This window comes from Mycoplasma sp. 11548 (assembly GCF_055523555.1).
Genome location: NZ_JBVFVF010000001.1, coordinates 230,687 through 1,127,662 on the forward strand (window position 1 = coordinate 230,687; position 896,976 = coordinate 1,127,662).

At 27.8% G+C, this 896,976-nt stretch carries 710 protein-coding genes, 26 tRNA genes, 7 rRNA genes, 3 other RNA genes, 2 pseudogenes and 1 riboswitch (1 of these 749 running past the window's edge); of the genes and pseudogenes, 391 read left to right on the forward strand and 357 right to left on the reverse strand.

Annotation, left to right across the window (positions count from 1 at the left end; translation table 4 throughout):
* The 5 genes from hisS to AC0B4K_RS00890 all read right to left on the reverse strand — a co-directional run.
* Positions 1-880, reverse strand: partial view of a histidine--tRNA ligase gene (gene hisS, locus AC0B4K_RS00870; RefSeq protein ID WP_465103419.1) — the 5' portion only. It extends 464 nt beyond the left edge of the window; 880 of the gene's 1,344 nt are visible here — the first part of the coding sequence; it begins with the start codon at positions 878-880; its stop codon lies off the left edge, out of view.
* Positions 881-1,359: 479 nt separating this feature from the next.
* A complete protein-coding gene (locus tag AC0B4K_RS00875) occupies positions 1,360-2,640 on the reverse strand; it encodes a transposase family protein (protein WP_465103420.1) in 1,281 nt (426 codons plus the stop codon).
* 3 nt (positions 2,641-2,643) lie between these two features.
* The gene (locus AC0B4K_RS00880) at positions 2,644-2,787 is read right to left on the reverse strand and encodes a hypothetical protein (RefSeq protein WP_465103421.1); all 144 of its coding nucleotides are present in this window, start codon (positions 2,785-2,787) and stop codon (positions 2,644-2,646) included.
* A 150-nt stretch (positions 2,788-2,937) separates the two neighbouring features.
* On the reverse strand, positions 2,938-3,579 hold the full coding sequence (locus tag AC0B4K_RS00885) for an IS30 family transposase (RefSeq protein WP_465103422.1): 642 nt from the start codon (positions 3,577-3,579) through the stop codon (positions 2,938-2,940).
* Positions 3,513-4,121 carry a hypothetical protein gene (locus tag AC0B4K_RS00890; RefSeq protein ID WP_465103423.1) on the reverse strand — a complete coding sequence of 203 codons (609 nt, stop codon included), beginning with the start codon at positions 4,119-4,121 and terminating at the stop codon, positions 3,513-3,515. The genes AC0B4K_RS00885 and AC0B4K_RS00890 overlap by 67 nt, the downstream gene beginning before the upstream one ends.
* A 556-nt stretch (positions 4,122-4,677) precedes the next feature.
* Here AC0B4K_RS00890 and infC point away from each other — a divergent pair.
* Genes infC through rplT form a run of 3 tightly spaced genes read left to right on the forward strand, consistent with a single transcriptional unit; the run spans position 4,678 to position 5,886 of the window.
* Entirely contained in the window at positions 4,678-5,310 is a 633-nt protein-coding gene (gene infC, locus AC0B4K_RS00895) for a translation initiation factor IF-3 (RefSeq protein ID WP_465101883.1), read from the forward strand.
* Positions 5,291-5,479, forward strand: coding sequence for a 50S ribosomal protein L35 (rpmI, locus tag AC0B4K_RS00900; RefSeq protein ID WP_465101248.1), 189 nt, complete (start codon positions 5,291-5,293; stop codon positions 5,477-5,479). Before infC ends, rpmI begins: the two co-directional genes overlap by 20 nt.
* A 56-nt stretch (positions 5,480-5,535) precedes the next feature.
* The gene (rplT, locus tag AC0B4K_RS00905; protein WP_465101249.1) at positions 5,536-5,886 is read left to right on the forward strand and encodes a 50S ribosomal protein L20; all 351 of its coding nucleotides are present in this window, start codon (positions 5,536-5,538) and stop codon (positions 5,884-5,886) included.
* A 46-nt stretch (positions 5,887-5,932) separates the two neighbouring features.
* Here the strand turns inward: rplT and whiA are convergent, their stop codons facing one another.
* A complete protein-coding gene (gene whiA / locus AC0B4K_RS00910; protein ID WP_465103424.1) occupies positions 5,933-6,799 on the reverse strand; it encodes a DNA-binding protein WhiA in 867 nt (288 codons plus the stop codon).
* 515 nt (positions 6,800-7,314) lie between these two features.
* On the opposite strand from whiA, the gene AC0B4K_RS00915 reads away from it, so the two are divergent.
* From AC0B4K_RS00915 to AC0B4K_RS00925, 3 genes are all read left to right on the forward strand, one after another.
* The gene (locus AC0B4K_RS00915) at positions 7,315-7,989 is read left to right on the forward strand and encodes a hypothetical protein (protein WP_465103425.1); all 675 of its coding nucleotides are present in this window, start codon (positions 7,315-7,317) and stop codon (positions 7,987-7,989) included.
* Positions 7,990-8,100: 111 nt separating this feature from the next.
* Positions 8,101-9,384 (forward strand): S8 family serine peptidase, encoded by a 1,284-nt coding sequence (locus AC0B4K_RS00920; protein WP_465103426.1) that lies wholly within the window; start codon positions 8,101-8,103, stop codon positions 9,382-9,384.
* Positions 9,377-10,231: a hypothetical protein gene (locus AC0B4K_RS00925; protein ID WP_465103427.1), complete on the forward strand. Its 855-nt coding sequence runs from the start codon at positions 9,377-9,379 to the stop codon at positions 10,229-10,231. Before AC0B4K_RS00920 ends, AC0B4K_RS00925 begins: the two co-directional genes overlap by 8 nt.
* Before the next feature lie 297 nt (positions 10,232-10,528).
* Here the strand turns inward: AC0B4K_RS00925 and pyk are convergent, their stop codons facing one another.
* The 3 genes from pyk to AC0B4K_RS00940 all read right to left on the reverse strand — a co-directional run bounded on the left by pyk (position 10,529) and on the right by AC0B4K_RS00940 (position 13,456).
* A complete protein-coding gene (gene pyk / locus AC0B4K_RS00930) occupies positions 10,529-11,962 on the reverse strand; it encodes a pyruvate kinase (protein ID WP_465103428.1) in 1,434 nt (477 codons plus the stop codon).
* A gap of 325 nt (positions 11,963-12,287) precedes the next feature.
* Positions 12,288-12,929: an IS30 family transposase gene (locus AC0B4K_RS00935; RefSeq protein ID WP_465103429.1), complete on the reverse strand. Its 642-nt coding sequence runs from the start codon at positions 12,927-12,929 to the stop codon at positions 12,288-12,290.
* The gene (locus AC0B4K_RS00940; RefSeq protein ID WP_465103430.1) at positions 12,863-13,456 is read right to left on the reverse strand and encodes a hypothetical protein; all 594 of its coding nucleotides are present in this window, start codon (positions 13,454-13,456) and stop codon (positions 12,863-12,865) included. The genes AC0B4K_RS00935 and AC0B4K_RS00940 overlap by 67 nt, the downstream gene beginning before the upstream one ends.
* A 225-nt stretch (positions 13,457-13,681) precedes the next feature.
* On the opposite strand from AC0B4K_RS00940, the gene AC0B4K_RS00945 reads away from it, so the two are divergent.
* Positions 13,682-15,610 carry a DNA gyrase/topoisomerase IV subunit B gene (locus AC0B4K_RS00945; protein ID WP_465103431.1) on the forward strand — a complete coding sequence of 643 codons (1,929 nt, stop codon included), beginning with the start codon at positions 13,682-13,684 and terminating at the stop codon, positions 15,608-15,610.
* 39 nt (positions 15,611-15,649) lie between these two features.
* On the opposite strand, the gene AC0B4K_RS00950 is transcribed toward AC0B4K_RS00945, so the two are convergent.
* From AC0B4K_RS00950 to AC0B4K_RS00960, 3 genes are all read right to left on the reverse strand, one after another.
* Entirely contained in the window at positions 15,650-16,639 is a 990-nt protein-coding gene (locus AC0B4K_RS00950; RefSeq protein ID WP_465103432.1) for a ribose-phosphate pyrophosphokinase, read from the reverse strand.
* Between the two features lie 359 nt (positions 16,640-16,998).
* On the reverse strand, positions 16,999-17,838 hold the full coding sequence (locus AC0B4K_RS00955) for a hypothetical protein (RefSeq protein ID WP_465103433.1): 840 nt from the start codon (positions 17,836-17,838) through the stop codon (positions 16,999-17,001).
* On the reverse strand, positions 17,828-19,858 hold the full coding sequence (locus AC0B4K_RS00960) for a S8 family serine peptidase (protein ID WP_465103434.1): 2,031 nt from the start codon (positions 19,856-19,858) through the stop codon (positions 17,828-17,830). Before AC0B4K_RS00960 ends, AC0B4K_RS00955 begins: the two co-directional genes overlap by 11 nt.
* A gap of 675 nt (positions 19,859-20,533) precedes the next feature.
* Between AC0B4K_RS00960 and AC0B4K_RS00965 the strand changes: the two genes are divergently transcribed.
* Positions 20,534-21,718, forward strand: coding sequence for an IS30 family transposase (locus AC0B4K_RS00965; protein WP_465103435.1), 1,185 nt, complete (start codon positions 20,534-20,536; stop codon positions 21,716-21,718).
* Between the two features lie 213 nt (positions 21,719-21,931).
* Here AC0B4K_RS00965 and AC0B4K_RS00970 read toward each other — a convergent pair whose 3' ends face one another.
* Positions 21,932-22,837 carry a hypothetical protein gene (locus AC0B4K_RS00970; RefSeq protein WP_465103436.1) on the reverse strand — a complete coding sequence of 302 codons (906 nt, stop codon included), beginning with the start codon at positions 22,835-22,837 and terminating at the stop codon, positions 21,932-21,934.
* Positions 22,837-23,754 (reverse strand): RluA family pseudouridine synthase, encoded by a 918-nt coding sequence (locus AC0B4K_RS00975; RefSeq protein WP_465103437.1) that lies wholly within the window; start codon positions 23,752-23,754, stop codon positions 22,837-22,839. The genes AC0B4K_RS00970 and AC0B4K_RS00975 overlap by 1 nt, the downstream gene beginning before the upstream one ends.
* Before the next feature lie 50 nt (positions 23,755-23,804).
* Here AC0B4K_RS00975 and ffh point away from each other — a divergent pair, with 50 nt between their 5' ends.
* On the forward strand, positions 23,805-25,154 hold the full coding sequence (gene ffh / locus AC0B4K_RS00980) for a signal recognition particle protein (protein WP_465103438.1): 1,350 nt from the start codon (positions 23,805-23,807) through the stop codon (positions 25,152-25,154).
* A 198-nt stretch (positions 25,155-25,352) separates the two neighbouring features.
* On the opposite strand, the gene AC0B4K_RS00985 is transcribed toward ffh, so the two are convergent.
* The 3 genes from AC0B4K_RS00985 to AC0B4K_RS00995 form a co-directional block, all read right to left on the reverse strand.
* Complete coding sequence (locus AC0B4K_RS00985; RefSeq protein ID WP_465103439.1) at positions 25,353-26,435, reverse strand: IS3 family transposase; 1,083 nt, start codon at positions 26,433-26,435, stop codon at positions 25,353-25,355.
* Positions 26,436-26,519: 84 nt separating this feature from the next.
* A complete protein-coding gene (locus tag AC0B4K_RS00990; protein ID WP_465103440.1) occupies positions 26,520-27,434 on the reverse strand; it encodes a hypothetical protein in 915 nt (304 codons plus the stop codon).
* Positions 27,427-29,448, reverse strand: a complete 2,022-nt coding sequence (locus tag AC0B4K_RS00995) for a S8 family serine peptidase (protein ID WP_465103441.1) — start codon at positions 29,446-29,448, stop codon at positions 27,427-27,429. The genes AC0B4K_RS00990 and AC0B4K_RS00995 overlap by 8 nt, the downstream gene beginning before the upstream one ends.
* Before the next feature lie 526 nt (positions 29,449-29,974).
* Between AC0B4K_RS00995 and AC0B4K_RS01000 the strand changes: the two genes are divergently transcribed.
* The 43 genes and pseudogenes from AC0B4K_RS01000 (at position 29,975) to AC0B4K_RS01210 (ending at position 65,102) form a co-directional block, all read left to right on the forward strand.
* Positions 29,975-32,032 (forward strand): S8 family serine peptidase, encoded by a 2,058-nt coding sequence (locus AC0B4K_RS01000; RefSeq protein WP_465103442.1) that lies wholly within the window; start codon positions 29,975-29,977, stop codon positions 32,030-32,032.
* Complete coding sequence (locus AC0B4K_RS01005; protein WP_465103443.1) at positions 32,025-32,945, forward strand: hypothetical protein; 921 nt, start codon at positions 32,025-32,027, stop codon at positions 32,943-32,945. Before AC0B4K_RS01000 ends, AC0B4K_RS01005 begins: the two co-directional genes overlap by 8 nt.
* Before the next feature lie 531 nt (positions 32,946-33,476).
* Positions 33,477-34,376 (forward strand): hypothetical protein, encoded by a 900-nt coding sequence (locus AC0B4K_RS01010; RefSeq protein WP_465103444.1) that lies wholly within the window; start codon positions 33,477-33,479, stop codon positions 34,374-34,376.
* Positions 34,377-34,723: 347 nt separating this feature from the next.
* Positions 34,724-35,038, forward strand: coding sequence for a hypothetical protein (locus tag AC0B4K_RS01015; RefSeq protein WP_465103445.1), 315 nt, complete (start codon positions 34,724-34,726; stop codon positions 35,036-35,038).
* Positions 35,039-35,364: 326 nt separating this feature from the next.
* Positions 35,365-35,817 (forward strand): transcription antitermination factor NusB, encoded by a 453-nt coding sequence (locus AC0B4K_RS01020; protein WP_465103446.1) that lies wholly within the window; start codon positions 35,365-35,367, stop codon positions 35,815-35,817.
* Complete coding sequence (locus AC0B4K_RS01025; RefSeq protein ID WP_465103447.1) at positions 35,818-36,246, forward strand: hypothetical protein; 429 nt, start codon at positions 35,818-35,820, stop codon at positions 36,244-36,246. It abuts the gene before it with no gap.
* On the forward strand, positions 36,246-37,403 hold the full coding sequence (locus AC0B4K_RS01030) for an aminotransferase class V-fold PLP-dependent enzyme (RefSeq protein ID WP_465103448.1): 1,158 nt from the start codon (positions 36,246-36,248) through the stop codon (positions 37,401-37,403). Before AC0B4K_RS01025 ends, AC0B4K_RS01030 begins: the two co-directional genes overlap by 1 nt.
* Positions 37,393-37,824, forward strand: a complete 432-nt coding sequence (locus AC0B4K_RS01035; protein WP_465103449.1) for an iron-sulfur cluster assembly scaffold protein — start codon at positions 37,393-37,395, stop codon at positions 37,822-37,824. The genes AC0B4K_RS01030 and AC0B4K_RS01035 overlap by 11 nt, the downstream gene beginning before the upstream one ends.
* Positions 37,808-39,049, forward strand: a complete 1,242-nt coding sequence (locus AC0B4K_RS01040; protein WP_465103450.1) for a Y-family DNA polymerase — start codon at positions 37,808-37,810, stop codon at positions 39,047-39,049. The genes AC0B4K_RS01035 and AC0B4K_RS01040 overlap by 17 nt, the downstream gene beginning before the upstream one ends.
* Positions 39,050-39,057: 8 nt before the next feature.
* Positions 39,058-40,131: a nicotinate-nucleotide adenylyltransferase gene (locus AC0B4K_RS01045; protein WP_465103451.1), complete on the forward strand. Its 1,074-nt coding sequence runs from the start codon at positions 39,058-39,060 to the stop codon at positions 40,129-40,131.
* On the forward strand, positions 40,131-40,874 hold the full coding sequence (locus tag AC0B4K_RS01050; RefSeq protein WP_465103452.1) for a pseudouridine synthase: 744 nt from the start codon (positions 40,131-40,133) through the stop codon (positions 40,872-40,874). The genes AC0B4K_RS01045 and AC0B4K_RS01050 overlap by 1 nt, the downstream gene beginning before the upstream one ends.
* Positions 40,867-41,322 carry an MscL family protein gene (locus AC0B4K_RS01055; RefSeq protein WP_465103453.1) on the forward strand — a complete coding sequence of 152 codons (456 nt, stop codon included), beginning with the start codon at positions 40,867-40,869 and terminating at the stop codon, positions 41,320-41,322. The genes AC0B4K_RS01050 and AC0B4K_RS01055 overlap by 8 nt, the downstream gene beginning before the upstream one ends.
* A gap of 98 nt (positions 41,323-41,420) precedes the next feature.
* Positions 41,421-42,707 (forward strand): glucose-6-phosphate isomerase, encoded by a 1,287-nt coding sequence (locus tag AC0B4K_RS01060; RefSeq protein WP_465103454.1) that lies wholly within the window; start codon positions 41,421-41,423, stop codon positions 42,705-42,707.
* Positions 42,708-42,771: 64 nt separating this feature from the next.
* Positions 42,772-44,172 (forward strand): glutamate--tRNA ligase, encoded by a 1,401-nt coding sequence (gltX, locus tag AC0B4K_RS01065; protein ID WP_465103455.1) that lies wholly within the window; start codon positions 42,772-42,774, stop codon positions 44,170-44,172.
* Positions 44,172-44,552: a hypothetical protein gene (locus tag AC0B4K_RS01070; protein ID WP_465103456.1), complete on the forward strand. Its 381-nt coding sequence runs from the start codon at positions 44,172-44,174 to the stop codon at positions 44,550-44,552. The genes gltX and AC0B4K_RS01070 overlap by 1 nt, the downstream gene beginning before the upstream one ends.
* Before the next feature lie 117 nt (positions 44,553-44,669).
* Positions 44,670-47,795, forward strand: a complete 3,126-nt coding sequence (locus AC0B4K_RS01075; protein WP_465103457.1) for a hypothetical protein — start codon at positions 44,670-44,672, stop codon at positions 47,793-47,795.
* 228 nt (positions 47,796-48,023) lie between these two features.
* Positions 48,024-49,682: a ribonuclease J gene (locus AC0B4K_RS01080; RefSeq protein WP_465103458.1), complete on the forward strand. Its 1,659-nt coding sequence runs from the start codon at positions 48,024-48,026 to the stop codon at positions 49,680-49,682.
* A 1-nt stretch (position 49,683) separates the two neighbouring features.
* Positions 49,684-50,874: a hypothetical protein gene (locus AC0B4K_RS01085; protein WP_465103459.1), complete on the forward strand. Its 1,191-nt coding sequence runs from the start codon at positions 49,684-49,686 to the stop codon at positions 50,872-50,874.
* Position 50,875: 1 nt separating this feature from the next.
* The gene (locus AC0B4K_RS01090; RefSeq protein WP_465103460.1) at positions 50,876-51,214 is read left to right on the forward strand and encodes a thioredoxin family protein; all 339 of its coding nucleotides are present in this window, start codon (positions 50,876-50,878) and stop codon (positions 51,212-51,214) included.
* A 194-nt stretch (positions 51,215-51,408) separates the two neighbouring features.
* Entirely contained in the window at positions 51,409-51,717 is a 309-nt protein-coding gene (rpsJ, locus tag AC0B4K_RS01095) for a 30S ribosomal protein S10 (RefSeq protein WP_465101290.1), read from the forward strand.
* Positions 51,718-51,737: 20 nt separating this feature from the next.
* Positions 51,738-52,397 (forward strand): annotated as a pseudogene (gene rplC, locus AC0B4K_RS01100) (50S ribosomal protein L3); the annotation flags it as partial.
* A 131-nt stretch (positions 52,398-52,528) separates the two neighbouring features.
* Complete coding sequence (gene rplD / locus AC0B4K_RS01105) at positions 52,529-53,278, forward strand: 50S ribosomal protein L4 (protein WP_465103461.1); 750 nt, start codon at positions 52,529-52,531, stop codon at positions 53,276-53,278.
* 2 nt (positions 53,279-53,280) lie between these two features.
* Entirely contained in the window at positions 53,281-53,748 is a 468-nt protein-coding gene (rplW, locus tag AC0B4K_RS01110; protein ID WP_465103462.1) for a 50S ribosomal protein L23, read from the forward strand.
* Between the two features lie 116 nt (positions 53,749-53,864).
* Positions 53,865-54,710 carry a 50S ribosomal protein L2 gene (gene rplB / locus AC0B4K_RS01115; RefSeq protein ID WP_465103463.1) on the forward strand — a complete coding sequence of 282 codons (846 nt, stop codon included), beginning with the start codon at positions 53,865-53,867 and terminating at the stop codon, positions 54,708-54,710.
* Positions 54,710-54,988 (forward strand): 30S ribosomal protein S19, encoded by a 279-nt coding sequence (gene rpsS, locus AC0B4K_RS01120; protein ID WP_099309244.1) that lies wholly within the window; start codon positions 54,710-54,712, stop codon positions 54,986-54,988. The genes rplB and rpsS overlap by 1 nt, the downstream gene beginning before the upstream one ends.
* Entirely contained in the window at positions 54,988-55,332 is a 345-nt protein-coding gene (rplV, locus tag AC0B4K_RS01125; RefSeq protein ID WP_465101294.1) for a 50S ribosomal protein L22, read from the forward strand. The genes rpsS and rplV overlap by 1 nt, the downstream gene beginning before the upstream one ends.
* A complete protein-coding gene (rpsC, locus tag AC0B4K_RS01130; RefSeq protein ID WP_465103464.1) occupies positions 55,332-55,982 on the forward strand; it encodes a 30S ribosomal protein S3 in 651 nt (216 codons plus the stop codon). The genes rplV and rpsC overlap by 1 nt, the downstream gene beginning before the upstream one ends.
* On the forward strand, positions 55,982-56,398 hold the full coding sequence (gene rplP / locus AC0B4K_RS01135) for a 50S ribosomal protein L16 (RefSeq protein ID WP_099309247.1): 417 nt from the start codon (positions 55,982-55,984) through the stop codon (positions 56,396-56,398). Before rpsC ends, rplP begins: the two co-directional genes overlap by 1 nt.
* A gap of 3 nt (positions 56,399-56,401) precedes the next feature.
* Positions 56,402-56,596, forward strand: a complete 195-nt coding sequence (gene rpmC, locus AC0B4K_RS01140; RefSeq protein ID WP_465101297.1) for a 50S ribosomal protein L29 — start codon at positions 56,402-56,404, stop codon at positions 56,594-56,596.
* The gene (rpsQ, locus tag AC0B4K_RS01145; RefSeq protein ID WP_465101298.1) at positions 56,596-56,856 is read left to right on the forward strand and encodes a 30S ribosomal protein S17; all 261 of its coding nucleotides are present in this window, start codon (positions 56,596-56,598) and stop codon (positions 56,854-56,856) included. The genes rpmC and rpsQ overlap by 1 nt, the downstream gene beginning before the upstream one ends.
* Positions 56,856-57,221 (forward strand): 50S ribosomal protein L14, encoded by a 366-nt coding sequence (rplN, locus tag AC0B4K_RS01150; protein WP_465101299.1) that lies wholly within the window; start codon positions 56,856-56,858, stop codon positions 57,219-57,221. The genes rpsQ and rplN overlap by 1 nt, the downstream gene beginning before the upstream one ends.
* A gap of 9 nt (positions 57,222-57,230) precedes the next feature.
* Positions 57,231-57,563, forward strand: a complete 333-nt coding sequence (gene rplX, locus AC0B4K_RS01155) for a 50S ribosomal protein L24 (protein ID WP_465101300.1) — start codon at positions 57,231-57,233, stop codon at positions 57,561-57,563.
* Between the two features lie 6 nt (positions 57,564-57,569).
* Positions 57,570-58,115 carry a 50S ribosomal protein L5 gene (gene rplE, locus AC0B4K_RS01160; protein WP_465102162.1) on the forward strand — a complete coding sequence of 182 codons (546 nt, stop codon included), beginning with the start codon at positions 57,570-57,572 and terminating at the stop codon, positions 58,113-58,115.
* Positions 58,115-58,300 (forward strand): type Z 30S ribosomal protein S14, encoded by a 186-nt coding sequence (locus AC0B4K_RS01165; RefSeq protein ID WP_465101302.1) that lies wholly within the window; start codon positions 58,115-58,117, stop codon positions 58,298-58,300. Before rplE ends, AC0B4K_RS01165 begins: the two co-directional genes overlap by 1 nt.
* A 2-nt stretch (positions 58,301-58,302) precedes the next feature.
* Positions 58,303-58,698: a 30S ribosomal protein S8 gene (rpsH, locus tag AC0B4K_RS01170; RefSeq protein WP_465101303.1), complete on the forward strand. Its 396-nt coding sequence runs from the start codon at positions 58,303-58,305 to the stop codon at positions 58,696-58,698.
* Positions 58,699-58,706: 8 nt separating this feature from the next.
* Complete coding sequence (rplF, locus tag AC0B4K_RS01175; RefSeq protein ID WP_465103118.1) at positions 58,707-59,249, forward strand: 50S ribosomal protein L6; 543 nt, start codon at positions 58,707-58,709, stop codon at positions 59,247-59,249.
* 21 nt (positions 59,250-59,270) lie between these two features.
* Positions 59,271-59,621 (forward strand): 50S ribosomal protein L18, encoded by a 351-nt coding sequence (rplR, locus tag AC0B4K_RS01180; protein WP_465103465.1) that lies wholly within the window; start codon positions 59,271-59,273, stop codon positions 59,619-59,621.
* Between the two features lie 2 nt (positions 59,622-59,623).
* A complete protein-coding gene (gene rpsE, locus AC0B4K_RS01185; protein ID WP_465102164.1) occupies positions 59,624-60,304 on the forward strand; it encodes a 30S ribosomal protein S5 in 681 nt (226 codons plus the stop codon).
* A 2-nt stretch (positions 60,305-60,306) separates the two neighbouring features.
* Positions 60,307-60,747, forward strand: a complete 441-nt coding sequence (rplO, locus tag AC0B4K_RS01190; protein WP_465101307.1) for a 50S ribosomal protein L15 — start codon at positions 60,307-60,309, stop codon at positions 60,745-60,747.
* 251 nt (positions 60,748-60,998) lie between these two features.
* A complete protein-coding gene (locus AC0B4K_RS01195) occupies positions 60,999-61,217 on the forward strand; it encodes a hypothetical protein (protein WP_465103466.1) in 219 nt (72 codons plus the stop codon).
* An 87-nt stretch (positions 61,218-61,304) separates the two neighbouring features.
* Positions 61,305-62,486, forward strand: a complete 1,182-nt coding sequence (locus tag AC0B4K_RS01200) for an IS3 family transposase (RefSeq protein ID WP_465103300.1) — start codon at positions 61,305-61,307, stop codon at positions 62,484-62,486.
* 161 nt (positions 62,487-62,647) lie between these two features.
* Complete coding sequence (locus tag AC0B4K_RS01205; RefSeq protein WP_465103467.1) at positions 62,648-64,333, forward strand: S8 family serine peptidase; 1,686 nt, start codon at positions 62,648-62,650, stop codon at positions 64,331-64,333.
* Positions 64,320-65,102 (forward strand): hypothetical protein, encoded by a 783-nt coding sequence (locus AC0B4K_RS01210; RefSeq protein WP_465103468.1) that lies wholly within the window; start codon positions 64,320-64,322, stop codon positions 65,100-65,102. The genes AC0B4K_RS01205 and AC0B4K_RS01210 overlap by 14 nt, the downstream gene beginning before the upstream one ends.
* A 98-nt stretch (positions 65,103-65,200) precedes the next feature.
* On the opposite strand, the gene AC0B4K_RS01215 is transcribed toward AC0B4K_RS01210, so the two are convergent.
* Positions 65,201-66,637, reverse strand: a complete 1,437-nt coding sequence (locus tag AC0B4K_RS01215) for a hypothetical protein (protein WP_465103469.1) — start codon at positions 66,635-66,637, stop codon at positions 65,201-65,203.
* Between the two features lie 838 nt (positions 66,638-67,475).
* On the opposite strand from AC0B4K_RS01215, the gene AC0B4K_RS01220 reads away from it, so the two are divergent.
* Positions 67,476-70,610 (forward strand): type I restriction endonuclease subunit R, encoded by a 3,135-nt coding sequence (locus AC0B4K_RS01220; protein ID WP_465103470.1) that lies wholly within the window; start codon positions 67,476-67,478, stop codon positions 70,608-70,610.
* A gap of 166 nt (positions 70,611-70,776) precedes the next feature.
* On the opposite strand, the gene AC0B4K_RS01225 is transcribed toward AC0B4K_RS01220, so the two are convergent.
* The 4 genes from AC0B4K_RS01225 to AC0B4K_RS01240 form a co-directional block, all read right to left on the reverse strand.
* A complete protein-coding gene (locus AC0B4K_RS01225; protein WP_465103471.1) occupies positions 70,777-72,225 on the reverse strand; it encodes a type I restriction-modification system subunit M in 1,449 nt (482 codons plus the stop codon).
* A 41-nt stretch (positions 72,226-72,266) separates the two neighbouring features.
* Entirely contained in the window at positions 72,267-73,415 is a 1,149-nt protein-coding gene (locus AC0B4K_RS01230) for an IS3 family transposase (protein WP_465103472.1), read from the reverse strand.
* A gap of 2 nt (positions 73,416-73,417) precedes the next feature.
* Positions 73,418-73,672, reverse strand: coding sequence for a type I restriction-modification system subunit M N-terminal domain-containing protein (locus tag AC0B4K_RS01235; protein ID WP_465103473.1), 255 nt, complete (start codon positions 73,670-73,672; stop codon positions 73,418-73,420).
* 65 nt (positions 73,673-73,737) lie between these two features.
* Positions 73,738-76,848: a type I restriction endonuclease subunit R gene (locus AC0B4K_RS01240; RefSeq protein WP_465103474.1), complete on the reverse strand. Its 3,111-nt coding sequence runs from the start codon at positions 76,846-76,848 to the stop codon at positions 73,738-73,740.
* A 156-nt stretch (positions 76,849-77,004) separates the two neighbouring features.
* On the opposite strand from AC0B4K_RS01240, the gene AC0B4K_RS01245 reads away from it, so the two are divergent.
* The 3 genes from AC0B4K_RS01245 to AC0B4K_RS01255 are packed head-to-tail and all read left to right on the forward strand — an operon-like array spanning position 77,005 to position 79,087.
* A complete protein-coding gene (locus tag AC0B4K_RS01245) occupies positions 77,005-77,607 on the forward strand; it encodes a restriction endonuclease subunit S (RefSeq protein WP_465103475.1) in 603 nt (200 codons plus the stop codon).
* A 30-nt stretch (positions 77,608-77,637) separates the two neighbouring features.
* Positions 77,638-78,255 carry a restriction endonuclease subunit S gene (locus AC0B4K_RS01250; RefSeq protein ID WP_465103476.1) on the forward strand — a complete coding sequence of 206 codons (618 nt, stop codon included), beginning with the start codon at positions 77,638-77,640 and terminating at the stop codon, positions 78,253-78,255.
* Positions 78,256-78,286: 31 nt separating this feature from the next.
* Complete coding sequence (locus AC0B4K_RS01255) at positions 78,287-79,087, forward strand: tyrosine-type recombinase/integrase (RefSeq protein WP_465103477.1); 801 nt, start codon at positions 78,287-78,289, stop codon at positions 79,085-79,087.
* Positions 79,088-79,091: 4 nt separating this feature from the next.
* On the opposite strand, the gene AC0B4K_RS01260 is transcribed toward AC0B4K_RS01255, so the two are convergent.
* Together AC0B4K_RS01260 and AC0B4K_RS01265 are read right to left on the reverse strand one after the other, a co-directional pair.
* The gene (locus AC0B4K_RS01260; protein ID WP_465103478.1) at positions 79,092-80,165 is read right to left on the reverse strand and encodes a restriction endonuclease subunit S; all 1,074 of its coding nucleotides are present in this window, start codon (positions 80,163-80,165) and stop codon (positions 79,092-79,094) included.
* Position 80,166: 1 nt separating this feature from the next.
* Positions 80,167-80,649, reverse strand: coding sequence for a restriction endonuclease subunit S (locus AC0B4K_RS01265; RefSeq protein ID WP_465103479.1), 483 nt, complete (start codon positions 80,647-80,649; stop codon positions 80,167-80,169).
* 3 nt (positions 80,650-80,652) lie between these two features.
* On the opposite strand from AC0B4K_RS01265, the gene AC0B4K_RS01270 reads away from it, so the two are divergent.
* Positions 80,653-81,069 carry a restriction endonuclease subunit S gene (locus AC0B4K_RS01270; RefSeq protein ID WP_465103480.1) on the forward strand — a complete coding sequence of 139 codons (417 nt, stop codon included), beginning with the start codon at positions 80,653-80,655 and terminating at the stop codon, positions 81,067-81,069.
* On the opposite strand, the gene AC0B4K_RS01275 is transcribed toward AC0B4K_RS01270, so the two are convergent.
* From AC0B4K_RS01275 to smpB, 5 genes are all read right to left on the reverse strand, one after another.
* A complete protein-coding gene (locus AC0B4K_RS01275) occupies positions 81,049-82,527 on the reverse strand; it encodes a type I restriction-modification system subunit M (protein ID WP_465103481.1) in 1,479 nt (492 codons plus the stop codon). The genes AC0B4K_RS01270 and AC0B4K_RS01275 overlap by 21 nt on opposite strands.
* Positions 82,528-82,822: 295 nt before the next feature.
* Entirely contained in the window at positions 82,823-83,368 is a 546-nt protein-coding gene (locus tag AC0B4K_RS01280) for an HNH endonuclease (protein ID WP_465103984.1), read from the reverse strand.
* Positions 83,369-83,380: 12 nt separating this feature from the next.
* Positions 83,381-84,448, reverse strand: a complete 1,068-nt coding sequence (locus AC0B4K_RS01285) for a GmrSD restriction endonuclease domain-containing protein (RefSeq protein WP_465103482.1) — start codon at positions 84,446-84,448, stop codon at positions 83,381-83,383.
* A 76-nt stretch (positions 84,449-84,524) separates the two neighbouring features.
* Positions 84,525-84,894: a transfer-messenger RNA gene (gene ssrA, locus AC0B4K_RS01290) on the reverse strand.
* Between the two features lie 4 nt (positions 84,895-84,898).
* A complete protein-coding gene (gene smpB, locus AC0B4K_RS01295) occupies positions 84,899-85,336 on the reverse strand; it encodes an SsrA-binding protein (protein WP_465101326.1) in 438 nt (145 codons plus the stop codon).
* Positions 85,337-85,533: 197 nt separating this feature from the next.
* Here smpB and AC0B4K_RS01300 point away from each other — a divergent pair, with 197 nt between their 5' ends.
* Complete coding sequence (locus AC0B4K_RS01300) at positions 85,534-87,378, forward strand: MAG3090 family protein (RefSeq protein WP_465103483.1); 1,845 nt, start codon at positions 85,534-85,536, stop codon at positions 87,376-87,378.
* A 90-nt stretch (positions 87,379-87,468) separates the two neighbouring features.
* Here AC0B4K_RS01300 and AC0B4K_RS01305 read toward each other — a convergent pair whose 3' ends face one another.
* The 6 genes from AC0B4K_RS01305 to rpoE form a co-directional block, all read right to left on the reverse strand.
* A complete protein-coding gene (locus AC0B4K_RS01305) occupies positions 87,469-89,415 on the reverse strand; it encodes a DNA topoisomerase subunit B (RefSeq protein ID WP_465103484.1) in 1,947 nt (648 codons plus the stop codon).
* A 69-nt stretch (positions 89,416-89,484) separates the two neighbouring features.
* A complete protein-coding gene (locus tag AC0B4K_RS01310) occupies positions 89,485-90,075 on the reverse strand; it encodes a thermonuclease family protein (protein ID WP_465103485.1) in 591 nt (196 codons plus the stop codon).
* Positions 90,076-90,168: 93 nt separating this feature from the next.
* Positions 90,169-90,936 (reverse strand): hypothetical protein, encoded by a 768-nt coding sequence (locus tag AC0B4K_RS01315; protein ID WP_465103486.1) that lies wholly within the window; start codon positions 90,934-90,936, stop codon positions 90,169-90,171.
* Positions 90,923-92,935 (reverse strand): S8 family serine peptidase, encoded by a 2,013-nt coding sequence (locus AC0B4K_RS01320; RefSeq protein ID WP_465103487.1) that lies wholly within the window; start codon positions 92,933-92,935, stop codon positions 90,923-90,925. Before AC0B4K_RS01320 ends, AC0B4K_RS01315 begins: the two co-directional genes overlap by 14 nt.
* 362 nt (positions 92,936-93,297) lie before the next feature.
* Entirely contained in the window at positions 93,298-94,164 is an 867-nt protein-coding gene (gene fba / locus AC0B4K_RS01325) for a class II fructose-1,6-bisphosphate aldolase (protein ID WP_465103488.1), read from the reverse strand.
* An 8-nt stretch (positions 94,165-94,172) separates the two neighbouring features.
* Positions 94,173-94,439: a DNA-directed RNA polymerase subunit delta gene (rpoE, locus tag AC0B4K_RS01330; RefSeq protein ID WP_465101342.1), complete on the reverse strand. Its 267-nt coding sequence runs from the start codon at positions 94,437-94,439 to the stop codon at positions 94,173-94,175.
* A gap of 191 nt (positions 94,440-94,630) precedes the next feature.
* Between rpoE and AC0B4K_RS01335 the strand changes: the two genes are divergently transcribed.
* From AC0B4K_RS01335 to AC0B4K_RS01345, 3 genes are all read left to right on the forward strand, one after another.
* A complete protein-coding gene (locus AC0B4K_RS01335) occupies positions 94,631-95,908 on the forward strand; it encodes a transposase family protein (RefSeq protein WP_465103489.1) in 1,278 nt (425 codons plus the stop codon).
* Between the two features lie 11 nt (positions 95,909-95,919).
* Positions 95,920-96,162, forward strand: a complete 243-nt coding sequence (locus AC0B4K_RS01340; RefSeq protein WP_465103490.1) for a hypothetical protein — start codon at positions 95,920-95,922, stop codon at positions 96,160-96,162.
* A gap of 1,046 nt (positions 96,163-97,208) precedes the next feature.
* On the forward strand, positions 97,209-98,570 hold the full coding sequence (locus AC0B4K_RS01345; protein ID WP_465103491.1) for a hypothetical protein: 1,362 nt from the start codon (positions 97,209-97,211) through the stop codon (positions 98,568-98,570).
* 125 nt (positions 98,571-98,695) lie between these two features.
* Here AC0B4K_RS01345 and argS read toward each other — a convergent pair whose 3' ends face one another.
* Positions 98,696-100,348, reverse strand: coding sequence for an arginine--tRNA ligase (gene argS, locus AC0B4K_RS01350; RefSeq protein WP_465103492.1), 1,653 nt, complete (start codon positions 100,346-100,348; stop codon positions 98,696-98,698).
* Positions 100,349-100,416: 68 nt separating this feature from the next.
* Here argS and AC0B4K_RS01355 point away from each other — a divergent pair, with 68 nt between their 5' ends.
* The 7 genes from AC0B4K_RS01355 to AC0B4K_RS01385 all read left to right on the forward strand — a co-directional run bounded on the left by AC0B4K_RS01355 (position 100,417) and on the right by AC0B4K_RS01385 (position 107,409).
* Entirely contained in the window at positions 100,417-101,637 is a 1,221-nt protein-coding gene (locus AC0B4K_RS01355) for a class I tRNA ligase family protein (protein ID WP_465103493.1), read from the forward strand.
* Positions 101,638-101,674: 37 nt separating this feature from the next.
* On the forward strand, positions 101,675-102,373 hold the full coding sequence (gene rlmB / locus AC0B4K_RS01360) for a 23S rRNA (guanosine(2251)-2'-O)-methyltransferase RlmB (protein ID WP_465103494.1): 699 nt from the start codon (positions 101,675-101,677) through the stop codon (positions 102,371-102,373).
* On the forward strand, positions 102,366-102,944 hold the full coding sequence (locus AC0B4K_RS01365) for a hypothetical protein (protein ID WP_465103087.1): 579 nt from the start codon (positions 102,366-102,368) through the stop codon (positions 102,942-102,944). Before rlmB ends, AC0B4K_RS01365 begins: the two co-directional genes overlap by 8 nt.
* A gap of 149 nt (positions 102,945-103,093) precedes the next feature.
* Positions 103,094-104,281, forward strand: a complete 1,188-nt coding sequence (locus AC0B4K_RS01370) for a phosphopentomutase (protein ID WP_465103495.1) — start codon at positions 103,094-103,096, stop codon at positions 104,279-104,281.
* A 225-nt stretch (positions 104,282-104,506) separates the two neighbouring features.
* The gene (locus tag AC0B4K_RS01375) at positions 104,507-105,676 is read left to right on the forward strand and encodes an IS30 family transposase (RefSeq protein WP_465103496.1); all 1,170 of its coding nucleotides are present in this window, start codon (positions 104,507-104,509) and stop codon (positions 105,674-105,676) included.
* 254 nt (positions 105,677-105,930) lie between these two features.
* Positions 105,931-106,278: a type I restriction-modification system subunit M N-terminal domain-containing protein gene (locus tag AC0B4K_RS01380; RefSeq protein WP_465103497.1), complete on the forward strand. Its 348-nt coding sequence runs from the start codon at positions 105,931-105,933 to the stop codon at positions 106,276-106,278.
* 66 nt (positions 106,279-106,344) lie between these two features.
* On the forward strand, positions 106,345-107,409 hold the full coding sequence (locus AC0B4K_RS01385) for an N-6 DNA methylase (protein WP_465103498.1): 1,065 nt from the start codon (positions 106,345-106,347) through the stop codon (positions 107,407-107,409).
* On the opposite strand, the gene AC0B4K_RS01390 is transcribed toward AC0B4K_RS01385, so the two are convergent.
* Genes AC0B4K_RS01390 through AC0B4K_RS01400 form a run of 3 tightly spaced genes read right to left on the reverse strand, consistent with a single transcriptional unit; the run spans position 107,389 to position 108,804 of the window.
* Complete coding sequence (locus AC0B4K_RS01390) at positions 107,389-107,847, reverse strand: restriction endonuclease subunit S (protein WP_465103499.1); 459 nt, start codon at positions 107,845-107,847, stop codon at positions 107,389-107,391. The genes AC0B4K_RS01385 and AC0B4K_RS01390 overlap by 21 nt on opposite strands.
* A 1-nt stretch (position 107,848) precedes the next feature.
* Positions 107,849-108,322, reverse strand: a complete 474-nt coding sequence (locus tag AC0B4K_RS01395) for a restriction endonuclease subunit S (protein WP_465103500.1) — start codon at positions 108,320-108,322, stop codon at positions 107,849-107,851.
* Complete coding sequence (locus tag AC0B4K_RS01400; RefSeq protein WP_465103501.1) at positions 108,322-108,804, reverse strand: restriction endonuclease subunit S; 483 nt, start codon at positions 108,802-108,804, stop codon at positions 108,322-108,324. The genes AC0B4K_RS01395 and AC0B4K_RS01400 overlap by 1 nt, the downstream gene beginning before the upstream one ends.
* A gap of 3 nt (positions 108,805-108,807) precedes the next feature.
* Here AC0B4K_RS01400 and AC0B4K_RS01405 point away from each other — a divergent pair, with 3 nt between their 5' ends.
* Entirely contained in the window at positions 108,808-109,839 is a 1,032-nt protein-coding gene (locus AC0B4K_RS01405; RefSeq protein WP_465103502.1) for a restriction endonuclease subunit S, read from the forward strand.
* Positions 109,840-110,031: 192 nt separating this feature from the next.
* Positions 110,032-110,400: a restriction endonuclease subunit S gene (locus AC0B4K_RS01410; protein WP_465103503.1), complete on the forward strand. Its 369-nt coding sequence runs from the start codon at positions 110,032-110,034 to the stop codon at positions 110,398-110,400.
* Between the two features lie 130 nt (positions 110,401-110,530).
* Here the strand turns inward: AC0B4K_RS01410 and AC0B4K_RS01415 are convergent, their stop codons facing one another.
* From AC0B4K_RS01415 to AC0B4K_RS01430, 4 genes are all read right to left on the reverse strand, one after another.
* A complete protein-coding gene (locus AC0B4K_RS01415; RefSeq protein ID WP_465103504.1) occupies positions 110,531-111,202 on the reverse strand; it encodes a tyrosine-type recombinase/integrase in 672 nt (223 codons plus the stop codon).
* Between the two features lie 177 nt (positions 111,203-111,379).
* Positions 111,380-111,865 carry a hypothetical protein gene (locus AC0B4K_RS01420; RefSeq protein ID WP_465103505.1) on the reverse strand — a complete coding sequence of 162 codons (486 nt, stop codon included), beginning with the start codon at positions 111,863-111,865 and terminating at the stop codon, positions 111,380-111,382.
* A gap of 30 nt (positions 111,866-111,895) precedes the next feature.
* Positions 111,896-112,537, reverse strand: coding sequence for a restriction endonuclease subunit S (locus AC0B4K_RS01425; protein ID WP_465103506.1), 642 nt, complete (start codon positions 112,535-112,537; stop codon positions 111,896-111,898).
* A gap of 473 nt (positions 112,538-113,010) precedes the next feature.
* Complete coding sequence (locus AC0B4K_RS01430) at positions 113,011-113,886, reverse strand: GIY-YIG nuclease family protein (protein WP_465103507.1); 876 nt, start codon at positions 113,884-113,886, stop codon at positions 113,011-113,013.
* 393 nt (positions 113,887-114,279) lie between these two features.
* Between AC0B4K_RS01430 and AC0B4K_RS01435 the strand changes: the two genes are divergently transcribed.
* Positions 114,280-115,776 (forward strand): DUF2130 domain-containing protein, encoded by a 1,497-nt coding sequence (locus AC0B4K_RS01435; RefSeq protein ID WP_465103508.1) that lies wholly within the window; start codon positions 114,280-114,282, stop codon positions 115,774-115,776.
* A gap of 42 nt (positions 115,777-115,818) precedes the next feature.
* Here AC0B4K_RS01435 and topA read toward each other — a convergent pair whose 3' ends face one another.
* Positions 115,819-117,633 carry a type I DNA topoisomerase gene (gene topA, locus AC0B4K_RS01440; protein ID WP_465103509.1) on the reverse strand — a complete coding sequence of 605 codons (1,815 nt, stop codon included), beginning with the start codon at positions 117,631-117,633 and terminating at the stop codon, positions 115,819-115,821.
* Between the two features lie 302 nt (positions 117,634-117,935).
* Between topA and AC0B4K_RS01445 the strand changes: the two genes are divergently transcribed.
* The 9 genes from AC0B4K_RS01445 to AC0B4K_RS01485 all read left to right on the forward strand — a co-directional run bounded on the left by AC0B4K_RS01445 (position 117,936) and on the right by AC0B4K_RS01485 (position 127,605).
* Positions 117,936-119,855, forward strand: a complete 1,920-nt coding sequence (locus tag AC0B4K_RS01445; protein WP_465103510.1) for a S8 family serine peptidase — start codon at positions 117,936-117,938, stop codon at positions 119,853-119,855.
* Positions 119,842-120,807 carry a hypothetical protein gene (locus tag AC0B4K_RS01450; RefSeq protein ID WP_465103511.1) on the forward strand — a complete coding sequence of 322 codons (966 nt, stop codon included), beginning with the start codon at positions 119,842-119,844 and terminating at the stop codon, positions 120,805-120,807. The genes AC0B4K_RS01445 and AC0B4K_RS01450 overlap by 14 nt, the downstream gene beginning before the upstream one ends.
* Positions 120,808-121,019: 212 nt before the next feature.
* Positions 121,020-121,400 (forward strand): 30S ribosomal protein S6, encoded by a 381-nt coding sequence (gene rpsF, locus AC0B4K_RS01455; protein WP_465103512.1) that lies wholly within the window; start codon positions 121,020-121,022, stop codon positions 121,398-121,400.
* Positions 121,401-121,454: 54 nt separating this feature from the next.
* Positions 121,455-122,015: a single-stranded DNA-binding protein gene (locus AC0B4K_RS01460; RefSeq protein ID WP_465101365.1), complete on the forward strand. Its 561-nt coding sequence runs from the start codon at positions 121,455-121,457 to the stop codon at positions 122,013-122,015.
* Between the two features lie 9 nt (positions 122,016-122,024).
* Positions 122,025-122,285 (forward strand): 30S ribosomal protein S18, encoded by a 261-nt coding sequence (gene rpsR / locus AC0B4K_RS01465; RefSeq protein ID WP_465101366.1) that lies wholly within the window; start codon positions 122,025-122,027, stop codon positions 122,283-122,285.
* 255 nt (positions 122,286-122,540) lie between these two features.
* On the forward strand, positions 122,541-123,923 hold the full coding sequence (locus AC0B4K_RS01470; RefSeq protein WP_465103513.1) for an ABC transporter ATP-binding protein: 1,383 nt from the start codon (positions 122,541-122,543) through the stop codon (positions 123,921-123,923).
* Complete coding sequence (locus AC0B4K_RS01475) at positions 123,907-124,740, forward strand: ABC transporter permease (protein ID WP_465103514.1); 834 nt, start codon at positions 123,907-123,909, stop codon at positions 124,738-124,740. The genes AC0B4K_RS01470 and AC0B4K_RS01475 overlap by 17 nt, the downstream gene beginning before the upstream one ends.
* The gene (locus tag AC0B4K_RS01480) at positions 124,733-125,518 is read left to right on the forward strand and encodes an ABC transporter permease (RefSeq protein ID WP_465103515.1); all 786 of its coding nucleotides are present in this window, start codon (positions 124,733-124,735) and stop codon (positions 125,516-125,518) included. Before AC0B4K_RS01475 ends, AC0B4K_RS01480 begins: the two co-directional genes overlap by 8 nt.
* A gap of 5 nt (positions 125,519-125,523) precedes the next feature.
* The gene (locus tag AC0B4K_RS01485) at positions 125,524-127,605 is read left to right on the forward strand and encodes a type 2 periplasmic-binding domain-containing protein (RefSeq protein WP_465103516.1); all 2,082 of its coding nucleotides are present in this window, start codon (positions 125,524-125,526) and stop codon (positions 127,603-127,605) included.
* 32 nt (positions 127,606-127,637) lie between these two features.
* Here the strand turns inward: AC0B4K_RS01485 and AC0B4K_RS01490 are convergent, their stop codons facing one another.
* Positions 127,638-130,511: a hypothetical protein gene (locus AC0B4K_RS01490; RefSeq protein WP_465103517.1), complete on the reverse strand. Its 2,874-nt coding sequence runs from the start codon at positions 130,509-130,511 to the stop codon at positions 127,638-127,640.
* A 142-nt stretch (positions 130,512-130,653) separates the two neighbouring features.
* On the opposite strand from AC0B4K_RS01490, the gene AC0B4K_RS01495 reads away from it, so the two are divergent.
* The 17 genes from AC0B4K_RS01495 to AC0B4K_RS01575 all read left to right on the forward strand — a co-directional run bounded on the left by AC0B4K_RS01495 (position 130,654) and on the right by AC0B4K_RS01575 (position 158,077).
* Positions 130,654-136,008 carry a PDxFFG protein gene (locus AC0B4K_RS01495; RefSeq protein WP_465103518.1) on the forward strand — a complete coding sequence of 1,785 codons (5,355 nt, stop codon included), beginning with the start codon at positions 130,654-130,656 and terminating at the stop codon, positions 136,006-136,008.
* Positions 136,009-136,016: 8 nt separating this feature from the next.
* On the forward strand, positions 136,017-139,034 hold the full coding sequence (locus AC0B4K_RS01500; RefSeq protein ID WP_465103519.1) for an ABC transporter substrate-binding protein: 3,018 nt from the start codon (positions 136,017-136,019) through the stop codon (positions 139,032-139,034).
* Between the two features lie 2 nt (positions 139,035-139,036).
* Complete coding sequence (locus AC0B4K_RS01505; protein ID WP_465102210.1) at positions 139,037-140,074, forward strand: ABC transporter permease; 1,038 nt, start codon at positions 139,037-139,039, stop codon at positions 140,072-140,074.
* On the forward strand, positions 140,067-141,107 hold the full coding sequence (locus AC0B4K_RS01510) for an ABC transporter permease (RefSeq protein WP_465103520.1): 1,041 nt from the start codon (positions 140,067-140,069) through the stop codon (positions 141,105-141,107). The genes AC0B4K_RS01505 and AC0B4K_RS01510 overlap by 8 nt, the downstream gene beginning before the upstream one ends.
* A gap of 10 nt (positions 141,108-141,117) precedes the next feature.
* Entirely contained in the window at positions 141,118-143,271 is a 2,154-nt protein-coding gene (locus AC0B4K_RS01515; RefSeq protein ID WP_465103521.1) for an ABC transporter ATP-binding protein, read from the forward strand.
* Entirely contained in the window at positions 143,252-144,583 is a 1,332-nt protein-coding gene (locus tag AC0B4K_RS01520) for an ABC transporter ATP-binding protein (RefSeq protein ID WP_465103522.1), read from the forward strand. The genes AC0B4K_RS01515 and AC0B4K_RS01520 overlap by 20 nt, the downstream gene beginning before the upstream one ends.
* Before the next feature lie 67 nt (positions 144,584-144,650).
* Positions 144,651-145,688 carry a heat-inducible transcriptional repressor HrcA gene (locus AC0B4K_RS01525; protein WP_465103523.1) on the forward strand — a complete coding sequence of 346 codons (1,038 nt, stop codon included), beginning with the start codon at positions 144,651-144,653 and terminating at the stop codon, positions 145,686-145,688.
* Positions 145,672-146,487, forward strand: a complete 816-nt coding sequence (grpE, locus tag AC0B4K_RS01530) for a nucleotide exchange factor GrpE (protein ID WP_465103524.1) — start codon at positions 145,672-145,674, stop codon at positions 146,485-146,487. Before AC0B4K_RS01525 ends, grpE begins: the two co-directional genes overlap by 17 nt.
* A 97-nt stretch (positions 146,488-146,584) precedes the next feature.
* Positions 146,585-148,381: a molecular chaperone DnaK gene (gene dnaK, locus AC0B4K_RS01535; protein ID WP_465103525.1), complete on the forward strand. Its 1,797-nt coding sequence runs from the start codon at positions 146,585-146,587 to the stop codon at positions 148,379-148,381.
* Between the two features lie 174 nt (positions 148,382-148,555).
* On the forward strand, positions 148,556-150,613 hold the full coding sequence (locus AC0B4K_RS01540; protein WP_465103526.1) for a S8 family serine peptidase: 2,058 nt from the start codon (positions 148,556-148,558) through the stop codon (positions 150,611-150,613).
* Complete coding sequence (locus AC0B4K_RS01545; RefSeq protein WP_465103527.1) at positions 150,606-151,397, forward strand: hypothetical protein; 792 nt, start codon at positions 150,606-150,608, stop codon at positions 151,395-151,397. Before AC0B4K_RS01540 ends, AC0B4K_RS01545 begins: the two co-directional genes overlap by 8 nt.
* 155 nt (positions 151,398-151,552) lie before the next feature.
* The gene (locus tag AC0B4K_RS01550; protein WP_465103528.1) at positions 151,553-152,422 is read left to right on the forward strand and encodes a hypothetical protein; all 870 of its coding nucleotides are present in this window, start codon (positions 151,553-151,555) and stop codon (positions 152,420-152,422) included.
* A gap of 204 nt (positions 152,423-152,626) precedes the next feature.
* Positions 152,627-153,454: a hypothetical protein gene (locus tag AC0B4K_RS01555; RefSeq protein ID WP_465103529.1), complete on the forward strand. Its 828-nt coding sequence runs from the start codon at positions 152,627-152,629 to the stop codon at positions 153,452-153,454.
* Positions 153,455-153,576: 122 nt separating this feature from the next.
* Positions 153,577-154,077 carry a dUTP diphosphatase gene (locus tag AC0B4K_RS01560; RefSeq protein WP_465103530.1) on the forward strand — a complete coding sequence of 167 codons (501 nt, stop codon included), beginning with the start codon at positions 153,577-153,579 and terminating at the stop codon, positions 154,075-154,077.
* A gap of 14 nt (positions 154,078-154,091) precedes the next feature.
* A tRNA-Leu gene (locus tag AC0B4K_RS01565) sits at positions 154,092-154,175 on the forward strand.
* A 63-nt stretch (positions 154,176-154,238) separates the two neighbouring features.
* A complete protein-coding gene (locus AC0B4K_RS01570; RefSeq protein ID WP_465103531.1) occupies positions 154,239-155,330 on the forward strand; it encodes a M42 family metallopeptidase in 1,092 nt (363 codons plus the stop codon).
* A 209-nt stretch (positions 155,331-155,539) separates the two neighbouring features.
* Positions 155,540-158,077, forward strand: coding sequence for a hypothetical protein (locus AC0B4K_RS01575; RefSeq protein WP_465103532.1), 2,538 nt, complete (start codon positions 155,540-155,542; stop codon positions 158,075-158,077).
* A gap of 53 nt (positions 158,078-158,130) precedes the next feature.
* On the opposite strand, the gene rbfA is transcribed toward AC0B4K_RS01575, so the two are convergent.
* Entirely contained in the window at positions 158,131-158,475 is a 345-nt protein-coding gene (gene rbfA, locus AC0B4K_RS01580; RefSeq protein WP_465101392.1) for a 30S ribosome-binding factor RbfA, read from the reverse strand.
* A 612-nt stretch (positions 158,476-159,087) separates the two neighbouring features.
* On the opposite strand from rbfA, the gene AC0B4K_RS01585 reads away from it, so the two are divergent.
* The 11 genes from AC0B4K_RS01585 (at position 159,088) to AC0B4K_RS01635 (ending at position 168,771) form a co-directional block, all read left to right on the forward strand.
* On the forward strand, positions 159,088-159,861 hold the full coding sequence (locus tag AC0B4K_RS01585) for a F0F1 ATP synthase subunit A (RefSeq protein ID WP_465103533.1): 774 nt from the start codon (positions 159,088-159,090) through the stop codon (positions 159,859-159,861).
* 9 nt (positions 159,862-159,870) lie between these two features.
* Positions 159,871-160,176, forward strand: a complete 306-nt coding sequence (atpE, locus tag AC0B4K_RS01590) for an ATP synthase F0 subunit C (RefSeq protein WP_465103534.1) — start codon at positions 159,871-159,873, stop codon at positions 160,174-160,176.
* Positions 160,177-160,187: 11 nt separating this feature from the next.
* Positions 160,188-160,760 (forward strand): F0F1 ATP synthase subunit B, encoded by a 573-nt coding sequence (gene atpF / locus AC0B4K_RS01595; RefSeq protein WP_465103535.1) that lies wholly within the window; start codon positions 160,188-160,190, stop codon positions 160,758-160,760.
* On the forward strand, positions 160,760-161,308 hold the full coding sequence (gene atpH, locus AC0B4K_RS01600) for an ATP synthase F1 subunit delta (protein ID WP_465103536.1): 549 nt from the start codon (positions 160,760-160,762) through the stop codon (positions 161,306-161,308). The genes atpF and atpH overlap by 1 nt, the downstream gene beginning before the upstream one ends.
* Complete coding sequence (atpA, locus tag AC0B4K_RS01605; protein ID WP_465103537.1) at positions 161,308-162,891, forward strand: F0F1 ATP synthase subunit alpha; 1,584 nt, start codon at positions 161,308-161,310, stop codon at positions 162,889-162,891. The genes atpH and atpA overlap by 1 nt, the downstream gene beginning before the upstream one ends.
* Entirely contained in the window at positions 162,884-163,738 is an 855-nt protein-coding gene (gene atpG / locus AC0B4K_RS01610) for an ATP synthase F1 subunit gamma (RefSeq protein ID WP_465103538.1), read from the forward strand. The genes atpA and atpG overlap by 8 nt, the downstream gene beginning before the upstream one ends.
* A gap of 14 nt (positions 163,739-163,752) precedes the next feature.
* A complete protein-coding gene (gene atpD / locus AC0B4K_RS01615; protein WP_465103539.1) occupies positions 163,753-165,156 on the forward strand; it encodes a F0F1 ATP synthase subunit beta in 1,404 nt (467 codons plus the stop codon).
* Positions 165,157-165,567 (forward strand): F0F1 ATP synthase subunit delta/epsilon, encoded by a 411-nt coding sequence (locus tag AC0B4K_RS01620; protein ID WP_465103540.1) that lies wholly within the window; start codon positions 165,157-165,159, stop codon positions 165,565-165,567.
* Between the two features lie 23 nt (positions 165,568-165,590).
* Positions 165,591-166,244, forward strand: coding sequence for a LemA family protein (locus tag AC0B4K_RS01625; RefSeq protein WP_465103049.1), 654 nt, complete (start codon positions 165,591-165,593; stop codon positions 166,242-166,244).
* Between the two features lie 72 nt (positions 166,245-166,316).
* Positions 166,317-168,383 carry an Mbov_0121 family peptidase domain-containing ABC transporter gene (locus AC0B4K_RS01630; RefSeq protein WP_465103541.1) on the forward strand — a complete coding sequence of 689 codons (2,067 nt, stop codon included), beginning with the start codon at positions 166,317-166,319 and terminating at the stop codon, positions 168,381-168,383.
* Complete coding sequence (locus AC0B4K_RS01635) at positions 168,376-168,771, forward strand: MAG1140 family protein (protein WP_465103542.1); 396 nt, start codon at positions 168,376-168,378, stop codon at positions 168,769-168,771. The genes AC0B4K_RS01630 and AC0B4K_RS01635 overlap by 8 nt, the downstream gene beginning before the upstream one ends.
* A 402-nt stretch (positions 168,772-169,173) precedes the next feature.
* Here the strand turns inward: AC0B4K_RS01635 and AC0B4K_RS01640 are convergent, their stop codons facing one another.
* Positions 169,174-170,706 (reverse strand): transposase family protein, encoded by a 1,533-nt coding sequence (locus tag AC0B4K_RS01640; protein ID WP_465103543.1) that lies wholly within the window; start codon positions 170,704-170,706, stop codon positions 169,174-169,176.
* A gap of 350 nt (positions 170,707-171,056) precedes the next feature.
* On the opposite strand from AC0B4K_RS01640, the gene AC0B4K_RS01645 reads away from it, so the two are divergent.
* The 4 genes from AC0B4K_RS01645 (at position 171,057) to AC0B4K_RS01660 (ending at position 176,932) form a co-directional block, all read left to right on the forward strand.
* Positions 171,057-171,719 (forward strand): deoxynucleoside kinase, encoded by a 663-nt coding sequence (locus AC0B4K_RS01645; RefSeq protein ID WP_465103544.1) that lies wholly within the window; start codon positions 171,057-171,059, stop codon positions 171,717-171,719.
* A gap of 1 nt (position 171,720) precedes the next feature.
* Entirely contained in the window at positions 171,721-172,386 is a 666-nt protein-coding gene (locus AC0B4K_RS01650) for a deoxynucleoside kinase (RefSeq protein WP_465103545.1), read from the forward strand.
* A gap of 678 nt (positions 172,387-173,064) precedes the next feature.
* Positions 173,065-175,542, forward strand: a complete 2,478-nt coding sequence (locus AC0B4K_RS01655) for a S8 family serine peptidase (protein ID WP_465103546.1) — start codon at positions 173,065-173,067, stop codon at positions 175,540-175,542.
* A gap of 1 nt (position 175,543) precedes the next feature.
* Positions 175,544-176,932, forward strand: a complete 1,389-nt coding sequence (locus AC0B4K_RS01660; RefSeq protein ID WP_465103547.1) for a hypothetical protein — start codon at positions 175,544-175,546, stop codon at positions 176,930-176,932.
* A 385-nt stretch (positions 176,933-177,317) separates the two neighbouring features.
* On the opposite strand, the gene AC0B4K_RS01665 is transcribed toward AC0B4K_RS01660, so the two are convergent.
* Positions 177,318-178,850, reverse strand: a complete 1,533-nt coding sequence (locus AC0B4K_RS01665; protein ID WP_465103548.1) for a transposase family protein — start codon at positions 178,848-178,850, stop codon at positions 177,318-177,320.
* Positions 178,851-179,013: 163 nt separating this feature from the next.
* Here AC0B4K_RS01665 and AC0B4K_RS01670 point away from each other — a divergent pair, with 163 nt between their 5' ends.
* The 8 genes from AC0B4K_RS01670 (at position 179,014) to AC0B4K_RS01705 (ending at position 187,950) form a co-directional block, all read left to right on the forward strand.
* Positions 179,014-179,868: a pseudouridine synthase gene (locus AC0B4K_RS01670; protein ID WP_465103549.1), complete on the forward strand. Its 855-nt coding sequence runs from the start codon at positions 179,014-179,016 to the stop codon at positions 179,866-179,868.
* A gap of 7 nt (positions 179,869-179,875) precedes the next feature.
* A complete protein-coding gene (locus AC0B4K_RS01675; RefSeq protein ID WP_465103550.1) occupies positions 179,876-180,178 on the forward strand; it encodes an Asp-tRNA(Asn)/Glu-tRNA(Gln) amidotransferase subunit GatC in 303 nt (100 codons plus the stop codon).
* Entirely contained in the window at positions 180,178-181,497 is a 1,320-nt protein-coding gene (locus AC0B4K_RS01680) for an amidase family protein (RefSeq protein ID WP_465103551.1), read from the forward strand. Before AC0B4K_RS01675 ends, AC0B4K_RS01680 begins: the two co-directional genes overlap by 1 nt.
* Entirely contained in the window at positions 181,497-182,927 is a 1,431-nt protein-coding gene (gene gatB / locus AC0B4K_RS01685; protein ID WP_465103552.1) for an Asp-tRNA(Asn)/Glu-tRNA(Gln) amidotransferase subunit GatB, read from the forward strand. Before AC0B4K_RS01680 ends, gatB begins: the two co-directional genes overlap by 1 nt.
* Positions 182,905-184,029, forward strand: a complete 1,125-nt coding sequence (locus tag AC0B4K_RS01690) for a YhjD/YihY/BrkB family envelope integrity protein (protein ID WP_465103553.1) — start codon at positions 182,905-182,907, stop codon at positions 184,027-184,029. Before gatB ends, AC0B4K_RS01690 begins: the two co-directional genes overlap by 23 nt.
* A 65-nt stretch (positions 184,030-184,094) precedes the next feature.
* Entirely contained in the window at positions 184,095-184,595 is a 501-nt protein-coding gene (locus AC0B4K_RS01695) for an MAG0490 family ComEA-like DNA-binding protein (RefSeq protein WP_465101410.1), read from the forward strand.
* Between the two features lie 1,209 nt (positions 184,596-185,804).
* A complete protein-coding gene (holA, locus tag AC0B4K_RS01700; protein ID WP_465103554.1) occupies positions 185,805-186,740 on the forward strand; it encodes a DNA polymerase III subunit delta in 936 nt (311 codons plus the stop codon).
* Positions 186,703-187,950, forward strand: a complete 1,248-nt coding sequence (locus tag AC0B4K_RS01705) for a hypothetical protein (protein ID WP_465103555.1) — start codon at positions 186,703-186,705, stop codon at positions 187,948-187,950. The genes holA and AC0B4K_RS01705 overlap by 38 nt, the downstream gene beginning before the upstream one ends.
* On the opposite strand, the gene AC0B4K_RS01710 is transcribed toward AC0B4K_RS01705, so the two are convergent.
* Positions 187,947-188,876 carry a nucleotidyltransferase gene (locus tag AC0B4K_RS01710; protein ID WP_465103556.1) on the reverse strand — a complete coding sequence of 310 codons (930 nt, stop codon included), beginning with the start codon at positions 188,874-188,876 and terminating at the stop codon, positions 187,947-187,949. The two genes, AC0B4K_RS01705 and AC0B4K_RS01710, sit on opposite strands and share 4 nt — an antisense overlap.
* A gap of 137 nt (positions 188,877-189,013) precedes the next feature.
* On the opposite strand from AC0B4K_RS01710, the gene rpmF reads away from it, so the two are divergent.
* From rpmF to ruvB, 3 genes are all read left to right on the forward strand, one after another.
* Positions 189,014-189,220: a 50S ribosomal protein L32 gene (gene rpmF / locus AC0B4K_RS01715; RefSeq protein ID WP_465101414.1), complete on the forward strand. Its 207-nt coding sequence runs from the start codon at positions 189,014-189,016 to the stop codon at positions 189,218-189,220.
* Positions 189,221-189,314: 94 nt separating this feature from the next.
* Positions 189,315-189,905, forward strand: coding sequence for a Holliday junction branch migration protein RuvA (ruvA, locus tag AC0B4K_RS01720; protein WP_465102245.1), 591 nt, complete (start codon positions 189,315-189,317; stop codon positions 189,903-189,905).
* Positions 189,883-190,839 (forward strand): Holliday junction branch migration DNA helicase RuvB, encoded by a 957-nt coding sequence (ruvB, locus tag AC0B4K_RS01725; RefSeq protein ID WP_465103040.1) that lies wholly within the window; start codon positions 189,883-189,885, stop codon positions 190,837-190,839. Before ruvA ends, ruvB begins: the two co-directional genes overlap by 23 nt.
* A 525-nt stretch (positions 190,840-191,364) precedes the next feature.
* Here the strand turns inward: ruvB and AC0B4K_RS01730 are convergent.
* Positions 191,365-192,897, reverse strand: a complete 1,533-nt coding sequence (locus AC0B4K_RS01730) for a transposase family protein (RefSeq protein WP_465103315.1) — start codon at positions 192,895-192,897, stop codon at positions 191,365-191,367.
* Between the two features lie 139 nt (positions 192,898-193,036).
* On the opposite strand from AC0B4K_RS01730, the gene secDF reads away from it, so the two are divergent.
* The 5 genes from secDF to AC0B4K_RS01755 all read left to right on the forward strand — a co-directional run bounded on the left by secDF (position 193,037) and on the right by AC0B4K_RS01755 (position 199,547).
* On the forward strand, positions 193,037-195,592 hold the full coding sequence (gene secDF / locus AC0B4K_RS01735; RefSeq protein ID WP_465103557.1) for a protein translocase subunit SecDF: 2,556 nt from the start codon (positions 193,037-193,039) through the stop codon (positions 195,590-195,592).
* 87 nt (positions 195,593-195,679) lie between these two features.
* Positions 195,680-196,021, forward strand: coding sequence for an amino acid--tRNA ligase-related protein (locus AC0B4K_RS01740; protein ID WP_465103558.1), 342 nt, complete (start codon positions 195,680-195,682; stop codon positions 196,019-196,021).
* A complete protein-coding gene (locus AC0B4K_RS01745) occupies positions 196,005-196,697 on the forward strand; it encodes an amino acid--tRNA ligase-related protein (protein WP_465103985.1) in 693 nt (230 codons plus the stop codon). Before AC0B4K_RS01740 ends, AC0B4K_RS01745 begins: the two co-directional genes overlap by 17 nt.
* Positions 196,697-198,331, forward strand: a complete 1,635-nt coding sequence (locus AC0B4K_RS01750; protein WP_465103559.1) for a zinc-binding metallopeptidase family protein — start codon at positions 196,697-196,699, stop codon at positions 198,329-198,331. Before AC0B4K_RS01745 ends, AC0B4K_RS01750 begins: the two co-directional genes overlap by 1 nt.
* Positions 198,312-199,547: an MFS transporter gene (locus tag AC0B4K_RS01755; RefSeq protein ID WP_465103560.1), complete on the forward strand. Its 1,236-nt coding sequence runs from the start codon at positions 198,312-198,314 to the stop codon at positions 199,545-199,547. The genes AC0B4K_RS01750 and AC0B4K_RS01755 overlap by 20 nt, the downstream gene beginning before the upstream one ends.
* Before the next feature lie 53 nt (positions 199,548-199,600).
* On the opposite strand, the gene AC0B4K_RS01760 is transcribed toward AC0B4K_RS01755, so the two are convergent.
* From AC0B4K_RS01760 to mutM, 3 genes are read right to left on the reverse strand one after another with little or no spacing between them, the layout of a single operon-like run.
* Positions 199,601-199,927 carry a Smr/MutS family protein gene (locus AC0B4K_RS01760; RefSeq protein ID WP_465103561.1) on the reverse strand — a complete coding sequence of 109 codons (327 nt, stop codon included), beginning with the start codon at positions 199,925-199,927 and terminating at the stop codon, positions 199,601-199,603.
* 2 nt (positions 199,928-199,929) lie between these two features.
* Complete coding sequence (locus AC0B4K_RS01765; protein WP_465103562.1) at positions 199,930-200,499, reverse strand: cysteine hydrolase family protein; 570 nt, start codon at positions 200,497-200,499, stop codon at positions 199,930-199,932.
* The gene (gene mutM, locus AC0B4K_RS01770; RefSeq protein ID WP_465103563.1) at positions 200,480-201,322 is read right to left on the reverse strand and encodes a bifunctional DNA-formamidopyrimidine glycosylase/DNA-(apurinic or apyrimidinic site) lyase; all 843 of its coding nucleotides are present in this window, start codon (positions 201,320-201,322) and stop codon (positions 200,480-200,482) included. The genes AC0B4K_RS01765 and mutM overlap by 20 nt, the downstream gene beginning before the upstream one ends.
* A gap of 154 nt (positions 201,323-201,476) precedes the next feature.
* Here mutM and deoD point away from each other — a divergent pair, with 154 nt between their 5' ends.
* Genes deoD through deoC form a run of 3 tightly spaced genes read left to right on the forward strand, consistent with a single transcriptional unit; the run spans position 201,477 to position 204,154 of the window.
* Positions 201,477-202,181: a purine-nucleoside phosphorylase gene (deoD, locus tag AC0B4K_RS01775; protein WP_465101425.1), complete on the forward strand. Its 705-nt coding sequence runs from the start codon at positions 201,477-201,479 to the stop codon at positions 202,179-202,181.
* A 4-nt stretch (positions 202,182-202,185) separates the two neighbouring features.
* A complete protein-coding gene (locus AC0B4K_RS01780) occupies positions 202,186-203,481 on the forward strand; it encodes a thymidine phosphorylase (protein ID WP_465103033.1) in 1,296 nt (431 codons plus the stop codon).
* Positions 203,482-203,491: 10 nt separating this feature from the next.
* A complete protein-coding gene (gene deoC, locus AC0B4K_RS01785) occupies positions 203,492-204,154 on the forward strand; it encodes a deoxyribose-phosphate aldolase (RefSeq protein ID WP_465103564.1) in 663 nt (220 codons plus the stop codon).
* 76 nt (positions 204,155-204,230) lie between these two features.
* Here deoC and AC0B4K_RS01790 read toward each other — a convergent pair whose 3' ends face one another.
* A complete protein-coding gene (locus AC0B4K_RS01790; RefSeq protein WP_465103565.1) occupies positions 204,231-206,030 on the reverse strand; it encodes a hypothetical protein in 1,800 nt (599 codons plus the stop codon).
* A gap of 101 nt (positions 206,031-206,131) precedes the next feature.
* On the opposite strand from AC0B4K_RS01790, the gene secG reads away from it, so the two are divergent.
* From secG to AC0B4K_RS01890, 20 genes are all read left to right on the forward strand, one after another.
* A complete protein-coding gene (secG, locus tag AC0B4K_RS01795; protein ID WP_465101429.1) occupies positions 206,132-206,362 on the forward strand; it encodes a preprotein translocase subunit SecG in 231 nt (76 codons plus the stop codon).
* Between the two features lie 3 nt (positions 206,363-206,365).
* A complete protein-coding gene (gene rnr / locus AC0B4K_RS01800) occupies positions 206,366-208,576 on the forward strand; it encodes a ribonuclease R (RefSeq protein WP_465103566.1) in 2,211 nt (736 codons plus the stop codon).
* Positions 208,576-209,355 (forward strand): tRNA1(Val) (adenine(37)-N6)-methyltransferase, encoded by a 780-nt coding sequence (locus AC0B4K_RS01805; RefSeq protein ID WP_465103567.1) that lies wholly within the window; start codon positions 208,576-208,578, stop codon positions 209,353-209,355. Before rnr ends, AC0B4K_RS01805 begins: the two co-directional genes overlap by 1 nt.
* Entirely contained in the window at positions 209,355-210,899 is a 1,545-nt protein-coding gene (gene metG / locus AC0B4K_RS01810; protein ID WP_465103568.1) for a methionine--tRNA ligase, read from the forward strand. Before AC0B4K_RS01805 ends, metG begins: the two co-directional genes overlap by 1 nt.
* A gap of 2 nt (positions 210,900-210,901) precedes the next feature.
* Positions 210,902-211,186 (forward strand): antibiotic biosynthesis monooxygenase, encoded by a 285-nt coding sequence (locus tag AC0B4K_RS01815; RefSeq protein ID WP_465101433.1) that lies wholly within the window; start codon positions 210,902-210,904, stop codon positions 211,184-211,186.
* 188 nt (positions 211,187-211,374) lie between these two features.
* A complete protein-coding gene (locus AC0B4K_RS01820; RefSeq protein WP_465103569.1) occupies positions 211,375-214,065 on the forward strand; it encodes a P68 family surface lipoprotein in 2,691 nt (896 codons plus the stop codon).
* Positions 214,066-214,123: 58 nt separating this feature from the next.
* Entirely contained in the window at positions 214,124-215,578 is a 1,455-nt protein-coding gene (locus tag AC0B4K_RS01825) for a thermonuclease family protein (RefSeq protein ID WP_465103570.1), read from the forward strand.
* Positions 215,579-215,593: 15 nt separating this feature from the next.
* Positions 215,594-217,684 carry an ATP-binding cassette domain-containing protein gene (locus AC0B4K_RS01830; RefSeq protein WP_465103571.1) on the forward strand — a complete coding sequence of 697 codons (2,091 nt, stop codon included), beginning with the start codon at positions 215,594-215,596 and terminating at the stop codon, positions 217,682-217,684.
* Positions 217,665-218,702: a carbohydrate ABC transporter permease gene (locus tag AC0B4K_RS01835; protein WP_465103572.1), complete on the forward strand. Its 1,038-nt coding sequence runs from the start codon at positions 217,665-217,667 to the stop codon at positions 218,700-218,702. Before AC0B4K_RS01830 ends, AC0B4K_RS01835 begins: the two co-directional genes overlap by 20 nt.
* A complete protein-coding gene (locus tag AC0B4K_RS01840; RefSeq protein WP_465101438.1) occupies positions 218,659-219,699 on the forward strand; it encodes a carbohydrate ABC transporter permease in 1,041 nt (346 codons plus the stop codon). Before AC0B4K_RS01835 ends, AC0B4K_RS01840 begins: the two co-directional genes overlap by 44 nt.
* Before the next feature lie 2 nt (positions 219,700-219,701).
* Positions 219,702-219,977, forward strand: coding sequence for a hypothetical protein (locus AC0B4K_RS01845; protein WP_465101439.1), 276 nt, complete (start codon positions 219,702-219,704; stop codon positions 219,975-219,977).
* 5 nt (positions 219,978-219,982) lie between these two features.
* Entirely contained in the window at positions 219,983-221,863 is a 1,881-nt protein-coding gene (locus tag AC0B4K_RS01850) for a hypothetical protein (protein ID WP_465103573.1), read from the forward strand.
* Between the two features lie 73 nt (positions 221,864-221,936).
* Positions 221,937-223,118, forward strand: a complete 1,182-nt coding sequence (locus AC0B4K_RS01855; RefSeq protein WP_465103574.1) for a hypothetical protein — start codon at positions 221,937-221,939, stop codon at positions 223,116-223,118.
* Positions 223,118-224,089, forward strand: coding sequence for a DHH family phosphoesterase (locus AC0B4K_RS01860; protein WP_465103575.1), 972 nt, complete (start codon positions 223,118-223,120; stop codon positions 224,087-224,089). Before AC0B4K_RS01855 ends, AC0B4K_RS01860 begins: the two co-directional genes overlap by 1 nt.
* Positions 224,089-225,054, forward strand: coding sequence for a DHH family phosphoesterase (locus AC0B4K_RS01865; RefSeq protein ID WP_465103576.1), 966 nt, complete (start codon positions 224,089-224,091; stop codon positions 225,052-225,054). Before AC0B4K_RS01860 ends, AC0B4K_RS01865 begins: the two co-directional genes overlap by 1 nt.
* A 1-nt stretch (position 225,055) precedes the next feature.
* Positions 225,056-226,030, forward strand: coding sequence for a DHH family phosphoesterase (locus tag AC0B4K_RS01870; protein ID WP_465103577.1), 975 nt, complete (start codon positions 225,056-225,058; stop codon positions 226,028-226,030).
* A 177-nt stretch (positions 226,031-226,207) separates the two neighbouring features.
* A complete protein-coding gene (locus AC0B4K_RS01875; protein WP_465103578.1) occupies positions 226,208-226,849 on the forward strand; it encodes a hypothetical protein in 642 nt (213 codons plus the stop codon).
* A gap of 136 nt (positions 226,850-226,985) precedes the next feature.
* On the forward strand, positions 226,986-229,040 hold the full coding sequence (locus AC0B4K_RS01880; RefSeq protein WP_465103579.1) for a S8 family serine peptidase: 2,055 nt from the start codon (positions 226,986-226,988) through the stop codon (positions 229,038-229,040).
* Complete coding sequence (locus AC0B4K_RS01885) at positions 229,033-229,950, forward strand: hypothetical protein (RefSeq protein ID WP_465103580.1); 918 nt, start codon at positions 229,033-229,035, stop codon at positions 229,948-229,950. Before AC0B4K_RS01880 ends, AC0B4K_RS01885 begins: the two co-directional genes overlap by 8 nt.
* Positions 229,951-230,233: 283 nt before the next feature.
* Entirely contained in the window at positions 230,234-231,868 is a 1,635-nt protein-coding gene (locus AC0B4K_RS01890; protein ID WP_465103581.1) for an endonuclease, read from the forward strand.
* Positions 231,869-231,905: 37 nt separating this feature from the next.
* Here the strand turns inward: AC0B4K_RS01890 and AC0B4K_RS01895 are convergent, their stop codons facing one another.
* A complete protein-coding gene (locus AC0B4K_RS01895) occupies positions 231,906-233,204 on the reverse strand; it encodes a glucose-6-phosphate isomerase (protein ID WP_465103582.1) in 1,299 nt (432 codons plus the stop codon).
* Between the two features lie 55 nt (positions 233,205-233,259).
* Complete coding sequence (locus tag AC0B4K_RS01900) at positions 233,260-233,829, reverse strand: thymidine kinase (protein ID WP_465102274.1); 570 nt, start codon at positions 233,827-233,829, stop codon at positions 233,260-233,262.
* Positions 233,830-234,014: 185 nt separating this feature from the next.
* Here AC0B4K_RS01900 and AC0B4K_RS01905 point away from each other — a divergent pair, with 185 nt between their 5' ends.
* Positions 234,015-234,677, forward strand: coding sequence for a deoxynucleoside kinase (locus AC0B4K_RS01905; RefSeq protein ID WP_465103583.1), 663 nt, complete (start codon positions 234,015-234,017; stop codon positions 234,675-234,677).
* Between the two features lie 2 nt (positions 234,678-234,679).
* Positions 234,680-235,363, forward strand: coding sequence for a deoxynucleoside kinase (locus AC0B4K_RS01910; RefSeq protein ID WP_465103584.1), 684 nt, complete (start codon positions 234,680-234,682; stop codon positions 235,361-235,363).
* Positions 235,364-235,367: 4 nt separating this feature from the next.
* Here AC0B4K_RS01910 and AC0B4K_RS01915 read toward each other — a convergent pair whose 3' ends face one another.
* Both AC0B4K_RS01915 and rnpB read right to left on the reverse strand, forming a co-directional pair.
* Positions 235,368-237,185, reverse strand: coding sequence for a hypothetical protein (locus AC0B4K_RS01915; RefSeq protein ID WP_465103585.1), 1,818 nt, complete (start codon positions 237,183-237,185; stop codon positions 235,368-235,370).
* 117 nt (positions 237,186-237,302) lie between these two features.
* An RNA gene (gene rnpB, locus AC0B4K_RS01920) (RNase P RNA component class B) lies at positions 237,303-237,586 on the reverse strand.
* Positions 237,587-237,641: 55 nt separating this feature from the next.
* Between rnpB and pnuC the strand changes: the two genes are divergently transcribed.
* A complete protein-coding gene (gene pnuC / locus AC0B4K_RS01925) occupies positions 237,642-238,928 on the forward strand; it encodes a nicotinamide riboside transporter PnuC (RefSeq protein ID WP_465103586.1) in 1,287 nt (428 codons plus the stop codon).
* 154 nt (positions 238,929-239,082) lie between these two features.
* Complete coding sequence (locus AC0B4K_RS01930; protein WP_465103300.1) at positions 239,083-240,264, forward strand: IS3 family transposase; 1,182 nt, start codon at positions 239,083-239,085, stop codon at positions 240,262-240,264.
* A gap of 32 nt (positions 240,265-240,296) precedes the next feature.
* Here the strand turns inward: AC0B4K_RS01930 and AC0B4K_RS01935 are convergent, their stop codons facing one another.
* The 3 genes from AC0B4K_RS01935 to AC0B4K_RS01945 all read right to left on the reverse strand — a co-directional run bounded on the left by AC0B4K_RS01935 (position 240,297) and on the right by AC0B4K_RS01945 (position 242,229).
* Positions 240,297-240,620: a restriction endonuclease subunit S gene (locus AC0B4K_RS01935; RefSeq protein WP_465103587.1), complete on the reverse strand. Its 324-nt coding sequence runs from the start codon at positions 240,618-240,620 to the stop codon at positions 240,297-240,299.
* A 307-nt stretch (positions 240,621-240,927) separates the two neighbouring features.
* Positions 240,928-241,851: a restriction endonuclease subunit S gene (locus tag AC0B4K_RS01940; RefSeq protein WP_465103986.1), complete on the reverse strand. Its 924-nt coding sequence runs from the start codon at positions 241,849-241,851 to the stop codon at positions 240,928-240,930.
* A gap of 15 nt (positions 241,852-241,866) precedes the next feature.
* Positions 241,867-242,229 carry a hypothetical protein gene (locus AC0B4K_RS01945; protein ID WP_465103588.1) on the reverse strand — a complete coding sequence of 121 codons (363 nt, stop codon included), beginning with the start codon at positions 242,227-242,229 and terminating at the stop codon, positions 241,867-241,869.
* Positions 242,230-242,302: 73 nt separating this feature from the next.
* Between AC0B4K_RS01945 and AC0B4K_RS01950 the strand changes: the two genes are divergently transcribed.
* Complete coding sequence (locus tag AC0B4K_RS01950) at positions 242,303-242,989, forward strand: hypothetical protein (RefSeq protein ID WP_465103589.1); 687 nt, start codon at positions 242,303-242,305, stop codon at positions 242,987-242,989.
* 28 nt (positions 242,990-243,017) lie between these two features.
* Here the strand turns inward: AC0B4K_RS01950 and AC0B4K_RS01955 are convergent, their stop codons facing one another.
* On the reverse strand, positions 243,018-244,166 hold the full coding sequence (locus AC0B4K_RS01955) for an IS3 family transposase (protein ID WP_465103472.1): 1,149 nt from the start codon (positions 244,164-244,166) through the stop codon (positions 243,018-243,020).
* 115 nt (positions 244,167-244,281) lie between these two features.
* On the opposite strand from AC0B4K_RS01955, the gene AC0B4K_RS01960 reads away from it, so the two are divergent.
* The 4 genes from AC0B4K_RS01960 to AC0B4K_RS01975 all read left to right on the forward strand — a co-directional run bounded on the left by AC0B4K_RS01960 (position 244,282) and on the right by AC0B4K_RS01975 (position 248,232).
* On the forward strand, positions 244,282-244,791 hold the full coding sequence (locus tag AC0B4K_RS01960; RefSeq protein WP_465103987.1) for an IS30 family transposase: 510 nt from the start codon (positions 244,282-244,284) through the stop codon (positions 244,789-244,791).
* A 498-nt stretch (positions 244,792-245,289) separates the two neighbouring features.
* Entirely contained in the window at positions 245,290-246,135 is an 846-nt protein-coding gene (locus AC0B4K_RS01965; protein ID WP_465103590.1) for a hypothetical protein, read from the forward strand.
* A complete protein-coding gene (locus tag AC0B4K_RS01970; protein WP_465103591.1) occupies positions 246,135-247,049 on the forward strand; it encodes a hypothetical protein in 915 nt (304 codons plus the stop codon). Before AC0B4K_RS01965 ends, AC0B4K_RS01970 begins: the two co-directional genes overlap by 1 nt.
* The gene (locus tag AC0B4K_RS01975) at positions 247,039-248,232 is read left to right on the forward strand and encodes a hypothetical protein (RefSeq protein ID WP_465103592.1); all 1,194 of its coding nucleotides are present in this window, start codon (positions 247,039-247,041) and stop codon (positions 248,230-248,232) included. Before AC0B4K_RS01970 ends, AC0B4K_RS01975 begins: the two co-directional genes overlap by 11 nt.
* Positions 248,233-248,466: 234 nt before the next feature.
* On the opposite strand, the gene AC0B4K_RS01980 is transcribed toward AC0B4K_RS01975, so the two are convergent.
* Entirely contained in the window at positions 248,467-249,234 is a 768-nt protein-coding gene (locus tag AC0B4K_RS01980) for a hypothetical protein (protein ID WP_465103593.1), read from the reverse strand.
* 360 nt (positions 249,235-249,594) lie between these two features.
* On the opposite strand from AC0B4K_RS01980, the gene AC0B4K_RS01985 reads away from it, so the two are divergent.
* From AC0B4K_RS01985 to AC0B4K_RS02045, 13 genes are all read left to right on the forward strand, one after another.
* Entirely contained in the window at positions 249,595-250,452 is an 858-nt protein-coding gene (locus tag AC0B4K_RS01985) for a hypothetical protein (RefSeq protein ID WP_465103594.1), read from the forward strand.
* 3 nt (positions 250,453-250,455) lie between these two features.
* A complete protein-coding gene (locus tag AC0B4K_RS01990; protein ID WP_465103595.1) occupies positions 250,456-251,376 on the forward strand; it encodes a hypothetical protein in 921 nt (306 codons plus the stop codon).
* Between the two features lie 91 nt (positions 251,377-251,467).
* The gene (locus tag AC0B4K_RS01995) at positions 251,468-252,547 is read left to right on the forward strand and encodes a hypothetical protein (RefSeq protein ID WP_465103596.1); all 1,080 of its coding nucleotides are present in this window, start codon (positions 251,468-251,470) and stop codon (positions 252,545-252,547) included.
* Between the two features lie 236 nt (positions 252,548-252,783).
* Positions 252,784-253,671: a hypothetical protein gene (locus AC0B4K_RS02000; protein ID WP_465103597.1), complete on the forward strand. Its 888-nt coding sequence runs from the start codon at positions 252,784-252,786 to the stop codon at positions 253,669-253,671.
* 7 nt (positions 253,672-253,678) lie between these two features.
* The gene (locus tag AC0B4K_RS02005; RefSeq protein ID WP_465103598.1) at positions 253,679-254,881 is read left to right on the forward strand and encodes a hypothetical protein; all 1,203 of its coding nucleotides are present in this window, start codon (positions 253,679-253,681) and stop codon (positions 254,879-254,881) included.
* Positions 254,882-255,093: 212 nt separating this feature from the next.
* Positions 255,094-255,651 (forward strand): hypothetical protein, encoded by a 558-nt coding sequence (locus AC0B4K_RS02010; protein ID WP_465103599.1) that lies wholly within the window; start codon positions 255,094-255,096, stop codon positions 255,649-255,651.
* Positions 255,596-256,228, forward strand: a complete 633-nt coding sequence (locus tag AC0B4K_RS02015; protein WP_465103600.1) for a hypothetical protein — start codon at positions 255,596-255,598, stop codon at positions 256,226-256,228. Before AC0B4K_RS02010 ends, AC0B4K_RS02015 begins: the two co-directional genes overlap by 56 nt.
* 61 nt (positions 256,229-256,289) lie before the next feature.
* The gene (locus AC0B4K_RS02020) at positions 256,290-257,438 is read left to right on the forward strand and encodes an IS3 family transposase (RefSeq protein WP_465103472.1); all 1,149 of its coding nucleotides are present in this window, start codon (positions 256,290-256,292) and stop codon (positions 257,436-257,438) included.
* 36 nt (positions 257,439-257,474) lie between these two features.
* Complete coding sequence (locus tag AC0B4K_RS02025; RefSeq protein WP_465103601.1) at positions 257,475-257,924, forward strand: IS30 family transposase; 450 nt, start codon at positions 257,475-257,477, stop codon at positions 257,922-257,924.
* A gap of 125 nt (positions 257,925-258,049) precedes the next feature.
* Positions 258,050-258,922, forward strand: coding sequence for an IS30 family transposase (locus AC0B4K_RS02030; protein ID WP_465103602.1), 873 nt, complete (start codon positions 258,050-258,052; stop codon positions 258,920-258,922).
* Positions 258,923-259,221: 299 nt separating this feature from the next.
* A tRNA-Cys gene (locus tag AC0B4K_RS02035) sits at positions 259,222-259,296 on the forward strand.
* 12 nt (positions 259,297-259,308) lie between these two features.
* Positions 259,309-259,385, forward strand: a tRNA-Arg gene (locus tag AC0B4K_RS02040).
* Between the two features lie 140 nt (positions 259,386-259,525).
* Entirely contained in the window at positions 259,526-260,272 is a 747-nt protein-coding gene (locus AC0B4K_RS02045; protein WP_465103603.1) for a phosphotransferase family protein, read from the forward strand.
* Between the two features lie 39 nt (positions 260,273-260,311).
* Here the strand turns inward: AC0B4K_RS02045 and rsmG are convergent, their stop codons facing one another.
* Positions 260,312-261,010: a 16S rRNA (guanine(527)-N(7))-methyltransferase RsmG gene (gene rsmG / locus AC0B4K_RS02050; RefSeq protein ID WP_465103604.1), complete on the reverse strand. Its 699-nt coding sequence runs from the start codon at positions 261,008-261,010 to the stop codon at positions 260,312-260,314.
* Positions 261,011-261,160: 150 nt separating this feature from the next.
* Here rsmG and rplU point away from each other — a divergent pair, with 150 nt between their 5' ends.
* On the forward strand, positions 261,161-261,472 hold the full coding sequence (gene rplU / locus AC0B4K_RS02055) for a 50S ribosomal protein L21 (protein ID WP_465101469.1): 312 nt from the start codon (positions 261,161-261,163) through the stop codon (positions 261,470-261,472).
* A gap of 7 nt (positions 261,473-261,479) precedes the next feature.
* Positions 261,480-261,743, forward strand: coding sequence for a 50S ribosomal protein L27 (gene rpmA / locus AC0B4K_RS02060; RefSeq protein ID WP_465102289.1), 264 nt, complete (start codon positions 261,480-261,482; stop codon positions 261,741-261,743).
* A gap of 40 nt (positions 261,744-261,783) precedes the next feature.
* Here the strand turns inward: rpmA and AC0B4K_RS02065 are convergent, their stop codons facing one another.
* A complete protein-coding gene (locus AC0B4K_RS02065; protein WP_465103605.1) occupies positions 261,784-262,521 on the reverse strand; it encodes a DNA-processing protein DprA in 738 nt (245 codons plus the stop codon).
* A 326-nt stretch (positions 262,522-262,847) separates the two neighbouring features.
* Between AC0B4K_RS02065 and AC0B4K_RS02070 the strand changes: the two genes are divergently transcribed.
* Positions 262,848-264,029, forward strand: coding sequence for an IS3 family transposase (locus AC0B4K_RS02070; RefSeq protein WP_465103606.1), 1,182 nt, complete (start codon positions 262,848-262,850; stop codon positions 264,027-264,029).
* A 226-nt stretch (positions 264,030-264,255) separates the two neighbouring features.
* Here AC0B4K_RS02070 and scpB read toward each other — a convergent pair whose 3' ends face one another.
* Genes scpB through AC0B4K_RS02100 form a run of 6 tightly spaced genes read right to left on the reverse strand, consistent with a single transcriptional unit; the run spans position 264,256 to position 268,343 of the window.
* Positions 264,256-264,834: an SMC-Scp complex subunit ScpB gene (gene scpB / locus AC0B4K_RS02075; protein WP_465101472.1), complete on the reverse strand. Its 579-nt coding sequence runs from the start codon at positions 264,832-264,834 to the stop codon at positions 264,256-264,258.
* Positions 264,824-265,588: a segregation/condensation protein A gene (locus AC0B4K_RS02080; RefSeq protein ID WP_465103607.1), complete on the reverse strand. Its 765-nt coding sequence runs from the start codon at positions 265,586-265,588 to the stop codon at positions 264,824-264,826. Before AC0B4K_RS02080 ends, scpB begins: the two co-directional genes overlap by 11 nt.
* Positions 265,575-266,339, reverse strand: a complete 765-nt coding sequence (locus AC0B4K_RS02085) for a lysophospholipid acyltransferase family protein (RefSeq protein WP_465103608.1) — start codon at positions 266,337-266,339, stop codon at positions 265,575-265,577. Before AC0B4K_RS02085 ends, AC0B4K_RS02080 begins: the two co-directional genes overlap by 14 nt.
* A 10-nt stretch (positions 266,340-266,349) precedes the next feature.
* Entirely contained in the window at positions 266,350-266,667 is a 318-nt protein-coding gene (locus AC0B4K_RS02090) for a 4'-phosphopantetheinyl transferase superfamily protein (protein ID WP_465103609.1), read from the reverse strand.
* A gap of 47 nt (positions 266,668-266,714) precedes the next feature.
* Positions 266,715-267,971: a hypothetical protein gene (locus AC0B4K_RS02095; RefSeq protein WP_465103610.1), complete on the reverse strand. Its 1,257-nt coding sequence runs from the start codon at positions 267,969-267,971 to the stop codon at positions 266,715-266,717.
* 3 nt (positions 267,972-267,974) lie between these two features.
* On the reverse strand, positions 267,975-268,343 hold the full coding sequence (locus tag AC0B4K_RS02100) for a hypothetical protein (protein ID WP_465103611.1): 369 nt from the start codon (positions 268,341-268,343) through the stop codon (positions 267,975-267,977).
* Between the two features lie 122 nt (positions 268,344-268,465).
* On the opposite strand from AC0B4K_RS02100, the gene AC0B4K_RS02105 reads away from it, so the two are divergent.
* From AC0B4K_RS02105 to pfkA, 3 genes are read left to right on the forward strand one after another with little or no spacing between them, the layout of a single operon-like run.
* Positions 268,466-270,952, forward strand: a complete 2,487-nt coding sequence (locus AC0B4K_RS02105) for a valine--tRNA ligase (protein ID WP_465103612.1) — start codon at positions 268,466-268,468, stop codon at positions 270,950-270,952.
* Positions 270,940-271,773 carry a bifunctional 5,10-methylenetetrahydrofolate dehydrogenase/5,10-methenyltetrahydrofolate cyclohydrolase gene (locus AC0B4K_RS02110; protein ID WP_465101479.1) on the forward strand — a complete coding sequence of 278 codons (834 nt, stop codon included), beginning with the start codon at positions 270,940-270,942 and terminating at the stop codon, positions 271,771-271,773. Before AC0B4K_RS02105 ends, AC0B4K_RS02110 begins: the two co-directional genes overlap by 13 nt.
* A gap of 14 nt (positions 271,774-271,787) precedes the next feature.
* Positions 271,788-272,765, forward strand: coding sequence for a 6-phosphofructokinase (gene pfkA / locus AC0B4K_RS02115; RefSeq protein ID WP_465103613.1), 978 nt, complete (start codon positions 271,788-271,790; stop codon positions 272,763-272,765).
* Positions 272,766-273,072: 307 nt separating this feature from the next.
* Here pfkA and AC0B4K_RS02120 read toward each other — a convergent pair.
* Positions 273,073-273,163 (reverse strand) — tRNA-Ser (locus tag AC0B4K_RS02120).
* A 149-nt stretch (positions 273,164-273,312) separates the two neighbouring features.
* Here AC0B4K_RS02120 and AC0B4K_RS02125 point away from each other — a divergent pair.
* From AC0B4K_RS02125 to AC0B4K_RS02135, 3 genes are all read left to right on the forward strand, one after another.
* The gene (locus tag AC0B4K_RS02125) at positions 273,313-274,845 is read left to right on the forward strand and encodes a transposase family protein (RefSeq protein ID WP_465103318.1); all 1,533 of its coding nucleotides are present in this window, start codon (positions 273,313-273,315) and stop codon (positions 274,843-274,845) included.
* A 761-nt stretch (positions 274,846-275,606) separates the two neighbouring features.
* Positions 275,607-277,175 (forward strand): PTS transporter subunit EIIC, encoded by a 1,569-nt coding sequence (locus AC0B4K_RS02130; protein WP_465103614.1) that lies wholly within the window; start codon positions 275,607-275,609, stop codon positions 277,173-277,175.
* Positions 277,162-279,657 carry a PfkB family carbohydrate kinase gene (locus AC0B4K_RS02135; protein ID WP_465103615.1) on the forward strand — a complete coding sequence of 832 codons (2,496 nt, stop codon included), beginning with the start codon at positions 277,162-277,164 and terminating at the stop codon, positions 279,655-279,657. The genes AC0B4K_RS02130 and AC0B4K_RS02135 overlap by 14 nt, the downstream gene beginning before the upstream one ends.
* 515 nt (positions 279,658-280,172) lie before the next feature.
* Here the strand turns inward: AC0B4K_RS02135 and AC0B4K_RS02140 are convergent.
* Positions 280,173-281,576 (reverse strand): hypothetical protein, encoded by a 1,404-nt coding sequence (locus AC0B4K_RS02140; protein ID WP_465103616.1) that lies wholly within the window; start codon positions 281,574-281,576, stop codon positions 280,173-280,175.
* 263 nt (positions 281,577-281,839) lie between these two features.
* Between AC0B4K_RS02140 and AC0B4K_RS02145 the strand changes: the two genes are divergently transcribed.
* From AC0B4K_RS02145 to AC0B4K_RS02155, 3 genes are all read left to right on the forward strand, one after another.
* The gene (locus AC0B4K_RS02145; RefSeq protein WP_465103343.1) at positions 281,840-283,021 is read left to right on the forward strand and encodes an IS3 family transposase; all 1,182 of its coding nucleotides are present in this window, start codon (positions 281,840-281,842) and stop codon (positions 283,019-283,021) included.
* A 502-nt stretch (positions 283,022-283,523) separates the two neighbouring features.
* Positions 283,524-285,596 carry a S8 family serine peptidase gene (locus AC0B4K_RS02150; protein WP_465103617.1) on the forward strand — a complete coding sequence of 691 codons (2,073 nt, stop codon included), beginning with the start codon at positions 283,524-283,526 and terminating at the stop codon, positions 285,594-285,596.
* The gene (locus AC0B4K_RS02155; RefSeq protein WP_465103618.1) at positions 285,580-286,398 is read left to right on the forward strand and encodes a hypothetical protein; all 819 of its coding nucleotides are present in this window, start codon (positions 285,580-285,582) and stop codon (positions 286,396-286,398) included. Before AC0B4K_RS02150 ends, AC0B4K_RS02155 begins: the two co-directional genes overlap by 17 nt.
* Before the next feature lie 99 nt (positions 286,399-286,497).
* Here the strand turns inward: AC0B4K_RS02155 and asnS are convergent, their stop codons facing one another.
* Positions 286,498-287,856, reverse strand: coding sequence for an asparagine--tRNA ligase (gene asnS, locus AC0B4K_RS02160; protein WP_465103619.1), 1,359 nt, complete (start codon positions 287,854-287,856; stop codon positions 286,498-286,500).
* A 411-nt stretch (positions 287,857-288,267) separates the two neighbouring features.
* Between asnS and AC0B4K_RS02165 the strand changes: the two genes are divergently transcribed.
* From AC0B4K_RS02165 to AC0B4K_RS02185, 5 genes are all read left to right on the forward strand, one after another.
* Entirely contained in the window at positions 288,268-289,608 is a 1,341-nt protein-coding gene (locus AC0B4K_RS02165) for an MATE family Na+-driven efflux transporter (RefSeq protein WP_465103620.1), read from the forward strand.
* 284 nt (positions 289,609-289,892) lie between these two features.
* On the forward strand, positions 289,893-290,117 hold the full coding sequence (locus AC0B4K_RS02170; protein WP_465103621.1) for a hypothetical protein: 225 nt from the start codon (positions 289,893-289,895) through the stop codon (positions 290,115-290,117).
* A 23-nt stretch (positions 290,118-290,140) separates the two neighbouring features.
* A complete protein-coding gene (locus AC0B4K_RS02175) occupies positions 290,141-290,719 on the forward strand; it encodes a hypothetical protein (protein WP_465103622.1) in 579 nt (192 codons plus the stop codon).
* Between the two features lie 61 nt (positions 290,720-290,780).
* A complete protein-coding gene (locus tag AC0B4K_RS02180; RefSeq protein WP_465103623.1) occupies positions 290,781-292,313 on the forward strand; it encodes a transposase family protein in 1,533 nt (510 codons plus the stop codon).
* Between the two features lie 420 nt (positions 292,314-292,733).
* Entirely contained in the window at positions 292,734-293,720 is a 987-nt protein-coding gene (locus AC0B4K_RS02185; RefSeq protein WP_465103624.1) for a transposase family protein, read from the forward strand.
* Between the two features lie 391 nt (positions 293,721-294,111).
* Here the strand turns inward: AC0B4K_RS02185 and AC0B4K_RS02190 are convergent, their stop codons facing one another.
* The 3 genes from AC0B4K_RS02190 to AC0B4K_RS02200 form a co-directional block, all read right to left on the reverse strand.
* Positions 294,112-294,309 (reverse strand): hypothetical protein, encoded by a 198-nt coding sequence (locus AC0B4K_RS02190; RefSeq protein WP_465103625.1) that lies wholly within the window; start codon positions 294,307-294,309, stop codon positions 294,112-294,114.
* A gap of 323 nt (positions 294,310-294,632) precedes the next feature.
* Positions 294,633-295,223 carry a restriction endonuclease subunit S gene (locus AC0B4K_RS02195; RefSeq protein WP_465103988.1) on the reverse strand — a complete coding sequence of 197 codons (591 nt, stop codon included), beginning with the start codon at positions 295,221-295,223 and terminating at the stop codon, positions 294,633-294,635.
* On the reverse strand, positions 295,220-296,461 hold the full coding sequence (locus AC0B4K_RS02200) for a restriction endonuclease subunit S (RefSeq protein ID WP_465103626.1): 1,242 nt from the start codon (positions 296,459-296,461) through the stop codon (positions 295,220-295,222). The genes AC0B4K_RS02195 and AC0B4K_RS02200 overlap by 4 nt, the downstream gene beginning before the upstream one ends.
* 76 nt (positions 296,462-296,537) lie before the next feature.
* Here AC0B4K_RS02200 and prfA point away from each other — a divergent pair, with 76 nt between their 5' ends.
* The 4 genes from prfA to AC0B4K_RS02220 all read left to right on the forward strand — a co-directional run bounded on the left by prfA (position 296,538) and on the right by AC0B4K_RS02220 (position 301,737).
* Positions 296,538-297,617: a peptide chain release factor 1 gene (gene prfA, locus AC0B4K_RS02205; protein ID WP_465103627.1), complete on the forward strand. Its 1,080-nt coding sequence runs from the start codon at positions 296,538-296,540 to the stop codon at positions 297,615-297,617.
* Complete coding sequence (gene prmC, locus AC0B4K_RS02210; RefSeq protein WP_465103628.1) at positions 297,617-298,330, forward strand: peptide chain release factor N(5)-glutamine methyltransferase; 714 nt, start codon at positions 297,617-297,619, stop codon at positions 298,328-298,330. The genes prfA and prmC overlap by 1 nt, the downstream gene beginning before the upstream one ends.
* Positions 298,331-298,425: 95 nt before the next feature.
* Complete coding sequence (locus AC0B4K_RS02215; RefSeq protein ID WP_465103629.1) at positions 298,426-300,894, forward strand: putative immunoglobulin-blocking virulence protein; 2,469 nt, start codon at positions 298,426-298,428, stop codon at positions 300,892-300,894.
* A gap of 165 nt (positions 300,895-301,059) precedes the next feature.
* On the forward strand, positions 301,060-301,737 hold the full coding sequence (locus AC0B4K_RS02220; RefSeq protein WP_465103630.1) for a hypothetical protein: 678 nt from the start codon (positions 301,060-301,062) through the stop codon (positions 301,735-301,737).
* Here AC0B4K_RS02220 and AC0B4K_RS02225 read toward each other — a convergent pair.
* Together AC0B4K_RS02225 and AC0B4K_RS02230 are read right to left on the reverse strand one after the other, a co-directional pair.
* Positions 301,681-302,652 carry an IS3 family transposase gene (locus AC0B4K_RS02225; RefSeq protein ID WP_465103631.1) on the reverse strand — a complete coding sequence of 324 codons (972 nt, stop codon included), beginning with the start codon at positions 302,650-302,652 and terminating at the stop codon, positions 301,681-301,683. The two genes, AC0B4K_RS02220 and AC0B4K_RS02225, sit on opposite strands and share 57 nt — an antisense overlap.
* A 99-nt stretch (positions 302,653-302,751) precedes the next feature.
* Positions 302,752-303,900, reverse strand: coding sequence for an IS3 family transposase (locus tag AC0B4K_RS02230; RefSeq protein WP_465103632.1), 1,149 nt, complete (start codon positions 303,898-303,900; stop codon positions 302,752-302,754).
* A 38-nt stretch (positions 303,901-303,938) separates the two neighbouring features.
* Here AC0B4K_RS02230 and AC0B4K_RS02235 point away from each other — a divergent pair, with 38 nt between their 5' ends.
* The 3 genes from AC0B4K_RS02235 to AC0B4K_RS02245 all read left to right on the forward strand — a co-directional run bounded on the left by AC0B4K_RS02235 (position 303,939) and on the right by AC0B4K_RS02245 (position 307,368).
* Positions 303,939-304,523, forward strand: coding sequence for an IS30 family transposase (locus tag AC0B4K_RS02235; RefSeq protein WP_465103633.1), 585 nt, complete (start codon positions 303,939-303,941; stop codon positions 304,521-304,523).
* A 300-nt stretch (positions 304,524-304,823) separates the two neighbouring features.
* Entirely contained in the window at positions 304,824-306,584 is a 1,761-nt protein-coding gene (locus AC0B4K_RS02240) for a S8 family serine peptidase (protein ID WP_465103634.1), read from the forward strand.
* 25 nt (positions 306,585-306,609) lie between these two features.
* Entirely contained in the window at positions 306,610-307,368 is a 759-nt protein-coding gene (locus AC0B4K_RS02245; protein ID WP_465103635.1) for a hypothetical protein, read from the forward strand.
* Between the two features lie 101 nt (positions 307,369-307,469).
* On the opposite strand, the gene AC0B4K_RS02250 is transcribed toward AC0B4K_RS02245, so the two are convergent.
* Positions 307,470-309,200, reverse strand: a complete 1,731-nt coding sequence (locus AC0B4K_RS02250; RefSeq protein WP_465103636.1) for a GIY-YIG nuclease family protein — start codon at positions 309,198-309,200, stop codon at positions 307,470-307,472.
* Between the two features lie 38 nt (positions 309,201-309,238).
* Positions 309,239-310,504 (reverse strand): GTPase ObgE, encoded by a 1,266-nt coding sequence (gene obgE / locus AC0B4K_RS02255; protein ID WP_465103637.1) that lies wholly within the window; start codon positions 310,502-310,504, stop codon positions 309,239-309,241.
* Between the two features lie 194 nt (positions 310,505-310,698).
* Between obgE (AC0B4K_RS02255) and AC0B4K_RS02260 the strand changes: the two genes are divergently transcribed.
* Positions 310,699-311,883 (forward strand): IS30 family transposase, encoded by a 1,185-nt coding sequence (locus AC0B4K_RS02260; protein WP_465103638.1) that lies wholly within the window; start codon positions 310,699-310,701, stop codon positions 311,881-311,883.
* A 619-nt stretch (positions 311,884-312,502) separates the two neighbouring features.
* Here the strand turns inward: AC0B4K_RS02260 and AC0B4K_RS02265 are convergent.
* The 5 genes from AC0B4K_RS02265 to AC0B4K_RS02285 all read right to left on the reverse strand — a co-directional run bounded on the left by AC0B4K_RS02265 (position 312,503) and on the right by AC0B4K_RS02285 (position 322,086).
* Entirely contained in the window at positions 312,503-314,035 is a 1,533-nt protein-coding gene (locus AC0B4K_RS02265; protein WP_465103639.1) for a transposase family protein, read from the reverse strand.
* 512 nt (positions 314,036-314,547) lie between these two features.
* Positions 314,548-314,790, reverse strand: coding sequence for a hypothetical protein (locus AC0B4K_RS02270; RefSeq protein ID WP_465103490.1), 243 nt, complete (start codon positions 314,788-314,790; stop codon positions 314,548-314,550).
* 11 nt (positions 314,791-314,801) lie between these two features.
* Positions 314,802-316,769 (reverse strand): transposase family protein, encoded by a 1,968-nt coding sequence (locus tag AC0B4K_RS02275; RefSeq protein WP_465103640.1) that lies wholly within the window; start codon positions 316,767-316,769, stop codon positions 314,802-314,804.
* A gap of 95 nt (positions 316,770-316,864) precedes the next feature.
* Positions 316,865-320,206 carry a fibronectin type III domain-containing protein gene (locus tag AC0B4K_RS02280; protein ID WP_465103641.1) on the reverse strand — a complete coding sequence of 1,114 codons (3,342 nt, stop codon included), beginning with the start codon at positions 320,204-320,206 and terminating at the stop codon, positions 316,865-316,867.
* Between the two features lie 143 nt (positions 320,207-320,349).
* Positions 320,350-322,086: a GIY-YIG nuclease family protein gene (locus AC0B4K_RS02285; protein ID WP_465103642.1), complete on the reverse strand. Its 1,737-nt coding sequence runs from the start codon at positions 322,084-322,086 to the stop codon at positions 320,350-320,352.
* Positions 322,087-322,191: 105 nt separating this feature from the next.
* Here AC0B4K_RS02285 and AC0B4K_RS02290 point away from each other — a divergent pair, with 105 nt between their 5' ends.
* Complete coding sequence (locus tag AC0B4K_RS02290; RefSeq protein ID WP_465103643.1) at positions 322,192-322,437, forward strand: hypothetical protein; 246 nt, start codon at positions 322,192-322,194, stop codon at positions 322,435-322,437.
* 46 nt (positions 322,438-322,483) lie between these two features.
* Here the strand turns inward: AC0B4K_RS02290 and AC0B4K_RS02295 are convergent, their stop codons facing one another.
* From AC0B4K_RS02295 to obgE (AC0B4K_RS02305), 3 genes are read right to left on the reverse strand one after another with little or no spacing between them, the layout of a single operon-like run.
* Entirely contained in the window at positions 322,484-323,452 is a 969-nt protein-coding gene (locus AC0B4K_RS02295; RefSeq protein ID WP_465103644.1) for a hypothetical protein, read from the reverse strand.
* Positions 323,442-324,488 (reverse strand): hypothetical protein, encoded by a 1,047-nt coding sequence (locus AC0B4K_RS02300; protein ID WP_465103645.1) that lies wholly within the window; start codon positions 324,486-324,488, stop codon positions 323,442-323,444. Before AC0B4K_RS02300 ends, AC0B4K_RS02295 begins: the two co-directional genes overlap by 11 nt.
* Positions 324,489-324,518: 30 nt before the next feature.
* A complete protein-coding gene (obgE, locus tag AC0B4K_RS02305) occupies positions 324,519-325,784 on the reverse strand; it encodes a GTPase ObgE (RefSeq protein ID WP_465103646.1) in 1,266 nt (421 codons plus the stop codon).
* Between the two features lie 223 nt (positions 325,785-326,007).
* Here obgE (AC0B4K_RS02305) and AC0B4K_RS02310 point away from each other — a divergent pair.
* A pseudogene (locus AC0B4K_RS02310) lies at positions 326,008-326,316 on the forward strand (class I tRNA ligase family protein); the annotation flags it as partial.
* Between the two features lie 403 nt (positions 326,317-326,719).
* On the opposite strand, the gene AC0B4K_RS02315 reads toward AC0B4K_RS02310, so the two are convergent.
* From AC0B4K_RS02315 to AC0B4K_RS02325, 3 genes are all read right to left on the reverse strand, one after another.
* A complete protein-coding gene (locus AC0B4K_RS02315) occupies positions 326,720-327,103 on the reverse strand; it encodes a hypothetical protein (protein WP_465102100.1) in 384 nt (127 codons plus the stop codon).
* Positions 327,104-327,576: 473 nt separating this feature from the next.
* Positions 327,577-327,705: a hypothetical protein gene (locus tag AC0B4K_RS02320; protein WP_465103647.1), complete on the reverse strand. Its 129-nt coding sequence runs from the start codon at positions 327,703-327,705 to the stop codon at positions 327,577-327,579.
* A gap of 32 nt (positions 327,706-327,737) precedes the next feature.
* Complete coding sequence (locus tag AC0B4K_RS02325) at positions 327,738-328,244, reverse strand: hypothetical protein (RefSeq protein WP_465103648.1); 507 nt, start codon at positions 328,242-328,244, stop codon at positions 327,738-327,740.
* A 145-nt stretch (positions 328,245-328,389) separates the two neighbouring features.
* Between AC0B4K_RS02325 and leuS the strand changes: the two genes are divergently transcribed.
* The 7 genes from leuS (at position 328,390) to AC0B4K_RS02360 (ending at position 337,963) form a co-directional block, all read left to right on the forward strand.
* Positions 328,390-330,777: a leucine--tRNA ligase gene (gene leuS, locus AC0B4K_RS02330; RefSeq protein ID WP_465103649.1), complete on the forward strand. Its 2,388-nt coding sequence runs from the start codon at positions 328,390-328,392 to the stop codon at positions 330,775-330,777.
* Positions 330,778-330,783: 6 nt separating this feature from the next.
* Positions 330,784-331,512, forward strand: a complete 729-nt coding sequence (locus AC0B4K_RS02335; protein ID WP_465103650.1) for a type III pantothenate kinase — start codon at positions 330,784-330,786, stop codon at positions 331,510-331,512.
* A 40-nt stretch (positions 331,513-331,552) separates the two neighbouring features.
* Positions 331,553-332,563, forward strand: coding sequence for a tryptophan--tRNA ligase (trpS, locus tag AC0B4K_RS02340; RefSeq protein WP_465103651.1), 1,011 nt, complete (start codon positions 331,553-331,555; stop codon positions 332,561-332,563).
* Positions 332,550-334,295, forward strand: a complete 1,746-nt coding sequence (thrS, locus tag AC0B4K_RS02345) for a threonine--tRNA ligase (RefSeq protein WP_465103652.1) — start codon at positions 332,550-332,552, stop codon at positions 334,293-334,295. Before trpS ends, thrS begins: the two co-directional genes overlap by 14 nt.
* A complete protein-coding gene (locus AC0B4K_RS02350; protein ID WP_465103653.1) occupies positions 334,295-334,753 on the forward strand; it encodes a hypothetical protein in 459 nt (152 codons plus the stop codon). Before thrS ends, AC0B4K_RS02350 begins: the two co-directional genes overlap by 1 nt.
* Before the next feature lie 275 nt (positions 334,754-335,028).
* Positions 335,029-336,561 (forward strand): transposase family protein, encoded by a 1,533-nt coding sequence (locus AC0B4K_RS02355; protein WP_465103654.1) that lies wholly within the window; start codon positions 335,029-335,031, stop codon positions 336,559-336,561.
* A 613-nt stretch (positions 336,562-337,174) separates the two neighbouring features.
* Positions 337,175-337,963, forward strand: coding sequence for a hypothetical protein (locus AC0B4K_RS02360; protein ID WP_465103655.1), 789 nt, complete (start codon positions 337,175-337,177; stop codon positions 337,961-337,963).
* A gap of 54 nt (positions 337,964-338,017) precedes the next feature.
* Here the strand turns inward: AC0B4K_RS02360 and AC0B4K_RS02365 are convergent, their stop codons facing one another.
* A complete protein-coding gene (locus tag AC0B4K_RS02365; protein ID WP_465103656.1) occupies positions 338,018-340,816 on the reverse strand; it encodes an MYPU_1760 family metalloprotease in 2,799 nt (932 codons plus the stop codon).
* A 149-nt stretch (positions 340,817-340,965) separates the two neighbouring features.
* Here AC0B4K_RS02365 and AC0B4K_RS02370 point away from each other — a divergent pair, with 149 nt between their 5' ends.
* From AC0B4K_RS02370 to AC0B4K_RS02400, 7 genes are all read left to right on the forward strand, one after another.
* Positions 340,966-342,567 (forward strand): S8 family serine peptidase, encoded by a 1,602-nt coding sequence (locus tag AC0B4K_RS02370; RefSeq protein WP_465103657.1) that lies wholly within the window; start codon positions 340,966-340,968, stop codon positions 342,565-342,567.
* A gap of 243 nt (positions 342,568-342,810) precedes the next feature.
* Positions 342,811-343,515 carry a hypothetical protein gene (locus AC0B4K_RS02375; protein WP_465103658.1) on the forward strand — a complete coding sequence of 235 codons (705 nt, stop codon included), beginning with the start codon at positions 342,811-342,813 and terminating at the stop codon, positions 343,513-343,515.
* Positions 343,516-343,809: 294 nt separating this feature from the next.
* Entirely contained in the window at positions 343,810-344,013 is a 204-nt protein-coding gene (locus AC0B4K_RS02380) for a hypothetical protein (RefSeq protein ID WP_465103659.1), read from the forward strand.
* 335 nt (positions 344,014-344,348) lie between these two features.
* The gene (locus AC0B4K_RS02385; RefSeq protein ID WP_465103660.1) at positions 344,349-346,598 is read left to right on the forward strand and encodes a putative immunoglobulin-blocking virulence protein; all 2,250 of its coding nucleotides are present in this window, start codon (positions 344,349-344,351) and stop codon (positions 346,596-346,598) included.
* A 101-nt stretch (positions 346,599-346,699) separates the two neighbouring features.
* The gene (locus AC0B4K_RS02390) at positions 346,700-347,212 is read left to right on the forward strand and encodes a transposase (protein WP_465103661.1); all 513 of its coding nucleotides are present in this window, start codon (positions 346,700-346,702) and stop codon (positions 347,210-347,212) included.
* 35 nt (positions 347,213-347,247) lie between these two features.
* The gene (locus tag AC0B4K_RS02395; RefSeq protein WP_465103662.1) at positions 347,248-347,748 is read left to right on the forward strand and encodes an IS3 family transposase; all 501 of its coding nucleotides are present in this window, start codon (positions 347,248-347,250) and stop codon (positions 347,746-347,748) included.
* On the forward strand, positions 347,749-348,093 hold the full coding sequence (locus tag AC0B4K_RS02400) for a transposase (RefSeq protein WP_465103663.1): 345 nt from the start codon (positions 347,749-347,751) through the stop codon (positions 348,091-348,093).
* A gap of 57 nt (positions 348,094-348,150) precedes the next feature.
* On the opposite strand, the gene era is transcribed toward AC0B4K_RS02400, so the two are convergent.
* Genes era through ybeY form a run of 3 tightly spaced genes read right to left on the reverse strand, consistent with a single transcriptional unit; the run spans position 348,151 to position 349,902 of the window.
* Positions 348,151-349,029 (reverse strand): GTPase Era, encoded by an 879-nt coding sequence (era, locus tag AC0B4K_RS02405; protein ID WP_465103664.1) that lies wholly within the window; start codon positions 349,027-349,029, stop codon positions 348,151-348,153.
* Entirely contained in the window at positions 349,029-349,421 is a 393-nt protein-coding gene (gene cdd / locus AC0B4K_RS02410; protein ID WP_465102334.1) for a cytidine deaminase, read from the reverse strand. The genes era and cdd overlap by 1 nt, the downstream gene beginning before the upstream one ends.
* A gap of 7 nt (positions 349,422-349,428) precedes the next feature.
* Positions 349,429-349,902, reverse strand: coding sequence for an rRNA maturation RNase YbeY (gene ybeY, locus AC0B4K_RS02415; RefSeq protein WP_465102335.1), 474 nt, complete (start codon positions 349,900-349,902; stop codon positions 349,429-349,431).
* Positions 349,903-349,999: 97 nt separating this feature from the next.
* On the opposite strand from ybeY, the gene AC0B4K_RS02420 reads away from it, so the two are divergent.
* From AC0B4K_RS02420 to AC0B4K_RS02435, 4 genes are all read left to right on the forward strand, one after another.
* The gene (locus tag AC0B4K_RS02420; protein WP_465103665.1) at positions 350,000-355,648 is read left to right on the forward strand and encodes an MGA_1079 family surface serine endopeptidase; all 5,649 of its coding nucleotides are present in this window, start codon (positions 350,000-350,002) and stop codon (positions 355,646-355,648) included.
* A 632-nt stretch (positions 355,649-356,280) separates the two neighbouring features.
* A complete protein-coding gene (rplK, locus tag AC0B4K_RS02425) occupies positions 356,281-356,874 on the forward strand; it encodes a 50S ribosomal protein L11 (protein WP_465101524.1) in 594 nt (197 codons plus the stop codon).
* Entirely contained in the window at positions 356,874-357,569 is a 696-nt protein-coding gene (rplA, locus tag AC0B4K_RS02430; protein ID WP_465103666.1) for a 50S ribosomal protein L1, read from the forward strand. Before rplK ends, rplA begins: the two co-directional genes overlap by 1 nt.
* A 282-nt stretch (positions 357,570-357,851) precedes the next feature.
* Positions 357,852-358,610: a hypothetical protein gene (locus tag AC0B4K_RS02435; protein ID WP_465103667.1), complete on the forward strand. Its 759-nt coding sequence runs from the start codon at positions 357,852-357,854 to the stop codon at positions 358,608-358,610.
* 73 nt (positions 358,611-358,683) lie between these two features.
* On the opposite strand, the gene AC0B4K_RS02440 is transcribed toward AC0B4K_RS02435, so the two are convergent.
* The gene (locus AC0B4K_RS02440) at positions 358,684-359,865 is read right to left on the reverse strand and encodes an IS3 family transposase (protein WP_465103300.1); all 1,182 of its coding nucleotides are present in this window, start codon (positions 359,863-359,865) and stop codon (positions 358,684-358,686) included.
* Positions 359,866-360,306: 441 nt separating this feature from the next.
* Between AC0B4K_RS02440 and AC0B4K_RS02445 the strand changes: the two genes are divergently transcribed.
* The 11 genes from AC0B4K_RS02445 to AC0B4K_RS02495 all read left to right on the forward strand — a co-directional run bounded on the left by AC0B4K_RS02445 (position 360,307) and on the right by AC0B4K_RS02495 (position 381,250).
* Entirely contained in the window at positions 360,307-360,771 is a 465-nt protein-coding gene (locus AC0B4K_RS02445) for a hypothetical protein (protein ID WP_465103668.1), read from the forward strand.
* Positions 360,772-360,773: 2 nt separating this feature from the next.
* Positions 360,774-361,559 (forward strand): hypothetical protein, encoded by a 786-nt coding sequence (locus AC0B4K_RS02450; RefSeq protein WP_465103669.1) that lies wholly within the window; start codon positions 360,774-360,776, stop codon positions 361,557-361,559.
* Positions 361,560-361,746: 187 nt separating this feature from the next.
* Positions 361,747-364,395 carry a DNA gyrase subunit A gene (gyrA, locus tag AC0B4K_RS02455; RefSeq protein ID WP_465103670.1) on the forward strand — a complete coding sequence of 883 codons (2,649 nt, stop codon included), beginning with the start codon at positions 361,747-361,749 and terminating at the stop codon, positions 364,393-364,395.
* Positions 364,396-364,474: 79 nt separating this feature from the next.
* On the forward strand, positions 364,475-365,092 hold the full coding sequence (gene trmB / locus AC0B4K_RS02460; protein ID WP_465102928.1) for a tRNA (guanosine(46)-N7)-methyltransferase TrmB: 618 nt from the start codon (positions 364,475-364,477) through the stop codon (positions 365,090-365,092).
* Position 365,093: 1 nt separating this feature from the next.
* Positions 365,094-366,173 (forward strand): zinc-binding metallopeptidase family protein, encoded by a 1,080-nt coding sequence (locus AC0B4K_RS02465; RefSeq protein ID WP_465103671.1) that lies wholly within the window; start codon positions 365,094-365,096, stop codon positions 366,171-366,173.
* Between the two features lie 55 nt (positions 366,174-366,228).
* Positions 366,229-366,471 (forward strand): YneF family protein, encoded by a 243-nt coding sequence (locus AC0B4K_RS02470; RefSeq protein ID WP_465101533.1) that lies wholly within the window; start codon positions 366,229-366,231, stop codon positions 366,469-366,471.
* Between the two features lie 74 nt (positions 366,472-366,545).
* Positions 366,546-368,408 (forward strand): potassium transporter TrkG, encoded by a 1,863-nt coding sequence (locus AC0B4K_RS02475; RefSeq protein ID WP_465103672.1) that lies wholly within the window; start codon positions 366,546-366,548, stop codon positions 368,406-368,408.
* A 6-nt stretch (positions 368,409-368,414) separates the two neighbouring features.
* Positions 368,415-369,086 (forward strand): potassium channel family protein, encoded by a 672-nt coding sequence (locus tag AC0B4K_RS02480; protein WP_465101535.1) that lies wholly within the window; start codon positions 368,415-368,417, stop codon positions 369,084-369,086.
* Positions 369,087-369,192: 106 nt separating this feature from the next.
* The gene (locus AC0B4K_RS02485; RefSeq protein WP_465102924.1) at positions 369,193-369,639 is read left to right on the forward strand and encodes a division/cell wall cluster transcriptional repressor MraZ; all 447 of its coding nucleotides are present in this window, start codon (positions 369,193-369,195) and stop codon (positions 369,637-369,639) included.
* Entirely contained in the window at positions 369,632-370,534 is a 903-nt protein-coding gene (gene rsmH / locus AC0B4K_RS02490) for a 16S rRNA (cytosine(1402)-N(4))-methyltransferase RsmH (RefSeq protein ID WP_465103673.1), read from the forward strand. Before AC0B4K_RS02485 ends, rsmH begins: the two co-directional genes overlap by 8 nt.
* Before the next feature lie 594 nt (positions 370,535-371,128).
* A complete protein-coding gene (locus AC0B4K_RS02495; RefSeq protein ID WP_465103674.1) occupies positions 371,129-381,250 on the forward strand; it encodes an SGNH/GDSL hydrolase family protein in 10,122 nt (3,373 codons plus the stop codon).
* Between the two features lie 74 nt (positions 381,251-381,324).
* On the opposite strand, the gene AC0B4K_RS02500 is transcribed toward AC0B4K_RS02495, so the two are convergent.
* Genes AC0B4K_RS02500 through AC0B4K_RS02525 form a run of 6 tightly spaced genes read right to left on the reverse strand, consistent with a single transcriptional unit; the run spans position 381,325 to position 387,414 of the window.
* Complete coding sequence (locus AC0B4K_RS02500; RefSeq protein WP_465103675.1) at positions 381,325-382,119, reverse strand: hypothetical protein; 795 nt, start codon at positions 382,117-382,119, stop codon at positions 381,325-381,327.
* Between the two features lie 4 nt (positions 382,120-382,123).
* Positions 382,124-383,071 carry an aromatic motif membrane protein gene (locus AC0B4K_RS02505; RefSeq protein ID WP_465103676.1) on the reverse strand — a complete coding sequence of 316 codons (948 nt, stop codon included), beginning with the start codon at positions 383,069-383,071 and terminating at the stop codon, positions 382,124-382,126.
* Positions 383,064-383,933, reverse strand: a complete 870-nt coding sequence (locus AC0B4K_RS02510; RefSeq protein WP_465103677.1) for an aromatic motif membrane protein — start codon at positions 383,931-383,933, stop codon at positions 383,064-383,066. The genes AC0B4K_RS02505 and AC0B4K_RS02510 overlap by 8 nt, the downstream gene beginning before the upstream one ends.
* Positions 383,923-384,942 carry a hypothetical protein gene (locus tag AC0B4K_RS02515; protein ID WP_465103678.1) on the reverse strand — a complete coding sequence of 340 codons (1,020 nt, stop codon included), beginning with the start codon at positions 384,940-384,942 and terminating at the stop codon, positions 383,923-383,925. The genes AC0B4K_RS02510 and AC0B4K_RS02515 overlap by 11 nt, the downstream gene beginning before the upstream one ends.
* On the reverse strand, positions 384,920-385,630 hold the full coding sequence (locus tag AC0B4K_RS02520; protein ID WP_465103679.1) for an ABC transporter ATP-binding protein: 711 nt from the start codon (positions 385,628-385,630) through the stop codon (positions 384,920-384,922). The genes AC0B4K_RS02515 and AC0B4K_RS02520 overlap by 23 nt, the downstream gene beginning before the upstream one ends.
* Positions 385,630-387,414: a hypothetical protein gene (locus AC0B4K_RS02525; RefSeq protein WP_465103680.1), complete on the reverse strand. Its 1,785-nt coding sequence runs from the start codon at positions 387,412-387,414 to the stop codon at positions 385,630-385,632. Before AC0B4K_RS02525 ends, AC0B4K_RS02520 begins: the two co-directional genes overlap by 1 nt.
* Before the next feature lie 344 nt (positions 387,415-387,758).
* On the opposite strand from AC0B4K_RS02525, the gene AC0B4K_RS02530 reads away from it, so the two are divergent.
* Positions 387,759-387,890 carry a hypothetical protein gene (locus AC0B4K_RS02530; protein WP_465103681.1) on the forward strand — a complete coding sequence of 44 codons (132 nt, stop codon included), beginning with the start codon at positions 387,759-387,761 and terminating at the stop codon, positions 387,888-387,890.
* A gap of 751 nt (positions 387,891-388,641) precedes the next feature.
* Here AC0B4K_RS02530 and AC0B4K_RS02535 read toward each other — a convergent pair.
* Positions 388,642-389,229 (reverse strand): hypothetical protein, encoded by a 588-nt coding sequence (locus AC0B4K_RS02535; protein WP_465103682.1) that lies wholly within the window; start codon positions 389,227-389,229, stop codon positions 388,642-388,644.
* A gap of 63 nt (positions 389,230-389,292) precedes the next feature.
* On the opposite strand from AC0B4K_RS02535, the gene AC0B4K_RS02540 reads away from it, so the two are divergent.
* The 7 genes from AC0B4K_RS02540 (at position 389,293) to AC0B4K_RS02570 (ending at position 401,460) form a co-directional block, all read left to right on the forward strand.
* The gene (locus AC0B4K_RS02540; protein WP_465103683.1) at positions 389,293-391,308 is read left to right on the forward strand and encodes an MIP family Ig-specific serine endopeptidase; all 2,016 of its coding nucleotides are present in this window, start codon (positions 389,293-389,295) and stop codon (positions 391,306-391,308) included.
* Positions 391,308-393,785 (forward strand): Ig-specific serine endopeptidase MIP, encoded by a 2,478-nt coding sequence (gene mip / locus AC0B4K_RS02545; protein WP_465103684.1) that lies wholly within the window; start codon positions 391,308-391,310, stop codon positions 393,783-393,785. The genes AC0B4K_RS02540 and mip (AC0B4K_RS02545) overlap by 1 nt, the downstream gene beginning before the upstream one ends.
* Before the next feature lie 29 nt (positions 393,786-393,814).
* Positions 393,815-396,247 (forward strand): Ig-specific serine endopeptidase MIP, encoded by a 2,433-nt coding sequence (mip, locus tag AC0B4K_RS02550; RefSeq protein WP_465103685.1) that lies wholly within the window; start codon positions 393,815-393,817, stop codon positions 396,245-396,247.
* 82 nt (positions 396,248-396,329) lie between these two features.
* Positions 396,330-397,028: an NERD domain-containing protein gene (locus tag AC0B4K_RS02555; protein WP_465103686.1), complete on the forward strand. Its 699-nt coding sequence runs from the start codon at positions 396,330-396,332 to the stop codon at positions 397,026-397,028.
* Positions 397,012-399,162 carry a helix-hairpin-helix domain-containing protein gene (locus tag AC0B4K_RS02560; RefSeq protein WP_465103687.1) on the forward strand — a complete coding sequence of 717 codons (2,151 nt, stop codon included), beginning with the start codon at positions 397,012-397,014 and terminating at the stop codon, positions 399,160-399,162. Before AC0B4K_RS02555 ends, AC0B4K_RS02560 begins: the two co-directional genes overlap by 17 nt.
* Before the next feature lie 37 nt (positions 399,163-399,199).
* The gene (gene mnmG, locus AC0B4K_RS02565) at positions 399,200-401,026 is read left to right on the forward strand and encodes a tRNA uridine-5-carboxymethylaminomethyl(34) synthesis enzyme MnmG (protein WP_465103688.1); all 1,827 of its coding nucleotides are present in this window, start codon (positions 399,200-399,202) and stop codon (positions 401,024-401,026) included.
* Positions 401,026-401,460, forward strand: a complete 435-nt coding sequence (locus AC0B4K_RS02570; protein WP_465103689.1) for a 23S rRNA (pseudouridine(1915)-N(3))-methyltransferase RlmH — start codon at positions 401,026-401,028, stop codon at positions 401,458-401,460. The genes mnmG and AC0B4K_RS02570 overlap by 1 nt, the downstream gene beginning before the upstream one ends.
* Before the next feature lie 23 nt (positions 401,461-401,483).
* Here AC0B4K_RS02570 and AC0B4K_RS02575 read toward each other — a convergent pair whose 3' ends face one another.
* Positions 401,484-402,203, reverse strand: a complete 720-nt coding sequence (locus AC0B4K_RS02575; RefSeq protein ID WP_465103690.1) for a class I SAM-dependent methyltransferase — start codon at positions 402,201-402,203, stop codon at positions 401,484-401,486.
* 1 nt (position 402,204) lies between these two features.
* On the reverse strand, positions 402,205-403,929 hold the full coding sequence (locus AC0B4K_RS02580; protein WP_465103691.1) for an LppA-related lipoprotein: 1,725 nt from the start codon (positions 403,927-403,929) through the stop codon (positions 402,205-402,207).
* Positions 403,930-404,136: 207 nt separating this feature from the next.
* Between AC0B4K_RS02580 and rpoB the strand changes: the two genes are divergently transcribed.
* Together rpoB and AC0B4K_RS02590 are read left to right on the forward strand one after the other, a co-directional pair.
* Positions 404,137-407,760 (forward strand): DNA-directed RNA polymerase subunit beta, encoded by a 3,624-nt coding sequence (rpoB, locus tag AC0B4K_RS02585; RefSeq protein WP_465103692.1) that lies wholly within the window; start codon positions 404,137-404,139, stop codon positions 407,758-407,760.
* The gene (locus AC0B4K_RS02590) at positions 407,753-412,195 is read left to right on the forward strand and encodes a DNA-directed RNA polymerase subunit beta' (protein WP_465103693.1); all 4,443 of its coding nucleotides are present in this window, start codon (positions 407,753-407,755) and stop codon (positions 412,193-412,195) included. The genes rpoB and AC0B4K_RS02590 overlap by 8 nt, the downstream gene beginning before the upstream one ends.
* 66 nt (positions 412,196-412,261) lie before the next feature.
* Here the strand turns inward: AC0B4K_RS02590 and AC0B4K_RS02595 are convergent, their stop codons facing one another.
* Positions 412,262-412,723: an NUDIX hydrolase gene (locus tag AC0B4K_RS02595; RefSeq protein WP_465103694.1), complete on the reverse strand. Its 462-nt coding sequence runs from the start codon at positions 412,721-412,723 to the stop codon at positions 412,262-412,264.
* A 79-nt stretch (positions 412,724-412,802) separates the two neighbouring features.
* Here AC0B4K_RS02595 and AC0B4K_RS02600 point away from each other — a divergent pair, with 79 nt between their 5' ends.
* Positions 412,803-413,951, forward strand: a complete 1,149-nt coding sequence (locus tag AC0B4K_RS02600) for an IS3 family transposase (RefSeq protein WP_465103695.1) — start codon at positions 412,803-412,805, stop codon at positions 413,949-413,951.
* 95 nt (positions 413,952-414,046) lie between these two features.
* Here the strand turns inward: AC0B4K_RS02600 and ffs are convergent.
* Positions 414,047-414,140: signal recognition particle sRNA small type (gene ffs / locus AC0B4K_RS02605), an RNA gene on the reverse strand.
* Positions 414,141-414,306: 166 nt separating this feature from the next.
* On the opposite strand from ffs, the gene AC0B4K_RS02610 reads away from it, so the two are divergent.
* Together AC0B4K_RS02610 and AC0B4K_RS02615 are read left to right on the forward strand one after the other, a co-directional pair.
* Positions 414,307-415,344: an NAD(P)-dependent oxidoreductase gene (locus AC0B4K_RS02610; RefSeq protein WP_465103696.1), complete on the forward strand. Its 1,038-nt coding sequence runs from the start codon at positions 414,307-414,309 to the stop codon at positions 415,342-415,344.
* Entirely contained in the window at positions 415,322-416,371 is a 1,050-nt protein-coding gene (locus AC0B4K_RS02615) for an aquaporin (protein WP_465103697.1), read from the forward strand. Before AC0B4K_RS02610 ends, AC0B4K_RS02615 begins: the two co-directional genes overlap by 23 nt.
* A gap of 232 nt (positions 416,372-416,603) precedes the next feature.
* Here AC0B4K_RS02615 and AC0B4K_RS02620 read toward each other — a convergent pair whose 3' ends face one another.
* A complete protein-coding gene (locus tag AC0B4K_RS02620; protein WP_465103698.1) occupies positions 416,604-419,030 on the reverse strand; it encodes a putative immunoglobulin-blocking virulence protein in 2,427 nt (808 codons plus the stop codon).
* Positions 419,031-419,208: 178 nt separating this feature from the next.
* Between AC0B4K_RS02620 and AC0B4K_RS02625 the strand changes: the two genes are divergently transcribed.
* Positions 419,209-419,775: a hypothetical protein gene (locus AC0B4K_RS02625; protein ID WP_465103699.1), complete on the forward strand. Its 567-nt coding sequence runs from the start codon at positions 419,209-419,211 to the stop codon at positions 419,773-419,775.
* 581 nt (positions 419,776-420,356) lie between these two features.
* Positions 420,357-420,740, forward strand: coding sequence for a hypothetical protein (locus tag AC0B4K_RS02630; protein WP_465102100.1), 384 nt, complete (start codon positions 420,357-420,359; stop codon positions 420,738-420,740).
* Between the two features lie 518 nt (positions 420,741-421,258).
* Here the strand turns inward: AC0B4K_RS02630 and AC0B4K_RS02635 are convergent.
* The 17 genes from AC0B4K_RS02635 to AC0B4K_RS02715 form a co-directional block, all read right to left on the reverse strand.
* Positions 421,259-421,861, reverse strand: coding sequence for a hypothetical protein (locus AC0B4K_RS02635; RefSeq protein WP_465103700.1), 603 nt, complete (start codon positions 421,859-421,861; stop codon positions 421,259-421,261).
* Positions 421,862-421,875: 14 nt separating this feature from the next.
* Positions 421,876-422,811, reverse strand: a complete 936-nt coding sequence (locus AC0B4K_RS02640; RefSeq protein ID WP_465103701.1) for a hypothetical protein — start codon at positions 422,809-422,811, stop codon at positions 421,876-421,878.
* Positions 422,804-424,990, reverse strand: a complete 2,187-nt coding sequence (locus AC0B4K_RS02645) for a Z1 domain-containing protein (RefSeq protein ID WP_465103702.1) — start codon at positions 424,988-424,990, stop codon at positions 422,804-422,806. Before AC0B4K_RS02645 ends, AC0B4K_RS02640 begins: the two co-directional genes overlap by 8 nt.
* Entirely contained in the window at positions 424,983-426,464 is a 1,482-nt protein-coding gene (locus AC0B4K_RS02650; RefSeq protein WP_465103703.1) for an ATP-binding protein, read from the reverse strand. Before AC0B4K_RS02650 ends, AC0B4K_RS02645 begins: the two co-directional genes overlap by 8 nt.
* Positions 426,451-427,695, reverse strand: coding sequence for a DNA cytosine methyltransferase (locus AC0B4K_RS02655; RefSeq protein WP_465103704.1), 1,245 nt, complete (start codon positions 427,693-427,695; stop codon positions 426,451-426,453). Before AC0B4K_RS02655 ends, AC0B4K_RS02650 begins: the two co-directional genes overlap by 14 nt.
* Before the next feature lies 1 nt (position 427,696).
* On the reverse strand, positions 427,697-428,209 hold the full coding sequence (locus AC0B4K_RS02660; protein WP_465103705.1) for a hypothetical protein: 513 nt from the start codon (positions 428,207-428,209) through the stop codon (positions 427,697-427,699).
* A 250-nt stretch (positions 428,210-428,459) separates the two neighbouring features.
* Positions 428,460-429,572, reverse strand: coding sequence for a hypothetical protein (locus AC0B4K_RS02665; protein ID WP_465103706.1), 1,113 nt, complete (start codon positions 429,570-429,572; stop codon positions 428,460-428,462).
* Positions 429,573-429,578: 6 nt separating this feature from the next.
* A complete protein-coding gene (locus tag AC0B4K_RS02670) occupies positions 429,579-431,015 on the reverse strand; it encodes a hypothetical protein (RefSeq protein ID WP_465103707.1) in 1,437 nt (478 codons plus the stop codon).
* Positions 430,978-433,491, reverse strand: coding sequence for a DEAD/DEAH box helicase (locus AC0B4K_RS02675; RefSeq protein ID WP_465103708.1), 2,514 nt, complete (start codon positions 433,489-433,491; stop codon positions 430,978-430,980). Before AC0B4K_RS02675 ends, AC0B4K_RS02670 begins: the two co-directional genes overlap by 38 nt.
* 353 nt (positions 433,492-433,844) lie before the next feature.
* Positions 433,845-435,158, reverse strand: a complete 1,314-nt coding sequence (locus AC0B4K_RS02680) for a class I SAM-dependent RNA methyltransferase (protein ID WP_465103709.1) — start codon at positions 435,156-435,158, stop codon at positions 433,845-433,847.
* Positions 435,142-435,684: a 16S rRNA (guanine(966)-N(2))-methyltransferase RsmD gene (rsmD, locus tag AC0B4K_RS02685; RefSeq protein WP_465103710.1), complete on the reverse strand. Its 543-nt coding sequence runs from the start codon at positions 435,682-435,684 to the stop codon at positions 435,142-435,144. Before rsmD ends, AC0B4K_RS02680 begins: the two co-directional genes overlap by 17 nt.
* 47 nt (positions 435,685-435,731) lie before the next feature.
* The gene (gene nusG, locus AC0B4K_RS02690; RefSeq protein WP_465102889.1) at positions 435,732-436,343 is read right to left on the reverse strand and encodes a transcription termination/antitermination protein NusG; all 612 of its coding nucleotides are present in this window, start codon (positions 436,341-436,343) and stop codon (positions 435,732-435,734) included.
* A gap of 22 nt (positions 436,344-436,365) precedes the next feature.
* Positions 436,366-436,578, reverse strand: a complete 213-nt coding sequence (gene secE, locus AC0B4K_RS02695; RefSeq protein WP_465102888.1) for a preprotein translocase subunit SecE — start codon at positions 436,576-436,578, stop codon at positions 436,366-436,368.
* 1 nt (position 436,579) lies between these two features.
* On the reverse strand, positions 436,580-436,732 hold the full coding sequence (gene rpmG / locus AC0B4K_RS02700) for a 50S ribosomal protein L33 (RefSeq protein WP_465101577.1): 153 nt from the start codon (positions 436,730-436,732) through the stop codon (positions 436,580-436,582).
* Between the two features lie 44 nt (positions 436,733-436,776).
* A complete protein-coding gene (locus AC0B4K_RS02705) occupies positions 436,777-438,510 on the reverse strand; it encodes an MnuA family membrane nuclease (RefSeq protein ID WP_465103711.1) in 1,734 nt (577 codons plus the stop codon).
* A gap of 108 nt (positions 438,511-438,618) precedes the next feature.
* On the reverse strand, positions 438,619-439,224 hold the full coding sequence (locus tag AC0B4K_RS02710) for an FMN-dependent NADH-azoreductase (RefSeq protein WP_465102886.1): 606 nt from the start codon (positions 439,222-439,224) through the stop codon (positions 438,619-438,621).
* Between the two features lie 212 nt (positions 439,225-439,436).
* Complete coding sequence (locus AC0B4K_RS02715; protein ID WP_465103712.1) at positions 439,437-440,207, reverse strand: hypothetical protein; 771 nt, start codon at positions 440,205-440,207, stop codon at positions 439,437-439,439.
* Between the two features lie 164 nt (positions 440,208-440,371).
* Here AC0B4K_RS02715 and AC0B4K_RS02720 point away from each other — a divergent pair, with 164 nt between their 5' ends.
* Positions 440,372-441,904, forward strand: a complete 1,533-nt coding sequence (locus AC0B4K_RS02720) for a transposase family protein (protein ID WP_465103318.1) — start codon at positions 440,372-440,374, stop codon at positions 441,902-441,904.
* A gap of 598 nt (positions 441,905-442,502) precedes the next feature.
* Here the strand turns inward: AC0B4K_RS02720 and gap are convergent.
* The 7 genes from gap to dnaE form a co-directional block, all read right to left on the reverse strand.
* Positions 442,503-443,504 (reverse strand): type I glyceraldehyde-3-phosphate dehydrogenase, encoded by a 1,002-nt coding sequence (gene gap, locus AC0B4K_RS02725; RefSeq protein ID WP_465102393.1) that lies wholly within the window; start codon positions 443,502-443,504, stop codon positions 442,503-442,505.
* A gap of 153 nt (positions 443,505-443,657) precedes the next feature.
* Positions 443,658-444,518, reverse strand: a complete 861-nt coding sequence (gene fmt / locus AC0B4K_RS02730; protein ID WP_465103713.1) for a methionyl-tRNA formyltransferase — start codon at positions 444,516-444,518, stop codon at positions 443,658-443,660.
* Positions 444,511-445,407, reverse strand: a complete 897-nt coding sequence (locus AC0B4K_RS02735) for a hypothetical protein (protein WP_465103714.1) — start codon at positions 445,405-445,407, stop codon at positions 444,511-444,513. Before AC0B4K_RS02735 ends, fmt begins: the two co-directional genes overlap by 8 nt.
* Positions 445,400-446,371, reverse strand: coding sequence for a replication initiation and membrane attachment family protein (locus AC0B4K_RS02740; protein ID WP_465103715.1), 972 nt, complete (start codon positions 446,369-446,371; stop codon positions 445,400-445,402). The genes AC0B4K_RS02735 and AC0B4K_RS02740 overlap by 8 nt, the downstream gene beginning before the upstream one ends.
* Positions 446,372-446,441: 70 nt before the next feature.
* Entirely contained in the window at positions 446,442-446,978 is a 537-nt protein-coding gene (locus AC0B4K_RS02745) for a nucleoside/nucleotide kinase family protein (RefSeq protein ID WP_465103716.1), read from the reverse strand.
* A 2-nt stretch (positions 446,979-446,980) separates the two neighbouring features.
* On the reverse strand, positions 446,981-447,877 hold the full coding sequence (locus AC0B4K_RS02750; RefSeq protein WP_465103717.1) for a 5'-3' exonuclease: 897 nt from the start codon (positions 447,875-447,877) through the stop codon (positions 446,981-446,983).
* The gene (gene dnaE / locus AC0B4K_RS02755) at positions 447,867-450,809 is read right to left on the reverse strand and encodes a DNA polymerase III subunit alpha (protein ID WP_465103718.1); all 2,943 of its coding nucleotides are present in this window, start codon (positions 450,807-450,809) and stop codon (positions 447,867-447,869) included. The genes AC0B4K_RS02750 and dnaE overlap by 11 nt, the downstream gene beginning before the upstream one ends.
* Positions 450,810-451,074: 265 nt before the next feature.
* On the opposite strand from dnaE, the gene AC0B4K_RS02760 reads away from it, so the two are divergent.
* Positions 451,075-452,658 (forward strand): hypothetical protein, encoded by a 1,584-nt coding sequence (locus tag AC0B4K_RS02760; protein WP_465103719.1) that lies wholly within the window; start codon positions 451,075-451,077, stop codon positions 452,656-452,658.
* 99 nt (positions 452,659-452,757) lie between these two features.
* Here the strand turns inward: AC0B4K_RS02760 and AC0B4K_RS02765 are convergent, their stop codons facing one another.
* The 4 genes from AC0B4K_RS02765 to AC0B4K_RS02780 are packed head-to-tail and all read right to left on the reverse strand — an operon-like array spanning position 452,758 to position 458,251.
* Positions 452,758-454,374, reverse strand: a complete 1,617-nt coding sequence (locus tag AC0B4K_RS02765; protein WP_465103720.1) for an MHO_4530 family protein — start codon at positions 454,372-454,374, stop codon at positions 452,758-452,760.
* Positions 454,375-454,376: 2 nt separating this feature from the next.
* Positions 454,377-456,584, reverse strand: a complete 2,208-nt coding sequence (locus AC0B4K_RS02770) for an ATP-dependent helicase (RefSeq protein WP_465103721.1) — start codon at positions 456,582-456,584, stop codon at positions 454,377-454,379.
* 8 nt (positions 456,585-456,592) lie between these two features.
* Positions 456,593-457,225, reverse strand: a complete 633-nt coding sequence (locus AC0B4K_RS02775; protein ID WP_465103722.1) for an RDD family protein — start codon at positions 457,223-457,225, stop codon at positions 456,593-456,595.
* 3 nt (positions 457,226-457,228) lie between these two features.
* Positions 457,229-458,251 carry a glycosyltransferase gene (locus AC0B4K_RS02780; RefSeq protein ID WP_465103723.1) on the reverse strand — a complete coding sequence of 341 codons (1,023 nt, stop codon included), beginning with the start codon at positions 458,249-458,251 and terminating at the stop codon, positions 457,229-457,231.
* A gap of 178 nt (positions 458,252-458,429) precedes the next feature.
* On the opposite strand from AC0B4K_RS02780, the gene AC0B4K_RS02785 reads away from it, so the two are divergent.
* The gene (locus AC0B4K_RS02785; protein WP_465103724.1) at positions 458,430-459,617 is read left to right on the forward strand and encodes a phosphoglycerate kinase; all 1,188 of its coding nucleotides are present in this window, start codon (positions 458,430-458,432) and stop codon (positions 459,615-459,617) included.
* 48 nt (positions 459,618-459,665) lie between these two features.
* On the opposite strand, the gene AC0B4K_RS02790 is transcribed toward AC0B4K_RS02785, so the two are convergent.
* The 7 genes from AC0B4K_RS02790 to AC0B4K_RS02820 all read right to left on the reverse strand — a co-directional run bounded on the left by AC0B4K_RS02790 (position 459,666) and on the right by AC0B4K_RS02820 (position 468,419).
* Entirely contained in the window at positions 459,666-459,929 is a 264-nt protein-coding gene (locus AC0B4K_RS02790) for an HPr family phosphocarrier protein (protein ID WP_099309444.1), read from the reverse strand.
* A 66-nt stretch (positions 459,930-459,995) separates the two neighbouring features.
* Positions 459,996-461,510, reverse strand: a complete 1,515-nt coding sequence (locus AC0B4K_RS02795; RefSeq protein WP_465103725.1) for a phospholipase D-like domain-containing protein — start codon at positions 461,508-461,510, stop codon at positions 459,996-459,998.
* Between the two features lie 24 nt (positions 461,511-461,534).
* Positions 461,535-462,317: a Nif3-like dinuclear metal center hexameric protein gene (locus tag AC0B4K_RS02800; protein WP_465103726.1), complete on the reverse strand. Its 783-nt coding sequence runs from the start codon at positions 462,315-462,317 to the stop codon at positions 461,535-461,537.
* A gap of 1 nt (position 462,318) precedes the next feature.
* On the reverse strand, positions 462,319-463,740 hold the full coding sequence (locus AC0B4K_RS02805) for an RNA polymerase sigma factor (RefSeq protein ID WP_465102407.1): 1,422 nt from the start codon (positions 463,738-463,740) through the stop codon (positions 462,319-462,321).
* A gap of 9 nt (positions 463,741-463,749) precedes the next feature.
* Positions 463,750-465,615: a DNA primase gene (dnaG, locus tag AC0B4K_RS02810; protein WP_465103727.1), complete on the reverse strand. Its 1,866-nt coding sequence runs from the start codon at positions 465,613-465,615 to the stop codon at positions 463,750-463,752.
* A 9-nt stretch (positions 465,616-465,624) separates the two neighbouring features.
* Positions 465,625-466,986 carry a glycine--tRNA ligase gene (locus AC0B4K_RS02815; RefSeq protein WP_465103728.1) on the reverse strand — a complete coding sequence of 454 codons (1,362 nt, stop codon included), beginning with the start codon at positions 466,984-466,986 and terminating at the stop codon, positions 465,625-465,627.
* Positions 466,987-467,234: 248 nt separating this feature from the next.
* On the reverse strand, positions 467,235-468,419 hold the full coding sequence (locus tag AC0B4K_RS02820) for an IS30 family transposase (RefSeq protein ID WP_465103729.1): 1,185 nt from the start codon (positions 468,417-468,419) through the stop codon (positions 467,235-467,237).
* A gap of 214 nt (positions 468,420-468,633) precedes the next feature.
* Between AC0B4K_RS02820 and AC0B4K_RS02825 the strand changes: the two genes are divergently transcribed.
* Entirely contained in the window at positions 468,634-470,166 is a 1,533-nt protein-coding gene (locus tag AC0B4K_RS02825) for a transposase family protein (RefSeq protein ID WP_465103548.1), read from the forward strand.
* Between the two features lie 426 nt (positions 470,167-470,592).
* On the opposite strand, the gene AC0B4K_RS02830 is transcribed toward AC0B4K_RS02825, so the two are convergent.
* Together AC0B4K_RS02830 and AC0B4K_RS02835 are read right to left on the reverse strand one after the other, a co-directional pair.
* Positions 470,593-471,069, reverse strand: coding sequence for a hypothetical protein (locus tag AC0B4K_RS02830; protein ID WP_465102868.1), 477 nt, complete (start codon positions 471,067-471,069; stop codon positions 470,593-470,595).
* Positions 471,029-472,672 carry an MAG5620 family putative phospho-sugar mutase gene (locus AC0B4K_RS02835; RefSeq protein ID WP_465103730.1) on the reverse strand — a complete coding sequence of 548 codons (1,644 nt, stop codon included), beginning with the start codon at positions 472,670-472,672 and terminating at the stop codon, positions 471,029-471,031. Before AC0B4K_RS02835 ends, AC0B4K_RS02830 begins: the two co-directional genes overlap by 41 nt.
* 100 nt (positions 472,673-472,772) lie before the next feature.
* Here AC0B4K_RS02835 and ychF point away from each other — a divergent pair, with 100 nt between their 5' ends.
* The 20 genes from ychF to AC0B4K_RS02935 all read left to right on the forward strand — a co-directional run bounded on the left by ychF (position 472,773) and on the right by AC0B4K_RS02935 (position 501,382).
* Positions 472,773-473,873 carry a redox-regulated ATPase YchF gene (ychF, locus tag AC0B4K_RS02840; RefSeq protein WP_465103731.1) on the forward strand — a complete coding sequence of 367 codons (1,101 nt, stop codon included), beginning with the start codon at positions 472,773-472,775 and terminating at the stop codon, positions 473,871-473,873.
* Positions 473,874-473,960: 87 nt separating this feature from the next.
* Positions 473,961-474,314, forward strand: a complete 354-nt coding sequence (locus AC0B4K_RS02845; RefSeq protein ID WP_465103732.1) for a PTS glucose transporter subunit IIB — start codon at positions 473,961-473,963, stop codon at positions 474,312-474,314.
* Complete coding sequence (locus AC0B4K_RS02850) at positions 474,314-478,066, forward strand: AAA domain-containing protein (protein ID WP_465103733.1); 3,753 nt, start codon at positions 474,314-474,316, stop codon at positions 478,064-478,066. Before AC0B4K_RS02845 ends, AC0B4K_RS02850 begins: the two co-directional genes overlap by 1 nt.
* A gap of 95 nt (positions 478,067-478,161) precedes the next feature.
* On the forward strand, positions 478,162-478,434 hold the full coding sequence (locus AC0B4K_RS02855) for an ArsR family transcriptional regulator (protein ID WP_465101606.1): 273 nt from the start codon (positions 478,162-478,164) through the stop codon (positions 478,432-478,434).
* Entirely contained in the window at positions 478,412-480,178 is a 1,767-nt protein-coding gene (locus AC0B4K_RS02860; RefSeq protein ID WP_465103989.1) for an ABC transporter ATP-binding protein, read from the forward strand. The genes AC0B4K_RS02855 and AC0B4K_RS02860 overlap by 23 nt, the downstream gene beginning before the upstream one ends.
* Before the next feature lie 2 nt (positions 480,179-480,180).
* Entirely contained in the window at positions 480,181-480,939 is a 759-nt protein-coding gene (locus AC0B4K_RS02865) for an ABC transporter transmembrane domain-containing protein (RefSeq protein ID WP_465103734.1), read from the forward strand.
* A gap of 164 nt (positions 480,940-481,103) precedes the next feature.
* Positions 481,104-481,967 (forward strand): hypothetical protein, encoded by an 864-nt coding sequence (locus tag AC0B4K_RS02870; protein ID WP_465103378.1) that lies wholly within the window; start codon positions 481,104-481,106, stop codon positions 481,965-481,967.
* 338 nt (positions 481,968-482,305) lie between these two features.
* Entirely contained in the window at positions 482,306-483,595 is a 1,290-nt protein-coding gene (gene mobL / locus AC0B4K_RS02875; protein ID WP_465103379.1) for a relaxase MobL, read from the forward strand.
* Positions 483,564-485,918 (forward strand): type IV secretory system conjugative DNA transfer family protein, encoded by a 2,355-nt coding sequence (locus AC0B4K_RS02880; RefSeq protein ID WP_465103380.1) that lies wholly within the window; start codon positions 483,564-483,566, stop codon positions 485,916-485,918. The genes mobL and AC0B4K_RS02880 overlap by 32 nt, the downstream gene beginning before the upstream one ends.
* A gap of 148 nt (positions 485,919-486,066) precedes the next feature.
* Positions 486,067-486,744 (forward strand): hypothetical protein, encoded by a 678-nt coding sequence (locus AC0B4K_RS02885; RefSeq protein WP_465103381.1) that lies wholly within the window; start codon positions 486,067-486,069, stop codon positions 486,742-486,744.
* A complete protein-coding gene (locus AC0B4K_RS02890) occupies positions 486,734-488,695 on the forward strand; it encodes a hypothetical protein (RefSeq protein WP_465103382.1) in 1,962 nt (653 codons plus the stop codon). Before AC0B4K_RS02885 ends, AC0B4K_RS02890 begins: the two co-directional genes overlap by 11 nt.
* 2 nt (positions 488,696-488,697) lie before the next feature.
* A complete protein-coding gene (locus AC0B4K_RS02895) occupies positions 488,698-488,958 on the forward strand; it encodes a hypothetical protein (protein ID WP_465102040.1) in 261 nt (86 codons plus the stop codon).
* A gap of 24 nt (positions 488,959-488,982) precedes the next feature.
* A complete protein-coding gene (locus AC0B4K_RS02900; RefSeq protein WP_465103383.1) occupies positions 488,983-489,345 on the forward strand; it encodes a hypothetical protein in 363 nt (120 codons plus the stop codon).
* A 9-nt stretch (positions 489,346-489,354) separates the two neighbouring features.
* On the forward strand, positions 489,355-489,582 hold the full coding sequence (locus tag AC0B4K_RS02905) for a hypothetical protein (RefSeq protein ID WP_465103384.1): 228 nt from the start codon (positions 489,355-489,357) through the stop codon (positions 489,580-489,582).
* A gap of 257 nt (positions 489,583-489,839) precedes the next feature.
* Positions 489,840-491,594, forward strand: a complete 1,755-nt coding sequence (locus AC0B4K_RS02910) for a CDS14 family ICE transfer lipoprotein (RefSeq protein WP_465103735.1) — start codon at positions 489,840-489,842, stop codon at positions 491,592-491,594.
* Between the two features lie 49 nt (positions 491,595-491,643).
* Positions 491,644-492,018: an Mbov_0395 family pilin-like conjugal transfer protein gene (locus tag AC0B4K_RS02915; RefSeq protein ID WP_465103386.1), complete on the forward strand. Its 375-nt coding sequence runs from the start codon at positions 491,644-491,646 to the stop codon at positions 492,016-492,018.
* 3 nt (positions 492,019-492,021) lie between these two features.
* A complete protein-coding gene (locus AC0B4K_RS02920) occupies positions 492,022-493,362 on the forward strand; it encodes an Mbov_0396 family ICE element transmembrane protein (protein ID WP_465103387.1) in 1,341 nt (446 codons plus the stop codon).
* Between the two features lies 1 nt (position 493,363).
* Positions 493,364-496,120 (forward strand): Mbov_0397 family ICE element conjugal transfer ATPase, encoded by a 2,757-nt coding sequence (locus tag AC0B4K_RS02925; protein ID WP_465103388.1) that lies wholly within the window; start codon positions 493,364-493,366, stop codon positions 496,118-496,120.
* The gene (locus tag AC0B4K_RS02930) at positions 496,120-496,731 is read left to right on the forward strand and encodes an Mbov_0398 family ICE element protein (protein ID WP_465103389.1); all 612 of its coding nucleotides are present in this window, start codon (positions 496,120-496,122) and stop codon (positions 496,729-496,731) included. Before AC0B4K_RS02925 ends, AC0B4K_RS02930 begins: the two co-directional genes overlap by 1 nt.
* Complete coding sequence (locus tag AC0B4K_RS02935; RefSeq protein WP_465103390.1) at positions 496,709-501,382, forward strand: Mbov_0399 family ICE element protein; 4,674 nt, start codon at positions 496,709-496,711, stop codon at positions 501,380-501,382. Before AC0B4K_RS02930 ends, AC0B4K_RS02935 begins: the two co-directional genes overlap by 23 nt.
* A gap of 244 nt (positions 501,383-501,626) precedes the next feature.
* On the opposite strand, the gene AC0B4K_RS02940 is transcribed toward AC0B4K_RS02935, so the two are convergent.
* Together AC0B4K_RS02940 and AC0B4K_RS02945 are read right to left on the reverse strand one after the other, a co-directional pair.
* The gene (locus AC0B4K_RS02940) at positions 501,627-502,148 is read right to left on the reverse strand and encodes a restriction endonuclease subunit S (protein ID WP_465103391.1); all 522 of its coding nucleotides are present in this window, start codon (positions 502,146-502,148) and stop codon (positions 501,627-501,629) included.
* 3 nt (positions 502,149-502,151) lie between these two features.
* Positions 502,152-503,957 (reverse strand): HsdM family class I SAM-dependent methyltransferase, encoded by a 1,806-nt coding sequence (locus tag AC0B4K_RS02945; RefSeq protein WP_465103392.1) that lies wholly within the window; start codon positions 503,955-503,957, stop codon positions 502,152-502,154.
* Between the two features lie 211 nt (positions 503,958-504,168).
* Here AC0B4K_RS02945 and AC0B4K_RS02950 point away from each other — a divergent pair, with 211 nt between their 5' ends.
* From AC0B4K_RS02950 to AC0B4K_RS02970, 5 genes are all read left to right on the forward strand, one after another.
* Positions 504,169-505,443 carry an Mbov_0400 family ICE element protein gene (locus AC0B4K_RS02950; RefSeq protein WP_465103393.1) on the forward strand — a complete coding sequence of 425 codons (1,275 nt, stop codon included), beginning with the start codon at positions 504,169-504,171 and terminating at the stop codon, positions 505,441-505,443.
* 41 nt (positions 505,444-505,484) lie between these two features.
* Entirely contained in the window at positions 505,485-506,618 is a 1,134-nt protein-coding gene (locus AC0B4K_RS02955) for an Mbov_0401 family ICE element transposase-like protein (RefSeq protein ID WP_465103394.1), read from the forward strand.
* 501 nt (positions 506,619-507,119) lie between these two features.
* Entirely contained in the window at positions 507,120-508,178 is a 1,059-nt protein-coding gene (locus AC0B4K_RS02960; protein ID WP_465103736.1) for an ABC transporter ATP-binding protein, read from the forward strand.
* A gap of 557 nt (positions 508,179-508,735) precedes the next feature.
* Positions 508,736-509,605, forward strand: coding sequence for a DegV family protein (locus tag AC0B4K_RS02965; protein WP_465103737.1), 870 nt, complete (start codon positions 508,736-508,738; stop codon positions 509,603-509,605).
* Positions 509,598-509,807: a hypothetical protein gene (locus AC0B4K_RS02970; RefSeq protein WP_465102418.1), complete on the forward strand. Its 210-nt coding sequence runs from the start codon at positions 509,598-509,600 to the stop codon at positions 509,805-509,807. Before AC0B4K_RS02965 ends, AC0B4K_RS02970 begins: the two co-directional genes overlap by 8 nt.
* Positions 509,808-509,875: 68 nt before the next feature.
* Here the strand turns inward: AC0B4K_RS02970 and AC0B4K_RS02975 are convergent, their stop codons facing one another.
* From AC0B4K_RS02975 to lon, 11 genes are all read right to left on the reverse strand, one after another.
* Entirely contained in the window at positions 509,876-511,936 is a 2,061-nt protein-coding gene (locus tag AC0B4K_RS02975; RefSeq protein ID WP_465103738.1) for a transglutaminase domain-containing protein, read from the reverse strand.
* 75 nt (positions 511,937-512,011) lie between these two features.
* Entirely contained in the window at positions 512,012-514,597 is a 2,586-nt protein-coding gene (gene mip / locus AC0B4K_RS02980; RefSeq protein ID WP_465103739.1) for an Ig-specific serine endopeptidase MIP, read from the reverse strand.
* 9 nt (positions 514,598-514,606) lie between these two features.
* The gene (locus AC0B4K_RS02985) at positions 514,607-515,998 is read right to left on the reverse strand and encodes an MSC_0618 family F1-like ATPase beta subunit (RefSeq protein ID WP_465103740.1); all 1,392 of its coding nucleotides are present in this window, start codon (positions 515,996-515,998) and stop codon (positions 514,607-514,609) included.
* On the reverse strand, positions 515,998-517,527 hold the full coding sequence (locus tag AC0B4K_RS02990; RefSeq protein ID WP_465103741.1) for an MSC_0619 family F1-like ATPase alpha subunit: 1,530 nt from the start codon (positions 517,525-517,527) through the stop codon (positions 515,998-516,000). Before AC0B4K_RS02990 ends, AC0B4K_RS02985 begins: the two co-directional genes overlap by 1 nt.
* Positions 517,528-517,535: 8 nt before the next feature.
* Entirely contained in the window at positions 517,536-519,713 is a 2,178-nt protein-coding gene (locus AC0B4K_RS02995; protein ID WP_465103742.1) for an MSC_0620 family F1-like ATPase-associated subunit, read from the reverse strand.
* Positions 519,706-520,164 carry an MSC_0621 family F1-like ATPase epsilon subunit gene (locus AC0B4K_RS03000; protein ID WP_465103743.1) on the reverse strand — a complete coding sequence of 153 codons (459 nt, stop codon included), beginning with the start codon at positions 520,162-520,164 and terminating at the stop codon, positions 519,706-519,708. Before AC0B4K_RS03000 ends, AC0B4K_RS02995 begins: the two co-directional genes overlap by 8 nt.
* Complete coding sequence (locus tag AC0B4K_RS03005) at positions 520,164-521,060, reverse strand: MSC_0622 family F1-like ATPase gamma subunit (protein WP_465103744.1); 897 nt, start codon at positions 521,058-521,060, stop codon at positions 520,164-520,166. The genes AC0B4K_RS03000 and AC0B4K_RS03005 overlap by 1 nt, the downstream gene beginning before the upstream one ends.
* Positions 521,060-521,578, reverse strand: coding sequence for an MSC_0623 family F1-like ATPase-associated protein (locus AC0B4K_RS03010; RefSeq protein WP_465102853.1), 519 nt, complete (start codon positions 521,576-521,578; stop codon positions 521,060-521,062). The genes AC0B4K_RS03005 and AC0B4K_RS03010 overlap by 1 nt, the downstream gene beginning before the upstream one ends.
* A 3-nt stretch (positions 521,579-521,581) precedes the next feature.
* A complete protein-coding gene (locus AC0B4K_RS03015; protein ID WP_465103745.1) occupies positions 521,582-523,099 on the reverse strand; it encodes an MSC_0624 family F1-like ATPase-associated membrane protein in 1,518 nt (505 codons plus the stop codon).
* Positions 523,100-523,314: 215 nt separating this feature from the next.
* A complete protein-coding gene (locus AC0B4K_RS03020) occupies positions 523,315-524,784 on the reverse strand; it encodes an amino acid permease (RefSeq protein WP_465103746.1) in 1,470 nt (489 codons plus the stop codon).
* Position 524,785: 1 nt separating this feature from the next.
* Positions 524,786-527,425 (reverse strand): endopeptidase La, encoded by a 2,640-nt coding sequence (gene lon, locus AC0B4K_RS03025; RefSeq protein ID WP_465101622.1) that lies wholly within the window; start codon positions 527,423-527,425, stop codon positions 524,786-524,788.
* A gap of 285 nt (positions 527,426-527,710) precedes the next feature.
* Here lon and nadE point away from each other — a divergent pair, with 285 nt between their 5' ends.
* From nadE to AC0B4K_RS03040, 3 genes are read left to right on the forward strand one after another with little or no spacing between them, the layout of a single operon-like run.
* Positions 527,711-528,505, forward strand: a complete 795-nt coding sequence (gene nadE, locus AC0B4K_RS03030; RefSeq protein ID WP_465103747.1) for an NAD(+) synthase — start codon at positions 527,711-527,713, stop codon at positions 528,503-528,505.
* 9 nt (positions 528,506-528,514) lie between these two features.
* Positions 528,515-529,249, forward strand: a complete 735-nt coding sequence (locus AC0B4K_RS03035) for a YebC/PmpR family DNA-binding transcriptional regulator (protein WP_465102848.1) — start codon at positions 528,515-528,517, stop codon at positions 529,247-529,249.
* Entirely contained in the window at positions 529,249-530,280 is a 1,032-nt protein-coding gene (locus AC0B4K_RS03040) for a ZIP family metal transporter (RefSeq protein WP_465103748.1), read from the forward strand. Before AC0B4K_RS03035 ends, AC0B4K_RS03040 begins: the two co-directional genes overlap by 1 nt.
* Before the next feature lie 456 nt (positions 530,281-530,736).
* Here AC0B4K_RS03040 and AC0B4K_RS03045 read toward each other — a convergent pair whose 3' ends face one another.
* Complete coding sequence (locus AC0B4K_RS03045) at positions 530,737-531,312, reverse strand: hypothetical protein (RefSeq protein ID WP_465103749.1); 576 nt, start codon at positions 531,310-531,312, stop codon at positions 530,737-530,739.
* Positions 531,313-531,377: 65 nt separating this feature from the next.
* Between AC0B4K_RS03045 and AC0B4K_RS03050 the strand changes: the two genes are divergently transcribed.
* On the forward strand, positions 531,378-532,559 hold the full coding sequence (locus AC0B4K_RS03050; protein ID WP_465103606.1) for an IS3 family transposase: 1,182 nt from the start codon (positions 531,378-531,380) through the stop codon (positions 532,557-532,559).
* Positions 532,560-532,571: 12 nt separating this feature from the next.
* Here the strand turns inward: AC0B4K_RS03050 and AC0B4K_RS03055 are convergent, their stop codons facing one another.
* Positions 532,572-533,579: a hypothetical protein gene (locus AC0B4K_RS03055; protein WP_465103750.1), complete on the reverse strand. Its 1,008-nt coding sequence runs from the start codon at positions 533,577-533,579 to the stop codon at positions 532,572-532,574.
* Positions 533,580-533,757: 178 nt separating this feature from the next.
* On the opposite strand from AC0B4K_RS03055, the gene AC0B4K_RS03060 reads away from it, so the two are divergent.
* Genes AC0B4K_RS03060 through AC0B4K_RS03075 form a run of 4 tightly spaced genes read left to right on the forward strand, consistent with a single transcriptional unit; the run spans position 533,758 to position 538,974 of the window.
* Entirely contained in the window at positions 533,758-535,758 is a 2,001-nt protein-coding gene (locus AC0B4K_RS03060; protein WP_465103751.1) for a GGDEF domain-containing protein, read from the forward strand.
* Positions 535,739-536,200 carry a 50S ribosomal protein L9 gene (rplI, locus tag AC0B4K_RS03065; protein WP_465103752.1) on the forward strand — a complete coding sequence of 154 codons (462 nt, stop codon included), beginning with the start codon at positions 535,739-535,741 and terminating at the stop codon, positions 536,198-536,200. The genes AC0B4K_RS03060 and rplI overlap by 20 nt, the downstream gene beginning before the upstream one ends.
* Positions 536,187-537,671, forward strand: a complete 1,485-nt coding sequence (locus tag AC0B4K_RS03070) for a replicative DNA helicase (RefSeq protein ID WP_465103753.1) — start codon at positions 536,187-536,189, stop codon at positions 537,669-537,671. The genes rplI and AC0B4K_RS03070 overlap by 14 nt, the downstream gene beginning before the upstream one ends.
* A 7-nt stretch (positions 537,672-537,678) precedes the next feature.
* Positions 537,679-538,974: a CNNM domain-containing protein gene (locus AC0B4K_RS03075; RefSeq protein ID WP_465103754.1), complete on the forward strand. Its 1,296-nt coding sequence runs from the start codon at positions 537,679-537,681 to the stop codon at positions 538,972-538,974.
* A 24-nt stretch (positions 538,975-538,998) separates the two neighbouring features.
* Here the strand turns inward: AC0B4K_RS03075 and AC0B4K_RS03080 are convergent, their stop codons facing one another.
* Together AC0B4K_RS03080 and AC0B4K_RS03085 are read right to left on the reverse strand one after the other, a co-directional pair.
* Entirely contained in the window at positions 538,999-541,425 is a 2,427-nt protein-coding gene (locus AC0B4K_RS03080) for an MAG1360 family OppF-related protein (protein WP_465103755.1), read from the reverse strand.
* A gap of 3 nt (positions 541,426-541,428) precedes the next feature.
* Entirely contained in the window at positions 541,429-542,430 is a 1,002-nt protein-coding gene (locus tag AC0B4K_RS03085; protein WP_465103756.1) for an ECF transporter S component, read from the reverse strand.
* Between the two features lie 284 nt (positions 542,431-542,714).
* On the opposite strand from AC0B4K_RS03085, the gene AC0B4K_RS03090 reads away from it, so the two are divergent.
* A tRNA-Trp gene (locus tag AC0B4K_RS03090) sits at positions 542,715-542,788 on the forward strand.
* Between the two features lie 292 nt (positions 542,789-543,080).
* Positions 543,081-543,305 carry a hypothetical protein gene (locus AC0B4K_RS03095; RefSeq protein ID WP_465103757.1) on the forward strand — a complete coding sequence of 75 codons (225 nt, stop codon included), beginning with the start codon at positions 543,081-543,083 and terminating at the stop codon, positions 543,303-543,305.
* Between the two features lie 32 nt (positions 543,306-543,337).
* Here AC0B4K_RS03095 and AC0B4K_RS03100 read toward each other — a convergent pair whose 3' ends face one another.
* The 10 genes from AC0B4K_RS03100 to rpsD all read right to left on the reverse strand — a co-directional run bounded on the left by AC0B4K_RS03100 (position 543,338) and on the right by rpsD (position 554,278).
* On the reverse strand, positions 543,338-544,519 hold the full coding sequence (locus AC0B4K_RS03100; protein ID WP_465103758.1) for an IS3 family transposase: 1,182 nt from the start codon (positions 544,517-544,519) through the stop codon (positions 543,338-543,340).
* A gap of 590 nt (positions 544,520-545,109) precedes the next feature.
* Positions 545,110-546,615, reverse strand: coding sequence for a 2,3-bisphosphoglycerate-independent phosphoglycerate mutase (gpmI, locus tag AC0B4K_RS03105; RefSeq protein ID WP_465103759.1), 1,506 nt, complete (start codon positions 546,613-546,615; stop codon positions 545,110-545,112).
* 112 nt (positions 546,616-546,727) lie between these two features.
* Positions 546,728-548,473: a hypothetical protein gene (locus AC0B4K_RS03110; RefSeq protein ID WP_465103760.1), complete on the reverse strand. Its 1,746-nt coding sequence runs from the start codon at positions 548,471-548,473 to the stop codon at positions 546,728-546,730.
* A gap of 165 nt (positions 548,474-548,638) precedes the next feature.
* Positions 548,639-549,034: a PTS sugar transporter subunit IIA domain-containing protein gene (locus tag AC0B4K_RS03115; protein ID WP_465103761.1), complete on the reverse strand. Its 396-nt coding sequence runs from the start codon at positions 549,032-549,034 to the stop codon at positions 548,639-548,641.
* A gap of 3 nt (positions 549,035-549,037) precedes the next feature.
* Positions 549,038-549,649: a dihydroxyacetone kinase subunit DhaL gene (gene dhaL / locus AC0B4K_RS03120; RefSeq protein ID WP_465103762.1), complete on the reverse strand. Its 612-nt coding sequence runs from the start codon at positions 549,647-549,649 to the stop codon at positions 549,038-549,040.
* Positions 549,650-549,808: 159 nt separating this feature from the next.
* The gene (locus AC0B4K_RS03125) at positions 549,809-550,555 is read right to left on the reverse strand and encodes an MIP/aquaporin family protein (protein ID WP_465102452.1); all 747 of its coding nucleotides are present in this window, start codon (positions 550,553-550,555) and stop codon (positions 549,809-549,811) included.
* Positions 550,556-550,563: 8 nt separating this feature from the next.
* Positions 550,564-552,081 carry a glycerol kinase GlpK gene (gene glpK, locus AC0B4K_RS03130; RefSeq protein ID WP_465103763.1) on the reverse strand — a complete coding sequence of 506 codons (1,518 nt, stop codon included), beginning with the start codon at positions 552,079-552,081 and terminating at the stop codon, positions 550,564-550,566.
* A 9-nt stretch (positions 552,082-552,090) separates the two neighbouring features.
* On the reverse strand, positions 552,091-553,245 hold the full coding sequence (gene glpO / locus AC0B4K_RS03135) for a type 2 glycerol-3-phosphate oxidase (RefSeq protein WP_465103764.1): 1,155 nt from the start codon (positions 553,243-553,245) through the stop codon (positions 552,091-552,093).
* Between the two features lie 204 nt (positions 553,246-553,449).
* A complete protein-coding gene (rpmE, locus tag AC0B4K_RS03140) occupies positions 553,450-553,659 on the reverse strand; it encodes a 50S ribosomal protein L31 (RefSeq protein WP_465101644.1) in 210 nt (69 codons plus the stop codon).
* A 19-nt stretch (positions 553,660-553,678) separates the two neighbouring features.
* On the reverse strand, positions 553,679-554,278 hold the full coding sequence (gene rpsD, locus AC0B4K_RS03145; protein WP_465103765.1) for a 30S ribosomal protein S4: 600 nt from the start codon (positions 554,276-554,278) through the stop codon (positions 553,679-553,681).
* Positions 554,279-554,584: 306 nt separating this feature from the next.
* Between rpsD and AC0B4K_RS03150 the strand changes: the two genes are divergently transcribed.
* Positions 554,585-556,117 (forward strand): transposase family protein, encoded by a 1,533-nt coding sequence (locus AC0B4K_RS03150; RefSeq protein WP_465103318.1) that lies wholly within the window; start codon positions 554,585-554,587, stop codon positions 556,115-556,117.
* Between the two features lie 762 nt (positions 556,118-556,879).
* On the opposite strand, the gene AC0B4K_RS03155 is transcribed toward AC0B4K_RS03150, so the two are convergent.
* From AC0B4K_RS03155 to AC0B4K_RS03190, 8 genes are all read right to left on the reverse strand, one after another.
* Positions 556,880-557,314 (reverse strand): hypothetical protein, encoded by a 435-nt coding sequence (locus tag AC0B4K_RS03155; RefSeq protein ID WP_465103766.1) that lies wholly within the window; start codon positions 557,312-557,314, stop codon positions 556,880-556,882.
* Between the two features lie 372 nt (positions 557,315-557,686).
* Complete coding sequence (locus AC0B4K_RS03160; RefSeq protein WP_465103767.1) at positions 557,687-558,529, reverse strand: hypothetical protein; 843 nt, start codon at positions 558,527-558,529, stop codon at positions 557,687-557,689.
* Between the two features lie 94 nt (positions 558,530-558,623).
* Positions 558,624-558,974 carry a hypothetical protein gene (locus tag AC0B4K_RS03165; RefSeq protein WP_465103768.1) on the reverse strand — a complete coding sequence of 117 codons (351 nt, stop codon included), beginning with the start codon at positions 558,972-558,974 and terminating at the stop codon, positions 558,624-558,626.
* 619 nt (positions 558,975-559,593) lie between these two features.
* Complete coding sequence (locus AC0B4K_RS03170) at positions 559,594-560,316, reverse strand: hypothetical protein (protein WP_465103769.1); 723 nt, start codon at positions 560,314-560,316, stop codon at positions 559,594-559,596.
* Entirely contained in the window at positions 560,306-562,171 is a 1,866-nt protein-coding gene (locus AC0B4K_RS03175) for a S8 family serine peptidase (RefSeq protein ID WP_465103770.1), read from the reverse strand. The genes AC0B4K_RS03170 and AC0B4K_RS03175 overlap by 11 nt, the downstream gene beginning before the upstream one ends.
* A gap of 18 nt (positions 562,172-562,189) precedes the next feature.
* Positions 562,190-562,363, reverse strand: a complete 174-nt coding sequence (locus AC0B4K_RS03180; protein ID WP_465103771.1) for a hypothetical protein — start codon at positions 562,361-562,363, stop codon at positions 562,190-562,192.
* A 458-nt stretch (positions 562,364-562,821) separates the two neighbouring features.
* A 23S ribosomal RNA gene (locus AC0B4K_RS03185) occupies positions 562,822-565,711 on the reverse strand.
* A gap of 289 nt (positions 565,712-566,000) precedes the next feature.
* A 16S ribosomal RNA gene (locus AC0B4K_RS03190) occupies positions 566,001-567,509 on the reverse strand.
* Together the 16S and 23S rRNA genes form the textbook arrangement of a ribosomal RNA operon.
* Before the next feature lie 304 nt (positions 567,510-567,813).
* On the opposite strand from AC0B4K_RS03190, the gene AC0B4K_RS03195 reads away from it, so the two are divergent.
* Together AC0B4K_RS03195 and AC0B4K_RS03200 are read left to right on the forward strand one after the other, a co-directional pair.
* Complete coding sequence (locus AC0B4K_RS03195; protein ID WP_465103772.1) at positions 567,814-569,028, forward strand: restriction endonuclease subunit S; 1,215 nt, start codon at positions 567,814-567,816, stop codon at positions 569,026-569,028.
* 5 nt (positions 569,029-569,033) lie between these two features.
* Complete coding sequence (locus AC0B4K_RS03200) at positions 569,034-569,615, forward strand: restriction endonuclease subunit S (protein ID WP_465103990.1); 582 nt, start codon at positions 569,034-569,036, stop codon at positions 569,613-569,615.
* Positions 569,616-569,708: 93 nt separating this feature from the next.
* Here the strand turns inward: AC0B4K_RS03200 and AC0B4K_RS03205 are convergent, their stop codons facing one another.
* From AC0B4K_RS03205 to AC0B4K_RS03230, 6 genes are all read right to left on the reverse strand, one after another.
* Positions 569,709-570,032, reverse strand: coding sequence for an HNH endonuclease domain-containing protein (locus tag AC0B4K_RS03205; protein ID WP_465103773.1), 324 nt, complete (start codon positions 570,030-570,032; stop codon positions 569,709-569,711).
* Between the two features lie 24 nt (positions 570,033-570,056).
* Complete coding sequence (locus AC0B4K_RS03210; RefSeq protein WP_465103774.1) at positions 570,057-570,935, reverse strand: HNH endonuclease domain-containing protein; 879 nt, start codon at positions 570,933-570,935, stop codon at positions 570,057-570,059.
* Positions 570,936-570,995: 60 nt separating this feature from the next.
* On the reverse strand, positions 570,996-571,751 hold the full coding sequence (locus AC0B4K_RS03215; protein ID WP_465103775.1) for a hypothetical protein: 756 nt from the start codon (positions 571,749-571,751) through the stop codon (positions 570,996-570,998).
* A complete protein-coding gene (locus AC0B4K_RS03220; RefSeq protein WP_465103776.1) occupies positions 571,744-573,990 on the reverse strand; it encodes a hypothetical protein in 2,247 nt (748 codons plus the stop codon). Before AC0B4K_RS03220 ends, AC0B4K_RS03215 begins: the two co-directional genes overlap by 8 nt.
* 187 nt (positions 573,991-574,177) lie before the next feature.
* Positions 574,178-574,262: transfer RNA gene (locus tag AC0B4K_RS03225), tRNA-Leu, on the reverse strand.
* 731 nt (positions 574,263-574,993) lie between these two features.
* Complete coding sequence (locus AC0B4K_RS03230) at positions 574,994-576,526, reverse strand: transposase family protein (RefSeq protein ID WP_465103777.1); 1,533 nt, start codon at positions 576,524-576,526, stop codon at positions 574,994-574,996.
* A gap of 151 nt (positions 576,527-576,677) precedes the next feature.
* On the opposite strand from AC0B4K_RS03230, the gene AC0B4K_RS03235 reads away from it, so the two are divergent.
* Positions 576,678-576,753, forward strand: a tRNA-His gene (locus AC0B4K_RS03235).
* A gap of 141 nt (positions 576,754-576,894) precedes the next feature.
* Here AC0B4K_RS03235 and tpiA read toward each other — a convergent pair.
* On the reverse strand, positions 576,895-577,629 hold the full coding sequence (tpiA, locus tag AC0B4K_RS03240) for a triose-phosphate isomerase (protein WP_465103778.1): 735 nt from the start codon (positions 577,627-577,629) through the stop codon (positions 576,895-576,897).
* A 95-nt stretch (positions 577,630-577,724) separates the two neighbouring features.
* Between tpiA and recU the strand changes: the two genes are divergently transcribed.
* On the forward strand, positions 577,725-578,210 hold the full coding sequence (gene recU, locus AC0B4K_RS03245; protein WP_465103779.1) for a Holliday junction resolvase RecU: 486 nt from the start codon (positions 577,725-577,727) through the stop codon (positions 578,208-578,210).
* Position 578,211: 1 nt separating this feature from the next.
* Here the strand turns inward: recU and AC0B4K_RS03250 are convergent, their stop codons facing one another.
* Positions 578,212-578,502 carry an HU family DNA-binding protein gene (locus AC0B4K_RS03250; RefSeq protein ID WP_465101665.1) on the reverse strand — a complete coding sequence of 97 codons (291 nt, stop codon included), beginning with the start codon at positions 578,500-578,502 and terminating at the stop codon, positions 578,212-578,214.
* A 276-nt stretch (positions 578,503-578,778) separates the two neighbouring features.
* Positions 578,779-579,963 carry an IS30 family transposase gene (locus AC0B4K_RS03255; protein WP_465103780.1) on the reverse strand — a complete coding sequence of 395 codons (1,185 nt, stop codon included), beginning with the start codon at positions 579,961-579,963 and terminating at the stop codon, positions 578,779-578,781.
* Positions 579,964-580,227: 264 nt separating this feature from the next.
* Here AC0B4K_RS03255 and AC0B4K_RS03260 point away from each other — a divergent pair, with 264 nt between their 5' ends.
* A complete protein-coding gene (locus AC0B4K_RS03260; protein WP_465103315.1) occupies positions 580,228-581,760 on the forward strand; it encodes a transposase family protein in 1,533 nt (510 codons plus the stop codon).
* 617 nt (positions 581,761-582,377) lie between these two features.
* On the opposite strand, the gene AC0B4K_RS03265 is transcribed toward AC0B4K_RS03260, so the two are convergent.
* Positions 582,378-583,562 (reverse strand): IS30 family transposase, encoded by a 1,185-nt coding sequence (locus AC0B4K_RS03265; RefSeq protein ID WP_465103781.1) that lies wholly within the window; start codon positions 583,560-583,562, stop codon positions 582,378-582,380.
* Between the two features lie 118 nt (positions 583,563-583,680).
* The gene (locus AC0B4K_RS03270; protein WP_465103782.1) at positions 583,681-584,871 is read right to left on the reverse strand and encodes a hypothetical protein; all 1,191 of its coding nucleotides are present in this window, start codon (positions 584,869-584,871) and stop codon (positions 583,681-583,683) included.
* A gap of 142 nt (positions 584,872-585,013) precedes the next feature.
* On the opposite strand from AC0B4K_RS03270, the gene AC0B4K_RS03275 reads away from it, so the two are divergent.
* The 6 genes from AC0B4K_RS03275 (at position 585,014) to AC0B4K_RS03300 (ending at position 592,592) form a co-directional block, all read left to right on the forward strand.
* Positions 585,014-586,249 carry a replication-associated recombination protein A gene (locus AC0B4K_RS03275; RefSeq protein WP_465103783.1) on the forward strand — a complete coding sequence of 412 codons (1,236 nt, stop codon included), beginning with the start codon at positions 585,014-585,016 and terminating at the stop codon, positions 586,247-586,249.
* Between the two features lies 1 nt (position 586,250).
* The gene (locus tag AC0B4K_RS03280; protein ID WP_465103784.1) at positions 586,251-587,201 is read left to right on the forward strand and encodes a tRNA ligase subunit PheS family protein; all 951 of its coding nucleotides are present in this window, start codon (positions 586,251-586,253) and stop codon (positions 587,199-587,201) included.
* On the forward strand, positions 587,191-587,859 hold the full coding sequence (locus tag AC0B4K_RS03285) for a uracil-DNA glycosylase (RefSeq protein WP_465101669.1): 669 nt from the start codon (positions 587,191-587,193) through the stop codon (positions 587,857-587,859). Before AC0B4K_RS03280 ends, AC0B4K_RS03285 begins: the two co-directional genes overlap by 11 nt.
* Before the next feature lie 8 nt (positions 587,860-587,867).
* Complete coding sequence (locus AC0B4K_RS03290; RefSeq protein WP_465103785.1) at positions 587,868-590,036, forward strand: phenylalanine--tRNA ligase subunit beta; 2,169 nt, start codon at positions 587,868-587,870, stop codon at positions 590,034-590,036.
* Positions 590,037-590,038: 2 nt separating this feature from the next.
* On the forward strand, positions 590,039-591,316 hold the full coding sequence (glyA, locus tag AC0B4K_RS03295; RefSeq protein WP_465103786.1) for a serine hydroxymethyltransferase: 1,278 nt from the start codon (positions 590,039-590,041) through the stop codon (positions 591,314-591,316).
* 94 nt (positions 591,317-591,410) lie between these two features.
* A complete protein-coding gene (locus tag AC0B4K_RS03300) occupies positions 591,411-592,592 on the forward strand; it encodes an IS3 family transposase (protein WP_465103758.1) in 1,182 nt (393 codons plus the stop codon).
* A gap of 89 nt (positions 592,593-592,681) precedes the next feature.
* Here AC0B4K_RS03300 and AC0B4K_RS03305 read toward each other — a convergent pair whose 3' ends face one another.
* The 19 genes from AC0B4K_RS03305 to pepF form a co-directional block, all read right to left on the reverse strand.
* Positions 592,682-593,293, reverse strand: a complete 612-nt coding sequence (locus AC0B4K_RS03305) for a hypothetical protein (protein WP_465103787.1) — start codon at positions 593,291-593,293, stop codon at positions 592,682-592,684.
* Positions 593,294-593,451: 158 nt separating this feature from the next.
* On the reverse strand, positions 593,452-593,625 hold the full coding sequence (locus AC0B4K_RS03310) for a hypothetical protein (protein ID WP_465103788.1): 174 nt from the start codon (positions 593,623-593,625) through the stop codon (positions 593,452-593,454).
* A gap of 97 nt (positions 593,626-593,722) precedes the next feature.
* Positions 593,723-594,601: a translation elongation factor Ts gene (gene tsf / locus AC0B4K_RS03315; protein WP_465103789.1), complete on the reverse strand. Its 879-nt coding sequence runs from the start codon at positions 594,599-594,601 to the stop codon at positions 593,723-593,725.
* Positions 594,602-594,623: 22 nt separating this feature from the next.
* Positions 594,624-595,484 carry a 30S ribosomal protein S2 gene (rpsB, locus tag AC0B4K_RS03320; RefSeq protein WP_465103790.1) on the reverse strand — a complete coding sequence of 287 codons (861 nt, stop codon included), beginning with the start codon at positions 595,482-595,484 and terminating at the stop codon, positions 594,624-594,626.
* A gap of 291 nt (positions 595,485-595,775) precedes the next feature.
* Positions 595,776-596,471: a CDP-diacylglycerol--glycerol-3-phosphate 3-phosphatidyltransferase gene (gene pgsA, locus AC0B4K_RS03325; protein WP_465103791.1), complete on the reverse strand. Its 696-nt coding sequence runs from the start codon at positions 596,469-596,471 to the stop codon at positions 595,776-595,778.
* A complete protein-coding gene (locus tag AC0B4K_RS03330; protein ID WP_465103792.1) occupies positions 596,458-597,090 on the reverse strand; it encodes an MHJ_0274 family protein in 633 nt (210 codons plus the stop codon). The genes pgsA and AC0B4K_RS03330 overlap by 14 nt, the downstream gene beginning before the upstream one ends.
* Positions 597,091-597,252: 162 nt before the next feature.
* Positions 597,253-597,606 (reverse strand): hypothetical protein, encoded by a 354-nt coding sequence (locus AC0B4K_RS03335; protein WP_465101680.1) that lies wholly within the window; start codon positions 597,604-597,606, stop codon positions 597,253-597,255.
* A 9-nt stretch (positions 597,607-597,615) separates the two neighbouring features.
* Positions 597,616-599,184 carry a magnesium transporter gene (gene mgtE, locus AC0B4K_RS03340; RefSeq protein ID WP_465103793.1) on the reverse strand — a complete coding sequence of 523 codons (1,569 nt, stop codon included), beginning with the start codon at positions 599,182-599,184 and terminating at the stop codon, positions 597,616-597,618.
* Between the two features lie 2 nt (positions 599,185-599,186).
* The gene (locus AC0B4K_RS03345) at positions 599,187-599,768 is read right to left on the reverse strand and encodes a diadenylate cyclase (protein ID WP_465103794.1); all 582 of its coding nucleotides are present in this window, start codon (positions 599,766-599,768) and stop codon (positions 599,187-599,189) included.
* A gap of 9 nt (positions 599,769-599,777) precedes the next feature.
* Positions 599,778-600,008: a hypothetical protein gene (locus AC0B4K_RS03350; RefSeq protein WP_465101683.1), complete on the reverse strand. Its 231-nt coding sequence runs from the start codon at positions 600,006-600,008 to the stop codon at positions 599,778-599,780.
* 1 nt (position 600,009) lies between these two features.
* Positions 600,010-601,884: a ribonuclease J gene (locus AC0B4K_RS03355; protein WP_465103795.1), complete on the reverse strand. Its 1,875-nt coding sequence runs from the start codon at positions 601,882-601,884 to the stop codon at positions 600,010-600,012.
* A gap of 333 nt (positions 601,885-602,217) precedes the next feature.
* On the reverse strand, positions 602,218-603,396 hold the full coding sequence (locus AC0B4K_RS03360; protein ID WP_465103796.1) for an IS30 family transposase: 1,179 nt from the start codon (positions 603,394-603,396) through the stop codon (positions 602,218-602,220).
* A gap of 255 nt (positions 603,397-603,651) precedes the next feature.
* Entirely contained in the window at positions 603,652-604,107 is a 456-nt protein-coding gene (locus tag AC0B4K_RS03365; protein ID WP_465103797.1) for a hypothetical protein, read from the reverse strand.
* Positions 604,100-606,544 carry an ATP-binding cassette domain-containing protein gene (locus AC0B4K_RS03370; RefSeq protein WP_465103798.1) on the reverse strand — a complete coding sequence of 815 codons (2,445 nt, stop codon included), beginning with the start codon at positions 606,542-606,544 and terminating at the stop codon, positions 604,100-604,102. The genes AC0B4K_RS03365 and AC0B4K_RS03370 overlap by 8 nt, the downstream gene beginning before the upstream one ends.
* Entirely contained in the window at positions 606,537-607,598 is a 1,062-nt protein-coding gene (locus tag AC0B4K_RS03375) for an ABC transporter ATP-binding protein (RefSeq protein WP_465103799.1), read from the reverse strand. The genes AC0B4K_RS03370 and AC0B4K_RS03375 overlap by 8 nt, the downstream gene beginning before the upstream one ends.
* A gap of 12 nt (positions 607,599-607,610) precedes the next feature.
* The gene (locus tag AC0B4K_RS03380) at positions 607,611-608,930 is read right to left on the reverse strand and encodes an ABC transporter permease (RefSeq protein ID WP_465103800.1); all 1,320 of its coding nucleotides are present in this window, start codon (positions 608,928-608,930) and stop codon (positions 607,611-607,613) included.
* A complete protein-coding gene (locus AC0B4K_RS03385) occupies positions 608,923-610,098 on the reverse strand; it encodes an ABC transporter permease (protein WP_465103801.1) in 1,176 nt (391 codons plus the stop codon). Before AC0B4K_RS03385 ends, AC0B4K_RS03380 begins: the two co-directional genes overlap by 8 nt.
* Before the next feature lie 62 nt (positions 610,099-610,160).
* A complete protein-coding gene (locus AC0B4K_RS03390) occupies positions 610,161-612,989 on the reverse strand; it encodes an OppA family ABC transporter substrate-binding lipoprotein (RefSeq protein ID WP_465103802.1) in 2,829 nt (942 codons plus the stop codon).
* Between the two features lie 28 nt (positions 612,990-613,017).
* Positions 613,018-614,841, reverse strand: coding sequence for an oligoendopeptidase F (pepF, locus tag AC0B4K_RS03395; RefSeq protein WP_465103803.1), 1,824 nt, complete (start codon positions 614,839-614,841; stop codon positions 613,018-613,020).
* Positions 614,842-614,951: 110 nt separating this feature from the next.
* Positions 614,952-615,120, reverse strand: a riboswitch (Lysine riboswitch).
* Positions 615,121-615,557: 437 nt separating this feature from the next.
* On the opposite strand from pepF, the gene secA reads away from it, so the two are divergent.
* Both secA and AC0B4K_RS03405 read left to right on the forward strand, forming a co-directional pair.
* The gene (gene secA / locus AC0B4K_RS03400) at positions 615,558-618,071 is read left to right on the forward strand and encodes a preprotein translocase subunit SecA (protein WP_465103804.1); all 2,514 of its coding nucleotides are present in this window, start codon (positions 615,558-615,560) and stop codon (positions 618,069-618,071) included.
* Between the two features lie 165 nt (positions 618,072-618,236).
* Positions 618,237-618,398: a hypothetical protein gene (locus tag AC0B4K_RS03405; protein ID WP_465103805.1), complete on the forward strand. Its 162-nt coding sequence runs from the start codon at positions 618,237-618,239 to the stop codon at positions 618,396-618,398.
* 32 nt (positions 618,399-618,430) lie between these two features.
* On the opposite strand, the gene AC0B4K_RS03410 is transcribed toward AC0B4K_RS03405, so the two are convergent.
* Positions 618,431-619,612, reverse strand: coding sequence for an IS3 family transposase (locus tag AC0B4K_RS03410; RefSeq protein WP_465103758.1), 1,182 nt, complete (start codon positions 619,610-619,612; stop codon positions 618,431-618,433).
* Positions 619,613-619,773: 161 nt separating this feature from the next.
* Here AC0B4K_RS03410 and AC0B4K_RS03415 point away from each other — a divergent pair, with 161 nt between their 5' ends.
* The 17 genes from AC0B4K_RS03415 (at position 619,774) to AC0B4K_RS03495 (ending at position 635,687) form a co-directional block, all read left to right on the forward strand.
* The gene (locus tag AC0B4K_RS03415; RefSeq protein ID WP_465103806.1) at positions 619,774-620,127 is read left to right on the forward strand and encodes a hypothetical protein; all 354 of its coding nucleotides are present in this window, start codon (positions 619,774-619,776) and stop codon (positions 620,125-620,127) included.
* A 52-nt stretch (positions 620,128-620,179) separates the two neighbouring features.
* Complete coding sequence (locus AC0B4K_RS03420; protein ID WP_465103807.1) at positions 620,180-620,674, forward strand: hypothetical protein; 495 nt, start codon at positions 620,180-620,182, stop codon at positions 620,672-620,674.
* Between the two features lie 2 nt (positions 620,675-620,676).
* Positions 620,677-621,105 carry a hypothetical protein gene (locus AC0B4K_RS03425; protein WP_465103808.1) on the forward strand — a complete coding sequence of 143 codons (429 nt, stop codon included), beginning with the start codon at positions 620,677-620,679 and terminating at the stop codon, positions 621,103-621,105.
* A gap of 202 nt (positions 621,106-621,307) precedes the next feature.
* On the forward strand, positions 621,308-621,910 hold the full coding sequence (locus AC0B4K_RS03430) for a hypothetical protein (protein ID WP_465103809.1): 603 nt from the start codon (positions 621,308-621,310) through the stop codon (positions 621,908-621,910).
* A gap of 127 nt (positions 621,911-622,037) precedes the next feature.
* Positions 622,038-622,871: a hypothetical protein gene (locus AC0B4K_RS03435; protein ID WP_465103810.1), complete on the forward strand. Its 834-nt coding sequence runs from the start codon at positions 622,038-622,040 to the stop codon at positions 622,869-622,871.
* A gap of 6 nt (positions 622,872-622,877) precedes the next feature.
* Positions 622,878-623,237: a hypothetical protein gene (locus tag AC0B4K_RS03440; protein ID WP_465103811.1), complete on the forward strand. Its 360-nt coding sequence runs from the start codon at positions 622,878-622,880 to the stop codon at positions 623,235-623,237.
* Positions 623,238-624,209: a hypothetical protein gene (locus AC0B4K_RS03445; RefSeq protein ID WP_465103812.1), complete on the forward strand. Its 972-nt coding sequence runs from the start codon at positions 623,238-623,240 to the stop codon at positions 624,207-624,209.
* Positions 624,210-624,252: 43 nt separating this feature from the next.
* On the forward strand, positions 624,253-625,005 hold the full coding sequence (locus tag AC0B4K_RS03450) for a hypothetical protein (RefSeq protein WP_465103813.1): 753 nt from the start codon (positions 624,253-624,255) through the stop codon (positions 625,003-625,005).
* Positions 625,006-625,111: 106 nt separating this feature from the next.
* Positions 625,112-625,390, forward strand: a complete 279-nt coding sequence (locus AC0B4K_RS03455; RefSeq protein WP_465102501.1) for a hypothetical protein — start codon at positions 625,112-625,114, stop codon at positions 625,388-625,390.
* Positions 625,391-625,449: 59 nt separating this feature from the next.
* On the forward strand, positions 625,450-627,066 hold the full coding sequence (locus AC0B4K_RS03460; protein WP_465103814.1) for an ABC-F family ATP-binding cassette domain-containing protein: 1,617 nt from the start codon (positions 625,450-625,452) through the stop codon (positions 627,064-627,066).
* A 1-nt stretch (position 627,067) separates the two neighbouring features.
* On the forward strand, positions 627,068-627,745 hold the full coding sequence (locus AC0B4K_RS03465; protein ID WP_465103815.1) for a 16S rRNA (uracil(1498)-N(3))-methyltransferase: 678 nt from the start codon (positions 627,068-627,070) through the stop codon (positions 627,743-627,745).
* 44 nt (positions 627,746-627,789) lie between these two features.
* On the forward strand, positions 627,790-628,341 hold the full coding sequence (locus AC0B4K_RS03470; protein WP_465103816.1) for an inorganic diphosphatase: 552 nt from the start codon (positions 627,790-627,792) through the stop codon (positions 628,339-628,341).
* A gap of 332 nt (positions 628,342-628,673) precedes the next feature.
* Entirely contained in the window at positions 628,674-630,473 is a 1,800-nt protein-coding gene (locus AC0B4K_RS03475; RefSeq protein WP_465103817.1) for a S8 family serine peptidase, read from the forward strand.
* Between the two features lie 2 nt (positions 630,474-630,475).
* The gene (locus AC0B4K_RS03480) at positions 630,476-631,261 is read left to right on the forward strand and encodes a hypothetical protein (protein WP_465103818.1); all 786 of its coding nucleotides are present in this window, start codon (positions 630,476-630,478) and stop codon (positions 631,259-631,261) included.
* A gap of 331 nt (positions 631,262-631,592) precedes the next feature.
* The gene (locus AC0B4K_RS03485) at positions 631,593-633,386 is read left to right on the forward strand and encodes a S8 family serine peptidase (protein WP_465103819.1); all 1,794 of its coding nucleotides are present in this window, start codon (positions 631,593-631,595) and stop codon (positions 633,384-633,386) included.
* The gene (locus AC0B4K_RS03490; RefSeq protein ID WP_465103820.1) at positions 633,386-634,171 is read left to right on the forward strand and encodes a hypothetical protein; all 786 of its coding nucleotides are present in this window, start codon (positions 633,386-633,388) and stop codon (positions 634,169-634,171) included. Before AC0B4K_RS03485 ends, AC0B4K_RS03490 begins: the two co-directional genes overlap by 1 nt.
* Before the next feature lie 334 nt (positions 634,172-634,505).
* A complete protein-coding gene (locus AC0B4K_RS03495; RefSeq protein ID WP_465103758.1) occupies positions 634,506-635,687 on the forward strand; it encodes an IS3 family transposase in 1,182 nt (393 codons plus the stop codon).
* Between the two features lie 132 nt (positions 635,688-635,819).
* Here AC0B4K_RS03495 and AC0B4K_RS03500 read toward each other — a convergent pair whose 3' ends face one another.
* The 4 genes from AC0B4K_RS03500 to AC0B4K_RS03515 all read right to left on the reverse strand — a co-directional run bounded on the left by AC0B4K_RS03500 (position 635,820) and on the right by AC0B4K_RS03515 (position 639,232).
* A complete protein-coding gene (locus tag AC0B4K_RS03500; protein WP_465103821.1) occupies positions 635,820-636,647 on the reverse strand; it encodes a deoxyribonuclease IV in 828 nt (275 codons plus the stop codon).
* Positions 636,640-637,653: a LacI family DNA-binding transcriptional regulator gene (locus tag AC0B4K_RS03505; RefSeq protein ID WP_465103822.1), complete on the reverse strand. Its 1,014-nt coding sequence runs from the start codon at positions 637,651-637,653 to the stop codon at positions 636,640-636,642. The genes AC0B4K_RS03500 and AC0B4K_RS03505 overlap by 8 nt, the downstream gene beginning before the upstream one ends.
* Before the next feature lie 394 nt (positions 637,654-638,047).
* On the reverse strand, positions 638,048-638,179 hold the full coding sequence (locus AC0B4K_RS03510) for a hypothetical protein (RefSeq protein WP_465103823.1): 132 nt from the start codon (positions 638,177-638,179) through the stop codon (positions 638,048-638,050).
* Between the two features lie 9 nt (positions 638,180-638,188).
* Complete coding sequence (locus AC0B4K_RS03515; RefSeq protein ID WP_465103824.1) at positions 638,189-639,232, reverse strand: IS30 family transposase; 1,044 nt, start codon at positions 639,230-639,232, stop codon at positions 638,189-638,191.
* 275 nt (positions 639,233-639,507) lie between these two features.
* Between AC0B4K_RS03515 and AC0B4K_RS03520 the strand changes: the two genes are divergently transcribed.
* Complete coding sequence (locus tag AC0B4K_RS03520; RefSeq protein ID WP_465103825.1) at positions 639,508-640,863, forward strand: APC family permease; 1,356 nt, start codon at positions 639,508-639,510, stop codon at positions 640,861-640,863.
* 37 nt (positions 640,864-640,900) lie between these two features.
* On the opposite strand, the gene AC0B4K_RS03525 is transcribed toward AC0B4K_RS03520, so the two are convergent.
* On the reverse strand, positions 640,901-641,638 hold the full coding sequence (locus AC0B4K_RS03525; protein WP_465103826.1) for an MAGa3780 family membrane protein: 738 nt from the start codon (positions 641,636-641,638) through the stop codon (positions 640,901-640,903).
* 98 nt (positions 641,639-641,736) lie between these two features.
* Between AC0B4K_RS03525 and lepA the strand changes: the two genes are divergently transcribed.
* The 12 genes from lepA to AC0B4K_RS03585 all read left to right on the forward strand — a co-directional run bounded on the left by lepA (position 641,737) and on the right by AC0B4K_RS03585 (position 651,525).
* Entirely contained in the window at positions 641,737-643,545 is a 1,809-nt protein-coding gene (gene lepA, locus AC0B4K_RS03530) for a translation elongation factor 4 (protein ID WP_465103827.1), read from the forward strand.
* 7 nt (positions 643,546-643,552) lie between these two features.
* Complete coding sequence (locus tag AC0B4K_RS03535; protein ID WP_465103828.1) at positions 643,553-645,460, forward strand: M13 family metallopeptidase; 1,908 nt, start codon at positions 643,553-643,555, stop codon at positions 645,458-645,460.
* A 170-nt stretch (positions 645,461-645,630) separates the two neighbouring features.
* On the forward strand, positions 645,631-646,341 hold the full coding sequence (locus AC0B4K_RS03540; protein ID WP_465103829.1) for a hypothetical protein: 711 nt from the start codon (positions 645,631-645,633) through the stop codon (positions 646,339-646,341).
* 91 nt (positions 646,342-646,432) lie between these two features.
* Complete coding sequence (locus AC0B4K_RS03545) at positions 646,433-647,263, forward strand: hypothetical protein (RefSeq protein ID WP_465103830.1); 831 nt, start codon at positions 646,433-646,435, stop codon at positions 647,261-647,263.
* 239 nt (positions 647,264-647,502) lie between these two features.
* Positions 647,503-648,225 carry a hypothetical protein gene (locus AC0B4K_RS03550; protein WP_465103831.1) on the forward strand — a complete coding sequence of 241 codons (723 nt, stop codon included), beginning with the start codon at positions 647,503-647,505 and terminating at the stop codon, positions 648,223-648,225.
* Positions 648,212-650,464, forward strand: coding sequence for an ATP-binding cassette domain-containing protein (locus tag AC0B4K_RS03555; RefSeq protein WP_465103832.1), 2,253 nt, complete (start codon positions 648,212-648,214; stop codon positions 650,462-650,464). Before AC0B4K_RS03550 ends, AC0B4K_RS03555 begins: the two co-directional genes overlap by 14 nt.
* Before the next feature lie 72 nt (positions 650,465-650,536).
* Positions 650,537-650,935, forward strand: coding sequence for a signal peptidase I (lepB, locus tag AC0B4K_RS03560; protein ID WP_465103833.1), 399 nt, complete (start codon positions 650,537-650,539; stop codon positions 650,933-650,935).
* A 169-nt stretch (positions 650,936-651,104) separates the two neighbouring features.
* Positions 651,105-651,179 (forward strand) — tRNA-Asn (locus AC0B4K_RS03565).
* Between the two features lie 6 nt (positions 651,180-651,185).
* A tRNA-Glu gene (locus tag AC0B4K_RS03570) sits at positions 651,186-651,261 on the forward strand.
* Positions 651,262-651,266: 5 nt separating this feature from the next.
* Positions 651,267-651,342, forward strand: a tRNA-Val gene (locus tag AC0B4K_RS03575).
* A 1-nt stretch (position 651,343) separates the two neighbouring features.
* Positions 651,344-651,419: transfer RNA gene (locus tag AC0B4K_RS03580), tRNA-Thr, on the forward strand.
* Positions 651,420-651,440: 21 nt separating this feature from the next.
* Positions 651,441-651,525: transfer RNA gene (locus AC0B4K_RS03585), tRNA-Leu, on the forward strand.
* Positions 651,526-651,865: 340 nt separating this feature from the next.
* Here the strand turns inward: AC0B4K_RS03585 and AC0B4K_RS03590 are convergent.
* Complete coding sequence (locus AC0B4K_RS03590) at positions 651,866-652,570, reverse strand: hypothetical protein (protein ID WP_465103834.1); 705 nt, start codon at positions 652,568-652,570, stop codon at positions 651,866-651,868.
* Between the two features lie 120 nt (positions 652,571-652,690).
* Here AC0B4K_RS03590 and AC0B4K_RS03595 point away from each other — a divergent pair, with 120 nt between their 5' ends.
* The 3 genes from AC0B4K_RS03595 to AC0B4K_RS03605 all read left to right on the forward strand — a co-directional run bounded on the left by AC0B4K_RS03595 (position 652,691) and on the right by AC0B4K_RS03605 (position 655,148).
* Positions 652,691-653,539: a PTS glucose transporter subunit IIA gene (locus AC0B4K_RS03595; RefSeq protein WP_465103835.1), complete on the forward strand. Its 849-nt coding sequence runs from the start codon at positions 652,691-652,693 to the stop codon at positions 653,537-653,539.
* 96 nt (positions 653,540-653,635) lie between these two features.
* Positions 653,636-654,295 (forward strand): hypothetical protein, encoded by a 660-nt coding sequence (locus AC0B4K_RS03600; protein WP_465103836.1) that lies wholly within the window; start codon positions 653,636-653,638, stop codon positions 654,293-654,295.
* Positions 654,276-655,148, forward strand: coding sequence for an MAGa7180 family putative nuclease (locus AC0B4K_RS03605; RefSeq protein WP_465103837.1), 873 nt, complete (start codon positions 654,276-654,278; stop codon positions 655,146-655,148). Before AC0B4K_RS03600 ends, AC0B4K_RS03605 begins: the two co-directional genes overlap by 20 nt.
* Positions 655,149-655,220: 72 nt before the next feature.
* Here AC0B4K_RS03605 and AC0B4K_RS03610 read toward each other — a convergent pair whose 3' ends face one another.
* The 3 genes from AC0B4K_RS03610 to metK all read right to left on the reverse strand — a co-directional run bounded on the left by AC0B4K_RS03610 (position 655,221) and on the right by metK (position 671,072).
* On the reverse strand, positions 655,221-668,120 hold the full coding sequence (locus AC0B4K_RS03610) for a hypothetical protein (RefSeq protein WP_465103838.1): 12,900 nt from the start codon (positions 668,118-668,120) through the stop codon (positions 655,221-655,223).
* A gap of 138 nt (positions 668,121-668,258) precedes the next feature.
* A complete protein-coding gene (locus AC0B4K_RS03615; protein WP_465103839.1) occupies positions 668,259-669,716 on the reverse strand; it encodes a hypothetical protein in 1,458 nt (485 codons plus the stop codon).
* A gap of 213 nt (positions 669,717-669,929) precedes the next feature.
* Positions 669,930-671,072, reverse strand: a complete 1,143-nt coding sequence (metK, locus tag AC0B4K_RS03620; RefSeq protein ID WP_465103840.1) for a methionine adenosyltransferase — start codon at positions 671,070-671,072, stop codon at positions 669,930-669,932.
* 265 nt (positions 671,073-671,337) lie between these two features.
* On the opposite strand from metK, the gene AC0B4K_RS03625 reads away from it, so the two are divergent.
* The 3 genes from AC0B4K_RS03625 to AC0B4K_RS03635 are packed head-to-tail and all read left to right on the forward strand — an operon-like array spanning position 671,338 to position 674,474.
* Positions 671,338-672,183 carry a Cof-type HAD-IIB family hydrolase gene (locus tag AC0B4K_RS03625; RefSeq protein WP_465103841.1) on the forward strand — a complete coding sequence of 282 codons (846 nt, stop codon included), beginning with the start codon at positions 671,338-671,340 and terminating at the stop codon, positions 672,181-672,183.
* A 43-nt stretch (positions 672,184-672,226) separates the two neighbouring features.
* The gene (thiI, locus tag AC0B4K_RS03630) at positions 672,227-673,375 is read left to right on the forward strand and encodes a tRNA uracil 4-sulfurtransferase ThiI (protein ID WP_465103842.1); all 1,149 of its coding nucleotides are present in this window, start codon (positions 672,227-672,229) and stop codon (positions 673,373-673,375) included.
* Entirely contained in the window at positions 673,365-674,474 is a 1,110-nt protein-coding gene (locus AC0B4K_RS03635; protein WP_465103843.1) for a hypothetical protein, read from the forward strand. The genes thiI and AC0B4K_RS03635 overlap by 11 nt, the downstream gene beginning before the upstream one ends.
* Positions 674,475-674,499: 25 nt before the next feature.
* Here the strand turns inward: AC0B4K_RS03635 and AC0B4K_RS03640 are convergent, their stop codons facing one another.
* Both AC0B4K_RS03640 and AC0B4K_RS03645 read right to left on the reverse strand, forming a co-directional pair.
* Positions 674,500-674,727, reverse strand: a complete 228-nt coding sequence (locus AC0B4K_RS03640) for a DUF2188 domain-containing protein (RefSeq protein WP_465101735.1) — start codon at positions 674,725-674,727, stop codon at positions 674,500-674,502.
* A gap of 1 nt (position 674,728) precedes the next feature.
* Positions 674,729-675,175: an RpiB/LacA/LacB family sugar-phosphate isomerase gene (locus AC0B4K_RS03645; RefSeq protein ID WP_465103844.1), complete on the reverse strand. Its 447-nt coding sequence runs from the start codon at positions 675,173-675,175 to the stop codon at positions 674,729-674,731.
* Positions 675,176-675,520: 345 nt separating this feature from the next.
* Here AC0B4K_RS03645 and AC0B4K_RS03650 point away from each other — a divergent pair, with 345 nt between their 5' ends.
* The 4 genes from AC0B4K_RS03650 to ptsP all read left to right on the forward strand — a co-directional run bounded on the left by AC0B4K_RS03650 (position 675,521) and on the right by ptsP (position 681,016).
* Positions 675,521-677,563 (forward strand): S8 family serine peptidase, encoded by a 2,043-nt coding sequence (locus tag AC0B4K_RS03650; RefSeq protein ID WP_465103845.1) that lies wholly within the window; start codon positions 675,521-675,523, stop codon positions 677,561-677,563.
* Positions 677,556-678,371 carry a hypothetical protein gene (locus tag AC0B4K_RS03655; protein WP_465103846.1) on the forward strand — a complete coding sequence of 272 codons (816 nt, stop codon included), beginning with the start codon at positions 677,556-677,558 and terminating at the stop codon, positions 678,369-678,371. The genes AC0B4K_RS03650 and AC0B4K_RS03655 overlap by 8 nt, the downstream gene beginning before the upstream one ends.
* Positions 678,372-678,480: 109 nt before the next feature.
* The gene (locus AC0B4K_RS03660; RefSeq protein WP_465103847.1) at positions 678,481-679,188 is read left to right on the forward strand and encodes a pseudouridine synthase; all 708 of its coding nucleotides are present in this window, start codon (positions 678,481-678,483) and stop codon (positions 679,186-679,188) included.
* A gap of 124 nt (positions 679,189-679,312) precedes the next feature.
* A complete protein-coding gene (ptsP, locus tag AC0B4K_RS03665; protein WP_465103848.1) occupies positions 679,313-681,016 on the forward strand; it encodes a phosphoenolpyruvate--protein phosphotransferase in 1,704 nt (567 codons plus the stop codon).
* A 36-nt stretch (positions 681,017-681,052) separates the two neighbouring features.
* Here ptsP and AC0B4K_RS03670 read toward each other — a convergent pair whose 3' ends face one another.
* The 16 genes from AC0B4K_RS03670 to AC0B4K_RS03745 all read right to left on the reverse strand — a co-directional run bounded on the left by AC0B4K_RS03670 (position 681,053) and on the right by AC0B4K_RS03745 (position 697,044).
* Complete coding sequence (locus tag AC0B4K_RS03670; protein ID WP_465103849.1) at positions 681,053-681,298, reverse strand: hypothetical protein; 246 nt, start codon at positions 681,296-681,298, stop codon at positions 681,053-681,055.
* Between the two features lie 94 nt (positions 681,299-681,392).
* Positions 681,393-682,646 (reverse strand): YitT family protein, encoded by a 1,254-nt coding sequence (locus AC0B4K_RS03675; protein ID WP_465103850.1) that lies wholly within the window; start codon positions 682,644-682,646, stop codon positions 681,393-681,395.
* 82 nt (positions 682,647-682,728) lie between these two features.
* The gene (locus AC0B4K_RS03680; protein ID WP_465103851.1) at positions 682,729-683,367 is read right to left on the reverse strand and encodes a signal peptidase II; all 639 of its coding nucleotides are present in this window, start codon (positions 683,365-683,367) and stop codon (positions 682,729-682,731) included.
* Complete coding sequence (gene ileS, locus AC0B4K_RS03685) at positions 683,357-686,020, reverse strand: isoleucine--tRNA ligase (protein WP_465103852.1); 2,664 nt, start codon at positions 686,018-686,020, stop codon at positions 683,357-683,359. Before ileS ends, AC0B4K_RS03680 begins: the two co-directional genes overlap by 11 nt.
* A gap of 285 nt (positions 686,021-686,305) precedes the next feature.
* Complete coding sequence (locus AC0B4K_RS03690) at positions 686,306-687,490, reverse strand: IS30 family transposase (RefSeq protein WP_465103853.1); 1,185 nt, start codon at positions 687,488-687,490, stop codon at positions 686,306-686,308.
* A 214-nt stretch (positions 687,491-687,704) separates the two neighbouring features.
* Positions 687,705-688,496 (reverse strand): hypothetical protein, encoded by a 792-nt coding sequence (locus AC0B4K_RS03695; RefSeq protein ID WP_465103854.1) that lies wholly within the window; start codon positions 688,494-688,496, stop codon positions 687,705-687,707.
* A 421-nt stretch (positions 688,497-688,917) separates the two neighbouring features.
* A complete protein-coding gene (locus AC0B4K_RS03700; RefSeq protein WP_465103855.1) occupies positions 688,918-689,700 on the reverse strand; it encodes a hypothetical protein in 783 nt (260 codons plus the stop codon).
* A gap of 384 nt (positions 689,701-690,084) precedes the next feature.
* A complete protein-coding gene (locus tag AC0B4K_RS03705; RefSeq protein WP_465103856.1) occupies positions 690,085-690,444 on the reverse strand; it encodes a hypothetical protein in 360 nt (119 codons plus the stop codon).
* A gap of 75 nt (positions 690,445-690,519) precedes the next feature.
* Positions 690,520-692,847, reverse strand: a complete 2,328-nt coding sequence (locus AC0B4K_RS03710; RefSeq protein ID WP_465103857.1) for a PTS sugar transporter subunit IIABC — start codon at positions 692,845-692,847, stop codon at positions 690,520-690,522.
* Positions 692,848-693,051: 204 nt separating this feature from the next.
* On the reverse strand, positions 693,052-693,273 hold the full coding sequence (locus tag AC0B4K_RS03715; RefSeq protein ID WP_465102547.1) for a phosphopantetheine-binding protein: 222 nt from the start codon (positions 693,271-693,273) through the stop codon (positions 693,052-693,054).
* A gap of 14 nt (positions 693,274-693,287) precedes the next feature.
* Positions 693,288-693,722 (reverse strand): MHO_1590 family protein, encoded by a 435-nt coding sequence (locus AC0B4K_RS03720; protein WP_465103858.1) that lies wholly within the window; start codon positions 693,720-693,722, stop codon positions 693,288-693,290.
* A complete protein-coding gene (locus AC0B4K_RS03725) occupies positions 693,715-694,869 on the reverse strand; it encodes a hypothetical protein (protein WP_465103859.1) in 1,155 nt (384 codons plus the stop codon). The genes AC0B4K_RS03720 and AC0B4K_RS03725 overlap by 8 nt, the downstream gene beginning before the upstream one ends.
* Positions 694,841-695,266 carry an MG284/MPN403 family protein gene (locus AC0B4K_RS03730; RefSeq protein WP_465101198.1) on the reverse strand — a complete coding sequence of 142 codons (426 nt, stop codon included), beginning with the start codon at positions 695,264-695,266 and terminating at the stop codon, positions 694,841-694,843. The genes AC0B4K_RS03725 and AC0B4K_RS03730 overlap by 29 nt, the downstream gene beginning before the upstream one ends.
* Before the next feature lie 101 nt (positions 695,267-695,367).
* Positions 695,368-696,819 (reverse strand): proline--tRNA ligase, encoded by a 1,452-nt coding sequence (gene proS / locus AC0B4K_RS03735; protein WP_465103860.1) that lies wholly within the window; start codon positions 696,817-696,819, stop codon positions 695,368-695,370.
* Positions 696,820-696,881: 62 nt separating this feature from the next.
* Positions 696,882-696,956 (reverse strand) — tRNA-Gln (locus tag AC0B4K_RS03740).
* A 4-nt stretch (positions 696,957-696,960) separates the two neighbouring features.
* Positions 696,961-697,044, reverse strand: a tRNA-Tyr gene (locus AC0B4K_RS03745).
* 91 nt (positions 697,045-697,135) lie between these two features.
* Between AC0B4K_RS03745 and AC0B4K_RS03750 the strand changes: the two genes are divergently transcribed.
* From AC0B4K_RS03750 to tig, 3 genes are all read left to right on the forward strand, one after another.
* A tRNA-Trp gene (locus AC0B4K_RS03750) sits at positions 697,136-697,210 on the forward strand.
* Positions 697,211-697,290: 80 nt separating this feature from the next.
* Entirely contained in the window at positions 697,291-698,283 is a 993-nt protein-coding gene (locus AC0B4K_RS03755; protein ID WP_465103861.1) for an NAD(P)H-dependent glycerol-3-phosphate dehydrogenase, read from the forward strand.
* Positions 698,284-698,360: 77 nt separating this feature from the next.
* Entirely contained in the window at positions 698,361-699,674 is a 1,314-nt protein-coding gene (gene tig / locus AC0B4K_RS03760; protein ID WP_465103862.1) for a trigger factor, read from the forward strand.
* Positions 699,675-699,792: 118 nt separating this feature from the next.
* On the opposite strand, the gene AC0B4K_RS03765 is transcribed toward tig, so the two are convergent.
* Together AC0B4K_RS03765 and AC0B4K_RS03770 are read right to left on the reverse strand one after the other, a co-directional pair.
* Positions 699,793-699,868 (reverse strand) — tRNA-Thr (locus tag AC0B4K_RS03765).
* A 51-nt stretch (positions 699,869-699,919) separates the two neighbouring features.
* Positions 699,920-699,995, reverse strand: a tRNA-Lys gene (locus tag AC0B4K_RS03770).
* Positions 699,996-700,137: 142 nt separating this feature from the next.
* Between AC0B4K_RS03770 and AC0B4K_RS03775 the strand changes: the two genes are divergently transcribed.
* Positions 700,138-701,670, forward strand: coding sequence for a transposase family protein (locus AC0B4K_RS03775; RefSeq protein ID WP_465103318.1), 1,533 nt, complete (start codon positions 700,138-700,140; stop codon positions 701,668-701,670).
* Between the two features lie 409 nt (positions 701,671-702,079).
* Here AC0B4K_RS03775 and AC0B4K_RS03780 read toward each other — a convergent pair whose 3' ends face one another.
* The 10 genes from AC0B4K_RS03780 to AC0B4K_RS03825 all read right to left on the reverse strand — a co-directional run bounded on the left by AC0B4K_RS03780 (position 702,080) and on the right by AC0B4K_RS03825 (position 703,539).
* On the reverse strand, positions 702,080-702,598 hold the full coding sequence (locus AC0B4K_RS03780) for a PTS glucose transporter subunit IIA (protein ID WP_465103863.1): 519 nt from the start codon (positions 702,596-702,598) through the stop codon (positions 702,080-702,082).
* Between the two features lie 108 nt (positions 702,599-702,706).
* A tRNA-Gly gene (locus AC0B4K_RS03785) sits at positions 702,707-702,780 on the reverse strand.
* Between the two features lie 65 nt (positions 702,781-702,845).
* Positions 702,846-702,921 (reverse strand) — tRNA-Phe (locus tag AC0B4K_RS03790).
* A gap of 5 nt (positions 702,922-702,926) precedes the next feature.
* Positions 702,927-703,002, reverse strand: a tRNA-Asp gene (locus AC0B4K_RS03795).
* Positions 703,003-703,005: 3 nt separating this feature from the next.
* A tRNA-Met gene (locus AC0B4K_RS03800) sits at positions 703,006-703,082 on the reverse strand.
* 20 nt (positions 703,083-703,102) lie between these two features.
* Positions 703,103-703,195 (reverse strand) — tRNA-Ser (locus AC0B4K_RS03805).
* An 8-nt stretch (positions 703,196-703,203) separates the two neighbouring features.
* Positions 703,204-703,279 (reverse strand) — tRNA-Ile (locus tag AC0B4K_RS03810).
* 19 nt (positions 703,280-703,298) lie between these two features.
* Positions 703,299-703,375 (reverse strand) — tRNA-Met (locus tag AC0B4K_RS03815).
* Positions 703,376-703,380: 5 nt separating this feature from the next.
* Positions 703,381-703,457, reverse strand: a tRNA-Ala gene (locus AC0B4K_RS03820).
* Between the two features lie 5 nt (positions 703,458-703,462).
* Positions 703,463-703,539 (reverse strand) — tRNA-Pro (locus tag AC0B4K_RS03825).
* 156 nt (positions 703,540-703,695) lie between these two features.
* On the opposite strand from AC0B4K_RS03825, the gene AC0B4K_RS03830 reads away from it, so the two are divergent.
* Together AC0B4K_RS03830 and AC0B4K_RS03835 are read left to right on the forward strand one after the other, a co-directional pair.
* Positions 703,696-704,475 carry a transposase gene (locus AC0B4K_RS03830; protein WP_465103864.1) on the forward strand — a complete coding sequence of 260 codons (780 nt, stop codon included), beginning with the start codon at positions 703,696-703,698 and terminating at the stop codon, positions 704,473-704,475.
* 95 nt (positions 704,476-704,570) lie between these two features.
* Positions 704,571-705,443 carry a DDE-type integrase/transposase/recombinase gene (locus AC0B4K_RS03835; RefSeq protein WP_465103865.1) on the forward strand — a complete coding sequence of 291 codons (873 nt, stop codon included), beginning with the start codon at positions 704,571-704,573 and terminating at the stop codon, positions 705,441-705,443.
* A gap of 402 nt (positions 705,444-705,845) precedes the next feature.
* On the opposite strand, the gene rplQ is transcribed toward AC0B4K_RS03835, so the two are convergent.
* The 9 genes from rplQ to secY all read right to left on the reverse strand — a co-directional run bounded on the left by rplQ (position 705,846) and on the right by secY (position 711,280).
* A complete protein-coding gene (gene rplQ, locus AC0B4K_RS03840; RefSeq protein WP_465101216.1) occupies positions 705,846-706,217 on the reverse strand; it encodes a 50S ribosomal protein L17 in 372 nt (123 codons plus the stop codon).
* 1 nt (position 706,218) lies between these two features.
* Positions 706,219-707,250: a DNA-directed RNA polymerase subunit alpha gene (locus tag AC0B4K_RS03845; RefSeq protein WP_465103866.1), complete on the reverse strand. Its 1,032-nt coding sequence runs from the start codon at positions 707,248-707,250 to the stop codon at positions 706,219-706,221.
* A 25-nt stretch (positions 707,251-707,275) separates the two neighbouring features.
* Positions 707,276-707,665 (reverse strand): 30S ribosomal protein S11, encoded by a 390-nt coding sequence (gene rpsK, locus AC0B4K_RS03850; RefSeq protein WP_465103867.1) that lies wholly within the window; start codon positions 707,663-707,665, stop codon positions 707,276-707,278.
* A 2-nt stretch (positions 707,666-707,667) separates the two neighbouring features.
* Positions 707,668-708,036 (reverse strand): 30S ribosomal protein S13, encoded by a 369-nt coding sequence (rpsM, locus tag AC0B4K_RS03855; protein ID WP_465101213.1) that lies wholly within the window; start codon positions 708,034-708,036, stop codon positions 707,668-707,670.
* A gap of 14 nt (positions 708,037-708,050) precedes the next feature.
* Entirely contained in the window at positions 708,051-708,164 is a 114-nt protein-coding gene (rpmJ, locus tag AC0B4K_RS03860) for a 50S ribosomal protein L36 (protein WP_004794374.1), read from the reverse strand.
* 14 nt (positions 708,165-708,178) lie between these two features.
* Positions 708,179-708,397 carry a translation initiation factor IF-1 gene (infA, locus tag AC0B4K_RS03865; RefSeq protein WP_465101212.1) on the reverse strand — a complete coding sequence of 73 codons (219 nt, stop codon included), beginning with the start codon at positions 708,395-708,397 and terminating at the stop codon, positions 708,179-708,181.
* Position 708,398: 1 nt separating this feature from the next.
* The gene (gene map / locus AC0B4K_RS03870) at positions 708,399-709,148 is read right to left on the reverse strand and encodes a type I methionyl aminopeptidase (RefSeq protein ID WP_465103868.1); all 750 of its coding nucleotides are present in this window, start codon (positions 709,146-709,148) and stop codon (positions 708,399-708,401) included.
* A gap of 69 nt (positions 709,149-709,217) precedes the next feature.
* On the reverse strand, positions 709,218-709,856 hold the full coding sequence (locus AC0B4K_RS03875; protein WP_465103869.1) for an adenylate kinase family protein: 639 nt from the start codon (positions 709,854-709,856) through the stop codon (positions 709,218-709,220).
* Entirely contained in the window at positions 709,850-711,280 is a 1,431-nt protein-coding gene (gene secY, locus AC0B4K_RS03880) for a preprotein translocase subunit SecY (RefSeq protein ID WP_465101888.1), read from the reverse strand. Before secY ends, AC0B4K_RS03875 begins: the two co-directional genes overlap by 7 nt.
* Before the next feature lie 167 nt (positions 711,281-711,447).
* Here secY and AC0B4K_RS03885 point away from each other — a divergent pair, with 167 nt between their 5' ends.
* Positions 711,448-712,980, forward strand: coding sequence for a transposase family protein (locus AC0B4K_RS03885; protein ID WP_465103870.1), 1,533 nt, complete (start codon positions 711,448-711,450; stop codon positions 712,978-712,980).
* An 816-nt stretch (positions 712,981-713,796) separates the two neighbouring features.
* On the opposite strand, the gene AC0B4K_RS03890 is transcribed toward AC0B4K_RS03885, so the two are convergent.
* The 11 genes from AC0B4K_RS03890 to truB form a co-directional block, all read right to left on the reverse strand.
* Positions 713,797-714,570, reverse strand: a complete 774-nt coding sequence (locus AC0B4K_RS03890; protein WP_465103871.1) for a hypothetical protein — start codon at positions 714,568-714,570, stop codon at positions 713,797-713,799.
* Positions 714,557-714,715 carry a hypothetical protein gene (locus tag AC0B4K_RS03895; protein WP_465103872.1) on the reverse strand — a complete coding sequence of 53 codons (159 nt, stop codon included), beginning with the start codon at positions 714,713-714,715 and terminating at the stop codon, positions 714,557-714,559. Before AC0B4K_RS03895 ends, AC0B4K_RS03890 begins: the two co-directional genes overlap by 14 nt.
* 78 nt (positions 714,716-714,793) lie before the next feature.
* Positions 714,794-715,882: a S8 family serine peptidase gene (locus tag AC0B4K_RS03900; RefSeq protein ID WP_465103991.1), complete on the reverse strand. Its 1,089-nt coding sequence runs from the start codon at positions 715,880-715,882 to the stop codon at positions 714,794-714,796.
* Positions 715,855-716,583, reverse strand: coding sequence for a hypothetical protein (locus AC0B4K_RS03905; protein WP_465103873.1), 729 nt, complete (start codon positions 716,581-716,583; stop codon positions 715,855-715,857). Before AC0B4K_RS03905 ends, AC0B4K_RS03900 begins: the two co-directional genes overlap by 28 nt.
* A 527-nt stretch (positions 716,584-717,110) precedes the next feature.
* Positions 717,111-720,000 (reverse strand): 23S ribosomal RNA (locus AC0B4K_RS03910).
* Positions 720,001-720,289: 289 nt separating this feature from the next.
* Positions 720,290-721,798 (reverse strand): 16S ribosomal RNA (locus tag AC0B4K_RS03915).
* A 514-nt stretch (positions 721,799-722,312) separates the two neighbouring features.
* Complete coding sequence (gene rpmB, locus AC0B4K_RS03920; RefSeq protein WP_465101890.1) at positions 722,313-722,504, reverse strand: 50S ribosomal protein L28; 192 nt, start codon at positions 722,502-722,504, stop codon at positions 722,313-722,315.
* Positions 722,505-722,528: 24 nt separating this feature from the next.
* On the reverse strand, positions 722,529-722,795 hold the full coding sequence (gene rpsO / locus AC0B4K_RS03925; protein WP_465101891.1) for a 30S ribosomal protein S15: 267 nt from the start codon (positions 722,793-722,795) through the stop codon (positions 722,529-722,531).
* A gap of 125 nt (positions 722,796-722,920) precedes the next feature.
* The gene (locus AC0B4K_RS03930; protein WP_465103874.1) at positions 722,921-723,769 is read right to left on the reverse strand and encodes an FAD synthase; all 849 of its coding nucleotides are present in this window, start codon (positions 723,767-723,769) and stop codon (positions 722,921-722,923) included.
* Entirely contained in the window at positions 723,770-724,585 is an 816-nt protein-coding gene (locus tag AC0B4K_RS03935) for a YcsE-related riboflavin metabolism phosphatase (RefSeq protein ID WP_465101893.1), read from the reverse strand. It lies immediately after the preceding gene.
* Entirely contained in the window at positions 724,573-725,424 is an 852-nt protein-coding gene (gene truB / locus AC0B4K_RS03940; RefSeq protein WP_465103875.1) for a tRNA pseudouridine(55) synthase TruB, read from the reverse strand. Before truB ends, AC0B4K_RS03935 begins: the two co-directional genes overlap by 13 nt.
* A 99-nt stretch (positions 725,425-725,523) precedes the next feature.
* Between truB and gmk the strand changes: the two genes are divergently transcribed.
* From gmk to AC0B4K_RS03980, 8 genes are all read left to right on the forward strand, one after another.
* Complete coding sequence (gene gmk, locus AC0B4K_RS03945) at positions 725,524-726,135, forward strand: guanylate kinase (protein WP_465103876.1); 612 nt, start codon at positions 725,524-725,526, stop codon at positions 726,133-726,135.
* Between the two features lie 61 nt (positions 726,136-726,196).
* On the forward strand, positions 726,197-727,048 hold the full coding sequence (gene rsgA / locus AC0B4K_RS03950; protein ID WP_465103992.1) for a ribosome small subunit-dependent GTPase A: 852 nt from the start codon (positions 726,197-726,199) through the stop codon (positions 727,046-727,048).
* Between the two features lie 8 nt (positions 727,049-727,056).
* Positions 727,057-727,728: a ribulose-phosphate 3-epimerase gene (locus AC0B4K_RS03955; protein ID WP_465103877.1), complete on the forward strand. Its 672-nt coding sequence runs from the start codon at positions 727,057-727,059 to the stop codon at positions 727,726-727,728.
* A 110-nt stretch (positions 727,729-727,838) separates the two neighbouring features.
* Positions 727,839-728,267 carry an LSm family protein gene (locus AC0B4K_RS03960; protein WP_465103878.1) on the forward strand — a complete coding sequence of 143 codons (429 nt, stop codon included), beginning with the start codon at positions 727,839-727,841 and terminating at the stop codon, positions 728,265-728,267.
* A 10-nt stretch (positions 728,268-728,277) separates the two neighbouring features.
* Entirely contained in the window at positions 728,278-730,011 is a 1,734-nt protein-coding gene (locus AC0B4K_RS03965; RefSeq protein WP_465103879.1) for a NusA N-terminal domain-containing protein, read from the forward strand.
* Complete coding sequence (locus tag AC0B4K_RS03970; protein ID WP_465101900.1) at positions 729,998-730,291, forward strand: YlxR family protein; 294 nt, start codon at positions 729,998-730,000, stop codon at positions 730,289-730,291. Before AC0B4K_RS03965 ends, AC0B4K_RS03970 begins: the two co-directional genes overlap by 14 nt.
* Positions 730,267-732,072 carry a translation initiation factor IF-2 gene (gene infB, locus AC0B4K_RS03975; RefSeq protein WP_465103880.1) on the forward strand — a complete coding sequence of 602 codons (1,806 nt, stop codon included), beginning with the start codon at positions 730,267-730,269 and terminating at the stop codon, positions 732,070-732,072. Before AC0B4K_RS03970 ends, infB begins: the two co-directional genes overlap by 25 nt.
* Positions 732,073-732,080: 8 nt before the next feature.
* Positions 732,081-732,590 carry an adenine phosphoribosyltransferase gene (locus AC0B4K_RS03980; RefSeq protein ID WP_465103881.1) on the forward strand — a complete coding sequence of 170 codons (510 nt, stop codon included), beginning with the start codon at positions 732,081-732,083 and terminating at the stop codon, positions 732,588-732,590.
* A gap of 30 nt (positions 732,591-732,620) precedes the next feature.
* Here the strand turns inward: AC0B4K_RS03980 and AC0B4K_RS03985 are convergent, their stop codons facing one another.
* From AC0B4K_RS03985 to AC0B4K_RS04005, 5 genes are read right to left on the reverse strand one after another with little or no spacing between them, the layout of a single operon-like run.
* A complete protein-coding gene (locus AC0B4K_RS03985) occupies positions 732,621-733,517 on the reverse strand; it encodes an MAG1430 family protein (protein WP_465103882.1) in 897 nt (298 codons plus the stop codon).
* 1 nt (position 733,518) lies between these two features.
* A complete protein-coding gene (gene yihA, locus AC0B4K_RS03990) occupies positions 733,519-734,097 on the reverse strand; it encodes a ribosome biogenesis GTP-binding protein YihA/YsxC (RefSeq protein ID WP_465103883.1) in 579 nt (192 codons plus the stop codon).
* The gene (gene coaD / locus AC0B4K_RS03995) at positions 734,090-734,518 is read right to left on the reverse strand and encodes a pantetheine-phosphate adenylyltransferase (RefSeq protein WP_465103884.1); all 429 of its coding nucleotides are present in this window, start codon (positions 734,516-734,518) and stop codon (positions 734,090-734,092) included. The genes yihA and coaD overlap by 8 nt, the downstream gene beginning before the upstream one ends.
* 1 nt (position 734,519) lies before the next feature.
* Entirely contained in the window at positions 734,520-735,710 is a 1,191-nt protein-coding gene (locus AC0B4K_RS04000) for an acetate/propionate family kinase (protein ID WP_465103885.1), read from the reverse strand.
* A 59-nt stretch (positions 735,711-735,769) separates the two neighbouring features.
* Positions 735,770-735,985, reverse strand: coding sequence for an MAG6790 family protein (locus AC0B4K_RS04005; RefSeq protein WP_465101906.1), 216 nt, complete (start codon positions 735,983-735,985; stop codon positions 735,770-735,772).
* Between the two features lie 213 nt (positions 735,986-736,198).
* On the opposite strand from AC0B4K_RS04005, the gene AC0B4K_RS04010 reads away from it, so the two are divergent.
* From AC0B4K_RS04010 to AC0B4K_RS04020, 3 genes are all read left to right on the forward strand, one after another.
* Positions 736,199-737,383, forward strand: coding sequence for an IS30 family transposase (locus AC0B4K_RS04010; protein ID WP_465103780.1), 1,185 nt, complete (start codon positions 736,199-736,201; stop codon positions 737,381-737,383).
* Positions 737,384-737,629: 246 nt separating this feature from the next.
* Positions 737,630-740,017 (forward strand): MYPU_1760 family metalloprotease, encoded by a 2,388-nt coding sequence (locus tag AC0B4K_RS04015; protein WP_465103886.1) that lies wholly within the window; start codon positions 737,630-737,632, stop codon positions 740,015-740,017.
* The gene (locus tag AC0B4K_RS04020; protein ID WP_465101909.1) at positions 740,017-740,676 is read left to right on the forward strand and encodes a DUF402 domain-containing protein; all 660 of its coding nucleotides are present in this window, start codon (positions 740,017-740,019) and stop codon (positions 740,674-740,676) included. Before AC0B4K_RS04015 ends, AC0B4K_RS04020 begins: the two co-directional genes overlap by 1 nt.
* A gap of 27 nt (positions 740,677-740,703) precedes the next feature.
* Here the strand turns inward: AC0B4K_RS04020 and recO are convergent, their stop codons facing one another.
* The gene (gene recO, locus AC0B4K_RS04025) at positions 740,704-741,378 is read right to left on the reverse strand and encodes a DNA repair protein RecO (RefSeq protein ID WP_465103887.1); all 675 of its coding nucleotides are present in this window, start codon (positions 741,376-741,378) and stop codon (positions 740,704-740,706) included.
* Positions 741,379-741,488: 110 nt separating this feature from the next.
* Between recO and AC0B4K_RS04030 the strand changes: the two genes are divergently transcribed.
* The 5 genes from AC0B4K_RS04030 to AC0B4K_RS04050 are packed head-to-tail and all read left to right on the forward strand — an operon-like array spanning position 741,489 to position 748,061.
* A complete protein-coding gene (locus tag AC0B4K_RS04030; protein ID WP_465101772.1) occupies positions 741,489-741,791 on the forward strand; it encodes a hypothetical protein in 303 nt (100 codons plus the stop codon).
* On the forward strand, positions 741,784-743,433 hold the full coding sequence (locus AC0B4K_RS04035; protein WP_465103888.1) for a DAK2 domain-containing protein: 1,650 nt from the start codon (positions 741,784-741,786) through the stop codon (positions 743,431-743,433). The genes AC0B4K_RS04030 and AC0B4K_RS04035 overlap by 8 nt, the downstream gene beginning before the upstream one ends.
* A gap of 1 nt (position 743,434) precedes the next feature.
* Positions 743,435-744,415, forward strand: a complete 981-nt coding sequence (plsX, locus tag AC0B4K_RS04040; protein ID WP_465103889.1) for a phosphate acyltransferase PlsX — start codon at positions 743,435-743,437, stop codon at positions 744,413-744,415.
* The gene (gene rnc, locus AC0B4K_RS04045) at positions 744,405-745,121 is read left to right on the forward strand and encodes a ribonuclease III (RefSeq protein ID WP_465101775.1); all 717 of its coding nucleotides are present in this window, start codon (positions 744,405-744,407) and stop codon (positions 745,119-745,121) included. Before plsX ends, rnc begins: the two co-directional genes overlap by 11 nt.
* A 6-nt stretch (positions 745,122-745,127) precedes the next feature.
* Complete coding sequence (locus tag AC0B4K_RS04050) at positions 745,128-748,061, forward strand: AAA family ATPase (protein ID WP_465103890.1); 2,934 nt, start codon at positions 745,128-745,130, stop codon at positions 748,059-748,061.
* A 36-nt stretch (positions 748,062-748,097) separates the two neighbouring features.
* Here AC0B4K_RS04050 and AC0B4K_RS04055 read toward each other — a convergent pair whose 3' ends face one another.
* The 9 genes from AC0B4K_RS04055 to AC0B4K_RS04095 form a co-directional block, all read right to left on the reverse strand.
* The gene (locus AC0B4K_RS04055) at positions 748,098-751,037 is read right to left on the reverse strand and encodes a variable surface lipoprotein (RefSeq protein WP_465103891.1); all 2,940 of its coding nucleotides are present in this window, start codon (positions 751,035-751,037) and stop codon (positions 748,098-748,100) included.
* Between the two features lie 186 nt (positions 751,038-751,223).
* Positions 751,224-752,279, reverse strand: coding sequence for an energy-coupling factor transporter transmembrane component T family protein (locus tag AC0B4K_RS04060; protein ID WP_465103892.1), 1,056 nt, complete (start codon positions 752,277-752,279; stop codon positions 751,224-751,226).
* A complete protein-coding gene (locus tag AC0B4K_RS04065; RefSeq protein ID WP_465103893.1) occupies positions 752,279-753,163 on the reverse strand; it encodes an energy-coupling factor transporter ATPase in 885 nt (294 codons plus the stop codon). The genes AC0B4K_RS04060 and AC0B4K_RS04065 overlap by 1 nt, the downstream gene beginning before the upstream one ends.
* Positions 753,139-753,954, reverse strand: a complete 816-nt coding sequence (locus AC0B4K_RS04070; protein WP_465103894.1) for an energy-coupling factor transporter ATPase — start codon at positions 753,952-753,954, stop codon at positions 753,139-753,141. The genes AC0B4K_RS04065 and AC0B4K_RS04070 overlap by 25 nt, the downstream gene beginning before the upstream one ends.
* A 195-nt stretch (positions 753,955-754,149) precedes the next feature.
* Positions 754,150-754,758 (reverse strand): hypothetical protein, encoded by a 609-nt coding sequence (locus AC0B4K_RS04075; RefSeq protein ID WP_465103895.1) that lies wholly within the window; start codon positions 754,756-754,758, stop codon positions 754,150-754,152.
* A gap of 51 nt (positions 754,759-754,809) precedes the next feature.
* Entirely contained in the window at positions 754,810-755,991 is a 1,182-nt protein-coding gene (locus AC0B4K_RS04080) for an IS3 family transposase (RefSeq protein ID WP_465103896.1), read from the reverse strand.
* Positions 755,992-756,218: 227 nt separating this feature from the next.
* Positions 756,219-756,872, reverse strand: coding sequence for a Fic family protein (locus tag AC0B4K_RS04085; protein WP_465103897.1), 654 nt, complete (start codon positions 756,870-756,872; stop codon positions 756,219-756,221).
* Positions 756,845-757,243: a hypothetical protein gene (locus AC0B4K_RS04090; protein WP_465103898.1), complete on the reverse strand. Its 399-nt coding sequence runs from the start codon at positions 757,241-757,243 to the stop codon at positions 756,845-756,847. The genes AC0B4K_RS04085 and AC0B4K_RS04090 overlap by 28 nt, the downstream gene beginning before the upstream one ends.
* Positions 757,244-757,493: 250 nt before the next feature.
* The gene (locus AC0B4K_RS04095; protein ID WP_465103899.1) at positions 757,494-757,751 is read right to left on the reverse strand and encodes a hypothetical protein; all 258 of its coding nucleotides are present in this window, start codon (positions 757,749-757,751) and stop codon (positions 757,494-757,496) included.
* Between the two features lie 262 nt (positions 757,752-758,013).
* Between AC0B4K_RS04095 and dcm the strand changes: the two genes are divergently transcribed.
* From dcm to AC0B4K_RS04110, 3 genes are read left to right on the forward strand one after another with little or no spacing between them, the layout of a single operon-like run.
* Positions 758,014-759,105 carry a DNA (cytosine-5-)-methyltransferase gene (gene dcm, locus AC0B4K_RS04100; protein WP_465103900.1) on the forward strand — a complete coding sequence of 364 codons (1,092 nt, stop codon included), beginning with the start codon at positions 758,014-758,016 and terminating at the stop codon, positions 759,103-759,105.
* A complete protein-coding gene (locus tag AC0B4K_RS04105) occupies positions 759,098-760,195 on the forward strand; it encodes a DNA cytosine methyltransferase (RefSeq protein WP_465103901.1) in 1,098 nt (365 codons plus the stop codon). The genes dcm and AC0B4K_RS04105 overlap by 8 nt, the downstream gene beginning before the upstream one ends.
* A complete protein-coding gene (locus AC0B4K_RS04110; protein ID WP_465103902.1) occupies positions 760,195-761,622 on the forward strand; it encodes an AlwI family type II restriction endonuclease in 1,428 nt (475 codons plus the stop codon). The genes AC0B4K_RS04105 and AC0B4K_RS04110 overlap by 1 nt, the downstream gene beginning before the upstream one ends.
* Positions 761,623-761,748: 126 nt before the next feature.
* Here AC0B4K_RS04110 and AC0B4K_RS04115 read toward each other — a convergent pair whose 3' ends face one another.
* Positions 761,749-762,153 (reverse strand): hypothetical protein, encoded by a 405-nt coding sequence (locus AC0B4K_RS04115; RefSeq protein ID WP_465103903.1) that lies wholly within the window; start codon positions 762,151-762,153, stop codon positions 761,749-761,751.
* Between the two features lie 127 nt (positions 762,154-762,280).
* Here AC0B4K_RS04115 and efp point away from each other — a divergent pair, with 127 nt between their 5' ends.
* From efp to AC0B4K_RS04130, 3 genes are read left to right on the forward strand one after another with little or no spacing between them, the layout of a single operon-like run.
* Positions 762,281-762,841 carry an elongation factor P gene (gene efp / locus AC0B4K_RS04120; RefSeq protein WP_465101794.1) on the forward strand — a complete coding sequence of 187 codons (561 nt, stop codon included), beginning with the start codon at positions 762,281-762,283 and terminating at the stop codon, positions 762,839-762,841.
* 3 nt (positions 762,842-762,844) lie between these two features.
* Complete coding sequence (locus tag AC0B4K_RS04125) at positions 762,845-763,156, forward strand: MMB_0454 family protein (protein ID WP_465101795.1); 312 nt, start codon at positions 762,845-762,847, stop codon at positions 763,154-763,156.
* Entirely contained in the window at positions 763,156-763,470 is a 315-nt protein-coding gene (locus AC0B4K_RS04130; protein WP_465103904.1) for a hypothetical protein, read from the forward strand. The genes AC0B4K_RS04125 and AC0B4K_RS04130 overlap by 1 nt, the downstream gene beginning before the upstream one ends.
* 30 nt (positions 763,471-763,500) lie before the next feature.
* Here the strand turns inward: AC0B4K_RS04130 and AC0B4K_RS04135 are convergent, their stop codons facing one another.
* Together AC0B4K_RS04135 and AC0B4K_RS04140 are read right to left on the reverse strand one after the other, a co-directional pair.
* A complete protein-coding gene (locus tag AC0B4K_RS04135) occupies positions 763,501-764,412 on the reverse strand; it encodes a 1-phosphofructokinase (RefSeq protein WP_465103905.1) in 912 nt (303 codons plus the stop codon).
* Positions 764,413-764,419: 7 nt separating this feature from the next.
* Positions 764,420-766,486 (reverse strand): PTS fructose transporter subunit IIABC, encoded by a 2,067-nt coding sequence (locus AC0B4K_RS04140; RefSeq protein ID WP_465103906.1) that lies wholly within the window; start codon positions 766,484-766,486, stop codon positions 764,420-764,422.
* A 149-nt stretch (positions 766,487-766,635) separates the two neighbouring features.
* Between AC0B4K_RS04140 and AC0B4K_RS04145 the strand changes: the two genes are divergently transcribed.
* Positions 766,636-767,643, forward strand: a complete 1,008-nt coding sequence (locus AC0B4K_RS04145; RefSeq protein ID WP_465103907.1) for a nicotinate phosphoribosyltransferase — start codon at positions 766,636-766,638, stop codon at positions 767,641-767,643.
* Between the two features lie 50 nt (positions 767,644-767,693).
* Here the strand turns inward: AC0B4K_RS04145 and AC0B4K_RS04150 are convergent, their stop codons facing one another.
* The 4 genes from AC0B4K_RS04150 to ftsY all read right to left on the reverse strand — a co-directional run bounded on the left by AC0B4K_RS04150 (position 767,694) and on the right by ftsY (position 770,115).
* Positions 767,694-767,816 (reverse strand): hypothetical protein, encoded by a 123-nt coding sequence (locus AC0B4K_RS04150; RefSeq protein WP_465103908.1) that lies wholly within the window; start codon positions 767,814-767,816, stop codon positions 767,694-767,696.
* A gap of 43 nt (positions 767,817-767,859) precedes the next feature.
* A complete protein-coding gene (locus tag AC0B4K_RS04155) occupies positions 767,860-768,633 on the reverse strand; it encodes a type II toxin-antitoxin system death-on-curing family toxin (protein WP_465103909.1) in 774 nt (257 codons plus the stop codon).
* A 215-nt stretch (positions 768,634-768,848) separates the two neighbouring features.
* Positions 768,849-769,079, reverse strand: a complete 231-nt coding sequence (locus AC0B4K_RS04160; RefSeq protein WP_465103910.1) for a sigma factor-like helix-turn-helix DNA-binding protein — start codon at positions 769,077-769,079, stop codon at positions 768,849-768,851.
* Complete coding sequence (ftsY, locus tag AC0B4K_RS04165) at positions 769,069-770,115, reverse strand: signal recognition particle-docking protein FtsY (RefSeq protein ID WP_465103911.1); 1,047 nt, start codon at positions 770,113-770,115, stop codon at positions 769,069-769,071. The genes AC0B4K_RS04160 and ftsY overlap by 11 nt, the downstream gene beginning before the upstream one ends.
* 63 nt (positions 770,116-770,178) lie before the next feature.
* On the opposite strand from ftsY, the gene msrB reads away from it, so the two are divergent.
* Positions 770,179-770,607: a peptide-methionine (R)-S-oxide reductase MsrB gene (gene msrB, locus AC0B4K_RS04170; RefSeq protein WP_465103912.1), complete on the forward strand. Its 429-nt coding sequence runs from the start codon at positions 770,179-770,181 to the stop codon at positions 770,605-770,607.
* Between the two features lie 10 nt (positions 770,608-770,617).
* Here the strand turns inward: msrB and pgmB are convergent, their stop codons facing one another.
* The 17 genes from pgmB to AC0B4K_RS04255 all read right to left on the reverse strand — a co-directional run bounded on the left by pgmB (position 770,618) and on the right by AC0B4K_RS04255 (position 795,462).
* Entirely contained in the window at positions 770,618-771,298 is a 681-nt protein-coding gene (gene pgmB / locus AC0B4K_RS04175) for a beta-phosphoglucomutase (protein WP_465103913.1), read from the reverse strand.
* Positions 771,291-773,690: a glycosyl hydrolase family 65 domain-containing protein gene (locus AC0B4K_RS04180; RefSeq protein ID WP_465103914.1), complete on the reverse strand. Its 2,400-nt coding sequence runs from the start codon at positions 773,688-773,690 to the stop codon at positions 771,291-771,293. The genes pgmB and AC0B4K_RS04180 overlap by 8 nt, the downstream gene beginning before the upstream one ends.
* Before the next feature lie 10 nt (positions 773,691-773,700).
* A complete protein-coding gene (locus tag AC0B4K_RS04185; RefSeq protein ID WP_465103915.1) occupies positions 773,701-775,338 on the reverse strand; it encodes an alpha-amylase family glycosyl hydrolase in 1,638 nt (545 codons plus the stop codon).
* Between the two features lie 2 nt (positions 775,339-775,340).
* Entirely contained in the window at positions 775,341-777,386 is a 2,046-nt protein-coding gene (locus tag AC0B4K_RS04190; RefSeq protein WP_465103916.1) for an alpha-amylase family glycosyl hydrolase, read from the reverse strand.
* Between the two features lie 142 nt (positions 777,387-777,528).
* Positions 777,529-778,236 carry a winged helix-turn-helix domain-containing protein gene (locus AC0B4K_RS04195; protein ID WP_465101810.1) on the reverse strand — a complete coding sequence of 236 codons (708 nt, stop codon included), beginning with the start codon at positions 778,234-778,236 and terminating at the stop codon, positions 777,529-777,531.
* Between the two features lie 11 nt (positions 778,237-778,247).
* Complete coding sequence (locus AC0B4K_RS04200; protein ID WP_465103917.1) at positions 778,248-780,023, reverse strand: alpha-amylase family glycosyl hydrolase; 1,776 nt, start codon at positions 780,021-780,023, stop codon at positions 778,248-778,250.
* A 92-nt stretch (positions 780,024-780,115) separates the two neighbouring features.
* Positions 780,116-780,772: a hypothetical protein gene (locus tag AC0B4K_RS04205; protein ID WP_465103918.1), complete on the reverse strand. Its 657-nt coding sequence runs from the start codon at positions 780,770-780,772 to the stop codon at positions 780,116-780,118.
* A complete protein-coding gene (locus AC0B4K_RS04210; protein ID WP_465103919.1) occupies positions 780,772-781,998 on the reverse strand; it encodes an ABC transporter ATP-binding protein in 1,227 nt (408 codons plus the stop codon). Before AC0B4K_RS04210 ends, AC0B4K_RS04205 begins: the two co-directional genes overlap by 1 nt.
* Before the next feature lie 3 nt (positions 781,999-782,001).
* Positions 782,002-782,964 (reverse strand): sugar ABC transporter permease, encoded by a 963-nt coding sequence (locus tag AC0B4K_RS04215; RefSeq protein WP_465101814.1) that lies wholly within the window; start codon positions 782,962-782,964, stop codon positions 782,002-782,004.
* 2 nt (positions 782,965-782,966) lie between these two features.
* Positions 782,967-786,029, reverse strand: a complete 3,063-nt coding sequence (locus AC0B4K_RS04220) for an ABC transporter permease subunit (protein WP_465103920.1) — start codon at positions 786,027-786,029, stop codon at positions 782,967-782,969.
* 2 nt (positions 786,030-786,031) lie between these two features.
* Positions 786,032-786,544: a hypothetical protein gene (locus AC0B4K_RS04225; protein WP_465101816.1), complete on the reverse strand. Its 513-nt coding sequence runs from the start codon at positions 786,542-786,544 to the stop codon at positions 786,032-786,034.
* A complete protein-coding gene (locus tag AC0B4K_RS04230) occupies positions 786,544-788,949 on the reverse strand; it encodes a hypothetical protein (RefSeq protein ID WP_465103921.1) in 2,406 nt (801 codons plus the stop codon). Before AC0B4K_RS04230 ends, AC0B4K_RS04225 begins: the two co-directional genes overlap by 1 nt.
* Positions 788,950-788,984: 35 nt before the next feature.
* The gene (locus AC0B4K_RS04235) at positions 788,985-789,434 is read right to left on the reverse strand and encodes a hypothetical protein (protein WP_465103922.1); all 450 of its coding nucleotides are present in this window, start codon (positions 789,432-789,434) and stop codon (positions 788,985-788,987) included.
* 95 nt (positions 789,435-789,529) lie between these two features.
* Positions 789,530-791,446 carry an alpha-amylase family glycosyl hydrolase gene (locus tag AC0B4K_RS04240; RefSeq protein WP_465103923.1) on the reverse strand — a complete coding sequence of 639 codons (1,917 nt, stop codon included), beginning with the start codon at positions 791,444-791,446 and terminating at the stop codon, positions 789,530-789,532.
* Positions 791,447-791,528: 82 nt separating this feature from the next.
* Positions 791,529-792,506, reverse strand: a complete 978-nt coding sequence (pip, locus tag AC0B4K_RS04245) for a prolyl aminopeptidase (RefSeq protein ID WP_465103924.1) — start codon at positions 792,504-792,506, stop codon at positions 791,529-791,531.
* The gene (locus AC0B4K_RS04250; protein WP_465103925.1) at positions 792,487-793,539 is read right to left on the reverse strand and encodes a M24 family metallopeptidase; all 1,053 of its coding nucleotides are present in this window, start codon (positions 793,537-793,539) and stop codon (positions 792,487-792,489) included. The genes pip and AC0B4K_RS04250 overlap by 20 nt, the downstream gene beginning before the upstream one ends.
* Before the next feature lie 12 nt (positions 793,540-793,551).
* The gene (locus AC0B4K_RS04255; protein ID WP_465103926.1) at positions 793,552-795,462 is read right to left on the reverse strand and encodes a DUF31 family putative serine protease; all 1,911 of its coding nucleotides are present in this window, start codon (positions 795,460-795,462) and stop codon (positions 793,552-793,554) included.
* A gap of 117 nt (positions 795,463-795,579) precedes the next feature.
* Here AC0B4K_RS04255 and AC0B4K_RS04260 point away from each other — a divergent pair, with 117 nt between their 5' ends.
* From AC0B4K_RS04260 to AC0B4K_RS04280, 5 genes are read left to right on the forward strand one after another with little or no spacing between them, the layout of a single operon-like run.
* Positions 795,580-796,113, forward strand: a complete 534-nt coding sequence (locus AC0B4K_RS04260) for a tRNA (cytidine(34)-2'-O)-methyltransferase (RefSeq protein ID WP_465103927.1) — start codon at positions 795,580-795,582, stop codon at positions 796,111-796,113.
* A complete protein-coding gene (locus tag AC0B4K_RS04265; protein ID WP_465103928.1) occupies positions 796,097-796,825 on the forward strand; it encodes a TrmH family RNA methyltransferase in 729 nt (242 codons plus the stop codon). The genes AC0B4K_RS04260 and AC0B4K_RS04265 overlap by 17 nt, the downstream gene beginning before the upstream one ends.
* Before the next feature lie 2 nt (positions 796,826-796,827).
* Positions 796,828-797,685, forward strand: coding sequence for a ribosome biogenesis GTPase YlqF (ylqF, locus tag AC0B4K_RS04270; RefSeq protein ID WP_465103929.1), 858 nt, complete (start codon positions 796,828-796,830; stop codon positions 797,683-797,685).
* Entirely contained in the window at positions 797,678-798,052 is a 375-nt protein-coding gene (locus AC0B4K_RS04275; RefSeq protein ID WP_465103930.1) for a YigZ family protein, read from the forward strand. Before ylqF ends, AC0B4K_RS04275 begins: the two co-directional genes overlap by 8 nt.
* A 2-nt stretch (positions 798,053-798,054) precedes the next feature.
* Positions 798,055-799,443: a M17 family metallopeptidase gene (locus AC0B4K_RS04280; protein ID WP_465103931.1), complete on the forward strand. Its 1,389-nt coding sequence runs from the start codon at positions 798,055-798,057 to the stop codon at positions 799,441-799,443.
* Between the two features lie 31 nt (positions 799,444-799,474).
* Here the strand turns inward: AC0B4K_RS04280 and rpmG (AC0B4K_RS04285) are convergent, their stop codons facing one another.
* The 4 genes from rpmG (AC0B4K_RS04285) to AC0B4K_RS04300 all read right to left on the reverse strand — a co-directional run bounded on the left by rpmG (AC0B4K_RS04285) (position 799,475) and on the right by AC0B4K_RS04300 (position 807,940).
* On the reverse strand, positions 799,475-799,627 hold the full coding sequence (gene rpmG, locus AC0B4K_RS04285; RefSeq protein WP_465101828.1) for a 50S ribosomal protein L33: 153 nt from the start codon (positions 799,625-799,627) through the stop codon (positions 799,475-799,477).
* 299 nt (positions 799,628-799,926) lie between these two features.
* Positions 799,927-803,139 (reverse strand): hypothetical protein, encoded by a 3,213-nt coding sequence (locus AC0B4K_RS04290; RefSeq protein ID WP_465103932.1) that lies wholly within the window; start codon positions 803,137-803,139, stop codon positions 799,927-799,929.
* Positions 803,140-803,149: 10 nt separating this feature from the next.
* A complete protein-coding gene (locus tag AC0B4K_RS04295; protein WP_465103933.1) occupies positions 803,150-805,192 on the reverse strand; it encodes an alpha-amylase family glycosyl hydrolase in 2,043 nt (680 codons plus the stop codon).
* A 78-nt stretch (positions 805,193-805,270) separates the two neighbouring features.
* Positions 805,271-807,940: a hypothetical protein gene (locus AC0B4K_RS04300; RefSeq protein WP_465103934.1), complete on the reverse strand. Its 2,670-nt coding sequence runs from the start codon at positions 807,938-807,940 to the stop codon at positions 805,271-805,273.
* A 637-nt stretch (positions 807,941-808,577) separates the two neighbouring features.
* Between AC0B4K_RS04300 and rplJ the strand changes: the two genes are divergently transcribed.
* Both rplJ and rplL read left to right on the forward strand, forming a co-directional pair.
* Positions 808,578-809,075: a 50S ribosomal protein L10 gene (gene rplJ / locus AC0B4K_RS04305; RefSeq protein WP_465101953.1), complete on the forward strand. Its 498-nt coding sequence runs from the start codon at positions 808,578-808,580 to the stop codon at positions 809,073-809,075.
* 32 nt (positions 809,076-809,107) lie between these two features.
* On the forward strand, positions 809,108-809,479 hold the full coding sequence (gene rplL, locus AC0B4K_RS04310) for a 50S ribosomal protein L7/L12 (RefSeq protein ID WP_465101833.1): 372 nt from the start codon (positions 809,108-809,110) through the stop codon (positions 809,477-809,479).
* Positions 809,480-810,001: 522 nt separating this feature from the next.
* Here the strand turns inward: rplL and AC0B4K_RS04315 are convergent.
* Both AC0B4K_RS04315 and AC0B4K_RS04320 read right to left on the reverse strand, forming a co-directional pair.
* Positions 810,002-810,940, reverse strand: a complete 939-nt coding sequence (locus AC0B4K_RS04315; protein WP_465103993.1) for an IS3 family transposase — start codon at positions 810,938-810,940, stop codon at positions 810,002-810,004.
* A complete protein-coding gene (locus AC0B4K_RS04320; protein WP_465103661.1) occupies positions 810,883-811,395 on the reverse strand; it encodes a transposase in 513 nt (170 codons plus the stop codon). The genes AC0B4K_RS04315 and AC0B4K_RS04320 overlap by 58 nt, the downstream gene beginning before the upstream one ends.
* An 80-nt stretch (positions 811,396-811,475) precedes the next feature.
* Here AC0B4K_RS04320 and AC0B4K_RS04325 point away from each other — a divergent pair, with 80 nt between their 5' ends.
* Positions 811,476-812,294 carry a hypothetical protein gene (locus AC0B4K_RS04325; protein WP_465103935.1) on the forward strand — a complete coding sequence of 273 codons (819 nt, stop codon included), beginning with the start codon at positions 811,476-811,478 and terminating at the stop codon, positions 812,292-812,294.
* 103 nt (positions 812,295-812,397) lie between these two features.
* Here AC0B4K_RS04325 and AC0B4K_RS04330 read toward each other — a convergent pair whose 3' ends face one another.
* A complete protein-coding gene (locus tag AC0B4K_RS04330) occupies positions 812,398-812,898 on the reverse strand; it encodes a hypothetical protein (RefSeq protein ID WP_465103936.1) in 501 nt (166 codons plus the stop codon).
* Positions 812,891-814,879, reverse strand: coding sequence for an excinuclease ABC subunit UvrB (gene uvrB, locus AC0B4K_RS04335; RefSeq protein ID WP_465103937.1), 1,989 nt, complete (start codon positions 814,877-814,879; stop codon positions 812,891-812,893). Before uvrB ends, AC0B4K_RS04330 begins: the two co-directional genes overlap by 8 nt.
* A gap of 85 nt (positions 814,880-814,964) precedes the next feature.
* Between uvrB and mip (AC0B4K_RS04340) the strand changes: the two genes are divergently transcribed.
* The 3 genes from mip (AC0B4K_RS04340) (at position 814,965) to mip (AC0B4K_RS04350) (ending at position 821,282) form a co-directional block, all read left to right on the forward strand.
* Positions 814,965-817,067, forward strand: coding sequence for an Ig-specific serine endopeptidase MIP (gene mip / locus AC0B4K_RS04340; RefSeq protein ID WP_465103938.1), 2,103 nt, complete (start codon positions 814,965-814,967; stop codon positions 817,065-817,067).
* Between the two features lie 14 nt (positions 817,068-817,081).
* Entirely contained in the window at positions 817,082-819,280 is a 2,199-nt protein-coding gene (gene mip, locus AC0B4K_RS04345; protein WP_465103939.1) for an Ig-specific serine endopeptidase MIP, read from the forward strand.
* A gap of 67 nt (positions 819,281-819,347) precedes the next feature.
* Entirely contained in the window at positions 819,348-821,282 is a 1,935-nt protein-coding gene (mip, locus tag AC0B4K_RS04350) for an Ig-specific serine endopeptidase MIP (RefSeq protein ID WP_465103940.1), read from the forward strand.
* Between the two features lie 29 nt (positions 821,283-821,311).
* On the opposite strand, the gene AC0B4K_RS04355 is transcribed toward mip (AC0B4K_RS04350), so the two are convergent.
* The 3 genes from AC0B4K_RS04355 to AC0B4K_RS04365 are packed head-to-tail and all read right to left on the reverse strand — an operon-like array spanning position 821,312 to position 823,997.
* Positions 821,312-822,067, reverse strand: a complete 756-nt coding sequence (locus AC0B4K_RS04355) for a hypothetical protein (protein ID WP_465103941.1) — start codon at positions 822,065-822,067, stop codon at positions 821,312-821,314.
* Positions 822,068-822,072: 5 nt separating this feature from the next.
* Positions 822,073-823,419 carry a hypothetical protein gene (locus AC0B4K_RS04360; protein ID WP_465103942.1) on the reverse strand — a complete coding sequence of 449 codons (1,347 nt, stop codon included), beginning with the start codon at positions 823,417-823,419 and terminating at the stop codon, positions 822,073-822,075.
* Complete coding sequence (locus AC0B4K_RS04365) at positions 823,410-823,997, reverse strand: hypothetical protein (RefSeq protein ID WP_465103943.1); 588 nt, start codon at positions 823,995-823,997, stop codon at positions 823,410-823,412. The genes AC0B4K_RS04360 and AC0B4K_RS04365 overlap by 10 nt, the downstream gene beginning before the upstream one ends.
* A 401-nt stretch (positions 823,998-824,398) precedes the next feature.
* On the opposite strand from AC0B4K_RS04365, the gene AC0B4K_RS04370 reads away from it, so the two are divergent.
* The gene (locus tag AC0B4K_RS04370; RefSeq protein WP_465103318.1) at positions 824,399-825,931 is read left to right on the forward strand and encodes a transposase family protein; all 1,533 of its coding nucleotides are present in this window, start codon (positions 824,399-824,401) and stop codon (positions 825,929-825,931) included.
* Between the two features lie 585 nt (positions 825,932-826,516).
* Here AC0B4K_RS04370 and AC0B4K_RS04375 read toward each other — a convergent pair.
* The 16 genes from AC0B4K_RS04375 to eno form a co-directional block, all read right to left on the reverse strand.
* Entirely contained in the window at positions 826,517-827,299 is a 783-nt protein-coding gene (locus AC0B4K_RS04375; protein WP_465103944.1) for a hypothetical protein, read from the reverse strand.
* On the reverse strand, positions 827,292-829,157 hold the full coding sequence (locus AC0B4K_RS04380; protein ID WP_465103945.1) for a S8 family serine peptidase: 1,866 nt from the start codon (positions 829,155-829,157) through the stop codon (positions 827,292-827,294). The genes AC0B4K_RS04375 and AC0B4K_RS04380 overlap by 8 nt, the downstream gene beginning before the upstream one ends.
* A gap of 306 nt (positions 829,158-829,463) precedes the next feature.
* The gene (locus AC0B4K_RS04385) at positions 829,464-830,099 is read right to left on the reverse strand and encodes an IS30 family transposase (RefSeq protein WP_465103946.1); all 636 of its coding nucleotides are present in this window, start codon (positions 830,097-830,099) and stop codon (positions 829,464-829,466) included.
* Positions 830,100-830,194: 95 nt separating this feature from the next.
* Positions 830,195-831,343 (reverse strand): IS3 family transposase, encoded by a 1,149-nt coding sequence (locus AC0B4K_RS04390; protein ID WP_465103947.1) that lies wholly within the window; start codon positions 831,341-831,343, stop codon positions 830,195-830,197.
* 21 nt (positions 831,344-831,364) lie between these two features.
* Positions 831,365-831,946 (reverse strand): hypothetical protein, encoded by a 582-nt coding sequence (locus AC0B4K_RS04395; RefSeq protein WP_465103948.1) that lies wholly within the window; start codon positions 831,944-831,946, stop codon positions 831,365-831,367.
* A gap of 183 nt (positions 831,947-832,129) precedes the next feature.
* The gene (locus AC0B4K_RS04400; protein WP_465103949.1) at positions 832,130-832,933 is read right to left on the reverse strand and encodes a hypothetical protein; all 804 of its coding nucleotides are present in this window, start codon (positions 832,931-832,933) and stop codon (positions 832,130-832,132) included.
* Complete coding sequence (locus AC0B4K_RS04405; RefSeq protein WP_465103950.1) at positions 832,923-834,980, reverse strand: S8 family serine peptidase; 2,058 nt, start codon at positions 834,978-834,980, stop codon at positions 832,923-832,925. Before AC0B4K_RS04405 ends, AC0B4K_RS04400 begins: the two co-directional genes overlap by 11 nt.
* 443 nt (positions 834,981-835,423) lie before the next feature.
* Positions 835,424-838,313 (reverse strand): 23S ribosomal RNA (locus AC0B4K_RS04410).
* 289 nt (positions 838,314-838,602) lie between these two features.
* Positions 838,603-840,111: ribosomal RNA gene (locus AC0B4K_RS04415) — 16S ribosomal RNA — on the reverse strand.
* 253 nt (positions 840,112-840,364) lie between these two features.
* Entirely contained in the window at positions 840,365-841,198 is an 834-nt protein-coding gene (locus AC0B4K_RS04420; RefSeq protein WP_465103951.1) for a TIGR00282 family metallophosphoesterase, read from the reverse strand.
* A gap of 52 nt (positions 841,199-841,250) precedes the next feature.
* Positions 841,251-842,252, reverse strand: a complete 1,002-nt coding sequence (gene recA, locus AC0B4K_RS04425; protein ID WP_465101973.1) for a recombinase RecA — start codon at positions 842,250-842,252, stop codon at positions 841,251-841,253.
* Between the two features lie 56 nt (positions 842,253-842,308).
* The gene (locus AC0B4K_RS04430; protein ID WP_465103952.1) at positions 842,309-842,992 is read right to left on the reverse strand and encodes a ribonuclease HIII; all 684 of its coding nucleotides are present in this window, start codon (positions 842,990-842,992) and stop codon (positions 842,309-842,311) included.
* Entirely contained in the window at positions 842,992-843,894 is a 903-nt protein-coding gene (locus tag AC0B4K_RS04435) for a Cof-type HAD-IIB family hydrolase (protein WP_465101975.1), read from the reverse strand. The genes AC0B4K_RS04430 and AC0B4K_RS04435 overlap by 1 nt, the downstream gene beginning before the upstream one ends.
* Before the next feature lie 143 nt (positions 843,895-844,037).
* A complete protein-coding gene (locus tag AC0B4K_RS04440; protein WP_465103953.1) occupies positions 844,038-848,372 on the reverse strand; it encodes a PolC-type DNA polymerase III in 4,335 nt (1,444 codons plus the stop codon).
* Positions 848,373-848,380: 8 nt separating this feature from the next.
* Positions 848,381-849,448, reverse strand: coding sequence for a phosphatidate cytidylyltransferase (locus AC0B4K_RS04445; protein WP_465101854.1), 1,068 nt, complete (start codon positions 849,446-849,448; stop codon positions 848,381-848,383).
* 125 nt (positions 849,449-849,573) lie between these two features.
* Positions 849,574-850,935, reverse strand: coding sequence for a phosphopyruvate hydratase (gene eno / locus AC0B4K_RS04450; RefSeq protein ID WP_465103954.1), 1,362 nt, complete (start codon positions 850,933-850,935; stop codon positions 849,574-849,576).
* Positions 850,936-851,377: 442 nt separating this feature from the next.
* On the opposite strand from eno, the gene AC0B4K_RS04455 reads away from it, so the two are divergent.
* The 4 genes from AC0B4K_RS04455 (at position 851,378) to AC0B4K_RS04470 (ending at position 856,808) form a co-directional block, all read left to right on the forward strand.
* Positions 851,378-852,391, forward strand: a complete 1,014-nt coding sequence (locus AC0B4K_RS04455) for a transposase family protein (RefSeq protein WP_465103955.1) — start codon at positions 851,378-851,380, stop codon at positions 852,389-852,391.
* Entirely contained in the window at positions 852,360-852,659 is a 300-nt protein-coding gene (locus AC0B4K_RS04460) for a hypothetical protein (protein WP_465103956.1), read from the forward strand. The genes AC0B4K_RS04455 and AC0B4K_RS04460 overlap by 32 nt, the downstream gene beginning before the upstream one ends.
* Positions 852,660-852,974: 315 nt before the next feature.
* A complete protein-coding gene (locus tag AC0B4K_RS04465; protein WP_465103318.1) occupies positions 852,975-854,507 on the forward strand; it encodes a transposase family protein in 1,533 nt (510 codons plus the stop codon).
* Positions 854,508-854,996: 489 nt separating this feature from the next.
* Positions 854,997-856,808 (forward strand): restriction endonuclease subunit S, encoded by a 1,812-nt coding sequence (locus AC0B4K_RS04470; RefSeq protein WP_465103957.1) that lies wholly within the window; start codon positions 854,997-854,999, stop codon positions 856,806-856,808.
* Between the two features lie 197 nt (positions 856,809-857,005).
* Here AC0B4K_RS04470 and hinT read toward each other — a convergent pair whose 3' ends face one another.
* The 3 genes from hinT to AC0B4K_RS04485 are packed head-to-tail and all read right to left on the reverse strand — an operon-like array spanning position 857,006 to position 860,728.
* The gene (gene hinT / locus AC0B4K_RS04475) at positions 857,006-857,329 is read right to left on the reverse strand and encodes a histidine triad protein HinT (protein WP_465103958.1); all 324 of its coding nucleotides are present in this window, start codon (positions 857,327-857,329) and stop codon (positions 857,006-857,008) included.
* Positions 857,319-858,560 carry a HinT-interacting membrane complex lipoprotein P60 gene (locus AC0B4K_RS04480; protein WP_465103959.1) on the reverse strand — a complete coding sequence of 414 codons (1,242 nt, stop codon included), beginning with the start codon at positions 858,558-858,560 and terminating at the stop codon, positions 857,319-857,321. The genes hinT and AC0B4K_RS04480 overlap by 11 nt, the downstream gene beginning before the upstream one ends.
* Positions 858,560-860,728, reverse strand: coding sequence for a HinT-interacting membrane complex protein P80 (locus AC0B4K_RS04485; protein WP_465103960.1), 2,169 nt, complete (start codon positions 860,726-860,728; stop codon positions 858,560-858,562). The genes AC0B4K_RS04480 and AC0B4K_RS04485 overlap by 1 nt, the downstream gene beginning before the upstream one ends.
* Before the next feature lie 107 nt (positions 860,729-860,835).
* Between AC0B4K_RS04485 and AC0B4K_RS04490 the strand changes: the two genes are divergently transcribed.
* The gene (locus tag AC0B4K_RS04490; protein ID WP_465103961.1) at positions 860,836-861,360 is read left to right on the forward strand and encodes a hypothetical protein; all 525 of its coding nucleotides are present in this window, start codon (positions 860,836-860,838) and stop codon (positions 861,358-861,360) included.
* A 2-nt stretch (positions 861,361-861,362) separates the two neighbouring features.
* On the opposite strand, the gene rrf is transcribed toward AC0B4K_RS04490, so the two are convergent.
* Positions 861,363-861,468: ribosomal RNA gene (gene rrf, locus AC0B4K_RS04495) — 5S ribosomal RNA — on the reverse strand.
* A gap of 461 nt (positions 861,469-861,929) precedes the next feature.
* On the opposite strand from rrf, the gene AC0B4K_RS04500 reads away from it, so the two are divergent.
* Positions 861,930-862,064, forward strand: coding sequence for a hypothetical protein (locus tag AC0B4K_RS04500; protein WP_465103962.1), 135 nt, complete (start codon positions 861,930-861,932; stop codon positions 862,062-862,064).
* 149 nt (positions 862,065-862,213) lie between these two features.
* Here the strand turns inward: AC0B4K_RS04500 and AC0B4K_RS04505 are convergent, their stop codons facing one another.
* The 10 genes from AC0B4K_RS04505 to AC0B4K_RS04550 all read right to left on the reverse strand — a co-directional run bounded on the left by AC0B4K_RS04505 (position 862,214) and on the right by AC0B4K_RS04550 (position 873,735).
* On the reverse strand, positions 862,214-863,164 hold the full coding sequence (locus AC0B4K_RS04505; protein WP_465103963.1) for a hypothetical protein: 951 nt from the start codon (positions 863,162-863,164) through the stop codon (positions 862,214-862,216).
* Complete coding sequence (locus AC0B4K_RS04510; RefSeq protein ID WP_465103964.1) at positions 863,151-863,609, reverse strand: hypothetical protein; 459 nt, start codon at positions 863,607-863,609, stop codon at positions 863,151-863,153. The genes AC0B4K_RS04505 and AC0B4K_RS04510 overlap by 14 nt, the downstream gene beginning before the upstream one ends.
* A gap of 3 nt (positions 863,610-863,612) precedes the next feature.
* Positions 863,613-865,250 (reverse strand): S8 family serine peptidase, encoded by a 1,638-nt coding sequence (locus tag AC0B4K_RS04515; RefSeq protein ID WP_465103965.1) that lies wholly within the window; start codon positions 865,248-865,250, stop codon positions 863,613-863,615.
* A gap of 358 nt (positions 865,251-865,608) precedes the next feature.
* Positions 865,609-866,400, reverse strand: a complete 792-nt coding sequence (locus tag AC0B4K_RS04520) for a hypothetical protein (protein WP_465103966.1) — start codon at positions 866,398-866,400, stop codon at positions 865,609-865,611.
* Positions 866,387-868,435, reverse strand: a complete 2,049-nt coding sequence (locus AC0B4K_RS04525) for a S8 family serine peptidase (protein ID WP_465103967.1) — start codon at positions 868,433-868,435, stop codon at positions 866,387-866,389. The genes AC0B4K_RS04520 and AC0B4K_RS04525 overlap by 14 nt, the downstream gene beginning before the upstream one ends.
* 216 nt (positions 868,436-868,651) lie before the next feature.
* On the reverse strand, positions 868,652-870,181 hold the full coding sequence (locus tag AC0B4K_RS04530; protein ID WP_465103968.1) for a hypothetical protein: 1,530 nt from the start codon (positions 870,179-870,181) through the stop codon (positions 868,652-868,654).
* Between the two features lie 189 nt (positions 870,182-870,370).
* Positions 870,371-872,482 (reverse strand): membrane protein insertase YidC, encoded by a 2,112-nt coding sequence (yidC, locus tag AC0B4K_RS04535; protein WP_465103969.1) that lies wholly within the window; start codon positions 872,480-872,482, stop codon positions 870,371-870,373.
* The gene (rnpA, locus tag AC0B4K_RS04540) at positions 872,460-872,801 is read right to left on the reverse strand and encodes a ribonuclease P protein component (protein ID WP_465102061.1); all 342 of its coding nucleotides are present in this window, start codon (positions 872,799-872,801) and stop codon (positions 872,460-872,462) included. Before rnpA ends, yidC begins: the two co-directional genes overlap by 23 nt.
* A gap of 12 nt (positions 872,802-872,813) precedes the next feature.
* A complete protein-coding gene (rpmH, locus tag AC0B4K_RS04545; RefSeq protein WP_465101868.1) occupies positions 872,814-872,963 on the reverse strand; it encodes a 50S ribosomal protein L34 in 150 nt (49 codons plus the stop codon).
* A gap of 166 nt (positions 872,964-873,129) precedes the next feature.
* The gene (locus tag AC0B4K_RS04550) at positions 873,130-873,735 is read right to left on the reverse strand and encodes an FMN-dependent NADH-azoreductase (protein WP_465103970.1); all 606 of its coding nucleotides are present in this window, start codon (positions 873,733-873,735) and stop codon (positions 873,130-873,132) included.
* Between the two features lie 73 nt (positions 873,736-873,808).
* Here AC0B4K_RS04550 and serS point away from each other — a divergent pair, with 73 nt between their 5' ends.
* From serS to AC0B4K_RS04575, 5 genes are all read left to right on the forward strand, one after another.
* A complete protein-coding gene (gene serS, locus AC0B4K_RS04555; RefSeq protein ID WP_465103971.1) occupies positions 873,809-875,074 on the forward strand; it encodes a serine--tRNA ligase in 1,266 nt (421 codons plus the stop codon).
* Entirely contained in the window at positions 875,074-875,913 is an 840-nt protein-coding gene (locus AC0B4K_RS04560; protein WP_465103972.1) for a Cof-type HAD-IIB family hydrolase, read from the forward strand. The genes serS and AC0B4K_RS04560 overlap by 1 nt, the downstream gene beginning before the upstream one ends.
* A gap of 37 nt (positions 875,914-875,950) precedes the next feature.
* Positions 875,951-876,760 carry an HAD-IIB family hydrolase gene (locus AC0B4K_RS04565; RefSeq protein ID WP_465103973.1) on the forward strand — a complete coding sequence of 270 codons (810 nt, stop codon included), beginning with the start codon at positions 875,951-875,953 and terminating at the stop codon, positions 876,758-876,760.
* Between the two features lie 89 nt (positions 876,761-876,849).
* Entirely contained in the window at positions 876,850-880,848 is a 3,999-nt protein-coding gene (locus AC0B4K_RS04570; RefSeq protein WP_465103974.1) for an MGA_1079 family surface serine endopeptidase, read from the forward strand.
* Positions 880,808-881,716: a hypothetical protein gene (locus tag AC0B4K_RS04575; RefSeq protein WP_465103975.1), complete on the forward strand. Its 909-nt coding sequence runs from the start codon at positions 880,808-880,810 to the stop codon at positions 881,714-881,716. The genes AC0B4K_RS04570 and AC0B4K_RS04575 overlap by 41 nt, the downstream gene beginning before the upstream one ends.
* 50 nt (positions 881,717-881,766) lie before the next feature.
* On the opposite strand, the gene AC0B4K_RS04580 is transcribed toward AC0B4K_RS04575, so the two are convergent.
* The 6 genes from AC0B4K_RS04580 to AC0B4K_RS04605 all read right to left on the reverse strand — a co-directional run bounded on the left by AC0B4K_RS04580 (position 881,767) and on the right by AC0B4K_RS04605 (position 896,804).
* Complete coding sequence (locus AC0B4K_RS04580) at positions 881,767-882,723, reverse strand: ABC transporter ATP-binding protein (protein ID WP_465103976.1); 957 nt, start codon at positions 882,721-882,723, stop codon at positions 881,767-881,769.
* 1 nt (position 882,724) lies between these two features.
* Entirely contained in the window at positions 882,725-890,710 is a 7,986-nt protein-coding gene (locus AC0B4K_RS04585) for an FtsX-like permease family protein (protein WP_465103977.1), read from the reverse strand.
* 264 nt (positions 890,711-890,974) lie between these two features.
* Positions 890,975-892,993, reverse strand: coding sequence for an ATP-dependent zinc metalloprotease FtsH (ftsH, locus tag AC0B4K_RS04590; protein ID WP_465103978.1), 2,019 nt, complete (start codon positions 892,991-892,993; stop codon positions 890,975-890,977).
* 53 nt (positions 892,994-893,046) lie between these two features.
* The gene (gene tilS / locus AC0B4K_RS04595; protein WP_465103979.1) at positions 893,047-893,946 is read right to left on the reverse strand and encodes a tRNA lysidine(34) synthetase TilS; all 900 of its coding nucleotides are present in this window, start codon (positions 893,944-893,946) and stop codon (positions 893,047-893,049) included.
* A complete protein-coding gene (gene pth, locus AC0B4K_RS04600) occupies positions 893,915-894,484 on the reverse strand; it encodes an aminoacyl-tRNA hydrolase (protein ID WP_465103980.1) in 570 nt (189 codons plus the stop codon). Before pth ends, tilS begins: the two co-directional genes overlap by 32 nt.
* 1 nt (position 894,485) lies before the next feature.
* Entirely contained in the window at positions 894,486-896,804 is a 2,319-nt protein-coding gene (locus AC0B4K_RS04605; protein WP_465103981.1) for an AAA family ATPase, read from the reverse strand.
* Positions 896,805-896,976: the final 172 nt, after the last annotated feature.

Consider the following 896,976-nt stretch of genomic DNA (forward strand, 5'->3'; position numbering starts at 1 on the left):
CTAACTCACTAATTAAATTAGAATATCTTCCACCACCAATAATTGCAGCTTGTGATTTATCAGAGCGAGATGTTGCAATAAATTCAAAAACTATTTCATCGTAATAATCCAATCCTCTAACCAAATCCTCTGATACCTTATAATCAACATCTCAATCTTTTAAAGCTTTACATAAATTATCAAAATATGTTTTTGATTCACTTGATAAATATTTTGAAATTTTAGGAGCTTTTTTAACAAAACCAAGTTGTGAATCAATTTTATCATCTAAAATACGTAATACATTACCACTTTCGAGTCTTTCTTGGGAAATGCTTGAAAGTTGTGATTTATAAGGATGAAAATATTCTTTTAAGGCTTGTGAATATTTATCTCTTGTTTGTTTGTCGCCAATTGTATTAATTTTTAAGGTAAAGTCATCATTAGCAAAAACACTTAAAAGATTATTAGCTAATAAAATTACTTCTAAATCTTTTAAATAATTTTTTTCTCCTACGTGCTCAAAGCCAATTTGATAGAATTGGCGGTATCTACCTTTTTGGGGTTGCTCATAACGGAACATGGGACCTATATAGAAGAATTTTTGATTTGGGAGTGTGTTCCATTTATTTTCAACATAAGCTCTTACAAAACTTGCTGTTCCTTCTGGTCGTAATACAATATTTCTATTACCTTTATCAGTAAATTGAAACATTTCCTTACGAACTAAATCGGAATCTCCAACACTTCTTGAAAACACTTCTTGGTTTTCAATAACGGGGGTATCAATTTCTTGGTATGCTTGCTGTTGTCCTAAAATACGAGCCACATCAAAAATATGATTTCTAATTTGTGTTTTTTCTGGGGAATAATCGATTGTTCCTTTAATTTTACTTATCATAAAACTCCTTAATTTTAATATTTATATAATTATAATATAACAGCAAAAAGTTTAAAAAACAAATTAAATAAAATTCTTTTTTTGTAGAATAACTACTTTTTTGAACTACATTTTTAATTTTTTGCCCAGACTGTTGGGGTTAATCATTTTTTTATTTTTTGATTTATATTATGATGCTTTTGTTACAAAAAAAAAGATAACGAAAAAACAAAGAAAAAAAATTTTTTTCTTCTTTGGCAACTAAATTGGAAAATTTATATATTTTTTGATGTTTTTACTGTCTAAAAAATTAAGACATAATTATGCATATTGTTAAATTAACTATAAAATTTCAAAATGAAGCAAAAAGATTTTTAACCCCCCGCCCTTGATTGCAATCAAGGGGGCCTTACTTTTGAAAAAGTAAGCAAAACTTCCAGAAAACACGTGCCCGTGTTTTCTATTTTTATTATTTTCTTTTTTATTAAAAAATATTAAAATTAATATGCATCAATTTTTATTTCATCATTGATGCTTCTGTGTAATGTTCGAAGTATCTCTAAATACTCAGCCATAATCTTATTGGCTTCAAGGTTATTTCCTTGTGCATTCACAGAGACACTATTAAACTTTGAGATGTATAATTCAAGAGTTTTAAAAAATGAGTTTGTTTTCTTATGGATAAATGCTAGTTTTCCAACGGCAGGGATAGAATAATCTAAACCTTTCTCAAGAGCTCACATTTCTGTAAAGCTTAGATATTTTCCATTAGGTTCTTTGGCAAAGTATTTTTTTCCATTATATTTAAAATACAAATTATCATCAGAACAATGTACTAACACAACATCAGAATTATAAGGAAATATAATCCTTTTGTCATGCATATCGAAAGCTGCAAGGTTTTTACCTTGGTATCTAACAACACCATTTAAAACTTTTCTATTAATCTCTAAATCAACGGCTCAATTGCCGTTTTTCTTTCCTTCTTTTTGAAAGACATTATGTTTAGAAATTATTTTTTTATTCCTCGTGTTGTAATAATTTTGAAATACTTCGTTATTTTGCTTTAAATCATTAATATCTTTATATCCGTTTTCATGAATTAATAATGGGTATTGATCTAATGATGTTCTAAAAGATCTCTCAACGTGAGGTTTATGTTTGGGATTAGAAGAACTGAGTACTTCTATTCCTTTTTTATTTAAATCTTTTTCAAAAATTGTTTGTGCATTTTCGTTCCCCCAAAAAGTTCTTCTTTTATCAGTATAAATTTTCTTTGGAAATCCATATTTCTTAAATACTATTTCTAACAGTCTTTGATATCCTAATGTTGTTTCTTGTTCTTCAAATCATGCTGCTAATAATGTTCCAGTAGCAACATCAATTGCATGATAAAGATAGAATGGTTTATTATTTTTTAAATATGGTTCAAGCTGAGCATCGATTTCAACAATTTCACCAAATTCTAAATTTTTCTTTAGACCCAAAACTTGTCTTTGTTTTTCATTTTGTTTAATTTGTTTATAATATTTTTTTAATAGCAATGTTGTCTCTTGTGAAGTTTTCTTCTTTGATATTTTTGCTATTTTTCTTCCTCTTTTGGTTGTATGTATATTAAATAATCCTAATTGGTTGAATCTTCTTACCAAAGTTTTGTAAGAAATTTTTTGCCTTATAAAAGAACCATATTCTGAATAATAATAACTTTTAAACGAAAGTTGGTTATTTGTTAGAATGCTATTTAAAATAATTTCACATGTTTTTAAATAATCTTTAAACACTAATTAAATTTCTGAATCGGTAACTTTGCAACTTCTTTGTTGATTTTTATTTTTATGACTGATGTCAATTTCTTGATTACTTTTTATTATTTTTTTATATCTTTTTACAGTTGTTTTTTGGAAAAGTCACTTGCGAGATGTTAACAAAATAATTGTCTTTTAATTTTAACATAAATTTTACATAAAAAATGTATGCGAAAACAGAAAACACGGCAGTGTTTTCTCGTCGGTTTTGCTTACTTTTGTCAAAAGTAAGGCCCCTTTGATTGCAATCAAAGGCGGGTGATTAAAAATTTCTTAGGTCATCTTATATTGCCGGACAACTTGTCGATAGTTATTTATTTTTTCCATCATATAATCAATTTCTTGCTGAGAGTATTTATCTAAGTTTTTTCCTTTGGGAATGTAATACCTAATTAAGCGGTGCATATTTTCTATTGAACCTTTTTGTCATGAACTATATGGTTGGCATTTAAATAGTCTTTCAGTTGGAATTACCTGGTGCAATAAGACATTTTCACTACCATTGTCTACTGTTAAAGTTTTAATGTCTAAGTTATGTTTCTTGATTAGTTTGACAAGAGTTTGTTTTATAGCTTTGGAGTTGCGTTTTGAAAGCATAGCATAAGACATTCTGGTTTGCCGTTCAATCATGGTCACAATACAATAGGTATCATTGATTTTACCAATAACGGTGTCTAATTCAAAATGGCCGTGTTCAGAGCGATCATTAATATAAGCTGGACGTTTTGAAATTTCTGTAGCATATTTTAATGTTTTAGGTTTGGTTTGTTTCTTCTTCCTTATGCCATATTTGCCTTCAGATTTTTTAACGATATGGTCAAAATCAAGGAAATAAGGGTATTTTTTAATTATTTTATAAATTGTACTAGGCGAAGGAGCAAATTCATCAGGGGATAATTTTTTAAAAGAATTCACAAGATAGGTAACTGATTTCTTAACTTTTTTTGCTGCAAATTCTTTTTATTTCTATTTTTATTGTATGTATTAAGCTCACTATACCAATATTTTCTGTAGGCCTTTCATTTCTCTTTAATTGTATCACTTACAAAAAAGAGTCGCGAAAACGAATACCCTGATAAATGTTCGTATAGCTTTGCAAAATTAAGGGTTTTAACCCGCATTACTCTTTTTGAGCACTTAGGGCAAACATAGCGATTTTGTTTATCTAAACTAAGTGGTCTGCGATTTGTAATAATTTTAATTTTGCTTTTTATACTTCGAATGTCTCTATCAAAAATCTTGGCTACTTCTTGGATTGAGAAGCCTTCAGAAAGTTCTTGTAAAATATTATAAAGTTGTTCTAGATCGATTTGATCTAATCGTAATTTTCGATGCGACTCAAGAGCTCCTTGCATTTTCAAAATAGTATTATGATTCTCTTCGATTTTAAAATGTTGATATTTATTTTCTTTTCGATATTTGTCAAAAACACAAATATATTTTTCTAAATTTTTCATATAATTTTAAAGTCTCCTTTCATTTTTTTAAAATTTATTAATACAACTATTTTATTACAAGGCAGACAAAAACAATGTCACATGCAAAAAACTTGCATGTGACATTTCCAATTAATAATCTTTTTACAGTTGATACACTAAGGTTTGTAATTAAACTAAGTTGAGATAAAGATTTTTCAATATTAGCAGCAATTAATATGAGAGATTGCTGTTTTTTTTAGTTCGTAGTTTGTTAAGTTTTTGTACTTATCTATGTTATGTTTGATTCTCATAAATAATTTATACCATATTTTAATTAAATTAGTTCACTTTCCATGGGATTTATATATGGACCTAAATAGTTGTCATTGGACAAAAAAGTTTAAAAAACAAATTAAATAAAATTCTTTTTTTGTTAAAATATATAAGCAATATGTTTAATTGCAGAAAGTAGAATCACTTCTCACCTGATGGCCCTATAGCCTTGGGTTTAGCTACAATTAAATGCATCAATAATGGTGCTTTTTGGTAGGTCGAGTGCGATTACTTTTTAAGTTATTTTTAATAAGGAGAAATTATTAATCATTCAGATAAAAGAAAAAGGCCTGTTGCAGAGCATTTTGTAAATCATGATATCCCTTATCCAAAGGTTTTTGTTATCGATTCAAATGGTGAAAAAGTTGGTGTACGAACAAAGGGTGAAGCTCTGGAATTGGCAATAAGTCAAAAAATGGATCTAGTGTTAATTAGTGTTGATCCAAAACCTATTGTTAGAATTCTAGATTATGGGAAGTTTAAATACGACCGTAAGAAAAAACAAAAAGAAATCAAAGAAAAGCAAACGAATATTCAAAATAGAGAAATTCGTTTAACACCAATGATTGGTGAAAATGATTTATTAACTAAGAGTAGAAAAGCACGTGATTTTTTACTTGATGGTGATCGTATTAAAGTATCCGTAAAACTTAGAGGTCGCGAAATAGGGAGAAAAGACTTAGGTTTAGTGGTTTTAGATAGATTCTTTACTTCATTAGAAGATATAGCCGATAAAACTACCGAACCTAAATTAGTAAATGATCGTTTTTTAGATATGAATCTCCAACCCAATAAAAATAAAATCGCTAAATACTTAAAAGAAAAGAATCAGGGAGTTGCTAATGCCTCATCTGATTCTGAACAAGGAGAAAAAAATGCCAAAAATGAAAACTAAAAGTGCTTTAAAGAAAAGAATTAAAGTTACTGGAACTGGTAAAATCTTAAGAGAACAAGCTTACCGTTCACACTTAGCACAAAATAAATCAACCAAACAAAAACGTCATGCCCGTAAATCTGTTTTAATGTCTAAGAGTGACTTAAAGAGATTTAAAGCTTTAATCTAATCTTGCTACTAAGGTTTCAAGATATTTATAATTATTATTAAGAAAGGAAATAAAATATGGCAAGAGTTAAAGGCGGAACAGTTACAAGAGCTAGACGTAAAAAATGACTAAAATTAGCAAAAGGTTACTTTGGACATAAATCAATTGGTTATAAAGTAGCAAAGCAAGCTGTTGTTAAATCATGAACATATGCATTTAGAGACCGTAAACAAGTTAAAAGAAACTTCCGTAAATTATGAATCGCTCGTATTAATGCTGCAACTAGAGCAGAAGGAATTAGTTATTCAAAATTTATTAATGGTCTTAAAAAATCAAACATTTTAGTAAATCGAAAAATGTTATCTGAATTAGCAATTCATGAACCAAAAACCTTTTCAATGTTAGTTGAATTAGCAAAAAATGCTTAATAACTAATGTATATAATATAAAAGTATTGGAGTAATCCAATACTTTTTATTCATTATTATTTTTATGGTTGTTTACTACCTTGTCAAGTTTTCTAAGCCAATGATTAACACCACTTTTAGTAATATTATTGTCATTTTGCTCATTTTGCATTAAAACTAATTCATTTAATGACAGTCACGGATTTTCAATTCTAAGCCTAAAAAACATTAGTTGATCATTTGAAAATAAGTTAATTAAGTTATTTTCGAACATATAGTTAATATTATCAATATGTTTAATTGAGCTATTAGCAACTTTTTGTAGATTTGAAAAATCAATATTATTAATTCTATTTAAAACATTATCTTTATCTCGCAATATTTTAACATTTTGAAGCTCAAACCATGCCTTTTTAGCAGCAATTGCTGATAAAAAATCTAGTAATTCATCTATTTTTTTAATATATAAAACATAGCGGCTACGTTTTTTGAGTAAGTGGAAATTAAAATTATATTTATTAAGTTTGGATAAGATTTGACTACTTTTTTTTAAAGATAGGGTAGAGATTTCAAGATGGTATGAAGTAGAATTAACATCTGAAATATTACCAGATCCTAAAAATACTCCTGCAAAAAAAGATGTTAAATACTCCTCTTTGTTAAAAATATTAGTGAAGTTTATCGAGTCCTTGTGTAGCATTATTTTCTGCTTTCATTCATCTTTAGTGAGGAAATTCAAATTCAGTTTTTTTATTTTATTTATAATTTTATCTTTAATATAAGTATTTTTAATAATTAAAGTATAGTAATCATTGTCTAATTTAGAGTTAGCAAAAAACAAACCTTTTAAAAGATATAAATCTTCAAGAGGTTTTTTTGAATTTATTAAGATTTCTTTTTTTATTTTTGATGTAAAGGATACTTTATTTTTCATATTTTTGCCCCCACTAATCTTATAGAATTTACTTATTATATCATAGTTATATATTTATGTTTTATTAGTAATTAATGATAATATTTATAAAAGTTGAAACCATATAAACAATTAACGCAAATTATTAGCTGCAATATAAAAGTTTAAAAATATAACATCAATATATTGGTTTGGCAATTTTTATCTGAAATTTTTGAATTATGATATTAGAATAATAAATTTTAAAAAAATTTGAACAATCATTAAAATCATGGAATTAGAGCATTTAAGAAACATTCTAGTAAAAATTTCAAAAACACAAAATATATAAAAATAGTTTTTAAGCAGAATAAAAAATATTAAGAATTATATTTTTCCATTTTATACTTTTCTAAAATGCACATTGCAATTTTTTTATTATTGTATATTATGTTATAATTATAATAGGTCAAGAGATATCAAAGACATATTTATAACTGTTTAGAATTAGGTTTTTTGGCTTATTGTTATTTTTAGAAATTAACAAAGGAGAACAAATGAATAAATCAAGAATAAAAAAACTTATTTTATATCCTTCTGGTGCTTTTTTGGGCGCACTTACGATATTTATATCATCACCATATACTTATCAACAAAAAACAAATTTCTGGTATGAAAATCTTAATAATGAAAAATTTGAAGTTAGAGGTCAAGGAACAACTATTGCTTTAAACCAAAATAACGAGGCTATTTCTATTCCTGCTAACAATGACTTTGAACTAAAACTATTGTTAAACCCAGGTTTTGAAACCGAAAATGAAGAATTTTGAACTAAATTTAATAACGATTTTATAAAAAAAGTTAATCAAAATAATTTAATTTATAAATCATTTGAGAAACTATCAATAATGCCTATTGTATGGTTTTATTTTGAAAACGAAACAGATAGGGAAAACTTTGTCAATAAAATTAAAGATTGGAATGAAATTTACAAATTTATTATTTTTGAAAACAAAAATACTAGTCCACAAAATTATACCTCTCAAAGTTATGGCAGTTCCTCTGCATATCTTTATAACCAAAGTATTAAAACAAACAATTATATGAGATATGGAATTGATTCAAATTTAGAAAAATACAAGCAAAGCGTCAATAAAAACATTGATATTACAAATGCATCAGGATATTTAGATAATTCATATGTTAATAAAGTAGGAGTACTTGAGGCTTAAGCTTACCCATTTGATAAAAATTATCAAAAGCACTTTAAAGGCGGAATTGAAATAAATGATCTTAACGATAAAAAAGATGATTATTACAAAAGTCATTCAACATTTGTTTCGATGATAGTTGGAAGCGAACACGGTATAGATAAAACTTCTAAAATACACTTACACACATTTAATAAATTTGATGGTCAATGAATGTCAATTATTGAAAAAATGGTTAAAGAAGAAGGCATAAGATTAATTAACCATAGTTATGGTTACACAATGCGCTATGACGTAAATGGTACTGAAAAAATTCATCCCAAATATTTAGAAGGTTACTCTGAAAATGCATATTTTCTAGACTATATAACACGCAAGTATGGAGTAATAAATGTCTTTTCCGCAAGTAATGAGGGGAAAGATGATGATCACCTTATTACAGGACCACAATTATCGTTTAATTCTGTTATTGTAGGAGCATTATCTGATTGATCAATAAAAACAAACTTAAAATATAACACTGTAGCGGATTATTCTAATTATAGGTTGCATAAAGAGTACGAAAATATATCTAAGCCATTAGTTGTTGCTCCCGCATATTTTTATGATCCAGTTTATAATGTTAATGAATATGAGCATGGAACAAGTTATGCTTCACCAGTAGTTACTGGTTTAATTTCTAACTTACTCAAATATAGATCAGATATTAGAAATAGCGATTATAAAATACCAATTGTAAAAGCAGTTTTATCGGCATCTGCTGTTAGTCCAAATCACGATAATTTAACCTATAAGTCAAGTGGTTATGAACAAAAATTTGGAGCTGGAACACCGGACTTTAAAACAATGTTAGAAGCTGCAAATAATTATTCAACATTAAAAATTCATCCAACTAATGATAGTGGTTTTGTATTTTCAAGTAAAGAAATAAATTTAAAAAAGAATCAAACGATAAAAATATCTAGTTCTTGAATGTTTAGTGCTGGTCTTTTAAATCAATCTGAAGTTAGGCCAGAGTATAATGAAAATACAAGTTGGTGAAATTCATTTTTAAATTTCTTTTCTCCATCACGTAAAAGAAGCCAAGAACTAGAAAAACAAAAAACTATTGCCGAGGGTAAAATATGAGACCTAACTCATAAATCTGAAATTCGTTTGACACAAGCTGAGGCAATAAAACGCCAAAACAACAATTGATTTTCTGATTATGACCTATATTTAGAAAAAAAGGAATCAAATGGTAAATGGGTTGTTGTGAAGATGATTCAGTCTGCAGTAAGTAATGATGAATTACTTGAATATAAGGTACCTTCTTCAGGAACTTATAGATATCGCATTAAAAAGTATGAAAAATATGACTTTAGCAATTCTGTATATGATTTAATAGCAACTACTCACGTGGTTAAAAATGATTAAAATAATTAGAAAATTGCTAATTACTCTTGTGACTTTACTAGTTCCTGTAACTTTATTTTCATGCAATGATAAACAACCTGTTAGAAACGAACCTCCTGTTATTATAGCAGATAAGCCAGACGAATATTACGAAAATCAACTTAAAGAAATGTATGAAGATATTTACCCAGTATATGAACCACTTACAAAAACAGGTGTTTTTGCCCCTAAAGAATGATTGAAAGAAGATAACAAAACAATTAAAGAACAATATAAACAAAAAGACATCGACACATTTAATATAACATTTTTCAGTAATTTTCCTCCTTATTTAGATGATATTAAAAATGAAAAATGGCTTGAAGCTACCTATGTTAGAATAACCAGCAAAGATGATTTTGACACTTACATTATCAAAAGATTTAAAGAACTGAATCAATCTGATGAATATAACAATGACTTAAAGATAAAAAAACTATTTGAAGAATTATATTTAAATAAACAAGATGCCTATGAACTTTTAGAAAACAATGTCATTTTTATAAAAAGAGTTTCTGGTAACAATAAATCTGCGGTTGGTGGTTTTATAATTCCAATTTATGATAATAATGAAGTAATAATAACTTCATTTGGCACATACCCTAAACTGGATCCATCAGCTTTAGTAGTGCCAACTGTTTATCGACCAGATCCGTCCCGTATTTGAGAAGTTTTCTTAATTAAAAAAGGATTTAAATTTACATTTAAAGATATTGCAAGAGATTTGGAGACGACATCCCGTGATTTTAGGAATGAAGTCCATGATTGATATAAAAATGTATTTTTAAAACACTATTTAAAAGGTAAAACAGTAAATAAAACCTCTTAAGTTTTAACTTAAGTGGTTTTATATTGTATTTTGTTGATAAAAATTGTTATTAGATTTATTATTTAATGTTTTCTCTATCTCACATTTTTGTATAAATTTTTAAACATAAGTTTTTCTTTAGAAAATTAATAATTTATATGTTCCAAGACAGTATTATACTCTTGTTTACTAGATTGTTCTGAATAAGCTTTTTAAGCAAAAGTTAAAATGCAAGTTTTTTGGTATTGCATAGTTTATATTTTTTATTTGGAAATTAATAGAATTAAAAACAAAGTATCCTTTCGAATACTTTGTAAATTAAGCAACAACTTTTTCAGTAAATTTATCGTTCTCAACAACGATGTATTTATCACCTGTTTGAATGCCGTATGGTCTTAATGCCTCTACACCTTTGCATGTGCTTTCTTTAATTAATGGGAATAATGTTTTTGATTGAACAGAAACAAAAACACCTGAATAAGCCCCAAAACCACCTAATAATTTTTCGTCATTTAAAATACCTATAGTTAAGGTGTTAGGACGGAATTTTGCAACACGTTTTAATAATTCCCCAGTTCTTGAAAGCACAACAATGTATTTATATTCGCCTGATTTAACTTTTTTAGCAATTTCGTATGCAATTCTAGTACGTTTGTCACTTTGGTCTGAATTTTGTCATACACTTTCTAATTGTCTTTCGTAGTAATTTCTTGAGTAGAATTCTTTTTCTGCACGTCTTGAAATTGCTGTCATAGTTTTAACTGCTTCAACTGGGAATGAACCATTAGCGCTTTCTCCTGAAAGCATAGTTGAGTCAGCTCCTAATTCTACAGCGTAGTAAACATCTGTTACTTCTGCTCTAGTTGGGTGAGGTGAATTCTCCATTGAGTCAAGCATTTGAGTTGCTACGATAACCATTTTTCCAGCTTCACGACATTTACGAATCATTTTCTTTTGGTAGTATGGAACATCGTAATAAGGAATTTCTAACCCTAAATCACCACGAGCAACCATAATACCATCAGATGCTTCAATAATTTCATCGATATTTGTACATCCTAAGTGAGATTCGATTTTTGAAATAATTTGAACGTGTTGTCCACCATTTTCATCAAGTAATTTTCTTAATTCATTAACATTTTTTGCTGAGTTAACGAATGATGCTGCAACATAGTTAATTCCTTGTGTAATACCAAATTTTACATCGTTAATATCTTTTTCAGCTAAAAATGGTAATGAGAAATCAACGCCAGGTAAATTAACACGTTTATTTGTTTTTAATTTATGTGTGTTTTCGGCTCTAACTTTTACATAACCTTGCCCAACCTCTGTAACAACAGTAGATAATTTACCATCATCAATTAACACTTGGTTACCAATTTGAAGATCTTGAGCCATGTCATAAGCAACACTAATTTCGGTTGCAGTACCTTCTAGGTTTTTGTATTTATCTGCTGTTGTATGGATTAATAAGTAATTTCCGGCTTCAACAACTTGGCCACCATCTTTCATTTTTCCAATTCTAATTTCTGGACCTTTAGTATCTAACATTAAAGATACTGGAATTTGTAAGTCTTTACTTACTTGCTTTGCAAGCTTGAATTTATTAGATTGTTCTTCGTGAGAACCATGGCTAAAGTTAGCTCTAATAGTGGTTACACCATTTTCCACTAATGAACGCAATGTTTCATAGTTATCACTTGAAGGACCAATAGTCGCCACAAGCTTTGTTCTTTTGTCTGTAATTTTCATTTGTAATTAAACTCCCTATTCTTTTGATTTTGAAAATTTATACTATTCTAAGATTTACTGATGTTTTAGATTAATATTAATATAATTGTAACAAAAAAAACAATTTTAATAACTTAATTATTATGTTTTATTAAAATTGTTTTTTGGAAAAGTCACTTGCGAGATGTTAACAAAATAATTGTCTTTTAATTTTAACATAATTTTTAGATAAAAAAATGTATGAGAAAACAGAAAACACGGCAGTGTTTTCTCGTCGGTTTTGCTTACTTTTGCCAAAAGTAAGGCCCCTTTTGATTGCAATCAAAGGCGGGTGATTAAAAAAATTTTAGGTTATCTTATATTGCCGCACAACTTGCCGATAGTTATTTATTTTTTCCATCATATAATCAATTTCTTGCTGAGAGTATTTATCTAAGCTTTTTCCTTTGGGAATGTAATACCTAATTAAGCGGTGCATATTTTCTATTGAACCTTTTTGTCATGAACTATATGGTTGGCATTTAAATAATCTTTCAGTTGGAATTACCTCGTGCAATAAGACATTTTCACTACCATTATCAACTGTTAAAGTTTTAATCTCTAAGTTATGTTTCTTGATTAGTTTGACAAGAGTTTGTTTTATAGCTTTGGAGTTGCGTTTTGAAAGCATAGCATAAGACATTCTGGTTTGCCGTTCAATCATGGTCACAATACAATAGGTATCATTGATTTTACCAATAACGGTGTCTAATTCAAAATGGCCGTGTTCAGAGCGATCATTAATATAAGCTGGACGTTTTGAAATTTCTGTAGCATATTTTAATGTTTTAGGTTTGGTTTTCTTTTGCTTCCTTATGCCATATTTGCCTTCAGATTTTTTAACAATATGGTCAAAATCAAGGAAATAAGGGTATTTTTTGATTATTTTATAAATTGTACTAGGTGAGGGAGCAAATTCATCAGGGGATAATTTTTTAAAAGAATTCACAAGATAGGTAACTGATTTCTTAACTTCTTTTTATTTCTATTTTTATTGTATGTGTTAAGCTCACTATATCAATATTTTCTGTAGGCCTTTCATTTCTCTTTAATTGCATCACTTACAAAAAAGAGTCGTGAAAATGAATAACCTAATAAATGTTCGTATAGCTTGGTAAAATTAAGGGTTTTAACCCGCATTACTTTTTTTGAACACTTAGGACAAACATAGCGATTTTGTTTATCTAAACTAAGTTGTCTGCGATTTGTAATAATTTCGATTTTGTTTTTTATACTTCGAATGTCTCTATTAAAAATTTTGGCTACTTCTTGGATTGAGAAACCTTCAGAAAGTTCTTGTAAAATATTATAAAGTTGTTCTAGATCGATTTGATCTGATCGTAATTTTCGTTGTGTCCCAAGAGCTCCTTGCATTTTCAAGATAGTGTTGTAATTCTCTTCAATTTTAAAATGTTGATATTTATTTTCTTTTCGATATTTGTCAAAAACACAAATATATTTTTCTAAATTTTTCATATAATTTTAAGGTCTCCTTTATTTTTTGAAAAATTATTAATACAACTATTTTATTACAAGGCAGACAAAAACAATGTCACATGCAAAAAACTTGCATGTGACATTTCTAATTAATAGTTTTATTAAAATATTTTTCTAAAATTTTGTTATATAGTAATAGACCATTTTAATGGTATATTGTTTTTATAATTAAACAAAAATTATTTTGTATTATAATATACAACTATGGAAAATAATTACACTGCGGAGAATATTAAACAATTAAAAGGTCTTGATGCTGTTCGTAAAAGACCAGGTATGTATATTGGTTCAACTGATGTATATGGTTTACATCATTTGCTTTGAGAAATAGTTGATAATTCTATTGATGAAGCATTAGCAGGATATGCTTCAAAAATAATTGTTAAATTACGAGGGGATGGATCAATTTATGTTTCAGATAATGGAAGAGGAATCCCAGTGGATAAAGCCAAAAATGAATCCAAAACGGCGGTAGAAATTGTTTTTACTGAATTACATGCTGGTGGAAAATTTGATTCTAATACTTATAAAGTCTCAGGTGGATTGCATGGTGTTGGATCAAGTGTAACTAATGCTTTTTCTACAAAATTAAGTGCGACAATTGCCCGGGGAGGTAAATTGTATTACACTGAATTTGCCCGAGATAAAATAATTCAAAGAACTCAAATTATTGGTAAAACAAAAGAAACTGGGACAATAGTTGAATTTTGACCTGAATATGATTTATTTAAAAAAGCCAAATTTAGTTTTGAAAGAATTGCTGAAAGGTTGCAAGAAAGTGCTTTTTTAATTTCAGGGTTAGAAATTGAACTTTATGATGAAATTAATAATTTAGAACAAAAGTTTAGATATAACAATGGATTAGTTAAATTCCTTGAATTTTTAAATAATACCCGAAGTCCATTAAATCCTCCTGTTTCTTATAAGGAAATAAATCGAGATATAGAGGTTCATTTTTCATTTCAATGAAATGATTCATATAATGATGGTTTAATACTTAGTTTTGTGAATAATGTTAAAACTAAAGATGGCGGAACACATGTTTTAGGCATTAAATCTGCTTTTAATAAAATTATTAATGAATATGCCCATAAAGATGGATATTTAAAAGGAAATAATATGTTTGATATTACCGATATTATGGAAGGTTTTACTTGCATAATATCGGTAAAAATACCCGAAAATATGCTTGAATTCGTTAGTCAAACTAAAGATAAATTAGGAACACCAGAGGCTAAAGCATGTGTTGATGAAGTTGCTTCTAGTTTCTTAGAATCATGACTTAGTAAAAACAAACCACTTGCTAAAATAATTATAGAAAAAATTCGTAAAGCATATGATGTAAGATTAGAAACTAAAAAGAAGCGTGAAGAAATTAGGACTTCTAAAAAAACTTTATCAGGTAAGAAAATTATTAGTGATAAATTAACCCCCGCTAGTTCGAAAAAAGCACACGAGCGTGAGTTATTTTTAGTTGAAGGAGATTCAGCTGGCGGCTCAGCAAAAAGTGGGCGAGATCGTAATTTTCAAGCTATTTTACCATTAAGAGGTAAAGTAATTAATGCTGAGAAAATTTCCCTATTAGAACTTTTAAAAAATGAAGAAATTGTAACAATTATCAATGCAGTAGGTGCTGGGATTGGCAAGAACTTTGACTTAACTAAATCAGAGTATGGCAAAATTATAATTATGACAGATGCCGATACTGATGGGGCCCATATTCAATGTTTATTGTTAACATTTTTTTACCGCTATATGAAACCATTAATTGAAAATGGTTATGTATATATAGCAATCCCGCCCCTGTATAAAATAACTAATAAAACAAATAAAAAAAGTCAATATCTTTGAGACGAGCAAGAACTTAGGGATACTTTTGAATCAAAAGGTTCAAATTTTGAAATTCAACGCTATAAAGGTCTTGGAGAAATGAATGCAGATCAGCTATGGGAAACTACCATGGATCCTAAGTCTCGTACATTAATACGTGCTACAATTAATGATGCATATTTAGCAGAAAGGCGTATTAGCACACTTATGGGGAATGATTCAGCTAAACGCAAGGATTGAATAGATAGCAATATCATATTTGATGACTACGATGATTATTTAGAAAAATTCGCGAAGGTATAAAAAAATATATTCAAGTTTAAAACTTGAATATATTTTATATTAACAGGATTCCTTTGTGCAAATTGAAATTTCCTTACGAAAATCTTTATAAACTGATGAAATACTGTTTTTTGTAAGAGTTGCATTTATTACTCTTGCTAAAAATGGACCAAGTGAAATAACTTTTAGTTTTTTAAATTTTGGAGACCATGCACTATTGTCAATACTATTTGTAACTATAACTTGGTCAACATCAGGATGATTTTCAAAGATTTCAAAACCTCTTGTAAAAATACCATGTGAAGCAGCTACAATGATTTTTTTAGCACCTTTTTGCTTTAAAGTTTCAACGGCTTTTAAAATGGTACCGCCGGTATCGATAATATCATCAATAATTACAGCATTTTGGTTTTCAATATTGCCTAAAATACCCATAACTTCTGTTTTGTTAACTTCAGTGCGGCGTTTATCTATAATGCAAATTTGCACAGTATCTGCAATTAATTCAGCAAGGGTTCTTGCACGAACTGTCCCACCATGATCTGGTGATACAACGGTAAATTTTTCTCCAGTTTGCTTTAGAGCATAAGCAATTGGATATTGGCCTTTTAATTCGTCAACTGGAATATCAAAGAAACCTTGAATTGAAGGATTGTGTAAATCAACACAAGTTACTTTACTTACTCCTGCTTTTTGCAATAAATCTGCAACTAACTTAGCACCAATTGATTGGCGTCCACTTGCTTTACGGTCTTGGCGTGCATATCCGTAATAACTTAAAATAACATTAATAGACTTAGCACTACCACGTTTTAATGAATCAACAAATAATAACAGTTCCATAATATTATCATTAACGGGGCGAGAAGTGCTGGCAATCAAAAAGACATCTTTGTCTCGCACGGTATGTTCAGATACAAGCATTACTTCTCCGTCAGCATAAACAGTTCGCTCAATTTTTGACATTGGTATATCTAAAAGTTGTGAAATTTCACATGCTAAATTTTCGGAATTTTTCATTCCGAATAAAACTATATTTTCTTTATGCATAATTATGTTTATATTATATTTAATTATTATTTATTTGCTAGTGAAAAATTAATAAATCCTTGCTCTGTTTTGTAGATATGATAAAAGTTGATAGATAAGTATGTAAATGCTTTAAGTATTAGCATTACTTCGAAAAAGTTTTAAAAATTATAGTTTAATAGTATTGGCTAAAATGCCTTACTAGAATTTTGTTCCTGTATTTTTTTCTAAGTTCTTTAAGTAGAAATCTTTAATATTTTACTTTTGTTATGGATATTCCGGTTTGTTTGAATATCTATCTTATGCTTAAAAAATATTAATTTTGTTTTATTATTCGGAAATTTTCCAGATTTAACTTAATAACAATTCTATTTTGAAAATTAATCTTTGTAATATTTCTTAAATTCTTCTTTGTATCACTTGCTTAATTTATTGTAATATTCTTTTGATTTTTCAAGTGGGTAATAGAGATTAAATTTATTATCAGCAAAATAAGTATTAAGTTTAAATTTTTGCTTTTTAGGTAAACTTAATACTTTTCACTTTTGGTCTTTAACAATTCTATCATCACCAATTCGAGTATTATAATCATAGAAAACATTTAATTCAAGAGAATCATCAGTTATAAAAGGAATGACAAGATTATGAAATGATCCTTGTTTATTAGATTGTAAGATATAAAGATCATTATTTTCTATTAGTTGATAAATATTTTGGTAATTTAAGAACTCTTTTTCAAATTGGTTTATAATATCATATACTTTAGGTTTATAATCATCTGCTGAATTTAGCTCTTGATATCTTTTAATTATGATATTATCAAATTCCTGTTTAGTAGATATTTTGATAACCTTACTTTCATTTATTTCACTATAAAGAGGATCTGTTACATGATCAAAAAACTTGTATTTTCAAAAATATCCATGCTTAACTTGATTTTGTTGATTAATTTTTGTATAAACCTCTTGAGAAACCGGAACGTATAATTCACTTATTTTTGAAATTGAATTCAGTTTATTTTCTAGATCATAATGAATTTTTACAACATCTATTTCAATGTTTAAATTTTCTTTGTATGTTACCGAATCATTTTTTATACTTCTAGAAGTTTCTTTATCTGATTTAGGATCTTTAGTGGGAACATTTGTAGTTGAACAAGAAAAAGTTACGATAGGCATAAGTATTGCACTAAATAATAATATTTTTACTTTATTTTTCATTTCGTACCACATGTGTTACAGCAATTATATCGTCAACGGAATTTCCAAATGTACTTGAAGAAACCTTATTAATTCTATATCTATAAATTCCGGAGTTAAAAACATTATATTCAATTAGTTCATCGTTGCTTGTTTTTGTGTACACTCCTTTAACTGTTATTCAATTTCCTCTTAAATCTTTTCTCTCGAGAATTAAGTTATAATCAGAAAATCAATTACCACCTTGTCGTTCAAATGTTTCTTTATCTTTTAATCATAATTCATCATTATGCGTCTTTTTTCATTTTGCTTCTTCATGAGCTTTTCTCGAATTAGAAAAGAAATTTAAAAATGATCCTCACCAATTTGATCTTGGTTCATTATTTTTTAAAATACCTGCATTAAATAATCATGAACTTGAAATTTTAATGCTCTGACCATTTCTTAGCCATAATTCATTACTTGTAATAATATCTTTGCCAGTATTTAAAGTTGGATTTACTTTTGCAGTTTTATAATTATTTGCAGCTTCTAACATTTTTATTGCATCAGGTGTTCCTGCACCATATTTTTGTTCAAACCCACTGGTTTTATATGTTAAATTTGAAAATTTAGGACTAACTGCTGATGCTGATAAAATAGTTTTAATAATTGGAACCCTAAATTCACTCGCATAAATAGTTGGATTTCTTTTTAAGAAATTAGAAACAAGCCCAATAATTAAAGGAGCTGCATAACTTGTTCCTTCATCAAACTCATATTCTCTTTTCATTCATGATTCATAAAACATATTGTAAAATGTACCAGGTGCGACTACTAGAGGTTTAGCTAAGGTTGCATATTCAGGTGCTAAGTTATAGTTTGTATAATATGATGTTTCATTTTTTTTAATATTTTTGCTGTTAGCTTTTTCGCTCAATGCACCAACAACAATCGAATTAAATGATAATTTACTCTGAGTAATTTGGTGTATTGGATTATAACCATCATTTCCCGAAGAAATAACATTTATTACACCGTATTTACGAGATATATAATCTAAAAAGTAAGAATTTTCGTTATAACCTTCAAAGTATTGTGGGTTTATATATTTTTGACCTGTTTTACTATCTATATAATAAAGTTGTGGCCCATAGCTATGATTTATAATTTTAACACCATCGTCTAAAACCATTTTCTCTATTGCATCTTGCCATTGTGTGCCATTTGTAAATTTTGATAAATAAATTGTAGCAGTTCTATCAACACCAAATTGACTACCTGCAATCATTGATACAAAAACACCATGTTTTTCAAGTGGTGACTGAGATTCAATAACGAATTCTTCGTTTACTTTTAAGCCACGTTTGAAAAATTCAGAGTATTTATAATCAAATTTTTCATTTCCTGCTTCTAAAATACCAATTTTAGTAGTTTTATTTTCTGCGAGCCCTGCGTCTCCTTTTAGTATTGATAGATTTTCCTCCACTGATTGTTTGAAATTATTTATACTTTTTGTGGGGGCATTGTTTAAATTTGAATATGTTTTGCGATAATATTCAAACCCTGAACTATTACCTCAATTCCATTCTTTTATATTTTCATTCTTATAAATAATTATTTGAAAAATTTCTTTTCAATCTTTGATTTTTGTGGTAAAATTTTCTCTGTCGCTTTCTTTTTCAAAGTAGAAGTAAATAATTGGCATTATTCTACTTGGATTACCAGAAATAAATTTTAATTTATTATTTTTAACTTTATTAATAAAATCATTATTAAATTGTTGAATAAAATCAATGTTATCAGATTCAAACCCTGGGTTCAATAATAATTTTAATTGATAATTATTATCAACGGGAACATTAATTATTTCCCCATTATCTGATAAATCTTTAACGATTGATTGTTCCCTAACTTGGAATTTATCGTTAGTTAAATTACTATATCAATAATTATTATTTGTTTTTTGGTTAATTGTTTTTGAATAGGGTACTAATACTGTACCAATTGTTGCTACTATTCCCAAAGGAATTAGTAGCCTTTTTTTAATGCTTTTTAACATAAGTATGTTTTTCCTTTCTAATATTTATTTGAGTTATAATGTGGTATATCTTTTTTAATGACCACATTATAATTATATAATACATTTTATATTATTATATTCAATAAAAGATATATATATATATATATATATATATCTTACTTTATAATTTATCATTTATAAATTTATTAAAATTTAAAAATATCAGTTTGTAAAAAACTATGTACGAAAACTTTTATGATACTTTTACTTATTCCCGATTTATTCTGTGCATCCTAAAATAAATATTGGATAAAGTTTACTCGCAGTTCTTTTAATTATATTACTTAATATATCCGTTGGTTTTAGTGATAGTTTAGAAAATTTTTTATTTTATCTGTTTAAATCAAATTTTAAGAAATACTGCTTTTGATATTTAAAACGATTATTTTGACGCTTTTTGTATGAACTGAAAGATAATTTTATGAATTTTTTGGGTTATTGTGTGGAATCTTATTTGACAACATTTTATACATTTGTTAGTTTTGCAAGTCTGATAGCAACACTTTTTTTATAAAAAGTATTCGGAATTTGTCCGAATTATTAATTGGAAAAGTCACATGCAAGTTTTTTGCATGTGACATTGTTTTTGTCTGCCTTGTAATAAAATAGTTGTATTAATAATTTTTCAAAAAATAAAGGAGACCTTAAAATTATATGAAAAATTTAGAAAAATATATTTGTGTTTTTGACAAATACCGAAAAGAAAATAAATATCAACATTTTAAAATCGAAGAGAATCATAACACTATCTTGAAAATGCAAGGAGCTCTTGGGACACAACGAAAATTACGATCAGATCAAATCGATCTAGAACAACTTTATAATATTTTACAAGAACTTTCTGAAGGTTTCTCAATCCAAGAAGTAGCCAAAATTTTTAATAGAGACATTCGAAGTATAAAAAACAAAATCGAAATTATTACAAATCGCAGACCACTTAGTTTAGACAAACAAAATCGTTATGTTTGTCCTAAGTGTTCAAAAAAAGTAATGCGGGTTAAAACCCTTAATTTTACCAAGCTATACGAACATTTATTAGGTTATTCATTTTCACGACTCTTTTTTGTAAGTGATGCAATTAAAGAGAAATGAAAGGCCTACAGAAAATATTGATATAGTGAGCTTAACACATACAATAAAAATAGAAATAAAAAGAATTTGCAGCAAAAAGAAGTTAAGAAATCAGTTACCTATCTTGTGAATTCTTTTAAAAAATTATCCCCTGATGAATTTGCTCCCTCACCTAGTACAATTTATAAAATAATCAAAAAATACCCTTATTTCCTTGATTTTGACCATATTGTTAAAAAATCTGAAGGCAAATATGGCATAAGGAAGAAGAAACAAACCAAACCTAAAACATTAAAATATGCTACAGAAATTTCGAAACGTCCAGCTTATATTAATGATCGCTCTGAACATGGTCATTTTGAATTAGACACCGTTATTGGTAAAATCAATGATACATATTGTATTGTGACCATAATTGAACGGCAAACCAGAATGTCTTATGCTATGCTCTCAAAACGCAACTCCAAAGCTATCAAACAAACTCTTCTCAAACTAATCAAGAAACATAACTTAGACATTAAAACTTTAACAGTTGATAATGGTAGTGAAAATGTCTTATTGCACCAGGTTATTCCAACTGAAAGATTATTTAAATGCCAACCATATAGTTCATGACAAAAAGGTTCAATAGAAAATATGCACCGCTTAATTAGGTATTACATTCCCAAAGGAAAAAGCTTAGATAAATACTCTCAGAAAGAAATTGATTATATGATGGAAAAAATAAATAACTATCGGCAAGTTGTACAGCAATATAAGATAACCTAAAATTTTTTTAATCCCCCGCCTTTGATTGCAATCAAAGGGGCCTTACTTTTGGCAAAAGTAAGCAAAACCGACGAGAAAACACTGCCGTGTTTTCTGTTTTCGCATACATTTTTTATGTAAAATTTATGTTAAAATTAAAGGACAATTATTTTGTTAATATCTCGCAAGTGACTTTTCCAAAAAACAAATTTGTCCGAATACTTTTTATATGTATTATTCTTTATCTTTTTTGGTATGATTATAGATTAAATTGGCTAATTCTTCTTTTGACATTTGTTCATAACCAAAGATGTTCAATGTTTCAGCCATGCGGTGCAATTGTTCTTTAGGCAATTCTATAATTTTTTCAATTGCAAAATCTTTTTCTGTTTTTTGAGCTGTTTGATTTACTTCATCTTGGTTAGTTGTTTGGCTATTATCAGTTGTGCTAGTTTGATTTGTAAATTGGTCAGCATTCATTGCCCCAAAAGGATTATTTATATTACCATTTTTCATATTTTTATTTCATTGTTCCATAAATATAGCACTATCACGTTGAAGTTTTTGCATCATAAACAATTGTTTAATTTTAGTGACATTTTTAGAAATAAAGAAAAAATGGATAACGCTTAAAACTAAGATGGTAATATGCATTACCAAAGCAATTAAATTAAAATTATTTGATATATCGTAATTTCCCCTAAGCGTACTATTAATTAAATTAATAATTGAAAGAATTCCGTGAAATTTTGACAGCAAGATTGCACCAGTAGATAAAATTGCAAAGTTTTTAAATTTGTAAGATTTAATTGTTGATGAGATACCAAAAGTAAATACCAAGATTGGTAAAAAAGATGTTATAAAGAAATCAATAAGAATTTGTGTTCTTCACACTACATCATAATCTAAAGTTATGTTATTATTGTTAGTATTTGGTGTGTTTTGAGTTTGTTGTTTTAGCGCCTCAATATAAGCTGTTTTATTTGCTAAAGCATTAAAAAGGGGTACAAGGGATAAAATTGTGATTAGTGCTCAAAAAGCGATAAATAATATTATCCAAATTCTGAAGTGGTTTTTTTCATTATTTCATAAGTTGTTTAAATCAAGGTCTTTTTCATTAATTCTAAATGTACTACTCATTATTCTCCTTTTATAAATTCCTCATAATTATACTCTGCTATATTAAATTCAGAAGGCGGAAGTGAAAAAAAATGCATTTGTTTTTTTGTAATTGGATGTTCAAATTCTAATTTATAGGCATGTAAGTATTGTCCAAAGTCATTTATCTTTTTATTGTACATTGGATCACCATAAATTGGGTTACCAATATATTTTAAGTGAACTCTTATTTGGTGTGTTCTTCCGGTTTCTAATTCACATTTAACAAGTGATTTAGGTTTTTTATCTAAATAAAAACTTTTTAGCACTGCTACATTTGTGATGGCAGGTTTCGCATTTAAATTTGTAACTGTAAATTGTTGTCTGTTTTTTTGATCTCTTCCGATAGGTAAATTAAGTTTTAAAAGTGAATTTTCTAAAATACCATCACAAATTGCCAAATATTTACGATTTATTTCGTGATGAGCAAATTTATCTGCTAATAAATTATGAACTTCGTTATTTTTAGCAATTAATAATAATCCGCTTGTATCTTTATCAATCCGGTGCACGATGCCTGGACGTAATAATCCATTTTCATTTGATAAATTATTTTTAAAATGATACAAAAGTCCATTAACTAAAGTTCCTGATTCATGACCCGGTGAAGGATGGACTACAAGTCCACTGGGTTTTTCTAAGACTGAAAGGTATTCATCATCATAAATAATTTTTAAATCCATTTTTTCAGGTTTAATATCTAATATTTTATCAATTAATCGAATTATTAGTATTTTTTGTCCCTCGCGTACTTCGAATTTTGGTTTAAGTATTTTGTTTTCGTTTACAAAAACTGCACCTTCTTCAATTAAAGTTCGTGCATCATTTCTTGAAATATTGGAATTATTTGAAATGTATTTATCAATACGTTCTTTATATTCTACATTTATTTCTATCATTTGTGTTATTATATCAAAATTTATTTAAATAGTTGTGGTAAAATTTAAATATGTTAGGTTTTTTAGAAAAAAGAATGCAAAAGACCCTCGAGAAATTATCAAAGAAAATACAATTAACAGAAGCAGATATTCTCGAGGTAACTAGAGATATTAAATTAGCATTGTTGGAAGCTGATGTTAATTTAAAAGTCGTAAAAGAATTTATAAATAATGTTAAAGAAAAAGCTTTAACTGACCCAAATTTAAAAAAGTTAAATCCTTCACAACATTTTATTAAAATATTGCATGGCGAGCTTGTAAAGATTTTAGGTCAAGAAGGGAGTGAATTTAAAATTACTAAAAAACCATACATCATTATGATGTGTGGTTTGCAAGGTTCAGGAAAAACAACCTCAAGTGCTAAACTTGCATATTATTTACGTAAAAAGAAATTTGTTGAAAATCCATTAGTTGTTGCAGCGGATATTTACCGGCCAGCAGCTGTTGAGCAATTAGTAACTTTGGCTAAGAGTATCCAAGTAGATTATTTTGAACAAGGGGTAAATTCACCAGTTGATAAAATTGTGGAAAATGCCCTTGCTCAAGCTAAAGTAAATAATAACGATTTAATTATTATTGATACCGCTGGTAGGTTATCAATTGATGAACCCTTAATGGATGAATTATTTAGGGTTAAAAAGATTGTTAACCCTAATGAAATTTTCTTTGTAGCTGATGCAATGTCAGGTCAAGACATAATTAATGTTGCTTCTAGTTTTAATGAAAAATTAAAATTAACAGGAACTATTATTAATAAATTGGATTCAGATGCACGTGGTGGTGCTTCATTAAGCTTAAGGTATATTTTAAACATTCCAATTCGTTTTATTGGTACAGGTGAAAAGATTTCTAATTTAGATTTATTCCATGCCGATCGGATGGCTGATCGTATTTTAGGTATGGGTGATGTAATGAGTTTAATTGAAAAAGCTCAAGATGTTATTGATCAAGATAAAGCTACTCAAATGGTATATAAAATGTTTTCTGGTGAATATACCTTAGATGATTTACTTGAGCAAATTCAACAATTCCAAAACCTTGGAAAATTTGGAAAAATATTAAAAATGTTACCAGGTAATTTATCTGATAAAATAAATAATGATCAAATTGATAAAGCAGAATCCAAAATGCATTATTTCAAAATATTAATGTCATCAATGACTAAAAAAGAACGCAAGAATCCAAAATTATTACGCCAAGCCTCTCGTAAAGAAAGAATATTAAAAGGAAGTGGGCGTAGCGCTCAAGAATTTAATAAGCTAATGTCTGATTATGATTCAATGGTAAAAAGAATGAGTGAGATGGGCAAAAAGATTAAGGCAAATGGCGGAGGCTTTGATCCTAAAATGTTTGGTTTTTAGAATTTATGCAATAGAAAACAACAAAAGATTTACACTAAACTGGGAAATTTTTTTCGGACGGTTTTACCTTCCCCAACCATACCATTTGGCTAAGCCAAACGGAATGCTTTGGGAAGGTTTTTTTATCTTATTCTTTTATAATTATATCAGTTTATAAATTCTTTGATTTTTTGTGATAATTCAATAAAAGTAAGTCTTTTACAGGTTTGATGAAAATTTGGGAAAATTTGGGAAAATTTCACTTTTAAGAATTGAAAAGAAATATTCAATTTCACGATTATCAAGACTATTACCAATTCTTGACATTGATATTTTACCTTTTAGTGATTTTATTTTCTTAGTATATTCAACCGAAGAATAAGCAGATCCATGGTCAGAATGTAAAATAAAATTATTTTTGAATTTTGTATTGGTGATATTATTCAAAATTAGTTCAGTATCATTTCTAAGTGATAATTCATAGGTCACAAACTTAGTTTTATGATCAATAATTGCAGATAAATAAATATGATTCTGTTCAATATCTTTTGGTGCTGGTATATAGGTCACGTCTGTTGCATATATATTATTGTTGCTTGAATTATAATCTCTTTTTACTAAATCAGGTACTTTAACACTAGTATTTTTAGATTCTTTAGTTTTATGTTTTTGTCTAACAAATGTTTTCAAATTCAGTTTTTTCATATAATTTCCTAGGGTTCTAGGATTTATTTGAATATTATATTCTTGGAAAATATATTTAGCAAGTCTTCTTCGTCCATACCTTTCTTTATTTTCGACAAAACTTTGAAAAATTATTTCTTTGTGTTTAACCTTTAGTTCTTTAGTCTTGTTGTTATCTTTCAATTTCTCGTAATATGTAGATCTTGAAACACATATCATTTTAGATTTTTTAGTATGTGAAAGATTCTTGATTTTCTTTATCTTTGAGATATCTGCATCAATATTATTTTCATTAAAAATTCGATAGTAGTATTTTATAACTGCATCTTTTTCATCATCTTTAAGAGTATCAATTCATGTATAATCGAGAACTTTCTTTTTCTTTCTCCCAACACCTTTATCTTTCTTAGGTGATTTACCGCTTTGTGATTCTATGTTCATATTTAAATTATACAGTTTTCTTTTCTTTAACATATTTCTCATTGATTCTTTATTTCAATATACTTTTCTGATATCAAAACATAAATTTTCAAATTCTGCCTTCGTTATTCTCAAATTCAAATATTTATCGTACAAATCGAATATTTTGACCCATTCCTTAGTCTTTAAATGTCTCATAACTACCTCTCTTTCTTTATATTAAAAATATTCGGATTTTGTCCGAATATTTTTTCCCAGTTTACTTTTATTGCCTTATTAAAATTAATCTTTATAATACTTTTTAAATTCAATATTGAATCATTTGAAAATTTCAATACTTGCTATTCTTACTTTTTCATTATACTCAGTACTATTATTTGAATCTGTATCAAATTTATATACAAATTTAACTGGTTTATTTTTTGGAATTGTAAATACAACTCATGAACCTTTTTTCTCTCTTGGATCAATATATTCTAGTGTAACAGGCCTTGGAGGAAGTATCATATTTACAATATTAACTAAAATTGTTCCGTCTGGTTTATCAAACGGAATAATGAAATATGGCAAATCATACAAATCATTTTCCTCATATGTGTTTGAAATATAAATATCATTAGATTCTAAAATCTTATTTAGGTTTTGATTATTTAAATATAACTTTTCAAAAGTTGTAATAATTTCCGAATCTTGTGTTTTAATAGTACCAATATTGTTTAATTCCTTAAATCTTGTTATTATTGAGTTGTTAAAATCATCTTTTGAAGATATTTTTGTAAAAAAATTATTAGGGAATTTTTTTTCTTTTAAATGAAAGAATTTGTCATTAAAATATTCTGACCTGAGTTCGTCGTTAATTATTCAAGTATATCCTTTTATTGAATTAGGAACAAACTGCTCAAATTTCACAAAATTATCAAATTTATTAAATAGTTTATCATAAATTTTTTGGAGCTCAGTTTTAGCGGGTTCATAACCTTTGATTTCTTTTTTGGGTTCTGTACTAGTTAGTTCATTTTTGTTTTTGGTGTTACTTTTTATTGAAGAAATTATATCTTGTTCACTATCTAGTTTTGTCTTTTTTTCATCTTTTGGTTTATTAACTGGATCTCTATTTTGGTTTGGAGCACAAGATAATGCAATTAGCGGGGTCAATACAGGAGACAAAGAAACTAATAATTTATTTATTTTAGTCATTTTGTACCACATGAGTTATAGCAACAATATCATCTACGGAATTGGTGAAAGAACTTGAATACCATTTTCTAACCCTATACCTATAAATTCCAGATTCCAAAACTTTATGTTCGATTAATTCATCATTAGTTACAACAGTTGAAATGGTTTTTACTATTTTTCAATTTCCATTTAATTCTTTTTTCTCAAGAGTTAAATCATAGTCTGCAAACCATTTATTATTTTGACGTTTTTTAGCTTCTTCTTTTTTTAACCAGTATTCACCTTTATGAGTTTCATCATTAGAAAACTTTTTAGTGAACAAGGATTCGATAGTTTCATCATTTGATAAAGTATAATTACTATACTTGTAATCCCACCAGTTAAGTTTTCTATCAGGCAATACAAACATTAATTTAGTGTCAGGCCATTTTAAAATACCTGCATTAAACATTCAAGAGCTAGAAATTTTAATAGTTTGACTTTTATTTAATTCTAATTCAGAACTAGTAAGAACATAACTACCTGATGACAAAGTTGGATTAACAGCTGCTACTTTATGATTTTGGGCAGCCTGTAACATTCTTGCAAAATCAGGGGTGCCAGAACCATATTTTTCTTCATAGCCACTAGTTTTATATTTTAACTCACGAGCTTTAGGACTTACAGATCCTGCTGATAAAATAGATTTTATTATAGGGACTCTTTGTGTGCTGCTTTTAATATCTGCTCTCGATTTTAATAAATTTGAAATCAGTCCAGTAACTACTGGAGCAGCATAACTTGTCCCATGCTCATATTCATTAACATTATAAACTGGATTATAAAAATATGCGGGAGCAACAACTAATGGTTTAGATATATTTTTATACTCTTCTTCTAATCTATAATTAGAATATTCAGCAACTAAGTTTTGAGATATAGTGAACTCATTTGATTGATCTGAAAGTGAACCAACAATAATAGAATTAAATGATGTTTTATCATTGCTTATCTTATGTTCATCAATTTTGCCATCATTACCTGCAGATATTACGTTAATAACTCCATAATTACGAGACAGATAATCTAAATAATATGCATTTTCAGTATATCCAAAGTAGTTTTGCTTTCTATCCTTTTTATATTTTGTACCATAGCTATGGTTGATCAATCTAATTCCTTGGTTAATAACCATATCTTCTAAAGCTGTATTTCAATCCCCATCAGTACTAAAGGTAGATAAAAATACTTGTGATGTTTTATCAATTCCTCATTGACTTCCAGCTATTAATGAAACCATTGTTGAATGGCTTTTAATGTTATAATTAGTTTTACCTGTAGAGTTTAATTCATTTAATTTTATGCCACTTTTAAAATATCTTTTATAATCGTTATCAAATGGATATGTGTAAACTTCTAAAATTCCTATCTTGTTGTTCGAAGCATTAGAACGTTGCTCTTTTTTTAAGTTCACAATTGAAGCATTTTTATCGATAGTTAAACCAAATTGTTCTACATTTTCTACCTGTTGTGGTTTTATAACTAATCTTTTTGAATTATAGTTATATGAGTTTCAAAGACCTTGTTCATTAATATGATCATTTTTATATACAATAATTTGATAAACGTCATTTCAGTCACCAATTGCATTTATGAACTTTCTCCTTTGTGCTTCGCTTTCGAAGTAAAATCAAACTATAGGTATTATTTTGCTTTCTTTATAAGAAGCAAATTTTAAATCGATAGATTTAATTTTAGATATAAAATTAGCATTAAAACTTTCAATAAAATTTTCATCTTCAGTATTAATATCAGGGTTTAAAAGTAATTTTAATTCAAAGTTATTATTAATTTTTCACTCAGTTTCTTCCCCATCCAGTGATAAAGTAGATATACTTTGTTGTTCTCTAAATTCGATTTTTTTAGTATTGATATTTTTATGCAAATCTATTATTTTTTCGTTTATTAATTGTTTTGAAGAAAGTGCCACAAACGGCAGCATAACGACAGGTGGTGCTAAGATTTTCCTTATTATATTTTTAAATTTTCTCATATTATCCTTTCATATTTATAAGAAAATTATAACATAATTTTTTACAGAATATGGATAGAAATTATTAAATAGTGTATATTTCCAATAACCAAACGGACAGAAAATTTAACATTTTAGTAATTATAATGATATAGAAAATTTATAGTTAACCTCTATGTTGGACTATGTTAATTGGTTAAACTCATGGGGTTCACTATAAATTTAAACATATGAATTTGTTCTTTTGTAACTCTATAAGCAATCTTATATAAAAAACAAACTGATAAATAATTATTAAATAAAGAGTTCTAAAAAATATTACCATTAGCTAAATATAACAAATATTAAAGAACCTTAATTTAACAAGAGACAACTTATTATCATTTAACTTTTATAATTCTTGTATTCAGTAGATTTTATGAATTTAATATATCCAAGAAATTATATAGTGTATAATTATTATAAGCGAATCAAAAAACTTTTTAATTAAAATTCTTATATTAAAGTTTTTCGCTAAAGTAAATACATAAATATTTAAGGAGATATCATGAATAAATTAAAATTTAAAAAACTGGTTATATGACCACTTGGAACATTAGTAAGCTTTGCAAGTTTCATTGCAATACTTCCACAAAATTACACACAAAAAATTACCAATTGGTATGAAAATTTAAATAATTATAAATTTGAAGTTAGAGACCAGTCTGCCATTACAGTACAAAATAACAATGGAGACTTAGAAATCACGCCAGTTAATAATAATTTTGAACTTAAATTATTGTTAAATCCAGAAACCAAAATACAAAATGAAGAATTAATAAGTAATTTTAACATGAAATTTATCCAAAAAGTTAATTTACATAATTTAATATATAAATCATTTGAAAAACTGTCAATGATGCCAATTGTATGGTTTTATTTTGAAAGTGAAAGTAATAGACAAAGTTTTGTTAATGCTATTAAAGATTGAAACGAAATTTACAAGTTTATTATCTTTAAAAATAAACAAACATCTCAAAACTCTTTCATAAATGACGCTGATGAAACACCAGAAAGAGATCAAAGCTCAATACCATCTATAAGCAGTAGCCATTATCCTGGTGCTCCAGTTGATTTAAATCATCATTTATTTAAGAGCAGTTTTAACCATAATTCACGAGTTGTAAATGCTCAGGACCATTTAGATAACCCTTATGTTAATAAAATTGGTATTCTTGAAGTTTGGTCTCACTCATTTGATCAAAAATATCAAAATTATTTTAAGAATGGCATTGAAATAAATGATCTGCCAATTGAGCCAAAACCGGGTATTAAATCACATTCTACAAATGTTTCATTAATTGCCGGTGGAAAGTATGGTATAGACAGATCTTCTAAAATATATTTACATACTTTTGAAGGATATGATAGCCACTGAATGACAACAATTGAAAAAATGGTAAAAAAGGATGGTATAAAATTAATTAACCATAGTTATGGTATGTACATCCTTGACAACCAGGGTAATGTTAAAAAAGGAATGGAAAAATATACAACTGATTATTCTGAAAATGCATATTTCGTCGACTATATATCTCGTAAATATGGAGTAATAAATGTCTTTGTTGCTGGAAATGAAGGAAGACATAAAAATAATGTAATTTCTGAAACAAGCGCATCATTTAATTCGGTTATTGTTGGTGCTTTAGCGGGAAATACATCTGAAATTAATGTTAAATCTAATTTAATAGCTAATTACTCTAACTATGGATTGATTAGAGATTTTCAAAATATTTCTAAACCACTTGTTGTTGCTCCTGGGCAAATTTACACTACTGTTCACGGTGAATACAGATATTTCGCTGGAACCAGTTATGCTGCACCAATAGTCACAGGTTTAATTTCTAATTTAATGAAGTATAAAGAAGATATAAGAAATAGTAACAATAGAGTTCCAATTGTAAAAGCAATATTATCTGCTTCAGCAGTGAGTCCAAAACTGCAAAATTTAACTTATAAAACAAGTGGTTATGAACAAAAATATGGATCTGGAACGGTAGATTTTAAGGCAATGCTACAAGCTGCAAACAATTATAAAGTTAAGACACTTAACTCAAATAGTTCTAATAATACAATACTTACCAGTGATGAAATAAAATTAACCAAAGGTCAAACAATTAAAATATCTAGTTCATGAACTTTTAATGCTGGCTTATTAAAAGAACGGGTAATTAATCCATTATTGGTCGATGATCGTAATTGGTGAAACGATGCTTATAACACAACACCAAAATATAGGCCAAAGGATTTAGTTGCAGAAGCAAGAAAATGAGGTAACCAGCATGAGAATGAGTTATGACTTAAAAAAGAAGAAATGTTAAATCGCCAATCTAATAAATGATTTACTGATTATGACTTATTTTTAGAACAGAAAAATTCTAATGGTGATTGAATAACTGTAAAACGTATTTCAACCGTTTTAACAAATGATGAATTAATCGAACATAAGGCAGATGCGACTGGTACTTATCGATATAGAGTTTTAAAATTCTCATCTAACTCTTTTGATAATTCAGTTGATGATATTGTGGCTGCAACACATGTAGTAAGGAATGAAAATGAATAAAAAAATATTATTGATTGGATCTTTATTAACTCCACTTATTACTTTTTCGTGTACACATACCAGCCCATCTAAGCCTTCAAAACCAGATCCAACTCCTAAACCAGTCCCCCTATATGAGCAAGAGAATCCATCATTAATAGAAAAAGAACCTTGAGAAATTCGCCGTGACTATGAAATATTAGATGTTGATCCTGCTCATGAACCTATATCATTTGAGAAAGTGCAAAATATGTACCAAGATATTTATAATAAATATAAAGATTTTACAAAAATAAATATTTTTGTGCCACAATCTTGAACTTGACGAAACGGCAAACAAGTAAATATTTATCGTTGGCAAGGTGAAGATGGTAAACGGATTGATACCTTTAATATAACGTTCTTTAATGAAAGTTATGAGCAACTTTCTGAGGTAAATGAATCAAAACCATGACGTTTTGGGCCACTTAAAATAACAACACGTGAAGAATTTGATAAATATATAATTAATAGATTTAAAGAACTAAATCCGTATAAAGATTTTAGCCAAGATTCCCAAGTAAAAAAATTATTTGAAGCGCTGTATTTAGATAATAATGATGTTTACGAACTGTTAAAAGATAATAATATTTATATACATGAAACAAGCAAAACAAAGCATGACCTTTATGATGGATATTTAATTCCAACATATGATGAAAATGAAGTTACAATAAATTATATTCGTGATTTCCGCAAATATGATAATGGTTATTTAATTAGACCAGCGGACTATAATCCTGATCCAGCACTTTGGTGAGAAGTTTACATAATAAAAAAATCTAAAAATGTTAAATATCACAACATATATAGGAATGATTATGAAACTTATGGATCATACAGTCAAAGATTAGAAAAATGGTTTAAAGAAGAATTTGAAAAGAAATTTAATTAAATTTCTATAAAAATCATCTGGATTGAAATAACCCAGATGATTTTAGTTTGATTTTTAATCAAATATTCTAACTTCATGCTTTAATATTTTTAAATTATAAAAATAAGTTAATACTATTTTGCTTATAAAGTTTATATTAATTATTTTCTGTTTTTTTCTATACTTGTTAACTAAATATGATTTTTTTGTTAAATTTAATAAATTATGATAGTTAAAATGTACTGTTTAGAGATTTTTTTTGCATATGTCTTAAAAAGCTAAAAAAATGCTATGAAAAAGTGAGATTCTTTCAATCTCACTTTAAAGATATTTATGATTAAAAAATTTAAGAACTAAATTATATCACTAAATTTTAAAAATACAAACAAAAAATTAATGCTCGCGAATATTTCTAACACTGTCAAGTTTTTTAACTTTATTCATATATATATATATATATATTAAAATTAAAGTAGATTAACAAATCTATTAATTTGATTTTAGACAAATTAATTATTATATAAATATATTTATATGAAAGGAAGATACGTTATGAAATTACGTAAATTTTTATTAGTAACAACTAACTTAGTTACTATTTCAACAATTACTGCTGTTTCGTGTACAGCACCTCAGCTCCAAAAAAGACAATTTACTATTCAAAATGTTAGTTCAATTACAGTGACTCAAACTAGTGCTCAATTCACCACTAAAATTACTGGCCTACAAGGAACAGACCAACTTAATGTAAAAGTTAATGACACTGTTCATAATTTTGCAGTTTCAAGTTTAAACAAACCAGCTGATAATGAATATAAAATTACTATTACTGGATTAACTAAAGGATCTAGATATTTATTAGATACCATTAAAGTAAACAATGACACATTATTTAATGTCAAACGTCCATTTACAACATTAAACGATGTAGTAACTACAAATCCACCTATTGAAAATAGAGAACAAGAAGAGCCAGTAAATCCTAATCCACCAAGAGAAGAAAATGAACCATCGAATCCAGGAACTAGCAACTCCGAGCCAAAAGATCCAGTAAGTGAAAATCGAAGTACTCCTGGTGGAGATAACAATCAAAACCCAGGTAACACTATACCTAATCCACCAAATGATAGTGATCAACCAGGACAAGACCCTGCTCCAAAAGATCCAACTACAGTGCCAGGTAATGGTATACAAGAACCTCCAAAACAAGATAATACACCTTCTAACCCAGGGGCAAATGACTCAGCAACAAAAGAACCAATAACAGAAGATCCTAAAACTGTCACGAAGCAACCAGAAGGAGAAAAATCAAACACTGGTAATGATAATGGATCAAAGGGTACAGATAACCTGGAAAAAGCTGATGAACAAGAAACAACATCTCCTAAAGATGGCGATACAGATCAACAACCAAAGAGCGAAGAACCTATCCCCCTAGAAATAGTGCAATAGGGGGCCAAGATTCTACTAAAACTGAAGTAGCTGACAGTAAAAATTCAGAAAATGACGTACCAACTGATTCTAATGTACAAGATAGTCAACAGCAAGATGCCCAAAACCCAGGTAGTGCTGCTTCCACTGAAGGTACTAGTACTACACCAGGCACTGAGAATAATGGAGCATCAGGCAATAGCGAAACAACAAACAGGGAATCTGCTAGCACAGATCAAGGTAGTTATGATGCTGGATCTACAAGCGAAACTCCTCCCGCACAGGAAAGAAAATTTGACAGTGTTACTATAAAAGTAGATTCAAGTGCTGATTCCTATGTATTATTCGAAATAGTATCTGATAAATCTATGTATGATAAGGAAGTTCGTGGAAAGTGATGAACTGCATATATTATAAAAGGTTATGAAGGTTCAAATTCAGAGGTATACAAAGATAAGGCCAATGCATGAGCTCCCACACATACTGACAGGAAAATAAGTGAACAAAATGGTAAAGTGACATTTCAATTATCCACTGTAACCCCATGAACAGCTGGGAGAAATGATTTCTCAGGAACTTTTACACTAATTGGACTTTATAAAGATCCAGATAATCATAATTTCCTAAACAAACCTCTTACCTTTAAAACTTCTAAAGGTAAAGTTGAAAGGATTACTCAATAATATAATACAAGCATAAGGTGTCTTATGCTTGTATTTTTCTTGATACTCACTGTTTTAACGAAAAATAATAAAATAATGTAAAAATATATTAAGATAGTTGCATGGCAAAGCTAGTACAAAATAGTTTACTAATGTCAAATAATATATTTACACCTTTAGTTAACTAAAACCACTTTGATTAACTAAAGGGTATAAAATTTAGACATTTTTACACTGTAAAAATGTTAGCTTTTTTGTGCCGGGGTTTAGTGATACTACTTTTTTTATTAATATATAAAGTTTAATATATAATATATATTATATATTTATAATAACAGGGAGGAATATTGAAACGTACGAAACAAAAAAGTATGCGAGAGCAGAGAATTGAAGTTATTTCAGAAATTTATACTTGCGAACTTTTAGAACAAAATATAGATGCAAAGTTAATTGCCCAAAATAACCAAAAATTAACGTTGCAGCAAATTACTAAATTGCATGAAATTCAAGAAAGATACCACTTTATCATTGATGTTTATAAAAAGTTAATTAATTTAGAGTGAGAGTGAGATAGAATTAGCCCGTTAGTTAAAGCTATTTTAATTAGCGGAGCAAATGAGTTTTGAAGTTTAGATCCAAAGATTGTGATTAGTGAAGCTGTTATTATTACAAAGTTGTTTTTTAGTATGCCTGAAAGAAATGGCAAAGAATTGCTTGAAAATAGAATTTATAAATTTGTTAATGGTTTATTAGAAAATTTTTATAAATTCTTAATTAAACTTGAATCTGTTTCTAAATAAATGAATTTAATTCAGTTGATTTATTTTCAAAGATTAAAAAAACGACTTTGTAATATCATCCAAGCCTTTATTGATTTAAAAATCTTTAACTCAGCTGTAAAAAATGTAACGTTTGATTTGCATCCTAAGGTGCATTTTAAACTTAATGGTTTTATCAATCACCTTTATTCACTTTTTGAGAAATATATTACCCAAAATATGGATAAAGAGATTTTATATAATTTTTTATGTTTTTATATTTACCATCAAGTTGGTAATAATAACTTATTATGAGGTAGAATTGAAACTGAAGTTGATTTATCATCCAAACGAAATTTAATTGAGTTTAACCACCAAAAACGTAATTTTTACTATGCTTTTTTAAATCAAATTAAAGAATTAGATAATTATAATACACAGCTTAGAATCATTTTAAGGAATACTTTATAATGAATCAAGATATTCGTGATCAATTTCCTATCTTGAAAGAGTTAACATATTTTGATAGCGCAGCGCTAGTTTTAAAACCACTTTGTGCTATTAATGCTTTAAATGAATTTTATCTTTCTAAGTCAATTTCTTCAAGAACTGCGGACACTCCACTTGGCTCATTTATTAACCAAAAGATTAACAATGTTAGGGAAAAAATTGCAAAATTAGTTGATGCTAAAAAAACTGAAGTGATTTTTACAAGTGGAACTACTGAATCAGTTAATTTGTTTGCAAGGATGTTTGGTCGGTTATTAAAACCTCAAGACATAATATTATTAAGTGCATACAACCATTCCTCAAACATTATTCCATGAATTGAAATTGCAAAGGAAACTAAATCAAAGATAATCATGAGCATTGATTTAGTTTCCGACTTAAAAAAATATAATAATATAAAATTAGTTTCATATAGCCAGGAAACCAATAATTTCGCAAAAGATTTTGATTTAAACTTAATTTATAAATTAGCAAAATCCAAAGGTGCTTATGTTTTAAATGATGCAGCACAAGCTATTAGTCACTATCAAGTTAGTACTAAATTTTGTGACATAATTGTTTTTAGTACTAATAAATTTTATGGTCCTACTGGACTTGGTCTTTTAATAATTAAAGATGATTTACTAAGTCAATTATCACCTGCTAAATATGGTGGTGGGAGTGTGGCTGAAGTAAAAGATGATTTAGAATGAAAATTAAAAAAGCATATCAGTGCTTTTGAACCAGGTACTCCCGATTTAGCTGGTATATATATGTTTGATCAATCGCTTGAGTTCTTTAAGAGTATTGGTTATCAAAAAACTCAAGAAATATTACTTAATTTATCAATGTATTTACATGATAAATTAAGTAAGTTAAGTAATATTGAAATTTTTTCAAAACCAGGGGATTACATTTGTCTAATTAATGTTATGGGGATAAACCCCCAAGATGTTGCTACTTATTTAGGGTCTAAAAATATCTATACTATTTCTGGAATCTTTTGTGCACAATACTTACGTAATTTGCATAGTGAATATTCATATTTAAGAATTTCATTAGGCATTTATAATACATATGAAGATATTGATAAATTAGTTTATGAATTAGAACATGGAGGTGATTTTTATGCTTTTTAATCCAAATGAAGCACGTGAAATAATTATGGAACATTATAAGAATCCCTTATTCAAATCTAAAGTTAGCGAAGGGACAAATACCTATTATTCAGCTACTTGTTCTGATAAATTAGAGCTTGAACTAACTTGGAATAATAATGTCTTAACAAATGTAAAATTTGATGGCCATGGCTGTGCTATTTTTATAGCCTCAACAGATATATTATTAAAAACATTAATAAATAAATCTAAAGAAGAAATAATCAATGTGATAAACTTATATGAAAAATTTTTAAATGAGCCTTCAAAATATTCTAATGAAGAATTAAAACCTTTAGAATCTTTATGAGTGTTTTTTAATGTTAAAAAACACCTTAGTAGATTATCATGTAGTTTATTAATAGCCAATGCCATTAAGGAAGAATTTGAAAAAACGTTATAGTTATATTTTTCATGTCGATTTTGACAGTTTTTTCGTTAGTGCGATTAGAACCATTTATCCTGAATTAAATAATAAACCTGTTGCTATAGCGAAAAATGCAGTTCACGCTGTGGCTGAATCAATTAGTTATGAATTGCGTGTGCTTGGTTGTAAATCTGGACAAAAAATTTACGAAATCAAAAATATTGAACCAAAGACTGCGGTAGTTGCTTCGCGCTATGATTTATATAATACTATTTCAAGTGCCATTTTTGAATATTTACGTAATAAATACTTAGCTAAATTACAAATTGCCTCAATTGATGAATGTTATATTTATTTTGAGGAAGATACAATTGATAATGATGAAATGGCTCTAAAAATTGCCAAAGAAATTCAACGTGACGTTTTAGAAAAATTTAAAATACCTGTTACCGTGGGAATTTCTTTGAATAAATTTTATGCAAAAATGACAACAAATATTTCCAAACCCTTTGGAGTTGGCTTGACAAATAAAGACAATTATCGAGAAAAATTTTTTGATTTAGATATTATTAAATTCCATGGAATTGGGGCAAAACTTGCAACTAAATTAAATAAAATTGGAATTTATAAAATTAAAGATTTTTATGCTTTTGATTTATCTAATCCACTTTTAAAATCAGTTTTAGGAACAACCGCTTTTAAATATTACGATGCCTTAAATATTGATTTACAAGATGATATATCAATAGAAGAAACGTTAAAAGGAATTGGTAATGAAGTAACTTTTGGAAATTCTACTCGAGACGAATTGATTATTTACAATGCATTAAACAAAATGATTCAAAAAGTTAGCAATCGGTTAAATCTATATGAAAAAGTTGGTAATTTAATTACATTAGTTGTGCGGATGCCAACAAAAAACTGAGTGTCAAAAAATAAACAATTAGACTTTAATATTTTTAAATACCAAGATATAAAAAAACAAGCATATTTTCTTTATCAAAAATACTTTTTAGATAAAGAAATTCTTGGTATTGGGGTTCGTATTTCTGGTCTTAGTGAAAGTTATAATAACTATGAAAAAATTTCATTATTCTCTAATGATGTTAAAGATCTTTCACAAATTGATTTCATTATTTCAAAATTAAAACATAAGAGTAAAACAAATAAAATTTATACTTTATCTGATTATCAAAAGATTAAAAATCGTAAGAATCGCTATGGTGATAATCCACTTGGCAGTGTAATTTTTAAAAAATAGGAGTAAACATGAAAATAGGAATTTATGGTGGTTCTTTTGATCCAATTCACAAAGGTCATATTGAAATTGCAAAGTATGTTATTAATGAGCTTAATTTAGATAAATTATTAATTGTGCCAACTTACAATTCGCCTTTTAAACAAAAAACAATTTTACCAACTGACAAACTTAATATGATTAACTTAGTTTTAGAAGATAAAATGGAGCTATGTGATTTTGAGATAAAGCGTAATACGGTAAGTTATACAATTGATACTGTAAAATATTTAAAAAATAAATATAAAAATGACGAATTATATTTAATTATTGGGTCAGATAACTTACCGAAATTAGATAAATGAAAAGATATTGAGTTAATTAGCAAATTAACTCAAATAGTTTGTGTCAAACGTACTAAAAAAATTAATAAAATAAATCTTAAAAAATACGGTGGTATTTTACTTAATAATCCACTTTATGAATATTCATCAACTGATTACAAAAAAGGTTATTTAAATATAGTGGATGCCAAAGTAGCTAAATATATCCAAAGCAAAGGCCTATATTTAGAAAAAATTATTCATAATTCATTAAGTGCATTACGTGCTAAACATAGTGTTGCATGTGGAACTTTTGCAGCTGAACTTGCTAAATCTCATAAATACGATGCTAAAAAAGCTTATTTAGCGGGTTTAATGCACGATATTGCTAAAGAATGAAGTGAAAATGAATCACGATATTTTTTAAATGAATATGCACCTGAATATGCAAAAGTCCCCAAACATTTCTTGCACCAACATTGCTCTGCAATGTGAGCAAAACATGGTTATTTACTTGAAGATTCTGAAATTATTGAGGCTATAAATTGTCATACAGAAATGAAAATAAACATGAATATCTTAGATAAAATTTTGTTTATCGCCGATAAAATTTGTGCTGGGCGTAAATTTGCTGGTATTCAAAAAGTGCGTGAATTATGCTTTAAGGATTTAGATAAAGGATTTGCAAAAGTAGTTAAGATTACTTATGAATGAAATTTATCTAAAGGAATTCAATTTAATGAAAAATCATTAAAAATTTATCATAAATATATGGAGAAATAATGGAAAAACAAAGAATACAAAAAATTCTCTCTTTGTCTGGAGTTGCTTCGCGCCGAGAAGCTGAATCACTTATTTTACAAAAACGAATTAAAGTTAATGGAATAGTTGCAAACCTTGGTGATAAAGCATCATTTAATGATGAAATATTTGTTGATAATAAACTAATTAATCAGCCCGAAGAAAAAGTTTATTATGTTTTAAATAAACCACCTAAAACTATTTGCTCATTAAAAGATAATTTTAATCGAACTTTAGTTACTGATTTAATTGATACGCCATATAAAGTTTTTCCAGTTGGACGCTTAGATTATGATACAACCGGAGTTTTATTAATTACTAATGATGGAGAATTATCAAATAAATTATTACACCCCAAATATCAAATCTTTAGGGTGTATCGAGCGAGGTTGAATGAATCATTAACAAAGCACGAATTAAAAGAATTAAATAAAGAAGTTTTTATTAATAAAAAATATAGTAAACAAGATGTGCTAGCAATTCCTGATACTCCTAAATCCTATTTAGTAGTATTATCAGTTGGCACATATCACCACGTTAAAGAATTATTTAAATTAGTTAATAAAACTGTGCTCAATTTAAAACGTATTGAATATGCAGGCATAACAGTTGACAAAATGCCCCTAGGCACATATCGTAAATTAACCTTAAAAGAAATTAAAGATTTAAAAAATTTAGTAAGATTGCAAGAAGCAAAGTTACTTAAAAAGGAGCAACATGATTAAAAAACATTTAACAAAAAAAACCTTTAAAAATGCAATGGATTATATTAAAAAAGGAAATATTTTCTTTTTAGCTGTTGCTTTTTTATCTGGGGTAGTATTTAATGCAGTAGTATCATCTTTAGCTAATGATATTATTATGAGTGCTATTTCAGAATTAATTGGAAAAAAAGAATTAGAAAACTGAAAAATTGGAGGAATGTTCATTGGTAAGTTTTTAGGAACAGTAATTAACTTCATTATTGTTACGGGCTTATTATTTGTTATTTTATTTTTATATTTTTATATAAAAAATTACCGTTTGTCTAAAAAACCAAAAGAACCTAAAAAACCAAAAGAACATGTTCCCACAGTTGAAGAACAAATTTTAGCAGAATTAAAAGAATTAAATTCTAAATTAAGCAAACAAAATTTACCACCGAATGATGATGCAAATAATGAAATTAAATAATACTTAGTAATTTTGCTAAGTATTATTTTATATTTTATAAAGTGTTATAATTAAAGCATTATAAACAAACCATATAACAATTTTAATTAGAAGGAAACATGAGAAGATTAGTTTTAAATTTAGAAAACGCAATTTGTCAAAACAAAATTTTAAAATACCAAGATAAAGTAAGTGAAATTAATGCTGCAATGAATAATTTCACTTCACTTGGTTCAGATTTTTTAGGTTGAAAAGATTTACCTGAAAATATTAATTTAGCTGAAGTCAATGATATGAAACAAGCAGCTAAAAAGTTACATGAACAAGAAATTGAATTATTAGTAGTAATTGGAATTGGTGGTTCATACCTTGGTGCCAAAGCTGCTTTAGATTTTATCCAAGGTTTATACCCTGGAAAAGAGCGCAAAATGGAAGTTATCTTTGCCGGGACTTCAATTAGTTCTAGTACCTTGAATCAACTTTTAAAATATGCAGCTGGTAAGAAATTTGCAATTAATGTTATTTCCAAATCAGGAACTACAACTGAACCAGCTATTGCATTTAGATTCTTTAAAAATCTATTAGAAGAAAAAGTTGGAACACAAAAAGCATCAGAATTAATTTTTGCGACAACTGATTCTAAAAAAGGAACGTTGTTTGAATTAGCAACACAAAAGAATTATCAAAAATTTGTAATTTTAGATTCAATTGGTGGGCGCTTTAGTGTGCTTTCACCGGTAGGATTATTCCCGCTAGCATGTGCTGGAATAAATATTGATGAATTATTAGCTGGTGCTAAAGAAGCAAACTTAGTTTACAAAGAAGATTCATTGGAAACAAATGATGCATATAAATATGCAGTTGCTCGTTATCTTTTAGGTAAAGAGTTCCAAGCCGAAATGCTTGTGTCATATGAACCAAATTTTGCATACTTTAATGAATGATGAAAACAATTATTTGGCGAAAGTGAAGGGAAGCAAGGTAAAGGATTATTACCTACTTCAGCAGTTTTTTCAACAGATTTACATTCACTTGGGCAATTTATTCAAGAAGGTTCAAAAGTTTTATTTGAAACAATTGTTACATTACAAAAACCAGAATATGATTTAATAATTCCACATGATCAAGAAAATTTAGATAAATTGAATTATCTTGAAGGAAAAACAGTTCATTTTGTTAATAACGCAGCTTTTCAAGCGACTATGGATGCACACGTGCAAGTAGGCAATGTTCCAAACATTCATATTTTATTAGAAAATTCTGCCGAACGTAGTTTTGGTTGATTGGTAATGTTTTTTGAAAGAGCTTGTGCAATTTCGGCTTATTTATTAGGAGTTAATCCTTTTGATCAACCTGGTGTTGAAGTTTACAAAGCAAATATGTTTAAGATTTTAGGTAAAAAATAATTAATATATAAACTCCAGCTTGATATGGAGTTTATTATTAAACTTAGTATAATAGGAGATAATTATGAAAAGAGTTAGAACAAGATATGCGCCAAGCCCTACAGGTTATTTACATATAGGAGGAGCAAGAACTGCATTATTTGCTTATTTATTTGCAAAACATTATAATGGTGATTTTATCTTTAGGTTAGAAGATACTGATATTAAGCGTAATGTTGAAGGTGGCGAAAAATCACAACTTAATAATCTTGCCTGGCTTGGAATTATTCCTGATGAATCACCCCTTGTTCCTAATCGCAAATATGGACCATATCGCCAAAGTGAAAAACTAGATCGGTATAACGAAATAGCAAGCCTTTTGTTAGCAAAAGGCTATGCTTATAAAGCATATGATACAAGTGAAGAATTACAAGCTCAAAAAGATGAAAGTTCTGCTAAAGGAATTCCAAGTTTTAGATATAACAGAAATTGGTTAAAAATTTCTGAAGCTGAAAAAGAAGCAAGGGATGCAAAAGGAGAATATTCAATTAGGTTTAAAATGCCTGAAAATGTTGAGTATGTTTGAAATGATATTGTGCGTGGTGAAATTTCATTTAATTCATCAGATATTGGTGATTGAGTCATTATGAAATCTGATGGGTACCCAACATATAATTTTGCAGTAGTTGTTGACGATTATGATATGGAAATTACCCATATTTTAAGAGGTGAAGAACATATTGGTAATACACCAAAACAAATAGCAATTTATAATGCTCTTGGGTGAGGAGTGCCACAATTTGGACATTTAACAATTATAACTAATATGGAAGGTAAAAAACTTTCAAAACGCGATACATCTTTAAAACAATTTATAGAAGATTATAAAAATGAAGGTTATGTACCTGAAGCTATCTTTAACTTTTTAACCTTGTTAGGATGAACTTCTAGTGATAGTCAAGAACTTCTTTGCAAAGGGCAAATTATATCCAAATTTGATGAAACAAGGTTAAGCAAAAGCCCTAGCAAATTTGATATTAATAAAATGATTTGATTTTCAAAACAATATTTTAAAAATCAATGTAATTATGAATTATGATCAAATTTAAAATTAGGTGATATTAAAAAAAGTCAAGCTTGAATTGAGTTATTTTTAGAGACATATAAATCAAGTTGTGCTACTTTAAATGAATTAAAAGATAATTTAAATATTTTATTACAAAATAAGATTACAAAATTTGAATTTGATCAAAATGAATTAAAAGTAGTTATGAAATTTAAAAACTTGTTATTAAATAAAGAATTTACAATTGAAAATATCCAAAGTTGTATTAATCAAACATCTGAGCTATTAGGCATTAAAGGAAAAAAATTATTTATGCCTCTTCGCATGGCAACTACTTCTAGGGAACATGGTCCTGAACTTGCTAAAGCTATTTATCTATTTGGACAAGAAACAGTAACTAAGTCACTAAACCAATACTAATGAAATTACATTTTAAATCATTAATTAATCAAAATGATGAATTAAAAACAATTGAATTTACTGTACCAGTAGAAACTTACCATAATGATGCTTTTAAAGTATTTGTCTTTGATGAACCAAACACAAATACCAAAAGCATGATTGAAATTACAGAGGATCTAATCAATATTCATACCAGTAATTCATCAATTTATTTAAAATATCAGCAAGAATTTGAATTTAATTATGTTGTTAACGATAAAGGTAAAGAATTTATGCTTCCATGTATAACAGCGTGAACTTTTAAAGATTTCCATGAAAACACTTATATCTTTCAATATACTTTAAAGACTAAAGACACCCACATTGGTGAATTTAAAATAACCTTAAATTTAGAATAAAAAACGTAAATTTCTTTAAATATTTACGTTTTTTTTTTTTTTTGGTTTGGAGTATAATTTTTTTGCATCAAAATAAAACTTATTTTAATGCAAATTTAAATACACAAAGGAATATTTATGAAAACGAAATTACTTTTAATAACTGTTGGTTCGATATTTGCAACTAGTACAGTTATTGCTGGAGTTACGTTAGGTATTTTAAATAAACCTACTAAAGATACTCCAGAGCAACAAAGAGAAAAAGAAAGAATTGTTTCATTAACTAATGAATATGACTCTTTATTAAGTACAGCAAATGAGAAATTAGGTTCTCAAAACTCAGAAATTCAAGTTATTAAAAATGAATTACCAGAAAATCCAAATGTAATTGATTTACAGACAGCTATAAATAAAATTAATAACCTAATTCTCGCTAAAGATCAAGAGGAATATAATATAGCTAAGACATCTTATGATAAAGCATTTGAAAATGCTATAAATGTTTTAGGTGAAAATAATTCTGAATTTCAAACTATTAAAAATCTGCTTCCTACCAATCCAACATCAGCTGAGTTAGCAAATGCTACTCAAAAGATTAATGTAATTGTTAATGCAAAATCAGAATATGACAAAATTTTAAAACAAGCACTTGAAGTTTTAGATGAAGCTGATACGCAAAAAGTTAATGAAATTAAAGATGCTTTACCTGAAAATCCAACCTCAAATGATTGAATTCAGGCTGAAGGTAAAATCAAAAATATTTTATTAAATTCTGAATATAATAAATTAGTTAAGCAAGCTAGTGAAAATACCAATTTAATCCAAGAAGACAAAACCAAAATTGAAGAAATTAAAGCACAAGTTCCAACAACTAATCCAAGTTCATCAGAATTACAAAATGCAATTAATAAACTTAAAGATATTTTAGTAAAAGATGATTATAATAAACAAAAACAAAAAGCACAAGATTATTATGGTTTAAATCATCCTGAACTTAAATCAATTATCGATTCATTACCTACTAATCCCACAACTGCTGATTTTGAATCAGTATTAGACAAAATTAAGTCTTTAGTTAATATAAAAGAAGATTATAATAAATCCCTAAATGATTCTGAAACCTTAGATGAAGAAGATAAAGCTAAAGTTGTGCAAATTAAAAATCTGCTTCCTACCAATCCAACATCAGCTGAGTTAGCAAATGCTACTCAAAAGATTAATGTAATTGTTAATGCAAAATCAGAATATGACAAAATTTTAAAACAAGCACTTGAAGTTTTGGATGAAGCTGATAAGAAAAAAGTTAATGAAATTAAAGATGCTTTACCTGAAAATCCAACCTCAAATGATTGAATTCAGGCTGAGGGTAAAATCAAAAATATTTTATTAAATTCTGAATATAATAAATTAGTTAAGCAAGCTAGTGAAAATACCAATTTAATCCAAGAAGATAAAACCAAAATTGAAGAAATTAAAGCACAAGTTCCAACAACTAATCCAAGTTCATCAGAATTACAAAATGCAATTAATAAACTTAAAGATATTTTAGTAAAAGATGATTATAATAAACAAAAACAAAAAGCACAAGATTATTATGGTTTAAATCATCCTGAACTTAAATCAATTATCGATTCATTACCTACTAATCCCACAACTGCTGATTTTGAATCAGTATTAGACAAAATTAAGGCTTTAGTTAATATAAAAGAAGATTATAATAAATCCCTAAATGATTCTGAAACCTTAGATGAAGAAGATAAAGCTAAAGTTGCGCAAATTAAAAATCTGCTTCCTACCAATCCAACATCAGCAGAGTTAGCAAATGCTACTCAAAAGATTAATGTAATTGTTAATGCAAAATCAGAATATGACAAAATTTTAAAACAAGCACTTGAAGTTTTAGATGAAGCTGATAAGAAAAAAGTTAATGAAATTAAAGATGCTTTACCTGAAAATCCAACCTCAAATGATTGAATTCAGGCTGAGGGTAAAATCAAAAATATTTTATTAAATTCTGAATATAATAAATTAGTTAAGCAAGCTAGTGAAAATACCAATTTAATCCAAGAAGATAAAACCAAAATTGAAGAAATTAAAGCACAAGTTCCAACAACTAATCCAAGTTCATCAGAATTACAAAATGCAATTAATAAACTTAAAGATATTTTAGTAAAAGATGATTATAATAAACAAAAACAAAAAGCACAAGATTATTATGGTTTAAATCATCCTGAACTTAAATCAATTATCGATTCATTACCTACTAATCCCACAACTGCTGATTTTGAATCAGCATTAGACAAAATTAAGTCTTTAGTTAATATAAAAGAAGATTATAATAAATCCCTAAATGATTCTGAAACCTTAGATGAAGAAGATAAAGCTAAAGTTGTGCAAATTAAAAATCTGCTTTCTACTAATCCAACATCAGCTGAGTTAGCAAATGCTACTCAAAAGATTAATAGAATTATTCTTGATTCTAATTACAATAAGACTTTAGAAGAAGCAAAAGCTACTTATGGTGAAAATAATGCACAAATTAAAACAATTACTGCTAAAATTTCAGATAATTCTTCTAGTTCTGAAGTAATTCAAGCAATTAATGAACTAAAAGAATTATTAAAGAAAAAAGAAACAGAGCTAAATTCTGAATTTAGCAGAATTGCTAAAATAGTTGATGACAATTTTGCTAATAATACAGAATTAGCACAATTAAAGTCTGAATTAAGTGAAAATGCTAATTTAGCTAAGTTACAGGAAGTTAACAAAAAACTAAAAGAACTTTGGGATAAACTAAGACTTGAAGAAGGTAAGAAAGAAGAAAATAAACTAAATATTGCTGGTAATGATAATAAATTACAACTATTTGTGCAACCAGGGGGCAGTGGTAGAGATTTTAATATTGTATTTAGTGGCCAAAACTTTATGAGCCGCTTTCATAATAGATCTGATGCTAACATAAGAGTTATGAATACAAAAGACAATATTACTTATTTCACTTTAAATTTTAATAGACACAATTCTAATTTTATAAATAATGATACTAAAATAAACTTTTCAACTGACCTTAATGGACCAAATAAACGTAATTACAACCGTAATTTTTATATAGATAAAGTAATTATACAAACAAATAAAGAAACTATAGAACTTCCATTAGAAGGTAAAGTACTTAAATTTAATGCTTCAAAAGAAACACAAACAGTTAATTTACGTACTATACAGGAAATTGAAGAAAGTGAAAAACAAAAGCAATCAACTTAAAATTAATTTTCAAAATAACGAGGTTGCACTCGTTATTTTTCTTTAAATAAAATTACTAATACTTGATTTATGTTTCAATATAAAAACTATTTAAATATTCATCTGTTTACTCAAAGGTTTTGTTGCATGAATTGTTAAACATATGTTATAATAAAAAATAATAAATATTTGCATTTATTTAGACATTTAATTTAAATTATTTAATAATAATAAAAAAAAGGAGCAAACATGGAGAATGTGAGAATTTTTGCCCTTGGGGGGCAAGATGAAAATGGTAAAAACAGCTATGTTTTTGCTTATAATGAAGATTTATATTTAGTTAATAGTGGTGTGAAAATACCTGTTAATGCTGAGAATGGTATTGATACAATTATCCCTAATTTTGAATATTTAGAAAAAAACAAAAAATATATCAAAGGTGTTTTTATCACTGATGTTAGAAATGAAAGTTTTTCGGCACTTCCTTGATTATTAATGAAAGTGCCAGGTTTAAAAATTTATACTTCAGAATTTAGTAAAGATATTATTATTGATCGCCTTGAAAAATACAATATCAAACCAAGTAGTTATAAAATTATTATAATCACTAAAAAAACTAAAATAGGTAGAATTTATGTGCAGCCAATTGCATTATCTGGAAGTGTGCCAGGCAACCTTGGTTTTAGTTTTATCACAAAAACTGGAGATTATGTCTTTATGTTTAATTATTTAGAAGGAGATTTAGGTCTTTTTGGTAAATCATGGTTTTTACATTTACCAAAACTATTTTCAGGTCGTAAAGTGAGGGCATTAGTATCAGATGCTGGTAAAACAAATTATGCTGGTAAAGCATATGAGCGTTTTAGTTTACCTGAAAGTATTACAAATACTTTCAGAAGAGCCCGCAAAGACCAAAGAATTATTTTTGGAGCTTTTAGCGAGGATATGGTTAGTTTACATAATATTTTAAACCTCGCTTTGAAATATAAAAGGCCTGTTGCTGTATATGGTAAAAATTATTGGACATTACTTGAAACAATGCAAAGGCTAACTGTCAATCAACAAGATGCTATGAAATTACCAACAACTATTGATTATCGTGAGATTGAAAAATATAATAATGTGGTAATTTTAGTAACTGGTTCACCAGAAAGGTTATATAACAGACTTTTAAAAACTGTTGCTGGCGAGGATTTATATTTAAGTTTCAAAAAAAATGATCATTTTATTATGAATACTCCAATGGTCAATGGTTTAGAATCAAAGGTTAGTTATATTCTTGATGAAATAGCCAGAATTACACCACACGTAATTGAAATTCCTGATCAAAATTATTTTTATTGTCGTCCATTTCGCGAAGACATTGTTAGTTTAGTAAAATATTTACAACCTGATTATTTTTTGCCATCCCAAGGTCTATTTAGATATTTAACTGATTGTGCTGATGTAGTTGATGGTATTGAAAATAGCAAAACTAAATCAATTGTACTTTTAAATGGAAAAGTATTACATTTTCAAGCTGGGATTAAATTTTCGCAAAATGCGAAAATTAAAGAAGTAAAAGACGTTATTGTTGATGGATTTGGAGTTGGTGATATCTCCTCTGAAGTTATCGCTGAGCGAGAAGTATTAGGACGAGAAGGAGTGATTATTATTAATGCTCAATATAATCCTAAAACTCGACAAATTGTCAGCTATTTAAATATAAAAAGCATTGGTGTAATTGATGAAAATAAAGTGAATTGGTTAAATGATTTAATTAAGCAGGTTTTTATTGATTTACTATCTAATCGGGTTTACACCTCAATGTATGAAGTAAATGATAAAATTCGTAAAACGATTCGTAAGAAAATTTTTAAATTAACTGATAAAGATCCGCTTGTTGCCTTAACACTACTTCCGGTATAAAATGAAATTAAGCAAATTTTATAAATTATTAAAGATAAGTTTTGTTGAGAAAGAACTAAACTTTACACGAAAAGATACTAAAAAAGAACTTTTATACCAGTTTGTAAGTTTATTGTTGTGAACTTTTAGTTTTTTATGCTCAATTTCTTTTGTGTTTTTATCACCAAGTTATGAATTTAAAGTTTTTTATATTTTTAGTTATGGACTATTGTTTGGTGGTTCTATATGGTTTGTTTTAATTTTATGGCTTATAATTTTGTTTGTAAAACTATTTAATAAACGACTTGAAAATAAATGTTTTGCTTGTTTAAATAAACGTTTTAAAGTTTCATGGTGAAATTTTAAAAAACAATTATTTAAACTTATCTTTGTAAGTTTTGTTTTAATTTTGTTAATTTATCATTTGGTTTTACATTTTGTTAATGTTAATCTTAAAGAATTTGATTTTAATTATGATAAGTTTCAAAATATTTATTTATACGGCTGATGGGATAAATTTTATAATGTGGGGTTTATTAATTCAAATTCAACAATTATTGAAAATTTAACTAATCATTATTTAATAAGTAATAATATTGGGTTTTTATTTGATTCGATTTTGAACTTACTATATGTAATTTCATTTTCGTATATTTTAGCTTTAGTTTGTATTATTCTGATTACTCTATATTTAATCAAGCTATTATTTTTTCCAATTTTACGAATTAAAACAAAAAATAAAGTTATTTTTGCTTTTAATTTATCATTATTAAATGAAAGAATAATGTTAACAAATTCTAAAAAGTTTTATACTTATTCAAAACAAACCAAAATGTTTTATGAGTTTTTAATTTTCTTAGAATCCAAAATCATTAATTTTAGATTAAAGGATGGCAAACTAAAAACACTTTTAAAGGAATTAGATTCTCATCCATTACAAGACTATTTAAAAGAGTTTTTAGATAATGAAAATACTGAAAACTTAGAACTTATACAAATACAAACAAATAACAATGTACATGATGAATTAAGTTTAGAACTTGATTTATCTGATTCAATTTTTCAAACTAATCCATTTGAAAAAGGTGAAATTTTAGAAGAAAAAACACCAAAAATTAATGTTATTGAAAATTCTGAAAGTAGTATAATTAAACCAAAGCAAGGTGAAATTCATTGATTAGATGAAATATCACCAATTAACAAAGGAGAATAAGATGTTTAAGAAAATGCTTTGAAAAGATGCTGAAAATTACATTAATAATACAGCAAAACATGATTTAACTTTTCTTACATTTACCGCTGAATGATGTGGTGATTGTAAAATGATGAAAAGAACCTTTGACAATTTAGCTGAAAAATTTAGTAATCGCAGTGAAATTACCTTTATTAATGTTGATGCTGAAGAAGCTCAATTATTAAGAGATCCAACCACCAAATGAAGAGTTTTAAAGGTTCCAACTATGATTCTATTAAAAGGACAAGAAATCATTGAAAAAGGCTTTGAATATGTTCCAGAACAAGTCTTAACGTACTGAATTGAGAAGCAATTCTAGGCCCCGATACACCAAAAACAGTTATCAAAAAATAAAATAGGAAAAAAATTTATTTTTTCTATTTTTTTTATTATAATAGATAGGCAACTATAACAGTGAACTATAAGGTTGTTAACATAACATAAGTTGTTGAGGTTGTGTTAAGTTTTTATAGGGAGTTATGTTCAATAAATATAGAACGGAGGAAACAACACATGAGCAAATTAAATATTAAAATCAAAGGATTTGACCACGTTACCGTAGACCAGGCTGCTAAAAAAGTTTACTTAGCGGCTAAAGAAGAAGGTGCTAAAGTTAGTGGACCAATTCCATTGCCTACAAAATACCAAGAAATCACAATTTTAAGATCAGTGCACGTTAATAAAAAATCACGTGAACAATTTGAAAGCAGAACACACCAAAGATTAATTGTTATTAGCGATGCTAATGCTAAAACAGTTGATAAACTTCAAAGATTAGAATTGCCTGTTGGTGTAGGAATTCATGTTAAAGAAACAAAATAATATAAAATAAGGAGAATTAAATGAAAGGAATCTTAGGACGTAAGATTGGTATGACTCAAATCTTCAGTGAACAAGGTACTAGAATACCTGTTACTGTGATAGAAGTACAACCAAATGTTGTATCTAAAGTCTTAACAAATGACAAAAATGGTTATGTTGCAACTCAATTAGCATCATTTGATAAAAAAGACAGCAGATCAAATAAACCTGAAAAAGGTCATTTTTCAAAAGCAAATACAACACCTAAGCGCTACGTAAAAGAAGTTCGTGAAATGTCAGGATACGAACTTGGACAATTAATAAAAGCTGATATTTTTGCAGCTGGTGAATTAGTAGACGTGACAGGTGTTTCAAAAGGAAAGGGTTTTGCTGGAACAATTAAAAGACACAACCAACACATTGGACCTAAATCACACGGTGGTGGTGGTGGTTCACAACCAGTAAGACAAACAGGATCTCTTGGAGATATATCTGGAAACAGAGTTTTCAAGGGCATGACAATGCCTGGACACCTTGGACATGTTAAAACAACAGTTCAAAACTTAGAAGTAATTAAAGTAGATGTTGAAAATAATTTACTTTTAATTAAAGGTTCAATCCCTGGACCAAAAAAATCATTTGTAGTAGTAAAACAAGCTGTTAAAGGATTGCCAAACCGTGAACAAGTTAAACTTGTTGATGTTGCAGAAGTTGTTAAAATGAATGAATTAGTTGAACAAGCTAAAAAGTTTGGTATTGAAGTTAAAGTTGGAATGCATTCAGATGAACTTGAAGCATTAATTAAAGAAGCGGCTGAAAAAGGAGACAAATAATGGCTGAAACTAAAAAAACACAAACCAAACCAAAAGCAAGTGCAAAACCTGCAGTTAAAAAACCAGCTGTTAAAACTTCAACAGCTAAAACAGTTAAACCTGCTGCAAAACCAAAAACAACTAAAGTTTCAGTTCAAAAAGACCTTAATGTTAAAAAAGTTGAATTTTCGGCTAAATTACCATTAAACTTATTTGGAAGTGAAAAAATTTATGAACAAGCGATTTTCGATTCTATTTTATCTGAAAGAGCTTCACGAAGACAAGGTACTCACCAAGTTAAAAACCGTGCTGAAGTATCTGGTAGTGGTAAAAAACCATGAAGACAAAAAGGAACTGGACGTGCTCGTCACAGCTCAAGACGTTCACCAATTTGAGTTGGTGGAGGGAGAGCCTTTGGTCCTCAAGCAAACAAAAATTACTCATTGAAAGTTAATAAAAAAGTTAAATATGCAGCATTTGTATCTGCTTTAACATTATTAGCTCAAGATAAAGCTGTATTGGTAGATGATTTAGCATTAGAAAGAATCAAAACACAAGATTTAGTTAAAAAGTTAGAAGGTTTCAAAGTAAATCACCTAAAACACATTTTAGTAGTTAATGAAAATAGACTTGTTTACAAATCAGCACAAAACTTACAAAATGTTAATGTTGTTAAGGCTAACTCAATAACAGTTGAAAACTTAATTGGTGCAGATATTATGATTGTTTCAAACGAAAGTTTAGAAATCTTAAAACAAAGAGGTAGATAATTATGGAATTAACGAGAATTATTAAATCACCTATTCTTACTGAAAAAACAGATAGATTAAGATCAAACGATAAAAAACCTGTTTATGTTTTTAAAGTAGACTATGCTGCTAATAAGTTCCAAATTAAAGAAGCTGTTGAAACAATTTTCCAAGTAAAAGTTGAATCAGTAAACACTATTAAAGTTGACAAAAAACCTAAAAAAGTTGGTCGTTTCAGTGGATTTACAACTCGCTACAAAAAAGCATTAGTAACTTTATCTGAAGGAACATTAAATTACTTACCTTCAAGCAATGATGCTGCTAAAGTTGTAAGTGAAGAAGAAACTGCTAGAAAAGAACAAAAAGCTAAAAAAACTTCAGACGTTGAAGCAAAAGTTGCTAAAAAATTAGCTGCTAAAAAAACAGTAGCTACAAAGCAAGCAACAACTAAAGCTAAACCAGTACAAAAACGTAAAGTGGGCGGAGAATAAGATTTTGCCCAAATATTGTTAAAACACAATATTACAAATATTAGATTAAAGTTAAGCGGAATTTAATGCTTAAAAGAAAGATCCGCAACTATTTTTAAGCAAAGGAGAACATAAATATGGCAATGAAATATCATAAGCCAACTACTAACGGTCGTAGAAATATGTCTTCTCTAGATTTTAGACAAAATTTATCAGGTCATGCACCGGAAAAATCATTATTAGTTAATTTAAAAAATAATGCTGGTCGTAATAACCAAGGTAAAATTACTGTTAGACATCATGGAGGACGTGTTAAAAGATTCTACAGATTAATAGATTTTAAACGTAATAAAGATAATATTCCTGCTATTGTTAAGACAATTGAATATGATCCAAATAGATCAGCAAACATTTGTTTATTAGCATATGCAGATGGAGAAAAAAGATACATCTTAGCTCCAAAAGGAATTAAAGTAGGACAAGTTGTATATTCAGGTGAAAAAGCAGATATTATGGTAGGTAATGCATTACCATTAACATTTATCCCTGAAGGAACATTTGTGCACAACATTGAAATGCAACCTGGTGGTGGAGGAATTATTGCGCGTAGTGCTGGAGTTTCTGCACAAATCCTAGGTAAAGATGATGACGGGAAATACGTTGTTTTAAAATTAAAATCAGGTGAAACTCGTCGTGTATTAGCACGTTGCCGTGCAACAATAGGTGTTGTTGGAAATGAAGAACACTTGCTTGTTAATGTTGGTAAAGCTGGAATTAACAGACATAAAGGAATTAGACCTACAGTTCGTGGTTCAGTTATGAACCCTGTAGATCACCCACACGGAGGAGGGGAAGGAAAACAACCAGTTGGTCGTAAAGCTCCCCTTACTCCATGAGGTAAAAAAGCTCTTGGTGTTAAAACTAGAAAAACTAAGAAATCTTCAAATAAACTTATCGTAAGAAGAAGAAAGGATGCTAAATAATGGCTCGTAGTTTGAAAAAAGGTCCATTTGCCGATGACCACTTATTAAAAAAAGTTGATGCTATTGTTGAAGGCAAAGCACCAAAAAAACCAATTAAAACATGATCAAGACGTTCAACAATTTTCCCAAGTTTTGTTGGTTTAACTTTTGCAGTTCACAATGGAAAACAATTTAATGAAGTATATGTTACAGATGATATGGTTGGACATAAATTAGGTGAATTTTCGCCAACTAGAACTTTCTCTGGACATGGTGCAGATAAAGGTAAGAAGAAATAATGGCAAGACAACAAGCAAAAGCACATGTTAAGCTACAAAGAGTTAGTGTTTCAAAAGCTAAATTAGTTGCTAACTTATTTAGAGGAAAAAACGTTGATTTAGCTCTTGGTATCTTATACAACACAGCTAAAAAATCTTCTAAAATATTCATTAAATTATTAAACTCAGCAATTGCAAATGCAACAAACAACCACGGAATGGATGCATCAAAACTATACGTAAAAGAAGTTTATGTAAATGAAGGTCCAACCTTAAAAAGATTTCAACCAAGAAGTCGTGGGAATGCTTATTCAATTTTTAAACGTACATCTAATTTATCAATTGTACTAGAGGAGAGAAACTAATGGGACAAAAAGTTAATCCTAATGGATTCCGTTACGGAGTTACTAAAAAACATAATTCTACTTGATTTGCTGATAAAGCAAACTTTGGAAACTTATTAGTAGAAGATGCTAAAATTTATAAATTCTTTGATAAATTAGTACGTCAATACCAGTTAGGTAAGGTTCAAGTTAGAAGAGGCAAAGATAATAAAATTACAGTTTTATTACACACCACAAAACCAGCAGCTATTTTAGGTCAAGAAGGTAAAAATATTCAAGAATTAACCTTACAATTACAAAAATTCCTTAAAAACAGACAAGCTAAATTTAACTTACAAGTTATTGAATTAAAACAACCTGATTTAAATGCAAGATTATTAGCAGAAATGATTGCTACTAAGTTAGAAAATCGTGAAAGCTTCCGTTCAGCTCAAAAGATTGCTATTAGATTAGCAATGAAGTCAGGAGCTAAAGGTATCAAAACCATGGTAAGCGGTCGTTTAAATGGTGTTGATATGGCACGTTCAGAAGGTTATTCTGAAGGAGAAATGAAATTACATACTTTAAGACAAGATGTTGATTATGCAACAGCAACAGCACGTACAACATATGGTGCTATTGGTGTTAAGGTATGAATTTCACTTGGAGAAATTTTAGGAGGTGATAAATAATGTTACAACCTAAAAGAACTAAATATAGAAAACCATTTTTAGTGAAACATGATAAAAGAAAAGCAACTAAAGGTAATACTGTGGTTTTCGGTGAATTTGGGCTTCAAGCTGTAACATCAGCTTGAGTAACAGCTCGTCAAATTGAGTCAGCGCGTATTGCTGCAACTCGTAGAATGGGACGTGAAGGAGATGTTATCATTAGAATTTTCCCACACTTCTCAAAAACTTCTAAGCCAATTGGTGTACGTATGGGATCAGGTAAAGGTGCACCAGAATTATGATATACAGCAGTTAAAGTAAACACAATGATGTTTGAAGTAAGTGGAGTTTCTGAAGAAGTTGCTCGTGATGCATTGCGTCTAGCAGGACACAAATTACCAGTTAAATGAAAAATAGTACAAAAAGGAGATAATTAAAATATGTCTTACGCAGATTTAAAAAAGAAATCAGTTGAAGAATTAGAAACTTTAGTTTTAGAACTTAAAGCAGAATTATTCTCCTTAAAATACAAAAATTCAATTGGTGATTTAAAAGAAACCCACAAAATTAAAGAATTAAGAACCAACATAGCAAAAGCCCTTACTGCCTTAAATGAAATTAAAGGAGCTAAATAATGATTAGAAACGCAAGAAAAACATTAACAGGAACTGTTGTTTCAGCTGGTAAATCAGCTAAAACAATTATTGTAGCAGTCGATACATACAAAAAACACCCATTATATTCAAAACGTTTTAAATCAACTAAAAGATTTGCTGTACACGATGAGAATCAAAGTGCTAAATTAAATGATATTGTTGTCATCATGGAAACTAGGCCACTTTCTAAAACTAAACGTTTTAGATTAGTATCAATTTCAAAAGCAGGTAATGAATAATGTTACACGAACTATCAAGAGCTAAAGTTGCTGATAATTCAGGTGCAAAAGAAATTGGTGTTATTCGTGTTTTAGGTGGATCTAAAAAGAAAACAGCTAACATTGGTGATATTATTGTATGTTCAGTTAAAAAAGCTATTCCTACTGGAATGGTAAAAGAAGGGCAAGTTGTTAAAGCAGTTGTTGTGCGTTCATCATACGGAATTCACCGTAACAATGGTACATACATTCGTTTTGATGACAATGCAGTTGTAATACTTAAAGAAGATTTAACACCACGTGGAACACGTGTGTTTGGTCCCGTGGCACGTGAATTACGTGAAAAATTCCCAAAAATTGTTTCATTAGCACCAGAAGTTTTATAGGAGGAAATTATGGCTAAAATTAAATTTAAGAAAAATGATGAAGTTATAGTTATTGCCGGTAAAGAAAAAGGAAAAATCGGAACAATTGAAAAAGTATTACATGAATCACAAAGAGTTGTGGTTAAAGATGTTAACATTGTTAAAAAACACAACAAGCCAACACAACAAAACCAAGATGGTTCAATTACAGAAATAGCTGCTCCAATTCATGCTTCAAATGTCGCATACTTAGTTAAAAAAGCTTCAAAATCAAAAGGTAATCAATTCTCAAAACTTGGATACAGAGTAAATGCAGATGGTAAAAAAGTGAGAGTTGTAAGAAAAACTCAGAAGGAAATTTAGTAAATTATGTTAAAACAAAAATATTTAGAAAAAGCTGTTCCTGCTCTTAAAGAAAAATACAACTACTCATCATTAATGCAAGTTCCAAGAATTGAAAAAGTTGTCTTAAATATGACTGCTGGTAAAGAAGTATCAAATTCAAAGGCTATTGAAGAAGTATTAAATGAATTAACTTTAATTTCAAGTCAAAAACCATTTGAAACTAAAGCCAAAAAATCAAACGCTTCATGAAAATTACGTGAAGGTATGCCTATGGGGGGGAAAGTTACCCTACGTAGAGAAAGAATGTGAGAGTTCTTAGAAAAATTAATTAACATTGCATTGCCACGTGTGCGTGACTTTCGTGGTGTTAACCCTAAAGCATTTGATGGTAGAGGAAACTTTGCTTTAGGTATTAAAGAACAAATTATTTTCCCTGAAATCGAATTTGACAAAATTCGTCGTATTAAGGGATTAGATGTATTAATTGTTACAAGTGCAAATACTGATGATGAAGCAAGAAGCTTATTGGAACTTCTTGGTGTACCATTCGAGAAAAAAGGAGCTAAATAATGGCAAGAAAAGCATTAATTGAAAAGGCAAAACGTCATCCAAAATTTTCTACCCGTGCTTACACACGTTGCGAATTATGTGGTCGTCCACATGCGGTTTTAAGAAAATTTAAAATTTGCCGTGTATGTTTTAGAAATTTAGCACACGAAGGTAAAATTCCTGGTGTGAAGAAAGCGAGTTGATAATTATGTTTATAACAGATCCGATTTCAGATTTAGTTGTTCGTGTTAAAAACGCAAATGCTAGAAAACATAAATCACTTTCAGTTCCTTATTCAGTTAAAAAAGAAGCTATCGTTAAATTAATCGAAAGAGAAGGGTACATTTCTTCATATTCTGTTGAAGGTGAAGGAGTTAATAAATCATTAGTAATAACTTTAAAATATAAGAAAAATCAATCAGCCATCGTTGGCATTAAAAGAGTATCAAAACCTGGTTTAAGAGTTTATGTTAAATCAGACGAAATTCCAGCTATTTTATCAGGCTATGGTACCGTAATTATCTCAACATCAAAAGGATTAATGACTGGAGCAGAAGCCAGAAAGGAAAATGTAGGTGGTGAAATCATTGCTTACATTTGATAGGTAATTAAATGTCTCGTGTTGGAAATCGTGTTCTAGCAATTCCTGCTGGAACAACAGTTACTGTTGAAGGTTCTAAAGTTACTGTAAAAGGAACATTAGGAACACTAACCAGAGAATTTAGTCCATTAATCTCAGTTATTGTTGAAAATAATGAAGTTAGAACAGTTCGTGCTAACGAGCAAAAAACTACCAAACAATTACATGGTACAACAAACTCTCATATCTCAAACATGATCTTAGGAGTTTCAAAAGGATTTCGTAAAGATTTAGAAATTAAAGGGGTTGGATACAAGGCAGTTTTAACTGGATCTCAGTTAGTAATTTCTGCTGGTTACAGCCACAACGTTACTTTAAATGTTCCATCAGATGTTAAAGTTACAGTTGCGAAACCAACTGAAGTAGCAGTTGAAGGAATTAATAAACAAAGTGTTGGCCACTTTGCTTCATTAGTTCGTAATGTTAGAAGACCAAGCGTTTATTCAGGTAAAGGTATTTCTTATAAAGGTGAACAAATCAGACGTAAAGAAGGGAAAACAGCTTCTAAAAAATAAGAAGCTTAATAGGTTAAAATTATGGCAAAATTATCAAGAAATCAAGCTAGAAAACAAAAACATAACCGTAGCCGTTACTACATTAAAGGAACAGCTGCTAAACCTCGTCTTAACGTTTTCAAATCACACCAAAACTTATATGCTCAATTAATCGATGATATTCAAGGAGTTACCTTAGCAAGCACTTCAACTTTAGCTTTCCCTGAATATGGCGGGAATGTTGCAGCAGCAGCAAAATTAGGTGCTTTAATGGGTGAAAAAATTAACAAATTAAAAATTTCTGAAGTTGTGTTTGACCGTGGTGGATATATTTTCCATGGACGTGTTAAAGCATTTGCAGATGCAGTTAGAGAAAAAGGAGTTAATTTCTAATTATGAACGCAGAAAAAGAAACCAAAGTAAATAACACACAACCTAAAACAGGAACTAAAGAGGTTTTTGCTAAAAGAGCACCTAGAGCTCCATTTAACCGTGATCAAAAACCTGGACCTAAAAAAGACGGCGAAAACCAAAAAAGAGAATTTAGTCCAAGAAGAAAAACATTTTCAAAGAACCGTGCACCAAGAGTTGAATCTGAATACAGTGAAAAATTAATTGATGTTGCTCGTGTTACTAAAGTTGTTAAAGGTGGAAGAAGATTTAGTTTTTCAGCATTTGTAGTTATCGGAAATAAAAAAGGTAGTGTTGGATTTGGACATGGTAAAGCAAACGAAGTTCCAGATGCAATCAAAAAAGCTATTAAAGATGCTAGAAACCATTTGGTGACAGTTCCATTAAATGAAAAAACTGGAACAATTCCTCATGAAGTAAATGCTAAATTCTTATCTTCAAGAGTTATCTTAAAACCTGCGTCTAAAGGGAAAGGGCTTATTGCTTCAGGGACAGTTCGTGCTGTTGTTGAACTTGCTGGGTATACTGACATCGTTACTAAAACATATGGTTCACGTTCAAAAGCTAATGTTGTTAAAGCAACTGTTAAAGCTCTTTTAACTTTAAGAACACCTGAACAAATTGCAGAGATTAGAGATAAAGATGTAAAGGAACTTAAAAAATAATTATGGCAGTTAAATTACATAATCTAAAATTCACTGAAGGTTCAAGACCTGAAAAACACCGTAAAGGTCGTGGGCATGCAGCTGGTAAAGGGAAACAAGCTGGTAAAGGGCAATCAGGACAAAACAAGCGTAAAGGTCATAGATTAGGATTTGAAGGTGGGCAAACTCCATGATTCCGTCGTATTGGAAAACGTGGGTTTACTAACGTAAATCACGTAGAATACCAAGTGGTTAATTTAAAAGATATTGAAGAAAGATTTGAAAATAATGCAACAATTACCGTTGAATCATTATTTGAAGTTGGTCTTGTAAAAAGACGTTTACCAATTAAATTATTAGGAAATGGTCAACTAACTAAAAAAGTAACTATAACAGTACAAAAAGCTAGTAATTCAGCTCGTGCAGCTGTGGAAAAAGCTGGCGGAACAGTTATTGAAGAATAATTTATACAAAAACTTCCTTGTAAAAGGAAGTTTTTTTAATACTGGCATATTCGTGGCTTAGTATCATTACCATTTTAAGAAAAATACTGTTATATTAAAATATTTGTATAAAAAATTTTTTTGTGGTAATATTGTAACGGGTATATATTAAATACCTTTATATTGTTTTTTAGAAACATCTATTATGTTATTTATAGTGTAAAATAAAAAACAATATTGAAAACTTTTAAATAATAAATAAGGAGATATTTATGAAAAAGAAAATGAAAATTTTTTCTTTAACTTTAATAAGTATAGCTAGCTTAACACCTTTCTTTGTTACATCAACTGTAAAAAAAGCGGTTTCAAATACGATTTGATACGAAAATTTAGAAAGTAATAAATTTGAAGTAAGGAATCAGTCAGTTATTAGAGTTGAGAATAATAGCGATTTAGAAATAAAACCAATTAATAATAATTTTGAACTATAAAGCCGGACAGAAAAGTTAACATGTAAATGTTAGCTTTTCTGTTACCATTCGTTGGTACCAACGAAAAAATTTTTTGAAAGGAAAATTATGTCAAGACATTTAAAGAAAGAAGAATTTGCAAAAATATATGAAGAATATCAAAAGTCAGGTTTCCCAGGTGCTTTTCGGGCTATTTACCAAATATCACCAGGAACAAAAAACTTACAAAGAAATAGTGTAAAAGTTAGAATTAATAAAATAATTAAGTATTATAATTTAGGTATGGAAGACTTATTGCAAACAAAGAAAGGCGAAAACCGCAAAAAAGGAAGTGGCAGTCCTAAGAAGAAAAGAGAACCAAATTGAGATATTTTTGATCGTGATGATTTGTTACAAATAGCTAAAAGATATTATGAAATTACCAATGAATTACCCAAAAGTAAGAAAGTTATTGAATTAAAAAGTTTTAGCATAAGTTATGTGAAGCTTTCAGAAGTTTTTGGCATTTCTAGGCAAACAATTTCTAAAACTCATAAGATTAAAATTTCACAAAAACTCCCTAAACATAGTGATGTAATTGAAAAATCGTTCATAGAAACAAAGTCAAGATATGGAAGGCTAAAGCTAAGTGTTTACATATCTCAAAAATACAAAATAGATATAAACGAACGTTCTTTAGGGAGATATATGAACCTTTTAGGCCTAAAATGTAAGCTTAGACAAAAATCAAAACGAAAAGAAATTAAAAATGTATCTTCACAAATTGATAACTTCGTAAATCGTGATTATAACGATCAAAACAATCGAAATATTTATGCAACTGATGTTTCATATATAAAAGCACCAAAAGACGTGTTAGAATCACACGTTTATTTGTCTGCAATTTTGTCTCATAAAACTAAACAAATTGTTGGTTTTAAATTATCAAGAAGTAATAATCTAGAACTAGTTTTAGACAATTTAAATTTATTAAAACAATACAAACCCAAAAATTTTATCATTCACTCAGATCATGGCTTTCAATATACACATCATCAATATATTAAAGAAGTTCAAAATATTGGTGGCGTTATTTCGTTATCAAGAGTGGGAAACTCACTTGATAATCGAGAAATTGAATATTGGTTTGGGATCATTAAAACCGAATTATTAAATGATTTAGATTATTCCAAAATTACGTTCAATGAACTTAATGATATGATACAAGAATATGTAGTTTGGTATAATAACGATCGAATTCAATCGAACTTAAACTGAAAAACGCCAAAGCAATTTGCAATGGCATTATAAGTTACTAAAATGTTAAATTTTGCTGTCCATGTTTACTAAAACTACTTTTAAACCCTGGATTTGAAACCGATAATGAGGATTTTATAAATAAATTTAATAATGAGTTTATTGAGAAGGTTAACAAAAATAAATTAAGATATAAATCTTTTAACTCTTTGACAATGATGACAGTAGTGTGATTCTTTTTTGAGTCAGAAAACGATAGGCAAAATTTTGTCAGTGTCATAAAGGACTGAAATCAGATTTTTAAATTTATAGTTTTTAAAAATAATATTCAAAATAATGAAGCTCGTGTTATTCATGATTTTGAAAGAATGGGTTCTAGTTCTACTCCCCCAAAAAGAAATGTATATGTTTATGGTGGATATGGAATTGATGCTAATTTTGAACAATACAAGTTGGATGTGTTGAAGAATGCAGATATTGTGAATGCTAAAGATCATCTAAACAATTCCTATGTTAACAAAATAGGAATTGTTGAATCATGGGCCTATCCCTTTGATAGTAAATATAAAGAATATTTTAGAAATGGTATTGAATTAAATGAGTTTACTAATAATTATGATCCCGAATCAAAAACACATTCAACAATGGTATCTATGATTGCTGCAGGACAGTATGGAATTGACAGGTCTTCTAAAGTATATTTATACTCAATGATAGATGACAACCAATGAATGTCCACTATAGAAAAAATGGTCAAAAATGATGGTATAAAGTTAATTAACCATAGTTATGGACCTTGAATGTCGTATGTTAACAAAACCGGCAATACAATAGAAAACGAAAAATATTTTAATGGTTACAATGAAAATGCCTATTTTTTAGACTATATATCACGTAAGTATGGTGTAATAAATGTTTTTTCCGCAGGAAATAACGGAACAAATGGTAAACATTTAATAGCTGATAAGAAATTATCACTTAATAGTTTAGTCGTTGGAGCACTATCAAATTATGCAACTAAGAAATATGTAAAATATAACTCGGTTGCTTATTATTCAAACTATAAATTAAGGGAGGATTTACTCAATCTTTCTAAACCCTTAGTGGTAGCACCCGCATTATTTTATAATCCTGTTTATAATACTAATGCTTACTATGATGGAACAAGTTATGCAGCTCCGGTCGTAACAGGTCTTATTTCTAATTTAATGAAATATAGGCATAATATTAGAAATAGTAATTTTAGGGTTCCGATTGTTAAAGCTATTTTATCAGCATCAGCCGTTACTCCGCAAAGATCAGATTTAAAATATAAAACAAGTGGTTATGAACAAAAATTTGGATCTGGTACAGTTGATTTTAAAGCAATGCTAGAAGCTGCCAATAATTATTCTGTTGCTACTTCTAATTTATCAAAATATAAAGACCACGTCTTTACAAGCAAACAAATACAGTTAGAAAAAGGTCAAAAGATTAAAATATCAAGTTCTTGAATGTTTAATGCTGGAATTTTGAACCAAAAAGAATCTAGACCATGAGCAAGAAATTGATGAAATTCATTTTTATCTTGATTTTCTCCTACTTGATCTGCTGCCGAACAAAAGTGAGATAGTGAACACAAAAATGAAAATCAACTAAGTTTAGTTGGTGTTAAGAATCGAAGTTATAATAATTTAGTTACTAACTATGATTTAAGACTTGAAAAACTAGCTAGCGATGGTACTTGGCATATTATCAGAGAAGTAAAAGAACGACTGACAAACGATGAATTAATTGAATATAAAGTGATTGATTCAGGGATTTATAGATATAGCATTACTAAACCTGGTTACTATCCAGATTCTAATTCTATAGATGATTTAATTGCTGCAACTCATGTGGTGAGAAATGAAAATGATTAAAAAATTTTTATTTGCATTAGCATCTTGTTTAACACCACTAACTACATTTTCATGTGCTTCATTATTTTCTGAAGAATATTATAAAAACCAAATTCAGGAAATTTACGACGAGATTTTCCCAAAATATAATGATTTCACAAGAGTTGCTGTTTTCGCTCCTAAAGAATGATTAGAAGAAGATCAAAAAACAATTAAAGAGCAATATAGACAAAAAGGTATTGACACATTTAATATAACTTTTTTTAGTATTTACCCACCTTACTTAGAAGATATTAAACAACAAAAATGACGCGCAGCTGATTTTGCTCGAATAACTAGAAAAGAAGATTTTGACACTTATATTATAGAAAGGTTTAAAGAACTTAATAAATCTCAAGAATATAATGATAGTAGTAAGATTAAAAAATTATTCGAAGAATTATATTTAAATAACCAAGATGCTTATGAAGTTTTGAAAACTAATGACATTTATATAAAAATGCAATCTAATAATATTAAAACCCCGAGAGGTGGATTTATAATCCCAATATATAATAATAATCAAGTAACAATTAATACAATATTTTCATATGCTGGACCTAATTTCAACTACAATGAACCAGACCAATACCGACCAGATCCTTCATGAATTTGAGAAGTATTTTTAATTAAAAAGAATTATAATGTTCAATTTCACGCAATTACAAATGAAAGTGGTGAAACGGCAAAAGATTTTAGGGATAAAGTATTAAGGTGATTTACTCAAGAGTTCGCTAAGCATTATTTATAGGAAAATAATAATGTTGAATTTATAATTTAAAAGATTCCTAAGTTCAATTAGGAATCTTTTAAATTATAATTCTATTTCTTAACTAAAAATATTTATTTTTAGTTATTTATCATTTTAATATTTTTGTTTTGATCTATAGCGAATTTATACTCTTTATTAAGAAGATTATAACCAGGTTCTTTTGTGTCACTTAGTTGTGTTATTATCCAATTTCCTGGGGTTAACAAACTACCTTCTCTTAACCCAGGGTAGTCGAGAAAAATTATAAAAGTTACGTTTCCACCATTTTCATTTAACTTTTGTTTTGGATTTAGACTTGTTGTATCATCATATACTAGTGATCTGTTAGACTCAGGTTCGATTGCAATCTTAAAATTACTTTTTTCTAGTTTAAGTCATAAGTCTTTTGTTACAGTTAGTACAAAAAATAAGTAATCCCTATAATTAGGATCCCTATGCACTACTAAATTAGTTATTTTCAATTGTTGTTCTTGCAATTCTTTTTTTGGTTCTGTTGGTGGAATTTGAGATTCACCTGGATCGCTTTTAACAGGATCTTGACTGGTTTCATTATTTTGTGTATCTGTAGTATTTTTCTCCTCTTTGTTCTTTTGATCTTTAGTTTCTTCTACATTAGAATTTTCTTGAGGCGTTTCACTGTTAGTAGATTTTGGCTCTGCACTATCCCCTGGTTGTTCAGATTCGTTACCTGTTCCAGTATTTTGGCTATTTTCACTGTCTCTTGCAGGATCTTGTACTGGTGGATTTGGTTTATCTGATGGTGTTTGATTTCAAGTTTGTTCTTTATTATCGTCAGATCGAGAACCACTTGGATCTTTAGTGTCTTCTAAATTAGATCCGTTATCAGCACTATTGTTTGGATTTTCTTCATTTGGTTGTTTTCCGCCATTTTCGGGTTCTTCTGTTACTGGATCTTTTGGGGTAGGTATAGGGTTGGGTTCGGTCTTAGGAGATTCTTGGTTACCATCACCATTAGTTGTTTCTTTAGTTGGGTCTGTTGGTGCAGGGTCATTAGTTCCCGGATTAGAAGGCACATTTTGTTCTTTTGGTGGTTCTTGAGTAGTATTATTTGTATCTTTTGGTTTTATATCTGAACCAGGTTGTTCCGATTCATTACCTGTTCCAGTATTTTGGTTGTCGTTTCCATTGTCTCTTGCAGGATCTTGTACTGGTGGATTTGGTTCAGTATTATTTCTGCCAGAATTTTCCGCTTTTAATTTCTTAATTTTAGCATCTAATTTATCTAATAATTCTTTTTCGCTACTTAATTTAGTTTTAGCATTTGTGTCTAAATTATTATATGTACTTAAAGCTTGGGTTACTTGTGCTTCATCATCTAAAGTTACATTGCCTTCAGTTTTGTTTAAAACTGGAGCATAGGTTGTTTTGAATGCTTTTACAACAGTTTCAGCAGGATCAATTGGTTTTTCAACTTGCTTGCCGCATGAAACAGTAGAAAAAGTTGTTATGGCTACTAAGTTTGTAGTTATGAGTATAAAATTACGTAATTTCATTATATTTACCTCCATAATGAATTTCTTTTTAATAAATTTAATTTTAAAAAAAGTATTAAGTTTATGTCTATGCCTACAATTATATATATATATATATATATACCAAGAAAAACGTTAAAAATCTTGTTAGTGTAAAAAATACTATAATATATGATATATTGTTTAGAAAGTTAGAAAACTTATAATTATTAAAGAGTAATTTATAAGTTATTATATTTCTCATCCTTCTTTTTCTTTTTATTATAATTTGTTTAATACTAAAAAAAGGCGAATAGAAATAGACAGGGAACAAATATACAGTTAAAACTTGAATATTTTTTCCCTGTCTGATATAAAGTCGCTCAAATTTTATCAAATCCTGGTAAAAAGCATGCAAAATATAATGAAAGAGTATAAAGTACTTTACGGAATAATTTAAAAAGTAATCCTTTAATTCATTATATATAAATGATGTAGATAAATCCCTACGTTTTATATAGTTTTATTAAAATAGAGTCAAAAGATCCTAGAAGCCAACAAAACACGTTAGCTTATTATCGGACACAAAATTCACCTTTTTTTGTAATGTTGTATAATTAGATAGCAATTTAATTTTTAAAGTTTTTTTCAGGTGGTTTTATTGATTAACTATGTTTTAATTGTTGTAAACTAAATAAGTTTTATAACCTATTTTTATCTTTGTTATATTAAAAAATTAAATTCTAGTTTATTTCAAATATAAGTATAAATTATTAAAAATACTTGGCAGTTTAAAATAGGATAGAAAAATTTATATTACTGGCCTAAATTAATGAGCTTTAAAAATTAAAATAACAAAATATAATCATTAAGGAGTTTTATGAAAACTAAGAAGATAATCATAGAAGCAGATGAATGAACATTAGTTGATGACTTTATACCAAGTACAAGTAAAAAAACATCATTTCAAAGCGAAGCACAATTAGAAAGTGAATTAATTAAACAATTACAAGACCAAAAATATGAATATTTAAATATCCATAATAACGATGATTTAGTGAAAAATTTAAGAATTCAAATTGAAAATTTGAATAATTGCAAATTTAATGATAGTGAATGAAAAACTTTTTTTCAACAAGAGATCATAAAGAAAACCGATTACAATTATAATTATTACGAGACAAAAACTATTCAAGAAGATTATATAAAAACTTTTAGTTTTGAAAATGGTCACCAAGCAAATATTAAATTAATTGATAAAGAGGATATACACAATAATAAACTACAAGTTATTAACCAGTATGAAACTAAGGGAAAGTATGAAAATAGGTATGATGTAACTATCTTAGTGAATGGATTTCCTTTAGTTCATATTGAATTAAAACGTAGAGGAATTCCAATTAGAGAAGCTTTTAACCAAATTAATAGATATCACCGTGAATCATTTTGGAGTGATGAAAGTTCTTTATTTCGTTATATCCAAATTTTTGTAATTTCAAATGGAACAAATACAAAATATTATTCTAATACAACCCGATATAATTTCCTTGAATCACAAACAATTAAAAACCCAAAAGCAACATCAAGTAATTCCTTTGAGTTTACTTCATTTTGAGCTGATAAGAAAAATAAAACAATCACAGATTTATTTGATTTTACCAAAACATTCTTTGCAAAGCATACCATTTTAAATATCTTAACTAAATATTGTGTTTTTACTGTTAATAATAAATTATTAATCATGCGACCATACCAAATCGCGGCAACTGAAGCAATTATTAATAAAATTAAGTTGGCTAAAAATTATAAAGAATATGGCACTGATAAATCAGGTGGTTTTATCTGACATTCAACCGGAAGTGGTAAAACCTTAACTTCATTTAAAACCGCAATATTAGCTACTAAATTAAAAGATAATAATGGAAATAAAAGTATTAAAAAAGTTTTGTTTGTGGTTGATCGTAAAGACCTTGATTATCAAACAATGCTTGAATATGATAAATTTCAAAAAGGTGCTGCTAACTCTAATTCATCTACAAAAATTTTAAAAACTCAACTTGAAGATGATGGTGCACAGATTGTTATTACAACAATCCAAAAATTGTCCAACTTTATCAAAAAATATCCTAGACATAAAGTTTATAATGATGAAGTAGTGATTATCTTTGATGAATGCCATCGTTCTCAATTTGGAGATATGCATAAAGCAATTAAAAGTAATTTTAAAAAATACTATATGTTTGGTTTTACAGGTACGCCAATTTTAGAAGCTAATGCTGCAGGTAGTGGCGGTATTAAAATTTGAACAACTCAAAAGCTCTTTGGTCCAAAATTACATAGCTATACAGTTTTGAATGCAATTGAAGATAAAAATGTTTTACCATTTAAAGTTGAATATGTCAATACGGTTAAAGAAAAAAGTGAGATTGATGAAAAATATGTGCAAGATATTGACAAAGAAGCAGTTTTATTAAATCCTGTTCGTATATCAAATATAGTGAGTTACATTATTGAACACTTTGATCAAAAAACATATCGAAGCAAAAGCTATAAATATTCAATTACAACAAAAGCTCAAACAAAGCAAGAACAATATGTCAAAGGGTTTAATTCAATTTTTGCTGTTGCTTCTATAGAAGCGGCTAAAAAATACTATGAGGAATTTAAAAAACAACAAAAAGACCTTCCCCGAGAAAAGCAACTAAAAGTTGGTTTAATTTATTCTTATGCTCCAAATGAAGAAGTTAATAATCAAGTTTTATCAGAAGAAAATAGCGAGAGTACTGATGATTTAGATATATCATCTCGTGATTTTCTTAGCAATGCAATTCTGGATTATAATAAGATGTTTAATTGTAACTTTGACACAACAGGAGATAAATTTCAAAATTACTATAAAGATATCTCATTAAGAATGAAAAATAAGGAATTAGATCTCCTTATTGTAGTTAATATGTTTTTAACTGGTTTTGATGCTACAACGTTAAATACTTTGTGGCTTGATAAAAATCTTTGAATGCATGGTTTGATACAAGCATTTTCACGTACCAACCGGATTTTAAATAGTATTAAAACATATGGTAATATTATTTCCTTTAGACGTATTGAAAAACGAGTTAAGGATGCTATTGCTTTATTTAGCGATGAAAAAGCTTTAGGTCTAGCTCTTATAAAAACGTTTGAAGAATATTACAATGGATATACAGATGAGGAGGGAAATTATAAAGAAGGTTATCTAGATATTATTAATGCCTTACAAGAAAAATTTTCATTAGATAAATGACCAATTGTTTCCGAGCAAGAGCAAAAAGATTTCATAAAATGGTTTAATACATATTTAAACATGAAAAACCTACTTGCAACTTTTGATAAGTTCCAAGGAAAAGAAATTTTGAGTGAACGAGACCATCAAGATTATTTAAGTCATTACCAAGACATTAAAGATGAATGAAAGAAAAAACTAGACTCAAACCCTAAAGAAAGCATTCTTGATGATATTATCTTTGAAATGGAATTAGTGAAAGAACATGATATTGATGTTGATTTTATTATGAACAACCTTGCCGAGTACTATGAAAAAGCCAAAGATCCAAAAGAAATTGATGTAAGTGATATTTTTAAATCAATTGAAAGGTTGTTAAATGCTAGCACAGAATTAAGAAATAAAAAAGATTTAATTAAAGAATTTATTGCAGAACTAAATTCAAATAAATCTGAAGAAAGTTTAGATTACAAACAAATCTTAGAACTATGAAATAAATATATTTCAAGAAACCTAGAAAAAGAATTAGATATCATAATAAAAGATGAAAATTTAAATTCTGAAAAAACATATAGTATAGTTAAAGATTGTTTTGAGTCAGGTCCTTCAAAACTATTATATGGCGATGATGTAAATCAAATATTTAATAATAGATCTAGGTTTAGCAAACAAATTGTTAATATCAAAACAAGGAAAGAATTAGTTATCCCTAAGTTGCTTGATTTAATTGAAAAGTATAAAGATACTATGTAATAATTAAATATAGCATGCAAAATTTTATTAAACACCCAATACATAAAATTGTATATTTTATAAATCGAGAAATACCACAAATAGTATAGTGGTATTTCTCGATTTAGTTTTAGTAGATTTTTTTAATTGTTGAACTAATCTAATTATTGTTTGATTTTTAAAATATCTAACTAGTTTTCAAACTTTCAAGATCTTTAATAATTTGATCTATCCTAATTCTTAAGTCATTTGCCTTTTTAACTGTTTGATCAATTTGCATATTTAAAGTTTTAATATCATTTTTTTCTCTTGTGTCTTCTTTTTGTACATAACTAGAAACTGATAAGTTATAGTTATTTTCTTTAATTTCTGTGTTTGAAACTACTTTGGCAAAATAGTCAATATCTTCACGTTTGACAAAAGCATTAAGAATATTTTGAATATTTTCTGGGGTTAACTTATTACTATTAGTTACCTTTACAAACTCATTACTTGCATCAATAAATAAAATATTATTATCGGCTTTAGATTTCTTTATGACCATGATTGTAGTAGCAATTGATGTTCCAAAGAATAAATTGCTTGGCAATTGGATTAAGGTATCAATATAATTATTATCAATTAAATATTGACGAATTTTTTGTTCAGCACCGCCACGATACATAATACCAGGGAAACAAACAATAGATGCTACACCTGTTACATCCAAGTATGCTAATGAATGCATAATAAAAGCAAAATCACCTTTAGATCTTGGAGCTAATACACCAGCTGGAGAAAAACGTTCATCATTAATTAAAAGTGGGTTTTTGTCACCGTCTCAATTAACAGAATATGGAGGATTAGAAACAATTACATCAAATAAAATTTGGTTACCGTTATCATTTGCAAAATATTGAGGATTTATTAAAGTATCTCCAAGAGCAATATGAAATTTATCATAACCTACATTGTGTAAGAACATATTCATTCTACATAAGTTGTATGTTGTATAGTTTAATTCTTGGCCATAAAATCCTTGTATATTATTATTGCCAAGTATTTTAATAGCTTGTAATAGTAATGAACCTGAGCCGCAAGCTGGATCATAAATATTTTTAATTTCAGTTTTGCCAACACTAGACAATTTAGTTAATAATTCAGAAACTTCTTGTGGTGTATAAAACTCACCACTTTTTTTACCACTATTTGCTGCAAACATACCAATTAAATATTCATATGCATCACCGAAAACATCAATACTAATATCATTATAATCGCCAAATTTTATATTTTTAATATTATTTAAAAACTTAACTATAGATTGATTTCTATGTTCTACAGTTTGGCCAAGTTTTACATCATTTAAGTATATATTATTAAATAACCCATTGAAATTACTACTTGCTTTTTCATTACTACTTGCTGATTTAGAAATGTTCTTAAAGATATCCCCTAATTCAATATTTAAATCTGGATTGTTCGTTGCTCTTTTAACTACATTTGCAAATAATTCAGAAGGTAAGATAAAGAAACCTTTATCTTTAACTATTTCTTCTTTTATTTCTTTTGCTTGCTCGTCAGTTAAATTTTCATAATTAAAATCAATATCTAAACTGGGAAATTTTTTTCGGACGGTTTTACCTTCCCCAACCATACCATTTGGCTAAGCCAAACGGAATGCTTTGGGAAGGTTTTTTATCTTATTCTTTTATAATTATATCAGTTTATAAATTCTTTGATTTTTTGTGATAATTCAATAAAAGTAAGTCTTTTACAGGTTTGATCAAAATTTGGGAAAATTTCACTTTTAAGAATTGAAAAGAAATATTCAATTTCACGATTATCAAGACTATTACCAATTCTTGACATTGATATTTTACCTTTTAGTGATTTTATTTTTTTAGTATATTCAAGCGAAGAATAAGCAGTTCCATGGTCAGAATGTAAAATAAAATTATTTTTGAATTTTGTATTGGTGATATTATTCAAAATTAGTTCAGTATCATTTCTAAGCGATAATTCATAGGTCACAAACTTAGTTTTATGATCAATAATTGCAGATAAATAAATATGATTCTGTTCAATATCTTTTGGTGCTGGTATATAGGTCACGTCTGTTGCATATATATTATTGTTGCTTGAATTATAATCTCTTTTTACTAAATCAGGTACTTTAACACTAGTATTTTTAGATTCTTTAGTTTTATGTTTTTGTCTAACAAATGTTTTCAAATTCAGTTTTTTCATATAATTTCCTAGGGTTCTAGGATTTATTTGAATATTATATTCTTGGAAAATATATTTAGCAAGTCTTCTTCGTCCATACCTTTCTTTATTTTCGACAAAACTTTGAAAAATTATTTCTTTGTGTTTAACCTTTAGTTCTTTAGTCTTGTTGTTATCTTTCAATTTCTCGTAATATGTAGATCTTGAAACACATATCATTTTAGATTTTTTAGTATGTGAAAGATTCTTGATTTTCTTTATCTTTGAGATATCTGCATCAATATTATTTTCATTAAAAATTTGATAGTAGTATTTTATAACTGCATCTTTTTCATCATCTTTAAGAGTATCAATTCATGTATAATCGAGAACTTTCTTTTTCTTTCTCCCAACACCTTTATCTTTCTTAGGTGATTTACCGCTTTGTGATTCTATGTTCATATTTAAATTATACAGTTTTCTTTTCTTTAACATATTTCTCATTGATTCTTTATTTCAGTATACTTTTCTGATATCAAAACAGAAATTATCAAATTCTGCCTTCGTTATTCCCAGGTTCAAATATTTATCGTATAAGTCAAAAATTTTGATTCATTCTTTAGTCTTTAAATGTCTCATAACTACCTCTTTTTCTTTATATTAAAAATATTCGGATTTTGTCCGAATATTTTTTCCCTGTCTAATCCACCTATATCATGTTCATCTTTATTTATGTAATTTGTTAAGTTTTCAGAAATATATCTATAGAACATGAAACCTAAAATATATGGCATTAATTCGATACCTGTTAATTGACCACGATGATCATTTGCTGCTTTTCATAAATTTCTATGCAATTCATCTCTGTGCATTAAATTTTCTTTATCATTATTCATATTAACTTTCCTTTTCTATAATTTAAATATTATTAAGTTGTTTTATTATAACATATTTTAGACTTTTAATCCTCAAGCATTATATATTCTGCTTGCTTAATTACATCTGTAATAGCTGACTTTTGATATTGTGGAGGATAATTATATTTCTTTAAACATTCTTTAATTTTGACCCTCATTTGTGAGCGGGTGGATTCTTTTGACGCTCAATCAGTTAGTGCATATTCTTCAACAACTTCTTTGAGTTCTCTAGCAATGAGGATTAATGTCTCATCACCAAGTAATTCTTGAGCATCTTTATCCCGTGCTAGTGCATCATAAAAAGCCCTTTCACGCCCGAAGACTCCGAGTTTTTGTGCCTCATATTCATCAGCAACCATTTCACTAGCAAAGTTAGTTAGTTGTAAAATTGTTAAAGCAGGTGTAAAACTGGCATCACGCCCATGGTACTCTTCTAGAATTCTTCTGAGCCTTTTTGAATATTCTTGTGATTTAAAGTAATTGTGTCTACGAGATTCAGCAATTGCTCTTTGTAGCAACTTTTGCACTATTTCGACAAAGATATGGGGAGGATTGCTTTTACGTAGTTGATCGATTTTTTCTTTTGTTAATAATTCAATTGCATTAAATGATGATTTTTGCTCTGCTGTTAATGATCTTACTTCATCACCTTTTATAGCTTCCGCTAGTAACTGCGATACATATTCATTCATCTCTTTGGTAGATACAATACCAGGTTTGTTACGAAGTTTTAAAATATAACTTCGTATAGCTAGATAATAAAGAATGTCTTTTCTTTCTTGTTTACTAACAATTCCGGCACAAACCACAAATGCTTGTTTTAAAGAAAGTGATAAATCAAACATAAAGGGATCTTCGCGCCTTGCTTTATCTTCTAAGATAAATTGTGCACCTTCTTGAATTGCACGAAATCTAGTTAAAGAATCCTTGGCTCAGAATTTATCTTTTGGTATTTTATGAAACCATTCATTAAGGATACTTAATTTTTCTTTGATAACGTCATATATTTCATTTTTAATATCTTGGATGTTGTTTTCTTTGTCACGAAGAGTATATTGATCTAACGCTTCTTCTAATGCACTATTTAAGCCAATATAATCAACAATTAAACCAGAAGATTTTCCAGGGTAAACTCTGTTTACCCTGGCAATTGCTTGCATTAAGTTATATGATTTTAAACGTTTAATAAAATACATAACTTCTAGATCTGGTACATCAAAACCAGTTAATCACATATCACAAACAATTGCAATCTTGTATTTAGAAGTATCTTTTTTAAATTCATCACCCAATTCTTTACGCAATGCATTATTACCAAATAATTTTCTTAGCTCTTCAGGGTCTTTGTTTGACTCAGTAACAACTAAGATAGTGTTATCTTTGTATGCTGGATATTGAGATATTATTTCTTTATATAGTTTGGCTGCTGCCATTCTAGTTTGACAAATAATCATTGCTTTGCCATTAATAATTCCCTTACGGTTTTCATAATGTTCGATAATATCACTTGCAAAAACTTTAATCATGTCATAATCTTCAAGTATTTGTTTGATCTTAGACATTTCATTTTTTGAACGTTCGATGGATTTTGCATCAGCTTGTTGTGTATTTTCTAAATTTTTGTAATATTGGTCAATTTCTTTGAGCACCTCATCATTAGTTCAAACTTTAGCTAGCCGCGATTCATAATACAATTTAACTGTTGAACCATCAATTATTGATTGGGTCATATCATATGCATCAATTATTTCTCCAAAAATATCTGTTGTTTGTTTTGTTTTAGTTGATACAGGAGTTCCTGTAAAACCAATAAACGTTGCATTAGGTAGAGCATCTCTAATATATTTCTCAACACCATATTTAAAAATTGCTTCCAGTTCTTCTGTTTCTGCATTTTTTTCATATGAAACAGTTTCATAAATTCCGTAGTGGCCACGGTGAGCTTCATCAGCCATAACAATAATATTATTACGCTCATTTTTTGGTAAGTGTTCTTTATCAAATTTAGCAATGGTACTTAAAATGATCCCGCCCTGTTTAATATTTGAGAGTTTTTTAACCAAATCCTCACGTGAACTAGCAATTACAGGCTCGCACTTTAAATAATCTTTAGCACTAAAAAATGTTTTATATAATTGAATATCTAAGTCAATTCGATCAGTTAGTAAAACAATTGTAGGAACATTTAGTTCTTTTTCAATTAGTAATTTATGTGCAAGCATTACCATTGAAAAAGATTTTCCACTGCCTTGTGTATGTCAGATAATACCAGCTTTACCATTTCCGTTTGGTTTAACTGTTTTTATAATTGAATTAAGCGCTTTATTAACACCAAAATATTGATGGTATTGAGCCATAATTTTAATTGGCTTATCATTTTTATCAATTATGTAAAAAATGTTATTTTTGATAATGTCGATAAGTCTGTTTTTATCAAATAAACCGTTGATAAAAACATCTAGTTTATTAATATAATCATCATTATAACCTTTTTCACCTGAGACACTCTTTCATTCATTGTAGCGATCTATTTTTGATGTTAAAGTACCCACTTTAGTATCAATACCGTCAGAAATAACTAAAAAAGAATTGTAATTGAATAAAGTTGGAATATCATACCTATAACCATCATGTTCAGAATTAGAACCAAGCTGAGCATAAGCATGTTCTAAAGTTGCATCTTGAGCATCTTCATTAAATGATTTTAATTCCATCACAATTAAAGGAATTCCATTAATATAAATGATAACATCGGGTATTCTGATACTTTTTCCCTCTTGGAATTTAACTTGGTTTGCAACTTGAAAAGTATTATTCTCAGGATTAGTAAAATCAATAAATCTAATAAAAGGATTTACAAAAAAATCCTTTGATTCAATTGTAATGCCATCAACTAATATTTTATGAAATGCATAGTTCCTTTCAAATAACGAAGGATTATCAAGGTTTTTGACAGTATTTATTGCTTCCTGAATTACATTATCATCATTAATTCTATTAATCTTTATTAATGAATCTCTTAATAAAGATTCATTAATAAAATCATCCAAATTTCTAGTTTGGATTCAATGATCATTATCAATAGTTATTCATTGATAACCTTTTTGTTCAAGTAAAGATATAATACTTATTTCAATGTCTTTTTCTTTTAGCATAATTGTAACTTTCTATATTATTTAGTGTAAGTAAAATTATATTTTTAATATTATAGGATTAGGTTATTTTTATATTAAATAGTTCTTATGTATTATATCAAAAATAAGTGTAATGTTATGCAATGTAAGTGTACATATCATATATGTAACAATATCTTGATAATTAACACTATCGGCAGTGTTGATGATTTGATAGAATTTAACAATAAAATTATTGATAAATTAAAGATATATAGTGACTTAATTTATCAAGATTATTTAAACAGATCATATAATAATACTAGTGTAAAATTAGGTCATTATTGTGAAATAAAAACTGGAAAACTAAATGTTAATTCAGCTGTTGAAAACGGAAGATATCCATTTTTCACTTGTGGTAGCGAATATTTATATATTAATAATTATGCATACGATTGCAAAGCAATAATTATATCTGGTAATGGTGTTATCACATGTAAATACTATGATGGTAAGTTTAATGCATATCAAAGAACTTATGTACTAACACCTAAAAAACACTTTTATTTATTCCTAAAATCATGTGAATTTGAGGTGAATAACTTAAATATTAATTCATCAGGTTCAGTTATAAAATTCATTACTAAATCAATGATTGAAAAAATATCAATTATACTAAATATTTATTCCTCAATAACTGATGATAAAATAGCTAAAATTTATAACTTAATATCCAAATATAAACAACAGAATATTAAATTACAAAAAATAAAACAAAATTTATTAAATAAATACTTCTAGTTAATTAACACTATCGGCAGTGTTGATGATTTGATAGAGAATTATCAAAACCAGGTTAAAGAGATTTTGAAAGTTGGAGATTTTCTTATTACTAAATCACCAATATCAGAACCTCTAACAAAATATGCAGATATTTACCTAGGAGGTACGCCTTCTAGATCTAAATCCGAGTTTTGAAATGGTAATATTAAATGAATTAATTCTGGGGCACTTACAGATAAACCAGCAGTAACTGAGCCAACAGAATATATTACCGCATTAGGCATTAAAACAATTGCAACGAAACCAGGAAATAAAGGTAATACCGTTTTATCAATAATCGAACCGAATATTAATAAAATTGCGGTTCTTTTAGATAATAATATATATTTTAATCAATCAATAATTTGTATAGCTGCTAAAGAATCAAAACATCATGGATTAATTTATTTTGCCTCTCGGAAATTAATTAATAAAATTAAACGATATGCTACTGGAGCAGCTCAACAATCATTAAATAAACGAATATTTGAACAATCTAAAATATATGTAACAAATAAAATTATAATAAAACAATTAAATCTACTTCTAAATAAGTTACTTAAACTAGAAGAGAAAATTCGAATTCTCAAACAAATAAAACAACAATTATTAAATAAATATTTTTAAAATTTGGTACCTTCAATAGTGGAGGTACCAAATGAAAGATTTTAAAACATTTTTACTTCATCAAAATTTATCAAAAAATACAATTGATTCATATCAATTTGCATTAGATTTATACTTTAAATATTTTGATGAAATCACTAAACAAAACCTATTAGCTTTTAAAGCACTTTTAGTTGATAACTATAAAGGAAAAACAGTAAATTTAAGAATTCAAGGTATTAACAAATACCTTGAATATATTAACAAAGAAAAACTAAAACTAAAATTTATTAAATTGCAACAAAAAAGTTACCTTGAAAATGTCATTAGTGATGCAGATTATGAATTCTTAAAAAACAAATTACTTAAAGATCAAAATTATGAATGATATTTTATTGTAAGGTTTTTAGGAGCAACAGGGGCTAGAGTTTCAGAACTTATTCAATTTAAATACGAACATTTAAAACGAGGTTATATAGATTTATATACTAAATCAGGAAAAATAAGGAGAATTTTTATACCTAAGAAATTACGTATAAAAGCACTAGGATATTATGATTCAGTTGATAGGGATGCTGGTTATTTGTTTCTTAATAAAACAAAGAAACAAATAACCACTAGAGGTCTATCACATCAACTAAAGGTTTTAGCTAAAAAATACAAAATGAATTTAAATGTTGTTTATCCTCATTCATTTCGCCATAGATTTGCTAAAAACTTTTTAGAAAAAAGAAAAGATATATCCTTGTTAGCAGATCTCATGGGACATGAATCGATAGAAACTACGAGGATATATCTTAGAAAAACTAGCGAAGAACAACAAGCTATTGTTGATAAAATTGTTGATTGATAAAATATTAGAAATATTTATTAAGAAGATTATCTTTTATTCGTTTTAAAAAGTTAATCTTCTTTTTGTTTTGAATTATTTGCTTGAAATAACAGTTTAATATTTGTTTTTCTTTATGAGATACATTAGCATAAACTAAGAAATTTATTGATTTGGAAGCATGCTTTATTGTTGTTCCATATGTATGAATATCAATTATTTGTTTATTAATTTTGCTATTTATTTCAAAAAAGACTAAGCCTTTATCTTCATTAAGACAAATAAGTTTATATATACCAGAAGAATAGGCTCCAACTAGACCTATATTGTTTCGCCCTGGTGCTCCATCAAAAGCTACAAGTATATCTTCAAAATCTGCATATGTGTAATTATCCAAAGTATCAACAAATGTATTTCCTAAAGATTTTAAATCACCAACTCTAATGTAATTTATTTGTCCAGGGTTTTTAGCTTCACAATATTTAGATGAACCAACCTCAAAACCTTTTTGGAATTGAACAATATTAGTTAGGGGATATAATTTCTTGCTTTCATTTAAATTATTAATTTTATTTTTTCCTAAATTTAATAATATTTCATTTTGTTTAGTTAAATTCTCAATCAAATCATCAACACTGCTGATAGTGTTAACTATGTGAATTTGATTGTCAATAGTCGGCAGCTCTATTCTTAAGTTTTCAAATGTTTTAATTTGTAGGTGTTTAATAACGGCACCTGTACCCTTTATTTGTAGAGTTTGTCTGTGTTTTAGCAAATAATAAAAAAGATATAGAGGTATTATTTTATTTGAAAGTTTTTCAAAATATATAAAACCTGAATATAAACACATTTTTGATCCAGTAAAAATTGGTATTCCTAAAGTTCCAGAACTTGATACAACTAATGTACCCTGAGGAACAAGTTTTGTTTTATTAATTCCTTCGCGGCTGATAAATTCTAGTGTATTATTGACAATTCTATCCCCGAGTTTAAAATCAGTGATTTTTAGCCATGGATATCCAGTATTTGAAAGATATTTACTAACAGGGAATGGTTGACAACCACGGCGAATTATTGTTAAATCCTTTAATTGATAAATCATTTTATATACCTCCAATGTTAACTATGTGTTGTTGGGTTTCTAAATTTGGTAATTCTATGTTGATGTTTTCTAATATATCTTTAGTTAATTCCTTCATAACAGCACCACTAGATATTGAATTGAAAAATTTAATTTTTGTTGAAAGTCAGTAATACATATATTCATTATTAATCAGATCCGGATTACATACCAATGATTTGAATCCTTGGCTTGTGCAAAGTTCAACCCTTGCAATAGCTAAATAGCCAATTGATGCTTTTGATGAAAGCAAAACAGTACCTTTAGGCACTAATGTAGTTGAACAACTATCATAACCTTCTTTAGTAATTAATTTATTGGATGTATAAATATATTTGCCATTAAATGATGATAAATCTGACGGAGTTATTCAAACAATATTACCATTTCAATATGCTTTATTTTTAGTAGATGGTGTTGAACCATTGATAATTTGTGCAATCTCCTTAATTTTATAAGTTCTCATATTATGAAACTAAAAGAAATATTAAAAATTTGTTATGGAAAAGATCAAAAAAATGTTGAAGTTGATTCAAGTGAAATACCAATTTTAGGGACCGGAGGAATAATTGGATATTCTTCAAAATACCTATATGATAAAGAATCAGTATTAATTGGAAGAGTAGGTACAATTGCAACACCTTTTTATATTAATAAACCTTTTTGAACTGTTAATACGTTATTTTATACTAAAATAGATGTTACAAAAGTTATTCCTAGATATTTATATTATTGATTATTAACAAAAAACTTAAATGTTCACAGAGAGGGTTCTGCAGTTCCCAGATTAACCAGAAAAAATTTAAATGAACTGGAGTTGACGCTACCAACTCTCCAATCCCAACAACACATAGTTAACACTATCTTATTTAATCTCTTCTTCTAAAATCTCTTTAACTTTTTCTTCTAGTTCCATGCCCTCCTTCATTAGTTTTAATAATTCAGCAGACGCAACTTTTAGTTGCTGTTTAATCTCTTCTGGAGATAATTTATTTGATTCATCTGCTCCTACATATCGCCCAGGATTTAAACTATAATCCTGGGCGATTATTTCATCCAGTGTTGCTTTCTTACAAAAACCTGGAAGATCTGTTAAAGTATTAGACTTAAAGTCTTTATAGGCTTTAAGGATTTTGTTTATATCATCATCTTCTAATACTCTAATTTTACGAGAAATTAGTTTACCCATTTCATCAGCATTAACAAATAAAATATCTTTATTTGTTTTATCTTTATTTAAGATTCAACATTGCACTGAAATGCTGACATTGGAAAATAATTTATTAGGTAAAGCTAAGATTGCATCAATTTTACCAGATTCAATCATAGCTTTACGAATTTTATAATCATCTTGAGTATTAGACGTTGTTGCTCCATTAGGCATTAAGATTGCTGCCTTTCCTTTTGGAGAGAGCTTTGCATACATTAATGATAATCAAGCATAATTACCGTTTTTTTCAGATGGTTTACCAAAGACTCAACGCGGATCTCCTTGCAGTGAAGGTTTTCAAAACTCTTTTAAGTTGTATGGTGGATTAGCAATTATATAATCTGCTCGCAATGATTTATGTAAGTCATCGGTAAATGTATCACCATTACGTTCACCAAGGTTTCCTTCAAGTCCTCTAATGGCTAAATTCATTTTAGCCATTTTTCAGGTTCCAGGATTTGATTCTTGACCAAAGATTGAAATGTTATCAATCTTACCTTGATGTTCTTTAACAAACTTAGAACATTGTACAAACATTCCGCCTGAGCCACAACAAGGATCATAAACTCTACCTTTATAAGGTTCTAAAATATCAACCATTAATTGAACTACTGATTTAGGGGTAAAGAATTCACCACCTTTAGTTGGAATATATTTAGCAAAAGCTCCAACATAATATTCATATACTTGCCCAAAAAAGTCCCCATCAGCATCTTCCATATTTAAATTATTAGTAAAAAAATCAACTAATTCACCTAAAGCAGTTTTATCTAAATCGCTTTTAGAATAGGTTTTAGGCAAAATTCCTTTTAATTGGTTATTATTTTTCTCAAGTAAAATGAATGCATTATCAATTACTTGACCTAAATTATCTTGTTTGGAATGTGATGCTACATAACTTCACAATGATTCTTTAGGAACAATAAAAACGTGTTCAGCTGTATAATAATCTTCATCTTCTTCGCGGCCATCATTATACTTAATTAATTCATTGTATTTAGCGATATATTTATCGCTAACGTATTTTAAAAATACTAGCCCTAAAACGATATTCTTATAATCAGCAGGATCAACTTTATCTCTTAGTTTTTCAGCTGCTTTCCATAAGATATCCTCATTTATTATTTGTGACATATCAAATTACCTCCTTTTTATATTAATTTATATATTATACATTAAGAATTAAACTATATAAATATTAAATAACTTAATTGTTAATGTTAAATAATCGAGCTTTTTGCTTGCTTGAATTAAATTTTATCTGGTGGAGATAAGGGCAGTCTAGCCCCTAAAATAGATAAAAATTTTAACATTTTAGTGAATTATAAACTATAGTAAATTAGACATGGAAAAATCAACCTAAAGTACCTGAATGATTTTTCCATGTCTAATTTCATGTTAACTTTCTGAAAGGTTTTAAACACTTGTTTTAATTTTTTAAATAAATAACTACACTTGAAGGATCAATGTTGAATTCTTTTAATATATTTTTAGCTAATTTTACTATTCTATCGGCACTAAAACATGTTTCAATAAATACCTTATTTTGAATTTCGTATGGAAGATTCATTCCAAAACTAGAATGGCGAATATATGGTTTGGATGTCTTAGTAAGTGTATAATCCCTATCAGCTAATTCATTAAATTTTTCTGGAACTATATCCTTAATTTCATCCATTAGACTTATGAAAAATTCTCTGAAACTTTTAATTGATATTGTTTTACCATTGAATGTATACATTTTAATTTTTGTAAATGCTAGGTTTGGCTTTTCATTAAGGTTATATGTGAGACTGTTATTTTCCCCTATTTCCTGTTTTTGAATATCTATGTTCTTGCCTTTATGCCTATTGCAAATTTTGTGAACAAGCTGTGCATTTTCAAATTTTGTTTGCCCGCCACGTGAATAAGGAATGATATGGTCTATTTCGCCTTCATTCACATAAAGGATTTCATTTTGACAAATAGCACATAAAGATTTTTGGTTTTAGGCAAGTTGTGGTTTTAAATACGTATCAAAAGTTCTTGAATCTTTCTTGAAGGGGTCATCTCCAACTATTGATGATATTAAACGTATTATAGTTAAAATTCTTTTTAGTACCCTATCCCTTGAACCACTAGAAGCGTAACAAGCATTATGATACTCATCATCATAAAGTTTTTTATAATTAATCTCCTTACGGATGATATCAGATTTTGTAATAAGCTTATTTCTATCAAATAAAGAAAATGCTATCATTATTGAGTCATAAAAAGTTGCACTAAATGTATTTAATATTTTTTTATTATCATAATCAACTGCAGCAAATGCATCAGTGCCAAGCACTTCTTTTACAATACTTAAAGTTTTGCTAAATATTTCTTTGTCTTGTTGGATTTGCTTTTCATCATCATATTGGTGTGCCTTCATGTAATTATTTAGGTGAACTTTCATACTTTGTTTATATGAACCAAAATCAATTAAAGCAAAGAATCTTAAAATTTTCTCTTGATAAGACATTCTATTATTTTCTGACTTAAACATAACTGCTACATTTTGATTTTTAGCAAGTTGGTTAATCATTGAATTATAATATCCACGATATACACAGTTTCTTATTTCTTGTTCTTTTAATGTAACAGCACCTTGATTTAGTCTTTCAAAGATCTCATATTTAACATCATTTGAATCTTCATCAATAACTATGGTTCTAATATAAGTCTCTTCTACAACATTTTGAAGCTTGTCATCTAAATCTTTAAAATATTTCCCTTCTAATTCGCTAAAAACTGCCATTCCTTTTAATTTATATTTATTTCTAATAAAATTTAAGAATGACATAATTCTTTGCTGTCCATCTACAACTAATAATTTTCCATTTTTTTCTTCGCTACAATAAATTGTTGGAAGTGGAATTTTCATTAACGCAGACTCAATCAATCTTGATGATTTTTCTATCGAATAGACAAATTCCCTTTGAAATTCTGGGTTTGTTTGAATTCTGCCTTTTTGTTCCGTTATATTAAACTCGCGAATAGTTAAATCTTTTGATTGAAAGTGTAGTTCTTTTTTCATATTTTATTTCCTTATTTAATTGGGGGTGTAAATACCTTTTGGTCTAAAATTAAAACTTTTTTTACTTTTGTAATTTTGGTGGAGATAAGGGGAGTTGAACCCCTGTCCACATATGAACACTTAGTTACTTCTACAGTTTAGGTCATTTTAATAATAATATAAGCAAAAACAACCAAAACAACTTATATTATTTTGCTAATCTCGTTATTAAGTCGCAACTTTAATAACTATCCTTAAAAGACCTGTTTAACTAACTTAAGGAGCATTAATTAAACAACTTGCATGCTATTTTTTAAGCGAATGCAAGATTTGCTTGTTGTTGGTACATACTTAATGTAGCAACTTTGTCTTCAGATTTTCCGTTTAAGAAAGCCTAGTAGGAATTATAGTCTCCCACACTACTGCAATAACTAAGAACCCATACATGTCGAAACCATTATATCCCCAGATCTAATAGTTTTTTAAGGTTTTGAGAATTTTTTTATTAACTTCTTCTTTAGCGAGTTTTGCCCGTTTGTCGTATTTTTTTAAACCTCTTGCTAAGGCTAACTCTATTTTAACAATTGAATTCTTGTTAAAATACATTTTTAAAGGAATTAATGTTAAGGGTTGAGTTTCTAATTTAAATTTTAACTTACGAATCTCATTTTTATGCATTAGTAATTTTCGATCTTGAGTTTCATTACATTTTACTTGCATATATTGTTTAAAAAATGATTCTTTAAGTCATAATTCATTTTTATATATTGAACAAAATGAATTAGTTAAAGCAACTTCAGATGCCCTGGCACTCTTCACTTCTCAACCATCTAAGGACATTCCAGCCTCAAATGTTTCTAAAATCTCATAATCACGTTTTGCATTTTTATTTGTTGTAATGATTTTCATAAGTTATTAATATTTTACTATATTTTTTAAAGTTTATATTTATCTTAATTAAATTGTTTTTGTTTTTTATGGCTGTAATATTTAAAAAAAACGTTTTACAATCATAAAAAAAACTTTATAATATTATTAATTAAAATTTAATTCACTTTAAGAAACTATTAATACTTAATTATTATAATAGAACAAAGGAGCAATATATGAAACGTATATTATGCGAATACAAACCAACTCAAAATAAGCAATTTCCTTGAGTTTTAAGACACCCAAAGGTTAAAACTGCATTAGGAGTTTTTAAAACTCGTAAGGATGCTTTAAACTGATTCTTATCATTAAGATATGAATCATGAGCACAATTCCATACACCTAAAAAAATCTGAGGAGGGCACGTATATGGTGTCTTTAACAAAGACGGTGTATTAGAATACGAACTAGAAGTTGACAAATACGATGGTAAATTATCTTATGGCGAAACATCTAAAGAAATTAATTTAACTGAATTTAATACAATTAATTTCTTTGAAGTTGAAAATCATTTAGCAACTTTAGAACCAAATGTTGATTATAAAATTTTAGATGATCATACTACTTATTTCCCTGCAGTTGACGACTTTATTCCACCTGTAAGAAAAAATTCTAAAGATGTTAAAATTGAAGAATTAACTAAAGAATTAAATTCATTAGATGAATTATTAAAAAACCTTGATGGTAAATCTGCCAAAGAAATTGAAGAACTTAAAAATAAACTACAAGGTACTAACCAAGATAAAGAAGCTTTACTTAAAGAAATTCACGAACTAAGAAATAGATCAATGGTAACTAAAACAGTTGTTGAACAAAAAGTTCACGAAGTAGTGAAAGAAGTAGCAGTTTACATCGAAAAAGAAGTTTTAAAAGAAATACCTGTTGAAATTATTCGTGAAGTTTTAGTTGATCGCCCGGTTGAGGTAGTGAAAGAAGTTGTTGTTGAAAAAGTAGTAGAAAAACCAGTTGAAGTTATTAAGGAAGTGGTGATTGAAAAACCAGTTTCATCTGGACAAGTAGTTAAAGAAGTACCAGTTTACATCGAAAAAGAAGTTTTAAAAGAAATACCTGTTGAGGTAGTTAAAGAAGTTATCGTTGAAAAAGTAGTAGAAAAACCAGTTGAAGTTATTAAGGAAGTAATTGTCAACAAAGAAGTACCTTCACAAGGTGTATGTCCAATTAAAGATTGTGATAAAGTTAGATATGTATATTTCTATGAAGGATGCAAAGCAACTAAACTTCGTTCATTAGCTTTATATGCTAAAAACCTTGAAGCTATCGCGCTTTCATACCCACAAGACTTAGTTACATCTGTTAGAGACTTCAGAGAAATTGAAGAACAACTGAGAAATGTTTTAAATGCTGAAAAATCATTAGCATCAGAATTAGAATTACCAGAAGATAAAAGATTACTAAAATTAGTTGCTAAATCATTAGCAGCCTCAACAAAATTACTTTCAAGTAAGATTAAAGGATCTGAAGATCTTACTTACGTTCCTGAAACCTTTATTTATTACAAACAACAAACACCAGAGTCACGTTTAGCTCGTGTGCTATCATTTGTATTATATGGTAATAAGCATGTTGCATTTGTACCGGAACAAGACTATAAATACACTCTTTCACCTAATTCATGTAAAAAATCACACTTTGTGGTATTCGAGTCATTTGAAACTGTTGAAAAATTAGTTCCAAGTGTCCAAGAAGTAGTGCAAGAAGTGGTCGTTGAAAAAGTTATCGACCGCCCAGTTGAAGTTATTAAAGAAGTAATTGTTGAAAAACCAATTGAAATTGTAAAAGAAGTACCAGTTCAAGTTATTAAAGAAGTGGTAGTAGAAAAACCTGTTGAAGTTGTAAAAGAAGTAGTAAAGGAAGTAATTGTTGAAAAACCAGTTGACGCTCCAGCTACAAAAGAAGGATGACCAGTTGGATTCTGAGCACTTATCCTATATGCCTTAGGATATGTAATCTTATTAGCTGTTGTTGTTATTTTAGCAGTCTGATATTACAATGGGCTGTAATTAACTTAAAATGCAAACATTTGTTTGCGTTTTTTATATACTTTAAAATAAGAAAAAATACATTCAATTATCTTTGAATGTATTTTTGAATTATAAGTCAATATTTTGCACGTATTTTGCATTTTGTGAGATAAAATCACGACGAGGTTCCACATTCTCACTCATTAAGGTCTCAAAGATGCGATCAGCACGATATGCATCTTCAATTTGCACTTGAAGCATTTTACGTTTTTCTGGAAGCATGGTTGTTTCACGTAGCTGTTGAGCATCCATTTCACCTAGTCCTTTATAACGTTGAATTGTAATTTTGATGTTAGGGTTTAAAGTCGCGATAATTTCACTACGTTCTTTTTCATTAAATGCATAGTAAATATTTTTATTTTGTTGAATTTTGAATAAAGGAGGTTGTGCTATATATATAAATCCATATTCAATAAGGGGTTTAAAATATCTATAAAAGAAGGTTAGTAGCAAGGTGCGGATGTGGGCTCCATCTACATCAGCATCAGTCATAATAATAATTTTATGATATCTTAATTTATTGATATTAAAATTGCTGTCGAGTCCAGCGCCCATAGCAGTAATTAAAGACATAATTTCTTCGTTTTTAAGGATACTTTCGAGTCTTGCTCTTTCGGTATTAAGGATTTTACCTTTAAGGGGTAAAATAGCTTGAAAAACTTTGTCACGTCCCATTTTAGCTGAACCACCAGCAGATTGCCCCTCGACAATGAAAAGTTCGCAAATTTCAGCATTTTTTGATGAACATGGAGCTAATTTGCCAGGCATTGAACCAGTTTCAAATGGAAGCTTTTTACGTTCTTTATCTCTAGCTGCAGTTGATGCGATTCTTGCCCTACGTGCTGAACTTGCTTTTTCAAGAATTTTTTTAGCTAAATCAGGATTTTCATTTAAAAAGCGTTCGAAGACTTGTGAAAAAACTTCATTCACAGCTTTACGGGCATCTTTTGAACCAAGTTTTCCTTTTGTTTGCCCTTCAAATTGTGGTTCAGGGTGTTTTATTGAAATAACAGCAACAATACCTTCAACTAAATCCTCACGGGTAAAGCGATCATTTTCGTTTTTAATAAAGTTTTTTTCTAAAGCATAGTTATTAACTAGCCTCATAATTGCATCATAAAATCCAGTTAAATGTGATCCGCCTTCATGGGTAGAAATATTATTAGTATAGGAAATTAAATTAGATCGATACAGATCATTTAAATATTGCACAGCAACTTCAACTTCAATATTAATTTCCCTTGAATTTATTTCGTGGCGATATTTATATGAATTACTTGCGTAAATAATATTTGTTAATGGTAATGAACGTTTCGTTAATTCGCTAACATAGTCAATAATACCATTATTATATTGGTATTCAACATAGCTTTCATCTCTTTCATCAGCAACTGATACAAATAAACCTTTATTTAGGTATGCAATTTGACGTGCATGATCAATAATTAAACTTTTATCAAATGGCATTTGTTCCATTATTGTATAATCAGGAGTAAATTGAATAGTAGTACCTGATTCATCGTCTTCATATTCACCAATAACATTTGTTGGATGCACAGTATTTCCACCATTTTCAAATTTAGCATAGTAAATCTTACCATCACGCTTAACCCATGCTTCTAATTTTGAACTTAAGGCATTAACAACACTAGCTCCTACTCCATGCAATCCACCACTAACTTTGTAAGCACCTGATTCAAATTTTCCACCAGCATTTAATTTAGTTAAAACAACTTCTAAGGCACTAATATTAAATTGTGGGTGGATTCCAACAGGAATTCCCCGTCCATTATCTTGAACTTTTATTTCGTTATCTTTTGTAATTGTAATATTAATTTTGTTGGCAAAACCAGCCATTGCTTCATCAACTGAGTTATCTACTATTTCTCATACTAAATGGTGTAATCCTGCTTTTGATGTTGAACCAATGTACATCCCAGGACGTTTACGAACATGTTCTAAACCTTCTAAATGCGCAATAGCACTTGCATCGTATTTTTGCTTCTTATCTTCCATTTAAACCTCCATTTTGATTAATTTTATGAATGTTATAATATATAAATATATTATAACATAAACCATAGATTACAGTAATTTTTTATAAAATACATTGTTAATAGACTCTTTTCAAAAACCTTTTTTAGTAGTTTTAGAGATATTTTCCAATTCTATAATTGTTTTATAATATTCAAATTGCTCTTTTGTTTGTGTATAGTAAGGTTTTTTAGGATTTTCTGCCTGAATAAAAGCAACTCTGGCTAAACCTTCGGAAATTAACCATGAATTTATTAATGAATTAGTGGAATAATTAAAATTATTATTATAATAAACTAGGGCAACGGTGCGCTTATAAGAATCAGTAGTAACTCTTTGAATAAAAATATTTGCATTGTTGTTAATTTTACTAATAAGCATTCGCTTAGCAAGTTTAGCATATTGATCTTCATATTTAGCTAATTGATCATCATTATAACGAGGTTTTAGTGTTTCAGGAGTATCAACACCGTAGAGGCGTATAATTTCTTTTTGCCTACTTTGGTTTAAAACTTCAATAGTATCTCCGTCGGTTATTTCTAACACTTTAATTTGTTCATAGTTTTTATTTATAGGATTAAGCGCGCAAGATACTAAACTAAAGTTAAGTAATATAAGAACAAAACTAAAAAAACTTTTCATATTTATATAATAATATTAAAACCCTACATAACTAAAAATTGACTAAAAAATACCTTTAAACCCCTTACAAATTTATTTTGGGGTTTAAAGGTATTACTTATAATATGATTTATAGACTCTATAGTATCATTTTTCTAAACTATACAGGTAATTTAAACCTGATTCATCTTTCTCGAATTCAAGGAATTTTATTTTAATTTCATAATTTTTAGGGAGCACGAAGACCTCCCATGGATAAACTCCAGGTATAATTGAATTACTTGTTAGCGGTACATGATATCCTAAAAAAAATAGAGTAACTTTATTTTTATCATATAATGGAATAACAAATGTTTGTTCGTTTCATTTTGCATTACTTAATGAAAAATGTTGTCAAATATAAATATCATTGTTCTCAAGGAGTTTGTATACATCTTGATTATCTAAGTATAATTCTTCAAATAATTTTTTAATTTGAAAATTATTATTAAAATCTTCAAAGTTATGCAATTCCTTAAATCTTTCGATAATATATTTATCGAATTGATTTTTACTGGATATTTTTATGGCATTATTGAATTTATTAGATGGATCATTGGGAAAATTATCAAAGAATTCTGAGTTGAAATTAATTGAATCTTGAGTCCCATCATCTTTTATATATTTTTGTTGTCTATGTTCTTTAACATCAAAATACTGATTCTCCAATCAATCTAAGGGAATAAATGGGCTTTTTTTTATAAAAGATTTATGAATTGGAAGAAGTTCCTTTTTTATTTTGTTAATTTCTGCTTCAGGGTTTGAAATTCTTGTGCAAGCCAATGTAATTAGTGGTGTAATTGTTGAAATAATTCCAAGAAGGATTTTTTTAATCGTTTTCATTTCTAACCACGTGAGTAACCGCAATTAAGTCATCTATAGAGTTAGCATCAGGATAATAATGATTTTTAATAATTCTATACCTATAAATTCCAGAATTTAATACTTTATATTCAATTAATTCATCACTTGTCATTTGTTCTGTTATTTCTCTAACAATATGCCAACTACCATCGTTAGCTAGTTTTTCAAGTCTTAAATCATAGTTAGTAACTAAGTTATTATAAGTACGATTCTTAACACCAACTAAACTTAGTTGATTTTCATTTTTGTGTTCACTATCTCATTTTTGCTCTGTAGAAGATCAAGCCGGAGAAAATCAAGATCAAAAACTATTTCACCAATTCTTAGCTCATGGTCTAGGCTCTTTTTGATTTAAAATCCCAGCATTAAACGTCCAAGAACTAGATATTTTAATCTTTTGTCCTTTTTGGAGTTGTATTTGTTGGCTTGTAAATATATCTCTTTTGGCAACGGAAGGGTTAGAACTAATAACTGAATAATTATTTGCTGCTTGCAACATTGCTTGAAAGTCTGGGGTACCAGATCCAAATTTTTGTTCATAACCACTAGTTTTATATTTTAAATTTAATTTTTGTGGACTTACTGCAGAGGCGGACAAAATTGCTTTAACGATTGGAACTCTAAAACTACTATTTCTAATATCTGATTTATATTTCATTAAATTGGAAATAAGACCAGTTACAATTGGTGCTGCATAACTTGTGCCACTTACAGTTTGATTCTTCTCATATACTGGATTATAAGTGTAACCAGGAGCTACAACTAAAGGTTTAGCTATTTGATCAAATCCTGATGGTAGTTTATAGTTTGAATAATTTGCAATTTTGCTACTTTTTAAGTTATATTTTGTAGTATCTTTTTCTAATGCACCAACCGCAATCGAGTTTAAAGATAAATTGCCACTATTTATTATATGCTGAGAATATCTAGCATCGTTACCAGTTGAAAATACATTAATAACTCCATATTTTCTACTTATATAGTCTAAATGGTATGAATTTTCATCATAACCTTTATTATATTCGTGTATGTTATCTTCTTTTTCCAGATATTTCATGCTGTAGCTGTGGTTTATTATCCTTATGCCGTAATCTTTAACCATTTTTTCAATTGTACGAATCCAATTACTATCAAATCTAAAGGTAGAAGCAAGATAAATTTTAGATGATTTATCGACCCCTAACTCTCCACCTAAAATACTTGTAACTAAAGTGGCATGTGTTGTATTATCAAGTGCAAAATTCATATATGTTTCATCAATATATATTCCATTTTTGAAATATTTTATAAAATTTCTATCAATTGGATAAGCATTAGATTCAATAACCCCTACATTATTTACATATTTATTGGTTAGGTGATTTTGTGCATTAACTACTTTTAAATTTTCATCCATATAGTTTTTAAAAATATTTATATTTTTTTGTACATCGTTAAATGTAAATGAATATTGATTCTGGTATGAATAAAAGGTATTTGGCTGTGTTTCATTATATGTGTATGAATTAACAGCTGCGTCTTCATTTTTAAATATAATGAATTTAAAAATTTCTTCTCAATTCGATATTTTTTTAACGAATTCTTGTCTGTTTTTTTCGTTTTCAAAATAGAACCAAACAATTGGCATCATTCTACTATATGTTACAGATTTGTATTTTAATTTTTCGTTGATAATTTTAGTTATAAAATTAGTGTTAAATTGGTTGATAAATTCTTCATATTCAGTTTGAAAACCAGGATTTAATAAAATTTTAAGTTCAAAATCATTATTAAGAGGTACTGGGGTGATTTCGTTATTACTGTTAAAAACATTAAAAGATTTTTGATCTCTAATTTCGAACTTGTCACCTTTTAAATTAGCATATCACTGGCTTTTATTTTTTTGCATTGTATTATTAATTGTTGGGAAGGCTAGAAGACATCCAAAACCTGCTAAACTTGCAGATATTAAAAACATATGTTTTAAATTCTTTTTCATAAAAATTTCCTTTATTAAATATATTTTACTATTATAATTGCTGTATTTCTTTAATTTTGTATTAGTAAATATAATACATAATAATTATAATATTTTTTATAAAAGTCTTCCTTAATTTATTAATGTTTTTTGGAAAAGTCACATGCGAGATATTAACAAAACATTGTGTTTGAATTAAAAATTTTATTTTTAATTGGCTTGCAATGTATAATTTTTATTTTAATTTCATAATAAAAACCCCACAAGCTTACCAATTTTTTGGCTTAACATGTGGGGTTTGCTATAAAATAAGCATGATGTTTGTTTTAAATTTAAATAAATTTCTTTCGAATTAAATATTTTCTTTTTATATAAACAATTCATTAAGCTTTATTGTTTGAACCAAATTCATGAATTTTTTGCTTTACTGTTTCACACATTGCTTCAAAACCAGGTTTGTATAATTTACGTGGATCAAAGTTTTTACCTTCAAGGTCTTGGCCACTTTCAATATAAGCTCTAAGGGCTTTGTGGTTTGCTTGTTGTAATTCAGTATTAACATTAATTTTGGTTACACCCAAACTAATTGCTTTTTGAATTTGATCTAAAGGAATACCGCTTCCGCCATGAAGTACAATTCCAATTCCAGCAGCTGCAGATATTTCTTGTAATTTATCAAAATTAAGTGATTTTCATGAAGCGGGGTATGGACCATGTATATTACCTATTCCCGCTGCTAAAACATCAATTCCTAATTGAGCGATTTTGTTTGCTTCAGTTGGATCTGCAAATTCGCCATTACCAACGATTCCATCTTCTTCACCACCTATTGTTCCAACTTCAGCCTCAAAAGACATATTTCTTTCATTTGCTAATTCAACTAATTCTTTAGTTTTTGCATAGTTATGTTCAAATAGGAAGTGTGAACCATCAAACATTAATGATGTATATCCATCAGTTTTAATAGCTTGTTTTGCTCCCTCATATGATCCATGGTCTAAATGAAGCGCAACTGGTACTGTAATGTTTAAATCATTGATTAAACCAAGCACCATCCCACTTACTACATTAAACCCTCCCATGTATTTAATTGCACCTTCACTAGTTGCTATAATAATTGGTGAGTTTTCTTGTTGTGCTGTAATTAAAGCTGCTTTTGCTCATTCTAAGTTGTTGATGTTAATATGAGGAATTGCATACTTTCCTGCTTTAGCCTTTTTTAACATTTCTTTTGCGTTTACTAATGCCATCTTATCTCCTAATAAATTTTATGTTTAGAACATCAAGTTCCATCATCATTTCTTAAAAAGTTTTTGTCTACAGTTAATAGACGGTATAATTCTCCCATTTTGCGTTCTCTAATTTCTTCATATGAAATTTCTGAATTATTGATTAAGAATTTATTGATTCAATTTTCCTTAAGTTCTTGTTCAACTATTTCAAAAATTTCATTGAAGGTAAAGTTTTGTTCTGAATTATTTAAAACAAATTGGCTCGCTACCTCGAGCATAGTTGTGTTTTTCATTTTGAGCCTTTCCATTTTGAATTTTTAATTTTGTTTTAACTTGCTTATTAAGTTGATTATTATTATATATTAAAAAAGTATAATTATTATTAATTAATGATAAAAATTTTGTCCAATGACAACTATTTAGGTCCATATATAAATCCCACCGAAAGTGAACTAATTTAATTAAAATATGGTATAAATTATTTATGAGAATCAAACATAACATAGATAAGTACAAAAACTTAACAAACTACGAACTAAAAAAACAGCAATCTCTCATATTAATTGCTGCTAATATTGAAAAATCTTTATCTCAACTTAGTTTAATTACAAACCTTAGTGTATCAACTGTAAAAAGATATAAAAAAATAATAAAAAGTAATCAAGAAATTGACATCAGTCATAAAAATAAAAATCAACAAAGAAGTTGCAAAGTTACAGATTCAGAAATTGAATTAGTGTTTAAAGATTATTTAAAAACATGTGAAATTATTTTAAATAGCGTTCTAACAAATAACCAACTTTCGTTTAAAAGTTATTATTATTCAGAATATGGTTCTTTTATAAGGCAAAAAATTTCTTACAAAACTTTGGTAAGAAGATTCAACCAATTAGGATTATTTAATATACATACAACCAAAAGAGGAAGAAAAATAGCAAAATTATCAAAGAAGAAAACTTCACAAGAGACAACATTGCTATTAAAAAAATATTATAAACAAATTAAACAAAATGAAAAACAAAGACAAGTTTTGGGTCTAAAGAAAAATTTAGAATTTGGTGAAATTGTTGAAATCGATGCTCAGCTTGAACCATATTTAAAAAATAATAAACCATTCTATCTTTATCATGCAATTGATGTTGCCACTGGAACATTATTAGCAGCATGATTTGAAGAACAAGAAACAACATTAGGATATCAAAGACTGTTAGAAATAGTATTTAAGAAATATGGATTTCCAAAGAAAATTTATACTGATAAAAGAAGAACTTTTTGGGGAAACGAAAACGCACAAACAATTTTTGAAAAAGATTTAAATAAAAAAGGAATAGAAGTACTCAGTTCATCTAATCCCAAACATAAACCTCACGTTGAGAGATCTTTTAGAACATCATTAGATCAATACCCATTATTAATTCATGAAAACGGATATAAAGATATTAATGATTTAAAGCAAAATAACGAAGTATTTCAAAATTATTACAACACGAGGAATAAAAAAATAATTTCTAAACATAATGTCTTTCAAAAAGAAGGAAAGAAAAACGGCAATTGAGCCGTTGATTTAGAGATTAATAGAAAAGTTTTAAATGGTGTTGTTAGATACCAAGGTAAAAACCTTGCAGCTTTTGATATGCATGACAAAAGGATTATATTTCCTTATAATTCTGATGTTGTGTTAGTGCATTCTTCTGATGATAATTTGTATTTTAAATATAATGGAAAAAATACTTTGCCAAAGAACCTAATGGAAAATATCTAAGCTTTACAGAAATGTGAGCTCTTGAGAAAGGTTTAGATTATTCTATCCCTGCCGTTGGAAAACTAGCATTTATCCATAAGAAAACAAACTCATTTTTTAAAACTCTTGAATTATACATCTCAAAGTTTAATAGTGTCTCTGTGAATGCACAAGGAAATAACCTTGAAGCCAATAAGATTATGGCTGAGTATTTAGAGATACTTCGAACATTACACAGAAGCATCAATGATGAAATAAAAATTGATGCATATTAATTTTAATATTTTTTAATAAAAAAGAGAATAATAAAAATAGAAAACACGGACACGTGTTTTCTGGGAGTTTTGCTTACTTTTTCAAAAGTAAGGCCCCCTTGATTGCAATCAAGGGCGGGGGGTTAAAAATCTTTTTGCTTCATTTTGAAATTTTGTAGTTAATGTAATGATATAAATAATTATGTTCTGATTTTTTAGACAGTAAAAACATCAAAAAATATATAAATTTTCCAATTTAGTTGCCAAAGAAGAAAAAAATTTTTTTGGTTTGTTTTTTCATTATCTTTTTTTGCAACAAATGAATCCATAATATAAATCAAAAAATAAAAAAATGATTAACCCCAACAGTCTGGGCAAAAAATTAAAAAAGTAGTCCAAAAAAGTAGTTATTCTACAAAAAAAGTATAATTATTATTAATTAATGATAAAAATTTATATAATGCATTTTAATTATATAAATTTATTTAGATATTTCAATTTTTGATTGTTTTTAGTTGTGCATTTGCCTATATAACCTGTATTGTTTATATAAAACAATTATATAAAATTTAAGTATGATACAAAAATACTGATACTTATCGAAAGGATAACCATTTTTTCTAAATTTTAATAAGGAATTGACGCCTCATATCGTTTTTATTAAATTTTTTCAAAAGAACCAAACAATAAAGTTTTAATCGATAAAATTGCGTTTAACTTTTCTTATTTATTTTCAATATTTTAATAAAACTGGGCATTATGATTTGGACACAGTTATTTTAAAAAAACTCATAAAATTATTTTATTTGAAAAGTGAGATTCTTTCAAATCTCACTTTAAAGATATTTATGATTAAACAATTTAAGAACTAAATTATATCACTAAATTTTAAAAATACAAATAAAAAATTAATTCTCGCGAATATTTCTAACACTGTCAAGTTTTTTAACTTTCTTCACACATATATATATATATATTAAAATTAAAGTAGATTAACAAATCTATTAATTTGATTTTAGACAAATTAATTATTATATAAATATATTTATATGAAAGGAAAATACGTTATGAAATTACGTAAATTTTTATTAATAACAACTAACTTAGTTACTATTACAACAATTACTGCTGTTTCGTGTACAGCGCCTCAGCCCCAAAAAAGACAATTTACTATTCAGAATGTTAGTGCAATTACAGTAACTCAAACAAGTGCTCAATTCACCACTAAAATTACTGGTCTACAAGGAAATGACCAACTTAATGTAAAAGTTAATGACACTGTTCATAATTTTACAGTTTCACGTTTAAACAAACCAGCTGATAATGAATATAAAATTACTATTACTGGTTTAACTAAAGGAACTACATATTTATTAGATACCATTAAGGTAAATAATGACACGTTATTTAATGTCAAACGTCCATTTACAACATTAACTGATGCAGTAACTATAAACCCACCTATTGAAAATAGAGAACAAGAAGAGCCAGTAAATCCTAATCCACCAAGAGAAGAAAATGAATCATCGAATCCAGGAACTAATAACCCTGATCCAAAAGATCCAACTAATAGTAATGCTAACCAAGAACCACCTAAAGAAGGAAATGTACCTCCTAACCCAGGTCCTACTGATCCAACGCCAAAAGACCCAACCAACGAGCCTGCCAATGATAAAGGCACCCAAGAACCTCCTAAGACTGACCCAAATCCTGGCCCCGCTCCAAAAGATCCAGCAACAGAAGAACCTGGAACTGGTGTAAACCAAAAGGATGAGGAAAAGACAAACAATGGTACTGATAATGGATCAACTGGCACAGATAATCCGGAAAAACCTGCTCTTCCAGAACCTACACCACCTACTGATAATAGAACTGACAAACAAGATGGTGGTTCAACAAAACCAGATGAATCAGAAACTGAAAAAAATAATAGTAGTGAGAATTCTGGGACAACTAGTATTGAACAAGACAAACAACAAGAAAAGACAAATAACGGTACAAACACTAACAATACTGATCAACAAACAACAGATTCAACACCTACTGAAGAAAAACCTTTAAAATTTGATAGTGTAACTGTTGAAGTTGACTCTCAAAACAAAAATTACATTATTTTCAAAATTGTTGCAGATAAAGATATTTACCAAAAAGTAAAAGATAAATTATTTAAATATGAATTACGTGCAGAAAATAATACTTATGCAGATGATACTACAAACGGATACGGACCTAATCGAAAAACTTGGATAGATAGCCAAACTGCAGATAAAGTTACTTTCAAAGTTGCGCCATTTTATCCATGAAACACAGGTACTTACACTCTGACTAGTTTATGAGATAATTCAGATCCTAAGAAACAAAACCTTCTAACAGGAACATATAAGTTTAAATTTACTAAAGGCGAAAAAGTTGAAATGATAAACTCATAATTTAACTATACTAAAACTACCTAACTTTAATAATGAAGTTAGGTAGTTTTCAATATTTTTTATAAAATCCATTTATTAGGAAAGCAAGATCATATGCAATTTCTTATGCACATGATTATGTTATTTTACATTAAATTAGGGGCACTAATTCCCAGTAAGTTTAAACCAATTTTAAACACCACTTGAACAGCATATACTAAAGTACTATAATAAGCTTCTTGTGGGTGATTTATTAAACGTGTTTGTGAATAAAAACTATTAAATAAATTAGTTAAATTTATTAAGTATTGAGTTAATAAATTTACTTTTGTTGTTTTGACAATCGTTTGCAATAAATCTGGGAATTGATCTAATTCAATAATTAATTTTCTGGCTTTATTAGTAATTTGATTGTTTGGATCAAGTAAAAAAGGTTTTAAATTATTGCGTAATGATACGGTTCTAGCATGAGCATATTGTAAATTATAAACTGGGTTTGAGACATCCATTAAGTTAGCTTGATCAATATTAAAATCATATTTTGTGCCAATTTCTCTAGTCAGCATACCAAACCTAATTGCATCAGAAGAGGCGACATCTAATAAATCATTTAATGTTACACTTGTTCCAGCACGCTTAGACATTTTAAACTCTTGTCCATTTTTTAATAATCTGACTAATTGGATTATTAAAATATTAATATTATCAGGGTCATAACCTAATGCCTGGAGTGAAATTTTCATTCTTGCAACATATCCAGAATGATCAGCACCCCAGATATTAATTAATTTATCTGCTTTTTGTAATTTAGTTTCATGATAAGCAATATCAGGTGTTAAATAAGTATATGATCCATCGCTTTTAATTAATACACGATCTTTATCATCGCCGAATTTAGTGGTATTTAAGAATAAAGCTCCATCTTTTTGGTATGTATTTGGATTTAATTTAATTAAAACAGGTTTAATTAAATTCTTGGTTGTTAATGCTTTTTCGCTTGAAAAAGTATCAAAATAAATGTTAATTTTTGCTAAATCCACTTTGATTTTATCAAGTAAAATTTGGGTTGCTAATGATTTTAGCTCACTTTCTTTAGTAGCAAAATTATTTAAAAAATAATCATTAACTTTGTCTTTTATTTGTTTTGCAGCTCAAATAATATCATCACCTTTATAAGACTCTTCTGGCATTTGCTCGTAAATTCCAAAGAGTTCTTGGTAACGAATATATACTGATTTAGCTAAATTATCAATTTGATTTCCAGCATCATTAACATAATATTCAGCTTCAACATGGTGCCCGGCATGTCTTAAAATTCTTATTAGTGAATCTCCAAAAACAGCCCCCCGCACATGACCAACATGTAAAAAACCTGTTGGGTTTGCAGATACAAATTCCACATTAATTTTTTCAGGTTTAACAAAGTTGGATCCATAATTTTTGTTTTGTAAAATAATGTTGCTTAAAACTTTGTTTAAAATGGAATTTTTTAAAACAAAGTTTAAAAATCCAGGTGTTGTTACTTCGACAAGTTCAAAGATATCTAGATTATCTAATTTTTCTTTTAAAACATTTGCAACTGCTAAAGGGTTATTTTTTGTGTATTTTTTTAAAATAAAAGCAAGGTTTGAAGAAAAATCAAATTCAATTTCAGATGTTTTTTTATTTTCAGGAATATTGGGCTCAGATAAGGTGAAAACTAAATGATCTGCATCAAAATTTGAATCAAAATATTTTTCGTTTTGTAATTTTAAGACAACTTTCTTTAAAGAATCTTTAATTTGGTTTGTTAAGTTCATTATGCTCCTTAATTTCTTTTTTTAATTATATAAATTGTATTAAATTTAAAAATATTTATAATATAAATATGTTAAAAGTTTATTTATGTGGGCCAACAGTGTATAACTACGTACATATTGGTAATATGCGCCCGATTATCACTTATGATTTAATGCTTAAAGCAGCAAGAGCATTAAAAGTTAATTTTAAGTTTGTGCATAATATTACTGATATTGATGATAAGATTATTAATAAAGCAATTCAAGAAGGTGTGAGTGAAACTGAAATTGCTAAAAAATACTCTGATGATTATTTAAATATTTTAAAATTATTTAATGTTAATACTATTACAAACTTAGAATATGTAACAACTAATTTAACTGAAATTAATAATTTTATTAGCCGCTTAGTTAAAAAGGATAGTGCATATGTTTTAGATAATAATGTTTGGTTTGATACTCATAAATATCATGATTATTATGGGGAAGTATCGGGACAAAATTTAAAACATATGGTTTTTGAAAAAACTAGTTTTCAAAAACATAATCAAGCTGATTTTGCACTTTGAAAAAAAACAAATTTAGGTATTAAATATGATTCTAGTTTTGGATTAGGTCGTCCAGGATGACATACTGAATGTGTTGCATTAATTAATAAGCATTTTGGATCAAGTGGAGTTGATTTACATGGGGGTGGCGTGGATTTAACATTTCCACACCACGAAAATGAAAATATTCAATTTTATGCATTATATCAAAAAGACTTAGCTAGAAAATGACTTAAAACTGGACAAATTAATTTAAATAATAAAAAAATGTCAAAATCTTTAAACAATATTATATTGGCTAATGAGTTTATTAGCAAATATTCTCCTGATCATTTTAAATTTATTTTATTGTTAAATTCATATACATCCATAATAAATATTGATGATAATATAGTTAATAATGTTGAAACAATATTAACTAAAATAACTAAAATATATTTTATGGGTATATTGCATAATCTTAATTTTAATATTTATAATCAAGAAATATATCAAAAATTAATGCAAAATATTTTTGAGTTAAATTTTGCTGCTTTTATGAAAACCTTAAATGACATAATAAAATCAATAAATTTAAATAAAGATCCATTATTAATTAGCACAATTATTAAAGTTTTTGATGATTTAGGCTTTGATTTTCAGAAAATAAATTTTGAAAAATATAAAAATATTTACAAAAAATGGCAGGAATTTTTAAAAGATAAAAACTATTTTGAAGCTGATAAATTAAGATCAGTGTTAATAAAAGAAAAATTATTATAAAAAAGTACTAAAAATAGGAAAAAAAGGGGGTTGATATATGAGAGAATTATTAGTGTGTGGGAAAAATTCAGTTATTGATGCGATAAAGAGCAATATGAAAATTTCAAAAATTATAATTAGTAATAAAGATAATTTAAAATTATTTAACAATAAAAATTTTCATGTTGAAGTAAAAGAAGTTAGTTATCTTAATAAATTAACCAAAGATAATCACCAAGGATTTATTGCTTACTTAGAATCCTTAAACTATCGTGATCTTGAGTTTTTAATCAAACATAAACCTAAAATTGTTTTAGTCTTAGATAAAATACAAGATCCTCATAATCTAGGAGCAATTATTCGTAGTGCAAATGCAGCTGGGGTAAAAGATGTTATTTTACCAAAGGAAAATGCTGCTTCAATTAATTCTACAGCACTAAAGGTAGCTTCTGGTGGTTTTGTAGGTTTAAATTTTTATCGTGTTAATAGTTTATCGGCAACAATTACAAAACTGAAGAAAACTGGCTATTGAAGTTATGCAAGTGCATTAGACAAAAGTGCAACCTCGCACACACAAATTAAGTATAATAGTCCAACTATTATTGTAGTTGGTAATGAAGGTGAAGGAGTTTCAAAAAGTGTTTTATCAGTTTGTGACTCTAAAGTTTATATTGATCAAAAGGGAACTGTTCAATCATTAAATGTATCAGTAGCAACTGCTATTTTGCTTTTTGATTATTTAGCTAAAAATGAATAAGATATTTATTAATAAGTTAAGTCCTGAATTTATAACGCTTTTAAAGTTACACGACAAAAAACTTATTACAACGAATAATTTGATTAATCGTTTTGATAATTTATATTATGAAAGAATTCGTAATTTAGTTTGAAGAATTTACTGATTATACCGTAAATATAATATTGAACTAGATGAAATTAGAAATCAATTATTCATGGTATTTTTAGACATGTTATCACAAGATATGCTTCAAAATATTGATAATTACGAAGCTTGGTTTTGAAATACTTTAAAATTAAAAACCCAAAATTATTTTAATAAATTTTATAATTCACAATATAAATTTGAATCAAACGTTAGTTATAACCAATTGAATTTAAATGAATTAAATTCTAAATTAAAACGTGAATACGATATTTGAAATGGTTCGTGTCAAACGATTGATGACATGAAAAAATATATTTCAGCAGATGAATACGAATTTTTAAAGAATAAGATAAATTTTAAAAACACAAGACTTTCAACTTGAAAGCAAAAGGAAATGATACAAGCAATAAAAAACAAATTAAACAATAATTCATTTTTCTAATCATGGGAAAAATATAATAAAGGCTTAATAATGATTAAGCCTTTTTCATTATCTTTCTTTATTATTTATCAATAAAATTTGAATAAAATAGTATAATATTAACAAATATCAAATGTGATATTTTTTATTAATCTAATATAGGAGATTTTATGGCAAAATTTAAAAGAATTTTTATGATAGTCACAGACGGACTTGGTATTGGACCAGACCGTGACCAAAAGAGTTTTGGTGATCATGGAGCAAACACAATTAGATCTGCTTCTATGGTTGAAGAATTTAAAATAGATACATGGAGAAAATTAGGAATTGGTAATATTACTGATTTAAATGGGAATTACCATGTATCAAAACCTTTAGCATATATGGCTAAAGTACAAGAAGTATCTAATGCAAAAGATACCTTAGCTGGACACTGGGAAATGATGGGAATTAAAACTTTAGTACCATTTCCTACTTTTACTGAAACAGGTTTCCCAGAAGATTTAATTGAAGCTTTATCAAAAGCTTGAGATAATCGTCCAATTGTGGGAAATAAATCTGCATCGGGAACTGATATTATTAACGAGTTAGCTCATGAAGAAAAGGAACGTGGTGCTATAATTGTGTATACTTCAAATGATTCAGTATTACAAATTTGTGCACATGAAGAATGAACTGGTTTAGATAATTTATATAAATATGCTAAAGCAGCGCGGGAAATTTGTTCTTCTCGTCCTGAGTGGAATGTTGGGCGGATTATTGCTCGCCCATATGTTGGTGATTTTGGTAATTTCACCCGCACTTTTAATCGTCATGATTATGCAAATAAACCACAAGAAATGATTTTAAACCGTTTACAAGAAAAAGGTGTTGAGGTTATTTCAATTGGTAAAATTAATGACATTTTTGTGGGGCAAGGAATTAGCACACACTATCCAAGTGAAGGTGATGCTAATGGAATGGACATTACGATTGATTTAGCAACAAAAGGCGGTGAAAATAAATTTATTTTCACAAACTTAGTACAATTTGATTCACATTATGGTCATCGAAGAAACGTTCGTGGCTTTGCATCAAATATTGCATCATTAGATGATAAACTAGGTAAATTAATTAATGCGATGAATGAAGATGATTTATTAATTATGACTTCAGATCATGGTAATGATCCGCTTTATCCAGGTTTCAACCACACTAGGGAATTTTTACCAGCAACTATTTTTTCAAAATCATTTACTAAACCAAAAGTAATACCTAACTTTGAAGGGTTAGGAACCTTAGGTAATATTGTTGCCAGAAACTTTGGTGTTGATATTGTAAGTGAAACAGGTGATGATATTTTTGATCAATTAATATAAAATAAATTTAGAATATTGATAAAACATGCAGTGATCATAACTGCATGTTTTTAATATTTATTTAATTCTAAAAACTTTGTTTGTTTGCAATAAAAAGTATGCTAAATACTATTAATTGGAAATGTCACATGCAAGTTTTTTGCATGTGACATTGTTTTTGTCTGCCATGTAATAAAATAGTTGTATTAATAATTTTTCAAAAAATAAAGGAGACTTTAAAAATATATGAAAAATTTAGAAAAATATATTTGTGTTTTTGACAAATATCGAAAAGAAAATAAATATCAACATTTTAAAATCGAAGAGAATCATAATACTATCTTGAAAATGCAAGGAGCTCTTGAGTCGCATCGAAAATTACGATCAGATCAAATTGATCTAGAACAACTTTATAATATTTTACAAGAACTTTCTGAAGGTTTCTCAATCCAAGAAGTAGCCAAGATTTTTGATAGAGACATTCGAAGTATAAAAAGTAAAATCCAAATTATTACAAATCGCAAAGCATTGAGTTTAGATAAACAAAATCGTTATGTTTGTCCTAAGTGTTCAAAAAGAGTAATGCGTGTTAAAACCCTTAATTTTGCAAAGCTATACGAACATTTATTAGGCTATTCGTTTTCGCGACTCTTTTTTGTAAGTGATACAATTAAAGAGAAATGAAAGGACTACAGAAAATATTGGTATAGTGAGCTTAATACATACAATAAAAATAGAAATAAAAAGAATTTGCAGCAAAAAGAAGTTAAGAAATCAGTTACCTATCTTGTAAATTCTTTTAAAAAATTATCCCCTGATGAATTTGCTCCCTCACCTAGTACAATTTATAAAATAATTAAAAAATACCCTTATTTCCTTGAATTTGACCACATTGTTAAAAAATCTGAAGGCAAATATGGCATAAGGAAGAATAAGCAAACCAAACCTAAAACATTAAAATATGCTACAGAAATTTCGAAACGTCCAGCTTATATTAATGATCGCTCTGAACATGGTCATTTTGAATTAGACACCGTTATTGGTAAAATCAATGATACATATTGTATTGTGACCATAATTGAACGGCAAACCAGAATGTCTTATGCTATGCTCTCAAAACGCAACTCCAAAGCTATCAAACTAATCAAGAAACACAACTTAGAGATTAAAACTTTAACTGTTGATAATGGTAGTGAAAATGTCTTATTGTACCAGGTCATTCCAACTGAAAGATTATTTAAATGCCAACCATATAGTTCATGACAAAAAGGTTCAATAGAAAATATGCACTGCTTAATTAGGTATTACATTCCCAAAGGAAAAAGCTTAGATAAATACTCTCAGCAAGAAATTGATTATATGATGGAAAAAATAAATAACTATCGACAAGTTGTCCGGCAATATAAGATAACCTAAGAAATTTTTAATCCCCCGCCTTTGATTGCAATCAAAGGGGCCTTACTTTTGACAAAAGTAAGCAAAACCGACGAGAAAACACTGCCGTGTTTTCTGTTTTCGCATACATTTTTTATGTAAAATTTATGTTAAAATTAAAATGCAATTATTTTGTTAATATCTCGCAAGTGACTTTTCTAAAAAACATTTAATATTTATATAGTTTAATTCTTAATGTATAATATATAAATTATTATAAAAAGGAGGTATTTAATATGTCACAAATAATAAATGAAGATATCTTATGAAAAGCAGCTGAAAAACTAAGAGATAAAGTTGATCCTGCTGATTATAAGAATATCGTTTTAGGGCTAGTATTTTTAAAATACGTTAGCGATAAATATATCGCTAAATATAATGAATTAATTAAGTATAATGATGGACGCGAAGAAGATGAAGATTATTATACAGCTGAACACGTTTTTATTGTTCCTAAAGAATCATTGTGAAGTTATGTAGCATCACATTCCAAACAAGATAATTTAGGTCAAGTAATTGATAATGCATTCATTTTACTTGAGAAAAATAATAACCAATTAAAAGGAATTTTGCCTAAAACATAATCTAAAAGCGATTTAGATAAAACTGCTTTAGGTGAATTAGTTGATTTTTTTACTAATAATTTAAATATGGAAGATGCTGATGGGGACTTTTTTGGGCAAGTATATGAATATTATGTTGGTGCTTTTGCTAAATATATTCCAACTAAAGGTGGAGAATTTTTTACCCCTAAATCAGTTGTTCAACTAATGGTTGATATTTTAGAACCTTATAAAGGTAGAGTTTATGATCCTTGTTGTGGCTCAGGCGGAATGTTTGTACAATGTTCTAAGTTTGTTAAAGAACATCAAGGTAAAATTGATAACATTTCAATCTTTGGTCAAGAATCAAATCCTGGAACCTGAAAAATGGCTAAAATGAATTTAGCCATTAGAGGACTTGAAGGAAATCTTGGTGATCGTAATGGTGATACATTTACCGATGATTTACATAAAACATTGCGAGCAGATTATATAATTGCTAATCCACCATATAACTTAAAAGAGTTTTGAAAACCTTCGCTGCAAGGAGATCCACGTTGAGTCTTTGGTAAACCATCTGAAAAAAATGGTAATTATGCTTGATTGTCATTAATGTATGCAAAACTCTCACCCAAAGGAAAAGCTGCAATCTTAATGCCTAATGGAGCAACAACGTCTAATACCCAAGATGATTATAAAATTCGTAAAGCTATGATTGAATCTGGTAAAATTGATGCAATCTTAGCTTTACCTAATAAATTATTTGCCAATGTCAGCATTTCAGTGCAATGTTGAATCTTAAACAAAGATAAAACAAATAAAGATATTTTATTTGTTAATGCTGATGCAATGGGTAAACTAATTTCTCGTAAAATTAGAGTATTAGAAGATGATGATATAAATAAAATCCTTAAAGCCTATAAAGACTTTAAGTCTAATACTTTAATAGATCTTCCAGGTTTTTGTAAAAAAGCAACACTGGAAGAAATAATCGCACAGGATTATAGTTTAAATCCTGGGCGATATGTTGGAGCAGATGAATCAAATAAATTATCTCCTGAAGAGATTAAACAGCAACTAAAGGTTGCATCTGCTGAATTGTTAAAACTAATGAAGGAGGGCATGGAACTAGAAGAAAAAGTTAAAGAGATTTTAGAAGAAGAGATTAAATAAGATAGTGTTAACTATGTGGTTACGTTCATTATCAGAATGTATATTCAATTGAATGGAAAATAGTGCATCTTTGTTTATAGATTCAAAGATTGTGCCAGTTGAAGAGGTAAGGAATTTGTTTCTGTTAGCTTTAAGAAGGTAGAAAAGATATTTTGATGATACCTTTGTTGGTTTAATTGAGGCTATACCTCTACCAATAGCAATTTTAGTATTAGATATATTTAATTGGCCAACTGGTGCCCTTACAGAAAATAAGATATCACCAATATCTGCCTCTTTATTCCATTCATTAGTTCAAACATCAAAATAAGGATATGTATCACCAAATGTAGTGCTTCCTTGCAAAAATGGCAGCCCATTTTGGATTCTATTATATGAAGACGATTTAGGTGATTGTCCCATTGTTATTATCGATATATCAGATAATTTACATTTCATATTAATAACTCCAATTAGTGTTAATTATGTGAATTTGATTATCAATAGATGGTAGGTCTATTTTTAAGCTTTCAAATGTTTTAATTTGCAAGTGCTTAATAGCAGCACCAGTCCCTTTTGTTTGGAGTGTTTGCCTTAGTTTTAGTAAATAATAAAAAAGATATAAGGGCATTATTTTATCTGAAAGTTTTTCAAAATATATAAAACCAGAATATAGACACATTTGTGATCCAGTAAAAATTGGTATCCCTAGAGTCCCAGAACTTGAAACAACTAAAGTACCCTTAGGGACAAGTTTAGTTTTATTAATACCCTCATGTTTTATAAATTCATGTGTATTATTAACTACTCTATCTCCAAGTTTAAAGTCAGCGATTTTTAACCACGGGTATCCAGTATTAGAAAGATATTTACTAACAGGGAATGGTTGAGATCCTCTGCTAATTATTGCTAAATCTTTTAATTGATAAATCATTATATACCTCGAATGTTAACTATGTGTTGTTGGGTATTTAAATTTGGTAATTTTATTTCAACGTTTTCTAATATATTTGTAGTTAGTTCTTTCATAACAGCACCACTAGATATGGAACTAAAAAATTCGATTTTTGTCGAAAGTCAATAATACATATATTCGTTATTAAGTAGACCTGGATTACATGTCAATGATTTAAATCCCTGGCTTGTGCAAAGTTCAACCCCTGCAATAGCTAAATAGCCAATTGATGCTTTTGATGAAAGCAAAACAGTACCTTTAGGAACTAATGTAGTTGAACAACTATCATAACCTTCTTTAGTAATTAATTTATTGGATGTATAAATATATTTGCCATTAAATGATGATAAATCTGACGGAGTTATTCAAACAATATTACCATTTCAATATGCTTTATTTTTAGCAGATGGGGTTGAACCATTGATAATTTGTGCAATCTCCTTAATTTTATAAGTTCTCATATTATGAAACTAAAAGAAATATTAAAAATTTGTTATGGAAAAGATCAAAAAAATGTTGAAGTTGATTCAAGTGAAATACCAATTTTAGGGACTGGAGGAATAATTGGATATACTTCAAAATACCTATATGATAAAGAATCAGTATTAATACCCCGTAAGGGAACAATAAGCAAAGTATTTTACATTGATAGACCATTTTGAACAATTGATACATTATTTTATACAAAAATTAAAACATCAGTTATACTTCCAAAGTATCTTTATTATTTTTTATTACTAATGGATTTAAATAAATTTTCTGAAGGTTCGGCTGTTCCTTCAATAACACGAAAATCACTGTATGAAATAAATGTAAATGTTCCTAACTTCAAAACCCAACAACACATAGTTAACACTATCGGCAGTGTTGATGATTTGATAGAGAAAAAGCAAGAAATAATATTAAAAATCAAAGAATATCGCAGAATTAAATTCATGAAATATGCTTCATTATCTAATTTAAAAGAAGATATTTTAGAACACATCGAATTAGAAAATGGTGCCCAACCACCTAAGGAGCAACATGTATATGAACTTATGCCAGGATATGTAAGATTTATCCAGAACAGAGATTATAGCTCAGATGCACATCTTACATATATTCCAATCTCAAAAAGAAATCATTTATGCAGTATTTCTGATATTATGATGGATAAATATGGAGATGCGGGGGCCATTAGACATGGTATTGCAGGAGCATTTAACGTAGCTTTGCTTAAAATTATTCCTAAAAATTTTTACGAAATAGAATATATTAGAGATTTTCTATCACAAAAGAAAATAAAAGACTTGTTATATTTATCATCACAAGCATCAACTAGACCATCTCTAAATGAAAAAACATTTATTGGTATAAAAATGCCATTATTAAGTAAGGATATATTACTTAAATATCAGGAAAGTATGGAAAATATTTTAAATATCGAATTAAAATTAAAAAACGAGATAGAAAAATTAAAACAAATAAAACAACATTTATTAAATAAATACTTCTAGTTAATTAAGAATATCGGTATTGTTGATGACTTAAATGAAAACAAGAAATTACATCCCCTAACTAATATTGTTCAGTTTCAAAAAGGTTTTGAGGTTGGTTCCTCTAAATATAGTGAAACTAAAAACCCTGGACAAATCAATTACATTAGAGTTGGTGATTTAAAATCTTTGGGAAATACATTTGTTGACACTTTGGATAATTACGCATATGCCAATTTTGAAGATATACTTGTAGCTTTTGATGGATCACCAGGGCGAAACAATATAGGTCTAGTTGGAGCCTATTCTTCTGGTATATATAAACTTATTTGTCTTAATGAAGATAAAGGCTTAGTCTTTTTTGAAATAAATAGCAAAATTAATAAACAAATAATTGATATTCATACATATGGAACAACAATAAAGCATGCTTCCAAATCAATAAATTTCTTAGTTTATGCTAATGTATCTAATAAAGAAAAACAAATATTAAACTGTTATTTCAAGCAAATAATTCAAAACAAAAAGAAGATTAACATTTTAAAGCAAATAAAAGCTAATCTTCTAAATAAATACTTCTAAATTTACCAGTCAACAATTTTATCAATAATTGCTTGTTGTTCTTCGCTAGTTTTTCTAAGATATATCCTTGTTGTTTCGATTGATTCATGTCCCATGAGATCTGCTAACAAGGATATATCTTTTCTTTTTTCTAAAAAGTTTTAGCAAATCTGTGACGAAAGGAATGAGGATAAACAACATTTAAATTCATTTTATATTTTTTAGCCAAGACTTTTAATTGATGTGATAATCCTCTAGTGGTTATTTGTTTCTTTGTTTTGTTAAGAAACAAATAACCAGCATCCCTATCAACTGAATCATAATACTCAATGGCTTTTATGCGTAATTTCTTAGGTATAAAAATTCTCCTTATTTTACCTGATTTAGTATATAAATCTATATAACCTCGTTTTAAATTTTCGTATTTAAATTGTATAAGTTCTGAAACCCTAGCTCCAGTTGCACCTAAAAACCTTACAATAAAATATAATTCATAATTTTGATCTTTAAGTAATTTATTTTTTAAGAATTCATAATCAGCATCACTAATAACATTCTCAAGATAGCTAGTTTGTTGCAATTTAATAAATTTTAGTTTTAGTTTTTCTTTATTAATATATTCAAGGTATTTGTTGATACCTTGAATTCTTAAATTTACTGTTTTGCCTTTATAGTTATCAACTAAAAGGGCTTTAAAAGCTAATAAATTTTGTTTGGTGATTTCATCAAAATATTTAAAGTATAAATCTAAAGAAAATTGATAAGAATCAATTGTATTTTTTGATAAATTTTGGTGAAGTAAAAATATTTTAAAATCTTTCATTTGGTACCTCCACTATTGAAGGTACCAAATTTTAAAAATATTTATTTAATAATTTTTGTTTTATTTGTTTGAATTTATTTATCTTTTGTCTTAGTAAAGATAATTCATAAATAAATGATTTATATTTTTTATCATATTCTTCAATCTGATTTTCAGATAATTTTGGTACAAGTATTTTTAAGAATGTTTCGTTATTGATTCCGCCATAGTTGTCCCTACTGAATTTAAATCTCTTTGAATATTAAAATCATTTGAAATAATTATTGCTGATAATAGTGAAATTGGCAATTTAGTAGATTCATAAATACCTAAAAAACCAGTTGAAAAGATCGAATTTTTAACAATATCCAAATCATAACCCGTGAGAATTATTTTTTTATTTGAATCTCTCATTTTAGCAAACCAAACACTATTTTTAATAGGTGTCATGTTTGCTCGTGATGGTTTATTTTCATATGTAATTAAATCACCACCTGATATAGTATTTATAGCATCTACTTTTGAAGTATCAATATAAATTTTTGTATTAACAAATTTATCAATACCAGATTTTATTATTTGTGGATCATAGTATTTAATAAAAGTTTTTTCACTAAATTGCATTAATGATACTGATAAGATCTTACATATTATCTTGATTCTTTCTTGATAATTCTCAATCAAATCATCAACGCTGCCGATAGTGTTAATTAACTAGAAGTATTTATTTAATAAATTTTGTTTTATATTTTGTAATTTAATATTCTGTTGTTTATATTTGGATATCAAGTTATAAATTTTAGCTATTCTATCATCAGTTATTGAGGAATAAATATTTAGTATAATTGATATTTTTTCAATCATTGATTTAGTAATGAATTTTATAACTGAACCTGATGAATTAATATTTAAGTTATTCACCTCAAATTCACATGATTTTAGGAATAAATAAAAGTATTTTTTAGGTGTTAGTACATAAGTTCTTTGATATGCATTAAACTTACCATCATAGTATTTACATGTGATAACACCATTACCAGATATAATTATTGCTTTACAATCGTATGCATAATTATTAATATATAAATATTCGCTACCACAAGTGAAAAATGGATACCTTCCGTTTTCAACAGCTGAATTAACATTTAGTTTTCCAGTTTTTATTTCGCAATAATCACCTAATTTTACACTAGTATTATTATATGATCTGTTTAAATAATCTTGATAAATTAAGTCACTATATATCTTTAATTTATCAATAATTTTATTGTTAAATTCAATCAAATCATCAACACTGCCGATAGTGTTAACTATCAAGATATTGTTACATATATGATATGTATACTTACATTGCATAACATTACACTTCTTTTTGATATAATACATAAGAACTATTTAATATAAAAATAACCTAATCCTATAATATTAAAAATATAATTTTACTTACACTAAATAATATAGAAAGTTACAATTATGCTAAAAGAAAAAGATATTAATTGGAAATGTCACATGCAAAAAACTTGCATGTGACATTTCCAATTAATAATTTAAAAAAAATAGTATAAATTATTTATGAGAATAATACACAACTTAGTTAAGTATAAAATTTAAACAATTATGAATAAAAAATATTCGGATTTTGTCCAAATATCTTTTACATGTCTACAAAGTTAGAATGTTATTTAATAAATTTACTAAAAAAGATTAAATTGTAGTTATTAAATAATAAAACATAATTATACATAAAATTATTTGACATAATGTGCATAACTTATAAGTTAAAAACTTGACACTTTAAAAATTCTTATTTTAATTATGTATATAATTCATTATCTCTTTACAATTTTACTTAAACTAATCCCGCGCTTAGTTTTCCAAACCTCTCACCCATTGCTTGAGCTACCTATCACAAAATCGGCTGCACCTGAAGGTGAAGCAAATTTATAGTCATTTAGTAGAATATTATTTACAATAACTCCATCATTTATTAATTGATTTCTAAGTTTTAATGCATTTTGACAATGTTTAGGAAATGATTTTGTTGTTGTGTCTGATATTCTTGAACCTTTAAGGACGGTAAACACATTATTTGATCAATACCCAATTGCGTTTGAATTTCTATTTGTTATATAAAATAACCTTTGTTTTTTTTCTTCAATGTCATGGTTATTATTTTGTAAATTTTTGTTATTTTTCTTATTAATATCTAAAACAGAATAACCCAATATTTTAACTAACATTTTAATGTTATAAAGAAATTCATTCATTGATGATATTTCGCTTTCGCTAAGGTTTGTATTCTTATATGTATTTTTGTTTAAAACATTAAATTGTTTATTACTTTTTGCAATTGAAACTAATTCATTTTCTAGGTATTTTACCAAAGATTTATTTAAATCAGTTTTATATTTACTGACAAAACTTAAAGCAGTTGTTCAAGTATTAATTGGTTTATCTTCGTTATTATCATATGTATGTTCTTTTAAAGATTTCTCAATATTTTCAGCTTCCCCGATGTAAATACTATTATTATCATAAAACAAGAAATATACACCCGGGTGAGTTAAATCCGCTCGTTTTAATCCTTGTAATTTATCCCTTGGAATTTTAATTCCCTTTCCTGTCCAATTTGATATTTCAGCTGTAATAATACCATTAGGGTCACCATCAACTAAAAATAATTCTATTTTTTTACCATAGTTCATATTTATCCTTCCAAAAATATAAAACATAATTTATACACTAAATATTTAAGGTTATTTCTGTAATTTCTATTATATAAGAAGACAAAAAAGTTAAAATGAATGTTTATTATAAGGATTACATCCATTTTACTAAATATAATCTTGGGGGACAAAATATACCTTTTTAATATTTATAGTATTTAATTAATTTAAATATATTTTAATATATATATATATATATATATAGACAAAAAATTAAAAAACTTGATAATGCAAGTATAATAATAAATTTTAAATATAAAATTTAGCAAATCTAATAAATTATTATGTAATAATAATTTACATTCTACTTATTTAAGTATATAATTTTAATTACAAAATAGTAATTAACGTATAACAAAGTTAGGAGTTTAAATGAAAAAAGTAAATATTAAAATTAAAGATATTGCAAAAATGGAATTTGAAATATTAGAATATGCAAATCCAGGTGATTATATTAGTTTAAAAGGTTTAACAGACGAGCAAAGCCAAATAATTTCATCACATATAGCAAGTGCAATTAACAATATTGATAAAGTGGCTAAAGAAAAAATTTACCAGCAAGCTATTTCAGAAAATACCAAATCCATATTAGAATCTCAAGAATATAATGATCTTAAATTAAGTAATGAAAAAAAATTATCAGACCAAAAAGATGATTTTTATAACAAAATAATACCAAACAAAATTGAATTAGCAAAAAAAGAATGAGCAGATAAACAAGAAAATAACTTTAAATTAAAAGAGCAAGAAATAAAAATTAAATTACAAGAAGAATTGAATAATGCAAAAAATAACTCTATTAATTTACAAACTAAACTAACGGAAAAAGATCACCAAATTAAAACATTAAATAAGATATTAGAAGAATTAAAACAATCTAAAAAAGATGAAATAAATGATGCAAAGAAACATCTCGAACTACAAACTGTTGATAAACTTAAAAATAAAGAAATGCAAGTAAGGCACGAATTATCGCAACAACTAAATGACCAAGAAAAAGAAATAGTAGTTTTAAAAAATACTAACCAAAACTTAGATAAAAATCTACAAGAAAAAAACAAAGAAATAGAAGCGTTAAAAAATCAAATTAATGGGTTAACTATTAAACGTAGCTCTTTAGGTCACATTCAAGCAGCGGGCGAAGATTATGAAACTTATATTCACTCTTTATTGCAAAATAACTTTAATTTTGATGAACATATCAATTTTTATAAAGCAACACAAACCAAAAACGGAATAAAACCAGATATAATTATTGAGTTTTATGATAAAAAATCTTATGATCGTATTTTAATTGGAAAAATAGTTGTAGAAATAAAAGCCAAAGTTAGTGAAAAAGGTTCCAAAAAAAACGAAGAATTTTACTCAAAATTATCAAAAGATACCTACAATAATGATGCAGATTATGGTATTTTAATTACGGAACTAAATCCAGATGAAGATATTTTTATTGAAATGGTTCAAGGTTATAACAATATTTATGTAGTAAGGGATCGTTCTTTTATCACTCTAGTTAGAATGCTTAGATTGTTATTTGAAACAAAGGCTAAAGTAAATGTTGATTTGAAAGATTTTAAGGATAAAGAAACAATTAAACTTGAATTTAAAAAATTCTTTGAAGAAGAAGTTGAGAAGAACTTTGAAAGATTAAAAGATCGTTTAAAGGTTATTGGTGTAGCAGCTGAAGACATCATTAAATCAGCTCGTAAAATTGAAGAAAAAATGGACGAAATTGAACGAACTTCAATTAAGAAAATGGAAGCTGCTTTTGAAAAGAAATTCCAAAAACAAGATTTCTTAGAAAAATTAGATTCACTTAACCGTCGTAAATTAGAAAATATCAAAGAAATTGACCCTATCGAAGACTAACAAAAAATGTTTAAGGTTTATAACCCTAAACATTTTTTAATATTATTTATTCTCTTCGTAACTTGCTGTATATTTACATTTAGGAAATCCAGTGCAGCCAATAAATTGTTGTCCTTTTTTGTTATTACGCACTAATAGTTCTTGTTGGCACTGTGGACATGTTTGATTAATAGATGGTGTTTCAAATGTATAAACATTCATTTTTTGTGAAGCATATGCAAATTCTTCTTGGAATTTATCTCAAAAATCTTGCAATACGTCGTTTTTAGACAATTGCTTATCAGCAATTTTATCTAATTCTTCTTCAACTTTTGCTGTATAACTTTCGTTAATAATATTTGAAAATACATCAGTTAATGAATCACAAATTGCAAAACCAAATTCGGTTGGAACTAGTTGTGATGATTCGTTATTAACAAACTTACGTTCTTTAATTAAATTAACAGTAGTAGCAAAAGTTGATGGCCTGCCTACTTTAATATAATCAAGCATTTCGATAAGGGAACCTTCATTATATCTTGGAGCAGGTTTTGTAGCGTGTTCTTCAAAATTAAATTTTTCTACATTTACAATTTGACCTTTTGTATAATTTGGATCAATATGTTCTTGTTCTTTTTGTGTAACTACATAATACCCATCAAAGATAATTTTAGAATATGATTGTCTAAAATTATATTTATCATTAGAGAATTCATATAACTTAGATTCCCTAATAGGTTGAGTTATTAAAGCCATGAGTGTTGTATCATAAATTAGTTTATAAATTTTTAAATCATACTCAGTTAATTCAGGGTGCATTTTTGCTGCTTTTTCAGGTGTTAAGAAAACATCAGTAGGTCTAATCGCTTCATGAGCGTCTTGATCACCACTGAAACCTTTAATTTCTTTAGCAACATATTTATCGCCTCATTTTTGCTTAATATACTTTTGGGCTGCATTTATAAAATCATTTGATAAACGTGTACTATCGGTTCTCGGATAGGTAATTAATCCACCATTTCCAAAACCTTCATATAGTTTTTGTAAAATCCCTTGGGTTGATGCTGCAGAATACGGACTTTTCTTGTATAATGCGGCTTGTTTCAGTGGACTTATTGCACTAACTTTACGTTGGGATACGGTAAGATTTTCAACGAGCAATGTTTTAGGTGCAGTTTCAAAATGCTTCTTAATTTTATCTATTTCATTTGATAAAATTCAACCCTTACGATCAGATGGATTATTAGGATTATAATAATATGTTAAAAGCGGATTATTTTCTAATTTAGCATTTAACATAAAGTATTCTTCAGGTATAAAATTTTGTATTTCACGCTCACGGTCAACAACTAATTTAAGGGCAATAGATTGTACGCGCCCTGCTGTTGGGATACCAGGAGAATTTTTAAATTTAGCTTTCATTAAATTAGACAGCCTGAAACCAATAATGCGATCAAGCATGCGGCGCGATTTTTGTGCATCAATTAAACCTTGGTTTAGATCAACTGGATTTAGTATTGCTTTTAAAATTGCATCTTTAGTAATTTCATTATATTTTATTCTTTTGAAGTTTTCAATTTTAAAATAACTTACTAAATGGTTTCCAATACCTTCCCCCTCGCGGTCAGGATCGGTTGCAATATATACAAAATCAGTATCTTTTAATTCCTTTTTAATTGCATTAACTATTTTGGTCTTAGTGCGGTCTAATGAATATTTTGGTTCTCATGACTCTAAATCAATTCCCAAACTATATTGACCGTCTGTTTTCATTTTTAAAAAATGACCAACAGATGCTATAACTTTATAATCGTTTCCAAGATATTTTTGAATTGTGGAAACTTTGTTGGGTGACTCTACTATAACTAGATTTTTCATATTATAAAATATACAGTTTTTTTAATTATTTACAATAAAAAAACAAAAAAAGGTTTTATTTTTGCATTTTGTCTATTTCTATATTGTTAAAATAAATAAATATTAGGAAACAGGTATAATATTAATTATGAAGAGAAATTATTACCAAAAAATAAAAAATAATTACTTTTCCAATTATTGAAATTAGTATAGTTGGTCTGGCTTTTAGCGTTTCATCATTTAACAAAAATAAAAATCAATCATTAGATTGGTATGATTCATTAGTTAATAAGAAATTTGAAATTAGAAACCAAGGAATTAAAATGGGGTTAAATAATGATAATGAACAAGTTTCGGTCTTTGTGAACAATGATTTTGAACTGAAATTATTATTAAATCCAGGTTTTGAAACTGAAAACGAGGAATTTATAAGTAAATTTAATAATGACTTTGTAAACAAAGTAAATAAAAATAATTTAATTTATAAATGATTTGAAAAGTCAATAATGATGCCTATTGTATGATTTTATTTCGATGATGAAAGTGATAGACAAAGTTTTGTTAAAGTTATTAAAGATTGAAAAGAAATTCATAAGTTTATAATCTTTGAAAACAAGTTCAATAATATTAATTCCAACAATCTTGATCCACTTAAGCCCTTTGATAAAGAACCTAAAGAAGTAGAGTTGTCAAAATCAGTTGTTAGACTTTTAGACGATGATAGGAATATTGATCCTAACCTAAAAAAATTTATTGATTCAGTAAATAAAAATGCAAATATTGTCAATGTTTCAAATCATTTAAATAATTCATATGTTAATAAATTTGGTGTTGTAGAAGTTTGGAACCATCGTTTTGATACAAAATATCAAAAATATTTTAAAAATGGCATTGAAATAAACGACCTTAAAACTGAAAAAAATCCAAATTCTAAAACTCATGCAACTATGGTGTCTTTGATAGCAGGAGGTCAATATGGAATTGATCAATCTTCTAAAATATATTTACATAGATTTAATAATTTTGATAGTCACTGAACCTCATTAATTGAGAAAATGGTTAAAGTAGATGGAATTAAATTAATTAATCATAGTTATGGATATCGTATGTACAAGGAAATAGGTGTGCACAAAGAAATTTACCCGAGTTATTTACAAGGTTATAACGAAAATGCATATTTTCTTGATTATATATCTCGTAAGTATGGAGTAATAAACGTTTTTTCAGCAAGTAACGATGGCAAAGATAATATGCACCTTATTACAGGTCCTCAATTATCGTTTAATTCTGTTATTGTCGGAGCACTTGATGATAAAGCAACAAGAGAAAATTTAAAATATAATATTATAGCCGATTACTCTAACTATAGATTACCAAATGAATTCAAGGATATTTCTAAACCATTAGTGGTTGCACCAGCTCAGTTTTATAATCCTGTATATAACGTAAATAATTACTATAACGGAACTAGTTACGCTGCTCCTATTGTAACAGGTTTAATTTCAAACCTAATGAAATATAATGAAAAAATAAGAAATAGTGATAATAGGACCCCAATTGTAAAAGCGATTTTATCAGCTTCAGCTGTAAGCCCAAAAATAGAAGATTTAAAATATAAATTTAGTGGTTATGCAGAAAAGTATGGGGCAGGAACTGTAGATTTCCAAGCAATGCTTTTAGCAGCACAAAACTATAAAGTTAAGGAAATTAACCCAACTGTAGCTTCAGGTACTTATGTGCTTGCAAGTGATCCATTAGAACTCAAAAAAGGCCAAACAATTAAAATATCTAGTTCCTGAACTTTTAATGCCGGTATATTAAAAAGTTCACCAATGTTTTCATATTATTCTTTAAATAACAATAACTATTGAGAAAATAGGTTAAACAGATTTGCTATAGCAAGGGAATATAATGCCAATCAATCTTTATTAATTTCTAATTCTTATGATGTAAGTACACATAAAGATGCCCACTGACTTAAAAAAGAAGAAGCTAAAAAGAGGCAAAAAAATAGATGATTTTCAGACTATGATTTAATTCTTGAAAAATTAGAAAATAATGGAATCAGAAAAACAGTTGAAAGTATTGTTACAATTGTAACTAACGATGAATTAATAGAATATAAAGTTCCTCAAAGTGGCCTTTATAGATATACAGTTAGAAAACTATCAGAAAGTTCATTTGAAAACTCTGTTGATGATATTGTTGCTGTAACCCATGTGGTAAGAGATGAAAATTATTAAAAAATTATTATTGTCAGGGTCATTTTTTCTTCCTTTGATAAGTTTTTCATGTAGTACAAAAGAACCACAACTAATTATTAAAAAACCTTTGGTTGATGACCATACCAAAGATAAAAAAACTGAAAATAAACTACCTATAGTAATAACAATAGAACAACCTCCAGTTTTTGTGGATAAGATTAGTGATATTGATGGTAAAAAAGGAAAAGAATTACAAAATAATACAAAAGAACCTACTATTTTAAACGAAGAACAAATCATTGGAGAACTGGAAGAAATATACCAAGATATTTACCGTGTATATGAATCATTTACAAAAACAGGAGTTTTCGCACCTAAAGAATGATTAGAAGAAGATCATGAAACAATTAAAGAGCAATACAAACAAAAAGGTATCGACACATTTAATATAACCTTTTTTAGTAGTTACCCTCCTTATCTAGAAGATATTAAGCAAGAAAAATGATTCGCAGCACGCTATGCACGAATAACTAATAAAGATGATTTTGACACTTATATTATAGAAAGATTCAAAGAACTCAATAAATCAAATGAATATAATGAGAGCACAAAGATAAAAAAACTATTTGAAGAATTATATTTAAATAACAAAGATGCATACGATCTTTTGAAAAGTAATGATATTTTCATAAAAACGGTATCAGGTAATTCTACAGAACCACGAGGCTCATCTATAATACCGATTTATGATAATCAAAGTGTAACGATAACTTCCATTGAACCACATGATAGCGATCCAGGCCCTGCTCCAATCCCTGATGTTTATAATCCTGATCCATCCCGTATTTGAAGGGTTTTCTTAATCAAAAAAAAATTTGCAGTGCAATATCGTGATATAAAGAGGGATAAAGACACTTCAGTGATCGCTTTTGGAAGTGAACTTATTAATTGATACAAAAATTTATTTTTAAAACAATATCCCCAAACATAGTTTAATCATAAAAGTTATTAGTTGCTTATGCTACCCCTACTTTTTCAAAAAAAACAACATATAAATTTATTTATTTAGCATTTTGATTTTTTACGTTTAATAATATAATAGATACGAGTATAAGAGCAAACTATATAAATAATTTAGAATTAAGCTAAATACTCCTTGACTATTATATAAATAAATAGTCCAGTAAGACCATAAGGAGAACAATGAACAAATACGAAATTATGATGATTGTTGATCCAAAAACTGATGCAACTGTTGCATTTAAATTATTAACAAATGTTTTTGGAGCAGGTGTTACAAAATCTGAAAAATTGGAAAACAATCGTTTAGCTTACAAAATTAATAAATCTGCATTTGGACAATATGTTTTAGCAAATGTTGAAACAGAAGGTTCTAAAATTGCAGAATTTACACGTCGTACAAATATTATTAAAGAAATTTGGAGAGTACTTGTTATTAACTTGGATACCGAAAAAGGATTCCAACCTAACACTAAACTAGGTGTTGCTGGACAAAAACAAAATAGACAACCAAGAAAAAGAGTTTATACAAAAGAGTTAAAAGAAAAACAACAAGAGCAATAATAAGAATTATTAATTTCAAAATATCATTTATTAGAAAATTAGGAGGGAGTTAAAGTGTTAAACAGAGTTATATTAATTGGGCGCACAACACAAGAACCTGAATTATCTTACACAAAGCAAGGTGTTGCATATTCAAGGCTTACTTTAGCCGTAGATCGTAAAAGATTTAATAATGAGCGTCAAACTGATTTTATTCCATTTGTATTATGGAGAAATCAAGCTGAGTTTGCTAAGAATTATATTCGCAAAGGGACAATGCTATGCATTGAAGGCGAGATTCATATTAGCCAATATACTAATCTAACTACTAATCAATTGCAAAGATCTTTTGATGTAGTTGTATCAGATATTAAGATCTTACAATCTAGAACGCAAGGTTTTGGTAATGACCAAAAAACTATAAGTTCTAACACAAACCAAGCGAATATAAATAAATCACAATCAAATAATTTTGAAAATCATAACAACTTCCCAGGGTCAGACTTTAGTAATATTGTTGATGATTCAACCCAAACAATTGATCCAAAAACTAACGAACAATTACACGAATTAGATGAAATTATTTTTAATGATGATACTTCCGGATTAACATTTCAATTTGATGAAGAAAATTAGGAGTTTTACATGGTATTTAACAAAAACAAAAAAACTTTTTTAAATAGAAGAAAAGTTTGTCTATTTTGCGAAAGCAAACAAACCTATATTGATTACAAAGATACTGAGGTTTTAACTAAATATATTTCAGCAACTGGACAAATCAAATCTAAATCACTAACAGGTACATGTGCTAAGCACCAAAGAAAATTAGCAACTGCTATTAAAAGAGCAAGATTCATTGCTTTATTACCATTTACAATTGTACGTACACGTTCAAATTCAAGATAAATTTGCAACCTTAAAAACTGAAAAGAAGAACTGAAAATTTCATTAACAGTTTTTCTTTTTTTTATTATAATATCTACCAATATGAAAAGGAGATTGATTTTATTTAGAATTTTAGAAAATAAAAAAATTTTAAATCTTTTTACAGATATTTCATACCCCTGTGTACCTTGCAATAGAGAAGAATATTGCGAGAATCTTTTTGATACCGTCTCCCCACTGACTAATTGCATATTTTAATAGTTAGAAAGGAGCAAATTGAAAACAAATAATAAAAAGAATATTAAACATATTATCGAATTAAAAAATATTGTTAAAACATTTGATAACAAAACAGTTTTAAACAATATTGACTTAAAAATAAATCGCGGTGAATTTGTCACCTTACTTGGGCCTTCTGGGTCTGGAAAAACAACTATCTTAAGATTAATTGGTGGTTTTGAATGAGCCACCCGTGGTGAAATTAAATTTAATGGTCGTGATATAAAGGACCTTTCGCCTCATAAAAGAAATGTTTCAACTATTTTCCAAGACTATGCTTTATTTACCCATTTAAATGTCTATGGAAATATATTATATGGATTAAAACTAAAACGTGTACCACGTGATACTGTAAGTAGTTTTCGATTAAATGAATTAGAAAAGAAAAAAGTATTATGAGAAGCCAAAGCAAAAGCTAAAATGGATGAATTAGATAAAATCCAAGATAAATATTTAGAAGAATTACAAACCTTAAAACAAGGAACATATAAATTCAACAAACGTCAAACTTGGCTTGATGACTCTGATTTTAAATATTCATATTGAGAAAATTTTGTGGATTTAAAAGTTCAAGATTATGAAAATAAATACTTTAAGCGCCGTATGACTAAAGAAGAGCTTAATGAAAAAACCAAACGTATTATTGAAATAGTTGGTTTATCCGGTAATGAAACAAAAGCTATTTCTGAATTATCTGGAGGGATGAAGCAAAGAGTTGCTTTGGCCCGTAGCCTTGTTATTGAACCCGAAATTTTATTACTAGATGAGCCCTTAAGTGCCTTAGATGCTAAAATTCGTCAAAGAATGCAAGTTCTACTTAGAAGTGTACAACAAGAACTTGGTTTAACGTTTATTTTTGTTACCCACGATCAAGATGAAGCTTTAGAATTATCAGATCGTATTGCTATTATGCGTGATGGAGTTATTGAACAATATGATACTCCTAAGAATATCTATGATTATCCTGTTAATATTTGGGTTGCTAAATTTATTGGTGATTCAAATGTGTTCCAAGCTAAAATGTCTGGTGGTGGGAATGTTAAATTATTTGGTCGTGAATATAAAACTATTCATGAGGAAGATGAGTTTCCAAAAAATACTGAAGTTGATGTCTTAATTCGTCCTGAGGATATCGATATAACTAGTGGCCAACAAGTTAAAAAAGAAGGTAAGATTATTGGTGAAGTTGTGGATGTGTCATACCGTGGCTCTTACTACTACCTTAAAATTGAAGCAAATGATGGTAATATTTTTAATGTTGAAACTGCGAAGAAATTTGACCTAAATGAAAAAGTATACTTAAGTTGAACAATTGACTCGATTCATTTAATGAAAAAAGATCCAAAGTGAGATTATAATCATAATGAATTCAAAAATTAAATCCCTCTTCACCTTTGATAAAAAAGCTTATTTATTTCTACCATATTTTTTTATTGCAATCTTTTTAATTTTATTACCTATTTTGATGATTGTTATTAGTGCCTTTTCAACTGAAGATTTTGATGCATATGTTTTAATCAAAGATTCAAATACTTGAAATATTATTTTTAGATCTTTATGAATTGGAGTTGTATCCTCAATTTTATGCTTATTAATCGGTTTCCCATATGCATATTTTGTATCAACTTCAAAATCAAAATTATTCAAAATTTTTGCACTTAGTTTAATTATCAGTCCTTTAGCTATTTTCACTGTTGCAAGGATTTATTCAATTAAAGGACTAGCCCTTGCGGTTTTTGCTTCAAATCCAAAATCATTAAATAATGAATTCTTTATTATTTTTGGTTTAACATATCTTAATATTCCTTTAATGGTTATGCCTTTATATACAGTTTTTAAAGATATGCCAAAGAATATTATTGAAGCAAGTCATGATTTAGGATATGGTTTAACTGGGACACTTTTTAAAGTGGTAATTCCTTATGGAACTAAAGCTATCTTAAGTGGTCTAGGAATCATCTTTTTATCCAGTGCTACGACATTTATCGTTAGTGCTAAATTATTACCAGATGGTTCACAAAAGCAATTAATTGGAATAGTGATTAACTCAAAAATAAATCCAGGTAATAAATATGATTTAAGCAGTGGATCAATGTTAGTTATTGTTGTATCAGCCATTTTTATTGGATTATATTCATTATTACAACTAGCACCAAAACTAATTTTTAAACTTAAAAAAGGGGCTCACTATGAATAAAATTACTAGTTTTTTAAGAAACAGTTATATTTATTTAATTTTAGCTTTTATTTATGTGCCATTAGTTTTTGGGGTTATCTTTAGTTTTAATAAACCAACTCCAAAAGGTGAATTTAACCCAACTTGAGTTGGCAGCACCCTTGATAATTGAAAAGGTTTATTTGATGCTGGACGTGATTTAAGTTTAATTAATACAATGCTATTAGGTTTTATTGTTAGTGCTTTAGTTATTAGCCTTAGTTTAACAACTGTTTATGCAATATACCGCAGAAAAAATCGTTTAATAGGTACTACACTTTCAGTTACCTCAAATATTCCATTAATCAACCCTGATAATATCACTGCAATTGGACTAGTTTTAGTTTTTAGCTCTTTTTTTGGAATTGTTGCAGTAGATAGCGAAGGATTTGGAAGGGTTATTATTGGTCATACAGTTATGACTTTACCATATGGAATTCTATTAATGTTACCCAGAAGTGAAAAATTTAATAATAACTTATACGAAGCCTCGCAAGACTTAGGTTACTCTAAATTTAGATCATGAGTTAAAACATATTTAGTTTATATGGTTCCTTCAATTATTAGTGTTTTAGTTGTTAGTTTAGTTTTTAGTTTTGATGATTTTATTATCACAAGAACTGTATCTAATACCTCAACACTGGGCACAAAACTTTATGAAGGTGCTTTTGAACCATGAGGTTTAGTTCTTGGTTCGATTGTGCTATTTATCGTTTTAATTTCAAACATTGCATATGCAGTTTATAAATCTAAAAAGTAATTAAAATGAAATTATGAAAAAAATATAAAACAAAAATATTGCTATCTGGAGGAATTGTTGCAATTGCCTCTGTTTTTGGAGCAGTTTTAGGTACAAAATTAACCACAAACTTCAAACCAAGTTTTTATAACTATAAATCATATATGTCAAGTGACAATATTGACAAATTAAATGAAACATTTGATTACAAAGAATTTGATGAAATTAACCAATTCAGCACTGCTTTAATTAATAATAAAGCAGTTGCTGGTATTGGATCTGATTTTTTAGCTGCTGAATTAGTTAAAAAGAAACTAATTGGCAAAATTGACTATGCTGCATTACTAAATTTGCCTGAATTAGATGGGTTTTTAGAATCTGATAATTTAAAAACTTTTGTTAATTCTAATGCTTTTTCTAATCTATCAGTAAGCGAGCAAAATTTATATAAGGATAAACTTAATGCCGCTTTAAAACAAAAACAATTAATTAAAGCATATGTAAAATTAACACTTCGACCAGAAATATGGGACCATCTTCAAAAATATCAACTTGAAAATGGTGGTGAAATGTGGGAATATTTCTATCCATATTTTTCTCAAGATATGGTTGTTGCTTATAATATTAAGAAAAACCCAGTTGCTCAAGAAATTTCTGATGAAGAAGGATCAATTGATATTACAAAGTATGAAGATAGTTTTAAAAATACTGATATTAAAGATCCTTTATCATTTATAAATGTTCTCAAGATTCTTGGTATGAATAATTTTAATAAATGATATATTACTGATGCAATTAGGGATAATATGATGTATGGCTCTGCATATTGGCCATTACCTCAAGGTAGAACCGAAAATAATTTTACTGGTCAAGTTTTAGACAATGAAACTGACGGTAACGAAACCTATAAAATTTTAATTGATGCATTTGCTGATTTAATTAAGGATGGTACCGGATACCATGTAAAAGACGCAAAACACATTTCCTTTAATGGTGATGGTTTGGAGATTGTTAATAATTTAATTAATCCGAATCGTAATGATGTTAATGTTGCTATTATGTATAATGGTGATGCAATTGATGCTTATTATGGATCAGATAATTTTCCCAATTTAGTGGAAGATGGGCACATCAGAGCCATCAAACCTAAAAACAATATTTTATTACTTGATGGCCTAGTTGTTTCATCTGGTGTATCTAAAGAAAATTCAAAATTATATGCACAAAAGGCATCTGAAAGTTTTTTCCAAGGAACCATAGAAATCATTAATTCATATAAAGAATTACTAGAAAATAACAATGTTAAAGCATTAACAAATGATATTAATCAAGACCAATTTATTGATATTCAACATAAAACAATGTTTAAACGTTTAGTAACTAATTGGAAACAACTTAAATTTACTGAATTAACTGAGCTAAATGATTCTTATAAAAGTTCTGATATTGAAAACTTTATCGATAAATTTAGCAATTTAATTGATTTAAGTTTAGATGAAAATAGAGAAAATTATCAAGAATACTTATCAATACAAAAAAAATACCAAAATGGCCAAGATGTAGAATTTGAGGACCGTATAAATCTCTTTATCAAGATTATTAAAAAACATCTTGATACTTATGCAAATGATTTTTATACAAAGATTATCGAAATTGTTAATAGTAATGAACAAATTCCGCAAGAATTTACCACTTCACAAGATACATTAAACAACGAATTTGAAATTGATTTATTTACTGGTTTTATTAGAGATAGTTTTAAAGATCTAAAGGAAACTTTAAAAGACATAAATGATATCAATGAGAAAAAAACTTTTATTGGATTATTTTTAGCAAGAAAAATAGCAATACTAGATTTTAGTAATGCTAAAGATAAATATAATTTTACTAATTTTGATTATGTAAATTATGTGCCAACTAATATTGCTGATTATGAACAAGTTTTACAAAATTACTTTTTAGATCCGGTTAGTGGTCAAGATGCAATTGCTATAAATCTTTATGAAATTAATAATAGTGTTGGTTTAATTCACGAAAATATCCACCCTGTTTCAGATGAATTACAGTCTAAAATTACAACATATTATTTTAATAAAACAAAATCATAAACAAAAAACCCTCATTAGGGTTTTTTTCTCTCTTATTTTAAAAGATTAATAATTTCGTTAATTGCCGCAATAATTGTGGTTCGTAATGTTTCTAAGTTATTATAAGAATATTCATAATTAATACGATATTCATACCTAGTATATGTATAAGTACTGGTGGTATTTGCCTGGTGTGTTTTTGTTGGTGTATAAGAATTAAGTTGTTCTAATATTTTATTTAATTTAGTAAGAGTGTTACTAATTTTGCCCTTTAATGTGGAATTTTCATAATCTAAATTCCTAATGTTATTTTTTAAAATTTCAATTTGACTTTGAAGGTTTTTAATCATGTTATTTGCTTGATTATGTGCACTAATTTTATTTAGATTTTCAGCTATTAATTCATTATTTTTAGATATTTCCCTGTCTAATTCTTGTGTTAATTCATCAATACGGTTGTTATTATTTTGGTTTTGTTGGTTTAAATTATTTATAACTTGGTTTTGGTGAAGAATACGCTTAGTTAAATCTTGGTTTTCATTTCTTAATTGGCTAATTAAGGTATTCTTATCGGATATTTGGGCTTTTAATGCATTATTTTCGCTTGTTAAGTCATCATTATGAGTTGATAATTGTGCATTAGTAGCCATTTGAGTATTTAATTCCTTATTTAAATGATTATTTTGAGTTTGTAATTGTGCATTTTTTTCTCTTTGAGATGCTAAATTGCTGTCTAATTCCGCTTTTTGGGTATTTAATTGTGTGATTATGTTATTTTTATTTGCTATTTGAGCAGTTAAAGAATTATTTTCATTTACTAATGTATTGTTCTGATTTGATAATTCCGAATTATTATTCCTTTGGGTATTTAATTCATTTTGCAAATTATTATTTTCTTTTTCTAATTGCTTGATTAACTCATCTCTTTGAGCTAAAACTATGTTTATTTCATTAATTTGATTTTGTAATAATAAAACTTCGTTTTCTAGATTTAAAACTTGGTTATTTTTTTCGTTTATTGATCTTTGTAATGCAAGATTATCATCTTGTGCATTATTTAATTCAATATTTAGCCTTGCGATTTCTTTGTTTAATACATCAATATCATTTAGTTTAAGTAAAATATTGTCCTTTAAATCTTGGGTCTGTTTTTTCAAATCTTTTATATCCTCATCGCGTTTTTGAAGCAGGTTTTGAAGTTCTATATTTTTATTTTGGTTAAACTCATTTTTTAAAGATAGTATTTTTATTTCATTTGTTAAATTATCTATTTGTGATAATTTGCTATTTAAAACATTTTGCAAATAAGTGTGACTCACAACTAATTTATTATTTTCATTTATTGTGGTGTTAATTTCACTAGTAGATGCTTGTATATTTGTTTTAAGAGAATTCACATCTTCTTTATTTTGTAATATTTGGTTTTCTAAGTCTTGTAATTGGGTTTTACGGTTTTGAATTTTTTCATTTAAGTTTTTCAAATTTGCATCAGAAATAACTTTATTGACATCACTTTCATCATTAAAGTTTTTAAATTCTAATTCTAAATTTGTCAATTTAGTTTTTAAAATTTTATGCTCATTTTCTAAATTTTGTATATGTACCAATTTTTTTTGTAAATTAAGATAATCTTCCTTAAGATTAGAATGAATATTTTCCAAGTTTTGAAATTCCCCAGATATTTTTTGTGGCAATTCTTTTAATAAATCAGAAAAAGAAGTGCTGATGAACTTAGTAATTTCTTGAATATTTTGAGACGAAATTCTGAGTTGTTTTTCAATTTGTGCATCTTTTAGGATTTTATCTAATTTATTAATTAATTGTTCATGCTCTATTTCATATTTATCTACATTTGAAATTAAATCCTGATCATTTGAAAAGGTTAATTTTAATGCATTAATTATCTTTTTGTAATCTGAAACAATTTGATTTTGATAAGTTTTAAGGTTTTGCAATGCTTCAGTATATATCTTGTTAATTTGTGTTTTTTCAAGATTATTAACAATTGCGTTATTAACTTTCTCAATATTTTCACTTAAAAAACTATTTATTACATTGTTGTAGTTAATAAGAATTTGATATAAAGATATTGTTTGATTTATAAGTTTGTTTTCTATAGTTGCATTATCAACTGATTTTTCAGCTATATTAGATTCTAGTGTCAATAATTCAGGATTAAATTCTTCAATAAATTGATAATTTTTGATAGTTATCAAAAATTTATCATAAAAATCTAAAAAATCTTTTGTAGCTACAATAGTGTATTTATCATTTTTAATTGCTTCGATAGTTTCATTCATACCAGTTAATAAATTCATATTTTCTTGTTGAATTGCAAGGTTATGATCTGAATTTATAAATTTATCTTTATTATTGGCAATTAACTCATTTAATGAGTTGTTTTTTTCTTTAATGCTTGTTAAAAATGCATTTCAATTATTTGCTGCATTTTTAACAAGTTCATATAGTTTTTCATTTGATTCATTTGTGTTTTGAGTGTCATAAAGATATTTAACTAAATTTTGCCTGTATAAATCATTATTAATTATTTCAATTAGAGAATTCATATTGTTATTGATTGATTCAATTAATTGATCATGTTTTATTAATAAATCGCGCTTAGTGTTAATCGTAGCTAAAATTTCTTTGTTTTGATTAATTTTAGTGTCATTTTCACTAATATTTTGCTTATATGATTCTATTTCAGCACTGTAATTATTAGTTTCAAATTTTAATTGACTTTCTAATGCAATTAATTCACTTTGTAATAATTTTGTATCAATTGTAATATTAACAGTTTTTGCATCTTTTGGACCTTGGCTTTGCTTATTAACCAGCATTAATGTCAAAGGTATTGAACCAGCAATTGTTCCTAAAGCACCTATAACTATTAAATATTTTAATTTGTTTTTTAATTTTAGTGTCATTTTTCCTCCTAATAGTTTAATAACTAATTTTAAGGCACGAACTAAAACAAAAATTAATGCGATATTTTCAGTTTTATGGTAAAATTTAAACAAATTTAAAAATTTTAATATTTATTAAAAAAATATAGAAAACGAGGTAAAAATGAAAAAGAAATTAAGTTTAAAAACAAAAGCTCTTTTATCTGTTGCATTAATTACTCTTGTTTCCGCTTCAACAGTTGGTGGAATGTTTTTATATGCAAAAAATTCAGATGAGCTAAATGGAACATATTCAGGATTTACTAGAGAACAACTAAGAAATGATTTCTCTCAAATTCGAGATGCAGATAATAAACTTAAACCAGAAATTGCTATTTTAGATCCTTCTAAATCTAGAACTGTTGCGACTATTAATGAAACATATGATAAATTCACATTTGTTTTTGATAAGGAAAATTCATATGATTTTGATGAATTTTTCCAAAGATATTTCGCAATTTTTTCTGAAAGTTTTGTATTGCAAGTTAAGTATGGATCATTTAGTTTTTACAATGAATATGTTACTGCAGTAAAGCCAAAACAATTCATTGACTTTACTCTATGATTCTTTAATAATATTTCATGAGGTCCAGATTTATTAACGCTGAATAGTTTTAGAATTGTCCCTGGTGTGGAACAAAATGGTAATGCTATTACACTTGGTTCACACTCTTCATTACATAAAGAAAGTAGCGAAATTAAATTTTTCCCTGATGCATTTTTTGGATCAATGCCAATTTATTCTTCAATAACAGGAAATGGTAATGCTCGTGATGCTTTAAGTTATTCATTATTTAGAGATAAAAGTTCAAAAGCTACTCTTGATAATTTCTTAAAGACTATTCCGTATGCTACTGCATTAAAAAATAATGCTTCACAGCAATTCCTTTCGCTTCTTAATCCAGATAACTTATTAAATAAAGAGTTTTTAGTGTTGCTAGCTCCAAACCAAGAAAAACCTGGACCAGCAGGTGAAGATGGGAAAAAACCAACTACGTTATTAAATGAAGAAACATTAATTATCCCAGTTAATAGCACTGAAGCAAGTTTAAAAGAATTTCTTCAAGACAATTTTTCTGATCAAAATGTAATTAATGAATTTTTAGAAATTTTTAAAAATTCTTCAAATGCTAATGCCAGTCGTAAATTTGAAAAATCAAAGATTGTTAATGTTAATTTAACTGAAAATTCTTTAGGTTTCACTCTTTTAATAAATGGTGATGAATATGTACAAACATTAGAACAAGAAAAACCAACAACATTAACTCCTTATTGATATTCAACATACACTTCATTTAAAGAAACTTTAGATACTAATATTGAAAGTTTCTTAGATTTTTATGGATATAAGGCATATGAATTTAATAAAGATAAATCTAAACGTAAGTTCTGAATTTTCAAAGATGGTAATGTGCAAAAAATTTACCAAACTAAAACTGAGGCTTTAGATAAAAATAAATCTGCTATAAAAATTAAAAACCTCAGTGAATCATTAGCTAATTATATTTTTGAGATTGAACTTCAATCTTTATCTGTTAGTGATGGTGTATTTAAAGCGCAATTTGACAAAAATATTAGTATCGAATTTGATGCTAAAAACTTGACAAGCGATATGCTTAATGCATTTGATGAATTTAAGCGTAGCCTAGGGTATGGCGGAGCTATTAATCCGGTTGCCTTGCAATATGGACCTGAAGATATTTCAATGTTAGATAATGACGGAAAACCATTGCCTGGCTTAGAAACTCGTAAATACCAAGTATATGTGGAAACTTATGATGGTTTAATTGAGCGTGTTTTAAGAAAATACCCACACCTCAGAGTTAAAAGAACTGGTCCGCATATTGTTAAAACTTTAAATTCAAATTATGTTTATGAATATTCAGTAGCTGAAGGTGATTTTTATGGAGTTATTGATTCAGACCGTATTGGAGTTCCATTACTTTTAGCAGCTAGTTTAGATGACTTTGATGGTTTATCTACTGATTTCCTAAAATATGTTGGAGCTCATGAATATGGACATCACTTTACTTTAGATCAAAGCCAGTCATTAAATGATAATGGTAAGGCTGTAGTAGTTGGCGGATTATCAACTCGTGGAGGTATTAGTGAATTTTCATATTATTCAATTGATGCTTTAAAGAATTATTTAGATGCTCGCACTAATTTAGAAGTCACTAGAGTTAATTCACTAGGTAAAGAATCAGACAAGGGAACATTTTTAAAGTTTAACTTCATTAAAAATGATGGAACAAAATACATTGAAACAACATCAGATATTTGAGGATCAGATGATAACAATCGTCAAGATATTTCAAAAATTATCGCAAATCCTAAACGTAGATTTTTACAATCATTTGCCGGATTACAAGAAGCGGCAAAATTGCGCGGTGTTAAATTAGGTGATTTATTTATTGCAAACTCATTTGATGAAGAATCTGGGACTTTAAATCCATATATAAGTGGAATTTTAAAGTCATTCTCAGGAACTAAAGATAATTATAAATTTGAAGAAGTTGTCATTGGTACTTTACTCTCAGGTTTAAAAGACGGAATGTCTACAAGTTTAACTGAAAAAGCATTAAGAATTAATCCTGAAAATCCAAATCAATATACTTTAGATCCTGTTACTTTTGAAGTAACAGAAAATGGAAGAATGGTTAGTTCAGTTAACATGTATGATAATCAAGGTAACCCTGTAATTAACGTACCATTAAATACTATTTTAAGTTCTCAAGAATTAAAATATGTTGATGATAAAGTAAAAATTATTCGTGATACATTTAATGCTCTAATTACTCGTTTAGTTTCAGACAGTGGTTGAAATACAACTAATACTATTATTGGTGGGAAGCCGCAGTTAAGTATTGGCTCATTCTATGGACAACCCTTAAGCCCATTTTTATCAAATAATTTATTATATCGTAATGATAACGCCGAGCTCAATCCTCTAAACAACAATATGTTTTCTGAATCAAATCCAAGAAGGGCTTTTGAATATACGGCAGTTGAAAATAATCTTTCTTTAATAGAGCAACTTAAAGAGTTTTTACTTGCTTCTGAACCTGATAAAATTAGCGACAATAGTGGATACTACTATTACTTTATTTCACAAACAAATAATGTTTATGCCTTTGTAAATAAAGATAACAATGAATTTAAGATTAATACAGCCTATACAATGCCGCGGACACAATATAATGATGCTCATGTTGCTTCATACTTCCAACATACTAATGCGCTTGCAGCCTTACGAAATCAAGGCATTAATGCTACTTCACGAATTCAAAGAGCCTTTCATTCATTATTTGCAAGAACCTTTACTGGAATTAGGGATGCAAGGGCAAGATATATCTTTTTATTCATAAATGATCAAAATCAGTTACAAGATCCTGAATTATTGGATAACTTTAACCAAAATGCCGAAAAAATTAATAGTAGTTTTAAAAGAATTGTTTTAAATAACATTCGCTCAAGATTAACTGGCAAAGATCAAAAAACACTTTATGAAGCATACCCTGATGGCAAATACTCAGAAATAACTGATGATGGACAAACTAACAAATCACCAAGCTTTAGTTCGCTACGGGATTTATTTGAATATGTTTCAGTTGATTATTCAAAAGCTAGATTAGTTGATGCTGTTACTGAATCATATAATTGAGATATAAATTACGTTAAAACTAAAATAGATTTTGATAAATTTAAAGAAGCAGCAACAAATGAAGCTGAAATCCAAGGCATCTTAAATGATGACCAATTACTTGCTAATGAAATTATGGAGCGATTTATTAAATCAGGGCACTTTATCTTTGTTAAGGATTTCAACCCTGCAAAAGAATTAGTTAATAATACTGCTTTATTTAGTAAAAAATATGGTGTTATCTTTGACGAACCTAATTTTGTAAAAGGTTTTGTGTTAGATAAAAATGTTACTCCAAATAAAGAAGGAACGACAAATGTATTTGACGTTAAAGATATTCAAAATGCTTTTTCTGAATATATCCACAGGATATTTCCTGATGAAAGCGAGAACAAAATTAATCAGATTATTGATAAATTAAATACACAAGATTTGTGAAGATTAGTTGGGAACACAATGTGATTTGATGCTCATGGTAGCGAATCCTCAGTTGACCTTGATTTACTTTATTCTGCTTTTAGCGATGGAACTCCATCTAGTGATGTATTAAATTATAATTTAACTAGAGTTGAACCACTACTTAGTGATAAATTTACCGATTATGTTTACAATATTTCAGAAACTTTAACCAGAGATTATGTGCAAACTACTTATATTCCAAATTGAGATGATTTTGGTGGCTTACCTAAATATGTTACAGGGGTTAATGAGGCTAAAACAGGCCTTGATTACGTAGTTGATGCTACTGGCCTTGACTTTTGGTTAGATAGAAGAAATGTTCAAAGTGATCTTAATGCTTCAGTATACAAAGCAGTTAATGCAGCTAAATATGATTTATACTTAAAGAATGTAAAAAATGTATATTATGAATATCAAAAACAAAGCAAACCTTATTTAGAAAAAATAGCTGAGTATAAGGATGCACTAGAAAATAACGGTAGAATTATAAATGGTCAAAGAGTTCCTTTTGCTAGTGAAGAAGATAAAAGAAATTATGAATTAGAATATGCAGCTGTACAAGGCACATTTGGTGGTATTACTGCTGTGTTTACTGCAAAAATATTAGCAGAAAAAACCAAAATATATGATGAATTTGCAAATAATGAATCTAGCGCTATGTCTCGGAGCGAAAGTAGATCCTCTTCATACTTTGGAAAATTATTATCTAAAAATAACGGTTACTTTAAGGACCGTTTCCAAAAAGTGCAAATTGGCATGGAATTATATGATGATAATGGTACCGAAATATTTGATGAATCAATTCGCCTTAAAGATTTTGATGGAAACAAAATTACATCACGACCAAAAGCCTTCTTTGTTTCACAATTACTTAACTATGGTGTAGGGTCTCGCAATGTTGCTGGAATTTTCCGCCACAAAGGTTTAGATGCTGTTGCAATGTATGGTTATATTAAAAATGACCTCGCTCAAAAAATTAAATTTATTAAATTTACAGATTTAGAAACTAAAGAAGTTAAATATTTATCAGTAAATATCAATAAGACAAACAATATTTTTTACTTACAAAAACAAGGTGATGCAAATTCAAAAGTACATATTGAGGATTTAGGATATACTTCGTGAGTTTCTGACTACGGAATCATGGGGAAATATCGTGATGCATTATTATTACCTAAACATTCATATTTATTAGAATTTGTTGATGAAAATCAACACTTTGTTGCCAACTTTAATTTAGGTGATTTAGAAACTATTGCTGAAAATGGTAAAACTTCTTCTCAAGCACCTATTAAAATTACAAATGAAATTAATAATAATCAAAAAACAGGAAAAGCAATCATATCAATTGATTACCAATTTAATATTACAGGATAGGAGGTAGTGTGAAAAAATTTAAATTAAAAACTTTTTTACTTTTAAATACATCAATTGCTCCTTTTGTAGCTCTTGCATCTTGTACTACTAACCAAGATCCAAGATATGAACAACGACAAAACTCAGCAATTGATTATGATTTGGGTTTAGCAACAGAACCAATCAATAACTTAAATTATGTTAAATATAAATCTGTTGACAAAATTTTACCTTCTTTAGTAGACTCATTCATTAAAGACGGGCCAGATGAAAACTTAAAAAGATTGATTAAAACAAATGATTATGCACTGGTCTTAACTGATACATCTGGATCAGTAAATGATAAAGGCGAACTTTCATCATCCTTTGATGATTTTTGAAAACTAAAAGATTCATTAAAAGGTCCTAATGAAAATGGCTATGGGTTAGTTTCTTCATCTTATTACCAATTAAATAATTTCAATGTTATTGGTGGTTTAGGCAAAGCTTCATCAACATCAGATATTACCAAAACAGGAACATATTATGGTTTTAGAAATCCAAAAAACTCAGGTAACTTTATGGCAGTTACGGGCTTTGTAAATGATAAACTTAATCGTTGGAGTAATGGAGATTATATTGATGCTCAGCACATTCGTGATTATTTTGAATACATCCTTGATTTAAATACTGGATCTCAAAAATTAGATGAAATTCTTAAATTTGGAATTCGAGGAGCAGAAAAATTTGTTAATGCTCAAAAAGAATATTTAGCTAAACATAATAAAAACTATCTAAATCCATTTGGACGTCGTAGGTATGTTTTAAATGAATTTAACGAATATATTCAGGACCCAGATCAAAAAGTATGGGAACCACAAATTCAAGATGCTTCAGGTAACTTTGTTGATACTGAAGAAGTTGAAAAAATAAAAAAAGCAGCTTTAGAATTTGGATTTTATACGGGACAATTGTTCTTAGATTATAGCAATCAAACAATTAGTGAAAACATGATTCTTAATCCAGAGTTTAAACTAGATGCTCAAGTTCAGAATTTCAATATTGCTAAAAATGGTGTAGTAAAAACAATCAAACTTGTTAAAAATCCATACATGAACCCATATCAGGAATTTAAATTACTAGATGGAAAATTAGCTAACGTATATAACCAATTAGCAAACTCAGAAAATTCATTTACTATGATTTTTGATCAAAATAAAACACCAACTTTAACCTTTTTGGCCTTCCAAATCATGAAAGAGTTATACCCAATTAACCGCCGCTATGTGGAAACTGTCGCTGGTGGAATTGATAAATATGGATCAGATCCTAAGACATTTTTAACAAGTGGACCATTTTTAATGGATAGTAAAGATGTTGTTTTAGGTCCACAAGGGCAAATTATCTTGACGAAAAATAATGAATACTTTGATGCTAAAAATACAATATCAAACAAAATTAAAATTTATTTTTCATCTGATCGTAACATAAATACAACATTTTTTGAAGATGGATATATTTCGCAAACCTATATTCCCGCTACAAAAATTAGTAGTTATTGATCAGATGCTCAATATAAAAACTTTTTAAATAAAAATACAGGTTATGGAACAATTGCTTATGGATTCAACTTAGATTCTGAAACAAACGGTGCAAGTTATTTACAAGATACTGATTTAAGAAATGCAATTTATTATTCAATTAACCGTGAAAATATCATTAAGTTTGTTGGTTGGGATTTTTCATTCCCAGTAAATACCTTTACATCATATGGTCAATACCGTACTGAGAATGGTAAAAATATTGAAACTTACTTTAGTGATTTAAGTTCTAAAACTAAAGATAATGTTGAATATCCATTGCAAAACTACGATTTTGTTGTGCACTTAGCTAAAAGCTTCTTATTTGAAAAAACAGATCGTAAAGATTTTGCCTATAACCTAGATACCGCACGGTTTTACATGAACAGATTTAAAGCTAAATATCCTAATTTATCTAAATTATCTTTAAGATATTTAAACAATTCATCTGATGAACAAAAAAACGCAGGACTTTTCTTAAAAGAAGCCTTGCAAATTGCTTTTGATGGATTTATTGAGTTAGATATTAAAAGTTTACCAGAAAACACATTTGCTTCATATATTGAAGAAGGAAAATATGATATTATCTATCAAAATTACGATAAACTAGGTGGTAATGGAGCTGAAGATTATGTTTCTGCCTTCTTTAAAGATGACGGAATTAATACCTTATCACAAAAATCAATTGGTTTTAAAACTAATCCTGTAGGTTCATTTGGTTATACTGACTATATTATTGATTTAATATTAGAAGCAAATAACCTAAAGAGTAATTTAACAACTTTCCAAAGTTTATTGAAAGCTGAAGTAACAAAAGTTGAAAATGCTGCTAATGCTGCTTTTGGGCAAGACTTTAATAATTTAAAAAATCAACCAGAAGGTACTTCAAAAAATGGTCAAATTAATAATTTTGTTAACCAGAATGCTGCAAAATTAGCTAGTGATCTAGGGACAAACTTTAAAACTGAATTTGTTACTTATATTTTAGAATACCTATTATTAAATAATGATAATATGAAATATGCTCGCCTTAAAAAAGCATATAAAAACTTTTTGATTAATACAATGTCAGTCGATGATATTGTTAAATTAACAAAAACAACTAAAGAAAGATTGAATATTCAACAGTCTATTAATAACCAAGAAGTAACATTTGATTTTTGAAAGAAATTTATTGAACTTTCATTTAGCAAAGATGGTGAATCATTGATAGATTATAGCGATCGTTTAAGCGCCTTTTTCTCAGCTAACTTTACAAACGAAGAATTAGCTCAGGGTTGAACCCAGGAATATGTATTTGTGTTTATTGGAGAACTTGAAAAAATTGTGCGCGATGCTTCCTTTATCGTGCCATTAATGGAAGTTGATACAAACTGGGAAATTACAAGAGTTGCGGGAGTTTCATCATTATATAAATTTTCATTACAATATGCATATGACTATACAAGACCACCAAGATCAGGATTACCAAGAGGGAGAAATAATTAATAATGTTTAATAAAGTTGTACACGATCTTAATCCAATTTATTTTGCAGGAAAACGAACTAATGATTATTCATTATTTGAAAAATTATTTTCATTTAATTCTACTTTTGCAAAATCATTAATTAGATTAACTAAAATAATTTTAGAATTCTTTATTATTGGAATAATTGTTATTACTATTACATTTTTCTTAATTAATGCAGTTCCTGGATCTAACTCTTTAACAGCCGGACTTGACGAAGGTGCTAGAAGAGCAATCGAAACTAAATACGGACTTAATTTGCCAATATTCCAAAGGTATTTAAATTATCTTGGTGGACTATTCAAAGGTGAATTTGGTATTTCTATTTCATTATTTCCAGGTCGGGAAATTCAAGATTTTATTTGAATTAGATTTTACAAATCATTTTTAGTTGGAATTTGTTCAGTTATTTTAACTGTGACAATAGGTATTTCAGTAGGAATTTGAGTTGGTAAAAATCCGGGTGGATGAGTTGATAATATTTCAACTGTACTTGTAAGTATTTTTTCAAGTGTTCCGTCAATTATCTTTGCTTTAGTCTTGGTCTTTATTGGCCGTTTAGTAGGTCTGCCATATATTTTTAATGAAAATAACTTAGTTACTTATATCTTACCAGCTTTTGCCTTATCGCTTGGAAGCATTATTGTTTATATTAAATATATAAGAACTGAATTAAATCGCGAACTAAACTCTGTGCATGCAAAATTTGCATATTTAAAAGGTCTTTCAAAAAATCGTTTTGTATGAAAACACGCCTTAAAACCAGCATTATTCCCAATTGCGACATTTTTCCCAGCGGTAATTTTTGGTTCATTTATTGGAAGTATTTTTATTGAACAAATCTTCTTTATTCCTGGATCAGGGGCAACATTGCTGCAAGCTATTCAAACTAAAGATTACAACATCATTTTATTCTTAATTATGATGTTTACATTATTAACAATTTTATCTTATGCTACAAGGGATATTTTATATGAAGTAATCGACCCAAGGGTCAGAAGAAGGGGGTCAGGTGCCTAATAGCAAAAAAAGCATTAGCGAAAAATTTAATAATTATTTAACCAAACTGAAAAATCGTAATGATTTAGGAGAAACAAATTTAAATAATTTAGCGACTGCTCCGAACCCATTAATTTCACCATTTCAATACCAAGCTTGGAAAATCATTGGCAAAACAATTGATTATTCAACTAACCAACACATGAATGCTGAGGCAAAACCATTCAAGGAATTTGTTTACAGATATTCAAAAAGCTTTACTGGTGTTTTTGGCTTTATTTTATTAGTAAGTCTAATTTTATTATCATTTATAATCCCATTTACTACCCAAGCACCATTAGCAACTGATGTTAACAATCGTTATTTAACTTTTAATACCACAGATTCAAATGGTATTCATCATATTTTTGGAACTGATCATTTAGGAAGAGACTTATGAGCAAGACTTTGACATGGGCTAAGGTATTCGCTGCTTTTAGCCATTGTCGTAACGACAATTGAAGTTATTATTGGCTTAACAATAGGTATAATGATGGGCCAATTTGAAAAAGTTGATAAGTTTTTTACCTTTATTATTAAAATTATTTCAGTTGTTCCCACGATTTTAATCTTAATTTTAATTACTATTGTTGTTAGTCCTACGTTTTGGGTCATTGCCTTAGCTTTATCATTAACTTCATGAACGGGTATGGCCAACCAAATTAGAGCCCAAGTTAAACGTGCAAAACACTTTGAATGAGTATCTGCCTCACGTGTGTTGGGGACTCCAATGACAAAAATTTTACTTAATTATATTCCGGTAATTTTACCAATTTTAATAACCCAATTGGTATTCACAATTCCTGGAGTAGTACTATCAGAAACATCATTAGCCTTTATTGGTCTTGCAATTGATGATGCTTCAACATTAGGGAATTTAATTTCTGAAGGCCAAAAACAATTCCCTGCATATTTAAGATATGTATTTGTGCCTTCGACTATATTAATTTTAATCACAACTAGTGTCCAACTTATTGGATCTAGTGTGCAAGATGCACTTAGAAGACAAAGATAAAAGGAGAATCATGAAAAAATACTCAAAAAAATATCGTTTCCAAAAACCTAAAAAAGCCAAAAAAAGTACTGAATTTAATAATGATATTTTAGAAATTATTGTTGAAGAACCAATTCTTGAAGTAGAACAAGAAGTAGAAGAGCAACTAATTATTGAACCTGAACCTGTAATGGAGCCTGTGTTAGAACCAGAACCAGAACCAGAAGTAGTCCAAGCAGTTGAGGACCAGAAACCAGAAATTATTGAAGAACCTGTGGTTCTTGAAGAAGAAACTTACACTGGTCCTATTAACGAAGAAACTGAAGAACCAGTTCATCTTCCTTTGGTTGTGAAACAAGCAGAAGAAGAAACAGACTACTTGTACACTGGTCCTATTAATGAAGAAACCATTGAAGAGGAACAACCAATTGCTGAACCAGAACCAGAACCAGAACCAGTTCCGGTATTTGAAGAACCTAAGGTTCATGATTGTCAGGAAGAATGTGGACCTGCTTTAGAATTTGTTCCATCACTACGCTTCAGAGAAATAGAGTCCGAGGTTTTTAACCAGGGAGTAGAGGTCGCTACAGCCAAAGCTCCCGTAACTAGACAAATTGTAGTTTTTAAACACGAAGAATATAAATACGAAGCAAAACAACCAGAAATAATTAGACTTGAACGAGTTGTTCAAAAATATATAACTTCTCCACCTAATCAAATTATTGATAAACTAGTTCAAAAAGAAATTATAGAAGATACTAAATTTATTAATGAAGAATCGCCGGCGGATAAAAACCCCCAAGATACTGTTTTAGCTCATAAAAATAATAGTAAAGCTGAAATTGATGAATATTTTGGTCCCAAAGGTTTTTATCACAAACCAGAAGTTTTACAGGTAGAAAAACAACAAACTTTTGTACATAATACTAAAAACAACAAAATCTGTAAAATTGAAAAATATTTTGGAAGATTTTATGCTTGCCAATGTGATAGGCAACATACCCATAAAGAAACATACTTTAAAGTTTTTTCTAAATTATTTGATAAAAATAAAACGAGTCAATTTGATTTTGAACAATTTTCAAAAAATGTTCAATATAAAACTTTTTCAAATGGAACTAAATTAAAAATTGCTGCTGAGATTAATGACTTGCATTTATCATTTACTAACCCTGCTGTCCCTGGACAAAAAAATAAAGTTTTAAGAGGTACTTCTCTTAAAGTATATGAAGGGAAAGTTCATGCAATTATCGGAGAGTCAGGATCAGGTAAATCAGTTATTACATCATTATTATATGGATTAACTGGAGACAACGCTGTGATTGATTCAGGTGAAATTAAACTTTATAATAACAATGTTGAAAACTTTAGTTTTAATGATTGGGAGAAATCAAACTACCGTGGTAGAGTTGTTTCTGCGGTTTTCCAAAACCCAATGTCAACATTAAATCCAACAATGAAAGTTGGAGCTCAAATTATGGAGGGGATGCTACTTAATAAGGTTGTTAAAACTAAAAAAGAAGCTTATGAAAGAGCTCTAGAATTTTTAAGATTAACTAAAATTAATGACCCTGAAGCAGTTATGAAACTTTACCCTCATGAAATGAGTGGTGGAATGATCCAAAGGGTTGTAATTGCTGCTATTGTTGCACTTGAGCCAAAAATTTTAGTTATGGATGAACCAACTACAGCCCTTGATCCAACAGTACAAGCCCTAGTGTTAGAAGTTATTAGAGAATTACAAGAAAAGCTAAAATTAGCTATTGTATTCATTACTCACGATTTAGGAGTTGTTGCTTCTATAGCTGATTATATTTCTATTATGTATGCAGGGCAAATCATTGAAGAAGGAACTGCAACTGAAATTTTAAATTACCCTCAACACCCTTATACATGAGGATTAATTTCAAGTATGCCTGATGTTAATAAAGGCAACCGCCTAGCAACAATCCGAGGAAGTGTTCCGTCTAACTTAAATAAAATTGTTGGAGATGCCTTTGCCGTTAGAAATGACTATGCAATAGGTAAGGATTTAAGTAGCGAACCAGATTTTTACTGAATTTCAGACACACACCGTGTTAAATCTGCTTTATTAGATGATAAAACACAAAAATATTATGCACCTTATTTAATTCAAGATATATGGAAGGAGTATCTCAATAAAAATGAAACCAGAAAGAACTAAAGTTGAATATACTCACAATAAATTTTTATTCCAAAAAGTAACTACAGTTCGTTACCAAACACCTGGTGTTCAAGATATGCTTACTCCTAAACATAACGAGAAGATTCTTGCAACATTGCGTAATGTTGACATTACTTATGGGGAAGGGCATAAATCATTTAAAGCAGTTTCAGATTTAAATTTAAATATTTACCATGGTGAAGTGCTAGGTTTAGTTGGAGAATCAGGCTCTGGGAAAAGTACAATTGGAAAAACTTTAGTTGGGTTAGTTCCATACAGTTTTGGTGAAATTAAACTTTTTGATAAGGTTTTACCTAAAAAACTTACCCGAGGCTTAAAAATTGGAAAAGCACTAAAAGAATATAAAGCAATTGAAAACTTTTTAACTAATAAAGTTCAAATGATCTTCCAAGATCCTGCAAACTCTTTAAATCCGCATGCAAATGTTGAAACCATTGTTTCAGAAGGTTTATTAAATACTAAAAACTCACGTGAAATTTTATTCTATAATTTTGATCAAAATACTTTGAAAGAAGTTTATGAGAAAATTGAGAATAATGACCAAAATAAAGATTTCTTTGGTAAATATTTAGATGAATTAAATCAAAATATTTACCAAGATGAATTTGCTGCCTATGAAGCTTTATATAATAAATTTTTACATAAATTACAAGTTAAAAGACTTCCAGCAGCTTTATCAGTTTTAGAAAAATATAAACTTGAACGAGATCAAATGAGTAACCTTACTGAAAAAGAAGCTCGGAGACTTTTAGTTCGTGATATCCTAATTTCTGTTGGGCTTGATGAATCAGTTTTACGTAGATATCCACTTGAATTTTCAGGAGGTCAACAGCAACGGATTGGTATTTCGCGTGCCGTTGTCTTAAGGCCGCAACTTCTTGTCGCTGATGAGCCAATTTCCGCGCTAGACGTTTCAATCCAAGCGCAAGTTGTTAATATTTTTAACGAACTGAAAGAAAAATACAACTTAACAATCCTATTTATAGCCCATGATTTACGTATGGTTGAATATATTTCTGATCGAATTGCAGTTATGAATAAAGGTCGCTTATTAGAAGTCGGTAAAACTGAAGAAATTATGAATAATTCACTTCATCCTTATACCAAAAGTTTATTAGATGCAGTTCCATCAATTAAAGCTAAAAAAGGTAGTTTAATTGGTTATGTATATGATATAAATATGCATGATTATAATGAAGATAACCAGCCTGAATGAATTAAGATAAACGATGATCATTATGTTTTAGGCACACCCCGTGAAATCAATGAGTGAAAGAATGGACACTATTAATAATTAAAAATTAGCAATAAAATAATTATGTTGCTAATTTTTTTATTTCTTATGGTATAATACGTCTATGCATCAAAAAATTAGTAAGAAAAAAGAACCGATCTTACAGTATACTGTTTTACTATATATTGAAGAAGGGAATCCAATTAGTAGTGGATATTTAATTGAAAAATACGGTGAGAAATTAAATTGTTCTAGTGCTAAAGTACGCTATATTATGAATGAATTAGAAAAAGATGGATATCTTAAAAAATCACATAATTCTAGCGGGCGTACCCCAACTGTTGAAGGATTGGATTATTATGCTAAATATTTATCACGATCTTGAGATCAAAAGATGAAAGATAAAGTTGATAAGATTTTAATGCAAAAACATATTAGTATTGATCAAACTGTAGAGGAAGCCGCAAGTATCATAACTGATATGGCTGGAATTACTTTAGTAACTAACGAAATTATTAAAGATTCATTGCTTAAAAGCATTGATATAGTCCCAATTGCTTTAAACAAAGCAACAGTTGTATTAGTTATTTCAACAGGTGAAGTATTTTCTAAAATAATTATATTTGACAGACAAGTTTTAGTTAGTGATCTAAAAATTGCGGTTCGGATTTTTAAAGAACGCTTAATTGATTCTAAGTTGCAAGAATTACCAGGCAAAGTTGCTTTGCTTAAAGATTTGTTATCTGAATCAGTAAATAATTATCAATCAATTATTGATTCAATTGTAAACCAAGTTTTTAATACGTATTTAAAACAACAAGAAACACAAAAACGCATTTACGGAAAAAATAATATTATTTTAAGCAAACAAATTCAGCGCCAGGATTTAACTAAAATGATCGATTTAATTGAGCATAGTTCAGTATGGGAAAAAATTCAAGATGCTAGTGAGGTTGATCAAAATATTAAAATTTCAGTTGGGCCATCTGGTACATTTATGTCGAAACGTATTGAAAATAATTCTAAAATAACTGAAATATCAGCCGTTGGTGCTACTAACACTGATTTTGATGTCATGAAAACTGCAATAAATGTACTTGATTCATTTTTCAAAGAATCAAATAAAAATAAAGAGGTAAATAATAATGAATTTAAAAATTAAACATAATGATTTATTAACAGCAAGATTTAAATTATTAATTGATGGAAATGAAATTAAAGAATATTCAATTGAAAAGCAAATTACTATTGGTAAAAATGAATTTTTACCAAACTTTGATGATTATTTAAAAGGTCGCAAAGTTAAAGATGCTTTAGAAATTAAACTAACTTTTCCAAGAAATTATGAAATTAGTAATTTTGCTGGCAAAAAAGCATTAATATTAGTTGAACAAATAAAAGTTAGCGAAGGGCAAAATGCTCAAATTTTTGAATTAAAAGCAAAAATTGAAGAATTAGAAAAAAAATTAATGCTTAAAGATGTTGAATTATTTAATTTAAATCAAACATATAAAAATAAGGCACAAGAATTTAGCCAAAAAGCACAAGAAAAAATTGATCAAGCTACTTTAGAATACAAAAATAAATTAGATCAAGAAAAGCTTGAAGTAAAAAAATATGCAATTCAAAGTTTTGCACAAGACTTTGCAATTCCATTTAGTAATTTTATGGCAGCTATAAGAGCTGGGGAAGTTTCACAATCAACAGAAGTTAAAAACTATATTTATGGTTTCAATATTGTATCAAAGCAATTTGAAGAATTATTAAATAATCATGGAATAGAATTAATTATTCCAGCTTTAAATGAGGAATTTGATCCTCAAAGCCAAGAAGCAGTTGATTTTAAGGAATCAAATGGTTTAGAAAATAAAATTTTAAGAGTAGTTCGTTATGGGCTATATTTAAATGGCAGAGTTATTGTTCCTGCATCAGTAGTACTTTCTAAAAAAATTAGCAATTAATTGCTTCATTTGCTAATTTATGTGCTATAATATTCTTAGTTGGATTAGACAACTATTTTAGAAAAACAAATAAATATAAATATTATTAGGAGAGTTAATGGCAAAAGAAATTGTATTAGGAATAGATTTAGGTACAACTAACTCAGTTGTATCAATTACAGAAGGGAAAAACCCAATTGTATTAGAAAATCCAAATGGAAAACGTACAACCCCTTCAGTAGTAAGTTTTAAAAATTCAGAAGTAATTGTTGGGGATGTTGCAAAGCGTCAAGTAGAAACAAACCCAAACACAATTACATCAATTAAAAGATTAATGGGCACTGATAAAACAGTACGTGCAAATAACAAAGATTATAAACCAGAAGAAATTTCAGCAATGATCCTTTCATATATGAAAGAATACGCAGAATCAAAATTAGGACAAAAAGTAACTAAAGCAGTTATTACAGTTCCAGCATATTTTGATAATGCTGAACGTGAGGCAACAAAAATTGCCGGTAAAATTGCTGGTTTAGATGTTTTAAGAATTATTAACGAACCAACTGCTGCGGCACTTGCATTTGGTTTAGAAAAAACTGATAAATCAATGAAAGTATTAGTTTATGACCTTGGTGGAGGAACATTTGACGTTTCGGTTTTAGAATTAGAAGACGGAACTTTTGAAGTTCTTTCAACTAGTGGAGATAACCACCTTGGTGGAGATGATTGAGATAACGAAATTGTTAAATGATTAGTTGCAAAAATTAAATCAGAATATAACTTTGATGCAGCTAATGACAAAATGGCTAAAGCTAGATTGAAGGAAGCTGCTGAAAAAGCTAAAATTGATCTTTCAAGTCAAGCTGTTGCTACCATTAATTTACCATTTTTAGCTGTAACGGAAAATGGACCGGTTAATGTTGAATTAGAATTAAAACGTAGTGAATTTGAAACAATGACAGCCCACTTATTAGATAGAACTCGTAAACCAATTGAAGATGCTTTAAAAGAAGCAGGAGTTACTGCAAGAGATTTACATGAAGTATTATTAGTTGGTGGATCAACTAGAATGCCAGCTGTGCAAGATATGGTTAAAAGAACTTTAGGTAAAGAACCAAACCGTTCAATTAATCCTGATGAAGTTGTGTCAATTGGTGCTGCTATTCAAGGAGCTGTTTTAGCTGGAGATATTGATGATATTTTATTATTAGATGTTACACCTTTAACTTTAGGAATTGAAACAATGGGTGGAGTTTCAACACCTTTAATTGCAAGAAATACCACAATTCCAGCAACTAAATCTCAAGTATTTTCAACAGCTGCTGATAATCAATCAGAAGTTACCATTAGAGTTGTACAAGGGGAACGTCCAATGGCTTCAGATAATAAATTACTTGGGCAATTTAACCTTGGTGGCATTGAGCCAGCCCCTAGAGGAGTTCCTCAAATTGAGGTTAGCTTTTCAATTGACGTTAACGGTATTACAACCGTAACTGCAAAAGATTTAAAAACTAATAAAGATGCAACAATAACCATATCTAATTCATCAAAACTTTCTGAGGAAGAAATTCAAAGAATGATTAAAGAAGCTGAAGCTAATAAAGAAGCTGATGAAAAACGTAAAGAAGAAGCTGAAACAGTTGTACGTGCTGAATCTTTAATTTCTCAAATTAAAAAAGCAAATGAAGAGCAAGGTGATAAACTTGATGCTAAATCAAAAGAAGAATCAGAAAAACTTATTAAAGAGTTACAAGATTTATTAGATAAAAAAGACATCCAGGCTCTTAAAACTAAACTTGATGAAGTTGAAAATATGATGCGTAACTTTGCAAACTATGCCGCACAACAAAACGCAACAAATCGAGGAAACCAACCTGAGAGTGATGAGGATACTGCAACAGTTGTTGAAGAATAATTAAAAATTGAAAATATTCGTCTTAAAACGAATATTTTTTTATAAAACACATCAATAAATTATTTTAATATCTGATAAAATTATATTATATAGTTGTATATATTAAAATAATCACTATTGCTAAATAAATGCTTTTAGAAATTTTTATGTGTAAACTAATTAAGGGACAATATTATGAAAAAAATAAAGTGAACAATTCTAATTCCTATTATTACAGTGGGATTCGCGGCATCAATTTTTTGAATTTCGACGACTAATTCAAACGATAAAAAATTAGAAAAATGATACGATAATCTTAAAAAGAGTAATGTTGAAGTGAGAGGTCAAGAAGTCACAACTCAACACAATAGGGATGATGAAGTAATTGTGACAAAAATTAATAATGATTATGAGTTAAAACTATTACTAAACCCACATTTGAATATAGATGAAGAAACTTATATATGGAAATTTAATAATAGTTTTATTAATAACGTAAATAACTTAAATTTAAAGTATAAAACTGTAGAAACTAGTCAAATTTTACCAGTTGTTTGATTTTATTTTCACACTGAACAAGAAAGAAAAGACTTTGCACTAGCTTTAATGAACAGGAAAGAAATTTATAAATTTATTGTCTTTGAGAATAATGGTGCTAATCAAGAAGTGACTGATGGAAAAAAGCATTTACTAGAAAAAGCGAGAGAAACAACAGTAGATATTCCAAAAGATCTTACACAAGCTAAAATAAGGAAAATATACAATTATTATATTGAAAAGTATTCTAAATCTGTTAATAATAATATTGAAATAGTGAATGCTCAAAATTGGTTAAAAAATACAAATTCAAACAAAATAGGTGTTTTAGAATCTTGGTCTTATTCATTTGACAATGATTATTCAGTATTATTTGATAATGGCATTGATATTAAAGAATCAAATGGAAAAACTAATGCAAAAGATAAAACGCATTCAACAATGGTGCCGATGATAATTGGTGGAGAATATGGCATTGATAGATCATCTAAAATTTATCTACGAACTTTTAAAAACACTGGTAAAAATAGTGATTGAATGAAAAGTATTGAAGAAATGGTCCTTAAAAAAGGTATAAGAATCATTAACCATAGTTATGGACCAAGAATGGAAGATAAAAATGGCATAAGATATAAAAGTTATGATATTGGATATGATGAGAATTCATACTTTCTTGATTATATAGCACGAAAGTATGGAGTTATAAATGTAATTTCTGCCGGGAATGATGGTAAAAAATCAGATCACTTAATTACAAATACTAAATTATCATTTAATTCAGTTATAGTTGGTGCTCTTAATAATTATTCATCCAAAGAAAATTTGAAGAAAAATATAGTTGCCGAGTACTCTAATTTTAAATTAGCAAAGGACTATAAAGAATTTGCCAAACCATTAGTGGTTGCCCCTGCTTATTTTTATAATCCTGTTTACGACACTAATGAATATTATAATGGTACTAGTTATGCGGCGCCTGTAGTTACAGGTCTAATATCAAATTTATTAAAATTTAAACCAAACATAAAAGCAGGTTCTAGTGTCGTTCCTATTATTAAAGCAATTTTATCAGCCTCATCTATTTCCCCCAAACTTGATAATTTGAATTATAAGTCTAGTGGATATGCAGAAAAATATGGATCAGGAACTGTTAACTTTATGTCAATGTTATCCGCTGCCGACAATTATAAAGTTATGAACATAGAAACTATTGACCCAAAAGGTTTTATTTATACAAGTGAAAAAATTAGCCTTTTAACTAATGACACTATAAAAGTAGCAAGTTCATGATTATTTAATGCAGGATTACTAGCTGAAAGAGATCCTAATGATTTTTATACAAATAAGTCGTATTGGTGAAATAATAATACTTTGAGGTCTTATCTAAATAAATGAACTATACCAGAAATAATAACTACATATGAAGTTGACAAATATTTAAAAGATAAAAAAATGTCTTACTCTGAATTACTTAAAAAACAAAATGGTAACTTATTTACTGATTACAACCTTATCTTGGAAAGAGAAACAACTGATGGTACTTGGGAACAGGTAAAAAGCATTGATTCTGTGGTTAGTAATGATGAATTATTAGAATATAAGGTACAGGCACCTGGAAATTATAGATATAGAATATATAAAAATACTAATTTTACATATTCAAACTCATCGATTGATGTAATTGCATTTACACACCACGTATGGAGAGATAATGATTAAGAAATTATTGTTTTTTATTGGTTTTTTGCCAATAGTATCTTATTCATGTTCTGAAGAAAAAAATCCGCAGAGAATAATTACAAAAGATCCAGTTACATCAAATTCTACAATTCCGAGAATGCCCACGAAAAAAGCAACAATTTTAAGCCATGACAGAATTTATCAGGATATTTTACCTAAGTATAAAGAATTTGCAAAAGTTGATGTTTTTATACCCGGTAATTGGGTAGTTGATGGTTGGTTTATAAAGGATTATAGAACACAAAAAGATGAAAGTGGATTTAGAATACCTTTTAACAGTAATTTTTTCCATAATACTGAAGATATAAAACAAAGTAAACATATAAAAATTACAACAAAAGAAGACTTTAATAAGTTAATAATAAACCGTTTTAGTGAACTACATAATTTTAATGAAGATAGACAAATAAAAGAATTATTCGAATTAATATTTTTAAACAATAAAGATGTATACCAAGAATTAGAAAGCAAAAATATTTTTATCTTTCCTCACAACTACTGGGCATCTCAAAATGAGAATAATGATTTTTTAATTCCGCTTTATAAAGATGGAAAGATAATAATAAGTTATATAAGAAACATATATAGCATGTACCATACAGATGGTATACCCGAAGCTTTAAGTTGGTTAGTATTTTCCTTACCAAAGGATCATGAGTTAAATATTCACAATCCATTAAACGAAATTTCACCAGATTCAGAATTATATAAAGTGGAGCTATATAAATGGTATATAAATGAATTTTTAAAATACTCAAAATAGTACACAAAAGTACTAATTATGATATTCTAAGGTTTTATATGTATGTAATAACACCATTAAAATCCCCCTAATATACAAATTGTTTAGTTTAGTAATCTAAATATTTATGATATAATAAAACTATTAAATTTAATAAAATTCAAAGGATGCATAATATGAAGAAAAAAATATTATTTAGTGCTTTAACTCTTACGATGTTAACTCCTATTATTACTTTTTCATGTACTAGTTCACCAGAACCAAGAGAGTCTAAAACACCTTTAATAGAGGTACAAACTACAATAGAATTAACAACCGAAGACAAAGAAAATTTTGCAATCACTAGTGAGAACTATTTACCAAGAGTTGCGAAAGTTACTAAGAATATACTTGATAAGGCGCAAGACTTAATTAAATCTAAAGACTTTGTTCCGCCTACAACTAAGAAAAATTTAAATAAATTAGCACCTTCAGGAATTACACTGAATAAAGGTTTTTTTGATACTGTACCTCAAGGCAATAAATTACATGATTCAATTGGTTGAATCAGAATTACAAATAAGAATGAATTTAACCAAATAATTATCAATAGGTTTAAAGAATTAAACAACAAAGATGATGTTATAACAAGTGATTCTGAAATTAAACAAGAATTTGAAAAAAACTATTTAAATAATCAAGATGTTTATCGTTATTTAGAAAACAATGATATTTTCATTGCTGATATTGGTTTAGGGACTAATTTTGCAAGTGGAGCTTTTTCTAATTTTGTAATACCATTTGATTCTGGGGATTCAATTGTTCTAAATGTGTTCCCACGTGCTGATGAAAACGAAGAGAAAAGTAAATTAGAAGATTTACTTAAGTTGCAAAGTACTACTTGAGCTGTTTTTGGTATTTCTAAAGGTAAAAATATTACAATTAAAATTCTTGATTTTTTCAAATCAGGTGACCAACTTACTGGTATTTTAGAATTTTTCCCTAAACTTTTTAAATGATATAACACTGAGTATGTAAACTTTTATACAGACGAAACTATTGAATAATTTTAAACTGCTTATTTTAATTTTCAATAAATAGTGTTTATTTACATTAATACTTTAATTTAAACTTTTTATTATTATACAAATATAGTAATATTATTATTAATTTGAAATTAATTTTTATATTATTTAACAAATAAGAAATTTAGTTATTAAACTATTATTAGCACATAATTAAAATAATTTATTATTATAAAAGGAAGTTATATGAAAAAAACAAAGAAACTATTTTTGAGTATTTTATCATCTATTTTACCACTTTTTACTTTTGCTACTGCATCATGTGCTAATGTTGAAAGCCCGAAAGAACCAAGCGATCCTAACCCCCTGCAGAGTGACCCTTATCAAAAAATTAGATTTAGTACTGGTCAAGAGACAAAGTGAAAAGTCCAAGAAGAAATTCAAGAAATTTATGATAAAATTCACCCTAAATTTAAAGAATTAGCCACTATCAATGACTTTAATACTCCTACATCTAGTTTTAATTGAAATAAAATTAGAAGAGATGATTATTATATTTTAAATCAAAATTTCTTTAAATCAGTTGATGCTAGCAAAAAACTGGCTAATTGGACCAAAATACAAACCAAAGAAGACTTTGACCAAATTATTATTAAAAGGTTCCAGGAATTAAATAACCGTGAAGATTTGGTAATAAGTGAGACAGAAATAAGAGAAGAATTTCAAAAAATGTTTCTTAAAAATCAAGATGTATATGAAGTTTTAAAAAATAATGATATTTATATTGACGATGATGATGCTCACACATCTTTTGAGTATTATTATATGGTTCCATTTGAATCAGATGATTCAATAGAATTAAATATTATTGACGAAGTAATCACAAGATATATAACAACTGATATAATCCCATATACTACTTGAGCTGTTTTTAGTTTGCCTAAAAACAAAACTGTTAAAGTTAAAGAAGTTAGTTCAGAATATAAAAACACTGAACTTGAATTTCTCATAAATTTTAAAAAAATTTTAATTGAATGATATAACACCAAATTTAAGCAACATATTAATGAATAATATAAATATTTTATAAAATAGAAAAACCAACAACAAATTTTTGGTTTCATATATAAATATTAACTAGTTTATAAACAAATATAAGATAAAAATATTTAAAAAATAGTATAATAACATAGCTTATGAATTTAATTCAATTATTTGAAATGCAAAAAAAATTAGATGAAAAGATTGAGAAAAAGCAAGAATCTTTGACACCTAATTTAAATAAAAAAGAAATCATCTTGCAACGCACCCTTGCTTTAATGGTTGAAGCTGGAGAATTTGTTAATGAAGTACAATCTTTTAAATATTGAAAACAAAATAAAAATATTTCAAAACATAAAATTTTGGAAGAATTTGTTGATTTACTTCATTTTTTCATTAGTTTATCATATCAACATAATGTTCCTTACACTTTAACACCCAAGATTAATGAATATAATGATCTTAATTTGCAGTTTAAAAATTTGTTTATAAATATTAGTGATATTTTAAAAAGTCCAAGTCAAGAAAATATTCAAATTTCTTTTGAAATAGCATTAGGTTGTTTTGAAATGTTAGGGTATAATTATAATGAGTTATTTGAAGCTTACTTTTTTAAGAACCAAAAAAACTATAAAAGATTATATAGCAATTACTAATTTGCTTTAATTTTGCCTTAGTGGTGGAATGGTAGACGCTGCGGACTCAAAATCCGCTGGAGCAATCCGTGCAGGTTCAAGTCCTGTCTAAGGCACCAAATAAATTATATATAGCTGATTATAAATCAGCTTTTTAATTATTTTTACAAATAGGAGGTAAAATGGATAATAAATATCAAACATTATTTGATCGTTTAAAACATTATATGGAACTTTCAGCAATTTCCCGTTTCGAAGAAACTATTGTTGATAGCTTAAAATCAGGAATTAAACCTGGAAGGTTTGAAATTTCACGAGACAAACTTGGTTCAGTGATTTTTTATAAAAAATCAAATAAACCAAATGCACCTAAAGTTATGATTGCAGCCCATATGGATGAGGTTGGATATATGGTGCGTAGTATTAAAGATAATGGAAATTTAATGGTAACACCAATTGGAGGAATTTGACCTTCCACAGTGATTGGAACAAAAGCTATTGTTATATCATCAGAAACTAACCAAAGATTTACTGGAGTCTTTGGGCATACAAGCATTCACATTATTACTAATGAAAAGTATAAATCAGCGATGACTAATGATGAATTATATGTTGATCTAGGTTTTAAAACTAAACAAGAAGTTCAAGACAATAACATTAATATTGGTGATCAAATTTTAATGACTGGTGAGACAATTAACTTAGCTAATAATTTAGTAGGTGGTAAAGCAATGGATAACCGCGCTGGTGTTACAGCACTAGAATTTATTGCTAATAATATTGTAGATTTAGAATTAGAATGCGATGTATATTTAGTAGGTACAGTTCAAGAAGAAGTTGGAACTAGAGGAGCAAGGACTGCTGTACAACTTATTAACCCTGATATTGCCTTTGCCTTAGACACTGGGGCCGCACATGATACAACTGGCGCCAAAGAAGGTACACCAGTATTAGGAAAAGGTGTAAGTATTTTAGTTAAAGATGGAGGAACGTTACCAGATCCAAAATTAATTAAATATTTATTTGAAATTTCTAAAGAGAAAAATATTCCAGCTTATAAATATGTTGCTGGTGGCGGTGGAACTGATGCTGCTGAATTACAATTTGCACCAGGTGGAGCGGCTGTAATGACTATTTCAATTCCTCAAAGATATCTTCATAGCCCTATTGGTGTTTCATCTTTAGTTGATATTCAAGCAACAATTGATTTATTAACTGAATTTATCAAAGACCTTACAAAAGACACATATAAACAAAAATTGCAATACAATTAAGAACCTTGGCACTTGTCAAGGTATTTTTAAAAACTTTTAATTATAATCTAGATAGGTTTGTTTTCCAAATAAATAATAAAATTAATATGGTATATTCTGGAAAATTGCCACAATGTTGAACAAATATTTTTTATTCCATTTTTTCTAAGTTTTTATTTCTTTTGTTTTAAGTTTGAAACTATACTTATTTAAACAGGAGGATTGAAGCAATGAAAAAATACTTTTTAAAATTAACCTTAGCACTTGCACCAATTGGTTTTGTTGTAAGTTGTAATAGCGTAACAAATATAGATAGAAAACTTAAAGATGATCAAAAGGATTCTGAAAATACTACTCAAAACATCCAAAACGAGTTGGATAAATATGGGTGAGACAATCGTAATTTATTTACCTTAAGTGATAATAATCTTTTATCACAAGTGGTATCAAACCAACAAAAATTATTTTATAGTACATACCAAAAATCTATCATTGCATGAGATAAAGATCAAGAGTTTGATTGGGCTGATGTAGATTACGAAACCACAACCGTTTTTAGAGCTAATAATCTAAATAACAACTATTTTATTGTAAATCATAGAAATCAGACTGAACCCAATTATTTAATTACTTATGAAATTAAGGATGATGAATTAATAATTTACTATAAATATGCAACAAAAGATGGAGACAAATTTATTTATTCAAAAGAAGTTTTTAGTCAAATTTTCGAATTTAAAACAACCCAAACTAAACAAGAAAATACAACACCTAAAAATAATAGTAGCGAAAATTCTAGTGATAAATCACCAGAACCAAAAAATAATCAAGACAATCAAACAGAAAACAAAAACGCAGTTGAATCAGAAGATTCAACTGCACATGAATTACTAGTTCTAAATGATATGGATGGAAATGTTGGTGATGTATTTGATAATATGATCGAAGGGTATATAAAAAACACTAAAAACAAAGAAAAAAACCAAAATAAAAAAGAAATTCAATTAAAATGATACGGAAAAAACCAAAGCCGTTCTAAACCTTATTTATCATTTGATAATTCAAATGAGAAATATGCCTTATTTTATGTTAAAGAGGGTAAGACAACAGGCTGAGAAAACGGTTATATTGTAAATGCAACTTTTAATGAAGAAACAAGATCATTAATATTAACATACCAAATGGGGGATAAAAACTATACAAGAGAATTTATTATTCCAAAACGCCAAAAACCTAAGCAACCTAAGGATCAAAATAAAGATAATCAATTGAATAATAAAACACCAGCACCAAAAGATGATAACAAAAATAATAGTAAAGGAAAAACAGAACGGCCAATTCAAAAAGAAGATGAAGCTACTGATTCTAGAGAAACTAACGAAAATCGTGAAAATACTGGTCAAGGTTTAGACAGCAAAAATAAAGATACCATTGATTCAAAGAATAGCCAGGAAACTAATCAAGGAATATTGCTTCTAAATAACAAGGATCAAAACTTTGGTAAAATTTTTGATGATATGTTAGCTCAATATAAGTCAAAAAGTTCAAACAAAACAAAATTTGAGCAAGATAAAATTATTACCTTGCAATGGTATACTATTACAACAAAAAGGCCAATGCCATTTCTTTCTATTACCGCATCAAGAGGTAAGAATGCTATCTTATATGTAAAAGAAGGAATTGTAGCACCTTGGAAAAAGGATCAAAAAATTCCATCAATATATGATGAAACAACTAGAATTTTAACAATAACATATCGCATTGGTGATCAAGAAATCACACAAAATTTTGAAATTCCAAATAATACAGAATTTTCTGATAATGCATCAACTAGTGAAGATAAATCTAAAAAAGCCGATGAAACACAACTTACACCACCCATTAGTGGAGAATCTGATATACAAGAAGATGGTTCGACAAAAACAAATGAAAGAGAAACTAAAAAGAATAAATTAAGTGAGAATTCTGAAACAACTGATAATAAAGAGAAAAGTAATGCACAACAAGAAGTCCAAACTCCTGGCACTCAAGACTCAACTGGAAGCACAGACAATTCTGATGCATCAAATAGTAGTGAACAAGCAAACTCTGAAACTAGCAAAACTACTCAAGGCAATTTTGGTTCTGGATCTACAAGTGAAGCTGCACCGGATACATCAACACAAACAGAACAAGATTCTGTAGGATCTAGCACAGGTGGCTCAGCTTCACAATCTGACAGCACAAGCACAAACACTCAAACTAGTTCAACCCGTTCAGATAGTGCACCAACTAGTGAATCTACGGAAAAACAAGACGGGCAATCATCAGGTGATACACAAAATATAAAAAAAGAGGAAACGAATAAAGAATCAAACCCAGAAGACAACTCTTCTGATTCAAATACTAACCAAACAAATAATTTAGATTTATTAATTTTAAATACTGAAGAGAATTTTGGAAAAACATTTGATGATATGTTAAATACATATAAAGTAAAAAAACAGTATAAACCGAAATATGAAAAAAACAAAGAGGTGCAATTACAATGATATAAAGGTAAAAAAAGCACTAAAAAATTCTTTTCAATTGCCAGCTCTGGGGGAACTAATGCTGTTTTTTATGTAAAAGATGGTAGCGAAGGAGAATTTGAAAAGAAATATACTAAAAATAGTAAAAAACTAATCGCTATTTATGATGAAAGCAGCAGAACATTAACAGTGACTTATGAACATAATGGTCAAAGTCATACTCAAACAGTTACTATTCCTCATGCCAAGACAAATTAAAATATTTATTTCAATTCAATAAGAGAAAAGTTAACATTAAATGTTAACTTTTCTTAATTTTTATTTTCTTTTTTTAGTTCTTGTAATATTTTATCAATTTCACTACCAGTTTTAGAAACCGTATCTAAATAAAACCTTACCTCTGGCACTTTTCTTCAGTCTAATGTTTGAGATAACAATTTGCGAACGTAACCAGAAGCATTATTTAGGGCAATAATTCCTTTTTGCTCGCTTTTTGCTAAAGTTACAAATACTTTAACAAGACCTAGATCTGAGGATAATTTTGCTTCCATAACTACTGGATCATAAATATTTACATTATCTAAATCATATGCAAGAATACTTGCAATTAGTTGTTGTATTTGATTTTCTTTTTTTCTTAAATTAACTAGATTCATAAAAATATTATACATGTATTTAAGATTATAGTATTAAAATAGTAACAGTGAATTAACCTACTTATAAAAATTACCTATTTTAAAGTTGATTTTTAGTGTTAAATTATCAATTAATTTTATTATTAAAAAAATATAAATTTGTTATTATGTAATTATTAAAAAGTATTAAAATTATAGGAGCAAAGCACATTATGAGTAAAAGCATGATTCAATTTTGAAATAAATTTGAATTCACCTTTTGAATTCTATTTCTATTTCTTGGTTTTGTATTTAGTATCTTAGAATTTTTTAAAATTAACCTTACATTAGGATTTATCCTCGGATCATTAGTATCTTATTTATTATTTAAAATAACAGCTTTAATTTATACGTCATTATTTTTACAGAGAAGAAAGATTTACTATTTTCTTTTACCCTTAAAAATGTTGTTTTTTTTTAGTTTATTATTTTTAATAATTTATTTGATGAAATCGATAAACCAAATTCATTTAGGAGATACAAACATGCATTGAGCTCATGGACGTATTAATTTATTTAGTTTTATATCATGTTTATCATTAAGTGCAATTGCTATTATAGTGCATGTAATTTTAATTAAAAGAAAGGTGACGAATGGAAAACATCAAAAATTCATTATTTAATTGACGTCAACCGCAGTTAGTTTCATTGTTTGTAACTGTCATAATAGTTCTAATTTTGTCAGTTTGAATCTATATAAAAGTTAAAAGGACAAATCCACAAAAAGCTTCTAAAGGCATAGTTTTAATTGCTGAAGCTTACGTGGGTTCAATTGAGAAAACTTATGAGGCTGTTGCTGGCCCTGGAGATAATTTAAAAATTGCAAGATTTTACATCTTAAGTTTAGGAACTTTTTTATTAATAGGAAATGGTGTTGTTGTCTTTGGACTTGAACCAATTGTTACCTCATTTTCTGTTCCATTTTCTTTAGCTATTTTAACATGGTTTGGGGTTCTTATTATTGGAACTATTTATAGTAAATGAAAATTTTATGCAAAATTATTAATTCCAACTGAATTAATTGGTAAGTTATCTATCTTAGTTTCATTAAGTTTTCGGATCTATGGAAATATTATTGGTGGTGCTGCTATTTTAGCCATGGCCTATGTTTCTGGCGGAATTATGTGACAAAAAGTTTTTTCAGTTGGATATGGACAAGAATTATATTTCTTTTCACTTATTATTACACCATTCTTTCATTTTTATTTTGATATTTTTGGTTCTACGCTACAGGCATTTATTTTTGCTTTATTAACCTCAGTTTATTGAGTGTCTGAAGCAAGTGATATTAAACCAAAAAAACAAACTACAAGTAGAAAATTATCTTTTAGGGATTGAACTAGAAGAAAAACAGAAGCAATTTATTAGGAGATTATTATGTTAGAAGTAACAACTTTATTACAAGAGGCAACTCAAAGTGCAACACAAGTTGCAAATAATAATGCATCAACCTCAAGTGTTAGTGTTGGATTATTAGGTGTTGGTGCAGGTATTGCTGCAATTGGTTGCTTAGGTGCAGGAATTGGCCAAGGATATGCAGCAGGAAAAGCTTGTGAAGCTGTTGGTCGTAACCCTGAGGCTGAATCTAAAATTAGATTGATGCTTATTATTGGTGCAGGTATTGCCGAGACAACTGCAATTTATTCTTTACTAATTGCCTTAATTATTTTATTTACTAAATAGTTGGTTAAATAATGGTTTATTATAGTGAAGCACAACAATCAGCAAGTGTAAACGAACAATTTGGAACTAGATTTAAAGACCTTTTTGCAGGTCTCTTTCCAAGTATACCCTTAATGATTGCGACAATTCTTGCTTTTATAATTGTATGTAGTTTACTTTTTTATTTAGTTTATAAACCAATTAAGAAATTAATGAAAGAACGTGAACAATTTATTCAAAGTAATATTGATGATTCAATACAACAAAAACAAGAAAGCATTTTAAAACTTAATGAAGCCAATCAAAGTTTAAAAAATGCACATATTCAAGCAGAACAAATCATTTCTAAAGCAAAAATTAAAGCTGAAAAAACAGCTGAAGTATATTTAAATAGTGCTAAGACTGAGTCAAAACGATTATTAGAAGAAACAAATATTGATATTGAGAACCAAAAGAAACAATTCGACTTTAATTCACGTAGGTATGTTGTAGAAATTGCAACTGAGTTAGCCGAAAAAATTCTCAAAAGAGAAATCACACAAACTACACAAGATGAAATTATTAATCAATATTTAAATACTGATAAAGATGTTGAGGAACTATAATGTTTCGTAAAACTCATACATCTGCATATGCTATTGCCATTTTTGATTTAGTTTTAGAAGATGATAGATTTGTAGAACTAGAACCATATTTTGAATTACTTAAAGAATTCTTAAATCAAAATCCTGAATTTATTGATTATTTAAAAAATGATGGTGTTCCAGAAACTGAACGTTTAAAAACAATTGATTTAGCTTTTGCTGGTTTTGATTGAATAATTCTTAATTCTCTAAAAGTAATCGTACAACGGAAAGCTGTCAATATTTTAAAAAATATTATTATAGAATATTTAAAACTATCAAACCATCATTTAAAAATAAGGTATATTGATGTTATTTCGGCCTTTCCTTTAAATAATGAGCAATTACAAGAAATTAAGGAAAAATTACAAAAAACCACGAGGCGTGCAATAAAAATTACAAACCATATTGATAAAAGCTTAATCAGTGGTTTTAAAATTGTATCGCGCACTGAGGTTTTAGAACTTAACTATAAAAGAGAATTACAAAAACTAAAAAATCAAATTATTTGAAATAGAGAGGAGGTATAATGCCTCTTAAATTAGATGAAATTTCACAAATTATTAAAGAGCGTATTAAAAACTTAGGATCAAAAGTTGATCGTTCTGAAGTCGGACGTGTTGTTTCAGTTGGTGATGGAATTGCAATAGTTTCTGGACTAGAAAAAGTCAGGTATTCTGAATTAGTACGTTTTGGCAATGGTATTTATGGTCTGGCTTTAAATTTAGAGGATGAAACTGTGGGGATTGCTTTATTAGGTGATGCTTATTCTGTATCTGAAGGTGATGTTGTATCCCGTACAGGTCAAGTCATTTCTGTTCCAGTTGGGGACCAAATGCTGGGCCGTGTTATTGATGCATTAGGTATGCCTTTAGATGGTAAAGCACCAATTAACAATAACCACACTTCTGAAATATTTAAAACTGGTTCAGGAGTTATGACGCGTAAAGAAGTAAATCAACCTTTAGAAACTGGTATTTTAGCAATTGATGCTATGATTCCAATTGGCAAAGGACAACGTGAATTAATTATTGGAGATCGCCAAACAGGTAAAACCTCAATTTCAATTGACACAATTATTAATCAAAAAGGTAAAAATGTAAAATGTGTATATGTTGCAATTGGACAAAAGAATTCGACTGTTGCACAAATTGTACAGAAACTTTCTGATGCAGGTGCCTTAGAATATACAACAATAGTTGTTGCAGGTGCTAGCGAATTAGCTCCAAAACAATATATTGCACCATATACGGGAGCAACCATTGCTGAAGAATGAATGAAGCAAGGACAAGACGTTTTAATCGTGTATGATGATTTATCTAAACATGCGATTGCTTATCGTACTTTATCATTATTATTACGCCGCCCACCTGGACGCGAGGCCTACCCTGGGGATGTTTTTTACTTGCATTCACAACTTTTAGAAAGAGCTGCTCGCTTAAACTCACAATATGGTGGAGGTTCAATAACTGCATTGCCAATTATAGAAACTCAGCAAGGTGATATAAGTGCATATATACCTACAAATGTTATTTCGATTACTGATGGACAAATTTTTACTAAAGAATCGTTATTCAATGCAGGTCAGCGCCCTGCTGTTGATATTGGATTTTCAGTCTCTAGGGTTGGATCTGCTGCTCAAACTAAGGCTATGAAACAAGTTGTTGGTTCTTTAAAACTAGAACTAGCTCAATATAATGAAATGCAAGCATTTGCTCAATTTGGTTCTGGTTTAGATAATTCAACTAAATCAATTTTAGATCATGGTGCAAAAGTATATCGCCTTTTAAAACAAGATCAATACTTTTTGTTGCCTTCTTATATTCAAGTAATATTATTAATTGGGGTTAAAGAACGTATCATTAACCCTCTACCTTTTGATAAAATAACATCATATCGTGATAATGTAATTGATTGAGTTACCCATGATCAAAGCGGAATTGATATTGCTAATGATATTTTAACAACTGGCATCTTATCACAGGAAACATATGCAGCTATTGAACAAAATTTAGTTCGTATTGTGAAAGCAATTATTTCAATTATTCCAAACTATGATGAAAAACAATTTGAATCATTGCCCAAAAAATATATAGGTACAAATAATGCCTAATTTAAATGGATTAAAAAACCGTATTAATGTTATAAAAAGTACAGAAAAAATCACTAATGCTATGGAGCTAGTGTCAACTTCAAAATTACGCCGCCTTAGAAATGAATTTTTTAGTATAAATTCATACCAAACTACTTTAAAAAATATCTTTAATGATTTGATTAACAATGTTGATCCTCGTAAGCTATATTCAATTTTTCCTAAAAATAGTGCACAAGGCAAATTATATATTGTTATTACAAGCGATTTAGGACTTTGTGGATCATATAATTACAATATTATTAATTTGCTTAAAGAACAAATTAAACCCGAAGATAAAATTATTGTGCTCGGAGATAAGGGGGTAGTTTTATTAAAAAATTCTAAATTAAAGGATCAAGTGATTAAGTTTATTGGTAATGTTGGGGATTCATTAAGTTATGATATAAGTTCAACAATTATTAAAGTTTCACTTGATTTGTATTTAGAAAATAAAGTTTCGGCTATAAATCTTTTATATACAGAATTTATCAATAATTTAGTACAAGAAGCACGAAATTTACAATTATTTCCATTTGTTATTGATAAAAAGAAGATTGGTTCAAAAATATCACAATTAATTGAGTTTGAACCAAATGCCGAAACTGTGCTTGTTAAATCAGTTCCACTGTTTTTAACTAGTACATTATATAATCATGGGTTTGGTTCAAAAATTTCTGAAATTGCATCGAGGCGTAATGCAATGGAAAATGCCACTAATAATGCTGGAGAATTAATTCAAAATCTGCAACTGGAATTCAATAGACAGCGTCAAAGTTTAATTACACAAGAAATCACTGAAATTGTTTCAGGAGCAGATGCTACTTAAAAAAAGGAGTTTTTATGGTTAGAAACGAAGGTACAATAGTTCAAATTTTAGGCCCTGTTGTTGATGTGAGATTCCAAGAAGGAAAGTTGCCAAAACTACTAAATGCACTTAAAACAGAATTTGAAGGCAAAGTATATACCTTTGAAGTAGCTCAGCATATTGGCGATGAAACTGCTCGTACTATCGCAATGTGTGATATTAATGGATTACAAAGAGGTTTAACTGTTTTAGATACTGGAATGCCAATTCAAGTACCAGTTGGTGAAAAAGTTTTAGGAAGAATGTTTGATGTACTTGGAAATCCAATTGATGATTTACCACTTGATAATGATGTTACAAAATCATCAATCCATGCAACTCCACCAAGTTACGAAGAACAAAAAACATCTTCGGAAATTTTGGAAACTGGTATTAAAGTTATTGACTTATTAATTCCGTATGTAAAAGGTGGAAAAATTGGTCTTTTTGGAGGAGCAGGAGTTGGAAAAACTGTTTTAGTACAAGAACTTATTAATAATATATCTACACAACATAATGGACTTTCTGTTTTCGCGGGCGTTGGCGAAAGAACCCGTGAAGGCAATGATTTATACCACGAAATGAAACATGCTGAGGTTTTAGATAAAACAGCTTTAGTTTTTGGACAAATGAATGAATCGCCTGGCGCTAGAATGCGTGTTGCACTTAGTGGTTTAACTATGGCAGAATATTTTAGAGATAAACGAAATCAAGATGTTTTATTATTTATTGATAATATTTTTAGATTTACCCAAGCCGGTTCGGAAGTATCAGCTTTACTTGGAAGAATGCCTTCTGCTGTTGGTTACCAACCTACTTTAGCAACTGAAATGGGTGCTTTGCAAGAAAGAATTACTTCAACACATCGTGGCTCAATTACATCTGTACAAGCCGTTTATGTTCCAGCAGACGATTTAACTGACCCAGCACCTGCTACGACCTTTACTCACTTAGATGCCAAAACAGTTTTAGATCGTACGATTGCATCATTAGGGATTTATCCTGCCATTGACCCACTAAATTCTTCATCTCGTTTACTGGATCCTTTAATTGTTGGATTAGAACACTATGAAGTATCACAAGGTGTTGTTTCAATATTACAAAGATTTAAAGAGTTACAAGATATTATTGCTATTTTAGGAATGGGTGAACTTAGCGAAGAAGATAAAGCAATAGTTGCTAGAGCACGTAGAATTCGTAATTTCTTATCTCAACCTTTTACAGTTGCTGAAAAATTCTCTGGTATTAAAGGTGTTTACGTTCCTTTATCAGATACCATTAGAAGTTTTAAAATGATTTTATCGGGTGATTTTGATGATTATCCTGAAGAATTATTTAGATATGCTGGTAGCATAGACGATGTAATTTCTAGATATCAAAAAACACTAGAGACAAAATAAATGGCTCAAACATATTTAAAAATTACTGTTCCAAGTGGTATATATTATGAGGGTTGGACAGATATAGTGACACTAAAAACTTCATCAGGTTATATCGGACTGCAAGCAAATAAATCACCTTTATTTTCAAATATAGAAATAGGCACTTTAACAATTGGTTGAGAATCTAATGAAAATTCAGAAAAATATTATATTGGTGGCGGGTTAGTTTATGCTAATGGTTCGAAAATTGATATTATAACTGACGATATTTTAAAATTATCAGAAATTGACCTTGAAAAGCAATTAGCTGAAAAAGAAGCTTTAGAAAAGCGTATTGCGCAAGGCAACCAAGATACTTCTGATATTAGTAAATTAGAAACAAAATTAAAACGTACATTATTTAAAATAAAAAGTTTGAAAAACAATTAATTTATGTATAATTTACATTAATTATGGCAAATTTATATAATAATAGAGAAAACAAAAACCAAGAAGGTTTTAACCCATATGTAGATAATAGTGAGAAAGTTGCTCAATCTAGCACAGCTGCTAAAATTGCATTTTGAGTTTTAGGTTTATTAATTTTTTCAGCAATATATTTTTTAGTTAAAAGAAATGCATATTTAAAACAACAAAATTACATTAATGAATCAGCATCAACAATTGATGTTCAACTTGCTAAAAGATCAGATACATTAGTTAAGTTATATGATGTAGTACAATCACACAAACAATTTGAAAAAGATACTTTTTCAGAAATTGCTCGTTTAAGAACTTTCAGATCATCAAGTAATCTAACAAGTGCACAAAGAACTGAATTAGAAGGTCTAAATAACTCAGTATTTGGTAGATTAATGGCTGTCTCTGAAAACTACCCAGAACTTAAGGCTTCTGAATCTTACAAAACATTAACTGAACAAATTATTTACCTTGAAAGAGAAGTTGCTGCTGCTCGTAGATTATACAATACTAATGTTACACAATTTAATGCATCAATTTTTGCATGACCTGGTAGTGTTGTTGCTGCTACACTAGGACTTTCTACATTTGGACTATTTGCTGCATCTACTCAACAAAGACAAGATGTTTCAATGAAAGGATTATAATGTAAAACCAAACCATTAAAATGGTTTGGTTTTTTATTTGTCTTTTTTACTAATATTTTTATTAGTAAATATATGTTTAAAGATAAAAAACAAATTTCGCCATGGGATTGCTCTTTATATGTATTTCGCGAGTATTTAAGTTATAAAAAATATGAAGATATTCCCCTTGACGAATTAAAATTTAAAGCAAAATATAATCAAGAAGGAATTAGTTTAAACAATTATAATATGTTGCTTAATGAATTTGGTTATAGCATTAATGCTTATAAAGCAAGCATCGAAGAAATTAGTAAACTTTCCAGCAATGAATTACCATTTGGCGCAATTATAAGTTCTGTAAATTATAACCATATGGTTTTGATTATTAAAATAGATCCAAAATATATAACTTATTATGATCCAGGACTTGGAACTAAAACAAAAATTTCCACTGCAGAATTTGCTGAGCTAACAAAAGGTATATATATTGAATTTCTTAAAGATACTACTTTGGTTAATCATACAAGTGTAACTATAAAAGAACAAGGTAATAATAAAGATGCCAATTATAGTTTGTTTTTACTTTCCAAGACAAAAATTATATTACTATTTGTATTATTATTTGAATTGGGGATTTACATCATCATTCCTTGAATTAATAAACGGATTTTAAATATTATTATTCCATATAAGTTAAAAGATGAAATTATAGTTATTGCATTATTAATTTTTATAAGTTTTTTATTTATTTATTTAATCCAAACTTTAAGTTACCAAATTAGGCGTAACTATTTTTATAACTATTCATATCAGCAACTTTTTGCTACTTTAGAAAAATTTTCTAAAGAAAATTATGGCATGCTCAATATTATGCCTAATGTTGAGATTAAAACAAGGCTTGGCAACCTTTTTTATATTCTCAATATTCAAGAAGTTTTCTTGCCTAATTTTATCGTCAACTGTGTGGGCTTTTGTGTGTCATTGCTAATATTACGAAATATCAATTTAGTTTTATTATTAATTTTATGTTGTTTTGGTATTTTAATTTTAGTTATTAGCTATTTAAAAAAAATAATTTATGAAAAAAATTATTTAAAAATTCAAGGTAATTCATATCATTTAGAAACCAAATTAGATAATTATTTAAAATCATTAAAAGAAGCACAAGAAGATTATTTAACTAAGAGAATTTTATTCGATTGACAAACAAATTCAAAAACTTTTAAAGATAAATCACTTAGTTTTGAAATTCACAACAACAATCTTAATAGTTTTCAAAATATCATTGAAATGTCCTTGCATCTTTTTATAAGTATAATAGGGGTTTATGAAATTTGGAACCAAAGAATGGAATACTCTAACTTTATTTATTTTTTAACATCAATTAATTTATTTATCCGACCGATTAAAGGGTTTTTTCAAAGTTTTGATTCTTATATTGAATATTCTCAAAAAATTAAAACAATTGATATATTTGATAAAAATACCAAAAATCAATTAACTATTCCAAAATTTAATGAAACAATTAAGTCATTACAACTTTCATATGCTGAATTTAAGTATCAAGATTTATTACCTACAATTGTGAATATTGATCGTTTAATCTTGCAAGATAAAGTTAAAATTATTGGAAAAAATGGTAAGGGTAAAAGCACCATTGCAAAACTTCTAGCAGGACTATTACCCCTTAATAAAGGGGAAATATTTGTGAATGAGAAAATTTCATACTTGTTTTTTAATGAACGTTTAAAAGAGCAAATTTTATATTTAAATTCTGAGCGTAGCGATCTTCATTTATCTGTGAAAGATTATTTAATAATTAATGACAAAAACTCATTTATTGATTTGCTTAAAAATAGTAATTTAGATGTTATTCTAAAAAGTGTTAATTTGGATTTAAGCTGTTTTTTAGACAAGCAGGTTAACAGTTTGTCAAAAGGACAATTGGCATTTATTAAGTTGCTTAAATTATTTTTACGCGATTATGATGTAATTATTTTTGATGAAGCTTTTGAAAATTTAAGTATTAATACTTATAATGACTTAAAAAATCGTTTAAATAGTTTACTATCAAACAAATTAGTTATTGAAATTAGTCATAGTAGTCGGTATATTTTTGATGGAAATAGTAATGAGGTAAATTTAGATGAACTTGTTTAAGAAATATTCTTTAAGTATTTTCCTGCTTTGCTTAATTTTTGCTATTTTTATATTTTTACTTTATAAAATTAGTTTTTTAAAAACTTATGAATATTATAACGTGCATATTCATAAGTTAAAAAACGAATTATATATTCAAAATATTTCGTATGAAAAACTAAGTGAAAATAATTTTTTATTTAATGCTAATATAAATAATTCAATTCAAAAATTTGATTTAATTGTACAAGATAAATTAACTGATGAAGGTATTTTAATAGATAGTGAAGAATTAATGAAGTTTTTAGAATCAAATAATATTTATACAATTCAAGGTTATATTTCAATTGAGAAAGAAACGATAAGCCAAGTTATTATTGTTTATTTGAGAAACATTTTGCCAATCTAATTGTAGAATAACTACTTTTTTGAACTACATTTTTAATTTTCTGCCCAGACTGTTGGGGTTAATCTTTTTTTATTTTTTGATTTATATTATGATGCTTTTGTTGCAAAAAAAAGATAATGAAAAAAACAAACCAAAAAAATTTTTTCTTCTTCGGCAACTAAATTGGAAAATTTATATATTTTTTGATGTTTTTACTGTCTAAAAAATTAAGACATAATTATGTATATTATTAAATCAACTACAAAATTTCAAAATGAAACAAAAAGATTTTTAACCCGCCGCCGCCGCCCTTGATTGCAATCAAGGGGGCCTTACTTTTGAAAAAGTAAGCAAAACTCCCAGAAAACACGTGCCCGTGTTTTCTATTTTTATTATTCTCTTTTTTATTAAAAAATATTAAAATTAATATGCATCAATTTTTATTTCATCATTGATGCTTCTGTGTAATGTTCGAAGTATCTCTAAATACTCAGCCATAATCTTATTGGCTTCAAGGTTATTTCCTCGTGCATTCACAGAGACACTATTAAACTTTGAGATGTATAATTCAAGAGTTTTAAAAAATGAGTTTGTTTTCTTATTGATAAATGCTAGTTTTCCAACGGCAGGGATAGAATAATCTAAACCTTTCTCAAGAGCTCACATTTCTGTAAAGCTTAGATATTTTCCATTAGGTTCCTTGGCAAAGTATTTTTTTCCATTATATTTAAAATACAAATTATCATCAGAAGAATGTACTAACACAACATCAGAATTATAAGGAAATATAATCCTTTTGTCATGCATATCGAAAGCTGCAAGGTTTTTACCTTGGTATCTAACAACACCATTTAAAACTTTTCTATTAATCTCTAAATCAACGGCTCAATTGCCGTTTTTCTTTCCTTCTTTTTGAAAGACATTATGTTTAGAAATTATTTTTTTATTCCTCGTGTTGTAATAATTTTGAAATACTTCGTTATTTTGTTTTAAATCATTAATATCTTTATATCCGTTTTCATGAATTAATAATGGGTATTGATCTAATGATGTTCTAAAAGATCTCTCAACGTGTGGTTTATGTTTGGGATTAGAAGAACTGAGTACTTCTATTCCTTTTTTATTTAAATCTTTTTCAAAAATTGTTTGTGCGTTTTCGTTTCCCCAAAAAGTTCTTCTTTTATCAGTATAAATTTTCTTTGGAAATCCATATTTCTTAAATACTATTTCTAACAGTCTTTGATATCCTAATGTTGTTTCTTGTTCTTCAAATCATGCTGCTAATAATGTTCCAGTGGCAACATCAATTGCATGATAAAGATAGAATGGTTTATTATTTTTTAAATATGGTTCAAGCTGAGCATCGATTTCAACAATTTCACCAAATTCTAAATTTTTCTTTAGACCCAAAACTTGTCTTTGTTTTTCATTTTGTTTAATTTGTTTATAATATTTTTTTAATAGCAATGTTGTCTCTTGTGAAGTTTTCTTCTTTGATAATTTTGCTATTTTTCTTCCTCTTTTGGTTGTATGTATATTAAATAATCCTAATTGGTTGAATCTTCTTACCAAAGTTTTGTAAGAAATTTTTTGCCTTATAAAAGAACCATATTCTGAATAATAATAACTTTTAAACGAAAGTTGGTTATTTGTTAGAATGCTATTTAAAATAATTTCACATGTTTTTAAATAATCTTTAAACACTAATTCAATTTCTGAATCTGTAACTTTGCAACTTCTTTGTTGATTTTTATTTTTATGATTGATGTCAATTTCTTGATTACTTTTTATTATTTTTTTATATCTTTTTACAGTTGATACACTGAGCTTTGTAATTAAACTAAGTTGAGATAAAGATTTTTCAATATTAGCAGCAATTAATATGAGAGATTGCTGTTTTTTTAGTTCGTAGTTCGTTAAGTTTTTGTACTTATCTATGTTATGTTTGATTCTCATAAATAATTTATACCATATTTTAATTAAATTAGTTCACTTTCGGTGGGATTTATATATGGACCTAAATAGTTGTCATTGGACACTTTCTTTGATTGATCAAAAATACAAATTCATTTTCCTAAATTTTTCATTATAATATTAATGTATCCTTTCTTGTTTTTGCACATTTATTTTATTACAGGATACATAAAAACAAAGTCATATGCATGCTTAACTTGCATATGACTTTTCTAATTAATATTTTTTTCAATAATATGAAAATTGCTGCAATTTTTGATAAAAATATTTTGTTTATATCTTTTTTTGTTATACTAATAAACCAGTGAAATTTAATTAAAAGGAGTTTAAATATGTTAATAGGAATAAGCGGAATGATAAGTAGTGGAAAAAGCACTTTAACAAAGAAATTGCACAATCATTACAAAACATCATTAATGTTAGAGGAATACGAAGAAAATAATGTTGTTTTTAATCAATTTTTAGAATGATTATATGAAAAACAACCAAATTTAACAATGGGGTTTCAAACATATGTTGTAGAAAACCACACAACAAAGTTAAATGAGATTATAAAAAAATTCAAAGAACTAAACAAAAACTTTAAAGAGGATCATATTTTCCTTGATAGATTTAGTATTGAACATTATATTTTTGCAAATGTAAATTTAAGACCAAAAGGAGAATCATATTTAAAGGGATATGATGCACTTTTTGAACATTTAATAACAAAAGAAGAAACACCAGATTTAGCTATTTATTTAGATGTGAGTTATGAAACTTTTGAAAAAAGACTTTTTGAAAGAGGCCGTGCGGTTGAAATTGATAACTATCAATTAAATAAATCTTATTTTGAAACCTTGTATAACTTATACAAAGAATTGTTCGAAAAACAAGCTAAAAAATATAATTTAAATTATGTAATTATAAATACCGATAATTTAAATGAGGAACAAGTATTTGAAAAGGCTAAGGAAATTATTGATACTTTTGATAGAAACAAGGTAGATAGATAAAATGGTTATAGCAGTAAGTGGAATGATAGGGAGCGGAAAAAGCACTTTAACAAAGGAGTTGAAAGAAATATACAAAAATTCTATACTTGTTGAGGAGTTTGCTGATGAAGACCCTGTATTTAATAAATTTTTAAAATGAATTTATGAAAAAGAACCTAATATTGATATAGCGTTTCAATCTTACATAATAGAGTCATTATCCGATACTTTTAAGAAAGAAGAAAAAAAGTTTTTAAAACTTTATAGTAGTCATAAAAATGGATATATGTTTCTTGATAGATTTAACATAGAACATTATATTTTTGCGATTGTAACTTTAGAAAAAAAAGATAAAAAATATCTAAAGGCCTTTGATGCTTTATTTCAACACATAGTTGACCCAAGTGATAATCCTGATTTAGCTATCTATCTAGATGCTAATTTTGACGTTATAAAAGAAAGAATTTTAGCAAGAGGACGAGCAGTGGAAGTAGATAATTTCGCTGAAAATGAACCATATTTCCAAAGATTGCACGAACTATACAAAGAATTATTTGTGAAATTATGCTCATTTTATAACATTCCTTATAAAATTATTAATACTAACAACAAAAAAGATTATGAAGTTCAAGAAGAAGCTGAAGAAATAATAAATAATTTTGAATTTAGTGGATCTAAAAGAGCTTAAACAATTGTCTTTAACCAAAATAAAATTATTACTAATTATTGTAAGTAAGTTTATTAAAAGAATATATTTAAATTTATAATATTTAGTATGAAAATTAATCTAAAAACATGAGTAAATAATGGATTTTTGGATTTTTAAACCCTATTCCAATTCAATTTTTAACTAAACAAAAAATTGAATTGGAATAGGGTTTTATTTTCGTGGTTTTTTTCTTGAGTTATGTTAAATTGCAAGTTCATTAACTTTGCATGGTGATTCATAAAAATTCACTCACTTTTTTGTCGCCTTTATCAGTTTTAGATTGAATGTTCATATTCAAATTGTTTATTTTTCAAAATATTTTTTCATAATTCTTTATTTTAATAATTTTGTCAAATGAAAAATGAAATGTGTTCAACTCAAACTTACTAATATTATAATTCTTAAATTCATCATAAGATCTAAAGATTTTTAATCATTTTATGCTTTTAATTTTTTAATTGCGCCTTTACTTAGGGATATGTCAAAACCGCCTGCGAAAATATCTTAATGTTTTTTAGTATAAGATAAACTTTAAGAATGATTTTTATTGTTAAATTTTGTTAATGGAAAATTTATGAAATAAGAAAATATTTCCAGTTTATATTTTAAAAAATGTTATAATTTTAATGATTTAATTTATCGGAGGTTAACTTTTTTATGTTTAGTTTTAAAAAAATAAAAAAATCACTATTTTTAGTAAGTATTTTAGGCGTTTCCTTGCCTACCATATCGCTATCTACTGCTGTTGACAGTAATAAAAAATATACAAAAAACGAAATCACAAAAAAATTTTTTGAACCATATTACAAAAGATTAGGGATTAATATTGATTTATACGATAAGGATCGCGAACAAAACGAATATGATAAAGTAGGTGTTATTGAGGTAGATAATTTTAAAGAAAAATTATTTTTTTCTAAAAAAGATCTTGAATTTAATAATTTATCTAAGTTTAAAGAATATAGTATGCATGGATTTGCTGTTTCTTCATTAGTCGGAACAGATATGGGTATAAATAAAAACGCACGCATATACTTTGACACAATAGACACGAAAGATATGGTAGGTGCAGTCAAAAATATGAACGAACAGTTTAATGTAAAACTTTTCAACATTAGCGCAGGTTATCATGATCTTCCTCATGTGATGAGAAATTATTTTAAAGATTTTATAATGGATGAATATTTATCGCTAAATAAAAATAATTCAAATGAAAACAGATCAAATAAAAATGAAAATAATAAATTAAAAGTAGAAATAGAATATTTAAATAAAATTTCATTTTCTTTATTCTACTATATTTATAATCAAAGTAGTAAATTACAAAAAAACCTTTCCGAAAACACTTATAAATATTATAAAAAATTGGATGAATATGCAACAAAAAACGACTTAAAAATAATTTTAAGTGCTGGCAACAACAATGAAATCATAGATTCTTCATGAAAAAATATTTTTATCAATGCATTAAAAAATGGTTATATTAATGATTTATCATTTAAATCATTGCTCTTTTGGGCTACTACTACATTAAAAAAAATGGTAATAAATGGTAATATAAATTTTGAAAGCGAAGACGATTCTTATGTTAATAAAATAAAAAATATAATCTTATTAAAAAAAATATTAGAAAATATACTAGAGCCATTAGATGGTTTATTAGATAAAGAGAGCTTTTTCGATGATGAGAAAAGAATTAGAGAAATAATCGATGGTTCAATTAAGTTTCAATCTTTTAAATCATTTCCAAATTTGATAACTGTAGGAGCTGTAGATTCTCTTAATTTAGCAACTAATTTTACATCTTATTCATATTTGGATAGCGATAATTTGCCCTTAGTTTCGGCATATGGAGAAGACGGGGATGATCAATCAGAAAAACATTTAATTTATAAAATCGAAAAAGAAAAAAAGAATTTGTTTAATCAGCCTGCTTATTATTCTCTTAGCGAAGCCGAAAAAAAAGAATTATTAAAAAATAAAATTATTGAATGAGAAAAATTATTTTCGGAAGAAACAAGAAAAAAATTATATGAAATATATTCATCATTAACTAATGCATCAATCGAAGAAAAAAATATTATTAAATATTTAGCTAATTTTAATGGGACAAGCATGGCGGCGCCTTTAGTCACTGGAGTTATTTCTTTGTTGCAATCAAATTTAAAAAGAAATTTAAGTTTAAATGAAGTTAAGGTGCTACTAGCATCATCATCTACATACTCAAAAGAAAAAGCTACTAAATCAGCTTACTCAGAAAATCATACGAATACAACAGAAGAGATATGGAGAAAAAATAATTCCAAAAATAAAACCGGATTCGGTATACCTAAATACTTTAAAATGAAAAAAATAATGGATAAAAAATTGTTAAAAGTAATTTCGGAAGAATCATTTAAAAAATGAGTTTCAAAAAGTTCTATAGATTCTGATGAGATTATCATTAAAAATAATTTTAGTCACTTAACCGACACATTAAGTTTAACTGTTAAAAAAGATTTTAGAGAAGTTATAAAAAACTATAAAGAAGGAAATATAAAAGAAATAGCGAATTTAATTGAAAAACATGATAAAAGAATCGACAGCAAATTAGAAAAATTAAAAAAAGATCTTGAAATTAAAGAAAATGAATATATTAAAAGAAATAATGTTAATGAATTTAAAAGAAAATTATTTTCAGAAGGTTTATCTAAAGAAGAATCTGAAATACTATATGAGTTTAAGAAAAAAAGTAAAAATTATTTTGATGTTTATTCTCATTTAATACTTGAAAGAATAAACACTGAAGATCAATCAACATATAATTCAGTAAGAATGAAAGTCAGTGAATCAAAAGATTCCAGCGTAGAAAGAAACAATTTTGGTGAATATTCTAATCTGATCTCAACTAAATATCATCACGAAATTTTATTAAATGATTTTAAGGAATTTGAAAATATCATTAGGGAAGAATTAGCTTATATTGAAAATTATAGTGAGATAATAAAAAATAAAAATGATAAAATTAGAAATAAAAAGATAAAAGAATTTGAAGATAAATATAATTTATATAGAGATGAATTAATGAAATATTATAAGGAATATATAAAAAAATATTGAGAATTTCATTATTATTTAAGTATTAATGGAGAGTAATATGAAAAAAAAGATATGTTTTCTTATTAGCTTGTTAGCCATAATGCCGCTATCTAGTTGTAATGTTAAAGAAAACGATGTAGTAAAGGTAAATAAAAGCGAAACATCACACAATGAAATGGATGATGAATTTAAAATAGATGAAAGATGATTTAATTTATTAAATAATTTATATAGCCATAATTTTGATAATAATGGTAAGTTAAAACTTTTAACCAATGATCAATCATGAGTTATTCTAAAAATGTTGAAAAATAAAAAGTATAATTATAAATATAAAAAATTGATCGAAGAATATTTAAATAAAATTTCTATTGACAATAATCTTGAGGAAAATGCTTCATTTAATTTAAATTATCTTTTATATTTAAAAGAAACCTTAGAATACAATTGAGAAAATACTGATGTTGATAAATTAATTTATAATGAAGAAAAAAACAAGAAAGAAATTAATGACTTAAAAAAAATAGACATTAATATAATTACTGAATTAATAAAAAATGATAAAAATTCAAAATTTAGTGAATTAGCATATGCTTTTGCAAGCACTTTTTTTGGTGTTTTGAATAATAACATAGATTTTACAAAAAAATTTTCATACTATGATCACTTATTTCGTAAAAAGTATAAATTTAATTTTAATGATTTTGAACACCACACAATAGGTAGTTATTTTAAGCGTTTAATCACACCTTATGTTAGTGATATAAATCAAAAAAAGAAATATTGATGAAGCCATTTTGATGATGAATTAAGAAAATTATTTTTATATCCACCATATGATGATGAAAAAGTAAGAAAACAAATAAATAAGAAATATAACGAGGGTAAGTTTTTATCTATAAAAAATATAATTGGTGAATACACAAACGGTAAAAATATAAAAATCAACTTTCAATCAAATAGAAATTTACTTGATAAAAAAGAAAATATTAAGTTAATAACAAAGGAATATAAAAAAGGGAATTATTTATTTCGTTTTATTACACTTAAAGAATATGCTCCATTGTATTCTTATGATGAATTTAAAAGCATATATAAAGAAGATGGAAAAAAACGTTTTTCTAATAAAAACTTTTCAGGGAATTTCTATTTTTCATTAGATACAAATAAACTATTTTCGAAAAACAATTCTGAATTAAAAGAAATATACATATTAAAGACTGATAATATTTTTATAAATGAAGATTTTAATTCCTTTGATGCTGAAAATTTTGAAAATATTTTAAACAATTATTACAATCATATAAACAAAGAACCAGATAATTTAGTTTTATCTATAGATGAATTTATGCCAATATTCAAAACTGGTAAAGAATATTTGGAATTATTTAAAAAAATTCAAAAGGATTATGATATGCCTATTTCTAGTGAATTTGTAACGCTGTAGAATAACTACTTTTTTGCACTACTTTTTTAATTTTTTGCCCAGACTCTTGGGGTTAATCATTTTTTTATTTTTTGATTTATATTATGGATTCCTTTGTCGCAAAAAAGATAACGAAAAAACAAACCAAAAAAATTTTTTTCTTCTTTGGCAACTAAATTGGAAAATTTATATATTTTTTGATGTTTTTACTGTCTAAAAAATTAAGATATGATTATGTATATTATTAAATTAACTATAAAATTTCAAAATGAAACAAAAAGATTTTAACCCCCCCTTGATTGCAATCAAGGGGGACTTACTTTTGAAAAAGTAAGCAAAACTTCCAGAAAACACGTGGCCGTGTTTTCTATTTTATTATTTTCTTTTTTATTAAAAAATATTAAAATTAATATGCATCAATTTTTATTTCATCATTGATGCTTCTGTGTAATGTTCGAAGTATCTCTAAATACTCAGCCATAATCTTATTGGCTTCAAGGTTATTTCCTTGTGCATTCACAGAGACACTATTAAACTTTGAGATGTATAATTCAAGAGTTTTAAAAAATGAGTTTGTTTTCTTATGGATAAATGCTAGTTTTCCAACGGCAGGGATAGAATAATCTAAACCTTTCTCAAGAGCTCACATTTCTGTAAAGCTTAGATATTTTCCATTAGGTTCTTTGGCAAAGTATTTTTTTCCATTATATTTAAAATACAAATTATCATCAGAAGAATGTACTAACACAACATCAGAATTATAAGGAAATATAATCCTTTTGTCATGCATATCGAAAGCTGCAAGGTTTTTACCTTGGTATCTAACAACACCATTTAAAACTTTTCTATTAATCTCTAAATCAACGGCTCAATTGCCGTTTTTCTTTCCTTCTTTTTGAAAGACATTATGTTTAGAAATTATTTTTTTATTCCTCGTGTTGTAATAATTTTGAAATACTTCGTTATTTTGCTTTAAATCATTAATATCTTTATATCCGTTTTCATGAATTAATAATGGGTATTGATCTAATGATGTTCTAAAAGATCTCTCAACGTGTGGTTTATGTTTGGGATTAGAAGAACTGAGTACTTCTATTCCTTTTTTATTTAAATCTTTTTCAAAAATTGTTTGTGCGTTTTCGTTTCCCCAAAAAGTTCTTCTTTTATCAGTATAAATTTTCTTTGGAAATCCATATTTCTTAAATACTATTTCTAACAGTCTTTGATATCCTAATGTTGTTTCTTGTTCTTCAAATCATGCTGCTAATAATGTTCCAGTGGCAACATCAATTGCATGATAAAGATAGAATGGTTTATTATTTTTTAAATATGGTTCAAGCTGAGCATCGATTTCAACAATTTCACCAAATTCTAAATTTTTCTTTAGACCCAAAACTTGTCTTTGTTTTTCATTTTGTTTAATTTGTTTATAATATTTTTTTAATAGCAATGTTGTCTCTTGTGAAGTTTTCTTCTTTGATAATTTTGCTATTTTTCTTCCTCTTTTGGTTGTATGTATATTAAATAATCCTAATTGGTTGAATCTTCTTACCAAAGTTTTGTAAGAAATTTTTTGCCTTATAAAAGAACCATATTCTGAATAATAATAACTTTTAAACGAAAGTTGGTTATTTGTTAGAATGCTATTTAAAATAATTTCACATGTTTTTAAATAATCTTTAAACACTAATTCAATTTCTGAATCTGTAACTTTGCAACTTCTTTGTTGATTTTTATTTTTATGACTGATGTCAATTTCTTGATTACTTTTTATTATTTTTTTATATCTTTTTACAGTTGATACACTAAGGTTTGTAATTAAACTAAGTTGAGATAAAGATTTTTCAATATTAGCAGCAATTAATATGAGAGATTGCTGTTTTTTTAGTTCGTAGTTTGTTAAGTTTTTATACTTATCTATGTTATGTTTGATTCTCATAAATAATTTATACCATATTTTAATTAAATTAGCTCACTTTCGGTGGGATTTATATATGGACCTAAATAGTTGTCATTGGACATATTATTGTTTATTTGAGAAACATTTTGCCAATCTAATGATAATAATGTATAATACATTATTATAAGAATTGGAGGCAATTATGTTTGAAATATTTGCAACAAAAAATGATGAAGGAAGAACCTTATACAAACTCTTGGTGAAATATTTAAATAATTTAAATAAATCTCGCCTTGAAAAATTATTTCGTAAAAAAGATATCAAGATTAATAATTTAAGAACAAATGATAAAACTATAAAGATAAAAGAAGGTGATCATATTATCGTTTATGGTGTTTTTGATGTTATTAAGAAAGAAACTGCAATTAAAACTAAAGTTAATTTAAATATTATTTATGAAGATGAAAATATTTTATTAATTAATAAAGAGCCAGGAGTTGTGGTTCATGGTGAAGAAGATTCTTTAGACAATCAAGTTTTAACTTATTTAAATTTTCAACATTTAGATAGTTTTAAACCATCACATGTTGGTCGTTTAGATAAAAGCACAAGCGGCTTGATGCTTTATGCAAAAAATTATCCTACATTAGTTGAATTAAATGATAAGCATCAGTTTTTTGTAAAGAAATACTTATTTAAATCAAACTTAGAATTAATTCCAGGTCAAAAACTTGAATTATCATTATATTTAACTAAAGATGAATTACACCACCGTATGAAAGCACACAAAAATAAATTGCCAAATTCTCAAATAGCACAAACACTATTTTACCTTGAAAATAATGACAAAATTGCCCAATTAATTACAGGCCGCAAACATCAAATAAGAGCTAGTTTAAAATATTTACAAAAACCCATTTTTGGTGATCGAAAATATGGCGGCAAACCAGATGATCGATTAATGTTGCATTCATTTTGCTTACAATTTCAGAATTTAACGGGTAATTTAAAATATTTAAATAAAAAAGAATTTTTTACAAATAAACCAAAATGATAGGAGTAATATGAAAACAATAGATAACGAAAAGATTAAACAAATTGTTGAATCATTGCTTTTTGAGCCAAATAATGAAGTTATTAATAATATTTTAGATAATTGAAATGAATTAAACAGAAGCATCAAACTCTTTGACCAATTTGATTTGTCAAATATCAAACCAATGACCCATATTAATGAAACTTATTTAATTGATTTTTTACGTGATGATATTCCCAATACCACAAATTCTATTACTAAGGAAGATATTTTAAAAAATGCCAAAAACAAGGATGAAGATTATATTTTATTAACAAAGGTGGTAGACTAATGCGAAAGTTATTTGTTAAAGGGGATTATGATAATGCAATTGAATCTCTAAAGAATGATACAAATAATGCAGTTGCATCACTCTTAAAAATTGAGCAAAAGAAAAATTTAGATTCTCCTTTAAATGGTGCTGTTGCAACTATTAAAGATAATTATGCAATTAAAGGATATGAAACAAAAGCTTCTAGCATGATTTTGGAAGGTTTTGATCCCAATTATAATGCAACAGTTGTTACTAAATTAAAAGATGCTGGAGTTTTATTTGTTGCCAAAACACACCAAGATGAATTATCTCTTGGAGGAACTGGAACATACAGTGCTTATGGACTTATAAAAAATCCATATGATTCTAATAGATATGCTGGTGGATCATCTTCTGGATCTGCCGCTACTTTAACAACTAATATTTCTTTTTCAATTGGAAGTGACACAGGTGATAGTGTTCGCCTACCGGCATCTTTCGTTAAAAAAGTTGGCTTTAAACCTTCATATGGTTCTATTAGCCGCTATGGGTTATTTGCATATGCTTCATCTTTAGACACTGTTGCATATTTCACTCATAATGTAAATGATTCAATATTAATTTCTCAAACTTTATTTGGTAAGGATGCAAATGATATGACATCAGTTGATGTTGAAATTGATAATGTTGTAAAAACTAAACCAGCTAAGGTTGTTTTGCTTGATCTTACGGATCAAGTAAAAGATTATTATATAAATTCATGAAATTCATTAATTAGAAAATTAGAGGAAGATGGAGTTGCTGTTCAGGTAGTTAAACCAAATTATAAAATTTTAGAGTTGATCCAACCGGTTTATCGAATTATTTCGTTTTCTGAAGCTAGTTCGAATTTAGCTAATTTAACTGGTGTTAGTTTTGGCAATAGAGTTGAAGGGAGAACTTGAGAAGACACATTTAAAAATACCCGCTCATCAAAATTTGGTCATATGGTCCAAGAAAGATTAGCATTAGGTAGCTACTTTTTATATAACGAAAACCAACAAGAAATTTTTGTTAAAGCTCAAAAAGTTCGTCGTTTAATATCTAATTATTATGCAAGTTTATTCCAGCAAGGTGATGTATTGATTTATCCTGCAACTGCTGGCATTGCACCAAAATTCACAGATACTTCAAGCAATAATGTTATCAACTTTATTTTAACTGGATCTAATTTACTAGGAAACCCATCGATTACCTTGCCATTAGGCGTAAAAGACAATCTTGGTTATAGCATTGCCCTAGATTGTTCATTATATCAAGATAAAAAACTACTTGGAATTGCTGAATATGTTGAAGAATTAATCAAAGGAGGATTATAATGCATGATAATTTTGAAGTAATTATTGGAATTGAGATTCACGTTGAATTAAAAACTAAAACTAAAATGTTTTCATCAACTCCAATTGATTATTTTGCTAGACCAAATACAAAAGCAAATCAAGTAGATCTAGGTTACCCCGGTACTTTGCCATTAGTTAACAAAGAAGCTGTAAAATACGCTTTAACTTTAGCTAAAGCATTAAATATGGAAATTGATGATGAAATGCATTTTGATCGCAAACATTACTTTTATCCAGATTTACCAAAAGGTTATCAAATTACCCAATTTTACCGCCCAATCGGGAAAAATGGTGAGCTAGAAATTAAGGTTAACAATTCTAATAAAAAAGTGAAAATTGAACGTATTCACCTTGAAGAAGATACAGCAAGGCAACATCATAGCGAGCAAGGCACTAAACTGGATTATAATAGAGCAGGTATACCTTTAATTGAAATAGTTACATATCCAGTCATTAGAAGCGCAAAAGAAGCTTCTGCTTATGTTGATATGATTAAGAGAATTGTGCTTGCTCTTGAAATATCTGAAGGTAAACTTGAACAAGGAAGTTTGCGTGCTGATATCAATATTTCGCTTCGCCCGTTTGGGTCTAATGTATTTGGTCCAAAAGTAGAAATCAAAAACCTTAATTCACTTTCAAATATTGAAAAAGCTATCGAATATGAAATTAACTTGCAAACAAAACAAATATTAACTAATGATCCAATTTTACAAGCAACTAAACGTTTTGATGCTGATAAAAATGAAAATATAATAATGCGGGTTAAAACTGGTGCTGTAGATTATAAATACTTTCCAGAACCAAATATTCCACTAATTAAACTTTCCAAAAAATTTGTTGATTCAGCAGTAGTTCCAGAACTACCAAACCAAAAAGAACAACGATATACAGATGTAAAGATACAAAATATTTATATTCAAAGCTTGTTAGATGATATTAAATTAGCAAAGTATTTTGATAGTATTGAATATGATGACAAAGAAAAATTATCTAAGCTATTCTTTGCTGAAATAGTTTCGCTTGCTAACGCTAAGGGTCTTAAAGCTTATGATTTAAATATTTCTGCATCAATTTTTAAAGATGCAATTATATTACTTGACCAAGGGATTATCTCAGGAAAATCTTTTAAAAAACTTGTGCCGTTGCTAGTTAATTTTAATGGTGATTTGACTTCTTTAATAAAAGAGCACAATTTGCAACAAATTTCAGACCCTATTTTAATAAATTCCTTAATATCCAAAATTGTTGATGAAAATCATGAAATTGTTGCCGAATATGAGCAAAGACCAGAAAAAGTTACTAAGTTTATTCTTGGTTCCTTAATGAAAGAAACTGGTGGTCAAGTAAACCCTGTTTTAGCTAGTGAAATAACTACAAAGGTTTTAAATGATCTTTTTAAGAACAACTAAAAATCATTATAAAAAATATTTACGATTAAAGAATAAAAAAACACATTTAAGAAGATTTTATACTAATTTGATTTATCCAGATAGGCTTGAATTTTTAAATGTTATTTATAGTACCATTTTAAAATATATTATTTTATTTTTTGCATCAACTTTAATTTGAAAAAAAAATGATGATAATAATAAAATTAAACGCAATAAATTGGTTAATTTAGTTTACTCTCACTATAACTCCAAAGAAACAAGTTTTGTATGAATTTCAACAATTTTTTATGTATTAATTTCATTTATTCCAGTCATTTATATTGTTGGTTTTTTAAATCTTATGATTAATAATGCAATAACACCATTAAAAGAATATGTTGAACCATTAGCAAAATCTCGAAGTGATTCAGTGCCAAACAACATTTTTCAATACTTATTTAATTCAATTGTGTTCCAAAAATTTATTCCTGGAGGAGAACATTATTTTATATTAGATAATCAAAATCCAGATGCCGGATTTAATTCATTTTTAACTTTAATTCCAGGTTCTTTTATTGCCTTGCCTTCTTTATATATTGCAAGCGGCGGATATGGTAAGGTAATTTCTGCTTATAATTTTATTTTTTCACATAGTAGAACTGGAACTTTTTTAGGAAATCGTGTCAAAGGTTTTTTCTTGGTTTTAGTTATTTCAGTTTTACTTTGATTTTTTAGCAATCTTTTCATATTAACTGAAGTAAAAATTTGAAAAACTTATGGGGATATCAGTTATTGATTATCAGATTTTATTTATTTACTTTATGCACTTGTTTTTTTAAATGTATTATTTTTAGTTTTATTTAAATTGATACCATCATTTAAAATTAGATTTAAAGACATATTTAAGGGAACTATTGTTGCTAGCCTCCCTTCATATATTTTAATTGTAATATATATTTATTTAAATGAATTTGTATCTTATAGTAAATTTGGGTCTGCAGCAGGGTTTTTCTTTTCGATAAGTTTTTTTATTAACTGATTTATTTATTTTATGTTTTTAGGAATTATTTTTAACAATGCTTATTATAAAAGTTTTGTTAGTGCTCGGACTATTCCTAAAAGAATTTATGCATTCCTTTAGGCAGGCTTGTAAGCCTGTTTTTTTGTTTTTTGTGTTTTTTGCTATACTCCTTTATTTTTAAATATATGAAGCGCAAAACATTTGGACAAATTTTATTAATATTATTATTTTTATTTTCGGTTGCTGGAACAATTGTTATCTTGCAAGTTTATGTTAATAAACCAAGCAAAGAAGAATATAAAAATGAGGAGAAAGTTTATATTTATTATGTAACTGGAGCAGTATTGCACGACGGCATCCATAAATCAACGAAAAAACTCACATACCGAGAGCTGTTATTTCAAGCATCCGCACAAGGTTTTGCGGATCTTTCAAGTTTTAAAATGAATAATTTTGTCCCTGATAATGGCAAGATCCATGTTCCTTATTTAGATCTGAAGCTAAATTGGGATGATTTTGATAATATTAAACAATTAAGTACTTTAAAATTATCAAATAAGATAGCTCAGGCTTTATTAGACCATAGAAAGGAGAATAAACAAACAACATGAAAAGCTATTGGTGAGATAAGTGGAATTGGGCAAAAGACGCTTGAAAAGTTAATGAATTATTTAGTCCTAAATTAAAGAATTTAATCATATTTTTTTTAATATCGTTTGGTATCTTATTTCTACAAGAAAACAACACTTTATGAATTTTGTTATCTTTAACTTGCTTCTTGCTTTTTTTTATTTTAATGCCATGAGAATTCAAATTCTTGATTATTAGTTTAGTAATAATTTTTATCTCGTATTTTATTAAGCAAATATTAAATAATATTATGCTTAATTATTTTAATAATATTTACTGAGTGGAGTTAGTAGATACAAATAGTTATAAACTAATTAATATTAATAATCAAGCTTTTTATCTTAATATTAATAGCATCAATACAAAATTGAATTTATGGGATAAAATATATATTGAAGGTAATACTAAAGGTAATTATTTTGAAAATATTAAAAATGTTAAGTTTTTAAAATCATATGATTTTCGCATACATATCTTTAAATTTTTTAATTCTCATAATTCAGTATATTCTGAATTTGTAATACCGTTATTATTTGGTCATAGTGTTAATTACAAAAATAGTCCGTTTTCTTATGCAAGTGAATTAGGTTTAGTACATATTCTAATTATTAGTGGTATGCATTTTCAGTTGCTTGCAATGTTTTTGAATAAAGTTTTTAAAGGGAAAACAAAAAATATAACTTATATTATCTGCTTTGTATACTGAATTATTTGTCTTAAGTCCATCTCAGTAAATCGCGCCTTCTTTTCGATTCTTTTAAATAGTGCCTTAAACAAAAAAACATACAAAGAATATAAATTTAGTTTAATAGTGGTTTTAACTATATTTTTTACTTCAAACCTAAGGGTAAATTCACAAGGGTATTGACTAAGCTTTATTTTGTCAATATTTATAAGTAATATGAAAAAACAGAATAACAATAAATGGTTATTGTCTTATGTTGCAAATTATTTTCAAATATGGATAATTTCGGCGAGTTTAATTGTGGTATGAAAAGAAGATATAAATATCACATCTTGATTTTTGAGTTTGGTTATATCTCCGATATTCGAAATATTGTATATTTGCCTCCTTTTACTAATATGACTTCCGCCAGCACTTGTATTTATTAGATTTATACTTGATAATTCTTTATCATTATTATTATTTTGAAAAATTAATCTTAATGTTAATTGAATAATTATGTCTATTTTATTTATAGGATGCTTTATATCCTTTTTAACTGTTTTTATAAATAAAAAAGAAAATAAAATATAATAAGAGTATGAAATTTATTTTTGGTGATGAATCTTATTTTATAAATAAAAATCTTAATGAAATTAGGTCTAGATATACCCTTGATCAAATAATTGTCTTAGACGAGGATTATGAATTTTCAGAGTTAATTGAGTTAATCGCAACGGAAACTTTGTTTGTAGATAAAAAGTTAATTATAGTAAAAAATTTAGATCTTATCGAAACTACTAAATATAATAAAAAACAACAACAAAATGCAGAATTATTAATTGAAACTTTGGTTAGATTTTCTGACAGTAATGAAGTAGTATTTGTTTACATTTCTGCAAAAATGGCAAATAATATGCTTACCAGTTTTTTAAATCAAAATGCAACATTATATGAATGTAAAAAAATACCTAAAAAAGAAATAGCAGCGCAATTATTATTACTTTGTAAAGAAAAAAATATAAAATTCTCATATACTGATATAAATTTATTTTTAGATAAAATGCCAGATAATCTTGAAATAATTATGAACGAATTTAATAATTTAACACAAACTTACCAAACTATAAATTTTGAAGTTATTAATTTAGTAATTGCAAAATATGCGAAAAATGAAGTTTTTTCGTTCCTTAATTCAATAGACACATTTAACCTTACTACTATTTACCAAAAGTATTTAGAGCGTATTTCTGAGGGAGAAGAAATCACATCATTAATTGCCCAACTTAGCACTATACTAAGCGATTGTGTTAATTATTATTATTTAATTGCATCTGGCCTTAACAATATGCAAATTACTGAAAAACTAAAGCAACCCTTATGAAAAATTAGGAAATTATCAACTATTTTGAATAATTTTGGTTTTAAAAAACTTAAAAATGTGATTTATGAATTAGGAAAACTAGATATTTTATCAAAAACAAGCGGGGTGAATGTAAATGAATTATTTGAAATCTTTCTCGTTAAAAACTTTTAAAATAAATTCTAACAATGAATACTTTATTTTTTTATTTAATAAATGCCAGGAAAAACTAGCACCAGAAAGTTTTAAAGAATATTTAAAGAATATTTATAAAAAAATTGAAATCATAAGAAATAATAATCTCAAGATTGTTTTAATTTTGCCTCATTGATATTATTTATCAGAGTTTGAAAATGAAGAATTAGCTAATAATATTCATGAAAATTATAAATTTTTGAGTTCTTGGTTAAAAGAATTAGTTTTATTACAAAATATAACAATCCTGCAATTGATTAATTTTAAAGAACTTGACTTTTTATCATACTCTATATCAAAAAACTCAAATTCTATCAATGATTCGGTGAATACAGAAGATTCAATTGAACGAGTTGTTAATTTTGTATCAATGGGAGCGAAATTAGACCATAATAATGAATTTTATTATGGTATTGATGAACATCAAACAAAACTTTATTGAAATTTATTTTTAATCAAATCATATTTTGAAAAAGAATATAATGTAACTGGTTTTGTATTTGAAGGCTTTGAATCGCACATGAGGAAATTCTCAAAAAATATAGTAATGAAAGAAGTAGATTATTTAAATCGAGTTTTTACTGTTTTTAAAAAGGAAAATAGTTCAAGAATTTACAGTTATACAAGCATCATAAAGAATAATAAACACCTAGATTTATTAAGTTTTTTAGATAATAAAATTTATGAGTTTAATTTTGGAAGTAATCTTTCAGTAAATATTTTGCGGACAATGTTGTTAAATAAAGGAATTTATAATATTAATTTTGATAATTATTTAAACTCAAAAAATCATGAATATCTTTTCTTAGTTCAAAGACTAAAAACTATTATTCATGAACTTGTATTTAATAACCCGCAAATATCTTTTACATATTTAAGTAATTTATCTTTAAGAAACTGAATAAATAAAGGTTTTTTATATAATTTTAATTTCTTGGATTACTTATACGATTATTTAATTGAACAAGTCAACAACTTAAATATACAATTTGTAATAAAGCGAGAAGGCGAAATAAATACAAAGTACTTATATCATAATATCCATAAAGGAATAATTGAAAAACAATTAATTTATGATAATGAAGTTTATATTCGTAAAATTAACATAACAAATAAGATATATCGTGAACGGAACTTCATATTAATGCCTTATGAATCAAAAGAAAAAATTCAAAGAAAGAATTTTTAACTCTTTGAATTTTTTTTAGTTTTTAAATAAATTGAGAGATAGGTTCTTTTGATTCTGCTTCTTGTGTATCTTTTGCTAATGCATGCTTCAATAAATTCCTCATACGTTTGATGGTATATATTTTTTTTAAATAAATTTTCGATTCCTTCATCGACCATTTTATATGATCGTAAAGTTTTTAAACTACTTTTGTTAATTATTTTTTGAAACTTCGGGTAAGTTTCGTTGATTTGTTTAAATTTTTTAATATTCATTGGTGTATATTTACTAATATCCTGGTTATGTAAAGCCATTTTACGTATATGAGTTGCAGAGGCAAAATTATCTTGGGTTTGGTCAGAATGAAAGCCTATTGTTCGTTTAATACAAAGTGGCCTTATATTAAAATTATTTTCTACAATTGTTTTAACATACTCAATTCCCAAAATGTCATTTGGAGTATTTAATGAGTAATTTGCTAAATCTTGCATTGCTAAAGATGAAGATCTTGGGAAGCTATTACCACCAGTTTTTAAATATTTTTTTAAAAGTGCATTATATTCTGTTTTTTTATATTTTAAAATATAAGCGACTTTTAAAAATTGTGTTATATCAGCTGTTTCCGATCCAAAAACTAAATAATCAATTTTATGTTTATTTAGTTTCTTGACAGCTTCACTAGCAAATATATGTGCAGCTTGGTTTGAAATATTATTTTTAAGTTTTATAAATTTGTTAACACCGTATTTTTTGGCAATTTTTTTGCGTGCTTTTCAAGATACGCATATGTATTCAGCCCGCTGTGAAAATTTATAACTCATAGCGACATAAATTTTTGAATTAGGGAATTTTTGTTTAATTCATTTTAATTGAAAAATATGGCCATTATGAAAAGGGTTATACTCAGCTACAATTCCAACTTTTACTGGTTTTGTTTTGTTATTCATATTGTTTTATTATAAATTAATAACTAATTTTTTTGTTAATTTTTCCATTTTTAAATTTTGATTTTTATATTATAATAGTAATGCTATTTGATAACATAGTTAGAAAATAAATTTATATTAATTGCAAGGAGGAAAATATGGCTATAGTACCAAAACGCAAGACATCAAAACAACGTAAACACAAAAGACAAACACATAGTGCTTTAGAAACACCTAATTTAATTAAATGTTCAAATTGCACAAAATTAATTGAACAACATACTTTATGTCAACATTGTGGTTTTTACAAAGGTAAAAAACATCCTGCTTATCTTGCATTAAATGATCGTATTAAAAATAGTTAAATTTAATAAATAAATAGACAGCACAAAATTTGCCTGTCTTTTTTTATTTTTTGTTCACTAAATCAATTTTTATATCATCTTTTTGGAGGAAAAAATGATTTTATACAAAATTGGAGAAATTGTTTTCAAAAACAAATCAAGTATTATATTCGAAAATAAAGGTGATGGATATATGGTGAATGTTGCAAATATCCAACGTTTTGAGGTTGGTACAAAGTGCAAAATTTATTTATATGAGCACAACACCGAGTTTTACAAAAATATTTATGGATTTAAAGATTTTAAAGAAAGATTATTATTCACTGATTTGATTTCAGTTGAAAAGGTCGGCCCAAAAATTGCCATGATGATTTTAGATAAGGGTTGAGAAGTAGTTGCTCAATATATAGCAACGGATAATTGAGCAGAATTATCTAAAATTAACTTTGTTTCAGAAAAAACAGCTAAGTATATTTGTGTTGAATTAAAAGCCAAATGATCTAAATTAGTTGATTTAAGCGAGGACAAACGTGCTGAAGTTAATAATTTAACTGACTTAACAAATACACTTAGCTCATTAGGATTTAAGCGTAATCAAATTGAATATGCTATAGCTAATATTACTGAAAAAATAGATCTTGATAAAATGGTGGAAGAAAGCATAAGCATAATAACCACAAACAGTGATTCACAACTTAGAACTTAGGCCTTCTACATTTGATGGTTTTATTGGCCAAAAAAATTTAGTTAAAACATTAAAAACAGTCATAAATAGTTCTAAAATACAACAAAAAACTCTCCCACATATTTTGTTTTATGGCAGCCCAGGTATGGGAAAAACAACATTAGTATCAATAATAGCAAATGAAATTGGTGCTAAAATCCATTATATTCAAGGGGCAAACATTGAAAAAAAGAGTGATTTAATAAATGTTCTATCAGTTATAAATGAAGGTGATATTGTTTTTATTGATGAAATCCACAGTATTAATAAAACAGTTGTTGAGTTTTTATATAATGCAATGGAGGATTTTGTCTTTGATTTAATAATTGGAGTAGATGGTAATTCGCGCTCGATGCGAATGAAGATTAAAAAATTTACGCTAATAGGAGCAACTACCCGTATTAATGATTTGCAACAACCACTTAAAGACCGCTTTGGATATATAGGGCGGTTAGTGAATTACGAACAAGATGAAATTTGCAAAATTTTAAATAATTCTGCTATGAAAATTAATGTAAATATTTCAAGTGATTGTGTTAAAAAAATAGCAGAATATTCGCGAAAAACTCCACGTATTGCTAACCACTTATTACAAAGAGTAAATGACTTTGCAATATCCTTAAATAATGGTTTAATAGATTTGTCAGTTATTAAAAAAACATTTAAATCCCTTGATTTATATCGTTATGGTTTAACAAAAGATCATGTTGAATATTTAGAACTATTAAAAGAAAATTTTTATGAAAAATATGTTTCACTTCTGACTTTATCAAGTTTAATAAAATTTAATAAAGAAAATATTGTAAGTGATATTGAACCAATTTTATTATTCTATAATTTAATTGAAAAAAACTCTCGCGGTAGACGAATTACAAGCGAAGGCATTGATTATTTATACCATAGTAAACGCAATTAAAGATTTTCAAACTCAAAAATTATAGAATTTTATCCCAGACAAACATTAGAATGCAATGTTTATCTGGGATTTTTTTCTTAAATTTAGCTACCAAAAAATATCACTAATAATAGCATATAAAAACCAGGTTTGTAGAATAACTACTTTTTTGAACTACATTTTTAATTTTTTGCCCAGACTGTTGGGGTTAATCATTTTTTTATTTTTTGATTTATATTATGATGCTTTTGTTACAAAAAAAGATAACGAAAAAACAAAGAAAAAAAATTTTTTTCTTCTTTGGCAACTAAATTGGAAAATTTATATATTTTTTGATGTTTTTACTGTCTAAAAAATTAAGACATAATTATGCATATTGTTAAATTAACTATAAAATTTCAAAATGAAGCAAAAAGATTTTTAACCCCCCGCCCTTGATTGCAATCAAGGGGGCCTTACTTTTGAAAAAGTAAGCAAAACTTCCAGAAAACACGTGCCCGTGTTTTCTATTTTTATTATTTTCTTTTTTATTAAAAAATATTAAAATTAATATGCATCAATTTTTATTTCATCATTGATGCTTCTGTGTAATGTTCGAAGTATCTCTAAATACTCAGCCATAATCTTATTGGCTTCAAGGTTATTTCCTTGTGCATTCACAGAGACACTATTAAACTTTGAGATGTATAATTCAAGAGTTTTAAAAAATGAGTTTGTTTTCTTATGGATAAATGCTAGTTTTCCAACGGCAGGGATAGAATAATCTAAACCTTTCTCAAGAGCTCACATTTCTGTAAAGCTTAGATATTTTCCATTAGGTTCTTTGGCAAAGTATTTTTTTCCATTATATTTAAAATACAAATTATCATCAGAACAATGTACTAACACAACATCAGAATTATAAGGAAATATAATCCTTTTGTCATGCATATCGAAAGCTGCAAGGTTTTTACCTTGGTATCTAACAACACCATTTAAAACTTTTCTATTAATCTCTAAATCAACGGCTCAATTGCCGTTTTTCTTTCCTTCTTTTTGAAAGACATTATGTTTAGAAATTATTTTTTTATTCCTCGTGTTGTAATAATTTTGAAATACTTCGTTATTTTGCTTTAAATCATTAATATCTTTATATCCGTTTTCATGAATTAATAATGGGTATTGATCTAATGATGTTCTAAAAGATCTCTCAACGTGAGGTTTATGTTTGGGATTAGATGAACTGAGTACTTCTATTCCTTTTTTATTTAAATCTTTTTCAAAAATTGTTTGTGCGTTTTCGTTTCCCCAAAAAGTTCTTCTTTTATCAGTATAAATTTTCTTTGGAAATCCATATTTCTTAAATACTATTTCTAACAGTCTTTGATATCCTAATGTTGTTTCTTGTTCTTCAAATCATGCTGCTAATAATGTTCCAGTAGCAACATCAATTGCATGATAAAGATAGAATGGTTTATTATTTTTTAAATATGGTTCAAGCTGAGCATCGATTTCAACAATTTCACCAAATTCTAAATTTTTCTTTAGACCCAAAACTTGTCTTTGTTTTTCATTTTGTTTAATTTGTTTATAATATTTTTTTAATAGCAATGTTGTCTCTTGTGAAGTTTTCTTCTTTGATATTTTTGCTATTTTTCTTCCTCTTTTGGTTGTATGTATATTAAATAATCCTAATTGGTTGAATCTTCTTACCAAAGTTTTGTAAGAAATTTTTTGCCTTATAAAAGAACCATATTCTGAATAATAATAACTTTTAAACGAAAGTTGGTTATTTGTTAGAACGCTATTTAAAATAATTTCACATGTTTTTAAATAATCTTTAAACACTAATTCAATTTCTGAATCTGTAACTTTGCAACTTCTTTGTTGATTTTTATTTTTATGACTGATGTCAATTTCTTGATTACTTTTTATTATTTTTTTATATCTTTTTACAGTTGATACACTAAGGTTTGTAATTAAACTAAGTTGAGATAAAGATTTTTCAATATTAGCAGCAATTAATATGAGAGATTGCTGTTTTTTTAGTTCGTAGTTTGTTAAGTTTTTGTACTTATCTATGTTATGTTTGATTCTCATAAATAATTTATACCATATTTTAATTAAATTAGTTCACTTTCCATGGGATTTATATATGGACCTAAATAGTTGTCATTGGACAAAAAAATATCACTAATAATAGCATATAAAAACCAGGTTTTATGGTATAGTATAATATATGAAATTTTTAAATAAAATATTTAAATTAACATCATGAAAAAGGCTTTTAATTAGTACTTTGCTTTTAATAGCAGGTCTACTTTCAATTATCTTTGGTAGTCTTTTTTATTTTAACTCCAACGTTAATAAAACCTATGAGTATAATCCAGGAACTCAAATAGTTGTTAAGATAAAAAGTGACAAACCCGATTCTATTGATAATTTAAAGATTTCAAAGTCTATTAATGACCGTTTAGTTGATAGTTTTGGTTATAGCGGAATTAAGGTAGAGCCTTATTCTAGTGATAAAATATCAATTTCTAAAAGTGGTAAACTTTCACAACTGGAGTTAAGTAATTTTATTAACAAAGTTATACAAAAACCTTCAATTATCGCAACGTCAACTGATATGAAGCCATTATTTTATTTAGGTAAGTTTAATAATTCCCAAGCACTTGATTATAAAAACGTTTATGATTATAATATTCCGTTTAAACCTGGAAGTGCTGAATATGTTGAACAAAATGGAAACAACAGTGTTAAAATAGCCTTAAATGGAAATACTGGTGAAACAGAATATTCAAAAGCCACTGAATCACTAGTTGGCAAAGAAATTTTGATTTGACTTAACATTCAAAACCTATATGAAAAAGCAGTTAATGAATATCAAAGTGATTGACAAAGTGCAAATCAAAATTTATATAATTTTATTCATGTTAACAACTCAGTTAAATCAAAAAAAACTGATTCAAATGAAGAGACTAACAATAAACTTAAAGAAAGTGAATTAAATGTTTCAAAAGAATATTTAATTCATAATGCACAAGTATATTATGTTCATAATGGGGAACATCTTTATTTATCAAATAAAGCAACTTTATCTAATTCTGAGTCTAAATCGTTAGTTGAAAAAATTAATTTTGCTTTAGGAGATTATAGCTTAGAACTTTTTTCAACACATAATTCTCAAGATCATTCAGGTTCACAAAATACTTATTTATATGCCATAATTGGATCATTAGTTACTTTCGCAATTTTAGCTTTTATTCAAATTATTAATTATGGACTATTAGGTGTAATTGCTGCTATTTCAAGTGCTTTATATGCAGCCCTTACTTTAGCAATGTTTACAGTGGTTAGAGGAGAGTATTCTCCTGCAAGCTTAAGTGCCTTTTTACTAGGTATGCTAATTTTATTTGAATCTTCATCTGGCTGGTTTGAAAAATTCAAAGATAGGCATCTAGGAGGAGATTCTATTAAGAAAGCTATTATTAATACTGCACGATTTAATTCATTAAGAATTATTGACAGCAATGTAATAATTTTTGTGTCCAGTTTAATTATCTTCTTTTTAGGAACCAACGAAATTAAGCAGTTTAGTTCATTTACAGTTTTTGGTACAATAATATCACTTATAATCTCATTGATTTTTTTAAAGTTTATTATTATTTCGATCAGTACTTCTGATTACTTTATTGAAAAAATTAAATTATTTGGTATTACAAAATTAAGCCACAAAGCATATATTTTTAAAAATAAAATAAGTGTAAATTATTTTAAACACTTCAAATTCATCTTAATTTTATTTACTGCCTTAATTTTAATTTCAACCATTATTTTTGGTGCACTAGCTGGAACCAGAGGGAGTGCTTTAAATGGGTTTAATGTTTCAAATAGTTTTAGTGGATATTACACAATTAACATCACTTCACTTGATAAATCTAAGTATTTCTTTGATTCAGAATTAGCTAATAATTTTATCAATTATATTAATGATTCGGCAGTTTTAAATAAATCATTAATTACCCAATCATCAATATATTCAATTACTGGTCTTGATGGACTAACCGGTGTATCAATACAACTATCTCATCATGATCAAGATATTTTAAAACAAATACAAGAACTAGCAAATTCATATAGTAATAATTTATTAAGTGTCGATAGTGTTAATATAACAAATATTTCATCACTTAATGACTTGCAATGAGTTGTTATTGGTATTGTTATTTCATCTGCAGTTATCTTACTTTATGTTGCATTTAGACTTGGTTTAGTCTTTAGCATTGTTTGAGCTCTGACAAGTGTTCTTGATTTCTTAATTGTTTTTGGATTACTAATATTGACTAGAATTCAGATCAATAACTATAGTTTAATCATCTTTTTAATCATCTTTATTTGGTCTAATAATGAAAAGATGCATATTTTTACAGACTTAAAGGAAAATGTAAAATTAAAATATCATAAACAAGTGCTAACAACACCAGAGATTTTAAATGTTGCTAATTATACAATTACACAAAACCTTAAACGTTTTATAGTTTCGTTCCTTGGGATTTTAGCATTAGGTATTGGTTTAATATTTATCGGTACAAGTACCAATAATTTACCTACTATTTTAATCTTTATTTCATTACCGTTAATTCTTGTTTTCTCTTCTTATTTATCTGTTTATGTTTGAGTAAAAATATTCAGTTATAGTGAAGGAATCAAACAAAAACGAATTGATACAGGTTATTGAAAAGTTAATAAACTTGAAGAACAAACTTTTAATGGAATTAATGATTATTTATAATTTAAACTTAGTTTATAACACTCTTATTTATAAGGGTGTTATTTTTGTATAAATAGAAAATAAAAAATTTGGTATAATAATCTTGTTATGGATAAAACAAGAAATAGATTTATAGAATATCAAGATAATTTTTTAGACTTAATAAAATCTAATTCCACATATAATCTAATTAAGCTTACTTCTGAAATAATTGCATTTACATTTGAATGAATGAAACGCAATCATATTGAGATTGTTAACCTTCCAGTGAATACTCAAAGCATATCAAGTCCTATGGGGTTAGGCAGTGATTCGTTACCATATAAAGTTTTTTCATCTTCAAAACCAAATTACTCTTTTTATCTTGCGGATAGTATGCAATTTTATTTAGAATTGTTATTAAGAACTAAGGGGGATTGAAAGAGTTGGTTATATCTCTCCGTCTTTTAGAGGTGAAGATGTTGATCAAAGACACCTACATCAGTTTTATCATTTTGAAATTGAAATTATAGGAAACAAAAATCAAGCAAAAGAATTAGTTATTAACTATTTAAAGAAGCTTATAACAAGATTAGTTAATAAAAAACCCGGGTTACTTAATTCTTATAATGCAAGCAATGTTTCCAGATTGAAAAAATGGATAAAACAAGAAGTTTATGACCTTGACTTTTCAGATGCGGTAAGCATTTTAGAAAATGAGCATAACATAGGGATAGATAATAAAAATGGATTTATTAATATAAATAGTCATGGTGAAAAATATTTAATGCTGAAATTTTCGGACAAAATTTTTTGATTAAATAATTTTCCTTGAATAAACACCCCTTTTTACCAAAAAAGATTTGGTGAATATTCTTTAAACTCAGATCTTTTAATTGGTATTGGTGAAACTGTGGGACTAGGACAAAGATGTTTTGACTATGATGAAACTATTGCCTCTATTAATGATCACCAAAATAAACCTAATGAATATAACTGGTATCTCCAAATGAAAAAAGAACAACCCTTACAAACTTCAGGTTTTGGAATTGGTATTGAAAGATTAATTTTATTTATAACTGGATTAGAGGATATCCGTGATGTACAAGTAATTCCGAGGCTTACGGATCTGGAGGTCTTACCATAATGATAATTAAAATATTAAATAAACTAAACAGTCATATAAACCAATTTAACAAAGAAACTAATTCTAACCTTAAAATAATATTAAAAGGTAGCGCTGTTTTTTGATTAGAACAGCAAGCAAAAGATAATATGCCCGCTGATTTGGATGTTGTTTTATGATCAACTAGTTATGAAACAAAACTTGCATTCTTAAAATTTATACAAACTTACGAAAAAATAGAAGTTGCAAAAAATGATGGCAATTTATTTATTTTTAATTTAGATTCTTTAACAATAGAAATAATTTTGCTAGAACAACTTAACTTAAAATTTACAACAAGTTCACATTGAGATGGTATTTTACTTTTAAAAGGTAAATGGTTATTTACGCAGAAGTTACTTGCTCTACCATATATAATGAGTGATTATTTTCCACATGATAGGGATAAAAAAATCCGCCGCACAATTGAACAATTAACAAATTGAAAAATTTTGGTAAATACTAGTGAATTATTTAATAGTGAAACAATAGACTTTTTGAAGCATTGTCTTTGAAATAGTTTTTTTATTTTTTACAAATATAACTATACAGAAATGTTAATTTTTGATTATGGTAATAAAGACTTTTATAAAAAGTTAACTAAAGACGATGAGATAGTTGACATTATTGTAAAATTTTACGAATTTTTCGCTAAAGATCAAAAGATTCAACTAATTGTAAAAATTGGTGAAAGAATCTTACAAAATAAAGATTTTATTACTAACTTTTTATTAAATAATTATAATATTCCCTCATTGCCTGGCACTGAAATAAATTTCTTAAGTAAAGTTTTTGAAATACAAAGGAACAACTTCAAAGGGTTTTATTTAAAGGAAAATAACAAAAAAGAAAAAAAATTATTTATAAGTCATAGTGATGAAGCTGGAGGTTTGTTAGTTGCGAATAATGTTTATAACTTAGGTACATGCAATTGAATTTCAGGAGATTATGATTTATATAATCTTGATGGGGAATATATTAAACGAGTAAACGGAACTGCAATAACTAGCGAAGTATATTCAAAAGAATATCAATCAAAGATCGCAAGAAAACAATTAGAAATTGATTATGAGAATTATGATAATCAAATTTTACAAGTGATTTCAAGTCAAAAACCTGAGTTTAATGATTCTTATTTTATCACTAGAAACCATGACAATCGCATTAATACCCTTGCATTAAGAATGATAGAAAAAACAAAGATTGCAAACCTTAATTATCTAATAACAACACGTGAGGAAGTTCAGTTACAAAGTTCAAAACTAAAAGAAGTTAAAGATATTATAGGTTCAAAGGATTATATTTATAATTTAGAAGTATCTAAATATCAAAATTGGGATAATGAAAATTTATTAATCCGTGTTGCTGATTTTTATACGGGTATTAATCCAAAAATGTTAGAACATATTTCTAAAATTTTTAATGATTATGCTCTACCTTTTCAATATTATTTTGGTGCCGGATCTACAGACCAAACAGAGTTTCAATTTGAAAATTCAATAACAATTGCTATACCAGCTAATGAAATTCATTCATATTCATCTAAAATTTTCCATAAAAATATATTTTATATGTTATTTGCGATAGGTATTTTAAATGAAGAGTTTTCTAAATAACCTTTATAAATATACTGGTTCTTTAGCAATTTCCTTAATTGGATCCGAAGCATTTAAATTTGCTTCGTCATTATATATATACCGTATTACTGGAGATTTTTGGCTAGTATCAATTTTATATTTACTTATTCAACTGCCAACAATTATTGTTTATATTTTTAGTTCTAAAATAGTTTATTTTTTTAAAAGATTATCTGGTAAATCTATTTTATTTATTTGCGACGTCATAAGCGTTTTATTTTTAGTATCTTTAATTGCCATGTTTTTTGCAATCAAAGATAGTTATACATTTTCAATTTTATTAATTATAGTATCTGCTATATTAGGATTTATACATTCTTTTAGATTTATTTATATAAAAAATATAGTTTACTATATAGCAACGAATGAAAAGCAAATGTGAAAGATGAACATTGGATCATCATTTGCAACTTCAGTTGGTTTTATGGCTTCACCAATTTTATCTTTTTTTATTTATCAAAATCTTAGTTTTTATTATTTGATTATTTTTAACTGTATTACTTATTTATTATCTGGATTCTTATACTTATGACTTCAGACGAACACTGAGAAATCGGTATTTACAACAACAAAGCTAAATAAAGCTAACCATACGACTATAATAGAACCAAAGCCATACAAAAAGTGGATTTATGTACTTTCTGCCTCAACCATAATTGGTATTTTTACATATCCTCGTGGTAGTGGCTTGCCGCAATATTTTAAATTAATGTCAGATTTTTCAATAGATATTTGAAGTTTTTATATAAATATTATTTTTTCAGCTAGTGCATTGCTATCATCTATTATTCAGTTTTGGCTTAAGAAAATTAAGGCAATTAAAATATCTTGAGTTTTATCAATCATATCTTTAGCTGGATTTGTATGATTACTAGGTTTAATATTTATCAAAGATCAATTTACAAATCTAATTTTATTTATAATCTTTAGTTCAATGCAACAATTCTTATTCTCACTATTTTTAAGTCAATACTATAGTTTAACTTATGAATTATTTGATGCCAAAACCTTCCATAAACAAAATGGTATTTCATTAAGTTTTAGAATTATATTAAGTTCGTTGCTTATTATTTTATTAACCTACTTAGCTACAATTTGAGTTACATATACATTTATTGCATATTTTGTTGTAATCTTAGTTTCAACAATACTAATTTGAATTTATCAACCAAAAATTAAAAAAAGTGGATACTAGACTCAAAATGATTAAATTTATATAAAACATTTAGCGTTTTCACGCTAAATGTTTTATGTTAGTTTCTTTGTTTTCAAATCATCAAATAACTGATTTACTTCATTTTGTGAAATATTTCAATTCGATTCATAAGAATTATTACTATAAATATCATTTGTATATTGGACTCATAATGAATATGATCCATCATTAAGTGCCTGATACTTAAGTTTTAAATTACTATTATGATTATGTTTTTTCACAAAGTTTTCAAAGGTTGTTTTTAATATACCACTACCTTTGCCTGTTATTATAGTTAAGTCAGAAATTATTCCTTCTTCAAGGTCAAAGATATGGTTTTGTAAAACAATTAAAGCATCTTGAGACTCTAGTCCATGCAAATCTATAGTTTGCGTCATACTTTGATAATAATACCAGCTTTTTGCATGATGCTAAGTGCCATACTGTGAAATAAATCAGCATCATGTTCAAGCGATTCATAAGTTTGAACACAATTTCGATAAATAACAACTGGTTTATCTTGTTTTGATTTATTTAGTCATGTTTTTAAATTTAATGCAAATTGCATCACACAAATATCGGTGCATGCACCTGTTATGATAAATTCATCATAGTTATTTAGAATATTTTTATCTAATTCTCAAAAACCATTTGTTGTGTTTTTGTAAAGTACGTTAGATTCATCATCTAAAACAAATTCTTGTAATTCATCAATGATTTGAGCCTCGCTACTACCAGCAATACAATGCTCAGGATAGGTTTTCATTTCTAAATCATGTTCACTATGTGCATCGCAAACAAACATGACATCATTTTCTTTATTACTAGATAAAAGATCAACCATATCAGGCACAATTCCAGCAATACGTTTATCACTTAAATCACCAAAACGTACAAAACCATTTAGCATATCGATAACAAAGAATAATTTTTTATTTTTGACAGTTTTCACAATAACTTGTCCCCCTTCCATTTTCCTTAAAATCAAGTTTTACTTTTTTAATTAAGTGTGTTTTACATCTTAAACATTCTAAACCTGCTCTACCATAAACCTTCAATTCATTTTGAAATTTACCATTAATACCATTTACTGAGCTATAATCTTTTACACTGCTTCCCCCATATAATATACTTTTATCCATAATATCTTGCGCATTTTTTAATATTTCACATAATTTTGGATAAGAAATATCTTTTGCTTTTGTCATTGGATAAATTTGTGATTCAAACAAGGCTTCATCAGCATAAATATTACCAATTCCGAGCACTAAAGATTGATCTAAGAGAATTTTTTTAATACTAATATTACGGTTCTTAATCTTTTGATATAAATCATTAGGATCTACATCTCCAGGTAATTTTGCTAATTTTTTAATTTGGTAAATTGAATCTATGTTGTTTGATTCAATTATTTCAAAAGAACCAAACATACGTGTGTCATTATAAACCATTACTTTCTGATTATCTAAAAAGAAATAAATACAATCATGTTTATAATTATATAAGTACGGATCATTAATATCACGTATATAATATTTTCCGGCCATTCTTAAGTGTGAAATTAATCTTGAATTATCACTAAAATTAAAAACTAAGTATTTGCCAAAGTTTTCAATATCATTTATTAATTTATTTTTGCAAAAATTAATAAATGAATTTGGATCGGTATTTTTAATTATTTTTTCAATTTTAACTTCTGTTTTAAGAATTATTTTTCCTTTGACGTGGTCATTTAATGATCTTTGTACAATTGTTACTTCTGGATATTCTGGCATTAACTTATTATAATATATTTTTATAAATTACACTAAGCTTTTGCCATGTTTTTGGAATAACGAAATTGTGGTAAAATAGTATTACGGTTATATGTTTTATCACATAATAATCAATTTTTAAAATTTAATAAATAATAATATTTTTGGAGGAATTATGACACCACATATAAGTGCAAAAAAGGGAGAAATTGCTAAAACAGTAATTATGCCTGGGGACCCACTCAGAGCTAAAAATATTGCTGAAACATTTTTGGACCCTGGATATAAACTTGTTAACTCAGTACGTAACATGTTTATGTATACTGGAACATACAAAGGAAAGCAAATTACCATTGCAGGTAGCGGAATGGGATGTCCATCAATTGGAATTTATTCATATGAATTATTTAATTTTTATGATGTAGATCGTATTATTAGAATTGGATCTGCTGGTTCATATATTGAAGAATTAGGACTGTATGAAGTTGTACTGGCAACTGAAGCTTATGCTGATTCAGATTCATTTAGAAAACTTGCTTTAGGTAAGGATGGAAATATTGCATACCCTGCTGAAGCTTTAAATAAAGAAATTGAATCAATAGCTAGTGATTTAGGTCACAAACTAACTAAGGGTCGTGTACACTCTTCTGATGTATTTTACTCTGTAGTACCGTTAGAAGAAAGAATTAAGGAAACACAAGCTGTTTGTGTTGAAATGGAATCATATGCATTATTTACAAATGCTGAAAAAGCTGGTAAAGAAGCAGCATGTTTATTAACAATTAGTGATAATTTAATCACTAAAGAAGAAACTAGTTCACAAGAGCGTCAAACTGCTTTTGTTAAAATGGTGGAGATTGCTTTAAACTTAGCAAAATAAACTTATGCGTATAGTTGATATTATTGACAAAAAGAAACGCAACCAAGAATTATCCGAAACTGAAATTGAATTTTTAATTAATTCATATGTAGCAGGAAATACACCAGATTACCAAATGAGTGCATTTTTAATGGCTGTTGTCTTCAATTCGATGACATCACGTGAAATTGCCTGAATGACTAAATATATGATGAATTCAGGTGAAATTATTGATTTATCCGAGATACCTGGCATTAAAGTTGATAAACACTCAACGGGTGGGATTGGAGACAAAACCACACTGGCCATTGCTCCAATTATCGCTGCATGCGGAGGATATGTAGCCAAAATGAGTGGTAGAGGACTAGCTCAAACTGGTGGAACAATCGACAAATTAGAATCAATTCCAGGTTTTAATACAGAAGTAAGCCAAAATGATTTTATCAAACAAGTGAAAGATCATAAAATTGCGGTAATTGGACAAAGTGCTAAATTAGTACCTGCTGATAAAAAATTATATGCACTTCGTGATGTGACTGCTACAGTTGATTCAATTCCATTAATTGCGTCATCTATTATGTCTAAAAAGCTTGCCACAGGATCTAATGCTATTTTATTAGATGTCAAATGTGGTAATGGAGCTTTTATGAAAGATGAAGCAAGTGCAAAAGAACTAGCACAAACTATGATTAACATCGGAAAAGAATTAAACGTTGATGTACGAGCCGAAATTACTAATATGAATCGCCCATTAGGCCGGGAAATTGGTAATAAAAACGAAGTATTAGAAGCAATTTGAACGTTGCAAGGAAATGGACCAGAAGACTTTAACGAACTTATTTATTCTTCTTGTTCAACTATTTTATTACAAGCTAAACTTGCAACAAGTTCTGAGCATGCCAAACAAATGGTGCAAGAAGTTATACAAAATGGAATGGCGCTTAAAAAATTCTATGAATTTGTTAAATTACAAGGCGGAAATTTGGATAAATTACTCGCCCCAGATTTTTGAAATCCTAAATATAAATTAGAGATTAAAGCAAAACAAGAAGGTTATCTCGAAATTTTTGATAGCTTAGCTTTTGGCCTTGTTTCTATGAAATTAGGAGCAGGGCGCCAAACTAAAGAAGATTCTTTAGATTTTGAAGCTGGGATTACGTTAAATAAGAAGACCAACGAGTATGTTAAGGTTGGGGAAACATTATTTAGTTTATTTTCATCAAACCCAATTGATGAAAAATTAGCAGTTGAATTAGAAAATGCTTATAAATTTAATATGACTAAAATAGATAACAAAGTAATTCTTGATAAATTACAATAAAAGAGGTATTATGGATTATAATAAATTAATCGATCATACACTTTTAAAACCAGAGGCAACTGAAAAAGATATTAATAAGCTTATTTCAGAAGCTCTTAAATATAATTTTAAAACTGTATGTGTAAATTCTTCATGAGTGAGATATGTACATGATAAACTAGCTAAAACAAGCATCGGTATTACTAGCGTGGTTGGATTTCCGCTCGGGTCAATGATTACCCAAGTTAAGGCTCAAGAAGCAAAACTTGCTATTGATCATGGGGCCAGCGAAATTGACATGGTAATAAATATTGGACGCTTTAAATCAGGTGATTATGAATATGTTTTAAATGATATTAAGAAAGTAAAAGAAGCGTGCGGTAACCGCATTTTAAAAGTTATTATTGAAACAGCCTTACTTTCTGTTAATGAGATTAAAAAAGCAACCGAAATTGTTATGAAATCAGGTGCTGAATTTATAAAAACATCTACTGGATTTAGTTTTAGAGGCGCATCTTTAGATGACATTAAAATTATGAAAGAAACTTGTGGCAATAAATTATTAATTAAAGCGGCAGGTGGAGTAAGTAACCTAGAAGATTTAATAAAAATGTATGAAGCTGGTGCAACACGCTTTGGAACATCACGAGCTGTTGCAATAATGGAAGGTTTAAGCTCAAAAGAAGGATATTAATTTTATACATTCTATAACCCATAAGGTTTTCCTTATGGGTATTTTTTTAACAAAAATAAGACATTTTACAAATGCCTTATTTAATTTCAAAGATGATTTCTTGGAATAATTTATGTTTTTCTGCAACTAAGTCAAGTTCTGGTTTAGTTTTAGCTAATTCTTCAAGTTGTTTATATCTTGGTGCAAATAATTCATTATAAATTTCATCACTAAGACCAATATATAAATCATAATTTAAGTTAGCTTCAAGCGGTTCAGCATTACCCAAATGTCCATTTGGGTTAGATATATATGGAGTGACAAAACTGTGTTTAGGTACAAAATTTGCAATACGTGCATTATAATCAATATATTGATTAATATTAGTTTTGTTACTGTTAATACCTAACTCAATATTTATTTTATTTGCTTCACGAGTAAGGTTTGAAACAGTTAAATTATTATATCTATATAAAAATAATGGAATTCTCTTGTTATCTAAATTAGGTATTCAATCTGGGATATAGTTTAATTGAAGTTTGTTAAGAATGCTTAAACTATTTAAACTATTTTCACCGATATTCAACGAAACTGGCAGCACAATTTTAACAATGTGGTTGATATTTGCTGGTATTAAGCTTGATATTTTGGTTTGTTTTCTATCTTCTTCAAATTCATTATCAATTAATGGAAATGAATTTGAAGTTTGATCACGAGAGTATAAGGTTAATGGCAAAATATGGTTTGCACTATTATCAGAATACGTAATTTGTAAAAAGTCTTTAGCGACTAAATCATTATCATATTGAGTTGCAATAGAATTTTTAGATTTTTCAAAGGCTTCATTAATTTTTTGTTTATCTGCATCATTATAAACAATATCGTCTCAGGTTTGTGGATTTCCTTTTTCGCTTTCAATTTTGGCAATTGCTCTACCACGTATATTTTCATTATCAATTGTTTCAAAAAATTTATTTGGCGAATCATAACCATGTGGACGATTAAAGATATTATTAACTAGCAAGCTAAAATGTGGTGAAGTTTTTTGAATTATTGCTAAATATTCGGTTTGTAAGTCATTATTTAATAAGGTTAGCAATTCATCAGATTTTTTAAAGTATTTACTACTTTTTTCAAAGATACTTTGTTTTAAAACTTTATAAGTGGTAAAATCTCAATTTTTAAATAATTCTTGTGTATCTTTTTTATAATTATTAATTAACAATTTGATATCTTCTTTAAATTGCGTAATTTTTGAACTAGTAGTTTTATTTTCTAAAGAATTATAGATTTCTAGCAATGTATTAATGTTTAATTGTGTAAAGATTGTTTCGCGGTAAAAATCAAAGAATTCTCTCATACTTTGCAATTTAGTTTCTTCAGTTTTCAATGACGAAATCAATCCTGTTAATATATTACTGGTATAACGAGCTGCATAGCCATTTAGGTTTGCGATCATCTCGCCAATATTTAGTTGATCTAAAACTTGCCTTGCATTTTTAAGTAAACCGCTGAGAAATTCTGTAAACTTTTTATCTTGAATAAAAGTTAACCAAAGTTCATATAATTGAGAGTTTTGAGTCTTAATATTTTCTAAGAAGTTTTTATTTTCTTCAATGGCTGTAAATTCAACCAATAATTCTTTTGCATAATCCCTGGTTTGATTCAACATAATTTCTAATAAATTAATAAAACCTTCTTTTTGAGTTGTTTCTGAGATATACTCAAATTTATCAGAGTTTAATTGCAATTGTTGCTTTTGGTCCTTTTTATCATCATCCCCACTTTTTATAGGCTCATTTGGTTTTGTCGGTTCTGGATTGCTCATACAACTTACTAAAGGAAATAAAGTTGGTAGCAATGCTGTTGAAATTAATAATTTTTTAATTTTTTTCATGCCTTAATTATATAATATTATGGTAATATATAATTAATATTTATATATATTTATAAATTATCATGAATATTTTAAAAAAGTAGCTTAAAAAAGGGAGTTTTATGGCAGCATTAACAATTATCTTAATAATCATAAGTTTTTTAATTATTATCATTTCTTTTATTATGTCACCAGATTCAAATGGATTTTCTGGAGCTTTAGTTGGAAGTGGTGATTTAGATTTATTTAAAGTATCAAAAGAAAGAGGGATTAAGAAAATTCTTAAATATTCAATGATGACTTTTGGGTTTTTATTACTAATTTTATCATTACTTTTGAGGATTTTTATATAGTATATGAACGAAGCAAAAATAGTTAAATATATTTCATCTGCAAAATCACGAACATTTTTAGAAATTGCAAAGTATTTTAGAATACCACCATCAAATAACAGGGAAATAACTTCACTCTTATCGGTTTTACAAAAAGATAACAAGATTTTTAAAAACAATAATGATGAATATTATGCTGTTAAGTTTCTTGAAAGTGTTGAAGGTGTTTTGTCTGTTAATGCAAAAGGAATGTTTGGATTTGTTGACTATGATATTGATTTAGAAAATAACACAAAAAAAAGTGTCTTTGTGAAAAAGTTTAACTTTAATACAGCAATGCATAATGATACTGTAAGAGTTAATATATATCAAAACGTGTTTGATGATCAAATGCCTTGTGATGGAGTGATTACCGAAGTTATTTGTCGAAATACTCAAGAAATTCAAGGATTTATTAAACTTAAAAATGACTTAACTTATTTTGTACCAGTAGATACAAAATACCGTATTTTTACTTGAAAAATTGAAACATGCATTGTTCAAATTAAATTAAATGATTTAGTAAAAGCAAAGATAACTAAAATAGAAGGCAGTTGCATTTCTATTGAAATTATCAAGGTTATTACTAATGAAGCTGATCCAATGGTTTATGTTAAATATTACTTAGAAGAAGTAAAAATTCCAAGCAGTTTTCCTTCTTCGCTTGAACAAGAAATTTCTTTAATACCAAAAAATATTGACCAGGAAGATCGAACAAACCGCAGAGATTTAACTAATAAAATGATTGTTACAATTGATGGTGATGATACCAAAGATTTTGATGATGCAATTTATGTTGATAAATTACCAACTGGTAATTATCTTTTAGGTGTTTATATTGCTGATGTTTCATATTATGTTAAAGAAAATACTGAAATTGACAATGAAGCATTAAAGCGCGGCACAAGTATTTATTTAGTTGATCAAGTTGTGCCAATGCTTCCAGTCGAATTATCGAATGGTATTTGTTCGCTTAATCCAAACCAAAAACGATTTGTTATGGCGTGCGAAATGGAAATTGATCAAAATGGTAAAAATATCAATTTTGAAATTTTTGAAGGAATTATCGAAAGTAAATTTAGATTAACCTATAAACAAGTTGATAAATATTTTAAGGAAGGTGATATCGGTATTGATCAATCGTTGGATGATGTTAAAACTTTAACAAAAATGTTAGATAAAGCAAGAGCATTATCGCAAATTATTCATAAGTTTAAAATCAATGAAGGATATGTTGATTTTGAAATTAATGAACCCAAGATTAAACTTGATGAAAATGGTTCGGTTAAAGAAATTATAATTTGTGAACGTGGTGAATCAGAGGTGTTAATTGAAGATTTCATGGTAAGAGCTAATGAAACAATTGCAACATTTTTATTTGATAACAAACTTCCAGCTTTATACAGAATTCATGATGCACCAGATGAATTAAAGATTACTTCATTAAAAAATTCACTGAGCGCAATAGGCATTAAAGATATTAAATTAGATTCAAATTCAATATCTCCACTCAATTTTGCAAATTTTGTGAATTCAATTAAAACTGTGAGAGATGATGATTTTGTTAAATTAATGTTTTTAAGGACAATGCAAAAGGCTATTTATTCAAGTGAAAATGTCGGACATTTTGGACTTGCATCACAAAACTATTGTCATTTTACTAGTCCTATACGAAGATACCCAGATTTAGTTATTCACCGTGTCATTCGTGATTTAGTCTTTAATAAACAAACATATTTAATCGATCATTTTAAAGAAAAATTATTAGTATATGGTGATTTAAATACCAAAGCTGAGCAAAAGGCTGTGCAAACTGAAAGATACGTTAATGACCTTAAATTTGCTGAGTATTTAAAAAATCAAACCGGTAAAGTGTATAAGGGGCAAATTTTAAGTATTTTACCGTTTGGGTTTTTCATCGAGTTTGATTTTAAAGCTAGTGGTTTAGTTCATAGATCAACTTTAATTGATGATGAGTATGAAGCTAATGAAAACTTAACAAAGTTAGTAGGTAAAAAACGTAGCTTTACTCTTGGAGATTATGTTAATGTGGTAATTACAAATACTGATCTAGTCCAAGGGAAAGTTGATTGTGTTTTAGAAGATTTATATCCACAATATTTAAAACTTAAAGAAAAGAAATTACAAGATTCAAAAACTAAAAAACATGATCAAAAGCCAAAGAGAAAATCATAATGCCTAAAATTGTTAAAAACTGCTTAGGTTTTGATTCGAATTTATATATTTATCAAGACAAAGAAATGTTTAACTATTCAGTTGACACAATTTTATTAGGTAATTTTGTTTTTTTAAATGAAAAAATAACTCATACTTTAGAAATTGGGGCAAATAATGGGGCTTTATCAATATTTATAGCTGCTCGCAATCCAAAACTTAAAATTGATGCTCTTGAAATACAAACTAGGGCTGCTGACCTAGCTAATGAAAATATTAAATTTAATAAAATGGAAAATCAAATAAATATAATTAATACAGATTTTAATGATTTTTGAAAAATGCATGCTAAACAATCGTTAAAAAAATATCAAAGTATTTTTTGTAATCCGCCATTTTATGAAATTTCTAAAACAAAAATAAAAAACGATGTACCTAATGAAATTTTAATTGCTACCCATGATATTGCCTTGACATTAGAAGAATTAGTTTTAGGATGCTCGAAAATAATTGAACAAAAAGGATTTTTAAACATTGTTTTACCAGTTGAACGGTCAATTGATTTATTTGTGATTTTGCGCAAATATAATTTTGAACCCAAACGAATCCAATATGTTTATACAAGGGTGCAAGATAAACCAAAATTTGTTTTAGTTGAAGCAAGGTATCAAACTGGCAGTGGACCACATTTTTTACCTAATTTATACTTACATGATTCAAGTGATAAATTGAATCATGATTATTTGCCGCAAATAAAAGAATTATACAAACCTATTAAAGTAATAAAGGAGCTTAAATAATGAAGAAATTTTATATCACCACCCCGATTTATTATGCTAGTGGCAATTTACATATTGGACATTTATATACAACTACCTTAGCTTGAACAATTGCAAATTATAAAAAAATGCAAGGCTATGATGTAAAGATGTTAACCGGAAGCGATGAACATGGTTTAAAAATTCAACAAAAAGCTAAAGAATTAAATCTTGATCCACAAACTTTAGTCGATGAATTATCTGGTAAATATATTCAAATGTGAAAAGATTTTAAAATTGATTATCAATATTTTTGGAGAACTAGCAATTCTGAACATAAGCAAATTGTTCAAAAAATATTTAGTTATTTTTTGAAGAAAAAATATGTATATAAAGGTAAATATAAAGGTTTATATTCTGTTAGTGATGAAGAATTTTTAACTGAGGATCAAGCAATTAAAAAAGATGGTAAACTTTACCACCCTGTTAGCCAAAAAGAATTAGAGTGAGTTGAAGAAGAAACATATTTTTTCGATATGCAAAGGTTCTTGCCTTGGCTCCAAGAATATATTAATCAAAACTCAGAATGATTAATGCCTTTAAAAACAAAAAAAGAATTAATATCTAATTTCATAGATGTAGGGTTGCAAGATTTGTCAGTAACACGAACAAATTTAAAATGAGGTATTTCTGTCTTAGAGCATCCTGAGCATACTTTATATGTTTGATTAGATGCGCTTTGTAATTATATTAGTGCTCTTCGATTTGATTTTGAAAATAGTAAATTAGAATTTCAAGAATTTTGAGCTTCAAAAGATGCTGAAGTTGTTCATGTAGTTGGCAAGGAAATTACAAGATTTCATATGATTTATTGACCTATTTTCTTAAAAGCATTAAATATTAAGCAACCAACTAGAATTCAATCTCATGGTTGAATACTAGATAAAAATGGTTATAAAATGTCTAAATCACTTAACAACATTATTGATCCTTATGATTTATTATCAAAATATCACCCCGAAGCAATTAAATATTTTTTAGCTTCGCAGATTAATTTTGGGGAAGATGGGCATTTTGATGAAGATAGGTTTGTTGATATTATTAATGCGGATTTAATTAATAATTTTGGTAACTTAATTTCACGTACCTTAAAAATGAAGGATTTATCATTTGTCAGTCAATCCTTAAAATACCAAAAAACAACTAATGAACATGATTTAGAAATTGAAACTCAAATTTTAAAATCCAAAAATGAATATATTAATTTATTTAATGATTACAAAGTTGATAAGGCATTAAAAGTGGCAATCAACTTAAGTAATGCATTAAATAAATATATCGATTTAACAAAGCCCTGAACCTTAAAAGATGATTTAGAAAACTTAGAACAAATTTTAGTTCGTTTGTTAAATGGAATTTATACAATTGCTACATTATTGCAAGTTGTTATGCCGTTGAAAATGATGCAAGTGCAACAAGCTTTAGGGGCTGATGAATTAAGTTTAAATAAAATTGAAGATTTTAATAAATTTATAAGGTTTAAACAAGCCCCCCATTATATATTATTTGAAAGAATTAAGAGGTAATTATGATTTACGCAAAAGCAACTAGATATATAATTAATCCTGAAAAAACTAAAATGTTTGTTGATTATTTATACATCTTAACACAAAAAGTTCGTAAACTTGAAAAGAATTTATCCTTTGAATATGGGTTAGAATCTCGTGATAAGATTTTAATTATTCAAAGGTGATCAACAGAAACAGATTATGAAAATTTTGAATCACAAGAAGAATTCAAAAAAGAATTAGCAACTTTAAATAAGATGTCACTGAAAGTTTTTGAAATTTTTGATTTAAATATTGCTCGCTAAAAAGGACAAGAAAATCTTGTCCTTTTCTATATAAAAATTTTTGGAATTAATAAAAAAGTGTATAATTTATGTAGGAATTTCAGGATTGTGTTACTAAGTATCACTAAAATTTAATTCCTTTTTTAAAATATTAAACACTTATTTAACTTATTTATAAATTAAATTTCAATAAAACTGGAGATTTTATTATGTCAAGCAAATTTAGAAAATATGTTCTTACCTTAGGAACAGGATTAATTTCTTTAACCCCAATGGCAGTCTTAGTGTCATGTGGATCAAACTCAAAACCAGAAACATCACCTGCAGATAAATTTAAACAAGATCATGCAGATGTTTTAGGTAAAACTGAAACAAGCGTTACAGTAGCAGATGAAACTAAAGTAACAGCAGCTTTAACTGCATATAACGCTTTAGCCGCAGATGTTAAAACATCTTTAACAACTCAAAAAACACTTTTAGATAAATTAAAAGCTAAAATTGATACTTTAAAAGCTGACTCAGGCTCAAGCACAACAGCTGTTGATTCTGAAGAAATAAGAGCTCGTAAAGAGGAGCTAAATGTTTATGTTAACTTCGCACCAGAAGATAAACGTGAAGCATTAAAACAAAGTATTACAGCAGGTACAAATGATGAAGCTTTAGATACTGTTGAAGATAATATTAAAGCAGAAATCAACAAAGCCAACCCTGGTTACTTTGAAAGATTAAAAGCATCTACGTCTAAAAATAGATTGTTCCAACAAAATACAAAGAGCGAAATTGTCTTAGCAACAACTTTCTCTGAAACTGGAGCACAATTTAAATCAATTAATACAATTATTAGTGAATACAATAAATTAGTTGATGAAATGACAAAAGTTAAAAACAATGCTTCTTTAACTCAAGATCAAAAAGATGCTGAGTACAAAAAACTTGGTATTTCACCAAAAGCTAAAAAAGTTGTTCAAAAGAACATTGGTTCAGGATACCCTGCGGGAGCTGAAAAAGTTAACTTATCACTTTCATCACGTGATAGAGACAACTTCTTTAATTTAATTTTAAACTATTCTACTGTTGCAGCTAAATTAGCAGCAAAAGAGGGAAATAGTGGAGATATGCTCTTGAGTTTTAACTCATTAGATGAAGGTTTAAACACTGACTTATCTCAATTTGATTCAGGATTTTCAAATGTTAACTCTGAAATCGAAAACGTTACTGCAAAATCAACATATGTATTACCTTTATTAAAATCAACTCAAGTATTATCAATTAATGCTTCAGTCTTAGGATATTTCTTAAGCACTATGAAAGAAGCTGGTGTTACATTTGAAACAAGTGATGAATCAGATAAATTCTTTGAGGATATTATTAAAAAAGGTGAAGGTGATAAAGAAGCTGTTAAAACCTTATGAGGAGAAAAAGTTTCAACTGCAGATACAGTATTACAACCTTATAAAAAAGATGGATTTAAATTATCAAAAAACATCTTTGAATCATATACTAAATTATTAGAATTTGCAACTATTGCGCAAAGTTTATTTGTTAATTCAGCAAAAGGAGTGGATGCTAGTGTCAAAGTATTCGGTGTTGATGATATGACTGGAGTTTATGAACAAGCATTATTCTCAGCTTTAGATGGTGAAAAAGCTAATATGCTACAAACTGTTTCAGTGAGTGGAGGAAGAACTAAAGTTGAGTTTAATGCAATTAAAAACAACAATAGTGCTTCATACATTAAATCACAAGAAATCTTTACTAAATTTAGTGAAGCGATGGAAAAAGGTGCAATTTATGCTTATCCATCAGGACAATATGCATCAAATGATCAAACTAAGCACCAAGTTGCCTTCTCAATTGGTTCAACTGCTGGTTATTCATATAATTTTAAAAAAGCAGGAACTGCAATTACTAATTTAAAACATACTGCCACTGGTTATACAACTGAATTATCGTCAAATACCGCTTTTGAATTTAATGATAAAAATACTAAATACCCTGATGGTATTGCATACTTTTCAAGTTACAAAAACGTAATTTACCCTTCAACTTTACAAGATACTTCAAAAGCTCAGCGTTATGATTATAAAGCTAAAACAGCTAATGATGATACTATAATTAGGGATCTATACGAAAAAGATAAAACAACTTTAAACTTATTCTTCAAAGTTTCTGATACCCAAAGTGGTAAAGTAAAAGATTACACTGATAAATTAAATGAACTTGCATCTTCACAAACTGATAAAGTGAAAAAATACATGATGACCAAACTAGATGGTACTAACACTGAATATGTAGTATATGCATTTTTAGATGTTTTAAATGATAAAAAATTAACACTTAAAGCGAGTCCATCTATTGAAGGACACACTGTTGAATCATTATCAGATACTAATTTATTAAATGAAACTGAACTAGTTTCATTACCAACTCCTTCAAAATGAAATGAAGATAATGCAAAGAAAGTATTATATGTACAAGGTCCAAGCTTAATTGGTATTAAATCAAATGATGAAGATGAAGCAGCTACCAGAGCATTTGTTAAATGGTTAATGACTTCAGCTCAAACAATCGGAACAACTAATAATACTGCTTTAGTTGAATTACAAAAATCAGCTGGATACATTTCTGCTGTTAAAGACTTAGAAAGTAATGCAACAAATGCTTCAAAAATTTATGGTACTAACCAATATCTAAAAATCGCTTACGATGAATTTGTTAAATCTTCTAAAGAAGCAGATTATGTAATTTTTGAAGAACCTGCTGGTTCACAATCTGATGCCTTTAGAAAGAATATTGCAACAGCTTGAGAAACAACTCAATCAACAATTTCAAACAAAGCACAAACTAAGAAAACATTCCAAGATTTCGTTACTGATGTTACAAAAGGAATTGAGGGTTAATTAAAACTTATAAATATAATTTGGTAACAAATTATATTTATTATTACCTTTATAGACTATGAACAAAAAGAGATATAAAGCATTTTTGAGTACATTTGGTACTTTAGGAGTATTAACTATGATACCTTTATCATGTACTGCTAAGGATCCTCAGCCAGTCCCTGCGCCTTTGCCACCAAATAATGAACCAAATCCAGGTAATGGCAACACAGAAAACCCAAGTGTCCAAAAATCAGAAAATGAGCAGCAAATAGGTTCTTTTACCCTTAAATCGGTCATTGAATCAACAAACGATACTTCAAAGCTATCTTTAAACGTTGAAAAAATAAGTTTTAAACGTAACCGCGATGAAAATACTTACGAACTGTGAACATCTGGTACTTTATCTGATTCTACAATTCAAAATGAGTTTAATCAAGTTTTAAATGCTATTAATAAAACAATTAATAGTTATTTAACAGATACATATAAAGCAAAAATTGTAGTGCCTCAAAAACAGGGTAATAAGATTTTTACAAATATTCAAAATATTACAGGTTTTCCTCAAGAAGTTAAACTAAGTATTAATAATCGTGAAATTACCTTAACAAAAACTCAAACTTCTAAAAATATTGAACTAGGCGAATTAGGTGTTAAAGGTAAAACTCGTGATGAGCAAAATGCTGCTGAAAGTATTGGAAATATTAGTGTTGCTTATGCAATTAATTATGAACCTAAAATTGAATCTAGCGCTTTATTAGGACTTGGTGTTTTAGAAGTTAAAATAACTGAGCAAGCTCAATTAAATCCGCTTTTAAACCAACTTAGCATTAACTCTGATGAAAGTAATTTTAAACCAACTGGTATTTCATTTGAATCGGAAACTCCAAAAGGCTTATCATTTAGAGCTAAAGTGGAATCAGTGTCAGATGGAGATACACTTTCAGTTATAGCACTTGAGTCTAAGAATATTCGCGGCGGTGTTATTATTAAAGAAGGTGAATCATATAAAATTCGTCTTTCTGGAATCGATACACCTGAAAAAGGTGTCGGTAGTGGTTCAAACTATGTTTCAGCGGCTCCTTTTGAATATTCATTTGCAATGCATGCAACTAATTTTGCTGAACAAGTTTTAAACAATCCTAAATTCAAAAATGACATCATGGTAGGATTTGTTTCTGGAAAAGATTCATATGATCGGATTACCGCAGATATCTTCTTTGGTCAAAATTACCAATATTCTTACATTACTGAAATAGTACGCTCTGGTCATACCCTGCCTTATAGTAATGATGTATGAGAAAACTACTTGCGTAATAGAGATGCAAGTAGTTATGAATATAATCTTTACCCACAAATTGCACAGGCTTTTGAGGAAGCTATCAAAAATAACAAAGGAATCTTTAACTATTTTGATAATCCCGCCGATGCTTCATTGTTCATTTATTTAATTAAAAATAATAATAGATGACATCCATTTTACTGAGAAAAAAATGGTAATAATGCAATTGTAAAAGATTATGTCACAAAATAAACGAAAGGATTAGAAATGATAATCTTTAAAAAATTATTAAATAAATTTAAAGAAACTGCTGTTAAAGTAGATGAAGAATCATTAACTAAAATTGATAAATATTTTAATGAATTTAATTCTAAAAGCACCGAAGAAGTTCCTGCTATTGAATTAAAAAATTTAAATATCGACTTTGGTGAAACTTTAGCAGTTGATAATGTTAGTTTTCAAATTCCAGAAGGTAAATTAGTTACACTGCTAGGGCCTTCTGGATCAGGAAAAACAACAACTTTAAATGCAATTGCTGGTTTACTAACAGTTACATCTGGAAAAATCCTTTTTAAAGGGAAAGATGTTACTGACTTTACACCACAAAAAAGAAAAATAGGGTTTGTGTTCCAAAACTATGCCCTATATCCACATTTAAGTGTTTATGCCAATATTGCCTTTCCACTTAAAAACGACTTTAACTGGCAGTTCAAAACCTTTTTAAAACGGGAAAAAGCACGCAACGAAATTAGAATCTTATATTTAGAAAAGCTTGGTGCTTCTGAAACAGAAATACAACAATTACGCGATGCTTTTAATAAATGAGAATTAATTTCTGAAGATTTACCATATAAATTAAATAAAGAATATGCTTATTTAGTTGAAGATTATGAAAAAGCACACACTGAATATAAATTAGCTAGTGTACACGAAACTTCAAAAATTTCACTTTTAACTAAAAACGTTTTAAAAACTAACGATAAATTACGTAGAGATTCAAAAGAAAAATTAGAACGTATCACTGAAAAATATAATTCAGATTTTAGTAATAATTTATTGCAACCAAATCTAAAAGAAGCCCAAATTTTAAAAAATGTTGCTCCTGAGTACGTTAAATATCAAACTTTACCTTATGAGCAAATTTTAGATCATACGAATAAATTAAATAATTTTTCAGCTGAATTAATGAGTGTGAATTTAGACGAATTAACCTTAAAAGATCGTAAAGAAGTTGTTAAATTAGAAGAAAAAGTTTTAAAACTTTTAACTCGCTATAAATTTATTCAAAAACAAAAAGAAATTGTTGACGAATATGCAATTGTCAAAAAACAAAAACAAGAAGCATATTTAAAAGCTAAAAATGAATTTAAACAAACTTTAAAAACTAATGCACAATATTTAGAACTTAAAAAAGATGCCTTAAACTTACCAGTAGTTGCTAAAAAACATTTTTATGAATTAGTTGCAGCATTTGAAACTAAATATGATCTTAAAAATAAATTAGCAAAAGATCGTAAAGGAGAAGGGCCATCAATTTTAAATGATGAAGAAAAACAAACTTTAAAACAACTTGCTAAAAATGATATTCCACTTAAAAAAGCAATTCACAATGAAGTTATGGAAGTTGCTAACCGAGTTGAAATTGTTAAAATCTTACAAAAGAAACCAACCAGGTTATCTGGAGGGCAACAACAACGTGTATCAATTGCTCGGGCAATTGTTAAAAAACCAGAAATTTTACTAATGGATGAGCCTTTATCAAACTTAGATGCAAAACTTCGTATTTCGACTCGTCAATGAATTAGAGAAATTCAACAATCTCTAGGTATTACTACTGTATTTGTTACCCATGACCAAGAAGAAGCAATGTCAATTTCAGATATTATTGTATGTATGTCAACTGCAAAAGTACAACAATTAGGTTCACCACTTGAACTTTACAATAAACCTAAAAACCAGTTTGTGGCACGTTTCTTAGGAATGCCTGAAATGGGGCTTTTACCTTCTGAACTTAAGGACGGCAAGTTATTTGTTGCTGGTAAAGAATTTGCAGGAATTAGTTTACCAGATAAAAGCAACGTATCTTTAAATGTTGGTGTACGTAGCGAAGACTATATTATTAAAAAAGCTCACGAGGATTATATGTTTAAAGGCGAAGTTGTTGTGCAAGAAAACTTTGGAAAAGAAAGTAAACTTGTCGTTAATATTAAAGATGTTGGCCGCATTAATTTCTTATTAGATAACTCAGAAAATTATGCAATTGGTGATGTGATTTACTTTGATTTACCAATGAATAAATTACATATCTTTGATGCTGCTTCTGAAGAAAGAGTTGCATATGAATACTCTCAACAATAAACTACATTTATTTATTTCAAGAAATTTACCTTTTTTACTTAATTGGTCCTTAAAGGCTCAAGCGAGAAAAAAAGCCGCATTATCACATTCTATTTTAGACCGTAGAACACCGTTGTGACTGCCATTATTATTCTTATTACCTGGTTTTGCATTAATTATGATGTTCACCGTTGTTCCGCTTATTTTAAACCTTAAAGTATCATTATTTAATTCTGATGGTGAACTTACTTTGAGAAACTATGTTAACACCTTCACAGATCCACGTTTTGCAGTAGGGGTTAGAAACTCATTTATTTATGGACTAGCTGTTTTACCTTTTGTAATGGCAATATCACTAACAATTTCTAGTGTTATTGCTAAATTACATCGTAAATGAGCTAAAGGATTTTGGCAAACCGTCTTTTTCTTGCCATATATAACTAATGCCGTAGCTGTTTCAACTGCATTTATCCAACTTTTTAGTTCTAATGGTCTTTTAAACCTGGTTTTAGGTTCAAAAACCCCATGGCTAGAAACAGCTGATCAATTTACCTTTAATGCTTTATTAGCGATGTTTATTAATGGTATTTGAAGTGGACTAGCATTTAATATCTTAATTTTCACAACCGCGATGCTAGGTGTTGATAAAAACCTTTATAAATCAGCATCAATAGATGGCTGTGGTGAAGTAAAACAATTTTTCAAAATCACCTTGCCGTCTATTAAAGGAACAATTAATTTCCTAATTACCTTAGGAATTATTGGTGGGTTAAAAGTATTCCCATTAGCATTATTTAGTAATAAACCAGAAAATGCCTTTGCATATGGTGGTGGTACCTTAATGCTATATGTATACTTAGTAACAAAAAATGGTAATTTTGCTCTTGCAGGTGCTTCAGCTATTTCACTATTCATAATTGGAGTCAGTTATTCATCTGTAATTCGTGGTGGTTTCTTTATGGTGCAATTAACCTTAAATAATTTAGGAGAAAGAAATGTTTGAGTTAAAGTTAAAGCTACAAAAACTATTAATAGCTAAAAAGCTTAGAAAAAATCAAGAAATTGTTTCTTCTCAAGTACTTGAAAAAAATCTAGTTAATGTTGCAATCAGTGTTTTATTAAAACTGTTGTTACTATCTTTCTTTGGGTTAGTAATTATCTTCCCATTTATCTTTATGATTAATATTTCCTTAATGGCTGATGATGAAGCTGAAGGGTTAAAAAGCACTTTTAAATTTGCATCAGACTTTACTTTAGGAAGAACTTACTTCATTCAATCTGATCCAAATGCAAGCGGAGGTTTTGAAATCAGGCCTTGATCAGAAGTTGTGCAAAATACTTATGATCGTGCAATTAGTTCGGGATATTGGCAATCATTAATGGTTACTTCTGTCAATGTTTTACTATCAGTATTCTTTAAAATCTTTACAACATTCTTAATGGGGTATGCCTTTTCATTAAGAAATTGACGTTTTAAAGGTATGATTTGGTTCTTTGCTTTAGCTCTTCTAGTTTTACCTGAAGTAGCCTTATTATCAGGACAATATACAGTTGTAGTTCAAACAAACCTTCGTTCATCATTATTTACAATTTTATTAGCAATGGTATTACCATTTTCTGCAAGTATTTTTAATACTGTTATGTACAAAAATGCTTTTGAAGCAATACCTGCACGTATTAAAGAAGTTTCATTAGTTGATGGAGCTGGAGGATTGAAATACTTATTTAAAGTTGCTTTTCCAATGGTTGTGCCAACAACTTTAACCATTGTTATTTTAACTTCTTTAGCTTCATGAAACTCATATTTATGACCTTCTATTGTTAATAGTGATAATAAAGATTGACAATTGATCTCAATTTGATTATTTAAAGCTGGTTTAGATGAAAGAGATTCTTCTTCCGGAGCTAACGTACAGCTTAATATTAGAATGGCAGCAGCTATTATTGTTATCTTACCAATGTTTGTAGTTTACTTATTATTTAGAAAAAGAATTATGAATGCAATTAGTAGACAAGGTTCTACAATTAAAGGATAAATATGCAAGGATACAAAAGAAAAGTTATTACATGGTCAATAGTTACAGTTTTAGCATTTATTGCAATCATTGCATTAGCAATCTTTTTAGCAAGTTTAAGCAATGTGCTTGAATTACATGAAACAGTAACCCTTGATCAAAAAATTATCGATACATATAATTTTGCTCGTTCATACACTATAGGAGGTTTGGCATTTGCATGCATTATTTTCCTAATGGGACTTGTAATTTCATATGCTGGGATTAAGTCTTGAAAATATGTTGAAATGTTTAGTTAATTATCATGAAATTCAATAAGAAATTTAAATTTATTTTTTCTAGCACCTTATTAAGTTCATTAATTCCGTTGACTGCCGTATCTTGTTTATATGACGATGATAATACCGTTATTTTTGCCAAAACTTTTGCTAGGGATAATGGATTCTTAGATAAAACTCGCGTTGCAGATCCAAACAATAAAACCTTAGCCAAATTTGAAGAAAGCCTTTATAAAGCTAATTACTTAACCTATAATTTTTCAAGTATTAATTTAAGATTTAAACAAACAAGGTGAGAAGTTAATAATAATCATTTACAAACTAAAGTTAATAATTTAATTATTCTAAATGGCAAAACCGCTGCTAAAAACGTAACTAAATATGATCAATTAAAAGCCATAATTACCCAAACAGAACAAAATTACAAAACTTACTTAGCAAATAATTCTGATAAAACTGAAGAAAATACTAAAGATATTCAAATTTTACTTAATCAAAATAAATTAGTTTTAAACAGCTTTGACGAAAGATTTGAAGCATTAACTAATTTAATTAATGAATATTATAATGTTAATAATGGAACTCGTTCTTTAAGTGAGATACTTAAAGTTGATCATGCTGGCGGAGTTGAAACACCAGCAACAAAAAATGAGCAAGCTATTAAAAGTAGTTTATCATCAATTTTATCAGCCACACTTTATAATATTCCACTTGGCGATTTTGATCAAGTCATTACATATCAAGATGTTGAAAAGGTTTTAGAAAATTATGTGAGTGATACACCATGAGCAGTATATTACTACTGGTTTAAACATGAACAAAATGCTAGCTCCAAATCTAGTTTTAATCCAGCGCCGAATATGTTACGTTATGATAATGTTTCATTAAACTATATTGTTGAATTTTCTCCAGCAATTATTAACAACGGACTTTCTACTCCTATATTCCAAAAAGTATGGGAAAAAGTTAACAATGTTCATGGTAAACAAGCTAAGAAAACAGAAGCAATAAAAGTCGTTAAAACTATTTGAGATGAATTTTGAAATGTTTCAAGTTCTTATGCTGTTAAAGCCGATTTAATTGAAAGTTCAAGCCAAGGAATGGGTTCTGGGTTTGGTCCAATTCATTTAGCAAAAGGGCTTAATCCATCAACGGGCAAAGAAGATGATGCATATAAAATCTTTGCAGAACCTTTAGACGATACTGATGCTTCACAATTCTTGCTTAATCCAACAGAATTTGTTAATGATAACCTTGATAAAATCTTTTTAGCAGAAAAAGAACATAATCTTAAAATTGAAATAGATCTTAAAGAAGAAAATATTAAATCATTAGAAGCTCAAATTGAAAAATCTAGTGATACAGCACAAAATAACCAATGGCGCAACGATATTCGTAGGGAACAAAGAGATATAAATCGTTTAAAGCCACAAGTAACAGAAGCTGAAAACTTTAGAGTCAATTTAGCAAGTTTATTAAGTGATCTTAAAGCAAATCCAAACGATGAAACCTTAAAAACACAAATTGAAGAACTTAAAAAACCTTTCGCTAACGATATTGAATTAGTAATGTCAAGATTAAATACAGGTATAAAAAATTCAGCAACCTCACATTTTGGATTAGCCGAATTATTTAGTAATTTATTATTCTTAAATGGTGTTTATAAAGTTCAAGCAATAAAAGGATATAAAACTAGCGACCCTGCAAGTATTTCAAAAAATAATGCTAGTTACTGAATTGAATTTGAAGATCGTGGCAAATGATATATCTTAGATATTTTTTCACTATTAATGGATCAACAAAAAGATCGTAACACACTATTAGATGTAAATTCATACATACGTGACAATGCTACCGGATACATTATTGACGAACACTTTGTTAATAATGCACATATTAAACCTTAAAAAATAAAACATAACTATTAAAAATAGTTATGTTTTTAGACAAGTTAGTAAAAATATAGTAAAATTAAAAGGTATGAAAATAAAACGTAGGTTTACATTATTATTTAGTTGTTTATTATTATTTAGCCCTTTTTCTTTAACAATTGCCTGCACCTCCCAGTCTCGAGCTGAATCAACCATCAATGAATTGAATGACTATCTTAAAAAAGTTGAAAGCCAAAATAATCCGAGATATCAATATTATTTACCCATTTTAAAATATAAAGTAAGTTCTTTAAATGGATTTTTAGAAACTCAAAGATCACATGCATATTATTTTAGTGAAGCACAATGAAATAACTTAAATGCTCAAATAAAAGCAAACCGCACATTTTATAATCAAATTCAAGAAACTTTGGATAAAATTCCTGAAAATGAGATTAATGATCTAAATAAAGGCATAAAATCTGAACAATTATTAGATTTATACTATATTATGCATGGCTTAAGTGAGGCGGAATTTTCGTCCTTTAAAGAATTAGTGAAACAACATGGTATTTTAAACTGATGATTAAAATATGCAAAGTCTAAAATAATTAGTGATTATTTAGAAACTGTGCCTTTAGCAGTTGATAAATTAGGTAGTTCAGAGGTTTATAAATATTTTGAAACTACACAAAAGATTTATTCTTCGTATCATAGCTTTGGATTAGAAGAGCCGACTAAAGAACTTAGGCAAATCGAAAAGTTTGTTAGCGATTATGAAAAATTAGCAAAACAACGTTTGAAATCTTTAACAAATGTTAATTCTAATGAATATAACACTGTTTTAAAAGATTTTGACAATTTAATTAATACACTTAATGAATGAGATGTTTATTTTAATAATGAATATAATAAATATTTAAATTTAATCAACCTAGTTAAAAGAAGTTATTTTGAAACATTAACGATTAATCCAATTTTAAAAAGTGAAATTTATGAAACCTTAATCAAAAGATTAGAAAACCAAATTCCAGTAATAATTACTTGAATGGATCAATTAACTAAGTATAATCTTAACCATAATTCATATAATCAAACAACTTTTAAAGGCTCATTTAAAAATCTTTTAAAAGAAGTAGAATTTAATAATTTAACTTCTGAACAAAACACAAAAGAAGCAAATTATCAAAAAATGTATCAAACACTTAATGATATAGTGAATGTTAAAGACAATTTAGAGATATATAAAACGCAAATTAATGAATATATAAAAAGTAGTAAGGAACAATAGTGAAATTAGGAAACACACAACTTGTAATAGATGCAATTGAAAAATATGATAATATAATTATTTTTCACCATATTAATCCCGACGGTGACTGTTTAGGTTCGCAAGCAGGGCTTGCGGAATTAATTAAAACAAATTATCTAGACAAAAAAGTTTATAAGGTAGGTGATAATAAAAATAACCTTTCATTTATGAATTTTGAATTTGATAATTTTAATAAAATTGATTTTAATAATTCTTTAGCAATTGTTGTTGATTCTTCAAGTGGAGATCGTATCGAACATGCTGAACTTTTATATCAAAAAAGAACCACTGCACGTTTAAGAATTGACCACCACCCCAATGAAGCTGATATTGATTATGAATATAACTATGTTGATGAACATTTTGTGGCAGCAGCTGAAATGATTGCACAAATTGCATATGATGCAAAATGAAAAGTTACCCAAAAAACTTCTGAATATATTTATCTAGGAATTAACACAGATTCAATCAGATTTTTAAATCCAGATACGAGCAAAAGGACTTATCAATTAGTAGCATTTTTAATGGAAAATGGATTTCATCCCACTAAAATTTTAAGTAATTTATATAAACGTAGTTTGGCAGAAATAAAAATTGCAGGGCATATTTTATCTAATTTTAGAAAAATTGGGCGAGTTCTATATTTTTATGCTGATAATCAATTTCTAGAACAATACTCACTAACTCCATATCAAGCCTCACAATTTGTAAATGTTTTATCAAATATTGAAGATAATAATTGTTGAGCTTTATTTATTTTACAAGAAGATGGAACTATAAGAGCAAGAATTCGATCAAACGGACCATCAATGATTCCGGTAGCTAAATCTTATGGAGGCGGAGGTCATGTTGACCGCGGAGGCTTCATATTACAAAATACCAGTCAAATCACTAATGTTATTAACACATTAAACCAAGTAATACAAGATTGAGAAGGAGAAACCAAATAATGAAAATAGGAAATACAAAAGTTGCCATTGATGCAATTGAAAAATATGATAATATAATTATTTTTCACCATATTCGCCCTGATGGCGATTGTTTAGGTTCACAAGCGGGACTTGCTGAATTAATTAAAACAAATTACCCAAATAAAAAAGTTTACACAATAGGTGACAATAAACATAATTTTGATTTTATGAATTATCACTATGACCTACTTGATTCTCTTGATTTTAACAATTCTTTAGCAATTGTTGTTGATGCTTCAAGTGGAGATCGTATCGAACATGCAGAACTTTTATATCAAAAAAGAACCACAGCACGTTTAAGAATTGACCACCATCCCAATGAAGCTGATATTGATTATGAATATAACTATGTTGATGAACATTTTGTTGCTGCTGCTGAAATGATTGCACAAATTGCATATGATGCAAAATGAAAAGTAACCCAAAAAGCTTCAGGGCATATTTATCTAGGAATTAACACTGATTCAGGACGCTTTTTATACCCAGATACAAGTGCTCGAACTTATCAACTAGTTGCTTTTTTAATGGAAAATGGTTTTCATCCAAATGAAATTTTACATAACTTATACAAACGCAATTTATTAGATATTAAAATTTCCGGTGAAATGCTTTCTAACTTTAAGCAAGAGGGACGTGTATTGTATTACGAAATGAGACAAGATTTTTTAGATAAATATCAAATTGATTCATTAAAAGCAGCATTATATGTCAATGAATTAGCAAACATTGAAGATAATTCATGTTGAGCTTTATTTATCCAAATGGAAAATGGACAAATTAGAGGTCGTTTAAGATCTAATGGACCACTAGTTAATGAGGTGGCTTCTCATTTTAATGGTGGTGGTCATGATAATGCAGCTGGTATTACATTAAGTAGTTTTGATCAAGTTCCTGAAGTATTAAAATTACTTAATGAAGCTATTATAAAATGGGAAGGTAAATAATATGAAAATAGGTAATTTAGAATTAGTTACTAAAGAATTATATAAATATAATAGTATTGTGATCTTTCATCATATTCGCCCTGATGGCGATTGTTTAGGCTCTCAATTTGGACTTAAAGAATTAATTAAAACCAATTTTCCTGATAAAAAAGTTTATGCAATTGGTGATAGTAAAAACTCGTTTAGTTTTTTAGATTTTAAAATGGATGAAATTCCTAGTGATGAAGTTTTAAAACAATCATTAGGAGTCATTGTTGATGCTAATTTCAAGGAAAGGATTGAAAAAAGAGAAGTTTTAGATAAAAATTTATTTGCTAAGGTGATTAGAATTGACCATCATCCAAATGATGATGATTTAGGTGATACTACCACTAGATGAGTAGATAGTTCATATTGTGCAGCTGATGAAATGATTACTGAAATTGCAGTAGTTAATGGATGGAAAATTACTCCTAAAGCTGCAAACTATTTATACTTAGGAATTAATACTGATTCAGGGCGCTTTTTATTTAGCAGTGTGTCAGCTCGTACTTTAAGGCTTGCCTCTAAATTATATGAATCTGGTTTAGAAGCAGATTTTGTCCATAAAAACCTATCGCTAAGTTCATTAGAAGATTTAAAATTCAACTCGTGGCTTTTATCAACTTTAAAAACGCGTGATGGTGTGGCCTATATCCAAAACTCACTTGTAGAAACAAAGAAATATGGAAAAACATCAAATGAGTCAATGCGGGTTAATACAATAGCCAATATTAAAGGGTTCCCAATTTGAGTGCAATTTTTAGAAGAAGAAGATGGTAAAATTAGAGTTGAATTTAGGTCCAATGGTCCAATTGTTCGTAATGTTGCTGTTAAATGAGGTGGCGGAGGACACGAAAGAGCCTCAGGGGCAATTATTAAATCGTTTGACTTGGTTGAACAAGTTATTGATGACTGTGTTTTAGAAGTTAAAAACTATTTAGCAAAAAATTCTTAAATAAAAATTATAAGAAGTTGAATAAACAAAAAGTTAACATTTTAATGTTAACTTTTTCCTTTAAAAAAATCAAATTAATGAACCATTATAAATAATAAATAATCATATATAATTTATATATAGATCAAATACATTAACATAATAATAAAATTTATAACATGATTAAAGGAGAAATATATGATGCCAAATAAAATTAAAAAATTATTTGTATGTTCATTACCTTTATCTTTACCATTTATAACATTTTCATGTACACCTCCTCAATCTTCTAACCCAGCAAATGGGAATAATTTTAAACAAAAAGATATTGTGAAAATAAAAGCTTTTATACCCCCTACAGTAAGTAAAAATTTAATCAAGATTAAAAATGATAACTATTATACACTTAATGCTGGGTTTTTTGAAAGTGTTGACACAAGTAAAAAAATGTATAATTGAGTTAAAATTCAAAATAAAGAAGATTTTAACCAAATTATTATTAAGAGGTTCCAACATTTAAATAGTCGTGAAGGTGTCAACATAAGCGATACCGAAATAAAAGCTCAATTTGAAAAAAATTACATAAATGATCAAGATGTTTATGAGTTTTTAGAAAACAATGATATTTATATTAGTGATGATAATTCATATAGTGCATTTGATACATTTTATAATATTAAATTTGTGGATAGTGATTCAATAAAACTAAATATATTAATTAACAAAATGATCAAACCAGAAGCAGATGTAGTACCTGGATGTAGAATTTGAAGTGTTTTTAGTTTACCAAAAAACAAAAATGTGATAATGCAAATTAATGGAAAAGATATTACAGAATAATAATAATAATAATATGATATACTTTATTCATGTAATAAACAAGAAATAAATTTATTTTATATAAGTGTACAAAAATAGAAAACTATTATAAATATTTATTTTTTTATTTTATAAATAATTTAATGGAGGATATTTTATGAGAAAAAAAATTAAAAAATTAATAACTTTTTCTACGATAGGTGTAGGATTTAGTGGAACAGCATTTTTAGTTACTACATCGACCGTTCATAATAAACAACTAATAAATTGATATGATTTCTACGCAAGTGATAAATTCGAGGTCAGAGCACAAAATTCTGCAAAAGTTATAAATATTAATAACGAAGAAGTTTCTGTTCCAATCAACAATAATTTTGAACTTAAATTATTGTTAAATCCAGGTATAAAAATTCAAAACGAGGAATTTATAATCAAGTTTAATAAGGATTTTATAAATAAAATTAATAAGAAAAATTTAATTTATAAATCATTTGAAAAGCTATCGACGATGCCTATTGTTTGGTTTTATTTTGAAAACGAAAGAGATAGACAAAACTTTGTTGCAGAAATTAAAGATTGAAATGAAATTTTTAAATTAATAATTTTTGAAAATAAAAAAATCTTACAATTTCCACATCAAATAGGTAATTTATCCGATTCTGATTCCGGAGCTGGTGCATTACCAATAAGTAGCCATTACCCTGGTGCTAAAATAGACTTAAACCATTACCTTTTCAAGAGTAGTTTTTCACATAATTCTTCAATTGTTAATGCTAAAGATTATTTAGATAATCCATATGTCAATAAAATTGGTATTCTTGAAGTTTGGGCACATAAGTTTGATGAAAAATTTAAACATTATTTTAAAAATGGTATTGAAATAAATAATTTGGATATTCCCGAAACAGAAGCATGAAAAGCTCACTCAACTAATGTTTCCTTAATTGCAGGCGGACAATATGGAATTGATAAATCATCAAAAATATATTTACATACTTTTACACAGCTTGACAGTGAGTGAATGAGGATAATTGAGAAAATGGTAAAAGATGAGGGAATAAGAGTAATTAATCATAGTTATGGATTAAGTCTATATCTTACTGATAAAAATGGTAAAAAATATATTTCACCGGAATATTTAAAAGGGTATTCTGAAAATTCGTACTTTTTAGATTATATATCACGAAAATATGGTGTAATAAACGTATTTGGTGCAAGTAATGACGGAAAAGATGAAAATCATTTAATAACAGGCACACAATTATCATTTAATTCGGTTGTTGTTGGTGCTTTATCTAATTCTGCGTCATACTCAGGTTTAAAATCAAATAAAGTTGCTGAATACTCTAACTATAGATTATCTAAAGAATTCGAAAATATTTCTAAACCGCTTGTTGTTGCACCCGGAAAAATTTATACCACTGTTTATGGAGAATATAGATATGCGGCTGGAACCAGTTATGCTGCACCAATAGTCACAGGTTTAATTTCTAATTTAATGAAGTATAAAGAAGATATAAGAAATAGTAACAATAGAGTTCCAATTGTAAAAGCAATATTATCTGCTTCAGCAGTGAGTCCAAAACTGCAAAATCTAACTTATAAAACAAGTGGTTATGAACAAAAATATGGATCTGGAACGGTAGATTTTAAGGCAATGCTACAAGCTGCAAACAATTATAAAGTTAAGACACTTAACTCAAATAGTTCTGATAATACAATACTTACCAGTGATGAAATAAAATTAACCAAAGGTCAAACCATTAAAATATCTAGTTCATGAACTTTTAATGCTGGCTTATTAAAAGAACGGGTAATTAATCCATTATTGATTGATGATCGTAATTGGTGAAACGATGTTTATAACACAACACCAAAATATAGGCCAAAGGATTTAGTTTCAGAAGCAAGAAAATGAGGTAACCAGCATGAGAATGAGTTATGACTTAAAAAAGAAGAAATGTTAAATCGCCAATCTAATAAATGATTTACTGATTATGATTTATTTTTAGAACAGAAAAATTCTAATGGTGATTGAATAACTGTAAAACGTGTTTCGACTATTTTAACAAATGATGAATTAATCGAACATAAAGCAGATGCGACTGGTACTTATCGATATAGAGTTTTAAAATTCTCATCTAACTCTTTTGATAATTCAGTTGATGATATTGTGGCTGTAACACATGTAGTAAGGAATGAAAATGAATAAAAAAATATTATTGATTGGATCTTTATTAACTCCACTTATTGCTTTTTCGTGTACACATACCAAACCACATGAGCCTTCAAAACCAGAGCCAGATCCTGTTCCGCCACTAAAAAAACCTAACATATCTGATTTAGATAAAGGAATATGAGAAAGAGCAAGAGACAATAAGATATTATTAGAGGTAGACCCAACTAAAGAGGCAAATGCTTTTGAGCAAGCTTATGATATGTATAATGCCGTTTATTCTAAATATAAACAATTCACAAAAATAGACATTTTTGCGCCTAAAGATTGGATCAAATCAAACGGCAGTGAAATAAAAGAAGAACGAAAACAAAAACAATCTATTTATCCATTTAACTTAACATTTTTCCATAATAGTTTTGATTATTTACGAGATAAAAATGTCTTAGAATATCTACCAATTGCAAGTGCAGTTAAAATAACAAATAAAGATCAATTTGATAAATATATAATTAACAGATTTAAAGAACTAAACCCACACGAAGATTTTAATCAAGATTCACAAATTAAAAAATTATTTGAGGAACTTTATTTAGACAATCAAGATGTTTATCAAGTATTGGAAGAAAATAATATTTATATACACAACACCGGACGGCCAACACACTATCGTTATGACGAAATGATAATTCCTACTTATGATGAAAATCAAGTTACTATTAATATTGTCTATGATTTTTTATTAAGTGGTTCTAGCTATATGGTGGTCCCTACCTCTGCAGAAGTTAATACAAACCCGCCAACATATTGAATAGTTTACTTAATAAAAAAGAGTAATAATATAAAGTATCACCAAATTTTTAGAGAATATGGTGAAAAATACGAATCTTACAAACAAAGATTTGAGAAATGGTTCAAAGAAGAATTTGAAAAAAAATTTCCATAAGTATAATAAAAACATTTGGATAATTGATCCAAATGTTTTTAAATAATTAAAGTATAAATATCTATCCATTTTATTAACTCAATATTTGACAAGTTATTGGTTTATATTTAGTATTACCATAAAATTTGCTTTTAGATGATTTTAAATATTGCAAAAGGCAAAATTTATTATATAAAATGATTCTAATTTAATTAATTTAATAATATTGGTAGACATAAAGTAAATTTTAAAAACTTATATATGCTTTATGATTATCTGATTTATATTATGTTAAAATATAAATATGACGAAAATTACAAAAAAAATAACTAAAGCACTAACTTTAGCTTCTTTAAGTATTGGTGTGATACCTTTTATTGCACTTAGTTGCTCTAAAGAACCTGAACAAAAACCAAAACCAGCACCATTACCTAAGCCTCAACCAGACCCTAATCCCCCTTCTGTATCAATCCCTGAGCCATCTAACCCGCAAAAAAATGATCCAGGTACTGGAAAAACTCCTGACCAAGAAAAACCGGTCAAGGGTTCAACTCAATCTCAAGAACCCAAAACTCCTAATACAACAACAAATGAGGAATCTTTAAACATGTATGAACTTTGGGATCATGCCGACATCGGGGCAACATTTGATAAATTATTAGATGAATATAAAGCAAAGAAAAATGTTGATAAATTCTTAAAGGAAATGCAAAACTATGGTCCAAATTCAAATACTGAAAATAATTATTATCTTTCAGTTCGTGGGTCTGGCGGAAAACCTGAAACTGCTATTTTAAAATTAAAAGAGGGATTTGATCATACAAAACATAAAGGGACTGTTCCCGATAAAAAGGAAAGATGATTTGCAGCAGAATTTAATGAAACTACAAGAGAACTAAAAATAACTTATAGATATGATCAAAAAGAGTATACTGATACAATAGTTATTCCTGTTGCTAAAAATCCATCAACTACAGACAAGCAAGAAGATACACAGCAAGGGTCTAACTCAGTTAATAATAAAGACGCCAACACAACAGGATCTAAGAATTTAAATAAGGAACAATTATTATCTAAGCATAATGAAAACATAAATAAATATAATTTAATTTATGATAATTCTAATAATTACTATGCTTCATTAGATGGAAAAACTGGGCAAGATTTACTCAATGCTCTTATTAGTTTGCAAGCTTCTAATTTAACAAATTTAAATACTAAAAGTTATGACGGTTTAAAATCATTTTATGATCAATATAACGCCTTTAAAGATACTTATTTTGAAAATAATAATTCAATTCTAGACATTTATTCAGAAAATCCAAATGGCAATGATCCTTATGAGTACTTGACATATAGAGATAACGCTAATGCAAGTGCAAGCAATGAGGGAGGGGGCTTAAACCGTGAACACTTAATTCCGCAATCATGGTTTAATAAAGTTACTCCAACAGTTCATGATGCACATTTTGTATGACCTTCTGATATTAAGGTTAATGCATTAAGAGCTAATTATCCACATGGAAATGTAAGTACTACTAGAACCACCACACAAAATGGTTCAAAATTAGGAACTGATGCTAATTCTAAGACGGTTTTTGAACCTGTAGATGCATTTAAAGGAGATATTGCAAGAGCTTACTTTTACTTTATGATAACACACAAAGATAAATTAGTAGCAAACCAATCACATATCTTTACAAACTCATATTCATCTGATGCTCCATACATACAAAAAGATTATTTTAATTATTATTTAGAATGAGATATTACCGATTATGTAACAAAGTGAGATATTATCCGTAATAACGAAACATATAAATATCAACAAAACCGTAATCCATTTATTGATTATCCTGATTTAATTCTTAAGATAATTGGAGATGATAAAACACCATTTACTAATAGAGGAATATTAACAGATATTCAAGATAAATAATTTACATAAAATTAACGACAACTTTTAGCAGTTGTCGTTAATTATTTGTTTTATTTAAAGTACTTATAAAATTGTTGCGAAATACTTCAATAGCGGGTTGTTCAAAAGGATTAAGGCCTAATAAATAAGCATTCATAACTAAAGCATTATGAAAAAAAGTGAATAAAGCCCCTAAGGTTTGTTCATTGTATGAATCAAATTTTAATAAAAATGTGGGTGTATTATTTTTTGTATCGTAAATATCATATTTTAAGATATCATATGTTGGTTCTAACACGATTTTTTGTTCAAGATTATTTAAATAATTTAATAAATCATATTTTTTATGGCTCGTGTTGATTATTAACGAATTAAGTGGACTATTACATATTAACATAGTTTGAAAAAATATTTTATTTTTTGGGTTTTTGTCTTTTTGCGAATGTTCGTTATTATAATAATTAATGCTCGGCCAAGTTCCTTTACCTTCTTTACCTAATGAATTGGCTATTAGTTGCTGAATTCAAGAGGCAAATGATTTAAGTCTTGGTTCTGGATATATAATTTTTTCAATTAAATAATTTTGTTCTGTATTTAAAAAATGACGCGAAGCAGCATATAAATATGCCTGGTTTTGGATAAGTTTAGGATTATCTAATTCTTCTTGCATATGTGCTGCAGACCTAAGCATTAAAGCGACATCGACTCCTGCACACATTAATGGGAATATACCAACAGAAGTAAAGATAGAATAAAATGTTGGTGTTTTATCTGGTATTTTAAAGGTTGTATAATTATTTTTTACGGAATATTTAAATAACTGCCCTTGTTCATTTTCAGAAATTGTTACTAAATAAGAAGAAGCATTAGTTTCTTCTTTTTTTGTTAAGGTATTATGGACTTCTTTAAAGTTAAATAATGTTTCAATAGTATTTCCTGAATGAGAGATTACAATAATGGCAAATTTTGTTTCATTTACCAAAGACAACTTATGAATTAATTCATCTGTTGATAAATCACTTGATAGGAACAATAATTTTATATCTGGTTCATTATATGTATAATCTTGAAACATAAAATCATAGGCTGCTTTAATTCCAAGAGTTGATTCATTTGCACCAATAACTATAACAGTTTTAACACCATTTCTTTTTCATTCCTGAGCTTTACCGTGCATTTTTAAAAAAGTGTCTTTATCATAATTACTTGGGTAATTTAATCATTTTAAAGACTCTATTTTTGCATTATTTTGTTTTTTTATTTCATAATGGATTTGTGAAATCTTATATTCAAGATATTCTAAATCTTTTAAGGGTCTTAAATGAGCATTTGTAACATCTAATTCAAGTTTTTCCATATTTCCTCACTATAATGTTTAATTTAATATATTATAATGAAATTCAAATAGATATTTATAAATTTTTAGCTTTTTCACCTAAAATGTGGCATTTACGGCAACGAGCTTCATATTCGCTATCACCAAGCATATTTAATTCTTGGTTATTTTCCTTGCGGAAACTAAAGGCTGCATCTGATTTACATACTATGCAAACAGCTTTAAGTTTTTTAACTTCGTCTGCAATTGCTAAAAGGCCAGGAGTTACACCAAATGGGCGGCGCAAAAAATCCATATCCAAACCACTTGCTGTTACTCTAACTCCATTTAAAACTAAATGGTCAATAACTTCAAAAATGCCCTCATCTAAGAAGTTAATTTCATCAATTGCAACACTTTTATATTTCGTATTTCAATGATCCAAGATTTCTTTAGATTTTTTAATTACGATAGCTGGGGTTTGTGCTCCAGTTCGGCTTACTACTTTTTGGGCATCAAAACGTGTGTCAAAAGACGGTTTAAAAACTAAGGTTTTAATTTCGGCTATTTCAAGGATTTTAATTCGTTTTAATAATTCTTCTGTTTTTCCTGAAAACATTGGTCCAGTAATTAATTCTAAAGTTCCTTCTGGTTTTTTTAATCTCATTATGTTTTCCTCCATATTTTTAAGTTAGGCATATATCTTACCACCAAATTAAAAATAGAGCACAAAATAATGAAAAAACTTATAACGTCAATATGACTAAGTAGGAAATAACTTAATTTATTTGTTTTCTTATTTTTTTTGCTAAAATAAACACCTAATAAATACAGAATAGGCAGGTAATAATTATGTTAATTGGAATCAGCGGAATGATTAGTAGTGGCAAAAGCACTTTAACTACTAAATTGCACAAGCATTATAAATCTTCATTAATGCTTGAAGAATATGACCAAAATAATGTGGTATTTAATCAGTTTTTAGAATGGTTATACCAAAAACAACCAAATTTAACAATGTCATTTCAAACATATGTTGTTGAAAATCATACAACTAAATTAAATGAGCTAATTGCTAAATTTAAAGAACTTGGTAAAAATTACAAAAACGATCATATATTTTTAGATCGTTTTAGCATTGAACATTACATTTTTGCAAATGTAAATTTAAGGCCAAAAGGAGAATTATATTTAAAAGGGTACGACGCCTTATTTGAAAACTTAATTACAGATCAAGAAACTCCTCATTTAGCTATTTATTTAGATGTGAGTTATGAAACTTTTGAAAAGAGGCTTTTTGAACGTGGGCGAGCAGTTGAAATAGATAATTATCACTCTAATAAAAGTTACTTTGAAACTTTATATAACTTTTATAAAGAATCATTTGAAAGCCAAGCTAAAAAATATAATTTAAATTATGTAATAATTGATACAAATAACTTAACTGAACAAGAAGTTTTTGAAAGAGCAATTCAAATAATTGATAATTTTGATCAAAGCAAGGTGGTTATTTAATTATGGTTATTGCAATTAGTGGCATGATTGGTTCAGGTAAAAGCACCCTAGCAACTAAATTAAGTAAACATTATCAAAACTCTCACTTAGTTGAAGAATTTGCTAATGATGATCCTGTTTTTAATTGTTTTTTAAAATGATTATATGAAAAAGAGCCCAATATTGATATTGCTTTTCAATCGTATATTATTGAGTCATTAACGGATACGTTTTTAAAAGAGGAAGCAACATTTTTAGATAAATTCAAAAATCATAAAAATGGTTTTATGATTTTAGACCGCTTTAACATTGAACATTATATTTTTGCTGTTATCACTTTAGAGAAAAAAGATCCGAAATATCTTAAGGCTTTTGATGCAATGTTTAAATATATTGTAGATAGTAATTTAAACCCAGATCTAGCAATTTATTTAGATGCAAATTACGATACTATTAAGGATCGAATTTTAAGAAGAGGACGCAGCGTTGAAATAGATAATTATGATGCAAATGAAACATATTTTCAAAGACTTCACGAGTTATATAAACCATTATTTATTAAGTTATGTGAATTTTATAAAATACCATATAAAATTGTAAATACGAATAATAAAAGCGATTGAACTGTTTTAGATGAGGTTACTCAAATAATTGATGAATGGGGAACTACAGAACTAAAACAAAAACCTAGTTGCTTAGGCAATTAGGTTTTTAATGTTTGATTTTTAAGTAATAATATGTATTAAGTAGTGAGTTAAGTTTTTCGCTAACACCAGAAATACGTTTATGGGTTATAATTCCTTCTTGGTCTTTTACTTCGTAGATATTAATAGCTTTTTGGTCATAGGTATTATCATCATTAATGAAATAGTTCCTTTTGACTAGTTCATAATCAGCGATGTTACTTGGTGTATAGTTGACAAACCCAAAGTTTTCTAAATTTTGGTATTTTTCTAATAATAGTTCGTTAAAAGCTTCATTATCAAAATCAATATGTGAGAATAAATAGGCTATTTTATTGATAAATTCTTCAGCTTTAAGAGTAGCAGAATCATCTAGAAATGATTCAAAGATCACCTTATAAATTTGGTTTTCCCTTAGTTTATTAGATACAAAATCATTGAATTTTGCCAAATCACTATCTTCAAGTTCCTTATCTAAAGTTTGGGCATAAAGTTCTACTAATTCGGTTTTAAAATTGTTAAATGCAGTTTCGCTATGATTGTTAGGTAAATCTAATGAGTTAAAACTTTGAATAAATTTATCTCTAAAAGCAACATTTAAATATTCATCATATAAGTTACGCATGACTGTTGTTGAATTGTTTGCAGTATAAGGAGCTTCGATATTAGCATAGATTGTTTCACGTAGTGTTTTATATAAAGTATTTTCTGTGCTTACTGATAAATTATTTGCAACAACTAATCCATCTACTAAAAGTATGTTTTCACGAAACTTATTGACTTGAACAGTTCCATCTGGAATTGGTATTTGATTACCTTGTTCATCAGTAGTTAATAATTCATTATCTTCTGAATAGTAAGCGTCTAATGCATCGCCATTATACATTAAAGCGGCATTTACATCTTTTCGTGTAACATCTAATAAGGTTCTCAAAACTTCGAGACCATCCCCATTAAATGAAAAGATATCACTTTCGATAGGTTTACCAGTTGAATGTTTAATTAAATTTAAAAAACTATTTACTAAATCTTGATAATTTTCACTAGTAGTTATTTGTCCATATTTTGACTTAAGTTCATTATTTTCAATATGATATGGTGATCCATAAAGCATGTTGACACGTACCGCATCAGTAATTAAAAGATTTTCATAACCATTTTTAGTTGTTGTATTTAAGATATTAAAAAGGGAATTATATGCAGTTTGCTTTTCTAAATTATTTAAATCACTATTTTTAATTAACTCAGAATAATTATCTTTTAATTTTTGTTCAAAATCTTCAATTGGTTTTTTAGTGTTTTTTAAAGGATTAATTGCAATTACACCATCTTGTTGATAATAAGGTACAAAATATTCTCAAAGGTGTTTTGGTTCAGCATATGGGTTATTATTTGCATCATGAGTTAATTCAACATCATAGCTTTCCAAATGCTTAAAGACAGTAGGTGTATAAATTTTTTGTAAGATATTTTTTAATTCTTGTTTTGATTTAATTGGTTCTTTAAGATCTAACAGTTTTTCAAAATTAATTTTTTGAATAAAACCACGTTTAATTAAATCAATAACTTGAAAATCACTTCCTATACCCGCAATTGTTTTGTTATTGTTTAATGCAATCGTAAATTCATCTACTTCGTTAAATTCTTTATAATCAAAATCTTTATTAATGCGATCTTCGTTTGGCTTACTAATGTATGATTTATAATTAAAAAATGCAGGCCTAAATGGATAATTAATTTTAAGTCCAACAAATAAAGCAATAATTATCCCGAAAATAATACTTAAGGTTATAATAAAAATTTTTTTTATATTTTTATATTGAAAAAAATTTTGTGTGTGTTCCATCGTTCTCCATATTTAATATTTATCTTAAGTTACTCTAAAATTTTTACAATATTTTAATATATTTTTATATTTCTAAAAATAAAAAAGAAAATATTTTTTTTAAATATTTTCTTTGGTATCGATAAGCCGTGTTCTGTACATTATAAATGCGCTGATAATTTATCTAATATGCATTAAATGCATATTCTTCGAAATTGTTCATTTTCTATTCGAAGTTCCCCTACCAAATTTGGGTTTCTAGCTCATGGAGTTTACCCGTTTCACAATTCTCGTCTCTGTGGCACTAGTCGTTTGAACTTAAGCTTCTTAGGCTTAACATGAACACTACCAACATCGCAGCTGGTGCTAGCACGGACTTTCCTCTACTATTTTTGGTTAAATAGCAGCTATCAGCTGATACTTTAATAATAATACCATAAATAATTTGTTTTGTAAACAATGTTATATAATTAATTTATGAATAAAAATATTGTATTTTCGATTAAAAAACATTATCAAAAGATTTTTTCAATTATATTTATATTAATTTTGATAATTAATACTTTATATTCTTTTGATTATAAAACATGAATATGAACAGGGGAAATTTCAACTTGAAAAAAAATAATTGGTATCAGTGTTTCGTTATCGGCTATTTTAGGAGTTTTATCAGTTATCTTTTTTGCTTTACATAAAAATATTGCCTATTTATTAGGAATTTCAAATGCAATTTTATATGCATTGTTTGCTTTTTCATGAGGTTTAGCAATAGATGGTTTTATTAATTTTATAATTTATATTCCAATTATGTTGGTAACATGATATAAAACAACCCGTATTAAAAATCAAAATAAATTATTTGAATCATTTCGCTCTAATATATATTCAACATCATTTTTTATTATTTTAACAATTTGTTTAACAATAATTTTTTATTATTCAAATCCCGAAGTAAACAAACTAGTAGTTAAGTTGTTGGGTGAAGAAAAGGTCGAAAGATACGGTAGCAATTTTAATTATTTTATTGCAGGCAATATTTTAATATCATTAATTAATGCTTTATCAGTAGTTGCCTTAACAATGATGGTTATGGGCTTTAGAGATTCATGAATAATTTGAATTATTAAAAATATTTTCTCATTCATCTTTTTTGGTGGAATTGGATTTATTAACATTACAACTTTATTAATAAATATTATTTACATGATTCTTTCAATACATTTATTTTTCATTACAACAAATAAAAAAACAATTTCTGTAGCTTTTAGTGGTTGGTATGGTATAAATGATCTTAAAGTTTTTTTTGATAAGAATGGTTTTACAGTATTCAAGCCTGAACTTGTTAATACAAACATAAACAATCTTAGAATATATCGCAACCTCCTTAACGAACTACTTAAAATTGTAAAAAAATCGCAATTTAATGATAGAATTATTTTTAATTATTACTTGCTTGATGCAATTTTATTGCTTGACAAAATTGAAATTAATAATTTCAGTGATAAAATAAAAGTAATATTTTTAAAAAACAAATACAAAATTTCGCTTGCTATGCAGCAAAAGTTAGATATTATGTTTGTTTCGTCTTCTTCAGAAAATTATTTAGCTTACAAAAATAAAAGGTTTTGAAATTGTTTTTGCAAAGAAGTTTTATATCTTGATGAAACAGATAATAACAATATTATTATAAATAAACTCAGTGAACTATTGCAAGAGGAACAATTAACAAATTTTAAAAAAATATTTTCAAGAAATAAACAATAAAAATAGCGGCAATCTATAATACAGATTGCCGCTATTTATCATCTTTAAAACTTAATAACCTATCTAAAGCCGGACAGAAAAGTTAACATGTAAATGTTAGCTTTTCTGTTACCATTCGTTGGTACCAACGAAAAAATTTTTTGAAAGGAAAATTATGTCAAGACATTTAAAGAAAGAAGAATTTGCAAAAATATATGAAGAATATCAAAAGTCAGGTTTCCCAGGTGCTTTTCGGGCTATTTACCAAATATCACCAGGAACAAAAAACTTACAAAGAAATAGTGTAAAAGTTAGAATTAATAAAATAATTAAGTATTATAATTTAGGTATGGAAGACTTATTGCAAACAAAGAAAGGCGAAAACCGCAAAAAAGGAAGTGGCAGTCCTAAGAAGAAAAGAGAACCAAATTGAGATATTTTTGATCGTGATGATTTGTTACAAATAGCTAAAAGATATTATGAAATTACCAATGAATTACCCAAAAGTAAGAAAGTTATTGAATTAAAAAGTTTTAGCATAAGTTATGTGAAGCTTTCAGAAGTTTTTGGCATTTCTAGGCAAACAATTTCTAAAACTCATAAGATTAAAATTTCACAAAAACTCCCTAAACATAGTGATGTAATTGAAAAATCGTTCATAGAAACAAAGTCAAGATATGGAAGGCTAAAGCTAAGTGTTTACATATCTCAAAAATACAAAATAGATATAAACGAACGTTCTTTAGGGAGATATATGAACCTTTTAGGCCTAAAATGTAAGCTAAGACAAAAATCAAAACGAAAAGAAATTAAAAATGTATCTTCACAAATTGATAACTTCGTAAATCGTGATTATAACGATCAAAACAATCGAAATATTTATGCAACTGATGTTTCATATATAAAAGCACCAAAAGACGTGTTAGAATCACACGTTTATTTGTCTGCAATTTTGTCTCATAAAACTAAACAAATTGTTGGTTTTAAATTATCAAGAAGTAATAATCTAGAACTAGTTTTAGACAATTTAAATTTATTAAAACAATACAAACCCAAAAATTTTATCATTCACTCAGATCATGGCTTTCAATATACACATCATCAATATATTAAAGAAGTTCAAAATATTGGTGGCGTTATTTCGTTATCAAGAGTGGGAAACTCACTTGATAATCGAGAAATTGAATATTGGTTTGGGATCATTAAAACCGAATTATTAAATGATTTAGATTATTCCAAAATAACATTCAATGAACTTAATGATATGATACAAGAATATGTAGTTTGGTATAATAACGATCGAATTCAATCAAACTTAAACTGAAAAACGCCAAAGCAATTTGCGATGGCATTATAAGTTACTAAAATGTTAAATTTTGCTGTCCATGTTTAATCCCTATAATATTCATATTGTTTTTGTCTAAGATTTATTTCGGCTGGCAAGCCTTTAGTTAAATCATTTGTTAGGTCGGAGAAATTATCTAATATTTCAACTATTTTGTTTTGAATTTGAAGGGGAGGGATAGGTATAAGAATTTCCAAAATATCAGGCATATGTGGATGCTTGATTCCTGCACCTCTGTAATAAGATTCAATTAAATCTAATTTACTATTTAAAACATAATATAAATATCTTATGTTTAGTTCATTAATATCTTTAGGTAATGCAATTACATTACCCCCAGTAATGAATTTACCTTTATAATATTGCACTATGGCATTGCCACCCGTTGGAAGGTAAACTACTTCTTGTCATCAACATATTTGCTAACTTTTGATTCGTTAGCAAATATGTTGGTTTTATTAGTAGTTAAGATTTTAATTGTACCTTTATCATCTGCTAAATCTTTTAGTTCTTTAGCACTAAAATATTTTTTGTATTTATAAATATGTTTTTGTTTATATGATTCAACATCCTGAAACTTTTTGTTTCAAGTAGTTATTTCCCATAAAGGTTTATATTTAACCCCATACCCAAAACTAACGAGTTCAAAACCAAATACATATTCAAATAATTTGGTTAATCCTGGATTATCCTCTCTCTCTCTCTCTCGATATCATTAATATTAAATGATAATAAGAGATCTCTGTAATATTCGTATTGTTTTTGTCTTAAAGATATTTCAGAAGGTAAGCCAATTTTGAGATCATGACAAATTTGCTCAAAATTGTTTAAGACTTCTGCAATGCGGTTTTGAACAGGAAGAGGTGGAAGGGGAATTGAAAAACCTTGCAAAATTGGCAAAGTTATATTAGGTATTACTGAATTAATTGTAAATTTATAAACATAATCTCTTAAATATGTTTTTAAGTAATGCATTAAGAATAAAGGATTAATATCTTTAAATTCTTGTAAAACATATGTTCGTTGATTAGCGTTAAATTTACCCTTATAGTAATGTACATGTGCAAGCTGGCTGCCACTACCAGCAATTATTATTGCTTCGTCATCAAAGGCAAATTTGTCTATTTTATATGGAGTAATATTACATGTATAAAATGGATATAATCCATCTTCAACTTTTTCTTTTGTGTCTAATTTACCTGTTGTTATTGAACATAATTCTTTTAGTGTTTTATGCTCAACCTTAACTTTTGAATCATCAAAAGTTAATAATTTATCTCTGTAATATTCATATTGTTGCTTACGGTATTTAAGTTCTGTGGTAAGTTCTGTGGTAAGTTCTGTGGTAAGTTCTGTGGTAAGTTCTGTGGTAAGTTCTGTGGTAAGTTCTGTGGTAAGTTCTGTGGTAAGTTCTGTGGTAAGTTCTGTGAAATTGTCAAGAATTTTAACAATTTCATCCTGGATCGCGCGGGGCGGGAGGGGAATTAAGATTTCAAAGATCTTTGTCATGTCAGGGTGTTTAATGCTAGCACCCCGATAATAAGAACTTATTAAGTCAAGTTTATTAAGAAGAACATAGTATACATACTTAATATTTATTTTATCTGGATCATTTTATTTTCCAATTAAATTACCACCGGGTATGAATTTACCATTGTAATACTGTACAATTGCATTTCCTCCTGTAGGTATGCAAATGATCTCTGCTTCGCTTATATACTGTTTTATATCATCTTCATTAGCATATAAATCACTTTGGTTAGTAGTTAATATTTTAATTGTTCCTTCGTTACTTGCTAAATCTTTTAGTTCATTAGCACTAAAATATTTTTTGTATTTATAAATATGTTTTTGTTTATATGATTCAACATCTTGAAACTTTTTGTTTCAAGATGTTATTTCTCATAATGGTTTATACCCAACACCGCCTGGACTATTAATTGGAAATGTCACATGCAAGTTTTTTGCATGTGACATTGTTTTTGTCTGCCTTGTAATAAAATAGTTGTATTAATAATTTTTCAAAAAATAAAGGAGACCTTAAAATTATATGAAAAATTTAGAAAAATATATTTGTGTTTTTGACAAATATCGAAAAGAAAATAAATATCAACATTTTAAAATCGAAGAGAATTACAACACTATCTTGAAAATGCAAGGAGCTCTTGGGACACAACGAAAATTACGATCAGATCAAATCGATCTAGAACAACTTTATAATATTTTACAAGAACTTTCTGAAGGCTTCTCAATACAAGAAGTAGCCAAGATTTTTGATAGAGACATTCGAAGTATAAAAAGTAAAATCGAAATTATTACAAATCGCAAAGCATTGAGTTTAGATAAACAAAATCGTTATGTTTGTCCTAAGTGTTCAAAAAGAGTAATGCGGGTTAAAACCCTTAATTTTACCAAGCTATACGAACATTTATTAGGTTATTCATTTTCGCGACTCTTTTTTGTAAGTGATGCAATTAAAGAGAAATGAAAGGCCTACAGAAAATATTGGTATAGTGAACTTAATACATACAATAAAAATAGAAATAAAAAGAATTTGCAGCAAAAAGAAGTTAAGAAATCAGTTACCTATCTTGTGAATTCTTTTAAAAAATTATCCCCTGATGAATTTGCTCCTTCACCTAGTTCAATTTATAAAATAATTAAAAAATACCCTTATTTTAAACTGGGAAATTTTTTTCGGACGGTTTTACCTTCCCCAACCATACCATTTGGCTAAGCCAAACGGAATGCTTTGGGAAGGTTTTTTATCTTATTCTTTTATAATTATATCAGTTTATAAATTCTTTGATTTTTTGTGATAATTCAATAAAAGTAAGTCTTTTACAGGTTTGATCAAAATTTGGGAAAATTTCACTTTTAAGAATTGAAAAGAAATATTCAATTTCACGATTATCAAGACTATTACCAATTCTTGACATTGATATTTTACCTTTTAGTGATTTTATTTTTTTAGTATATTCAAGCGAAGAATAAGCAGTTCCATGGTCAGAATGTAAAATAAAATTATTTTTGAATTTTGTATTGGTGATATTATTCAAAATTAGTTCAGTATCATTTCTAAGCGATAATTCATAGGTCACAAACTTAGTTTTATGATCAATAATTGCAGATAAATAAATATGATTCTGTTCAATATCTTTTGGTGCTGGTATATAGGTCACGTCTGTTGCATATATATTATTGTTGCTTGAATTATAATCTCTTTTTACTAAATCAGGTACTTTAACACTAGTATTTTTAGATTCTTTAGTTTTATGTTTTTGTCTAACAAATGTTTTCAAATTCAGTTTTTTCATATAATTTCCTAGGGTTCTAGGATTTATTTGAATATTATATTCTTGGAAAATATATTTAGCAAGTCTTCTTCGTCCATACCTTTCTTTATTTTCGACAAAACTTTGAAAAATTATTTCTTTGTGTTTAACCTTTAGTTCTTTAGTCTTGTTGTTATCTTTCAATTTCTCGTAATATGTAGATCTTGAAACACATATCATTTTAGATTTTTTAGTATGTGAAAGATTCTTGATTTTCTTTATCTTTGAGATATCTGCATCAATATTATTTTCATTAAAAATTTGATAGTAGTATTTTATAACTGCATCTTTTTCATCATCTTTAAGAGTATCAATTCATGTATAATCGAGAACTTTCTTTTTCTTTCTCCCAACACCTTTATCTTTCTTAGGTGATTTACCGCTTTGTGATTCTATGTTCATATTTAAATTATACAGTTTTCTTTTCTTTAACATATTTCTCATTGATTCTTTATTTCAGTATACTTTTCTGATATCAAAACAGAAATTATCAAATTCTGCCTTCGTTATTCCCAGGTTCAAATATTTATCGTATAAGTCAAAAATTTTGATTCATTCTTTAGTCTTTAAATGTCTCATAACTACCTCTTTTTCTTTATATTAAAAATATTCGGATTTTGTCCGAATATTTTTTCCCTGTCTATTTTTCCTTGACTTTGACCATATTGTTAAAAAATCTGAAGGCAAATATGGCATAAGGAAGAAGAAGCAAACTAAACCTAAAACATTAAAATATGCAACAGAAATTTCAAAACGTCCAGCTTATATTAATGATCGCTCTGAACACGGCCATTTTGAATTAGACACCGTTATTGGCAAAATCAATGACGCATATTGTATTGTAACCATAATTGAACGGCAAACCAGAATGTCTTATGCTATGCTCTCAAAACGCAACTCCAAAGCTATCAAACAAACTCTTATCAAACTAATCAAGAAACACAACTTAGACATTAAAACTTTAACAGTTGATAATGGTAGTGAAAATGTCTTATTGCACCAGGTCATTCCAACTGAAAGATTATTTAAATGCCAACCATATAGTTCATGACAAAAAGGTTCAATAGAAAATATGCACCGCTTAATTAGGTATTACATTCCCAAAGGAAAAAGTCTAGATAAATACTCTCAGCAAGAAATTGATTATATGATGGAAAAAATAAATAACTATCGACAAGTTGTCCGGCAATATAAGATAACCTAAGAAATTTTTAATCCCCCGCCTTTGATTGCAATCAAAGGGGCCTTACTTTTGACAAAAGTAAGCAAAACCGACGAGAAAACACTGCCGTGTTTTCTGTTTTCTCATACATTTTTTATGTAAAATTTATGTTAAAATTAAAACACAATTATTTTGTTAATATCTCGCGTGTGACTTTTCCAAAAAACAAATTCTTTAATTAACTTCTCAATTTTATTCATAATGTTTCCTTTAATATATAATAATTTAATTTTAGCAGAAAATAGTCATATTTATACTGCATATTATTGTTTATAACTGCCACATAGTTTTTTTAATTTGTAAAAACCGAAACCACAAAAACAAAATATTTGCAAAAACAAGGACCAAGTTTTTTTTTTTTTTTTTGATATAATTTTTATGCTATTAAATGAATAGCAACAGAAAATTTTATTTTTATACATTTATGATAGTAAATTTTGTATTAAATATTAAATGCATAATTTACATTGAAAGGAATTTATGACAAAAACAACTATTTCAAAATTTTTTTTTTTTAAAAAAGCAACTATAGTGGGGTGTTTTTCTGCCGCGTTAGTGGGTACTCCCTTAGTTTTTACTTCTGCTTTTAGCATTAACCAAAAGCAAATACAAGACGAAATTAACATACCAAAATCAAGCATTAATATATCTCAAAAGTTAAAAGATATATTAACTGAATTTGTGTTTACCAATAATTCTAATTCTGAATTATCTCCAGAAATAGAAAATTTAGTAAAAGATTTAATGGAACAATCAATGGATGTGAATGTTTCTAAAGAAGAGTCAAGAAAGGCTTCCCTTTCTTTAATTCGTGAAACAAAAGAAAACTTTAAAGATAAGGAAGTCTTAGAAGAAGCATGATACCACTGATTTCCAATGGCCTTCTGAAAAAGTGCATACTATGCTTTAAATAGTATTGATGCGTTTTTAGGTTTAATAGGATCGCTATTTTCGCATCTACCATTATCGCTAGATGCCTTAGAAGCTTATGGTTATTATGCTATGGGAAATCTTCCTGCTGCGACCAAGAAAACAGCTTGAATATCAGCTAAATTAATTGTTTCGATGAATGCAAACAATACAAAAGTTGATTCAACAATATCTAACAGTGCACTACTTGATACAATTGAAAAGATGTCAGATGCAACATCATTTTTAGAAATAATAACAACTTATTTAAAATCGTTGGCTTCTAACACTGCATTTTATTATTTAAATAATCAATTCCAAAGCGTTATAAATAGTCTAAGAAGTAGTTTAAACATTTCAAAGTTAAAAGCTTGGGCTAATTATCTGTACTACAGTAGATTATATTGAGGTAATTAATGAAATTACTTAAATCTAAAAAAATTGGAAAAATTATTGTTAGTTTATCGGCAACCAGTATTCTTCCAGTTGTTGTATCTTGCTCAAATAACAGTTCTGATATTAATGCTTTTATAAAATCATACAATGATAATGAAGCAAAACACTCATCAGTTTTTGAAACAATTATTAAAGTTCCAGGTAGGGGCGATGTTTTAAGTTCATATTTGAGTTTTACATCTACTTATCTTACAAAAGAAAATAATATGGCATACTTTATAGCAAGTAGGCCAAATATAGATACTATTAATCAAAAAGAGGTAGAAATAACTCTAGTGAATACAAATCTGTTACCCATTCATTCTCCAACGTATTATTTTGGCGGCAAAGTAAAATTTAATGTTATACACTCTACAGATAATTATTTTATTTATTCATTGGATGAAAAACAATTATCAACAGATATTTTGAAAAAACCAATTGATGTACGTTGAACCTTATCGCAACCTTTATTAAAAGAACTGCAGCCACAACATAACCTAATTGGTGGTTTTGATGCTATTGACGGGACAACACTTCAAAATGACAAGATTATTTCATATACACCAATTCATAGCAATTCGCTTTTATATAGACAGCCCTTATTTAGTGTATTTAATATCTTAAAATCAATTGTTAGTCCTACTTCTGAGGTAAAATCAAAGAAAGCTAATGAGTTAGTGTATATAAATCCTGCTTTTATTAACAATCAATTTTTTGGTAGTCCACTATTTTATGACAAGAAAATAGTTGGTATATTAACTAAATATAAAAATAATGAAACTAATCAAAATCAAACCCATTCAGTAACATTCCATCTCTTTACACAAAATGAAATTTCAAATATCAAAAAAGCAATAAACGACGCAAAACCAAATGGAGGTAATGGTGCTTAATAAGATAAAATTTAAGAATTATATTTTGACAGACACAAAGTACAAATTTGTTTTCTTACTAGCTGCCTTAACAATTCTAAAGATTATTCTTGGAATTATTATATTCACAAGTCTAAATCCTACAAGCCTAGAACCAGATTATTTTGCTGGTGATAGAGTTCTAAGGTACCCAGAAGGATATATTGAGCTAGTAAACACAAATGAAAATTGGCTGCAAGCAGCTAATTTGCCTACTGATAACTCAACTTTATTATTCTTATTGGCTATAATTATAGGTATATCATCTTTAATTATAAGAATTACATTAGCTGTTAAATTAAGAAATGATGCAAGGTTTACTGTTTCTGGGTTTAGTTTAAGTCTTTACAGAACTCTACTTATTTGTTGGCCAACGTTAGGTATTATTAAATTAATATCTAAATCTTACTCATTAGGTACAGGATGAACTACTGAACAACTAATTAAAAAATGGAAAATACTCAATATTGCTCGTGATACAATGGCTGTTTTACTTGGTATGGGTGTAGTTATATTGGGAATTTGAATAATAAAAACAACTTATGCACTTACCGGAGGAAATCCTGGTATTAGTGGTGCTTCGTTTGCGTTGTTTGTAATTATCTTAATTATTGCATTAGGTTTATTTATAGTATTTGTTGCACTACTTCCTGTAGTTTTAATTAGTGCTTATTCTGCTGAAGTTTATAATGAAATTAGAAATAAAACACAAAGTAATTGAACTGTGGCTGGTTTTGTATTTTTCATGCCATTTCCTTTCATAAAAGCATACTATAATATTGAAAAACTTAAAAAACAATTAAAAGATGAAGAACCAGAAATTGAAAATACTGAAATTACAAACAAGTTATTTTACAGTGATTCAATTTTCAAAACTTCATGACATATTTTTTCTTTTGTTTCATTAATATTTGCCATTATTATAGCAATTTCAAAAATTTCAGGTTTAAAGCATTCAGTTTTAGACATGCTAATAATTTGATGAATCTTTGCATCATTTGGTTTCTATCTTGTATATACAGTTCCAAGATATATCTCAAGTTTTGTATTAATTAAAAAACAAAAAAATAGCATAAAAGCTTTATATATTTTAGATATTTTTATACCTATTGTATCTATATATAATATAATTAAATACCGGAAAGAGCATAAACTCTTAGTATAAAATAAACAACTTCCTTATTTTAATGGGGAAGTTGTTTTTAATTAATAGTCATTTTGAAAATCATCTAAAGATTTCTATATCAGATATATTTCATTAAATAAAAAATATAATAATATATTTTTTTGTAATTACTAATTTTTTGGTTATCAGACAACTTAAAAATTTATTCCAATAAATAACCACAAGCATATAATTTTAAACAACAATGATAAATTATATTTGTCATAATATTGTTTAGTTAGTTATTTTTTTTAATGAATTAGTAAGTGTTGAAACAATTGTATTACTAAATAGTTTAAAGAATGGGGTTAGTTTACCATTATTAATTTTTTTACCTAAGTAAATTCCTATAATATTATCTTTATATATTAGTGGTGAGCCAGAAGCTCCACTATTGTATTCAATGTCTTTGACAAATAACAAATTTGGTTCTAAAAATTCACTTTCTTTTTCTTTAAGGTAAAAAAATAAATTATGTGAACTTTGATTAAAATTATCATCTAACAATGTTACAAAACCAAGGCTATACAAAAAGTTTATTTGAGTTATTTTATTTTCAAAAGAATTAAAATTTAAATTTTTAGTTGTGTTTATATTATCAAATTCATATGTTTTATTTATTGTGAATATAGCGATATCTTCATCTTTATTATCATAAATAATAGTTATTTTAGAATTTAAATTTATTTCTTTTTTTATGTCATAGAACTGTATTAATTTAACTGATAAGTTGTACTCTTTAGATTCATTTATATTTAAAGCTTTAAATGAATGTGATGTGGTTAAGAAAATCAATTCATCTGCATCTTCTTTAATTAATGTACTTGTAAATGTTGTTTTGATTTGATTATTATTGTAAATATTTACGTTAAATACGTTTTTCTTGACATCATTAATTTGATTTGCAGTAATTATATTTGAGGAACAAGATATTGCGGTAGTGAAGCAAAAAACACTAGTGGTAAAAAACATAAAAATATTTCTAATTTTTACTTTTTTCATACTTATATATTATATATGTAATTGAGAAATTATAGTAAGAATTTCTCGCTGGGTTAATAAACTTATTTCTGTTCTAATTTCTAATCTATATCAAAATGAAAAGAAGCCGATAATAATGATTTTGGACATAAAATATAAGAATTATAATTTTATATTTAAATATAGTTTCCAACTGGAATATCTATTTATAATATTCTTCAGCATTGATAATAATAAGCATTTCTGGTTTAAAATGCACCAATCTTCTAATATTTTAGAAGCGGATTTCCTTGTGTTGTCTTTAAGGATCTTTAAAACTCTGTTATAATAAATATATAAAAAATTATTCAATTATCTAGAAGAAAGTTATTAATCATATTTATGGAATTTACAAAAAGAAAATTTTATTATTTAAGTATTTTATGTGGTCTTGGAATTTCTTTTCCATTAATTTTTACTGCCACAAAACCAATAACTCAAAATCAGGTTCAATCTGAAATTAAGCTAGATTTGGGTTCTATTGATGAAGCACAAAAACTAAAGGATTATTTAATTACTATTGTTTTTGAAAATAACGATAATAATAAAGAGGTGTTTAATATAATTGAAGATATTGTCAAATCGTTGATAGAAGCAAAAACTAAGAGTATGATATCAAATGAAGTAGCACACTTAGCTACATTAACCCTTATACAGGAAACCAAAAGAACCTTTAAAGATAAGATTGTTCTTGAAGAGGCTTGATACCACTGATTCCCAATGGCTTTTTGAAAGGGCGTTTATACCGCTGCTCCTTTAATTCATTTAATTAATTGAAATGTTTACGTAGGTGGCGAAATCGTCAAACATGCTGCACCATTATCTATAGACTTTGCTGAAATGTATATGAGATATAAAACTGGGGATATGAATACCCTGTCATTAAAGGTTGCACTTGTAATAGTTAAATTATTGGTGGCACTAAATAAAGGTGAATCAAGACTTGTTGACGATATTGCATCAAGTGTTATTTTTGACACAATTCAAAACACTATAAATAAAGGTGATGCAAGCAGTCTTGTTTTCTCAATTTTAAAATCTCTTAATTTAACATTGTTCCTTGATCAAGTAAAGTTAAATAAAAATGTTGATATAGTTATAAATACTATTACACAACAACTTACTACTGCATATGACACCTTGAAATTTAAATCTTTTATGAAATATATGTATTACAAAGCTTTATATAAAGGAAAATAAAATATGTATATAAAAAAATTTATAAAAAAATTATCACTAGTAGCAATGCCTGCCGTTTCTTTCGTTTCTGTTAGCACAGCATGCACTAAGAGTGATATTGTTGGGCTACGAGAAAATGAGAGAGTTTACAAAGAAAATAAGGAAAAGCATGATTCAATTTTTGAAACTATTTTACAATTGCCTAATTCAAATCCAAAAGATATTAATTCATATAAAACATTTACGTCAACTTTTTTAACAAGAAATGATGATAATTATTACTTTTTAACTAGTAGAAATGATTTAAATGATGTTAATCAAAATGAACTAAATATAAGTCTTGCAACTTTGAAGACAAACAATCCAAAACCTTTTTACTTCTTAAGTGGTAAAACTCAATTTAATATAGTTTTAAAAGACGATCATTATTTGGTTTATTCAATCCAAAAAACAAACTTATCAAGTAATTGAGATAATAGAGTTATTAAGGCTCCTAACCATGGTAGTTCACCTTTTTTATATGAAATAAGTCAAAATAACGCTCAATTAGAAACCTTAAATTTTGCTAATACTTCCAAGATATCTAAAAATGATATTTTATCATATACACCAATAGATAATCATATGCTTGTAACTTCCCAGGCCACTTTTGTAAATTCTAAAACTTTTAATCCGCTTAAGTCAATTATTTCGTCTTTATCAGAAGAGGTTGCTAGAACTGCAGATAAACTATCATATAAAAACCTTTCTTATATTAGCAATCAATTCTTAGGTAGTCCATTATTCTATAGTAAAAATATTATTGGTATTTTGAGTTCATATAAAAATACTAAAAATAACCATGTAACAATGAATATAGTTGATTTTTATATATTTACAGAGCAGGATATTAAAAATATAAAAAATGCAATAAATATGGATGGGTATAATGTTCACGAAATTTAAATTTAAGAATAATGTATTGTCTGAGCAAAACTATAAACTCCTTTATAAAATTGCTTATATTATATTATTTCAAATTTTAGTGTTTATTATTATGCTTATAGTTTTTGGTTTTAGTGATATTTTATCATCTTTAGATACTGATTCTGTAGTGCTTGAACACCCTGAGGGTTATGCATCGTTTTGAGAAGGAGAAAGCCATTCTAGCGGTTCAATTTTCACAAGCATATGATTTTATCTTTTGTTAATTTCTGCACCGTATTCTTTTTCTGTAATATTAAGAAAGAGTTTAGCGCCTAAATTGCAAAAAGATGAATATTTTATCGCCTCAAAATTATCATTTAAATTATATAAGTTTTTGATTTTTTTCTGGCCTTCTATAGCAGTTGTTAAATTGTTAATAAAGTCATATTTTCCACCTAAAATATTGACTACTAAGCAATTGATAAAGAAATGAAAAATTATAAATGGAATAAGAGATGTCGTTTTAATTCTTAATTTAATAATTTTAATAACATTAATTATTCTCTCATTTAGTTCTGTTTGGGGTACTTTTCTTGAATTTTCTTCTGATTGGAAAAGTTTTGTTTTAAGTATTCGCAACCATAATTTATTTATATCATTATGTATTTTTGCATCAATTCATCTTCCTTTTATTTTTATTTCATCTTATTCAGCGGATTTGTATAATGAAATATTACATAAAGAAAATAAACAATGGACTCAGGTCGCTGGTGTCTTTTTTACCTTTTTTATATATATTAAAGGTTGAAAAAATATATTTCAATTATCAAAAGAATTAAAGAAAATTGAAGATGAATTAATTAACAAAGAAATTACATTTAAAGCATTTTATATAGAAACAATATATAAATTAATATGACAAGTTATCGGAATTTTATTAATTGCTTTAGCTTTTATATTTTATAAAGACTCTGCTTGGATTTTTGCGAATTTTTCAATGAAATCCGTTATGTTCTATATTTTGTTTTGTTTATTTCTAACATATCTAGTATATTTTTCGGCGCGTTATATATCGAACTTTATTGTATTAACTAGCGAAGATTTAAAACCAATATACAAATTACTTTATTTCATTGATTTATTAATTCCTATTATGTCTGTATACAATATATTAAAATATAGAAAAGCAAAACAATTATTTTTAGGTTAACTTACATTAACTTATTTATTTAAAATTCCTTCTAAAACCTAAAATTTTAGAAGGAATTTTATTATATTTCAATGGATTAAAGTTCTTTATTATAAAATAATAAATATATATCTAAATTAAAGTATAATTATTAATAATTAAGCAAAATTATTGAATTTTAATTAACTTTACATAACCATAAGTAAATTTGATTCAATGTAATAATTATAATAACAATTATTTAAAGGAGCATATTAATGACTAAAACAAAAATAAAAACGTTAATATATAAATCTTTTGCACTTATTGGAGCAATAACTCCAGCAATAACCTTTTCTGCCTCTTGTTCTTATATTACTATTAATGAAAAAAAACTTAATGAGCTCCATTATGAAGAAAACAGAAACAAAAATAATTCGGTTTTCGAAACCATTATAAGAGCAAAAAATGGTAATGAGGAATCACATAAAACATTCACATCTACATATTTAAATAATAATAACGGAAAACTTTATTTTATAACAAGTAGAAGTGACTTAAAAGATTTAAATCAAAAAGAAGTGGATATAAGCCTCTCAACATTAATAGATGTTCTTGCTCGACCTGCATTTTTCTTTTATGCAACAACTAAGTTTGACGTAGTTTTAAGCACTGAGAATTATCTTGTTTTTTCACTTTATAGCTTTAGTTTATCTAATAATTGAGATAATAGGACTATCAAAGCCCCAGGGCATGGTAACAACCCAATTTTTGAACAATTAAATCAACGTAATGAATTACTTGACTCACTTTCTTCAATGGGTGCTGCAAACATTGAGAAAAAACATGCAATATCTTATACCCCAATCCAAAGCACTTCTATTTTACACGACCAAAGACTTTTTATCGACTTTATTAAACATAATTCAATTGTCAATTTTGGATCAGAGGAAATTTCAAAATCAAGCAATAATATTACATACAAAAATATTTCATATATAAACAATCAATTTTTAGGATCACCCTTATATTATGATAAAAAAATTGTTGGAATTTTATCTTCATATAAAAATCATGAAAGTGACAAAAAGCCCACCCATACTGTAAATTTTTATATTTTTAATGATCAAGATATTAAAAATATAAAAAATGCAACAAATAACTAGGAGAATTATGAAAGAAAAACTTAAATTCAAAAATTTACTTTTAACAAGTAATAATTATAAATTACTTTATATTATTAGTTTCTTTATCATAATAAAGATAATAGCATATTTAGTATTATTTATCCACTTAGGATTTCTCAATGCTTTCTTTTCTTCGTCAGGGGCTGAAACAAAAGTTTTAGTTAATCCTGAAGGTTATTTAACCTTTAGTGAAAGTGAATTACCAGTTAAGGAAACTGGATTAGATTTAAAAACCTTAATTTATGGTGGGATATTACTTTTATCAATGTTCCTATCACTAATATTTAGAAGCCAATTATCAAAGGGTTTAAACAAGGATGTTTATTTTCATGCTTCAAACTTAAATTTAAAAATATATCATATTTTATTTCTATTTTATCCAATTTTAGCAATTGTTAAATTAATCTCAAAATCTTATAATATTAATCATACTTTTACAACTAAAGAATTAATTAAAAAATGAAGAATTATTAATTCTTTCCGTGATGCCTTTGGAATTTTATTTGCTTTAATGCTGGTTGGGATATTTGTAATAGTGGGTACAAATTCTATATATGTAATATCAGATTATTACTCCACAAACATAATATATAATATAATGTTATCTATATTAGTTCCTACTATATTAGTTGGTGGGTCAATTATAGTAATTATCTCTTATCCTTTTATGTATATTTCAGCTCATTCTGCAGAACTATATAACGAAATAATCGTTAAAGAAAACAAGCAGTGGAAAAAATCTACCTACTTATTTTTTGCAAACTTCCCCTACATTGTAGCTTGATCAAATGTAAATAATTTAGCAAAGGAAATAAAAGACAGAGAACAAGAATCAAATGATATTAATATTACAAAACATATGCTTTATTTAGAAACTATTTATAAATTAATTTGGCATGTATTTGGATTTTTATCTTTTATATTAGCTTTTGGTGTGTTTTATAACCAAATAGTTTTATTTCAATATTTTGATTTAAACCATCTTTTCTTTATTATTTTTATAGTTTTCTTTAGTATTTATTTAATTAGATTTATTCCTAATTATATTTCTGTTTTTTCCTTGCTAGATTTTAAAGAACCTAAAATAAAACTTCATTATTTCATTGATTTGGTTATCCCGATAGTTTCAATTCGTAATATTTTAAATTATCGTAAGAATAAAGTAATTTTTGGAGTAAAGGAAGTTTAAAAAGTTTTCAATTATTTTAAAATAAGATAACAACATTTGCATTAATAGCAAATGTTGTTTTTTAGATAAAATATGTTAAAATTAAAACATAATTATATTAATTGGAAATGTCACATGCAAGTTTTTTGCATGTGACATTGTTTTTGTCTGCCTTGTAATAAAATAGTTGTATTAATAATTTTTCAAAAAATAAAGGAGACCTTAAAAATTATATGAAAAATTTAGAAAAATATATTTGTGTTTTTGACAAATATCGAAAAGAAAATAAATATCAACATTTTAAAATCGAAGAGAATTACAACACTATCTTGAAAATGCAAGGAGCTCTTGAGTCGCAACGAAAATTACGATCAGATCAAATCGATCTAGAACAACTTTATAATATTCTACAAGAACTTTCTGAAGGCTTCTCAATCCAAGAAGTAGCCAAAATTTTTAACAGAGACATTCGAAGTATAAAAAGCAAAATTAAAATTATTACAAATCGCAGACCACTTAGTTTAGATAAACAAAATTGTTATGTTTGTCATAAGTGCTCAAAAAGAGTAATGCGTGTTAAAACCCTTAATTTTACCAAGCTATACGAACATTTATTAGGTATTAATTGGAAATGTCACATGCAAGTTTTTTGCATGTGACATTGTTTTTGTCTGCCTTGTAATAAAATAGTTGTATTAATAATTTTTCAAAAAATAAAGGAGACCTTAAAATTATATGAAAAATTTAGAAAAATATATTTGTGTTTTTGACAAATATCGAAAAGAAAATAAATATCAACATTTTAAAATCGAAGAGAATTACAACACTATCTTGAAAATGCAAGGAGCTCTTGGGACACAACGAAAATTACGATCAGATCAAATCGATCTAGAACAACTTTATAATATTTTACAAGAACTTTCTGAAGGCTTCTCAATACAAGAAGTAGCCAAGATTTTTGATAGAGACATTCGAAGTATAAAAAGTAAAATCCAAATTATTACAAATCGCAAAGCATTGAGTTTAGATAAACAAAATCGTTATGTTTGTCCTAAGTGTTCAAAAAGAGTAATGCGGGTTAAAACCCTTAATTTTACCAAGCTATACGAACATTTATTAGGTTATTCATTTTCGCGACTCTTTTTTGTAAGTGATGCAATTAAAGAGAAATGAAAGGCCTACAGAAAATATTGGTATAGTGAACTTAATACATACAATAAAAATAGAAATAAAAAGAATTTGCAGCAAAAAGAAGTTAAGAAATCAGTTACCTATCTTGTGAATTCTTTTAAAAAATTATCCCCTGATGAATTTGCTCCTTCACCTAGTTCAATTTATAAAATAATTAAAAAATACCCTTATTTCTAGACAGGGAAAAAATATTCGGACAAAATCCGAATATTTTTAATATAAAGAAAAAGAGGTAGTTATGAGACATTTAAAGACTAAAGAATGAATCAAAATTTTTGACTTATACGATAAATATTTGAACCTGGGAATAACGAAGGCAGAATTTGATAATTTCTGTTTTGATATCAGAAAAGTATACTGAAATAAAGAATCAATGAGAAATATGTTAAAGAAAAGAAAACTGTATAATTTAAATATGAACATAGAATCACAAAGCGGTAAATCACCTAAGAAAGATAAAGGTGTTGGGAGAAAGAAAAAGAAAGTTCTCGATTATACATGAATTGATACTCTTAAAGATGATGAAAAAGATGCAGTTATAAAATACTACTATCAAATTTTTAATGAAAATAATATTGATGCAGATATCTCAAAGATAAAGAAAATCAAGAATCTTTCACATACTAAAAAATCTAAAATGATATGTGTTTCAAGATCTACATATTACGAGAAATTGAAAGATAACAACAAGACTAAAGAACTAAAGGTTAAACACAAAGAAATAATTTTTCAAAGTTTTGTCGAAAATAAAGAAAGGTATGGACGAAGAAGACTTGCTAAATATATTTTCCAAGAATATAATATTCAAATAAATCCTAGAACCCTAGGAAATTATATGAAAAAACTGAATTTGAAAACATTTGTTAGACAAAAACATAAAACTAAAGAATCTAAAAATACTAGTGTTAAAGTACCTGATTTAGTAAAAAGAGATTATAATTCAAGCAACAATAATATATATGCAACAGACGTGACCTATATACCAGCACCAAAAGATATTGAACAGAATCATATTTATTTATCTGCAATTATTGATCATAAAACTAAGTTTGTGACCTATGAATTATCGCTTAGAAATGATACTGAACTAATTTTGAATAATATCACCAATACAAAATTCAAAAATAATTTTATTTTACATTCTGACCATGGAACTGCTTATTCTTCGCTTGAATATACTAAAAAAATAAAATCACTAAAAGGTAAAATATCAATGTCAAGAATTGGTAATAGTCTTGATAATCGTGAAATTGAATATTTCTTTTCAATTCTTAAAAGTGAAATTTTCCCAAATTTTGATCAAACCTGTAAAAGACTTACTTTTATTGAATTATCACAAAAAATCAAAGAATTTATAAACTGATATAATTATAAAAGAATAAGATAAAAAACCTTCCCAAAGCATTCCGTTTGGCTTAGCCAAATGGTATGGTTGGGGAAGGTAAAACCGTCCGAAAAAAATTTCCCAGTTTACACCGTTATTGGCAAAATCAATGACGCATATTGTATTGTAACCATAATTGAACGGCAAACCAGAATGTCTTATGCTATGCTCTCAAAACGCAACTCCAAAGCTATCAAACAAACTCTTATCAAACTAATCAAGAAACACAACTTAGACATTAAAACTTTAACAGTTGATAATGGTAGTGAAAATGTCTTATTGCACCAGGTCATTCCAACTGAAAGATTATTTAAATGCCAACCATATAGTTCATGACAAAAAGGTTCAATAGAAAATATGCACCGCTTAATTAGGTATTACATTCCCAAAGGAAAAAGTCTAGATAAATACTCTCAGCAAGAAATTGATTATATGATGGAAAAAATAAATAACTATCGACAAGTTGTCCGGCAATATAAGATAACCTAAGAAATTTTTAATCCCCCGCCTTTGATTGCAATCAAAGGGGCCTTACTTTTGACAAAAGTAAGCAAAACCGACGAGAAAACACTGCCGTGTTTTCTGTTTTCTCATACATTTTTTATGTAAAATTTATGTTAAAATTAAAACACAATTATTTTGTTAATATCTCGCGTGTGACTTTTCCAAAAAACAAACATTTATTAGGTTATTCATTTTCGCGACTCTTTTTTGTAAGTGATACAATTAAAGAGAAATGAAAGTCCTACAGAAAATATTGGTATAGTGAGCTTAATACATACAATAAAAATAGAAATAAAAAGAATTTGCAGCAAAAAGAAGTTAAGAAATCAGTTACCTATCTTGTTAATTCTTTTAAAAAATTATCCCCTGATGAATTTGCTCCCTCACCTAGTACAATTTATAAAATAATCAAAAAATACCCTTATTTCCTTGATTTTGACCATATTGTTAAAAAATCTGAAGGCAAATATGGTATAAGGAAGAAGAAGCAAACCAAACCTAAAACATTAAAATATGCAACAGAAATTTCAAAACGTCCAGCTTATATTAATGATCGCTTGGAACATGGCCATTTTGAATTAGACACCGTTATTGGTAAAATCAATGATACATATTGTATTGTGACCATAATTGAACGGCAAACCAGAATGTCTTATGCTATGCTCTCAAAACGCAACTCCAAAGCTACAAAACAAACTCTTGTCAAACTAATCAAGAAACATAACTTAGAGATTAAAACTTTAACTGTTGATAATGGTAGTGAAAATGTCTTATTGCACCAGGTAATTCCAACTGAAAGATTATTTAAATGCCAACCATATAGTTCATGACAAAAAGGTTCAATAGAAAATATGCACCGCTTAATTAGGTATTACATTCCCAAAGGAAAAAGCTTAGATAAATACTCTCAGCAAGAAATTGATTATATGATGGAAAAAATAAATAACTATCGGCAAGTTGTCCGGAAATATAAGATAACCTAAAATTTTTTTTAATCCCCCGCCTTTGATTGCAATCGAAGGGGCCTTACTTTTGACAAAAGTAAGCAAAACCGACGAGAAAACACGGCAGTGTTTTCTGTTTTCTCATACATTTTTTTATCTAAAAATTATGTTAAAATTAAAAGACAATTATTTTGTTAATATCTCGCAAGTGACTTTTCCAAAAAACATTTTGTTAATATTTCGCGTGTTACTTTTCCAAAAAACAAAAATAAATAAAAATTAAAAAATCTTTTAATATTTAAAAAAATATAGTATAATATTAAAGCAATTTTGCAAATGGCACTATAGCCAAATGGCCAAGGCATGGGTCTGCAAAACCTTGAGTACGGGTTCGAATCCCGTTAGTGCCTCCATTAAGTTTATATGCGTCCGTAGCTCAATTGGACAGAGTGTTAGGTTACGGCCCTAAAGGTTGCGGGTTCGACTCCTGCCGGGCGCGCCAATTTATAATATAAGATATGACGGGTTATCACCTGTCTTTTTTATAAAATAAACATTTAGTAAATATATTATAATATTTGTTAATTTATTTACTAAATGTTTAAAAAAATATGTTAATCTTATATAACATGAGGAGTTAATATGGAAAAAATTAAACTTGGTTTTACAAATGATAGTTTTAAAGATAATGGCAGTTTTTACCAAATAAAAAAACTTAATAAATTCAACCATAAATTAGATTATAACTTATTAAAAGATTTTGAATTTGTACCAAAATTACTAGAAAACAGTGAAAAATTTATAAGATGACAATGAATAGAATCACAAGAAATTGAATTTGACGAGTTGCAGTTAAAAGAAATTGCACAAACTTTTTTAAAGTTGCATAATTCGCAGTTAAAATTTCCAAAATCAAACCATGCCCAAAGAGTTAAAGAATACAGAAATGTCTTAAAACAAAAAAATATAAATATTGAAATATTAAATAAATATTACAGACGGATAAATAATATTTTAGCTCATAGTGAGAATAATAGACCGCTACATAACGATTTATATAAAGGTAACTTATTGTTAGATAAAAAAACCAATAAAATATTATTTATTGATTGAGAATATGCTTCAATGGGCGATAAGCATTTTGATCTAGCTTATTTTATTTGTGGATCATTTTTAACTAAAGAACAAGAAAAAATCTTTTTAGATGAATATGATATGTATTGAGAAGAATATTTGGTTCAACAAAAGATTTTAGTATATTATTTAACAATTTTATGGATTCATGCTCAAGATATTATGCCTTTCAGTGATGAATACTGTATTGCAAAACTAGAAGAAACGGTTCAAGAATATGATTATTTAAAAAAGAATAATTTATTTAGAAATTAAATAATTATTGGATAAAAGCAAGGAGATTTACCCTTGCTTTTATTTTAATGATTTTTTAATTTCTTTCCATGGATATGGAAATTGGCTGGGGGTTGATCTATTTTTAGTTATTGTAACAATTTTATTTTCACGCGTATCATTCGTTAATATCAAATCTTCTATTTTTAAACTATAATTAAGTTTTTGTAAAATATCTTGAGCATCATTTATTTCTTCTTGGTATTTTTTACTTTTTAGCAAAATCATTTGTCCTTTAACTTTTACTAAGTGAAATGAAGACATTAATAAACCCCTTATACTTGAAACGGCCCTTGCAGTAACTATATCGAATAAATTCTTCTCTTTAACATCTTCAACTCTTGTTTGTTTTATTTCTACATAACTTCTTAAATTTAATTCATCGATTACGAAATTTAAGAAGTTAACTCTTTTTTGCAATGGTTCATAAATATAAACTTTGTTTTGAGGTTTAGTTAAAACATAAGGAATTGAAGGAAAACCTGCTCCTGCCCCAATATCTAAAATTGTGGTATTTTGTTTATGCTTTGTAATTTGCAGCATAAAAATCAAGGATTCTCAAATACCTTCTTCTCACAGCTTTTCACCGCTAAAACCAGTTAAATTCATAACTTTATTTTTTTCTTCAATTAACTGTACATATCTTTCAAATAAACCAAAGTCTCAAGCATTTACTAAACATAAATCTTTTATTTTTTCTTTGTATGTTTTTACTTGCATAATAAATATTATAAATGCATTTTATTTTTTATTTACGTAATTTTATTTTTTTTGTATAATACATAAGTTACTTTTAATAGTAACCGTTCCAAAAAGGTTTAAGCAGTATATAACTCACCTTAAGGACGAGCCACTTATTGGAGGTATTGCATGTTAGCAATTATCGAAACCGGTGGGAAACAACTTCTAGTTAAAGAAGGTCAAACAATTTTTGTTGAAAAACTTGAAGGTCAAGAAGGATCAGAAGTAAAATTTGATAAAGTTCTTCTTGTTGTTACTGAAAAAAGTTCAAAAGTTGGATCTCCTTTAGTTAAAAACGCTTTTGTAACAGGTGTTATTGAAAAACAAGGTAAAGCAAAGAAAATTGTTGTATATCGCCACAACGCAAAATCAACTCACAAAAGAAAACTTGGTCACCGCCAACCCTACACACGTATTAAAATAACTTCAATCAAAGGATAATTAGAAAATGGCAAAGACAAAAGCCGGTGGTTCTACTAAGAACGGTCGTGATTCGCATTCTAAACGTTTAGGTGCAAAATTAGGTGATGGACAATTCGCTACAGCTGGATCAATTATTTACCGTCAAAGGGGTACTAAAATTCATGCTGGTGAGAATGTTGGTCGTGGTTCAGATGATACCCTTTACACTTTAATTACAGGTTACATTAAATACGAAAGCAAAAGAAATAGAAAGTATGTTTCAGTATACACCGAAAGACATACAAAATAAATATAAATAAAATGCAAGTTATTTCTAACTTGTTTTTTATTTATATTTGAATAGTTTCAGCTATATAAGTAATTAATTTAACTCCAGATTTAATTAATTCATTATTTCCATCGCTAATCCCATAACCTGGGAAACAGAAGACCTCTTTTCCAATGTCTAGAAAATAATTAACTAAATTATGGGTTTTAGATTTTTCTTTTGATGAGAAATAAATTAGTTGATCTGAAAGTAAAGCCGCAAAATAATTATCACTTTTAAAATTTTCATACTGCACAGTATAGTTTATCGGATATTTACTAATAACTAATTCTTTATTTAGATCAATATTCTCAAAGTTGAACTTATCAAGTCCGCATTTTGCAATATGGATGATTGTTCCGCCATATTTTTTGTATTGTTTAATGAATTCAAGTTCAGTATATTTATAACCATTTGTTACTAAGGTTGTTGTTTTCACTAGTTGTTCAATATTATCCTGAATATATTTTTGTGTAAAAGTATTATGTGTTTCATTAACTAGATAAACTTTTTGACGATTTGTTAAAATTTCTTTATTGCCTTTATAAAAGATAATGAATGGTGGTTGATTCCCTAATAATACATTATTTGGGTATATATTATCCATAAGTGTTAAATATTTAATATTATGCTCTTTATATTTATTTTTTAGTTCTTGTAATTTAATTTCATCTATTTTTTCTGTGTTTTTAATTGCTTGATAAATTCTGGCATTATCGCCTGCATATACGTCCGTAAAATAAAATAATATATCACTCATGATTCTCCATATTATTGTTATTAAGTTTAACTAAAAGAAACTAAAAATAAACAAAATATATTTATAAAGTCTAACAAATTCTTATACTACTTATTATTTAATAATAACTATATTTAAGTTTAACAACTTTTAACAAATAAGTATCAAGTTAATAGATATTTGAAAATAAGATAATTAATATATATTGAAAAATAATCTAATACAGATAAATCCGGACAGAAAAAGTTAACACGAAATAAACCCGGACAGAAAAGTTAACATGTAAATGTTAGCTTTTCTGTTACCATTCGTTGGTACCAACGAAAAAATTTTTTGAAAGGAAAATTATGTCAAGACATTTAAAGAAAGAAGAATTTGCAAAAATATATGAAGAATATCAAAAGTCAGGTTTCCCAGGTGCTTTTCGGGCTATTTACCAAATATCACCAGGAACAAAAAACTTACAAAGAAATAGTGTAAAAGTTAGAATTAATAAAATAATTAAGTATTATAATTTAGGTATGGAAGACTTATTGCAGACAAAGAAAGGCGAAAACCGCAAAAAAGGAAGTGGCAGTCCTAAGAAGAAAAGAGAACCAAATTGAGATATTTTTGATCGTGATGATTTGTTACAAATAGCTAAAAGATATTATGAAATTACCAATGAATTACCCAAAAGTAAGAAAGTTATTGAATTAAAAAGTTTTAGCATAAGTTACGTGAAGCTTTCAGAAGTTTTTGGCATTTCTAGGCAAACAATTTCTAAAACTCATAAGATTAAAATTTCACAAAAACTCCCTAAACATAGTGATGTAATTGAAAAATCGTTCATAGAAACAAAGTCAAGATATGGAAGGCTAAAGCTAAGTGTTTACATATCTCAAAAATACAAAATAGATATAAACGAACGTTCTTTAGGGAGATATATGAACCTTTTAGGCCTAAAATGTAAGCTTAGACAAAAATCAAAACGAAAAGAAATTAAAAATGTATCTTCACAAATTGATAACTTAGTAAATCGTGATTATAACGATCAAAACAATCGAAATATTTATGCAACTGATGTTTCATATATAAAAGCACCAAAAGACGTGTTAGAATCACACGTTTATTTGTCTGCAATTTTGTCTCATAAAACTAAACAAATTGTTGGTTTTAAATTATCAAGAAGTAATAATCTAGAACTAGTTTTAGACACTTTAAATTCATTAAAACAATACAAACCCAAAAATTTTATCATTCACTCAGATCATGGCTTTCAATATACACATCATCAATATATTAAAGAAGTTCAAAATATTGGTGGCGTTATTTCGTTATCAAGAGTGGGAAACTCACTTGATAATCGAGAAATTGAATATTGGTTTGGGATCATTAAAACCGAATTATTAAATGATTTAGATTATTCCAAAATAACATTCAATGAACTTAATGATATGATACAAGAATATGTAGTTTGGTATAATAACGATCGAATTCAATCAAACTTAAACTGAAAAACGCCAAAGCAATTTGCAATGGCATTATAAGTTACTAAAATGTTAAATTTTGCTGTCCATGTTTAAAATGTTAGCTTTTTCTGTCGGGCTTTAAAAATTAATCAATAAATTATTATCAATCATAAAAATAAAAATTAACAAAGAAAAATAGTGAACCCCTAAGATCGATCAAATTAATTGGTAAAACTTAGGGGGTTCACTATATTATCTTGTATATGATTTTATTTGTGAAATTGTAATTTTTATATCTATTATTTTAATTATCTTCTCTTTGGCTTGAGAATAAATCGAAATTATTATTTTCACTTTCGCTAGCATCAATATAATTAAAATCATCCATTTTAGGCAAATCTCTTAAAGAAGTTAAACGAAAGTGATCGTAAAATTTACTAGTTACACCATATAAAATTGGTTTTCCTGGAGTTGGTGAAACTCCAACTTCTTCTACTACTCCTTTTTGGACTAAATTATTAATAATTTGGTCTGATGAAGCACCGCCACGTATTTTTGTAATTTGAGATTTAGTAATTGGCTGCTTATAGGCAATAATTCCAGCAACTTCAATTGCTGCATTTGATAATTTATTAGGGCGTACGATAGTAACTAATTTTGAAACATAATCTTTGACTGATTCACGCGTTGCTAATTTGTAAATTTCATCATAAACAACAACCTTTAGTCCACGATCTTCTGAATTATAAGCTTTATGAAAATCTTGCATAACTTTTTTAGCTTCTATTACGTTATTAAGATTAAAAACTAATTTCACTTGTTCTAAAGTTAAGCCAGCATCTCCTTGAATATACAAAAGTGACTCTAAAATTTTATTTTTCATTGTAATATTCTCCCCGTGTTATGTATATAATATCAAATTGTTTGTCTTGGTGAATTACTAAGTATTGTCTTCTGGCTAAATCTAATAGAGCGATTAAGGTAATTACAAAGTGTTGGATTGAGGGTTGTTTAAATATTTCTTCGAATTCAACACGTTCTTTTTGATCTAACAATCCCCTAATAAAAGGAAACATTTCAGCTGGTGTAACATTAACTTTTTCTAATTTTGTTTTTCTTAATTCTTTTGCATAAACTCTTTCAAACATACGCCGCAATGTTGTAATTAGTGTCATTGGACTAGAATGTCCATCAAGTTTACTTTGGTCATTATCTAAAATAAAGTTAACAATATCACTTGGTGGTTTAATATAAATATTATTCCGATTTTCTTGAAAAGTTTTTAAGGCTAATTGAATATCTTTAAATTGTTGATATTCAATTAATTCTTGTAAAAAGACCTTCTTTTCTTCTTCAACTTCTAAAATAACTTCAGGATCTTGAAGCAACATTTTTGCTTTTAGGTTAATCATTGTTGAAGCCATTAATAAATAATCGGCAGCGATATCAATTTCTTGCTCTTTGATTTGATTAATAATATCGATATATTGAGTTGCTAATTCAATTAAATCGATATTCATAATATCGATTTTTTTATCTTTAATTAGATCTAAAAGTAAATCTAAAGGACCATCGAACACTTCCTTAATTTTAAAGTGGTAGTCTGAAGAATAATCTATAGTTTTAATTTTTTTCATTTTGTTTGTTTATTTCAGCTGTAATAAGGTTTTTAACACGTTGTGCAATAGCTTGTGGTTCTTGACCAATAATATCTCTTGCTTTAATTAATGGTAAAAATGTTAGTGTAACTTTACTTCTTGAAGTCTTTGAACTATTAAAAGAATCTAATGCTCCGTTAATTGCAACAGGGACAATCGGCAAGAATTTTTGAACTGCAATTTTAAAAGCACCTGCCTTAAAATCGCCAAGCTCAGGAGTCTTGATACGGTGTGCTTCAGGGAAAATAATTCCAAAAGTTTTCTTTTCACGGATATAATCACCAAAAGCATTTAAGGTCTTAAGGCTGTTACGAAAATCATTAGGATCTAACAAGAATGTATCTAATAGTTTTAAAGCATGTTTAGTAGTAAGAGATTTATCTAATTCATTTTTAGCAACAAATGTAGGTATACGCTGGTCAATATTTTCAAGGTGGGCCTCTTTTTCTAAAGCCACCAGCAATGCTAAAACATCAGTATATGATTTATGATTTGGCACAATCAATACAGGTCCTGTCTTAGGTAAATTATCAATACCTTTAACATTTACATCAATATTATAAAGTTTCAAGGCTTTCTTTGCCAATCTGGCTAATTTATTATATCTATCATAACCAGGTACAAAATCTGGTGTTTTAATATACTTTTTAGCTAACCTTCTAATTGAAAGAAATCTAAAAAATCATGGTATAGCAAATAAAACCATTTTTAACTTTGGAATTATAGTCATAAAACTCCTTTTAATTTTTAATTTTAACAACAAATGCTATTAATCAATCACCCTCATGGCTAATTGAAATGGCAAAATCTTGAAATGTTCAACGATTATTATTTTTTAACGGTTCTATTTTAGAAAATTCAAAATATTGATTATCAGCTTTAAAGATAGCTTCTTTAATAGCCCAGGATCTCGCTAAAAATAAAGCTTGCTCGGATGGGTCTTTTAAGTTTTGAAATTTTTCAAATTCTATCTTTGATAAAATACGTTTTGCAAATTGAATTGATTTATTATTGAACCGTGAGATGCGTGTTAAGTCTACGCCATTTAATAGCAACATAGTATATTAAATTTTAACATATTTAAAGATGTATAAATCAAAATTACTTAATTAATCTCAAAAGGATTTAAATCATTAATAATTCCGAAAAAAATTCTGGTTCAATACATGATTTGGATAAATTCTCCATATGCTTCTTCATTTTGTTTTGCAAACTCAATGTCAATACTAGTGGTGGTGTTATTATATGAAAGTAAATAATTATTAAACACTTGATGACTTATATTTTTTAAATGATTTAATGTATGATCTTGTTCATAATTTAATAAATCATCATACTGAACATCAGTAGTGCCTTGAAAATCTAAATTATTTTGATTTAGTTTTAAATAGATAATTCCCTTTGCCAATTTACTAGTTAACATAGCTTGGCCAATTTTTGAAATATCTGATGGGAAAGTGAAATAATCACAGAACACTTTACAGGGTTCTAAAATTGGTTTAAAAAAGTTCATTATTGATTTAGCACATTGATCAAGATTTTTATCATATGAGATAAATAAATTTAGTTTAACAAATTCTTTATGACTTAAATTAAAATTAGTTAAAAACCATGCCAATTTTAAAGCTAAATTAATGGTTAAATCATATTCATAAATAATATGTTGATGCTTAGAATACCCTGCAACTAATTTTTTAATGTTAATGCCTTGGGTTGCTAGTAAAGTTAAGGTAAGATCATTAAAAAAGTAAAAAGAATGATTTAAATCAGATGATATTGCACGAATATTTTTATTAGGGATTTTATGATTTTTTAAATAACTTAGTCATTCTTTTTTGCCTAAGAAGTAAATTAATTTATCAATTAGAAAATGACTTGATCTTTCGCTAAATTTGGACATGAGGATATTTACGATATCTTTATTTTTTTGCGCTGATAAATCATAAAAACCATCCGCAAAGCAAATTGCTATATTGTTGTTTTCGTCTTGATCAAAATATTTATCTAATTTTTGTTTAATTACATACAGTTGGTCTTGACCATTGATGAATTGCACCATAATTCGTTTTTGGTTTGTGTAGTTATTTTTACCTAAGATAAAACTTATTGTGCTTTTGATTAAGTTTCGCGTCATATGTGAAGCAAAAACTATTAAATGCTTAACTCCATTATTATAAATATTGTTACAAAATTTAATAATGGAGTTGATTCCATTAATTGAATAATTAACAGCTATATCATCAAAATTTAAATATTCTGAACCTTTAAAATTTAGAGACTTAATTTTTTGTATTATTTCTTTGTTTTGTTCAAAATATGCTTGAGTGTCTATATCATATCCTTTAATATTTATTTTGCCCATTATTTATGTTCTCTTTTGCTTTTTATATTTATTAATGATTAATTGATTGTAGTTTGATAATGCCTTAAACCCACCGGGAGTTTTTTGCAATTTGGAATTTATTTTAGCTTTTGATTCGTTTGGGTGGTTACGTTTAAAACTACCATAACAAATTTGGTTCTTTTTTTTGTCTATTATACAGTTTAAGTGTACGAAATTAATAGTATCTCCTACTGAAAAAAATGTAAATAAATTTTTGTTTGGATAATCAGAAACTTCATTATAGTTTATTTTGTAAGTGGTACCTTGTTTGGTTTGCAAGGTTATATTTTTATAAGTTATTTTTTTTATTTTCGCTATAACAATATCTCCATTTTCGTATTTTGTAATCATAATTACATTATACCTGAAAATTATTAGAATATAGTAAGTTTTACATTTCTAAAAAATGGCTTATTTGGTATAATTTTAATATTATTTTATATATTTACATATTTGGAGGTTATCTAGAAGTTATGAACAAAAATTATAATCATTTAGAAGTTGAAAAAGATATTGAAAAAAAGTGAAGAGATAAAAAATATTTTATTACTCATAATAAAAAATTAAAACCATTTACAATTTTATTACCACCACCTAATGTGACCGGTAAATTACATTTAGGTCATGCACTAGATGTATATATTCCAGATACAATTATAAGGTATAAAAAATTAAAAGGTTACGATGTAATGTGGATTCCCGGTATGGATCATGCTGGGATTGCAACACAATCTAAAGTGGAAGATGTGATTTATAAACAAACGGGGCAAACTCGCCACGATTTAGGTCGAGAAAAGTTTTTAGAACAAGTTTGAGCATGGAAAGACGAATATGCCAATTTATTTAGAAAACAATGAGCCAGGGTTGGCCTTGCATTAGATTATGAAAATGAACGTTTTACTTTAGATAAAGATGCTAGTAATGCTGTGCAAAGTGTATTTATTAAACTATATGAAAAAGGTTATATTTACCGGGGAGTTAAAGCTGTGCACTGGGATATTCAGTTACAAACTGCAATATCAAACATTGAAGTAATTAATGAGCCAACCACTCAGATTATGTACTATATTAAGTATAAGGTTTTTGAAACTAATGAGGATTTAATAGTTGCAACAGTGCGTCCTGAAACTTTACTTAGTGATATTGCAATTGTTTATAACCCAATGGATCAAAAATACAAAAAATATAAAAACCTTCATGTTGTTCATCCATTAACGCAGAAAGTTTTACCAATCATAGAAGATGAATATGTTGATCCAGATTTTGGAACAGGGTTAATGAAACTTTCTGCACATGCAGATGCGGATATCGAAATTATTCAAAAATTAGGATTAGAAATTATTGAATCAATTGATAAAAATGGATTTATTAATTATCCAAATACTAAATTTCATGGGTTAGAGAGATTTCAAGCCCGAATAGAAATTGCTAAATATTTAGAAGAGCATAACTTTATTTTTAAAAAAGAAGAAGTAACTTCAAATGTCTCAATTTCTGATCGTAGTAAAAGTGTTACTGAAATTTTAGTTTTACCTCAATGATTTGTTAAAATGGATGATTTAAAAGATTTAATTATTAAAAATATGAAATCAAAGGACCAAGTCAAGTTTTATCCAAAACGCTTAAAACACACAATGCAACAATGAATGGATAAAATGCATGATTGAAACATTTCACGCCAAATTTGATGAGGTCATCGGATTCCTGCCTGGTATAAAGAAAATCAAATTAAAGTTCAAGTTGATAGTCCAGGTGAAGGTTGAAAACAAGACGAAGATGTTTTAGATACTTGGTTTTCTTCAGGCATTGCACCATTTACATTTATGGGTTGGCCAAATAATACCAAAATGCTTGAAAGATATTATCCGACTAGTTTATTAGTGACAGGTTATGACATTATTTTCTTTTGAGTTGCTCGAATGTACTTTATGGGTCTTGAGTTTATGAAACAAAAACCATTTAAGGAATTATTATTCCATGGTTTAATTCGGGATGAAAAAGGGCAAAAAATGTCTAAATCATTAAATAATGGTGTGGATCCTATGGATTTAATTGATCAATATGGATCAGATTCATTGCGTTGGTTTTTATTAACAAATACCTCTCCAGGAATGGATATTAGATTTTCAACTCAAAAAGTTGAAAGTGCTTGAAGACTTAATAATAAACTTTGAAATATTGCTAATTATATTCAAAGTTTACCAGATAATTCATCTAAAGAAAAAACACCATATGATTATTGAATCTTAGATAAATTAGCCAATTTATCTAAGAAAATTACAAAATTAATTAAACAATATGAATTTGCAATCATTGGTTCTGAAATTTACAAATTTATTTTTAACTACTTAAGCAGTTGATATATTGAGTTTTTAAAATCAACTCAAAATAAACAAGTAGCCCTTAACATCTTGAGTAAAACCTTAATTGTTTTACATCCGTTTTTACCATTTATAACTGACCGTTTATATTCAGAAATATATCATGCTGAATTATTGGAACAAAAAATGCCAATGCTTCGCTCTTATGATTTTGTTAGTAGCATAGATGAAGTTATTGAACTAGTTACTGCATTAAGAAAATACCGCGATGATATGCAAATTTCTAAAAAAGATCTTTTAGAATATTGATATTCTGGAAAAATTGAGCCTAAGTGAATTGAGATTATTAACCGTATGGCTAATGCAAAATTAACCCAGAACGAGGATTATTTAATTTCAATTAACAAAGAAAGTTTATTTATTAAGCAATCAAGTGAATTAAAAAACAAAAATAAACTAGAATTAATTGAAAAAATTAAATATCTTGAATCTGAGGTAAAAAGATCGCAAAACATTTTAGCAAATCAAAGATTTGTGCAAGCAGCTCCGCCAGAGAAAGTCGAAGCAGAACGTTTAAAATTAGATAAATACACTAGTGAACTAAATAAATATATGGAGGAATTAAAATGCAAATATTAAGTGGTAAAGAATTAGCAAAGCTAGAAACTGAAAAGATTAAACAAGAACTAGAATCTTTAAATTTCCCCCGCCGCCCAATTTTATCGATAGTTCAAGTTGGTGATAATGAAGCCTCTAATAAATATATTAATGCTAAATTAAAAAAATGTGAAGAAGTCGGAGTTGAAGGAAGATTGCATAAGTTTGATGAAAAAATTACACAAAATTCCCTTTTGAAAAAACTCGATTTAATTAATTTAGAATCAGATGGTGTAATTGTACAATTGCCCTTGCCTAAACATATCCCAACCCAAGTTATTTTGGATTCAATTCCATTTGAAAAAGATGTTGATGGTTTATCAACTCGTAATGAATTTAAACTATACAACCGTAAAGAAGAGAAATGCTTTGTTCCAGCAACGGCCCGTGCCGTTATGGAAATAATGGATCATTACAACATTAATTACAAAAAAGATGTTAAGGTTTGTGTTGTCGGGCGCTCGCACCTAGTAGGCAAACCAATTGCCCATTTAATTAAGAAATATGGTGTAGATGTGGCTACATTTAATGAAAAAACTGGCATTAAAGGTGTTGAATCTGGCGATGTTGTCATAGTGGCCATTGGTGTTGCTAAGTATATCAAAGCCGAAAATATTAAAGAAGGTGCCGTGGTTATTGATATTGGCATTAATTTAGATAATAAATTAACAAAAGAGTTACATGGTGATGTAGATTTTGAATCGGTTAAAGATAAAGTATCAGCCATAACACCAGTGCCTGGTGGGGTTGGTCCTATGACAGTAGTTTGTTTACTTAAAAACTTAATTGATGCAATTAAATAATTAAAAGGAGAAATATGAAAAAAATTGCTATTTTAACTTCTGGTGGTGATGCCCCAGGAATGAACAATGCCGTTAGAGCAATTGCAAAGCATGCTAAAGCAAATAATTTAGATGCATACTTAGTGTATGAAGGGTATAAAGGTTTATATAACAATAATATAGTGCCTGCAGATACAGTAGATCTTGATGCTTATATTAACCAAGGGGGAACTTGCATTTACTCAGCTCGTTTTCCTGAATTTAAAGATCCACAAGTAAGAGAAGTTGCTATTAATAATCTAAAAAGCTTAGGAATTGAGGCCTTAGTTGTTATTGGTGGTGATGGAAGTTACCGAGGTGCTCAATTACTTCACGAAGCGGGAGTAAAAACAATTGGCTTACCTGGGACTATTGATAATGATATTGCCGCCACTGATTATACAATTGGTTATGATACTGCTTTAAATACAATTGTTGATGCAATCGATAAAATTAGGGATACTGCTAAAAGTCACCAAAGAATTATGATTGTTGAAGTAATGGGTAATGGTTGTGGTGATTTAGCTCTTTACTCGGGTTTAGCTACTGGTGCTGAAATTATTTCCACAAACCAATATAAATTAACTCCTGAGCAAATTGTAGCAAGCGCTCTTGAATTAACAAAGCAACCTAACAGACGTAGTATCATAATTGTTGTTTCAGAAAAATGTTATGATATCAAAGCATTAGAAAAATTAGTGCAAGAAACAACTGGATGAGATACTCGCAGCAATCCTCTAAACCATATTCAAAGAGGTGGAACTCCTAGTGCCCAAGAAAGAATCTTAGCTTCATTGCTTGGTCAAAAAGCAGTTGATTTTCTTTTAGAAGGTCGTTCAGGTATTTCGGTTGGTATTATTAATAATGATATTGTTGGTATTCCAATTCTAGAAGCTTTATCTATGGAAAATGCTTCTAAAAATAAATTTGTCCAAAAAGCAATAAAATTTAACAAATTAAACCAATCTAAATAGTGAATAAAACACTTATGCAGCGCATAAGTGTTTTTTAGTAAACATAAAAATAAACTATACAAATGATTTAGGATTAAATTCAGAAATTAGAAAGGTATTATTATAATGAGAAAATTTATAAAAGGTTATTGATTAATAAATAAAGGAAAAATAAAAATGAATTTGAGTAAAGTAATATAAAGTTATAAGAAGTAATTATTTTTATTGATATATATATATATATATATATATATATCAATAAAAAAGGAAATATTATTATTATTTGTCTTTCTAAATATCTAAAATTTAATTATATTTTTAAAATAAATGGCGGAACAGAGAGGATTTGAACCTCCGCGGGAGTTGCCTCCCCTACAGTCTTAGCAGGACCGCCTCTTCAGCCTCTTGAGTACTGTTCCAAATATGCATATATTATACACTATTTTTTAAATATGTAAACATTTCTTTAAAAAATATTGATATTATTGTCCAATGACAACTATTTAGGTCCATATATAAATCCCATGGAAAGTGAACTAATTTAATTAAAATATGGTATAAATTATTTATGAGAATCAAACATAACATAGATAAGTACAAAAACTTAACAAACTACGAACTAAAAAAACAGCAATCTCTCATATTAATTGCTGCTAATATTGAAAAATCTTTATCTCAACTTAGTTTAATTACAAACCTTAGTGTATCAACTGTAAAAAGATATAAAAAAATAATAAAAAGTAATCAAGAAATTGACATCAGTCATAAAAATAAAAATCAACAAAGAAGTTGCAAAGTTACCGATTCAGAAATTGAATTAGTGTTTAAAGATTATTTAAAAACATGTGAAATTATTTTAAATAGCATTCTAACAAATAACCAACTTTCGTTTAAAAGTTATTATTATTCAGAATATGGTTCTTTTATAAGGCAAAAAATTTCTTACAAAACTTTGGTAAGAAGATTCAACCAATTAGGATTATTTAATATACATACAACCAAAAGAGGAAGAAAAATAGCAAAAATATCAAAGAAGAAAACTTCACAAGAGACAACATTGCTATTAAAAAAATATTATAAACAAATTAAACAAAATGAAAAACAAAGACAAGTTTTGGGTCTAAAGAAAAATTTAGAATTTGGTGAAATTGTTGAAATCGATGCTCAGCTTGAACCATATTTAAAAAATAATAAACCATTCTATCTTTATCATGCAATTGATGTTGCTACTGGAACATTATTAGCAGCATGATTTGAAGAACAAGAAACAACATTAGGATATCAAAGACTGTTAGAAATAGTATTTAAGAAATATGGATTTCCAAAGAAAATTTATACTGATAAAAGAAGAACTTTTTGGGGAAACGAAAACGCACAAACAATTTTTGAAAAAGATTTAAATAAAAAAGGAATAGAAGTACTCAGTTCATCTAATCCCAAACATAAACCTCACGTTGAGAGATCTTTTAGAACATCATTAGATCAATACCCATTATTAATTCATGAAAACGGATATAAAGATATTAATGATTTAAAGCAAAATAACGAAGTATTTCAAAATTATTACAACACGAGGAATAAAAAAATAATTTCTAAACATAATGTCTTTCAAAAAGAAGGAAAGAAAAACGGCAATTGAGCCGTTGATTTAGAGATTAATAGAAAAGTTTTAAATGGTGTTGTTAGATACCAAGGTAAAAACCTTGCAGCTTTCGATATGCATGACAAAAGGATTATATTTCCTTATAATTCTGATGTTGTGTTAGTACATTGTTCTGATGATAATTTGTATTTTAAATATAATGGAAAAAAATACTTTGCCAAAGAACCTAATGGAAAATATCTAAGCTTTACAGAAATGTGAGCTCTTGAGAAAGGTTTAGATTATTCTATCCCTGCCGTTGGAAAACTAGCATTTATCCATAAGAAAACAAACTCATTTTTTAAAACTCTTGAATTATACATCTCAAAGTTTAATAGTGTCTCTGTGAATGCACAAGGAAATAACCTTGAAGCCAATAAGATTATGGCTGAGTATTTAGAGATACTTCGAACATTACACAGAAGCATCAATGATGAAATAAAAATTGATGCATATTAATTTTAATATTTTTTAATAAAAAAGAAAATAATAAAAATAGAAAACACGGGCACGTGTTTTCTGGAAGTTTTGCTTACTTTTTCAAAAGTAAGGCCCCCTTGATTGCAATCAAGGGCGGGGGGTTAAAAATCTTTTTGCTTCATTTTGAAATTTTATAGTTAATTTAACAATATGCATAATTATGTCTTAATTTTTTAGACAGTAAAAACATCAAAAAATATATAAATTTTCCAATTTAGTTGCCAAAGAAGAAAAAAATTTTTTTTCTTTGTTTTTTCGTTATCTTTTTTTTGTAACAAAAGCATCATAATATAAATCAAAAAATAAAAAAATGATTAACCCCAACAGTCTGGGCAGAAAATTAAAAATGTAGTTCAAAAAAGTAGTTATTCTACAAAATATGTAAACATTTCTTTAAAAAATATTGATATTATGGTTTTTAGAAGTATAAGAAAATTTTTAGGCATTTTATATTTGGAATTAATAGGCTTTAAATTAGTAATTTATAATATAAGTATGTTATTCAAAAAGTTAGTACAAGTTGCTTAGTCAAATTTTTTAGTACTTTAATATTCACTCTCTAAATTAATTAAAATTATACAAATCCTCAAGGGTTGTGGAAAAAATACAAAAAAAACAGAAATAATAATAATAATAATAATAATAATATATAATATGTACAGATTTAAAACTTAATTATTATTTTTGTTTTAATAATATTTGTTTTTAAATCAATTTATTACTAAAACGAAAGGAATAATATGCAAAAATTTGATTGAGACAATGTCTCAAAAGAAGTTACCGAAGCATTAGGTGGCAAAGAAAATATTAAAGAATATTTCAACTGTGCCACAAGACTTAGAGTGTATGTGCATGACGATTCTAAAATCGACATGAAAACACTTTCAAAAGTCGCACTTGCAAAAGGTGCTTCTCGTGACGGTGATCAATTGCAAGTTATTTATGGTCCTGGAACTGTAAATAAAGTAATTGATAACTTAAGAAACTATTTATCAGATACAAAAACCCAAACAACAACACAAGCTAGAAAACAAGTTCTTTGAAACAAAGAATTATCATTTAAAAGCAATGCCTTTTTATTAATCAGATGACTTGTTAGATCGTTTTCTGAAATCTTCGTACCTTTAATTCCTGTCTTTATTGCAGGCGGTATTTCATTAGCATTATCTTCATTTATTTCAACAGTTGCTTCTGGTACTTCTGCAACAGCAGCTAAAAACTTTTTTGATTTAATTGGTGGTGCTATTCTTGGTGGTTTACCTGCTTTTGTAGGATATACTGCAATGAAAAAATTTGGAGGAAATCCATTCTTAGGGTTAGCAATCGGTCTAACAATGATTTCACCAGCCCTTGTTAATGGATGAAGTTCATCAAATAAAGAAGCTGTTGAGGGGGCTTTTGCCTTGTTCCCTAAGTTACCTGAATTTTTCCAATGAAAATTCATAGGTTACCAAGCCCAAATTTTCCCAGTGTTATTAATCATTGCTTTAGCATTCTATATTGAAAAATTACTCAAACAATATACGCCAGAAGCTTTAGCAATCGTAGTAGTTCCGTTATTTACCGTAGGCATTAGCGTCTTCTTTGGATTCTGATTTGTTGGACCAATTGGAAGATATATTGGAATTGGTATTGGATATGCAGCAAATGCAATCTTTACATATACTAACTTCCCAGGCTTTGGTTTAGGTGGGTTATTAATTGGAATGGCTTACCCATTCATTGTTGTAACTGGATTGCACCAAGGATTTACTGCTATCGAAGCTCAATTAATTGCTTCACAAGGATTTACTTGAATTACTTCAATTGCAACAGTATCTAACATTGCACAAGGAGTTGCAGCTCTTACAATGTTTGGTCTTTTATACAAAAAATCACAAAAATTAGCTTCTTCATCACTTTCATCTGGTATTGCAGCTAATTTAGGTATTACTGAACCTGCTATGTTTGGAACAAACATTCCATTATTCTTCCCAATGCTTGCAGCTTCTATTGGAGCAGGTATTGGTGGATATTGGGTAGGTATGTCACAAGCTGTAGCTAGTTCACTTGGTTCAGCTTCATGATTAGGATTTATCCAATTCTCACCTGTAAAAAGCGATAAATTATTAGCTTACTATACAGAATATGAAAAAGTGGTTCCATGAGGAAATAAAATGTTCTTCCATAGAGCATTATCACCATTAGGTAATATTGCAATTGCTTCTGTAATTTCTTCAATTGTATCTAGTTCATTAACATTTGTATTTGCAAAAACATTTGGTAAAGAAACACTCGAAAACTTTATTAAAGAACATGAAAAAGCTTAAACCTGTTAATTACAAAGATAAGCAAAGAAAATTAGATCAAATCAAGCAACAAAATACAGGTAAAACTTACGTATATACCGATGCATTGTTGCCTGAATTAACTAATAAATTAAAACAAGCCAAAGGTGATGTTTATTTTAATAAACTTCACCTTTCTTCATTTTCAGGCTTGATTAATGATCCAAATAATTTTGTTTATCATAATGAGAAATATTATATTTTTTACCAATGAAATCCGTTTAGTCCAATCCACGCTAATAAGCACCAAGGATATTTTACGACAAAAGATTTTTTAGAATATAAAAGTCATGGTTTAGGAATTAGACCATCAAATGAATATGATGCAAATGGGATTTACTCAGGTTCAGCATTATCAGAAGATAACAACCTTTATTTATATTACACTGGCAACGTAAAAAAAGGAAATATTTATAATGCTCCTGAAGATACATCGCATACATTAGTTGCTAAATATAGCAATGATTGAAAAGAAACTGAAGCAAGCAAAAAACTATTATTTAGTGTTGATAAAACTAAATATACAAGGCATTTTAGAGATCCTTATATTGTCCAAGTTGAAGACACTTATTATTTATTACATGGAGCACAAACTTTAGATAAAAAAGGCAAAATTGTTGTTTATAGTTCTGATAAACCTAATGCTGATTTTACTTGAAAAGGTGAAATTAAATTTATTAATGGGCCAAAGCAACTTAATGAAGCATTTATGTTTGAGTGCCCTAGTTTTACTAAGATACATAATAAAGATGTAATATTTATTTCAACTCAAGGTGCTTATTTTTATGACCAAGATAACCAAAATAGGGATGTTTCAATTTACCTTCTAGGTAAATTGAACTGAAAAACATTAACATTTAAAGTTACCCATTGGGATTTACTTGATTTAGGTTTTGACTACTATGCGCCTCAAATTATGAATGGTCCCGATTATTATTATAATCTTTCAATTGCATGAGCAGGAACACCAGATACAGATGCTGTTGCAACTTTTGAACAAGGATACGCTCATTCATTAACCTTACCAAGAACTATGTGAATCGAAAAAGGAAAACTATACCAAAAATATTCAGATAATTTTAATTTTATTTACCAACCGTATTATCGAATTACAAATAGTATTGTAGACTTATGAAATCGCCAGAATTTTCTCCACTTAAAACCTAGTGGTAAGAAATGATTTTTTGAGTTTAAAAATGAAGAAGGTCATTATATTATGTTTTCCTACCTTAATGGTGTTTTAACCATTGATCGAACTAATATGTCACATAGTTTTGCACCAAATTACCCTAACAAAATAACTAGAAATATTGAGAATATTAAAGATATCGAAATTATCCAAGATTCATCATTATTAGAACTTTATATAAATCAAGGAGAGTACGTGATTACTACAAAATACTTTTTAGATGGTGAATTATTATTTCAATATGATGGTGATATTACTGCAACTATTGGTGAACTTGATGAAGTTGATATTGATTGGGGTGATCGTCCACAACTTTTAGTGCCAGGCGAAGCTCTTTATGATGAATATCATTTAGGTAATGGAAAAATTAAAGTTAATGTTGGAGGAGCTTCTTTAAATGTAGCAGCCGCAATTCAAAAAACCAAACGTACTGCTATTTTTGTTGGTGCTGTTGGCTTTGATGATAGTACTAATTTACTTCTTTCTGTATCTATGGATAAGTTAGATCCAGATAATTTGATAAAAATAAAAGATAAAAATACTACAAAAGCAATAGTTTCCTTAGATGAAAATGGTGAAAGAAGTTTTGAATTTGTTAGAGGCGCTGATGCTGATTTAAAATATGAATATGTTGAAAATATTGATTTTGATGCCTTAGTTTTAACTTCCGCAACGGCTTTTTTAGGTTGTGAATTATTTGAAACTTACAAGAACTTAGCCCTAAAAGCTAAAATGGAAAACAAGAAAATATTCTTTGATCCTAATTATCGAAAGGCCCTTTATCAAGATAATCTTGATGATTTTATTGCAAAAGCAAAAGAATTTATTAATTTAGCTGATTTTATTAAATTTTCTGAAGATGAACTATATTTAATAACAAATACCAATACATTAAAAGATGGTATAAAAGCTCTTAAAAATTTTAAGAATAAATTATTTTTAATCACTTTAGGTGAGAAAGGCACATTAGTTTATAAAGATTCAAAACATTTTTTAGTTGAATCTAAAAAAGTAAAGCAAATTGATTCTACCGGAGCTGGTGATGCTTTCTTTGGTACGTTTATTGGTAAATGGTTTGATACTAAACAAGCAAATTCAAAAGAAGTTGTTATCGATGAAGATTTAATTAATATTGTTTTTGATGCAAATTTAGTTGCTGGTTATGTTGTAACCAAAGTAGGGGCAAGTTTTTCACTTTTAGAAATAGAAAATCATGATTTTAAAGCCAAAAGATTACATAAGAATTTAATAAAAAGATTTAAAGAAGAATTTTAAATGTTTAAAAAGATAATTAAAATTACTATTCCAATTATATTTTTACTAGGTGTAATAATTGGAATAATCCTTTGTGTAAAAATTGAAGGTTTAAATAATAATTGATTAAATTTTGTGGTAATTCCTCTTGGAACTGGTGCAATCTTATCTTTTTTAGTACTTGGCTTTTGATTTATATTTCGAAGTCAAAAATAAGATTCATAATTTAAATATTATAAAATAATAAAGATTTATGTTTTTATACCACTGCCTATATTACAGAAAATCAAAACGAGTGAAAGTAAATTTTTATTTACAACTATTATTACAAATAATATTAAAGATTATTTATTGATAATAGTACATAACAACTTGCTATATATTATAAATGTATTTATCCTGGTTTACTGTTTTGTTTATTTAAAAATATATAAAATTTCAATATCCTACTACAAACTATATCAAAATAAACCCAAAATATTATATTTTGGGTTTATTTTATAGTTATATTTAATTAGTTATTTTATTTATAAAATTTAATTAATAGTAAAATCTTTTGTTTGTCCTTGGAGTAAGTTGTAATTTTCTTCTCCAGCAACAAAAAGTCTAGTTATGCTATAAGCTCCTTTATGTCATGGATTTGGTGCATTAAGAATAAAATCGACTTCGTTTTCGCCTATATTACGCCAATATTGGATATTTGCTGGTGCTGTTGAGTCATTTGTATAACTATTTGCACTTTTTGAATATACTTCATGAGTAATAGTTTTTGATTTTATTTTTTCATATACTTCTTTAGTAGTTCTTACTGCTATTCTAATATATTTTCGACTAGGATCTCATGCAGGGCCACTTTTTTCTACTATTATTTGTAATATGCTAGCACTTGCTTTCGAATTTTTTAATTCGTCCTTAGGTTCTTCATCTTCTTCTTTTGCAGAGTTAGAATTATCTTTTGATGTATCTCCATCTGTTGAACTACTTGGATCTTGCCCAGGTGTTTCGGTAGTTTTTTGATCAGAAGGTTGATTACGGTTAGTGCTTTCTGGATTATCAGTAGGCTGAGATTTAGTATCTTCTTCCTTAGTTATTGTTCCTGTATCTGTTTCTTGATCATCATTTCCTTGAATTGGTTTCTCTACTGGTTGATTAGGAGCAGAATCGTGCCCTGGTTGGGCATTATCTCTCGAATCATCTGCACCGCTTGAACCATTATCAGTACCATTGTTTGGTTTTTCTTCATCTGGTTGTTTTACACCAGTTTCAGGTTCTTCTGTTGCTGGTTCTTTTGGAGATGGGTCTTTGGCCCCTGGGTTAGATGGTGTATTTTCTTCTCTTGGAGTTTCTTGGGTGTTATCACTATTACCTTGCTCTGTAGTTGGATCTTTAGGAACTGGAGTAGGGTTTGGTTCTGTCTTAGGAGGTTGTTGGGTGTCGTTAGTTGGTTCTTTTGGATCAGGGTTATTAGTTCCTGGATTCGATGGTTCATTTTCTTCTCTTGGTGGATTAGGATTTACTGGCTCTTCTTGTTCTCTATTTTCAATAGGTGGATTTGTAGCTACTACATCGTTTAATGTTGTAAATGGACGTTTGACATTAAATAATGTGTCATTGTTTACCTTAATGGTATCTAATAAATATGTAGTACCTTTAGTTAAACCAGTAATAGTAATTTTATATTCATTATCAGCTGGTTTGCTTAAACTTGAAACTGTAAAATTATGAACTATATCATTAATTTTTACATTAAGTTGGTCTGTTCCTTGTAGACCAGTAATTTTAGCGGTGAATTGAGCACTAGTTTGAGTTACTGTAATTTCACTAACATTTTGAATAGTAAATTGTCTTTTTTGGGGCTTGGGCGCTGTACATGATACGGCAGTAATTGTTGAAATAGTAACTAAGTTAGTTGTTACTAATAAAAATTTACGTAATTTCATAACGTATTTTCCTTTCATACAAATATATTTATATAATAATTAATTTGTCTAAAATCAAATTAATAGATTTGTTAATCTACTTTAATTTTAATATATATATATATATATATATGAAGAAAGTTAAAAAACTTGTACGTTTAAAAAGAAAAGAATATAGTAAAAATAATAAAACTTAAAGCCGGACAGAAAAGTTAACATGTAAATGTTAGCTTTTCTGTTACCATTCGTTGGTACCAACGAAAAAATTTTTTGAAAGGAAAATTATGTCAAGACATTTAAAGAAAGAAGAATTTGCAAAAATATATGAAGAATATCAAAAGTCAGGTTTCCCAGGTGCTTTTCGGGCTATTTACCAAATATCACCAGGAACAAAAAACTTACAAAGAAATAGTGTAAAAGTTAGAATTAATAAAATAATTAAGTATTATAATTTAGGTATGGAAGACTTATTGCAGACAAAGAAAGGCGAAAACCGCAAAAAAGGAAGTGGCAGTCCTAAGAAGAAAAGAGAACCAAATTGAGATATTTTTGATCGTGATGATTTGTTACAAATAGCTAAAAGATATTATGAAATTACCAATGAATTACCCAAAAGTAAGAAAGTTATTGAATTAAAAAGTTTTAGCATAAGTTATGTGAAGCTTTCAGAAGTTTTTGGCATTTCTAGGCAAACAATTTCTAAAACTCATAAGATTAAAATTTCACAAAAACTCCCTAAACATAGTGATGTAATTGAAAAATCGTTCATAGAAACAAAGTCAAGATATGGAAGGCTAAAGCTAAGTGTTTACATATCTCAAAAATACAAAATAGATATAAACGAACGTTCTTTAGGGAGATATATGAACCTTTTAGGCCTAAAATGTAAGCTTAGACAAAAATCAAAACGAAAAGAAATTAAAAATGTATCTTCACAAATTGATAACTTCGTAAATCGTGATTATAACGATCAAAACAATCGAAATATTTATGCAACTGATGTTTCATATATAAAAGCACCAAAAGACGTGTTAGAATCACACGTTTATTTGTCTGCAATTTTATCTCATAAAACTAAACAAATTGTTGGTTTTAAATTATCAAGAAGTAATAATCTAGAACTAGTTTTAGACAATTTAAATTCATTAAAACAATACAAACCCAAAAATTTTATCATTCACTCAGATCATGGCTTTCAATATACACATCATCAATATATTAAAGAAGTTCAAAATATTGGTGGCGTTATTTCGTTATCAAGAGTGGGAAACTCACTTGATAATCGAGAAATTGAATATTGGTTTGGGATCATTAAAACCGAATTATTAAATGATTTAGATTATTCCAAAATTACGTTCAATGAACTTAATGATATGATACAAGAATATGTAGTTTGGTATAATAACGATCGAATTCAATCAAACTTAAACTGAAAAACGCCAAAGCAATTTGCAATGGCATTATAAGTTACTAAAATGTTAAATTTTGCTGTCCATGTTTAACTTGGGAATTTTTTCGGACTATTTTACCATCCCAAACCATACCATTTGGTTAAGCCAAAGCTAATGTTTTGGCAAGTTTATTTCTAATTCTTGATATGATTATTTTCATTTCAATATAGATAGATGAAAAGAATTTTTATATTTTATAAAAAAATTATGTGAACATTAATTCCCCATAGTTTAAAAAATTTAGAAATAGTTCTAAGTATTCTAAATTTTATTATATTAGACTATCTTAATATCTATAAGTATTTTATATAAGGAACCTGGAAAAGTGTGGAAATTATGATAAAAACTGAAAATATTTGTTTTTAACTTTTTAATGCTAAAATTTTGTTAGGTATAGATAAAATACCCAATATTTATAAGTTTAGAAATAAGGAACGAGCATTATACATTTCTAAACAATTTCTACTCAAAAAAATATTAAACACAAATTTAGCTTACAAAACTTAAGGAGACAATTATGAAAAAGAAACTAAAAATTTCTGTTTTAACATTAATTAGCACAAGTGCTTTAGTAACATTTTTTGCTACCCCAGTCGCAAAGCAGTTCACTCCAGACACAATATGGTACAAAAATCTTAATAATGATAAGTTTGAGGTCAGGGGACAGGGAGCGACTATTGCATTTAATCAAAATAATGAAACGTTTTCTTTGCCTGTTGATAATAATTTTGAACTTAAATTATTATTAAATCCAGGCTTTGAAACTGAGAATGAAGAATTTTTAAGTAAATTCAATGGTGATTTTATAAATAAAGTTACTGAAAGCAATTTAGTTTATAAATCATTTGAAAAACTAACAATGATGCCAATTGTCTGATTTTATTTTGAAAAAGAAGAAGATAGAAAAAAATTTGTTAATAAATTAAAAAACTGAAACGAAATTTATAAGTTCATTATATTTGAAAATACAAATACAATTCCACAAGGATACATAACCCCGAGTTCCACAAATAAGATCAAAAATCTGTATACACAAAGAGGACAAGTAAGTAATTATGGTCGTTATGGGATAAATTTTAATTTGCAAAATTATGTGCAACATATGAACAAAAATATAGATCTTGTAAATGCTACAAACTATTTAGATAATCCATATGTAAATAAAATAGGAATATTAGAAACATGGGCTCATCCCTTTGATAAAAACTATCAAAAATATTTTAGAAATGGTATTAAGATAAACGATATAAACGAAAGAATATGACCAGGTTATGAAACTCATTCAACAATGGTATCACTTGTTGCGGGTGGACAATATGGAATAGACCGATCATCTAAAATATATTTATATACAACAAACCAAACAGATAGTCATTGAATGTCTACAATTGAAAAAATGGTAAAAAAAGATGGAATAAAATTAATTAATCATAGTTATGGTCTTATAAGGTATTACGAAAAAAATGGTGAAACTTATGAAAGTAACAACTATAAAAAGGGTTACCATGAAAATTCATATTTCCTTGATCATATATCTCGTAAGTATGGTGTAATAAATGTATTTGCAGCTGGTAATGAGGGAAATAAAGATTATCATTTAATAACACATAAACGACTATCATTCAATTCAATAGTTGTTGGTGCTTTATCAGATTGATCATCTAAAGAATATCAAAAACAAAATATAATTGCAGATTATTCTAATTACAAATTATTACCAGAATTTGAAAATATATCGAAGCCTTTAGTTGTTGCTCCAGCACATTTTTATAATCCTGTTTATAACAGAAACAATTATTCTCGTGGAACAAGTTATGCTGCGCCTGTCGTAACTGGTTTAATCTCAAACTTATTTAAATATAGATCGGATATTAGGGATAGTGAATTTAGAGTTCCTATTGTAAAAGCAGTTTTATCGGCATCTGCTGTTAGTCCAAATCACGATAATTTAACCTATAAGTCAAGTGGTTATGAACAAAAATTTGGTGCTGGAACAGTAGATTTTAAAACAATGTTAGAAGCAGCTAACAACTATTCAACACTAAAAATTCATCCAACTAATGATAGTGGTTTTGTATTTTCAAGTAAAGAAATAAATTTAAAAAAGAATCAAACGATAAAAATATCTAGTTCTTGAATGTTTAATGCTGGTCTTTTAAATCAATCTGAAGTTAGGCCAGAGTATAAAGAAAATACAAGTTGGTGAAATTCATTTTTAAATTTCTTTTCTCCATCACGTAGAAAAAGCCAAGAACTAGAAAAACAAAAAACTATTGCCGAGGGTAAAATGTGAGACTTAACTCATAAATATGAGATTCGTTTGACTCAATCTGAGGCAATAAAACGTCAAAACAACAATTGATTTTCTGATTATGACTTATTTTTAGAAAAAAAGGAATCAAATGGAAAATGGGTTGTTGTGAAGATGATTCAGTCTGCAGTGAGTAATGATGAATTACTTGAATATAAAGCAACTTCTTCAGGGACTTATAGATATCGCATTAAAAAGTATGAGAAATATGACTTTAGTAATTCTGTACATGATTTAATAGCAATTACTCACGTGGTTAAAAATGATGAAAATAATTAGAAAATTGCTAATTAGTCTTATTTCTTTAGTATTGCCTATAACTTTATTTTCATGTAATGAAAAACCGCCTGTTGGAAAAGAGCCTATTGCACGGAGAATTATACTTGACAAACCTGACGAATATTATGAAAATGAAGTTAAAAAAATGTATGATGTGATTTATCCAATCTATCAAAATATTACAAAAACAGCTATTTTTGCTCCAAAAGAATGAGTGTCAGAAGAAGAAAAAAGAGTAAAAGACGAGTATAGACAAAAAGGATCAGATACATTTAATACAGGTTTTTTCCGTAATTATCCTAATCATAATTATCATGAATATATCGAGGGTAGTATAATAAAAGTTAAAACAAAAGATGAATTTGACACTCATATTATAAATAAGTTTAAAGAATTAAATAATAATAGTGAATATAATGAAAATTCAAAAATCAAAAAACTATTTGAAGAATTATATTTAAATAACCAAGATGTTTATACTCTTTTAGAAGATCATGATATTTTTATAAAATATAGAAGTTCAAAACAATCACCAAATGGTGGCTTTATAATTCCGATTTATGAAAATAATGAAGTGACCATAAATTGAATAGGTTCTTATGAAAGCATTGATCCTCGTCTTTTACAACCGCCTGCTGCATATATTCCATCACCAGACTATGTTTGAGAAGTCTTTTTAGTTAAAAAAGGCTTTACACCAAAATATAATGGTATAAATAGAGATATAGATGAATCAGCTCAAAATTATAGAGATCGATTTGTTAAGTGATATAATAATGTCTTTGCAAAATACTATTTATAAATTCTCTAAAATACATGCTGATTAATTTCTTATTGAAATAAAATTTAGCTATTAATAATAAATAAATACCACTGTATCTAATGCTACAGTGGTATTTTTTTACATTCTAATATTTCCAGTTGTTCTTGGGTATGGTATTACATCTCTAATATTTTCAATTCCTGTGACATACATTACTAATCTTTCAAAACCTACCCCAAAACCTGATGACATGATATGACCATATCTGCGAAGATCTAAATATCATTGTAAATCTTCTTGATCAATATTTAATTCATTTACTCGTTGCACTATTTTATCATAATCGCATTCTCTCTGGCTTCCGCCTATTAATTCTCCAATACCTGGCACTAATAAGTCAAAAGCTGCTACTGATTTATTATCATCATTTTGTTTCATATAAAATGCCTTAAAATCTTTTGGGAAATTTATAAGAGCAATCGGTCTGTTATAAACTTTCTCAGTTAAATATCTTTCGTGTTCAGTAGCTAAATCCAGTCCATATTTAATATCTTTATTTTCAAAAATATCCTTAACTTCAGCAAGTTTACTTATAGCCTCTTGATAATCTACGATTTGAATTGGGGTTTCAATAAATTGATTTAAACGATCCAATAATCCTTCATGTAATGAATCTAGGAAACTAAATTCTTTTTTATGTTTGCTTAAAGTATTTCTAATAATTACTTTAAGCATATCATCAGCTAAAGCAATGTTATCATTTAAATCATAAAAAGCCATTTCAGGTTCTATCATTCAAAATTCAGCTAAATGTTTTTTAGTGTTAGATCTTTCTGCTCTAAAGGTAGGTCCAAAAGTATAAATTTTTTGCATTCCTAAAGCATAACTTTCCCCGTGTAATTGTCCTGTCACTCCTAAAGTTGCTTTTTTATTTTTTCCAAAAAAGGGCTCAAGACTAGATGTATCAGAAACATTAAATGTTTCACCAGCCCCTTCGCCATCATTGCTTGTAATAATAGGACTTGTTAAATAATGAAATTCTTTGTTTATAAAATATTTATGGACTTCGTGAGCTAAAGTAGAGCGAATTAACATAACAGCTCTTAAAAGTGATGTACGGTGTCTTAAGTGTGGCAGATCCCTTAAGGTTTCTAGTTTAATTTCTTGGTTTTGAATTGGATAATCTTCATCAACATTTTTATATGCCACCAATTCACTGGCAACTAATTCAATTGGTTGTGGAGAATTTGGCGTTGCATTTAAAGTTCCTTTAATTATAACAGCGGCTCCAGGGCGTAATGAATCAAGTATGTTGAAATCAAAATTTTGACCTTTAAAAACTACTTGTAAATTTTCAATAGTTGAACCATCGTTAACTTCTAGGAAACGTATTTTTTTGTTTCCTCGGTTTGATGAAATTCATCCTTTGACTTCAACATTAGTTCAACCATCATAAAAAACTGGTTTTAATAAAAATGATTTAATTGAATCAATCATGAATCCTCCTTAATAATTTATTTATACTTCTAAATGTTTTTATATTATAACACTTTTATATTAATTTTTAATGTTAATAAATGATAATTAAAAGTGTGTTTTTGGATGGTAAAATTTAATTATGGTTAATGATTTTGGTTTTGGCATATTAACTCTTAACAAATATAGCAATGAAAGTAAATAGAAAATAAATTTTAAATAATTTATAAATTGTTAGAGTTGATTAATGATGCACTATGTTCTTTTTAACCAAAAAATAGATTTTTAGCTGGAATATGTTATAATACTAAGACAAGAAAACTCAAATTTTATAAATATCTGCCCCCCCCTATTAATAAAAAGATTTTTATTAATAGGGGGGGGCAGACTCTTAAAACTAAAAATATAAATATTTAAAAGGAGGATATAAAGATGCTTACAAAATTAAAAATATCATTAAAAAATATTAATTACAAATTATTTCTTGCTTTATTGGTTACTGGTTTAGCACCGATAATTTATACTACTTTAAGAGTATTTTGACTAGGTAACTTACCTGGCGAATGATCATATAGTATTGCAGGGCAATTATCTTGAGTTAATTTAATTTATGAAGTTATAAATGAAGCGATTATTTTGCCGTTATTTTATTTTGTAGGTAATGTTTTATCTAACAAAAAGGATTTTACAAATCGCATGAAAACTGGACTGCTACTAACTTTTGGAATCTATAGTATTTTATCATTAATTGTAATAGGTGGCGCTAATCCCTTACTTAAAGTTATGGCGACAAATGAATCAATTATTGATGCTAGTGCACAATATATAAGAATTGAAGCAGTAGCGAATATTTTTGGTGTGTTATTCCAATTTGTTTTGGTTGGTTTAGTCATTTTAGGTAAAAGCAAATTAGTTTATCTTTTAACTGCAGTAAAATTAGTTTTATCTGTAATACTAGATTTATTCTTAGTTTCTAGTTTATCTCTTTCGGCCAATATGGGAGTTAACGGAATAGGGGTTACAAATATTATTGTCAATGCAATATTATTAGTAACGGGATTATTCTTACTTGCGAAAAATGGCGTTAATATTTTCAACAAAGATAAAATGGACTTTAAATGAGCAAAAGAATTTGCAAAAATTGGTGGGATTTCAGGAATTGAATCATTTGTTAGAAATTTAGCATATATGATTATGATTGCTAGAATGGTAAATGTTGTCAATGAACAAGGAACTTATTGGGTTGCTAATAACTTTATTTGAGGATGAATGCTACTACCAATTTTGCAACTAGGTGAATTAATTAAACAAGAAACTTCAACAAACAAAAATGCTGTTAAAAATAATACCTTAGGATATTTTGCAATTACTGGTATTACAATGCTTATTTGAATTATTTTGATACCTGCTTATAAACCATTCATGAAATATGTTTTAAACTTTAGCGAAGTAGATAAACTATTTGAACTAGTAATGGTTTTATTTGTTTTCTATATATTGTTTGCAATCCAAAATGTTGTTGATGCTACATTTTATGGTTTAGGAAAAACTCATTATATGTTATTTGAATCAGTAGTAACTAACTCTATTTATTATGGAGTTGCTTTTATCTTGTATGTAACAGGTGTGTGAGAACCTTCATTAATCGGTATTGCTATTTTGTTTGGAGTTGGGAATGCCTTTGATACAGTTGTTTCATTAGGGGCTTATTGATTTTTATTAAAAAAATCTAAAACTAATATTTTAGATGTACAAAATAATAATTTAAATTAAATACTTATAAAATAAGAACATAGAAATAATTAAGACAAAAACAATATGAATATTACAGAGTTGAATTATTAAAGTTTGCAAAAGAAAATAGCAATAACTAAAGCTTAGTTATTGCTATTTATTGTTTTTGTTCATATCATTAATATTTTACATTTGCTTATTTAAAAAATTCAGGAAACTGAAAAATTAATGATATAATAATAAGCGAGATAAGTATATCTCGCAACTTACATACAAATTAATAGATAAATTATTTAAATCATAAAAAACCAAAGGAAATAATTATGAAATGAAATAAATTTAAAAAACCATTATTAATATCTTTAACTATTGGACCTATCATTGCAATATTTAATAGTCCAGTTATTGCAGATTATGAAAATGGATTGCTTAAAATTATATCACAAAAAATAGAAAATGTCAATATTAAAAATAATTTATTTGAATCTGTGTCCAATGACAACTATTTAGGCCCATATATAAATCCCTCCGAAAATGAACTAATTTAATTAAAATATGGTATAAATTATTTATGAGAATCAAACATAACATAGATAAGTACAAAAACTTAACAAACTACGAACTAAAAAAACAGCAATCTCTCATATTAATTGCTGCTAATATTGAAAAATCTTTATCTCAACTTAGTTTAATTACAAACCTTAGTGTATCAACTGTAAAAAGATATAAAAAAATAATAAAAAGTAATCAAGAAATTGACATCAGTCATAAAAATAAAAATCAACAAAGAAGTTGCAAAGTTACCGATTCAGAAATTGAATTAGTGTTTAAAGATTATTTAAAAACATGTGAAATTATTTTAAATAGCATTCTAACAAATAACCAACTTTCGTTTAAAAGTTATTATTATTCAGAATATGGTTCTTTTATAAGGCAAAAAATTTCTTACAAAACTTTGGTAAGAAGATTCAACCAATTAGGATTATTTAATATACATACAACCAAAAGAGGAAGAAAAATAGCAAAATTATCAAAGAAGAAAACTTCACAAGAGACAACATTGCTATTAAAAAAATATTATAAACAAATTAAACAAAATGAAAAACAAAGACAAGTTTTGGGTCTAAAGTGTCCAATGACAACTATTTAGGCCCATATATAAATCCCTCCGAAAATGAACTAATTTAATTAAAATATGGTATAAATTATTTATGAGAATCAAACATAACATAGATAAGTACAAAAACTTAACAAACTACGAACTAAAAAAACAGCAATCGCTCATATTAATTGCTGCTAATATTGAAAAATCTTTATCTCAACTTAGTTTAATTACAAACCTTAGTATATCAACTGTAAAAAGATATAAAAAAATAATAAAAAGTAATCAAGAAATTGACATCAGTCATAAAAATAAAAATCAACAAAGAAGTTGCAAAGTTACCGATTCAGAAATTGAATTAGTGTTTAAAGATTATTTAAAAACATGTGAAATTATTTTAAATAGCATTCTAACAAATAACCAACTTTCGTTTAAAAGTTATTATTATTCAGAATATGGTTCTTTTATAAGGCAAAAAATTTCTTACAAAACTTTGGTAAGAAGATTCAACCAATTAGGATTATTTAATATACATACAACCAAAAGAGGAAGAAAAATAGCAAAATTATCAAAGAAGAAAACTTCACAAGAGACAACATTGCTATTAAAAAAATATTATAAACAAATTAAACAAAATGAAAAACAAAGACAAGTTTTGGGTCTAAAGAAAAATTTAGAATTTGGTGAAATTGTTGAAATCGATGCTCAGCTTGAACCATATTTAAAAAATAATAAACCATTCTATCTTTATCATGCAATTGATGTTGCTACTGGAACATTATTAGCAGCATGATTTGAAGAACAAGAAACAACATTAGGATATCAAAGACTGTTAGAAATAGTATTTAAGAAATATGGATTTCCAAAGAAAATTTATACTGATAAAAGAAGAACTTTTTGGGGGAACGAAAATGCACAAACAATTTTTGAAAAAGATTTAAATAAAAAAGGAATAGAAGTACTCAGTTCTTCTAATCCCAAACATAAACCTCACGTTGAGAGATCTTTTAGAACATCATTAGATCAATACCCATTATTAATTCATGAAAACGGATATAAAGATATTAATGATTTAAAGCAAAATAACGAAGTATTTCAAAATTATTACAACACGAGGAATAAAAAAATAATTTCTAAACATAATGTCTTTCAAAAAGAAGGAAAGAAAAACGGCAATTGAGCCGTTGATTTAGAGATTAATAGAAAAGTTTTAAATGGTGTTGTTAGATACCAAGGTAAAAACCTTGCAGCTTTCGATATGCATGACAAAAGGATTATATTTCCTTATAATTCTGATGTTGTGTTAGTACATTCTTCTGATGATAATTTGTATTTTAAATATAATGGAAAAAAATACTTTGCCAAAGAACCTAATGGAAAATATCTAAGCTTTACAGAAATGTGAGCTCTTGAGAAAGGTTTAGATTATTCTATCCCTGCTGTTGGAAAACTAGCATTTATCCATAAGAAAACAAACTCATTTTTTAAAACTCTTGAATTATACATCTCAAAGTTTAATAGTGTCTCTGTGAATGCACAAGGAAGTAACCTTGAAGCCAATAAGATTATGGCTGAGTATTTAGAGATACTTCGAACATTACACAGAAGCATCAATGATGAAATAAAAATTGATGCATATTAATTTTAATATTTTTTAATAAAAAAGAGAATAATAAAAATAGAAAACACGGGCACGTGTTTTCTGGAAGTTTTGCTTACTTTTTCAAAAGTAAGGCCCCCTTGATTGCAATCAAGGGCGGGGGGTTAAAAATCTTTTTGCTTCATTTTGAAATTTTGTAGTTAATGTAATGATATAAATAATTATGTTCTGATTTTTTAGACAGTAAAAACATCAAAAAATATATAAATTTTCCAATTTAGTTGCCAAAGAAGAAAAAAATTTTTTTGGTTTGTTTTTTCATTATCTTTTTTTTGCAACAAAAGCATCATAATATAAATCAAAAAATAAAAAAAGATTAACCCCAACAGTCTGGGCAGAAAATTAAAAATGTAGTTCAAAAAAGTAGTTATTCTACAACAAAATGAAAAACAAAGACAAGTTTTGGGTCTAAAGAAAAATTTAGAATTTGGTGAAATTGTTGAAATCGATGCTCAGCTTGAACCATATTTAAAAAATAATAAACCATTCTATCTTTATCATGCAATTGATGTTGCTACTGGAACATTATTAGCAGCATGATTTGAAGAACAAGAAACAACATTAGGATATCAAAGACTGTTAGAAATAGTATTTAAGAAATATGGATTTCCAAAGAAAATTTATACTGATAAAAGAAGAACTTTTTGGGGGAACGAAAATGCACAAACAATTTTTGAAAAAGATTTAAATAAAAAAGGAATAGAAGTACTCAGTTCTTCTAATCCCAAACATAAACCTCACGTTGAGAGATCTTTTAGAACATCATTAGATCAATACCCATTATTAATTCATGAAAACGGATATAAAGATATTAATGATTTAAAGCAAAATAACGAAGTATTTCAAAATTATTACAACACGAGGAATAAAAAAATAATTTCTAAACATAATGTCTTTCAAAAAGAAGGAAAGAAAAACGGCAATTGAGCCGTTGATTTAGAGATTAATAGAAAAGTTTTAAATGGTGTTGTTAGATACCAAGGTAAAAACCTTGCAGCTTTCGATATGCATGACAAAAGGATTATATTTCCTTATAATTCTGATGTTGTGTTAGTACATTCTTCTGATGATAATTTGTATTTTAAATATAATGGAAAAAAATACTTTGCCAAAGAACCTAATGGAAAATATCTAAGCTTTACAGAAATGTGAGCTCTTGAGAAAGGTTTAGATTATTCTATCCCTGCTGTTGGAAAACTAGCATTTATCCATAAGAAAACAAACTCATTTTTTAAAACTCTTGAATTATACATCTCAAAGTTTAATAGTGTCTCTGTGAATGCACAAGGAAGTAACCTTGAAGCCAATAAGATTATGGCTGAGTATTTAGAGATACTTCGAACATTACACAGAAGCATCAATGATGAAATAAAAATTGATGCATATTAATTTTAATATTTTTTAATAAAAAAGAGAATAATAAAAATAGAAAACACGGGCACGTGTTTTCTGGAAGTTTTGCTTACTTTTTCAAAAGTAAGGCCCCCTTGATTGCAATCAAGGGCGGGGGGGTTAAAAATCTTTTTGCTTCATTTTGAAATTTTGTAGTTAATGTAATGATATAAATAATTATGTTCTGATTTTTTAGACAGTAAAAACATCAAAAAATATATAAATTTTCCAATTTAGTTGCCAAAGAAGAAAAAAATTTTTTTGGTTTGTTTTTTCATTATCTTTTTTTTGCAACAAAAGCATCATAATATAAATCAAAAAATAAAAAAAGATTAACCCCAACAGTCTGGGCAGAAAATTAAAAATGTAGTTCAAAAAAGTAGTTATTCTACACTTCAGAAAGTTCTTGTAAAATATTATAAAGTTGTTCTAGATCGATTTGATCTGATCGTAATTTTCGTTGTGTCCCAAGAGCTCCTTGCATTTTCAAGATAGTGTTGTAATTCTCTTCGATTTTAAAATGTTGATATTTATTTTCTTTTCGATATTTGTCAAAAACACAAATATATTTTTCTAAATTTTTCATATAATTTTAAGGTCTCCTTTATTTTTTGAAAAATTATTAATACAACTATTTTATTACAAGGCAGACAAAAACAATGTCACATGCAAAAAACTTGTATGTGACATTTCCAATTAATATAATTATCTTTTAGATACTGCTGTTGGGACAAACGATTGATATAGAAGTTTCTTTTTTATTATTAATAAAACAGATATAACTGATTCTAATTCATTAAACATCGAAATGAAATATGATTGAATAAAATAAACATAAATTAGACAGGGATTAAACATTTGGAATTTGTCCAAATATTTAATCCCTGTCTCCTTTTTTAAATGTTTGTTTTAATTCACTTTATCAAAGCTTAATAATCTATCCCTATAATATTCATATTGTTTTTGTCTAAGGTATATTTCAGCTGGTAAGCCCTTAGATAAATCATTTATTAAGTCGGAGAAATTATCTAGCATTTCAACAATTTTGTTTTGGAGTTGAAGTGGAGGGATAGGAATAATAAGATTATTGACAACTTCCATCGATAAGGATGGAATAGTTGTACCATATTTTGCTTCCATTAACTTATCTTGATTATTCTTAATTACATAATATAAATATTTATAATTAAGAATATCACTACATTCTTGGATTACGTATAAATGTGCACCTGCTCAAAACTTTGAGTTTTGTCATTGGACAAACCCTGCTGATCCACCTTGAGCTATAGTGATTTTATTTTCATTGAAATTATATTCATGTCAATAACCAGTAGGATTTACACCACCATTTATAACTGGATATCCACTTGTAACTAATTTATCTTTATTAAGTTGTTTACCTTTAACACACTTAGCTACATCGCTAAGTTTTTGGTATTTGACCCCATACCCAAAACTAACTAGTTCAAAACCAAATACATATTCAAGTAATTTGGCTAATCCCGGATTATTCTCTCTCTCTCTCTCTCAATATCATTAATATTAAATGATAATAAGAGATCTCTATAATATTCATATTGTTTTTGTCTTAAAGATATTTCAGAAGGTAAGCCAATTTTGAGATCATGACAAATTTGCTCAAAATTATCCAATACTTCTGCAATGCGGTTTTGAACCGGAAGTGGTGGAAGGGGAATTTTAATTTGTCCAATTGCTTTAGCATTAAATTGAGGCTGTGTGCCAATTGAGACAATTTTTTTGGCTTGATTTCAATATAAATTAGATTTAGTAAAATGTCAATAATATTTATTGCTAATTATTGTATTATCTAAATCTATTTTTATTAAATAAGACGCAAATACTGCAGGTTCATCAGAATCAAAATATAAAGTTTTACCATATGAACCTGTTCGAGAAACTAATAAATCACCTTTCTGTAATCTATATTTTTCTATTCCCGCTTCACTAGAGATATACTTTTTGCTATCCATTATTAAACTACCATCTTCAGATATATCAGTAATCCTGATATATCTGAAATCACCCTCATCTTTAGATGATGCTGTATAGCCATATGTAAATTTAGCAATTTGATCTAATTTAATTTCCTTTATTGAATTATCAAAAGTTAATAATTTATCTCTGTAATACTCATATTGTTGCTTACGGTATTTAAGTTCTGTGGTAAGTTCTGTGGTAAGTTCTGTGAAATTATCCAGAATTTTCACAATTTCATCCTGGATCGCGCGGGGCGGCAAAGGGACCTGAATAGAATGGGCTATTGTTGAGCTTTTAACTGTTGGATAACTTTTATCATTGACTAATGTTGCCATGTCAAAACTTTCGAGAGAATAATAAAGAAACCTACTATTAATAAGTTTATCATTTGGAATAACAACTGCTAAATGGGAAACTACATAAGAATCAACGGCCAACCTTACTCTGTTATTAAGTAAAGTTGATGCTCCGCTTTTAGGAATTAAAATTGATCCAGCTGGAAAAAGTTTCAATCCTTTTATGCCATTTTCATTCAAATAATCGCTAATATTTGAAAAATCAACTGATTTCTTTGCTTTTCCAACATCAGAAGTACGGCAAAAAGGATATTTTCCATTAATAAAGAATTTTCCATCTTGTGGTGCTGAATTTCCGGCTGTTACAATTGCAACATCGCTAAGTTTTTTATATTCAACTCCATTAGGACATAATTCTTTAATTAACTTTTCAATTTTATTCATAATGATTCCTTTAATATATAATAATATTAATTTTAACATAATTTATAAATTTGTATTATGGTAAAATTAAAACACTATGGAATTAAAGATGTATAGTTCATTGCAACAAATTAAAGCAAAATATGATCAACTTAAATCGGAGTTAGTTAACCCAGATGTAATTAATGATATTAAAAAATATAATAAAATAAATAAAGAACTTAATTCAATTAGTGATATTGTAGAAACTTTTAATAATTATTTAAATGCTGAATCAAATTTAAAAACTGCTAAAGAATTATTAACTTTAGAAAAAGATCCAGATTTAATTGAGTTAGCAAAATTAGAAATTCAAGAAAATGAGGCTAGTTTAAAACAATTATCAAGCGAACTAAAAATTCTCATCTTACCTAAAGATGAGAATGATGAAAAAGATGTGATTGTTGAAATAAGAGGGGCAGCTGGAGGCGATGAGGCAAATATTTTTGCTGGTGATCTTTATAAAATGTATTCAAAATGAGCTGCACAAAATAATATGAAAATAGGTATTTTAGAATCATCCAGTGCTGAATCCGGAGGTTTTACATTAATTACTTTTTCAATTAAAGGAGAAAAACCTTATTCAAAATTAAAGTTTGAATCTGGGGTGCATAGGGTGCAAAGGGTTCCAGTTACCGAAACTAAAGGTAGAATTCATACTTCTACTGCAACAGTGACTGTTATGCCTGAAATTGATGAAGATATTGATATTCAAATTAAAACTGAAGATATTAGGATTGATGTGTTTCGCTCAAGTGGAAATGGTGGGCAGTCTGTTAACACGACAGATTCAGCTGTAAGAATTACTCACTATCCAAGCGGAATAGTTGTTTCATGTCAAGAAGGTAAAAGCCAAATTCAAAATAAAGAAATTGCATTGCGGATTTTGAAATCTAAATTATATGATTTAGAATTACAAAAAAAACAAGCAGAAGAATCTGGTTACCGTAAGTTAGCTGGCTCTGGAGCCCGTAGTGAAAAAATTAGAACATATAATTACCCACAAGATCGTGTCACTGATCATCGTATCAGCTACTCAAGTTCATTAACTTCAATTATGAATGGTAAACTAAATGCTATAATTGAGGCATTACTAACCGAAGAACAAAATTTAAAATTACAGGATTCTAATTTTTAATGCCAACTAAAACAGATTTATTATTAGAAAAAAGAAGATATAATCTTAAACAAACTATCTCTTCTTTTGAAGAAGAATTACTAAATAAAGGAATGCCAGTTCAAAAAATTATTGGTTATATTGAAATGGCAAATGTTAAAATTGATCTTTCACATAATGTCTTAATCCCTCGTTACGAAACTGAAGAACTTATTTTACAAGTTTTAAATGATCACACTAGTTCTTCTAATATAAAAGTACTTGATTTATGTGCAGGATCAGGTTTTATTGGCCTTGCTTTAAAAAAAGCTAGGCCAATATGAGATATTACATTAAGTGATATTTCAGTTGAAGCAATTAAACAAACTAAAATTAATGCTCAAATAAATGATTTACATGTTAATATTTATCAAAGTGATTTATTTAAAAATTTAAGTAATAACCTTTTTGATTTAATTGTTTGTAATCCACCATATTTATCACATGATGAAAAACTTGATAAATCTGTTTTAAATTTTGAACCTCATAATGCATTATTTGCTAATGATGATGGCCTTGAATTTTATAAAAAGATCATTAACCAAGCTCCTAATTATTTAACTAAGAACGGATTAATTTATTTTGAAATTAATCCGTTACATTATGATTGGTGGGTAAGTTTAACTAATAAATACCATATTGAAATAATCAATGATATTGCAAATTTACCTAGAATAGTTAAATTGAGATTTTAAAATTAATATATTTATATATATTATTCTGGTATAATATAATGAGAAGTAAATAAAAGAAAATAATGTATAAATATTTATATAAGTAAAGGAAGTATATGAAGTTTAGAAGAAAACATAAAATAGGTTTATTAGTTGTATCCGGTGCTCTTGGAGCAACTACTATTTTTACAACTATTCAATCATTACAAATTGATGCTCAAAATAGATACAAGTATAACATCCAACAAGGAGTTAATACTTTTTTAGATAACGATAAAGCTGATCCAAAGAATTCACTCCCAAATGCTTTTGATGATAATTTAGATCGCAAACCAGAAGAAATTAAACCAACTCCACCCTTAGAAATTGACAAACCAGTTATAATTGTTCAAGATCCTCCGAAGATTATTGAAGATCCTAAAGAAGAAATTAAAGAAGAGACAAAACCTGAAGATCCTCCAAAAATTGAGGATGATGTTGTGCCAGTACCTGCCCCAGTTCCTCCAGTTGAAGAACCAGTTCCGGCTCCTCCTGAGGCTCCTGCGCCAACTCAACCAATTAAAGTTGAACCAGAACCTAAACCAGAGCCTAAACCTGAGCCCGAATATCAAAGAGTACAACGTAGAGAAAAAAGAGAAATTAACCAAGGTGGAATTAAATATCTTGCCGAAATCGATGTTTTAAATCCGCCTAAGGATGAAAAATATGATATAAATAATGGAATTGCCAACCGTATTCCATACCAAAATGAGTTTGAAGAGATTGTATCAATTACTGGTGCTTTAACTGAAGAAAACATTCGTCTTAGTGGTGTTATTGCTGCAAGAGGAGCTAAGAAAAATGATTATATTTTTCAGAATAAGGGTGTTGGTTATTATGATTTATTCCACGATGAAAATCAAGACATTGAAAATTTAAATGCATACTTAGCTGGAGATGGAGGGGCACCTGAGCAATTAGGTAATTTATGAGCGCGTTATGAAAGATTATTGCAAAATAAAGAATTATTAAGAACTTTTGTTGATCCAACTGGTTTAGCCAACTTTGACAGGTGGTGAGATGATCCAAAAATAGTTGAATGAAAACCATATAGATCAAATGATAAAATTCGTGTTCCGTATGGTAGATTACTTTTATTAATGCACATTGACCAAAGCAAAATTACTAAAGTTAGTGCAGAAGTGCAACGCCAATTACAAAATGGTTATGTTATTCCGGAGGAATACACCCAAACTTGAGTAAATGAAAAAGGTGAATGAGAATCATATACTTTTAGCCCACCAATTAATAATGTGCAACGTCGTTACACTGAAGATAATAAATTTAAGAAAGTATTAGGTAATAATTCGCAATGACCAACCAGAAATTCAGATGATATTAAACGTGGTAAATATTACAATTGAGATGATCGTATTTTAAATCAAGAATTTATTAATAAAGGATATGGTGACTTAATAGGTGGTTTTTACGGTATTACAATTACTAAATATACAAGACGCGAGGAAATTCAAGGTGTTAACCGTAAAGAAGCGACCGTTGTTGAAATTGATGTTGAACAACCAAAAGCTTACCAAAATGCGCTTGCTTTAATTGAAAGACTGAAAAAAGATGGTTATGAAATTACTGGATATCGTTTCAAAAATATTGGTTTAGTAGGTGCAGATCAAAATATGGATAAAATTTTTGCTGCTTTACCTACAAAATTACCTTTATTAGAATTATTCTTTGCATCTAAGAATACTTCTGCAATTAGGTTTATTAAAGATAAAGAAATTGATGAGCTTGCAATGTATACGGACCAAAAATTAAATGGTAATGCTAACGATTGGGCAATTAACCCTTGAGCTTTAAATAAAGTTGCTTGAGTAAATATGAATGATTACAATGTTAATTGAGCATACTTAAATAGTCAAGAAAGAATTTATACTCGTATTACCTTTGATAATTTATCATTTGATGAAGAAGATGTTAAGAATGAAAAAGGTGATTATGATCTTAAGAAAGTTAACTTAGGTTTAAGAATGGCATATTGAACCAGAAACAATGAACGAATTTTCCAAGGTGGTTGAGGTAGTGGAACTAAACCTGATTCTGGAAGAGACGGAAACTCATGGCCTCTTGGTGTAGATTTTAGCTATGCTCCAAGCGTTAAAACTTTAGCAGGAATGCAGTTCCACGATATTTTAGGGAATAATTCCTCAAAACGTAGATTAAAACGTATTAAACTTTACAATAATTCTGATACTTGAGAAGTATCAGCTGCCGAAATGAATGTGGCTCAATTTAGTGAGATTTTAATCACTGAAGGTCCACAAACTCCTGACGATCGCTCAAAAATCTTCTTTAGTAATGGCAAAAGTACTAAGAAAATTAAATTCTTCTCACTTGATAAAACTAATGGCGATACATTAACTGGAGCTGGTATCGCTAACTTACGTACATTAATCAATTGAAGCGATGGAACATTTAATTCAAACACAGAAATTATTGTTGAAACAGGACAAAATAAAATTCTTCAAGCACTCAAAGGTGCAGGATTTAATGCCCGCTTCGAAACTGAAGATGATCAATATGAAGTAATTTAGTAAACAAAGATCTAAAATATCTGGAAATATTTCCAGATATTTTTTATTTATTAAACGTAAATGTCACATGCAAGTTTTTTTGCATGTGACATTGTTTTTGTCTGCCTTGTAATAAAATAGTTGTATTAATAATTTTTCAAAAAATAAAGGAGACCTTAAAATTATATGAAAAATTTAGAAAAATATATTTGTGTTTTTGACAAATATCGAAAAGAAAATAAATATCAACACTTTAAAATCGAAGAGAATTACAACACTATCTTGAAAATGCAAGGAGCTCTTGGGACACAACGAAAATTACGATCAGATCAAATCGATCTAGAACAACTTTATAATATTCTACAAGAACTTTCTGAAGGCTTCTCAATCCAAGAAGTAGCCAAGATTTTTGATAGAGACATTCGAAGTATAAAAAGCAAAATTAAAATTATTACAAATCGCAGACCACTTAGTTTAGATAAACAAAATCGTTATGTTTGTCCTAAGTGTTCAAAAAGAGTAATGTGGGTTAAAACCCTTAATTTTACCAAGCTATACGAACATTTATTAGGTTATTCATTTTCGCGACTCTTTTTTGTAAGTGATACAATTAAAGAGAAATGAAAGGCCTACAGAAAATATTGGTATAGTGAACTTAATACATACAATAAAAATAGAAATAAAAAGAATTTACAGCAAAAAGAAGTTAAGAAATCAGTTATAAACTGGGAAATTTTTTTCGGACGGTTTTACCTTCCCCAACCATACCATTTGGCTAAGCCAAACGGAATGCTTTGGGAAGGTTTTTTATCTTATTCTTTTATAATTATATCAGTTTATAAATTCTTTGATTTTTTGTGATAATTCAATAAAAGTAAGTCTTTTACAGGTTTGATCAAAATTTGGGAAAATTTCACTTTTAAGAATTGAAAAGAAATATTCAATTTCACGATTATCAAGACTATTACCAATTCTTGACATTGATATTTTACCTTTTAGTGATTTTATTTTTTTAGTATATTCAAGCGAAGAATAAGCAGTTCCATGGTCAGAATGTAAAATAAAATTATTTTTGAATTTTGTATTGGTGATATTATTCAAAATTAGTTCAGTATCATTTCTAAGCGATAATTCATAGGTCACAAACTTAGTTTTATGATCAATAATTGCAGATAAATAAATATGATTCTGTTCAATATCTTTTGGTGCTGGTATATAGGTCACGTCTGTTGCATATATATTATTGTTGCTTGAATTATAATCTCTTTTTACTAAATCAGGTACTTTAACACTAGTATTTTTAGATTCTTTAGTTTTATGTTTTTGTCTAACAAATGTTTTCAAATTCAGTTTTTTCATATAATTTCCTAGGGTTCTAGGATTTATTTGAATATTATATTCTTGGAAAATATATTTAGCAAGTCTTCTTCGTCCATACCTTTCTTTATTTTCGACAAAACTTTGAAAAATTATTTCTTTGTGTTTAACCTTTAGTTCTTTAGTCTTGTTGTTATCTTTCAATTTCTCGTAATATGTAGATCTTGAAACACATATCATTTTAGATTTTTTAGTATGTGAAAGATTCTTGATTTTCTTTATCTTTGAGATATCTGCATCAATATTATTTTCATTAAAAATTTGATAGTAGTATTTTATAACTGCATCTTTTTCATCATCTTTAAGAGTATCAATTCATGTATAATCGAGAACTTTCTTTTTCTTTCTCCCAACACCTTTATCTTTCTTAGGTGATTTACCGCTTTGTGATTCTATGTTCATATTTAAATTATTAAACTGGGAAATTTTTTTCGGACGGTTTTACCTTCCCCAACCATACCATTTGGCTAAGCCAAACGGAATGCTTTGGGAAGGTTTTTTTTATCTTATTCTTTTATAATTATATCAGTTTATAAATTCTTTGATTTTTTGTGATAATTCAATAAAAGTAAGTCTTTTACAGGTTTGATCAAAATTTGGGAAAATTTCACTTTTAAGAATTGAAAAGAAATATTCAATTTCACGATTATCAAGACTATTACCAATTCTTGACATTGATATTTTACCTTTTAGTGATTTTATTTTCTTAGTATATTCAAGCGAAGAATAAGCAGATCCATGGTCAGAATGTAAAATAAAATTATTTTTGAATTTTGTATTGGTGATATTATTCAAAATTAGTTCAGTATCATTTCTAAGTGATAATTCATAGGTCACAAACTTAGTTTTATGATCAATAATTGCAGATAAATAAATATGATTCTGTTCAATATCTTTTGGTGCTGGTATATAGGTCACGTCTGTTGCATATATATTATTGTTGCTTGAATTATAATCTCTTTTTACTAAATCAGGTACTTTAACACTAGTATTTTTAGATTCTTTAGTTTTATGTTTTTGTCTAACAAATGTTTTCAAATTCAGTTTTTTCATATAATTTCCTAGGGTTCTAGGATTTATTTGAATATTATATTCTTGGAAAATATATTTAGCAAGTCTTCTTCGTCCATACCTTTCTTTATTTTCGACAAAACTTTGAAAAATTATTTCTTTGTGTTTAACCTTTAGTTCTTTAGTCTTGTTGTTATCTTTCAATTTCTCGTAATATGTAGATCTTGAAACACATATCATTTTAGATTTTTTAGTATGTGAAAGATTCTTGATTTTCTTTATCTTTGAGATATCTGCATCAATATTATTTTCATTAAAAATTCGATAGTAGTATTTTATAACTGCATCTTTTTCATCATCTTTAAGAGTATCAATTCATGTATAATCGAGAACTTTCTTTTTCTTTCTCCCAACACCTTTATCTTTCTTAGGTGATTTACCGCTTTGTGATTCTATGTTTATATTTAAATTATACAGTTTTCTTTTCTTTAACATATTTCTCATTGATTCTTTATTTCAGTATACTTCTCTGATATCAAAACATAAATTTTCAAATTCTGCCTTCGTTATTCTCAAATTCAAATATTTATCGTACAAATCGAATATTTTGACCCATTCCTTAGTCTTTAAATGTCTCATAACTACCTCTTTTTCTTTATATTAAAAATATTCGGATTTTGTCCGAATATTTTTTCCCAGTTTATTTCCTTGATTTTGACCATATTGTTAAAAAATCTGAAGGTAAATATGGCATAAGGAACAAGAAGCAAACCAAGCCTAAAACATTAAAATATGCTACAGAAATTTCGAAACGTCCAGCTTATATTAATGATCGCTTGGAACATGGTCATTTTGAATTAGACACCGTTATTGGTAAAATCAATGATACATATTGTATTGTGACGATAATTGAACGGCAAACCAGAATGTCTTATGTTATGCTTTCAAAACGCAACTCCAAAGCTATCAAACAAACTCTTGTCAAACTAATCAAGAAACATAACTTAGTCATTAAAACTTTAACAGTTGATAATGGTAGTGAAAATGTCTTATTGCACCAGGTAATTCCAACTGAAAGATTATTTAAATGCCAACCATATAGTTCATGACAAAAAGGTTCAATAGAAAATATGCACCGCTTAATTAGGTATTACATTCCCAAAGGAAAAAGCTTAGATAAATACACTCAGCAAGAAATTGATTATATGATGGAAAAAATAAATAACTATCGGCAACTTGTCCGGAAATATAAGATAACCTAAAATTTTTTTAATCCCCCGCCTTTGATTGCAATCAAAGGGGCCTTACTTTTGACAAAAGTAAGCAAAACCGAAGAGAAAACACTGCCGTGTTTTCTGTTTTCGCATACATTTTTTATGTAAAATTTATGTTAAAATTAAAAGACAATTATTTTGTTAATATCTCGCAAGTGACTTTTCCAAAAAACAATATATTTTTTTATATATATAATTTTATTATAAATACCAAAAAATGGTATAATTAAAATGCCTTAGATTTTTTAAGGCAAAAAATTGATAATACTTAATGAATAGGAGTTATATATGTACACAAAAAAACTTAAAAAAATATTTATTGTTTCGTCTATAGCAGCATCCGCAATTCCATTAGTTGCCATAAATGGAATCTATACTGTAAATAGTCCGAATACTATTATAACAAATAATATAAAAATTCAAAATATTAATTTAGAAACTGCATTTGTTACTAATAGTGATGCAAATTCAAAGACCTATACAATTAACTTTGGTGTTAATAGGTTAGAAGTTTTTACAAAGTTAAACCAGAAACAGACTGATTTAATTAAAAACTTTATTCATAACAATATTGATCAAAATTTACCGGTAAAATATGATGAATTTACGGGAGTTTTATCAATTGCTTATTTAAAAAATACAAATCATGAAAAATTAAATAACTTATTAATTAGTTTTTTAGATAAACACAATATCGAATATCGTAATATTTATAAGTTTAATACAAATACGCAATATGAAGATTTCCAAATAAACAAACAAAATGAGAACTTCATGGAATCTCAAAGTTATTACCCTGGTGGGCGTTATAATTTTAATAACTTTAAGTATGAACAGCAAAACGAAAAATTATTTTCATTTGTCGGCTTGGATCAGTCCACTAGACAAAAACATTTTTATAATTATATTGATAGAAAAGTTAACATAGGTGTTTTAGAATATGAAGGAGTCGCAGAAGTACACTCAAAAGCATTTGAGTGAAATCAAAAATATGGTAATGGAATTAGTTGGAGAAACGAACCATTTTACTATGAGAAGTGGTCAAGACATGCTACCCAAGTATCGGAATTAATAGCTGGTAAAAAGGGGATTAATCAAACAGCTGGTATAGTTTCTGTTGAAGTTAATTTATATTGAAACGGCCTTTCTGGTGAGTTTAATTATTTGCTTCAACACACAAATATTGTAAATAATAGTTGAAATATTTGGAAGGAATTTACATTATTTTTAAGTTTTCTTCCTGGATACTTAGATACCTTAATATTTGAGAATCCAGAATTAATAAATGTTATTTCAGCTGGAAACCAATATAATAAAAATTCCAAGGAGATTTTCGGATTAACATTATCAAAGAACAGTATTATAGTCGGTGCTACAAGTGACGCAAACCTTGAACAAAAATCAAATTATAGCCAAATAGGAAATAATTCGAATTATATTTCAGTAGTAGCCCCTGGCGGTGAATATACATTTACTGACGAATCGATACATGACGGTAAAAAAACAGGTTATCAAAATAGAGGTACGAGTTTTTCAGCACCAGTTGTAACGGCAATCGCCGGGATGTTAAAACAAAAATACCCACACAAATTTGATCTTGGTTCTGATTCTATTATCTTCAAATCGGCACTAATAACAGGATCAAGAAAACCTGCTGGTGTAAATTCAATTTATACTGATGAAACTGGTTATGGTATACCACAATATAATAAAATTGAAGAAGCAATGCAATCTTTAATTGTCATTAAAAATGTTAATAAGAATAATCCGCCCTATTTAAATTCTCGACGTGTGTATTTTAAAAAGGGCGATAAGATAAGAGCTTCCTTAGCTTTTTTACATAATAGATTAGGCGATAAAACTGACATAGATTTTAAAATTAAAAGTCAATCTGGGTATCAATTAGCTATTTCTAATTTTGGTAATAGAAACATTGAAGTAATTGAGTTTACCGCCCCATCAGATGGTTATTATATACTGGAAGCATATCCATATAAAATGGAACAACAAAATGTAGAAGTTGCAATTACATATGTGAAACAAAACTAAGAAAAAAAAGTTTATAAAGTATTTTTTGGTAACTTTTATCCTAGCTATTTTACCTGCATCTTTGCTTGGAGTTTACTTTTATGAAGTTAAAACAATTGAAAAATCTCGTTTAATTTCTGAGCATACATATTGAAACAATGATAAAAATGCTTGGACCAAAGAAGGTGTAAGTCCGAGACTATTTGTTATAGATGAAGATAAAATCCTAGATAAGGATAAGAAAAGTTATTCTAGATGAAAAGAAAATAGTCAAGAAAATGAATTTAATTATCTTTCTAGTGACATTGCATATAAATATTTTAACAATATTAATTATGATGATGTAAATAAACTAAAATGACAAACAGACAATTTAAAACTAACAAGCTATTTAATAAAAAATCAAGAACAATTTATTCAGTTACTACAAAAACATAATCCAAAAAAATACCAAAATAAAGAAAAAATAATTCAAGAACATAATGACTTATTAGATAAAGTTAATTTTGATACACAAGATATTATAATTTTAAATAATTATTTATATAAAAAAATTTCAGAATCAGATAACAGAGAAAAAGGTTTAAATATCAAAAGCTTTACTTTTGATAAGGCAGCACAGCAACTAAATATTAAATTCAATTTTAATAATAGTTATCGATTCTTCTTATTTCATTCAGACAAAAAATTAGGTGGAAATGCATCTGTTGGTGCTGACGATTGGTTTAAAACTTATTTTTTAATTATTGATAAAACAAACATTCAAAATGTTGATGATTTAAATATTAATTTTGAATATGAATAATATCTTAATAATAAGAAAAATTGAACGATTGGAGCAAATAGACATAACAATATTCAGAAGTATCTGAATATTGTTATTCTTTTACTTTCTTATAATAGATATTATTTATTTTCAAAATATTCTTTAATTTTTAATGCTAACTTATTTCCAACAACATTGGCTATTTCTGCTATTGGTGCATTTTTTATTTTTTTGATATTAGAAAATGCTTGCAGTAATTTATTTTCTATATTTTTACCAATTCCAGGTATTTGCAAGAGTAGTGAATTGCTAATTTTGTTGTTACGTGTTTTATTTAAATATTCTTTTGCTTTTTTATCTACTAAGAACTGAATATTGCTTAAAAAATTGAAAGTATTAATTGATAATTCTAAAGTTATATTTTGATCATTAATAACTTTACTTGTTTGATGCTTTTGGTTTTTAACTAAACCAATTACCTTATTGTTAAAATTATAATTTTTTAAAGCTTCTTTAATTTCGTTAATTTGACTAATCGCTCCATCAGCAACAAAAAGATCATTTTGATTAATTTTATCTTGATTTACTTTTAAAAATTGAAGTGTATTTAAATACATATATTTTAAATCATCTTCAGTACTAAATTTTTGAATATCTTTTTCCAAAGACCATTTAAATACTTTTGGTTTTGAGCTAGATTTTAAGTTAAAACTTAATACAACACCCACTCCATCTTTTGATTTTTCAAATGAATTATCAAAGATATAAATATTTTGGATTAAATCTTGATAGCCCAACTTAAGGCTTAATTCTTGTAAAATATTTTCATTTATATTTAAACCTAAGGATTGATATTTTTCTTCAATATTATCTCTTAAGTTATTTAAAATTTTTTGATTTATGCCAACTTTTGGATAACTAATTATTTTCTGCATTTCATTATTTATAATTAAGTCTAAAGATTCTAATTCATTATTTAAATAAAGTTTTTTAGGGATAATTTTATCTTTATAATAATTATTTAAAAAGTATTCTAAAAATTCTTGTAACAATCCATTAAATTCATAATATTTAATACTTATATTTGTAACTATCCCATAATTATATGTTTTGAGAGCTACAAATATTAATTGATTAATTTGTTTAACATAAATATAATCAATTAAACTAATTTTATGAATTTCTGTAACCTGAGGCATTTTTGTTTTAATTAAAAAATCTTGCGCTTTTTTGTACATTAATGCATTTTGAAAATCTAATTTAGATGCAAACTCATTTTCTAATTCTTGTAATTTTTGATTAAAATTATTATTTTTAAATTCAAAAATACTTTTTATTTCGTTCAATATATTTTTGGCTTCTTCTAAACTTTGGCTAGTAATCAAAAATCCGTTTTTATAGGTATAAATGCTCTTAAGTACGTTAATAAAGTTTTTATGATCATCATTATAAAATAAAGGTCCAAAATAATAATTTGTATCAGGATCATTATTTTTAAATACTTTTGAACTAAAACTAAATTTAATTAAATTCTTTTTATTAATGCTTATTTTAATATAAGGATTTTTTTGCGAATTTACAAGCTTAATGTTATATTTTGGTTTATACTCTTTAATCATTTTCTCTTCAAGATGTAATGCATCACGTTCATTAAGAGTATAAACGATTTCAAAGTCTGCTAATTCTTGAAACATTTTGGTAGTTTTATATGAATTCTCAGATCCTTGTAAATATTGTTTTAATCTTTTTTTAATGTTTTTTGCTTTTCCAATATAAATAATATTACCAGTTATATCTTTTCATAAATAAATTCCTGGTTTATTTGCTACAGTATTCACTTTCTCATGTAATTCAAAAGAAAAATCATTCATAATAAAATTATACAAAAAACAAAGCATAGCTTTGTTTTTTATGATTCATTTTCTCATTCAAATTCAAACCCGTAAATTGATACAGTATCACCCGGGTTTATATCTCTTTTAATTAATTCATCTCAAACACCCATTTTTTTAAGAATATTATTAAAACGAACTAAATTATCATAAGTATTAATTGGAATTTTATTATATAACTCTTCAACTTTTTTACCGCTTATTATAAAATGTCCCTTATAATGGCTTGCGATTTTAAAATCTGGTTCATATTCAATAACTTTAATTTTTTCTTCTGTTTTTTCGATAGTTGCATGTGCATAGTGCTTAACTAAATTTGCTAATTTAGCTTTAACTATTTCAAGGTTTTGCCTAAAAATAGCTGAAATTTCAATGATTTCTATATCTGGGTATGTTTGTTTAAATTTGGCAATATTATCTTGAAAAACCTCCATATCAGATTTATTTGCAATTACAATTTGAGGTTTTTCTTCCAGTTTGAAATTATAAGAACTAAGTTCATTATTAATTGTTTGATAATCAATGACAGGATCTTTATCAACTGATCCAAAATCAATAATATGAGCAATAATTCGACATCTTTCGATATGTTTTAAAAATTGTATTCCTAAACCTTTTCCTAGTGAAGCACCTTTAATAAGCCCTGGTAAATCAGCAATTGTAAATGAATCATCGTGATATTTAACCATTCCAAGTTGGGGAACTAAGGTAGTAAATTCATATTCAGCTACTTTTGCATTTGCATTAGAAATTGCATTTAAAAAAGTTGATTTACCAGCAGAAGGTTTACCAACTAACCCAACATCTGATAAAATTTTCAAAACTATTTTAGCCTCATATTTTTCCCCAGGCATGCCATTTTCAGCTATTTTAGGTGCGGTGTTTTTGGCTGTTTTGAATTTATTATTACCCCGGCCCCCTTTTCCACCATTTGCTACTAAATATGGTGTATTTGCCTCAATTACGTCGGCAATTAATTTTTCACCATTATATACTAAAGTTCCAATTGGAACTTTAATGTAGGTATCTTTAGCATTAGCTCCATACAAGTTTTTAGGGCCTCCATTAACACCATCTTCTGCTTTAATATGTTTATTTTTATAAAAACTTAGTAAAGTATTTTTTCCATGGTCTCCTACAAAATAAATATGACCACCACGGCCTCCATCACCCCCATCAGGCCCACCTTTATCTACGTGGGCTTCGCGGCGGAAAGAAATCATTCCATTTCCGCCTTTACCGCCTTGTAATGAAATTGTTATTTCATCAATAAATCTTGCCATTTGTTTCTCCTTCTATAATATGATATCAACTTTGTTAATTTATTTAATTATAAATATAATATCATATTATATATTATTATTAATTGGAAATGTCACATGCAAGTTTTTTTGCATGTGACATTGTTTTTGTCTGCCTTGTAATAAAATAGTTGTATTAATAATTTTTCAAAAAATAAAGGAGACCTTAAAATTATATGAAAAATTTAGAAAAATATATTTGTGTTTTTGACAAATATCGAAAAGAAAATAAATATCAACATTTTAAAATTGAAGAGAATTACAACACTATCTTGAAAATGCAAGGAGCTCTTGAGTCGCATCGAAAATTACGAGCAAACCAAATCGATCTAGAACAACTTTATAATATTTTACAAGAACTTTCTGAAGGCTTCTCAATCCAAGAAGTAGCCAAGATTTTTGATAGAGACATTCGAAGTATAAAAAGTAAAATCCAAATTATTACAAATCGCAGGCCACTTAGTTTAGATAAACAAAATCGCTATGTTTGTCCTAAGTGTTCAAAAAGAGTAATGCGGGTTAAAACCTTTAATTTTAGTAAACTATACGAACATTTATCAGGATATTCATTTTCGCGACTCTTTTTTGTAAGTGATGCAATTAAAGAGAAATGAAAGGCCTACAGAAAATATTGATATAGTGAGCTTAACACATACAATAAAAATAGAAATAAAAAGAATTTGCAGCAAAAAGAAGTTAAGAAATCAGTTACCTATCTTGTGAATTCTTTTAAAAAATTATCCCCTGATGAATTTGCTCCCTCACCTAGTACAATTTATAAAATAATCAAAAAATACCCTTATTTCCTTGATTTTGACCATATTGTTAAAAAATCTGAAGGCAAATATGGCATAAGGAAGCAAAAGAAAACCAAACCTAAAACATTAAAATATGCTACAGAAATTTCGAAACGTCCAGCTTATATTAATGATCGCTCTGAACACGGCCATTTTGAATTAGACACCGTTATTGGTAAAATCAATGATACATATTGTATTGTGACGATAATTGAACGGCAAACCAGAATGTCTTATGATATGCTCTCAAAACGCAACTCCAAAGCTACAAAACAAACTCTTGTCAAACTAATCAAGAAACACAACTTAGAGATTAAAACTTTAACAGTTGATAATGGTAGTGAAAATGTCTTATTGCACCAAGTTATTCCAACTGAAAGACTATTTAAATGCCAACCATATAGTTCATGACAAAAAGGTTTAATAGAAAATATGCACCGCTTAATTAGGTATTACATTCCCAAAGGAAAAAGTCTAGATAAATACTCTCAGCAAGAAATTGATTATATGATGGATAAAATAAATAACTATCGGCAAGTTGTACGGCAATATAAGATAACCTAAAAATTTTTTTAATCCCCCGCCCTTGATTGCAATCAAGGGGGCCTTACTTTTGAAAAAGTAAGCAAAACTTCCAGAAAACACGTGCCCGTGTTTTCTATTTTAGCATACATTTTTTTATCTAAAAATTATGTTAAAATTAAAAGACAATTATTTTGTTAATATCTCGCAAGTGACTTTTCCAAAAAACAGAAGATTTATAAAAACCTTTCTGGTTTAGTTATCTTGTAGAATAACTACTTTTTTGAACTACATTTTTAATTTTTTGCCCAGACTGTTGGGGTTAATCATTTTTTTATTTTTTGATTTATATTATGATGCTTTTGTTACAAAAAAAAGATAACGAAAAAACAAAGAAAAAAAATTTTTTTCTTCTTTGGCAACTAAATTGGAAAATTTATATATTTTTTGATGTTTTTACTGTCTAAAAAATTAAGACATAATTATGCATATTGTTAAATTAACTATAAAATTTCAAAATGAAGCAAAAAGATTTTTAACCCCCCGCCCTTGATTGCAATCAAGGGGGCCTTACTTTTGAAAAAGTAAGCAAAACTTCCAGAAAACACGTGCCCGTGTTTTCTATTTTTATTATTTTCTTTTTTATTAAAAAATATTAAAATTAATATGCATCAATTTTTATTTCATCATTGATGCTTCTGTGTAATGTTCGAAGTATCTCTAAATACTCAGCCATAATCTTATTGGCTTCAAGGTTATTTCCTTGTGCATTCACAGAGACACTATTAAACTTTGAGATGTATAATTCAAGAGTTTTAAAAAATGAGTTTGTTTTCTTATGGATAAATGCTAGTTTTCCAACGGCAGGGATAGAATAATCTAAACCTTTCTCAAGAGCTCACATTTCTGTAAAGCTTAGATATTTTCCATTAGGTTCTTTGGCAAAGTATTTTTTTCCATTATATTTAAAATACAAATTATCATCAGAAGAATGCACTAACACAACATCAGAATTATAAGGAAATATAATCCTTTTGTCATGCATATCAAAAGCTGCAAGGTTTTTACCTTGGTATCTAACAACACCATTTAAAACTTTTCTATTAATCTCTAAATCAACGGCTCAATTGCCGTTTTTCTTTCCTTCTTTTTGAAAGACATTATGTTTAGAAATTATTTTTTTATTCCTCGTGTTGTAATAATTTTGAAATACTTCGTTATTTTGCTTTAAATCATTAATATCTTTATATCCGTTTTCATGAATTAATAATGGGTATTGATCTAATGATGTTCTAAAAGATCTCTCAACGTGAGGTTTATGTTTGGGATTAGATGAACTGAGTACTTCTATTCCTTTTTTATTTAAATCTTTTTCAAAAATTGTTTGTGCGTTTTCGTTTCCCCAAAAAGTTCTTCTTTTATCAGTATAAATTTTCTTTGGAAATCCATATTTCTTAAATACTATTTCTAACAGTCTTTGATATCCTAATGTTGTTTCTTGTTCTTCAAATCATGCTGCTAATAATGTTCCAGTAGCAACATCAATTGCATGATAAAGATAGAATGGTTTATTATTTTTTAAATATGGTTCAAGCTGAGCATCGATTTCAACAATTTCACCAAATTCTAAATTTTTCTTTAGACCCAAAACTTGTCTTTGTTTTTCATTTTGTTTAATTTGTTTATAATATTTTTTTAATAGCAATGTTGTCTCTTGTGAAGTTTTCTTCTTTGATATTTTTGCTATTTTTCTTCCTCTTTTGGTTGTATGTATATTAAATAATCCTAATTGGTTGAATCTTCTTACCAAAGTTTTGTAAGAAATTTTTTGCCTTATAAAAGAACCATATTCTGAATAATAATAACTTTTAAACGAAAGTTGGTTATTTGTTAGAATGCTATTTAAAATAATTTCACATGTTTTTAAATAATCTTTAAACACTAATTCAATTTCTGAATCTGTAACTTTGCAACTTCTTTGTTGATTTTTATTTTTATGACTGATGACAATTTCTTGATTACTTTTTATTATTTTTTTATATCTTTTTACAGTTGATACACTGAGCTTTGTAATTAAACTAAGTTGAGATAAAGATTTTTCAATATTAGCAGCAATTAATATGAGAGATTGCTGTTTTTTTAGTTCGTAGTTCGTTAAGTTTTTGTACTTATCTATGTTATGTTTGATTCTCATAAATAATTTATACCATATTTTAATTAAATTAGTTCACTTTCGGTGGGATTTATATATGGACCTAAATAGTTGTCATTGGACAGATTAATTAAATCACTAATAAATAAATTTGGAAAATTTTTGTAGAATAACTACTTTTTTGCACTACTTTTTTAATTTTTTGCCCAGACTGTTGGGGTTAATCATTTTTTTATTTTTTGATTTATATTATGGATTCCTTTGTCGCAAAAAAAGATAACGAAAAAACAAACCAAAAAAATTTTTTTCTTCTTTGGCAGCTAAATTGGAAAATTTATATATTTTTTGATGTTTTTACTGTCTAAAAAATTAAGATATGATTATGTATATTATTAAATTAACTATAAAATTTCAAAATGAAACAAAAAGATTTTAACCCCCCCTTGATTGCAATCAAGGGGGACTTACTTTTGAAAAAGTAAGCAAAACTTCCAGAAAACACGTGGCCGTGTTTTCTATTTTATTATTTTCTTTTTTATTAAAAAATATTAAAATTAATATGCATCAATTTTTATTTCATCATTGATGCTTCTGTGTAATGTTCGAAGTATCTCTAAATACTCAGCCATAATCTTATTGGCTTCAAGGTTATTTCCTTGTGCATTCACAGAGACACTATTAAACTTTGAGATGTATAATTCAAGAGTTTTAAAAAATGAGTTTGTTTTCTTATGGATAAATGCTAGTTTTCCAACGGCAGGGATAGAATAATCTAAACCTTTCTCAAGAGCTCACATTTCTGTAAAGCTTAGATATTTTCCATTAGGTTCTTTGGCAAAGTATTTTTTTCCATTATATTTATAAAATACAAATTATCATCAGAAGAATGTACTAACACAACATCAGAATTATAAGGAAATATAATCCTTTTGTCATGCATATCGAAAGCTGCAAGGTTCTTACCTTGGTATCTAACAACACCATTTAAAACTTTTCTATTAATCTCTAAATCAACGGCTCAATTGCCGTTTTTCTTTCCTTCTTTTTGAAAAACATTATGTTTAGAAATTATTTTTTTATTCCTCGTGTTGTAATAATTTTGAAATACTTCGTTATTTTGCTTTAAATCATTAATATCTTTATATCCGTTTTCATGAATTAATAATGGGTATTGGTCTAATGATGTTCTAAAAGATCTCTCAACGTGTGGTTTATGTTTAGGATTAGAAGAACTGAGTACTTCTATTCCTTTTTTATTTAAATCTTTTTCAAAAATTGTTTGTGTGTTTTCGTTTCCCCAAAAAGTTCTTCTTTTATCAGTATAAATTTTCTTTGGAAATCCATATTTCTTAAATACTATTTCTAACAGTCTTTGATATCCTAATGTTGTTTCTCGTTCCTCAAATCATGCTGCTAATAATGTTCCAGTGGCAACATCAATTGCATGATAAAGATAGAATGGTTTATTATTTTTTAAATATGGTTCAAGTTGAGCATCGATTTCAACAATTTCACCAAATTCTAAATTTTTCTTTAGACCCAAAACTTGTCTTTGTTTTTCATTTTGTTTAATTTGTTTATAATATTTTTTTAATAGCAATGTTGTCTCTTGTGAAGTTTTCTTCTTTGATAATTTTGCTATTTTTCTTCCTCTTTTGGTTGTATGTATATTAAATAATCCTAATTGGTTGAATCTTCTTACCAAAGTTTTGTAAGAAATTTTTTGCCTTATAAAAGAACCATATTCTGAATAATAATAACTTTTAAACGAAAGTTGGTTATTTGTTAGAATGCTATTTAAAATAATTTCACATGTTTTTAAATAATCTTTAAACACTAATTCAATTTCTGAATCGGTAACTTTGCAACTTCTTTGTTGATTTTTATTTTTATGACTGATGTCAATTTCTTGATTACTTTTTATTATTTTTTTATATCTTTTTACAGTTGATACACTGAGCTTTGTAATTAAACTAAGTTGAGATAAAGATTTTTCAATATTAGCAGCAATTAATATGAGAGATTGCTGTTTTTTTAGTTCGTAGTTCGTTAAGTTTTTGTACTTATCTATGTTATGTTTGATTCTCATAAATAATTTATACCATATTTTAATTAAATTAGTTCACTTTCGCTGGGATTTATATATGGACCTAAATAGTTGTCATTGGACAACATTTGTGTTTTTTATTTTTTTGTTTAAAGCTTTTCCTTTTTTATTTTGCTTTTTCAATCATTTTAAAAGCATTATTTTTTTAGCAAATTCTTTTCCAAAAGCAATTAAACAAAAAAGCAAATTATTTTTAAAATTAACAATGTAATTTACTTTATTTTTTTCTTTTAAAATTAAATTTAACTTTTCAAGTTTTAAAGTTTTTGATTCAATTTTAATTAGCTCAAATTCTTCCAGTTTTTTAAAGCTTTTTTCAGTTGTTTGTCTTGAAATTTTAAATTCACTTTTTAAAAAGTTTTTAAAATCTAAAATATCAATTTTAAAGCTATTAGTTTTTTTCACAAAAGCTTTTATTAAGCTAAAAATTAAAATATCACATTGACTTAATAATTTCAGTAAATTCTCACTAGTTTTAAGTTTAATTTTGTAAATTCCTAAAAATTTAAAAATATTTTCAATTCCTAAAATTTTGGCAAGATATTTGGTTTCGTGTTTTTGATTTCTAGTTTTTAAAGTTTCTATAATTCTTTGTGTTTTTAATTCTTGACGAATTTCATTAAAAGTTAAATTCTCTTTTTCTAAAATGTAATTTTTAATTTTTGACATATTTTTCTCCTTGAGCTTCAACCTCATGGAAAATATGCTATAATATATCCATGAGGTTGAAGTGTGGTCGCCGGGGGGCTCCACATTTTTTTTATTTATTTTTTTGTCACTTTATATAAAAACACTGACTTTTTTGAGTCAGTGTTTTTTGTTTGAATACCACCCCTTTTTATGCCGGGTTCAATTATTTTTGCATTATTCCTAGAATTAATTGATAATTTTAAAACATTATCTTGGCCTAGAGAAATATCAAACTTGACATTTGAAGAAATTTTATTTGCTATCGAGTTTCTCATTTCAACATTTTCAACTTTATAATCTAAGTAAAACATAGCATTTTGTATATTTCGATTTTGTCTAATATTTTTCAATGAAATTGGAACAATTACCCGAGAAAATGGAGTGTCAAATTCTTTTATTGGATTTATTTTTACAGGATTTAAATCTAATTCAAAAATAAATCAAAATATAACATCTTCATCATTAATTGAATTAAGTCCAATAATAGAATTTAAATTTTTACTTAAGTACGCTTTTGTTTTTTCTTTATTGATATTAAATACACTTTTCGCTAGTAAATCTCTACTTCTAAATCAATTTATAGATTGTTCAATACCATTTTTAAATATCTTGTATTTTTTGTTTTGTTTATATTGTTTATATGGATTTCTAATTCTTTTGTAATAATTTTCAAAATTATATTCTAATAAATTCTCAAAATTACTTATACTATAATTAATATTTGTCTGCTGGCTTTTTTCATTATTAAATAAATCTCGCTTAGTAATTTTTAGTGAATTATAAAATTCTTCATTCTGTTGACTAATATTTTTATAATTAGTGTGTAATTGATTAGTTAATGGATTTCCTTGTTCTCAATTAAAATCAAAACTAAAATTATATTTTAAATTAACTTTTTGTCTTTCTAGGAAATTGGTATAACTACCTTTATTTAAAATATCAAATGAATTTAAATTATAAATTAGTTTCTCTTGAAAATTATTCATCTTAAATTTATGGAGTTCTTCAAAATTTAAATATACTTTCTTAATATCGTTTAATATATTTTTTTCATCGAAATTTTCATTTTGGTTTGTGATTTGTCCGAATATATCATATTTAGGATTAAATTCTTTTTTCTGAGTTTTAAAAATCAATACAAATATTTTATCTTTTAATTTTTTTGCCTCATTTTCATTTCAATTAAATGATATTGAACCATATAAATCTTTATTTATATTATCTTTATAAACTTTAAAATGCGAGATGTTAAAATCTATTTGAGTTTTAATTTTAATAATATATTTACTTGAAAAATCTAATTTTATAAGCTTATCAGTATTAATAATTAAATTTGTAATAATAAATTGATTTAAATTATCAGGTAAAATATCTAAATTAAATTCTAAAGCATTATCTGAAACACTAGTCTCAATTAATTTAGATCATGGATTATGTTCATCATAACTTTTAACTAACACTTTGGAGTTTAATATATTGATATTTAAATTGCTTAATTGAACTCTAACTTTTTGATCTTGTATTTTTATGTTTTCTATATCTATATTTTGTACCATTTGGTAATTTTTATAATTTATTGTATCGTTAGAAGTGTTTTTATCAAAATCTTCCTCCAATGCTTTAAAATATTCATTAAAATGGTTATTTTTTTTCAATGTTTCTTGAGACAATATTTCATCATTGTACTTACTTATATTTATTTCATTATCGCTTAGCGTGTTGGCATTTTGTAAGTCAAAGATTCCTGAATTATTTATATGAACTTTTTCTTCTATTTCTTGGTTATGTTGCTTTTCATTTATTATAAAATACTTATTAATATTATTTTTAATATTTAATTGCTTTCAAATATCATCATTATATAACTCAATTTTATAAAAACTATATTTATGACCAGGTTTTAGGTTGTTTAAAATAAACCTAAACTCTTTATTTTGATTTTTAATAAAAATATCATCAGAATAAAAAATCTTGTTATTTTCATTTATGAAGGAAAGTCTCATTTTTTTATTTATATATTCAGGTTTTATTTGATTGAAAGATATTGAAACTTCATTATTAGTATCATCATTTTCTAAAATATTTTTCTCGATTTCAAAAGATGTTATGTCTTCAATATTATCTAGGGTAGTAAATTTAAAATATGTTTTTGATGTATTATAATCATAAATTAATTGCTTATTTAATTCAATTTTAAGTATATGGTATTTTTCTTTAGGATTTAAATCCCTAAAGTTAATATTTAAATAATATTGTTTTCTTATATCATCATATTGTAAATTGCTACTATACTGATGTAGATTAGATAAAGTTAATTTAATATTTTGATTATGAGAAAATTGGTTATTAAGATCATTTAAATATAAATTAATATTTGCATGAGTGTCACTAATTACATTATTTGGGGAAAAATAATTGTCAAGGTAAGAAAAACTATTTTTGGAAATTTCAATTTTTTCATTTGAAAAATTATTTATTTTTATTCATTTCCCTTTTTCTTCAATAAACATTTCTTCTAATACAAATTCTTTATTAGTTTCATTAAAATTATTCAAATTAATTGTAGAACTTTGTTTAAAATTAAATATTTGTTCAAAGGAGTGATTGCCATTTATGCTTTTAAATGTTGTCTTAACTTTATGTTTAGTTAAATTTAAATATTTAGTATCAAAATTGATAGTTAGTTCATTTTTTTGGGGGTTATAATAATGATTATTAATAATTAATAAATTTTGAAACTCCTCACTATAGTCTCTTCCTTCTCAAAGGGTTTCTAAATTGAGTGTTTCAATTTTATTAATTATGTATTTAGTATTTATTTCAGCATCTAATATTAATTCATTATTTAATGATGTTTTAATAATTTGATTCATTTTTTTATTATTTTGGTTAGGTGATGAATAAGTTATTTTAACTTTGTTATATTCATTTAAATTTAATTCATTATTAGTTCTATAAATTATTTTTAACTTGCTAGAATCTGTGGTTTCAACTTGTTTTAGCGATGTTATTTTTGTTATAAAATTACTTTTGGTTTTAAATTTAATTTTTTGACTTATTTTTAATTCTTGTGTTAATGCTTCTTGTGATGAAAATGAAAGTATTTGATATTCAGTATTTGCTTCTAAATTTTTTAAATTAAAAGTAAATTCTTTTTTATTTTGGGTAAAAATAATTTGTTGTGAATTTATAGAGTTATTGTTTAGGTTTTTGTAATGTATTTCTAGTTTGTTAAACTTAACATTGTTATTAAAAGTTACAGTAAAACTAACGCTATTCTGATTTTCTTCTTCCACTTTAAGTTCTTTTATGTAAAGACTATTATTAATTATTTTTTCATGCGTTGAACATGAATATCCCACTAATAAAGGGAATAAACTTATTGATAAAAGTGATATTTTTTTAATTAACTTCATATTTATACCTTTACTATAAATTATATAATTTTAAAGCTTTATTAAAAATTGATTAAATTTTATAATATTTATATTTTTTAAAAGTCAATCATACTTGTCATATGATTTTTATAATTAAAAATACAAAAATAACCAATAATAGGTTATTTTTTTGTGCTTATTGCATTAAAATAGTTATGTATTTTAATTGCTAAATCTTTATTAACTACCTTAAAAAACTCTTCAAGAGAAGCGTTTTTTATGTTTTGGATGTCATTAAAATGATTAAGAAGTTTTATTTCGGTTTTCTCACCAAGCCCCTGTATATTAAGTAATTCTGATTTCATAAGTTTATTATTTCTAGTTTTATTTAAATACTTTTTAGCATTTTTATCAACATCATGTTGGATATTTTCAAAGAATTTAAAAACCATATCACTAAAAGTTATTAAGTTATTATTGATATCAATAACTTTTTGTGTTCTATGAAATTCATTTTTAACTAAACCAATAACTTTGTTGTTAAATCCATAATTTTTTAGACCTTCGTAAATTTCTTTAATTTGGTTAACTGAACCATCAGCAATAAATAAATCTTGTTCATTAATTTTTTTCTCATGTAGTTTTAAAAATTTATGAATATTAAAATACATATATTTTAAATCATCTTCTTTATCAAAATTAGAAATTTCTTTTTCTAGAGTTCATTTATATAAAATTGGTTTTTTATAGTTTAATGAATTAATTTCTAAAACAACACCAACACCATCTTTCTTCTTTTCAAAAGAATTATCAAAAATATAAATATTTCTTAGGTTTTTAATATTTAAAGTTTTTGATAATTCATCAAATATTTCATAACCTTTTTCTATGTTTAGTGATTTATATTTTTCATTTATATTTAATTCTAAATTATTAATAATCAGTGCGTTAGTTCCGATTTTAGGGAATGAAATTATTTTATTTAATTCATCACTTAATTCGAGTTCTAATTCAGATATTTCTTGATTTATATATATTTGTTTAGGGATTATTTTTTCTTTATAATACAATTCTAAAAATTGTTCAATAAATTCATTAAGTAAACCATTTCATTTAAAACTTTTTAGAATAACATTAGTTACTATTCCGTAGTTATATGTTTTGATCGCTATGTAAACCAATTCTTTGAATTGTTTTACATATATATAATCAACTAAAAAATATTTTTGAATATTAGTAACTTGAGGTTCTTTAGTTTTTTTAAGAAACTCTTGAGCTTTTTGATATTTTTCCGCGTTCTTGAAGTCAGTTTTAAGAGCGAAATTGACTTCTTGTTCATATAATTTATTTATAAAGTCATTATTTTTATATTTAAAAATTTCTTTAATTTCATTAAAGATACTTAATGCTTCTTGGTAAGTTTGTTCTGTTATTAACAAACCATTTTTATATGTATAAAAACTTTTTAGTACATCTATAAAATTTTTATGAGCGTCATTATAGAATAAAGGACCGTAATAAAACTCGTTTATACTTTCTTTTTTACTAACTTTTTCACTAAAACTGAATTGTATTAAGTTCTTTTTATTTATTGAAACCTTTATATATGGGCTTTTTTGAGTATTAACAAGCTTTATATTATAAGGAGGCATATATTCTTTAATCATCTTTTCTTCAAGATGTAAGGCATCTCTTTCACTTAAAGTATAAACAACATCAAAATCAGTAATTTCTAATACCATTTTTGATGTTTTATAAGAATTTATACTCCCTGCAAAATATTGCTTCATTCTTTTTTTAAGATTCTTTGCTTTCCCGATATAAATAACCTTATTTTCTTTATTTTTTCATAAATAAATACCAGGTTTATTTGCAACAGTTTCAATTTTTAATGCTAGTATTTCATTTTGATTATGCATATAAAAATTATATAGTAAATTAATAATATTTTTTCTGATTTTGAACTAGTTATATATCTTAAAAAATCAAAAAAATAACAAAATATTTCTTTAAACGCATTACGGTTGAGAACAGGGGAAGTTGTTAACTTAGGAAAAACATATTCAGGTTTGTCAGGTAAAACTAAAAAAGATTTCGGATATGGTAATACTAAATACGCAACATACCTAAATGTCTTTAAAAATCCGATAACTAGCATATATGATTTGGATTTGATAAAAAAAGACACAAAACAAAATAGTGTGAAATATGGAGATACTTTTGTTACAACTTCTTCTGTTTTTAAATGTCTCATAAATATTTTCCTTTAAATATGTTAAAAAATCACCCGGGGGTATCCGGATGATCCTTTCTAGTCTATAAACTACCATTCCCTTTTTTTATCTCATCTAAAAATGCAGAAAAAATAGCATCGATTAAATCATGAGGTATAGCACTTGCAGGACCTGCTTCTGATAATTGCTCATTTGTCATTTTATTTTTTTGTATATTTTTATTTGAACGCATAACAAAATCCATGCCCCCCATACCTGATTTAACAGACCTAGCTTTTATCATTTTATTCAACGAGGAAAGACCTATCATTCTACTATCAAGTGAATAAGGTACCTTAACACTATTATCATCTTTTAATACGTAATATTTTTGTCCCATAATTTCTTTTATTTCATATGGTGGTTCAATTTTGCCTTTTTCTAAAATTATTTTTAAATTAGATAAAAAAATAGTTGGTTTAGAAGTCAAGAAACCATATTTACCAAAAGATGCTTCATTTAGGTACATTAACTTATCATTGTAAAAATCTACTTTATTATATTTTATGTATTTTCACATTAAACTATTTTTAGGGTTTTCTATATATCATAATTTAGGTTGAAATTCTTTTATAATATCAATTGTATTATTAATGCATTTTTCACCCAATCTCTTAATAAATAATTGCACATCAGCTTTTAAATTTTTTGTAAATCCACCCTTAAGTTTCTCAAATTCCTCTACTGTTCTTTCGGTTAACAATGTTTTAGATTCATCAGCATACTTTCAAAAAGGTGTTCCTCCACCCTTCATATTTAGAACAGAACTAAATGATTGACATAAAGGACTGGCAACTATAATATCTGGTTTAGGTAAACTTGAAAAATATGATTTGAGGACACTAAATTCTTGAGCTAAATCTATTTTAAATTGATTATCCCTATCAGGTTGAGTAACATCAAAAGTATAAACATCAAAATGTTTAATTTTATCTTTTTCTACCAGTGATTTGTACACACTATTTTGTCCTCCACCGAAGAGGTCCCATACAACAATTTTCTTATATTTCATTATTTATATACCACCTTTTCAATTCTTCTATATTATTTAAAACTTGAGATTTGTTTAAAAAGTTTAAAAAATCTTCAAGAGCTCCATTTTTTTCGTAGACTCTTAATATATAATTGAATGTCTCTTCAGCAAGTCCTTTATCTTTGTTGTGTATGCTTTGATGACATATTTGACAAAGTGGTAATAAATTTATCTTATCATGAATCATTTTTCAATCTAATTCATCTATTTCATGTCTATTTCATGCTTTTTTGAAAATTTCTCTTGAAATAAAGTGGTGAAAATCTACTGGAACGTTTAAATTAGTATTACTTATAGCTTTTTTTGTTGCTTGTCAATCAATTTTGGTTTTGCAAAAATCTGGATTTAAAGTATGAACCGCACATGAATCATTAAATAATTCATATAAAATGATTTTACTATTTTTAGGTATCGATGGATCATATTTTGAAAATAAATTTAGAGAATCTGAATAGTTGTTATGTAAATTTCTTGAAAGTTCAATATATTGAAAAAAATTATTAATTTCAAAATTATTATCTTCAAAAAAATAAATAACATATTTCGTTTGTTGTTTTTGACCACTTTTTTTGCTTGTATTTTTATAATAAAAACCATTACTTTCTAACATATCAATTAACTCACTATATTCTATGTTAATAAAACTATTAGAAGAATTTGTACTATGCTTGTAATTAGAAAATCAATAACCACTAACAATTGAATGAATAATTTTGTCATTATATTTAAATGAAGATAATAAAATTACATTTTCTTTATGAGAGATATTTTTATCATTTTTTATATTAGAAAGAAATTTATCTGATCTACATCTGACTTTTGTTGGATCATGTTTATTACTCATTGATGACCAATTCCCTTGAAATCATCTAATTTCTTCTTTTAAATTTACTGTTTCTTTGTATAAATTAGTTTCTTTAAATCATTTGTTTGGTTCACCATTAAACTTATTAAATGGAGTTAACTTTATTGATTTAATATTTTTGCTAATAATTTTTATTTTTTCTTTAGACATAAAAAAATCTCCATTTCATAATCTTCTGTATTATTGTTCATCTTCTCATTCGAATTCGAATCCATAGATAGAAACAGTATCTCCTCTTTGAATATCCTGTCTAATTAATTCTTCTCATACGCCAATTTTCTTAAGAATATTATTAAAACGTACTAAGTTATCATAAGTATTGATAGGTATTTTGTGGTAAAGTTCTTCAACTTTTTTACCAGTAACTTCAAAATGACCTTTATATGGTGAATTAACTACATAATCAGGTTCAAATTCAATAACTTTAGCTTCTTCTTCGTCATTTTCAATAGTAGCATATTGATTTTTTTCAATTAAGTTTCATAATTTAGCCTTAACTAAATCAAGATTATCTCTAAAAATTGCAGATATTTCAACTACTTCAACATTTGGAAATGCTTTTTTGAACTTTTTAATATTATCTTTAAAAACATCCATGTCAGATTTATTAGCTATAAACAATTGAGGTTTATTTTCTAATTTAAGATTATAACTTCTTAACTCATTATTAATAACATTGAAATCTTCAATTGGATCTTTATCTTCAGAACCAAAATCAACAATGTGAGCTATTATTCTACAACGTTCAATGTGCTTAAGGAATTGAATCCCTAATCCCTTACCTAAAGAAGCTCCTTTAATTAATCCTGGTAAGTCAGCAACTGTGAATGAATTATCATGGAATTGAACCATACCTAATTGAGGAACTAAAGTAGTGAACTCATAATCGGCTACTTTTGCATTAGCATTAGATATTGCATTAAGAAATGTTGATTTACCTGCTGATGGTTTTCCTACAACCCCTACATCTGAAAGAATTTTAAGAACAATTTTGGCTTCATATTTTTCGCCTGGCATACCGTTTTCCGCAATTTTTGGAGCTGTGTTTTTGGTTGTCTTGAATTTATTATTTCCACGACCACCTTTACCTCCGCTTGCGATTAAATAAGGAACATCTGGTTCGATAATATCAGCAATTAACTTTTTACCATTGTAGACTAATGTACCAATCGGAACCTTAATGTAAGTGTCCTTAGCGTTGGCTCCATAAAGGTTTTTAGGTCCACCATTAACCCCATCTTCCGCGACGATATGTTTATTTTTATAGAAGCTTAATAGCGTATTTTTTCCTAAATCACCGACAAAATAGATGTGACCACCACGACCACCATCTCCACCATCTGGACCACCTTTATCAACGTGGGCTTCACGTCTAAAGGAAATCATACCATTTCCGCCTTTTCCCGCTTGTACTGATATAGTTATTTCGTCAATAAATCTTGCCATAATTCTCCTTATTTTAAATATACTCTAAATATTACCATATTTTATATTCTTTTTAAATAATTATAAAGGTAAAAGAAACAAAATTTTAATAATCTATTTTAAATAATGCTGAAATATTATTTTAGTTATTTAAGACTAAAATATTCACTATTTTGGTCTTAAAATGCTTTTTTATTGTATTAATTATATTAATAACATAAAAATAAGTTATAATTAAATAACTATGTATAATCACAAAAAAGTTGAACAAAAATGACAAAAAATATGAGAAGAAACTAAAGCTTTTATCACTACAGACAAAAGTGATAAAAAATTTTATGCTTTAGATATGTTTCCTTATCCTTCTGCTTCTGGGTTGCATGTTGGTCATCCAGAAGGATATACTGCTACAGATATTGTTTCTAGATATAAACGTTTAAATGGTTATGATGTTTTACACCCAATTGGGTGAGATGCTTTTGGTTTACCAGCAGAGCAATATGCTTTAAAAACAGGTAACCACCCAGCACCATTTACGCAAGCAAATATAAAATGTAGAATAACTACTTTTTTGCACTACTTTTTTAATATTTTGCCCAGACTGTTGGGGTTAATCATTTTTTTATTTTTTGATTTATATTATGGATCCCTTTGTCGCGAAAAAAGATAACGAAAAAACAAACCAAAAAAATTTTTTTCTTCTTTGGCAACTAAATTGGAAAATTTATATATTTTTTGATGTTTTTACTGTCTAAAAAATTAAGATATAATTATGTATATTATTAAATTAACTATAAAATTTCAAAATGAAGCAAAAAGATTTTTAACCCCCCGCCCGCCCGCCCTTGATTGCGATCAAGGGAGCCTTACTTTTGAAAAAGTAAGCAAAACTTCCAGAAAACACGTGGCCGTGTTTTCTATTTTATTATTTTCTTTTTTATTAAAAAATATTAAAATTAATATGCATCAATTTTTATTTCATCATTGATGCTTCTGTGTAATGTTCGAAGTATCTCTAAATACTCAGCCATAATCTTATTGGCTTCAAGGTTATTTCCTTGTGCATTCACAGAGACACTATTAAACTTTGAGATGTATAATTCAAGAGTTTTAAAAAATGAGTTTGTTTTCTTATGGATAAATGCTAGTTTTCCAACGGCAGGGATAGAATAATCTAAACCTTTCTCAAGAGCTCACATTTCTGTAAAGCTTAGATATTTTCCATTAGGTTCTTTGGCAAAGTATTTTTTTCCATTATATTTAAAATACAAATTATCATCAGAAGAATGTACTAACACAACATCAGAATTATAAGGAAATATAATCCTTTTGTCATGCATATCGAAAGCTGCAAGGTTTTTACCTTGGTATCTAACAACACCATTTAAAACTTTTCTATTAATCTCTAAATCAACGGCTCAATTGCCGTTTTTCTTTCCTTCTTTTTGAAAGACATTATGTTTAGAAATTATTTTTTTATTCCTCGTGTTGTAATAATTTTGAAATACTTCGTTATTTTGCTTTAAATCATTAATATCTTTATATCCGTTTTCATGAATTAATAATGGGTATTGATCTAATGATGTTCTAAAAGATCTCTCAACGTGTGGTTTATGTTTGGGATTAGATGAACTGAGTACTTCTATTCCTTTTTTATTTAAATCTTTTTCAAAAATTGTTTGTGCGTTTTCGTTTCCCCAAAAAGTTCTTCTTTTATCAGTATAAATTTTCTTTGGAAATCCATATTTCTTAAATACTATTTCTAACAGCCTTTGATATCCTAATGTTGTTTCTTGTTCTTCAAATCATGCTGCTAATAATGTTCCAGTGGCAACATCAATTCATGGTAAAGATATAATGCTTTATTATTTTTTAAATATGGCTCAAGCTGAGCATCGATTTCAACAATTTCACCAAATTCTAAATTTTTCTTTAGATTCAAAACTTGTTTTTGTTTTGGTTGATTTTTTGATACTAATTTTTTAGTAGTAATATTATCTTTTTTGAAGTTTTTTTCTTTGATAATCTTGCAATTTTTCTTCCTCTTTTGGTTGTATGTATATTAAATAATCCTAATTGGTTGAATCTTCTTACCAAAGTTTTGTAAGAAATTTTTTGCCTTATAAAAGAACCATATTCTGAATAATAATAACTTTTAAACGAAAGTTGGTTATTTGTTAGAACGCTATTTAAAATAATTTCACATGTTTTTAAATAATCTTTAAACACTAATTCAATTTCTGAATCGGTAACTTTGCAACTTCTTTGTTGATTTTTATTTTTATGACTGATGTTAATTTCTTGATTACTTTTTATTATTTTTTTATATCTTTTTACAGTTGATACACTAAGGTTTGTGATTAAACTAAGTTGAGATAAAGATTTTTCAATATTTGTAGCAATTAATATGAGAGATTGCTGCTTTTTTAGTTCGTAGTTTGTTAAGTTTTTGTACTTATCTATGTTATGTTTGATTCTCATAAATAATTTATACCATATTTTAATTAAATTAGTTCACTTTCGGTGGGATTTATATATGGACCTAAATAGTTGTCATTGGACATATTATATATTATTTAAGTTATATATTATATATATAGTATTTTTAGGTTATAATTAGTTAACTATGTATAAACACAAAGAAGTTGAACAAAAATGGCAAGCAATTTGAGAAAAAACTCAAGCTTTCAAAACAACAAATAATCATGATAAGAAATTTTATGCTTTAGATATGTTTCCATATCCTTCAGCAGCAGGCCTGCATGTTGGTCACCCTGAAGGTTATACAGCTACTGATATTGTAGCTCGTTATAAACGTTTAAATGGTTTTGATGTGCTTCATCCAATTGGGTGAGATGCCTTTGGTTTACCCGCTGAGCAATATGCCTTAAAAACTGGTAACCATCCAGCAAGTTTTACACAAGATAATATTAAAACTTTTAAAAAGCAACTTAAAAGTCTTGGAATGTCATTTGACTGAGATAAAGAAATTGATACAACTGATCCAAAATATTACCAATGAACACAATGAATTTTTAAAAAGTTATACGAACAAGGCCTTGCCGAAATTAAAGAAATTGATGTTAACTGGTGCGAAGAACTTGGGACTGTTTTAGCTAATGAAGAAGTTATAACTGATGAAAATGGTCAACGAGTTAGTGAGAGAGGCAATTTCCCAGTTATTCGCAAACCAATGAGACAATGAGTCTTAAAAATCACTGCATATGCTGAAAAACTTTTAGAAGGATTAAAAGATGTTGATTTTTCAGAATCACTAAAAACATTACAAGAAAACTGAATTGGAAAATCTGTCGGACATATTGTTAAATTCAAATTAGAAAATGCAGATGATTTTATTGATGTTTTTACCACAAGAATTGATACAATTTTTGGAGTAGGTTTTTTAATTGTTGCCCCCGAACATGATATTATTAAGAGAGCTAAAAACCAAAAAGAAGTAAATGAATTCTTAGAATATTCTAAAACAATTAGTGATCGAGACAGGATTTCAAATAATAAAGAAAAAGTAGGTGTATACACTGGTTTAAATGTCATTCATCCAATTACCCAAGAAGTTTTACCAATTTGAACATCTAATTATGTTTTAAATACTTATGGAACTGGGGCAATTATGGGTGTTCCATCTGAAGATGAACGCGATCAAGACTTTGCTACTAAATATAACTTAGATGTACCTTCGATTCTTCCAACTAAAAACTTTGGCATAACTGATTTAGTTAATTTTGAAAAGCAACCTAAACAAGAACGGACAATTTTAGTTTTTAATTTATTAAAAGAACAAAACTTAGCACAAAGTCAAATATCATATAAACTAAGGGATTGAATTTTCTCGCGTCAAAGATATTGAGGAGAACCTTTTCCAGTTTACTTTGATGAAGATAACAATATTTACTTAGAAGAAAATTTTGTTGAATTGCCATATATGGAAAATATTAAACCATCACTAACTGGTGAATCACCACTTGCTAATAATAGAGAATGGTTATATTTTGAACGTAATGGTAAAAAATATCGCAGAGAAACAAATACCATGCCGCAATGGGCAGGTAGTTCATGATATTTCTTAGCCTATATTTTAAAAAATTCAGATGGAACATATTTAGATATCCAAAGCAAAGAAGCATATCAAAGATTTCAAAAATGGCTTCCCGTTGATTTATATATAGGCGGACAAGAACATGCTGTTGGGCACTTAATCTATTCTAGATTTTGACATAAATTTTTATATGATATAAATATTTTGCCAGTATCTGAGCCTTTTATGAAGGTAGTTAATCAAGGAATGATTTTGGGACCTGATGGGCAAAAAATGTCTAAAAGTAGGGGCAATGTCATTAACCCGGATGATATTGTTAATGAATATGGTGCTGATACTTTACGGGTTTATGAAATGTTTATGGGCCCATTAACTGATACGAAAGAATGAAGTGTGAGTTCAATTAAAGGTATTCGTAAGTGGTTAGACCGTGTTTTTGTGATTATTGAAAAATTTGCTTTAAATCCTACTTTAATTGATGATTCATATGAAGATGAAGAATTTAATTCAGTATGGCAAGCAACAATTAAAGAAGTAACCGAAGCAATCGATCAATTAAAATTTAATATTGCAATTAGTAAACTTATGGTCTTTATTAATGCTTTATATAAAGTAACAAAATTAAATAACCTTCAACCTTTAGTTGATTTCTTGATTATGCTTTCGACACTAGCTCCACATATTTCTGAAGAATTATTAGAACTTTTAGACAAAAAACAAATAAAAGACCAAATTTGGCCTTTATATAATCAATCACTAATCAAAGAATCAGTAGTTAAAGTAGTAGTGCAAGTTAATGGAAAAGTTCGAGCTATTATTGAAAAAACTGCAGATATAGATGATCAGCAAATTATTGCTTTAGCTCAAAACCATCCAAATGTACAAAAATTTATAGAAGGCAAAGAAATTAAACATAAAGAATTTATTAAAGGTAAAATTATTATTTTTAATGTTTAATCAATAATGATTTATTTAGATTTAGGTAATACAGCTTTAAAAATAGGTTTTCAAACACAAGGTAATAAAACAATTGTGAAGGTTTTAAATGTTAAATTAATTTCACATAAATTAATTAAAGAAATTTTGGATAATTTTAGTCATAAAATAAAAAAAGCATGATTATGTAGTGTAAATTTAAAATATACAAATAAATTAATAAACATTATAACAAGACTAAAAATTAAGATTCAGTTAATTAACCATCAATTTATATTTAAAAACCTTACTTTAGAATTAAACCCTTTAATTAACTTTAAAGAAGTAGGAATTGATATTTTATTAAATACTTATTTAATTGCCAATAAGTATCAATCTGCTATTTTAGTTTCCCTTGGCAGCGCAACTGTTATTACCCAAATTATTGATAAAACTCTTGAAGGGGTAATCTTACTTCCGGGTATTAAGCAAGGTGTAAAATCATTCTTTGAAAATATTTCATTAATAAATAAGCAAGATTTAAATTATCAAATAGCAAAATCATTAGCTACTAATACTAAAGATGCATTATCAATTGGTATAATTAATGGTAATTATTACGGTATTATCGGTTTGATAAATGATATAAATAGAATAAATTTGCCAGTTTTTTATACTGGTGGTGATTTAAAATATTTTCAAAAATTCAACTTAACCAATATTATTTTACATAGTGTAATTGAAGCAATGATTTTAATTGCTTCAAAATATACTTAAAATATTTTATTATTAAAAAAACTTTTTAATATGGAGGATTATGAAACGATTAGTAAGTGGTATTAAGCCAACTGGATCCCTAACATTAGGTAACTATATTGGGGCTATTAAAAACTTTGTAAAATTGCAAAATGAGTACGAATCCTACATCTTTGTTGCTGATTTACATGCTTTAACAACTGGTAAAGTTAACCCTAATGAATTAAAGGGTGCTCGAGAAGCCATAGTCGCTTTATATGCAGCTTGTGGCCTAGATTATGAAAAAAATGCAATTTTTTACCAATCACAAATTTTAGAACATGCTCAAATGCAATGGTTATGTAGCTCTGAAACTACTTTAGGTGAATTAAAGCGTATGACACAATTCAAAGATCAAGCCTCAAAATTAAAGCAAGCTAATGGTACTGAAAAAATCCCAACTGGTTTATTAACATACCCAGTTTTAATGGCTGCTGATATCTTACTGTATAATCCTGATGTTGTACCAGTTGGAGAAGATCAAATTCAGCATTTAGAATTGACCCGAAATATTGCACAAAGATTGAACAAGAATTACAAAACAAACCTAAAAATTCCTCAAGCAATTTTGCCTAAAATTGGTGCCAAAATTAAATCTTTAACTGACCCAAATGCAAAAATGTCAAAAAGTGAAAGGGGCACTAAATCAACTATTTATTTATTAGAAGATCCCCAAAGTGCTTATAATAAAATTTTAAAATCTGTTACTGATTCAGAAAATAAGATCTATATTTCGGAAGCTAAACCAGGTATTTTAAATTTATTAAATATTTATGCTTCACTTAATGATTTATCTTTAGCAGACGCTGAAGAGAAATTTAAAGATGCTAATTACAAAGACTTTAAAGAAGCAGTTGCCCAAAGTGTTAAAGATTTATTAAGCCAAATTCAAAGCAAATACCAAATTTATTTACAACAAGTTAACCATATTACTAAATTAGGAGCTTTAAAAGCTCAAAAAATTGCAAAACAAACTATAAATAATTTACAAAACAAAATAGGACTTTACGGAGGTGAAGATGAAAGCAAATAAACAATTAAACCATACTACATCACATTTACTAGCTGCTGCTATTGAAAGATTATATCCTGGTGTAAAACTGGGATTTGGACCAGCAACTGAAGAAGGTTTTTACTATGATTTTGAATTTATTGATCCACTTAGTGATACAGAACTAACTAAAATTGAAAAATTAATGAAAAAACTTGCTTCACGTAATTTAGTTATGAAACAAGTAAGCATTGATGAATATAGTTTTGAAAATAAACCATACAAAAAAGAATTATATGATGAATTAGTAAAGCAAAATAAAACAATTACTTTTTATTCACTAGTAGATCCTCAAAATAATGAAGTTATTTTCACAGATTTATGTGCTGGAGATCATGTTCAAGATACCAAACATATTAAACATTTTAAATTACTTCATTTAGCTGGAGCATATTGACGTGGTAATTCTGATAATATTCAATTAACTAGAATTTATGGAACTTCTTGAGAATCAAATGCTGAATTAGAAGAATTTTTAGCAATTTTAAAAGATCGCAAGGAACGAGATCACCGTAAAATTGGTAAAGAAATGAAATTATTTACCTTTAATAAGTTAGGTGGACAAGGTTTACCTTTTTGGTTAGAAGATGGAATGTACATTCATAATGAAATTAAAAACCTAGTGTTACAAAAAGATCGTGAATATGGTTTTACTGAAGTTTTAACACCTCATTTTGGAGAAGAAGAACTTTACCAAATTTCAGGTCATTTAGCTCATTATAAAGATGATATGTTTAAACCTATTGTGGTTGAAAATGAAAGGTTAATTCCTCGCCCGATGACATGCCCACACCATATTTTATGTTATAAAAGTGAAAAGCGTTCATACCGTGACTTACCAATTCGTTACTCTGAACAATCTCAACTATATCGCTATGAAAAATCAGGTGCTTTAACTGGTCTTGAAAGAGTGCGTGGTATGCTGTTAACTGAAGGGCACTTATTTGTACGAAAAGACCAAATTTCTGAAGAATTTAAATCAATGTATCAACTTATTAAAGAAACTTTAGAATCTTTCAACATCCAAATTAGTTATGTTTCTTTATCATTAAGAGATCCGGAAAATAAAGATAAGTATTATGATGATGAAACCATGTGAAATGAAGCTGAAACACAACTTCGCAATGTATTAGATGAATTAAATGTAAAATATGAAGCAAAATTAGGTGAAGCAGCTTTTTATGGTCCTAAAATGGATATTCAAATTTATACTGCCTTAGGACATGAAATCACAGTTTCAACCTTACAATTAGACTTTTTATTACCTAAAAAATTCGCCATGAGTTTTATAAATAAAAATAATGAAGAAGAAACACCAGTATTAATTCACCGTGGCTTAATTGGAACTTATGAAAGATTTGTTGCTATTTTATTAGAACAAACTAAAGGTGTATTACCATTTTGGCTTGCACCAAAGCAAATTACGATAATTCCTGCCACAAACTTTGACGAAGATGTTCACTATGCTAAGTTAATTAATACTAAACTCTTTAGCCTTGGATTTAGGTCAAAAGTAAATTTATCTGCGGAACGTTTAAATAAAAAAATTAGAGAAGCACAAATTTCTAAATCAAAAATCCAACTTATTTTAGGTGAAAAGGAACGATTATCTAACACTGTAACCTATCGAGAATATGGCAAAGATAATTCTACTACACTCCCATTAAATGAATTTATAGGTTATATTACTGATTTAAAGGTAAATAAAAAATAATGTTAAAAAAAACAAATCCACAAAAACAATGAAACAAAATATTTTTTGTTACCTTTTTTTTAATGACAATTGCTACTTTATTAATAAGTGACAAATTAATTCCTTGACAAATAATTTTTAATTCTAGTTATGAATTAAGAATTCCTTATCGTATTCTGGTTAGTTTTTTGTATACAGCGGGCTTTTTAGTAAGCAGTTTTCTACTTGCTTACTATAATAAATTAAAAGTTATTTATTTACAAATTATTGCTTTTATAATTGGCTTTACAATGACATTATTTTGAATGCCCTTATACAAACCCACTGACAAAGAACCGATACTAATTTGAACTTGATATAAATATGATATTATTACAGTTTTTGCAATTTATATTTTTATCTTTGGCCTTGTAAAATATTTAGTAACCTTTGAAAATATTAATAAATTAAGAGTAAAATATAGTAAAAATAACAATTAAATAATCAACAATCAATAAATTAATTGTTGATTATTTTTTATACAAATATTTATAGGTTTAATAAATATTATGAAATTTTAGTAATCTATGATGCCGCTTTATATATTAAGAAAATAATTTACGTAAAACTTACTATTAATATATATTATTTTTTACCATTATAGGCTTTTATATAGTAAAATTATAATATAGGTGTCCAATGACAACTATTTAGGCCCATATATAAATCCCTCCGAAAATGAACTAATTTAATTAAAATATGGTATAAATTATTTATGAGAATCAAACATAACATAGATAAGTACAAAAACTTAACAAACTACGAACTAAAAAAACAGCAATCGCTCATATTAATTGCTGCTAATATTGAAAAATCTTTATCTCAACTTAGTTTAATTACAAACCTTAGTATATCAACTGTAAAAAGATATAAAAAAATAATAAAAAGTAATCAAGAAATTGACATCAGTCATAAAAATAAAAATCAACAAAGAAGTTGCAAAGTTACCGATTCAGAAATTGAATTAGTGTTTAAAGATTATTTAAAAACATGTGAAATTATTTTAAATAGCGTTCTAACAAATAACCAACTTTCGTTTAAAAGTTATTATTATTCAGAATATGGTTCTTTTATAAGGCAAAAAATTTCTTACAAAACTTTGGTAAGAAGATTCAACCAATTAGGATTATTTAATATACATACAACCAAAAGAGGAAGAAAAATAGCAAAAATATCAAAGAAGAAAACTTCACAAGAGACAACATTGCTATTAAAAAAATATTATAAACAAATTAAACAAAATGAAAAACAAAGACAAGTTTTGGGTCTAAAGAAAAATTTAGAATTTGGTGAAATTGTTGAAATCGATGCTCAGCTTGAACCATATTTAAAAAATAATAAACCATTCTATCTTTATCATGCAATTGATGTTGCTACTGGAACATTATTAGCAGCATGATTTGAAGAACAAGAAACAACATTAGGATATCAAAGACTGTTAGAAATAGTATTTAAGAAATATGGATTTCCAAAGAAAATTTATACTGATAAAAGAAGAACTTTTTGGGGAAACGAAAACGCACAAACAATTTTTGAAAAAGATTTAAATAAAAAAGGAATAGAAGTACTCAGTTCATCTAATCCCAAACATAAACCTCACGTTGAGAGATCTTTTAGAACATCATTAGATCAATACCCATTATTAATTCATGAAAACGGATATAAAGATATTAATGATTTAAAGCAAAATAACGAAGTATTTCAAAATTATTACAACACGAGGAATAAAAAAATAATTTCTAAACATAATGTCTTTCAAAAAGAAGGAAAGAAAAACGGCAATTGAGCCGTTGATTTAGAGATTAATAGAAAAGTTTTAAATGGTGTTGTTAGATACCAAGGTAAAAACCTTGCAGCTTTTGATATGCATGACAAAAGGATTATATTTCCTTATAATTCTGATGTTGTGTTAGTGCATTCTTCTGATGATAATTTGTATTTTAAATATAATGGAAAAAAATACTTTGCCAAAGAACCTAATGGAAAATATCTAAGCTTTACAGAAATGTGAGCTCTTGAGAAAGGTTTAGATTATTCTATCCCTGCCGTTGGAAAACTAGCATTTATCCATAAGAAAACAAACTCATTTTTTAAAACTCTTGAATTATACATCTCAAAGTTTAATAGTGTCTCTGTGAATGCACAAGGAAATAACCTTGAAGCCAATAAGATTATGGCTGAGTATTTAGAGATACTTCGAACATTACACAGAAGCATCAATGATGAAATAAAAATTGATGCATATTAATTTTAATATTTTTTAATAAAAAAGAAAATAATAAAAATAGAAAACACGGGCACGTGTTTTCTGGAAGTTTTGCTTACTTTTTCAAAAGTAAGGCCCCCTTGATTGCAATCAAGGGCGGGGGGTTAAAAATCTTTTTGCTTCATTTTGAAATTTTATAGTTAATTTAACAATATGCATAATTATGTCTTAATTTTTTAGACAGTAAAAACATCAAAAAATATATAAATTTTCCAATTTAGTTGCCAAAGAAGAAAAAAATTTTTTTTCTTTGTTTTTTCGTTATCTTTTTTTTGTAACAAAAGCATCATAATATAAATCAAAAAATAAAAAAATGATTAACCCCAACAGTCTGGGCAAAAAATTAAAAATGTAGTTCAAAAAAGTAGTTATTCTACATACCATTATAGGCTTTTATATAGTAAAATTATAATATAGCAGTTTTGAATAATAGTTAATAACTATTTATACATAAAGAATTAAATTATGTTTATGAGATTTAATAAATTTATGTGCTTGCAAGTAGTGCTTGTACATGTATTAAATAAATATAAAGGTATAAAAATTTAATAAAAAATAGTTACAAGTTTATTTTTGTAACAAATAGGAGTAAGAAATGACTAAAATCAAAAAAATATTAATTTGAGCCAGTGGCATTGTATTTCCTCTTAGTTCTTTATCTTGTTCATCCATTGATTCTGAACCCAATACTCAAGAAGACCATAACAGGTTTAAAACTGAGTTAGAAAATAAAGTGTATGAAATTCATGGCCAAGTTCGAGCAAAACTAAACACCATAGGTTCTGTTAATAGTTTATATGTACCATCAATATCTTCTTATAAACAAAAAATTGATGAAAAAAATGGCTATGGATATGAATTTAAGTTTTTTAACCATGTAACTAACCCACTTTATGGCACACAAGATACAAGCAAACTTATTAAAATATCTACAAAAGATGAATTTGAGAATCTAATTATAAAAAGATATCAAGATTTACATACTCTAGAAAACTATAAACCTACAGAGGGTGAAATTATATCTGAATTTGAAAAATCTTTTTTAAATTACGAAAATGTTTATCAACATCTTGAAAATAATGATCTTTATATTTTATATGCTCATCATAGCGGTGCATTTTACTATCTTGCTGCTCCATTTATAACTGAAGATTCAGTAGAATTAACATTACTTATTAATAATCTTTCAGGTTATGTAAATACCATCAGAAAAAGTGCTCAAGCATGAAAAGTTTTTAGTTTACCAAAGAAACAAAATTTTAAGCTAAATACTTATTTTATTGATAATAAATTTACCCATAATATGCCCCTTGAAAAAGCGAATGAATATTACGGAAAACTCAATAAATGATACAGTGAGGAATTTATAAAATATTACAAATAATAGTGATTCTATAAAAAACATTTGCAATTAAAATTGCAAATGTTTTAATATCTATTATTGCTTAATTTGTTTCAAAGTAGTTAATCTATTTTCACTTTGAATTAAGAATTTTTCAAATTTGCTATAAGTAGCATTAGTAGCCCTTTGAGTTGTTACTGCTCTTTGGGTTGGGAGAGTTATTTCTTGATCAATTAATTCATCATTGGTTGCTTTACCATCATTATCCTTATCAATTCATAAATGGATAGTTGAATTATCTTTAACATCAATAAATTCTTTAGTTATATAACTTAAATAATTTGCACTATATCCAACATCATCAGGATAAATACGTTTATTAATTTGAGTTTGGCGGTCTTTTGTAATTTTTAAATTTTGATCATCTGCTATTTCATAAAGAGAAGCACCTTCATCATAATTAGACTTACCAAAAAAGTTAAAAGCATTGCTATAGTCAAATTTAACCTGGTTATAAATCTGATCATTTGTTTTTAAAACTAAACCATCTACTTTTTTACTAGAGTCAATAAAACCACTAAATCTAAGCAATGTAGGGTAGCTAGTACTTGTTATTTCTAAGCCTTGTCCGCTATTTGAGGTTTCACTATAAGTATAAATTTGACTTATTGTTTTACCATATCCCATGGTTTCTAAGAATAATTTATAAAATTCATTAGCTCTATTTTTAGTTTTTTCAGCTGGTAATTCAGTGATTTGATTTATCTCATTTAAATGCCTAAATTTATTAATATCAAATATAGAATTAGGCATAGCAGTGGCATTAAACTTAGGAGAATTATCGTAAAGATTAACACCTTCACCGTTTTGAAATCAACCTTGCCTGATTGGTGAATCAAAATTGTTTAAATAAGTATGGGATCAATCTTCGGCATTCCCTGATGGTGAAAAAGAACCAGAAACATAACCACTAGAATCTATATTGAAATATCAAGCACCAAACCAATTCACTGAATTTGGTTTGGTTTCTTCATTCATATATGATTTATTTTGATCATTAATAGAAAAGTATGATTCATAAGCATACTTAGTGTATTCGCGAGGCACTAATTCAGTTAAGGAAAAGGTATATTTTAATCTTGGGGTGTATGTGTAAAATGAACCACGGGGTGAAAAGAATAGTGGAGTTTCAGAAGTTGGATAATTTTTTAAATGATTTGGAGTTTCTAATTCATTTGCTAAACGCCAAAGATCATTTACAGATAAATTTTTGAAAAGTAAATAATCTTTTATTTCATCAGGAATACCAAACTTTTTCAATATCTCTGGATTAATATAACCTTTTTTATCTATATCATAATTTAATAAACTATAAAAATAACTAGTAAAATATGAATTTCAAAATTGCCTTGCTCCGTGTGAATGTCCATCATTTGTATTATTTTGTGGAGGATTATAGTATATTTCTGTTGTTTGGCGTTTATTTAAGTCTTTTGCTACTTTATTTTTCACATCTATTTTAGGATCTTCGATTAGTCCAATTTCAGCATAAACACTTGCTCAGTGGTGCATGTATTCATGGAAGATAGTCGGCATTAAAAAACCAATAATTTCATATAAATCAAATTGTTTATTTTGAGCCCCTGAACCATTCACGAAGATTCTGCGGGAATCAGGCATGTATAATCCATTGGCATTTTCATCAATAGCTTTATAATCATTAAAGATAAGTGCCTGTAGATCTTTGATTTCTTGACCATAAGGAATTTTACGTTTAAATTCATGAACTAACATTAGCAAACCTTGTTTACCAAGTAGATAATTATATGTTTTTCCATCATCATTTGTATAACTATATTCTCGAAAGATAAGTTCAGTCTCAGGATCAAGATATTCCAGAAAGGGTTGTTTACCCCTGATTTTTTCTTCTACTTTATCAAGGCTTGTATAAATACTTTCATTTAGTTTTGCCAAGGATTGTTGTTTTTCTTCATTAGTAATATTAGCAGTTAAAAATACTTCATTTTCTGAAATAGGTAAAAAGTTATGCAATGGAACTAGTGGTTTTGCTTCATGTATTGGTTCAGAAGGATCCTTCGATTCTTCTTGGCCCTTATATGCATTATTATCAATGGTGTTATCACCAGTTGGTTTATTTTCATTAATTGCTTCTTTTTCAGTATCAATTTGATTAGTATTAGTTGAATCGCTATCACTAGTTTGGGTTTTACTACCAGATTCATCATCATTTGGTTTTGAACCTTCTTGTGCATCAGATCCACTATTTAGTAGGGGTGTAGGTTGTTGATCCACTTTTTCTGAATTATCAGAACCACTTGGCTTATTATCAGTACTATTGTTGGGTTTTTCTGCTTCTGGTTGCTTCGTGACAGTTTTAGGATCTTCTGTTACTGGTTCTTTTGTCCCTGGGTTAGAAGGTGTATTTTCTTCTCTTGGTGGATTAGGATTTACTGGCTCTTCTTGTTCTCTATTTTCAATAGGCGGGTTTGCAGCTACTACATCGTTTAATGTTGTAAATGGACGTTTAACATTAAATAATGTGTCATTGTTTACCTTGATGGTATCTAATAAATATGTAGTACCTTTTGTTAAACCAGTAATAGTAATTTTATATTCATTATCAGCCGGTTTATTTAAACTTGAAACTGTAAAATTATGAACAGTGTCATTAATTTTTATATTAAGTTGGTCATTTGCTTGCAAGTTAGTTATTTTAACTGAGAATTCAGCACTTGTTTGAGTTACTGTAATTTCACTAACATTTTGAAAATTAAATACTCTTTTAGCAGGTTGCTTTGCATTGCACGAAACAGCAGTAACAGCGGTAATAGTAACTAAGTTAGTTGTCAGTAATAAAAATTTACGTAATTTCATGATATTTCCCCGTAGTATATGTTTATTGTTTATAAATATCTTTTATAATATATAATTTTATTATAAATACTAAAAAATGGTATAATAAAAATGCCTTAGTTTTTTAAGGCAAAAAAAATTGCTATTACCTAATGAATTAGGAGTTATATATGTACACAAAAAAACTTAAAAAAATATTTATTATTTCGTCTATAGCAGCATCTGCAATTCCATTGGTTGCCATAAATGGAATCGATACTGTAAATAGTCTAAATAATATTATAACAGAAGATTTAAAGATACAAAATATAAATTTGGAAAGTCAATTTTTACAAGTTCAAAGCACCGGATCTGAGCAACGTTTGTTAAATTTTGGTGTAAATAGGTTAGAAATATTTACAAAGTTAAACAATGTTCAACAATCTGAGATTATAAAATTTATAAAGGAAAATGTTGGTAACGATATACCAGTTAAATATGAAGAATTTGCAGGTGTTTTATCCATTGCTTATTTAAAAAATATTAATAAGGACATTTTAATTAATAAAGTTCTTAATTATTTTATTGATAATAAAATTACTTATAACAATATTTATAATTTTAATACAAAGACTCAATACGAAGATTTTGAAAAAAGCAAACTTGATAATAATAGTGCAGAAAATTTACAAATACCTGAAAGCAGATACAACTATGTAAATTTTAAAAATGAATCTGATAATGATCATTTATTTTCATTTGTAGGACTAACTAAAAAGACACGCGAAAGACATTTCAATAGTTTTATAAACAACAAATTAAATGTAGGTGTTTTAGAACTAGGGGTAGCCGAGACACATTCAAAAGCTTTTGATTGAAATAGAAAATATGGAAATGGTATTTGGTGAAGAGACGTATGATTTTATAGTGAAAAATCATCGAGACATGCCACCCAAGTTTCTGAATTAATAGCTGGTACAAAAGGAATTAATCCAACAGTTACTGTAGTATCTGTTCAGGCTGATATGAAGTGAAATGGCCTTTCAAGTGAATTCAATTATTTACTAAAATATACTAATTTAGTAAATAATAGTTGGGGATATCCATATGATCCAGATGATACCATGAAATGATTGTCTAATTACTTAGACAATTTAATTTTTAACAACCCTGAGTTAATAAATGTTGTTGCATCTGGCAATGGTTATCGTAGACAAAAAGAAATGAGTGCTCTTGCTCTATCTAAGAATAGTATTGTTGTAGGAGCCACTTCAAATACAAATCCTGAAAAGCGTGCTGATTATAGTCAAGTTGCGAATTACAAAAACTACTTATCAGTTGTCGCGCCTGGCGGAGACTATTGATTCTCTGATAGAACAATTTATGAGGGTATAGAATATGGCTACGATAATTCTGGAACTAGCTTTTCAGCTCCGGTAGTTACCAGTATAGCTGCTATGTTAAAACAAAAATATAAAAGTTATTTTGATTTAGGTTCAGACTCAATTATCTTTAAATCTGCACTTATTACAGGTTCAAGAAAACCTAAAGGTATTAATAATCTTTATACAGTTGAAACTGGATTCGGTATACCTCAATATGATAAAATTGAAAATGCATTGCAATCTCTAATTGTCTTACCAAATGCTAAAAAAGGAAATAACCCTGCTACTAACACTAGAAAAGTTTACTTTAATAAAGGAGATAAAATCAGAGCTTCGCTAGCATTTTTATACAATGGTACAAATGATAAAACTGATGTGATTTTAAAGTTAAAAATGAAATTGGTATAACCATAGATTCCTCAAATTCTTCATTTAACAATATTGAAGTTGTTGAATTTACTGTTCCTTTTTCAGGATGATACACACTAGAAGCTTATATACCTAAAACTACTAGAAATAGTGTGGAGACTGTAATTACATATGTTAAAGAAAACTAATAAAAGGAAACTTTGAAAATATACTTTGTTTTGTTTTTTGGCTTTAAGTATTCTTAGTATTCCAACAACTCTTTTATTAATACATTATAATGATTTGAAGAAACAAGAAGAATATTCTAAAATCCGTAATTATGCATTCTGGAACTCTAATAGTAGTATTTTTACAAAAGAAGGTGGATCGCCACAAGTTTTTGCGATTGATAAAGATAGGATTGCTGATGAAGATAAACGTTATTTAGAACATATTGAAATAAATAATTATACTCCTGGTTCTGGTTTTGGATTTTATCATGTTTTTAAGTATTATAATAACTTAACTTATGATAACTTGCATAATAAAAAATTCCCCAAATGAAAAACAAAAAATATACAAAGCAATAGTTATCTATTTAAAAACAAAGATGATTTTATCAACTTATTAAAGAAGAACCAACCTAATTATTATACTAGCGATACTGTTATCTTAAATGACTATGCAGAACTATTGAGCAAAATTAATTTTGAGTCCCATGATTTATTAATGTTAAATAATTTTTTAGGTCTTAAATTAGCTTGATCTGATAACCGAAAATTGGGTTGGAATATTTCGGACTACAATTTGGATATAAATAATAAAAAAATTGTAATAAATTTTGAATATAATGATAAAGTTCGTAAATTTTTATTCACTAATGATTTTAAATGAGGAGTACATGGTGCTTTTGGAAATGATGAGTGATATAAAACCTATTTTTTAATTGTTCCAAAATCAGCTGCTAAAAATGCAGAAGAGTTAGACATTGACTTTGTATATAATTAATTTTAAAATAAACCACAACCACAATTAAAAAAATAAATATTTAGCAAAATAAATCTGGACAGAAACGATGATATTTTCACGTTAACTTTTCTGTCCAGATTTAACATACGAATATTTTATTAAAAAGAAAGATATTATTAAATGATATTTAAAAAACTGAAGAATTAAAAAATTTAGGTAATACAATAAATATTAAATTTTAACATCTTAAGCAGAATTTAGTATATTTCACAAAATTAGAAAAATATTTTAATAAATAACTAAAAGAATAAATTAAAACTATATAATTTAATTATGATTATAAAAAAACAAAGCAAAAATGCACCTAAGACAAACAAAATTGCCACCAAAAAGAAAAAGAAAGTTCTTGATTATTCTTGAATTGATACTTTAAAAAAGGATGAGAAAGATGCGGTAATAATGTTCTACGACAGAATTTTTAAAGAAAATAATATTGAAGTTGATATTAACGAAGCATTACAAGCAGAAAAAAAATAAGCATTAGACCTTAGTGTTTAATATTCATTAGTTGTTTATCTAAAATTAATGTATTAGTATTATCTTTTATGCAAAACTTTTTTGGGTTTTAATCAAAATTTGCAAATCATAGTATTTATTTTCAAAAATATAGTTAAGTAGCTAATTACAACGTAATAAAATATTAAATTAATAAACCAGACTAATTATAGTCAGGTTTTTTTAACTTTTAAGCTTTATATTCTTATCTAGTCAAATCAATATTACAAGTTTTTATACTTTTTAGTTATATATATATATATATTATAATAAGTTAATGACAAATAACATAATAAATTAAATAAAGGAAACAAACCATGAAATTAAAAAAAATAATACTTTTAACTACCTTTACAAGTGTAACAACTTTATCTGTAGTATCATGTTCTTCTCCTGAAGATGAACAATTCGAAAAATATTTTGACAAACTTTTTGCAAATTCAAAACACCTTATTACTAGTGAGCAAAAAGAAGCTATGCGAGAAGCTTTTAAAATTAGTTTAAAAGACCCAGAATTTAAAAAAGGTGTTGATGTATTACTAAATAATACTATAAATAATAATTTATTTAACATACAACAACAAACTCAAGAAGAAACTAATTATAAAAATGCTCATAAAACCGTTTTAGATAAAAATGTTGATAATATTAGCATAGCTGATGCACAAAAAGTAAGAAGTGCAATCAATGAGTATAGTAATTTAAGCAAAGAAGTTAAAACTAAATTGCAATCACAAAAAAACCACTTAGATTCCCTTTTAAAAGAAATAGTTAGTTTAGAAAATCGCCAAATAAATAATTTTAGAAATATTCATAATGTTATTTTGAATAAGACTGTTAGCAATGTCTCTCTAGCTGATGAAGCAAGATTAAATTCTGCACTTAGTGATTATCAATCCTTAAGCAATAACGTTAAAAGTAAATTAGATTATTACTATAATATATTATTAAATTTACAAGATACAATAAGTGATTTAAAACGTGTTGAACAAAGCCAAAAAAATATTAATACTAAAGTGAATAATTATAAAAATGCTCATGCTGAGGTCTTACGTAAAAATACTAACAACATTACAATAGACGATGAAGCTAAAGTTAAAAATGCTGTAAATGCATATTATAGCTTAGATAGCGAAACCAAAAGTAACTTGCAAGCAGAAATTAAGCTTCTTGATAATTTAAATAAAAAAATAATAAGTTTAAAACAAGCAAACCAAGGCTCACAACAAAGTGATAAAAATCCAGAACCAAATAATCCAAATACAGATACACAAACTCCAAGTTACGAAAACTCTAATTATACTAGTGATGCAAATAACATTCTTGATTTTGATACACTAGATGTTGAGCAACACTGGCTAGATTATTTCAGTTTACAAAATTACCAGAAAAATTGAAGCATTCAAGATATTAAATATGAACTTGAATCAAATGGATATCGAAGTTTAATTGGTAATGTAGATGGAATTAGTGCAACTAAATATAAAACTATTAAACAAGTTGATAATCAATATCAATATGCTATTATCATTGAAATAGATGTTTCACAGCAAAATGCATACCAAAATGCTAAGGCTTTTATTTCCAAGTTAAACAATGATCCTAAATATAAAGTAACTGGTTACCGTATTAAAAATATTGGTAAAAGTAACCGTAATCAAAATATGGATGAAATCTTTGGTGCATTACCTGATAAATTACCTTTATTAGAATTATTTTTCGCTTCAACTAATACAAATGTAATGAAGAAGCTAAAAGATAAAGAAATTAAAGAATTAAACTTTTACACTGACCCAAGCTTAAACACTGGATCCAATATTGAAAATTGATCAATCAACCCGCTTGTTTTAACTAAAGTCAAAAATTTAAATCTAAATGACAATACTAATAAAACTAGATCATATGACGTGATTAAATTTGACAACTTATCATTTGATGAAGAAGATGTTTATATTGCTGGTGAATTTGACTTGTATAAAGTGAACAAGGCTTTAAAAATGTTTTATTGAACCAGAAATAATGAAAAATTCTTCCAAGGATTAAATCGAACTTATAGTCTTAAGGATAATAATAGTCGTAATTTTGTTGCATCATGACCACTTGGTCTTGATTTTTCTAATGTACCAAGCATAAAAAACTTAGCAGGTTTAGAGCTTAAAGATCGAAACGGTAATGAAAGAAATTTAAACAAAATTAAACTCTATAACAATCAATCTATTTGAACAATTTCTGCTCAAGATATGAATAAAGGTCAATTTAGTGATATTTTAGTCGGTGATTATTTTAATAATGTACCAACTAAAATTACTTTTAGTAACGCTAAAGCAACTAAGGAAATTAGGATAGTTGTAGAAAAACCAAATAATTATGAGCGGCTAGATTATAATGGAATAGCTGAACTAAGATATTTATTAAAATATAATGAAGGTATTTTTGATGAATATAGTGTTATTATTGTTCAAGAGGGCGAAACTAGTTTATTTAAATCAATAAAAGATGCTGGTTTTAATGCTAGGTATGAAAAAGAACAAGATAAGAAAATCCCATATAATACTAAATCAAAATAATTTAAACAATGTAAACCACTAACAATAAAAGCCATATGTATTTATATAGTGAACCCCACAAGTTGGTCCAAATCAATTGGTAAAACTTAGGGGTTTTTATTATGAAGTTAAAATTAGAAGATAAACTAAAGATTATAAAACTATATAAAACTGGTAAGAGTAGCAAACAAATTGCCGAAATTTTTAATGTAAATATGCGTACAATTCAGTTTATAAAGCATTTGTACAACTTCCACGGATTAGAAATATTTACAGAAAGAAATAAACGACGAAACTTCAGTCCTAGTTTTAAATTAGAAATTATCAAGCAAGTATTAAATGGTAAATCAATCCGCTCTTTGGAAGCAAAACTATTAATTAATTCTGGAATAATTAATTCATGAGTGAAAAAATTTAAATTATTTGGGTATAATGGTCTTATAAATAAAAAGAAAGGTAAAATGCCAATGACCATGCCAAAGAATAATAACCCAAAACAAGATAAAACATTATCTAGAATTAAAGAACTCGAAGAAAGAAATGCCCAGCTTGAAATGGAGGTAGACCTCTTAAAAAAATTGAGAGCCTTGGTTCAACAAAGGACAGAGCAACCAAACAAGAAAAAGCAAAAGTAATATTTGAATCAAGGCATAAATATAAATTAAGATTAATGCTAGACTTTTTTCAATTAGCAAAGTCAACATACTTTTATATTGTTCAAAGTTTTTCAAAAAATGATAAAGATTTTGATTTAAAACAAGTAATAACGAATATTTTTAATGAGAATAAATCCCGTTATGGATATCGAAGAATTTGTTTAGAACTAAGAAATAGAGGTTATATTATTAACCATAAAAGGGTTAAAAGATTGATGAAATTACTTAATTTATTTGGTTTACAGCCAAAATCAAAATATAAATCATATAAAGGTGAAATTGGAAAAATTTGTAATAACTTACTCCTTACAAGGATTGTTGACAAAAAGAATCATAACACTTATTATGAGCGAAATTTCAAAACTACAAAATTGAATCAAACTTGAAGCACTGATGTTTCTGAATTCAAAATAGCAAGTGGAAAACTATATTTATCACCAATTATAGATGTGCATAACCGCGAAGTTGTTTCATACACAATTTCAAAAAGTCCTAATTTTGAACAAGTGAATTAAATGCTAAATAAAGCTTTTAAAAAGTATAAAAATCTTAATGGTTTAATTTTGCATTCTGACCAGGGATGGCAATATCAAATGAAACAATATCGCGACAAATTAAGTAAAAGAGGTATTAAACAAAGTATGTCGCGAAAGGGAAATTGCTATGATAATTGTGTTATTGAAATATTTTTTGGAACCATGAAAAACGAAATGTTTTATGGTCATGAAAAAGAATTCAAAACTCTAGAAGACTTAGAAAAAGCGATGCGCAAGTATATAAATTATTACAACAAAAAACGAATTATCACAAAATTAAAAGGACTGACACCTTTAGGATATAGGCATCAATCCTTAAATTAATTTTAGTCCAATTTTATGGGTTCACTATATTAATACATATGGCTTTTAAGTTATCTTTTAATATCCAAATTTTGATAATTGTTGTTCATTATCATTTCATTTTTTGGCTACTTTAACTTTTAATGTTAAGGTAACTTTGGTTTGCAATTGGTGGGCTATTTTATGTCTTGCATTTTGGCTTATTTGTTTAATTTTAGACGCATTTTTACCAATTACCATACCTTTTTGTGAATCTTTTTTAACATAAATATATGCATCAATATAAATATGTTCAGGATCTGATTCATTAAATTCTGTTACTTCAACTGCTATTGAATGAGGCAATTCTTCATACAGTAAATTAATGGCACTTTCCCTTATGATTTCTTTAGCTATAAAACGTATAGATTTATCGGTAATGTAATCTGGATCATATTGCAAAGTATCTTCATAGGCAAAATTATCTTTAATTAATTTAAGTAAATAATTTATTGAATTTTTATTACTTATATCAGTAGATACAATGTAATCAAAGTTATATGCTTGTAATTCAGATATTTTGGATGTTAATAATTCTGGATTTCCTTTAATTTTATTGACTTTAGAAATAACTGCAATTTTATGCGTTTGATTAGTAATTTTTTCTAAAATTAATTTATCACCTTTGCCAATTTTTTCGTCAGCTGGGCTTAAAAATAAAACTACATCCACATTTTTAATTGACTCGTAAGCAGATTTATTTAAACTTTCACCAAGTTTATTTTCGGCTTTATGAATTCCAGGAGTATCAGTAAAAATAAGTTGGAAATCTTCATCAGTATAAATACCAGTTATTTGGTCCCTTGTTGTTTGGGCAGTATCTGTTACAATTGCAATATCATAGCCAACAATTGCATTTACTAAACTGCTCTTACCAACATTTGGCCTTCCCAAAATACTAGCAAAACAAATTTTCATTATTTAATATCTTTTGGTGTAATTGGAAATGGAACTAATTCAGATAATTTGTTTATGCGCACTTTTTGCCCATCATTCGAATATTGGTAGATTAATGCATCTTGCGGCATAAATTCGCTCATTACTTGGCGACACCCAGCACAAGGACTTATTTCATCTTCTTTTTTAGAAATAATGTGTATCTCTTTGAAACTCCCAACTTTTGCTCCGTAAGCAACTGAGCCAAATAAGGCACTGCGCTCAGCACATAAACCAGATGGGTAAGCAGCATTTTCAACGTTAACGCCAGGGTATTCATTGCCTAATTCATCAATAGCAATAGCGGCTACTTGGAAATTTGAATATGGTGCATACGATTTAGTTAATAAATATCTTAATTTTTCAATGTTCATAGTATTGTTATCCTTCACGTGTAATATTTAATGGGTTAAATATAGCATCAACAATTTTGTTCATTTCGATTCTTTCGTTTTCTTCTTCATGATCATAACCAAATAAATGTACCAGCCCATGGGTAAATAAGTAACAAAATTCTCGTTTTAGAGAATGATTAAATTTAATTGCCTGGCGCTTTACTCGATCTCAACAAATCACCAATTCTCCTAAGTGTAGTAATGGCAATTTATCATATAATTCTTGATCGCGGAAATCAAATGATAAGATATCAGTAATATAGTCTTTATTACGATATGTTTTATTCAATTTTTTAATTTCATTGCGTGAAACAAGCGAGACATCTAAAATAATTGTTTGCTTGTCATGTAAATTAAAATAATTAATAAAATTTTTTAAAATTTTGTATAACTCATTTTCAAAAACTGTTGGTGCTTTAATATTATTTATGAAATTAATTATAGTTTGTTGTGATTTCACAAATATATTATATAATATATTTATAGTAAATATTTCATTTTCTGGAATGTTTATTATTTTTAAAATATAAATTCAAACAAAGAAAGGAATTGACTATATGAAAAAAACAAAGAAAACATTTATATTATTAACAAATATTATAGCTTTACCACTTGGTTCTGTTGCTGCTATTGCGTGTAATAAAGACCCAGAAAAGCCTGCAAATCCAATTGACCCAATTCAAAGCAGTGTAAAGAACTTTACAACTACTCATGCAGAAATTCTAGCTAAAATTCCAGGTAGTGTTGCCCTAACAGATGAATCTAAATTAAATGCTGCTTTAAATGATTATAATAATTTAAATTCAGATATTAAAAACGCTTTAACAAGTCAAAAAGCATTATTAGATCAATTAAGTGAAAAAATACGCGAACTTAAAGAGACTCAAAACAATCAAATACAAAATCCAAACCCTAGTCCAAGCGATCCAAATAAACCAAATGAACCTACAAAACAAAATGAATTAAGTGTTAAACAAGACAAAATTAATGCTATTAAACAAAGCGCAGCTAGTTTACCAACTGGTGTTATTTCAATATTTGATACTATCTTAAATAATGAAACATACCTGCAAGAAGTTAGTGTTGACACCTTAACGAACTTTGTTAATACCTTATTAACTATTAATAGTAATTCTTCTGCTTATCAAGCAAAAAATTATGCAAGTGAATATCAAAACTTTTTAGAAAAAGTTTTAGACAAAAACTATAATTCATTACTTACTCAATATCAAAATAGTATTACTTTAATTAGTTCAAACAACCAAGAAATTTTAACAAATTTAACAAATGAATTACCAAAACTTCAAGAGCTTGAAACTAGTTTTGTAATTTTTAAGGCAAATGGTGAAAAAATCTTAAATGATTTTAATGAAATAGTTAAGATTTTTAACCAAGAAAATTCAATTTTTAATTCTGAAGTTAAAACTTCTTTATTAAATTTAGAAGCAGTTAATGATTATAAAACCAATAATAATTTATTAAAGTCTATTAATAAATATTCATCTATTAATACAAAAGCTTTAAGTTTAAAAACTATTTATAAAGCTTTTGTAGCTAAAACTAATAAAGATGCAGCAACTAATGATTTTATTAATTCAGTAAGTTCATATTACAATGGGGAATTTATTAATAATGCTAAATTATCTGATCCTAACTTGGTTAGCCAATTAGATACTTTTATTAATCAAGCTAACGAAATTAGTAAAAATTCTCAAAACCAGGAGAATTTAAATAACTTAAGAACTCAAGCTAAAACAAATATTAATAATTTAAATAATTTAAGCAATGGACTTAAAAATGCATTTGTAGCTCATATTGACACTTTAAATATTGAATCATTAATTAATGAAACTAAAAACAATGCTAATTTATACAATAATAAAGTTACAGATATTTTAGCTGCAATTAATGAAGCTAATAAAGTTAAAGCAACAAGTAAATACAATAATGCTTCTAATAAATCTGATTTTGATAGATATTTATCAGAAGCATCTAATTTATTACAAAATAACTTATTGATTAATAAAGCCGTATATGTTAATTCAGCTTCAAATATTAATTCTATTAACAACATTTTAAATAATTTATCTGAAGCACAAAGTAATTTAAACGGGAATGCTTCAAGTGCTGAAATTCAACAATTTAAAACAGATATTGAAAGCAAACTTACACCACAATTATCTGAGAATTTAACAAGATATAATTTAGCTAGTGAAGTATATAGTGTAAATATTACTGAACAAAACAAAAATCTCTTTTTAGCTAATCCAAAAATAGATGGGGCCATCATAACTTTAAAAGCAATTAAAACTGTTGAAAGCAATATTAACCAACTTACCTTTGTTTATACAGCTAAAAGCACAAGCGAAGCATCGCTAGTAACGGATGTAGAAAAAACATATACTTTTACGAATGATTTTAATACTAAATTAAATTTACTTAATTACACTAATTTAGATGAAATTTTTACTGTAAACTATGAAAATTTAAAAAATTATTACCAAAGTGATTTAAGTGCTAATGAAGCTAGCATTAAAGAAAACTTTAATGCCAAAAATAATATTTTGCATAACTATTTTAAATTTAGATTTAAGGCAGGAAGTTTTAAATATGAAAATTCTAAAGTAGTAGCAGAACTGGAATTTTTAGTTAACGAAAAAGTTGTTAAAACTTCGAAATTATCAACTCAAAATAATGTTACTTTTAAAGAAGAATGATTAAAAGGAGTAAGTATAACCCCAAGTGAATGATTTAAGCAACAAAAATTCTATAAGGAGCCTGGATCATGACAATTACCTCAAGATGACCCTAATTTTGTAGAAAGGTTTCGATTTTACATATCACAAAGATCTTCTAATATTTTAACTTGATTTGCTCTTGATATTTTCAATATTGAAAAGGAGAAAATCGAAAGTTTAAAAAGTAAAGAACTTAAGTCGGTTGTTAATTTAGTTAATCCAACTGTAAATAACAATAATAATCAAAATGCTTTAACACCAGATGAAATTAAACAAGTTCATGCAAAAATTAAAGAAACATTTATTTCTCAAATTTTTACTATTACTGTTCCAAATGGTGTAAATTATGAATGAATTAACTATAATGAAACTGATATTTTCCATGTTAATGATTCTAATAAAGATGTTGCTATTTTTAAATTTAAAGTTAAACAAGGTGATAAAGAACAAATTATTGATGTTGAATTAGCAAATGAAAAAAATGATAAATCAACTAACCAAGATCAAAATGATTTTAATTATTTATTGAATTTAATTAAAACAGAGACTAAAGAGGATGCTTCCAAAATTTTAGAATTAACAAAGGTTAAAGATCCTAAGAAAACTCATAATCAAGTTAATTCTAAAGATGCTGTTAAAGCATTTAATGAATATTACGAATTACCAAAAGCAGGTAAATTCCAAATATATGCTGATGAATTAACTGAATCTAAAAACTATGTAGATTCTAGTGTTGGAGGAAGTGCAAAAGTTAAATTCTGAATTAAAGAAAATGGAACTCAAGTCGATAAAACTAACAACAGATTTTTAGTCAATTATCAAAGTCTTTCAGAATACTCTAAAACAATTAAATACTTTAAACCTTTAACATATTTAGACATTAAACCTGCTAATTCTAATAGTTGATTCACTGCATCAGATTTTAGTTCTGCTAATATTGATCAAAATCATAAAAGTATTATTGATCAAATTAATTCAACTAACTTTGAATTACGTAAAGCTAACGTAGCTAAAGATACAAATTATGCAGTTATAGATCCAAAAGATATCGTAGCTCAAAACGCCGCTAATAAACTTAATTATTTACTTAAATTAAAGGCTAATGCAACAAGCGAAGATAGTTCAAAAAATAATGAATTTAAAAATCCAAGTAAAACTAGTGCATCAGATGATAAGACAATTGAAAATAGTAAGCAACAAGAAAGTTTATGATCTTCTAGTGCAAGCATTGCTAATACAAGTGATCAAAGTAATTCAATAAATTTAACTGAAATCCAAAAGAACTATTTTGTTTATTATTATGATGTTGTAAATAATAATTCAAATGAACTAAGTTTTAAACTAGGATTTATTAGCAAAACTGATACTACTAAAAGATATACTAATTCTTCTAAGGTTATTACTCTTAAAAACCTTAGAAATGATTATAAAGAAAACTTATATCCTGAAATAATAGTAAATGCTTTAACTTATAATGATTTAACGATTACTAACATTAGTTCATTATCGGCACAAGAATTTATTAGTAAAGATAAAACTTCTTTAAAATCTTATGTCAGTGTAAAAAATAATCAAACCTATAAAAACTTTACTCTTAGTAAAGATCAATTTAGCATTGAAGAAGTAAAGCCAGGTGATAATAATTCAGTTTATGTTAAGTTTAAAGTTACAAATCCAACAACTAATTTATCATACGTTGCTAATACTTGATATAAAATAACTGGTTTTAGATCAGGAACTACAACTAAAGAAAACTTAACTTTTAAAACTACAACATTGCAAACAGTTTTTGACTCAAGTTCAAGCATAACTAGAACTAGGGAAATTGAACCATATTTTGAAGATCTGCTATGAACTTATGATGCTAAAACTAATTCAGCATCATGAACTTTAGCTGAAAAATATATCTCAAAAACTCTGTTAGCAAATAATGCAACTCAAAGAAAGTTAACAGTCACATTATTTGCTAACCAATTAATTCAAGATGATCATAGGTTAAAAAGAATTAGTGGTGAAGGTGAAGAAACTTATAAACATACCCCTTATGAATTTAACTTTGAGCAACTATTTTCAGGTCAAACTTTATCAGTTTCACGTCAAACCAAATTATATTCAAAATTAAGTGGTGGCAATTATCCACAATTTAACTATACTTTAAGTGCCAAGTATGAAGCTGGTAAAGGTGTTATTTTTAAAGTTACTGTTGATGATAATCAATATAAAATATTAGTAGCTAATCCATATAAAGAAGCTATTACTTATAAAGAAACATTTGATAGTTCTAAATTTGGTACTTTTGATAAAAACAAAGCCTTTTTAATTAATACAGCTGGGGCTAATGTGACAATACAATATACCAACTCACTTCAAAAAGAAACTTTTAGTAATTTAGAAACAAATCAATTTAACTACCAAAAGTTAGATTATACTCAAGAAAATCAACCAATTTTATTCTATAATTCAGAAGAAATAATCAAATCAAATGAATATAATCCAAACCAAAATGTTAGTTATAAATTACACGAAGGTTATAAACTAGACCAAGAATATATGCATAGTTCTTGAGAAGCAATTGGCCTAGTTGATAATGTAAGGGCTCGTAGTTTTGCTTATAACCGTGGTTCAGCAACTATGTTAGCTAAGGTATCGAAAGATCCTTTAGATGGAAGATTTTACGCTATAACTAATAACCATGTGCAACATATTTCAAACTTTAGCGAAGTTGAAGGCGAGAATTTAGGCAAGAAACAAAAAAGTAATTATTTAACTAAAGCATCTAATAATTTTGGGAATGATGTTGATGATGGATTTTCATATTGAGGTGGCTTAAATGTTGCTAATGAAGTACCTATTGAAGTAATTTGATCAGGTGTTGATCAAATTAATGAAAAAGACGAAAAAGCAAGTGGTATGCAAGTTGACATAACAGTCTTTGCAGTAGATATTAAACCCTTAATTGAAGCGGCTCGTAAAGAAGGAAAATTTGACTTAGTTGCTTGATTTGAAAATTGATATAAATTACCAAATATGGATATGAACTATTTTGGTTCTGAAGATGGAGTTCAATTTGGACCAAATGTCAAACAATTTGCTATTAACGGTTTTCCATATGGAAAACAAGCTGGATACTTTGTTAACCGAGCGCAAACTAGCTCAAGTGTAATAAGTTTATTTAGACAAAATGGTTATGTGCAAGCATTCTTTAATTCAGGAAATTCTGGCACGGGAATTTTAGGACCAAATAATTCATATATTTCAACAATTAATTCTGGAGTTCCTTTAACTGAATTATTAGCTTGAAACTATGAAACATCTGCTTATAACTATTTAGGAGTTAATAAACCTGCCCAAGAAGCTTTAAGCATTAAAAACACAAATTCAGTAGCAGCTCAAATTTTAAGATGACATCTTAAAAAACCTGCTGAAGTTGATTTGCCTTGATTCTTACAAGAAGTTAAAGGTAATTAAACAAACTAAAAACCTTTCAATATTTTGGAAAAGCAAAATAAACTTGAAAGGTTTTTTTTATATTTGAGAAACTGGTAAATTTTTCCGGATGATTCTAACTTCCCCAAACATGCAAGTTGCCAAAGTAAGCGGCACGTTTGGGTAGTGAAATATTATAAAAAAATTCTGAATTTAAATGTTGATTATATATACCGAAATTTACAAAACTTTTGAATAAGTAACGCAAATTGCTAATTTGCAAAATTTTTTAACCCTGATTTCTTAAAATGGTATTAATTTTTAGAAAAAATCTTTTGTTAAAAATTTAACGCAGAATATTTTTAACGATATCATAATAAAGATATTTAGAGATTTGTCTAATTATAAATAGCATATTAATTACTGGCAATGATATATACAAATCTTGAGATTTATATCTTAAAAATCATGATGCTTATTCTGTGTTAGAAATAAGATATTTTATATATTATTTTGGTTGCTTTAAAATTTGTGTTTAGTCAAAAAAACAAACAAAAATAACTTTTAAAAATTATTTTTTTTATTATAATAGAAAAGCAATATTTAAGTTATTGCCTCTTACTAGTGGGAGATATCAAAATATCGCTAGACCACAATATCGAAAGGATACTAACATGGCAAAAAAAGAAATACAACGTGTTGCTAAATTGCAATTCCTAGCTGGAAAAGCAAAGCCTGGACCAGCTCTTGCTGGTGTAGGTGTTAACATGCCAGAATTTACTAAAGCATTTAACGATGCAACCAGAGACAGAGGTGATGAACCAGTTCCTGTCTTAATTACTGTTTACAAAGACAAGACATTTGAATTTAAATTATTCACAGCACCTGCATCATACAAAATTAAACAAGCTGCTAAGATTCAACAAGGTTCAAAAAATGCTAAAACTACTATTGTTGCTACAATTTCTAAAGATCAACTTAGGGAAATTGCTGAATATAAATTACCTGACTTAAACACAAATGATATTGATGCTGCAATGGCTACAATTGCTGGTACAGCAAAACAAATGGGTGTTTTAGTTGAAGGTTATGATGATATTTTTAAAGCAAAAGCTGCAGCAAAAGCTGCAGCCAAATCAGCCGCACTTGCTGAATTGAAAGCCGCGGCTTTAGAAGCTGACTTGGCAAACTTAGCTGAAACTAAAGGACAAGGTATTGAAGTTACAACTATTAGTGATGAAGAAAAAGCTAATGAAGGAGTTGAATAATGGCTAGACATTTATCTAAAAATCTCAAAAATGCTCGTGAGCAATTTGATAGAACTGTTGCTTATGATTTAGAAGAAGCAATAGAATTAGCTAAAAAAACTTCATATGCAAAATTTGATGCTTCAATCGATTTAGCATTTAACTTAAACCTTGATGTACGTAAAGCTGATCAACAACTTCGTGGATCTGTATTATTACCAAATGGTACAGGTAAAACAATTAGAGTTTTAGTTGCGACAAATAGCCCTGAAAAATCAAAAGCGGCTAAAGAAGCAGGCGCAGATATCGTAGTTGATGGACCAGCCCTTGAACAAAAAATAAAAGAAGATGAATTTGATTTTGATGTAATGGTTGCTGATCCTGCTATGATGCCTTTATTAGGAAAGTATGGTAAAAAACTAGGACCTAAAGGTTTAATGCCTAACCCTAAAACTGGTACAGTTACACCAACTCCTGAAAAAGCAGTTGAAGAACTTAAAAAAGGAAAAGCAAACTACCGTACAGATAAAGCAGGTATTGTACACTCATTAATTGGTAAACAGTCAATGTCAACACAAGCATTAGCAGAAAATGCAAGGGTTCTTATTTCTTTAATCAAGAAACTAAAACCCGCTGCAGTTAAAGGGACTTATATGTTGAACTTAACAGTTTCTGCTTCAATGGGACCAAGTGTAAAAATTAAAATTGATAAATAATTTTAAAATCAAGTCTATTTGGCTTGATTTTTTACTTACTAATATTTAGCTATATATGACATAAAAACTGTCATAGTAGATTTCCAAGTTGTTTTTTCTAAACTTTTTGTTTACAAATTTCTTAATTAATTAAGTTTATAAAAAATAAATTATGAAGTATGATATATCTATCATATATTGAACGTAATAATATAAAATTTATTATATAATTTATGTGTTGTAAATCAGAAAAAAATATTACCACAATTAACTGAAACAAATATTTGAAAGGAAACATATTTTATGAAAAACATTAAAAAAATATTATTTGGATCAATAATATCAATTTCCCCATTGTTAACTTTCTCCTGCTCAGAACATTTAACTGAAGAAGATGCTATAAAAGAAGTTAATAAGATATATAAATTAATTCTCCCAGCAAATCAAAGATTTTCTAAATTTAAAGTATTTGCCCCTGAAGATTGAGTGAAAACTAATGGCGATAATGTAGAATATATAAAAGAACCTAGAAAGCAAGAAAACAACACAACATTTAATTTAAATTATTTTAATTCTGAGTATGAGTACTCATATACTTATTTTATTAAAATATCTAGCAAGGAAGAATTCGATGATAAAATTATTAAACGATTTAAAGAGTTAAATAATCAAAATGACTTTAATGAAGATGGACAAATTAAAGCATTATTTGAAAGATTATACTTAAATAACCAAGATGTTTATGAAGTTTTGAAACTGAAAGATATTTACATTAAACCCTTTATTGAATACTCAAACTATGGAGAAGAGGAATATTTAATTCCATTTTATGATAATGATAAAGTAACTTTAAATGTTATTAAAAATATTAACAATTTGCATCGTCCAACAGTTATGCCTGCTAAATATAATTGAGAAGTTTTCTCAATTAATAAAAATGCACAAATAATAATAAATGAATTGAATTTAGAACGAATCAATGGAACTGGTCCTTGAGATTTCCTAGGTTTTTATACTAAGATATCGAATTGATATAACCTAGAATATAAAAAGCATTATTAATTTAATCTTAAATCCCGACAAAAAAGTTAACACGAAAATAAACATGGACAGCAAAATTTAACATTTTAGTAACTTATAATGCCATTGCAAATTGCTTTGGCGTTTTTCAGTTTAAGTTTGATTGAATTCGATCGTTATTATACCAAACTACATATTCTTGTATCATATCATTAAGTTCATTGAACGTAATTTTGGAATAATCTAAATCATTTAATAATTCGGTTTTAATGATCCCAAACCAATATTCAATTTCTCGATTATCAAGTGAGTTTCCCACTCTTGATAACGAAATAACGCCACCAATATTTTGAACTTCTTTAATATATTGATGATGTGTATATTGAAAGCCATGATCTGAGTGAATGATAAAATTTTTGGGTTTGTATTGTTTTAATAAATTTAAATTGTCTAAAACTAGTTCTAGATTATTACTTCTTGATAATTTAAAACCAACAATTTGTTTAGTTTTATGAGACAAAATTGCAGACAAATAAACGTGTGATTCTAACACGTCTTTTGGTGCTTTTATATATGAAACATCAGTTGCATAAATATTTCGATTGTTTTGATCGTTATAATCACGATTTACGAAGTTATCAATTTGTGAAGATACATTTTTAATTTCTTTTCGTTTTGATTTTTGTCTTAGCTTACATTTTAGGCCTAAAAGGTTCATATATCTCCCTAAAGAACGTTCGTTTATATCTATTTTGTATTTTTGAGATATGTAAACACTTAGCTTTAGCCTTCCATATCTTGACTTTGTTTCTATGAACGATTTTTCAATTACATCACTATGTTTAGGGAGTTTTTGTGAAATTTTAATCTTATGAGTTTTAGAAATTGTTTGCCTAGAAATGCCAAAAACTTCTGAAAGCTTCACATAACTTATGCTAAAACTTTTTAATTCAATAACTTTCTTACTTTTGGGTAATTCATTGGTAATTTCATAATATCTTTTAGCTATTTGTAACAAATCATCACGATCAAAAATATCTCAATTTGGTTCTCTTTTCTTCTTAGGACTGCCACTTCCTTTTTTGCGGTTTTCGCCTTTCTTTGTTTGCAATAAGTCTTCCATACCTAAATTATAATACTTAATTATTTTATTAATTCTAACTTTTACACTATTTCTTTGTAAGTTTTTTGTTCCTGGTGATATTTGGTAAATAGCCCGAAAAGCACCTGGGAAACCTGACTTTTGATATTCTTCATATATTTTTGCAAATTCTTCTTTCTTTAAATGTCTTGACATAATTTTCCTTTCAAAAAATTTTTTCGTTGGTACCAACGAATGGTAACAGAAAAGCTAACATTTACATGTTAACTTTTCTGTCCGACTTTAAAATGTTAGCTTTTTTGTCGGGATTTATTTTGCCCGAATAGTTAGTCCTTGTCTAAAGTTTTTGATATGTATTAATATGTCACTAAAATATTAAATTTTGCTGTCTATGTTTAGTCTGAACTTTTTGATATAGGCATAAATCATTAAATTAATTTTTAGTCTACTTTATGGTTTCCTATATTTAAGAATTATTTTTTTTATTATAAGGTTTAATAGTGAATTTTAAATTATAAAGATTATGATTAACTTAAAGTTATATTATTTGAATTTTTATAAATTATTTCTAATGCATTATATACATGTTATAATTTTTTGTATTAAATAAATGAACAATTAAGGATTACCAAAATAATGAAAAAAGTTAAATCTAAAATTTATTATAGCATGTTTGGGCTTGCATTTGTATCTTTGCCAACTTCTTTTAGTTTTATACATAAAAACAGACATATATCAGAGAAATTAATATTTGAAGTAAAAAAGTTTCCAGATATTAATATAAGTAATTTATTTATATCAAATAAATATAAGGATTGATCAAAAAATTCCCGCCTGGTATATTTATCTAAAGGTGATAAAATTTGTGCTTCTTTAGCATTTTTATATAATGGCACCAACGACAAAACCGATATAGATTTTCTAATTAAAGATACATCCGGTAACTTAATCGCTTCCTCTTCATCTGGTAATAAAAATATTGAAGTTGCTGAATTCACTGTTCCAAATTCAGGTTTTTATAGATTTGAGGCATATAGATATTCAAAAAACACAAACCCTGTTCAAGTAGCAATTACATATGTTACGGAAGAGAATAACTAATAATGGCTTGAAAAATGAGAAAAAGTCTTAAGTATGCACTTTTATTTTTAGGTTCTTCTGTTTTAATAATATCAACATCATTATATACTTGATATCGAATTGAACATAATCAATGGCAAAAAGACAGTGAAAAAGGTGGTAGTTCTTATTGGAATAAAGATAGAACACTTCTAACTTTAGAATCGGGGTATCCAAGTTTATTTATAAAAGATCCCAATCGCCCGGTAACTATAAAAAGTGAATATGATTATTATGAACCATGGAAATATAGTAACATGGATGTCCGACTTGACGAGAACAACCAAAACTCACCATGAGTTTATTCAAGTAATAATTTTAAAAATACTACATATATTTTTAAAACAAAACAAGATTTTATAAACTTGTTTAGACGTGTTAGTACTGAAATTCATTCATATCCAAATGAAGATTTTATTATTAAAGAATTTAAAGAATTATTAGATAACATCAATTTTGAAACACATGATTTAATTTTATTAAATAATTATTATAGTCCATCAATGCCAAGTCGGGGTGATCGCAGGAAAATAGGATGGGATATAAAAAATTATAAATATGATTATGTTACAAATACTCTTTGATTAGAATGAACTAAAAACTATAAAATGAAGAAATATTTTTGAATTTCTGATTCTAGTAATTGAATTAATGATAAAGCAATAGGTTCTAATAGTTGATATAGAAGTTATTTTCTTATACTCAATAAGACAAAAGTAACAGATTCAAATGAGATTAATTTAAAAATAGAATATGATTGAATAAAATAACTAAATGTTTTGAAAGTTTATAAATAATAATGGTAAAAGCAACAAAGTTTACTTTGTTGCTTTTACCATTCGTCAATCTAAGTTATAAATATAGAGTATGCAAGAGTTCAAAAATTCACTTTTGTGATATAATAAAATTATTATTTATAATAATTTTGTTGAATTTTAACAATCAAAGGAGCAAAAAATGACATTTAATTTAGATAATGAAGATAACAAGAAACAAACTTTGGAACCTGAATATGAATATGAAGAAGATAAAAGAGTAGTTTTTAAAGATGATATAGAATCAACTATTGATGATAATGATGAAGAAATAATCCCTCAAGATAACGATGATTATTTAGTAAAACCTAGTTTAATTACAGAACCACAAGGTGGACTTAAGCCAGTTATTGTGGATGACGAAATGAAAACATCATTTTTAGAATATGCAATGAGTGTTATTGTTTCCAGAGCTTTGCCTGATGCGCGCGATGGTCTAAAACCAGTACACCGAAGAATTCTATATGATATGTTTGAACTAGGAATTACCCCCAGTTCCCAACACCGTAAAAGTGCAAGAATTGTTGGTGATGTTTTAGGAAAATATCACCCTCATGGTGATTCATCAGTTTATGAAGCAATGGTGCGTATGGCACAAGATTTCTCTATGCGCTATCCATTAGTTGACGGACATGGAAACTTCGGCTCAATTGATGGCGATCAAGCTGCGGCAATGCGTTATACTGAAGCAAGAATGACAAAACTCTCAAGTGAACTCCTTGAAGGAATTAAAAAAGATACAGTTGATTTTGTCGATAACTATGATGCAACAGAGCAAGAACCAGTTGTCTTACCTGCTAAATTTCCAAATTTACTAGTTAGTGGTTCCTCAGGTATTGCTGTAGGTATGGCTACTTCAATTCCGCCACACAACCTCACAGAAATAATTAATGCCACGATAGCATTAGCTAAAAACCCTCAGATTACAACTATGGAATTAATGCAAAGTGTAAAAGGACCTGATTTTCCTACTGGAGGAATAATTTTAGGTACTAAAGGAGTTCTTGATACTTATGAAACAGGACGCGGTAGCATTATCGTTAGATCTAAAACACAAATTGTCGAAAAAGCTAACACTAAGTCAAAAATTATAGTTACTGAAATTCCTTATGCAATTAAAACCAGTACAATTATTAAAAAAATTGTTGAACTTGTTAAAGAAAAAGTTATTGATGGAATTGCTGATATTAGGGATGAAACAAACCTTAACGGAATTAGAATTGTTTTTGATATTAAAAAAGGATATAGTCCAAGTATTATACTAAATCAATTATTCCAAAAATCAGATTTACAAACTACATTTAATTCAAATTTAGTTGCTCTAGTTAATGGAGAACCTAAAACCTTAAGTTTAAAACAAGCATTAAATGTTTATTTAGATCATCAAAAGGATGTTTTTACTCGTAGACTTAATTATGATTTAACTAAAGCACAAGAAAAAGTTCATATTTTAGAAGGGTTAAAGGTTGCAATTTTAAATATTGACGAAGTTATTAAAATTATTAAAAGTTCTAAAACTGATCAAATTGCACAAGATAATTTAATTGCTCGCTTTGACTTTACTGAACGACAAACTAAAGCTATCTTAGATATGAACCTACGTCGGTTAACTGCTTTAAATTATGAAAAGATGGTTGATGAAATTAACCAACTATATATTGAAATAAAAGGATATCAAGAAATTTTAGCTAGCGAAGAAAAACTTGTTAATCTAATTATTGAAGAATTAGAAATAGTTCGGGATAAATATGGTGATAATCGCCGCACTAGCATTGATTATTATGGAGTGGGAAAAATTAATGATGAAGATTTAATTCCACGTAAAGAAATTGTAATTACTGCATCCATTAATGGCTATGTGAAAAGAATTAATTTAGATCAATATACTACGCAACGCCGCGGAGGTGCAGGTTCAACAAGTATGAAGACTTATGATGATGATGATATTTCATTAATTTTAAAATCCTCAACACACTCTAACTTACTACTTTTTTCAAATTTTGGTAAAGCATATGCCTTAAAAGGATATCAAATTCCAGAAGTGTCAAAACAAAGCAAAGGGCAACCTTTTATTAACATTTTAGAAAACTTAAACGTTAAAGAAGATGAGAAGATTGTTTCAATAATTTCTGTTGATGAATTTGCTGATGATTTATTTTTAGCAACCATTACAAAAAAAGGTATTTTCAAAAAAACACCTCTTTCATTATTTAGTAATGTGCGCCGCTCAGGTATTTTAGCTTTTAAATTACAATATGAAGATCAATTAGTCAGAGCATTTATCGCTACATCTGGCGATAATGTCCTTGTTGCTAATAACTATAAAAATATTGCACTATTTGATATTGATTCAGTACGTACTTTGGGTCGCAACTCGCTTGGTGTTAAAGCAATAAAACTTGTAGAAGGGCAATATGTAATTAATGGTTCTTCAAATAAAGATGGAGATTTAATTTTTTCATTAGGAGCTAAAGGATTTGGAAAAATTACTCATGAATCTGAATATAGAGTTACAAGACGTGGGGCCAAAGGAGTTACAGGTATTAATCCAGAAAAATCAGGACCTTTAGTCTTTGCCTCATTTGTTAATCAAGAAGATGAATTATTAATAATCACTTTAAATGGCAATACAATTAGAATTAAAGTTGATCAATTTAACCAAACTGCAAGAAATACTAAAGGTGTAAAAGTTATTAATTTACGTAATAAAGATCAAATTGTTGCGGTGGAAGTTTTAAAAAATATTAATAATACTCAAAAACACGATGAGAATCAAACACCTTATAATTAAGGTGTTTTTATATTAAATAATCAAATAATTTATAAATAAGTTAGTTTATAAATGCAATAATTATTTATAATATGTAATTATGAGATTACGTTTTGATAATACAGCACAGGATAAACTTAATAATTCTAAATTTTATCTGCAAACTTTTCCAATTCAAGTATCCAAAAATGATGTCATTGAAATTGGAGCAGGAAAAGGGGAAATGATTGTGCAACTTGCGATAAATAATCCTAATATAAAATATTATGCATTAGAAAAATATCAAACTGTTGCTAATAAAATTTTGAGTAAGATAAAACAATATAATTTAGAAAATTTATTTATTATTACTAAAGATGCAAAAGAATTAAGCGATATTTTTATTGGAAAAGTAGAGCAAATTTGATTAACCTTTTCTGACCCTTGACCAAAAAATGCTCACGAGAAACGCCGTTTAACTTACAAAACTTATTTAGATTTATACAAAAATTTACTTGTTAAAAATGGTAGTTTGTGATTTAAAACAGATAATGATAAATTATTTAATTACTCAGTTGAATCATTACAAGAAAACAACTGAATAATTACAGATATCACTACTGATTTACACAAATCTAATTATAATCTTAACAATTATCAAACAGGCTATGAAACAAAATGAGCAAATCAAGGTAAAAATATTAATTTTTTAATTGCTCGCTATAATTGAAAGGAATAAAATGAAAAATAATTTTAAACAAAGATTAACAAAATATTTAGAAATCAAAGCAATGTCACGATATGAAGAACCGATCGTTGACGAACTAAAAGCAAATATTCCAAGCATTTATGAGGTTTCACGGGATAAACTTGGCTCAGTAATTTTTTACAAAAAGTCAAAAGTTGAAAATGCTCCAAAAGTAATGATTGCAGCACATATGGATGAAGTTGGTTACATTGTTAGATCAATTTCAAAACAAGGGCAACTTTTACTATCAGCAATTGGCGGAATTTGAGCTTCAACTATTATTGGGACAAAAGCCATTTTAAAAGTAGGAACTGGTAAAGAATTCATAGGTGTTTTTGGACATACTAGCATTCACATCATGGAACGTGAAAAAGTTGCAAAAGCATTAACTAATGATGAATTGTACGCTGATTTTGGTTTCAAAAGTGAGCAAGAAGCTCTAGATAATGGTGTTGAAATAGGAGATCCGATTTTTATCTCAGGCGAAACAATACACTTTGATAATCCAGATTTACTTGGTGGGAAAGCAATGGATAATCGTGCTGGGGTAACTATTTTGGAAAAAATTGCAAATGATCTATCAAACAAAGATTTAAATGTAGATTTATATTTAGTTGGAACTGTTCAAGAAGAAGTAGGAACAAGGGGCGCTAGAACCTCAGTATCTATTATAAAACCAGATATTGCTATAGCATTAGATACAACATCAACCCATGATACAATTGGTACAATACCTGGAACTACTGCATTATTTAAAGGTGCTGCTTTAAGGGTAAAAGATGGTGGGACACTTATGGACCCAAAACTTATTAAGTGTTTTATAGATATTTCAAAAAAATACAATATACCAGCATATAAGTTTGTAGCTGCAGGTGGCGGAACTGATGCTGCTGAGTTACAATACTCTCCTAATGGCGGGGCTGCAACTTTAACTCTTTCATTAGCACAACGATATTTACATAGCCCTATTGGAGTTTGTGCCATAAGTGATTTAATGGCAACTGCTAATTTAATTATTAAGTTCTTAGAAGATTTTGATAATGAGACATATCAAAATATTGTTTTTAAGTAAAATATAGTATAATTAATTTAAATTATTAGAATTAATAAAAAATTGGAGGAAAATTATGGTAGAAATGACTACTGGAATATTTATTTTAATGATTATATTAGTAGTAATTGGAGCGGTAGCTGCAGCTGCATTTGTTACTTTTATGCTAACTAAAAAATTCTTTGAAAAACAATTGCGTGAAAACCCACCAGTAAATGAAAAAATGTTGCGTGTGATGTTTAATCAAATGGGTAGAAAAGCAAGCGAAACACAAATCCGCCAAATCATGCGTTCTATGCAAAATGCAAAAGATAACTAATTTAATAAATATTAAATCATTATTTAATAATAATGTTTTTTATTTTTTGGATTTTTTCAGAAAGTTCAATTAATATGAAAATAATGATATTAAAATCTAAATTTAAAAAAAATCCACTCTTTAAATTATTTAATAATTTTTATCAAAGGTGGAAAAGACTCTCTAAATTAAAGTATTTACTATTTGTTTATTTATTAATTCTGATTATTGCAAGTTTATTTTTATGAAGCCCAATTACTCAAACTAATCCAGAGAAAGATTGATATAGTGCAAAGAGCTATTTAAATTCTCTTTTTACAGTTTCAAGTGCTTTTAGTAACACAGGATTAGTTCTTTACGACACACACCAACATTGAAATATTCTAGGCCAAATTATTTTGGCAATCTTAATTATCTGTGGCGGTTTAGGGATTTTTGTTTTAAAATTTTACATTTTTAACTTTATTTTTAAACGAAATATAAAATCTATGAATGTTTACAAAATGATCCAATATGAAAGAAACCATACTGAAGTAAATAAAATTGGAAATTTATTAACTTCTTCAGTAACATTTATTTTATCTGTCATTTTGGTTTCTGGTTTTGCCATGAGTTTTTATTTTTATTATGCTAATCCTGAGCATACTTTTGGCATCCAACAAACTCTTGATGGATATGTTAATCCACAGGGAAATTGGTCACTAGCATTTAGGTTTGGTTTTTTTCATACAATATCGGCTATAAATAATGCTGGTTTTGATTTAATTTCAGGTCGATCCTTAATGCCTTATTATCAAAATTTTGCTTTGCAATTTTGATTTATTATTTTGCTTATCTTAGGGGGTCTAGGCTTCCCTGTTATTTATGATATAAACCGTTATTTTAAACATAAACTTAAACGTAAAAAAAATAAATACCGTTTCTTATTATTTACCAAAGTATCAACAATTACATATCTTTTAATTTTTTTAGTTGGTTTGGCAATGTTGTTTGGTTTTGAATTTTTTTCAATTAATGCAAATACCTTTTGAAATAAAGTCTACATTCCAGATGCTATGAAAAATGATTATAATAATTGGCTTTATACTTTAAGTTTTTATTCAGAAAATCCAACTGAGCAAGGTAAGTTAATTTATCAAGAGCTTAGGTCATTAACAAGCCTTAATGATAGTTCAGCTTTAACAACAGATAGTGCTAAAGAATGATTTAATATTTTAAATAAAAACCACCTTAATATTATTAAATTTTTTGATCAGAATGGTATGTTAATTGGGTATAAAAATGGAACTCTAAAAGAGTTTTTAAACCAAGGTCAAATGTATGGCGGTACTTTTGATAAAGTTTTCGCTTTAGTATTTACTTCTTTATCAACTCGTAGTGCTGGCTTTGCTACTGTTAACACGAGGGATTTTTCACGAACAAGTTTTTTTGTTTTATTAATTATGATGGTTATAGGTGCAGCACCATCCTCAACTGGTGGAGGGATTAGAACAACTACCTTTGCAATTGTTTCTTTAACAATTCTTTCAGTTATCTTGAAACGTTCAAGGGTTAGAGTTTTTAAGCGCAGCATCAACCCTGAAAATGTATTTATGGCTGGCCAGGTATTTATTATTGGTTTAGTAATATTGCTAATGGCTTCCTTTGTCTTATTTACTTCCTTTGATATTTATGGTGGAAATGTTAATACAGATCAGGCATTATTAAGTAAAACATTTGAAGCTCATATTACCTCTTATGAGTCTGAGCATATCTTCTTTGAAGTCGCTAGCGCCTTTGGAACAGCTGGATTATCAACAGGTATTACAAGAGATCTTAATATTGTTTCTAAAATTGTACTAATTTTTGTAATGTTTATTGGTCAATTTGGAATTTCTTCATCACTACTTGTTTGAAATAGAAAAAAAAGTAATAAGAGACATTATGAATATATAACTACTGACATAGTTATAGGTTAGGAAAATATGAAATTTAGTTATTCAGATGATATAGTTATTATTGGTCTTGGTCGATTTGGTCAATCAATTGTAGATGAACTTTTAAAACTAAACAAAAAAATAACTATTATTGATAGTAATGAAGAATTGCTAAAACGTTATAAAGATGATATAGATAATTTAATTTTGGGTGATGCCGCTGATACTCGTTTACTAAAAGCTAATAAAATTAGTTCAGTTGGCACAGTTGTTGTAGCAGTTCCTGAAAATATTGAGATTGTTGCCGCATTATTAGAATTAGGAACTAAAAACATTATTGCACGCTCAACTACACCAAGACACAGCCGTGTTCTTAGACAAATTGGTGTTGATTTAATTGTTAGTCCCGAAAATGAATCAGGGAAACGAACTGCATTAATAGCTGCTAATAGCAACTTTTTAAAATATAGTGAAAATTTTCAAGAAATTGGTGATGATTTTGTAATTGGTACAACTACAATAAAAAACCACTCACTTAATAATAAATTAGTTAAAGATGTTGATTTTAACAAGCGGGGAGTAAGCTTAGTTTTAGTAAAAAATAATGGTAAAAGCATTCGCCCAACTGGCTCAACATTATTACATTATAATGATACAGTTACCTTAATTGGAGATATTTCAGATGTCAGCCTAGCATTTGAATGACTCCAACAAGAATAATTATTCATTAAAGCAAAAAATGAGTTTGAAAAAACTCATTTTTTATTACTATTTTCTTGGTAAGAAGGTCGATAAGTGGTAAAATATTATAGGATGGTGGGAAAAAATGTCAAATATTATCTACGGAACACACTCACGAAACATGGATGGAAAAAACCGAGTTGTTTTACCATCTAATATAAAAGAGTATTTAGGCACGAATTTTATGATTTCAATTGGCTTTGATGGGAATGCTGACTTACGCAGTAAGGAAGAATTTCAAAAATACATTAAAATGTTAGAAAATCAAAGTGTATTTGATAAAAAAGCCCGGATTATTACACGCTCTATTTTAGGAAATAGTTTTGAAGTAACCTTAGATAATATGAATCGCATTAGTTTACCAAAACAAATGGTCGAACAACTTGCTATCCAAAAAGAAATAATTTTTATTGGCGCTGGAACACTAGTAGAATTATGATCAGCAGAGAAATACAATAGTTTTGTTAATGAACACACTCTTGATGATATTGCTTTAATCGCACAAGAACTTTCTGAAAAACATAATGGATAAATTACACTATTCAGTTATGCTTAATGAAACTATTGATTCTCTTGAGATTAAGCCTGATGGTATTTATGTTGACTTAACATTAGGTCTAGGAGGTCATTCAGCTAAAATCCTCGAAAAAATAACGAACGGACATTTATATTGTTTTGATAAAGATTCATTTGCCATAAGGGCATCTGATCTTAAGTTAAAACAAGTAAGTCTCAATTACACCTTAATTAAAAGTGATTTCAAAAATATAAAATCAAAATTAAGGGAATTGAATATCGAGAAAGTAGATGGTATTATTGCTGATTTAGGATTTTCTTCACCTCAAGTTGATCAAGCAAGCCGTGGTTTTAGTTATAACAAAGATGCTACCTTGGATATGCGTATGGACCAAGAGCAACAATTTTCTGCTCTTGAATTAATTAATACTTATTCTCAAGCTAGTTTAGAACGAATCTTACGTGATTACGCTGATGTAAGGCTTTGACAAAAAGTTGCTAAGGCCATCATATTAAACCGTCCAATTACAACTACACTTGAATTAGTAGAGATTATTAAAAAAGCATACCCTGCAGCACTTTTACGCAAAAAAAACCCCGCCAAACAAGTTTTCCAAGCCTTAAGAATTGAAGTAAATAACGAACTAGATTCGTTAAAAACTATGCTTAACGATGCATTAGAGTTACTTAATAATAATGGCACCCTAGCGATTATTACATTTCACTCCTTAGAAGATCGCATTGTAAAGCAATTTATTAAAAAAATCACATATTCAAATTTACCTCATAAGATGCCGATTCAAGAGATAAAAAAATATGTGATTAAACAACTAACTCCTTCAAAATCGGAACTATCCGAAAATAAAAGGTCTAAAAGTGCAAAATTAAGAGTTATCAAAAAACTTGCTTAGTAAATCAAAATATTGTTTATATTTAAATAATTTCCTTTCAATTAATAATTATTATAAATAAAATTTTAGTTTAATCTAATTAATTTAGCTGATTATTAAATTAAACTTTGTTATTTGTTTTGGGCTAATGATAAATCTTAAAGTTTATTTGTGCGCACATTTAATAAGATAAACTTATTAAAAAAATAAACTAAATATTTATTTTAAGGCAATAATTAAATCATTACTTAATTAAATTAACTTAGTATTATAACTTGTTTAAAAATATTAGCTACATTTTTAAACATTATAATTTAAGCATATTTTAGTTATTTAAATGCTTTTATTATTTAATACTATATATTAAATATAGTTGCTGCCCTGTTTTGTGTTACATTTGTACCTCCTTTTTCTGTATAAAATAAGTTTTAATAATATTTTTAAACTAGTATTTGAGCAACTTTTAGAACTTTTTTATAACAAAAACAAGCAAATTAAAATGCTTGTTTTTTAATATATTTTTACTGATTGAAAGACATTTACAAGTGTTGTATTTTTTATTTAATTTTATATAATATATATTAATATATTATATTATTTAAAAAGTGAGGCATTATGAAATCAAAAAATAAGAAACGTAGTTTATTTTTAGTGCTCTTTGCACTAGGCATCAGTACATCAGTAGTCACTGCCTGCAAGGCACCAGGTTCATCAGTTCAAATTGGACGTTCAGGTGATCAAGAACCTAATGACCCAAAACCTAAGGAAGATGAAAAACCAAGTGATTCACTTGACAAAATAAAGTTTGTGACAAGTGATCCAAAAGCAGGAAATAATACCCAAAAACTTGCAAAACCACAAGATGGTGATTTACCACGTAAAATATCTAATAACATCATTTATTCAGACCAAAAAATTAGATATGTTGCAATTGGTGATTCGATTACTGCGGGATTTGATGGTACTTTACCAAAAGATTATAAAGGTCAACTCGAAGCTAATAATAGTGTTTCAGGTTTATCATATCCTGCATTTTTAGCACGAATGTTAAATCAAAATAATCGTGTTGAATCATTTAATAACTATGCAATTTCTGGAGCTACAACTCTGGACTGAATAAAGTTTTTAAATTTTGAACTAAATAATAAACGCTTCGGCACAAATCCAAGTGTTATTTTTAGTTCACTTAATAATAAACGACAACAAATTATTAATGAATTACAAAACTCAAACTTAATTACCTTTACTTTGGGAGCAAATGACTTCTTTGGTCTATTATTTGACACAATTGGAGATGCCGAAAGTTTAGACTTAATTAAAAACTTTTTTGATAATAAACCAATTTTAGGTGATGCAATTAAATTTGTTAACCGCTTATTTCAAAAAGCACTGCCTGAAATGAGAAAGCGTTTAATTGCATTTGCAAAGCAATTAAAAGAATTAGCACCAAAAGCTAATATTAATATTGTTTCATATCCAATGCCATTATTAATGTTGTTCAATGTTCTTAATGAATATATTAATACTAACTTAATAGGTAATTTAGGTAGTTTAAAAGTTTTAGACTTATTGCAAGAAATCCTTAATGATTTATTAAAAGAAGTAGCAATTAATGCAGATATAAATTACGTTAATACTTATAATAATGAATTTTGGAATGAAAATGCAAAAGATCTATCAGCCATTTTCTTTGATATACACCCTGGAACTAAAGGTTACAAAAAAATGGCAATGGATTTATATTTAAAGATCACAAAGCCAAATTTAAATCAAAAATATTATGATAATTACAATTTTACAGATCAATATTTAAAATTAGATGCCAATACAGCTAGTTATCAAATTCAAGTTGATAATCCTGATCAAAGCGTTTTAGGAAAAAGTTCATATGAATATATTAATACAACAAGTGATTATGAATATTCAATTGATTTATTAAGAACACCATTAAACTTCATGGGCCGTTTAAAAGAGTTAGCTTATGTCTTTGATTATTACATTGGTGATGTTCTTGATTTCTTAACAAATAGCTCAGTTTACGAACAAATTGATCCAAATGGTGTTCTTAAAACATTACTTAATAAAACTTCAACTAAAGGTAATACTTATTTTGCCAATTTAACTTCAGAAATTTTTGGTTCACAAAAAATAGCTCAAATTCTAGCTAATATTCAAATTCAAATTGATTTAGCTACTAAAGATAAAAACCTAGATTTTGCAAGTTTAAAACGAATTGTCACAAGTAATATTCTATCTCTTGATAATTTAGCATACGTAATTAGCGGAATTGCACGAAGTGAATTAGTTAAATTCAATAAAGATGAATTATCAAAAGCAATTAAAGAAGTTATTCAAAATATTTTAAGCTTCTTTAAAGATCCAATTAGTAATTTATTAGTTAATCCAATTCATAATGTATTGAAAGACTACAATATTCAAAAATCTGATATAAGTAAGATTTTTGATAACCTAATTAGTTCTAAAGATTTTGTTGCTTTAATTAGCAAGTTAATCGATATCTTTATCTACAATTCTGATGAATTTAGTGATCTTTCAAACCTTTCACAATTTATTAATGCATTTATCGCGGATAAAAAGAATAACGATGAATTATCATCATTAATTAATAATAATTTTAAATATTTTATTAATAATGAAGGTGTTCAAAACTTAGTAACCAATGTTGTTTATAGTTCACTAGAAAAAGCTAATTTAACTAAAAATATTACTAAAGAACAACTGAAACAAGCAACTAATAATGGTTTTGATTTATTACAAGAATTAAATATTGAATTTAAAATTGTTGATAACTTGATTGCAAATGTATTAAACAAAATTGCAATTCGCGGCCTTGGTAATATAACTCAAGTAGTTTCAGAAGCTTTTGTTGATTCATTTAAATCATTTTTACTAAATAATGATTATGAAAGTAATATAGTAAAAGTAATTAAAATCTTAGCTAATTCTAAATTTATAGCTAGCCACCAAGATTTGCTTTCACAACTATTAAATAACCTTTTAGATTCTCAAAATATTTCTTCTGTAAGCATGGTCTTAACTAGTGCAATAAGAAGCAACCAAACATTGAGTAAATTTTTCAATGAACAAGATTTAAATAATGTATTTAAATTTGTTCTTAATTTAACTGAAACTAAACAAATGTTGCTGTCAACAGTTGATGCAACATTAAAAAACTATGATACTTTTAAAAATGTTCAAAGTTTAAATGAAGTAATTATTAAAATAATTAGTAATTTTAACCTAGATTTATTTAAAACAAACTTAGTAAGCTTCCTAAATAAAATCCGTAATTCATCTGAATTTAAACAATTTTTAATTAGTTCATTAACTAACTATGTAAGTTCTGCAAATATTAAATTAACAACTAAAGATCATGAATTTATCCAATCATTAATCAATGATTTAAATCCAACTTTAGATGATATTAATATTTTAGAACCAGTTATTAATACATTCTTTGAGCACCTTAAAGAAATTAAGAATTCAGATAACATCCTTGGTGATCTTAAGGGTCTTTCAGATAAACTTTTAAATGTTATCCAAACAAAAATTAATGATCCAGTTGCTTTTGCTAAAAAACTTATTAATAAACCATATATTAAAAATAATGTTGATTTTATTGGGACAATTGCCAAAATTGTCTATGCTGATTTAAATGCAAAAGGATTATTAGTTAACTTGGTGAACAATAATTTGTTTACATTGCTTGAAAATGCAAATGTATCTAAATACCTTGACCAAGATGAAATCAAAAAATTATTTATTACACTAATTAATAACCCTGAAACACAAAACATTATTTATAGTGCAATTACAGTAATTATTAATGATCCTAATTTACTAGATAAACTAAATGATACGAATGATTTAATTAATACATTATTAGTAAAAGCTGATGTTAAAAAGTTAATTAAAAATAGCCTAAAAAATATTAGCATTGATCTTTTTAATGATATTTCACTGAATAAAACCTTAGCGAAAACCTTAGTTGAAATATCAAAAGATAGTTTTTTAGCAATTGATAAAAAATATCAATCATTAATTCATAATGTTATTCCAAGTATTAAACATATTTTAAAATCAACCAATAAATATGAGCAATTCTTTAGTTTAATTTTTAATACTCTATCTGAAGCAAATAGTATTGATCAAATTGCCTCTAATTTATTTGATAAATTTAAAGACTTCTTTGATTTTAAAGATTTAAATCTTTATAAAGTTATCTTAACATCTCCAATAGTTTTAGAAACTAAAAACTTATTAAAAGAATTTTTAAATGATTTCTTAACAAAGATAAAATCACCGCAATTCCCTGAATTTATTAATTCTTTATTACCTGAAAGTTTACCTTATAATATAACTAAGGATGAAATAAAAACAACTATTTCATTAATTTACAATAATGAAAACTTGCATAAAGCCTTTAATTTAGCAATTGATTTATTATTTAATAACCTTGATAACCTAAAAAATGCAACTTCCCTAATTCAAGCTTTAAAAGTGATTTTAAATGATAAAACTAATTTACAAAGCTTGGGAATTGAAATAGCAAGTTTTGTTAGTGCAGTTCATAAAGACCACACAATTAAAAAAGTTGTTGTTAACCTATTGCAAGGATTCTTAAACCAGCCTTCATATAGTTGAGTATTAGAAAATGTTAATGATAAAGAAACATTTTTAAATAATACTTATGATACTTTAATTAGCGAGCTAACCAACCTTAATTTAATTAAACATTTATTTAGTGGCTTAGAACAATTTATTAGTAGTGATTCGCTGGATTTTAGTAGTTTAATCTCATTTTTCATTAAAGAACTTTTCAAAGAATTTGCAGCTGATAAACTTGAAACTAATTTAGTTAGAATTATTAAAGCGATAAGTCAAAATTATTTAACACAAAATAAACAAGCAATATTACAAGTTTTTAAAAATATTTATAATCATTTTGCTAATGATAAAGAGAAATTCCCAACCTTGCTTAGTGGAATATTACCCGAAAATATCAAATCAAAAATTCAAGAATATGCAAACTTAAGCGACCTTGCAGATTTAACAACCTTAGTTTTAAGTGATAACGAAGTTAAAAACAACATTTTCGAATTAGTTAGCTCAATTTTAAATAATAGTCAAAAACTTGCTCAAATTAACTCTTTATCAGATTTAATTTTTACAGCCTTAAAATCAATTGATCATACTAAACTAAAAACATTATTAACCAATATATTTAGTAATGTTAATACTCCATCTTGAAGCAATTCAATCGTTAAACTTTTAGCACAAATTTTAGAAAATAAATATCCTAAAATATACAAAAAATCTACTACTGAAGGATTTATTGAAAACTTAATTAAAGATTATTATGCAATAGATAAAATAGCAAACTTTAATCAAAAAATTATTGATTATATTTCAAATGCTATTGGAAATTCTTCACATAAAAATCTTAATGACTTATATAATGATTTAAGTATTAATAAACTAACCAATAGTATCTTTGCTGATTTAACAACTAAGCTTGATCAAATAATACAGGCATTTGTTAAATCTAATGTTATTACTAAAAATAAAACATACTTCTTGGAAGTTATTGAATTTGCAAGTTTAGAATTATTAAATAATTACAATTTATTTTTAGAACCACTTAATAAATTACTAGTGAGCGAACAACTTATCGATGAAAGTAAAAAACTTACCTTAGATCAATTTAAAAACTTCAAGGAATTTGTTCAGGACGTTATTTATTTTGATTCTAATGTTTCATTAATTTATAAAACACTTAATTTTAGTGACCAGCAACTTAAATCAATTACTAATCTAGAGACTCTAAAAACAGCACTAATTAATAATCTTACTAATGCTGTTAATATCCAAGAATATGATTTCATTAAATCAATTATTCATTCAAACTTTTTAAGTAAAGAAAAAGAATTTATAAAACATATTATTGAAAAATTAATTCAAAAATTTGTAACAAAAGAAACACTTACCCCAATTTTAACTAACGTTGGTCTTAACTTATTTGGATCTGAAAGTCTTAACAATACTTTAAAAAATGCATTAGCAGATATTTTGGTAAAAGACGATTTTAAAGCAATCCTTAAAACTATTGTTAATACTGTGCTAGACAACTTAAATCATTTACAAAAAGCAACAACATATAATGATTTAGTAAAAGCAATTTTTACAATTCCATCTTTAAAATCACAAATTGAGCAACCTTTAGTTAAATTTATTAAAGATGCAATCTTAAATAATAAATTTAAAACTTCATTTAGAGAATTGCTTACTAACTTATTGAATAATCCTTCTTTTACAGAATACTTCAAAGGAATAGAAAATAAACAAAGAATTGTTGATAATGTTTTAGATGTTTATAACATAATTGATAAACATCTAAACTTTAGCCAATTGATCTTCAATACAATTTTTGATGCCTTAGCAACTTATGGTTCCCAAGTTAACATAACTAAAACTGCAAATGTAATTCTTAATGGACTACAAAAACATTTAGGAGACTCGACCAACCAAGAAAGCAAAGTTATTGCTTTAATTAAAGAGTTAGCTAATTCAAAATTATTTGCAGAAAATAAAGATGATTTAACTAAATTACTTTCTAATATCATAAATATTTTAAAAACACAAGGTACTTTTGATAATGCTCTTGATGCGTTACCTCAAAGTGCTAAAAGCACTATTGCTAAATTTATACCATTAAGTTCCCTTAAAACATTATTTAATTACATCCTTGCAAACCAACACTTTAACTCAATTTTCAATAATACTGTATATAACTTTATAACCAGAATCAACGAATTTAAAGATGTTACTTCATATTTTGATGTTTTAAAGAAAACATTAAGTATCATTGATACAAACAAACTTGAAACCGACGTTAATGGATTAATAAATGACTTATTAAAAAATTCAACTGAAGTTAAGCAGGCAATTAATGACTTTTTAATACAAACTTTCACTACTTATGGGGTTTCAGTTACTGATGCAAAAATTAAAAATTTAATTACGAATATAAGTAATAATTTAGATCAACTAGTTGAAGCTGCTGATATTTTAAAACCAATTATTGATAAATTCTTTATTAGAATTAAATCAGCAAGTTCTCAAACTAATTTAACTGGAATGCTTGATGAATTTAAAGCATTAACTAATGATGTTTCATTAATTATTCAATCAAAATTAAAGGATAATCCAAAACAATTTGTCGATAAGATTTTAAACCTTAGCTTTTTAAAAAATGACAAAGCAACTTTAGCAAAAGTAATCTCGCAACTATTAATTGGTTTAAAAAATAAAGGTGTTTTAGCAAATATTTTTAACCAAGTAGTTGATAATATTGAGCAAAATACAGCATTTTTAACATTAGTAGATAAACAAACCTTAAAATTATTAGGGCAAATAGCTTTAGATAATACTAGTTTAAATAATGCCTTAACCAGTATTGTCCCTGAACTTATTAATGATACAAACTGGCTAAATCATACAAATAATCTTTTTGAATTACTTAAAACAGTTTTAACAAAAGCGCCTGTTAAAATTGCAATTATTTCATATTTAAATACTTTTGCAAATTCATTATCTAGCAATCCTAAGGTGCTTGAAATAGCTTTAAGATTAATTGATAATTTAGCTAAAAATTACCAAATTAACCTAAATGGAATTAATAAAACTGCATTAGTATCTGCTCTTTTAAATAATCTTAACAATTATTTAAAAGATATTCAATTATTACCTAACTTATTTACTCAAACTCTTGATTCAATTACTTCATCAATTAATATTGAGCAAGCTATAAGTAGGTTACAAGATTGAATTTCTAGCAAGTTAAATCTTGGTTCATATCAAACATATAAAAAATTCTTTATTCATTTTGAAAATTTAAGTAATAATAAAAATGATTTAAAACAAATTTTCAACAGTGTTTTGACTAATATTGGCCAAAATAATGAATTACTTAAATCTTTTGTAAATACTGCAAGTCAAAGCAATGTATTAGTTAAATACCAAATTCCTGAGACTGATTTAGAAAGCGTTTTAAAAGCTATTTTAAGTGATAACCAGATTCTAAATAATTTTAAAGATCTATTTGGGGCTTCAGTTAATAATTGAAATGCATTTAAATCAGCAAATGATTTTTGAGATTTATTAAATAGATTATTGCAAGATTCTTCTTTTTCAAATAGTTCTGCAAATTTATTAAAAACTATCTTAAACAAACTTTTTATCAATACTAATTTTCACAACATTATTAGTAAAATAACGGTTAATGAAGTTAAGAATACTAAATATAGTCAAATCTTTGACAGATTGTCAAATTCTGAAAATTTTGTTAAAAACTCATTTTCACTTGTCAATATCTTTAATAAGAATTTAAAACTTACTGATAACTTAGTTGATAATTTAATTTTGGATCTTAAAAAATCAAAAGACCCGCTTACAATTAACTCAATTATTAATAGTTTAGTAAAAAGTGTCAATAATTTTATAAGTCAAGATAATTTTGACTTAAGAGCTGCACAATTATTTAAAGAAGTTTTAAATAATTCTGCTTTTGAAATTGCTAAGTTAGATTTAACTGTTGTGGTTGAAAATGCTACTACTATCTTAATAAAAGATGTGCAACTTGGAGAACTCGTTTGAAGTTTATTACCAAGTAGTTCAAGAGCATTTATTACCCGTAATTTCATTGATAAAACACACTTTACCGGTGTTATTGATGATATTTTAGATCCAAGTTCAATTAAAGAAGTTGTTGGTGAAATTATGGTTTATATTATTAACAATAAATCACAATTTGCTAATATTAACAGCTTAGTTGATATCTTTAAAATTTACTTTAATAACCCAAATAACAAACAAAACTTCCAAGCTAAAATTGTTAAAATTTTACAAAATGGATTTAAGAAAACTAATGCCAAAAATGCTATTATAGCTGTTTTTGACAAAGGAATTAAATTCTTCAATATTCGTAATACTTCACAAGCAAATGAACTAAAACGTAAGTTTGCTGATGGATTTGGTGATTTTTTAGTACGCCAGGAAATCTTTACAAATGCACTAAATGCTGTTTTTGAAACAGTATCACGTGCAAGTAATCTTAAACAAATTCCTAGTGTAATCGCAAATGCATTAAGTGGCAATTTAAAGATATCTGAATTTAATACAATTAAAAAACTCTTAAAAGATGAATTAATTCAAAAGAATTCAAAATTAATTATTGATTTTGCATTTGAAGCAATTAGTAACTTTATTAATGATCAAAATAGAATAAGGGCTGCAATTGATGAATTTGGCATTGTAGAATTAATAACAGCAAGTTATCCAGATATTGATAAAATACTTGTCAAAGACATGTTAATACTTGCAATTAATAACCCTGATTTGCGGCAAGCATTAAATACTTCAATTAGTGATTTTATAACTAGAATCAATGAATACCAAAAAAATAACAGTTGATTAACGGCTCTAAACACCTTGTTAAATGCTCCTACAGAAACTTCAAGTAAATTAAAAGATAATTTCTATAATTGAATAAAAGCAACCTTAAAAAATCCTGATCAAAGGTTAGTTAAAGGTGCTGCACAAGTTTTAATTTCAAAACTAAGAGATTCAAATGTTATGTTTAGTTTTACAGGCCAAGATGCCACGATGGTTAATAACATGGTTGGTAATTTCTTTAAATTTATTGCTGACCGCAACGAATTAAAGGGTATGATTGATAAAATCTATGAAAGAATTAGGTTAATTGATTTTTCAAAACTAAAACGTGATGATCCAAAAATCGTAATTCGTGCAATTACTGATGGAGCATTCCACTTTCTATTAGCATGAGATTATAAAACATTCCAACTTAGCAAAATTTATGAGAATATTCCCTTTTTAAAGGCTTTAATTGATAGTTTAGGGGATGATAATTATGTTAGATTTATTAACCGTATTTTTGAAGCAAGTGACCGCACTAAAATGACTGGTATTTACGGATTTATAAAAAATACATTAATGAATGGAGAATGAGAACACGAAAAACCAGGTAAACCAATTGATCCACCTAAACCACCAGTGGATCCTGGTAAACCAATTACTCCTAGTCCATCTCCTACTCCAACACCACCTGAAGCACCAATTGATACAGAAGAAGGTTATGGTTTTTACCAAGATTACAGTGTACTTACAATTAGGGATCGAGTTGCAGATTTATTAAGAATATTCTACCGTCCAATTTTTAGACAAATGTTAGTTAAATTGTCAAATAAAACATATAATATAAATAATCCTAAAGGTAATCCAGAATATCATGCTGCTTATCGTATAACAGCACTTGTATTATGATTCTTAAAAGACAAAGCTGAACTTGGCGGATGGTTCTGAAATATCGGTTTAGATGCCGTTTCCATGGTGGTTAATTCTTTAAGCATGGCTTTTGGTGATGCTAGAGATACTTATCCAGATAAGTTTAAGCAACTATCTAATAAAGAATTAGAAGCTATGGGTGGTTATTCTTCGTGATATGGCATTAGATCTTATAATACAGATTTTATAATAGGAAACCGTGCTTCAAGTACACGTCATTGAAACTATTGATCAGATCAATTATTGGCCTATGTTTACTACCGTGTTGGCTACAACGATAGATATACAGGACGTGCAAATACTGATATATTATTAGACTCATTAAAAGATGGTTTCTTACATAAAAGATAATTCAAGATATAAATACTTTAATATTTAAAAGCATTACAAAACCACCTATAAATTTATAGGTGGTTTTTCCAAAATTATTTTTTCCCCAAATAGACATATGCAGGATAACCAATTTCTTTAGTAGTGCGATCGATAATTGCGCCTAATGTTTCAGTAAAATTATCAGGATGTACATTTAAAACTTCTTTGACAACTTCCCAGTAATTTCCATTAATCGCTCCTGAATAAGATCCTGGTTCATTAATAAAATACAATAATTGAGGCATAATTTTTACTTTGTTATCAACTTTTTCAAGTTGCATAATCACTCTGCCCAGCGAAACATATACTCTAGTATTATTTGTTATTTTAGAGGTAAAACTCTCAGATATATCGCTAAAGGATTTAAAACCGACAACTTTATCAACTTGTTTAATGTGGTTATGTGGGATGGCTTCGTTTTCAATTTTTATTAATCCAATACTATGTTTATATATATCAGAATATTTTGCATTAGGTTTTTCTTGATATAAAAATCACTTAGTATTTGGATATTTATAGTAAGCAAAATAATCTAAATTCGAAAGAAACAAAGCCCAATTTTCATTTAATAAATCATTTAACTTTGTTTCATAATCACTATCAGTATAGTTTAAAGTATCAAACCTTTTAGTAAACTCATTTCATTTTAAATTTGTGTTATTAACAGAAGCAGCAAGGTCCTCAATTCCTAATTTATCAGCAATATTTTTAACATTTCTTGCAACTGCTTGAGGATTAGATAAATCAATGTCTCTAGTATTTGCATTGCCAGTTTGGGGCTCTTTGTTAGTACATGAGATAACCCCAATTATTGGTAAAATATTTAAAGTTAAAAGTCATTTTTTCATAATATTATCCTTTGATATTTATTAATATGTAACGAAATTCTTTTGCACCATATTCATCAGTAAATAAAGTTTTATTTATATCGCTATAAGTGTAGTTTTCATCATCTCATTCAGCTGCTACTTCGACGTATTTTTTTAAATCAAAATCACGCAATTTATCTTTACTAGTAATTAGTTTGGGATATGAGTATAAATAACTATGCAAAGCAGGTGGCGAACTTTCAGAGATTGAATTATTTGAATGATCTCCGCTGATATCAAAATGTAAGATTCGTCCATCTTTAGTTAATAAGTAAATTCTGATTTCATAAGGTTCACTAGTATTTTGTGAATCGCTTACTTGAATTTTCTCGCTATAATATTTTTGAACTACAAAATCAATTATCTCGTTACTTGCTGGAGTATAAAAAGCATCGTAAATTAAATTGTTAGTTTCAATTTCATCAATTAAATCATTTTGAGATTCATCAGAAGCTTGCAATTCAGTATATTGTAAGAAAGTAAATTTATCTAAATTAAATAAAAAGAATAATCAATTTTTAGTATATAAATCAACAATAGCATTATTACCACTTAAAGCAGCATAATGTGCTTGATTATTTTTATATTTTTCTTCTTCTTTATTAAAATATGGATAAATTATATTATTGGAATATCGTATCTTGGTACGTAATTCTGCAAAATAATCTTGGTTTAAAGCTTTTTGTGTTTGAATGTATTTATTTTGCTTTTCTAAATCATCTTTATAAATTGACTTTAAGATTACTTGGATGTAATTACGGTTAATAAAGTTTTCTCAATTTTGGTCAACTTTTGATTGGTTAGATATTTTAATTGATTTAATTTCTTGATTTTTTTGGTCAAGGCTATTTGAAGAACAACTCACAGTTAACCCAAATGTAATTAACATTAAAGGTGATACAAATAAATATTTTTTTAATTTTCTAAACATTTTTATCTTTCCAAGTTAGGAACACAAAGCTTGGTGAGCCATACTTTTGTTTTTTTACCATTTCAACTTCAAATTCTTGACGCCCGCGCTCGTATCCATGAATAAATAATTGATGTACTACATTTGAAATTAGTGAAGGTGAAATTGTATTTGCTTTAGATTCACCAAAATATCAATTAATTGGACGTAATTGTACTTCAGGTTGAGTATTTTCAGCCCGAAGATTATTAATAATCACCCTAAAGATAAGCTTATTTTTACGTATATAATAAACCACCACATCACCTAGTTCAGTTGATTCAATACCTTCTCTAATTGCTTCCAAAAAGTGATTTTCAAATTCCCAAGTTCCTCTATCAATGCCATTTTTTATTCTGTTAGTTTTAGGTATAATTTCTGCTTTGTATTCTTCACTAGTTGAATAATTTTTAGCTAAGTCAACAGTAACAAATTCAACAAAAGTAAGTTCAATTTTATCGAGATTATTTAATATAAAATACCAATTTTTACTAAAAAAGTCATTTTGCTCTAAGGCGTATTTTTTCTTATCGTTGCTATTTTTAAAGTTATTTGTAATTTCTTTAAATTGATTAACTAAATTTTGGTAACTATCAGGGGATGTTTGGGAATTAACGTATTCTTGAATTTTAAGAGAATCAAACCGGTAGGCATTATTTAAAATTGTATCGATAATAGTTTTGTGAGTTTTGTTTTTATTATCATCTGAAACTGAAGTTATTGCATCAACGTTATTAATTATTTTATTTAATTCTGGTTGCTTTGAATAATTTACACATGAAACTGTAGCAAAAGGTAACATGCTTAAAGTAAAAAAAAGATATTTAAATTTCTTATTTCTCATCGATAAACCCCCAGGTATAGCGATACATTTTATTATTTGGTATTTCTTTATCAAATAATTCATTTGCATAATAAAATGCATTTGCATAATTATTTTTATGATAATGATTTAAAAAATATTCATCATTAAACTCACTTAAAATTGGATTAGGATCAAAATTATTATTAGAATTAAGTTTTTGGTAATAATCTAATTCTTTTTGTGGATAAAACACCATTCCTTTTGAAATATATGATGATAAAGTTTGATATAACATTTCAAAATTATTTATCGTATTTTGAAAAGTAAATATTTCCCCAGTTAAAAAGATTTCTCTTTGTGAACTATTATTAGTTTTTTCAAAAAGAAAAATAGGAATTAGAATGTTATGATCTTGTTTGTTTTTCAATCTTAAAAAAGTAATTTTATGATTAAAAAATTTATTTGTTGGATTTTGTCATAAACTAAATGAGTTGCTAAATTCAACTATTTGGTAATCTTTAAATGTTTTGCTTAATGTTTTTTGGTTTGTATAATATGCTTCAAAACTTGATTGGTTTTTCAAATATTCCTCTTGGTATTGGGCTCTATGTTCTTTAAAATTTGGCATTCAATTATTAAAAACATATGTAAAATTACCAATATTTTGTAAATACCAAAACCAACGATCATTCAAGGTTGAGGATATTATTTTAACTGAATTAAGAGCTGTTTTTAATTTTCAACGTTCTGCAATTTCCTCAATTTTAGGTATAAATAAAGGTGCAAAAGTTAAAGACATATTCAATTCTGATTTAAATTTTTCTTCCACTCTTAATTGTTCATTAAAAAAACTCTTTAATCTTTTTGGATCATCTTGCTTTAAATTATCTTTAACAAACTTTTCAATAATTTCATTAATTTGGTAATCTTCTTGGATTAAATCTTGATAAGGAGAAGTTGTTGGCTTATTATGTTTTGAACATGAAATAATTAAAGGCATACTTACAAAACTTACTGTTAATAAATTAAACCTTAATAACTTTTTCATAAAAAATTTCTTCAAGGCTTGCATATTTTTCACCTGAATATACAATTCTACCTTTATGAATTAAGGTTAAAGTATTAACAAATTTATCAATTTCACTTAAAATGTGTGAACTAATAAAAATTGTAATTCCTTTTTCACGTAAGTTTTGAAGTATGTTAAACAATTGGTAGCGGGCCGTTGGATCTAAGTTGGCAGCTGGTTCATCTAAAATAATTATTTCAGGGTTGTTTAACAAAGCCTGGATTAATAAAACTTTTTTCTTTTGCCCACTAGAGAAATTAAATGGTTTTTTTCGTTTTAAATCACTAATTTCAAATTCTTCTAAATATTGATCAATTTTTTGTAATAATTCTTGTTTTGGAATTCCATTTAATTGTCCAAGGTACATTAAGTAATCTAAGACGGTTAATTCTTTGGGGAAAATTGCATTTTCAGGAATATACCCAAGTGCAAGGCGGCTTTTATGGTCTTTAATGCTAATCCCATTAATAAATACTTCACCAGTATGGTTAATATATGCACCAATAATTGTTTTGATTGTGGTTGTCTTTCCTGCTCCATTTTCGCCAATAAAAGCATGGAATGATCCTTTTGGAACACTAAATGTTAAATCAAATATACCAGTTTGTTCATTTTTATTGTCATAGATTTTACTTAAGTTTTTGACTTCTAAAATTTTTGTTTCCATTATTTATAATCCTTTTTAAAGTATAGTCAATTATTAAGTGCAACAAAACCAACAATTAAAATAATTCAGATTAAAAAATAATAATTTTTATTAACTGTTTGAATGTTATTTCTTGCTACTTGCCAAACTTCTTCAACCGGTTGAAAGGCATAATTATTAGATGGTTCTAATTCATATCTAATAATTACTTTTCTCTCTTTATTTTCATCTTCTTCAATTTGTTGTTTTGCTACATAGTTAGCAAAACCTCCTAAGTTATATCTAAAGCCTTCAATATCTAAATTAATTGAGTGAGGATCAAAATTATTCGTTGTTGTATTAAATAAAATAGCATCAGCCACAAATGTATTATTATATGTAAAATATAAATAGTAAATTAATCCTAGTGCGAGATAAATTTTCTTCTCAATAATAGTTTTAATACTACGGTTTTCAAGAGAATCTTTATTCAAAACAACAGAGCGAATATCATGTATTTTTAAAAGTTCATATTCTGAATCTATTTTTAAATGTTGTGAAATTAATCTAAAAATAATATCTTTCACTTCAAAAACATTATCTAATGAAGCTTCTTTAAATTCATTAGCCAAAGCTTGTACAAATTGTTTTGCATAGTATTGGAATACTTCGCTTTCCAAAAGTTCTTTTAAATATTCTCATTTAATTTGGCCAACTAAATTATCTGAAGCTGAATAAATAAATTTATCTTCAGGGAATTTTTGTCCAAAACTTTCAGCCCCTTCCCTTGCATAAATTAAGTTTGTATTAACTAAGTTTTCAATGTGACTATATGATTTTAATGAACCAGGAATTAAATAAGCATTTTTATTGACCCTAGATTCAATAATATCATTTCCATATTGATCCTTAAGATAATTACCATCTGAATCTTGTTTTTTAACAATATGACTAGTAATTGGATAAAGTTTTAAATTAACATTTTTATTTAAATCATAATTATAAGTATAAGTATCTTGATTTTTATAATAAATATAATTACTTAAATTATTGTTTGAACTTTCAACAAATGTTTCAGCAATATTTTTATTCTGAGTATTAAAATAATCAACAAATTGGTAAGGTAATGATAAATAAGAATAAATTTGTCATTCTAAGGCTGAGTTTTTTGAATAATTAAATGCTTCTTTTAAATATTCTCTTTGGTCAGCTCGTAATTCTTTTTTATCATTTCCGTTAGGAATAATGTAAAAGGTATCTTGTTTGTTATTTAAATAAAATTTTTCTAAGTTTGGCAAGTTTCCAGAAGGATTATTTTCATATTTGGTGTTTAAATAATAAGCAATATTATTGCTTGTTGAAGTGCTTTTGGTTGAAATAATGGTTCCACCAATTACAAGTGGACTAAATAAGACCAAAGGAATGGTAATTGCCACTTTAGCATTAACTTTATAAGCAATTAAAGAGCTTATATTACCAAATAAAATATATCCTAAACTAAAAATTGGTATTGATAAAAAACCTAAAGCAATTATATTTTGGTCTTTTAAAGCTCCTAAAATTATAAAATTTGAGATTGCTAAAACCAATGATCAATAAAAGGCAAATAAAAAATTTGTCAATGTTTTTCCTCATATTATGCTTTTACGAGATATAGCTTTAGATAAAGTTAATAGTTCAATACCTTCTTCTTCTAAATCCTTAAAAATATTAATCGATTTAATTGATGAGTATAATAAGGTTAATAGTAATTCTATAAAAACAATGATATAAAAAATTAATGTTTTTATGTTTGTATTTAAATCAAATGAGATAACAGAAGCCAAAAATATAAGGGCCACAGTTAACCATATTAACGGGATAATTAAGGTATTTTTCTTTTTTAATGTAATTTTGTGTATAAAGAAAATATACTTAAAAAATGTGTTCATAGTTTCCTTTCTATATTACTGCACAGTAATATTATAAAATAAATTAACTTAAAAGTTAACCATTATTTTAAAAACTTTTAATTTTTAAAATAACTACTATTTAGGTCTATATATAAATCTCAAATAAATTAAGCCAAATTGATTAAATATAAAGCCATACAGAAAAGCTAACATTTTATGTTAGCTTTTCTGTTATCATTCATTGGTACCAACGAAAAAAATTTTTTGAAAGGTAAATTATGTCAAGACATTTAAAGAAAGAAGAATTCGCAAAAATATACCAAGAATATCAAAATTTAAGTTTCCAAGGTGCATTTCAGGATATTTACAAATATCACCAGAAACAAAAAACTTACAAAGAAATAGTGTAAAAATTAGAATTAATAAAATAATTAAGTATAAAAACTTAACAAAATACGAATTAAAAAAGAACAATCTTTTAGATTGATTGCTGAAAATATTGAAAAAAACTTTGGCTCAACTTAATTTAATCACAAGGCTTAGTGTATAAACTGTAAAAAAATATAAAAAATAATAAAAAATAATAAAAAGTAATCAAGAAATTGTTATTTCTCACAAAAATAAAAATCAACAAAGAAGTTGCAAAGTTACAAATTCAGAAATTGAATCAGTGTTTAAGGATTATTTAAAGACATGTGAATTTCTTTTAAACAGTAATTTAGCAAATAATCAACTTTCGTTTAAAACTTATTATTATTCTGAATATGATTCTTTTACAAGAAAAAAATTCCTTACAAAACATTAATCAGAAGATTTAACCAATTAGGTTTATTTAATACAAAAACAACCAAAAGAGTAAGAAAAGTTACAAGATTTGTACAAAATAAAACTTCGCAAGAGATAACGTTAATACTAGAAATTTAGTTTCAACAAACTAAACGAAATAAAAACAAAGACATATTTAAAAATTAGGTAAAATTGTTGAGATTGATGTACAACTTGAACCATTATATCTTACTAGCAATTAGTATAGTAACAATAAAAATTGTTAACACCCCGATTTTAAGAGAAAGAAGTAAAATTAAGGTATCAAAGGGTGTTAGAAATAGTATTTAAAAATATGGATTTTTATAATGTTGGACACAAAAGATAGTCATTATTTTAAAAACTTTTAATTTTGTCATTTAATATAAATTCAAAAAGTTTTTCTAAATGGGGGTTGATATTTAAATTTGCTAGTTGTTGAACTTTTGTTTTGAGTATTTGTTGTTCTTTTGCTTCAAAATTTTGGTATGTTATTTGCAAATCAATTTGGTGCAAAAAGCAACTTTTTAAAAAATTATTATTTCATTCAATAAAGTCAGTTCAATTTTTAGTTTTTATTTTACTAGAAAAATGCGAATCTTTTATTTTAAGGTTGTAAAACTCTTTTTCTTTTAAAATAATTTTATTGTTTAATTTTGTATCTAATAGGTTTATATCCTCTTGATCAAAAACAAGCGAATGAATTATGCGATCTTTAATATATTGATCATGATTTTTATGTAAAAAGACTTTATTTAAATGAATAAAAGTATCCAAAATTGCATTTACCCATTTAAAAGAATTATTAAAACAAGCATAATTAAAATTTTCACACTTATAAAAGGTTTTACTGTATATTCTAATTATTAAATTAAACATATCTTGGTTTGTTGCAAACTTAATTTTTTGAATTAAGTTGTTTTGTTGGTAAATAAATAGTTTCATAGTTCTCCTTAATTTTCCTGATAAGTTTAATACAAAAAACAGAAAAATCTATATAATAATTATATGAAAAAGATTAATAAGAAATTTAAAAATGTTTTAGCATTAACTTTAGCAACTTCAATCATGCCAGTGATTGTATCATGTGGTACAACTGACGCACCTGAAAGAGGTGCATCAGACAATGCTCAATTAAAAGCTGATATTAATGCATACATATTAAGATTAAATACACAAACATCATTCCAATACAAACGTAATTTGGAAACAGCTTCAACTACCGAAGATTTAACTCGTTTAAAAAATCAAATTACTGAATATTGAAATAAATTAGTAACCGAAACACAAAGTGCAATTAATAAAGTTACTGATACACAAATTAAAACCCAATTAACAACTGAATTTAATGGATTTAAAAATTCTAATACATCAACAGAATCAAACTTTAATTCATTAAAACAAAGAGCTAAAGATCAAGAAAATAAAGAAAAAAATCCTAATTCTAACCCAAACCCAGGAGGATCAAATACAAATAATAATTCAGACCCAAATAATGGACAGGGTCATACAGCAAATCCTGGACAACCCGGTGAGCCAACACAAAACCCTCAAGAATTAGAACCCTTAAAACAAGAAATTAGAGCTTTAATCCAACAATTACCTGATGATAACAGACAAAAAGGTGTTTTTGGTCTTCGTATAGAATTTAGTCAAACTAAACAACAACTAGAAGCCTTGAAAACTGAAGTTCAAAACGCTATTAAAGAAGAACAAGAAGCAGCCCAAGATACAAGTCCAACCGAAACTAGAACATTTAGTTTCCAAAAAATATCTCAAGAAAAAGCTATTGAAAAATTAAAAGACCGTAGTTTTTCAATTGGATATGGTTATAAAAACAAAGGTGAACAGGTTTACTCAAATTATGATGGAACAGGTTGATTACTTGATTATGCATTTGATAATAATCAGACCAAGCAAAACCTAATTTTATTTTTAGCAACTAATTTACACGTTCATAATAGACAAGCAAACACTTTTGAAGGAACTGCTGATAAAGGTAAATTTTTAGAATACGAAACAACTGAAGATTCAAAAAACACTAACTTCTTTTTAGGTGTTCCAAAATCAAATATTAATACTGCTCCAATTAAAAATAAACAAATTCCAAGTATTGAAACAAATATACCTAAATTGTACTCTAACTTACCTGATTCAGTTACTGATAAACAAAAATCAACACCAATTGGAGATATCTTAGGAAATCCAAAAACAGTATTTGCTGCAATTGATATTTTTGATTCAACTTCAAATAATCAACTTAGACAAACAGCGAGTGTAAGACCTAATGATGAATTTACTGATCAAAAACTTGGAATTGATTTTGCAGTCTTCGCTGTTGAAATCAAATATTCTTCATTAAATAATTCAGAACATAAAGAATTGAAAGACCACATTGATAAAGCAATTAAATCATTTGATGAGGATTTAAAATCGTTAAAACATGATGGAGATACTTTATATATCCCATTTGACTATGCTTCTTCATATCAAAAAAATAATCGTAGAGCTTTAAAACCTGAAAGAATTTATATTGGTGGATATCCTAAAGCTAGTGATCTTGGATCTGTATTTATGACTAATACTTCAACTGATTTAAACCACGATATTACATACAGAAATAATACATTCACAAACAATTTAACGGTTTCACCTGTATTTGATTCAAAAAGAGCAACAGTTCCTTTTGGCTACAGTTTCAATGTTGATAATTCTTCACTATACTATGGTGCCAGTGGTTCAATGGTGCTTAATGAATATGGAGTTCCTGTAGGTATTTATTCAACAGTTGACAATGCTGATGGTCCATCAGATTTATCAAAACGTGGCGGATTTATCCAGTTAATTATGACCCAAGATAATCCAGCTACAAACTTTGCATACAATCTTATTGATGGAAGTGATAAATCCAAATATCCAAAACAAGAAAAATCATATCGTCAAAATCTTGCTAAACTTACAACTTTAACATCTAAATACCCTAAAACAGCTTTATTCCCTGAAGGAATAATTAAAAACAGCTAATGAAAAAGAAATTTTTTCTTAATTTAGGTTCAATTTTAAGTATTGTAAGTTTTGGAGCATTGATTTCTTGTAGCACAAGTGACCCAGTGCAAAACCCCGAACCTGTTAAACCAGATCCAGGCAATGACACAGGACAAGACTCCACTGGAACTATAAATACTAATGGTGATTTCGAAACCTTTAAGACATCAATTGCTAACAAAACTTTTAGTGATTTATTTAAAATAACTGGAACAAGTTTTAGTTTAGATGATATTAAAGCTAATTTTACTAAAGACCAATTCATTGAAAAAGTTGTTTCTGGTGATTTAAAGGTTACTTTAAAAAATGATGATACAACGTTAAAAATCGTTAATGCTATATCAGTTGAAAACCAAAATAGAGCAGCACTAATTTTTGCTTATAAAAATAATTCAAATAACTTAGTTCAATTTGATATTGATGGCTTTCTTGACAAAAATAGTAATTCACTATCAACAAATAACAATCAACCAGTTAGTGACTGAACAATCTACCGAGAATCAACCCAACAAGAGCGATATGATCAAGACATGAAAGCATATGATCAATTACTCGCAAGTGGAGCACAAGCTCGTGAATTAGGCGCAACAACTCAAACCAAAGAACAGTATGATAAATTAGCTAAAGAATTAAACTTAGCAAATTATGATCGTTCAAATTTATTAGGTTTTACCATTCCTAAATACGATACAGATGGAAAGGTTTTAGGTCTTGACATGAAACTGCAAGAACAAGGGAAAGCAGATTCATGAGTTGATAGTTATGGAAGAATCAAAGGTTTAAATGCTGGTTTGGCTCGGACAATTACTAACCAAACTTATGCTAATATGGCCTTATCTTCATATAACCTTAAATTAACAAACTGAGCCGTTTCTGCTCATGAAGCTGATCGATTAATTGCCAAAGAAATCTTCGTTCCAGATCCATTTGTTCATGAATATTTAATTAAAATGTTGTCAAATGAGGAAATTAAAAATGATTTACTTGAAAAATTAAAGCGTAATTATGATGATGCCGATACAGTTGTGGTAATTCACGATAAAGCCTTTGAACAATTAGCTTCTGAAATTGGGCTTTATCCTGCACGTCAAAGATATGAAGATGAATTCAATAAACACAGAAGATCTTTACTAATTGACAAAATTAACAAAACAACATTAGATAAAAAAATTAAAGACAAACTTATTTCTACTGTTAACCACGCAAAAAGAAATGAAAACTTTAACCATTTACAACATTTATGAGAAAGTTTTACACCTAATGCAGGTACCGCTTGAATTATGGACTATGAATTGCCAAAAGACGGTAAATATCCAACTAAATGATATTTTGCAACTAACCTGCACGTCATTGATGCAATGGACCAAATTCATTTTAAAAACTTTCAATTAACTGTTTTACATGAAGAAATAACTTCACTATACAATAAATTACGTACAATTCCATTAGATGATCGTTTCAAATCATATGACTTTAATGACGATAATTCAAAGGCAATTACAAGAATTTTTGATGGCCGCGATTATTTAACTAAGGATCCAGTAGATTTTTTAGCTGACAAAACTTTTGATAAAAAAGAATTTATTGATATTGCAATTTTTGAAATAGACTTTGAAAAAACCAACTACACAGAAGAAGATATTAAATTTATAACAAATAATTATGCTAATAAAGATGATCGTAAGATCTCATTTGTTAACTATGATTATTTAAATCAATATTCAAAAATTGATATACCTTTAGCTACACGTAATATTGAAGATCTTAAAAAATATGATAATTTATACATCTTAGGTTATCCAAAAACTAAAACAGATCACTTTGAAGATTACTTTATTGACCAATATGAAGACAAGACTCTTTATGAACAACAATGGTTTACATATAGTTTATGAACCAATGCTTCTTATGACCTTTATAAAAAACCTGGGCCAACTGATGATGAAAAATCTAAAACAACTTATGAATTAGGTTATGGACTTTCTTACACCCTAGGTTATCGTACATTCACTGATAAACCTGGAGTTGTTGATCAGTTTATATCTGCTCCAATCATTGGATCAGCTCCATATACCTCACCACAAGATGATAAACAATATGTCGCAATGAACCTAGCTTATGCACCACGTCGCTATATCCCAGGAGGAGGTGCAAGTGGTTCGCAGGTAAGAATTCAAGATAACAAGGTTGTTGGAATTTTCCATAGTGTTAATCAATATGCAGGATCTGGACTTGCCGCCGCTTTCAGAAGTGATGGATTTGATTATAAAGGTTTATATGGTGAATATAATTTACCTCAATATGATGTAATTTATGGCACCGGTAAAGATCAAAAAAATTCATATCGAAATGAAATGCTTAAAGCAGGTAAAGGAAATACTTGATTATTCAAAAATGGATTTAATTTGGAAAATGTTCCTGAAGAATTTAAATTTAAGCCAACAATAAATAATTAATAAACATAAAAAAATACAAATGAGGCAAAATGAAAAAGAAATATACTTTACTTTTTTCTACACTTAGTTCTTTAGGATTTTTAACAACTGCTTTATCATGTACTAATAAAGAACCTACTCCTGAAGATGGCAAACCTAAAACAGGTGATACAAACTCCAAACCAAAAGAAGAATTAACCTTTGCACAATTTTCTGAATCTCTTAAAGACAAGGACTTTGACCAACTTTTTAAAGTAGAAGGTTCATTTGTTGATCCAAATAACTATAAAGAAAACTTTAATAAAAATGATTTTTCTTCAAAAGTTGTTACTGGTGAAGTTAAAATAAATTTAAAAGATGGTAATACTGACCTAAAAGTTTTAAATTCAATTGCATCAGATACTGATAATAGTGTTGAAATTATCTTTATATATAAAGATAATATTAATGATACTTTAAAATATCGAGTTAATGGATTTAAACAACAAAGTTATATTATTCAACCACCTAAAAAATCTGATTCAGAATGGAGTAAATATCTAAATGCCACTCAGCAAGAGCGTTATGAAAAAGATATGGTTGATTATGATAGAGGCCTTGCATTAAATACTGAATTAAGAAATACAAATATTACACAGGAAACAAAGGATCAATTTGATGCGAAAGCTAAGGAATTAAATTTACCTACTTACGATCGTTCAAATCGCTTAGGAATGACTATCCCAAGTTATGATGAACAAGGTAATTTTAAAGGTTTGAATTTAAAACTAACTGAAACAGGTAAGGGTTCTTCATGGGTAGATTCATATACTAAAGAAAGTCATCTTAATAAAGGATTAGCACGCACAATTACAAATGAAACATATTCAAATATTTCGCTTCAATCCTATCAATTTAAAATAAGTAATTGAAGTATTTCAAAAGATCCTAAGCAACGTGCTATTGCTAGTGAATTATTAAAAAACGATGCAGATTTAACAGTCTTTATCAATATGATTAATAATGCACAAGAAAAAGAACGTATCCTAGGAGTTTATTCACGCCACAAGGATAATCAAGGTGTTGTCAAGCAATTAATTGAACAAACCTTTAACTTATTAATTGCTGAAAATGATTATCAAGAAGCTGTGAAAAAATACCGTGATTATGTTAAAGGTCACCAAGATAAAGTCATTGCAAGAGTAAAAGCAAATACTGAATTACAAGAATCAGTTAAAGAAAAGCTAATTTCGAAAATTAGTGAAGAAGACGACTTTAATAAACTACAAAATTATCCTAATACTCATTCGCCTTTTTCAGGAACGGCCTGAATTATGGATTATGAATTAACTAGCGATGGTTCATATCCAAAGAAATGATATTTTGCAACTAATTTGCACGTCATTGATGGGGCTAATGATGCATTAGATAGTTTTCAATTAACTGTCTTAGACAAAAATACTCCTTCTTTATACCAAAAATTACAAACAATTCATTTTGACGATCGTTTTAAATCTTATAATTTCTCAGATCAAAACAAAGAAGCTTTTAGCCGTATTTTTGATGGAAGAGATTATTTAAAATTAGATCCAAAAGACTATATTACAGATAAAAGTCAAGATTTAAAAGAATATATAGATTTTGCAATATTTGAAATTGACTTTAGTAAAACTGATTATACTGAGGAGCAAATTAAAGCACTAACCAATGATTATGCTAATTTAGAAGATAAGAAAAAAGTTTCATTTGCTAATTATGATTATTTATCAAAATATGAAAAAATCGATTGACCTTTAGCCACAGATGATTTTAAGAGTGTTTTAACAAACTATGATAATTTATATATTCTTGGTTTTCCAGCTACTCAATCACAAGGCTTTTTAGACTTTTTCTTAGATAACTATCAAGATGAAAATTTACTAAGTGTTGCATTGTATACATATAGTTTATGGACTAATGCAGCTTATGATTTGTATCAAAAGCTGCCAACTAAAGATGAACGTTCACAAATTGTATACAAGTTAGGATATAATTTATCTTATAACCTTGGATACCGTACTTTTACAAATAAACCTGGAATTGTAGATCAATTTTTATCTAATCCAGTTACTGGAAGTGGCCCATATCGTTCAAGTCATGATAATAAACAATATGTAGCAATGAATTTAGCATACTTACCTCGTCGCTATGTACCAGGAGGCGGAGCTTCAGGATCCTCAGTACGTACTCAAGAAAATAAGGTTGTTGCGATCTTCCATAGTGCCAATTTAACAGCATCAACTGGTGTTGCAGCAGCTCTTCGTTCAAGTGGTTTTGATTATCAAGGATTATATGGTTCATACAATTTACCTCAATACGACGTAATTTATGGAACTGGAAAAGATCAAAAAAATTCATACCGTGATGCGATGCTTAAAGCAAACAAAGGTAATACTTGATTATTTAAAAATGGTTTTGCATTAGAAAATGTACCTGAAGAATACAAATTTGCAGATGCAAATTAACATCTATAATAAAAAACATTTAGTTCAACTAAATGTTTTTTATCCTTAATATTTTAAAATATTTCTAAAGTTAGGAAAAAATATGAATCAACAACAATTTCTTATCATAATAATAACATTAATTACACTCTTTTCAATTGGGATTATAATTTATTTCAGTTTATTTGTTTTACATAAATATATTCATAATATAAAAAGCAAGAAAAAAGGTTTTTTATTTGAAGATTCAATTAATAATAAAATTAAAAAAATACTTAAAAATACCAATTTTAATTTTATCCCAGGTGGAGCTTATAAATTCGATAAAGTATTATATGAAGTTGATTCCATCTTTTTTAATGAATCAATGTTAGTATGCTCTGAATACAAATACTTTCAAGGTGTTTTATCAGGTGATGCAAATGCTCCTGAACTTAATTTAAGTAAAGGGAAAAACAAAAAATTTAAAACCAAAAATCCAATAGTGCAAAATGAAATACACATTAAGAATATTTTCAAAACTACAAATAAGCATATTTCATATGCATCATTAATTGTTTTTCCCGATGAATTAAAACTAGAAATAAGTAATATTCCACAACACGTAATTATTGCTAATATGAGTAATCTTGAAGCAAAACTTTTAGAACTAAGTCACGAAGCAGCCAAATTGCCTCAAAGTATTAATATCAAAGAATTTAATAATACACTAAAAGCATTTGAAATTTCAACTCTAGCTGAAAAACTATATTTTAGAAATAAAGTTATGAAACAAAGGAGAAAATATGAATCAAAATCTTAATATCGCCCAAAAAAGTATTCAAACAACAGCAAGCGAACTATCATTAACGACTAACCAAGTAAACTTAGTATTAGAGATGCTTTCTAATGGTGATACTGTACCATTTATTGCCAGGTATCGCCAAAATGTCACAAAAGGATTAAACGAAGAACAAATTTATCAAATTGACAAATTATATAAATATCACGAAGCATTAAACAAACGTAAAGAGGCAATTATCAATATCTTAGATGAAAAAAAACTCTTAACTGATGAATTATTAGCAAAAATAAATCAAATTACATCTAAAAGTGATTTAGAATCATTATATGAACCTTTTAAAGTAGGTAAAAAAACCAAGGCCACTCAAGCAATAAATTTAGGATTAGAACCTTTAGCATTAAGTATTTTTAAAAATAAAAATCCAATATTTAATATTGCTCAAGAAGCCTCTAAATATTTATCTGATAAAATACCAAATATTGAGTTTGCATTAGAACAGGCCAATTATATTATTGCCCAATGAATTTCACAAGACACTCAAATAAAAATTGAAATTAAAAAGCGCATTTATACTTATGGGATACTTAAAACCAATGCTAAAAAAAATAAAAACGATGAAAAAGAAAAATTCAAACTTTATTATGATTTTAAAATGCCCCTTAAATATTTAAAAAATCATAATGTTTTAGCTATTAACAGAGCTGTTAATTTAAATATTGTTTCATTATCGTTTGAATATAATTTTGACAATTTTGTTTCATATATTTTGTATATGGTGGATCGCAAAAAAATCAATCATAAGAATTTAAAACCAGCAATTATTGATTCTTTAAACCGTTTGATACTTCCATCAGTTGAGCGCGAAATTTTCAACGAATTATTTGCCAAAGCCGAAACATCTGCAATCGAAATTTTTTCTAATTCAGTTGAAAAATTATTAAATACTCCTGCAATTGATAATGTTAATGTTTTATCAATTGACCCAGGCTTTAAAAATGGTTGCAAGGTTGCCGTATTAAATAAAAATGGAGATGTTTTAGAAGTTAATAAAATTTTTCCAAATGAACCTTATAAAGATATAAAAAAAGCACAGGAAATTATCCTTAAAGCAGTTCAAAAGCACCAAATTGACATAATTGTAATTGGTAATGGAACTGCATCAAGGGAAACTGAAAAATTTATTTCTGATTTAATTGCCAAATATAAGTTAACTAACCTTAAATATACAATTGTCTCTGAAGTTGGGGCTAGTGTTTATTCTGCTTCAAAGATAGCTATTGAAGAATTCCCTAATTTATCTGTTGAAGAACGTAGTGCAATTAATATTGGGAGAAAATTTTTATATCCATTAAACGAATATGTGAAAATTGATCCTAAATCAATTGGGGTTGGACAATACCAACATGATGTAAATCAAAAAGAATTAGACAATTATCTAACTTTTAAAGTGCAAAAAGTAGTTAATAAAGTTGGTGTTGATATTAATCTGGCAACCAAAGAAATTTTAACTTACATTTCAGGACTTTCAAATAAACATGCTCAAAATATCGTGCAACATAGACGTGAAAATGGTGATTTTACAAACCGCAGCGATTTATTAAATGTTAAAGGTATTGGTGAAAAAACCTACGAGCAAGCCGTTGGTTTTCTAAGAATTTTTAATTCAAATAATTTTTTAGACAAAACCATAATCCATCCCGATTTATACCCCCTTGCCTTTAAAATAATCAAACAATATAACTTAGAGCCTAAAGATACTGGTATAAACCTTGAGCATTTAGATATAGAAATGATTGCTAAAGAGTTTAATGCTGATTACTATGATGTTAAATTAATTTTAGAAGCACTGTCAACAAGTGTTCAACCAATTAAACGCGATAAAACAGGCTTTATTTTAAAAAGTTCGATTATTAATTTTGAGGATTTATCAGAAAGCCAAGAAATAACTGGCTTTATTGAAAACATTACTGATTTTGGAATTTTTGCTTACATCGGATTAAAAGAAAGTTTATTTATTCCAACTAAAGAGTTAAACCTTACAAATAATTTAAGTCAATATGAAACTTTTGCCCCTGGCCAACTAATCAATGCTATTATTACTGTTTTAGATAAAGACAAAAAACGTATTAGTGGAAAGTTAATAAGTTATTAACCTTCTTAATTAAATATTTGGTAAAATTTAATTAATTATGAATAATACTAAATACGATGCAATAATAGTTGGTGGTGGCCATGCTGGAGTGGAAGCAACCTTTGCTTTAGCAAACAAAGGACATAAAGTTGCTTTAATATCATTTGATTTAAATAAGTTAGCAATGATGCCATGTAATCCATCAATTGGAGGACCTGCCAAGGGAATAATAACGCGGGAGATTGATGCATTAGGAGGGATGCAAGGATATTTTTCGGATCTATCCATGATTCAAATTAAAATGCTTAATGAATCAAAAGGTCCAGCAGTTCGTGCATTAAGGGCACAAATTGATAAAGAAAAATATTCTTATATTATCAAACAATCCCTTTTAGCTCATCCAAATATAACTTTAATCCAAGCAACAGTTGAAGAAATTTTAGTAAACAAAGATAAAGAATTTTATGGTGTAAAATTATGAAGTGGGATGATGTTAGAAGCAAAAACAGCTGTTATTACTACTGGAACATATATGAACTCACGTATTTTAAGGGGACAAGATATCACAATTAGTGGTCCGGATAATCAAAAAACTACCCCTAAATTAAGCCAATCGTTGTTAAACCATGGTTTAGAACTACAACGTCTCAAAACAGGAACGCCTCCTCGGGTTTATGCATCTTCAATTGATTTTAGTCAAGTTGAAAAAGAAAACTTAGATGATACATATTTAACTTTTTCAAACCGTTCTGGAGTTAAATTAAATGAGCAAATTTCATGTTATTTAACTTATACTAATGAAGCAACTCACCAAATTATCGAACAAAATATTAATAAATCTTCAATGTATTCAGGTTTAATTGAAGGGATAGGACCAAGGTATTGCCCAAGTGTTGAAGATAAAGTAATGCGTTTTAGAGATAAAAATAGGCATCAAATCTTTTTTGAACCTGAAACAGCTGATGGAAGCATTATTTATGTAAATGGATTGTCAACTTCAATGCCAATTGAAGTTCAAGAAAAGATGCTTAAAACAATTCCTGGTTTACAAAATGCAAAAGTTCAAAAATGAGGTTACGCAATTGAATATGATGCCCTTAACCCTTTGCAAATTTCAAATACTTTAGAATCAAAAATAATTAAAAACTTATTTACTGCAGGTCAAATCAACGGAACTAGCGGTTATGAGGAAGCTGCTGCTCAAGGTTTAATTGCAGGTATTAATGCAGGTCAAAAAATTGAACAAAAAGAACCACTTGTTTTAAATCGTTCAGATGCTTATATTGGTGTTTTAATAGATGATTTAGTAACTAAAGGAACTAAAGAACCATACAGAATGCTTACTTCAAGGGCTGAATATCGTTTATTATTAAGAAATGATAATCCTGATATTCGCTTAGCAAAATATGGATATCAAGTTGGGCTTTTAACTAAAGAGCATTACCAAAATGTTTTAAATAAATATCAATTAATTGATCAAAAAATTCAAGAATTAAATACTAAATTTGTTTCATCTAAAAGTGAATTAGCCAAAAAACATCAAATTGAAAACGGAGTTTCACTTCTTAAGGTGATTTCACGTCCTGAAGTAGATGCTAAAGATATTTTAGGCGATTTTGAATATAAAAATGAATTAGTAACTATTGTACGCCTTGATGGTTATATTAAAAAACAAGAATCTTTAGCACAAAAAATGGCTAAATTAGACAATTTTAAAATACCATCTGATTTAGATTATAATTTAGTTACAAATTTAGCCACAGAAGCTAAGCAAAAACTCATGCTTATAAAGCCTACAACAATTGGACAAGCATCAAGAATTTCAGGAATTAACCCTTCTGATATTCAAATGTTAATGTTTTATATTTCAACAAAGAAAAAATAATGAAATTAAATATTATAGCAGTAGGATCATTATCTAAAGAATACCAAGTTATTTTTAATGGTTACTTAAAAAAAGTCAATTACTTTACTAAAGTAAATGTAATTGAAATTAAAGAACAAAAAATCGATAATATAGAATTAAAAAAAAGCAAGGAAACACAGTTAATTTTTGAAAAAATTCCTAAAAATTCCATGGTAATCTATTTATCATTACATGGTAAAAAAATGGATTCATTCTCCTTTTCAAGTTATATTACTACCCTTGATAATATTACTTTTGTAATTGGTGGATCAAACGGTGTAATTGAAGATAAATTTACAACTAAAATAAACTTCTCAGATTTAACGTTTCCACACCAATTATTTAGGATAATGTTAATTGAACAAATTTACCGAGCGTATACAATTAAACATAATATTACTTATCATAAATAAAAATAGAGTAAATTTAATTTACTCTATTTTTTCAATATTCAAAAATTAGTATTATCAGAAAATTCAAGTACTTTTTGCGATTCTTTAAAATATTTATCCCGCTCGAGTATTTCTAAAATTTCAAAATTAGTATGGTTTTTAATTAGATTACTTAATTCATTAGTTGAATATAAATGCATAAAGTCTCAAAATCCTTCTTCATTTTGAAATACATAATCGCCATATTCTTTAAATTGAAATTCAGTACAATTCCTAAAGTTAGTTTGATATCTTTGATGATATTCTAATTCATTTCGGGTATGTGCTGTGAATATGTAAATGCCCCCAGGTTTTAAAACTCTGTATATTTCTTTTAGTGCATTAATTCTGCTTTTGAAATTAACAATTCCAGGCCAACCATTAAATGAAAAAAAGACAAAATCAAACAAGTTATCACTAAATGATAAATTAGTTGCATCTTGGTGATAAAATTTAATATCAAACTTTAAGATTTGATTAATTTCATTACATTTATTAATCATTTCTTTGGATATATCAACACCTTTTATGTTTTTTCAACCAAGCTTATATAATCAAAAAGTAGTTCTTCCGGTCCCGCATCCTAAATCTAATATTTTAGAATTTTTAGCAACATATCTATTAATTAAAAATTCTTCAGATTTCCATAATCCTACGTCTAAAATACTCATAGCATATTTATCAACTGTTTCTTGATTACTATAGGCTCTTTTAGAATTATGCAATTTACTCCTGGATTAACTGATACGTAAAATATTTAGTAATCCCTTCAGTTGCAAATTCAAAGGAATCTAAATTAGTAAACCCAGATGAAATAAATGGTAATAACGAATATTCTAGATTAAATTTAATTATGAATTTGCCTTCATTTAATGATAATGTTACGTTAGATATATTAAGGTAATCATTATTAAATTTAGTTAAAAAGGGGTAAATTGAATAATTTCCTTGAAAGGCAAAGGTATCAGTTATTTTTAGTAAGTTATTTACATTTGATACTTGATAAATATCATTATTCATATCAAAAACTAAAGAATTAAATAAAGCGTTTTTTAAAGTCAGCTGTTCAAAAGTACTAAACTCGCTTGTTATATCAATTTGACCATTGATTTCCTGATTAGCATATTTAGCAAAAATATCCTCATTTAGTTTTTTAGCTAGTTTTGTATATTTTTTTAGATTTATATTAAAATCTTCAGAATTAATTGCAAATTTATAATCATTAATGTTTTTATTAAATGATGCAAAATTATCAAAACTAATTGTTTTAGTTACGTCTGGGTATTTATTTTGTTCAACTGATTCAGAGCGATCGAAAATATCAATTTGCAATGTTAGACTACCTTCTATATCATTTGCATTAATTCCAGATATTTTAAAATTATATTTTTCTTGATCTTTTTGATTAACTTTTAAGAATAAATAAGGAAGTGAAGGGTTAAAAACAATATTAGGATCTTTAAAATATTCATTTTCTTTTTTATTTGCAAGTGATTCAAAAGCATAAGTACTTGCAAGCGAATTTTTTTGAAGGTTAGTTTGAACTTGATCATTTTTATTTCAAAGTAAAAAAGCACCAACTAAAGATGGAAAAAGATTTAAAAAATTATTATAACTTTTAGTTTCTTGCTTTGTAATAAAATCATATTTTGGATTACTATTTTTAGGTGAACTTAAAGTTTTAAATCCGCTTAAAGAGTATTTTAAAACTTTAAATTTATCAGTATTTTTTAAAGTAAATTTAAGATTTATATCTTTAATTGTTCCTTTTTTGTTATCTATATTTAATAATTCATAAGATTGTAAAATAATAGTATATTTTTCATATATATTACTTGGGACTTGTAATAAACTTATTATCGAATTAGAATTATCTTTTATAAATGTTTTATATGATAATGCATCGTAATCTTGATATTTTTTGATATTTAAACTAATATCCAAATTTAAAGTATTTAAATCACTAAAATCTGGTTCTTTTAAAGTGTCTAATCCGGAATCTTTTTCTGGATCTGAATTGTTATTTTCATCATCAGGTTTACTAGGCTTATCGTTATTTTCTATAACGTTATTATTTTTATTAATATTTTCATTATTTTGGTCAGTCTGGTTTATATTTGAAGGTGATGTGCCGAGATTTGTATCAGTTTTATTTGCAGGATTTTGAGAATTATTATTTGCTACATTATTATCTTTCGAACTTGGATCCTCTTGTTCTTTAGATGCTTGTTTATCTTCAAATGGCTTATCTATGTTTTTTTTAATACCATCAGTTTTAAAAACTGAATTAATAGTTTTTTCTTTTTCTAGATCTTCCTTTTTGCCTATTATTGCAGGGGGAATATCTGGTTTTTTAGGTTTATTTTTATTGATATTATTGCAAGAAGCAACTATTACAAGTGGCATAATTGTAAGTAGTGATTTTACTAATTTGGAATATTTAAATTTCATAAATTAATTATAAACCTTTTCAAAATTTTCTAATAATTTTTTTATATCAAAAACAATGAATAAAAAACAAATAATTTTATTTACTAAATTTAACAAATATAGTAAAATTATATTACTTTTGTAATATTTTAATTTATTATGCAAAAGTTTATTTTATTTTTATAACATTTTTTATAAGCAAAAACATAAAATTAAGGAAGGTCTTGTATGAATCAAAAACCAAAATATACAATTCGTAAATTTGGTCCAATTACGCAACGCCGTGATTATTCAGTGACTAAAAAATCATTAAAATTAGAAAATCTTTTAATGAGTCGAAAAGATAGTTTTGATAACTTCATGAAAAAACGTATTAATGAAGTTTTACTCGAAATTTATCCAATCATTACCGGTCAAGTAAAGCTTGACTATATTAAAAACTCTGTTGAAATTGAATATCCGTTTAAAAAGATAACAAGCGAAACAGAAGAAATTAATAAATGTAAAGCTAAAGGAATTAACTACAGTTCAAAGGTTTACATTTATCTTCAAAAAGAAAATATTAATACTGGTGAAATCCAAAAAGATAAAATTCTTTTAGGAGAAATACCATACATGACCTCTGGTGGTAGTTTTATTATCAATGGTTCTGAAAAAGTTATTGTGAGCCAGTTAGTAAGATCCCCTGGAGCTTACTTTGGGGTTGGCGTGCGGAACAAACAATCGGACGATCTTTTTAACAAACTTGAAATTTTACCAAAAATAGGTTCGTGATTTGAAGTATCACATAAAATAACCTCATCAACTCTTGATCCTGTTAAGGTAAAATTAGATCGTAACAAAAACATTCAGCTAGGTACTTTTTTAGCTTACTTTGGATTTACCCAAAAACAACTTCAAAAACTTTTTGGTCCAAATGATTTACTTGATGAAACAATTAAAAAAGATAAAATCTTAGAAAGATATGTTGACGATAAAGATGAATTAGTTGCAGCGGCACAAGAAGATATTTTTAGAACAATACGAAAAGGTGATCGTGATACACAAGATGCTAAAAAATCATTATTACCAGGTATTTTATTTGACAAACGTAGATATAACTTATCTGATGTTGGTCGTTATATGCTTAATAATAAACTTTCATTAATAGACCGTATTACTAACACATATTTAGCTCAAGACATTAAAAACAAAAGTGGTGAAATTTTATTCGAAAAAGGAACTTTTATTACTTTTGAAAAAGCTAAAGAAATTCAAGAAAATTTTAATCAAAGATTTATTAGAACTGAAAAACTTGATCTGGACCCAGAACATGTATACTATAAGTTATATCGAGCTGAATTAAATGAGAAAAATCCAAATACTGTTTTTAATAATCCTATCTTAAGAAAAAGAATTAAAGTTATTAAGGTTAAAGTTTACCCAAGTAAAAAATGAATGAATGATCCAGAAAAAGAACCTGTTACCGTTATTGGTAATGACCCTTCAGCAATTGAACACCACTTATTAATCTCAGATATTGTAGCAGCTGTTAGTTACTACTTTAACTTAACAGATGGCCTTGGGCAAGATGATGAACCTGATTCATTAATTAACAAACGTGTTGTTTCAGTTGGTGAATTGATTGAAACCCAATTACAAATTGCATTAAGTAAACTTGAAAAAACAACACGTGAATCAATTGGTGCAAAAGATGTTGAGAAGGTAACTGTTAAAAATGTTACTAACAACAAATTAATTACAAATCAATTTAAATCTTTTTTTAATACTTCTAAACTTTCACAATTTATGGATCAAATTAATCCTTTATCTGAAATATCTAATAAGCGTCGCGTAACTTCTTTAGGGCCTGGTGGTCTTAATCGGGATACTGCTCAATTTGAGGTTCGGGATGTACATTCAACTCACTACGGGAGAATTTGTCCAATTGAAACACCTGAAGGTCTTAACATTGGGTTAATTTTAAATTTTGCTACCTATTCACAAATTGATGAAAAAGGATTTTTAAAAACTCCTTATTTCAAAGTTAATAATGGTGTAGTTGATTATAATGATGTACATTATTTAAACCCTCGCCAAGAATTAGGTTATTCAATTGCACAATCATCGGTAAATGTTGATGAAAATAACCGTATTATTGATGATAATTTAACCATTCGTAAAAACTATACTTATGTAAATGGTAATGGAGGAGATGTAGACTTTGTCGAAGTTTCATCAAGACAAATTTTATCAGTAGCTGCTGCCGGAATTCCTTTCTTAGAAAATGACGATGCAAACCGTGCCTTGATGGGATCAAACATGCAACGTCAAGCTGTTCCGTTATTACAAGCAGAAGCTCCATTAGTTGCTACTGGTATAGAAGCTGATATAGCTAAATATTCATCATATAACTTGCTAGCTAAAAATGCTGGTACTGTTACCTATGTTGATGGATCACATATTCACATTCAAAGAAATGAAACAGGTATTACTGACAAATATTCTCTTCGTAATTTCGAAAGATCTAACCAAGGAACTATAATTCAACAAATCCCATTAGTTAGAGTAGGAGATGTTGTTGAAACAGGTGACATTTTAACTGATGGTTCATCATTTAAAGATGGTGAAATGGCTTTAGGTAAAAACGTTTTGGTTGGTTTCACAACTTGAAATGGATATAACTTCGAAGATGCTGTAATCTTAAATGAAAAAATAGTTCGTGATGATGTCTTTACTTCAATTCATATCGAAGAACAAACAATTCAATTCCGTTCATCTAGATCTGGAGATGATATATTAACAAAAGACGTGCCAAACGTTTCAAAACATGCACTACGTCATTTAGATGAAACTGGTATTGTTAAAGTTGGTTCAGAAGTATATCCAGGAGACGTATTAGTTGGTAGAGTTTCCCCTAAAGCAGAAGAAAACCCTTCTCAAGAAGATAAATTACTATACCAAATTTTATCTTTAAAAGCACCAACAGATAAAGATACTTCATTAAAAGTTAAAAACGGACATAACGGAACTATTACACACGTTGAAGTTTTATCACGTGATAAAGGTGATATTTTAGAAGAAGGAATTGAAAAAATTGTTAAAGTATCAATTGCACAAAAACGTAAAATAAAAGTCGGAGATAAAGTTGCCGGTCGTCATGGTAACAAAGGTGTTGTGTCAATTGTATTACCTGAAGAAGACATGCCTCACTTAGAAGATGGAACACCACTTGATGTAATGTTAAATCCTCAAGGGGTACCTTCACGTATGAACATTGGTCAAATTTTAGAGTTACACCTTGGTATGGCAGCTCGTAAATTAAATGTTAAATTCGTGTCTCCTTCATTTGATGGAGTAAAAAAACCAGATATTGAAGCAGCCTTAGAAGAAGCTGGTCTTGATAAAACTGGTAAACAAATTATTATTGACCCAATTACAGGTCGAAAATTTGATAAACCAATTTCAGTTGGTGTTATGTATATGTTAAAACTTAACCATATGGTTGATGATAAAATGCACGTACGTTCAGTTGGTCCATACTCATTAATTACCCAACAACCACTAGGAGGTAAGTCTCAAAATGGTGGTCAAAGGTTTGGTGAAATGGAAACTTGGGCCTTAGAATCATATGGTGCTACAAATATCCTGCAAGAAATTTTAACTTATAAATCTGATGATATTTTAGGTCGTAATAACTTATATAGTGCTTTAGTATCAGGAAAAGAAGTCCCAACACCAGGTGTTCCAGAATCATTCAACGTGCTTAGTTATGAATTAAAAGGTCTTGGTATGAAATTAGAACAAAATTTTGAGAGTCCACAAGACGAAGATCAAATAATCCAATATGAAACAGGAGGGGAAAGTGAATAAAGCAACTGTTAAACAAAATCAAAAAGATAAAATTCGTAAAATCACACTTTCTTTAGCAACTAAAGAAGACGTTTTAAAATGGTCCCACGGAGAAGTTACAAAAGCTGAAACAATTAATTATAAAACCTATAAAACTGAACGTGATGGTTTGTTTGATGAGTTAATTTTTGGTCCTACAATAGATTTTAAATGTCCAATTTGTGGTACCAAATACAAAAAAAGTGATGTTAACTCAACATGTTCTAAAACTCCTCAATGTAAAAGATATAATCCTGAAATATTACCTAAAATTTCACGTCGTAGCAGAATGGGTCATATTCACTTACATACTCCAGTTGTCCACTTTTGATTCTTTAAAATTGATCACTCAGTTATTTCCAATTTGCTTGGCTTAAGAGTTGAAGATGAAAAACAAGTGGTTTCAAAATCAGATTTAGAAAAATTAATTTACTATAAATCACATATTGTGTTAGAGAGCGGATCATTAAAATCACTCAAGAAAAATACAATTATTGATATTAACAAAGCAGCTACAATTTATGAAGCTGCTTTAGAAGAATTAAAAGAATTAAACAAAGATGACGAAGAAGCCTCAGAAATTATTATTGAAGCTTTATATGAACTACGCGATTATGCTCAATCTCAAGATGGTAAAGATTATGGTATTGATTTTTACCAATATAACGATATTATTAAAGAATATTCAGATGCTTTAATTGGTACAGGTTCGCAAGCTATTGAGTATTTATTAACAAACTTTGATAGCCATAAAGAACAAAAATTAGTTCAAGAACAAATAGATAAAATTAATTCAGAAATCAATAAGCAAAAAGATGTTTCTGTTTCAAAAATTCAACAACGTCAAAAATTATATAAACGTTTAACAATTATCTCATCATTCATTCGTTCTGGCCAAAAACCAACAGATATGTTAATCTATGAATTGCCAGTTATTCCTGCTGATTTAAGGCCACTGGTACAACTTGATGGAGGAAGACATTCAACTAGTGATATTAATGAATTATACCGCCGGATCATTATTAGAAACTCACGTGTTGAAAAATGGCATGATACTGATGCTCCTATGTTGATTAGACAAAATGAATACCGTATGGTCCAAGAAGCTGTTGATGCTTTAATTGACAATGCTCGTAAAAAACCAACTCCAGTTTCTTCAAGGGATAATCATCCTTTAAAATCAATTTCAGACAGTTTAACAGGTAAAAAAGGTCGTTTCCGTCAAAATTTATTAGGTAAACGTGTTGATTATTCGGCTCGTAGTGTAATTGTTGCTGGGCCATCGTTAAAAATGTACCAAGTAGGAATCCCTAGAGATATTGCTGCTAAATTATTTGAACCATGAATTATTAAAGATTTAATTGCAAAGGAAGAAAGTGTTACAAGCATTAAAACTGCTAAAAAACTAATTGAAAATTTAGATCCAAAAATTTGACCGTATGTTGATGAAGCAATTAAAGGTCGCCCGGTGTTATTAAACCGTGCTCCTACCTTACACCGTTTATCAATTCAAGCCTTTGAACCGGTTTTAATTCGTTCTAAAGCAATTAAATTGCACCCATTAGTAACAACGGCTTTTAATGCCGACTTTGATGGGGACCAAATGGCAGTTCACGTGCCAATTTCTGAAAAAGCGGTTCGTGAAGCACAAGAACTAATGTTAGCCTCAAAAAATATTTTAGGTCCAAAAGATGGTGAACCCATCATTAATCCTTCACAAGATATTATTTTAGGAATTTACTATTTAACCATTGAAAAAACAGGTGATCAAGCAAAGGGTGAAGGAAATTACTATCAAAACTTTGAAGAAATGATGCGCGCTTATGAACGTAATGATATTAGCTTACATACAAGAGTTGTATTACCAATTAGTAGTTTAAATAAACCTAAATTATTAAAGCAAACAACTAAACCATACATCTTTTCTACAGTAGGTAAATTCATTTACAACAACGTATTGCCAAAAGAATTTGAGTTTATTTTTGGTAAATACGTAGAAAAAAGTTATGTTAAAGCCTCTAATGGCGAAACTAAGGTTTCAACTAAAGAAGTAATTCATACTTCACGTGACGCATTAGATCGTTATACTTTGGAATATGGACAAAACTTTAGACAAGTAATTGCAAATGTGGACCTAAACTTAGCTTTATCTAAAAAAGATACCGCTAAAATTATTCATCAAATTTACAAAGAATATGTTTCTGTTATTACAATTGAAGATTTAGCAAGTGTAATTAACAATATTAATAAAACTAATTATAAAGACCAACTGGAAGCTCTTAATGCTTTAGTTGATTATAAAGGTGAATTATTACCTGATACACATGCTAAATTATTAAATAATTTTATTATTGAAGAATTTGACAAATACACTTTTTCACATTCTCCTAATGAATCATTTGAACAATTAGATTGAACTTTAGAACAATATTCAAAAGCCTTAGAAACTGTTTGGTTTAAATATTCCAACTACGTTGCTGAAATTTTAGATAATATTAAAGAATTAGGATTCCATTATTCAACTATTTCAGGAATTACTATTTCAATGAATGATGTTAAAACTTCTGAATTAACTAAAGATTATATAAAAGAAGGTGATGAATATATCGCTGAATTAAAAACATATTTCGAAAATGGTTATTTAACAGATGATGAACGTTATAAATTAACAATTGAAAAATGGTCAAAAGTCAAAGATAAAGTCGAAAAATCCCTTAAGGAAATAACTAATTTAGAAGTAGATAATCCATTATTTATGATGATGTCTTCTGGGGCTCGTGGAAATACTTCTAACTTAATTCAGCTGGCCGGTATGCGTGGACTGATGTCAAACAACACCAAAACATTAAAAGCTGATGCTGAAAATGAACGTGTCGTACGTTCTACCATCGAAATCCCTGTTAAATCATCTTTCTTAAATGGTCTTAGTGCCTACGAATTTTATTCATCAACCCATGGTGCACGTAAAGGACTTACCGATACAGCACTTAACACTGCTAAATCTGGGTATTTAACACGTAGATTAATTGACGTGGCACAAAGTATTGTAGTACGTGAAGAAGACTGTGGTTCAGATTTTGGGTTTGTCGTTAAAAATATTAAAGATACTAAAACAAATGTTGTCATTGAATCCCTATACGAAAGAATTGAAGGAAGATATACAAATAAAGCCATTTACGATAATGATGGTAATTTAGTAATTGCCGCGAACAAATTAATTACACCTCAAATTGCAAATTACTTAGCTAATGAATTAAAGTTAGAAACTGTTGATATTCGTTCAGTTTTATCATGTCACACCAAAAACGGGGTATGTAAGGTTTGTTATGGAAAAGATTTAGCGACCAACCGTGTTGTAAATATTGGTGAAGCCGTTGGTATTGTAGCTGCTCAATCAATTGGTGAACCTGGAACTCAGCTAACCATGCGTACTTTCCATACTGGAGGGGTTGCCGGAGTTGAAGATATTACTGGTGGGTTTGGTCGTTTAATTGAGCTGATCGATGCTTATGATAATCCGTGAGGTAAAACAGCCGCAATTTCTAAATGAAATGGTACTATTACAAAAATAGAACAAATCTTAAGTAAGGATGCCAAAAAATTTGCTGACTTAACACAAGTTACAATTGCAACAACAGACGATCAAGGCAATTTACTTAATGAATTTGTGACTGGATCAACTACTCAAAGATTAAGAGTAAAAGAAGGAGATAAGGTTGTTCCTGGTCAAAAAATCTTTGATGGTCCAATTGTTTTAAACCAATTATTAAATACCACCGATGTAAGAACTGTACAAAATTACTTACTTAAAGAAATTCAACGACTATACCGTCTCCAAGGTATTACAATTGCCGATAAATATATTGAAATTATTATTTCACAAATGTTGTCAAAAATTTTAATTATTGATCCAGGTGATTCAAGATTATTTAGTGGATCATTAGTTGATACTTATGTTTACCAAACTGAAAATGCTAAATTATTAGCTAAAGGATTGCGTCCTGCATATGGTAAACCAAAAATTTCTGGAGCTAAGCAAATTCCGCTTCAATCTACGTCCTTCCTAGCTGCTGCTTCTTTCCAAGAAACAGCAAAGATCTTAGTTAATTCATCAATTGGTAAACGCATCGATATGCTTGAAGGATTAAAAGAAAACATTATTTTAGGTCAAAAAATTCCTGCCGGAACTAACTCTAATTATGAATTAAAAGGTAAATATGACATTCGTAGTTTTGCTTCATATTTCCCTGATAAACATAAAGAACCAGAGCCAACATTTACTGAAGAATTAAGAGCTGAAATAGAACAATTTTCACTTGATCAAATCATTGAGGATGTTGAAAATGAACCAATGCAAGAAACTTATGATTTTGATTTAGATTACAATGAAACTTATGATGAATTCGAAAATAACTAAAATTTAATAAACCAAGATAAGTCTTGGTTTATTTTTATATTTTAAGTATAAAAAGAAAACCAAATACTATGATTTATTCAAAGCATTTGGTTTATTAAGGTATTTTAAAATTGATTGTGGAACAAAATTTATATTTTCTAAGTCTTGTTCATTAACCCATTTAAAACATAGTCTTTTAGTTGGAGTTTCACAAATTTCAAATTCATCATTTAACATATGCTTGGGCATGTTTAAATTTACCTCAAAATAAAAACAAATTTCATGCACGTTTGCTTTAAAAAAGTCTGAATAATAAAAAGTTTCTTCGTGAAATAATTCCTTAATTGTATTGGGAATAAGTTTTAATTCTTCAAATATTTCACGTTTAAGGGCATTGCTTGAAGTTTCGCCAAATTCAATTTTGCCCCCGGGTAAATAAAAATATGTACCATTTGGATTTTTGGATAATAAAATTTTATTATCATGTTTAACTAAATAACCAACTCGTAATTTAAATAAAAATTCATTATTTTTAAAAAATATATCCATAAATTACTCCTTTATTAGACAGGGAAAAAATATTCGGACAAAATCCGAATATTTTTAATATAAAGAAAAAGAGGTAGTTATGAGACATTTAAAGACTAAAGAATGAATCAAAATTTTTGACTTATACGATAAATATTTGAACCTGGGAATAACGAAGGCAGAATTTGATAATTTCTGTTTTGATATCAGAAAAGTATACTGAAATAAAGAATCAATGAGAAATATGTTAAAGAAAAGAAAACTGTATAATTTAAATATGAACATAGAATCACAAAGCGGTAAATCACCTAAGAAAGATAAAGGTGTTGGGAGAAAGAAAAAGAAAGTTCTCGATTATACATGAATTGATACTCTTAAAGATGATGAAAAAGATGCAGTTATAAAATACTACTATCAAATTTTTAATGAAAATAATATTGATGCAGATATCTCAAAGATAAAGAAAATCAAGAATCTTTCACATACTAAAAAATCTAAAATGATATGTGTTTCAAGATCTACATATTACGAGAAATTGAAAGATAACAACAAGACTAAAGAACTAAAGGTTAAACACAAAGAAATAATTTTTCAAAGTTTTGTCGAAAATAAAGAAAGGTATGGACGAAGAAGACTTGCTAAATATATTTTCCAAGAATATAATATTCAAATAAATCCTAGAACCCTAGGAAATTATATGAAAAAACTGAATTTGAAAACATTTGTTAGACAAAAACATAAAACTAAAGAATCTAAAAATACTAGTGTTAAAGTACCTGATTTAGTAAAAAGAGATTATAATTCAAGCAACAATAATATATATGCAACAGACGTGACCTATATACCAGCACCAAAAGATATTGAACAGAATCATATTTATTTATCTGCAATTATTGATCATAAAACTAAGTTTGTGACCTATGAATTATCACTTAGAAATGATACTGAACTAATTTTAAATAATATCACCAATACAAAATTCAAAAATAATTTTATTTTACATTCTGACCATGGATCTGCTTATTCTTCGCTTGAATATACTAAGAAAATAAAATCACTAAAAGGTAAAATATCAATGTCAAGAATTGGTAATAGTCTTGATAATCGTGAAATTGAATATTTCTTTTCAATTCTTAAAAGTGAAATTTTCCCAAATTTTGATCAAACCTGTAAAAGACTTACTTTTATTGAATTATCACAAAAAATCAAAGAATTTATAAACTGATATAATTATAAAAGAATAAGATAAAAAACCTTCCCAAAGCATTCCGTTTGGCTTAGCCAAATGGTATGGTTGGGGAAGGTAAAACCGTCCGAAAAAAATTTCCCAGTTTATATTAAAATATAAAAAAAGACCACCTGACACAATACTTCTTCATATGGCTGCTATATCTCTATCCTGACCAGGTTAGTAGGTTATTGTTCAAATGGCTTTATAATTATATTATATTTTTAAAATTTGTAAACAAAAACATCAAAATATTCATTAACAATTTTCATTATAAATTCCGCATTTTTTATTTACGTTATAGACATAATTTTATATAATTTTAAATAACTTTATAAGTTATTTTAAATTCACAAAATCAGAAATAGGAGACAGAATGAAAATAGCATTTTTTGATGCAAAAGATTATGACATAAAATATTTTGAAAAGTATAATGAAAATAGACACCAAATTACATTTTTCAAAGAAAATTTAAACCTTAATACTGCTTCTTTGGCCAAAGGATATGATGCAGTTTGTGGCTTTGTTAATACATATGGAGATAAAGTAATTTTAGATGTTTTAGCAAAGTTGGGGGTAAGACATTGATTTCAAAGATCAATGGGATATAATAAGATTGATATCGCAACAGCTAACAAATTAGGAATTAATGTTTTTAGAATCTTTAATTACTCAGCTGAAAGCATTGGAGAATTTGCCTTTGCCGGTTTATCAGCACTAAATAGAAATTTAATTCAAGCAAATAAACGAGTTGAACAATACAACTTTTCTTTAAACGGATTAGATGGTAAATGTATTGCAAATTCAACAGTTGGAGTAATTGGTTCAGGAAAAATTGGGCAAACATTTATTAAAATTGCCAAAGCAACTGGTGCAAGAGTATTAGTATTTGATGCCTATGCACAAGAAAACTTCCCTGATTTAGGTGCAAAATTAGAAATTGAATTTGTTTCATTAAGTAAATTGCTAGAAGAGTCAGATTTCATTTCAATTCACTGTCCATTGCTACCATCAACAAAATATTTATTAGACCAAGCTGCAGTTGATAAAATGAAAGATGGGGTTATTGTAGTTAATACAGCCCGTGGCGAAATATTAGACTTAGAAGCAATTATTAAGGCTCTTAAATCTGGAAAAATCCGTGGCTTAGCAACTGATGTGTTAGAGCGCGAAGAAGGAAGATTTTACGAAGATGTTTCAGCTCGTATTGAAGATTTAAAGAGCTTAGATCCTCAATGAAAAGAATTAATTGAAATGCCAAATGTGTTAATTACCTCACACCAAGCATTTTTAACTGATTTAGCCCTTACCCAAATTGCTAAAGTAACTTTAGATCATGCAGATGCCGCTCAAAATAACAACTTTGAAAATGCCTTAATTATTTTAGAAAATGGAAAAATTAAAAATGGATAAACAAAAGCAAACCTTAAAAACTCAATCGCTCTTTAGTTATTTTAAATTAACCAAAGATAAACGTTTAAATGCAGAAAAACCAAAGGATCCAAAAACTTGATTAATTCATGGTATTTCTGAAATAATTGGTACAATTATGCTTTCATTATTATTAGCAGGCCTTAGTACCTTTATTAAAGATAAAGATGGCCACCCCATTATTATAGAAGAATATTTGATTCACCCAGTCTTGGTTGGTTTCTTTGCGGGTTTTGTGGCAGTTGGATTAGTATTATTTATTTTTCTAAGATTTAGTTGTGATTTAAATCCGGCTGTTTCAATTACAAGATATTTAAATGGGACAAATGATGGTAAATATACTTTATTTAAAATCTTAATGCAAGTAATTGGGGCTTTTATTGCAGGTGCAATTATTTATGCAGTTGGAAAGGCAAACGTAGGCGATACTTATGTTGCTAATGCACCAATTAACTCACTAGTAGCTGCTAAAAAATCATTTTCACCTTTTGTGGTTAAAAATGGTGAAGGATCAATAATGGCCTCAGGCTCAACATGAATTTTCTTCTTTGAAATGATTGTGACAGTTGTATTATTAGTACCAATTTTTTCACCGAGAATTGATAATAAATACCGTGATACATTTATTATGGCAATTATTTCATTTAGCGTTTGAATGGGAATATTAACGGGGTCTGCTGCAATTAATCCAGCCAGAGGTTTAGCACAGCAATTGCCGAATTTATTATTTGAAGATACCTATTCAAATGGCTTTGCTGCTTACACAAATAACCTTGGCATTTCTTGAACTTTAACAAACCCAAGTGCACAAGCATATAATGGTATTTTAACTGGAACTTTTGCAATGTTGCTTGGTACATTGTTAGCACCATTTTTATACTTATTTGTGCAAGGCTTTACCGAAAAATACTTTAACCCATTTGTTATTAAATTGATCAGTTTTAAAAACTATAAAGCACAAAATATGATAAAACCAAGCCTACAACAACATGAACAAAATAAAGACTAACTTAAAACTTAGCTCATGGCTAAGTTTTTTTGTTTAAATTACTTATTAATCACCGGTAATAATTAAATTTCTTATAATTCTTATTTAATGAATATTTATAACATTGAGATAGAAAAACAACCATAAAATTTTATGCACCTAATTTATTGAATTAAATGCATTTATTGTGTATTTAGACTAATAAAATTTATATATAAAAACAATATGCTTGTACACATATTGTTTTTGTTAATTATAAAATGATATATTTGTCATCCTCAACTTCATACCTTGCATTAAACCCAGCAGATTTTAAAGAATCTAGTAAAGCTTGTTCCCCTGCTTGAACAATAATTTCGGTGTTTGAATTAAAGGTTCCATCACTATTATTTAATAAAGTACGTAAGTTGCCAGCACCTTCTGCATTAAGTTTTTCACCTTTTCCAGGTTCTAGTGCCCTCATTATTATCTTCTTGGTTTCTTTACCATTGCTAAAGAAGATCTTGCTTGGATCACCTGGCTCGCCAGTAATTAGAATTTTGCTAAATTGTGCATTGTTCATTTCGAAGGCAGATACAGATCAAATATCTGAGTCATTGAATAATTTAATTCTACGTAGTTTACGAACAGTACTATTATTACCTAACACATCTTCAAATACCATACCAGCTAATGTTTTGATACTTGGCGCATTGCTGAAATCTAAACCAAGAGGCCATGAGTTTCCATCCCTTTGGCTATCAGGCTTGTTACCGCCACCTCAACCACCTTGGAAGATTCTTTCGTTGTTTCTAGCTCAATAAGCCATTCTTAAGCCATCGTTAATGATTGTTAAATCATATTTTCCATTAACGATAACGTCTTCTTCATCAAAGGCTAAATTGTCAAAACTAATTCGAGAATAAATTCTTTCTTGGCTATTTAAAGCACCTCATGATATATTGTAATCATCCATGTTAACTCAAGCAACTTTATTTAAAGCCCATGGATTAAATGCCCAGTCATTTGCTAAAGCATTTAATTTTTGGTCTGTATACATTGCTAATTCGTCAATTTCTTTACCTTTAATATATTTTAAGGCAGTTGTATTTTTTGATGCGAAGAATAATTCAAGCATTGGCAATTTGTTTGGTAAAGCAGCAAAGATTTTATCCATATCTTGGTTTGCCCCAACTCTTCCAATACTTTTAATCCGATAACCAGTAATTTTGACGTTATTTTTTTGCAGTCTTTCAATTAAGGCTTGAGCATTTTGATATGCTTTTGGTTGTTCAACATCAATTTCAACAACAATAGCTTCTTTGAGTTTTCCTTCTTCAGGTTTATTATTAGTAAACCTATTAATTGTGATACCATGAAATCCTGCAATTAAATCAGCATATCCATTTTGTTCAAATTCTTGGTTTGCCCAAGTTTTAGTTCAACCGTTATAATTACCTAATCTTATGTCATCAGAATTACGACCGGGCCATGTTTCGTTATTTCATAAAACACGACGATTTTTATTATCGTATTGGATTCTTAATTGAACATTGTTAACAGGTGGTGAATAAACATATGATTCTCATTCACCATTTTCATTAACTCATACTTGTCCGCTTTCTGAAATTACATAACCTTCTTCGAGGTATTTTTTAACACGATCGCTAACTTTATTAATTTTAGATTGATCAATATGCATTAAAAGCAATAATTTACCAAGAGGAACTTCAACATCTTGATTTGCACGCGGAGGCCGGTATTTGAAGATCTTGGTCATGTTTCACCATTTATCAAAGTTTTTTAAACCAGTTTCATCAAGATATTCTTTAAGTTTTTCAGGTTTTTCTAAAAGTCTAAAATACCTTGCATATAAGTTACCTAATGCTTCAATAGCACCATCGCCATTACGTTTAAAGAAATCAATTTGAGCTTCAATATCTAACTTTTCATCATGTAATACTTCATGGAATGAAGTATTTGAATTTTGGAAAAGTCAATCTGCATCTTTAGCGCCTTTTTGCGATCTTTCCACAGAAATTTTAATATTTGCTTCCGTTAAAGCATTATAAATACCTTCAACTTCTTGAAATTCATTTTGATATGCAATCCGGTTCGCAATTCCTCGATCTCGATCATATCTTTCAGTTTTAGGGGGATTTAAATATGCAATATCAGCTGTAAATTTAATACCACCTTGGTTAATTTCTTTCCGTTCGCGACGTTGCACTCTTTCATAAGGTTCTTTATCCGGTTCAGGTTTTACCTCAATTGGAGTTTTTTGAATTGGAACATCTGGTTCAACTGGTTTAGTATCTTCTACTGGCGGAACAGGAGTAGGAATTGGCAATGCATCTTCTTCTAATTTAGGAGGCTCAACTGGTTTAGGTTCCTCTTTTTTATCCTCAATAATCTTTGGGGGATCTGGGAGTATTGTAAGAGGATCTTCAACTTCTTTAGGAGGAGTTGGTTCAGGTTCTCTTGGTTTACGATCTAAATTTGCATCATAAGTATTTGGATATGAATTCTTAGGATCAGCAGTATTGTTGTCTAAGAAGGTATTAACAGTTTGTTGCACATTATACTTATGACTATTTTTAGAATCTATTTGCAATGATTGCACAGTTGTAAAAATAGTAGTTATACCCATTGCAGAACCAAGGGATATTAAAACTATTTTGTATTTTCGTTTAAGTCTCATATTTTGTCCTTTTTGTATTTTCCTTTAATTATATTTATATTATAACATTATATATATATATATATATAAATATTAATATATAAAATTTGGTTGTCCTGTCCAATGACAACTATTTAGGCCCATATATAAATCCCACCGAAAGTGAACTAATTTAATTAAAATATGGTATAAATTATTTATGAGAATCAAACATAACATAGATAAGTACAAAAACTTAACAAACTACGAACTAAAAAAACAGCAATCTCTCATATTAATTGCTGCTAATATTGAAAAATCTTTATCTCAGCTTAGTTTAATTACAAACCTCAGTGTATCAACTGTAAAAAGATATAAAAAAATAATAAAAAGTAATCAAGAAATTAACATCAGTCATAAAAATAAAAATCAACAAAGAAGTTGCAAAGTTACCGATTCAGAAATTGAATTAGTGTTTAAAGATTATTTAAAAACATGTGAAATTATTTTAAACAGTGTTCTAACAAATAACCAACTTTCTTTTAAAAGTTATTATTATTCAGAATATGGTTCTTTTATAAGGCAAAAAATTTCTTACAAAACTTTGGTAAGAAGATTCAACCAATTATGATTATTTAATATACATACAACCAAAAGAGGAAGAAAAATAGCAAAATTATCAAAGAAGAAAACTTCACAAGAGACAACATTGCTATTAAAAAAATATTATAAACAAATTAAACAAAATGAAAAACAAAGACAAGTTTTGGGTCTAAAAAAAATTTAGAATTTGGTGAAATTGTTGAAATCGATGCTCAGCTTGAACCATATTTAAAAAATAATAAACCATTCTATCTTTATCATGCAATTGATGTTGCCACTGGAACATTATTAGCAGCATGATTTGAAGAACAAGAAACAACATTAGGATATCAAAGACTGTTAGAAATAGTATTTAAGAAATATGGATTTCCAAAGAAAATTTATACTGATAAAAGAAGAACTTTTTGGGGAAACGAAAACGCACAAACAATTTTTGAAAAAGATTTAAATAAAAAAGGAATAGAAGTACTCAGTTCTTCTAATCCTAAACATAAACCACACGTTGAGAGATCTTTTAGAACATCATTAGATCAATACCCATTATTAATTCATGAAAACGGATATAAAGATATTAATGATTTAAAGCAAAATAACGAAGTATTTCAAAATTATTACAACACGAGGAATAAAAAAATAATTTCTAAACATAATGTCTTTCAAAAAGAAGGAAAGAAAAACGGCAATTGAGCCGTTGATTTAGAGATTAATAGAAAAGTTTTAAATGGTGTTGTTAGATACCAAGGTAAAAACCTTGCAGCTTTCGATATGCATGACAAAAGGATTATATTTCCTTATAATTCTGATGTTGTGTTAGTGCATTCTTCTGATGATAATTTGTATTTTAAATATAATGGAAAAAAATACTTTGCCAAAGAACCTAATGGAAAATATCTAAGCTTTACAGAAATGTGAGCTCTTGAGAAAGGTTTAGATTATTCTATCCCTGCCGTTGGAAAACTAGCATTTATCCATAAGAAAACAAACTCATTTTTTAAAACTCTTGAATTATACATCTCAAAGTTTAATAGTGTCTCTGTGAATGCACAAGGAAATAACCTTGAAGCCAATAAGATTATGGCTGAGTATTTAGAGATACTTCGAACATTACACAGAAGCATCAATGACGAAATAAAAATTGATGCATATTAATTTTAATATTTTTTAATAAAAAGAGAATAATAAAAATAGAAAACACGTGACCGTGTTTTCTGGAAGTTTTGCTTACTTTTTCAAAAGTAAGGCTCCCTTGATTGCAATCAAGGGCGGGGGGTTAAAAATCTTTTTGCTTCATTTTGAAATTTTATAGTTAATTTAAAAATATACATAATTATGTCTTGATTTTTTAGACAGTAAAAACATCAAAAAATATATAAATTTTCCAATTTAGTTGCCAAAGAAGAAAAAAATTTTTTTGGTTTGTTTTTTCATTATCTTTTTTTTTGCAACAAAAGCATCATAATATAAATCAAAAAATAAAAAAAGATTAACCCCAACAGTCTGGGCAGAAAATTAAAAATGTAGTTCAAAAAAGTAGTTATTCTACATATATATATATATATATATGTAAATATTAATATATAAAATTTGGTATTTACACAATATAAAAAATTTATTTTAACAAAATACTAGTTACTTGCAACCAATATTATAGGCAACTAGTAAAAATTTTATAGATCCAATATTTCATTATATAATTCTAAGTTATTATTAATGCTTCATACATCTTTGTTATAAGGTCACGAAGATAATAAAGATAGAGGCGAGAAATTTGGGTCATTTTTCATTATATTTTTAAATTTTTTAAGTAAATGCAAATAAACATCTTTGTGATCTTTTATAACTGAATATGGTTTAATTTTTCAACCACTTTCAGGCATGAAACCAGAATAAACATCATTTAATTCTGGTACTAAGAAATTAACTACACCACCATAACCGACATTTTCATGCTTATTTTTATTTTTCGCAGGGTATTGGACAATTAAAATATGTAAGAATAAATGTTCTAAATAATTACAATATACTAAGTTTTCGGGTAATTGTCATTCATAAGGATTATTTTTTGCATATTCCAAGGTAGATAACATAATTGCATGATCTTCATATTTATGATGTGCAAACAAACCTTCTTTAGTTCTCGTAATCTTTGGATTTTTAACTCAATTTTCCTTAAAGTATGGGCCAAGACCTATTCCATATTTATTTTGTAAATAATCACAATATTCTAAGTATGTAAAATCTTTAACTTTATTATATTCTTTTAAATCCATTTTTCTCCTTTATCTTACCAAGTAAGATTCTTTCTAATTTCATCACTAAATTCACTTATATTAAGTGAATTTAGCTTTTTACAATCAATATCATATTTAATATTACTAATATCGCAGTACTTTGAGTTAATTTCTAAAATTGGTAATTGCTCTTTTTTAAAAATTTTCAATTGATCTAAAGCATAATTTAAATTATAACTTACACCTTTATTTAAACTAGAAATTGCACACTTATTTTTAATTATCTCTAAATATAAATGGAAAATAGGATCTTTAATTAAAAAACTTACTTTTAAAAATAAATCATAAAGACTAACTCCATTATCATCTTTTTCAAGCAAAATTGATACATAGTATAAATTATTTTTTGCTGAAGTTAATAAATCATGTGCAAATCGATGAATCCTATTGCCAGTTAATGAACCTTTTAAAATAATTGAAGTTTCAAAATTTAATTGTATAACACCTTTCTCAAGATAATCAAGATCATTAAATTTACTATAAATACTTTTTAAATTACTTTTATGACTATAAATACAAAATAATAATATTAAATAGGCAATTCTTTGCATTCTTTTTAAATCTTGTGCTGGTGTAGATTTAAATAATATTTCTAAAGAGTCAAGCAAATTAAAAATATCTTCACCAGCTTGAGGCTTATCAATGGATTTAAATAAATAATCATAAATAATTTGAAACTGCTCTTTTGATTTATTATCTTGCCTTAAGCACGAGATAGTATGAAAATAATAAGTAGCATAGCCATCAGTATATCTCCCATTAATTGAATAATGCAAGTTATCTGTTGCATTTTCCATAGTTTTATCCAAATTGTTACTATTTTTAATTAAAATAGTTTTAATTCCATCTTCACTTTCAAACATAAAAACATTATTTGAAAGTCACTTATCTTTTGGAAAATTTCCAAAATATTTTGTTTCTTTATTCATAAACATTATCTCCTGTAACTAATTTTATTGTTTGAGATGTTAAAGGATTATTAAAAGTTATTAGCGGAATGCATGATTCAAATTTAGGTATTTTATTAAAAATATCTATCATATGTATTTGAATAAATGGAATATTAGTATAATCATTTCCATTTATATCAACTGGATAGCGATCACCTGAAAATTGAGTTCCTTGATTTTGACCTTGAAACAATCTTTTTATAGATGTATTTGTGGAATCAGAACAAGAACGATACTGACCTTTTCTATACCTCATAAGCATAATTAAAATTTCATCACTTTGTAACCCTTGTTTTATTCTATTATTAATTATTACAAAACTTTCTAAACTAAATGGACTAGCAAAGCCAAAAATAAGTTTTGATAGAAATTCCTCATAAAACACATTAAAACTTATTTTTAATAATAAATGTCTTTGATTGTGTTCTTGTGAATTGTCAAAATCAATTAATTCCCCTTTTGACTCATATTTTTTACAAAAATTTAAATATAAATTTCGATTATGTTCTTTTTGTTGGTTGTTTAATTCTACAGATAAATCTTCTTTATTACCCGATGAAATAACTTTTAAACTAACAGTATTTGATACACTTTTGCGTGTTAAAACTAAGTTATCATGCTCTAACAAAAAGACTCGTTTAAATTGCTTTAAATTAAGATTGGACTCTAAAAATGCTTCCAAAGCATTTCACATATGATCTTCATTAGATACAATTGCCATAAATTTTCTTTGCAATTCTTTAGTCATAAATACTTTACAGATATCAAAATAGTGCTTTTTATATCCAAACCAGCGGCATCTTTGATACATAGTGTCTATTTGTGATTCTTTTGAATCTCTATAAATATAAGAAACAATTAGACGGTCCAAAGTAAGGCCACGACCTAGCATATTGCCGCCTACTTTAATGTTATAAAGAAAGTTTGTATGCTCCTTTTTAATGTTATTATGATTAATTATTTGTAGATTAAGATTTTTAACAACATCACGAAGTTCATTAATAATTTTTTGAAATTCAATTTTAGTAATACCGTGGTTTAATACATAATATTCATTGTAACATTTATTAATTTCACTCCTAAAATCATCAAAATAGATAGAATTCATATCATCAATTGCCCGAGCAATTGTTGTATTAATATAATTTTTGATACGTAATCCAACAATATCTTGGATTTTGTTAAATGAAGAAGGATGCACAAGCATAGAAAATGGTTTGTAATCTCCGTGTGCACGTTTTAAAGCACACGAAAAAATAAAAAAGTATAATGATTCTTTGAATGAATCAGGTATTGACATTTTAAAATCATCATTGTCATCAATTACTTTTGTATGAGGATTATCAACAGTATCAAAAAAAGATCTTCCACCAGTATAATTTTTTCCTGGGTTAACTAATACAACTCTATCAGGTGAAATATGGTCATAAGTTGAGATAAGTAAATTAGCTTGTGGGGTTGCTGTGACGGATAAAAATGTGCATGTTTTAAAAGAAGTGATAATATCAACTATATTATCATGAGTTTTGTTAGATATTCCGCTTTTTTTAGATTTGGGAGCTCCTGGTGTAAATTCATCACCCTCATCATCAATAACAATTGAAGGTATTTCAGAATGTAATTTTGCTAATTGCATCATTTTACCCAGATTAGTATTTTGTGCAGTATTTTTTAAAATAACTAATATTATTTTATGCCCTTGTTTAATTAAGTCAGGTATGTCTTCCTTAAATGAAGAATTTAAATTAAAAATTTTTACTTTCTCGTTATTTTTAAAACCTTCAAACAGTCTATTAAGATTTTGGGCTTTTAATTCTAATTTAGTACCAGCTAATATATAAGCAATATCATATCCATTATCAAATGCCAATGCTGTTGATGCTAAAAAAAATGATGTTTTACCACTTTGTACCTTTCCTAAACATAATAATTTAACTGGATTGTATTGATCAATATCAGCAGCTGGATTTTTAAAATTATAAATTGCTTGACGTGAATTGTAGAGAATATGAGAAATAGTTTGAGTATCTTCTAATTTTGCCAAAGATTCTTTAAATTTTGTTATATAAAAACCATTTAATTTAGCTAATTTTATATAGTTATCTGGGACTTTTTTATCTTCAACAATTTTAGTTAAAATAATTTTTTTGCTATCCATTTTGTTTAAACATAATCTCGTTAATTGTGTTTAGCAACTTTATTGAATCAGTTAATTTAATACCTAAGTCTTGACTTTGAAGCATGCTTGTAACTAATATTATAATAATCATATTAACTGATGCCATTATTGCTTTTGTTTTAAATTTATTAACATAAAAAGGATTATTAATATTTATAATAAGAGCATAGCCATCTTTATATTTATCAAATTGTAAGCAATCAATATCTGATGAGAGCCTTTGATTTGATACATATAAAGTAACCAATTGATCTTTTACAAAAACATTATATGGTTCAAATCTAGTGTCATCAACATCTTTTTTCAATTCAGTATTAATCAGTTCTTTAACTGTTTTTTCATCATTATGGTTAATATTTTTTTTAATAATTGTTGCATTATCTGATAACATTTTTTTAGTTTGGTTGCTAATTTTTCTATCGTCATCTTTTACACGAATTTTTTTCGATTGTTTAATAATGTATGAAACATTTTCATTTGAAGCCAATTTCTCAAGAAATTTCTCCTCAGCACCATCGTCATTCCAAACAAATTTATCTTTAGTATAGGATAAAACATAATTTTTTCCATTAAACCTTATTTCGCCAACTACTCGGAGTGTTTGGAATAAATTACCTTTATCAAATATTTTCTCAGGTTTATAATTAAGTGCAACACACCTGTTTGCTTGCATTATATTTAAACCAGTTTTACTACGATTACCCTTATTAAGAATTCCAATTCAACCTGTAAAATCATATGTTGTATTATTAAAAGTAAATGAATCATCAATATTACGAATATATCTTTGCCCATTTTCATCCATATATAATTCGGGCATTTCGTACTTAATAGGTATTTTATTAAATGTAATATATAAAATACCACTGTCTAAATAATGGTGGTAGATTATTCCTAATTTTTCGCGTAAGTCATTTTCCTTAATTGGGTTATTTTCTTTTTTTAATTCAGTAATTGTTATAATTGTTCCATGTGTTTCTTTTAGATCATGGCCAAAGATTGCTTCAACTTCGTTAGGATTATTTTTGTATAATTCATTAACATCAATAGATGTACTAATTCTAGAACCAGAATCATATCTTGTCGTTGATATTGTATATTTATTACCTAATGAAGATGCGGCATATTTTAAGCCTATACCATAGATACCTAATTGATTATCTTTATCTGCATTTGGGTTTTTTGCATTTAGTTTTAAAGCTCGGCCAAATTCTTCTTCATCCATTCCAAATGAATTATCTTCAATAGTAATTTGATTTTTGTCTCAGATAATTGAAACTTTACATTTTTTACCATCTGTAAGGTTTTTTAAAATATCATAGTGGTCTAAGAAACTTTGTAAAGAATTATCTATAAATTCAGAAAACACACGTTCAAGTTTATAATTTTCAAATTGGAAATTTTTTATAAAACCAGACCCGATAGTAATATCATACTTTTTAGTTATGTTCATTGTTATTAACCTTTCTCATTTTATTAATATATTTAATAAAATATTTAAATATAGAATATATTACAGTAACATTAACTGCATTGCCTAATTGTTTAAATAATTCTTTTTCATTTCCTATATATTTAAAATCATCCGGAAAACTTTGTAACCTTAAACATTCAACAGGAGTAAAATACCTTTTTTGAGGTCCATAGATTGGGCGGTGGTCCATTGCTACTAATGCTGGGGCTTCTGTAGGTCTTTTAACTCTAATTCCGCTAGGACGGAATTGAATAATTCCTTCGAAAAGATTATCTAAATCCAAGCCAGCTTGTCATTCAAATTTACGCATTGTTTTATTTAAAATATCTTTAACCTTTCACTTTTCTAGTCATTTATCAATTTTTTCTTTATATTCAAAATATAAAGTTCTGTTTCGTTTAATAATGGATTGTTTTCAAATTGGTAAATTTGAAATATCATAATTTAATCCAAATTCATCTACCCAAATGGGAAAACCTAAGACTCTGTTGTTTTTTGGAATAATCTGTATAAAGTCATTCCAACATTTTAGGGTTTGTAATTTCATTTTAGATAATTGATATTTTGCTTTATTGCTAATTTGTAACTCATCTTGTATGATTTTAGAAATAGTAGGTGTATTTTGTTTAACTTTTTTAATTTCTAAATTAATAGGACCATTGTATATATCTTTTCTCACTGCTAGTATTATTGCCCTATTTCTTAGTTGTGGAACTCCAAAATCCTTAGGGCTTGCAACTAGTGGTTTTTTAACCACATTATATCCAGCATTTGATATTTCATTATAAATTGTGTTTCATGTATTACCACTATCATGAGTAATTAAATTTTGGACATTTTCTAAAATTAATATCTTTGGTCTTTGTTTAATATCTTGCTTTGTTTCAATTAATCTAATTATTTCACGAAACAGTGTGCCACGTGAATCATTAAATCCCTCCTGCTTGCCACCTTTGGAAAATGTTTGACATGGAAAACCAGCACAAACTACATCAATATTTTTTTGATATAAATTATTAAAATTTAACAATTGGATATCTCCCAAAGGTTTATGTTTAAAATTTTCTTCATATGTGTGTGCAGCTGCTTCATTAATTTCAGAAGCAAACAAACATTTGCTATTATTGCTATATTTTTGCATTGCTAGAGCAAAGCCACCAATTCCAGCAAATAAATCAACGTATACAAAATCTTTTTTTAAAAAACTCATTTTAATCTGCCTTATAATTTTCTAGATAAACCGATAATAGTTCATCAAAATTATTTTCAGAACAAACCAAAATATTTGTACCCGAATCCTTACCTTGATAAAAACCTTCTTGTGATGCTTTATTTAAACTTTCTTTTAATACATAGCAAGAGCGGTTTTTTTCATGGTGGACAAATAAAAATGGATTTCAAGCAACTAAAACTTTTTTACCATTAATATCTCAAAGCCCTAATAGCATTGTTGCACTATTTGTAGTATTATCAGGAATATCATTAAAATTAAGTTTGTTAACTTGTCTTCTCATTACATCAGGTTTATTTGGTAAATATGCACTTGTAATATTGCGGATATTAACATTTATAAAGTATTCGTGATTATGTTTTAAAATTTTAAATTTTATAAAATTATTTATACGAATCCCACATGAAATAATTGTAAAGCCAGATTTTATAAATATTTCTTGTAGTTTTTGTAATAACTCAATGCTGGTGAGCGATTTATTATTATTTGACATTTTACTCCTTACAAAGTTTATATAGACATAATGATATGTAGTAACATAATAAATTTGAAGAACAAAAAATTTATTATGTTAGTTATTTATTTAAATTAATTATAATTCATATATATATATATATATATATATATATATATTGTAAAAACTTGATCATGCAAAATATTAAAATAAAAAGCTAACAATTATTGTTAGCTTTTCGTTTACCTTAGGACATTTATTCTTGTTTACTTTTATTAAGTTACATTATTTAACTTTTGGCTAAATTTAAGGCCACTTCTCAAATTTCTTCAAAAGGCTTGGCTATATTTTTTTGGACAGTTTTTTGGTTTTGATGTTTATAATATTTTAAATTAAGATAATGATGTTGTTTCACTAATTTTAAAAATGATTTAAGCAATGGTTCAGATGTTATATTTTCAAAGCCTCCTTCTTTAGATAAGATTAAGGATTTTTCAAAAAATTCTTCAAATGTTTCATTGTTGAAATTATCTTTAATTTGATTTTTAACATTTTGTTTTTTGTGTAATTTAATTCTTTCATAATAATTAATTGCTTTAAGGATATCTTTCAATGATTCTTCAGGGACATTTATATTTTCAAATCCACCTTCTTTAGCGAGTTTTAAAGTGGTTTCTCAAAATTGATCAAATTCTTTCTTTCGTTTTAACTCTTGTCGTCTTTTACGTTCTTCTCTCCTTACTCTTTTTGCAATTTGTTCTTTCTTACGTGTTTCTTTTCTCAATTTTAGAATTTGTTCGCGTTGTTTTAAATAATAAAATGTTTTATATTTTAGATCAGGGTATAAATGAAGCAATTCTATTGTATTTAAGTTTTGTGTGCTGGTTAGTTCTTTTAAGACAAGCATTGACTTATGTGCATCATCACAAGCTTTGTGATCTTGCAAGTTTACTTCAGCCCCACTATTTAGTAAATCATTAAACACTTTTTCTAGTGAAGGATGGTTTGTTCCATCATTATTTAAAACACTAACAAGCTTTTGTATATCATAAGAAATATAATCAAATAAATGCAGGTTATAACGTTTTATACTTCCAGCTAAAAAACTAATATCATTCTCTACAGCGTAGCCAAAAATTACTAAATCATCCTGCACCATTAATTCTTTAATAGTTTGATAATAATATTCAAAAGAAAGTTGCTTATAATATACTTCGTGGGGGTAAGCAAGAACTAGATCGGGACGATTTTTTCGACCAGTTAAGTTAAATTCAGTTTCAGGATTAATTAAAATATTTTGTTTTTCAAGAATATTAAAATTTACATCTGTAAGAACATATCCATATTCACAAATTGCTTTTAAACCATCAGCACATTCAATATCAAAAAATAAATATTTCATAATATATTAATCACCTAGTTTATCACAACGTTCTTTAACCTTAGCATAGTCACCATTATATACTCTTTTAATTTCTTCATATTTTTTTGCAAGTTCTTCTAATGATAATTTTTCAAGACCACCTTTGTTGTGTCCTTGAACATCATTTAAAAATTTCTTAACTGAATTAACTAACTTATCCTTTTGAAGTTTTTTGAGATTTTCTCTTACACCAGAAGTTGTCATATCACCAACCATTTGGTTAATTTCTTTAAGATAATTGTCCCTTTTCTCAAAGTATGCATCTTTACGTTTTTTATCTTCTTGGTTTAAATCAATATCATCAATATCTAATAAATCAGTATCACCAAATCCAAGATCGCTATCTAATTTATAAAGGTATTTGTAATAGCGCTTTGGAGCCTGGTTTTTAATTACCATTAAAGTTGATTTTTCTCACCCGGTGCTAAGACCTTCTATAATTAGTTTTAAAGCTGCCTCAATTACACCTTTTAATTTTTTACGTTGAAGTGTAAGTTCAATAATTTCTTGAGCATTTTTCCAAGGAAGTATATCTAATAGACTGATTAAACTTTTTTGTGGATATTCTGTTAAGTAATTTTTTGTTTTCATAAACTCAACTGCTTCAATAAATTTATCTTGATTTTTTATATCAAAAGAATGTTTGACATCTTTATAAAATAATAAACCATAAGCACTAATAACAGATGTTTCTTGGATCCCATCAGGTAATAAAACTGCAAGATTATTATCTTTAGTTTTATAAGTATTTTTAGCCTCACCCCAAGAATCAGCAACTAGTTTAGTTAGCACATTTCAATTTCCTTGTGTGATTTTATTTCCTATCATTGGCATTCAATCACTATTGATATCTTCTTTTTCATAGACTGATAAAAAATTTTCTTTTGAAATTTGGTAATATTGTTCATTATCTAGATCAACTTTTATTTCAGCATCACTAAAAATAATATTATAGATATTTTTTACTACTTTACCAACTTGAATATCAAAATCAATGCTTAATAACTTAACATCTTTCCTTGTAGGAAGCAGCATCTTTACTAATAAATCCTTATCATTTTCTAAATTACCATCAAAAACTTGGTTATTAAACCTAGTCGCATTAAACATTTCATAATATTTAAAATGGTTCTTTTGGTCCACTATGGTGATAGGGTACAAAGAATTTTCTAAAATACCTTTAATTTGTTCAGGTTCCATTTTAATTATTTCATCATAAAGTATTTTAAAATGTTGGTTTAAAGAACCATTTCCTGTAATTTCATTAATATAAACATGTGCATCGCTTTCATAATTTGTATTATAAACTAAGGATGCAATGAAATATTGATCTCACATTGCTTTTTGGAATGTATCATACTTTAAAGTTATTTTGTAATATTTATTAGGCAAGCTTAAAGCTACTTTTGCTTTTATCTGCATGTTTTACTTTACCTCCATTATATTCAATAAATTTACCTTTTGATGTTATATAACTAATTATTTCATTAAAATATTTTCTTTCTTGCCCATTAAGTATTTTCATTGTAATTTGACGAAGCACACGATTATTACCAAAAATTATTAGTTTATCTCTAGCCCGTGACATAGCGACATTAATTCTCCTAAAATCATTTAGGAAATTTAGTTGCGATGCATCAGTGACTACTGTATTAACCAAAACAACATCTGATTCTTTACCTTGGAAAGCATCTACGGTATCAATTTCAAAAGATTTAAACAATTTTTTAGCTTCATTAATTAAAGCAATATTTTGCTTTTGGAACTTCTCAATTTGAGCAGCGTAAGGGAAAATAGCACTTACTGAAATATTTTCAGGATCAATTGCCTTTTGCATTACATCTCTCAAAATAAATGCAGTTGCATTTATTTCTTCAATATTAAATCTTGAAGTTCCCTCTCTAGCTTCTTGCCCATTTAAAACCTCGACAAAGAAAATATCATTAGTATCATAGTTAATACTGTTATCTGTAACATTAAAGCGAACTTTATTGGGCCTAACTTGCTCACGTTTATTTTCAAGTTTATTGTCATAAAATACGTTATAAGCTGCAAGCACTGGCTTTACAGATCGATAGTTTTCATTTAAAAGAACTAACCGATTTGCTTGTTGTGCTTTATCCATTACTTTATCAAAAACCGATTGCTCATAAATATTTTGAAGTTTTTCAAATTTATCTTCATTATATGAAGGCAAATCTTTAACATCTTCTTTAGAAAATTCTAATAATGGTGCTAATTGGTAATTATCTCCAACCAAAATAACCTTGCTTACATATGGTAAATATCTCAGCACCTCGCTAATAGGACATTTACTTACTTCATCAATAATAAGCCAATCATATCCTTTTAGGATTTCAAAACCTTTCTTGCCACCTAAAGCACTTGAGGTAGTGGTTATACCAATTACTGGAAAATTACTTGGTGAAGAATATTCAGTATATTTAAATCTTGGTTCACCCGCAAAATGAGCCATTTGTTTTTCCATAGCAGCCGATAATTTTAAATCTGTTACATTCTTATTATGCTCAGAAAATTTTTGTGCCCATGTTTTATATAATGTTGAATCTATTTCATTTCCGCTGTATTTATTTTTTCGGTTGGTGATTCGATTTGGGATAATAATATCAAAATTTTGCATTAATTTGTCTAAAACATTATCAATGGCAATATGTGTTTGTGAAGAAATTACTACTTTTTGTCCTAATTCTTTAGTTATATATTGAACAATTGCATTAATAACATGTGTTTTACCAGTTCCGGGAGGACCTTTAATTAAACTAACAGGAGACCCATCAACAGCCATTAAAAAAGCTTGCTTCTGTGAATTGTTTAAACCATTTGTATATTTATTGGTTACCTCAGTAGGTTCTAAATACTTAGTAGGCATTTTACTATCACCAATTAAATATTCTAAAAGGGAAATGGCTGATCCAGTTGCACCTTGATTGATTAAACGAAGCGAATTATCAATGGAATCAATCTTAATCTTTTGACCCATATCATATAAGTTTAAAGCACTAAAATGCTTCTCATAGTCTTCGTTGTTTTTAAATTCACCGGATAAAACTACTTCTTTGTCGACAATGTTAGAGTTAATAACCTCAAATTGTTTTAAATTTTCAACATCTTTTTCTGAAATTTTTAATTTATTAGATAAAAAGATGTTGTCATATCCAACTCGTTTAATTCAACGAAGTGGCTCATTACTATCCTTAATGTGTATATCAATTAATTTTAAAACTTGACTTTTAACTTCATTTTTAAGTCTTTCATAAGTAATTTCGCTAATTTTATAACCCTTAAGCAGACCATTTTGATCTTTAATTTCTTCTTTAATTTCTAAATTTAAATCTTTAACATGAATCGGAATAAAATAGTATGGCTTTGAAATTGATGTTATTTCAAATGAAAAATTATTATTTAGTTCGTCTGATAAATCTTTATAAAATTTAAAAATATCCATGAATTCTGAAAATTGACCAATATTAAATTCAAAGTTAGGATTATTAATTAGGTTTTGCATATATTCTGAAAGTTCATCATTTCTAGTTAAGTCTTCATCCATTGTTGAAAATCTTATACTTGCAGGAACTCCCTTAACTTGTTTAAAGTCTGAAATTTCATCAATTTTTTTAACAATATGAAATGACCCACCATAAGGTCTGCGAAAATCACGAGATAACTTTCCCATAAGAATTAAATATCCTTGACCTTCTTTTTTTAATGCTATTTTAACATTACCTAATGAATCAATATATCTATCATCCCGACGATCCATTTTTAATTCAATTTTATTTGTAGATAATTTTGCATCATGATATTTGCCATCTCTAAGGATGTCTAAAATCTCAGAATCCACATTTTCTGAGCATGTTATTTTTAACGATAAATTCATATTTCCACTTTCTAGTAAACCATAATAAACTAATACAAAAAATGCATTTTTATAATATTTACATTGTTTTATTTTATCTTTCTTCTTTTTTTATATATAACATTATATGTAAAATCTAAATATAATTCTTTAAAATTTTTGTTATATATTTTTATCTTTAATTATCTAATTATAATATATATATATATATATATGGAAGGAAAACATAAAAAGCTTGATATTACAAAATAAAAATTAACTTTTATATATTGAAGTTATTGCTAAAAAATGGGCATCCTAACCAATATTTACATTAGTTTGGCTGCCCATTTTTATTCATTTCTTTTTTAAGAATAAAAAAAACTTCTTATAGGTTATTTAGTTAGTAAAGCTACACATTCAATATGTGCAGTATTTGGAAACATATCAAAAGGTTGAATTCAGTTTATACTATAACCTTTATTTAAAAAAACTTTTAAATCTCTTACTAAAGTTCTCGGGTTACACGAAATATAAATTAAGGTATTTATATTGTTTTGATTTAGATAATTAATTAACTCAGTATTCAAACCACTCCTAGGAGGATCAATGATACTTAAAGTATTTTGATCAATAAAAGTATTCAAAATATGTTGCGATTTAAAAATATCTTTAGCAATATATTTATGTTTTAAATTATTATTTAAAACATATCTTTGAGCATCATTAATAGCTTCTTTAGTAATATCAATTCCTAAAACTTCTTGATTATCTTTAGCAATTAAATTAGAAATAATTCCAACCCCACAAAATAAATCTAATACTTTGGTGTATTTAGTATGGTTTATTTCTTTAACTAAAGTAAACATTTTAAAAGCTATTTCACTATTAACTTGGAAAAAAGAGTTAAGATTTAAATTAAAGGTTTTATTTAACAAAGAAATTTGAAATTGATCTTTGCTTGCAAGTTTTAAATATTGATTATTTTTTAAAACATATATTTCAATTAAATTGTCAATTAAGAATAATTCATTAATTAAATTTTTAGGTAAATCATAACTTGGTTCAAGTTCAAAACCCACTTGAACCAAGTTAAGATGATTTATTCTAATTAATGTTGTTTTAAAAAAATTTAAATGCATTAATTTATCATTGCAATTATAAAAGTTATTAATGGTTAGTAAAATTAATTCTAAAACCTTATTTAATTCTAAATTATTTAAACTTAAATTTGAAGTATCATAACTTAAATCATTAGCATCTTTTAAATAAGAAGCTAATGATAATTTATTATTAACTATTGAAAGCAAAAATTTAGCCTTATTTCGGTAATTAAAAACTTGGTTTGCTTCAATAATTTCTTTTAAATTTATTCAAGCAAAATTGCGTTTAAATAATGAATTTAAATATCTTTGTTTAAACTCAAGTTGGGCTTGATAATTTAAATTAGCTAATGGCATAGCATCTAAATTAGTAAATTGCTTATTTGCCCTATGCTTTGAATATTGCAACATTTCAACAATTATCCCAACACAATATTTAGCATATACTTTAGTAATTTTAACTTTTGCTACTTCATTAGGGTAAAAATTACTAACTAAAATTGGTTTATTATTAATACGAGTTGTGCCTAGTCCTTCATAACTTAGTTCTTGGCATGTTAATTCTAAGATTTGACCAATTGTTATTTTTTTATTGTTTGGCAACATAATAGACATATATTTTTCCATATTTACGTTCTTTATAAATATATAAAGAAGCAGGAATTATAATTTTAGAAATGTTATCTGTTTCTAAAATTATTTCTCCTTCATTATTTAAAATATTATTTTGGGATATTAAGGTTAATGCTTGGCTTATTAAATCATAATCTTGATAAGGAGCATCAAGAAAAATAAAATCATATCTTTGTTTTTTAGTTAATAAAAAATCAAGGGCATTAACTTGGTATAAATTAGCATTTTTAATTCCCAATGAAGAAAGGTTGGCATTAATGATTTTATAAGCATCCTTATTTTTTTCGACAATATCAGCAAATTTAGCACCTCTGCTTAAAGCTTCAATGGCTAAAGCTCCTGAACCTGCAAATAGATCTAAAACATAGCTATTTTGAATTTTAAATTGTAATGATGAAAAAATTGCTTCACGAACTTTATCAGTTGTTGGCCTAGCAATTTTTAAATCAGGGTAATTTATTTTACGGTTGCGATATAACCCACTGATTATTCTCAACATAATAACTCCTTTAAAAAACACAAATTGAAAAATTTGTGTTTTACTTATTAATCTTTGTCCTTTAGTTTAACAATTGTATCAATTGAAACAGTAATTTCTTGTTCCTTACCATAACTTTCAAATTTTAAGGTTACTTGTTTTTCATTATTATTAATTGAAGTAATTTCTCCTTCATGTCCAGTATAAACACCATCGATAATTTCAACTATATCACCAGGTTGATAATAACCAAAAATATCTTCACCAGCTTCAAATGAACGCCAATAGTCTGCTTCAAGTTTAAACATTTTTTTAATTTCTAAAATACCAATTGGAGTTGGTTTTGCCCCTTTTCCAGATGATCCAATTAGTCCAGTAACATATTGGGTGTTACGCACTAAATACCATGCTTCATCAGACATATGCATTTTGGCATAAATGTATCCTGGATATAAATTTACTTTTTTAATCTTGTATGGTAAGCCTTCTTCTTTTTTTTGCCACTCACGTTGGGTTAAAGTTGGTCTTTGAAATATTTTAAATGCAGAGCCTTCATTAGCATTTAAATCAAAATCTTTTAAGATATTTTCAGCTTCAATCCGGTTGTTTAGCGATTCAATAACCGCATCTTCTTTACCCCTCATTGTAGAAATAACATATCATTTAAATATAGTTTCCATATAATCTCCATCTACTTAATTATTAGTTTAATGATAAAACTGACCACAGTTCAGTTAGTCCATATGTTACTAATGAAACAAATACAGTGAATAAAAATGCAAATACAATTGTCATTATAAAATTTTTCTTATTAGTTTTAAAGTCAGGTCAACGTACTCGTTTAATTTCCTTAACTAACTTTCTAATTCAATATCTTTTTGGTTTTTTGTCTTTAACTTTAATTAATTCTTCCACTTTAGACCTCTTCTTGATGTAAGCTATGTGTAGCACAATGAATGCAATATTTTTTAATTTTTAGACGTTTAGGATTGCCTAAACTTTTATTAGTATAGTAATTTTTACGTCTACAAAGTTCACATGATAATGCAATTTTATTTGTATTTTTCATAAATGTTATTTTACCATAAAATATCCATTATTTGCATAATTAAATTAAGGGTTTTTTACCTTAATTAAAGCATTAGCAAAAGTATGGTCAGATAACTTTAAGGCTAATTCTTCTTTTGTTAATTGTGAACTAGATTTTTCTTTAATATATAAATCTAAATACTTTTGATAATCTAATTTATTATTGAATACATTTTTTAAATCAAATTTAAAATCTTTTGCCTCCAAAGCTTCAAATTCATCATTTGGATCAAAAGCAATAAATTTATCATATGGATTCACATAACGTTTTTTGGAAAATGATGTTTTGTAAGATTCAATGTCATTTTTAGATTGGGAATTTTTATATCCTAATTCGTACTTTTTAGATAAATAATAATTATTTGATTTTATAAAATGATTTTCTTTAATATTGGTATCACCATTAAAAATAACTAAATCTTCTAATGTTTTACTTGGATAAAAGTCCTTTAGTTTTTCAAAAGCATTATGGATGTCCAGAAATTCTTTAACTTCCTGGTCTCCTTGCGAGCTTCATTTGTATCCATCAATTATTGGGCTTAATATTTCATTATACTTACGGTTTGCTCCTGGACCATCTAAATGACCATTAATAATTCAAAATTTAGTAGTAGAATTTTTTACTTTCCAATATGACATTCATAATGGACGAGTAAAAACAACATTCTTACCTTCAAAATCTTCAAAACCACTATTATCAAGTTGTTCAAAACTATTAGCATTATATAAAATACCATATGATTCTCAAACAGCATGAGAATCAAGACGATCTTTTGATTTTAAGCCCTTAGGACTTTTAGCTAACTTAAAGTTCAAATTATATTTTTCATTTAAAACTTCAACCAAAGTACTTACACCATTAAATTCCTCGTAATTAACTTCTTGAACTGAAATAAATTGCAATTTTTCAAGAGCAATTATTTCTGCTAATGCTTGAATTCTAAAATCTTCTTTTGTGATTTTTTTATTACCGAAATTCTGAATATTTCAGGTTGATATTTTAACGGAGGTAAGTAAAGGAAAGTTTTCTTCAGGTTTATTTGTTAAAGATTTTGTGCTATTTAACAACTCATTATTATTAAAGTTGTTTGAATTTTGTTTTTTTGTTTCTGCAACTGAATCTTTATGTATATTTGAATTTTCATTTTTAATAACATCTTGTTTTGTATCAGCATTTTCAATGTTTTTATCAATGTTAAGATTTTCTAAATTATTTGTTTCTATTGCTTTTGGGATAAAAATCTTTTGTAAATATGTTTTATTATTTAAAACATATTTGATAGTTAAAACTCTAGTAGTTTCATCAAAAGATGTGTTAACAAAATGACCCTGGGGATTATATTCTCATGGGAGGTTGCTTAGATCTAGATCTTTTCGAAATTTTAGTAAGGAATTTCTTTTATTGTTTCCAAGAGTTGGCATTGTCAAATGAATTTTATCAGTTTTACGACCTTGTTTGTTTTTTGTTCAACCATATAATCTCATTTTACTAAATTTAGTTTTTTGCTTAGTTTCATATTCATTTTTTAAATTATCAAAGAGCTGGCCAATATTTTTTTGATCTTCTGGAAACTCAAAAATATTTTCAAAATTTAATTGATCTTTGCTTATTTCATTATCAGAGCTAACTTCAATTTTTTTAGGTTCTTTATCATCAACTAACTGTCGTTCTTTAGTAATATTTGTACAACTGTATGTTACAAAAGATAAACTTAATAATGTGCTAAATCTGAAAAACTTTTTAAAAAACTTACTCATAAACTTACCCTATAAATAAATTTTATTAAATCTTTTGGTATTTTTTTAAAATTTTTATAAAAACCATTTAAGGCACATAATATGCATTAAATGGTTTAAAATAGCTAATTATAAATTGCTTTTTATTTTGTTAACTAGAGTTTTAATCTCTTCTTGAATGCTTTGCACATATTCACTTGGTCTTAATTTAGCAATTTCAGTTGTTTTAGTACCATAAATATCAAAGTTATAAATCGCTTTAGCTCCAAGGAAATTAAAAGTTCCTTTTAATCATTTAATGTGGTCACCTCATGGATAAATTCCAAAACTTGAGCCTTGTGCACCAATCACTAAAACATTCAAATTAGTTAAATATCCAATTGCATCATTGGTTGTTGAATATTTATATGAAAAAGTTTTTTCAGCAACTGCAATTGCATCGATAAAACTTTTTAAGGCTGCAGTTGGTCCAAAATTAATCATTGAAGTTGAAATAACTAATAAGTCTACTTGCTTAAGTTTATTAATTCATGTATCGCTGTCAACTTCTTGTCAAAAGGTTTTTAAATTACCATTAGTAAGAATCTTTTGTGCAAAAATGGTTTGATTTAAATTAAATTCCTCTATTGCATATTCTTCTTGGTTAAATAATGATTTAACATAGTTTAGAGTTTGTGTTGAATATGATGAGTCACTTGTATTAAGTGATCCATTTATAAATAGTATTTGTTTCATAAATGCCTCCGTTTATTTGTGTCCTTTGTATTATACAATAAGATTTAAAGAATCTTTAATCTAAAAATAAACAAATAACCATTTAATTAAGGGTTAAAAAAATATTATTAATAAATTCTTATTTTTTCTAACTAAAAGTTTATAAATAAGAATATTATGATAATTGACTTAATATAAAAAAGTTAACTTTTTACTAAAATTATTTACAGTTATTATTTAAAATAATTTTTAAATTCATCATTGTATCAACTAATAAGTTTGTTTTTGAATTCTCACGATGAAGCAGAATCTATATTAGTAGCTTGTGGTTTTAGCATTTTTACAGTAATAGTTTTATTCTTTGGTAACGCAAAAACAGCTCATGTTGAATTTGTTGGTGGAAGATTTACTTCATCGATGTATCTTTCTGGTTCAATGATATTTAACTGGATATTATTATCATATTCAAATGGCACTACAAAATAGTAATAAAATCCTAAAGAACCATCATCATAAATATAAATATCATTAAATTTTAAAAATTCATATACATTTTGGTTTTTAAGATAAATTCTTTGAAATTCCTCTCGTATTTCCGTATCGTTTATTTTTAAATCTTGACTGTTATTTAGTTGTTTGAACCTTTTAATAATAATTTCATCAAAATCTTCTTTAGTTTGTAACTTAACCAAAACATCTAATTTTTTGCTTGTGTCAACTGATTCAAAAAATTTAAAGTTTAAAACATAATTTTTAAATTTATCTTTATCATTTCGAATAGCCTCAGGAATAAATTTATTTACAGTTGCAAAAGATAAAAACTTGTCTTTAGCACTGCTATATATAGAATTTAATTCTTTTTGCAATCTAGTTCGAAAATTATTTTGAAAATCCGGGTTTTGTTCATCTTCTTTATGTGGCGAATTTACACTACATCCAATTATTGATAATGGTAAAAGCGAATATAAAACACCTAATAAAAATATTTTCTTAACTTTTATCACGTTTACCTCTTTTTATTTTGTTATTAAATTATAACACAATACCATTAAATTTGGTGGTAGTATATTAAATTTAAGGTACACCTGTCCAATGACAACTATTTAGGTCCATATATAAATCCCATGGAAAGTGAACTAATTTAATTAAAATATGGTATAAATTATTTATGAGAATCAAACATAACATAGATAAGTACAAAAATTTAACAAACTACGAACTAAAAAAACAGCAATCTCTCATATTAATTGCTGCTAATATTGAAAAATCTTTATCTCAACTTAGTTTAATTACAAACCTTAGTGTATCAACTGTAAAAAGATATAAAAAAATAATAAAAAGTAATCAAGAAATTGACATCAGTCATAAAAATAAAAATCAACAAAGAAGTTGCAAAGTTACCGATTCAGAAATTGAATTAGTGTTTAAAGATTATTTAAAAACATGTGAAATTATTTTAAATAGCATTCTAACAAATAACCAACTTTCGTTTAAAAGTTATTATTATTCAGAATATGGTTCTTTTATAAGGCAAAAAATTTCTTACAAAACTTTGGTAAGAAGATTCAACCAATTAGGATTATTTAATATACATACAACCAAAAGAGGAAGAAAAATAGCAAAAATATCAAAGAAGAAAACTTCACAAGAGACAACATTGCTATTAAAAAAATATTATAAACAAATTAAACAAAATGAAAAACAAAGACAAGTTTTGGGTCTAAAGAAAAATTTAGAATTTGGTGAAATTGTTGAAATCGATGCTCAGCTTGAACCATATTTAAAAAATAATAAACCATTCTATCTTTATCATGCAATTGATGTTGCTACTGGAACATTATTAGCAGCATGATTTGAAGAACAAGAAACAACATTAGGATATCAAAGACTGTTAGAAATAGTATTTAAGAAATATGGATTTCCAAAGAAAATTTATACTGATAAAAGAAGAACTTTTTGGGGAAACGAAAACGCACAAACAATTTTTGAAAAAGATTTAAATAAAAAAGGAATAGAAGTACTCAGTTCATCTAATCCCAAACATAAACCTCACGTTGAGAGATCTTTTAGAACATCATTAGATCAATACCCATTATTAATTCATGAAAACGGATATAAAGATATTAATGATTTAAAGCAAAATAACGAAGTATTTCAAAATTATTACAACACGAGGAATAAAAAAATAATTTCTAAACATAATGTCTTTCAAAAAGAAGGAAAGAAAAACGGCAATTGAGCCGTTGATTTAGAGATTAATAGAAAAGTTTTAAATGGTGTTGTTAGATACCAAGGTAAAAACCTTGCAGCTTTCGATATGCATGACAAAAGGATTATATTTCCTTATAATTCTGATGTTGTGTTAGTACATTGTTCTGATGATAATTTGTATTTTAAATATAATGGAAAAAAATACTTTGCCAAAGAACCTAATGGAAAATATCTAAGCTTTACAGAAATGTGAGCTCTTGAGAAAGGTTTAGATTATTCTATCCCTGCCGTTGGAAAACTAGCATTTATCCATAAGAAAACAAACTCATTTTTTAAAACTCTTGAATTATACATCTCAAAGTTTAATAGTGTCTCTGTGAATGCACAAGGAAATAACCTTGAAGCCAATAAGATTATGGCTGAGTATTTAGAGATACTTCGAACATTACACAGAAGCATCAATGATGAAATAAAAATTGATGCATATTAATTTTAATATTTTTTAATAAAAAAGAAAATAATAAAAATAGAAAACACGGGCACGTGTTTTCTGGAAGTTTTGCTTACTTTTTCAAAAGTAAGGCCCCCTTGATTGCAATCAAGGGCGGGGGGTTAAAAATCTTTTTGCTTCATTTTGAAATTTTATAGTTAATTTAACAATATGCATAATTATGTCTTAATTTTTTAGACAGTAAAAACATCAAAAAATATATAAATTTTCCAATTTAGTTGCCAAAGAAGAAAAAAATTTTTTTTCTTTGTTTTTTCGTTATCTTTTTTTTGTAACAAAAGCATCATAATATAAATCAAAAAATAAAAAAATGATTAACCCCAACAGTCTGGGCAAAAAATTAAAAATGTAGTTCAAAAAAGTAGTTATTCTACAATTAAATTTGGTGGTAGTATATTAAATTTAAGGTACACCTGTTACTCAAAAAAATATACCATAATAAATAAATTTAACTATTCCAAATATAATTGGGGCTTATAACTAATATATTTAGTAATTATTTAGTTTAAAAAATTTTTATAATTAATAACACCATAGCACAAGCTATGGTGTTATATTTTGTGTAGTTTAATTAAAACTATTTATCTAAGTTAGCAAAGTAAACAACTGTTCTAACTAATTGTGATACATATGACATTTCATTGTCGTATCATGAGAATAATTTATATAAGTTACCTTCAGGTGTTGGTTTTACTGTTGTAAGTGCTGAATCGAAGATTGAACCATGTGATGAATTAACAATGTCTGAAGAAACGATTTCTTCTGTTTCGTATTTCATTGTTTCGTTAGCAGCAGCCTTCATAGCAGCATTTAATTCTTCAACAGTAGGTTGTTTGTCTAAGAATACTGTTAAGTCTACTAATGATCCAGTAATTAATGGCACACGAATTGCAACACCATCTAGCTTACCACTTGCTTCTGGAACAACTAATCCAATAGCTTTAGCAGCACCTGTTGATGTAGGTACCATGTTTGCCGCAGCAGCACGTGCTCTGCGTAAGTCTTTGTGAGGAGCATCTTGTAATCTTTGGTCTCCAGTATAAGCATGGATCGTAGTCATGTACCCTGATTTTAAACCAAATTGGTCAACAAGTACTTTAACCATAGGCGCTAAACTGTTTGTTGTACATGATGCAGCTGAAATAACTGTATCGCTTGCATCTAAAATATTATGGTTTACATTGTAAACAACTGTTTTAACATCTTTGTCTGATGGTGCTGAAACAACAACTTTTTTAGCTCCAGCTTTAACGTGTTTTTCAGCTCCTTCACGTTTAGTAAAGAATCCAGTTGATTCAACAACTAAGTCAATTCCTAATTCTCCTCATGGTAAGTTTTCTGGGTCTCTTTCAGCTAAGACTTTAATTTCTTTACCATTTACAACAATTGCGCCTTCTTTAGCTTCAACAGTAGCATTTAATCTACCAAATGCTGTATCAAATTTTAATAAGTGAGCTAATGTTTTAGCATCTGTTAAATCATTAACAGCCACAACTTCAAGGTTTGACCCTGATTCTAATAATCTACGGAAGAATAATCTACCAATTCTTCCAAATCCGTTAATTGCAACTTTTTTCATTTTGTCCCTTCTATTATAAAATTAAAATTTAAAGTATATATTTTAAAGTGTAAATGTAAAATTTCATCTTTTACTGGTTTATTATAATACAAATTTTTAGTTTTTTATTAGTAATTCACAAAAATAATTAAATAACCTGGAAATGTTTCCAGGTTATTTTCATTGAGCTAATTTAACTCGTTTTTTAGATTCGTATTGGTAATCAGTTGCGTACAATGTTCCATCTCTAAATATCAGTTCTAAAGAATTAGGAATTTTAGTATAACTGGCATAAAAGATTTTAACTCGTTTGTTGTTTAAATATAAGTAACACCCTGGATTTGAAGAATATGCTCTAATTTTATTAAAAGCTTCAGTTGCTGTTAACTGATTACTTAGCAATGCATCTTCTTTAAGTAACTTAGGTGATAAAGTAACTAAACTTTCTTCTTGTTTTTCGGGATTGATTTCATTGTTAATTAATTTAGTTAATCAATTTGTTATCTGCATTTTAGCTAAATTAGATACTTTTTGAAATAATGAATCTGAAGTATCTAAATCACTAACTTGCAATGATGCTTTAAAAAGCATATCTCCAGCATCCATTTCTTTAGTCATATAAATTAATGTAATACCCGTTTCACAATCTCCATTTAGTAAACTATGTTGCAAAGGAGCAGCGCCTCGATATTTAGGTAATAATGAGCCATGAATATTGATTGAGGCAATTTTAGCTAAATCTAAAACTTTACTTGGGATATACTGCCCAAAAGCACAAGTTAGTAAAATATCATAATCCAAGGATTTTAATTCTTCATAAATTTCGCTTATTTTATTAGGTTGAAATAGAGGGATTTGATATTTTTGGGCTAATAATTTTGTAGGAGTGGCTTCAAGCTTATAACCTCGGTTTGCTGGTTTATCTGGTTGCGATACAATAGCAACAACGTTAAAATGTTTGACTACTTCTTCAAAAACTGGTACTGAAAAATTTGGTGTTCCAGCCAGAACAATTTTTGATGGATTTTTACTCATGATGGATTCATACCTTTTCTTTTGATAATTGATCAATTAAATAAATAAGTTTTTTAGCAAGTGGGCCTTTGGGGTCAATATTTTCACCACTTGGTGATTTCTTAAAAAGTTGTTTACCTAGTTCATTAAAATTATAATATGAACCAAAATATGTTTTGGATTTATTTTGGAGCCTTTGACTTAATAAAGGTAAAAAGAAACTATCTAAAAACCATAAAGATAGTTGCTTTAAACCAATTTCATCAAAGATTAAAATATCAACATTAACTAAATCTTCTAACAAAGAATCAATGTCTAAATTTGATTTATTAAAACTACGTTTGAGTTTATCTTCTAGTAAATTAATATCTAAATAGGCTACTTTTTGATCGTTAATTGCATAATAGTTTGCAATTAACGATAAAGTATAAGAGCGTTTAGATTTAATTGACCCAGTTATGTATAAAGTGTCTAAATTTGTTTTTTTGTTATACAAATCTGTTAAATATTCATAAATATCTAATTCATCTTGAAATAAACTTAAAATAACTTTAGTTAAAAGATCATCATTTGAATATGTATTATAATCTTTAAATAAGATATTTGTTTTTATTTTAAATTCGTTTGTTAAATTTGTAGCACTGAGTTGTTTGCCAAAAACTAGCTTATTTTTATGATTTCTAGCAATTGTTGTTTGTCAAACTAAATTAGTTTTATGGCTTTCTTGTTCTAAAATTAACATTTGAGGCAGATATGTAAAAATTTCTTGGTCATTTAAATTATGTTTTTGAATAAGGTTTGCAAGAAATTTATTATTTTTTAATTTTGTAATTAATTTATCTTGATCTATATCACTACTAAGTGCTTGATTGAGTTTTTTATCATTAGTCGAAAAATTAAGTTTAGACATTTTTTAAACCTTTTAAATAATCATTTTTTAAAATTAGTTTTTCTTCATACATTTTTTTGGTACGGATACTATTTTTAAATTTACCATCCAGGTATGCTTCAACTTCACTAAATTCATTAAGGTGAGTATCAGATAATTCTTTAATTAATAAATTAACATATTTAGGCCATGTATCATTTTTATAACGCTTAATACTGTAATAAATTACTAAGTTTAAGGTTTTAGATTCCTTAAACACATTACTTCATGTTTCTAAAAAACCTTCATTTAATTCAAAATTATCATTGTTAGTCATTTGCATAATAAATTCACTAGGCCTAAGTTGCATTAATGCTTGATAGTCATTAGCATATTTAATGTTCGATACTTCTAATTTAGTATAAACTTCACGTTGTTTAACAATATTTTTAATTTTATCTTCGTTAATATGATCTTGACCTGTTTTAAGATAAAAATTCTTAACAATATTTTGTGAATTCGTTAATGACTCTTGGAAAACATTAAAGAAATTAGCTGAAATATCTTCAAAAGCAAAATTATTGATAACAACTTTATTTGGAAGGCTTGTTAAACGCTTAAAGTTAGCATCACCAACTTTTTGCTTAATCATTTGTGAAATAAATGGATTTTTAATAATTTCTTGCCCTTGTAATGGTTTATGTAATTCCAAAATAATTGTTGCACTTTCATTATCTTTGTAAGTATTAATTAAACCTAATGCTTCAAGTTGCATCCTAGCTTGGTGCAAATTTGTTTCATTAGTATTTAATAATAAATTTAAAGTAGCAAAACTATACGGTGTAACGAGATCATTGTTTTTAGCTAAATCATTTAAGTATTCATAAAGTAAAATACTTAAATGATCTAAAATAGGTGCATAATATTTACGTAAATTATTTAAATCAGAATTATAAATAGTTGTTTTAAGTGAAATTTTAAAATAGTCAAAATCTAAAAAATTCATAATGATTACTCCTTTTTGGTTTAAATGCAAAACAATTTTAAATAATATTTATAAATTTAAAAGATAATAATTATTTCTTAGGGTAAACTAATGCTTTTTCCCAAGAGATATCCACAACCTTTAAATTATTAAAAAGTTCCTTATTTTGCCAATTATAAGTATTTAAAGTATCTAATTTTTTTATTAAATCAGTTTTTCCATATTTTTTATTTAAAAAACTTTTTCGCTTTATTTCTGGAATTTGTACATGTCAAACTTCGCTAAATAACGTCATTATTTCTTTAGGTGCCTTAAATAAAATTGGATATTCTACAAAATCATAGTTATGATTTTGTAGGTGTATATAAAGTTCGATATTTATTAAATTTTCTAATATTTGCAAATTGTGTATATCCAATAAAATTCAAGCTTTAATTTTTTGTTTATCTAAACTATTTTTTGTTACCAAATCATACTTTACTAAATTTTTTACCTTTTTTACAAAATTAATATCTTTATATAACAACGTAACAAAATGATCTACTTCTAAAACATGATAGCCTTTATTAAATAATAATTTTAAAATCCTGCTTTTGCCAACACATATTTTACCAACTATTGCAACCATTTTTATTTTTTATTTAAAAAGCGTTTTAGTTCTAGTTTAAATTTTTCTAATTCTAATTCATTTAAATAATCTAATGCATTATCATAGTTTATATTTAATAAATAAAAATCAATATCTAAATTTAAATTTTGGACATTAGTATTAATTTTAGATAATTCGTAAGATAAAAAGCCAGAATCTTTACCCTTGCTTAACTTTTCAATAATGCTTTTGGATTCGTTTAATTGCCCTAATTCTAAAAGTTGATAAAGATTTTCAAAGTTATTATAAGCTCCAATTAATTTTAGTGCAGTTTTATCCCCAATTCCTGGAACCCCAGGTAAATTATCACTAGTATCACCTTTAAGTCCTTTAAATGTAGTTATTTGGCTTGGATTTAATTGATAAATTTGATAAAAATTATCTAAAGTAACAATAGAAATATCTAAACCTTTTTTAATAATATATGAAGTATTTAAATCGACTAATTGTAATAAATCTTTGTCTGATGAAAAAATATATTTTTCTCCAGACATTTTTTTACAATATGTTCCAATAATATCATCAGCTTCATCTCCTATTTGTTCAATTCATTTAATATTTAATAAGCTAAGTAATTTTTTTATATAATCAAATTGGTCAAATAATTCTTGCGGTGCTTTAATTCTCCCTGATTTATACTCAGGAAAAATGTTGTGCCGCTTTGTTTTGCCTTGTGCATCAAATGCAATCATTAAATGAGTTGGTTCAATAAATTTTAACAACTTAATTAATTGAGATAAAAAAATTGCAATTGCATTTGTAGGCACTCCATTTGAATTACGTAAAATTTGAGTTAAATCTCCGCGGTAAGTGGCATAAAAGGATTGAAATAGTAAATAATTTCCATCAATTACTAATGAACATATATTATTCTTCATAAATTAATTCCTCGATATCTTTCAAATTATAATATTTATCATCCTTTTTTAGTATTAATACTCGAACTGTTTTAGGTAATTCCTTAGTTAACCATGAAATCAATTTAGTATTTCAAGTTGAAGCAATCACCGCCTTAGAATTATCTTGTAATTTAAAATTCAGTTGATTATCTTTTTTACCTTTGCTAACAGATAAAATTTTTACTTTAAGCCAATTTGCTTGATCTTGTAAATTTAATAAGCAAATTTCATTTGGTTCATTTTGTAAATTTGAAGTATTATTAATTTTTAAAAATTCATGGCTATACATTGAGCCAAGTAATTTAATTTCTCATTCATTTTCAAATTCAATATCCTGAATGGTTTCAGTTAGTAAGTGATCACCAAGCTTATGAACACTAATAAATTTATTTAAATACTCAAGTGGGTTATCTAATTTTTTAGTTTCAGATTTAAACAATTCATAATAATCAAGGCAAATATCTAAACTTGCTAAAAGCATTTTAACATTACCAAATACATTAAATGCACCCGCTTTAATTAATGTTTCTAAAATACTTTCTCCAAGCCCAGCAACTTTTAACCTTAATCATGCGGAAATAAAACTAGTAAATAAACCGCCTCTTTGACGTTCATTAATAATTTTCTCAATAGCAGCTTGCCCCACTCCTTTAATTAAGGCAAAACTTAAATAAATCTCATTATTTTTTATTTCACATTCAAAACTAGAAATATTAATGTTTGGAATTTTAGTGGTAATTTTAAACAACCTTGCTTCATCAACATAATTTTTAATAGTTTGCTGATCAACTCCAGTATTTGACAATAAATACTTATAAAAAATCATTGGAAATCTTGCTTTGTAATATGCTAATTTATAACTAATAAAAGCATACGCAACTGCATGAGATTTATTAAATCCATAATCAGCAAATTTTTCTATCTTAGCATAAATTGTGTTTAAAGTTTCCTTGCTAAATCCATTTTTTAGTCCACCTTCAAAAAACTCATCTTTATATAATTTAAGTTCTTGTTCTTTTTTCTTAGAAATTGCCCTTCTAAATAAATCAGCTTTTGAAAAGGACATATTAGCTACATCTTGCACTATTTGCATAATTTGTTCTTGGTAAACAATAATTCCGTAAGTATTTTTTACAATATTATCATATAATGGGTGGATTTTATCAATAAATAATGGATTAATTTTATTTTTAGCATAGGTTTTAATGTATTTGCTTGGCCCAGGTCTAAATAAAGCTAAAACGGCATAAATATCATCAAATTTATCAATAACCACTTCTTTAATTGCCTTGCGCATTCCAGGAGATTCAAGTTGAAAAATACCATCAGTTAAAGTTGAATTTAACAATTTAAAAGTTGGTAAATCATTAAATAAAGCAATTGAATTATTAATTACTTTGTCAAAATGCAAATCTTTTGGAATTTCACTTTCTAATTCATTAATAAAAGTTAGATTTTTTAAACCTAAAAAATCTATTTTAATTAATCCATATTGTTCTAAATTATTCATTGTCATTTGTAATTGGTTTAGTTTAAAATTACTTTCTTGTACTGGGACAATATTAATTAAAGGTTCATTGCTAATAATAAAGCCAGCTGCATGAATTCCTAATTGTCTTGGTAAACCTTCAAGGCGCGATGCTAAATAATGTAATTTAGGATATTTTTGTGCATATAAAGCATATCTTTTATTATTAAGTGCAGCATATTCTAATGAAGGATCATGCATTGATAAACAAGCCGAGATTGCATCTAATTCACTACGTGGTATATTTAAATATCTTCCAACATCACGTAGCGAATTTTTTGAAGCCATAGTTTGAAATGTCGAAATAAAGGCTACTTTATCTTGCCCGTATTTTTTAGCTAAATATTCAAAAATTAAATCTCGTTTGTTATCTTGAATATCAATATCAATATCCGGCAAGCCAACTCTTTCTAAATTTAAAAATCTTTCAAACAATAAATTAAATTCAATTGGATTTACTGAAGTTATACCAATTAAATACGAAATTAATGAACCTGAAGCAGAGCCACGGCCAGGACCTATTAAAATATTATTATTTTTAGCATAGTTAATTACATCTTGAATAATTAAAAAATAATCAATAAACCCGATTTTTTTAATTACTTTAAATTCAAAGTTAATTCGTTGATCAACTAATTCTTTATCATATTTTTTAATAATTTGATGATAACGTTCCCCATTTATTAAATTAAGTAATTGTTCTACTGAATTATTTGAATATTTTGGTAATTTAAGAGACGTATCAGGTTTAAAATTTTCAATACTATTGACAATGGATAAAATATTATTGTATACTTCATCACTAACATCAGAAAATTCACCTATTTCATAATATTCACTATAAATAGTATTGTTTTCATCTAAATTACCAATTTTATTTAAAATTGGTAATAATTCATTATCATCAAAATATAAAATCTTTTTAGTAGGAGCATATACTGTTTGATATTCTTGCATAGTTTTGGCATTTAAATAAAAATTACCTAAATATTTATCTAATTTAATATTCTTAGCTTTTGCTCCTAATTCAAAGTGATCAATTAAAAATATATTAGGATCATCTAAATCATAATATGAAACTTCTGCTTGAGTGCTTTTAGCTAAAACTAATTCTTTTAATTTTAAAAAACCAGAATTATTTTTAGCTAAAGCAATAATTTGAAAACCTTCTGTTAGTTTTAATTCAACCCCTAATATTAATTTAAAGTCATATTCATTTTGAAAATTTCAATAAAATTGTAATGCATGGAAATTTTCAAAATCAGTTAATGTTAAATATTTAACTTTTTTTTGCTTTGCAAGTTTAAATAAGTCGTTAAGTCTAATTGTTGAATTTAAAAATGAATATTCAGTATTAGTATGTAAATAAATAATATCTTTCATGTTTTAATTTTATATGATTTAGCATTAATATAAAATTAAATTTATAGAATAATTAACTTTTCAAGCAAAATCCACTCTTTTAGAATTATGTTTAGTACGTTTTTTTTTTTTTTTTGCATGTAATTTATATAAATATAATAAAATATATACAGATATTTTAAAATTTGCTTTTACTCCTGAAATAAATTTTAAATATATCTAGCAAAAATTTACATTTTATTTAAATTTATTAAGATAATCAAATATTATATGAAAAGGAAGATTTATGAAATTACGAAAATTTTTATTAGTAACAACTAACTTAGTCTCAATTACCGCTGTTACTGCTGTTTCATGTACAGCGCCTCAGCCTCAAAAAAGACAATTTGCTATTCAAAATGTTAGTGAAATTACAGTAACTCAAACAAGAGCTGAATTCACCGCTAAAATTACTGGTCTACAAGGAACAGACCAACTTAATGTAAAAGTTAATGATACAACTCATAATTTTACAGTTTCAAGTTTAAACAAACCAGCTGATAATGAATATAAAATTACTATTACTGGTTTAACTAAAGGAACTACGTACGAACTAGATACCATCAAGGTAAACAACGATACATCATTTAATGTCAAACGTTCATTTACAACCTTAACTGATGTAACAACCACTCCTCCAGAAACCGAAAACCCAGGTAACACAAATTCAGGAACCGAAAACCCAGGTAACACAAATTCAGGAACCGAAAACCCAGGGGACACCACTCCTCCAGAAACCGAAAACCCAGGTAACACAAATTCAGGAACCGAAAACCCAGGTAACACAAATTCAGGAACCGAAAACCCAGGGGACACCACTCCTCCAGTTCAGGAACCTGATTATAATCAAGTTGGAGAACATTTAGAAAATGTTACAGATGAAGGACTAGGAGAACGTTTTGATCAGTTATTAAAAACATATTTAGAAAAACCTGCTAATAAAGAAGGTGGAAAACTAAAACAAATGCAACTTTATGGCCCAACAAGCAATACCAATAATCAAGTATACTTATCAATTCAAGGATCAGGCGGTAAACCTGAAACAGCTATTTTAAAAATAAAAGCAGACTGAGATGTTAACAAATTAGAAGGTACTGCTAATTCAGGTAATAAAAAATTATATTTAGCTGAATTTAATCCAGAAACGAGAATTTTAACTTTAAAATATAAATATGATGGAGAATACTTCCACATCACAACTTTAATACCTAAAGCTAAAACTGCTGAAGAAAAACGAAAAGAAGATGATGAAAAAGCATACAAGCAAGTGCAAGATTATGTAAAAAGTGTAGTAAAAAGTGCTGTTTTCTCACAAACTACAGATAGTTCAAATACTAAACCAACTTTAACTTTAACCTTTAATGCAGGTACGCAAGATAATACAGAAAGTCAAACTGAAAACACAAATTCTGAAGAATATAGCAAAGAATTTGAAAATTTTGCTAACTTAGTTTCTCATTTCCATACTGTGCATCTTGAAATTGAAGATACTAATGGTCAAATTTACTCTGGATGAGAAACTTTAATGGATGCTACAAAAGAAAATTGAGGAATGACCTATAATAATAATAATCCAGAACGTAAAATTGAGTTTAGAATGTACAAAATGGAAAAGAAAGACGAAAATTCAGCTAATACAGAGGAAACTACTCAAGAAAATCAAAATCAAGAACACACAAATAAAATAGAAAATATTAAAACTATTAAAGCATGATTACATAATCCTGATTTTGCAAAAGAATTCGCATTCTATGAAATAGACGTTACACAAAGTGAAACTACTACTGATTCAGCCCAAGCAGCGGGGGGGACACAACAAGCTAGTAGTTAATCCTTAATCAGGTAATTAATCTACTTAACACTAAAACACAACCAAGATTTCTTGGTTGTGTTTATTTTTACTTTTAAATTATAGTTTAGTAGGTATATTTTAGTCCATTATATCTAAAGTATATTTTAAATCTAATTTGCAGTAAATTAAATCTTCTAAACCTTGCGGTATAGTTTCATAAATCACTAAAATATTCTTTGCTTTAGTTAATTGTAATAATCGATAACATGAAAAGATGATATTTCACATTTTTAAATTATTACAAATATCTTTACTTAAAACTATTAGTTTTAAGTTATTTAATGCATTAATTAAATTATAAATACTTTTATTTATATTAGTTAAATAAATACCATATTCATAATTATTATTAGAATAAATTGCTATTTTATTATTAATTTTTTTATAATCAAAATAATCGCTTTGTGAAGTTAATAAACACATAACTTTAGCACCGTCTATTAAAAAATCATTGCGTAAAAAGTCTGCTTGCTGTATTTTATAAATTAAATTAAGATTTTCTTCTTTGGCATAGCTATCAACATAATCAAATCAAAGATTTTGATATTTATATGCTAGTGTTGGTATTAAGTCAAAAAAATCAATTCATTCTTGCTTAATTAATTCATTAGTAATAGACACTTTAACTAACGATAAATTAACTTTATCATTAGTTAAATATGTATTGATTACTTTTTGCCTAGATAATTTAAATTTTAGTGCATTAGCATTTAAGGTCTTATATAAATTTAAATTCTTGCTAAAAGTTTGAAAGACTTCTTCTTTTAAAATTGCCGGATTTAAATTAAGGTAATTATTTGGGGAATTAGAATAAATCATATTATAAATTGAATAATTTAATAATTCTTTAAGGTTATGTTTGTAATATAAGGTATTTAGCAAAGGATATCTAAAAATAGTAAATTTATCAAAAAATGGATTAAGGCCATATTGGGTATTTAAGGTAGTTATTTTTTTCAGTAAGTGTTTAAAACGATATTTGTTTACTTTTTTAACTAAAAAAATTAACGTATCCTCATCTTTAACAATCTTTCAATTTTTGCCTTTTAAACCTAAAGATTTAATAATTAAAGATATTTCATTTTTATAAAAAATAGAATTATATTTTTCTAATTTTAATAAACCACCTATAACTACAAAATTCTTCCAAGCTATTTCGCTTGCTTTATCACTTAATTCAGGTATTTTAAAAATTTGTTTTTTACTGAAAACTTTTTTCCAGGTTATTGTACAAAAAAACTTATTTGCAGCAATACTTCTTATAGTCATTTTGACAACATGTTTTTTTAAAAAATAACTTTCTAATTTAAAAATAAATCAAGTTATAAAATGATATTTTTTAATAACAAAATTATTAAATTTTATATCTAGTTCATGTGTTTCTTTATGATTAAATGGATTATCTAAAAATTTATTCAAATTGATTTGAGTATCTGGTTCAAAATAAGCTAAGAATTCTTTTAAAGAACCATATTTAAACATACCGACTGTTGTTTTTTTAACATCTAAATTAGTTGCAAAATATGCATTTTTTTTATTTAATCTAATTACCCTTAAATTACTCATATCAATCTCATAATGCATGATATCCCATGAGGCATGAAAATACATATAAATGCAAACCAGAATTGCAATAAGTAAGAGGATAATTAAAAGAAAGCTTGTAAAGAAAATAAAACCATAAAAAATGGCCATAATTACCTACTTAAAAGCCTAATTGCTGGGTGGGTTTTATTTAATTTTCGTGTGACTTGATCTTTATGGAATAAAACTTCAATATCATTACTATTACCTACCTCAATAACTTCACCTTCACCAAAAGTAATATGCGAAATAATATCACCAACTGCTATTTGTTCATTTTTTAATACAACATCATTATATGATTCGGTATTTAAAACAAATTTAGTTGGATCATCTAATAAAATCGTATCACTCAGGTTAATCCCCATTTCACTTAAAAAAGGTGAAGGAACTTTAAATTTATCAAGTGAGTAAACCATTCCCCGTGATGATGATATAAATAATTTTTTCTTTGCCCTAGTAATAGCAACATATGCTAAGCGCCTTTCTTCTTCTAATAGTTCACTAGTGCTTTTACCCTTTGAATTATTAATAAAATCTCCTTCATCATAAATTCTAAAACTGGGGAAAACTCCATCACTAAGTCCAACTAAAAAGACATTTTCATATTCTAAACCTTTTGATGAATGAATTGTCATTAAAGTAACATAGTTAGTTTCATTATGATATTCATCACTTACAGAAAGCAAACTTACCATATTAAGATAATCTTCTAAAGTTCCGCCAACATTATTCTTTTCCCAATTATCAATTGATTTAATTAATTCTTTTACATTTTCCTTAGCTGTCCCGCGAAGGTTTTTATCATTTTTTATACTTTCATAATAGCCTATTTTTTCTAAAAATGCATCAAGGGCACGGCTAATTTTAAGTTTTTTAGTTTCAATAGCATTTTTATATAATAAAATAGTTTCCAAAAATGGTTTAAGTTTATTTTTTAGAAAATCAACGCCAAATTCTTTAGGATTTAATTCTTTAAAATGATCACGCAAGGCTCAAAACATGGTTTTATGATGACTAGTTGCAAAATCTCTAATTCTTTGTAATTTCACTTCGCCAATCCCCCGGCTTGGCACATTAATAACGCGCTCAAGTGAGATTTGGTGTCCATCAAATAAAACCCTTAAAAAAGCAATAACATCTTTAATTTCATCCCTTTGATAAAATTTAACTCCATTAATTAATTTATGGGGAATGTTAGCTTCAATTAAAGCTTGTTCAAAAGCCCGCGAATAATAATTAGATCTAAATAAAATTGCAATTGAGCGCAATGGATTTTTTTGTTTTTTTAATTCATTTATTTTTGTGACAACTCATGCAGCTTCTGCTTCTTCATTGTATAAATGTTGGTATTCTAAATCAGTCCCATCCTCATTTTGTGTTACTAAATCTTTACTGAATCTAATATTATTATGTTTAATTAATTTATTAGCAGCTTCCAAGATTTTTTTAGTTGAACGGTAATTTAAATCTAAAATAACAGTTTTAGCATCAGGATAATCTTTATCAAAATTTAGAATTAAATCAACTTTTGCACCTCTTCAGTTATAAATGGTTTGATCAGGATCACCAACAATTGTTAAATGTGTGTGATCTGTATAAAGCATTTTCATAATGTTATATTGCATAGATGCAGTATCCTGAAACTCATCAATTAAAATATATTTGAATTTTTTCTGATATTTAGCTAAAACATCAGGACGCATTGTAAAAAGTTTATAAGTTTGAATTATTAAATCATCAAAATCTAAAGAACCATTAATAGCTAATTCATTTAAATATTCAATATAGATTTTATTCAAAATTGAAGGTTTTTGTTCCTTAGATAAGACTTTTGCAAATTCTTTAGGGTCTTCTGAATAATTCTTGGCTCAAGAAATATATTGCGAAGCGGTCTTATATGGAATTTCTGTAGTTGTAATTCCTAAAGATTTATAAATCTTTTTTAAAATTGTATCTTTGTCTTGTTCATCAATAATTTGAAAACTTGTAGGATATCCTAACTGGCGAATGTCCTTGCGCAAGACATCAGCGCAGAAAGAGTGGAAAGTCTTAGCATTAATTTTTCCAATATCTTGTTGACAATAATTCCCAATTCTTTGCACTAATTCTTGAGCTGCTTTATTAGTAAAAGTTACAGCTAAAATTGACTCGACTGGAACATTTAAATCATTAATTAAGTATGATACTTTTCTGGTTAAAACTTTTGTCTTTCCTGAACCAGCTCCAGCTATAATCCGTAAGGGGGTATCAAAATAAACAACGGCTTCACGTTGTTTTTCATTTAAATCACTTAATAAATCGATTTTTCTTAATAGCATGTTTCCTCCTATTTATAAATAAATTTTCGGCGTATATTTTTTTGGGGCAAGAATTTAAGTTCACTAATTACTTGCCTAATTTGTTTATCTTCAACCACTCGGGTTTCGGTTAGTAAATCAATTAAAATTAAATTGCGCTTGGAAACCAGCAGCATAAAGTACCCTGCAATTAAAATAAAAAAATGCATAGTTAATAAAGTAGTAATGATTCTCAACACAATCTGATGATATAAATCATTTCGTAAAGTTATTTGTTTTTGTTCATTTCACACAAAACTCTTATGGCTTAAGAAGGATAATGTAATGAGTAAAATCACAAAAAAAAACCAAGTAATAAAATAATTATGTTTAAAGATTGAGATTTTGGAAAATTTCTTAGTTTTTGAATTAATGATTTTTAATTTGCAAATCCACAAACCAATTGTTTTACCATTAAATAAAACTGGAATTAATTGGTAAAATAAAGCAAGAAAAATCCAGATTAAAACGACCCCGAAATAAAAAACACCCGCACTAGGCAAGTCATTTGGTTTTTTTGTAATTCTTAAAAGATAAAATGATAACAATACTAATGAAAAAAAACAAATTAAATCAATAATATTTGCTAGCAATCTTTTAAAGAAACTTGCATTTTTATACACTTATTAACTAAGTCTCTTTAAAATTTTGGTGTTTTTTAGTTTTGAAATTGGCAGAGATAATAAAATAATTTCATTATTATTTCGTAAGAAATATGGGTTGGTAATAAAATAATTTTTAGATTTATATTGCAAATCAAGCGTTTTAATTATTTCAAAATGAGCTTCAAAGACTTTTGGATTACGTTTTTCTCAAATATCTTCCTTAGTTTTATAGATTCGACGGTACATAAATTTTGTTTCATTTAAAAAACCAGTTAAGAGTAATTTAATAAAATAATATTTTGCATAAACTAATTCATCATTAAAGTTTAAATGTTTAATTTGAACAATGTTTTGTAAATTATCAAAAGAAGTTAAAAAGTTTTTGGTAATTAATCAAATATCAGTAGGAAAATATTCAGCAAACATTTTATAATCTAAATATGTATACGTTTTAGCCTCTAAAAATAACATATAATTTAGTTCAAGACACAATTTATTATTATTAGCTGTTTTAAATTTATGACCAAGAATTTTATTTGATAAGCTTTTTTTAATAATTTTATTGAAAATAAATGGATAAGTATAGGCAAAAGTTAATTTATTTTCTTGTAAATTAATCTTGCGACCCTCGACCACTCTACCTGTTGGTTTTCAAGTAATTGAACCATTTATTTTTGGTTTAAATTCCAAAATATCGACTTTAGTTTGCTCAATTGCTTGAATCATTCTTTCCACATAATGTTTTTTTATATATTGAATATCACAATTAAAAACAACAGAATATTCACCTGAAATTACCCTGTAAGCATTAAGTAAACTTTCTTGAGCAGTGCTTTGTTTTGAGTTATAAATAAACTTAAGCCTCTTACCAAAAGAAGTTTGATATTTTCCCAATTCTTTGATAATTTCTAAATTTTTTGAATTTGCATTGTTTAAACACAATACTACTTCAAAATCTTGACTAGTTTGCTCTTCCAAAGCTTCAAAATAATATTCTAATTGTTTTAAATCACTTGGTACGATTGATATTAATGATAATTTCATACTAACCACCCTTAGGTATTAATATTTTACCATAAAACTCAATTTTTTTTAATGGGATATTAAGACATTTCATCCCATATCTAGCCCTAAAAATATTTACTATTTTTTTATAGTTTTAAATGTTGTCTTTATGAAAATAATTTATAATATTTATGTATTATAAAATTAGGAGGATTACATGAAAAATACAATTGACAATTTACAACTATCTGGTAAAAAAGTCCTAGTACGTGTTGACTTTAATGTTCCAGTACAAGATGGTATTATCACATCAACAAAAAGAATTAGTGCAGCATTGCCGACTTTATTAAAAGTCTTAAATGATGGTGGAAAGTTAATCTTACTTTCACACCACGGGAGAGTTAAAGAAAATTCTTGTCTTTCAAAACATACTTTAAAACCAGTAGCTTTTGAATTAGCTCGCCAACTTAAAAGACCAATTAAGTTTGTCGAACAAACTAAAGGCCCAGTCTTAGAAAAAGTTATTAATGAAATGAAACCTGGGGATGTAATTTTAGTACAAAACACACGTTATGAAGATTTAAACGACAAGGCTGAAAGTAAAAATAACCCTGAACTTGGTGCTTATTGAGCATCGTTAGCTGATGTTTTTATTAATGATGCTTTTGGTACAGCACACCGTGCACATGCTTCAAACGTTGGAATTGCTAAAAATATCAAGGAATCTGCATTAGGTTATTTAATGGAAAAAGAAGTTTCATCTTTAGAAAAAGCTCTTAAAAACCCTGTACATCCATATGTTGCAATTATTGGTGGAGCTAAAGTATCAGATAAAATTAAGGTACTTGAAAACTTAATTAAAATTGCTGACAAAATGATTATTGGTGGGGGGATGGCTTATACATTCCTAAAAGCTCAAGGCATTAACGTTGGTAATTCATTAGTAGAAGATGATTACTTGCCACTTGCCAAAGACTTTTTAGCAAAATACAAACATAAGGTTATTTTACCAATTGATCATGCTGTAGCAACCGAATTTAAAGATGTTACACCCGAAATTCAAGAAGTTTCAGTTAAAGAAGGCTACATGGCACTTGATTTAGGTCCTAAATCTATTAAAGCTGTACAGGATGCCTTAGTAAATGCAAAAACTGTGGTTTGAAATGGACCTATGGGTGTTGCAGAATTTGAAAACTACAAACATGGGACTCTTGCAGTTTGCAAAGCAATTGCAACTTTAAAAGATACCTATACTGTTGTTGGTGGGGGTGATAGCGTTGCTGCTATTGAAAAACTTGGTATGGAAGATATGTTCTCACACGTTTCAACTGGAGGCGGAGCTAGTCTAGAATTCTTACAAGGCATTGCTCTTCCTGGTGTAGTTGCTATTCAAGACAAAAAATAATTCAAATAAAAAAGGACTTGAAAAATCAAGTCACTTTTTTATTATTTATTAAATTAATTGGTGGTCTACAAGAGCTTTTTTGATTGCATCAATAGCTTCTTGTTCATCTTCACCTGAAGTTTTAATTGTAATTTCTGCGCCACATTTAATTCCTAGCGCCATAATATTCATAATTGACTTTAAATTACCTTCACGTCCTTCATATGATAATTTTGCTTCTGATTTAAATCTAGCAGCAACAGCTGTTACCAATGAAGCAGGACGTGCATGTAAACCAATTGGGTCAATTATTTTGCATTTCAATTCTTTCATATTATGAACCTTTCTATATCTAATTAATTATTTTCTAATAAATGCCAAATATAATTATACCACAAATTAAATTAATGTTTTAATTCAATTGAAAAAGAAGTTTTCAATTTTATTATATTTACGTTCAATATTCGACATTTTGTGAAAATTAATACATTTTTTATCATATTTTCTAAATAACGTTTTTAAATCTTCGACAATCTCACCTTGCACAATATCAACTGTTTCATATTGCGAAAACATGCTGCGTGGATCTAAATTATTAGTTCCAAGTCAACCAACTTCACCATCAATAATTCCCATTTTCGAATGTAAAAAATGATCAGAATAAATTTTTACTTTTAACCCAAATGGAATATAGCGATTTAATTGGTTTAAACCAGTTTTATAAACAAGTTTTTTGTCTGGCAATCCGGGAAAATAAATAGTAATTTGCACCCCGGTTTTTAATGCTATTATTAACAGTTTTTCTAAAGAACTTGTTAATGTAAAATATGGAGTTGCAATTTTAATGCTACTTTTTGCATTTGATAAAGCCAAAAGTAAAAAGTCTTCAATTGTGGAGTATTTATAATTTGGAGAATCAGCTACCAATAAAGCCCTGGAATTATATGTTTCTTCTTGGTGTGAATTATATGTTAAATAATAACTTAAATTATTAATTTTTTCTTTCGAAATTAAACGCCATAATTTGAAAAATAGCAACACATAGGAATTAATATAAGGTCCTTGCATAATGTAATTAACATCAATTCAATGACCGTATTTTGGAGATAATGATCCATATTCATCTGAAATATTATTTCCGCCAGAAAATACTAATTTGGAATCTATAATAAAGAATTTTTGGTGGTTTCGCGTAAATGATGAAAAATTTATAAATGGATAATAAATTTTACCAATCATTCGAATTTTGATTAAATTTGTTTTAATTAAATTATTAATGTATTTACGTTGTTTACCAATTGCTCCAAAATCGTCAATTAGTCACTTAATTTCAATGCCTTGTTTTTGTTTTTGTTTTAAAATTTCAATAATTTCTTTTGCTATTTCACTATTTTTAATTATGTATGTAACAATGAAAATACTTTTTTTAGCTTCTTTTAAACTTTGAATTAATTTTTGATAAAAATCATATCCTTCCGATATTAAACGAATATTTGCATCATACATTAATGTTTTACGTTTTAAAATCATTTTTTGAATAATAGGGTTTGTCGAATTATGAGTCGATGCATTTATATCTGAATAATATGAAATTTTATATTCTGGTAATTCTTCTAGTTGCCTTTCAAATTTAGATTTTAAATCTAAACCAAAGACAAAGAAAATAATATGACCAAAAATAGGCACAAATAGCACTAAATATAACCAACTAAACTTAGCCTGGTTATTTCTGTTTTGAGCATGAATAATAAAAGTTGTAATTACATTAAGTAAATAAATAAAAATCAGTAAAAGCCAAATTAGGTCATTATTAATAAAAAGTGTAAGAAAAATCATGCTAGCAAAATATCCACTAGAAATTAATAATTGGAGAATAAAAATTAAAATTCGCTTAATTGTAAATTTTCTAGACATGAAAACCTTCTTTAGTATTTATTATTAAATGATGTTTTTATATGGTAATTTTATTGCTTTAAAATAAATTTTATCTTTAGGCAAAATTTGCTCTAAGTCTTGCATAATTTGATATGCAAAGACTTCTTCACACTTATGCGGGATTTCTAAAACATTAATTTGTTTTTCTTGGTAGTTAATTCATTCATTTCATTTTAAATCACTAGTAATAAATAAATCAACTTTTAGACTCGAACTTAGTTTGTTAATATCATAAATGGAACCTGATCCTGCTAAAATAGCTACTCTCTTAAATTCTTTTAATTGATTTGGATCAAAATTAGACCTTAAAGTATTTTGATAATTAAATTTTTCCTTAATAATCTCAATTAAATTAACACCAGCAGGATTATCAAAAACAACTCCATATAAAGTTGGAATCATCCTTAAATTATATTCATCTAATCCTAAATATTTAAAAACTTGGTGCGAGGTACCTAAGTATGCTATATCATAATTAGTATGTAAAGAATAAACGCTAATATTATGTTCTTTTAATTTGGAATTAATTTCTTTTTTATACGGAGCACTTTGATATTCTTTACCCCAAGAATCACTAAAAATAAATGGGTGGTGAGTTAAAATTAAATTACACTTTAACTCAATTGCTTTGTTTAAAACTGCATTTGTTAAATCAATTGCTAATAAAGCACCAGTAAGTTTGCTTGAAAGTTTGTTTTTTACATTTAAACCAGAATAATCTCAAGGTTCAGAATCTTTTAAAGGGTATAAATCTTCTAAATATTCAATTACTTGTTTTACAGTCATATTAATAAAAATCCTTTAAAATATTTCCGTATTTTGGGTCATTTCTTAATTTCTTAAGAATTTTATTTTCAATTTGCCTAATTCTTTCTTTTGATACATTATTTCGAGCAGCTGCTAAAGCTTCAAGGCTATGCACTTTATAAGGAACACCGTTTTGGTCAACCCCAATTCCATAACGCTTAGAAATTAATTCTTTTTCATCAGGTTCCAAACGATCAAGCATTTTTTGTAAAATAACACTTAACTCATCTTTTGACGAATGATCGATTGGGCTAACAATATTATCATCTTTAACAAAATCACTAAATTGTGAATCATTTTCTTTACCCACTTGTTTATCTAATGAAATAGGGTCAGCATTTATTTTACGAATGTAGCGAACTTTGTCTGTTGTAAATGCACCTCCGATTCTTTCTGCAATTTCTTCATCAGAGGGTTCATAGCCTAGTTCGTGACTTAATTCACGTTCTACTTTTGAAACTTTATTAATTGTTTCAACCATGTGCACTGGAACTCTAATCGTGCGAGCTTGATCAGCAACTGCACGAGTAATTGCTTGGCGTATTCACCAAGTAGCGTAAGTTGAAAACTTAAATCCTTTATTAATATCAAATTTTTGAGCAGCTTTAATAATTCCTGAATTACCTTCTGAAATTAAATCAATAAAAGACAGGCCACGATTTTTATATTTTTTAGCATTATTAATTACTAAACGTAAATTACGATTAATTAAAGTATCGCGGGCTTTTTTGCCACGAAAGCCTCCTTGCATCATGCGGCGAGCTAACTCTTTTTCTTCAGCTTCTGTTAATAACTTACCATATTTACCTATCCAACGCATATATCATTTTACAATGTCATTAGTTTCAGTAAGTTTATTATATAAATTCTCAGATTTTTTCTCTTCAACATTCAATAGTTGCTCGCCTAGATCAAAATCATCATCGTCACTAAATTCATCATAGTATGTTTCTGAATCATCATCAGAATATTCATCGGAATCTTTTTCTAAATCTTCGTCATCTTGTTCTTCATCTGATTCATCATCAATATACAAATCATCATCATTGCCATCTTCTAAGTCACTAAAATTAGGTTCTTCAAGTTCAATTTTATCTAATTCATCAGTTATCGATTCTAAGTCAAATTCGTTAGTTTGTTTTTTTATTTTTTTAGAGTTATTAGATACTTCTTTTTGGAAATCTTCTAAGAAAACTTCATCTAAATCTCCAGAATCCTGTTCGTTGGTTAAAATATTTTCTTCTATTAGTTGGTTAAATAATTCATCCATTTGATCATCTGGAACATCTAAGTTTTGTTGGTATAAAAAATCCATTACCTCTTCTTGAGATAAACTAGATTTATTTTTCTTTTTCATATCATTGCTTAGTAAATTTATAAAAGTCTTAAAGTTAGATTTCATATTTTCTCCTTATAATTTAATTTCTTTAAAACGTTTTAATTCTTTAATTAAATTATTATAGTTTTTTGTGCTTGGGGTAATATTAAACTTGCGATTTTCATCATTATGAGAATTTAATAATTCTCGTATTAATGGAGTCAATGCAACTTTCCCACTTTCTTCTTGCAAAGTATTTTGTATTTTATTAGTATAACTAAGATAAAATTCTTTTAAATCATCTTCAGGAAATTGTTCATTATAAGATTTAATCAAATCAAAAACTTTACGGTGCATTTGACGCTTTATATTATGAACTAATTCATTACTTTCTGAACTGGGGTCAAGTTCTAAATACGTAAAAGTACTTGATTTAATTTCATTAAAAGTATTGGCTAAGTCTTGTGGTTTACAATAAAGAATACTTGAATTATCTAATTGAAAAAAGCGTTTTGCAAAGTCTGGTTTTAAAATAAAGTAAATTAAAAATTTAATTCTAATATTATTGGCCATAAAACCATTAAATTTACTTTGATTTAAAATTTTAGAATTATGTATGTTATATGATTCATAATATGTCTCATAATCCATGTTTATAAAATTATTTAATTCATGTAGTGGCGAGGATGGTGTTGTTAAATTTTCCAGTAAATCATAATTAAATTCATTTTTAAATTTAGAGGCAAAATAATTCTTTTTATCATAACTTATTAATGATAAAAACTCTTTAACATCATCACTAAATTTTTTCACGTTCTTGAAATCAAAAACTTCTTTTAATTTGTGTAAATCAACATAATAATCATAAATAAAATCAATAAAAGATTTTTTTTGATCTAAAATGTGTTTTAAGCCGTGTGGGCCTTCACTATTTAAAATTTCATCTGGATCTTTATTTGCAGAATTATATGCAACATAAACTTCTTGCACTTGATTACGTAATAAAGTTTTTAAAGATTTTAAAGTAGCATTGATCCCTGCTAAATCATTATCTAAAAATAAAGTAATTGAATATTGTTTTATTAATGAAACATGATGATTGCTAAGAGTCGTCCCCATTAAAGCTACAACATTACCAAAACTAGCTTTATCAAAGGCAATAACATCCATAAAACCCTCAACAATAATAATTTCCTTGGTATTTTGAGCCTCTTCTAAAGCATTATAAATGTTATATAAGATTTTGGATTTATTAAACAAGATTGTTTCAGGTGAATTGATGTATTTAGGTTTGCTATCTTCATCTAGCGCCCGAGCACTAAAACCTACTATTTCATTAAATTCATTTTTAATTCCAAAGGTAATTCTGTTCCAAAAAATATCATGTAATTCATTATTAATAAGCCCAGCTTGCAAAATTAGCTCATTTGAAAAATTAGCAGATGTATTTAAATATTCACGTAACTCATGATAAGGAGCATAGCCAATATTAAATTTTTTACGTATCTCAGGATCAAAAATCTGGCGCTTTTTTAAATATTCTTGGGCTTTTATATTACTTGTTGCTTTAATTTTAAAAAATGAATTAGCAACATTTAAGAGCTCTAGTAACTGAATTTCCTGTTCAGTTTTAGTCGAAATATTTTGAGAATTAATGTGAGATAAATCTAAATTAAGCGATAATTCATTAGATAAATATTCAAGTGTTTCAAGGTAACTTTTATTAAGATGTTTTTTAATAAAAGTTATTACATTACCGGATTCTGAACATGAAAAACATTTATAAATACCTTTTGATACAGAAACTGTAAAACTAGGGTTTGAATCTTGGTGAAAAGGACATAAACCTAAATAATTATTTCCTTTTTTAGTTAAGGAAATAAAATTAGAAATAACTTGTACTATGTCTGCTTTATCTAAAATTTGTTGGTTGATTTCTTTAAAATTTATTTGGTTCATTTTTATATTCTATAAGTACTTAAATATTTGATCTAGATCAATTCTAAATTGTTCCATTGTATCACGATTTCTTAAGGTAAAAGTGTTAGTTTCTAATGAATCGTAGTCAACTGTTAATGATCAATATGTCCCAATTGCATCCTGGCGGCGGTATCGTTTACCAATTGAACCAGCTTCATCATAAACACATGAAATTCCTTTATCAACTAAAAAAGACATAATTTCTTTGGCTTTAGGACTAAGTTTTTTAACTAATGGCAAGATGGCAACTTTATATGGTGATAGTTCTAAAGGAAATTTGAATAAGATTCTAGAATCTCCATTATCAAAATTTTCTTCATGATATGTATCAAGTAAAATTGCATACATTAAACGGTCTAAACCAATACTTGGTTCAATCACATATGGAGTAATTTTTGTATTTGTTTCCGGATCTAAATAAACTAAGGATTCACCTGAAGCTTGCTCATGAGATTTTAAATCATAATCACTGCGATTGGCAACCCCAAGTAATTCACCTCAGCCAAATGGAAACTTAAACTCAATATCAGTTGTTCCTTTTGAGTAATGGGCCAATTCTTCAGGTTCATGATTACGAATTTTAATGCTTTCTTGCTTAATGCCTAATTTTAAAATAAAATTTTGAGCTTTATTAACGTAATAATCAAATCAATAATCAGCTTGATCTGGAAAACTGAAAAACTCTAATTCCATTTGCTCAAATTCTCTGGTCCGAAAAATAAAGTTGCCCGGGGTTACTTCATTTCTAAAACTTTTACCAATTTGGCCAATTCCAAAAGGTAATTTAGCCCGAGTAGAGCGCAAAACATTTTTAAAATTAACGAAAATACCTTGGGCAGTTTCAGGACGTAGATAGATTTTATTTTTACTTCCTTCAACGATTCCTTGCTCAGTTTCGAACATTAAGTTGAATTCTCTGATCTCACTTCAATTTGTTTTAGAACCTTCATATTCAAAAACATTATAATCTAAGAATTCTTTGAGTTCCATTTTTGTCATTTTTTCAGGAACTAAGGTTGGATTAACTTCTTGAGCTATTTTGTCTGCTCGATAGCGCTTCCCATTTATTTTATTTTCAATCAATGGATCGCTAAAATTTGATACATGTCCACTAGTAACCCAAACTTGCGGATTCATCAAAATTTTAGAATCAATTAAAAAATTACTGCTTTCTTTTAAGATAAATTCTTTTTTTCATAAATCACGAATATTATCTTTTAAAAGTGAACCTAAGGGCCCATAATCTCAAGTATTGGCAAGGCCACCGTATATTTCACTACCTTGAAAAACAAACCCGGAAGACTTTAAATGATTTAAGAATGTTTCATTAATTTTACTGTAATTATTCATATGAGTTTCATTATACCAAAAACAAAAAAATCTAATAATAAATATTATTAGTTTTTAAGCGTTGTTTTTTGGAAAAGTCACTTGCGAGATATTAACAAAATAATTGTCCTTTAATTTTAACATAAATTTTACATAAAAAATGTATGCGAAAACAGAAAACACGGCAGTGTTTTCTCGTCGGTTTTGCTTACTTTTGCCAAAAGTAAGGCCCCTTTGATTGCAATCAAAGGCGGGGGATTAAAAAAATTTTAGGTTATCTTATATTGCTGTACAACTTGCCGATAGTTATTTATTTTTTCCATCATATAATCAATTTCTTGCTGAGAGTATTTATCTAAGCTTTTTCCTTTGGGAATGTAATACCTAATTAAGCGGTGCATATTTTCTATTGAACCTTTTTGTCATGAACTATATGGTTGGCATTTAAATAATCTTTCAGTTGGAATAACCTGGTGCAATAAGACATTTTCACTACCATTATCAACTGTTAAAGTTTTAATCTCTAAGTTATGTTTCTTGATTAGTTTGACAAGAGTTTGTTTTATAGCTTTGGAGTTGCGTTTTGAAAGCATAGCATAAGACATTCTGGTTTGCCGTTCAATCATGGTCACAATACAATAGGTATCATTGATTTTACCAATAACGGTGTCTAATTCAAAATGGCCGTGTTCAGAGCGATCATTAATATAAGCTGGACGTTTTGAAATTTCTGTAGCATATTTTAATGTTTTAGGTTTGGTTTTCTTTTGCTTCCTTATGCCATATTTGCCTTCAGATTTTTTAACAATATGGTCAAAATCAAGGAAATAAGGGTATTTTTTGATTATTTTATAAATTGTACTAGGTGAGGGAGCAAATTCATCAGGGGATAATTTTTTAAAAGAATTCACAAGATAGGTAACTGATTTCTTAACTTCTTTTTGCTGCAAATTCTTTTTATTTCTATTTTTATTGTATGTGTTAAGCTCACTATATCAATATTTTCTGTAGGCCTTTCATTTCTCTTTAATTGCATCACTTACAAAAAAGAGTCGTGAAAATGAATAACCTAATAAATGTTCGTATAGCTTGGTAAAATTAAGGGTTTTAACCCGCATTACTTTTTTTGAACACTTAGGACAAACATAGCGATTTTGTTTATCTAAACTAAGTTGTCTGCGATTTGTAATAATTTCGATTTTGTTTTTTATACTTCGAATGTCTCTATTAAAAATTTTGGCTACTTCTTGGATTGAGAAACCTTCAGAAAGTTCTTGTAAAATATTATAAAGTTGTTCTAGATCGATTTGATCTGATCGTAATTTTCGTTGTGTCCCAAGAACTCCTTGCATTTTCAAGATAGTGTTGTAATTCTCTTCAATTTTAAAATGTTGATATTTATTTTCTTTTCGATATTTGTCAAAAACACAAATATATTTTTCTAAATTTTTCATATAATTTTAAAGTCTCCTTTCATTTTTTTAACATTTATTAATACAACTATTTTATTACAAGGCAGACAAAAACAATGTCACATGCAAAAAAACTTGCATGTGACATTTCCATTTAATAAGTTTTTAAGCGTATGTCCAATGACAACTATTTAGGCCCATATATAAATCCCATGGAAAGTGAACTAATTTAATTAAAATATGGTATAAATTATTTATGAGAATCAAACATAACATAGATAAGTACAAAAACTTAACAAACTACGAACTAAAAAAACAGCAATCTCTCATATTAATTGCTGCTAATATTGAAAAATCTTTATCTCAACTTAGTTTAATTACAAACCTTAGTGTATCAACTGTAAAAAGATATAAAAAAATAATAAAAAGTAATCAAGAAATTGACATCAGTCATAAAAATAAAAATCAACAAAGAAGTTGCAAAGTTACCGATTCAGAAATTGAATTAGTGTTTAAAGATTATTTAAAAACATGTGAAATTATTTTAAATAGCATTCTAACAAATAACCAACTTTCGTTTAAAAGTTATTATTATTCAGAATATGGTTCTTTTATAAGGCAAAAAATTTCTTACAAAACTTTGGTAAGAAGATTCAACCAATTAGGATTATTTAATATACATACAACCAAAAGAGGAAGAAAAATAGCAAAATTATCAAAGAAGAAAACTTCACAAGAGACAACATTGCTATTAAAAAAATATTATAAACAAATTAAACAAAATGAAAAACAAAGACAAGTTTTGGGTCTAAAGAAAAATTTAGAATTTGGTGAAATTGTTGAAATCGATGCTCAGCTTGAACCATATTTAAAAAATAATAAACCATTCTATCTTTATCATGCAATTGATGTTGCCACTGGAACATTATTAGCAGCATGATTTGAAGAACAAGAAACAACATTAGGATATCAAAGACTGTTAGAAATAGTATTTAAGAAATATGGATTTCCAAAGAAAATTTATACTGATAAAAGAAGAACTTTTTGGGGAAACGAAAACGCACAAACAATTTTTGAAAAAGATTTAAATAAAAAAGGAATAGAAGTACTCAGTTCATCTAATCCCAAACATAAACCTCACGTTGAGAGATCTTTTAGAACATCATTAGATCAATACCCATTATTAATTCATGAAAACGGATATAAAGATATTAATGATTTAAAGCAAAATAACGAAGTATTTCAAAATTATTACAACACGAGGAATAAAAAAATAATTTCTAAACATAATGTCTTTCAAAAAGAAGGAAAGAAAAACGGCAATTGAGCCGTTGATTTAGAGATTAATAGAAAAGTTTTAAATGGTGTTGTTAGATACCAAGGTAAAAACCTTGCAGCTTTCGATATGCATGACAAAAGGATTATATTTCCTTATAATTCTGATGTTGTGTTAGTACATTCTTCTGATGATAATTTGTATTTTAAATATAATGGAAAAAAATACTTTGCCAAAGAACCTAATGGAAAATATCTAAGCTTTACAGAAATGTGAGCTCTTGAGAAAGGTTTAGATTATTCTATCCCTGCCGTTGGAAAACTAGCATTTATCCATAAGAAAACAAACTCATTTTTTAAAACTCTTGAATTATACATCTCAAAGTTTAATAGTGTCTCTGTGAATGCACAAGGAAATAACCTTGAAGCCAATAAGATTATGGCTGAGTATTTAGAGATACTTCGAACATTACACAGAAGCATCAATGATGAAATAAAAATTGATGCATATTAATTTTAATATTTTTTAATAAAAAAGAGAATAATAAAAATAGAAAACACGGGCACGTGTTTTCTGGAAGTTTTGCTTACTTTTTCAAAAGTAAGGCCCCCTTGATTGCAATCAAGGGCGGGGGGTTTAAAAATCTTTTTGTTTCATTTTGAAATTTTATAGTTAATTTAATAATATGCATAATTGTATCTTAATTTTTTAGACAGTAAAAACATCAAAAAATATATAAATTTTCCAATTTAGTTGCCAAAGAAGACAAAAAATTTTTTTTGTTTTGTTTTTTCGTTATCTTTTTTTGCAACAAAGGCATCATAATATAAATCAAAAAATAAAAAAATGATTAACCCCAATAGTCTAGCAAAAAATTAAAAATGTAGTTCAAAAAAGTAGTTATTCTACAAAAAATCTAATAATAAATATTATTAGTTTTTAAGCGTAAGTAATAATGATATTAATTACAAAAATTATGGTTCATAAAATCAAATTTAAAACATAGCCAAAGGAGGTTTTATAATAAAAGCTATTATAGTAATTGTCTTGTAATTCTTTTTGTTTATAAAAAATTTGTTTTTGACTTTCTGACATTTCCATAAGTTTTTTTTGCTCTTTAATTTTTGTATTTTTAGAATTAATGTTTTTAAAATTATTAATCGTTTTATTTAATAAGCCCATTTTTAAACCATAAGCCAAAAGCGCACCTACAAAGGTAATTATAATTGAAGTGTTTATAGAATTTAAAAATTTATAATTATCATAACGGTGTTGCACAATAAAATCAATTAAAACAACTAACCAATAAAATATAAAAAATAAACTTAAAATAAAATAAGTTTTTCTTGCTTTAAATTGAAATTTTAAATATTCTTTAAGAATTTGTTTTCAGGTTCATTTTTGTTTTTTTTGCATTTTTTGTCTCTTTTTTAAATTTATTTAAGTTTTTAATAATTACTCATTGTAAGAATTTGTGGATTATTCTTACTAAGAATCTCTTTGTTTTAGAATAGTTCATTGCTAATTCGGATTCAAATTTTAGAACAAGGTTTTTTTTGTTAAAATCATAAAAAGCATACATATAAAAACTATGCTCTTTATACTTAAAAGTAACTTCTAATAAATCATGTTGCTCACGATTTTCAAATTCATGTTGCTGGATTTTAGTAAGTTTAATAGACTTTAAAAAAACTTTGCCAACTTCAAAAATATTTAATGCTTCCAAGGCTTCATAGTATTCAAAATTAACTTCTTTGGTGCTTAAAGAAAAATTAAATTTACTTTCAAGGGTTTTAAGATACTTATAACCAAAAAGATAATTGTTGTTTTTATAGTCTAAAAACATTTTCGATAACTTTAAAATAAAGTCAAAATTTGAATAATTTAATTGGTTACCTAAATTTGCAGAAAATTTATTATGAGTGTAACTAAGTAAAACATTATTAGTCCCTAAGGCAATATTTTGATTATTATCATAAGGTATTTTAAAATTTATTAAGAGATTGAGAATAAATTTTGGTACATAAAATGGTAAATAAACTTGGTTTAAATTAAGGCTTGAATCATTTTTTCAAGTTAAAAAATTATAGTTAATAAATAAGTAAATTAAATCTTCTTCTTTTAGGGTAATATACCTACTTTTAACTTTAGCATAAATTTTTAACTGTTTTGCTTCATTAAGATGAATAATTAAATCCGTTTTATGTTTGCCAAAATTTAAATCCAAAATAGTAAATAGCATTTTATTTGAAATATTTCTTTTATATATAACAACTTTATAACTAGAATTATTCAAAATTCTTTGTAAGATAAATAAATCTAGAGAATTAGATGCAATAATACTAATTTTTAATGTTTTGCTTAGTTCAAAATCACCTGTTTTTGATGTAAAATTAGTTTTAAAATTTGAACAGTAAAGTTTAAGTATTTTATCAACATTAATAATTGTTGATTGAGAACTTGGTGATAATAAAAATAAATTATTAATTTTAGTAAATTCACTTAAGTAAAAAATATATTCTTGCAATTTTAGATCAATCTTATCTTTAACTAACTTCAAATAATATTTATTTTGAGTTTGATTATAACTTAAGAAGATTCCATTATTAATACCAGTAGTTTCGATAGTTTTATAAAATAAAAATTCATTAATGGTATCATAATTATGAGTAAAAACTTCAAACTTTGCTTTGTTAGCATAACGTACTAATAAGTTTTTTAAATTTTGGCCTTGAACATTCCCAAAATCAGTTGCAATTAATATTTTTTTATTTTTGTTACTTGATAAATCTTTCAAGAAAATTGCAAAAATACTCAGGCAACTAAATGGATTTAAATGGTCTAAATTAAATTTATTAATTCCTACAAATTCAATGCCATAAACTGTACTTTTAGCCTTGCTTACTAAATTGTCAAAATCCATATGGTAATGTTTAATTTCGTTATCAAATTCCTCTAATGTTGAAATTGATTCATTATTATAAAAACTTCTTCAAATATTTAAAGTACTAAAGGCCATAAATCTCCTAATTATCCTAATATTTTTTTAATTTTACCAAATTTAAAGTAAAATAAATAAAATACATTTTTATAAATAAATTTTTTTAGTTAGGAGTCTTATGTCATTAAAAGCCGGAATTATCGGATTACCCAATGTAGGTAAGAGTACTTTATTTAGCGCCTTAACCAAAAAACAAGTTGAATCTTCAAATTATGCCTTTACCACAATTGAACCAAATATTTCAACTGTTCCATTGATTGACCCGCGCCTTAAGCAAATTGCAAAATTAATTAATCCAGATAAAGTTGTTTGAGCTACTTTTGATTTTGTTGATATAGCTGGTTTAGTACAAGGAGCTTCAAAAGGTGAAGGTTTAGGTAATAAATTTTTAGCTAACATTCGCGATGTAGATGCTATTATTCATGTTATTAGATGTTTTAATGATAAAAATATATTGCATGTTGCTAACTCAATTAATCCAGTACGAGATAAAGAAATTATTAATTATGAATTAATCTTGGCAGATTTAGAAACTATAAATAACGTTTTAAATAGAGTTTCTAAAAAGGCGAAATCTGGGGATAAAGATGCAATTATTGAACAAAATGCTGCTTTAAAAGTAAAAGCAGCATTAGAACAAACTATACCAGCACGTGAAGCACTCTTAGATGAAGCTGAAACAAAATTCATTAAAGGTTATAATTTATTAACCTTTAAGAAAATTATTTACGTTGCTAATTTAAATAGTGAACAATTTATTGATTATCAAAATGATGAATTATACAAATCACTTGAAAGTTCTTTAAAAGACCATGAACAGTTAATCCCAATTTCAGCTGAATTAGAAGCTCAATTAAGTATGATAGAAAATATTGATGAAAAACTTGAGTTATTTACAATTTATAATATTCAAAGTAGTGGGCTTGACATTTTAACCAAAGCTGCTTTTAAATTATTAGATCTTGAAACATATTTTACAGCAGGGAAAATCGAGGCAAGAGCTTGAGTTTATAAAAAAGGTTGATCTGCTCCTAAATGTGCGGGGGTGATTCACAGTGATTTTGAGAAAAAATTTATCAAGGCGGAAGTGATAAGTTACCAAGATTATTTAGAATATGGTGGAGAATTAGGTGCAAAAAATGCTGGTAAACTACGCCAAGAAGGTAAAACCTACATTATGCAAGATGGCGATGTTTGCCACTTTAAATTCGGAAAATAAAAGCAAAAAACAATTTGCTTTTATTTTTTAATTGCATATATCAACATTATGTTTTAAATTTCTGTATTTTCTAGTATCATATTAAATATGATAAATAATAAATGGAAAAGAATTATTTTAATTATTGTTACATTTGGTTTAATACTTTTAAAGTGAAAAAAAGTAAAACATGAAAAAAATACTATTTACCAAGTGAATAATCCTCCTTTTGAAATAACAAAATTAATCGAAGCTTTAGGCATAAATAATTACATTATTAAACAATATAAACCTTCACGAATTGAATTAGAAATTAAAGATATTTCATTAGTGAACTTAGAAAAAATCAAAAACCTTAAGGGAGTTAGTGGACTATTTGTGAAAAGTAATTTAATTTCAATAATTTTAGGTGTATATACCAAAGCAACATTTGATGCATTACAAAATAGTAAAGGAGTATAATGAATACAATTGACATTAAATATACAACTATTTTAAATAATTTGCTTGATGTTGAACCTGGAGATCCTGCAATTTTTACCCGAAATAATCGCAAAGATTATTTAGATCTTAAAGATCTTATTGACCATGAACAATACCAAGCAATTATAAACAATGAAACATTTAATATTTCATTACTAGATGGGGCTTTATTAGCTTTAAAAAAAGAAATTGAATTATCAAATTCATTAGATGAACTTACTTATATAGTTAAAAGCAAAAATATCCGTAAATTAAAGTTTGAACGCTTTTTAAATGCTAAAACTCATTTTAATGAAATTAAGAAAAATATTCTTAATATTATTCAAAGCAAGATTCATAGTCAAGTTACTACCTTAAAGCAATTATCAGTTAAGGCCCATGAATATTTGGAAGAAACTAATGTTTGACCATTACATATTGGATTCTTATTTATAAGTTTGAGAATTGAAGATAAAGTAATTTATGCACCATTATTCTTTAAAGAAGTTACTATTAATATTAAAAATGGAAAACCATTTTTAACAAGTGAAGGTGATATTAAAGTTAATGAAAAACTACTATTCTTTTTTCAAAGTAAAGATATCGCCTTGCACCTTGACAAAAATTTAAATATTAATTCAATGACTGCATTAATTACAATCTTACAAAAAGATTGGGAAAATTTATTTACATTGCCAGAAGAAGTATTTGGATCATTCGAAAATATGGGTGAAAGCGAAATTCAAAATGAAAGTTTAATGTTTCACCCCGGTGCCATTATTGGTATTTTTGAACCATTGGGTGGTTACTCACGTGCAAGAATGAAAGAAATCATTGAAAAGCAAGAATTTGATGAAATTTTAAAAGTTAGTTTTAATAAAAATATTTACCAAGAAACAATCACCAAAACAATAAATAATCCTAACTACACAATTTTTAAAATTACACCTTCAAACTTATCGCAAGACAAAGCAATTGTTTCATCTTTAAATCAAGATACGATTATTTGAGGTCCCCCAGGGACAGGTAAATCACAAACCATAGTTAATTTAATCACTAATATTTTAATTTATAACAAAACTGCTATAGTTGCTTCGCAAAAAAAGGCTGCCTTAGATGTTATTAAAGAAAGAATGGGTATTTTGCAATCATTTTGCCTTTTTGCTTTAAAATCTAAAAATATCAATAAAAATAAGTTTTATGAACCAATCATTAAATACCTTCAATTATTGGAAAATTTTAAAGATCCAATTAATCCAAGTGAACGAACACCCATTATTAGTCAACAAGAACAAAAATACATTTATTTAATAAATGATATTTTAACAAATAAACACATTCAATCACTCCTAAGGGCTTATTATTACTTAGCAAAACATAAGCAAGATCCAAATTATATAAGCGATGTTGAAATGTTAATTAATTTACCAAATGATATTTTATACCCTGAATATGAATATTCCCACGGTCAAATTCTTGAAATTTTGAAAAAAGAAAACAAAATCAAATGATTAACCTTTTTACCAAAATATCGCAAGCTTAAAATTGTTGCTGAAAATATCGAATCGCATATACCGAAATTTGATGGAAGTTTTTCAGATTTAATCACTTTTTTTAATGAATTACCACAAAATTCTCTGGATAAAGAAACCATTAATAAACTAAATGAAATTATTGAATTAACTAAAAATTTAAAATATCAACAATTTATTTGAGACCAAAAGATCTTACATAAAATTATTTTAGAACGAATCTACAACCGCCTTACTAAATTAGATGAAAATGATAGCAAAGAATATCAGGAATTTGCACAGCATGTACGCATTAAAAACCTAGAACCGCAAAAATTCATGAAAAAATTTGCTAAATTGCTAAAAGTAATTTATCCAATTATTGTAGTTACTCCTGACACTGATTTAGCACATTGAACTAAAGGCGAAATTGACTATGCAATCTTAGATGAATCTAGTCAAATTTTTATCGAAAAGGGACTACCAATTTTATATTTAGCGAAAACTAAAATTTTAGCAGGAGATCCAAAACAAATGAGCCCAAGTAATTGGTTTGGTCGTCGCAGTACTGATGATAGTATTTTTGGAAAAGTAGAATCAATATTAGACTATGCTTCATCTCTAAATATCACTAAAATTTTATTAGATAAAAATTACCGTTCAAATTATTCTGAACTAATGTCTTTTTCATCAAAACATTTTTATAACTCCCAATTAGATGTGATTGATATAAACGATGATAATATCAATGATGCAATTGAAGTATATCAAGTAGAAGGGCAATGAAAAGACCAAAAAAATGAAGTTGAAGCTTTAAAAGTTATCGAAGTCTTAAAAGCAAATTTAAAAAAATATAATAAAATCATTATTTTAGCTTTTAATATACAACAAAGTGATTATATTAACAATTTATTGCTTAATAAATACCCAGAGCTTTATGATGATATTACTGAAAATAAAATTATGATTCGTAATGTTGAAAATATCCAAGGCCATGAAGCTGACTTAGTTATTACTACTGTATCATATGATAAATTTACAAGGTTTTCTTCAACATCAATTTGTAAGCCAAACAGTGGTAAAAATACTTTAAATGTAGCGATAACTCGCGCAAAAGATAAAATGATTGTTGTTAAAACAGTTAAAGCATCTGATATTAAATTACCTGAGAATTATTCTGAAGATTTAGAAATCTTCAAAAAATGGTTGCAATTTTTAGAAAAAACCAGTATCCAACGTAAACAAGATGTTTATGACTCCCTAAATCAAAATGATGATCCAGTTGATGATTTACAATTATTTGATTTAAAAGCTAATAAACAAAAAACTATTAGTAATTTAGAAAATTCTAAATGATTTATTGAATTAGTAAAAAATAGTATTAATAAATGTATATCCAACCAAAATCAATATGAAATATTTGAAAATTATATTGTTGGTTCTTTGAAAATAGACTTACTAATTACCAAAAATCAAAAACCTTTTAAGGCAATTATTTTTGATTCCTTTACTAACTTAAACAACGAAACATATATGGATATTAGAGACCAATTCCGTTTCTTAAAATCCAAAAAATATGATGTACACATAATCTCACCTATTTCATGAATTCATCAACAAAATGAATTAGAATATTGATTTAACAATGAAGGAAATCAAGAAAAGAATAAAGAACTAAAACCAAGTTTAACCTACATTTTGAACAAAGGTGAATTAGACTACTTTTTAAAAAATGAAAATAATGCACAAGTTGAAAAACAATTAGAAAGTTCAACTTTTGCAAATCAGTTAAAAACATCTGATAAAGAAATAGAAAAAGTAGTTGATATTCAAAATATCAACCAGCATGTTGAAAACACTAAAATTAAGAATGAAGTTATACAACAAAAAAACGTCCAAAGCCTTGAACAAAAAATTTCAAATAATCAATCTCCAAAACAAGATGAACAAGATCCAGCAATTCAAATAAATGATTCAATAAATAAAGATGATTGTAAAGAAGATGCTGATCAAGATATTCAAGCAAGTGAAAAAACCACAGACATTCAAAACCAAGATTTTGAATATTATGATTTTGCATTTGAAGATGATATATTAAATAAACCAAATATAGAAAATGAAAAAACTTTAGTAAATGATCAGCCAATCAACGAAGATGAATTACGTAAAGAACTTGATTTAATCATAAATTCAAATGAACCAAATCAAAATGCTAACAATGAAAAAGAATTGAAAAATTAAACTAAGAGAAAGATATTTGTATGTACGAAAATAATTCGCTAAATTTAGAAAATATCCTGGGTTTTTTATCTAAAAAAATTAAAAAAAATATCATCATGCATTTATTTACGTGTCACGAAAATGAATGTGATGTGATGACAATTGTTAATGTGTTAAATGCAAAGCAATCTAACATTTCTAAGCATTTAAATGATTTGAAAAAAGCTCAAATAATTTCAGCTAGCAGGAAAGGATTGTATTCATATTATTATTTAAATGATACTTTTGTTAAAAAATTTAAACCGTTGCTTAAATCAATTTATCAAATTGATTTAGAGCGAAGTTATGAATGTGAGTGTATTAGAGATGGCCACGACGTTGAAAACTAAGAATAAAATTAAAATTTGAGATTTTACTAAAGGCATTAGGTTTTTAATTTTCGTAACAATAGCCCTTATTTGTATTCAAATCTTTTTGGAAGTTATGACTCCAAGGTATGTGCAAAACATTATTAATATTATTTCGCTAGATAAATGAGAAGGACAAATAACAAAACAACAAGCTATTTATCAAAACGCAGGTTACTTATTTTTATTTATTTTTTCAACTTTGTTTATTTCAGTATTTGTCCAAGTTGTTTTAGTATCTAAATATCAAACACAGTTTAGTGCAAATATTAAAAATAAATTATTTGAACAAATTCAAAGTTTTTCACCACAAGATTTAAACCATTTTTCAGTTGGAACAATCTTAAACCGGTTAAGTAATGATGTTGGTTCAATGGAAAGAACTCTGCAGTTAGGAGTTACATCTGTTGTCCGCTCGGTCTTTATGTTTTCAAGTTCCTTATATTTTTCATTAAGTGAATCAACCCAATTATCATATGTTTTCTTAATTTCAATTCCAATTTGTTTTGTTATGTTTGCAATTATGTATATTGTACGTAAAAATATCCGTAAACTATTTAAATACAATGATCAATTTAACCAGAAATTACAGGAAAACTTGCATTCTCTAAAAACAATTAAAGCTAATGTTACCGAAGATTTAGAAACTAAAAAAATTCAAGATCATACTCAAAAATTAATGAAATCTAACTTAAAAATTGTTTTAGTTAACTCTTTCGGTGAAACTTCATTTATGACAGTCATTTATATGTCGTTGATTTTATTAGCCACTATTGGTGTTAATTTATTTTTAAATAATAAAATTGATGTTGGGCATATTGTTTTATTTGGAACATATATTTGAATGATTACTTCTTCATTTTTAGGAATTTTAAATATTAGCTACAATATTTTTATAGCAATCCCTAGTTCAAAACGACTCAGCGAAATATTAAACCACAAAACTCAAATTAAAAATGTGGCAAATCCTATTAAAGATTTTATAATCAAAAAAATTGAATTTAAAAATGTTTCATTTAAATACCAGCAAAATAAAGAAAGCACTTTATCTAATATTAATTTTATTTTAGATAAGCATGCTTCATTAGGAATAATTGGTAAAACAGGCGAAGGTAAAAGTACTCTAGTTAACCTATTAGCCCGCTTTTATGATGTTACTGAAGGCCAAATATTGATTAATGATATTAATATCAAAGAGTATGATTTAGATAGATTGCGTGAAAAAATATCAATTGTTTTCCAAGAAAATATTTTATTCTCAGGGACGATTAAATCAAATTTTACCTCAATTAAGAATGATGTAAGCGATGAAGAAATTTATGATGTTTTACAAAAAGCACAAATTTATGACTTTGTAATTAATAGTCCAGAACAATTAAATACTCTAGTTAATCAAAAAGGTTCAAATTTTTCAGGTGGACAACGCCAAAGACTAGCAATTGCCAGATCATTAATTAAAAATCCTGATTTATTAATAATGGATGATGCAACTAGTGCATTAGATTTTAAAACAGAACAAAGCATAAAAGAAACAATTAATCAAATTGATAATTGTCTGAAAGTTATTATTTCGCAAAAAATTAGTTCAATTAAAGATTGCGATAACATTATAGTATTAGAAGATGGAATGATTAGCAATTTTGGTAATCATGATGAATTACTAAAATTAAATAAGTTTTATAAAGATATTTATTCATACCAAAATTCAATTATAGAAAGTTTTTAATTATGCATTCAAAATATATTAAACACGATAAAAATTTAGTAAAGCGCATTTTTAAACTTCTGTGATCTAATAATAAGCTAATTTTAATCTTAGGGATCTTTCTATTTTTAGTTGCTTCAATTGGAATGCTTTATAACCAAATTTTTATTGGTAAAGTTATTGTTGATCTTGTTTTAAAAGATTATTTAGACCAAAATGCTATTAGAGATCCAAAAACTTTTGATTGACATTTTTTTACTTTAGTAATTGTTTTATCAGCATTACTCTTCTTATTTGCAATTATCTTTAAATTCATTGGAACTTGATTTTTAAACTTGGTTACATTTAAAACAACTAAAAAGATTCAAGATCAACTTTACTATAAAATTCAAAAATTGCCAATGGATTATGTCAATAAAGAAATGAAGGGCTCAATCATTGTTGCCTTTACGTCCGATATTGAGACTTTAAAAGGATTTTTTAGAGACGTAATTCCCAATATTCTAAATTCAATTTTAACTCTTTCAGTTTCAATTATTATGATGGTAACTTTAAGTTGGCAATTAACCTTAATTATGCTTTGTTTCTTAGCATTAATTATTGTTTCATCATATTTTATTATGAAACATTCTAAAAAAGCTTTTGGAAATGAAAGAAAGCAAAATGCCATTGTAACAGCATTTGTTGAGGAATCTCTTAGCAGCTTTGCCACAACTAAAATTTTTAATAATTCAAACCAAATTATTGAAAAGTACCGGACCCGGCAGAAAAAGGGGTGGTAATAAAACGATAAAAACACTGACTCAAAAAGTCAGTGTTTTTATATCAATTAATAAAAAAGAGATAAAAAAATATGCGGGATCTAAGAGCAAACCCGCATATACATCATCTCGATAAATATATTATACCACAATTTTTATGAATTGAAAAATAAAGGAGCAAAATTATGTCAGTAATTAAACATCATCTCGAAGAAATTATCTTTATGACTTCTAAAGAATGGGAGCAAAAATTAAAAACAGAAAGAATTATAGAAGCTTTAGAAACTAGAAATCAAAAATACATACTCAAATCTGTTGTTGAGGCTTTAGGAACTAAAGGTTTTGATATCAAAGTTTATAAAGATTTTGATTTTAAAAATATTTTTAAATTTTTAGAATTTGAAAATATTAAACTTAAAACTAATGAGAATTTACTTAAATTATTAAGTCAATGTGATCTTTTAGTTTTTTGTTTGTTAAAAGCTTTTTGGAAAAGAGGCAAACGATTCAAAACAATTAAAAACAATATTGAAATTTTAGAGTTTAAAAAAATTATGAAAAATCAATTTAGAATTCCAAGGCAAACAGTTGAAAACAGTCTTAAAAAATTTGAGGAACTTGGCTTGATTGAAATTGATTTTAAAAAAATAAAAATAAAAAAATTTAACTTAATTTTAAACCAAAAAAATCAACCAGGTTTTGTTGTTAAATTTAAAGACAATTTACTTTTTTGTTTACTTGCTTTCGGAAGAGAATTTGCTAAGAAAGTAATGCTTTTAAAATGATTGAAAAAGCAAAATAATAAGAAAAAAGCTTTAACCATAAAAATAAAAAAAGCAGATGAAAAAATACTTAGCAATAACTTATTTAATTCAAGTAAAAAAAATGAAAATGCTTCAAGAATTAAAAAAGCTATAACTCAAATTTTGTTTATTTTTGCTAACAAAAAATATGAAGATGTATTTTGTGTTAAATATAAATTCGAAAAGTCTGTAATTAAAAGATTTAGAACTTTTTATGATAAATTAGATCGAATTCAATTTTGTTAAATAGATTATGTTGATAAAAGTAAAAGTAAGTAATATTCTTGCTTACTGATTGTTATAAGCCGGAATATTACTTACTTTTACAACCTTTATTTATTTTTGATTTTATCTAGTTTTATTGGTTGTAAGAACGGTTTTTAAGAAACTGATTTTTAGTGTTACGTTTTTTTCTTAAATTTCCTATTTTTTTTTTGATTTTTAAAAAATGCCAAAAAATGTAACTTTATTTTATGTAAGTAAAATACAAAGAAAGTGATAGCTTTCTTTTCTATAGACCTTAGTATGTGTGAGAATATTAAATTAATAACTTAATATATTAATTTAATTAGAAAGGTGGCAAATTGACAAAAAAAGAGAAAGAGCTTTATATAAGCTTTAATTTTATTACAAATGACAAAGGATACTATACTGGATTAAATAATTATAGAAATCATAAAGATTGAGTTGAAAATGGTTTTTGAGTAGATTACTTTATTAGAAAAGATAAAGCTGTTGCAATGAGTGAGCTAAATGCCGAAAAAGAAAAAGAGCTAACAAGTGATTTGACTTTGTTAGGCGAAAGAAAAAAAAATGAAATTTTAAAAACATACAGAGAATATTTAAAAGCGAATTTAGATAATCCGCCAAGTGGCTTGTATGCTTTTAAGAATGGAAAATATTTTAAGAATATCGATATTAAAGAAGTAAAAGAAGCATCAGCTAAATTAAAAACACCATTTTATGATATGGTGATTAGTTCAAATGATGATATGCAAAAAAATGGAATGATAGGGGAAGATGCTTGGAAAAAATTAATTGAAGATTGTTTATTTAAATGATTAAAATCAAGTGGCCTTGGGTTTGATATCAGTAACTTAGAAATCTATTATGCTATTCATGGTAACACAAATAATCCACATATTCATATTAGTTTTTGAGAAACTAAATTAAAAAGAAATAAAGATAGAAAGTTATTTGGAATACAACAAAATATTACTAGAAGAAAATTCGAAGAATTGAAATTAGATATTTTAAGTAAGTTTACTTTTGATGAAGATATTGAAAAAATTAATAAATTAAATAACAATTTAAGAAATATTAAAATCAAATTTAAAAAAGAATTAATTGAAAATGAAAATTCTAGAGAAGTCAAAAAGGAATTTAAATCTGAAATTGATGAAATAAAAAAAGAATGTCAAATAAATAATAATCAATGATATTCACATTTAACACCACATTCACAAAAAATAATTTTAAAAATAAAAGAAACACTAATGAAAAATAATCATAGTTTCTTTATGATTTACAACAATTTTTACAAGACATTAAATGAATATAAAAAATTAGAAATCGATTCTCAAATTTTAAAAGAGGAATTTATGAGGAGACTTTTGAAAGAGGAAAAAGAATTTGAAAGAAAAATAAATAATGCTATTTTAAAAGAAATTTTGAAATTTGAAAGATCAGAATGACTAGATAAAAAGACAAATTCAACAAAAAACACATACAAGAATAGCTTTAAAAAAATGTTTGAAAAAGATTTTGCTTATTATGATAAAGATACTAAATACTTAAAACGGCTGGCTTATCAATTTTTCGAATCCAAATCAATTGAGGAATATGAAAAAATGAAAGGAATTAGTTATGAATAGTAAAGTCTTAATTGTTTTTAAATTATTTGCTTTTATTATTGTATGTTTACTAAGTTTTTGAATTTTATTTGGGTTATTTGAATTTTTAATTATACAAAAGGGAAATTTTAAAAATTTAAAGATTTGAAATATTTTAAATTTTAGTTTTGTAAATAATTTTCAAAACGGTAATAAAAATTTTTTAACACCAATTACTTTTATTTACTTAATACTTAATTTTGTTTTTGCTTTCTTTTTATTTAAAGAAAATATAAAAAAATTATGAAAAGTATTAAGAAGAAAACAAGATCATAATTCTAATTGGCTTTTAAATGAAATTAATAAGGAGAAAGATTATTCATTATTTAAAAAGCATTGTTCTTATGGTTTTAACAAATCTAGTTCATGAGTTTTAAAATTTGAAAAGAATAAAAAGAAATGGTTAAATATTCAGCATGAAGATATAGACAAAAATTCACTAATAATTGGAGGGACTGGTTCAGGTAAAACACAAAGAATTTTGTTACCTAATATTTTATATAACATTAATTTAGATGAAGAATATAGACCAAATTTAATAATTAATGATCCTAAAAGAGAAATAATAACTTTTACAGGAAAAAGACTAAAAGAGCAAGGATACAAAATTTATGTTATAGACTTTGAAAACACTAAAAAAAGTCTAAATTGAAATCCTTTGTTAACAGTTTTTCAAATTGTTGAAGAAGCACAAAAAAAGCAAAATTTAGATTTGCTTTTTGAGGCATATAGAAGATTGATTGCTTTGATTGATAATCTTAATTGAGGATTAGGAGGCGAAGCTAATGAGTTTTGAAATTCTTCAGGAAAAAAATTTATCGAAATAGTTGCAAAAACGTTTTTGTTAATGAAGTTTTATTTAAATAACTTTGAAGCAAAAGATTTTAATTTTACTAATATTGCACAAAATATTACCTCTAATTTTAACGTCAAATATCAAAATTTAACATTGTATAAAATTTTGGAAAAACATAAAAATGATAATGAATTATGAAATTCAATTTATAAAGATTATATAAGTATGGTTTCAAATGCAGAAGCTACATTAGGGTCTCAACTTCAAAATGGACTTAGATCATTAGATATGTTTGTAAAAGATGAATTTATTAAAAATTTAACATCGTATTCAGAGCGATTTAATATTTACGATATTTTTAATAATGAAAAGCAAAAGTTTGTTGTATTTATTCATTATGCAGATCAAAATACTGCAAATCATAAATTAGTAAGTTTATTAATTGATGAACTTTATCAAGGAGCTATTGATAAAGCAAAAAGAAATTTAGAAGAAAAAGGATTTGAAAGGTTAGAAAGAAGATTATTGATTATTTTAGAAGAATTTGGTAACCTACCCCAAATTCCTAATTTAGATAATAAACTATCAATAAATCGTTCTAGAAATATTTTATTTTGCTTAGTGTTACAAGATAAAAATCAACTTAAAAAATATAATACTAACGAAAATAGAGAAGTTGATAATATCATTCTTTCTAATCTTCAATTTGTTTATTTCTTAAATTCATCAGATGAAAATACTAAAAAATACTTCATTAATAAACTAGGAACTAAACAAGTTGAAAAATATTCATATTCAAAAAATGGAAAAAATACAAGTGAGAATATTTCTTATCAAGAAAAACCCTTGATTTCAATACAAGAATTAAGCAAAAAAGCCGCCTCAAATATTTTGGTCTTTATTGAAGGATTACCTCCTTTATATATCAAAACAAATTTAACTTATAAATATTTTTCTAATGATAAATTTAAATTTGATGATAATGAGAATTCCTTACAATTTAAGCATTTTGATATTGATAGTTGATTTAAAAAAGAAAGCAATAACCTAACAGAGAACCTAATACAAAAAGAAATAAATAAGATTATGCAATTAGAAAACTTAAATGAAATTGAAGCTAAAAAGAGATTTGAGCAAATTAAGAATCAAAAGGAGTTAAGAAATGATAATAAGGACTTTAAAGTGATTAGGCAAAATGTATTTGAAACTACTCAAATTTCTATGAGAGAGGACGTAGATGATGAAGAAGATGATGATATTGGTGAACAAAAGAAAGATTTAAATATTAATGAAATTGAAGAATATTTAAATAATGGCAACTTTTTCAAAATAAAAAACATTTTGAAAAAAAACAATTTAAATTATGAATTCCAAAGAATAAGCAATCTTTATAAAGAATATCAAAATTCAGAAGATGATTTTAAAGAATTAGCAAAGGAAGAATTAAAAGAATTTATCAATGATAAAGTTATTAAAAAATACAAGAAATCTAAAGGAGGAAAAATGTAAATTCTGGGAAAAGTAAAGAAAATAAGATTAGTTTTATTTCGTAATATTTATTTAGTAAATTTGATAGCGAGATTGTTCAAATACTAAATAAAAAATTCCTTTACACAATGATAGTTATAAAGATAGAAAGAACAGGAGACTAGTATCAATGAAAAAAGAAGAATTTTTAAAGCAAAATAACATTCATCTATATGATGAACTAATTAAAAAAGTAGATAAAGACTTAAGAGAAAAAGGATTAGAGAGCATTTATAGTTCAATTGCTCTTAAGTTAGTTAATAAAAAAGGTAAATATGTAGAATTAAGCTATGACAATGTAGTTTGATATTCAGAAAAAGATATAGAGTTATTAATGAAAGGAAATTTTATAAATAAAGAAAAAGAGATAGAAAAAGATTATATAGAAATAAGTAATGTTTTATATAGACCAGAGTTTAATGCGGAGAAAAAGCTAAAGAAACAAGAAGTTAAAGAAAAACCTAATGAAGAAATACAAGATTTATATATGAAAAATTTAATTGAAAATAATCTAGATGAAGAAGAAGCAAAAGAAGAAACTATTAAGCAATCTATGATTAATGAAATAAAGAAACTTCAAGAGGAAGAAAACAAACTGGCTGTTAAAGAAAACAGAAAGCCACAACGAGTAACAAGCTCTTATTTTAGCGATTTTATTGAATGAGCAACAGACAACAAAAAAGAGATAAATATTATTACTCTTAATTTATATCATCATTTACAAGTAGAAAAAACACAGGAAAATTATTATAAATTATTGCTTGCTTCTTATGAATTAGCTAAATATCTAGAAGCGGATGGAAACTAAAATGAACTTTTTTGAAAATGAAAAAATACTAAACAGAATTTTAAAAGATTATTTTGCTAAAAAGGAAAGAAAAGATAAATATAATGAAAAATTAAATTTTTATGTACCTAAATGAGGAACCAAAGAACAAGAACAATTTTCAAAACATAATTATTCAGATCTTACTAATTCAGTTTTTTGGCTTTTGTTAGATGAATTTTGCGAAAGCAAAGAACAAAAAGAGAAAATTATCCTTGAAATACTAAGTTATTCTCTTGGTTTGGAGAAAAAAGACATGGTTTGAAAAAAAATAAATGAAAACACATATAATAACCCAATTGACGTAAAAGGTCTTAGTGAAGTAAATAATCTTCTTTATATAAATATGGATAATAAAAAATTTAATAAAGCTGAATTTGGACAAGGCCAATATGTAAAAGTATATAAACCATCATATATATTTAAAGCACATACGTACTATAACACAGGAACCTCAATGAGATTCAAAGTTTTTTGAGATATTCATAAAATTAATACCAACTCTATGCTTACATTTTCATCTAAAACATTTAAAGAATTGTTATTGAAAAATAATGTAATTGATAAAGTTCCTAGTGAACACGAAATAAATTCACAAGCTGACTGATATAGTGAAATTATTGAAATACGAAATAAAAGTATTTTGTATATTAATGAAAAATTTAATTTTTTAAATGCTATTAAATCATTTGAGACAAATTATCATAAAAAAGCTAAATCTTATGAAGATTTAAAGAACATGACATTAAAAGCTTTAGAAAAAGCTAAGTCAACAAGTTTTGTAGAAATATTTAAGAAATTTGAAATAGATCCAAATTCTAATTTTGAAGTTATTGATAATTTGTCAAAAGAGTTTAAAAAAATAAAACCATTTTTACTTGAGGAATTTAATAAAGATTTGACTTTAAGATTTAGAAAAACAGATAATTTAAAAGCTAAAGGTGTTTATTTTCCACATGCTAAGAATATAACAATAAATGTAAATCAACATAAAGATAATGATGTTCCGCATATTCAAAGTTTTATGCATGAATATGCACATCACATTGACTATGAACTTGGTAAAAAATTATATGAAAAAAATATTACACTTCCTTTTTCGTTGATAAATCCTGAATTTCAGGAATTAAAAAAAATTTATATCAATAAATTTAATGAATTAGAAAGAAAAGGAGAAATAAAAAATATTGCTCATGGTAATTTAAAAGATTATTTAACGAACCATGAAGAAATTTTCGCAAGAGGGTTTGAAAGATATTTAGTAAAAGTTGGTTTTGAAAGCTCGTTTAATAAAAGTGAAGCTTTTTTAGATGATGTTAAAGAAGATGTATTTAAATATTTAGACGAAAATACAAATAAAAGATTTTTTGATATGTATGAAAAGATATTTCATATAAATGAAAAACTCGAAAAACAAAAACAAACACAATTTGAAGAAGAAATTAATACTCATGAAGAGCAAAAAATAATTAATTACAAACAAAGTAAGTTATTTGAATTTGATGAGAATGATGCTCAAGAAGAATTAAGTGAAAAAGAAAAAATGCATATTGTTATCGAGAATAATTATGCTGAATTTAAAAAAACATTAATGAGTGAAAAAATATTTAAAGATTATTTAGAAGAAATTAATGTTAAAAAATTTAAGGATTTATACATTGAATTACACAATAATTGTAAAGAAGAAGGTCTTGAAACTGAATACTTAAAATATATACCTGATTTGACAACAAATTTAGAATTATTAAACAACATTAAAGAAGATAACTATGTAAAAATAAATAGTGAAGAAAATAAAATTAATTTAGTTTCATTAGAGGTTATTACTGATGAATATATTCAAAAAAATTTAAAAAAGCCAAACAAGCAATTTGATGAATTAGTCAAACAATTTTGCGATAAAAAAGAAACTAAAATGGAATTGAGGATCTAAAATTGAAGAAATCAAAAGAAGAATATATATGGATTAATTATTTTGATATTAATAAAGAAAATTATCAAAAAGTTAAACAGCATTGAAGAAATTTAGGATATGAATTAATTAGAAAGAAATTTAATGCTAAAAAATCATCAGGAAGTATAAGTATAAATTCAAAAGAAGTTAAAAAAGTTTTTAATGATGCTCAAAAAATTAAAAATATAAATTATGAATTTGTATATGGAGTTAGTCAAAGAATAAAAATGACTAACAAATAAGAAGATATGAAAAGGAGCTAGATAATGAATAATGATAATTATAATTTGCAAGAACAAGTATTAAAAAAATTGTTTGACGATAATATACAAGAACAAAATACAGAAAAACATAAAGCTAATTTTTTGTTTATTGGTAAAGTTAGCTCTACATTTAAAGGGAAATACTTTGACAAATTCAAAGAAAGTTATCAAGAATTTTTTGTAATTAATCTAAAGGTAAAAAATAGTTTTTATAGAATTACTTTTTTTGATAGTGAAATATTTAAGAATTTTGATGAATTACAAGATAAAGAAGTAAGAATTATAGGAGAGATAGGTGTTAGAAAAGATGCTAAAACTAATGAATATGAAACAACCTTTATTGGATCATCATTATTAAATATGTAGGAGGTTTTTATGACACAGTTAAAAGAAAATTTTATGTGTGTTCAGGTATTTGATAACGGTATGCGGAAAATAATTGGATTCTACAAAACTTTTTTTGAAGCTTCTAAAATGCTAGATTTTAATGAATTTAAAATTGAAGTCTTAAAAGTTTCGACAGCAAAAAGGAATTTTGTAACTAACGAAACTTATGCATACCAAAAGAGCCAGAAAGATAATAGGTCAAAAAGGCCATTTTAAAATGAGTAAAAAGTTTTTAACAATTTTAACTGGTATAGCTGTAGTGATATCAATATTTTTGGCATTTTATCTTTTTGCTATCAATACAACGGAGATAAGTTGAAGTTTAAAAGCAAAAAAATATGCAACAATTGGCATTATTACATTTGTAACATTAAAATGAGTTATTATTATTGTTCTTTGAAAACTGAATCGAAAGCAAAAACTATAAATTATGATATAATTTATTTATAAATAATAAATTATAAGAGGTAAAGATGAGCAGAAAAGTTAAAAAAATATTAAGTTATTCATTTACTCTTTCTAGTATAAGTAGTTTATTTTTAGTTAATTCTTGCATTCAAGTTCCAAGTTATAGAGATTTAAGAGGCGGAGGCCAACCAAGTCATGGCGGATATGAAAAAGATTCTGAAAATGATCCAGAAGTTGATAAGCAACTTTTAGCTGAAGGTAGATTATATTTTAAAGAAAATGACACTAATTATTTTTTAAAACCAAATCATAAATACTATTTTAAAGATGTTGTTTTAAATGAAAAAGATTATGATGTTGATTATTATTACACTGATAAATGAAAAGAATTAATTACCAAGCCATTTATTTCATCATTAGACGCTAAAACATTAGGCAGAGAAAAGAATCTTGTTAGTGATTGGTGAATGACAAAAGCACAAAGGGATAAATTCAAAGCAGAAATAGAAAAACGTGATGCTGAGTATGAAACTAAAAGAAATGATCCTGAATATCAAGAATGAATGAAAAATGAGTTTAGTATTGAATATTTAGTACTTGGCGAATTTTTCAGTATGATAAGAAGGTTTTTAGAAGGTGATAATAAACTTAATAACAAATCTATGAATAAACAATTTGCGCAAAAAATGATTGAATTCTTAGAAAGTTCAGATCATAAATATTTTTCTGAAATTGGATATCAAAATGAAAATGAAGAGTATTTTTATAAATATCCTGAAAAAGAAAAAGAGCATTATAAAAATAAATATGTTAGATTTTTTAAAGCAAGTCCTTATAGAGAAGCTAATGATACAATGACAAGTGTTCATTCGAAAGATAAAGATAGAAATAGAGCACAAGTTCATAAACTATGGTTTGATAATGTAATAAGCACTAATTATGATAATAATATATGAAATAATAAGGATTTTCAAATGGGAGTTTTACCATATTCATTTTCAACAAATTTCAAAATAAAAAATAGATATAGAAATTGAGTGGCTAATGCTTATGATGAAAAATATTATGGTTATATTTATAATCCACTTGATGGTCAAAAAATGCCAGAAACAGCTAATTATGGATCGCCGAATGTCTTGGATTTAGCTTTATATAGTGCTGCTAAAAATTACTTTGTAGAAGAAAGAGAAAGACAGGTTTATTTAAAGGTTTTAAAATTTCAATTAGCATTAATGGAAATGAATGAAATTTTACCTAGCGATAAAAGTATTAGCGAGTATTTATATGCTATTTCAAAAGGTGATTTAACTTTAGAAAATGAAAATTTAAATAAATATGAAAGTTTTAAAATAGTTTTAAAAGAATATGGGAAGGCTATTTTAGATTTCGTTGGATTAGATACATTTGCTTTAAATGAATCACAAATCATAAAGGATAAAGACAAAAATTATGTTATAGCTGATTTATTTGGATATTCTAGAACAGATGATTTTATGTATACATACAGATTTGTTTACAATGAACTTTTAAATACAATAATGCCATTTTATACCCTTACTGGATTAAGTGAAAACACAGAACTTAATGAAGTGCTGCTAGTTTTAAGTGATGCTAGTGATAGCGTAAGAAAAGCAGTTTATGACTATGCATTTTTTTACTTAAACTATATTTTTGAACATAGTCCAAGAGTAAAAAACAGAAATAAGATAGCAAGAATCGACACTTTTGATTATAAATTTAATTTAAAAACACAAGATTCTTTAATTGCTAAAAATAAAGTAAATACAATTTTTGAAAAAATAAAAAATATTTATAGATAGTTGCTTGAAAAAGTAATTATCTTTTTAATTTAAAAATTTGGAGGTAGATATGATAAATATTTTATTTAATGATAAATTAACAAATGCAGAGCAAAGTTTTAATAATACAGCTAGCGAAGTATGAAAAATAATGAATATAGTAGGTGGGGCTTTGTTAGGTGTTGCGGTTTTATGATGTTTAGGGGCTATTATTTTAGCTTTTGTGCAAAATTCGCAAACAACAGATCCACAAAAAAAGAAAGCAAATAACTTAAAGATTTTTTGAGCGATAGGAGCAGTTGTTTTGATTTTATTTTTCTGAGGAATTGCAGCAGTAGTAGTTAGCAGCGTTGCTTCAGCAAGACAAAACGTAAATCCTTATGTGTCTAATCAATTACTAAATAATTCAATCATTGTATTAAAAAATAATTTTATGGTAGCTTAAAAAATGTTATCAATATTAGAAATTATTTTTGAACCTTTAACTAATTTATTAGCTAAGGTTTCAGTTGGGTATTTACTTTATGCAATAATTATTTCGATATTACTTTTATGTTTAATGGTTGTATCTTTAATAATTAAGATGATATATTTATTTAGTTATGAATTCCCAAATTATTTATTATTTGGTTCAATTATTAATAATGAGGTTATCGGAGAGCGATTAATAAATATTGGTTCTGTGTGGTATCAATTCTTAATTGTATCATTAGTAATTTGAATGATTATGTTGATTTTAACTATATTAAGATTTACACTATCTGGAGCAGAAAAAGGTCACAACATCATGAAAGCCGCTTTAATTACAGCATTAAAAGGAATAGGTCTTTTGTTTGTAATACAAGGAGCAATATTTGCTTTGAATTTTGTTATATTAAGAATTACAGGTCTATTATTGGGATCGCAAGATTATAGTGGAATGTTTGTAAATAATTTTTTACAAGCTTTCTTAGCAAATGATAATTTTAATAAAGGTGAAATAGCAAAAGCTATTGGTAATGCTGACTATTCTTCTTTGGGTGCTTATTTTAGTTGAAATGTTTATAGTAATTATTTTGATTCAGTTGGCTTAATTGGTTTATTAGTAAGTGGCATTTTGGGAGCAGCATTAATTGTTATGATAGCAAAAATAATGATTAGTGTAATTTTTGATGTAATTACAAAATTATTTCAAATGATGGTCTTATTTATTTTCTTTCCATTTATTGTTCCTTGATCAATGAGTGATGGTGGAAAGAAAATTGCTATATGAAAAGATGAATATTTAGGTTCACTTTTGAGTTTAAGTGTTTATCTAATTGGTCTTAGATTAATGTTTATATTTATTGGTGCTGGTAATACATTTTTATCTAATTTTAAAAGAGATGATAGTAATATTATTTTAATCAATACCAACAATTTTACTCAACTTGCAGGAGTTTTTATCAAAACAATTTTTATGACAGGTGCTGTTTATGCATATAAAACAATTTCAAGTATGGTTATTAAATATATAGGAACAGAATTAAACACCAGAACATTTAATGCACAGAATTTTAAACAAGGACTTAGAAATATTTCAAATAAAGCACAGGGAGCTAGTCAAGGATATAAAGAAGGTAAGATAAAAGCAAATGAAGCAAAAGCAGCTTTAAGAGCCCAAGGAAGAAATATGCTAGCAGCTGGAGGCAATAATACAAAAACTCTTGCTAAAGCTGAAAGATTAATTAATGGTAAACATAGATGAGTAGATTTCAAAAATATTGGTTCTAACGTAGTAAAAGGAATGTTTACAGGAGGTAAAAAATAATATGTTACAACCTAAAAGATTAAAAGGACGTAAAACAAGATTAACAAAGTGATTAACTGTACAAAATGCATTAGAATTTTTTATAGTAGTTACAATTTCAATGGGATTAGCTAATTTAATATTTTTAGATTTAAGGATTGAATGAGCTAAATGATTAACATTTTTAATATTTGTAATATTATTTGGTATTTTAATTTTACCTTCCTCAAAAAACAATGCAAAAGTTTATAACATTTTATGAAGAGGATTTATTTTTTGGTTATCACCTAAAAAATATTCAAAAAGAAAAAGAGATAGAAAAACAAATGAACTTAATCCGTTTTCTAGATTATATGGGATAGATGTTGTTTTAAACAAAAGAGTTTTGGGAGATTCTTTAATTGCTAAAACTAATATAAATGACAATATGTTTGTTGTTTTTAAAATTCACGGAAATAATATTTGATCTGAAGATCCAGAAACACAAAGTGCTTATGTGGAGAATTTAGCGAGAAGTTTAGATATGTTTAAGAACAAATTTAGTTTTGTTTGTTTAAATGAAGATATTAACTTCAATCAAAATATAAATTTCATAAAAACCAAAAACATAAAAGAAGAATATAAAGAATACATTAATAACAATATTAATGATTTTGAAAATATTAAAGCAAACTCTGAAGTTAATAATTATTATTTAATTATTAATGCACCTAATTTTGAATTATTAGCAACTGAGGCAGAAGGCATTTTCAATTATTTTAATGCTTCAAAAATAGGTTTAGAAAAAGTTGAAGGTGTTGATTTATTAAAATTTTTAAACAAATATAGAAGTTTTGGGGTAACTGATAAAGATATCGAAAAATATTTTGAAGAAAACAAAGATAAATTTTTTATTGAAGAAAATGTAGATTTCTTAGATGAATTATTTAACTATAATGAAGTAATTTTTAATAAGAAATACATAAAAATTAACGATAAATTTATGTCTATTAAAGCAATTAGCAAGTTGCCTACAACATTAGAAAATGGGTGAATAAATGATATTTTAAATACAAAATCAAAAGTTATTTGAAATAATTATCCATATACAGATTTTGATAAAACAAATAAATTATTAGATAAAGCTAAAATGAATATTGATAATGATTTAATTACAGATGAAAAAATCACACAAATTGCTAGACACCAAAAAGATGATGCAGCAGTTTTAGAATTAATTAATCAAATAAATTTAGATGAATACTCACTTTTAGATGTAAATTTCTTAATTATAAATGAAGCTAATACTTTACAAGAATTAAAAGAAATAGAAGAACAAAATGAACAAATTTTAAGAAAAAATAGAATATTACTTAATAATTTAACATTCCAGCAATTTGAAGCTTTTGTAGATAGTTCATTAAGTATAAATTATAAATTAGATAAAGAAGCTTATCAAATGAGTTCGTTAAATTTAGCTGGTGGTTATCCATTCATAACAGAAACGTTGAATGATAATAAAAATTTATTGTTAGGAATTACAGAAAATTTAAATCCTATTAGCTTAGATATATTTGATTTAAAACATTTAAATAGATCTAATCATAATATGATAATTTTAGGGACAAGTGGAATGGGTAAATCAACATTAGTTCAAAAAATTATTGCTTCAAACTTAGCAATTAATAATAAAGCAATTATTATTGATCCGCAAGACGAATATTCATCTTTTGCATCAAAATTTAAAGGTTCAATTGTTGATATGGGTTCAGGTATAAATACAACTTTTAATATTTTACAAATAAGAAATGCTATTAAAGATGATGTTGAAAATATAGATATTAAATTATTAATAAATGCTCATTTATCATTCTTAGAAAAGTTTTTTAATATTATGTGAAATTTACCGCAAATTGAATGAAGCTTTTTACAAAAACTTTTAAAAGATTTTTATGAAGAAAATGGTATTTATAATCTTAAAAACATCAAAGAAATTAAGGATGAAGAATGAAAAACAATCTCAGATTTTATAACATATATGAAGAAATATAATTGTAAAGCCTTATATGATGTAAAAAGAAAAGAAGAACTTTTAAATAGATTTGTTGAATTATTTATGTTTAACTTCGAAGATAACGGGAGATATCAAAATTTATTTAATGGAATAACTAATTTAAAACTTGAAAATGATTTAATTGTCTTTAATATGAAAAACCTTGTTGATACAAGTGACACAATTTCAGCAAGATTAGGTATTTTAATTGTTCTAAATATATGTAATGAAATTATTTATGATAATTTTGTTCAAAATGAAAAAAATAAATTGAAATATATGACTGAAAATAATTTAAAACTCTTATCAGCTGAAGAAATAGATAAATTGATTACTAGAACTATTTTAACTATTGATGAAGAACATATTTATATTGATGCAAATAACCAAACAACTCTGGATTACATTACTCAAATTACTAAAACAATTAGGAAATTTGATGGTTCTACAATACACACAACACAAAATCCTAGTGATTATAAAACAAGCCCATTAGTAGTTGAAAGTGCTTCAAGAATTATTCAAAATTGTAATTATTCTGTATTTTTTGGTTTAAAAGATGCTGATATTGAAGCAGTACAACTTTTATATAAAAATTCATCTCAATTATTAAAAAATGAAATAATGTATTTAGCTCAAAAACAAAAAGGAAAAGTTTTATTAAGTGTAGATAATAATACAAGACTAAAATTAAGGCTTTACTACTCAGAATATGAAAAAGAATTATTTTTTAAGAAGGGATATTAATGGCAAGAAAAACAAAATTAGAAAAAATTTCAGATAAAGCTTTAAATGAAGGTTTAGTAATACAAACTCGTATAACAGATAGTAATGATATTACTAAGTATTTACAATGAAAATTGGAAATGGAAAATAACAAAAAAACTGCTTATGGTGAAATAAGAAATATCATTATGAAAGAAGTTAATAATACTTCTAAAAAAGATGCCTTTCGAAAAACAAAAGATGATTTATTTTATTATTTAAGAAAAGCAATATTTGCTTCAATGGCACCTTTTAAGCAAGATATAGATAATACTATTTTAGATATTAAATTAGAACAAAATATTATTAATAAAAAATTAGATCTACTAATAAATTTAGTCGCTCGTGAATTTGATGTTGAGAAAGATTTAGTAGAAATTTCAGGAAGTTTATTAAAAGAGAACAAATATTTCAAAGATATTAAAGACTTATTAGAAAAAGATAATGAAGCTTTAATGAAAAAAATTGCAAAAGCAAATAAAAAATACCAAGAAACATTTGGAAGATATCATCAAACAGAATTTGAAAATGATGAAAATATAATTGATGATATTTATAGTGAGGTAGAGGATGAAAAAGAGAAAAATATTTAAAAATATACTAATAGGGGCAAGTAATGTCTCTATTTTATCTTTACCTTTTTTATCTGTTTCAAATGTAACTGTAAATAAACAAAAAAATTCTAACAAACATATCGAGAATAATTGAAATACTTGAAAAATAAGCTATTATAACTTATTTGATAGTAATGGCAATATAAAGCAATTTAATAATATAGTAAATGCTGGTCAAAGTTTAAACTTTTTAGATAACTTAAATTACACTAAAAATTATAGTAATTCTATTGCTTTTAGTTCATCAAATCCAGGTGTTTTTTGACCACAAGGATATAAGCAAGGCTATATAAATCATACTTCATTAGATGATGTAAGATTTTTTAATTTATCAAACAAATCTACAAATAAAAGAATTAACGGAAGCGATATATCTAAAAATGGTTTAATAAATTATTCTCGAATTTGAACAAAACCACACCATTATTATTCGCCAGCAAGTAATTATTATTATTTCAAGGACAGATATAAAGAATATGATTTAAGTAGGTTTACAAATAGTAATAATCAAGTTAAAACACAATTTAGTAGCTTTATTCAAAGTGTAAGACCAATTGAACGAAGTTATAACAGTACTTGATATGAAACAAGATATACATTTAATTTAAGAGAATTTGAGAATTATGTATTATCAAAAAATACTAATATAAGAACCTTAGAGCATTTTGCAAATATCAATAATTGAAAATACAAAGAAGCTCCAAATGGAGTTATAGGAACAAGAAGAATTAGTTCAAACTCTTATTACCCAGTTGCAGGAAGAGTTGAAAATGTTTATTGAACAGAAAGAGAAGTTGCACAAAACTTTTATGTTGATAAAACAAATAATAAAATATATTTAGCAAATAATCATTTAAATAGAGATTTATTTTTTGGTTCTACCTTATCAAACCAAACTCAAAATGAAATGATTAAATATAATAACGGTGTTGTTTATCATAAAAACTTATTATATTTTAATTCTCAAGCTAATAATTATTTAAACCAAAATTTTAGTTTTAGTGATGTTGAAAAAACTGTGAACTTTAATATAAATTATTTAGAAATAATAGATCAAAATGAAGATACTAATTCTTTTAACTTTAATACACATGACAAAAGATGACAAACAATTAATATTACAGAAAACACTACTACAAATATTTCATTTAATAAAATTTATGGAATACCTAAGGAACAATTTAAATTTTTAATATATGTATTAGCTAATTTTAATAATGTTGATCATGATTATAGGATATTTAAAAGTTGAATAAACTCTAACAATGATATTATTTTAGTTTCGGATTCGGGTAAAGATTCAAATCTAGATGATAATATTGATAAAACAATATTCGTGGGCAGCAAAACTAACAAAGAAAAATTAGATGAACTAATACAAAATAAAAATTTTAAATTAAATTATAAAGGGTTAGAAATTAGTTTTGAATATGTTTATAATATTGTTTTAAACAATAAAAAAAATATTAATTTAAGCGTAAGAATTAATGATATTAAGTACAATGGAATTAGTTATAAAACTAGACTTACAAATAATGTAATTAGTGATTTAAATAGGAATAAATTTACTTTTTTTGATAATACAAACTATTCAAAAAATATACCTTTTATAATGCTTTCAATGCTACAAAGTTATTTTAGTGATTCAGGAGTTTTATTAAATAGTGACGTTAAAATAAAAACAGAGAGTTCTGATTTATTTAAAAGAACTAGTGGTAGTTTAAATATTTCTCAAAAATTACAATTTAATACAAGTTATGTAATTAATAAGAATTTTAATTTATTAAATTTAAAAAACGAAAGAAATAGTCATAATCAATTAGTTTTGGACAAATTAGTAAGAATAGAGAATGCTGATCATACTAAAAACTATGGAGGTAAATTTTCTGTAAATGCTCCGGTTACTTTGAAATATGAAGCGGATTTAGAAGAAACAGAAATTGTATTTGTAAATAAAAGACGTGTTGATGTTTTAAATAGACGTTTTAGTTACAATATGCTAGATAATAGAAGTGATATAAATGATAATCAGAGAATTAAATTTGATGAAAATGATGAAAATGATGTGAATGACGAAAACTCACACAAGAAAAATGAATATCTCATTGAAGTTGTAAAATATCAAAAAGGTTCAAACAACACCATTATAGAAAATACATATAAAATCGTGCTAGTAATTAATTCTTTTGATTTAAATCAAAAAATTAAATTTTATGCATGAGATCCTGAAAATAATAAAGATCATAAAGATTTAATCAGTAAATATCTTTATAATGAAATTGGGGCTATTAAAGATAAAGATGGTAATCCTATTCCAAATCCAAAATATGATCCTTATATTGATGCAAATACTGGAACAAAAAAAGAAATTGTTTATATTGATAATTCTCTTTTTTCAGATACAGTATTAGAAAGAATGCATTTTCTATATCCTAAATTAGATATTAATTTTAAATATGGAGTTATAGCAGAAGCTAGTGTTTTAGGTAAAGGAGCTTTAAGGAATTTATTCGCTAATAATTATGATAAAGTTGAAAATTATTTTGTTATTAAATTATTATCAAAAGAAGGTGAAACATATAATAATCTTGAAGTACCTGAAATTAATGAGATAGATGCATTAAAAGGCCAAAGCCAGGCTTCTTATATGTCTAATGAAGGGATATATGTTATTATAGCGAACTCCGAAAGTAATATAAGCAACATACAACTTATACTAGTGGATAAAGACAACAAACCAAATAGTTATTTCTTAGAGGAAATTAAAAACAGAAATATTAAAATTAATTTTCAAGGTCTTGACTCAAAAGTCGATTTATCTGATTTTATTTTTAATTTTTGAGATATTAAAAATAATTTATTAGCAAATTCATTTTTAACATATCTCATTGATAATAAAGGATTATTTAGAGAAACAGCAACTAATTTAAATTATGATGATATTAGGAAATATTATTTAGAATTTATTAATAGTAATTTATATGCTATAAAGGATTATAACGAAGCTTTAAGCCATAATATTTTTGGAAATACAAGTAATTGAAAAAAGCTATCATTAAATGGTTTAGTTAAAGAACAAAAAGATTTAATTATAGAAAAAGTAAAATCCTTTGTTATTAAAGAAATTGATAAATATACTAATTCAAACAAAATGAAACCACTTATTTATGATAAGGATTATTATATAGAAGAATTTACAAGTTCAAGAAGTACTGAATTATTTATAGAAGAGGCCGGAAAGGTCGAAATTGAACAAGAAGGTCAAGAAGACTATTTAACAAAAAATATTAATATTAGAGGAATAGGTAAATATAGAAATTCTAATTTAAGATTTGAGTATGATAATCATGCAAATCAAATTATTTATCCTCCAATAGATATTAAAGACATATTTAATGGGCTTAATTTCAATAACGTTATCAATGTGGCCAAAAAAGAAGTTAGAAAAGAACTTGAAATTGATGCTGGAGTTGATGAAGAATTAGTAGACAGAGTTTATGAAACTAAAATAAAAGAAGCTATTATTAAAGTAATAGTAGATTATTTAAAAGAATATAATGTTAAATCTCCGATAAAAATCAATTTAAATAAAGATATAGAAATAAGCAATTTAGATACTGTCATAGCTAAATTGAAAAATAATAATAGTGATGTTTATTTAAATTTAATTGGTAAAAATGCCAATATTTTAAATAATAAAGAGATTGTGTTTAGAAATGTAGGAAAGAATGATATTGTTAATTTAAATGATTTAACAAGCTTATTACTAAGTAAACAAAAATCTTTAAATGAAGATAGGCTTTTTGATGTTAAAGACAAAGCAATTAAATTCATTAATGAAACAGCGAATGAGATTAACTTAAGAGAATATCAAGATTACTTAATATTTGGAAATAATAGCTTTATTTATTGATTAGATTTATTAATTGATTTCGAAAACACGGAACTTAAAAGTGAATCACTCAAATTAAAAATAAAAGAAGCAAAAGAATGAATAGAAAACAACAAATTTATTGATAAGGAGAAATCTTTATTAATACCATTTATACCAACTAAAATAGAAGAAATAAATAAGTTAAATAAACATAAAGAAACTATTTTAGAAAGTCTAAATGATAAACTTTTAGAAAACGTAGTTTTTTATAAGAGTTTTATAATCTTACCGATCAAACAAAAATCATTTAATTATGGATATGGTGGTATAGCTAATTACTATTCAAGGTCAAAAAGTAATGAGTTTAATGAATCAGGATTGCCAATCGATAAAAAACCAAAAACAATAACTAACATTAATAAAGATCTAGAAATTAATGAATCAGGATTACCAATCGAAAGAAATCCAGAAACAATAACTAATATTAATGACAATCCAAAAGTTAATGAAGAAGATATAGAAAAAACAATTCAAAAAGATATAGAAAATAACAAAAGTAATAAGCCCGTGACAAACAAAGCTGATGAAGAAAAAGTTAAACAAACAAAAAGAATAGTAGGATATAGTTTTTTAGGTTTAGGAATTATAGCATCTTTGATTTCATTAATTTTTGTAGCTAAAATTTTAGCTAAAAAATGAGGTTGAAAATTAGGTGTAAAACTTCCTAAATTTATGAATAAACAAAGGGTTAAATAATTTACATTGAAATAAAATCGTAGCTATATTCTATATAAGTTTTTCCATTTTTATCAATTGATAATAACTTATTAAATAATATATTTTATAAATAGAGCATTAGATATTTTAATTTGAAAAATTTAATATAAAAAATAACAATCACTTTTTAAATTTACGATTGTTATTTTTTATAAAAATTTATTGTCATACTTTATTTTATATCTAGAAAAAATATCTTTCAAATGTTTTTATGGTAATTTATTTACATTTTTTCCAACATTGAATGAATTTTTGTTTTTTCCTGGTCTTTAAGATTATTCATGTATGACTCTATAGAATCTCAATCAGGATTACCATCTTCTTTTGTTGGTAGCAACAATCTTGTTTTATTTATGTTCTTAATGTTAAAGGCTCTTCCGTAACTATATCTATACCTTTCTTTATTTAATAAAGTACAAATAAATAGAGCAATATTTTCAGTTAAAATTTTATTTTTTAAATAAATTTTAGAAATATTATTTCCACTAACAAAATCGATTGGTTGATAAAATGCTAACGCACTTTCTCCACCAATAGTTATGCAATTACCTTTTTCTAAATTAAATAATTCATCATCATTATTTATAAATGTTTTTACTCCATTATTATTCTCTGTTCTTGTTATATATGGGATTTGACCGCCTATGCTATTTTCAATATCTTCTTGAGTATAATTTTTAGATTTTTGTACTTGAAATAAATCTTTTATTAAAAACTCTTTTCATTTAGCATAATTTATGTGCATATTTTATATTCCTTCCTTAACTTTAAATGAAATAAAATCTTTTATGGTTTTTATAAAATCTTCGTCTCGCAATAATGAAAAATCAGTTTTCATATATGTCTCAGCTAATCATTCATTTTTATAATCTACATTTTTCAAAACACTAAATCCATCGATTTCTTTATTTTCTTTGTAAGCACTTAATCATCTATTTTTGGTGTTATTCCATTCCTCTTTTTCAATTCTACCCATATTTTTTTTCTTAGAAAAACCATCATCCTTATAGTAACCAAAAAAAGTCGGAATTTTTGGGTTATGTTTTATATTTAATTCAAAAATCATAATACATGTTGAAGCTGAAGCACCAGGGTGAAAAATATCGTTAGGCATGCTGAACACCGCTTTTAAACTATGTTCTTCTAACATCAATTGTTTATATTTTTTGATTTTTTCATCATTCCCTATCGCGACGGATAAAGGCAATATTGTAGCCAACAAAGCCCCTTTTGTTTTTATTTTACTTGCTATTGAATAAACAAAAAATAACCCTTTTGTAACATCCATACCAGTATTTTTTTTAATTGGTGCTGATTTAGGCATTCTTTTAGCATTAAATGGAGGGTTCATAAGAATATGAGTAATTTTTTTATCTTTTATTTTATCAATAATTCTATCATCAAACATACTTCCTAAAATTATGTTTGATTTTCCATCCTTATGAATTAACATATTAGTTGCTGCTAAAGCAAATGCTTTCTCTTCAATTTCGATTCCAAATATTTGCTTTTGCTTGATATCCTCTCTTTTTATAGGATCCTCTTCGTTTTTTAACATTTTCATCATGGCCTGTATTAAAAATGATCCAGAGCCGCATGTAGGGTCCAAGACTACACTATCACCGTTGATCCCGATTGCTTCTGACATAAAATCTGTTATGTGAGAAGGAGTAAAAGCTTGATTTTTATCCTCTTTTTGAACATATTTATTAAATGTTGTAAAAAAAAGATTTAACAAATCTTCACCTTGATTTGTTTTATCATTTATAAAAGGGATAATTTTAAAATTTATTAATTTTAAAATTTCTTCTAGATATTGGAATTCCAAGCTTTGCAAGTCTTGTTCTTTTAATACATCAGTGAGAAGGTTTATTTTCTTTTCTTTTTCTACATTTCTATCAATTTTAGAAGAAATGATTTTAGCAATTTCGTCTAATAAAAACGATGTTGTTTTGTTTGCCCTTTTTAATTCGGTCTCTAAATCAAAACCTTCTTTATTTAAAGCAACTAAACAAGAACCTACAAATTGTGCCCTTATACTTTCCTTTATATCTCGCTTATGCAATAATTCATTTAGTTGAAGAGTATTTTTAATAACTTCTTTTTTATCATTTTTTTTATTACTAAATTCATCTAAATATTCAAATATTTTTTTATTTGGTTTAAAACCATTTCACTCTTCTTTAGTTTTGTTATTAGCATTATACTTAATGCTTTCATTAAAATTCGGTTCATCTAAATCAATTAAAACTGCTATTATGTGATTTCTTGGTCTTATTATTTTTTCTAATTCAAAATAAATTTCTAATTGTCGTTTATTTTTGTTTCTTGTCGAAGAATTCTTTTTTGTTTCTATTAAAATACTTAAATTTTCATACTCAAATCTTAAATCTAATTTAAAATGCTCTGTTCCGTTAATTCCATTTAAAAAATTATTAACTTGTTCCGTCGTGATTAAATCATTATCTCTTTTATAAGACCATTCGTCGTTTTCAATGTTACTTTTAAGATATCTTCTACCTAAATTTTCTATTAAATCATATCTTTTCATCATTAATTCCTTAATCCAATCTATAGTTAAATAAACATTTTTTAGTGTGTGCGTGTGCGGGGGCACACATACATATACGCATAATGAGCACGCACTCAAGATGTTACATTAGAATTATAAAGCAATTGTATAAAAAACATAATTAATTTCTTTTAATATTCTACAAAAACTTTATAATTTAATTATAAATAAAAATTTATAATTAAGGAGTGATATGGTTTGAGATAGAGATGACTTAAAAAGAAAAATGATTAAAACTGAAAAATCAATTATTTTTGATAGGTTTGAAAAAGAAATAAAATATCATCCAGTGATAGTTTTTAGTGATTATTTTGATAATTTATACTATGTAAAATCAAGAAGTGTTTATGATCAAAAAGGAAGATTAAAAAAACCAATTAATGATGAAATATTAATTACAAAACGAAAAAAAGGTTTACCAAGCAAAGATAGCTATGTAGATTTAACACAAATATTTAAAATCAGTAAAGATGATTTTGAAAAAGTCTTTAATAAAAATGATGTAATTTATTTAGATAGCGATGATCTAAGTCATGAAGATATAACAAAAATTTATAATGGATTATATGAAAATTTATCTCAAGAACCTCCTAAAGTTTCTGTTAGTTTAGTTTTTGAAGATGAGGATAAAGTATTTAAGTCTTATATGATATATTCAGAAAAAAAACTATTAGATTATGATTTTCAAAAAATGACATTATCTCCATCAGAATCTAAAAAATATAAAGAATTTATAGATGACGTTATTCAAAATAGGAATACTGATGAAGATTTTAAAGATGAAGTTAAAAATATAAAAAATGCTGTAAGGGAGGAATTTAAGTATTATGTATATTACTTAAGAGAGGAATTGAAAGAAAATTCTATTATATTTAATGAGTTTGAAGAAAAAATGGAACATGAAGCTTTAATTTTATGTGATTCAGATGATGAAAAATATTATTTATCAATGCGTGATAAAATGGATTATTGAGGTCAAACATGAGAATTGAATGATAATCATATTTTAGTTACGATGAATAAAGATGATAATCAAGTTCAAAAATTTATTGATACAACTTCAATTCTTAAAATTAGTGAAGAAGATTTTAATAATTTTAGTAAAAATAAAACTATATATTTATCATCAAATAGCTTTGCTCAAGAAGATATTGAAAAAATAGTAAATAAAGTTAATAAAAATATAAAAAATGATTTAAATATTAGCTTTATAGAAGCGATTCAATCAGAAGCTAAAAACGAATTAGAAGCTAAAAATATTTATAGCACAAAAGAAAAATTAGATTCAGCTTTAAAAGAAAAATGGGTTCTTAAAGAAAAAAAAGATGAAGATTTAGCTCATGAAATTTTATCTATTAGAAATTCTAAGAATGTAAATAAAATAGAAAAATTTAAAAAAGTTTTCGAAGAATGATATGAAGATATTTTGGAGTATCAGCGAGAAAAAGTGAAATCCTTTACAAGGTAGAACTTAGCACTAAAGAGTGCTATTTTTTATAAAATTTTTATATGAGCAAATTTGAAAATTGAGTTGAAATAGATAATCAAAAAATGATTAAAAATTGAAATGATGAAGAATATATTTTTAGATCCAAAATTAGATTAGAAAAAACTGAATTTAAGAACTGAAAAGTAAAGAAAATAAAAAGGCGGAAAATAATAATAAATGGTGATGTTTTTGAATATAAATTGGGAGTATATACTGATAAAAGTACTGGTAAAAGTTTTACTTATTATCATAATGAAGAAACAAAAAGAATTGGTAAAAATAAATATTATTACAAAGATATTTACAACCAATTTAATAAACAAATTTGAACTAGAAGGAAGAAAAATAATCAAAAATTAATACCAAAATATGTGTTAGATTATCACTTAAAAATAGGCAATTTATCTTATAAGTTTAATAAAAATTCTAATAAATTAGATATTAAAAACAGGATAGAAATTCATATTGATGATACCTATTTTAAAGAAAATTTGGGTCGTAAAAAAGTAAAAAGATGTATAAGAAATGTTTTTTTAGTCGATAAAAATAACAATAAACATAGTTTAGTTTTTAAGGAAGAATATAAAAATTTAGACTTTATTTGCAATAAAATAAAGGAGTTTTTTGGTAAATATTTTGATAAAAATAAAGTAATAATTAGTGGTGACGGAGCAAGATTTATTAACACTATTTCAAAAAAATTAGGGGTAAAAAGGTATTATGATTTATACCATTTTAAAAGAAATTTATTTAATATTTTTGGTTTTAATAAAACAAAAAATAAGAAAAATTGCGAATTTTCAAAACATTTTCAAGTAGAAAATTTATATAAAATAATGAACAATTTTTTAGAAAAAATGAATTTTCAAGAGTTTAAAAGAGTATTAAAAAGTTTAATAAATTATCTAAAAATTCACAAAATTTTTATTAAAAAAATAAAAGAACTAAGAGGATTTTTAAAGACTTTTTCTGAAAATGAAGAGTACATTTTTAATACATTTTTGAGAAAAAATTATAATGGTGGAAGAGCAGAAAGTTATATAAATCACTTTATAAAAACCCCTATTTTCAAAAGATTTAGCTTATTTAGTTGAAACAATTGTAAAAATTTTATCAGACTAAAAAATAAGAATTTTAGTTTTGATTTTTATTAGTGTATACAAAATACATACAGTAAAGTATGCTATTTTTAAAACTTTTTATATATATTATTTAATAATATATATAATATTTTATGTGTATGTAAAAGTGTATACTATTTTCAATACAGTTTTTATAAAGTGTAGTGAAAAGTGCATACGGAAAAAATAATAAAATACCATATACTATGTATATGGTAAAGAAACTAAAAAAAGCATTTTCGTTAGAAATTCATGCGGTGTTTTTTGACACTTTAAAGTGTGCGCGCACGAGTACGTGTAGTTTAATACAAAGTATTAAACTTGATTAAGCAAAAAAAGCTTAAAAGTGCATACACTTCTTTTTTTGCTTAATTTTTGTAAATTTTGCAGTTATGAAAAATTATGATTGTGTTATAATTTTTATACAGAGTATAGTGTTTAGTTATACCACCCCTTTTTCTGCCGCTGCCAAAGTACCATAAACTAACCAATGAGCACAAAAAAATAAGTCACAAAACTTACCGCTTATCTGGAATGTTATTTCCTGTATCATTTAACATTGGTTTAATTTGTTATGGAACAATTGCTGTTTTTGGATCAATTTTATTTGTTCAAGGTAATTCAGCTGGTCTTGGTTTAACAGTTGGTACTTTAGTTTCTTTTACTCAATTTGCCAAATCATTTGCACATCCAGTGTCAACAATCATGATGCGAGCTAACGATATTTTAAAAGCCATTGAAGGCTCAAAACGTATCTTTGGGATTATAGATCAGCAAGATGAAGAAGACCAAGGTGAGATTTATCTCAAAGAAGAAAATGATAAATTTTATTGAGTTAATAAGCAACAAGATAAACTTGCAAGTTATCAAGGTTTAATTGAATTTAAGAATGTTTCCTTTGCATATGAAAATATTGCTACCATAGATAATATTAGTTTTACAGTGCTCCCAGGTCAAAAAATTGCATTAGTTGGTAAAACCGGGGCAGGTAAAACAACAATTGTTAATTTACTTGGTCGCTTTTATGAAGTTAGCAGTGGCGAAATTTTAATTGACAATATTAACATTAAATTAATCAAAAAAAGTTCCTTAAGAAAACTTTTTGGCTTTGTGCTCCAAGACATTCAAATCTTCACAGATACAATTGAAAATAATATAACCTATGGAGCAACTAAACCATTTAATGAATCATTATTACAACAAGCAATTGATAACTCAAATTTAACAACCCACATAGAAAAAATGCCACAAGGTACAAAATCGTATTTAATAAATCATAATTCAAGTTTATCCCAAGGACAAAAGCAATTAGTTTCCATAGCAAGGGTAAATTATCAAAATCCTCACATTATTATTTTAGATGAAGCTACTTCAAACATTGATTCTTTAACTGAATTAGAAATTCAAAAATCAATGGATAAATTAACTAACAAAACGACAACAATTTCAATAGCCCACCGTCTAAGTACAATAATTAACTCAGATTTAATTTTAGTTATCGATAAAGGTAAAATACTAGAAAAAGGAACACACAGTGAATTATTGCAAATAAATGGTAAATATACGCAAATGATACAAAGCTCACAAACTTAAAAATAATAATTTTTATCTTTTTTTAAAAACTCACACTAGTTAGACAGGGAATATTCAAATAAGCAAATTATTTATACTTGTTTAGTCGGCGTGAGTTTTTACTATTTATCCAGGTATGCTTTTAAATATGAATAATTATATTAATTATATAGGTTTTAATAATCTTCATTTTTTTGTCATCTACTATTTGAAATATTATTTTTTTATTTAATAAGGTAAAAACTACAAAGTTATTGATGCTAGGCACCGCTTCGCGTTTATATCAGTTGATATTATTGTTTATAATATTTAGTATATCTTTTTTATCATAAAAAAAAGAATGCATTAATCAACACCAAACAACTTTGGTGATATCAGAGTAATTTGCATAAATATAAATTTTGCTATCATATAAAAAACAATAAGCATCTTTATTATTTATTTAAATTAATATAAATAATTATATAACCATGATGACTAAAATTATCTTATGTTTTACATAACTATTTATAAAATTTTTAATCTTAATAATATATTTAATATTTAGATTTATATTTATTTTATGTTAAAATTACTTTATGAAAAAATTAGGAATTATATTAGATGCTTTTTCTTGTTTAACAAAGCAACAAGCACAAGAATTAGGTTACAAATTTTTACCCTTACAAGTAGAAATTGATGGAGTAACATACCTTGATGGTATTGATGATCGCCAAGAGTTATTAGAAAAAATTTCTAAAGCTAATAAAGTTTTAACATCATTGCCAAAACTAGATACAATTGAACAAATATTAAAAGATGCTTCGGAAGAATTTGATGATGTAATTTTTGTGGGAATTTCTTCAAAATTATCAGCAACTGCTAACACAGTTCGTACAATTGGGCAAGAACTTGGTAATATCCACGTTATGGAAAACCATTTAATTGGGGATCAAATAACTAAAACAGTTGATTATTTAAAACATTTATATGAACAAAAGAATTATACAATTCAACAATTATATGAAGAAATGGTGTGAATTAATGAATCATCTATAACAAACATTGTACCTGAAAATATTGATCACATGATTAAAGGCGGTAGACTATCAAGTTTTAAAAAATTCGTTTTAACTAAAATACCAATGTTGCCTATTTTAAGTTATGAAGAAGACGGTAGTGTTAAACTGGCAAGTTTAAAAAGAAATATTACAAAGGCAATCCAAAAAGTTATTGAGGGCATTGTGGAGTATTGTGAAGAAGAATCATCTAAAATTAAAGATAAGAAATTTGTAATCACTTTTATTCATGGTATTAAGCAAGAACTTGTAGATATTGTAATGAATAACAAATACTTTAAAGTTAATCCTCAATCAATCTTCTTAACACCTTCTGTAATTGCTGTTCATACTGGCCCTGAAGCAATAGCATTAAGCGTAATGCCGGAATTAAAATTTGATAATGAATAATCAAATAGATAAAATCGAAAAAGAAAACAACCAAATTCAAGAAATAGAGCAAATTATAAAACATCACCAAGAAAATAGTAATTTAGATAAATATAAAAAAATTAAATTTCATTTAATCTTTTATTTTAGTATTATTTCAATTATTCTATTGTTAATAGTTATTGGTGTTATCTTTTTCTTCTTATACAAATATACTGTGTAAAGTTTCTATGGAGCATATCCTAGAAACTTTTATTAAAAATAACATGGCCTTAGCCATGTTATTTTAGTTTATTTTTCAATTTTAAAACCTTTTTTCTTTAAAATATTTAAAACAGATTGATTCATTTTATCTTGTACTTTAACTGTAAGGTTAGAAACATTTCATAATGAATCTTCTTTAAGTTCAGTTAATGAGGAAGGTAAGTGAATTTTTCTTAAACTTGTTACGCTATTTACAAACCATTGTGGTAATCTAGTGACACCTTCAGGTATAATAATTTCATTAATATTTTTCAGTTGTGCAAAGGTATGTTCTTTAAAATTGGCATTTTTATGAACCGTAACAGTTGGGCCAATATTATTAGGAACAAAAACTAATCTTTCAAAGTTATTAGTATATAAAATGCCACCATAAGATGCAAACCAATAACTACCTGGTTCTACGTTAATTTTTTCCAAATATGGGTTATTGAATGATTGTTTTCAATCTTGAATTTCACGAACTGTTTTAGGTAAAGTAAATTCTTTATTTGTAAGTTTATTAGGAATAACTAATAATTTAGTCATCTCTTTGTTGTATAAAATACCATCTTTAGCACTAAAATGCTTATTATGAGGATTGACAGTAAATTCAACTACTTCACCAGTTCCGCCAGCATAATCAATTTGCTCGATATGTTCACCAATGTATAATTTTTTGCTTTCTTTTAATGCTTGTGATGAAATACTTGTAACTTTTAAATCATTAATATTATCAGCATGTTTTTGATTTTGATCCGCATTTTTGTTTTTATTACCATTAAGAGCAAAACCACGATAATATTTATATTCAAAGCCATCTTTTACATATGGCGAATTTAAAATTTCAAATGACCTATGGTCTTTAGCAAAATCATCATTTGTCTTAGCGTAGTAACTTTGGCCCCAAGTAGCATCAGAATGGAAAAATTCTTTTTTATCTTCGTCAAAAACAATATTTCATTGGTGATATCCATATTTTGATCAACCGATCACAACTGCACTTTGGACATTTAAAGAATCAAGCATTGCTTTGTATAGGTTGCTAAAACCACCGCAAACAACTATTAATTTATTCATAGCTTCAACAGGGTCAATTGAAGCAGTTTGGTCTGCGCCTTGTGCATATTTTAAATTAGCTGTAAGTCAATCAAAAACTGCTTTTACTTGATCCATTTTTTTATCTTTTCCTTTGGTAATATCTTTTACTTTATCATCAATAATCTTGCGGTTTTTAGAAATTCCGTCTTTTCCAAGTTGCTTGATTAAAGCAGGGTCATTGTCATCATAATACCTTTTGATTTGCTCAGCACTAAGGAATTTTAAATAACTCATAGCTTCTAAATTAATTTTAGCATTTGCAGGCACTTGGTTAGAATAATTTAATGAAAGCAAATCTTCACTTTTTCCTTTACCTTCTTTATGTTGCAAGTCAGATTCAGTATATGAAACCTCTGGTGCTGATTTATACTTACTTTTAGCTTCATTGAAAGATAAAGATAATTTATTATATTGTTGCTTATATAAATCTTCTGAATTTACTGGGTGATTTGTAACTAAATAATAATTAGTATCATCAATTATTTGATTTAATGAATCTCTGTACAATTCATACTTTAACTCAGACTTTAATTCATCTTTTAAAAATATTTGAACTTCAGTTAATAATTGTTCATATTGTTGTTGGTTTTTATTTGCAGGTTTAGCAGGTTCTTCTTTTTTTGCAGACTCTTGCTGCGATTTTGAAGGTGGAGGTGTAACAGTATCTGATTTTTTTTCTTCTTGATCTTTAGAACCTGGGTTAGTATTTTTCTCGTTTTCACCTTCGTTTTGTGTTTTTGTAGAGTTAGGGTCATTTACTGGTGGAGGTGTTGGCTCAAACTTGCCAGGATTTGGCTCAGTCTTTGGTGTTTCAGGGTTAGGATTTGTTTCCTTTGTTCCAATAACTGGTTCTTTAGTCGGATCTTTTGGTGCTGGGGTAGGATCACTAGGTGTGGGTGTCGTTGTTCCATTACCTGCTCCTGGTTCAGGAGCAGGTGCTGTGCAACTAGCAATGGCAAAAAGCGGAGCAGTTGCACCAAAAATAAGAAATTTCTTTAGTTTTTTATGCATAATATTCCTTTCTATATTTATAGAATTTATAAAAAAACGAATTTTTATGTATATATTATATAAGAAAATTATATTTTATTTATTAAATTTAAATTCTTCAGGAATATTATTAAAACCTGTAGGGAATAAATTAGTTTTAAAATCAGGGTATATTTGAGCCATAGCTTGGCGATAGGAGTTAATTTGAAGATTTCCTCCTCCATATATTAAATCGTATTGTGGTAAATTATATTCTCCAAATAATCCTTGGTAATTAAATCCTTCTGATCTAAAGGCTGCTAATAAACCAGTACGTGCAGCGGAGTTTCCAGAATGGAAAACACCAACAAGCTCATTATTTTGATTTCTAAATGATGTCCCACTAGCTCCACCATATGGAACATATTGCTTAGGTAAATAATTTAACCCATACCCAATTAATTTATCATTTCCTGAGACATAAAAGTCTTTACCAGTATGAGTTGCAGTTAAAAAAGCATCAGTAAGTCCTGGTTTATTAGTAAAAGTACGATAACCAAGTGAACTAGATAAATAATTACCTAAATCTTTATAACTTTGCTCATATTCATCTTTATGCCAATAAAACTCTGGGTTTGAATTTGTTCAAAGTGAATATGTATCCATTCTGGTACGGTAATTTTCACTTTGATTTGCACCCGATCCATCTTCATTTAAAAAGAAATAATCTTCAAATGATAATGGGTACCCAACTGAATATAGTTCGTTCCCTTGGTACTGTTTTTTAGTTTCATTAGTTGAAATTAGTTCGCGGTCAATTTGAGAATAGTCTTGTAAGTATGATTTTTGTAAAAATTTAATATGTTTATCTTTGGTGTTTGCATAATCATTAGTAATTAGTTTTGCAAATTCATCAGGTTTATTCTTGATTTGATCATATTCATAATCTAAATTTGAGCTAGCATTTGTCGAATAATCATAGGCTCAAACATTATCTGAATTAACGTGGCTAAAATCAAATTCTAGCACTGCAAAATCCACAAATTCTTCTAAATTTTCATATTTTGCTTTTTGCTCTGGAGTTAAAAAATCAGCAGGTTTTGAAGATAAAAAGTTTTTTCCTTCAAAAACTTTTTTTACCATAGATTGAGCAACACCATTTCTAAAAGTAAATTGTTCAAAATCAATATCAGTGCTTACTGCAGAAAATTGTTTATCTAAATTAATATTATTTTTTAATTTAGCAATGCTTACATTCCGAGTTTGGCTCGTAAAATTATCTGCAACGTGTAAGTTAGTTCCAAAATATCATTTAGTTGGATATTTTCCATCCTCAGAAATTTGATAATCTAAAATCCACATTGTTCCAGCAGAAGATTGAGTTGATCCTTCCACTGGATTAGTAAATTGTACGCTATAAGTCTGCATTGCAGCCGTTTTATAATGTTCATTAACTAAAGTTCGTGCAAGGCCACTATATCTCCATTGGAAACGCCCAATTGAATCCGCACGTTCAGGTCCTTTTTCAATTTCCCCACCTTCTTGCATTGCCAGACCTAAAAATTCTCCATTAGTGTCATATTTTGGTAATGTAAAACCTTTAATATAAGAAGATTGATATGTATCTAAACCTAATTCTTTAGCTTTTTTATCAAAATTATTTATTGCTTCTTTGTTAGAAGCAATATTTAAATCTAAGCGGTAATCAAGGGGCGAAATTCCTTTAAATTGTAAATGTGCCATCAAACTATTTAAATATAACACATTATCCATTTCATAACGTTGTTGATGGTTTAAATGTTTATATAAAACATAATCATGGTTTAAATGCTCATGGTTTTGAGGATCGTTTTTATCATATGCATTATTTTTTTTACCATCAATTGGGTTAAATTTAAGACCAGTAATAAGTTTAGATCTTGTAAATACCTCACTTGGATTTGTTTTATTTGTAAAAGTAATAATTAAATTTAAAGCTCCTAGTCAATCAGAAATATTTTGGCCTTTTTGGTCTACAAAATAATCAAATTTTGTAACATTGTAATTATATAAATTGGCATTTTGACCTTTAACATTAATTTCCAAATCCGCTAGTTTTAAATCAGTTGGATAAATATCTTCAAGTTTCTTTGAATCATTAGAATATTTTGTAATTTCAAAGTCAACATAACCTAGTTTGTCAGTTTTAAATTCTATGGGCTGCGCTATTTGCTCAGAATGATATTTAACAGTAGTATCTTCATAAAATAACTGAGCTTTAGTTAAAGAACTGAGTGAGTTAGGCACTTCAAAACTTCCGGCATATACTCCATATGAAACTGATCCATTAACTAAGTCAACTTTAACAGTATCATTAAGTAAAATATGGAATTTATCACGTTTTAAATCTTTTTGGTTTTGGGCATGGAATCAAAAATCCACTTGACGTGAATAAGGATCAAGTTGCACTAAATTAAAATGGTTTAAACTTTTAGTGCTAGTAACTTCTGGCGATTTTTGGGTAGTATTATTACCAGGATTTTTTGGTTGACTATCATTATTATTACCTGGATCATTTACAGCTGGTGGCAGTGGAGCAGGATCAGGTTCTGGGTTTGGTTTTTCTGGCTCTTTTTGTGTTGGATTACATGCACTAAGAAAGAACAAAGGACTTATAAGTGACGAAACACTAATAAGTCCCTGTAATATTTTTCTTTTTCTCATTATTTAAAATTAACTATATTGCATTGATGATTCAAGTTCTTCATCAGTAGGAATAGTTAAGTTTGATCCAACATATTGGAAAATTTCAGGACTTTGTTTCAAGTATTTTCCTTCAAGAATTCTGATAACAGAGTCAACTGTTTCATTAAGTGGCACAAAAACCCCTGGTGATTTAGTAAAGTGTTCAGTCATGAAGAAGTTTTGTGTAAAGAAGTTTTCAAGTTGTAAAGCTTTTTTAACTGTGTTTTTACTTTCATCATCCAGTTCATCAAAACCTAAAATTAAAATAACGTCTTCTAAATCCTTGTAAGCTTTTAAAATTCTCTTAGCCTCAATAATTGCATCAAAGTGCTTTTTACCTAATAATTCAGCAGTAACTGAGTTGGATTGACTAGCTAATGGATCAAAAGCAGGGAAAATATTTTTAGCAGATTGAGCACGAGATAAAACTAAGTTTCCATCTAAGTGGTTAAATACGGCAACTGCTGATGGATCTGACAAGTCATCCATTGGTAAAAACATTGTTTGGAATGAGGTAATTGATCCATTTTCATTTTTAAATAAACGATCTTCAACTGCGGCAACATCACTTTCTAAAGTAGATTGATATCCACCAACTGATGGACGTTTTCCTAAGGTAGCACTTGTTTCATTTTCAGCTTGTAAGAAACGGTAAATATTATCAACGAATAAAAGCACATCCTGGTTATGTTGATCTCTTAAGTATTCAGCAGCTGTTACTCCAATTGGCACAATTGACATACGAGCACCAGGTGATTCATTCATCTTAGAAATATACATAACTGATTTGTCCATTAGGTTTGAAGATTTAAGCTCATTGTATAACTCAATTGCTTCCCTTGAACGCTCACCTGAACCAATGAAAATGTTTGATGTATTAGGTGATTGACGGTTAATGTTGAAAATCATTTCCTTCATTAAAACTGTTTTACCAACACCGGCTCCACCAAAAATACCAATTTTGTATCCTTTGACAATTGGAATAAAGAAGTCAATTGCTTTAATACCAGTTTCAATAAATTCAAATTCACGAGTAAGGAAACGAGTGTTATTGATAGTTGAATTCATTTCAACTTTAAGTGGAAGGTATTCTTGCGGTAATAATGCTTCACCTCTAAATGAGTAAATGTTATTAAGCGAGTCTTTACCAACTGGAACCATAAAGCTATGTCCAAGGTTTGTAACAACATCGCTAATTGAAATTTCTTGTGAACTATAAATTACAATAGCTCTAACAGTAGTATCATTAAGCACTCTTTTTACTAATAAATAAGTTGCACCATTATGTAAAGTTAATAAATGGTTTACTTTTGGTAAGTTATCTTTAGAAAATTCTATTTCAAGAACGTCTGACCATAAACTTAAAATTTTTCCGTTCATTATTTATCTCCTAATTTCATTGCTAATTCTTCAAGGTAACTTTCTTCAAAGTCAACAAATTCATGGTCAATGGTTATATCTCAATTATAACCATTATATTTAGCATATTGTTTTAAAGCTGATGCAAAGAAAGTTCTTACTAAGGCATCATCATAAACTTCAGTATCATTAATAATCTTATTATATGCATTTTGCGCTTGATCGTTAGTTTGAATTAATAAATCAATAAATTGCAAGGCCTTTTCCTGGTCTTTTATTCCATTAAATAATCCCCATGAGATTAATTTAGAAGTAAGTAAAACTGTTTTTTTAGAGTAAATTGCAAAACCTTTTTGATTAAATAATTTTTCAATTAACTTACCTTTATTTAATAATTCAGTAGTTTCTTTGTTAAATTCGTAATCTAACATTGAAAGTTTTAAGTGACGTTTGTATTTTCTGTATGCTTTACCAACTTCGGCAGCTACTTTAGTAACACTACGGCTTTGCACGCTTGATCCAGTACGCGAAACAGATAGATCAATGTTAATAGCTGGCAAGATTCCTTGTGAAAATAAATCGGCACTAGTTACAATTTGACCATCAGTAATTGAAATGATGTTAGATGATACTAATGAGGTAATATCTCCATCAATAGTTTGTAAAATTGGCAATGCAGTAATAGTTTTTCTATTTTCAAAACTTCCTGAACGCTCTAATAATTGAGAGTGTGAGAAGAATGTATCCCCCGGCATAGCTTCTTTACCAACTGGACGGTCAGTTAAAAGCGCAATTTCACGAATAATGTTTGCATGTTTTGTTAAATCATCAAAGACAACCAAAACATCATGTTCGTATGATAAGTTTTCAGCATGTGCCATTCCTATGTATGGTGCAAGGTATTGTTCAAAAGCACTTGTTGAAGGCGCATCGATAATAATTGTATTTTGCATTGCTCCATATTCACTTAAAGTACGGTAAATTCTTGAAATTGCTTCACGTTTTTGACCAACTGCGACATAAATTGATTTAACACCTTCCTTAGCTTGGTTAATAATTGTGTTAATAGCAATATGTGTTTTACCAGTTTGACGATCACCAATAATTAATTCACGTTGTCCTTTACCAATTGGTATAAGTAAGTCAACTGATACAATACCAGTAAATAACTGATCTTTAAGTGTTTTAACTGACATTAAGTCGTGGGCGAGTTCAAAAACTTTAGCTCCTGTTGGTTGTGTATATAAATAGTTTTTCTCAGGTGTTGGAAGTACTTTGTTTCCAAAAATGTCAATAACATTTCCAAATAAATCACTTGGTGTATCAACTCTAGCATCATCATTTTCTAACACAATTTCAGCACCAATTTTAAGTTGAGCTTCTTTTGTATTAGCTAATAAAAAGGCTTTGTTTGCTGTCGCATTTATTAACATTAATTTAACTTCAGTATTATCTAATAAATGATAAAACTGTCTTTGTTTATATGGGAATTCCCCAGTAACTTCTACTATATAATCAAATATAGATGTAATTGTTGGATTTTTATTCATTTTTCCTCCTATAATCCTAAAATATGTAAGGCAATACCTACAATAATTGCAACAACAAATGATGTTGCTAATAAAATTGATAATTTTCTATATTGTTTTCAACGGTCTGTTGTAAATGCTTTTATAAGCACAAATGTGTTTGCGATGCTTGCGATAAGTCCCATAACTCAAAGCGAAATTCCAAATCCCATAATTATGCTACCATTAGTCTTAACTTCTTGGTTATTACGTTTAATAATCTCTTTATATGCAGCTTGTTGCTCACCTTCAGCAGGGTTAGACACTGGTTCTTGAGATTGAATGTTTTCTTGGGCATTAGCACCAGCTGGAATATTTGGTTGAGTAGATTGGCTTTGCGATGTTTGAGTTTGAGTTTCACCAATTACTTTTTGTAATAGCAATAATTCTTCAGAAACTATTTTAATATTTTGAATGAATCTTTCATACCATTTTGTAACATTAAATGTTGAAAGATCAGTTGATTTTCTAAGTTTATAAATTTTGGTTTCTAAGTTAGAATAAAAGGTGTTGATATGTTTAATCTCAATTCCTTTTTCTTTTAGTTGACCTTCTAATTTATCGTTACGAGTAATCCGATTTTTTAATAACTCTTTTTTACGGTTTAAAGCATTAACTAACGAATAATAGTAAGGTAAGTTATTAATTTGTGAAGTTTTCATTGAAGCTAAGGTTAACTCAGTTAAGTTATCTTCAAAACCAGAGCTATTTAAAACTGTTTTAGAAACTTCATTTAAGGAAATATCATTTGCATATGCATTTTGTACAGCTTCATAATTTTTAATAAATGATGCAGTGTTAATTAATTGAACACCACTATTAACAATTTGAAATAAAGCATCAGATAGTTGATTACTTTCAAGATTTGTATAGTTTATTTTTTCATCAATTCCTAATGACTTATATAAGTCTGTAAATAATTTTGAAATTGTTTGGTAAGTTAACTCGGTTAAAGCCGCAGTTTTTTTATTATTATGAACTTTTACTTCTGCAGTATAAGTTCTATTCTTATCAACTTCAACTGTATCACTAAGTTTTACTTCAGCAATATATTTATCACCTTCTTTTTTAACACTTTGTACAGTATATTTATATCTAGTGTTAACAGGGTTTTTAAAGAAGAAAATTTCGTTATTAGAAGCAAATTTTTCAGCTATGTCACTATCATCCATCTGATGCCATTTAAGTTCAGGAGATAAAGGTGGAATCCCTTGTGAGATCTCTTGAGTTTTAACTGGATCTGTTGGTTTATCTTGATCTGGATTATCAGGATTATCTGGATCAGGTGGTTGTTGCTGTTGCTGTTGTTCCTGCTCTTCTTTTGTTAATTCAATATTTTTTTCTAAGTCAAATTTAGAAATTCTAGGTTTAAATTTAGAAACAATATATTCATCTCATGAATTATAACCTTGTGGTGGTTTAATATCATATCTATTATCTTTTGGATCTTCGTTAAGTGATAAAAAATAATCTTTATCAATTTCTAGGGCATCTTCTTCTTTATAAATTAATTTATTAAATTCTTCTAATAAACTTTTTCCATATTTCCCAAGAGATTCTTCTAATTTTTTCTTATCTCATGAATTAACTTGATCTTTACCACCATCAGGTACTTGAAAAGTTGTTCCTTCACCTAATGGAGTTTTATAATCAGTTGGGTTAGTTGATCCAACTCAAACCCCATTAAAATCTTCATTGTTATATTTAATGTTTGAGATATCAACGTTACGCTGGGTTCCAGCCACTAATGGGAAGATAATATTTAAATCCTTAGCCGAAGGATTTGCAATAATTTCATCCTTATTCTTTTTGAAAAAGTTTGAAAGAATGTTTAAGTAAGTAATTTTACTTAATTTCTTTTGAAAATCTGTTTCTTGAGTATTAATTCTTTGTTTTTGGTCATCAACTCATGAAATAAAGTTGTTAACCGCGTTAGTAACCATTTCTTTAGTTGCATTTTCAGCAATTTCTTTAAATGAGTCGAAGTCTTCAGCATTTTTTGGTGGGGTTTGTGGAGCTTGTGTGCCCCCAGGATTTTGTTGCTCCCCCCCAGTTCCTGGGTTAGGATTTTGACCTCCACCTGGAGTTTGTGAAACTAAAGCTAAAGGTGCAAGTAAAGTTGGCGAAAGGGCTAATAAGTTAAACAGTTTTTTGAATTTTTTATTCATGGTTATTAACCTCCTCTAAATTCAATAACTTACTCATTGATAGTTTAAAGATTTCGTATTCTAAAAATTCTAATTCGAGTACTTCTTCGATTGATCAACCAATAAATTGGTTTGAAACTAAATCTGATACTCGTTGTTTTTTAGTAACCAAATCATTATTTAAAGCAATTTTTTGCTTTGTTTTTTTGTAAAAGTTAGGTTTTGAAAACGTTTTAATATTCATCATATTATCATGCGCAAGAAAACTCACATTCTCTAAGAACATAAAAAACGTATTTTGCAATGTATTATTAACAAATTTTAATAAAAGTCTTGGGTAAGAACCAATTGAATTATCACCTAGTTTAACTCATGTATCTTCATCATTACTATTAATAAAAACATCATAATCATAAATGTTATCTTTCTTTTTATTGTTTAAGAAAGTTATCGAAATTTGTTTAAATGCCATTATTTGCCACCTTCCTCAAAAATAGTACGTTTTTTCTTGGTTAAGAAAGTTATTTCTTCAATTTGCTTTTCTTGTTTTACGCGGTTAATGCGTTTAGTTAATAACAATAATTCATCATCAAGTTGTTTAAGTTTTTTATCAATTGTAACTAAATTGTTTTTAGCTGCATAAAATGATGATTCAGTAATAAGTGAATTAATAGCATTTTCTAAGAAAATTGAAATTTGTGACTCAATAAAGTTTTCAATATTTGGATAAATTTCCGCAAATGATAAGAATTGTGAGTTTTTATCTACTACAGACTCGGTATGTAATAATTTTGCTACGTCGAATGCTTCAAGCGGCAAGACTGTAAATACGTCTTTAAAGTTTTTGTTTGAGTTAAGTACGAAGTTTACTTTTGTATAGTTATTTTCGATAAATAGTATTTTAATTGTTTTAGTTAATAAAGTTGTTAAGTTCTTAAATAATGTATTTTCAAAATGTAATAATTGATTAAATTTATGTAGCTGTGCAAATGATTTGGCACGTTCTCCAATAGTAATCAAATCAATTTCGGATTTTTTAGCTCTTGCTAAAATTTCATTTTCATATCTTGTATATGATTCAGTACCATATTTTTGTTCTTCAGTAATATAAACATAGAGCTCTCTTGTTTTATGAAAAAGAAATTTATGAGTTGCAGGTTTGGAATCAGTTATAAAGTTATTTGAGATAGTATACTTAGATTTTAAAAACTTTAATAAATTAGAGTTAAGCAAAGCACTATCTAAGTAAAATGATAATTTTTTTGTTAAATTAAGGATGTTAATTAACAAAATATTTTTATCATTATTTACTTTTAATTTTATATTTTCTAGGTTCTGTTTCTTTTGGACTAGTTCCTTTATGTGCATTATTCAACTTTTGAAGTTACTTCTTGGTTAAAAAATAGTTTTAATGAATCAGGACCTTGAAAAATAAGTGTGTTAGGAATAAGCTCTAAATAAAAACCTCTCGAGATTAATTCGCTAATTTCTGTATTAAATGCTGTTAAAAGATTATTAATAGCATAATCTTCCTCATCAGTCACAAAATTAATCACATGATTATCTGAAAGGATTTCACCACTAGCAATTAGTGGAACCATTGTAACTTTTGAATATTTTAAATTTAAGTTAAACATAATTGTGAAATCCTTAAATTGAATATTGTGGCGCTCTCTAACAGCTTTTTCTAATCTATGTTTAATTGTTTTAAATTCAGGCGATTTAAAACCTAAATTATTTAACAATAATGGTTTGCTAATTATTGTCTCAAAAGATAAAATCTTAGAAGCGTTTTGTTCATAAACAGTTTTATATTGTTTGTATAAATCAAAAAGACCTTCTTCATTGATTTTTGGTGTTTTTTTAAATAATGTTGTTTTTCTCATATGCTAGTTTCCCTTCTTTAAACTAAATCTTTTTTCTTTAAATATTCTTAAGGTTACAAGAGTTTCTAACTGTAATGCTTGTACTACAAATAATGTAAATATTGAAGCTGCATATACAATAACGATAATTTTAATTACTGAAATTGGGGTTGGCACTGAAACCAAAACATAATTGTTATTAATTAATAATTGGTGGTTTAAACCTAAGATTAATAATAAAATAATTTTGAATGAAAAGATCATTACTAACATGATAAATGTTAACTTGTTAATAAATTTATTTACTAGTATGTAGTGAGTAAATGTGGAAATTGATAAAAGACTAATTACTAATAAATTAATAATCATAAAATTAGAATTTTCAAATTGAATTACAGATACCATAAATGGCAATCAAATTAATAATTGTGCTATTGAAAATCTAATAATTAAATTTGATGGGTTTTTTGTCTTAGTGTATTTTAAGTATGAAACTAAGAAATATAATCCAGTTGCTAGAATTGCTAATAGGATAATAATCCCATTGTTAAAGTTATAAGTGGCTTCCGCACCTAAAATCGCAAATTTAGCAGGATCTTGCAATAAAAGTGTTGCTAATCACACTGTCACTAATAAAGCAAATACAAGTGCAATTAAGAAAGAATCTTTATCTTGATGTTTGTAAATATTCTTTTCTGATAATTTTTGTAATTTAATTACATTTGCTCCGATGATTAAGAATATTACGAAAATAAATGAAACAGCAATAATAGCTAAATTACCAAAACTTTTAATATTAAATAATTGATCAACAAAGTTTCAATATTTTTGTTCATTTCCTGTTGTGTTTCTGAATAATCTTGCCCCATTTGCTTTTGAATATGAAACTCAAAGCAACACATTAAATAACACAAAAGTAGTTAATACAACTTGGGAAATAACCTGAATAATTAAAGGTCAAGTAGACTTATATAAAACAGGGTCTGACTTTCTTTTAATTAAAAAGTTATATATTTCAAAAGCAACGTTAATGAATAATAAGGGAATTAAAATATAAATTAATTCTAAGTATTGATATGCTCTAAATTTTACTTCTGCACCATTATCATTTTTGGTTAAAATAAATGTGTAAAATAAAATTAATGAAACAAGTGATAACAAAAAGTATAAAACATAGAATATTGAATAATGTTTTAATTTTTCTTTTTGCATATTAATATTTGAGTAATTTTTGAAAATACTAAATAAAAATACAAACATTAAAATACTAAACCTTATTAAGACAACGGCATTGTTTTCTTGCTTTGTAATCGTTTCAAATGAAATAAAATCTTGCAAGTTTGCACTAGTGCTGTTAACTTTAATTAAAGTTGCCGGGAATAATGATTTGTCAAGTGTTAAAAATAGCGACAAAGCTCCAGCAAAAAAGAAAAGAATTAAGATAATTTTATAAATAAAAATTCATTGGTTCTTCGATTTAGAACTAATTTTAGAATTATAATTAACATAAATTCTTTTCTTCTCAAATAATTCATTTGTCATTGAATTTACCTCCTATATATTATTATCTATTTAATTATACTTTATATTGTTAAATTCTGTATGCATAAACCTACAAACATAATATATTTTCATGCCTTGAATACAGCCTTAAAAAATATTTTTAGTAGTTTTTTTTTTTTTTAGGAACTAAGTCGTTATAAAGTGCCTAAATCCACCTTTAAAATCACTAAAAAACCCTAGTTTAAACTAGGATTTTAGTGATGATATAAAATTGCTTTTTGTTTCATGTGCTTAAGTTTTTGCTTGTATTTATAATATGAATAATAGCGAATTAAAGAGCCCGAAATTAAGAATGCAAGGTATCCAAAAATAGTAAAGATCACTTCACTAGTTAAACTAGCACCAAAAATACCTGGTACAAAAAATGTAATTAACAAAAATGATGCTCATATAATTCCAGCTACATATGCTATTTTCTCTCAAAGAGGTATTCTTGTAATTTTTTTCTTCTTTTCCAAGATAAAGGCGACAATAAAAGTCATGATATCTTCAAGTAATAAAGCAATTGAACTCATGTTAATTACAGCATCAAAATAATCGCCTTGTTTTTCTTTGGGGGCTAGTAATACAATTAAACATAAAACAACCATTGATACAAGTGTATAAAAGGCAACAAAAATAATTGCTTTTTTGTATTCGTTATTTTTGTTCTTTAATGCTAAAGATTCAACGATTAAATTATCTTGAGCCAGTGGCACTAATTTTCGTGCACTTGAAACTGTTTGAGTTATTTTATAACCAATATCTCCAGATATAAAACCAACCACAAAGATGGTTAAACCAAAAATTCCTAAAGATAAATTATAGTATTCATGAAACTTTTTATCAATAAATGCTTCGCGTAGTCCTAGCATTACAGAATAAGCAATCATGTAAAAAACAAAAACTAACCCGATTGCGCTAAGTAAAATTACTCTAAAATTTTTAAAATGCACATCTTTGGTCATAGCAGCCATGTCTTCAATTCCCGCAAAAGCAAAGATAAACAGTAGAGTACTAGAAAAAATAAGTTTGGTGCTGATATTTTTAGAACGCACAAAACTTTCATGGTAACCTAGATTTGTAATTTGGGTAATTAGTAAAATTAGTCCAAGTCCAAGGACTAACCATTTTAAAATTGAACTTACTAAAATTACTTTTTTACTAAGTTTTAAACCAAAAGTAGAAATAATAATTAAAATCCCAAATAATAATACTGCTAAAGGTCTAATAATTCAAATAATTATAATTAGGTTAGGTGTATTTGGGCTAAGAATATCTTCAATAATTCTTGACAAAAGCAAGGGTGAAATTGAAGATAAAATTGGTGATTGAATAAATTGGTTTCAGCCAATAAAGAAAATAAAATTACGTTTAAAAGAGCGATTAAATCTTTGATGCATTGATAATTTTGAATTTTTCTTCATTGAGTAAGTGTGATTTGTTATATCATCATCTATATTTCTGGCAAAGGCATATGATCCTCCGTAATGATCGCTATATACGTTGGATAAACGGGAAAATACTAAGGATGTTCCCAAAACAGTCAATAAAGATAATACAATAACAAGATAACCCCAATAACCAAGATTTAAAACACTGGTTATTGTGGTTATAAAACCTAAACCAACGATGAAGTTGATTGTAAAAAGTGTAAATGATTTGGCAGTGAAGTGCTTGCCCATACTATTCTTTAATTACTTTTAATGGTTTTTTCTTGTTGAAAATTACGTTGTATATTTCTTCGTAATTTTTAACAGGAATGTATGTTAATGTATTTTTTATTTCAGCTGGTATATCCCTTAAATTATTAATATTACCATATGGAATAAATACTTTTTGAATATTTTTTTGGTTTGCTGCAAAAGATTTTTCTTTTAATCCACCAATATCTAAAACTTTACCACGTAGGGTGATTTCACCAGTCATTCCATAAATTGGTGGAACTGGGAATTTTTTCAATGCAGAAATTAAGGCAGTTGTAAATGTTACACCTGCACTAGGCCCATCTTTAGGAACGGCACCTTCAGGAACGTGAATGTGAATTGTATGTTTGTCAAAATCAAATCCACTAATACCAAATTTTTCAACATTAGAACGAACATATGAGACAGAAATTTGAGCAGATTCCTTCATAACTTCTTTTAATGATCCAGTGATTTTTATCTCTTCTTTTCCAGGGAAAATATTAACTTCGATCTGCAGTGATGAACCACCAGTTGAAGTATAGGCAAGACCATTAACGGTTCCTGGTTTTTCTTCTTCAATTTCTTTATTTTTCTTGTAAAGAGCCACTCCTAATAAGTCTTCTAAGTCTTCAATTTCAACAGCATGATGTTTTGGTCAATCTTTTTGTTTAGTTTCTAACAATTTAACTGTTAATTTACGTGCGATTTTATCTAAAATACGTTTTAATCCCCGTACACCGGCTTCAGAAGTATAATGTTGAATAATATATTTAAGTGTTTCATCACTTAGTTGCAAGTAATCTTCAGGTAAAGCAACTTGTTGCATCGCTTTAGAAAGTAAATGTTTTCGAGCAATATGAATTTTTTCCGTTAAAGTGTAAGACGAAAGTTCAATAATTTCAACACGGTCAATTAAGGCGTGCGGAATACTTTCATAATAGTTTGCCGTTGCTATAAAGATTGCTTTAGATAAATCATATTCATGTTCAAGATAATGATCTTGGAATTTAGAGTTTTGTTCTGGATCTAAAACTTCCAGCATTGCACTAGCTGGATCTCCTTTGTTAGTTGATGCCATCTTATCAATTTCATCAAGTAAAATAACAGGGTTTGAAACTTCTGCTTTTAAAATACCTTTAATAATTTTTCCAGGCATCGCACCAACATATGTGCGACGATGACCCCTAATTTCACTCTCATCATGGACTCCTCCTAAAGAAATTTTTACAAATTTACGTTGCAATGATTCAGCAATTGCTTTAGAAAGAGAAGTTTTTCCAGTACCAGGAGGACCAACTAAACAAATAATCGGAACATTATTGAATTCTTGAACTTTTTTATTATCTTCTTTAAATAAGTTTAAATCTACTTCTAGTTGATTATCGAGTTTGAGTTTTTTAGCAGATTTTCTCTCATTATTTTTTTGGTTAATAATAACTGCAATATATTCAACAATTCTTTCTTTAACTTTATCTAATCCATAGTGATATTTTTCTAAAACTGCGCGTGCATGTTTAATATCTAAAAATTCTTTTTGTGTTTTTCTTCAAGGTAATTTTTTTAATGTGGAAACAAAAGTTTTTGAAATTGAAGCTTCTGGTGAAGCTGGCATCATTTCGCTTGAACGCTTATTTTCTTCTGTAATTAATTTTTTAACTGAATCAGGATAAATTTGTGCTTTAGTTTTATCGCGTAAGTCATTTGCATATTCATCTTCCACAATTGGAACATTAATATTTGCTAGCTCTTCTTGTAAAATTTTAACCTTTTCACGAATTATGAATTCCTTATGTTGATTAGACACTTTTTTATTCATATTTTCTTGAACTTGTTTTGAAATTCCGGCAGATAACCCTAAAAATTCACTAATACGGCGTAAAATTTCTTGTAATTCTGATATTGAAAATTCATGATACATTGTTCCACGATCAAAATAATCATTATTTAAATATGAAATAGCACTTAATAAAAATTCTTTAGTACTTTCAAAACCATGTTTTTTAAAGTTATATTCAGTATATTTACCAACTAATTCTTCAAGGTAGTTAATTGAAGCATATTGATCAGAAAGAGGTTGATTAATAAAGAAAATTTCTTCAAAAGTTTTGCTATTATCAGCATCTCTTTCAATGGGGTTTTGTAATGATCTAAAAATATCATAATATCTCATTAGATCATTTTCGTTTTGAGATGCATTTAGATCAGTAAATAAGTCTAAATCATCACGTTCACCAATTACACCAAATGAAATTTGACCTAGATCATATTTTTGTGCAATTTCTTCATATTGGATTTGTGGATAAAACTTATATGGAGCCTTTGGATCGCTTTCTTCGTATACAATTAAACCAATATCATCTACATCAAAATAACTTCTTGATTTAAAAATTATTTTATGTCATTTGCCATTTGGGGTGTTTACTTCAACAATACGTAAAAATGTTGCTAAAATAGCACGGGAATCAATGGTATTTTTTTCATCATGATAGACGACAACAAAACTATCACCTTTTTTAAATCTTTTAAAAGCAAGGTGATCAGCATTATTAAAAAATTCTTGCTCTATAATTGCACCAGGTACACAAGCTTTCTTTTTATCTAAGATTAAGGCACTTAATGTTAATTTATTTTCTTTCATATTTCTCCCATAATTCTGATTTTAATAAATATTTTTTTTCGGAAATTAAAATTTAATTAAGTTCCAAAAAATCAATATACTATTATAATGTTAAAAGTTATTTTTTATTAAAAAAAACTTTTCAAATAATTTTAAATAAAAATTTTTATATTTTATTATTATACATTAAAATATTAAAGATCTAATTAATAAATAATTAAATATAAAATCTAAAAATTACAAAAACCGTAAAAAGTATACTTTATATTTAATTTTATATATTAAAATTTCCAAAAAAGGAGTAAAATGAGTAAAATTAGTAAATATAATAATTTTCAAGTAAGTTATGACCACGAAATTGCATTAAAGTACTTAAAGAAAATTCAAAGCTTCTTAAAGTCTCGAATGCTAAAGGCAAATGCAAAGGGATTTGTAGTTGGAATTAGTGGCGGAGTTGATTCTTCATTAGTTTACGCAATTGCGAAATCAATTATGCCTAAATCCACCCTTGGTGTTGTTATGCCAATTAATAATATGATTCAAAGTGATTTAGATCATATTAAATTATTAGAAAAAAACTTTAACGATACTTTTCAAAGAGTTGACTTAAGCAAAACTTTTGAATCTTTATCAAACCAACTAAATTTAAAAAATAATTTAGCGATTGCTAACATCAAACCAAGGCTAAGAATGAGTACATTATATGCCCTAGCCCAAGAACATAATTATTTAGTTTTAGGAACTGATAATGCTGATGAAGTTTTTATAGGTTACTTTACCAAATTTGGCGACGGCGGGGCCGATTTATTACCAATTTCAAAACTTACCAAAGGAGAAGTTAGATTTTTGGCAAGTTTGTTAAATGTTCCAAACCAAATTATCAACAAAACACCAAGTGCCGGACTATGAGAAGGTCAAAGTGATGAACTTGAACTAGGTTTTAGTTATAATCATTTAGATTTTTATTTAAATCATTATAATAATAATAGAGAAAAATTAGTAGAATTTTTAGATAGAGAAACTATCGATAAAATAGAATATAAACATAAAATAACACAACATAAACGTGATAAAATATATACAGTTAGAAACATAAAATAGGAGAAAATTATGGCAGGACATTCACATTCAGCAAATATTGCACACCGTAAGGGAGCACAAGATGCAGCAAGAGGAAAAATATTCCAAAAACTTTCAAAAGAAATTTTTGTAGCAGCATCTCTTGGGCCAGATCCAGATATGAACCCAGCTTTAAAATTAGCAATTACTAAAGCTAAAGCAAAAAATATGCCAAAAGATAATATTGAAAGGGCTATCGCGAAGGCTAAAGGTTCTAAAAATTCAGAAACGTACACTGAATTATTATTCAATGCTACAGTAAGTGGTGGAGCCACTTTTATCGTTGTTACTTTAAGTGATAATGTAAATCGTGTTAAATCAAATATTCAGGCATATTTCAACAAACAAAATGCAACTTTAGGAAAAACTGGGCAATTGCCATTTGCTTTTGATAAAAGAGGTGTTATTGAATTTGAAAAACAAGATTATTCAAATGATGAAGTAACTTTTGTTGCCTTAGAAAATAATGCACAAGATGTACAAGAGACTGATGCTTCATTTATCTTAACTTGCTCACCCGAAAACTTCAGTAATTTAAAAAATGCCGTTGAAGCAGCTTTAAGTGTTGAAAACTTCACCCAATGTGAAGTAACATATATTCCAAATATGTATGTTGAATACGATTCAGAAAAAGAGAAAAAATTGCTTGAATTTGTTGATAAGCTTAAAGATGATGACGATGTTCAAGAAGTGTATCATAATATTGAAATTAAACATAACTTATAATGCGTTGAATCGAAACTTTATATAACTCTTTATCAAATGACTTAAATAATGAAATAATAGCAAAACTTCTGTTAATTTTAATATTTTTAGCAGCAATGCTTCTAATACCAATTTTAATTTCATTATTCTTACCTTTTTTAAATAAATATTTATCCAAAAAATCATTTAGTATTTATGTATATGCTTTTTCGACAGGTTTTTTTATTGTCCTAGCAACCTTTGGGTTTTTACGTGAAGCCCTTGAGAATTCATATTTATTTGTATCTAAAACATTTGGACGTGACTATAGTAAAAGCGCATTATATGGATATAATATTTTGTTTGTGGTTGTCGGTTTAATAATTGGCCTTGCATTTGCTTTTTTTATTAAATTTGTTTTATCATATCAATTTAACAAAAAACTTTTGACACATAAATCGCTTAGTGTTTTTGTTCATGATCATAGTGATGATCATGAACATCATCAGCACATTCATGAAGATTATATTTTTAATTCTCAAGATAAAATAGACATTGCCAATTCGACAATATTTAAAAAAACAGAGGCAAAACTAAAAATTATCGCTTTATTATTACTTTTAACTCACCGAATCCCCGAAGGTTTGTTATTAGGTTACAACCTCAGTTTATTTACCCCAAATGAAATTGGTGAAGTTAACTATTCAATTACATTTGCTTACTTTTTTTCATTAATTATTCATTTAATACCTGAAGAAATTGTTTTTTATATAAGGTTAAAAGAATCTGGCTATACGCCTATTAAAGCACTATTATTATCATTCTTAGGTTTGTTTTTATTTTTGCCTTTTATGGTAATAGGCATGTTTGCAGGTGGCTCAATTGATTACTCTGGTAAAGCAATGTTATATGCAGGAGTTGGTGGAATATTTATTTTCACATCATTAGTGGAATTTTTTCCCGAATTTTACCACCAACATTTTAGTAAACATAAATGATTAATTACATTGGCAATTTTATTTTTAGGGGTGATTATTGCTACCTTAATCCTTTCTTTTCACGAACACAAATAAAAGATCATTAAGATCTTTTTTTACACAAAAGAAAGCCATAAAAGTTTGTAGAATAACTACTTTTTTGAACTACATTTTTAATTTTCTGCCCAGACTGTTGGGGTTAATCTTTTTTTATTTTTTGATTTATATTATGATGCTTTTGTTGCAAAAAAAAGATAATGAAAAAACAAACCAAAAAATTTTTTTCTTCTTTGGCAACTAAATTGAAAAATTTATATATTTTTTGATGTTTTTACTGTCTAAAAAATCAGAACATAATTATTTATATCATTACATTAACTATAAAATTTCAAAATGAAACAAAAAGATTTTTAAACCCCCCCCCCGCCGCCGCCGCCGCCCTTGATTGCAATCAAGGGAGCCTTACTTTTGAAAAAGTAAGCAAAATTTCCAGAAAACACGTGCCCGTGTTTTCTATTTTTATTATTCTCTTTTTTATTAAAAATATTAAAATTAATATGCATCAATTTTTATTTCATCATTGATGCTTCTGTGTAATGTTCGAAGTATCTCTAAATAATCAGCCATAATCTTATTGGCTTCAAGGTTATTTCCTTGTGCATTCACAGAGACACTATTAAACTTTGAGATGTATAATTCAAGAGTTTTAAAAAATGAGTTTGTTTTCTTATGGATAAATGCTAGTTTTCCAAAGGCAGGGATAGAATAATCTAAACCTTTCTCAAGAGCTCACATTTCTGTAAAGCTTAGATATTTTCCATTAGGTTCTTTGGCAAAGTATTTTTTTCCATTATATTTAAAATACAAATTATCATCAGAAGAATGTACTAACACAACATCAGAATTATAAGGAAATATAATCCTTTTGTCATGCATATCGAAAGCTGCAAGGTTTTTACCTTGGTATCTAACAACACCATTTAAAACTTTTCTATTAATCTCTAAATCAACGGCTCAATTGCCGTTTTTCTTTCCTTCTTTTTGGAAGACATTATGTTTAGAAATTATTTTTTTATTCCTCGTGTTGTAATAATTTTGAAATATAAACCCGGACAGAAAAGTTAACATGTAAATGTTAGCTTTTCTGTTACCATTCGTTAGTACCAACGAAAAAATTTTTTGAAAGGAAAATTATGTCAAGACATTTAAAGAAAGAAGAATTTGCAAAAATATATGAAGAATATCAAAAGTCAGGTTTCCCAGGTGCTTTTCGGGCTATTTACCAAATATCACCAGGAACAAAAAACTTACAAAGAAATAGTGTAAAAGTTAGAATTAATAAAATAATTAAGTATTATAATTTAGGTATGGAAGACTTATTGCAGACAAAGAAAGGCGAAAACCGCAAAAAAGGAAGTGGCAGTCCTAAGAAGAAAAGAGAACCAAATTGAGATATTTTTGATCGTGATGATTTGTTACAAATAGCTAAAAGATATTATGAAATTACCAATGAATTACCCAAAAGTAAGAAAGTTATTGAATTAAAAAGTTTTAGCATAAGTTACGTGAAGCTTTCAGAAGTTTTTGGCATTTCTAGGCAAACAATTTCTAAAACTCATAAGATTAAAATTTCACAAAAACTCCCTAAACATAGTGATGTAATTGAAAAATCGTTCATAGAAACAAAGTCAAGATATGGAAGGCTAAAGCTAAGTGTTTACATATCTCAAAAATACAAAATAGATATAAACGAACGTTCTTTAGGGAGATATATGAACCTTTTAGGCCTAAAATGTAAGCTTAGACAAAAATCAAAACGAAAAGAAATTAAAAATGTATCTTCACAAATTGATAACTTAGTAAATCGTGATTATAACGATCAAAACAATCGAAATATTTATGCAACTGATGTTTCATATATAAAAGCACCAAAAGACGTGTTAGAATCACACGTTTATTTGTCTGCAATTTTGTCTCATAAAACTAAACAAATTGTTGGTTTTAAATTATCAAGAAGTAATAATCTAGAACTAGTTTTAGACACTTTAAATTCATTAAAACAATACAAACCCAAAAATTTTATCATTCACTCAGATCATGGCTTTCAATATACACATCATCAATATATTAAAGAAGTTCAAAATATTGGTGGCGTTATTTCGTTATCAAGAGTGGGAAACTCACTTGATAATCGAGAAATTGAATATTGGTTTGGGATCATTAAAACCGAATTATTAAATGATTTAGATTATTCCAAAATAACATTCAATGAACTTAATGATATGATACAAGAATATGTAGTTTGGTATAATAACGATCGAATTCAATCAAACTTAAACTGAAAAACGCCAAAGCAATTTGCAATGGCATTATAAGTTACTAAAATGTTAAATTTTGCTGTCCATGTTTAATACTTCGTTATTTTGCTTTAAATCATTAATATCTTTATATCCGTTTTCATGAATTAATAATGGGTATTGATCTAATGATGTTCTAAAAGATCTCTCAACGTGAGGTTTATGTTTGGGATTAGATGAACTGAGTACTTCTATTCCTTTTTTATTTAAATCTTTTTCAAAAATTGTTTGTGCGTTTTCGTTTCCCCAAAAAGTTCTTCTTTTATCAGTATAAATTTTCTTTGGAAATCCATATTTCTTAAATACTATTTCTAACAGTCTTTGATATCCTAATGTTGTTTCTTGTTCTTCAAATCATGCTGCTAATAATGTTCCAGTGGCAACATCAATTGCATGATAAAGATAGAATGGTTTATTATTTTTTAAATATGGTTCAAGCTGAGCATCGATTTCAACAATTTCACCAAATTCTAAATTTTTCTTTAGACCCAAAACTTGTCTTTGTTTTTCATTTTGTTTAATTTGTTTATAATATTTTTTTAATAGCAATGTTGTCTCTTGTGAAGTTTTCTTCTTTGATAATTTTGCTATTTTTCTTCCTCTTTTGGTTGTATGTATATTAAATAATCCTAATTGGTTGAATCTTCTTACCAAAGTTTTGTAAGAAATTTTTTGCCTTATAAAAGAACCATATTCTGAATAATAATAACTTTTAAACGAAAGTTGGTTATTTGTTAGAACACTGTTTAAAATAATTTCACATGTTTTTAAATAATCTTTAAACACTAATTCAATTTCTGAATCTGTAACTTTGCAACTTCTTTGTTGATTTTTATTTTTATGACTGATGTCAATTTCTTGATTACTTTTTATTATTTTTTTATATCTTTTTACAGTTGATACACTAAGGTTTGTAATTAAACTAAGTTGAGATAAAGATTTTTCAATATTAGCAGCAATTAATATGAGAGATTGCTGTTTTTTTAGTTCGTAGTTTGTTAAGTTTTTGTACTTATCTATGTTATGTTTAATTCTCATAAATAATTTATACCATATTTTAATTAAATTAGTTCATTTTCGGAGGGATTTACATATGGGCCTAAATAGTTGTCATTGGACAGACAATCTTTTTTTTGCACAAAAGAAAGCCATAAAAGTTTAAAAATGTTATAATATAAATTATTAAGTATTTATATATAAAGTAAAGGAAGTAAAAATGAAATTTAGTAAAAAATCATTAATTTGACTGATTCCTGGGATACTTTCACTCTTGCTAAGTATTATAATAATTTTAACATCACTAAATGACTATAATAGGGCAATTGTTTCTGCTGTTATTTCGGTTGCAATTATTTCGTTATTAACAATAACAATTTTGATTGTTTATTGGGGAGCAAGAAATTTTGCCAAAAACAAGAAAATAATTGATACTTCATTTAATAAAATTTTACATGATATTTTAGACCAAAATAATCTTGGCATGTGCATTTATAATACTAACCATGAAATAATTTGAACTACAAACTATATTAAAACAACATTTGGTCAAGATTTTATTGGAGTGAATTTAGCCAATATGATTAAAACTCTTGATCCAAATTTAGTAAATAAAAAATTACCTTTTGATAAATACTTATTAATTAATTTTAAGGATCAATATTTCCAATTACAAATTTTTCCAACAGAGCATTTATTAATTTTTCGTGATGTAACGAGTGAAAATATTTATAAAAATCAAGCACAAGAACAAATGCCAGTTATTGGTGAAATTGAAATTGATAACTATTTGCTATATCAGTCAATTTTATCAGAAGAACAATTATTTAAAATTAATAGTATTTTAGTAACTGTGCTAAGTGAATATAGTCAAAAGTATAATTTTATTTATCGGCAATATACAAATGGTAAATTCTTGATTTTTACAAATGAAGAAAGTATTCATAAATTAATTAACGAAAACTTTAATTTATTTTTTAATATAAAAAATGCTCTTAGTGATAAATTAGTTAAAAAACTAACTATTAGCGGAGGATTTTCTTATGGATGAATATCACTAAAAACAAAAATCGAAAAAGCCAAAAACGCTTTGACTCAAGCTCAGTCCCGTGGTGGAGATCAAATAGCTATTCAAACAAACTTTGTACCAACTTTTTTCTTAGGTTCAAATACTGAAGTTTTAAAAGATAATTCAAAAACACGTATTAGGTATCTGGCAGAGCAATTAGAACAAAAACTTTTAGATGAAAATATTGATCAAGTTTTTATTTATGGTCACCAATTAGCAGATTTAGATGCTTGGGGTGCCGCTTATGCTGTTTATGAACTAGTTAAACATTTTAAAAAGAAACCTTATATTATTTCAGATGCTTTTGATTCAACTACTACTCAAATGATTAAAGATTATAAAATTCCCAAAAATAACATTGTTTATAATTCTAGTTTTGCTTTAAAAAATACCAATATTAATTCACTAATTATCTTTGTTGATGTGGCTGATCCTGAGCGAACTGATAATCCAAAGGCAATTATAAATGTGAAACGTGAAAATATTTTTATACTCGACCACCATCGTTTATTAAAACAAACTGATTTTGCACTAAAAACTAATTGTTATGTTGAAACAAGTTCTTCAAGTACTTGCCAAATAGTGACAGAAATTCTTACCTTTTTAGAAAATAAGTTTGTTTTATCTAAATTAGCAGCTCAAATGTTGCTCAATGGAATTATGCTTGATACAAGCCAATTTTCAAAATCAGTAACTTCAAGTACCTTTGCAGCTGCATCATGATTGCAAAGTCAAAATGCTAGTTCATCTCGAAGTGTTGAAGTATTAAAAATAGACCACAGCACTAATGATAAAATTCAATCATTGATTGAAAATATTTACGAAATTAAAAAAGGATATTTCTTAGCATATTCTAATATTGAAGCCTCGAATGATGAAATTTCAATAGCAGCAAATGAAATCTTACGTATCAAAGGAAGAATTGCTTCCTTTGTTATTGCTAAGTTAGAAAATAAAAAAAATATCTATAAACTAAGTGCAAGAGGCATTAATACAAATGTTCAAATTATCTGCGAGGCTGTTGGAGGAGGAGGCCACTTTAATGCAGCAGCCGCAACTAGTCAAGAAGATTTAGAAACATTTGTTGATAATGTCAAACATGCTATAACAACCGCAGGGAGATTAATTAAAAATGAAAGTAATATTAACTAAAGATTGTAAAGATGGTAAAGCAAATACCATAATTGAAGTATCAGCTGGATACGGAACCAATTTTTTAATAAAAAAAGGTTTTGCAGTTGCTTACAATGAAGCCAATTTAGCTAAATTAAATAAAGTTTTAGATAATTTAGTTGCTGACGAACACGAAAAACGTTCTCAAGCGCACGAATTAAAATCTAAAATAGAAGATTTAACATTAAAATTCCAATTATCAGCAACGATTGACAAAAACGGGAATTTAAATGTGCATGGTTCAATTTCTACTAAAGATATTGATAAAAAACTTAAAGAACTAGGCTTTAAATTGCCTAAACATGCATTACAAAAAATCCACATAGTTTCACATGGAAATCATGAAATTAAAGTTTATATCTACAAAGAAATTGAAGCAACCTTACGCATATTCTTAAACATTACTAATGAAAAAAAATAGAAAAAAACATATTTGAAAATACCATAATTTTGAAAGTTTTGAATTTTTAAATAACCAACAAACCTTATTCAATGATGATTTAACCGAAAAAAGTGTTTTAAACTTAATGATGGATGATGCAAATAGACAACAGACGGCTTGCCAATATTTAACTGGTGAACACTTTTATCATGATGATAATAGACAACTTTTCGAATTTATTAATGAAAAACGTAATAAAAACATCCATGGAGTTGGGGTTTTTAACGATTATTACGAAATTCAGGAATTTGTTGAAGTTGAAGACTTAAAACACAAATACCCAAAAGTAACTAGTGCTTTAATTAATGAAATTAATTCATTATTTGCTAATGCTGATAATTTTTTAGATAAAATTGAGCAATTAATTGAATTGCTCAAAATGCGTAATTTAGAAACTTTTTACCAAGCCTCACTTAAAGCCTTAAACACTAAAAAAAATTTAAACTTTCAAGATTCAGTTCAAGATTTTACCACCTTCTTAGAAGAAAACTATTCTTCATCTTTACAGAATAGTTCTTTTATTCCATTTAATGAAGCAACCCAAGAATTTGAAGAATTAATATCACAAGGACTAGTGAATGATACTAATGAAGGATTAAAAACTGGTTATGATTTAATTGATAATTTAATTCAAGGTTTTAAGCCAGGACAATTAATTATTTTAGCAGCAAGACCCGGGGTAGGTAAAACCGCCCTTGCATTAAATATAGCTAAAAATATTACCCAAGAAGAGCAAGTTGATGCACAAGGACAAATTATTAGGCCATACAGTTGTGCTTTTATTTCGTTAGAGATGCCTTATACTGAACTAACCACCAGGTTTTATTCATCTTTAGCTTCAATTAACCTTGGTAAATTACAAAAACCCAAATTATTAGAACAAAACGATTTAGTCATTTTAAGATCAGTTATTTCAAGGAATAAAAATATTACTAATTTACATTTTGATGATAATACTTCAAGCAAAATTTCAGATTTAGTTTGAAAAATTAAGCAATTGCACAAAGAGATACAAACCACAAATAAAAATGGATTGAGTTTATTGATTGTTGATTACTTACAATTAATCTCAGGTAGTGAATTTAGTGGTAATCGTCAAAATGAAGTAGCGCAAATTTCAAGAGCTTTAAAAGTTTTAGCAATTGATTTAAAAATTCCAATTTTAGCTTTATCACAATTATCAAGAACTGTTGAAAGTCGCGAAAATAAAAAACCGCAATTAAGTGATCTAAGAGAATCAGGAGCCATAGAACAAGATGCTGATATTGTAATCTTTCTAAGTCGAAATCAAACAAAATTAAAACCAGATAACAATCAAGACCAATTCAATAGTTTTAATTCGCATATTCTAACTGATTTATCCATTGCTAAAAACCGTAGTGGACCAATTGGAGAAGGTGAATTACTTTATGAAGGTGCCAAAGTAACCTTCTACGAACGAAAATATTAGGAGAATCATGGACATATACTCGAGGTATGCCTCAACTCAACAAGCAACATCAACTTTAAGCAACCAACCTACCTTAAATATTCCACTTTTTGTAGGTATTATCGTTGGGCTATTACTCTTATTTTTATTAAGTGCAATTTATAGTGGTTGTGAAACAGCATATTCATCATTATCTGCGGTTAAAATTCACGAAATGAAAGAAAATAATGAAAAATCATCTAAACTCATTGAAAAACACCATAAAAGATTTAATCGCATCTTAACAACTATCTTAATAGCCAATAATTTAGTTAATGTAGCTTCTGCCACTTTAACATCTTATATGCTAGGATTATTACTAACTAATGAAACAAGCCGGTTAATTATCTCAATTTGTTTAGTAACTCCTTTGTTGGTTTTATTTGGCGAAATTACTCCCAAATTGATTGCAAAGAAAAATCCCAAAAAATACTTACAATTCTTTAGTTGGTATATTGATGTTAACTTTTGAATTTTTTGAATTCTTACTTGGCCTTTTTCAAAACTAACAACAAGGGTTTATGTAACTAATTCTGAAGAAGATCTAAAAAGTATTATTAACTTAGCCCAAGAAGAAGGAGTTCTGCAAGCAGGCGAAAGCATGTTAGCGCAAAAAGCCTTAGACTTAGATTCAACTAAGGTGTCTTCTCACTATATAAAACTAAAAGATGTTACATCTATTAGTTTTAGATCATCTGTGAAAGAAGCTCATGAGATTTTCAAAGAAACAAATTATTCACGTTTGCCTGTTATGCATGGTGGTCAATTAATTGGTATTTTATTATTAAAAGACATTTTTCACTTGCAACGTGGTAAAATTATGAATTATATTAAAAGAGTGCCGAATATATCGGCTAATTCAATTTTATCAAGCGCACTAGAAAAAATGCGAGCCGAACGTGCCCAAATGGCATTTGTAGTTGAAAATAATTCTTCATCAAATATTATTGGTATTATTACCATTGAAGATATTATTGAAGAAATAGTAGGTGAAATATATGATGAATATGACGATGATCATAAAATCTATGAAATATCATTAGAACGAGCACGAATTAAAGAAGACGTTAAAATGAGCGAAGTTTTTAAACAATTAGAAATTGATGAAGACTTACTTAACGAAAATGAATTAGACATGTATTTATACCAGTGATTGACTAATAAAATTAATAAACCAAAACTATATAAAAATTCTCGTTTTGTCTTAGATGAAACGATAGCTTTTAAGGTAATAGAAAGTCAAAGCAAACAAAAAAAACCTGTTATCGAAATAACAAAATTATAAAATTCGGTTTTAAAACCGAATTTTTTAATAATTTAAGTCGTTAAAAGAAATGTTAAAATTCTCATTTCTATCTTTAATTAACCATGCCCAATAATCTTTCAATAAATGTCGGTTGTTTTCTAAGTAATATAAACTTGGCATATTTTCTATTTCATCAATTGAAAAATCTAGCTCTATAACAGCATTATATAATTCAGAATCTTGAACATCATCATCAGATCCTTCTTGCATATTTGCAGTTTTTAATGTCCACAAAATAAAGTTAGATCAATTAATAAAAATATAATGATATTCATCATTAGTTATTCTAAAAAAACTAAAATTAATAAAATTAGCTTTGGAATGATTATCTTGCGAATAATCTATATGATTACTAATAATTAAACTTTTCACAGTTGGATTAATTGGATTAGCAAGAATATTTTGGGTATATCCAAGTTCTAACAGGGTATAGTCATTAAAAACATAAATTTCTGGGTAATATTTAGTTAAATATTTAAAATCATGAGATATAAAAACATAATTAAAATTATAATCTTTTGCAAGGTTTATTAAGATGTTTTGGATTTGATCCTTATAATCATTATTATCGCTTATCTCAAGATCATTAATAAATATGAATTTAGGTTTTTTCAATGCTTGAAATCCTAAATTTAATTTAAATAAATTTAAGGTTGGTAATAAATTACAATCAATAAAATAATCAGATAAATTTAAGCCAAGTGACCTATAAACTTCAATAAATTTTAAAATTGAAAAATATAATTCTTTAAATTTATAATTAACTTTATATTTAGAAAGTATAAAATTAGCAATTTTATCAAAAAAGTAAAAACTAAAGTTAACAATGTGATTTAAATATCTCTTAGATTTAATTTCATCTAGCAATTTACTTTGTTTTTGATCAAGTTTCAAAGCAAAACCAAGTTTAGATACATATTTGTAAAATCTATTAGTGAGATTTTGAAAACTTTTTAAATTTTTCAAAATACGTACTAATTTTAGTTCTCGTGCTTCTAATATTTTTTTGAATAATTCTAATGCTTTACGTTGTTCCCATACTAGTTGAGCATTCTTAGTTTTTATTTGTTCAGCTAAATGCAAAATATGATTATTATCTTTATCTTTATATTTTTTTTGTTTTACTAAAAACGAGTTTTGAGCTTGTTTTTTATATTTTTCTAATTTTTGAATAATATTATTAATCTTATTTTTATTATTTAAAGAGATATTATAAAAATTGGTAAAGTTAATATTAAATTGATACCTAATACTCTTTTTTAATAATTTAATTTGTTTATAAAAATTAAATTTGTTTGAACTAGGAATAAATGGAATTTTTTCAAAGAGTAAATTAAGTTCTTCATTAACTAGATTATCTAAGTCAAAAACTAAATCCTCTTCTAAATATTGAAAATATGATTTATTTTTAGTTCAAAAATTTATAATCTTATGTGTAAAATATTTATTTTTATATAAATCAAATTTTGCTTGAAAATTATTATTATTTGTGTTTTTAAGATAATTTCTAATAATTCTTAATTTTTCTTTTTGCTTTTTAATAATAGTACTAATAAACTTTTGATTTTTAATTTTAAAAGCTAATTGGTATTTTTTAATTGCTTTAAGTTCTTGATCAAGAGCTTTTATTTTAAAATCATTATAAACATGTAACAAGGTTTTATTTTGAATTTTTCTAATGTAAAAAATGTCTTTGGTATATTTCAATATTTTTAGCTCTTGGAAAAATAATTCATTACTTTCTCAATCATGAAATAATTTTTGTGAACTAAGATTTAATTCTCTAAAAAATTCAATAAATAAATCTGTTAGTTCTTCTTCATAATTCTTAATTCAAGCAAAAGCATCCTTAAGCATTAAATCAATATTTAAAGATGCTTTATTTTTATAATTATATCTTTCAATAAATAAATCTAGTAAACGTTTAAATTCTTTCCCTGTAGCTTGCAATTGATTAGCAAAAAAGTATATTTTAGGAAATAAATAATTTTTAGTATTTAAGGAATATTTTCTGTCAAAAATATTTTTGTTTTTGTTCGCAAGTTCTTGCTTTGTGATTTTAATACATTGTTTTCAAAATAAATAAAACGAGTTTTTAGTTGTTTGTTGTAAAGATAAATTATTTAAATCTAAGTAGGCAAGGTGTTTATAATGATCTTTATGGTTTTGGTAAGTTTGTAAGTCATGGTCATATGAATATAAAAAAATATTTGATTTTTGAGCTTTGGTTAAAAGCTTTTTTAATTTATCAAAAGTCAAATTTTTATTTTGGGAGGGAATTAAAAACCCTGTAGCTTTTTTATCTAAATAAATTTCAGGAATATAAATATCATGTTCTAAATTTTTATCTTGAAATTTAGAAATTCAAAATTTACTTTTTTTGGGTTTAGCAAAGATATTTGTAATAATTAATAAATTCTTATCTTGCATTGTTTATTTATATGATAATTCAGAATTTTTGTTAATTAATCCACTAATAATTAAATATGCAAAATAAATTACAAAAATATTGAAATAAATTTTAATTGGGCTGAGTAGAACATGTTGAGTTAATCAAACAAACACATCTTCTTTGTTAGATCCACCAAATGAATATAAGTCAGCATATGATAAAATTGGTAAATTTGCTAATTCCAAAATAGCACTAAAAGAAATGATTGGTAATAAAACATTGTAAAACTTTGGTTTAAATTTAAATCTACCAAAGATTACAAAAACTACCATTGTTAACGAACCAAACGACATTAAAGCAAGTAAAATATTTTTATCCTTAATAAATGAACGATCAATAACACGTTGCGGCGAATAAAACACAATTGATAAGACAATTCCTAAAGATAAAATTAAAAAAGCAAGCGAAACAAATAAATTCACATTCATTAAAGTTTTTTGACTTTTATTATTAATAATATTCTGAATCTTTTGGTCATATTTTAAAATTAATAAAGAATATTTATTAATTTTATATTGGTCATTATCCAAAACTGCTTTTTGGTATTTTACTCCAAGCAAGTTAATTTTTTTATTTAATTTAGCTTTAGCATAATTAGATTCAAAAGCCTCTTTTAAAAAGTATAAGAAGTAAACACTAAAAACTCCCGGAATAAATCCATTAACGCCAGCAGCTACTGTATAGAGTAAATTATAACCCACGGGGGGGACAAATAAGATCGATAAAAAATCACTAATTAACCCAACGAATAATCCTGTCCAAGGTCCAAAAATAAATCCGGTTATTTTTATTGGTAAACTAATAAAACCAATCTTAAAAGAAGGAATAATGACAAATGGCATAATTTGTACAACCACAATTGAAAAACTTACCGATATTGCAATTAAAATTGAAACAAAGGCCATTTTTTTTAAGGTTCACCTTGGAAAAAATGATATGTCATTTAAATTAAATTTCAAGATTTTATTAGACACTTTTTTCATGCTCATATTATACCATTTTGTTGTAAAAATTTATGTTAGTATTAATTGCTAAATTAAATTAGTTTATTAATAGTTATCAAATGTGTAAAACAAGGATATTTAGATATTATTATGATTTTAAAATGAAAATTAATAATCACAACTCGTTTTATATGTAAATTAAAGATCAATATATAGTTAAATATATTATTAAAACACTTTCTGATAAATATATATAATATCAAGCAGCAAATAAAATACTATTATTAAATTTATAATAATAGTATATAATTATATTAGTAAACGGGGGTTTAGTATAATGGCAGTGCTACAGTCTCCAAAACTGCAAGTAAGGGTTCGATTCCTTTAACCCCCGCCATATAATACAATAAGTTTTTTATTCTTAATTTTAAAAAGATAGATTTAAATCTATCTTTTTTTTATATTATTAACTCAAAGACCTAGTATCTTCAGCCCTTACTGGTTATGAAGCATTAAATGCCGATAATAAAACAAAGCTTACTAGTGAAAAACTATTATTAGAAAAATTAAGTTCCCAAGTTACTAAACTTGAAACTTTAAAAGCAGAAGTAACTAGTGCTTACCAAACGAGAATTTTAATCCAAGAGAAAAAACAAGAGTTTGAAACAAATGTTAATGACGATAAAACGTTGGCTCAATATAATCAGCTTAAAGATTCAATTGAACCTTACTTAACATCAATTTATGAAGCTACCAAACAAAAAATAACTAGTGAGCTTGGAGATACACTCGAAGCTAAAGAATTATTAACTAAAGCAGAAGAAATTAATAAAAAACCAGAATGAAATGATCAGGAAATGAAAGATCTTGAAAAAGAGGTGGAGAAAGCTAAGGAAAATTCCGTGGAATTATAAACATGGACAGCAAAATTTAACATTTTAGTAACTTATAATGCCATTGCAAATTGCTTTGGCGTTTTTCAGTTTAAGTTTGATTGAATTCGATCGTTATTATACCAAACTACATATTCTTGTATCATATCATTAAGTTCATTGAATGTTATTTTGGAATAATCTAAATCATTTAATAATTCGGTTTTAATGATCCCAAACCAATATTCAATTTCTCGATTATCAAGTGAGTTTCCCACTCTTGATAACGAAATAACGCCACCAATATTTTGAACTTCTTTAATATATTGATGATGTGTATATTGAAAGCCATGATCTGAGTGAATGATAAAATTTTTGGGTTTGTATTGTTTTAATGAATTTAAATTGTCTAAAACTAGTTCTAGATTATTACTTCTTGATAATTTAAAACCAACAATTTGTTTAGTTTTATGAGATAAAATTGCAGACAAATAAACGTGTGATTCTAACACGTCTTTTGGTGCTTTTATATATGAAACATCAGTTGCATAAATATTTCGATTGTTTTGATCGTTATAATCACGATTTACTAAGTTATCAATTTGTGAAGATACATTTTTAATTTCTTTTCGTTTTGATTTTTGTCTAAGCTTACATTTTAGGCCTAAAAGGTTCATATATCTCCCTAAAGAACGTTCGTTTATATCTATTTTGTATTTTTGAGATATGTAAACACTTAGCTTTAGCCTTCCATATCTTGACTTTGTTTCTATGAACGATTTTTCAATTACATCACTATGTTTAGGGAGTTTTTGTGAAATTTTAATCTTATGAGTTTTAGAAATTGTTTGCCTAGAAATGCCAAAAACTTCTGAAAGCTTCACGTAACTTATGCTAAAACTTTTTAATTCAATAACTTTCTTACTTTTGGGTAATTCATTGGTAATTTCATAATATCTTTTAGCTATTTGTAACAAATCATCACGATCAAAAATATCTCAATTTGGTTCTCTTTTCTTCTTAGGACTGCCACTTCCTTTTTTGCGGTTTTCGCCTTTCTTTGTCTGCAATAAGTCTTCCATACCTAAATTATAATACTTAATTATTTTATTAATTCTAACTTTTACACTATTTCTTTGTAAGTTTTTTGTTCCTGGTGATATTTGGTAAATAGCCCGAAAAGCACCTGGGAAACCTGACTTTTGATATTCTTCATATATTTTTGCAAATTCTTCTTTCTTTAAATGTCTTGACATAATTTTCCTTTCAAAAAATTTTTTCGTTGGTACCAACGAATGGTAACAGAAAAGCTAACATTTACATGTTAACTTTTCTGTCCGGCTTTATTAAAAGCAAAAAGAGAGTTTATTGAGTCTGTATTAATAGCAAAACCTGAATTTGAATCAGGTACTCAAGAATGGAAATTTAAGTTAGTTACTGATAATAACAAAATACAAGAACTACAAAAAAAATATACACATTTTGAAATTCAAATCACTGCCGCAGATGGAGATATTTTAACTGAGACTAAACAAATCTTCAACTATAGTGAATATGCTTGAGGAATTAAAACTGAAGGAAGCGACTACGTCCTAAAAGTTAAAACAACTTTCACAAACACAAAGACAACTCTAGATCCAAAAAGCTGAACCATATCATTGCTTAACATTGATACTGGGGAAAAAGTTCTTTGAGATCATGGGCAAAAATCATAGATTAAATTAAACAAAAGCCGACATTTAGATGTCGGATTTTTTATATCTATAATATCATGTTAAACTATGAACTAAATTAATTTATTTGTTAAATATTAAAAAAAGATAGATTTTAAAAATCTATCTTTTTACTACTTAATTAATAATGAATCCTGGTCCATTTCATTTGGTTTTCTAATACCCATATAATCTAGAACTGTCGGTGCAATATTAGCTAAAATACCATCTCTAAGTTTAATACTTTTATCACTGCAAATTAACATAACGGGGCTGCTAGTATGCTTAGTGGCTGGATTACCCTGTTCATCTTCTGTAATTTCAGCATTACCATGATCAGCTGTAATAAAAACAGTTACATTGTTTTTATTTGCTCATTCTAAGATACGAGCAAATTGAGTATCTAAAAATTCAACAGCTGTAATAGTAGCCTGTAGATCGCCAGTATGACCAACCATATCAGGGTTTGCATAGTTCATAATCGTTAAATCATAATTTAAAGCATTTTCAAGCAGTTGATCAGTAATTCCTTCTGCTGACATATGGGGAGCTTTTGCATAAGATTCAACTTTTAAAGAATCGACCATAATACGCTTTGAGTTTTTAAACTCAATATCTTTTCCCCCATCCATAAAGAAAGTTACGTGTGCATATTTTTGGGTTTCTGCAATTCTTAGCTGACTTTTATTTTCTAATTCTAAAACTTTTCCAATTGGCATTGGAATATCCATTTCACTAAAAGCAATTAATGTATCTAAGCCTTCATACTTCATCATTGAAGCAAATTTATTAATTTTTACTTGTTTTGGCGCTTTAACATCATATAAGTTTGAATTAATAAATAAATGGGTTAGTTGACGTGCCCTGTCTGGTCTAAAGTTAAAGAAAATAATTGAGTCATAATCTTTAACAAAATAATCTTGGTTTAAAGTTTGGTTAATAGCTGGAATAAAGAATTCATCAGAGATCTCTTGTTTATATTGATCCTGAACATAAGTTACAGGATCAATATAACTTACTTTTGCATTTCCCAAAATAGCATCATAAGCTTGAAATACTCTATCAAACATTTTATCTCGATCCATAGCATAAAATCTACCAGAAATTGATGCTATTTTATAACCATATTTATCACAAATTAATTGTAATTTACTTAATGATTCTTTAATTGAGCGAGGTGCTACATCCCTACCATCACCAAAGACATGAACTGAGACTTTTTTAAGTCCATAATTATATGCAGCATGTAATAACTCGAATAAATGATCTTCTAATGAGTGAACACCACCAGGTGATAATAATCCCATTAAATGTAATGTGGTATTGTTTTTCAAAACATCTTGAAAAACATCAACAAAAGCTTTAGTGTCTTTGTAAGTACCATCAGCTAAAGCTTTTTTAATTAATGATAATCCGGTATAAACAATAGTTCCGGCACCAATATTTAAATGACCTACTTCAGAATTACCCATTTGACCTTCAGGCAACCCCACGGCCTCTCCTGAAGCTTGAATAATAGAATTAGGGTAAGTTGTAAAGAGATGGTCAAATGTTGGGGTCTTAGCTAGCGCAAAACCATTGCCTTGGGTTTGTTTTCTAAGACCTAAACCATCAATAACAATTAAAACAATTTTTTTCAAATTTCTCCTTGATAATATAAATTTTAAATAATTTACATTATACTAAAAAAATAAAAATATGATTAAAAATAACGGACTAAATCCGTTATTTTAGAAAATTTATTAGCATATCTTATGCAGCAGCAGCAGCTTCTGGTTGGTCAGATTTAGTTTCTGGATTATGAGTTATAACTTCGTATAGATACTCTTTGTCATTTTCGTCTTTAAAGTAAATAGTTGCAGTGAACTGAGCATTAGTAGCATTAGTAGCATTAGTAGATTCATTTCTTTCTGTACCATTTTTACCTTTTAAAGATTCACTATTAGTCTCAGTTTTTGGATTTTTATCCTCTTTTCATTTACCAAGCTCTACTTTAGTTCCAGATCTAATCTTAAGTCTTTCTACTAAATCAGAACCTTCCCAGTTCGGATTTTTAATTGACTGTGTAGTCTCCTGAGCGAATTCTTCATTATTTTGATTTATAACCACTTTTACTTTAACAAATTTATTTGCAAATTCCTGGATCTTTGATCCATTAGTTCCGTAATTTAAATAAAATAGAATTTCATTTTTATCTTGATCAATTGTTGGTTTTTTAAGCATAACATCTTGAATTAGTTTATACTCTTGACTATTTTGTTTTTCCTTAGCTTTCTCCACCTCTTTTTCAAGATCTTTCATTTCCTGATCATTTCATTCTGGTTTTTTATTAATTTCTTCAGCTTTAGTTAATAATTCTTTAGCTTCGTGTGTATCTCCAAGCTCACTAGTTATTTTTTGTTTGGTAGCTTCATAAATTGATGTTAAGTAAGGTTCAATTGAATCTTTAAGCTGATTATATTGAGCCAACGTTTTATCGTCATTAACATTTGTTTCAAACTCTTGTTTTTTCTCTTGGATTAAAATTCTCGTTTGGTAAGCACTAGTTACTTCTGCTTTTAAAGTTTCAAGTTTAGTAACTTGGGAACTTAATTTTTCTAATAATAGTTTTTCACTAGTAAGCTTAGTTTTATTATCGGCATTTAATGCTTCATAACCAATAAGGGCTGAAGATACTAGGTCTTTGAGTTTTAAAATTAAACCTTCTTCAGTTTCTTTTAAAATAACACTGTGATCTTCGCGATATTTAACTTCTTGCTCTAAAGTTGCAATTTGGGTTTTTAATTCTTGCAATCTGGTATGTTCGTTTGTTAACATACTTTTAATTGATGCTGCTAAACCATCATATCAATTAATTGCAAAATCCACTTCGTTTTTATCGCTAATTGCAACGTTTGCTTTTGTTTTAGCAAGTATTTTAGCATTAACTCTTTTGAATTCATCAGCTTCATTAGTATATGCTTGGCTCTTATTTTGTTCAGTTTCTAATTCTCTAATTTTTGCTGATAAATCATCTAACTTAGTTTTTTCAGCAGCTAATTTAGTTGTAGCATCAGACACTTCGCCTAAGATAGAATAATAAGCTGTATATCCTGCTTCAACAAGGCTACGATCAGCAACAGTAACATTAGATTTAGTTTTAGCTAAAATTGTTTTATGAGTTGCTCTAAATGATTCTAATTTCTTTAAATCAGCCATTTGGTATTTTAATTGATCTAACTTAACTTTTTCACTAACCAAGTTAGCTTGGTTCTCTGGTGATAAAGATGCAAATGCTGATAAGGCTGCATTAAGTGCTGATTCATCATTTGTTGTTAAAGAACTTACAGTTTTACTTAAAATTAAATTATTATTTACTGTAAATTGTTGTTCAGGTTGTGGGTTTGTTTGGGTATTAGTTTTATTTGTGCTAGTAACCGCAATAATAGTTGCAGTAGTTACTACTGCTGCACCTAAGGCAAGCCCACCACCTAATAATATTCATTGTTTTTTTGTCATTTGTACTCCTGTTTACTTTTAAATTATTTAAATTTATTAAGATTTTTCAAACTAACATATAAATTATATTAAATTTTTTTAAAACAAAAAAAAAAAAAAATAAAGCCAAAAAGTAAAAAATAGAAAAATAAACATCAAATTTAGTTATGATGTTTATTTTTTATATTATTTAGCTAATGGTTCATGGGAAGCTTGAACTATTTCATCAAAACCTGCACCAGAATTAGCTAAAACATATGCTCCAAAGGTATTTTCCACAAATGCTCCTTTAGCTACATGAATCTTTTTATCTGGTAAAAGCATTGCTATTGACTCAGCTCCCAAAGTAGCTGAACCAAGGTCAGAAAAAATAAAAATTTCCTCAAATTCTGGATTAACTTGAATTAATTCATAAATTTGCATTGGTTCTGTACCTAATTCTTGGCCATTATTTACACCACCCAATGCTTCAATTTTAACAAACTCGCTGTTAAGAGGCAACATCTTAGTTAAATATTCAGCTAGTGTTAATGCTAATTTTTGATAATGACTAATTAAAATAAATAATTTAGCTTTAACCATACTTTAAAGTTCCCTTACAAAGTTTTTTAAAATAATTGCTGTGGTGTATGCACCAGGATCAATAGATCCTGTTGAATGACCTTTTAAATAAGCAGCTCTTCCCCGCGAAGCAACCATATCTTTAGTTGCTTCAACAAGGTTTTCTAAGTATGCTAATAAGTCAGTTTTTAGCTTTGAATCAAAATCATTATATTCAAATACTTTTATGCTAAAAGGTCTTCAAATATCATACATTGTTTTATCATTTAATTTTACTTTTCCTAAAGTTTCTAAAGTATTTGCAAAGCTTTTTGTAAAGTTTTTAAATGCATCTCATGAAATAACTTCTAAGTTGGCAAAAGCTTTCGAAGCATTTAAAAATGACATTCCATATAAAGGACCACTTGCCCCGCCCACCTTTGTCATTAACATTTTACCAAGGCTAGCAAAGTAGCTTTCTAAAGTTTGATTGCTTGCATCAAGTTCGATGCAAGCATCAAAACCTCTTAAAATATTAGATCCATGGTCCCCATCGCCTGTTACTAGATCTAATTGTGTAATATAATCTAATTGATCAGTCAATTCTTGATGAATTGACTTAATGATCATTTTTGCTTTAGATAAATTTATCTTCAAAATTTAACCTCTGTTCTATCATATAAGTAATAACTTTCACGTATAGACTTTATGCCTTAAAATTTAAATTTTTATAAATAAAAGACATTGATTTTTCCTCTAAACATGAATAAATTTGTGCAGGGTAAAATGCACAAATTTAATTTTATCTTATTTTTGTTAAACTGCAAGCGCAATTGCACCAATTAATATTCCACCAAGCATTGGCGCTGCAACTGGTACTCATGAGTATGATCAGTTAGCTCCCACATGTTCTTTTTTACGTGGTGCTAAGACTGTTTTTTCCATTAATAAATAAACAATTCTAGGTCCTAAGTCCCTGGCTGGGTTAATTGCATAACCTGTTGATGATCCAAGTGACATTCCAATTACCATAACTAATAATGCAACAGGTAATGGACCTTGAGCTCATCCAAAAGTAATAAGGTTCTTGCTTCCTAAAGCTAAAATAACACCAACTAATAAAAGTGTTCCAACTAATTCATATGCAAAGTTAAAGATAGCCGCTTTTTCTTTGAAATTGTCATAAGCCGGACCAGTGCAGTGAGCTCCCCGCACTGAACCAAGGTCAGTTTCTTGAATATGTTTTCAATTAATAAAGTTAAGAATGATTTGTCCAACCATTGCACCTAAAATTTGCAATGGAATATAAGCTAGTTCTTTAGCATTTTTAAAACTATTTGAAACTAGCGAAAAGATTGTCACCGCTGGGTTTAAATGAGCAGGTCCTCCCATTGCAACACCAACAGTAGCCGCAACAAGCACTGCTAAACCTCATGCAAGTGCAATAACGATTCATTTTCCTGGTTGATTAGCAAACATGCGTTTCCCTGAAACGCTGTACACTACACCATTACCAAGAATAATAAGAAGCATTGTTCCAATAAATTCTGATAAATATAACATACATTTTCCTATTCTAAATCTTTAGTTCAATTTAAAGTTTTCTTAACAGATAATTCTCATCCTTTAAGGAGATTATCTGTTTCTTGTTTGGTTAAATTAGGTTCAAAAACCCTATCTGGTTGGTTAAGTTTTTTAACTTCTTCAATACTCTTTCAATACCCCACAGCTAAACCAGCAAGGTATGAAGCGCCTAATCCAGTAGTTTCAGTATTTGAAGGTCTTTCTACTTTTAAATTTGAAATAGATGCTTGGAATTGCATTAAGTAATTTGATTTTGATGCTCCACCATCTACTTTTAATTGAATGATTGGTTTCCCTAAATCTTTTTGCATTGCTTGAATTAAATCATTTGATTGGTAAGCAATTGAATCAAGCGTTGCTTTAACTAAATGTTCACGTTTAGTTCCCCGTTCCAAACCAAAAATAGCTCCACGTGAATTTGAATCTCAATATGGTGCACCAAGCCCTGTAAATGAAGGCACTACATAAACTCTTTGATCATCATTTACTAATGAGGCAAAGAAATCTGATTCAGCTGAATTATAAATTATTCTAATTGAATCTCTTAATCATTGAATTGCTGCTCCGGCAATAAAAACTGAACCTTCTAATGCATAAACTGTTGGCTGATTACCAAGTTTTCAAGCAATAGTTGTTAATAATTTATTTTGTGATTTAATAGCAGTAGTACCGGTATTTACTAATGTAAAACATCCTGTTCCATAAGTATTTTTTACCATTCCTACTTCCGTGCACATTTGACCAAATAAAGCTGATTGTTGATCACCAGCTACACCGGTAATTGGCACTTCACCAACTGCTTTATTTGATCATAAAGTTGGGGTTACAATTCCATAGTGTTCTGATGAAGATTTTACTTCTGGTAAGATTGATTTAGGAATTTCAAAAAGATCTAAAATTTCTTGATCTCAATCTAGAGTATGAATATTGTATAGCATGGTTCTTGAGGCATTTGAAACATCTGTGGCATGTACTTTTCCATCAGTTAATTTTCAGATTAATCAAGTATCTATGGTACCTGCTAATAGTTTTCCTTCAGCTAATTTTTCCTTAGCTTCAGGCACATTTTGTAAAATTCATCTAATTTTTGTACCACTAAAGTAAGGGTTAATAATTAGTCCTGTTTTATCTGTGATTTTTTGAGCTCACTCAGTGTCTAATAATGTCTCACAATAATCACTTGTACGACGGTCTTGCCATACAATTGCATTGTATACTGGTAAACCTGTTTCTTTATCTCATAAAACTACAGTTTCACGTTGGTTGGTGATGCCAAGGGCAACGATGTCATGAGATTTAATTTTTGCTTTATGCTTTGCAGATTGCATAGTTGAAAGTTGCACATTCCAAATTTGAAGTGGATCATGTTCTACTCACCCAGATTTTGGAAAATGTTGATCAAATTCAACTTGGCTACTTGCCACAATTTGCCCTTGGTGATTAATTACAAGTGTACGACATGATGTCGTTCCTGAATCAAGTGTAATAACGTATTTATTGTTCATTTAAACTCCTTAAAATTGAATTTTAAATTTTGGATTATAGTTTGGATTTTTTTCTAAGATAATTCCTGCTTCTTGAACTAATTTCACTATTTCGAGTGCAATAGCAGGAGCAGAGGCAATAGCTGGTGATTGCATTCCAGCAGCATTAATAAACTTTTTATTATCTTTCGCTGACCTAATTACAAAATCATTAGTTTCAACGTCAATTGGCCTTGAACCAGCTAATGTAAGCTCAGTTTTGTCAATTCGTAAACTTGGAATTATTTCAGTACCAATTTGACCAATATAATCAAATTTTTCTTTAGTTACAAGTCTGGTTTCATCTTTTGGTACATTTTCTTGTGCTGTAGGACCTACTAAGATTCTTCCATCTAACATAGGAGCAACAATTACACCTTTTCCATGGATAGTTGGCACTTTAAAGCAAATTGATTTAACAATACCTGCTTCACTTCGGCTTAAAATCCGGTATTCTCCGCGGCGTGTTTTTTGTTTAAAATCTCCATATCCTGCTTTTTCAGCCAATACATCAGCATAATGTCCTGCTGCATTAACCACAACATCAGATCTTAAAATTGTTCCATTTTTTAATGTTATAGTAAATTCATCATTTTGATATTTAATATTGACTACTTCAGAATTTTTGCTTAAAGTTGTTCCATTTTGCTCACTAGCTCCTAAAAAAGCGTAACTAGCTCTAACTGGATCAATTGCCCAAGAACTAGTACAAAGTAAGGCTCCAACTACTTTAGGATTAACATTTGGTTCACGTCTTAATACTTCATCTCTATCAATTATTTTTAAGTATTCTTGTGGAACTTTATTAGTTAAACCTCTTTCATACAGCATATGAACATGTTGCATTTCTTCTTCGTTAAAGGCTAAAATTAATGAATCAGCTTGTACTCTTGGAAATTCTAAATCCTTAAAGATTTTTTCACGTCAGAGCTGGTTTCCTAAAACATTTAAACGAGCTTCAAGTTTGTGTGGTTCAGGGTCAAAGCCACCATGAATTGCTCCAGAATTACCTTTTGATGTTTCGTCCGCAAAAAGCGGATTTCTTTCTAGTAAAATGGTTTTGAGTTTATATTGTGATAGTTCATAAGCGATGACTGATCCAATAATTCCTCCACCAATAATAACTATGTCATATTTTTGTTGCATATATCTCCATATAATTTAAAATATTTAAAATAGGTGTATGTATGTTAGTTATGATTAATTGAAATTCGAATACATACAATTAAATTATATTAGGTTTATGAGAAAATTTAGTATTTTAATATATTCTCTTGATATTGTAAATAAAACTATTTGTATTTTAATTACAAACGTTAAAATAAAAAAACTAGCTTTCGCTAGTTTATATTATTTAGACATTTTTTGTAAACGTCTGTTAAATTTATCAATTCTTCCGGTAGCTTTTACTTGGGTTCTATTTCCAGTAAAGACTGCATGACATCCTGAACAAACATCAACTGAAAAGTTTTTTCTAACTGATTTAAAAGTAAATTTAGTAGCACATGTTGAACAAGCAATTTGAACTTCGTGATATTCTGGGTGAAGATTTTTTTTCATTAGATTCCTTACTTAGTTATTATTTAGAATAGAACTCAACAATCAAGGCATCTTTAATTTCTTGATGAATTTCAGTTCTTTCTGGTAATCTATCTAATTTAAACACAAAGTCTTTTCTTGTTAATCAAGCAGCTGCTTGATTAGTTGCCAATGATTCTGTAATTTGCTTGTTGTTACGTGATTTTTCTTTTAACTCAATTGAATCACCAAGTGAAACTAAAATTGATGGAATGTTAGCCTTTTTTCCATTTAAAGTAAAGTGTCCATGGTTAACTAATTGACGAGCTTGTCTTCTAGTTGAAGCAAATCCTGCTCTATAAATTAAGTTATCTAAACGAACTTCTAAAAGTTGAAGTAAGTTAGTACCTGTAACACCTTTTAATTTAATAGCTTTTTGGAAGGTTTTACGCAATTGTTTTTCGCTTACACCAAATAAATGTTTAACTTTTTGTTTTTCATATAAGTGTAATCCGTAATCTGATAATTTAACTCTTTTATTCCCGTGTTGTCCAGGAGCATATGTTCTTTTCTTACCTTTAGCAAATTCTTTGCCACTTTCAAGGATAGAAAAACCTAAACGACGAGATTTTTTAAATACAGGTCCTGTATATCTTGACATATTTATTCCTCTTTTCTTATTGTGCACTATTTTAAGAGGGCTTATTTCTATCTTAAATTAATTTTAACTTAATGTGTTCAATTAAATTCAGCTTCTTTACTAACAAAATAAAAACGTTAAAATTAGGTTTACCCTTAAGCTATAATAAGCTGCTGTTATAATGCTTTGCTATTATAACATAATTTATAGTTTATGTAAATATTTCTAATATGTTTTTTAGTGTTTGTCCAATGACAACTATTTAGGTCCATATATAAATCCCATGGAAAGTGAACTAATTTAATTAAAATATGGTATAAATTATTTATGAGAATCAAACATAACATAGATAAGTACAAAAACTTAACAAACTACGAACTAAAAAAACAGCAATCTCTCATATTAATTGCTGCTAATATTGAAAAATCTTTATCTCAACTTAGTTTAATTACAAACCTTAGTGTATCAACTGTAAAAAGATATAAAAAAATAATAAAAAGTAATCAAGAAATTGACATCAGTCATAAAAATAAAAATCAACAAAGAAGTTGCAAAGTTACCGATTCAGAAATTGAATTAGTGTTTAAAGATTATTTAAAAACATGTGAAATTATTTTAAATAGCATTCTAACAAATAACCAACTTTCGTTTAAAAGTTATTATTATTCAGAATATGGTTCTTTTATAAGGCAAAAAATTTCTTACAAAACTTTGGTAAGAAGATTCAACCAATTAGGATTATTTAATATACATACAACCAAAAGAGGAAGAAAAATAGCAAAAATATCAAAGAAGAAAACTTCACAAGAGACAACATTGCTATTAAAAAAATATTATAAACAAATTAAACAAAATGAAAAACAAAGACAAGTTTTGGGTCTAAAGAAAAATTTAGAATTTGGTGAAATTGTTGAAATCGATGCTCAGCTTGAACCATATTTAAAAAATAATAAACCATTCTATCTTTATCATGCAATTGATGTTGCTACTGGAACATTATTAGCAGCATGATTTGAAGAACAAGAAACAACATTAGGATATCAAAGACTGTTAGAAATAGTATTTAAGAAATATGGATTTCCAAAGAAAATTTATACTGATAAAAGAAGAACTTTTTGGGGAAACGAAAACGCACAAACAATTTTTGAAAAAGATTTAAATAAAAAAGGAATAGAAGTACTCAGTTCATCTAATCCCAAACATAAACCTCACGTTGAGAGATCTTTTAGAACATCATTAGATCAATACCCATTATTAATTCATGAAAACGGATATAAAGATATTAATGATTTAAAGCAAAATAACGAAGTATTTCAAAATTATTACAACACGAGGAATAAAAAAATAATTTCTAAACATAATGTCTTTCAAAAAGAAGGAAAGAAAAACGGCAATTGAGCCGTTGATTTAGAGATTAATAGAAAAGTTTTAAATGGTGTTGTTAGATACCAAGGTAAAAACCTTGCAGCTTTCGATATGCATGACAAAAGGATTATATTTCCTTATAATTCTGATGTTGTGTTAGTACATTGTTCTGATGATAATTTGTATTTTAAATATAATGGAAAAAAATACTTTGCCAAAGAACCTAATGGAAAATATCTAAGCTTTACAGAAATGTGAGCTCTTGAGAAAGGTTTAGATTATTCTATCCCTGCCGTTGGAAAACTAGCATTTATCCATAAGAAAACAAACTCATTTTTTAAAACTCTTGAATTATACATCTCAAAGTTTAATAGTGTCTCTGTGAATGCACAAGGAAATAACCTTGAAGCCAATAAGATTATGGCTGAGTATTTAGAGATACTTCGAACATTACACAGAAGCATCAATGATGAAATAAAAATTGATGCATATTAATTTTAATATTTTTTAATAAAAAAGAAAATAATAAAAATAGAAAACACGGGCACGTGTTTTCTGGAAGTTTTGCTTACTTTTTCAAAAGTAAGGCCCCCTTGATTGCAATCAAGGGCGGGGGGTTAAAAATCTTTTTGCTTCATTTTGAAATTTTATAGTTAATTTAACAATATGCATAATTATGTCTTAATTTTTTAGACAGTAAAAACATCAAAAAATATATAAATTTTCCAATTTAGTTGCCAAAGAAGAAAAAAATTTTTTTTCTTTGTTTTTTCGTTATCTTTTTTTTGTAACAAAAGCATCATAATATAAATCAAAAAATAAAAAAATGATTAACCCCAACAGTCTGGGCAAAAAATTAAAAATGTAGTTCAAAAAAGTAGTTATTCTACATATTTCAAAATATAGTATTTAAAGCCATGATGAATATTACAATACTTTGGTCATATTAAAGCATTGCCACTATGTATAAAACTTTTTTATTTTTAAGATTTTCTTTCTAAATAACTCCTTGTTTTATTTTGTGAACGATGCATTTTATGACAAAAATGTTATGTATCTTGCTAATGTCTATTAAGTTATTATAAATATTAGTTTGTCCTTCAATATACTAGATTGAGTTAGCAAATTATTCTGAATTAAATATCAATATTTAAAAGTATTGTTGATACTAAAAAAGAGGTAACAAAAAAGTCAACATTGTCATGTTGACTTTTTGGATCTTTTATTATCTATTATTTTTCTTTTATATCTACGATATTACTTTAAAAGTTCAGCTATTAAATTATTTTTTATTTTTTTAAAATTAAGTTTAATATCATCATAAGGTAGAATATTCAGAAAATAAATATATTGCTCTTGATTATCAAAAATTTCTTTATCATAGTTCATAGGATCGAATTTTTGTAAAAATATAAGCGAAGATTCTGTTGCTGATGAGATAAAGAATCGTATTGGCTTTTTAAAGTTAGTTATATTTCCAAAACTATCAAAACTTATTTTTTTATTATCATTATATAGAGTGTTTAAGTTTTGCCACTCTTGCACCTTTTTAAGGCTAAGTTTTTCAAGCTTAGTAAAATATCAAATAGTTTTAAAGTAAAATAATAAGCCGCTAAGCGTAATACAAAAACAAAATAAATAAATAAAAATCATTAAGACATAAGGGTATGATAATTCTCTTAATATATTCATTAAATAATCAGTAAAACCAAGAAAAAAAATTGAAAGAATAAGATAAAAAGCTAAACATAAAGTAAAAGCTATAGCATATAACTTAGTTCTTAAAAAATATTTGTTATAAATCCTTATGATGATTTCAAAAAAACCATCTTCTAATTTAATCTCGTTTTTTGTGTAATATTCAGCTGTTTTTCCTTTTGCAATAAATAAAAAATTACCATGAAAAATTTGTAGTTTATAAAACTTTTTAACAAAAATAATAAATCATGTCTGGAAACAAATCCATATTAATAAAACAAAAACTCATGTAATAAAAAACGTTGTGTAAAACATATTTTCCTTATCCTTATTAATAAAATACTAGTCATATTTTATTAACTAAATTTAACATATTTTACTAGCTGAATCTTCACCCTTTATAATTCAAAAAGGTTTTTGGCTTGTTTTATCTTTATAAATACTATTTCACGGCAATAATAATTTAAAATAAGATCATTCTTCTGGATTTTCAAAAATGGATTTATTATATGTTTTTCAATTAGCTTCAAATCTAATAATTTTATTATTATTATCTTTATAAATTAATTTTTTGTGTTGCTCAAGGTCTATTTTCATCATATTAAATAAATTAATTATATTACGAGATTCATCAAAATTTTTGTTTTGCTCTTTTCACTCATTTATAATGCTTTGAATATTTTGACTACCAATGATTAAAGGATTAGTATGATATTTAGCTATAATAAAAGACAAAGAAATATAAGTAAATGTAGATGGGAAAAATATTAGTAATTTAATGGTATAAAAGTCATGCGTTACAGTTAAATTTAAAATCATCGGAATCATAGCAAAAAAGAAAATTATAACAAATAATCCTGTAGGTCTAAATCTTTCACGTCATTCTTTGGTATATGTTATTGTGTTTTCATAATTTTTCACTAGCAATTCCATCTTATCAAAAAATTCATCAGTAATTTTTATTTTATTTTGTATAAAAAAATCTTTAGTTTTTCCATTTAAAATATTATGAATATAAATTAATGGTAAATTTTGTTTTTTTCGTATAGTTTGTTTTAAATAAGCGTAAATGATTGTTAAAGTAAAAAGTACTACAATAATTAATATAAGATACCATAAAGGCGGGTTATTTATAAAATTAAGAAAGTCATATGAATTAAGGTTGTTAAAACCCTCTTTATGCATTTTAAATATTTTTTTTGTGAACATTATCCCCCTTTTATTTATTATAGCAAATTTAGTTATAACTATAGATAATATTAAAACTATACGTAAAATTTTACATATAGTTTTAAAATATAAATTAAAGCTCTTTAATAAAATTATGTGTAGTTTTTTTAAAATTGATTTTAAACACGTTATAAGGTAAGATTAAAATGAAATATAAGTATTTTTCAGGTGTATCAAAGATTTTTTTATCAGTTTTTGCATAATCTATTTTTGCATTTACATATATTAATGGTCGTTTAATGTTCGTAATTTTATACTTTTTAAAATCTTTACACTTTTTGTTATAAAGTGCCCTTAATTCCTCTTGGGTAATGTAATTATTATCTGTAAATTCCTTATTTTTTAATCTCCAATTATCAATGTTATCTCATTTAGTAAGTACTATTATTTTGTATTTTGAATAAATAGCAGCAATATTTAACATAAATAAAAAAAGAAAATATGGCTAATCAAATAAACAGGCATCCCGTAAAAGACTGACACACCAAGTGTTGGAAAAATATAAAAAAATACACGAGAAAATAAGGGTATCGAAACTCAAAAAATAATTGATAATCAGAAAATATGATTCCATGCCCGTGCTTTTTTTTGAAAATCTAATCCATACTTATCATGGATATCTTTCAAAGCGCTAAAAAACCAATCGTCAAGCTTTATTTTGTTTTCCAAGAAATAATTTTGAGTTTCTTCAAAATGTTTTTTGGAAAAGTCACAAGCGAGATATTAACAAATAATTGTCTTTTAATTTTAACATAAATTTTATATAAAAAATGTATGAGAAAAACAGAAAACACTTTAGCATTATAACGACCCTAAAATTGTTCCAAATCAATTGTTAAAACCTAGGTGACACTATAATTTTACAAGGATAAATTATTAAATATTGATAAATGGAAATAAAACAAGCGTCTGAAAAGATAATTAAAGAAGAAACCCATATGCATAAATATCTGCATATGGGTTTCTTTATACTTATTTTGTTTATATAGTTAATTTATTGCTAACTTAAATATATAAACATACATTATTGAATATAAAAAAAATTATGGATAAATTTTCTTGTAAACTGTATTATATCATTCTATAACCTGGCTGGTATATTCGTCCATAGATAATAAATCATTAGCCACACGTCTAATTTCTATTTTCATATGTTTTGGTATGCTAAAGACACTTCATAAGTAACTTTGAGGAATTACTGTTGGTACATTACGACGAGGAGCCCCAGAAATTTGATATAAAATTATTTTATTCTCATCATAAGCAGGTATTATCCCACCAAATCTAGTTGTTAAAATATACGGAATAATGAAAATAGTATTATTTTTTAAAAACTCATATACTTCGTTATTATTTAAATATAATCTACTGAATAAATCTTTAATTTGGGAATCTTCATTAAAATCATCAAAACTGTGAAGTTCTTTAAATCGTTTAATTATATATTCATCAAAGTCTTCTTTAGTTTCTATTTTTATAATTCCTCCAAGTTTTTTTTCAGTAGGAAAATTATCAAAATAAAAAGAATTAAAGGCAAATCGGGTTCCTTCTTTTTTTTGGACCCTCTCGGATTTTATATATACATCATCTTTTAATCACTGCTCAGGTACAAAAACTTTTGTTGTATGAAAGGTTTTGGCTTTTTCATAAAGTTCATCTAAAATTTCAACAAAATTCGTATTTCATGGCAAAGAACAAGATAATGTAGTTAGTGGTGTTGTTAATAAAGCACCAAAAGAAAATCATAGCTTTTTATTAATCTTCATTTCTTACCACATGTGTTACAGCTATTAAATCATATACAGAATTGCTAAAGTCATATTTCTCATACTTTTTAATGCGATATCTATAAGTCCCTGAAGAAGTTGCTTTATATTCTAATAATTCATCATTACTCACTGCAGACTGAATCATCTTCACAACAACCCATTTCCCATTTGATTCCTTTTTTTCTAAATATAAGTCATAATCAGAAAATCAATTGTTGTTTTGACGTTTTATTGCCTCAGCTTGTGTCAAATGAATCTCAGATTTATGAGTTAAGTCTCACATTTTACCCTCGGCAATAATTTTTTGTTTTTCTAGTTCTTGGCTTCTTTTACGTGATGGAGAAAAGAAATTTAAAAATGAATTTCCCCAACTTGTATTTTCTTTATACTCTGGCCTAACTTCAGATTGATTTAAAAGACCAGCATTAAACATTCAGGAACTAGATATTTTTATCGTTTGATTCTTTTTTAAATTTATTTCTTTACTTGAAAATACAAACCCACTATCATTAGTTGGATGAATTTTTAATGTTGAATAATTATTTGCAGCTTCTAACATTGTTTTAAAATCTACTGTTCCAGCACCAAATTTTTGTTCATAACCACTTGACTTATAGGTTAAATTATCGTGATTTGGACTAACAGCAGATGCAGATAAAATTGCTTTTTCAATTGGTATTTTATAATCGCTATTTCTAATATCTGATCTATATTTGAGTAAGTTAGAAATCAAACCAGTTACTACAGGTGCAGCATAACTAGTTCCATGCTCATATTCATTAACATTATAAATTGGATCATAAAAATATGCTGGAGCAACAACTAATGGCTTCGATATATTTTCAAATTCTTTGAAATGACGATAATTTGAATATGAAGCTATTATATTCTTTTTAATATTATACTTAGTTGCAGAATCATCAAGTGCTCCAATAATTATTGTATTAAAAGATAAGTTTTGGTTTGTTATGTAATGTGTATTATTTTCACCATTATTAGATGCGGCTAAAATGTTAATTACTCCATATTTTCTAGTTATGTAATCTAAAAAATATGCATCTTCATCGTAACCTAAATCATATGATTGGAATCGATTACCATCTTCATCATACATTGATGGCCCATAACTGTGATTGATAATCCTAATTCCATCTGTTTTTACCATTTTCTCTATTGTTGTTGCCCACTTACTTTCATGCTTACCAAAATTATATAAATATATTTGCGAAGTTCTATCAAATCCAAATGCTCCACCAGCTATCATTGAAACCATTGTGGAGTGTGTTTTATGTCAAGGTTTGGTTTGTTCATTAAGATCATTTATTTCAATTCCATTTTTGAAGTATTTTTGATAGCTTTTATCAAATGGATATGCTCATGATTCTAAAACTCCTATTTTATTAATATGGTTATTATTCATATAACCACTAACTTTTACAATTTCAGCATTTTTCTGAACCGATTGCTTAAATTTTTCAAAGTGTGGGTTTGTTGTATCTGGAGCATAGTTATATGACCCACCGCCATAAAGTTGATCGTTTTCAGAAAGAATATGATTAAGTACATCAATTTTTGCTTGTGGTTCAGGCTTTTCATTTTTAAATAATATAATTTTGAAAATTTCTTTTCAATTTCAAATTTTATCTACAAAAGTTTTTCTTTCAAATTCATTTTCAAAATAAAATCATACAATAGGCATCATTGTAAGTTTTTCAAATGATTTATATTTTAAATTATTTTGATTAACTTTATTTATAAAATCATGGTTAAAATTGCTTAAAAATTCTTCATTTTCAGTTTCAAAACCAGGGTTTAGCAATAGTTTCAATTCAAAATTGTTGTTAACTGGCATGGCAATTGCTTCATTATTTTAATTTAATGCAATAGTGGTACCTTGGGCCCTAGTTTCAAATTTTATGTCATTAAGATTTTTATATCACATTGTATCTCGTGTAATATGTTTAGCCACTGGCGTAGCAAAAAATGTTGTTAAAGCACTAGTGCTTATTAAAGTTAAAAAGCAAACTTTTAGTTTCTTTTTCATAATTATCTCCTTAATTTTATGTAAATTTAATTTTAATGTAATATTATTTTTATTAAAATAGTATATTTTGCTATTAATAAAATTTCATTCTAATAAATAATTTTAATATTTAAACATACCTAATAAAATTATAGCATAAAAAAATTTTTGATCAAGTGAAATTGAGTTTTTGAAAATCACATGCGAGATATTAAGAAAACAATTATCTTTTAATTTTTACATAGCAAAAGTAAGCAAAAACAGAAAAAGCAGCAGTTTTATAGTGACCCATAATTTTAAAATTAATTTAAGGATTGATCCTATATACTAAATATGTTAGTCCATTTAATAAATATTTTAGTTTAACAAGCAAATTAAATTTTTAACCTTTAACAAAAAACTCCCCTCTGGGGAGTTTTTACTTATTCTCTGAAAACTGAACAGTAAAGTAATTTATTAAAATGTCATGAATACATTTAACTTTTAAACCTATCAATTTATTAGTAATGGTCAGCTGAATGTATTACTACACTTACACTTCCATCCTATCAACCTCGTAGTCTACAAGGAATTTCAAGGGAATACTTATCTTTGAGGAGGCTTCCCACTTAGATGCTTTCAGCGGTTATCCCTTCCGTACTTAGCTACCCAGCTATGCTCCTGGCGGAACAACTGGAACACCAGCGGTACGTCCACTCCGGTCCTCTCGTACTAAGAGCAGCTCTCATCAATATTCCAACGCCCACATCAGATAGGGACCGAACTGTCTCACGACGTTCTGAACCCAGCTCGCGTACCGCTTTAATTGGCGAACAGCCAAACCCTTGGAACCGACTCCAGCTCCAGGATGCGATGAGCCGACATCGAGGTGCCAAACCTTGCCGTCGATGTGATCTCTTGGGCAAGATAAGCCTGTTATCCCCAGGGTAACTTTTATCCGTTGAGCGACTGCCGTTCCATGACGTACAGCCGGATCACTAAGTCCTGCTTTCGCACCTGCTCGACTTGTAGGTCTCGCAGTCAAGCACACTTCTACCTTTGCGCTCTACATACGGTTTCTGACCGTATTGAGTGTACCTTTGAACGCCTCCGTTACCTTTTAGGAGGCGACCGCCCCAGTCAAACTACCCACCACGCACTGTCTCCCCGCCGGATAACGGCGGCAGGTTAGAAACTCAACATACCAAGGGTGGTATTTCAAGGTCGACTCCTTCAAGGCTAGCGCCTTGATCTCACTGTCTCCCACCTATCCTACACATGTTAGGCCAAGTTTCAATACGAAGTTGTAGTAAAGCTCCATGGGGTCTTTTCGTCTTGATGCGGGTACCCAGCGTTTTCACTGGGACCATAATTTCACCGAGTCCAATGTTGAGACAGTTGAGAGATCATTACGCCTTTCGTGCAGGTCAGTATTTAGCCGACAAGGAATTTCGCTACCTTAGGACCGTTATAGTTACGGCCGCCGTTCACCCGGGCTTCATTTCAACGCTTCGCATTAAGCTAACGCATCCACTTAACCTTCGGGCACTGGGCAGGCTTCACCCCCTATACATCACCTTGCGGTTTAGCAGAGAGCTGTGTTTTTGATAAACAGTTGCCCCTCACAATTTACTGTGGCCAACGGTTTAATGTTGGCACCCCTTATCGCGAACTTACGGGGTTAATTTGCAGAGTTCCTTAACATTGGTTTTCTCGCTCGCCTTAGAATACTCATCTTGGGAACGTGTGTCCGTTCTCGGTACAGGTACCCTGTTATTTAAACGTTTAGAAGCTTTTCTTGGAAGTATGAAATCACACAATTCAGGCCAAAGCCTTATGCATCGTAGCTCCCGGTTGTAGAATACGCATTTAACTATATTCACCAGTCACTACTTACCCCTAAATCCATTAATAGGTAGTGTTATCCTTCTCCGTCACTCCATCACTATAACAAGGCAGTACAGGAATATTAACCTGTTATCCATCAGATACGCTTTTCAGCCTCTCCTTAGGTCCTGACTAACCCTGGGTGGACGAACCTTCCCCAGGAAACCTTTCCCAATAGGCGTCGTAGATTCTCACTACGAATCGTTACTCATACCGGCATTCTCACTTCTTAACGCTCCACCAGTCCTCACGGTCTGACTTCGTTGCATTAAGAACGCTCCTCTAACGTACTTTCGTACCCGTGGCTTCGGTATTATGTTTTACTCCCGTTACATTATTGGCGCAAGATCTCTTGACTAGTGAGCTATTACGCACTCTTTAAAGGGTGGCTGCTTCTAAGCCAACCTCCTAGTTGTTTATGAAATCTCACAACCTTTCTGACTTAACATAATTTTGGGACCTTAGCCGACGATCTGGGTTGTTGCCCTCGCGAGCCGGGACGTTAGCACCCCGGTTCCGACTGCATGACAATACACAATGGTATTCGGAGTTTGATTATAGTCAGTACCGCTAGGCGCGGCCATTCCATATTCAGTGCTCTACCACCAAAGTTTAACATCACACGCTAGCCCTAAAGCTATTTCGAGGAGAACCAGCTATCTCCAAGTTCGATTGGAATTTCTCCGCTATTCACAAGTCATCCGGGCACTTTTCAGCGTACTACGGTTCGGCCCTCCACTTGGTATTACCCAAGCTTCAGCCTGCTCATGAATAGATCACCTGGTTTCGGGTATATGTCAACATACTAAACGCCCTATTAAGACTCGATTTCTCTACGGCTCCGCTTTTTTCCGCTTAACCTCGCATGTTAACATAACTCGCCGGTCCATACTGCAAGATGTACGCCATCAGCCATTAACGGCCTCTGACTAATTGTAAGTAAGTGGTTTCAGAATCTATTTCACTCCCCTCCCGGGGTTCTTTTCACCTTTCCCTCACGGTACTAGTTCACTATCGGTGTCTGGTTAGTATTTAGCCTTACCGGATGGTCCCGGCAGATTCAGACAGGGTTTCACGTGCCCCGCCCTACTCAGGATGCTATCAAAAGTTTTTGCTATTTCGCATACGGGAGTATCACCCTCTATGCTAAAGTTTCCCAACTTTTTCTGCTATAACAAAAATTTGTAACTTTATGTAGATAGTCCTACAACCCCACCCTAAGGTGGTTTGGGCTCTTCCACTTTCGCTCGCCGCTACTAATGGAATCATATTTTATTTTCTTTTCCTGTTGCTACTAAGATGTTTCAGTTCACAACGTGTCTCGCAATCAAGACTATTTTATTCATCTTGAAGCAGTTAGACATTACTCTAACTAGGTTTCCCCATTCGGAAATCCCCGTATCGTAGCTCATATCCAGCTCCACGAGGCTTATCGCAGGTAATCACGTCCTTCATCGACTTCCAGACCCAAGGCATCCACCACTCACTCTTACTTATTTAAAAGTTCAATATTTACCTATTGTTGTTGATGTATTCAAAGACATTTTAATAAATTATTCATAAAATAATTACTCGGTTATCCAAAACAAATTGACTAATTTATTTTTTGATGTCGTTGTTATATTAATTTATCTTTACTATTCAGTTTTCAAAGAACAAAATGAGAGAAGTTCTCTCAAAACTAGATATACATGTTGGGTTATCTCAACCATGACATTAAATAAGAAATGATAACCATATCATAAATTGGTAATTGTTACTAAAATGAATTGTAACTTAATGTACTCCGTAGAAAGGAGGTAATCCATCCCCACGTTCTCGTAGGGATACCTTGTTACGACTTCACCCCAGTCACCGGCCCTGCCTTAGGCAGTTGTCTCCGTAGTTAACAAAACCGACTTCGGGCATTACCAGCTCCCATGGTGTGACGGGCGGTGTGTACAAGACCCGAGAACGTATTCACCGTAGCGTAGCTGATCTACGATTACTAGCGATTCCGACTTCATGTAGTCGAGTTGCAGACTACAATCCGAACTGAGAATAGTTTTTTGAGATTTGCTTGATGTCACCATTTTGCGTCTCTTTGTACTATCCATTGTAGCACGTGTGTTGCCCCACTCGTAAGAGGCATGATGATTTGACGTCGTCCCCACCTTCCTCCCAATTACTCGGGCAGTCTCCCTAGAAAATTAACTAAGGATAAGGGTTGCGCTCGTTGCAGGACTTAACCGAACATCTCACGACACGAGCTGACGACAACCATGCACCATCTGTCATTCTGTTAGCCTCCACTATATCTCTATAGCTTTGCAGAAGATGTCAAGAGTGGGTAAGGTTCTACGCGTATCTTCAAATTAAACCACATGCTCCACCGCTTGTGCGGATCCCCGTCAATTCCTTTAAGTTTCACTCTTGCGAGCATACTACTCAGGCGGATGATTTAATGCGTTAGCTGCGCCAATAGATTTTCTATCAGCTAATCATCATCGTTTACAGCGTGGACTACCAGGGTATCTAATCCTGTTTGCTCCCCACGCTTTCGTCTCTCAGTGTCAATATGTGCCCAGTTAGCTGCCTTCGCCAAATTGGTGTTCTTCCTAATATCTACGCATTTCACCGCTTCACTAGGAATTCCGCTAACCTCTACACAATTCTAGCATGCCAGTATCCAACGCAATTTGGGGTTGAGCCCCAAGTTTTCACGCCAGACTTAACATACAACCTACAGACGCTTTACGCCCAATAATTCCGGATAACGCTTGCAACCTATGTATTACCGCGGCTGCTGGCACATAGTTAGCCGTTGCTTTCTGACAAGGTACCGTCAAGGCACTAGCATTTCCTCTAATGCTTTTTCTTCCCTTATAACAGCAGTTTACAACCCGAAGGCCGTCATCCTGCACGCTGTGTCGCTCCATCAGACTTTCGTCCATTGTGGAAAATTCCCTACTGCTGCCTCCCGTAGGAGTCTGGGCCGTATCTCAGTCCCAGTGTGGCGGATCAGTCTCTCAACCCCGCTAAACATCATCGCCTTGGTAAGCCATTACCTTACCAACTAGCTAATGTTCCGCACCCCAATCTCTTAGTGAAGCTTTAAGGCTCCTTTTATATATAGTTCATGCGAACTATATAAGTATCCGGTATTAGCGATAATTTCTCACCGTTATCCCAATCTAAGAGGTATGTTAAGTACGTGTTACTCACCCATTCGCCGCTAAGTTCTAAAAGAACTCCGCTCGACATGCATGTATTAGGCACACAGCCAGCGTTCATCCTGAGCCAGGATCAAACTCTCGAAAAAATTGACTGTCATGTTTTGTGTGTATATCTAGTTTTCAAAGAACTTCATGCTGCTTTTTCAAAAAGCGCAAGATAATTATAGTACAAAAAAATAAAAACCAAAATATTTTTTTATTTTTTTGTTGGGTTTTTTGATACTTTAGTTAGTGAAATATTATTAGAGATAAAGTTGTAAATCGATAATAATACTTAATTATCTTATATTATATTTTAAATATGAATTTTTAGGCAAGATGTCATTTGCAATTACATATAATAAATATAATATGATAAAATTTATTTTAATTAAAAATTAAGGAATCATTATGAATAAAATCGAAAAACTTATTAATGAACTATGCCCTAATGGGGTTAAATATAAAAAACTAATTGATGTAGTAAAAATCAACCGGGGAAAAAGAGTTACTAAAAGTGGTTTAAATGATACTTTTCAATATGAAGTATATCATGGTAGTAAAGATTTAATCCTTGGTAAATATAATATGTTCAATGTTCCTGCAGGGACAGTTATAGTTGTTAATACCGGTAGCATTGGCGGAGTTAAATATATAGACGAACCTTTTTGGTGTTCTGATGGGAGTTTTTGGCTTGGACATGATGAGCAAATAAATAATAAATTTCTTTATTATATCTTAGTGCGATATGAAGATTATTTCAAAAGCAAAAGAAGAGTGGGAGGAGTTCCAACAATTGAGCGAAGCGTTATCGAAGAAATAAATATTCCCCTCCCGCCCCGCGCGGTCCAGGATGAAATTGTTAAAATTCTTGACAATTTCACAGAACTTACCACAGAACTTACCACAGAACTTACCACAGAACTTACCACAGAACTTACCACAGAACTTACCACAGAACTTACCACAGAACTTACCACAGAACTTAGATACCGTAAGCAACAATATGAATATTACAGAGATAAATTATTAACTTTTGATGATTCAAAAGTTAACGTTGAGTATAAAAGAATCGATGAATTATTCAAGTTAAGCAGGGGAATTGTTATCTCTAAGAATTATATTAGAGATAACCCTGGAGAGTATCCAGTATATTCATCACAAACTGAAAATAATGGTGAACTTGGTAAGATTAATACGTACCAATACGATGGAGAGTATATTACCTGGACCACAGACGGAGCACATGCTGGAACTGTATTTTATCGTAATGGGAAATTTAACATTACTAATATTTGTGGATTATTAGATCTTAAAACTAATGATAATATAAAATACTTATATTATGCATTAACCATCCGTACAAAAGAACATGTAAATATCGGAATGGGTAATGCCAAACTTATGAGTAATGTTATGGCTGGAATTCAAATTCCCCTGCCTCCCCTTCCAGTCCAAAACCGCATTGCAGAAGTATTGGATAATTTTGAGAAAATTTGTCATGACCTTAAAATTGGCTTACCTTCTGAAATATCTTTAAGACAAAAACAATATGAATATTATAGAGATCTCTTATTATCATTTAATATTAATGATATTGAGAGAGAGAAGATAATCCGGGATTAGCCAAATTATTTGAATATGTCTTTGGTTTTGAACTAGTTAGTTTTGGGTATGGGGTTAAATACCAAAAACTTAGTGATGTAGCTAAGTGTGTTAAAGGTAAACAACTTAACAAGGACAAATTAGTTACAAGTGGATATCCAGTTATAAATGGCGGTGTAAATCCTACTGGTTATTGACATGAATATAATTTTAATGAAAATAAAATTACTATTGCTCAAGGTGGATCAGCTGGGTTTGTCCAATGACAAAACTCAAAGTTTTGAGCAGGTGCACATTTATATGTAATCCAAGAATGTAGTGATATTCTTAATTATAAATATTTATATTATGTAATTAAGAATAATCAAGATAAGTTAATGGAAGCAAAATATGGAACAACTATTCCATCCTTATCGATGGAAGTTGTTAATAATCTTATTATTCCTATCCCTCCCATTGCACTCCAAAACAAAATAGTTGAAATTCTAGATAAATTTTCTGACTTAACAAATGATTTAACTAAAGGCTTACCAGCTGAAATAAATCTTAGACAAAAGCAATATGAATATTATAGAGATAAATTATTAAGCTTTAGAGAAGCAAAATAGCGATAACTAAAAAATATAGAGAACACCCATAGGTTAGACCAATTAATTTAGTCCAACTTGCGGGTGTCTCTATACTGTAGTTTAGCTGTGTATTTATTTTGCTTTAACAACTTTATAAACTTTTGATTTACCTTTTACTTTTTTGCAAGTAAAATTAATTCCATTAGCTACGAAGCCAGGGAATTTATCACCTTTTTCTTGGTTAGTTTTACAATGAGTTATTTGTAAATTGTCTTGTGCATCAGTTCCGCCTTTTACTTCTGGAAATATATGATCAACATTTCAACAATGTTGACTTGCTTCATTTCCATAATCTGATATTTTTATAGATCTTCCAGCAAAATCTTTAGCATATTCTTTACCACCAAAAAATTCATCCCATAATTTGTCGAGTGCTGTTTCTTTATTGATTTTCATAATTACCTTCTTTCTATGATTAATTTACTTATTTGATAATTTTTCTCTTAAGTCTATATAAGAGTAGTTATATTTTCCATATCCATATGTGAAATTAAGATTAGGTTCATTTTCTTTAGCCCTAGTATTTTCATATACTAAATTATTTATATATAAAGAATTATCATTATAATAATAATAACTTGTATTAAACTCGCAAAGTTTTGCTTGATAATACATATCTTTTGCATTAGTATAATTATCTAGTTGATAGTAAATTTGATATTTAGACATATACTTTTTGTTTAAAAAGTAATATCCTAAATATGTGTTTAGCAAAATGCATATATCAAGCAGCTCAGATACATCGTCTTTAAGTGGACAATTATAGTTTTTAGCAATGTAAATATTGCTACTAAAACCTTTATTAATTGAATAAGGGACGCTATCTTCACCTAATATTTTTTCTATAAATTCTATAACTGCAGGATTTGATACATTTTCTAGTTTTATTAAAATTGATCCAATTCACCTTGTCTTACTATCTTTATTTTCTAGCTTTTTCAAATAGTTTAAGCCAATATTAGCATCCAAGAATTTACTTTTGGTACTTTTTACTTCCTCAACTTTATAAGATCCATTATGTTTTACTATTTGGAAATTCTTATTGTTGGCTTTAAATGTCGGAAAATTATCACCTTTTTCTTGGTTAGTTTTACAATGAGTTATTTGTAAATTTTCCTTATTGCTCCCACCATTTTGGCTCAGTGGGAGGATATGATCAATATTTCAACAAGATTGGCTTTTAAGATTATTAAAATCACTTTTTTGAATTTTTCGACCTGCAAAGTCCTTAGTTTTTTGGCATTGTCTGCCGTATCTTGAGCTCCAAAGAGCCATTGCATTTTTATGATTTATTTCCATTTTTTCCTCCTTAACTATGCCAAAAATATAATTTTGGCATAGTTTTATTTAAAATTTTTATTATCTTCCTAACAAACTTTCAATTAATTCGACTGCATCTTTAACTTTTCCAATCTCATTAACAAGAGGTTTAATTTCAGCAATTGTTTCAGTTTGAGATAAAATAGTGTCAGTACGCTCCCTTTCCCATTGTATTAATATTATTTTATATTTTCCTGGTGCTAAGTTTAAGAGTTCAAGGAATTCTGAAGTATAGTTCAAATATCCTGATTTCTCTCCACTACCATCATAAATTTTGTATTCAATAATTGAACCATCTTCTTTGTTGGTATCCTGATAATAAACTTTAATTTCTCGCTTGTTCATACCTTTTACATTTTTTCAAAAAATATTGAGAAAATCAATTCCAGGATTAACAACTAAAGCCCCATTTTTATATTTTGCATTTGTTTCTTTGTTTTTATTATTCTTATCTCATTTTTCTTTATCTGCTAAAACCACTTTAATTGGCAATGCGTAATTATCAGCAAGATTATCTTTAAAAGATATCAATAATTTTTGGTTATCAGATTTAAACTCATAATCAATGCTTATTACATCATTTATATGAGTATATTTTTTGTTTTGATAAGTAATACATTCTATTGCAGGGCTTGAAAAGATGATTTTGTAACTTTCAATGTGATAATTTTCGTTTTGGACTAATTGCAAAACAAGCTTTGAATTATCCTCATACAAATAAGAAGATTCCGAACCTTTTGAAGATACAAATGAAACAACGTCTTTATTTAATAAGTATTTTATATATTTATTCATCTTTTGTTCCTTCATTTATTATGTCTAATAAATTTATGCAAGTTTTTAATTCATCATTTGATAGTTGTTTATCTTGTTTATCAATGTTTGAAAAACTACCGTGCGTTATATCATTGCGTTTTTTTCTAAGTTTATGCAATAGTTTTTGTTTTTCCTCCAATTCTTTGATTTTACTATCATTGTAATAATCAGAATCCCTCTCAACTTTAACTTTCTCATGCTCAAAATATTTGTTTATCCATTCATGGATGTTATCGCCATATTTATCTTTATATTTGTATTTATATACAAAGATAGCTTCCAAACGTCTATAAATTTGAATAATGCACATTTCTATATTTCCAGAATTTAAAAGTTTAAGTAGGTTTTTTGAACTAAATTCATTATTAATTTTTTCAAAATGGTTCTTCATAGCTTTTTCATTAGTAATTGATTCAATAACATCCTCAAGTTTTTGCTTATATTGTTTTCAAAAGTTTTCTTTAACTTTTTTAAGATTGCTTTTAACAGTAAATTCATTATGTTCATCTAATAAAGGAAAATTTTGAGATTCAATAGTTAATAGTTCTTTATAGAGTTTTGTATCTATATCTAAAGTTGCTGGTGAGTCATAGCTATCTTCAAACTCGTCCATCTTACTATTTTCAAACTTGTTCATCTTATTAAAAATACTCTTTGATCAATTTTCAAGTATTTTTAATTCACCTTCTTTTATTTGTTCTTGAGTATATTTATGTTCTATTGCTGTTTTAGTTCTTAAATAATCAGTGTGTGATATGATTCCTTGACGTATATATTCATTAGGCATAAATAATTCATCAGCAAGTTCATAAATTAAATCAACGTTTTTTGCAATAACTGCATCTGCTAAAAAGCTATAACCCAAATCAATAGCAAATTGATATACATCCCTCCACATATTATTTTTAACACTTGTTTTAATTAATTCATTATAACTAATATATTTATCTATAATAAATGGCTTAAGGCCTCTGATTTTAGCAACTAAATTTGTAAGTTTTTGCCCATACTCTTCTTTACTTAGCCCACAATCATCATTTAATAAAGATTTTAAGTCTAAAACACCATGTTTAGTATGCTTTGCAACTAAAATATCTTCTAAAGGTTTAGAATCTAATCATTCTAATTCAAAAATTTGCATATCTTTATTTGATACAGTAGTTACTTCAAGTTGATTCACTTTTTGCTTTAACTTTAAATTAAAATCATTAAACTTTTTGAGCCATACTATATCTTTTTGTTCTTTTGCTAAATTGAAAGCATCTTTAATTGGGTTAAAATGTTCATAAGAATATTCTTTATCATTATTATAAGGTCTATAACGTCTATTTTCATACTTATAATATGATTCTCTAGCATATTCTAATCTTCTTTCTTTGTCAACTATCATTCTGTCTAAAAGTTCAAAATGCTTATTTTTATAAAGTTCAAGCATTATCTCATTTGTTGAATTATATTTAGTATTTTTAAATTCAAGTTTAGACATATATTCAAGGACATCTTTAACATTTTTTGTAAAGAGGCTTTTAAATGTTGCGGTTAGATCTGAGTATCTATAATTATGTTTGTAATCTATTGCCTTTAATCCAGCAGCATAATTACTATCAATACATAAACTAATGTATTTATTTAAACGTTTCGTGTCCAAAGATTCAGAATTACTATAACTTCAAGAATTTCCATAAATTACTCATGGTCATTTGTCTGATGAACGAGAATTAGTTTCATATCAATCATCAGGTAAATCAACAATATTATCTAAAAGACATTCTTTAAAAATATTAATTGCTTTATGTTCGTAAAGTGCATCAATTACCTTTCTAGTTAATTGATAATATTCTTTTGTTCCTTTTTGACCAGATTCAAATTTATGAAAAATATTAAATAAATTTAAATATCCATATTGTTTAAATAAAGTTGCATCATCTTTAGAAATTAAGTGTAAAGGGCTTGTTTGATCATTAATATCTCCAAGTCATTTATCATCATTATTTGAAGAATACCCTTTTTCATCATATGGTTCTCCGGTTAATAAAGTAATTATATTAACTTTAAATATATCAGTTAGTTTAAAACAATCTGATATATTTGGTATTCAGTCGCTTTTAAATAATGTATATATTTTATCAATACTAAGACCTAACTTTTGCGATATTTCGCCTCAAAAAATATCCTTCTCATTTTTAAACCTTAAAATTCGATTTTTTAATATTTCCATATTTTTCTCCTTAATTTTTTTGCTTATAGTATACGTGTTAATTATATTTTATAAATATAAGAATATTAAAAATATTACCCCCCCCGTAATCATTAAAATTTATTTTAATAATTACGGGCGAGATAATTTACGGGTCAGTTGAGAAATGCTTCCTCAACCTCCATATATGATAAAATACATATAATAATGGTGCCCAAGACAGGACTTGAACCTGCACGGATTGCTCCACTAGATCCTTAGTCTAGCGTGTCTGCCAATTCCACCACTCGGGCAAATACTAAGTTTTAAACTTTAGATTAAAATTATAACACATAAAAATGTAGTTTCCAAATATTTTTTAAAAATTGTGCAAAAATAATTTACCAGATCAAAAAATATTTATATTCATAATAAAGTATAATATTAATTATTTACATCAACTCACAAATTAAGCCATTAGCAATATTTATGTTAGTTACAAAACTATTTTAGATAAGCATATCAATGGTTTATACAAAATAACTATCTCTTCATAGTGTTTTAAAACTAATTGATTATAATCTTTGATATTTACAATAACTAAACCAAAAAACAGCCACAATAAAAAATAATTTAGTATTTGGAATTTTTGTAGAATAACTACTTTTTTGAACTACATTTTTAATTTTCTGCCCAGACTGTTGGGGTTAATCTTTTTTTATTTTTTAATTTATATTATGATGCTTTTGTTGCAAAAAAAAGATAATGAAAAAACAAACCAAAAAAATTTTTTTCTTCTTTGGCAACTAAATTGGAAAATTTATATATTTTTTGATGTTTTTACTGTCTAAAAAATCAGAACATAATTATTTATATCATTACATTAACTACAAAATTTCAAAATGAAGCAAAAAGATTTTTAACCCCCCGCCCTTGATTGCAATCAAGGGGGCCTTACTTTTGAAAAAGTAAGCAAAACTTCCAGAAAACACGTGCCCGTGTTTTCTATTTTTATTATTCTCTTTTTTATTAAAAAATATTAAAATTAATATGCATCAATTTTTATTTCATCATTGATGCTTCTGTGTAATGTTCGAAGTATCTCTAAATACTCAGCCATAATCTTATTGGCTTCAAGGTTATTTCCTTGTGCATTCACAGAGACACTATTAAACTTTGAGATGTATAATTCAAGAGTTTTAAAAAATGAGTTTGTTTTCTTATGGATAAATGCTAGTTTTCCAACAGCAGGGATAGAATAATCTAAACCTTTCTCAAGAGCTCACATTTCTGTAAAGCTTAGATATTTTCCATTAGGTTCTTTGGCAAAGTATTTTTTTCCATTATATTTAAAATACAAATTATCATCAGAAGAATGTACTAACACAACATCAGAATTATAAGGAAATATAATCCTTTTGTCATGCATATCGAAAGCTGCAAGGTTTTTACCTTGGTATCTAACAACACCATTTAAAACTTTTCTATTAATCTCTAAATCAACGGCTCAATTGCCGTTTTTCTTTCCTTCTTTTTGAAAGACATTATGTTTAGAAATTATTTTTTTATTCCTCGTGTTGTAATAATTTTGAAATACTTCGTTATTTTGCTTTAAATCATTAATATCTTTATATCCGTTTTCATGAATTAATAATGGGTATTGATCTAATGATGTTCTAAAAGATCTCTCAACGTGAGGTTTATGTTTGGGATTAGAAGAACTGAGTACTTCTATTCCTTTTTTATTTAAATCTTTTTCAAAAATTGTTTGTGCATTTTCGTTCCCCCAAAAAGTTCTTCTTTTATCAGTATAAATTTTCTTTGGAAATCCATATTTCTTAAATACTATTTCTAACAGTCTTTGATATCCTAATGTTGTTTCTTGTTCTTCAAATCATGCTGCTAATAATGTTCCAGTAGCAACATCAATTGCATGATAAAGATAGAATGGTTTATTATTTTTTAAATATGGTTCAAGCTGAGCATCGATTTCAACAATTTCACCAAATTCTAAATTTTTCTTTAGACCCAAAACTTGTCTTTGTTTTTCATTTTGTTTAATTTGTTTATAATATTTTTTTAATAGCAATGTTGTCTCTTGTGAAGTTTTCTTCTTTGATAATTTTGCTATTTTTCTTCCTCTTTTGGTTGTATGTATATTAAATAATCCTAATTGGTTGAATCTTCTTACCAAAGTTTTGTAAGAAATTTTTTGCCTTATAAAAGAACCATATTCTGAATAATAATAACTTTTAAACGAAAGTTGGTTATTTGTTAGAATGCTATTTAAAATAATTTCACATGTTTTTAAATAATCTTTAAACACTAATTCAATTTCTGAATCGGTAACTTTGCAACTTCTTTGTTGATTTTTATTTTTATGACTGATGTCAATTTCTTGATTACTTTTTATTATTTTTTTATATCTTTTTACAGTTGATATACTAAGGTTTGTAATTAAACTAAGTTGAGATAAAGATTTTTCAATATTAGCAGCAATTAATATGAGCGATTGCTGTTTTTTTAGTTCGTAGTTTGTTAAGTTTTTGTACTTATCTATGTTATGTTTGATTCTCATAAATAATTTATACCATATTTTAATTAAATTAGTTCATTTTCGGAGGGATTTATATATGGGCCTAAATAGTTGTCATTGGACACAGCCACAATAAAAAATAATTTAGTATTTGGAATTTTAAAAATTAGTGTATAATTATATGGCAAATATGGCGGTTGTGGTGAAGTGGTTAACACAGCGGGTTGTGGTCCCGTCATTCGCGGGTTCGAATCCCGTCAACCGCCCCAAAATTTACCTTGGTTAATTTATTATAAATTAACCAAGGTAAATTTTTATATTTTATTTTTTTAATCTAAATAATTGTTAAAAACTGTTTTAAAAAATATGCGTTATTTAAACGCATATTTTATAATAAATTAATTCTAAGATTATTTACCTAAGGTTAAAAGTTGCATGAAGCTTTCTGGTTCTAATGAAGCTCCACCAACTAAAAATCCGTTAATATCAGGTTGGGTCGCTAATTCAACAATATTTTTAGGAGATACACTTCCTCCATATTGGACAACTAAATCATTTGAAGTAAGTTCATGAATGTATGCACAAACATCTTGTGCAATTTCAGCTGTTGCTACTTTACCAGTCCCAATTGCTCAAACAGGCTCATATGCCACAACGATTTTAGATAAATCCAAATCATTAACTGATCCTTCAATTTGTTTTTTAACTACTTCTTTAGTTAAACCTTGTTCATATTCTTCTAAAGTTTCGCCAACACAAATAACTGGAGTTAACCCTTTTTCTAAAGCTAATTTAGCTTTAGAATATACTGTTTTATTACATTCGTTGTGATACGTTCTTCTTTCTGAATGTCCTAAAATAACATATTTAACATCTAAATCAAGAAGCATACCTGCTGATACTTCTCCAGTATATGCTCCTTTAACATGTTTTGACATATCTTGTGCAGCTAGTTTTAAACCTTGCACTTGATTTGTCTTAAAAGCACTTAAATTAGCATATGGAACAGCAACAGCAAAGGCAGTATCCTTAGCAATAATTTGGTTTTTTTGGTTATATAAATCTTGGAATTTATTTATAAAATCTAAGGTTTCTGAATATGTTTTATTCATTTTTCAGTTACCAATAATAAGTAATTTGTTCATCTAATTCCCTTTCTAAATAACTAATAATTTATTTAAATTTTATCAAAAATGTTTATTTTTTGTATTTTTTAAATAAAAATAATATTAAGATTAATATGACAAAGAACCGCGGCATGTTTTTAGAAAAAATTATTAATCAAACAATTAATTATTACTGGGAAACTAATTATGCTTTTATTCATAAGAAAAACCTGGATATTTCCCTTAAGAAAATAAATAAAAATAATGATCAAAAAATAATAGTAAATAAAGGATATATAAGTAAAAAATCAACGGTAGACTATATTGGTATGTATCAAGGACAATTCGTCTGTTTTGAAGCTAAAAGTTGCAACGAAGATCGTTTTGATTTAAGCAACTTAAAAACCCATCAAATTAATTACTTAAAATTAATAAAGTGAAATGGCGGCCTTGCTTTTATCATTTTATTTTTTAGCAATAAAGACTTATTTTTTAAAGTAGAAATTGAATATATTTTAGAATTATTAAACCAAAAGCAAAAAAGTATCCGAATTGAAGAATTAATTAAAAACTCTAAAGTTTTAACTTTAGAGTTTCCAGGTATTTTAAATATTTTATAAACTATTTAAAATCAATTAAGTCGCGTAAGTACTTAGATGGTTTATATTTAACAACTCTCTTACGCGGAACAACTTGTTGTTCTTTTGTAAATCTGTTAGTAATTGTACGTTGCGGTTTAACAACGGTTGAGAAGATACCAAAATCAGCTAAACGTACTGAATCTTCAGCTAATAATTGTTCTTTTAGAACAAATAACATTTCTTCTAAAATTTGATCAACTTGTTTAGGTGTTAAATTTAAGGTATCCTCAACTCTTTCAGATACTTGAGTTACAAATTCTTTTTTTGTCATTTTGTCTCCTAAATGATTTATTTATTTGTTTAAGTATTATAACCTATTTTTTAAAAGTTAAGTTAAAAAATAATTTATCTTAAATATTATGTTTTTTGGAAAAGTCACATGCGAGGTATTAACAAAATAATTGTCTTTTAATTTTAACATAAATTGTACATAAAAAATGTATGAGAAAACAGAAAACACGGCAGTGTTTTCTCGTCGGTTTTGCTTACTTTTGCCAAAAGTAAGGCCCCTTTGATTGCAATCAAAGGCGGGGGATTAAAAAAGTTTTTAGGTTATCTTATATTGCCTTACAACTTGCCGATAGTTATTTATTTTATCCATCATATAATCAATTTCTTGCTGAGAATATTTATCTAGACTTTTTCCTTTGGGAATGTAATACCTAATTAAGCGGTGCATATTTTCTATTGAACCTTTTTGTCATGAACTATATGGTTGGCATTTAAATAGTCTTTCAGTTGGAATTACCTGGTGCAATAAGACATTTTCACTACCATTATCAACTGTTAAAGTTTTAATGTCTAAGTTATGTTTCTTGATTAGTTTGACAAGAGTTTGTTTGATAGCTTTGGAGTTGCGTTTTGAGAGCATAGCATAAGACATTCTGGTTTGCCGTTCAATTATGGTCACAATACAATATGTATCATTGATTTTGCCAATAACGGTGTCTAATTCAAAATGACCATGTTCCAAGCGATCATTAATATAAGCTGGACGTTTTGAAATTTCTGTAGCATATTTTAATGTTTTAGGTTTGGTTTGCTTCTTCTTCCTTATGCCATATTTTCCTTCAGATTTTTTAACAATGTGGTCAAATTCAAGGAAATAAGGGTATTTTTTGATTATTTTATAAATTGAACTAGGTGAAGGAGCAAATTCATCAGGGGATAATTTTTTAAAAGAATTCACAAGATAGGTAACTGATTTCTTAACTTCTTTTTGCTGCAAATTCTTTTTATTTCTATTTTTATTGTATGTATTAAGCTCACTATACCAATATTTTCTGTAGGCCTTTCATTTCTCTTTAATTGTATCACTTACAAAAAAGAGTCTCGAAAACGAATAGCCTAATAAATGTTCATATAGTTTGCTAAAATTAAGGGTTTTAACACGCATTACTCTTTTTGAACACTTAGGACAAACATAGCGATTTTGTTTATCTAAACTAAGTGGTCTGCGATTTGTAATAATTTTAATTTTGCTTTTTATACTTCGAATGTCTCTATCAAAAATCTTGGCTACTTCTTGGATTGAGAAGCCTTCAGAAAGTTCTTGTAAAATATTATAAAGTTCCTCTAGATCGATTTGATCTGATCGTAATTTTCGATGCGACTCAAGAGCTCCTTGCATTTTCAAGATAGTATTGTAATTCTCTTCAATTTTAAAATGTTGATATTTATTCTCTTTGCGATATTTATCAAAAACACAAATATATTTTTCTAAATTTTTCATATAATTTTAAGGTCTCCTTATAATTTTTAAAATTTTATTAATACAACTATTTTATTACAAGGCAGACAAAAAACAATGTCACATGCAAAAATCTTGCATGTGACATTTCCAATTAATAATCTTAAATATTATACACTATATTTAGATAACTAAACCAGAAAGGTTTTTATAAATCTTCTGTTTGTCCAATGACAACTATTTAGGTCCATATATAAATCCCATGGAAAGTGAACTAATTTAATTAAAATATGGTATAAATTATTTATGAGAATCAAACATAACATAGATAAGTACAAAAACTTAACAAACTACGAACTAAAAAAACAGCAATCTCTCATATTAATTGCTGCTAATATTGAAAAATCTTTATCTCAACTTAGTTTAATTACAAACCTTAGTGTATCAACTGTAAAAAGATATAAAAAAATAATAAAAAGTAATCAAGAAATTGACATCAGTCATAAAAATAAAAATCAACAAAGAAGTTGCAAAGTTACAGATTCAGAAATTGAATTAGTGTTTAAAGATTATTTAAAAACATGTGAAATTATTTTAAATAGCGTTCTAACAAATAACCAACTTTCGTTTAAAAGTTATTATTATTCAGAATATGGTTCTTTTATAAGGCAAAAAATTTCTTACAAAACTTTGGTAAGAAGATTCAACCAATTAGGATTATTTAATATACATACAACCAAAAGAGGAAGAAAAATAGCAAAAATATCAAAGAAGAAAACTTCACAAGAGACAACATTGCTATTAAAAAAATATTATAAACAAATTAAACAAAATGAAAAACAAAGACAAGTTTTGGGTCTAAAGAAAAATTTAGAATTTGGTGAAATTGTTGAAATCGATGCTCAGCTTGAACCATATTTAAAAAATAATAAACCATTCTATCTTTATCATGCAATTGATGTTGCTACTGGAACATTATTAGCAGCATGATTTGAAGAACAAGAAACAACATTAGGATATCAAAGACTGTTAGAAATAGTATTTAAGAAATATGGATTTCCAAAGAAAATTTATACTGATAAAAGAAGAACTTTTTGGGGAAACGAAAACGCACAAACAATTTTTGAAAAAGATTTAAATAAAAAAGGAATAGAAGTACTCAGTTCATCTAATCCCAAACATAAACCTCACGTTGAGAGATCTTTTAGAACATCATTAGATCAATACCCATTATTAATTCATGAAAACGGATATAAAGATATTAATGATTTAAAGCAAAATAACGAAGTATTTCAAAATTATTACAACACGAGGAATAAAAAAATAATTTCTAAACATAATGTCTTTCAAAAAGAAGGAAAGAAAAACGGCAATTGAGCCGTTGATTTAGAGATTAATAGAAAAGTTTTAAATGGTGTTGTTAGATACCAAGGTAAAAACCTTGCAGCTTTCGATATGCATGACAAAAGGATTATATTTCCTTATAATTCTGATGTTGTGTTAGTACATTGTTCTGATGATAATTTGTATTTTAAATATAATGGAAAAAAATACTTTGCCAAAGAACCTAATGGAAAATATCTAAGCTTTACAGAAATGTGAGCTCTTGAGAAAGGTTTAGATTATTCTATCCCTGCCGTTGGAAAACTAGCATTTATCCATAAGAAAACAAACTCATTTTTTAAAACTCTTGAATTATACATCTCAAAGTTTAATAGTGTCTCTGTGAATGCACAAGGAAATAACCTTGAAGCCAATAAGATTATGGCTGAGTATTTAGAGATACTTCGAACATTACACAGAAGCATCAATGATGAAATAAAAATTGATGCATATTAATTTTAATATTTTTTAATAAAAAAGAAAATAATAAAAATAGAAAACACGGGCACGTGTTTTCTGGAAGTTTTGCTTACTTTTTCAAAAGTAAGGCCCCCTTGATTGCAATCAAGGGCGGGGGGTTAAAAATCTTTTTGCTTCATTTTGAAATTTTATAGTTAATTTAACAATATGCATAATTATGTCTTAATTTTTTAGACAGTAAAAACATCAAAAAATATATAAATTTTCCAATTTAGTTGCCAAAGAAGAAAAAAATTTTTTTTCTTTGTTTTTTCGTTATCTTTTTTTTGTAACAAAAGCATCATAATATAAATCAAAAAATAAAAAAATGATTAACCCCAACAGTCTGGGCAAAAAATTAAAAATGTAGTTCAAAAAAGTAGTTATTCTACAAGATAACTAAACCAGAAAGGTTTTTATAAATCTTCTGTTTTTTGGAAAAGTCACTTGCGAGATATTAACAAAATAATTGTCTTTTAATTTTAACATAATTTTTAGATAAAAAAATGTATGCTAAAATAGAAAACACAGAGTGTTTTCTCGTTGGTTTTGCTTACTTTTGTCAAAAGTAAGGCCCCTTTGATTGCAATCAAAGGCGGGGGATTAAAAAAATTTTAGGTTATCTTATATTGCCGTACAACTTGCCGATAGTTATTTATTTTATCCATCATATAATCAATTTCTTGCTGAGAGTATTTATCTAGACTTTTTCCTTTGGGAATGTAATACCTAATTAAGCGGTGCATATTTTCTATTAAACCTTTTTGTCATGAACTATATGGTTGGCATTTAAATAGTCTTTCAGTTGGAATGACCTGGTGCAATAAGACATTTTCACTACCATTATCAATAGTTAAAGTTTTAATGTCTAAGTTATGTTTCTTGATTAGTTTGACAAGAGTTTGTTTGATAGCTTTGGAGTTGCGTTTTGAGAGCATAGCATAAGACATTCTGGTTTGCCGTTCAATTATCGTCACAATACAATAGGTATCATTGAATTTACCAATAACGGTGTCTAATTCAAAATGGCCGTGTTCAGAGCGATCATTAATATAAGCTGGACGTTTTGAAATTTCTGTAGCATATTTTAATGTTTTAGGTTTGGTTTGTTTTTTCTTCCTTATCCTATATTTGCCTTCAGATTTTTTAACAATGTGGTCAAATTCAAGGAAATAAGGGTATTTTTTGATTATTTTATAAATTGTACTAGGTGAAGGAGCAAATTCATCAGGTGATAATTTTTTAAAAGAATTCACAAGATAGGTAACTGATTTCTTAACTTCTTTTTGCTGCAAATTCTTTTTATTTCTATTTTTATTGTATGTATTAAGCTCACTATACCAATATTTTCTGTAGGCCCTTCATTTCTCTTTAATTGCATCACTTACAAAAAAGAGTCGCGAAAATGAATAACCTAATAAATGTTCGTATAGCTTGGTAAAATTAAGGGTTTTAACCCGCATTACTCTTTTTGAACACTTAGGACAAACATAACGATTTTGTTTGTCTAAACTAAGTGGTCTGCGATTTGTAATAATTTGGATTTTGCTTTTTATACTTCGAATGTCTCTATCAAAAATCTTGGCTACTTCTTGGAATGAGAAGCCTTCAGAAAGTTCTTGTAAAATATTATAAAGTTGTTCTAGATCGATTTGATCTGATCGTAATTTTCGTTGCGACTCAAGTGCTCCTTGCATTTTCAAGATAGTGTTGTAATTCTCTTCAATTTTAAAATGATGATATTTATTTTCTTTTCGATATTTGTCAAAAACACAAATATATTTTTCTAAATTTTTCATATAATTTTAAGGTCTCCTTTATTTTTTGAAAAATTATTAATACAACTATTTTATTACAAGGCAGACAAAAACAATGTCACATGCAAAAAAACTTGCATGTGACATTTCCAATTAATATTTATAAATCTTCAGAGGTTGTATTAGTCTCTGGTGCTTTTGTTGTAAAAGTTTTATTTGATTCTGTTAATGAAATAGACTCATTATTATATTTTAATGACGTAATAGTAATAGTTTGATCTTTTGGTAAATCGTAAATATATGCATTTAAAACATTATTTTTAAGACTAAAAGTTAACTCACTATATTGAAAACTTTCCAAATTAAATAATATTTCTAATTTAGAAGAATTAAAATTTGTAATAGTTTGGTTAAGAGTTAATGTCAAAGTACCACTAACATTTGTTTCATCGAAATCATCAGCTACAAAATGAACTTTCTCTAAATTTAGATTACTTTGTCTTGGTTGAATGTTTTCATCTTTTGATCCATTATTACCATGATCCTGGTCATGGTTATTTTCAATTTCTTTAACTGAAGGGTTTGAATTTTCAACAGAACCAGTTCCTTGAACATCTTCAGGTTTTGTTCCTGCTTTAAATGTTATTGATTCTTTAGGCAATTTAATAACCTCATCTTTATATGCAATTTTTAAAATTTGATAATCAAAGTTTTTTGCTAAGTCATATAATTCAAAAAATAATTTATTATCTTTATATTGAGTATGTCATAAGTTAGGATTAAATATACCATCATATTCTTCATCTAAACCGTCTGGATAATTAATATGTAATTTAAATTCCATTTTTTCAGCTTCTGTTGGTATTTTATTTAAAGTTACAATTACACCTAAACTAGTATGGTCATTTTCATTAAAATCAAAATTAATTGAATTAATTTGAAATTGAGAGTTATTCGAAGTTTGTTGTTTTGGTTGCTCTGGTTCTGTGTCTTTAATATTTTTCTCTCCATTTGTTTCATTTGGGTGCTTTGTTTGCTGAGTTTTCTCTTGTGAATCTCCTGGTTTAGTTGGGTTGTTTTCTTTATCTTGATCTTGGAGTCTCTCACCCCCAAGATTATTATCCTTTGGAGTCTCTTTTTTAGTTTCGTTATTTGGGTCAATTTTAGGTTCAATTATTGGTTTAGGCGAAGGTGCTGGAGTAGGATTTGTACCAATAGAATTTCTAAAATCAATTTTTATATTTGAAAATGGATCAGAATCTTGCTCTTGTTTTGCACATGATACAATAGCAAATAGCGGTGTAATAGAAAAGGCTACTGGCATTAAGAATTTCTTGTAAAGTTTTTTCATTTTTACCTCTTTTCAATTTTTTGTAATGTTTATATATTACTGTATAGTAATATTATATAACTTTTTTAAATAATAAGAAAATTTAGTTAAAAATTCTATATTTAATAATATAAAAACTTCTTATATAATATAATTTATAAAAATGATTGATAAAAACCTTGCTAACTACTTAAGACCACAAAAATTAGATGATATTATTGGTCAAAACCATTTAAAAGAATTATTAAATAAAATAGTCCTTAAAAAAATTAGGTCTAGTTTTTTGTTTTTTGGCGAAAGCGGAATTGGGAAAACTTCAACAGCTTTTGCATTAGCAAATGAAATGAATTTACCATATGGTTATTTTAATGCATCGGTTGGTTCAAAAACTGAGTTAACTGAATTATTATCTAAAAACCAAATTTTAATTATCGATGAAATTCATCGATTAAATAAAGATAAACAAGAAATTTTGCTATCATATTTAGAATTTGACAAAATTATTATTTATGCAACCACAACGGAAAATCCATATTTTAAGGTAGTCCCGGCAATTAGAAGTCGTTTGCAAATTTTACAATTTTATAAACTTTCACTTGAAGATATTACTTTCGGGCTCAGAAAAATCATTAATGAACACTTTAAACATCTAAATATTTCTGATGAAAAACTAGCTTTGCTAGCAAACTACTCGGCGGGAGATTATAGAGCAAGTATTAATAATTTGCAAACATTAGGAATTATTAAAACAGATTTAAATGAAATTACCGAGCGAGATTTAAAAACCATTATTCCAAATATAAACTTTTATAGTGATAAAAATTCAAGCGAACATTATAATAATTTATCGGCATTTCATAAATCGGTGCGAGGCAGCGATGTTAATGCGGCTTTATATTATGGTTTTTTGATTTTAACAAGTGGCGATTATGATGGTTTGTTTCGCCGCATGATGGCATTAGCATATGAAGACGTAGGTTTAGCAAATTTGCAAATTGGGCCAAGAGTCTTAGCGGCAATTGAGACTTTTGAACGTCTAGGTCTTCCTGAAGGGGAATTACCAGTTGCCTTAGCAATTTGTGATTTAGCTTTAAGTCCAAAAAGCAATTCAACTTACTTAGCCAAAGAAAAAGTTAAAGACATAATTTTAAATCAAGGTAAAGTGTACCGCATTCCTTCACACCTAAGAGATGGACACTATCAATCAGCACAAAAACTAGGTGATGCAATTGGTTATAAATACCCTCATGATTATCCCAATAATTGAGTTGCACAAACATACTTACCCAGAGAATTACGTAATGAACAATTTTACACTCCTGGTAAAAATAAATATGAACAAGATGTCAAAAAATATTGAGAAACTTTAAAAGAAAATTGAAAAAAGAATAAGGAGTAAAATGTTAAATTTAGACTTAATTAATAATATTGAAGATTTAAAACAACTTAAAGCCAAACTTTATGGAAACCAAGGACAAATATTTCAATTACAACAAACATTAAAAACAGCCCCTAGTGAACAAAAAAAAGAAATTGGTCAAACAATCAACAAACTAAAAAAAGAATATGAAGAATTTTTTACTCTTGCTGAGCAAAAAATTACTAAATTAAATATTAACCAAAAAATTAACTCAGAATTTGCGGATATTAATTTACCGACTTTAAAACCAGGATCTTTAAATCCTATTACAATCATCGAAGAAAGATTAAAAGATTGATTTATACAACATGGCTATTACCAACAATTTGATTCTGAAGTTGTTTCTGACTTATACAACTTTGAAAAATTAAACATTCCACAAGATCACCCAGCACGCGGAATGCATGATTCGTTGTATATAAATGCAACAACATTATTGCGAACTCATAATACTGGAATTAGTGCAAAAGTTCTTGAAGAAAATAAAAATATGGAATTAGGTACTTTTTCAATTGGTAAAGTATACCGTAATGATGAAGATGATGCAACACACTCCCACCAATTTACTCAACTCGATTTTGTAGCTGTTGGTAAATTAAGTTTTCCAAACTTAATTTGAACATTAAAATCTTTATTATCATATGTTTTAGAAACAGAGATACAGTTAAGATTAAGACCAAGCTATTTTCCATTTACTGAACCAAGTGTTGAAGTTGACATTTTTTATAATAACCGTTGAATTGAAATTCTCGGCGCTGGAATGTTGCACCCAAAAGTTTTAGAATTAGCCGGTTATACTAATGGTATGAATGGATTTGCTGCAGGATTAGGAATTGAACGTATTACAATGATTAAATTTGGTTTTAATGACATTAGAGATTTATATAAAAATGATTTAAGAATCATGGAGCAATTTAATTATGAAAGATAGTTTTTTAAAAATTTTACAATCTGAAGGAAAAAAGCCTTACTTTACTAAAATCTTAGATAATTTATCCCTTTCAGCGAAACAAAACAAAACAATCTGGCCACACCAAACTGAAATGTTTCGTGCCTTTGAATTTTTTCAAACTCACGAAACTAAACTAATTATTCTAGGTCAAGATCCTTATAGTGAATATGGTGTTGCTGATGGTCTTGCTTTTTCTACACATAATTTAAAAACCCCTGCCACACTTAAAAATATCTTTAAAGAGCTTAAAAATGATTATCCAAATATAACTTTAAATTCTAATTCACTGGTTCCATGAGCCAAACAAAAAATCTTATTATTAAATTCAAGTTTAACAGTTGAGGAAAATAAACCTAATTCACACCAAAATATTGGTTGAAGTTTTTTCATAAGTGCAATTATCCAAGAAATTGTCAGGGTAAATAAAGATGTTTTAATCTTGGCTTTAGGTAATTATGCACATAAAATTGTTGATAATTCATTATATTTATTAAACTATGATACAAATAATTTATTTAAACTATCGCATCCTTCGCCGCTAGGATACCGTCATAGTTTTAAAAATTCACAAATCTTTAAAACTATTAATGCTCGTTTAGAAACATTAAATAAAGAGCCCATTGATTGAAATTTATAAGGAGTGACATGATTTTATCTCTTAAACATTTAAAGAAATATTTACCATCTCTTACTTTAACACCAGGCCAAGTTGAAATTGCTTTAAATGAACTTGGTTTTGAAGTTGAAAGTATCAAACCCTTTGCTAATGTGACAGGTGTCATTTTTGCTAAAGTTTTAAAAGTTGAATTAAATCCTAATTCAGATCGGTTAGATGTAGTAAATTTAGCAACTAAAAATGGTAATATTACAATCCAAACAACAAATCGAATCTTAAAAGAAGGCGACCTAGTAATTTGTTTTCCAGTTGATTCAACCAAAGATGGAGTTACCTTTAAAGAAGTTATGTTAAAAGGTGTTCCATCACAAGGGATGATGGCTTCATGATCAGAAATTGGGTATCAATATGAATTATTAACAAATAAAGATCAATTATTGGTTTTACCTAATGATTTTGCAAGCTTAGAAGATGATCCAATGGAATTATTAGGAATTAATGATTATATTATAGAAATTTCAGTTACGGCAAATCGAAATGATGCAAATTCATATTATTTTTTAGCTAAAGAATTAGCAGCGTATTTTAAAACTGAGTTTAAACCAATATTCATAAATAATACATCTCCAAGTTTTACCTCTGACTTTAAAGTTGTAAAAAATAAAGCTAATGAACTTTCTTTTTTAGAAGTTCATGGTAAAAATCAAACTAGTTTATATGAAAAAATGTTTTTAGCCAAACACGGAATTTCAAGCACGTTTGATTGAAGTGTTAATTTAACTAATTTAACACTTTTAGAAATTGGTGTTCCGGTTCATGTTTATGATGCTCAAAAAATTTCTAAAAATATTAATTGTGATTTATTTAACGGAAAGGTAGAAATTTTAGGTCAAAAACAAATTGAGGTTACTAATGTTCTAACCATATTTGATGATCAAGGGCCTATATCCCTAGCTTCTGTAATGGGATTAGAAAAGTCAAAAGCTGACCTAGATACTACTAATTATTTATTTGAAATTGGTGTTTTTGATCCAAAATTAGTACGCCACGGGGCAAAAGAAATTAAATTATTAACTAGTGCTGCAAATCAAGGTTCGCGAACTATCACAAGATATAGTGCAAAAATAGCCTTAGAATACATTCAAGCCAAAACAAGCAATTTAAAAATATCGAACGTTATTAACCCAATATGCTTATCAAATAAAAAAGAAATTTTATTTGATAAACGAAAACTAGAAATGTATTCGGGTTCTAAGGATTTGAATATATTTCAAGATGCACTAAAACAACTAGAATCTTTAGGTTTTGAGTTTAAAGAAAACTTAGTTTTAGTTCCGGACTATCGATATGATATTAATTATTTTGAAGATATTATTGAAGAAATTTTCCGCTTTTATTCATATCAAAATTTTCAACCAAAAGCTGTTAATATCACTCCTTTAAAAACACAAAAGCGAGACAATCACAAAGGTTATTGATTGCATAATGGTTATAATGAAGCAAGAACATTTTGTTTAGTTTCAAAAAACAAAAACTTTTTAAATCCGCTCTGCTGAAAAGAAAATATTGATTTATTAACCTTTGTTTCAAAAGAACGCGAATCAGTTCGTAAATCAATCATAACTTCATTGCAAGAAGTAATAATTTATAATCAAAAGCGTAAATTAGAGCAAATTAATATCTTTGAACATGGTATGGTTGTTTCTGAAGAGTTTGTATATGGTTTGGCATCAACAACTAAAAGTTTTCAAGAATTAAAACAAGATATAATTAACTTTTTAAACTTAGAATTAACTTTTGAAAAATTTGATAATTATGAATTCGTACACCAAAACGTTTCAGCAAAAATCTTTCATGGTGATAAACTAATTGGATGAATCGGAAAGATTCATCCAATGTATGATGATACTAATGCTTTTTATGCTGAATTTATTATCCCAGACTTACCGAATAATTTCCATAAATTTAAACCAATTAATTATGAACCAATGAAAAGTATTGATTTAACCTTTGAACTTTTAAATAAGCAAAGTATTGATGAATACTTAAAACCAATTATTCTAAACCATAATCCATATGAAATTAAAATAATTGATGATTATCAAAAAGAAACATCACATAATATAACAATTAGAATTACTGACTATGAATCAGTAATTAAAGAAATAAACCAAGTATTTAATAAAGGAGAATCATAATTATGTATCAAAAAATTAAATTATCCGACCAAGTAATTCAAGATGCGATTAATAACGAATTAAAGCGTCAAGAAGACCATGTGGAATTAATTGCTTCTGAAAACTTTGTTTCTGAAGATGTATTAAAGGCTCAAGGGAGCATTTTAACAAATAAATATGGTGAAGGATATCCAAATGCAAGATATTATGGTGGTTGCGAAAATGTTGATATTATTGAATCAACTGCAATTGAACGTTTAAAACAACTTTTTGGTGTTGAGTATGCAAACGTACAGCCATATTCAGGCTCAACAGCTAATGCAGCTGCTATTGCTTCTGTAGCACCTAGTGGTGGAAAAATCATGGGCTTATCCTTAAATTGCGGAGGTCATTTAACTCATGGTTATAAAATTAGTTTTAGTGGCATTTTTTACCAATCAGTTTCATATGATTTAAATCAAGAAGGATATTTAGATTATGATGCAATTGAACAATTGGCAATCCAAGAAAAACCGGATTTAATTATTTGTGGCTACTCAGCTTATTCACGTACCATCAACTTTGCAAGATTTAGGGAAATTGCTGATAAAGTAGGGGCTAAATTGATGGCTGATATAGCGCATATTTCAGGCTTAATTGTGGCAGGAGAGCACCCTTCTCCGGTGGGATATGCTGATATTATTACATCTACAACTCATAAAACATTACGTGGTGGTCGTGGCGGAATCATTATGACTAATGATCCAGAAATTGCTAAAAAAGTTAATCGTTGAGTTTTTCCAGGTTATCAAGGCGGCCCTTTATTTCATGCTATTGCTGGCAAAGCAGTTGCATTTTATGAAGCATTACAACCTCAATTTAAAACCTATGCTCAAAATATCATTAAAAACACCCGTCAAATGGCCCAAAAATTTCAAGAACTTGGTGCAAAAGTTATCAGTGGTGGAACCGATAATCATTTATTTATGATAAATGTTTTTGATACCTATGGAATTAATGGTTTGCAAGCAGAGACGTTATTGCATAAATTAAATATTACCTTAAACAAAAACTCTATACCTTTTGATAAATTAAATCCACGTTTAGGAAGTGGAATTAGAATTGGTACTGCCGCGATGACAAGTAGGGACTTTAAACATTGAAATGAATTAGCAACCATCATTCATAATGTTTTATCTAATTATGAATTTTATGCTTCAAATAGCAATGATGCAAAAAATAAACTTAATGAATTAAAGCAAGATATTTTAGAATTTTTAAAACAAGCACCAATCAAAAAATCATATTTAGAAATAAATTAAATAATAAAGCCGGACAGAAAAGTTAACATGTAAATGTTAGCTTTTCTGTTACCATTCGTTGGTACCAACGAAAAAATTTTTTGAAAGGAAAATTATGTCAAGACATTTAAAGAAAGAAGAATTTGCAAAAATATATGAAGAATATCAAAAGTCAGGTTTCCCAGGTGCTTTTCGGGCTATTTACCAAATATCACCAGGAACAAAAAACTTACAAAGAAATAGTGTAAAAGTTAGAATTAATAAAATAATTAAGTATTATAATTTAGGTATGGAAGACTTATTGCAGACAAAGAAAGGCGAAAACCGCAAAAAAGGAAGTGGCAGTCCTAAGAAGAAAAGAGAACCAAATTGAGATATTTTTGATCGTGATGATTTGTTACAAATAGCTAAAAGATATTATGAAATTACCAATGAATTACCCAAAAGTAAGAAAGTTATTGAATTAAAAAGTTTTAGCATAAGTTACGTGAAGCTTTCAGAAGTTTTTGGCATTTCTAGGCAAACAATTTCTAAAACTCATAAGATTAAAATTTCACAAAAACTCCCTAAACATAGTGATGTAATTGAAAAATCGTTCATAGAAACAAAGTCAAGATATGGAAGGCTAAAGCTAAGTGTTTACATATCTCAAAAATACAAAATAGATATAAACGAACGTTCTTTAGGGAGATATATGAACCTTTTAGGCCTAAAATGTAAGCTTAGACAAAAATCAAAACGAAAAGAAATTAAAAATGTATCTTCACAAATTGATAACTTAGTAAATCGTGATTATAACGATCAAAACAATCGAAATATTTATGCAACTGATGTTTCATATATAAAAGCACCAAAAGACGTGTTAGAATCACACGTTTATTTGTCTGCAATTTTATCTCATAAAACTAAACAAATTGTTGGTTTTAAATTATCAAGAAGTAATAATCTAGAACTAGTTTTAGACAATTTAAATTCATTAAAACAATACAAACCCAAAAATTTTATCATTCACTCAGATCATGGCTTTCAATATACACATCATCAATATATTAAAGAAGTTCAAAATATTGGTGGCGTTATTTCGTTATCAAGAGTGGGAAACTCACTTGATAATCGAGAAATTGAATATTGGTTTGGGATCATTAAAACCGAATTATTAAATGATTTAGATTATTCCAAAATAACATTCAATGAACTTAATGATATGATACAAGAATATGTAGTTTGGTATAATAACGATCGAATTCAATCAAACTTAAACTGAAAAACGCCAAAGCAATTTGCAATGGCATTATAAGTTACTAAAATGTTAAATTTTGCTGTCCATGTTTATAATGCACAAGCGATTTAAAAACATTCAGAAAACTTTCTGAATGTTTTTAATTTTTACTTACTAAACCACACTTTGTTTCTTTTTAACCCTAATCTTTTATTGTATTCTGTCAAATCGCTTCTAGTTTGCACATCATGAACTGTAATTGAGTTAATATTTGATATATTATTTTTATCAATAAAAATAATATATTGACCTGAAAGGATTTGTTTTGTATTATTCCCATATGAAATATAGTGAATTTTTACAGAATCCTCATCTATTTCAACTGAATCCATTGGTTCATTAACGGAGTAGTTAGCATAGTAAATAACATGGTATTTATCTTGAATATCTTTATCAAAAACTCTTTGAACCTGATTTGAAAAAAGTTGTCAATTATCCTTAATTTGATTTGCTAGCCTTTCGTTAGTAGTTCTTTGAATAATATCATTTTTAAAATCCTCAGAATTTTTAACTAAAAAAGGTTTTTCACGGCTTGCATTTGTAAAATCTGTAGGATTTCATAATTCATTTTGTAATCTATAAATATTTTGAGTAATTTCAACGTCATTATTGTAGTTTATTAAATCAGGCACCCTCTTTTGTACACAGGAAATTACACTAAATAATGGCACGGTAGTTAAAGTGAATATTATAAATAACTTTTGCTTTCTTAATTTCATTTGTCTCCTTTACAACTTTTTAATATTATTTATTAAAGTTATTCAATAAATTATAATTAAATATAAACATTTTCATTTAATATTTTTATAAATTAATTCAGGCGATATAAGCGCAATATTTGTATCAAAATTAATAGACTTTATCTTTAGTTTTTGCACTAGTGTTGCCTACTGTTAACTTTGTAAAATATATCTCCAGTTTTTACACCTTTTAAATAAATATTCTGCTTAATAACAACAGAAAAATACATTTTATTTCAACCAATATTTTCTTTAGAATTTTGTTGAGCAAGAGCAATTACAGTAGTGGTTGAAGTAACTGGTAAAATCATTAAAGGTTTTTAAGTTTAATAATCTCCTTCTAAATACAATATTAAAAATAATTAAGATAAAAACATTCAGAATATTCTGAATGTTTTTAATTTATTATTATTTAACCATACTTGCAACATCAGCTGCAAAGTTAGACTGAACTTTTTCAATTCCTTCACCAACTTCAAATCTTGCAACTTCTACTAATGCAGCATTATGATTAGCTAAATATTTTTCAACAGTTAAAGAATCTTCCATAACAAAGGCTTGTTTTTCTAAAACAAATTCTGATAGTTGTTTAGTTAACCAACCTTCCTGGATCTTTTCTTGAATCTGTGCTGGTTTATTTTCAAATCCGGCTGGTTTTTCAAAACTAGATTTTAAAGCTTCAAAACGATCAGTTGGAATTTGGCTTACTAAGGTAAATTCAGGGTTCATTGCTGAAACATGCATTGCAACATTTTTAGCGGCATCAACAGCTTTCCCTTTTGCTTTAACAACAGCGGCAACTTGAGAATTAGCATGTACATAAACACCTAAAACTTCAGCTTCGTTTGCTTCAATAACAAAAACACGACGCAATGAAATTTTTTCTCCAATTACAGATGTTGCTTCAATTAATGAATTTTCAATTGTTACACCTGTTTCTAATTCTAATTGGTATGCATCTTCTAAAGAAGTAACATTACTATCTAAAACTCTTTGAGCAACTTTGTTTAATAATTCAACAAATTTTTGGTTTTTAGCAGCAAAGTCAGTTTCAGAATTAATTTCAACTAAAACTGCCCTTTTATCATTTCCTAAAGCAACTACTGCCCCTTCGGCTGCTACTCTACCTGCTTTTTTAGCGGCTTTAACAATACCATTTTCTCTTAATCAGTTAATAGCCGCTTCAATATCATCGTTAGAAGCTTCTAAAGCTTTTTTACAATCAATTAATGAAGAATTAGTTCTAGCTCTTAATTCTTTAATTAATTCCATTTTGTTTGCACTCATTTTTAACTCCTTTTTATTAATACTATTCTAAATTAGCTTCTGCTTCTTTAGTGAATTCTTCACCATTTTGTTTAGTTCCTGGTGTTTCAGGAAAAACTATTTTAGTATCATCTTGGTATGCGAATCAGTGGTGTCCACCTCTTGCTTTAACAATAGCGTCAGCAATAAGCGTCATGAATACTTGGATGAATTTTGCTGAATCATCATTTCCTGGAACTCCTAAGTCAACTGTATCAGGATTGGAATTAGAGTCTAAAATAGCAATAACTTTTAATCCTTTTTTCTTTGCTTCTTTAATAGCAATTTCATCTTCGTTAGGATCAGCTACTATCATTACATGTGGTAAACGTCTCATTTTACTCATAGCACGTATACCATTTAAGTTTTTGTGTAATTTTTCTAATTGTTTAGTTTTTTCTAAAGCCTCTTTTTTGGTGTAACCCTTAAAGTTATTTGCAGCTTTTGCTTCTAATTGCTCCATAGTATTAACACTACGCATGATAGTAGCATTGTTTGTTAATGTTCCACCTAATCATCTTTCAGTTACGAATAATGAATTAGTTCTTTCCGCAGCTTTTTTAACTGCATCTCTAGCTTGTTTTTTAGTACCAACGAAAATAAATTCTGTACCTTTTGCAGCTAAGTTGTTAACAAGCTTATATGCATATTCTAGGTGATTTTGTGTTTTGTAAACATCAATAATGTGTACACCTTTTAGTTTACGGTTAGGAACTAAGTATTCCTTCATTTTTGGATTTCAAGCAAAAGTTTTATGTCCAAAGTAAGAACCTGATTCAAGAAGTTTTTCTCTTGAAATAATTGGTTTTCTTTCTTGTTTTTGTCTTGATTCTTTTTCTAGTTTGTGGGTTTCGTTTGTTTTCATAAGTAAAAAATCCTTTTCTTTAGTTTGTTATTTTCTAAGCAATATTTCGAGCACCTAGCACTATAATATTATTTTTAGCACACCCAAGTGAATCCATATTGCCGTTAATATAATTTTAAAATTTAAGTGTTATAAAAACACGTTTTTATTTTACCATATTTCAATAAAAACGAAAATTATTTATTTGTGGAATTAATACAAAAATTAATGTTGATCACACACATTTTTTATAATCAAAATATAAATAGATGCATAATGCATAATACAATAAAAAAAACCGCAACGGCGGTTTTATTTGAAGATTAAGTGACGGTGTGGATAAATATAATCAAAAGCTGAGTATAAACTTAACCCAAGGGCTATTAAAGTTGGAATATTAAATAATATAACGGCTCAGTAAACTTCGTTAAAGATTCAAGGTGCAGCTAAGTAACTTATTGAAACAAAAATAACTGCTAAACTAAGTACGATTGTTTTTAATTTTCCGTAAAATTTGGCTGCAATGTTAATATTATGTTTATATAAAACAACTCTAGTTCCATCTACGACTAAATCTCTAACTATAAAGATGATTATAATTCAAAATGGAATGATGTTGTAAAATGATAAAAAGATTAAAACAGTTGTTGTAATAACTTTATCTGCTAGTGGATCCCATAATTTTCCAAAAGACGTTATTGCATTATATTTACGGGCCAAAAAACCATCAATATAATCAGTAATCATTGCAATAATAAAAATCACTAAAGTAAATGCAACAATACCAATATCATAAGAATCTACACCTTTATAAACCCACATAAATGGGAATAAAATTACTAAAGGTAAGATTAAGATCATACGTAAAATAGTAAGTAAATTTGGTATTTTTTCTTTTTTGATATTTTTCAGTTTTACAAAACCTCTAAAATTCTTAAATCCATGAGTAATCTTATGTTTTAGTTTTGAAAACTTTAATTTAAAAGTTTTGAAATTAATTTTCTTCATTAGCGAGACTCCTGTCAAAATCTTTATTTAAATTATTTAAATATTGTGTTTTAATTTCATTTTTTAATATTTCTGGGTCTTTTAAATCATTTATTTCACTTGAATTTGCTTCTTTAGCTGCTTCTAATGCTAGAGGAAGTTGATCAATAAAAAATTGTAAAGAAGATTGCGAAAGTTTTTTATCTCATAAATTTGAATTTAAATCTTTAAGTACATTTAAGTTAGTCACAAAAACTTTATAACGTTCTGAAGTTTTTAAATAGTTTTTAAATTCATATTCATTTTGTAAATCATTGATTGTTTGAGCAGCAGCATAGTTTAAATGCGACATTTTGTATTTGCCAACGCTGACAACAAAATTTTCATGCTCTTTCCGGTTTAATATAATTAATTCATTAATTTTTATAGTTATTTCATTTCAATATATTACAGAATTTTTTTCAAGCTGGAATGCTGCTTCTTTGGTTTTCTTACGGTTTATTTTTTCTTTAATATAAGAATAAATAATATAAGAGAGCAATAAGAGCAGTAAGATACCTAAAATAACTCAAATAATTATTGACGAATCAGTTCCAAAAACACTACTAGTGTTATTTGGTTTTGAATTGTTATTTTCCATTCTAACTCCTAATTAATAGGTATTATATTTATTAAATTTAAAGAATAACTTTACTTTATGAAAATAAAGTTATATATATTATATTAAATTAATAAGTTTTTAAAATCTTTTAAAGTAAATATTAAAAATTTTTTAAGACTTGAATATAGCCATAAGAAATTTTTATTTAGCTTTAATACTTAGTTTCCATTTATATTCTTTAACAACTTGGCATTGTTCTTTGATTTGCTGCTCCATCTCAGGGATGCTTGGAATGATTTGATCTGAGCCTTCTTGATTATAGTTAATTAAGATACTAAATAATAATTCGTTAACTAATTTTCGATCAATCACAGTTTTCGAATCAGGTTTTTGGTAAGTTACTAGCCCACCTTCTGATAAACGCTCATGAATTTCAATATCTGTATCTTTTACTAACTCTTGCATAAGCTTTTTAAGTTCTTTTGCTTCTTTGGTTAAACGCAAATAATCTTCGGCTAATAATTTTAGTTTTTCAATATCGGCTACTTTAGACATAAACCTCCTTTAAATTAAACTAATGTTATATGTATTTAATACGCTAAATGTTTGTAAATTTAATTGATTTAATGTTGAATTAGCTACAGGTTTTTCAAATAAACCTGCCTTTCAAGCAAGATATAAAACTAAAATATTGAGACCAAAGAAAATTAATGTTGATAAAGCATCGCTTAAAGTTGTTAAAATAGGCGCAGACATAACAGCTGGATCTTTTTTAAATTTAATAGCAACAAGTGGAATAATAGTTCCTAAAAACTTTGCAAAAATAACTACAAATCATAAAGATAATGAACTAGCTAAAATAATAAACGAAAGCGAAACCCAGTCAGTTTGACCATTTTCAAAAGCATCATTTGCAAAACTTGGAATTGCATAATAAATATATAAGCGAATTAAATTTATTAAAAACATAATTCCACCGATAATTGTTCCAACTAATAATTCTTTATAAATAACTTTTTTATATTGACTTGAATCAAATTCACCCAGTGCTGAAGCTCTTGTTACAGTTGTAGTCGACTGAGAACCCGCATTTCCAGCCGAACCACTAATAATTGGTATTAAAGAGACAATAACAGCAGTAGAAATAGTAATACCAAATTGATTGATGCTTTCTTCGCTGATGTTTGTAAATTTTTGAATAATATATTGCGATAAGGTTGCAGAAAGCATCAAAATAATTAACCACACAACTCTTGAGCGTACAATTGTTTTAATTGTCGTTTTTAAATAATTTTCTTCTGAAATTTCAGGACTAATTCCGGCCATCTTATACATATCTTCAGTGGCTTGCTCATTGATAACATCAATAATATCATCAGATGTAATCATTCCAATAAGGCGATTTTCAATCGAAACCACTGGTAAAGATGATCGATCATTGTCGGAAAAAACTTTAGCGGCTTGCTCTTTATCATCAGTTGGATATACAGCAGCAACGGGGTTAACTCATGCTTCAAGTTGACTTGTTTCATTATTAAAGATAATTTCTTCTAAGGTAATATCACCGAGTAATTTTCCATCATTATCAACAATGTAAAAATTATGGCCCATAGTCATATTATTATGATAGTCTTTGCGAATTTTTGCTAAAGCATCTTTTAAAGTTCATGAGCTTTTCAAAATTGAAATATCAACTTGCATGATGCTGCCAACTTGGTGGTCTTTATAAAGCAAAATTTGGTTGATAATATCACGTTTTTCTTTTGGTGTATGTGATAGGATCTTGCGCATAATATTAACTGGTAATTCTTCTAAAATATCTACTAGTTCAGCAGTTTCCAATTCTTGTAAAACTTTTTTTCCTAACTCGTCACTAAATAAGGTAACAAGTCTTGTTTTAATTTCATCTTCCAGGTAACTAAAAATTTCGGCTGATTCAGTTGTGCGTAGTACTCTTAATAAATATAAACGATCTTCATCACTTAGTAATTCATCACCCATAATTAGAGCAAAATTCGGATACGTAGTTTCTTCTTGCAATTCGCGAATTTCGCGAACTTTTTTAGTTTCAATTAATTTTTTAATTTCTTCCACAGATAATTCATGTTTGATTTGGTTCAATATCTTATCCATTACTATCCCTTCAACATCTTAATAAATTCTTGTTGAAATTCATCAATTCTAACTGATAAAATAACGTTTTTTTGAAATAAACGAATTACACCAGTTTGTTCAGAAACTAAAATAGTTATAGCATCAGTCTGATCTGAAATACCAATTGCAGCTCGGTGCCTTGAACCATATGAAGAAGGAACTGATTTATTAGTAATTTTATAAAAAGTAGAAACATAATAAATTTTGTTTTTTCTAATTATTACAGCTCCATCATGCAATGGTGAATTTTTATTAAAAATTGAAATTAATAAATCACTTGAAATATTTGCATCTAAAATAATTCCATCAGTGCGATAATTATCAAGTAAATCATTATTTTCAACCGTAATAATTGCGCCTATTTTGTATTTTGATAAATATTCAATAGTTTCACGCAATTGGTTAATTAAACGTATTTGTGAACTTTGACCTATTTTCATATATGAATTTTTTCTAGTTCTGTTTTTAATTGATAAATTAATAATCGGTTGTAAAAGAAAAAATAAAATAATAACATTAAAAACTAACAGGGTAATTAAAATAATAAAGGTAGTTTGTTCCATGGTTTATTCCTAATCAGTCTTACCGATAAAATAAGCACCAACTAATAAAACAATCACAACAATTATTATTAAAATGGTTAGCATAAGATTTCTAAATAATTCTTTTTTAGATAACGGCAGTTTTTCTTGAACTTCTTTATGTTCAAGATTTGCTTGTTCATATTCTGCTTTTTTTCTTGCATATTCAATTTCTTCTTGCCGCAATTTAATAAAATCAAGTTTTGGTTTATTTTGTTTCATTTTATACCTCGTCTTCATCATCAATTTCATAATCAGAATCTATCATGCTTAATGATAATTCCTCAATTTCTTTTAGTTTTTGTTCAACTAATTTGGACTTTGTTTTTTTAACCTTTTCAATCGTATCTTTTTGTTCACCTTTAGAATTACCAAATTTAATTGGTTTAGACAATAAATCAGCATCACTATGGTCATCAGTAAATAATATTGTCGGAACTACCACAGGGTTACGACGCTTTTCTTTATGCATTAGAGCATTAAGACGTTCAATAATTAGTTTTTCAAGTTCAATAACTGTTCAATTAGGGTTATTCTTAATATGGAATAAAATTGCCCCATGACACACTCTTTTACATTCTTCAATTAAAGATTTCGAATTTTTAACAAAGAAAGTCCCCTTTGTTAAAACTTGAGGACGCCCAATAATTTGGTTAGTAGCTTTGTTAATTAAAATCACCATGCTTACAAAACCAGAATCTTTAAGTTGTGCCCTTTCTTTCATAATTTTACCCGAGAAATTTAAAACTGTATTCCCATCAATAAAAATTGGACCAAAATCAATTATTTCGTTTGTGCGTTTAATATTTTGATTCAACATTTCATAAACAACACCTTTTTGTATAATAATTACGTTTTTACGACTCACCCCATTTTCAATAGCGCTTTGCCCATGTGCAACACTCATCCTGAATTCTCCATGGTATGGTAAAAAGTATTTGGGTTTAGTTAATTGGAAAATTTTATCGTGTTCATTTTTATAAGCATGCCCTGAAGTATGTAAATAACCATCTACACCATTTTCTTTAATAATCGCACCTAATTTACAAAGTCGGTTGATTAATAATTCAATTACCATGCGGTTGCCAGGGATTGGACTTGATGAAAAAATAATCATATCTCCTTTGGTAATTTTCACTGTTGCATGTTTACCATAGCTCATTCTTGATAATGCAGCAAGTTGTTCTCCTTGCGAACCAGTTGTCAAAATTACAAGCTCAGAATCCTTAGTATTTTGGGCAGTTTTTTTGTCTATTAACACTTTATCATCAACATTTATATAACCTAGCTTTCGAGCTATTTTAACACCTTGAATCATTGAACGGCCAAAAGTAATAACTTTTTTTCCCAGTTTTTGTGCTAGTTCAATAATTACCTTAATACGAGTTAAATTTGATGCAAAAGCAGTAATGATAATTTTCTTTTTTGCATCAGTCATATGCCTTTCAATATCAGTTAAAATATCGCTTTCTGATGGAGAATGCTCTAGTCGCATTGCATTAGTTGAATCGGATAATAAAGCGGTAAGTCCTTGTTTGCCCATTTCATCTAGCCTTGCAAAATCAGTGTAATTTCCAATCGGTGTATAGTCAAATCTAAAATCACCAGTGCACATTATGCTTCCATTTGGGGTTATAATTCTTATTCCAAATGAATCAGGAATTGAGTGTTGCGAAGTTCAAAAATCTACTTTGCAACCATTTGGGAAATTATGCACATCATCTTTTTGAATTTCAATAAATTCAATTTTAGATTTTATATTATGTTCATCAAATTTAAGTTTTAAATATTGAATAGCAATACGTGGCGCGAAAATTTTATTTAGTTTTGTTTGTTTTGCTAAATAAACAACACCTCCAATATGGTCTTCATGACCATGGGTAATAAATAACCCTTCAATAGTTTTTTCAGGCCTGTTTAAATATTCGAAATTTGGAATAATTCCTTTGATTCCTGTATTAAAAGTATCTGCAAATTTAATACCAGAATCAATAATAAAAATATGGTTATCATGTTCAATTAGTAAAGTTGATTTACCAATTTCCTCAACTCCCCCAAGTGGAATAATTCTTGTAGGGAGATTCTTTTTCTTATTCATCTTAATCTCTCCTTTTCTTTTAAATTTATATTATGTAATGAATGGAATAAAATAATGGATTAAATAATAGTTATTTAATTTCTTATATTATAACACGATATAAACGAAATAAATTAAGTTAATGAAAAACCTTCAAAGATGTTTTTTGGAAAAGTCACTTGCGAGATGTTAACAAAATAATTGTCTTTTAATTTTAACATAATTTTTAGATAAAAAAATGTATGAGAAAACAGAAAACACGGCAGCGTTTTCTCGTCGGTTTTGCTTACTTTTGCCAAAAGTAAGGCCCCTTTTGATTGCAATCAAAGGCGGGGGATTAAAAAAATTTTTAAGTTATCTTATTTTTCCGTACAACTTGCCATAGTTATTTATTTTTTCCATCATATAATCAATTTCTTGCTGAGAGTATTTATCTAAGCTTTTTCCTTTGGGAATGTAATACCTAATTAAGCGGTGCATATTTTCTATTGAACCTTTTTGTCATGAACTATATGGTTGGCATTTAAATAGTCTTTCAGTTGGAATAACCTGGTGCAATAAGACATTTTCACTACCATTATCAACTGTTAAAGTTTTAATCTCTAAGTTATGTTTCTTGATTAGTTTGACAAGAGTTTGTTTTATAGCTTTGGAGTTGCGTTTTGAAAGCATAGCATAAGACATTCTGGTTTGCCGTTCAATCATGGTCACAATACAATAGGTATCATTGATTTTACCAATAACGGTGTCTAATTCAAAATGGCCGTGTTCAGAGCGATCATTAATATAAGCTGGACGTTTTGAAATTTCTGTAGCATATTTTAATGTTTTAGGTTTGGTTTTCTTTTGCTTCCTTATGCCATATTTGCCTTCAGATTTTTTAACAATATGGTCAAAATCAAGGAAATAAGGGTATTTTTTGATTATTTTATAAATTGTACTAGGTGAGGGAGCAAATTCATCAGGGGATAATTTTTTAAAAGAATTCACAAGATAGGTAACTGATTTCTTAACTTCTTTTTGCTGCAAATTCTTTTTATTTCTATTTTTATTGTATGTGTTAAGCTCACTATATCAATATTTTCTGTAGGCCTTTCATTTCTCTTTAATTGCATCACTTACAAAAAAGAGTCGTGAAAATGAATAACCTAATAAATGTTCGTATAGCTTGGTAAAATTAAGGGTTTTAACCCGCATTACTTTTTTTGAACACTTAGGACAAACATAGCGATTTTGTTTATCTAAACTAAGTTGTCTGCGATTTGTAATAATTTCGATTTTGTTTTTTATACTTCGAATGTCTCTATTAAAAATTTTGGCTACTTCTTGGATTGAGAAACCTTCAGAAAGTTCTTGTAAAATATTATAAAGTTGTTCTAGATCGATTTGATCTGATCGTAATTTTCGTTGTGTCCCAAGAGCTCCTTGCATTTTCAAGATAGTGTTGTAATTCTCTTCAATTTTAAAATGTTGATATTTATTTTCTTTTCGATATTTGTCAAAAACACAAATATATTTTTCTAAATTTTTCATATAATTTTAAGGTCTCCTTTATTTTTTGAAAAATTATTAATACAACTATTTTATTACAAGGCAGACAAAAACAATGTCACATGCAAAAAACTTGCATGTGACATTTCTAATTAATAAAACCTTCAAAGAATTTGAAGGTAATTTGACATGAGATACCTCGATGTCGGCTCGGTAGTATTATAACATAAAATTTAGAATGTGCATCAATCATTTGAATACAAAAAAACACAAGTATGTCTGCTTGTGTTTTGTAATTTAAATTATAGAAGATATCACAAAAAATATAATAAAAAGTATGAAAAACAACAAAATATTTAAATAATATGCAAGGTTATTAATAGGCGGTTTAGAAGCTTTTTCTTGATTTCGTGCAATTATTGTTTGACGATATTTATTAGCTTCATTTGCATTCATATAACGCATTTTTCTTTCTTCTTTGTATGTTCCTACATTGGTTTTTGCTTGCTTAAACGGCCTGCTCATTGATTTTCAAAAATTCTTAGTAATAATTAAGATAACAAGCAATAAAGAACTAGATACAATTGCAGATACTGAAAGCAAGTTCAAGAAGGATTTAGCATCATAAGTTTTTTTGATGCTAAAATCAATTAAAAGTATTATTAGAAAAATTAAGAATGATATACCAAATAAGATGTATAAATGTTTTTTGTGTAATTCTTCTTTAATTGAGTTTCAAAGGTTTTTAATCATTATTTGTTTCTTGGTTAGTTCATTTTATAAATTGCTCTTTAGTAGCGTAAACAAAATGGTTTTGATCAGTAGTTAGAGCATAATTTATTGGAACATTTGGATATCTTTGAGCTTTTAGATATTCTAATTCAAATTTAACATCAGTAAATTTTTCATTAGCATTAGAAACTTTTGGAATAGCTTTAAATAAGTTAATTGTGTAAGGGTGTAGTGGGTTTTGATAAATTTCTTTTGTATCACCAGATTCAACAATTTTACCAAAGTGCATAATTTGAACACGATCGGCAATATATTCAATCATTGATAAATCGTGAGCTATAAAAACCATTCCAATATTTTTTTCTAAACATAAATCTTTAAGTAAATTAACAATTTGAGCTTGGATTGAGATATCTAATGAAGCAATTGGTTCATCAGCAACAATAACTTTTGGTTCAGAAATTAAGGCTCTTGCAATAACAATTCTTTGGCGCTGTCCTCCTGAAAATTCATGTGGGTAACGATATGCAAATTGCTTTAATAACCCAACATCTTCTAAACTTTTATAAATCGTTATCTTAGTAAATAAAGATTTTAGTTTCCATAAATTAAATGGTTTCAGTATATAAGTCAAGAATTTTTGTAACTTTTTATTTTTATTTAAAAGCCATAAATCAAATTTAGAAACTCCCAGCAATACATAAGTATTATTTAAATCTTTTGTAAGGTATTTAAGTTCGATATCAAATGATTCAACACCTAATAATTTATCTCGCACATTTGTATCATAAACTTGTAAATCAATTTTAGCTTGTTTTAATTTACGAGTTAATTTTATGATGCTTTCTTGTTTGCTATTTTTTGCTTCTTTAAGTCTTTCTTGGAGTCTTAAAATACGATTAGTTTTATAAAACTCTTTAAATTTCTTATGAACTAACTTAAATAGTTCATTATTTTTCTTAGAAACAATATTGAGCTCTTTCCAAGTATTTTCTTCGCTGTTAATTTGATCTTTAAGTAAATTAATTCTAGTTTCAAAATCTAAAACATATTTTCTAACTTCTTCATTATGAATTTCTTTAGCTTCTTGATATTCTATTTTAGCTTTGTCTAATTCTTTTGAATTATCATGAGGTTTTTTGAAAAATTCTTTAAATTCTAACTTAATATAATTTAAATACTTATTTAACTCATTTTTAAAAGAAATTTTGTGTGCATTTTTCCGTTGAGTTGAAAGATTAGTATATTTTGTAAAATCAAATTTATATTCTTGATCAATTATTTTCACTAATTCTTGTTTATATGCTTTTAAAGAACTAAACGAATAAACATCTAAATTTAGTTTTTGTTCAAAAATTGGCAGCGAAATTTGATTAAAAGAACTAATTAACTCTTGGAGCTCATTAAAAGTTAAATATGTTAAAGATGTTTTATTTTTCTTAAATAAACTTTCGGCTTTTTTATTTAATAAATGTAGTTTTAATTTATAAGCGTGAAATTCAATATCATAAGCATTATATGATTCATTTCAATTAAGCCTTGATTCATTTTTTAATTCCGCGATAATATTCTTAACTGAATTTCGTGAACTAGAATATTCTTCCCATCAATTTAGTGAATTATCCTTAATGTTTTGGTATGCTTCTTTACGGCTTAATTTATATTGATAATATTCTTTGGTTTTTTTGCTTAATTTAAGTTGTTCATTGTACTTTGCTAAAGCCTCCCAATAAGCAACCTCATCAATATCAATTTGATTCAAAGCAAGCTTGGTTTTTGATTCATTATATAATGAAATTAATGAATCGGTATTTGAATATAAATTGTTAATAATTGTGGAATTGTTCTTATTTTTCTCTTCTAAAAATGAAAAATAAGAATTAAATTTATCATCGTATGAACCTTCATCATTTTCAAAATCATTTATATTACTCAAAATATCGCTTCATTTATCATTAAAGGGCTTAGTTAATGAATTAGTAATTTTCAGATTTTCTAATCTTAATTTTAGAACAGCTTCTAAAAATGAATAATGGAAGTTTTCTTTAACTTTGCTTCAAGTTTTATCTAAATCTTTAATTTTGTTTTTAATGATTTTATTAACGACTAATGGTTCTTTTAAAATTGTGAAAATTGTATGTTGACCATTAAGAGCAGCCATTGGATCTTGAAAGATCATTTGAATGTTTTTGCGCATGAATTTACGTGTTTGAGATGAGATTTTTTTACCTGAAATTAATTTTCCATCTAAACGCACAAACCCATTAAAATCATCATAAAGCCTTAAAAGTGAACGACCAATTGTTGTTTTCCCTGAACCTGATTCACCAATTAAACCAACTATTTCACCCTCTTTAACATCAAAAGAAACATCATCAACAGCTTTGTTAACATGTCCTTTATTAACAAAGAATTTTTTTAAATTAAAAATTTCTAAAATAGGTCTTTTATTATTCATGATCGTTGAACACCTTTCTAAAATTCTTAAGTCTGTTTTCTAATTCTGGAGATAATGTAACTTGTGGAGCTTCTGGATGTAATAACCACGTAGCTGCTGCATGAGTTGGCGATACTTCAAAAAGCGGAGGCTCTTTAACAAAATCAATTTCAAGGGCATAATCATTTCTTGGCGCAAAGGCATCGCCCAAGGGTAAATTATTCATATCTGGCGGGGTTCCTTTGATTGAATATAACCGATCTTCTTTGTTTTCTGGAATTGCAGAAATTAAAGCTCAAGTATAAGGGTGTCTTGGGTCAGTAAAAATATCTTTTTTTGTCCCACGTTCAACAATTTTGCCAGCATACATAACATAAATATAATCACAAAACTTAGCAACTACAGAAATATTATGACTAATTAGAATAATTGAAATATTCATTGTTTCACGAATTTGATCAAATAAAGCTAAAATTGAAGCTTGAACCGTTGGATCTAAAGCTGTTGTTGGTTCATCAGCAATTATTAAACTAGGTTTCAAAGCAACAACCATAGTAATTACGATTCTTTGCTTCATACCCCCACTAAGGGTATGTGGATACATGTCAAACACTTGTTCTGGACCTCTGATACCAAATTTATCTAATAAGTCTACTAGGTATTGACGCTTTTCTTGGTAAGTTTTATTTTTTCAATCCTCATTTTTATTTAAAGCATCTAAGAGTTGCTTGCCAACTTTACGAGTTGGATTTAAGGAAGTTAAAGGATCTTGAGGGATATATCCAATTTTATGTCCCCTAATTTTTTGCCAAAAACTATCTCGTTTTGATTTTAATAAATCAATTCCATCGATATTCATTAAATCAGCAGTAATTAATGAATTTTCATTGATATTTAAAAATGATTTTGAAGTAACTGATTTTCCTGACCCTGACTCTCCAACAATACCAACAATTTGACCTTTAGTAATTTCCAAATCAACACCACGGACAATATTTATATATTTATTACGTTTAACCTTAAAACTAACTTTAAGGTTCTTGACAGATAACAAAACATCTTGTGATTCTTGCATATAAATATCCTCCTATTTTGATTTAATAACTTTAGGGTCTAATGCATCATGGACACCTAAAGCAATGAAGTGTAGCGAAACTGAAATTGAAAGTAAGATTAATGATGGAAGTAATAAGGTCCAAATATTTGTGGCAGCTTCAGCAGGGGCTGAAGAAATAATTTTTCCTAAGTTTGCATTATCAGATTTAAAGAAACCTAAGAAGGCAAGTGATGAAATTGAAAGAATAATTGACGGAATTGATGCAACGTAGCTAGTTGCAACTTTACCGACAATTGAAGGTAATGCATGTTTATAAATTAAACGGACTTTTGAAGCACCAACTGATTGAGAGGCAGTAATAAATTCTGAATCCTTAACTGTAATAATAAATAATCTTGTTCTACCAACTGAACCAACTCAACCAACAAAGATTAAGGCAAAACCTAAAGTTAAGTCAGTTGTTCCAAATAAAGTAGCAAATAATAATAACCAAATTAAAGTTGGTGGAGCTGAAAAAATATCAATTAAACGCATGATAATTGTATCAGCTGGTTTTCCAACATGAAACCCTAAGTATGAGCCAATAGCTACTCCAATTAAGGTTTGTAAGGTAGCAACAACTAAAGCAAGTCTAATTGCTCTTCAAGTTCCAATTCAACTTTGAGTTCATATATCAATACCTGTACTTGTAGTTCCTAAATAAGTTCCTAAATTAATGTGTGGGTTAGCGGCTAAAATTTCTTGGTAATATTTAGCAGCCTCTTGTGCAGAAATTGTTGGGCTAATTCCAGAATTAATTAAAACAATATGCACCGAGTCAATTTCATACCATTTGTAAAAATCAACATATCTAACTAAATTTCCGCTTGTCAGATCTTGAGTAAAGTATTCTGGTTTGTTAAACTGATTTCATAAATACCCGCCATAATAGTCCGCTTTTTGTCAAGCTAAGGCATTTTCAGTAAAGTAATTATCACTAAAAACTAACTTAGAATTTATTTTACCAGCTCAAATTGCAGGTAAAGATTTTACAAATGATGAACCTGTATTAGTGGTTAGGCCAGCTTTCTCGCCAATTAAATTAAGTTTGGTAGTTTGATCTACCGAAATATCTGCACTATAGTTTGAATAAGTTGTTACGACTATCGAGGTTATAAAGACCGCTAAAAAAACAATTAAGAATAAAACTGAAGGCCAACTTTTGAAGAATCTTTTGAAGATTTCCACCATTAATTTTTTTGGCTTACCGGCAACGTTACTAAAGTTATTAGTTTGAGGAGCAAAAGCAAATGGATTAGTAATATTATCCAATTTTAGTTTATATTTTTGGTTAAATTCTTTACTAGTCATTTATTCCTCCTTGTAATTGCTTGTGTTTTACAAAATCTTTATTACGTTGCATAGTACGCATAAATATTTGTCAATAACTAAACCCTGATTGAGATGAATATTTAATTCTGGGATCTAAAATAGTATATGAGATGTCAACAACAATCGTAGTCATAACACCTAAAAACGTGAAGAAGACTGTGTTGAACATAATAATGTTAATTTCCCCTTGTGGGAAAGATTGGGCAATAATTTCTGAAGTACCAGGTATATTTCAGTATCTTTCAATAACAATTCCTCCAGTTAATAAACCAATATATGAAGGAATTAAAATTGCTGCTAAAGGAATTGAAATATTTCTTAAGACATATTTGAAGAAAATTTCAGATTGTTTTAATCCTTTTGAACGTGCGATTAATACATAATTTGATGTTAAAACTGTAATGACTTGGTTTCGTGTATAAGTAATATACCCAGATAAAGAACCAAGCACTACAATTAAAATAGGTGGTATTCAAGACAAGAAAATTTGGCTTTTAGTGTAAACTTGTGAACTTTGTGCTGAATATGGGTTAATAAAGTTTGGCGTAATATTAACCCTTAATAAAATTGAAATTAAGATTGGGGCAATAATAAATGATGGTAAGGCAATAAAGAATAGTGAAAAAACGTTAATTCCTGCATCAAATATTGTTCCCCGCTTGTATCCAGCAACTGTACCAAGCACAATACCCATAATAGCACTAATAAAGAACGCCGGAAGAGTAACAATTATTGATAATTTTAAGTATTTAAAGAATAATTCCGAAATTGATGATGTTTGTGTTTGTTGGAAAATATTTTCATTAAATGGTTCTCCAAATGGGTTTTGTTTATTTGTAAAAATATCACTAAGTCAATATCCAAAGCGGGTAAACGGACTTAAGCGATAGTTAAGTCAAACATTTTCAAATTCATCATAACGATTGGCTCAAGAAGCGGGTAAAAAATGGTATCTTACTGAATCATTAAAAAGCTTTTTTAATAATTCTTTATTTGAATCATTGCTACCACTAGATTCTGAAGTTGCTAATGCTTTTTCTACAAATGGATTAACAGAAAACTGAGCTGTTAACACATATACTACAAAAACAATAATTAGCAAAGTCAAAATCGCAAAGCCAATCCTTTGTAAAATGTATTTTAACATTAATTTTCCTTTCTATCATAAAAACACAAAGCAATAAACAATGTTGTTTATTGCTATTTATGTTATTTTTCTTGTTTTGGTTCTTCTAGTCTTACTAAGTAAGTTGAATAATCACTTTCGTTAGGTGTATTAGGATAAATATAGTTAGGGTTTACCAAGACATCAGAAATTCCGTTTGTAGTTGAAGTATAGAATGGGTTAGGTAATAAACCAGAAATATTTGTTAATTCGCTTGTAAATTTAATAAGTTCATCTTTAGTTAATGCATGTGTTGTATCTGTATTCAATCACAATAAGTAGTATGCAGAAAGTTCGTGTGCACTAAGATATTTAGTTGTATCCTCTTTTGGTATATCTTTTAAGACAACATTTGTATCAGTTGATTTTTCTTCGTCCACAAGTTTATGACCTAAATAATCTGGCAATGAGTGTAAATCTTTATTTGTGAGTTTTGACCATTTTTCAACTGGAATTGATATTTTTAAAGTTTCTTTATTTAATTCTAAATAAGTTTTTAATTTCTGAGCTGCTTTTAATAAAGTTGGATATGCTAAAGCAACTTTTGTACTATATTGCTCATCATAAGCAATTGCAGCAAGAATTGGCATTACATATTTTCATGATCTATAGTCATTTGAACCATTAATCAATTCATAATCAGAAGTTCAGCCAATTAGTTCAGCTGGTGAAGGTGAGTATAGGAAGTAACTTTGTAATGATTTAGTAGCATTTTGTGGATCTAATTTTACAACAGTAACATTCATTCTTTCAGGGTATAATGAGTTAAGTACCTTTACTTGGTTTAAAAGTGATTGTTGTTCTTTTTCATTATAGTTAGTAAATCTATATGAAATCACAAATCTAATTTTACTATTTCCTTTCTCTTTATCGCTATCTTCTTTGTAAGCTGGATTTTCATTGTAAAATTCATCAACTAGGGTTTTAAAACGTTCTTTTAGTGTTTGATAAGCAGCAGATTGATATTTTTGATCAGCCGCTTGCCCAACTACATTGTTTTCACTAGGTCTTAATTCAGTCCCTAAGTTACCACCAAGATCAACTCTTTGATTAGTGTTGCGATCCACAACAAAAAGTTCGTTGATTTGGTCGGCTAATTTTCTCGGTGTATCTGTGTCAGTGTTTACAAATGGTGTATCTTGGGCAACACCAGTAAGTCAAGCCATACCATCAAGAGGTTGAAGTGATTCTTTAGCAGCATGATCTCAGTTAATTGCTGATGTAATAATGTTTCTAAATTCTGCCCCTCTTCCTGTTGTTGTGTAAGTTAAAGTATTTGTTGCTGTTCCTTTGTTAAGTTCTTCATGAGTTGCTCCTCAAAGTAATTTTGCAAATGCATCATTAAAGTATTTATCATTAAATTCTTTGTTTTGGCCATAATTTGGGATTACTGATAAATAGTAGTAACCTAAAGTTGATTTTTTATTTGAACTTTGAGATTTGCTTAGTCCAAAAACATCTTTATTTTTAGTGATTTTTTGTTGAGTATTTGCATCTAATTGTGTAAATGAAATTGCTGAAGTAGTTCCTGAAATAAATGCGTTATAGTTTTGACTTTTATATACATTTGCATCAACAGGTGCATTAAGATAGACATGTTGTAATTCTTTTAATCTACCAGGTGTATTTACATATGCTTGATCTTTATATTCTGTATTTAATACTCAACGTTTTGTTAAATCAGTAGCATCATATCCTTTATAGTAATATCTACCAGCATATAAAGTTGTATCATTGGTAAGACCATACCAGTATACTGCTGAGTCTTTAGTTTTACCAGTAGCTTTTGCTAAGTCACTTGCGATTGTTGCTTCTCTACCTTTTTCTTTTTGGAGTGGGACAAACTTTCTTAGTTCAGCTAGATTTTTGTTCATTTCATCAATGTATTGACTTGGTGCTGGAACATAATCATAGTTACCAAATAAAATACTTTTGTAGAATTCTACAAATTGTGCGGTAGCATTTGGATCAGCTTTTTGAAATACTAAGTAATTTTTGTCACCATCTTTTTTAATAAATGAACTTTCGTCAATTATTTTGTCAAAATCAATATTGTACAGTCCGTATAAATATTTATTACTGAAGGTATTTTTCTCATCAAATGTACCAGCAGAATTTGGAATAATTGTTTTAGCTGTTTCATCTAAGTGTTTTGATCCACCATTTTCAAGACGTGCCTTAGTATCTGAATATAAGTAAGTTCTTAAAATTCCGTAATAGAAATCTCTGGCAACGATTTTGTAATTTGTTTTCGTACCAGTTGAATCTACCCAATTTGCAGATTCATCAACCTCAATTTCAAATTTAGATGCTTTTGATAAGTCATCAAAAAATTTAGGATTGTTGATTGATTTAGGATCATTGCTGGTTAATTCTATGAAAGATGATGCATAATATTTCCCATCAATTGTCGGAGCTCCTAAAGGCTCAGTTTTATCATTATCATAAACAACTTCTTTACCATCAACATATAGTTTAATAGATTTTGCATATTCTAAGGTTCATTTTAAGGTTGATGGTTTAGTTACATAAGTTTTTTTGACTGCATTAATACCGTCAGCACTAATTGATTCTTCTTCAAAAAATTCAGCTTTGCCAGATCCTTCGTGTCTAAATAAGAAACCTGATGAAGCTAATCCTACACCCGCTGATGAACCACTGATTGAACCAGAATACTTAGATCCATCAAACTCGCCAGCAGATTGTTCATATTTAGAGTTAAATTGATTACGGTAAATGTATTGTTTTGCATAGTTCGCAAATGTTTCGGTGACTAAAATATTATCGCCACTATTGCCACAAGCTACAGTAGCTATTGGTAAAGCAAGTGCACTTAATGTACTTGCAAATAAAAATAATTTTCTTTTTTTCATAATAATTCCTTTTATTTAATAGTAGTGTTTAAAATAATTTTTTTCCAATTTTGATTCATTGGTTAATGAGGTCTTGTAAATAATCATATCCCTCATCATAAAATTTGCTGTTTGTAAGGTCTACACCAACTTTTTTTAATATCTCTAGCGGATAATCGTTACCACCGGCACTTAAAAAGTTTTGAATGTAATTTTCAAGAGCCTGAGTGCCATATTTTTTATATTGTTTAAAGAAATAAATTGCAACTAATTGTCCAATTGCATATTTATAGACATAGAAACCATAATAATAATGCGGTACATAAATCGATTGAATGGTTCCTTTAGGTGTATACTTTAAAGAATCATTTAAAGTATATTTTTTAGCATTTTCAAAGTATATTTTACTAATCGAATCATAGCTTGAACTAGCCCTTCCTTGCTCAATTGCTTTGTATAAATCATATTCGTAGTTAGCTCATAAAACTTGCTTATGCACAGTGCCACTAAAACCACTAATAAGATTATTTAATAAATAGAAAGTTAATTTATCATTATTTGAGTTTGTAATTAAATAATCAAATAACATTAATTCATTAAAAATAGAAGCAATCTCAGCCAAGAAAATTGGATAACTTGCATTATTAATATCATTATGTTTATCAGAATAATACGAATGCATTGAGTGACCTAATTCGTGGGCCAAGGTTTCAACACTACGTAACATCCCATCAAAATTCATTAAAATATATTTTTTATCAATACCATATGTAGCACCAATACTATAAGCACCAGAACGCTTAGTAGTTGTGCTCATATAGTCAACTCAATTTTCATTTAGGGCTTTCCATACTTGGTTGTAGTATTCAGAGCCAAAAGGTTCAAGCGCTTTTAAAACTAAGTCATTAGCTTCTTTGACTGAATATGACGTTTTAACTTTAACTAGTTCACGAGATCAATCATAATCGTGAAATTCTTCACCAAAACGTTTTTTATAAAATGTTTTTAAATTACGAACATACTTTTTCAAAATTTGTTTTTTCTGCGCAACTTTTTGAAATAGAGTTTGCAAAATTTCGTCACTTATTTTGTCTTCATAAGTCAACATATGGACTGTTGAATCATACTTGCGTACTTTTGCTTCTGAAACTAGCATATTAAAATGTTGATACAATATTTCTGCAAAAGAATCTTTATGCTTATAATAAGCATCTCAATATTTTTGATAAGCTTGCTTGCGAACTTCTTTATCGCTTGATTTCAATAATTTATTACGTTTAATTGGGTCAAGTTTAGTTTTTTGACCATTTGGCATCTTTACATAACCATAATCAAGCTCGCTATCACTTAAAATACTAAATATAGAATGTGGGTTAGGTGCACCTAGTGAACTTTGCACTAAGTATTCTTCTACTTTATCATCTAATTTATATTTTTGTGATGCTATTAAATCTTCAATAGTTCGTTTATAACTTTTTAACCTTGGATCATCTTTCCATACTTTCATTTTGTCAATATTTTTAAAGAAACGTGGTAACTCAGATCCAAATTCTTGATTTAGTAAATAAGCTTGATATTCAAAATCTTTTTCTCATTTAATATACTGAGCATTATTTAAATCAGTACTCAAATTATTAGAAATATAGTTATAAATCTTATTAGAAATAATAGTTTGCTCTTGTTCTAATTTAATATCATCTAAATAAGCATCAATTGAATCATATTTTGAATCTTTTACTGCGATCCGTTTTTTTGTTATATTTTGATATTGATTAATTCAATATTCTAAGCTTTTACCCTGTAATAAATCTTCTAAATCTCAGCGATATTTTGCTTCAACATCCTTATGATTTTTATATTGTTTAATTTCCACAAAACCTCCATTTAAATCAAAAAATCTTGTAGAGTATAAATCTACAAGACTAATTTAATAATATAAATTAAATAAGGTTTTAAAAAACCAAATTATTATTAATAGAAATGTAAATCTATAGCTCCAAGGGCGACAAACACCCAAGAGTAGAAATCTTTTATGACTTTCTACCAGCATTTAAAATTGCCACCTTAAATGCTTCGGCTTTTATGTCCTTTCAATATTCTATGTATGCCTACTGAAATATTTACTAATCCTAAAAGCTCCTCTATAGTAATCTTCATAACAGATTTCTAAACTTATTAATCTGTTATGAATAACAACTCAACAGATTAATATTAAAACATACAAATGTTATGGAATAACATAGTATAAATAGAGTTAATATTAATCAGTGTAATGAGTCTTTCGTTTTTCATGAGCAAATTATATCATATAAATTTTAAAAACAAGAAAAATATTTTTTGTTTATTAGTTTTGTTTTTTGGAAAAGCCACAGGCGAAATATTAACAAAATAATCCTCTAACAATATATTTTTCTAAACTTTTGATATAATTTTAGGGTCTCCTTTATTTTTTGAAAAATTATTAATACAACTATTTTATTACAAGGCAGACAAAAAATAATGTCACATGCAAAACGCTTGCATGTGACATTTACATTTAATAAATTATTCAAACCTTCAAATTTAAATTTTTAATATATAATATAAGTTATGAAAAAAATAAGCAATATTTTTGACCTTAAATCTACTGAAATGAGAATTGCTGAAAAATCATTAAAGAAAATTAATTCACTTGAAGCAATAGTCTCAAAATTTACTGATGAAGAATTGAAATCAAAAACATCCTTTTTTAAGGATTTACTTAAACAAGGTTATACACTAGAAGATATCCGCGAGGATGTTTTTGCAATTGCTCGCGAAGCAACTAAAAGAGTTTTAGGAAAAAGACCTTTTGATGTTCAAATATTAGGAGGGTTACTCCTAGACCTTGGTTCAGTTGCCGAAATGAAAACAGGTGAAGGTAAAACAATTACTTCAATTGCTCCAGTTTATTTAAATGCTTTACTTGGTAAAGGAGCAATTGTTTCAACTGTTAATGAATATTTAACAGAACGTGATGCAATTGAAATGGGTGAAGTATTTAACTTCCTTGGTTTAACGGTTGGAATTAATAAAGCCCAATTAGACCCAAGTTCAAAACGAGCCGCCTATGCTTGCGATATCACTTACTCAGTTCATTCTGAACTAGGATTTGACTATTTAAGAGACAACATGGTTACTAATAAACACGAAAAAGTACAACGTGGTTTATATTTTTGTTTGATTGATGAAGTTGACTCCATTTTAATTGACGAAGCTAAAACACCGTTAATTATTTCTGGAGGAGAAAAAGAAGACATTAGTGCATATTTCGCTGCTGATCAATTTGTAAGAACTTTATCACACCAAGATTATATTATCGATGAAGAATCGAAAGTTGTTGCCTTAACACACTCAGGAATTCAAAGGGCAAATGAATTTTTCAATACTCCAAATATTTATAATATGGAAAATAGCGAAAAAATTCATCTAATTCAAAATGCATTAAGAGCTCATAAAATTATGCGTATTGACGTTGAATATATTGTAAGAGACGGAAAAATAGAACTAGTTGATGCATTTACAGGAAGAATTATGGATGGTCGGAGCTATTCAGAAGGGTTGCAGCAAGCTATCCAGGCTAAAGAACAAATTGAAATTGAACCAGAAACCAAAACTCAAGCCACAATTACCTACCAAAACTTCTTTAGAATGTTCAAAAAACTTTGTGGAATGACAGGTACTGGTAAAACTGAAGAGCAGGAATTCATTGATATTTATAATATACGTGTAAATGTTGTGCCGACAAATAAACCAATTGCTAGAATAGATGAGCCTGATTCTATTTTTTATGATTCAGAAGATAAATGAAATGCTGTGGTGGAAAAAGTTTGAGAATTATATGAAAAAGGTCAGCCCGTTTTAGTTGGGACTTCGCAAATTGAAGATTCAGAAGTCTTGCATAAACTTCTTTTAAAACGGGGAATACCTCATACTGTTTTAAATGCTAAACAAAATGCTTCTGAAGCTGAAATTATTGCTAAAGCTGGAGAAGTTAAATCAGTTACAATTGCAACTAACATGGCAGGTAGGGGAACTGATATTAAACCTACTCCAGAAGCAATTGCTTTAGGTGGCTTATATGTTTTAGGTACCGATAAAGCCGAAGCAAGGCGTATTGATAACCAATTAAGAGGTCGTTCAGGACGTCAGGGCGATGTTGGAACGAGTAAATTCTTTGTTTCCTTAGAAGACCAACTTATCAAGCGTTTTGCTTCATATGAACAATTCCAAGAAGCTTATGCAGATAAAAAAGGCAATGAAATATCAAGTAAAACATTAAGATTGCAATTTAATTATGCACAAAAGAAAATTGAAGGTTTTAACTATGATTCTCGGAAATCAGTGCTTAATTATGATGATGTAATTCGCCAACAAAGGGATTTAATTTATGCCCAACGTGATTTAATTTTAACTAGTTCAAATGTTGATTTTATTATTAAAAGAATGTTTGCATCAGCTGCTAAATCAGTTGTTCAAAACGATGAATTTAATACACATCACAATTATGATTATGATGCATTAGTTAGATTTTTAAATGAAAATATTGGTCAACTAGTTTCATTTAACTTTGACATATCTGATATTGTCAAAGTTCATGAAAATGATTTACCAGATTATATTGCCAATATTATTCTTTCACTTTATGAAGCATGAATTAAAAATGCTACTGAAAATGCCGATCCTGAAGAAATTGCACAACTACAAAAACAAAGTATTTTATCTGTTTTAGATAGTAGGTGACAAAGACAAATCAACCGCATGGATAAATTACGTTCAAATGTGAATTTAGTACAATACTCACAAAAAAACCCATATCAAGTTTATACAGAAGAAGGAACAAAACTATTTGAAGCAATGCTTAATGATATTGCATATAAAGTTATGGTTAATATCTTAAAACACCGCATGGGTAAAAAATCATTAATTACTAAAGCAATGCGGCAAGATCCTTTATTCCAAACTATGATCCAGGTTTTTAACTTTGGCGGAGCACAAACCATCGAAGAATTTGAACAAAGCATGATTAATAAATACTATGAATTAAAACAACAAGAGATAAATTCAAAACAACCACAAAACTAAATGTTAAATACTAAAAAAACACCTAAGGGTGTTTTTCTTAATTAAATCACTATAGCATTTGTTTACACTCTTTATAGTATAATTGCATAATAACAACGGGGTTGTGATTTTGCATAATGTAATTAGTATTAGTAAAATTATAAAAATAATAAATTTTTACTGAAAATGTTGGATACAAACAATCATGAAAGAGTGATAAGTTTTTATCCACAACTAGATCATAACTTAACTTTTAAAAATACAGATGATAACAAATTTATTAAAGTTAATTTAAATAAACAAAGCAAAAATTATGACCAAAGTATATTCAAAACTAAAGATGAATAAACATGGACAGCAAAATTTAACATTTTAGTAACTTATAATGCCATTGCAAATTGCTTTGGCGTTTTTCAGTTTAAGTTTGATTGAATTCGATCGTTATTATACCAAACTACATATTCTTGTATCATATCATTAAGTTCATTGAATGTTATTTTGGAATAATCTAAATCATTTAATAATTCGGTTTTAATGATCCCAAACCAATATTCAATTTCTCGATTATCAAGTGAGTTTCCCACTCTTGATAACGAAATAACGCCACCAATATTTTGAACTTCTTTAATATATTGATGATGTGTATATTGAAAGCCATGATCTGAGTGAATGATAAAATTTTTGGGTTTGTATTGTTTTAATGAATTTAAATTGTCTAAAACTAGTTCTAGATTATTACTTCTTGATAATTTAAAACCAACAATTTGTTTAGTTTTATGAGATAAAATTGCAGACAAATAAACGTGTGATTCTAACACGTCTTTTGGTGCTTTTATATATGAAACATCAGTTGCATAAATATTTCGATTGTTTTGATCGTTATAATCACGATTTACTAAGTTATCAATTTGTGAAGATACATTTTTAATTTCTTTTCGTTTTGATTTTTGTCTAAGCTTACATTTTAGGCCTAAAAGGTTCATATATCTCCCTAAAGAACGTTCGTTTATATCTATTTTGTATTTTTGAGATATGTAAACACTTAGCTTTAGCCTTCCATATCTTGACTTTGTTTCTATGAACGATTTTTCAATTACATCACTATGTTTAGGGAGTTTTTGTGAAATTTTAATCTTATGAGTTTTAGAAATTGTTTGCCTAGAAATGCCAAAAACTTCTGAAAGCTTCACGTAACTTATGCTAAAACTTTTTAATTCAATAACTTTCTTACTTTTGGGTAATTCATTGGTAATTTCATAATATCTTTTAGCTATTTGTAACAAATCATCACGATCAAAAATATCTCAATTTGGTTCTCTTTTCTTCTTAGGACTGCCACTTCCTTTTTTGCGGTTTTCGCCTTTCTTTGTCTGCAATAAGTCTTCCATACCTAAATTATAATACTTAATTATTTTATTAATTCTAACTTTTACACTATTTCTTTGTAAGTTTTTTGTTCCTGGTGATATTTGGTAAATAGCCCGAAAAGCACCTGGGAAACCTGACTTTTGATATTCTTCATATATTTTTGCAAATTCTTCTTTCTTTAAATGTCTTGACATAATTTTCCTTTCAAAAAATTTTTTCGTTGGTACCAACGAATGGTAACAGAAAAGCTAACATTTACATGTTAACTTTTCTGTCCGGCTTTAGAATGTGAATATTTTTCTAAAATATTACCATGAGATCTAATAAGCATTAAAACAGAAAGAGGTAGATAAGCGTGAAATTCCAAAAAACATTAATTTCTAACATGGATTTAATTCAAGTTGCTAATTTTACAAGTGTTTCTAGTGTCACACAAACCCTACAAACTGATAGCAAATCCGATATTTCTGAACAAGATCAAATTAATTTAACTAATAATGTTGTTGCAGTTGTTTCAGATGCAGTAAAAAATACAAGCAATATTAACCAACTAACCCAAACTAAAAACACTAAACAAAATAAAAAGGTAAAACAAGAATTTCTAACTAAAATCACAAATAAACTAGACATAAGAATAAAAAGTAACCCATTAAAAGAACAAGAAGTTAAATCTCGTTTAAATAGTTATGATTTTTCTTGGAAATTATAATGCGCAATTGCGAAACGTTAAATAAGAAATAGACAATCAAAAACAAACTAGGGTGTTGGAAAAAGCACCTGATAGAATTTTAACTCCATATAATACTTATATTAATAATGATCCAGGAACATCAAAGGTGTTAAGTTTACTTTTAGAAAAATACCAGAAAATTTACAAAATTAAAGGCGAATTGTATGATCAATTAGCAAAGGAACAAAAATTTAATACTGAAATTCAAAATCTTATAGTAGCATTTACAGCTGCATTAGTTGTTACAGGATTCTTTGGGTTGTTTTTTACTCCACTTGCATTTATTGCTACAGGTGCCGGTTTAATTGCACTAGGTTTAAGTGTGTATAAAGAATTCCGTAAAACGAAAACAAATGCAATAAAAAGACAATTAGAATTATTAGATCAAATTGAGGAAATTGATTTAACTAAATTTATTAAAGACGGTGTTAAATTGGGCGTTGATTTTGCTGCTAATATTTCAGATCTTGCAATACAATCATTAGCAACTGATATAGCCATAAAAAATGCTTCTAAATACATTTAAAAGTGTGGGGAATTTTTAGCGTTGCATATGATGTACATAGTTTTCTAAAAAGTTCTGACGAACTAGATGAAGAAATAAATAAGTTAAAAGCTATTAATATTGAAATAGAAAAAATTAGAGAAATGAAGCTACAATATGCTCAGCAATGAGATAATTTTAAAAAACTTAATAAAATAGTAGTTATCTCTGAAACACCACAAACTTTTGCATATAAAAGTGGAGGCACTGGAGAGACAAATATGTTTTTTAAACGTGTTATAGATGGCAAAATATTCAGTCGAAAAGAAATGCTTGCAATGAGCAAATATGAATTAGACAGTTATAATTTAATCAAGGTTAAAAGAACTGTAACTAAAAATAATCAAACATACACGTATGAATATATTCGAAGTAAAAATAGTAATAAATTATTAGAAGATAATTTGGGTTAACATGATCTTTGAAGCAATTATAATAACCTGGTCAATTATCTTTATAATTTGATTTCTTTTCACCGCCTACAATATTGTTTATATTAAAAAAATAAAGACACAACTGCACTTCTTACCTAATTTGTTTTTTGTAGCAAAAAAACAGACCCAAGAATATTTCCTAAATAATGGAATAAAATTAGAAGACTTTTATTTTCATGATTTGATTAAAATTTTTAATAAACAAAAATTAATATATAGGAAGCAGCAACTAGTAGCAAGTTATTTTATTATTTGAAATATTCATATCGGGATTTTAGTTGGGATTTTTTCTGTTATAGTTCCTTTAGCTTATGGTGAATTTAAATTAGACAAACTTGGTCCAGAAATTCACCTAACGCTTTGAGTTATTTGAATGATCTTATTTAGTATTTTAAATTGATTTTTAGTTCTCTGGATAAACAGGGGTTATCTTTTGAGCATTGCTTTACAGTTTCAATATATATATCAAATATCATTAGATAATATACAAGAATGACGTGACAAAAATCAAAAACTAAAAAATGAGGGGTCCTATATTTCCTTAAAAGAATTTTCTGATATTTATAAACAAATAAAGAAGCCTAAAAAAATATTAATTAATCGTGGCAATCGTGTTTGATATTCATTTAAATTTAATATTGAATATAACAAAAGTATTCAAGAATTTTTTGACACACCAGAAAGATACCTTTATTTTATCTCTGTATTGCCTTATGATGATATAAAAATAAATTATAAAAAAGTAGAAGATTATTTCACAAGTTGGTTTGACATTAATGAATAAGAAATAACTGCATACTTAATAACTCGTGTGTGACTTTTAGAAAAAACACAAAGCAGCAACATTATCTTTCTCCAAATTATGCATCTAAATTGTAGTATAATTAATAAATATAAAAAAAGGAGGTATTTTGTATTTAGGAGTATCTAGACTGGGAAGTATATTAAATTTTGCACCCAAAAATACATGAACAAAATGAACAGACAATTTCTTTGTTTTATTAAAGTATGATTATTCAACAGCATTTTTAGTTATCTCAGCAATTATTTTGACTATATTAATATTTATTCCAATTATCAAGAAATACTTAGAAATGAAAAAAATTAAACTCCCCTTTTTTCATATTTATAATGTTTTAAATGGGAATACAAGTAGTTTTTTCATTAAAAATAGAATTAAAATAAACGATGAATATTTTGAAAAATTAAAATTAATACTTGAAAAGTATGACAGCTTTATATATAAAAAGTATTGGGCTGATACTAAAAAAAAATTTCCCTTTAGCCTTACTATTGTTTTGTTGTCAGCACTTCTTAATATATTAATTGTTACTTTTGGTTTATTACAAATTAATTCTGATTATTTTATACCGCATCTAACTGTGTCAATTTATATTGTATTGTTACAAATACTTGCTTCATATCTTAATAAAAAGCTAGATGTTAATAAATACTTTATTGAAAATATTAACTACAAGCAAATGTTGGATCATTGAAAAGATTTTAATACTCAATTAAGTGATGAAAGTATTTTTACAAATTTTTATAACGCAGAAATATCAAAAAATTATAATAATAAAATTAAACTATTTTTCATTGAAACTGATAATAAATTTATTAAAGTTAATTTAAATAAACAAAGCAAAAATTATGACCAAAGTATATTCAAAACTAAAGATGAATGTGAATATTTTTCTAAAATATTACCATGAGATCTAATAAGCATTAAAAACAGAAAGAGGTAGATAAGCGTGAAATTCCAAAAAACATTAATTTCTAACATGGATTTAATTCAAGTTGCTAATTTTACAAGTGTTTCTAGTGTCACACAAACCCTACAAACTGATAGCAAATCCGATATTTCTGAACAAGATCAAATTAATTTAACTAATAATGTTGTTGCAGTTGTTTCAGATGCAGTAAAAAATACAAGCAATATTAACCAACTAACCCAAACTAAAAACACTAAACAAAATAAAAAGGTAAAACAAGAATTTCTAACTAAAATCACAAATAAACTAGACATAAGAATAAAAAGTAACCCATTAAAAGAACAAGAAGTTAAATCTCGTTTAAATAGTTATGATTTTCTTGGAAATTATAATGTGTAATTGCGAAACGTTAAAAAAGAAATAGACAACCAAAAACAAACTAAGGTGTTGGAAAAAGCACCTGATAGAATTTTAACTCCCTATAATACTTATATTAATAATGATCCGGGAACATCAAAGGTGTTAAGTTTACTTTTAGAAAAATACCAGAAAATTTACAAAATTAAAGTCGAATTGTATGATCAATTAGCAAAGGAACAAAAATTTAATACTGAAATTCAAAATCTTATAGTAGCATTTACAGCTGCATCAGTTGTTACAGGATTCTTTGGGTTGTTTATTACTCCACTTGCATTTATTGCTGCGGGCGCTGGTTTAATTGCACTAGGTTTAAGTGTGTATAAAGAATTCCGTAAAACGAAAACAAATGCAATAAAAAGACAATTAGAATTATTAGATCAAATTGAGGAAATTGATTTAACTAAATTTATTAAAGACGGTGTTAAATGATCAACTGATGCTTTTATTCTCGCAAGTGATTTAATGACTAAAAGAAATGTATCAGATATAGCCATAAAAAATGCTTCTAAATATATTTCAAAAGTGTGGGGAATTTTTAGCGTTGCATATGATGTACATAGTTTTCTAAAAAGTTCTGAAGAACTAGATGAAGAAATAAATAAGTTAAAAGCTATTAATATTGAAATAGAAAAAATTAGAGAAATGAAACTACAATATGCTCGGCAATGAGATAATTTTAAAAAACTTAATAAAATAGTCGTTATCTCTGAAACACCACAAACTTTTGCATATAAAAGTGGAGGCACTGGAGGGACAAATATGTTTTTTAAACGTCTTATAGATGGCAAAATATTCAGTCGAAAAGAAATGCTTGCAATGAGCAAATATGAATTAGATAGTTATAATTTAATTAAGGTTAAAAGAACTGTAACTAAAAATAATCAAACATACACCTACGAATATATAAGAAGTAAAAATAGTAATAAATTATTAGAAGATAATTTGGGTTAACATGATCTTTGAAGCAATTATAATAACTTGGTCAATTATCTTTATGCTTTGAACAATTTTTTCAATACAAAATATAATTAATATTAAAAAAATCCAAAAAGAACTTTTATTTTTACCAAATTTATACTTTATAGCCGAGAAACAGACTCAAGAGTATTTTTTAAATAATTCAATAAAGTTAGATGACATTTATTTTGATGATTTGATCAAAATCATAAGTAAGCAAAGATTTATATACAAAAAAGCTGAAACCGCATTAGACAATTATCATCAAACTAATTTTAATATTTCAATATGAATTGCTGCTTTTGGTTTATTAGTTCCAATTGCTTATGGCGAATTTAAATTCGATAAATTAGCAGATAATAGCGAATATATTACTTATCTTATTTGATTCCTTTTTTTTATACTGTCAAATTGAGTTTTAGTATTTGCAATAAGCCTGGGGTATCTTTTAAGCATTTTCTACCAACTTAAACCCATAACTTCTAAAATAACTTTAGAAAATATACAAGAATGAAAAGATAAAAATCAAAAACTAAATAATGAAATCACTTTTGTTTCCTTAAATGAATTTTTAGATATTTATAAGCAAATTAGCCAACCAAAAAAAATACTAATTAATAGAGGCAATCGAGTTTGATATACATTTAAATTTAATATTGAATATACCAAAAGAATTCAAGAATTCTTTGAAAATCCAGAAAGATATCTTTATTTTATATCTGTGTTACCTTATGATAATATCAAAATAAATTACAAAAGGGTTGAAGGTTATTTTACAAGTTGATTATAATCGAAAACACATATGTAAGAAAATTTTAAGCACGATATTTGCAAATATACTATTATTATTCTTAAAGAGTATGGTATAATTAAGAAACAATATAGAAGGAGTTAATATGAGACAAAATAAAACAGACACAAGAAAGTTAAGACATCTAGATTCAAATATTAAGTCCCAAGAACATGGCATAAGATTTAAAAGATTTTTAGGAGATGAAACTATTATGGAACATGTATATCGCCCAATTGGTGGAAAAGCCTGCAGTGGAACTTGCAGAGGAAATAAAAATGCAAATGTGCTATTAGCACAAAGATTTGCCAACCAAAACTTATTTAATTTTGAAAATTTAGCAAAAGAATTTTTAGGTTTCTTTCACGAAATCGTAAATAAATAAAAATAAATAAAGAACCATTTTGTTAATATGGTTCTTTATTTTTGAACAAAGGAGGGAAAATGTTAGAAGTCCAAAATTTAAGCAAAATATTTAGCGATAAAAAACTCTTTGAAGGGGTTAATTTAAAATTTACTGAATCTAATACTTACGGAATTATTGGGGCTAACGGAGCTGGTAAAAGTACTTTTTTAAAAATAATTGCTGGGCAAGTGGAACCAACTAGTGGCCAAATCATTAAAGAAAAAAATAAACGTATTTCAGTTTTAAGCCAGGACCACAATGCATATGACTCATATAATGTTACTGATGTAGTTATTATGGGTAATACTGATTTATATGCTATTATGCAAGAAAAAGATGCAATTTATGCAAACCCAGATGCAACAATGGAAGATTACACCAGAGCTGGTGAATTAGAAGAGAAATTTGGTGACTTAGGTGGTTGAACAGCTGAGAACGATGCCCAAGAACTACTAAGTAATTTAGCAATTCCTAAAGATAAATGAATGTCACAAATGAGCGAATTAACAGCGAACCAAAAAATTAAGGTTTTGTTAGCAAAAGCCTTATTCGGTAATCCAGATATTTTAATCATGGATGAGCCAACTAACCACTTAGATCTTCGCTCAATTAAATGATTAGAAAACTTTTTAATTGATTATCCAAACGTTGTAATTGTCGTGAGTCATGATAGTGATTTTTTAGATTCAATTTGTACCCATATTGTTGATATTGATTATAATGAAGCTAAAATTTATACAGGTAATTATTCATTTTGAAAACAATCTTCAGAATTAGCTCGTGAAATGATGAAACAAAGCAATGTTAAAAAAGAGGCACAAATTGAAAAACTAAAAGAATTTATTGCTCGCTTTAGTGCTAATGCATCTAAATCTCGACAAGCTACTAGTCGTAAAAAAGCTTTAGAAAAAATTACTCTTGATGAAATTAAACCATCCAACCGTAAATATCCATATGTTCGTTGGGAAATGAACCGTGATCATGGTAAACAAATTTTAAATGTTGATAATTTAACATACCATAATGAAAATGGAGAATTATTATTTGAAAACGTCTCGTTTTCATTAAAACCTGGAGAAAAAATGGTTATTGTTGGTGATGACGATATTGCTAAAACACGTTTATTAGAATGTTTAATTGGTCTTAAAAAACCCACGGGCGGAACTATTGAGTGAGGTCAGACAATTACGCCAAGTTATTACCCAAATGATAATAATTCATATTTTGAAACTGATGAAAATATCTTAGAATGAATTTCGAAATGGCCTTTAGAAAATAAAGAAAAAATAAACCAAGGAAATGATGATGCTCGTATGCGGGGATTCCTAGGTCGCATGCTTTTTAGCAATGACACAGTCTTTAAAAAAGTGAAAGTAACTAGCGGAGGGGAAAAAGCTCGTTTAATGTTTTCAAGAATGATGCTTTTAGAATCTAACTTCTTAATCTTGGATCAACCCCTTGATCACTTAGACACCGAAAGCATTGACTCAGTTATTGAGGGTATTAATAATTATAAGGGCGGAGCAATTTTTACAACATATAACCGTGCTTTTGTTAACCAGTGTGCTAATGTAATCTTAGAATTACAAAACCCTCAAAATAGTTTTTTATTTAGAGGAACCTTAGAAGAATACGAAGAATTGCAACAGGACTAAAATGCACCGCTTTTTTGTATTTGAAAAAGAAAACGATTATTTTATTTTACCCAAAGAAACACTAAAACATTTAAATGTTATCCGTATTAACCAAAATCCATTTATTTGCGTTTATCAATCTAAATTTTACAAGTGTGTTTTGGAGGTTGATAAGGCTAAAATAATAAATGAATTACATCAAAATCATGAATTTGATTTTGATGTAACAGTTGCCTTATCCCTAATTAAATACGAGCGTTTTGAATGAGCTTTGCAAAAACTTGTTGAATTAGGAGTAACTAAAATTATTCCCCTAATTACTTCATATACTAATGGAGAATTATATAAATATGACAAATTTACAAAGCGCAAAAAACGCTTTGAATCAATTATCCAAGGAGCGGCTGAACAAAGCTTCCGTAATATTTTACCAGTGCTCAGCAACCCAATGGACTTTAAGAATTTAATTCACCATGAAGCGAGTTTAAAAATAATTGCACACGAAAAGCAAGATTATTCAAGAGCAATGCTAAATGATATAAACCAAGATACCTTATTTGTAATTGGACCAGAAGGCGGCTTTAGTGAACACGAAATTGAATTAGCCTTGAAACATGGATTTAAATGTGTTAGTCTTGGAAAACGTATTTTAAGAGCAGAAACAGCCGCAATTTATTTAATGAGTAAAATAAAAATCTAAAATTAGAAAAGTATTCTTTCTATTTTTTTTATTATAATTTATACATGAATAAGATAGACGTTAAAATTGAAATACCTAAAAATTCAAGAATTAAATATGAATATAACCGTAAAACTGGCGAAATAGAAGTAGACAGAATTCTCAGAGGAGATTTTGTCTATCCATGTAATTATGGATTTGTCCCAAATGCATTAGATTGAGATGGTGATGAACTTGATGTTTTAGTATATTCAAGTGAAACCTTTCATCCTGGGGCAAAGCTCAGTGCCCGTATTATTGGAGCTATGAAAATGGTCGATGATGGTGAAACTGATACAAAATTAATCGCCGTACACAGTGATGATTATCGCCTGGATCATATTCAAAACTTAAAAGAACTTCCTTTGCCTTTTTTAGATAGTATTAAGACATTCTTTAGCACATATAAAAATTGAAAACGTAAAGGTATTACAGTTGTTTCTGGTTTTGAAGGTCTTGAATATGCAATCCAAGAATATAATGAATGTGTCAATTTAATGAAAGAATATGGAGACTTACCTAAGCAAGAATTCATTGAAAAAATGAAACAACTTCACCCAGAAAAATATCCAAATTAAAATAAATATGATTTCCACTTCTGAATTTTTCAGAAGTGGGTTTTTATATAGGCGGACAAAAACGAGACATGAATATATTGATTTTTTTCGAACTTTTTTGTTTTAACCTAAGAGGAATCACATTGGATAAAAGTAAGCAAAACCAACAAAACACTACTGTGTTTGATCGTTTAAACATACATTTTTTATATAGAAATTATGTTAAAGTTAAAAGACAATTGTTTTGTTAATATTTTGCATGTGACTTTCCAAAAAACACCCTTGATTAAAAATTCTTTTATGTTATAATTTTTATGATATTTTTAGAAAATAGAAAATTATGGAGGTGCAAAATGAAAAATATCAAAAATCTTAAAACTTTCTTAAAACTTTCAAGTTTATCAACTGGTTTTTTTGCATTACCACTTGGTTTTAGTTTTTTGAACCCTACTTTGAGCAAAAAAACTGAAAATTATGAAATTCTTAGTAAAATAGAAAATGTGAATCTTACAAATTTAGTGATTTCACAAAAATCTAACGAATCGAAAACTGAGCAAATCAATTACGGAGTTAATAGATTTGATGTTTTTGGTTCGTTTTCAGTTGATTTTATAAAGTCATTGAAAACACATTTAGAAAACAATCTAGGACAAGTTGTCCAAGTTAAATTTGAAGAATATATTGGTGTAGTATCAATAGCCCATGTAAAAGGAATTGATAATAAACAATTATTATACTTAATTGAAGAATTTTTTAAAGATAATCAAATGGAATATAGAAAAATTTATAACTTCACTACTGGAATTTATTATGATGAATTCAAATATGTTAATACTGCAAATAAATCAGTAATAAATAAAAGCTCATCAGATAGTAGATATCACAATTCCTCATTTGAAACGCAAAAAGAAAACGATAGTATATTCGCTTTTGTTGGGTTAGATAAGGAAACAAGGTTTAAACATTTTAATAGTTTTATTGATAGTAAATTAAATGTTGGAGTTTTAGAGGGAGGAGTTGCTGAAACACATTCAAATGCTTTTGAGTGAAATCGTAAGTATGGAAATGGAATATGGTGGAGAGACATGTGATTCTATACAGAAAAATCATCAAGGCACGCAACCCAAGTTTCAGAATTAATTGCTGGAAAAAAAGGCATTAATCCATCTCTTACAGTTGTTTCTGTACAGACTGACTTAGAATGAAATGGTCTTAGCAGCGAAATGAATTATTTGATATGATACACAAATATAGTTAATAATAGTTGAGGTTTGGGCTATGATAACAAAAAACCAATCCCTGAATGGATGTTAACTTATAATTGGGCATCAAAATATTTTGATGATTTAATTTTTAATAACCCAGAACTCATTAATGTTATAGCTGCTGGAAATGCATACAGCAAGAAAAATGATATATTTGAAATTGCATTGTCTAAAAATAGCATCATAGTTGGCGCAACAAGTGAATGAAATTGAGAAAATAAAGCAAGTTCAAGCCAAGTAGGTAATGACTTAAATTATCTTTCAGTCGTAGCTCCCGGCGGATATTATTGATTTACTGATAGAACACAGTATTATGATGAGGATGGAAATTTAAGAACAGGTGGATATTATAATAAGGGGACAAGCTTCTCAGCCCCTGTAATTACAACAATGGCAGGAATGTTAAAACAAAAGTATAAAACTTATTTTGATTTAGGGTCAGATTCGATTATTTTCAAATCTGCTCTGATAACTGGCTCAAGAAAGCCTAATGGTATAAATTCGCTTTATACAAATGAAACTGGATATGGAATTCCAAATTATAAAAAAATTGAAAAAGCAATCCAGTCTTTAATAATCTTACCTAAAACTGACAAAAGTAATGATTTATCAAAAAACTCTCGCCAGGTATACTTGAACAAAGGGGATAAAATACGTGCTTCTTTAGCCTTCTTATACAATGGAACAAATGATAAAACTGATATTGATTTTAGAATTAAAGATATAAATGGTAATATTGTTGCTTCTTCTAACTCTTCGGACAAAAATGTTGAAGTTGTTGAATTTGTAGTTCCCAATTCAGGATTTTATAGATTTGAGGCATATAGATATTCAGAAAACTCAAATCCTGTGGAAGTAGCTATTACATATGCAAAGGAAAATAACTAAAAATGGCTTGAAAAATGCGAAGAGGTTTAAAGTATTCTCTTATATTTTTAGGATCAGCATTGTTAATTATACCTACATCACTTTATACTTTGTATAGGATTGAACATAAAGAATGAACTGAGCATTCTAAAATATATTTTAACAATTACTGAAATGATAATTATACCCTTTTTACTTTAGAAGGCGCTTATCCATCAACATTTTATAAAGATAATGATAGAATTTCAAAAGATAAACAAGTAGAGCCTTCTTCAGCTTGAGAATACGGTAATAACCCTGAACGCCTTGACAAAGAAGCTAACAAAAATGTCGATAATTGGGTTTATTCCAAGGAAAACGTCCAAAACACAACTTACCTTTTTAAGACTAAAAAAGAGTTTATTGATTTATTTTTAAAGCTACAACCTGAAAGGTATGTAGATGAAAATTATGTAACTAAGCAATACAAAGAATTGTTAGATAAGGTTGATTTTGAACAACAAGATCTTATTTTACTTAATAATTATGTCAATATATTCATGCCTAAAGACGGAGACAGGAGAAAACTAGGTTGAGATATTAAAGAATATAGTTATAATGATAGTAATAAGACACTCACATTAAAATGAGATGAAAATTATGAGCAAAAAAAGTATTGATGAAAGTCAAATTGCGAGTGAGGTTGCGTAGTTGATAAAGCATTAGGTTCAAACTACTGATACAGAAGCTTTTTTATAATAGTTAATAAAACAAGTTTAAACAATTATAAAGATTTGAAGATAGAAATGCAATATGAGTGATTAAAATAATTTTTTATATAAATCCGGACAGAAAGTTAACATTTTCATGTTAACTTTCTGTCCGGCTTTAAAACGAGATATGAATATCTTAATTTTTGTGTTCTTTTTTCATTTTTAATCAAAGAGGTTTATATTCAGCAAAAGCAAACAACACCAACAAGAAAACACTATCGTGTTCGATTGTTTACACATATATTTTTTTATGCAAAATTTATATTAAAATTGAAAAACAATTATTTTGTTAATATTTTGCAAGTGACTTTTCCAAAAAACAAAATAAAAATTTGTAAACTTATGTTATAATTTTTATGATATTTTTAGAAAATTATGGAGGTGCAAAATGAAAAATATCAAAAATCTTAACACTTTCTTAAAAGTTTCAAGTTTAACAACTGGTTTTTTTGCATTACCACTTGGTTTTAGTTTTACATCACAACAAGAAAGTAAGAAAACAGAATACTTTAAAAATAATAAAGTTGAACATGTAAACGTTGCAAATTTATTAATATCAAATAAATCAGACGAATCAGAAACAAAAAAAATCAATTACGGTGTTAATAGATTTGATGTTTTTGGTTCGTTTTCAATTGATTATATCAAATCATTAAAAACTCATTTAGAAACTAAATTAGGCAAACAGATTCAAATGAAGTTTGAAGAACATGTAGGAGTTATATCAATCGCACATATCCGTGGAATTGACTATAAGTATTTATTAAATTTAATAGATAAATTTTTTGAGGATACTCAAAAAGAATATAGAAAAATTTATAATTTTACAACTGGGGTATACTATGATGAATTTGTCAAGAACAAATTAGCAAATCCAATAGTACAAAATAAATCATTTCCTGATAATAGATATAACCATAGCGATTTTGAATTAAATATGTTGAATAATTATTATTTTTCATATGTTGGATTGGATAAAGAAACAAGATCTAATCACCTTAGAAATTTTATTAATTCAAAATTAAATATAGGTGTTTTGGAATACGGGGTAGTCGAAACTCATTCAAAAGCTTTCGAGTGAAACAGAAAACACGGTAATGGGTTATGGTGAAGAAATGAATTGTTCTACTGAGAGGATTGATCAAGACATGCAACACAAGTTGCAGAATTAATTGCTGGAAAAATGGGAATCAATCCCTCTCTAGGTATTGTCTCAGTTGAATTAGCCTTTAATTGAAATGGTATATCTGGTGAAATGAATTACTTACTAAAGCACACAAATATTGTGAATAATAGTTGAGGTTTACCTGGTTATAATGATAACATAATTTCTAAAGATCTATTGACATATAATTGGGCATCAAAATATTTAGATGATTTAATTTACAATAATCCTGAATTAATCAATATTGTTGCAGCGGGTAATAGATTTAATGATGGAAAAAATGATCTTTTCGAAATTTCACTATCTAAAAATAGCATTATAGTTGGTTCAACTGACTCTTCAAATCTAGAAAAAAAAGCATTTTATAGTCAAATTGGGAATGACCTAAATCATCTTTCTGTTGTAACACCAGGTGGTTATTATTGATTTACTGATAAAACTCAAGTTCGAGAAAATGGTCAGCTTGTCGAAAAAGAAAACTATGCACGAGGAACAAGTTTTTCAGCGCCAGTAGTTACCGCAATAGCTGGAATGCTGAAACAAAAATACAGATCTTATTTTGATCAAGGTTCAGACTCGATTATCTTTAAATCTGCTTTAATAACTGGTTCAAGAAAGCCAAAAGATGTAAAGGAAATTTATACTAATGAAACCGGCTTTGGCATTCCTGATTACAAGAAAATTGAAAAAGCATTACAATCACTTATTTTATTAAAATCTACGGATAAAAGTAAAAATTCATTTAATAACTCAAGATCAGTTTATCTTAATAAAGGCGAGAAAATTAGGTCATCATTAGCATTTTTATATAATGGTACTTTAGATAAAACTGATATAGATTTTTATGTGAAGAATTCCTCAGGATCGGTTATTGCATCATCTATGTCTTCCAATAAAAATGTTGAAGTTTTAGAATTTACTGTTCCAGAATCAGGCTGGTATACCTTTGAAGCTAAAAGATTTTCAAATAATACAAATCAAATTGAAGTTGCAATTACCTACGTAAAAGAAAACTAATGAAAAAAACATTGAAAAAAATTATTAAATATTCAAGTATATTTTTAGCAAGTACTTTAGTAATAGTTCCTGTAAGTTTATATACATGATATAGAGTTGAATATAATCAATTCATATCACATTCTAATATTAATTCAAACACTTATTGAAATAAAGATCGTTCGCTTTTTACTCTAGAAGGATTATTGCCACAATTATTTTCAAAAGATAATGATAGATATGCAAACAGTAACCAAAATATCTTGTATTCTCATTGGGAATATGGTAATACACCTGAACGTCTTAGCGAAAATGTTGATCAAAGTGATGACAATTGAGTTTATGCGAAGAAAAACATCCAAAATACCACATATTTATTTAAAAACAAAAACCAATTTATAAATTTATTTTTAAAGATAAATCCTAATTATTATAAAGATGCAAATTTTATAAATAAAGAATTTAATGAGTTACTTGATACTGTAGATTTTAGTCAAAAAGATATTATTTTATTAAATAATTATATTACAACAAGTATGCCAGGTGCGGGAGATCGCCGCAAACTTGGTTGAGATATAAAAAATTATAATTATAATGATTCAACTAAAACATTAAAACTAAATTGAGATAAAAATTATCAGCAAAATCATAAGTATACATGAATAGGATATAACAATATTTGAGTTTCTGATAAAGCTCTGGGGTCTAATTATTGATACCGTAGTTTCTTTATCATTGTAGATAAAACTAGTTTAAATGATTATAAAGATTTAAAAATTGAAATGGAATATGAGTGGTTAAAATAATTATTAAAGCAGAATTTGCAGTGAAATTCTGCTTTTTATTTAGTTGATAATGGACATTTTTATGCAATTTATTATAATTAAAAAAATATAAAGGAGTTAATTTGCATACAAATCTATTACATCTGCTTTGTATTATTAGTTTTACACCAAAAAGCAAATGGAAAAATATTTTAGATAGTAAAGCCATACAGAAACCTTAAAATTTCTGTGTGGCTTATTAGACAGGGAAAAAATATTCGGATTTTAAAGCCGGACAGAAAAGTTAACATGTAAATGTTAGCTTTTCTGTTACCATTCGTTGGTACCAACGAAAAAATTTTTTGAAAGGAAAATTATGTCAAGACATTTAAAGAAAGAAGAATTTGCAAAAATATATGAAGAATATCAAAAGTCAGGTTTCCCAGGTGCTTTTCGGGCTATTTACCAAATATCACCAGGAACAAAAAACTTACAAAGAAATAGTGTAAAAGTTAGAATTAATAAAATAATTAAGTATTATAATTTAGGTATGGAAGACTTATTGCAAACAAAGAAAGGCGAAAACCGCAAAAAAGGAAGTGGCAGTCCTAAGAAGAAAAGAGAACCAAATTGAGATATTTTTGATCGTGATGATTTGTTACAAATAGCTAAAAGATATTATGAAATTACCAATGAATTACCCAAAAGTAAGAAAGTTATTGAATTAAAAAGTTTTAGCATAAGTTACGTGAAGCTTTCAGAAGTTTTTGGCATTTCTAGGCAAACAATTTCTAAAACTCATAAGATTAAAATTTCACAAAAACTCCCTAAACATAGTGATGTAATTGAAAAATCGTTCATAGAAACAAAGTCAAGATATGGAAGGCTAAAGCTAAGTGTTTACATATCTCAAAAATACAAAATAGATATAAACGAACGTTCTTTAGGGAGATATATGAACCTTTTAGGCCTAAAATGTAAGCTTAGACAAAAATCAAAACGAAAAGAAATTAAAAATGTATCTTCACAAATTGATAACTTAGTAAATCGTGATTATAACGATCAAAACAATCGAAATATTTATGCAACTGATGTTTCATATATAAAAGCACCAAAAGACGTGTTAGAATCACACGTTTATTTGTCTGCAATTTTATCTCATAAAACTAAACAAATTGTTGGTTTTAAATTATCAAGAAGTAATAATCTAGAACTAGTTTTAGACAATTTAAATTCATTAAAACAATACAAACCCAAAAATTTTATCATTCACTCAGATCATGGCTTTCAATATACACATCATCAATATATTAAAGAAGTTCAAAATATTGGTGGCGTTATTTCGTTATCAAGAGTGGGAAACTCACTTGATAATCGAGAAATTGAATATTGGTTTGGGATCATTAAAACCGAATTATTAAATGATTTAGATTATTCCAAAATAACATTCAATGAACTTAATGATATGATACAAGAATATGTAGTTTGGTATAATAACGATCGAATTCAATCAAACTTAAACTGAAAAACGCCAAAGCAATTTGCAATGGCATTATAAGTTACTAAAATGTTAAATTTTGCTGTCCATGTTTATTTTGTCCGAATATTTTTTCCCTGTCTAAATTTGTCCTGAAAATTAATTATAATTTATAAAAAAAAATACCAAGAAGTAATTCTTGGTATTTTCAATTTATTTATCTAAAAGCATTGATATTTCTTCTTTATAAATTGGTTTATTATTTAAATATGGAGTTTCTAAAATAATCGGAATATTATCAAAGTCTGGATCATGTACAAATTCTTGTAATGTTTTAAGGCCAATAGTTCCTAATCCAATATTAGCATGACGATCTTTATGACTGGCTAATTGATTTTTAGAATCATTTAAATGAATAACTTTAACGTGTTTTAATAAATCATATTTAAATAATTCTTGCTTAAATTCTTGGTAATTTTGCAAATCGTAACCAGCATCCCATAAATGACAAGTATCAAGACAAACCTGGACTCTTGGATCATTAGTTCAATCTAATAAATATCTAATTTGTTCAAAATTAATTCCAATTTCTGTTCCTTTTCCACTCATTGTTTCAATGCAAATTACAACGTCCTTAGTTTGACTAATAATATATTTTAAACTATCTACTAATTGTTCTAATGCTTCTTGTACTTCATAAGTAGTATAAGCGCCAGGGTGCAAAACCAAATATTTTAAACCTAAATAATTCATCCTTTCAATTTCTTTAATTAAAAAATCATTTGAAAAAGTAGCTTTTGATGGATTAGCTGGATTAATAATATATGGAGCATGTACAATAATGTCTTCTTGTGAAATTTTATCTTTATAATTCGCAAGATATTCTTCAAGTTTATAATTTTCTTTTGGTACCCTAATAGTTGTTTGTGGAGCCCCTAAATAAATCATCATGGTATTTGCACCATTATCAAGTGATTCTTGAACTGCAGCTGGTAAATAACCTGGTTTTTTAAATGAAATATGTGAACCTAATTTAATCATATTTACTCCTATTTTTTTCATCTTCAATAATCAAGGTATCTACTAAGACACCTTCTTGTTGTTGTGTTTCTAAATAATCATGTATCATTCGGATAATCATCATCCCGATCTTTGGATAATCAACAAAGATTTTTGCTTTGTAATTTTTCACTACATCAAAGATTGATTGATAACCTATATCTGTCATTTTAAATTCTTTATTACCTAAAGTATTCATAATTGACACATAGACCTCATGTGTTGAACAAACAATATTTTTAATTCCGGCAAATTTTAACTTTTTATTAAGATTTTGAATATTGATTCAATTTTTCTTTGTTTCTAAATAATAAATTGAACAATTTAAATCATTTTTTTGGCAAGCAGCATTAAAGCCATTTTTAATTTCATTTTTTTCTGTATCAGAAAGTTTTTCATCTAAGATAAGGGCTAGTTGCTGGTTACGGTTATGTTTGAAAACTTCAACACTATTATAAAAACTTGTTTCAAAATCAGTTTTAATTCAGTTTAACTCGTCAATATTATGTCCATAGATTACAATTGCGGTTTCTTTAGAAATATTTTTCAAATAATCAAAAACTCTTTTATGGTAATCAGGAATTAATGCAACAATTGCTAAAGGCTTTCAACTAAGGGCATATTTAATCGTTGCAATATAATCATTAGAAGCTGTTTCGCTATAAGTAGTTACTACATGTCAATCATTCTTAGCACTTTCTAGTACAAGACCGCTTGTAATTAAATTAAACTTATTTTGAATGGCATTTGGCATTATTACAAAGATTGTTCGACTTTTACCCCTTACAATGCTAGCCCCATAATTGGGGATATAACCATATTTATTAATAATGCTTTGAATTTTATTAGTAGTTTTATCAGAAATATAGCCATTATTAAAAAATCTACTAACCGTTGATATTGAAACGCCAGCTAATTTTGAAATTCCTTTATAACTAATTTTCTTTGTTTTGCCATCTTGTTCAATGTTACCTTTGATGTTTTTCATATTGAAATATTATAAGAAAATAACCAAAAAATAAAACAATTAAAATTAAAAAAATCCCTCTAATTTAAATTAGAGGGAAAGATATTATTATGGGAAAGGAGCATTTATTATAGCTCAAGAAGTATATTACTGAAATATACACTCTTACCTAGGTAAGCATTAAAATAATTATAATATAAATTATAAAATTCCAAAATGTTTTTTTTATGTTTTTTGGAAAAGTCACTTGCGAGATATTAACAAAATAATTGCGTTTTAATTTTAACATAAATTTTACATAAAAAATGTATGCGAAAACAGAAAACACGGCAGTGTTTTCTCGTCGGTTTTGCTTACTTTTGCCAAAAGTAAGGCCCCTTTGATTGCAATCAAAGGCGGGGGATTAAAAAAGTTTTTAGGTTATCTTATATTGCCTTACAACTTGCCGATAGTTATTTATTTTATCCATCATATAATCAATTTCTTGCTGAGAGTATTTATCTAGACTTTTTCCTTTGGGAATGTAATACCTAATTAAGCGGTGCATATTTTCTATTTAACCTTTTTGTCATGAACTATATGGTTGGCATTTAAATAATCTTTCAGTTGGAATTACCTGGTGCAATAAGACATTTTCACTACCATTATCAACAGTTAAAGTTTTAATGTCTAAGTTATGTTTCTTGATTAGTTTGACAAGAGTTTGTTTGATAGCTTTGGAGTTGTGTTTTGATAGCATAGCATAAGACATTCTGGTTTGCCGTTCAATTATGGTCACAATACAATATGTATCATTGATTTTACCAATAACGGTGTCTAATTCAAAATGGCCATGTTCCAAGCGATCATTAATATAAGCTGGACGTTTCGAAATTTCTGTAGCATATTTTAATGTTTTAGGTTTGGTTTGTTTTTTCTTCCTTATGCCATATTTGCCTTCAGATTTTTTAACAATATGGTCAAAATCAAGGAAATAAGGGTATTTTTTGATTATTTTATAAATTGTACTAGGTGAGGGAGCAAATTCATCAGGGGATAATTTTTTAAAAGAATTCACAAGATAGGTAACTGATTTCTTAACTTCTTTTTGCTGCAAATTCTTTTTATTTCTATTTTTATTGTATGTGTTAAGCTCACTATATCAATATTTTCTGTAGGCCTTTCATTTCTCTTTAATTGCATCACTTACAAAAAAGAGCCGTGAAAATGAATAACCTAATAAATGTTCGTATAGCTTGGTAAAATTAAGGGTTTTAACCCGCATTACTTTTTTTGAACACTTAGGACAAACATAGCGATTTTGTTTATCTAAACTAAGTTGTCTGCGATTTGTAATAATTTCGATTTTGTTTTTTATACTTCGAATGTCTCTATTAAAAATTTTGGCTACTTCTTGGATTGAGAAACCTTCAGAAAGTTCTTGTAAAATATTATAAAGTTGTTCTAGATCGATTTGATCTGATAGTAATTTTCGTTGTGTCCCAAGAGCTCCTTGCATTTTCAAGATAGTGTTATGATTCTCTTCGATTTTAAAATGTTGATATTTATTTTCTTTTCGGTATTTGTCAAAAACACAAATATATTTTTCTAAATTTTTCATATAATTTTAAGGTCTCCTTTATTTTTTGAAAAATTATTAATACAACTATTTTATTACAAGGCAGACAAAAACAATGTCACATGCAAAAAACTTGCATGTGACTTTTCCAATTAATACTTAAATTTTATAACCTAATTTCTCTGGATTTATTATTACCCACAAATATTATAAAAAGGGGCATTTTTTAAAAAATTAAATAAATAATGTTTATTTTTTAGTACAAATTTAAAAAATTAATATATAATTAACCAAAGATTTATATATAGGAGGTTTAATTGAGTCAAACAAAGAAAAATTCACTTTCAGAAGTTAATTTTATTTTATATGCTCTTAATTATATTGTTGGATTTGGATTTATTGCTACAATTTCAAGCTTAATAAACCAAGGTGTTTGAGGAATTTTGATTTTTATCTTAACGTCAATCATTATTGTAGCGGTAATCTTTGCCTTTTCACGGGCTGGTGAAAAATACCAAAAGGAAATTGGTGGTTCATATTTATATGCGAAAAAAACCTTTGGCAAACAAATGACTTTTTTCCAAGGTTGAAACCAAGCTAGCCAAATTATCTTATTTGCTGCTACTACACCGTTATTTTTTGCAAGATTATTAGAACAATTTGATCCAAATAATAAAATAGTTTATACAATTATTTCAGTTGTCGTTTATATCTTATTTGTATTACTTGGTACTTTTGGTTATAAACTATCTAAAAATTTTATATTTATTACAGCTATTTTTAAATGAATTACTCTTATTTTAGGATTTGGATTAATTATTTACTTAATTGCACAAAGTAATTCATATGGTTCAACTTTGCGTGAACTTGGACCTTTTAGTTTAAGCGCCTTTGCTGGTGGAGTTTTAAACTTTATTTATGCTTATGGTGGTTTTGAATCACTAGCAACTATATCAAAAGATATCGAAACCAAGCGCTTTAAGAAAATAATGATTTTTATTTTCCTAATTGTCTTTGTCGCATACTTTATCTTTTACTTTATTTTCTTAGGTTTATCAAAAAGTAATTTAGGTTCTGGATTTGGTTTAGATATTGCTTATAAAGTAGTGTGAGGAGCAACTGGTACAACTATCTTTGCAGTTGGTTTATTCTTTAACCGTATTTCTGCTACGATGGGTGGTGTGCAACCAAAAGCAAGAATGATTGCAGCTTTAGCTAATGATGGATATTTCCCGAGTGCATGAGCAAAAACCAATAAACATAATGAATATCAAAATGCCATTATTGTTTATGCAATAGTAGGAACTCTATCATCTGTTATTTTTAGCATTATTCCAACACTTGCAGGTGTTAATAATACATTTGGCAAAATCTTAAATGCTGCAAATATTTCATACTTAATTCAATATTTATTAACTATTTTCACCGTGTGATTATGATCATTAAAAAAACAAGAAAAAATTCCAGTTTGAGAACAAATTATTTACATTATTGGAATGATTGCTATTTTATTTACATTAGTTGGATCACAAATATCGTTTATTATTGAAAATAAAACTTCATTTGAAAACTTCTTGCCGCTAATCTCGTACGTAGCCACAATGATCTTTGGATATTTAGTTTGATTTATCTCGCATAAATATAATAAAAAATATGCAAAAGTAATTAAATAACAAAAACCCTCCTATTGGAGGGTTTTATGATAGATCTTTATTTAGGTTCTTTTCTCAGTTGTAATTTAATTCCATATATTGCCATTCAAAAGAAAGCAAAGACAATTGGAATTAAAATACCCATCACAAAGATTAAAAGATCTAAAAGAATAATTAATCATAATTTAGTTGTTGATATAAAGAATGGACGATAAAAATGCATAAATGAGTAAATAATTGCCCCATTTTTAAATTCATACTGAGCACCTGTTACCAAATATACTACTAGTGCGAATATAAAGTATACAAATACAATACTTGATGAAATTAATAAAACAGGTTTATTAATTTTAACTTCTTTACGAGCTCAAAATAGCACGATAAATCCCATTAAGGGATTAACTCCATGAGTAATTACACTTGTAAAATTATTTAGTGAAAAATTTCAAACTTGCACTCATGAAATTAAGGCTCAATAAACAGCAAAAGTAATACTAATGCAAATCACCGAAACAAAGAATAGGTTTTTAACTATTTTACATGTTGGTTTCAGTCCGATTCAAATAATCATAACCCCTAAAAATAGGTTTGATAAATTTGTAAAATATAATAAATGATATCAAGGTCCAAAAACAGTTTTAAACTCTCAATACTTTGGATGAATTGGTATTCCATCAAATGTCGAAACTAATGCATTAAATGCAATTAAGAAAGCCGAAACAAGTAAAACAAAAATACCTAAGGCTAAAATTGCGTTTTGTTTTTTATAGCTAAATACTTGATAGGTTTGTGTCATGTTTATATTATAGACTATAAGATTTAAATTAAAAATAAAAATTACTTTTATCGCATTGTTAATAAAAGCTTATTTTTATAATATAATATAAATTAATTATGGATAAATCGAAAATTAAAAATTTCTCAATCATAGCACATATCGATCATGGAAAAAGCACTTTAGCAGATCGTATTTTAGAATTAACTAAAACAGTTAGTGATCGCAATTTAACAGATCAATTCTTAGATTCAATGGACTTAGAAAAAGAGCGCGGAATTACCATTAAATTAAATGCCGTACAAATTAAGTATAAAGATTATGTTTTTCATTTAATTGATACACCAGGACATGTCGATTTTACTTATGAAGTATCTCGTTCTTTAGCAGCAAGCGAAGGTGCATTATTAATTGTTGATGCAACGCAAGGAATCGAAGCTCAAACTTTGGCAAATGTTTATCTGGCTTTAGAAAATAACTTAGAAATTATTCCAGTAATTAACAAAATTGACTTGCCTAGCGCAAATGTGGATGAAGTAAAACAAGAAATTGAAGATGTAATTGGGATATCAACTGAAAATGCAGTATTAGTTTCAGCTAAAACAGGTTTAGGAGTAGATAATTTGCTTGAAGCAATTGTTAAACATATTCCAAGCCCTGTTTTAGCTAATGATCATAAACCATTAAAAGCTTTGATTTTTGACAGTTATTTTGACCCTTATCGGGGAGTAGTTATGCTTGTAAGAATCTTCGAAGGAACTTTAAAAACTGGTGATAAATTTAAATTTATGTCACGCACTGACCAAGATAATTCATACCATGTAATTGAACTGGGGGTGAGAAACCCTTATGAAACTAAGAAAGATTTTTTAAGTGCAGGTGAAGTAGGGTGAGTATCAGCAGCTATCCGAGATGCAAAGGAAGTTAACGTCGGAGACACAATCACCCATATCGAAAATCCAACAAGCGAGGCATTGCCAGGATATAAAAAAATGAAACCAGTTGTCTTCACTGGGTTTTATCCAGTTGATACCAGGGACTATTCACAACTTAAAGAGAGTCTAGAAAAAATTTCTTTAAGTGATTCATCAATTACTTGAGAACAAGAGACCTCCAAAGCCTTAGGTTTTGGATTTAGAGTTGGATTCTTAGGTTTATTACACATGGAAATTTTACAAGAACGTCTTGACCGTGAATATAAAGTTGGAATCATTGCCACAAGTCCGAGTGTTGAATATAAAGTAACTATGACTAATGGACAAGTTGAAATGATTGCAAACCCAACTTTATTGCCAGATCGAACTTTTATTGATAAAATTGAAGAACCATACGTTGAAGCACATATTTTTATTCCTAATGAATATATCGGGAACGTTATGGAACTATGCCAAAATAAGCGGGGAATTTATAAATCATTAGAAATGATTGATTCGCGCCGCAGCTCAGTTATTTATGAATTACCCCTAGCCGAAACGATCTTTGACTTCTTTGATCGTTTAAAGTCTACAACTAAGGGATATGCTAGCTTTGAATATGAATGAATCGGATACAGAGAAAGCGATTTAGTAAAAGTAGATATTTTACTTAATGGAGATAAAGTTGATGCATTTTCAATGATTACACACCGTGATAATGCATATGAAAATGCAAGGGAGTTATGTCAAAAACTAAAAAATGCAATTCCGCGTCAAAACTTTGAAGTACCAGTCCAAGCTACTATTGGTGGTAAAATTATTGCTAGAGAAACAATTAAAGCTTTTCGCAAAGACGTTACCGCTAAATTATATGGTGGTGATGTCACAAGACGGCAAAAACTACTTAAAAAACAAAAAGAAGGTAAAAAACGAATGAAAAAACTTGGTAGCATTGATGTACCACAAGAAGCCTTCTTGTCAATTTTAAAAACAAATATTGACTCAAAGAAATAGGAGAAATATGAAACCAAATTTAAAAGATAACTTTTTTAAACATATTAACCATGATTGGTTACAAACGACACAAATTCCAGCAGATCGTTCATCAATTGGATCTTTTGTTGAAATGGATATTAAATTAGAAGAATTATTAAAAGGACAAATTAACCAATGGCACCAAGATAATTTCACTTTACCTAAAGATCCAGCAATGCATGAATATCTAAAATTTTATAACATGATTTTAGATACTAAAAAACGTGATGAATTAGGATGAAATCCAGTTAGAAATTATCTATCTAAAATTGAACAATTAACATCATTTCAGGATCTTTTTGATCAAGATCGTGAGTTTTGAATTTCATACCATAACTTACCTTTTGATATAGATATCTTTGAAGATTTCATTGATAACAAAAAACGTATTTTATGATTATCAAACCCTTCAAGAACCATCTTGCCTTCAAAAGAAACATATCAAAACCAAGATGAAGCAAATAAATTAATTCAAGTTTGAAAACAAATGGTTTTCAAACTCTTAGTTAGTTATGGTAAATCAGAGCAAGAAGCAACGACTTTAATTAATCAAGCTGTTGAATTTGATTTATTTTATAAAGATTATTTACTATCTTCAGTTGAACAAGCTAATTTTGTTGCTCTTTATAATTTACAAGAAAGAAGTAAAATCAAGAATTATTCAAAACAATATTATTTATTTAAAATAATTGACGCAATTTTTAAGCAAGAAGTTGCAAGTGCTTCTATTATTAATCTAAAATTCTTTGAAAATTTTGACCAAATTTATAGCACTGAAAACTTTGCTAAATTTAAAGCCCATATGTTTATTTTTAATTTGCTTAGTGTCACAAATGATTTAACAGAAGAAATTAGAACACAAGCATCAACATTCAAAAAAGCGCTATATTCAATTGATAAAACACGAAGTCTTGAAGATTTTGCATATGATAAAACTAATTCATTTTTTGGTATGCCACTAGGTATGTATTATGCCAATACCTTCTTTGGGAAAAAAGCTAAAGATGATGTTGAAAAAATGGTCAACAGCATGATTAATGTATATAAGCAAAGATTATTGGCAAATACTTGACTTTCAAAAACAACTATTCAAAAAGCAATTGTGAAACTAGATGCCATTGAAGTAATGGTTGGATATCCAGAAGTTATCCAACCATACTACAGTCAATTTAAAGTTAAAACTTATCAAGATGGTGGCAATATCTTTGAAAATGTCCAAAATTTTACAAGGTTAATAGCAGAATATAAATTATCATTTTACTTAAAACATGAAGATCGTAGATATTGAAGTATGTCACCTGCAACAATTAATGCTTATTATAGTCCATTAAAAAATCAAATTGTCTTTCCTGCCGCTATTTTAGCATGACCTTTTTACAGCATTGATCGCTGTTCATCAGCGAACTTTGGCGGAATCGGAGCTGTTATTGCCCATGAAATCTCACATGGTTTTGATAATAATGGTTCCCAATTTGATGAAACTGGTGCTTTAAATAATTGATGAACTAAAGAAGATTTACAAGAATTTCAAGAAAGAGCAAAGTCTGCTATTGAATTATTTGATGGTCGGGAAACTCAATATGGTAAAGTTAATGGCAAATTAACAGTTTCAGAAAATATTGCTGACTTAGGCGGATTTAGTTGCGCTTTAGAATCTGCTAAATTAGAACCAGATTTTTCACTAGAAGAATTCTTTGTATCTTGAGCAACTATTTGACGCTCAATTTATAAAGAAGGTGCGGCAAAACGCCAATTAGAAACTGATGTTCACTCACCAACAGAAGTAAGGGCTAACGTTATTTTAGCTAATAGTGATGATTTTAGTAATTATTATAATATTAAGCCCAGCGATGGAATGTACGTTGAACCTTCAAAACGTGTTAAAATTTGATAATAAATTATTAACCACTTATAAAACTCATAAGTGGTTTTTATTGTGAATTTATAAAAAATATCAAATTCTATTTATATATATGATACAATTTTATTAATAAATAAAATTTATAAATATTTCTAAAAATATATTGAGTATCAAGGCATTATTTTTAATAAAAAGGATATTATATGAAATTTAACAAAAAGAAATTATTATTTACATTAGCTCCCGTTATAATCAGTGCTTTGGCAACAGCAGGTATTGTATATGCAAATGCCTCAAAAGTAAAATCATTGAATCGAATATATCTTCCTGGCAGTTTATATAGCCCACTTTCTTTTTTATACCATGGTGATTTTAAAATGTATGATAGCGGAGGCTATGAAGAAATAAACGAAAATATTTGGCTTACCTATCATGATGTATATGGTGATGGAAATACCCGTTCTAAAATAAAAGCCTTTGCTCGTGCAATACTTGATTATTCATACCAGCCTTATAAAACAAATATTTTTAGACAGGATTATGTTGATTGAAACACACAAATACAAAGTTATGTTGAATTTGTAAATGGACAAAAATTTGTACTTAATGGTATTGAACAAACATTAAACAGCAACCTTAGTGGTATAGGTACTCCTAGCTTAGCATTTGGGCTATCCTCAAAACCCTCAATTAATTTTAATTCTACTTTAAATATTTCTGGTAAAACAATATCAGAAACGTTGTGAGCTCAAAATTCACCTGAATTAAACTCAGAATCAAAAAATAGGGCATGAATTTGGTCTCTATGAAGTTTTTCTCAATCATTAAATGCAAGATATAGAGCAAAATCAACTTCGCTTTCGTATCGATCAAAACCTGCTCCAAAACTACTTATAGTAAAAGATAACAAATAAAATAAACATGTTTAATAAACGTAAAAAAATTATTTTAATATGGTTTATTTTTTTAGGACTTTTTTCATCTGCAACATTTTTTGTAAATATTATGTCTCCATTTATAAATGCAAATATTATTAAAAATAGATATATAAAATACCAAAACATTAATTCACAATTCAAAAACCATAATATCAATAATGAGTTAGAATATAATTTAAGCAAAAACATAATTGATACAATATATTCAGATGATCAACAAGATATCTCTTATACTTATGAATCATCTATTTTTTTCAACTACCATGTCGTAATGGATCATAGTTTATATTACAAACTTACCAATAATCAAAAAATGCTTGATATAATTAAAAAGAGGGTAAACCCAATTCCAATTTTCTCAAGTGTACAATTAAATGAATTTGGTCATTATGTTAAATTGTTATTGGCATTTGATCTAGTTAATATCAAAACTATTAATGAATATTTGCAAAATTTTTGGGATAATAATCGCAATATTCTGCATTTAACAACTCCAGATATAACTAATGAAAGAGAAATATACTTTTATAGTGCAAGAATAATAAGAGATATAAATGAAGCATATCAAACCTTTGGTTATAATCTTGGTGATTATTTTAATTTAAAACCAATGGCTGAATATTTGTTAAATAATACTTCTTATAATTATCCTTCAGGTCAAAACCCAGACGAATATAATGTAAGGATAAGTGTTATTGACGGAGCTGAAATAATTAAATTCATTGATATTTTACCAATGAATGATGCTAAAGAATTATTTTTGGCTAAAAAAGAGCAATTATTAAAATGATACCAAGATGTTGAAAATAATTATTTCCCTAAACTAACAAAACCAATTATTTTTGAAACACAACACAAAATTTTAATATACCATATCTTAAAAAATATTTTGATATAGAAGAAACTCAGTATTTAGATCATATAAACAAAAATTGAACAACAAATTTAATTAAAGTTGGTAGCTTTTGAATCTATTACATTAATTTATTAAGGTTAAATTTTGGTGATGATTTTGTTTTTAAAAATCAAGAATTTAATACCAAAGTAAATGATGATTACTTTAATGATGTAAACCTTGAGATTATCACATATAAAGATACTAAAAATAGCATTCGATATTTAACCCAATTTTACTTAATGTTTAAACATAAACAAGATGCTCAAATTAATATTCAATTACTTAAACAGGCAATTGACCAAACTTATAATGAAATATATTTAAAAGCTAGTAGCACATTTGGAATAAAGGAAATATATGCAACTGAATTATATTGATATCTTATTTTTTATCAAAATTTTGACAATAATATAATTAATCAAAAAAAAGAAGAGATATTATCAATATTACCATCCTTACCCACTTTATATGCTCCTGCAACAAACTGGAATACACTTTTAATTAACCCCGTTTCAGCAATTGATACTTTCAGAGCACACTCATTTTTATTAAACACAGATAATAAAAATGCACCTGTTTCTTATACACACCTTTACCATATCCAAGCACAAAAACAATTAATTTTACAACCTCATACAGAAATACATGAAGCTGTCGAAATATTATTTTTTGACAATTTAAATAATGAAGTTAGTTTAGAACATATTAATGCATTAAATAGCAAAATAACTAATTTAATTACAAATGATAGTAAAATATGGACAAATCCATGAGAAATTTATGGGTTGCATTTATATTTATCTGAAGGATTTGACAAAATAGTTTCTGATATAAAAATAAATAAAGGTCAAATTGTAAGATGAATTAAATTATATTTAGAGCATTACAAACATATCAATATCATTGGCTATTTTTACTCAAAACAAATTTTAAACTTATTGGAGGGTTATGATCAAAATTAATAATTTAACAACTTTAGTTGGTACAAAAGAACAAAGAGCATTACTTAATAAAGCCAGCTTAGAAATTCCTTCAAATAAAATAACTGCTATTATTGGCCCTTCTGGAATTGGTAAAACAACGCTATTGTATAATATTGCCAAAATATTTAAACCAAATAGCGGCACAATCCAATATTATGATGCAAATTTGCAAGAAATCCAAAACCCAAAAATTGATCTAGTATTTCAAGATTGTAATTTATTTGAAAATTTAAATGTTATCGAAAATATACAAGTCGGAAATGGTGTTTTAGGTTTAAAGCTTAGCCCAGAAATTTTAGATAAACAAGCAAAGTTGATAAATATAACTCCAGAAACTTTAAAAAGTGATATTAAACAACTTTCAGGCGGAGAAAAACAACGTGTTGCTCTTTTAAGAGCATTAAACCGCCAATCAGATTTTATCTTACTAGATGAACCAACTGGTAATTTAGATCCGAATAATTCAAAAATTATCTTTGAAACATTAAAAGAATTATCAAATACTAAAACGATAGTAGTAGTTAGTCATAACTATGAATTAGTGAAAGAATATGCAGATAAAATCGTAAAAATTCAAGATGCCAAATTAGTTATTGAAAAAGATGTTGATAATACTTTTAATGTTAATAATGATAGTAATAATTTAAAGCATTTAGAAAAACCTTCTTTTTATAATAAATTTTGAATTGCCTCAAAATTTATTAAAAATGATTTAAAAACAAAAACTTGGCAAGTTATTTTGATTATCGCCACCTTTGTTTTAGCATTATTTTCAACCTTAATTTCATATAACTTAAATATTGGTGCAACCAGGTTTTCACAATCTTTTGTTTCAGGTAATAACTTAGATTTAGCTTCTATTGCACACAAAAACTCTTCAAATTTTAATAATGATGAAATTAACGAATTAAAAAAGGATCAAAATGTAAAATATGTTTTGGGCGCAACTCCTAGTTCTGGAAACTTTGAATTAAAATATAATAATAATTCAGCAATTAGTTTTCAATATTTTGAAGTTAATAGTGATGATTTTTTCGTGCAAAGATTTAAATCTCTTAGCGAAGTAAAAGGTAGATTTATCCAAAGCAAAAATGAAATAGTCATTAATGAAAAATTTGCTAAAAAACTAGGTTTATTAAATCCCTTAAATCAAACTATTTCTTTACAACCATATTTAAATACTAATAATGAAACAATCTCCTTAAGAGATAATTTAAAAAGTATTAATTACCAAGTAAAAATAGTTGGAACTTTTACAACAGCTGAGTACCAAAACCAAGTTGATTTTTGAGTTCACCAAGACCTATTAAAAGATTCGAATTCTAAAATCTTTGATGTTTATGAAAAATATAATAAAGTATTCTCGGATATTTCCAAGCTCGAAGGCCTAGATAGTCACTTTGGTCCTTCGGCAAGTTTTCACCCAAATCAAACACTGAAAGATTTAAATGTTGATTTAATTGAAGGTAAAAAACCATCAAACTATAATGAGATTATTGTTTCCAGTGCTCTTATAAATAGTGCCAAAGCAAACTTTGATTTTCAACTTAATGAAAAAGTTTGAGCCAGGTTTACTCCACAAGGATCAATAACTTTAAAAATTGTTGGTATATATGATTCAGACGAACTTGAATTTAGATACCATAATAATTTAATTGATGCATATTTGAAAAATAATATTTCAACTTTAAATGTCTTTTTCAAAACTGACCTAGGGTCAGATGCTTATAATATTGAATATTTAAAAAATTTATCAAATAAATATTCAATATTATCTGGACCTAGCACAACCATCTTTCAATTATTACAAAATTCTAAATTAACTCAATTAATCACTTTTGGACTCTTTTTAGTTTTTATAATATTGTTTACAAGTTTTTTAATCTCATATTTAAAATCACTATCAGATTCAAAACGAAAAAGCATTGGAATATTAAAAACATTAGGAGCCAAGCCAAAATGAATTATCTTTTATAATTCAATTCATGTCTTGCTTATTTTAGTAATGACACTAGTTATTGGCTTAATAATTGCTTTACCTTTAGCTAATATTGTTATCAATGCAATTACAGGCCTTAATGCATTAGAAGTTAATTTATTAAATAATTTTATTAACTTTAGTAGTTCATGATTATATTTATCAATTGTAGCTCTTATTATCTTTGCCATAATGTCATATTCACAATATAAAAAAGCAACCCATAAATTATTAAGATAAATTATGATCTGAAAGAAACTTAACCTTAAAAACTTTTTTAAATCTTGAGTATTTTGATTATTTTTGATAATTATGCTATTATTAATATCCTTAATAATCTTTTTTCAATTTTATACAATTGTGAAAATAGACGGCGTATCAATGGAGCCAACATTATATAATAACCAAATTTTCTTATCTAAAAGATCAAATCAAATTACTTATAATGATATTGTCATATTTAATTTTAAATCCCAATTATTAATAAAGAGGGTTATTGGCTTACCTGGTGATCAGATCTTAATTAATAATGATGAATTATTTTTAAATGGTAAATTTTTATTAAAATTAAATAATTCGTCATTTCATAATTTAAATATTATAATTAACCAAAATAACTTTTTTGCATTAGGGGATAATTTAGCTAATTCATTAGATAGTCGCCATTTTGGACCTTTTTTAATTTCAGATATTAATTCAATACTTATATAGCCATTTATGCGTAATTTGCATAAATGGCTATTTCTTTTGGATTATTTAAAAGTCTGTTATAATACATGTACAAAAAAGCTCTAAAGAAATTTTTTAATAAAAAATAATAAAAATATTTTTGTTATTTAAAAATTTTGTGCTATAATATTCTAGCAAACAAGCAAAGAGTGCCGATTTAGCTCAGCGGTAGAGCAGCTGGCTGTTAACCAGTTGGTCGTTGGTTCAATCCCAATAATCGGCGCCATTATATGGTCTGTTGGTGAAGCGGTTAACACACATGGTTTTCATCCATGCACGCACGGGTTCGATCCCCGTACAGACTGCCATTTATGGAAGATTAGCTCAGCTGGGAGAGCGTCGCCCTTACAAGGCGAATGTCATGGGTTCGAGTCCCTTATCTTCCACCATGCCGTCTTAGCTCAGTTGGTAGAGCAACTGACTTGTAATCAGTAGGTCGTAGGTTCGAGTCCTATAGACGGCACCAAATTTACATGTTTTATATTTTGCACGAATGGTGAAATTGGCAGACACGCTAGATTTAGGCTCTAGTACTTTCGGGTATGAGGGTTCAAGTCCCTCTTCGTGCACCACTTTTTTAATTTTTATTTTTTATATTTTTATATATCTATATCATTTTGGAAATCATTGTAGTAGAGGAAATTCCAACTTGTAACATTGAATTTGTTTAATCATAGAGCATGTTATTATAATTATTAATCATTTTTTTATCTCGACTAAAGATTAGAATGTTTTAATTTCATGATCTCCTTTAAAGTTTTTTAATTAATTTTTTTGTTTTTATTTTTATTTTTATATCACAACACATAATAATACAAATTCAATAAATAATAATTAAACCAGCATTCATCATTATGCTGGTTTTCATTTTCTTTAAAACATAGTTAAAAACCTGGGGAAGCCCAGGTTTTTCTAATCCCTTGAACGAATTAATAATAAACGTACTACGACGTATAATAAGTGGAAGTAGTTATTTAATAATTCAGTAGTTCAAAAGATGGCATGAAATACTACTTTGTTATTAGCAAATAATTCAGCTTGGCGAATTTGTCTAAAGGCAAAGATACTATTAATTGTAAAGATCGCTCCTTGAATTAATAAAACTCAAAAGTATGCCCGGTAAGCAAAAATCGAAATAACTGCCATGATTAAAAAAGCAACAAATAACATCCCCATTACGATTGATAATTTATGCACTGCAATATCGAAAAATGATAAAACTGCAGCAAGAGCCATTATTAAAACAGGTGCAAGCATAATTAAGACTAATGAACTAGGACTAAAGTTAGCTACTTCTTTAAGTAATAACAAGTGGAATAATCCGCTAAAGAGCATTGCTCAAAATACAATGCTCAAAGCAAGTCTAAGCCAATTCCAAACCTGCGAGCGTTTAGTTGACATAAACCATTGGATCATTGAAATCACAAAGATTCCAAGCGATCCAACAGATGTAAATAAAATTAAATGGTTTCCATTATTATTTACAATGATTTTCATAAAGAATGATAATAGTCCGCTAAAAACTAACATTCCTAATGCAAAGCCAATGAAAATAATACCCCAAAATAAATTTCTGTCTCAAGTGAGACTATTTTTATATTTGTAATTTGTTATCATTATCTTATTATTATACATGATTATTCAAGAATAAGATAATGATAATTTTCTTTTAAAAAACAGTAATAATTTGGTAAAATACTTACATATTTTAAAAGATAATTTTAGAGGAGCATAGCAATGTCAAATCAAAACAATACATGTATTTGCAAACCATTCTTTGGATGTGTTTGCAGCCAAGAAGTTCCTGCCAAAGTAATTCAAATTGTTGAAGCTTTTGGAGGAATTCACAATATTAATGCATTTAGTAATTCAGTTTCAGAATTAAGATATGACTTAAAGGATATTTCACTTGTGCAAAGTGAAACATTAAAAACCTTAGGAGCAAGTAAAGTAACTATTTTTCAAGATACAAAACATGTTCAAGCCGAGTTTGGTAATGTAGTTGAAGAACTTAATTTTGAAGTTAGAAAATATGCACAAAAATTAGCTAGTCAAACAACTAATCATAATAATTTAGTTAATGCAAATAATGAGGTAAAAAACACTCAAAAACAGTCTTTAAATACTTTAAATGTTTTAAGCCCAGTAGATGGACAAATCGTTGCTTTAAACGAGCTTAAAGATGGTATTTTTTCGGAAGGGTTAGTTGGCCAAGGGCTAGCAATTAAATTAAATCAAACTTCTGGTAAAATAGTTCTTAAAGCACCCTTTGATGGCAGCATCAGTAATTTACCAGCAAGCAAAAACCAATTCTTATTTGCTACTAAATGTGGAATTGAAGTTATTATCGTTTTAGGTCAAGATAGTTATAAATTAAATGGAATTGGAATTAATTTATTAGCCGCAGTAAATACTGAACTAAAAGCAGGTCAAGACTTATTTGAATTAAATTTAGATCAATTTAGTAAAGAACAAATTGATACACATATCATCATTTGTGCAACGCGTAGTTCTAACTTACAAACAGTAATTAATAAAGCGCAGCACCAAGTTAAAGTTGGTCAAAACTTATTTGATTTAGTTTAATTAAATATCATAAAAAAGAATTTTAGAGGCTTTGCCTACTAAAAATCTTTTTTATTTCACAACTTTTAAAAAATTTATATATTAAGGAGCATACTAATGAAAAAAAACACACATACAATTATTTTAATCAACGGAAAACGTCGCAGTGGTAAAGGTTTATTAACTAATGCTATTAAAGAACAATGTGCCAAACTTTATGGAGAGCATATTTATATCTTATCTTTTGCTCAACCAATCAAAGATATTACCCAACCTATTTTAAATGAACTTCGTTGGGACGGACAAAACAAAGAAGTGGTGCGCCCACTTTGAATTGCAATGGGCGAAGTAGGTCGTAATATTGATAGTAATATCTGGTGTGGTAAAACATTTGAAAAAATTAAAGATACTGTTAATACTATCAAACCACAACATAAAAATAGTTTATATTTAATTGATGATCTACGTTTTCCTAATGAATTAGATTATTTTATTAAAAACGTTAAATTAATTAATGAAAACTCTGATGATAATCATATCATCAGAGTAGTCTCAATCCGTATTGAGAAATTTATGGATGCTGAGAAATTTGTTACTGGTGTTGATGATAATTCAACTGAAATTAGTTTTGATAAACTAACCTTTGCCTTTGACCATATTGTTCCCCAAGATATTTTAATTGACCGCAATTGAGCTGCTAATTTCCCAGCTGTTGAAGTAGTCGCCAAAACAGTAGTTGAAAACTTTATTAAAAACAATGGAAAACATAAAGCGTAAATATTATAATAATGTTCATTATACTATTGATTGAGATAACTCAGTAATTCATCTTAAAGATGAATTTTATAATGAACTTAAAACTTTTGATAAATGAAAGGGATTCAAGAAGATAGGTGGAAGTTCAGTAGGGGATATTTTAATTAAAGGAAATATCTTTAAAAGTGATTTTAAAGCATATTGCCATATAGCCAGAATTAAAATGCCAGTATTAAGCAAAAAGTATATTAATGCTGGAATAATTTTAGAACCAAAAATCTTTAATATATTGAGAGATAAATATCCTAATTTAGAAATTCAAAACTTTGTTGCAGAGGAAGTAAATTACGATTATTTTGAAGGTATTGATGAAGTAATTAGTGGAGTACCAGATGGTTATATCCCAAGTTTAGAAACAATTTTAGAAATTAAAACAGCAGGCGAAAAGAAATATGATTTATGAGCCAAAGAAGGAATCGAGCCTTCATACCGTAAGCAAGCTCAATTATATGCTTATTTAATGAGCAAAAAATTAAATAAGCAGATTAATAAATATGCAATTGTTGCAGCGTTTTTACAAGAAGATAAAACTAAAAATATTAATGATTATTTAACTCCAGATCTTGTTGATTTATATCAAAGACAAATTAAAGTATATTCATTTAACGTTAACCAAAACGAAGTTTTAGATGACATTAAATATGTTAAAAATTGGTATGCACAATATACTAATCAACAAACCTCACCTAAATTCAATATGTCGATTCATGCTGATGATTTAGAATATTTGGCCTGCTGTAATGAACAAGAATGAAGTAAATTATTAGAAAAATGAAAAGCCCAAGGTAAAGCTGATAGTGATGTAATGCCTTAAACCCTTCAAACCTTTTGTTTGAAGGGTTTTTATATGAAAAAACTAGGTTTAAAACCTAGTTTTTTGTATTTATTAAGGGGTGGCAGAGGAAGCTCCACTTGTTCCGCTAGTTTGTGCACCATTAGTAGTTGGTTGGCTAGTTGTGCTTCCTGAAGCTTGGGTATTAGATTTTGGTGGTGTAGAATTATTAACAATAGTTCCATCAATTGTGCCTTTTGCAGTTTGTGCAATATGCTCAATTAATTTATCAAATCTTTCTTTAGTTAATAATTTTATAAATTCATCTAATAACTCAACTGATTTAATATTAGAGTTCATTATTTCTTGGTAAATACTATTATACATAAAGTTATTATTTACTAGTCCAGAAACTTGATTAAGGTTTAAATCAAAACCATATTTTTCTTTAGCCAATTTAATAACTTCTTGGTAGTATTTAGCTTTTTTATCTGAACCATCAGCTGCATTATTATCTAATGAATTAATCTTAGTTTTTAAGGTTGTTTCAAAGTTAGCAACTTGGGTTACATATTCTTTGAATTTTTCTTTTGCTTCTGTGATCTTAGTGTTCAATGCTTCTTGGCTATTAACTTCCATTAATTTTTCGGTAATATATTGATTTTTAATTACAAAGAATTCATTAATTAAGGTATTTAAGTTAACATCAGTATATTGACCTTTATTACTAATCGTAGTATTTAAATTCATATGGGTTGCTGTTAGTTTTGGAGTTGTATCATTTGTTTTACTAATTTCAAAGAATTTAGCTTTAGTATCTTCTGGAATAGCAGCTCACCATGCTTTAAAGCTTGATTCATATCTTTCTTTAAGTAATTTAAATTTCGGTTCAACTAATAGTTTTTCTAATTCATCAATTTCAGCTTTAAAACGGCGTAAAGCACCATTTTTATCATAAATACTATTAGCAAATAAGTTATAAGCCCCTAGTTCAGTACTTGCATTATTTGTATTAGTATTTGAATATTTAGATGCACTAGTTACATCAGCTGCTTTGATATGCTTCGTACTTTGGGTTGTATTAGCATCAGGATCAGTAGTTGTATCATTAAAAGTTGTATGAGTTGTTTGATCAGCACGAGTATATGCATCATCAGATACTAAATTAAGAAAGTGTTTTGAAACCACTTGTTTAATAGCTGGATCATATATATTAATCACAAATGAAGCATGGGTGATATTGCCACCAGCTTGAGCTTTTTTCAATGCTAAAGTATGAATATCATAGTATACATAAGGTTCATTAAAGTTATTTGTAGTTGATGAGTTTTGTTGTTGAGTTCCACTATTATTATTTTGAATATCTAATTTATTAAATTCTAATTTAATTTTCTTCAAGATTTCCTTAGGATCAGTTTGTGCTAAATCATTGCCACTAACTTTATATGTTTTATAGAACTGGGCAATTGAATTATGAGTATTTAAATTAGTATAAGTTGTTTGGGTTGATGCACTACCAGTATTAGCTTGGTTTTCATTAAATGAACTATATTCATTTAATGGGTGAGTATTGCTACTTTCTTGTGTTGTTGCTTTATTTGTTACTAATAAAGAATTAAGTAAATAATCTTTATGTGCTGCACTTAATGGTTCACCAACAATTTGGGTTTTGTAAATTTCTTGATCATTATATTTAACAGTAAAGTTATAGTCTTTAGTTAATATATTTTCTTTATGAGTATCAATCGAACTTCACTCCATCCATTCTTTAACTTTTTGGTGGTTTTCATCCACTGAGTAAAGTTTGATACCTGAAAAACCTGTTAGCCGTGGTTTGCCATCGGATTTATATTGAGATCCTTTTCACGTTAGTTTGATATATTTTGCTTTCACCGGCCTGAAAGATATTGGGAGCAGGAATATTGATCCGTTAGGATGGTCGCGGTACGCACCGCTGCCTTGACGGATAGTCATTTGCTGGTTGGTTTTGAAATTCGCAACAACATGGTCCGCTCTTTGCGATTTATTTACTTGAAACCAGTCCCACGGGTGCCTGTTGTTATAATCGTCTACTGCCCGCCAGGTTTTCCCGTCGTCACTGTAATATATATTGTATTCTTGGGGTATGCTTGTCGCATCTTCCATTCATCTTCTATTGTAGTTATGCGCTCGAACTTTCATTTCAATTTTGCCCCACGTTTTTGTTTGACCATCGCTTGCTTTAAAGGTTATAAAGTTGTATTTTTTGTTTTGTTCTTCGATTGTTTTTTCGAATGATTCCCAGTTATCCCACCTTGATTCTTCAAGATCATCGTTGTCAAATAGCTTTGTGAAGTTTTCCGCCTGGTAGCTTGTGCTTAACGAATTTTCTGTCGTTATATCAACTTTAGTATACACAATGGTATTCTGCGTATTTGCAGCATTATTGCTCGTCGCATTTTGGGTAGACAGGTTCAATTGTTTTCCAACAATTGAGAGATTATCATCAACGATTTGTCCACTTGAATCTTTGATACGGTAGTATCAAAGTCCTTCTTTAACTGGCGATGCTAATGTATTAAATTTGTCATTCTCATCATTTTGGTTAGTGGTATTATCTTCTTTAAACTTCCATGTATCTGGTTTATCTGGTGTTTGAGTTCATTCATATCAACCACCTACTGGTGGAGCAGGTAAAAGTTGTGAGAAGAACCGGTTAGTTCCTAAAGTTGCATAGTATCTACGACGCGTTAAAGTTGGTAAATTCTCTGTTTCGATAACACCACTATTAGTAAATTCACTGGCTTGTTTACCAAATTCTTTTGGTTTCATGGTTTTATCGTACTCATCAATTTTTTTCTTAGACTCGTCTATTTCAGCAGTTAACTGCACGCTTGATCAATATTTAACGTTAGCATTATTATCTCTAACACGTTTATCATACTCAGTTTTATGAGATTCATGAGCCTTTACCATTTTTTTAACTTCTTCATCAACTAAAGTATCATTAGTTAAATTAGCAATGATTGGATAATGACTTTCAACATAAGTATTTAATTCATTACGTTTTTGAGTAACACTAGCAATTTCAGTATTTAACTTTTGTTTTTCAGCTAAAAGCTTAGTTTCATTTGATAAAGCTTCTTTATTTACTTCACTGCCACTAGCTACATTATTAACATAAGCATTTTTTCAAGTAGTAGCTACTTCATTATCATTATGCATTTGGGTATTAGCAATATTATTAATTTCATTATATATTGCTAATAATTTATTGTATTCAGTTTCTAAATTATTGGCTCTTGTTTCTAATTCATTAGCTGTATTTGCCACGTTTAAATTAGCAATTGGGTTAGCTACAAATACTTCATTAGTATTATGTAATTTATTGCTAAATTCTTGGTGTTTAGTTTGAGCAGCATTAATACGGTTAGTATATTCGCTAACACTAGTAATTCTTGCTTGAATTTTAGCAACAGTATTTAAATCTTCTCTTGTTACCCTTGCTGAATTAAAGTCAGCTATTAAAGCTTTATTTTCATTTAACAATGTATCGTTAGTAAAAGTAGTTAAAACATTGTTTTTTAAAGCATTGTCAAGTTTAGTTACTTCGGCTTCTAAAGTAGCACGATGCTCTTTATAGAATTTAACAATACCAGTTAAACCTTTCGTATCATCACCAATATTAGCTAAATTTCATTGGGTATCTTCTTTACTTCTAGCATAAATAGCTGAATCATTATCAAATGGGAAGGTATAGCCACCATTTGGTATCTTAGGTAAGATAGTATTAAATTCTAAAATTAAGGCATCCAAATTACTACGTTCAGTAGTAATTTGGGTAATAAGTGCATCAAGCTTTGCAATACTATTAAGACTTTCTTCATTTAAATCATTAAGTTTAGGTTCTAAACCTTTACGGGTATCATTTTCTAAACCTAATTTTGAAGTTAAATCTAAACGAAGTTGATCTTTTTTAGCATTTCAATCCCTGATAAATGTTTCAAGCTCAGTTTCAATAGCTTGAATGTGGTCTAAGGTTTTGGTTTGGTTTAAATCTTCTAATTTTGCTTTAAGGGCGTTTAGTGCATCATTGTTATTTGGAACTTGATTAAACTTATCTAAAACCTCTTGTTTTCTGACATTAAATTGATCAAGAATTTGATCAATTTCTCGTTCTAATTCTTCTAATTTTAGAATACTTTGAGTTTTTTCATGTTGCTTGTTATTTAAAATATCTAAGTAAGTTTGTTTTTGAGTGTCATCTAAAATATTATCAACTTTAGTTTTAATTTGATTAATCTTGTTATCTAATAAATTACGTTTGTCTTGTGCTCTTTGAATTAATTCATTAATTTTAGCTTCTGTTGCTGTTTCAGTTAAATCATTGAAATTAGCTGTATCTGGGAAATAAGGACTAAAATCATTGTATGTTTCTGAATTTTGAGCAAAGTTTGCTTCAACATAAGTTTTTAATTCTGTTGCTTTATTTTTTAGTTTTTCTTGCTCTTGTTTAACTTCATCAATTAAAGCTTGAATTTTTGCTTCTGAATTTTTGGCTGGATCTTTGAAAGCGAGATTTTGAATTTCTTGGAAGCGTGGGTTAAGTTTATGAACCTTAGCTAACTCTTGAGTTAATTCATTATTCTTTGTATAAAGTTTTTGTAATTCTGCTTCAATTTCTTGGATCTTAGCATCAATTTTATCTGTTGAATTTAATTCATCTGAATGGCTTGTCATTAATGCATTAATTTGGTCAATTAAAGCATGTCCTTCAGGTAAGTCATTTAATTTATTTGAAAGTTGTGCTAATTTTTGATCATGAGCGTTTTTAGCAACTAATAAAGTGTCGTAGATTTGACGAATTTTAGTTGTTGAATTAACACTTTCTGCACTTTTATCTTTAATTGCGTCTAGAGCAGTTGTTTTAGCTTCAGTTGCATAAGGTCATGAATTAGCAAGATCACTAACTTTAGCAAATTCGGCATCTAAAGCTGCTTGCTCTGCTAAAGCTTCTTGAGTTTTAGTTTCAAAGAAGGTTTTGTCTAAAGTTTTTTCTTGGATACTTGGGCTAAGACTATTTCTTACTGTATTATTAGTTGGTAATTTTTCAACTGTAGTTTTGAAAGTTTCAATTGCTTGGTTTAAATCAGTATATTTATCTTTAAGTAATTGTAAATTAGTATCAGATTTAATATTATCAAATGTTAATTCTTTTTCTACTTCATCTTTTAAAGCATTAACATGACTAACAGTAGGTAAGAAAGTATTTTTTAATTGTTCTACCCTTGTTTTTGTTGCTTCTAAAGTAGCAGTGTAAGCTTTAATTGCATTTCCACCTGCTGGATAAATATCATTATCCCTTTGGTTTTTAAAACCGCTTTTAGCTGCTGTTGGTAAAGCAGCAATTAAATCATCAATTTTTTTCTTTTCTTCAGCTAATAATTTCTTAGATTCTTCAGCTTGTTTCTTAATTTCTTCAATATTTCTGGTAGCATAAATTGCTTGAGTTAATTTATCTTTATCAACATCTCAAAGTTTATTGATTTCTACTAAGGCTTCAGCGCGAGCAGTTTTAACCTTATTATCAACTACTTGCTCTTTAACACGTTTTTTAATCTCATTAATTTTAGCAACGCTAGTTGCTAATGCAAGCTCTTGCTCAAATTGAGTTCTTTCATTAGCTGGTAATTTATTAATTTCTAATTCAACTTGTTCTCTAGCTTGTTGTTTAATCTTAGTTTCTAAAGTATTTAACTTAGTTCAATCTTCAGCCGCGGCTGTTAATTCACTTTGTAAACTTGACTTATCTTGTAATTCTAAATCTTGTAATTCTTTTTCAACTAAGGCTTTTTTATCAGTTAAGATTTTTGTTGCATCTGCTAGAACTTCATTATGAATTGATTCAAGTTCTGAATTTTGTGCTTTTTGTAATAAAGTTTGATATTCAGGAGCATTAGCAATTTTATTAAGTGCATTAGTTGATTTTTCTTTATAAGCTTTTTTAAGCTCTTCAAGTTCTTTGATCACAGCATTGTAATCTGTATCAGAAGATGTATCACTTACTTTAGCTACTAATTCATTATATTTAGCTTGAGAAGTTCCATCTTTATCAATTGAATTTTCTAATAAAGAACGAGCATTAGCTTGTAAATTAACTAAATAATTTTGTGCATCTTGTTTGAGATTTTCTAAATTATTAAGTTCTGGTAATGAATCATACTTAATAGTAGTTTTTGTATTAGTAAATTCTTGCGATTTAGTATTATCTTGCACTCTACCAAGCAACGCGTTAATTTCTTGTTTTAAAGCAGCAGCTTGAGCTTCATAATTAGTTACCGCATCAGCAATTTCAACTTTTAAACGCGCTAAATTAGCAACTTTGGTATCTAAAGCATTTGGATCGTCATTTGGTCCAAAAGTATTTTGTAATTGAGTATTAAATTGGTTTTTAAGACTTTCAGGAAGTTTATTAATTTCTTCAAGTAAGGTTTTTTGCTCACTTGAAGCTTGTTTTGATTTTAATGCAAATTCTAAATCTGAAATAGTCGCAGCTTCTGCATTAATTTTTGTATCAAAGCCACTTGTATCAAAAGCATCTTGAGCAGTTAATTTATTATAAGCATCTAAGACTTGAGTTTTATGATTATCGAATGCTTGGGTATATTCAGCAATTAAAGCATCGGCCTCTTGCTCAGTTAAATTAGCATTAAATTTAGCAGCAAAGTTATTATAATCTGGATGACCAGCAAGTTTAGCTAATGCTGCATTAGCTTTAGTTTGTTTCTCAGATAATGTTTGTTTCATTTCGGCAAGGATTGCATCTACTTGTTCTTTAGTTGTTGCAGATGCAATTCGTGCTTTAAATTCATGAACATTGTTCATATTATTTGCAAAATCATTAGCTTCTTGTTTTTTAGCCGCTAATTCATTTGCTTCTTGGTTTTTATGTTCATCAATTCTTGTTTCTAATTCGTTTAAGGTATTTAAATCAGTAGCTTGATCAATAGCAGATGTAAATTCTGCTTTTTTAGTTTGATCTTCAATATTTGCACTTTTATTTCGAAGAGCTGTTTTTTGTTTTTCTACTAAAATCTTTCCTTCAACTTCTAATAATTTAGCAAATGTATCTGCCGTTTCTGCTTTTAATGATTCAGTTAAAGTTGCTCTTTGAGCTTCGGTAAGTAATGGATCATTTAATGAATAAAGTAAGGCTTGACGTTTTTCAGTATACTTGGTTTTCGCTTGATTTAAAACATTTTGTATCTCAACATAAGATGTTTTATTATCAATTAATTGAAGCAAGGTATCTTTTTCAGGGTGACCTTCAAGAACTTTAGTTACTTCTTGTTTTGCTGTTTGTTTATGTGCTGCTAATTTAGTATCAATTTCACTATCTAAAGCTGCAAAATCTTCAAATTTTTGAACAGCATTAATACGAGATTCTAAATCTGTAATTTCTTGTGGACTTAAAGAGTCTTTTTTAGTTAATAAACGTTGTTTTTCAGCTTCAAAAGCATTTTTATCAGCTTCTAAATCTTGTTCAAGACGCTGTTTTAATTCAAGTAATTGATCAACTAAATTATTTGATCAATTAGCAACTGGGTTAGTACTTGAAACTAATGCATCAAGTTGGGCTTGGTAATTTTGTTTTTTAGAATCACCATCTTTTTTAAAGCCATCTAACTTACTTACTAAATCAGCTTTCATAGCTTGTAAAGCTTGTGAATAATTATCAATTAATTCTGTTGCTGTATTTGAATCAAAAGTTTTTTGATCATTTGCTTCTTTTTGAGTACTCACATCAACAAAGGCTTTAGCAAGTTGCTGAGCAATTTGATTTTTTGTCTCAGTAAATGCATTTTGAATCTCTTGTTCAAGTTGGGCATATTCAGCTTCAGTAAGTGATCCTTTGTTTTGCTCTAAATTATCTTTAATTTGGTTATAAGTTCTACTTAAAGGATTTGAATTAGCAACAACACCTGAAGGTTGTTCTAGTTTTTTAAGTTTTTCTAAAGCATCTTTATTTTTTTGATCTAAGTATTGTTCAAGTTCTTGTTTTAATGTTTCAAGTTCTTGTTTTTGGTTTGATTGAATTTTATTTTGATACTCAGCATATTTTGCATTATCAGGACTAATTCAATCTAAGATTTGTTGAGCTGCTATTCTCGCTGCTTCTAATTCACCTTTATCTTTTTTAATTTGCTCATTAATCTTTGTTTCGAGTGCTTTAACTGAATCTCCGCGGCTTGTTAAAGCACTAATTTCTTGAGCCAAGCTTTCTTTTGCCGCTTGATCTAAAACATTTTCTAGTAATGCACTAAGAGATTCTTTATCTTGTTCTAATTTAACTTGCTCTTTAAGGTTGTTTAAATCTTTAATAGTGTTTTGGTTTGCTAAAGCAGTTTCAAACTCAGCTTTTTTAGCTGGGTCTTTGATTTTAGCTATTTCGTTATTTACATTATCTTTTACACCATCAAATGCAGCATTGGCTTGAGCAATAATTTCATCAAGTTTACTTTCTTGTTTTTGTTCACCCATTGCTTGTTGCATTGAATTTTTAAGTGTTTCATCACCTTCAAGGCGATTAATTGCAGCTTGAGTGCTAGCACGTTTTTGATCAATATATTCATTAATACGAGCTCGTAATGGTGCTAAGTCATTTTTATCACGGATGTTATTTAATTGTTCTTGTAATTGAGCCTTTAACTCATTATTAACATTAATATTAGCAAGTAAATCATTAACAGGTGTTTTATCTTTTTCTAATTCTTTATTATAAGTTTCTTTAGTTGCTATTTCTTGTGTAGTTCTTTCTAAATCTTCTAATGAACTAGAATTATTGATTTTATCAATAAAACCTTGAATTTGGTCTTGGTATGTGGCATTTGCACGTACTTTAGCAATTTGGATTTCTTTTGCTTCTTGTAAGGTTATTGCTGGAGTTAATGCTGTGACTTGTGTTAAAGAACTTGCATTGTCTAAACGTGCCTGTAAAGCAGCTTTTTGCACAGGATCATCTAAAGCATCAATACGGGCTTGTAAACTGGCTTTAACATCAGCTAATTCTTGGCGAGCTTGATTAATAAAGTTGTTTAATTCAGCTTCACTAGAAATATTTGATAATGTTGCTAATTTATTTTCATATGATGCTTGTAATGGTGAACCAGCAATGATTTTGAAAGCATCTTGTGCTGTTTTATATAAATTATTTAACTTAGTCTTATTTGCTTGATCTAAAGCTTTAATTGCGGCAAAATCACTTGCTTGATTAATTAATTCTCTTAAAGCTGATTTGTCATCTAGTTTTTGGGCAAAATCAATAGCATCAGTTTTAGCAGCATTTAAGGCAGCTACTAACTCAGCTTCAATTGCATTAAATTCACTAATACTACTTGCATTATTAGCTTTAGCTAATAATTGGTGTTTTAAATTATCTACTTCTTGTGTATTTAAAATGCTATTAATTGATTCAATTAAGTTATCTTTAGCTCTTGCTAAAATATTATTAACTTGAGCAATTTTGTCTTCTAATTCTGCTTGAGTTTCTAAAGTTTTTTGTTCTTCTAAAAATTGTGCTTGTTGCTCAGGGGCAAGCTTAGCAATTGCATCAGATAAATCATTATTTAAATTATCTAAAACATCTTGACCTTGCTTGGTTATATCAGCTAAGGCTACAAAAGTTGAAGCATTATTTAGCGCATTTTCCAATTCTTCGCGAAGCGGGTTATCAATTCTTAATTTAGCCAAAGTTGCAAGACCCTCACGACGTGAATCTTGAATTCTTGATTCTTGTAATGCTAAATAATTATTAACATTAGCCAATAAATTATCAATTGAACCAATTGAATGAGGATTTGCTAATTCTTGTTCATATAATTTAATAATTGCTGGGTCTTGGATATTTGCTAATTTGTCTTGAATTGTAGCCTTAGTTTGGGCAACGTAGCTAGTTTCTTGAGCTAGTTTTTCTTTAACTTCAGCTAATAATTGGTCAACAGCTTCTTTATCTTGAGCAGTTGAAAGTTTTTTAAGATATTCATTAACTAAAACTTGATCATTAATTTTTTCTAGTTCTTGTGCTGTTTCTTTTTTAACTTCTTGCAATTGTGATGATTTTTCAATATTTGCTTCAATAGCAGCAACATCGTTAAGACTCTTAATATCTTGTGCTAATAATGCTAAACCTTTTTTATTAGGGTTATCATAATCTAAGTCATAAATTTTCTTTAATAAATCATTTTTAGCATTAGTTACTTCTTGTTCTAACTGTGCTAATTTATCTTGCACTTCACCAGGATTTAATGCTTCTAAATCAAGGTTCTTAGATTCGTGTCCATCTGGAAGATTATTAACTAATTCTGCTAGTTTTGCTTTGTTTTGTGCTAATTTTTCTTTAGCATTAGCAATATTATTTTTAGTATTAGTTAAGTTATTAACTAATGAAGGATTTAAATAATCACTAATGAAATCAAAGTTTTGGGCACCAGATTGTTCACCTAAATCACTTATTAAATCATTAGCACCCCCTAATAATTCTAATAAATCACCTTTTAAAGCTGTATTTTCAGCAAATGCATCGTTTAATTTTGGAGCTAAACTTGCATAAATTGCCTCTAATTCTTCTTTAGTTGTATTTGGATCAAGTAATTTATTATTAATTTCTTCAAGGTTATCAAAAATTGTAGAAGCATTAGCTCCAGCTTGGCGAATTACACTTGCAATTTGATTACGAAGTGGTGTTTTATTTTGTAATTCATCTAATAAATTATCAATTGTTACATCATTAACTGGATCAGTAGTTAAAGTCAGTTTTTTCTCATTTGATAATTTAAAACCAAGGTCTTTAGCAATTGCAGCAAGTGCTTCTTTTTTCTTGTCTTCCGGAATTGAAGAATCAGATTTAATTTTAGTTAAAGCACCAAGAAGAATATCCCTGGTTTCCGTTGGAGATTTTTTATCTTTTTGTGCATTATATGAATCTAATACTTCTTTTAGCTGAGTAATATTAGCTAAATTAGCGGCAAGATTTTCATTATCTTCAATATTTCTATTTAAGTTATTAAACTCAGCAATTGCTAAGAATTTTTCAGTATCAGTGCCTTCTAAATCAGCTAATAATTTTGCTTTTTCTTTATACTCAGGAATTTTAAGAGCACCATCTGTTAATTGAGCAAATTTTGCTTTATTAACTTCAGTTTGTAATTCTTTAAGTTTTGCTTGAGATTGTGCTAGTTTTTCTTCATATGGTAAAGTTGTATTTTTACTTAATGCTTGAATTTCTTGTTTTAATTTTGTGATTGCAGCATTTTCTTTAACATTCGCTAATTGATTTTGTAGTTTAGAATCAATAATAGAATTTAGAGCATCTTTTTTTAGTTCTTCAAGTTTTGCTAATACTTCTGATTCCGATGAATTAAGTGGTAAAGTTGCATCAAAATTATCAATTCACTTTGCTTTAAATTCAGGGTTATTTAATAAAGCATCATTGGCTTTAGCATACTTTAAAACTGCATCACGTTCTTGACGTAAAACATCATTAATTGAATCTAAAGCTCGTTTGTAAGCATCAACATTATCTTGATCAATAACGTCTTTTAAAATGCTATTTTTTAATTTAGAATTATTTGCTAATTTAGCTACTGCTTTGTCAAATTCTTTTTTAGAATCATCATAAATTTTATACGCTTCATCTTGAAGTTTTTTAACATCCTCAACTGAAGTTAAATCATTTAATTTTGCTTTTAGTTTTGTTTTTAATGGTTCATTAATTAAGTCTAAAACTCCATTTGTATTATCTTTAGCTCTTTGTAATCTAACTTGGTTAATAACTTCCTTACGTAAGTTATTTAAATCAGTATTTGAAGATGCGTTTTCGAGATCTGATAATAATTTTGCTTTAGTTTGTTCATCAAAGGTTGAACTGTTAATAATTTTCTCAATTTCATCTTTTTTGAATTTAGCTAAAGCACCTTCTCCAGAATTAGCTTCTAATAATTTCTCATATTCATCTTTTAAGTCTTGTGCTTTTTTAATAAAATCATCAGCATTTGTATTTGCTTTAAGCTGTGCAAGTTTGTCTCTTAAAGTTGGATCCTTAATTTCATTATCTAAAAAATCAAGTTGTTTAATAAATGATTCTTTTACGTCAACATAATCAATTTGAACTTGTTCTTGCACTTGAGCAAAAATAGTTGGTAATTCATTTAAATTAGCATTTCTAATTTTTTCTAATAATTTATGACGTTGAATTGGATTTTCAATTTGATCTGCAAGTAATAAAGCTTCATTATATTTTTCTAGTGAACCTTTTAATGATTCTTTTTCTTTGATAGTTTTAGCTTTATTGAATTCATCTAAATACTTAGCTTTGTTTTCAGGAGATAGTTTATCAACCACACTTGAATTAAAAGCATCAAGTGTGGTTCTTTGGTTTGCTTCTTTTTCTAAAGTTTCATTAATTAATGCACTTGCTTTGACAAATGATTCTTCAGTTGCAGTTGGATTTTTAGAAGAATCAAATAAATCTTTAAAAGATGCACGAACTTTATCTTTATCTTCAATATCTTTTGCCTTAGCAATATTATTTTTATTTGCTTTAATTAAATCACGATTTTTTATATTTCTCGCAAACTCTTCTTCACTACCTAAAGCAGGGAAATATTCTCTTTCAATTCCAGAAGCTGCCGAAGCATCCTCAAGCACTTCTTGGGTTGTCACATAAGCATATTGATTTAAATTAGCATTGATCTTTTGTAATTCTTGAATAGTTTTCTTGCTTAGAACTCCACTAAAGTTGATATTTTCAATATCAACTGAAGCACCTAAAATGAGTTTATCTTCATCAGATAATAATTCTAACTTACTTTGAATTAACTTTTTCAAGTTGTCAAATGTAGTAACATTTTCTTTATGTTTAGTCACTGTTGTATAGCCCAAAACTCCGGTGATACCAGCTGCTGTTGTTAAAAAAGCGGCACCACCAATAATAATGGCTTTTTTCTTGTTGTTTTTCTTTTTAGTCTCTTGACTCATGTTTATCCTTTCTATTGCATATATATATATATATATATATATAAAGTGTAAAAAATATGCTTTAAAAATTATACAACTTTGTATAAAAAAGTTAAGAAAATCACCTAAAAATGTATTTTAGGTGATTTGTAGCTTATTTTATTCATTAACTGTTGTTGTTTCAACTTCTGCAAAATTCGGTGCTACTTGGCCGTTAGTGTATTGGTAAGCAGGTCAATCATACTTGTAAATGGTATATTCAAAAGCCTTACGTAAACGAGCATCAGCATTAAATTTCCAGTTAACATTTGAAATAAATTCATTAGTTCGAATCGTAATAGTGGTATTTTGAGAAGTTTTATAATTAGTTAAATCAAGATTACGGTCATTTGGACTAACCGAACCAACTACTGGGTGTTCTCTTGAGGCAACACCGTCTGTTTCTGATTTAAATAACGTTATTTTTCATTTTTGGTTTCTACCACCAGATTTGAATAATCCTGAGTTATTGTATATATCAGCCATCTTAGTTGCAAAAGTTGTAACTTCTTCTGTGCTGGCATGATGTTTTAAATAACCAAGATAATTAATCATATCTTGTTTTTCTCATCCATCAATATACATACGAATATCTGAATTTGCACCATTACCTGTGGTTATTAATGCTTTGGTATTTATAATAACTTTGAGTTTTTTAACTTCTTCAGGCTGAGTTACAGTGTCACCATTAGAACCATTATTTTGCTGTGGATCTTCTGGTTGGGCACCAGTAGTGTTATTTTGATTTTTTTCTAGTTCTGCAACCTTAGCTGCTTTTTCGTCTAAATTGCGTTTTTCAGTTGTTAATCTTGGTTTAACAGAATCAACTAAAAGTTCATAATTACTTAAAGCGGCATTAATTAGATCTTTATCACTTGTAGTGATATTAATTAATTCTTTGTTCAAGATTGTTGCATGTTTTGATTTAAAATTATCAATTGCTTGATTACGTATTTTTTCATCACTTTCAGCTTGTTCAAGTTCTTGAAGACGTTTTATTTTGTCATCTAGATTTCGTTTTTCGTTACTTAACTTAGCTTTAGTGGTAGTTTCTAATAAACTATAATCGCTTAAAGCATTGTTGATATCTTGCTTATCACTAGTGGTAATATCAAAAACCGACTTACCAAGAATAAGATTATGTTTTTGTTTAAAGTTCTTTTCGGCATTATCCTCGCTTGTGCCAGGATTATCTGTTTTCACTGGAGGAGTATTTTGATTATTAGCATTATTTTCTAAAGCTGTGATCTTAACTAATAACCTTGCCAAAAGATTTTTCTCAGCAAGCAACTTATCTTTAGATTGCTCACTGAGTTCATCGTATTTAACTAGTGCAACATTTACTTTAAATTTGTCTTCTAAAGTAATGTTATCTTCTGTTTTAGATAATACTTCTTGATGGTCCTTTCGATATTTTGTTTCCACATTTTCAACTTGTGAACGTCTTGGAGTTGCGCTAACTGCAATAATGGTAGTTAAAATAGAAATACCTAATGCACTTGCTCCACCAATAAGGATTAATTGTTTCTTAGTTAATTTTAACAATTTATCCTTCATGTTCTGGATTGAGTTTTTCATGTTTGTGTTATATAAAATTCCTTTCAATTAAATATTATTTGTCACGGTTTAATTATAGCATATATATATATATATATATAAAATATTAAATTAACCCCAAAACGTATTATATAGGCACAAAAGAAATAATTTTAATTTTTTTATATTAAAAAATATTTAAAAAAGAAATAAAACTATCAAATAAATAGATAAAAAGATAAAGAATTAACATCTTTATCTTTTTAATAATTTTTCTTTTAATTCCAAAATCTCAGTTACTTTATTCAATCTTTCTCATGGTAGATCTAAATCATCACGCCCAAAATGTCCAAAGTAGGCTGTTTTAGCATAAATTGGTTTTTGTAATTCTAAAGTATCAATAATTGCTTTAGGTCTTAAATCAAATAATTGGTGCACAATTTGATAAATAATGTCTTTTGAAACTATTTCAGTTTCAAAAGTTTCTATCAAAATTGAAACTGGTTTTGCGATTCCAATTGCATAAGAGATTTGGATTTCAAGTTTACTAGCTAAATTTGCTGCAACTAAGTTTTTAGCTACTCACCTTGCAGCATATGCACCAGAGCGATCAACTTTAGTAGCATCTTTGCCACTAAAAGCTCCGCCACCATGCCTAGATGCGCCGCCATAAGTATCGACAATAATCTTACGACCCGTTAATCCAGTATCGCCAATTGGTCCACCAACTACAAATTTACCTGTAGGATTAATTAAAGTATGTTTTGGAGTATCCAAATCATACTTTGCTAAAACTGGTTTAATAATCTTTTCTTTAATATAGTTTTTAAATTCACTTTCAACATATTTTTCACTATGTTGAATACTCATTAAAACTGTATCAACTAAGGTTTGCTTTGGATCAGTGTAATCCAAAGTAACTTGTGATTTCATATCAGCTTTAGCTCATTTAAAATCCTGGCTAACCCTTAAAGTTTCAGCTTTTTTGACCAATTCATGGGCTAATGTAATAGCTAAAGGCATATAACTCTTAGTTTCATTAGTGGCATAACCAAACATAATCCCCTGGTCACCTGCTCCTATTTCGTTATTATCCAAAATAACTCCTTGAGAAATATCTGGACTTTGACGGCGTATATCGGTAATAATACTGGTATGACTGGTAAAATAATTTAATGATTTTAAGATATTAATAATTATTTCAACAACATAAATATCAGCCTTTGATTGAACCTCTCCAGCTACAAAAATAATATTGCCACTTGCTAGTGTTTCAATAGCAACTTTTGAATCAGGGTCTAATTTTAGATACTCATCTAAAATTGCATCTGAGATTTGGTCACATAATTTATCAGGGTGCCCACGCCCCACTGATTCACTAGTAAATAAATTTTTCATAAATAAAAACCTCGCATTCTTTCTATGTGAGGTATAAAGACATTTACAGTATGTTAAGTTGATCCAACTCCTGGCTATCCACCTTACACTTTGTGCAGGTTGGCGATGGTTAAAGCTGCCTAGCTACCATCTTCTTTATACCTTGTTTTGTTTATTATATTACAAAATATAAAAATATCAAAGCTATTTAATATTTTTTATAATGCAAATTATTTTAGTTATTTGCAACCAAATAAAATATATATGGTTTATAATAATAATTAATATGAGAAACACAGCAATTTTTAGTGATGTTGATGGAACAATTTATCCATTTCCATCAAAAATCTTACCTGAAAAAAATAAATTAAAAGTTAATGAAATAGTTCAAAAAGGTGTTAATTTTGTAATTAGCACAGGAAATGGGCCATACCCAAAAATTAAAAAACTTGCAAAAACCTTGGGGGCTAGATATATATCTTTTTCAAATGGTGCATTTTTATATGATAATTTAAACCATGAAATTTTAAATATTGAATATATTGATCATAATGAGGCTCAAAAAATATGATCTTTAGCTAAAGAATTTAACTTACCGTTGTATTATTTTGGGACAGAAAGATTTTTCTTAAAAGATGCAACTAAAGAGCAAAAACAATTCTTTACAGATTTTTGTGAATATGAAGCATGGATTGAAGATGGTTTAATTCCTGATGATTTGCATAAAATTGAAATTTATGGTGATCCTAAATTATTAAAAGCATTTTATGATAAAGCATTAGAGCAAAAAATTAACCTTAACATTGTTTTATTAACAAGACATATTGAAATAACTAAATTAGGTATTTCAAAAGGTTCAGGCCTTAAATGATTTTGTGAAAAGATTTTTAATTTAGATGTTAGCGATGCAATGGCAATTGGGGATAGTCAAAATGATATTTCAATGTTCCAAATGGTTGGATATTCATATGCAATGGAAAATACAGATCCCGAAACTATGCAATATGCTAAATATTATACATCAAGCGTAGAACAAGCCGGACTTTCTGAAGCAATTGACGATTATTTATACCGTATTGATTGAGATTTAAAAAGAGAAATCTCACAACAAGGACCCAAACATTCTAAATAGTCAACATGTTGACTATTTTTATCATATATTATAAGGAGGTAATATGTATCAAAAAATCTTAATTCGCTATGGAGAATTAGTCTTAAAAAAGAAAAATCGTAAAACTTTTATTAATTATTTAGCAAATAATATAAAGCATATCTTAGGCGAAGCACCAGAAGTAGAATTTGACCGTATGTATGTGACTTATTCCAAAGAAAATTTAGATAATTTAAAATATGTCTTTGGAATAAGTTCTTATTCACCAGTTTTAGTTCTTGAAAATAATTTAGATAAATTTAAACAATCATTAAATGTTTTATTAAATAAAAATACCAAAACATTTAAAATAGCCGCAAGGCGTAATTATAAAGCTTTTGAATATACTTCAAATGAGTTAAATCATAATTTAGGATCATATTTATTAAAAAATTATGATTTAAAAGTTGATGTACATAACCCTGATCAAATTTTTTATTTAGAAGTAAGACAAAAAGCTTCATATATGTTTAGTAATTATATCAAAGGACTAGGGGGATTGCCAGTAGGTTCATCAGGTAAAATCTTACATTTATTATCAGGAGGCTTTGATTCCCCAGTTGCAGCTTGGCAATTAATGAAGCGAGGTTTAAAAGTTGATTTTTTAAGCTTTATGACTCCCCCGCAAACTGATCAATTAACATTAGATAAAATTCACAACATAGTTAAAACCTTAAATAAATATCAAATTACGAGTAATTTGATTATTGCAAATTATTCTCATTTGATGAATTATATTGCATTTGTGTCAAAAGAATCATATAAAATAACTTTAATGCGCCGCAGTTTTTACAGAATTGCAGAGCAAATAGCTTTAAAAAATAAAATATCAGGTATTTCAAACGGCGAAAACTTAGGACAAGTTGCCTCGCAAACCTTAGAATCAATGCATGTGATTGGTTCAGTGACTACCTTACCAATCTTACGTCCTTTATTAACATTTGATAAAAATGAAATTATTCAAATTGCTAAAGATATTAATACATACCAAATATCAATTGTTCAAGCTAACGAAACTTGTGAATTATTTGCACCTAAAGAGCCTGTAACTAAGCCGTCTCTTGCAGTTGCAAAATTATTAGAACAAGAACTTAATCAACTTCCAGATTTAGAACAAGAGTTAATCAATAAATCTTTAGAATATCATAAATATAGTTTAAAAGATGAAAACTAAAATTTACATTGATTTTGAAGCTATTACTTTTAATTATTTAACTCCCTTAAATTATGTATATTTTAAAGAATTACAAGATCAAAAGCTTGACTTGCCCTTTTGTTATACACTTGGTGTCGTAAACTCAAAAAATAAATTAAGAACAGTCTCGCGAACTTTTGATCTTAAACCCATTGCAAAGTTTAAACCATTTGATGTTTTTTGAACTAAAGCAAAAACATTATTTTTAAAAGATTTGAGGATTTTATTGCATACTAAAAATCTAGATTTTAATCAAATTGAATTTTATTCTTGAAATAATTCGCTTGAATCAAAATTATTAACAAAGTTTTTTAATGTTGAATCAAATGACTTATCAAAAGGGCGCTCAATTTCACTTGATAAATTAGTTCCATTAAATGAATTTGAAGACGATAATTTCCAAACTATAATTAATATGCAAGCCAATAAACTTACCAAGCGCATTAAATTTCAAGATAATGATAGCAAAGGAAAAATTGCAGCATGCCTAGGTGCTTTAATCATTGCTTGTCAAAATAGTTTTTATGCTCGCAACCTTAAAATATCTAAACCCTTAACACAAAAACAAATTGATGATATCTTAGAAGTTATTTTAGCTTATAATAAAAATGATGTTTTAAAATTACATTATGTGGATATACATAGCCAGCAAACCACAGAAATTATTAATAAAATAACGAAGTTAAACCATAATAAATCTAAAATTATTAATGAAATTAATAAATTATCTAGTTGGATTAAAGACCTAGAAATTGCTCATACAGAATATAAAATCTCGTATAATATAACTTTGCAACAATTAATGGAATATTTAAATAAAGCCATTCAAAATTTAGAAACTCACAACTTTAATCCTAAACAACCTTCTAATCAATATAAGTTCTATAATAAACTACTTTTATTAGTTGTGCGCCGTAGTAAATTTGATTTATATATTAAAAACCTTGATGCTAAATTAAATACTTTAAAACAAAATTTGCTACATGCTATTAATTTATTAAATCAAAAATTAGAATTAGCAAAACAAGAAATTGAGCAAACTCCACAAAAAATAATTAGAAAAAACCAAGCCAAGTAAAATTGGCTTGGTTTTCTAAATAAAATTATTTATCTTTGTAACCTTTACCATCACGGATTTTTCCATTTTCTCCGTGAATATAAAAAGTTCCACTGTGTTTTTTAGCTAATTCTCTTGCATAAGGAATAGCTTCTTTTTGTGTATCGAATAAACTAGTCGCTCTTTCAGCTCCTTCACGGTACACTCTTCATTTATCTTTTTCTTTATCTTTTGTGATATGTCAAACAGGTCTTAATTCTTTTTTGTCTTCCATTTTACACCTCCTGGTCTAGTTGTTCTATTCTAACTTGGTGTCTGCCACCTTCAAATTCTGTTTTAATATATTCATCAACCATAGCCTTTGCTTCATCAAATGATATTTGACGCCCGCCAAATACAAGCACATTAGCATTGTTATGTTGTTTTGCTAAGTGAGCATCTTCAAGTGATACTACTCTTGCTGCTCTAATTGCTTTATGACGATTTAAAGCATAAGAGATGCCAAGTCCAGTACCACACATAGCAATCCCAAAATCTGGTTGTTCTTTAGTAATGTAATTGGCTAATTTATGACCTTGTTCAGCATAACTTACTGAATTAGCATCGGTATCAGGTCCTAAGTCTACAATTTCATAACCTAGTGATGATACATATTCTTTTAGCTGCTCTTTCAATGCAAAAGCTGCATGATCACTTGAAAAAGCAATAACTTTTTTCTTCATTATACTCCTATTAGTTGTGTAAGTTTAATATCTTTAGTATATAAATTATACATTAAAATTAATAATAACAAAAATCATATGAATAAATGTTATTTTTAGCTTTATGTATAGTGCCAACAAATTAAATAACATTTATATATACCGATGACAAATTAATTTAACGTTATTTTTTTAATAAACAAGTATTAATTCTTGTATTCAGTAGATATTATGAAATTAACTAAATCCAGAAATCACATATGGTATAATTATTATAAGCGAATCAAAAAAACTTTATCTTTTAATTAAACTGCTTATATTAAAGTTTTTCGCTAAAGTAAATACATAAATATTTAAGGAGATATTATGACTAAATTAAAATTGAAAAAACTGGTTATATGACCAGTTACAACATTAACAGGATTAGCAACATTATTTGCAACTGCTCCGTATAATTCTGAGCAAAAAATAACTAATTGGTATGAAAATGTTGCTAATGATAAATTAGAAGTTAGAGGTCAATCAATTATAAGTGCCCAAAATTATAATGGATTAGAAGAAGAAATAGCAATTGATAATAACTTTGAACTTAAATTGTTATTAAATCCAGGTTTTCAATCAGCAAATGAAGATTTTATAAAACAATTTAATAATAGTTTTAAAGAAAAAATAACTAATACTGGGTTAATTTTTAAGTCCATAAAAACTAGTTCAATTATGCCAATTATTTGACTTTATTTTAACAATGAACAAGAGAGAAAAGAGCTAGTTACTAAAATAAAGCAGTGGCCTGAAATTTTTAAATTCATATTGTACGAAAATGAAATTAAGCCTAATCTATATTGAAAAAAGAATCAAAATGATTATTACAGTAGAGCATACCCATACAATAATCAAGCACCTAGCAAAAATTTAAGAGAATTCCACGATTCAGCCCAAAAAAATTTATGAATTGTAAAGGGTGGTTCTGATATATATGTACCTAACAAGCCTACCATTAAAGTTGGTGTCTTAGAAGTGTGAAAAGGATCATTTAATGAGAAATATAAGGAATTTTTCGATAAGGGTATTAACATAAATGAGTTAAACTCAAGCGGAGCAGGTGAGGATGCTTATAAATATAGAAATCACTCAACAAATGTTTCAACAATTTTAGGAAGCCGCTTTGGAATTGATAAAAATGCTCATGTCCATTTATCCACGTTTAGTAACGATAATGAATGATCTGAGGCTATTGAAAAATTAGTAAGTGATGGTGTAAGGTTAATTAATCATAGTTATATTACACCTATCGGTAAAAACAAAGATGGAGTAAACTATATGGGCTATACAGAAAATACTTATTTTCTTGATTATATTTCACGTAAATATGGTGTTATAAATGTAATGTCTGCTGGAAATGATGGTGAACATTCAAAGCACTTGATATCAAATAAAACACTTGCCTTTAACTCTGTAGTTGTTGGAGCACTTCATGATTATGCATCAAGTTATAGTCAAAAAACTAATATAATTTCCGAATATAGTAATTATAAATTGGAAGATTCTTACAGTGATTTAGCAAAACCATTAGTAGTTGCTCCTGCTAAGTTTTATAATATTTTTTATGATTCTAAATATGACGATCCGAAATTAATGTATATGAACGGTACAAGTTATGCAGCACCTGTAGTAACAGGACTTATATCTAGTTTGCTCGCACTGAAGCCAAACATAAATGATAGTGAATTTAAAGTACCACTTATAAAAGCGATTTTATCGGCTTCTGCAGTAAGTCCTCAGCTTAATGATTTAATTTCTAAATCAAGTGGATATAAGGAAAAATACGGGTCTGGAACTGTTGACTTTAGTAAAATGCTGGAAGCAGCAAACAATTATAAAGTTAAGGAAGTTAACTTAAATAGTTCTAATAATACAATACTTACTAGTAATGAAATAAAATTAACCAAAGGTCAAACCATTAAAATATCTAGTTCATGAACTTTTAATGCTGGCTTATTAAAAGAACGGGTAATTAATCCATTATTGATTGATGATCGTAATTGGTGAAACGATGTTTATAACACAACACCAAAATATAGGCCAAAGGATTTAGTTGCAGAAGCAAGAAAATGAGGTAACCATCATGAGAATGAGTTATGACTTAAAAAAGAAGAAATGTTAAATCGCCAATCTAATAAGTGATTTACTGATTATGACTTATTTTTAGAACAGAAAAATTCTAATGGTGATTGAATAACTGTAAAACGTGTTTCAACCGTTTTAACAAATGATGAATTAATCGAACATAAGGCAGATGTGACTGGTACTTATCGATATAAAATTTTAAAATTCTCATCTAACTCTTTTGATAATTCAGTTGGTGATATTGTGGCTGTAACACATGTAGTAAGGAATGAAAATGAATAAAAAAATATTATTGATTGGATCTTTATTAACTCCACTTATTGCTTTTTCGTGTACACATACCAAACCACATGAGCCTTCAAAACCAAATCCTGTGCCCCTTCCACCAACATCTAGCCCATCATATGGATCATATAAACCTCCTCAAGCTTCATGAAAACAAAAAGTTAAAGATGATATAGAAAAAATTTATAAGAAAGCTTTTGATAAATTCACAAAATTTATAATTAGAGCTAGATTTATACCTCCTACAGCTGACGAAAATTTTGAAAAGATTGTGAATGGTAACTATAATAGAATTAATTTTGGGTTCTTTGATCCTGTTGCTGAAAGTAAAAAATTCCATGATTGGATTAAAATCCAAAACAAGGATGATTTTGATCAAATTATTATCAAAAGATTTCAAGAATTAAATAATCGTAATGATGTACATACTGATGAAACTGAAATAAGAGAGTATTTTCAAAAAGTATATTTAAAAAATCAAGACGTGTATGAATTTTTAAAAAACAATGATATTTATATCACAGATTCTACTTCTAATTTTGCATATTGATACATAGTGCCTTTTAAAGAGAATAACTCAGTAGTTTTAAATATAATTGATGATGTAATACCTAGAGTTGAACCTGCTGCATTAAGTTATCATACAACATGAGGTGTATTTAGTTTTCCTAAAAATAAAGATATTGCAGTTAAAACCATAACAGTCGCTAGAAACAATGATGACGAAATTGCTTATTTAGAGAAATTTAAAGCTGAGCTCTATAATTGATATAATAACGAATATAAGAAATATTATAATGATTAAAATTTAGTTAAAAAGTTATATGAAAGATAAAATCTTTATATAACTTTTTTTATTATCAATTTTATTATCAAATAGTGTTATTTTTAACTTATTGAACTATAATTTAAACATGAAACAAAGGATTGATAAATTTATATCTCATAATACTAATCATTCACGAAATGAAGCAAAAAAATTAATAAATAAAGGTAAAGTTAAAGTAAATAATGCAATTATTAAAGATCCAGGTTTAATAATTACATTACAAGATCAAATTATAGTTAATGATGTAATTATAAAAAATAATCAAGAAATTTATCTGGTTTTAAATAAACCTAAAGGTTATATTTGTGCAAATTTTGATAAAATGCATCAAACTGTCTTTGATTTACTACCTGAACATTTAAAATCACTTAATAATATTCATACAATTGGCCGCCTTGATTTAGATACTACTGGCCTATTAATTATTACTACTGATGGTAATTTAACTCATAAGTTAACAAGCCCTAAAAAAGATTTATTGAAAACGTATTTTGTAACAGTTGATAAACCCCTAGATAAAAACTTGATAAATATTTTCAAAGCAGGGTTTAATCTTGGAGATTTTTATACTTTACCAGCTTGCTTAACTATTTTAGATAAATTTCATGCAAACTTGAAAATATCTGAAGGGAAATTTCACCAAGTAAAACGGATGTTTACAAAATTTGGATATACTGTAACAGACTTAAAACGAACAAAAATAGGGTTTTTAAGTTTACCTAATGATTTATATGAAGGAGAATATAAAATCCTAAATAAAGAAGAATTAATTAAATTAATATTTGAAAAATAAAATATGGAAACAATTCCACCTTTTTTTATTTTTCTTTGTATAATCTATTTAATTATTAATATTTTCTATTAAAATATAACATTATAGAATTTAAAGCAAATTAAAAATATATGAGAGGTATATTATGAATATTAAAGGTATCGGAGCATCAAAAGGTGTAGCAATTTCAAAAATCTTCAAAATCGAAGAATTACCGGTTGAAATTACTCAAAAAACTAATGATGTACAAGGTGAACTTAATTTATATCAAGAAGCAAGAGAAAAAGTTGTAGCAAAAATTGAGCAAACTAAAAAACTGGCACAAGACCCAGAACATGCTGCAATCTTTGAAGCACATATTGGCTTTGTCAATGATCCTTTTGCTATTGAAACAATTGAAAATAATATTAAAAATAATTCTGAAACAGCAGAATATGCTGTTAAAGAATTTTACACGAGTTTTGCAAGTACGTTTGAAATGATGGATGATGAATATATGCGTGAAAGGGCCGCTGATATCAAAGATGTACTTAAAAAACTTTTATACGTTTTAAATGGCTTAGAAGAACCTGATTTAGCTAATATTAGCGAAGAAGTCATTATTGTTGCTCAAGATCTAAGTCCATCACAAACCGTACAATTAAACAAAGAATTTGTTAAAGGATTTGTAACCAATATTGGTGGACCTACATCGCATACAGCTATTATGGCCCGTAGCCTTGGAATTCCATCTGTAGTTGGAGCTGCAGGTGTTATGGAACATGCAATGCATGGGGATTTAATCGCCTTAGATGGAGCAACTGGAGAAGTTATTTTAAATCCTAATGAAGAGCAAACCCAAAAATTCCAGATTGCAAAAGAAAAATATTTAAATTATTTGGCAATGCTTACAAAGTTAAAGGGACAAGAATCAAAAACTCTTGATGGTAAACATGTAGAATTAGCCGCTAATATTGGTACACCAAAAGACTTACCTGGTGTTATTGACAATGATGCTGAAGGTATTGGATTATTTAGATCAGAATTTTTATATATGGATAATGCTAATTGACCAACTGAAGAAGAACAATTTAATGCTTATAAAACAGTAGTTGAGGGCATGAAAGGTAAAAGAGTTGTTATTAGAACTTTAGATATTGGTGGCGATAAAACCTTAAAATACTTTAAATTCCCAGAAGAAATGAATCCATTTTTAGGTTACCGTGCAATTAGATTTTGTTTACAAAACTTAGATATTTTCAAAACACAATTACGTGCCTTAATTCGTGCTAGTGAATTTGGAAAAGTTGCAATTATGTTCCCAATGATTACAAACGTAAGTGAATTTTTAGATGCTAAAAATGTATTTATAAAATGTTACAATGAATTAAAAGATCAATATCCAAACATTAAGCCAATCTATGATATAGAAGTTGGATTAATGATTGAAACTCCTGCAGCAGCTATTTTAGCAGATAAATTTAGTGAACATGCCGACTTTGTTTCAATTGGTACAAATGATTTGATTCAATACTCGATGGCAGCTGATCGTATGAATGAAAATATTTCTTATTTATATCAACCATTAAATCCATCAGTTTTACGTTTAATTAGTCATGTAATTAAAGGTGCTCATAAAAATGGTAAATGAGCAGGTATGTGTGGTGAAATGGCTGGTGATAAACGTGCTATCCCACTTTTAGTAGGTTTAGGCCTTGATGAATTTTCAATGAGTGCAAGCAGTGTTTTAAGTGCTCGTGATTTAATTAATAATTTAAATTATGAACAATTGAAAGATTTAGCAAATCGTGCTTTAGACTTAAGCACACAAGATGAAGTATTAGCATTATTAAATGAAGAATTAGTATAAGAAAAAGTTGGTTATCCTTATAACCAACTTTTTATATTAAAAAAAGTTAAATCCGCTTGGTGTTTGGTTGGTATCTTGTTTTTTAGTATTGTCTCATTTAAAGGTTGTTAATTTATCTTTTATTTCGCCATCGATCGAAAAGGCAGCTTTAAAAAATCCTAAAATTGATGCTAAAGAATTCATTAAAACTGGGATACTGGAAACTATGGCACTAATACTAAAAGCAGCATTAGTTTGCTTAAGTTCTTGTTCATCTAATTTTTCTAAATTACTTAATTTCATGCTTATTTCTCCTTCCGTTTAATTGATAAATTATTCTTATATGCAAAACTAAAAAAGTAAAAAAAATAAGACCATAATTAGGTCTTAGTAATTATTATTCAACATAATCAGTGCTAAACAGCCCTTGGATCTGAGTTACTTTTTCAACTGAGATTCAAATTTTAGGATCAATTTGTTTTAAGTCTGCAATAATATTATTTGCTTCTAAGCTTAAAAGCACTGTGACGATTTTGGTTCCTTCTTGATTTGTATAACCAGAGATATATTTTTCAATGCGATATGAATGTCAAAAATTAATTAATTTAAAATATGCAATGACAATCTCGGGATTTGAACTAATAATAGTTAATGAAACTTTCTTATATTTCGGGTATAGTAAATTTACTACTAAATTTACTACAATAATATATATAAAAGTAGTAATTTCACGCATACCAAAATAAATCTTTGATTCATAATAATTTTTGGTAATGAGTTCATGTTGTTTAGTTACGGCTTCAAGATTTTGGTTAATTCCTTTATAATCATGTAATTGTGCATATTCTTGAGAATTTAAAGCCATAATTTGCTGAATTGTTAAAGGTTCTTCTTTTAAATAATTTGGCTTAATAAATGCAAAAATAATTAAGAAAACTAAGGCACTCGCAAAGCCTAGAGTTGATAATACTTGACCAATACTTTTTTTAGCTTTAGTTGAAAAATAATATCCAATAATATCAGTCCCACCTGTTGAGCCACCAGCTTTTCAAGCCAATGAAATTCCAAGGCCCACTAATGAAGCTCCAATAATTGCATTAATTAAATTACTTCAATTTGTGTATGGTAAGTATTTTTCAGTTAAGACAATTTTATCTTTAAATCATTCTGAGACTTCCGGAGTAGTAAAAATCAGGTTAGTTAAAATTTGAAATAACATAAAAATAAAAGTAAAGAGGATAAAACTTAGTTTTACTTTTTTAAAAAAGATTAAAAATAGCGGTAAATTACAAGCTAAATAAATTAAAGCAAAATAAGGTTCAGTTGCCGGTACTATATATTGAATTAAAGTGGGGATTCCAGTTACCCCTGAAGGAATTGTTTCAGCAGGTTTTAAGAATACTTGAATTCCACCATTAAATATAAGGGCTGCTCAAAAGAGCATAAAAATTCTAAATCAATATCTTTGGACAATTTCTTTAAAAGATAATTTTCCTTTTTGACAGTTATGCAAGTATTTTCCCATTTTAAATTTTAATAATTCAGCATTATTAGCACAATTATCAAGTTTTTGCTCTAAATTATTTGCCTGACTATCTTTATTTAAAAAACTAAACAAGATATTTTTTTGTTTTTCTTGGCTTTGGTCCATATTGGGAATATTTTACTTTATTTTTTAAAAAAATAAAGTATTAAAATATTTAAAAACCTGGACCATCTTTGGTCCAGGAAACTTAGGCAACTAAGTGTTGAATATTAGAATAAGTTTTTTTACGAGAAGAGAAGAAGGTGTAAATTGCAAAACTAATAATGCCCATCATTATCTCAACATCAGCTATGTTAAAAGTTCCTGAATTAGCACTAAAAGTAAAGTAAAAGACATCTTTAACATGTGTTTGAAAAATAAAGCGATCGATCATATTTCCAGCAACTCCAGCTAAAATATTACCTAAAATTATTCCGCCTCCATAACCTAAATTGCGCCAAATTAAAGGGCTAATTAAGACTACGGTGCAAAAAACAACACTTAAGCCTTGAATTAAAAATTGATTTCTTGTCTTAACTAATGTAACTCCTCCATGCCAAATACTTCTGATTCCTAAAAATCCGTACACTGGTCATTGATCAGGGTCATTTGGTCAAATGCTTTCAGCTCACACAAAGCTTCCATCATGTGTTACAACATATAATCGATCATTAATTCAAACTTTATCATCATTTATAACAGAACCATGTTCAAATAATAAGGTTTTAGTCAATTGGTCAAACAAAAATAAGATTAAAAATGAAACAAATAAAACTAAATATATACCAAGAATTTTATATTTATTTGCCTTAATATAATTAAGGTTTCTATCTAATCTATGTTTCAAGTGCTTCATGACATTTCTCACATATATCATTTTTAATAGTATTTGGTTCAAAATGATTTCAACATCTTAAACATTTTAAAGATTCAAATTTTTGCACTTTTAATTCTTTGCTGTTAGTTAGTTTACCAACACCAAGTAAATTTTTAAAATCTAAATCTTGGTAAGCAGTATATTTAGCAAAATCATAACAAAGTTCTAATTCATTAGAACGTTTAACATTGCCCATTTTAATTGCATTTTCAATTAATAAATTTACTTGTGATCTAAATTCAAAGAATCCTTGATATTTTTTTAAAATTTCATAGTTAACTGATCCTTGGGATACTGTTTCTAACTTTTCAAGCATTACTGATTCTTCTTTAGTTGCTTTGGGTAAATGACTATAGGCTTCCTCGGCAGTTGTTGGTAAAATTGGTGCTAGTGCAACAATTAAGAATTCAGCAATTTCAAACATATTTGCTAAAATCATTAAACGCTCAGGATCATTAAACTTACGTACATATAAAATATCTTTAGTAACTGATAAATAAAAACTTGATAATTCGACGATATAATTATTGATCAATTTAATTACATTAATAAATTTAAATTGATCATATGCATTTTGTACATTATATTTTAATTCATTAAGTTGTTCTTTAATAAATAAATGTATACCACTTCGTTTAGTATTTGGGTCATATTGGTAATTATGTAAATTGCCAAGTAAAAACCTAATAGTATTACGTATCTTACGGTAAATTTCAGTATTTTGGTCTAAAATCGTGTCAGAAATTGTGACATCATTAGTATATTCACTATTTGCTACTCATAACCTTAAAATATCTGCTCCACGTTTTGAGACCACTTCTAAAGGCGAAATAGTATTGCCTTTTGATTTAGACATTTTTTCACCTTTTTCGTCAAGGGTAAATCCATGTGAGATTAAATTCACATATGGACTAAATCCATTATAAGCTACTGAATTAATTAAAGAGGAGTTAAATCACCCACGGTACTGGTCTGACCCTTCTAAGTAGACACTATACGGAGCTTGAGAAAATCCTCCATCAATATCAGTTGCAATTGATGAAACTCCTGAATCAAATCAAACATCCATAATATCTATTTCTTTTTTATAACCTAAATTACGGTATTGCTCAGGCAATAATTCATCAGCTGTTTTTTCTCATCAAACATCAGTACCATATTGACCTACTAAATCAATTACATAATCAAAGATATCTTCTTTAATTACTGGATTATCATTTTGGTCATAAAAGAAAATTAACGGAACACCTCATGATCTTTGACGCGAAATAGTTCAGTCATTGCGATTTTCAATCATTTTCGCAATTCGCTTTTTAGCCCACGGAGAATGTGTAATTACATTATTTTCAATTTGGTCTAAAATCTTATCCCTAATTTTATCAATTGAGACAAATCATTGCGGAGTTCCACGGAAAATAATTGGTTTATGGGTTCTTCAATCATGTGGATATGAGTGTTTAAAGCGTTTGAAATTTAATAAAGCGTTACCAAGAAACTCCGAAATTTGTTTATTAGCATCATCGTAAAATAAACCATCAAATTGGGTATTTGTGTTATAAATATAACCTTTATCTGAAATATGCATAATCATATTTAAATTATTTTGCTTTCCAATTAAAAAGTCATCTTCTCCAAATAATGGTGCAATATGAACAAGACCTGAACCACTCTCAGTAGTAACATGGTGTCCAAGCACAACTGGTGCAGCTTGTTTTAAAATTGGAGTTTGATATGAAATATTGCTAATTTCTTTCCCTAAAAATCTTGTAACTACTTCATAAGTTTCTCAGCCAATTGTTCCAGCAACACTACCAACTAATTCACTTGCAATAATATAATATTGATTATTTGCCTTAACTCTTGCATATTCAATATTTTCACCTAATGCAACAGCAGCATTGGCAATTAAAGTTCATGGAGTTGTTGTCCAAATAATTAAATTATCATCAACTAAAATATTTGAAAAATCTGAGTTTTTTACTTTAAAAGCAACAAAGATTGAGGGAGATACTACATCATGATATTCAACTTCAGATTCAGCTAATGCACTTTGTGAACTTGGTGATCAATAAACTGGTTTTAATGCTTTGTAAACTAAACCATCTAATGCAAATTTCTTAAGCACTTTTAGTTGAGCGACTTCATATTGTTTATTCATCGTTACATAAATCTTATCCATGTCGGTAAAAATTTGTAATAAACTAAATTGCTCTTTTTGACGAATAATTTGTTCACTTGCATATTGTGCTGCTCGTTTACGCAATGTTAAAACATTTAAATCTTCTTGTTGTAAATTAGCATCACTTAGCATTTTATGTTCGATAGGTAAACCATGAGTATCTCAACCAAGTATAAAAGGAGAATAAAATCCTTTTAAAGTCTTATAACGCACAATAATATCTTTTAAAATCTTATTGAGTGCATGGCCAATATGAATATCCCCATTTGCATATGGTGGACCATCATGTAAAATAAATTTTTTATTATTTTTATTTTTTAAAATAGCTTTTTGGTAAATTTTTGATTCTAATCAAAAATTTCGGTAACTAGCCTCTTTATTTGTTAAATTAGCCTTCATTTCAAAATTAGTTTGGGGCATGTTTAAAGTTTTTTTATAATCCATAAATAACTCCTTTAATATCAAAATTTATAATATATAAAATTGTTTATATTATATAAGATAATTGTGTTTATTTTAATATTAATCTAAAAAAGTCTATAATATTTTTTGGAAAAGTCACTTGCGAGATATTAACAAAATAATTGCGTTTTAATTTTAACATAAATTTTACATAAAAAATGTATGCGAAAACAGAAAACACGGCAGTGTTTTCTCGTCGGTTTTGCTTACTTTTGCCAAAAGTAAGGCCCCTTTGATTGCAATCAAAGGCGGGGGATTAAAAAAATTTTAGGTTATCTTATATTGCCGGACAACTTGTCGATAGTTATTTATTTTTTCCATCATATAATCAATTTCTTGCTGAGAGTATTTATCTAAGCTTTTTCCTTTGGGAATGTAATACCTAATTAAGCGGTGCATATTTTCTATTGAACCTTTTTGTCATGAACTATATGGTTGGCATTTAAATAATCTTTCAGTTGGAATTACCTGGTGCAATAAGACATTTTCACTACCATTATCAACAGTTAAAGTTTTAATGTCTAAGTTATGTTTCTTGATTAGTTTGACAAGAGTTTGTTTGATAGCTTTGGAGTTGCGTTTTGAGAGCATAGCATAAGACATTCTGGTTTGCCGTTCAATTATGGTCACAATACAATATGTATCATTGATTTTACCAATAACGGTGTCTAATTCAAAATGGCCGTGTTCAGAGCGATCATTAATATAAGCTGGACGTTTTGAAATTTCTGTAGCATATTTTAATGTTTTATGTTTGGTTTGCTTCTTCTTCCTTATGCCATATTTGCCTTCAGATTTTTTAACAATATGGTCAAAATCAAGGAAATAAGGGTATTTTTTAATTATTTTATAAATTGTACTAGGTGAAGGAGCAAATTCATCAGGGGATAATTTTTTAAAAGAATTCACAAGATAGGTAACTGATTTCTTAACTTCTTTTTGCTGCAAATTCTTTTTATTTCTATTTTTGTTGTATGTATTAAGCTCACTATACCAATATTTTCTGTAGGCCTTTCATTTCTCTTTAATTGTATCACTTACAAAAAAGAGTCGCGAAAATGAATAACCTAATAAATGTTCGTATAGTTTACTAAAATTAAGGGTTTTAACCCACATTACTCTTTTTGAACACTTAGGACAAACATAGCGATTTTGTTTATCTAAACTAAGTGGTCTGCGATTTGTAATAATTTGGATTTTACTTTTTATACTTCGAATGTCTCTGTTAAAAATCTTGGCTACTTCTTGGATTGAGAATCCTTCAGAAAGTTCTTGTAAAATATTATAAAGTTGTTCTAGATCGATTTGGTTTGCTCGTAATTTTCGATGCGACTCAAGAGCTCCTTGCATTTTCAAGATAGTATTATGATTCTCTTCAATTTTAAAATGTTGATATTTATTTTCTTTTCGATATTTGTCAAAAACACAAATATATTTTTCTAAATTTTTCATATAATTTTAAAGTCGCCTTTCATTTTTTTAACATTTATTATTACAACTATTTTATTACAAGGCAGACAAAAACAATGTCACATGCAAAAAAACTTGCATGTGACATTTCCATTTAATAAAAAAGTCTATAAATAGATTTATAACAAAGAATAATTCAAAATTGATACAAAAAAAAGACCCATTATTTATTTGATGGGTCTTTTAATCAAAATTATTAAGATTCTTTATAAAACTTTCGGTATTCATCTTGATATCATTTTAAAAGGTTATTTTTAAAATTAATTATAGATTGCCTTCTATCTGATAATCTGTGATATGGAAATTGATTAAATTTAACTGTTTTGTCTTTTGGAATCAGGAAAACTCCTCAAGTTCTCCTTGATATTAATCCATGTGGTTGTGTTTGAGGCAAAACAAATGGAATTAAATTAATAATTTGTGAATCTTTGTTTTTAAATGGGATAACAAATTCATGAATATTATTAACAGAAAAACCACTAGAGTCTATTATATAAATATAATTTTGGTCTAAGATCTGATCTATAGGCTGATTGTTTAAATATAATTTTTCAAATGTTTTTTGTATTTCTTCATTAGACGCAACAGTGTTATTAAAATTATTTAAGTCTTTATATCTTTTTATAATAAGATCATCAAAATCTTCTTTATTAGAGATTTGGACATATTTACGATATAAAACTCTTTGATCATTAAGGTCAAAAAAATCAAAATTAAAAACACTATAAGGCATATGGTTAATATTTTTCAAACTTGTAGGTGTCATGAAAACACCTTCTTTAATATAAGAACGGAATGTTGATGTTAGAGATGTATAAATATTTCAAAGTTCCTTATAAGCTTCATCATATTCCTTATCTTCCTTGTTTGTTTCATCTTTAATATCTGGTTCAGATTCATTATGTTGAATACTAGAGCATGAGTAAGTAAAAAAGGTCATAGAAAGGGCTGTTAAAGTTCCTATTATAAATTTTAATTTATTTTTCATGGCGTACCACATGTGTAACAGCAAGTAAGTCATCAACAGAGTTTTCATATGTAAGAACTTAATATTGATAAAGAAATTAATTTACTTTTTTTAAATTTCATGTTTTGAATCCTTTCTTTTTTTACTTATGTAAATTTTTTAGCTATTTTTCTAGAGTTGTTGCTTAAAAAATCTACATTTTAATTATACCAAAGTTTATTTTATTTTTTGAATTTTTCTTTGGTATAAGGTACTTTACGAAAAATAAATATTACTATCTTAACACATATAAATCTAACATTTTATTGCTTCAATTTCGTACGCCTTAATAACCTTAGAACAATTATATAAATCTACAAATTACTGATAAAAAGGTAAATTATCATAATGAAAAAAGGTTAACATTGTCTTGCTAACCTTTTTTAAATGAATTATTGTAATGTTAAGTTTTGGTAAATGAAAAATCGTAATTTTTAATATCTGAAAGTTTATCTATAACTATGTAATGTACCGTTGATGTACCACTTAAAACTTGATCTTCTGCAGCACTTCTTGAACCTTTTTCTCTAATTTCTACCCATTTATATTGGAGATTAATCAAATTATTGGTAATGTCAATTTTTTTAATTCAATATCCAGAATCCTTTACAACTGAATTTGAGGTGTTTGTTACATAGTTCAGCCCGTTTATAACTAAGATTGAAGATTTGCTAAAATCAATGTTTTTAAAAATATCTTTAATGTCAATATATTTATCAGAAGATAACTCATCTTGTGAGTTTATTAAACTAAATATATTACTTTTATTGATTTTTATATTTTTTAATTGCCATTTATCAATAACCTCTTTTTGAGCATCTCTTAATTTTGCATACTTTGCATCGCTATCTTTTTCATCATAATACGTTGTTGGTTTATGATATTCATTGTAAGCATCATTATACTTTTTTATAATTTCTGCATGTTCGTTTTTAAAAGCATCATCAAAAAGAGCACTTTTTTCAATTTCGTCATAGAAAACTGAAGATCATAAGGCATTTTCATAATCAGGTGCACTATTTGGATAATGAAATCTAACCACTCTTTGACCCCCATCTGTTTTTGATTCTGAAAAGTAGGGTTCACTTGTTGTATTAGAACAAGATACCGCAGATAGTGTAGCCAAAGCTAGGGCAGGAACACTGAAAGAGTAAAATAATCTTTTAAGTTTAGTTTTTATTTGCATAAATATCCTTTTTATTATATTTAAAATAATTTAAGAAGTTAAATTCTCAAGACATTTTTAACATAAATATTTTATATTCATTAAATTAATATAAATGAAAAACAAATTTCTTGCAGTTTTAAATTTACAAAAAAGAAAATACTAAATCTCTAAATGATAGTATCATTACTATTAACTAAATTTTTTGTCATGATGTTCTTCACTTAATACCTCTTTTAATGTATTTATCAAGATATTTTTTCATTTAATATTTTTTCAGCTGGTTATAATCTGGAATTAATCATTAATTGGTTATTTATAAATTTTGATAATTCTAAGTCTATCTTTTAATTTAAATTTTATTAAAAACAAAATAGTGTTAAAAAATCCAAAAAAAGATAAATTTTATAAAGTTGTTAGAGTACTTCCACTTAAAAAAGCAATTGCTCCAACAATAAAAATAACTGCGAGAAAAATATGGGCATTATATTTAGCTCTTTGCCAGGCAGGTAAATATAAGCGGGCATTTTCGTAAGTTACATTTTTACGGCTAGGATTATTTAACTTATATTCATGTAATTGTTTTTCTTTATACTCTTTTATCTTGCGACGGGTATAATTATGCATTGCAAAGCAAATAATTGCAAAAATAATAAATGAAACAGCTAGTAAAATTGCAACTGTTGAATCAATTTTTAAACTACGTTCGCCACTATAAAAAGGATTAGGGTTACTTGATCTAGTAGCTTGTTGAAAATATGTCATAATATTAATATTATAACATAAATGAAAAACATACCAATATGGTATGTTTTTATATATTTAGGTAGTATTTAAATTTTATAGTACTTTTCCAACTAAGGTAGCTTGTTCAACTGAAGATCCAGCGTTTTCTAAAACAACTGTAGTTTTTGCGCTTTCAGAAAGGGCAACAACAATAACATCAGTTTTAGCAATACCATTAGCTTTTAAAACATCTAAATCAACAGTAGAAATTTTATCACCTTTTGATACAACTTGGTCTACCTCAACGTGTGATGTAAATCCAAGTCCATCCAGTTTAACAGTATCAACACCAATATGAATTAGTAATGATAATGCTCCACATGTTGACACGATGCCAAAGGCATGTTTAGTTGGGTAGGCTACAGTAATTTTACCATCAATTGGTGCATAAACATCAACTTTACCTGTTTCACCAACTTGGATAGCAAATCCATCTCCTAGTAGTTTGTCAGAGAATACTCCGTCTTGAACTGCGCTAATATCAACTAATTTACCTTTTGAAGGACTATATAATTTTATTTCATTACATCGATCTTCAGTTTTTTCTTCAACAACTGGTGCTGGAGATTGAGATCTAAGTAGTGAAATTTGTGATTTAATTTTTGCGTTTAATTGTTCAGCAACTGGACCCATAATTGCTTGTACGTGGTTTGCACCTTCGACTTTAATAGCAACTGCTCCAGCAGCTTTTAGTTTTTCTTCTGACACTTTAGATAAATCTTTAATATCATATCTTAATCTTGAAGCACAGTTGTTAAATGCAACAATATTATCTACTCCACCATAACCTTCAACAATAGCAGCAACTTGTGGATCTACTGTTGTTTTATCTTCAGTTTTTTCCGCAGTTTTACCATCTTTTTTGTTTAGGTAGTCTTTTTTAGTAAATAATCTTACTGTTTTTCCACGACCTGGGGTTTCAAGGTTTTGTCATTTGATAATAAATAAGAATCCAAAGAAGTAAATTGGTACATAAGCAATACCAACAAGAAGTGGTCATCAGAAGTTTGTTCCTTTTTGAACTGGAACAATTCCATATAATAACATATCTAATGCTCCACCACTAAATGCCATTGGAATATGCACACCAAGTAAGTTAGCTAATCAGAATGAAATAGCCATCATAACAGCGTGGAATCCTCAGAATAATAATGGTGATAAGAATAAGAATGTGAATTCAATTGGTTCTGTAACACCTGTTACAAATGAAGTAAGTGCAGCAGGGAACACAGTACCAATTGCTACTTTACGGTTTTCTTTTGGAGCGGCTCACACCATAGCAGCTGCAGCAGCTGGTAGTCCAAACATCATTCCTGAGAATTTACCATCGGCAAATCTACCAATTTTCATTCCATTATTTTGTAAGAATGTAAACAATGGAATTGCAAACTTTTTACCATCAGCGGTATAGTCAATAAAGTTTCCGTATTTAAGAAGTTTTAAGGCAGCTGTTGAGTCACCTTGGAATGCTGCTTTATCTAAGTTATAATCCTTTAAAATAGCAGCTGTATTTTCACCAGCAACAACTACAGTTCCAGCATCTTTAAGACCAGATTCAATAGTTGCACCAGCATCTCCCCCAACTGATGTATATCATAATGGAGAGTAGAATACGTGGTGTAATCCAAATGGAATTAATGATCTTTCGATGTACCCAAAAATTAGGGAATCAAATCCATATGGAGTTCTGCCTAATGCGGCACCTAATTTGTTAAGAATAATACCCACTCATGGTCAAAAAATTAAGAATACAATTGCAAGTAAAGCCATTGCAGGAATAGTTACTAATGCAACAAATCTCTTTCCTCCAAAGAATGAAATAATTTGAGGTAATTGAATTGTGTGGAATTTATTGTATAAATATTGTACAATCATTCCAACTGCAATACCACCAAAAACAGAGGTTTGCAGTGAGGTAAATCCTAATGTTTTACCTACGATTTTAACAAGTTCACTTTTACTACGCCCAGCTCCCTCAAACAAGATAACAACTTGAGGTTGTTTGTCTGGAGTCTGAGATTCAGTAATAAATACTTGTTGAACAGCAACGAATATTAAGTAACCAATAATCGTTGCAAAGACCGCAACACCGGCTTCATCAGTAAAGGCTATAACAAAAGCAATAGCAAATAAAACTGGTAATGCGGCAAACACTGGGTCACCTAAAGTTTGGATAAATTCGCCAAATTTCTTAGCACCTTCTGCTGTACTGTTACTTGCGATAGCAGCACCAACACCAAGGAACAATCCAGCAATTGACATAACTGAAATAGGTAACATAAATGCACCAGAAATTTTAGATAAAATTTGGCGTAAATTACCTTTTTTAGAATTATCACTAGCTTTAGCTGACTTTGATTTAAAAAGTCCTGTGATTGACATTTCTTTTTCCTTTCGTAATTAAAATTCGATATTTGAAATTGTGTAAATATATAAGCATACTCAGATATATATATATATATATATATTTACCTTAAAATTATACCACACCCTAGTTTAAAAACATTAAAGCAAAATATAAATTATTTTTGGATATATAAAAAGTCGGCATTTCCTATTGCCAACTTTAAATTTATATTACTAAAACTAATTAAGTTTTTCTTGAATTAAATCAATTACACTCTTAATTGTAGTTAAAGATAATAATTCTAGATCGCTAATTGAAATATTAAATTCTTCTTCTGCTTCAATAATAACTTCTGCTAAATCTAGAGAATCTATTTTTAAATCTTTAATAAAATCATGTTCACTAACTTTCTTTTTAGTCAAAGATTCAAATTTTGCAATAATTTTGTCTCTTGTATTCATATGCTAATTATACTCTAAAACGGGATTTCATAACTTTTTGATTCAACTAAGGTTTGTCCATCCATTAATTTAAAATAAAGTGTTATAGTTTTTTTACTCTGGTTAATTGTATAGTCAAACAAAATTTCACCTTTGAAAGAGTCAACACGATATAAAATATGTCTAAATAGTCTTGAAGCAAATGCTTGATCTAAAATTACATTTCCGCTTTGGTCATATTTTTTCGTATACTCAATTTCTTTTTGTAAAATTTGCGGAAAAATTGACCGCTTTGCTTTTGGTGGATTAATAGGATCATTACCAGGTTCTTTTTCTTCTAAACGTGGCTCTTTTGGTGTTTCATCATTAGATTTCCTTTGAGTAGTAATAATAACATAACCTAAAGATCCCACCAAGATGGCTCCTGATACAAATAATAAAATCTTAGCTTTTGAGCCTAGTTTACTCATTGCGACGTTTCCTAATTTGATAATCTTCAATAGTTCATTCAGTCGATCGATTAAAATGCATATTATTAATTTCTTCCAAAGTTATTTTATATGAATATTCTCTTTCAAGTACCCGTTCAGATTCCACAATTTCTAAATATCGGCTTTTATCTGGCTTAGGTTGATCTTCAGGATTTTTTTCACCATTATTGTAGACACTAACTAAATCATTAAATAAATGAAAACTAAGTACATATTCATATCTAGGTGTAACTTTTTCAGGTATTTCTAAAACTTTTTTAGCATTTATGCTTGATGAACTTTTCACAATTGTTCCATTAATATAATCAGGAGCAAGATAATCATCAATATGGAAAGTAACGGTTCAAACTGAATCATCATCAACTTGTGCTTTTGTTGAAATAGCAATATTTGGATCTTTTTCAATTACGTTAGGCATTCTAAAATAAGGATTTTCAACCAACAGTTGAATATCATCACTTTTCGGAAATAATTCCTTAATTTCTTTACGCAAAGGATCAGAATAATATACCATCGATCCAATTTGAGTAATCTTAGTATTTTTTACAATATCATTTCAAAGAAAAATAATATGAAAATATTTACGTTGAATAGTTAATTTGCCATTGTTTAAAAAATAAACATAGGCAAAAGGTTTTTTGATCTTTTGAGTTTTATTACTAGTTAATACTCTTTTATCACTATTTTTGTTCACTTTATCATAAAGAATGATATATTGTCCAACTTCTTTAAGTTCATCATTCAAAAAAGCAATTTCAAGGTTTTTTAAGTTTTCTGCCTCTTTAGTGAATTCTTTTACAGTATTGTTAAAGTCAATTAATGCCTTTTTGTTTGTAACAAAACGACCAACTTCTTTAGAGTTGATACGAAGTGTGTAGCCTTTAATTAATTTATTAGTATCTAAATTCTTAGGTTCAAAAAAGACGTGTGGCGCCTTTAATCCAGGACTATAAGAAACTTCAAGTTCAAAGTTTACTTCTCACTCGTGCTTGTTTTTAACATCACGATCATTCCAAAAGATAGTTGAAGTAAAATTATCACCTAAAACAAAATTCTCATCTGAGCTACTTGAATTCTCGCGTTGCTCATAACTGTAGTTATAGTAATACAAGATAATAACTCGCAAATTCTAAAACTGCAGTTTTTTTCTTTTTATAAAAGGTGGTTTTTGAGAAATGTTTTAAATATCATTCGGTCATATCTTTGGTTTCATTATTTAAATAACAATTTTTTAATAATCAAGCTGATTCAGCACTCATATAAGATAGTATTAATTGAATAAAATCTTCCTTATTCTTTAATTTTTCCTCCAAATAACCTAAACCTTCTTCGATATTTTTATCATTTGGAAAAAATCTTAATTCGAGTTTTGTTCTGATAAGTTGTTTCTTGATTAAATCTTTGTATTCTAAGTATGTTGCGAATAATTCTCTAAGTAATTTACACATTTGTGCGTAAAAATCCTTGTCTTCCATTTCTTTCATCATAAGTTTTTTTGCATCTAAAATATTCTTGTCGAGCATTGTTTACCTCTTTACATTTTTCTATTAATATTTTAAATAAATCTTGCCAAAAAAACTGAAAAAGGAAAAATGGCCAGTTTTTCCCGGGGAATTTTTAAAAATTAGTATGATTTAGCAAAAACAACGTATCTACGGGTTGCTTTGTCACACTCAGGATTAATACAATTTTTGAGACTTTTCTTCTCCATAACTTGTTTTTTTAACAAAATACAACGAGCACTAGCTCCAGTTTCTTCTTTAATCAGTTCTTCAACTGTATCAGAACAACAAAATGGTGCAACTACAAAGTTTTGAGCAGCAATTTCTTTTTTGAAGTCTTCATAATTATCAACATGTTTGGTTTTATCCTCCAAACGTTTTTTGGCTTCAAGATATAAATTTTCTTGAATCTCTTCTAATAAAACACCAACACGCTTCTTAACATCTGCAAGGTCAACTAATTCTTTTTGTAAAGTATCTCTTCTGATTAATTGCACTTTATTTTGTTTAAGGTCCCTTGGACCAATTTCAACACGTAATGGGACACCTTGAATTTCACTATTAGATGCTTTAAAGCCTGGATTTTTATTTGAAGAATCTAAGTTAACTCTATACAATCTTCCTAAATCTATACTTAGTTTCTTTGCAACTTCAGATACTTTTGGATCTTTAGCCGCAAATAATTCTAAAACATCTACTTGCACAGGAGCAACCCGTGGTGGAATAATAATTCCTCGATTATCGCCATGAGTCATAATCAATGCACCAATTAAACGAGTAGTCATTCCTCACGAAGTTTGATAAACAAAGTTTTCTTGGTTTTCTTTATTTTTAAAACTAATTTTATAAGCTTTTGCAAAATTTTGAGCTAAATAATGGCTAGTTCCAGATTGCAATGCCTTCCCATCTTTCATCATTGCTTCAATGGTGTAAGTACTTAAAGCGCCAGCAAACTTCTCTTTATGAGTTTTTTTACCTAAAATAGTTGGAATAGCTAAATATTTTTTTAAGAATTTAGCATATAACTTAATCATTTCACGAACTAAAATTCTAGCTTCCATTGCTTCTGAATGACAAGAATGCCCTTCTTGTCATAAGAATTCACGCGAACGCAAAAATGGGTTAGTGGTTTTTTCTCACCGCACAACGTTTGCCCATTGGTTATATACCAATGGCAAATCATTATACGATTTAATTGAGTTTTTAAATAAATCGGCAAATAATACTTCTGAAGTTGGTCTGATAAATAATTTTTCACTAAGTTCTTTTTCGCCAACATGTGTAACTGTTGCTAACTCAGGATTAAAACCAGCAATATGTTCTTTTTCTAAATTGAACAAACTTTCAGGTATTAAAAGCGGTAAATATACGTTTTGAATTCCTTTCTTTTTAAATAATTTATTTAAGTTTTCTTGAATTAATTCTCAAATCCCATATGAATTAGGTTTGAAAATTAATGAACCCTTAGTTGGACCATAAGCAATTAAATTACCATTTTTGACAACATCTGTGTATCATCTGGCAAAATCTTGTTCCATTGGGGTTATCTTCTCAAGTTCTTTTTGGCTTTTCATATACTTTAATTATAATATAATTATAAAAAAATATAAAAAAACACCGCTTTTAAGCGATGATATGGCTGCCCCAGTTAGATTCGAACTAACGCATGTCGGAACCAAAACCCGATGCCTTACCGCTTGGCTATGGGGCAATAATGGTGGGGGGAGAGGGATTCGAACCCCCGAATCCTAAGAAAGTGGGTTACAGCCACCCGCATTTGGCCGCTTTGCTATCCCCCCAGATTTGCTTATTAATTATACACACTTTTTAAAAAAAACAAATTTATTTTTTATTTTTTATTTTTAAGGTATAATATTTTAGACAACAAATAGGAGTATAGTTCAACGGTAGAACAACGGGCTTCAACCCCGTGTGTTGTGGGTTCGAATCCTGCTACTCCTGCCAATAATAACCCTTTTAATAAATGATATTGTCCTTCATTTATTAAAAGGGTTTTATTAATCTTTAATATATAATATTTAATTATGAATAAAAAGTATAAATTTGGTTTTATTGGAACAGGAGCCTATGGCTCAGCAATTGCAAATGTTTTAGTGAACAATCGCATACCTGTCTTAATGTATGGTATTGATAATAATGAAATTAATGATATTAATCAAGGATTAAATACAAAATATTTTAAAGATCAAACTTTTAAGTATCCTGAGTTGATTCGAGCAACTGATTCACTAGAAGAATTGATTGATGATTGTGATTCATTAGTTTTAGCTGTTCCTTCGTTTGCGATTGCAAACGTGCTAGAACAATTGCAAAATTTGAGACCAAAACAAAAGTTTAATTTAATTAATTTAGCTAAGGGATTTGAAAAAACTACAAAAATGTTTTTTTCAAGTTTTATCCAGGAAAAAATAAAAGATAATTTAGCTAATTTTGCAACAATTCTAGGACCTTCATTTGCTCCTGAGTTATTTAGTGGCTCAAACACAATTGTAAATGTAATTAGTCCTAGCCCTGCTTATGCTAAATATTTAAGCGAACAGTTTAATAATAAATATTTTAAATTAGTAGTTTTTGAAGATCATTTTGCTGCCGAATTATTTGCTTCTTTAAAGAATGTTTTAGCGATAGGTTGCGGAATTTTGCATGCCTTAAATGACTCACATAATACACATGCTGCTTTTTTAACTAGTGGATTAATGGAAATGCTCGAAATTTATAAAACACTTGCTAGGCAAAAGAAATATAAAGCAATCTTAAATTATTCAACCATAGGCGATACAATCCTTACATGCTTCTCCCAAAAAAGCCGTAATTTCTCTTACGGAAAAGCCATTGCGGAGCATGGGTTATTAGAAGCTAATAAATTATTTAAAGGAACTATTGAGGGTAAGGAAGCGGCCATTGTTTTAGTTGAAATAATAGGCGCTTATAAATTAGATACTGTAGTCTTTAAATTAATTATTGGAATTTTATCTGGTAAATTAAATCCGAAAAATATTAATAAGTTTATTAATTAATATTAATAATAGTGTAAAATATAAAAATATACTTATAATATTATAGATTTTAAACAATAAGGAGAAATGGAGAAACAATGTTTAAACATAAATTTAATGCAGAAAAAAACGAAGTTTTAGTAACCTTAAATTGAGACCGTAAAGATTTTGATTTAAAATTACAAAAATCTCTAGATATTGCTGTAAAAACAATCAAAGTTCCAGGTTATAGACCAGGGAAAGCACCAAAGGAAAAATTATTACAAAGAGTTGATATGCTTGCAGTGCAAGATCAAATTATTAGAGAATATGTTAATTCAAAGTGAACAGATTTAACTAAGTACTTAAGTGATAAAAAATTACAAGTTCTTAAATATATTTTAGGATTAAGTATTGGTAAAGAATCAAACGAAAAGGAATTACATCTTGAAGTGCATTTACCAGTAATTCCATCATTTGATGATGTTAACTTTGCGAAAGTTGCTGCAAAACTAGAATTACCTAAAGTAACAAAAGAAATGGTTAAAGATGATATTACACATTTTACCAGCCATTTAACATCAAAAACTGAAGTTACAGATAAAAATGCTAAAACACAATTGCGAGATACTGTTGATTTAGATTTTAAAGGATTTATTGATGATGTAGCCTTTGAAGGTGGTGAAGCAACTCACTATGAATTAGAATTAGGTTCAAATTCATTTATTAAAGGTTTTGAAGAACAATTATTAAATAAAAAAGCAGGTTATGAGGGTGAAGTAAATGTCCAATTCCCTAAAACTTATTTTGTTAAAGAATATGCTGGAAAAGATGCTGTATTTAAAGTTAAAATTCACAAAATCCTAAGACAAAGTACTTTAGGTCTTGATGATAGTATTTTTGAAAAACTTGGTAATAAAAATGTTAAAAACTTAAAAGACTTTCAAAAACTTACTGAACTCAAATTAAACCTTGAAGGTTTATCTCAAAACTTAACTAAATATGTTGAAGAATTAGCTTTTGAAGCTTATAAACAATCTAAAATAAAACTAAACAAAATCTTTTATGAACAAGAAATCAATAAACTTAAAAATGAGTTTAATAAAAACCTTGAACAATTCGGAATTAAAAAACGCGAATATATTTCATTGCTAAAAACTTCTGAAAAAGCTATTGATGATGAAATTAATGCAACAGCTGAAAAAACTACAGCCATAAATTACTTAAGATCAAAAATGCTTACTAACTTCACTTTAGATTCACAAGCAGCCAAAGAAAAATACAAAGACAAAATTGCATTTTATGCAAGTGAACAAGAAGCACAAAACATCTCTGAATTTTTAGTTCATAATATTGAATTATTCAAACATATTGGTAAAGAAAAAGAAGCAAAAGATGTTGAAGAATTTATAGCTAAAAAAATTGCTAAATAAAATTAAAAAGCTTAATAATTAGTATTAAGCTTTTTTTATTAAAAAAACTAGCTTTACAGCTAGAAAATTATAGGATTTATATTTTTAATATGAAAAATTTATATCAAAAAAATATTTTTGGTGCACTATACAGGGCTTGAACCTGCGACCTTTTGATTACGAGTCAAATGCTCTGCCAACTGAGCTAATAGTGCATAAATAAACCTTTTAAATGGTTTTTTTAATTTTGGTCATATAATATGATATGGTACATCATACAGGGCTTGAACCTGCGACCCGCTGGTTAAGAGCCAGCTGCTCTACCAACTGAGCTAATGATGCATTTTAATTATAGCAGATTTTAATCTTAAACCAAATTATTTATAGATACTTATAATTGCTTGTCCAATGACAACTATTTAGGTCCATATATAAATCCCATGGAAAGTGAACTAATTTAATTAAAATATGGTATAAATTATTTATGAGAATCAAACATAACATAGATAAGTACAAAAATTTAACAAACTACGAACTAAAAAAACAGCAATCTCTCATATTAATTGCTGCTAATATTGAAAAATCTTTATCTCAACTTAGTTTAATTACAAACCTTAGTGTATCAACTGTAAAAAGATATAAAAAAATAATAAAAAGTAATCAAGAAATTGACATCAGTCATAAAAATAAAAATCAACAAAGAAGTTGCAAAGTTACCGATTCAGAAATTGAATTAGTGTTTAAAGATTATTTAAAAACATGTGAAATTATTTTAAATAGCATTCTAACAAATAACCAACTTTCGTTTAAAAGTTATTATTATTCAGAATATGGTTCTTTTATAAGGCAAAAAATTTCTTACAAAACTTTGGTAAGAAGATTCAACCAATTAGGATTATTTAATATACATACAACCAAAAGAGGAAGAAAAATAGCAAAAATATCAAAGAAGAAAACTTCACAAGAGACAACATTGCTATTAAAAAAATATTATAAACAAATTAAACAAAATGAAAAACAAAGACAAGTTTTGGGTCTAAAGAAAAATTTAGAATTTGGTGAAATTGTTGAAATCGATGCTCAGCTTGAACCATATTTAAAAAATAATAAACCATTCTATCTTTATCATGCAATTGATGTTGCTACTGGAACATTATTAGCAGCATGATTTGAAGAACAAGAAACAACATTAGGATATCAAAGACTGTTAGAAATAGTATTTAAGAAATATGGATTTCCAAAGAAAATTTATACTGATAAAAGAAGAACTTTTTGGGGAAACGAAAACGCACAAACAATTTTTGAAAAAGATTTAAATAAAAAAGGAATAGAAGTACTCAGTTCATCTAATCCCAAACATAAACCTCACGTTGAGAGATCTTTTAGAACATCATTAGATCAATACCCATTATTAATTCATGAAAACGGATATAAAGATATTAATGATTTAAAGCAAAATAACGAAGTATTTCAAAATTATTACAACACGAGGAATAAAAAAATAATTTCTAAACATAATGTCTTTCAAAAAGAAGGAAAGAAAAACGGCAATTGAGCCGTTGATTTAGAGATTAATAGAAAAGTTTTAAATGGTGTTGTTAGATACCAAGGTAAAAACCTTGCAGCTTTCGATATGCATGACAAAAGGATTATATTTCCTTATAATTCTGATGTTGTGTTAGTACATTGTTCTGATGATAATTTGTATTTTAAATATAATGGAAAAAAATACTTTGCCAAAGAACCTAATGGAAAATATCTAAGCTTTACAGAAATGTGAGCTCTTGAGAAAGGTTTAGATTATTCTATCCCTGCCGTTGGAAAACTAGCATTTATCCATAAGAAAACAAACTCATTTTTTAAAACTCTTGAATTATACATCTCAAAGTTTAATAGTGTCTCTGTGAATGCACAAGGAAATAACCTTGAAGCCAATAAGATTATGGCTGAGTATTTAGAGATACTTCGAACATTACACAGAAGCATCAATGATGAAATAAAAATTGATGCATATTAATTTTAATATTTTTTAATAAAAAAGAAAATAATAAAAATAGAAAACACGGGCACGTGTTTTCTGGAAGTTTTGCTTACTTTTTCAAAAGTAAGGCCCCCTTGATTGCAATCAAGGGCGGGGGGTTAAAAATCTTTTTGCTTCATTTTGAAATTTTATAGTTAATTTAACAATATGCATAATTATGTCTTAATTTTTTAGACAGTAAAAACATCAAAAAATATATAAATTTTCCAATTTAGTTGCCAAAGAAGAAAAAAATTTTTTTTCTTTGTTTTTTCGTTATCTTTTTTTTGTAACAAAAGCATCATAATATAAATCAAAAAATAAAAAAATGATTAACCCCAACAGTCTGGGCAAAAAATTAAAAATGTAGTTCAAAAAAGTAGTTATTCTACAATCTTAAACCAAATTATTTATAGATACTTATAATTGCTTGTTTGGGATCAACAATTGCTCCTGCCATGAAATCGTCATATTCAACTTGAGTTGCATTACTTTCAGGTAATACTAAAACAATTGCATCTGTGTTAATGCCTTTATCTCGCAATTTATTTAAGTCCACTTTAACTAATGCATCACCTTCGCGCACTTCTTTACCTTCTTCAACTAAGGCTTCAAAAGCTTCCGGCAGGCTTAAAGATTCAATCCCTAAACTAACAACTACCTTAACATCTTCCTTAGTTTTTAAAACATAGGAATTGAATGATGGAAAAATTAAATCTAAAACTCCTGATATAGGTGCTTTAATAATTATATATTGCAATGAATTGCTAAATTCAATTGCAAAACCTTCACCAAGACTATGATAATCATAGTTGTAATGCGATACATCTGCAAGAGATTTAATTTTACCTTCAAAAATAGGGAATACTTTTGTGATAGTTATTGCTTTCTTTTTTTTCTTAATTAAGTTGCTAAAAATACCCATAAAACCTCCAAATATTCTTATTATTTTACACATTTATTTATTTTATAGAAGCAAAAAATATAAAAACAAGCCGTTATTACGGCTTGAAAAAGATGGTCACACATGAAATGGAGCGGGTGAAGGGAATCGAACCCTCATAGTCAGCTTGGAAGGCTGAAGTTCTGCCATTAAACTACACCCGCATTATTAATTCATTAATATTATAGCAGAAAAATATTTAAATACTAATGAAAATTTTGATTTTTTTTGGTGGCCCCGGCAGGAATCGAACCAGCGACACACAGAGCTTCAATCTGTTGCTCTACCAACTGAGCTACAGGGCCAAAAATGGCGGTCCAGACGGGGATCGAACCCGCGTTCTCCTCCGTGACAGGGAGGCGTATTAACCACTTTACCACTGGACCTTATGGTTGCGGAGACAGGACTCGAACCTATGACCTCCGGGTTATGAGCCCGGCGAGCTACCAAACTGCTCCACTCCGCGATATATAAATAAAATAATGGTGGCGGGTGATGAGGGATTTGAACCCCCGCGGGCCGTGAAGCCCCTGCTAGTTTTCAAGACTAGTCCCTTCAGCCAGACTTGGGTAATCACCCATTATTTTTGGTGGACCTAACAGGATTCGAACCTGTAACTGACCGGTTATGAGCCGGTTGCTCTAACCGTTGAGCTATAGGTCCAAAATTGAATTAATATTTATGGTAGCACCGAAGAGAGTTGAACTCTTGACCTTCCGGGTATGAACCGGATGCTCTAACCAACTGAGCTACAGTGCCATATATGGTGGAGAGTATGGGATTCGAACCCACCACCTCCTGCGTGCAAGGCAGGCGCTCTAGCCAAATGAGCTAACCCCCCATAAATGGTGAAGAAGACAGGATTTGAACCTGCGACCACTACAGCCCAAATGTAGTGCTCTACCAAGCTGAGCTACTTCTCCGTTATTTTTAGGCTTTATAATTATACAATAGTTCTTAAAAAACGTAAATATTTTTTTATATTTTTTAATTGTGTTTTTTGTAAGTTAGTTGCAGGTTATTACATTATTAATTTTAACATAAGTTATAAAAAAACAACAATAAATTAAAAATGTTTTTTGGAAACAATTTCTAAAACTCATAAGATTAAAATTTCACAAAAACTCCCTAAACATAGTGATGTAATTGAAAAATCGTTCATAGAAACAAAGTCAAGATATGGAAGGCTAAAGCTAAGTGTTTACATATCTCAAAAATACAAAATAGATATAAACGAACGTTCTTTAGGGAGATATATGAACCTTTTAGGCCTAAAATGTAAGCTAAGACAAAAATCAAAACGAAAAGAAATTAAAAATGTATCTTCACAAATTGATAACTTCGTAAATCGTGATTATAACGATCAAAACAATCGAAATATTTATGCAACTGATGTTTCATATATAAAAGCACCAAAAGACGTGTTAGAATCACACGTTTATTTGTCTGCAATTTTGTCTCATAAAACTAAACAAATTGTTGGTTTTAAATTATCAAGAAGTAATAATCTAGAACTAGTTTTAGACAATTTAAATTTATTAAAACAATACAAACCCAAAAATTTTATCATTCACTCAGATCATGGCTTTCAATATACACATCATCAATATATTAAAGAAGTTCAAAATATTGGTGGCGTTATTTCGTTATCAAGAGTGGGAAACTCACTTGATAATCGAGAAATTGAATATTGGTTTGGGATCATTAAAACCGAATTATTAAATGATTTAGATTATTCCAAAATTACGTTCAATGAACTTAATGATATGATACAAGAATATGTAGTTTGGTATAATAACGATCGAATTCAATCAAACTTAAACTGAAAAACGCCAAAGCAATTTGCAATGGCATTATAAGTTACTAAAATGTTAAATTTTGCTGTACATGTTTACTCCTTTATTTTTTGAAAAATTATTAATACAACTATTTTATTACAAGGCAGACAAAAACAATGTCACATGCGAAAAACTTGCATGTGACATTTCCAATTAATATTTTTAATGAAAATAATATTGATGCAGATATCTCAAAGATAAAGAAAATCAAGAATCTTTCACATACTAAAAAATCTAAAATGATATGTGTTTCAAGATCTACATATTACGAGAAATTGAAAGATAACAACAAGACTAAAGAACTAAAGGTTAAACACAAAGAAATAATTTTTCAAAGTTTTGTCGAAAATAAAGAAAGGTATCGACGAAGGAGACTTGCTAAATATATTTTCCAAGAATATAATATTCAAATAAATCCTAGAACCCTAGGAAATTATATGAAAAAACTGAATTTGAAAACATTTGTTAGACAAAAACATAAAACTAAAGAATCTAAAAATACTAGTGTTAAAGTACCTGATTTAGTAAAAAGAGATTATAATTCAAGCAACAATAATATATATGCAACAGACGTGACCTATATACCAGCACCAAAAGATATTGAACAGAATCATATTTATTTATCTGCAATTATTGATCATAAAACTAAGTTTGTGACCTATGAATTATCACTTAGAAATGATACTGAACTAATTTTGAATAATATCACCAATACAAAATTCAAAAATAATTTTATTTTACATTCTGACCATGGATCTGCTTATTCTTCGCTTGAATATACTAAGAAAATAAAATCACTAAAAGGTAAAATATCAATGTCAAGAATTGGTAATAGTCTTGATAATCGTGAAATTGAATATTTCTTTTCAATTCTTAAAAGTGAAATTTTCCCAAATTTTCATCAAACCTGTAAAAGACTTACTTTTATTGAATTATCACAAAAAATCAAAGAATTTATAAACTGATATAATTATAAAAGAATAAGATAAAAAAAACCTTCCCAAAGCATTCCGTTTGGCTTAGCCAAATGGTATGGTTGGGGAAGGTAAAACCGTCCGAAAAAATTTCCCAGTTTAATCATTATTAATGAATATATTTTTGTTTTAAGAAACTGATAAAGATTTTGCTTCAACATTTATTGATGTTTGTAGCAAACTTCGTATTTATAAATCCTTGTTATCTAATATTTAAATATATTTTGCTAAAGTTTTATTTATTTCATTATCCTTGGCTTCTGCTTCTTATTAATACAAAGAAAGTGAAATTTCTCCTCCAGTTTGTTGCAATAAAACCTCAACAATAATATTAATTTACGAAAATTAATAAAAAAATATTCAAGGCAGTGCCTTGAATATGAAGATCAATAAAATTATTATTAAAGGTTAGATTAATTAAACAAGTTCGATAATTGCCATACGTGTGCTATCACCTTGACGACGAGGTAATCTGATAATTCTGGTGTATCCACCATTTCTATCTTTGTATTTTGGTGCAATAGTGTCAAATAAATATTTTAAAAGTTCTTTTTCTTCACCTTTGGTATTTACAGTAAGTTTACGTAAGTATCCAGCAACCATACGACGGTTTGCTAATGTAGGGTTTTTTGCTTTTTGAATCATTTTTTCTGCATGTCTTCTTACTTCTTTAGCTCTTGTTAAAGTAGTAATGATTGTTCCGTTTGCATAAAGTTCACTAACAAGTGAACGCATTACACCAGTTCTTCATTTTGTATCACGTGAATAGATTTGTGTAGGATTTGCCATATTATTCTTCTTCCTCTCCTTGTGCTAATTCATAACCATGTTCTCTAAGTTTTTCTACAATTTCGTCAATTGATTTACGACCTAAATTCTTAGTACCTTCAAGTTGTTCAATAGTTAACAAAGCAACTTGACTTATTTTTCTTTTACCAATTTTCTTAAGGGCATTCAGCGAACGAACTGATAAACCTAATTGTGTAATATCTAAGTCATCACTAACTGGTTGTGCTTCTTCTTTCACTGCTTCATCAAAAATCTTAATTTCTTGCATATTTTCAACATCACCAATAACTTGGAACATTCCAATTAAGATTTTTGAACCCTGAGCAATCACTTCTTTAGCATTAATAGTTCCATCTGTAATGACTGAGAATTGCAATTCTTCTTCAATTTTCGGTGAAGAAGAGTTTAGTTCTCTAGTAGAATATCATGCTTTTAAAACTGGTGAAAAGTCTGAATCAACTGCGATAAATTCTGCTTGATTTCGAACACTAATATCAGATAAAGTTGCTAATTTATCTTTAACTTCTGCATCAAGAATATAGTTTTTGTTTTCAGAAAATGACATAAAGCCACGACCAACTCTTAAATACATTTCAATATTTAAAACAGCTTCTTTGCTTGTTTCAGCAACAAAAAAACTTTCATCAACAACTCTAATTCCAGGATGGTTAATTTCAATTGATTGTGCAGTTAATTTACCTGGTTCTAAAGAACGTAAACTAACTTTTATAATTTCATCATCAGAAACATATTCAGGGTCATAAGTAAAACGTACCTTACGCAGGTTCATAATGATTGATGGAACATCTTGAATAACACCATCAATAGTGCTAAATTCGTGTTGAACTCCAGCAATCCGAACACAGAAAGGTGCCAAGTTAGTAATATTTGATAAAATTACTCTACGCAGAGCAACACCTAAAGTATTACCAAATCCTCTTTCTAACCCCGATAAAGTAAATGTTACTTCGTTTCTATTTAATTCTTTATATTCAAATTTTTCTTTGTATGATAAAGGTTGAAATTTCTTCATATTTGATTCCTTAAATGGTTATTAATTATTTACGAGCACGTTCACGTTTTAAGATACGTTTTGGTGGTCTTGTACCGTTATGCGGAATTGGTGTAACATCTTTAATTTCAGTAATTGTAATCCCTGATACTTCGATTTGTTTTCTAGCAGCATCTTTGCCTGCTCCTAGTCCTTTTAATTCAACTCTAACTGATTTCATACCGTGTTCTTTAGCAGCTTCAGCTGCTGCTGCTGCTGCTAATCCTGCTGCATAAGGGGTTTTCTTTTTAGTTCCTTTGTAACCAATAGCTCCTGATGAACTCCAAGCAATAACATTACCTTTTTCATCTGCAAATGTAACAATAGTATTTTGGTTTGATGAGTGGATGTGTGCCACACCATTAACTATATTTTTTTTCTTAGTTTTACGAGCCATTATTATTTACCTTTCTTTCCTGCAACAGTTTTTCTAGGCCCTTTACGTGTACGAGCATTCTTTTGAGTTGATTGTCCACGTACTGGTAACCCTTTACGGTGTCTAATTCCACGGTAACACTTAATTTCCATTAAACGTTTAATATTTAAAGTTGTTTCTCTACGTAAATCACCTTCGGTTAAGTAAGCTTTTGCTTCTTCACGAATTCTTGATAATTCTTCTTCAGTTAAATCATGAACTCTTGAATTTTCATTAATGTTTGCTTTTTTGCAAATTTCTTGTGCTAATGATTTTCCAATACCATAAATGTATGTTAAAGAGATAACAATACGTTTATTATTTGGAATTTCGACGTTTAAAATTCTAGCCATAATATACTCCCTTCTTAACCTTGTCTTTGTTTGTGTTTAGGCTGCACACAAATTACCCGGTTTACACCTTTTCTTTTGATCATCTTACAGTCTTTGCACATTCTTTTTACACTTGCTCTAACTTTCATTTATACTCCTTAATTTATTTGTGACGGTAGACAATTCTGCCCTGAGTTAAATCATATGGGCTTAATTCTACATCCACAGTATCACCAGGTAAAATTCTTATGTGGTGTACCCTCATTTTACCTGAAATATGAGCTTTAATAATTGCCCCGTTATCTTCCAGCTCAACAGTATATAAATCTGTTGTATGCGCCTCTTTAACAGTAGCTTTAAATTTTATTGCATCTTTTGCCAAATTAAATTCCTTTCGTAAGAACAATTCCATTGCCGTCTTTAATTAAAACTGTATGTTCATAGTGCGCTGTGTTTTTGCCATCTATGCTAACTACAGTTCACCCATCTGAAAGAATCTTAATTCCTTTACTTTGGGTTATCATTGGTTCAATACAAATTACCATGCCATCTTTAAGTAAGGGCCCAGTGTTTTTTTTACCATCATTAGGTACATACGGATCTTCATGTAATTCTAAACCAATGCCATGGCCTGAAAATTCTTCTGGTGTATATAAATTGTTCTTTTTAATATATTGACCGATAGCTGCTGAAATATCGCCAACCCGAGCACCTTTTTTAATGGCTTTTAAGCCAGCTTCAAAAGCACCTTTGGCTACTTCAATTAGTTTTAAATCAGTTTCTGTTACATTACCAACTGGTTTAGTAAATGCACTATCGCTATTATAACCTTCTCATAGACAACCTAGGTCAACACTAACTAAGTCTCCATCCTTAACTTTATAATTTGATGGGATTCCATGGATCAATTCATGATTAACAGATATACAAGCTGTTGCAGGAAAGCCATATAAACCTAAGAAAGCTGGTTTAGCTCCCCTTTTAATAATTTCTTTAAAAGCTAATTGATCAATGTCTTTTAAAGAAACCCCTGGTCTTATAAAGTCTCAAATAATTTGTTTAACTTCTGCCAAGATTTGACAACTTTTAGTAATTTTTCTAATTTGCTGTTCGTTTTTAATTGTTATTGCCATTATAGCCCTCCAAAAAGTAGAATATGAAAAAAGATACTTAACTAAAAGTATCTTTATTTTACCACATTATTAAATTAATTCTAATACTTTTTGAGAAACTTCGTCCGGGCTTAAAGTAGCTGAAATATTGATGAAATGACCTTGATTTTGATAAAAATCTAATAAAGGTTTTGTTTGCTCTTCGTAGATCTTTAAACGATTATTAATTTTATCTGGTTTGTCATCTTCACGAATAATTAATTCTTGATTATCTAGATCACAAAGTCCACTAACTTTAGGTGGTTTAAAACTTATATGGTAACTTGTCCCACATTTTTTACACAACCTGCGACCACTTAAACGCTCGATAATGACTTCATTTGGAACATCTAATTTAATAATTTTAAAGGAAAAATCTTGTTGTCGATTTAGAAATTCAGCTTGTTCTTTCGTGCGAGGATACCCATCTAAAATAAAGTATTTACCTTCTGCTTTAAATTTATTAATAGCGTTTAAAACAATGTTATTAGTGACTGAATCTGGGACATAACCACCAGAATTAACATAATATTCAACTTGTTTGCCAAGTTCCGTTTGATTCTTTATTTCATTACGAAAAATATTTCCAGTTGATAAATGTACTAAATTTGTTTGATTTGCAAGAATTGAGGCCACTGTACCTTTTCCTGCACCTGGAGCTCCCATAAAAATTAAATTTGTTTTTACCATAAAAGTCCTTCATTTTTATTAATGTTATTTTCATCATCATTAGCTAATTCTAAGTTTTTATATGTTTGGTGTTTAGCTAACGAAAGTTTATTTGATTTATTACGTGCTTTTAATTGACCAACTGTTTCCAATGCTGTTGAAACTAAAATCATTAGACTAGTTCCACCAAAGGCAATACTTTGTGGTAAAATTCCGGTCATTGTTTGCACAAATTGCATACTTGCTAAAATTACTAAGTAAAATGATGAAAAAACACTTAATCTAAAGACAACTGCAATTAAATAGTCTTGTGTATCTTCTCCGGGTCTAAGGCCTGGGATATAAGTAGAATTCTTAGTAAAGTCTTCAGCCACTTTATCTACTTTTGATTGTTGAATTCCCATAATTAATGAGAAGAAAAATACGATTCCAACTAAAAGTCCAAAACCTACTGGTGAAGTGAATTGCATGTTAAGGTCAATTCATTGCTTTGCGGCATTAGTTTGCGGCAAGATGTTTGCAATCATTGATGGAAATGATAAAACCATCATTGCAAAAATAATAGGCATAATTCCACCTGGATTTAGCTTAATTGGCAATTTACCAATTTCTTTTTTATTTTTAGATCTTCCAGCCCCAACTTGTTGAATTGGAATATGTCTTTCTGCTACATACACAATAGCAATAATTAAAAGAACAACTAAATATGTAAAAACATATGAAATAAAGCTTAAGATATCTCCAACAATATTTTGACTTTTTAAATCACCAATATAGTAAACAAAAGCAGATTGGAATTGGAATGGTAATCTTGCAGCGATTCCTGTAAAAATTATTAAAGAAGTTCCATTACCAATTCCTTTATTTGTGATTTGCTCGCTAATAAAAAGAGCAAATAATGAAGCGGCAGTTAAGATCATTGGCACTAAGAAATAAACAATAGTAGTTTCAGAAAAAATATCTGTTCCGGTAATTTGGATAAAACTTGAGCGTAAATTTCCTGATGATAATGATCTTGTTAAAAATACAGCTTGTGGATAAGCTATCACAAGAGTGATAAAACGTGTCATAATGTTGATCTTACGTCTACCTTGTGGTCCTGATTGACTCATCTTATGAATTGGTGGTACAAGTTTTGATTGTAAAACCATCATAATTAAGGATGCATTAATAAAGGGACTAATCCCTAGGGCGAACATTGAAAATTGGCGCAGCCCTCCACCACCAATTAAATTTAAAGTATTTAAAAATGAATTATCATTAATTTGGTTAATATTTGAAAGTTTGATAAATGGTGCGGTAATTGTCGTGCCAGTTATAAAAATTATTAATAAGAAAAATGTGAAAATCCCCTTTTTTCAAAGTTCTTTACGTGATCAAAAATCTTTCCACTTATTATTAAATTTATAAAATAACTTTGATAAAGAGAGTGTTAAATTTTGCAATTTTACTCCTAACTATTTAAATATATCTCTATTATATTAAAAAAATGATATTTTCGAAATATTAAAATAACAAAATAAAAGCGACTGTCCAATGACAACTATTTAGGTCCATATATAAATCCCACCGAAAGTGAACTAATTTAATTAAAATATGGTATAAATTATTTATGAGAATCAAACATAACATAGATAAGTACAAAAACTTAACAAACTACGAACTAAAAAAGCAGCAATCTCTCATATTAATTGCTACAAATATTGAAAAATCTTTATCTCAACTTAGTTTAATCACAAACCTTAGTGTATCAACTGTAAAAAGATATAAAAAAATAATAAAAAGTAATCAAGAAATTAACATCAGTCATAAAAATAAAAATCAACAAAGAAGTTGCAAAGTTACCGATTCAGAAATTGAATTAGTGTTTAAAGATTATTTAAAAACATGTGAAATTATTTTAAATAGCGTTCTAACAAATAACCAACTTTCGTTTAAAAGTTATTATTATTCAGAATATGGTTCTTTTATAAGGCAAAAAATTTCTTACAAAACTTTGGTAAGAAGATTCAACCAATTAGGATTATTTAATATACATACAACCAAAAGAGGAAGAAAAATAGCAAAAATATCAAAGAAGAAAACTTCACAAGAGACAACATTGCTATTAAAAAAATATTATAAACAAATTAAACAAAATGAAAAACAAAGACAAGTTTTGGGTCTAAAGAAAAATTTAGAATTTGGTGAAATTGTTGAAATCGATGCTCAGCTTGAACCATATTTAAAAAATAATAAACCATTCTATCTTTATCATGCAATTGATGTTGCTACTGGAACATTATTAGCAGCATGATTTGAAGAACAAGAAACAACATTAGGATATCAAAGACTGTTAGAAATAGTATTTAAGAAATATGGATTTCCAAAGAAAATTTATACTGATAAAAGAAGAACTTTTTGGGGAAACGAAAACGCACAAACAATTTTTGAAAAAGATTTAAATAAAAAAGGAATAGAAGTACTCAGTTCATCTAATCCCAAACATAAACCTCACGTTGAGAGATCTTTTAGAACATCATTAGATCAATACCCATTATTAATTCATGAAAACGGATATAAAGATATTAATGATTTAAAGCAAAATAACGAAGTATTTCAAAATTATTACAACACGAGGAATAAAAAAATAATTTCTAAACATAATGTCTTTCAAAAAGAAGGAAAGAAAAACGGCAATTGAGCCGTTGATTTAGAGATTAATAGAAAAGTTTTAAATGGTGTTGTTAGATACCAAGGTAAAAACCTTGCAGCTTTCGATATGCATGACAAAAGGATTATATTTCCTTATAATTCTGATGTTGTGTTAGTACATTGTTCTGATGATAATTTGTATTTTAAATATAATGGAAAAAAATACTTTGCCAAAGAACCTAATGGAAAATATCTAAGCTTTACAGAAATGTGAGCTCTTGAGAAAGGTTTAGATTATTCTATCCCTGCCGTTGGAAAACTAGCATTTATCCATAAGAAAACAAACTCATTTTTTAAAACTCTTGAATTATACATCTCAAAGTTTAATAGTGTCTCTGTGAATGCACAAGGAAATAACCTTGAAGCCAATAAGATTATGGCTGAGTATTTAGAGATACTTCGAACATTACACAGAAGCATCAATGATGAAATAAAAATTGATGCATATTAATTTTAATATTTTTTAATAAAAAAGAAAATAATAAAAATAGAAAACACGGGCACGTGTTTTCTGGAAGTTTTGCTTACTTTTTCAAAAGTAAGGCCCCCTTGATTGCAATCAAGGGCGGGGGGTTAAAAATCTTTTTGCTTCATTTTGAAATTTTATAGTTAATTTAACAATATGCATAATTATGTCTTAATTTTTTAGACAGTAAAAACATCAAAAAATATATAAATTTTCCAATTTAGTTGCCAAAGAAGAAAAAAATTTTTTTTCTTTGTTTTTTCGTTATCTTTTTTTTGTAACAAAAGCATCATAATATAAATCAAAAAATAAAAAAATGATTAACCCCAACAGTCTGGGCAAAAAATTAAAAATGTAGTTCAAAAAAGTAGTTATTCTACAGATATTTTCGAAATATTAAAATAACAAAATAAAAGCGACTGAATTACAAATATTTAAGTCTATATATGAATCTTGCCTAAATAGAGCATATTTAACTAAAATATGGTATAAATTATTTATAAAATAATTTATATTTATTATTAGTAAACTCAATTAATTGGTAAGTTTATAGCATATATTATAATTTTGTAGTAATAACAATATTAATGTAATTAATAAAAATTTTAAACTTTAATATCGCTCTTTCATTATTTATAAATAGTAAATGCATTTATTGGTTATATTAAATATATTAGAAATTAGCACACATTGAAATAAAAACTTAGGTTAAAGTAAGATCATTAATACTATAAAAAATAATTAAATAAATATGAAAATATTCGGCCTTCCATTGCCGAACATTGATTACTGTTTATATTATTATTCTTTTTTATACGATTTCTGGAATTCATTATTATAATAACTTTTAAGGATATTAACTTCTTCTTGGAGTTTGTCTAAGTCTGTACTTCCAAAAGTAAAATCAGGAGTCATACTAAGAGTAAATTTTTCTCTTTTTGGTAATGTAAAAACTTTTCATAACTGTTCTGTAAATACTCTTTCATCAACAGTTAAAGTTAAATGGTTATTAATGATTTTTAACTCAACAGTATTATCTGATACAAAAGGTATGATAATTTCTGAAAACGTTCCACTTCTGCCTGCAGTTAATATATAAATATCATTATTTTCAAGTTGCTGATAAACGTTCGCATAATTTAAAAAAGCTTTTTCAAATGCAGATATTACTTGCGCAGACGTCGGTTTATAGTCTTCCAAAGTATGTAAATCTTGATATCTTTTTATTATTAAATTCTCAAATTCTTCTTTTGTAGATATTTTTACAAGTTTTAAACCATATTTATTATAAACTGGTTTTGTTATATGATCAAAGAATTTATATGTATACAAATAACCATTTTTTTCTTCAATTTTTGTTTGATTTTCAGGGGTTGTAGAAACTTTTAAATATCCTTCTTTTGATATTTTATCAAATTGACTGGAAAATTTTCAATAAATTTTAATACCTTCATCCAATAAATTCCCAAACTTTTTTAGGATATTATCAGGATCTTCTGTTTTAGAGCAAGCAATTGTTGCAAAAGGTAATGCAAAGGCAGGCACACCTATTAATAATTTTTTAATTATTTTCATTTCTTACCACATGGGTTACTGCGACTAAGTCATCAACAGAATTAGTATATTCTGATGATGAGTATTTTTTTATTACATATCTATACAGACCTCCTTTTGTTGCTTTGTGTTCGATTAACTCATCATTAGATGCAACAGTAGACACCCTTTTTATTTCAACCCATTTACCATTTGACTCTTTGTACTCAAGGAATAAATCATAATCAGTAAACCATCTATGACCTTAATACTTAATGGTTTCATTAAATTTTGGCCAAAATTCTTTGTCATGAATTTTATTTCAAAATTTTCTTATTTCTTCTTCATCGGTATTTGATGAGCCAGGTAAATTGCTATGCCCAGTTCACCAATTATAATTTGTTTGATAACTTTCTCAGCTAGGAATATTTTTTAGTACACCAGCGTTAAAGGTTCATGAACTTGATACTTTTATTGTTTGGTTTATATTCAAAAAGATCTCATTGCTTGTAAAAACTGTTCCAGTTTCTTTAGTTGGTTTAATGCTAATTGTTCTATAGTTTCTAGCTGCCTCATGCATTTTTATACCATCTGGTGTTCCGGCCCCGTATTTTTGTTCATATCCACTAGATTTATATTGCAATTCTGATAACTGGGGGGTAACAGCAGATGCAGATAAAATTGCTTTTATAATGGGTACTCTTAATTCTGTTTTGTTAATTTCAGGATACTTTTTTAAGAAATTAGATACTAGGCCAGCTACCAGTGGCGTTGAGAAACTTGTGCCATTAATAATTTCATGGCTATCTTTAACTCATTTTTGGTAAAAAATATTATTATAAAATCCTGGCGCTACTACAAGTGGTTTTGCTAGGTTTTCATATTGAGTATTTAACTTATAATTTGAAGTATTAATAACTTTATTAGTTTTTAAATTATATTCACTTGCATTTTTATCTAAGGAACCAACTATAATAGAATTAAAAGATAGTTTACTTTTTGTAATTTGATGGTCGGTTTTATTTCCATCGTTTCCTGCTGAAATAAAATTAATAACACCGTATTTTCTTGAAATATAGTCTAAATAATATGCCTCATCTTCATAAAGTTTATAGTAATTTGTCTTATTACCATTGTAATTTGGTCCATAGCTATGATTAATAATTCTTACACCATCATCAATTATCATTTTTTCAATTGCTTCTTGCCAGTCTTTATGCTTTAAGAATTTTGATAAATAGACAGAAGATGATCTATCTACTCCAAATTGGCTACCTGCTATCATTGAAACCATAATCCCATGTTCATCAATTGTAGAATTAGGTTCTAAAACAAGATCTTGGTTAATTTTAATTCCACCTCTAAAAAATTCTTTGTATTTATCATCAAATTTTTCTTTCCAACTTCTAAAACCCCTATTTTTCCAACTCTTTTATCTAAAAAACCAACATCAGCTTTTATTATGCCCACATTTTTTTCGACAGATTGTTTAAAATTATTTAGGTTTTTATTTGGTGCTATATTTAAATGAGAATATGCTCTACGGTAATAATCGAATCCAGGATCGTTGCCTCAAACTCCTTGGTTAATATCTTGATTTTTATATATGATTATTTTATAAATTTCACGTCAGTTCTTAATGTGATTTACAAATAATTCTCTATCAGATTCAGTTTTAAAGTAGAATAGTACAATTGGCATTATTCTGCTACTACTTGATTCTGAAAATACTAGGTTACTATTTGTAACCTTATTAATAAAATCATTGTTAAATTTTCGAATAAAATCCTCATTATCAGTTTCAAAACCTGGATTTAACAATAATTTAAGTTCAAAATCATTATTAACTGGTTTGTTAATTAACTCTCCATTTGGTGATCATTCCTTAATAATTAATTGATCCCTAATTTCAAATTTTGTATTATTTAAGTTATTATATCAATAACTATTAGTTGTATTTTGCTTTGCTACTTTAGTATTTGGAATTAAAGTTGCGCCTGTAAATGCTACTGACCCTAAAATCATTAGTAGCGATTTTTTAACTTTTGATAACATTTAGTTGTCCCCCCTTGTGTATTTTATAAGTTTTAATTTGTGCAGCTTGTTTTCTTATAAAAGTGCACATATTAATTATAATAAATATTTAGAAAGATAAAATCGTAAAAAGATATATATATATATATATATATCTTTGATAGTAATTTTATATTTAGATTACATAATTTAAAATTAAACACAATATTTTATTATAATTTATTAAATAAATTAATTCACTTATACTTTCACTATATCTTGCTTACATTTTATAAAGAATTTTACATACCATTCATTTCTAAGAAAAACACAATAGAATTAAATAGTCTTTACATAATTTTAAAATTAATAAAAAATTAAAAAACTAAAATTAATTTAAGGATGATCCTATATACTAAATATGTTAGTCCATTTAATAAAATATTTTAGTTTAACAAACAAATTAACTTTTTAACCTTTTAACAAAAAACTCCCCTCTGGGGAGTTTTTACTTATTCTCTGAAAACTGAACAGTAAAGTAATTTATTAAAATGTCATGAATACATTTAACTTTTAAACCTATCAATTTATTAGTAATGGTCAGCTGAATGTATTACTACACTTACACTTCCATCCTATCAACCTCGTAGTCTACAAGGAATTTCAAGGGAATACTTATCTTTGAGGAGGCTTCCCACTTAGATGCTTTCAGCGGTTATCCCTTCCGTACTTAGCTACCCAGCTATGCTCCTGGCGGAACAACTGGAACACCAGCGGTACGTCCACTCCGGTCCTCTCGTACTAAGAGCAGCTCTCATCAATATTCCAACGCCCACATCAGATAGGGACCGAACTGTCTCACGACGTTCTGAACCCAGCTCGCGTACCGCTTTAATTGGCGAACAGCCAAACCCTTGGAACCGACTCCAGCTCCAGGATGCGATGAGCCGACATCGAGGTGCCAAACCTTGCCGTCGATGTGATCTCTTGGGCAAGATAAGCCTGTTATCCCCAGGGTAACTTTTATCCGTTGAGCGACTGCCGTTCCATGACGTACAGCCGGATCACTAAGTCCTGCTTTCGCACCTGCTCGACTTGTAGGTCTCGCAGTCAAGCACACTTCTACCTTTGCGCTCTACATACGGTTTCTGACCGTATTGAGTGTACCTTTGAACGCCTCCGTTACCTTTTAGGAGGCGACCGCCCCAGTCAAACTACCCACCACGCACTGTCTCCCCGCCGGATAACGGCGGCAGGTTAGAAACTCAACATACCAAGGGTGGTATTTCAAGGTCGACTCCTTCAAGGCTAGCGCCTTGATCTCACTGTCTCCCACCTATCCTACACATGTTAGGCCAAGTTTCAATACGAAGTTGTAGTAAAGCTCCATGGGGTCTTTTCGTCTTGATGCGGGTACCCAGCGTTTTCACTGGGACCATAATTTCACCGAGTCCAATGTTGAGACAGTTGAGAGATCATTACGCCTTTCGTGCAGGTCAGTATTTAGCCGACAAGGAATTTCGCTACCTTAGGACCGTTATAGTTACGGCCGCCGTTCACCCGGGCTTCATTTCAACGCTTCGCATTAAGCTAACGCATCCACTTAACCTTCGGGCACTGGGCAGGCTTCACCCCCTATACATCACCTTGCGGTTTAGCAGAGAGCTGTGTTTTTGATAAACAGTTGCCCCTCACAATTTACTGTGGCCAACGGTTTAATGTTGGCACCCCTTATCGCGAACTTACGGGGTTAATTTGCAGAGTTCCTTAACATTGGTTTTCTCGCTCGCCTTAGAATACTCATCTTGGGAACGTGTGTCCGTTCTCGGTACAGGTACCCTGTTATTTAAACGTTTAGAAGCTTTTCTTGGAAGTATGAAATCACACAATTCAGGCCAAAGCCTTATGCATCGTAGCTCCCGGTTGTAGAATACGCATTTAACTATATTCACCAGTCACTACTTACCCCTAAATCCATTAATAGGTAGTGTTATCCTTCTCCGTCACTCCATCACTATAACAAGGCAGTACAGGAATATTAACCTGTTATCCATCAGATACGCTTTTCAGCCTCTCCTTAGGTCCTGACTAACCCTGGGTGGACGAACCTTCCCCAGGAAACCTTTCCCAATAGGCGTCGTAGATTCTCACTACGAATCGTTACTCATACCGGCATTCTCACTTCTTAACGCTCCACCAGTCCTCACGGTCTGACTTCGTTGCATTAAGAACGCTCCTCTAACGTACTTTCGTACCCGTGGCTTCGGTATTATGTTTTACTCCCGTTACATTATTGGCGCAAGATCTCTTGACTAGTGAGCTATTACGCACTCTTTAAAGGGTGGCTGCTTCTAAGCCAACCTCCTAGTTGTTTATGAAATCTCACAACCTTTCTGACTTAACATAATTTTGGGACCTTAGCCGACGATCTGGGTTGTTGCCCTCGCGAGCCGGGACGTTAGCACCCCGGTTCCGACTGCATGACAATACACAATGGTATTCGGAGTTTGATTATAGTCAGTACCGCTAGGCGCGGCCATTCCATATTCAGTGCTCTACCACCAAAGTTTAACATCACACGCTAGCCCTAAAGCTATTTCGAGGAGAACCAGCTATCTCCAAGTTCGATTGGAATTTCTCCGCTATTCACAAGTCATCCGGGCACTTTTCAGCGTACTACGGTTCGGCCCTCCACTTGGTATTACCCAAGCTTCAGCCTGCTCATGAATAGATCACCTGGTTTCGGGTATATGTCAACATACTAAACGCCCTATTAAGACTCGATTTCTCTACGGCTCCGCTTTTTTCCGCTTAACCTCGCATGTTAACATAACTCGCCGGTCCATACTGCAAGATGTACGCCATCAGCCATTAACGGCCTCTGACTAATTGTAAGTAAGTGGTTTCAGAATCTATTTCACTCCCCTCCCGGGGTTCTTTTCACCTTTCCCTCACGGTACTAGTTCACTATCGGTGTCTGGTTAGTATTTAGCCTTACCGGATGGTCCCGGCAGATTCAGACAGGGTTTCACGTGCCCCGCCCTACTCAGGATGCTATCAAAAGTTTTTGCTATTTCGCATACGGGAGTATCACCCTCTATGCTAAAGTTTCCCAACTTTTTCTGCTATAACAAAAATTTGTAACTTTATGTAGATAGTCCTACAACCCCACCCTAAGGTGGTTTGGGCTCTTCCACTTTCGCTCGCCGCTACTAATGGAATCATATTTTATTTTCTTTTCCTGTTGCTACTAAGATGTTTCAGTTCACAACGTGTCTCGCAATCAAGACTATTTTATTCATCTTGAAGCAGTTAGACATTACTCTAACTAGGTTTCCCCATTCGGAAATCCCCGTATCGTAGCTCATATCCAGCTCCACGAGGCTTATCGCAGGTAATCACGTCCTTCATCGACTTCCAGACCCAAGGCATCCACCACTCACTCTTACTTATTTAAAAGTTCAATATTTACCTATTGTTGTTGATGTATTCAAAGACATTTTAATAAATTATTCATAAAATAATTACTCGGTTATCCAAAACAAATTGACTAATTTATTTTTTGATGTCGTTGTTATATTAATTTATCTTTACTATTCAGTTTTCAAAGAACAAAATGAGAGAAGTTCTCTCAAAACTAGATATACATGTTGGGTTATCTCAACCATGACATTAAATAAGAAATGATAACCATATCATAAATTGGTAATTGTTACTAAAATGAATTGTAACTTAATGTACTCCGTAGAAAGGAGGTAATCCATCCCCACGTTCTCGTAGGGATACCTTGTTACGACTTCACCCCAGTCACCGGCCCTGCCTTAGGCAGTTGTCTCCGTAGTTAACAAAACCGACTTCGGGCATTACCAGCTCCCATGGTGTGACGGGCGGTGTGTACAAGACCCGAGAACGTATTCACCGTAGCGTAGCTGATCTACGATTACTAGCGATTCCGACTTCATGTAGTCGAGTTGCAGACTACAATCCGAACTGAGAATAGTTTTTTGAGATTTGCTTGATGTCACCATTTTGCGTCTCTTTGTACTATCCATTGTAGCACGTGTGTTGCCCCACTCGTAAGAGGCATGATGATTTGACGTCGTCCCCACCTTCCTCCCAATTACTCGGGCAGTCTCCCTAGAAAATTAACTAAGGATAAGGGTTGCGCTCGTTGCAGGACTTAACCGAACATCTCACGACACGAGCTGACGACAACCATGCACCATCTGTCATTCTGTTAGCCTCCACTATATCTCTATAGCTTTGCAGAAGATGTCAAGAGTGGGTAAGGTTCTACGCGTATCTTCAAATTAAACCACATGCTCCACCGCTTGTGCGGATCCCCGTCAATTCCTTTAAGTTTCACTCTTGCGAGCATACTACTCAGGCGGATGATTTAATGCGTTAGCTGCGCCAATAGATTTTCTATCAGCTAATCATCATCGTTTACAGCGTGGACTACCAGGGTATCTAATCCTGTTTGCTCCCCACGCTTTCGTCTCTCAGTGTCAATATGTGCCCAGTTAGCTGCCTTCGCCAAATTGGTGTTCTTCCTAATATCTACGCATTTCACCGCTTCACTAGGAATTCCGCTAACCTCTACACAATTCTAGCATGCCAGTATCCAACGCAATTTGGGGTTGAGCCCCAAGTTTTCACGCCAGACTTAACATACAACCTACAGACGCTTTACGCCCAATAATTCCGGATAACGCTTGCAACCTATGTATTACCGCGGCTGCTGGCACATAGTTAGCCGTTGCTTTCTGACAAGGTACCGTCAAGGCACTAGCATTTCCTCTAATGCTTTTTCTTCCCTTATAACAGCAGTTTACAACCCGAAGGCCGTCATCCTGCACGCTGTGTCGCTCCATCAGACTTTCGTCCATTGTGGAAAATTCCCTACTGCTGCCTCCCGTAGGAGTCTGGGCCGTATCTCAGTCCCAGTGTGGCGGATCAGTCTCTCAACCCCGCTAAACATCATCGCCTTGGTAAGCCATTACCTTACCAACTAGCTAATGTTCCGCACCCCAATCTCTTAGTGAAGCTTTAAGGCTCCTTTTATATATAATTCATGCGAACTATATAAGTATCCGGTATTAGCGATAATTTCTCACCGTTATCCCAATCTAAGAGGTATATTAAGTACGTGTTACTCACCCATTCGCCGCTAAGTTCTAAAAGAACTCCGCTCGACATGCATGTATTAGGCACACAGCCAGCGTTCATCCTGAGCCAGGATCAAACTCTCGAAAAAATTGACTGTCATGTTTTGTGTGTATATCTAGTTTTCAAAGAACTTCATGCTGCTTTTTCAAAAAGCGCAAGATAATTATAGTACAAAAAAATAAAAACCAAAATATTTTTTTATTTTTTTGTTGGGTTGTTTTTTTAGTGATATTTAAAAAATAAAATAATTCATTGAATTGTTATAAAACCAAGCGACCCATAATATAACACAATAATATATATTATATTTATATAAGATAATTAATTATGGTTTTTGTACATTATTTAAATATAACCATTATAATATGGTAAATTTTAACTTTATATTTTTGTTATATATATATTAATTTAAACCCAATGAATATGTTGGTTGCTTAATAAAAAAGTTATAGGAACTAATACTCCATTTTCTCATGTCTAAAAATGACCAAATTATCAAATTCTTGACAATTTCACTAAGATAAGAAGAGGACTAAACAGGAAAAACATATTTTTTAAAAAGATAAAATAAACCAGCAAATATTAATTTGCTGGTTTATTAATTATATTAAACCTTTTGTTTTTAAGGTTTTAAGAGTTTTTGCACTAACACGTAAAGTCATTCTTCTACCATCAATTGTCACTCTTACTCTTTGTAAGTTAACATTGAATTTTCTTTTTGAAGCATTCATAGCATGTGAACGAGTATTTCCTGATAAAGGTCCAACACCTGATAATTGACATCTTCTTGCCATATTCTAATTCTCCTAACTAATAAATTACTTACGGATATTTAATGCGTCGGTAATTTTGTTGTATTCTTCTAAGTTTGCTTCTTTAAGGTGTTTTAATAATACTTTACGTTGCGCAATTTTAGCTAAGAACCCTCTACGAGAGTGATTGTCCTTAGGATTTTTTGAAAAGTGTGGTTTTAGTAATTCAATATCTTCTGTAAGAATTGCAATTTGTACTAAAACATTACCAGTATCTTTATTGTTTTTACCGAATTTTTTAACTAATTCAGCTTTTTTAGCTTTTGAAACCATAATATCTCCTTATATATTAAATAAATCTATTATGTTTTAAACCTAGTTATAACTCTATTTTGCTGTTATAACCAAGAATAAAATTATTGTTTTGCTTATACTAAGCTTGCTTATTATATCATAACTTAAGCATTTTTCAAATTAACTAAATAATTTTTTGCAACTTGGTAGTCTTCTTTGGTAAGTTGATCTTGTGAACTAGAAATAATTAATCTTTGCTTAGTTAAAAATTCCACATAACATTTTTTCCCTTTTAAATCTTTGAGTAAATTAAGTTCAGATGATAATAAATAACAAAATAGTTCTTTTTGCAATGACACAAGTGTTAAAGATAAATAGGCTAAATCATCTAAATATAAAATCGTTAAATAAATACCTGGATGAATTAAAAGTTGTTTTTGATTAACTAATAACTTAGTTTCATGATAAATTGCATCAATGGTAAAGTTATAAACTAATAAATCATTAATTAAATCTAAATCACCAAATTCTAAAGATTCTTTTAATAAACTTGTTGAAATTTTTTGATTTTTAAATTTAAAAATTTCAACAATCTGCAAATCAATTAATGAATTATTGCTTAGATCTAATTCAGTTGCGCGAAGTCGGTCACTACCAAAAATAAAATCTTGCCCAACAAATACTTTGATTGACTTTTTATTGCTTAATTTATTTAAAAATTCCAAAGCTGCACAACTTCTAACTTTTGCAAAATCTAGTTCAATTACACAATCTATGTTTAATTGAACTAGATTAAAATAGTTAGCATGATTACTTTGAAAATATTTCCCTTTATTTTTAAAGTGGAAACTATTTTGCTGAAAAGTAACTAAAATGATCCGGCCAGGATGTTTTAAAGCTTCTTGATAAAGTTGATAATGGCCTAGGTGAAAAGATTCAAAACTTCCAAGCAAAAAATTATCTGATTCTTTTGTTTCAAAATTATCTAAAGTATAAATTTCTAAATCATTCATTTATATAATTTTTAATTCTTTTAATTTTAAATATGCCCCATCATATTCGCAATCTAAAGCTATATCATTGGCGACACTTTTAAGCCTCTCATTAGCTCGTTGCATCGCAACACCATAAAAAGCATCGCGGAGCATTTCATAGTCATTTGAACTATCACCAAAGGCAATTAAATTATCCATGCTAAAACCTAAATGCTCACATAAAATTCTTAATGCGTTACTTTTAGTTACATTTTTCGGGCTTACCCAAAAGCCTCTTGATCATCTTGATTCAATTTCAACATCTAAATTATTTTGGTCAATATATTCTTGAACTTGCTTTGAAACTTTAGCTGGTTCATTAGTTCCAAAAGTAATTACATATAAATCAGTATTTTGCAACATTCAATCTTGATAATCTAAATAATTATCTTTAAATGGCTTAATAAACCATGTATCTAAATTCATATTTGGACTTTTGTAAACTTTATCAAAATCAGTAACCGAAATTTGCACATCTTGATCTTGGAATTTGTCATAAATATCTAACACAACTTTTTTATCAATAGTTGATTTATAAATAAATTTTTGGGCTTTAACATCCCAAATAAATGAGCCATTAGCACCAATAAAATAATCAACTGGTGCTAATTGTTCTAAAAAATCACCAATTGTTGCAAATTCTCGTGCCGTAGCAACAACACTGACTACATTATTATCTTTAAGTTCTTGAAACATTTTTTTAATTTTGTCAGGAAACACAATATCACCATTAGGCAATAATGTTCCATCAATGTCAAAAGCCGCAACTTTAATAATTTCTTTTAAATTTTTCATATACACCTCTTTAAAAATACTTTTTTAGGATAAAACACTTGTTCTTTAACTAAGCCTACAGCACAAATCTCGTTTGTTGTAGGATTTACAATAAAAATTTCACTCTTATTTTCTAAATTTACTTTAAAACTAGCTCCATTTAATAAAAGTTTTAATTCTGGTTCATTCGCTTCATGAATTGATAAATTAAATAATTCATCATTTTTCACTTGCTCATATTCATTTGGATGCAAATTATTTAGTTGAATTTTACCAATGCTAAGCCGTTTTAATTCACTCATAACACATGTTGTATTTAATAAACTTGCAATATCACAAAGTAAAGTGCGGATATATGTTCCATGTGAAACATCAGCAAGTATTTCAAATTCACAGTTCTCTTTTGAATATGAAAGTATTTTAAGCTCATTAATATTAATTTGTTGGGGTTTCAATGTTATTTCTTTATTTTCCCTTGCATATTCATAAGCTTTTTTGCCATTTATTTTTTTAGCACTATAAACAGGCGGAATTTGGCTTGTAAATTTACTTACTTTGTTTATTGCTTTAATTAAATCTTCTTCGCTAATATTTTTACTTGGCTTTTGAACTAAATTGCCGGTTATATCTAAAGTATCACTTTCTCAAAATAATTTTGCTTTTGCAATATACACTTTATCTTTATTTTGAATATATTCCAATAAACGTGTATCTTCATTAGTAGCTACAATCATTAAGCCTTGGGCTAATGGATCCAAAATACCTAAATGTCCAATTTTTTTGACATTTAATTCCATTGCTAGTTGTCTAATTCGTTTATTCGAATAATCACCTTTTGCTTTGTAAAATTTAAAAAACATATTTATCTATCTTTCTTGTTTTTATATTTTAACACATATTATTTTTTAAGTATGACACAAATATTTGGCAAAATTTCATTCTTGTGTTAAAATTTCTATATGATGGTAAAAAAGAATTCAAGGAAAAAACCAATAATTATTCTATCAGGGCCTAGCGGGGTGGGCAAAGGTACAATCGAAAGATTGTTATTTGAATTTGAAGAATTAAACCTTTCGCTTTCTTGTTCGGCAACAACAAGAAAGCGCCGCCCTGGTGAACTTGATGGAATTCATTACCATTTTATTGATGTTGATCGATTTCGTGATTTATTAAAAAGACGCAAGTTTATCGAATTTTCATACCACTTAAATAACTATTACGGAACTTTAAATTCTGAATTAACAAAAATTCACGATAAAAACATGGTTCCCTTGTTAGAAATTGAAACTAATGGAGTAAAAAAAATTATTAATAAATTTGAAAAAGAGGAATGAAATTCAAAGTATAACTTAATAACTATTTTTATTTTACCTCCTTCAGTAAATGATTTAAAAAAACGTATTGTTAAACGTGGTTCAGAAAATAAAGATACTTTAAAATATCGTTTGAAAAAAGCTGAAATCGAACTTGCAGAAGCTAATATTTTTAAATATAAAGTGATTAATGATACACCAGAACGTGCCGCTAATGAAATTAAACAAATCTTATATTTAGAATTAGGTATTAAATAAAAACAAAAATTATGAAATTTATATTTGGTTTTAAACTAAGTATAAATTTCTTTTGCAATTTATGATTCCTAAATTAAAAATCTTTTCCTTAGTAGCTGGAGTTTACAAAGTAGTAAACTTAGACACAATGCACCGACAAAATATCAAAGCAGCTGGTAAATTAAGGTATTTAAATTTATCGCCAGTAGTTGGTGATTATGTCAAAATTTCAGGCGGTTTAATCACCGAAATTTTACCGCGTAAAAATTATTTGATTCGCCCGAATATTGCTAATATTGACCAAATGATTATTTGTATGTCGGTATACGAGCCAGAATTTAGTTCTTTTTTGCTTGATAAATATTTAAGTATTTTAGAATTTAAAAATATTAAGCCAGTTATTTTTATTACTAAAGCGGATCTTGATATTCACAAAGCAAAAGAATGACAAATGCAATATCAACAAATGGGCTATGAAGTATATTTAATTGACAATACGCAAGAGATAGATAATTCTTATAAATTTATTTTTAAAGATAAATTTAGTGCTTTCATGGGCCAAAGCGGGGTTGGTAAAACCACAACTTTAAACAAGTTAACTAACCTTAATTTTGAAACCCAAAGTATTTCCAAGGCTTTAGGCAGAGGTAAGCATACCACAAGACAAATTCAAATCATTAATTTTCAAGATGGCTTTTTAATTGATACTCCTGGTTTTTCTGCTTTAAAACTAGATTTAGATAAATATCAATTAGCCAAAAGCTTTGAATTATTTCAGTCTTTAGCTAAAACTTGTAAATATCGCTCATGCTTGCACGTTAATGAACCAGATGATAGCTGTGCAATTAAACTAGCTGCTTTGCAGAAAATAATTCCTTTCTTTCGTTACCAAAATTATCTTAAATTACAAGATGAATTAACAAATCAAAAATAGGAGCTAAAATGAAAAAATATGTAACCCCAAGTTTATTAAATGTAGAAATTGACCAAAGATTAAATATGGCTAATACTTTAATTAATAATGGTATTAAATGAATCCATTATGACATAATGGATGGAAAATTTGTACCTAATACTGCTATTTCAGTAGATGAAATTAAACAAATTAACCAGCAAGGTTTAAAACATTTTAAGGATGCTCATTTAATGGTTTTAAATCCTTATGATTATTTAGAATACCTCAAAGACCAAGTTGATATCTTCACCTTTCATTTTGAAGCAATTCAAAATGATCTAGATAAATTTCAAGCATTTTTAAATAAAAACAACCAAGAATTAAAAATTGGTTTAGCAATTAAGCCAAATACAACTGTTGAGCAAATAAAACCATTTTTAAAAAAATTATCATTAGTTTTAGTTATGTCAGTAGAACCAGGTAAAGGTGGTCAGAAATTTATCGAAAGTTCTGTAGATAAAATTAAAGAATTACGTTTATTAAGAATTCAACATTCTTATGATTATTTAATTCAAGTGGATGGGGGAATTAACTCAGAAACTGGTCCTTTATGTTTAAAAGCAGGAGCTGATGCTGTTGTAGCTGGAACTTATTTAGTAGCTATGCCAACTAGTGAACGTATTAACAGTATCTTAGGTAAATTTGCTAACAAAGAATAATGTAAATTTAATTTAAATTTCATTTCGAAATGTTATAATATAAGTGACTAAATCAAGATATATTTTTGAAAGAGTTGCGCTAGCAACTCTTTCTATTAAAAGGAGGTAACATGGATTATAAAAAAATCTTAACAGAGCAATTTGGAGAAGTTATTTTAGGTGCTAAAATCACAAATACATTTGGCCAAACATTAGAAGTAACCGTTGATTATAATGATTTAGATAAAGTTCAAGAAATATCCAAAGCAATCAGTGAGTATTTAGATACACAAAACTGATTTAGTGATAATTATTATCTTGAAGTTTTATCTAAAGGTGAAGCAATTGAGCTTGATTTTGCAAAATTGCCTAATTATATAAATCAAGATCTTAAAATCTTCTTAAAAAAACCTTTTGCTGATCATGATATTTTAATTGCTAAATTATTAGAAATTAATCAAGATATTCTGAAATTGCAATGAAACCAAAAAGGTAATATTCGTAAAATCCAAATTAACCTAAATCAAATTAATAAAATTGAAAAATATATAAAATTTTAAAGGAGATATTATGCCTAGAATTAAAAAAGATACTAAAGGAGCCCCAGTAAATAAAAGCCATCAAGGAGTTTTTTATGAACTTTTAAAAGTGAGTTCAGCACATAAAAAACTGCCATTTGAAGATATTGTGCAAATCTTCCAAACTGAAATTCAACGTGCGATTAATAAATCATACGATCCTGATGCACAAATTGAGATCAGAGTAGATCATGAGAATTCAATTGCCAGAATTATTAATTTAAAAGGTAAAGTTATTGATGATCTTACTAATCCAAATTTTGAACAAGATGAAGATAAAAATATTTACTTTATTGATTTTTTGCTTTCGCAAGTTCCTGAAGACAAACGTGCTAATTATCAACCAGGTAGTGAAATAGAAATTGAATTTAAGTTTGATGATCTCGGAGAAAGATCACGTAAAGCTATTTTAAGTGGTTTTAAACAAGAATCTCGTTTATTAGAAAGATCACGTGTAAAAGAATTATTTGGCAATAAAATTGGTGAAAAATTCTTTGCTAAAGTTAATACCACTTTAAAACATGAATATGATATTGATATCTTCTACAATAATGAAGCATTTCGTGCTTTATTACCAAAGAAAAAAACACCACCCCGTAAAACTTTAAACCCTGGAGCTGATATCAGAGTTATCTTAGAAAAAGTTAACTTAGAAAAAACTGCTACTCCGCTTGAAGTAACTATGCTTGATAAAAATGAAATTAAAGACACTTTAACTAAAGCAATTGTTGAAATACAACGTGGTGATCTAGAAATTGTTAGAATCAGACGAAAATACGGAATTAGATCAAAAGTAGCCGTGCGTGTAAATCCAGAACGTAAGTTTGATTTTGATATTATTGGTTCAATCTTTGGGCAAAATGCCCAAAGAATCAATGATGCTTCAAAGGCAATTGGTGAATCAATTGACATTATTCGTTATTCAAATAATAAAAAAGAATTTATTTCTAATTCGCTTTCGCCTGTTGTCCCAGTTGATATTTTAGTAACCAAGGATCATAGGGCAGCATTTGCAATTGTTAAAGATGAAGATATAACTAGAGCAATTGGTAAAGATGGAATTAATATTGAATTAGCCTCAAAATTAACCGGTATTAAAATTAAAGTAAAAAGTATTCAACAAGCCAACGAACTTAATTTACCATATAATAAAGAAAAACTTAAAGAAACACAATCAAATAAATTATTAGATAAACAATTATTTAAAGCAACAAAGCCAAAACTTGGCAAACGTTCACAAGCTCAAGAATTATTGGATGTTAAAGAAATGAAACTTGCCTTGAGTAATTTTAGTGATGATTTACAAACATTTATTGATAATACTTTAAACACCCCTGAACAAGATAAACCTGCCAGAAAAACAAAAACTCAAAGTCCTAAAAACGATGATATCAACAAACTGTTTTATAATCTAACTAATGAAATGAAAGATTCAGACCAAAGTATTGAGTCATATGAAGATTTAATGGCTACGTGTGATGAAGAGCAATGAGAGTACATTTTCAACCCTTCATTTGCAGATGAAAATGAAGTTTTTGATGATGAAAGCTTTGAAAATAATGAATCAAAAACAACTTCAGAACCTGTTAATGAAAATCCTAAAAAATCAAAAAACCTTGTACAAGTTTATAAAGGAATTAAAGATTTCAAAGTTGATAGTGATTTAGCTAGTTATGGATTATCTGAAAATCTTGACTTTGGTGATTTAGAAGATGAAAATTGATAAAATATTAACGAGAAAATGTATTGCAACAAATCAAATTCTTCCAGTACAAGATCTTGTAAGATTTGATTATCAAAAAACCACTAATACACTTGTAATTGATTGAAATAAAAATCTTAAGGGACGAGGCTGCTATTTTCTTCCAACGCAAGAAAATTGAAAATTAATTATCAAAAAAAGAGCCTTTAATCGCTCTTTAAGGTCTAACATATCAATGGATCAATATCAAGTTTTAGAAACCCAGTTAAAGGAGTTAATATGAGCAAAAAACAAACCAGAATAAGTAATGTCAGTGACATTAAAGAACAATTACAAAATACAAAAACTGAGCTTAAAGATGGTGTTTTTGTATTTACCGGAAAAATGTCAATTATAGACTTTGCCCAAAGTACCAAACTTAATGCTAATGATATTATTAAAAAATTCTTCCTAAAAGGTAAAATGTATAATTTAAACCAAATTCTTGATGAAGATGAAATTGCTGAATTGTGTATTGACAATGGCTTTGACTTCCAAAAAGCAACTAATATCGATGGAACTAATTTCCTTGATGAAGTATTATTTCAAGATCACCAAGATGATCTTGAAAAAAGATACCCAATTATTACAATCATGGGCCATGTTGACCATGGTAAAACAACATTAATTGATAAAATTAGAAATTCAAATATTGTTTCTACTGAATCTAGTGGTATTACCCAGCATACTGGTGCTTACCAAATTTCACATAAAAATAGCAAAATAACCTTTTTAGATACTCCTGGTCATGAAGCTTTTACCAAGATGAGAGCAAGAGGTGCCAAAGTAACTGATATTATTATTTTAGTTGTAGCAGCTGATGATGGAGTGATGCGTCAGACTAAAGAAGCTATTATCCATGCAAAAGCTGCAAATGTTCCAATCATTGTCTTTGTTAACAAAATGGATAAACCTAATAAAGATTTAGATCGTTTAAAAGGTGAGTTAGCTGAAAATGATGTAGTAATTGAAGAATATGGTGGAGATACCCAAATTGTCTATGGATCGGCTTTAAATGGAGATGGAATCACTGATTTATTTGATGCAATTATGCTCTTAGCTGATATTATGGATTTAAAAGCCAATCCAAATCGTTATCCAATTGGAACTATTATTGAATCAAGAATTGATAAAGGTTCTGGTGTTGTTTCAACTATTATTGTTGAAAATGGAACCTTAATCAAAGGAGACTTCATCGTTGCTGGTTCAAAATACGGAAGAATTCGAACTTTAGCAGATGCCCAAGGCGAAGCACTTGACAAAGTAGTTCCTGGTTCTCCAGCTATTATTACAGGTCTAAATTATGCTCCTGATGCTGGTGATAAATTTGTCGGTTTTAACGATGAAAAATTTGCCAAGAAACTAGCCAACGAAAAAGCCTTCGCTGATAAAATGAACTTTTTACATGATAAAAGCATAGCTGCTACAAATGCCGAAGGTAAAAAAGTTATTAACATTTTAATTAAAAGTGATGTGCACGGAACTGCTGAAGCTTTAAAAGGACAAGTTAACTCACTTGAAAATGATGATGCCATTATTAAAGTTATTTCAGCTAGTGCTGGGCACGTTAATGGAAATGACCTTTTACTTTCCCAAGCCTCAAATGCAATCATTTTTGTTTTTAACTTAAAAACCCCAACCACAGTAAAGCAAAATGCTGCTTCGCAAGGGATTAGTTTAATTGAACATAATGTTATTTACAAAATTATTGAAGATTGCCAAAGTTTATTAGAAGGACAAAGAGCTCCAATTTATGAAGAACGTAAAATTGCTAGTGCTCACATTATTAAAGTCTTTTACTATTCAAAAGTGGGACATATTGCCGGTTGTTTAGTAGACTCAGGTACAGTAAAAATGAATGCAAAAGTTAAAGTATACCGCAAAGGTAATTTAATTCACGAAGGAGTAATTGAGAGCTTACGCCGTGAATTAAATGATGTTAAAGAAGTAATTAAAGGAAAAGATTTTGGTACTCATATTAAAAATTTCAATGACATTGCAGAAGATGATGTGCTTGAATTTTTTGAAGATGTACGTATTAATTAAGACATAAAATGAATTTAGAAAAATATATTAAAGATGTTCCAAATTTCCCAAAACCAGGCATTATTTTTAAAGATGTAGCCCCTTTATTAGCAAATGCTAGGGCTTTTAAAGCAAGCATCGATTTAATGGCTAGTTATCTTGATGATGTTGATGTAATTATCTCTCCTGATGCTCGCGGTTTTTTATTTGGAACCCCCGCTGCATATGCTGCAAATAAACCATTTTTAATGGTCCGTAAACCAAATAAATTACCTGGAGAAGTGATTTCCCAAAAGTATGATTTAGAATATGGACAAAATACATTACAAATCCAAGCCAACCACATAAAACCAGGCCAAAAAATCGCAATTATCGACGATGTTTTAGCAACTGGTGGAACCATTGACGCAATGATTAAATTAGTTGAATCACAAGGTGCAAGTATTACTAAAATTATTGTTTTAATTGAATTAACAAACCTTAAAGCATCTCAAAATTTTGATTCAAGTATTAAACTTTACTCATTAATTAAAGCTTAGCAAAAACCTGCCTTAAAGGCAGGTTTTATCTTATTCTTGAGCTTTAGTTGGATATTTTAAAGTATATGAAGCACTAATATTGGTATCTTTGGTATTTAAATAACTTAAGTCATCTTCTTTAGCTTCATTAATAATGGCTCTTAGTTTTGAAGTAAATAAGATGGTATTTTTTTCATGATCAAAACTAAGTTCAATTGAACTAGGAATAACCATTGATGAACTTGATGAACCATAGTAACTAAATACTTTAGTATAAAAGCTTATTTTTTCAGCGGTATTTGCTTTAACATTATTATAAGCTGCTTCAAAATCAGCTAAAGTAGGATATTCGCTTTGTAACACATCTTCTTTTAGTAACACTTCTTTAATAAACATACCTTGGCTATATGAAACTTCATCATAAGGTTTAAAACCATCCAATTTATAAATATATTCAACTTGGGTATTTAACGTTTTACTACCTTTTGGATTTAAAATGAGTTTTAAATATAAAGTACCAGTTAAATCATTAGCATATGAATAAAATGATAAATTATATTTATCTTGATAGAAATTAAGTAAGCGACCTTTAGCATGATTTAAACCAAATAATTTCTCTTGGTTTAAATCACTAGTAATTAATTGTTTTTTTAGAACCAATTGATTGGCCCAAAAGTTTGTATCTCCTCGTGGGGTATTAACAGAAGATTGTAAATACATTGGGCTACTTGCATACTTACTAGCATAAACAATTGTTTTATCAAAGTTACCAACCTCTAATTTAAATTGCCCTAATTCTTCTTTTAACAAAGTAACTTGATCATCATATGTTACTTGTTTAAAAACTTTCGTATCTTTCAGTTTTGTGGCTAAGAGTGGGATTGAACTAAATAGCACAAATAGTCCTGATCCAAATAATATTACTTTACGATAGTTTAGTTTTGCCATCTTATACTCCTAATAATGTTTGATTAATATTTTCAATTAATTCATTAATTCCTTTGTGTTTTTCAGCTGAGACAATGAAATAAGTAAAATTAGCATATTCTAAGTTAACTTGCTTAATTGATTTAAGCAAGTTTTGATAATCCTTTTGTCTTAATTTATCGCTTTTAGTATAAACAAGCACAAAAGGCATATTAATATTTAATAAATATTTAATTACTTGTGCGTCATTTTTTAAAATTCCATGGCGCGAATCAATTAATAAATAAACACATTTTAAATTTTCCCTAGTTTCTAAATAATTCTCCACCATTAGCATCATTTGTTTTGATTGCTCAATTGAAATTTTAGCATAGCCATAACCAGGTAAATCCACAAGCACAGCCCCATGATTATTTTCAAAAAAATTAATTAATTGTGTGCGACCTGGAGTTTTAGACACCCTAGCCATCTTTTTATTAAAAACAATTGCATTAATTAAACTACTTTTGCCTACATTAGAGCGGCCCCAAAAAGCTATTTCATAGTTTTGATGCTGATAATAATTACTAGGACTTGTTGCTGATTTAACAAATTTAAACATTTTGCTCCTTAATTAATTTTAGTTCACTAGATGAATATTTTATGTATTCATGATCTGGAATAATTAAAATTGTTTCTAATTCTGGGTTAATAGATTTATTTTGACTGGCTAATTCAATTTCATAATTATAGTCTAAATTTTGCCGTGCTGATCTAATTAAATATTTAATTCCCAAATCTTGGGCAAGCTGTGCGCTTAAGATTTGGGGATACGGGTTTAAAACAACTAAATTTTTAAATTCTTTAGTTTGGTATTTAATATAGTTAATATTCTTTATTATATCATTTTTCTCTTTTTTTGGATTTTGGGCAACTAAAAGAAATACTTGATCAAAAAGCTTTAAAGCTTTTTGTAGTATTTCTTTATGTCCTTGATGAAAAGGATCAAAACTGCCAGCATATAATGCTTTTTTAACTCCCATTTTATTTACTATAAATTTTTAAAGCATTTTGTGCAATAACTAATTCTTCATTAGTTCTAATTACATAAATTGGGATTTGACTAAATTGTGTTGAAATTAAGGCAAAATCTTCAATATTTCCATTATTTGCCTTGCTACATAATTCTAAGGTTTTAAAATGTAATTTATTAATAATTTTCTCACGAATCATAGCCACATTCTCACCAATTCCAGCTGTAAAAACTATGCTATCAATGCTGCCACCAAGTTTATTAAAGTAAATCGCACAATAATCCGCAATTTTTTGAGCATATAAATCAAGTGCAAAAATTGCATCTTGATTACCTTGCTCGGCAGCAGATCTAATATCGCGCATATCACTTGAAACTCCCGATACTCCTAAAAGACCTGATTCTTTATTTAAAATATTGGTAAATGTATCAATACAAATTCCTTTTGATTTCATCACATATTGGTGAATTGAAGGATCAATATCACCGCTACGAGTTCCCATCATAATACCAGCTAGCGGGGTAAGTCCCATGCTAGTATCAAAGGATTGTGAATCTTTAATTGCACATAAACTTGCACCATTACCAAGGTGTAAGTTAATAAAAGTCACCTTTGGTTTACCTAAAATATCTTGTAATTTTTGGGTAATATATTCATGGCTAATTCCATGAGCACCATATTTTTTAATATTTAATTCTTTTGCTAATTCTTTTTTAATTGGGTAAGTGTAATTCACTGGATCAATTGTGGTGTGGAAGGCGGTATCAAAATCAGCTGATAGTTTTGCTTTTGGAAAAATATCTTTAAAAGCATGAATAGCTTGCAAAGCACCAGGGTTATGTAATGGTGCATAGCTTGCATATTTATCGATAATTTTAATTAAATTTTCATCAACCTTAGCAGTTGTTTTTACTTCATCACCGCCTTGCACAATCCGAAATCCAATAAACTCAATTTCACTTTTATCTTTAATTAAATTAGCTTCTTGCATTAATTCATATAATAATTCAACAGCCTTATGGTGATTTGGCATCTGTGCTTCTTTTTCAAATTTTTGACCATTATATTTCAAACTTAAATTACCTATAGGCAATGTGATTCTTTCAACTAATCCACTTGCAATTAAATCAAGTGAATCTTTATTAAATAAACTCATTTTAATTGAGCTACTTCCTGCATTAATAACTAAAACTTTTTGCATAATAATCTCCTTAAATGTAAAAAACCAAGATTTTTGCAAAATCTTGGTAAGAAAAATTTTTAAACTACTTTAATAAGTACTTCCTTAGAGTAATTTTCACCTCTAAGGTGGTCACGCTCAATATGAATAATTTCAATTTTTACGTTACCTTGGGTATGTTCACCATGTTTTTGACCACGGCGAAAGCCTTTGATTAATCCTTCTAATTCTTCTAATGTATTTGATTTGGCAACAATTTCACCATTTGATAATAGTCTAGCCTTATATTTATACATAATTAACCTCCATATATCTATTAATATTATAGCATTTTTATGCTAAGTTAGGTAAAAAATCTTATAAGATCTAATTTTTGGTTTGAATAATAATTTATTAATTGGAAATGTCACATGCAAGATTTTTGCATGTGACATTGTTTTTTGTCTGCCTTGTAATAAAATAGTTGTATTAATAAAATTTTAAAAATTATAAGGAGACCTTAAAATTATATGAAAAATTTAGAAAAATATATTTGTGTTTTTGATAAATATCGCAAAGAGAATAAATATCAACATTTTAAAATTGAAGAGAATTACAATACTATCTTGAAAATGCAAGGAGCTCTTGAGTCGCATCGAAAATTACGATCAGATCAAATCGATCTAGAGGAACTTTATAATATTTTACAAGAACTTTCTGAAGGCTTCTCAATCCAAGAAGTAGCCAAGATTTTTGATAGAGACATTCGAAGTATAAAAAGCAAAATTAAAATTATTACAAATCGCAGACCACTTAGTTTAGATAAACAAAATCGCTATGTTTGTCCTAAGTGTTCAAAAAGAGTAATGCGTGTTAAAACCCTTAATTTTAGCAAACTATATGAACATTTATTAGGCTATTCGTTTTCGAGACTCTTTTTTGTAAGTGATACAATTAAAGAGAAATGAAAGGCCTACAGAAAATATTGGTATAGTGAGCTTAATACATACAATAAAAATAGAAATAAAAAGAATTTGCAGCAAAAAGAAGTTAAGAAATCAGTTACCTATCTTGTGAATTCTTTTAAAAAATTATCCCCTGATGAATTTGCTCCTTCACCTAGTTCAATTTATAAAATAATCAAAAAATACCCTTATTTCCTTGAATTTGACCACATTGTTAAAAAATCTGAAGGAAAATATGGCATAAGGAAGAAGAAGCAAACCAAACCTAAAACATTAAAATATGCTACAGAAATTTCAAAACGTCCAGCTTATATTAATGATCGCTTGGAACATGGTCATTTTGAATTAGACACCGTTATTGGCAAAATCAATGATACATATTGTATTGTGACCATAATTGAACGGCAAACCAGAATGTCTTATGCTATGCTCTCAAAACGCAACTCCAAAGCTATCAAACAAACTCTTGTCAAACTAATCAAGAAACATAACTTAGACATTAAAACTTTAACAGTTGATAATGGTAGTGAAAATGTCTTATTGCACCAGGTAATTCCAACTGAAAGACTATTTAAATGCCAACCATATAGTTCATGACAAAAAGGTTCAATAGAAAATATGCACCGCTTAATTAGGTATTACATTCCCAAAGGAAAAAGTCTAGATAAATATTCTCAGCAAGAAATTGATTATATGATGGATAAAATAAATAACTATCGGCAAGTTGTAAGGCAATATAAGATAACCTAAAAACTTTTTTAATCCCCCGCCTTTGATTGCAATCAAAGGGGCCTTACTTTTGGCAAAAGTAAGCAAAACCGACGAGAAAACACTGCCGTGTTTTCTGTTTTCTCATACATTTTTTATGTACAATTTATGTTAAAATTAAAAGACAATTATTTTGTTAATACCTCGCATGTGACTTTTCCAAAAAACAGATTTTGTTATAATATTATACAATAATAAATATTGAATATAAAGGAGTATAATTTAACTATGAAATTTAAGAAATTAATTAAAAAAATCTCTGTTTTTTCACTCTTATCAATTACTACAGTTACAGCATCATGTAGTTTTACTGAAAATCTTTTAACTGGAATTGGTTCAATTGCAGGTATTTTTAGAGACAAAAAAGATGATAAAGAACCAGCAGATCCCGGCACTGGTAACCAAAGAGAAATTACAGGGCCTCAAGAACCAAAACAAAGTGACCCAATTGAAATAAGCATCATTGGAACGCCACCTAAAAAAGATGAGGAACAAGAGCCAAACCAAGGCAATGAACAAAATCCACCGCAAGATATAAATCCAGATAATGGTCAAACACAAAAAGAAATACCAAATCAACAACCAAAAAAAGAAATTTACACAAATAAAGTACAAAACTTTTTACCAATTTCAGAGCAAGAAGTCGGCTTTATTGGTGCTTTAACTCCTCAAGAAAAAGAACAAGAAATCAAAAGACTTAATTCTACTTTATATACTTCACTTGATCAAGTACAAGTTAAAATGCGCAATAATGAACCATATTTAGAATATGTAGATCCTGAAATTGGTTTAATTTTCAGAGATTTTAGTTACCAAGCAAATGGAGAAACTAAATATTTACTTGGTAAAGAAGGATTATTGCAATTAGTCCATGAATTTAAACGTAAAATTCCTTATGGGGCAGAAATTCATGATCTGAAATCTATTTCAATTAATGATTTAGCAATCATTAATGAAAAAGTAAATGGACTTTATATGCCTGATTCACGGAGAATGTTTGTTAATGGTCTAAATGCTCAAGAAAAAGGCTTTGATACTTACCAAATTATTGGTAATTTAATGCCAACAATTTTCCATGAATATATGCACCACTGAGTTACAGTGTATGCTGAGACAGGATTAATTGAAGATCCTAAAGCACAAGTGACTGAAGCTAAATCTAAAGATATTAATAAACGTCAGTTAACTGAAGTTTATTATAACCCAGGAACTACCCAAGAAAATGTTGATCATTCACATGGAGCAAGACAATTTTGAAACTCATATTTTACCGCTAATTTTTATAGTTTATTAAATTATGATGTTACGAAAAAAACCTATATTGAAGACGAAGTCTTAGAAAAACTAGGCGTTAATTCTCGTGTTAAAGAAACTTTAATCTACCGTAATTTATCATTGAATGATATCTGACGCTTAGCTAATGAACTAACTACTCCTGCACATTTAGTTGGTAATGACAATATTAGCCAGGTAATGAGTGTTAGCCCAAGTGGTTCATTCCAAACAACTAAATCAAGAATTAAATACAACTTTTCTTTAACTGAATTAGTGCCACGTGAATATACTAAATATGCCTATGAATCATATTTTTCAATTGATGAAGAAAATGAAAGTTATGATAATGAGGCTGCAAGAAAAAGCACCATTAACTGATTTGGATCAAGATACTTTACTAATTCAGAAGGAGAATATCAAGGGATTAGAATCTTTTCACCTTCTGGTAATGCTGAGGATTGATCATATACATATTTAAATAACTTTGATTCATTACGTCGCCAAGGTTGATTCCAAAATGGTGAAGGTAATAATAAATATGATAATAGTCCTAAGTTTAATGCCACTGTTTTACCAAACTCAGTCTTTGATATCAATAAATATCGTATCGTTGAGAAAACAGAACAAAAACAAGAAAGAGTTCAAACAATCTTTGGACGCCCTCAAACAGTTACTCGAACCATTGAAGTACCTGGCGAATTACCCGAAACTAAAACTAAAAACCGGTCAGTTGATTTTTACAAAGTATTTTTAGAAACTATGGGATATGGCAAAACAATTAGTCAAATCTTTACCAAAAATGAATTAAGAAATAATGATAGAGGTATTGAAAATACTAACACTAGTTATCCAACCTTAATAAAATTCTCTGGTTATTTAGCAGAAAATACTAAAGCAACAGGTTTAGTCTTAAAAGATCAAACTGGCAAAATTTATGAACAAAGCCTATTTGAGACTACTAAAACATTCAATTTCTTTGGTCATAAAGATATTGACGAAGGTGCAAAAATGTCCGAAGATGGTCAAAATCCTTCAACAAATCGTAAAAAACAAATTCAAAATCGTTTATATCCTGCTGATGCAGGATATAGCCAAAACTTTGTGAGTTATATCACCAAAAACTTCATGGATGTTAAAGATAATTCAACAATTCATTTATGGTATGATACCAATCAAGATGGCAAAGCAACTGATGATGAATTACTAACATATAATATTACCTTACCAACTCAAAGAGCTGTTTCAACCCAAAGATCAACTAATGTAACAACCAGCAACTTTGAAAAATTTATCGTTGACAGTATCAATAACCAAGCAACGATAAGAAAGCTTAAGCCATAATGTCATGAGATTTTAATGATATTAAAGTGGGCTCAATTGTAAATGTGCAAGCTTACAAACATAATGGATTTTTATACCGCCAGTGAACTAATGCTAAAATCTTATTTCATAACCCCCGTCATATTGTTTTATCTTTAAAAGGCGCAAGGGTTATTGAAAATATTAAAGGTCGCAAGGGATGATCATATAAAGATGATGCTTTATGATTTATTCCAAAAGCAAGTTTTTATAATTCAATTATGATGTTTCGTGATGGAGCAAAATGTTATTATATTAATTTAGCCTCGTACCCAATTTATGAAGATAATACCATTAAATTTATTGATTATGATTTGGATATCAAGCATTATCCAAATAAAGAATTGCAAATTGTAGATAAAGAAGAATTTGAAGAAAATGCCCGTAAGTTCAATTATGGTCCATTAATCAAAGAAGCAATTTTAAACGAAATTCAAAACATCATTTGAATGTATAATAACGATTCATATTTCTTTAGTAGCAATATCATTGATTATTATCTAGATATCATGTTTAAAGATAAATTATTAACCCAAAAGCAATATAATGAATATAAGCATAATAAAGAGCACAGTTATTTTGAAGAGTCACAAATGTTGCAAGTCTTGCGAAATTATAAGAAAAAAACTTTTCCAAAATAAAACAGATCAAATTACTTTGATCTGTTTTTAAATATAATAACCAGCTTCTACTAATAGATTTTTATATAATGCCCTTAAGTTCATATCTAAATTATAATCAACTAATAATAAATATTTTTTTAAATTATGATATGAAGCCCAAATTGCATTCAAATATTCCACGCTCATTAGTTTTCGAGGATTACAATGCTCTTTGCACACAAAACCAGCTTCATAAAAGTCAAATGAAACTAAATTGCGGTTTTCTCCACATTCTCAACATGATTCAAAACTGGGATTTATTCCAAAATAATATAAACTTTGAGCATAAAAAAACGTCAAAATCTTGAGAGTATATGCTTTAGTTAAATAATCAAATACTTTTAAATATAAATCATATAAATGGTTAACTTCTCTAATATACATTAAAACTTTTTTGATTTTTTTAAAAAAATACACTCTTTGCACCTGAGTAAGATCATACATTTTTAATAAATATGCTTTTTTTAACCGCCCAGTTTTTCCTTTTAATCTTGCCGAAAAATATTCAATTTCTACAAGGCTACCAAGTTGTAAATTAGCTCGATTTTTCGATAAAGGCTTATCAATACCGCTAGCTACTAGCCTTAAAACCCCGTAGTTAGTAAAAAAACTAACTACGTGGTTATTATCATTACGTAATTCAATTTCTAATACAATTGCTTTGGCCACAATATTTGCCATAAAAAGTCTCCTAATAATCAACAATATTATTTGTTAAATTATAATTATAATTTATAATATAAAAATATAAATAATAAGTTTTTATTTTATAAATTATACAAAGGGGATTTATGAACATAAATCAAGTCAAAGAACTATTTATTAACATCTTAACCTCCACACCAGGAATTAAGGAAATTCATCCAGTTTCCCAAACCATGAATGTGGTGGCACAAGTTAATTACGAAGATTTAATTGAAGTTTTTCAATTAGATAATATTTGAAGTTTCAAAGCTTCAATCTCAATTTTAGCAGGTGTGCAAGCCAATGAATTAATTATGGAGATAAACCAAAAACTTAGTTATGAATTTAAATTAACAAAACAAAAACTGAAAAACTTAACAATTACTATTAAAGGAGTAATTTATGAATAAACCAATTTTTCTTGATTCACTAACTTTTGCCAATATGATGATTTCAGGAGCCTATTCATTACAAAATGCAAAAAATAAAATTGATGCTTTAAATGTCTTTCCAGTACCTGATGGTGATACTGGAACCAACATGTCTTCAACTTTTAGTTCAATTGTTTCAAAACTTAAAACAGTTGATGCAACTACACCTATTTCAGAAGCAACAAAATTAGTCTCAACAGCCATGATTTATGAAGCTCGTGGTAATTCGGGAGTTATTTTAAGCCAAATCTTTAAGGGTTTTGCATTAGGCTCTGAAGGCAAAGATTCTTTAAGTTTACCTGAATTTTTAAAGGCCCTGCAAGCGGCAGTTGAAAGAGCTTATAAATCAGTTTTTAAACCAGTTGAAGGAACTATCTTAACTGTGATTAGAGAAACAGTTGAAGCAATTGTTAAAGAATATCAAGATACTAATGATCCAAATATTACCTTACAAGAAGTTTTTGGTAAATTATTAAAGTATTGCCGCCAAAGCTGCGATGAAACACCAAATAAGCTTAAGATCTTGCGTGAAGTTGGAGTAACAGATTCAGGGGGCGAAGGATTATACAAAATCTTTTGAGGCATTAATGAATATTTAAATAATCGTCCAGTTGAAATATCTTCACAAAATGAAGATATTTCAACCTTTGTTAGCGATAGTGAAGTTTATGAAGGTGAATTTGGATATTGTACTGAAGTTTTAATCCAATTAAATGATTGGCAAAACTTTGATAAAGATCCTTTAACTAAAGAAATAGAAAAATTAGCTAATTCTTTAGTAATTGTGAGCGATGATGAAATTCTCAAAGTCCATGGTCATACGAAAATACCTGGTGAATTTCTAACACTTTTACAAAAGTATGGCGAATTTATTAAAATTAAATCTGAAAACATGACCTTGCAAGCTAATAATTCAAAAGCAAATAGTGAAAAACTTCAAAATGCAAAAGAATCAGAAGATCGCCAAAAATGTGGGGTAGTATCATGTAATATTGGTCAAGGAATTATTGACAAAATGTATGAACTAGGAGCTAATTTTGTCGTGGAAGCTGGCGAAACCAAAAATCCATCAGCACAAGAAATTATTAATGCAATTGACAATGTTAATGCTGAAACGGTATTTGTTTTCCCAAATTCTTCAAATGCTATTTTAGTAGCCCAGCAAGCTGCCCAAGTTGTGGATGATAAAAATGTCATTGTGATTCCTACTAAAAGCCAAATTCAAGGTTTAAGTGCAATTATCAATTTTAGCCCTGAACTTGATTTTGAGGATAATAATGAATTAATTAGTGATGCAATTAACGATGTGGCCTGGGGAGAAATTACAGTTGCAGTTCGTAATACAACTATTAATGGTATTAATATTAAAAGTGGTAATTATTTATCAATTTTAAATGGTAAGATAATTGCATCTAGCAAAACGGAAAAAGAAGCCTTAAGGATTTTAAGCACTAAAATGATTAAAGGATCAAGTGAAATAATCAGTATTTATTATGGCGAAGATGGCTCAGCCACTAGTACTCAAGATTTAGCTAATTATTTAGAAACACGCTATGAAATTGACGTGCAAATTACCGAAGGAAATCAACCTAATTATCACTATTTAATAGGAGTTGAATAAGATGAAACATATTGTAATTGATATTAATGGCTTAGATCAAGGGCCACAAGCCTATTTAGAAGCTTGCCAAGAATTTTTGATAAATCACCAAGATTTAAAACTCACTTTAATTGGTGATTTATCTAAGTTATCAATTAAAGAAATTAATCCACAAATATCTTTAATTGATAATAACCATAAAAATAGTGATCCAAAAAACCTGAGGCAAAATTTAAAAGAACCAACATCCATGAACCAGGCTATTACAATGCTGCAAGAAAACCAGGCTCAAGGCATTATCTCAGGTGGTGAAAGTGGCAATTATATTACGGCATTAACCTTTAAAGTTGGTCGCTTACCTGAAATTGATCGCCCCGCCTTTATGCCAATACTTAGCGCTTTAAATCAGCGTAAAATCTTATTTTTAGATGTTGGTGCTAATTTACAAGTTAAGCCTGAATACTTACACCAATGAGCTAAATTAGCACAAATTTTTAGCCAAAAAATGTTTCAGGTTAAAAATCCTCAAATTACCTTATTAAATATCGGCACTGAGGATTATAAAGGATTTGAAACAACGATCCAAGCAGCAAAATTGCTGCAAGAGGATCATGAGCTAAATTACATTGGTTTTAGCGAACCAAGAGATTTATTAAAAGGTAATTACGACATAGCCATCATTGATGGCTATGGTGGGAATTTAATCCTAAAAAGCTTTGAAGGAGCGATTTTATCCTTCAAAGATGCAATTAAAGAAGGAGCTTTAAAAAGGCTCAGAACTAAACTTGGTGCATTATTATTAAAACCAGTTTTTAAAGATATTATGAAAAAATTAGATTATCGTAATTCTGGAGCAGCTTGAATCATAGGCTTACAAAAACCAGCTTTAAAAATCCATGGTTCAAGTGATAAAATTGCCATTTTATATGCACTAGACCAAATGTACCAAGCAATTGATAATAATTTAATCAACGAATTCAAAGGAGAAACTAATGCAAACTAACAATCAAGAATACCAAATTAAACTAGAAAAGTTTTTAGAAACAATCAATATTAAACCAGCTGATATAACTTTATATATCAAAGCAACAACCCATAAATCATTTAGCAACCAAGATGATCAACCTAGTGATGTTAACTATGAAAACTTAGAATTCTTAGGAGATTCAACTTTAGGTTTTGTAGTCTCATCATACATTTTAAAAACTAATCCAAAAATTAGCCAAGGATTATTAACTCGTTACCGTGCTGTAATTGTTGAAACTAAGATGTTATCAATGATTAGCCAAAAACTAGGTTTACCAGAATTATTACGTACAGGTCCTGGTAAAATGCACCAAGATGTAATTAATTCACCAAAGGTTCAAGCCGATGTGCTTGAAGCTTTAATTGGTGCAATTTACCTAGACCATGGTCTTAGCGATGCTATCATGTTTATTAAAAAATTCATTTTAGTTGAAGTAAAGGATAAAAACCTAATTAATTTAACTGATTTAAAAGATCCAAAAACTAAATTACAAGAATTATTCCAAAGTATGAGTAAAGAAAATGTGACTTACCAAACTCAAGAATTAGGACATCAAGAATTTGAAGCTAAAGCAATTCATGAAAAAAATGTTTATGGATCAGGAAAAGGAAGATCAAAAAAAGAAGCAGAAAGCCAAGCAGCCCAAGCTGCTTTAGAAAAATTGCAAAAATTAAAAGGTTAATTACAAATGAAATTAATTAAATTAGAAGCCCATGGCTTTAAATCATTTGCGGACCCAGTAGTACTCCGTTTTGACGGAGGAATTGTTGGCATTGTTGGACCTAATGGTTCAGGAAAAAGCAATATCAATGATGCTATTAGGTGAGTTTTAGGAGAACAAAGTTCCAAAGAACTTCGTGGCGATTCCATGGCTGATGTTATTTTCGCTGGCTCTAAAACAGTCCAGCCCATGAACAAAGCCCAAGTAACCTTAACTTTTGATAATAAAGAAAGATTAAGTTCTATTGATGCTGATACTATCAGCATCTCTCGGGTAATTGAAAGGGATAAAGGCATTAATGAATATTACATCAATGGCGAAAAAGCAAGGTTAAAAGAAATTAAGATGCTAGCCATGGAAACTGGAATTGGGAAAAGCTCGTTAGCAATTATTTCCCAAGGAACAGTTTCAGATATTGCCCAATCTTCAGACGAGCAACGCCGTAAAATATTTGAAGAAGCTGCTGGAGTTTCAAAATACAAATTCCGTAAAGAAGAATCATTAAAAAAATTAGATCAAGCTCAGCAATCTTTAAAAATTATCCAAGCAAAATTATCTGAAATGCAAAAACGTCTTGAAGTTTTAAAAATACAAGCTGAAAAAGCTTATAAATATAAAGAATTAAGTAAAGTACTCCAAGAAATTGAAGTACCATATTTAGCTTTTAATATTGATAAAAACCAAAATCTTGTTGATACTCTCTCGCAAGAACTTGAAGGTTTTGAAGAAACCGAAAGTTCTTATAAACTAGATATCAAAGATCTTGAAACACAAAATACTAGCAAATTAGAACTTTTAAAAGATTTAAAAACTAAAATTGCTCAATATTCTAATATTAAAGAAACCTTAAAAGTTCGTATTGATGGGTTAGAATCTAGTATTCAAGAAGCAAAAACTAAACGTAAATTATTGGCTCAGGGAACTTTAGCTACAGACGCCAAAGAACAAAAAGCAGCTATTATATCTGAAGTTCAAGACTTAGAAAATAATCTTAATGCTTTTAAACAAACATATGATGAAATTTTTAAGACAAAATTAGACTTAGATACAAAGATATCAAAGTTAACTCAAGAGATTAATGAGTTAACTTTGAAATACAAAGCTAAAGAATCACGTAATGCAGAATTGAAGGCCCAATTAAACCACCTTAAAACCATCTTAAAATCACGCAATAACCTCTTCCAAGGTACCAAGACCATTTTAGAAAATAAATCGTTTTTTAAAGGTTTAAAAGGCATTGTCGGCGATTTAATTAAAGCCCCTAGTGAATACACAGTTGCTTTAGAAACAATTTTAAAACCTTCCTTACAACATTTAGTTGTAGATCAAAATGATACAGCGATAAAAGCCATTGATTTTTTGAAAAAAAACAATGGCGGTAGAGCTACTTTTATCCCCCTTGCTACAATTGATGCAAAACATGTCCGAGACGATTATTTATTTGCTTTAAAAAACCAAAAAGGTTATATTGATTTAGCAAGCAATTTAACTATTGTGGATCAGCAATACCAAAAACTTAATAATTTTTTATTAGGTAATGTAATTGTCGCTAAGGATATTGAATCAGCTACATTTATCTCAAAAATAACTGAAAAAAAATATCCAGTAGTTTCATTACAAGGAGATTTAGTTAGAGTTGGCGGAATCTTAGTGGGAGGAAGCAAGGAGCAAAGTGATCATAGCTTTGGTTTAGAAGATAAAATTAAAACTTTGCAAGATGAACATGATGGTAACCAACTTATTAATCAAAAGCTTGCTTTTGATTTACAAAACTTAAATGATAATTTAAGGTCAATGCAAAATAACATGCAGTTTAATATAACTCAGCTTACTTCCTTGCAATACCAAATTAAAGAAAAACAAAACCAAATTGATAAACTAAAAAGTAAACTATCAATCACTGATTTAGAACTTAAGGATAATAGTTTTGAAGCTTTAAATCAAGCTCAAACTAATATTCTTAAGTTACAACAAGAAATCAGCCAAAATGAATATAACTTACAAATTGCGCTGCAAGAAAAAGATTCAATATCAACAGATATTGAATCTAATAACCAAAAAACAAAAGAATTACATAGTTTGTTAGAAAAATTATGAGATTCTTTTAAGAAAAAAAATAGTAATTTAACAAATGCAAAAAACCAATTAGATATTGATTTGCAAAGACTTAATGAACATTATAATATGACCTTAGACTATGCTAAAAACAATTTTGACCTCTCTTTAGCTGCTAATGCAGCTAAAGAGAGTATCGATAGTTTAAGGAGCGATATAAAAGCTTTAGGTAATGTTAATTTAGATTCAATTGCCGAATATGAAGCATTAAATGAACGTTTTACAAAAGATTCAGCTACTGAACAAGAAATAATTGAGGCAAGAAATCTATGTTTAGCTGCAATAACAGAATTAGATAAAAAAATAATTTTAAGACTTTCAAGCATCGTTAACGATGTTAACGATGAAATGCATAAAGTGTTTTCTTCGTTATTTGGTGGAGGAACCGCAAAAGTACAGTTCTTAGACCCAAATAACGTGCTTGAAAGTGGAATAAGTATTTATGCACAGCCTCCTGGTAAAAAAGTTAAAAATCTTAAACTTTTCTCAGGTGGCGAAAAAGCATTAATTGCTATTTCCTTGCTCTTTGCCATTCTAAGAGCAAGGCCCTTGCCCTTATGTATCTTAGATGAAGTTGAAGCTGCTTTAGATGAATCTAACGTTGTACGCTACGCTCAATATTTACAAGAATTAAAGCATAAAACACAGTTTTTAGTTATCACTCATAGAACTGGCACTATGACCCGTGTTGATGCATTATTTGGAGCAACGATGCAACGCCGCGGTGTAACAAACTTCTTTAGTGTTGAGCTTGCGCAAGCTAAGAAATTAATTGACCAAGAATAAAGAAAAAATCAAAGCAATTAAGCTTTGATTTTTTTATTAAGAACTTGTTGTTGTAGATGTTCCAGCACTACTTGCTTCAGTAGATGATGAGCTAGACCCCCCCGCACTTGTAGTTTGGGTTTGGGTAGAAGATGTTTCACCATTTGAACTAGTACTACTGTCCCCCCCAGTTGTTGTTTCTGTATTTTCAGCTTGAGGTTCTGGTTTAGGATATACTTTGTAATCTAAGATCTTATTCTTAAGATCTGCTCAATCTTTAAGATGTTCAGTATTTACAACAGAATCTTTACCTTCTAATTTAGTTTTAAGTACTTTAAATAAGTTAGTAATTTCTGTTTTATAATGAGATTCTACTTCTACTTTTTCTCATCTATCAATATCTATTTTCAATAGATATTTAAGTAGTTTGTTATCTTTGTTTAAACTATCAACTTGTTTTTGTTCCGTACCTTTAAAAGTGTCATGTTTAGGAACTTTACCTAAGATAACTCTAAAGACATTATTAGGTTGATCTTCGGGTCTAATTTCTAATTCAACAGCTACTGGGTCATTATTGGTTGATTGCGTTTCAGTATCACTACTTGTAGTTAACACACTAGAAGTTTGTGTGGTTTCTTGCTTTTTATAATATTTTTTAACTTCTTTAATATTAAATGCCATTTTAGGTGAGATAATAGTTAATTTATCTTCATCTCTAAATTTAATTCAAAAGTCACTAACTTTTCAAGAAGTTAAATCATAATCTTCAATAGTTACAGTTGCACCGTTATTAACTTCAACAGTTTGTGGATTTGTTGTGGTGGTGCCTGTATTAGAAGCACCACTGGTTGATTCTGTTTTTACTTTCTTTTCAACAAAGATGGTACCAGGAGTTTTGGTTAGGCCTCCGGCGGTTTTGTTTTTTTGGGCTATTTTGTATGGGTTATTTTCACTTGGCCCCCAAACTCCAACTCGGTATATTGGGGTGTCAAGCAATCCTGTGGTTTTGTCCATATTTTTCCATTCATCTGACCCGGGTGCGTTTTGGTTAGTGTGTATACCGTTTACAAATCAGTTTTCTTTTGTGATGGTTTTATTGTGATCTTTTTTTGTATTTTTTTTGGGTTTAAGTTCGACCTGCAGGTATTTTGCTTTTACGGGTTCGAATTCTATTACTATTTTGCCGGTGTCTTTTGTTAACTTCTTATGGTACTCTGCCCCTGTGTCTCATGTTCCACTGTTACTTCAGTCGGGAATATTTACTTCTCCTTGTTGTTTTTCGGCGTGTTTGTTTCCATTGTTTGCTCCTAACCAGTCGTTTGCGTACCTGTGGGTTTGATTTTTAACTTCTTCCCACGTGGTCCCGTTGGTGCTTACTCTGATTATTACTTCTTCGGGTCACGTTCACCACCCGTTTCCTCCCACTTGTGTTGGCATATTTAGGTTATTATTCGTGAGTTGCAATTCTAATTGCACTTTTGATACTTCAAGGGTACCCTCTGTTGTCGCGTTTTCTTCGCTTGGCTTCAAGGTCCAAGCTCATTGGTGTGTGAATTTTGTTCCCACTTTTTCGTACATAGATCCAGGTTTTTGCTTTGTGCCGTCTTTTTGGTGTCCCCCCTTTTCCAGGAATCTTTTTTGCTGGTCATATTCTCGCAACGCTCGTATGTCTGGGTGTACCCCTCCTTCGTAGACACTTTCTATTTCTATTTTTTTACTGTTCCGGACGTTATGGTTTGACTTTCCGTCTGCGGCACTATCCCCTTCTACTGCATACAGGGTTACATTTGCATTGGTAGTCCCTTTCTTTGTGGTTGTACCTCTTTGTCTCCCTCTATCGTCCCATTTGCTGTTCACTTTTCAGGTGTCTTTAGTTTCCCGGGGTTCTTTCAGCAGGTTATTTTCATCGTCAGTTAGTCACATTGTGATGTTGGGCGGGAAATCCCCGGGGAGGTATCTGAACAAATTGCCGCCTTTTTGGCCCATCACAAATCATTGTTTAACAGCCGACATTTGGTCATTTTCTTTGACCAAATTATTTTTTTGGTATTTTTCATCTTCTGGAGCTTCCCCAAAGTACTCTTGAACTTTGCTCTTATTTTCCTCGACATATTTTGCACGTATTTCAGTTTCTTTTTCTGAATACTGGCTAATATCTGTGAAGTAAGTTTGCTCATTTAATGCTTTGGCAAATTCAGCTTCTTTTTCTTTTCTGAATTGACTTTCAGAACTAAAGTAACCTAGTTCTGATTTTAAAGTTTCAATCCCTTCTTTTAATTTAGTTTCTTCTTGAGTTAATTGAGTTTCAAAGTTAGTTAACTCAGTAATTTCATCAGCATCAGAACTACGGGTAGTAACATAATTTAAAACTCTTGTTTTAAATTTATTCCCAGTAGGTAGTTTAGTTTCTAACGCTGTTTTTAATTTTGCATAAGCAGTATTTAAAGCATTTTTAAGAGTTTCTAACTCGCTTTTAATACTTGCCAAGTTGGTTTGATCATTATTAGAATTTAAAGCTAATTCAACTTCTAACTTACGTGGGTTACGTGAAGGAAGTTCACTAAGCAGAGTTCTTATTTCAGTTTTTAAAGCAGCAACTGCTTGATTACCAGTAGTTTCACCAGGTCTCTCAGGTTTAGGTGCTGGGCCAGGAGCAGGGTCACCTGTTCCAACTTTATCTTTAGTTTGTCCTGCTTTTAATTGAGTAATTTTAGCACTTAATTTATCTAAATTACTTTTTTGGGTTGTTAATTGCCCTTTAGCTCCAGCACTAAGGTTATTATAGTCTCCTAGAGCTCTATTGACGCTAGCTTCATCACCAGCGGTCACATTACTTTCAGTCTTAGCTAAAACTGTAGCATGTGTTTGTTTAAAAACATTAACTTCAGTAGCGGTTGGGTCAACTGGTTTAGGTTCTTGAGTTGTACCACATGAAACGGCTACAAAAGGAACTAACACAGTACTTACGCTAAGTAAAGATAATAATTTCTTTTTCATAAGTTTCTCCTATAAAAATGTAATAATATTTTATTTGTATGTTGATTTAACTAGATAGTTAAAAACATACATTAATATTATAATACATATTTTAAAACTTAATATGGTTTTTATACTTGTTGACAAAATCCTTTTAAGACTACGAGAAATATATAAAAAACATAAAAGCAAGGGAAATCCTTGCTTTTATGAGACTACTCTTATCATTAAAATTCAGTTAACTAGGCTATAATGTCCAATATTATGAATTTTATAAACCCCGTGAGCAGGATCAAAATATGAATGTTTTACTATTATGTTATTTAAGATAAAAATACTTAAAATTCCCATAAATAATAAAACAATTAATAAATCACTAATTTTTAATTTAAAGACACGATATTTCGTACGCTCTTCATATGGATCATAGCCCCTTGTTTCCATTGCATTAGCTAAATCTTCAGCTTTTTGAAATGATGATACAAACAATGGAATAATTAAAGTACTAAAGGCAATTATTTTATCTTTAGTATTACCATGTTTAAAATCAACTCCCCGGGAAGACTGAGCCTTAATAATCCGAAAAATTTCATTTACTAAAGTTGGGATAAACCTTAAGGCAATTGAAATAATCATTGCAATAATATGAGTTGGGATAAAAATAAATTTTAAAGGATATAATAAACTTTCAATTGATTTGTTTAATAAAATTGGCCTAGTGGTATTAGTTAATAAACTAGTAACTAATACCATAACATATAACCGAAACACTAAGGTAATGATTCGATTAATAGAATTAATCGAAACCCCATATTGAATCTTAACATAATTACCATATGTTTTTATGTAATAATCAATGGTATCTTGTCCAACAACTTTAGCATTATAAAATTCACTTCACAAAATCTTTTTACCATCAATTTCTAAATCTTTAGATCCAGATGTAAAGATAGGCCAAAAGTATGAAACATAATAATTATTTTTATATACTGTTTCGTTATTAACAGTATATAAATTAACCACAAATAAAAAAACTGAAATGATTAAGGGCAGTTTTAAAGTTTTTAAAACTGGCCTAATACGCTTAGTAGTTACAATTGAAATAATTGTAATAAATGAAGCTAAAAGCAATAATTCAATAAAATTTGAGGCAATAAAAAGTAAAACAATAAATAAAATACTTAATAAAACTTTGATACGAGGGTCAATTTTATAGACAAAGCCATTCCCTGGTATATAACGTCCAAATGCACTTTGTTGCATTAAATATCCTCCTTATCAAAAATACTTTGATTTAAATAATCAGCTAGTTCTTTTATGTTCTTTACTTTTGGAACATCAATTCCTTTTGCTTTAAGCTCATAAATAAAAGCTAAAAGTTTGGGAGGTTCAAGGTAGTTTTCTTTAAGTAAATTAATATTATTTAAAACATCATAAGTTTGTCCATCAGCAACTATTTTTCCTTGGCGTAGCATAATAGTTCTAGTTGTTCTTTCTAACACACGATCTAAATCGTGTGTTACATTAATAATTGTTTTTCCTTTTTGGTGTAATTTGCTTAAAATATCTAAAATCTCAATTGTACCAACTGGATCTAATCCTGCAGTGGGTTCATCAAAAACTAAGAAATCTGGATTCATAGCTAAAACACCAGCAATAGCAACCCGGCGCTTTTGCCCCCCAGATAATTCAAAAGGGCTTCTTTCTAAATATTCTTGGCCAAGGCCAACTTCCTCTAAACATTGAGCAGCGACTTGATATGCTTTTTCTTTAGGCATTCCAAAAGCAATAGGTGCAAAAGCAATATCTTCTTTAATAGTATTTTTAAATAATTGATATTCAGCAAATTGAAACACTATTCCAATTTTTTTTCGCAAATCTTTAAATTTAAACTTACTGGTTTTATCACCATAAAACCAGTCTGTAATATTATTATTATCATTTATTTGCCAGTGCACATATCCATTAGTTGGTTTTAATAAACCATTAAAATGTTCAATTAAAGTTGTCTTTCCAGAACCAGTTGATCCAATAATTCCAAGATATTCGCCATCATTAATTTCTAAAGACACATCATTTAATGCTACAAATTCTCAAGGAGATTTTTTATTAAAAATTTGTATTACATTTTGAATTTTGATTTGCATATTTGATTAATCAATTCCTCTCTGTCGTATGTGGGTTCAATATTATGCAGTAAACTACTTAATTTATAAATAAATGGCGAATCAATTTTAGCAATTTCTAAAATCTCTTGATTATTTAAAATTTCCTTAGGATTCCCTTGGGCAATTAATTGCCCTTGGGAAAAAACAAGGCACCGATCAGCTAAAATAGCCTCATCCATATCATGGGTAATAGATATTAAGGTTTTCTCTTTATTATCTTTTAATTCCTTGATAATTTCTAAAACACTTCTTTTGCCCTTAGGATCAAGCATACTGGTAATTTCATCAAAAATAATTAAATCAGGATCTAAAGCCAAAATTGAGGCAATGGCAACACGTTGTTTTTGTCCTCCAGATAAATTCTCTGGTTCCCTGGATAAATGGTCTAACATATCAACTTTAGCCGCCACTTTATGAATAATGCCTTGCATAGCTTCATGAGGAACCTTGCGGTTTTCAAGACCAAATGCAATATCATCTTCAACTGATGAACCAATAAATTGGTTATCAGGGTTTTGAAAGATAATACCAATTTTCTTGCGAATTTGATATAAATTTTGACGATTATAAACTATACCATCAACAGATAAAAAACCTGCTTGTGGTTTTAATAAGGCAACAAGCACTTTAGACAAAGTGCTTTTGCCACTTCCATTATGCCCTAAGATGGCTATATATTCTCCTTTATTGATTTCAAAACTAACATTATTTAATGCTGGTTTTTGCACACCTGGTTTATAACTAAATACAATATTATTAACTTTAATCATAACTTTAATTAATTATAAAATAAATAATAAAAAAATAACAAAATAATTTTGTGGAGTGTTTTTTGGGACGTTTCGAAATTTCTGTAGCATATTTTAATGTTTTAGGTTTAGTTTTCTTTTGCTTCCTTATGCCATATTTTCCTTCAGATTTTTTGACAATGTGGTCAAATTCAAGGAAATAAGGGTATTTTTTAATTATTTTATAAATTGTACTAGGTGAGGGGGCAAATTCATCAGGTGATATTTTTTAAAAGAATTCACAAGGTAGGTAACTGATTTCTTAACTTCTTTTTGCTGCAAATTCTTTTTATTTCTATTTTTATTGTATGTATTAAGTTCACTATACCAATACTTTCTGTAGGCCTTTCATTTCTCTTTAATTGCATCATTTACAAAAAAGAGTCTCGAAAATGAATAACCTAATAAATATTCGTATAGCTTGGTAAAATTAAGGGTTTTAACCCGCATTACTCTTTTTGAACACTTAGGACAAACATAGCGATTTTGTTTATCTAAACTAAGTGGTCTGCGATTTGTAATAATTTTAATTTTGCTTTTTATACTTCGAATGTCTCTATTAAAAATTTTGGCTACTTCTTGGATTGAGAAGCCTTCAGAAAGTTCTTGTAAAATATTATAAAGTTGCTCTAGATCAATTTGATCTGATCGTAATTTTCGTTGTGTCCCAAGAGCTCCTTGCATTTTCAAGATAGTGTTGTAATTCTCTTCAATTTTAAAATGTTGATATTTATTTTCTTTTCGATATTTGTCAAAAACACAAATATATTTTTCTAAATTTTTCATATAATTTTAAGGTCTCTAAACATGGACAGCAAAATTTAACATTTTAGTTATTTATAATTCCATAGCAAATTGCTGTGGAGTTTTTCAGTTTAAGTTTGATTGAATTCGGTCATTGTTGTACCAAATTACATATTCTTGTATCATATCATTAAGTTCATTAAATGTTATTTTTGAATAATCTAAATCATTTAATAATTCAGTTTTAATGATCCCAAACCAATATTCAATTTCTCGATTATCAAGAGAATTTCCCACTCTTGATAACGAAATAATCCCACCAAGATTTTGAACTTCTTTAATATATTGATGATGTGTATATTGAAAGCCATGATCTGAGTGAATGATAAAATTTTTGGGTTTGTATTGTTTTAATAAATTTAAATTGTCTAAAACTAGTTCTAGATTATTACTTCTTGATAATTTAAAACCAACAATTTGTTTAGTTTTATGAGACAAAATTGCAGACAAATAAACGTGTGATTCTAACACGTCTTTTGGTGCTTTTATATATGAAACATCAGTTGCATAAATATTTCGATTGTTTTGATCATTATAATCACGATTTACGAAGTTATCAATCTGAGTAGATAGATTTTTAATTTCTTTTCGTTTTGATTTTTGTCTAAGCTTACATTTTAGGCCTAAAAGGTTCATATATCTCCCTAATGAACGTTCGTTTATATCTATTTTGTATTTTTTAGATATGTAAACACTTAGTTTTAACCTTCCATATCTTGACTTTGTTTCTGCGAACGATTTTTCGATTACATCACTATATTTAGGGAGTTTTTGTGCAATTTTAATATTTTGAGTTTTAGAAATTGTTTGTCTAGAAATGCCAAAAACTTCTGCAAGTTTAACATAACTTATTCTAAAACTTTTTAATTCAATAACTTTCTTACTTTTAGGTAATTCGTTGGTAATTTCATAATATCTTTTAGCTATTTGTAACAAATCATCACGATCAAAAATATCTCAATTTGGTTCTCTTTTCGTCTTAGGTTTGCCGCTTCCTTTTTTGCGGCTTTCACCTTTCTTCGTCTGCAATAAGTCTTCCATACCTAAATTATAATACTTAATTATTTTATTAATTCTAACTTTTACACTATTTCTTTGTAAGTTTTTTGTTTCTGGTGATATTTGGTAAATAGCTTGGAAAGCACCTGGGAAACCTGATTTTTGATATTCTTCATATATTTTTGCAAATTCTTCTTTCTTTAAATGTCTTGACATAATTTATCCTTTCAAAAAAATTCTTCGTTGGTACCAACGAATGGTAACAGAAAAGCTAACATTTACATGTTAACTTTTCTGTCCGGCTTTACTCCTTTCATTTTTTAAAATTTATTAATACAACTATTTTATTACAAGGAAGACAAAAACAATGTCACATGCAAAAAACTTGCATGTGACATTTCTAATTAATAATTAATTTGTAAGTTGCTGGTATGTTTAAATTTTTATCTCTTTTTTATTGATTTGGTGCTTTTACAAGATAAATCAATTGTATTTCACTTAACAAATTGCTCTAATAACTTTCTGTCTTTTGTTTGGTAATAATTTAATAATGCCATTTTATAATCATTATTGTTTGATAAAGTAAGGTTAAATAATTTATTTTCTTGTAATAATGCTTTTTGAATTAACATTGTTGCTGTGCGTTTATTCCCATCATTAAATAATTGTTCTCTAGCAATTAAACTTGGTGATGCTAACAAATCATCTTGTTTAATTGCTTCTTCTAACATTTCTTTATATTGATATTGCGACAATAAAGGCGGAACATATTTAGAGCCGGAAACATAAATATTTCTTGTACGATAATAACCATTACCATCAACTAATCCATCCATTAAGATTTTATGTAATTGTAAAATATAATTAGGACTTAAAGGCAAATCATATGTTTCAAAAATAAATCTTCACGCATCTTTTAAATTAATTGCTATTTTAAAAGCATCAGTATTATTTTCAAAATATTTATTGTTAATAATATTTTGTGTTTCGAGTTTGGTAATAATTAAATTTTCAAAATAGACTTGCGCTTGGATAATATCAACAAGTTGCTTTGAATAATCTTCAAATTTTAGTAAATTTGATTCCGTTGCTTTCATATGATGTTTTTATCTCCGTTTATTAATTTTTCAATCTCATTAATCATATCGAAATATAAATCTGTAAAAAGAGTAGTATTTAAAATCTTATTAGCGTTTTGTAATTTAATTAATTCACTTTGTTTTAAATCATAAATTAACTTAATGATCACATTTATTCCCATATTAACTAATAACATTTCTCTAAACACTTCTTCACTCATTGGTTTTTTAAGTTTAACACTTTGATTAAATCTAAATGTTTCTCATTCAACATAACCAAAGGGGTGATTAATTTTTTTCATTCAGTAATTATTAACTACTTCAATTGCTTTGGTAATTTCATTTTGAAATTCTCATTCTAAATGTTTAGTTATATTGGTTTTATACATATCAATTCCTTAAATTCAATTTCATTATATTTAACTGTGTGATTTTTACTTAATCAAGTAATTGACTTAATTTTCGATTTTTACAAAATATTTAGTTACATTATATCATAAATAATCACAATGTATCAAAAAACAAGATTTTTTGATATCTCTTTCGTCTCAATACAATGTACATCCTGGCATAAAAATACTGATGGAACTTACAGTGATGCCAGAGTTTTAACAATTTATGAAATTATGAAACTATTTACTATAAAAGACGATTGGATATGACAAATTGAGCAAAAATCTTGGCTACTTCTTGGATTGAGAAGCCTTCAGAAAGTTCTTGTAAAATATTATAAAGTTGTTCTAGATCGATTTGATCTGATCGTAATTTTCGTTGTGTCCCAAGAGCTCCTTGCATTTTCAAAATAGTATTATAATTCTCTTCAATTTTAAAATGTTGATATTTATTTTCTTTTCGATATTTGTCAAAAACACAAATATATTTTTCTAAATTTTTCATATAATTTTAAAGTCTCCTTTAATTTTTGAAAATTTATTCATACAACTATTTTATTACAAGGCAGACAAAAACAATGTCGCATGCAAAAAACTTGCATGTGACATTTCCAATTAATACATTTTAATAATACTATTTTTGTTCTGAATATGAGATTCATATATAATTAAATAAAGTATCTATATATAAAACAAATAATTAACCTAATCATAAAGATAATTTAAAATTACTTACTAAATAATAGTAAGTAATTTAGGAGTAAGAAATGAATAAAGATATAAAATTAAAAGTATTCGAAGCCTTTTCTGGAGTTGGTTCACAACATATGGCATTAAGAAACATTAATAAAAAGTTTGAAATTGTCGCAACATCAGATATTGATCCAAATGCAATTTTAGCTTATTATTATATTCATAAACAAAGCGATAATAAATCAAATCCAAAACAAGAAATAATTAATTATTTATCTAAAATCCTTAATAAATCTGAAAATGATTTAAAAAAAATGAAAATTGAAAAACTAATTCAACTATATGCAGCATGTATTAAAACAAATAATCTTGGTGATATTTCAAAAATAACTATCGATAATATCCCAGACCATAATTTATTTACATATTCTTTCCCATGTCAAGATATATCTTCAATTGGAACAAAAAAAGGATTAGATCAAAATAGCGGAACAAGGAGTTCTTTGCTTTGGGAATGCAAAAAAATAATTGAAAATAAAAAACCGAAATATTTGGTTTTAGAAAATGTAAAAAACTTAACAACTGGTAAAAACAAACAAAACTTTGAATCTTGGTTAAAATATTTAGAAAACTTAGGTTATGAAAATTATTGGAAAATTTTTGATGCACAGCATTATGGAATTCCTCAAAGGCGCCCTAGGGTGATTGTTGTTTCAAAATTAGGAAAAAGCAAAACAAACTTAGTAAAAGACAATTCATTCACACAAAAAACTCTTAAAGATATTATTGATGATACAGAAACAAAATGAATAACATTTCAACCAAAAGGAAAGATGAAAAGAGATGTTAAAGATGGTGAGACACTTTTTTTAGATGACCGTGATTGAAAAATAAATGGTGTAATGATTAATAAAGTGTCATCTACTCAAAGAGCTGGAAGATCTGGCCTAAAGTTTATTAAATCTGAAAATGGAATTTTATACGAAAGAAAATTAAATGCATTGGAATGTTGTAGATTAATGGGGTATAATGATCAAGACTATTATAATATGAAACAAGGGAATCTATCAGATAATACAATAATAAGATTATGTGGTAATTCAATAGTTGTTAATGTATTAGAAAATGTTTTTAGAAATATATATGAAGAGGAGGAAAATGATTAAAGGTTTATCATTATTTTCAAATGTTGGAATTGGGGAATTAAATTTAAATAATGTTGGTGTAGAAATTGTGGTAGCAAATGAATTAAAAAAAGATAGGGCTAAATTTTATCAACACACTTATCCTAACTGTAAAATGATTGTAGGTGATATTTATGATAAATATAATGAAATAATCTCGCAAGCAAAGAAAGAAAATTGTAAATTTTTAATGGCTACACCTCCATGCCAAGGAATGAGTGTTGCTGGTAAACGAGATTATAGTGATGCACGCAATGCACTAATAAATCCAGTTTTAAATGCTATAAATGATTTAGATCCTGATTATGTACTGATTGAAAACGTACCTCAATTATTAAAGCTGAAAATTAAGTATAATAATATTATAGATACAGTTGTAAAAACAATCGAAAGAGAATTTGCTCATAAATATTATATAAATAAAGAACAATTAATTAATGCACAAGATTACGGTGTACCTCAAAATCGAAAAAGAGCAATAATTTTATTAAGCAAAGTGCAACATTGAAATTTCCCTGATAAAGAATCAAAATTAATAACAGTTAAAGATGCAATCGGAAATTTGCCATCAGTTGAAGCAATTGTTGACGGAAATACAAACTTCTTTAAAGGTAATAGTGAAAAAATAAAAAAATGTCATGAAATTCATAAATGGCATACACCAAAAAATCATTTATTTAGGCACGTAGAGGCAATGATACATACTCCTACCGGTCATTCAGCTTTTGAAAACATATTTTATTATCCTAAAAAAACAGATGGCACAAAAATTAAAGGATATAACACTACATATAAAAGAATGCAATGGGATAAACCAGCACCAACAATTACAATGGCAAATGGATCTATTTCATCTCAATGCAATGTACATCCCGGCAGAAAAAAAACTGATGGGACATACAGTGATGCAAGAGTTTTAACAATTTATGAAATCATGAAATTATTTACTATAAAAGACGATTGGGATATACCGAGTTGAGCAAGTGAGAATTTTATTCGAAATGTAATTGGCGAAGGTGTTCCCCCATTATTAATTGAAAAAATTGTTAAACAGATTAATCAAGGGAAATAATGAAAAATACTAACGTGTGGTTATTCCCGCAAAATTCTTGTAACATTAATCAATTCTTTATTACTTTAAATGTTTTTAGTGAATTAAATGGTATAAAAAGAAATAATAATATCCAACAATTATTAATGAAAGAACACTCTACAAAAGGATCATATAATCCATATATTCAAAAAGACTATTATGATTATTCTTCTGCAAATCATAAAATAGATGAACCACGATTTTACGGTGCTATTTATGAAACTTCTAACAAAAAAATTCACCTTAGTACATATGGTGAATTACTGTTAAAATACCAAGAAGATATTGAAGTAAGAAATAAAGTGTTTATTGGGATGCTTTTTAGCATACAATTCATTAATCCATATAAAAAATTAGATGGTTTTAATATCTATCCATTAAGACTTATATTCAAATTATTAACCGAAGTAAGAATTGAATATAAGTTAAGTAATCTAGAAGTTGCACATATTTTATATTATGTGAAGAGCTTGAATTCGCCAAAAGATTATAATGATATTGTACATAAAATTATAAATTTCAGGTTATTAAACAATGGGGATAAAATACAAAATTTGGCACATAATGCATCTCAATTTATTAAAAATTATGTTAGTTGTAATTACTTATTTAATATGCTTTCTGAGCTATCTATAACTAATCAAGTTAAGGATAAAATAAATTTTAAATTACAATCTCAATTTAGAAAAATGCCAACAAATATAACAACAAAATATCTAAGTTTAAATCAAGTATATAACAATTTTGTTGATATGTATTTACAAAATAAAACACCTTATGAAAATATTAAACAGCCGCAAGGTTTAAGAAGTGATTGAATTAGAGATATTTATAACAGTATTCCAGGGTTTTTGCTTGAAGAAATTGGCGAAAAAGACCAAATGTACAAAGAGTTTTTACAAATTCCAAAATTACTTGTCGAAACTTCAATTGACTCAACCAAATGGTCATTATTTGAGGAATATATTACTAAAGCATTTAACTTATTTAGTGATGTAAAAGCAGAAACAATAGGCGGGCCAAGTCAGCCAGATTCACTATGTCATTATCTTAAAGATGATTTTTTATTTTGTACCGATGGTAAATCAACAAATAAAAAACTAACAAGTATAAATGACGGAAGATTAAAACAACATAGAAACTTATATAATGCAAAATACACAATTGTTGTCACACCAGGATATATCCCAAGTGCTGTTGAGGATATAAAAGGAACTAACACTTGCATAATTACTTCTTATTGCTTTGCGGACTTAATAACTAAATATATATTTAAAATATATAAAAATAAACAAGAATGTAGTTATGAAATATTTAATGATGTAATATTAAAAAATCTAGGAACTGATATAAGTGAAAAAATATATAAAATTATCGATGATATATTAGGTGTTTCAACACATTAATTTAATAAAATATTAATACACTTATATAAAACAACAAAGCGGGCATATTAATGTCCGCTTTGTTTATATTTATACTTTACCTACTTTTGTTTATTAAAAAATATCTCTTTATGTTGAATTAACATATTAAAAGAATAATCGAGGCTTTTGATTCTTTTTATAAATATACGTTAAACTAAATTTTGAATTACGATTTTCAAAGATTTTTTGCATTCTTTGCAAGATTTTAACTTGCTTATCAGTTGGTAAACTTAATGGTTTTTTATTATATTTATATAAGTTAATATGCCTAGCTAAATTTATTTTAGAAATTTTATAAAAACGATCTAAATGAATTTTATAATAAGGTTTTTTAAAAGCACTGAATAAATAAGCTCGGCCTGGATTTTGGCATAATGTCCCAAAAATCACTTCATCTTTTAAATCTACTAAAGTAATTAATAATTCACAAGGGCGCTTGGCAAATATTTCAATGCCTTCTTTCAAATTACGTTTTGGTTTATAAATTTTAAACATCTCAATCTTGTGCATTTTCTCTGTTGCTCCATTCATTAATAAATTAAAATATTTTTTATTAAAGAACTAAAAGTGAACTAAAGTAAAAAACACATATTATAGTATAATAATATTAACTATTATTAAAAAGGAGTTTTAAATTATGATTAATGTTAATGAATTTAAACCAGGAATCACATTCCAAGACGAAGGTGAAATCTATGTTGTGCTTGAAGCACAACATTCTAAACAAGGTAGGGGCCAAGCTAACGTTAAAGCAAAGGTAAAAAATTTACGTACTGGTTCCACTACAATTAAATCTTATACTGGGGGAGATAAAGTTAAACCAGCGCATATTGATAAACGTAAGATGGATTATTTATATAATGATGGTGAAAATGTCATTTTAATGGATAAAGAAACTTATGAACAAATTGAAATTCCATTAAATCGTTTAGAATGAGAAATTAATTTTCTGAAAGAAGGAATGGAAGTACAAATTCGTAAATTCCAAGACGAAGTCTTGGATATTGAATTGCAAACAAATATATCTTTATTAGTTACTAATGCGCCAGATGCCGTAAAAGGTAATACCACAACTAACCCACAAAAGAAAGTAATTTTAGAAACTGGTTTTGAACTTGAAACCCCAATGTTTATCAAAGATGGAGATTTAATTATTGTCTCAACTGAAACTGGTAAATACGTTGGAAAAAGTAAATAAACAATGCAAGATTGAATTAATGTAAAATATCTTTTTAACCAAATTTATATGGTTGATAAAGAAGCAATTGAAGATGTGATTAAAAACGCTTTTAAAGAGCAAAAGCATTTTAAACTTATGCCTTCCTCCCATATTAAAATTGAACCAGATCATAGTGATTTACAAGTTTTTTTAGATTTAAAAATTAATAAAAATAATCTTAATGATCAAGCCAAGTTAATCAATTCACTTGTCACAGAGCTTAATACCCAAATCAAAAAACTAATTATCAAAAAACCAAAAAATATTCAAGTTGTCATGTTAGGAATCTTTTAGTGCAAAATCCTAACTTGCCCCAAGACTATGCAATATTAAGATTATTATTTTTAGAAGATATCAAACAAGAATTAACAAAACTTTCTAAAAAGAAAGTTTTAAATAAAAAAAACCAAAAATATCAAAATTTATTAATAAAGTTAAAAACTCAATTAGAAAGTTTTGAAATTTCAAACCAAGAATTAAAATTAAATAAATTGGCATATGAAAAAATTAAGCGTGAGCAAACTTTTGATAAACTTAAATGATATTTTATTGGTGGCTTAGTTATCTTCTTTATTGCAATAGCACTTAGCATTTATTTTGCTATTTAAAAATATCACTTTTTACAAAGTGATATTTTATTAATTAAGTACTTCAACTTTAACATGTGATAGGTATGTTTTAGTTTGCTCGAAGGTTCCAACGTGCTCACTAGCTACCGTACCCATTGCTCCAGCGCTTGCAAATAAAAGCGAGTTTGCTGCATTGCCAGTTTCCAAATATTTAGCACAAAATAATGCAATCATGCTATCACCTGCCCCAGTAGCATAAACTACCTTAATTGGTTTAATAATGGATGCTTTAAGGATTTGTCCATCTTTTGTTAAAGCATATGAACCATCTTTATCCATTGAAACAATAATATTTTGAGCCCCATAAGTTTGCAATTGTTTCATTGCACTAAGCAAGTCTTGCTCATTATTAATTTCAAACTTAAAGTTGCGTTTTAATTCATCAAGGTTGGGTTTAATTAAATAAGGATGGAAACTTAAAAATTCCTTAAGATTTGGTGAATCAATATCCAAAACAAAGTTAACTTTGTTTTGTTTTAAAATTTCTAAAATTTCTTTTAAAAATGCATCATCACTTAAGCCCATGATCATTAACATATCTTGGGTTGTTAACTTTGCAATTTGCTCTAAAACTTTTGCTTTAATTTCAGGTGTTAAAATTGTTTTTGGTCCATTTAACTCAAAGGAATCTTTAGTTCCATAATATTTAATATTAATCCTGGTTAGCTTTGGATGATTAATATTAATAATTTCTAAAGATTCATGTTTAAATAAATCTTGGAATGAATTGAAGGTATGTTGGTCAAATAAACTAAAGGCGATATTATCAAAGTTATGACGTTTTAATATTAGCGAAGCATTAATGCCTTTGCCTCCAGGCAAAAGCTTGGAATCTTGATATCTATTGACAGTTTCTAAAGAGAAATCTTCAGATTTAATTAATAAATCTGAAGATGGTGATAAAGTAAGGGTATAAATCATAGCTTTGTTATTTTTTAACAAAAATTCAATTTGGGTATTTTTGGTTTAATTTAGTAAAGAGGATAATTGCTCCAGCTTGGGCGAATGCTCCAGCTAAAATTGAAGCAATTCAAAACACAATCCCTAAACCAGCTGAAGCCCCAAAATCACTAAATAAGTTAGTTCTTGCTAAAAATCCAACAAAGATTCCACCGTGAGGTGCAATGATGTTAACACCTAATGAAGCTGATAAAATACCAGCTACTGCTCCACCAATCACGTTAGATGGTACTAATACTTTAGGGTTTTTAGAAGTATATGGAATTGCACCTTCTGAAATAAAGCTCATTCCAAATAAAATATTTGAGTATTTACCTGAGTTGATTTCATCTTTAGTTCATAGTTTTTTACTAATAAACATTGATAATGCAATTCCAAGTGGAGGTACCATACCTGCAGCCATAACAGCCGCCATTGAAACACTTGATGTTCCGTTTGCAATAGTTAAAGTTCCAAAGATGTATGCTGCTTTATTAATTGGTCCCCCAAGATCAATAGCCATCATAGCACCTAGAATTAATCCTAAGATTCAAGCCAATTGAGGACGATTTTCAAATAATCCTAAGAATAACACTAATGCTAAGTTAATGTAAATTAAGACAATATTAGCAACTCAGAATAATAAAGCAATTGTTAAAGTTCCAAATAATGGAATAAATAAAATATTTTTGATTCCTTGCATGGTTTTTGGTAATTTACCAAAAATATATTTTGAAAAAACAATTACCATTGCTGCGGCAAAGAATGCTCCAAGGATTCCGCCAATAAAGCCTGAACCAGTCCCTAAAAATGAATCGGGGTTGGCTACTCCAGAATTGACAATTGAAGGTCTTAAAAAAGCATATGTCCCAGAAACTTGCCCAGAAGCAATAGCCCCAACGACAAATCCAGGTAATAACCCTTGGCGCCCTACTAATGAGTAAGTAATATAAGCAGCCAGCACAGGGACAGCAAGGTTAAGTCCAATTTTTCCAATATCAAAGATAACTTTTGATAATGGGGCATTAAATCCAAAGTTACTTAAAAAAGCACTTGAATTAATGTCTGTTTTATTAAGTCCACCAATAATAATGTCTAGTAAAAATCCAATTGCTAATAAAATTCCACCAAAGACAATAAATGGTAACATGTGAGAAATTCCAGACATTAAAGAACGACGTAGTTTTCCACTAAAGCCATCAAAAGTCATTTCAGCAAATGATTCTTCACTAGTTTTAGCACCTTTTATTTTCTTTCCTTTTTGATCTAAAATTTCTTGAATTTGCTCTCTAGTCTTATAGATTGCTTTTTGGGTTGAGATTTCTAAAACATTAGTTGCATTGCTAAATTTAGATTTTTCAATCTCACGATCAGTTGCTAAAATAACACCTTTAGCATTGGCAATATCTTTTTCAGTTAAAGTATTTTTAACCCCTTCTGCACCTTGGGTTTCAACTTTAATTCTTAAATTCATTTTCTTAGCTTGCTCAACTAACTTTTCTTTAGCTAAGAAAGTGTGGGCAATACCAGTAGGACAAGCAGTAACTGCGACAATGTCATAAGTTCCTTCTTGATCTAGTAATTCCTCAAGTTCATCTTGTGGTTCAAAAGCATCAAATAATGCTAAAAATTCATCAGCACTTTGAACTTTGTCTAATGCCTTAATAAATTGTTCTTTAAGTAATAAAGACGATAATTTTTGCATTACTTCAATATGTCCTGATTCTCTTTGGTCTTTTGATAAAGCAATTCCAAAGATATATTTTACAGGTTGATTATCTAATGCTTGCCAATCAAGGTTATTTACTCTAGCAAAGAGCAAAGTGCTCATTGTTATAGTATCATCACCTAAATGTGGCATCGCAATATGATCGCCAACCCCTGTTGAATTTTGATTTTCTCTTTCTTTAAAAAGATCGTAAATTTTTTGGGTATCTAATCCATAGTTTTTTGACACAAGTTCACTAGCAAAAAACTTTAAAACTTCATCTTTAGAAGCAAAATTTTTATCCAAGTAAATTGTATCTTTGTTGTTAAATAATGATCTAATCTTCATAGTTCCTTTCGTTGTTATCTAATTAAATTATAGATCATTCTCTTTGATATACGTATATATAAGATGAAAAAACCTGGAAATGTTTCCACTTCTTTTAATTTTATTGTTTTATGGTATAATAATCTTTAATACTTTAGATAGGAATGAAGATGAATTACGAAAAATATACAGCAGCTTATTTTGAAACAACTAAAGAAATTTTAGCAAGTGAAAAGCCCGATAACGTTATTGTTATGCAATTTTTCCAACGTAAAAATAATTGTATTTTAGGCGGTATAAATGAAGTCTTAGCTTTTTTAAAAGCCAAGACTGATACTACAAAATATACAATTAAATATCTACCAGAAGGAACCATAGTCAATGAATTAGATATAGTTTTAGAACTGGAAGGTCATTACCAAGATTTTGGACAGTGAGAAGGGTTAATTGACGGTATTTTAACACGTTATTCTTCTATAGCAACAAATGCAGCAAAATGTGTTAGGGCTGCAAGAAATAAACAAGTTATTTTCATGGGTGATCGAGCTGATCATTACATAACCCAAGAAATTGATGGAAAAGCCGTTGCTCTTGGCGGAATTAAACTAGTTTCAACTTTAGCCCAAAAATCTAGTCAAAACGATATTCATGATGAAAATCTCTTTGGCAGTATGCCGCACGTTTTAGTTCAAGGTTTTAATGGTGATATTGTCAAAGCCGCTGAGGCATATATAAAATTATATCCAAAACGTAAATTAATTGCTTTAGTTGACTACCACAATAACGTGATTCAAGAAAGTTTAAAACTATGAACTTCCTTAGGCGATAAAGTTTGAGGTGTTAGAATTGATACTTCAAAAAGTTTATCAGATCATATGTTTGATCAAGAAACTCCTAAATATGGTGTAGTTCCTGAGCAAGTGATTCGCCTGCGTAAAGCATTAGATCAAGCCGGAGCTACTAATTATAAAATAATTGTTTCATCTGGCTTTGATCATTCTAAAATAAAATGATTCGAAGATCTTAAAGTGCCAGTTGATTATTATGGTGTTGGACAAAGTATTTTTAAAATGACTAATACTTTTTCAGCAGATGCTACCATGTTAAATGGACATAATCAAGCTAAAGAAGGGCGTTATTATCGTTATAATCCAAAACTAATAGAATATAAAGGTTAAGTAAAAGCAACACTTATAAGTAAGTGTTGCTTTTATATTATAAAAAGTAATTATAGTTCGGCTAAAGCTTTCATAACTTTGACAAGCTTTTCCCAGTCTCCATTCCTCTTCATTTGCACATCAAGCGGTTCAACATATTTATCAAGATTTTCTACGTATTCTTTTAATGTCACAATATCCTCCTATTTAATATTATATTTATTTTATCATATTTTCTTATTTATAATTAATTAATGTGTTTTTTATAATTCACTCTTTTATCTCTTTTTTAACTTTTTCTTGCCTTTCTTTTGTGGTGATTCCTTTGTCATTTTTAGCGATAAAATTATAGCACCACTTATAAATCTCGTTTTTAGCATTGTCAGCTATTAGTTCTGGATCATTTAATGATTCAATAAGATCTTCATATGATCTGTTTGACAGTCTTGATACAAAGCAAAACATTTCTCGTTCTTGTGCTGCTTGATAACTATTTTTCATTGTTAAATCAGAAGATCATTTAAAATAAAATCCAAAATTTCTTAATAAGTTGATTAAAAATAAAAAACAAAAACGTTTATTCCCATTTTTAAGTTTATGAACACTAAGTAATTTAGATAAAATTGTAGCAAAGAAATCAAAAATATCATTTATTTCTTCCGGTTCTGTGAAATCTAAAATATATGAAATTAGTGTATTAAAAGTATCATTATCATTAACATATTCATAATCATTTGCGCATTCGTTTTTAAAATATTTTTTTGCATAATTAAAGGTTGTAGTTAATGTAGATTCTATCAATTGCATAATATATTTTATATTGTCGTCATCTTGTAAATTTATAACTAATCGCTTTCACTTTATTTCTTGAAGATTAGAAGAAAATTTACTATTTAAAAAATATTTATCACCTTTTTTAATTAGTAAACTACTTTGAAATTTAGCTATAAAAGAATCAAAATTATCATATTCATTTTTGGTTATTACAATTTTAGCACTTAAAAAAGTCATTTCTTAAAACCTCCTATAATATAGAATAATTATATTCTAAAAGGGAACAAAATCTTTATTTTATAAGAATTGAAATCGCAATTATAAGAGTAATTTAATATTAGGAATTATTAAAGAATATTGGCAATTTTAATAAATGTTTTCTAAACTTTGCAGTAAATAAGAATATAGAAAAAATAGTATACAAAAACAGGCAAATAAATGCCTGTTTTTGATTATTTATTATAAACTTGTTCATTAAGTTTTATTAATTTAGCTAATGATTTCTTGGCAGCATCATAAGCAGCTGCACGGGATGTTGCCATTATTTTTGCAATTTCACCATAAGAGAGATCTTGATAAAAATAAAGCTCAAACACTTGCCGCTGAGTTTGAGTTAATAAATTCTTGTATTTTTCGTAAAGTAATGTATAAAACTGTATTTTATCCAAATCTTTATGAAGCATGTATTAAATCCTTTGTTAGTTGGTAGATAAAGAGTTCAAGGTCAAATTCTTGAAAATCATTGATTTGCTCACCTAAGCCAATATATTTAACATCTAAATTATATTCATCTTTAATTGATAAAACAATTCCACCTTTAGATGTACCGTCTAATTTTGTTAAAATAACCCCTGTTAAATTGGCTATTTCTTTAAAGCTTTTAGCTTGTGAAAGACCATTTTGTCCAGTAGTTGCATCTAAAACTAATAATGATTCATGTGGTGCATCAGGAATAAAGCGCTTTATAATTCCAACCATCTTTGATAATTCGCTCATTAAATTAACTTTATTTTGTAATCTACCTGCTGTATCAATGATTAATAAATCATATTGCTCGCTAGTTGCTTTTTCTAAAGCTTGGAAAACTACTGAAGATGGATCGCCCCCTTCTTTTTGTGGTTTAATAATATCCGCTCCTACTCGCTGAGCTCAAATACCTAATTGGTTGACTGCCCCAGCTCTAAAGGTATCACCAGCAGCAATTAAAACCTTTTTGCCTTGCATAATATATTTATGAGCCATTTTAGCTATTGAAGTAGTTTTACCCGAACCATTAACTCCCACAAAGATAAAAACATTTAAACGATCATTTTGGAAATTTAAATTAGTATTGGTAATGGTGCTCCCGGTATAAATCACAAATAATTGATCCGCAATTAATTCCCCAATTAATTTCGGATCATCAATATTATTCGTTCTTACTTCTGACTTTATTTTTTCAATAATGACATTAACTAATTTTAAGTTAATGTCAGACATAATTAAGAGTTCTTCTAATTCTTCAAAAAAATCTTCATCAATTTTATTATATTTATTTTGTATCTCTAAAATTTTTTTACCAAGAGTCGAGCTATTTTCTAGACCTGCCTCATATTTTTTAAATTTCTCACTATTTATAATTGCTTTTTGTTCTTCTTGTTTTAATTCTAGTTTTAAAGTTTCAACATCTTTGGTTTCTTTCTTGAAAACCTTGTTAATTAAATTCTTAAAAAATCCCATGCATATATTTTAATATATTATTGTAAGTTTGTTGCTTTAATTTTAATTTGTTATAATAAAACTATGGAAAAAAGAAAAGATCTCAGTCATTTAACTGACTTACAATATAAAATTACCCAAGAAGGATACACTGAAAGACCTTTTGAAAATGAATATGACCAACATTTTGAAAAAGGAATTTATGTTGACATCGTAGATGGAAAGCCGCTATTTATTTCTAGTGATAAATTTGATTCGGGCTGTGGTTGGCCCGCATTTAGTAAACCAATTGATCATTCTGTTGTTTCAGAACACCTTGATTTATCACATAATATGGTTCGCACTGAAGTTAAAAGCACTAGTGCAAATTCACATTTAGGACATGTTTTTAATGATGGACCAAAAGATAAAGGTGGTTTAAGATATTGTATTAATTCAGGTTCTTTAAGATTCATAGCTTATGAAGATTTAGAACAAGAAGGATATGCAGAATATAAAAAATTATTCAAATAAAAAACTAAGCTTATAGCTTAGTTTTTTGATTAAAATAATTGATAATTTTTTGATAATTTAATTCACTAGTATTAGTTAAAATTAAATTTGCACCAGAAAAATCTTCATGAGAATTATGAGTAATTACTACTGAATGCATTTTGGCTTCTCTAATTCCAGCAAGGCCCGCAGGGGCATCTTCAAACCCAATGCATTCACTTGGATCTAAATTAATTCCTTTTGCAGCTTGTAAGAAGATATCAGGAGCAGGTTTACCTGCTTTTACATCACCAGGGTAAACAATAAAATCAAATAATTCTAGAATGCCCAGTTTAGTTAAAATAAGTGGTGCGTTAAAACTACTTGAAGCAATTGCTAATTTAATTTTATTAGCTTTTGCTTCTTTTAGAAAATTTAATACTCCTGGTAATATTGAAGCTTCATTGATCTGAGTTTTTAATAATTCTTTATAATATTCATTTTTATCATTGGCAATTTGCAATAATTCTGCTTCTCTTAGCTTTAACTCAGGTTTTTTTAAGCGAATTATTTCTTTTAATGTTTCAAGCCGCGGAATCCCTTTTAATTGTTCATTATCGGCTAAAGTATACTCAATGCCCAGATCTTTCACTTTATATGCTCAAGATTGAAAGTGTAAAATAGCTGTGTCAGTAATTACACCATCTAGGTCAAAAACAAAACCTTTAATCACGGTTAATTCCAAATTCTAAAACATTATTTTTTTGCATAAAGTTATCTTTGTTAAAAGGTACATATTTACCTTGGACATTAATAAATAATTTTCCTTTGAAGTCTTCTGATTGCAATTTAACACTGAAAATTTGTTTGCCGACATTAACCTCGAAATTTGATCCCTGGTATTTAAATTTGTATTTTAAACTAGTTCAATTATCAGGTAAGATTGGGTCTAAGTGTAACTTACCATTATGTCAATCTAAACCACCAAATCCAAATACAATCATTTGGTAAATTGCAGCTAATGCTCCAGCATGAATTCCAGCATTTGATGTATGCATGGCAGGACCTAAATCAATATTAATTCCATATTTAAAAATTGAATATGCTTTTTCAATATTTTTAAGTCTTGCTGCTTCAATAGCATAAGTAGCCGGGCTTAATGATGAATCATGGGTTGTAATAGGTTCATAATAATCAAAGTTGGCTTTACGCACTTCTTTAGAATATAAATGTGGCAAGATATTTAATAATAATACAACATCAGCTTGTTTGACAAGTTGTGATTCAAGGCGAAGGTGTCCTTCTTTGGTATTAAATAATTTTTTACCAGCATCCCCCAACATTTGAAATGGTAAAACATCTACTAATGGTAATTGTAAGAAAGTATCATTTTCAGCAATAATTAAATTGTCATTTGGTAATTGTTGTTTTAATTTAGCTGATACATCTTGCAGTTTTTGATAATCAATTGGGTATGGAATTCTTTCTTGGAGTGCATTTCATACACTTTTTTTATTTACTTTTAAATAGTCAATATACTTAAGAGCTAAATCAATGTTATATTTAGCAAACATATTGATATAAGCATTATTATCAATATTCCCTTTATATTCGTTTGGCCCCATAACATCTTTAATTTCATAAGTCCCATTACTTTGTAATTCAGCACGATTGGCATAGAAAATTGCAGTATCAATGATCATTTCATATCCCATAGTTTCCATGAATTTATAATCCTTAGTAACTTGGAAATATTGATCAACAGCATAGGCAACATCAGCAGAAACGTGAATTTCTTGACGACGTGATGCGATTGGAACTTGCTGTCCGCTCACTACATCAGCTTGACCTCAATATGGACAAACTTCACCTTCAGTAGGTCAAGCCATTTCTCAAGGATATTGGGCTCCTTGCAAGTTACTTTCAGCATCACGTTCTTTTTGTTCAAGTGCTTTAGCCCGGGCCCCTTCTAGGCCTTTATATCTATATGTTAAAAGGTTTCTTACAATTCGAGGTTGATTAAATAAATAAATTGGATTAATAAAGAATTCAGTATCCCAAAAAGTATGTCCTTGGTATCCCTCACCAGAAAGTCCTTTAGCTCCAACATTCATATTAGTAGTATGTCTTGGCACAAATCCATTAAGGTGGAAAATTCCAAAATCCAGTGCTAAAGCATCATATTTAGCTTGCTCATTCCCTTCAATTTGCACTGAAAATTCATTTCAAACATTTGAATGCATTTTAGCAATTGAAGCTTGCTTTAATTGCTCATAATTAGCAGATAATAAATAAGTATGTTTTTGATTTGCTAAATCTTGTATTTCATCTTGTTTAAGCAATTTTTTAGCATCAACAGGTGTGTGCACTGACATAATTTTTTCTAAAGTAAAGACATCGCCTACTTTTAATGGCACATTAATTTTAAATCCAATATAGCGGCGCTTCATTTCCACGATGTAATCATCAGTTCCACCAGTAATTAATTGATCATTTAGGTATGCCTTAGTAATCAAGTTATGAACAATAAAACGTTTTGAAATGGTCGTAGTTTGTGACATTTGTAATGATTCTTTTGTTAAACGGCGCTTATGACCTTCGCTAAAATGCTGTGTTCCTGAGTTGGTTACTTGCCCATTGATTCTTGGTTTAATAAGTAAATTTACTTTTCCTAAATCATTTAATTCTAAAACTTTAACTTGGATTTTTTGAGCATATAAATTGGCATCATCTCTCGACACAAATCTTTCAAAGGTTAATTCATATTTGCCACTTTTACGTGTTGCGATAATAGTTCTTTTTAAAAATCCATCTTTAATATATAAACTTTTATTATATTGATCACAGCAACTTACTTCAAATTGTTCATTATTAAAATAAATTGGTGTGGTCATTAAATCAGCTAAATTAGCTAATTCTGATACTTCTTCTCTGGTGTCTTTGTTAAAGATACCATTAACAAAGAAGTTTTCTTTGTTATAAGAAGTATTTTCTTCATCAGCACTTCTTATACCAATATGTCCATTACCAAGTGCAAAAATACTCTCAGTTTTGGCAACCACATTTTTGTCAAATTTAATTTGTGAAATTGTTTTATTTTCTAAATCATATTTTAAGTAATTCATATTCCTCCTTTTATAATTCAATAAGTATTGATTCAAATGGTCTTAAAACAGTTTGTGGCATTTTTTGATCGCTATAGCTAGACATGATCAAAGTTCCTGGTTTTGCTTCTAAATTAAGCTGATATTTAGTTGGATTCAAATAAACAGCTAATTTTTGGTTTTGGTAGCTACGTTCTATTACCAAGACACCGTTTTGGTCAACATAAATTTTTGATAATCCATAGATTAAAATATCATGATATTTATCTTTACGTAATGCAATTAAATCTTTGTAAAAGTAAAAAATACTATCTGGATCTTTTAAAGCAGCATAGACATTAATTTCATCTTTATTACGCCCATTTTTAATTCAAGACTTATGCCCTCGATTAAATCCAGCATTTATAGATTTATTTCATTGCATTAAACCGCGCCCTGCATCACGTGAATTAATATTTAAATATTTAATAAATTCTTGTTCACTATAAATTGGATTTTGGTCAACTAAGTCCCTAAATCCATTTTTAATATCAACATCTCTAAATTCACTACGGTCATTAAAAGCAACGTTAACCATTCCAATTTCTTCACCGTAGTAAATGCATGGAATTCCTTTTAAAGTTAAGAGCATTAAAGCATGAGTTTTAGCCGCTTCTTTACGGTAAAAAGTTTCATCTCCTCAACGCGAAATGCTACGAGATGTATCATGATTTGATAAAAAGTTAGTAAACATATCTGATGTAATATGAGGATTTTCTTGGAATGGAGCTTGTTGGTAAGCAAATTCTTTATAGTCTCAATTTGCATCTAGACCATTGCGCCCTGTTTCTTTTCCTCACCCAATTCATCACCACGCAAAATTAAAGTAATTATCAGATACTTTGTTTTCACCTGATCCATATTGTAATAATTCTTGTGCACTAATACCACTTGCTTCTCCTAATGTGTATGCATCAGGTTTGTTAGCAAAAGCTAATTTACTAAATTCTTTAAGATATTCAACGGCTCCTTTATTTCAAGCAAAATATGGGTTTTTATCAACTTCATCGAACGTTTTAGCAACATGTTTAATAGCATCAAGTCTAAAACCACGTACTCCTAAATCATATCAAAAATCAATAACATCCACCATAGCTTTAATAGTATCAGGATGAGCTCAGTTTAAATCCACTTGTTCTTTTGAAAATAAGTGGAAATAGTATTTATTTAATGATGGCACATATTCTCAAGCTGAGCCACCAAAAATACTTTTAGCTTTTTGTTCTTCTTGGGTTAATTCATCCCTTCAAATAAAGTAATTATGTTCTTTATTTGAAGGTGATTCTAAGGCTTTTAAGAACCATGAATGCTCGTTAGACACATGGTTTAAAACAATATCCATAATAATGTCTATGCCATATTCTTTAGCCTTAGCTGCCATTTTTTTAAAATCATCTAAAGTACCAAATTGTTTTCATACTGATTTATAGTCTAAAACATCATATCCAGCATCAACAAACTGAGTTTCATATGTTGGGCAAAGCCAAATCCCATTGATACCTAGATTTTTTAAGTATCCTAATTTTTTTGTAATTCCTTTTAAATCTCCATCGCCATCATTATTTGCATCATAAAATGAACGAGGGAAAATTTGATAAAAGATTTTATCTTCTAATTTAATTGTTTTCACTTTTATTTATTCCTTTCTATTACTTGTGTTGAATGAGCTTTTAAAACTCCTGGTGTGTGGTCTATTTTTGAATCAAAGATTAAATTACCTTGATACAAATTTAGATCAAAATCTCGATCACCAAAATTATGCAAGGCTAAAAGTTCTTTAGTTCCTTCTTGGTTTGCAATGCTATAAATTAAAATTCCAGATTCTAGATCACTATATTCAAATTTTAATCTTTCAAACACTTTTTGATTTGTATCAAGCCTCAAATAATCATTAGCTAATCTAAAATGATTGATTTTGGCTTGAAAATCAAAAATATATTCTTTAACCTCAGGATTTTCTAAATGTTTTCATTTTAGCCCATTAGTATAATCAGTAGTTTTATATGAATTAGGCATAAAAGCATTATTGTCAGGTTTTTCTTTAAAATCATCATGTAAGCTAGCTTGGCATTTAAAGCCTTCTTCACCACTTAAATCACATGGTTTACTTTGCAATAATTCAGTTCCTGCTAAAGTTAAATGTCTCCCTTGGGTTAAATATGACATTAACAAACCTTGGCGGTAGGCTTCAAGACGCTGTTTAAAACTCTTTTTAGGACTTAAAATATTAATTTTATCCCATAAAGTCATACCATCATGGCATGCACTATAACTTAGGTTAATTGCAATATCATCATTATATAAGTCATATTTAGTTTTTGAATATGGAATATTGCCAAAATCATAATCTTTCAAACCTCCAACAACACTAGTTACATATTGTTTATACTGAGTTTTCGAATATTTATGAATTAAGCCAGTTCCATACTTTTCATGCTCAGTTCCTTTAATTGCATCTCGTAAAGTATCATTAAAATATCCAAATTTAATTGTATTATTACTTGATCCTTTAATGTATGAACTACTAAATTCAAGGTCACTAAAAGGCCATGCTTCTCCATGTAAGATTATCCTTGGATTTAGTTTTCTAAGTTCTCTTGCAATTAAATCCAAAGTTTCTTGGTGGTGAAAACATGAAAGATCAAAGCGAAAACCATCCACATTAAATACTTCAACATAATATTTTAATGAATCAATCATTAATTTTTGCACCATAAATCTTTCGTCAGCTAATGGTGGATAATTTACCGGACGTTTAGTTGCTTTATCACGATAATAATAACCAGGTAAAATATTATCAAAAATACTGTTTGTCATCATGTGATTATAAACCACATCAACAATCACACCAATATTTTGCTCATGTGCTTTATCAACTAAATTTCTAAATTCCTTAATTCTGGTATATGGATCTATTGGGTTAGACGCATAAAGGCCATTAATTGTAAAATAGTTATGTGGATCATAACCTCAGTTATAATTAGTAGTTCACCCTTTTCCTGTTCCTTTTAAATAAATGGTTTTATCTAAATCATTTACAGTATATGCGGCATGGATTGGCAAAAGTTGCAAGTGGGTAAAACCTAAATTTTTTAAATATCCAAATAAATCATGTTTTAGTAAATTATTAAATTTACCTACTTTTTGGTATTTTGGTCTATTAGGTTTTAAACTTGTAAAATCACGCACATGCAGTTCATAAATATTTGCATCTACTGAATTATTTAAGTTAGTAACTAGATCTCTTGGTTTATCTCCTACTCGTGGTGAATTAAAATCAACAAAAGCACCTAATCCAACTTTATCCTCCATCCCTTGTCAATTAAATGGAGCCATAGATTTAGCATAAGGATCTAATGCCCTAGTTACTTTATTCCCTTGATGAATAATTTCAAAATTATAATAACTAGTTTGATATTTTTGTTTGTTAATTGTTATATCTCAAACAAAAATATCATTGCTTGTTTGTGCATAAACTTTTTGCATTGACAACTTTAAATATGGATTTTCTAAATCATTTTTTTTGTAAAGCAAAAGAAAGACTTCCTTTGCTAAAGGTTGCCATAATTTTATTTGAATCTTATTCTCTAAAATTATGGCTCCTAGATCATTTTCCTTATAAGCAAATTTTTGATCAAATTCTTTAAAAAATTGCGAATCTTTTTTGACTAATTTCATATGCAATAATTATAATCATTATTATTAAATTTTTTAAAAACTACTAATACAACTTGACCAGTCAATCTATAGTATATAAAACTAGAGAATAAACCATAAAAAGGAGTAAAAAAGCACCCTATTAAGGGTGCTTTTGTCTCTTTTATAATAAAGATATTTCTTGGTGATAAAATTTAAGGTGTTCTGGGTCAATATAATATTTACCAGCAATACAAATTGCTTCATCATCATAACCAAACATTGTTAAAACCATCATATTTTGGTGCCCTAAACGATTAACATCTTTTTCATATTCAAGGTGGTAAACTACGTTTTCAACTTTCTTTTTATTATTAATAGTGTCAATTAATGGTACAGTCAAATCAATTGGTTCATTTTTACCAAGTCATTTTGCAGATAATCAAACTTCAGCTTCACCAATCACTTTATTTTTCTTATAAATTTTCTTTTGGAAAAATCTGGCTCCGTCTGTAAAGATAATATTTTTATCTGCAAATCATTCAGGTTCTACAAAGTCAAACACTTCGTGCCCCATTTGACGGTCAGCTTTAATTAAATAACTAACTGGTTTAATTAAGTTATGGAAGTTTTCAGAAACAAAGTGTCCTCTTTTTTTAATTGAGTAAACTGCACCGATAGTACGTAGTTTTTGGTAAGCTGTGACAATAACACTACGAGAACATTTAAAACGTTCCATTAAAGCGTGTTCTGAAGGCATAATTTTATTAACTGGTACTTTCTTGGTTTTAATTAAGTCAATTAAATATAAAATAATCTCACTTGTTTTAGTAACATCTGGATCATCTAATTGAAAAGTATCTTTATATGTAAATTTATATTTTGGTCTCATAATTTTTCTAATTATTTTTGAGTTAATTCAAAAATAATCAATCCTCCTCTTTCTATTTCAATATTTCAACTATTATTTTTAGCTTTATATAAATATAAAGGTTTAAAATGATAGTTACGAGAAATCTTGCCTACTGCTAAGAATTTATTTTGGTAATTGCAAAATCCAAACAATAACAGCTTTTTAGCATTTTGGTCTTGAGCACGGACCATAAATGATGAATAATCCACGCTATCAATTACTTGATATGGATCGATAATTGTTCTTGGTTCTCTGTGGCTCAGAAATGGATAATCATTTCTAAGCTTCAGCATAAATTTAATAAAGTTAAATAAGGAATTTGGATCTTCAATTGCCTCTTCAACACAAGGCCTAGACAAAGCAGAAGTTAATAAAACATAATCTTTACGTGATTCTTTAACTTTATTATCAAAAATATAACAATTTTCAGCATGCGTTAACCATTTCATTGGTTCACGCAAAGTTGGATCTCCATAAATCCTTGTTCCATAATAACCAAGTTCATTACCATAATAAATAATTGGTGTAGCTGGTAAGGCTAAAAGCTGCATTAGTGCAATTCTTTGTGCTTCATATTCATCAAGACTTAAAGGTTTATGATGCTCTGTTTTTTTTAACTTAGTAATATTCTGACGGTAATAATCTAGTCATCTAAAAACATCATGATTATCTAAAAAAGGTACTCATTTAGTTTTAGGCGAAGCAAGTGCATACTTGCTTGCCACATTTACTAATTCTTGGTAACTAATTCTAACATCAGGATTATGTCTAAAAAACTTAAAGCCATCATAAACTGTATCTAAAGCTTGTTTCCCTTGGTACATGGTATACTCTAACCCTTTTAAAGGATCGCTAAAGACTCATTCACCCATCATAAAAACTTTCTCGCGACCTGGTTCTAAATTAGTTATTGAGTTGCTTGCTTCGCGCAGCAAACTAAAAATCTTGGCTTCATTAAAGTTATCTTTAGTTTCTTGTTCACTAGAATAAAATTCAGCAATTGCATCATAGCGAAAGCCATCAACTCCAACAGCCGTTCAAAATTTTTGAATTTCAATCAGTTGTTTAATCACTAATTCATTATCTAAATTCAAATCAGGCATACCATAAGTAAAACGGCCTAAATAATCACGATTAGTTGCCTGAATCTTTTGATCCAGGCGATGATATTTAGCTCTAATGTGTTTGGCATCTGTCTTTACATCTGAATCTTTATAACTTGGTTCAAAGCGATAAAATTGTTCATATAAAGGATCTTTATATAAGGCTTTTTGAAACCAAGGATGTTCATAGGATGTATGGTTAAACACTAAATCTAAGTAAACTTTAATTCCGTTTTCATGGGCACATGATAAAAACTCAATAAAAGCATCCATGCCACCAAGTTGGGGAGCAACGTTGCAATAATCAATTACAGAATACCCATGGTATGAAGAAGCAGGGTGAATTGGACTTAACCATAATTGATCAATTCCTAAATTTACTAAATAAGGAATTTTATTTTTAAGTCCAATAAAATCACCTAGAGCATCATTATTACCATCTGCAAAATTATAAACTAATAATTGGTAAATAACATTTGTATTACGTAACTTTTTGAATAACTGAGCTTTAGGGGCTTTTTTTCATAAATCAGTGTAATCTAAATGATATTTAGGCATTTGGAAACTTGGATCATCTCAAGTTGCAGCCTTAGTTCTAATTTGCTTTTTTAAATAACCTTTAAATATTCTTTCTAGCTTTCATTTCTCGTATAACTTGCTCATAGTAATATTATACTATTTTTATCTACTTATACAAGTTGATATATTAAATATATTTTAATGAAAAACTCCTTGTTTTTACAAGGAGTTTTAGGTTAATTATTATCTAGAATAGTTTGTATTTTGATTTTTAATTCATCAGTTGGAATTAATTGTTTTGCTAAGATTTGGTCTTTGGTTAAAAAACCAAATGATTTACGTGCAATTACAATCAAGAAAATGTTAATAAAACTAAAACCAAGTGCTAGCCAAGTTAGTAAGTAACTTAATTGACCTCCACTTTTTTTAAAAGGAGTGTTTCTGATTTCCCCAGCATCATCTTCAGCTTGAATGATGTTTTCTTGATATACTTCCGTTGGTTGCAATGAAAGAATAAAAAAGAGTAATACAAAGACAATTGGGACAAGGTAATTAACAATTTTTAAATAAAGATCACCATTATATGTATTTTTAAACAAGGTATAAATTACTAGCGAAACAAGTACTATTGCACTAAAAGTAAGCACTAGAAAAATACTATTTAGTGATAAAAATAATGTTTTAAGTTGCAATGCTGGAGCATTATTTTCAACTTGATCTATTTTTCATGTTTTGCTTAATTCACCAGCTTGAATCCATTGATACTCATATTCGATTCAAGCAAAGAATTTTTTAATCATTACCAGTTGAAAAATAAACATCAAGCTTAATAAAACTAGTAAACTAATTAAAAGAACTTTACGCTTTAAATAATTTGTTTCAAATTTTTGCATTAGTTAATTCTGTTTTCGGTTTCTTTATCAAAGATATGAATTCTTGAAGTAATGAATTCAATTGTGATATATGAGAATAATTCAAATTCTTCACTATTAGAAGCATTAACGATAAATTCTAAATCATCGCTCACCTTAACTAAAACTAATTGATCTTTACCAATTAATTCCACATTTGAAATTTTACCTGAAATAAAGTTATTTCCAGTTTTTTCACCATGGTGAATTCTTAAATCTTCACTTCTAAAACCAACCACTAATTCTTGATTAGCTTTTAATTTATCTTTAGTTTCTTGGTCTACTTCAATAGCAACTTTTTTGGCTTTATCTCAAATGAGTCCATCTTGATAAGTTGCATCAAAAGTATTCATAGTTGGCGAACCAATAAATTTAGCTACGAAAATATTTGCAGGTTTAAAGTAAAGTTCTTTGCTTTTTCCATTTTGTTGAATTTTACCATCGTTAAAGACAACAATTTGGTCCCCCATGGTCATTGCTTCAAGTTGGTCATGAGTAACATAAATACTTGTAGTATTAAGCATACGGTGAATATTAACAATTTCACGCCTCATGTTTTCACGTAATTTTGCATCTAAGTTTGATAAAGGTTCATCCATTAAGAATACAAGCGGTTTACGTGCAATAGCACGGCCAATTGCAACACGTTGCCTTTGTCCCCCTGAAAGATCACGTGGTTTTCGATATAAGTAATTATCAATTTTAAGAATTTTCGCAACGTCTTTCACACGTTTATCAATAATATCTTTTCGTTCTTTAGCAATTCTTAATCCAAATGAAATATTATTATAAACATTCATATGTGGATAAAGTGCATATGACTGAAATACCATTGCAATATTTCTTTCATTTGGTAATAAGTTATTATATCTCTTGTTATTAAATAACAAGTCTCCTTTAGTTATGGAATTAAGTCCTGCTATCATTCTTAACAAGGTTGTTTTCCCACAACCTGAAGGGCCAAGAAAAATACAGAATGTTCCAGGTTTAATTTCAAGGTTAATATTTTCTAGTGTATAGTTTTCATTTCCTTCATATTTTTTAGAGATGTTTACTAAGTTTATGTGTGCGCCGCTATTTGAATTATAAAATTCCCCAACTTCAGAAATCATTTGATCAATATCAATTGTTTCAAATCCTGAAGTTTCTAAATCTAATTCATTATTTGTTAGCATTTCTTGTTCAGTGTGTTTATCATATTTCATCATATATTATCCTTTAACAGCTCCATCACTAAGTCCCCCCACAATATACCTTTGCAAGTACATAAATAAGGCAAATGCTGGTAGCGAAGCTAAAATTGAACCAGCAGAATAAGCACCATAGTTAATATGTTTTTGTTCAGCATTAATGAAGGTATCAAGCCCTATGGCTAAGGTTTTTTTGTCATTCTCAATTAAGACGAACCTTGGCAAGATAACATCGGTAAAAGGAGTTAAAAATGATCATAAGGCAACCATAATCAGTGCCGGTTTAATAACGGGAAGTAAAATTTTGAAAAATAATCCCCAGTTATTACATCCATCAATTTTTCCTGAGTCATCTAATTCTGATGAAACAGTATCTAAATAACTTTTAAGCATAAAGGTATTTCCAGCAATGGCACCACCTGAATAAATCAAGATTAACATCATAATAGCTGAAAATCCAAGTAAGGTTTCTCCTAATTTTACTAAGATATATAGCGAAATTAGTGACGAAGTTGCGGGAATCATTTGTAGCATCATAACGATTGTTAATGAATGCCTTGATCCTGTAAACTTAAAACGCGAATAGGCATATCCATTTAGTGCAACAGCCACTGTTGATACTAAAGAAGTAAGCCCGGCTATAACTAATGTATTTCCATATCAAGTTAAGAATAAGCTACGCTCATTAGTAAATAAGTAAGCAAAGTTGTCTCAACCAAATGAAAAAGGTGAAAGCCCAACGACACGAATGTTAGCAACGTTAAAGGCTGCGGTTATTAGTGAGACAATTGGGAATAAAATGATTATTGCTCAAAATAGCAAAATTATGTAATTAAAGAACAGTCAGATAATCTCAAGTGCTGTAGGTGGCTTTGAGTCTGATTCATTAAATTTTAATCGCTTTGGAGATAGTTTTTGTTCTGAAATTGTAAGCGAATCAAACTTATGTTTATAAAATATTTGTCTTTTAAATCTACTTAACATTCTTAATCTCTCCTTGACATTGATTTAATAAATCCTCTTGCACTAATTGCAATACTGAATGAACCAGCTAATGTAGTTAAGGCTGCAGCAAAGGCTTGGTTACCTTCGAATTGTCCTGAACTTGTGGTTAATTTATAAACTCATGAAATAATAATATCTGTTGATGCTTCTCCAAATGAAGTTGAATTAGCATAAGCAGGTCCACCACCCGTGAAAATAGAAATGGTAGTAAAGTTGTTAAAGGCTCCAACAAATTGTCCTATTAACATTGGGGCAATTGAAATCAGCAATGAAGGCAACGTCAAGTATCAAAATAGTTGGCGACCTTTGGCTCCATCAATTGATCCCGCTTCATAAATATCTCTTGGTATTGATTGTAAATTACCAGTAACAAGCATAAAAATTCAAGCATAACCAATCCATGTTTGTACTAAGATAACTAAAACACGAGCTGTTCCAATTTCAGTAAGTCAGTTTTTCGAACTAGTTAAAAGACCCATTGACACGAGAATTACGTTCATTACCCCATCATCACCACCTCTGAAGAGGCTCCGGATAAATGTTAAGGTAACAAAGGCCGGAATTGCTCAAGGTAAAATATAAATTAGTCTAAAAATCTTTTTGAATCGGATTCTTTGGTTATTAGTTAATACAGCGATTAAAATACCAAGCGAAATCGGAATAAGAGTTGAAGAAACCGTTCAAATTGCCGTTCATAAAATAACTCTACTTAATGATAAGAATAATCTTTGTTCTCTGAAAACTCATCATTTTCCTCATTGTTTAAGACCAACCCAATCCACAGTACGAGCTGGGGCTTCGTGTTTAAATCCATAGTTCGTAAAGGATACTAAAATCGAAGTAATAACTGGAGTTGCCACGATAAAGACCATTAAGATTCATCCAAGTAAGGAAATCATTCAAGGGAATCCGCTGGTATTTAATCATCGCTTAGTTTGGGCTCATTTACTTGGACGAGAACCATATTCGAGTAATTTGGCTACCCGATAAGCTCCTAAGGCTGAAACGGTGTGGTAAATCAGTGCAAAGACTAAAACTATCACAGAGATCACACCACCAAATAAATAGACCCTGGCATCTGGGAATAATCCCTTAGTAAAACTGTGTCCAGCTGCTCCTAGGTCGCTAAATCCAGGTATCCCACCCATTGCTTTTCAATATGCTCCAAAAGCAAATGGGATAATTAAAGCAATAGTTATAAATGAAACAGCTGCCATAATACTTCCTTTAAGGCGTTGCTTAAAGAAAACTAGTTCAGCAAAACCTGGGAAAACAAAGTTCATAAATAAACTAATTCAACGTAAGTTTTTCATAGTTTCAACTGGAATCGATTTTTGAGCTTCAGTTACCTTACTTTCATAAAGTTTCTTATTAATTTTATTTTCGGCTCATTCACGTCAAAATAAAGTTTTTAAAACTTGTTTATTTGATTGAACTTTTGACTTTAATTTTTCTTCGTTAATTGATTCTTTTTTAAAAATATTAAGTTCAATATTTTTGTTTTTAAACGCTGCTTTAGTTATTTCTTTATTTTTGATACGGTTTTTAGCTTCTAATTTTTGGAGTTTAAATTGTTCAATAATTTTTGCCTTAGCAGTTTTAAAATCATTTTGCTCCTGATCATAAACACCTTGTTCTTTGAGCTGTGCTAAATTAGTTTTAGCTTCAATCTTTTCACCTAAGAATTTAAGGCGAGTTAAACGATAATCGATAAATGATTCTTTTAAAGCTTTTGCTTCTTCAAGGTTATAAAATCCTTCATAACTATAAGTTTTTAGAATTTGCCCAACTTTTTCTTTGTATTGTGATTTAACTAATAATTTAAATTCGCGGCATGATTTAAAGAAATTAAGTTTCGTTAAATATTCTTTTAATGCGATTTTAGCTAAAACATTGTTAGTTTGAAATGAGTTGAAGTAACCTTGTAATTCAGTTACTTTTTGGGTTAATTCTTGGTCTGAAAGATTGTTTAACGTAAAATCAAATTGTGCTAAGTCAATTTCATTTTTGTATAAAAATTTATATAAATCTTTATAAACTTGGATTTTTGAACGAATTTTGGAACTTACAAGTTGTTTTTTATATTCAAGATCAATTTCTTTAATTTTTGATTTAGCTTCTTGAATTATTTGATTAGTAAGTTCCTGGTTTTTATGTTCTACAGCTAAAATTTGCTCTTTTTGGGTCTCGATTTTTTCAAGAGTTTTTTGCTTATTAACTTTAACTTTTTCTCGTTGTTCTTTTAAATTAGCATTATATTCATATTCTAAAGTTAAAATCTTTTGTTTAGTTTCTAATTGAATATTACTTTTTTCTTTTAAATATAACTCTTTTTGTAATTGGTGCGTTTCATTATATTGACGTAATAATTCAGTCTTTTTAGCTACTAAACTAACTCTTTGAACTTCGAGTTTATTATAAATATCTAAAAAATATTCACCAACATTATGAGTTTTAGCTAATTTATCTATTCATACTATTTCAAGCGGTAATAAACGATCTTTAATTTTCTCAATATCAAAAGTTAAATCTTGGTTATTTTCAATATATAACAAAATAATATTGAAAATAGTATATTTTTTAAAGATTTCTTTTTCATCAAGATATGTTTTTTTCTTTAAATCTTCAATAATGGAGATTTTATAATTAAGTTCATCAGCAGACTTTGTTAAAGAATAAACAAAGTCTTGTGCATAATTTTGTATAGTTTTTTTGCTTTTAGCTAATTTTTTGATTTCAAAACGTAATAATGAAGGCATTGAATCAAAATGTTTTAACTTTTTAATTGAGTCTTTTAGGACACCAATTTTATTTTTGTATGCAACTCTATGGCTGGCAAGTTCACGTTTTAAATTATCACTTAATTTATTTCTTGCCCGCAAATATAAGTCACGGTCAACTCTTTCTTGCGCTTTAATTTTGTCATTATTACGCAAGAAAATATTTTTGACTTGTTTTTTATATGCTTTTAAATTACCAACGGAAGACGGTAGGATACTGTCGAATTCTTCGCCGTATCAATTATAAAGTTTTAATTCTTTCACAACTACTTGCTTCCTCCTCTATGTATTTTAAACCATTCATAATAATAAAATTTACGTTTAATGTGGTATTGCACCAAGAGATAAATTAAAGTGATAATTAAGCTGATATTTAAAATAGATATTAAGCTTCCTATAACAATTTGCAAGGTTGACAAAAGCTCAGTGCCATTAAAAAATGGAGAAAAAGCTAACGTCAAGAAGACAATCATTCATGAATATAAAAAAATATATCCATGTTTTAACTTATGTCTAAGCATTACTAAATATCCTAAGAAAAATAAGATTACAAAAGTGTTTGCTAAATATGACATTAAGCTGCGCATTGCAATTTGTTGTCCTAAATCACTTATTTGTTCATCAGTTAAATCTCTGGTTAAATGCTGATATTGTTCAGCACTAATCCCCATACCAAAAGGGATTAACAGTCAAACAAAGAGCACTGCTGTAAGTAGTGCTATTTGTACTAAAAGTGTATAGAAACTAATTTTATTTATGTTTGATTTATATTTAACCATTAGTTAGAAATAGTTACATATGTATCTGAGTTACTTGCATTCAATTTACCAGCTTGTTCGTCAAAAACTTTAGATAATGTTTTGGCCATTTCATTGGTAAATTTATCAAGAGTATCTATGTTTTTATTGGCAAATTCTCTGTATAATTCAGCATTACCAAATGTACGATCATTCATAAATCCTCAAACTGTTGTAAATTGTGGATTAGAGTTATCAGCACGAGTTAATTGGGTTTTTAGAACACCAAGTCCCCCTTCGCTAATTGCTTGTGTTGATGAGATAACGTTAAGTAATTTATTAAAGGTTAATTTAGATTCATATCCTGAAACTTTTTCATCAACTTGTTTATAAGTTGCATCTTTTCCTTCAATAAATTTTTTATTGTTGAAAATATCTCCAACTGATAGTCTAACACGAGCAGGGTTTAAGTATGTATTTAAGTATAAAGTAACAAATTCTTTTACCTTAGCATCATCTAGCGATGATTTTGCAAAGTTGTAAACAAAACTTTTTGCTTTATTTAGGTATTTTGTAACTAATTTGTCTAGTTCTGCTGTATTGTTGTTTGTTTTATCTTTCGTTAAAGCTTCTGTTAATGTTTTGATAATTTTTTCTTTTTCATCTTCATTATCACCATTTACATCAAAGATTTCTTTTTCAACTTTACGCATGTGGAATGAAGAATCTCCATGTTTCAAGGTTTCAGCTTGTGGAATATTAAATGATCCATCTTTAAGTAAATCTTTTCCAACTAATCATTCTTGGTTTCCTGGGTTATCTGAATTTTGAACTCCTACTAAAGTTTTAACATCACTAATTGATAATAATGATGCAACAAGGTTTCTAAGCGGTAAAATATCTCCTAAAGCAATTGCATTAAAGTCAGCGTCAGTAAGCACTTCAGGTTTTTCAATTGATGCTTTATGATCAGCTGCTTTAAGTAAGTTTGCTTCAGCAGAAGGGCTAGTTTGATCTTTGTCAGCACTTCAAGTATTTCCTCATACTTTTTGGTTTGCTAATACTGAGATTTTAGCAGTTTTTGAATTTCTTTCAGTTTTAAGCTCATCATATGAAGCAAATCCAAGATCTTTAGCAAATTGTTCAACTTCAGTAAATTGAGCTGAATTTTCAGCTTTAATGTCATCAATTAAGGTTTTTTGAATCCCATTAACAAATGGAACTTTTGAGTCATTTTTAAAGTATTCTTTGTAAGCTGCTACTGAATAAATTGCTTTAAATCATTCTTTAATAGCAGTTTTTCTTTCTTCACTAGCGCTATTGTTTCTTGAATTAATAGCAAATGATCAAGAACCTGGGCTTTGTAAGTATTCGGTGTTATCGTCTGTTTTAACTACGTTAAAGAATGATTGAGCACCAGCTGATTTTTCTGAATTTTGTGTATCTCATGAACCAATAACAGCATAGTCAATTTTTCCTTGGTTCATTAAACTAAAGATTGTAGCTTGAGCTTCACCAACTTCTTTAACTAAAGTTTGTCTTAAGTCTGATTGAGAAATACCTTTTTTACCTCAAACAGTTTGACCAAAATCTGATTCACTCTTTAAGAAAGCAGCTTCATAAATTGGGAAGAATAATGAAGAGTATACTTTTAATGCTTCTTTAAAGTAAGCATTGTATTGGTTTCCGTCAATAAATCCAGAAGTAATTTGACCACGAGTTTCATCGGTGTATAAGATTCTTGACATTAAGTTTAATTTTGGATCAAGTGAATTTTGAGTTTTAATTTTTTCTAAAGCTCCGGCTAAAACACCATTACCATATCAGAAGTCTTGGAATCTTAAAAGAAGTTTTCCTTCTTTAACTAGTTCAACTAAAGTATCTGTGTTTGCATTACTTAAGTCACGACGAGCATCTGCTTCTGGAAGTCTTGAAGCCATTAAAATTGCTTCCGTGTTATGTCTAATAGCCATTAATTTTGTAACATTAGTAATATTTTGCCCATTTTTTACACGGGTACGAATTGTTCCAAATGCTCTAAGAAGTTCTTTTTCAGCTGCAGTAGCACCAGTTGATGCTGATAATTCATCAATTAAACTAGGAATAAATTCATCAATATAACTAAGTGCATTTTGTTGAGTTAAGTCAGTAACTCTATCTCCAGGTAAATAGAAAATGTCAGCTACTTCAGGTGATGTAATTCCTTGAAGACTGAAGTCTAAAGCACCTCAAACATCTTTTTCAATTGTACGAATTTTGTATTTTTTAGCTGATTCTGTTTTGTTGTAAGCTTCAATAGCTTTTTCATAAAAGGCTCTTTGAACCCCGTCAACTGCAACAACAATTTCTTCTTGTTTGGCATTACCACCACCGGTACATGAAACAGCTGCAAATGTACCTACGGATAATAAGCTTGTTGCTGATAATATAAATTTACGTATTTTCATAATAATTCCTTAAATATCTATTTTCAATCTATGGCTTATTCAAAAGCCAATTCATTTTTTTGATAAGCAATAATTAGAAAAATGATTGCAAATGGAGTTAAAAAAGTTAATGAAGAAATAACTCCAAGCACAGCGAATATTTTATTAAATTCCGTTTTTTTCAAAATGTAAAGCACATGGATTGAAAGTATCAAATTAACTATATAAGTTAGTAAAAGAATTGAAATAAAGATACGACTTTCATATGCATTTAACCTTGTGGAAACATTTCCATATATTGTTCCTTCTGTACCTTCGTTTATAGCCTTTTTTATAATAAAAAACAATAAAATTGTGATTACAAAAGCAACAATGTTTGAAAAAATCATAAATAAGTACTCTAAAATCTTTGGTTTATACCGTCTTTCAAGCGGATATTTACCAAAAATAAAATATCTTAACTTAGTTTTGAGCGGAATTCGCTTAAATTTGTATTTTTTTTTCATTTTTCTATAAATATTATAGCAAAATATTAAATATTATTTGTGCACTTATAATATACTTAAAATATAGTGTTGATAATTTACCTTGCAATATCAAACTATTTAGGACCAATTAGAAAGGCTCCAAACTTACCTTGGCCACTCCCAATAATAGTTACATTATTGTCTATATTTTTGATTGTAAAATTACTTCCTAATAATTTTTCTTTGACCACCAAATTATTTTTTAAAGTAATTTTTGCTTCATTATTACCAAGTGGGTTATATACAATTAATAAATAAGTTCCATCATCATTTTTTCTTAATGTTGTATTATTGACGCTAAAGCCATTTTGGACATCTTCAAAGTCCAAAATATCCCTTCAATTACTTGCTACATATTTAGAATTCATTTCACGTAGTGAAATATATTCTTTACGTAGGTTAATTAACTGTGCAATTAAATTATATGATGAATTCGGATTTTTAATTATTGATTCAACGCTTCCTTCTCCAGGCGAAGCTTTTGGTGAGATCCGATCATCAGGGCTTTTAAGTTCGTAAAAATCAACATTCTTAGTTGTATCTTCTCACCAAAAAGCTTCTCGAACATTTACATCCCGCTTTTTAGGCCCTCCTTGCATCAAAATCTCATTACCATTATATAAAGTTGGTAAGCCACCACGGGATAAAAGTCCAAAGATACCTGCAATATACCGGTTGCGTTGATCTAATGATAATTTATATGGTTCAGTAGTCGCTGGAGCACCCCCTACTCCTTGTTTAATTCTGGTAATTCATCTTTCAACATCATGATTGTCTAAAAATGGAATTCATTCCCTAATTACACCATTTTTATCAGTTAAACCTTCAATTAACTTAAGTTCCTCATATGAATTTAATCTTACATCTGTTGAATTCTTCCACCTTACTCCATCAATTAGTGAACTAAGTGAAACATCGCCTTGTTTGTTAAACCAATTTTTTTGAGCATTTGAATCACTTGAATCACCTCACCATTCTCCAAACATAAATGCATCATTAGAAGAACGAGTAATTCCATTATTTGTAGCTTCTTTATATGCTTCATTAATTACTTTACGAAACTCACTAAATAATTCTACTTCATGGCCTTTTTTACTTCTTCCTTTATAAATATTAGGAGAATCAAAGAAATGGTAGAATGCATCATATCTAAACCCGTCAATTCCTTTAGTTGCTCAAAACTTATGCATATTCTTAATTTCTTCGATCACTTCAGGATTTGATAAATTTAAATCTGGCATTCCTGATCAAAAGGCCGCTGCCCATTTATAATTAGATTGCGGCGGATTTGAACCAGGGATATTAACTACTTTAAATAAATGTCTAATATCATCAGTTCCTTGTTGCTCATTACTATTTTGACTTTTATCATACATATAGTAATAATTTTTATATTTAGGATCACCTTGCAATGCCTTTTGGAATCAAGGATGTTCGTACGAAGTATGGTTAATAACTACGTCGATGACAACTCTAATTCCCTTCGCATGGGCCGCTGTTAAAAATTCATCAAAAGCTTGCATCCCTCCAAGTTCAGGAGCTACATCAGTGTAATCTATTACATCATACCCATGGTATGATGAAGCTGGGTGAATAGGAGAAAGGTATAAAGTATCAATACCTAGATTAACAAAGTAATCTAGGTTATTTTTTAAACCAATAAAGTCACCAATTCCATCATTATTTCCATCAGCAAATGAATATACTGTTAATTGGTACATAACATTAGATCTTTTGGCTTCTTTATTAAATGGAGCAATTGAAGCAACATTAGTTGCTTCATCACTATAAGTAAGATTCGTTAAATTTTTAGATCTTACTTTTTGAGCAAAACTTTCATCACCTCAATTTAATAAGGTTTTGGTATCTTGCAATTTTTTAAATTCACGAGCTTGATCATATTTTAATTCTTGAGTTGAACAAGCTACCAAAGTACTTGCAAAAATTGGCAAAGCACTTATATTCAATAGTAATTTAAAATATTTCTTCATATTTAAATTTTATTAAAAATTACAATAGTTTGTTAATAATACTCAAAGCACTTGACAAGTCAAATATAAAAAACCAAGAAACTTAATTCTTGGTTTGTATAGCATAAATATTTTCTCAATTTTTTGTTACGGTTTTTAAAGCATTTCAAAGGTTTTTATCAAGTGAAGTATGCCCTGCTCCATCAACTAAATACAGTTTTGAATTATTTAATTCTTTGTGTAATAAATAAGCCCCAATTGGCCGACAATCCACATCTTGTCGCCCATGCACAATATCAACTGGAATATCCTTAAGCATCTTAGCATGCTTAAGGATGTAATTATCATCATCAAAGAAACATTTGTTAACAAAATAATGAGTTTCTAATAATGCAACATCTAAATATGAATTTAGTTCTTGTTTGCTTGGATTTAACTTAGTCTTAAATTTATTAACTGAAACTAAGCATGCTTCTCAATTATAAAAAGTTTGTACTGCTAAGTTTTTAAATTCTGAATCATGGCTGGTAAATACATTATAGTATTTTTCTAAAATACTATTCCCTAGAATATCCTTAACTAGCTTGCTATAAGTTTCAAAATAATCAGGATAATAATCACTTGCCCCATTTGCTTCATATAAAAAATCTATATCTTCTTGACGTCCTAAAAAGACTGCTCTTAGTAATATCCGCTCGACATTGAGCGGATATTTAATTGCATATGCTAAAGCAAGTGTTGTTCCTCAGCTTCCACAAAATAAAGCTATTTTATTTAAATTTAAATAAAGCCTTAAAGCTTCAATATCTTCAATTAAGTCTTGAGTAGTATTATTTTTTAGTTCTAAACGAGGTTTAGATTTACCACAGCCTCTTTGGTCAATATAAATTAACTTAAAAACATCTAAATTAAATAATTTATTTAAGATCGGAGTTGATCCTCCGCCTGGTCCTCCATGAATTATAAAGATAGGAAATCCTTGAGGATTTCCATATATTTGATAATAAATAGAGTGGTATTCAGTTACTTGAAGATAATTTGCTTCAAGTAAGTTATTTTGCTTAGTTTTGTTTTGTTTCATATGGTCTAGAAAATACGTAGTAACCATCTTCAGTTACTAAAACATCATCTTCAATTCTAGCACCACCTAAGCCTTCAATATAAATACCAGGTTCAACAGTAATAATCATACCTGGTTCTAAAATAGTGTTTGAACGAGTTGAAACATTTGGAAGTTCATGTACATCAATACCTAAACCATGACCAGTTGAATGGGTAAAGTATTGCCCATATCCTTTTTGGGTAATATAGTCACGGCAAATTTTATCAATTTCTGAAACTTTAATACCAGGGCGCACTGCCTTACGACCTAAAGCGGCTGCTTCTTTAACAATTTCTAGGATTTTTAAAGCTTCTGGATTAACTTTACTTTGATCTCCAATTACGAAAGTTCTCGTAATATCAGCAGTATATCCTTTATATTTAGCACCAAAATCAACTTTCAATAAATTATTATCTTCAATTAATTTATCTGTAGGGTGGTGATGTGGCTCGGCACTGCTTGGACCTGAAGCAATAATTTCATCAAAACCTTCTTTATCAGCACCATGTTTTTTAAGTAAAAAGTTTAACATTGCAGCAGCTTCTTTTTCAGTAATACCTGGTTTAACTCAAGCTTTAAATTCATCTAATGCTGCTAAAGAAATATCAACGACTTTTTGCATTAATTTAAGTTCTTCTTGAGATTTAATAATTCTTAATTCTTGCCCATTTACTCAAATTAATTCTTCTGGGTTAACAATATTAATAATTCTTTCTTGGACATCTTTAATTAAGTAATCTTTTTCTAAAGCAACTTTTTTAAAGTTTCTTGCTTTAAACCAATCTTGCATATTGGTTCCTTGAATTAAAACTATCTCAACATTTTTTGCATGCTTCTGTGCATATTCAATGTAGCGTCCATCTACAAACAATGTTGCTTTATCTTTTTCAATGGCAATAAAACCATCAGTGGTTTGCACATTAGCATACCATAATCTAGTTTGTGGAGCTTCAGAAATTAAAACTTCAGCCCCTGTTCGTTCGAACATTTTTAATAATCTTGTATTATTCATAATTTTCTCCTCTTATTTAGTTTGTTTCACCCCATTAGGGAATAATGCTGTTTTTGGATATTTAGCTAATATTTTATCAAGTTTAGCTAAATTTTGGCGATAAGATTTTTCTTGCATTGGGTATTTAGTTTTATCGCTTCCGTCAATTAAGTTATAAGCATATGATGAATCTAAATCTTCACCTTGAATTAATGGAACAAAGCCAGATCTTTGTGATAAATCAGTGCCATTGGTATTTGATGAAGTATTATAAATACCAACTGGAACCCCATATTCATTAGTTACCATTGATCCACTTGTTCCACCGGCTAAAGAGGAATTAGTTAAAGCAAATGAATAACCAATTCCAATTGCAATCCTTGCATCGTCTAAGACTCCTTCATTACTAATATTATTTGTAAAAGTAGTTCTATCAATTATAACTGAATGATCTAAATCACTAGAAGTATTAGACATAAATAATCCAGTATTAGAAACTTGTGGGTATCCTGCTACATACAAACGTTCAGGACGCAATGATTTAAGTTTATTAGCACCTGGTTTTAGATATGATGCAACATAATCAAATGGGATGTATAATGCATCATCTTCATATTTAATGGTTTTAACATCATTATCAAAAGTGGAAATTGCTCTATCAATATGTTTTTTAAATAATGCATATTGATTTTGATTTTCTGTTAGTTTTTTATAATTTATTTCTACTCCAAAAACAGCAAAATCTAACCCTGGACGGCGATCTGGGTAAGTTGTATCTTTGTATCAAGACACATTATCAAGCATCTTTTTATTACCTTCTTCATTATAAAAATCCATTGCAGCAAATATAGTTTGCGGAGCTTTCATTATATCACCTAATGAAGTTGCTCCTTTAAGCTCAGCTCGTTCTTTAGGCTCATTTGTGAAAATGCTTGGCCTATTAGTAGCGGTATTTGGCTTGGTGTTATTTGGAATTGGGTCAAGATTTATATCATCTCGTGCAACACCTAAAAAGCCATAAAGTGTTTCTCGTTTTGCTTCAGTGAAATACTCTGGAAAATCATTTTTTAAATCTTTATCAAAACTATTAAAGGCATATTTGTGTACGTGTAAATTTGTTGCAATAAAAAGCATTAAATTTTCTTTGTTAGCATCCCAAGCATAATCTAGCAACCAACCGGTTCCGTTATGTGGGTGTGCTAAAGGAGTAGTTTCAGTCTCAAATGTTCAACCGTAGCCAATTGAAAAAGTCTTATTTTTAATTTTTTCAATTGCCTCACGTTCTGTTAATTTAGGAAAACTAAATTGCCTTTTTTCGGCAGGCGAAGTATCTTTAGATCATTCTTCCTCTTGGGCAAGGGTTTGCTGCACTTCAGTTTTAAGGTTATTTAATGCAGCATCACTTGAAAATTGCAACCTAAATGTATAAAAGTTCTTTTTATCAGGATCTTGAACTTTGCCAATTAATTTAGATACTTCTTCACGTAATTGGGGATTTGCGGAATCATTAGAAGCCTCAGGGTTTTCTGGTTCCCTTGGTTCTTGAGAAGGTGTCTTTGGATCTGAACCTTCATTTGGTTGCTTTGGCTCAATTGTTTGGTTTCCTGAATCTGTAGAATTAACTGGATCAGTAGGTTTAGTTTGATTACTTGATCCAGGGTTTTGATCTTTTGGTTGTGGATCTTGTAGCGGGTTAGGGTTATTTAAAACTGGGCCTGTAGAATTTCCTGGTTTGCCATTACCAGGATTTGGGTTGATAGGTGCTGGATCTGGCTGCACTGGTGCTGGGATTACTGGTTTAGCTGATTCTTTACCATTCCCAGGTTTTTTATCATCGGGTTTTGGGTTATCTTCCTTACTAGTACATGAAATTACCACAGAAGGTAAAATTGATAAATTCATGAAAGTCAGGAATAATTTCATTCTTTTATTATTTTTCTTCATTACTTTAAGTATTATACCAAATATTAATTTTTAATTTTACTCAAGCGGTTAATTTAGTAAAATTAAAAAGTATATTTAATGAAGGTAATATAATATTATTAAATGAAAAGGAACATTATGATCAATATAGTTTTATACCAACCTGAAATTTCACCAAATACCGGAAATATTATTCGAACCTGTTATGCTTTAGGCGCTAAATTACATATCATTAAACCAATAAGTTTTGACTTACATCCTAAATACTTAAAAAGAGCGGGAGCTGGACGCATGCTTTCAGATATTCGCCACGAAGTCCATGATACATATCAAAGTTTTTATAATAAATATCATGATAAAAATATTTTTTATATTACTCGCTATGGATTAAAAACATATAGTGATATTGAGTATCAAAAAATTCATGATCAAAATCAAGAAATTTGAATCATGTTTGGACGTGAATCAACAGGTATTGATAAAAGTATTTTGCAAAATAATTTAGATAATTGTTTAAGAATACCAATGGTTTCTGCAATGCGTTCAATTAATTTAGCAAACTCAGTTTGTATTGTAGCTTTTGAAATCATGCGCCAATTAAATTTTAAATCATTATCTTTATACGAAGCAGAAAAAGGGAAAGATTTTTTGAAACATGACTTTAACAAGTAAGCAAAATCCTAAAATTAAATATTTAAAAAAATTAGAACAAAAAAAGTACCGTACTTTAGAACAAAAGTTTTTGGTTTCTGGTCAACATTTAATTAATGAAGCTTTAAAAAATAATTTAGTTTTAGAAATTTTTGAAACAGAAGATTCAAAAATTTACCCTAATTCAACAAAAGTTAGTTATGACATCATTCAATATTTAGCAAAAACTACTAGTCCCCAAAGCTGCCTTGCTTTATGCGATAAACGCAAGTTAAAAGCTGCAAAAGTCAATAAAGTTATTGCTTTAAATGATTTACAAGATCCAGGTAATGTTGGAACTATCATCCGTTTAGCCCTTGCTTTTGGATTTGATACTATTATCATAGAAAATTTAGATCCTTTTAATGATAAAGTAATTAGAGCTAGCCAAGGATCAATCTTTAATTTAAATATTATCCAAACCAAAAATTTGGCTAACGAATTACAAGATTATAAAAATCAAGGATTTACTTTATATGCTTCGCTCCTTGATTTAAAAGCCCAAAAACTTAACGATATTAAATTTTCGGAAGATAAAATTATTGTAATCTTAGGTAATGAAGGAAATGGAATATCGCAGGCAATAAAAAACCTCGCAGATCATAGTTTATATATACCAATTGCTTTTGAAAGTTTAAATGTTGCAGTTGCTGCTGGAATAATCTTAGATAAAATTTATAATAAAAGGAGTTAAAAATGTATACTGAAACAAAAGAAACTACCCACGAAACACTAGTTCAATGATACCCTGGCCATATGGCCAAGGGTTTTAAAGAAATTCAAAATAGTGCTGCCCTTGCCGATGTTTTTATAGTTGTCTTAGATTCAAGAGCTCCAATTAGTTCATATAATGAAGATTTCGACAAAATAGCTCCGCATAAACCACGCTTATTTATTTTTACCAAAATTGATTTAATGGATAAAAACAAAAAAAATCAAATTAATGAGAGATTTAGCGGCGAACATTTATTGTGGCTAGATTTACGTAATCAAAGTTCTAAAAATAAAATATTACGTAAATTAACAGAAATAAATAAAGAAAAAATATCAAGAAATTTTGAAAAAGGAATAATTAAAACTAAAATTAAATCGTTTGTTGTTGGGGTACCAAACTGTGGTAAAAGTACCTTAATTAATTTAGTAACTGAAAAAGTATCCTTAAAAGTGGAAAATTTCCCTGGTGTTACTAAGGAAAAAAAATGGGTAGCAAATAAAGAATTTTTATTTTTAGATACTCCTGGTATTTTATTGCCAAAATTCTATGACCAAGAACCTGCCATCAAATTATTGGCAATTGGTTCAATTAAATACGAAAATTTCTCGCCACAATTTTTAGCAACTAAATTCTATATTTTACTAAGTAAATATTATCCTGAGAAACTCGAAAAATTAGGGCTCAAACCTTCGCTAGATGAAATTGAAGTTTATGGGCTTTTAAGCGATTATGCTAAAAAATTCAACTTCTTTAAAAGTCAGGGAAAACTCGATTTAACTAAAGCTTATAACCATTTTGTACAAATGGTTAGAAATTTAAAAGGAATAACTTTTGACTAAACAAGGTATAGAAATTATTTTTAAAAAATCTACCTTTATCTCATATGTTTATAACATAACTGATAAAGGTAATATAAAAGAAATAATTAATTTGCTCAAAAAAGAGCATAAGAAAGCAAGGCATATTTGCTATGGATATTTAATCTTAAATAATAAGATCGAAAATGGAGGTTTTAGTGATGATGGCGAGCCTTCTAATTCCGCTGGTAAAGTTATTTATGATTTAATTAGAATTAAAAAACTGACAAATATCCTAGTAATTGTAGTAAGGTATTTTGGAGGTACTTTATTAGGTTTTGGCGGTTTACAAAAAGCGTACCGCCAAAGTGCTAAATTAGCCATCGAACAATATTTAGAAAAGGAATAATAATGATAAAAATAATCAATAAACATGATGCAAATACACAATTATTAAAACCTGCTTTTGAAGGTTTTGAATTTCCAAATTTTGTTGGAAAACGTAATTTTACAATTAGTGATGAATTAAGTACAAATGAATCATATGTATATTTTAGTAAGGAAAAGCAATCTTGATATGAATTTTCACAATGATTTAATAATTTTGCAAGTAATTTACAAAGAAGTTATGTATTAGATTTAAAAGCTTTTAGTAATCATTTTGAGACAGATAAATTAATTCGGTTATTTGTCTTTGGGGCAATTTTTACAAAAGCAAAACTATTCAAAAAAACATATCAAAAAGAAGCAAAAACTAAAGAAGAATCTTTAAGTTTACTAATTGAACAACCTACTTTAGAGCAAAAGCAATTAATTAATAAAGTAACTTTAATTGCAAAATCTGTAAACCAAGTAAGAAACTTACAAATTACACCGGAAAACTTCTTAAACTCTGAAATGCTTGCTTCAAGCATTTCAAGTGATTTTTCAGGAATTGATAATTTAAAAGTTGAGGTTTTAACTAAAAAAGAAATTCAAGATTTAAACATGAATTTACTTCTTTCAGTTAATCAAGGAAGCACCCATGAACCACGTGTTGTAATTATCACTTATAAAGGTAATCCAAAAGATACTGAGCATACGAGCATTGTAGGTAAAGGAATTACTTTTGATACAGGTGGAGTTAATACAAAAGGATATCATATGGAAGGAATGAAATATGATATGTCAGGATCAGTAGTTGCGGCTTATACAGTTAAAACTTTAGCTTTACTTAAAGCTAAAGTCAACGTCAGTGCTATTATGTGCATCACGGATAATCGTATTAATAATGATGCTTCATTACCTGAAAATGTTTACCAATCAATGAGTGGTAAATGAGTTGAGGTTGTAGATACAGACGCTGAAGGAAGACTAGTCTTAGCAGATGGAATTTATTATGCAGCAGAAAAATTAAAGCCAACAACTATTATAGATGTTGCTACCTTAACTGGTACTATCTTAACGAGTTTATCTAATGTTTATAGCGGAATTTGATCAACCAATGATGTAAAATGAGAAATCTTTAATGAAGCAGCGCGTGAAGCACAAGAAAAGGTTTGACGTATGCCACTACATGAAGATTTTCATAAAGGTAATAAAAGTTCAAAGGTAGCAGATTTAGCCAGTTGATCAAAAATAGTAAGACAAGATTCTTCGCAAGCCGCAATGTTTTTAAAAGAATTCACTAAAGGCATCGATTTCATTCATTGTGATATTGCTGGAACTGCTGATGCTAATCAACAGCCGCAAGGCCCATTAGTAGCAACCTTAGTCGAATTTATATTAAGATTACATAATAAGAAAAAAGAAACTGAATAAAATCAGTTTCTTTTTTTATATATGTTATATATTATTTTTTTTCTTTGTGATTAGTATGAGAATTGCATTTTGAGCAGTATTTTGATAATTCTACTTTTTCAGGATGATTTTTCTTATTTTTCTTAGAAATATAGTTTTCCATTTTGCAATCTTGACATGCTAATGTATATCCTTCTCTTGCCATAATCTACTCCTTTGCTATATATGATATTTTATAATAATAAAACTATTATATATGAAAAATATTAATTAATAAAATATATTTTATAAAAGTCTAAATTAAATAATTCTGTACAAGAAAATCTTCCTTTGAGTTGTATTTAAAAACAAATAAGTTATATTTAACACTGTTTATAGTCCAAATTAATCGGAATTTAAGGATAGTTGAGTAACTGTTTGACAACAATTGGTAAAGCATTGCTAAAATGAGAAAAAACAACAATCATTAATTTTATTAAGATTGTTGTTTTAATTTTTGTATAGTTAATTATCAATTACTAAATTTGTATTCTTGTTTTCTTCATTTAAGGTTGTAATATATTTATTAGAGGCAATTAGTAATTCCCGACCTAGTTCAGAGTTAAAAGCACCCTGGGTTTTAATATTATAACGCGCCATATTTTCATATATTGCTCTGTTACCAAAAACCTCTTTATTCATAATATTCCATACTTGTTCAAAGAGTGGATTAGAATTATCAGGACGAATTGGTTGTAATCTTGTAATACCTAATCCTCCATCAGCAATGCTAGTAGTTGAACCAAAAACATTCATTGTTTTATTAGTTTTAAATTTATCCTCAAAAGCTAAGATAGTTTCTAAAACTTCGTCTGAAACACTTACATTACTTTGGTTTTTTGATTGACGACGAATAATATTTAGAACTAAAGCTCTTATTTTCGCAGGATTTAAATAAGCATTTAAATATCCATCTATTGCTTGCTTTATGGTTTCTTGCTCAACTGCTACTTTGCTATAAGTTTCAACAAATAATTGAGCCCTGCTATAAGCATAAGTTTTAATTTCATCAATATTGTTGGTATTGCGAGCCTTTATGTCTTTAATTAGCGCTTCAGTTAAATTTTGTAAAAGAGCATTTTTTGATGCTTGATTATCACCGTTAACACTGAAAATAAATTCTTCAATTTTTCGCATATGCAAAGCTTCAGTATTATAGCGAAGTAATGAGCTAAAAGGATGATCAATGCTATCTTCTTTAAGTAAATCTTGCGATACCAACCATTCTTTATCTTGGTTATCTTCTTTACCTACTAAAAGATTAACATTTTCAAGACCTAATAATGAAGCTATGGTATTACGTAATGGTAAGATACTCTCAATTTCTAATGTTTCATAATCACGTTCTTGCAATGAATTAAGTTTTTTAACTTGATCTTTTAATTCTTGTGCACTAACAAAATTCTCTTGTGCATTTGCTTTAGTAGTATTAGTGTTCTTAGATCAAGATTCTCCTCAAGTATTATAATTTGTTCAATTCTTTAATTCAGCAATTTGCGCTTCATTATAAATTGTATTTGGAAATGAAGTAAAGTCTTTAACATAGAAAAATCGCACTAGTGCTGGATTAAGGTATACAGCTAAATAGCCTTCAACTATTTTAGTAATTTCTTCTAAAGTTAATTCTTTTTTGCTAAATTCATTAACAAAGCTTTGAGCTTTGTTAATAATTGAAGTTTTTAATTCTTCCACTTTAGAAGAATTATTTTTATAATCTTCCCAAAGTAGTTTAGTTAATTTATCAATAAAGTCAAGTTTTTGAGCTTCATTATCACCATAGACTCCAAAGATATATTCTTCAATTTTACGCATATGTAATGATTCCTCAGAATAACGACCATTTTCTTCATAGCGCATTTGGCTCTCTTTTACACCTTCTTTAAGTAAATCTTTACCAACTAATCAATTGTCAGTATGCTCATCACTTCATTCAGGGAATTTTTTACCTTTTAAATTATCAATATTTTCAATACCTAATAAGGAAGCTACAGTGTTACGTAATGGTAAAATATTTTGCAATTTCATTTCGGTAAATTGCTGATCGGTTAAATTAGGTTCTTTTTTAATTAATTCATCTTTTAAAGATGAAACTAAAACCATATTTTGCTCTGAACTTGGGCTAGTTTTATCAAGATCTAATGATCAAGACTCGCCCCAAGTTGCTTGTTCGTAAAGTACTGAAAGTTCAGAGGTTTGTTCTTGTTTTTGGAAGTAAAATTCTTTTAATTCTTCGTAAGTTTGGTAACCTTGTGATTTAGCTAAGTCAGTTAATTTATTATATTCTTCTAGGTTTTCTTTTTTAATTGCAGTTTTTAAATCTTGATAAACTTCTTTAACAAATGGAATATTAGTTCCATTTTTAAATAATTCATAATAAGACGAAATATCAAAGATAGTTTTAATAAATTGCTTTAAGGCATCCTTACGTTCAGGCGAAGCATCTTTATTTTTAGAACTAATTCCAAAACTTCAAGCCCCTGGAGCCTGGATAAATTCATGATATTCGTCAGTTTTAACAACCGAGAAAAAACTTTGAGCATTAGCTTGGCTTTGCGATAATTTAGCATCCCATGAACCAATTACCGTAAAATTAATTTTATTGTTTTTTAGCAAACTAAAAATACGATCATTAGCAACACTGGCATTATTTGATAAAGTTGCTTTTAAATCAGTTTGGCTAATTCCTTTTGCTGCCCATGGAGTTTCTTGAAATTCTTGTTCAGTTTTTATGTAAGCCGCCTCATAAATTGGAAAAAACAACGAGGTAAATACTTTAATTGCATCTTTAAAATAAACATTATATTTATCAGTGTTGATAAATCCAGAAGAAACTTTGTTAGTTTCTGGATTTGTATATAAGATCTTAGTCATTAAATTAATATCACTAAGCTCAGGATTATCTTGTTTTATTTTTTCAAAAACACCTGCAAAAACCCCATTTGAATACCAAAAATCCTGGAATCTAACTAGCATCTTTCCTTCTTTGATTAGTTCAACTAAAGTATCAGTTGAACTATCCATTAAAATTTCTTTAGCTTCATTTTCAGGTAAATTAGAAGCTAAGGTTAATCCTTCTGTATTATGCACAATGCCAAGTAATTTAGAAGTGTTATTATTATTTAGTTTTAAATTAACACTTCCAAATTGTTGCATAATATTTTTTTCAGTTGGGCTTGCTTTGATTTGGCTGGTTATTTCATTAAATAATTCAGGCATATATTCATCAAGAAAGGTAAGTTTTTTAGCTTGGGTTAAGAGTGTTATATAATCTGAAGGCATATAGACAATATCCAGTGAATCTTTATCTTGATCACTTGAATCAAAGGCTAACTGCAAAGCTCCCCAAAGATCTTTTGAAACAGTTTTAACCTTATAATTTTTACCTATTTCTGTTTTATTATAAGCATCAATGACGTGATTATAAAAAGGTCTTAAACTACCATCAATTGCAATAACAATTTCTTTATTTTGATTAATTTCATTGATTTGGCTAGTTTTATTTTTACCATCACCATTCCCAGGTTCAGGATCATTAGGTTTAGTTGGGTCGGGGTTAGCATTAATTGGTGGCTTTGGTTTATCAGGAGCATCAGGGTTTTCGTTAGTACATGAAGCAAGCGTTAAAGTACTAAGAGATATAATGCTTGAACTAGTTAATAAAAATTTCTTAAACTTCATAATTTATTTATTATCTTGGAGCTATTAAATAAGCTCCAAATTTTCCTTTCCTTGTCGCAATAATGCTATCTTTATTATTTTCAGTTGTATGCCTAAAATTCTCTCCTAATAATTTTTCCTTAACATAATAATTTGAATTAAGAGATATTCTTGATTCATTTTCCAGTGAATCAGAATAAAGAATTAAAATCAAAGTACCATCTTCATTTAATCTCAGGGTTGTATTATGTCCTTTAAAATCATTATCATTCCCAGAAAATTCTAATACTTTATCTAAATCCCACCAAATATATTTTTCATCCATTTCACGCAGTGAAATGTAATTTTGCCGAAGTTGAATTAATTTAGATATTAAGTTATAAGCTGAAGATTGATCACTAGTAATACTTTCAATTGATCCTTCACCTACTGAAGCTCCAGTTTGCACTACTACAGCATCATTTTTTGCTTCTTTAAAATAAACTGTTTTCTTAGGATCATTTCAGTAATATGCTTCTCTTACTTTAGTATCATCATCACTTTTTGGTCCGCCTTGCATTAAAATCTCATTACCATTATATAAGGTAGGTAGTCCACCACGAGATAATAATGAAAAAATTGCGGCAATGTAACGATATCTTTCTTTATCAGTTAATTTGTGTGGCTCATCATTAACTTCAGTTTCACGTAATTGTCACTTAAATTTGTTAATCCATCTTTCAACGTCGTGATTATCTAAAAATGGAATTCATTCACGTTTATGTCCTTTATAATCAGTTAATGATTTAATTAAGTTTAATTCATCCCCTGGATGAATTCAAACATTATTAACATCATCTTTTCACTTAGTTCCATCAATTAAGGAACTAAGTGCTTTTTGCCCAGTTTTACTAAATCAATTACCTTTGGCTTTGTCATCAGATGAACTTCCTCATCATTCACCAAACATAAAGGCAGTTTCAGATGATCTTGAAATATTATTTTGATTTGCTTTAAGATACTCTTGTTCAATAACCTTTCTAAATTCAGCCATTAAATCAACCTCTAAACCTTTATTAGAAGTATTTTTATAAATATTTTCTGAATCAAAGAAATGATAAAATGCATCATATCTAAAACCATCTACACCTTTAGCAGCTCAAAACTTATGTACATTTAACATCTCTTGTAATAATTCAGGATTCTTTAAATTTAGATCTGGCATACCAGATCAAAATTCTGCGGCTCATTTATAGTCAGTATTTGGAATATTTTTACCAGGTTCATTTACATAAATAAAATTTTGCTGTATATCATCGGTTCCTTCTTTAGCATGACCATCAGAATTTTTATCATACATATAGTAATAATTTTTATATTTAGGATCTCCTTGCAAAGCCTTTTGGAACCAAGGATGTTCGTACGAAGTATGGTTAATAACTACGTCAATAACCACCCTAATACCTTTGGCATGGGCCGCTGTTAAAAATTCATCAAAAGCTTGCATCCCCCCAAGTTCAGGAGCTACGTCAGTATAATCAATTACATCATACCCATGGTATGATGAAGCTGGGTGAATAGGGGAAAGGTATAAAGTATCAATACCTAGATTAACAAAGTAATCTAGGTTATTTTTTAAACCTATAAAATCACCAATTCCATCATTATTGCCATCAGCAAATGAATATACTGTTAATTGGTACATAACATTGGATCTTTTGACTTCTTTATTAAATGGAGCAATTGAAGCAACATTAGTTGCTTCATCACTATAAGTAAGATTAGTTAAATTTTTTGATCTTACTTTTTGAGCAAAACTTTCATCACCTCAATTTAATAAGGTTTTAGAGTTTTGTAATTCTTTAACTTTAGTTTCATTTAATTTCTCGGGATTGCCTGGTAATGTAATAGTAGGTGGAGTAGGCTGTTGATTATTAGAACCACCGGGATTTGTAGGGGGAGATGTTATATCTCTTATACCTGGATCAGGATCCGGTTTTGTTATTGTTTCAGGAACCTTAGTACACGCAACACTAATAATTAGTGGAGTTGAAATTAAGGCTAAATTAAATATCTTTTTTAGTTGTTTTTTCATTTACAATATTACCTCTTATATATAAATTAAAATAACAAATAATCTATTTTTAAAATAGATTATTTAATTATATTAATATTATTGTGTTGTACTTCCTGAAGAACCAGTATTTGTTGTTGGTTTAATATTTGCATCTTGTTTAATTCAATCTAAAGTTCACTTAACAACACGAGCTTTATTTAAGTATGTATTAAAGTATAGTTTGACAACCTTCTCAATGTCAGTATCATTGATTTTAGTAAATTTTGGATTAGTATTATCACCAGAACTTGTTTCTTTTGCATAAGCAGCAACAAATTTCTTAGCTTTTTCTTTAATATCGTGTAATGTTTTTTCTGGTTCTGTTGTTGGAGCAGTAGTTTCCGCAGTTTCTGAATGTGTTGTTGCAGTATTTTGAGTTACACTAGGTAATTTATTAGCTAATTCTTTAATAAAGTTTCTAATAGTTTGTTCTTTATTATTATTTTCGCCATCACCATTTATCCCAAAAATTTCTTTTTCAATTTTACGAACATGCAAAGCATCGCCACTAGTATGTTTCATATTATTATAAGATGGGTCGGTGGTAGAATCACTAACTCCATCTTTTAAAAGTTCTTTAGCAACTAATCAATCTTTATCATCCTGAGCACCACTACCATTATTTTCTTTTCCTTTTAAATTAGAGACATCTGCAATACCTAAAAGGGATGCAACAGTATTTCTTAAAGGTAAAATATCTTTTAAGTTTGACTCAGTTATTTTAGTAAATTGATCATCAATATGTTTATAAAGATTATCTAAAATACCTTGGCGATCAGTTACTTTAATATAGTTTGCGTCTGCTTTAGGATCTGTGTCAGTATTGCCAGAAGTATTTGTCCCGCCTTTTGTTCAAAAACTATCTACAAATTCCTTACCTTCATAAGAAGAAGAAGAAGAAGAAGAATCCTTTTTATATGGGAAGATTTTCTGGAAAATATCATCTCATTTAGGTTCTTGTGTATTTCCTGAATTATTAGTTGTATAATGATCTTTTAATTCACTGAAAATTACTCGCACACGAGCCACATTTAAATAAACATTTAAATATGAATCAACATATTTTTTACGATCTTCATCACTTAAAGTACCATCTTTACGGTAAACATTAACAAAATCTTGCACTTTTTTATTTATATCATCCCTAATCTTTTGCATTCCTTCAGTTGTTGTTGACGCATTAGAAGCGCTAGACACAATTTGAGTTTCAGAAGCATCTTTTTTATTTTTAATATCATACTTAAGAGCGTTTTCTAATTTAGTAATTAAAGAAGTTATTTCATTTACAGTGTCACCATTTGCACCAAAGAAATGATGTTCAAGTTTTCGAACATGTAATTCACCACTTTCTTTTTCATGATCATAGCCAGTTGCATTAGGTTTTAATAAATCTGCCTTGATTAGGTGTTTACTCTCGTGATTATTTCCATGTAAATCATTAATATTACTAATCCCTAAGATAGCTGCCATAAAGTTACGTAATGGTAAAATATCACCTAGTTTTAGGTCTGTATAAATATATGATCTTAATAATGTTTCTTTATAAATTTCTTGTTTTTGATCTTCAAATTTATAATAGTTTTTCTCTGATGATGCATTAGTTTTATCATTATCAGCACTTCAAGTTGAAGTTACTTTTTTAGTGTTTTCTTGCTGAGTGGTTTGACCACCATCTTGGGTAGTTGGAGATTGGCTAGTAGTTGTACTATCTGAACCTGATGATTCAGTTTGTCCGTTTGAACTCGTGCTGTCAGGTTGTGAAACTGTGTCTCCAGTGCTAGATCCATTTCCGGAATTACCTGAGGAAGTTTGGTCAGTTTCAGAGTTAGCTTGTCCACTGCCATTTGAAGCATCAGTATTGCTGGTGCCTCCAGTAGAGTCTACATTATCAGGTTTTTTTGTTTCTTGTTGTTTTTCTTGTTCAGCACTAGTTGTTCCAGAATTCTCGCTACTATTATTTTTTTCAGTTTCTGATTCATCTAGTTTTGTTGAACCACCATCTTGTTTGTCAGTTCTATTATCTGTAGGTGGTGTAGGTTCTGGAAGAGCAGGTTTTTCGGGATTATCTGCGCCAGTTGATCCATTATCAGTACCATTGTTTGTATTTTCCTCATCCTGTTGGTTTACACCAGTTCCAGGTTCTTCTGTTGCTGGATCTTTTGGAGCAGGGGCAGGATTTGGGTCGGTCTTAGGAGGTTCTTGGGCGCCTTTATCATTGGTTGGATCTTTTGGAGCAGGGTCTGTAGGACCTGGGTTAGGAGGCACATTTCCTTCTTTAGGTGGTTCTTGGTTAGCATTACTATTAGTTGGATCTTTTGGAGCGGGGGCAGTGTTTTGCGCTTGCTCGCCATTTGATGTTCTAAATTTTTGATCAATATTGAAGTCTACATCATCATTAACTTCAATTTCATCAACTTCATATTCTTTATTCTTAGTTAAACCTGTAATAACTATTTTGTATTCATCTTCGCCTAATTTAGTTAAATTTGATACTGTAAAGGTATAATCTTTATCATCGATTTTAACATCTAATTTATCAGTAGATGTTAAACCAGTAATTTTAACTGCTAATTCAGCAGAATTTTCAGTTGTTTTAAGTACTCTGAAGCTTTTTATTGAGTACTTACTAATATCTTGACCATCTTTACCTGGGGTACATGATACAGCGGTAAATGTGGTTATAGATATTAAATTAGTTGTTATTAATAAAAATTTTCGTAATTTCATAAGCTATATGTCCTCAATATTATATTTATATGTTTTTGTTAATTTAAATTAAGGATTTATTTAATAAAAAATATATATACTTGTTTAAAATTAAATATCTCCTTAATTTAATTTTAATATATATATATATATATATATGAGTAGAAAACCAATATGTTGGCGGCGGTTTGGACTGTTCAAGATAAAAATTAATGACGTTAATAAGATTTTGTGCATTTTATATAGAATTTTTAATACTTTATCAGCAAATAAAAAGAATATATTAATGTATAGTATATAGTTATAACATGTATAATATACAATCTGGAAACGTTTCCATATAATTTAATAACATAGGAATTTTTATGCTTATTTTAGACATAATATTTATTAAATTTTTAAAATAACTTTGGGAGAAATATATAAAATCTTAAAAATTGTTAAAATTCAAAAGAAAAGCAGAACATAATTCTTTTCCAAAAAACAATTACAAAACAAAAAAATTTTATTTAGTAATTTTTAAAAATTATTATATAATAAAGCAGCAATGCATAAAGACAGCAACTGCTTTATTAATAATCTTAAAGCTTAATATGTTGCCTAATGTATGTCTTCATTTCTAGTATTGCAAATATAAATATTTTGAAAGGGGGCTTAAATGGCAGAATCAAAATTTAAAGAAGCTAAAAAAGAAGTTGTTCTTGAAATTTCAAATAAAATTAAAAATTCAGTTGCTGTAGCTTTTGCTGAATACCGTGGCCTTACAGTTGCCGAATTAGAGAAATTTAGAGTTGAAGCAGCTAAGGTAGGCGTTGATGTAAAAGTATACAAAAACCGTTTATTCAAAATTGCTGCTGCTAATAATGGTCTAGCAGATCTAGAACAACATTTAGTTGGTCCTAATATCTTCTTGTTTTCAAACAATGATGGTATGTCAGCTGCAAAACTATTAGTATCATTTGCTAAAAAGCACAAACTAATGGTTGTAAAAGCTGGAACATTTGAAGGTAAAGTTATTGATGCTCAAGGTGTTAAAGATGTCGCAACTCTTCCTACTTATGAAGAAGCACTTGCAATTCTTGCGCGTTCAATGATGTCTCCTTTACAACAATTAGGTTTATCACTTAAAATGTATAGTGAAACACAATCAGAATAATTATTTTAAATATATAGAAGGGAAATTTAATTATGGCTAAATTAACAAAAGAAACATTTATCGAATCATTAAAAGAAATGTCAATTAAAGAAGTAATGGAATTAGTAGAAGCAATGAAAGAAGAATTTGGTATTGACCCAATGGCTGCTATGGCAGTTGCTGCTGCTCCTGCTGAAGGTGGAGCTGAAGAAAAAACAAGTGTTAAAGTTGTTTTAAAAGCAGATAACGGTAAGAAAATTCCAGTTATTAAAGCGGTTCAAGCAGTTCTTGGTCTTTCATTAATGGATGCTAAAAAAGTTGTAGATGCTTTACCAGCAGTTATTAAAGAAAACATTAAACCAGAAGAAGCAGAATCTATCCGTGCTACTTTAGCTGAAGCTGGTGCTGAAGTTTCAGTTGAATAATAAAACGTTAATGATTAATATATAAAAGTCTCCACCTTATAAAGGAGTACAAAAAGTTGACATTTATATGTCAACTTTTTTATTATCTATAATTTTAAAGTAACCTAAAAGTAAGTTTTATAAAGGTGAAAATGGTTTATCTTGTTTGACATAATCCAATCAAATAGTTCGGAAATTAAGTTTAATAACTTATGTTATAATTTTGATATCCCAATGATATTGTTTAATAATAAAAATGGGTAAAAAATTAATATCAAATTAAGAAAAGGATAATATGTCAATATTTAATAATAAAATTAAGTTTTTGTTTAGGATGATAACAGGTTTTGTTAGTATTTCCGTTGTTTTTTATCTAAATTTTAATTCAAAAAATAACTTAATAACAAATTCTACACATAAGCAATATAACACTGAAACAGTAGAGTTTACAGCTCAAAAGGCTGGCTATTATGATTTTTTAATTTATCGTAGTGATAAAAATCATATTGCAAAGTATAGTGAACCCATAAAATTGGACTAAAATTAATTTAAGGATTGATGCCTATATCCTAAAGGTGTCAGTCCTTTTAATTTTGTGATAATTCGTTTTTTGTTGTAATAATTTATATACTTGCGCATCGCTTTTTCTAAGTCTTCTAGAGTTTTGAATTCTTTTTCATGACCATAAAACATTTCGTTTTTCATGGTTCCAAAAAATATTTCAATAACACAATTATCATAGCAATTTCCCTTTCGCGACATACTTTGTTTAATACCTCTTTTACTTAATTTGTCACGATATTGTTTCATTTGATATTGCCATCCCTGGTCAGAATGAAAAATTAAACCATTAAGATTTTTATACTTTTTAAAAGCTTTATTTAGCATTTGATTCACTTGTTCAAAATTAGGACTTTTTGAAATTGTGTATGAAACAACTTCGCGGTTATGTACATCTATAATTGGTGATAAATATAGTTTTCCACTTGCTATTTTGAATTCAGAAACATCAGTGCTTCAAGTTTGATTCAATTTTATAGTTTTGAAATTTCGCTCATAATAAGTGTTATGATTCTTTTTGTCAACAATCCTTGTAAGGAGTAAGTTATTATAAATTTTTCCAATTTCACCTTTATATGATTTATATTTTGATTTTGGCTGTAAACCAAATAAATTAAGTAATTTCATCAATCTTTTAACCCTTTTATGGTTAATAATATAACCTCTATTTCTTAGTTCTAAACAAATTCTTCGATATCCATAACGGGATTTATTCTCATTAAAAATATTCGTTATTACTTGTTTTAAATCAAAATCTTTATCATTTTTTGAAAAACTTTGAACAATATAAAAGTATGTTGACTTTGCTAATTGAAAAAAGTCTAGCATTAATCTTAATTTATATTTATGCCTTGATTCAAATATTACTTTTGCTTTTTCTTGTTTGGTTGCTCTGTCCTTTGTTGAACCAAGGCTCTCAATTTTTTTAAGAGGTCTACCTCCATTTCAAGCTGGGCATTTCTTTCTTCGAGTTCTTTAATTCTAGATAATGTTTTATCTTGTTTTGGGTTATTATTCTTTGGCATGGTCATTGGCATTTTACCTTTCTTTTTATTTATAAGACCATTATACCCAAATAATTTAAATTTTTTCACTCATGAATTAATTATTCCAGAATTAATTAATAGTTTTGCTTCCAAAGAGCGGATTGATTTACCATTTAATACTTGCTTGATAATTTCTAATTTAAAACTAGGACTGAAGTTTCGTCGTTTATTTCTTTCTGTAAATATTTCTAATCCGTGGAAGTTGTACAAATGCTTTATAAACTGAATTGTACGCATATTTACATTAAAAATTTCGGCAATTTGTTTGCTACTCTTACCAGTTTTATATAGTTTTATAATCTTTAGTTTATCTTCTAATTTTAACTTCATAATAAAAACCCCCCTAAGTTTTACCAATTGATTTGGTCCAACTTGTGGGCTTCACTATACAATAGATGTGGCATTCACATATGTTAAGAGTAAAACGTACTAAAAAACTAATTAATTCTTTAGGTTTATGTGTAGTAGCAACAATTCCTTTAGTTTTAAGTTCTTGTTCAAATGAAGTTACCGAGCCCTATTATTCTGATTTCAAAACACAAAATGGATACTCAGGAATTAGAAAACATTATCCAAGAGGAGGGGACGGAGAAAATGTTTTAGAAAATAATACACGCCTTTGATCAAGAGAAAACGTCAAATTTTCCTTTATAGGTATAGGTGTTTATAAATTAATTGATGATAACTTTAAAACATTAAATAATGAATTATTTAATCGTTTGGATGAAATAAATAAAGAGTATAGAAAAAAAGATAGGTTCACACCGGATGAACTCGATAAACTTTCGCAAGAAAGTGACTTAATAACTGATAAAATAGTTGCTAATTGACTGGAAAATCACCCTAACAACTGAAAAGATAGGATTTTTACTCTTATAAACAATCTTGATGATTTTCCAGAAGACTATAAAGAGATAAAGAATAAATTTAAAAACGTTGATTTTAATAAGCAAACCATTTTAATTATAAACGGATTAGATACTTATCATTATAGTTCTGGTGGACATGCCAAAGGCTCAGGATACTGAATTGACAACATTGAAATTACTAATAAGAAAATGATTATTAAATATATATATAAATATATTCCTGTGAGATCTAATAGTTCTATTGAAACCACAAATACTAGTATATCAAGAACAACTCATTTTGTTGTTGTTGATAAACTTACATCGCTTGATGATAAAAAAATTGAAATAATTGATTTAAGTATAAGTAATAATGTATAAACTAAAAAATTCTGTCGATAATCCTTCCCCAAAACATATACAAAGAACAATACCTTAAATAAAATAAAACTATTAAAAACTCCAACTTTCGTTGGAGTTTTTACTATCAAGGAATATCACAACCATTAAATGGTTCGAATTCGAAGTTAGCTTTAGATAATTTGTCCTTAAAATCTTGGTTTTGGAATATTTTAAAATTCTCAACTAACAAAATAATATCTTTAACATCGCCATCTAATTTAGCTAATTTAAAGATATCTTTAGCGATCATTAAAATTTCATCTTGATATTTATGATTTGGATAATCACTATTATCTAAATAATAATAGTGATTTATTTTGGATAATTTATCTTTAATATCTTGATCTTTGCCAATATAATCACCTTTTAAATATTTAAATAAATAAAAGATATATTTATTTACAACAGATGAAAAGTTTGAATTTCTGACAAAATTATTTCATGTTAATTCATGGAATAATTTATCCTCTTTATCCATAACTAATAAAAAGATTTTTCGAAAAGCATCATAAATTGATACTACATCAATGCTTCATGAAGTAATTGAATCCTTATTCTCAATTAAATCTTGGTATTTATACATTTCTTTCTCCTTCAGTTTCAAGCTCAAGAATTAAATCTTTTAGTTCTTGAGCTTTTACATAATTACGGTTAGATGCTTCTTTTAGCATCTCCTTAGTCAATTGTTCAATAAGGTGTTTTTTAGTTGCTTTTTTACCTTTTGTTTTAGTATGCATTATCTTATTTACTGAAGCACTGAGTTGCTTATCTTCAAGTAAAGTAGGAATCTTTTTAACAACTGACTTAGAAATTATATTGTATTTTTCGTTAAAATTTAATTGAATTTTCCGCTTTTCTTGATTATCGGCGATACATTTATGCATTGCTTCAGAAATAGTATCAGCATATAAGATGGCTTGGCCGTTAACATTACGTGAAGCTCTACCGACAATTTGGATTAAATTTGTTTCACTACGCATAAATCCACCTTTATCAGCATCTAAAATAAGCACTTTAGAAACTTCAGGGATATCAACTCCTTCACGTAATAAATTAATACCAATAATTACATCATAGGTACCAAGTCTTAACTTTCTAATTATTTCATTACGTTCAAAAATAGTATGTTCGGAGTGAATATATGCAGCTTTGATATTTCTTTGCTGCATATATTCAGATAACTTTTCACTTGATTCTTTGGTTGTTGTTAAAATAATTGTCCGCTCATTGTTTTGTTTTTGAACTTCTAATATTTCGAAAATATCTTCAATTTGGTTTTTAGTGGGTTTGACAATAATCTCAGGGTCTATTAAGCCAGTAGGCCTAACATACATTTTAGCAACTAAACCATTTGCTTTATTCAGTTCATATTGGCTTGGCGTAGCCGAAACATAAATTTTTTTAAACTCAAATTCTTCTTCAAATTCTTTTAATGATAAAGGTCGATTTTCTAAAGCAGATGGTAAACGAAATCCATACTCTACTAAACTACGTTTACGGGATTGATCCCCACTAATCATGGCATTGATTTGCGGAACCGTAATATGAGATTCATCAATAAAAATTAATGAATCTTTAGGAAAATAATCAAGTAAGGTATATGGCCTTTGGCCAAAATCTCTACCATCTAAATACATTGAATAATTTTCAATCCCTTTACACATTCTAAATTCTTTTAAATCATTAATATCATTTTTTACTCTTTGATTAATTCTTTCTTTTTCAATTAACTTATTTTCATTAGTAAAGTAAGTTAATTGACTTGCTAATTCTTGTTCTATTTTAGGAATAATTTGATCATAGATTGAATTTTCCGCTGCGTATGCATCACCAGGTGATAAATTATAAATAGTTAGTGATTTAATAATATCTTTGGTTAAATGCTCAACTAATGATATTTCTTCAATATTATCTCCCCAGAAACTAATTTGCAAAGCATTAGTTTCTGAATCAGCAGGCCTAATAATTACAATATCTCCTTTAACAGAAAATTGGCCTGGACTTAAATCACTTACATCATTACGTTCATATTTAATATTTATTAATTTACGTGCAAAGTCTTGGATTGATATTTCTTGTTCAACATATACATTTAAAAAACTTTGCGAATAAATAGCTGGGTTTAATGCACCATATATTGCACTAACTGAAGCAATCACAATAACATCCTTACGAGTTAAAAGTGAATTTACAGTTTTCATCCGCATTATCTCAATTTGCTCATTAGTTTTTGAATCTTTTTCAATATAAGTATCTGTGCTTGAGATATATGCTTCAGGACGATAATAATCAAAATACGAAATATAATATTCAACACAATTTTCAGGAAAAAAACCTTTTAATTCACTATATAGTTGACTAGCCAATGTTTTATTGTGTGATAAGATCAATACAGGACGATCAAAATTTTGAATAATATTGGCAATAGTAAATGTTTTTCCAGATCCCGTAACACCAAGTATAACTTGGTGTTCATGGCCTTTATCTATTCCTTTGCTGATAAAGTCAATTACCTTTGGTTGGTCTCCGCCAGGCTTAAAGTCAGAATTTAATTTATAAATCATATTAATAAATTATATATTTATTTTATAAATATAAAATTATTGTTAAAGTAGTAAAATATAATTATTAATAAGGAGTAAATAAATAATGAAAAAGAAAACTATATTTAGCTTACTAACTACTTTAAGCATTATTCCAATTGCTGCAGTAAGTTGTCAAGCACAAAACAAACCTGAGCCGGTTAAACCGGGCCCAGTGCCCGCCCCAATTATTCAAAACCCAGGAAACCCAGGAAACCCAGGAAACCCAGGAAACCCAGGAAACCCAGGAAACCCAGGAAACCCAGGAAACCCAGGAAACCCAGGAAACCCAGGAAACCCAGGAAACCCAGGAAACCCAGGAAACGAACCTAAAGCCACCATTTCAGAAAACCAACAAAAACTTTTAGATTATTATGTAAATGCTACCAATAGACGTAGATTTGAATTAGATAATGGTGATTTTTTAAATAAAATTGAAGCATATCATAAAAGTGCTTATAATAATTTAAACGAAAAAGAAAAAGCAGTTATTGATTACCAAAAATCAATTACTGCTCCCCAAGCAAAAATTGCTGAGTTTGATCAAAAAGCAACCAAATTGGGCTTAGACACATGAGAAAATCAAAAGCTTAAATCTTTTACTGTTCCAAGTTATGATGCTAATGGTAAATTTTTAGGTTTAAATGTCCAAAAGAAACTTATCCTACCACCAAGTAAATTAGAATCCGAAAATGCACAATTAAATAATTCTCGCGGAATTGGTTTTGGTCGAACCTTAACTAATGATATTTATAGAAATATAGGCTTACAAACCTTTTCAATTAACATTGATAATTCAACTAAGAGTTCAAATCAAGAACACCATGGAACCGCTTGAATTATGGATTATGAATTAGCAGAAAATGGCAAATACCCTACCAAATGATATTTAGCTACTAACTTACACGTAGCAACTCATTTAAGTGAAAAAACTACTAAATTAGAATTACTTAGGTTAGATGCTGATGCTCCGCTTAATAAAACATTATCAGCTAAGAACAAAGGAAGTGGATGGCCAGAAGCGTCTGATGAAATTCATTATAATGAATACTTTACTCAGTTTAATCTAGATTTAACTAAAGAAAATTTAAAAAACAAAGCAAAAGTCATATATAAAGCAATTGACTTTTTAAAAGCTGATCCTAAAGATTATTTAGTCGAATCTCAAAAACAAGAATATGCTAATTATAAAGAATATGCAGATTTTGCTGTTATTGAAATTGATTTATCTGATGTAACTAGTAATGAAGGATTGAGCATTGATGCTCCTGCAGGTAAGGAAGCAAATCAGAACTTTAAAGATGCACAGGATTACTTGCAAAAATTAACTAATAATTTTGCAAGTAAAGAAGAAAATAAAGTTCAGTTTTTAAGTACTTCATATTTAGAAGATTATGAAAAAATTAATACTAAATTAGCTAACTTTACGGAACTAACAACTGATCGCTTATATGCATTAGGATATCCACAATCTTTTGGATACCGTTCTGTTACTTGACCACAAAGTGTACAACAACAAGCTGATGATGGTACTAATCCATATGGTATTTTAAACTATGTAGAAAAAACCTATAATCTAGATTTAGGTAACAAGAATTTATGAACTAATGAACTGTCATTAAACCCTAAATACTTACATGTTCATACTGATAAAGAAGGTTTTGAATTTAAAGAAAATAAATCTATTACTGGTAATAGATTAACGCAGCATATTGGTGCTACTACCTTTAGTGATAAACCTGGTCTTTCAGATGCTTTTTTAACTTGAGGATTAATTCGGCAAACTGGTGATCCATTAACTACTGTTTATAATGGTCAAACAACTAATATGATGCAAATGGGCTTGCTATATGGTTTAGCTAACTATGAAGCTCCTGGAGGAGCTTCAGGTTCATCAGTAAGAAACCAAAAAAATGAATTAATCGGAATCTTCCACTCAATTGCAAGTCAAAACCTTTTTGGGATGGCAGCTGCTTTTAGATCTGAAGGTTTTGACTATCAAGGTTTATATGGTGGTTATAACTTACCTCAATATGATTTAGTATATGGTGGTGGTAAAGATCAAAATACCTCATACCGTGAAACTATGATAAAAGAAAGATCAAATCTTAAAACAATGTTATTCCCTCAAGGGTTTAATAATATACCTGAAGAATTTAAATTTAAATAAGAAAGATATTAATTATGAAGAAAAAATGATATTTATTACTTACAACTTCCTCTTTAGTTTTGCCTCTTGCAATCGTAAGTTGCACTAATACCCAAGAACCTACCAAACCAGTAGAGCCTGCACCGGTAAGCCCTGCTCCAGCGCCGGTGCAGCCAGATCCAGCCCCTATTAACCCAAATCCTGGTAATGGTAATTCTACCAATCCTGGAAACTCTACTGGGCAAGTTCCAAATGACCCTAATCCACCACAAGATACAAAACCAGCAGATCCAAACCCACCCGCAAAGGTAGATAACCCAAATCAAAATAATACTCAAACAAATACACCACCAACCCACGGCAATAATACAACTCAAAATCCTAATCAAGAGTTAAATGATGTAGACCAAACTCGTTTGGATTACTTTGTTAACTATAATAACGCACAAAGGTTTGATTTTGACAATAAGTTTGTAGTGGATCAACTAAGACAAATTAATGAAGTACACCGAAATAATCAGCAAATTCAGCAAGCGCAGCGCGATGTATTACAATTACAACATAATCTTGATACAAATCAATCATACAAAGATAAATATGATGATCTTGCTAAAAAGCTGGGACTAGACAATTTTGATAATTCGCGTTACAAATCATTTACTTTGCCAAGTTATAATGAATCTGGAATAATTAATGGATTAAATATTCAAAAGAAAGTAGTTATTCCTCCAAGTGATATTGAAAATTTATTAGTTGGTGCAAATAAATCCCATGGTAAAGGACTAGGAAGAACTTTAACCCATGAAAAATACAAAGACGTTGCACTAGAAACTTTTGCAATTACTATTGATAATTCAGGCAATAATTCAGCTAATCCAAATGACCCCTATGCTGGAAGACAATATTCAGGTACAGCATGAATATTAGATTATGAACTATCTGAAGATGGTAAATACCCAACTAAATGATATTTAGCAAGCAACTTGCATGTTGTTTCATACCTTGGTCAAGACACTAAAACATTTTGAATTGGCCGCGTTGATGAAGATACACCATTAAACCAAACTATTTCAACTAAAGATAGACTAGAATCTGAAAAAGATTCACAAGGCGTATTTAATCAATGATTTACTAAATTTAAAATTGATTTAACAAAACCTGAATTAAGAAATAAAATTAAGCTTGTTTATACAGGTGTGGACTTTCTTAAAAAAGACCCTAAAGATTATTTATCCCAAAAACAGCAATCAGAATTTGCTGAATATAAAGAGTATGCAGATTTAGCAGTTTTCGAAATTGATTTTTCTAATGTAAATGATAAAAGTGCTTTGGAAATTTATAGTCCAAAACCTAATTTAAATGCATTTTTAAATACTGAAGATTTTTTAAAGCGTTTAACTAATAATTATGCTACTAAAACAGAAGATAAACAAACTACCTTCCTAAAAGATTCGTATTTAAAAAATTACGAACCTATTGATACACCTTTAGCAAACAATAATGCAAGAACTGCAAATTCAAAAGATTACTTACTTGCCCTAGGTTATCCTTCAAATTTTGGTCATGGTATCCCAATACCTCAAAACCAAGCAAATAACCCTCAAGCGGCCCAAAAATATATTGAAGAAGCTTATAATATTGATTTAGGTCAAATGAATCTTTGAACCAATAATGTTGCTAAAGATCCTAGTTACTTATTAATTGATAAAGTTACTTCTTATGATTCATTAACTAAAATACCTGAAATTGTAGGTAACCGTTTAACAAACCATGTTTCAGTAACTACCTTTAAAGATAAACCTGGTATTTTTGATTCGTTTTTAACTTGGCCTCTTGTTAATAATATTGAAGCACCTTTAACTGTTACTTACAATAATAAATCAACTAAACTAATTCAAATGGGACTTGGGTATGCACTTGCTAACTATGAAGCCCCTGGAGGAGCCTCAGGTTCATCAGTACGAAACCAAAAAAATGAATTAGTAGGAATCTTCCACTCAATTGCTAATAATACACTTTTTGGGATGGCCGCCGCTTTTAGATCTGAAGGATTTAATTACCAAGGATTATTTGGTGATTATAATTTACCACAATATGATTTAATATACGGAGGAGGCAAGGACCAACAAAATTCATATAAAGAATCACTTGCCAAATTATATCCAAATATCAAAACTCGCTTATTTAAAAACGGAGTAAGTGCAGAATACCCTGAATTTAAATTTAACAATTAATAACCTTTAATCCAACATAATATGTTGGATTTTTAGGCATAATAAATAAACTAATAATTGGAGAATTATGAAGAAAAAAATACAATGAATTTTTAACATAGGTACTTTAACCTTACCTTTTGCTTTGGTAAGTTGCCAAACCAAGCCACAAGACCCCGCACCAAGAACTGAACCTGGTCCCGTGGACCCTGGACCTGTTAATCCAGCAACCACCCCTACACCACAATTGACTCAGGAACAAAAAGATAATATTGATTTTTATTTAAACCAAAATAATGCGGGCCGTTTTGATCTTGAAAATAAAAACATGGTTGACCAATTAAAACTATTAAACAAACAAAAGCAAAATTCGCAATACCAAGATGGTGTTGTTTATCGTAACCAAAATAAATTAGCTACATCACCTGAAAATGCCCAAAAATTTGATACTTTGGCTAAAACCTTAAACCATGATACTTTTGACAATCAAAGATATAAATCAAATACAATTCCAAGTTATAAAGAAAATGGGGAAATAGACGGATTAAATATCCAGGTTAAATGAGATTTTTTAAGTAATAAAACAGAAGAAAATTATGCTAAATTAAATGATAATCCTGGTAAAGGTTTAGGTCGCACTTTAAACAATCAAAGTTATAAAGAAATTGCTATGCAAACTTATTCACTTAACATTTACAAAGGTATCAATAGTTCATACTTTGGAACGGCTTGAATTATTGATTATGAACTTTCAGAAAATAATCAATATCCGACTAAATGGTATATTGCAACTAATTTGCATGTTGCAAATGAATTTACCAAAGATACAACTTACTTTAATTTAACAAGATTAGATCCAGAAGCTCCTTTAAATACTAATTTAACAATGCGTGAGCGAAATAATAATGATAATAAACCTTTAAATGAATATTTCACAACTTTTAATATTAACTTAGAAGTTCCAAGTCTCAAAGATCGTGTTAAAATAGTCTATCGTGCTGTTGATTTCTTAAAAGCAGATCCAAAGGATTATTTGTCACAAGAACAAAAAGCCCGCTTTTCTGAATTCAAAGAGTATGCTGATTTTGTGGTTATTGAAATAGATTTTAGCAACCTAGATTCTAAGGTTGGTTTAGAAATTAAAAATCCTAAAAATAATAATTCCTTTGAAAATCCAGCTGATTTTCTAAAAAAACTTACGAATGATTTTGCGAATAAACGGGAAATTAAGTTCTTAAATGAATCTTATTTATCAAACTATAACAAAATAGATCAACCCCTTGCCAATAGTGATTGATCTCAAAAAGATACCTTACTAGCTCTAGGGTTTCCAAAAGAATTTAGTGCCAATAATTTATCATGGCCAAGGAATTTGACTACAGAAAAAGATATTGTAAATTATGTTGAAGAAAAATATAATTTTGACTTTAATTTTAGAAACTTGTGAACAAATCAAGTTTCTAAAAATCCTAAGTTTATTAATTTAAATCAAACAACGGGTCAACTTGATATGAATACTAACACTAATATAATAGGAAATCGCCTAACTAATAATCCAGCTGTAACTACTTTTAAAAATAAACCTGGGGTTTATGATGCATTTTTGGCTTGACCATTAGTAGATACTGATACAAACCCATTAAAAACTGTTTATAATGATAAAACAACAAGCCTCATCCAAATGGGCTTGGGGTATGCTTTAGCAAACTATGAAGCTCCTGGTGGAGCTTCAGGATCGTCAGTTCGCAATGATAAAAATGAATTAGTTTCCATCTTCCACTCTGTGGGTCCTGATACATTACTTGGTATGTCATCTGCCTTTAGATCTGAAGGATATAATTACCAAGGATTATATGGCAAATATAACTTACCTCAATATGATTTAATATACGGAGGAGGTAAGGACCAAGCAGAAGGTAATTCATACCGCGAAGCACTTGCTAAAATTAACCCTAATATGAAAACACATGTTTTTAAGGAAGGTGTTAATAAAGAATATTCACAATTTAAATTTAATAACTAAAAACCAAACAATATTAATTGCTTGGTTTTTTAAATATCTTTAATAAAATTATGTGTTTTCTTTTTAAAATTTATCAATATTTTCTCATAAGGTAAAACAAGAGCAAAATATAAATATTTTTCCGGAGTATCAAAAATTTCCTTATCAGTTAAATCATAGTTTACTTTATTGATAAATAAAACTCTTGATTTTTTAGTAAATAAAATACTAATTCTTTTTGGTTTTAAAAATTTTTCCTGATATAGATTTTTTAATTCACTAAGGTTAAGAAAATTTTCATCTAATAGACCTTTATTGTGCGATCTTCATTCTTCTATTTTGTCCCAATCAATTTTAGCAATAGCATAATTCTTTAAATGAAGATGTATAACATAAGCCAAAAATATAAAAAAAGATATAGAAGACAGAAGAAAAAATGGAATTCCAGGATATGGGGTTGTATCTATTAATAAGAAAAGCATTGGTATGTAAATCGAAAATATCTTTGTTGAAATCATTATGATATGTGATAATATTGAAGCATCATTAAATAACTTAGATCTCTTTTGAAAGTATAAACTATATTTATCATAAAGGTTCTTCAGCGCTTCGAAAAACCAGTCATCAATTTTTATACTATTTTCCATAAAATATTTTTGTGTGGCACCAAAGCCCAAAAAATATAATGTAGCATTTATTAAGCCAAGGTTTTTAGTTTTTTTATTAAGTACGAAAATAAAGATAGCATATAAAAACCAAAGCAAAGAAAGTATTGCAAATCCCACAATAATAGCTATATGCAGCATATAATTTAACCTAAATTATCCTTTAAGCTTTTGTTACTGTATTTGCTGCGTATATATTCATATGTATATATTTTGTTATTTTTAGTAACCGTTCGTTTAACTTTTATAAGGTTATAGCTTGCAAGTTCAGATTTACTCATACTAAGCATTTCCTTACGAGTAAAAATCTTACCATCAATTAAGCGCTTAAACAGTCTGTTTGTACCCCCAGTTCCTCCATATTTATACGATTTATTTTGTGGAGATTCAGAAATAACTACAATTTTATTTAGGCTTTTAAATTCTTCTCATTCTTGTTTATTTTTCTGTTTTAATTCATTAGTCTTTCAGATATTAAAATGAATATTCATTAATTCATTCAAGTCTTTTTTTAACTCATTATATGATACCATCATAGAATTTACATCATAAATAAAACTTACAACAGATAACATAGTTGCTGTCGATTTTGATAAAACTCTGGCAGCCTCTTTCTTTCAGGCTTTTAATTCATCATGAAGTAAAAAACTATCAAAAGCAACCTTTCCCATATCTTTACTAATTGATAACAAACCATCATCTCGCAAAGAATCTAACATACCAAGTGTTTTTTTAATAGAATTAGATTTTGTAATATTAACTGATTTAATATAATTAAGAATAATTATTATAATACTTAATGAAATACTAAGGGCTCCTGCAGGCGGTCATAAAAAAGCAATCAGGCTAGCACCAACTGCAGCAAATGATAAAACTAAAATAGCAGTATCTATATCTTTAATAGTTTGCATCGAGTACTGTAATTTTTTTAATAAAACATCTTTTTGTATTAGTTCTTGTTTTGTTTTTTGTAACATAATATGCAATATTTTCGAAGATTCTGAATCTTTATTATTAATATCATTGTTAACATACCAATTTAGTTCAGTTTTAATAACTTCAGGAGCACTATTTTTAAGGTTTTCTTGTTCAGTCTTTTTTAATGGTGTTGTAATTACAGAGTATAAATGTGCATAGGATAGTATAGGGTTTTGATCTATGCTAAAAATTCTTTCATTTATATACTTTAAATTTTGTTCTTCGTTAGTAACCACCACCTTAGACAAAACATCTGTAATAGCTTTATTACGGTATTTGTCGAATTCATCGTGGGTATTTTTTTCTAAAATTTTGTTTAATTCAGTCGGATTTTTAAGCTTTGCTTTTATATCAGAAGCCTTAACTTGTGATAAATATTCTTTTGCTTTATTAATATCATTTTGTTGAGTATTTGTAGTTTTTAAATGTTGCTGACTCACATTATTTATAACACCTGGTGCACTTGCTACTTGTACAATATCTAATGAACTAATGAAATGTTTTTTTATTTTCATAGGGGATCCTTTTCTTTTTTGCTTTTATAAAGTTTGTCTAATGGGAGTATAAGTAAAAAATTTTTATAATCATCTAATGATGTAAATATTTTTTTGTCATAATTATTAATATTTAATTCTATTTTCAGTCTCTTATTTTTAAATTCTTTGTCTTTTAGGAAAAATTTACCATTTTTATTGTTGAAATTAATAAAAAAATTTGAATATTTGGTATGAAAATAATTTTCATCAGGTAACTCACGATTAAATAATCACCATTCTTGAAGTAATTCAGTTGATTTATAGTTTGGAATAATTAATTTGTTATTTCCAACTTTGTAAATAATAAAGAAACTTATAAATACAAAAATACAGTTTATGATTGTAAATATAATAATAAATATATAATATTCTTCGTACATCAACCCAAGAAACACAAAACCACTAAACCCAGAGAAAAAAGTATAAATTTTAAGAATTTTATTTCACTTTGTAGATTTATCTGTGTAGATACAATCTTTTAGATATTTATCATACCTTGATATAAACAACATCATAATCTTAAAATATTCTTCATTTAATTTTAATTTATTTCTCATAAAAAAATCTTTAGTAGATCCATTTAATAAAGCAAAAATATTAAAAAATGGTATTTGATAACTTTTTCGTTTTAAATGGTTTTCTCTAATATAACAAAACTGGATAATTATAAGAATTCCAATCATAATCATTGCAATAATATAAAAATATTTATAAAAAAATATACTATATCACACTGTAGGGTCCAATTTAAATTTATTAAAATCACCAAAATTAACAAATCCGCTTATTCCACGCAATATTGCCTCCTATTTATATTATTTATTATACTGTAAAACATATTTTAAACAATATTATACTGTAAAGCAAAAAGTTTATTGTCCAATGACAACTATTTAGGTCCATATATAAATCCCATGGAAAGTGAACTAATTTAATTAAAATATGGTATAAATTATTTATGAGAATCAAACATAACATAGATAAGTACAAAAACTTAACAAACTACGAACTAAAAAAACAGCAATCTCTCATATTAATTGCTGCTAATATTGAAAAATCTTTATCTCAACTTAGTTTAATTACAAACCTTAGTGTATCAACTGTAAAAAGATATAAAAAAATAATAAAAAGTAATCAAGAAATTGACATCAGTCATAAAAATAAAAATCAACAAAGAAGTTGCAAAGTTACCGATTCAGAAATTGAATTAGTGTTTAAAGATTATTTAAAAACATGTGAAATTATTTTAAATAGCATTCTAACAAATAACCAACTTTCGTTTAAAAGTTATTATTATTCAGAATATGGTTCTTTTATAAGGCAAAAAATTTCTTACAAAACTTTGGTAAGAAGATTCAACCAATTAGGATTATTTAATATACATACAACCAAAAGAGGAAGAAAAATAGCAAAAATATCAAAGAAGAAAACTTCACAAGAGACAACATTGCTATTAAAAAAATATTATAAACAAATTAAACAAAATGAAAAACAAAGACAAGTTTTGGGTCTAAAGAAAAATTTAGAATTTGGTGAAATTGTTGAAATCGATGCTCAGCTTGAACCATATTTAAAAAATAATAAACCATTCTATCTTTATCATGCAATTGATGTTGCTACTGGAACATTATTAGCAGCATGATTTGAAGAACAAGAAACAACATTAGGATATCAAAGACTGTTAGAAATAGTATTTAAGAAATATGGATTTCCAAAGAAAATTTATACTGATAAAAGAAGAACTTTTTGGGGAAACGAAAACGCACAAACAATTTTTGAAAAAGATTTAAATAAAAAAGGAATAGAAGTACTCAGTTCATCTAATCCCAAACATAAACCTCACGTTGAGAGATCTTTTAGAACATCATTAGATCAATACCCATTATTAATTCATGAAAACGGATATAAAGATATTAATGATTTAAAGCAAAATAACGAAGTATTTCAAAATTATTACAACACGAGGAATAAAAAAATAATTTCTAAACATAATGTCTTTCAAAAAGAAGGAAAGAAAAACGGCAATTGAGCCGTTGATTTAGAGATTAATAGAAAAGTTTTAAATGGTGTTGTTAGATACCAAGGTAAAAACCTTGCAGCTTTCGATATGCATGACAAAAGGATTATATTTCCTTATAATTCTGATGTTGTGTTAGTACATTGTTCTGATGATAATTTGTATTTTAAATATAATGGAAAAAAATACTTTGCCAAAGAACCTAATGGAAAATATCTAAGCTTTACAGAAATGTGAGCTCTTGAGAAAGGTTTAGATTATTCTATCCCTGCCGTTGGAAAACTAGCATTTATCCATAAGAAAACAAACTCATTTTTTAAAACTCTTGAATTATACATCTCAAAGTTTAATAGTGTCTCTGTGAATGCACAAGGAAATAACCTTGAAGCCAATAAGATTATGGCTGAGTATTTAGAGATACTTCGAACATTACACAGAAGCATCAATGATGAAATAAAAATTGATGCATATTAATTTTAATATTTTTTAATAAAAAAGAAAATAATAAAAATAGAAAACACGGGCACGTGTTTTCTGGAAGTTTTGCTTACTTTTTCAAAAGTAAGGCCCCCTTGATTGCAATCAAGGGCGGGGGGTTAAAAATCTTTTTGCTTCATTTTGAAATTTTATAGTTAATTTAACAATATGCATAATTATGTCTTAATTTTTTAGACAGTAAAAACATCAAAAAATATATAAATTTTCCAATTTAGTTGCCAAAGAAGAAAAAAATTTTTTTCTTTGTTTTTTCGTTATCTTTTTTTTGTAACAAAAGCATCATAATATAAATCAAAAAATAAAAAAATGATTAACCCCAACAGTCTGGGCAAAAAATTAAAAATGTAGTTCAAAAAAGTAGTTATTCTACATATTTTAAACAATATTATACTGTAAAGCAAAAAGTTTATACTAACACATCTATTAACATTGCTTTTAACTCTTTATGTCATTTAAGCACCAATAATTTTAGGACCCTCTTCTGCAATAATAAATCAATAACAAGTTTTAGGAATTTTTCAATTGGCCATATTTATTATATTTATGTTAAAAAACAGGGAATTATTCTGTCCCTGTTTTTTTTGTTTCTGGTAAAAATACATCATTATACCAATATATAATATCATCTAAGTCGTCATATTTTTTAAATTCCATGTGACTATATTTCGGTGCCTTCATAACTTTCCAAATTTCTGAATAATCATAATACGTTACACCCACATTTCATTTAGGTGCACTACTATTTTTAATACCATATACAAAAAATATATCATTATGTTTAATTCTTATAAGATTGTAATCAGATCCCAGTTCAAAAATGTAAATATCGGATTTACTTAATACCTCATCTACTGATTCACCACCCAAATATGTTGTTTCAAAAAGTTCTTTTATTTTGTTTTCATCTTGATAATTATGAAATGTTTTTGATTTCTTTGCATTATTTATTATTAAATTATTAAAATCTTCAAGAGTTCTAATTTTTATAATTACCGGATCTCCCCAATATTTTGGTTCACCAAAAAAGTGCCAGTTATAAGGTTTTTCAGTTCAGCGTCGATTCTGTTCTGTTGCACTTAAAGTTCTTAATTCATCTGTTATAAAATCTTTCTCAACAACATATTTCAGTTGTTCTTTTTTTGTGTCTTCAGATATTTTTTCATGAAATAAATTATCAGCATCACGCTTTTTAGCTCTTTCCCGAAAATATTCTAACATACCATCCTCATATGGATCCTCATCCGGTTTTTTAATATCTGGATCAGAGTTATTATTGCATGACAATAAAGAAGTTGGTATAAATAATGATGATGAAAAAATTAACAATTTTTTAAGTTTAGTCATTTCTCACCACGTGTGTTGCTGCAATTAAATCATCAACAAAATTAGTTTTTCAAGTAGCATTTCTTTTATAAATTTGATATCTGTACACCCCAGTATTTAAAACAGGATAGTCAATAAGTTCATCATTACTTTTTACTACACTGTGAGATTTAATTGTGTACCAACGACCTCAATTATCTTGTTTTTGAAGAATCAAATCATAGTTTGTAAATAAATAATTTTTATTATGATCATATTTAATGCGTTGTTCAGAATTTTTAAGAATATCCGCATTAGATGTTCAAGAAGCCGCAATTTTTAAATTCTGTCCTGCGGATAGTTTTAGTGATTTACTTGTAAGAATAAGTTCTTGAGTGCTTGCTGGATTTATCTTTGCGATTGAATAATTATTTGCAGCTTCCAACATTGATGTAAAGTGGACTGTCCCAGCGCCATATTTTTCTTCATAGCCATTACTTTTATAGGTTAAATTCTTTAGTTTTGGAGTTATTGATGAGGATGATAAAATCACTTTCACTAGTGGAACTCTAAATTCTGAATTATCAATTTCTGGTTTATTTTTTAGTAAATTAGAAATTAGTCCAGTAACAAACGGAGAAGAATAACTTGTTCCATGCCCATATTGATTTGAGTTATGCCCCACTTGATAAAAATAACCAGGAGCCACAACTAATGGTTTTGCTAAATCTTTATGTTTATTTACAAGCGAATATTTTGAATAATAAGCCACTGAATTTGTTTTTATATTTTCTTTAGTAGAATGATCTTCCAATGCACCAACCACAATTGAGTTAAATGATAATGCATTTGAATTTATATATTGGTTTTTGTCGTTTATATTTCCGGCTGCTATAACATTAATTACACCATATTTACGTGACAAGTAATCTAACGTATGTGAAACATCTGAATAAGTAAACTTACCATCACCATTGCTATGATTTATAAGTCTAACTCCATCTTCAATTACCATCTTCTCAAGTTGAACTTGTCATTCCCCTTGTGTTGAAAATGTTGATAAATATATAGTTGAGGTTTTATCTACACCGTGTCTACCGCCGGCAATTAATGAAACAAAAGTAGAATGATACTCTTTTTTATTTTTGACAATTCCTAGTTCTGATTCACTTATATTAATTCAATTTGCAAAAAAGTTTGTGTAATTATTGTCAAAATTTTTGTGGTAAAGTTCCATTATACCAATTTTACTGTTGAGAACTTTTTTATTATCATAACCTAAACCATTAACCATATCTAAATTATTATGAACTGAATTTATGTATTTATGAACATTTGTTTCATTAGCCATATATTTGCGCATATAATCTTTTTCCTCTGGTGTTGGCTTATAGATCCATTCTAAAATATCATCAGATACCTTATAAGATTTATATTCATTTTTATAAATTATAAACTTAAATATTTCGGGTCATTCCTTTACTTTATTTACCAAGTTTTCACGATCCTTTTCATCTTTGAAGTAAATTCAAACAGTAGGCATTATAAGGCTTGTAATTGTTGATAAATAATTTAAACCTGTATTTTTAATTTTAGTTATAAAATTTTTATTAAAGTCATTTACTTGATCCATATTATCTGCATCAAATTCTGTATTTAATAATATTTTTAGTTCATATTTATTGTCTATATATTCAGTAGTAGTTGTATTGGAACTAGAATGCAAAGTTGTTAGTTGTTCCCGAACTTCAAACCTGTCTGTTTTTAAATTTTCATATCAATAAGCTAAATTTTTACTATGTTGATGTGGTGATAAGTAAACCATAGATGCAACGCAAAATAAGGAACCAATTCCTAATATTTTTTTAATAAAATGTTTCTTTTTCTTTGAAAAATTCACAGTTTTCTCCTTTTTTATATTATTAATTAGTTAATTTGCCCTAATTTTATTTTTATTTTAATAGGACATTAAAATTATAAATTAAAAAAAAAAAAAAACTGAAAATATTTTTTGTTTTTTGGGAAAGTCACTTGCGAGATGTTAACAAAATAATTGTCTTTTAATTTTAACATAATTTTTAGATAAAAAAATGTATGAGAAAACAGAAAACACGGCAGCGTTTTCTCGTCGGTTTTGCTTACTTTTGCCAAAAGTAAGGCCCCTTTTGATTGCAATCAAAGGCGGGGGATTAAAAAAATTTTTAAGTTATCTTATTTTTCCGTACAACTTGCCATAGTTATTTATTTTTTCCATCATATAATCAATTTCTTGCTGAGAGTATTTATCTAAGCTTTTTCCTTTGGGAATGTAATACCTAATTAAGCGGTGCATATTTTCTATTGAACCTTTTTGTCATGAACTATATGGTTGGCATTTAAATAGTCTTTCAGTTGGAATAACCTGGTGCAATAAGACATTTTCACTACCATTATCAACTGTTAAAGTTTTAATCTCTAAGTTATGTTTCTTGATTAGTTTGACAAGAGTTTGTTTTATAGCTTTGGAGTTGCGATTTGAGAGCATAGCATAAGACATTCTGGTTTGCCGTTCAATTATGGTCACAATACAATATGTATCATTGATTTTACCAATAACGGTGTCTAATTCAAAATGGCCGTGTTCAGAGCGATCATTAATATAAGCTGGACGTTTTGAAATTTCTGTAGCATATTTTAATGTTTTAGGTTTAGTTTGTTTTTTCTTCCTTATACCATATTTACCTTTAGATTTTTTAACAATATGGTCAAAATCAAGGAAATAAGGGTATTTTTTGATTATTTTATAAATTGTACTAGGTAAAGGAGCAAATTCATCAGGGGAGAATTTTTTAAAAGAATTCACAAGATAGTAAACTGGGAAATTTTTTTCGGGCGGTTTTACCTTCCCCAACCATACCATTTGTCTAAGCCAAACGGAATGCTTTGGGAAGGTTTTTTTTATCTTATTCTTTTATAATTATATCAGTTTATAAATTCTTTGATTTTTTGTGATAATTCAATAAAAGTAAGTCTTTTACAGGTTTGATGAAAATTTGGGAAAATTTCACTTTTAAGAATTGAAAAGAAATATTCAATTTCACGATTATCAAGACTATTACCAATTCTTGACATTGATATTTTACCTTTTAGTGATTTTATTTTCTTAGTATATTCAAGCGAAGAATAAGCAGATCCATGGTCAGAATGTAAAATAAAATTATTTTTGAATTTTGTATTGGTGATATTATTCAAAATTAGTTCAGTATCATTTCTAAGTGATAATTCATAGGTCACAAACTTAGTTTTATGATCAATAATTGCAGATAAATAAATATGATTCTGTTCAATATCTTTTGGTGCTGGTATATAGGTCACGTCTGTTGCATATATATTATTGTTGCTTGAATTATAATCTCTTTTTACTAAATCAGGTACTTTAACACTAGTATTTTTAGATTCTTTAGTTTTATGTTTTTGTCTAACAAATGTTTTCAAATTCAGTTTTTTCATATAATTTCCTAGGGTTCTAGGATTTATTTGAATATTATATTCTTGGAAAATATATTTAGCAAGTCTCCTTCGTCCATACCTTTCTTTATTTTCGACAAAACTTTGAAAAATTATTTCTTTGTGTTTAACCTTTAGTTCTTTAGTCTTGTTGTTATCTTTCAATTTCTCGTAATATGTAGATCTTGAAACACATATCATTTTAGATTTTTTAGTATGTGAAAGATTCTTGATTTTCTTTATCTTTGAGATATCTGCATCAATATTATTTTCATTAAAAATTCGATAGTAGTATTTTATAACTGCATCTTTTTCATCATCTTTAAGAGTATCAATTCATGTATAATCGAGAACTTTCTTTTTCTTTCTCCCAACACCTTTATCTTTCTTAGGTGATTTACCGCTTTGTGATTCTATGTTCATATTTAAATTATACAGTTTTCTTTTCTTTAACATATTTCTCATTGATTCTTTATTTCAGTATACTTCTCTGATATCAAAACAGAAATTATCAAATTCTGCCTTGGTTATTCCCAGGTTCAAATATTTATCGTATAAGTCAAAAATTTTGACCCATTCCTTAGTCTTTAAATGTCTCATAACTACCTCTTTTTCTTTATATTAAAAATATTCGGATTTTGTCCGAATATTTTTTCCCTGTCTATAGGTAACTGATTTCTTAACTTCTTTTTGGTGCAAATTCTTTTTATTTCTATTTTTATTGTATGTATTAAGCTCACTATACCAATATTTTCTGTAGACCTTTCATTTCTCTTTAATTGCATCACTTACAAAAAAGAGTCGCGAAAATGAATAGCCTAATAAATGTTCGTATAGTTTACTAAAATTAAGGGTTTTAACCCGCATTACTCTTTTTGAACACTTAGGACAAACATAACGATTTTGTTTATCTAAACTAAGTGGTATGCGATTTGTAATAATTTGGATTTTACTTTTTATACTTCGAATGTCTCTATCAAAAATCTTGGCTACTTCTTGGATTGAGAAGCCTTCTGAAAGTTCTTGTAAAATATTATAAAGTTGTTCTAGATCGATTTGATCTGATCGTAATTTTCGTTGCGACTCAAGTGCTCCTTGCATTTTCAAAATAGTATTATGATTCTCTTCGATTTTAAAGTGTTGATATTTATTTTCTTTTCGATATTTGTCAAAAACACAAATATATTTTTCTAAATTTTTCATATAATTTTAAGGTCTCCTTTATTTTTTGAAAAATTATTAATACAACTATTTTATTACAAGGCAGACAAAAACAATGTCACATGCAAAAAAACTTGCATGTGACATTTCCATTTAATAGTTGTTTATATGGTTAATTTATTTCTAACTTAAATATATAAACATACATTATTGAATATAAAAAAATTATGGATAAATTTTCTTATAAACTGTATTATATCATTCTATAACCTGGCTGGTATATTCGTCCATAGATAATAAATCATTAGCCACACGTCTAATTTCTATTTTCATATGCTTTGGTATGCTAAAGACACTTCATAAATAACTTTCAGGAATTACTGTTGGTAAATTAAGACGAGGAGCCCCAGAAATTCGATACAAAATTATTTTATTCTCATCATAAGCAGGTATTATCCCACCAAATCAAGTTGTTAAAATATACGGAATAATGAAAATAGTATTATTTTTTAAAAACTCATATACTTCGTTATTATTTAAATATAATCTACTGAATAAATCTTTAATTTGGGAATCTTCATTAAAATCATCAAAACTGTGAAGTTCTTTAAATCGTTTAATTATATATTCATCAAAGTCTTCTTTAGTTTCTATTTTTATAATTCCTCCAAGTTTTTTTTCAGTAGGAAAATTATCAAAATAAAAAGAATTAAAGGCAAATCGGGTTCCTTCTTTTTTTTGGACCCTCTCGGATTTTATATATACATCATCTTTTAATCACTGCTCAGGTACAAAAACTTTTGTTGTATGAAAGGTTTTGGCTTTTTCATTAAGTTCATCTAAAATTTCAACAAAATTCGTATTTCATGGCAAAGAACCTTTTGTTGTATGAAAGGTTTTGGCTTTTTCATTAAGTTCATCTAAAATTTCAACAAAATTCGTATTTCATGGCAAAGAACAAGATAATGTAGTTAGTGGTGTTGTTAATAAAGCACCAAAAGAAAATCATAGCTTTTTATTAATCTTCATTTCTTACCACATGTGTTACAGCTATTAAATCATATACAGAATTGCTAAAGTCATATTTCTCATACTTTTTAATGCGATATCTATAAGTCCCTGAAGAAGTTGCTTTATATTCTAATAATTCATCATTACTCACTGCAGACTGAATCATCTTCACAACAACCCATTTCCCATTTGATTCCTTTTTTTCTAAATATAAGTCATAATCAGAAAATCAATTGTTGTTTTGACGTTTTATTGCCTCAGATTGAGTCAAACGAATCTCAGATTTATGAGTTAAGTCTCACATTTTACCCTCGGCAATAGTTTTTTGTTTTTCTAGTTCTTGGCTTCTTTTACGTGATGGAGAAAAGAAATTTAAAAATGAATTTCACCAACTTGTATTTTCTTTATACTCTGGCCTAACTTCAGATTGATTTAAAAGACCAGCATTAAACATTCAGGAACTAGATATTTTTATCGTTTGATTCTTTTTTAAATTTATTTCTTTACTTGAAAATACAAAACCACTATCATTAGTTGGATGAATTTTTAGTGTTGAATAGTTGTTAGCTGCTTCTAACATTGTTTTAAAATCAACAGTTCCAGCACCGAATTTTTGTTCATAACCACTTGACTTATAGTTTAAATTGTCGTGCTTTGGACTAACGGCAGATGATGATAAAATTGCTTTTACAATTGGTATTTTATAATCGCTATTTATAATATCTGATCTATATTTGAGTAAGTTAGAAATCAAACCAGTTACTACAGGTGCAGCATAACTTGTTCCATTATAATAACTATTTATATTATATACAGGATTATAAAACTGTGCTGGAGCAACAACTAATGGCTTCGATATATTTTCAAATTCTTTGAAATGACGATAATTTGAATATGAAGCTATTATATTCTTTTTAATATTATACTTAGTTGCAGAATCATCAAGTGCTCCAATAATTATTGTATTAAAAGATAAGTTTTGGTTTGTTATGTAATGTGTATTATTTTCACCATTGTTAGATGCAGCTAAAATGTTAATTACTCCATATTTTCTAGTTATGTAATCTAAAAAATATGCATTTTCATCGTAACCTAAATCATATGATTGGAATCGATTACCATCTTCATCATACATTGATGGCCCATAACTGTGATTGATAATCCTAATTCCATCTGTTTTTACCATTTTCTCTATTGTTGTTGCCCACTTACTTTCATGCTCACCAAAATTATATAAATATATTTGCGAAGTTCTATCAAATCCAAAAGCTCCACCTGCTATCATTGAAACCATTGTGGAGTGTGTTTTATATCAAGGTTTGGTTTGTTCATTAAGATCATTTATTTCAATTCCATTTTTAAAGTATTTTTGATAGCTTTTATCAAATGGATATGCTCATGATTCTAAAACTCCTATTTTATTAATGTGGTTATTATTCATATAACCACTAACTTTTACAATTTCAGCATTTTTCTGAACCGATTGCTTAAATTTTTCAAAGTGTGGGTTTGTTGTATCTGGAGCATAGTTATATGACCCACCGCCATAAAGTCGATCGTTTTCAGAAAGAATATGATTAAGTACATCAATTTTTGCTTGTGGTTCAGGTTTTTCATTTTTAAATAATATAATTTTAAAAATTTCTTTTCAATTTCAAATTTTATCTACAAAAGTTTTTCTTTCAAATTCATTTTCAAAATAAAATCAGACAATAGGCATCATTGTAAGGTTTTCAAATGATTTATATTTTAAATTATTTTGATTAACTTTATTTATAAAATCATGATTAAAATTGCTTAAAAATTCTTCATTTTCAGTTTCAAAACCAGGGTTTAGTAATAGTTTCAATTCAAAATTGTTGTTAACCGGGATAGCAATTGCTTCATTATTTTGATTTAATGCGATAGTGGTGCCTTGGTCCCTAGTTTCAAATTTTATGTCATTAAGATTTTCATATCACATTGTATCTCGTGTAATATATTTGGCCACTGGCGTAGCAAAAAATGTTATTAAAGCACTAGTGCTTATTAAAGTTAAAAAGCCAACTTTTAGTTTCTTTTTCATAATTATCTCCTTAATTTTATGTAAATTTAATTTTAATGTAATCTTTTTTTATTAATAAAATTTCATTCTAATAAATAATTTTAATATTTTAAATATACCTAATAAAATTATAGCATAAAAAATGTTTTGATCAAGGGAAATTGAGTTTTTGAAAATCACATGCGAGATATTAAGAAAACAATTATCTTTTAATTTTTACATAACAAATGTATGCGGAAACAGAAAATGCAGCAGTTTTATAGTGACCCATAAAATTGCACTAAAATTAATTTAAGGATGATCCTATATACTAAATATGTTAGTCCATTTAATAAAATATTTTAGTTTAACAAACAAATTAACTTTTTAACCTTTTAACAAAAAACTCCCCTCTGGGGAGTTTTTACTTATTCTCTGAAAACTGAACAGTAAAGTAATTTATTAAAATGTCATGAATACATTTAACTTTTAAACCTATCAATTTATTAGTAATGGTCAGCTGAATGTATTACTACACTTACACTTCCATCCTATCAACCTCGTAGTCTACAAGGAATTTCAAGGGAATACTTATCTTTGAGGAGGCTTCCCACTTAGATGCTTTCAGCGGTTATCCCTTCCGTACTTAGCTACCCAGCTATGCTCCTGGCGGAACAACTGGAACACCAGCGGTACGTCCACTCCGGTCCTCTCGTACTAAGAGCAGCTCTCATCAATATTCCAACGCCCACATCAGATAGGGACCGAACTGTCTCACGACGTTCTGAACCCAGCTCGCGTACCGCTTTAATTGGCGAACAGCCAAACCCTTGGAACCGACTCCAGCTCCAGGATGCGATGAGCCGACATCGAGGTGCCAAACCTTGCCGTCGATGTGATCTCTTGGGCAAGATAAGCCTGTTATCCCCAGGGTAACTTTTATCCGTTGAGCGACTGCCGTTCCATGACGTACAGCCGGATCACTAAGTCCTGCTTTCGCACCTGCTCGACTTGTAGGTCTCGCAGTCAAGCACACTTCTACCTTTGCGCTCTACATACGGTTTCTGACCGTATTGAGTGTACCTTTGAACGCCTCCGTTACCTTTTAGGAGGCGACCGCCCCAGTCAAACTACCCACCACGCACTGTCTCCCCGCCGGATAACGGCGGCAGGTTAGAAACTCAACATACCAAGGGTGGTATTTCAAGGTCGACTCCTTCAAGGCTAGCGCCTTGATCTCACTGTCTCCCACCTATCCTACACATGTTAGGCCAAGTTTCAATACGAAGTTGTAGTAAAGCTCCATGGGGTCTTTTCGTCTTGATGCGGGTACCCAGCGTTTTCACTGGGACCATAATTTCACCGAGTCCAATGTTGAGACAGTTGAGAGATCATTACGCCTTTCGTGCAGGTCAGTATTTAGCCGACAAGGAATTTCGCTACCTTAGGACCGTTATAGTTACGGCCGCCGTTCACCCGGGCTTCATTTCAACGCTTCGCATTAAGCTAACGCATCCACTTAACCTTCGGGCACTGGGCAGGCTTCACCCCCTATACATCACCTTGCGGTTTAGCAGAGAGCTGTGTTTTTGATAAACAGTTGCCCCTCACAATTTACTGTGGCCAACGGTTTAATGTTGGCACCCCTTATCGCGAACTTACGGGGTTAATTTGCAGAGTTCCTTAACATTGGTTTTCTCGCTCGCCTTAGAATACTCATCTTGGGAACGTGTGTCCGTTCTCGGTACAGGTACCCTGTTATTTAAACGTTTAGAAGCTTTTCTTGGAAGTATGAAATCACACAATTCAGGCCAAAGCCTTATGCATCGTAGCTCCCGGTTGTAGAATACGCATTTAACTATATTCACCAGTCACTACTTACCCCTAAATCCATTAATAGGTAGTGTTATCCTTCTCCGTCACTCCATCACTATAACAAGGCAGTACAGGAATATTAACCTGTTATCCATCAGATACGCTTTTCAGCCTCTCCTTAGGTCCTGACTAACCCTGGGTGGACGAACCTTCCCCAGGAAACCTTTCCCAATAGGCGTCGTAGATTCTCACTACGAATCGTTACTCATACCGGCATTCTCACTTCTTAACGCTCCACCAGTCCTCACGGTCTGACTTCGTTGCATTAAGAACGCTCCTCTAACGTACTTTCGTACCCGTGGCTTCGGTATTATGTTTTACTCCCGTTACATTATTGGCGCAAGATCTCTTGACTAGTGAGCTATTACGCACTCTTTAAAGGGTGGCTGCTTCTAAGCCAACCTCCTAGTTGTTTATGAAATCTCACAACCTTTCTGACTTAACATAATTTTGGGACCTTAGCCGACGATCTGGGTTGTTGCCCTCGCGAGCCGGGACGTTAGCACCCCGGTTCCGACTGCATGACAATACACAATGGTATTCGGAGTTTGATTATAGTCAGTACCGCTAGGCGCGGCCATTCCATATTCAGTGCTCTACCACCAAAGTTTAACATCACACGCTAGCCCTAAAGCTATTTCGAGGAGAACCAGCTATCTCCAAGTTCGATTGGAATTTCTCCGCTATTCACAAGTCATCCGGGCACTTTTCAGCGTACTACGGTTCGGCCCTCCACTTGGTATTACCCAAGCTTCAGCCTGCTCATGAATAGATCACCTGGTTTCGGGTATATGTCAACATACTAAACGCCCTATTAAGACTCGATTTCTCTACGGCTCCGCTTTTTTCCGCTTAACCTCGCATGTTAACATAACTCGCCGGTCCATACTGCAAGATGTACGCCATCAGCCATTAACGGCCTCTGACTAATTGTAAGTAAGTGGTTTCAGAATCTATTTCACTCCCCTCCCGGGGTTCTTTTCACCTTTCCCTCACGGTACTAGTTCACTATCGGTGTCTGGTTAGTATTTAGCCTTACCGGATGGTCCCGGCAGATTCAGACAGGGTTTCACGTGCCCCGCCCTACTCAGGATGCTATCAAAAGTTTTTGCTATTTCGCATACGGGAGTATCACCCTCTATGCTAAAGTTTCCCAACTTTTTCTGCTATAACAAAAATTTGTAACTTTATGTAGATAGTCCTACAACCCCACCCTAAGGTGGTTTGGGCTCTTCCACTTTCGCTCGCCGCTACTAATGGAATCATATTTTATTTTCTTTTCCTGTTGCTACTAAGATGTTTCAGTTCACAACGTGTCTCGCAATCAAGACTATTTTATTCATCTTGAAGCAGTTAGACATTACTCTAACTAGGTTTCCCCATTCGGAAATCCCCGTATCGTAGCTCATATCCAGCTCCACGAGGCTTATCGCAGGTAATCACGTCCTTCATCGACTTCCAGACCCAAGGCATCCACCACTCACTCTTACTTATTTAAAAGTTCAATATTTACCTATTGTTGTTGATGTATTCAAAGACATTTTAATAAATTATTCATAAAATAATTACTCGGTTATCCAAAACAAATTGACTAATTTATTTTTTGATGTCGTTGTTATATTAATTTATCTTTACTATTCAGTTTTCAAAGAACAAAATGAGAGAAGTTCTCTCAAAACTAGATATACATGTTGGGTTATCTCAACCATGACATTAAATAAGAAATGATAACCATATCATAAATTGGTAATTGTTACTAAAATGAATTGTAACTTAATGTACTCCGTAGAAAGGAGGTAATCCATCCCCACGTTCTCGTAGGGATACCTTGTTACGACTTCACCCCAGTCACCGGCCCTGCCTTAGGCAGTTGTCTCCGTAGTTAACAAAACCGACTTCGGGCATTACCAGCTCCCATGGTGTGACGGGCGGTGTGTACAAGACCCGAGAACGTATTCACCGTAGCGTAGCTGATCTACGATTACTAGCGATTCCGACTTCATGTAGTCGAGTTGCAGACTACAATCCGAACTGAGAATAGTTTTTTGAGATTTGCTTGATGTCACCATTTTGCGTCTCTTTGTACTATCCATTGTAGCACGTGTGTTGCCCCACTCGTAAGAGGCATGATGATTTGACGTCGTCCCCACCTTCCTCCCAATTACTCGGGCAGTCTCCCTAGAAAATTAACTAAGGATAAGGGTTGCGCTCGTTGCAGGACTTAACCGAACATCTCACGACACGAGCTGACGACAACCATGCACCATCTGTCATTCTGTTAGCCTCCACTATATCTCTATAGCTTTGCAGAAGATGTCAAGAGTGGGTAAGGTTCTACGCGTATCTTCAAATTAAACCACATGCTCCACCGCTTGTGCGGATCCCCGTCAATTCCTTTAAGTTTCACTCTTGCGAGCATACTACTCAGGCGGATGATTTAATGCGTTAGCTGCGCCAATAGATTTTCTATCAGCTAATCATCATCGTTTACAGCGTGGACTACCAGGGTATCTAATCCTGTTTGCTCCCCACGCTTTCGTCTCTCAGTGTCAATATGTGCCCAGTTAGCTGCCTTCGCCAAATTGGTGTTCTTCCTAATATCTACGCATTTCACCGCTTCACTAGGAATTCCGCTAACCTCTACACAATTCTAGCATGCCAGTATCCAACGCAATTTGGGGTTGAGCCCCAAGTTTTCACGCCAGACTTAACATACAACCTACAGACGCTTTACGCCCAATAATTCCGGATAACGCTTGCAACCTATGTATTACCGCGGCTGCTGGCACATAGTTAGCCGTTGCTTTCTGACAAGGTACCGTCAAGGCACTAGCATTTCCTCTAATGCTTTTTCTTCCCTTATAACAGCAGTTTACAACCCGAAGGCCGTCATCCTGCACGCTGTGTCGCTCCATCAGACTTTCGTCCATTGTGGAAAATTCCCTACTGCTGCCTCCCGTAGGAGTCTGGGCCGTATCTCAGTCCCAGTGTGGCGGATCAGTCTCTCAACCCCGCTAAACATCATCGCCTTGGTAAGCCATTACCTTACCAACTAGCTAATGTTCCGCACCCCAATCTCTTAGTGAAGCTTTAAGGCTCCTTTTATATATAATTCATGCGAACTATATAAGTATCCGGTATTAGCGATAATTTCTCACCGTTATCCCAATCTAAGAGGTATGTTAAGTACGTGTTACTCACCCATTCGCCGCTAAGTTCTAAAAGAACTCCGCTCGACATGCATGTATTAGGCACACAGCCAGCGTTCATCCTGAGCCAGGATCAAACTCTCGAAAAAATTGACTGTCATGTTTTGTGTGTATATCTAGTTTTCAAAGAACTTCATGCTGCTTTTTCAAAAAGCGCAAGATAATTATAGTACAAAAAAATAAAAACCAAAATATTTTTTTATTTTTTTGTTGGGTTGTTTTTTTAGTGATATTTAAAAAATATAATAATTCATTGAATTGTTATAAAAACCAAAAAATTTTTAATATAATCAAACTATATATATTGTTTTATTATTAAGAGAATTAATTATGAATAATAATTTAATAAATCTTTAAATTAAATAAATTTACTTTTTTAATTTTGTTTTGTTTATTTATTAATCCTTTTTTATACAAAGTTAATAAAACAGCATTAAATTGTGTGTTATTGGAACTAACATAAAACTTATCTCTTGAATCAGGATTAATAATCTTATTTTTTACTTCTTCAACTCTAGCACCAATTGCACTATCAATTGGCCCTGTCATTCCTGCATCTGTTATATAAAGTGTTCCGTGTGGAAGTAAATGATCATCATTTGTTTGAACGTGTGTATGAGTTCCTAAAACTGCATCAACCTTCCCATCAACATGTAACGCAAAAATATATTTTTCACTTGTGGTTTCGCCGTGAAAATCAATTATATGAAAATCTGACGGTTGTGCTTCATATAATAATTCATCCACAGCAGTAATAAAATTACTGGCACTATTTTCAAGCCATGGATGTCTTAGTTCGTTAAAAGTCTGCCCCATCATTGAAGTAATTCTTAAAGTAAATCCTTTAACATTTACTATTTGGCTGCCAAGTCCTGGATATTTGCTAATCACATTATACGGCCTAACTATATTGCTATTATTTATAATATTATATATATCTAAATTAGCTCAAACATGATTACCCATAGTAAAAAAATCAACACCAGTTTTACAAAGGCGGTTATAGTCATTTTCGTTAAGTCCTTTGCGACCTGTGATATTCTCTCCTTGCGCTATAACATAATCCACATTATGTTGTTTTTTTATTTTGTGTAAAAATTTTTCAACGGTAACAATTCCTGGCAAACCAAAAATATCCCCAATAAATAAGACCTTAAGACTTTTCTTTTTTTTCATGTTAATAATCATAATACAATTAAATAAAAATAAAAAAGAGAATTTCTCTTTTTTATTTATCTGCTTTGATTTGTTCTAAAGAAGCTAGTATTTTATCCATTATTTCTTGATTTTCTTTAATATAGTCTTTAGCATTTTTCTTACCCTGGGCCACGTTATTGCCTTCATAACTATACCAAGCACCTTTTTTGTCGAAAATTTTATTATCAACAGCAATATCTACTAATTCACCATATTTATCAATTCCCTCATTAAAGGAAAGTTCTGTTTGAGCACTTTTATATGGTGGAGCTAACTTATTTTTAATAATTTTAAACTTCACTTCATTACCTGAGATTTCTTTGTCTCCTGAAATTTGTGTTCCTTTACGTACTTCAATTCGAATGCTTGCATAAAACTTTAATGCTCTTCCGCCTGGTGTGGTTTCTGGATTTCCAAAAATTACCCCTACTTTTTCTCTAAGTTGATTAATAAAAATAATTGTTGTTTTATTTTTGTTTAAATTACCAGTAATTTTTCGCAATGCTTTAGACATTAAACGGGCTTGTGCACCAATTTGTTGATCATTCATTTCCCCGTTTAATTCAGCAAGTGGGACTAAAGCCGCAACACTATCAACGACTATAAGATCTATATTTCCAAGCCTTGCTAAAATATCAACAATTTCTAAGGCTTGTTCACCGGAATCGGGTTGGGATAAAATTAAATTATCAGTATTTACACCAAGTTTACTTGCAAACACTGCATCAATTGAATGTTCTGCATCAATGAAGGCTGCAATTCCACCACGCTTTTGCACCTCTGCAATTGCATGTAATGATAAAGTAGTTTTTCCCGAACCTTCTGGTCCATAAATTTCAATAATTCGCCCTTTAGGATAGCCGCCAATTCCTAAAATTTTATCAAGGATGTAACTACCACTATGGAATGTATCAACAGTAATATCGTTGACATCACCAAGAAGCATAATTGATTCTTTTCCAAATTTCTTTTCAATTTGTGTAATTGCTGTTTTTATAATTGATTTGTTTAAGTTTGTTGTTTCTTCGGCCATTTTTCCTCCGAAGTATCGTTAAATTTATGTATTACGTAAAACCAAAAAAGAACAAATTAAATTTTAAAATTTGTTTTAGCAACTTTGCATAAAGCAAGGTCCCCATGGTTTTTTTTAAACTCTAATACTTTTTCTTTCACCGCTTTGCTCGCTCCAAAGGGAAAAGAAAAATTTCAATCCTTATTTTGCTTTTCCATATATTCTAAAAGGTAATAGCGAGCCAAAATAGATGCACAGGCCACTGACAAATATTTTTGTTCAGCTTTTTGAGTTAAATATATCTGATTATATTTATTATATAAGTTATTAAAATCATCAATAAAACTAAATCGCTGAGCATAACGATCAATTGATTTAGTTGTCGAGTATTGATCAACCACAATTTCTTTATTTGCAATTTGATATTTTTTTTCAAAATTTAAAATTGCATTGGTATGAATAAAAAATTTAAGTTCATTAGCATTAAATTTTTTAGTAACCATTGTATTATAACCTTGTTGTGATAAGACATAGAAAGAGTGTGGTACTTTTAATTTTAATTCCTTGCCTATTTCTTTTATTTTTCTATTTGTTAGTAACTTGGAATCTTTAACTCCAAGTTCTTTTGCTCATTGATGCATTTCCTGTGGCAAAAAAGCACAGCAAGCAACTAAAGGAGTAAAGTAATCCCCTACTCCCGTTTCATCAATACCTAAAATATTAGAAGATAAAATTTCTTCATTTAATTGAAGAAATTTCACTACTCTTCCTCAAATTGTCTAATTCTTTTTCTTTTTTCTGTTGCTTTTTGAATTTCTGCTTCTGGGTTATCTAAAAACTTGTTGATGTATCACCCAACCCCACCATCTTTATTTGTTTTATTAATTCTAACATTCGCATATCTTTTAACATCTTTTGATGCATTTCCCATAGCGACTGAGACATTGGCTATTTTAAACATCGGAACATCATTAAATCCATCTCCAAGAGCAACAATGTTTTCTGTTTTTATATCATAATATCTAGTTAAAACACTTAATGCCTTTCCTTTATTAGCCACAATATTAGTAATATCAAAGACTGGGCTTAAACCTTCTCCTTTTGATCAATATGAAAATTCAGCTAAATCACCATATCTTGCTTTAAGATAACATCTTAAAGCTTCAACATCTGTGTCTTTTCGTACATCAAATAAAATACCTGTAGGCATTAAAGGAATTTTATAAAAATCTAAACCAAACTTTAATTTTGGTGCTGATGAAAAACCAAAAACTTTCTCTAAATCTTCATCACGTTTTTCTAGCTGCACTCAGTCAGGTCCTTCAATTGCAATATTAGTAATTTCTTTTTGGACTTTTTCATCACCTAAAATATATAAAGCTTCATTTAGGTTTAAATATTTAATATGTGGAATAAAAGATTTATCACAAGGATTATGGATGTGAGCTCCATTAAAGTTAGAAACAACAGTGTCCAGCCCTAAAGTTTCATAGATACGTTGTGTACTTCTTCATGGTCTTCCGGTTAAAATACATACAATATGACCTTCATTTTTAGCTCTTTTAATAGCAGCCATTGTTAAGTCATGTATTTCCCCAGTAGCACTTGAAAAAAGTGTTGTGCCATCTAAATCTATGGCAAATAAATATTTTTCTTTTTGCATAATTTTCTCCAAAGATAAATAACCACCCATCACAATTAAGCAATAAGGTGTTTGCTATATTATAACATAATATATAAAAAACAAAATCCAACTGCATTAAACTTTGACTCTGCCTTTTATAGTTAAATAACATTTAGTTAAACTTAAAAAAGCGACATTTGATCTCTTTCGCTTAGTCCCTCTAAAACCCCTAGGCGATCAATTTCGGCAAATAATGTTGCATTAACTCCACTACGCTTTTTAAAATCTTCCTTGGTTTGGAATTGCATTTGATCTCTAGCTTGCACTATTTTTTTAGCTACTGATTCTCCTAATCCCTTAATTGCACTAAAAGGTGCAATTAATGAATTTTTTTCATAATCAATTACTCATTCGGATTCTAAAGATTTATTTAAATCAATATTTAAAAATCCGTATCCTCTTGCATACATTTCCCTTGCTATTTCAAGAGTAGCGTATAGGTTGCGCTCATTAACTGTTTTTTCTTTTTTGCCTCTTAATTCATCAATTTTGTGAAGCACTTTATATTGTTCGCCTAAAATTTCAATATCAAATTCACTAAGTCTCGTTGTAAAGAATGTTGCATAATATTCTAATGGTTTATAAAGTTTAAACCATGCTATTCTCCAAGCCATCAAAACATAGGCAGTTGCATGTGCTCTTGGGAACATATATTTAATTAAATTCATACTTTTAATAGATCATTCAGGAATATTTTTACTTCGCAATAATTCTTCGTCCACGCTACTTAACCCCTTACTTTTACGTACATTTTCCATAATATTAAATGAATCTAAGTTTGAAACACCATGCTTGATTAAAAAATGCATAATATCGTCACGACATGAAATAACATCTGAAAGTTTCATTTTCTCTTTCGTAATTAATTCTTCCGCATTACCACTTCAAACATCTGTACCGTGTGACAGGCCAGAAATAGCAATTAAATCAGCAAAACTTTGTGGCTTAGCTTGTGTTAACATTCTACGCACAAAATCAGTGCCAAATTCTGGAATTCCATGTGCTCCAGTTTTCTCACCTCCAATATCTTCAGGTCCAATATTTAATTCCTTTGGTGATGTAAATAATGACATAACTTTTGGATCTTTTGATGGAATATCTTTTTTAACATCTAAACCGGTTAATCTTTCAAGCATTCGAATTGCAGTAGGATCAACGTGACCAAGTAAATCCAATTTTAAAACATTATCATGAATTGCATGGAAATCAAAATGCGTTGTTTTCCAATCGCTATCTTCATCGTTAGCCGGAAAGTTAATAGGGGTAAAATCTTCAACATCTAACTCTTTAGGAATAATAATAATCCCGCCAGGGTGTTGACCTGTTGTTCGTTTTACATCGATTATTTTTGAAGAAACATAATCGATGTAATCAGGTGTATAATTTCAATTATAATCCTCAACTGCTGCCTTAACATATCCATAGGCAGTTTTTTCTTGAATACTTGAAATAGTTCCGGCTCTAAAAGTACTATTTTTGCCAAATAAATTTCTTACTTCAGCATGGATAATAGGTTGATAATCTCCTGAAAAGTTTAAATCAATATCAGGAACTTTATCAGCATTAAAGCCTAAAAATGTTTCAAAAGGTATTGAATGGCCATCTTTACCTAATAAAGTATTACAATTAGGGCAATTCTTATCATCTAAATCAAATCCAGATGATGTAGGTGGATTATCTACCATTTCAAAATATTTGCAATTAGCACAAATATAGTGAGGTTCAAGGGGATTAATCTCAGTTATACCTGATAAAGTAGCAACTAGCGAAGACCCAACTGAACCTCGACTTCCAACTAAATACCCATCATCGTTTGATTTCTTTACCAAAATATGTGATATTCAATAAATAACATGAAATCCATATTTAATAATTGGATCTAATTCCTTATTAATTCTTTGTAAAATGACCTCTGGTAAATCTTCACCGTATTTTTCTTTAGCAGTTTGAAATACTAACTCTGGTAATTTTTCTTTTGAATTATCAAATGTAGGAGTATATAACTTATCTTTAATTACTTGAATATTATCTTCAATTAATGAATCCAAGTAATTAGTATTTTTAACTACTATTTCATCAATTAAGTTTACATTTTCTAAAAAAGCAAATTTATCTTTCATTTCTTCAGTAGTTAAATAGCTTAGATCTGGTATTTCCAGTTTATATGCATCTTTATAACTAAATAAAAAGTGTGGGGTTCCTCCAATACCTTTAGAATAAACTAATGATTTGTAAAAAGTTTTATCTTCTGTATTTTCAAATCTAACGTCACCTATTGCAATTAATGTTTTATTTTTTGCTTTTGTTTTATTAACCAAATCTTTCAATAAGAAATTAATATCATCTTTTGAATATCCGCCAATTGAAGTTTTATGTAAAAAAGCATCAGGATGTGGCAATTCAATATAATCAAATTTTTCAATTAATTTATTTATTTCTGAATCTGATGAATATAATAAAGAATCAATTAAAGGGCTTTTTAGACCCCCAGATCCATATAGTAAATTATTTGTTCTAGGCAAGTCATCTCAAAATAATTTAGGACCATTAAAGTGCCTTTCAGTTGAAGCAAGTGAAACAAGTTTAAATAATTCTTTTAAACCCGCTTGATTTTTCGCTATTACACTTATCTGGCTATTACTCGTATTTATTTTTTTAAAATATTCAAAGCCATTTGGTAAATAATTATTTAAGGATACAAAATCATAAACACCTTGATTTTTTAGTTTTTCAAAAGCTTTTATTAAAGAATTAGCTAATACATATGCATCATAATCGGCACGGTGGGCCACATCTGAGTCATAATCAATACCCATGGCACTTGCAAAATCTCCAAGGCGGTGCTTTTTATTATCAGGTGACACACATCTTGAAATCATTAATGAATCAAGATACACAGTTTGAGGCGGATCAATATTAGACTCAATGAATTTTTGAACAATAAAATTCATATCAAATTTTGCATTATGTGCAATTGCTGTTCTATTATTCAAAATTTTATAAATTTTTGCAAGAGCTTCATCAAGTTCTAAACCTTGTTTCTTTAAAATCTCATCAGTGATTTTAGTTAATTCAATGGTAAATTCACTAAGTTTTTGTTTTGCTTTAATAAAGAATTGAATCTCTTCAACAATGCTACCTTTTTCTATAATAGTTGCACCAAATTCAATTATTTCTCCTAATTTTGGGGAAAGGTTTGTTGTTTCGATATCAAAAACAACATATGTTTCATCCATAATATTTTTATTATCAAATTCAGTTAAAAATATCATATTGTTTTTAGAAATGACATCAAAAGAAACACCATAAATTGGCTTAATCCCTGCTTTTTTTGCGGATAATGCAAACTTTGGATAAGCTTGACAGCTTGTTGAATCTAAAATTGCAACTGATTTATGTCCATATTTTTTAGCAATTTGTACAATTTGTTCAGCATCTAAAAGTCCATCCATTGCATTCATTTTGCTTTTAGTATTGAATTCAATTCGCTTTTCAATATCTAAATCATCTTTGAAATTTTCTTGATTCTTTTCAATTACTTCAATTTTATCAACTCTAACATTTTTTGATTTTTGAAATGAATTTGAATTATTGTTTTTTAAATTATAAATTCCCTGTACTTTTACATTATTTCCCACACTTATTAATTCAGGATTTTCTTCATTAGTTACAAAGTGAACTAATGAAGTAGCATCCTTTTCATTAGTAATTTTATATTTGTGGATTCTAGTGCCATTTCTTTCGTATAACTCATTTTTATAAATAGTTCCAGTAAATGTAACTGGTAAATTATCAAAATCATTATAGTCTTTAAGTTGATCTAACTCAATTAATCTGTAAGAGCGATTAAAATTGTTACTAAATTTATTTCGGGCATTTTTTTGAAATTCTTGTATATTTGTGCCTTGTTTCACAAATAAATCAAATTGTGAATTAATATAATCTTGATTAGTTTGAATATTTAGTTTTAAATCAAATTTGTCAAATAAAATTTCTACTTGCACGTTTCCCAGACCAAAACGTGGAAAATTGTTATTTAAAAAACTAACAGCATTTTTATATTCCAATTCATATTCACGATTCGTATATTTTAAAACTCATTTACTTTTATCATGACTATAATAAATATCATTTTGTTTATTAATTAATGGGTGAATATTTTTAAAATTGGCAAAAGCACCAAGAAAATGATAAATATAATCACGAAAAATCTCTTGCTCTTGATAGTAGTTTTGAACTTCATATGTTAGAGACGAAAATAAATGTCTGTTTTGTTCAATATGATAAACAAATTGCAAGAACTCTCGTATATCAGGAACTCTTTTCAGTAAAATCTTACCAGCTATTAATCCATTATCATTTCTAGCATCAATAATTGAGACATCTTCTAAAGTTATTAAAAAAGGTAATTTAATACCTTTGGCCAATCTATCAAATGCTCTATCACTATAATTCATAAAACCTCCTATAAAATCGCTGCTAAAATAAATAACAGTACAAATACAAATGCGATACTATCAATTCGATCTAACATTCCACCATGTCCTTTTAAAATCTTAGAAAAATCTTTAAGATCTAAGCGACGTTTTAAGTATGAAAAATATAAATCACCAGTTAATGCAAAAGCTGGCGCAAAGATTATAAAGTTTGCAATTCCAAGAATTTTAAGATGAAATCCAGTTGTTTTATAAATAAATATTATTCTACTAATTAAATCATTTGAAGAAGTATTTTCATTATTTTTGAAGATAAAATAGTAAAAAATTGAAAATGCAAAAATGGTAAATATCCCTGATAGGATTCCAGCAATTGCCCCTTCAATTGTTTTATTTGGGCTAATTGCTGGAGCAAGTTTTTTAACAAAGAATTTTCTTCCAAAGAACATGCCGCCAAAAAAACCTCCTATATCATGAGCAGCTGGCACTATAATACAAAGTAAAATATAATAAAGTCCATCTGGTATAAGATGTAATAATAGGTAAGTTCTAAATAATATCCATATAACTAAATAACTTGCTATAAATAATAAAATATTCTTAAAATAGTTTTTATATAATATTTGGTTTGGTGTTCTTTTTAATACTAATATTTTTATTAGTGGATATGAGAATAATGGTAATAATAAAATCAAAACAAGTAATGGAAAAAATCTAAAATCAAGGAAAAACAAATAAGGTAAAAAATCTATTGCAATATATTCTCCAATAATCTTGCCTTCTCCTTTTGCGGCATAATAATGAACGCCTCAAATAGGCAATGCAATTGCCATAAATAAAGCTTGAAGTAATGCTGCTTTTTTATCTTGTATAAAACCATTGGCAAGTTCATAACAAATTCAATAGCCCACACTTGTTATTAGTAAAATTGCAAGTATATATAGAGGAATATATATATTATCCTGTAAACTGTTCCCAGCCAAATAAAATACATAATGGTTAAACCCTAATAAAAAGATTAAGAAAATAACCATTATAATCGCTGGAATAATGCGAGTGTTAATTAATTTTTTTTTACTTTCACTTGTTCAATTCATACTAATATTATAATAAAAAAATAAAATAACTTTGTGAATAGTTATAATTATGAATAAATATTTGGACTATTCAACACAATTCATTAAAAAACATCTTGCTTTAAGCAAGATGTTTTAAATATTAACTATTTTTCTAAGTTATAAAATGATTTAGCACCTTGGAATTCTGCTGATGAGCATAATTCTTGTTCAATTGCTAATAGACGGTTGTATTTAGCAATACGGTCTGTTCTCGACATTGAACCAGTCTTAATTTGACCAGCATTCATAGCTACTGCAATATCTGCAATAGTAGTGTCTTCTGTTTCTCCTGAACGGTGCGAAACAACCGCTGTCATGTTTGCTTTTTGAGCCATTTGAATTGCATCAAAGGTTTCAGTTAATGAACCAATTTGGTTTACCTTAATTAAAATTGAGTTCATTGATTTTTCTTCAATAGCACGTTTTAAGATTGCTGTATTTGTAACTGTTAAATCATCACCAACGATTTGAACCTTGTGACCAACTTCTTTTGTGAATTTTTTAAAGCCTTCTCAATCACTTTCTGCAAAACCATCTTCGATTGAAATAATTGGGTATTTATCAATTAATCCTTTAAGGTATGTAATCATTTCGTCAGTAGTGTAAGATAGTTTAACATCTTTAAGTGATTCAAATCCTGGTTGTTTAGTTTCAATAGCTTTCTTTAATTTACCAAAAGTATAAACACCATTTTCATATAATTCACTTGATGCACAGTCCATTGCAATTGCAACAGCTTTTTCACCTGAAGTAGCTGGTACATAACCAGATACTTTAATAGCTTCAACTAAGAAATCTAAAGCTTCTTCATGTGATTTGAAGTTTGGAGCAAACCCACCTTCATCACCAACTTGAACACCGTGTCCATTCTTTTTAAGTAATTTAGCTAAATTGTGGAATACAAAGTTAGCCATTTGTAATGATTCTCTAAGTGATTTAGCTCCAACTGGCATAACCATGAATTCTTGAAAATCAATTGTGTTTGAAGCATGTTCTCCACCATTGATAACATTTAACATTGGAACTGGTAATTGGTGTGCATTAAACCCACCTAAGTATTTGTATAATGGTAAATCTAATTCATGAGCTGCTGCACGAGCTACAGCTAATGAAACTCCTAAAATAGCATTAGCACCTAATTTAGATTTTGTAGGTGTCCCATCTAATGAAATCATTAATTGGTCAATTTTACGTTGTTGAGTAACTTCATATCCAACAACTGCTGGTGCAATAATGTTATTAACATTGTCAACTGCTAACATAACACCTTTACCACCAAATCAGTTGTTTTCGTATTTTGATCCTTTATCTCTTAATTCAAGAGCTTCCCTAGATCCTGTTGATGCTCCTGAAGGAACCATAGCAGATCCGTATCCACCTAATTGTGTATAAACCTCTACTTGCACAGTAGGATTTCCACGTGAATCTAACACTTCACGTGCATGAATTTTTTTAATTGCTGACATTTTTCTCCTTGCTTATATTTAGTGTATTTATATATTATTGTTTGATTTGCTCAATTATACAATAAAACTAGTTATTTTATATAAATCTAATTAAATAATATTGATAATGTCTAATGACAACTATTTAGGCCCATATATAAATCCCACCGAAAGTGAACTAATTTAATTAAAATATGGTATAAATTATTTATGAGAATCAAACATAACATAGATAAGTACAAAAACTTAACAAACTACGAACTAAAAAAAACAGCAATCTCTCATATTAATTGCTGCTAATATTGAAAAATCTTTATCTCAACTTAGTTTAATTACAAACCTTAGTGTATCAACTGTAAAAAGATATAAAAAAATAATAAAAAGTAATCAAGAAATTGACATCAGTCATAAAAATAAAAATCAACAAAGAAGTTGCAAAGTTACAGATTCAGAAATTGAATTAGTGTTTAAAGATTATTTAAAAACATGTGAAATTATTTTAAATAGCATTCTAACAAATAACCAACTTTCGTTTAAAAGTTATTATTATTCAGAATATGGTTCTTTTATAAGGCAAAAAATTTCTTACAAAACTTTGGTAAGAAGATTCAACCAATTAGGATTATTTAATATACATACAACCAAAAGAGGAAGAAAAATAGCAAAATTATCAAAGAAGAAAACTTCACAAGAGACAACATTGCTATTAAAAAAATATTATAAACAAATTAAACAAAATGAAAAACAAAGACAAGTTTTGGGTCTAAAGAAAAATTTAGAATTTGGTGAAATTGTTGAAATCGATGCTCAGCTTGAACCATATTTAAAAAATAATAAACCATTCTATCTTTATCATGCAATTGATGTTGCCACTGGAACATTATTAGCAGCATGATTTGAAGAACAAGAAACAACATTAGGATATCAAAGACTGTTAGAAATAGTATTTAAGAAATATGGATTTCCAAAGAAAATTTATACTGATAAAAGAAGAACTTTTTGGGGAAACGAAAACGCACAAACAATTTTTGAAAAAGATTTAAATAAAAAAGGAATAGAAGTACTCAGTTCATCTAATCCCAAACATAAACCTCACGTTGAGAGATCTTTTAGAACATCATTAGATCAATACCCATTATTAATTCATGAAAACGGATATAAAGATATTAATGATTTAAAGCAAAATAACGAAGTATTTCAAAATTATTACAACACGAGGAATAAAAAAATAATTTCTAAACATAATGTCTTTCAAAAAGAAGGAAAGAAAAACGGCAATTGAGCCGTTGATTTAGAGATTAATAGAAAAGTTTTAAATGGTGTTGTTAGATACCAAGGTAAAAACCTTGCAGCTTTCGATATGCATGACAAAAGGATTATATTTCCTTATAATTCTGATGTTGTGTTAGTACATTCTTCTGATGATAATTTGTATTTTAAATATAATGGAAAAAAAATACTTTGCCAAAGAACCTAATGGAAAATATCTAAGCTTTACAGAAATGTGAGTTCTTGAGAAAGGTTTAGATTATTCTATCCCTGCCGTTGGAAAACTGGCATTTATCCATAAGAAAACAAACTCATTTTTTAAAACTCTTGAATTATACATCTCAAAGTTTAATAGTGTCTCTGTGAATGCACAAGGAAATAACCTTGAAGCCAATAAGATTATGGCTGAGTATTTAGAGATACTTCGAACATTACACAGAAGCATCAATGATGAAATAAAAATTGATGCATATTAATTTTAATATTTTTTAATAAAAAAACGAATAATAAAAATAGAAAACACGGGCACGTGTTTTCTGGAAGTTTTGCTTACTTTTTAAAAAGTAAGGCTCCCTTGATTGCAATCAAGGGCGGGGGGTTTAAAAATCTTTTTGTTTCATTTTGAAATTTTATAGTTAATTTAATAATATACATAATTATATCTTAATTTTTTAGACAGTAAAAACATCAAAAAATATATAAATTTTCCTGTCCAATGACAACTATTTAGGTCCATATATAAATCCCATGGAAAGTGAACTAATTTAATTAAAATATGGTATAAATTATTTATGAGAATCAAACATAACATAGATAAGTACAAAAACTTAACAAACTACGAACTAAAAAAACAGCAATCTCTCATATTAATTGCTGCTAATATTGAAAAATCTTTATCTCAACTTAGTTTAATTACAAACCTTAGTGTATCAACTGTAAAAAGATATAAAAAAATAATAAAAAGTAATCAAGAAATTGACATCAGTCATAAAAATAAAAATCAACAAAGAAGTTGCAAAGTTACCGATTCAGAAATTGAATTAGTGTTTAAAGATTATTTAAAAACATGTGAAATTATTTTAAATAGCATTCTAACAAATAACCAACTTTCGTTTAAAAGTTATTATTATTCAGAATATGGTTCTTTTATAAGGCAAAAAATTTCTTACAAAACTTTGGTAAGAAGATTCAACCAATTAGGATTATTTAATATACATACAACCAAAAGAGGAAGAAAAATAGCAAAAATATCAAAGAAGAAAACTTCACAAGAGACAACATTGCTATTAAAAAAATATTATAAACAAATTAAACAAAATGAAAAACAAAGACAAGTTTTGGGTCTAAAGAAAAATTTAGAATTTGGTGAAATTGTTGAAATCGATGCTCAGCTTGAACCATATTTAAAAAATAATAAACCATTCTATCTTTATCATGCAATTGATGTTGCTACTGGAACATTATTAGCAGCATGATTTGAAGAACAAGAAACAACATTAGGATATCAAAGACTGTTAGAAATAGTATTTAAGAAATATGGATTTCCAAAGAAAATTTATACTGATAAAAGAAGAACTTTTTGGGGAAACGAAAACGCACAAACAATTTTTGAAAAAGATTTAAATAAAAAAGGAATAGAAGTACTCAGTTCATCTAATCCCAAACATAAACCTCACGTTGAGAGATCTTTTAGAACATCATTAGATCAATACCCATTATTAATTCATGAAAACGGATATAAAGATATTAATGATTTAAAGCAAAATAACGAAGTATTTCAAAATTATTACAACACGAGGAATAAAAAAATAATTTCTAAACATAATGTCTTTCAAAAAGAAGGAAAGAAAAACGGCAATTGAGCCGTTGATTTAGAGATTAATAGAAAAGTTTTAAATGGTGTTGTTAGATACCAAGGTAAAAACCTTGCAGCTTTCGATATGCATGACAAAAGGATTATATTTCCTTATAATTCTGATGTTGTGTTAGTACATTGTTCTGATGATAATTTGTATTTTAAATATAATGGAAAAAAATACTTTGCCAAAGAACCTAATGGAAAATATCTAAGCTTTACAGAAATGTGAGCTCTTGAGAAAGGTTTAGATTATTCTATCCCTGCCGTTGGAAAACTAGCATTTATCCATAAGAAAACAAACTCATTTTTTAAAACTCTTGAATTATACATCTCAAAGTTTAATAGTGTCTCTGTGAATGCACAAGGAAATAACCTTGAAGCCAATAAGATTATGGCTGAGTATTTAGAGATACTTCGAACATTACACAGAAGCATCAATGATGAAATAAAAATTGATGCATATTAATTTTAATATTTTTTAATAAAAAAGAAAATAATAAAAATAGAAAACACGGGCACGTGTTTTCTGGAAGTTTTGCTTACTTTTTCAAAAGTAAGGCCCCCTTGATTGCAATCAAGGGCGGGGGGTTAAAAATCTTTTTGCTTCATTTTGAAATTTTATAGTTAATTTAACAATATGCATAATTATGTCTTAATTTTTTAGACAGTAAAAACATCAAAAAATATATAAATTTTCCAATTTAGTTGCCAAAGAAGAAAAAAATTTTTTTGGTTTGTTTTTTCGTTATCTTTTTTTGCAACAAAAGCATCATAATATAAATCAAAAAATAAAAAAATGATTAACCCCAACAGTCTGGGCAAAAAATTAAAAATGTAGTTCAAAAAAGTAGTTATTCTACAAGTTATTTTATATAAATCTAATTAAATAATATTGATAATAAGCGGTGGAAATATTTTCTGTTAAAATTAATTATTATATGTTAAAGGAACCATTATGAATAAAATTGAAAAGTTAATTAAAGAATTCTGTCCAGATGGTGTTGAACATAAGAAGATAAGAGATATTTTTGCCCATTTCAATGGAATGACTGGCGTATCTTTAAAATGAAAAGAAACAGGTAACTGCAAATTTATTGATTATATGAATGTTTACAAGAACCTTTATGTGGATACAACAAAGTTAGAAAATGCTACTGTTAAATCATTTAAGCAAAATACTTTACAAATTGGAGATATTTTGTTAACTTCAGCATCAGAAACTGATGATGAATGTGCTATTTCAGCAGTTATTATTGATGAAATAAAAGATAATGTATTTTTAGATGATCATCTTTTTGGTATTAGGTTAAAAGATGATTATAAATATCTTGTTAACCCTTCTTTTATTAACTATTATTTCCATGCACAAACTTTTAGAAATAATATTAAAAAAGTAGTAAGAGGCGTGACGCGTTTCTATATGTCAAAAATTGATTTCATGAATCTATCTATTCCCCTCCCGCCCCGCGCGGTCCAAGATGAAATTGTGAAAATTCTTGATAATTTCACAGAACTTACCACAGAACTTAAATACCGTAAGCAGCAATATGAGTATTACAGAGATAAATTATTAACTTTTGATGATTCAAAAGTTAACGTTGAGTATAAAAGAATCGATGAATTATTCAAGTTAAGCAGGGGAATTGTTATCTCTAAAGATTATATTAGAGATAACCCAGGAGAATATCCAGTATATTCATCACAAACCGAAAATAACGGTGAACTTGGCAAAATTAATACGTACCAATACGATGGAGAATATATTACTTGGACCACAGACGGAGCACATGCTGGAACTGTATTTTATCGCACTGGTAAATTTAATATTACTAATATTTGTGGATTATTGGATCTTAAAACTAATGATAATATAAAATACTTATATTATGCATTATCCATCCGTACAAAAGAACATGTAAATATCGGAATGGGTAATGCCAAACTAATGAGCAATGTTATGGCTGGAATTCAAATTCCCCTTCCACCACTTCCAGTGCAAAACCGCATTGCAGAAGTATTGGACAACTTTGAGGAAATTTGTCATGATCTCAAAATTGGCTTACCTTCTGAAATGTCTTTAAGACAAAAACAATATGAATATTATAGAGATCTCTTATTATCATTTAATATTAATGATATTGAGAGAGAGAGAGAGAATAATCCAGGATTAGCCAAATTATTTGAATATATCTTTGGTTTTGAGCTAGTTAGTTTTGGGTGTGGGGTTAAATATAAGAAGCTTGGAGAATTAATTAATAATTTGCCTAAAGGTACGTTAAAGACTACTGATTTAATACCAAACGGTAAATACCCTGTTATAAACTCTGGTACATCTATTTACGGATATTATGGTAAATTTAATAACAATGGTGATGCAATAACAGTTGCTTCAAGAGGTAATGCTGGATTTGTACAATACATGGATCAAGACTTTTGGGCTGGTGGATTATGCTATCCTTTTAGAAGCAAAGATGATAATGAAATATTAACTAAATTTCTATATTATTACCTAAAAAATATTCAACAAAAAATTAGAGAAACATTAGTATGTGAAGGAAGTATACCAGCACTAAATAAAAAGGATTTAGAGGATATTATTATTCCTATCCCACCCCTTCAACTCCAAAACAAAATAGTTGAAATCCTAGATAATTTCTCTGGCTTAACAAATGATTTAACTAAAGGCTTACCAGCTGAAATAAATCTTAGACATAAACAATATGAATATTATAGGGATAGATTATTGAATTTTAAAGAAGTAAAATAGCAACAAACTAATTGTTGTTGCTATTTTAATTAATTCTTATATTTTGTTTGAATTATTTTAATTTAAATTTTAATATTTAATACATAAATAATATTTTTAAAGCAAAGTAGTAAAGTTCACATGAAAATATTAACTTATTTTTTTAATTTAGTACAATATACTTTTTAACAAATCCAGCTTATTAAAAACTGGTTTTGTTATTTATAGGGAATAATATGCACATGGGTATGGAAAACTACTTGCCCAGCACTTTTTCCAGTATTTACTTGTAATTTAAAGCCTGAACAATTATGTTCTTGAATATAGTTATTAGCTAATTTACGAGCCATTAACATTAGATATACATAATCTTCTTCATTATTTTTTAAAATATTCTCATCAGTTACTTTAGGAACAATTAGAAAGTGACCTGGTTGCACAGGATTAATATCATAAAAAGCAATTATTTTTTCATCCTCATAAACAATATTCGCAGGTATTTTTCTTTCGATAATTTGAGTAAAAATACTCTTATTCTGCATATTTTAATCCTTGAATGGCTTTTTTAAGATTTTCATCTTCAACTGTTAATTTAATTTTATTTCCAAGCTTAACAAAAGCATCTACAGCTTGTTCAAATAAATTATTATCATAATCATATAATGCGGTAGTTAATTTAATTAAATCTTTAATTAAATAGGTGCCTTCTAAGGTTAATTTTTTAACATTAATCGTTGGTTTTTCGCTACGTTCTTCTTGCTTAGGATTTTCAATTTCATAATCCTTGCCTAGAGGCAATAACCAACTAACATAGGTTACTAAAATAGAGTTGCTCCCACTAGTAATTGGTAAAGCTTCAACTAATGTTTCATCATCATTAACTTTAATTAAGGTTTTTTTAGAATAATCATAAAATCCGTTAGCTAGTGTTTCAGTTGTATTATTCTTTAATGCATTTAATTCAAAATTAAAATTTAATGAAGAAGCCTCTAAGCCTTTATAACCACCAATTTTACGTTCATATTCCCTATTAGAAAATAAAACATCATCATTAGCTACTTCTTTTGCATCAAATGATTTAAGAGATATAGCAGTATAATCCGCAATTTTATTGATTGTTTTTACAGATGAAGTAAATAAATCATTTTCACTAGTACTTGAATGAGTTCAAGTTTGGGTAAGTCTTTTATTTACTAAATAATCAATTAAAATGAAGTTATTTAGATCATAATCATCTTTTCTTGATTGATACTGGCTTGCATACACTTTTTCTAAATCTTCTTTTTTAGAAATTGTTAGATATTTATTAACTAATAAATTCTGTTCAACAGTTAATTTAACCTTTGATTCTTTAATATTATAAAGAATCAAGAATTGTTCCATTGTTACATTTGGATAATATGAATTAAGCAAACTTTTTAAATCATTATATTGAGTTTGATTAATTAAACCTTTAGATAATAAATCACTAATTTGTTTTGGAAGATATTTAGTATCCTTTTGGAATTGATTTTTTAAAAATGTTTTATAAGCTTGGAAGGCATCTTCTTTATATTTAGGATTATTAATATTTTCAGATTCTGAAACACTATATAAAGATTTTAAGGTGTTATCTAGCCATAAGGATTGCACAACATCTTTAACATTCTGACCTGAAAATAATTTATCTTGAGCTATTTTTTTATCAGTATTAACATCCCGCCCACAAGCTACAGCTACAACAGGAATAAATCCAAGAGTTGAAAAAGTTAATAATTTTTTAAGTGCTTTCATTAGTTATTTCCTTTCTCAAAATACTTTTGAAATTCTTGTTCAGCTAACTCAAAAGCATTTTTAGAGTTATTTAGTTCTACTGATGCTTTGTCAGATCCTAAATAAGCAACTCTAACTACTCCATCTACATTTTTAAAGTTAAGGTTTGTAAGTGAATTAACTTTGTCTTTAATATATGTATCAATTTTTTCATATAAAGTTAATTCATTTTTTAATTTAAGACCATTTCTAACTGATGATACTTCATCTTTCAATTTGCTAATCAATTCATTGGTATATATGTTATTATCATGATTTTTCTGTGTTAATAACCAACTTACAAATTCAAGGTCATTTAATTTATCCAATACTAATAATTCTTTTGATTTGTATGCATTTAATTTTTCATCAAATTTGAAGTATGAAGCATTTCCACCAGCAATATTAACTAAATCATTAGTAATATATTCTTTAAAATTGTCAATTGTATCAAGATGCTCATTTGTAAAGATTGCTATTCCCCCAGGAGTTAAAATTAAAGATTGTTCTTGTTTATCTTTAATTTTATAAACTAAAGAATTATATGTATTGCTATTAACTTTAATAGCAAAAACATCACTATATTTTGTTTTAATAACATCATTAAATTGTTCGCTAGTTAATTGTGCAAAGTAACGATCAATTAATAAGTTTGCTTCTTCCAATTTATTAGAAATTAAGTTGAACCTATCATTTTGATTACCTTCACTTGCATTTGTTGCTAAATCCTGTGCTTCTTTAATCAAATTAGCAATTTCTTGTTCAACATTAGGGTTAAAACCACTAGGCATACTAAATACTTGTTTTAAATCAATTTCTTTAAAATTATTTGAGTTTTTAAGTAAATTATTTGCAATTGTCCCAAATGAAAGATCAATATTATTATTGATTAAGTCGCTCATACTTGAAGTTCCTAAGAAGCCTAAAGAACTATCAGAAGTTAGCGTTAATGCACTTAAATACGTTTTATATCTTGAAGTTTCTTCTTTAAAAGCATCTAATGTTTGGTCTTTATTGGTATAAAGTCCATATTCACTTGGTTTTTTAAAATTAAGTAATAAATCAATATTTTGACTTACTTTTATATTAGAATTTCCTTCCTTTAAAACTGAATATTTCAGATTATTAATATATTTTTGACGAGCAGTTGTATCTGTTAAACTAAATCCAAATCTAGAATCAGAATTAACAACGCCAGGTAATAAAACTGAAGTTGGAATTAAAACATTGTTATTATTAAAGTAATTTCTAATTACATTATCAGCAGGGATTAAATCAGTAATATATGATTTAGTTTGAAAAAGTGTCGCTTGAGTTGGATTGCTGGGTTGAATAAAGTAATTTACACCTTCTTTAAAGTGTGGAAATACTTTATCACCTTGGTTAAATAAAACAACTGCTTGGTTATTTGCGTCTTTTACAGGATTTCCATTAGTATCAATTTTATAAATTGTTTTCTTAGCTGTTTTATTAATAAAATCTAAGCTTACGGTTTTTACTTCTACTTCGGAAGATCTAAGCGCAGTTGATTCAATTTCTTTAAATGTTAAATATTCAATTGCATCTTCTTCACTAGTGCTCTTCCCATACTCATCAGTTAATAATCTTTCTTTATAAACATTTTCTCATGTTGAATATCCATACGTTGTTTTTAAATTATTTTTAAGATCGTTAATTTTCTTTTTCTGATTTTCTTTAATTTTGTCTAGTGAACTAAGCTCAATTGATAAATTTGCATTTTCATTATTGCTAAGTGAACTATTAACAATTTCTTGGTATTGTTTTGAAGCTAAAACTTCCTTTTCATACATGTAAAAAATAACTTTTTTATAAGTATCATCAAATTGTTTTGAATAGTCTGTGTCGTTTGTTTGTAATTTTTTTGTTAAATCACCAATTGAAATATTTAAATTATTATTAAAAACAAAAGCATTCTCACTATCTTTTTTTGGTTCAATATAATTTACTTTAGTAGTATTGATAACTAAGGGAACTGTAATACCAGTTATAATCATAGTTGCTAAAGAACCCAAAATTGTATAATTGATTCAATTACGTTTTGTCTTTCTGCTTAATTTTTTATTTTTTTCATCAAAATTATCATTTAACTCTGATAAACGTTCAAAAAATGATCTTTGTCTTTTTGCCATTTGTTCTCCTATCTTAAAATTTGGCATTTTATTATTAAGCCACTTTTTTTATAAATTATAACAAAAAATAATTATAAAAGTGTACGTTTATAATTATAATTATAAACATGAAAACAAGAAATTTTTTAGACACTCTTGGTGCCTTTGATTTATTAGCTAAAAAACATAAATTTATTTACTCGCTTTTTTCTAAAACTATTAATAGTTTGGCTTTAAACCAAAATACTTCACAGCCATATGAAGTAGTCATAAATCTAGAAACCTTAACTACACTATTATTTCTAGAAAATAATGTTTTAATTGGAAACCGCAGTTATGCGGCTGAAAACACCATGCCGTATATTGCCTTAAATAATGAAAAAATTTATTTAAATTTATTAATAAAAACAACCAAATCTAATTATAACTTGGTTGTTAACACAAAGTATAACAAAAAAATTGAATATAACTTATTTAAATTAATTAATAAGTTATATTCACCAAATCCTGATTTATTAATTCTTTTATATTTTGATTCAAATGAAGGATTAACAAAAATAAAAAAAGTTATAAATGTTAATCCAGATTATTATTCAGTTATCGAAGTTGCTGGAAAACAATTTCCATACATTGAAGAATGAAAAAAAATATAAAAAAATAGCGGCTTCCTATTTTCACCTTTAGGCTATCGTCGGCGTAAAGAGGCTTAACTACTGAGTTCGGAATGGTATCAGGTGATCCCTCTTGCTTTAACCACTGATAATAGTATAACACAAAAAAATAAAAGTCAAAATATTTTTTATTTTTTTTTTTAGTCTTTTATAAAACTAATAATGCAACACAATCACAAAGTGATTCTAGCAAAAACACAGAAGCAGTTGAAGCAGAATGATCAAAAGTAGAACTTTATTTAAGAACATCTGGGTCACAAAAGAATTTTGGATTAAATTATAATCATACAATTCCTAAACAATTTAAACTTTTTTACTCTCAAGATGGAGAACAATGAACCCCAGTATCAAATCAATCACATCAACATTACTATGACTTTGTCCAAATTAATTCATTTGATTTACCTAGCGGTTATCTAAATATAGAAGATAATTCTATACCAAGTGGTTCAAGAACCTTTACTAATAATGATAAAGATAAATTTTTTATTCGTATTGCAAACAATGTTTCAGCTTTTGCCATTGAATTTAAACCAATTAAAGCTAAATATATGAAAGTTGAATGAGTTAGTGCAAGAAATGAATTAACCAAAGAAAATGTTAGTAAAAATCGACATGCAAATGGTAGATATTTTAAAAATAATGATACTCTACAAGTTGGTTCAACTGTGACAATCATACTTTAAATCAAATGCACCAGAAGAGAAAAAATCAAAAGTAACAGGTGATTTAGACCATGCATTTGTCGAAGTTAAATTCTTTAGTCCTAGCGCAGAGCATAATCCATATAAAAAATGTTTGGGTAGTTCCAAACATTTTTTCCTTAAATTATAAATTATTGATATTGCTTTTTAAATACTTCTTTATATCATTTAACAAACTTATCTCTAAATGAAAGAAGTTTTTCATTTTCTTTTCTTAATATTATGCTGTATTTTACAGCATGTTTCTTTTTTACTAAGTAAACTTCTCATTTTACAGAAGGAGCAGGATCATATACATCAGTTTGGTGATAATGTATAAAAGTTTCATGATGACCTGTTATTAATGTTATGTTAGTTCTATTATTATCATATATTGGGATTATATAACCAGCTCCATCGGAAAACCTATCCCTACGTACAGTAGTTATAACTACATTATAGTTATCTAAAATATTATAAACATCTTTATTATCTAAATATAATTCTTCAAAAAGTTTTTTAATCTTTTCAGCATCATTATAATCACTAAATTGGTTTAACTCTTTAAATCTATTTATTATATACATATTAAAATCATCTTTTGAAGTTATCATATATGAATCTTTAGCTAAATAATTTTCAGGATTTTTTGGTTGCAATGATTTATCTAAAAAATTCTCATTGAAAGTATCTAAATCTTTTTGTTTATATTCTATTTTTAGTGTATATTGATCTTCTTTTAATCATTCTTTAGGGACAAAGACTGCAATGTTGGTAAATTTTTGATATATAGGATAAATAACTTTGTATATTTCTTCTATTTCGTTAATGAGTTCTTCTTCGGTTGGTTCTTTTGGTTTTTCTATCTTATCATTTAATGTTGGTTTATCAATATTTTGATTTGAATTTTTATTTTCTTTATCTGACACAATATTTTGATTTAAATTTGGATCTTGTTTAGGTGCTGGTTCATCTTTGACTTGCATTATTTCTATTGGTTTCGTAGTCTCTTTAATTGTACCTTGTTTCTTTGCATTACATGCAAAGGTGAATAAAGGTGTTAAAATTGGGCTAAATAACAAAATTTTCTTAATAATCTTCATTTCGTACCACATGTGTTAGTGCAACAATATCATCAACAGAATTTGCAAAAGAATTTGTCGATACTTTAGTAACTATATATCTGTAACTTCCCGATTCGGTAATCTTATGTTCTATTAACTCATCATTAGTTAAAACAGTATAAACGCCTTTAACTGTAACTCAAGCTCCAGTCTCATCTTTCTTTTGTAAGATTAAATCATAATCAGTAAACCATCTATCATATTGACGTTTCTTTGCTTCTTCTTGATTAAGTCATAAATAATCATTATGAGTATCTGGTAAAGTCGAATATGGGTTATTTCAAGGTGTATAAGGAGTTTCGTTTGTTACTATTTTTGAAATACTTAAACGATTTAATTTATTTTCTCAATAGCTGTTATTTTGTAATGAATAATATGAATTAAGTGGAGAATCTAAAGATTTTAAAATACCAGCATTAAACATCCATTAACTAGAAATTTTAATAGTTTGATTTTTACGTAATTTAAGTTCATCGCTTCTTAAAACAATTTGACTTGCTTCAGTTGGACTAATTGTTTTAACTTGGTAATAATTAGCTGCTTCAAGCATTGCTTTAAAATTTGGTGTTCCAGCTCCAAATTTTTGCTCATAACCACTTGTTTTATAGCTAAACCCAGTTAGTTTAGGACTAACAGCTGATGCTGATAAAATTGCTTTTACAATTGCAACTCTGTTGTTAGAATTTCTTATATCTGATTTATATTTCATTAAATTAGAAATTAGTCCTGTAACAACTGGTGCAGCATAGCTTGTGCCTAAAGAATACTTATTATTTTCATAAACTGGGTTATAGAAATATGCAGGTGCAACAACTAACGGTTTAGATATATTGCTAAATTCATCTAATAATTGATAGTTAGAATAATTTGCAACTTTATTAGATCTTAAATTTTGCTTGGTAGCATTATTTTCTAGTGCCCCCACAATTATAGAATTAAAAGATAATTTATAATCTGATATTAAGTGCCTACTATTATTGCCATTATTTCCCGCGGAAAAGATATTTATCACACCATATTTACGTGATACATAATCAAGAAAATAAGCATTTTCATTATAGCTTGAAAAATAATTTCGATTATCAATTTCGTTTCCATTCATATTTACTGACATTAGTGGGCCATAACTATGATTTATTAATCTTATGCCGTCTTCTTTAATCATTTTCTGGATCGTTTTATTCCAATGTCCATCTCTGTGGTTACTTGTGTATAAGTATACCTTAGAAGATCTATCTATACCATATTCTCCTGCAGTAATTAGTGAAACTATTGTAGAGTGAGAATTTTTTCTGTCTTTAATATAAGCATTAATATCATTTATTTCTATCCCATTTTTAAAATATTTCTCGTAATTTCTATCAAAGTTATTAGTTCAATATTCTAATACACCAATTTTACCAACATAATTATTATTGAAATAATTAGTTGCATTAACTATTGAGGCGTTTTTATTTGATGAGTCAATAAATTTTTGCAAGTATAAATCCATAAAACTTTCATAATTTTTATTTTTATAAATTGTTGGATCAAAGTTACGAGACATTAATTCATATGGTATTGGATCTAGAAGTTCACGTGGTGGATCAAGTTTATTTGCTTCAAATTTATTAACTTTATTCTCAAAAAGAATAAATTTCTCAATTTCATTTCAATTTTTTATTGAATTAACAAAACTTTCCCGATGTTTTTCTGTTTCAAAATAGAACCAAACAATTGGGAATATTTCACTAGTTTCGAATGATTTATATCTCAAATCATTTATTTTAACTTTATTTATAAAATTAAAATTAAACCTAGCTATTAAATCTTCATTTTGAGTTTCAAAACCAGGATTTAATAATAATTTAAGTTCATAATCATTATTAACTGGTATATTTACTACTTGATTATCTTCAGATAAAGCAGCTGCTATACCTTGTCCACGAATCTCAAACTTATTAGTATTTAAATTATCATATCAGTCTTTTGTAACAATTTGTTTTAAAGTTTTAGGAACAAAGAAAGCAGATAGCCCTGAAAAACTTATAAAAAGTCAAAATAATGATTTTAATTTCTTTAGCATAAAAATCTCCTTATTAAATTTACCTAAAATATATTTAATTGTTTAAATAACATTAAAAATTCTATATATAAATTATAACATAATTTAAAGTATTAATTAATGTGGTCAAATTATGACCTATCTTTTTCACAATAAATAAACACCAAATACTCAAAAAATACTTTAGTTAAAGAAAATGATGTTAAACAAGAAATAGTGCGTCATTTTGTAACTGGTAAAAAAGGGGCCACCACTTTATCTAGTTTACCTGCTTATGATAATTCTAAACAATAAAAAAATTTTTTAAACCTGTAGAGGTATAATCAAACTACAAAATCAAAAAACCTAATCTGATTTAAATAAATTAGGTTTTAAAATATTATGTTTTCTTATTAGGGAGATAAACATCATTGTATCACTTTTTTATATCCTCAAAGCTATTATATATTCGCTTTGTTACAGTTATGTCCTTTGGTAGTAAAATTACTTTTCAAACGACAGGCCCACCTCATCCACTAGTCCATACAGGTTCTTTATTAATATCACGAATTTGAAATACAAAAAACATGTTGTTAAATTCCATTTTTATTAAGTTATGTTCTTCGGTATATGGAAAAATATAAATATCAAATTTTTGAAGGATATTAAAAACATCTTTGTTTTTTAAATAAAATTTCTCAAAAAGTTCTTTTATCTCAAGTTCATCTTGGTAATTTTCAAAACTTGGTACTTTTTTAGCATTGCTAATAATATAGTTGTTAAAATTTTCTTTAGTACTGATTTTTATAAATTGTGGGCTAACAAAATCATTGTCTATAAAAAATTTGCTATTCGTTTTATACTCAATACGTGATGGTAAAGATTTTTCACTATTACTATTAATTCTAGTTGTTTTTGGAGGCAGAAAAGCACTTTCAGTTACATAGTTTGCTTCTTCCTTGGCTAGTTCTTTGGATATTTTTTTGTGTTCTTCTTCGTTTATTTTTTTAGTAACTATACTGTCAATATCATTCTCGTTAAGTGTCCAAGTTTTTTCGTTCCAAGGTTTTTCATCTTCTTTAGGATCTAGAATATAATTAGGTGGGTAATCAATTTCTTTCTGTGAGCAAGAAAATACTGATAGAGGTATTAATAAAATGGATGATAAAACTAATTTTTTAATAATTTTCATTTCTTACCAGGTGTGTTACTGCTATTAAATCAGCTGCTAAATTAGTTGATTCAGAGTAAGTTCTTTTTTGCACTAAGTATCTATATGTTCCATTAGTTAAAACATTATAATTAATGATCTCATCATTAGTATTTATTACTCTTTTAACTATAATATTTTGTCAATTACCACGACTATCTAGTTTTTGAAGTACTAAATTATAATCTGTGAACCATTTATTAGCTTTATCTTTTAAAACTGTATCTAAATTTAATTGCCACTCACTTTTATGTGTTGAATTTCAATCAATTGTTTCCTTTTTAACCCTTTCGCGTTCTGATCTTTCCTGAGCATCTTTTCGAGCACTATTAAAAAAGTTTATAAATGAATTCCACCAATTTGTATTAGGGGTGTATTTTGGTTTCTCTTCTTTTGTTTTTAGTAATCCCGCATTAAATGTTCACGAACTTGAAATTTTTATATTCTGACCTTTTTGAAGAGTTATAGGATTACTGGTTAAAACATTTCTATTACGATTAGTAGGATCTACTTTTGCAACATAATAATTGTTTGCTGCTTGAAGCATTCCTTTAAAATCCACTGTACCTGCTCCATATTTTTTCTCATAACCATTATTTTTATATGACAAACCACTTAATTTTGGAGTAATCGCAGAAGCTGATAAAATAGCTTTTACTAGTGGAACTCTAAATTCAGAATTATTTATTTTTGGGTTTGCTTTTAATAAATTAGATATTAAACCTGCTACCAGTGGCGACGAATAACTAGTACCAACACCATATCCATTTTTATCATATGCAATTTCGTAAAATTCAGCTGGCGCAACTACTAGTGGTTTTGCAAGGTCATCATATTCTTGTTTTAGCCTATAATTTGAATATGTCGCAATTTGGTTAGTTTTAAGAGTGTTTTTTGAAGCATTCTCTTTCAAAGATCCTACTAAAACAGAATTTAAAGCCAATAAATTATCCCCTATAGCCAATATTTTTTTACTTTCTTTTTCTTTATCTAAATCAATATTTCCAACTGCCATAACATGAATTACTCCATACTTACGGGCAAGGTAATCTAAGAAATAAGAATTCTCGTTGTAGTCAGGTGTTTTGAATGAATAACTATGGTTGATTATTTTAACACCATCAATTTTCACCATCTTTTCTAAATACTCATTTCATTCACCATCAGTACTAAAGGTTGAAAGGTATATTTTTGAAGTTTTATCAACCCCATGCTTACCACCAGCAATCAGAGACACAGTTGTAGAATGTCCTTTAGGACCATTGTGTATTACTCTAGCTTGTGATTCTTTTAAATAAAGGTTTTCGCCAAAAAAACCCTCATAAGTATAATCAAAATCATGATGATAAATTTCCATAATCCCAATTTTACTATCATGTGCAGTTACTCTGTCGTAACCTAGACTATTAACAATATCTAAATTTTTTTCTACACTTGCAATGTATTTTTCAACATTATTCTGATTTTGTATATATTTACGCATATACTGTTTTTCATTTGGGGTTGGATTTAAAATCCACTCGTACATATCGTTATTAACTCTGTATGAAGCATATTCATTTTTATATATTATTAACTTGAAAACTTCCTTCCAGTTCTTTATATGATTTAATAATATTTGCCTGTCTTTTTCATTTTCAAAATATAACCATACTGTAGGCATAGTTGAACTTTTTATAGTTGATAGGTATTTAAGATTCTTTTTATTAATTTTTGTGATGAAATCATTATTAAATCTCGTTATAATATTTTCATCCTCGGTTTCCATATCAAGATTTAACAAAATTTTCAATTCAAATTTATTATCAATATACCTTAATTCATTTGTATTCCCCGTCCCAAATGAATTAGAAAAAATTAGCTGATCTCTAAACTCAAATTTGTCAATTTTAATATTTGAAGATAAATAAAAAGTTTTGAAACTACCACTATAAAAAGGGGTCGACAAAACAGTTCCAAAACTTAGTAGCCTAAAAATAGGCCGTAAGATTAACTTTTTTAGTTTGTTTTGTTTCATATCACATCCTTTCTTACATTTATAATTTTTAAGAAAACTAATTTGTAAAACAAATATTAATAATATTCCTAAATTATTGATAGTTGAATATCAGTTTTCTCAAAAAAATTATATATATTTTTTTTTTTTTTTTTGAAAAAGCTTTTTATGTTTTTCAGACAAAACAAAAGATATTGTAAAAGCAAAAATATTCGCAATTAATGCGAATATTTTAATTTATTTAGTATCCCTAGGGTTATCCCCAAATCAACCCCAGAAATTTGGCATTTTAACTTCTTGTGTTTTATTATTATAAGTTACTTTAATGATTGCTTTAGTAGGATCAAATAGACTACTAAATTCAACGTAAAATCCTAGTTTATCACCATTAACTAATTTCATACCATTTTTAACATAAGCCTTAAATTTAACTTGGTTTGCAACTCCATTAACTGGTTCTAATTTATCATTATTGATTTTATATTTCATAGTAGTTTTTGGGGTATCTGGGTGTGATAGTTCGATTGTTACCTCTTTGCCATTATGATCATTTTGATTGGTTGATCTACCTGTACTACTTACAACACTTTTGTCAAATGAAACATATTTATTTCAAGTTCCTCTTCTCCAAATTTCATTTTCTTGTCATTTGGTAAGTGTAACATCACCAGTTTTTCTATTTTTACCAGCAACATCAAAATATGATCCATTTCTATACCCTGTAAATGACATAACAATTCTTGTTTTTGAAGGGTCTCATCTTTTTCCTAATAATAGTTGGAAAGTTATGTAACCTAATTCATCATCTGATTTATATGTGCTAGTATATAAACTTATATCACTCTTATTTGATCCAAGGTTTGAAATAAGAGATGCTTTATTTTTTTCAATTACATATGAAACATTTCCAGTGCTTTGCCCTTCTTGTTGAATTGTCATATTTAAGTAAAGTTTTCTACTTGGATCTTCTGAAAAATTATGGTTATTTGGTATAACTACCTGGTATAAAGGTAAATTAGGAACTAATCCTAAGTGTTGCGAATGAGGAAGAATATCTAAGTATTCTTTTGTAGCTTGTAATGTTACAAAAGGTTTACCAGTTACAGCATTAATATGTATGTTTGATGAAGCATTTCTAGTATTTACTTTTTTCTCATCTAATGGGATAAAAGCAAAATCTTTTACGGCAGATTCAAAAGGTTTTTTAATCTCTGGTTTATAAGTTTCTACACTTGCTGCTAATTTTAATAATTCGCCATGGCTCATTTTGTCTAAAGCAGTTTGTTTTACAACATGGCGTCTAGTTGGTTTAATAGCAATTTCTCTACCACCAAGACCAATTTCGAATTTAAAGTTTGCTGCTGTTCAAGCATATTCACCCGCAAATTTAACATCTAGTGAATATGTCTTTGTAGCTTCATTAAATTTTCCATTTTCAAGCCTAGCTCCAGTTGCTTTAAAACTAGTTGTAACTTCTTCAACTTTATTTGTGTATCCTAAATACATTACATTATCTCCACCACTTATATTAGGGTGCTCTAATGTAAAACTAATAAATGAATACATTGATTTAAGGTCATTTATCTCATTATCTTTTAATGCAAAACTAACATTTACTACATGGTATTTTTTACCATTTTCTGTAACAGTTTTATCAAAATATGCAGTATCGTTACTTTTATTTGTATTAGCACTTAATCCAATAATAGGCAGTGCTACTAATGAAGTAGATAACAAAGCAAAAGCCTTTTTAAAACTTTTTTTCATAATTTTAGCTCCTTTTGGTAAAGTTAAATTGAAGCTTTACCAAAGTAATTATACTAAATATATAAGAAAAATAATTTAACCCTTGAGCCCTTTATACTGTTATTTCCAGTAAAAATATTGTTGTGTTTTTAATTTAAAAACAAAAAAAAGTATTCAAAAATGAATACTTTTAGTTTATATTTTGGGTTGCTACTTGGCTAATTTTTTGCTATACTTTTGTTTAAATCATTTGGTTTGCTTTAGTTTATGAAGTGTTAATGCTTGTCCTATTTGTCATAAACCACCAAATAATCAGTAAACTTGAACTCCGGCACTAAACAAGACTGTAATACCCGTAAAAATAATCATCATATACTTTTGGGTTTTTTCTGATTTTTTCAAGGCTTGTTTTTCCGTAATAGTCATAGAAATCTTATTTTTCTTCCGGTTCAACCATTGAGGTATAAGTTGTGAAATTAATTGTACCACAATTGCAGCAACTAAAATCCATATATACACAAAGTTCCCGCTAGTTACTTTTTGTCATGATACAGATGAGAAGTTAATTCCAAGCCAGAATGTTTCTTTAAGTTCTGGAATAGCTTGAATTACCCGCCACATCGCGAGGAATACTGGCATTGACAGGAAGATGTTAGCAAATTGATCAAGTGGATTAATATTATATTTGCTATATAAAGCTTGAAGCTCTTGACTTTTTTTCATCTTCATGGCCTTATTATTTTCAAATCCCATGTATTTAGCTTCAATAGCTGCTTTTTTATTTCTTAACCCTTCTTGTACTGATTGCATAATTGTGGATTTAAATGAAAGAGCTAGCACAAGTAAACGAGTAAAGATAACTGCAATTAAAATAGCAATAATTGATGACCAACCATCCATATCCGGCATTGCTTGTCTTAATGATTGAACAACAACAGATAAAGGATAGACTAATAAACCATAAAATGGACCATATGTTCATGCTTGGCCTCATGTATAAATCGGCTGAACAGGATAATCGCCACCTAATAAAATATTAGTTTGCAATTTAGCTTCGCCTTGCGGAGCATTCTTATTATATTCTGCAATGAATTCTTCTATCGTATATTTATTTTCGTCATATTTATTAGTAGATGAAGTAATTAATTCAGAAACTCTTGCTTTATATGCATTCCCTGAAACACGTGTTGGAACAATACCAAATTGCATTAATCAAGCATAAATTATTTCATGGTAAGCATTTATAATTGCATACTCTTCTTGGGTTATTTTAAATAACTCTTCATTATTATTTTGTATTTTTGTATCTTTATTTTCGATTCTAGATACTAAGAATCTATAATAGTCATTAAATGAATGAAAGGTTTGTTTATATTCTTTTTGAGCTACAATGTTTAATCTTTGTAATAATTTACTATCTTTCCCAAATGTATATGCATAGAAGAATTGTAAAACATCTCTTGCAAATGCACGGTTAAGTAAACTCCTTGTTTGATCAGTTGCACCAGTAATAGAGTCTAATGCTTCTTTTGAAACATAATCTACTTTCTGTAATCCTGAAATAAATGAAACTGCAATTTTCCCATTTTCATCTACTTCATTATATCTTCTAGTTACTTCAGAACCAGCAGAATTTGTAGTTTTAATTTCTTTTTGCTTTAAGGCTAAAAATGGGGAATTTTGATCAGGAAGATAACTAAAAATTAAAATTTGATTTTCATCTAAACTAGGATCATGTAAATATTGATATTTAAGTTCACTTTCACTTCTGAATAAACTCTTATTATCTTTCTGAATAATATTAGATTCATTATCTATTTTTGAATAACCTAGTTTTGTTAAATCTTCACTTTTAATACCTTCAGCTCCAATACTAGTCATGAAAATTCCGTGTTTTCCATAAACACCTTTGTTGTCAATAGTTTGTTTACTAAGGTTTTTTAAAGTATCTTTATTATCAACCAATACGTTGACATCAGCATCTTGTTGTAAGACATCCAAACTTAAGTTTATACTTTTATCTTTAACAGTTTCACCATTAGCATCGGTGTAAGTTGAAGTGTTAGTTATATTTTTAGGTTTAAAAGTATTAAGTTTTGGTGCAATATCTTCAGAACGGCGGTAAAACTCGATACTATTACCTACATTTGATGAAGTTTTTAAAACAAAGGACTGCACGCAGCCTGTTATAGTAATAGAAAAAGCAAATAAGTAAAGAATGATTTTGACAATTTTTCAAATTTTCTTTGTTAATTCACTTCTTCTTTTTTGTGGATCATTTTCTAAATTAGAAAAATAACTAAATTGCGGTGTTTTTTTCATAATTCCTTAATTTTTTAAAAAGTATTTGTGTAGCTACCTTTTTATCATTGTAGCTAATTTCACAAAACTTTTTACGAGCAATAATTATTATATGATACTTAAGGTCAAAAACGTTTAGTTCTCTTAAGATCGACTTTAATTGCCGTTTATAAAAATTACGACCAACAGAACCCTCAAATTTTTTTGGGATGGTAATACCAATTTTACATTCAGTTGATTTTTGATAATAAATAATTAATGTATCATTAGAAATATATTTTTTAGAATTAATTATTTTTTCAAAATCTCAATTTTTGCTGAGTCGGAATTTCTTTTTCATAATTTAACAATATTATTTGTTATCTGAAACTGTAAGTCTTTTTCTACCTTTAGCTCTACGACTAGCTAATACTTTTCTACCATTAACAGACTTCATTCTAGCTCTAAATCCATGAACTTTTGCATGTTTACGTTTATTAGGTTGGTAAGTTCTTTTGCTCATTTTGCCTCCTTATAAATTAAAATAAATTGATATATACGTAATATAAGCGTGTTTATATTATACAATAAAAATATTTTTTATGTCAAGTATTTTTTACGACTATAAAAGACGACATTTTAACCCTTTTTAGATAAAAAAACAAACCTGGTGGTTTGTTTTTTGATTTTTATAATTTGCTTTTAATTTCTGTAACTAAATGTTCAAGTTGTCCTTTAACTGATTCAACATATTCTTGTGGACTTTGACTAGCAATACTTGTAACTTTGGTTCCTAAGATATCAAATGAATTAACACTTTTTGATCCTAAAAATCCAAAAGTTCCTTTTAATCATTTAATATGATCACCTCATGTATATGTTCCATAGCCTGCGCCCTGTGAAGCAACTACTAATACATTAAGTTTGTTTAATAATCCAATTGGCATTGCTGATGTTGCGCCTTCATAAGTAAATGTTTTACCAGCCACTGCAATAGCATCAATAAAGTTTTTAACTGTGTTAGTTGGTGCAAAATTAATCATAGACATTGAGATAACTAATAAGTCAGTTTCCTTAAGTTCTTTAATCCATTTATCGCTTTCTATATCATTTCAATATGTTTTAAAGTTTTGTTCAGTTAACATTGTCTTAGCAAATTCAGTTTGATTTAAATCAATTCTTTTGACAGAATATTTTTCATTTGCAAATAATGATTCAATATGATTCATTGTTGCAGTGGAATACGATGTTTCACTTGTATTAAGTGCACCATCTAATAATAAAATTTTTAGCATTTTTTCTCCTTCGCTGAAATTTTGTAACTAAATTATACATTATTTATTATAATTAAAAGAGAAAGCGAGAAAAATGCTAGATTTAAAAAATATTTTAAAAAATCCTGAGAAAGTTAAAGCAAGTTTGAAAAGCAGAAACTTTGACCTTGCAATATTTGATGATTTACTAAATAAAGCACAAAGCCGTGGAAATCTTATGTTCCAAGCGCAAAATAAAAAAAGTGAATTAACTAAATTATCAAAGTTATTTGGCCAATATAAAAATCAACCTGATAAACTATCTGAATTAAAAGAGCAAATTGATGATGTAAAAATTCAAGAAGTAGCCTTAACTAAAAAATCTGATGATTTAAATAACGAGATACAATCTCTTTTAGCACAGATTCCAAATCTCCCTTTGGAATCTGTTCCTGTTGGTGAAGACGAAACAAACAATATAGTTTTAAAAGAATATTCAACATTAGGGAGGGGATTAGTTTCTGGTACATTGCCACACTACGAAATTGCTAAAAAACTTGATATTATTGATATTGAAAGAGCTGTAAAATTATCAGGTTCAAGGTATGTTATTTACAAAAACCAAGGGGCTAAATTAGTGCGTGCATTAATTAATTTTATGCTAGATTTACACGAAACTAAAGGGTACCAAGAATTTACAACACCAGTTATAGTTAATCATAATATTTTATTTGGTACTGGTCAATTACCCAAATTTGAAGAAGATTTATATAAATTAGACAATTCACAATATTTAATACCAACAGCAGAAGTAACTTTAACAAACATTTATAACAATGAGGTGGTAGATCTATCAAAACCATTTAAAGCAACAGCTTATACTGAATGTTTTAGATCAGAAGCAGGAAGTTCAGGACGAGATACCAAAGGAATTTTACGCCAACACCAATTTAAAAAAGTTGAATTAGTTAAAGTAACTAATTCGCAAACTGCTACTAGTGAGTTTGAGCAAATGGTCTTAGATGCACAAGATGTATTGACAAAACTAGAAATACCACACCGTTTATTACAATTATGTACTGGTGATCTTGGTTTTTCAGCAAGAACAACAATTGATTTAGAACTATGATTACCTTCTGAACAAAAATACCGTGAGGTTTCAAGTGTGAGCTATATGGGAGATTTTCAGGCTCGCCGTGCTATGATTCGTTTTAAAAATGATAAAGGGCAAAATGAATATGCTCACACAATGAATGGTTCAGCCATGGCTGTTGACCGTCTTATTGCAGCTATTTTAGAAATCTATCAAAACCACGATGGATCTATTACAATTCCTAAAGTTTTAGTACCATATATGAATGGCTTAGAGGTAATTAAATAATGAAAAAAATATTTGCATTTGATTTAGATGGAACATTATTAACAAAACAAAATTATGTTCACCCAGAAACTATTGAAGCTTTAAAGTTAGTTAAAAAACAAGGTCACTATAATGTTGTGGCTACTGGGCGTGGCTTGTCAAATATATTACCACTTTTTAAAAATAATGATTTGTCTTCAATTGATTTTCTGATTTGCTCAAATGGCGCGATGATTCATGACCCAAAAACCGGAAAAAACGAAATAATTCAAAGTATTAAACCGGAAGTTATGGAAATTATTTATAATATTTTTATTGAAACTAAATCAATCTTATTGCGTGTTGATACAATAGATAAAAATCAAACTTTAATTCATGATGAATATATGAGTGAATGAGCAACAAAAACTCACGTACAAAGTGATACATATTATGCTCCTTCAACAAAACAAGAAGTTTGAGACAATATTTATAAACCAGGTACAATAATTACGCAAATTGCTTTGCGTAACGATATTCATAAAGCAGCAGATGCTACTAATCAATTAACCGCTGCTTTAAAAAAAAGTGGTTGCGAAGTATATTTAACAAATTCAATTTATTCAGATATCAACGGAATTAATGTGTCAAAATGAAATACCTTAAAATATTTAGCAAATTCATTAAATGTGGATATTCAAAATATTGTAGCATTTGGAGATAGCGGAAATGATGTGTCAATGATCCAAAATGTAGGTTATGGGCTTGCAATGGGTAATGCTACTTTAGATGCTAAAGCAGTCGCTAAAGAAGTAATTGGTGATCATAATACCGGTGCCATAGGACAATTTATCAAAAAATATTTACAAAAAGATCTTTAAACAACTTTTAAGATCTTTTTTAATATATAATATTAACATGAACAAACCTGAAATAATTTTTATTGATTTAGACGGAACAACATTAGATGGACCAGGTGTTAAATTCTGAGAACGAATGCCTACTGAATATACAATTAATGTAATAAATAAATTGCAAAAACAACTCCCAGTTGTTGTTTCAACTGGAAGAGGTGTAAATCAAAAGACACAAAGCATTGTATCACTGCTTGGTAATAATAGTTATATAGCTTGAAATGGGGCAAAAATTGTTGAAGATGGTAAAGTTATTGCTAGTTTTCCGGTCGAACAAGAAGTAGCCCAAGAACTCTTTGAAGATATTAAAAAGAACAAATGTTTTGTTGTTTTTAATTCTTCAAAAGAACATGCATTTGTTAAAAATAATTTTTATAAATTTTGAATGGGTTTTGGTAAGGAACAAGCCAAACAATATTCAGAATATAAAAATGATTTTGAGATCTTCAAGGCACTAGTTTGGTCAATTTCAAAATCAAAAATCAGAAAACTTGCTCTTGAATGAGGCCAAAAATATAAAGGCAAATTAGAAGTTACTCTTAGTGGTTCAAATAATATTTTAGAAATTACCAAAATCAATGTTTCTAAAGGTGATGCAGAAGTAGCATATTGCAAACTAAAGGGAATAGATCCTCAAAATGCCATCCACTTTGGTGATAGCGGAAATGATGCTTCAACTAAAAATAAAGTTGGTAAATTAATTGCTATGGCTAATTCAACAGATGAATTAAAAGAAATAGCAGATCAAGTATTACCGCTAACTTGTGCTGAATCTGGGTTAGCTAAGTATTTAGAGGAAAACTATTTAAAATAAACTACATATAATATTTTGCTTACCTGTATAAAATACAGGTTTTTCTTTATTTATTGTAAAATAATTACAATAAATAAATGTGAGGTTTTATGCATAAAAAGAAACAGCTAGTTTTAATGATCCCTTTAGTAACATTGCTACCAGTTATAGTAATGAGTTGTAATAGTACTCAAAGACTTGAAAAAGAAGATAAAGAAAAAGATCCTAATTATCGAAAAATAATTAGTTTTTTCAATAATCAAAATAGAAAACAGTTAAATATATTACAAAATAATATTACACAAACAAAAGAACCTATTTCAGCTAATAAAGCTGATATTCTAATCAATTTTGCAACTGAGTATCTCAATATCTTAGATACTAAACTTGAAAGTCTTTATTCAGATATTGATCTTAACCACAAAAACTTTAATTCAATTAAAACAAAACTCCAAAAATATGACAAGATTATTAATACAACCTCATTAAACCTAAATAATTTAACTCATGAATTACTAGAAGAAATTAAACAAACTCATTCTGATATTCAAGCATACAATGAATTAGTAATTGAGAAAAACAAAGAATTAGATAAGTTCGTAAACGAAGCAAAGAAACTTAATCTTAGTAATAAAGTTGTTAAAGACTTTTTAAATTCTGCAATTTATAAATTATTTGATTTAAATAAAGAAATTAAGAATCCTTTGGAGTTGATTAAAGAAATTGATAATAATATTACAAAACTAAATAAGTTGTTTACATTTGCATTTAGTTTAAATAACGAATCTTTAATTGCACAATTAAATAATGCAAAAATATTTCTTGAGGAAAACCTGTCGATAAATAATCTATCTTCTTATAATAAAGGATTGGAAAATAGCTTTACTTCAATAACTAATTACATTATTGAAAATAATCTAATAGCACATGATGTAAAGAACGCTAAAAATGGGTTGTTTAAAACTGTTGAATCTTCAAATATTTCGCCTCTGGATAAACAATCATTAATATTTAAGATTCAAAATATTTATAACTTAGAGGGTATTTATCAATTCCAGGCAAAACTAAATCACCTTGAAACAAGCCAAGTTGTTGAACTAAGAAATTCTTTAATTCAAACAATAGAAGAAGCAAAGTTAACACAAAATAACAAAGATGATTTGAAAGATTTACTTAATACTTATAGTTTTAAATCATTAAATACCTTTAACGAAGAATTTACTAAATTCCTCCAAATATTTGCACAAGTTAATAATAAACTAACGAGCATTGAAACATATATTAAAAATGAATACCAAGGTTCACAAAAACTAGTTTTAGATTATTACAAAGAAAAAGCAAAATATAATAAATTATTTACAGGTGGCTTATTAGATAAAATCTCGCTAGTTTCAATGCAATCAAATATCGAATCTTTTGAAACTTTATTACAAACTTATCAAACTCTTGATACTAATCTAAAACAAAACAAGGAGCAAGATTCCAAAACACTACTAGACTACTTCAAAGATGATGCAGGTGAAAAACTAAAATTTGAATATGATGAATTAGGTAAAAAATATGACCTCGAAAAATATTCATATTCAGGATCATATACTTTTGAAAATACAAAGTTATTCTTTGATGTGCATGATAATGAATATATTGATTATCAAATAACAAACTTACAATTAGACCCAAGCAATTGAAATACTTTAAATGTAGAAGTTAAAGTAATATTGAAACCTAATCCAGGCATAAACTACACTTATAATTTCTCCAAAACATTCGCTAGAGATGTTACTCAATACATTGACAAAATTAACCTTTGGCACATTGATGAGAATTTTAATGTAAATTATGATAATTTAAAAGAATTAAAAGAAAGTGATTTTCTAAGCTTAAGTTTTGAAAATAAACTTTCATACTTTAAACATAAATCAAGAAAAATTTCCAAATTCTTTACTTATCAATTTCTTGATGATTTTGAATATAAAAATGGACAATTATATGTAACGTTAAGAGTTTTATTTAATAACCAAATAATAAGAGAAATAAAACGGCCAACACTGCATAAAGTAGACTTTTGAAATAATCAAGGATCATACCAAAATTATCTTGATGAAATACATAAGACAAAGATCTTTGAAATCCTTGAAGGAACTTCAGCAACATTTTTCAATTCATTGCAATTCAAACCTGAAACCAAAACCACTCATGAAATGTACCTTGCATCTGATGCAATCAAAGCATTCAATGATTCATATATTTTGCCTAAATTTGGTAAATATGAATTATTTATTAAAGATGTTATTAATATTGATGATTGAAACGGAACAGCACAATTAATTCTCTGATACAAAAAATATGGAGTTGAAGCGCCAATTGATGATAATCAAGATATTTATAAAAATCCTATTAAAATTAACAATTTCAAATTACTTAACTTCTTTGACTTAAAGCCTAAAGGTGAAATCTTTACTGCAGAAGACTTTAAAGATGCAATAATGCCAGATCAAAATATTATTAATTTAATTAACTCAGTTAATGAATCGAACTTTACCCTAAGGCTTACTTCATCAACTAAAGTAGAACCTGATTTTAGACTTATCAATGTTCAAGATTTAATTGACCAAAAAGCATTTATTAACATGGAATATTTAATGTTGATTAATAATACAGGAACAGATAATAAAGGTGTAAATCACGATGATAAAGCATATGTTCCATTAGATAACAAATATTATGATAAAAATATAGAGGTTAATGCAACAAATATAAGCACATTACGAGGAGATTATTTCCCTGTTTGATATGATGTAAAACGTGTTGGTAAGCGTGGTATGTCATTTAAACTTGGATGAATTAAGAAAACTGATCAATCAATTAGATACACCAACGAGCAAGAATATACCTTAATAAACTTAGTTAACGATTACCAACAACACCACTACCCAGAAATCATGGTTAACAATATTAAATTAAGTGATTTAGATATTAATTATGAATTTTTGGCAACTAAAACAGCCGACCAATGATCAGATGATTTAGCAGGATTAGAAAAAGTTATTAAATTAAAAACTAATGTACAAGGTGAAATTGAATATAAAAATTATTCATTGCCAGTAGAAATCTTCAAAATAAATTCTATAAAACGTATTTCTGGTGACCAAGCATACATCAGCTTTAAGGTCCAAGATAAAAGCAATAAATGAATTCAAGGTAATACGTGATACAAAATAAAAGGATTTGCTTTAAGTCAAACAAATAATTTATACGAAAGTTTTGCATGAAGAAATTCAAATTTAAGAACAATTCAAGATTCGCTAAATTCAATTACCCGCCAGCGTGTAATTGAACCAATGTGAGATGATTTATTATGAGATTTAAACACTCGTACTAATATTGCATCATGAACCTTTAAACGTAAGTATCTTGAGCAAACCTTACTTAAACCAAATGCTAGAAATAGAAATATTAAATTTATTATACATGCTAATTCTTTAATTAATGATGATCAAAGAAATCAGCGGATTCGTAATACAGAAAATGCTATTGCCATTAACATTAATTTAGATGAATTAATTGCTTCTAAAACTATTAAATATCTTAAAGAAGCTAAAACTGATGCTAAAAATACCTTTAAATATATAGTAAGTCTAACCTGAAATGAAACAACTGGTATTGAATTCAAAATCTATATGGAAGATAATTCATATAAAATAATTATTGATGAACCTGAATCTCAAATTAGCTTTCAACAAACTTTTGAAAAACATCGGGCATTTTTAATATTGCCTGCTGCCGTAAGAGCAAGCATTCAATATACAAATGATGAAGAATTAGAAGATTTTGGAATATATCAAAACCGTTTTGATTATAATCATATGGAATATAATCAATTCAACCAACCCATTACCATTTTCTCAGATTGAGAATATTTAGCTAACCGTGATGTCTATCAACCAAACCAAAATGTATCCTTCAAATTACATGAAGGATACAAAATGGATGCTGAATACATGCGATTAGAGGAATGGCTTAACTGAGATGTTGTGGATAATGCATACTTGAGGTCAGTAAAAGTTAATGTATTTAATAGAACAGGGGGGGGTCTCCTTATTAGCTAAGGCCAATAAGGATCCTGATGACTTTACTTTTTTATTTGCCACAAATTCACATGTTGAAAATATAATCCCTGAGGCTGCTGCTGCAAAGTCATGAAGTGATATTATCGATCAAAACTTCTTAAAAGAGGCAAAAAATCGTCATTATCATTTTAGTTATTTACTAAATGGTAATGACTTAGAACGTAGCCGAAATATTTGAACAACTCATGGGTTTACCTATAATAATCCATCTATAATATGAGTAACTGACGAACAAGTATCAAAAGATGGTAAGGCAATTAGGCAACCACATGATATTATTGTTTATTCAATAGATGTATTAGAAAAAATAAAAATTGTTAGAAGTAAAGGGTTAATGGACCAGGTATTACGATTTGAAAGACTTATAAAACAAGCAAATTTAGAAATTGATATTCCTTCTAAATTTAGAATTCCTTCAGTTCCTATGATTTGGGATGCTGCGAATATTGGTTTTCCTTTTAATAAATTTTCTGCTTCCATTGCGCGAAGACCAAAGTGAATTAAAGACAACCAATTTGCAGTTGGATGAAGAAATTATTATTCACATATTTATAGAGGTCAAGGTTCTTCAGGATCAGCTTTATACATTTCTAAAAATGGTAGTTTTAATTATTTTGGTCTTCTAACTGCTGGAAGTAGTGAATATTATGGTGATTCAACTTTTTCTATAGCTTATAGTTATGATTTAAGAGATTACAATTTTTTTGGTGTTAATTATGACCGTGAGCATCCTCTTTCATTACAAAATTATCGATCATTAGCCTCACAACTCTTCAAGGCTTATTTATATAATCCTAACACTTATGATATGCCATGGTTTTTAAAAGAATTAAAAGAAGAAAATTAAAATATAATTTACAGTAAAAAGCACCACAAAATATTTTGTGGTGCTTTGAATTAATTTTCCCAGTTTATGTTTTTAGGATGAATTGGGTTTGGGTTATTTCTTTCCTTTTGAATTTTTCCATCCTTGACTGTAATAATTTTAGAAGCTATTTTATCAATTTTTGGGTTATGGGTAACCATAACAATTGTGGTACCATATTTTTTGTTAATATCATATAAATAACTTAAAACTAATTGAGTAGTTTTTTCGTCAAGGGCACCTGTTGGCTCGTCAGCAAAGATAATAGGAGAATTTTTTGCAATTGCTCTCAAAATAGAAATTCTTTGCTGCTGTCCACCTGACATTTGTGCTGGATATTTGTATTTAACATCATCCATATCAAACTCAGTGAATAAGGCATGTAAATCAAGTTTTTTTTCTTTATTTTTTTGTAAATAGCCACCAGTTTCAACATTATCATAACCAGATAAATTTTGTAGTAAATTATAGTTTTGGAAGATAAAACTAACATTTTCGCGTCTAAATAAAGTTAATTTAAGGTCACTTAAATAAGGTAAGTTTGTATCACAAACGATTACGTTCCCTTTTGATGGCCTATCTAAAGCTGAAATTAAGTTTAGCAAAGTACTTTTACCACTACCTGATTTACCATAAATCATAACAAAGTCACCCTTATTAATTGTTAAAGAAATATTCTTTAAAACTCTGGTAACGATATTTCCTGATAAATAATATTTACTTACATCTTTAACCTCAATTATTGCATTCTCACTATTTTTTAGATCTTTGTTTTCGTCAGTTAAACGCTTATTTTTCGCTGCTTTAAACAATTTTTTAGCTATATAACGATCAACTATAACTCTTTTGCTACCTTGATCTACGTCTAAAATATCAAAGATATTTTTATATGTTATCTTTACATCACTGTTTTTACTTAAAATAGCAATTTGTTCATCATTTGTTTGATCGTTATTAATTTGTGGTTCTTTTTTCTTAAAAAATGCCATTTTACTTCTCCTTTAATAGATCTATAGCTTTAATTTTGTTTAAATTAATTCATGCTGCAGCTGAAGTTAACCCAAATACCCCAGAAACAACTGTAATTGTTAGAAGCAGATTGAATCAAGATATAGTTAACGGGATTGATAAGGATACACTAGTTGCTAAAAAGATTCCAAAGATTGAAATAATACCATAAGCAATTGGAAAGGCCAAAATTAATGAAATAATTATAAATGGTACATATATACCAAAGAACATTTTAATTTTTTCTTTATTAGAATACCCTAAGATACTTCAAATTGCTATATTTCGTTCATTTTCATTAATTAAAATTGTTGAAACAATTATTAAAATAATGATTGATAATATAAAGCTAAATGCTGAAATAATCGTTAGAATAATCTGAACTGTTTTTCCGATTGATAAAGCAAAACTAATCTCAATTGTTTTAGATTCAACAGTGTATGAGCTTGGTATTGCTAATTGTTCATTGAATAATTTAGCAAATTCTTTAATATGTAAATCTGGTGCTTCTTTTGCTTCATTATAAACAGTTATAAAGTTATCTCTTTCTGGGTTGTAATTAGGATTTAAAAATTTAACTATTTCATCATTACTTGCCCCAAGTTGTTTCATAACTCCTTCAACAGGTAAGTTAGGATTAACTGTAAAGTTTCCAAATATAGCATCAAAGAAATCTTTTTTCTCTCTAAGACCAGTATTATCAATATTAAAACTTTCAATAGCACCGAAAAACCCAGAAGGTGAGTATAATCCAGTTGATAACATTAATTGAATTGGTAGTTGATCTTTAGATAAGATACCATTAAACTTGTAATGATGTTCATTAAGCCCTTCAGGCAGTGAATCCTCTGTTTTAGATAATTTATCTTTATATAAAGCATCAAAACCTATAATTTGATCAGCAGCAGCTTTTGGAATTATAAATTCATTATTAATAAAAGTTGGATTAATCCCATAAACATAAAACTTATAAGTCTTATTTAGATCTTTCTCAGTATCTAAGTATGAAGTTCTTCCCAATTTTTCTTCAATATTTTTAGTTAATCGATTAACCTTATTTTTAATAGTTAATTCTAATATATCACCCTTACTTAAATTATATTTACTTTTAACCACATTATTAATAATTAAAGGTATTGCTTTTGAGCTATCTGATCCTTCGGCTTTGTATTGATTATCAATAGCTCTAAGCAAATTTTCTCCACTTTCAGAATATATGTTTATTTGATTTGAATTACTTTGGTAACCATAAATCTTTATATCATTTTCTTTATAGTTTGATTCTAAATATGTGTATGTTTCATTTGTTGTGTTATTGAAGACTATTCCGTTAAATAACACAAAGTAATCTCTGACTTCAGTATTTATATCCATTCATTTATATCCATTAACTAGAAATTGACGGTATTGATCTCTATATGCAGTAGTTGTAATAATTTTATGTTCTCATTGTTTTTCAACATCGTTATAAACAACATAATAAAACTTCCCATCAATAATATTGTCTTTATTGGGTATATATTGGAAGAATGCCCTTACTCCATTTTCTAAGGTTTTATTAATATCAATAGTATTTGTAGTTACTTGTTTGCCGTTTTTATCTGTTTCCATTACAAATGCAAGACCTTCTTGGTGTTTCATTAAATTAAATCCTACATTATCTCTCAATTGTAAAATACGTGATTTTTGACTATCAGGTAAGGAATTATAGATAACTTGGAATGGATCAATTGAAACACTTGACTCAATTTTTATATTAACAGAAAATTGAGTGATTACATGAGGATGGAAGTCACTAGGATTTCCATTTTTTGCTTTTCCATTGTCTGGATCATTTAAGTTTACCGCACTTGACGCACCAGGTTTAAAATAATCAGGTTGATATTGGTTTAGTTCTCTTATATCACCTACAGGCACATATAATGTATTTTCTAAATCCTTTGCTAAAGCAGGGTTATATAACCCTCCTTGGGTTGTAGGGGTAACTAAATCAAGTTTGTAATTATATTTTCGGTTACTATAAGTTTTCTCAACTGCTGTTTCAAAAGTACCAAATGTTGAAATACCAATTATTGTGGTAATACTAGATAAAACAACTGTAATACCAAATGAAAAGAGTTTTCAAAAACTATTATAAATTAAAGAAATACCAAATTTTGTTGTTACCTTCTTATTTCGAGTTTTATGTAATAGTTTATTGTAAAACTCACTAATACTTAAGCTTGTAATTCCTGACATTAAATCAATAGCTTTATATCTTAAAGAACGAAGTGCAACTAAAATGATTAATAAACTCATTCCAAAAAGTGGTAAAGCTAAACTTGTGATTAATGATACAGGTTCAAAGGTCAGTGTTTCAATTGGTATGACTCAATAATTGCTTAAAATTTGCAATCCATATCCAGTTAATAAAAATCCAGTAATATATCCAAGTAACCCACCTGTAAATATTGTAAAGATTGCAAAAATACATAATGAAAGCGAGATTTGCAGTGGTGTATATCCTTGTGCAATTAAAATACCAATAACTTTATTTTTATTAGAAATATACCTTTTAATAATAAATGTGGTTGATATTGAAACTAGAGTAATTAATATAATTAAGATAAAGTTTGAAGTAGTCGAAACTGAATTAATTAATTTTTCTATAGTTCCAATTCTTAAACTACGTTCTGGATTAATTGGATCTAGTTCATTATATAAGAAAGTTCTTTGTAAACTAGCAACATCATTTATTTGGTCTTGAACATATTTTTCAATTTCTAATTTTAATTCATTTAATGATGATGAATTAAAAGTTGGATTTTGTTTTAATGTTAAATATTCTTTAACAACCGTTCCACGGTATGATTGTCTAATACGATCAAAACCACTATTATTTACATATACGACAGCTTGATCCTTTGTGTTAACTTGTAGATTATTTTCATCTAAAACAGGATAAAAATAATCAAATGTGATATCTTCACCAATAACAATGAATTTAGTTCCATTAATATTAATTAAATATCTTTCATCTAGAGATTTTAATAAAGCTTCTGCTTCTATAGCATCGTCAGGAATTTTTCCGCTATAAATCTCTTTGTTATTTTGATTTAAAAAAGCATAATTAACTTTTGCAATGTACGATTCAGGCCTATTAAAAGTTAGTACATTGTTCACTGGTGTTAATCCAGTAATTGAATTAATGGACGCAAATAAAATATTACTTAAATCCATTCCAAAGAATGAATATTTTTCTGGATCCTCTGCAACTAAATCAGATAACTTAGTGAAAATATTATTGTCAATTGCTATTTTTAAAGTATAGTCACTTTCTAAATATGGTGAAATACGTCCCGATGAATCAAATTTACTTAAAAACCATATAAAATTAGCACGATTTTTAACCAAGTTTTCAAAGTTAACTAATTTATTATAAATAAAAGATGCAATATTTGAATCAACAGTCGCATCTTCAGTTGAAGCAACTGAGTTAGTAAATGTTCAAACTAGTAATTGCGGAAACATTCTTCTTAAAATATTGTTTAATAATACATCTGAGATGCCTAAAGCATCTAATGAAAATCTTTTATAATCAGTAATTAATGTTTTAGTTAATGTTTTTAAGTTATTTTTAAATGCTGGTTTATTTAAAAATGTATTTATAAAAATACTAATATATGATGATAAAGGATTAGAATGTTCGAAAACTCCTCCAGTTTGTATCACAAAATCTTTATTAGTTGCCGCTATATATGAAAAGTTTTGGGTTATTAAATAACTGTTTTGTTCAATAAATTTTTCAAAATCAGGATAATCATTTACTAATTTTCGCAAATATGTATTTGCATATGCTGAATTTTCTTTTCTAAAGAAATATTCGTTCATGGCAGTAGTGTTTGCTAATGATCTGGTAACACCAAAACCAGTTTCTTGATATCCTGCAATATTTAATACACCTGATTGGAATAAATCAAATGAATTAAATGAATCAATTATTTCTTGTTTATTTCCAATTTCTAATAATGCATTTGCAAAAGATAAATTACGGGCATGATCTTCAGTATTATTGAAAATTTCTAACCATAGTCTAATTAAAGGCAATACATCTGTAAGATAGTTAAATTCACTATATTTAGCAGGTGTTAGCTGTGATAATATTCTAGTAATGATAATATTAAAGAAACTTGAACTACTTTTAGGTTGTAAATTGATAAACCATGATGTTAAATTTCCAAATGATTCACGCACTTTGCTATCACTTGGTTCATTAACTATTTCCATTGAATCAAGGATTATTTTTCATTCTTTTACTTTTTGTAATACTTGTTCTTTTTGATTATTTAAATCATTAAGGTTATTTAATTCAAAAAATTCTTTTAAAACATTTTTATGTACATTTTGTAAAAGTTCTTTTGTTAATAAATCTTTATTAGCAGTTATTTGATCTACAAGGCGTTTGACCAATTGCAAAGTGGTCAAACTAGCATTTAGTTGATTCTTTGAATTTGTATTTGAAGAAAGTCTTGAACTTGTTGTATCAATGGGTGCTAATAACCCAATTAAATCAAAGAAATCCAAATTATCAGGATCTTGGTCAGGTATTGATAAATATTGACCATCAGAAATTTTTATATTTGTTCCTTTTGATGATAAATTAAGCATCTTAATAATTTCATCCTTGACTCGTCGATCTGATCCAGGGATACTGAACATACTTTTAATTATTGCATAAGTTATTTTTTTAGAATCCAAATTGGTTATCAAAATATTTTTCTTTGATTCAACATCAGTACCCAAAAGTTTATTAAATAAAACTTGTGTAACTGTTGTAGCCTCTAATTCTATTTCTTCTTTTAAAGTATTTAAAAAGATTTTATGATCAAAGTTATTTATTAAAAACTTAATGCCGTCAATTAGGTTTTGATATTTTTTATTGGTGTCATTTTCTTTAGCATTAATTTGTGGCAATAATTCTTTAACTCCAAATGGCAAAATATTTAAAATACCTTGTAATGGATTATTTGGATTATCTCAGTTTGTTAAATAATTTATATCCAGGTTATCAAGTAACCTAATAAGAGCATCTTTTAAAATTGGATATTCAATTCCATTTAAAACGGCTAAAAAAATATCATAAATACTTAAACCACGTTTATAAATTTGACCATTTAATTGATGTTCTTTATTATAATCAGTATTAAAGAAATGATTTGTATATCCGAAAATCTTTTTAAAGTTTATTGCAGAAAATATATCTCTTAAAATAATTAAGAATTCATCTAAGTTCTTAGATGCTTTCATCATCGAACTTAAAGTGTCATAATTAACAATCTTATCACCAGATAATAAAGCAATAAACGAAAATAAGTTATCAATATTTCTTGCTAAATAATCGTTCTTTTCTTCTTGTGTATTAAAATTAGACAATAAACCTAATACTTTATTAAAAACATTGTTAATTATTATCTTTATATAATCACCTTGTGGGTGGTTAGAAACTTCATATAATCCATCTAAAATAATCTTAGGTAAAACGCTATAGTTTATTGATCCTGAAGAAAAAATTTGTGCAAAGTTATTTTTATCAAATGATTTCTTTAATGAACTCATTAAAACCAATAACTGTTCTTCGTTGATAAACCCTTTTTTATATAAATCGGTATTAATTATGCTTTTTCATAGTTTATTAATACCATAATCTAAGGAATTTTCATTTAAAGCCTGGTTAACCACTTCAACATCAGGTCCTCTAAATTCAAAAGGAACAAATACTGTATGATTAAAATCAGGAACCTCCATTACAAAAGTATTTTTAGGTAAATATGATTTTAATGTTAATTTATTAGAACTAAGTCAATTATACATTTGCCCATTTGGTACTATTCCGTTCCGATCAATATTTAATTCAACATTTTTTCATGAAACTATTTGGTTTTGTTCATTATAAAAAGGTTTTAAAATTACAAATTTACTATCGTTTGATAGCAACATAACACCAAGATCAGCAAAAACATTGTATTCGTTATCTGGTAATGTTTTATTATTTTTATAATTTGTTAACTTATAGATTTTTGTCCTTGGTATATCAGTTACCTGACCTGATTGTGAATCAGTAAATTGAACTTTATTATATTCATAATCTAATTTAATATATTCTTCTGAAGGTATAATATTTGATAAGGCTTGGGTTAATATAGCACTAGAAACATATGGGTTAAGTTCTTTAGCCACAAAGTAATTGGTTAAATCACTTGATTCTTTATTTAAAGTTGGGTATAAATCTTCATTAATCAATTTATTAATATTGTTTTGTATTCCGTAAATTGTTTTATTTTGATCACCTACATTAACAAAATGATAAACTTTTTTACCCTCTCCATCATTAAATGAATCAACAGTTATAGATTGCCTAATACCAATATTTTCTTTTGATACTTTTCTTTCTAAATATCTGTAAATATTTTGTTTTGTAATTTCAAGTGCACCAGACCTGATTTTAAGCAATGTATCACTAGCTATATTACGGTTAGTTAAATTTAAATAATTTTTATTATTTATCAAGGTATATCCTTCTATTTGTGCTATACCTTGATATCCATCATATGCAAATTTACTATAATCAATGCCTCTTGGTTGAATTTGATTTTCACCTAATTTTAACAAAGTATTTTGAACTTCTTCATAAGATAGTAAATTTTTCTCTTCGTTTTTAGTTTCTATTTCTCCGAGAATAGAAAGGTTATTTTGATTTATATACGGAATATATTCGTTAACTATGGTTTTTTCTCAAAATGAGAATTTTGCATAGTCTTGAGGTATATCTCCGAATTGAGTAATCAAATTATCCATGAAGCTTTTATATGTTCCGCTTCATTTGTTTTTGGTTTCCCCAACATAAGTTGTTTCATATAACTTACGTTCAAAATAAGTTATTTTATTTCTTTGGTAAGCCCAGTTAAGTGGAATATTATATAACTTATCATTTTCAAAAGTTATTTTTCCATTATATTCAACTTCGATATCTTTATTATTAAATAAATTGTCATATGCAAAACTTCTTAATAATTCTTTTGAATATAAATCAGTAAAATCATCACCATCAGTGTAATTAATTAAGACTGGTTTAATTTCTTTATTAATTACATAAACATAATTGTTATTATTATTTAATGGAGTTAATCCTAATAATTTAGCTAATTGATCGCCTGAGATTTTAACAACACCTTTGTTAGCTTCCCAATCTCTACCTTGTAATATGTCAAAAGTCATTAAGTTGTTTTCAGGATTTATATATAAAGTACTTAATTGTGAAACATAAATATCATTCTTTTCACTATTATAAATATATGCAATATCCTTAAATTTATATACTTTATCAAATCTAAAACGATTTTCTTTAGCAACAGATGTTTTAGCTATTTCTTGTTTATAATTATCTCCTTCTTTTACGTATGTTTGAAAAGTAATTGGTCTTTTTAACTTAAAATATTTTTGATTTTGTGAATAATCAAGTGCAAATAATTTACCTTGTTGATTATCACCATTTGAACTATTATATAAATCAAGAAAATCTGAACGACTAATATATCTGTTTTGATATTCCTGTTGGTCAATAAAATAACTTAAGGGCAAGTATTGTTCGGTTATTTTATTGAAGTTTAAAATATTACTTGTTTCTAAGTAATTTTTAGTTAAATATTTAATTGGTTTATTGTAATCAGGAGAATCGTCTTCCCTGCTTAAACCATTAATAAAATATCCATTATTATAAGTATTACCATTAATAGGTAAATTTAAATCTACTGTTATATCATGGGCTTTAGATTGATTTTGATATTTTTCATATTGGATCTGCATGGTTTTTGTACTACCGTGTAGAAATGTGAAAATTCCAGATGTAAGGAATATTAAAATAGTCAGTCCTCCAACTATTATTTTATTTTTAAATAATGATCTTCATACTTCTTTAAATAAATTTCACATATCTTGCCTCCTTTATAAATTGAATATAAAAATTTTATTTATATTATATAAAATAATTAAAATAAAATAATATTTATAATTTTTGATAATGAAATGATTTTTAGTTTTTAATAACTAAATAAAACATCTTGCAAAGTTGTGGGTTCACTTGCGTAATTAATAGTTATTGAGTACTCTTTATACCCCTAAAAATAGTAATAAAGAAAAACAAAAAACTAACACAAATGTTAGTTTTTTTGTTTATAAAAGATTTTACCAAGTATTTTATTGTTCTTGTGTGTTAGGTTCTTCAACCGATTCTGCTTGAATTTCTTCTTTTGGTTTGTCTTCAGTTAGAGAAATTAAAGAATCTAAATCAATTGGTTTATTTTCTTTTTTAACTTCTTCTTGTTTAGGTGGAAGTTTTAAGTTTTTAGCAATGTATTCGATTTCCTCAGAAATAATTGTTTCTTTTTCTAAAAGTAATGTCTTAATTAATTCAAGTAATTCTTTATTTTCGTTAATTACTTTAAGGGCAATTTCTTTAGCTTCTAAAATAATTTTACGAACTTCTAATTCAATTTCGTGACTAATTTGGTTAGAAATTGATGAACTAGTAGCTAAAGTTTTACCTAAAAATGGAGACCCAGATTCTTCTTGATATTTAATAGGACCTAAGTCACTCATACCAAATTCAGTAACCATTCTACGTGCAATAGAGGTAGCTTTATTTATATCATCAGATGCCCCAGTAGAAACATTATCGGCACCATAAATAATTTCTTCAGCAGCTCTACCACCCATGAAACTAGCAATAGATGCTAACAATTCTTTCTTAGAATAGTTGTACTTTTCTTCTTCAGGCATCATTAAGTTGTATCCACCAGCTTGACCACGAGGGATAATAGTAATTTTTTGAACCTTGTTTCCGCCTGGAATTCTAATTCCAACTACTGCATGACCTGCTTCATGATAAGCAACCATTGTTAATTCACGTTTTGTAATAGTTCTTGATTTTTTAGCTGGACCTGACATTACACGGTCAATCGCTTCATCAATAATTTCTAATGTTATAACATCAGATCTTTCACGAACACCTAATAAAACAGATTCATTAATAACATTTTCTAATTGAGCGCCTGAGAAACCAGGTGTTCTTTTTGCAACATTAGAGAATTGAACATCGCTTGAAAATCTTTTTCCTTTTGCATGTAATTTTAAGATTTCTTCTCTTTCTTTAACATCTGGTAATCCAACCGTAATAACACGGTCAAAACGACCAGGTCTTGTTAAAGCAGGGTCTAAGACATCAGTACGGTTAGTTGCAGCAACGAACAAAAGACCTGAATTTTCTTTAATACCATCCATTTCAACTAATAGTTGGTTTAAAGTTTGCTCTCTTTCATCGTGCCCACCTCCAATACCGCTACCTCTTGTTCTACCAATTGCATCAAGCTCATCAATAAACACAATTGCTGGTGCATTCTTTCTAGCTTCAGAAATTACACTTCTAACTCTTCTTGCACCCATACCAACAAACAACTCAACAAAGTTAGATGCTGATACAAAGTAAAATGGTACATTAGCTTCACCCGCAGTAGCTTTAGCTAATAAAGTTTTACCAGTTCCAGGAGGACCACCAAGCAAAATACCTCTTGGCATCCTTGCTCCTGCTTCTTCATATCTTTTTGGATTTTTAAGATAATCAACAATTTCTTTAATTTCTTCAATTGATTCCTTATTACCAGCAACATCTTTAAATTTCTTATCGGATTTAATGATTTGTGCCGGTGATTTTTCGCCAAACATACCACCTTGTCCATTCATCATTTTGCTTTGTCCTCTGTAAACAAAGTAAATAACAAATAAAAATAATGCTGTAGGAATTAATGATATAAGTATTGATGTAAAAATACTTTGTTCTGGAGTTTTAACTGACCAAACTTGTCCAAGTTGTGTTGAATTATTTGCATTATTAGTGAATAAAACTGCTTTTCTCATTACATCTTGGTAATTATTTATTAAAGTATAAACTTCATTTATTTTCCCATATGTAACAGCACTTTCAGTTTTATCACCATTAGTTAAAACAGTGTTAATTGTGTTTTTAAATGGATCATAGACAATTGATACAAAATAGTTCTTGTCTTCAGTGTCGCTAGCAGCTGCTTCTAATTTAAGAATTAATTGACTTATACTTAATTCGTTTCCAGTTGTTCTTCTAGTTAATACATAATAAAGAACAATACCTAAAACTAATAAAATTAATATAGTTATTCAGATTATTATTTTTTTATTTTTCATACCTTCCTTTCTGTAACAAATATATTAAGTATATTATAAAATAAATTTAAAAGTTATTGTTTTATTTTTAATAAATTGCCTTTTTGTTTTTTGAGATAAAAATTATCATTCAATTTATATGAATTTGTTCTTTTTTTACTTAAAATAAAACTAACAATGTTTTCTATTTTATCATTAGATAATTTTATATTTTCATAATTACTATTTATAAACTTATAAACCAAGTCTTTTTTGTTTTTTAAATGTAAAAATATATCTTGAGAGAATTTTTTATTTTCTCAACATTTATATTCGTTTAATATTTTTTTGTTTTTAAAACTCAAAAATAAGTTTTTGATTAATATTTGTGATAAAAAACTTATTTTTTTTAACTTATTTTTTTTGTTATTTTCAATTCTTATTTTATTCCTGGTGTATTTTGGAACATCATTTGTATAATCTTTTTGAAATGGTATCTTATTTTTAATTACTTTTTTAAGAATAGTGTTTTTAAAATATTTAAAGAGCAAGGGCCTAAAGATATTCATACCTTTATAATGGTTAATCTTACGAATTCCATAATATTCAACATCACGGTTTGAAGAAAGTTGAAAAATTGCAGTTTCTAAAAAATCATCAAGATTGTGGCCAGTCAATAAAATATTACAATTCTTTTCTTTATATATTTTTTCAAAAAATGCATATCTTTGGTCCCGTGCCCAAGTTTGAAAATTTCCTTTTTTATAATCGAGTTTATTTAGTGATAAACCAAAAAAAGGAATATCATATTTTTGACAAAAAATATTAACAATATTATAATCAACATTGCTATCAAAACGTTGATTATAATTAACACAAGCTACTAGTATGTTTTTATAATTTTTATATTTATTTAATAAAAACATACTATCAGGTCCTCCGCTTACAGCAATAAGAATTTTGTTATTTTTTAGGTTTAGTTTTGTTTTTAGCATTAAATTTATTCATTACAGTATAAATATCATTAAAACCAAATAATATAGCAGCATCTGCACTTTTTTCTAAAACCCTATTTAATTCCTTTATTTCAGGCTCGGTAAATTTTCCTAAAACAAAATGTTTTAGTTCACCTTCAAAAGGTGAACTTATTCCAATTTTAAGGCGTTTGAAATCTTCTTTATTGAGATGTTGAATGATATTTTTAACACCGTTATGACTTCCTCCACTTCCTCCAACTTTTATAGTTGCTTTTCCAATTTCAATATCTTTTTCATCATGAATTACCATAATATCATCAGAATTTATTTTGTAGAAATTTGCCAGGTCTCGAACAAATTCTCCTGATAAATTCATGTAAGTTAAAGGCCTTGCGATAATTAAATCCTCAACTTTTTTATATTCACCTTTAAATCTATTTATATCTAAGGTAATCCCTAATTTTTCACATATTCGATCAATTGCTAAAAATCCAGCATTATGTCTTGTGTATTTATATTCAATTCCGGGGTTTCCTAATCCAACTATTAATTTCATCTTACTCCTTTAACATCCAACTTAAGTTTGTAATAATATTTCTTGGCTTTAAAAATTCTTTTAAAAAAATTGTTGAATAAATTTTATTTGTGTGTGCAAAAATAACTAATTCTTTTATAGCCCTAGAAGTAGCCGTATAGACAAGTTTTTTATATAGCATTTTTTGGTGTGCTGGGTGCACAACAAAAATACAGCAATTAATTTCACTTCCTTGGAATTTGTGTGCCGTAACCGCATAAGCTAATTTAACTTCATTTTTGAATTCATCTTTAGAATAGATAATTATTTTTTCATCATATCTAACATGAATCTCTTCTTTGTTGTTTGCGGAATTTTTTATAAATTTTTCAATATATCCAATATCGCCATTTGAAATACCTTCATCATATCTATTGACTAATTGAATTACTTTATCATTTAATTTAAATTTAAATTCTAATTCATTTATTTTATATTTATATATTACTTCTGAATCTCTATTATACACATTTTGAATTTGTTCATTAATTTTATCAATACCAAAAAAACCTTTATACATTGGACAAATGATAATCACATTATTTAAATCATATTTATTTACTTTTTCTACAAATAAGTCACCTAAATCATTTAGGTAATCGTTATATATATTTAATGAAACACTATTTTTTGTTAATGTAGTTCCTTGATAATTACAAAAATCTGTATATATAATTTCTTTTGTTTTTTGATTTAATTCAGTAATTTTTACACTCAAATTATTTTTTAAGTAATCTTTAAAACTAGTATCAGAATTTAACTTTTCAAAATCTCCAAGAGAATTAATAAAGTTTGTATAATCAATGATTTCGTGACTTTCAGCCCTAAAATTCTCTTCTAAATAAGTTACTGAAATTTTCTGCGAATCAATTAAATCATGCAGTAAGTTACCTGGACCAATTGCAGGCAATTGGTTAACATCTCCAAGTAAGATTAGTTTTTGCAAGTTTTGACATACTGATAAAAGTAAATAAAAAATATTTAGATTAACCATACTAAATTCATCAATTATTAAACATTTTATATCATTAAAATCTTCAATACTTTTTGTAACTTTTTCATCATCAGTTGGAATACTTAAAAAACTATGTATTGTTTTTGTAACAAACCCATGTTTTTTCGATAAATTAGCACAAACTCTCCCGGTGGGTCCAAGTATCATAAAATCTTTTCCAAGTTTAAATTTAGATTTTTTCAAAGTATCATGCAAATGTTTAATGATATTGCTTTTCCCGGTACCTGGGGCACCCGTTATGATACTAATATTATTATTTAAAGATTCGTAATAAGCTTCTTTTTGTTTGTCAGATAAATAATTTAAATCTTTTTTTGGCAAAATTTTTAATTTGAGTGGTTTTACATCTTTTATTTTATTAATCCAGAAGGTTACCATATTCTCTTTATCATAAGTAGTTTTTCGGCAAATCAAATTATCAACAGATAAAATTACCCCTTTATTAATCATATCCTTTAAAAATTCTTCAATAACTATATGATCATATAAATTAGAAGTTTTTTGTAATAACTCAATAACTTCCTTTGAAAATAGAAAGGTTGAATTATTTTCTTCTAAAAAGGCCATTGAGTAGTTTAAATATGCTTCCAATCTTTCGTATGAATTAGTTCGATATCCTAATGCTAAAGCAAAAGTATCTACATCATGTAAATTTAATTTATTAATTAAAAACAAATTATAAGGATTATTAACTTTGTAATGAGTTAATAAATCTTTAACATTAGAATTTAAATACTTAATTTTTTCATATAAATTTTGAATTTTATTTAATTCAAAAAAGAACAACTCTTCATCAACGACATTATTTACATCAATTAATTGGTTTATTTTATCTTTATGTTCTTCATAAATGTTTTTTATCATTTCTTTTTGTTTAGTTGACAAAAAACTAGCAAAAGCATCATTGGTTAAATCACCATTCTTTACGATTGTATAAAAATCTATAAAACCAATATGTGTTTTAATTTTGTCGATTGCAACAAATCCCACCTTTGGGGTTAGTTTTAAGTATCTGTATAACTCTGTTTCGCGATCAATTGTTTTAGGTCTAGTATAAAAATTAACCAAAACATAATTGTTATTTTGGCTTTTAATAGATTTTGTAACAATAAAATCGTAACTTTCAAAAAGTTTTGGTATATTTTTTGAAGCATAAACGACTATTTTTTCTTTTTTATCTGTTTCACACATTAACAAGGCTCATAATTGGCCAGGACTACTTTTTAATACTTTAATAGGTGTAGCAACATAGTGTTCTTCATTGGTTTTTAGTTGGTAATTACTCATATATTTAATAAATTATAAAATAATTTTTAATAATTAGAAATTCACAAATATTTCACAGAGTTATCAACATTTTAATAACTTGTTAGTAAAGATGTGAATTAAAATTACTTATTAACAAGTTATTTTTAAATATTTTATTTATAAAATAAAAAATATTATAAAATTTAAAAAT